This is a genomic window from Azospirillaceae bacterium (assembly GCA_028283825.1).
In the GTDB taxonomy this organism is placed as follows: domain Bacteria; phylum Pseudomonadota; class Alphaproteobacteria; order Azospirillales; family Azospirillaceae; genus Nitrospirillum.
Genome location: JAPWJW010000001.1, coordinates 1 through 922,746 on the forward strand (window position 1 = coordinate 1; position 922,746 = coordinate 922,746).

726 protein-coding genes, 10 tRNA genes, 16 pseudogenes, 1 riboswitch and 2 other annotated features (1 of these 755 only partly in view) are annotated in these 922,746 nt (G+C 67.5%); of the genes and pseudogenes, 412 read left to right on the forward strand and 340 right to left on the reverse strand.

Annotated features, from left to right (window positions below; genetic code table 11):
• Positions 1-42: 42 nt before the first annotated feature.
• The 16 genes and pseudogenes from PW843_00005 to PW843_00080 all read right to left on the reverse strand — a co-directional run bounded on the left by PW843_00005 (position 43) and on the right by PW843_00080 (position 28,950).
• On the reverse strand, positions 43-729 hold the full coding sequence (locus PW843_00005; protein MDE1144994.1) for a YecA family protein: 687 nt from the start codon (positions 727-729) through the stop codon (positions 43-45).
• Positions 726-2,322 (reverse strand): annotated as a pseudogene (locus PW843_00010) (IS66 family transposase). The gene PW843_00005 and the pseudogene PW843_00010 overlap by 4 nt, the downstream one beginning before the upstream one ends.
• A 61-nt stretch (positions 2,323-2,383) precedes the next feature.
• A complete protein-coding gene (gene tnpB / locus PW843_00015) occupies positions 2,384-2,737 on the reverse strand; it encodes an IS66 family insertion sequence element accessory protein TnpB (protein ID MDE1144995.1) in 354 nt (117 codons plus the stop codon).
• Positions 2,734-3,072, reverse strand: coding sequence for a transposase (locus PW843_00020; GenBank protein MDE1144996.1), 339 nt, complete (start codon positions 3,070-3,072; stop codon positions 2,734-2,736). Before PW843_00020 ends, tnpB begins: the two co-directional genes overlap by 4 nt.
• 331 nt (positions 3,073-3,403) lie before the next feature.
• The gene (locus PW843_00025) at positions 3,404-4,849 is read right to left on the reverse strand and encodes a hypothetical protein (protein ID MDE1144997.1); all 1,446 of its coding nucleotides are present in this window, start codon (positions 4,847-4,849) and stop codon (positions 3,404-3,406) included.
• 291 nt (positions 4,850-5,140) lie between these two features.
• Positions 5,141-5,209 (reverse strand) — tRNA-Glu (locus tag PW843_00030).
• Positions 5,210-6,057: 848 nt separating this feature from the next.
• Entirely contained in the window at positions 6,058-6,942 is an 885-nt protein-coding gene (locus PW843_00035; protein MDE1144998.1) for a hypothetical protein, read from the reverse strand.
• Positions 6,918-7,442 (reverse strand): tetratricopeptide repeat protein, encoded by a 525-nt coding sequence (locus PW843_00040; GenBank protein ID MDE1144999.1) that lies wholly within the window; start codon positions 7,440-7,442, stop codon positions 6,918-6,920. Before PW843_00040 ends, PW843_00035 begins: the two co-directional genes overlap by 25 nt.
• Before the next feature lie 63 nt (positions 7,443-7,505).
• Entirely contained in the window at positions 7,506-8,768 is a 1,263-nt protein-coding gene (locus PW843_00045; GenBank protein ID MDE1145000.1) for a hypothetical protein, read from the reverse strand.
• Positions 8,671-20,118, reverse strand: a complete 11,448-nt coding sequence (locus tag PW843_00050) for a hypothetical protein (protein MDE1145001.1) — start codon at positions 20,116-20,118, stop codon at positions 8,671-8,673. The genes PW843_00045 and PW843_00050 overlap by 98 nt, the downstream gene beginning before the upstream one ends.
• A gap of 2,034 nt (positions 20,119-22,152) precedes the next feature.
• A complete protein-coding gene (locus PW843_00055) occupies positions 22,153-22,968 on the reverse strand; it encodes a lysozyme inhibitor LprI family protein (GenBank protein MDE1145002.1) in 816 nt (271 codons plus the stop codon).
• An 82-nt stretch (positions 22,969-23,050) separates the two neighbouring features.
• Positions 23,051-24,550 (reverse strand): HlyD family type I secretion periplasmic adaptor subunit, encoded by a 1,500-nt coding sequence (locus PW843_00060; protein ID MDE1145003.1) that lies wholly within the window; start codon positions 24,548-24,550, stop codon positions 23,051-23,053.
• Positions 24,540-26,663: a type I secretion system permease/ATPase gene (locus PW843_00065; protein MDE1145004.1), complete on the reverse strand. Its 2,124-nt coding sequence runs from the start codon at positions 26,661-26,663 to the stop codon at positions 24,540-24,542. The genes PW843_00060 and PW843_00065 overlap by 11 nt, the downstream gene beginning before the upstream one ends.
• A gap of 591 nt (positions 26,664-27,254) precedes the next feature.
• Positions 27,255-27,335: pseudogene (locus PW843_00070) on the reverse strand (integrase core domain-containing protein).
• Positions 27,336-27,430: 95 nt separating this feature from the next.
• Positions 27,431-27,979, reverse strand: a complete 549-nt coding sequence (locus tag PW843_00075) for a tail fiber protein (protein MDE1145005.1) — start codon at positions 27,977-27,979, stop codon at positions 27,431-27,433.
• 491 nt (positions 27,980-28,470) lie between these two features.
• The gene (locus tag PW843_00080) at positions 28,471-28,950 is read right to left on the reverse strand and encodes a tail fiber protein (GenBank protein MDE1145006.1); all 480 of its coding nucleotides are present in this window, start codon (positions 28,948-28,950) and stop codon (positions 28,471-28,473) included.
• 90 nt (positions 28,951-29,040) lie between these two features.
• Here PW843_00080 and PW843_00085 point away from each other — a divergent pair, with 90 nt between their 5' ends.
• Positions 29,041-29,310: a hypothetical protein gene (locus tag PW843_00085; protein ID MDE1145007.1), complete on the forward strand. Its 270-nt coding sequence runs from the start codon at positions 29,041-29,043 to the stop codon at positions 29,308-29,310.
• A gap of 406 nt (positions 29,311-29,716) precedes the next feature.
• Here PW843_00085 and PW843_00090 read toward each other — a convergent pair whose 3' ends face one another.
• Positions 29,717-30,646 (reverse strand): twin-arginine translocation signal domain-containing protein, encoded by a 930-nt coding sequence (locus tag PW843_00090; protein ID MDE1145008.1) that lies wholly within the window; start codon positions 30,644-30,646, stop codon positions 29,717-29,719.
• 156 nt (positions 30,647-30,802) lie between these two features.
• Positions 30,803-31,207, reverse strand: a complete 405-nt coding sequence (locus tag PW843_00095) for a hypothetical protein (protein ID MDE1145009.1) — start codon at positions 31,205-31,207, stop codon at positions 30,803-30,805.
• Between the two features lie 418 nt (positions 31,208-31,625).
• Here PW843_00095 and PW843_00100 point away from each other — a divergent pair, with 418 nt between their 5' ends.
• The gene (locus PW843_00100) at positions 31,626-32,057 is read left to right on the forward strand and encodes a helix-turn-helix transcriptional regulator (protein MDE1145010.1); all 432 of its coding nucleotides are present in this window, start codon (positions 31,626-31,628) and stop codon (positions 32,055-32,057) included.
• On the opposite strand, the gene PW843_00105 is transcribed toward PW843_00100, so the two are convergent.
• Complete coding sequence (locus PW843_00105) at positions 32,044-32,844, reverse strand: hypothetical protein (GenBank protein MDE1145011.1); 801 nt, start codon at positions 32,842-32,844, stop codon at positions 32,044-32,046. The genes PW843_00100 and PW843_00105 overlap by 14 nt on opposite strands.
• Before the next feature lie 89 nt (positions 32,845-32,933).
• Positions 32,934-34,139 carry an AAA family ATPase gene (locus PW843_00110; protein ID MDE1145012.1) on the reverse strand — a complete coding sequence of 402 codons (1,206 nt, stop codon included), beginning with the start codon at positions 34,137-34,139 and terminating at the stop codon, positions 32,934-32,936.
• Between the two features lie 59 nt (positions 34,140-34,198).
• On the opposite strand from PW843_00110, the gene PW843_00115 reads away from it, so the two are divergent.
• Positions 34,199-35,427, forward strand: a protein-coding gene (locus tag PW843_00115) for an IS3 family transposase (GenBank protein ID MDE1145013.1) whose coding sequence is annotated in 2 segments (ribosomal slippage) — positions 34,199-34,487 and positions 34,487-35,427 — 1,230 coding nt in all. Because the reading frame shifts where the segments join, the coding sequence is not laid out codon by codon here.
• Positions 34,480-34,596: a sequence feature (AL1L pseudoknot), on the forward strand. (Overlaps the previous gene by 117 nt.)
• A 357-nt stretch (positions 35,428-35,784) precedes the next feature.
• Here the strand turns inward: PW843_00115 and PW843_00120 are convergent.
• From PW843_00120 to PW843_00145, 6 genes and pseudogenes are all read right to left on the reverse strand, one after another.
• Positions 35,785-36,393: a helix-turn-helix domain containing protein gene (locus PW843_00120; GenBank protein ID MDE1145014.1), complete on the reverse strand. Its 609-nt coding sequence runs from the start codon at positions 36,391-36,393 to the stop codon at positions 35,785-35,787.
• 594 nt (positions 36,394-36,987) lie between these two features.
• A pseudogene (locus PW843_00125) lies at positions 36,988-37,200 on the reverse strand (transposase).
• A 338-nt stretch (positions 37,201-37,538) separates the two neighbouring features.
• Positions 37,539-37,865 (reverse strand): contact-dependent growth inhibition system immunity protein, encoded by a 327-nt coding sequence (locus PW843_00130; protein MDE1145015.1) that lies wholly within the window; start codon positions 37,863-37,865, stop codon positions 37,539-37,541.
• Positions 37,866-37,873: 8 nt separating this feature from the next.
• Positions 37,874-38,767 (reverse strand): hypothetical protein, encoded by an 894-nt coding sequence (locus PW843_00135; protein MDE1145016.1) that lies wholly within the window; start codon positions 38,765-38,767, stop codon positions 37,874-37,876.
• Positions 38,768-38,864: 97 nt separating this feature from the next.
• Positions 38,865-39,215, reverse strand: coding sequence for a zincin-like metallopeptidase domain-containing protein (locus tag PW843_00140; protein MDE1145017.1), 351 nt, complete (start codon positions 39,213-39,215; stop codon positions 38,865-38,867).
• Positions 39,216-39,320: 105 nt separating this feature from the next.
• The gene (locus PW843_00145; protein MDE1145018.1) at positions 39,321-39,548 is read right to left on the reverse strand and encodes a hypothetical protein; all 228 of its coding nucleotides are present in this window, start codon (positions 39,546-39,548) and stop codon (positions 39,321-39,323) included.
• Positions 39,549-39,662: 114 nt separating this feature from the next.
• Between PW843_00145 and PW843_00150 the strand changes: the two genes are divergently transcribed.
• Entirely contained in the window at positions 39,663-39,917 is a 255-nt protein-coding gene (locus PW843_00150) for a helix-turn-helix transcriptional regulator (GenBank protein MDE1145019.1), read from the forward strand.
• Positions 39,918-40,341: 424 nt separating this feature from the next.
• Here PW843_00150 and PW843_00155 read toward each other — a convergent pair whose 3' ends face one another.
• From PW843_00155 to PW843_00180, 6 genes are all read right to left on the reverse strand, one after another.
• Positions 40,342-42,138 carry a hypothetical protein gene (locus tag PW843_00155; protein MDE1145020.1) on the reverse strand — a complete coding sequence of 599 codons (1,797 nt, stop codon included), beginning with the start codon at positions 42,136-42,138 and terminating at the stop codon, positions 40,342-40,344.
• Entirely contained in the window at positions 42,074-44,863 is a 2,790-nt protein-coding gene (locus PW843_00160) for a hypothetical protein (GenBank protein MDE1145021.1), read from the reverse strand. Before PW843_00160 ends, PW843_00155 begins: the two co-directional genes overlap by 65 nt.
• A 499-nt stretch (positions 44,864-45,362) precedes the next feature.
• Positions 45,363-46,715, reverse strand: a complete 1,353-nt coding sequence (locus PW843_00165) for an IS5 family transposase (GenBank protein MDE1145022.1) — start codon at positions 46,713-46,715, stop codon at positions 45,363-45,365.
• Between the two features lie 468 nt (positions 46,716-47,183).
• Positions 47,184-48,290 carry a site-specific integrase gene (locus tag PW843_00170; GenBank protein MDE1145023.1) on the reverse strand — a complete coding sequence of 369 codons (1,107 nt, stop codon included), beginning with the start codon at positions 48,288-48,290 and terminating at the stop codon, positions 47,184-47,186.
• 82 nt (positions 48,291-48,372) lie between these two features.
• A tRNA-Glu gene (locus PW843_00175) sits at positions 48,373-48,448 on the reverse strand.
• Between the two features lie 249 nt (positions 48,449-48,697).
• Positions 48,698-48,892: a hypothetical protein gene (locus PW843_00180; protein ID MDE1145024.1), complete on the reverse strand. Its 195-nt coding sequence runs from the start codon at positions 48,890-48,892 to the stop codon at positions 48,698-48,700.
• Between the two features lie 70 nt (positions 48,893-48,962).
• On the opposite strand from PW843_00180, the gene PW843_00185 reads away from it, so the two are divergent.
• The gene (locus tag PW843_00185; protein ID MDE1145025.1) at positions 48,963-49,160 is read left to right on the forward strand and encodes a hypothetical protein; all 198 of its coding nucleotides are present in this window, start codon (positions 48,963-48,965) and stop codon (positions 49,158-49,160) included.
• Between the two features lie 7 nt (positions 49,161-49,167).
• Here PW843_00185 and PW843_00190 read toward each other — a convergent pair whose 3' ends face one another.
• Positions 49,168-49,719, reverse strand: coding sequence for a DUF697 domain-containing protein (locus tag PW843_00190; GenBank protein MDE1145026.1), 552 nt, complete (start codon positions 49,717-49,719; stop codon positions 49,168-49,170).
• A gap of 251 nt (positions 49,720-49,970) precedes the next feature.
• Here PW843_00190 and PW843_00195 point away from each other — a divergent pair, with 251 nt between their 5' ends.
• Genes PW843_00195 through PW843_00205 form a run of 3 tightly spaced genes read left to right on the forward strand, consistent with a single transcriptional unit; the run spans position 49,971 to position 55,517 of the window.
• Complete coding sequence (locus PW843_00195; protein MDE1145027.1) at positions 49,971-51,719, forward strand: cyclic peptide export ABC transporter; 1,749 nt, start codon at positions 49,971-49,973, stop codon at positions 51,717-51,719.
• Positions 51,716-52,924: a prohibitin family protein gene (locus PW843_00200; GenBank protein MDE1145028.1), complete on the forward strand. Its 1,209-nt coding sequence runs from the start codon at positions 51,716-51,718 to the stop codon at positions 52,922-52,924. Before PW843_00195 ends, PW843_00200 begins: the two co-directional genes overlap by 4 nt.
• Before the next feature lie 10 nt (positions 52,925-52,934).
• Positions 52,935-55,517, forward strand: coding sequence for a hypothetical protein (locus tag PW843_00205; GenBank protein ID MDE1145029.1), 2,583 nt, complete (start codon positions 52,935-52,937; stop codon positions 55,515-55,517).
• Between the two features lie 6 nt (positions 55,518-55,523).
• Here PW843_00205 and PW843_00210 read toward each other — a convergent pair whose 3' ends face one another.
• Together PW843_00210 and PW843_00215 are read right to left on the reverse strand one after the other, a co-directional pair.
• Entirely contained in the window at positions 55,524-56,504 is a 981-nt protein-coding gene (locus PW843_00210; protein MDE1145030.1) for an acyltransferase domain-containing protein, read from the reverse strand.
• A 139-nt stretch (positions 56,505-56,643) separates the two neighbouring features.
• A complete protein-coding gene (locus PW843_00215; protein ID MDE1145031.1) occupies positions 56,644-57,249 on the reverse strand; it encodes a DUF697 domain-containing protein in 606 nt (201 codons plus the stop codon).
• 585 nt (positions 57,250-57,834) lie between these two features.
• Between PW843_00215 and PW843_00220 the strand changes: the two are divergent.
• The 8 genes and pseudogenes from PW843_00220 to PW843_00255 all read left to right on the forward strand — a co-directional run bounded on the left by PW843_00220 (position 57,835) and on the right by PW843_00255 (position 99,438).
• Positions 57,835-58,449, forward strand: a pseudogene (locus PW843_00220) (AMP-binding protein).
• A gap of 58 nt (positions 58,450-58,507) precedes the next feature.
• Positions 58,508-62,086 carry a beta-ketoacyl synthase N-terminal-like domain-containing protein gene (locus PW843_00225; GenBank protein MDE1145032.1) on the forward strand — a complete coding sequence of 1,193 codons (3,579 nt, stop codon included), beginning with the start codon at positions 58,508-58,510 and terminating at the stop codon, positions 62,084-62,086.
• Positions 62,076-64,730, forward strand: coding sequence for a type I polyketide synthase (locus tag PW843_00230; GenBank protein MDE1145033.1), 2,655 nt, complete (start codon positions 62,076-62,078; stop codon positions 64,728-64,730). Before PW843_00225 ends, PW843_00230 begins: the two co-directional genes overlap by 11 nt.
• A complete protein-coding gene (locus PW843_00235; GenBank protein MDE1145034.1) occupies positions 64,727-76,705 on the forward strand; it encodes an amino acid adenylation domain-containing protein in 11,979 nt (3,992 codons plus the stop codon). Before PW843_00230 ends, PW843_00235 begins: the two co-directional genes overlap by 4 nt.
• Positions 76,705-77,466 (forward strand): annotated as a pseudogene (locus PW843_00240) (polyketide synthase). Before PW843_00235 ends, PW843_00240 begins: the two are co-directional and overlap by 1 nt.
• Positions 77,467-77,510: 44 nt before the next feature.
• On the forward strand, positions 77,511-81,254 hold the full coding sequence (locus tag PW843_00245) for an SDR family NAD(P)-dependent oxidoreductase (protein MDE1145035.1): 3,744 nt from the start codon (positions 77,511-77,513) through the stop codon (positions 81,252-81,254).
• Positions 81,255-81,256: 2 nt separating this feature from the next.
• On the forward strand, positions 81,257-91,000 hold the full coding sequence (locus PW843_00250; protein MDE1145036.1) for an amino acid adenylation domain-containing protein: 9,744 nt from the start codon (positions 81,257-81,259) through the stop codon (positions 90,998-91,000).
• Positions 90,997-99,438 (forward strand): amino acid adenylation domain-containing protein, encoded by an 8,442-nt coding sequence (locus PW843_00255; GenBank protein ID MDE1145037.1) that lies wholly within the window; start codon positions 90,997-90,999, stop codon positions 99,436-99,438. Before PW843_00250 ends, PW843_00255 begins: the two co-directional genes overlap by 4 nt.
• Before the next feature lie 13 nt (positions 99,439-99,451).
• Here the strand turns inward: PW843_00255 and PW843_00260 are convergent, their stop codons facing one another.
• Complete coding sequence (locus tag PW843_00260; GenBank protein ID MDE1145038.1) at positions 99,452-100,906, reverse strand: DHA2 family efflux MFS transporter permease subunit; 1,455 nt, start codon at positions 100,904-100,906, stop codon at positions 99,452-99,454.
• A gap of 80 nt (positions 100,907-100,986) precedes the next feature.
• Positions 100,987-102,105 (reverse strand): isochorismate synthase, encoded by a 1,119-nt coding sequence (locus tag PW843_00265; GenBank protein ID MDE1145039.1) that lies wholly within the window; start codon positions 102,103-102,105, stop codon positions 100,987-100,989.
• A 932-nt stretch (positions 102,106-103,037) separates the two neighbouring features.
• On the opposite strand from PW843_00265, the gene PW843_00270 reads away from it, so the two are divergent.
• From PW843_00270 to PW843_00300, 7 genes are read left to right on the forward strand one after another with little or no spacing between them, the layout of a single operon-like run.
• Positions 103,038-104,651: an amino acid adenylation domain-containing protein gene (locus PW843_00270; GenBank protein ID MDE1145040.1), complete on the forward strand. Its 1,614-nt coding sequence runs from the start codon at positions 103,038-103,040 to the stop codon at positions 104,649-104,651.
• The gene (locus PW843_00275) at positions 104,648-107,131 is read left to right on the forward strand and encodes a condensation domain-containing protein (protein MDE1145041.1); all 2,484 of its coding nucleotides are present in this window, start codon (positions 104,648-104,650) and stop codon (positions 107,129-107,131) included. Before PW843_00270 ends, PW843_00275 begins: the two co-directional genes overlap by 4 nt.
• Complete coding sequence (locus PW843_00280; protein ID MDE1145042.1) at positions 107,128-108,489, forward strand: condensation domain-containing protein; 1,362 nt, start codon at positions 107,128-107,130, stop codon at positions 108,487-108,489. Before PW843_00275 ends, PW843_00280 begins: the two co-directional genes overlap by 4 nt.
• 4 nt (positions 108,490-108,493) lie before the next feature.
• Positions 108,494-110,548, forward strand: a complete 2,055-nt coding sequence (locus tag PW843_00285) for a condensation domain-containing protein (GenBank protein ID MDE1145043.1) — start codon at positions 108,494-108,496, stop codon at positions 110,546-110,548.
• Positions 110,532-112,667 (forward strand): AMP-binding protein, encoded by a 2,136-nt coding sequence (locus PW843_00290; GenBank protein MDE1145044.1) that lies wholly within the window; start codon positions 110,532-110,534, stop codon positions 112,665-112,667. The genes PW843_00285 and PW843_00290 overlap by 17 nt, the downstream gene beginning before the upstream one ends.
• On the forward strand, positions 112,660-114,144 hold the full coding sequence (locus PW843_00295) for a hypothetical protein (protein ID MDE1145045.1): 1,485 nt from the start codon (positions 112,660-112,662) through the stop codon (positions 114,142-114,144). Before PW843_00290 ends, PW843_00295 begins: the two co-directional genes overlap by 8 nt.
• Entirely contained in the window at positions 114,141-121,226 is a 7,086-nt protein-coding gene (locus tag PW843_00300) for an amino acid adenylation domain-containing protein (protein ID MDE1145046.1), read from the forward strand. The genes PW843_00295 and PW843_00300 overlap by 4 nt, the downstream gene beginning before the upstream one ends.
• Positions 121,227-121,269: 43 nt before the next feature.
• Here PW843_00300 and PW843_00305 read toward each other — a convergent pair whose 3' ends face one another.
• A complete protein-coding gene (locus PW843_00305; GenBank protein MDE1145047.1) occupies positions 121,270-121,911 on the reverse strand; it encodes a TetR/AcrR family transcriptional regulator in 642 nt (213 codons plus the stop codon).
• 426 nt (positions 121,912-122,337) lie between these two features.
• Between PW843_00305 and PW843_00310 the strand changes: the two genes are divergently transcribed.
• From PW843_00310 to PW843_00415, 22 genes are all read left to right on the forward strand, one after another.
• The gene (locus tag PW843_00310; GenBank protein ID MDE1145048.1) at positions 122,338-124,428 is read left to right on the forward strand and encodes a TonB-dependent siderophore receptor; all 2,091 of its coding nucleotides are present in this window, start codon (positions 122,338-122,340) and stop codon (positions 124,426-124,428) included.
• A gap of 14 nt (positions 124,429-124,442) precedes the next feature.
• Positions 124,443-125,606: an ABC transporter substrate-binding protein gene (locus PW843_00315; GenBank protein MDE1145049.1), complete on the forward strand. Its 1,164-nt coding sequence runs from the start codon at positions 124,443-124,445 to the stop codon at positions 125,604-125,606.
• Positions 125,607-125,805: 199 nt separating this feature from the next.
• The gene (locus PW843_00320; protein ID MDE1145050.1) at positions 125,806-126,033 is read left to right on the forward strand and encodes a DUF2218 domain-containing protein; all 228 of its coding nucleotides are present in this window, start codon (positions 125,806-125,808) and stop codon (positions 126,031-126,033) included.
• Positions 125,945-126,910, forward strand: a complete 966-nt coding sequence (locus PW843_00325; protein MDE1145051.1) for a siderophore-interacting protein — start codon at positions 125,945-125,947, stop codon at positions 126,908-126,910. Before PW843_00320 ends, PW843_00325 begins: the two co-directional genes overlap by 89 nt.
• Before the next feature lie 11 nt (positions 126,911-126,921).
• On the forward strand, positions 126,922-127,989 hold the full coding sequence (locus tag PW843_00330; GenBank protein ID MDE1145052.1) for an iron ABC transporter permease: 1,068 nt from the start codon (positions 126,922-126,924) through the stop codon (positions 127,987-127,989).
• A complete protein-coding gene (locus tag PW843_00335) occupies positions 127,986-128,792 on the forward strand; it encodes an ABC transporter ATP-binding protein (GenBank protein ID MDE1145053.1) in 807 nt (268 codons plus the stop codon). Before PW843_00330 ends, PW843_00335 begins: the two co-directional genes overlap by 4 nt.
• A 404-nt stretch (positions 128,793-129,196) precedes the next feature.
• A complete protein-coding gene (locus PW843_00340; GenBank protein ID MDE1145054.1) occupies positions 129,197-130,537 on the forward strand; it encodes a SidA/IucD/PvdA family monooxygenase in 1,341 nt (446 codons plus the stop codon).
• A 38-nt stretch (positions 130,538-130,575) separates the two neighbouring features.
• Entirely contained in the window at positions 130,576-130,818 is a 243-nt protein-coding gene (locus PW843_00345; protein MDE1145055.1) for an MbtH family protein, read from the forward strand.
• A gap of 43 nt (positions 130,819-130,861) precedes the next feature.
• Positions 130,862-132,256 (forward strand): salicylate synthase, encoded by a 1,395-nt coding sequence (locus tag PW843_00350; GenBank protein ID MDE1145056.1) that lies wholly within the window; start codon positions 130,862-130,864, stop codon positions 132,254-132,256.
• Positions 132,253-133,119, forward strand: coding sequence for an alpha/beta hydrolase (locus PW843_00355; protein ID MDE1145057.1), 867 nt, complete (start codon positions 132,253-132,255; stop codon positions 133,117-133,119). The genes PW843_00350 and PW843_00355 overlap by 4 nt, the downstream gene beginning before the upstream one ends.
• On the forward strand, positions 133,112-134,749 hold the full coding sequence (locus PW843_00360; GenBank protein ID MDE1145058.1) for an AMP-binding protein: 1,638 nt from the start codon (positions 133,112-133,114) through the stop codon (positions 134,747-134,749). Before PW843_00355 ends, PW843_00360 begins: the two co-directional genes overlap by 8 nt.
• A gap of 185 nt (positions 134,750-134,934) precedes the next feature.
• The gene (locus PW843_00365; protein MDE1145059.1) at positions 134,935-135,894 is read left to right on the forward strand and encodes a LacI family DNA-binding transcriptional regulator; all 960 of its coding nucleotides are present in this window, start codon (positions 134,935-134,937) and stop codon (positions 135,892-135,894) included.
• 240 nt (positions 135,895-136,134) lie between these two features.
• A complete protein-coding gene (locus tag PW843_00370) occupies positions 136,135-138,609 on the forward strand; it encodes a TonB-dependent receptor (protein MDE1145060.1) in 2,475 nt (824 codons plus the stop codon).
• Between the two features lie 52 nt (positions 138,610-138,661).
• Positions 138,662-139,750 carry an alkaline phosphatase D family protein gene (locus PW843_00375; GenBank protein MDE1145061.1) on the forward strand — a complete coding sequence of 363 codons (1,089 nt, stop codon included), beginning with the start codon at positions 138,662-138,664 and terminating at the stop codon, positions 139,748-139,750.
• A gap of 34 nt (positions 139,751-139,784) precedes the next feature.
• A complete protein-coding gene (locus PW843_00380; protein ID MDE1145062.1) occupies positions 139,785-140,690 on the forward strand; it encodes a nucleoside hydrolase in 906 nt (301 codons plus the stop codon).
• Positions 140,687-141,730 (forward strand): BMP family ABC transporter substrate-binding protein, encoded by a 1,044-nt coding sequence (locus tag PW843_00385; GenBank protein ID MDE1145063.1) that lies wholly within the window; start codon positions 140,687-140,689, stop codon positions 141,728-141,730. The genes PW843_00380 and PW843_00385 overlap by 4 nt, the downstream gene beginning before the upstream one ends.
• Positions 141,727-143,250: an ABC transporter ATP-binding protein gene (locus PW843_00390; GenBank protein MDE1145064.1), complete on the forward strand. Its 1,524-nt coding sequence runs from the start codon at positions 141,727-141,729 to the stop codon at positions 143,248-143,250. Before PW843_00385 ends, PW843_00390 begins: the two co-directional genes overlap by 4 nt.
• 291 nt (positions 143,251-143,541) lie before the next feature.
• The gene (locus PW843_00395; protein MDE1145065.1) at positions 143,542-144,339 is read left to right on the forward strand and encodes a hypothetical protein; all 798 of its coding nucleotides are present in this window, start codon (positions 143,542-143,544) and stop codon (positions 144,337-144,339) included.
• Positions 144,336-145,337 carry a hypothetical protein gene (locus PW843_00400; protein ID MDE1145066.1) on the forward strand — a complete coding sequence of 334 codons (1,002 nt, stop codon included), beginning with the start codon at positions 144,336-144,338 and terminating at the stop codon, positions 145,335-145,337. Before PW843_00395 ends, PW843_00400 begins: the two co-directional genes overlap by 4 nt.
• An 8-nt stretch (positions 145,338-145,345) precedes the next feature.
• Positions 145,346-146,407, forward strand: coding sequence for an ADP-ribosylglycohydrolase family protein (locus PW843_00405; protein ID MDE1145067.1), 1,062 nt, complete (start codon positions 145,346-145,348; stop codon positions 146,405-146,407).
• Complete coding sequence (locus PW843_00410) at positions 146,404-147,456, forward strand: SIS domain-containing protein (GenBank protein ID MDE1145068.1); 1,053 nt, start codon at positions 146,404-146,406, stop codon at positions 147,454-147,456. The genes PW843_00405 and PW843_00410 overlap by 4 nt, the downstream gene beginning before the upstream one ends.
• Positions 147,453-148,406, forward strand: coding sequence for a carbohydrate kinase family protein (locus tag PW843_00415; GenBank protein ID MDE1145069.1), 954 nt, complete (start codon positions 147,453-147,455; stop codon positions 148,404-148,406). Before PW843_00410 ends, PW843_00415 begins: the two co-directional genes overlap by 4 nt.
• Positions 148,407-149,004: 598 nt before the next feature.
• Here PW843_00415 and PW843_00420 read toward each other — a convergent pair.
• The 17 genes from PW843_00420 to PW843_00500 form a co-directional block, all read right to left on the reverse strand.
• Complete coding sequence (locus PW843_00420; GenBank protein ID MDE1145070.1) at positions 149,005-150,456, reverse strand: hypothetical protein; 1,452 nt, start codon at positions 150,454-150,456, stop codon at positions 149,005-149,007.
• Positions 150,457-150,493: 37 nt separating this feature from the next.
• On the reverse strand, positions 150,494-151,528 hold the full coding sequence (locus tag PW843_00425) for a transketolase C-terminal domain-containing protein (GenBank protein MDE1145071.1): 1,035 nt from the start codon (positions 151,526-151,528) through the stop codon (positions 150,494-150,496).
• Entirely contained in the window at positions 151,525-152,526 is a 1,002-nt protein-coding gene (locus tag PW843_00430; protein MDE1145072.1) for a thiamine pyrophosphate-dependent dehydrogenase E1 component subunit alpha, read from the reverse strand. The genes PW843_00425 and PW843_00430 overlap by 4 nt, the downstream gene beginning before the upstream one ends.
• Before the next feature lie 347 nt (positions 152,527-152,873).
• A complete protein-coding gene (locus PW843_00435; protein ID MDE1145073.1) occupies positions 152,874-153,560 on the reverse strand; it encodes a class I SAM-dependent methyltransferase in 687 nt (228 codons plus the stop codon).
• A 1-nt stretch (position 153,561) separates the two neighbouring features.
• A complete protein-coding gene (locus PW843_00440; GenBank protein ID MDE1145074.1) occupies positions 153,562-153,804 on the reverse strand; it encodes a hypothetical protein in 243 nt (80 codons plus the stop codon).
• A complete protein-coding gene (locus PW843_00445) occupies positions 153,804-154,682 on the reverse strand; it encodes an NAD(P)-dependent oxidoreductase (GenBank protein ID MDE1145075.1) in 879 nt (292 codons plus the stop codon). The genes PW843_00440 and PW843_00445 overlap by 1 nt, the downstream gene beginning before the upstream one ends.
• A 1-nt stretch (position 154,683) precedes the next feature.
• Entirely contained in the window at positions 154,684-155,985 is a 1,302-nt protein-coding gene (locus PW843_00450) for a nucleotide sugar dehydrogenase (protein MDE1145076.1), read from the reverse strand.
• Positions 155,982-156,917, reverse strand: coding sequence for a Gfo/Idh/MocA family oxidoreductase (locus PW843_00455; protein MDE1145077.1), 936 nt, complete (start codon positions 156,915-156,917; stop codon positions 155,982-155,984). Before PW843_00455 ends, PW843_00450 begins: the two co-directional genes overlap by 4 nt.
• Positions 156,910-158,457: a PfkB family carbohydrate kinase gene (locus PW843_00460; GenBank protein MDE1145078.1), complete on the reverse strand. Its 1,548-nt coding sequence runs from the start codon at positions 158,455-158,457 to the stop codon at positions 156,910-156,912. Before PW843_00460 ends, PW843_00455 begins: the two co-directional genes overlap by 8 nt.
• A complete protein-coding gene (locus PW843_00465) occupies positions 158,458-159,465 on the reverse strand; it encodes a GDP-mannose 4,6-dehydratase (GenBank protein ID MDE1145079.1) in 1,008 nt (335 codons plus the stop codon).
• Positions 159,462-160,466, reverse strand: coding sequence for an SDR family oxidoreductase (locus tag PW843_00470; protein ID MDE1145080.1), 1,005 nt, complete (start codon positions 160,464-160,466; stop codon positions 159,462-159,464). The genes PW843_00465 and PW843_00470 overlap by 4 nt, the downstream gene beginning before the upstream one ends.
• Before the next feature lie 28 nt (positions 160,467-160,494).
• A complete protein-coding gene (locus tag PW843_00475; GenBank protein MDE1145081.1) occupies positions 160,495-160,710 on the reverse strand; it encodes a hypothetical protein in 216 nt (71 codons plus the stop codon).
• A gap of 14 nt (positions 160,711-160,724) precedes the next feature.
• The gene (locus PW843_00480) at positions 160,725-161,327 is read right to left on the reverse strand and encodes an HAD-IIIA family hydrolase (GenBank protein MDE1145082.1); all 603 of its coding nucleotides are present in this window, start codon (positions 161,325-161,327) and stop codon (positions 160,725-160,727) included.
• Positions 161,328-161,515: 188 nt separating this feature from the next.
• Positions 161,516-163,153, reverse strand: coding sequence for a hypothetical protein (locus tag PW843_00485; GenBank protein ID MDE1145083.1), 1,638 nt, complete (start codon positions 163,151-163,153; stop codon positions 161,516-161,518).
• Complete coding sequence (locus tag PW843_00490; GenBank protein MDE1145084.1) at positions 163,150-163,884, reverse strand: class I SAM-dependent methyltransferase; 735 nt, start codon at positions 163,882-163,884, stop codon at positions 163,150-163,152. Before PW843_00490 ends, PW843_00485 begins: the two co-directional genes overlap by 4 nt.
• Positions 163,885-163,899: 15 nt before the next feature.
• Positions 163,900-164,634, reverse strand: coding sequence for a transaldolase (locus PW843_00495; GenBank protein MDE1145085.1), 735 nt, complete (start codon positions 164,632-164,634; stop codon positions 163,900-163,902).
• 346 nt (positions 164,635-164,980) lie between these two features.
• The gene (locus PW843_00500; GenBank protein ID MDE1145086.1) at positions 164,981-165,583 is read right to left on the reverse strand and encodes an SIS domain-containing protein; all 603 of its coding nucleotides are present in this window, start codon (positions 165,581-165,583) and stop codon (positions 164,981-164,983) included.
• 359 nt (positions 165,584-165,942) lie between these two features.
• On the opposite strand from PW843_00500, the gene PW843_00505 reads away from it, so the two are divergent.
• The 7 genes from PW843_00505 (at position 165,943) to PW843_00535 (ending at position 174,569) form a co-directional block, all read left to right on the forward strand.
• Positions 165,943-166,098, forward strand: a complete 156-nt coding sequence (locus tag PW843_00505) for a hypothetical protein (GenBank protein ID MDE1145087.1) — start codon at positions 165,943-165,945, stop codon at positions 166,096-166,098.
• A gap of 155 nt (positions 166,099-166,253) precedes the next feature.
• Positions 166,254-166,844 carry a tetratricopeptide repeat protein gene (locus PW843_00510; protein ID MDE1145088.1) on the forward strand — a complete coding sequence of 197 codons (591 nt, stop codon included), beginning with the start codon at positions 166,254-166,256 and terminating at the stop codon, positions 166,842-166,844.
• Positions 166,845-167,217: 373 nt separating this feature from the next.
• Positions 167,218-168,090, forward strand: coding sequence for an LOG family protein (locus PW843_00515; protein MDE1145089.1), 873 nt, complete (start codon positions 167,218-167,220; stop codon positions 168,088-168,090).
• A gap of 25 nt (positions 168,091-168,115) precedes the next feature.
• Positions 168,116-169,708 (forward strand): MBL fold metallo-hydrolase, encoded by a 1,593-nt coding sequence (locus PW843_00520; protein ID MDE1145090.1) that lies wholly within the window; start codon positions 168,116-168,118, stop codon positions 169,706-169,708.
• 18 nt (positions 169,709-169,726) lie between these two features.
• Positions 169,727-170,722, forward strand: coding sequence for an efflux RND transporter periplasmic adaptor subunit (locus PW843_00525; GenBank protein ID MDE1145091.1), 996 nt, complete (start codon positions 169,727-169,729; stop codon positions 170,720-170,722).
• Complete coding sequence (rbbA, locus tag PW843_00530) at positions 170,719-173,436, forward strand: ribosome-associated ATPase/putative transporter RbbA (protein MDE1145092.1); 2,718 nt, start codon at positions 170,719-170,721, stop codon at positions 173,434-173,436. Before PW843_00525 ends, rbbA begins: the two co-directional genes overlap by 4 nt.
• Positions 173,437-173,441: 5 nt before the next feature.
• Positions 173,442-174,569 carry an ABC transporter permease gene (locus tag PW843_00535; protein MDE1145093.1) on the forward strand — a complete coding sequence of 376 codons (1,128 nt, stop codon included), beginning with the start codon at positions 173,442-173,444 and terminating at the stop codon, positions 174,567-174,569.
• 3 nt (positions 174,570-174,572) lie between these two features.
• On the opposite strand, the gene PW843_00540 is transcribed toward PW843_00535, so the two are convergent.
• Positions 174,573-175,556: a zinc-dependent alcohol dehydrogenase family protein gene (locus PW843_00540; protein ID MDE1145094.1), complete on the reverse strand. Its 984-nt coding sequence runs from the start codon at positions 175,554-175,556 to the stop codon at positions 174,573-174,575.
• Positions 175,557-175,738: 182 nt separating this feature from the next.
• Here PW843_00540 and phbB point away from each other — a divergent pair.
• Positions 175,739-176,465, forward strand: a pseudogene (gene phbB, locus PW843_00545) (acetoacetyl-CoA reductase).
• A gap of 160 nt (positions 176,466-176,625) precedes the next feature.
• Here phbB and PW843_00550 read toward each other — a convergent pair.
• Positions 176,626-179,979, reverse strand: coding sequence for an autotransporter domain-containing protein (locus tag PW843_00550; protein MDE1145095.1), 3,354 nt, complete (start codon positions 179,977-179,979; stop codon positions 176,626-176,628).
• A 10-nt stretch (positions 179,980-179,989) separates the two neighbouring features.
• Positions 179,990-187,060: a hypothetical protein gene (locus tag PW843_00555; GenBank protein MDE1145096.1), complete on the reverse strand. Its 7,071-nt coding sequence runs from the start codon at positions 187,058-187,060 to the stop codon at positions 179,990-179,992.
• Positions 187,061-187,446: 386 nt separating this feature from the next.
• Between PW843_00555 and PW843_00560 the strand changes: the two genes are divergently transcribed.
• The 3 genes from PW843_00560 to PW843_00570 all read left to right on the forward strand — a co-directional run bounded on the left by PW843_00560 (position 187,447) and on the right by PW843_00570 (position 191,223).
• Positions 187,447-188,145, forward strand: coding sequence for a response regulator transcription factor (locus PW843_00560; GenBank protein MDE1145097.1), 699 nt, complete (start codon positions 187,447-187,449; stop codon positions 188,143-188,145).
• A 37-nt stretch (positions 188,146-188,182) separates the two neighbouring features.
• On the forward strand, positions 188,183-189,538 hold the full coding sequence (locus PW843_00565; GenBank protein MDE1145098.1) for a HAMP domain-containing sensor histidine kinase: 1,356 nt from the start codon (positions 188,183-188,185) through the stop codon (positions 189,536-189,538).
• A gap of 368 nt (positions 189,539-189,906) precedes the next feature.
• Positions 189,907-191,223, forward strand: a complete 1,317-nt coding sequence (locus tag PW843_00570; protein MDE1145099.1) for an NAD(P)/FAD-dependent oxidoreductase — start codon at positions 189,907-189,909, stop codon at positions 191,221-191,223.
• 250 nt (positions 191,224-191,473) lie between these two features.
• Here the strand turns inward: PW843_00570 and PW843_00575 are convergent, their stop codons facing one another.
• A complete protein-coding gene (locus PW843_00575; GenBank protein MDE1145100.1) occupies positions 191,474-192,481 on the reverse strand; it encodes a Rieske 2Fe-2S domain-containing protein in 1,008 nt (335 codons plus the stop codon).
• 290 nt (positions 192,482-192,771) lie between these two features.
• On the opposite strand from PW843_00575, the gene PW843_00580 reads away from it, so the two are divergent.
• The 4 genes from PW843_00580 to PW843_00595 all read left to right on the forward strand — a co-directional run bounded on the left by PW843_00580 (position 192,772) and on the right by PW843_00595 (position 196,866).
• Entirely contained in the window at positions 192,772-193,956 is a 1,185-nt protein-coding gene (locus PW843_00580; GenBank protein MDE1145101.1) for an amidohydrolase family protein, read from the forward strand.
• Between the two features lie 8 nt (positions 193,957-193,964).
• Entirely contained in the window at positions 193,965-194,867 is a 903-nt protein-coding gene (locus PW843_00585) for an alpha/beta hydrolase (protein MDE1145102.1), read from the forward strand.
• Between the two features lie 92 nt (positions 194,868-194,959).
• The gene (locus PW843_00590) at positions 194,960-195,634 is read left to right on the forward strand and encodes an SDR family NAD(P)-dependent oxidoreductase (GenBank protein MDE1145103.1); all 675 of its coding nucleotides are present in this window, start codon (positions 194,960-194,962) and stop codon (positions 195,632-195,634) included.
• Positions 195,634-196,866: an FAD-dependent oxidoreductase gene (locus PW843_00595; GenBank protein ID MDE1145104.1), complete on the forward strand. Its 1,233-nt coding sequence runs from the start codon at positions 195,634-195,636 to the stop codon at positions 196,864-196,866. Before PW843_00590 ends, PW843_00595 begins: the two co-directional genes overlap by 1 nt.
• Positions 196,867-197,012: 146 nt before the next feature.
• Here PW843_00595 and PW843_00600 read toward each other — a convergent pair whose 3' ends face one another.
• A complete protein-coding gene (locus PW843_00600; GenBank protein ID MDE1145105.1) occupies positions 197,013-197,330 on the reverse strand; it encodes a 2Fe-2S iron-sulfur cluster-binding protein in 318 nt (105 codons plus the stop codon).
• A gap of 226 nt (positions 197,331-197,556) precedes the next feature.
• Between PW843_00600 and PW843_00605 the strand changes: the two genes are divergently transcribed.
• The 4 genes from PW843_00605 to PW843_00620 all read left to right on the forward strand — a co-directional run bounded on the left by PW843_00605 (position 197,557) and on the right by PW843_00620 (position 202,165).
• Positions 197,557-198,336 (forward strand): SDR family NAD(P)-dependent oxidoreductase, encoded by a 780-nt coding sequence (locus PW843_00605; GenBank protein ID MDE1145106.1) that lies wholly within the window; start codon positions 197,557-197,559, stop codon positions 198,334-198,336.
• A 15-nt stretch (positions 198,337-198,351) separates the two neighbouring features.
• Positions 198,352-199,182, forward strand: a complete 831-nt coding sequence (locus tag PW843_00610) for an enoyl-CoA hydratase (GenBank protein MDE1145107.1) — start codon at positions 198,352-198,354, stop codon at positions 199,180-199,182.
• Positions 199,183-199,197: 15 nt separating this feature from the next.
• Positions 199,198-201,405: an acyl-CoA dehydrogenase family protein gene (locus PW843_00615; protein ID MDE1145108.1), complete on the forward strand. Its 2,208-nt coding sequence runs from the start codon at positions 199,198-199,200 to the stop codon at positions 201,403-201,405.
• 103 nt (positions 201,406-201,508) lie between these two features.
• The gene (locus PW843_00620; protein ID MDE1145109.1) at positions 201,509-202,165 is read left to right on the forward strand and encodes a TetR/AcrR family transcriptional regulator; all 657 of its coding nucleotides are present in this window, start codon (positions 201,509-201,511) and stop codon (positions 202,163-202,165) included.
• A gap of 9 nt (positions 202,166-202,174) precedes the next feature.
• On the opposite strand, the gene PW843_00625 is transcribed toward PW843_00620, so the two are convergent.
• The 5 genes from PW843_00625 to PW843_00645 all read right to left on the reverse strand — a co-directional run bounded on the left by PW843_00625 (position 202,175) and on the right by PW843_00645 (position 206,929).
• Positions 202,175-202,957, reverse strand: a complete 783-nt coding sequence (locus tag PW843_00625) for an SDR family NAD(P)-dependent oxidoreductase (protein MDE1145110.1) — start codon at positions 202,955-202,957, stop codon at positions 202,175-202,177.
• 25 nt (positions 202,958-202,982) lie between these two features.
• Positions 202,983-203,393: an OB-fold domain-containing protein gene (locus PW843_00630; protein ID MDE1145111.1), complete on the reverse strand. Its 411-nt coding sequence runs from the start codon at positions 203,391-203,393 to the stop codon at positions 202,983-202,985.
• A 40-nt stretch (positions 203,394-203,433) separates the two neighbouring features.
• Entirely contained in the window at positions 203,434-204,600 is a 1,167-nt protein-coding gene (locus PW843_00635; protein ID MDE1145112.1) for a thiolase family protein, read from the reverse strand.
• A 114-nt stretch (positions 204,601-204,714) separates the two neighbouring features.
• The gene (locus PW843_00640) at positions 204,715-205,932 is read right to left on the reverse strand and encodes a CaiB/BaiF CoA-transferase family protein (protein ID MDE1145113.1); all 1,218 of its coding nucleotides are present in this window, start codon (positions 205,930-205,932) and stop codon (positions 204,715-204,717) included.
• Positions 205,933-206,032: 100 nt separating this feature from the next.
• On the reverse strand, positions 206,033-206,929 hold the full coding sequence (locus PW843_00645) for a helix-turn-helix domain-containing protein (protein ID MDE1145114.1): 897 nt from the start codon (positions 206,927-206,929) through the stop codon (positions 206,033-206,035).
• 275 nt (positions 206,930-207,204) lie between these two features.
• Here PW843_00645 and PW843_00650 point away from each other — a divergent pair, with 275 nt between their 5' ends.
• The 7 genes from PW843_00650 to PW843_00680 all read left to right on the forward strand — a co-directional run bounded on the left by PW843_00650 (position 207,205) and on the right by PW843_00680 (position 213,508).
• Positions 207,205-208,047, forward strand: coding sequence for a metal-dependent hydrolase (locus tag PW843_00650; protein ID MDE1145115.1), 843 nt, complete (start codon positions 207,205-207,207; stop codon positions 208,045-208,047).
• A 24-nt stretch (positions 208,048-208,071) separates the two neighbouring features.
• A complete protein-coding gene (locus PW843_00655) occupies positions 208,072-208,797 on the forward strand; it encodes an SDR family NAD(P)-dependent oxidoreductase (GenBank protein ID MDE1145116.1) in 726 nt (241 codons plus the stop codon).
• A 155-nt stretch (positions 208,798-208,952) separates the two neighbouring features.
• Positions 208,953-209,759, forward strand: a complete 807-nt coding sequence (locus PW843_00660; GenBank protein MDE1145117.1) for an enoyl-CoA hydratase-related protein — start codon at positions 208,953-208,955, stop codon at positions 209,757-209,759.
• 8 nt (positions 209,760-209,767) lie between these two features.
• A complete protein-coding gene (locus PW843_00665; protein ID MDE1145118.1) occupies positions 209,768-210,541 on the forward strand; it encodes an SDR family NAD(P)-dependent oxidoreductase in 774 nt (257 codons plus the stop codon).
• A 13-nt stretch (positions 210,542-210,554) separates the two neighbouring features.
• Complete coding sequence (locus PW843_00670) at positions 210,555-211,721, forward strand: acyl-CoA dehydrogenase family protein (GenBank protein MDE1145119.1); 1,167 nt, start codon at positions 210,555-210,557, stop codon at positions 211,719-211,721.
• Complete coding sequence (locus PW843_00675) at positions 211,718-212,773, forward strand: acyl-CoA/acyl-ACP dehydrogenase (GenBank protein ID MDE1145120.1); 1,056 nt, start codon at positions 211,718-211,720, stop codon at positions 212,771-212,773. Before PW843_00670 ends, PW843_00675 begins: the two co-directional genes overlap by 4 nt.
• 12 nt (positions 212,774-212,785) lie before the next feature.
• Positions 212,786-213,508 carry an SDR family oxidoreductase gene (locus PW843_00680; GenBank protein MDE1145121.1) on the forward strand — a complete coding sequence of 241 codons (723 nt, stop codon included), beginning with the start codon at positions 212,786-212,788 and terminating at the stop codon, positions 213,506-213,508.
• Positions 213,509-213,652: 144 nt separating this feature from the next.
• On the opposite strand, the gene PW843_00685 is transcribed toward PW843_00680, so the two are convergent.
• The 12 genes from PW843_00685 to PW843_00740 all read right to left on the reverse strand — a co-directional run bounded on the left by PW843_00685 (position 213,653) and on the right by PW843_00740 (position 227,075).
• Complete coding sequence (locus tag PW843_00685; protein ID MDE1145122.1) at positions 213,653-214,735, reverse strand: glycerol dehydrogenase; 1,083 nt, start codon at positions 214,733-214,735, stop codon at positions 213,653-213,655.
• Entirely contained in the window at positions 214,732-215,595 is an 864-nt protein-coding gene (locus PW843_00690) for a MaoC/PaaZ C-terminal domain-containing protein (protein ID MDE1145123.1), read from the reverse strand. The genes PW843_00685 and PW843_00690 overlap by 4 nt, the downstream gene beginning before the upstream one ends.
• 13 nt (positions 215,596-215,608) lie before the next feature.
• A complete protein-coding gene (locus tag PW843_00695; GenBank protein ID MDE1145124.1) occupies positions 215,609-216,772 on the reverse strand; it encodes a thiolase in 1,164 nt (387 codons plus the stop codon).
• A gap of 10 nt (positions 216,773-216,782) precedes the next feature.
• Complete coding sequence (locus PW843_00700; protein ID MDE1145125.1) at positions 216,783-217,163, reverse strand: OB-fold domain-containing protein; 381 nt, start codon at positions 217,161-217,163, stop codon at positions 216,783-216,785.
• Positions 217,160-219,259: an acetate--CoA ligase family protein gene (locus tag PW843_00705; protein MDE1145126.1), complete on the reverse strand. Its 2,100-nt coding sequence runs from the start codon at positions 219,257-219,259 to the stop codon at positions 217,160-217,162. The genes PW843_00700 and PW843_00705 overlap by 4 nt, the downstream gene beginning before the upstream one ends.
• 119 nt (positions 219,260-219,378) lie before the next feature.
• Positions 219,379-220,209, reverse strand: a complete 831-nt coding sequence (locus tag PW843_00710; protein ID MDE1145127.1) for an alpha/beta hydrolase — start codon at positions 220,207-220,209, stop codon at positions 219,379-219,381.
• 2 nt (positions 220,210-220,211) lie between these two features.
• Positions 220,212-222,371: a CoA transferase gene (locus PW843_00715; GenBank protein ID MDE1145128.1), complete on the reverse strand. Its 2,160-nt coding sequence runs from the start codon at positions 222,369-222,371 to the stop codon at positions 220,212-220,214.
• Entirely contained in the window at positions 222,368-223,087 is a 720-nt protein-coding gene (locus PW843_00720; protein ID MDE1145129.1) for a hypothetical protein, read from the reverse strand. Before PW843_00720 ends, PW843_00715 begins: the two co-directional genes overlap by 4 nt.
• Before the next feature lie 3 nt (positions 223,088-223,090).
• Positions 223,091-223,885 (reverse strand): enoyl-CoA hydratase-related protein, encoded by a 795-nt coding sequence (locus PW843_00725; GenBank protein ID MDE1145130.1) that lies wholly within the window; start codon positions 223,883-223,885, stop codon positions 223,091-223,093.
• 57 nt (positions 223,886-223,942) lie between these two features.
• On the reverse strand, positions 223,943-225,079 hold the full coding sequence (locus PW843_00730; protein ID MDE1145131.1) for an acyl-CoA dehydrogenase: 1,137 nt from the start codon (positions 225,077-225,079) through the stop codon (positions 223,943-223,945).
• Positions 225,080-225,090: 11 nt separating this feature from the next.
• Positions 225,091-226,275 (reverse strand): acyl-CoA dehydrogenase family protein, encoded by a 1,185-nt coding sequence (locus PW843_00735; GenBank protein ID MDE1145132.1) that lies wholly within the window; start codon positions 226,273-226,275, stop codon positions 225,091-225,093.
• An 11-nt stretch (positions 226,276-226,286) separates the two neighbouring features.
• Entirely contained in the window at positions 226,287-227,075 is a 789-nt protein-coding gene (locus tag PW843_00740; protein ID MDE1145133.1) for an enoyl-CoA hydratase-related protein, read from the reverse strand.
• Positions 227,076-227,306: 231 nt separating this feature from the next.
• Here PW843_00740 and PW843_00745 point away from each other — a divergent pair, with 231 nt between their 5' ends.
• Genes PW843_00745 through PW843_00765 form a run of 5 tightly spaced genes read left to right on the forward strand, consistent with a single transcriptional unit; the run spans position 227,307 to position 234,697 of the window.
• A complete protein-coding gene (locus PW843_00745; GenBank protein MDE1145134.1) occupies positions 227,307-229,442 on the forward strand; it encodes an acetate--CoA ligase family protein in 2,136 nt (711 codons plus the stop codon).
• 12 nt (positions 229,443-229,454) lie between these two features.
• Positions 229,455-230,615, forward strand: a complete 1,161-nt coding sequence (locus PW843_00750; GenBank protein ID MDE1145135.1) for an acyl-CoA dehydrogenase family protein — start codon at positions 229,455-229,457, stop codon at positions 230,613-230,615.
• A gap of 11 nt (positions 230,616-230,626) precedes the next feature.
• Positions 230,627-232,618, forward strand: coding sequence for an FAD-dependent oxidoreductase (locus PW843_00755; GenBank protein MDE1145136.1), 1,992 nt, complete (start codon positions 230,627-230,629; stop codon positions 232,616-232,618).
• Positions 232,615-234,093: a class I adenylate-forming enzyme family protein gene (locus tag PW843_00760; protein MDE1145137.1), complete on the forward strand. Its 1,479-nt coding sequence runs from the start codon at positions 232,615-232,617 to the stop codon at positions 234,091-234,093. The genes PW843_00755 and PW843_00760 overlap by 4 nt, the downstream gene beginning before the upstream one ends.
• The gene (locus PW843_00765) at positions 234,086-234,697 is read left to right on the forward strand and encodes a cysteine hydrolase (GenBank protein ID MDE1145138.1); all 612 of its coding nucleotides are present in this window, start codon (positions 234,086-234,088) and stop codon (positions 234,695-234,697) included. Before PW843_00760 ends, PW843_00765 begins: the two co-directional genes overlap by 8 nt.
• A 22-nt stretch (positions 234,698-234,719) precedes the next feature.
• On the opposite strand, the gene PW843_00770 is transcribed toward PW843_00765, so the two are convergent.
• The 7 genes from PW843_00770 to PW843_00800 all read right to left on the reverse strand — a co-directional run bounded on the left by PW843_00770 (position 234,720) and on the right by PW843_00800 (position 242,769).
• On the reverse strand, positions 234,720-235,505 hold the full coding sequence (locus tag PW843_00770; GenBank protein ID MDE1145139.1) for an SDR family oxidoreductase: 786 nt from the start codon (positions 235,503-235,505) through the stop codon (positions 234,720-234,722).
• A 146-nt stretch (positions 235,506-235,651) separates the two neighbouring features.
• Positions 235,652-236,794: an epoxide hydrolase gene (locus PW843_00775; GenBank protein MDE1145140.1), complete on the reverse strand. Its 1,143-nt coding sequence runs from the start codon at positions 236,792-236,794 to the stop codon at positions 235,652-235,654.
• Between the two features lie 14 nt (positions 236,795-236,808).
• The gene (locus tag PW843_00780; GenBank protein ID MDE1145141.1) at positions 236,809-237,618 is read right to left on the reverse strand and encodes an SDR family oxidoreductase; all 810 of its coding nucleotides are present in this window, start codon (positions 237,616-237,618) and stop codon (positions 236,809-236,811) included.
• A gap of 5 nt (positions 237,619-237,623) precedes the next feature.
• On the reverse strand, positions 237,624-239,132 hold the full coding sequence (locus PW843_00785; GenBank protein MDE1145142.1) for an aldehyde dehydrogenase family protein: 1,509 nt from the start codon (positions 239,130-239,132) through the stop codon (positions 237,624-237,626).
• Between the two features lie 44 nt (positions 239,133-239,176).
• On the reverse strand, positions 239,177-240,502 hold the full coding sequence (locus PW843_00790; protein ID MDE1145143.1) for an amidohydrolase family protein: 1,326 nt from the start codon (positions 240,500-240,502) through the stop codon (positions 239,177-239,179).
• A 62-nt stretch (positions 240,503-240,564) separates the two neighbouring features.
• The gene (locus PW843_00795) at positions 240,565-242,184 is read right to left on the reverse strand and encodes an AMP-binding protein (GenBank protein MDE1145144.1); all 1,620 of its coding nucleotides are present in this window, start codon (positions 242,182-242,184) and stop codon (positions 240,565-240,567) included.
• 84 nt (positions 242,185-242,268) lie between these two features.
• Positions 242,269-242,769 carry a 2,4'-dihydroxyacetophenone dioxygenase family protein gene (locus PW843_00800; protein MDE1145145.1) on the reverse strand — a complete coding sequence of 167 codons (501 nt, stop codon included), beginning with the start codon at positions 242,767-242,769 and terminating at the stop codon, positions 242,269-242,271.
• Between the two features lie 221 nt (positions 242,770-242,990).
• Between PW843_00800 and PW843_00805 the strand changes: the two genes are divergently transcribed.
• From PW843_00805 to PW843_00825, 5 genes are all read left to right on the forward strand, one after another.
• The gene (locus PW843_00805) at positions 242,991-243,407 is read left to right on the forward strand and encodes a nuclear transport factor 2 family protein (GenBank protein MDE1145146.1); all 417 of its coding nucleotides are present in this window, start codon (positions 242,991-242,993) and stop codon (positions 243,405-243,407) included.
• Between the two features lie 152 nt (positions 243,408-243,559).
• The gene (locus PW843_00810) at positions 243,560-244,945 is read left to right on the forward strand and encodes an MFS transporter (protein ID MDE1145147.1); all 1,386 of its coding nucleotides are present in this window, start codon (positions 243,560-243,562) and stop codon (positions 244,943-244,945) included.
• A 20-nt stretch (positions 244,946-244,965) separates the two neighbouring features.
• Positions 244,966-246,060 (forward strand): acyl-CoA/acyl-ACP dehydrogenase, encoded by a 1,095-nt coding sequence (locus PW843_00815; protein MDE1145148.1) that lies wholly within the window; start codon positions 244,966-244,968, stop codon positions 246,058-246,060.
• The gene (locus PW843_00820) at positions 246,057-247,268 is read left to right on the forward strand and encodes an acyl-CoA dehydrogenase family protein (protein MDE1145149.1); all 1,212 of its coding nucleotides are present in this window, start codon (positions 246,057-246,059) and stop codon (positions 247,266-247,268) included. The genes PW843_00815 and PW843_00820 overlap by 4 nt, the downstream gene beginning before the upstream one ends.
• An 11-nt stretch (positions 247,269-247,279) precedes the next feature.
• Positions 247,280-248,941, forward strand: a complete 1,662-nt coding sequence (locus PW843_00825; GenBank protein MDE1145150.1) for an enoyl-CoA hydratase-related protein — start codon at positions 247,280-247,282, stop codon at positions 248,939-248,941.
• Here PW843_00825 and PW843_00830 read toward each other — a convergent pair whose 3' ends face one another.
• Positions 248,942-249,553, reverse strand: coding sequence for a helix-turn-helix domain containing protein (locus tag PW843_00830; protein ID MDE1145151.1), 612 nt, complete (start codon positions 249,551-249,553; stop codon positions 248,942-248,944).
• Positions 249,554-249,642: 89 nt separating this feature from the next.
• On the opposite strand from PW843_00830, the gene PW843_00835 reads away from it, so the two are divergent.
• Genes PW843_00835 through PW843_00850 form a run of 4 tightly spaced genes read left to right on the forward strand, consistent with a single transcriptional unit; the run spans position 249,643 to position 253,797 of the window.
• Positions 249,643-250,761: a phosphotransferase family protein gene (locus tag PW843_00835; protein ID MDE1145152.1), complete on the forward strand. Its 1,119-nt coding sequence runs from the start codon at positions 249,643-249,645 to the stop codon at positions 250,759-250,761.
• Positions 250,758-252,059: an acyl-CoA dehydrogenase family protein gene (locus tag PW843_00840; GenBank protein MDE1145153.1), complete on the forward strand. Its 1,302-nt coding sequence runs from the start codon at positions 250,758-250,760 to the stop codon at positions 252,057-252,059. Before PW843_00835 ends, PW843_00840 begins: the two co-directional genes overlap by 4 nt.
• On the forward strand, positions 252,056-252,796 hold the full coding sequence (locus PW843_00845) for a glucose 1-dehydrogenase (protein ID MDE1145154.1): 741 nt from the start codon (positions 252,056-252,058) through the stop codon (positions 252,794-252,796). Before PW843_00840 ends, PW843_00845 begins: the two co-directional genes overlap by 4 nt.
• Positions 252,796-253,797 (forward strand): NADPH:quinone oxidoreductase family protein, encoded by a 1,002-nt coding sequence (locus PW843_00850; GenBank protein MDE1145155.1) that lies wholly within the window; start codon positions 252,796-252,798, stop codon positions 253,795-253,797. The genes PW843_00845 and PW843_00850 overlap by 1 nt, the downstream gene beginning before the upstream one ends.
• A 9-nt stretch (positions 253,798-253,806) precedes the next feature.
• Here PW843_00850 and PW843_00855 read toward each other — a convergent pair whose 3' ends face one another.
• The 4 genes from PW843_00855 to PW843_00870 all read right to left on the reverse strand — a co-directional run bounded on the left by PW843_00855 (position 253,807) and on the right by PW843_00870 (position 258,764).
• On the reverse strand, positions 253,807-254,544 hold the full coding sequence (locus tag PW843_00855; protein MDE1145156.1) for an alpha/beta fold hydrolase: 738 nt from the start codon (positions 254,542-254,544) through the stop codon (positions 253,807-253,809).
• 68 nt (positions 254,545-254,612) lie between these two features.
• Positions 254,613-257,039, reverse strand: a complete 2,427-nt coding sequence (locus PW843_00860) for a TonB-dependent receptor plug domain-containing protein (protein ID MDE1145157.1) — start codon at positions 257,037-257,039, stop codon at positions 254,613-254,615.
• A 295-nt stretch (positions 257,040-257,334) separates the two neighbouring features.
• On the reverse strand, positions 257,335-258,069 hold the full coding sequence (locus PW843_00865; protein ID MDE1145158.1) for a tyrosine-protein phosphatase: 735 nt from the start codon (positions 258,067-258,069) through the stop codon (positions 257,335-257,337).
• On the reverse strand, positions 258,069-258,764 hold the full coding sequence (locus PW843_00870; GenBank protein ID MDE1145159.1) for a TetR/AcrR family transcriptional regulator: 696 nt from the start codon (positions 258,762-258,764) through the stop codon (positions 258,069-258,071). Before PW843_00870 ends, PW843_00865 begins: the two co-directional genes overlap by 1 nt.
• Positions 258,765-258,928: 164 nt before the next feature.
• Here PW843_00870 and PW843_00875 point away from each other — a divergent pair, with 164 nt between their 5' ends.
• Positions 258,929-259,354, forward strand: a complete 426-nt coding sequence (locus tag PW843_00875) for a PaaI family thioesterase (protein MDE1145160.1) — start codon at positions 258,929-258,931, stop codon at positions 259,352-259,354.
• Between the two features lie 11 nt (positions 259,355-259,365).
• Here the strand turns inward: PW843_00875 and PW843_00880 are convergent, their stop codons facing one another.
• Positions 259,366-260,187, reverse strand: coding sequence for a coniferyl-alcohol dehydrogenase (locus PW843_00880; protein ID MDE1145161.1), 822 nt, complete (start codon positions 260,185-260,187; stop codon positions 259,366-259,368).
• A 204-nt stretch (positions 260,188-260,391) separates the two neighbouring features.
• Here PW843_00880 and PW843_00885 point away from each other — a divergent pair, with 204 nt between their 5' ends.
• From PW843_00885 to bktB, 5 genes are all read left to right on the forward strand, one after another.
• Positions 260,392-260,871, forward strand: coding sequence for an OB-fold domain-containing protein (locus PW843_00885; protein ID MDE1145162.1), 480 nt, complete (start codon positions 260,392-260,394; stop codon positions 260,869-260,871).
• Positions 260,868-262,007: a thiolase family protein gene (locus PW843_00890; protein ID MDE1145163.1), complete on the forward strand. Its 1,140-nt coding sequence runs from the start codon at positions 260,868-260,870 to the stop codon at positions 262,005-262,007. The genes PW843_00885 and PW843_00890 overlap by 4 nt, the downstream gene beginning before the upstream one ends.
• Entirely contained in the window at positions 262,007-262,756 is a 750-nt protein-coding gene (locus PW843_00895) for an electron transfer flavoprotein subunit beta/FixA family protein (GenBank protein ID MDE1145164.1), read from the forward strand. The genes PW843_00890 and PW843_00895 overlap by 1 nt, the downstream gene beginning before the upstream one ends.
• A 2-nt stretch (positions 262,757-262,758) precedes the next feature.
• Positions 262,759-263,694, forward strand: coding sequence for an FAD-binding protein (locus PW843_00900; protein ID MDE1145165.1), 936 nt, complete (start codon positions 262,759-262,761; stop codon positions 263,692-263,694).
• Positions 263,695-263,803: 109 nt separating this feature from the next.
• A complete protein-coding gene (gene bktB, locus PW843_00905) occupies positions 263,804-264,994 on the forward strand; it encodes a beta-ketothiolase BktB (protein MDE1145166.1) in 1,191 nt (396 codons plus the stop codon).
• A gap of 204 nt (positions 264,995-265,198) precedes the next feature.
• Here the strand turns inward: bktB and PW843_00910 are convergent, their stop codons facing one another.
• The 10 genes from PW843_00910 to PW843_00955 form a co-directional block, all read right to left on the reverse strand.
• The gene (locus PW843_00910) at positions 265,199-265,441 is read right to left on the reverse strand and encodes a hypothetical protein (GenBank protein ID MDE1145167.1); all 243 of its coding nucleotides are present in this window, start codon (positions 265,439-265,441) and stop codon (positions 265,199-265,201) included.
• A gap of 49 nt (positions 265,442-265,490) precedes the next feature.
• Positions 265,491-266,719, reverse strand: a protein-coding gene (locus PW843_00915) for an IS3 family transposase (GenBank protein ID MDE1145168.1) whose coding sequence is annotated in 2 segments (ribosomal slippage) — positions 265,491-266,431 and positions 266,431-266,719 — 1,230 coding nt in all. Because the reading frame shifts where the segments join, the coding sequence is not laid out codon by codon here.
• Positions 266,322-266,438 (reverse strand) — a sequence feature (AL1L pseudoknot). Its footprint overlaps the gene before it by 117 nt.
• Before the next feature lie 7 nt (positions 266,720-266,726).
• Complete coding sequence (locus tag PW843_00920; GenBank protein MDE1145169.1) at positions 266,727-267,368, reverse strand: hypothetical protein; 642 nt, start codon at positions 267,366-267,368, stop codon at positions 266,727-266,729.
• 82 nt (positions 267,369-267,450) lie between these two features.
• Positions 267,451-267,526 (reverse strand) — tRNA-Glu (locus PW843_00925).
• Between the two features lie 151 nt (positions 267,527-267,677).
• Entirely contained in the window at positions 267,678-269,207 is a 1,530-nt protein-coding gene (locus PW843_00930) for a hypothetical protein (GenBank protein ID MDE1145170.1), read from the reverse strand.
• 416 nt (positions 269,208-269,623) lie between these two features.
• Positions 269,624-271,402 (reverse strand): single-stranded-DNA-specific exonuclease RecJ, encoded by a 1,779-nt coding sequence (gene recJ, locus PW843_00935; GenBank protein MDE1145171.1) that lies wholly within the window; start codon positions 271,400-271,402, stop codon positions 269,624-269,626.
• 58 nt (positions 271,403-271,460) lie between these two features.
• Entirely contained in the window at positions 271,461-272,432 is a 972-nt protein-coding gene (glpX, locus tag PW843_00940) for a class II fructose-bisphosphatase (protein MDE1145172.1), read from the reverse strand.
• Positions 272,433-272,556: 124 nt separating this feature from the next.
• On the reverse strand, positions 272,557-273,852 hold the full coding sequence (locus PW843_00945) for a homoserine dehydrogenase (protein ID MDE1145173.1): 1,296 nt from the start codon (positions 273,850-273,852) through the stop codon (positions 272,557-272,559).
• 35 nt (positions 273,853-273,887) lie between these two features.
• Entirely contained in the window at positions 273,888-275,108 is a 1,221-nt protein-coding gene (locus tag PW843_00950; GenBank protein MDE1145174.1) for an LL-diaminopimelate aminotransferase, read from the reverse strand.
• Between the two features lie 217 nt (positions 275,109-275,325).
• Entirely contained in the window at positions 275,326-276,108 is a 783-nt protein-coding gene (locus PW843_00955) for a hypothetical protein (protein MDE1145175.1), read from the reverse strand.
• Between the two features lie 851 nt (positions 276,109-276,959).
• On the opposite strand from PW843_00955, the gene phaC reads away from it, so the two are divergent.
• From phaC to PW843_00970, 3 genes are all read left to right on the forward strand, one after another.
• Positions 276,960-278,780 (forward strand): class I poly(R)-hydroxyalkanoic acid synthase, encoded by a 1,821-nt coding sequence (gene phaC, locus PW843_00960; GenBank protein ID MDE1145176.1) that lies wholly within the window; start codon positions 276,960-276,962, stop codon positions 278,778-278,780.
• A gap of 124 nt (positions 278,781-278,904) precedes the next feature.
• Positions 278,905-279,102, forward strand: a complete 198-nt coding sequence (locus tag PW843_00965; GenBank protein MDE1145177.1) for a hypothetical protein — start codon at positions 278,905-278,907, stop codon at positions 279,100-279,102.
• The gene (locus PW843_00970) at positions 279,103-279,675 is read left to right on the forward strand and encodes a hypothetical protein (protein MDE1145178.1); all 573 of its coding nucleotides are present in this window, start codon (positions 279,103-279,105) and stop codon (positions 279,673-279,675) included.
• A 3-nt stretch (positions 279,676-279,678) separates the two neighbouring features.
• Here PW843_00970 and PW843_00975 read toward each other — a convergent pair whose 3' ends face one another.
• Positions 279,679-280,287, reverse strand: a complete 609-nt coding sequence (locus tag PW843_00975; protein ID MDE1145179.1) for a CGNR zinc finger domain-containing protein — start codon at positions 280,285-280,287, stop codon at positions 279,679-279,681.
• Between the two features lie 85 nt (positions 280,288-280,372).
• On the opposite strand from PW843_00975, the gene PW843_00980 reads away from it, so the two are divergent.
• From PW843_00980 to PW843_01010, 7 genes and pseudogenes are all read left to right on the forward strand, one after another.
• Entirely contained in the window at positions 280,373-280,888 is a 516-nt protein-coding gene (locus PW843_00980; GenBank protein ID MDE1145180.1) for a lipocalin-like domain-containing protein, read from the forward strand.
• 56 nt (positions 280,889-280,944) lie between these two features.
• Entirely contained in the window at positions 280,945-281,961 is a 1,017-nt protein-coding gene (locus tag PW843_00985; GenBank protein ID MDE1145181.1) for a glycosyltransferase family 4 protein, read from the forward strand.
• A gap of 516 nt (positions 281,962-282,477) precedes the next feature.
• Positions 282,478-283,833 carry a type III PLP-dependent enzyme gene (locus PW843_00990; GenBank protein ID MDE1145182.1) on the forward strand — a complete coding sequence of 452 codons (1,356 nt, stop codon included), beginning with the start codon at positions 282,478-282,480 and terminating at the stop codon, positions 283,831-283,833.
• A gap of 114 nt (positions 283,834-283,947) precedes the next feature.
• Positions 283,948-285,370, forward strand: a pseudogene (locus PW843_00995) (saccharopine dehydrogenase NADP-binding domain-containing protein).
• A 261-nt stretch (positions 285,371-285,631) separates the two neighbouring features.
• A complete protein-coding gene (locus PW843_01000; GenBank protein ID MDE1145183.1) occupies positions 285,632-286,783 on the forward strand; it encodes an ATP phosphoribosyltransferase regulatory subunit in 1,152 nt (383 codons plus the stop codon).
• An 88-nt stretch (positions 286,784-286,871) separates the two neighbouring features.
• Complete coding sequence (locus tag PW843_01005; GenBank protein MDE1145184.1) at positions 286,872-288,164, forward strand: adenylosuccinate synthase; 1,293 nt, start codon at positions 286,872-286,874, stop codon at positions 288,162-288,164.
• Positions 288,165-288,309: 145 nt separating this feature from the next.
• Positions 288,310-289,563: a 3-phosphoshikimate 1-carboxyvinyltransferase gene (locus PW843_01010; protein ID MDE1145185.1), complete on the forward strand. Its 1,254-nt coding sequence runs from the start codon at positions 288,310-288,312 to the stop codon at positions 289,561-289,563.
• A gap of 3 nt (positions 289,564-289,566) precedes the next feature.
• On the opposite strand, the gene PW843_01015 is transcribed toward PW843_01010, so the two are convergent.
• Positions 289,567-290,079, reverse strand: a complete 513-nt coding sequence (locus tag PW843_01015; GenBank protein MDE1145186.1) for a protein-tyrosine phosphatase family protein — start codon at positions 290,077-290,079, stop codon at positions 289,567-289,569.
• 168 nt (positions 290,080-290,247) lie between these two features.
• Between PW843_01015 and PW843_01020 the strand changes: the two genes are divergently transcribed.
• The 3 genes from PW843_01020 (at position 290,248) to PW843_01030 (ending at position 293,015) form a co-directional block, all read left to right on the forward strand.
• On the forward strand, positions 290,248-290,586 hold the full coding sequence (locus tag PW843_01020; GenBank protein MDE1145187.1) for a helix-turn-helix transcriptional regulator: 339 nt from the start codon (positions 290,248-290,250) through the stop codon (positions 290,584-290,586).
• Positions 290,587-290,590: 4 nt separating this feature from the next.
• The gene (locus PW843_01025; protein MDE1145188.1) at positions 290,591-291,433 is read left to right on the forward strand and encodes a hypothetical protein; all 843 of its coding nucleotides are present in this window, start codon (positions 290,591-290,593) and stop codon (positions 291,431-291,433) included.
• Between the two features lie 64 nt (positions 291,434-291,497).
• Positions 291,498-293,015 (forward strand): alpha/beta hydrolase, encoded by a 1,518-nt coding sequence (locus PW843_01030; protein ID MDE1145189.1) that lies wholly within the window; start codon positions 291,498-291,500, stop codon positions 293,013-293,015.
• A 4-nt stretch (positions 293,016-293,019) separates the two neighbouring features.
• Here the strand turns inward: PW843_01030 and PW843_01035 are convergent, their stop codons facing one another.
• Both PW843_01035 and PW843_01040 read right to left on the reverse strand, forming a co-directional pair.
• Positions 293,020-294,492: an AsmA-like C-terminal region-containing protein gene (locus PW843_01035; GenBank protein ID MDE1145190.1), complete on the reverse strand. Its 1,473-nt coding sequence runs from the start codon at positions 294,490-294,492 to the stop codon at positions 293,020-293,022.
• A complete protein-coding gene (locus PW843_01040) occupies positions 294,467-296,410 on the reverse strand; it encodes a DUF3971 domain-containing protein (protein MDE1145191.1) in 1,944 nt (647 codons plus the stop codon). Before PW843_01040 ends, PW843_01035 begins: the two co-directional genes overlap by 26 nt.
• Positions 296,411-296,595: 185 nt before the next feature.
• Here PW843_01040 and PW843_01045 point away from each other — a divergent pair, with 185 nt between their 5' ends.
• Genes PW843_01045 through PW843_01055 form a run of 3 tightly spaced genes read left to right on the forward strand, consistent with a single transcriptional unit; the run spans position 296,596 to position 300,941 of the window.
• Positions 296,596-299,595, forward strand: a complete 3,000-nt coding sequence (locus PW843_01045; protein ID MDE1145192.1) for a bifunctional [glutamine synthetase] adenylyltransferase/[glutamine synthetase]-adenylyl-L-tyrosine phosphorylase — start codon at positions 296,596-296,598, stop codon at positions 299,593-299,595.
• A 14-nt stretch (positions 299,596-299,609) separates the two neighbouring features.
• The gene (gene bcp, locus PW843_01050) at positions 299,610-300,074 is read left to right on the forward strand and encodes a thioredoxin-dependent thiol peroxidase (protein ID MDE1145193.1); all 465 of its coding nucleotides are present in this window, start codon (positions 299,610-299,612) and stop codon (positions 300,072-300,074) included.
• Between the two features lie 33 nt (positions 300,075-300,107).
• The gene (locus tag PW843_01055) at positions 300,108-300,941 is read left to right on the forward strand and encodes an AAA family ATPase (GenBank protein ID MDE1145194.1); all 834 of its coding nucleotides are present in this window, start codon (positions 300,108-300,110) and stop codon (positions 300,939-300,941) included.
• 203 nt (positions 300,942-301,144) lie between these two features.
• Here the strand turns inward: PW843_01055 and parA are convergent, their stop codons facing one another.
• On the reverse strand, positions 301,145-301,813 hold the full coding sequence (parA, locus tag PW843_01060) for a ParA family partition ATPase (GenBank protein ID MDE1145195.1): 669 nt from the start codon (positions 301,811-301,813) through the stop codon (positions 301,145-301,147).
• A 229-nt stretch (positions 301,814-302,042) separates the two neighbouring features.
• Here parA and PW843_01065 point away from each other — a divergent pair, with 229 nt between their 5' ends.
• From PW843_01065 to PW843_01085, 5 genes are all read left to right on the forward strand, one after another.
• A complete protein-coding gene (locus PW843_01065; protein ID MDE1145196.1) occupies positions 302,043-303,002 on the forward strand; it encodes an L-threonylcarbamoyladenylate synthase in 960 nt (319 codons plus the stop codon).
• A 67-nt stretch (positions 303,003-303,069) separates the two neighbouring features.
• Positions 303,070-303,603 carry a DinB family protein gene (locus PW843_01070; GenBank protein MDE1145197.1) on the forward strand — a complete coding sequence of 178 codons (534 nt, stop codon included), beginning with the start codon at positions 303,070-303,072 and terminating at the stop codon, positions 303,601-303,603.
• On the forward strand, positions 303,600-305,042 hold the full coding sequence (locus PW843_01075; GenBank protein MDE1145198.1) for an FAD-binding oxidoreductase: 1,443 nt from the start codon (positions 303,600-303,602) through the stop codon (positions 305,040-305,042). Before PW843_01070 ends, PW843_01075 begins: the two co-directional genes overlap by 4 nt.
• A gap of 162 nt (positions 305,043-305,204) precedes the next feature.
• Complete coding sequence (locus PW843_01080; protein MDE1145199.1) at positions 305,205-305,420, forward strand: hypothetical protein; 216 nt, start codon at positions 305,205-305,207, stop codon at positions 305,418-305,420.
• Between the two features lie 101 nt (positions 305,421-305,521).
• The gene (locus tag PW843_01085; protein ID MDE1145200.1) at positions 305,522-306,604 is read left to right on the forward strand and encodes a sensor histidine kinase; all 1,083 of its coding nucleotides are present in this window, start codon (positions 305,522-305,524) and stop codon (positions 306,602-306,604) included.
• A 133-nt stretch (positions 306,605-306,737) separates the two neighbouring features.
• Here PW843_01085 and PW843_01090 read toward each other — a convergent pair whose 3' ends face one another.
• Positions 306,738-307,340: a hypothetical protein gene (locus PW843_01090; GenBank protein ID MDE1145201.1), complete on the reverse strand. Its 603-nt coding sequence runs from the start codon at positions 307,338-307,340 to the stop codon at positions 306,738-306,740.
• A gap of 130 nt (positions 307,341-307,470) precedes the next feature.
• Positions 307,471-307,521: pseudogene (locus tag PW843_01095) on the reverse strand (hypothetical protein).
• Positions 307,522-307,945: 424 nt separating this feature from the next.
• Here PW843_01095 and PW843_01100 point away from each other — a divergent pair.
• A pseudogene (locus PW843_01100) lies at positions 307,946-309,734 on the forward strand (acyl-CoA dehydrogenase).
• Between the two features lie 154 nt (positions 309,735-309,888).
• Here PW843_01100 and PW843_01105 read toward each other — a convergent pair.
• The 5 genes from PW843_01105 to PW843_01125 all read right to left on the reverse strand — a co-directional run bounded on the left by PW843_01105 (position 309,889) and on the right by PW843_01125 (position 315,003).
• Positions 309,889-310,758, reverse strand: coding sequence for a GGDEF domain-containing protein (locus PW843_01105; protein ID MDE1145202.1), 870 nt, complete (start codon positions 310,756-310,758; stop codon positions 309,889-309,891).
• A 396-nt stretch (positions 310,759-311,154) separates the two neighbouring features.
• Entirely contained in the window at positions 311,155-312,258 is a 1,104-nt protein-coding gene (locus PW843_01110; protein MDE1145203.1) for a hypothetical protein, read from the reverse strand.
• Between the two features lie 78 nt (positions 312,259-312,336).
• Positions 312,337-313,128, reverse strand: a complete 792-nt coding sequence (locus PW843_01115; GenBank protein MDE1145204.1) for an ABC transporter ATP-binding protein — start codon at positions 313,126-313,128, stop codon at positions 312,337-312,339.
• Positions 313,128-313,859, reverse strand: coding sequence for an ABC transporter permease (locus PW843_01120; GenBank protein ID MDE1145205.1), 732 nt, complete (start codon positions 313,857-313,859; stop codon positions 313,128-313,130). The genes PW843_01115 and PW843_01120 overlap by 1 nt, the downstream gene beginning before the upstream one ends.
• Before the next feature lie 112 nt (positions 313,860-313,971).
• Positions 313,972-315,003, reverse strand: a complete 1,032-nt coding sequence (locus PW843_01125; GenBank protein MDE1145206.1) for an ABC transporter substrate-binding protein — start codon at positions 315,001-315,003, stop codon at positions 313,972-313,974.
• Positions 315,004-315,780: 777 nt separating this feature from the next.
• On the opposite strand from PW843_01125, the gene PW843_01130 reads away from it, so the two are divergent.
• Positions 315,781-316,089: a hypothetical protein gene (locus PW843_01130; protein ID MDE1145207.1), complete on the forward strand. Its 309-nt coding sequence runs from the start codon at positions 315,781-315,783 to the stop codon at positions 316,087-316,089.
• Here the strand turns inward: PW843_01130 and PW843_01135 are convergent.
• Positions 316,071-316,286, reverse strand: a complete 216-nt coding sequence (locus PW843_01135) for a hypothetical protein (protein MDE1145208.1) — start codon at positions 316,284-316,286, stop codon at positions 316,071-316,073. The genes PW843_01130 and PW843_01135 overlap by 19 nt on opposite strands.
• 118 nt (positions 316,287-316,404) lie before the next feature.
• On the opposite strand from PW843_01135, the gene PW843_01140 reads away from it, so the two are divergent.
• From PW843_01140 to PW843_01150, 3 genes are all read left to right on the forward strand, one after another.
• Positions 316,405-317,037, forward strand: coding sequence for a peroxiredoxin (locus tag PW843_01140; protein ID MDE1145209.1), 633 nt, complete (start codon positions 316,405-316,407; stop codon positions 317,035-317,037).
• 232 nt (positions 317,038-317,269) lie between these two features.
• Positions 317,270-319,114 (forward strand): alpha/beta fold hydrolase, encoded by a 1,845-nt coding sequence (locus PW843_01145; GenBank protein ID MDE1145210.1) that lies wholly within the window; start codon positions 317,270-317,272, stop codon positions 319,112-319,114.
• On the forward strand, positions 319,111-319,827 hold the full coding sequence (locus PW843_01150; GenBank protein ID MDE1145211.1) for an SDR family oxidoreductase: 717 nt from the start codon (positions 319,111-319,113) through the stop codon (positions 319,825-319,827). The genes PW843_01145 and PW843_01150 overlap by 4 nt, the downstream gene beginning before the upstream one ends.
• 1 nt (position 319,828) lies before the next feature.
• On the opposite strand, the gene PW843_01155 is transcribed toward PW843_01150, so the two are convergent.
• The 11 genes from PW843_01155 to PW843_01205 all read right to left on the reverse strand — a co-directional run bounded on the left by PW843_01155 (position 319,829) and on the right by PW843_01205 (position 336,233).
• Complete coding sequence (locus PW843_01155) at positions 319,829-320,812, reverse strand: threonine/serine dehydratase (protein MDE1145212.1); 984 nt, start codon at positions 320,810-320,812, stop codon at positions 319,829-319,831.
• An 81-nt stretch (positions 320,813-320,893) separates the two neighbouring features.
• Complete coding sequence (locus tag PW843_01160; protein ID MDE1145213.1) at positions 320,894-323,323, reverse strand: ABC transporter permease; 2,430 nt, start codon at positions 323,321-323,323, stop codon at positions 320,894-320,896.
• Positions 323,324-323,330: 7 nt separating this feature from the next.
• Positions 323,331-325,793: an ABC transporter permease gene (locus PW843_01165; GenBank protein ID MDE1145214.1), complete on the reverse strand. Its 2,463-nt coding sequence runs from the start codon at positions 325,791-325,793 to the stop codon at positions 323,331-323,333.
• A gap of 12 nt (positions 325,794-325,805) precedes the next feature.
• A complete protein-coding gene (locus tag PW843_01170) occupies positions 325,806-328,253 on the reverse strand; it encodes an ABC transporter permease (protein ID MDE1145215.1) in 2,448 nt (815 codons plus the stop codon).
• Positions 328,254-328,421: 168 nt separating this feature from the next.
• Positions 328,422-330,887: an ABC transporter permease gene (locus tag PW843_01175; GenBank protein MDE1145216.1), complete on the reverse strand. Its 2,466-nt coding sequence runs from the start codon at positions 330,885-330,887 to the stop codon at positions 328,422-328,424.
• A 13-nt stretch (positions 330,888-330,900) separates the two neighbouring features.
• The gene (locus PW843_01180) at positions 330,901-331,941 is read right to left on the reverse strand and encodes an ABC transporter permease (protein ID MDE1145217.1); all 1,041 of its coding nucleotides are present in this window, start codon (positions 331,939-331,941) and stop codon (positions 330,901-330,903) included.
• Positions 331,942-332,012: 71 nt separating this feature from the next.
• Positions 332,013-332,693 (reverse strand): ABC transporter ATP-binding protein, encoded by a 681-nt coding sequence (locus PW843_01185; protein MDE1145218.1) that lies wholly within the window; start codon positions 332,691-332,693, stop codon positions 332,013-332,015.
• A gap of 52 nt (positions 332,694-332,745) precedes the next feature.
• The gene (locus tag PW843_01190; protein ID MDE1145219.1) at positions 332,746-334,083 is read right to left on the reverse strand and encodes an efflux RND transporter periplasmic adaptor subunit; all 1,338 of its coding nucleotides are present in this window, start codon (positions 334,081-334,083) and stop codon (positions 332,746-332,748) included.
• Positions 334,080-334,235, reverse strand: a complete 156-nt coding sequence (locus PW843_01195; protein MDE1145220.1) for a hypothetical protein — start codon at positions 334,233-334,235, stop codon at positions 334,080-334,082. The genes PW843_01190 and PW843_01195 overlap by 4 nt, the downstream gene beginning before the upstream one ends.
• 272 nt (positions 334,236-334,507) lie before the next feature.
• A complete protein-coding gene (locus tag PW843_01200) occupies positions 334,508-334,942 on the reverse strand; it encodes a hypothetical protein (protein ID MDE1145221.1) in 435 nt (144 codons plus the stop codon).
• A gap of 82 nt (positions 334,943-335,024) precedes the next feature.
• Positions 335,025-336,233, reverse strand: coding sequence for a hypothetical protein (locus PW843_01205; protein MDE1145222.1), 1,209 nt, complete (start codon positions 336,231-336,233; stop codon positions 335,025-335,027).
• A gap of 217 nt (positions 336,234-336,450) precedes the next feature.
• Here PW843_01205 and PW843_01210 point away from each other — a divergent pair, with 217 nt between their 5' ends.
• The 4 genes from PW843_01210 to PW843_01225 all read left to right on the forward strand — a co-directional run bounded on the left by PW843_01210 (position 336,451) and on the right by PW843_01225 (position 340,783).
• The gene (locus tag PW843_01210; protein MDE1145223.1) at positions 336,451-337,173 is read left to right on the forward strand and encodes a 2OG-Fe(II) oxygenase; all 723 of its coding nucleotides are present in this window, start codon (positions 336,451-336,453) and stop codon (positions 337,171-337,173) included.
• Positions 337,170-337,895: a 2OG-Fe(II) oxygenase gene (locus tag PW843_01215; protein ID MDE1145224.1), complete on the forward strand. Its 726-nt coding sequence runs from the start codon at positions 337,170-337,172 to the stop codon at positions 337,893-337,895. Before PW843_01210 ends, PW843_01215 begins: the two co-directional genes overlap by 4 nt.
• Positions 337,896-338,055: 160 nt before the next feature.
• A complete protein-coding gene (locus tag PW843_01220) occupies positions 338,056-340,281 on the forward strand; it encodes a response regulator (protein MDE1145225.1) in 2,226 nt (741 codons plus the stop codon).
• 145 nt (positions 340,282-340,426) lie between these two features.
• Positions 340,427-340,783, forward strand: a complete 357-nt coding sequence (locus tag PW843_01225; GenBank protein MDE1145226.1) for a hypothetical protein — start codon at positions 340,427-340,429, stop codon at positions 340,781-340,783.
• Positions 340,784-340,847: 64 nt separating this feature from the next.
• On the opposite strand, the gene PW843_01230 is transcribed toward PW843_01225, so the two are convergent.
• Positions 340,848-341,330 (reverse strand): DUF6491 family protein, encoded by a 483-nt coding sequence (locus tag PW843_01230; GenBank protein ID MDE1145227.1) that lies wholly within the window; start codon positions 341,328-341,330, stop codon positions 340,848-340,850.
• 209 nt (positions 341,331-341,539) lie between these two features.
• On the opposite strand from PW843_01230, the gene fliG reads away from it, so the two are divergent.
• Positions 341,540-342,562, forward strand: a complete 1,023-nt coding sequence (gene fliG / locus PW843_01235; GenBank protein ID MDE1145228.1) for a flagellar motor switch protein FliG — start codon at positions 341,540-341,542, stop codon at positions 342,560-342,562.
• Between the two features lie 87 nt (positions 342,563-342,649).
• On the forward strand, positions 342,650-343,300 hold the full coding sequence (locus PW843_01240) for a DsbA family oxidoreductase (GenBank protein ID MDE1145229.1): 651 nt from the start codon (positions 342,650-342,652) through the stop codon (positions 343,298-343,300).
• Positions 343,301-343,377: 77 nt separating this feature from the next.
• Here the strand turns inward: PW843_01240 and PW843_01245 are convergent, their stop codons facing one another.
• From PW843_01245 to PW843_01260, 4 genes are all read right to left on the reverse strand, one after another.
• Positions 343,378-347,793 carry an autotransporter domain-containing protein gene (locus tag PW843_01245; protein ID MDE1145230.1) on the reverse strand — a complete coding sequence of 1,472 codons (4,416 nt, stop codon included), beginning with the start codon at positions 347,791-347,793 and terminating at the stop codon, positions 343,378-343,380.
• Complete coding sequence (locus PW843_01250) at positions 347,721-348,818, reverse strand: hypothetical protein (GenBank protein ID MDE1145231.1); 1,098 nt, start codon at positions 348,816-348,818, stop codon at positions 347,721-347,723. The genes PW843_01245 and PW843_01250 overlap by 73 nt, the downstream gene beginning before the upstream one ends.
• A complete protein-coding gene (locus PW843_01255) occupies positions 348,712-350,319 on the reverse strand; it encodes a hypothetical protein (GenBank protein MDE1145232.1) in 1,608 nt (535 codons plus the stop codon). The genes PW843_01250 and PW843_01255 overlap by 107 nt, the downstream gene beginning before the upstream one ends.
• Before the next feature lie 660 nt (positions 350,320-350,979).
• Complete coding sequence (locus PW843_01260) at positions 350,980-351,402, reverse strand: hypothetical protein (GenBank protein MDE1145233.1); 423 nt, start codon at positions 351,400-351,402, stop codon at positions 350,980-350,982.
• 271 nt (positions 351,403-351,673) lie between these two features.
• On the opposite strand from PW843_01260, the gene PW843_01265 reads away from it, so the two are divergent.
• From PW843_01265 to PW843_01320, 12 genes are all read left to right on the forward strand, one after another.
• Positions 351,674-352,450, forward strand: coding sequence for a fimbria/pilus periplasmic chaperone (locus PW843_01265; protein ID MDE1145234.1), 777 nt, complete (start codon positions 351,674-351,676; stop codon positions 352,448-352,450).
• Positions 352,451-352,535: 85 nt separating this feature from the next.
• Positions 352,536-355,097, forward strand: a complete 2,562-nt coding sequence (locus PW843_01270; protein ID MDE1145235.1) for a fimbria/pilus outer membrane usher protein — start codon at positions 352,536-352,538, stop codon at positions 355,095-355,097.
• A 101-nt stretch (positions 355,098-355,198) separates the two neighbouring features.
• Positions 355,199-356,155 carry a spore coat protein U domain-containing protein gene (locus tag PW843_01275; protein MDE1145236.1) on the forward strand — a complete coding sequence of 319 codons (957 nt, stop codon included), beginning with the start codon at positions 355,199-355,201 and terminating at the stop codon, positions 356,153-356,155.
• Positions 356,156-356,300: 145 nt separating this feature from the next.
• The gene (locus PW843_01280) at positions 356,301-356,822 is read left to right on the forward strand and encodes a spore coat protein U domain-containing protein (protein MDE1145237.1); all 522 of its coding nucleotides are present in this window, start codon (positions 356,301-356,303) and stop codon (positions 356,820-356,822) included.
• Positions 356,823-356,915: 93 nt separating this feature from the next.
• Positions 356,916-357,860, forward strand: coding sequence for a peptidylprolyl isomerase (locus tag PW843_01285; GenBank protein MDE1145238.1), 945 nt, complete (start codon positions 356,916-356,918; stop codon positions 357,858-357,860).
• A 186-nt stretch (positions 357,861-358,046) separates the two neighbouring features.
• A complete protein-coding gene (locus PW843_01290) occupies positions 358,047-359,660 on the forward strand; it encodes a sigma-54 dependent transcriptional regulator (protein ID MDE1145239.1) in 1,614 nt (537 codons plus the stop codon).
• 123 nt (positions 359,661-359,783) lie between these two features.
• On the forward strand, positions 359,784-360,107 hold the full coding sequence (locus tag PW843_01295; protein ID MDE1145240.1) for a hypothetical protein: 324 nt from the start codon (positions 359,784-359,786) through the stop codon (positions 360,105-360,107).
• Positions 360,108-360,232: 125 nt separating this feature from the next.
• Positions 360,233-360,418, forward strand: a complete 186-nt coding sequence (locus PW843_01300) for a hypothetical protein (protein ID MDE1145241.1) — start codon at positions 360,233-360,235, stop codon at positions 360,416-360,418.
• Positions 360,419-360,436: 18 nt separating this feature from the next.
• Positions 360,437-362,035, forward strand: coding sequence for a tetratricopeptide repeat protein (locus PW843_01305; protein MDE1145242.1), 1,599 nt, complete (start codon positions 360,437-360,439; stop codon positions 362,033-362,035).
• Positions 362,032-362,967: a hypothetical protein gene (locus PW843_01310; protein MDE1145243.1), complete on the forward strand. Its 936-nt coding sequence runs from the start codon at positions 362,032-362,034 to the stop codon at positions 362,965-362,967. Before PW843_01305 ends, PW843_01310 begins: the two co-directional genes overlap by 4 nt.
• 143 nt (positions 362,968-363,110) lie before the next feature.
• Positions 363,111-364,655: a tetratricopeptide repeat protein gene (locus tag PW843_01315; protein ID MDE1145244.1), complete on the forward strand. Its 1,545-nt coding sequence runs from the start codon at positions 363,111-363,113 to the stop codon at positions 364,653-364,655.
• 23 nt (positions 364,656-364,678) lie between these two features.
• Positions 364,679-365,785: a glycosyltransferase family 4 protein gene (locus PW843_01320; GenBank protein ID MDE1145245.1), complete on the forward strand. Its 1,107-nt coding sequence runs from the start codon at positions 364,679-364,681 to the stop codon at positions 365,783-365,785.
• Here the strand turns inward: PW843_01320 and rfbC are convergent, their stop codons facing one another.
• From rfbC to PW843_01335, 3 genes are read right to left on the reverse strand one after another with little or no spacing between them, the layout of a single operon-like run.
• Positions 365,786-366,343 (reverse strand): dTDP-4-dehydrorhamnose 3,5-epimerase, encoded by a 558-nt coding sequence (gene rfbC, locus PW843_01325; protein MDE1145246.1) that lies wholly within the window; start codon positions 366,341-366,343, stop codon positions 365,786-365,788. It lies immediately after the preceding gene.
• 59 nt (positions 366,344-366,402) lie between these two features.
• Complete coding sequence (locus tag PW843_01330) at positions 366,403-367,206, reverse strand: methyltransferase (GenBank protein ID MDE1145247.1); 804 nt, start codon at positions 367,204-367,206, stop codon at positions 366,403-366,405.
• Positions 367,207-367,211: 5 nt separating this feature from the next.
• Positions 367,212-367,457: a DUF2007 domain-containing protein gene (locus PW843_01335; protein MDE1145248.1), complete on the reverse strand. Its 246-nt coding sequence runs from the start codon at positions 367,455-367,457 to the stop codon at positions 367,212-367,214.
• Between the two features lie 226 nt (positions 367,458-367,683).
• Between PW843_01335 and PW843_01340 the strand changes: the two genes are divergently transcribed.
• The 3 genes from PW843_01340 to PW843_01350 all read left to right on the forward strand — a co-directional run bounded on the left by PW843_01340 (position 367,684) and on the right by PW843_01350 (position 369,541).
• Complete coding sequence (locus PW843_01340) at positions 367,684-368,706, forward strand: polyprenyl synthetase family protein (GenBank protein MDE1145249.1); 1,023 nt, start codon at positions 367,684-367,686, stop codon at positions 368,704-368,706.
• A gap of 147 nt (positions 368,707-368,853) precedes the next feature.
• Complete coding sequence (locus tag PW843_01345) at positions 368,854-369,099, forward strand: plasmid stabilization protein (protein ID MDE1145250.1); 246 nt, start codon at positions 368,854-368,856, stop codon at positions 369,097-369,099.
• Positions 369,089-369,541 (forward strand): type II toxin-antitoxin system VapC family toxin, encoded by a 453-nt coding sequence (locus PW843_01350; GenBank protein MDE1145251.1) that lies wholly within the window; start codon positions 369,089-369,091, stop codon positions 369,539-369,541. Before PW843_01345 ends, PW843_01350 begins: the two co-directional genes overlap by 11 nt.
• Positions 369,542-369,599: 58 nt before the next feature.
• Here PW843_01350 and PW843_01355 read toward each other — a convergent pair.
• Positions 369,600-369,676, reverse strand: a tRNA-Pro gene (locus tag PW843_01355).
• Positions 369,677-369,962: 286 nt separating this feature from the next.
• Here PW843_01355 and PW843_01360 point away from each other — a divergent pair.
• Complete coding sequence (locus PW843_01360) at positions 369,963-370,262, forward strand: hypothetical protein (protein MDE1145252.1); 300 nt, start codon at positions 369,963-369,965, stop codon at positions 370,260-370,262.
• A 107-nt stretch (positions 370,263-370,369) separates the two neighbouring features.
• On the opposite strand, the gene PW843_01365 is transcribed toward PW843_01360, so the two are convergent.
• On the reverse strand, positions 370,370-371,578 hold the full coding sequence (locus tag PW843_01365) for an aminotransferase class I/II-fold pyridoxal phosphate-dependent enzyme (protein MDE1145253.1): 1,209 nt from the start codon (positions 371,576-371,578) through the stop codon (positions 370,370-370,372).
• 52 nt (positions 371,579-371,630) lie between these two features.
• On the opposite strand from PW843_01365, the gene PW843_01370 reads away from it, so the two are divergent.
• Positions 371,631-373,271 (forward strand): M48 family metalloprotease, encoded by a 1,641-nt coding sequence (locus tag PW843_01370; GenBank protein MDE1145254.1) that lies wholly within the window; start codon positions 371,631-371,633, stop codon positions 373,269-373,271.
• 82 nt (positions 373,272-373,353) lie between these two features.
• Here PW843_01370 and PW843_01375 read toward each other — a convergent pair whose 3' ends face one another.
• Both PW843_01375 and PW843_01380 read right to left on the reverse strand, forming a co-directional pair.
• The gene (locus tag PW843_01375) at positions 373,354-374,976 is read right to left on the reverse strand and encodes a cache domain-containing protein (GenBank protein MDE1145255.1); all 1,623 of its coding nucleotides are present in this window, start codon (positions 374,974-374,976) and stop codon (positions 373,354-373,356) included.
• 256 nt (positions 374,977-375,232) lie between these two features.
• On the reverse strand, positions 375,233-376,252 hold the full coding sequence (locus PW843_01380; GenBank protein ID MDE1145256.1) for a DUF3369 domain-containing protein: 1,020 nt from the start codon (positions 376,250-376,252) through the stop codon (positions 375,233-375,235).
• A gap of 301 nt (positions 376,253-376,553) precedes the next feature.
• Between PW843_01380 and PW843_01385 the strand changes: the two genes are divergently transcribed.
• The 6 genes from PW843_01385 to aat all read left to right on the forward strand — a co-directional run bounded on the left by PW843_01385 (position 376,554) and on the right by aat (position 383,402).
• Positions 376,554-377,318, forward strand: coding sequence for a DsbA family protein (locus PW843_01385; protein MDE1145257.1), 765 nt, complete (start codon positions 376,554-376,556; stop codon positions 377,316-377,318).
• Positions 377,319-377,516: 198 nt separating this feature from the next.
• Positions 377,517-377,978 (forward strand): type II 3-dehydroquinate dehydratase, encoded by a 462-nt coding sequence (gene aroQ, locus PW843_01390; protein MDE1145258.1) that lies wholly within the window; start codon positions 377,517-377,519, stop codon positions 377,976-377,978.
• Positions 377,979-378,062: 84 nt separating this feature from the next.
• Positions 378,063-378,515 carry an acetyl-CoA carboxylase biotin carboxyl carrier protein gene (accB, locus tag PW843_01395; GenBank protein ID MDE1145259.1) on the forward strand — a complete coding sequence of 151 codons (453 nt, stop codon included), beginning with the start codon at positions 378,063-378,065 and terminating at the stop codon, positions 378,513-378,515.
• A gap of 19 nt (positions 378,516-378,534) precedes the next feature.
• A complete protein-coding gene (gene accC / locus PW843_01400) occupies positions 378,535-379,884 on the forward strand; it encodes an acetyl-CoA carboxylase biotin carboxylase subunit (protein MDE1145260.1) in 1,350 nt (449 codons plus the stop codon).
• A gap of 171 nt (positions 379,885-380,055) precedes the next feature.
• On the forward strand, positions 380,056-382,722 hold the full coding sequence (locus PW843_01405; GenBank protein MDE1145261.1) for a DUF2339 domain-containing protein: 2,667 nt from the start codon (positions 380,056-380,058) through the stop codon (positions 382,720-382,722).
• Complete coding sequence (gene aat, locus PW843_01410; GenBank protein MDE1145262.1) at positions 382,722-383,402, forward strand: leucyl/phenylalanyl-tRNA--protein transferase; 681 nt, start codon at positions 382,722-382,724, stop codon at positions 383,400-383,402. The genes PW843_01405 and aat overlap by 1 nt, the downstream gene beginning before the upstream one ends.
• Here aat and PW843_01415 read toward each other — a convergent pair.
• From PW843_01415 to PW843_01430, 4 genes are all read right to left on the reverse strand, one after another.
• Positions 383,306-383,986 carry a DUF2155 domain-containing protein gene (locus PW843_01415; protein MDE1145263.1) on the reverse strand — a complete coding sequence of 227 codons (681 nt, stop codon included), beginning with the start codon at positions 383,984-383,986 and terminating at the stop codon, positions 383,306-383,308. The two genes, aat and PW843_01415, sit on opposite strands and share 97 nt — an antisense overlap.
• Positions 383,983-384,552, reverse strand: a complete 570-nt coding sequence (gene mlaD / locus PW843_01420; GenBank protein ID MDE1145264.1) for an outer membrane lipid asymmetry maintenance protein MlaD — start codon at positions 384,550-384,552, stop codon at positions 383,983-383,985. The genes PW843_01415 and mlaD overlap by 4 nt, the downstream gene beginning before the upstream one ends.
• Positions 384,553-384,795: 243 nt before the next feature.
• On the reverse strand, positions 384,796-385,185 hold the full coding sequence (locus PW843_01425) for an NADH:ubiquinone oxidoreductase subunit NDUFA12 (protein ID MDE1145265.1): 390 nt from the start codon (positions 385,183-385,185) through the stop codon (positions 384,796-384,798).
• A 146-nt stretch (positions 385,186-385,331) separates the two neighbouring features.
• The gene (locus PW843_01430; protein MDE1145266.1) at positions 385,332-386,459 is read right to left on the reverse strand and encodes a lysylphosphatidylglycerol synthase domain-containing protein; all 1,128 of its coding nucleotides are present in this window, start codon (positions 386,457-386,459) and stop codon (positions 385,332-385,334) included.
• 476 nt (positions 386,460-386,935) lie between these two features.
• Between PW843_01430 and PW843_01435 the strand changes: the two are divergent.
• Positions 386,936-390,692 (forward strand): annotated as a pseudogene (locus tag PW843_01435) (vitamin B12-dependent ribonucleotide reductase).
• A gap of 411 nt (positions 390,693-391,103) precedes the next feature.
• On the opposite strand, the gene PW843_01440 reads toward PW843_01435, so the two are convergent.
• The 4 genes and pseudogenes from PW843_01440 to PW843_01455 all read right to left on the reverse strand — a co-directional run bounded on the left by PW843_01440 (position 391,104) and on the right by PW843_01455 (position 394,896).
• Complete coding sequence (locus PW843_01440; GenBank protein MDE1145267.1) at positions 391,104-392,303, reverse strand: IS256 family transposase; 1,200 nt, start codon at positions 392,301-392,303, stop codon at positions 391,104-391,106.
• Between the two features lie 304 nt (positions 392,304-392,607).
• Positions 392,608-392,940 carry a hypothetical protein gene (locus tag PW843_01445; protein MDE1145268.1) on the reverse strand — a complete coding sequence of 111 codons (333 nt, stop codon included), beginning with the start codon at positions 392,938-392,940 and terminating at the stop codon, positions 392,608-392,610.
• Positions 392,941-393,034: 94 nt separating this feature from the next.
• On the reverse strand, positions 393,035-393,691 hold the full coding sequence (locus PW843_01450) for a hypothetical protein (GenBank protein ID MDE1145269.1): 657 nt from the start codon (positions 393,689-393,691) through the stop codon (positions 393,035-393,037).
• 794 nt (positions 393,692-394,485) lie between these two features.
• A pseudogene (locus PW843_01455) lies at positions 394,486-394,896 on the reverse strand (ATP-binding protein).
• Positions 394,897-395,214: 318 nt separating this feature from the next.
• On the opposite strand from PW843_01455, the gene PW843_01460 reads away from it, so the two are divergent.
• Both PW843_01460 and PW843_01465 read left to right on the forward strand, forming a co-directional pair.
• Positions 395,215-395,376, forward strand: a complete 162-nt coding sequence (locus PW843_01460; protein MDE1145270.1) for a hypothetical protein — start codon at positions 395,215-395,217, stop codon at positions 395,374-395,376.
• Positions 395,357-397,405, forward strand: a complete 2,049-nt coding sequence (locus PW843_01465) for a recombinase family protein (protein ID MDE1145271.1) — start codon at positions 395,357-395,359, stop codon at positions 397,403-397,405. Before PW843_01460 ends, PW843_01465 begins: the two co-directional genes overlap by 20 nt.
• Before the next feature lie 31 nt (positions 397,406-397,436).
• On the opposite strand, the pseudogene PW843_01470 reads toward PW843_01465, so the two are convergent.
• The 6 genes and pseudogenes from PW843_01470 to PW843_01495 form a co-directional block, all read right to left on the reverse strand.
• Positions 397,437-397,757: pseudogene (locus PW843_01470) on the reverse strand (ATP-binding protein).
• Positions 397,757-399,256: an IS21 family transposase gene (gene istA / locus PW843_01475; GenBank protein ID MDE1145272.1), complete on the reverse strand. Its 1,500-nt coding sequence runs from the start codon at positions 399,254-399,256 to the stop codon at positions 397,757-397,759. The pseudogene PW843_01470 and the gene istA overlap by 1 nt, the downstream one beginning before the upstream one ends.
• Positions 399,257-399,893: 637 nt before the next feature.
• Positions 399,894-400,796 carry an aldo/keto reductase gene (locus PW843_01480; GenBank protein MDE1145273.1) on the reverse strand — a complete coding sequence of 301 codons (903 nt, stop codon included), beginning with the start codon at positions 400,794-400,796 and terminating at the stop codon, positions 399,894-399,896.
• Positions 400,793-401,020 (reverse strand): hypothetical protein, encoded by a 228-nt coding sequence (locus PW843_01485; GenBank protein MDE1145274.1) that lies wholly within the window; start codon positions 401,018-401,020, stop codon positions 400,793-400,795. The genes PW843_01480 and PW843_01485 overlap by 4 nt, the downstream gene beginning before the upstream one ends.
• A gap of 86 nt (positions 401,021-401,106) precedes the next feature.
• Entirely contained in the window at positions 401,107-401,577 is a 471-nt protein-coding gene (locus PW843_01490; GenBank protein MDE1145275.1) for a hypothetical protein, read from the reverse strand.
• Between the two features lie 105 nt (positions 401,578-401,682).
• Positions 401,683-402,603 carry a LysR family transcriptional regulator gene (locus tag PW843_01495; GenBank protein MDE1145276.1) on the reverse strand — a complete coding sequence of 307 codons (921 nt, stop codon included), beginning with the start codon at positions 402,601-402,603 and terminating at the stop codon, positions 401,683-401,685.
• A gap of 138 nt (positions 402,604-402,741) precedes the next feature.
• Here PW843_01495 and PW843_01500 point away from each other — a divergent pair, with 138 nt between their 5' ends.
• The 11 genes from PW843_01500 to PW843_01550 all read left to right on the forward strand — a co-directional run bounded on the left by PW843_01500 (position 402,742) and on the right by PW843_01550 (position 414,569).
• Positions 402,742-403,872: a fructose-1,6-bisphosphatase gene (locus PW843_01500; GenBank protein ID MDE1145277.1), complete on the forward strand. Its 1,131-nt coding sequence runs from the start codon at positions 402,742-402,744 to the stop codon at positions 403,870-403,872.
• A 14-nt stretch (positions 403,873-403,886) separates the two neighbouring features.
• Positions 403,887-404,762, forward strand: a complete 876-nt coding sequence (locus PW843_01505; GenBank protein MDE1145278.1) for a phosphoribulokinase — start codon at positions 403,887-403,889, stop codon at positions 404,760-404,762.
• Between the two features lie 8 nt (positions 404,763-404,770).
• Positions 404,771-406,792: a transketolase gene (tkt, locus tag PW843_01510; GenBank protein MDE1145279.1), complete on the forward strand. Its 2,022-nt coding sequence runs from the start codon at positions 404,771-404,773 to the stop codon at positions 406,790-406,792.
• Between the two features lie 140 nt (positions 406,793-406,932).
• Positions 406,933-408,018: a fructose-bisphosphate aldolase class II gene (gene fba, locus PW843_01515; GenBank protein ID MDE1145280.1), complete on the forward strand. Its 1,086-nt coding sequence runs from the start codon at positions 406,933-406,935 to the stop codon at positions 408,016-408,018.
• Between the two features lie 137 nt (positions 408,019-408,155).
• Positions 408,156-409,613, forward strand: coding sequence for a form I ribulose bisphosphate carboxylase large subunit (locus PW843_01520; GenBank protein ID MDE1145281.1), 1,458 nt, complete (start codon positions 408,156-408,158; stop codon positions 409,611-409,613).
• 54 nt (positions 409,614-409,667) lie between these two features.
• Entirely contained in the window at positions 409,668-410,087 is a 420-nt protein-coding gene (locus PW843_01525; protein MDE1145282.1) for a ribulose bisphosphate carboxylase small subunit, read from the forward strand.
• Positions 410,087-411,034 carry a CbbX protein gene (cbbX, locus tag PW843_01530; GenBank protein MDE1145283.1) on the forward strand — a complete coding sequence of 316 codons (948 nt, stop codon included), beginning with the start codon at positions 410,087-410,089 and terminating at the stop codon, positions 411,032-411,034. Before PW843_01525 ends, cbbX begins: the two co-directional genes overlap by 1 nt.
• Positions 411,031-411,681, forward strand: coding sequence for a ribulose-phosphate 3-epimerase (gene rpe / locus PW843_01535; GenBank protein ID MDE1145284.1), 651 nt, complete (start codon positions 411,031-411,033; stop codon positions 411,679-411,681). The genes cbbX and rpe overlap by 4 nt, the downstream gene beginning before the upstream one ends.
• Positions 411,682-411,735: 54 nt before the next feature.
• A complete protein-coding gene (locus tag PW843_01540; protein MDE1145285.1) occupies positions 411,736-412,968 on the forward strand; it encodes a patatin-like phospholipase family protein in 1,233 nt (410 codons plus the stop codon).
• A gap of 129 nt (positions 412,969-413,097) precedes the next feature.
• On the forward strand, positions 413,098-414,102 hold the full coding sequence (locus tag PW843_01545) for an SPFH/Band 7/PHB domain protein (protein ID MDE1145286.1): 1,005 nt from the start codon (positions 413,098-413,100) through the stop codon (positions 414,100-414,102).
• A gap of 11 nt (positions 414,103-414,113) precedes the next feature.
• Positions 414,114-414,569 carry an NfeD family protein gene (locus PW843_01550; GenBank protein ID MDE1145287.1) on the forward strand — a complete coding sequence of 152 codons (456 nt, stop codon included), beginning with the start codon at positions 414,114-414,116 and terminating at the stop codon, positions 414,567-414,569.
• A 4-nt stretch (positions 414,570-414,573) separates the two neighbouring features.
• Here PW843_01550 and PW843_01555 read toward each other — a convergent pair whose 3' ends face one another.
• Positions 414,574-416,190, reverse strand: a complete 1,617-nt coding sequence (locus tag PW843_01555; protein MDE1145288.1) for an alkaline phosphatase D family protein — start codon at positions 416,188-416,190, stop codon at positions 414,574-414,576.
• Positions 416,191-416,334: 144 nt separating this feature from the next.
• On the reverse strand, positions 416,335-418,299 hold the full coding sequence (locus PW843_01560) for an outer membrane beta-barrel family protein (protein ID MDE1145289.1): 1,965 nt from the start codon (positions 418,297-418,299) through the stop codon (positions 416,335-416,337).
• A 359-nt stretch (positions 418,300-418,658) separates the two neighbouring features.
• Here PW843_01560 and PW843_01565 point away from each other — a divergent pair, with 359 nt between their 5' ends.
• The 9 genes and pseudogenes from PW843_01565 (at position 418,659) to PW843_01605 (ending at position 428,212) form a co-directional block, all read left to right on the forward strand.
• Entirely contained in the window at positions 418,659-419,546 is an 888-nt protein-coding gene (locus tag PW843_01565) for a LysR family transcriptional regulator (GenBank protein ID MDE1145290.1), read from the forward strand.
• 159 nt (positions 419,547-419,705) lie between these two features.
• Positions 419,706-420,732 (forward strand): annotated as a pseudogene (locus PW843_01570) (BMP family ABC transporter substrate-binding protein).
• A gap of 56 nt (positions 420,733-420,788) precedes the next feature.
• On the forward strand, positions 420,789-422,096 hold the full coding sequence (locus tag PW843_01575; protein MDE1145291.1) for an ATP-binding cassette domain-containing protein: 1,308 nt from the start codon (positions 420,789-420,791) through the stop codon (positions 422,094-422,096).
• 303 nt (positions 422,097-422,399) lie between these two features.
• Positions 422,400-422,906, forward strand: coding sequence for a RhuM family protein (gene rhuM, locus PW843_01580; protein ID MDE1145292.1), 507 nt, complete (start codon positions 422,400-422,402; stop codon positions 422,904-422,906).
• Complete coding sequence (gene rhuM / locus PW843_01585) at positions 422,812-423,444, forward strand: RhuM family protein (GenBank protein ID MDE1145293.1); 633 nt, start codon at positions 422,812-422,814, stop codon at positions 423,442-423,444. Before rhuM (PW843_01580) ends, rhuM (PW843_01585) begins: the two co-directional genes overlap by 95 nt.
• The gene (locus PW843_01590) at positions 423,441-424,571 is read left to right on the forward strand and encodes an ABC transporter permease (GenBank protein ID MDE1145294.1); all 1,131 of its coding nucleotides are present in this window, start codon (positions 423,441-423,443) and stop codon (positions 424,569-424,571) included. Before rhuM (PW843_01585) ends, PW843_01590 begins: the two co-directional genes overlap by 4 nt.
• Positions 424,572-424,589: 18 nt before the next feature.
• A complete protein-coding gene (locus tag PW843_01595; protein MDE1145295.1) occupies positions 424,590-425,564 on the forward strand; it encodes an ABC transporter permease in 975 nt (324 codons plus the stop codon).
• A 90-nt stretch (positions 425,565-425,654) separates the two neighbouring features.
• Positions 425,655-427,634 (forward strand): bifunctional 2',3'-cyclic-nucleotide 2'-phosphodiesterase/3'-nucleotidase, encoded by a 1,980-nt coding sequence (locus PW843_01600; protein MDE1145296.1) that lies wholly within the window; start codon positions 425,655-425,657, stop codon positions 427,632-427,634.
• 2 nt (positions 427,635-427,636) lie between these two features.
• Positions 427,637-428,212, forward strand: a complete 576-nt coding sequence (locus PW843_01605; GenBank protein ID MDE1145297.1) for a nucleoside 2-deoxyribosyltransferase — start codon at positions 427,637-427,639, stop codon at positions 428,210-428,212.
• Positions 428,213-428,310: 98 nt separating this feature from the next.
• Here PW843_01605 and PW843_01610 read toward each other — a convergent pair whose 3' ends face one another.
• A complete protein-coding gene (locus PW843_01610) occupies positions 428,311-428,544 on the reverse strand; it encodes a hypothetical protein (protein MDE1145298.1) in 234 nt (77 codons plus the stop codon).
• Positions 428,545-428,864: 320 nt separating this feature from the next.
• Positions 428,865-429,083 carry a hypothetical protein gene (locus PW843_01615; protein MDE1145299.1) on the reverse strand — a complete coding sequence of 73 codons (219 nt, stop codon included), beginning with the start codon at positions 429,081-429,083 and terminating at the stop codon, positions 428,865-428,867.
• A gap of 361 nt (positions 429,084-429,444) precedes the next feature.
• Between PW843_01615 and PW843_01620 the strand changes: the two genes are divergently transcribed.
• The 6 genes from PW843_01620 to PW843_01645 all read left to right on the forward strand — a co-directional run bounded on the left by PW843_01620 (position 429,445) and on the right by PW843_01645 (position 435,216).
• A complete protein-coding gene (locus PW843_01620) occupies positions 429,445-429,903 on the forward strand; it encodes a hypothetical protein (GenBank protein ID MDE1145300.1) in 459 nt (152 codons plus the stop codon).
• Positions 429,904-430,153: 250 nt separating this feature from the next.
• Positions 430,154-430,612, forward strand: coding sequence for a hypothetical protein (locus tag PW843_01625; protein ID MDE1145301.1), 459 nt, complete (start codon positions 430,154-430,156; stop codon positions 430,610-430,612).
• A gap of 469 nt (positions 430,613-431,081) precedes the next feature.
• On the forward strand, positions 431,082-433,151 hold the full coding sequence (locus tag PW843_01630) for a carbon starvation CstA family protein (protein MDE1145302.1): 2,070 nt from the start codon (positions 431,082-431,084) through the stop codon (positions 433,149-433,151).
• Positions 433,152-433,155: 4 nt separating this feature from the next.
• The gene (locus PW843_01635; GenBank protein ID MDE1145303.1) at positions 433,156-433,356 is read left to right on the forward strand and encodes a YbdD/YjiX family protein; all 201 of its coding nucleotides are present in this window, start codon (positions 433,156-433,158) and stop codon (positions 433,354-433,356) included.
• 82 nt (positions 433,357-433,438) lie between these two features.
• A complete protein-coding gene (locus PW843_01640; GenBank protein MDE1145304.1) occupies positions 433,439-434,215 on the forward strand; it encodes an exodeoxyribonuclease III in 777 nt (258 codons plus the stop codon).
• Between the two features lie 206 nt (positions 434,216-434,421).
• Positions 434,422-435,216: a MerR family transcriptional regulator gene (locus PW843_01645; GenBank protein ID MDE1145305.1), complete on the forward strand. Its 795-nt coding sequence runs from the start codon at positions 434,422-434,424 to the stop codon at positions 435,214-435,216.
• Positions 435,217-435,382: 166 nt separating this feature from the next.
• On the opposite strand, the gene PW843_01650 is transcribed toward PW843_01645, so the two are convergent.
• From PW843_01650 to PW843_01665, 4 genes are all read right to left on the reverse strand, one after another.
• Positions 435,383-436,954: an efflux transporter outer membrane subunit gene (locus PW843_01650; GenBank protein MDE1145306.1), complete on the reverse strand. Its 1,572-nt coding sequence runs from the start codon at positions 436,952-436,954 to the stop codon at positions 435,383-435,385.
• 424 nt (positions 436,955-437,378) lie between these two features.
• Positions 437,379-438,632 (reverse strand): Bcr/CflA family multidrug efflux MFS transporter, encoded by a 1,254-nt coding sequence (locus PW843_01655; protein ID MDE1145307.1) that lies wholly within the window; start codon positions 438,630-438,632, stop codon positions 437,379-437,381.
• Between the two features lie 414 nt (positions 438,633-439,046).
• Positions 439,047-439,172 (reverse strand): hypothetical protein, encoded by a 126-nt coding sequence (locus tag PW843_01660; protein MDE1145308.1) that lies wholly within the window; start codon positions 439,170-439,172, stop codon positions 439,047-439,049.
• Between the two features lie 243 nt (positions 439,173-439,415).
• On the reverse strand, positions 439,416-439,850 hold the full coding sequence (locus PW843_01665; GenBank protein MDE1145309.1) for a hypothetical protein: 435 nt from the start codon (positions 439,848-439,850) through the stop codon (positions 439,416-439,418).
• Positions 439,851-440,241: 391 nt separating this feature from the next.
• Here PW843_01665 and PW843_01670 point away from each other — a divergent pair, with 391 nt between their 5' ends.
• Positions 440,242-440,721, forward strand: a complete 480-nt coding sequence (locus PW843_01670) for a YchJ family protein (GenBank protein MDE1145310.1) — start codon at positions 440,242-440,244, stop codon at positions 440,719-440,721.
• Positions 440,722-440,790: 69 nt separating this feature from the next.
• Here PW843_01670 and PW843_01675 read toward each other — a convergent pair whose 3' ends face one another.
• The 3 genes from PW843_01675 to PW843_01685 all read right to left on the reverse strand — a co-directional run bounded on the left by PW843_01675 (position 440,791) and on the right by PW843_01685 (position 444,197).
• Complete coding sequence (locus PW843_01675) at positions 440,791-441,816, reverse strand: hypothetical protein (protein MDE1145311.1); 1,026 nt, start codon at positions 441,814-441,816, stop codon at positions 440,791-440,793.
• 116 nt (positions 441,817-441,932) lie between these two features.
• Complete coding sequence (locus PW843_01680) at positions 441,933-442,790, reverse strand: hypothetical protein (GenBank protein ID MDE1145312.1); 858 nt, start codon at positions 442,788-442,790, stop codon at positions 441,933-441,935.
• 81 nt (positions 442,791-442,871) lie between these two features.
• A complete protein-coding gene (locus tag PW843_01685) occupies positions 442,872-444,197 on the reverse strand; it encodes an amidohydrolase family protein (protein MDE1145313.1) in 1,326 nt (441 codons plus the stop codon).
• A gap of 164 nt (positions 444,198-444,361) precedes the next feature.
• On the opposite strand from PW843_01685, the gene PW843_01690 reads away from it, so the two are divergent.
• Positions 444,362-444,901: a GNAT family N-acetyltransferase gene (locus PW843_01690; GenBank protein MDE1145314.1), complete on the forward strand. Its 540-nt coding sequence runs from the start codon at positions 444,362-444,364 to the stop codon at positions 444,899-444,901.
• A 195-nt stretch (positions 444,902-445,096) separates the two neighbouring features.
• The gene (locus PW843_01695; GenBank protein ID MDE1145315.1) at positions 445,097-445,723 is read left to right on the forward strand and encodes a hypothetical protein; all 627 of its coding nucleotides are present in this window, start codon (positions 445,097-445,099) and stop codon (positions 445,721-445,723) included.
• A gap of 145 nt (positions 445,724-445,868) precedes the next feature.
• On the opposite strand, the gene PW843_01700 is transcribed toward PW843_01695, so the two are convergent.
• Entirely contained in the window at positions 445,869-447,311 is a 1,443-nt protein-coding gene (locus PW843_01700) for a short-chain fatty acyl-CoA regulator family protein (protein ID MDE1145316.1), read from the reverse strand.
• 314 nt (positions 447,312-447,625) lie between these two features.
• Here PW843_01700 and aceA point away from each other — a divergent pair, with 314 nt between their 5' ends.
• The 3 genes from aceA to PW843_01715 all read left to right on the forward strand — a co-directional run bounded on the left by aceA (position 447,626) and on the right by PW843_01715 (position 452,256).
• The gene (gene aceA / locus PW843_01705) at positions 447,626-448,915 is read left to right on the forward strand and encodes an isocitrate lyase (GenBank protein MDE1145317.1); all 1,290 of its coding nucleotides are present in this window, start codon (positions 447,626-447,628) and stop codon (positions 448,913-448,915) included.
• A gap of 385 nt (positions 448,916-449,300) precedes the next feature.
• Complete coding sequence (gene aceB, locus PW843_01710; GenBank protein MDE1145318.1) at positions 449,301-450,947, forward strand: malate synthase A; 1,647 nt, start codon at positions 449,301-449,303, stop codon at positions 450,945-450,947.
• A gap of 253 nt (positions 450,948-451,200) precedes the next feature.
• Entirely contained in the window at positions 451,201-452,256 is a 1,056-nt protein-coding gene (locus PW843_01715) for a hypothetical protein (GenBank protein MDE1145319.1), read from the forward strand.
• A 222-nt stretch (positions 452,257-452,478) separates the two neighbouring features.
• Here PW843_01715 and PW843_01720 read toward each other — a convergent pair whose 3' ends face one another.
• Both PW843_01720 and PW843_01725 read right to left on the reverse strand, forming a co-directional pair.
• A complete protein-coding gene (locus PW843_01720) occupies positions 452,479-453,546 on the reverse strand; it encodes a tetratricopeptide repeat protein (protein MDE1145320.1) in 1,068 nt (355 codons plus the stop codon).
• Between the two features lie 229 nt (positions 453,547-453,775).
• Positions 453,776-454,426 carry a LysE family translocator gene (locus tag PW843_01725; GenBank protein MDE1145321.1) on the reverse strand — a complete coding sequence of 217 codons (651 nt, stop codon included), beginning with the start codon at positions 454,424-454,426 and terminating at the stop codon, positions 453,776-453,778.
• A gap of 274 nt (positions 454,427-454,700) precedes the next feature.
• On the opposite strand from PW843_01725, the gene PW843_01730 reads away from it, so the two are divergent.
• Positions 454,701-455,657, forward strand: a complete 957-nt coding sequence (locus tag PW843_01730) for a ferritin family protein (GenBank protein ID MDE1145322.1) — start codon at positions 454,701-454,703, stop codon at positions 455,655-455,657.
• A gap of 400 nt (positions 455,658-456,057) precedes the next feature.
• On the opposite strand, the gene PW843_01735 is transcribed toward PW843_01730, so the two are convergent.
• Positions 456,058-459,615 (reverse strand): PAS domain S-box protein, encoded by a 3,558-nt coding sequence (locus PW843_01735; protein ID MDE1145323.1) that lies wholly within the window; start codon positions 459,613-459,615, stop codon positions 456,058-456,060.
• Positions 459,616-460,268: 653 nt separating this feature from the next.
• On the opposite strand from PW843_01735, the gene PW843_01740 reads away from it, so the two are divergent.
• The 5 genes from PW843_01740 to PW843_01760 all read left to right on the forward strand — a co-directional run bounded on the left by PW843_01740 (position 460,269) and on the right by PW843_01760 (position 469,574).
• Positions 460,269-462,695 carry a TonB-dependent receptor gene (locus PW843_01740; protein MDE1145324.1) on the forward strand — a complete coding sequence of 809 codons (2,427 nt, stop codon included), beginning with the start codon at positions 460,269-460,271 and terminating at the stop codon, positions 462,693-462,695.
• A gap of 528 nt (positions 462,696-463,223) precedes the next feature.
• Positions 463,224-466,163: a TonB-dependent receptor gene (locus PW843_01745; GenBank protein MDE1145325.1), complete on the forward strand. Its 2,940-nt coding sequence runs from the start codon at positions 463,224-463,226 to the stop codon at positions 466,161-466,163.
• A gap of 193 nt (positions 466,164-466,356) precedes the next feature.
• On the forward strand, positions 466,357-466,890 hold the full coding sequence (locus tag PW843_01750) for a hypothetical protein (GenBank protein MDE1145326.1): 534 nt from the start codon (positions 466,357-466,359) through the stop codon (positions 466,888-466,890).
• Between the two features lie 508 nt (positions 466,891-467,398).
• Positions 467,399-467,929 carry a Plug domain-containing protein gene (locus PW843_01755; GenBank protein ID MDE1145327.1) on the forward strand — a complete coding sequence of 177 codons (531 nt, stop codon included), beginning with the start codon at positions 467,399-467,401 and terminating at the stop codon, positions 467,927-467,929.
• Positions 467,844-469,574, forward strand: coding sequence for a TonB-dependent receptor (locus tag PW843_01760; GenBank protein MDE1145328.1), 1,731 nt, complete (start codon positions 467,844-467,846; stop codon positions 469,572-469,574). The genes PW843_01755 and PW843_01760 overlap by 86 nt, the downstream gene beginning before the upstream one ends.
• Positions 469,575-469,842: 268 nt before the next feature.
• Here the strand turns inward: PW843_01760 and PW843_01765 are convergent, their stop codons facing one another.
• The 3 genes from PW843_01765 to PW843_01775 are packed head-to-tail and all read right to left on the reverse strand — an operon-like array spanning position 469,843 to position 474,046.
• Positions 469,843-471,339, reverse strand: a complete 1,497-nt coding sequence (locus PW843_01765; protein ID MDE1145329.1) for a DHA2 family efflux MFS transporter permease subunit — start codon at positions 471,337-471,339, stop codon at positions 469,843-469,845.
• 10 nt (positions 471,340-471,349) lie between these two features.
• Positions 471,350-472,516 carry an HlyD family secretion protein gene (locus PW843_01770; GenBank protein ID MDE1145330.1) on the reverse strand — a complete coding sequence of 389 codons (1,167 nt, stop codon included), beginning with the start codon at positions 472,514-472,516 and terminating at the stop codon, positions 471,350-471,352.
• A 12-nt stretch (positions 472,517-472,528) separates the two neighbouring features.
• A complete protein-coding gene (locus tag PW843_01775) occupies positions 472,529-474,046 on the reverse strand; it encodes an efflux transporter outer membrane subunit (protein MDE1145331.1) in 1,518 nt (505 codons plus the stop codon).
• A gap of 198 nt (positions 474,047-474,244) precedes the next feature.
• On the opposite strand from PW843_01775, the gene PW843_01780 reads away from it, so the two are divergent.
• Positions 474,245-474,844, forward strand: coding sequence for a TetR/AcrR family transcriptional regulator (locus PW843_01780; GenBank protein MDE1145332.1), 600 nt, complete (start codon positions 474,245-474,247; stop codon positions 474,842-474,844).
• 197 nt (positions 474,845-475,041) lie between these two features.
• Here PW843_01780 and PW843_01785 read toward each other — a convergent pair whose 3' ends face one another.
• Positions 475,042-476,289, reverse strand: a complete 1,248-nt coding sequence (locus PW843_01785; protein ID MDE1145333.1) for an aspartyl/asparaginyl beta-hydroxylase domain-containing protein — start codon at positions 476,287-476,289, stop codon at positions 475,042-475,044.
• Between the two features lie 426 nt (positions 476,290-476,715).
• Here PW843_01785 and PW843_01790 point away from each other — a divergent pair, with 426 nt between their 5' ends.
• Together PW843_01790 and PW843_01795 are read left to right on the forward strand one after the other, a co-directional pair.
• Positions 476,716-479,661, forward strand: a complete 2,946-nt coding sequence (locus tag PW843_01790; GenBank protein ID MDE1145334.1) for a TonB-dependent receptor — start codon at positions 476,716-476,718, stop codon at positions 479,659-479,661.
• A 139-nt stretch (positions 479,662-479,800) separates the two neighbouring features.
• On the forward strand, positions 479,801-480,814 hold the full coding sequence (locus PW843_01795) for an NADP-dependent oxidoreductase (GenBank protein ID MDE1145335.1): 1,014 nt from the start codon (positions 479,801-479,803) through the stop codon (positions 480,812-480,814).
• A gap of 56 nt (positions 480,815-480,870) precedes the next feature.
• On the opposite strand, the gene PW843_01800 is transcribed toward PW843_01795, so the two are convergent.
• From PW843_01800 to PW843_01810, 3 genes are all read right to left on the reverse strand, one after another.
• Positions 480,871-481,302, reverse strand: coding sequence for a hypothetical protein (locus tag PW843_01800; GenBank protein MDE1145336.1), 432 nt, complete (start codon positions 481,300-481,302; stop codon positions 480,871-480,873).
• Positions 481,292-481,513 (reverse strand): hypothetical protein, encoded by a 222-nt coding sequence (locus PW843_01805; protein ID MDE1145337.1) that lies wholly within the window; start codon positions 481,511-481,513, stop codon positions 481,292-481,294. The genes PW843_01800 and PW843_01805 overlap by 11 nt, the downstream gene beginning before the upstream one ends.
• A gap of 928 nt (positions 481,514-482,441) precedes the next feature.
• Positions 482,442-483,407 carry an HD domain-containing protein gene (locus PW843_01810; GenBank protein MDE1145338.1) on the reverse strand — a complete coding sequence of 322 codons (966 nt, stop codon included), beginning with the start codon at positions 483,405-483,407 and terminating at the stop codon, positions 482,442-482,444.
• A gap of 275 nt (positions 483,408-483,682) precedes the next feature.
• Here PW843_01810 and PW843_01815 point away from each other — a divergent pair, with 275 nt between their 5' ends.
• From PW843_01815 to PW843_01845, 7 genes are all read left to right on the forward strand, one after another.
• Positions 483,683-484,210: a DUF1453 family protein gene (locus tag PW843_01815; GenBank protein ID MDE1145339.1), complete on the forward strand. Its 528-nt coding sequence runs from the start codon at positions 483,683-483,685 to the stop codon at positions 484,208-484,210.
• Between the two features lie 77 nt (positions 484,211-484,287).
• Entirely contained in the window at positions 484,288-484,992 is a 705-nt protein-coding gene (locus PW843_01820; protein MDE1145340.1) for an MBL fold metallo-hydrolase, read from the forward strand.
• A gap of 40 nt (positions 484,993-485,032) precedes the next feature.
• On the forward strand, positions 485,033-487,132 hold the full coding sequence (locus PW843_01825; GenBank protein ID MDE1145341.1) for a tetratricopeptide repeat protein: 2,100 nt from the start codon (positions 485,033-485,035) through the stop codon (positions 487,130-487,132).
• Between the two features lie 316 nt (positions 487,133-487,448).
• Positions 487,449-488,099: a hypothetical protein gene (locus PW843_01830; protein ID MDE1145342.1), complete on the forward strand. Its 651-nt coding sequence runs from the start codon at positions 487,449-487,451 to the stop codon at positions 488,097-488,099.
• A gap of 150 nt (positions 488,100-488,249) precedes the next feature.
• Positions 488,250-489,989, forward strand: coding sequence for a tetratricopeptide repeat-containing glycosyltransferase family protein (locus PW843_01835; GenBank protein ID MDE1145343.1), 1,740 nt, complete (start codon positions 488,250-488,252; stop codon positions 489,987-489,989).
• A gap of 152 nt (positions 489,990-490,141) precedes the next feature.
• Positions 490,142-491,992, forward strand: a complete 1,851-nt coding sequence (locus PW843_01840) for a flagellin (GenBank protein MDE1145344.1) — start codon at positions 490,142-490,144, stop codon at positions 491,990-491,992.
• Positions 491,993-492,255: 263 nt separating this feature from the next.
• On the forward strand, positions 492,256-492,714 hold the full coding sequence (locus PW843_01845) for a flagellar biosynthesis repressor FlbT (GenBank protein MDE1145345.1): 459 nt from the start codon (positions 492,256-492,258) through the stop codon (positions 492,712-492,714).
• Between the two features lie 86 nt (positions 492,715-492,800).
• Here the strand turns inward: PW843_01845 and PW843_01850 are convergent, their stop codons facing one another.
• From PW843_01850 to PW843_01880, 7 genes are all read right to left on the reverse strand, one after another.
• Entirely contained in the window at positions 492,801-493,871 is a 1,071-nt protein-coding gene (locus tag PW843_01850) for a ketoacyl-ACP synthase III (GenBank protein ID MDE1145346.1), read from the reverse strand.
• 13 nt (positions 493,872-493,884) lie between these two features.
• Positions 493,885-494,628: an SDR family oxidoreductase gene (locus PW843_01855; protein ID MDE1145347.1), complete on the reverse strand. Its 744-nt coding sequence runs from the start codon at positions 494,626-494,628 to the stop codon at positions 493,885-493,887.
• Entirely contained in the window at positions 494,625-495,878 is a 1,254-nt protein-coding gene (locus tag PW843_01860; protein MDE1145348.1) for an AMP-binding protein, read from the reverse strand. The genes PW843_01855 and PW843_01860 overlap by 4 nt, the downstream gene beginning before the upstream one ends.
• 80 nt (positions 495,879-495,958) lie before the next feature.
• Positions 495,959-498,154 carry a prolyl oligopeptidase family serine peptidase gene (locus tag PW843_01865; GenBank protein ID MDE1145349.1) on the reverse strand — a complete coding sequence of 732 codons (2,196 nt, stop codon included), beginning with the start codon at positions 498,152-498,154 and terminating at the stop codon, positions 495,959-495,961.
• Between the two features lie 240 nt (positions 498,155-498,394).
• Positions 498,395-499,810 carry a nitrate/sulfonate/bicarbonate ABC transporter ATP-binding protein gene (locus tag PW843_01870; GenBank protein ID MDE1145350.1) on the reverse strand — a complete coding sequence of 472 codons (1,416 nt, stop codon included), beginning with the start codon at positions 499,808-499,810 and terminating at the stop codon, positions 498,395-498,397.
• A gap of 18 nt (positions 499,811-499,828) precedes the next feature.
• A complete protein-coding gene (locus PW843_01875) occupies positions 499,829-501,574 on the reverse strand; it encodes an ABC transporter permease subunit (protein MDE1145351.1) in 1,746 nt (581 codons plus the stop codon).
• 84 nt (positions 501,575-501,658) lie between these two features.
• Positions 501,659-501,904: a hypothetical protein gene (locus tag PW843_01880; protein MDE1145352.1), complete on the reverse strand. Its 246-nt coding sequence runs from the start codon at positions 501,902-501,904 to the stop codon at positions 501,659-501,661.
• A gap of 711 nt (positions 501,905-502,615) precedes the next feature.
• On the opposite strand from PW843_01880, the gene PW843_01885 reads away from it, so the two are divergent.
• Genes PW843_01885 through PW843_01895 form a run of 3 tightly spaced genes read left to right on the forward strand, consistent with a single transcriptional unit; the run spans position 502,616 to position 510,370 of the window.
• On the forward strand, positions 502,616-504,028 hold the full coding sequence (locus PW843_01885; GenBank protein MDE1145353.1) for an efflux RND transporter periplasmic adaptor subunit: 1,413 nt from the start codon (positions 502,616-502,618) through the stop codon (positions 504,026-504,028).
• Positions 504,025-507,240: an efflux RND transporter permease subunit gene (locus PW843_01890; GenBank protein MDE1145354.1), complete on the forward strand. Its 3,216-nt coding sequence runs from the start codon at positions 504,025-504,027 to the stop codon at positions 507,238-507,240. The genes PW843_01885 and PW843_01890 overlap by 4 nt, the downstream gene beginning before the upstream one ends.
• Before the next feature lie 13 nt (positions 507,241-507,253).
• Positions 507,254-510,370 (forward strand): efflux RND transporter permease subunit, encoded by a 3,117-nt coding sequence (locus PW843_01895; GenBank protein MDE1145355.1) that lies wholly within the window; start codon positions 507,254-507,256, stop codon positions 510,368-510,370.
• A 178-nt stretch (positions 510,371-510,548) separates the two neighbouring features.
• On the opposite strand, the gene PW843_01900 is transcribed toward PW843_01895, so the two are convergent.
• Positions 510,549-511,457 carry an FkbM family methyltransferase gene (locus PW843_01900; GenBank protein MDE1145356.1) on the reverse strand — a complete coding sequence of 303 codons (909 nt, stop codon included), beginning with the start codon at positions 511,455-511,457 and terminating at the stop codon, positions 510,549-510,551.
• Between the two features lie 193 nt (positions 511,458-511,650).
• Between PW843_01900 and PW843_01905 the strand changes: the two genes are divergently transcribed.
• The 3 genes from PW843_01905 to PW843_01915 all read left to right on the forward strand — a co-directional run bounded on the left by PW843_01905 (position 511,651) and on the right by PW843_01915 (position 514,424).
• A complete protein-coding gene (locus PW843_01905) occupies positions 511,651-512,322 on the forward strand; it encodes a response regulator transcription factor (GenBank protein MDE1145357.1) in 672 nt (223 codons plus the stop codon).
• Complete coding sequence (locus PW843_01910; protein ID MDE1145358.1) at positions 512,319-513,683, forward strand: HAMP domain-containing sensor histidine kinase; 1,365 nt, start codon at positions 512,319-512,321, stop codon at positions 513,681-513,683. The genes PW843_01905 and PW843_01910 overlap by 4 nt, the downstream gene beginning before the upstream one ends.
• A 294-nt stretch (positions 513,684-513,977) precedes the next feature.
• Positions 513,978-514,424 carry a helix-turn-helix domain-containing protein gene (locus PW843_01915; protein MDE1145359.1) on the forward strand — a complete coding sequence of 149 codons (447 nt, stop codon included), beginning with the start codon at positions 513,978-513,980 and terminating at the stop codon, positions 514,422-514,424.
• A gap of 37 nt (positions 514,425-514,461) precedes the next feature.
• Here the strand turns inward: PW843_01915 and PW843_01920 are convergent, their stop codons facing one another.
• The 11 genes from PW843_01920 to PW843_01970 form a co-directional block, all read right to left on the reverse strand.
• A complete protein-coding gene (locus PW843_01920; GenBank protein ID MDE1145360.1) occupies positions 514,462-514,893 on the reverse strand; it encodes a hypothetical protein in 432 nt (143 codons plus the stop codon).
• A 4-nt stretch (positions 514,894-514,897) separates the two neighbouring features.
• On the reverse strand, positions 514,898-516,100 hold the full coding sequence (locus tag PW843_01925) for a hypothetical protein (GenBank protein ID MDE1145361.1): 1,203 nt from the start codon (positions 516,098-516,100) through the stop codon (positions 514,898-514,900).
• Between the two features lie 108 nt (positions 516,101-516,208).
• On the reverse strand, positions 516,209-517,741 hold the full coding sequence (locus PW843_01930) for an efflux transporter outer membrane subunit (protein MDE1145362.1): 1,533 nt from the start codon (positions 517,739-517,741) through the stop codon (positions 516,209-516,211).
• A gap of 578 nt (positions 517,742-518,319) precedes the next feature.
• Positions 518,320-518,973 carry a TetR/AcrR family transcriptional regulator gene (locus PW843_01935; protein MDE1145363.1) on the reverse strand — a complete coding sequence of 218 codons (654 nt, stop codon included), beginning with the start codon at positions 518,971-518,973 and terminating at the stop codon, positions 518,320-518,322.
• Positions 518,970-520,484: an efflux transporter outer membrane subunit gene (locus PW843_01940; protein ID MDE1145364.1), complete on the reverse strand. Its 1,515-nt coding sequence runs from the start codon at positions 520,482-520,484 to the stop codon at positions 518,970-518,972. The genes PW843_01935 and PW843_01940 overlap by 4 nt, the downstream gene beginning before the upstream one ends.
• A 5-nt stretch (positions 520,485-520,489) precedes the next feature.
• The gene (locus PW843_01945; protein MDE1145365.1) at positions 520,490-522,097 is read right to left on the reverse strand and encodes a DHA2 family efflux MFS transporter permease subunit; all 1,608 of its coding nucleotides are present in this window, start codon (positions 522,095-522,097) and stop codon (positions 520,490-520,492) included.
• A gap of 11 nt (positions 522,098-522,108) precedes the next feature.
• The gene (locus PW843_01950; GenBank protein ID MDE1145366.1) at positions 522,109-523,173 is read right to left on the reverse strand and encodes an HlyD family secretion protein; all 1,065 of its coding nucleotides are present in this window, start codon (positions 523,171-523,173) and stop codon (positions 522,109-522,111) included.
• A 279-nt stretch (positions 523,174-523,452) separates the two neighbouring features.
• Positions 523,453-525,555, reverse strand: coding sequence for a S46 family peptidase (locus PW843_01955; protein ID MDE1145367.1), 2,103 nt, complete (start codon positions 525,553-525,555; stop codon positions 523,453-523,455).
• A 164-nt stretch (positions 525,556-525,719) separates the two neighbouring features.
• Positions 525,720-526,169, reverse strand: a complete 450-nt coding sequence (locus PW843_01960; protein MDE1145368.1) for a hypothetical protein — start codon at positions 526,167-526,169, stop codon at positions 525,720-525,722.
• A 262-nt stretch (positions 526,170-526,431) separates the two neighbouring features.
• The gene (locus tag PW843_01965) at positions 526,432-528,528 is read right to left on the reverse strand and encodes a S46 family peptidase (protein ID MDE1145369.1); all 2,097 of its coding nucleotides are present in this window, start codon (positions 528,526-528,528) and stop codon (positions 526,432-526,434) included.
• Positions 528,529-528,666: 138 nt separating this feature from the next.
• Complete coding sequence (locus tag PW843_01970; protein ID MDE1145370.1) at positions 528,667-529,662, reverse strand: replication initiator protein A; 996 nt, start codon at positions 529,660-529,662, stop codon at positions 528,667-528,669.
• 1,103 nt (positions 529,663-530,765) lie between these two features.
• On the opposite strand from PW843_01970, the gene repA reads away from it, so the two are divergent.
• Both repA and PW843_01980 read left to right on the forward strand, forming a co-directional pair.
• Positions 530,766-532,022, forward strand: coding sequence for a plasmid partitioning protein RepA (gene repA / locus PW843_01975; protein MDE1145371.1), 1,257 nt, complete (start codon positions 530,766-530,768; stop codon positions 532,020-532,022).
• The gene (locus PW843_01980) at positions 532,019-533,023 is read left to right on the forward strand and encodes a ParB/RepB/Spo0J family partition protein (protein MDE1145372.1); all 1,005 of its coding nucleotides are present in this window, start codon (positions 532,019-532,021) and stop codon (positions 533,021-533,023) included. Before repA ends, PW843_01980 begins: the two co-directional genes overlap by 4 nt.
• 323 nt (positions 533,024-533,346) lie before the next feature.
• Here PW843_01980 and PW843_01985 read toward each other — a convergent pair whose 3' ends face one another.
• Both PW843_01985 and PW843_01990 read right to left on the reverse strand, forming a co-directional pair.
• A complete protein-coding gene (locus PW843_01985; protein ID MDE1145373.1) occupies positions 533,347-534,525 on the reverse strand; it encodes a hypothetical protein in 1,179 nt (392 codons plus the stop codon).
• A 110-nt stretch (positions 534,526-534,635) separates the two neighbouring features.
• Entirely contained in the window at positions 534,636-534,902 is a 267-nt protein-coding gene (locus PW843_01990) for a metal-sensing transcriptional repressor (protein ID MDE1145374.1), read from the reverse strand.
• 62 nt (positions 534,903-534,964) lie between these two features.
• Here PW843_01990 and PW843_01995 point away from each other — a divergent pair, with 62 nt between their 5' ends.
• The 3 genes from PW843_01995 to PW843_02005 all read left to right on the forward strand — a co-directional run bounded on the left by PW843_01995 (position 534,965) and on the right by PW843_02005 (position 537,188).
• Complete coding sequence (locus tag PW843_01995; GenBank protein MDE1145375.1) at positions 534,965-535,141, forward strand: hypothetical protein; 177 nt, start codon at positions 534,965-534,967, stop codon at positions 535,139-535,141.
• A 275-nt stretch (positions 535,142-535,416) separates the two neighbouring features.
• On the forward strand, positions 535,417-536,496 hold the full coding sequence (ada, locus tag PW843_02000; protein MDE1145376.1) for a bifunctional DNA-binding transcriptional regulator/O6-methylguanine-DNA methyltransferase Ada: 1,080 nt from the start codon (positions 535,417-535,419) through the stop codon (positions 536,494-536,496).
• Entirely contained in the window at positions 536,496-537,188 is a 693-nt protein-coding gene (locus PW843_02005) for a 2OG-Fe(II) oxygenase (protein ID MDE1145377.1), read from the forward strand. The genes ada and PW843_02005 overlap by 1 nt, the downstream gene beginning before the upstream one ends.
• 318 nt (positions 537,189-537,506) lie before the next feature.
• On the opposite strand, the gene PW843_02010 is transcribed toward PW843_02005, so the two are convergent.
• The 3 genes from PW843_02010 to PW843_02020 all read right to left on the reverse strand — a co-directional run bounded on the left by PW843_02010 (position 537,507) and on the right by PW843_02020 (position 541,112).
• Positions 537,507-538,490 carry a BMP family ABC transporter substrate-binding protein gene (locus PW843_02010; GenBank protein ID MDE1145378.1) on the reverse strand — a complete coding sequence of 328 codons (984 nt, stop codon included), beginning with the start codon at positions 538,488-538,490 and terminating at the stop codon, positions 537,507-537,509.
• A gap of 11 nt (positions 538,491-538,501) precedes the next feature.
• Positions 538,502-540,535, reverse strand: coding sequence for a HAMP domain-containing methyl-accepting chemotaxis protein (locus PW843_02015; GenBank protein ID MDE1145379.1), 2,034 nt, complete (start codon positions 540,533-540,535; stop codon positions 538,502-538,504).
• A gap of 397 nt (positions 540,536-540,932) precedes the next feature.
• Complete coding sequence (locus tag PW843_02020; GenBank protein MDE1145380.1) at positions 540,933-541,112, reverse strand: hypothetical protein; 180 nt, start codon at positions 541,110-541,112, stop codon at positions 540,933-540,935.
• A 298-nt stretch (positions 541,113-541,410) separates the two neighbouring features.
• Here PW843_02020 and PW843_02025 point away from each other — a divergent pair, with 298 nt between their 5' ends.
• Positions 541,411-542,061: an RT0821/Lpp0805 family surface protein gene (locus tag PW843_02025; protein ID MDE1145381.1), complete on the forward strand. Its 651-nt coding sequence runs from the start codon at positions 541,411-541,413 to the stop codon at positions 542,059-542,061.
• A gap of 274 nt (positions 542,062-542,335) precedes the next feature.
• Positions 542,336-543,475, forward strand: a complete 1,140-nt coding sequence (locus tag PW843_02030; protein ID MDE1145382.1) for a glycosyltransferase — start codon at positions 542,336-542,338, stop codon at positions 543,473-543,475.
• A 232-nt stretch (positions 543,476-543,707) separates the two neighbouring features.
• Here the strand turns inward: PW843_02030 and PW843_02035 are convergent, their stop codons facing one another.
• Complete coding sequence (locus tag PW843_02035; GenBank protein MDE1145383.1) at positions 543,708-544,298, reverse strand: RHO alpha subunit C-terminal catalytic domain-containing protein; 591 nt, start codon at positions 544,296-544,298, stop codon at positions 543,708-543,710.
• A gap of 616 nt (positions 544,299-544,914) precedes the next feature.
• Between PW843_02035 and PW843_02040 the strand changes: the two genes are divergently transcribed.
• From PW843_02040 to PW843_02050, 3 genes are all read left to right on the forward strand, one after another.
• The gene (locus PW843_02040) at positions 544,915-546,363 is read left to right on the forward strand and encodes a tetratricopeptide repeat-containing glycosyltransferase family protein (GenBank protein MDE1145384.1); all 1,449 of its coding nucleotides are present in this window, start codon (positions 544,915-544,917) and stop codon (positions 546,361-546,363) included.
• The gene (locus PW843_02045; GenBank protein ID MDE1145385.1) at positions 546,360-548,465 is read left to right on the forward strand and encodes a tetratricopeptide repeat protein; all 2,106 of its coding nucleotides are present in this window, start codon (positions 546,360-546,362) and stop codon (positions 548,463-548,465) included. The genes PW843_02040 and PW843_02045 overlap by 4 nt, the downstream gene beginning before the upstream one ends.
• A gap of 216 nt (positions 548,466-548,681) precedes the next feature.
• Positions 548,682-549,677: a KpsF/GutQ family sugar-phosphate isomerase gene (locus PW843_02050; protein ID MDE1145386.1), complete on the forward strand. Its 996-nt coding sequence runs from the start codon at positions 548,682-548,684 to the stop codon at positions 549,675-549,677.
• Between the two features lie 170 nt (positions 549,678-549,847).
• Here PW843_02050 and PW843_02055 read toward each other — a convergent pair whose 3' ends face one another.
• A complete protein-coding gene (locus PW843_02055; protein MDE1145387.1) occupies positions 549,848-549,973 on the reverse strand; it encodes a ribbon-helix-helix domain-containing protein in 126 nt (41 codons plus the stop codon).
• A gap of 84 nt (positions 549,974-550,057) precedes the next feature.
• Entirely contained in the window at positions 550,058-550,885 is an 828-nt protein-coding gene (locus tag PW843_02060; protein MDE1145388.1) for a HEAT repeat domain-containing protein, read from the reverse strand.
• A gap of 198 nt (positions 550,886-551,083) precedes the next feature.
• Here PW843_02060 and pseI point away from each other — a divergent pair, with 198 nt between their 5' ends.
• The 8 genes from pseI (at position 551,084) to PW843_02100 (ending at position 557,561) form a co-directional block, all read left to right on the forward strand.
• The gene (gene pseI, locus PW843_02065) at positions 551,084-552,139 is read left to right on the forward strand and encodes a pseudaminic acid synthase (GenBank protein MDE1145389.1); all 1,056 of its coding nucleotides are present in this window, start codon (positions 551,084-551,086) and stop codon (positions 552,137-552,139) included.
• A complete protein-coding gene (locus tag PW843_02070; GenBank protein MDE1145390.1) occupies positions 552,136-552,903 on the forward strand; it encodes a glycosyltransferase family protein in 768 nt (255 codons plus the stop codon). The genes pseI and PW843_02070 overlap by 4 nt, the downstream gene beginning before the upstream one ends.
• An 18-nt stretch (positions 552,904-552,921) precedes the next feature.
• Positions 552,922-553,152, forward strand: coding sequence for an acyl carrier protein (locus PW843_02075; GenBank protein MDE1145391.1), 231 nt, complete (start codon positions 552,922-552,924; stop codon positions 553,150-553,152).
• A gap of 20 nt (positions 553,153-553,172) precedes the next feature.
• The gene (locus tag PW843_02080; protein ID MDE1145392.1) at positions 553,173-553,985 is read left to right on the forward strand and encodes an alpha/beta fold hydrolase; all 813 of its coding nucleotides are present in this window, start codon (positions 553,173-553,175) and stop codon (positions 553,983-553,985) included.
• Positions 553,982-554,248, forward strand: coding sequence for an acyl carrier protein (locus PW843_02085; GenBank protein ID MDE1145393.1), 267 nt, complete (start codon positions 553,982-553,984; stop codon positions 554,246-554,248). The genes PW843_02080 and PW843_02085 overlap by 4 nt, the downstream gene beginning before the upstream one ends.
• Positions 554,249-554,437: 189 nt before the next feature.
• Positions 554,438-555,955: an amidohydrolase gene (locus PW843_02090; protein ID MDE1145394.1), complete on the forward strand. Its 1,518-nt coding sequence runs from the start codon at positions 554,438-554,440 to the stop codon at positions 555,953-555,955.
• Positions 555,952-557,253 carry an amidohydrolase family protein gene (locus PW843_02095; protein MDE1145395.1) on the forward strand — a complete coding sequence of 434 codons (1,302 nt, stop codon included), beginning with the start codon at positions 555,952-555,954 and terminating at the stop codon, positions 557,251-557,253. Before PW843_02090 ends, PW843_02095 begins: the two co-directional genes overlap by 4 nt.
• A gap of 74 nt (positions 557,254-557,327) precedes the next feature.
• A complete protein-coding gene (locus PW843_02100; GenBank protein MDE1145396.1) occupies positions 557,328-557,561 on the forward strand; it encodes a hypothetical protein in 234 nt (77 codons plus the stop codon).
• A gap of 7 nt (positions 557,562-557,568) precedes the next feature.
• On the opposite strand, the gene PW843_02105 is transcribed toward PW843_02100, so the two are convergent.
• From PW843_02105 to pseG, 4 genes are all read right to left on the reverse strand, one after another.
• Positions 557,569-557,904: a type II toxin-antitoxin system RelE/ParE family toxin gene (locus PW843_02105; GenBank protein ID MDE1145397.1), complete on the reverse strand. Its 336-nt coding sequence runs from the start codon at positions 557,902-557,904 to the stop codon at positions 557,569-557,571.
• Positions 557,841-558,023, reverse strand: a complete 183-nt coding sequence (locus PW843_02110) for a hypothetical protein (GenBank protein ID MDE1145398.1) — start codon at positions 558,021-558,023, stop codon at positions 557,841-557,843. Before PW843_02110 ends, PW843_02105 begins: the two co-directional genes overlap by 64 nt.
• Before the next feature lie 47 nt (positions 558,024-558,070).
• Entirely contained in the window at positions 558,071-562,216 is a 4,146-nt protein-coding gene (locus PW843_02115) for a DEAD/DEAH box helicase (protein ID MDE1145399.1), read from the reverse strand.
• Between the two features lie 75 nt (positions 562,217-562,291).
• Positions 562,292-563,365 (reverse strand): UDP-2,4-diacetamido-2,4,6-trideoxy-beta-L-altropyranose hydrolase, encoded by a 1,074-nt coding sequence (pseG, locus tag PW843_02120; protein ID MDE1145400.1) that lies wholly within the window; start codon positions 563,363-563,365, stop codon positions 562,292-562,294.
• Between the two features lie 77 nt (positions 563,366-563,442).
• Here pseG and PW843_02125 point away from each other — a divergent pair, with 77 nt between their 5' ends.
• From PW843_02125 to PW843_02145, 5 genes are all read left to right on the forward strand, one after another.
• Positions 563,443-564,525 carry a ketoacyl-ACP synthase III gene (locus PW843_02125; GenBank protein ID MDE1145401.1) on the forward strand — a complete coding sequence of 361 codons (1,083 nt, stop codon included), beginning with the start codon at positions 563,443-563,445 and terminating at the stop codon, positions 564,523-564,525.
• A gap of 3 nt (positions 564,526-564,528) precedes the next feature.
• Positions 564,529-565,443 (forward strand): DUF3445 domain-containing protein, encoded by a 915-nt coding sequence (locus PW843_02130; GenBank protein MDE1145402.1) that lies wholly within the window; start codon positions 564,529-564,531, stop codon positions 565,441-565,443.
• Between the two features lie 88 nt (positions 565,444-565,531).
• Positions 565,532-565,697: riboswitch (FMN riboswitch) on the forward strand.
• Positions 565,698-565,893: 196 nt separating this feature from the next.
• Positions 565,894-566,532, forward strand: coding sequence for a 3,4-dihydroxy-2-butanone-4-phosphate synthase (ribB, locus tag PW843_02135; GenBank protein ID MDE1145403.1), 639 nt, complete (start codon positions 565,894-565,896; stop codon positions 566,530-566,532).
• 251 nt (positions 566,533-566,783) lie between these two features.
• The gene (locus PW843_02140) at positions 566,784-567,260 is read left to right on the forward strand and encodes a nuclear transport factor 2 family protein (protein MDE1145404.1); all 477 of its coding nucleotides are present in this window, start codon (positions 566,784-566,786) and stop codon (positions 567,258-567,260) included.
• A gap of 4 nt (positions 567,261-567,264) precedes the next feature.
• Positions 567,265-567,813 (forward strand): TetR/AcrR family transcriptional regulator, encoded by a 549-nt coding sequence (locus PW843_02145; protein ID MDE1145405.1) that lies wholly within the window; start codon positions 567,265-567,267, stop codon positions 567,811-567,813.
• Here PW843_02145 and PW843_02150 read toward each other — a convergent pair whose 3' ends face one another.
• The 4 genes from PW843_02150 to PW843_02165 all read right to left on the reverse strand — a co-directional run bounded on the left by PW843_02150 (position 567,814) and on the right by PW843_02165 (position 571,562).
• On the reverse strand, positions 567,814-568,782 hold the full coding sequence (locus PW843_02150; GenBank protein MDE1145406.1) for a rhamnan synthesis F family protein: 969 nt from the start codon (positions 568,780-568,782) through the stop codon (positions 567,814-567,816).
• Positions 568,783-568,862: 80 nt separating this feature from the next.
• Positions 568,863-569,426, reverse strand: a complete 564-nt coding sequence (locus PW843_02155; GenBank protein ID MDE1145407.1) for a GNAT family N-acetyltransferase — start codon at positions 569,424-569,426, stop codon at positions 568,863-568,865.
• Between the two features lie 19 nt (positions 569,427-569,445).
• Positions 569,446-570,792: an SRPBCC family protein gene (locus PW843_02160; GenBank protein MDE1145408.1), complete on the reverse strand. Its 1,347-nt coding sequence runs from the start codon at positions 570,790-570,792 to the stop codon at positions 569,446-569,448.
• Positions 570,789-571,562: an SDR family NAD(P)-dependent oxidoreductase gene (locus tag PW843_02165; GenBank protein MDE1145409.1), complete on the reverse strand. Its 774-nt coding sequence runs from the start codon at positions 571,560-571,562 to the stop codon at positions 570,789-570,791. Before PW843_02165 ends, PW843_02160 begins: the two co-directional genes overlap by 4 nt.
• Positions 571,563-571,730: 168 nt before the next feature.
• On the opposite strand from PW843_02165, the gene PW843_02170 reads away from it, so the two are divergent.
• The 3 genes from PW843_02170 to PW843_02180 all read left to right on the forward strand — a co-directional run bounded on the left by PW843_02170 (position 571,731) and on the right by PW843_02180 (position 573,819).
• Entirely contained in the window at positions 571,731-572,357 is a 627-nt protein-coding gene (locus PW843_02170; GenBank protein ID MDE1145410.1) for a PadR family transcriptional regulator, read from the forward strand.
• Positions 572,358-572,376: 19 nt separating this feature from the next.
• A complete protein-coding gene (locus PW843_02175; GenBank protein ID MDE1145411.1) occupies positions 572,377-572,553 on the forward strand; it encodes a hypothetical protein in 177 nt (58 codons plus the stop codon).
• Between the two features lie 78 nt (positions 572,554-572,631).
• Positions 572,632-573,819 (forward strand): diguanylate cyclase, encoded by a 1,188-nt coding sequence (locus PW843_02180; GenBank protein MDE1145412.1) that lies wholly within the window; start codon positions 572,632-572,634, stop codon positions 573,817-573,819.
• Here the strand turns inward: PW843_02180 and PW843_02185 are convergent.
• Together PW843_02185 and PW843_02190 are read right to left on the reverse strand one after the other, a co-directional pair.
• On the reverse strand, positions 573,803-575,551 hold the full coding sequence (locus tag PW843_02185; GenBank protein ID MDE1145413.1) for an ATP-binding protein: 1,749 nt from the start codon (positions 575,549-575,551) through the stop codon (positions 573,803-573,805). The two genes, PW843_02180 and PW843_02185, sit on opposite strands and share 17 nt — an antisense overlap.
• A gap of 251 nt (positions 575,552-575,802) precedes the next feature.
• The gene (locus tag PW843_02190; protein ID MDE1145414.1) at positions 575,803-576,330 is read right to left on the reverse strand and encodes a hypothetical protein; all 528 of its coding nucleotides are present in this window, start codon (positions 576,328-576,330) and stop codon (positions 575,803-575,805) included.
• Positions 576,331-576,547: 217 nt separating this feature from the next.
• On the opposite strand from PW843_02190, the gene PW843_02195 reads away from it, so the two are divergent.
• The 7 genes from PW843_02195 (at position 576,548) to PW843_02225 (ending at position 589,615) form a co-directional block, all read left to right on the forward strand.
• Entirely contained in the window at positions 576,548-579,064 is a 2,517-nt protein-coding gene (locus tag PW843_02195) for a methyl-accepting chemotaxis protein (protein ID MDE1145415.1), read from the forward strand.
• Positions 579,065-579,301: 237 nt separating this feature from the next.
• Complete coding sequence (locus PW843_02200) at positions 579,302-579,922, forward strand: XRE family transcriptional regulator (GenBank protein ID MDE1145416.1); 621 nt, start codon at positions 579,302-579,304, stop codon at positions 579,920-579,922.
• A 125-nt stretch (positions 579,923-580,047) separates the two neighbouring features.
• A complete protein-coding gene (locus tag PW843_02205; GenBank protein ID MDE1145417.1) occupies positions 580,048-582,174 on the forward strand; it encodes a prolyl oligopeptidase family serine peptidase in 2,127 nt (708 codons plus the stop codon).
• A gap of 287 nt (positions 582,175-582,461) precedes the next feature.
• The gene (locus PW843_02210; GenBank protein MDE1145418.1) at positions 582,462-583,823 is read left to right on the forward strand and encodes a hypothetical protein; all 1,362 of its coding nucleotides are present in this window, start codon (positions 582,462-582,464) and stop codon (positions 583,821-583,823) included.
• A gap of 23 nt (positions 583,824-583,846) precedes the next feature.
• The gene (locus PW843_02215) at positions 583,847-584,611 is read left to right on the forward strand and encodes a prolyl oligopeptidase family serine peptidase (protein ID MDE1145419.1); all 765 of its coding nucleotides are present in this window, start codon (positions 583,847-583,849) and stop codon (positions 584,609-584,611) included.
• A gap of 248 nt (positions 584,612-584,859) precedes the next feature.
• A complete protein-coding gene (locus tag PW843_02220) occupies positions 584,860-589,197 on the forward strand; it encodes a response regulator (protein ID MDE1145420.1) in 4,338 nt (1,445 codons plus the stop codon).
• 31 nt (positions 589,198-589,228) lie between these two features.
• Complete coding sequence (locus tag PW843_02225; protein ID MDE1145421.1) at positions 589,229-589,615, forward strand: response regulator; 387 nt, start codon at positions 589,229-589,231, stop codon at positions 589,613-589,615.
• A gap of 139 nt (positions 589,616-589,754) precedes the next feature.
• On the opposite strand, the gene PW843_02230 is transcribed toward PW843_02225, so the two are convergent.
• The 15 genes from PW843_02230 to pseB form a co-directional block, all read right to left on the reverse strand.
• Positions 589,755-590,498: a phytanoyl-CoA dioxygenase family protein gene (locus tag PW843_02230; protein ID MDE1145422.1), complete on the reverse strand. Its 744-nt coding sequence runs from the start codon at positions 590,496-590,498 to the stop codon at positions 589,755-589,757.
• Positions 590,495-591,259, reverse strand: a complete 765-nt coding sequence (locus PW843_02235) for a macrocin O-methyltransferase (protein ID MDE1145423.1) — start codon at positions 591,257-591,259, stop codon at positions 590,495-590,497. The genes PW843_02230 and PW843_02235 overlap by 4 nt, the downstream gene beginning before the upstream one ends.
• Before the next feature lie 103 nt (positions 591,260-591,362).
• Positions 591,363-592,523, reverse strand: coding sequence for a class I SAM-dependent methyltransferase (locus PW843_02240; GenBank protein ID MDE1145424.1), 1,161 nt, complete (start codon positions 592,521-592,523; stop codon positions 591,363-591,365).
• Entirely contained in the window at positions 592,520-593,473 is a 954-nt protein-coding gene (locus PW843_02245; GenBank protein MDE1145425.1) for a sugar nucleotide-binding protein, read from the reverse strand. The genes PW843_02240 and PW843_02245 overlap by 4 nt, the downstream gene beginning before the upstream one ends.
• A complete protein-coding gene (locus PW843_02250; GenBank protein MDE1145426.1) occupies positions 593,451-594,116 on the reverse strand; it encodes a class I SAM-dependent methyltransferase in 666 nt (221 codons plus the stop codon). The genes PW843_02245 and PW843_02250 overlap by 23 nt, the downstream gene beginning before the upstream one ends.
• Before the next feature lie 10 nt (positions 594,117-594,126).
• Entirely contained in the window at positions 594,127-594,564 is a 438-nt protein-coding gene (locus tag PW843_02255) for a sporadic carbohydrate cluster protein, TIGR04323 family (GenBank protein ID MDE1145427.1), read from the reverse strand.
• Positions 594,561-595,379, reverse strand: coding sequence for a hypothetical protein (locus PW843_02260; protein MDE1145428.1), 819 nt, complete (start codon positions 595,377-595,379; stop codon positions 594,561-594,563). The genes PW843_02255 and PW843_02260 overlap by 4 nt, the downstream gene beginning before the upstream one ends.
• Entirely contained in the window at positions 595,376-596,302 is a 927-nt protein-coding gene (locus tag PW843_02265) for a transketolase C-terminal domain-containing protein (protein MDE1145429.1), read from the reverse strand. Before PW843_02265 ends, PW843_02260 begins: the two co-directional genes overlap by 4 nt.
• A 5-nt stretch (positions 596,303-596,307) precedes the next feature.
• The gene (locus PW843_02270) at positions 596,308-597,111 is read right to left on the reverse strand and encodes a transketolase (protein ID MDE1145430.1); all 804 of its coding nucleotides are present in this window, start codon (positions 597,109-597,111) and stop codon (positions 596,308-596,310) included.
• Positions 597,112-597,116: 5 nt separating this feature from the next.
• Complete coding sequence (locus PW843_02275) at positions 597,117-598,232, reverse strand: aminoglycoside phosphotransferase family protein (GenBank protein MDE1145431.1); 1,116 nt, start codon at positions 598,230-598,232, stop codon at positions 597,117-597,119.
• Complete coding sequence (locus tag PW843_02280; GenBank protein ID MDE1145432.1) at positions 598,204-598,854, reverse strand: hypothetical protein; 651 nt, start codon at positions 598,852-598,854, stop codon at positions 598,204-598,206. The genes PW843_02275 and PW843_02280 overlap by 29 nt, the downstream gene beginning before the upstream one ends.
• 143 nt (positions 598,855-598,997) lie before the next feature.
• Positions 598,998-600,581, reverse strand: a complete 1,584-nt coding sequence (locus PW843_02285; protein MDE1145433.1) for a PfkB family carbohydrate kinase — start codon at positions 600,579-600,581, stop codon at positions 598,998-599,000.
• A gap of 240 nt (positions 600,582-600,821) precedes the next feature.
• The gene (locus tag PW843_02290; protein ID MDE1145434.1) at positions 600,822-600,986 is read right to left on the reverse strand and encodes a hypothetical protein; all 165 of its coding nucleotides are present in this window, start codon (positions 600,984-600,986) and stop codon (positions 600,822-600,824) included.
• Positions 600,987-601,138: 152 nt separating this feature from the next.
• The gene (pseC, locus tag PW843_02295) at positions 601,139-602,350 is read right to left on the reverse strand and encodes a UDP-4-amino-4,6-dideoxy-N-acetyl-beta-L-altrosamine transaminase (GenBank protein ID MDE1145435.1); all 1,212 of its coding nucleotides are present in this window, start codon (positions 602,348-602,350) and stop codon (positions 601,139-601,141) included.
• Complete coding sequence (pseB, locus tag PW843_02300; GenBank protein MDE1145436.1) at positions 602,350-603,339, reverse strand: UDP-N-acetylglucosamine 4,6-dehydratase (inverting); 990 nt, start codon at positions 603,337-603,339, stop codon at positions 602,350-602,352. The genes pseC and pseB overlap by 1 nt, the downstream gene beginning before the upstream one ends.
• A gap of 385 nt (positions 603,340-603,724) precedes the next feature.
• Here pseB and PW843_02305 point away from each other — a divergent pair, with 385 nt between their 5' ends.
• Together PW843_02305 and PW843_02310 are read left to right on the forward strand one after the other, a co-directional pair.
• Entirely contained in the window at positions 603,725-607,381 is a 3,657-nt protein-coding gene (locus tag PW843_02305; protein ID MDE1145437.1) for a tetratricopeptide repeat protein, read from the forward strand.
• A 94-nt stretch (positions 607,382-607,475) separates the two neighbouring features.
• On the forward strand, positions 607,476-612,224 hold the full coding sequence (locus tag PW843_02310) for a tetratricopeptide repeat protein (GenBank protein ID MDE1145438.1): 4,749 nt from the start codon (positions 607,476-607,478) through the stop codon (positions 612,222-612,224).
• 85 nt (positions 612,225-612,309) lie between these two features.
• On the opposite strand, the gene PW843_02315 is transcribed toward PW843_02310, so the two are convergent.
• Positions 612,310-613,311, reverse strand: a complete 1,002-nt coding sequence (locus PW843_02315; protein MDE1145439.1) for a glycosyltransferase — start codon at positions 613,309-613,311, stop codon at positions 612,310-612,312.
• Between the two features lie 11 nt (positions 613,312-613,322).
• Positions 613,323-613,511 (reverse strand): hypothetical protein, encoded by a 189-nt coding sequence (locus PW843_02320; protein MDE1145440.1) that lies wholly within the window; start codon positions 613,509-613,511, stop codon positions 613,323-613,325.
• A 401-nt stretch (positions 613,512-613,912) separates the two neighbouring features.
• Here PW843_02320 and PW843_02325 point away from each other — a divergent pair, with 401 nt between their 5' ends.
• The 5 genes from PW843_02325 to PW843_02345 all read left to right on the forward strand — a co-directional run bounded on the left by PW843_02325 (position 613,913) and on the right by PW843_02345 (position 624,669).
• On the forward strand, positions 613,913-616,201 hold the full coding sequence (locus tag PW843_02325) for a TonB-dependent receptor (GenBank protein ID MDE1145441.1): 2,289 nt from the start codon (positions 613,913-613,915) through the stop codon (positions 616,199-616,201).
• Between the two features lie 100 nt (positions 616,202-616,301).
• Complete coding sequence (locus PW843_02330) at positions 616,302-616,865, forward strand: nucleotidyltransferase family protein (protein MDE1145442.1); 564 nt, start codon at positions 616,302-616,304, stop codon at positions 616,863-616,865.
• Positions 616,866-616,997: 132 nt separating this feature from the next.
• Entirely contained in the window at positions 616,998-618,215 is a 1,218-nt protein-coding gene (locus tag PW843_02335; GenBank protein MDE1145443.1) for an MFS transporter, read from the forward strand.
• A 95-nt stretch (positions 618,216-618,310) separates the two neighbouring features.
• Positions 618,311-620,779: a tetratricopeptide repeat protein gene (locus PW843_02340; protein MDE1145444.1), complete on the forward strand. Its 2,469-nt coding sequence runs from the start codon at positions 618,311-618,313 to the stop codon at positions 620,777-620,779.
• A gap of 230 nt (positions 620,780-621,009) precedes the next feature.
• Positions 621,010-624,669, forward strand: coding sequence for a diguanylate cyclase (locus PW843_02345; protein MDE1145445.1), 3,660 nt, complete (start codon positions 621,010-621,012; stop codon positions 624,667-624,669).
• On the opposite strand, the gene PW843_02350 is transcribed toward PW843_02345, so the two are convergent.
• Positions 624,666-626,675, reverse strand: a complete 2,010-nt coding sequence (locus PW843_02350) for a glycosyltransferase (protein ID MDE1145446.1) — start codon at positions 626,673-626,675, stop codon at positions 624,666-624,668. The two genes, PW843_02345 and PW843_02350, sit on opposite strands and share 4 nt — an antisense overlap.
• A 292-nt stretch (positions 626,676-626,967) precedes the next feature.
• Here PW843_02350 and PW843_02355 point away from each other — a divergent pair, with 292 nt between their 5' ends.
• From PW843_02355 to PW843_02365, 3 genes are all read left to right on the forward strand, one after another.
• The gene (locus PW843_02355; GenBank protein MDE1145447.1) at positions 626,968-627,942 is read left to right on the forward strand and encodes a glycosyltransferase; all 975 of its coding nucleotides are present in this window, start codon (positions 626,968-626,970) and stop codon (positions 627,940-627,942) included.
• Between the two features lie 26 nt (positions 627,943-627,968).
• Positions 627,969-629,426: a class I SAM-dependent methyltransferase gene (locus PW843_02360; GenBank protein MDE1145448.1), complete on the forward strand. Its 1,458-nt coding sequence runs from the start codon at positions 627,969-627,971 to the stop codon at positions 629,424-629,426.
• 145 nt (positions 629,427-629,571) lie between these two features.
• Positions 629,572-629,835 carry a hypothetical protein gene (locus PW843_02365; protein ID MDE1145449.1) on the forward strand — a complete coding sequence of 88 codons (264 nt, stop codon included), beginning with the start codon at positions 629,572-629,574 and terminating at the stop codon, positions 629,833-629,835.
• 10 nt (positions 629,836-629,845) lie between these two features.
• Here the strand turns inward: PW843_02365 and adhP are convergent, their stop codons facing one another.
• From adhP to PW843_02385, 4 genes are all read right to left on the reverse strand, one after another.
• A complete protein-coding gene (adhP, locus tag PW843_02370; GenBank protein ID MDE1145450.1) occupies positions 629,846-630,868 on the reverse strand; it encodes an alcohol dehydrogenase AdhP in 1,023 nt (340 codons plus the stop codon).
• A gap of 159 nt (positions 630,869-631,027) precedes the next feature.
• A complete protein-coding gene (locus tag PW843_02375) occupies positions 631,028-631,387 on the reverse strand; it encodes a chaperone modulator CbpM (GenBank protein MDE1145451.1) in 360 nt (119 codons plus the stop codon).
• A complete protein-coding gene (locus tag PW843_02380; GenBank protein ID MDE1145452.1) occupies positions 631,384-632,355 on the reverse strand; it encodes a DnaJ C-terminal domain-containing protein in 972 nt (323 codons plus the stop codon). Before PW843_02380 ends, PW843_02375 begins: the two co-directional genes overlap by 4 nt.
• A 144-nt stretch (positions 632,356-632,499) precedes the next feature.
• Positions 632,500-634,191 (reverse strand): AAA family ATPase, encoded by a 1,692-nt coding sequence (locus PW843_02385; GenBank protein ID MDE1145453.1) that lies wholly within the window; start codon positions 634,189-634,191, stop codon positions 632,500-632,502.
• A gap of 484 nt (positions 634,192-634,675) precedes the next feature.
• Here PW843_02385 and PW843_02390 point away from each other — a divergent pair, with 484 nt between their 5' ends.
• The 3 genes from PW843_02390 to ppdK all read left to right on the forward strand — a co-directional run bounded on the left by PW843_02390 (position 634,676) and on the right by ppdK (position 640,606).
• Positions 634,676-635,590, forward strand: a complete 915-nt coding sequence (locus PW843_02390; GenBank protein ID MDE1145454.1) for a glycine--tRNA ligase subunit alpha — start codon at positions 634,676-634,678, stop codon at positions 635,588-635,590.
• 3 nt (positions 635,591-635,593) lie between these two features.
• A complete protein-coding gene (glyS, locus tag PW843_02395; protein MDE1145455.1) occupies positions 635,594-637,684 on the forward strand; it encodes a glycine--tRNA ligase subunit beta in 2,091 nt (696 codons plus the stop codon).
• A 234-nt stretch (positions 637,685-637,918) separates the two neighbouring features.
• Positions 637,919-640,606: a pyruvate, phosphate dikinase gene (gene ppdK, locus PW843_02400; GenBank protein ID MDE1145456.1), complete on the forward strand. Its 2,688-nt coding sequence runs from the start codon at positions 637,919-637,921 to the stop codon at positions 640,604-640,606.
• 216 nt (positions 640,607-640,822) lie between these two features.
• Here ppdK and PW843_02405 read toward each other — a convergent pair whose 3' ends face one another.
• Positions 640,823-641,311: an Lrp/AsnC family transcriptional regulator gene (locus PW843_02405; protein MDE1145457.1), complete on the reverse strand. Its 489-nt coding sequence runs from the start codon at positions 641,309-641,311 to the stop codon at positions 640,823-640,825.
• Positions 641,312-641,449: 138 nt separating this feature from the next.
• Here PW843_02405 and PW843_02410 point away from each other — a divergent pair, with 138 nt between their 5' ends.
• Both PW843_02410 and PW843_02415 read left to right on the forward strand, forming a co-directional pair.
• A complete protein-coding gene (locus tag PW843_02410; protein MDE1145458.1) occupies positions 641,450-641,839 on the forward strand; it encodes a hypothetical protein in 390 nt (129 codons plus the stop codon).
• Positions 641,836-642,114 (forward strand): hypothetical protein, encoded by a 279-nt coding sequence (locus tag PW843_02415; protein MDE1145459.1) that lies wholly within the window; start codon positions 641,836-641,838, stop codon positions 642,112-642,114. The genes PW843_02410 and PW843_02415 overlap by 4 nt, the downstream gene beginning before the upstream one ends.
• 141 nt (positions 642,115-642,255) lie before the next feature.
• On the opposite strand, the gene pnuC is transcribed toward PW843_02415, so the two are convergent.
• The 3 genes from pnuC to PW843_02430 form a co-directional block, all read right to left on the reverse strand.
• Positions 642,256-642,825 carry a nicotinamide riboside transporter PnuC gene (gene pnuC, locus PW843_02420; protein ID MDE1145460.1) on the reverse strand — a complete coding sequence of 190 codons (570 nt, stop codon included), beginning with the start codon at positions 642,823-642,825 and terminating at the stop codon, positions 642,256-642,258.
• Between the two features lie 159 nt (positions 642,826-642,984).
• Entirely contained in the window at positions 642,985-644,124 is a 1,140-nt protein-coding gene (locus tag PW843_02425; GenBank protein MDE1145461.1) for a phosphotransferase, read from the reverse strand.
• A 74-nt stretch (positions 644,125-644,198) separates the two neighbouring features.
• A complete protein-coding gene (locus PW843_02430) occupies positions 644,199-646,439 on the reverse strand; it encodes a TonB-dependent siderophore receptor (GenBank protein MDE1145462.1) in 2,241 nt (746 codons plus the stop codon).
• A 235-nt stretch (positions 646,440-646,674) separates the two neighbouring features.
• Here PW843_02430 and PW843_02435 point away from each other — a divergent pair, with 235 nt between their 5' ends.
• Together PW843_02435 and PW843_02440 are read left to right on the forward strand one after the other, a co-directional pair.
• Positions 646,675-648,954, forward strand: coding sequence for a TonB-dependent hemoglobin/transferrin/lactoferrin family receptor (locus tag PW843_02435; GenBank protein MDE1145463.1), 2,280 nt, complete (start codon positions 646,675-646,677; stop codon positions 648,952-648,954).
• Between the two features lie 120 nt (positions 648,955-649,074).
• Positions 649,075-650,094, forward strand: a complete 1,020-nt coding sequence (locus PW843_02440; protein ID MDE1145464.1) for a hypothetical protein — start codon at positions 649,075-649,077, stop codon at positions 650,092-650,094.
• A gap of 74 nt (positions 650,095-650,168) precedes the next feature.
• Here PW843_02440 and PW843_02445 read toward each other — a convergent pair whose 3' ends face one another.
• The 5 genes from PW843_02445 to PW843_02465 form a co-directional block, all read right to left on the reverse strand.
• A complete protein-coding gene (locus tag PW843_02445; GenBank protein MDE1145465.1) occupies positions 650,169-650,531 on the reverse strand; it encodes a DUF1304 domain-containing protein in 363 nt (120 codons plus the stop codon).
• A gap of 119 nt (positions 650,532-650,650) precedes the next feature.
• Positions 650,651-653,017 (reverse strand): TonB-dependent receptor, encoded by a 2,367-nt coding sequence (locus PW843_02450; protein ID MDE1145466.1) that lies wholly within the window; start codon positions 653,015-653,017, stop codon positions 650,651-650,653.
• Positions 653,018-653,365: 348 nt separating this feature from the next.
• A complete protein-coding gene (locus tag PW843_02455) occupies positions 653,366-653,755 on the reverse strand; it encodes a cytochrome c (GenBank protein MDE1145467.1) in 390 nt (129 codons plus the stop codon).
• Positions 653,756-653,766: 11 nt separating this feature from the next.
• Positions 653,767-655,284: a flavin monoamine oxidase family protein gene (locus PW843_02460; GenBank protein MDE1145468.1), complete on the reverse strand. Its 1,518-nt coding sequence runs from the start codon at positions 655,282-655,284 to the stop codon at positions 653,767-653,769.
• A gap of 176 nt (positions 655,285-655,460) precedes the next feature.
• Positions 655,461-656,048 (reverse strand): RidA family protein, encoded by a 588-nt coding sequence (locus tag PW843_02465; protein MDE1145469.1) that lies wholly within the window; start codon positions 656,046-656,048, stop codon positions 655,461-655,463.
• Positions 656,049-656,943: 895 nt separating this feature from the next.
• Between PW843_02465 and PW843_02470 the strand changes: the two genes are divergently transcribed.
• Entirely contained in the window at positions 656,944-658,188 is a 1,245-nt protein-coding gene (locus PW843_02470) for an MFS transporter (GenBank protein MDE1145470.1), read from the forward strand.
• 65 nt (positions 658,189-658,253) lie between these two features.
• Positions 658,254-658,904 (forward strand): LysE family transporter, encoded by a 651-nt coding sequence (locus tag PW843_02475; GenBank protein ID MDE1145471.1) that lies wholly within the window; start codon positions 658,254-658,256, stop codon positions 658,902-658,904.
• A 37-nt stretch (positions 658,905-658,941) separates the two neighbouring features.
• Here the strand turns inward: PW843_02475 and PW843_02480 are convergent, their stop codons facing one another.
• Together PW843_02480 and PW843_02485 are read right to left on the reverse strand one after the other, a co-directional pair.
• A complete protein-coding gene (locus tag PW843_02480; GenBank protein ID MDE1145472.1) occupies positions 658,942-659,685 on the reverse strand; it encodes an acetoacetate decarboxylase in 744 nt (247 codons plus the stop codon).
• A gap of 186 nt (positions 659,686-659,871) precedes the next feature.
• Positions 659,872-660,483: an NAD(P)-dependent oxidoreductase gene (locus tag PW843_02485; protein MDE1145473.1), complete on the reverse strand. Its 612-nt coding sequence runs from the start codon at positions 660,481-660,483 to the stop codon at positions 659,872-659,874.
• A gap of 165 nt (positions 660,484-660,648) precedes the next feature.
• Here PW843_02485 and PW843_02490 point away from each other — a divergent pair, with 165 nt between their 5' ends.
• Both PW843_02490 and PW843_02495 read left to right on the forward strand, forming a co-directional pair.
• Entirely contained in the window at positions 660,649-661,101 is a 453-nt protein-coding gene (locus tag PW843_02490; GenBank protein ID MDE1145474.1) for a helix-turn-helix domain-containing protein, read from the forward strand.
• Positions 661,102-661,312: 211 nt separating this feature from the next.
• Positions 661,313-661,693, forward strand: a complete 381-nt coding sequence (locus tag PW843_02495) for a hypothetical protein (GenBank protein ID MDE1145475.1) — start codon at positions 661,313-661,315, stop codon at positions 661,691-661,693.
• Between the two features lie 96 nt (positions 661,694-661,789).
• On the opposite strand, the gene PW843_02500 is transcribed toward PW843_02495, so the two are convergent.
• A complete protein-coding gene (locus PW843_02500) occupies positions 661,790-664,114 on the reverse strand; it encodes a HAMP domain-containing protein (protein MDE1145476.1) in 2,325 nt (774 codons plus the stop codon).
• Positions 664,115-664,510: 396 nt separating this feature from the next.
• Between PW843_02500 and PW843_02505 the strand changes: the two genes are divergently transcribed.
• Positions 664,511-665,677 (forward strand): glycosyltransferase, encoded by a 1,167-nt coding sequence (locus PW843_02505; GenBank protein ID MDE1145477.1) that lies wholly within the window; start codon positions 664,511-664,513, stop codon positions 665,675-665,677.
• Here the strand turns inward: PW843_02505 and PW843_02510 are convergent.
• A complete protein-coding gene (locus tag PW843_02510; GenBank protein ID MDE1145478.1) occupies positions 665,646-666,596 on the reverse strand; it encodes a folate-binding protein in 951 nt (316 codons plus the stop codon). The two genes, PW843_02505 and PW843_02510, sit on opposite strands and share 32 nt — an antisense overlap.
• A 206-nt stretch (positions 666,597-666,802) precedes the next feature.
• Here PW843_02510 and PW843_02515 point away from each other — a divergent pair, with 206 nt between their 5' ends.
• The 3 genes from PW843_02515 (at position 666,803) to PW843_02525 (ending at position 669,791) form a co-directional block, all read left to right on the forward strand.
• Positions 666,803-667,774 (forward strand): glycosyltransferase family 9 protein, encoded by a 972-nt coding sequence (locus tag PW843_02515; protein MDE1145479.1) that lies wholly within the window; start codon positions 666,803-666,805, stop codon positions 667,772-667,774.
• Positions 667,775-667,865: 91 nt separating this feature from the next.
• A complete protein-coding gene (locus PW843_02520; protein ID MDE1145480.1) occupies positions 667,866-669,365 on the forward strand; it encodes an O-antigen ligase family protein in 1,500 nt (499 codons plus the stop codon).
• Positions 669,366-669,446: 81 nt separating this feature from the next.
• Positions 669,447-669,791, forward strand: coding sequence for a hypothetical protein (locus PW843_02525; GenBank protein ID MDE1145481.1), 345 nt, complete (start codon positions 669,447-669,449; stop codon positions 669,789-669,791).
• Positions 669,792-669,973: 182 nt separating this feature from the next.
• Here PW843_02525 and PW843_02530 read toward each other — a convergent pair whose 3' ends face one another.
• From PW843_02530 to PW843_02540, 3 genes are all read right to left on the reverse strand, one after another.
• Positions 669,974-670,936 (reverse strand): nitronate monooxygenase family protein, encoded by a 963-nt coding sequence (locus PW843_02530; protein ID MDE1145482.1) that lies wholly within the window; start codon positions 670,934-670,936, stop codon positions 669,974-669,976.
• A gap of 274 nt (positions 670,937-671,210) precedes the next feature.
• Positions 671,211-671,483 (reverse strand): hypothetical protein, encoded by a 273-nt coding sequence (locus tag PW843_02535; protein ID MDE1145483.1) that lies wholly within the window; start codon positions 671,481-671,483, stop codon positions 671,211-671,213.
• 300 nt (positions 671,484-671,783) lie between these two features.
• Positions 671,784-672,548 carry an SDR family oxidoreductase gene (locus PW843_02540; protein ID MDE1145484.1) on the reverse strand — a complete coding sequence of 255 codons (765 nt, stop codon included), beginning with the start codon at positions 672,546-672,548 and terminating at the stop codon, positions 671,784-671,786.
• A 127-nt stretch (positions 672,549-672,675) separates the two neighbouring features.
• On the opposite strand from PW843_02540, the gene PW843_02545 reads away from it, so the two are divergent.
• On the forward strand, positions 672,676-673,572 hold the full coding sequence (locus tag PW843_02545; protein ID MDE1145485.1) for a LysR family transcriptional regulator: 897 nt from the start codon (positions 672,676-672,678) through the stop codon (positions 673,570-673,572).
• A 29-nt stretch (positions 673,573-673,601) separates the two neighbouring features.
• Here the strand turns inward: PW843_02545 and PW843_02550 are convergent, their stop codons facing one another.
• The 5 genes from PW843_02550 to PW843_02570 form a co-directional block, all read right to left on the reverse strand.
• Complete coding sequence (locus tag PW843_02550) at positions 673,602-674,555, reverse strand: NAD-dependent epimerase/dehydratase family protein (GenBank protein ID MDE1145486.1); 954 nt, start codon at positions 674,553-674,555, stop codon at positions 673,602-673,604.
• 85 nt (positions 674,556-674,640) lie between these two features.
• A complete protein-coding gene (locus PW843_02555; GenBank protein ID MDE1145487.1) occupies positions 674,641-675,432 on the reverse strand; it encodes a transporter substrate-binding domain-containing protein in 792 nt (263 codons plus the stop codon).
• Positions 675,433-675,586: 154 nt separating this feature from the next.
• The gene (locus tag PW843_02560; GenBank protein ID MDE1145488.1) at positions 675,587-675,919 is read right to left on the reverse strand and encodes a hypothetical protein; all 333 of its coding nucleotides are present in this window, start codon (positions 675,917-675,919) and stop codon (positions 675,587-675,589) included.
• A 159-nt stretch (positions 675,920-676,078) separates the two neighbouring features.
• Entirely contained in the window at positions 676,079-677,434 is a 1,356-nt protein-coding gene (locus PW843_02565) for an MFS transporter (protein MDE1145489.1), read from the reverse strand.
• Between the two features lie 5 nt (positions 677,435-677,439).
• Complete coding sequence (locus PW843_02570; GenBank protein MDE1145490.1) at positions 677,440-678,126, reverse strand: PadR family transcriptional regulator; 687 nt, start codon at positions 678,124-678,126, stop codon at positions 677,440-677,442.
• Positions 678,127-678,219: 93 nt separating this feature from the next.
• On the opposite strand from PW843_02570, the gene PW843_02575 reads away from it, so the two are divergent.
• Together PW843_02575 and PW843_02580 are read left to right on the forward strand one after the other, a co-directional pair.
• Positions 678,220-678,579 (forward strand): LysR family transcriptional regulator, encoded by a 360-nt coding sequence (locus PW843_02575; protein ID MDE1145491.1) that lies wholly within the window; start codon positions 678,220-678,222, stop codon positions 678,577-678,579.
• Positions 678,580-678,665: 86 nt separating this feature from the next.
• The gene (locus PW843_02580) at positions 678,666-679,631 is read left to right on the forward strand and encodes a hypothetical protein (protein ID MDE1145492.1); all 966 of its coding nucleotides are present in this window, start codon (positions 678,666-678,668) and stop codon (positions 679,629-679,631) included.
• On the opposite strand, the gene modC is transcribed toward PW843_02580, so the two are convergent.
• The 3 genes from modC to modA are packed head-to-tail and all read right to left on the reverse strand — an operon-like array spanning position 679,628 to position 682,260.
• Entirely contained in the window at positions 679,628-680,734 is a 1,107-nt protein-coding gene (gene modC, locus PW843_02585; GenBank protein ID MDE1145493.1) for a molybdenum ABC transporter ATP-binding protein, read from the reverse strand. The genes PW843_02580 and modC overlap by 4 nt on opposite strands.
• Entirely contained in the window at positions 680,734-681,441 is a 708-nt protein-coding gene (modB, locus tag PW843_02590) for a molybdate ABC transporter permease subunit (GenBank protein MDE1145494.1), read from the reverse strand. The genes modC and modB overlap by 1 nt, the downstream gene beginning before the upstream one ends.
• Positions 681,442-681,462: 21 nt before the next feature.
• Entirely contained in the window at positions 681,463-682,260 is a 798-nt protein-coding gene (gene modA / locus PW843_02595; GenBank protein ID MDE1145495.1) for a molybdate ABC transporter substrate-binding protein, read from the reverse strand.
• Positions 682,261-682,682: 422 nt separating this feature from the next.
• Between modA and PW843_02600 the strand changes: the two genes are divergently transcribed.
• Together PW843_02600 and PW843_02605 are read left to right on the forward strand one after the other, a co-directional pair.
• Positions 682,683-683,099: a hypothetical protein gene (locus PW843_02600; protein MDE1145496.1), complete on the forward strand. Its 417-nt coding sequence runs from the start codon at positions 682,683-682,685 to the stop codon at positions 683,097-683,099.
• Between the two features lie 119 nt (positions 683,100-683,218).
• Positions 683,219-683,701, forward strand: coding sequence for a glutathione peroxidase (locus PW843_02605; GenBank protein MDE1145497.1), 483 nt, complete (start codon positions 683,219-683,221; stop codon positions 683,699-683,701).
• Between the two features lie 3 nt (positions 683,702-683,704).
• On the opposite strand, the gene PW843_02610 is transcribed toward PW843_02605, so the two are convergent.
• From PW843_02610 to PW843_02640, 7 genes are all read right to left on the reverse strand, one after another.
• Positions 683,705-684,307 (reverse strand): GNAT family protein, encoded by a 603-nt coding sequence (locus tag PW843_02610; GenBank protein MDE1145498.1) that lies wholly within the window; start codon positions 684,305-684,307, stop codon positions 683,705-683,707.
• A gap of 68 nt (positions 684,308-684,375) precedes the next feature.
• Complete coding sequence (locus PW843_02615) at positions 684,376-685,800, reverse strand: TIGR00366 family protein (GenBank protein MDE1145499.1); 1,425 nt, start codon at positions 685,798-685,800, stop codon at positions 684,376-684,378.
• A gap of 156 nt (positions 685,801-685,956) precedes the next feature.
• A complete protein-coding gene (locus tag PW843_02620; protein ID MDE1145500.1) occupies positions 685,957-686,520 on the reverse strand; it encodes an RDD family protein in 564 nt (187 codons plus the stop codon).
• Between the two features lie 308 nt (positions 686,521-686,828).
• The gene (locus PW843_02625) at positions 686,829-687,869 is read right to left on the reverse strand and encodes a retropepsin-like aspartic protease (GenBank protein ID MDE1145501.1); all 1,041 of its coding nucleotides are present in this window, start codon (positions 687,867-687,869) and stop codon (positions 686,829-686,831) included.
• A 62-nt stretch (positions 687,870-687,931) separates the two neighbouring features.
• A complete protein-coding gene (locus PW843_02630) occupies positions 687,932-688,972 on the reverse strand; it encodes a retroviral-like aspartic protease family protein (GenBank protein ID MDE1145502.1) in 1,041 nt (346 codons plus the stop codon).
• Positions 688,973-689,126: 154 nt separating this feature from the next.
• Positions 689,127-689,807 carry a Crp/Fnr family transcriptional regulator gene (locus PW843_02635; protein ID MDE1145503.1) on the reverse strand — a complete coding sequence of 227 codons (681 nt, stop codon included), beginning with the start codon at positions 689,805-689,807 and terminating at the stop codon, positions 689,127-689,129.
• A 3-nt stretch (positions 689,808-689,810) separates the two neighbouring features.
• Positions 689,811-691,583, reverse strand: coding sequence for an ankyrin repeat domain-containing protein (locus PW843_02640; GenBank protein ID MDE1145504.1), 1,773 nt, complete (start codon positions 691,581-691,583; stop codon positions 689,811-689,813).
• 139 nt (positions 691,584-691,722) lie between these two features.
• Between PW843_02640 and PW843_02645 the strand changes: the two genes are divergently transcribed.
• Positions 691,723-692,511, forward strand: a complete 789-nt coding sequence (locus PW843_02645; protein MDE1145505.1) for a class II aldolase/adducin family protein — start codon at positions 691,723-691,725, stop codon at positions 692,509-692,511.
• Positions 692,512-692,541: 30 nt separating this feature from the next.
• Here the strand turns inward: PW843_02645 and PW843_02650 are convergent, their stop codons facing one another.
• From PW843_02650 to ppk2, 3 genes are all read right to left on the reverse strand, one after another.
• Positions 692,542-692,943, reverse strand: a complete 402-nt coding sequence (locus PW843_02650; protein ID MDE1145506.1) for a type II toxin-antitoxin system VapC family toxin — start codon at positions 692,941-692,943, stop codon at positions 692,542-692,544.
• Positions 692,943-693,188, reverse strand: a complete 246-nt coding sequence (locus PW843_02655) for a type II toxin-antitoxin system prevent-host-death family antitoxin (protein ID MDE1145507.1) — start codon at positions 693,186-693,188, stop codon at positions 692,943-692,945. Before PW843_02655 ends, PW843_02650 begins: the two co-directional genes overlap by 1 nt.
• 90 nt (positions 693,189-693,278) lie before the next feature.
• A complete protein-coding gene (ppk2, locus tag PW843_02660) occupies positions 693,279-694,289 on the reverse strand; it encodes a polyphosphate kinase 2 (GenBank protein MDE1145508.1) in 1,011 nt (336 codons plus the stop codon).
• Positions 694,290-694,473: 184 nt separating this feature from the next.
• On the opposite strand from ppk2, the gene PW843_02665 reads away from it, so the two are divergent.
• Positions 694,474-694,980: a PaaI family thioesterase gene (locus PW843_02665; GenBank protein ID MDE1145509.1), complete on the forward strand. Its 507-nt coding sequence runs from the start codon at positions 694,474-694,476 to the stop codon at positions 694,978-694,980.
• Here PW843_02665 and PW843_02670 read toward each other — a convergent pair.
• A complete protein-coding gene (locus PW843_02670; protein MDE1145510.1) occupies positions 694,909-696,390 on the reverse strand; it encodes a glycoside-pentoside-hexuronide (GPH):cation symporter in 1,482 nt (493 codons plus the stop codon). The two genes, PW843_02665 and PW843_02670, sit on opposite strands and share 72 nt — an antisense overlap.
• A 224-nt stretch (positions 696,391-696,614) precedes the next feature.
• On the opposite strand from PW843_02670, the gene PW843_02675 reads away from it, so the two are divergent.
• Positions 696,615-697,664, forward strand: coding sequence for a LacI family DNA-binding transcriptional regulator (locus PW843_02675; GenBank protein ID MDE1145511.1), 1,050 nt, complete (start codon positions 696,615-696,617; stop codon positions 697,662-697,664).
• A gap of 6 nt (positions 697,665-697,670) precedes the next feature.
• On the opposite strand, the gene PW843_02680 is transcribed toward PW843_02675, so the two are convergent.
• Complete coding sequence (locus PW843_02680; protein MDE1145512.1) at positions 697,671-699,347, reverse strand: tryptophan 7-halogenase; 1,677 nt, start codon at positions 699,345-699,347, stop codon at positions 697,671-697,673.
• 310 nt (positions 699,348-699,657) lie between these two features.
• Here PW843_02680 and PW843_02685 point away from each other — a divergent pair, with 310 nt between their 5' ends.
• The 3 genes from PW843_02685 (at position 699,658) to PW843_02695 (ending at position 704,969) form a co-directional block, all read left to right on the forward strand.
• Positions 699,658-701,961, forward strand: a complete 2,304-nt coding sequence (locus tag PW843_02685) for a TonB-dependent receptor (GenBank protein ID MDE1145513.1) — start codon at positions 699,658-699,660, stop codon at positions 701,959-701,961.
• Positions 701,962-702,178: 217 nt separating this feature from the next.
• On the forward strand, positions 702,179-703,231 hold the full coding sequence (locus tag PW843_02690) for a LacI family DNA-binding transcriptional regulator (protein MDE1145514.1): 1,053 nt from the start codon (positions 702,179-702,181) through the stop codon (positions 703,229-703,231).
• Positions 703,232-703,337: 106 nt separating this feature from the next.
• On the forward strand, positions 703,338-704,969 hold the full coding sequence (locus PW843_02695) for a hypothetical protein (GenBank protein MDE1145515.1): 1,632 nt from the start codon (positions 703,338-703,340) through the stop codon (positions 704,967-704,969).
• Positions 704,970-704,983: 14 nt separating this feature from the next.
• Here PW843_02695 and PW843_02700 read toward each other — a convergent pair whose 3' ends face one another.
• The 3 genes from PW843_02700 to PW843_02710 form a co-directional block, all read right to left on the reverse strand.
• On the reverse strand, positions 704,984-705,673 hold the full coding sequence (locus PW843_02700; protein ID MDE1145516.1) for a tetratricopeptide repeat protein: 690 nt from the start codon (positions 705,671-705,673) through the stop codon (positions 704,984-704,986).
• Positions 705,674-705,889: 216 nt separating this feature from the next.
• A complete protein-coding gene (locus PW843_02705) occupies positions 705,890-706,876 on the reverse strand; it encodes a tetratricopeptide repeat protein (GenBank protein ID MDE1145517.1) in 987 nt (328 codons plus the stop codon).
• 68 nt (positions 706,877-706,944) lie between these two features.
• Positions 706,945-707,904 (reverse strand): LysR family transcriptional regulator, encoded by a 960-nt coding sequence (locus tag PW843_02710; protein ID MDE1145518.1) that lies wholly within the window; start codon positions 707,902-707,904, stop codon positions 706,945-706,947.
• Positions 707,905-708,004: 100 nt separating this feature from the next.
• Between PW843_02710 and PW843_02715 the strand changes: the two genes are divergently transcribed.
• The 5 genes from PW843_02715 to PW843_02735 are packed head-to-tail and all read left to right on the forward strand — an operon-like array spanning position 708,005 to position 712,701.
• Entirely contained in the window at positions 708,005-709,249 is a 1,245-nt protein-coding gene (locus PW843_02715; GenBank protein ID MDE1145519.1) for an acyl-CoA dehydrogenase family protein, read from the forward strand.
• A 3-nt stretch (positions 709,250-709,252) separates the two neighbouring features.
• Positions 709,253-710,125, forward strand: coding sequence for an SDR family oxidoreductase (locus tag PW843_02720; protein ID MDE1145520.1), 873 nt, complete (start codon positions 709,253-709,255; stop codon positions 710,123-710,125).
• Positions 710,122-711,225, forward strand: a complete 1,104-nt coding sequence (locus PW843_02725) for a phosphotransferase family protein (GenBank protein ID MDE1145521.1) — start codon at positions 710,122-710,124, stop codon at positions 711,223-711,225. The genes PW843_02720 and PW843_02725 overlap by 4 nt, the downstream gene beginning before the upstream one ends.
• 3 nt (positions 711,226-711,228) lie before the next feature.
• On the forward strand, positions 711,229-711,936 hold the full coding sequence (locus tag PW843_02730) for a phosphoglycerate mutase family protein (GenBank protein ID MDE1145522.1): 708 nt from the start codon (positions 711,229-711,231) through the stop codon (positions 711,934-711,936).
• 15 nt (positions 711,937-711,951) lie between these two features.
• A complete protein-coding gene (locus PW843_02735; protein MDE1145523.1) occupies positions 711,952-712,701 on the forward strand; it encodes an SDR family oxidoreductase in 750 nt (249 codons plus the stop codon).
• Here the strand turns inward: PW843_02735 and PW843_02740 are convergent.
• Positions 712,698-713,564, reverse strand: a complete 867-nt coding sequence (locus PW843_02740; protein MDE1145524.1) for a DUF4349 domain-containing protein — start codon at positions 713,562-713,564, stop codon at positions 712,698-712,700. The two genes, PW843_02735 and PW843_02740, sit on opposite strands and share 4 nt — an antisense overlap.
• A 243-nt stretch (positions 713,565-713,807) precedes the next feature.
• Between PW843_02740 and PW843_02745 the strand changes: the two genes are divergently transcribed.
• The 3 genes from PW843_02745 (at position 713,808) to PW843_02755 (ending at position 717,400) form a co-directional block, all read left to right on the forward strand.
• Positions 713,808-715,268: a metallophosphoesterase gene (locus tag PW843_02745; GenBank protein ID MDE1145525.1), complete on the forward strand. Its 1,461-nt coding sequence runs from the start codon at positions 713,808-713,810 to the stop codon at positions 715,266-715,268.
• A gap of 17 nt (positions 715,269-715,285) precedes the next feature.
• Positions 715,286-715,993, forward strand: coding sequence for an HAD family acid phosphatase (locus PW843_02750; GenBank protein MDE1145526.1), 708 nt, complete (start codon positions 715,286-715,288; stop codon positions 715,991-715,993).
• 114 nt (positions 715,994-716,107) lie between these two features.
• A complete protein-coding gene (locus tag PW843_02755) occupies positions 716,108-717,400 on the forward strand; it encodes a DUF3667 domain-containing protein (GenBank protein ID MDE1145527.1) in 1,293 nt (430 codons plus the stop codon).
• Positions 717,401-717,406: 6 nt separating this feature from the next.
• Here the strand turns inward: PW843_02755 and PW843_02760 are convergent, their stop codons facing one another.
• Positions 717,407-718,324 (reverse strand): hypothetical protein, encoded by a 918-nt coding sequence (locus tag PW843_02760; GenBank protein ID MDE1145528.1) that lies wholly within the window; start codon positions 718,322-718,324, stop codon positions 717,407-717,409.
• 495 nt (positions 718,325-718,819) lie between these two features.
• Between PW843_02760 and PW843_02765 the strand changes: the two genes are divergently transcribed.
• From PW843_02765 to PW843_02780, 4 genes are all read left to right on the forward strand, one after another.
• Entirely contained in the window at positions 718,820-720,520 is a 1,701-nt protein-coding gene (locus tag PW843_02765) for a methyl-accepting chemotaxis protein (GenBank protein ID MDE1145529.1), read from the forward strand.
• A 113-nt stretch (positions 720,521-720,633) separates the two neighbouring features.
• Complete coding sequence (locus PW843_02770; GenBank protein ID MDE1145530.1) at positions 720,634-721,035, forward strand: hypothetical protein; 402 nt, start codon at positions 720,634-720,636, stop codon at positions 721,033-721,035.
• A 131-nt stretch (positions 721,036-721,166) separates the two neighbouring features.
• Positions 721,167-723,719: a DUF3141 domain-containing protein gene (locus tag PW843_02775; GenBank protein MDE1145531.1), complete on the forward strand. Its 2,553-nt coding sequence runs from the start codon at positions 721,167-721,169 to the stop codon at positions 723,717-723,719.
• Between the two features lie 209 nt (positions 723,720-723,928).
• On the forward strand, positions 723,929-727,180 hold the full coding sequence (locus PW843_02780) for a DUF3857 domain-containing protein (GenBank protein MDE1145532.1): 3,252 nt from the start codon (positions 723,929-723,931) through the stop codon (positions 727,178-727,180).
• Here the strand turns inward: PW843_02780 and PW843_02785 are convergent.
• Complete coding sequence (locus PW843_02785; GenBank protein ID MDE1145533.1) at positions 727,155-727,763, reverse strand: LysR substrate-binding domain-containing protein; 609 nt, start codon at positions 727,761-727,763, stop codon at positions 727,155-727,157. The genes PW843_02780 and PW843_02785 overlap by 26 nt on opposite strands.
• Positions 727,690-728,076: a LysR family transcriptional regulator gene (locus PW843_02790; GenBank protein MDE1145534.1), complete on the reverse strand. Its 387-nt coding sequence runs from the start codon at positions 728,074-728,076 to the stop codon at positions 727,690-727,692. Before PW843_02790 ends, PW843_02785 begins: the two co-directional genes overlap by 74 nt.
• A 190-nt stretch (positions 728,077-728,266) precedes the next feature.
• On the opposite strand from PW843_02790, the gene PW843_02795 reads away from it, so the two are divergent.
• Both PW843_02795 and ltrA (PW843_02800) read left to right on the forward strand, forming a co-directional pair.
• Positions 728,267-729,748, forward strand: a complete 1,482-nt coding sequence (locus PW843_02795; GenBank protein MDE1145535.1) for a catalase — start codon at positions 728,267-728,269, stop codon at positions 729,746-729,748.
• A gap of 874 nt (positions 729,749-730,622) precedes the next feature.
• Positions 730,623-731,873, forward strand: coding sequence for a group II intron reverse transcriptase/maturase (gene ltrA, locus PW843_02800; protein ID MDE1145536.1), 1,251 nt, complete (start codon positions 730,623-730,625; stop codon positions 731,871-731,873).
• A 151-nt stretch (positions 731,874-732,024) separates the two neighbouring features.
• Here ltrA (PW843_02800) and PW843_02805 read toward each other — a convergent pair whose 3' ends face one another.
• Genes PW843_02805 through PW843_02815 form a run of 3 tightly spaced genes read right to left on the reverse strand, consistent with a single transcriptional unit; the run spans position 732,025 to position 733,596 of the window.
• On the reverse strand, positions 732,025-732,489 hold the full coding sequence (locus PW843_02805) for a periplasmic heavy metal sensor (protein ID MDE1145537.1): 465 nt from the start codon (positions 732,487-732,489) through the stop codon (positions 732,025-732,027).
• A 49-nt stretch (positions 732,490-732,538) separates the two neighbouring features.
• Positions 732,539-732,985, reverse strand: coding sequence for a hypothetical protein (locus PW843_02810; GenBank protein ID MDE1145538.1), 447 nt, complete (start codon positions 732,983-732,985; stop codon positions 732,539-732,541).
• Between the two features lie 2 nt (positions 732,986-732,987).
• Positions 732,988-733,596 carry a sigma-70 family RNA polymerase sigma factor gene (locus PW843_02815; protein MDE1145539.1) on the reverse strand — a complete coding sequence of 203 codons (609 nt, stop codon included), beginning with the start codon at positions 733,594-733,596 and terminating at the stop codon, positions 732,988-732,990.
• Between the two features lie 244 nt (positions 733,597-733,840).
• Between PW843_02815 and PW843_02820 the strand changes: the two genes are divergently transcribed.
• From PW843_02820 to PW843_02845, 6 genes are all read left to right on the forward strand, one after another.
• A complete protein-coding gene (locus tag PW843_02820; GenBank protein MDE1145540.1) occupies positions 733,841-734,089 on the forward strand; it encodes a cysteine rich repeat-containing protein in 249 nt (82 codons plus the stop codon).
• Between the two features lie 175 nt (positions 734,090-734,264).
• Positions 734,265-735,008 carry an ATP phosphoribosyltransferase gene (gene hisG, locus PW843_02825; protein ID MDE1145541.1) on the forward strand — a complete coding sequence of 248 codons (744 nt, stop codon included), beginning with the start codon at positions 734,265-734,267 and terminating at the stop codon, positions 735,006-735,008.
• Positions 734,998-736,290 carry a histidinol dehydrogenase gene (gene hisD / locus PW843_02830; protein MDE1145542.1) on the forward strand — a complete coding sequence of 431 codons (1,293 nt, stop codon included), beginning with the start codon at positions 734,998-735,000 and terminating at the stop codon, positions 736,288-736,290. Before hisG ends, hisD begins: the two co-directional genes overlap by 11 nt.
• Before the next feature lie 11 nt (positions 736,291-736,301).
• A complete protein-coding gene (locus PW843_02835; protein ID MDE1145543.1) occupies positions 736,302-736,787 on the forward strand; it encodes a UPF0262 family protein in 486 nt (161 codons plus the stop codon).
• 7 nt (positions 736,788-736,794) lie between these two features.
• On the forward strand, positions 736,795-737,283 hold the full coding sequence (locus PW843_02840; protein MDE1145544.1) for a low molecular weight phosphatase family protein: 489 nt from the start codon (positions 736,795-736,797) through the stop codon (positions 737,281-737,283).
• Positions 737,284-737,312: 29 nt separating this feature from the next.
• On the forward strand, positions 737,313-737,711 hold the full coding sequence (locus tag PW843_02845) for a hypothetical protein (GenBank protein MDE1145545.1): 399 nt from the start codon (positions 737,313-737,315) through the stop codon (positions 737,709-737,711).
• A gap of 20 nt (positions 737,712-737,731) precedes the next feature.
• Here the strand turns inward: PW843_02845 and PW843_02850 are convergent, their stop codons facing one another.
• Complete coding sequence (locus PW843_02850) at positions 737,732-738,637, reverse strand: hypothetical protein (protein MDE1145546.1); 906 nt, start codon at positions 738,635-738,637, stop codon at positions 737,732-737,734.
• A 242-nt stretch (positions 738,638-738,879) separates the two neighbouring features.
• On the opposite strand from PW843_02850, the gene PW843_02855 reads away from it, so the two are divergent.
• From PW843_02855 to PW843_02865, 3 genes are read left to right on the forward strand one after another with little or no spacing between them, the layout of a single operon-like run.
• On the forward strand, positions 738,880-742,257 hold the full coding sequence (locus PW843_02855; GenBank protein MDE1145547.1) for a PDZ domain-containing protein: 3,378 nt from the start codon (positions 738,880-738,882) through the stop codon (positions 742,255-742,257).
• A gap of 14 nt (positions 742,258-742,271) precedes the next feature.
• Entirely contained in the window at positions 742,272-742,577 is a 306-nt protein-coding gene (locus tag PW843_02860) for a type II toxin-antitoxin system Phd/YefM family antitoxin (protein MDE1145548.1), read from the forward strand.
• 15 nt (positions 742,578-742,592) lie between these two features.
• Positions 742,593-743,048, forward strand: coding sequence for a PIN domain-containing protein (locus tag PW843_02865; protein ID MDE1145549.1), 456 nt, complete (start codon positions 742,593-742,595; stop codon positions 743,046-743,048).
• A gap of 50 nt (positions 743,049-743,098) precedes the next feature.
• Here the strand turns inward: PW843_02865 and ybaL are convergent, their stop codons facing one another.
• The 6 genes from ybaL to tyrS form a co-directional block, all read right to left on the reverse strand.
• Positions 743,099-744,838, reverse strand: coding sequence for a YbaL family putative K(+) efflux transporter (gene ybaL / locus PW843_02870; GenBank protein MDE1145550.1), 1,740 nt, complete (start codon positions 744,836-744,838; stop codon positions 743,099-743,101).
• 278 nt (positions 744,839-745,116) lie between these two features.
• A complete protein-coding gene (locus PW843_02875) occupies positions 745,117-748,749 on the reverse strand; it encodes a M1 family aminopeptidase (GenBank protein ID MDE1145551.1) in 3,633 nt (1,210 codons plus the stop codon).
• Between the two features lie 48 nt (positions 748,750-748,797).
• On the reverse strand, positions 748,798-749,688 hold the full coding sequence (locus tag PW843_02880; GenBank protein MDE1145552.1) for an ABC transporter ATP-binding protein: 891 nt from the start codon (positions 749,686-749,688) through the stop codon (positions 748,798-748,800).
• A gap of 65 nt (positions 749,689-749,753) precedes the next feature.
• Entirely contained in the window at positions 749,754-750,815 is a 1,062-nt protein-coding gene (locus tag PW843_02885; GenBank protein ID MDE1145553.1) for a hypothetical protein, read from the reverse strand.
• A gap of 155 nt (positions 750,816-750,970) precedes the next feature.
• Positions 750,971-751,276: a hypothetical protein gene (locus tag PW843_02890; protein ID MDE1145554.1), complete on the reverse strand. Its 306-nt coding sequence runs from the start codon at positions 751,274-751,276 to the stop codon at positions 750,971-750,973.
• The gene (gene tyrS, locus PW843_02895; protein MDE1145555.1) at positions 751,273-752,544 is read right to left on the reverse strand and encodes a tyrosine--tRNA ligase; all 1,272 of its coding nucleotides are present in this window, start codon (positions 752,542-752,544) and stop codon (positions 751,273-751,275) included. Before tyrS ends, PW843_02890 begins: the two co-directional genes overlap by 4 nt.
• 108 nt (positions 752,545-752,652) lie before the next feature.
• Between tyrS and PW843_02900 the strand changes: the two genes are divergently transcribed.
• The gene (locus PW843_02900) at positions 752,653-753,747 is read left to right on the forward strand and encodes an anhydro-N-acetylmuramic acid kinase (GenBank protein MDE1145556.1); all 1,095 of its coding nucleotides are present in this window, start codon (positions 752,653-752,655) and stop codon (positions 753,745-753,747) included.
• 7 nt (positions 753,748-753,754) lie between these two features.
• Here the strand turns inward: PW843_02900 and PW843_02905 are convergent, their stop codons facing one another.
• The gene (locus PW843_02905; protein MDE1145557.1) at positions 753,755-754,558 is read right to left on the reverse strand and encodes a hypothetical protein; all 804 of its coding nucleotides are present in this window, start codon (positions 754,556-754,558) and stop codon (positions 753,755-753,757) included.
• A gap of 58 nt (positions 754,559-754,616) precedes the next feature.
• Positions 754,617-755,273: an alpha/beta hydrolase gene (locus PW843_02910; protein ID MDE1145558.1), complete on the reverse strand. Its 657-nt coding sequence runs from the start codon at positions 755,271-755,273 to the stop codon at positions 754,617-754,619.
• A gap of 261 nt (positions 755,274-755,534) precedes the next feature.
• On the opposite strand from PW843_02910, the gene cysE reads away from it, so the two are divergent.
• The 4 genes and pseudogenes from cysE (at position 755,535) to PW843_02930 (ending at position 759,115) form a co-directional block, all read left to right on the forward strand.
• A complete protein-coding gene (cysE, locus tag PW843_02915; protein ID MDE1145559.1) occupies positions 755,535-756,272 on the forward strand; it encodes a serine O-acetyltransferase in 738 nt (245 codons plus the stop codon).
• Positions 756,273-756,292: 20 nt separating this feature from the next.
• Positions 756,293-757,462: an aminotransferase class V-fold PLP-dependent enzyme gene (locus PW843_02920; GenBank protein MDE1145560.1), complete on the forward strand. Its 1,170-nt coding sequence runs from the start codon at positions 756,293-756,295 to the stop codon at positions 757,460-757,462.
• Between the two features lie 195 nt (positions 757,463-757,657).
• Entirely contained in the window at positions 757,658-758,188 is a 531-nt protein-coding gene (locus tag PW843_02925; GenBank protein MDE1145561.1) for a hypothetical protein, read from the forward strand.
• 165 nt (positions 758,189-758,353) lie between these two features.
• Positions 758,354-759,115 (forward strand): annotated as a pseudogene (locus PW843_02930) (YoaK family protein).
• 164 nt (positions 759,116-759,279) lie between these two features.
• Here PW843_02930 and PW843_02935 read toward each other — a convergent pair.
• The 3 genes from PW843_02935 to PW843_02945 all read right to left on the reverse strand — a co-directional run bounded on the left by PW843_02935 (position 759,280) and on the right by PW843_02945 (position 762,839).
• On the reverse strand, positions 759,280-761,298 hold the full coding sequence (locus PW843_02935) for a CocE/NonD family hydrolase (GenBank protein MDE1145562.1): 2,019 nt from the start codon (positions 761,296-761,298) through the stop codon (positions 759,280-759,282).
• Positions 761,299-761,425: 127 nt separating this feature from the next.
• A complete protein-coding gene (locus PW843_02940) occupies positions 761,426-762,046 on the reverse strand; it encodes a TetR/AcrR family transcriptional regulator (GenBank protein MDE1145563.1) in 621 nt (206 codons plus the stop codon).
• 97 nt (positions 762,047-762,143) lie between these two features.
• Positions 762,144-762,839, reverse strand: coding sequence for a hypothetical protein (locus PW843_02945; protein ID MDE1145564.1), 696 nt, complete (start codon positions 762,837-762,839; stop codon positions 762,144-762,146).
• Between the two features lie 222 nt (positions 762,840-763,061).
• On the opposite strand from PW843_02945, the gene PW843_02950 reads away from it, so the two are divergent.
• The 4 genes from PW843_02950 (at position 763,062) to PW843_02965 (ending at position 766,351) form a co-directional block, all read left to right on the forward strand.
• A complete protein-coding gene (locus PW843_02950; protein ID MDE1145565.1) occupies positions 763,062-763,376 on the forward strand; it encodes a ferredoxin family 2Fe-2S iron-sulfur cluster binding protein in 315 nt (104 codons plus the stop codon).
• A gap of 100 nt (positions 763,377-763,476) precedes the next feature.
• Entirely contained in the window at positions 763,477-764,610 is a 1,134-nt protein-coding gene (gene mnmA, locus PW843_02955) for a tRNA 2-thiouridine(34) synthase MnmA (GenBank protein MDE1145566.1), read from the forward strand.
• Positions 764,611-764,697: 87 nt separating this feature from the next.
• Positions 764,698-765,558, forward strand: coding sequence for a class I SAM-dependent methyltransferase (locus tag PW843_02960; protein ID MDE1145567.1), 861 nt, complete (start codon positions 764,698-764,700; stop codon positions 765,556-765,558).
• 256 nt (positions 765,559-765,814) lie between these two features.
• Positions 765,815-766,351: an META domain-containing protein gene (locus tag PW843_02965; GenBank protein MDE1145568.1), complete on the forward strand. Its 537-nt coding sequence runs from the start codon at positions 765,815-765,817 to the stop codon at positions 766,349-766,351.
• Between the two features lie 64 nt (positions 766,352-766,415).
• Here PW843_02965 and PW843_02970 read toward each other — a convergent pair.
• Positions 766,416-766,490 (reverse strand) — tRNA-Met (locus PW843_02970).
• 202 nt (positions 766,491-766,692) lie between these two features.
• Between PW843_02970 and PW843_02975 the strand changes: the two genes are divergently transcribed.
• Complete coding sequence (locus tag PW843_02975; protein MDE1145569.1) at positions 766,693-767,292, forward strand: hypothetical protein; 600 nt, start codon at positions 766,693-766,695, stop codon at positions 767,290-767,292.
• Here the strand turns inward: PW843_02975 and PW843_02980 are convergent.
• Positions 767,262-768,599, reverse strand: coding sequence for an MFS transporter (locus PW843_02980; GenBank protein ID MDE1145570.1), 1,338 nt, complete (start codon positions 768,597-768,599; stop codon positions 767,262-767,264). The genes PW843_02975 and PW843_02980 overlap by 31 nt on opposite strands.
• A gap of 223 nt (positions 768,600-768,822) precedes the next feature.
• Between PW843_02980 and PW843_02985 the strand changes: the two genes are divergently transcribed.
• The 3 genes from PW843_02985 to PW843_02995 are packed head-to-tail and all read left to right on the forward strand — an operon-like array spanning position 768,823 to position 772,297.
• Positions 768,823-769,863, forward strand: coding sequence for an isoaspartyl peptidase/L-asparaginase (locus PW843_02985; protein ID MDE1145571.1), 1,041 nt, complete (start codon positions 768,823-768,825; stop codon positions 769,861-769,863).
• Between the two features lie 4 nt (positions 769,864-769,867).
• A complete protein-coding gene (locus PW843_02990) occupies positions 769,868-771,151 on the forward strand; it encodes an amidohydrolase family protein (protein ID MDE1145572.1) in 1,284 nt (427 codons plus the stop codon).
• A gap of 9 nt (positions 771,152-771,160) precedes the next feature.
• Positions 771,161-772,297 (forward strand): hypothetical protein, encoded by a 1,137-nt coding sequence (locus PW843_02995; GenBank protein ID MDE1145573.1) that lies wholly within the window; start codon positions 771,161-771,163, stop codon positions 772,295-772,297.
• A 75-nt stretch (positions 772,298-772,372) separates the two neighbouring features.
• Here PW843_02995 and PW843_03000 read toward each other — a convergent pair whose 3' ends face one another.
• On the reverse strand, positions 772,373-772,879 hold the full coding sequence (locus tag PW843_03000; GenBank protein MDE1145574.1) for a DUF1993 domain-containing protein: 507 nt from the start codon (positions 772,877-772,879) through the stop codon (positions 772,373-772,375).
• 143 nt (positions 772,880-773,022) lie between these two features.
• Positions 773,023-775,248: a S8 family serine peptidase gene (locus PW843_03005; protein ID MDE1145575.1), complete on the reverse strand. Its 2,226-nt coding sequence runs from the start codon at positions 775,246-775,248 to the stop codon at positions 773,023-773,025.
• Between the two features lie 586 nt (positions 775,249-775,834).
• Here PW843_03005 and PW843_03010 point away from each other — a divergent pair.
• The gene (locus tag PW843_03010; GenBank protein ID MDE1145576.1) at positions 775,835-777,163 is read left to right on the forward strand and encodes a 3-deoxy-7-phosphoheptulonate synthase class II; all 1,329 of its coding nucleotides are present in this window, start codon (positions 775,835-775,837) and stop codon (positions 777,161-777,163) included.
• A gap of 563 nt (positions 777,164-777,726) precedes the next feature.
• On the forward strand, positions 777,727-778,977 hold the full coding sequence (gene ltrA, locus PW843_03015; protein MDE1145577.1) for a group II intron reverse transcriptase/maturase: 1,251 nt from the start codon (positions 777,727-777,729) through the stop codon (positions 778,975-778,977).
• 100 nt (positions 778,978-779,077) lie between these two features.
• Here ltrA (PW843_03015) and PW843_03020 read toward each other — a convergent pair whose 3' ends face one another.
• The gene (locus PW843_03020) at positions 779,078-779,509 is read right to left on the reverse strand and encodes an OsmC family protein (GenBank protein MDE1145578.1); all 432 of its coding nucleotides are present in this window, start codon (positions 779,507-779,509) and stop codon (positions 779,078-779,080) included.
• Between the two features lie 138 nt (positions 779,510-779,647).
• On the opposite strand from PW843_03020, the gene PW843_03025 reads away from it, so the two are divergent.
• The gene (locus PW843_03025) at positions 779,648-780,505 is read left to right on the forward strand and encodes a hypothetical protein (GenBank protein ID MDE1145579.1); all 858 of its coding nucleotides are present in this window, start codon (positions 779,648-779,650) and stop codon (positions 780,503-780,505) included.
• A 10-nt stretch (positions 780,506-780,515) separates the two neighbouring features.
• Here PW843_03025 and PW843_03030 read toward each other — a convergent pair whose 3' ends face one another.
• The 3 genes from PW843_03030 to PW843_03040 form a co-directional block, all read right to left on the reverse strand.
• A complete protein-coding gene (locus PW843_03030) occupies positions 780,516-781,046 on the reverse strand; it encodes a hypothetical protein (protein MDE1145580.1) in 531 nt (176 codons plus the stop codon).
• A gap of 88 nt (positions 781,047-781,134) precedes the next feature.
• A complete protein-coding gene (locus PW843_03035; GenBank protein MDE1145581.1) occupies positions 781,135-781,830 on the reverse strand; it encodes an aspartate/glutamate racemase family protein in 696 nt (231 codons plus the stop codon).
• Between the two features lie 38 nt (positions 781,831-781,868).
• Positions 781,869-782,417, reverse strand: coding sequence for a TetR/AcrR family transcriptional regulator (locus PW843_03040; GenBank protein ID MDE1145582.1), 549 nt, complete (start codon positions 782,415-782,417; stop codon positions 781,869-781,871).
• Between the two features lie 98 nt (positions 782,418-782,515).
• Here PW843_03040 and PW843_03045 point away from each other — a divergent pair, with 98 nt between their 5' ends.
• Entirely contained in the window at positions 782,516-783,394 is an 879-nt protein-coding gene (locus tag PW843_03045) for an alpha/beta fold hydrolase (GenBank protein MDE1145583.1), read from the forward strand.
• On the opposite strand, the gene PW843_03050 is transcribed toward PW843_03045, so the two are convergent.
• Positions 783,391-784,062 carry a hypothetical protein gene (locus PW843_03050; GenBank protein ID MDE1145584.1) on the reverse strand — a complete coding sequence of 224 codons (672 nt, stop codon included), beginning with the start codon at positions 784,060-784,062 and terminating at the stop codon, positions 783,391-783,393. The two genes, PW843_03045 and PW843_03050, sit on opposite strands and share 4 nt — an antisense overlap.
• Positions 784,063-784,256: 194 nt before the next feature.
• On the opposite strand from PW843_03050, the gene PW843_03055 reads away from it, so the two are divergent.
• Positions 784,257-785,900, forward strand: coding sequence for a hypothetical protein (locus PW843_03055; protein ID MDE1145585.1), 1,644 nt, complete (start codon positions 784,257-784,259; stop codon positions 785,898-785,900).
• Between the two features lie 9 nt (positions 785,901-785,909).
• Here PW843_03055 and PW843_03060 read toward each other — a convergent pair whose 3' ends face one another.
• Entirely contained in the window at positions 785,910-786,242 is a 333-nt protein-coding gene (locus PW843_03060; GenBank protein MDE1145586.1) for a chorismate mutase, read from the reverse strand.
• A 329-nt stretch (positions 786,243-786,571) separates the two neighbouring features.
• Between PW843_03060 and PW843_03065 the strand changes: the two genes are divergently transcribed.
• From PW843_03065 to PW843_03080, 4 genes are all read left to right on the forward strand, one after another.
• Positions 786,572-786,799, forward strand: coding sequence for a hypothetical protein (locus tag PW843_03065; protein ID MDE1145587.1), 228 nt, complete (start codon positions 786,572-786,574; stop codon positions 786,797-786,799).
• A gap of 288 nt (positions 786,800-787,087) precedes the next feature.
• The gene (locus tag PW843_03070; protein MDE1145588.1) at positions 787,088-787,633 is read left to right on the forward strand and encodes a hypothetical protein; all 546 of its coding nucleotides are present in this window, start codon (positions 787,088-787,090) and stop codon (positions 787,631-787,633) included.
• A gap of 164 nt (positions 787,634-787,797) precedes the next feature.
• Complete coding sequence (locus PW843_03075) at positions 787,798-789,012, forward strand: glycoside hydrolase family 27 protein (GenBank protein ID MDE1145589.1); 1,215 nt, start codon at positions 787,798-787,800, stop codon at positions 789,010-789,012.
• A gap of 213 nt (positions 789,013-789,225) precedes the next feature.
• On the forward strand, positions 789,226-790,566 hold the full coding sequence (locus tag PW843_03080; protein MDE1145590.1) for an ectonucleotide pyrophosphatase/phosphodiesterase: 1,341 nt from the start codon (positions 789,226-789,228) through the stop codon (positions 790,564-790,566).
• 157 nt (positions 790,567-790,723) lie between these two features.
• On the opposite strand, the gene PW843_03085 is transcribed toward PW843_03080, so the two are convergent.
• From PW843_03085 to PW843_03100, 4 genes are all read right to left on the reverse strand, one after another.
• Positions 790,724-793,195 carry a methyl-accepting chemotaxis protein gene (locus PW843_03085; protein ID MDE1145591.1) on the reverse strand — a complete coding sequence of 824 codons (2,472 nt, stop codon included), beginning with the start codon at positions 793,193-793,195 and terminating at the stop codon, positions 790,724-790,726.
• Between the two features lie 207 nt (positions 793,196-793,402).
• A complete protein-coding gene (locus PW843_03090) occupies positions 793,403-794,515 on the reverse strand; it encodes an alpha/beta fold hydrolase (protein MDE1145592.1) in 1,113 nt (370 codons plus the stop codon).
• An 89-nt stretch (positions 794,516-794,604) separates the two neighbouring features.
• A complete protein-coding gene (locus tag PW843_03095; GenBank protein MDE1145593.1) occupies positions 794,605-795,966 on the reverse strand; it encodes a chloride channel protein in 1,362 nt (453 codons plus the stop codon).
• A gap of 157 nt (positions 795,967-796,123) precedes the next feature.
• Positions 796,124-796,432: a DUF2282 domain-containing protein gene (locus PW843_03100; protein ID MDE1145594.1), complete on the reverse strand. Its 309-nt coding sequence runs from the start codon at positions 796,430-796,432 to the stop codon at positions 796,124-796,126.
• A 161-nt stretch (positions 796,433-796,593) separates the two neighbouring features.
• Between PW843_03100 and PW843_03105 the strand changes: the two genes are divergently transcribed.
• Together PW843_03105 and PW843_03110 are read left to right on the forward strand one after the other, a co-directional pair.
• Positions 796,594-798,840 (forward strand): tetratricopeptide repeat protein, encoded by a 2,247-nt coding sequence (locus tag PW843_03105; protein MDE1145595.1) that lies wholly within the window; start codon positions 796,594-796,596, stop codon positions 798,838-798,840.
• A gap of 134 nt (positions 798,841-798,974) precedes the next feature.
• Entirely contained in the window at positions 798,975-799,595 is a 621-nt protein-coding gene (locus PW843_03110; GenBank protein MDE1145596.1) for a hypothetical protein, read from the forward strand.
• A 36-nt stretch (positions 799,596-799,631) separates the two neighbouring features.
• Here PW843_03110 and PW843_03115 read toward each other — a convergent pair whose 3' ends face one another.
• The 6 genes from PW843_03115 to PW843_03140 form a co-directional block, all read right to left on the reverse strand.
• Positions 799,632-799,832: a helix-turn-helix transcriptional regulator gene (locus PW843_03115; protein ID MDE1145597.1), complete on the reverse strand. Its 201-nt coding sequence runs from the start codon at positions 799,830-799,832 to the stop codon at positions 799,632-799,634.
• Positions 799,833-799,862: 30 nt separating this feature from the next.
• Complete coding sequence (locus PW843_03120; GenBank protein ID MDE1145598.1) at positions 799,863-800,273, reverse strand: hypothetical protein; 411 nt, start codon at positions 800,271-800,273, stop codon at positions 799,863-799,865.
• Positions 800,274-800,393: 120 nt separating this feature from the next.
• Positions 800,394-801,212 (reverse strand): transporter substrate-binding domain-containing protein, encoded by an 819-nt coding sequence (locus PW843_03125; protein ID MDE1145599.1) that lies wholly within the window; start codon positions 801,210-801,212, stop codon positions 800,394-800,396.
• Positions 801,213-801,419: 207 nt separating this feature from the next.
• Positions 801,420-802,310, reverse strand: a complete 891-nt coding sequence (locus PW843_03130; protein MDE1145600.1) for a protein phosphatase CheZ — start codon at positions 802,308-802,310, stop codon at positions 801,420-801,422.
• Positions 802,307-802,690: a response regulator gene (locus tag PW843_03135; GenBank protein ID MDE1145601.1), complete on the reverse strand. Its 384-nt coding sequence runs from the start codon at positions 802,688-802,690 to the stop codon at positions 802,307-802,309. Before PW843_03135 ends, PW843_03130 begins: the two co-directional genes overlap by 4 nt.
• A 283-nt stretch (positions 802,691-802,973) precedes the next feature.
• The gene (locus PW843_03140) at positions 802,974-804,248 is read right to left on the reverse strand and encodes a glycosyltransferase (GenBank protein ID MDE1145602.1); all 1,275 of its coding nucleotides are present in this window, start codon (positions 804,246-804,248) and stop codon (positions 802,974-802,976) included.
• 189 nt (positions 804,249-804,437) lie between these two features.
• Between PW843_03140 and PW843_03145 the strand changes: the two genes are divergently transcribed.
• The 4 genes from PW843_03145 to PW843_03160 all read left to right on the forward strand — a co-directional run bounded on the left by PW843_03145 (position 804,438) and on the right by PW843_03160 (position 809,951).
• Positions 804,438-805,106, forward strand: a complete 669-nt coding sequence (locus PW843_03145) for a hypothetical protein (GenBank protein MDE1145603.1) — start codon at positions 804,438-804,440, stop codon at positions 805,104-805,106.
• Between the two features lie 123 nt (positions 805,107-805,229).
• A complete protein-coding gene (locus PW843_03150; GenBank protein ID MDE1145604.1) occupies positions 805,230-805,772 on the forward strand; it encodes an FKBP-type peptidyl-prolyl cis-trans isomerase in 543 nt (180 codons plus the stop codon).
• 223 nt (positions 805,773-805,995) lie between these two features.
• Entirely contained in the window at positions 805,996-809,031 is a 3,036-nt protein-coding gene (locus tag PW843_03155) for a diguanylate cyclase (GenBank protein ID MDE1145605.1), read from the forward strand.
• Positions 809,032-809,156: 125 nt separating this feature from the next.
• Entirely contained in the window at positions 809,157-809,951 is a 795-nt protein-coding gene (locus PW843_03160; protein MDE1145606.1) for a crotonase/enoyl-CoA hydratase family protein, read from the forward strand.
• Here the strand turns inward: PW843_03160 and gcvA are convergent.
• The 4 genes from gcvA to PW843_03180 form a co-directional block, all read right to left on the reverse strand.
• Positions 809,936-810,841, reverse strand: coding sequence for a transcriptional regulator GcvA (gene gcvA / locus PW843_03165; protein MDE1145607.1), 906 nt, complete (start codon positions 810,839-810,841; stop codon positions 809,936-809,938). The genes PW843_03160 and gcvA overlap by 16 nt on opposite strands.
• A 72-nt stretch (positions 810,842-810,913) precedes the next feature.
• Positions 810,914-812,197 (reverse strand): UDP-N-acetylglucosamine 1-carboxyvinyltransferase, encoded by a 1,284-nt coding sequence (murA, locus tag PW843_03170; protein MDE1145608.1) that lies wholly within the window; start codon positions 812,195-812,197, stop codon positions 810,914-810,916.
• Between the two features lie 110 nt (positions 812,198-812,307).
• Complete coding sequence (gene dcd / locus PW843_03175) at positions 812,308-812,862, reverse strand: dCTP deaminase (GenBank protein MDE1145609.1); 555 nt, start codon at positions 812,860-812,862, stop codon at positions 812,308-812,310.
• Positions 812,863-813,060: 198 nt separating this feature from the next.
• Positions 813,061-813,216, reverse strand: coding sequence for a hypothetical protein (locus tag PW843_03180; GenBank protein MDE1145610.1), 156 nt, complete (start codon positions 813,214-813,216; stop codon positions 813,061-813,063).
• Between the two features lie 239 nt (positions 813,217-813,455).
• Between PW843_03180 and PW843_03185 the strand changes: the two genes are divergently transcribed.
• The 3 genes from PW843_03185 (at position 813,456) to PW843_03195 (ending at position 817,839) form a co-directional block, all read left to right on the forward strand.
• A tRNA-Thr gene (locus PW843_03185) sits at positions 813,456-813,530 on the forward strand.
• Positions 813,531-813,709: 179 nt separating this feature from the next.
• Positions 813,710-815,137, forward strand: coding sequence for a DUF2252 domain-containing protein (locus PW843_03190; protein MDE1145611.1), 1,428 nt, complete (start codon positions 813,710-813,712; stop codon positions 815,135-815,137).
• A gap of 299 nt (positions 815,138-815,436) precedes the next feature.
• Entirely contained in the window at positions 815,437-817,839 is a 2,403-nt protein-coding gene (locus PW843_03195) for a TonB-dependent receptor (protein ID MDE1145612.1), read from the forward strand.
• Positions 817,840-817,898: 59 nt separating this feature from the next.
• Here the strand turns inward: PW843_03195 and PW843_03200 are convergent, their stop codons facing one another.
• Complete coding sequence (locus tag PW843_03200; GenBank protein MDE1145613.1) at positions 817,899-818,879, reverse strand: WYL domain-containing protein; 981 nt, start codon at positions 818,877-818,879, stop codon at positions 817,899-817,901.
• A gap of 107 nt (positions 818,880-818,986) precedes the next feature.
• On the opposite strand from PW843_03200, the gene PW843_03205 reads away from it, so the two are divergent.
• The 3 genes from PW843_03205 to PW843_03215 all read left to right on the forward strand — a co-directional run bounded on the left by PW843_03205 (position 818,987) and on the right by PW843_03215 (position 820,498).
• Positions 818,987-819,631, forward strand: coding sequence for a hypothetical protein (locus PW843_03205; protein ID MDE1145614.1), 645 nt, complete (start codon positions 818,987-818,989; stop codon positions 819,629-819,631).
• A gap of 119 nt (positions 819,632-819,750) precedes the next feature.
• Complete coding sequence (locus PW843_03210; GenBank protein MDE1145615.1) at positions 819,751-820,056, forward strand: hypothetical protein; 306 nt, start codon at positions 819,751-819,753, stop codon at positions 820,054-820,056.
• 130 nt (positions 820,057-820,186) lie between these two features.
• Positions 820,187-820,498, forward strand: coding sequence for a hypothetical protein (locus PW843_03215; GenBank protein ID MDE1145616.1), 312 nt, complete (start codon positions 820,187-820,189; stop codon positions 820,496-820,498).
• Here PW843_03215 and PW843_03220 read toward each other — a convergent pair.
• On the reverse strand, positions 820,495-821,064 hold the full coding sequence (locus PW843_03220; GenBank protein MDE1145617.1) for a hypothetical protein: 570 nt from the start codon (positions 821,062-821,064) through the stop codon (positions 820,495-820,497). The two genes, PW843_03215 and PW843_03220, sit on opposite strands and share 4 nt — an antisense overlap.
• 467 nt (positions 821,065-821,531) lie before the next feature.
• Here PW843_03220 and PW843_03225 point away from each other — a divergent pair, with 467 nt between their 5' ends.
• Entirely contained in the window at positions 821,532-821,975 is a 444-nt protein-coding gene (locus PW843_03225) for a hypothetical protein (GenBank protein MDE1145618.1), read from the forward strand.
• Between the two features lie 41 nt (positions 821,976-822,016).
• Here the strand turns inward: PW843_03225 and PW843_03230 are convergent, their stop codons facing one another.
• Positions 822,017-822,502 (reverse strand): helix-turn-helix transcriptional regulator, encoded by a 486-nt coding sequence (locus tag PW843_03230; GenBank protein ID MDE1145619.1) that lies wholly within the window; start codon positions 822,500-822,502, stop codon positions 822,017-822,019.
• Positions 822,503-822,650: 148 nt separating this feature from the next.
• Here PW843_03230 and PW843_03235 point away from each other — a divergent pair, with 148 nt between their 5' ends.
• From PW843_03235 to PW843_03365, 27 genes are all read left to right on the forward strand, one after another.
• Entirely contained in the window at positions 822,651-822,923 is a 273-nt protein-coding gene (locus PW843_03235) for a hypothetical protein (GenBank protein MDE1145620.1), read from the forward strand.
• Positions 822,920-823,543, forward strand: coding sequence for a hypothetical protein (locus tag PW843_03240; protein ID MDE1145621.1), 624 nt, complete (start codon positions 822,920-822,922; stop codon positions 823,541-823,543). The genes PW843_03235 and PW843_03240 overlap by 4 nt, the downstream gene beginning before the upstream one ends.
• Positions 823,544-823,578: 35 nt before the next feature.
• A complete protein-coding gene (locus tag PW843_03245; GenBank protein ID MDE1145622.1) occupies positions 823,579-824,649 on the forward strand; it encodes a glucosaminidase domain-containing protein in 1,071 nt (356 codons plus the stop codon).
• A gap of 4 nt (positions 824,650-824,653) precedes the next feature.
• The gene (locus tag PW843_03250) at positions 824,654-825,088 is read left to right on the forward strand and encodes a hypothetical protein (protein ID MDE1145623.1); all 435 of its coding nucleotides are present in this window, start codon (positions 824,654-824,656) and stop codon (positions 825,086-825,088) included.
• Positions 825,089-825,492: 404 nt separating this feature from the next.
• Positions 825,493-825,951 carry a helix-turn-helix domain containing protein gene (locus PW843_03255; GenBank protein ID MDE1145624.1) on the forward strand — a complete coding sequence of 153 codons (459 nt, stop codon included), beginning with the start codon at positions 825,493-825,495 and terminating at the stop codon, positions 825,949-825,951.
• Positions 825,869-827,455, forward strand: coding sequence for a terminase family protein (locus PW843_03260; GenBank protein ID MDE1145625.1), 1,587 nt, complete (start codon positions 825,869-825,871; stop codon positions 827,453-827,455). The genes PW843_03255 and PW843_03260 overlap by 83 nt, the downstream gene beginning before the upstream one ends.
• A gap of 11 nt (positions 827,456-827,466) precedes the next feature.
• Entirely contained in the window at positions 827,467-828,573 is a 1,107-nt protein-coding gene (locus PW843_03265; protein MDE1145626.1) for a hypothetical protein, read from the forward strand.
• On the forward strand, positions 828,570-828,908 hold the full coding sequence (locus tag PW843_03270; protein MDE1145627.1) for a hypothetical protein: 339 nt from the start codon (positions 828,570-828,572) through the stop codon (positions 828,906-828,908). The genes PW843_03265 and PW843_03270 overlap by 4 nt, the downstream gene beginning before the upstream one ends.
• Complete coding sequence (locus tag PW843_03275; protein ID MDE1145628.1) at positions 828,892-829,641, forward strand: hypothetical protein; 750 nt, start codon at positions 828,892-828,894, stop codon at positions 829,639-829,641. The genes PW843_03270 and PW843_03275 overlap by 17 nt, the downstream gene beginning before the upstream one ends.
• A 97-nt stretch (positions 829,642-829,738) precedes the next feature.
• On the forward strand, positions 829,739-831,163 hold the full coding sequence (locus tag PW843_03280; protein ID MDE1145629.1) for a phage portal protein: 1,425 nt from the start codon (positions 829,739-829,741) through the stop codon (positions 831,161-831,163).
• Between the two features lie 4 nt (positions 831,164-831,167).
• Positions 831,168-832,118, forward strand: coding sequence for an HK97 family phage prohead protease (locus PW843_03285; GenBank protein MDE1145630.1), 951 nt, complete (start codon positions 831,168-831,170; stop codon positions 832,116-832,118).
• A gap of 110 nt (positions 832,119-832,228) precedes the next feature.
• Positions 832,229-833,734, forward strand: coding sequence for a hypothetical protein (locus PW843_03290; GenBank protein ID MDE1145631.1), 1,506 nt, complete (start codon positions 832,229-832,231; stop codon positions 833,732-833,734).
• Positions 833,735-833,797: 63 nt separating this feature from the next.
• Complete coding sequence (locus PW843_03295; protein MDE1145632.1) at positions 833,798-834,373, forward strand: hypothetical protein; 576 nt, start codon at positions 833,798-833,800, stop codon at positions 834,371-834,373.
• Positions 834,370-834,879 (forward strand): hypothetical protein, encoded by a 510-nt coding sequence (locus tag PW843_03300; protein ID MDE1145633.1) that lies wholly within the window; start codon positions 834,370-834,372, stop codon positions 834,877-834,879. The genes PW843_03295 and PW843_03300 overlap by 4 nt, the downstream gene beginning before the upstream one ends.
• Positions 834,880-835,047: 168 nt before the next feature.
• A complete protein-coding gene (locus PW843_03305) occupies positions 835,048-835,263 on the forward strand; it encodes a hypothetical protein (GenBank protein MDE1145634.1) in 216 nt (71 codons plus the stop codon).
• Between the two features lie 92 nt (positions 835,264-835,355).
• On the forward strand, positions 835,356-835,826 hold the full coding sequence (locus tag PW843_03310; protein MDE1145635.1) for a DUF2335 domain-containing protein: 471 nt from the start codon (positions 835,356-835,358) through the stop codon (positions 835,824-835,826).
• 121 nt (positions 835,827-835,947) lie between these two features.
• Entirely contained in the window at positions 835,948-836,370 is a 423-nt protein-coding gene (locus tag PW843_03315) for a hypothetical protein (GenBank protein MDE1145636.1), read from the forward strand.
• Between the two features lie 23 nt (positions 836,371-836,393).
• A complete protein-coding gene (locus PW843_03320; GenBank protein ID MDE1145637.1) occupies positions 836,394-836,666 on the forward strand; it encodes a hypothetical protein in 273 nt (90 codons plus the stop codon).
• A 4-nt stretch (positions 836,667-836,670) separates the two neighbouring features.
• The gene (locus PW843_03325; GenBank protein MDE1145638.1) at positions 836,671-837,408 is read left to right on the forward strand and encodes a hypothetical protein; all 738 of its coding nucleotides are present in this window, start codon (positions 836,671-836,673) and stop codon (positions 837,406-837,408) included.
• A 4-nt stretch (positions 837,409-837,412) separates the two neighbouring features.
• Positions 837,413-837,739: a hypothetical protein gene (locus PW843_03330; GenBank protein MDE1145639.1), complete on the forward strand. Its 327-nt coding sequence runs from the start codon at positions 837,413-837,415 to the stop codon at positions 837,737-837,739.
• Between the two features lie 11 nt (positions 837,740-837,750).
• Positions 837,751-837,960: a hypothetical protein gene (locus PW843_03335; GenBank protein MDE1145640.1), complete on the forward strand. Its 210-nt coding sequence runs from the start codon at positions 837,751-837,753 to the stop codon at positions 837,958-837,960.
• 103 nt (positions 837,961-838,063) lie between these two features.
• Positions 838,064-838,207 carry a hypothetical protein gene (locus tag PW843_03340; GenBank protein MDE1145641.1) on the forward strand — a complete coding sequence of 48 codons (144 nt, stop codon included), beginning with the start codon at positions 838,064-838,066 and terminating at the stop codon, positions 838,205-838,207.
• An 89-nt stretch (positions 838,208-838,296) separates the two neighbouring features.
• Positions 838,297-838,776 carry a hypothetical protein gene (locus PW843_03345; protein MDE1145642.1) on the forward strand — a complete coding sequence of 160 codons (480 nt, stop codon included), beginning with the start codon at positions 838,297-838,299 and terminating at the stop codon, positions 838,774-838,776.
• A gap of 452 nt (positions 838,777-839,228) precedes the next feature.
• On the forward strand, positions 839,229-842,045 hold the full coding sequence (locus tag PW843_03350) for a hypothetical protein (protein MDE1145643.1): 2,817 nt from the start codon (positions 839,229-839,231) through the stop codon (positions 842,043-842,045).
• Between the two features lie 23 nt (positions 842,046-842,068).
• Positions 842,069-842,887 (forward strand): hypothetical protein, encoded by an 819-nt coding sequence (locus tag PW843_03355; GenBank protein MDE1145644.1) that lies wholly within the window; start codon positions 842,069-842,071, stop codon positions 842,885-842,887.
• Between the two features lie 186 nt (positions 842,888-843,073).
• Entirely contained in the window at positions 843,074-843,661 is a 588-nt protein-coding gene (locus tag PW843_03360; GenBank protein ID MDE1145645.1) for a DUF2460 domain-containing protein, read from the forward strand.
• A gap of 16 nt (positions 843,662-843,677) precedes the next feature.
• Entirely contained in the window at positions 843,678-844,607 is a 930-nt protein-coding gene (locus PW843_03365; GenBank protein ID MDE1145646.1) for a DUF2163 domain-containing protein, read from the forward strand.
• 10 nt (positions 844,608-844,617) lie between these two features.
• On the opposite strand, the gene PW843_03370 is transcribed toward PW843_03365, so the two are convergent.
• A complete protein-coding gene (locus PW843_03370; protein ID MDE1145647.1) occupies positions 844,618-844,830 on the reverse strand; it encodes a hypothetical protein in 213 nt (70 codons plus the stop codon).
• A 125-nt stretch (positions 844,831-844,955) separates the two neighbouring features.
• On the opposite strand from PW843_03370, the gene PW843_03375 reads away from it, so the two are divergent.
• From PW843_03375 to PW843_03390, 4 genes are read left to right on the forward strand one after another with little or no spacing between them, the layout of a single operon-like run.
• Positions 844,956-845,414, forward strand: coding sequence for a hypothetical protein (locus tag PW843_03375; GenBank protein MDE1145648.1), 459 nt, complete (start codon positions 844,956-844,958; stop codon positions 845,412-845,414).
• A 3-nt stretch (positions 845,415-845,417) separates the two neighbouring features.
• Positions 845,418-849,749 carry a phage tail protein gene (locus PW843_03380; protein ID MDE1145649.1) on the forward strand — a complete coding sequence of 1,444 codons (4,332 nt, stop codon included), beginning with the start codon at positions 845,418-845,420 and terminating at the stop codon, positions 849,747-849,749.
• A complete protein-coding gene (locus tag PW843_03385; GenBank protein ID MDE1145650.1) occupies positions 849,746-850,192 on the forward strand; it encodes a phage tail assembly chaperone in 447 nt (148 codons plus the stop codon). Before PW843_03380 ends, PW843_03385 begins: the two co-directional genes overlap by 4 nt.
• A gap of 9 nt (positions 850,193-850,201) precedes the next feature.
• Complete coding sequence (locus PW843_03390; protein ID MDE1145651.1) at positions 850,202-852,790, forward strand: hypothetical protein; 2,589 nt, start codon at positions 850,202-850,204, stop codon at positions 852,788-852,790.
• A 223-nt stretch (positions 852,791-853,013) separates the two neighbouring features.
• Here PW843_03390 and PW843_03395 read toward each other — a convergent pair.
• Positions 853,014-853,638, reverse strand: a pseudogene (locus PW843_03395) (winged helix-turn-helix domain-containing protein).
• A gap of 56 nt (positions 853,639-853,694) precedes the next feature.
• Positions 853,695-854,072 (reverse strand): transposase, encoded by a 378-nt coding sequence (locus tag PW843_03400; protein ID MDE1145652.1) that lies wholly within the window; start codon positions 854,070-854,072, stop codon positions 853,695-853,697.
• A gap of 246 nt (positions 854,073-854,318) precedes the next feature.
• Between PW843_03400 and PW843_03405 the strand changes: the two genes are divergently transcribed.
• Positions 854,319-854,546 carry a hypothetical protein gene (locus tag PW843_03405; GenBank protein ID MDE1145653.1) on the forward strand — a complete coding sequence of 76 codons (228 nt, stop codon included), beginning with the start codon at positions 854,319-854,321 and terminating at the stop codon, positions 854,544-854,546.
• A 97-nt stretch (positions 854,547-854,643) separates the two neighbouring features.
• Here the strand turns inward: PW843_03405 and PW843_03410 are convergent, their stop codons facing one another.
• Positions 854,644-854,934 (reverse strand): hypothetical protein, encoded by a 291-nt coding sequence (locus PW843_03410; protein ID MDE1145654.1) that lies wholly within the window; start codon positions 854,932-854,934, stop codon positions 854,644-854,646.
• 13 nt (positions 854,935-854,947) lie between these two features.
• On the opposite strand from PW843_03410, the gene PW843_03415 reads away from it, so the two are divergent.
• Together PW843_03415 and PW843_03420 are read left to right on the forward strand one after the other, a co-directional pair.
• Positions 854,948-855,358 (forward strand): glycoside hydrolase family protein, encoded by a 411-nt coding sequence (locus tag PW843_03415; protein ID MDE1145655.1) that lies wholly within the window; start codon positions 854,948-854,950, stop codon positions 855,356-855,358.
• 65 nt (positions 855,359-855,423) lie between these two features.
• Positions 855,424-855,987, forward strand: a complete 564-nt coding sequence (locus PW843_03420; GenBank protein MDE1145656.1) for a 3TM-type holin — start codon at positions 855,424-855,426, stop codon at positions 855,985-855,987.
• On the opposite strand, the gene PW843_03425 is transcribed toward PW843_03420, so the two are convergent.
• The 4 genes from PW843_03425 to PW843_03440 all read right to left on the reverse strand — a co-directional run bounded on the left by PW843_03425 (position 855,933) and on the right by PW843_03440 (position 859,014).
• Positions 855,933-857,132, reverse strand: a complete 1,200-nt coding sequence (locus PW843_03425; GenBank protein MDE1145657.1) for a nicotinate phosphoribosyltransferase — start codon at positions 857,130-857,132, stop codon at positions 855,933-855,935. The genes PW843_03420 and PW843_03425 overlap by 55 nt on opposite strands.
• Before the next feature lie 96 nt (positions 857,133-857,228).
• A complete protein-coding gene (locus PW843_03430) occupies positions 857,229-857,735 on the reverse strand; it encodes a periplasmic heavy metal sensor (GenBank protein ID MDE1145658.1) in 507 nt (168 codons plus the stop codon).
• Positions 857,732-858,226, reverse strand: a complete 495-nt coding sequence (locus tag PW843_03435; protein MDE1145659.1) for a hypothetical protein — start codon at positions 858,224-858,226, stop codon at positions 857,732-857,734. Before PW843_03435 ends, PW843_03430 begins: the two co-directional genes overlap by 4 nt.
• 8 nt (positions 858,227-858,234) lie before the next feature.
• Positions 858,235-859,014 (reverse strand): RNA polymerase sigma factor, encoded by a 780-nt coding sequence (locus PW843_03440; GenBank protein MDE1145660.1) that lies wholly within the window; start codon positions 859,012-859,014, stop codon positions 858,235-858,237.
• 333 nt (positions 859,015-859,347) lie between these two features.
• Here PW843_03440 and PW843_03445 point away from each other — a divergent pair, with 333 nt between their 5' ends.
• Both PW843_03445 and PW843_03450 read left to right on the forward strand, forming a co-directional pair.
• Positions 859,348-860,199 carry a hypothetical protein gene (locus PW843_03445; GenBank protein ID MDE1145661.1) on the forward strand — a complete coding sequence of 284 codons (852 nt, stop codon included), beginning with the start codon at positions 859,348-859,350 and terminating at the stop codon, positions 860,197-860,199.
• Between the two features lie 50 nt (positions 860,200-860,249).
• Positions 860,250-861,056 carry an enoyl-CoA hydratase-related protein gene (locus tag PW843_03450; protein MDE1145662.1) on the forward strand — a complete coding sequence of 269 codons (807 nt, stop codon included), beginning with the start codon at positions 860,250-860,252 and terminating at the stop codon, positions 861,054-861,056.
• A gap of 11 nt (positions 861,057-861,067) precedes the next feature.
• On the opposite strand, the gene PW843_03455 is transcribed toward PW843_03450, so the two are convergent.
• Both PW843_03455 and PW843_03460 read right to left on the reverse strand, forming a co-directional pair.
• Complete coding sequence (locus PW843_03455) at positions 861,068-861,997, reverse strand: DUF1028 domain-containing protein (protein ID MDE1145663.1); 930 nt, start codon at positions 861,995-861,997, stop codon at positions 861,068-861,070.
• Positions 861,997-862,269 carry a hypothetical protein gene (locus PW843_03460; protein ID MDE1145664.1) on the reverse strand — a complete coding sequence of 91 codons (273 nt, stop codon included), beginning with the start codon at positions 862,267-862,269 and terminating at the stop codon, positions 861,997-861,999. The genes PW843_03455 and PW843_03460 overlap by 1 nt, the downstream gene beginning before the upstream one ends.
• A 289-nt stretch (positions 862,270-862,558) precedes the next feature.
• Between PW843_03460 and PW843_03465 the strand changes: the two genes are divergently transcribed.
• A complete protein-coding gene (locus tag PW843_03465) occupies positions 862,559-863,503 on the forward strand; it encodes a hypothetical protein (GenBank protein MDE1145665.1) in 945 nt (314 codons plus the stop codon).
• 4 nt (positions 863,504-863,507) lie between these two features.
• Here the strand turns inward: PW843_03465 and PW843_03470 are convergent, their stop codons facing one another.
• Both PW843_03470 and PW843_03475 read right to left on the reverse strand, forming a co-directional pair.
• On the reverse strand, positions 863,508-863,798 hold the full coding sequence (locus PW843_03470) for an FMN-binding negative transcriptional regulator (protein ID MDE1145666.1): 291 nt from the start codon (positions 863,796-863,798) through the stop codon (positions 863,508-863,510).
• A 97-nt stretch (positions 863,799-863,895) separates the two neighbouring features.
• A pseudogene (locus PW843_03475) lies at positions 863,896-864,087 on the reverse strand (FMN-binding negative transcriptional regulator).
• Between the two features lie 151 nt (positions 864,088-864,238).
• Here PW843_03475 and PW843_03480 point away from each other — a divergent pair.
• On the forward strand, positions 864,239-864,580 hold the full coding sequence (locus tag PW843_03480) for an MmcQ/YjbR family DNA-binding protein (GenBank protein ID MDE1145667.1): 342 nt from the start codon (positions 864,239-864,241) through the stop codon (positions 864,578-864,580).
• A gap of 3 nt (positions 864,581-864,583) precedes the next feature.
• On the opposite strand, the gene PW843_03485 is transcribed toward PW843_03480, so the two are convergent.
• The 4 genes from PW843_03485 to PW843_03500 form a co-directional block, all read right to left on the reverse strand.
• Positions 864,584-866,839 (reverse strand): EAL domain-containing protein, encoded by a 2,256-nt coding sequence (locus PW843_03485; protein MDE1145668.1) that lies wholly within the window; start codon positions 866,837-866,839, stop codon positions 864,584-864,586.
• A complete protein-coding gene (locus PW843_03490) occupies positions 866,823-868,640 on the reverse strand; it encodes an ATP-binding protein (GenBank protein MDE1145669.1) in 1,818 nt (605 codons plus the stop codon). The genes PW843_03485 and PW843_03490 overlap by 17 nt, the downstream gene beginning before the upstream one ends.
• A 286-nt stretch (positions 868,641-868,926) precedes the next feature.
• A complete protein-coding gene (gene glnA / locus PW843_03495) occupies positions 868,927-870,336 on the reverse strand; it encodes a type I glutamate--ammonia ligase (protein ID MDE1145670.1) in 1,410 nt (469 codons plus the stop codon).
• Positions 870,337-870,618: 282 nt separating this feature from the next.
• Positions 870,619-870,957, reverse strand: coding sequence for a P-II family nitrogen regulator (locus PW843_03500; GenBank protein MDE1145671.1), 339 nt, complete (start codon positions 870,955-870,957; stop codon positions 870,619-870,621).
• 477 nt (positions 870,958-871,434) lie between these two features.
• On the opposite strand from PW843_03500, the gene PW843_03505 reads away from it, so the two are divergent.
• From PW843_03505 to PW843_03515, 3 genes are all read left to right on the forward strand, one after another.
• Positions 871,435-871,510 (forward strand) — tRNA-His (locus PW843_03505).
• 133 nt (positions 871,511-871,643) lie between these two features.
• Positions 871,644-872,009, forward strand: coding sequence for an MmcQ/YjbR family DNA-binding protein (locus PW843_03510; GenBank protein MDE1145672.1), 366 nt, complete (start codon positions 871,644-871,646; stop codon positions 872,007-872,009).
• Positions 872,002-873,579 carry an NAD(P)H-hydrate dehydratase gene (locus tag PW843_03515; GenBank protein ID MDE1145673.1) on the forward strand — a complete coding sequence of 526 codons (1,578 nt, stop codon included), beginning with the start codon at positions 872,002-872,004 and terminating at the stop codon, positions 873,577-873,579. The genes PW843_03510 and PW843_03515 overlap by 8 nt, the downstream gene beginning before the upstream one ends.
• On the opposite strand, the gene PW843_03520 is transcribed toward PW843_03515, so the two are convergent.
• A complete protein-coding gene (locus tag PW843_03520; GenBank protein ID MDE1145674.1) occupies positions 873,561-873,752 on the reverse strand; it encodes a hypothetical protein in 192 nt (63 codons plus the stop codon). The genes PW843_03515 and PW843_03520 overlap by 19 nt on opposite strands.
• A gap of 276 nt (positions 873,753-874,028) precedes the next feature.
• Between PW843_03520 and PW843_03525 the strand changes: the two genes are divergently transcribed.
• The 3 genes from PW843_03525 to PW843_03535 all read left to right on the forward strand — a co-directional run bounded on the left by PW843_03525 (position 874,029) and on the right by PW843_03535 (position 878,948).
• Entirely contained in the window at positions 874,029-874,280 is a 252-nt protein-coding gene (locus PW843_03525; protein MDE1145675.1) for a hypothetical protein, read from the forward strand.
• Positions 874,281-874,560: 280 nt separating this feature from the next.
• A complete protein-coding gene (locus PW843_03530; protein ID MDE1145676.1) occupies positions 874,561-876,480 on the forward strand; it encodes an ATP-binding protein in 1,920 nt (639 codons plus the stop codon).
• A gap of 116 nt (positions 876,481-876,596) precedes the next feature.
• Positions 876,597-878,948, forward strand: coding sequence for a transketolase (locus PW843_03535; protein ID MDE1145677.1), 2,352 nt, complete (start codon positions 876,597-876,599; stop codon positions 878,946-878,948).
• An 18-nt stretch (positions 878,949-878,966) separates the two neighbouring features.
• On the opposite strand, the gene PW843_03540 is transcribed toward PW843_03535, so the two are convergent.
• Positions 878,967-879,632: a GNAT family protein gene (locus PW843_03540; GenBank protein MDE1145678.1), complete on the reverse strand. Its 666-nt coding sequence runs from the start codon at positions 879,630-879,632 to the stop codon at positions 878,967-878,969.
• 251 nt (positions 879,633-879,883) lie between these two features.
• Here PW843_03540 and PW843_03545 point away from each other — a divergent pair.
• The 29 genes from PW843_03545 to PW843_03685 all read left to right on the forward strand — a co-directional run bounded on the left by PW843_03545 (position 879,884) and on the right by PW843_03685 (position 909,527).
• A tRNA-Leu gene (locus PW843_03545) sits at positions 879,884-879,968 on the forward strand.
• A 110-nt stretch (positions 879,969-880,078) separates the two neighbouring features.
• A complete protein-coding gene (gene tig / locus PW843_03550) occupies positions 880,079-881,416 on the forward strand; it encodes a trigger factor (GenBank protein MDE1145679.1) in 1,338 nt (445 codons plus the stop codon).
• A gap of 132 nt (positions 881,417-881,548) precedes the next feature.
• Positions 881,549-882,184 carry an ATP-dependent Clp endopeptidase proteolytic subunit ClpP gene (gene clpP / locus PW843_03555; protein ID MDE1145680.1) on the forward strand — a complete coding sequence of 212 codons (636 nt, stop codon included), beginning with the start codon at positions 881,549-881,551 and terminating at the stop codon, positions 882,182-882,184.
• A 267-nt stretch (positions 882,185-882,451) separates the two neighbouring features.
• A complete protein-coding gene (gene clpX, locus PW843_03560) occupies positions 882,452-883,717 on the forward strand; it encodes an ATP-dependent Clp protease ATP-binding subunit ClpX (protein ID MDE1145681.1) in 1,266 nt (421 codons plus the stop codon).
• A gap of 356 nt (positions 883,718-884,073) precedes the next feature.
• The gene (gene lon / locus PW843_03565) at positions 884,074-886,482 is read left to right on the forward strand and encodes an endopeptidase La (GenBank protein MDE1145682.1); all 2,409 of its coding nucleotides are present in this window, start codon (positions 884,074-884,076) and stop codon (positions 886,480-886,482) included.
• A 158-nt stretch (positions 886,483-886,640) separates the two neighbouring features.
• Positions 886,641-886,913, forward strand: a complete 273-nt coding sequence (locus PW843_03570; GenBank protein ID MDE1145683.1) for an HU family DNA-binding protein — start codon at positions 886,641-886,643, stop codon at positions 886,911-886,913.
• A gap of 317 nt (positions 886,914-887,230) precedes the next feature.
• Positions 887,231-887,305 (forward strand) — tRNA-Val (locus PW843_03575).
• 287 nt (positions 887,306-887,592) lie between these two features.
• Positions 887,593-888,462, forward strand: coding sequence for a hypothetical protein (locus tag PW843_03580; GenBank protein MDE1145684.1), 870 nt, complete (start codon positions 887,593-887,595; stop codon positions 888,460-888,462).
• Positions 888,459-888,689 (forward strand): hypothetical protein, encoded by a 231-nt coding sequence (locus PW843_03585; protein MDE1145685.1) that lies wholly within the window; start codon positions 888,459-888,461, stop codon positions 888,687-888,689. The genes PW843_03580 and PW843_03585 overlap by 4 nt, the downstream gene beginning before the upstream one ends.
• Positions 888,690-888,750: 61 nt before the next feature.
• Positions 888,751-890,439, forward strand: a complete 1,689-nt coding sequence (locus tag PW843_03590; GenBank protein MDE1145686.1) for a Na+/H+ antiporter — start codon at positions 888,751-888,753, stop codon at positions 890,437-890,439.
• Positions 890,440-890,627: 188 nt separating this feature from the next.
• Entirely contained in the window at positions 890,628-890,864 is a 237-nt protein-coding gene (locus PW843_03595) for a hypothetical protein (GenBank protein MDE1145687.1), read from the forward strand.
• Positions 890,865-891,040: 176 nt separating this feature from the next.
• Positions 891,041-891,117 (forward strand) — tRNA-Asp (locus PW843_03600).
• Positions 891,118-891,560: 443 nt separating this feature from the next.
• Positions 891,561-891,929: an NADH-quinone oxidoreductase subunit A gene (locus tag PW843_03605; protein MDE1145688.1), complete on the forward strand. Its 369-nt coding sequence runs from the start codon at positions 891,561-891,563 to the stop codon at positions 891,927-891,929.
• Positions 891,930-892,010: 81 nt separating this feature from the next.
• The gene (locus PW843_03610) at positions 892,011-892,583 is read left to right on the forward strand and encodes an NADH-quinone oxidoreductase subunit B (GenBank protein ID MDE1145689.1); all 573 of its coding nucleotides are present in this window, start codon (positions 892,011-892,013) and stop codon (positions 892,581-892,583) included.
• A gap of 17 nt (positions 892,584-892,600) precedes the next feature.
• A complete protein-coding gene (locus PW843_03615) occupies positions 892,601-893,248 on the forward strand; it encodes an NADH-quinone oxidoreductase subunit C (GenBank protein ID MDE1145690.1) in 648 nt (215 codons plus the stop codon).
• 8 nt (positions 893,249-893,256) lie between these two features.
• The gene (locus PW843_03620) at positions 893,257-894,450 is read left to right on the forward strand and encodes an NADH-quinone oxidoreductase subunit D (GenBank protein ID MDE1145691.1); all 1,194 of its coding nucleotides are present in this window, start codon (positions 893,257-893,259) and stop codon (positions 894,448-894,450) included.
• Complete coding sequence (gene nuoE, locus PW843_03625) at positions 894,447-895,082, forward strand: NADH-quinone oxidoreductase subunit NuoE (GenBank protein MDE1145692.1); 636 nt, start codon at positions 894,447-894,449, stop codon at positions 895,080-895,082. Before PW843_03620 ends, nuoE begins: the two co-directional genes overlap by 4 nt.
• A gap of 5 nt (positions 895,083-895,087) precedes the next feature.
• On the forward strand, positions 895,088-896,368 hold the full coding sequence (nuoF, locus tag PW843_03630; GenBank protein ID MDE1145693.1) for an NADH-quinone oxidoreductase subunit NuoF: 1,281 nt from the start codon (positions 895,088-895,090) through the stop codon (positions 896,366-896,368).
• Positions 896,369-896,388: 20 nt separating this feature from the next.
• Positions 896,389-898,455 carry an NADH-quinone oxidoreductase subunit NuoG gene (gene nuoG, locus PW843_03635; protein ID MDE1145694.1) on the forward strand — a complete coding sequence of 689 codons (2,067 nt, stop codon included), beginning with the start codon at positions 896,389-896,391 and terminating at the stop codon, positions 898,453-898,455.
• Positions 898,448-899,467 (forward strand): NADH-quinone oxidoreductase subunit NuoH, encoded by a 1,020-nt coding sequence (nuoH, locus tag PW843_03640; GenBank protein ID MDE1145695.1) that lies wholly within the window; start codon positions 898,448-898,450, stop codon positions 899,465-899,467. The genes nuoG and nuoH overlap by 8 nt, the downstream gene beginning before the upstream one ends.
• Positions 899,468-899,534: 67 nt before the next feature.
• Positions 899,535-900,023, forward strand: coding sequence for an NADH-quinone oxidoreductase subunit NuoI (gene nuoI / locus PW843_03645; GenBank protein ID MDE1145696.1), 489 nt, complete (start codon positions 899,535-899,537; stop codon positions 900,021-900,023).
• 142 nt (positions 900,024-900,165) lie between these two features.
• Positions 900,166-900,774, forward strand: coding sequence for an NADH-quinone oxidoreductase subunit J (locus tag PW843_03650; protein ID MDE1145697.1), 609 nt, complete (start codon positions 900,166-900,168; stop codon positions 900,772-900,774).
• 3 nt (positions 900,775-900,777) lie between these two features.
• Entirely contained in the window at positions 900,778-901,098 is a 321-nt protein-coding gene (nuoK, locus tag PW843_03655; GenBank protein MDE1145698.1) for an NADH-quinone oxidoreductase subunit NuoK, read from the forward strand.
• A 5-nt stretch (positions 901,099-901,103) separates the two neighbouring features.
• Complete coding sequence (gene nuoL, locus PW843_03660; GenBank protein ID MDE1145699.1) at positions 901,104-903,053, forward strand: NADH-quinone oxidoreductase subunit L; 1,950 nt, start codon at positions 901,104-901,106, stop codon at positions 903,051-903,053.
• A 19-nt stretch (positions 903,054-903,072) separates the two neighbouring features.
• Positions 903,073-904,770 carry an NADH-quinone oxidoreductase subunit M gene (locus tag PW843_03665; GenBank protein ID MDE1145700.1) on the forward strand — a complete coding sequence of 566 codons (1,698 nt, stop codon included), beginning with the start codon at positions 903,073-903,075 and terminating at the stop codon, positions 904,768-904,770.
• Between the two features lie 18 nt (positions 904,771-904,788).
• Complete coding sequence (gene nuoN, locus PW843_03670; protein ID MDE1145701.1) at positions 904,789-906,228, forward strand: NADH-quinone oxidoreductase subunit NuoN; 1,440 nt, start codon at positions 904,789-904,791, stop codon at positions 906,226-906,228.
• A 147-nt stretch (positions 906,229-906,375) separates the two neighbouring features.
• Positions 906,376-907,011 (forward strand): biotin--[acetyl-CoA-carboxylase] ligase, encoded by a 636-nt coding sequence (locus PW843_03675; GenBank protein ID MDE1145702.1) that lies wholly within the window; start codon positions 906,376-906,378, stop codon positions 907,009-907,011.
• 5 nt (positions 907,012-907,016) lie between these two features.
• A complete protein-coding gene (locus PW843_03680; GenBank protein ID MDE1145703.1) occupies positions 907,017-907,808 on the forward strand; it encodes a type III pantothenate kinase in 792 nt (263 codons plus the stop codon).
• A gap of 54 nt (positions 907,809-907,862) precedes the next feature.
• On the forward strand, positions 907,863-909,527 hold the full coding sequence (locus PW843_03685) for a ribonuclease J (GenBank protein MDE1145704.1): 1,665 nt from the start codon (positions 907,863-907,865) through the stop codon (positions 909,525-909,527).
• On the opposite strand, the gene PW843_03690 is transcribed toward PW843_03685, so the two are convergent.
• Together PW843_03690 and PW843_03695 are read right to left on the reverse strand one after the other, a co-directional pair.
• The gene (locus PW843_03690; protein MDE1145705.1) at positions 909,524-910,300 is read right to left on the reverse strand and encodes a DUF115 domain-containing protein; all 777 of its coding nucleotides are present in this window, start codon (positions 910,298-910,300) and stop codon (positions 909,524-909,526) included. The genes PW843_03685 and PW843_03690 overlap by 4 nt on opposite strands.
• Positions 910,276-910,629, reverse strand: a complete 354-nt coding sequence (locus PW843_03695) for a hypothetical protein (protein ID MDE1145706.1) — start codon at positions 910,627-910,629, stop codon at positions 910,276-910,278. Before PW843_03695 ends, PW843_03690 begins: the two co-directional genes overlap by 25 nt.
• A 224-nt stretch (positions 910,630-910,853) precedes the next feature.
• On the opposite strand from PW843_03695, the gene PW843_03700 reads away from it, so the two are divergent.
• The 3 genes from PW843_03700 to PW843_03710 are packed head-to-tail and all read left to right on the forward strand — an operon-like array spanning position 910,854 to position 912,224.
• Complete coding sequence (locus PW843_03700; GenBank protein ID MDE1145707.1) at positions 910,854-911,117, forward strand: DUF1467 family protein; 264 nt, start codon at positions 910,854-910,856, stop codon at positions 911,115-911,117.
• Between the two features lie 54 nt (positions 911,118-911,171).
• Positions 911,172-911,678: a hypothetical protein gene (locus PW843_03705; protein MDE1145708.1), complete on the forward strand. Its 507-nt coding sequence runs from the start codon at positions 911,172-911,174 to the stop codon at positions 911,676-911,678.
• 9 nt (positions 911,679-911,687) lie between these two features.
• Positions 911,688-912,224, forward strand: coding sequence for a hypothetical protein (locus tag PW843_03710; protein ID MDE1145709.1), 537 nt, complete (start codon positions 911,688-911,690; stop codon positions 912,222-912,224).
• Positions 912,225-912,305: 81 nt separating this feature from the next.
• Here the strand turns inward: PW843_03710 and PW843_03715 are convergent, their stop codons facing one another.
• Positions 912,306-912,650, reverse strand: a complete 345-nt coding sequence (locus tag PW843_03715; protein MDE1145710.1) for a hypothetical protein — start codon at positions 912,648-912,650, stop codon at positions 912,306-912,308.
• A 269-nt stretch (positions 912,651-912,919) separates the two neighbouring features.
• Positions 912,920-913,300 carry a hypothetical protein gene (locus PW843_03720; GenBank protein MDE1145711.1) on the reverse strand — a complete coding sequence of 127 codons (381 nt, stop codon included), beginning with the start codon at positions 913,298-913,300 and terminating at the stop codon, positions 912,920-912,922.
• Between the two features lie 141 nt (positions 913,301-913,441).
• Here PW843_03720 and PW843_03725 point away from each other — a divergent pair, with 141 nt between their 5' ends.
• Positions 913,442-913,999 (forward strand): DNA-3-methyladenine glycosylase I, encoded by a 558-nt coding sequence (locus PW843_03725; protein ID MDE1145712.1) that lies wholly within the window; start codon positions 913,442-913,444, stop codon positions 913,997-913,999.
• Between the two features lie 180 nt (positions 914,000-914,179).
• On the opposite strand, the gene PW843_03730 is transcribed toward PW843_03725, so the two are convergent.
• Positions 914,180-915,070 (reverse strand): LysR substrate-binding domain-containing protein, encoded by an 891-nt coding sequence (locus PW843_03730; protein ID MDE1145713.1) that lies wholly within the window; start codon positions 915,068-915,070, stop codon positions 914,180-914,182.
• Positions 915,071-915,297: 227 nt separating this feature from the next.
• On the opposite strand from PW843_03730, the gene PW843_03735 reads away from it, so the two are divergent.
• From PW843_03735 to PW843_03745, 3 genes are read left to right on the forward strand one after another with little or no spacing between them, the layout of a single operon-like run.
• Positions 915,298-916,083, forward strand: coding sequence for a glycosyltransferase family 2 protein (locus tag PW843_03735; protein ID MDE1145714.1), 786 nt, complete (start codon positions 915,298-915,300; stop codon positions 916,081-916,083).
• Positions 916,083-916,835, forward strand: coding sequence for a VTT domain-containing protein (locus PW843_03740; protein ID MDE1145715.1), 753 nt, complete (start codon positions 916,083-916,085; stop codon positions 916,833-916,835). The genes PW843_03735 and PW843_03740 overlap by 1 nt, the downstream gene beginning before the upstream one ends.
• Complete coding sequence (locus tag PW843_03745; GenBank protein MDE1145716.1) at positions 916,825-918,348, forward strand: DUF2142 domain-containing protein; 1,524 nt, start codon at positions 916,825-916,827, stop codon at positions 918,346-918,348. Before PW843_03740 ends, PW843_03745 begins: the two co-directional genes overlap by 11 nt.
• A 646-nt stretch (positions 918,349-918,994) precedes the next feature.
• On the opposite strand, the gene PW843_03750 is transcribed toward PW843_03745, so the two are convergent.
• Positions 918,995-920,287: an NCS2 family permease gene (locus PW843_03750; protein ID MDE1145717.1), complete on the reverse strand. Its 1,293-nt coding sequence runs from the start codon at positions 920,285-920,287 to the stop codon at positions 918,995-918,997.
• A gap of 97 nt (positions 920,288-920,384) precedes the next feature.
• Between PW843_03750 and PW843_03755 the strand changes: the two genes are divergently transcribed.
• Entirely contained in the window at positions 920,385-920,825 is a 441-nt protein-coding gene (locus PW843_03755) for a hypothetical protein (protein ID MDE1145718.1), read from the forward strand.
• Positions 920,826-920,928: 103 nt separating this feature from the next.
• Positions 920,929-922,746 carry the 5' portion of a DUF885 family protein gene (locus PW843_03760; GenBank protein MDE1145719.1) on the forward strand. Its footprint extends 9 nt past the window's final position, so 1,818 of the gene's 1,827 nt are visible here — the first part of the coding sequence; its start codon is at positions 920,929-920,931; its stop codon lies beyond the right edge, outside the window.

The following is a 922,746-nucleotide window of genomic DNA, read 5'->3' on the forward strand; positions in this document are numbered from 1 at the left end:
CGTAAGCGGTGCGTACGCCCCACCGGCATAGCGGTTGACGGTTCAGTTGGCGCCGCAGCAGCGCTTGTATTTCTTGCCTGATCCGCAGGGGCACGGGTCGTTGCGGCCGACCTTGGCCTGGCGGATCGGCTCCGCCTTCCGGGGGCCGCGTGCCGCTCTGATCTTGGCGATCTTGTGCAGGACGAGGATGGCGCGGGGGATTTGTCCGGCGGCCTCATTGAGGCGTTCGTCGATGTCCTCGGCGGGGACGAAGGCGCCGTCGTCGAGGTCGATGAAGCCGGCGAAGGGGGTGATGACCGCCTCCAGCCGTTCATCTCCGGCAAAGGCGGTCCAGCCCTCGGGCGCCAGAGCCATGGCCCGCCAGAAGCCGGAGACCCATTCCCGGACAGCCTGGTGGGTGGGCTTTTCTCCAGCGTCCAGGAAGGCCGGGCGGTAGTCGCAGACCCGCTCCGTTTCCAGCCGTTCAAGGCCGGCGTCGATCTCGCTCAGGAGGCTGTTGTAACGGGTCATCAGCGTGCCGAGCACCGCATTGAGGTCGGCGTCGTTGTCGAAGACCGGTTCCTCGTCGCCCCAGAGAGCGGCGATCCAGCGGCTGGGCGGGATCAGGTCGGGCGCCACCACGACGCCGGTCAGATAGCCTTCCAGCGCCAGCGGCGACAGCGCGTTCCCCGGCGCCGCCGGCGAGGTGAGGAGGCCCAGCCAGGCGGTGGATGAGGAGGTGATGGTCATGCAGCACACCTCGTCGCGATGGGCCCCGTCACGGTGGCCTGCGCCTTGGCCCAGGCCCACGGCGTGAGCTCTGCCAGCCGCGCGTTGGGCCAGCCGTCGACCAGCCGGGCCAGCACGTCGGCCAGGTAGGCCTCCGGGTTCACGCCCTGCAGCTTGCAGGTCTCGATGAGCGAGGCGATCACCGCCCAGTTCTCCGCCCCCCGGTCATGACCGGCGAAGAGCGCGTTCTTGCGATTGAGGACCAAGGGCCGGATGCTCCGTTCCACCGTGTTGGAATCGATCTCTATCCGCCCGTCGTCAAGGAAGCGGACGAGGCCGGTCCACTGGTTGAGCGCGTAGCGGATGGCCTCAGCCGTGGTCGATTTGGCGGAGACGCGTCCCAGTTGCCGCTCCAGCCATTGCTTGAACTCTTCGACCAGCGGCTGGCTCCGTGCCTGCCGGACGGATCGCCGTTCCGCCGCCGTGCGGCCCCGTATCTCCGCCTCAATGGCGTAGAGCCGGGCGATCCGTCGCAACGCCTCCTCGGCGATGGGTGCCGGTCCCGTCTTGGTGATGTCGACGAACTCCCGCCGCAGATGCGCCCAGCAATGCGCGAGCCCGATGCCGGTGCGGCCCGCTACCGTCTTGTAGACGGTATAGCCGTCGGTCTGGATGACGCCGGCGAACCCGTCGAGCACGGCGGCGGCATGCTTGGCACCCCGGCCAGGCGCGTAGTGATAGACCACCGCCGGCGGATCACTTCCCCGCCAAGGCCGGTCATCCCGCGCCAGCAGCCCAGAAGTAGCCGCTCTTGGTCCTGCCCCGGCCCGGGTCGAGCACCGGCGCCCTGGTCTCATCGACGAACAGCTTGGCGGAGTTCAACAGGTTGGCACGCATCGCCCGCCAGACCGGCGTCAATTCAGCGGCGGCATAGCCCACCCAGAAGGCCAAGGTCGAGCGGTCGATCTTTATCCCCTGCCGGGCGAAGCCCTGGGCCTGCCGGTAGAGGGGAACGTGATCGGCGTATTTGGTGACCAGCACATTCGCCACCAGCCGCTCGGTCGGCAAGCCTCCTTCGATCAGGCGGGCCGGTGCCGGGGCTTGGACCACCGCGCCCGAACAGGCGCGGCAGCCATAGCGGGGACGGCGGGTCACGATCACCTGGTAGCGGGCTGGCACCACGTCCAACCGCTCCGACCGGTCCTCGCCGATCACATGCATGGCGCCCCGGCAGCAGGGACAGGCCGTGTTCTCCGGCGCCACCACCACCTCGACGCGTGGCAGGTGCGGCGGCAGCGATCCCCGTGCCTTGCGGCGCTCGCCGGTTCGCCGCCGCTTCAGCGCGGGATCATCCTTCTCCGCCACCGCCTCGGTCTCAGCCTGCGCCTGCTCAACGCCCTCCAGCGCCAGGTTGAGCTGGTCGGCATCGAGCCGCTCCGACCGCGGGCCGAACTGCATGCGCTGCAGTTGGCGGATGAGGTGGCGCAACCGGTCGTTCAGATCCTCGACCCGTCGGCGCTCCGTCCGCTCGGCCTCCAACGTCTCCGCCAGCGCCAGAACCTGGGCGCGCAAGGCCTCGACGTCGGCCGGAAGGGTGTCGGGATCAATCCGCATGGTAGCGGCATTTATAGCACGGAATCAGCCACTTGGGCCATAGCCCCCTGCGGCCCCGGCGCTATTGCGCGGCTTTCGGACGTCCCTGCCGCGGGACGTGCAACCGGCTCCAGTCCAGCCCGGCCAACAGCGCCTCCATCTGTGCGCCCGACAGCCGCATAACCCCGTCGGTGATCGGCGGCCAGCGGAAGGCGCCGGCCTCCAGGCGCTTCCACACCAACACCAACCCGGTGCCATCCCAGACCAGGAGCTTCAGTCTATCCGTGCGCTTGGAGCGAAACACGAAGACCGTCCCCGAGAACGGGTCCTGCGCCAGCACCTCCTGCACCAGCGCTGCCAGGCCGTCAGCACCGCGGCGGAAGTCCACCGGCCGCGTCGCCACCAGAACCCGGATGCCGGACGGGGGGATGATCATCCCAGCCGCTTCAGCGTGCGCAGCACCCGCGCCAGCAGGGCCGGATCGGTATCATCGCCTACTCGGATCACGGCGCCCGCATAGGCGATCTCGATACCCGGACCTGTCGCCGCCGCCATCCCTTCCGCGAGCACGGGTGCGAACGTGATGCCGACCGCCTTCTCCTCGCCGCGAAGTTCCCGGCGCCACGCATACAACTGGTTCCGATGCATCCCGTGACGCCGCGCCACGGCGCTCGCCACCGCGTCCGGCTCCCTACTCTCCGCCACGATCCGCGCCTTCTCTTCAGCACTCCACCGGCGCCGACGCTCAGGTCCGTCCAGCACCTCCGCCAAAAGCGACGTGGGCTCATTGATTGGCAAATTAATGGGCAAACGATCCAACCGGGCCTCCTTCAACAGGCCCGATCGTCGCACATCGTGGGATGCCGGACGACGTGGGGGCAAAACAGCGCTTACGGAGGACCAACGAAAACCTCGCGCCAGTTGATTTTTCCCTCGTTACCAAAGCGCCATGAGGAATGTGTGCGATGTCATTGCGTGCCAAGTCTCCCCCAGCAGCTTCGCCGCACGACACTGGCATGGTCCACGGGCAAGCTTTTCGACCTTGCCGGGCCGCGCCCCATCGCCCCTCAGCCGGTAGACGCCCAGCCCCATCCCGGCCAAGTTAGCCAAGCCCCATAATGAACAAGTGATCCAGCGCCACCGGCGCCTTGACCCGCTCGATCACCAGCTTGGCCTCGGACGGGGCCAGGTCGCGGCCGTAGCCCGCGCCGACGGTTTTGCCCTCGTGGCCGAACACCTTGTTGACGATTTCCTCGTGCAGATCGGCGCCGCGAAGCGCTTGCCGGAATGTATGCCGCAACGAGTATGTCACCAGTCCAGGGGCCTTGAGCTCCACGTTGGCCAGGTAGCGGTTGGACCATTTGCTCCAATCATCGGAGCCTTCCGGCCCCTTGACCATCCCCAGGCCTCGGCGCTGTTGGCTTTCCGCCCATTGACGCAAGCCCATCCGCCATAGGTCGGGCAAGACGGGCACCAGGCGCGGCCCGGCAGCCGTCTTGCTGGCGTGCCGGAAGTCGAAGCATGGGATGCCGCCGACATCGACGAACTCCGCCGGCAGGTCGGCGATTTCCTCAGTTCGGGCACCGGTGAGCAGCGCGATGGCGAAGAACCAGAACGGCTCGTCCCTGTATCCCAGGCGGCCGGGCTGGGAGCGCTTCTTCGGGTGGTAGTAGCCGGTGAACAGCGGGCTGTCGAACAGCTTGGTCAACTCCGCCGGGGTAAACGCCCGCCGCTTGTCGCGGCTCATGCGTTCGTCCCTGGTCTCGGCGCGGGGTTGGACGCCCTCCGCTGGATTGGCGGTCAGGTACCCGGCAGAGACCGTCCAGGCAAAATATCCCCTGAGGTGGCCGACCAGCTTGACGATGGTGTCTCGGGACATGGCATTCCGGCCCGCCCGGTTTATGGGGCGGTCGCGCAGGTGGTCGCAGAACGCCTTGACGTCACCCTTGGTGACATCGCCCAGCGTCTTGCCAGGAAACAACTCGCCGAACTCACGGAACGCCTGCTGATGGCTGGCCATGGTCCCGGCGGCAAGATCAGGCTTGTCGCGGTAGAAGGCATCCATGTGGGCATCCCAGGGTTCCTGGGGTGACGCTGGGGTTGGAAACGGTACCGCGAGTTGGGCTTGGCCGGCCGCGGCGGTCGCTAAGGTGATGATCTCGGCCCTGATCCCCTGCACCAAGTTCTTTTCGGCCTCAACCACCTGAGCCTTGTTGTTTATCCGCCCAATGAGGTCACCGACGCGTTCAAGCATGTCCTGTGCGGCCTGACCGTGTTCCAGGCCATCGACGGCGTCCTGAAGGCGGCGCCTGGCGTGGTTGAGTTGTTCGGCTCCAAGCTCTGTCCGGCCCACCTCCAACTCGCCCTGCTTCAGCGCCAGTCCCCATTGCGCATAGAGGCCTTTGCAGTGGGCATAGGCGCGCTGCCGCTCGGCTTCGGGCATTGCCTCAATCTGGTTGAACAGGCCTTCGCATTTTTCCGTGTCCATGGCCTGGAGGTCGCCGACCGTCAGGTCTTCGACCGGTTTCCCCAGCAGCGCTGCAACCATAGCCCGCCTGACCTCGCCCCAAAGGTAATGTGCCCCGACCAGCAGCTTAGCTGCGGTAGCCCGGGCTTGGCGAGGGTCGGCGGTACGCAAGGAGCGGACGTAGTGGGAGCGGCCCGTCAGGGCGGCGACGTCGGCGGGTTGGCGGACACGCAGATAGAGTCGCTGGCGACGTTGGATGATGTATGGAATGGCGGCCAAGATGGCGTCCCCGCGTGTGTCACAGACGTATGTCACGCGGATCCTGGATCGAGGCGTATTTCTTGAGCCAGATCAGCCACTTAGGCCGATATATGGCGTCCCCTACGGGATTCGAACCCGTGTCGCCGCCGTGAAAGGGCGGAATCATGCCTGATAGCGATCGAAGAAACGGCGGATTTCCTGGATTTTGTTGTCGTTCTACGGCAGCGAATGTCGGTTCAAGACGTGGCGTGGTGTCCCGCATTTGTCCCGCACGGAAGGCCATCTGGGGGGGCGGGCGCAGACTTCTTATGCGTGCCAGAGCGAGCGCAGAGCGTCCTGACGGACCTGCTAAACGCGACTCGGAGATATCGGCAATATTCTCAGCTGTAAGGTCGCCCCGGGGTTTCCCTGAGAGCAGGATAGGCTCTTGGGCCATACGGACATCCGCCCGCGAACGCGCATTCGCGGGCATTTACATCTCATGCGAAGAAAAAGAATTACTCGTTAAAATTGCATGCGAACCGCCGTTCCATTGCCGATTTCCGCAGCCGCAATTTCCCTGTTACGGGGGGCGGAAGGATAAAGTTTCAGGAAAACGGCCAATGGCTACGTTCTTCGCAAAACCGGAAAAATACAACCAGTGGTAACTGGTCAAAATCAATGCACCGACCGCATTATTGTAAATCAGCATGATCAAAGACCCCATCGATTTCAGTAGAATCAAACGGATGTCGCGCCGATCGGCGTCCAAACTGCATGCCGATTAACAACCTTGATGCTGTGGATGCTGCGTCCCAGGTAGCCTGAATGCGCTTCCTTCACCATATGGAACGCAACAGAGCCCGCCAGATCATGTCTTGGGAGTGGTTGACAGATGCGTAGCCATTGCGATTTTCGGCGCCCTTGGGTAGGGCATGGTCATGCCGGATAGCATGATGGTTGGAGCGTCGGCGCCATCGGCGATGCTCCAACCGTGCGTCTGTTACGCTATGCTCTGGGGCACGATACCTTCATGCGACCTGCTTTGATCACAAATGCATGATGCGAGTGCGCAGTGTCAGTTCCAGTGAGGCACTGTCGAAGACGTTGTCCCAATCGCCTTCCGCGCGTGGGCGGAACAAGCGCATGGACGGGTACCAGGGGCAGTCCGTGCGGTCCAGCAGCCACAGCCAATGGGCAACATGGCCCAGCAGCACCCAGACCTCCTTGCCCATGGCGCCCGACAGGTGCGCCACGGAGCTGTCGGTCATGATGATCAGGTCCATCTGCTCGATCGCCGCCGCGGTGTCGGCGAAATCACCGAGATGCGGAGCCAGGTCGATGATGGGCCCCCCCTTGGGCAAGTCATGCAGCGACTTCTCCGGCGGCCCCTTCTGCAGGCTGTAGAGTTGGACGCCGGGCAGCGCGAAGGCCTGGAAGAAACGCAGCAGCGGCTGGGCCCGTTCCTCGTTGCGCTTGAAGGTGGTGCTGCCGGACCAGACGACACCCACCCGCAGGCGGCCGTCGCGGGGCCCCACCAATTGCGCGAACTTGGCCCGCCGGTCGGCCGGCGCCTTCAGGTAAGGTTGGGTCGGGATGCGGGCGAAGTCCGCCGTGAACAGGCCAGGCAGGCTGCACAGGTGGGCATGATAGTCGGCCTCGGGCAACGGCGCGCCCCAAGGGACCAACTGGTCGGCGATGCCCATTTCCGCCAGCAGGGGAATGATCTCCTTCTGGCATTCGACGATCAGCTCGCCACCCAGCGCCTTCACCCGCGACAGGTAGCGCGCCACCCACAGCGTGTCGCCGAACCCTTGCTCCGCCAGCAGCAGAAGCTTCTTACCGCCATAGGGACGACCATCCCACTTGGTGCTTTTCAGGCCCTCGCGCACCGGCACCTGGCCGCTGATCAGCCGGACCTCGTAATCTCCCACGCCGGCAGATAATTGCCGAAGTAGAGGTAGCTGCGTCCCCGGTCCCACCGGGCCTTGTGGAAGTCCGGATTCAATTCCAAGGCGCGGCTGAAGGACAGCACCGCCTCCCCATGATCGCCGGCCTCCGCCAGCGAGGTGCCCAGGTTGTGGTGCAGCAGCACATCCCTGGGCGCCAGTTCGATGGCCCGGCGGTGGGCGTTGACGGCACTTTTCAGGTACTTCAGCTTGGTCAGCGCGTTGCCCAGGTTGGTCCAGATACCCGACCCACGCGGATTGGCCGCCACCGCGTCGCGGTAGCACCACAGGGCATCCAGGTGCCGTCCCATCTGGGCGAACATGACGCCGCGCGCGTTCAGCAAATCGCCGTCATGGCCAAAACGGGCGATCCCATCGCGCAGCAACACCTCGGCTTCCGCATACTTGCCCGCATCGTGCAAGGTGGTCGCCTGACGCAGGGCCTCCTGGGCCGATGCGGCAGGCGCCTCAATATTGATGCTCACGCCAATAAATCTCCACTCCAGAATAATAATCTATCCCGCACTCGTCAGCACGGATTAGACTCTTTAGTGCCAGCTTGATGCCAAAGTACCGTAATAACTGGTTTCCGCAGTGCTCGTGTGCGTTGTCGTTTGCGGGTTGAACCCACTGTGAGTGCTGGTAAAGCTGGCCATGGCCTGGATCAATTCTCCAAAATTATCATAATTCAGGATTTCTTTTCCATCGCTCCCCTTAATGGCCACCGCATAAATAGCATTGTCAAACCAATCCTTGATTGTGACAGCCTGCGTAGTTCCTAGATTTTCCAAAATGAGATCGTCGCCAGACCGCTGTAACCACAAATGGTCCGAGGCGACAGGCAAGTCCAATTCACTTTGATCAGGGACATTTGTAGTGTTGAAAGCAAAATATCCTCCCCAAGCCCCAAGAGAAACCGTCTCGTTCATACCATTAATTGCCAAGGTCGATCCCGCGGCTGCGCTCAGAGTCACAATGTCATTGTCGCCGTTGATGGTCCCGGTGGTGCCGCCGGCCACTATGACCTGTTCGCCACTGACATTGATGGTACTACCTGTACCGGACAACAACACGTTACCGCCCGTTCCCGTAATGGTCGCGATGTCATTATTGCCGTAGATAGCGACACCACTGCCCGTCCCTGTGACAGTCGTCGTGTTGCCGTTACCGTAAATGGCAACAGTATCAGCATTGCCCGCATAGATGTGGTTGCTATCCCCTGTCACCGCCACATGGGCATTGTCGAGTACTGACACCGTGGTGCTGGACGCATACACATTGTTCAGTACGCCATTGGTGCCGTTGCTACCCAAAGTGATGGTGTCGTTGGCCACCGCCGATACCGTGTCACCGGCCCCGTTCAGAGACAATATGGCATACGACTGAGTCATCGAGATGGCGTCGCCGTTGCCGGTCAATGTCATGGTCGGGGAGAGCAAGGGGGCCCCCGACGTCCATGTCAGGCTGGAGTTAGCCGCGTTCACCACGTTGCCGGAGCCTGATATCGTGGCCGTGGCGCCATTCAAGTTCAAGGAATTGCCATTGCCGCCCAACACCGCCTGGGTTCCGCTGTTAAGGGAAACGGTATTGCTGTTTGCGTTTATGATATGGCCTGTCCCGCTGGCGATGGTGATGCTGTGGCCAGTGCCATCGACGTTCAGCACGTCTGCGGCCCCTGTCACGGTGACTAAGGCGTAATTGCCGCTAATGCTCTCAGTCAGGGAGGTGCCGGACACGGCAACCGTGACGGCGTTCGCTGCCGTCGCGGCCCCAGACATCACGGTGTTGCCCGTGCCGGTCACCGTCACCATGCCACTGGCGCCCAGCGAAACGGTATTGCCCGTGCCGTTCAGGGTGGTGGTGCTGGAGGCCGTCAGGGTGAGGGTACTGGTGGTGGCGTTGACGACGTTCGGACCGCCGCTGAGGGTCAATGTGTCGCTTGCCAGCGTGATGGTAGCGTAGGAACCCGACACCGTCTCGCTCAGGCCCGTGGTACCGATCAGCAAGGTGGCACCGACCAAGGGAATGGTACCCGAAGCGGCGGTTATAGTTCGCCGTCACCGTGTCGCCACCGCCCAGCAGGGTGGTGGCGGAACCGCCGGCCAAGGTCACCTTGTCGGTGGCGCCGCTGATGGACACGCCGCTGCCACTGCCCAGCACCGAAACGGTGCCGCTGCTGATGGTTACAGCCTGGCTGGTGCCGCTGACAGTCAGGGTGTCCGCCATGCTGGCCGACGACACGGTGACATTGCCGTGTTGGCCCTGGATGGTCTCCACCAGGCTGGAGCCATCAATGTACAATGAAGCATAGGTAAGCGTGGCCGTCTCGGTCGAACCCCACAAGGTGGCACGGGGGTTGACGCTGGCCGACGAACTGCCGATCAGGGTGAGATTGTCGCTCCTGCCGGTGACAAGGACATTGGCACTGTCCGTCAGCGTTAAGGTGTTGGTGTCCCACTCCACCGTCGCAGTGGCGGCACCAGTCATCGAGATGGTGTCGCCACCGCCCGTGACAGTCACATTGGTGCCGGAGATGGCCAGGGTGTCGCTGGCCGCCGTCACGCCAATGCTGGTGCCGGTAATGGATACCAGGCCCGCCTTGGCAGCCAGCGAGACGGTCTGGCCGCTGCCGCCGATGGTGCCTGTGGCGCCGGCCTGGACGTTGACCGTGTTGCCCGTGCCCAGCACCGTGGTGCCGCTGCCGCCCAGGGTGATGATGTCCCTGGTGCCGGTGACCGTGTTCGTCGTGCCGCTGATGATGGCGGTTTCGCCCGCCACCGTCAGGCTGGCCGCGGCGCCGCTGGCGGTCAGGTTGACCAAGGCCGAGGTGCCGGTCACCAGCACCGTGCCGCCGCTGCCGGCGACCGTGTCCTTGGTGCCGGTGATCGTGGCGACCCCGCTGGTCGCCAGCGTGACGGCGTTGCTGTCGTTGTTCACCGTGACGCTGTCGCCGCTGGACAGGCTGACGGTGTTCTGGCCGCCATTGATGGTGGCCGTGGTGCCGGCCGCCGCCAGGACCGTCTCACCGCTGCCGGTCAGCACTTGACCGGTCCCGCTCAGGCTGATGGTGGTGCCGGACAGGGTCGCGTTGATCGTATCGTTGCTGCCGCCCAGGGTTTCGACATAGTCGATGTCGCCGAGGGTCCCCGCCAGGACCAGCGTGCCCGCCGCCAGGGTGGAGATGTCGTTGTTGCCGGTCAGGGTGACGACCGTGCTCCCCTGGCTGCCGCTCACGCTGTTGCGGTCACCGTTGATGGTGAGGCCGGTGCCGGCATACAGATTGAACACGGCGGCCGTGGCCGTGGCCACGTTGCCGGTGCCGCTCATCCACAAGGAATCGCTGCTGCCGGTGACCGTCACGATGTTGTTGGCACCGTAAATGCCGGCAACGTCGCTGGAGCCTATGGTCACTTGGTTGCCGGAGCCGGTCAGGTCCACGACGGCGTTGGCGCTTTCCGTCAGCGTGCCATTGGACAAAGTCACGGCATTCGTCGTGCCCGTCTTGGTATTGCCGCCCACGGTCAGGCTGTCGCCGCTGGCTGCGGTGATGGTGTTGCCGGCGCCGATGAGGCTCATCGTCCCGGCCGTCCCCAAGGTCAGGGAATCCTGGTTGCCGGTGACGCTGTAATTGGCACCGGTCAGCACCAGGCTGTCGCCCGCCGTCGCCATGGTGACGGCGGCACCGCCCCCCGTGACGGTCTCGACCAGGCCGGCGGCACCGGCGATGGTGAGGGTGGCGCCGCTGACGACCGAAACGCTGTCGCCGGACCCCATCAGGGTGGCGACGGCACCGCTGGCGATGCTGACGGTATCGCCCGTGCCGTTCAGCGTGATGTTGGCGCCGGCCTTCAGGGTGACGGTGTCGGTGTTGCCGGTGATCACGTCGCCGGTGGCGCTGACCGTCAAGCTGTTGTTCGCGGCGACGGTGACAACGGCACCGCTGCCACCCAGGCTCGTAAGCAACCCCGTTCCGACCACGGATACGTTGCCGCCCGTGGTGATGACCCCGTCATCGCCGCCGGTTATCGTAACGGCCTCGCCGGCCGTCATGACCACGCTGTTCCAGCTACCGTTCACCACGGCACTGCCTGAGGCCAGCGTTACATGGTCGCCGACCCCGGTCAGGGTCTGGCCGGTACCGCTTAATACCAGGGTGTCACCGATCGCAATCGTCTTGATAATGCCGCCGCTGCCGGTGATGGTCGCCACCTCGCCGGCGGCGCCATTGAGGGTAACGTGCGATCCCGTGACCGTGATCAGGTCGTTGGTGCCCGTCACCGTGAAGACGCTGGCGGCCCCACCGGTCAGGGTGTTGGCGTCGCCGCTGGCCAGCAGCGTGCTGATGCCCGTCAGCACGTCGGCCAGGGTGCCGCCGGCGATCAATGCCGAGCCGAGGGTGGTAGTGGACAGGTTAGCCACCAGGTTGGCGGCGGTATAGGCGGCAGTCACGCTACCCGTACCCGCCTGCAGGGTGTTGCCCTGGCCGTTGGACGCGAGGGTGATGGCACCCGTGCTGCCCACCAGGGTATTCCGGGAACCGGTGGTGATCAGGGTGGTCGTCGCCGGTAGCGCGGTCTGGGTGGTCGATACGGGTGCGGCGGTGACGACATCGCCACTACCCGAGACGGTGGCTGCGGTAATGCCGATCAGCGTGTCGGACGCGCTGACGCCACCGAGGCCGACAATCAGGCTCTTGACGGTACCGGTGGCCAGGTTGACCGCCAGGTTACTGGCGGAATAGCTGGCCAGCCCCAACCCGCCGCTCGCTTCCAGCGTGCTGCCATTGGCGCGGCCCACCAGCGTAGCGTTGCCTTCCTCGACCACCAGGGTGGCGACAGCCGCCCCCGCCACCAGGGTGTCGTTGACGCCGTCGCTCTTCAGGATAGCGGACTGGACGTGACCGTCGATGGTGATCAGAGTATCAGGACCGATGATCACGTCGTTGGCGCCCTTGACCACGGCGGACTGAATCCCTGACAGAGCGCCTACCTCGCCGGTTTCCGTGAATGTGGAGGTGCCGGTGGCCAAGTTGATGACCATGCCGTCGGACTGGTAGCCGGCGAAGACCCCGATGCCGCCATCCGTCACCAGCGTGTTGGAACCGCCATTGGCCACCAGCGTGGTGGCGCCCACACCATGGCTGGACATCAGCGTGTCGTTATGGCCGGAAGCCTCAAGCGTATCCAGGCCCAGGTTGGCGACGATGACATCGTTGTCGCCTGTCACCAGCACGTTGTTGATACCCAGCAAAGTATCAACACCCAGGATGGTCTGCCCGTCAGCCGCGGTCAGCGTCGCGAGCTCCGGGTTCAGGGAGAGGTCCACATACTCGTTGTCCGAGTTATAAACCGCGAAGGCCGTGGCACCGCTGGCTCCGGCGCTGAGCGTGTTGCCCAATCCGCTGGATACCAAGGAGGTGGTGCCGGAACCCGCGATCAGTGTATTGCCGGCCCCCAAGGCGATCAGCGTGCTGACACCGGCACCGCCCGTAAGCGTGCCATTGTTGCCCGAACTCGACAGGACGGTGATGCCGACCAGCGTGTCGCTGGCACCGGTATTGCCGATCTGGACCTTGTTGGTGGCCAGGTTGGCGACCAGGCTGTCCTGGCTGTAGGCCGCCACGACCATCCCGGCGTTCACCGCCTCCAGCGTACTGCCATTGACATTGCCCAGGATGGTGCCACTGGCACCGCCCGTAATCTCCAGCGTGGAGGCGCCGCTGCCCGCGACCAGGGTCTCCACGTTGCGGCTGGACACCACCGTGCCACCATTGGCCGTGATGGTTCCGCCGCCACCGACACCCGTCACCGTGGCAGTGGCCTGGGATGCCACGACCATGCTGCCGCCTACGGCGAAGGCCACGTGTTCGCTCTGCCCGGTGACGGTGATCAGCCCCTGGCCCGAGACGACAGCGACGATGTTGCCGCTGCCACCAATGGTCGCGGTCGGAGCCGATGCGGTCAGCGAGATCGTCGCCCCGGTCGCGGTGATGGTGTCGTTGTGCCCACCCAGGCTGAGGGTGGTGATGCCCGTCAGCACATCGGCCGCGCTGGAGCCCGAGACCTTGGCCGTGCCGCTGCCGGCCCCCAGGCTGATGACCATGGTGTCACCGGCGTAGGAGGCCACCACAGCACCACCCGCGGCCTGCAGGGTGCTGCCCTGCCCCGTGGCCACCATGGTAGTCGTCCCGCCCGTGCTTTGCAGGGTGGCAGCGCCCGTACCCGCGATCAGCGTGTCGCCCGTGCCGCTGGCGATCAGCGTCGCCACGCCGCTGCCGGCCGTCACCGTGTCGCCGCTACCCGATACCGACACCACGCTCAGGCCGATCAGCGTGTCGGCCGTGCTGCTGCCGTTGACCTTGGCGGTGTTGGTCGCCAGGTTGACCGCCACGTTGGCCAGGCTGTAGGCCAGCACCACGGGGCCGGCGGCCCCCACGGCCTCCAGCGTGCTGCCGTTGGCGTTGCCCAGGATGCGGCCGTAGCCGGCGCCCGTGATCTCCAGCGTCGAGGCGCCCGTGCCCGCCGCCAGCGTCTCATTCGTCCGGCTGGAGACCAGGGTGGCACCGTTGGCGGTGGCGACACTGGTGACGTTGGCGCCGGTCAGGCTGGCCGAGCTGCCGGCCGTGAGGACCACGGCACCGCCGGCGGTGGTGTTCACCACGTCGGTGCGGCCGGTCAGGGTCAGCGTGCCCGTCGACACCGCCGTCTTGATGGTGGTGCCGGTGGCGGTCACCGCCTCGTTGCTGCCGGTCAGGATCAGCACGTCGCCCGTCGTCGGCACGACGGTGATGACGTCGTTGCTGCCGGCGATGGTGGCCGTCAGGCCGCCGGCCCCGGCCAGGGTGGCGGTGACGTTGCTGCTGGCGACCGTGTCGTTGTTGCCGGTCAGGATGGCGACGGCGCCCGCCGCCTGGGTGATGGTCGTGGTGCCGCCGCTGACCGTGGCCGAGGCATTGGCCTGCAGGGCCAGGGTGCCGCTGGTCATGGCCACCGAATGGCCGGTGCCGCTGAGGCTGAGCGTGTCGGACGCCGACGTCACCATGATGGTGTCGTTGCCGCCGTTGACGGTGCTGACCAAGGTGCCGGCGCCGGCGATACCCAGGGTCGCACCCGAAGCCGTGACCACGTCGCCCGAGCCGGCCAGCGTGGCGCTGGCGCCACTGGCGACCGTGATGGCATGGGTGGTGCCATACACCGTCGCGTCGCCCGAGGCGACGGTGACCCGGTCGCTGGTCCCATAAAAGATCTGCCCGGCGCCATTCAGGGTGACGGTGGAGCCGGTGTTGACGATGCTGGTGGTGTTGCCGCTGCCGCCGACGCTGAGCGTCTGCGGCCCCGCACCCACCATGATCAGGCCGGCGTTGCTGGCCGTGATAGCGTTGCCGCTCATGGTCATGGCCAGGGTGGCGCCGGCGTCCACCGTCACGGTGTTGCCGCTGCCGTCCAGGGTGGTGAGCCCACCGGTGACCTCCACCTGCCCGCCGTTCATGGTCAGCGTCTGGTTGGCACCGCTGATGGTGATGGTATCGCCGCTCGTGCTGACAATGCCGTGGCCGCCGCTGCCGGCGATGGTCTCATTCAGACCGGTGGTCGAAATCAGGATGGAGGCGCCGGTGGCGGCCGTGACGGTGTCGTTGCTGCCGTTCAACTGGGCCGAGGCGCCGGTCGCCAGCGTGACGACATGGCCGGTGCCGTTCAGCACGGCGCCGGCGCCGGCGCCCAAGGCCACCTGGTCCCCCGTGCCGGTCAGGGTGAGGCCACCGGAGGCGGCGACGGTCAGGACATGGCCGCTGGCCGTGACCTGCTGTCCCGCCCCGCTGAGGGTCAGGGTGTCGCGCGCCGTCGGCGTGCCGGTGGTGGCGATGGAAATGATGCCGCCGCCGCCGCCAATGCTCTCCGTCAGGCCCAGGGCACCGGCGATGACCACCGTGGCGCCGTTGACCGTGGCGGTGTCGCCGCCGCCGGTCAGGGTGGCGGTGCTGCCGCTGGCCAGGGTCAGCAGGTCGCCGGTGCCGGTGGCGGTCACCGTGGTGCCGCCGGCGCCGGTGATGATGTCGGCGTTGCCGTTGACGGTCGCGACCTCGGCGCTGCCGGGCGCCAAGGTGACGGACGTGGCGGCGCCGTTGACGGTGGCGGTGCCGCCCGCCAGCACCAGCGTGCCGCTGCCGATGTTGACCGACTGGCTGGCACCGCTGACGGTCACCGTGTCGGCGGCCGAGGTGACGGTGACGCTGTCATGATCGCCGGTGACGGACGCCGTCAGCGTGCCGGCGCCGGCCACGGTGATGCTGGCACTGGTGGCCGAGACCGCGTCACCCGTGCCGACCAGGGTGGCCGAGGTGCCCGCCGCCATCACCACCTGGTTGGTGGTGCCGGCCAGCGTGACATTGCCGCCCGTCAGGTCCAGCGTCCCGGTGCTCATGGTCAGCGACTGGTTGGCGCCGCTGAGGCTGATGGTATCGCCGGCCGACTGCGCGATGATGGTACTGGCGCTGCCGCCAATGGTCTCAGCCACGCCGCCGATCACCGTGAGGGTGGAGGACGTGGTGGTCACCACGTCGTTGGCGCCGTTGATGGTGACGACGGCGCCGCCGGTCATGGTCAGCACGTCGCCCGCCCCCACGATGGAGGCCCGCGCCGGGCCGGCGACCGCCAGGGTGTCACCCACCGCGTTGATGACATGGCCCGTGCCGGCCGTCACCGTCACACCGTCGGTGCTGTTGGAGCGCAGGGTCAGGGTGTCGGCGCTGCCGGCCAGGGTGGCCGCCAGCAGGCCCGTGGAGATCAGCGTGCCCGTGCCGGTGATGGTGTCGTTGCTGCCGCCCAGCGTCATGCCCACGCCGGACGCCGTCAGCGAGACGGCGGCGCTGGAGACCGTGGCGGTGGCGTTGATGCCGTTCATCAGCACGGTGTCGCCGGCGCCGGTGATGACGGCGCTGGAGTTGGCGTTGATGGTGATGGTGCTGTTGTTGGCCGTCACGGTCTCACCCGTGCCGGTCAGCAAGACGACGGAATTGTCGGCCAGGTTGATGGTGTCGTTGTTGCCGTTGATGGCGATCGCGGTGGTGTTGCCCACGCCGTTCTGGGTGGCGATGGTGCCGCCCGACATGATGATGGTGTCGCCCTGGCTGCCCGTGTACAGGCCGACAAGGCCGCCGGCCACCGTCAGGGTGTCGTTGCTGCCACCGACGTTCATGGTGTTGGCGGCACCGGCCGTCAGGGTGTCATGGTCACCGTAGAGGGCGTAGGCGGAGGTGTTGCCCACATTGGCCTGGGCGGTCAGCGTGCCGCCAGACAGGGTGATGGCGTCGCCTTGGTCGCCCGACAGTAGCGTCACGGCACCGCTGGGCATGGTGAGGGTGTCGTTGCTGCCTGCTAGGGTCAGCGTATCGGTGGTGGAGGCCACGGCAATGGTGTCGCCGGTGCCGGTGATGCTTTCCACCTGGCTGGCCGCCCCCGCCAGGGTCAGGCGCAGGCCGGTGGCCGACAGGCTGACGGCATTGCCGCTGCCGATCAGGGTGTCGCCCGTGCCGGCAAGGGTGACCTTGCCTCCCCCCATGGACAGGGTGTTGGCGGCACCCGACAGGGTCAGGGTGGTGGCGGTGGGCACCACGGTGATGACATCGCCGCCGCCGCCGATGGTTGCCCCCTGGCCGGTGCCACCATTGAGCAGCAGGCTGCCACTGATCAGCGTGGCCGTGTCCCCCGTCCCGGTGAGTGTCGCCTTGGATCCGTTGCCCAAGGTCACGGTGTTGGCGTTGCCAACGATGATGAAGCCGGCACTGCCGCCAGCAATGATCGTATCGTTGCTACCGGTCAACGTGTTGGCCGCGACATTGCCGACATCGTCGTCCGCCATCACCGTGCCGCCGGACAGGGTGATGGCGTTGGCCTGGTCGCCCGAAAGCAGGGTCAGCAGGCCATCGGCCATGACAACCACGTCCGAACTGCCCTCAAGCGTCAAGGTATCGGCCACGTCCCCCACCGTGACCGTGCCACCGCCGGTCACGGTCTCCAACTGGCCGGTGGGCCCAACGACCGTCAAGGCGGCGTCGGTCATCGTGATCGAATTGTCCACGCCGTTCACGGTGGCCGCGGCACCGCTGTTCAAATTAACGGAGCTGGCGTAGGTGTTGATCGTTGACCCGCCGCCTGTCACATCAAGCGTGCCGGAGCCGTTGACGATATTGATCGTGTGGCTGGTCCCGCCGACGGTAAGGACTTCCCCCCAAATGTACACGTCGTAGATGCCGCCGCTACCCTCGATGGTCGCCGAGCCGCCGAACAGCGCGCCCTCCAGGGTCACCTCGCTGTCACCCGCATCACCGGTGACATCGGCGTTGTCGCCGAGCACTAGTTGATCGCTTCCGCCGGCCATCGTGACCGTGTCGTTCGCCCCCCACGACGCCAGCGTGGTGATGCCTACCAGATGATCGACCGTACCAGCACCCGCCAGTTGAACGGTGCCTGCCACCAGGTCGAAAACCGTGCCGTCGGCGTCATATTCCGCCACGGCGGCACCGCCCGCCGCCCGCAGTGTGTTGCCCTGGCCGTTGCCGACCAGCGTGGCGTTGCCGCCCACGCTTTCCAGAAGGGCGCCGGAGCCCCCGGCAATCAGGGTATTGTCCGCGCCATTGGACAGGATGGGATCGCCGGCGGTGCCAGCCGTCACCACGTCGTTGCTGGCGTTCAGGTAGAGGGTGTCCGCCACAGACTGCACCACCACCCTGCTGCCGCTGCCGGTGATGGTCTCCACCGCCCCGGCGGCCGTGGCCACGGTCACGGACGCGTTGACGGCGTTCAGCGTGTTACCGCCGCCGATCAGGGTGACGGCGCCGCCGTTCACGCCCGTCAGGGTGTCGCCGCTAGCCGTGATGTACAAGGTGGCGCCCGCCGTGGCTAGGCTGATGGCGCTGCCGCTGCCGGCCAGGGTTTCCGTCGCCCCGGCGGCCGTGGCCACGGTCACGGACGCATTGACGGCGTTCAGGGTGTTGCCGCCGCCGATCAGGGTGACAGCGCCGCCGTTCACGCCCGTCAGGGTGTCGCCGCTAGCCGTGATGTACAAGGTGGCGCCCGTCGTGGCCAGGCTGATGGCGCTGCCGCTGCCGGCCAGGGTTTCCGTCGACCCCGTCGCCCCCAGGATGGCAAGGCCGGTTGCCCCACCGTTGAGCGTGATGGCCGTGCCACCGGCCATTGATATGACGTCGTTCTGCCCATTGACCGTGAAGGCAAGTCCGGCGACCAAGGCGCTGATGGTGTCGTTGCTGCCGTTGACGGTGACGCTACCGCCGGTCACAGCGATGGAGCCGTTGCTTTCGTTGACGACCACGCCCGCGCCGCTCACCGTCAAGGCCACGCCGGATTGCGCCGCCGTTATGGTGTCCCGGTCGCCGGACAAGGCTTCGCTCACGTTCGCCCTGGTGATGGTGACGGCCGTGTCCGACACACCCACGGTGTCATGATTGCCGTCGACCGTGTATGTCGTGGCAGCGTCGTTGGAGGTCAGGTTGTCCGCCAGCAGGTCGATGGTGACCTGCCCATTATCCGCCACCACCGTCTGGCGAAGTTCATTGCCGCCGGCATCATAGCTGGTGCTCAGGGTCGACCATGGCTGCTGGTTGGCGACATCGAACGTGGTCACGTCCTTCGATCCGTCCGCCCGCGTGCCGGTCTGTCCGGTCAGTTGGTCCGCCGTATTCCAAGTCTGGTCGACCACGGCGAAACCCGTGGCATTGTAGATCAGGACATCTTTGCTGCCGTCCGTATGGAACTGATAGTCCACCGTCATCGCGCCGGCGGCATCGTAGAAGAAGGATTCCACCAGCTGATTGTTGATGTCGCGGTAGGACACCTGGTCGCTGTTCTGATCGACCACGCTGAACACGGCGGTCAGCGCCGTGGCGCCGCTGCCCAATTTAATGGTGGACAGCTTGGCGGCGTCGCTGGCGAACCAGCCCTGCACCGTCACCTGGGTAGTGCCATCGGTGCTGTTGATCACCAAATCGTTGCCGTTGTGGGCATAGCTCAACTGGTGGATGGCGGCGCCATCGTTGATGTCCAACTCACCCGCCTGCGCCCCGCCCGCGACGCCGTTCACCACGATCAGGGCGCCCTGCGCGTTCAACTGATAGACGTCGGAACCGCCGTTGCCGATCATCTTGTCGGAGCCGCCGCCACCGATCAGCGTGTCACCGCCGCTGCTGCCGTCCAGCACGTCGTTGCCCACGCCGCCAGACAGGCTGGTGGTGCTGGGGATCACGAAGGTGTTGCCGGCCACGCCCACGCCGGACATGGACTGGTTGGCGGTGGGATCAGCCTGATAGGTCATCAGCGACCCGGAAATGGCCTGAAGCCCCGTGCTGGTCTGGGTCACCACGTCGTTCAGACGGGCGAAGCTGTCCGCGAACCAGCCCGAAACCGCGACCGAGGTGCCGGCCACACCGGTGCCGACCACCAGATCCTCACCCTGCCGGGTGAAGGTGGCCGTCATGCCGGCGGCGAGGTCCAACTCGCCTCGCGCCTCGTTGTCGGTGGAGATGCCGTTGTCGATGGTCACCTGGCCATCGGCGGCCTTGACCTTGTAGACATCGTCGCCGCCGCCACCGATCAGGATGGGCGTGGTGCTGGACACCTGCAGCGTGTCGTTCCAGGTGCCGCCCTGAACGCTGGTGCCGAAGCCGAGCGCCGCCGCCATGGACAGTTCGGACACCCAGCCAGCGGCATAGGTGGAGTCCGGATTGGCGGCGATCAGCGCGTTGATCACCTGCTGATTGGCGATATAGGTCTCGTAATCATGCGCGATGGCGATGTTGCTGGTCAGCGTCGTGATCGAAGGCGCATCCGACGACCGCAACGTGGCATCGATGGCGCGAAGGACGTAGACGTCAGCGCCGCTGAACTGGATGACGCTCAGCTGGTGCATGACGGCGTAACTGGTCGCCGCCGTGACGTCGCTGGAGGTTGCGGTGGTTTGGGCGTCCTGATACTGCCCCCCCACCAAATCGAAGGACAGGACATTGCTGACCGTTCCGCCGGCATCCTGCAGGACCGCGTTTAGCGCGCTGGTGGCCGCGACACCAACCTGCCGGACATAGTCCTGGACGTCGTCGCCATTATACGTCTGGTATTTTTCCCCATCAAACCAGACCGGCAAATCGGTCATCAACGGGTGGACGGATATTTCGCCGCCGCCCCACCATGAATCGATTGAACCACCGGAAGACAGCCCGGGTTCATAGTAATTGCCTGGCGCCCACGACGTGGTGGGAATCATCACCAATGATGATATGTCATTGACGAGTTCAAAATTCTCGTCGGTGAACATATTTCCGGTAAGGGTGGAAGTATCGGAACCATCGTACTGAATTGTCGTGTAATCCGCCCACCCCACATATGAGAAAAAGCTGGAAGGAGAGGTATCACCATCGGATGAAACCGACGTGCCACTTCCGATTTCCGAAGAAAAATCATCGCCGAGGTCATTGCTGAGATTGACGAGCCCGCCCCCGTCGACGTCGGCGGCGTAGGGGGAATCAGCGACCCCGGCGATATCCCCGATCTCACTGGCGATATTGAAATCCAGCGCCCCGCTTCCGCTGATGGCATCCGCCACGGCCTGGTCCAGCCAGCCGAAGCCGGCCTGATCAGATACCGTCGCGAACGGGGAATCGCTCCCGGCGGCGGCCGTGCCCAGCGCGGAATTCAGCAGCTTGGCGGCGTCCACCAATGGCGCGTTAGTGTTATTCAGCAGACCAGAGGAGGAATATTTCCCGACATCGGCACTGATGGATGATATTAAATCTGCACTAGCATCTCCGCTTTGGCCGTTAGCCACAGAAACTTTAAGGGAATCTAAATTACCATCCTGATCATACCCATATGTTATGCTCTTAAGGCCATCAGTATTATCCACCTCCAGCGCTCTAGAGCCGTCGATATTTATTTCTTCTTTACTTAATTGAGCGCCAGTTTGCGCATCTAACTGAACAATGGAGCCACCCAATGGCCCTGACACCGCCTGAACCGCTGTCGCCCCCGCGTTGCCGTCTGCACCGCCTAAAACTGCGGAAATAGTGGTGATTGCCCCGTCTCCGCCCCCAGAAGACGCTGTACTCACCGTAGCGCTGCTGCTAACGACACCCGTAGCACTGTCACTGACCACGGTAACGGTCGCACTACTTGATTGTCCAACTTCCCCTGCGCTCGCAGACGGAATTAAAACGTCGCCAATATCTGATAAAAAGCCACCAATCGCATCACCAACCGACGAAGCAGTATCCTCAATCCAACTTACGGCAGCATCTGCGCCATGCTCAACATCATAGACAATCTTTTCCCAAGTACTCATCTTAGTAGCAGTAATGGTGATAGTCTGGATACCATCATCCACTTCTAGGGAAGTAGTCCCAGAAGAATCTGTCGCGGTCGATACGGTTTTACCGTTCAGATTCCCTGTAACACTCTGCCCGCTCTGAAGAGCGTCAGCCACCGTGCTAGAGGCAATAGGTGTTGCAGCCTGGGCTCGAGCATAAGCATCAGCATCAGCCAAACGCTGCTGCCATCTGGAGAAACTTTCAGTACCTGTCGTAAATTGCTTCTGAGTAGAAAGATAGTTGTTCTCAAAATTTGACTGAGAGACAGTTGACGCAGTTCTCAGCCACGCATCCGTTGCCGAAAGCCCTCCAGTTCTATTTCCCCACTCAGCCAACTCACCAATGAATTCGAGATTTGGAGAAGTAAGACTTAATTCACCTGGGCCATTAGGACTCGCAGTAGCAGCTGCTATCGCCCCATCAACCATTGCAAATACTTCCTGACCTGCAATCTGGTCTCGTGCATCGACTAAAGCACTGCCGGCCTGAAGCGCTTGGTTAATTTGAGGAATAAGATTGCCATAAGTAGAGTTTACAAATGTATCTTGAGTGACACCTTTTATTGATGCGTTCTTTACGATCCATGAAATCTCATCACTCGTAAGCCCAGTCGTTGAGGCCGTACTGCTTAAGATATTTTGGAAAGCCGCCTTAGCTTTCGAATTATTGGCAACATCATTCTGCAATGATCCAAACGATAATCCAGAATTTCCTCCCGCAAAAACAGCACTATATGGGCTTGTATTCCCCACTTCCATGTTATGGAGAAAATTCAAGATATAGTTTTGAATCTGAGCATCCATTTAATTTAACCTCACAAATACTTAATTTTCATCAACAACAGGAACCATACCCGTTGACTCAAGATAGGTAATAGCACCGGACACAGGACTTTTCCTGACCAACCACCAAACTCCATCAGCATCTTGAACGCGACAATATATTTTCATTTTATAGTCACCCAACCCATGATGTGGGTTTATTTGGTTGTACTTCACAACATCGAACGATGGGACTAAGCGCTCCGGCATTGTGTCGATCGGTCGATAATTCATCTTTACTTCCTCCACTCTCAGCCCCATAGGAATCTGAAAGAATATGGAATTATTCCAATTTTTTTGAAGTCCAGCCATATTCTTATAATAATCAATTCCCCTGTCTCGACTTACCGGACAATACGATGGAACCAAGATATCATCATCTTCCTTTAGCTTGTTTTTGATATCAGACAGGGACATATCTTCTCTGCCCCAAAATTCCGACAGAAGAACCCTATTTCTTCTCTGATATAAATCCAGCAAGCAGTATATCTGCTCTTTTGATTTCCCAATGTCATTACATATATTCGCTCTTCTCTTTAACCACTCCCTCTGATCTTGGATAAGTACTCTTCCAGAATCAGCCGAGAGTGATCGCAAGCGAGTCTTATAAGCTTCTGCCATCGTAGAATCGGCCCACTCCAAATCTTGATCGCGACAAATTAATTTCTCAACTTCTGTTGTAGCTTTCTCACATTGGAAACTTGGAGTTATTTCAGCAGCAGATGCCGTAATAGCACCAGAGCAGAAAATTAAGACTCCAGCCAGCAAATATCTGGGAAAAATTACCTCCGATATATCCGAATAAAATACAAAAAACATTACCAGGATCCTTTTGCCAAAATGTGAAATACCGATATCATCCTGCTGGAATTCATAATGATTTCATTTCAAATACAACCCATCACCGCTCCCTCAACCCATCATGCGCGTACTCGCCCAGCGGCGAGAGCAGGTAGTCGATCACCCGCCGGCGGCCGGTCTTGATCTCCGCCGTCACCGACATGCCGGTGGCCAGGTACTCCTCCCGCCCGTCCACCATCAAGGTGGGGGTGTCCAAGGCGATGTGCGCCACGTAGACCGGCGTGGTGTCGGTCTTCTGCCGGTCGCTGGCGCTGGCCTGATCCTCCCCCGGCGCGCGGGCGGTGTTGCTGGCCGTGGGCGTGCCCCGGTCCGGCGTGATGGCGTCACGGCTAACATCCAGCACATGGCCGTGCACCAGGCCGTAGCGGGTGAAGGTGAACGTCTCCACCTTCATCTCAACTTCCTGCCCCCGGTGCACGAAGCCGATGTCCCGGTTGTCCACGCTGGCCTCAACCACTAGGGGCACGTCGTCCGGCACGATGACCAGCAGGCCTTGCGCCGGTGTCACCACCCCGCCCACCGTATGCACCGCCAGCTGCTGCACCGTGCCGGCGATGGGGGCCGACAGGGTCTGCTGTGCCAGGTGCTGGTCGGCCTTCACCAAATCTTGCGCGTATTCCGCCGCCTTCTGGGTGGACGTGCCCAGGTCTTCCAGCACCTGGTGGGCATAGTCGCTGACCGCCTGGGCCCGCTGCCCCTCCAGCGCGCGCCGGGCGGCCGCCACCTCCGCCGCCTTCTGCGTCTGGGCCGACAGTTCGTGCTGGGCCTCCACCAGGCGCTGCTGCACCTCAAGGTAATTCAGCTTGTTGCCGTATTCGCTTTCCATCAGCTGCCGGCGGATCTCCGTCTGCTGCGCCAGCAGCTTGGTCGAGGCCGTCAGCTTGGCCGTCGTCACCTCGACCTCGTCCGCCTCCGCCGCCTTCTGCGCGATCTGCTGGTCTAGCCCCGCCAGCTTGGCCGCCTGCGCCTGCGCCTGGGCGCGCAGGGCGGCGCGCGTGCGCTCCACCAAGGCCGGCGCCAGGTCGGCCGGCGGCACGAAGGCCTTCTCCGCCTGCGCCAGGCTGGTCAGGCTGCCGGTCAGGCCGGCGCGCAGCGCCGTCAGCCGCGCCACGTCCAGCCGTGCCTGGACCAGGTCCGCCGTCGCCCGGTCGCGGTCCGCCGCCGTGGTGGTGGCGTTCAGCAGGATCAGGGGCTGGCCCGCCGCCACATGTTCGCCGTCCTGCACCTGGATGGCGGTCACGATGCCACTGTCCATCGGCTGCACCACCTTCACCTGGCCCGAGGGCACGATGCGGCCCGGCGCCGTCGCGATGATGTCGATATGGCCGATACACGCCCACCCCACCGCCAGCGTGAAGAAGGCGATGATGGTGGCCCCCACGGCGCGGCCCACGGGCGAGGCCGGGGTGTCCATGATCTCCAGCGCCGCGGGCAGGAACTCGCGCTCCTCCCGCCGGCGCTTGGGCGGAACCGGCGGCTTCACCAGCGGCTTCAGGCTGGGGTCGGCGCTCAGCGGCGCGCTCATGGGTTCAGCCGACATTGGCCACCCCCACCGGCGCCATGCCGGCCTGCATGTGGTACAGCGTGGCGTAGCGGCCACCGGCGCGGACCAGCTCATCATGGCTGCCGTCCTCCACCAGGCGGCCGCCCTCCAAGGTCAGGATGCGATCGCAGTGGCGCACGGCCGACAGGCGGTGGGCCACGATGAAGACCGTGCGGTTGCGGCTGATGGCGCCCAAATTCTGCTGCACCACCCGCTCGCTCTCATAATCCAGCGCGCTGGTGGCCTCATCGAAGATCAGGATGCGCGGGTCGGTCACCAGGGCGCGGGCGATAGCCACCCGCTGGCGCTGCCCGCCCGACAGGCTGGCGCCCCGTTCCCCCACCACCGTGTCGTAGCCCTGCGGCAGCGCCAGGATGAACTCATGCGCCCCCGCCAGCTGGGCCGCACTCATCACCCGCTCCAGCGGCATGGCGGGATCGGCCAGGGCGATGTTCTCCCGCACCGTGCCGTTCAGCAGCACGTTCTCCTGCAACACCACGCCCACCTGGCGGCGTAGCCAGGCGGCGTCGATCTGGGCGATGTCTACCCCATCCACCAGCACGCGGCCCGCCTCAGGCACGTACAGGCGCTGCAGCAGCTTGGTCAGCGTGCTCTTGCCGGAGCCGGAGGGGCCGACGATGCCGATGCTCTGCCCCGGCTGCACCGCCAGGGTCAGGTCCTCCAGCACCGGCGCCGCGTCGGGGCGGTAGCGGAAGCGCACATGTTCCAGCGCCACCGCGCCTTTGAGGTTGGGTAGCGCCGTCTGCCCGGGCCGGGCCTGCGGTTCCATCGGCGTGTTCAGGATGTCGCCCAGCCGTTCCACCGACAGGCGCGCCTGGTGGAAATCCTGCCCCAGCTGCGCCAGGCGCAGCACCGGCTGGCTCACCCGGCCCGCCAGCATGTTGAAGGCGATCAGCTCACCCACCGTCATTTTGCCGCTGATCACGGCGCCCGCCCCGAAGTACAGGATGCCGGCCGACACCAGCTTGGAGATCAGCTGGATGCCCTGGCTGGCCACGTTGCCCAGCGCCGACACCCGGAAGGACGACTGGACGTAGCCCGCCAGCTGCTCCTCCCACTTGCGTTGCAACTGCGGTTCCACCGCCATGGCCTTGACCGTCTCGATCCCGCCCACCGCCTCCACCAGGAAGGCCTGGTTCTCCGCCCCGCGGCGGAACTTCTCCTCCAGACGGCGGCGGAAGACGGGACCGGCACCCATGCTGATGGCGGCATAAAGGGGCAGCGACAGCGCCACGATGGCCGTCAGCCAGCCGGAATAGGCCAGCATCACCGCGATGAACACCACGGTGAACACCAGGTCCACCACCAGGGTCAGGGCCGACCCGGTGATGAAGTTGCGGATGGTCTCCAGCTCCCGCACCCGGGCGACGCTGTCGCCCACCCGCCGGTTGGCGAAATAGGCCAAGGGCAGGCCCAGCAGGTGGCGGAACAGCCGGGCGCCCAGTTCCACGTCGATGCGGTTGGTGGTGTGGGCGAACACATGCGTGCGCAGGCCCGACAGCACCGTCTCGAACAAGGACACCGCCACCAGGCCGAACACCAGCACGTCCAGCGTGCTGAGGCCCCGGTGCACCAGCACCTTGTCCACCACCACCTGGAAGAACAGCGGCGTCACCAGCGCGAACAGCTGCAGGAACAGGCTGGCGACCAGCACCTCGCCCAGAATCCAGCGGTACTTGACCAGCGCCGCCAGGAACCAGCCCAAATCGAAGCGCCGGCCCAGGTCACCCAGGGACAGCCGCTTGGTGGCCAGCACCAGGCGGCCGGTCCAACGCCCCTCGAACTCCGCCCGCCCCCACAGGGTGGGCCGTCCCGTCGCCGGGTCCAGCAGCAGGGCGCGGTCGTCCACCACCCGCGCCAGCACGACGTAGCCGCCATCCGACAACACGGCGATGGCCGGCAGCGCCAGGGCCGGCAGCCGGTCCCACCCGCTGGCGACCTCGCGCGCGCTCAAGCCCTGCCGCCGCGCCAGGCGCACCAGCTCCGCCGGCGTCAGCGCCGCCCCGGTGCCCGTCGCATGCCGAAGCTGCCCCACGTCCGCCGCCAAGCCATGAAAGCCCAAGATGGCGCGCAGACAATCAAGCCCCACATTGACGGACGGGGCCGTTCCAGCCCCCGGATCGTTCGCGGGCTGAATCAGGGGGTCGATCGACGATACCAAGCGCTGTTTTCCCTGCTGGGGTGGTGCTCAGCGGGGCACTCAAAAGCGATACGCCACGGACTGCAAATATTATAATTTGCTGCGATGCGAATTAATGTTTCGTTCAAGTTTCGTTAATGCAAGCACCGTTAGAGATGCAAGCCCGAGGCAATGCGCCGCACCTCGTTATGGGTATTCACATTGACCTGCTTTGCCCTTTGTTGCAGCCCCAAAAGGGATATGGTGTAGATGTTGGTTAACGTCTCCTTTCCCGCATGCGACTCGGAATGATGCCGGCTGCCCCCACCATCCGCCGCTCCCCCCCGCTGAAGGACCACTATGACCCCTTGGGGTGGCCACAGCGGGCATAAAAGATTGACGGTGATGTCGGGCCTTGCAGGAGTGGGGTCATAGCCAGCCTGTCCTCCCGCCGATCCACGGCGATGACGCGGCCGGCGTTCATCAGCTTGGCCGACGCGATGGCGAACCGTCCCACCACCGTCTGCGTTCACCCCCTCCCCTAGATGTTTAGTCCCGGTGTTTGATGGTGCGGTTCATGCGCTCGACTTGGCCGTTGGTCCAAGGGTGCTTGGGCTTGGTCGTGCGGTGGTCGATGTCGTTGCGCGCGGCCCCCTGGCGCGGCTCATTAGTTTCTCGACGGGAAATATCCATTGGTGCATATGATGAAGCCAAGGACTAGGAAAGGTTGCCGATTTTCATGGGGCATTATTGCTGGCGTCACGGGCGCGGCGGGTGTCGACAGGGTTGCGCCCGTGCGTCGGCTGGGCGCGGGTGTAGAGCGGTGCTCCATTGCCAGCCAGACCGGTAGACGCCGTCGGCACCTTGACGGTCTGGGCGGTCTGCTGCGCCTGCCAGGCCGTCAACTGGTGCGTGTGCGGCGGAATCTGGCCCACGGTCAGCGCCACCGCCGCCTCTCCCATCACGGCGCCCACCTGTCGGCTGGTTAGCCCCGGTCCGGTGCCGGCGCCGATGGCGACGCGGCCGCCCAGGTCCGGCAGGTTGAAGGTTGTCTTCCCGTCGCCACCGTAAGCGACACCCAGCACCGCATAGAGCGTCGGGTATGTGCTGATCGGCAACGCCTGCCCCTGGCAGGGCAGCCAGTCGGTCGGCACGAAGTTCAGGGCCGTCTGCCGCACCTCGCCGATAATGCCCTCGAAGTCGGTGGGGTCGGAGCCGGGCTCCCGTGACGGGTATAGGCCACCGCTGGTGCAAATGATGTAGGTGAGCGCCAGGGAGGGCATCATGTTGTCGTGTGCAGCGGCGGGCACTCCCGGCGCGGGTTGGACATGGAACGGCGACAGCGCGGTCGGTGCGACTCCCGCCGCGGAGGTGTCGACGTAGACCCCCGCCTGCCCCGACGCCGCCAGCGCCGCGTCGAGGGGGCTGCTGCTCGTCCCCACGGCGGTTGATGCCTGCAGCGTGTGTATGGGTGCCGAGTGTGGCCGGCACCAGCATCACCGTCTCCGAGCCGCCGGTCTGCCCGGCTTGGCGCGGCGTTAGGCCGGGTCCCGGCCAGCTGCCCACGGGGACTCGGCCGCGCAGGTCGGGAAGGGCGAAGTTCCCCTTGTCGTCAATGCCGTACGTCGTGCCCAGCAGGGAGTACAGCACGCTATTCTCGGCGATCGACATGAGCGAGCCGTCGCAGAGAGCCCACCCCTGCGGTGCGTAGCTGCCGGCAAACAGACAGATCTCTCCGAAATACGCTTCGCTCATGGCGAGTTCCTCCACACACGGTCTAGGGACGGCTGGGGTAGATTCCCTGGGAGCAGATGCAGGGCAGCAGGCCCAGCCACGGCTGCATGTTCGGATGCGGCTGGCCGCCACCGCTCGGCGCGATGGTGTCGGGCGCCAGGGTGACCGGCGCCGCCGGGTTCGGGCCTGGACTATAGGGTGTGTCGAGGGTGTCGGAGGCCAGGCTGGCCCCGGCCGGGATGCCGCTACAGCCGGCGGACGTCGCGACCGAGACCGCGTGCTGGTGCGGCGGCACCATGACCGCCGTCAGGACGACCGCCTCCGCCCCGCCCTGGGTGCAGGGGGGTGCCGGCGGCTGGGTGCCGAACACCACTCGCCCGCGGAGATTGGGCAGGGCGAAGGTCGTCTGCTCGTCGCCGCCGTAAGTGAACGCCAGCAGGGAGAAGAGCGCCTGGTTCAGCTTGGTCGGCAAGACGCTGACCACGGGGCCGGCGATACCGGTCGCCGCGACGTACATCTTCATCGGCTATATCCTGGGCACGGGCGAGAGCTACAATGCGGCCCGGAACCTCGGCTACCGAGACGAGCTGAACCGGCGGAACCTGGCGATCCCATGACCTCCACGACCGAACCACAGTCGCGCGAACCGAAGATCCGCCGCGTCTACCTGGCGCTCTGGGCGCTGGGCATGGCCATCTATCTCTCCAGCCTGTTCGTCGACCATCCCGCGCCGTCGTCCATGGGCGCCCGGATCCTCAGCAGCGCGATATTGCCGGTCGGGTTCCTGCTGTCCCTGGCCACCGCGGGCAGGCCCTGCCTGAGCGGCGGGCTGTGGGTGGCGTCCGCCATCGCCCAACTGGCGTTCGCCTTGCTCTACCGTTGAGCCGATAGCTTTGTTCCTCAACGGGACGGCCTACCCATCCAAGGCGGAGAACCAATGGCGGCCCTTTTCCTGCCGCGGCGACGCCTGCGCGTGGGAGCGGACCGAGTCCAGCTATACCGCGCTGGTGTAGCTGGCGATGGCCCAGGCGTTGGACTTCGTGTGGCCCTTGGGGCTGGTGCTGCCGGCCACAGCGGGGATGTTGTTCCGGTGTAAGGCGCAACCCGCAGCGAAGGGTTTTATGGAGCCTGCGGCATGACGTCGTGATATGTGAGGGCACCAGCGCGACCTTATTACGGCAGTGCTGGTGTTCTTTTCCCTGAGAGCTTGGGTTCCGGCGGCACACTATTTCAACAAATCGGACGGCTGGCCTCCACGCCTCCCGGCACAGTTCGTGCCGAACGTTCACTCAAAACGTGACGGGAGTTTTGTTGCCATCGTTCACGTAGACCTGATCAGCGGCACACCATCCACCGCGCTCCAAGAAGCCGTTTCCAGAAAGCGACAGATACACCCATTTCTCACCGTTCGTCGTAATGGTGGCGCCTTTGACATCCAGCGCCTTTTCGGGCGGGAGGTTGAAAAATACGGGCGCTTCAAGGGTGGGGGCTACCCGTACGGGAAGCGGCATCGTGTCGGACACGGGCGTCAAACTGAGGCTTCGGCTGATTTCCCAACTTTTTGAAATCGTTCCAGCAACTGCGCTTGCTTTGGGAATGATCGTCATTGAGGCCGGCCTCCGGGCAATGCTGGAGGCGAGCTTCATGAAATTGGCCGCAGTCTCCTCACCGGCCATTCGGCGCAACTCGGAGCCGAGCGGTATGTAGATAACAGGCGTCGCGCCCGCGCCAGGCTGGCCCAATTCGACGAGATCGACAACATCCTCATTCCACTTGAGTGCCCAGTTCGCACCCTGGGGGATCAAGTCGGCTGGTTGTATCTTATTGTAAATTTGGTCCAACACCCTGGCGTCGCGGGTGCCCGCGGTCAGCAAGTTGACCTGCTGCGCCCATGTGCTGTTCGTAAAGCCCGGCACCCACCTGAATTGGACAGCCTTTTCTATCTTCTTCGCTTCGAAATAAAGATTCTTACAATGAGGGCACCACGGTGCGCCCAATACGTAAATATGCTTTTCATTATCGGGACCGATTGGCACCCAGGCTGTGTCGTCCAGCAACGCCAGCAATGCCTCGCGGGTCCTGGGCTTCTCGGGAGCGATTATCGTATCCGCCTTGGCTGGCATCGCATGTGAAATCGCCGCCAATCCAACGGCAGCCGCAGATGCCGTTATGAACTGGCGCCGATCGACGCCCAGATGCAGTTGCTTGAAATCATTCATGATATTTAAGGTGCGCCCAGCGCACCGCCTCCGTCTGGGAAAAGAGCCATATGTGAGGGGGGCGAGGAGCCAAATGCCTAGGCGAGCTGGGTAATTGGGGGCTCGGACGTTCCGTAACGCCGCCCTGGGACAACCCTTCCTATAGGCAAACAGCCGTCACTTGATGGGTTCGAAGCCCTGGTCCCGCAGCTTGGCAGCGGCGCTATCCACGACCAGGCTGCCAACCGCCGTTGGCAGGAATAGCAGCCCGAAGCCCAACAACGGGATAAGGATAATGCTGCACAGCAGGAGCATGACCGAGGTAAAAAAACCGGGACCCATGCAATATTTCTCACCGGACGGGAGTCCGATTCCGACAATTACCTTCCTGAATAAAAATGGGTCCACGTAATATATGGTGGTCTCACCGTCATTGTGGACGTCCAGGAAATTATTTATGCCAGATGGAACGACAACAGATTGCAGAATATTGTTCCCAATCTTAATCAAACTGTAGTCGCATTGATTGGTCTTTACTATTGAATCACCAAGCATGGTGAGCCGGCCAGAAATCTGCTTCATATCGTATCTCTAAGTCAAAGTTGAGAGAACTGTAACACAGGTGGCAGCGCTGGAAAGTAACGAAGGATCGGCATATCGAATTGGCTGCCGTCGGCGGCGCCCACTATTTACCTCATCCAGCGGCAAAGAGCTTTGCCGGCCAATTTACATTGATGGTGAACTCACCGCGGACGAAGCCATCTAGCGCTTTTATATGGGTGGGTGACTCGCGATACGCTGCCGCCGAGGGGATGACGGTGGTGAGGGTGGGCCCGACTTCATCCGCGAACGCATTGTCTTGATTCCCTTACTCTTCGTGCCATGGCCGGCAATGCCGGCGAAACTCTCAGGGCCTAGTCTCGGCTGTCGAAGGCCGGTTCTTGGTGACCTGCCCCTGGGTAGTGGGCAGAAGCGATCCGCCGATCGGCCTGCGTTAGGGATGTTTATTTCCGGACTTCTGATCGGTACATTCGATAAATACCGTATGGTAGTCGGTTCCGACAAGACGGAAATCTGCCCATCATGCGACATGGACTTCAAAACTCGCGTGGCAATGCGGATACGAGCCATCCGCAAAAGAAGGGGCCTCAGCCAAGAGGCTCTGGCCGGACTTATTGACCGGTCGCCGGACGCAATCTCAAACGTCGAGCGCGGTATCTCCATCCCGGCCTATGACACGCTGGAGGTTCTGGCGAAGGGGCTGGGGGTACCGCTCAGCGAGTTATTCGCAGAGGACAACGAGAACGATCCTCAACGGGCTGCGGCACTGGCCCGGCTGAACGATGCGGCACGGAGTTTGGACAACAGGATGCTGGCAACGGCTGCCGCGATCGTGGAACTGTTGGCCACAGGGCCCGCTAAACAGACGTAATGGCGTCCCTCGTCATCGGCTCTTGCTCGGCAAAGCCGATCAATGGCGACATCAAGGGCTCTTCTTGAAGTCTTGCAGAATAGACGTTCTGAATCTCGTCATCGAGCGCTTGCTGGAATAGCAGCTCGTCCAGTTGCCGCCCAAACTCGGTGTATGTCGCACTGATGACAGCTCGCAGGCTTAGCCCGTAACGGATTTCCAGGTCCTCGACAGCGACCTGCAAATCAGCAGGTACGGCGGTGGCGCCGTGAATAGCGCAGACCGCAGCAGTCGCGGTGTCGACCTCGGCGTTAAGTTGCCTCAGCGCATAGCTCTTGCCGACCAACTGCAGGCAGCGCAGGTCCCTAATTGTCTGCCTGGTCTTCCCAGCGTCCGTACGCGCCAGGCCGCGTTTTACCTCCAGAAAATCGACGGCTCTGCGATCCGCATCAATAAGCACCAGGTCAGGGGCCACCTTTCGCCCCTGTCCGCCCTCGTAATGCAGATGAGAGCTGCGGAGTGTTTCAGCACTGGCGGCGCCACCGACCATTTGGTCAATCAGCGAAGGGATGAATATGGGCGGCGTACGGACAAGCCGGAGGTGGGGAAGTGCCTTCAGCGCCTCGCTGATGGCCGTCTCCAGGATCTGACCATCCGCACGAACCGCGGAAGTCAATATTCCATACCGCTGGCGATGTTGTGCGGGAACGATTGGGTCAGGCTGTACCTGCAGGTGCCGGAGCCGGTCGATAGTTCGGCTGATCAGCGCGGTTACGGCCGGCGGGATCGGCGACGCCTCGGTGTGCATCTTACGTCTCATCTTGGTTTAAGGGGGGCAACTTGCCCACCGCGTTCTGGAAAAGCCGCAGGTGGGCGGGGGCCGTCTTCGTGCCGGTCTCACTGCATTTCTCGCCCCTCGGCTTTGGGCCAAAGCGCACTTCCAGCGGCGACGATTTCCTCAGCAGAAATCGTCTCCTTGGCGAGCAGAAGCTCGGCGACATATTCCACCGCCTGCCGTCGGGCACGGACGAGGGCGAGCACTTCCCCGTATTGGGCGTCCAGCAGCGCATCGACTTTCGCCGCGAGCTTGGGATTGCCACCGAGGAGATGGGGCAGCGTGCGCGCCGTAACGGGCCCTACCCAGATCAGCTGATCTCCCAGCCCGTGGGCGATGAGCTGTGTGGTAAGCAAGGTGGCGGTCGCCAAATCGCTTTCGGCGTTACCGCCGGCGGCTGTACTCGCTTCCCCGAGGACGGCCTCTTCGGCAGCCCGTCCAGCCAGTGACACCTTCACCAACGCGAGAAGGTCACCGGCGTGCATGATTTCATCGTCTGGGCGGCACCGCACGCTTCCCAGCGCCGCTGAAGAGGCGCGGATTGAAGCCGACAGCAGCGTTCCGGGCCTCAGGATTGCCGAAACCACAGCATGACCAGCCTCATGAACGGCGACAAGGCGCCGGACTTCCAACGGCTGTTGACGCTCCGCAGGGTGTAGTTCCGCCGCCAGATCTTCCGGTCGCATGGGCCTGCCGGCCAGCCTGGCGCGACGTTTCCCGCCACGGACGACCTGCTCGCAGTCTGCTCCCGTCGCGCCTTCCAGCGCCGCCGCAAAGCATGCCAGGTCCAGGCCTTGCAGATGATTTGGGCCAAGATGGAAGCGGAGAATACCTTGGAGCGCCATCTTGTCGGGGAACGGAATGCGTATGACGCGCTCGAAGCGGCCAGGCCGGGTCAGCGCTGGATCCAACAATTCGGGGAAGTTGCAGCTGCCCACTACAACAACCCCTTCCCGGCCCTGGACACTGTCCGAGTATTCTAAGAAGGCGTTCATGACTTGGTGGTTGTAGGAACGGTTCGGCCCAGCTTCCAGGGCCCTGCTGGCAAAGCTATCCAGCTCGTCAATCGCCAGTAGGCACGGCGCAGCCCGCCTTGCCTCCGCGAAGGTAGCCGCCATCGCCCGCAGCATGTTTCCCTGGTGCCCCGCAGCTTGCCACTGCCCATGGGACGCGACGATCAGGGGTACTTCACAGGTCCTGGCCAGGGCGCGCATGAATGCGCTTTTGCCCACGCCCGGCGGCCCCGCGACGACACAGCCCTTGTCCATGTCAGCTGAACCGCGCCGGGATTGTCGGAGGCTTTCACTCCTGAGAGACTGAAGCCACGATGAGCAAGACGACGAACAAGTTCTCCCCTGAGGTGCGTGCCCGCGCGGTGCGGCTGGTGCTGGATCACGAGAAGGATCATCCGTCCCGTTGGGCGGCGGTGATGTCGATCGCGGCGAAGATCGGCTGTTCGGGCCAAACGCTGAACGAATGGGTGAAGAAGGCCGAGGTTGAAGCAGGCACGCGGGCCGGTGTGCCCAGCGATGTCGCGGAACGGCTGAAGGCGCTGGAACGGGAGAACCGGGAACTGCGCCAAGCGAATGAGATCCTGCGCAAGGCGAGCGCGTATTTTGCGGCGGCGGAGCTCGACCGCCGGTTCAAGCCATGATTGCCTTCATCGATGAGCATCGGGGTGCGCACGGGGTCGAGCCGATCTGCCAGGTGTTGGCGATCGCCCCGTCGACCTATCACCGGCATGCGTCGCGGCGTTCCAACCCGGACCGCCTGCCGGCGCGGGCCAAGCGGGACACACGGTTGAAGGTCGCAATACGGCGGGTGTTCGACGAGAACTTCGCCGTCTATGGCGTGCGCAAGGTCTGGCATCAGCTCAAGCGGGAGGGCCACGCCGTCGCGCGTTGCACGGTCGCCCGACTGATGCGGGACTTGGGCCTGCGAGGTGTGATCCGGGGCAAGCCGGTGAGGACGACGGTGAGCGACAAGGCGGCACCCTGTCCGCTGGACCATGTCAATCGGCAGTTCCATGCGCCCCGGCCGAACATGCTGTGGCTGTCGGACTTCACCTACGTCGCCACCTGGCAGGGCTTCGTCTACGTGGCCTTCGTCATCGACGCCTACGCCCGGCGCATCGTTGGCTGGCGGGTGTCGCGGACAGCCCATGCCGCCTTCGTGCTCGACGCCCTGGAGCAGGCCCTGCATGACAGGCGACCGGCCAAGCACGGCGGCCTGGTTCACCACTCGGACAGGGGTGTTCAATACGTCAGCATCAAATACACCGAGCGCCTGGCCGATGCCGGGATCGAGCCCTCGGTCGGCAGTGTCGGGGATAGCTACGACAACGCCCTGGCAGAAACCATCAACGGCCTCTACAAGGCCGAGGTGATCCACCGGCGTGGGCCATGGCGATCCTTCGAGGCCGTCGAATACGCCACCCTGGAATGGGTCGATTGGTTCAACCACCGGCGGATCCTGGGGCCCATCGGTAACATCCCGCCCGCCGAAGCTGAGGCTCGCTTCCACGCCATGACGGACACTCCGGCCATGGCCGCCTGACTCAAACCAAACGGCCTCCGACAATCCCGGCGCGGTTCACTTCAACGCCGTTAAGCGCCTCGGTCGTGAGAAAATAGCTCGGGAGAAGCGTGCAGACTGACTGCACCCGGAGAGGTTCCATATGCCAACATTCGGCAGATCGTCGAAACGCATGCCGGCATATGGCAAACGCAACTTCTTCAAGCGTGCGAACCCCGAGTTGGGCTTCAACAACGACCGAAACGGCGCCGTGCCATTGATGGGATCTTCATCATTGAGCGCCCGGGGGCGATGGCACCTGCACGGCGCTCCCTTATCGCCATCGATCCCGTTAGCGAGGACCCTGCCAGCCTAGCACTCGCGGCAACCACTGAGGGCTCAGTCCTCCTCTTCGAAAGTCAATGCAAGCTGCATCCAACCATCAATGAAATTGTATATTGATTTCCGCGACAGACTCATGCGCATTAAAAATAATGGTAATTGCTTTACTATTTCAATACATAATAATATCGCATCTGCTCCTTTTGCAGCATCAAGGCGATCATCTATTTTTCCCAATTCTTGGCCAATCATAATTATTGTTGATATTCTATGGCGTAAAGTTTCATTTGAATCATTTACAAATTTAAGTGCACTATCTCTCTTCATTGATATGACCATCATATCAAAATACAATACTGTGCTTATTTTATTCTGGAATTCTATTATCTTTCTGAACTCTTTTTTCAGATAATCGATCAAATCATCTGGATAATCATCTTTTATATCTATTATCTCGAATAATATACCGTCCATATTAAGTGACTGCGAAATTATATTGTCTTTGCTTCCAAAAATTTTATATATGACCCCCATGCTGATTCCGGATAACTTGCTTATATCTTTCATGCAAGTGTCCGATATCCCCCTATCAGAGAAGCATTCGCGCGCCGCTTCAAGTATCACTTCACGCTTCCGCAGTTCTTCACCAATATTCTTGCCGCGCATTGTTATATCTCCAGATAGACGGGGTAGAGGCTTCAGCTAAAGCGGCTCATTTTACCGATTGGGCACCTTTGCGGGGCCGCCCTCGCGCTCGAACAGGACCGGCTTGGGATGGATGGTTAGCCGCGGGGGAAACGCGCGCAGCGCTCGCCTCCTCCTGTCGCGCAATCCAGCGCCTTAGTTCGGAAAGGGAATAGAGGCGCCGCCGGCCGATTCGAATGAATCGGATATCGAGGCGAATCAAGAGGGAACGATGGATCCTTAATAGATCCGAGGCCTCCTCCACAGTGAGAAGCCGTAGACTTCCCAGATCCCGTTCCATGTGCCCACCAGCGTTCAACCAATGACGACAGCTGAACCGGCACTGATCGCCGCCCCAGCGACTATGTTATTTGAAGGAATTTGAAATTCGCCAAGGGGCAAAGTTACGTCCGGTGGCAAGCGGAGTGCAGATTGTGGGACAGGTGAGCGTCTCGCTGATTCGGCTTGCTACCTCGCCGCTATCGTCACTTGGTGGCTCTGAATGAGTCTCGAGCCTAGGGCGCGGCGTGAGAGGCGCCCGGCCATTTCGGTCTCCGGCGCGTTTGGCCGGGCCGATCATGCGGCAACGGTCGGCAGCATGATTGCAAGATCATCGCCGACAGCGGCGATGGTTTCCAGGGGCATGGAGCGGCCGCACTGAGGCCCATTCACCGTTGATCTCTATGAGGATGGCCCGACCAGGCAGGTGATGACGTTCTCATTTGGGAAGATGCCGACCACCTCGGTGCGGCGCTTGATCTCGCCGTTGAGGCGCTCGATGGGGTTGGTAACGGGTATGTGTCTCTCGGTGCCGATGTCCTGGCTACGATCCGCGAGGGGCGTGGTAGATTGGGAGAGCACGGTCCGCTTTGAGTCGAATTTGGAGCGTGACCTTCTCATCCTGATCGAATCTCGGCCGGGGGTCATGGAGATCTCCGAGCAGTCCAATCGTGCTCATTATCCCGTTCGTAGACACTTCCCCACCCTCTCACGCCAGACCTCCCGCCATCATCGGCAACCAGCATCAGCCATGGAAGGCGTTCCTTGGCGGAGGGGTTACAGGGCATCATCCTCGCCCAAGGCGATGACGGGCATTACCCAACCCGAATAGACCAGCAGCCCCAGCGCTATACGTGCTGTCCGTTATGTTCGAGGGCACCGGCGAGTAGTCCATCCAGCCACAGCAGGTAGTCCCGCGCCGGCATGCCCGGCTCGCTGGCATAGTCGCCGTCCGTCAGCTCCTCCAAGGCCGCCTGCAAATGCTCCGCCTTCTCCGTCAGGAAGCGGGCGATGTCCGCCCGTCCTTCCTTGATTTGCTCGGGCGTGGCCCGGCTGATGAACGCCTGCACGGCATCCTCCAGTTCCGGCCCCTCGATGTCGTAATCCTGATGCAGGAAGGCTGCGATGATGTAGTGCAGCACCGGATAGGCCTGCTGGATCGCCTGTCGTTGCATCCCATCCCTCAGAGCTTCGGGTAAGCGGTCACGATGAAATAAACCTTCGGGCCGGAGGTGACCCGTTCCAGCAGCACGATCATCCTATTGGTTTGCTGCATCGCCATGGTGGCGCGCGGCAATATCCAGCCGACGGCCTGACCTGCATCATAGGTCAACGGCAGGCGGTCACCAGCCTTAGCCGTCGTCGCCCATTGCTGGATGACTGAGGCATTTGTGCGCATCGCCTCACTAATGAACCTCTCGGCCTGCAAGCGGGTGGTGAAGGTGCTGGCCGCCTTCATGCGCGGTTTCTCCGCCAGCCGCTGCTTCAGGTAGATTTCATCGCGGCGCACATGCCGTTCGATGATATGGCCGCCCGCGCCGTCCTCGGCCGCGACGCTGATCCAGCCGTTACGGATGGAGATGATGCGCAGGGCCGCCCATTTGGCGGCGATGCCGAGCGGCACGGCAATTTCCACCGCCACCCCCACGGTGTCCGCCGCCTCCGGCGACAGGCCAAGGCTTTCGGCGGCGGCTCGCACTACGCGGTAGCTCAGCGTGTTGTGGGGATTGCCGGTCCACAGGTCGTGCAGGCCGGTGTTCACGTTGTCGACACCGTCGAAGGCCAGCACCACGCCACCAACCTTGGTCACCATGGTGGGCTCAGGGGTGATGATGAGCGCGCCGGCGGCGACGAACTCCACCGCACCACCGATAATCTCCAGCGCCCCAAAGGCGCGGGTCAAGAACCGGCCCGTATCGGTTTCGGTCGCCTCAATGGAGAGGCCCTTGAGGATGGCCGCAAGCTGGATCGGGGAGAGGATGATCGACAGCCCGCTTTCCTTCTCCTGATCGTCGGTCAGGTCATATGGGTCTACGGGCCACCATTGGCCGCTCTGGCCTGCCTGTGCCTGTTGCATCCACCTCTCCACGTGCCGCCGTCCGGCCATGCAGCCAGGTTGGTGGGTCGGTGCATTTCTTCAACGTAGGGGGAGGCAGTACGCCCAAAGGAGAGGCTCAGGCTGCCTCCCCAACGCCCGCCTGCGGCGGACGGGCATGTATCCAGTCGGCGGCCTGTGCCTCGACTGCACAGGAATGCGGCCCCAGTTCGGCCAGCAGCTCCTCGGCGGCGTAGTTCTCCGAGCCGAAACACCCCTTGAGGTCACGGGCACAATGGCTGGCATGGGCCGTCCAGTGCGTCACCCCATGGGCTAGCGTGGCATAGTAGGCCACAGCAACGCGGAGACAGCGAGGGGCAGAAAGGTGGACCTCGTCACGGCTGGGGATGTAGCAGGCACAGGCCCCGCCTTCCCGGAAGGTCGCGCCAATGGGAGCGATGAGGTCACCGGCTCGGGACCGAAATCTCACACCGCAACGGTGACGAATTCATCGCCAGAGCCCAAAAAATCCGAATATCTCGACTGTCCAGAAATGATTAATCCACCGGATGGCATCACCTCACATTGCACCCGTTCAGGCCTTAATATATTGATAAGCAACAAATAGAAAATACGGCAGCGCCAGAAGGAGCGCAAAAAACAATGCCGCTCCAAAGAAACCCAATAAAACATGCGTCCCCTTGACCGGCCCGCCATTACCGGTGACCGCTTCACTTTCGTAGACCTTGGAAAGGGTCGCCAGGCTTTCCGCCTGCATGCGCAACGCTGTCTGGAATTCATTAGCCATTTCTTGCTCCATCAAGAGTATGGGCCCCCTCAAGGGTCTACGGGGCTTAGAGGATCATATTATCCTATTATGGGATAATCCACAATTGGGATTATCGGGGAAATCGGATTCAGCAAGCCGCCGGTTTTCATGCCTAGATCTCTTCGCTCACCGGTGCAGCAACAACTGCAAAGCTTGCTCATTGAGCTGCGCAAGGTAAGAAATCTGACGCAGACCGAGGTCGCCAATAGGCTAAGGCGCCCCCAGTCCTTTGTTGCGAAATATGAAGGGGGTGAACGCCGCCTTGATGTTGTGGAGTTCATCGAAGTTTCGGAGGCGCTGGATACGGATGCTCGGGATGTGCTGGCAGACCTAATTCTGCGTGTATCAACAAAAACTGAATAGGAACGATGATCAGATAGTTTGCGAATCGGCGCGCGGTCTGGACGCCGATGAGCACGGTATCCGTTTGACTTTACTGAAGTCGGCGCGATTATTTAATCACGCCGATTTACACATGACTCCGTGCAGGGTTCCGACGGATGGTGTACGTCCATAACGATCTCCTGTATGTCCGATCCGGCGGGAACCGAGGTCGGATATTTTTCCGCCGCAGCGATCTGGATGCATGGGTCGCCAGGCACACGGTATCGCCTCCTGCGGCAGCCCTTTCTCCCATTCGCTCGGCTCCCGCTGACACGCGGGGGCCTCCGCCGCGGCGCAGAGGGCGCCCACGGAAAGCGCCGATTAAGGTATGCGCTTCATGATACCGCCGGAAGCGTGGTCAAGGATGGGGAGTGAACGCAGCCAAGTAATGAATGTGTCTCGCTCACCGTTTCTGCCTGACGAGGTCCTGCTGAAGGAATGCTGCCCCCCTTATGCCCATCTCAATAAGCGCGTCGGCAATCTCGATCACGATCTCGCGATCCCCCGTAGCAAGGGGATCAGCGGCGACCAGCTCGCGCAGGATTAGGGCTAGCCGCTCGCCATTGGAGACATGGCTCCAGAACTCACGTTCAGTCTTACGAATGCGCACGACCCGCTGGATCCAGCCCAGGCCGGGCTGGGGAAATAGCCGCTCAGAACGGGCCCTCAGTAGCGCTAGCAAGGCAGCAAAAACGGTTTGCTCGGTCGAAAATGTTTCAGCGGCGCGATTGAGTGCGGGCAGCACCACGTCGAGGTTAGGCCAGTCCCTGTCGATGCCGCAAACGATATCGTCGCGGAATCCGCAGAAGAGGGCGGTAACCGCCAAGCCGCGCTCGTGTCGGCGGGCATCGACCGGGGTGGCACCCCAGTGCGGCCGTGAAGCTGCCCAATCAACAAGAGCTTCCCACGTTTCGAGCGTAGCCTTGTTCAGCATCTCCTTACGGAGCATGCGATGAAGCATGAAGTGGCTCATCACCGTGTCCATGACTTCAATGGCGGCCAAGCGCTCGGCTGCGTCTAGTCGCGCGAAAAGTAAGGTCTGTGCCTCAGCGGGTGGGATCAGAGCGACCAGGCGGGCCAACCAACGCCCACACGCATGCAGCCACTCATGCGGCGCGCCGCTGCGCTCGCGCCCCTTGCCCAGCGATGCCAGGGCCTGATCAAGCGCGGACTCGGCATGCTTAATCAAGGCATCGTGGGTCGCGAAGTCAAGCATTGGCTCAATCGGCAAGCGGAGCGCGTTCTCGTGAAAGCTCCAGTAATAAGAGTCGTTCCAACCGCGCGCGCCGGCGGTGGTTGGTACCGGATGGGCGCTTGGTAGAACGCCTCCGATCAACATTTGTTCGGCCTCATCAGCGAGCGCGGACTGCTCCTTCGCCTCAGCCGGCGACCAGTGTGGACTATGCTCGGTTTCGTGGCTTCGTGCCGCCCTCTGCGTGGCAAGGCTGAAAAGCCGCCAAACCATGTCTGGTGCAGCCTCTACAAATATAGGGGCCGCGTCATAGACGGCTTCAACGACGGCTTCGACTGGATCTACCGCCAACTGGAACATTGCAACCCGCGCCTCACGTCGAGACGGGTCGCGACGCAGAAGCGCGGCGTAGGTGACGGCTGCCATCGCGGGCGGGTGTCCAGTGAGGTGAGTGCCGCGAAAGGACAGCTCATCATGGGTCTCGACGATTGTTGCCGCGCGCTGGGCTATATCGGCCACCTTTTCTTGAGCCTTCTCCCAAAGCGCATCACTTCCGTGGCGGGCTAGCACGGCCGCCGTAGCGGAGACAGCAGACTGAGTATTGTGACGTTTCAGGTCGACGGTCGGCGCCATCTCATCGAAGAGATCGTCAGCATCCAGTGCGACCATCTCGTCGAAGGCCTCCTCCAGCCCGACATCCGCACTGGGTTTCCCGTCCTCAACGGCCTTGGTAGCCCACAAGTTGAGCCGAAGCACTCGGTTGAGGGCCGCCTGATCCGCCAGCATCATCTGGTGCTTCTCAGAAGCAGTGTAGGGCGGCTTGATCCAGATGACTGTATTACCACCGACTTTCTCGATCACCAGGTTCGCCGGGTCAGCCTGCTGTCGCAATGGCTCGTATGCGTCGCGTAGCGTTTGCGCACGTATAGGGTCATCCCGCTCCTCAGCGGAGCCATAGGGGACCCGGTCGAGAAAGGTGGCGATCGCGGCGGCGTAGTTTGCCTTCATCTCGTTCGACGCCAAGGCGGCAAAAGGCACTGCTAGATCGCGTACGGTATATTGGCGATGGGGAAGTTGGTTGAGGACACGCAATGCGTTCGTCCAGGCCCAATACCTCTGAACGCTCATGCATGGGGGAGTGACGAAGGTCGCGCCTGCGGTCATGGTCAAGCAAAAAGGCGCGCCGAATGAAGGCTGCAGTCTCGGCCGGTAAAGCGTTGGCAAGGCCGACACTGACGTCGACGATTTGCTTGCGCACCCGCCGTATTGCCCTGCCAGATATACTGGCGAGGTAGCCGCTGACAATCGTCGGCGCACCCACGGCCGACTTGAGCAGCAACGTGCGCGCGCGTCTGCTTTCGTCCTGGGGTTCATCCCAACCGGCTTCGTAATCGTCCGAACTATCTTTCTCTCCGAGCCGCCGTAACGCCCAAGAGGCAATTGCTGGCACATGGAAATGCCGTGCGAACTCGGCAGGAGGAACGCTCACCCAAGTTTCGAACAGCGAGAACAGTTCCCCGCTGATCGTCTGCGGCAGAGAATCAAGGCGGGGTACAAGCCAGTCGATAAGACGCATCCAGGTGACGACCTCCGGGTTCGCGGCCTCCGAGGCGAACTGTTCGCGTTCATCGCTGGTCAGGTCGGGAAACTGATTCTCGTCCAGAAACCGGAGTTCGCGGACGGTCTCAGTTGTCCGCACCGAGAGAATGAGGCGACCAAGCAGGCGTGCGCTTTCGCGGAGTAGCATAGGCTCGATCTTGTCCAGCATTTCTGCGCTACGGACCGATCGTACTGGCGCAGCTAGGATGACCCGGCTCCAGATTGCGCGCAATTCCTCCTCATGCGCGACAGCAGCCAATAGGTTTGCCCAGTCGTCGCCCCGCTCCGAACGCTCAAGTAGGAAGGTCGCCAGCAGTTGAAGCGGTCGCGCCAGCTGAAGGTTTTCGCCACCATCGCGGATTGCCTGCGCGATGTAGCCACGCCGCTGGCGCAGGATCCGCTCAAGAATCCACTCTTCGTAGATGTCGTGAGAGAATGCTACGAAGATCCCGAGCTCCACGTGGCGCAGGACACCGACCCGCAGCAACTCGTCGACTGCTTGCGCATTAAGGCCACGGATTGCCATGGGATGGCCTGGCTTATCGAGAAGCTGCTCACCGATCTGCAGAAGCAGGTTGCGCCTATCTTGGGCAGGCGCAAAGTCGATGCCATCGGCACCTCCATACTCCCACCAGAGTTCGATCAAATCGACTTCAGAACGCACCCCGCTGCCGGCTACCACTGGTAGCTTCGTTAGCGCATCGAGGAAAAAGGGGCGCCGAAGTACCGTGTCGTAGTTGCGCGGATCCAGTAGGAGCGGGCGCATTAGGGGAAGCGCCTCTGCAGCCTCGAGGGCTTCGTCGTCGTTGAAGCCCTCAACTCGGATCGCCTTCGACGACAGCTTCGAGACAGCTTCGGGGTCGAGCCAGCCATCCACACGCTGCGCGTTCTCTTCGCGCATGGTCATGATCACGCGCCAGTCGGCGAGATCGGGTGTATCGGCTATTGTCTTAAGGAGGTCATTGACGGTGATCTGGACGCTTGGGTCCATCTTATCGGCGCCATCGATGAAAAGCATGCGAGATCCGGACAATCCGAACTCTCGCAGGACGGTGGCAAGCGGGGTCACCTGACCGAACTTCGCCACATGCGCAGGCCAGCCGCCGCCTGTCACCCGCAGGTCGCGCAGCAAGAGGATCGGCGCACCCTCTGGCTCGTCGAGGGCAAGACGCTTCAGGAGCGCTGACTTGCCTGTGCCATGGTGACCAACGATCCGCAGCAGCCTGAACTCGGCGCGCGCATTGAGTGCAACCCCCAGGAGCGCATCACGGTTGATCGCCATTCCGCCTATGGTGTCACGGATGCTGGCAGCTGCCAGGCGGGACTCCTCATTGAGCGCAGCTATCAACCGAACATGTGCCCGGTCGGAACCGACGTTATGCCCTTCAACCTGAAGCTCGCGCACCACTGTCGCGCGATCGACACCGCCGCCGCTGGGAATAATGCGGCTGGCCATGGCCGTCAGGCTGCTCCACGTCTGCTTGGCCTCAGCCGCGCCACCGGCAATGGGAGTCAGTTGGTCGATGGCGGCGAGCCAATCCCGCGACGCGCCCTCTTGGTCGAGGTCGAATGCCACGATCGTGAGGCAACGTAGAAAGGCGACGATCTCATCATCGGTGGCGCTGGCATCCTTAGCCCTCACCAGCATGTCGAGAACGCGTTGAAACTCGCGCTGCTCATTGTTCGAGCTCTTCGGCACCGCAAGCCGCCTGCGATACTGGGAGGGGTCAGCGGCATGCCGGGCGCGGGCGAGGAGCGGCTGGATGTCACGTTCAAGCTTGGTCGTCGTCTGGCTGACGGCGATACCGATGCGATCGGTCGCCGAATTGAAACCAGGACGCCGGAACGTGTCCCAAGCCCTAGGGACAATGTCCCGCCACTTGTCGTCGCTCTCGGTGAACGAGAGAGTGGTTGTGATCTGCAGGTCGAGCCGGGTGGCCGTGCCGTCGGGCAGCCTTCCCTCGATCACCAAGTCGTCCAGCGGCGCGTCGAGTTCCGACTGTTGCGTCTTTACCCCTGTCACCGCCCCCAGCACGCCCCGCGCCCCGGCTTCCGCGATCATCGCGGCAAGGTAGTGGCTGGCAACTCGCGGCTCGAGGTGGGTGCCACCTCCTCCTGTGACATAGACGGACAAGTGCTATGACCTGATGAGGTTAGGATCGTTGTTCCGTAAAAAGATGGCGAAACCTACGCCCTCTTTCAACGCCGATGGGCACTTGTCCGTTGGCGTCGGCGGTGAGATGGTCATAATAGCCTAGTCTGTATATCGCCGCGATCAAGTGACCCCGCTGATTTCTATAGAATCATAGGGTTACTGTGCCGATCGGCCTCCAAAGCGCGTGCGGATTTACATCCAAAGGGTACCGTCGGCTGCGAACGTGAAATAGCCATCAACGTCCCAGCATCACCCAGTTTTCGCAATCGGGGGAGCGGATGTTGAGCCGCGCCACCCACCGCATCTCATTGACCAGGGCGGGCGAACGGCTACTTCAGTTGATCGAACTCCGTTACCGGAGCATTCCGTGCCCCCGGCGGCGCCCCCACATCACGCCCTGGGAGCTGATCTCGAACGAAACGCTGGAGTACCTTAATCGAGCCTATCCCGTCGTCTGTGAAGAATGGCCCTGACCGGCTTAATTGGAACCGGTCAGGGCCATTTTGTTTCCGGATTGGAGCGTCCAGAGGCAGACACGCCAAAGGGCTTTGAGCCACCTGACGAGGAGGTGGAAGTTGAAGCCGGCGGCGGCGAGGACGGCGTTGATGCGGTCGCCGTTGCGTCCCTTGAGGTAGTTGCGCCCCATGCGGTGCTCGGCCTTGAGGTGACCGATGATGGGTTCGACGGCGGCCCTGCGCTTCATCTCCCGTTTGATGGCGGCGGTTGTCCTTCGGACCTGTCCGGTGATCCAGACCTTGAACTTGTTGGGCAGGTTGTGGCCGCGATAGCCCTTGTCGACGTGGACGCGGTCCGGTTCCCGGCCTGTGTTGGCGGTGATGTCGGCGACGGCGGTGGCGAGGGTGTGGCCGTCGAAGGGGTTGCCGTGGAGTGCCTGGGCGTGAAGGACGAAGAGGCCGCCCTTGGGCCTGGTGACGGGGACGGCGACACTGACCTTGCAGCCGAACTCGTAGGGTTTGCTGGCCTTGCCCTTGCCGATGCACTCCACCTCGGGCGCGTGGAGGGAATAGACCTTCTGCCCGCGCTGTCGTTGGGTCTGCATGCTGACCTTGACGGCCAGGTCGCGTAAGGGGCTGTAACGGGCCATCAGGTCGGCGGCCTCATCACCCTTGGCGGCGATCTTGCGGTTGATGTCGCGGATGAGACGGCCCAGCCGGGTACGCAGGAACTTCAGTTGCCGGTTGGCGCGTTTGAACTGGTGGGCGTGGGTGTAGCGGCCGACCATGATGGCGGCGCGCTTGGCCAGGCGCAGATAGCTTTGGCGCAGGACGATGCCGTTGTCCTTGGCGAAGCCGACCAGCTTCTCGATGGCCTTGTGGGTCAGGCGGGCGTCGGTGGGGTGGGCGATGGCCTTGGGCTGGACGGTGGTGTCCACCACCACGCGTTCCAGGTCACGGATGCTGAGGGCGCCGGTGTCCTGGGCCACCCTCAGGCTCTCCTGGATCAGCGCCGCCAGATGTTCCGGACCCAGCCGCTGGCGCCAACGGGACATGGAGGAGGGCTCGAACGGCAGGTCATGACAGAAGACCTCCTCGCCGCAGAAGAACTGGAAATAGGGATTCTCCACCCAGTGGGCGACCAGCACCTCGTCGGACAGGCTGTGCATGTGCTTCAGGATCAGCAGGCCCGCCACCAGCCGGATGGGCAGCGGCGGCTGGCCCGGACCGTCGCTGTAGACCACGCCCAGGCGCTGCTCCAGGAAGCCCCAGTCGATCTTGCCCGCCAGCGCCACCAGCGGGTGCTTCAGGTCGATGATCTGGTCCAGGGCTGGACGCAGAAGGTCTTTCTGACGGGTATCCCGTGGTCGCGACATGGCCTGTTCCCCACTGCCGTGCATAGGGGAATCGAATCACGAAATGGCCCAAATGGGGATCCCAAATCGCAAGAAAGCGGAGGCCGAACCACCGCTTTCTTGCAAATCCAATTACTGGGCAGGGGCCAAAACGCAACGCATCGTCAGTGCGTTAGCGATCATTCACGGATGACTATCCCGGTGTCATCCAAGCCGGTTAGCAGTCCACTCTGACAAGTGGCGACATCTCATCGAGAATTTCCTCTATAAATTCAAGGGATTCAAGCGCATTGCCATGCGCTTGAACAAGGCAGATCAGAGCTTCTCAGCCATGATCTATCTCGCCGCTCCCGTCATTCACTTCAGATGAATCTCAACAGGCCCTAGATACCGGTGCGCTGCCGAATGGCGGTTCACAGCTTCCGAATACCCGTCCATGGCTGCCGAACGCCGGTTCGCGATTCCAGCAGCGCTGCCGCGCACATTTGCCTACGCCAGCCGCTGGGCCAATTCCTCCGCATCCGCGTGGTAGTAGCGGGCCAACATGGAAAGCGTCTTGTGCCCGGTGATCCGCATCAACTCCAGGGGATTGGTGTAGGTCTTGGCCAGCCGGCTGGTAGCCTCGTGCCGCAGGTCGTGAAACGTCAGGTCCACGATCCCGGTGCGGTCGACGACGCGCCCGAAAGTCACCTTGAGCAGTCCCTGCTCCTCTTCCACCACCCGCCCCTTCTTCCTTCCATAGGTGGGGAAAGACCGGAAGGCGTCTACCGCCACGCTCGATAAGGGGACTTTCCGGATTTCACCGTTCTTCGATCCGTCGCCCGACAACCCGCGGACGGTCATAACCCGCTTCGTCAGGTCAACGTCGCTCCAATCCAGCGCGCAAAGCTCTCCCTGCCGCGCAGCCGTTTCCAATGCCAGCTTGGCCAAGGGGACCAGCCAGGGGCCGTGTTTGCTAGCAGCCAGCGCCGCCATCAGGCGTTCCTCCTCTGCCGGAGTGTGGTGGGGTTGCTCAATCTCCACGCCGCTGTTCGGATCCAGCTGGCGCAGCACTTCCACCCTGGCGGGTTGCAGGCGGCGCTCCCGCTTCCGGTCCGCGCCCTTTGGGCGGGCCGTCAATTTGGCTTCCGCCGGGTTTGTGGGCAGGTGCATGCCCCATTCCCGTCGGCCATGGGCAATCACGGTGGCAATCAGGTTGAGGCGTCGCACGACCGTGGCGGGCGCGTAGTCGACGGCCAGCATCCTGTCCCGATAGCTGGCGATGTCCTGGGAGGCAAGGCCGCTCAGCCGGCGCAGACAGATCTCGTCGTCCTCGATGACAAGCAGGTGGCCGGCTTCCTGCACCGCGCCCCGCTTGGTCGGCGTAACCTCCTCGCGGTAACGGCAGAGCAGGGCCCCCAGGGTGGTGCTGTCGGCTTGGCTATGATCCACGAAGACCCGGCGATCCATGTCCGTCTCGATGGATTTGGCCCAGCGCTCGGCATCCTTCTTTTTCTCGAAGGTCTTGGAAACCGGTTTATGGCCCACGCGACGAACCTTGGCCTGATAGCCAATGAGCTGGCCTTCGCGATTCTCTCGGGGGGTGATGGTAGCCATGATGGATCAGGCCTCCGCAGTGTTCCGCGAAAGCAACTGTCCCCAAACTGTCCCGCAAAATCCAGCCGAAACGCTGGAAGCGTGGCGTCCCCTACGGGATTCGAACCCGTGTCGCCGCCGTGAAAGGGCGGTGTCCTAGGCCTCTAGACGAAGGGGACGGCGAGGCGGCTGGGGCGGAGCCCAGCACTTATAGTGCGGTTGTCCGAAGAGCGATGCTTTCCGTGAAAAGCTTTCTTCAAGCACAAGATATTGATTCTATTGGCAATAAAGCCACAAAATCTTGCGCAACCGCCTGTGGGGCGAACGTATGCCACGTTCGAGATGGCGGCGCAAGATTGTCGATGGCGTTTTTTGTGCCGCTGAATGCAGGGAGGATATGCGCGCCGCGGACAAAGGCGACCAAGGCCTTAGGGGCATCCCGCGCGGGCCGCATCACCAGGCAGTTCGAGACCATCGACGGCCGCGATCCACCACCCCGGCATCAGGCAATGGGCATCGACATGGTGCATGCCCTTGCCGTTCCCGCCCGATCCGACCGGCCCCAGGATGGGGTTGGCCAGGCTCTCTTCCCCGCCGCAGGCCTCACCCCGCGGTGGTTCCATTTCACGCCGAGGACGGTTTCAGCCGGCCCCTTGCTTGCTCACCGGCGGATTGAAAACGTGGCTGACACTGGTGGGAAGCAGCTTCGTGGTGGCGGTGCTGGAGGTGAACGCCGGCACGTGCCTGCCGCTACAGACCACCGTGCATCCGAAGAACCTTCATTACCTGTCGACCAAGGCCTCCAAGCTGGGGCACCGCCTGGAAAACTTAGGCGCGCAGGATTTCCGCGGCGTCGGTGGCGGGACGCTGGGGGCCCGCCCGCCCGGGTGAGCGGGGATCAGGCGCCCTGCGGCGTCCCTTGAGGTTGGCCGGCGAACTCCCGCTCCAGTTCCCGGCGTATGGCCTGAACGCTGAGGCCGTGCAGCCGGCCGCCCCCTTCGAAATAACGGATGAAGACGCGCCCCATCGCATAGGTGCCGACGCCGGAAAAGGCGGCCATGGTGGTCAGGCCCGCCAAGCCGGCCAGTCCCGGCAGGACGTTGACCAGAATCTGGGTCAGCAGGGAGGAGACGCTTTTGGGCACCAGCACGCCGATCAGCACGCCGACGATGGCCTGGACCGATTCCAGCGACACCGTCTCACCGTACAGTTCGGCCAGTTCCGTCACCATCTTGGTCTGGACCACGGCCAGGGCCGCGATGTCCACCACCGGCACGGGCACGGCACCGGCGGCGATGCCCCAGCCCGAGTACCGCGCCAGGATGCGGGAAGCCTTGTCCAGGCGCCGGGCCAGCGCCTCCGACGCATCATCCGCGACGGACGGCGCCGCATCCACCACCTCGGGCACGGCAGCCGCCACGGGCTCTTGTTGTTCCTCAAGCCGGGACATGGGCGCGATACCTTTCCATGGGGCTGCGGCGTGTAGGCCGTGCCACCTCCAGATATCATGCCGTCCGCCCGCGCCACAATCTCTGGCTGGTGGCCCACAGGTACAATACAGCCGCAACCTGACAGGCGCCTTCCCCGCCCCTGCTTTTTCAGATACTTTCCGGCCGACTGCGGGGGTCGCGCTGCGTCATCGGGGGTAACTGCGTTGCTTATGGTTTTTGCCTGTGGGCCCCGGGCCCGGCGGTACCGTTCATGACGGCGGAGGGTATGAACGCCGACGGCGGCCGGCACGGCGGGGCCCGTCCCTTCGCCGCGCGCCTGCTGGCGGCCCTGGCCGGCACCCCGGGCAGCGCGCGCAAGGACCGTTTCCAGTCGCTGCGCGACGCCCTTGACCGCACGCGCACCGTCACCCTGCGGCAGTTGGCGCTGGCCGCCATCCTGGCCGCCTGTTGCGGCACCGGCGTGCTGGCCATCATCAACAAGGCGGCAGCACTGGCGTCGGATGACGGCTATTCGCTGGTCTACGTCTTCCTCTTCTTCGTCCTGATCGTCGGCTACAACGTCGCCCAGAAATTCTTCACCAAGGGGGCGGCGCACGACCTGGAAATGGCGCTGCACGATGTCCGGGGCAGCACCGCCACCCGCATCGCCCGCCTGGATCTCCGCCATTTCGAGAGTTTCACGGCGGAGCGCTTCTACACCGCCCTGGTCCGGTACTACGAGATGATCTCCATGGGGATCGTCAACCTGCTGTCGGGCGTGCAGTCGGGCGTCCTGTTCCTGTTCAGCATCTGCTACGTCCTCTACCTGTCGCCCGCAGCCTTCCTGCTGACCCTGGTGGCGGTGGGCTTCCTGACCTACGGCTACCTGATGAAGGCCGGCGAGACGGATGGCGCCCGGCATGAGGCAGCGAACGCGGAAACACGGCTGATGGAAGGCGTGCACGACCTGATCCAGGGCTTCAAGGAACTGAAGCTGGATCCGGCCAAGCGCGCCGTGGTGGTGGATGAGATCAAGGCCTGCAGCGCGCAGGCTGCGGAGCGACGGGCGCACGCCAACGACGTGCTGACCGACCTGATCGTCTACATCAACAGCACCTTCTACCTGTTGAGCGGTGCGGTGGTCTTCCTGCTGCCGCTGCTCAGCAAGGACAGCCACGAACAGATCGAGCGCCTGGTGATGGTGGTGCTGTTCGCCGCCAGTTCGCTGATGACCGGCGTGGGCGCCACCGTGCAGACCGTCGCCGGCGTGCGCCTGGCAGCCCAGGGCATCCGCGCGTTCGAGGGCGAACTGGACGGCCAGGTGGAAACCCATGACGACGACGTCGGCGCCACCGCCCCGCCGCCGTTCCAGTCTCTGGCGCTGCGCGACGTGCACTATACCCACGCCACCGGCAACGGCGACCAGCGCTTCAGCATCGGCCCCATCAATTTCGACGCGCGGATGGGGGAGATCGTGTTCATCACCGGCGGCAATGGCTCCGGCAAGTCCACGGCGCTGAAGGTGATGACGGCACTGTACCCCGCCATGGGCGGGCAGCTGCTGCTGAACGGCGCGCCGCTGGCAACCGGCGCCACGGAAAGCTATCGCCGCCTGTTCGGCACCGTGTTCGCCGAGTTCTATACCTTTCACCGGCTGTTCAACATCCCGGCGGAGCGTGAGCCGGAGATGTGGCGGCTGCTGAAGCAGATGCAGCTGGCGGAAAAACTGCCCGGCGGCCTGATGAACGGCTTCAACCCGGCAGCCCTGTCCACCGGCCAGCGCAAGCGCCTGGCCCTGGTCATCGCCTTGCTGGAGGACCGGCCGGTGCTGCTGTTCGATGAATGGGCGGCGGACCAGGACCCGGAATTCCGCGCCATCTTCTACCGCGAGATCCTGCCGGCCCTGAAGGCGGCCGGCAAGGCGGTCATCGCGGTCACCCACGACGACCGCTATTTCGATGTCGCCGACCGGCGCTATCACATGGATGAGGGTAAAATGCGCGAGGTCACGGCGGCATGACCATGTCCACCGAACCGGCGACGCCGACCATCCAGCAGCCCGCGCCAAAGCCGGCCAAGCCCGGCCTGCGCGTCCGCTTTCGCATCTGGCGGCAGCGCCAGCGGCTGAACATCCTGCTGATCACGCTGATCCTGGCCTTCGCCTGCGTCGTCCTGGCCGACCGCATCTTCGTCAACATCCCGTCGGGCTCAGTCGGGGTATTGTGGCTGCGCCTGGCCGGCGGCACCCAGACCGGGTTCCACTACAATCCCGGTCTGAAGATCATCCCGCCTTGGGACCAGATCTTCATATATGACGTGCGTCTGCGCCGCCTGGACGAAACGGTCCAGGCGCTGACCCGCGACGGCCTGGCGGTGGATGTCGAACTGACCGTGTCCTACTTCGTGGACCGCGACCTGGTGGGCAACCTGCACGAGACGCTGGGGCCCCAGTTCGAGGACACGCTGATCCGCCCGACCATCAGTTCGGAGATCCGCAACGCGGTGGCGGAGCTGCGTCCGGACGACCTGTACAGCATCAACCGCACGGCGCTGGAACAGCGGGTCGCCCGCCTGGTGCGCGGCGTGCTGGCACGCAGCCATCTGGACGTCGGCAGCGATCACCAGCTGATCGACATCCAGGACATCTTCATCCGTAACATCACCCTGCCCCCGGCAGTCCGGGCTTCCATCGAACAGAAGATCGCGGAGGAGCAGAACGCCCTGCGCTTCCAGTTCGTGCTGGAGAAGGAACGGCTGGAGAGCGAGCGCAAAGCCATCGAGGCGCAGGGTATCCGCCAGTTCCAGGAAATCGTCTCCAACGGCATTTCCGACCGCTACCTGCGCTGGAAGGGCATCGACGCCACCTTGCAGTTGGCCAGGTCGCCCAACGCCAAGGTGGTGGTCATCGGTGCCCAGAACGGCCTGCCGCTGATCCTGGACACCACGGACAAGTCCGTGACCGACAAGACCGGCCCCGACCTGGCGCCCGCCGTAGGCCCGCGCGCCAAGCGCCCGGTGACGCTCCCGGTCGGTGGGCAGGATGGGGAAGCCATGTCGTCCGCCTGGCCCCCGCCGCTGCCGGAGGCGGTCGATCCCCTGGACGCCATGGACGAGGCCAAGCCCGCGCCGGCCGCCAAGGCGAAGCCGCCGGAAGGCGTGAAGCCCGGCACCGTAGCACCTGGGGACGTGAAGCCGGTCCCTGGCCCCACCCCCGGCAAGCCGTGACGCGGCGGCCATGATCCGGCGCCTGATCTGCACGATCCTCGCCCTGCTCTTTCTCTGGGCCATCACCCTGGTGGTGCCCCGGATGATCGTGGCTTCGTTCCGCCGATCCGTCGTACCGGCGCCCATTGCCGCCATCGCCGGCTACCGCGAGGCCTACGCCGGGTCGGAGACGCTGCACGGCGTGGCGCGCGCGCTGGTGCACGACCGCCCCATGCTGGTGGCGGTGGGCGAAGGCGGCCTTATCCTGACCAATGACGAGGGCAACCACCTGTGGGCGCGGCAGGAATCGCCCGGCCGCAGCGAACTTTATGCCGTGACCGGCGGGCCCGCCGGTTTCGTCGCCGTCGGATCGGGCGGGTTCGCCGCCCAATCCGCCGATGGCATCGGTTGGCACCCGGTCAAGACCGGGGTGCATGGCACCTTGACCGCCATCGCGGCGTCGCGTGATCGCTATGTCACCATCGGCCCCGCCGGCATGGCCAGTTCCGCCGATGGCCGGACATGGGTGTCCGCCGATGTGCCCCAGGACGCCAACCTGATGGCGATCACCTATGCCGGCGACCTGTTCGTCGCGGTGGGCGAAGGCGTCAGCGCCGTTTCATCCGATGGGGTGGACTGGCGCCTGTGCCAGGTGGCCGATGGGGCGGTGCTGCAGAGCCTCGGGCATTCGCCCACTTTGGGTTTCATCGCGGGCGGGACCGACGGCATGCTGCTGCGGTCCCGTGACGGTTGCCGCTGGGCCCCCTTGAGCCCCGTGCCCGATGTCACCATCCGCGCCGTCCTGGCCGTGCCCGAGGGCATCGTGGCCGCCGGCACCGGTGGCGTCATTGGCATCGCCTGGCCCGGCAAGGCCTGGCAGGAGGGCGCATCCGACGCGCGCTATAACCTGGAATCCCTGACCCGCGCGGACGACCGCATCGTGGCGGTGGGCACCGGCGGCGTCATCCTCTCCTCCGTCGATGGGCGCCGCTGGCAGACGGAACGGCGATCGGCGGGCCAGCCCATGCTGGGCGCCATCTTCAACGGCCGCTTCACGGCCGTGGGCGGGGGCGGCAGCATCCTGACCTCCACCGATGGCGAGAACTGGACCCGCCGCGTCCCCGCCACCCGCCGCGCCCTATGGGCCCTGGCCCCGCACGACAACGGTCTGATCGCCGTGGGCAGCCGGGGCCAGATCATGATGTCGCGTGACGGCGTGTTGTGGTCCACCCGGTTCAGCGGCAGCCGCGCCGACCTGCTGGGCGTGGCGGCCTTCCGCCGCCAAATGATCGCCGTGGGTCAGAACGGCACCATCCTGACCTCGCCCGATGGCGATGCCTGGACCCCGCGCCGCGCCGCCGATCCCGTGGCGCCCCGTCGCGCCACCTCCCTGGCGCTGTGGGCGGTGACGAACGCCCGCGACTACGCCGTGGCGGTCGGCGAAAACGGCCTGATCGTCGTGTCGCGCGACGGCACGACGTGGAAAACCCTACCGCCCCTGACCCACCAGGATCTGCTGGCCGTCATGGCGGATGGGAACGAGGCCGTGGCCGTGGGATCGGACGGCATCATCCTGCGCACCGCCGATGGCGACACCTGGACACAGGAGGCCAGCGGCACGGGCGAGAAGCTGTGCGCCGTGGCCTATTGGAAATCCACCGTCTTCGCCACGGGCAGCGGTGGCACCATCCTGACCTCCACCGCGCCCGGCCAATGGACGGCCCGCGCCTCGGGCACGCGCAGCACGCTGTGCGCCGCGACCGCCGGTGAGGACGTCCTGGTGGCGCTGGGCTACAGCGGCGCCATCTCCCACTCCCACGACGGCGGGGTGACGTGGGAGGCGACGGCACTGCCCGTCCGCGAAGGCTATTGGCTGGCGCGGGCGGACGGTGACGTCATCGCCTCCGGCGCCGCCCTGGACCAGGGTAGCATGGGGGCCGCCCGCTCCCCCGTCGTCGGCATCAGCGCCCCGGTATCAGGCGACGGCTATTGGCTGGCCACCCGTGACGGCCATGTGCACGTCGTGGGCGGGGTGCAGGATTTCGGTGGCGCCGTCGACCTGCGGCCCGGGCAAGAGATCGTCGGCATCGATCACACGCCATCGGGACTGGGGTATCGCCTGCTGGCCAACGACGGCGCCATCTTCTGTTTCGGCAACGCCCATTGCGACCTGCCATCCAGCCCGGGCTCACCGGTGGAGAAGCCCGTCGCCCGTGCGGTCGACCTGATCAGCGCCCCGGTGGGCGAAGGATATGCGGTCCTGTATGCCGACGGCAGCGTGCGGGCCTTCGGTTCGATGAAGTACATGGGTGACGCCACCGCCACCCTGGCCGGCCGCGGTGGCGACGGCCGTCCGGCGGCCAATGCCCTCAGCATGGCGCTGCCGCTGCATGGCAAGGGATACTGGATCCTGGCGGACGACGGGTCGGTGACGGGCCTTGGCTCCGCCCCCACCTTCGCGCCCGGCGACGCGGCGCCGGCACCGCGCAAGTCCGACAACCTGCCCCGCCGGCCGGTGTCCATCGCCGCCCGCGCCGATGGCCAGGGCGTCTGGATCGCCATGTCCGACGGCCGTGTGATCGACCGCAGCCCTCCCCCGGTGCCAGGCCAATAAGGGTGGTCACGCGATGGCCGCCGGCCGCAGCGCCGCCAGCAGCCGGTCGATGGCCTTCAGGCCGTTGGCGAAGGGCGACAGGATGGTGAAGACCTGCGACCTTGAGTCCGGCGGCAGTTGCATGCGGATCAGCGTCGCCAGGGTGCCCGACGGGCTGAGGTCGACATAGATGGCGCCGCCCCGCCCTTCCAGGGTCTGCACCATGTGGCCGACATGCATCTGCCCGCGGGCGATGCGCCAGAACAGGTCCGGGGTGTCGGGCGTGGTCCAGCCCTGCAGGCTGGCGGAATGGCAGGGGCAACGCCCCGCCTCGAGCCGGACATCCGCCGTCAGGGCGCGGCTGGCCTCCGCCGCCGGCTCCATCCAGCGCGAATGGAAGGCGAAGGGGACGGGCAAGGCCTGGTAAGGCAGGCGCAGGCGGTCCAGTTCCGCCGCGATGGCCGGCATCATCGCCGCCGTGGCCGACAGCACGAAATGCTCATCCGAACTGACGCCGGCCAGTTCGCTGCGGCTGTTGAGGATGGGGTTGCCGCGCCACAGTTCGGGACTGGCCAGGACGGCGACCATGCCGCCCGGGGCACAGTGGCGGGCGTATACCTCCGGCTGGCGGGCCACGAGGGCCAGCGCCGTTTCCAGCGGCATCATGCCGGCGACCACCATGGCCGCGAACTCACCCAGGCTGACCCCCGCCACCTGGTCGGGCACGATGCCGTGATGTTCCAGCGTGCGGGCCAGCGCCACCTCGGTCATGAAGATGGCCGGATGGGTGATGGGCAGGGCGTCGAAGGTGTCGCCCAGGCCCCGCCCCGGGGCATAAAGGGTGTCCAGGATGGGCCGGCCGAAATTCTCCCGCAGGAAGCGGTCGCCCAGGCACATCCACTCGGCGAAGACCGGATGGCCGCGAAACAGCTCCGCCCCCATCTGGTAGTACTGCGACCCTTGGCCCCCGAACAGGAAGGTGACGGGCAAGGTGCCGGAAACGCTCATGCCTAAAACCCCAAGACCTCGACGGCCACAGCCGCTGTGGATGGGCCGCCGTCCCGCCCCAAAGATGAAAGGGGGCGCACAAACAAAAGGCGCGGCCAGGAGGCCCGGCCGCGCCCAGCGCTTAATCAAATGCCAGCAATCAGGCCGCGGTGGCGGCTTCCTTGCTTTCCTTGACGTCCTTGGCTTCCTTCTTGGCGATCTTGGCCAATTCCTTGCCCTTCTCATACTGTTCGTGCGCGAAGGCCTTGAACTTGGTGGTGTCCAGATCCCACAGCGAGCCGCCTTGCTCATAGTGCTTCACGAACACCTTGCCGATGGCATAGGTGGAGGCGCCGGCGGCGATGGGCAGGGTCGCGGCAGAGAGGGCCCAGCCGATGCCCGGCACGGCCTTGATCAGGCTGCCGACGGCCAGACCGCCCGCCAGGCCGCCGACGGTGCCGACCAGCGACGCCAGGACGGAGCTGCCCAGCGACTTGGTGAAGGGCTTGCCGTACAGTTCCGACAGCTTCTGGATCATGCGCAGCTGAATGGCCGTGATGCCGGCGACATCGACCAGCGGCAGGGGCACAACGCTGACCGCGACGGCGGCCACGACATAGTCCTTGATCTCGCTGGTGGCCAGCAGTGTCAGGGCCAGATCGTGGCTGACGTCGGGGGCCGGGGTCGCGACGGGCGCCACCGGAGCTTCGGGAGCGACAACGGCCTCGGGGGCGGGGGCAGCGCTCTGGGCGGGCTTCTCAACCATCGGGTAACTCCTTGATCGGCGTTATGGGTCGCGCCAGGGTTTTTATGGGGTCGGAGGACACGGGATGGGCGGCTGGCGACTTCGCCCGACAATAGCAGTGGGTTGGTGGTTTTGCATCCGCTGAGTTCGCGGAAAATCAACCCTTTCCACCCATCGGCGCATCACCGGCAGCAGCGCGACAGCCCGCCCCCTCTCCGGAGGAGGGATTGTTTTACTAGAAAATTCCAGATAGTTGTACTCTTATTCCGAGATATTTGGATCTGATATCGACATGCCACTCCGTCAAAATCCAGGCTTTCCCGACCTTTTGCAGGGTGATTCCCGCCGCCATGGCGCGAACATTAAGCTTGGCTTGACAACCCCAGGACGATTCTTCATATGCCGGGGCGATGGGACGGCATGATAATGGAAATGTATCTGCCCTAAGCTTTCGAGTTAACTCGTTAGTTCACAAAATTTATTGTAAATCCCACCGATCCGCGCTGCCACCTTTATCCGGCCGCACGGGCTTCAAGGCGGCCTCCCCCCGCCCTTCCGGCATGCCCCCAGCGGGCGTCCGAAGGCAGCGCAACCAGGTGTTCCATCATGACCTCCGCGTCTGAATCCGCCGCCCCCATCGTTGGGGCCCCGTTGACGCCCCTCGGGTTCGACAATTTGGGCCAGATCCTGAAACGGGCGGCACAAGGGGATGGCGGCCTGGTCTTTCTGGGCGACGATGGTGCTGAACGCCGGCTGGATTACGCCCAGTTGCTGGATGAAGCGCTGCACGTCCTGGGCGGCCTGAACGCCGCCGGCTTGGGCCCAGGCGACCGGGTCATCCTGCCGGTCAGGGGCGTGGGCCGGCTGGTGCCCCTGCTGTGGGCCTGTTTCCTGGGTGGCATCGTGGCCGTGCCCATGGCGCCGCCGACGGTGATCGAGGATGCCGCCCCGCCGGTGCGCAAGCTGCACGCCATCTGGGGCCTGCTGGACCGCCCGCTGGTGGTGGCCGACGGCGACATCCCGGCGGCACTGGCCGCCCATGCCGCGACGGCGGGATGGGCTGACTTCCGCGTCCTGGCGGCGGAGGGGCTGTGGCAGGGCCCCAAGCCGGCGCGTCTGCCCGACGTGCGGCCGGACGATCTGGCGATGATGCCGCAGACTTCGGGCAGCACCGGCATGCCCAAGGCCGTCATGCTGACCCATGCCAACATCCTGGCCATGGTGGCGGGCACCATCCAGGCCAACGGCTTCGGCGCCGGCGACGCCACCTTGAATCTGGATGCCGCTGGACCATCCCGGCGCCAACGTCTTCCTGGGCGTGATGCCGGCCGTGACCGGCGCCTGGCAGGTCCACGTCCCCACCGCCCATATCCTGACCGATCCCCTGCGCTGGCTGGCGCTGCTGAGCCGCCATGGCGTCAGCATCTCCTGGGCACCCAACTTCGCCTTTTCCATGATCGGCCGCAGTGCCGACCGGCTGGCGGCGCTGAACCTGGATCTGTCCAGCGTCAGCTTCCTGGTCAGCGCCGGCGAACAGGTGGCGGCCGCCACCTCATCCACCTTCCTGGAACTGCTGGAAGGCTACGGCCTGCGCGACGGCGCGTTGCGCCCGGCCTTCGGCATGGCGGAAAGCTGCTCCGGCATCACCTGGTCCAAGGGGCTGACGCGGGACCAACTGGCCGGCAACCCCACCATCCTGTCCTTGGGGCCCCCCATCCCGGGCGCCGCCATCCGCATCACCGATGAGGACGGTCGCGTGCTGCCGGCCGGTGAGCTGGGCCTGCTGGAACTGTCCGGCCCCTCAGTGACGCAAGGCTATTACGACAACGCCGACGCGAACGCGGAAGCGCTGAAGCCCGGCGGCTGGTTCGCCACCGGCGACCTGGCCTATGTCGCGGAGGGTGAGCTGTACATCACCGGCCGCAAGAAGCAGATCATCATCATCAACGGCCTGAACATCCCGGCGCACGATATCGAGGCCGCGGCCGAGGAGGTGGCGGGCGTGGCCCCCTCCTTCACCGCCGCCTTTTCCGTCTTCAGCGCCGAGCGCGGAACGGAGGAACTGGTGCTGGTGTTCAGCCCGGCGGGCGATGTGGCGGAGGGCGACCTTGCCCGCCATCTGCGCGCCCACCTGACGCGCCGCACCGGCCTGGCCCCCACCCACCTGCTGGCCCTGCCGCCGCACCAGATCCCCAAGACCAACATCGGCAAAATCCAGCGCCTGGACCTGAAGCGCCGGTTCGAGAAGGGCGAGTTGCGCGGCTATCAGCTGGTGGCGGAGGCCCCGCGTCCGGCCGCGCCCCGCAAGAATGGCCGGGGGCAGGAGACGCTGATCACCACGGTGTGGGCCGACGCGCTGAGCCTGGCGGATATCGGCCCTGACGACAACTTCTTCGAACTGGGCGGCCATTCCGTCCTGCTGATCCAGGTGGCCGGCCGCCTGAAGGAACATTTCCCGGCACTGGAGCCGGTGGACCTGTTCCGTTTCCCCACCATCCGCACCCTGGCGGCCTATCTGCGGGACGCGGCCGAAGGGCCGGACGCCGCCCCCACCGCCCAAGCCACCGCCCCCCGCCGCGCCTATGAAGGGGAGACGGAGGTAGCGGTCATCGGCATCGCCTGCCGCTTCCCCGGTGCCGACAACCCGGCCGAGTTCTGGGCCAATTTGCAGGCGGGCCGCGAATCCATCGCCCGCTTCACCGTCGATGAGCTGGTGGCCGCCGGCTTCGACCGTACGGCGGTGTCGCATCCGGATTACGTTCCCGCCAGCCCGGTGCTGAAGGACGCCGCCGGCTTCGACGCCGCCTTCTTCGGTTATGGCGCCCGCGAAGCGGAACTGATGGATCCGCAGCAGCGCCTGTTCCTGCACTGCGCGTGGGAGGCGCTGGAGGACGCGGGCTACAACCCCTTCCAGTATGCAGGCCGCATCGGCGCCTTCGCCGGCGCCAGCATGAACACCTACTTCACCAACAACGTCCATCCCAACCGGCACAAGCTGGACCCGCGCGACCGCATCGACGTCTTCACCCTGGATTCCATGGGCGGCTTCCAGGCCATGGTGGCGAACGACAAGGACTACATCGCCACCCGCACCAGCTATAAGCTGGACCTGCGCGGCCCCAGCCTGAACGTGCAGACCGCGTGTTCCACCGGCCTGGTGGTCATCCATGCGGCGGTGCAGAGCCTGCTGGCCGGCGATTGCGCCATGGCCCTGGCGGGTGCCGCCGCGGTGCAGAGCCCGCAGGCCGCCGGCCATCTGTGGCAGGAGGGCATGCTGGTGACGGCCGACGGCCATTGCCGAGCCTTCGACGCCGCGGCATCCGGCACCATCTTCGGCAGCGGCGTGGGGGCCGTGCTGCTGAAGCCGTTGAAGGCCGCCCTGGCCGACGGCGACCATGTCTACGCCGTCATCAAGGGTACCGCCGTCAACAACGACGGCGGCGTCAAGGTGGGCTTCATGGCCCCCAGCGGGACGGGTGAGACCGGCGTGGTGCGCGACGCCCTGGCGGCATCCGGCGTGCCGCCCGAGACCATCACCTTCATGGAGGCGCACGGCACCGGCACGGCGCTGGGCGACCCCATCGAGGTCGCCAGCCTGGCCGCCGGCCTGAAATCGTCCACCGGCCTTGTCCCGGCGGGGAATTGCGCCCTGGGGTCGGTCAAGACCAACGTCGGCCATTTGCAGATCGCCTCGGGCATCGTCGGTTTCATCAAGACGGTGCTGGCCGTGCACCACGGCCAGATCCCGCCCACCCTGCATTTCCAGACACCCAACCCGGCCATCGACCTGGGCAATAGCCCCTTCTATATCAACACGGCACTGGTGCCGTGGCAGCCGCCGGCCGGCGTGCCCCGCCGGGCGGGCGTCAACTCCCTGGGCATCGGCGGCACCAACGCCCACGCCATCCTGGAACAGGCGCCGGTCGCGCCGCACGTCATCGCCATCAACGACCGGCCGCTGCACCTGCTGACCCTGTCGGCGCGCACGCCCACGGCGCTGGCCGCCCTGGCGCGGTCCTACGGCCGTTTCCTGGCCGACCATCCGGATACCGACCCGGCGGACCTGTGCTTCACCGCCAACACCGGCCGCAAGGCGTTTGAGCACCGCCACGCCCTGGTGTTCGACACGGTGAACGCCCTGCGCGCGGCACTGGCGCCGCTGGAAACGGTGGCCCCGGCCGCCCTGGTGGCCGCGCCCCGCATCAAGATCGCCTTCCGTTTCGCCGATCATGCCGAGCCCGGCCTGGGGCGTGAACTTTACCGCACGGCGCCGCCCTTCCGCGCCCAGCTGGACGAATGCGACCGCCTGCTCAGCCGCCGCTGGCCGGCACTGTCGTTGGTCCGCTGCCTGTATGAAGAGGCGCCCTGGCCGAATGACGCGGCCTTCACCCACGCGGCGGTGGCCAGCCTGGGCATCGCTGCGGCGGCGTTGCTGCGCGGCTGGGGCCTGGAACCCGATGGCGTCCTGGCCACCGGCCCGGGCGCCATGGCGGCGGCCGGCTGGGCCTTGGGCGAGTTGTCGCTGGAAGACGCGCTGGAGCGCGCGGGCCAGGACACCGCCACCGAACTGCCACCGACCCCCGATGATGCGGTGGTGGTGGACGTGAGTGCCGCCGGCTGGGCCGGGCTGCTGCGTGACCTGGGCCATGTTCATGTCCGGGGCGGTGCCGTGGACTGGGCCGCCTTCGACCAGCCCTACCGCCGCCGGCGCCTGTCGCTGCCGACGTACCCGTTCGAGAACCGCCGCTATTGGCTGGAGCCGCCCAAGGCTGTCCCCCGCCCCTGTTCTGGAAGCCCGTCCGCATCCCCTGCTGGACCGGCGGTTCGGCAGCGCGCTGACGCGCGACGTGTTCTATGAGGGCCGGCTGGAGGTGGCACGCCTACCGCTGCTGGCCGACCATCTGGTCCACGGCCAGCCGGTGGTGTCCGGCGCCTGCTACATGTCCATGCTGACCGGCGTGGCGGCGGCGGAAAGCGGCCGGCTGGAGGTGCGCGACGTCGCCTTCCTGCAGGCCCTGCCCGTGCCAGCGGATGGCGTCACCGTGCAACTGGCGCTGCAGCCCCAGGCGGATGGCAGTCGGGTCGCCACCTTGATCTCTTTGGGCACGGTGGAGGGTGAGTACCGCAGCCACGTTACCGCCACCCTGCATCCGCTGGAAGAATCCACCGCCCTGACCGCCCTGGACGTATGTCAGGCGGGATGCCCGCAGACGGTGGCGCTGGACGACCATTACGGGCGCCTGGAAGAACGCCACATCGCGCTGGGTCCGCAGTATCGCTGGATGACGGCCCTGTCGCGCGGCACGGACCAGGCGTTCTGCCGCCTGCGCCGCCCGGCGGAACTGGATGCCGCGACCGACGCCGCCTATGGCCTGCACCCGGGCCTGATCGACGCCTGCTTCGGCCTGATGATCGCCGCCGTGGACCTGGACGTGGCCGATACCTTCATCCCGTCCAGCATTGAGCGTTTGCGCCTGCATCGCCAACCGGCCGCGGAAACCCTGTGGGCCTGGGGCCGTTTCACCCGCCAGGCCGACGGCGGCGGGGTTCGCGGCGACATCCAGCTGTGCGGCGATGACGGCATGCCGGTGCTGACCCTGATGGGTTTCACCGGCCGTGTCGCCCGCCGCGAGCAGGTCCTGGGGACCGGCCCCGCCCTGCCGCTGTATCGCCTGGACTGGCAGGCCGACGCCCCGCCCCAGACCGAGGCCCCCACGCCCGGCGCCTGGCTGGTGCTGGCCGATAGCCATGGGCTGGGCGAAGTGGTGGCGGCCAAGCTGGCTTGCCGCAGCGTGCCGATCAACAGCCCGGCCCTGGAACAGGTGCTGCGCGACGAGACCACGGCTGCCGGCCGCGGCGGCCTGGGCATCCTGCACCTGGGCAATCTGGACATCGACGCCAGCACCGCGCCGGCCCAAGCCCGCACCCTGGGCCTGGCCCCGGCCCTGCTGGCCGCCCAGGCGCTGGCGGCCGCGGCCGCGCCGGGCGCCCTGTGGCTGGTGACCCGAGGCGCACAAGCGGCGACCGACGGCCAGGCCGTGACGGCGGGCCAAGCCACTGTCTGGGGCCTGGCCAAGGTGCTGCGGCTGGAACAGCCGTCCCTGCCCTGCCGCACCATCGACCTGGACCCCGCGACCACCGGCCAGGAGACGGAAGCCGACCGGCTGCTGGACGAACTGGCCATCGGCGGCCAGGCGGAGGTGGCATTGCGCGGCGACCGGCGCCTGCACCCGGTTCTGGTTCCCCTGGCGCCCGTCGCATCATCCCAGGCACCGGCCCTGTCCCCCGACGCCAGTTACCTGGTGGCCGGCGGTTCCGGCGCCCTGGGATCGGTGATGGTGGACTGGCTGGCTGATCGCGGCGCGCGGCACATCGTCATCGCCAGCCGGCGCGGCACGGTCGATGACGGGCAGGTCCGGCAGTTGGCGGAACAGGGCGTATCCCTCTATCCCCTGCGGGCCGATCTGGCCGACGGCGCGGCGCTGGCCCTGGCCTGGCGCCGGCTGGAACCGCAGCTGCCGCCCTTGCGCGGCCTGATCCATGCCGCCGGCGTGCTGGACGACGGTGCCCTGTCCGCACAGACGCCGCAGCGCCTGGAGGCGGTGGCAGCACCGAAGATGGAGGGCGCGCTGGCCCTGGCCCAATTGGCCGAGGGGCGTGACCTGGACTTCCTGGTGCTGTTCTCCTCCGCCGCGTCCATCCTGGGCCATCCCGGCCAGGCCAACTACGCCGCCGCCAACGCCCATCTGGACGCGCTGGCCGCCGATTTGCGGGCACGGGGGCATCGGGCGGTGGCCATCAGCTGGGGCCCGTGGGGGGCGGCCGGCATGGCCGCCAGCGACCGCGTCACCGCCGGCTTCAACCGCCTGGGCATCCATCCGCTGACCGCCGACCAGGGGCGCCGTGCCCTGGAAACGGCGCTGGCCGCCAACGTGCCGCATGTCGGCGCGCTCAGTTGCGACTGGGACCGGTATGTCGGCCAGAGCGTGGCGCAGCACGGCGACGGCACCGGCCGCACCGCCCTGTTCCGTCGCCTGGTGAAACCCGCCGCCCCGGTCGTGGCGCCCGCAGTGGCGGCCGAGGTGGACCTGTCCACACGGCTGGCCGGCGCCACGGGCGAGACACGGCGGCAGTTGCTGGCGGCCCTGGTGCTGGACGTGGTGACGGAGGCGTTGAGCTTCACCGGCGCCGACGTGGTGGACCGTCGCGTCGCCCTGATGGAGCAGGGGCTGGACAGCCTGGCCGCCGTCAGCGTCCGCGCTAACCTGGCCCGGGCGCTGAACGGCGCCTTGCCGCGCGCGTTGCCCGTCGGCCTGGTTTTCGAACACCCGACGGTGGACGATCTGGTCCATTTCCTGGAACAGCAGACGGCCCCCGCCACCGCCCCGGAAAGTGCGGCCCCGTCGAACGAGGATGACGACCTGGACGATTTGAGCCTGGCTGAACTGGAGGCGCTGGTCAGCCGTGAGTTGGATGGCGGCCTGCTGAAGGCCGGATCATGACGGAAGGTCCGGGCACGGCGCCCGAACTGGCCTCGGCGCAAGAAACCATCAAGCGCCTGTACCGCGCGCTGAAGGCCGAGAAACAGCAGCGCGAGTCCCTGGAAGCCAAGCAGGCACCAACCTCGGGCGACCGGCAGGAACCCATAGCCATTATCGGCATGGCCTGCCGCTTTCCCGGCGGCGCCAATGATCCGGACGCCTTCTGGCGCCTGCTGGACGGTGGTGTGGACGCCGTCGGCACGGTGCCGGCCGACCGCTGGGACGCCGCGGCGTATCTGGACCCGGACGGCACGGTACCCGGCACCATGCACACCGCCCAGGGCGGCTTCCTGGACGTGGCCCTGGACCAATTCGATTATCCCTTCTTCCGCCTGTCGCCCAAGGAGGCGCGGGCGTTGGACCCGCAGCAGCGCCTGCTGCTGGAGATCGCCTGGGAGGCGCTGGAGTCCGCCGGCATCGTCCCCGCCACGCTGAAGCGCAGTCGCACCGGCGTGTTCGTCGGCCTGTCGGGCGACGACTACACCCTGGCGCACCGTCATTCCGCCGACCTGTCGCGCATCGACGCCTATTCCATCACCGGCAGCACGCCCAGCACGGCAGCCGGGCGCATCGCCTATTTCCTGGGGCTGGAGGGGCCGGCCATCCCGGTGGACACCGCCTGCTCCTCCTCCCTGGTCGCCTTCCATCTGGCCTGCCAGAGCCTGCGGGCGGGGGAGACGGATTTGGGCTTGGTGGGGGGCGTCAACCTGATCCTGGCGCCCGCCACCCACGTCTGCTTCTCCCGCCTGCAAGCGATCTCGCCCGACGGCCGATGCAAGAGCTTCGCGGCCACCGCCAACGGCTATGGCCGGGGCGAGGGCGGCGGCATGGTGGTGCTGAAGCGCCTGGCGGACGCGCGCCGCGACGGCGACCCCATCCTGGCGGTGGTCAAGGCCACGGCGGTGAACCAGGATGGCGCCAGCAACGGCTTCACCGCCCCCAATGGTGCTGCGCAAAAGCGCCTGCTGCGTGAGGCGCTGGACAAGGCCGGCCTGGTCCCGGCCGACATCCAGTATGTGGAGACGCACGGCACCGGCACGCCGCTGGGCGATCCCATCGAGGCCGACGCCCTGGCCGACGCCCTGTGCCAGGGCCGGGATGCCGCCCACCCGCTGGTCCTGGGCGCCGTCAAAAGCAACATCGGTCATCTGGAGGCGGCGGCCGGCATGGCCGGCGTGCTGAAGGTGCTGCTGGCGCTGCGCCATGGCCGCATCCCGCCCAATCTGCACTTCACCGATCCCAACCCCCTGATCCCCTGGGACAGCGCGGGTTTGGCCGTGCCCACCAATGCGGTGCCCTGGCCGACGGGCGACAGCGCCCGCCATGCCGGCATCAGTTCCTTCGGTTTCAGCGGCACCAACGCGCACGTCATCCTGGGCGAACCGCCGGTCGCCCCGGTCGCCACCGCCCCGGCCGCCGGCCCCGCCCTGCTGTGCCTGTCCGCGCGCACGCCGGCAGCACTGCGCGAGACGGCGCTGCGGGTCCAGGCCCATCTGGCGGCCCTGCCCACCGGCACCGGCATCCACGACATCTGCGCCACCGCGCTGCACCACCGCAGCGCCTTCACCCATCGCCTGGCCGTGGCCGGCACCGACGCGCGGGGCCTCGCCCACGCGCTGGACGCCTGGCTGCGGGATGGCACCGTGGCCGGCCATGCCGCAGCCGTCGCCTACGTCGCGGGCGCGGAACCGGATGCCGCCGCCCTGGGTCTGGACGGGCCCTATCGCCGGGTGGACCTGCCTACCACCGCCTTCGATCCGCAACCTTGCCACTTCGGCCAGCCCGGCGGGCCGCTGGTGCCCCTGCCGGCACCCACCGCCACGGGCCACGCCATCCGGGAAGCTTCGCACCCCCTGCTGGGTCGGCAGTGGCGTAGCCCGCTGCTGAACGACACCTTGTGGGAGGTCGCGGTCGGCCTGGGCAGCCATCCGCTGTTCCGCGACCATCGCGTCTTCGGCCAGCCGGTGGTGCCGGCCGCCGCATACCTGTCCATGATGCTGGCGGCGGCCAGCCGCCATCTGCCCGGCCGGCCGCTGGCGCTGGAGAATGTGGCCTTCCCCGCCGCCCTGGCCCTGCCGGAGACGGGCAGCGTCACCCTGCACCTGCGCCTGCGGCCCCTGGATGGCGAGGGTGAGCGGGCGGAACTGCGCCTAGTACGCCTGACCGACACCGGCGCCGTCACCCACGCCACCGCCATCCTGGTCCCCGCCGCCGTTGAGGATTTGGCCACCGACACGCCCGCCGCCCGCTGGGACGGCTGGTCCGAGACGCTGGACGCCCTGTTCGACGCCCAAGGGGATCGGCTGACCCTGGGCCCGGCCTTCCGCCGCGCCGGCACCGCCCGCCGGGCGGGTGACGACGCCCTGGCCCGGCTGGACGCGGCCAGTGCCGACGATGCCGCCTGGGCGCCCGGCCCCCACCCCGGCCTGATCGACGCCGGCCTGCAACTGCTGCCCGCCCTCTGGCAAGGCGGTGGCGACGCCGCCCTGGTGCCGGTGGGCGTGGACCGGGTGACCTGGTCCGGCCAGGCCGGCACCGTAGCGTGGGCGGCCGCCACCTTGCGGGACGCCGGCGACGGCTTGCCCGGTGGCGATATCCGTTTGCTGGATGCCGGCGGCCACGCCCAGCTGGTATTGCGCGGCCTGCGCGGCGAAGCCCTGTCCGCCGACGCTTTGCGCCGCGCCATCGGGCTGAACGACACGAGCGGCGGCACCGCCGCCACCTGCTATCGCATCGCCTGGCACCCGGCCCCGACGACAGCGGAGCGGCCCGCCGGCCGCTGGATAGTCCTGCCCCATGCCGGCCTGCCGGCGGAGGCCTTTCCCGACGCCGTGCGCGTGAAGGATGAGGCCGCGCTGGCTGCGGTGGCGACGGATGCGGACGCCATTCTGGACCTGCGGGCGCTGGACGGCGGCGCCGACCTGGCACTGGCGGCACCGGCCCTGCGCCTGGCCCAGACGCTGGCGCGGCTTCCCACCCCGCCCCGGCTGTGGATCGCCACCCGTGGCGCCCAGGCCGCCACCCCGATTGACGCGCCCGATCCCTTCCAAGCCGCCTTGTGGGGCCTGGGCCGGTCGCTGGCAGTGGAACAGCCGCAGCTGTGGGGCGGCCTGATCGACCTGCCGGCCGCCCTGGGCACCGTGGCTTGGGATCGCTTAGCCGATCTGTTGGCGCCCGGTGAGTTGGCCCTGCGGGACGATACCGTCCTGGCCCCCGGGCTGGCGGCGGCATCGCCGGCGGACCAGCGCTTTGAGCCCCGCGCCGACGCCACCTATCTCATCACCGGCGGGCTGGGCGCCCTGGGCTTGGACCTGGCGGAAGGCCTGGTCCAGCGCGGCGCCCGCCACCTGGCCCTGCTGGGCCGTACCGGACCATCGCTCATGGCGCAGGCACGGCTGGATGCGCTGGCGGCATCCGGCGCACACGTTCTGGTCCTGGCGGCCGACGTGGCGGACGCCACCAGCCTGGGATCGGCCCTGGCGCGCATAAGGGCGGAGATGCCGCCGCTGGCCGGCTTCTTCCACCTGGCCGGCCAATTGGACGACGGCCTGCTGGCCGACCAGACGCCGGAGCGCCTTGCGCAGACCATGGCCGCCAAGGCCGGCGGCGCCTGGACCTTGCATGAGCTGACCCGCGACCTGGTGCTGGACGTGGCGGTGTTTTTCGCGTCGGCCGCCGGCGTGCTGGGTGCCGCCGCCCAGACCAACTACGCCGCGGCCAACGCCTTCCTGGATGCCCTGGCCGCCCGCCGGCGTCAGATGGGACTGGCGGGCACCAGCCTGGCCTGGGGCCCGTGGGCCGGTATCGGCATGGCGACCGACGGCAAGGCCGCCACCAACCTGGCGGCGCTGGGCTTCAGCCCCCTGGCTTCGACACAGGCGCTGGCCGCGATGGACCGGGTGCTGGTCGCCGGCTGGCCCCAGGCCACGATCCTGGCCGTCGACTGGGCGCGGTATGCGCGCAGCCTGCCGGCGAAGGCATCCCCCACCCTGTTGCACGGCCTGCTGCCGGCCGGCCAGGTGACAGCAGCCCCCGCTGACTTGGGCGCCTTCCTGGCCGCCACCGCCGCCGAGGTCCTGGGCGCCGCCCCGGGCACGGCCATCGATCCGGCGCAGGATCTGTTCGAACTGGGCCTGGATTCCCTGATGGCGCTGCGCCTGCGCAACGCCATCGAGGCCCGGCTGGGCATCAGCCTGCCCGCCACCATCCTGTTCGACCACCCCACGCTGGCGGGCCTGGCCCAGGCATTGGGCAAGCCCGCCGCCCCGACCATCGTGCCCGAGCCAGCTCAAACCGCCGCCGATCCGGCGGCCTTGAGCGCCGGGCAAAAGGGGCTGTGGTTCCTGCAACAGCTGGCGCCGGACAGCGCCGCCTTCCACACCTGCTTCACCGCCCGCATCCGCAGCGTGCTGGATGTCGAGGCGTTGCAGCGCGCCTTCCGCCGGGTGCTGGACCGCCACCCGGGCTTAAGCGCCCGCTTCAGTGCCCCTGACGGCGTGCCGCGCCAGGACCCCGTGCCCGCCGATCATTTTGTCATCGAAACATATGAGGCACCGGCTGATCCGGATGCCCTGCGCGCGGCGGTGGACGCGGCCTACCGCCGGCCCTTCAGGCTGGAGGATGGGCCACCCCTGCGTGTCGCCCTGTGGCGTGGCGCGGAAGACGACCATGTGCTGCTGATCGCCGTCCATCACATCGCCATCGACGTCTGGTCGTTCGAACTGCTGCTGGACGCGGTCAAGGCCGCCTATGCGGCGGAACGGGACGGCACGGCCGCCCCCACGCCACCGGGCCGGCCCTATGCCGATTTCATCGCCTGGCAGCAGGACCTGCTGACTGGCCCCAGGGGTGCGGCCCTGCGCGGCTATTGGCGCGAACAATTGGCCGATGCGCCGGCGGCGGGCGAACCACCGCTGGCCACCCGATCCCAGGGCGCCACCGCCTTGGCCGGCCGGTCGCTGCACTTCACCCTGGGAGCCGACACCACCGCGGCGCTGGAACGGATGGGTCAGGAACAGGGCGTCACCCTGAACATGACCCTGCTGGCCGCCTGGCTGATGCTGGTCGGCCGCCTGACCGGGCAGCAGGACGTGGTGGCCGGCACCCCGGCCCTGGGCCGCAGCGAACGCGCCTGGGCCCAATCGCTGGGCTTTTTCGTCAACGTCCTGCCCATCCGCGCCAGCTTGACCGGCACCTGGCCCGACCTCTTGCGCCAAGTGCGGCGCACGCTGCTGGACGCCATCACCCACCAGGATCTGCCCTTCGCGGAGATCGCGGCCCAGGCGCCGGCGGTGGAGCATGCCGGCCCGCATCCCCTGTTCACCACCCTGTTCCACCTGCGCAACCTGGAGGACATGGGGCCCCTGGGGAACGCCTTCATCCCCGGCCGGACGGGGCGCATCCCCTTCGGCCCGCTGGAGATCGAGCCCTATTTCCTGGACCAGCAGGAGGGGCAGTACCCCCTGACCATGGAATGGTTCAAGGCGGACGGTGACCTGCATGGCGTCCTGAAATACGACACCGCGTTTTATGACGCGGCGGATGCCGCACGGATCGCGGAGCATTACCGGGTGGCCCTGGCGGGCCTGGTCAATCAGCCCGACACCCCAGTCACCGCCATCGACCTGCTGACCGACGACGACCGCGCGACGCTGGCGGCCTGGAACGACACCACCCGCGACAACCCCGCCGCCTGCATCCATCACCTGATCGCGACCCAGGCGGCCCGCACGCCCGACGCCCCGGCCCTGCTGTCGGGGGAGGCGGTGTTGAGCTACGCGGCCCTGGATCGCCGCGCCAACGCCCTGGCCCACACGCTGGCCACCCGGGGGGTGGGCCCCGGCACCCTGGTCGGCCTGTGCCTGGAACGGTCAACCGCCCTGGTGGTGGGCGTGCTGGCCGTGCTGAAGGCCGGCGGCGCCTATGTGCCGCTGTCGCCCGACGACCCGGCGGACCGGCTGACGGCCCTAGCCCAGGACGCCGGCCTGGCGCAGATCCTGGTGCAGCCGGACCGACGCGACCGCTTCGCCGGCCTGGATGACGACCGCGTGCTGGTCCTGGCCGATACGGGGACGGAGCGAACGGATGCGCCGCCGGCGGCGGTGACGCCGGATGATCTGGCTTATGTGCTGTTCACCTCCGGCACCACGGGCACGCCCAAGGGCGTGATGGTGCCACACGGCGCCGTGACCAACCTGCTGGCCTGGTGCCAGGACAGCTGGGCCCTGGCGGCGGATGACGCGCTGCTGCAACGCACACCGCTGACCTTCGACCCGTCGGTGACGGAGATGTTCTGGCCGCTGACCACCGGCGCCCGGCTGGTGCTGGCCGGGCCGGACGATCATCGCGACCCAGGGGCCCAAGTGGCCCTGATCCGCCACCACCGGGTCACGGCACTCTTCACCGTGCCCTCGCAATGGCACACCCTGCTGGAGGAGCCGGGGATCGCCGCGTGTGACACCCTGCGCCTGGTCATCAGCGGCGGCGAGACCTTGGCCGCCTCCTTGATCGGCCGCTTCCAGGCCACCCTGCCCCGGGCGACGCTGGTCAACGTCTACGGCCCGACGGAAGCCACGGTGCTGGTCAGCGCGTGGCCCTGCCCGCCCCGGCCGGATGACGCGGCGGTGTGCATCGGGGCGCCCATCGCCAACACGCGCCTGTACGTGCTGGACGAAGGCTTGGCGCCGGTGCCGCCGGGTGTGGCCGGTGACCTCTACATCGCCGGGTCCTGCCTGGCGCGGGGATACCTGAACCGGCCCGACCTGACGGATGCCGCCTTCATCAAGGATCCCGCCGTGCCGGGCGGGCGCATGTACCGCACCGGCGACCGCGCCTGCCTGGCGCCGGACGCCGATGGCCGCCTCAGCCTGCGTTTCCTGGGCCGGATCGATCAGCAGGTGAAGCTGCGCGGCATGCGGCTGGAGATTGGGGAGGTGGAGGCCGCCCTGCGCCTGTATCCGGCCGTCGCCGCCGCCGCCGTGCGTGTGGTCACGCCGCCCTCGGGCGAGGCCATGCTGGGCGCCTGCCTGGTGCCGGCCGCCGGCGCCACCATCGCGCCTGAGGACACCGCCGCCTTCCTGACCGGGCGGCTGCCGGGCTGGATGGTGCCACGGGTGTGGATCACCCTACCGACCCTGCCCCTGACCGCGCATGACAAGGTCGATGGCGCCGCCCTCGACCGGCATCTGCGGCTGGCGCTCAGCCAACGGACAGCGGATCCGTCGCCCGCGGCACCCGTGGCGCTGGGGGCGATGGAACGCACGGTCGCCCGCATCTGGTGCGACCTGCTGAACCTGCCCGCCGTGGGCCGGAACGATCATTTCTTCGACCTGGGCGGCACGTCCCTGATGCTGGCGCGCGTCCGCCGGCGGCTGCAGGATGCTGGCCTGGGCGACGTGCCCATCGCCGAGCTGTTCCGCCATCCCACCGTGGCCGGCTTGGCCGCCCATCTGGGTGGAAAAAGCGCGTCGGCAGCGCCAGTGACAGTCGCTCCCCGCGCCAAGGCGGGCGATCACGCCGTCGCCGTCATCGGTTTCGCCGCGCGCTTCCCCGGCGCCCCGGACGTGGAGACGTTCTGGGACAACCTGCTGCGCGGCGTGGAAAGCATCCGGCGCTTCACCCGCGCCGACCTGCTGGCCGCCGGCGCCCCGGCCGCCTTGGTGGACGATCCGGCCTATGTCCCCGCCAATGGCGTGCTGGACGGGGTGGAGGATTTCGACGCCGGCTTCTTCGGCTATTCCCCGCGTGAGGCGGAAACCCTGGACCCGCAGCAGCGGCTGTTCCTGGAAACGGTGTGGCATGCGCTGGAACACGGCGGTTATGGCCGGCGCGGCCTGGCCGAGCGGGTCGGTGTCTATGCGGGGTCGGAGATCAGCAACTATCTGCTGTTCAACCTGGCCGACCGGCTGGATCCCACCGACATGAACGGCGGCTACGCCCTGAGCCTGGCCAACGACAAGGATTTCCTGGCCACACGCGCCGCCTACACCCTGGACCTGCGCGGGCCGGCGATGACGGTGCAGACCGCCTGCTCCACCTCGCTGGCGGCCGTGGCCATGGCCTGCGACGCGCTGGTCTCCGGCCATTGTGAGATGGCGCTGGCTGGTGGCGTCTCCATCCAGTTGCCCCAGATCCAGGGCTATCGCCATCGCGAGGGCATGGTGGCGTCGGCCGACGGCCATTGCCGACCGTTCGACGCCGCCGCCAGCGGCACGGTCAACGGCAACGGCGTCGGCGTGGTGCTGCTGAAGCCGCTGGTCCAGGCGCGGGCCGATGGCGACACCGTGCACGCCGTGCTGAAGGGCTGGGCGGTCAATAACGACGGATCGCACAAGCTGGGCTACACCGCCCCCAACGCCGACGCCCAGGCCCGGGTGCTGGCCTCGGCCTGGGGCCATGCCGGCGTGCGGCCGGATGAATTGGGTTATGTCGAGGCCCACGGCACCGGCACACCGCTGGGCGACCCTATCGAGGTGACGGGCCTGGTCCAGGCCTGGGGCGACCAGCCGCGTTCCACGGCGCCCTGCCTGCTGGGCTCCGTCAAGGGCAACATCGGCCATCTGGGGGCGGCATCCGGCATCGCCGGGCTGATCAAGGCGGTGCTGACGGTGCGGGAGGGGCAAATCCCGCCCAGCCTGCACCTGGACACCCCCAACCCGAAGATTCCCTTCGCCGGATCGCCCTTCGCGGTGAACGGCGCCTTGCGTGCCTGGCCAGGTGCCGGCATCCGCCGGGCAGGTGTCAGTTCCTTCGGCATCGGTGGCACCAACGTGCATGTGGTGGTGGAGCAGGCGCCGATAACGGCCCCGGCCGCCCCTGAGGATGGCTGGTACCTGCTGCCCATTTCCGCCGGCAGCGCCACCGGGCTGGACGCCGCCCTGAGGGCCCTGGCCGCAGCCAAGGCGCCGGCGCTGGCCGATATCGCCCATACCCTGCAACAGGGCCGCGACACCTTCGCCCACCGCGCCGCGTTGGTGGTGCGCACCGGCGCCAATGTGGGTGAGGCCTTAGCACAGGCGCCGCGCGCCCATGTCCGGCCGGCGGCGGGCGAAGTGCTGGACGTGGCCTTCCTGTTCCCCGGCCAGGGGGCGCAGCATCCCGACATGCTGCTGGACCTGTACAGTACCTGGCCCGAGTTCCGCCGCGACATCGACCAGGGGCTGGACCTGCTGGCGGCCCTGGACGGCACGCCGGCCGCCGCGTTGCGGGCCATGTTGTACCCGGTGGCAGAGCGGCGGGAGGAGGCGCGGACCTTCCTGGGCAAGACCCGCCACACCCAGCCTTTCCTGTTCATCATGGAACACGCGTTGGCCCGGCAGTGGCAGCGCGTGGGCGTGGAACCGGATGCCTTGATGGGGCACAGCGTCGGCGAATACGTGGCGGCCTGCCTGGCCGGCGTGTTCACCTACGAGGATGCCTTGCGCCTGGTGGCGGCGCGCGGCCGCCTGATGCAGGACCTGCCGGCCGGCGCCATGCTGGCGGTGAATCTGCCCGTCGCGGACATCCATCCCTATCTCTCCGAAGCCGTCTGCCTGGCGGGCGACAACGGCCCCACCCAATGCGCGCTGTCCGGCCCGTTTGACGCCATTGCCGCCGTGGCCGCCACACTGGCGGAGCGTGGCGTGACCACGCATGCGCTGGCGACATCACACGCCTTCCACTCATCCATGATGGACCCTATCCTGGACACCTTCCGCCGGGTGGTGGCGGGCGTGACACGGCAAGCGCCGCGCATCCCGGTCATCTCCTGCCTGACAGGCGACTGGCTGACAGCGGAACAGGCGACCGATCCGGATTACTGGGTGCGGCAGTTGCGCGGTGCGGTGCAGTTCCGCCAGGGCGTGGAGACGCTGAAGGCCGTCCCCGGCCGGCTGATGCTGGAGGTGGGTCCGGGCCGGGCACTGAGCGCCCAGGCGCAGCGCATCGTCGGGCGCGATGGCCCTGTCATCCTGGCCACCGCCCGGCGGGAGACGGAAAAGCGTGACGACCGCGAGGCCTGGCTGACCGCCCTGGCCGGCCTGTGGCTGGCGGGCGTCGAGGTCCGCTGGCTCGCCATCGCCGGCGCGCGGCGCATCCCCCTGCCGCTTTATCCCTTCGACCGGCAACGCTATTGGGTGGAACCGGCCGCCAACCGGCCCGCGCTGGCAAACCCGATGCGGGCGGACGCCGCCAACCGCTTCTACACCCCGCGCTGGACGCCCACGCCCCTGCCGTCCGCCTCGGTACCGGTGAACGACGGCCTGACCCTGGTCTTCGCCGATGGTGCCGGCGTGGCCGACCGGCTGGCGGCCCGCCTGGGTGCCGGCACGGTGGTGGTCGACATGGGCGACCAGCCGCATGACCCGGCGGCCTACGCCGCCCTGCTGGCCCGGATGCGGTCCCAAGGTACCTTGCACCGCATCATCCACGCGGCCTGCCTGGGCGTCCCGTCCGAGCGTGTGCGCACCATGGGCCTGGAAAGCCTGCTGTTCCTGGGCCAGGCCCTGGCCCAGGCGCCGGATCCGGTGCAACTGTTCATCGTCGCGGCCGGCGTTCAGGACGTGGCAGGTGATCCGCCGGGGCCGTCGGAGGCGGCGCTGCTGATGGGCCCCGCCCTGGTCCTGCCGCGCGAATGTCCCTGGGTCGACTGCCGGCTGGTCGACATCGTGCACGGCAGCGCCACGCCGGACCAGACCGCCGGTCGTATCGTGGATGAGATGGCCGACCCGCGCGGCGACCGGCTGGTGGCCTATCGCCACAACCGCCGCTGGGTGCGTGATTTCCAGCCGCTGGCGATCCCGGATGCGGCGCCGGGGCCGTTGCGCCAAAAGGGTGTCTACCTGATCACCGGCGGTCTGGGCGGTATCGGCCTGACCATCGCCCGGGCACTGGCCCAGCGCTGCCAAGCGCGGCTGGTGCTGTGCGGCCGCACCCTGCCGGGGTCGGACGATCCGCGCCAGGACACCCTGCGCCGGATCCGCGAGACCGGAGCGGAGGTCACGGTGGTTGCCGCCGACGTAACCAACGCGGAAGACATGGAGCGCCTGGTCGCCGACATCCTGGCCCGGCACGGCGCCCTGCACGGCGTCATCCATGCCGCCGGTCTGGCCGCCCACGGCGCCCTGACCGCCAAGACCACGGCCGGCATGGCAACCGTGCTGGCGCCCAAGGTGGACGGCACGCTGGCGCTGGCCGACGCCATTGCCGACGTGCCGCTGGACTTCCTGGCCCTGTTCTCCTCCAGCAGCGCCGTCCTGGGTGCGGCGGGCCTGATGGACTACGCCGCCGCCAACGCCTTCCTGGACACCTTCGCCCACCGGCGCAGTGCCGCCGGCCTGCCCACGGTGGCCATCGGCTGGGATGCGTGGGCGGATGTGGGCATGGCGCAAGGCGCCTTCACCGGCACGGTCAGCGCCCGCCAGGCGGCCCAGGCCCTGACGGCGGAAGAGGGCGTGGACGCCTTCCTCCGCATCCTGGGCCAAGGCGGCCTGCCGCACATCGTGGTATCGCCCACCGACCTGAACGCCATGCTGGCCGACATCGCCGCCGCCGGCCGCGCGGACGGGACACCGGCGACAGCGGTGGCCCCCTCTTATGAACGCCCGGAACTGGCCACCAGCTTCATCATGCCGTCCACGCCGACCCAGCGGCAGGTGGCGGCGCTGTGGCAGGAGATCCTGGGCATCCGCAACGTGGGCATCCACGACAACTTCTTCGATCTGGGTGGCGACAGCCTGGTGGGCGCCAAGCTGGTGGCGCGGCTGAACCGCACCTTCGATGCCAGCTTGCCGGCCGTCGTGCTGTATGAAGCATCAACGGTGGCGGCGCTGGCCGACCGGCTGGACGCGGCCAAGGCACCGCAACGGCCGGTGGCCGTGGCGGAAACGATCGTGCATGAGGCCGACGGGCGGGACAGCCGCCGCGCGCGCCGCGACAGGAAACGGGACGATTTCTTCTGATGGGCATTGAGAACGACAACAACGACCTGGACGGCGCCATCGCCATCATCGGCATGGGCCTGCGCGTGCCCGGCGCCGACACGGCCGAGGGGTTCTGGCGCAACCTGTCCCAGGGCGTGTGCTCCATCACCCGCTTCACGCCCGATCAGCTGCGCGCCGCCGGCGTGCCGGAGGCGGAATACAGCCGCCCCGACTATGTGCCCGTAGGCGGCATCCTGCCCGATGTCGATCATTTCGATGCCGGTTTCTTTGGCTTCACCCCGCGTGAAGCGGAATGCCTGGCGCCACAGAACCGCCTGCTGTTCGAATGCTGCTGGGAAGCGCTGGAGGATGCCGGCTACGACCCCAAGGGCACGCCCGGCCGCACCGGCCTGTTCTTCGGCCAGAGCCTGAACAGCTATTGGCAGAACAACGTCGAACCCAACCTGACGGCCCTGGACGTCGGCCTGGATTTCTTCGCCAATCCGGATTTCCTCAGCACCGGCATCGCCTACAAGCTGGATTTGCGCGGGCCGGCCCTGACGGTGCAGTCCTTCTGCTCCACCTCCCTGCTGGCGGTGCATCTGGCCCGCCAGAGCCTGCTGGAAGGGGAGTGCGACATGGCGCTGGCCGGCGGCGCCTCGGTGCGCATTCCGCAGGCCCAGGGCTATATCCACATGCCCGACAGCCTGTATTCGCCCGACGGCGTGGTGCGCGCGTTCGACGCCGGCGCCAACGGCACGCTGTTCAGCAACGGCGTGGGCACCGTGCTGCTGAAACGACTGGACGATGCGCTGGAGGATGGCGACCGCATCGTCGCGCGATCATCCGGGGATCGGCCGCCAACAACGACGGCGGCCGCAAAGCCGGGTACAACGCCCCCAGCGTGGACGGCCAGGCCCGCGCCGTGGCCCAGGCCCTGCGCGACGCCGGCGTGGCCGCCGACAGCATCGGCTACGTCGAATGCCACGGCACCGGCACCCTGTTGGGCGACCCGATCGAGGTGGCCGCCATCACCAAGGCCCACCGCGCCTTCACCGACCGGCGGGGCTATTGCGCCATCGGCTCGGTCAAGCCCAACATCGGCCACGCCGACCGCGCCTCGGGCGTCGTCGGCCTGATCAAGGCGGCGCTGGCCTTGCGCCACCGCACCCTGCCCGGCCTGCTGAACTACCGCAGCCCCAATCCGCGCCTGGAGTTGGCGGACAGCCCCTTCTACATCAATGCCGAGACGCGCCCCTGGGAAGCGGCAGACGGCCCCCGCCGTGCCGGTGTGACCTCACTGGGTTATGGTGGCACCAACGTCCACCTGGTGCTGGAGGAGGCGCCATCCCAGCCGGCGCCTTCCAGCACGGGAACGCCCCAGGCCATCGTCCTGTCGGCCCGCAGCGCCGCCGCCCTGGCCGCCGCCAGCCACCGGCTGGCCAATCATCTGGAGACCAACCCCGATCTGCCCCTGGATGCCGTCGCCCACACGCTGCAGGCCGGTCGCCACGGTTTCAACCACCGCCGGGCGGTGGTGGGCGCCAGCACCGCCGAGATCATCGCGAAACTGCGTCAGGCGGACGGCGGCCGTGAGGTCACGGTGCGCAACCCGCCTGTCCACCTGGTGCTGATCGGCGCGTCCCCGGACCAAGCGGCCGCCCAGATCCGGGCTGTCATAGCCTGGGGTGTCACCCCCGCCAGCCTGGCGGGCGAGGGTGCCGACCGCGTGGCGGCGGCACTGGAACCGGCGGCCATTCCCGTCCGGTCGGCTGATGCGCCGATTGAGGCGGGCGACATCCGGCTGGATATCGGCACTGGCACCTCAGCCCAGCTGTTGGCCGACTTGTGGCTGGCCGGCGTCACGCCGGACTGGCGGGCCGTGTGGGACGATGCACCGCCCGCGCGCCTGGCCCTGCCCACCTACCCCTTCGAACGGGAACAGTATTGGCTGGACGGCCGTCAGGAACGCGCCGTAGAGACCTCCACAACCCCCATCCCTGTGCCAGTGGAGGAAGCCCCGCCCGCCTTCCAGGTGCCATCCTGGCGCCGCCTGCCGCCGCTGACGGGAAGCGCCGGGCCCGCGCGCTGCCGCATCGTCGTGCTGGATGAAGCGGGCCTGGGTGATGGCCTGGCCGATGCCCTGGAAACGCTGGGCGACACCGTCATCCGTATCGCCCCCGGTACCGCCACCACCAACCCGGCGGAACGACGCTACACCGTGGACGCCACCCGGGCGGATCAGCTGGACGCCCTGCTGAACCGTCTGAAGATCTGGGGGCCCACCGGCCTGGTACTGTGCGCGCCCACACCGGTGGCGGACCCCGCCGAGGCGGCCCTGGCGGCCTTCAACGACCTGCATCGCTGGATCCGGGCCCTGGATGGCGTCTGGCCGGGCAAGCCCTGGGGCCTGACCGTGGCGGCCCCTGGCCTGTTCCAGGTCACCGGGAGCGACACGACGGTGCCCGCGTCGGCCGTGCTGACGGCGCTGACTGCCGTGGCGGCGCAGGAATATCCCCATCTGACCTGCCGGGTTATCGACGCCGGCGGGCCAGCCGCGACACTGGCGGCCGAGATCCGCCAGGGCGATGGTGCCACCGTGGCGTTGCGCGGCCCCCACCGCTGGGCCCCCACGCAGGAAGCGGTGGAAATCACGGAGGAGGGGCCGGCGGCCCTGGCCCACCGGTTGCGACCCGGCGGCGCCTATCTCATCACCGGCGGGCTGGGTGGCATCGGCTATACCCTGGCCAGCCACCTGGCCGGCACCTTGGGCGCCCGCCTGGCCCTGGTGTCGCGCACCGTTCCGGCGGCCGGCGAGACCAATGACAAGGCCCGCCGCCTGGCGGCGCTGACCGCCCAGGGTGCCGAGGTCCTGGCGCTGGCCGCCGACACCGGCGACGCCGCACAACTGGCCCGCGCCGTGGCGGAGGCCCGCGCCCGTTTCGGTCATATCGACGGCGTCATCCATGCCGCGGGCCTGCCCGGCGCCACGACCCTGGATCGGCTGACGGCGAATGACGCCCGCGCCGTGCTGGCGCCCAAGGTGGCAGGTGCAGCCGCCCTGATCGACCTACTGCGGGACGATCCGCCGGACTTCCTGGTCTTCTGTTCCTCCCTTGCCGCCGTGCGGCCCACAGTGGGCCAGGGGCACTATGCCGCCGCCAACGCCGTGCTGGACGCCCTGGCCCAGACGCCCGGCCTGCCCATGCCCATCCTGTCGGTGAACTGGAATTCCTGGCGCACGGTGGGCATGGCCCAGGACATCTGGAACCGCCAGGCCACCGCCACGCCGTTGGACCACCGGTGGTTCCGGGAAAGCGTACGCATGCCGGATGGGGAGGTGCGCTTCCACGCCCGCCTGGACGGGCGGACCGACTGGCTGTTGGCCGACCACTGCCTGGCCGGCCGCCCCACCGTGCCCGGCACCGGCATCCTGGACCTGATCCTGCAAGCCCACGCGCTGCACCAGGGCGGCGACTTCCGTCCGGTTGAGGTGCGCGACCTGGCCTTCCAGCGGCCGCTGGCCACCGACACCACCGTCGATGTGCGCATCGGCTTCGTGCCGCTGGCCGATGGCCTGTCGGTGTGGGTGGAAAGCGTGGCGCCGGATGCCGAGCCCGTGCTGCACGCCCACGCCACCCTGCACGCCTTGGCCGCCATTGCGGAAACGGTGGCGGTGACGCCCGGGGCGCAGACTCACACCCTGCCCGACCGCGCGCCCGATGGCCTGCACCTGGGTGACCGCTGGCGCTGCCTGACCCGCCTGACCAGCGGTGACGGGCGTAGCGTGGCGGATCTGTCCCTGCCCGCCGCCTTCCAGGCCGACCTGGCCGCGACTGTGCTGCACCCGGCAGTGGCGGACATCGCCTTCAGCATTCATCACCACCTGCGCCACGATGGCGCCCCAGCCCTGCCGGTGGGCTATCGCCGCCTGCGGGTGTTCGCCCCCCTGGGCGCCGACATCGTCAGCGTCGCGGCCAAAGCCCCGACCGACGGCTGGACCGAATGGACGGTGGCCCTGGCTGACCGGACGGGCCGCGTGCGGGTGGCGGTGGAGGGTTTCGCCCTGGCGGCACCGGACAGCGTCCAGTCGCCCCCCCCACCCCGCATCCAAGCCGACGGCGTGCACGGCAACCCGTTCGAGGCCGACAGCATCACGCCGGCTGAAGGCATCGCCATCTTCCGCGCCCTGCCCTTGGGCCTGACCTCCCAGCTGATGGTGTCGCGCGGCCGGTCCGCCCCCGTGCCCAAGGCCACGGCGGCCGAACCGGCCTCCACCCAGCCACCGGCGGCCCAGCCGCGGGATGAAGCGGCGGTGCGCGCGGCCCTGGCCACCCTGTGGCAACGCATCCTGGGTGGCGGCGTGCCGTCAGCGGACGCGCATTTCTTTGAGCTGGGCGGCAACTCGCTGGGCGCCACCCGGGTGCTGTCGCACATCCGCGAGGTCTACGGCGTCACCCTGGGCATCAAGGACTTCTTCGCCGACCCCACCCTCACCGCCTTGGCCCGGCGCATCGCCGGCACCGGCACGCCCGCCGCTGTCCCTGTCCCCGATGAGAGCGACGACCGGGAAGAGGGGGTGCTGTGACGGTGGACGTGCAATCCCTGCTGCGGCGGCTGGCGGACCTGGACGTCCGCCTGTGGGTGGAGGCGGGGCAACTGCGCTTCTCCGCGCCCAAGGGCGTGTTGCAGGGGGCCGTACGCGACGACCTGGTGGCCGCCAAGGCCGACCTGATCGCCCACCTGTCCGCGCCACAAATCCTGCCGGCCTCCGCCAACCAGGAAATGCTGTGGTCCCTGGACCGGCTGGAGCCTGACTGCCCGCATCTGTATATCGAGGCGCGGGCCGTGCGCCTGACCGGCACGCTGGATCTGGCCGCCCTGACGGCGGCCCTGAACGCGCTGTGCCAACGCCATGACAGCCTGCGCACGCACCTGGACATGGCGGATGACGGCCTGCGCCAGGTGGTGGCGCCGGACATCGCCGTCACCATCCCGGTGGAGGATGCCACCGGCCTGGACGGCACGGCGCTGGACGCGCGGGTGAACGCCGCTGCCTGGGCGCCGTTCGACCTGGGCGCCGCTCCGCTGCTGCGCCTGACCTGGCTGCGCACAGGCGCCGACGACGGCATCCTGGTCTTCGCCCAGCACCATGTCATCACCGACCGCTGGTCCATCGCCCTGCTGGTACGGGAACTGTCGGCCCTGTACGCCGCCTTCCTGGCCGGCCAGCCATCGCCACTGGCCCCCGCGCCGGCGCAGTACAGCGACTACACCCGCTGGCAGCGACAGTGCCTGGCGGAACGGGGCGACGCGCTGATGGCCTATTGGCGCCAGGCGCTGGACGGGGCGCCCCCCGTCCTGAACCTGCCCACCGACCGGCCGTACCCCAAGCGCGCCAGCCACCGGGGCGGCCGTATCGAGCGTCGGCTGGACACCGCATTCAGTGGGGTTTTGGAAGCCTTTTGCCGGCGGGAGGGGGTGACGCCCTTCATGGCGATCACCGCCGCCTACGCCGCCCTGCTGCACCGCCTCAGCGGCCAGGACACGGTGGTCGTGGGCACGCCCATCGCCAACCGCCTGCGGGCGGACTTCGAGGGGGTCGCGGGCTATTTCGTCAACACCCTGGCCCTGCGCCTGGACGTGGACGGCAGCGCCCCTTTCAGCACCCTGCTGGGCCGGGTGCGCGACGTGGCGCTGACGGCCTACGAGCATCAGGACCTGCCCTTCAGCCAGTTGGTCACGGCCCTGCAACCGGACCGGGGTGCCAGCCATCCGCCGCTGTTCCAGGCCATGATCGCCCTGCAGAACATCGAGATGGCGGAACCGACCTTCGGCGCCGCGACGCTGACCCCCCATCCCTTGGCGGCCGACACCGGCAAATACCCGCTGATGCTGACGGTGCTGCCGGATGAGGCCGGCGGGCCATTGTTGTGCTGGGACTATCAGACCGACCTGTTCGATGCTGGCACCGTGGCCGCCATTGCCCAGCGTTTTGAGTTGCTGCTGGCCGACGCGCTGGCCGCACCCGAACAGCCGGTGGGGCGCTTGGCTCTGCTAACACAGGCCGATCAGGCGCGGGTGCGCCAGGCCAGCAACCGCAACGCCCTGGTGCCCCGGCCCGCCCTTGAGACCATCGCCACCCTGTTCCGCGCCCAGTCCGCCGCCACGCCCGAGGCAACCGCCCTGGTTCACGGGGTGGAGCGCATCGACTATCGCACGCTGGACCGGCGATCCGACCAATTGGCGGCTCGCCTGGCCCGCGCTGGTGTCCGGACGGGCGACGCCGTGGGCATCGCCCTGGACCGGTCGCCCGACTTCATCACCGGGGTGCTGGCCATCCTGAAATGTGGGGCGGTCTATGTGCCGCTGGACCGCCGCTATCCGGCCGAACGCCTGGCCTGGATGGCGGCGGATTCCGGCATCCGCCTGCTGCTGACCGATACCGACGCGCCGTGGACGGACGCGCCCCGCCTGGCCGTGGATGCGCCGGCGGACGACGAAGGCCCAGTGCCCGATCCCGGCATTGGTGCCGATGCCCCCGCCTACATCATGTATACCTCGGGTTCCACCGGCCAGCCCAAGGGCGTGGTGGCACCGCACCGGGGCATCACTCGCCTGGTGAAGGATGCCGACTATGCCCGGCTGGATGCCGATCAGGTGATGCTGATGCTGGCGCCGGTGTCGTTCGACGCCTCCACCCTGGAAATCTGGGGGGCGCTGCTGAACGGCGGCACGCTGGTGATCGCCCCGCCGCTGGAGGACGACTTGCTGGCCGTGGGCCGCGTCATCCGTGAGGACGGCGTGACCACCCTCTGGCTGACCGCCGGGCTGTTCGCCCTGATGGTCGAGAACCGCCTGGATGATTTGCGCGGCGTGCGCCAGCTGCTGGTCGGCGGTGACGCCCTGCCCCGCCGCACGGTGGCGGAGGTGCTGGCGAAGTTGCCGGACACCACGCTGATCAACGGCTACGGCCCTACCGAGAACACCACCTTCACTACCTGCCATACCTTTGATCGTGGGCAGGTGGTCGATCTGATCCCCGTGGGCCGCGCCATATCCGGCACCACGGTTTACATCGTCGATGCCCACGGCAACCCCGTGCCGCCCGGCGTGGTGGGCGAACTGCTGACAGGGGGCAACGGCCTGGCGCTGGGCTACCACAACCGCCCCGACCTGACGGCGGAACGGTTCGTCACCCAGGCGTTCGACCTGGACGGCCAACGGTGGAGCGAGCGCCTGTACCGCACCGGCGACCTGGCCCGCTGGGTTCCCGACCCCACCGGTGGCGACGGCCTGGTGGTGGACCTGTTGGGCCGTATGGACGCCCAGGTGAAAATCCGGGGATTCCGTGTGGAACCGGGCGAGGTGGAGGCTGCCTTGGGCGCCCTGCCCGGCATCGTCGACGGCGCCGTGGTGGTGCGGCGTGATGACGGCCAGGCGCGGCTGGTGGCCTATTACGTCGCCCGTGATGGCGCGGAGGTCGCCGACCCGCGCACCGCCCTGGCCCGCCTGCTGCCGGACCATCTGGTGCCGGCGCAGATAGTGGCGCTGGCCACATTGCCGGTGACGCCCAACGGCAAGGTCGACCGCCAGGCCCTGGCCGGCGACCGCTACAAGGTCGCGGCCGTCGGCGCCGCGACCGAGGGGAAGGCGCCCACCACCCCCACTGAGGTCCTGCTGGCCCAGGTGTGGGCCGATGTGCTGGCCGGTGGGCCCTATTCCCTCACGGCGCACTTCTTCGAGCAGGGCGGCAATTCCCTATCGGCCATCCGCATGGTGACCCGCGCCCGCGACGCGCTGGCCGCCGCAGGCCGGCCGCAGGCCTTGCCTGTGCGCACGGTGTTCGAACACCCCACCCTGGCCGCCTTGGCCGCCGCCATCGATGCCGGCGACGACGCGGTAGCGGACGAGGATGCGCCCGGCCCCCGCAATCTGGGCCGCACCGGCCTGCCCCTGTCGCATGCGCAGGAGCGGCTGTGGGTGCTGGAGAAGATGCTGCCGCTGGGCGGCGCCTATAACGTGCCGGGCCAGTACCAATTGGACGGCCCGCTGGACGTGCCGGCCCTGGCCCGCGCCATTGAGGCGGTGGCCCAGCGTCACGACGTGCTGTCGGCGGTGTTCGTGGAACAGGATGGGCGGGCGGTGCAGCACATCGCCGCCACCGGCTTCCGGTTGGACGTGCGCGACGCCGATGAGGCGGAGGTGGCCGACCTGCTGGCGGCGGGGGCGGAAGCGCCGTTCGACCTGGAATGCGGGCCCCCCCTGCGCGCCACCCTGCTGCGCACCGGGCCGGATCGGCACATCCTGCAAATGGTCATGCACCATCTGGTGTGCGACGGCTGGTCCGTGGCCGCCTTCCTGCGCGAAGTGGAGGTCGTCTATGCCGGCGGTCGCCTAGCCCCCCTGCCCCTGCAATACCAGGATTACGCCCACTGGCATCGCGGCTGGCTGCAAGGGCCACGTCCGGCAGCCGCGCTGGACTATTGGCGGGGCAAGCTGGCGGGCCTGCCGCCCAGCCTGGAACTGCCGGCCGACTTCCCCCGCCCCGCCGTGCCGGGCAACCGGGGTGCGACCGCGACCCTGCCCCTGGACGTGGCCCCAGCGGCGCTGGATGCCCTATGCCGGGGGCACGGCGTCACGCGCTTCGTGCTGTTCTATGCCGCCTTCACCGCCTTCCTGCACCGCGTCACCGGTGAAGTCGATTTCGGCGTCGGCACCCCCATCGCCGGCCGCCACCACGCGGCGGTGGAACCGCTGGTGGGTTTCTTCGCCGACAATTTGGTGCTGCGCACGCCGGTGAATGACGGCGTTCCCTTCACCACCCTGCTGGCGAGCGCACGCACCACGGTGCTGGAGGCGTTCGAGCACCAGGACGTCCCCTTCACCACCCTGGTGGAGGCCCTGCAGCCCGAGCGGCGTCTGGACACCACGCCGCTGTTCCAGGTGATGCTGGCGGTGGAGGAGGATGCCGCCTTCCCCCTGCGCCTGGATGGGGTGAACGCCACCCCGCTGGCCTGGGACAGCCCCTACGCCAAGTACGACCTGACGCTCAGCATCCGCACCACGGAAAGCGGCCTGGCCGCCAGCCTGGAATACAACACCGACCTGTTCCACCCAATCAGCGCCGGGCGCCTGACCCGTCAGTTCGCCACCCTGATGACGGAACTGCTGGCCGATCCGGCGCAGGGGGTGAGCGCCATCGATCTGCGGCCGGCGCCTGAGCGGACGGGGGTGCCGGGTCTGGCCGGCGCCACACGCGCCCGGCCGGCCAACGTCGGCCTGCACGGGCTGGCGTCCGGCGAACCGGATGCCCCGGTTCTGGTCCACGGCGACACCATCCTGACCCATGGGGAGGTCCAAGCTGCCGCCAACCGGCTGGCCCACCATTTGATCGCCCGGGGCCTCAAGCCCGGCGGCCTGGTCGGTGTGCACCGCCGCCGCGCCCTGGACCTGCCCCTGCTGCTGCTGGCCATCCTGAAGGCCGGCGGTGGCTATGTGCCCCTGAACCCCAACCATCCGGCGGACCGTCTGGCCGCCATCGTGCGCACGGCCGCCCCCACCTTGATCCTGGCCGGCCCGGACTTCCCCGTCACCGGCACCGACGCCGTCCTGCTGGATCCGGACGCCGAGGCGACCGCCATCGCCGCCCAGCCGGACACGGATCCGGCCGTGCCGGTGGATGACGAACGGCCGGCCTATGTCATGTTCACCTCCGGCTCCACCGGGGTGCCCAAGGGGGTCGCTGTACCCCACCGGGCGGCGGTGAACCACCAACTGTGGTTCCGGGAGGTGACCGGTCTGACCGCCGGCGACACCCTGCTGCAAATGACCTCGTTCGATTTCGACGCCTCGGTCATCGAGTTCTTCGCACCGCTGACCTGTGGCGGTCGGCTGGTCATCGCCCCGCCTGAGGCGGAGAAGGACCCGGCCGCCCTGGGCGCCCTGATCCAGGCCCACGGCGTGACGGTGTTCCAGGCGGTACCCGCCCTGCTGCAGGTGATGGCGGACGAGGGCATCCTGGCCGCCTGTCCCAGCCTGCGCCTGGTCTGTTCGGGGGGCGAGGTGCTGGCGACGGAGTTGCAGGACCGCCTGCTGGCCCAACTGGGCACGGCGCGTCTGCTGAACTGCTACGGCCCCACGGAAAGCGGCATCGACGCCACCTGGCATGAATGCGGGCCGACGGCCGGCCAGCGCCCGGCCAGCGTGCCCATCGGCCGGCCGGTGCATAACATGCGGGCCTATGTGCTGGACGGACGGATGCGCCCGGTGGCAACGGGCCTGGCGGGCGATCTCTACCTGGCGGGGATGAGCCTTGCCACCGGCTATCTGAACGCGCCCGCCCTGACCGAAGCGGCCTTCCTGCCTGACCCGTATGCCGGCGGCGCCTTATACCGCACCGGCGACCGCGTGCGCCTGGGCCCAGACGGAAACCTGGCCTTCCTGGGCCGCGCCGACCAACAGGTGAAGGTGCGTGGCTACCGCATCGAGACGGCGGAGGTGGAGGCGGCGCTGAACGCCTTGACCGGTGTGCGGGAAAGCGCCGTCATCGGGTTGAAGCGGCCGGGCGACACGGAGCACCGCCTGGTGGCCTTCATCGTCGGCACCGCCGAGACGGCGGACTTGCGCGCCGGCCTGCGCCGCACCCTGCCCGACTATATGGTGCCGGCCCATTTCCTGGCGCTGGACGCCCTGCCCCTGGTCACCAGCGGCAAGGTGGACCGCCGCCGGCTGGCCACCCTGGCTGAACCCGCCCTGCGCGACGCCAACCACACCGCCGACCGCGTGCCCCCGCGCAATGAAACGGAACAGCGCCTGGCCGCCATCTGGGCCGACGTGCTGGGTGGCAACGGCGTCGGCGTGCACGACAATTTCTTCGAACGCGGCGGCCATTCCCTGAAGGCGGTGCAGGTCGTGGCCCGCGTCCGCGACCAATGGCCGGGGATGGATCTGTCCGTCCGCCACGTGTTCGAGGCGCCGACCATCGCCGGCCTGGCCACCCTGTTGCGGCCGAAGGCGGAGGGGACAAGCGACCGCCCCGCCCTGCTGCCCCAGCCCCGCGACCGGGCACCCGACGGCACGACCCTGATGCCGGTATCCTACGCCCAGCGGGCGCTGTGGTTCCTGGACCGGTTGGAAGGCGGGCGCGCCTACACCACCGTCGATGCCTTCATCCTGGCCGGCCGGCTGGACCTGGCGGCCCTGCAAGCGGCGTTGGACACCTTGGTGCGCCGCCACGAAAGCCTGCGCACCTGCTTCGTCCTGGAAGACGGCGAACCGCGCCAGCGCATCCTGCCGCCCCTGCCCATGCCCTTCATCCACAAGATTGCGGCTGCGACGACCGACCTGGCCGGCCTGGCGCTGGCGGAAACCACCCGGCCCATCGACCTGTCGCGTGAACCGCCCCTGCGCGTCAGCATCATCACCCTGGCGCCCGACCGGCATCTGGGTGTCCTGACCTGGCACCACATCGCCACCGACGGCTGGTCCACCGGCGTGCTGGTGCGGGAGATCGGCGCGCTCTATACGGCGGCCCTGGCGGGGCAGGCGCTGGACCAAGCCCTGCCGCCGCTGCCCTTGCAGTACGGCGATTATGCCGCCTGGCAGCAACGCTGGCTGGCCAGCGCCGGGTTCAAGCGCCAGCTGGATTACTGGACGGAACAGCTGGCCGAGGCGCCGACCCATCTGAATTTGTGCACCGACCGGCCCCGTCCTCACCGCCAGAGCTTCCGGGGCGCCACCCTGCGCTTCAGCGTCGGGGCCGGTCTGGCGCGACGGTTGGAAAGCGTGGGCCAGGCGGCCGGGGCCAGCCCGTTCATGACCCTGCTGGCCCTGTTCATGGTGCTGCTGCACCGCCATTCCCGCCAGGACGACGTGCTGGTCGGCACGCCGGTGGCCAACCGACCGGCCCGGGAATTGGAAGGCCTGCTGGGCTTTTTCACCAACACCCTGGTGTTGCGCGGCCGCCTGGCCGGCAACCCGCGCTTCGGCGACTTCCTGGCCCAGGTGCGGCAGATAGCGCTGGACGCCTACGCCAACGCCGACGTGCCGTTCGAAAAGCTGGTCGATGCCCTGGACCCACCCCGCAGCCTGGCCCATTCCCCCCTGTTCCAGGCCATGTTCAACCTGCAGAACACGCCCCGCAGCCCCTTGGCGCTGCCGGGGCTGGACCTGTTGCCGGTGGAGATCGACACCCACACCGCCAAGTTCGACCTGCTGCTGACCCTGATCGAGGCGGCGGACGGCGGGCTGGATGGACATTGGGAATACAGCACCGACCTGTTCGACCCCGCCAGCGCCCAGCGCATGGTGGACCAGTATCTGACCCTGCTGCGCGCCGTGGCGGCCGACGCCGACCTGCCCTTGCGCGACCTGGCCCTGGCGGCGCCTGAGGACACCGCCCGCCTGCTGGCCGACTGCCAGGGGCCGGTGGTGGCGAACGGTGGTGACGGCAGGCTGCACCAGTTGTTCGAGGCGACGGCGACACAGCGGCCGGACACGGTGGCCGTCACCTTCGACGGCGTTGAGCTGACCTATGCCCAGTTGGACCGCCGCGCCAACGCCCTGGCCCATCGCCTGGTGGCCCTGGGCGTGCGGCCGGATACGCCCGTCGGCATCCGGCTGGACCGGTCGCTGGACATGGTCATCGCCATGTTGGGCATCCTGAAGGCCGGCGGCGCCTACGTGCCGCTGGACCCGGCCCTGCCTGCCGCCCGCCTGGACTATATCATCGGCGACGCCGGCCTGACGCTGGTGGTGGGCACCGCACCGGATGGCGGCCTGCCCCATGGGGCGCAGGCCGTGGCGGTAACGGGGGAGGAAACGGAGACCGGCCCGGCTGTGGACCTGACGCCGGAACATCTGGCCTACGTCCTCTACACCTCCGGCTCCACGGGACAGCCCAAGGGCGTGCTGATGCCCCACCGGGCGCTGGTCAACCTGATCCGCTGGCAGGTGGCGGAGCCGTCGTTCGCGTCCGGCTTGCGCACCCTGCAATTCACCACCCTGGGCTTCGACGTGGCCTGCCAGGAGATGTTCGCCTGCTGGGCGTCGGCCGGTACCCTGGTGCTGATGGCGGAGAGCTTGCGCCGCGACGTGCCGGCGATGATCGCCCAGGCCGCCGCGTGGGGCATCCAGCGCATCTTCCTGCCCTTCACCGCCCTGCAGCAGTTGGCCGAGGCCTGGCCCCTGGCCGCCCGCCGCCCCCAAGGCCTGGTGGAGCTGATCACGGCGGGCGAACGGCTGAAGGTCACGCCAACGCTGCGCGCCCTGTTCCGCGACCTGCCGGACTGTCGCCTGGTCAACCAGTACGGGCCCACCGAGACCCATGTCGCCACCGCTTTGGTCCTGCCGGCCGATCCCGACGGCTGGCCGGAACTGCCGCGCATCGGCCGGCCGGTCGCCAATAGTGCGGTGTACATCCTGGATGAGGACGGTCACCCCTTGCCGGTGGGGGTGCCGGGGCAGCTGTGGATCGCCGGGACGGCGGTCAGCCGGGGGTACCTGGGCCGGCCCGATCTGACAGAGAAAAGCTTCCGGCACAATCCTTACGGACCCGGAATGATGTATGCCACGGGTGACCTGGCCTGCGTCCGCTGGGACGGCGCGGTGCCGGAACTGGACTTCCTGGGCCGCATCGACGCCCAAGTCAAAATCCGGGGCTACCGCATCGAGCCGGAAGAGGTGGAGCGCGCGCTGATCGCCCAGGGCCGGGTGCGCGACGCCGCCGTGGTCGCCTGGACCGATGGCAGTGGCGAGAAGCGGCTGGTCGCCTATTACGTCCCGGCCGATGCCGCCGCCGGTGACACCCGCGTGGTGCGCGATGGCCTGGCGGCGCAGTTGCCCGACTATATGGTTCCCACCCTGTGGGTGCCGCTGCCGGCCCTGCCGCAGACCCGCACCGGCAAGGTCGACCGCAAGGCCCTGCCCGCCCCCGACCAGGCGGGTACCGCCCCTGCCACCGTGGCCACCCCGCCGCGCAGCGTGACGGAACAGGCGGTGGCCGGCATCTGGCGGTCGGTGCTGCAGGTACCGCAGGTGGGGCTGCACGACAATTTCTTCGATTTGGGCGGCTATTCTTTCCTATTGCTGCGCGTGCTGGCGGAGGTGCGCCGGCGCTTCCCCGCCGCCCGCCATGTCACCATGGTCAGCCTGTTCGAGCACCCGACCGTGCAGGCGTTGGCCCGCCTGATCGATGGGGCGCAGGCCGACGCCCTGCGCCACCGCGCCGCCCAGCGTGAGGCGCAAGGCGCCTTGCGCCAGGATTTGAATGAACGCCGCACGGCCCAGCGCCGCGCCGCCCCCCTTATCGCCCTGGAAGAGATCCCGTCATGACCGCCGCCCCGCAACCGACGGAAATCGCCATCGTCGCCATGGCCTGCCGCTTCCCCGGCGTCCGTGACGTCCAGGAATTCTGGCGCATGCTGCGCGACGGGCGGGAGGCCATCGCCAGCTTCAGTGATGAAGAGTTGCTGGCCCGGGGCGTGCCGGCCGACCTGCTGGCCGACCCGGCCTATGTGAAACGCGGCGCGGTGGTGGCCGGCATCGAGGATTTCGACGCCGACCTGTTCGGCTATTCCCCGCAAGAGGCCGCCCTGCTGGACCCGCAAAACCGCCTGTTCCTGGAATGCGTGTGGGAAGCGCTGGAGGCGGGGGGCCAGGCGGGTGAGGGCGGCAGCCGGGACATCGGCGTCTTCGCCGGGGCCGGGGTGAACACCTATTTCCTGAACAATCTGGCCGGTAATGCCGAGGTGCTGGAGACCTTCGGCAGCTTCCAGATCATGCTGGCCAACGACAAGGACTATCTGGCCACCCTGGCCTCCTACAAACTGAACCTGACCGGCCCCAGCGCCACCGTGCAGACCGCGTGCTCCACCTCGCTGGTCGCCGTCCACCTGGCCTGCCAGAGCCTGATCAACGGCGAATGCGACCTGGCGCTGGCCGGCGGCGTCGCCCTGTCCACGCCGCAGGACCAGGGGTATCTGTACCAGGAAGGCATGATCCTGGCGCCGGACGGCCATTGCCGCCCCTTCGATGCCCAGGCCGCCGGCACGCTGAACGGTGCGGGCGCCGGCGTGGTGCTGTTGCAGCCGCTGGCCCAGGCCCTGGCCCAGGGCAGCCCCATCCTGGGCATCATCAAGGGCAGCGCCGTCAACAACGACGGCGCGCAGAAGGTGGGCTATACCGCCCCCAGCCCGGAGGGCCAGGCCCGCGTCATCGCCGAGGCCATGGCCGTGGCCGGCGTCCACCCCGACGAGGTCGGACTGGTGGAGGCCCACGGCACCGCCACCCCCCTGGGCGATCCCATTGAGATCGCCGCCCTGACACGCGCCTACCGCGCGGGCGGCGACCGCATCGGCGGCTGCGCCGTGGGCTCGGTCAAAAGCAACATGGGTCACACCGGGGCCGCCGCCGGCGTGGCCGGCCTGATCAAGGCGACCCTCAGCCTGATGCACGGCCAGATCCCGCCGACCCTGCATTTCCAGACGCCCAACCCGGCGCTGGCCCTGGCCGACAGCCCCTTTTACGTCAACGGTGACCTGGTCGACTGGCCCGCAGCACCAGACGGCCGCGTGGCCGCCGTCAGTTCCTTCGGCATCGGCGGCACCAATGCCCATGTCGTGGTGGCGGAAAACCGCTTTGCCGCCAGCGCCACTGTCCCGGCGCGGCGCCGTTGGCACCTGCTGCCCCTGTCGGCCAAGACGCCCGAGGCGCTGACGGCGCTGACCACGTCCCTGGCCCGACACCTGGAAACGGCGGATGTCGACCCGGCGGACGTGGCCCATACCCTGCGCACCGGCCGCCGCACCTTCGCCACCCGCACCTTCGCCGTGGGCCATACCCTGGCGGACCTGCGCCAATCGCTGGCGCCGGCACCCGCGGCGGCAGTGGCCAAACCCAGCCGGGGCGTCACCTTCATGTTCACCGGCCACGGCGGCCAGTCGGCCGGCATGACGCGCGGCCTGTATGAAACGGAGCCCGTGTTCCGCCAGGCCCTGGATGAACGCGCCGCCGTATTGAACGCCCGCACCGGCCTGGACGCCCTGGCCGTGCTGCATCCCACCCCCGGCCGCGAGGCCTGGGCGGAGGCGCAATTGCACCGCATGGACGTCAGCCAGCCGCTGATGTTCGTCGTGCAGATGGCGCTGGCCCGGCTGTGGCAGTCGTGGGGGGTGCGGCCCGAGGCGGTGATCGGCCACAGCAGCGGCGAATACGCCGCCGCCTGCCTGGCCGGCATCCTGTCGGAGGAGGACGCCCTGGCCCTGGTGGCGGCGCGCGGCCGGCTGATGGACCAGACGCCGGCCGGCGGCATGCTGGCCCTGCGCAACAGTGAAAGCGAGATCCGCGCCCTGCTGAACAGCACCGGGCTGAACAACCGCCTGTCGCTGGCCGTGGTCAACGCCGCCGACATGGGCGTGGTGTCGGGCCATGAGGACGCGCTGGTGGAACTGCAGGCGCGGCTGGCCGACATGGGCGTGGACAGCCGCCGGCTGCAGGTGTCGCGCGGCGCCCATTCCTGCACCATGGACCCCATCCTGCCGGCCTTCGCCGAGGTGGCAGGGGGCGTCAGCTATCATGCCCCCACCATCCCCTATTATTCCGGCATGACGGGCGGGCCGGTGGACGCGGCGACGACGGCGCGGGCCGACTATTGGGTCCGCCACCTGCGGGAGGCCGTGCGGTTTGGCGACGGCATCGGCCAGGTGCTGGCGGATGGCGACACCGCGCTAGTGGAGATCGGCCCCGGTACTGCCCTGGGCACCTTCGCCAAGGCCCACACCACCTTCGACCCCGCCCGCCCGGTGGTGCCGTCCCTGCCCCATCCGCAGCAGGCGGCCGAGGGCGAGCAGGAGGACGATCTGATCGCCCGGTCGCTGGGCCGGCTGTGGCAGTCCGGCGTGACCGTCGACTGGCAGGCCTACGCCGGTGAGGAGGAGCGGCGACGGGTGCCCCTGCCGACATATCCTTTCCAGCGCCGGCGCTGCTGGATCGACCCGCCGGACGCGGCGGCGGCCCCCCGCAGCCTTCCCGCGCGCCCGGCCCGCAAGGCCGATCCCGCCGACTGGTTCCTGGTGCCCACCTGGCGACGTGCGGCCCCGCTGGCTGCCGGGGCGTTGCCGGACCGTGCGTTGCTGTTCGTGGGCGAAGGCGACGACGGCGGTCGCCTGGCCGATCACCTGCAAGCCCAAGGCTGCGCCGTCCTGTGCGTGCATCCCGGCGAGCGTTACGCCACCCCGGCAGCCGGGGTCGCCACCCTGCGGCCCGACATGGCGGCGGACTATGCCCGCCTGCTGGCCGATATCGCTGAAGTGCCCCGTACCGTCATCCACGCCTGGTCCCTGATCCCTGGCGACACCCGCCAGTTGGGCTTCACCAGCCTGTGTCTGCTGGGCCAGGCGCTGGGCAGCGGCATCCACGACCTGACCATCCTGGCAACCGGCCTGTCCGACGTGACGGGGACGGAGAACCTGGACCCGGAGCAGGCGCTGGCGGCGGGCCCCGCCATGGTCATCCCTCAGGAATATCCCAGCCAGCGCACCCAGTTGATCGATGTGGCCGGCGCCCCGGCAGCGGGCCTGCCCCAGCGGCTGGCGGCTGAGCTGGCGGCCCCGCACCGCGCCCCGCGCGTGGCCCTGCGCGGCGCCCACCGCTGGCTGCCGGCCTATGAGCCGCAGCGCCTGGCGGACACCGATCCCGTCCTGCGGACCTTGCGGCCGGGCGGCGTCTACCTCATCACCGGCGGCCTGGGCGGCGTGGGACTGGAAATCGCCGGCCATTTGGCCAGCATCCATCAAGCGCGCCTGGTCCTGCTGGGCCGAAATGCGGCCAACCCCGTCCCGGCGGTGGTGGAGCGGGTGCGGGCGCTGGAAGCCGCCGGCGCCCAGGTTCGCCTGTTCGCCGCCGATGCCGGCGATGCCGACGCCATGGCCGCCGTGTTCGCGGCGGTGGAGGCCGAATGGGGGGGCATCAACGGCGTCATCCACGCGGCCGGCGCCGTCGGCCAGCGCATGCACCAGCCGCTGGACGAATACGATCCGGCACAGGCGGCGGAGCAGTTCGCCGCCAAAGCGGACGGTGTCGCCATCCTGACCCGGCTGTTGCGCGATCAGGACGTGGATTTCTGCGTGCTCACGTCGTCCGTGGCCGCCGTGCTGGGCGGGCTGGGCCTCGCCGCCTACGCCGCCGCCAACGCCGCCTTGGACACGGCCGCGCAAATCGCGGAGCGGGAGGCGCCCGGCCGCTGGCTCAGCCTGAATTGGGACAGCTGGAACGTCGCACACAATGACGGGCGCGGCCCCGGCCAGGATTTGCGCGCGCTGGAGATGTCGGCGGCCGAGGGCTTGGGCGCCTTCCTGCGGGCGCTGCGCCACGGCACCAGCGCCCAGACGCTGGTGACCCCGGGCGACCTGGAACCCCGCCTGCGCCAATGGGTCAACCTGGCCCCACGTGAGGCGGCGCCCGTCGTGGTCCTGCTGCCCGAGGACGCGGCCGAGGACGGCGGCGTCGAGGGCGGCATCATCGCCATCTGGCGCAAGCTGCTGGGCCATGAGCGCATCCGGCCGGAGGACAATTTCTTCGACCTGGGCGGCCATTCCCTGCTGGCCACCCAGATCCTGGCCCAGATCCGCCACCGCTTCGGCGTGTCGCTGCCCATGCGCACCCTGTTCCGCATGCCCACCGCCCGCGCCCTGGCGCAGGCGGTGGAAGAGGCAATGGGACAGGCATCCAACACGGACGTCGCCCCGGTCCGCGACCGGCCGGCGGACGGCCCGTTGCCGCTGTCGTGGATGCAACAACAGCTGTGGGTCGCCCATCAACTGGACCCACGGTCGGCCGCCTACAACGTGCCCCTGGCCCTGCGCCTGACCGGCGCCCTGGACCGGCAGGCCCTGGCCCGCGCGCTGGAGGCGATCTTCCATCGGCATGAGGCGTTGCGCACCCGTTTCCCCCGCCATAACGGCATGCCGGCGCAGGAGGTGACGCCGCCCACGCCGCTGGACCTGCCCCTGACCTCGCTGGTCCATCTGCCGGCACACGAGCGCGCGGCCGCCCAGGCCGCCTTCCTGGATGCGGCGGCGGCGGCCCCCTTCGACCTGGAGGCCGGCCCCACGTCCCGAGTCCATCTGCTGGAGGTGGCGGCGGACCAACACGTGCTGCTGGTGGCGATGCACCACATCGTCACCGACGGCTGGTCCCTGTCGGTGTTCATGCGGGAATTGGTCGCCCTGTACGCGGCCTTCGCCGAGGGCCGGCCGTCGCCCCTGGCCGCCCCCCCGGCGCAGTACGCCGACTTCGTCCGCTGGCAGCGCCAGGAATTGGGTGCGGACGCGTTGGCTCGGCAATTGGACTATTGGCGCCACCAGTTGAAGGGCCTGCCGGAACGCCATGGCCTGCTGGGCGACCGCCCCCTGTCGGAGGAACGCGGCTTCGACGCCAAGGTCGTCAGCCTGTCCCTGGGCGCCGACCTGACGCGCCAGGTGCGCGGCTACGCCCAGGCGCGGGGGCTGACGCCCTTCATGGTGCTGTTGGCGGGGTTCCACGGCCTGCTGTTCCGCTACACCAGCCTGGACGACCAGGCGGTGGCGGTCAGCGTGGCCAACCGCACCCAGCATTGGCAGGAAGACATCATCGGCTTCTTCGTCAACCTGCTGGTCCTGCGCGCCCGGCCCCAGGCGGACATGACGTTCGAGGCCCTGGCTGACGCGGTCCGGCGCACGGCGCTGGAGGCCTACGCCAACCAGGACCTGCCCTTCGCCCAGGTGGTGGAGGCGTTGGCGCCGCAACGGCGACGGAACCAGCATCCCTTGGCCCAGATCGGCTTCGTGCTGCACAACCTGCCGCCGGCCCAACTGCCGGCCACCAGCCTGGTGGCGGAATTCACCGAAGCCAACAAGCACGCCAGCCAGTTCGACCTGCTGTTTTCCATCACCGAGACCGGCGCGGAGGCGGGTGACGACCTGGCGCTGAGCGTGGAATACGCGACCGCGCTGTTCGACCGCGAAACCGCGGAACAACTGGCCCTGCATTACCGCGCCCTGCTGGCCGGCGCCGTCGCGGCACCGCGGACCGCCCTGTCGCACCTGCCCCTGCTGGCGGCGGAAGAGGCGACGATGATCCTGGACGTCTGGGGCCGCACCCCGGCGCCAGCGCCGGCCGGCATCACACCCCTGCCCCCGCCGGATGAGGCCCCGGCCACGCTGGTGGCCCTGGTCGACAGTCTGGCCAGGCGGCAGCCGCAGGCGGTGGCGCTGCGCTTCGGCGACCAGACCGTCCATTATGACCGCCTGATCGCCGATGCCGACCGCGTCGCCCATCATCTGGGCGGGCTGGGCCTAGCCGGCGGATCGCCGGTGTGCGTGGACCTGCCGCGCGGGCCGGCGCTGGTCATCGCCTTCCTGGGCGCCCTGAAGGCCGGCCTGGCCTATGCGCCCCTGGATCCGGCGGCACCGGAAGCCCGCCGCCAGGGCATCCTGGAGGATCTGGGCCATCCCCCGACCCTGACGGCCGGGGCGATGGACGCCATCCTGTCCGGCCCGGCGGCAGTGCCCTTCGACAGGGCCCCCGAGCCCGCCGACGTGGCCTATATCATCCACACCTCCGGTTCCACCGGCCGGCCCAAAGGCACCTTGCTGACCCATGGCGGCCTGCTGGCACTGGCGCTGGAGCAACGCCGCCTGCTGGGCGTCCGGCCGGGTGATCGCGTGCTGCAAATGGCCAGCGCCGGCTTCGACGCCTCCGTCTGGGAATTCGTCCTGGCCCTGGGTGCGGGTGCCGAACTGGTACTGGCCCCCGCCGACGCCCTGCTGCCCGGCCCCGGCCTGGCGCAATTGCTGGACGACCAGGGCATCACCCACCTGACCATCACGCCCGCCGCCCTGGCCGCCCTGCCCCACCGGCCGCTGCCGGCGCTGCGCGTGCTGGTGGCGGCGGGTGCGGCCCTGCCCCCCGACCTGGTGGCGCTGTGGGGAGCGGGACGCACCTTCATCAACGCCTACGGCCCGACGGAGACGACAGTCTGCGCCACGCTGGCCCCCTGCGATGCCGCAAATGCCAAACCGCTGATCGGCCGGCCGCTGGCGGGCTGGACCGTGCGGGTGCGCGACCCCCAGGGCAACACCGTCCCGGCCGGCGTGGCAGGGGAACTGCACATTGGCGGCGTGGGCCTGGCACAGGGCTACTGGAACCAACCGGACCTGACCGCCCAGCGTTTCATCATCGATGCGGGCACGGGTGAGCGGCTGTACGCCACCGGTGACCGGGTCACCTGGCGGGCCGACCCCGATGGCGGGCCAGCGGCGCTGGAGTTCCTGGGCCGGCTGGACGAACAGCTGAAGGTCCGCGGCTTCCGCGTGGAGCCGGGCGAGGTGGAAGCGCGGTTGCGCCAAAACCCGGCCGTGACCCAGGCCGCCGTGGTCGGGTATCCCCGGCAGGCGCCCACCGACCTGGTGGCGTATGTGGTCCCCACCGCCGGTCCCACGGCCGACGATTTGGCCGCCCGGCTGCGCGCCGACCTGGCCGGGACACTACCCGGCTACATGGTGCCGGGTTTCATCGTTTTGGTGGATGATCTGCCGCTGACCCCCAGCGGCAAGATCGACCTTGCCCGGTTGCCCGATCCACGCGGCAGTTTCACCGACGACGGCTACCGCCCCCCCGTGGACGCGGTGGAAGAGACGCTGTGCGGACAGTGGCAAGCCATCCTGGGCATCGCCCGCATCGGCACGGCCACCAGTTTCTTCGATGCCGGCGGCACATCGCTGAAAGCGGTGGAGGCGATGGCGGCGGTGGAGCGGGCGTTCGGCCTGACGCTGCCCATCGCCACCCTGTTCCGCCACCCCACCATCGCCGCCTTGGCGACACTGGTGCGTGACGGGGACCAGGCATCGGATGAGGACTGGTCGCCCCTGGTCCCATTGGCCGAGGGCGGCACCGGCACGCCCAGCTTCTGGTTCCCCGGCGTGGGCGGAACCGTGCTGTCCTTCGCGGCCCTGGCGCGACACCTGGCCCGACGCCAGGATGGGCCGGTTTATGCCCTGCAGCCGGCCGGCCTGGACGGCGTCACGCCGCCCGACGCGGACGTGGACAGCATGGCGGCGCGGGCCGTGGCCGCCATGCGTGAGGCCCAGCCCATCGGCCCCTATCGCCTGGGCGGGCATTCCTTCGGCGCCAAGGTGGCCTTCGCCGCCGCCCAGCAGCTGATCGCCGCCGGACAGGCGGTGGAACTGCTGACCGTCATTGATGGCTACGCCCCTGGCCCGGCCTTGCTGACCGGGGCCCGCGACATGGATGACGGCCAATGGCTGGCCGCCGTGCTGGAGGAATTGGCCGCCGCCGCCGGCCATCCGCTGACGCTGGGACCCAGCCATTTCGCGGGCAAGGATATCGACACGGCGCTCAATGAGGCCCGCGACCTGCTGCGCGCCCATCGCCTGCCCGACGTGGCCGGCGGTCATCTGCGTGGCATGATCCGCCTGATGCGGGCCAACGCGGCCATGGAATACGCCCCGGCGGGCTTCACGCCTGTGCCGCTGCTGCTGCTGCGGGCGGCGGACACGCTGGCCCGGCCGGACCGCGCGCAGTTGCCGGGAACCTTGCAGGGGGATGATCTGGGTTGGACGGGCTACAGCGACGGCCCCTTGGCCGTACACACCCTGCCCGGCAATCATTTCTCCGTGCTGGCCGATCCCGTCGCCGAAAGCCTGGCCGATCTGTGCCTGACCCATTGGGCAAAGGGGGACACCATCACGACGCTGCGCGGGGTGGCCGAGTAAGGCATGAGCCCCCTCACCCCGGCGCGCGGCCTGGCCTCAACGCCAGGGCGCCAACGGCTGCCGCCAGGGCGCAGCACGCGGCGGCGGCGAGAAACGCCACCTGGTAGCCGCCGTTGAGGGCGACGCGCGGCTCCAGCCCGGCGATCTCCAGGGACTTCGTCTGGTGGGCCGCGTAGCTCGACAGAACCGCGAGCCAAAACGCGCCCCCCATCGCGAAGGAGGTGTTGACCACCCCGGACGCCAGGCCCGTCTCATTCTCCGCGACCCCATTGATCGCGGCCAGCAGCATGGGGTTGACGGCGAACCCGGCGCCGACGCCGAACAGCAGCATGCCGGGCAGGATGTCGGTGGTGAAGCTTGCCGCCACCGGCAGGCGCGACAAAAGGAACAGGCCACAGGCGGCCAGCGCCAGGCCAGAAACCAGGGACCACCGGATGCCGACCTTGTTGACCGTCCAACCCGACAGCCCCAGGGACAACAGGGCCATCGTCAGGTTGGTCGGCAGGAACGCCAATCCCACATCGACCGGCCCATACCCCTGGACGAATTGCAGATAGAGCGACGACAGGAAGAACCAGGTGAACAGCGCCGCCGCCCAAAGCATCACGATCACATTGCCGGCGGAGACATTGCGATTGCGGAATAGACCCAGGGGCATCAGCGGCGACTTGGCCCGCGATTCCGCCACCAGGAACACACCGAACAGGATGGCCGCCAGAACGGCGCACCCGACGATGGGGGTTGAGGCCCAGCCCCAGGCGTTGCCGTTCACAATGGCGTAGACGGCAAGCATCAGCGCCGCCGTCCCGGTCAGGGCGCCGAAAATGTCCAGGCCGCCGGACGCCGGCCGCTGATGATCACGCGACAGCAGGCGGAAGGACAGTAGGATCACCGCCAGCCCGATCGGCAGGTTGATCAGGAAAATCCAGCGCCAGCCGAGGCCGCCGGTCAACAGCCCGCCCACCATCGCGCCGATGCCGCTGCCACTGGCGCAGACGAAGCCGTAGACGCCCATCGCCACGGCCCGTTCCTTCGCCTCAGTGAACAGGCCCATGATCAGGGACAGCGCCACGGCGGTGACGACCGCCCCACCGAACCCTTGCGCCGCGCGCGCGGCGATCAGGAAAAGGGGCGTCCCCGCGACGCCGCAGGCGAACGACCCCAGCGTGAAGACTCCGATGCCGATGATGAAAAGCTTCCGGTGCCCATACAAATCGCCCAGACGCCCGCCGAGCAGCAGGAAGCCGCCAAAAAACAGGAAATAGGCATTCACGATCCAGGCGATCGACGTCAGCGGAAACGCCAGGTCCGTCTCAATGGACGGCAGCGCGACATTGACGATGTTGGAGTCCAGCATGATCATCAGCACGCCGAGGCACAGGACACCCAGCGCCAGCCATCGCCGGGGGTTGCCCACGGATATTTCCGCCGGCACCGCGGCGTCGTGGATGATCACCTGTTCCGTCATGGTCTTCTCCCATCGCGGCGCGTCCTGACCCGGGCGCCCGCGAAACCTGCTAGGCTGCAAACTCAAGGATTTGGGCGCCGTCATCCCAGCGCGCTGATGAAGGTGCGCAGCTTGGTGGCCGTCTCGACATGTTCCTTCTCAGGGTCGGAATTGGCGACGATGCCGGCGCCCGCAAACACCGTGGCCACGTTCCCGGTCACGACGCCGCCCCGCAGGACCAGCACCCACTCGCCATTGCCCTCGGCGTCCATCCAGCCGATAAGGCCGGCGTAGAACCCCCGGTCGGCGGTCTCCAGGTCGGCGATGGTCTGGCGGGCGATCTCTTGCGGCCAGCCGCCGACGGCGGGGGTGGGGTGCAGCGCGTACATCAACTCGATGGGCGACACGCCGGGGCGCAGGACCCCGGTGATGGGCGTGCCCAGGTGCCAGATCACCGGCGTTTGCACCAGCTGCGGCTCACGCGGCACCTCGACATGGTCGGCGTAGCGGCGGAAGGTCTCGCCCACCGCCTGCACGACGTGCATATGCTCCGCCAGATCCTTGCGGGAGCCCAGCAGGGCGCGCGCCGCTTCCCGATCCGCGAATTCATTGGCCGCCCGGGGTGAGGAACCGGCCAGGGGCAGGCTGCGGATCATGCGGCGGTCACTGCCCAGCACCAGTTCCGGGCTGGCGCCCAGCACGACCGCGGAACCGGCGTGCCCGGGATCGACGGGCAGATCCATGCGGTAGACATAGGCGTTGCGGTTCTGGGCGCAGAGGCGCGCGTACACGCGGTCATCATCAAAGGGCGAAGCCGCCTCGACGGTCACGCTGCGGGCCAGCACCACCTTGTCCAAGGTCCCCGCCTGGATACGCCGAAGGGCCTCCGCGACGGATGCCCGGTAGGCGGGTGAATCGCCACCCCTGACCTCCACCGGTTCCGCCGGCCGGTCGCCCTCGGGCGACGGGACGGAATCGGCCTTGCCCCAGTCCACGCCGGCGGGAACGTAGAACACGCCCGGCGTCGCGCTATCGAAAGGCACCAGGCCGATGACGATGGGCTTGGCCCCGCCCCGCCCCGCCTTGACGGCCGCCGCCAGCGCCGCGTCGACGGCATCGGCCACGCAGGCGCCCTCCCATCGGGCGGGTGTCACCCTGTGCGCGACACCGCGGGCCCGCAGCCGGTACTTCGGCGTCGTCAGATCGAATCGAGCGTTCACGCAGTCATCTCCGCCCTGCCGCCCCGCAAACGCGTCGCCTCGCCCTTGAAGGCGGCGATCACGCCCAGGTGCCGGCCGGCACGATCTGTTGAAAGACGGCGGCGGACGCGCCGATGCGGAATAGCCACCCGGCCATCGCGAAGTCCGTCCGCCTGTGGTTCGGAATACGTGAGCCCTGTTCCCATGATCGAAAGACCCCCGGGTTACCTCCCGGCGCCAGGGCGCGGGACATGTATGCAAATGCGTATCGTTCGCGTTATTAATTCCCCTATAATACAAACGGGACGGTCACGTCTAGTTGTTATGCGGCCTCCGCCCGAAACTCTTTGACCCTGGGGCATCCCGGATCGAAAGGGGCCACGGGCGGCGGATTAAGGGGAAGGGGCATGGAGTCCAGCGCTTGCCCCCTGCCCCCCCTGCCCGACTGGAGCAGTCCGTGATGCACCTTCAGCCAGGGTAATTTTTCGCGACACATTAACTAGACGGAACGGTCCCGTTCATATTATAGAAAGTTAGGGCCGCAAACGATATTCATTCTCACTTTATCGAATCATCTCCCCGCCCCTGTGGAAATCGCTGGGGAATGGGGCCTTGGGATGGGGCGGCGGATAGGCCGACATGACAACCCTGAGGGGAGCATATGCCAGCCCCCTCACGATTCAGACCGGGACCCGCATAATTATCTAGACGGAACCGTCCCGTTTGCCCTAAAGAATGATAGTCATTCTTATTCGCAATTATAGCCGCGGATTGGCTGTTGCACCTTGAAGCGCGGGTGCCAACCGGCCTAATCGCCCCACCCAAGCCCCCAAGGTATTCCCAAGCAATCCAATCAAACTTCGGCGGTTTTGCGGCCTTTCCTGCGGAAGCGAGGGCCGGCCTGGTCCCGACTTCGGGGCCTCCGAAAGACCGCCGTCACCCGGGAGATCGCTGTGAACACCATTCCAGACAGAGTCACGGCCGTCGCGGCGCGCACGCCGGATGCCATCGCCGTGACCGCCGGCGACCGAACGCTGAGCTACGCCGAATTGGAGATGCGCGCCAATCGGTTGGCGCGACAGTTGATCGCGGCCGGTGCCGGCCCCGGCCGCATCGTCGGCGTCGCCCTGCCGCGATCCGCCGACCTGGTGGTGGCCCTTCTGGCCGTGCTGAAATCCGGTGCCGCCTACCTGCCGCTTGACCCCGCCTATCCGGCGGCGCGCCTTGAGTACCTGATGACCGACGCGCGGCCGGTGGGCATCATCACCGCGCCGGGCGTGCGGATCCCGGACATCGGGCTGCCCCGGCTGGAGTTCGCGCCCGATGAGGGCGAAGGCGAAGACACGTCCGCCATCGGCGACCGCGACCGGCTTTCCCCCCTGGGGCCCGATCACGCCGCCTACGTCATCTACACGTCGGGCTCCACAGGGCTGCCCAAAGGCGTGGTCGTCCCCCACCAGAGCTTCCTGGGGCTTCTGGATGTCACCGTGCCCCTGTTCGACCTGGGCGCCGACGACGTCTGGACGGTGTTCCATTCCTACGCCTTCGATTTCTCGGTCTGGGAGATCTGGGCGCCGCTGCTGACCGGCGGCAGGACGGTGGTCGTCCCGGCGGAGGCCACATGGTCGCCCCACGACCTGCTGGACCTGCTGGCGGCCGAGCGGGTCACGGTGCTGAACCAGACGCCGTCCTCGTTCGCATCGCTGGACCGTGCCGACGCGGAACGGGCCAGGTCCCTGGATGCCCTGCGGCTGGTGATCTTCGGTGGCGAGGCGCTGGACCCGGCGCGGCTGAACAGCTGGTTCGCCCGCCGGCCACGTCGCCCGCGCATGGTGAACATGTACGGCATCACAGAAACGACGGTGCACGTCACGGCGTTCGACGTGCGGCCGGGCGCCAACCAAGCGGCCGCCGAAAGCCCCATCGGCCGGCCCCTGCCCGGTTTCCGCGACCATGTGTTCGACGCCGGCCTGCGACCGGTCGCAAATGGCCAGGTGGGTGAGCTCTACCTGGGGGGCATCCAGCTCGCCCGGGGCTATCTCGGCCGGCCGGGGCTGACCGCCACGCGCTTCGTCGCCGACCCGGACGGTGATGGCGACCGGCTGTACCGGACCGGCGACCTGGTGCAACGGACCGGCGACGGGCTGGCCTTCATCGGCCGCGCCGACACGCAACTGTCCCTGCGCGGCTTCCGGATCGAGCCGGGCGAGGTCGAGGCGGCCCTGGACGCCTATGAGGGTGTGACGGCCAGCGCCGTCGCGGTGAAGCCCGATCCGGACGGCGTGGCCGGGGATGAATGCCTGGCCGCCTATGTCGTCACGGTCGGCGGTGAGATCGATGAGCGCGGCTTGCGGATCCATCTGGCCCAGACCCTGCCCGCGCATCTGATCCCCAGCCACATCGTGTCCCTGCCGGCACTGCCCCTGACCCCGAACCGGAAGCTCGACCGAGGGGCGCTCGTCCCCCCGCCGCCCCGGAAGAACCCCAAGGCCGATCTGCGCGGGGAACTGATCCGCCGCCGCCTGGCCAACCGCCCCGAGCAATCACGAGAGGAAGTCCGCCAATGAGCGCCAACAACCGCCAGTGGGTGCGCACCGTCGTCGCCGACATCCTGGCCGAGGATCCCGCGGCACTGGCCGACACGGAAAACCTGTTCGAAGCGGGCCTGGATTCCATCGGGCTGCTGCGCCTGGTCAACCGCTGGCGCCGCGACGGCATCCAGGTCAGTTTCGCCGAACTGGCGCAGGATCCCACGCTGACCGCCTGGACCGCGCTGGTGGATCGGGAACGGGCCGGCCCCGGCGGTGGCACCCCCGCCGTGACGGAAACGCCCGCCGCCGCCCCGGCCGACAGCGGATCGGCGCCACTGGGGATCATGCAGCACGCCTACTGGGTCGGGCGCAGCCCGGGGCAGAGGCTGGGCGGCGTGGCCGCACACCTGTATGCCGAGTTTGACCGGCCCTCCACCGGCGGCGGCCCGGCCATCGACCCAAACGCCCTGCGATCCGCCCTGGAGCGCCTGATCAAGCGGCATGAGACGCTGCGGACGCGCGTCACGCCGGATGGCCGGCAAGAGGTGTTGGCGACCCTGGCGCCGCCGCTGGCCGTGCACGACCTGCAGGACCGTTCCGCCGCCGAGGTGTGGAGCCATCTGGCGAAGGTACGGGCCGCCTTTTCCCACCAGATGCTGGATGTGGAGGAGGGACAGGTCTTTGCGGTCGCCCTCAGCCTGCTGCCCGACGGCGCCACCCGGCTGCATGTCGATGTCGACATGATCGCCGCGGACGCCGTCAGCTATCGCCTGCTGCTGGCCGACCTGGTGGCGCTGTACATCGCACCCGCGAAGGGCTTGCCGCCGCTGGGCCTGACCTACCGCCAACACCTCGCGACCACCGAGACCGGCAAGGCGGATCGCGCCCGACCGGCGGCGGAAGCATGGCGGGACAGGCTGGCCACCCTGCCGGGCGCGCCCATCCTGCCCGAACTGGTCCAGGCCACCGAGGAATTCCCCCAGCCGGCGGTCGCCCGCCGCCACGTGTGGCTGTCCCCGGAACGCAAGCACATGCTGACCGACATCGCCCGCCGGAAGGGTGTCACGGTGGCCATGGCGGTGGCGACGGTCCTGGCCGAAGTGGTCGGCCATTGGAGCGCCACCGACCATTTCCTGCTGAACGTCCCCATGTTCGACCGGCCGGCGAACCATCCCGACATCGACCGCGTCGTCGGCGATTTCTCCAGCTCGGTCATGCTGGAGGTGGATCTCCGGCAGTCGCTGGCCTTCGTCGACCGGGTGCGGGCCTTGCAGCAGCGGATGCACGCAGATGCCGCGCACGCCGCCCACACTGGGCTGGACGTGCTGCGCGATCTCAGCCGGCAGCGGGGCGAGACCGTGCTGGCGCCCGTCGTGTTCACCAGCGCCCTGGGTTTGGGTGAGCTGTTCGCGCCGGCCGTCACGGAAATCATCGGCCGGCCGGTGTGGGTGGTCTCGCAAGGGCCGCAGGTCCTGCTGGACGCCCAGGTCACCGAATTCGACGGCGGCCTGCTGGTCAACTGGGACACGCGGGAGGAAGCCCTGGTGCCCGGCGTGGTCGATGCCATGTTTGCCGTGTTCCAGACGGCGCTGCAGCGCCTGATCGACCAGCCGGAAACCTGGAACCAGCCCCTGGCGCTTTCCGACCAGAATCCGCGTCGCACCCATGAGGGCCATCTGGTCCGCGTCGTCGATCCGTTCGAACAAAGCCGCCCCGCCCACGTCCCCGGCCGCCTGCGGGTCATGGGCGAGGACGTGCTGGGCGACCAGCCGGGCGCCATCCGTTGGGCACGGGCCGACGGCGATGGCCGGGTGACCGTGCTGGGCCGGGACCATGACCGGGTGGAGGTCAACGGCGTCCCGGTATTCCCCGCCGAGGTGGAAGAGGCGGTGCGATCCGCCCCCCAAATCCGCGACGCGGCGGTCGTCCGCATCACGGACACCCAGGGGGACGGCCTGGTGGCCGCGGTGGTCTTCGCGGCGCCCACGGGTGAGGAAACCGCCGGCAAGGCGTTCCGCGCCTATCTCGCCCGGCGGATTCCGGCCCATCTCCTGCCCACGCGGGTCATCGTCCTGAACGAACTGCCGCGCGACGCCGCCGGCGTGATCGAGGCCGAAATCCTGCGCCAGGCCTCCCTGGCGCAGGCCGAGCCGGCCGGCGGCGTGGCCCCGCGCACCGACCTGGAACGCGTCATCGCCGGGGTCTGGGCCGAGGTGCTGGGCCTGGAGCAGGTCGGCGTGAATGAGGAGTTCATCGCCCTGGGCGGCGATTCCCTGCTGGCCGCCCGCGTGGTGGCGCGCCTGCAGGAGGAATTGGACACCCACGCGATCACGCTGCGCGCCCTGTTCCGGTCCCCCACCATCGCCGAGCTGGCGGAGCAACTGCGCCGGGATGACGACCCCGGCCGGCTGGACGAGGTGGCGGCCATCATCCTGGAAATCCGCGCCATGTCGGATGAGGACGTGGCCGCCCAGCTGGGCGAGGCGCCGGTCCTGCGGCAAGAGGCCGTGGCGTGATCGCGGATCGACGCGCACTGCTGCGGGAACGCCTGGCGTCGGCGGGACTGCGCGGGACGACGGACGTCCAGGGGGTGCCGCGTCGCGGCACCCCCGAGCGGGCCCGCCTGTCCTTCGCGCAAGCGCACACCTGGCGGTATGAGCGCGCCCATCCCGGCAGCGTCAGCAACAATTTGGGCCTGCTTCTGACCTTCACGGGCGAAGTGGATGAGAACGCCCTGGTGGCGGCGATGACCCGCGTGGTCCAGCACCACGAGATCCTGCGCACCACCTATCACACCGGGCCGGACGACGATTCCTTCCAACGCATCCACCCCACCCTGCCGTTCCCCTGCACCGTCACGCGGGCCAGCGCCGATGACGCCGTCGCGGCAGCCCAATCCGCGCTGTGCGCGCCCTTCAACCTGGAGAGCGACGCGCCGCTGCGGCTGCTGGTGTTCCGCACGCAGGCCGACCAGGTCATGGCGGCGATCATCGTGCACCACATCCTGTGGGACGGCGCCACCTTCGACGTGCTGTCGAAGGAATTGGAACAGGCCTACGCGCAGCCGTCGGTGGCCCTGCCCGACCTGCCCATCCAGTACGCCGACCTGGCGGAATGGCAGCGTGACCAGCACGCCCGCATCCGCGACGGCCACCTGGCCTATTGGACGGGACGGCTGGCGGCCCCCCGCCCGCCGCACACCCTTTCAAGCGCCGGGAAGGCCGCCGTCTCGGAATCGGCCGGCCGCGTCGATTACCGGCTGACTGCCGCCGCGGCCCTGGCCCAACTGGCGGCCCGGAACAAGGTGACGCCGTTCGTGGCCTTCCTCGCCTGCTGGGCGGCGGTCCTGGGACGGGAGGGCGTGGCCGAGGTAACGGTGGGGACCACCGTGCTGACCCGCGACCAGCCGGGTGCCGACGGGCTGATCGGCAACCTGGCCAATCACATCGTGCTTCGCCTGCCCGTCGGCGTGGCGCCGGAATCCACGGCCTTGGTCGCCGCGACGGCCCGGGAATTCGACGCCGCCCTCGCCCACCGTGACCTGCCCTTTGAGGATATCACGGACGCGTTGGGTGGGCAGGACGTGGGGGCCCCGCCCACGCTGTTCGATTCCCTGGTCATCTTCATCCCCGGCGGAACCGACGGCCCGCGCCTGCCCGGCGCCCGGACGCGCTGGCGGCGCCTGCACAACGGGGCGACGCAGTTCCCCCTGGTTCCCCTGGGGATCGAGGTATTCGTGCGCGGCCGGGGTGCGGAGGCGGTGATCGACGTCGAGGCGACCTACGCCCGCAACGCGTTTGACATCAAAACCATCAACGAACTTCTCGCCCGTCTGGACCGGACCATCCACGACGCGGCGCGGGAGGTCTGGTGACGCCATGAACGCACGCCTTGAACTCCTGCGGCGCCGGCTGGGCCAAACCGGCCCGGCGCGCGCCGGCATCCCCCCGCGTCCCGACCCGGACACGGCACCACTGTCGGCGCCGCAGCATCGCATGTGGCTGCACCAGCAGCTGTATCCGGCCAGCGCCGCCTACAACGTGTGCATCCGCATCGACCTGGCCGGCGATCTTGACGAGGACCGGCTGCGGGCCGCGCTGGCCGAAATCGTGAACCGGCATGAGGTGTTGCGCACGACATATCCGGCGGGTGCCGACGGCCGCCCCCACCAGCGCATCCACCGCCACCTGCCGCCACCGGTGCGCATCGTCGAAAGCGCCGACCCGGCCCAGGTGGCGCGCGACGCCGCCGCGCAGCCGTTCGACATCGCCACGTCCGGCTCCATACGGTTCCACCTGGTGCGGGTGGGCGCCCGCCAATGGTCGCTGGTGCTGACCGTGCACCACATCGTCTGGGACGGCGGCTGTTTCGGGGTGTTCAGCCACGATCTGGGCCTGGCCTATCGCGGCGATGGCGCCACACCGCTGGCCATCCAGTACGCCGACATCGCCGCGCACGAGGCGCAGCATGAGGCGGCGGCGTCCACCGACCTGGACGGGCAGCTGGACCATTGGCGCCGCACCCTGACGCCCCCGCCCCCGGCGCTGCCCCTGCCGTCCCTGCGGCCCTTCGGCCCCGAGGTGGGGGAGCGGGCGGAACGCCTGGACCGCACATTGCCGGCATCTGGCGCCAAAAGCCTGCGCGCGGCCGCCGCTGCCCTGCGCACCACGCCCTTCGTCGTGTTCTGCGCCGCCTATGGCCTGCTGCTGCGCCGTTGGACCGGCGAGACCGACATCACCGTGGGCACCATGGTCGCCAACCGCCATCAGCCGGGTACCCGCGAACTGATCGGCAACTTCGGCAACACGGCCCTGCTGCGCCTGGACACGTCCGGCGATCCCACGGTCCGCCAGTTGGTGGCGCGCGCCGCCCACACCATCACCGGCACGCTGGGCAACGCCGACATCGCCTTTGAGCGGGTCGTGGCTGACCTGGCGCCCGCGCGGGAGCCGGGCCACGGCTTTTTCACCGACACGCTCTGCCTGTTCCTGGACCGTGAGATCGGGGGGCCCGACCTGCCCGGCGTGGACGTGCGGTGGGACAACGTGCCCAACGGCGCCGCCCCCTTCGCCCTCACCTTCCAGGGTTTCATGAACGGGGATCTGCTGCGGGTGGAGGCCACATACCGCAGCGAACTGTTCGCCCCGGCGACCGTGAACCTCATGCTGGAACATCTGGAGGCAATCCTGCTGGCGGCGACGGCCGACCCGGACCAGCCCTGCTCCACCGCCAGCCAGTTGCCCGCCGGCCAGCGCGACCATCTCGCCCGGCTGTCGGCCGGTGTCGCCACCGACCGGCCCGCCGCCTCCGTTCTGGGCCATTGGCGCCGCCGGGCCGCCGCCACGCCGGACCGCACGGCCCTGGTGCACGGCGGCCGGCGCTTCAGTTATGGCGAGATCGACCAGGGTGCCAACCGGCTGGCGGCGCGACTGATTGAACGGGGCATGCGGGCGCAGGACATCGTCGCCGTAGCGCTTGCCCGGGGGCCGTCCACCCTTACAGCCCTGCTGGCCATCTGGAAATGCGGGGCGGTCTATCTTCCCCTCGACCCCCATCATCCCAAGCCGCGTCTGATTGATCTGCTTTCCCAGGCGGATGCGCGGTTGGTGATCGGTGACGCCGCCCTGGACCTGGGCGGCGTGCCTTGCCTTGTCGCCCACCAGGCGGGGCCGGTCGCAATCGATCCCGGCCACCAGCCCCACGCCCTGGAGGCCGCCCACATCGGCTTCACCTCCGGCTCCACCGGGGGCCCTAAGGGCGTGGTGACCACCCATGGTTCATTGGCGGCCCGCACATCGTGGGTCGCGGCCCATTGGCCCGGCGGGACGGGCGGCGCCCGCCTGGCCAAAAGCGCGCCCACCGCCATCGACGCGGTGGCGGAGCTTTGCGAGGGCCATCACCACCGGCGAAGTCCTGGTGCTGGCGACGGATGAGGAGGCGCGCGACGCCGCCGCCCTGGCCCGGCTGCTGGAAACCCACAGCATCGGCCATGTCATGGCGGTGCCGGGGTTGATCCAGGCGGTGGCCATCGCCGCCCCCGGTGTCATCAGCGGCCGGGACCGCGTGCTGTCCACCGGCGAGCCGCTGTTCCCCGGCACGGCCGGCGCCATCCATGACACGGCCCCGGGCGTGCCCCTCTACAACTCCTATGGCTGCACGGAGACCACCGGCGATGTCGCCGCCGGGCCGGTGAGCGCCGGGGACGCCCAAAACGGCATCGTCCCCATCGGCACCCCACTGCCCGGTTCATTCTGCCATGTGCTGGGCCCCGACCTGGTGCCGGTGCCGCCCGGCGTGCTGGGCGAAATCTATGTCGGTGGGCCGCAGTTGGCCCGTGGCTACCTGGCACAGCCGGCCCTGACCGCGGCCCGGTTCGTCGCCAGCCCGTTCGAAGCCGGGGGCCGGCTCTACCGCACCGGCGACCTGGCGCGCTGGCGTGACGACGGGCGCCTGGAACTGGCCGGCCGCAGCGACGATCAGGTGAATGTGCGCGGCCATCGGGTGGAACCGGCGGAAGCTGTGGAGGCCCTGCACGCCCTGCCCAACGTGCGGGAGGCCGCCGTGCTGCCCCGCGCCGTCGGCACCACCACGGAACTGGTGGCCTATGTGGCCGGCGACGGGCTGGGACCGGATGACGGCCCCCAACTGCGCCAGCAGCTGGCGCGCACCCTACCGGGCCCGCTGGTCCCCGCCGAGGTGGTGGTCCTGCCGCACTTACCCCGGTTGAACGGCGGCAAGATCGATAGGCAGGCCCTGCTGCGCCGCCCGGCGACACCCCGTGCACCCGCCACGGATACGCCGCCCCCACCCAAACCGCCGCAAAATGACCGCGAGGCGGCCTTGGCCGGCATCCTGTGCGCAGTGCTGGGGCGCCCGTCCGTGGGCATGGACGACGACTTCTTCGCGTTGGGTGGGGATTCGCTGCTGGCCGTGTCCTTCGCGGCCCGCGCCCATGCGGCCGGCATGAGCTTCCCCGCGGCAGCCGTCTTCCAATACCCCACCATCGCGCAACTGGTGCGGCAACTGCCTCCACCCCGGGAAGAAAAGGCGGTCGCCCTGACGCTGCCACCGCAGACGCATCGCTTCCGCCTATCCGGCCTGCCCGTGCAGGACTTCGTCTCCTGGGAGGCGCTGCGCGGGCCGGTCGATACGGACCGGCTGCGGCGCGCGCTGACGGAAACCATTGCCCGGCATGCCCCCCTGCGCCAGGCGATCAGCACGCGCGGCCGGCTGTGGCGCGCCACCCAGGCGCCGGCCACCAATGGCGACGCCATGGTGATCGAGATTGGAAACGCCGATGCCGGCCGGGCGCTGGAGATCGCGGCCCAGGCCATCGACATCGCGGCGGGCCGCGTGATCGTAGCCCTGGTCACGGCCGACGCGGCCTTGCTGGCGGCACACCCCACCGTGATCGACGGCCTGTCGCTGGCCAGGATCGCGGGAGAGATCGATGGGCAAACGCAGGACCCGCCGCCACCCCAACCGGCTGGACAAGCGGCGGCCACGCCACCCGCGCATTGGGACGCGGTCCTGGGCGCCGGGCCGGAAAGCCCTTGGTGGGTCGGCCCCGATGACCCGCCGCCGGCGAGCCCGCATGCCCGCGCCCGCGCGGTGACCGACACCACCGACGCATCAATCCTCGCCGGCACACTGCTGCGCGCCGTCCGCACCCTGTCCGGGCGGGAGGCCGCCGTGGCCGATGTCGAGGTCGATCCCGAGCTTGTCGGGCCGCTTGTCGCCGTTCCGGTCATCAGCCAGACGGGCAGGGAAATGATCATCGGCGACGCCGCCGCCTACACCGCCTACCTGTCCAACCGCCGGCCGGTGGCCGGGGGGCCTGGCATCCTCATCCGCCGCACCGTGGCGCCAGAGCCCTGGCAGGCCGGTGGCATCGCCCGGGGCGCGGATCGCCTTTACCACATCGTCGCGTCCTGGCAGCGGCTGGGCGGCCGGACGGTGCTGGAAGTCGCGGCCCATGAGCCCGGCGTCGCCGAAGCGCTGGCGGCCACCTGGGCAGAAGCCCTTTCAGGCCGGGAGCGTGCCCATGGATGAGCTGTGGGTGGATGACGCCCCCCTCGCCACGCATCTGGCGCTGCTGAGCGGCAAGGGGCGGTGCCACAATTTCCACGCCGTGCCCTGGGCCGGCATCCTGGACGCGGTCCCCGCCGAATTCGCGCGGGCGTACCGCACCCTGCTGGGCACGAACCTGCCGCTGATCGACGGCAGCTGGGCGGGCGGAACGGTGGATTCCTTCTTCGCGCCGGACGGGCCGCTGGCGGCGGCCCAGCAACTGGCGGCGGACGCCTTCGGCGCCGACGCGACCTTCTTCGGCACCAGCGGCACCACCACCAGCAACCGCATCGCGCTGGCCTCATTGCGCCATCCGGGCGCGCGGATCCTGATGGATTGCACCGCCCATCAATCGCTGCTGTTCGCGGCGGAGGAGATGGCGGTGACACCCACGCCCGGCACCGGCCGGGAAGACGACGCCTGCATCGACGTCGCCGCCACCGCCCGGCTGCTGGCCGACCATGCCGTCCAGGGCCGGCCTTTCGACGCCCTGGTGCTGTCGGCCACCGGGTATGATGGCCGGCGCCTTCGCCTGGACCAGGCGCTGCCCCTGCTGGCCGCCGCATCCCCCGCCACGGCGCTGGTGGTCGATGAGGCCTGGTCGGCGCTGCATGCCTTCGCGCCGCAAACGGCTGGATCGACCGCGCTCGCGGTCTGTTCCGGCCTGGAGCGGCAGGCGCCCGTGCTGGTCACCCAATCGGCCCACAAGACCATGGCGGCCCTGCGCCAGGGTTCATACCTGCACGTGCTGGGGTCGCCGGACGATGTCGCGCGGGTGCGGCAGGCGACCTACCGCATCCACACCACCTCGCCATCCTGGCCCATCCTGGCCTCGCTGGACCTGGCCCGGCAGCATGCCCAGCGGTACGGCGCCACGGCGTTCGCGCGTGCCGTCAAGCTGCGCGCCGGTCTGGAAGCGGCCCTGCGCCGGGACCCGGCGACGACGGCCCTGCTTGCCCCAGACCCGCAGGACCCGTTCCACGACACCGATCCGCTGGTCCTGCGCCTGCACGTCGGCCAGGGGGCCCGCGCCCTGCGGGACTGGCTGTTCGCCGAACACAATGTGCTGGTGAAGATCGCCGGCGACCGCTTGATCGTGCGTGTGCATTTGGGCGTCACCGCCGCCGACGTGGATGCCCTGCTGAACGGCCTGCGGGACCTGGCGGCCGGCGCCGGCCCCACCCGTGCCGACGCCCGACCGATCCGCGCCGCGCACCTGGAACCGGCCATCGGCAGCCGCAGCCGCGGCTACATCATCCCCTACCCACCCGGCGTGCCGCTGGCGCGGCCCGGCGAGATATGGACCGCCCGGCACGCGGCGGCCCTGGCCCATGAACGGGCGCGGGGCGCGGAGATCCACCACCTGCCGTCCGGCCGGGGCAACGCCCCGGATGACCAATCCCCCGGCGATCCCGCCATCGCCGAACCCGATTTTTACAGCGCTGGAGCAGACAGATGACCCTCTCGAACCGCAAGCAGCAGCTGTTGCAGCAGAGGCTGGCCAGCGCCGGCCTGCGTTCTTCCGAACAGTCGCCGGCGACCGACCATCCCCGGCACGAACAGCACGAGGGGCCGGCACCCCTGTCGTCGGCGCAGCGCCGCATGTGGTACCTTGCCCAGTTGGCCGAGGGTTCAGCCGCCTATAATTTCTGCCTGCTGCTGCGGCCGGCGGACAGCACTGCCCCCCTGTCCGCCGACGCCCTGACCGCCGCCCTTGAGCAGGTGGTGCGCCGGCACGAGATCCTGCGCACCCGCTATCGCCCCGGGACGGGCGGCACCCCGGAACAGGTGGTGGAGCCCCATCTGCCCCCGCGCATCACCGACATCGACCTGGGACCGGGGACGGCAGCACTTGCCGACCGGCTGGACGACCTGGCACGCCAAGCGCGGGATGAACCGTTCAACCTGGAGACCGATGCCCCCCTGCGCGCCATGTTCGTCCGCGATGGCGACACGGTCGTCGCCGTCATCCTGGTCCTGCCGCACATCGCCGGCGACGGCGGGTCCTTCGGCACCGTGCTGACGGATCTGACGCGCGCCTATGGTCAAGGCGATCTGCCGCCGGCACCCGACATCCGGTACACGGACTACGCCCTGTGGGAGGGCCGGCGCCTGGGTGAACCTGGGGATGCGGCAAGCCTGCACGCCCGGCAGTTGCGCTTCTGGGGGGAACGGCTGGCCGACCTGCCGGTGGAACTGTCGCTGCCGTTCGACCGTCCCCGTCCGGCCAACCCCAGCTTCGCGGGCCAGCAAATCCGGCAATGGCTGGGGACCGGCCTGTCGGCCGCCCTGCGCCGCACGGTCAAGGCCCAGGGCGGTACCCCGCTGGTGGCGCTGCAATCCGCTGTCGCCGTGGCCCTCGCCCGTGTCGGCGCCGGACTGGACATCCCGCTCGGCACGCCGGTCGATCTGCGCCAGAACGCGACCCTGGACCAGGTCATCGGCTTCTTCAGCAACACGGTGGTGGTGCGCACCGACCTGACCGGCGACCCGACCTTCGCCGACCTGCTGCGCCGCGTGCACGACAGCGGCCTTTCCGCCCTGGACCATCGCGACGTGCCGTTCGACAATGTGGTGGAGCATATCAACCCACCCCGCGCCGCCGCCCGCAACCCGCTGTTCGGCGTCATGGTCACGGCCACCCGCCCCTGGCCCGCCCTGGACCTCGGCGGCACCCCCATCATCCTTGAGGAACCCCGGCAGACCCAGGCCAAGTTCGACCTGACCTTCGTCATCCATGATGAGGGGGGCGAGGGCCGGATCGGCGTTTCCCTGCTGTACGCCTGCGACCTGTTCGATGAGGCCACCGCCCGGCAGTTGTTTGAACTGGTGATCGGCATGCTGGGCCAGGGCGTGCACCACCCGGCGCTGCGCCTGTCCCAGCTGGCGGAATTCGGGCACGGGCGTCTGGACGATGCGGCGGCGGATCTGGCGGGGATTCTGGCGGCATCCGCCCCACGTGCCACCGCCCGCGCCATCCGGCTGGCGACGGACGCCACCGACGCCGACATCGCCGCCGCCCTGGCAGGATTGCTGGAACGGCACGACGCCCTGCGCCTGCGCCGCGATCCGCTGACCCGGCGGTGGGATCTGGCGACCGCCGCCGACCTGTGGGACGCGCCGGTCCTGCGCGATGCGCCGCCGGCCACCGGCGACGCCGACCGGTTCATGGCCTGGGTGCGGAATGACGGCGGAGAGGCCGCCCATGGCACGCCGCGCATCCTGGAACTGCGGGCGCCGGGCGTCTGGATCGACGATGAGTCATGGGGTGCCCTGCTGGCAGACCTCACAGCCGTACGGGCCAACGGTGGGGCGGCACCGCCCCCCACCTCGGGCAGTTATGCCGCCTGGCTGGACCGCACCGCCGCCCTGGCGGCCCGACCCGAGATAGCTGACCACGCCGAAGCCTGGCTGGACATGCTGGAAGCGGCGGAGGATCGCACACACGCCCTTCCCACCGACACGTTCCATACCGTGGTAGGCAAGGTGGCGCTACCATCCTTGGGCGCGTGGCCCGACCCGGTGGCCCTGCGCACCGCCGCCGTGGCGGCGATGCTGAACGTCCGGCGCGGTTCCACCGCCCCCTTCCTCATCCAGATCGACGAGCCGGACCGGGACCGTTCCCGCACCGGCGGCGCCGATACCGTCGTCGGCCGGTGCCGGCGGACCTTCCCCCTGCTGGTCTCCCCTCCAAGTGAAACCGCCACCGGGGCGGACGCGCTGCTGACGGCGGCACGCGACATCCTTGCCGCCTGGAACATGGACGGCATCACGGGTGACCGCGCCATCTCTTACCTGTTGGCCCGGGACGTCAGTCCGCAGGTCGCCGGGACATTCGATGAAGCGCCGGTGCCGGACGTGACGCTCAGCCTCACCGTGACCGATCCGGGGGATGAGCGGGACACCCTGCCCCCCGCCCGCCTTTCCGAACAGGACGGGGAACATTGGGCCATCCGGGTGGAGCCCCATGGACATCGGGCGACCCTGACTATCCACGCGCCGCGCGCCGTCGGCGAAATCCAGGACCAGGTCACGGCGTGGACCGCCATCTTCGCCCAGCTCACCGACGCCGTGGCGGCCGGTACGGCACCTGCCGGCGGCGAACAGGCCCAGGACGATTTGGGCCTGGCCTTGTCCCGCTGGGACCACCGCCGCCTGGAAGAGGCGTTCGGCCCCCTGCGCGAGGTGCTACCCCTGTCGCCGCTGCAGGAAGGCCTGCGTTTCCACGCCGTCGGCACATCGGACGGTGCGGCGGAGGTCTACATCTCCCAGACATCGCTGGACCTGATGGGGGAAATCGACGCCGACCGGCTGCACCGGGCGGTGCGCCGGGCCACCGAGCTGGCGCCATCCATCACCGCCGGCTTCGCCGAGATCGGCGGGACCATGGTCCAGGTGATCCCCGCCGGCATCGACATCCCCTGGCGGTCGGAAAGCGCAGCCGACGCGCATGACGCCGCCCGCATCGCGGACGAGGAATACCGGGCGCCATTCGACGCGGCGCGCCCGCCCCTGATCCGCTTCGCCCTGGTCCGCCTGCCGGCCGGGGATCATTACCGGCTGCTGCTGACCACGCACCACATCCTGCTGGACGGCTGGTCGATCCGCCTGCTGTTCCGCCTGGTCATCCGGCTGTACGGCGATGCCGCCGCCGTTTCCGCCCCGCCGCCGTTCCGCCGCTACCTGAGCTGGCTGACCGACCAGAAGGTGGCGGATGCGGAAGCGGTGTGGCGCGACGTGCTGGCCGGCGTCCAGCCCACCCTGCTGTACCCGGCGGCGCGCAGCCTGGAGGCCAGCGCCGACCGCAGCGAGGAACGGACGGCCAGCGTCGGCCCCGACCTGACCGCCGCCCTGGCAGCACTGGCGCGATCCGCCGCCACCACCTTGAGCACGGTGCTGGAACTGGCCTGGGGCGCGCTGCTGATCCGGATGAGCGGCACGCCGGACGTGGTGTTCGGCAACGTCGTCTCCGGCCGGCCAGCGGACATCGCGGATGTGGGTGAGATCATCGGCCTGTTGTTCAACACCATGCCGGCGCGGGTGCAGGCCAGCGGGGACCAGTCGGTCCGCGCGGCCTTGCGCGCCCTGCATCAGCAGAAGGCGGTCTCGCTGGGGCATTCCAACGTCAACCTGGCGCGCCTGCAACAGATCGCCGGGCACAGCCCCCTGTTCGACACGCTGTTCGCGGTGCAGAATCTGCCGGTCCTGGACCTGCCCGACCAGACCGAAATCCGGATCGGCGACGCGCACGTCCGCGACGCCACCCACTATCCGCTCAGCATGGCGGTCACACCCACCGACGGCGCCATCGGCCTGCGGCTGATGTTCCGCAACGACGTGGTGACGGCGGACCAGGCCGAAGCCCTGATCCAGGCCTACATCCGCCTGTTCGAAGCCTTCGTCCAGTCCCCCGACCTGCCACTGCTGACGCTGGACGCGCTGCCGGGGGACAACCCCCTGCTACCCCCGTCGATATCGGGGGAGGCGCTGGAGATCGGCACCCTGTCCGTCGCCGACCTGCTGGTGCAGCAGGTGGCGCGTACCCCGGACGCCACCGCCATCGTGGCCGGCGAGACCCGCCTGACCTATCATGAGCTGTCATCGGCGGCCCACCGGCTGGCCCATATGCTGCAGGCCTGCGGTGTGCAGCCCGAACACCGGGTGGCGCTGCTGCTGCCCCGGTCGGAATTGATGATCGTGGCGATGTTCGCAGTGTTCGCCGCCCACGCCGCCTATGTCCCCATCGACACGGCCACGCCGGCCGGCCGGATCGGCGCCATGCTGGACCGGGCCCAGCCCACGGTCATCCTGACCGCCCGGTCGCTGGCCGACCAGCTGCCGCCCGAATACCGGACCGACCCGCGCGTGGTCATCCTGGACGGCAACGATGCCCGGCGCGCGCTGGCGGCCCACCCGACGACACCGCCACGCACCGAACGCCCGGCCGGCCTGGACCACCTTGCCTACATCATCTTCACCTCCGGCTCGACCGGGGAGCCCAAGGGTGTCGCGGTGCCCTATCTCGGGCTGACCAACATGTTCGTCAATCACCAGAAGGCCATCTTCGCGCCCGTCCTGGCGGCCCAGCAAGGCCGCCGCATCAGGATCGCGCACACCACCTCGTTCGCCTTCGACGCCTCATGGGAACAGCTGCTGTGGCTGCTGGCCGGCCATGAGGTGCATGTGATCGACGATGATCTGCGGCGCGACCCGGACCGGTTGCTGCCGATGTTCGACCGCGAGCAGATCGACGCCTTCGACGTCACCCCCACCTACGGCGAATACCTGGTCGAACATGGGCTGCTGGACCGCGATCGCCCCAACGGGCGGCCGGGCACCGGCGTCGTCTTCGTCTCGCTGGGGGGCGAGGCGGTGGGTGAGGCGCTGTGGACCCGCCTGCGGGAGGCGCCGGGCCTGGACGCCTACAACCTCTATGGGCCCACGGAATACACCATCAACGCCCTGGGCGCCGATCTGGCGGACAGTGCGGCCCCCACGGTCGGCCGGCCCATTTCCAACACCGACGCCCTGATCCTGGGGCCCGGGCTGCTGCCGTCGCCCGTCGGCGTCACCGGTGAGCTTTATTTGGGCGGCGTCGGCCTGGCCCGGGGGTATGTCGGCCGCGCCGCCCTGACAGCGGAACGCTTCATCGCCAACCCCTTCAATCCCAACGGCGCCCGGCTGTACCGCACCGGCGACCTGGCCCGCTGGCGGCCCGACGGCAACATCGACTACCTGGGCCGGTCGGACAACCAGCTGAAGATCCGGGGATATCGCATCGAACCCGCCGAGGTGGAGAACGCCCTGGTCGCGATTGCCGGCGTGAGGCGGGCGGCGGTGCTGGGCCGGCCGGGGCAGGACGGCGCCCTGCGCCTGGTCGCCTATGTGGTGTGCGACCCGACGGCGCCAGATGCCGAGACGCTGCGGGACCAGCTGCGGTCGCGCCTGCCGTCCTACATGGTGCCGGCGGCCATCGTCACCGTCGATGACCTGCCCCGCAACATCAATGGCAAGCTGGATGCGGCGGCCCTGCCCATTCCGGCGGCCGACGACACCAGGTCGGCACCGCCGCTGACCCCGACCGAACGCGCCATCTGCGACGCCTTCGCCGCCGTGCTGGAGCGTCCTTCGGTCGGCCGGTTTGATGATTTCTTCGATCTGGGCGGCCATTCCCTGCTGACGGTGCGCCTGGTGGCCAGGCTGCGGGACACCGTCCACCCGGACATCGGCGTGCGGCGGATCTACGACCACCCCACGCCGGCCGCCCTGGCGGCGACCCTTCAGGCGGCGGCACCTGAAGCAGCCGGCAATGATGACCGCGACGTCGCCTTGATGCTGGCCGACGCCGTGCTGCCGCCGGACATCACGATAACCCGGCCCGCGACCGCACCATCCCGGCCAAGGCTCGCCAGCCTGGGCGCCGTCCTGCTGACTGGCGCCGCCGGCTTCCTCGGTGCCCATGCCTTGGCCGAGTTGCTGAGCCACACGCCGGCCACCATCCACTGCCTGGTCCGGGCGAAGGATCCGGCAGCGGTCCTGAAACGGATACGGGCGGCACTCACCACCTATGGCATATGGCAGGACACCTTCGAGCCACGGCTGCGCGGCGTGCCGGGCGACCTGGCGCTGCCCCGCTTCGGCCTGACGGACGGGGCGTTCGCGGATCTGGCCGGCCAGATCGACGTGATCCTGCACAACGGCGGCGCCACCAACGAGTTCGACCCCTATTCGCGCCTGGCCGCCACCAATGTCACGAGTGCGCGGGAGATCCTGCGGCTGGCCACGACGGGCGGCCGCCTCACCCCCGTCCACTTCGTCTCCACCGCCTCGGTGGTGGCGCGGCGCGGGGCCAACCCGGCGGTGATCGCCGAGGAAACCCGCCTGCCGGCTGAAGAGGTCGAGCCGACGGGCTACGTCCAGAGCAAATGGGTGGCGGAGGAACTGATGTTCGCGGCGGCGGAAAAGGGCCTGCCGGTCACCGTCCACCGCCCGGGGCGCGTTTCCGGGCACAGTCTCACCGGCGCCTGCGCCACCGGCGTCGGCTTCTGGCATTTCATCCGGTCCATGCTGATCCTGGGGGCCGCCCCCGAGTTGCGTTCCGAACGGCTGACCCTGGCGCCGGTCGACTATGTGGCGCGGGCGCTGGTGGCCCTGATCGAACACGGCAATCCGGGTGCGGCCTATCACATCTCCAACCGCACGCAGACCAGCATCGGCGCCATCGTGGCGGCGGCGCGCGGGGCGGGATATGCCCTGGAGACGCTGCCGTTCGACGCCTGGCGCCGGCACCTGACGCGCACGGCGGAGGCCCGGGCCAGGGACGGCGACGATTCCCTGACGCCGGCCCTGCTGCTGGCCGGCCATATCGACAAGTACGATGGCACGGAGGCGGAATCGGCCCTGGGCCAGGACGGGATCATGGCGGCGCTGAGCGGCACCGGCATCGCGCCGATGCCGGTGACCGATGCCGTGCTGGACCGCTATGTCCGGTATTTCATCGACGCCGGCTTCTTCCCGCCGCCGGAAGGTCAGGGGAAATAGGACCCGCGAACGGGCCCCCCCGGGGCTTATCCGGGGGGCGCCTTCAGCGTCCGGCGCCGTGCAGGAACAGCGTCCAGGCCTGGTCGAAATAGGTGTCCTGGGCATCGGTGGCGGCATAGGTGGTGCGGCCCATCATGGCGTCGTTGGACGGCCCGAACACGATGGAGTGCAACAGGTGCGCGACCAGCACCTGTGGCGTGCCTTTGCCCAAGGTGCCGCCCGCCTGGGCTTCGGAGACCAGGGCGACCAGCCGGTCGGTGATGGGATCGCTTTCCCACTGGTCGTGCCGGCCCTCGCCGAAGACGACGGCCTCACTGAGCGCGATCCGGTTGAATGCGATCCTTTCCGGATCCAGGTTGACCGTCAGGCACCAGCGGGCGATGCGGCGCAGGCGGGCCAACGCGTCACCATCCCCGCCGGCGGCGTCGATCTCCATCTCCAGCCGTTCCAGCGTGCGCCCGCGCATGCGTTCGACCACCGCCTCGAACAGGGCGATCTTCGACGGGAACCGCCGATAGATGGTGTCTTTGCCGGCGCTGCAGGCCGAGGCAACCTGTTCGATCGAGGTGCCGGCGAAGCCCTGCGCCGCGAAAAGCTGGGCCGCGGTGTCGATGATGCGGTTGGAGGTTTCCGCCGCGTCCTCCTTGGGCGGGCGGCCGACACGTGTCCTGGGTTTTACAGTCATGCCCGCGCCCGCATCCGGCGTTCAGCAACGGGTCGCACCCCAGTGAACGAAAGACCGCGATCTTTCGTGAACCTACCGCCGACCATTCTCTTTCCTCACTTTTCGTCCCCAATCCGGCTGCGGGCCGGCGCGCGACAGATATCCGTCCTAACAGACGGGCGACGTGTCGCCAACGCCTAAACCCCTGACATTCGTACCGCGCCGCCACCTGGCCATCGCCATTAACACCGACAGCATATAACATCTGGACGGGATCGTTCCGTTTGTTTTATAGAAGTTACTATCGATAATGATGCGCATTCGCATAATGGGGACGCGTGCGCTCCTCCAGGCGAACGAACGAGAAGGGATCCAAAAGAAATGGTGGGGGTAATCTCAAAGCGGCTGTGCGCGGAACTGCTCACGGCGTCCGCGATTCTGTGCCCGATGGCGGCCTACGCCCAGCAATCATCCATCACCCTGCCGGCGGTCCGGGTGGAGGATGAGGCCCTGGTCGAGTCGACACGGGACGCCTATCTGAAGGCGGACACCACCAGCGCCACCAAGACCGACACGCCGGTTCTTGAGACCCCGCAGTCGGTCACCACGGTCACGCGCAAGCAGCTGGACGACCAGAATCCCCAGACGGTGAAGGACGCGCTGAACTACACGGCGGGCGTCCTGTCCGCCCCCGATACCAACAGCCGCTTCGACAGCCTGTTCATCCGGGGCTTCGGCGGTTTCGGCACCGCCACCCGGGTGGTGGATTTCCTGGACGGCCTGAAGCTGCCCCGGGGCCAGGCCTTCGCCCTGCCCTCGGTCGACCCCTTCCTGCTGGACAGCATCGACGTGCTGAAGGGGCCGTCCGCCATCCTTTATGGCCAGACCAGCCCCGGCGGCCTGGTGAACCAGACCAGCCGCGCGCCCACCGCCACGCCCCACACCGAAGCCCGGATCGAAGGCGGCAGCGAGGCGCGCCTGCAGGGCGGCGTCAGCACCCAGGGGGCCATCGACCCCGAAGGCCACTGGCAATACAGCCTGAGCGCCGTCGGCCGCCGCGCCGACACGCGCTATGACGACGTGAAGGAGGAACGGCTGGCCGTCAGCCCGGCGATCAAGTGGCAGCCGGACGCCAACACGCAGCTGACCCTGCGCGGCTTCTACCAGTACGATCCCAGCGGCGGCTATTTCAACTCGATCTACATGCGCTCGCTGGCGCCGACGGCCTATCAATCGGCCCTGAACCGCGACCTGAACGTGGGCGATCCCAAGTTCGACAGCTACAACCGCAAGCAATACGGCGTCGGCTACAGCTTCGACCACCGCTTCAACGATGTCGTCAGCTTCAGTTCCAAGACGCGTTATTCCGGCATCGACCTGGATTTCCAGAGCATGCAGATGGCGGCGGCCCTGTCCGACACCGGCATCCTGGCGCGCCAGGCCGTCCGGTCGATCGAGGATGTCAGCGGCGTGTCCACCGACAACCACGCGCAATTCGATTTCAAGACGGGCCCCATCGGGCACACGGTGCTGGCCGGCGTCGACTACCAGCATTCGGTGAGCAACTGGGAATACCGCTTCGGCGGCGCGCCGTCGCTGGACGTCACCGACCCGCAGTACGGCGTGTCGGTTCCCGCCCTGATGACCTACCTCAACAGCCGGCAGACGCTGGAGCAGACGGGCGCCTACATCCAGGACCAGCTGCGCCTCGGCGGCCTGCAGGCCACCTTGGGCGCCCGTAACGACTGGACGGACGAGGACACCCTGAGCCGCCTGGCGGGGTCCACCACCAGCCAGTCGGAAAGCGCGGCCAGCTATCGCGCCGGCCTGCTGTACAAATTCGACAGCGGCGTCGCCCCCTATTTCAGCTATTCCACGTCGTTCGAGCCGACCGTCGGCGTGGACGTGAACGGCACGGCCTTCAAGCCGACCAAGGGCAAGCAGTGGGAAGTGGGCGTCAAGTATGAGCCGACCTTCATCCAGGCGCTGTTCACCGTTTCCGCCTTCAATATCGAGCAGACGAACGTGCTGACGCCCAGTGCCGTCCCGGGCTTCAACGTGCAGCAGGGTGAGGTGCGGTCCCGTGGCCTTGAGTTCGAGGCGCGGGGCAACATCACCAAGAACCTGGAACTGATCGGCGCGCTGACGCTGCTGGACACGGCGGTCACGGAGACGACGGTGGCGACGACCTTGGGCAAGCGGCCCCAGGCTGTGCCCGACTACTACGGTTCCGTCTGGGCCAATTACAACATCGACAGCGGCCTGCTGGACGGCCTTAGCCTGGGTGGCGGCGTCCGCTTCGTCGGCAGCAGCTACGCTGACGACGCCAACACCATCAAGGCCGACGGCTATGTCCTGGTGGACGCGGCGGTGCGTTACGACCTGCGGAAGTTCAGCCCCAGCCTGAACGGCATGCAGGCCACGGTGAACGCCACCAACATCTTCGACCGGGTCTACTATTCCAGCTGCACGTCCAACTTCTATTGCCAGTACGGCAATGGCGCGCAGGTGCTGGTCGGCCTGCGCTACCAGATGTGAGGCGGCGGGATCCCATGCACCTTCACCGTCGCGCCTTCCTCCTTCTCGGCACGGCCGCCGCCCTCATCCCGTCTTCGGCGATGGGGGCGCCACCCCCGGCCGGAACCGTGATCGATGCGGTCGGCCGCACCGTCACGCTGCCGGGACCGGTGCGGCGGATCGTGCTGCTGGATGCCCGCGACGTGCTGGGCATGGCGATCCTGCATCCCGACCCGTCGGCCCTGGTGGTCGGCTGGGCGGGGGTCGACACCTTCGACAGCGACCTGGTGCGCCGGCAGTACGAGATGGGGGCCGACGGGCGCCCCATCCCGGCTGTCGGCGGCCAGACCGCCGACACCCTGTCGGTCGAACGCATCCTGGCGCTGGAGCCCGACCTGGTGGTGGCCACCGCCTATGTGGAGCCGGAACTAGGCAACGGCGCCCTGACCCGGCGCCTCAACGCGGCAGGCATCCCCGTGATCTTCAGCAACGCCGCCAGCAACCGGCCATCCGGCACGGGAACGGCCAGCGATCCTTTCAACGACATGGCCCGGACCTTGAGGATGTGGGGCACCATCCTGGGCAGGGGCGAAAAGGCCGATGCGTACATCGCCTTTGTCCAGGAACATTTGGCCCGGGTGAAGGACCGGCTGGGTGCCGCGCCACCGACCAAGGCCTATCTTGAGGTCCAATCCACCTACGACGATTGCTGCTGGGCGGCGGGGCAACACATCTGGGGCGACCTGTTGGCCCGGGCCGGCGGCGCCAACCTGTCCGCGGTCGCGGCATCCTGGTACGCCAAGATCGCCACCGAACAGCTGATGGCCGAGGCGCCGGCGGTCTACATCGCGTCGGGCGGGGCGTTCGGGACGGGCATGCGGCCCGGCATCGGTCCCGGCCTTGACCCCGAAACGGCGCGCGCGGGCCTGCGCCGGCTGACCCAGCGCACCGGCCTGGACACCCTGCCCGCCGTCCGTGACGGGCGGGTGCACGGCATCTGGACCGGCCTGATCGCCGTCGCCCCGCTCAACATCCTGTTCGTCGAGATCGCGGCCAAGTGGCTGCATCCGGACAAGTTCAAGGACTTCGACCCCGCCGCCACGCTGGCCGAGATCAACCGGCGTTTCCTGGCAAAGCCGCTGCCGGGTCCCTGCTGGCTGAGCCTGACGCCGCCCGGAACAACGAGCGACGGAGGCTGATACCAGCGGTGCGAGCCTTCAGCCCGTACCGCTGTAGGACGCGATCGCGTCCGCCGGAAGTTTTCGGGGAGCGTAGCGGACTGAAAACTGAGGAAGCCCAGCCCGCGGATGCGGGCGCCCGGCGCTTGAGGGGCAACTGAATAAACCCCTACCGCCACCGCATTGGCGGATGACGCACTGAACACGAAAGAAAAAACGCATGCCGCATCTCAAGGCCCAGGCCACCATCCATTTCCCCAACATCGCCAAATATTTCGACACCCTCATCCACTCTTTCTCCGCCCATAACATGGAACTGCAGGCCGATGGCGACGGCCACGCCATCACCTCGTCCTTCGGTGCCGCGCGCATGCGCGCCAGGCCGGCGGCGCTGGATTTGTTCGTGGAGGCATCGGACGCGGACCGACTTCAACCGCCTGAAGCATGACCTGACCGGCCTGCTCGATTTCGTCGCCCGCCCGGAAAACCTGGAGATCGCCTGGACGGGCGACACGGCCGGCGCGGCATTGCCGCCGGACTTGCGCGTCCTGACCGTGGCCCACGTCCAGGCGCCGACACCACGCCTGCGCCGCGTCACCTTCCATGGCGACGATCTGGCGCGTTATGCCGCCCCCGACCAGATCCACTGCCGCCTGATGTTCCAGGCCAAGGGTGTCGCCACCCCGCAATGGCCGCACCTGGACGACAACGGCCGCATCGTCTGGCCCGACGCCGGCAAACTCACCTCCCGCATCTTCACCATCCGGCGCATCGACGCGGCGGCGGGGACGCTGGACGTCGATTTCGTCATCCATGAGGGGACGGGCCCGGGCTCATCCTGGGCGGCGAACGCGGCACCGGGCGACATCGTCGGCATACTGGGGCCCGCCGCCTATGGCCTGCGGCCGGCGGCTTGGTACCTGCTGGCGGGGGATGAGACGGGCCTGCCCGGCATCGCCCGCATCCTGGAAGGGTTGCCCGCCACCGCCACGGGCGTAGCGCTGGTCGAGGTCGCCGACGCGGCGGAGGAACAGATGATCGCCGGGCCGCCGGGCGTGGAGATCCGCTGGCTGCACCGGGATGGCGCGGCACCGGGCACCACCCCGCTGCTGTCCGATGCCTTGCGGGCCGTGGCCTTTCCGGCCGGCCGCGACGACGTCTTCTGCTGGGTGGGGGCCGAATATTCGACCTTCCGCGACATGCGGACTTATCTGCGCACCAACATCGGCGTGCCCGCATCCCGCATGATCGCCTTTTCCCACTGGCGGCGGGGGATGAGCGAGGAGACCATCGCCGAGGTCGGCATATCGGCCGTCACCGCATGACCCCGGCACGAATGACCCAGGTGATCGACATGCACCAGGCAACGCCCCCGGAACCCGCGACGGGCTATCGCCGGATGCTGCGCCGCCGCCGACTGCTGATCGCGGCATTGGCCGGTCTGCTGCTCATCGCCCTGATCCTCGACATCGCCACCGGTCCCGCCAGCCTAGGCGTGGAGCAGACGGTCAAGGCACTGCTGGGACTGGATGGGGCCAGCCGGACCGGGCGCCTGATCCTGTGGGGCGTGCGGGTGCCCCAGGCGCTGACCGCCATCCTGGTGGGTGCCGCCCTGGCCCTGGCGGGGGCGGAGATGCAGACCATCCTGGACAACCCGCTGGCCTGTCCCTTCACCCTGGGGGTCTCATCCGCCGCCTCTTTCGGGGCGGCGCTGGCCATGATCCTGGGTGCGGGCCTGCCCTTCCTGCCGGCGAGCTGGCTGGTTCCCGCCAACGCCTTCGTCTTCGCCTTCGGATCGGTGCTCCTGCTGCAGGCGGTGGCCTCGCGGCGCGGGGCGCGGGCGGAACGGCTGGTGCTGTTCGGCATCGCCATGGTCTTCACCTTCAACGCCCTGGTGGCGCTGGTCCAGTTCGTGGCGTCCGACACGGCGTTGCAGCAGTTCGTGTTCTGGACCATGGGATCGATCTCGCGGACCGGCTGGCCGGAAATCGCCCTGCTGGCCGTGGCGCTGGCCATCACCTACCCCGCCGCGTTCCGCGCACGGTGGCAGCTGACGGCCCTGCGCTTTGGTGAGGACAGGGCGCGCAGCTTCGGCGTGCCGGTGGCGCGGCTGCGCTTCGTCACCCTGCTGCGGATCAGCCTATCGGCGGCACTGGCCGTCGCCTTCGTCGGCACCATCGGTTTCATCGGCCTGGTCGGCCCCCATATCGCCCGGTTCCTGGTGGGGGAGGATCACCGCTTTTTCCTGCCGGCCAGCGTGCTGACGGGCGCCATCATCATGTCCCTGGCCTCATTGGCCAGCAAACTGATCGTGCCCGGCGTCCTGCTGCCCATCGGCATCGTCACGTCCCTGGTCGGCATTCCCCTGTTCGTCACCCTGATCCTGAGGGAGCGTCCGGCATGACGGAAAAGGCCCTTCACGTCTCAGGCCTGGGTGTCGGTTATCCCCGGCGGCAGGTCATCCACGACCTGTCGCTGCCACCCCTGCCGGCGGGCACGATCACGGCGCTGATCGGTCCCAATGGTGCCGGCAAAAGCACGCTGTTGCGCGCCCTGGCAGGCCTGCTGCCGGCCAAGGGGGAGGTCGGCTACGACGGACAATCCCTGCTGGGGCTGGCGCCCCGCGACCTGGCGCGCCTTGTCACCTACATGCCGCAGAGCCTGCCCCAGGGCGTGGCGCTGACGGTGATCGAGTCCGTCATCACCGCGCTGCGCGTGTCCCCGCCGCCCGGGGAACGGTCGGACACCCGTTTCCACGCCGAGGCCGACGCCGTGCTGCGACGGCTGGAGATCGGCCCCCTGGCGCTGGCCACCCTGGATGAGCTGTCCGGCGGCCAGCGCCAGCTGGTGAGCCTGGCCCAGGCCATCGTGCGCCGCCCCCGCATCCTGCTGCTGGATGAGCCGACCAGCGCGCTGGACCCCCGCCACCAGATCGATGTGATGGCGGCGGTGCAGGAGACGGCGCGGGCGGAGGGCATGATCGTCCTGGTCGTGCTGCACGACCTGAACCTGGCGCTGCGCTGGGCGGATCTGGTCGTCCTGCTGGCCGACGGCGCGCTGGTGTCAACCGGCCCGCCGGAAGCGGCGGTAACGGCGGAGACCCTGGCTGCCTGCTATCACGTCGCGGCCCGGATCGAGCGCTGTTCCCAGGGCCGGCCGCATGTCCTGTTCGACGGTAAAATCGATGGCCCCGCCCCCACGACGTGACGGGTGCGCAACCCTGGGGGGAGAGACGCGGGACGGCGCGCGATTTTCGCAACGCCCCGCATGAATTATCTAGACGGAACCGTCCCGTTTGCATTATAGAATAGTGATAGTAATTCGCATTTGCATTCATAATGGGATTGCGATCACGCTTCTGACGCCAGTGCCCGACCATGCTTCCGGTGCGGGGCCATGTCTCCCCCAAGGCCTTCGAGATAAATCCACCCGGATTTCACGGACCGGCGTTCCCCCATATCCCCAGCCCCGAAAACCAGGTTGGCCCGACTTCAAGTGTGATCGCCCTGAAACCCGCCGCCCCGTAGGAGGCCGATGTGACGTTTCTTCCGACTGACGCCGCAAGCCGCGAAACGAACGGACCCCACATGCCCCGGACTGAGGAATTTGCCGTGCGCGCCATACCGTCAGATCAGGCGCCGAAGGGCGCCGGCCTTCCCGACGTCGACCTGCTGGGCATCGGGTTCGGCCCGTCCAATCTGAGCCTGGCGATCGCCATCGAAGAGGGCAACCAGGAACTGCCGCGCGATCAGCGGCTGACCGCCCGCTTCATCGAATCAAAACCCCGCTTCGGTTGGCACAACGGCATGCTGCTGCCGGGAACGACCATGCAGATCAGCTTCCTCAAGGACCTGGTGTCCCTGCGGACGCCCACCAGCCCCTACACCTTCCTGAGCTATCTGCACGACCGGAAAAGACTGTCGGACTTCATCAACCTCAAGACCTTCTATCCGACACGCCAGGAGTTCCACGACTATCTTGTCTGGGCGGCCGAACGGGTGTCCCTGCCGGTGTCCTATGGCATGGCGGCGACCCGCATCGATTGGCAGGCCGGTCGTTTCGTGGTGACGACGGCCACCCGCGCCGGTGCTGCGGAGACCGTCACGGCGCGCAACATCGTCATGGGCATGGGCCTGCGCGCCGTCCTGCCGCCGGGCATCGTACCCGGCCCCCGAATGTTCCATAATCATGAGCTGCTGCCCAACCTGGCCAAGATTCCGTCCCGCACCAACCGGCGTTTCCTGGTCGTCGGATCCGGACAGAGTGCGGCCGAGGTCGCGGCATACCTGCATGAGACCTACCCCGATGCGGAGGTCCACGCCGCCCTCCGGCGCTTCGGCTACTCCACCTCCGACGACACGCCCTACGCCAACCGCATCTTCGATCCCGCCGCGGTGGATGAGTTCTATACCGCCCCGCCGGACCTGAAGCAGCGGCTGCTGGAATGCCACTGGCTGACCAACTACTCCGCCGTCGATGCCGACCTGATCAACGAGCTTTACCGGCGGGAATATGATGAATCCGTCCGGGGAACCCGGCGCCTGCACATCCACCGGACCACGGAAATCGGGCGGTTCGAGGAGGCGCTCGACGGGGTGACGGTCACCCTGCGTGACCTGGGCGACCGGCACAGCGCGCAGATCAAGGTCGATGCCGTCGTGCTGGCCACCGGGTTCCAGCCGTCCAGCGTCCGTGACCTGCTCGGCCCCACCATCGACGCCGCCGGGGCATTCGATGGGGACCTTCCGGTGGTGGATCGCGACTATGGCCTGCGTCTTCCCGTGGCCGGGCGCATCTACCTCAACGGCGGCGTGGAGCACAGCCACGGCCTATCCTCGGCACTGCTGTCCAACGTGCCCATGCGGTCCGCCGACATCCTTAACGCCGTCGTGGCCGACGGCGGGCGCGGCACCCAGGGGGCCCACGCCCCCTACGCCACCGTCATGGCCTGATCCTCAAAGCCAAACCACCACGCCAGGGACGCACCCCCATGAGCAGCAACCCGTTCGACGACGCCACCGGCACCTTCTACGCCCTCGCCAACGCTGAAGAGCAGCATTCCCTCTGGCCGGCCTTCAAGGCCGTTCCCCAGGGCTGGACCATCGTCTACGGCGCGCCCGACGGCGCCCCGCGACAGGAGGTCCTGGACTGGATCGACCGGACCTGGATCGACATGCGTCCCAAGTCGCTGCGTGACCGGATCGCCCAGGGCCCGTCGGGCCGGGCCAATTGACGCCAGTCCCAATAATCCCAATAAGAGGAAGGAGGATCCCGAGATGGCCGTGAACAGCTTTGGTGCGACCCAAGCCAGAGCCCGCCATGTCGTCCCCTTGGAAGTCGACATCATCACCGCGGCCGGCGCCCTGGCCGCGACGATGCAGGAAAACCCGCCGGCAGCGCCCGATGCGGCGTCGATGCCCTACGTCCTGTATGAGAAAGATGGGGAGATCCTGTTCGCGGCGGGTGAGGCCGTGGTGCTGACGCTGGACCAGACCGGCCTGCACCTCAGGACCTCCCGGGGCACACGCACCGAACCGCTGGGCGACCGCCCCCTCAAACAGATCCAGGCGGCACTGGCGGGCCTGGCCGAGGCTGACGGCCTGCCGGACCCGCAGTGGCGCGCCTACGGCTGGGCCGCGTTCGAATTCTCCTGCCTGCTGCACGGCCTGCCGATCCCGAAGGACGCCGGCACGCTGCTGCACCTGTCGGTGCCGCGCCATGAGGTCCACCTGCAATCCGGACAGGCGGAAATGCGGGTGGCCGATCCGGCCCTCGCGACCCTGTGGGAACAGGCGCTGCGCGACGCGCGGCCGGAGGAGCGTCCCGAGCGCGTCCTGGTCGATGAGGTCAGCGACACCAGTGGATATCTGGCCGCCGCCGCCGACACCATCCGAGTGATCGACGGCACCCGGTTGCGCAAGGTCATCCTTTCCCGCTCCGTGCCCGTGGCGGGGGAGGTCGACCTGGTCGGCAGTTACCAGGCGCTGCGCCGCAACAACACGCCGGCGCGCTCATTCCTGCTGCGGCTGGGCGGCATCGCCGCCGCCGGCGTCAGCCCGCAGGCCATCATCGAGGTCAGCCCGGCCGGCGCCATCGCCACGCAGCCGCTGGCCGGAACCCGGGCGCTCACCGGCCAGCCCGCCACCGACGCAACCCTGCGCGACGAGTTGCTGGCCGATCCGAAAGAGATTTACGAACACGCCCTGTCGGTGAAGCTGGCGCAGGATGAGATCGCCAGCGTCAGCGCCGACGGCAGCGTGGTCGTGGAAGATTTCATGCACGTCGTGGCACGGGGCAGCGTCCAGCACATGGCCTCGTACGTCCGTGGCCGGCTGCGCCCCGACGCCAGTTGCTGGGACGCGTTCGGCAGCGTCTTTCCCGCCGTCACCGCCTCCGGCATTCCCAAGCGCCAGGCGTGCGTGGAGATCGTCCGGCGCGAGCAATCCCCCCGGGGCCTTTACAGCGGCGCCGTGCTGACCGTCGATCACCAGGACGCGCTGGACGCGGCCCTGGTGCTGCGGTCGGTGTACCAGCGGGCCGGCGCCACCTGGCTGCGCGCCGGCGCCGGCCTGATCTCGCAATCCAACGCGGAGCGCGAGTTGGAGGAAACGCGGGAGAAGCTGCGCAGCGTCAGCCGCTTCCTGGTGCCCCGCTTGAGGAAACCGGCATGACGGTCGCACAGATCAACGGCATCCGCATCGCCTATGAGGATACGGGCGGGACGGGTGAGACCATCCTGCTGGTGATGGGCACCGGCAGCCCGGGCCGCGTCTGGCACCTGCACCAGGTGCCGGCCTTCCGGGCGGCCGGGTTCCGGGTCGTCACCCTCACCAACCGGGGCATCCCGCCCAGTGATGAGTGCGCGCAAGGCTTCACCATGGATGACATGGTGGGCGACGTCGTCGGGCTGATCCAGCATCTGTGCTGCGGCAAGGTTACCCTCATCGGCACCTCGCTGGGTGCCCGGATCGTGGTCGAAACGGCGCTGGCCCGGCCCGACCTGGTCGCCCGCGTGGTGGCGCTGGCCGCCCACGCCCGGCTGGAACCGGTGCAGCGGGCCATGACACTGGGGGAGATCGCCTTGGCCGACCAGGCCGTCCCCCCGCCGGCGGACTATCGCGCTGCCATCGATGCGTTGCAGTACCTGTCGCCGGCCACCTTGCGCGATGAGCGCACCGCCCAGGATTGGCTAGACATGTTCGCCTTCAATGACGGCCGCATCAGCGCCGGCCACAAGGCCCAGCTTCAGATCTCGGCGGACCTGGGCGACCGCCGCCCGGCCTATCGCAAGGTGGCGGTGCCGCTGCTGGCCGTCGGCTTCGCCGATGACGCCGCCATCCCGCCCCGGCTGAGCCGGGAGGTGGCCGACGTCGTCCCCGGCGCTCGGTACGTGGAGGTGCCGGACACGGGGCACTACGGCTACCTGGAGAGGCCGGAGGAGGTCAACCGCCTCATCCTCGACTATCTGCGCGGCGCGCCCGCGACAGCCGACACGCCCGCGGCATCCGTGAACCTTAGGATTCATCATGGCTGAAATCGCCCCCTCGACATGGCCGGCCGAGTTGGCCGCACGGTATCGCGCGCTGGGCTATTGGCGCGGGATCGACCTGACCGCCCCCGTGCGGGAACGGGCCCGGACTACGCCTGACCGCATCGCGCTGATCGATTCCGCCGGACGCCGGCTCAGCTACGCCGAACTGGACCACACAGCGGACCGGGCGGCGGCGGCGCTACGCCAGTGGGGATTGAACGCCGGCGACCGCCTGATCCTGCAACTTCCCAACGTCGTCGAACTGGTGGCCCTGCTGCTGGGCTCCATCCGCGCCGGGATCATCCCCGTCATGGTATTGCCCACACACCGGGAGCAGGAAGTCGGCCACCTGGCGCGCGCATCGGGTGCCGTCGCCTACGCCATCCCCGACGTCATGGCCACCTATGACTTCCGGGCGCTGGCGCGGCGCGTGCGCGAGGCGGCACCGACGGTGCGTCAAATCCTGGTGGTCGGCGACCCTGGTGACGACCCGGCGGCGACCCGCTACGACGATCTGCTGGGCCGGGCGGTGGACGCCGAACGGTTCGCGGCGCCGGACCCGGCTGCGGTCGCGCTGTTCCTGCATTCCGGTGGCACGGGGGGACTGCCCAAGCTGATCCCGCGCACCCATAATGATTATGAGTACAACGCCCGGGCCAGCGCCGAGCTGTGCGGCCTGGATGAGGACACCGTCTATCTGGTCAGCCTGTCGGCGGCGCACAACTTCCCCCTCGCCTGTCCCGGCATCCTGGGCACCTTCGCGGCCGGCGGCACCGTGGTGCTGGCCCGCGACCCCAGCCCGTCGTCGGTCTTCACCCTGATCGCGAAACACCGGGTGACGATCACCGCCGCCGTTCCCACCCTGGCGGCGCTGTGGCTGGAAGCGCGCGAATTCGACGACACCGACCTTTCCAGCCTGCGTGTCATCCAGGTGGGCGGGGCGAAACTGGCCCCGTCCCTGGCGGCGCGCCTGCACGAGGTCTTCGGCATCCGGGTGCAGCAGGTCTTCGGCATGGCGGAAGGGTTGCTGAACTTCACGCGCGACGACGACGCCATCGACCTGGTGGAAACCACCCAGGGCCGGCCGCTGTCGCCCGACGATGAAATCCGTATCGTCGATGAGGCGGGGGCCGAGGTGGCGGCCGGCGAGGTCGGCGAACTGTGGACCCGTGGCCCCTACACCATCCGCCGCTATGCGGCCTCACCCGAGGTGAACGAGCGCGCCTTCACCCCGGACGGTTTTTACAAGACCGGCGACATGGTGCGCCGCCTTGCCGCCGGACATCTGGTGGTGGAGGGCCGCGCCGGCGACCAGATCAACCGGGGGGCGGAGAAGTTCTCCGCCATCGAGATCGAGGACCATCTGATCGACCATCCCCTGGTGCGCGAGGTCGCCGTGATCGGCGTGCCCGACCCGGAACTGGGCCAGGCGTCCTGCGCCTTCATCCGGCCGCTGGAAGCACCACCCAGCCTGCGCGACCTGAAGGGTTTCCTGCGGGCGCGGGGTGTCGCGACCTACAAGCTGCCCGATCACATCCGCACGGTGGCCGAAATACCGCTGACCCGCTTCGGCAAGATCGACCGTAAGCGCCTTCTGGTCCAGTACAGCGATGCGATCGAGGCACAGCAATAAAAATGAAACGTTTCATTCGTTCTTGCCACCACATCGCTTGACACCGGCCCCGCCAGCTCACCCAATGGGCGGGCCGGCGGGGGTGGGTGGTACGTTCGTCCCGGCCCGGATCGAACGATTAAGGACCGTGCATTCAGATGAACCGGGATGAAGGAACGGGCGGCAGGCGCCCGACCTTGAAGGACGTGGCCCTGGCCGCGGGGGTGTCGGTCGCCACGGTCTCATACGCCTTGAACGATGCGGGTTCCGTCGGGGGCGATACCCGCCGGCACGTGCTGGAGGTGGCGGCCCGCCTGGGCTACCGTCCCAACCTGAGCGCCAAGGCCATGCGCACCGGCAAGACCGGCGCCATCGGCCTGATCCTGCCCGACCTGACCAACCCCTTTTTCCCCGCCCTGGCGCAGAACGTGGTGCACGCCGCGCGGGAAAGCGCCTACAGCGTCTTCGTCACCGACACCCAGGGCTCGCAAGAGGCGGAGCGGGCGGCGGCCGAGGCACTGGTCCAGCGCGGCGTCGATGGCCTGATCTGGTTCCCCATCAATGATGAGGACACGCTGTCCGGCCTGGTCGACACCATCCCCGTGGTGGTGCTGGACCGCGACAACCCCCGGCACGACATCATCCAGATCGACGTGGCCTCCGGCGGCCGCATGGCGGCGGAACGCCTGATCCAGGCCGGCCACCGTCGCGTCGGCGTCATTTCCGGCCCTGCCGACGTGCGCAGTTCGCGCCAGCGCTCCGACAGCAGCGCGGAGGTGCTGCGCCACCACGACGCCCTGGCCTGGCACCTGCACAACTCCTATTCCTTCGACCTGGAGCCGTCGGTGGCCGCCGCCGTCACCGACGGGTCGGTCACGGCCTTGTGCGTCGGCGCCGACCTGATCGCCCTGGGCGCCATCAAGGCCCTGCACCAGCGCGGCCTGCGCGTGCCGGACGACATCTCCATCATCGGGTTCGACAACATCCCCTACGCGGCCCTGACCTTCCCCGGCCTGTCCACCATCAACATCCCGGTGGAGGAGATGGGGATAGAGGCGGTGAACACCCTGCTGCGGCGCATCGCCCGGCCCGGCGAGTCCCGCCGCCGCCTGGTGTTCGACGTCGCCTATGTCGAGCGCGGCAGCGTGGCCCCGGCCCGACTTTAAGCGCCCTTCACCCCCAGGCGTCCCCTTCCCGCCCGCCGCGCGGGCTAAAACCTACCGGTTACCGTCCGTGACATTTAGATGAAACGTATAAGTTGCTAATTGACCATATCCCGAATCCAACTTATGAAACGTTTCATCAAATCGCGCCGCATTGGGGTGGCGCTGGCGGCCGCGGGGCAGTCGCAGGCCGGGACCAGGAAGGGGATTGGGGAAATGAACCGGAAAATGGCGCGGCGGGGCATGGGGTTAGGTGGGTGGTGGCTGGCGGGGGTGTCGCTGTGGGCGCTGGCGGCAGGTGCTGCCCATGCCGCCGATGGCGCGGCGTCGCCGGCGGGCGACGACAGCGGCCTGGATGAGATCGTCATCACCGCCCACAAGCTGGGCCTGGGGGAGACCCGGGCCAACAGCGTGGTGGATGAGGACGCCATCAAGGAACAGCCGCCTGGGCTGGATCCGCTGAAGATGATCAACCGGGTGCCCGGCGTGCTGGTGGGGTCCAGCGACGCCATGACCGGCAGCTTTTCCATGCGCCTCAGCATGCGCGGCCTGAACAAGGAACAGATCGGCATTTCGGTCGACGGCATCCCCAACGGGTCCACCCTGTCCAACGGCGGCACCATGCCGTCGCGCCTGCTGGATGGCGGCAACCTGGAGCACATCTCCGTCTCACAGTCGGCGGGGGAGATCGGCACGCCGTCGAACCAGGCGCTGGGCGGTTTCATCGACTACCAGACGCGCGATCCTAGTGACACGGCCGGCGGTGCCGTCGAACTGTCGGCCGGCGACGTGGGTTATCGCCGCGCCTTCGCCCGGCTGGACACGGGCGAAATGGCGCGCGGCCTGACGGGTTACCTCAGCGTATCGCATGAGGAACTGAACACCTGGCCCGGCGCGCAATCCGGCCAAAGCCGGCGCGACCATGCCGACCTCAAGCTGGTGAAGGAATTCGACAGCGGCGTGAAGGTGAAGGCCAGCCTCAGCTACAACAACCTGGCGGACAACGACTATGACGCGGTCGCCCTGCGCGCCGTCACCGCCCCTTATTACAAGGCCAATTTCGAGAGCAATCCCAACACCGACGGGCTGACCGACACCTGGACCGGCAATCCCAGCATCGACCAGAACAACCGCGGCACCCGCGGCATCGACAGCCGGGAATACTTCACCCACGTCGATGTCTATGTGCCCGTGACGGACAACATCTCCTTCACCGTCAAACCCTATTACCACCATGAGGAGGGGGCGGGCTGGTTCTACGTGCCCTACGTCCAGCTGCCCGCCAACGGCCAGCTGTACAGCGCCGTGCCCCAGGGCGGCAGCGTCACCGGCACGGTGCAGGAATGCTACGCCAACCAGTACGCCCACAGCGCCAGCGGCGCCCTGATCCCCCTGGCGGCCGTGACCTACCCCACCGGCACCAGCGCCGCGGCGCTGAAGGCCGCCGGCTGCCCCGCCGCCGCCAAGTACCAGATGAACCCCACCAGCCAGTGGGGCGACCGCGAAGCCTCCCGCCGCAAGGGTGGTTACGAGATGAACCGCGAAGGCATGCTGAGCGAGGCCAAGGGCAGCATCGGCGACAACCAGGAGGTGCGCGTCGGCATGTGGTTCGAACACATCGACCGCTCCAAGACCCGCGACTGGTACAAGGTCACCGACGCGGCGCAAAGCGACGTCTACAGCGACAGCGGCCTGTATTCCATCACCCAGGACCGCCATTACGCATCCGACACGCACATGTATTACGGCCAGTACAAGCTGCGCTTCCTCGATGACAAGGCGGAACTGTCGGCCGGCCTGACCTACCAGGATTTCGATGAGACCTACCGCTCACCGGTGGAGTTCTACGGCACGCGGGGATTGAGCGTGCATTCCGACATCCTGCCCAAGGCCGGCCTGCTGTACCACCTGACCGACAATCTGGAACTGTTCGCCAGCGGGTCGCAGAACTTCAGCGCCCTGCCCGACACGGTGTTCGAGGGCACCGCCGCCATCGACAGCAAGAAGGGCATCCAGCCCGAGACGTCGAACAACTACGACATCGGCGCCCGCTGGGCCCTGGGCAATTTCGGCTTTTCCGTCCAGGGCTACTGGATCGACTACAACAACCGCATCTCCATCCAGTACGGCAACCCGGACGGCGACATCTTCAGCCGCGATGCCACCACCACCTTCCTGAACCAGGGCGGCATCACCTCACGCGGGGTGGAGGTGACGGCGACCGCCCAGTTCGGCGCAGTCGACCTGTATGGCAACTACGCCTTCAACGACGCCTTCTACAAGGTGGCGACCCCGGCGGAGGGCATCGCCGCCGGCGACCCGGTGCTGGGCCAGCCGCGCCACAGCCTGTATGGCGAGGTGGGCTGGCGCCCGCTGGATCCCCTGCGCCTGATGGTCAACGCCCGCTACGTCGGCCGCCAGGCTGGCACCTATGGTGCCGTGCAGAACACCGTCGTCACCGGCGGGCCCGCCTATTACCCCCGCGAATACATGCCGGCCTATACCCTGGTGGGCCTGTCGGCGACATACCGCCTGCCCGATGATTGGGTGGGGCCGCTGCACGACACCGAAATCGCCGTCAACGTCGACAACCTGCTGAACGAACATTACCTGTCCGGCATCGGGATGGAACTGACGACCACCAACCCGCTGAGTTCGGGCCGCTATTTCCTGGGCAGCCCGCGCACCTTCGTCGTCACCCTGCGCGCCAAGTACTGAGCCTGGAACCCGCCCCCGCCACCAACGGCGGGGGCACTTTCCCGTTGGGGGCATGATGTTCAACCGCCGATCCCTGCTGGCTGGCACCGGAGCCGCCCTGCTGACCCGCACGCGGCTGGCCCGGGCGGGCCTGCGTGAGGGCAGCCCGCTGCTGACCCGCATCGCCTTCGGCTGCTGCGACCATCCGGAAATGGCGCAGGACATCTGGCCGGCCATCGCCGCCGCCGATCCCGACCTGTTCCTGTTCCTGGGCGACACCGTTTATGCCGACGACGCGGTGACGGCCAAGGTGGGCATCATCCCGGCCCTGGCGAAGATGTACCGCCTGCTGGACGGCAGCCCGGAATTCCGCGACTTCCGCGCCCGGGTGCCCATCGAGGCCACCTGGGACGACCATGATTTCGGCGTCCACGACGGCGGCGGCGATTTCCCGCAGAAGGACGCGGCCCGCACCCTGTTCCTGGATTTCTTCCAGGCGCCGGCCGACGACCCGCGCCGCACCCGCCCCGACGGCGTCTATCGCGCCATCGAACTGGGCGCGCCGGAGCGGCGGGTGCAAATCCTGCTGCTGGATCTGCGCTACAACCGCGACCCGCTGTTGCGGCATGCGGAGCCGGAACGGACGGCACCCAGCGGCTTCGGTCCCTATCTGCCCAACCTGGACCCGGCCGCCACCATGCTGGGCGGGGCGCAGTGGCGCTGGCTGGAGGAACAGCTGCGCCGACCGGCCAAGGTCCGGCTGATCGGGTCCAGCGTGCCCTACGCCGCCGGGCATCGCGGTTATGAGGCCTGGACCAACTTCCCCTTGGAACGCCAACGCCTGGCCGACCTGATCGGCCGCACCCGCGCCGGCGGTGTCGTCTTCCTGAGCGGGGAAATCCACTATGGCGAGATCAGCCGCCTGGACCAGCACACACCCTACCCACTTTACGACATCACCAGCAGCGGCCTGACCCATTACTGGCCCCTGCCCGGCCCCAATTCGAACCGCCTGCCCATCGGCACCGTCACCCAGCGCAATTTCGGCATGATCCACATCCTGTGGGAACCGCCGGAACCGCAGGTGGTGATGGAGGTGCGATTGGCGGACGGCACCATCGGCATCCAGCACACGGTGGCGCTGGACCGCCTGCACGCCTGACACAAATCTCTGTTTTGCTTCACGAAAGACCTAAATGCCTTCCACAGCGGTAGTGATTGATTGCGATCCCGGCATTGACGACGCCCTGGCCCTGGCCCTGGCGGTGGCCTCACCCGAGTTGGACGTGCGAGCGGTGACCTGTGTCGCCGGCAACCGCCCCGTGGCCGTGACCACCCGCAACGCCCGGCGCCTGCTGGACCTGTTCGGCCGGCCGGACATCCCGGTCCATGCCGGTGCGGCCCGCCCCCTGCTGCATCCCGAGCCGCGCACCAACCTGGTGCACGGCGCCGACGGCCTGGGCGGGGTGGATCTGCCGCAGGATGGGGACGCGGTGGAGGATGAGCACGCCGCCGACGCCCTGGCCCGCCTGCTGCTGTCGCCGACCGGCCCCGAGCTGGCAGTGGTGGCCATGGGGCCCCTGACTAACCTGGCGCTGGCGGAGATCAGGCACCCCGGCCTGCTGGCCCGGGCGCGCAGCGTCCACATCATGGGGGGTGCCGCCTTCTGCCCCGGCAACGTGACGCCGGCGGCGGAGTTCAACTTCTGGGCCGACCCGGCGGCGGCGCACGTGGTGATGACCGCCGGCGCACGGCTGGACCTGTTCCCCCTGGACGTCACCGCCCAAGCCGCCATGACGCCCGATTGGCTGAAGGACTTGGCTGCCGGACCCGGCCGTTCGACCCAGGCGCTGGCCGCCATGCTGGCGGTCTATGGCACGCAAGACCCGCTGCTGCACGACGCCTGCCCGGTCGCGGCCCTGCTGCGCCCCGGCCTGTTCCAGGGCGGCACCGGCGCCCTCACGGTGGATTACCGGCCGGGGGATGAAGAGGGCCGCTGCCATTTCACGCCCGCGGCGGAGGGTGCCGTGATGCTGAACACCGGCCTGGACGCGCCCGGCCTGCTGGCGCTGATGGCCGAACGGCTGGCGCGCCTGCCATGAGAGGATGGATCGTCCTGGCACTTGTCCTGCTGATGATGCCGGCCGGCGCCGGGGCGGAAACGCCGCCACGCGTGGCCTTTTTCGTCAACGGCGTGCTGGGCGACAAATCCTTCTTCGACAGCGCCGCGCGCGGCCTGCGCCAGGCGGGCGACGAACTGCATCTGCCGGTGCGCACGGTGGAGGGCGGTTTCGACCCGACGCGGTGGGAAAGCGGGCTGGTCGACCTGGCCGACAGCGGCGACTTCCCCATCATCGTCACCGGCACCTACACCATGGGCCCGCTGGTGCAGAAGGTGGCGCCGGACTATCCGGAGGTCACCTTCATCCTGTTCGACGGGGCGGTGGACTTCACCAAGTGCGCCTGCCGCAACGTCCACACCATCCGCTTCCGCCAGAATGAGGGCGGTTATCTGGCCGGCGTGCTGGCGGCGGGACTGGCCCAGGCGGGCGCCGTGCCGGGTGCCGATCCCGGCACGGTGGGCCTGATCGGCGCCATGCCCATCCCGGTGATCAACGACTTCGCCGCCGGCTTCATCGCCGGTGCCGCCGCCACCGCGCCCAATGTCACCGTGCTGCGCCAGTACGCCAACTCCTTCTCCGACCCCGCAACGGGCAAGGAGATCGCCAAGGCCCAGTACGGCCAGGGCGCCGGAATCATCTTCCAGGTGGCGGGGGCCACCGGCCAGGGCGTGATCGAGGCGGCGGATGAGGCCGGGCGTTATGTCATCGGCGTGGATTCCGACCAGGCGGCGCTCTATCGGACATCCAACCCCGGCCGGGCGGCGCACATCCTGACCTCCGTCCTCAAGAACGTGGATGCCACCGTGCTGCGCGCCCTGCGCCTGCTGGTGGCCGGCCGCCTGCCCCTGGGCACCACGGAATCCTTAGGATTGAAGGAGGGCGCCATCGGCCTGGCCGACAACCCCGATGCCGCCCTGCCCATACCGCCGGCGGTCAGGGCCGCCGTGGACCAGGCACGGGACGACATCATCAGCGGCCGCGTCACCGTACCCACCGCCTTCGCAGGAGGGCCGAAATGACCCCCGCCCTGACGCTGGAAAACGTCACCAAGCGTTATGCCAACGGCACGCTGGCCAACAGCGATGTCAGCTTCACCGTCGTCGCCGGGGAAATCCACGCCCTGGTGGGGGAGAATGGCGCCGGCAAATCCACAATCATGAAGATGCTGTACGGGCTGGAGCGGCCGACCGCCGGCACCCTGCGCGTCGATGGCCGACCGGTGGATTTCCGCCACCCCGCCGACGCCATCGCCGCCGGCATCGGCCTGGTGGCCCAGCACCTGAACCTGGTGCCGTCGCTGAGCGTGGCGGAAAACGTGGTGCTGGGCCAGGAACCCCGACGGCCGGGCGGACGGCTGGACCGGGCCGCGGCCCTGGCGCGCGTGGCGGAGTTGGCCCGGCAGTCCGGCCTGGAGGTCGATCCGGCCGCGACGGTGGCAAGCCTGCCCCTGGGCATCCGCCAGCGGGTGGAGATCCTGAAGGTGCTGCATCGTGGCGCCCGTTTCCTGCTGCTGGACGAGCCGACCGCCGTCCTGACCCCGCCGGAGGTGGCCGGCCTGTTCGACGCCCTGCGCCGCATGGCGGCGGCGGGCCGCACCGTCCTGATCATCACCCACAAGCTGGATGAGGTGCGGGCCCTGTCCCACCACGTCACCGCCCTGCGCCAGGGCCGGGTGACGGGTGGCGGCCGTACCGCCGACCTGGACGGGGACGCGCTGGCCCGCCTGGTCATGGGTGTCGATCCGGCGCCGCCCGTCACGGGTCGCGACCGTCCGGTGGGCGCCCGCCGCCTGGCCGTGCGCAACCTCACCCACGTTAACGCGGCAGGATCGATCCGCCTGCGCAACGTTTCCTTCGAGATCGCCGCCGGTGAAATCCTGGGCGTCGCCGGGGTGGAGGGCAACGGCCAGAACACGCTGGCCCGCCTGCTGTCGGGGACGGAGGCGCCCAGCGCCGGCGAGGCACTGCTGGACGGCCGGCCCATCACCGGCCGGGGCGTGCGCGCAGCCCGCGCAGCCGGCGTGGCCGTGGTGACGGAGGACAGGCTGCATGACGGCGTGGCCCCCGCCCTCAGCATCGCCCAGAACCTGATGGCGACCCGCCATGACCGGGCGCCGCTGGCCCGCCACGGCCTGATCGACCGGGGCGCCGTCCATCGCTGGGCGACGGGGGTGATCCAGGCCTTCGGCGTGCGCGCCACCGGGCCGGACCAGCCCATGGGCGCGCTGTCGGGCGGCAACATGCAGAAGCTGATCCTGGCGCGGGAGGTGGCGGACAACCCGGCCCTGCTGCTCGCCAGCCAACCCACGCGCGGCGTGGACGCGGCGGCGTCCGCCAGCCTGCGCCAGCGCCTGCGAACCTTGCGCGATCAGGGGGCGGCCATCCTGCTGATCTCCGCCGACCTGGAGGAGATATTGGCCCTGTCCGACCGTGTGGCCGTGCTGTATCGCGGGTCCATCGTCGCCACCTTCGCCACCGGCACGGTGGATGCCCACACCCTGGGCCTGCACATGACGGGCCTGGCGGAGGGTGTGGCATGACCGCCGCCCACGAGATCACCCGCGTGGTCCTGGCCATCGCCCTGGCCCTGCTGCTGGGTTTCCTGCTGACCGCCTGTGTCAGCGCGGAACCGCTGACTGCCTTCCGCGCCCTGCTGACGGGGCCCCTGCCCACCCTGGCGCACGCGCCCGACGGTCATATGGTGGTGCGCCGCCTGGTGCGGTTCGGCGCCTGGCTGGAGGATGCGACCACCCTGACCCTGGTGGGCCTGGCGGTCGCCATCCCCTTCCGCGCCCGCCAAATTCTCCCTGGGCGCCGACGGCCAGCTGTTCATGGGGGCACTGGCAGCGGCAGCGGTCAGCCTGGCGCTGGACGGCGCGCCCGCCGTCATCGCCCTGCCCCTGGCCCTACTGGCGGCGGCCCTGGGTGGTGCGGCCTGGGGCCTGCTGCCCGGCCTGCTGAAGACGGCGGTGGAGGCCAATGAGATCGTCACCACCCTGATGCTGAACGTGGTGGCGGTGCAGATCTACCGCCTGGTGGTGGGGCATGTGCTGAACGATCCCACGGCCGGCTTCATCACCACCCCGGCCCTGCCCGACGCCGCCACCCTGGCGCCCCTGATCCCCCGCACCAACGTCACCGCCATGGCGGGCCTGGCGCTGGCCGCCACCGCCGCGGCCGCCTTCCTCCTACACCGCACAACCCTGGGCTTCGCCATCGACCTGGTGGGGGCCAACCCATGGTTCGCGGCACGGGCCGGCGTGGCGGTGCCGCGCGCCATCGCCCTGTCCTTCGCGCTGGGCGGCCTGTTCGCCGGCCTGGGCGGCTTCCACGTTTCCAACGCCCTGCTGCAACGCCTGCCCATCGATCTGACGCCGGGCATCGGCTTCGACGGCATCGTCGTGGCCCTGCTGGCCCGCAACCGGGTGGCCGCCATCCCCCTGGCCGCCCTGGCCTACGCCTATCTGCGGGTGGGCGCCCAAGCGATGGAGCGCACCACCGATGTCCCGCGTGAGATGGTGCAGGTCATCCAGGCGCTGATCATCCTGTTCGTCGTATCGGACCGCCTGTGGCCCCTGGCGCGCCAGGGGGCCGCCGCCCTGCGCCAGCGATGGGGGGCCGCGTCATGAGCCTGGACCTGATCGCCAGCGGCACCATCGCCGCCACCCTGGCCGTGGCCGTGCTGCGCGCCGCGACACCGCTGGTGTTCGCCGCCCTGGGCAGCCTGGTGTCGGAACTGGCCGGCTGCATCAACGTGGCGCTGGAAGGGTCGATTCTGGTCGCCGCCTTCTGTGGCGTGGTGGTGTCGGCCTATTCCGCGCAGTGGTGGCCGGACGCACCCCTGTGGCTGCACCCCTGGCTGGGGGCGGCGGCCGGGCTGGCGGCGGGGGCCGCGCTGGCCGGCATGCTGGCCGTCTTCCACCTGGAACTGGGCGCCGACCTGATCGTGGCCGGCGTGGCCCTGAACATCCTGGCCCAGGGGCTGACCGTCCTGCTGATGGCGGCGCTGACGGGTGACAAGGGATCGACGGCCAGCCTGGCCAGCTTCGCCCTGCCCAGCCTGCATTGGCCGGGGGTGGACGAGGTGCCGGTGCTGGGCGTCCTGCTGAACGGCGACGGCGGCGGCCACAACGTGCTGGTCTATGGCGTCCTCCTGGCCCCCCTGGCCATCGGCTGGACCCTACGCCACACCCTCTTCGGCCTACGCCTGCGCGCCACGGGGGAGAATGCGGAGGCGGCCCTGGCCGCCGGCCTGGCCGTGAAGCGCCTGCGCTACGCGGCCCTGCTGTTGAGCGGCCTGCTGGCCGGGGCCAGCGGCGTCTTCCTGGGCATGGGCTACCTGACCCTGTTTCAGGCCGACATGGCGGCCGGGCGCGGCTATCTGGCGCTGGCGGCCGTCTTCCTGGGCGCCCGCCGGCCGCTGGGCACGGTGATCGCGGCCCTGGTGTTCGGCGCCAGCGGCGTGGCTGCCGCCCAGTTGGGCCTGCTGGCCATCCCGGCGGAGGTGGTCTTCATGATCCCGCCGCTGGTCACCATCGCCGCCCTGGTCCTGGTCAATGTGCGCCGCCGCCGGGCCCAGCGCCGTCGCACCGCCGCGGTGCTGGCCACCCTTTCCAACCCGACATGAGTTTCCCCATGAGCGCTGACATCCTGCACGACAAGATCGCCGGTTCCCTGCTGTTGGCCGGCATGGGCGACGCCCTGGGTGCCCCTACCGAACAATGGTCGATGGCGGAGATCCTGGCGGCCCACGGCGGACCGCTCACCCGCTTCGTCGAACCCACGCCGGACACCTTCGCCGGCGCCAATGCCGGCAAGACGGGGGAGGTCACCGACGACGCCAGCCAGATGTATTACCTGGCCCGCGCCCTGGTGCGGGGCGGCGGCGACCTGGATCAGGCCGGCTGGATCGCCTGCCTGCTGGACTGGGCCGACACCTCGCCCAAGGCCGGCTTCATGGGGCCCAGCACCGTGGGCGTGGTGGCGGCGCTCCGCGCCGGCACCGACCCCGCACTGGTGGGTGTCATCGGCCGGTCGCGGCGCAAGATGACCACCATCGGCACCACCAACGGTGCCGCCATGCGGGTGGCACCGGCCGGCCTGGTGCATCCCGGCGATATCGAGGGCGCCTGCGCCCAGACGCTGGTGACCTGCCTGCCGTCCCACGACACCGACGTCGCCATCGCCGCCGCCTGCGCCATCGCCGCCGGGGCCGCCCAGGCGCTGGTGACGGACGACATCGCCGCCGTGGTCGCCGCTTGCGTGGAGGGCGGCCGACGGGGGGCCGCCCTGGCCGCGACCCATGCGCGGGTGGGCCCCGGCCCGCGTTTCCAGGCCCGGCTGGAGCAAGCGCTGGACATCGCCGCCACCGCCGGCGACGACCTGGCCTTCCTGCGCGCCCTGGATGAGCGCATCGGCGCATCCGTCCTGGCGGCGGAATCCGTGCCCGCCGCCATCGCCATCCTGGCCTACGCCCAGGGCGACCCGCTGCGCACCATCGCCCTGTCGGCCACGGTGGGCAACGACACCGATTCCATCGCCACCATGGCCGGCGCGCTGGCCGGCGCGCTCAAGGGTGCCACGGCGCTGCCGGCCGACCTGACGGTGGAATTCCGGGCGGTGAACGGGCGGGAGTATGACCTGGACGGGCTGGCGAACGGGCTGGCGGCCATCGCCCGCCGGCGGCTGGCCGCATGACGGTCGTCGACGACATCATGCCGCTAGCCGCCACGGCGGCGGAGGTCGCGGACACCCCGGCAGCCATTGGCCGGGCCCTGGCGCGGCTGGCCGATCCGGTGGCCGGGCTGGCGGCCGCGCTGACGGCACACGGCATCACGCGCCTGATCATAACCGGATCGGGCGACAGCCTGTCCGCCGGCCACATGGCGGCGCCGGCCTTCGCCGCCTATGCCGGCATCCCCTGCCAGGCGGTCCCGGCCCATGAGCTGGTGGCCTACGGCCATCCGGACCTGGGGCCCGGCACCGCCGTGGCGGTGGTCAGTTCCAGCGGCCGGCCGGGCCCAGCCCATGACGCGCTGGACCGCGCCCGGCACAGCGGCGCCTTCGTCATCGGCATCAGCGACCGGGACACGCCCGGCAACCCTTTCCTGGCAGTGTCGGCAGGCAGCCTGTGCCCCGGTGCCGCCAAGGCCGGCATCCCCACCCAGGCGACCAGCGCCACCCTGGCCACGCTGTTCCTGTTGGCGATCGACTGGGGCGGCGCGCGGACACCGGCGGGCGTCCGCGCGCAATTGGCCGCGATGCCCACCCTGCTGGAACAGGTGCGCCATCGGGGCCGTGACGCCGCAGGCACCCTGGGCGTCACGCTGCCGCGTCATCGCATGCTGCACATCGTGGGCGCCGGACCCAACGCCGGCACGGCGCACGCGGTGGCCGACCTGTTGACCGCCGCAGCGGCATTGGCCGCCCTGCCGCATGAGGCGGAGGAGTTCCAACACGCGCTGCGCCCCTGGGCCCTGGGGCGGGACGATCTGGTGCTGGCACTGGTGCCGCCCGGCGCGCGAACCGCCCCCCGGCTGCTTGACGCCATACGGGTGGCGGAGGCGGCGGGCGCCCGTGCCGTGACGCTGGGTGGTCCCGACCATCCCCTGCCGGTGGTGGATGAGTTCCTGTCACCCCTGCCCCTGCTGATGCTGGCGCAGGAGATGACGCTGGCGGCCGGCGATGCCGTGGCACAGGCTGGTAGCGGCTTCCGCACCTCATCCAGCCAGGCAAGGCTTCCATGATGTTTCCCGGCGCCCGGCGTTTCGACCTGCTGGCCTTTGGCGACCCCACCATTGACCTGGTGTTCGCCGTGGAACACGCCCCGGCGGCGGATGAAAAGGTCCTGGGCCGGCGCCTGCCCCCCCAGGCCGGCGGCACGGCGGCCAATGTCGCCTGCGCGGCGGCCCGCCTGGGGGCCGGTGCCGCCGCCTACGGCCGGGTGGGGGCGGATGCCGACGGCGATTTCCTGGTACGGGAATTCCAGCGTTTCGGCGTTGACACCAACCTGGTCCGCCGGGTGCCCTGCCCCTGCGCCACCGCCGCCGTCATGGTCGATGACGCGGGTGAGAAGGCCCTGGTCTACGCGCCCATTCCGGGACCGGTTCTGGACGGGACAACCCTGCCCGCCGCCCTGGGCCAGGCACGCCTGGTCTACGCCATGCCTTATGACCTGGCGGAGTTCACGACGCTCAGCACGCTGGCCCGCGCCGCCGGCACCACCGTCGCCATCGATGTGGAGGCGGCGGTCGCCCCCACGCCCGCCGCTTTCCAGGCCTTGGCCCCCTGGGCCGACATCGTGTTCTTCAACGAACGCGGCTTCCGGGCTGCGACCGGCCAGCCGCCCGGCCTTGACACGTTGCGCGCCGTGCTGGGCGGCACGGGGCGTCCGGGGCCGGCCCTGGCGGTGGTGACCCTGGGCGCGCGGGGCGCCCTGGCGGCCACCCGGGACCAGACCGTCGAACAGCCGGCGTTCCCAACCCGCCTGGTGGATGCGACCGGTGCCGGCGATTGTTTCAACGGGGCCTGCCTGGCCGCCCTGCTGCAAGGGCATTCCTTGACCGCCGCCCTGCGCTTCGCCGCCGCCGCCGCCGGCCTGGCGGTCACCGCCCTAGGCGCCCGATCCGCCATCCCCGGCAGGCAGGCGGTCGCCACACTCATCTCAAGGGGCCCCGGCCCGGACCCAACCGCATGACCAATGGGGCGCACACGCAGGCAAGATTACTGGCGACGTTGGACGAGCAAGTGCGAAGTCCCAAGATAGCGTCCCCGGAGTGTGTCTCACGCGCCTTGGACATGGGCGTATTTCCTGATCAAGATCAGTTACTTATACCAAGAGTGCGGGGCTGTTGAGATAAAGTCCGATGAAGCAGTGGCTTGAGGAGGCGAGCGGCGGCTGCATCGTCGTGTGTCATTTTGGCTACTCCACGGATCGCATAGATAGGGCGGCTGTCCCGCCGCCGGCGTCGGAAACCGCGACAGCACTGTCCGCGCGTCGTTCCGCCCAGTGCGCTTTGGCTTGCCCAATGAAGTCTTGGAAGCGCGGGAAATGTGCCCGCATCGCGAAGCCGGGAACCGCGTCGTCCATCTGCCGCCATAGCTTAGGCCAATCCTGCCGTCGCAAGATATCTCCCAAAAAGCGGGCTTGAGAAACATTGAAGGGAATGGCGCAACCGGCTGGGAACAGGCCAGCGACCTCATGCAGGATATTGCTGTAAATAATTGGCAGCCCCGCAGAACCGAAGGCAAGCGCGCGTGATGGAACCGTTGTCCGTGGAAATAGAGAATAAAAATCACGTACCCTCGCGGCTTTCCATTTTAACGACGATATCATCGAAGACGTCAAAATTGCCAACGCACCAGCCTGCGTGGTAGCGAGATATTTCCCAAATCAATTCCTGCTGATCAATGATCTGGCGATGCACATGCAAATGACGGGCCTCTTCTTCGGGAAGACTATCCCTGAAGACCCAGCTAGCTGGAGAACCGGTATAGTAATGTAGATCCAAACCCTGCCGCAGCAGTTCACGAATAACCGCGCGCAAGTCCGTCCCCGGGTCCGACACCTCGTCCGCGATGGGACTTACCAGGGCAAGCGAGAACGATTCCGTTCGGGGTGGCCGCCGCTTATGAGCGGGGAGATTGTAGCGCAGGAAGCCGATGAAGGGACAGCGCCCACCCGATTGCCGTATCATGAAGTCGACGAGATGTTGGTTGGCGCATCCGACATGCACGCCGTCAGCCCGGCGAATGGCAGCGGCCCAGGCCGCCAGCGCCGGTTGCTCGTATTCCCAGTCCTTAATGGCCGGTTTGATCGGATCATAAAGACACAATATCCGCGGCGCGTTGATCATTTCCAACATCGCCGCCGTATAAGCATAGTGCCAGGTCGCCCGCTCAAAACTCCACGACGCGTGAAGAAAGCCGTCATTGAGGAACCACCACGGACAGTGGTCGAGAACTTGCGCCAGGTACAGGTTTTCAATCAGATTGACGGGATAGACGGCTTTGGCTCCGAGCAGGTGAAGATCTGTCTGCTTGATGCCCAAGCCAGCGTTTTCCTTGAATCTGGATAGAATAACGACGTCATAACCGGCATCGCGCAAAGCCGAGACCGTTGAGACGTAAGGAGGCGTAAAACGATGGCAAAGAATAATAAATGGATTATCAAATTCCCTTATCACCCCTTCTAATTCGCGCGCATTTCTTATTGAGTTCTCCGAAACAATTACCGAATCATCCAAAATGTCATAGATGCTTATAGTTTTTTCTGCGGGCAATTGGGCTGAAAATAATCCACGGATTTTTTGATCCACCGTGCCAATCAGAATGCAATCCACGTCATCGAGTTGCGCTTGCAGGGAGGGTAGGTCGATGACGGCCGGTGCGTCGGACATCTGCTTGCCGACCTTGAAATTGTCACAAAGAACGATTTGATCGAATTGCTTCTCGAAAAGCGGGATCAGGGGCTCGAAATAGCCAGGCACGGGCGCGATGGCTAATTTTCCGACCGGCCGACCAACCGCTGCCTCCACCAATTCCCGCAACCGGCCAGCGTTACCGAGCAGGTGATAAATCGCCCAAATGTCCAAAGAGTCGGCCTCTGCCGTCCGGATTACGAGGCGCACCCGCTCAACGCATTCCTCGGCAGCCACGCCGGCTTCACGCAGGGCTGTCGCCAGGCGCTGTTCGAATTCCGCGCGTAGACGATGTGCCAGCGACGGGAGGGGAGTCTCTAACGGCATCACTGTATTCCCGCATCAAGGTGTTTCGGAACGATGATCAGTACGGCCCTTTGAAATCATCGGGCCGATCTGTGGTTTCGACCTGATCGGCCTTTCCCAGAAGGGAAAGGGCCGCGCGGACGAGCGTCGACGCCCTTGGATAGAAACTGGCCTCCAGAACCTGTGATACGGGAGCCGGACAGTCCGCCAGAGCAATGCGCCGCACCGGCGCTTTCAGGAACCCGAACGCCTGCTCCGCCGCCAGAGCCGCAACCTCGCTCGTGACGCCACACAATTCCCAGCTTGTATCCGCGACAAGCAGCCGCCCGGTCTTGCGCACGGAAGCGAGGATGGTCTCGGAATCAAGGGGGCGAATGGAACGGAGATCAACCAACTCCGCCTCGACGCCCAGTCTCGCGAGGTCTTTGCAGGCTTGCTCCGCCTCAATCGTCATCAGGGACGTGGTTACGATGGTGATGTCGCGGCCGGGCCGCAAAACGGCGGCTCGGCCCAGAGGGGTCGGTTCCGGTTCTGACGGCACCGGCCCGGAAACATTGTAAAGAGCCCGGTGTTCCAGAAGGACCACGGGGCCATCGGCCTGCAGGGCAGCCAGCAGCAGCCCCTTGGCATCGCGGGGCGTCGCCGGCATGGCGACGGTCAGGCCAGGAAAATGTGCGAGCGGCGCCTGCAGACTCTGGGAGTGGGTCGCCCCCTGTCCCCAGCCTTTACCGATCACGGCGCGCACGACGATGGGTACCGATCCCGCTTGCCCGCCGTACATGTATGACCACTTCGCCGCCAGGTTGATGAGGTTATCAAAGGCGAGGAACATGAAGTCGTTGCGGGGATGGACGATTAGCGGTCGCTTGCCAGATGCCGCGGCACCAATGGCGATCCCGGTTAGCGCGTTTTCCATGGCCGGCGCGTCGAAAACCCGGGCGGAGCCGAACCGCTGGTATGCCGCCGTCGTCGTCCCGAAAATGCCGGACGGATAGTCAACAGCGATGCCCGTGATAAAAATATTCGGATCGCGTTCCATCGCCTGGACAGTCGCCTCGGAGATGGCTTCGGCATAGGTCAGTATACGGCTCATGCTACGTTCCCCGCTGTGGCGCGCCAAACATGGTCGAACAGGCTATCCGGTGAGGGCCAAGGGGCGGCACGGGCCCGCTCGATTTCCGCCGCGACATGGGTGGCTGTCGTATCCGCCATGGTGTTCACGTCATCGACACCCGCCTGCCCGGTACGAACCAGATGGGCTGCCGCCCGACGAACCGGACAGCGCTCCAACCACAGGTCCAGTTCAGCTTTTGAACGATAGGTTCGTCCGGACTCATGGTCGAAAGCCGGGCCCACATGTTCCCGCCAGCGATACGTCATGCATTCCAGAAACACTGGCCCTCCGCCTGCGCGCGCGCGCAGCCGGGCCGCCGCCGCCGCTTTGAATACGGCCGCCACGTCGTTTCCGTCCACCTGGTCCGCCGTCACGCCAAAGCTGCGCACCCGGCCACAGAGGCTTGATCCCGGGGGTTGCCGCACGTCGGCCGGGCTCTCGGTCGAATACAGATTGTTTTCGCAGACCAGCAGGACCGGCAGGTGATGAAGGGCCGCGAAATTAAGGCTTTCATAGAACACGCCTTCTTCCAGCGTGGCGTCACCAAAAAAGCTGACCGCGACGGCGTCGGTGCCATCCATGGCGAAAGCCAGGGCACTCCCCACGGCTGTCGCCACCGTTTGGCCGAGGATGGCGCTGGAAATAATGAAGCCGCTATCGCGGGCGGTGAGGTGCACGGAACCGCCGCGCCCTCGGGAACATCCATCCTCACGGCCATAGATTTCCGCCGCCAGACGATAGACGCTGCCGCCACGAGCCAGATAATGATTGTGTGATCGATGGTGGCTGTACACGGCATCCGCCGGCGCCAGCGCTTGGCACACGCCCACCGCCACGGCTTCCTGGCCAGTGCCGAAATGGGTGGGCGTGCGCATCTCCTGTTCCTTGTAGCGGGATGCCAGCGTCTCCTCCGTCAGGCGCACCCGCAACAGGTCCTGGAAGGCCCGCGTCAGGTCGAGCCCCTCGCCACCGTCCACCAGGGGCGGCAGTTTCGAAAGGTCGGACGGGGTGGCAAGGGGGGGAAGCATATCATCTGCTCCTGTTTAAGCCGAACTTCACGACTGCCGGGGGGCAGCCGAAATATTGCGCCATGGGGTGGCATTTGATCGGTGAAGAACCAATCCATTGTACGTGTTGAGCCCGTCTCCAGGCCCCTGAACCCATAATCTTCGCAAGACATCGGGTATCCTGGAATCGACGAATGACAGGGCACCGATCCCGCGGTTGCGGCGTGGGCAAAGCCCATCCCTGTTTTGCATTCCCGTCCTCGACAGCGAATTGGTCGCTCGCCCTTTCAAATCGTCGGGCGATGCAATCGGTCGGGTCATGGCTGCCGCCCTATCACCTCAGGCCCCGCCTCCATGACTGTCCAATACCAATCCCCCCTGTACCCGGCCTCATCGAACAGCGCCCGCCACTCTTCAGGGCGGCACCAGGTCTTTGCGGCCAGCATCCAGTCCTGAAAGATCTGCCGCTCGACCTCGGTACGGTAGGCGTCGACCTGAACAAATCCCCCGCCGGGCGCCACCCGCCGCATCTCGCGCAGCGCAGCCAAACAGCCCTCAGGCTCAAGATTATGGATGGTGTTGATGGACAGGGCCAAAGTGAAGGCACCGTCGGGAAACGGAAGCCGATCGCAATTGCCGCGGACCAGTCGTCCACGGACATCGGGGTGGCTATTGGCCAGAGCGTAAGCAGAGATATCCAGGCCCCAAACCTCCAGGCCAGGCAGTTGGTCCGCGAGGTCCTTGACCAAAAAGCCTTTGGCGCAGCCAATGTCCAAGACCCGGTCGCCCGGCTTCAAATCCCAGCGCTCAATGATGTCGTGGGCAACCTGCACCCAGCGCCCGTCGTAATGATAACCGCCATATCCCCGGCTGCGCGGCCCATCGAAATAGTCAAATCCGAACTGCAAAGACAGACGCCGATTTTCCTCTTTATCGATTAAACGGGCGCCGACATCACGAACGACTTTCGGAACCGATCGCAGCAGGTTGAATTCCTCCGCCATTTTACCCCCGTGCCGTCAGACGGTCGCGGTGCATGTGCAACCAAAGCGCATACCCGTCGTAGGGCGCCACCAGAGCCTCCGTCTGTAGCGACCGGGCGTCAAATACGCCAAGGCCCTGCCCTTCGCGCACCGTCAGCCGCGTCTCTTCGCCAGGCGGCAGCCGAGCCAGGAAAAAGGCCCGCGAAATGCCCGGTCGCCCACAGAACGCCATCTGAAAATCAAACCGGGTATCGAAGGCCTCCATCACTCTCCTTCCATCATGTCGGCGTGAACCTTGGCCAAGCCCTGATCCAGCGGCGTGAAACGGAAATCGGGGAACGCGCGGCGCAAGGCGGAGATATCAAAATGCCGATGGGTAGCCGGCGTTTTCCGCGGCGTGCAAATGATGTCGACGGGACGTGTGAAGCAGGCCGCGACGCGGTTCGCCAGGTCGTGATAGGAAACCGATTGCCCGGTCGCAAGGTTGAGCAAGCCGGTGCTCCTGGCGGCCAGGGTGCGTAAAATCAGTTCCACGACATCATCGACCAGGATGTGGTCCCGGCGTTCCTCCCCATCGCCAAAAAGGGTGATGCGGCCGTCCGCGCGCGCAACACGGCGTAGGCGATTGGGGCCGTATGAGTTGTGTGTGTCGGCAGCGCCATAGATCAAAGTAGGGCGGAGAATGGCCAGGGGCGTATCCAACGGCTTCAGCATCAGTTCGCGCGATAGATGCATGGCCGCATAGAGGTCACCCGGCTCCGCCGCGGTCGCTTCGTCCACGGGGCTGTCAGCAAAAGGATACACCGCGTCGCTGCTGACATAGACGAGATGGGCCGAAGGCACTGTCTCCAGCGCGCTGGCCACGGCGGCCCCCATCCGCAAATTGGCCATGAAGGGCGGAACACCCCGCCCCTTGTCGGGCGTCAGGGCAGCCAACAGGACGAGACTATCGCGCGGCTGTAGCCGGTCAGCCAGCAGCCGTCCGGCGTCGGGCGCCGCAAGATCCAGCTCCTGACGACCAGGCGCCAGAACCGGGACGCCCTGCTCCCGCAATCGCTGCGTCAGGAGACGGCCGACAAAGCCCCCCCCACCCAGGATTACAACGCGATCGAGATGAACCGGCAGGGGAGAATGGATCAGCATTTCACTTTTCTCGTGCATCCAGAGGGTCGGACGGTGGAGCGCCCAATACGAAGTGGCGTAGGCCCGCCGCGCGCACGGCCGAGGTGGAAAGCAGCCGCCATGGGTCTATTACCGTCCGCCCCCCCAGCCTTTCAGCGATCCGCATCGGATCCAGGCGGCGGAATTCGGGCCAGGGGGTCATTATCACCAGGGCGCACGCCCCCTCGCAGGCATCCAGAGCATCGGCCGCACCGCGAAGGCCGGGGCGGGCCACCGCATCCGCCGGCACTTCCGGGTCCCACACCGCCACTTCCTTCCCGCCCAAGGCGTTCAGCAGGGCCAGGGCCGGCGAATTCCGGGTGGATCGGGTATTTTCCTTATAGGCCAGTCCAAGAACGGCCAGGCGCCCGCCGGGATCATCACGGAAGACATGCTCGTGCAGTATCCTCAACGCCCAGTCGCGCCGGCGGGCGGCGTCGCGGATCCAGACGTCGATCGAAGCAGCGCCGGCACCCGTTTCCCCAGCCAGGCGGCGAAACCCGGCAAGGTCCCGTTCCAGATTGCCACCAGCGATGCCCAGGCCCGGCGTCAGATAGGCGTGCGGGCCGATACGCCTGTCCAGACGAAGCGCCGGCGCGATTTCTCCCCAATCAGCCCCGATCCGTTCACAGAGGTCAGCCACCATGTTGGTGGTGGAGATGGACGAAACCAGGAATAGATTGATGGCGATCTTGCTCAGTTCCGCGCTTTCCCAGCCCATGGGCAGCAAGGGGCACCCGAACGCCGCCAGGAAATCGGCAAGGACGGAAGGCAAGGGGGCTGCCGGATCGGCGCAGCCAAGGATGAAACGCTCCGGCTGAAGGGCGCGCTCCACTGCCCGGCCAAAAATCAGCGTCTCGACCTGATAGAAGCGCTTTGCAACTGGGTGGGACAGTCCACGGGTGAAACCGGGAGGCACCTGGCTCAACACCACCAGCACGGCTTCGGACGTCAGATTCCGCTCCGCAAGCGCGATCAGTTCCAGCAATATGGTCAGGTCGCTACGCCCTTGGGCATCCGTAGCCACATCGGGCGCCACATAGCAGAGCGGGACTGTTTCCAGATCCGATGGGTCGGAGGTGAAGCGCAGCCGAGCGGCATGCGCCGCCAACAACTCCGGCAGATCCGGCTCCAACACCGGCAACCGTCCCGCCACCAGATCAGCAACCCGTTGCGCATCCTGGTCAAATGCCACAACGTCAAACCCCTTCGCGGCGGCAGCGGCGGCGTGGACGATGCCAAGATGGGTCATGCCCACAAAGGCGATGGACGGCCGTGTCGTCATTGTGTCAAAGCCTCCCGCACCAGCGCGCTGAGCCGGGTCGCGATCCAAATATCGTTGTCAGTGTTGCTGCCGCCGGTGCGGCAGAGACGACGGAAGTGACCGTACTCGGCCTCCCAGGTCGGGTCGGAACGTACGAGTACGGTACTTTCCTCGTCCGGGCGACCGCTGGGCAGCACGCGCTCACGATGAATGAAGCTGGACGGCCCCCACTTGCAGAGCGAGCGGATGTGCGCGGACCCGGCTTCGCCGACGATGTCGCAGGTGAAGTCGTTCCGCCAGGATAGCAGGCTCATTTCCAATTCTATCCCGGGAACGCCGTCGCTCGCGATCACCACATGGTCGAAAGCGTTGTTCTCATACCGCCGGGCCGTGACCACGCGAAAAGGACCGCACTGGTCGCCGAACCAGAACAGCACCGTGTCCAACAGGTGCGAACCCAGGTCTGCCAGAACGCCTGGGTCCTTGTCCCGCCAGGCGGAGTTTCGGACGTCCCGCGCGGTGCCGTTGCCATAAGACATGCGGCAGCGGTAGATCCGCCCCAGGCCACCGCCGTCCAGTAGCGCCTTCATGCGAACGAAGTGCGGCTCGAAGCGATGGTTGTACGCCGTGTAGAGCGTTAGATTCCGCCGACTGGCCTCAGCCGCCAGTTCCGTCAACGCGTCCGGGTGGTCACCTACCAGCGGCTTTTCCACCAGGACATGCTTGCCAAGCCGCAGCAGATGGCGCAGCAGGTCCGGCTTCACGACATCTGGGGTGCAAACCAGGGCGGCGTCGTAGGCATCAGCCGGGATTTGGCCGACGTCGCGCCAGTCCGCCCGGTCATTGACCGGGTCGACCGTGCCGATACAGTCCTTGCCGGCGACCCGGCGGCGCTTTTCACCTTGGACGCCCAGGCCGATGACCACACAGCGGAAGGCGGCCGGTTCAGTCATAGCTGATGTCCCGTTCAGCCTTGTCGATGCGGCTTAACAGTTCCTTGGGCGTGATCGGCATGTTGCCATCGTGCTGGCATTCCAGACCCGCGGCGAAGCATCCGAGGATACTGGCGATGACCTCGCTGCCGGTTACCGCCATGGCCAACGACGCGTATGCCAGCAAGGCGTCACCCGCCCCAACCGGATCCGTTATCTGGTCGGCGAAGCTGTCCAGTATGAAAAAGCTCCTGGTGTCGTGGCCGGCCTGACGGAAGGTGATCATGCCCCGCTCGCCCAGCTTCAGCATCAGGGTTTTGCAATCCGCCCGTTTGAACAGTTCCGAGCCCAGAGGGCGGACGGTCGCGTCCTGGTCCCCCAGGGCGAACCGGGCCTCCCGTTCATTCGGCGTGATGAGGTCGAATCCCGGGAAATCGAGGATATTCCCCCACCGGCTGGCGACCTGACTGTCGGCAACGCGATACGCGCCCTCCGGAATCGCATCGATGAAGGCGGGAATGCTATCCCGGTTGAACACGCCGTGACGGAAATCCGAGAAGATGACGACATCGGCCGGCACCTCGCGAAGCTGGGCCGTCAGTTGCCGCAAAATCCGCTCGGATATGGGGCGGTTATCCAGCGTATCGATCTTCAACATGCGATAGCCACCGACCACGACGGCGTTCTTGTTGGTGGTCGGCCGGGTGGGGTCGATCACCGCGCGGCAGTCCACGCCGGCGGCATCGAGATCGTTGAGCAGATGGTCCCGAAATGCATCATCCCCCAAGACCGTGGAAAAGGTCACTTTCGCACCCGCCGCCTGCAGGTGCTTGGCAACGATTGCCGCCCCGCCGGAAAAGTCCTGCTTGCTCTCATAGCGGACGCTCATTGTCGGGGTCTTGGTCATGCCTCCAATCATGCTGCATTGGGTATAGCTGTCGATGATGGTGTCACCCAGCACATGCACCCGCAGCCCGGCCATCCGCGTCAAGGCGCCGCGCAAATCCTGAAAACCGATCTGCTCCGCCTCCATTAACAACATCAGCTTTTCCAGGGCGATGTTGGGCGGAGCCATCTCGATAAGCGCGCTGGAGGAATAGACGATATCCCCTGGCGTGAAGATCATCTCCCCGCCATAGTTTTCCAGCGCATTAATTTCTTCCTGGGTCTTGGGATGGACCGATCCCTTGACGTATTCGTATCCCTTCGCGAAATAATCCGGCTGTATTTTCCTAATATTCTCGATCGGCGTTGGATTCTGGTCAACCAACACCCAGTCGACCAGTTCGAAAGCAGCGATATTCAAGGCCCGCAGGTCTTCGGGCACATAGGGCCGAACGTTCCCTTTGCTGATATGCTGATCCGCCGTCAGGCTGACAATCAATACGTCGCCCTTCGACTTCGCGTAGATCAGATGCCGCAAGTGTCCAGGATGGACGACATCGAAGACGCCGTGACACATGATGACTTTCTGGTCGCGCGGCCGATCACCGATAAGCGCACGCAGTTCGTCCGCCGTCTTGATCTTCTTGCGATAGCGAAAAAGCGTCGCTTCTTCCATTCAACTCTCCTGGGAAAGCATGGCGAACCAGGTGCGGGTGGCTTCGGCGATCCGATCCGGGGTCCAAAGCGGAGCGTCGCGCCAATAGTCGATGTCAGCCAAAACCTTGGCCACCCCTTCCTCGAATGAAACCAAGGGTGCCCATCCCAGATCATCACGGATGCGGCGGGTGTCGGCCCACGTGCAATCAGGCTCCCCGGGGCGCTTGGGCAGGTGCGTGACCGATCCACCCCCCATCAGCTCGACCAGCCGATTGACGGACTGGGGCGCCGACGCCCCAAGATTCCAAATATGGCCAACCAGATCAGTACGGGCAGCCGCCAGGAATGCGGCCGCCACATCGCTCACGTACAGAAAATCCCGGGTCTGGGCGCCATCACCCACGACGGTAAAGGGATGGTTGGCCAGCTTTTGGCGCAGGAACACCCCGAATACGGCGCCATAAGCTCCGGAAGTCCGGGAGCGCGTGCCATAAGCGTTGAAAATGCGAATGCTGTTGACCGGCAGCCCATAGACCCGGTGCCAATGCAAACAAGCCTGCTCGCCCTGGTACTTGCTCAAAGCGTACGGGTAGCAGGGGTCGATCGGGTGGTCCTCATCCGTTGGCACGGTCGCCAGCCCATAGCAGGACGACGACGCCGCATATACCAACTTGCCCACACCAGCCGCCCGGGCCGCCTCCAGCACCGCCACCGTTCCCTGGACGTTGACTGACATGTATTCGGCCGGCCGTTCGATCGACGGAACGATGTCACCGATACCTGCGAAATGCAGGACGATCTCGGCGCCGCGGAACAGGGCATCATCGGGTGCAAGTTGACGGATGTCGCGGGAGTCCACGCGCAAATCGGGATTATGGTGATGGGCGGCCAAGTTTTCCAGCCGCCCGCCCGTCATGTTGTCGATGACATGGACACGATAGCCCGCAGCCAGGGCGGCATCGACGGCATGGCTGCCGATGAAGCCCGCGCCACCAGTAATAACGGCGAGGGGGTGGGATGCGCTCATTTGGCGTTCCCACTTTTCAGGACCTTGACGTTGACATAACGCTCGTCGGTCATGCTGTCCGGCAACAGCCCTTGCTTGAACGCGTGACAAAGGTCCCGGACTGCGTCGCCGATCCCCCGCTTTGGACGGAAACCCAGGTGGTGGGAGATCTTGTCGGAATTGATGTGGTAGCTGCGCAAGTCATTGGACGGCGTATAAATTACCTCGATCGGAGCTTTCCCTGGAAACTCCTTCTCGACTTCTTCCCGTACCATCTGGGCAATGTCGGCGATGGTGTGGTTCTGGTAGCCGGCATTGAAAGTCTGTCCTGCGATAGCCTCGTCAGGCACGTCCAGCAACAGCAGGTACAGGTCGACCATATCCTGCACATGCAGGTTGGGGCGTTTCTGGCTACCGCCAAAAACCGTGATCCTGCCATTATTGATCGCGTGATTGGTAAGGATGTTGACGCTGAGGTCCAGACGCATGCGCGGGCTATAGCCACACAGCGTGGCCGGCCGAATGGTGACGCACACGAAATCCGGCGACTGGTGGCGGAACAACAGCGGTTCGCACATCCCCTTGAACTTGTTGTAAAGGGTCAGCGGCACCAGCGGATGTTCCTCAGTAACGTCCGGCGCGTCCGAGACACCGTAGACCGAACTGCTGGAGGCATAGATGAAGCGCCGCACCCCCGCGGCTTTTGCCGCAACGACCATTGGCTCGAAACAGTCGAAGTTGATGCTTTGGCTTAGGCCCTCGTCCAGATCAAAACTGGGGTCATTGGAAATGCAGGCCAGGTGGATGACCGTGTCCACGCTCCGGAACGCTTCCGCCAAACGGGCCGTGTCGCGGATGTCCCCCTGAATGACCCGGAGGTTGGGATGGTCAAGCGGCAATCCCGGTGTGCCAAAATAGAGAATATCGTAGACCGTGACCTTGTAGCCGCGCTCCAGGAGCGCCGGGGTCAGAAGGGCGCCGACGTAGCCTGCCCCGCCAGTGACTAAGACATGTTTATTCATGGGTCCGGTTCCTAAGGATTAGGGATGCCTATGCATCCACGCAGGCGGTTTGGGTCACGCCGGTCGAATAATGCAGATCGATGTTGCGTTCTGCGGCGCTGGCCGCAACGGTCGCCGCGCGCCAGTGAACTTCCCGATGGCAGGAAAGAAAGTTCACGCCGACGATACCAAGCCCTAGGAGGACAGGAGCCCCTAACCCACCGGCCGGTAGCGCCTTCGTTTTCCACGGCTCTTCCGCCATCATTCCCTCCGTACACATCATAGGGCGCCCCGGGTATCGCCCGTCGATAGGATCGCCTCGATAGCCGCCGACAGGCTGTCAACGACCAGATCAGGACAGCCGCCGGCGCTGTCACCGGTGCCGTGGTCGATCATGATCGTGCGGCACCCGACGGCTTGACCGGCGACAATGTCGCTGGCGCGATCACCGACCATCCAGCAGTCAACGAGATCAGCAATTTCCAGGCCAAGTGCCGCCGCCGCCTGCAACAGCAGCCCTGGCGCCGGCTTGCGGCAAGCGCAGCCCTCCTCCTGGCGGTGGGGGCAGATGAAAATGCCCGTGATTCCGATCTGCGCGGTCAACATCTGGTGCATCCGATCCAGGGTGGACCAATCCATCAGCCCATTTCCCAGGTCCGGCTGATTGGTGACCACCGCCACCTGCCAGCCGGCCGCGCGCAGCTCGGCGACTGCGGCGCCCGCGTTGTGATAAAGAGAAAATTCCGCCAACTGCCGTGGCGCAAGGTATCGGCCATCACGCACCACGTTGCGCACCAGGACGCCATCGCGATCCAGGAAAACCATCTTGGCCGTCATGTCGAACGGAACCTCCGCGACAGCGGGAGCCCAACCCGCGGCCATCGAGCGGGCACACATGCCTCATCGGCTTCGACGGCATCGCAGGCGCTGATCACAGACGCCGGCTCCGTCCCCACATGGGGATAGGGAAAGGTGGTTCCGCGCGCCGTCACCTTCCAGTCCCCCGGAATGGCGGGCGCCCGACGCTGTGCCCAAGCGGCTGCGACAACAATGACAACGATAATGTCATCTTATCCCCCGGCCAGAAGCGTCATGACATGCCCCCGCGACGTGGCGTTGACCGCCCGCATCATGGCGATCAACCTCTGTCCGCCCAGCCGCAGATGTTCACGATCCACAGCCCCGAGGCGCTGGGGTAATGTTGGAAGGTCCGCAGGTGCGACAACCAACCCCGCACCGTAGGCGCGGACCAAATCGGCCATGAATTGGAACTGGGGGTCGATCAGGACGGGCAGACCACACGCCAGGTAGGTGGTGAACTTATTGCCAATGCCGACGCGGGACACGGGTTCGGCGTCCGCCTCGTCGCCATGCATGATGTGCCATCCCCAGCCATAGTCCGGCAGGCGCTGGATCATGCGATCGAATGGCAGCCCCGGGTGATACCGTAGCAGTTGTCCCGCACCAGCCAAGGCGTGGTAGGGCGCGAACAGCGCGTCATGCCCCGGCAAGCGGTGAGCGGCATTGAAGAGATCGATCCTTAATCCAGAGTCCGCCGGCAGCCGCTGGATCATCTCGACATAGCGCATGTCCAGATGATCGCTTTCCTGGTCGACAGTCGACGGTATGGGAAGCGTGCCCGCGAAAATGATCGCCTCGGGATCGGGCGTCCCTGCCACCGGCAACGGGAGGTCGACCCGCGGATAGATCAAGCATTGCGGCGCCCCCAATCCATGGCAGGCATCTTCCCACAGGAGCCCGCCGTTCTTCACCAGGACCAGATCGCAGAGTTCAAGGGATGCCAATTCAGAAAGACGGGCGAGATAAATATCCTCGGCGTCGCAATCATACGCCCGCATCAGCTTCTCATCGGTCAGCATCAGCGTCTGATCATACATTTCCTGCACGACGACGATGTCGGGGTGGCGCAGCTTTAGCCAGCCACTGAGGAACTGGCCTGCAAAATGCGCTGATACCCGGACATAGACGCTCCGCAGGGGCAAACTCCTGATCAACGCATCCAACAAGGTCAGCGAGAGATGCGCGTCGAAGAGCGGAAAATGGTCATCAAGCCGGCCAGCCTGCGGGGATTCCGGTCTACCGAACCAGACATGCAAGGTCTTGTCCCGCGGCAGGGCGTCCAGCTCGCAATCGCGCAGCAACGACCATTGGGGCTCCGCGCAGGACACCACAAGGTGTTCAATACCCCTGCCCTGCCAAGAACGGATTTCGGGCATGTGCTGGGCAAGAGCGAACGCGACATAGTCAGGGTCGGCGAGGACGTCACGGATGTGGGACGGCGCGCATCCCAGCTGATGGAGGGCTGCCGCTATCGACTGCCCCCTGTGGTGGTGCAAAACCAGGATGCCATCCACCACCTGTGCGGATGCGGCCTCAGGCGGCAGGACCGGCCGGCCACAAAATTCTCCGATATCCTGAGCCCGGCGATCGAGAAAGCCTTGAATCTCGACATCGGACCGATCGGAGACGGCCTGGCACAGTGTCGCCCCCATGGTTCCAGCGCCATAAATGACGTACCGCCCCGCAGGAAGGCGCTCCCGCGCCCAGGCAGCAAGCGTTTGCTGGTCACGGGGCGCGCTGTAAAGCCGCTGAAGTGTGGGCAGCGCCTGCGCGAAAGCCGCCAGGGTGGCCTTGCCGTCGAGCTCCGCCCGCAGGCGCTGGAGCGGCCATGGCAGATCCCCAGTCATCGATTACCTGCGCCGCCTGATTCCAAGGCCGGCGGACACCGGGGGCCACAGCCGATGGCCAGAAGATACTGCGCCATCCGGCCGTATCCGACGTGCAGAACCTCGTCATTCATGGAAAAGACGAAAACAGTGTGGAAGTGCTCGGCCATCGTAGCGCGGAGTTGCTCCAGCGTCTGGCAGTTGACATGCCCCTCCTTGCTAATGGGCGAGGCGTAGGCCTGGCTCTCCAGGGACGGCATGCCGATGATCAGACTACCCTGGGGATCCAACGAATCCACGAGATGGCCAAGGAAACGATGCTGAAGCTCCGGCTGAATATGCTCCAGCACATCCAGCGCGTAGATGCCCCGCCACCGCCCCGGTGGCGGGCCATCCAGGACATCGTGCCTGAACACCCCGGCGAACGGCCAATCCACCTCAGCCCTGGAATTGATGTCGTCGATGAAGGTCTGGTCGAAATCGCAAACAGAGAGCCTTTTCACGGCTTGCTGAACGATCCGGCTGGGGAATGCGTCGCCACAACCAACTTCAAGAACCTCGTCCCATCCGTCGAACATCTTCGCCACGAACTTATAGCGGGCCAAGGTGAACCCCAGCCTTCTGGGGTCATCGTGCCAAGTCTGGTTCATCATCAGACCCAGCTTGCTCCGGCCGACTTGGTCATCAATATCGAGGAGGCGCTGATACTGCGCTTCCTTCGTGGTCGGCGGCACTGTGTTGGAATTGGTCAAGGCTTCCCCTCCCAATCAGTGTGAGCCGGACGTTGGGATGCTGAAGCCGGCGCTGCTGGCGTCGCGGTAGAACATCTGAACGGTCTCCAGCGAATACTGGTCCAGGTCCTTACCCACCAACGACAATTTGGCCAGGACATCATGGGTTACGGTGATGATATGGCACCCGATATGGTCAGCCTGGAAGATATTCAACAGTTCGCGGGGGCTGGCCCAGATCAACTCCGCGCGGGGTAAATCGCGCAGGATTTCGACGGCTTCCGCCATCTGCGGAACCGGATCCCGACCGGTATCGGCCACGCGGCCGGCGAAGACCGAAACGAGCGCCGGGACATCGGGCTGGAGGCAGTCGCGAACCTGTCGCACTTGCTCGTTCGTCATCAGGGCGGTGACGTTGACGGTCACACCGGCTGACGACAAGCGTCGGATCACCGGGCCAGTAAATTCCCCCTGGGTGTTGGTGATCGGGATTTTGACGTTCACGTTGGCACCCAACGCCGCGATGACCAGAGCCTGCCGCTCCATCCCGTCGAAGTCATCGGCAAAGACCTCGAAGGACACGGGCCGGTCCGGCACCAGATCAAGGACACTACGCGCGAAGGCGATGTAGTCCGTGATTCCCGCCTTGCGCATAAGTGTAGGATTGGTGGTGAAGCCCTTGATCAACGGGTTTCTCGCCAAACTGGCAATCCCTTCAAGGTCGGCGCCATCGGCAAAAATTTTTACCGACAGATCCTCCGTTTGCCGCATGTTCACTCTCCATCTTTTCTTGCCGGCTTTTCTTGCCGATAGGTTGCCGCCTGGGTCTCACAGCCCTGGCTGCGGGTGGCGCACGATCACGATTTGGCCCGGAACAGGCGACCGCCATTTCCGATGGCGTCGGCCTCCAGGGAAGGGATGACGCCGTATCCCACGGATGATATCGGCGAAAAGCGGACCATCGGCGCCCCCGGGCAGAATCCAACGCAAGAAGCACGCCATAAGCCAGGTGATCAGCCGCCGTAGACTGATCCGGTCTCCTGGGCGCCGGGAAATTGATTGCGGGCGATACAGCCCCCCGCGAAGGCATGGGGTGGCGCGCATCGCGGCCCCGGCATCAAGCCGGCCCCAATCCTTCCCACTTGTTCTCTTGGCGCATCAGCACCGGATGACAAACCAGACAGTGCCAGACCACAGCCTGGAACGCCTCGGTATGGGGTGTAACCATCCGCTCATCGACGGTTGGGATTATGATGACGGTATCGCCGCGTTCGGCCGTATGGCCCCCGGCGCGCCCCACGACCCCGAACACCTTCAGGCCACGGGATTTGGCCTCGTCGATCGCACGCACCAGGTTGGTGCTAACGTTGCGCTCGGCGTCACCGCCACCAACGGAGAAAATCAACAGCGCGTCGTCGGAATTGGCGCGGCTCGTCCGGAGCCAGGCAGCGAACACCGTCTCCCACCCCTCATCATTGGTGCGGGCGGTCAGTTCCGATACATTGTCCGTGGGCGCGTAAGCCTCAATTCCGCATAACTTGCGAAAGTCATTGACGGCATGGCCGCAATTACCGGCACTTCCGCCAACCCCCATCAAAAATAGGCGTCCCCCGCGCTCGCGAAGCGCCGCCAAGTCATGGGCGAGGCGGTCTACGGCCGCATAATCAATCCGCTCGGCGATCAGACGCGCCTGGGCGAAATACTGTTCAACATAGCTCATTTGAGCCTGCACCGTTAAGTAATTGGTCCTTCATGACCTACTTGAATCTAGAGCAACCTTCTACGGTGTTCAAGCAGCAAGTTCTCGGCGGCATGGGCTCAGACCATCTGAACTGATGGTGTGGGCGCCGCAGGCAACAAAGCCGAATCATCTCTCGGGAGATCGGCGTCCCTATACCATGCGGTGGGACGTGCCCCCTTCCTCGCAACCGAACTTGGCGAAGGTGCCCACGAACTCGGAAGAGGCCTGTATCGGCAGAAGCCGCAAAGTGTTGATATTCGTGGGACTGTTGACGCTATACTCCACCGCTTTTCCCAAGGAACCGGTATTCCTCAGTGACCAAGGCGGGACCACAAATCATGATGGATCAAGGCCTCAACGTTGCCAGCGGCGAGGCCGGCTTCATCGGCAGCCACCTGGGGGGCGCGTTTTTGGCTGCGGCGCGCCGGGCGGTGGCGATGGACAAGGTGGCGCTGGACAATATCGCCGATGCGGCCAAGGATTGGTTCCGTTAGACTGAAGAGGATGGCCCGGAGAACGGTATGATAATGACCGGAACAAACAGACAAAACGCCCCTTCTTCGTGACTTCCATTAAGAGCCGGCCCCGCATCCAAGATGCGCTGGTGCGTCATATCCGGCCAAAACAGCAGGTGGACAGGATATAATCCATGGATATTGATGGCTGGCGGGACCGCATTCGCCGCTCCACCTTCGCTAATTACCATTTCCACATGGGGGAGGCGCTGGCCCGCGACGGCGCCACCGAGGCCGCCAAAACCCATTACCGGAGCGCCATCGAACTTTATGCGGAAGCGATGGCCCCCCGGCTGCAGCTGATACAGCTTTTGCAACGGATTGGGGACGCCCCGGCGGCTGCCGAAGCCATGTCGGCGGCACGACAGGTGGATCCGGACTTTCCGGCGAGCGGTTATGTCGAGTTGGCCGCAAGCGCGATGGTGGCGGGCAACCCATCCCGCGCCGAGGAGTTGGCACGGGATGGCCTGTCCCAAAGCCCAGACCATCCCGAGCTTTCCGGACGACTGGGATTGGCCCTTTATCGACAGGGAAAAGGCGACGAAGCCCTGGAGCCTTTGGAGCGGGCATGGCGGCGGGGGTGCCAGGATGCGGCCGTGCTGGCGACGCTGAGCACGTTGTTCGCCGAACGGGGGGACAACGCCCAGGCGAGTGCCCTGTGGTCCCGCGCCCTTGAGGTGAATCCCGATCTGGAGGCCGAACGTGCCGCACTCGGCCTCCCTTGAGGCCCCAGCGCCGCCGCCCCCTGAGAACCCGGCCCACAAATAAGCTGAGTGATATCAGTCGCTTGTGATTCGTTCGGTTTGCGAAGACCAGAATGGATCGCAAGCCTATGTGGACTGATACAGCCCATCGTCAGTATCGGCGGGGCCATCTGAAGTATGCAAGCGAGGTCATCCTCGAAAGGTGGAACTGCGGTCGGTTGTGCAGGCGATTTTCCATGTGCTGGAAGACGGCTGCCAAGACAGGTCCAGGCGCCCGAATTGCGGCTTGAACCAATTGCGACCGGAGATTGAGGTGGATCATTTTGCCAACGACCGGGATGGCGAATAGTTAGGTCATGAACGGATGGGCCGGACAGGTGCTGGAACCATCCGAATGATCGTGACAAGGACGCCCGCCACCATGTCCCGCGATGTGCCAGAGCCCAAGCCCGCCAACCGGGCGCAAATGGCGTCCCCGGCCTACCGCCTTCCCATCCTGGACCCGGAATTCCTGCTGGGCGACAGCATGCGCGGCGCCCGCCTGATGCTGGAATATGAGAAGGCGGAGGAAGGCCTGCGGACCTGGGGGGTGCGTTCCACCCTGGTCGCCTTCGGCAGCGCGCGGGTACGCCCGACAGGTTCGGCACCAGCCACGACGGAAGAGGTCGCGCGCGCCGCGGAATTCCCCGGCGCGGATCGCTGGTATGCCGAGGCCCTGGCCTTCGGCCGCCTGGCGTCCCTGCGCGGCGGCGCGCTGGACGGTGTGGCGGGCGGCGTGCGCGACAACGTCATCGCCACCGGCGGCGGGGGCGGCCTGATGGGTGCCGTCAACCGTGGCGCGTGGGAGGTGGGCGCCCCCAGCATCGGTTTCAACATCGCCCTGCCGCAGGAGCAGGAGCCCAACCCCTACACCACGCCGGAACTGACCTTCCAGTTCCATTACTTCGCCATGCGCAAGCTGCACTTCGCCATGCGGGCGGCCGGCCTGGTGATCTTCCCCGGGGGTTTCGGCACCCTGGATGAGATGTTCGAAATCCTGACCCTGCGCCAGACGGGCAAATCCCCTGCCATTCCGGTCGTGCTGATGGACAAGGCCTATTGGACGCGCGTCCTGGACTTCAGCACGCTGGCCAGGACCGGCATGATCTCCCCCCGCGATCTGGAGCTTTTCAGCTTCGCCGACGATGCGGAGGGGATATGGCGCGCCCTGCTGGCGCACGGCCTGAAGGTGCCCCAATCCCCTTCCCCCAGCACCCCCGCCGCCTGACATTCCCAAGCCTGAGGCCTGCCCCATGATCCCCACCGTCACCTTCCACGGTGCCGCCGGCACCGTTACCGGTTCGTGCAGCCTGATCCGCCACGACGGCGGCGTCCTGCTGATCGATTGCGGGCTGTTCCAGGGGCCGAAGACGGTCAAGGAACTGAATTACCGCGATTTCCCCTTCGATCCCGCAGAGCCTGCGGCCCTGGTGCTGACCCATGCCCACATCGACCACAGCGGCCTGGTGCCCAAGCTGTGCCGCCAGGGCTTCCGGGGGCCCATCCACTGCACCGCCGGCACCCGCGACCTGCTGACCTTCATGCTGCCGGACAGCGGCTTCATCCAGGAAACCGAGGTTGAGCACCTGAACCGCCGCAACCGCCAGCGCGGCCGGGCGGAGGTGCAGCCGATCTACACCCGCAAGGATGCGGAAGCCTGCCTGGACCAACTGATGCCCGCCGGCTACGGCGTCTGGGTGGACGTCATGCCCGGCGTGAAGATCCGCTTCTGGGACGCGGGGCACCTGCTGGGCTCGGCTTCCGTGGAATTGCGGGTGGCGGGTGACGGCGGGGACCGGACGCTGCTGTTCTCCGGCGATCTGGGGCCGGGCGACAAGCCGTTCCACGGCTTGCCCGAGGGGCCTGCCGGCGTGGACTGGGTATTCTGCGAGTCCACGTACGGCGGCACCGTCCGTCCGCCGGTGGACAATGAGGAACGGCGGCGCCAGCTGGGCGTGGAGGTGGCCGCGGCCCTGAAGACCGGTGGCGCCCTGCTGATCCCGGTGTTCGCGGTGGAGCGGACGCAGGAGCTTTTGTACGATTTGGACCTGCTGATGGACGGCGGCGCCCTGCCGCGTGCCGACATCTTCCTGGACAGCCCCCTGGCCGTGAACGTGACGGAGGTGTTCCGCCAGCACCTGCCGGACATCAACCACGCCGCCGTGGCCAACCCGTTCGACCGCCCCTATTTCCACCCCGTCACGGAGGTGGATGACAGCAAGCGCCTGAACCGCCTGGGCGGCGGGGCCATCATCATGGCGGCCAGCGGCATGTGCGACGCCGGCCGCATCCGCCACCACCTGAAGAACCATCTGTGGCAGCGCGACACCACGGTGCTGTTCGTGGGCTACCAGGCGCCGGGCACCCTGGGCCGCCTGTTGGTCCAGGGTGCCCGCCACGTCCGCATCCAGGGTGAGGAGATCGAGGTGCGGGCCCGCATCCGCACCCTGGACAGCTATTCCGGCCATGCCGACCAGGCCAACCTGCTGGCTTGGCTGGCGGCGCGCGGCCCCATCCGGGGCGGCGTCACCCTGATGCACGGCGAGACGGCGCCCCGCCAGGCACTGGCGGACGCCCTGGCCGCCACCGGCCTGACCGTGCCCATCCACCAGCCGGCGCTGGATGAAACCATCGTCCTCGACCCCGGCAAGGCCGAGCGGGTTCCGGCGGCAGCACCACGCCTGGCCGCCGTGCCGGAGGAGGACTGGCACAACCTCTACGCCGCGACGGTGCTGGACCTGGGCGAGGCCCTGCGCGGCGCCGACGACGCCCGGCGCCTGGCCCTGCTGCACCGTATCGCCGCCCTGCTGAAACCCGAGACCGGCGCCCCGGCATCCAACCGCTGAGCCAGGAGGACGGCCCCCATGCGTTTCCTGAAGTTCCTGTTGGCGCTGATCCTTTTGGCGGGTACCGCCAGTGGCGGCTACGTGTACTGGCTGCGTTCCCAGGGCAGCAAGCTGCCGGCGGGCTTCGTCTCCGCCGATGGCCGCATCGAGGCGCAGGAGGTGGACATCGCCGCCAAATATGCCGCCCGCGTCCTGTCCATCGCGTTCGAGGAGGGGCAACTGGTGCAGACCGGCGCCATCCTGGCCCGCCTGGACGTCCGCGACGTGCAGTCCCAGTATCGCGCCGCCCAGGCCACCCTGGCCCAGGCCAGGAAGACCCGGGACCAGGCGGCCAGCCTGGTGGTGCAACGGCAGAGCGACCTGGATTTCGCCAGCAAGGAGATGAACCGGGCGACGGAGCTGTTTTCGCGTGGCAACGTCTCGCAACAGCGGGTGGACACCAACCGCAACCAATTGCGCAGCGCCAGCGCCGCCCTGCAATCCGCCAAAAGCGGCCTGAGCGCCGCGGACGAGGCCATCCACGCGGCGGAGGCGGACGCCGACCGGATGCGCGACTTGGCGGACGACGGCATCCTGCGGGCACCCGTCACCGGCCGCGTCCTCTACAAGCTGGCGCAGCCGGGCGAGATGCTGGGCGCGGGCGGCAAGGTCGCCACCCTGCTGGACCTGTCCGACGTCTACATGACCTTCTTCCTGCCCACCGAATACGCCAACCGCGTGGCCCTGGGCGCCGACGTCCGCCTGCTGCTGGACGCCCTGCCTGGCCTGGCCATCCCGGCGTCCGTCAGCTTCGTGGCGCCCAAGGCGCAGTTCACGCCCAAGCAGGTAGAAACCAGGGCGGAACGTGACCGCATGATGTTCCGCCTGAAGGCCCGCATCCCCCAAGCCCTGGTGACCGGCCATATCGAACAGGTGAAGACCGGCGTCAGCGGCACGGCCTATGTCCGCCTGGATGCGCAAGCCCCCTGGCCCGACTGGCTGCAGTCGCGCCTGACCGGGCCGGCGGCAAAATGACGGCATCCCCGCCGCCCGCCGTACGCGTCGCGGGTGTCAGCCACCGCTATGGCCGCACCCAGGCGCTGGACGCCGTGGAATTGGTGGTGCCGGCGGGCGGCACCCTGGCCCTGATCGGCCCCGATGGCGTGGGCAAGTCTACCCTGTTGGGCCTGATCGCCGGCGCCAAGCGCCTGCAACGGGGCGACCTCGCGGTACTCGGCGGCGACATGGCGCGCGGCCGGGACCGCCGGCGCCTGCAACCCCGCGTCGCCTTCATGCCCCAGGGCCTGGGCCGCAACCTCTATCCCGACTTGTCGGTGCGGGAAAACCTGGAGTTCTTCGGCAAGCTGTTCGGGCAAGGCACGGCGGAGCGCCGCCGCCGCATCGCGCATCTGCTGGCGGCCACCGGCCTGGCCCCCTTCCCCGACCGGCCGGCGGGCAAGCTGTCGGGCGGCATGCGGCAGAAGCTGGGCTTGTGCTGCGCCCTGATCCATGACCCCGACCTGCTGATCCTGGATGAGCCGACCACCGGCGTCGATCCCCTGTCGCGCCGGCAGTTCTGGGACCTGATCGACGGCATCCGCGCGGACCGGCCGGGCATGACCCTGCTGGTGGCCACGTCCTACATGGACGAGGCGCAACGTTTCGACCGGGCGGTGATGATGGACGGCGGCCGCGTCCTGGCCGACGGCACGCCGGCCGACCTGATGGCGCGCACCGGCACGACCGACCTGGAGGCGGCCTTCGTGGCGCTGCTGCCGGCGGACCGGCGGGGACCGGGCGCAGCACCACCCGTGCCGCCGCTGCCCCCCGGCCGTGCGATCGCCATCGAGGCGCGCGAACTGACCTGCCGCTTCGGCGATTTCGTCGCCGTCGACCGGGTCAGCTTCGCCATCCCCAAGGGGGAGATCTTCGGCTTCCTGGGCTCCAACGGCTGTGGCAAGACCACCACCATGAAGATGCTGACCGGCCTGCTGCCGGCCAGCGCCGGCACGCCCCTGCTGTTTGGCCAGGCGGTGGATCCTGGTGACATCGCCACCCGCCGGCGGGTCGGCTACATGGCACAGTCCTTCTCGCTCTACGGCGATCTGTCGGTGGCGCAGAACCTGGACCTGCACGCCACCCTGTTCGGCCTGACCGGCAAGGCCGCCGCGGAGCGCATCGCCGAGGTGGTGGCGGACTTCGGCCTCGGCCCCTACCTGCCGGCGCTGGCCGACAGCCTGCCGCTGGGCGTGCGCCAGCGCCTGTCCCTGGCGGTGTCGGTGCTGCACAAGCCGGAAGTGCTGATCCTGGATGAGCCCACCTCGGGCGTGGATCCGGTGGCGCGCGACGCCTTCTGGCGGCAATTGACCGCCCTGTCGCGCGACCAGGGCGTCACCATCTTCGTCTCCACCCACTACATGAACGAAGCAGCGCGCTGTGACCGCGTCGCCTTCATGCAGGCCGGCCGCGTGCTGGCGGTGGGCGCCCCGGAAGATTTGCGCCAGGCCAAGGGCGCCGCCAGCCTGGACGACGCCTTCGTCGCCTATATGGGGGAGAACGCGGCCGCCGAACCGGCCGCACAGCCGGCGCCCCTGGCCCCGGTGGAAACCGCGCCGGCCGCATCCGGCGGCTTCTCCCTCCGCCGGCTGTCGGCCTACGCCCTGCGCGAGGGGCTGGAACTCAGGCGCGACCCCGTCCGGCTGACCGTCGCCCTGCTGGGCACCCTGATGCTGATGCTGGTCTTCGGTTTCGGCATCAACTTCGATGTGGAGAACCTGCGCTACACCGTGCTGGACCGCGACCATTCCCCCCTGTCGCGCGCGGTGGTGGAGGCGTTCTCCAGCTCCCGTTATTTCCAGGCGACACCACCAGCCACGGATGCGGCCCAGGCGCTGAGGCGGCTGCAGGCCAACGACGTGGCCCTGGTGGTGGACATCCCGCCGGATTTCGGCCGCGACGTGAAGAAGGGCACGCCGACCGAGGTGGCGGTGCGCATCGACGGCGCCATGCCCTTCCGCGCCGAAACCATCGAGGGGTATGTCGAAGGCCTGTTCAGCCGCTTGCAGGAGGATTGGCGGACGGAGGCCGGCATCGACGCCGCCCCCGGCCTCAGCCTGGTGCCGCGTTTCCGCTACAACCAGGCCTTCCGCTCCGCCGATGCCATGGTGCCCTGCGTCATCGGCCTGCTGCTGGTGTTCATCCCGTCCATCCTGACGGCCCTAGGCGTGGTGCGGGAGAAGGAACTGGGCTCCATCACCAACCTGTACGTCACGCCGGTGTCGCGACTGGAGTTCCTGCTGGGCAAGCAGGCGCCCTATATCGCCATCGCCCTCTTCAACTACGCCATCATGGTGGTCATGGCCCTGGTCATCTTCCAGGTGCCGCTGAAAGGCAGCCTGGCGGGCCTCAGCCTGGGGGCGCTGGCCTATGTCATGGCCACCACCGCGCTGGGCCTGCTGGTATCCTGCTTCGTCGCCACCCAGACGGCCGCCGTGTTCGGCACGGCCATCGCCACCATGCTGCCGGCCATCCAGTTCTCCGGCATGATGCAGCCCGTCTCCACCCTGTCGGGCATGCCCCACCTGCTGGGCGCCGTCTTCCCCACGACCTACTTCGTGAAGACGGTGGTGGGGGCCTTCACCAAGGGGCTGGGCTTCACGGACCTGATGCCCTTCATCCTGACGCAGGCCGCCTTCTTCCCCGTCCTGGTGCTGGCGGCCGCCGTGCTGCTGCGCAAGCAGGAGGCGTGAGGCCCATGACCTTCCTGCGCAACCTGCTGACCCTGGCGCGCAAGGAACTGGCGGGCCTGCTGCGCGACCGCTTCATGCTGTTCTTCGTGCTCTACGCCTTCACCGGCATGATCTATCTTCAGGCCACCGGCATCAGTCACGAACTGCGCAACGCCTCCATCGCCATCGTGGATGAGGACCAGTCGCCCCTGGCGCTGCGTTTCCGGTCCGCCTTCCGCAAGCCGGACTTCCAGGCCCCGGCCCTGATCACCAAGGGCGAGGTGGACCGGGCCATGGCGGAGGCGCGCTACACCTTCGTGCTGGATGTGCCGCCGAACTTTCAATCCGACCTGCTGGCCGGCCGGGGGGCCGAACTGCAAATCCTGGTGGACGCCACCGCCATGATGCAGGCCGGCATCGGCGCCGCCCAGATCCAGTCGGTGCTGAGCGACGAGGTCACCCGCTTCCTGGCGCGCGACCGGACCGCCACCACGCCGGATGCGGTCAGTGTCCAGTTGCGCTTCGCCTTCAACCAGACGCTGGAAACGACGCGCTTCACCGGCCTGATGGCCATCCTGTTCAACGTCACCATGCTGTCGGTGCTGCTGACCGGCGCCGCCGTCATCCGCGAGCGCGAGCACGGCACGCTGGAGCACCTGCTGGTCATGCCCGTGCGCCCGCTGGAGATCATGGGCGCCAAGGTGCTGGCCAACGGCCTGGTGGTGCTGGGCATGACGGCGCTGTCCCTGGCCGTCATCATCCGCTGGGCCCTGGGCATCCATCTGGCGGGGTCCCTGCCACTGTTCATGATGGGCACGGCCGTCTATCTGTTCTTCACCACCGCGCTGGGCATCTTCCTGGCCACGGTGGCGCGGTCCATGCCCCAGTTGGGCCTGCTGTTCATCCTCATCGTCCTGCCCCTCAACCTGCTGTCCGGCGGCAACACGCCGCTCGAGAGCATGCCGGTGTGGCTGCAGCACATCATGCAATTCTCCCCCGCCACCCAGTTCGTGGCCTTCGCCCAGGCCATCCTGTACCGGGGGGCCGACATCACCCTGGTGTGGCCGCATTTCGCCGCGGTGGCGGGCATGGGGGCGCTGTTCTTCTGCCTCAGCCTCTGGCGCTTCCGCCGCCATCTGGCGGCCGTGCACTGACCGTCAGGGGACCAGCACCGCCGCCCCTTGCAAGCGACCGGCGCGCAAGTCGGCCACCGCCTGGTTGGCCTGGGCCAGGGGATACGTCGTGACCTGGGGCCGGACACCGGCCAGGGGCGCCACGCGCAGGAAATCCAGGGCATCAGCCCGCGTGAGGTTGGCAACGGAAACGAGTTGCCGTTCGCCCCACAGCCAATCGTAGGGGAAGGCCGGGATGTCGCTCATGTGGATGCCGGCGCAGACCACCCGGCCCCCCTTGCGCACGGCGCGCAGGGCCGCCGGCACCAGGGCGCCCACCGGCGCGTAGATGATGGCCGCGTCCAGCGCCTCGGGCGCCGGACCGTCCGATCCACCGGCCCAGACCGCCCCCAGCGACAGGGCGAATTCCTGCGCCACCAGATCATCGGGGCGGGTAAAGACGTACACCGCCGCCCCCTGCCAGCGGGCCACCTGCAGGATGATGTGGCCGGCGGCGCCGAAGCCGTAGATGCCCAGCGTGCGGTGGGGCCCCGCCATCACCAGCGACCGCCAGCCGATCAGGCCGGCGCACAGCAAGGGGGCCGCCGTCGCGTCGTCCAGGTCGATGCCGTCCAGCGGATAGACATAACGCGCCTCGGCCACCGTGTGCGTGGCGAAGCCGCCATCCCGGGTGTAGCCGGTGAAGCCCGGGGCGTCGCAGAGATTTTCGTGTCCCGACAGGCAGTAGGGGCAATGCTGGCAGCTGTGCCCCAGCCAGCCCACACCCACCCGCTGGCCAAGCCGCAGGCTGGTGACGGCGGGGCCCAGCCGGTCGACGACGCCCACGATCTCATGGCCCGGGATGCGGGGCAGCCCGCCCGGCGGCAGGTCCCCGTCGATCACGTGGAGGTCGGTGCGGCAGACACCGCAGGCCCGGACGGCGATGCGCACCTCGCCTGCGCCGGGCTGCGGCTCCGGCAACTCCATCTCCTCCAGAGTACCTGATCGTCCCAGCACCATGGCGCGCATGACGTCACCTCCACCTGGATGGTTTCCGGCCAATTTCCATCAGACATCACAACCCCGCATCCCGGCATTGATCAGCCGCAATTCCGTTTCAACCAGATGGCGTCTTGACGCACCGCAAGGAGGCACCGGCCTCCCGCGTGTTTCCATCCCTCCGCACCGACACTCACGGGATGGAGGTTCCAATGGCACGCGTCGCTTTGGTCACGGGCGGGGTCACCGGCATAGGGGCCGCCATCAGCCTTGCCCTGAAGGCCGCCGGCCACACGGTGGTGGCCACCTGTCCCCCTGCGGAGGAGGGCGCGGCCACGGCCTTCCGGCAGGCCACGGGCTTGTCCACCGCCACCTGGGACGTCGCTGACTTCGCCGCCTGTGCGGACGGCGTGGCGCGGGTCACCGCGGCGCACGGTCCCGTGGACATCCTGGTCGACAACGCCGGCATCACCCGCGACGCCATGGCTGCACAAGATGACGGCCGAGCAGTGGCGGTCCGTCATCGACGTGGACCTGGGCGGCTGCTTCAACATGTGCCGCGCCGTCATCGAAAGCATGCGCGAACGCCGCTACGGCCGCATCATCAACATCAGTTCCGTCAACGGCCTGTCCGGCCAGGCGGGGCAGACCAACTATGCCGCCGCCAAGGCCGGCCTGATCGGCTTCACCAAGGCCTTGGCCCTGGAAGGCGCCTCCCGCAACATCACCGTCAACGCCGTGGCGCCGGGCTATACCAGGACCGCCATGGTCGATGCCGTCCCGCCCGACATCCTGCAAACCATCGTCAACGGCATCCCGGCCAAACGCCTGGCCCTGCCGGAGGAGATCGCCCGCGCCGTGGCCTTCCTGGCGGCGGAGGACTCCGGCTTCATCACCGGTGAAACCCTGTCGGTGAACGGCGGCAAGTACATGCAATAAAAAGGATAGCGCCGCGCAGGGACAGCGGCCGCCCCAACCCTCCGGCGCCAATCAGGCGCCCTTGTGCACATTCGCTTGATCCTGACCGAGGATTACTGAAGCTTCGCAACCTCAGTCTCCTCGGTCAGGATCGGGTGGAGGACCTATTGGCGTCTCACTTTCAGAAGGCCCAGGTGGCACGCAGCATCCCGCCATGGGACTGGTAGCTGCGGCGCAGTTCGCCCGTGTACTCCAGCCGCAGGCTGACACCTTCGCCCTGCTGCAGGGTGGCGCCCAGACCCAGTGCCACGCCATCGGCCTCCGGACGGCCGGTGGTGCTGACGAAGCTGACGCCGCCCAGCGCGCCAGTGGTGGCAATGGGGCCGTTCAGGTAGTCGTGCACCCAGGCCACCCGCAGGTCGGGTGCCAGGCGGCCCAGGCCGGTGTTGAATGCCGTGTCCAGTTTGGCCCCCACTTCCTGGGTCAGGCTGTCCACCTTCAGGGCGCCGACCGCCATGTCGGCGGCACCGGCATCATGCTCGTCATAGGCATGGTTGGTCAGGCGCACGGCCCGCAGGCTGTACTGCGGCGTCAGGGTCAGGCCCGACGCCACCGGCAGGTCATAGCCCACCGTCACCTTGCCCAGATACTGCTCGCCGCCATAGTTGGCGTTGGCCCGGGCCCCCAGGAAAGCGATGATGCGGCGCTGGTCGTAATGGTTGTAGCCGAAGCCCACCTGGCCATCGACCGACAGGCGCTTGTCCGCCCAATCCGGACGCCACACGCTGTAGGCCGTCAGCTGGTAGCTGCCCACCCGCGTCAGGCTGCCGGCCATAACATCCTGGCCCACGGCGGCACCGTTCAGCCAGCTGAACGCCAGGCCCGCCATGACCTCGGGATCGGCGAACCAATCCGCCCCCAGCACCAGGCCGGCGCTGCTGGCGCGATAGCCGGCGGCGTCGGTGGTGGTGCCACGCAGCACGCCGCCCCCCAGGATCTCACCCCAGATAGCACCCTGCTGGCCGCCGGAACCGGCCGCCGCCCCGGTGCCACCGTCCATCAATCCCGCCACCGTCTGCTGGTGCTGGCTGATGGCCGAGGTGGTGGGCGTGACGACGGCGGTGGAGACCTGCGGCGTCAACTGGCTGGGCGACAACTGCGCCACCGCCACCTGCTTGGCCGCGGCACTGAGGGTGGACAGCGGCGTCAGCACCGCCGTCTGGACGGCCTGGGCCGCGGCACTGGTGCCGGCCGCGATCCGGTCCAGGGCGGCACCGGTGCCCACCGCCGCACCACCCTGCGCCGCGCCGACGGCGGCATAGTTGGTGCTGGCGCTGGCAACCTTGAGCACCAGGTCGGTGTCGCCGCCCACCGCCACGGTGGATGAGGTGACCGTGTAGCCGGCGGCGTTGAACGTCACGCCGCTGACCGACAAGCCGTCGCCCGTCGAGACGATGGTATAGGTGCCGACCGAAAGGCTGCCGCCGTTGGTGGCCTTCAGCGTCACGGTGCCACCCGTCAGGCTGGCGCCGCCCGAGATCACCAGGCTGCCGTAGTTGCTGGTGGAGGTCACGCCGATCACCAGGCTGCCCGCCGTCTGGCTGTAGCTGCCGGTGATGTTGACGGCGCTGTTGACCAGCAGCGTGGCGCCGCTGTTCACCACACTGTGGCTGCCGACGTTGATGACATCGTTCAGCAGCACCGTGCCGCCGCTGAAGCGCAGGTTGGCCAGGCTGCTGGTGATGGTGCCCATGGAACCGTTGGTGCCGGTCAGCACGCCCGGCGCGCTGTCGGTGCCGCCGGTGATGGTCAGCTCATTGCCGGAGTGGTTGGCGATGTCGCCGGCGATAGTGCCGGTGACCGCCAGGCCGCCCAGGCTGCCCGTGCTGGCGATGTAGAGCGCCGTGGCCCCGCCCGCCAGGTTGGAGAGGGTGCCGCCGACCGCCAGGCTGGCAAGGGTGCCACCGATGTAGTCGTTGCCGGCCACCACCAGCAGGTTGGTACCGCTGGTGACGCCGCTGACGTCCAGGCCACCCAAGCCGCTGACCACCGTGGCCCCGGCATAGCTGGAGCCCGTACCGCCGCTGACCAGCGTCGCGCTGTCACCGGCCAGGTGGTTGGTCGTGCCGGTCAGGCCGGCATCGACCACGCCGCCGCTGATGCCGGCAGCCCCGCTGACGCTCAACACATGGCCGTTGGCCGCCAGGGTGCCCGCCGTCTGGCCATAGTTGCCGGTGACGCTGACGTTGGCCACCAGGGTCACGTTGGCGCCGGCGTTGCTGACCGTGTGGTTGCCGACGTTGATGGCATCGGCCAGGCTGATGGCGCCGCTGCCGAACACCACGTCGGAGGATGTGTTGGCGATGGTGCCGCCGGTGAACAGGCCGCCGCCACCAATGACCGTCAGGTCATGGGCCGACAGGTTGGTGATGGTGCCGCTGATGGTGCCGCTGTTGACCAGCGAGCCCAAGGTGCCCGAGGCCGCGATGTAGAGTGCCGTGGCCCCGCCGGCGGTGTTGGCGAGGGTGCCGGTGACGCCGAGGCTGGCGAGGGTGCCGCCGACATAGTCGTTGGCCGCCACGGCCAGCAGGCTGGTGCCGCTGGTGCCGCCGCTGACATCCAGGCCTGTGACGCCGCTGGTGACCGTGGCACCTGAGTAGTTGGACCCGGCACCGCCGCTGATCAGCGTGGCGCTGTCGCCCACCAGGTAGTTGGTCGCGCCGGCAAGCCCGGCATCGACCACGCCGCCGCTGACCACCGCAGCGTCGCTGACGCTCAGGCCATGGCCCGCCACGGCCAGCGTGCCCGCCGTCTGGACATAATTGCCGGTGACGCTGACGATGCTGGACAGCAGCACCATGGCGCCGCTGTTGACCAGCGTGCCCGTGCCGACGTCCACGGCGTCGTTCAGCACCAGGTTGCCCCCGGCCAGGACCACGTTGGCCAGTGTGCTGGCGATGGTGCCCTGGGCGCCAGCCAGGCCGGTGAAGGTGCCGTAGGCCGTGCCGTTGGCACCGGCGAGAACCAGGGCGTTGGCGCTGGTGTTGACGATGTTGCCGGCGATGGTGCCGCTGTTGGTCACCGTGCCCAGGACGCCGCCGTTGTACAGCGCCGTGGCGCCGCTGATCGTCCCGCTGTTCACCACCACGCCGACGGTGCCGAGGTTACGGACCCCGTACAGGTCGCCGCTGAGCGTGCCGCTGTTGGACACCGTCCCCAGGCGGCCGGTCGCCGCCACGTACAGCGCGGTATCCACCCCGCTGAGGCTGGCGCTGTTGCCCAGGCTGCCCAGCGTGCCGCCGACATAGTCGTTGACCACCCCCAGCAGCAGATCCACCGTCGATCCGATGGTCGCCGTGCCGCTGGCCAGCGCCAGGCCGGTGATGCCGGAGACCACGTCGACGCCGGTATAGCTGGACCCCAGCCCGCCCTGCACCAGCGTCGCCGCGTCACCCACCAGATAGTTGGCAGTGGCCGACACCAACTGGGTGGTGGAAACCGTGCCGCCCGTCAGGCTGGCGACCCCCGTCACCACCAGCGTGCTGTCACCCAGCGCCAGCGTGCCGGACCGTCTGGCTGTAGTTGCCCGTCACCGTCTGGCTCTGCGCCAGGCTGACCGAGGCACCGGTGTTGCCGAGCGTGCCGCCGCCGACATTGACCGCATCGTCCAGCAGCACGTTGCCCGAGGCCAGCACCACGTTGCCGCCCGTGCTGGTGATGGTGCCGCCCGTCAGCGTGCCCACCACCGTGCCGGCCCCGCCGGCGATGGTCAGCACGCCCGACGCGGCGTTGACGATGTTGCCGCTGATCGTGCCGCTGTTGGCCAGCGTACCCAGGCTGCCGCCGGCGGCGATGTAGACCGCCGTGGCGGCGCTGAGCGCGCCGGTGACGTTCAGGCTGGCCAGGGTGCCGCCGATGTAGTCGTTGAGCACCGTCAGCACCAGCGCGTCGCCGCTGGCGCCGCCGGTGCTGATCAGGCCGGTCACGCCGCTGCTGACCACGGCGCCATCGTAGCGGGAACCGGCGCCACCATTGACCAGCGTCGTGCTGCCGCCCGCCAGGTAGTTGGCCGTGCCGGCCAGGCCGGCCGCCACCGTGCCGCCGCTGATGCTGGCCGCCCCCGAAACCGTCAGCACCTGGCCCGCCAGTGCCAGCGTGCCGGCCGTCTGCGCGTAGTTGCCCGTGATCGTCGTGGCCGGCACCCCCAGCGTGACGCTGGCGCCGGTGTTGCTGATCGTGGCGCCGCCCACCGTGACGCTGTCGGCCAGCAACAGGTTGCCGGACGCCAGGACCACGCCGCCCAAGGTGCTGACGATGCTGCCGCCGGTCAGCGTGCCCACCGTGCCGTCGCCGCCACCGGTGAGCACCAGTGCCTGGGCGCTGGTGTTGATCAGGTTGCCGGCGAGAGTGCCGCTGTTGGCCACCGTGCCCAGGACGCCGCTGTTGTACAGCGCCGTGGCGCCGCTGATCAGCCCGCTGTTGGAAAGGTTGCCCAGGCTGCCGCTGTTATACAGGCCGTAGCTGGCGCCGCTGATGGTGCCGCTGTTGGCCACCGCGCCGATGGATCCCGCGTTGTTCAGGCCGGCGGCCGCCACCTCGGGAGAGTCCAGCAGACTGCCGCTGTTCAGTACCGTGCCGATGCTGCCCTGATTGTACAGCCCCACCCGGCCCGTGGCGGTGCCGCGGTTGTCCACCAGGGCGACATTGCCCAGGTTGCGGATGCCGTAGAGCGTGCCGTCCAGCAAGCCGGTGTTGGACAGGCGGCCCAGGCTACCGGTCGCCGCCACGTACAGCGCGGTGTTCACGCCGCTGATGGTGCTGGTGTTGGAGAGGGTGCCCAGCGTGCCGCCGACATAGTCGTTGGCCCCGGCCAGCAGCAGGTCCACCGTCGACCCGATGGTGGCGACGCTGGTGGTCAGCGTCAGGCCGGTGATGCCCGACAGCACACCGACCGCCGTGTAGCTGGAGCCCAGGCCACCCTGCACCAGGGTGCCGGTGCCGCTGCCCACCAGATAGTTGCCGGTGGCGTCCACCTGGGTGGTGGTGATGGCGCCGCCGCTGATGTTGGCCACACCGCTGACCACCAGGCTGTAGCCGCCCAGCGCCAGCGTGCCCGAGGCCTGGGCGTAGTTGCCCGTGATGCTGAGGGTGTTCAGCAGGCTGATGACCGCCCCGCTGTTGATCACCGTATGGCTGCCGACGTTGAGGACGTCGGCCACGGCCTGGGTGCCGTTGGTGAACACCAGGTTGGAGGCGGTGTTGGTGATGGTGCCGCCGGTCAGCATGCCGGTGACGCCGACGGTGCCGCCCACGGTCAGGTCGGCCGCCGACAGGTTGACGATGTTGCCGGAGATGGTGCCGCCGTTGGACAGCACGCCCAGGGTGGCGGAGGCACCGTTGTAGATGGCGGTGACGCCGCTGATCAGCCCGCTGTTGGCCAACTGGCTGATCGTGCCGGTATTGCGGATGCCGGTCTGGACGCCGGCGATGGTGCCCAGGATGGTGCCGAAGGCGATGTTGCTCAGCGCGGCGATGGAACCGGTGTTGTTGATACCGATGGAGCCGGAGACCAGGCCCGCATTGGTCACGATGGCCATGCTGCCACTGTTGTTCAGGCCCGCCGTCACGCCGGTCATGGTGCCGGCGTTGCCCAGGCCGAACAGCGCGCCCTGGTTGTCCACCGCCGCACCCGTCGTGCCCCGGATGGTGCCGTAGCTGGTGAGCGTGCCGACGGTGCCGCTGTTCTGGATACCGACGCCGCCGATCATGGTGCCCAGGCTGGTGCCGATCGTCAGGGGGCCGTTCTGGATGCTGGTGAGGCTGCCCACGACGTTGATCGCCGCCGTGACGCCCACCAGGGTGCCGGTGTTGAACAGCGTGCCCAGACGCGCGCCACCCGCCACGTAGACGGCGTTTCCGGCGCTGACGGTGCCGCTGTTGGACAGCGTGCCCAGGGTGCCGCCGACATAGTCGTTGAGCGCCAGCAACGCCAGGTTGGTGCCGCTGGTGGTGCCGGTGCCCTCAAGCCCGGCCACGTTGCTGACCACCGTGGCGCCCGAATAACTGGACCCCGCACCGCCGGTCACAAGCGTGGCCGCCGCCGCACCAGCCAGATAATTGCCGGTGCCGGACAGACTGCCCACCACCGTGCCGCCACCGATGCTGGCCACGCCGCTGACCACCAGCCGGGCGCCAAGGTCCAGGTTCAGCGTGCCGGCCGACTGGCTGTAGCCGCCGCTAACGCTGACGATACTGGCCAGTGTCAGCGCAGCACCGGTGTTCGACACCGCGTTCGTGCCGACATTGATGTTGTCGTTCAGCAGCAGGTTGCCGGCCCCGAGCGTAATCGCGCCCGCGCTGACGATGGTGCCCTGGTTGGTCAGGGAGGCACCCGTCAGGGTGCCCACAATCGTGCCACTGCCGCCATTGATGATAAGCGGCGCACCGGAAGTGAGGCTGAGATTGCCGGCGATGACACCGCTGTTGAGAATTGTCCCGACATAGTTGCCGCTGTAGACGGCCGTGGGCCCGACGATGGTGCCACCAGCGTTATTGATCAGTGTCTCGACGGCGCCCTGGTTGTTGATCGCCATGGTCGTGCCGGCGATCAGGCCGGCATTGACCAGCGTTCCCAGGAGACTGTCGTTATAGAGGGCCGTGGCCCCGGTGATGGTGCCGCCGGCGTTGTTGATCAGTGTCTGGAAGTTGCCGTGGTCTCTGATGCCGATGGTGGTGCCGGCGATCCGGCCACTGTTGGCCAGCGTATAGAGGACGCTGTTGATGCTGACGCCGGTGGCGCCCGTGATGGTGCCATCCGCCAGGTTCGACACCAGGGACATCACCCCGCTATCGACGATGCCGGCCTGGATGCCGGTGATGAGACCCGCGTTGGTCAGGGTGAGCAACTGGCTGGTGTCACGGATGGCGGTGACACCAGCGATGGTGCCGCCGGCCAGGTTCGACACCAGGGTCATGGTGTTATTGTTGAGCAGGCCGTCCTGTCCGCCGGCGATGACGCCGCTGTTGCCGACCGTACCGATCAACCCGTTGTTGGCAACGCCATAGGACGTGCCGGACAAGGTTCCGGTGTTGCCCAGCGTCCCCAGCACGCCGGCCGCCGCGACGTAAACGGCGGTGTTGGCTGACAGCGTGCCGCTGTTGGTCAGGGTCGCCAACGTGCCGCCGACATAGTCGTTCAGGGCCACCAGCACCAGGTTGTTGCCCACGACTGTGCCCAAGCCGGCCAGGCCGGTGGAGGCGCTGAGCACCGTGGCGCCCTGATAGGTGGAGGCGGCACCGGCCGCCACCAGGGTGGCGAGCCGGTCACCCGCCAGATAGCTCGTGGCGGTGGCCGCGCGCCATGTCACCGTGCCGCCAGTGATGCTGGCCGCACCGCTGAGCACCAGTCCAGCACCTGCGCCAATGGCCAGCGTGCCGTCCGTCTGGGTGTAGCCGCCGGTGATGCTGACGGTGTTGGCCAGCGTCAGCGCGGCACCGGTGTTCGACACCGCGTTCGTGCCAACATTGATGTTGTCGTTCAGCAGCAGGTTGCCCGCCCCGAGCGTGACCGCGCCCGCGCTGACGATGGTGCCCTGGTTGGTGAAGGACGCGCCCGTCAGGGTGCCCACCGTCGTGCCACTGCCGCCGTTGATGATAAGCGGCGCACCGGAGGTGAGGCTGAGGTTGCCGGCGATGACGCCGCTGTTGAGGATCGTCCCGAGATAATTGCCGCTGTAGACGGCCATCGGCCCGACGATGGTGCCACCAGCGTTATTGACCAGTGTCTGGATGACAAGCTGGTTGTTGATGGCGATGGTCGTGCCGACGATCCGGCCGCTGTTGACCAGTACGTCCAGGGAATTGTTGTCGTAGATGCCGGTGGCACCCGTGATGGTGCCGCCAGCGTTGTTGGTCAGAGTCCGCAGAGGGCCTTGGCTGTTGATGGCGATGGTGGAACCGGCGATCAGGCCGCTGTTGACCAGCGTCTCGATGACGCTGGTGTTACGGATGCCGGTGGCACCCGTGATGGTGCCGCCCGCCAGGTTCGACACCAGGGACACCACCCCGCTGTCGACGATACCAGCCAGCGTCCCGGTGATGAGACCCGCGTTGGTCAGGGTGAACAACGAGCCGCTGGCACGGATGCCGGTGGCGCCGGCGATGGTGCCGCCGGCCTGGTTGGACAGCAGGGTCAGCTCGCCGGGGTTGAGCAGGCCGGCCTGCGTGCCGGTGATCAGGCCGCTGTTGCTGAGCGTGCCGATGATTTTGTTGTTGGAGATGCCGTAGGATGTGCCCGCCAGGGTGCCGGTGTTGCTAAGCCCGCCCAGCGTGCCGGTCGCGGCGACATAGACCGCCGTCCTGGCCGTCAGGGTTCCGGCGTTGGACAGTGTTCCCAGCGTGCCGCCGACATAGTCGTTCAGGGCCACCGCCAGCAGGTTGTTGCCGATCACCGTGGCGCCGCGGCTGAGGCCGGTGGTGGTGCCGATCGCCAGGGTGGCGCCGCTGTAGCTCAGGCCCCCGGCGGCGGACAGCAGGGTCGACGTCGCGCCGGCCAGATAGTTGCCCGCCACGGAGGAGACGACCGAGAGGGTGCCACCGGTGATGCTGGCCGCCCCGGTGATGGTCAGCGCCGCCGCCGGGCCCAGCGCCAGGGTGCCCGCCGACTGGCTGTAGGTGCCGCCGATGGTGACGCCGCTGTTCACCAGCAGGCTGGCGCCAGCGTTCACAACCGCGACCGAAGAACCATTCAGATAAACCGATGCGTCCAGCCGGGTGTTGCCGGCGGCGAAGACCAGGCTGGAATTGCTGCTGATATAGCCGTTGGTGAACGTGCCGACGGTGGTCCCGCCGCCGCCGATGATGGTGAGGGCGCTGGCGGAGCTGGAGGAGTAGAGGACGTTGCCGCTGATGGTGCCGCTGTTGACCAGGGTGCCGATGGAGCCGATGTCGTACAGCGCCAAGGAGTTGCCCGACGACGCGAGCAGGCCGGCGTTGATCAGCGTCTCGATCGTGCCGCTGCTGAAGATGCCGCGCCGTCCCTCAATGGTTCCCGTGTTGGTGAGTTGGCCGATGCTGCCACGGTTCGACAGGCCGGTGCCGCTGCTGACGATGCTGCCGCTGTTCGTCAGGGTACCCACGGCACCCACGCCGGAGACGTAGATGCCGGTGGTGGCCGTGATGGTGTGGGTTTCGTTCAGCGCCGCCAGGGTGCCGAAAATGTAGTCGTTGGCCACCTGGGCCTGCAGCGCCTGGCCGGTGGTCACACCCGACAGCGCCAGGCCGTACAGGTTGCCGCGGATGGTGGCGCCGGTGTAGTCGCTGCCGGCCCCGCCCTGCACCAAAGTGGACGCGATGGTCTGGCCGTACAGGTAATAAGCGCTGCTGGCGACCGAGGCCAGGATGGTGCCGCCGGTGATGCGGGCAGCACTGCTAACGGTCAGGGCGGCGCCGTTGCTGAGGTCCAGCGTGCCCCCGCTTTGCAGATAGGTGCCGGTGACGCTGGTGTTGGCGGTCAGCTTCAGCAGGGCGCCGATGTTGTTGAGCGCGCGGCCCGAAACCTTGACGTCATCATCCAGCAGCAGGTTGCCGCCGGACAGGACGATGTCGCCGCCATAGCTGGAAAGGATGCCCCGGCTGCCGACGCTGGTACCGGTCAGGGTGCCGAACGCACCGGAAACCGTGTTGCCGGCGATGGTCAGGGCGCGGGAACTGCCGTTCAGGACGGTGCCGGCGATGGTGCCGGTGTTCACCAGCGTGCCCAGGGTCCCGGTTCCATCCACGAAAACCGCGGTGCGCGCCTGGATCAGCCCGCTGTTGTTGATCAGGCCGATGCTTCCGGTGATGTCGATACCGACGACGCCAGCCCCGGTCGTGGGCGCCAGGATCGCGCCGCTGTTGTTCAGGGTCCCGATGGTCCCCGCGTTCATCACCGCGGCCGCACCGGACGGCCCCACGGTGGTGGCCCCGGACAGGATGGTCCCTTGGTTGTTGATCACGCCGATGGACGCGATGGAACTGTTATTGGCCAGGCCCACGACGGCGTCGGCGCCGATGATTCCTGTGTTGGTGAGGGTCTGGATGGACCCGGCGTTCATGAAGGCCATCGCGGTACCGGCCAGGATGCCGCCGTTGGTGATGGCGGTGATGGAGCCACTGTTCCCGAAGCCGAAAAAGCCACCCTTGATGTAACCGGCATTGCTGACACTGCCGATGGTGCCGGAGTTGGCGACACCGGCGAGGCTGCCGATGATCGACCCGGTGTTGCTGAACAGGCCGACGGACGGATTGAGGGTGGTGGAGGAAACGCCGATGGCGACCCCGACACCGCCGTTGCCATCGACGGTGCCGTTCACCAATCCCGCGTTCGCGAATGTCCCGATGGTGATGTTGCCGCTGATGCTGACCGGAAACGTTCCGCTGACCGTCGCACCGCTGGTGATGGTGAGCAGGTCCAGCGCCTGATTGATCAGCAGGTTCGAATTGGCGCCGGAAATGGTCTGGGCGGCCTGGGCCGGCTGGGGGGATGCGACGGCGACGCCCAGCATCAGCAGCGAAGAACCAGTCAGCAGCGAGCGCCGCAGGCCAGCGGTACCGCGCGTTACATTTCCATTCAGCATCTTGACCATTCCCCCGAACCCAAGCGCACGCGCAGTCGCCGGGCGACATTGGCCGCCCGCTGCAAATTCCTGTGATGACTGCCGCCAGAGCAGTAATACTTCCGTATAGGAGCGGGGCGACGATAGCCGATTTGCAAGCACGCGATCAACGACACAATGAATTCAAATAACGATGGAATTTGTCGAAATGAAAACGACAACGCGTCAAATAATGACAATCCTGATGATCCGACCGTCAGGATTGTCTGTTTCCCCCGAAAGATCGCTTGGATCGCGCGATGGTCTTGCACGGCCATGGCATGGGCAGGTACATGCGGTGTGGCGGTGGGTGAAATAATGGACCAACCGCCACCCTTCGCCACGGACCCGGCGGAAAGATACGGACGATGCCGCGCCTGCTGATTGTCGAGGATGAAGCTTCGTTGCGGGACGACCTCGTCGTCTTCCTGGAGGCGAAGGGCCATGCCACCATCGGCGTCGGCTCGCTGGCCGAGGCCCTGCACCGCATGGCGACGGACACCTTCGACCTGATCATCCTCGACCTCGGTCTGCCCGATGGCCATGGCGTGCAGCTGCTGTCCGACATCCGCGCCCATCGGGGCCTGCACTGCGGCGTGGTCGTCCTGACCGCGCATCAGGATTTGGAAGACAAGCTGCAAGCACTGGAGGCCGGAAGCGACGCCTACCTGGTGAAGCATGCGAGCCTGCGCGAGATCGAGTATACGATCCGCAATGTGCTGAAGCGCCTGCCGGAGGGGCCGCCACCGCCCGGCGCGGCGCCGGGGCCGGAATGGACGCTGGCCCCCCGCGGCCGGCTGCTGATCGCCCCTGGCGGCGAAAACGTGCCGTTGACCCCCAGGGAACTGACGTTCATGACCCTGTTGGCGGAAGCCGGCACGAATGTCTGCGACCATGCCCGGTTGGCGCAGGGCTTGGGCGATAGCGGGGACTTAACCTCAGGCGGCCTGAACGCCATGGTCCGCCGCCTGCGGCAGAAGATTGAGGACCGAACAGGCCAGGAGTCCCCGGTGCGCGCCGTTTACGGCAGGGGGTACAGCTTCGCAGCCCCGCTCCGCCTGCGATGACGTCCACCCCCAGGGCCGGCTGACGGATAAGGACGCCATGCTGGACATCGCCACGTCCATGGTCTTCGTCGAGGTGCTGACCGCGGTGAACTGCATCGCGGCCTTCGTGCTGTGGCGGGCATATCGCGACCTGCACGGGCTGGTCGCCATCTCCGCCGGATGCCTGGCATTGACGGCGGGATTCGCGTTGATGCTGTTCCGGGGCGCCCATCTGATCACCGCCAGCAACGCCGCCCTGGTGCTGGCGATCGGGCTGGTGACGGACGGGATGGTGGTGCTGGCGGGTGGAAGGGCGCGGCGCCGGCTGGTCATCGCCCTGACCGCGTTCGTTGTGATGCTGTGGGAACTGCTGCTGTGGCTGGATCCCGGGAACACGCCCATACGCGTGGTGGCCGCCACGCTGATCTACATCGGCTTTTACCTGCGCCTGCTCATCGAAGTCATCCGCAACCGGTCCCAGGTCAGCAGCGCCCGCACCTGCCTGATCATCACCCTGGTCCTGCATATCGCGGTCCTGATCGCACGCATGGCGGCAGCACTGCTGCATCCCGATCCGTCCTTCGTCTTCTCACCCTACGTCCTGCCCTGGTTCCAGCTGGAGGGGGCGGTGGTGATGACGCTGACCTTCTTCTCCATCATGATCATGGTCGGCGCGCGGCTGGACGCCGCCCTCAAGCAGCGAACCCTGAGCCTGGCGGCGGAGCGCGACATGCATGCCCAGTTGCGCCAGTTCCTGGCGATGCTGGCGCATGAGATGCGAACGCCCCTGGCTGTCATCAACCGGTCCGCGGAGATGAGCCTGGAACTGCTGGATCCCGAACAGCCGCAGGTGGCGCGTCGCCTGGGCACCATCCGGTCCACCGTCGACCGGCTGCGGGGCCTGATGGACAATCTGCTGATGGCCGAGCGCGTGGCCTTGGAAGGGTCCGATGGCGAACTGGTCGATGTCGCCCGCATCGTCCACGACCTGATGCGCCTGCTGGCGAACAAATATGAGGACGGGCGCATCGCCGCCACCCTGCCGGGCCTGCCCGCAATGGTTCGGGGCAACCGTGAAATGCTGGCCGCCGCGATCGGCAACCTGCTGGACAACGCGCTGAAGTTCTCCCCACCCGATCAGCCGGTCCGCATCGATGTGCGCCACGGCAGCGCCATCATCGTCACCATCAGCGACAACGGTATCGGTTTCCCGCCCAACCAGATTCCGCTTATCGGCCAGCGTTTTTTCCGTGGCGACAATGTCGGCACCGTTCAGGGAACCGGCCTGGGCCTCAGCATCGTCAAGACCATCATCGAAAAGCACGACGGCCAACTGGGTCTTGGCAACGGGGCGGGCGGCGGCGCGGTGGCGACAATTACCCTGCCCTGCCCAGGGCTGCAGCCGGAAGCATAAGGTTGAGCCGCCAACGGAGGTAGCCACGTCGCCGGCCATTGCGCTTCCACACCACGCTGTGGGACGCGATGGGGTACCTGATGGCCTGAACCGGAATGGGGAGCCCAGATCAGCGATCGGCCAAGGCTTGGCAGGTAACCGGTTAACGGTCGCCACCCGGGTGGGCTGCTCCTCACCGGGTCGTTACCAGTCCCCCGGTCAGCATAACCCTCTCTATTCGCGATGTTTATTCAGGGAGATCCGTACAGAACCCGCTTCCCGCCTGGCGGTGAATGCCAGTTTGACATCGCCTTGAGGCCCGTGGATGTGCCAATCTCAATTCCATTACTTCATCATTCGCCTTACAGACAGCATTTTGGGAATTAGCCGTGGTCGCCAACAAGATTCAGATCGTCATCGTCGGCGGAGGTGCCGCGGGCCTGGAACTCGCCACCAAACTTGGCGGCACCTTCGGGCGTAAGCATCACGACATCATCCTGGTCGATCGGAACCGAACGCACATCTGGAAGCCGTTGCTGCACGAAGTGGCCACCGGTTCGCTCGACGCGAACATGGATGAGGTCGGCTATCGGAGTCATTGCCACCGCTGGGGTTACCGTTACTTCTACGGCACGCTGGCCGGCATCGATCGTGCCGCACGCATGGTTCATCTGGAGGCGGTCGCGGACCACAGGGGGGACGAGGTGATCGCGCCGCACGCGATCCGCTACGACTATCTGGTGCTGGCCTACGGTTCCGTGACGAACGACTTCGGCACACCCGGCGTGGCGGAACATTGCTTCTTCCTGGATGGCCGGGAGCAGGCCGACAAGTTTCGTGACCAGTTGCTCAACCAATGTCTGCGCGTGTCGCGGGCCATGTCGCTGGATGCCGGCAGCGACGCGCGCGTCCGCGTGGCTGTCGTGGGTGCCGGCGCGACCGGCGTTGAACTTTCGGCCGAATTGTTCAATGCGGCGGAGGCCCTGGGCTATCACGGCCTGGAGGTGTTCGATGGCAGCCGGCTGGATGTAAGCCTGATCGAGGCGGGGCCGCGCATCCTGCCCGCCTTGTCCGAACGCCTGGCAACGGCGGCCAAATCCCAGTTGGAGGCGCTGGGGGTCAAGGTGCGCACGAGCACGCCCGTGACCGCCTCGACATTGGAAGGCATGGTCACCGGCAGCGGTGAAATCATCCAGGCCGACCTGCAGATCTGGGCGGCGGGCGTGAAGGCCGTGCCCATACGCGACGGGCTCGACAACCTGGAACTCGCGCGCGGCGGCCAGGTCGTGGTGCGCCCGACCCTGCAAAGCGTGACGGACGACCGGGTGTTCGCGATGGGCGACTGTGCCTATTGCGTGCTGCCCGGGCAGGAGCGGCCGGTGCCGCCACGCGCGCAGGCCGCGCACCAGATGGCGGATATCGTTTTCCACAATCTTTGCCGTTCGATGCAGGGCCAGCCGCTGAAGGCCTTCGTCTACAGGGACCACGGCTCACTTGTTTCGCTCAGCCGGTTTTCGACGGTCGGCTCGCTGATGGGAAACCTGATCGGCGGAAGCATGGCTGTGAGCGGGCGGCTTGCGCGCTTTATTTACCTCTCCCTCTACCGCATGCACTTACTTGCCATCCACGGATGGGTGAAGGGCTTCGCCTTGATTGCCGTCGGTCACGTGAACCGCATCGTCCGTCCTCGGTTGAAGCTGCACTGAGGGCCCGCGGCCGGCGCCATGCCGCTGGCGACATCGTGGGACGCCACGAGTTGCCCGTCGTGGGACGCGATCAATGTCAGGGGCGGGTATGAGCCCGGGCGCACTTCCCTTGAGAAGAGGGGCGCCCGGTGCTCAAGAATGTAAATCAGCGCGATCAAATGACCCCACCAGTTTTATTAGAATCAAGGGGTTACGACGCCGATCGGCGTCCAAGGCGCTTGCCGATTTACACCCTTGGATCACGAACTCTTCACTCCGCTACAGCAATCAAAGGCGTTTTCCCCTCCGGCGCTTCATAAAACTGCTGGCACCAACGGCGCAGTGCCGTATAGCCGGCGATGTCCTGACGGGCGAAGACGGGGCGTTGGATGAAAATCTGATGCCGCCAGATGCGGGCGTCCTCCTCGAACAGTTCTATCGTATGCCGCGCGAAGGCGCGCTGGGCCGCGGGCATCACCTCAGGCGAGGTCGGGTCGCGAGGCAGGAAATAGCTGACACGCAGGTCGGAGGTGGTGTCATCCACTGGCGTGGCCGTCAGGATAAGGCGATAGTGCTGGCGGGCGCCGTCGAAGGTGGCGAAGGACAGGCCCACGCCGGCGTTCAGGGTATGCAGGGTCAGCGCCACCTCCTTAGTCTTCGGCGACTTGAACCCCATCTTGGACCGCCAGCGCGTGCCCGGCGTTTCAAACCACAACAGCTCAGGATCCTCGGGTGCACCGTGGGTGTGGCGGAAGTGCATGCTGTCCGCCGCGTTTTCCTGGATCAGCTGGGGGTGTATGGGCTCGCCCGGCTTGTCGACGATGGCCAGGGGATAACAGGGATAATAGTCCTGTTCCTGACCTGGCACCTCGGGGAAGTCCGCGAACACGTCGGGCACATCCCAGCCCTCTCGCGGGCCGCCGCCGGCCGGGTCATGCCATAGGAAAATCAAACCGTGGCGTTCGATCACCGACCGGGTGGACAGCTTCGCCCCCGTGGGCGTGTCCTGATAGGGGATGTGGGCGTTACGTCCCTCCGCATCCCAAGCCCAGCCATGATAGGGACAAACGACACAGCCCTTCTTGACCTTGCCGCCATAACCGAGGTGGGCGCCCAAATGACGGCAATGGGCGTCTATCACGGCCAGCGTTCCCTGCTCCGTCCGGAACGCCACGAGGTCCTGGCCGAAATAGCGCAAAGGCTTCACGCCGCCGGGGGGGATTTCGGCGCTCCAGCCGATATGGAACCAGCCGGTGGGCTTCATGCTCAACTTCAGCATGGTGCGAATATCCTGTCTGAGGTGGGAGTCCTGTATGCCATGGGCGGCGAAGCGCTAAACGATCCGGCACAGGCGGAGGTAACAATCATTCCACTCGTGATGGGACGATGGCCTGCCACGTCACACGGGAGGCGTGGATGCGGGGCTGGGGTTTCAGGACGTCGCCGGCCCCATGTCGGCCCAACCATCACAGGCGTGATACGAGCGGCTGAATCACGCGGTGAGGTTTGCAGGCCTCCTCATAGCTGACATAGCATCAGCTATCCCGACCTTCCAAAGGAAGTGCTGCCATGGCGTCCCTGCCTTTTCCCGTATACGACGCGGACCATCACATCTACGAGCCGGCGGAGGCCTTCACCCGCCATCTGCCCAAGGAGTTCGAGAAGCAGTTCTATTTCGTGGAAAAGGGCGGCCGCACCAAGCTGGTGATCGGCGGGATGCTGTCGGAATACATCCCCAATCCCACGTTCGAGGTGGTCGCCGCCCCCGGCACGCATGAGAAATGGTACCGGGCGGAAAACACCGAGGGCCTGACCATGCGCGAGCTGTCGGGCAAGCCGCTACGCCCGCCACCCGAGTGGCGTCTGGGCGACGGCCGCCTGGCCGTGCTGGACCAACAGGGCGTGCACGCCGCCCTGGTCTTCCCCACCCTGGCATCGGTTATCGAGGCCCGCCTGAACCATGAGCCCGAGGCCATGGCGGCGCTGTTCCATTCACTGAACAGCTGGACCAAGGAGGAATGGGGTTTCGCCCGCGACAACCGCCTATACTCCGTCCCCATGATCAGCCTGACCGACCTCAATCGCGCCATCGCCGAACTGGAATTCGTGCTGGAGGCGGGCGCCAGGGTCATCGGTATCCGCCCCGCCCCCGTGCCGGGCTTCCGCGGCAGCCGGTCCTTCGGTTATGCCGAGTTCGACCCCTTCTGGGCCCGGGTCAACGAGGCCGGCATCTTCGTGTGCATGCATGCCTCCGACTCCGGCTACGACCAGATCAATCGCTGGTGGACCGGCGGGCGCGAGTGGATCGCGTTTGACAACGATCCCTTCAAGCAGACGTTGGACAACCTGGGCCGTCCCATTTCCGACAGCCTGTCCGCCCTGATCTGCCATGGCGTGTTCGACCGGCACCCGAATCTGCGGGTAGTGTCGGTGGAGAACGGAGCGTCGTGGGTCGAGCCCTTCCTGCACCGCCTGGATCGCGCCTACGGCCAAATGCCCAAGTCGTTCACGCGGCATCCCCGCGATACCTTCCGCGAGCATGTCTTCGTCGCTCCCTTCTATGAGGATGACGCCGCCAAGCTGGCCGAGAGCATCCCCGTGGAACGTATCCTGTTCGGCAGCGACTACCCCCACCCCGAAGGCTTGGCGGAGCCGCTGGACTATGTGAAGGAGTTCAGCGCCTTCAAGCAGGACGACCTGGAGAAGATCTTCAGCAGCAACCTGAAGGGTCTGCTGGCGGGCGCGCGGAACTGACCCCGTCCATGGTTGAACTTTCCCTGGCCCCGTCCGCCGATCCCATAACCGCGGACGGGGCGCCGGACTGGTTCGTCCGTGCCCTGGCCACCCCTTATGAGGTTTGTGACGTCGTGGTGGACGGTGCCCGCATTGAGGCCCGGGCCTGGGGGCAGCGGGGCAGCCCCGGCCTGATCCTGCTGCACGGCAATGCCGCCCATCTGGGCTGGTGGTCGTTCCTGGCGCCGTTTTTCGCCCGAGACCACCGGGTGGCGACCCTGTCGTTCAGCGGCATGGGCGGATCCGACTGGCGGCCAGCCTACAGCACACGAACCTTCGTGAAGGAGGCTTGGGCGGTGGCGGAGGCCGCTGGCATCCTGGCGGCCGAAGCACCACCTGTCGTCGTCGGGCATTCCATGGGGGGCATGTCGGTGCTGCACCTGGCGGCCCAGGACGATCGCCCCATCCGCGCTGGCATCATCATCGACACTGCCTTGCCTGGGCCGGAATTGGTGGCGCCGGTGCCGCGGGCGGTACAGCGCTTCTATCCCGACAAGGATACCGGCCTGGCACGGTTCCGCCTGTCACCACCACAGCCCTGTGCCAACGCCTGGGTGATGGACCACCTGGCCGACCAGTCGCTGCGGGAGGAGCCGGGCCGAGGCTGGACCTGGCGCTTCGACCCGCAACTGTTCCGCCTGGTGGAGGTGGACGAGCCTTGGGCCAACATGGCCAACGCCAAGGTGCCACTGGCCATCCTGCGCGGGACGCTATCGGAGATCACCAGTGGGGCCATGACCCGGCGCATGCGGGCAACCGCGCCCGCAGGGACACCCTTCATCGAGATACCGGAGGCCCATCACCATGTGATGGCCGACCAGCCGTTGGCGCTGGTATCCGCCTTGAGAGCCCTGCTGACGGCCTGGACATAGCAATCGCATACGCGATGAAACGGACCGGCCGTCTTGCCGGCGGCGATGGGTCCGCGCTTTTTACGGCCCAAACAGAAACGGGGAGAAAATCGGTGATCGATCTGGCGGGCAAACATATCGTCATCACCGGCGCCGCCGGTGCCCTGGGCGCTGCCGTCGCCGACCGGGCGTTGGAACTGGGCGCACGCCCGATCCTGGTCGACTTCAAGACTTTCCCAGCCTCGGTCGAGGAGCGTCAGGTGACGGTGGACCTGACCGATGCCGCCGCCACCCGCGACGCGTTGGCCGGCATCGGCGCCATCGATGCCTTGTTCCATATCGCCGGTGGCTTCGACATGGGCCCCGCTGTGTACGAAACCACACCGAATCTGTTCGCGCGCATGATGACCATCAACGTGGCGACGCTGCAGAATGCGGTCACCGCCGTGGTTCCCACCATGCTGGCGCGTGGGCGCGGGAAGATCGTCACCGTCGGCGCGCTGTCGGCCGTGAAGGGCCTGCCGCGCATGGGCGCCTATTGCGCCGCCAAGAGTGCGGTAATGCGGCTGACGGAAAGCCTGTCCGGGGAACTGCGCGACAACGGCATCAACGTCAACGGCGTGCTGCCCAGCCTGATCGACACCCCCGCCAACCGTCGCGACATGCCGGACGCCGACTTCAGCCGCTGGGTCAGCCCGCGACAACTGGCGGACGTAATCTGCTTCCTCGGTTCCGATGCCGCCGCCGCCGTCCATGGTGCGCTGATCCCGGTGACGGGCAGGGTTTGATGGCACCGGCCGATGTGCTGATCGTTGGGGCCGGCCAGGCGGGCGCTCAGACGGCCTTGTCCTTGCGGTTGGGCGGCCATGCCGGGTCCATCCTGATGGTGGGCGACGAACCCGACGCGCCCTATGAACGCCCGCCCCTGTCCAAGGATTATCTGGCCGGTGAACGTGATGCCGCACGGCTATATCTGCGGCCAGCAGGGTTCTGGGCGGAGCGAAACATCGCCCTGCAGACCCACGCCCATGTGGTGTCCATAGACGCGACCGCCCATACCGCCACGCTGGAAACGGGCGAAACCATCGCCTATCGCGCCCTGGTCTGGGCGGCGGGCGGACATCCCCGTCCCTTGCCGCTACCCGGCGCCACCCTGGCCGGCGTCCATATGCTGCGGACCCGGGCTGACGCCGACCGGCTACGGGCGGAGCTGGCCGACGCGATCCGTGTGTGCGTGATAGGAGGCGGTTATATCGGGTTGGAGGCGGCGGCGGTGCTGGCCAAGGCCGGGCGCCCCGTCACCGTTCTGGAAGTCCAAGACCGAGTGCTGGCCCGCATGTCGGCCGAGCCCATTTCCCGCCACATCGAAGCTCAGCACCGGGCCCACGGCGTGGACGTGCGCACCGGTGTCACCATCACGGCGGTGGAAGGGCGGGAGGGTCGGGTCATGGGCGTGGCGCTGGGCGACGGCACCCTGGTACCGGCCGATATCGTCATCGCCGGCATCGGCCTTCTGCCCAACCAGGCGGTGCTGACCGCCGCGGGGGCGGAGTGCGGCAACGGCGTCCTGGTGGATGAGTTCTGCCGCACCAGCCTGCCGGACATCTATGCCATCGGCGACTGCGCCAACCACCCCAACGCCTATGCCGGTGGCATGCGCGTGCGCCTGGAAAGCGTGCAGAACGCGATCGACCAGGCCAAGACGGTGGCATCGGTCCTGCTCGGCACGCCCCAACCCTATCGCGCTCTGCCTTGGTTCTGGTCCAACCAGTATGACCTGAAACTGCAAACCGTCGGCCTGAACCACGGATACGACGACACGGTGCTGCGCGGCGATCCAGCCACGGGCAGCTTCAGCCTGATTTATCTGCGGGCGGGGCGGGTGGTGGCGCTGGACACCATCAATGCGCTGCGCGACTTCAATGCCGGCAAGAAACTGGTGGAACTGGGCGCTTGCCCCGACCGCGCCGCCTTGGCCGACCTGACCGTTCCCCTGAAGTCCCTCGCCGAACCTTCCTGACTTCGGCGGCATACCCCATCGCGGTCCGCCATGGGATATCGCCATCAAAGAAAAGGCCGCCCGCCCCCGGGGCGACGCTGACCCCGGGGCGGACGGCCAAGGCGGGGCTCGCTGCTACGCAGCCGAACGAGCCCCGGGAGGAACGCTTAGTCTTCCGGGGCGATAGCGACCCGCAGGCCGTCCAGACCATCCGTCATCTTGATCTGGCAGGACAGGCGGGAGCCGGACTGACGATGATCGGAACTGTCCAGCAGGTCATCCTCCTGCGCGCTCAGTGCCCCTACAGCTTCCTGCCAAGCGGGATCGACATAGACATGGCAGGTGGCGCAGGAACAGCACCCGCCGCACAGCGCCAGGATTTCGTCAAACCCGGCATTCCGAAGAACCTCCATCACCGAAACGCCGGCCTCGGCGTCCACCGCCTTTTCAACACCAGCACGATCCACGACGGTCAATAACGGCATAGTCCCCTCAAGTCTCAAGGGCCCGCATCGGGCTTTTTATTCCTGCCCGACCATACAGAGCGCCCCTCAATTCCGGCATATCCGGCCGCGATTTCCGGTCAACGCATCACATCCGTGGGCAATCGCGCCGGGAACCGGAGGTGTCGTTGTCCCATCCCATGCCGCGGGCTTAACTCGGTTTCGAAACCTTTATTGGGGCCGAAATTCTCACGTGGGAGAGAGACGCATGCTTATCGATTCTTCGGTCGCCGCCGTGGTTACCGGTGGGGCTTCGGGCCTGGGCGCCGCCACGGCGCGGGCGCTGGCGGCCCGGGGCGCCAAGGTCGCCATCTTCGACCTGAACGAGGAGGCGGGCCAGCGCATCGCCAGTGAGATCGGCGGGGTGTTCGCCCGGGTGGACGTGCTGTCGGATGAAAGCGTCGACGCCGGCTTCGCCAAGGCCCGCGCCGCCCATGGGCAGGAGCGCGTGCTGGTGAACTGTGCGGGCGGCGGCAACGCCATCAAGACCATCAGCCGCGACCGCAAGACGGGCGAGATCAAGCAATTCCCCACCGACAAATTCGCCTGGGTGCTGATGCTGAACACGGTCGGCACCTTCCGTTGCATCACCCGTGCCGCCGCCGGCATGGCCACGCTGGACACCCTCGATGACGAGCGGGGGGTCATCATCAACACCGCCAGCGCCGCTGCCCAGGACGGCCAGATCGGACAGGCTGCGTATTCAGCTTCCAAGGCGGCCATCGTCGGCATGACCCTGCCCATCGCCCGTGACCTGTCGGCCGAGGGCATCCGCATCTGCACCATCATGCCCGGCATCTTCGACACGCCGCTGATGCAGGGGGCGCCTGACGACGTCAAGGCGGCCCTGGCGGCCTCGGTCCCCTTTCCCAAGCGCTTCGGCCGTCCGCCGGAGTACGCCTCCCTGGTGCTGGAGATGGTGTCCAACGGCTACCTGAATGGCGAGACGGTGCGCCTGGACGGCTCCATCCGCATGCCGCCGCGCTGAAGGAAGGACCTGACGATGGGGCACATCCTCTATGAGGTGCGGGAACGGGTGGCGCTGGTCACCCTGAACCGTCCGGACCGCAACAACGCCCAAAACGCCGACCTGCTCAAGGAACTGGACGAGACCTTCGACCGGGCCGTGGCCGACGACGGTGTGCGGGTCATCGTCCTGCTGGCCAACGGCAAGCATTTCTCCGCCGGACATGACATCGCGCCGGACGTGACGGAGAAGGAACCATGGTCATCCATGTTCGATGACGTGGGCGAGACCGGCCTGCTGCGCATGTACGACTGGGAGGAAAAGCACTACTTCGGCTATTCGCGCAAATGGCGCGACCTGCCCAAGCCCACCATCGCCGCCGTCCAGGGCGCCTGCATTGCCGCGGGCCTGATGCTGGCCTGGCCCATGGACCTGATCATCGCGGCGGACGACGCGCGCTTTTCCGACCCGGTGGTGCGCATGGGCATCGGCGGGGTCGAATACCATGGCCACGCCTGGGAATTCGGCGCCCGCAAGGCCAAGGAGCTGCTGTTCACCGCTGGCTATATCGATGCCACCGAGGCCCACCGCCTGGGCATGGTGAACCGCGTGGTGCCGCGGGCCGAGTTGGAATCCCAGACCCTGACCCTGGCGGGGGAGATCGCGAAGATGCACCCCCACGCCCTGCGCATGGCCAAGCGGTCGGTGAACGCCACGCTGGATGCCATGGGTCAGCACCAGGCACTGGCCCATGGCTTCGACCTGCACTCCCTGGGGCACGCCAACGCCTGGGCGACCTGGGGCAAGGTCACCACCGCCGGCCTGGCGGAGATGACCCAGGCCAACAAGGAAAGCCGCAAGGCCTGACGTGATTAGGACTGAATGATGAAGCTTGCCCTTTCCGAAGACCAAACCATCCTCCAGGACACGCTGGCCCGTCTGTTCCGCGAGGAATCGACACCGGGGCGGGTACGCGCGGCCGAGTCCACCGGCTTCGATCCCGCGCTGTGGGCCCAGTTGGTGGAGATGGGCCTGATCCCCATGCGGGCACCGGAGGACAGGGGTGGCGGAGGCTTGAGCCTGCTGGATGCCCTGCTGGCGGCGACGGAGTCCGGCCGCCACGTGGCGGCCGTTCCCGTCGCCGAAGCCATCACCGCCAGCGCCCTGCTGCTGCGCCTGGATACGCCCGAGCCCTTGCGGCAACGGCTGGCGCAAGGCGCCGTCGCCACCCTTGCCCTGGCCCCCGTGGTGGAAGGCCAGGTCCAGGTCGTGCCGGCGGCCGCCGTGGCTGACATCATCGTGATGCGGGAAGGCGAACGCGTCGTGGCCCTGACGCGGCCGACACCCGCCGCCAAGGCACCCAACAGTGCCGACAGCGCCCTTGCCATCCTGGACCTGTCCGCCGCCGGCGCGGGCGAGCGCTTCGTCATCGGCCAAGGTCCCGCCGCCGCGGATGCCCATGCCGCCGCCGTGGAGGAATGGAAGCTGCTGACGGCCGCGTCGCTGGCTGGCCTTGCGCAGCGGGCCCTGGAACTGGCGGCCGCGTATTCGGTGGAGCGGGTGCAGTTCAACAAGTCCATCGGCGCGTTCCAGGGCATCGCCCACCCGCTGGCGGACTCCGCCACCGAGGTTGACGGCGCCAACCTGCTGGCCTGGCAAGCGGCGTGGGCAATCGCGGAAGGACGGCCCGATGCTGGCGCGGCGGTCGCCATGGCTTACTGGTGGGCGGGGCAGGCGGCGGAGCGCGCGACGCAGCGCGCCCTGCGCACCTTCGGCGGGTATGGCCTGTCGCTGGAGTATGACGTTCAACTCTACTTCCGCCGCGCCAAGCTGTCCGCCTTGCTGGCGGGCGATCCTGCCCAACTGCTGGACCAGGTGGCCGCGCGCCTGTGGGATGACGCCCCGGTGCCACTGCCGGACGCCGGCGATATCGGTATCGACTTCGGCTTCGGCGCCAAGGCGGAAGCCTATGCCGCCGAGTTGCGCGCCTTCGTCGAGGCGAACATGACGCCCGACGTGGTCAAGAAGAAGCACCACTCCACTTCCGGCCACCATGCGGGCTTCCACAAGAAGCTGGCGGAGGCTGGCCACCTGTTTCCCGACATGGCTGTCGGCGGCCAGCCGGGCCGCGACCGATACGAGGTGATGGCGGCGGCCCCCCTGTGGGAGGATCTGAACTGGACCCGCACCCCCATCGCCGTGACCGAGTTCGTGGCCAAGATGACGGAGATGTGGTCGACACCTGAAGCCAAGGCCGAGATCATGCCCCGCTTCATCAGCGGGGACGCCCTGGGCTGCCTGGGATTCAGCGAGCCGGCCTCGGGCTCGGACGTGTTCGCCGCCAAGCTGGGGGCGGTGCGCGACGGTGACGACTGGGTGGTGAACGGCCAGAAGATGTTCACCACCAACGCCCATAACGCCGATTACATCCTGCTGCTGGCCCGCACGGACAATAGCGGCAAGAAGCATCAGGGGCTGACCATGTTCGTCTGCCCCCTGAACGTGCCGGGCGTGGACATCCATCCCGTCTACACATTGCAGGACGAGCGGACCAACATCGTCTATTTCGGCGATGTACGCGTGCCTGACCGCTATCGCCTGGGCGAGATCGGCGACGGCGCCCGGGTCATGGCCTCCGCTTTGGGCATCGAGCACGGCGGTGCCGGCTACCATGCGGCGCAGACGGCGATGATGAAGCACGCGGTGGCGTGGGCGCGCAAACCCCGAAACGGTGTCGCGCCCCTGGCCGACCCAGCCTTGCGCCGTATCCTGGCTCGGGCGGCGGTGAACGACGCCGTGGCCGAGGTGCTGTGCCGCCGCCAGATATGGGCGGAGGCGCAGGGCGTGCACAACCCGGCATACGGCCCTATGGCCAAGTTGTTCACCACCGAAACCATGTACGCCGACGGCCAGGCCATCGTGGCCGCCGCCGCGCCCTGGTCGCTGGTGCGCGGGCTGGACCATGACCTGGACATGGTCGAGGTGACCATGCGCCGGGCCCTGGGCATGACCGTCTATGGCGGTACCAGCGAAATCCACCGCAGCCTGATCGCCGAAAAAACACTGGGCATGCCGAATTCCCGCAGTTGACGGAACTCGTCCATGTCAGAGAGTCTTGACCATGGGCACCCGATGGCGCTTCAGTGGGCTTAACATTGGGTGGTATTCTCGTGATCTTGGACCCGTACAAATAATGAGCCGAGACCCTCAACCGGTACGGGAAAACCTGCATGGCCAAGCTTTAGGGCGCAAAGGGGCGGAAACCCGCCAGCGCCTGATGGATGCAACCCGCGCCCTGCTGCGCCAACAGGGCCCGGTTGGCCTCACTGCGCTGCAGATCGCCAAACAGGCCGGCACCTCAGGCCCAACCTTCTATCTCTACTTTGGCGATACCGAGGATGTGCTGCTGGCCCTAAGCGAGGCGGCCTGCCAGGACACGGACGATGTGGTGGCAAGCCTGAGCGGTCCTTGGCCGGAGAATACGTTGCCTCAGCATTGCCGGGATTTCATCGATGCATTCTATCGTTACTGGAACCGCCACCGCGAAGTTCTGAACTTCCGCAACTTCCGTTCCGATCTGGGCGACGAGCGATTTGATTTGGTGCGCCAACGCTCCGCCATTCCCATCGTCCACGCCATTAGCAGGCGTGTACAGGCGGCACAGGCGGCTGGCACCATGGACTCTCGTACCGCCATGGCCCGCAGTGTCATTATCTACGCAGCCATTGAACGGCTGGCCACTCGTATTGCTAGCGGTCGCTTTCTGACCGACGACATCAATGCTGAGGATTTGTACCGGGCGGAGGCGGATATCCTGGTCATGTTGTTCAGCCGGCACTCACCACCGTGACGGACACCTTCACCGCATCAAGTGCCCACCGTTCGGGCGCAAGATCTGGCCGGTGACGTAGCGGCTGGCATCGCTGGCCAGATACAGCATGGCCAGGGCCGCGTCGCGGGGCTCACCCACGATGCCCAGGGGATTCTGGCGGGCCCGTGCCGCCAGGAAGTCCGCCCGCCCCTCCTCCGGCACGGCCGACAGCGTCAGGGGCGTCGCGATGAAGCCGGGCGCCACGGCGTTGGCGCGGATCCCATGCGGCCCCAGCTCGATGGCCAGGGAGCGCGTCAGCATGTTGACCCCCGCCTTGCTGATCGCATACGCGGACAGCTTGAAGGGTGGCGCCTCGCCGGCGGTTGAGGAGATGTTGATGATGGAACCGCTTCGCCGGGGGATCATCCGCCGCGCGGCCGCCGCGGCCCCCCAGTAACTGCCCTTGAGATTGATGGACAGGTGCTGGTCAAGCGTCGCCTCATCCATGTCGACGACGGCGCACAGCCGGCCGATGCCGGCGACATTGGCCCACACGTCGATCTGGCCGAACCGATCAATCGCCGCGTCGGCCACCCTCTCCACGGCCGCCCGGTCGGACACGTCCAGCGGCCGGCCCTCGACGGCGATGCCCGCCGCCCGCAGGTCGCCCACCGCCGCCTCAAGGGCGGCCGCGTTGACATCGGCCAGCATGAGGCGGGCGCCGGCCCCGCCCAGCACAGCCGCCGCCTCCAGGCCTATACCGGACGCCGCGCCGGTGATGACGGCGACCCGGCCCTCCAGTCGGAACGACCTCTCCAGATCCGCGGACATGGTCCAGTAATTCCTTGAGTCAGCTTCAGGCTGGCGTGAACAGAGGCAGCCACACATCCTCGTCCCGCTCGAACGTCACCCGCACCCGCATGCCGATGCGCACATCACTGGCGGGAATGCCGACGATATTGGTGGTGAGACGCAGGCCAGGCTGTTCGTCCAGGTGCACGATGGCGACCACGTAAGGCACCTCAAGGCCGGGACCCCATGACCGCATGTTCAGGGTATAGGTCTCAATGCTGCCCAGGCCGGACACCGCCTCCGCCGCCAGGCGCTCACTGCGGCAGACGGGGCAAAGGGGTCCTGGCGGATGGAGCCAATGTCCACATTCCTGGCAGCGCATCAGGCGCAATTCGCCCTCGGCGCCGCTGGTCCAGAAGAAGCGGTTGCTGTCGTCCAGCAGGGGCAACGTGCGCTGGTAGGTGGGCGTCGTCATGGGGTTCCACCCTTAAAGGCTCGGGATAATGGCTGGGGTATCAACGGCGGGCCAGCAGCAGTGCGCCGCCGATGGGGCCACCGCCGGCACCAACGGCGGCCAGCTTCACGTCGCCAGCGACCTGGCGGTCGCCGCCAAGGCCGCGCAGTTGGGTCACCGCCTCATGCACGAAACCGAAGCCATGCGTGCGGCCGGCGGCCAACTGGCCGCCATGGGGATTGAGCGGCAGGACGCCGTCGCGGGCGATGCGGGCGCCGCCATCCACGAACGCGCCGCTTTCACCCACGCCGCAGAAGCCCATGGCTTCCAGCCAGGTCAGTGTCAGGAAGGTGAAGCCGTCGTAAAGTAGGGCCACATCCACGTCCGCCGGCTTCCAATCGGTGCGTGACCACAGCATGCGCCCGGCGTCGAACGCCGCCATGGAGGGCATGTCCGCCTGGTCCCAGCTGGCCTTGCCATGGATGGCGCTGCCCACGGAATCGATGTGGACGGGTGTGGACTTCAGATCCCGTGCGGCATCGGCGCTGGACAGGATGATGACGGTGCTGGCGTCCGAGGGCGTGTCGCAATCGAATAGGCAGAGCGGCGTGGAGATCATGCGCGACGACAGATAATCGTCCAACGTGATGGCCTCCCGGTACAGCGCCTTAGGATTCAGCGCGCCGTTCCGCCGCGCATTCAGGCTGATCTGCGCCATCTGTTCACGCGTCGTGCCGTACAGGTGGAAATGGCGCTGGGCGTACAGCGACAACCAGTTGGTGGCGGAAATGGCGTTAAAGGGCAGGATCCACTGGAACTCACCGCTGACCCGGGTGCGTTCGGTGCTGGGCAGGGAGGACTGCTTCCATGCGGCACCGCCGGTCCCTTCCTTCACGGTACGGAAGCAGACGACATGGCGGGCCAAACCGGCCTTGATGGCGGCATATGCGTTGATCAGCGCGCCAAGCTGCGCCGGGCCCTCCAGCCCGCCAGAATACCAATCCAGGCGGAAGCCCAGTGCTTCCTTCAAATCCAGCGAGCTTACGGGGGAGAAGGCGGGCATGTCGGGCCGGAAGCCCGGATATGTCGCGATGCCGTCAATGTCGGGGACCTCAAGGCCGGCATCGGCCAGCGCTTCCAGCGTGGCATCGACCGTCAGGCCCAGGCCTGACCGCTCCAGCCGCCGGCCCACCGCCGACTGGCCGATCCCGGAAATGACGACGTCCATGCGGATGTACCCATGCTGTTCTTGGATGGTCCTGAAAGCTTGCTTACGCCCCTTCCCCCAGGCGCGCCCGGCCCAAGCGCCTGGTGCTGGATATCCATCACATGGATGCGGAAATCAGGCGATGCCGCCCTCGGCGCGCAGGCCCGCGATGGCCTGACCGCTGAGGCCGAGCACGGTACGCAGCACCGCATCGGTGTGCTGGCCCAACAGCGGCGGTGCCTCCGGCGGACGAACTGGCGTGCCCGACAGTTTGAGCGGCGAGGCCACGAGGTTCACCTCGCCCGCCGTAGGATGGCTGATCCGGGTGACCATCCCTCGCGCCGCCGCTTCCTTCGCTTGCAGGGCGGCGGTCACGGTCCGCACCTCGCCCGCCGGCACGCCGGCCGCCCGCAAGCCCGCCAGCCAATGGTCGCTACCCCATTCCTTCATCAACGGGCACAGCAGCTCCAGCAACGCGTCTCGGTTGCGCACGCGGTCGGAATTCTTGGCGAACCGGGGGTCAGCGGCAATGTCGGGGCGTCCCAGCAGATCCCGGCAAAAGATGGCGAATTGCCGATCGTTGCCCACCGCCACCACCATGCGGCCGTCCGCAGTGTCGAAGGCCTGGTAAGGCACCACCGTCGGGTGGCCGTTGCCGTAACGCCTCGGCTCCTGCCCCGAGATCAGGGCCGCGCTGGCGACATTGGCCAGCATGGCCAGCTGACAGTCGAACAATGCCATGTCGATATGCTGGCCCACCCCATCGCGGTCCCGCGCCATCAGGCCCGCCAAGATGGCCTGGGCTGCCGCCATACCAGTGTAGAGGTCGGCCACCGCCACGCCCACTTTCATGGGTTGGCCATCCGTTTCGCCCGTCACGGCCATCAGGCCGCCTTCCGCCTGGATGACGTAGTCATAGCCCGGCCGGTCAGCCAGAGGCGACGCGTGGCCGTAGCCGGAGATGGAGCAATAGACCAAGCGTTGGTTTATCGCCGACAGCCCATCATAGTCGAGGCCGTACTTCGCCAGCCCGCCGGACTTGTAGTTCTCCACCACCACATCCGACCGCCGGGCCAGGTCGCGGATCAGCTGCTGCCCGTTGGGATGCGACAAGTCCACGGCGACGCTTTGCTTGCCCCGATTAGCGCAGAGATAATAGGCGGACTCGCCCCCAACATATGGGGGACCCCAATGCCGTGTATCATCGCCGCCCTTGGGGTTCTCAACCTTGATAACCTCCGCCCCCAGGTCGGCCAGGATCATGGTGCACCAGGGCCCGGCCAGTACACGGGAAAGGTCAAGCACACGGATGCCCGTCAAAGGCGGCGGTCTTGTGGAACCGGAATTTTCCAAGGCGATCACGCTTCTTCTCGAGAGGGAGACAGCGATACGGCGGCCCGAGACCGGGCCGCCGTCGCGAGAGGAGTCCAGATCGGCAGCAGTGCCCTTCTGATCACATCTGGAAAATCGAGGTGGTGCCGCCGCGCGGGACCGCCGCCTGCAAGACAGGCGCAGGCAACGGGCGCGGCGCCATCATGAAGGGCTGGCGCTCCGAAGCGGCATAAAGGCCGATCATTTCCTTCAGCGTGGCGGCCAGAGCCTCTTTTCGGCTCCGCATCACGTCGCTGACGCCTCCAATGCCGATAACCATCTGCGGCTGATCGGCCATCCTGGGAAGCGGGGCCGCGATAATTCCGCCCCCGTTGGTTACCAGGTTGCAGGTAAAGGCGTACCCTTGGCGGCGCACTTGGGACAGGGTGTCGCGCAGGCTGCGGATATCCACATGCGGTTCACCCTCCGGCGCTTCAGCGTTGATGCGCACTGCCAAACGGACAGCTTCACTGTCGCTCATAGTACTGAGCAGGGCGTACCCGGCACCCGACATGACCAGCGAACGCACAGTCCCCAGCGTGAGGTGCGCCCGTTCGGGAGCGGACGCTTGGACGACATGGATATACTGCACATTCAGGCCATTGCGGACGGCCAGGACTATGGTGTCACCGGTACGCTTGTTCAGCGCCTTCATCAGACGGACGATTTTGCCGTCGCCGACGAACTGCGAACTCATCCAACTGCCCAACAATGCCACCCGGCCGGAAGTGATATAGGTGCGGGCATTCGGATCGTAGTTCAGATAACCCAGCATCACCAGACTGCGCAGCAAGGCTGACGTGCTGGACTGTGGATATCCTAGGGCATCGGCAACTTCCATCACCGTCGATTGGCGCTGGATGTCGTCAAAATACTCGAGTATTTCCAGGACACGAACCGCCGACTTAACCGTCCGATCCACAATCTGTGGTTTCGCGACAATACAGGGGCGTTCGGCGGCCTTTTTCCGCTTACCCATAGTACTCCTCCCGATTTTATTTATATTTCAACTTACGCCATCACCCACCCGATAACTGCCCATCAGCAACCGGTCCAAGTGCATTGACTTGCGTTTTTCTGATGAAGGGCACGTCCGGCGGCACGCATCCATCACACATGGGATATCGTTTTGTCTCCCTAGCCATTGGGCGTGGCGGGCGCCTTATTCGGCGCCAAACTCACCATCACCGGCTGTCAGAACAGAATAACTGATACGGTGTTATCTTCAAGCGTATAAAATTCGGGAGACCAACCATGCAGGTGCGATTCCCCAAATGGGATTTTTCCAAGGTGAGCCCGCATTGGGCCCCGAACCACGAGTTCGCCCAAATCTATAACGCGGCGTCCACCGTGCCGGCCTATATCGAACCGTATCTGGTAAAGGTGATGCTGAAGGCGCAGGCGGTCCTGGCCCCTGAATTCGAGGCCCTGCACCAAGACCTGGCCATCTTCATCAAGCAGGAAATGCAGCACTGCAAACAGCATCTGTCGTTCAACAAGATGTTGAGGGCAAGCTATCCCGGCATGCAAGAAATGGAGCAGCGATACGCCGCTGACTATGACCACTTCCTCGCCACCAAGTCGTTGCGTTTCAACTGCGCCTACTCGGAGGGTTTTGAGGCGATGAGTGCTATCGCCGTTACCGCCTTCTTTGAGGAATTCGATCCTTTCCTGAAGGATGCCGATCCCGGCGCCGTGGATTTGTGGAAGTGGCACTTGGCGGAGGAGTTTGAGCATCGCGAGGTGGCGCACGCCGTCTTCCACACGCTGTTCGGCCGCAACAGGGTAGCGGCCTATTTCTACCGTATCTACGGGTTCATCTATGCTGTCTCGCATATCCGCGGCCACGTCCGGCGGGTCAGCCAGTACCTGCTGGCCAAGGACCGCGAGGGCATGACGCCGGAGGAACTGGCGCGGTCGCAGGCCCGCGAAGCCGAGGTGCGTCGCGCCGCCGGGAAGCGGGCGGGCGAACACCTTAAGGCCATCTTGTCGCCCTTCTACGATCCCGCCAAACGGCCCGAGCCGCGCGGGGTGGCTGACTACCTGGCCCGCTTCGCGAAGGTGCCTCCTCCCGCGGCCGGCGCCCCCGCTGCCTGACGCATCCATCACAGGAGAGATGATTTGAACGCCAAGCGTCTACTGGTCATCGGCGCCGCCGGCGACGTCGGTCAAGGCATCGCCACCGTCGCCGCCGACTCCGGGTGGCGGGTGGCTCTGGCCGGACGGCGCGCAGGCGCCCTCGATGCCCTGGCCGACCGGCTGGGGCGGGACAAGGCCACGCCGTTCGTGGGCAGCGTCGCCGACGCCACGACCGCCGCGAACCTGAGGAATCAGGTTCTGGCCGACCTTGGCGGACTGGATGCCGTGGTGGTGGCCGTAAACGCACCCAATGTGTCCAGGCCGCTGCTGTCGTGGCAGCCGCAGGAGTTGCTGGGTGTGTTCGACAGCAACGTCCTGACCCACTTCGCCGCCGCCCAGGCTTTCATCCCCTGTCTAGGCGCCAGCGGCGTGTTCATCGGCATCGGCGGAGGCACCGCCGATTTCGTCCTGCCCAAGGCGGGACAGCTTTCCATGGCGCAGGCAGCCCTGCGCATGATGTACCGCGCCATCGCGAAAGAGGCGAAGGAAGGCCCGGCGGTGCGTGAGTTGATGATCATTTCTATGGTCAACGGGCCAGCCAAGCGCGCCGTGGCCGATCCCGCCTGGGTCACAGACCTGGATGTGGGGCGCCACGTCCAGGCCATCATCCAATCGCCGGAACGCTTCCCCGGCCCCATCTTGGCATTAAAGGGACGGGACCAGGCGGGACAGCCCGATGTTTCCCTGCCGGAGGTCCGGCGCGCCTGACCTGAACGGGCTGGATGTAGGCAGGCCCGATGTGAACAGGAATGTGATCGATAGACCGTGTCCCCCGCCCCGGCGTTGCCAAGGGAACTGGGGGGCGACATTCCCTGAGGGGAGCCCGGTCGCCGACCGGAAACCAACCCTCAGGATTTCCGCCCGTGTCGGACCCCGACAGCATCATCAGGATCAGCCGCGAGGGCGCGGTCGTCACCCTCACGATAGACGATCCCCCCACCCGCAACGCCCTTAGCCCTGCCTTGACTCAGGCGCTGGTGACGGCGCTGGACGACATCAATGCCGACATGACCGTCGGCTGCGCCATCCTGACCGCGGCCGGCGACGTATTCTGCGCCGGTGGCAACCTCAAGGACATGTATGCCCGCCGTGGGCACTTCGCCGGCAACGCCGCCGAAATGCGCCGATCCTACCTGAACGGCGTGCAATCCATCGCCCGCGCCCTGTATGCCTGCGAAGTGCCGGTCATTGCCGCCGTCAACGGCGCGGCCATGGGGGCGGGACTGGATTTCGCCCTGATGTGCAGCCTGCGCATCGCGTCCGACCGCGCCGTCTTTGCCGAAAGCTTCATCAAGCTGGGCCTGACGTCCGCCGCCGGCGGTGCCTGGTTCCTCAATCGGGTGGTGGGTCCGGCGATGGCGGCCGAACTGGCCCTGACGGGAGACACCGTCGATGCGGGGCGCGCCCTGGCCATCGGCCTGGTCTCGCAGGTCGTGCCGCATGACGATCTGCTGATCGCCGCACACGCCCTAGCCGCCCGGATCGTTCGCCATCCCCTGCACTCCATCCGCCTCAACACCCGGCTGCTGCGGGAATCCGCCCGCCTGGATCTGACGGGATCGCTGGAACTGGCCGCCGCGATGCAGGCCGTGGTCCAGCAGACCGATGACCAGCGCGAGGCAGTGGCCGCCGCCGTCGAAAAACGCCGGCCCGACTATAAGGGCCGCTAGGAGAGATCATGACCAACCCCATGGACCTCACGGGTCGCAACATCCTGATCACGGGTGCCGGCCAAGGCATCGGCCTGGCCACCGCCCAACTGTTGTCCCGGCTGGGCGCCAACCTGACACTGGTCGAGCGGAACGAGGACACGCTGTCTCAAGCCCTGCCCCACTTCCCGCCCGACACCGTCCTGGGCCGGGTCGGCAGCATCACCAACCGCGGATTCATCCAGCAGACGGTGCTGGATGGCGTGGAACGCTTCGGCGGCATCCACGGCCTGGTGAACAACGCCGGCATCACCCGCACCGCCATGATCGACAAGATGACGTTCGAGGAATGGCACTCCGTGATCGATGTCAACCTGACGGGCGCCTTCAACTGCCTGCAGGCGGTGGGCAACGACATGATCCGCCGGGCCAAGGCCGGCGATACCGACCCCGGTGCCATCGTCAACATCTCGTCCGACGCCGGGCGCAAGGGGACGGTGGGACAGATCAACTACGGCGCCGCCAAGTCGGGCGTCCTGGGCTTGACGATGAGCGCCGCGCGCGAATGGGGCCGCTTCGGCATCCGCGTCAATTCCGTCGCCTATGGCATCGTCGAGACCGACATGACCGAAACGGTCCGGGGCGAGAAATTCCGCGACCGCTACCTCGCCAACATCCCGCTGGGCCGTTTCCTGCAGCCGGAGGAAGCCGCCTATTCCATCGCCTTCCTGCTGTCCCCCGCCGCCACCTTCATCACAGGGCAGCACCTGTCGGTGAACGGCGGCTCGCACATCACCGCCTGAGATCGGTGACATCATGAGCGCCGCGACCCTGCACCTTGAGGTGCCCATCCTGCCGGCCGCCGCCGAGGACCTGCGTCTGGACGTCCGTGCCTTCATCGCCGAGGAGCGGGCGGGCGGCCGCCTGCCGCCGCCGACCAAGGTCGGCCTGGGCTTTTCCGTGGAAATGACCCAGCGCATCGCCAAGCGCGGCTGGATCGGCCTGACCTGGCCTCGCGTTTATGGCGGCCAGGAGCGGTCGGCCCTGGAGCGCTATGTGGTGACGGAGGAGTTGCTGGCGGCCTCCGTTCCCGTCGGCGCTCATTGGATAGCCGACCGGCAGAGCGGACCCGTGCTGCTGAAATTCGGCAGCGAGGCGCAGAAGGCCTTCTATCTTCCCCGCATCGCCGGCGGCGAATGCTTCTTCTGCATCGGCATGAGCGAACCCGACAGCGGGTCGGACCTGGCCTCGCTGCGCTCAAAGGCTGAGAAGGTGCCGGGCGGCTGGCGCATCAACGGGCGCAAGATCTGGACGACCAATGCCCACCGCGTCCACTACATCATCGCCCTGGTCCGCACCTCGACGGTGGAGGGGAGCCGCCACGCCGGCCTTACCCAGCTGATCGTCGATCTCAAGGCGCCGGGCGTCACCATCAGCCCCATCGTCAGCATGGCGGGCGAGCATGACTTCAACGAAGTCCTGTTCGAAGACGTGTTCGTGCCCGATGACGCCCTGATCGGGCAGGAAGGCAATGGCTGGAATCAGGTGTCCGCGGAACTGGCGTATGAGCGGTCCGGCCCTGAACGGTGGCTCAGCAGCTTTCGCCTGATCAACGAGTTGACGACGGCGCTGGGGCCCGAGGCACGACCGTCCAGCCTTGAGGCGCTGGGCCGGCTGCTGTCCCACCTTCTGGCCCTGCGCCAGCTGTCCCTTTCGGTCGCCAGCATGATCCAGGCGGGGCGCCCCCCGAATGTGGAGGCCGCCATCGTCAAGGATCTGGGCACCAAGTTCGAGCAGGAGGCGGTGCGGGTGGTCCGCGACATCGTCAGCGCCGAGGGCCTGGCCGATGGCGGCGACCCGCGATCCGGCCGGCTGCGCGCCCTGCTGATGCATGCCCAGCTGATGGCACCCGCCTTCACCGTGCGTGGCGGCACCAACGAGATCCTGCGCGGCATCATTGCGAAGGGGATAGGTCTGCGATGAACGATAACCGCAGCTTTTTCCGGGACACCGTCGAACGCATCCTGGCCGACACCCTGACCCCAGCCGATGTCGAGGCCGCCGAGGAAGGCCGGCTGCCGCGCGCGTTGATCCGGGCACTGGACCAGAACGGCATACTGACGATGCTGGCGCCCGAGGCGCAGGGCGGCATCGGCGCGACCCTCACGGAGGCTTTCACCATCCTGCGGGCGCTGGGTGCCGCCGCGGCACCAGGCCCAGCGCTGGAAACCATACTGGGCCAATCCCTGCTGGCCCAAGCCGGCCTGGACATTGATGGCACCCTCGCGCTGGCCTTCGTCACCGAAGGCTCGGCGCCGGAGGCTGGCGCCACTCAATGGACGGCCCCGCCACGCCTGGCTGCCGTCCCGTGGGCCCGGCTGGCCGACCGGATCGTCGCGATCCTGCCCGCAGGCGGCGGCACACGATTGGCGGTGAGCGCGCCCGCCGACTGGACCGTGGCCACGGGTGCCGACGCGGCCGGGGAGCCCCGCGACGATCTCAGCGCCGCCGTGGTGCCGGTGCGCGTGGCCGATCTGCCCGACCTGCCGTTTGATACCGTGGTCGCCACCGCCGCCGTGCTGCGGGCAGGCCAGATGCTGGGCGCCCTGGAGTGGATCCTGGCGCGCAGCGTCGACTACGCCATGGAGCGGCGGCAGTTCGGCCGGGAGATCGGCAAGTTCCAGGTGGTGCAGCAGATGCTGGCGGAACTGTCGGGCCATGTCCTGGCCGCCAGGGCCATTGCCGAGGCGGCAGCGGAAGGCTTCACCCCGGTATTGGTGGCGGCCGCCCTGTCGCGCCTGGGCGATGCGGCCGATGCGGCCATCACCATCGGCCACCAGGTCCACGGCGCCATCGGCTTCAGCCGCGAATACACCCTCAACCATCGCACCCGCCGGCTGATGGCGTGGCGGGACGACTTCCGCACTGTGCCGGCCTGGCGCCGCCACCTGGCCGGCGGTTTCGCCGGCCTGGACCACGCGGCGTTGTGGCCCGCCATCACCAAGTCCGGCCTGCGCAAGCTGGCCGCCGAATAAGGAGCCTGAACCATGGACTTCACAGGCAAGACCGCCGTCGTCACCGGTGGCGCCGGCGGCATCGGCGGCGCCATTTCCGCCACCCTGGCTCGGCTGGGCGCCCGTGTCACTGCCACGGCCTTCGACCCGGCGGAGATCGACCGCCTGCGCGGCGACCCGGCCTGCGCCGGGGTGGCGGGTGCGCTGCTGGATGTGCGGGACGATGGGGCGGTGCAGGCCTTCGCCACCCGCTTCCCCGCACTGGACATCCTGGTGAACTGCGCCGGCACCACGGTACGGGGGGAAAGGGCCTTCACCGAGGAGGGCTTCGACCTGGTGCTGGACGTCAACCTGTTCGGCACCATGCGGGCGGCCCGCGCCTTCCTGCCGCAGCTGACCCAGGCCAAGGGCACCGTGGTCAACATCGCATCGATGATGAGCTTCTTCGGCAGCGGCACGGCACCGGGCTATGCGGCCAGCAAGGGCGGCGTGGCGCAACTGACCAAGAGCCTGGCCATCGCCTGGGCGGAACACGGCATTCGCGTCAACGCGGTGGCGCCCGGCTGGATCATCACGCCGTTGACAGAAGCACAGATCGACGCCGACCTGCGTCAGCGCGTGATCCAGCGCACGCCCATGCGGCAATGGGGCGTGCCCCAGCATATCGCCGACGCCGTGTCCTTCCTCTGCAGCCCGCAAGCCTCTTTCATCACCGGCGCCATCCTGCCGGTGGACGGCGGCTATTCCGCCGCCTGATACCAAAGCGCGTTGAGTGGAACTCATCGTGCTTTGGTATCGGCGGCGACTGCCGCCGCGCGCCGCAAGGCGCGTGAGCCAAGCCAACGGATGTTGGCGCCGGCGCCTGAGGGCGATGACACTGACCATAGGTCAGGATCATCGCTACTTGGTATGAGTCGCCAGAGTCTCAACCCGGATGATCGCCTGAGCGATGATTCCGGGGGTGGCCGCCACGATAATGCGGCCACCCTTGGGGCCTTGGGTGGTGAGATGGGCGATGTCGGCAATCTCACGGTCCGTGACATCTGCCATGCCCAGGTCGGCTAGGGATGCGGGCAGCCCCACCTGACGATTGAAACCCATCAAATCCAGCAGAAAGGAGTCGGTGCGATCCTCAATGGCCAACTGCACCAGCGTGCCATAGGCGACGTGATAGCCATGCAAGGCCGTCTTGGCACCACGTGCCTTCACCAACCCCCGCACCACAGCGTGGGCATAGGACAAGCCGCCGCTCTCCCATGCCAGGCCGGCCATTAGCACGTTGGCCTCCACCACCGCCTCGAACGCGGCGTTCGGCAGATGGGTCTCGGCGGCCGCCATCGCCGCGACGCCGTGCTGGCGCAGGGTGGCATAGCAGGCGTCGGCGATGGCGCCAGCGGTCAGTAGCGGCATGGTATTGAAGAAATTGAGGGCGCCGTCGGCCTTGGCCCGTTCCGCCTCGAACTTCTTGGCGATGGCATCACCGATGCCGGCGCGCAGGAAACGCGATGGCGCGTGGGCGATCAAGCCCGTGTCGACCAGAACCAGGACGGGGCTGTCGGGCAGCGTCTCGATGGCTACCAAGGCATGGGCGTCGTCATAGATCGCCATGGCCCGTCCGGTCGGTCCATCGTTGGATGCGATGGAAGGCACGGCTGCATAAGGTAGGCGCAGGCGCAAGGCCACGCCCTTGGCGGCGTCCAGCCCCTTCCCGCCGCCAAGCCCGACCACCAGGTCGCACCCAGCCTCTGCCGCCTGGGCGCACAAGACGTCGATGGCGGCCCACGTCACCTCCCCCCGCAAGGGCATGACGAGGGGGGAAAGGTCGGCCAGCGTGGCCTGCAGCCGGGCCTGGACGAAAGGCAGGACGTCGGCATCCACGACCACCGCAGGGCGACGGGCAAAGCCAGCCAGCTGCTGGCCCAGATGGTCCAGCGCGCCCGGCCCTTGCACATAGCGGCGGGGCGATCCGAAGGTCCTGATCATGATGCTTCCTTATCCGTGAATGTCACCCGGCCGCGGTCCAGCACCACGACATCGCGGGCCGCCACCCGGGCCTGGAACGCGATGCCGTCCGCCTCTTTCCACATCTCCACGGTGATGGTCTCGCCCGGTAGGACCGGCTTGGAGAAGCGGGTCTCGACGGTCGCCAATGTGCGGCCGGGATTGGCCTTGGCCACCGCTACCGCCGCCAGGCCATAGGTGCAGAGGCCATGCAGGATGGGCCGCTGGAACCCTGCCTTTGCCGCGACCTCCGGGTCGGCATGCAGGGGATTGCGGTCCTGGTTCAGGCGATATAGCAGGGCTGCGTTAGCGTCAGTCGGCAGGTCCACCACCTGGTCCGGTGGACGCTGGGGTACGGCCATAAAGTCATATTGCCCCTGTCCCGGCGTGCCGCCGAAGCCGCCATCCGCCCGGCAAAAAACCAAGGATTGGCTGTGGGCCAGCAGGGCGTCGGTCGCGCGATCCCGAGTCTCGCGCTCAATCACCAGCACTGCGCCAGAGGCCCCCTTGTCCAGAATGTCGACAATGCGGTTGCGGCTGACGACCGTGCCCCCGATCGGCAGCGGCGCCAGGGTGCGCAGCCGCTGGCCACCATGAACCACCATGGCGCGGGTGATACCGGTGCGCTGGTCCACCATCCAGTTGCCGGGATGGCCGACGATCAAAGGCATAGTGGGAAAGACCGCCAGATCACGCTCATAGACGTACGTCAGGTCGTGGGCGTCCAATGGGTCGCGCCCCAGGCCTATGGTCAGGGCGTACAGCATCACGTCCCGATCGGTGATGGCTGTCTCAATGGCCGGGAACTCCAGAGCCCGCAGGTAGTCGATATTCAGCGGCATTGCGGATGTTCCTTCACAGGGTTTCAGCGGAGCCCCAGACGGTGACCGCCTGGCTGGATAGGACGCCGCCATTGCCCTGGGCGATGGCCAGCTTGGCGCCCGCCACCTGACGATCGCCGGCGTTGGCCCGGATCTGCTCCACCGCTTCCACCATCGTGAACAGGCCGTACATGCCGGGATGGACACAGGACAGGCCGCCGCCGTTGGTGTTGACCGGCAGGGCGCCGCCCGGGGCGATGCGTCCGTCCTGGACGAAGGCCCCGCCCTCTCCCTTCTTGCAGAAACCCAGATCCTCCAGGAACAGGATGGGGTTGATGGTAAAGGCGTCGTAGAGCTGGACGACGTCGATATCAGCGGGCGTCACCCCCGCCTGCGCCAGGGCGCGCGGTCCGCACTCCGCCACCGCCGTCACCGTCAGATCCGGCGCCTGGGCGATATAGCGGTGCCAGGTGGCCGATGCAGCCCCCAGCAGATAGGCCGGCGGCCTACGCAGGTCCCGCGCCCGATCGGCCCGGGTCATGACCACGGCGGCGGCACCATCCGTCACCAGGCAGCAATCACGCACGGTCAGGGGATCGGACACCATCCGCGCGGCGAGGCAATCCTCGAGGCTCAGCGGCGCGCGCATGAAGGCATCGGGGTTCAACTGGGCCCATTGGCGGGCTGCCACCGCCACCGACGCCAGCTGTTCCCGCGTGGTCCCGTACTGATGCATGTGGCGCGACGCCGCCAGCGCATAGGACGATGGCGGATTGACCGGCTTGTACACCTCTTCATACGGGAAGGGCTGGCCGCCACTGCGCACCAGGCCGCCTGCGGCGGAGCGCTGGTTGCTGCCGTAGCAGATCAGCGCCACATCGCAAAGCCCAGCCTCCAGCGCCAGCGCCGCCCACATCGCGTGGATTTCGAAGGCGGAACCGCCGGTGCGGGTGGATTCCACCAGCTTGGGCCGGATACCCAGGTATTCCGGCACGGTCAGGGCGCAGAACGGGTCCTGGGGCAGCATGGCGAACACGGCATCGACATCGGCCACGGTCAGGCCGGCATCGGCCAGGGCCCTCAGGCTGGCCTGGGCCAGCAGGTCGATGGCCTGATAGCCCGGCGCCTCCCCCATGCCGAAGGTGGCGGCGCCCACGACAGCGGTACGCCCACGGGGAAAACTCTCATCGGCGGACATGGACATCCCTTCAGGCTGGCGTGAAGACGACGGCGGGCTGGCCATCCAGATCCTGGATGCTGGCCTTGACCGCCATGCCGATGCGCACCGCCTCCGGTGCCACCCCCACAACCCGGCTCATCATCCGGGGACCTTCCGCCAGATCGACCAGGCAGACGTTGTAGGAGGGCGCTGGCGGCCGTTGTCGCACCACGGTGGTGGCGTAGATCGTGCCGTCGCCCGACGCGGGAACCCATTCCAGGTCCTGAACACCCGTCCCCGGCTCCGCCACGCGGGGATAAAACACATGCCGGCCGCTGGAGGCGGAGCGCTGGATCATGAAGCGGCCCTCCGCAAGAAAAGCCTGGAACTCGGCATCCGGCCCGGACGCGCGAAGAAGGGGGCCGCTCATTGATGATCTCCAGTCTCAGGTTCCGCCGCGACCGCCAGCGCATCCACGGCGACGACACCCTGGCCGCGCCCGTAGACGAAGACGGGGTTCAGGTCCAATTGGTCCAGGGATGTCTCGGTGCGGGCCAAATCCGCCACCCGCGACACCAGGTCGGCCAACGCTTGAAGATCCGCAGGCTCCTGCCCGCGTACCCCATGCAGGATGGGGGCTGTCTTCAGGCGGCCAATCAGGGCCATCGCCTCTTTCGGCGTGATGGGAGACGGGGCGAACACCACGTCCTTCAGCACCTCCAGATAGATGCCCCCGGACCCCAGCATCAGCAGGGGGCCGAAGTCCGGATCGCGGGTGACTCCGATGACCAGTTCATGGCCCTTGGCCATCATCTTCTGGACCAGCACGCCCTCGATTCGGGCATCCGGCGCATGGGATTTGGACGCGGCCACGACGCGATCGAACGTGGCGGCCACGGCATCCAGCCCCACGTTCAAGGCGACGCCGCCCGCTTCCGTCTTGTGGGCGATGTCGGGCGACTGGATTTTCAGCACGACCGGCGCGCCCAGGGCCTGGGCCACGGCCAGCGCCTCGTCGCGACTGGTCGCCAGCGCCGTGGGCGGCACGGGAATGCGGTACGCCTCAAGCAGGTGACGGGTGTCGGCCTCCCCCAGCACTCCCCGGACAGGACCCAGCACGGCCGCGCCGACGGGCGCTGCAGGCGATCGCGACCGCCAGCGTTCCTGGAAAACGGCATGCCGGTCCAGGGCCTGCAAGGCCAAGGCACAGGCGCGGAAGCTGCGGAAGCCCTGGCCGCCAAGGGCCGCCAGCGCCGCCAGGTTCTCCTCCCCGGGCAGAATGTGGGAATGGAACAGGATGGGTTTTGCGGCCGCCGCGAACAGGGGGCGCAGCACATTGGCCAGGGCGTGGATCCGGCCCGTCTTTGCCAACCCGATATTGACGATGACGGCGTCGACCTCGTCACTGGCCTGCAGCTTGGCCAATACCTTCACCAGGGTGGCGCCACCGTCTTCCACCGCCTGCGCCGTCACGTCCACCGGATTGGCGGCAGAGCCGAAGGCGGGGATGTGGGTGGAGATGTCCGCCTGCAGCGCCGGGCTCAATAGGGGGACATCGATGCCGACAGAGCCGCACAGATCGGCCGCCCAGGCCCCCGCCCCGCCGGAGGTGGTGACCACCGCCACCCGCTGCACCCGGCCGCGTGGCATACGGGAGAAGGCCGCCGCCGCCGCCAGCATTTCCTCCTGGTCCAGAACCCGCAGCACGCCGTGCCGCTCAAACACCGCGTCGTAGGCGGTGTCGGCGCCGGTCAGGTGGGCGGTGTGGGATATGGCGGCGCGCTGGCCTGCCTCTGACCGGCCGATCTTCATCACCACCAGCGGCACGCCGGCATCAGCCGCGCGCGCGGCCGTCACCAGGAAGCGCTGAGGGTCCTTCAAGCCCTCAATGAACAGCAGGATGGCGGCGTCCTGCTGTTCATCCAGAAGGTGGTCGACGGCGTCCAGGCATTCCAGGTCGCCTTCATTGCCGGTGGTGATGACGGCGCGCACGTCCAGGTGTTCGGCCAAGGCGCGGCCGTAAAGGGCGAAGCCCAGGCCACCGCTCTGCGAAACGATGCTGATGGGCCGACCGGGGCGGGGCGGTTGGGCACCGGCCGCCAGCGCCTCCTCCACCACCGCGGCGAAGGTGGCGGCGACCCCGCTCGTGATGTAGTAACCCTCGGTATTGGGGCCCATGTAGCGCAGGCCGCTGTCGCCCACTGCGGCATCCAGCGCCGCCTTGTCCACCCCCGATGACAGGATGACGGCGGCCTTGGCACCCGCGTCCACAGCCTGGGCGATGATGCCGGGTACGCTCTCGCCGGGCGTGGCGACAAGCACCAGTTCCACCCCGCCGGGGATGGACGCAAGATCGGGCCAGGCCGCCTGGCCCTGGATGGTGCCCCCCTTGGGGTGGACGGGATGAACGGCGCCGCGGTGGCCGCTGGCCTTCAGCAGCTTCAGCAGCTTGCCGCGCAGCTTGCCGACATCATCCGACGCGCCCACGACCGCGACGCTGGAAGGGTGAAAGAAACTGGACAGCACGGGACGGCGATCCTTGCGATTGGGACGATTGGGGAGTGACCCCTTCTGCATCCGGCATCGCGGCCGGCCGGGCAAGACGGCCGCCGGAATCGATCACATGGGTGTTCACCAGAGCGGCGTCAGCGCGCCACCCGCCGCAGGAAATCCAGCAAAGCGTCGGCAAAGGCATCATTGTGGTCACCGACCACCATATGGCCGGCACCGGGGATGGCGCACACCTCAACCGCCGGCAGGACGGCGCGCAGCGCCGTGATGGCGTGGGCATCCACGACATCGCTGCGCTCCCCATGGATCAGCAGGGCCGGAACGGTCAGCTTGCGCGCCGCCCCCTCCAGATAGTCCAACGCGGCCGCCGTGCCCAGGCGGTGGTCGCGGGAGAAGAACAGCGGATCCCAATGCCAATGCCACCGACCGTCCGCGTCCTGGCGCATGGTGCGGCGCAAGCGCTCGCCGGCACCCGGCGGCGCCGTCTGGCCCCGGTTGGCCGCGACCACGCCCGCCGCCTCTTCCAGGCTGGCGAAGCCCTCGGGCGGTGCCTGCAGGATGCCCCGCACCCTGGCCACTCCGTCGGCATTGACGTGCGGCGCGGTGTCGACCAACACCAGCGCCCGGCCTATGCCGGCATGGCCGGCCGCGGCCAGCGCCACCTTGCCGCCCAGCGACGCCCCAACCAGCACCGGCGGCCGCCCCAAGGCGTCCGCCACCGCGCGGATGTCGGCCACCAGCCAGGCATAGCCATAGTCGCCCTCCGGCGCCCGGTCGCTGTCACCATGGCCGCGTAAATCCAGGGCCACGGCCCGGAAACCGGCTTCCCCCAGGCGTTGTCCCGTGCGCCGCCAGCTGTGCCGCGTCTGGCCGCCGCCAGGCAGCAGCAGCACGGGCACGCCCGCATCCGGACCAAACAGGTCGGCGGCCAGGCGCAAACCGCCCTCACCTGAAAACCAGTCCATGGCTAACCCGCCGCTTTGACGACGCCCGAGGCCAGGGCTTCGTCTATGGCACCCGCCGACACGCCGACCTCCGCCAGGATGTCCCGGCTGTGCTGGCCCAGCAGCGGCGGCGCGCGTTCAAGGCGCAGGCGGAGATCACCGAAGTCCCATAGCGCCCCGATCTGCCGCAGGCTGCCATAGACCGGATGATCCAGGGCAACGCTGAGGCCCGAGGATTGGTTGACGGGATCGGCCAGGAAGGCCTGGCCGTTCGCCAAGGCAACGGGAGCGGCGTCTACCCCCGCCTCCGCAGCGATGCGCGCCGCTTGTTCAACACCGACATCCCGGAAGCGCGCTTCGGCGTCGGCCAGGGCATCCGGCGCCGCATGCGGCTGGTCCACCGCCAACCAGCCGTCACCGCATGGGTATAGCCGGCGTGTCGGTCCTACGCCCATCTGGCGTCGGTCCAGCTGAGCGGTGGGCGCCAGGCTCCCATCCGGCAGCACCAAGGTCTCCACCGTTGCCAGGCTGGCCCCCAGCAGCGACGCGGCCACGAATTCCCCCTGCCCCGTCGCGTCCCGGCGCAGCACGGCCAGCAAGGTACCGACGACCGACGCCAGCCCGCACAGATGATCCATCATGCCGAAGCGATGCCAGGCGGGCGGATTGCCCTCGCCCGCGCCGGCGGCTTCCCACCCCGACGCGGCCTGAAACAGCTGGTCATAGCCTGGCCAGTCGCGGCGGGGCCCCTTGGCACCGTAGGAACTGACGTGGCAATAGACCGCCCTGGGGTTGCGGGCGTGGACGGCAGCGTAGCCAAAGCCCAGCTTTTCCGCCGCCATCATGCGCTGATTGTGGTGCACTACATCCGCCCAGTCGAACAGCCTGCCCAGCAAGGCGCTGGCCGCCGGGTCCTTGAGCTGCAGGGCGATGCCCCGCTTGTTGCGCTGACAGCCGTTGAAGGCCCAGTCGGCATGCCGCAAGGGGTCGCCCGACGTCGCCTCCACCTTGATGACCTCGGCACCCAGGTCCCCCAGCAGCATGGGCGCCAAGGGGCCGGCCAGGAAGTTGCCGATGTCCAACACCTTCAGGCCATCCAGCGGCTGGGACAGGGCCTGCGCCGCCACCGTGGGTTCCGCCGCCAGCGGCACACCCTCATCCATCTGGATGGGGGAGCCCGGCTGGCGGGTGGCGCCAAGGCGGGGATCGTCCACCGGCACGACATAGCCGTTGGCCTGCGTCTGTTCATCGAAATAGAGATCACCCATGGCCTGCACCGGCTGGGCCGGCACGTCTGACGCCCACAGTTCTTCCAGCCAATCCTGGCGCGGGCGGGTCTTGAAGATGGCCTCGATGGCCCCGCGATCATCGATGTACTTGATGATCGCCTTCTCATACTTGGCGTTCAGCCGCGCGCGCTCGACCCCATCCATGGCGTCCAGCGCCGCCTTGATGCCGGGCGCCTTCACCGGTTGCCCCATGGTGTGAACCCACCGACCGTCGCTGCATTCAAACAGCGTGGCACCCGCGTCCTTGGGCATGCCGAAGCGCAAGGCCGGCGTGGGCCGTTCCGCCGTCGACCAGTGCATCATCATCGGCACCAGGGCGCCCTGCAGCAGGCTGGTATGCACGGGGCCACCCCTGCCCTTGCGCCGTCGGGCATATAGCCGCGCCAATGCGCCGATGGCCGCCAGATAGGCGGCATGGTTGCTGCCCAATGGGAAGCGCAGCCAGACCGGCCCGTCACGCCCGATCGCCGCCTGCTCATCCAGGATGCCAGCCTTGGCCAGCACCAGGTTGTCGCGCACCGGGGTTTCGGCGTTGGGATGCCCGGCGGGCCAGCCGCCCACGGCAACGTGGATCAACATGGGGAATTGGGCGGTCAGTGTCGCGGCATCCAGCCCCAGAAGGCTGGCGGCCGTCGGCAGGCGATCGTGCACCAGGATGTCACTGTCGGCCAGCAGGGCCTGCAAACGGTGCCGGCCTTCCGTAGCGCCTAGGTCCAGCGCCAATCGGCTTTTGCCGCGGTTCCACAGTGCGTCCTCCACCGGCGTGAAGGTGCTGGTGCCGTCGTCGATCTTCGTCACCTGGGCGCCCGCTTGGGCCAGAATCAAGCCGGCCATGGAGGCGGCCTGCCCACCCCCCAGGTCCAGCACGCGGATGTGGGAAAGGACGGTGGTCATGGCGTGCCTCCGCGCAGCAAATCGTCAGCTTTATCGGAAAAATCCCGCCGGAATTCCGGCGACCGCCGGGCCATTGCCGCCACCGCCGGCTGGAAAGTGAAGCAGGCGCCCGCCATACGCGGCATCAACGCCGCCGCCGTGTCCAGCCCGGTCATGGGAAGGTCGCGGCCACCCGACACCAGGATGCCCCGCCGCAGCATCTGGGCCGCCAGATGCAATGCCGATGGCAAACGGTCCATCCATTGAGCAAAGCGCCGCAAATCCTGGCCTGCCAGGTCGGCCGGCACGCTCAGCACCAATCCGGCCAGCCCCCAGGACAGCAGCGGCACGCCATCACGACGGATCTCCGCCTGCCGAAGGCCGTCGACGGCGTCGCTGACCGTGATGTCATAGGTGATGGATACCGTTTCGCCGGCATGCGCCGCCGCCACGACGAACAGGTCGTAATGATGGGTGCAGTGCATGTGGGGATCATCGGCATCGGCGGCGCCGGCCAGCGATGATCCAGGTAGCCGCGTCTCCAGAAAGGTGGCTGCCGCCGGGCACAGGCTCCAAGGCGCCCGCTCCGTGCAGGCCTCAAGGCGTGTCACCAAACCATCGGCGTGGTCCACCACCACCGTCATGTGGTGGAAGTCGTCCTCCACCGCCGCCGACACCCGGCCCGGCGCGGGCCGGATCAGGATGCGGCGGCGATACCCTTGGAAGTGGTCGGACATGGTTCAATCGCCAGTGAAGTTGGGCCGACGCTTTTCCATGAAAGCGGTGACCGCCTCCTGATGATCCTTGGTGATGTTGGACAGGCCCTCATAAGCCATGCCCACGTCCAGTACGGCCTGGGCCGCCTGCCGTAGCAGGACGTTGAGGGTGATCTTGGTACCGGCGACGGACTGCGTGGCGCTACGCGCGAACTTGGCGGCCCACTTCTCCGTCAGGGCATCCAACTCCGCCGACGGCACCGCAAAAGCGATCAAGCCGATGTCCGCCGCTTCACGCCCCAGGATAGGCTCGCCGGCCAGCAGATATCGCTTGGCCCGGGCATAGCCCACCAGGTGGGGCCACAGCAGCGCGCCGCCATCACCCGCCACCAGGCCGACATTGACGTGAGGGTCCAAGAACTTCGCCTCTTCATCGGCAATGACGATGTCGCACAGCAGGGCGAGCGTGGCACCCAAGCCCACGGCGTCGCCATGCACCCGCGCCACCACCGGCTTGGGACAGTCGAGGACGGAGAACACCAGGCGGCGGGAATTGAATACGCCCTTGTAGAACAGGCCGGGATCATCGATCTTGCGCTGCATCTTCACGATGTCGCCGCCAGCGGAAAACACCGCCCCCGCCCCGGTCAGCACCACCACTTTCACCGCCGGGTCGAACGAGGCATCGACGAAGACATCCGACAACTGCCGGTTGGTTTCATCATCGATGATGTTGCGCTTTTCCGGATTGTTCAGCGTCACCCGTAGGACGGCGCCGTCCAGCACCACGTCGATCTTGTCATACCGCGCATAGGTCATCGGCGGTCTACTCCCGTTCAAATGAAGGGCCGTCAGGCGGCCCAGACTGTTCCCAGATCAATGGCTTCCGAGGCGTCGGCATATCGGCGCAGATGGTGTCCCTCGTCCCCGAACAGGCGGCCCAGGGCCCACCAGGCGGATGTAGTGGTGGCCAACGTCCAGCTCCTCCGACACGCCCATGCCGCCGTGCAATTGCACCGCGTATTGGCCGACGAAGCGGGTGGCGCGGCTGACCTGCGCCTTGGCGGCCGACAGGTCGCGCGCCCGGGCCACGTCCACCTGGTCCAGCGACAGTGCTGCGAAACAGGCCATGGACCGGGCGGTCTCCACGGCGATGTACATGTCGGCCATCCGGTGCTGCAGCACCTGGAAGCGGGCCAGGGGCTGGCCGTACTGCTCGCGGGCGTTGGTATAGGCGATGGTGGTGTCCAGCAGGTAGGCGGCTGAGCCGGTGGCCTCGGCACAAGTGGCGGCGATGCCGTGGTCCAGCGCCCGCTCGATCAGCGGAACCGCCCCATCCACCGGGCCGATCACCGCCTCGGCACCCACCACTACGCCGGCCAGCGTCACCGCCGCGGCGCCGTGGCCATCGATCATGCGGAAGGGATGCCGTCCCAACCCGGCGGCGCCGGCATCGACCAGGAACAGGGTCACGCCGGGACGTTCGCCGTCCGCCCCCGCCGTCCGCGCCGCGACCAGGAACTGGTCGGCGCGATCACCGTTGATCACCACCGCCATGTGGCCGTCCAGCACGTAGCCGCCGCCGCTCCGGCGTGCGGTCAGGGTTCCGAATGCGGGCCCATACAGGGGTTGGTTGCCGCAGGTCATCAGGGCCAGCTGGCGTTCCCCCGCGATCACCGGCGCCAGGGCGTCGCGCGCCTGCGCGCCGGGCAGGCTGTCCAGCAGCAGCCGGCCACAGACCACGGCGGTGATGACGTACGGCTCGGCCACCAGATGGCGGCCCAGCCGGTCCATCACCACCAGCGTATCCACGGGCGATTCCGCGAAACCACCCGCTGCCTCCGGCAGGGCGGCGCCGACCAGGCCCAGATCCGCCAGCTCACGCCAGAAGCGCTGTTGCCCGGCCGGGTCGCGGATCAGGATGTCGCGGGCCCGCAGATCATAGCGGTCGGTCAGGAAGCGGTCGACGCTGTCGCGCAGCAGCACCTGGTTTTCAGTGTAGGAGAAGTCCATGGGCCGTTTCCTCAAACCCGCAGGATGCGCTGGGCGATGATGTTGCGCTGGATCTCCGAACTGCCGCCGTAGATGGTCAGCTTGCGGCGGTCGAAGAACTGCTGCGCCAGGTGGGCAAGATCGTCGGGCACCAGGGACTCACCGGCGGGCAGGCTCAAGGGGTGCACCAGGCCGGCCAAGCCGGCGGCATCCATCAGCAATTCGGTCAGCGCCTGCTGGATCTCCCCGCCCCGCACCTTGAGGACGGAGACTTCAGGACCTGGCGCCTTTCCCGACAGCTCATCGGCCAGCACACGGTAGGCGGTGTAGCGCAACGCCAGCAGATCGGTCTCGATCAGCGCCGCGCGATCCCGCAGCCGCACATCGTCGCGCAAGGGGTGTCCATCGGGGCCGGATCGGCGCAGCAGGTCGCGCACTTGGCGCATCAGCTTCATGGACGGGCCAATGCCCGCACCCACCAGCCGTTCATGACCCAGCAGGAAGCGCGTGATTTCCCACGCCTGCCCCTCCCGTCCCACCAGGTTTTCAACCGGTACCCGCACATCCTCGATGCGTACCTCGTTGACAGCGTGGATACCGCCCAGGGTGTGGATGGGGCTGACCGTGATGCCCGGCTGATCCATGTCGATCAGCAGGAAGGAGATGCCGGCCTGTTTCTTGGCCTCTTGCGAAGTACGCACCAGGCAGAAGATCCAGTTGGCATGCTGCGCGTGGCTGGTCCACAACTTGGTGCCGGTAACGACATAGTGGTCACCATCGCGCACCGCCCGCATTTTCAGCGCCGCCAGGTCGGACCCGGCTTGTGGTTCGGAAAAGCCTTGGCACCACCAGTCGTCGCTGGACAGGATGCGGGGAAGGTGGCGGCGCTTCTGCGCATCCGTGCCGAATTCGATCAGCACGGGCCCCAGCAGATCGATGGCGGGAATGTTGGCGCGGGGCGCGCAGGCCAGCGCCGACTCCTCATCCCAGACGAAGCGCTCCAGCGGGCCCCAGCCCGTGCCGCCCCAATCCTTGGCCCAACTGGGCGCCAGCCAGCCGCGCGCGGCCAATGTCCGCTGCCACGCCTGATGGTCGGCCTTGGGCACCTTCTCGCCATTGTAGACCCTACGCGCCAGCCCTGCCGGCAGATGTTCCGCGAAGAAGGCGCGGAATTCCTGGCGCAGCGCCTCCACTTCGGGCCCGATGTTCAAATCCATGCTCGCGTTCCTCAAACACCACGGAATTGCGGAGGGCGCCGTTCCTTGAAGGCGGTTCGCCCCTCGGCATAGTCCTGGGACAGGGTCAGCATGGGCTGCAGGTCGGCCTCCGCCGACAGCACCTGCTCCAGCGAGCCGCCGCGCGACATCACGCCCTTCATTGAGGCGAGCGCCAGTGGCGCCAGCTGGGCCAGGGTCCGCGCCACCGCCAGAGCGGCCGATACCGCCTCGCCGGCTGGCACCACTTGGTCGGTCAGGCCGACCGCCTGGGCTTCGGCCGCCTCTACCGGGCGACCGGTCAGCAGCATGTCGCGGGCGCGGGCCGGACTCAACCGCTGGGGCAGCGACCACATCAAGCCCGCGTCGGCGATCAGCCCCACCTTGGCGAAGGAAGCGCAAAATTTGGCCGTCTCGCTGGCCACCAGATAATCGCAGGCCGCCGCCAGCGACAGGCCGGCGCCATAGGCGTAACCCTCCACCGCCGCCACCGTGGGCTTGGCTCCCGCCACCAGCAGGCGGACGATATCCTGCAACACGGCAATATTGCGGCGGGTCCGCTGCGGATCGGGCGCGGGGTTGACCCCGTTGGCCGCCTTCACCTCTCCACCGGAGGAAAAATTTCCCTGTGCGCCGGTCAGGACGATGGCCCGGCAGTCGGGTGCGGCGGAAGCTTTACGAAGCGCATCCAGCAGCGCCTCGCGCATTTCCAGCGAAATGGCGTTGCGCCGGTCGGGCGCGTTCAGCGTCAGGATCAGGACGTCCCCATCCTGGCGACTCTCGATGACAGGCGTTGGGCTCATGGGTCTGGTGCTTCCGGGCCAGAGGGGTGTCGCGGCCCTGGTGCGGTGCCGTCTTCGCTTGGCTTCGATGTAACCCGGGGGTTTTGGAGCCGCCTAGCGTTTGGGCCGCAAGGTGGGGCCGTTAGCACATACATGCTGCTTCCCGGGCCCCGGCAGCCGTCCCCTTCCGCAGGCGGAAAAACGCTGACAGGAGTGGTTGGAGACAACGATCCCCCTATCGGTTTTCCGGACATGATGGCCGCCCCCCAACCCACCCCCTCCGTTGACGACACCACCGGCCTGGACGCCCTCTTCCAGCCCGGCAGCGTCGCGATCATCGGCGCCTCCAGCGACCAGCGCCGCTTCGGCGGCCGGCCCATCCAGTACATGCTGGAGGCCGGGTTCGAGGGAGGCATCTATCCCGTCAACCCGGCGCGGGTGGAGATCCAGGGCCTGAAGTCCTATCCCTCCATCCTGGATATCGCCGGCCCAGTGGACTGCGCACTGCTGGCGGTCGGCGCCGACGTGACCCAGCAGACGGTCGAGGATTGCATCCGCAAGGGCGTGAAGGCAGCCGTGCTGTTCGGTGCCGGCTTTTCCGAAACGGGTGCGGAAGGGCGCGCGCGCCAGGATCGCCTGGTTGAAACGGCGCGCGCCGGCGGCTTGCGCCTGCTGGGTCCCAACTGCATGGGCCTGATGAACGCCCGCAGCCGCTTCTATGCCACCTTCGCTTCCGCCCTGGAGGAAGGGGTGCGCCCGGCCGGCCGTATCGGAGTGGCCAGCCAGAGCGGCGGCTATGGCGGCTATCTCATGAAGCACGTCTTCCAGCGCGGCCTGGGCATCAGCCAATGGGTCACCACCGGCAACGAGGCCGATGTGGACGTGGGCGACGCCTTGCTCTGGATGGCGGGGCAGCCCGACACCGACATTCTGCTGGCCTATATGGAAGGGCTGCGGTCCAAGGACACGCTGGTCGCGGCGCTGGACCTGGCCCGGCGCAACCACAAGCCCGTTGTGGTGATGAAGGTGGGCCGCACCGCCGACGGCCGGGCGGCCGCGGCCTCCCACACCGCGTCGCTGACCGGTGAGGATGCCGTCTACGACAGCGTCTTCCGGGACTACGGCGTCCACCGCGCCCGCACCACCGAGGAATTGCTGGACCTGACCTACGCCCTCAGCAAAGGCCGGCGCCCAAGGGGACAGCGGGTCGGGGTCATCAGCATTTCGGGCGGTGTGGGTGTGCAGATCGCCGATTTCGTGGGCGATGCCGGCCTTGCCATGGGGAAGGTGCCTGCGGAGACACAGGCGCGCCTCAAGGCGCTGGTCCCCCACTGTTCCCCGCACAATCCCATCGACATGACGGGGCTGGTCACCACCAACCACGACATCATGGAGAAGACGCTGGACGCTGTGTTCGAAGCCGATGCCTTCGATGCCGTCCTGATCTTCCTGGGGATCGCCGGCGCCGCGCCCTCCATGGCGCGCCCGCTGCAGCAGGCCATCGCCAATGCCTGCGGCCGCCACCCGGACCGGCTGGCGCTGGTCTCCGTCACCACCAGCCCGGACATGGTGGCGGAATACGACGCCAAGGGCCTGCTGGTGTTCGAGGATCCATCACGCGCCATCGCCGCCCTGGCGGGCCTGGTGGGGTTTGAGCGCGCATTCGCCCAACCGCCGGCCGCTGAAACACTGCCGCCCCCGCCAGATGTGGTGATCCCACCCGATGGCCGGTTCAACGAGGCCCAGGCCAAGACGCTGCTGGCCGCCTGCGGCGTGCCCAGCCCGCAGGAGCGCCTGGTGGCCACAGCGGAGGCGGCGGCCGAAGCCGCGTCGGCCATCGGCTTCCCCGTCGCGGTCAAGGTGGTGTCCGCCGATATCCTGCACAAGACCGAAGTGGGCGGCGTTGCCCTGCGACTGACCTCGCCCCAGGCGGTGGCGGAGACGGTGCGGCAAATGGCTGAGACCATCCCCGCCCATCTGCCCCATGCCCGCATCGAGGGATACCTGGTGTCGGAAATGGTTACCGGCGGAGTGGAATGCATCGTCGGCATCCATGCCGACGAGACTTTCGGCCCCGTCGTCACCTTCGGCCTGGGCGGCACGCTGGTGGAGCTGATGCGCGATACCACTTGCCATGTGGCCCCGGTCAGCCCGGCCCAGGCGCTGGCCATGATCCGCAGCGTCCGCACTTTCCCCCTGCTGGATGGCTACCGCGGCGGCGCCCGCCATGACATCGAGGCATTGGCCCAGGCCATTTCCGGCCTGTCGATACTGGCCGCCGCCCATGCGGGCCGCCTTTCCACCATCGAGGTCAATCCCCTGGTGGTGCGTGCCGGTACCGGCGGCATCGTGGCCTTGGACGCCGTCATCGAAACCACCAAAGCCTGAACGGGTCAGATCATGGATTTCACGCTTACCGAAGATCAGCGCCACCTGCAGGAAACGGCCCGGCGTTTCGCCCGCGCGGAGCTGCCGGACCTGGCCCGGGAGATGGAGGAAAAGGACGAGCCCCTGCCCGAGGCGATGCGCAAGCGCTATGCCGAGATGGGCTTCCTGGGCATCAACCTGCCCACCGACTACGGCGGACTGGGCCTGGGTCATCTGGAGGCGCTGCTGGTGCTGGAGCAGTTCGCCATGGTCTCCCCCGCCGTGGCTTGGCCAATTTTCGAAAGCGCCACCGGCCCCGTGCGCACCGTGCAGCACTTCGCGCCGGAAGCGCTGAAGGCCGCGATCATCCCCGAGGTGATCCGGGGCAACAAGATCGTGGCCGTGTCCATGTCCGAGCCCGCCGCCGGCACCGCGCTGACCGACCTGAAGACCCGCGCCCGGTTCGAGGGGGACGAGGTGGTGGTGACGGGCCAGAAGCGCTGGTGTTCAGGCGGCGGGCATTCCGACGTCTATATCGTCTATTGCCGCATGTCGGACGAGCCGGGTGCCAAGGGCATCGGCGCCGTGCTGGTGGAAAAGAACCGGCCCGGCATCAGCTTCGGCAGGCCTGAACGGCTGATGGGCTTCCGCGGCATCCCCAGCGCCGACATCTTCCTGGATGAGGTGCGGGTGCCCGTCGGCAACATCATCGTGCCGGCCGGCGGCTTCGCCCGCCTGATGCAGGCTTTCAGCCTGGAGCGCTGCGGCAACGCCACCATGTCGTTGGCCATCGCCGCCGCCGCTCTGGAGGACTCCGTTGAATACGTGCAGGGGCGTGAACAGTTCGGCAAGCCCATCGTCGACTTCCAGGCGGTGCAGTTGCGGCTGGCCGACATGGCCATGCGGGTGGAGGCGTCGCGCCTGCTGATCTATCGCGCCGCCGTCAATGCCCAGCAGGGCCTGCCATCCGTATTCGAATCCAGTGTCGGAAAATGTTTCGCAAACGAAATGGTTCGCGATGTGGCCATTTCCGGCATGCAGCTCATGGGCGGTTACGGCTACTCGCGCGAGTACCGGATGGAACAGCGGGTGCGCGACAGTTTCGCTTGGGGCATCGCCGGCGGCACCATCGACGTGCAGAAGACCAACATCGCGGCCAGCCTGGTGGGCCGGCGTTTCAACCAGCGCGGATGAGGGGGAACGTCATGAACGCCACAACCCCTTATCCCCATCTGTTCAGCCCCTTCCAGCTAGGTACCGTGCGCCTGAAGAACCGGCTGGTGATGGCGCCCATGTCGACCGAACTGGGAGGGCGCGAGGGTGAGGTGACGCCCGACATGATCGCCTTCTATCGGGAACGGGCGCTCGGCGGCATGGGGCTGATCGTGGTGGAATACACCTGCGTCAGCCCCGACACCGGACGTGCCCATGAATTCCAGCTGACATTGGAATCGCGCCGCAACCTGGACGGCCATCGCCGCCTGGTGGAGACCGTGCACGCCGCCGGGGCGCATGTCTTCATGCAGCTTCAGCACTCGGGCCAATATGCCAACCGCACCCTGTTGCCCGGCGGCATGCCGGTGGCGCCCAGCGACGTCCCCCACCGCCGCGACCCGTCGCGGCTGGTGGCGCGCGGCTTGAGTGAGGTGGAGGTGGCGGACCTGGTCGAGGCCTTCACCAACACCGCGCGCTTGGCCGTGGAAGCGGGTTATGACGGTGTGGAACTGCACGGCGCCCACGGCTATCTGCTGACCCAGTTCCTGTCGCCCCTTACCAACCGGCGCGACGACCGCTGGGGCGGAGACGTGGAACGGCGGCTGGCGTTTCCCTTGGCCGTGATCGGCGCGGTGCGGGAAGCCATGGGTGATCGGGCTCTGGTCTACCGCCTGTCGGCTGATGAGTTCACCCCCGGCGGGCTGACCATAGACGACATGGAAGCCATCGCCCCACGCCTCGCGGCGGCCGGGGCCGACGCCCTGCACATCTCCACCGGTTGGGGTGTCGGGGCCTCGTTCGAGAAGGTGGTGGAACCCATGTCCACCGCCGAGGGCTGGCGCATTCCCTATGCCCGCCGCCTGCGTGACGCGGCCGGAGTGCCGGTGATCGCCGTCGGCCAGATCCGCTGGCCGGAAATGGCGGAGGCCGCGGTGGCCCACGAGGACGCCGACCTCGTGGCCTTGGGCCGCCCGATGCTGGCCGATCCGGACTGGGCCAACAAGGCACGGGCCGGCCGCCGGGACCTGATCCGTCCCTGCACCTCGTGTAATTGGTGCATCAGCCCGCACGAGGGGCGCCATCAGGTGGGCTGTGCCGAGAATCCCCGAACCGGAAACGAGCTGGACGCCGCCCTGCCCACCGACCTGGGCCGCGACCGCCGCGCCGTGGTGGTGGGGGCTGGCCCCGGTGGCATCGCCGCCGCCCTGCTTCTGCAGCAGAGCGGGTTTGAAACCCACCTGTTCGAACAGCGAACCCATACCGGCGGCGGCATCGTCGCTTCCGCCACCCCACCGGGGAAAGAAAAGCTGTTCTGGTACAACGACTACCTTCAGCGTCAGGTGACCGGCAGTGGCGTGCGCCTGCACCTGGGCCAGTCGGCCGACACGGGTGCTGTGCTGGCGTTGAGCCCCGCACTGACCATCATCGCCACGGGCACGCGGCCCATCAGCCTGCCCATCACCGGTCTGGATGACCCCATGGTCATGGACGCCTATGACCTGTTGATGGGGGAATGCGATGTCGACTTGGCCGCCGGCGGCCACGCCGTCGTATATGGCGGCGGGGAAACGGGGTGTGAGACGGCCGAATACCTGGCACACCGCGCCATTCGCGTGACACTGGTGACCCGCAGCCCGCGTGACAGCCTCGCGCGCTCGGCTGAATGGGTCTACCGCCGCGCGCTGCTGGAACGCCTGGCGGCCAATCCATTGGTCGCCATTCTGGACAATAGCCACGTGCGAGCGGTGGGGAACGGCCGCGTGGTGATCGAGGGCGCCGGGCCCCAGGTCCACGATGTCGCCGCCGACCGCCTGATTCTGGCCCAGGGCCGGCAGCCGGCCAGTTCGCTGGCCGACGACCTGCGTGCCCAAGGCCTGGCTTGTGGGCTGGTGGGCGATAGCCGGCGGATGGGCCGCATCGGCGACGCCGTGCACATGGCCTACGCCACGGTCCGGGAACTGGCGGCGGGCCTGCCGGCATGATCGACATCACCGCACAAGTGGCCGCCGCTTTGCGGGGCGATCCCGACACCGCCCTGTTTGACTATCAGGGCCGGGCCTGGACGCGGGCGCAGGTGGCCGCCTTGGCCACCCGGGTCACAGCCTTGCTGGACCAGGCAGGGGTGGGTCCCGACGACGCCGTCGGCGTGGTGGTGCGCAACCGACCGCAACACGCGGCGGCAATGCTGGGGCTGATTTCCTCCCGCCGAGCGATGACCACGCTTTACGCCATGCAATCACCGGAAGCCTTGGCGCGCGACGTGCGGGAGGGCGGGTTCGCCGCCATCATCGCCGATACCCGGGACTGGAGCGATCCTGTGAGGACCGCCGCCGACGGCCTGTTGGGCATCCGCCTTGCCGCGGACGGAACGGCTGATCTGGTCCCCGGGCGCGACCGGATCGGTCCCGGCCCCTTCCGGCACTTCACCGCCGAACCCGGCATCGAGATCCTGTCCAGCGGCACGACGGGCAAGCCCAAGCGCATCCTGTTTCCGTTCCGCATGCTGGTGCGGGCAGTGGAGAGCGTCACGGCCGGACATAACGACGCGGTACCGGAACCGGAGATTCTGACCTGGCCTTACGGCGGCATCGGCGGCATGTGCAATCTGGTCGCCAGCGCCGTCATTGGCCGCCACACCACGCTGTTCGACAAGTTCAACGTCGCCGAATGGGCCGACGCTGTCCGCCGGCGGCGACCACGCTGGGTCAGCGGGCCACCCGCCGTGGCGCGCATGGTATTGGACGCCCAGGTGCCCAAGGAAGACCTGGCCAGTGTCGAATGCTTCTATGGGGGTGGCGCCCCCATGCCGCCAGCCCTGCAGACCGAATTCGAAGAGACCTACGGCATCAAGGTCATCTGGGCCTATGGCGCGACGGAGTTCTGCGGCACGGTCGTCAGCTGGACGCCCGCACTGTATGAGCGCTATCGCGACGCCAAGCTGGGCGCCATGGGCAAGGCCCTGCCTGGCATCAGCCTGCGGGTGGTCGATACGGTGACGGGCGCCCCGTTGCCGGCCGACCGGGAAGGCTATCTGGAGGCCCTGGTGCCGGCAGTCAGCGCCGACTGGATCCGCACCACGGACCTGGCCCTCATCGATGCCGACGGCTTCGTCTTCCACCGGGGCCGGGGCGATGGCGCCATCCTGCGGGGCGGCTTCAAGGTGTTGCCGGAAAAGGTGGCCGCCGTCCTGCAAAGCCATCCCGCGGTGCTGGACGCCGCCGTGGTCGGCCTGGCCGACCATCGCCTGGGACAGGTGCCCGTGGCCGCCGTCGAAGCGCGGGCCGGGATGCCAGTCCCCACGGAAGCCGACCTGCTGGCGTTGGCCCGGCGGGAACTGGTGGCCCATCACGTCCCGATCCGCGTGCGGGTGATGGAGGCCCTACCCCGCACCGCTTCGCTGAAAGTTGACCTGGCGGCCGTGCGCCGTCTGTTCGAAGAGGAAACGATACATGGTTAGGGGTTTGGACAAGGGCCAGAAGGTGGCCTTGCTGGTGAACGAGGCCCAAGTCGGCGTCATGGATCCGGCCTATTCGATCTTCCCCGCATTGGCGCAGCAGGTGGAGGCGCGCGGTATCGTGCCGCGGATCGCCGCTTTGATGGACCAGTTCCGGGCCCGCGGGCTGCCCATCTTCCACTTGCCGGTGGTGCACCGCCCCGATTTCGCGGATGTGACGCCCAATTCCCTGATCAGCGGCGTCACCCTCAAGGGCCGGCGTATGGCGGCGGGATCGATTGAGGCTGACTATATCGATATCCTGCGGCCGGGGCCGACCGACTACGTCGTCAGCCGATCATCCGGCTTCATCGCCTTCCTGGAAACCAGCCTGGACGCCACCTTGCGCCGGCTGGGCGTGCAGACCGTGGTGCTGACCGGCGTTTCGGTCAACGTCGCGCTTCCGGGCAACACCATGGCCGCGGTGGATCTGGGATATCAGGTGGTGATCCCCGAAGACTGCGTCGCGGGCACAGACCCCGCCGTCCACCGGACGCTGGTGGACAACCAGCTCCGGGTCCTGGCCACGATCAGCACCAGCGAGGAAGTGACCGCCGCGCTGGGCTAGGCGGCGGTCACGGGACCCATCTTCAAAAGGCGGATTTGTGGCTTCCGCCATCAACGCCGATCCATTCGCCGCTGATGTAGCCGGCGAGGTCGGAACAGAGATAGGCGATGGTCGAGGCGATTTCCCGCGGGCGGCCGACGCGGCCTGCGGGGATCAGCTTATGCAGGAAGTCGCCGACCTTGTCGGGCGTGATTCCAGCCTTCTTTTCCAGATAACCGTACATGTTGTCGGTGCCGATCCAGCCAGGCGCCACGGTGTTGCAGGTGATGCCGAATTTCGCCACCTCGTCCGACAGCGTCTTCATGAAGCCCACCGCGGCCGGACGGGTGGTGTTGGCCAGCATATGATGGATGTTTCCCGCCGGTTCCTTGGCCGTACCTGAGCCGATGGCGACGAAGCGCCCCCATCCCTTGCTCTTCATCGCCGGAATGACCTCGCGGGCGAGATAGACCACCGACATCGCGTAGACGATGAAGAAGCGCTCGAAATCCTCGTCCCTCACATCGTCGAAGTCGCCGGCGATGTTTTCCATGACGTTGCTGATCGCGATGTCCGGTGCGCCGAATTCCGCCGTTACGGCCGCCACCGCCTGATGGACGCCCGCCCGCGTGGTCAGGTCCGAGGAATAGCCCATCGCCGTTCCACCCCGGCTGCGGATTAGTTCCACCGTGTCGTCGATGGGCCCCTGGGTGCGCGCGACGATGGCCACCTTGCAGCCCTCTTCCGCCAGCATCAGCGCCGCCTCGCGCGCCATGCCCTTGCTGCCGCCCGACACGAAGGCGACCTTGTCCCTGATACCGAAATCCATGATGCTCTCCCTCTCCATTATTTAGAGAAATTTGCTGTCATGGATACTATTCGATCTACCAATTCCACTTGGCGTTTCCGCATTCGTGGAAACAATGATTATATCTGTGATTGGAGTTGACGTGACTACAATTCAGTCTCGGATGTTCACGACCAGACCTTATTCGCCCACGCCGTCACATCTTTCACAAACACGTCTGGCTGCTCCATAGCGGCGAAGTGGCCGCCCGCCGCAGGCTCCGTCCAGTGCACCAGGTTGTACAGCAGCTCGATGCGGCTGCGCGGCGGCGGCGGCATCAGGGCGTCACCAGGGAAGGCCGCGAAGCCGGTGGAGACCTCGCAACGCCGGCCGGGCGGCAGGTTGATGCCGCCCTCGCGGATCAGGCCATGATAGAACCACAGCGACGTGGGGAAGCTGCCGGTCATCAGGTACAGCAGGACGTTGGTCGCCAAGTGATCCAGACCGAACACGTCCTCCAGATCACCACCACGCAAGTCCGCCCAGTCATGGAAGCGCTCCAGAATCCAGGCGGCCTGGCCCAGAGGGTTTCCGGCCGTAGCCCAGGCCAGCGACAGCGGCTTCATCATCTGGACCATGCTGTAACCGCTCAGCATCTGCTGGGCCATGGCGGAGCGTTGCGCCCAGGCCCCCTCCTCGGCGTTCTGTGGCGGCGTCTCGCTTCGCAGACCTGCCATATTGAGGTGTATGCCTCGCACCGCCGTTGCGAAACCCATGCCCAATTGCGAGGCCACCAAGCTACCCCAGTCCCCCCCCTGGGCCAGGTAGTGGGGATACCCCAGCACCTCCGTCATGAGCCGGTTCCACAGCGCCGCCGTGGCCTTCGGCCCCATGGGCTGGACCGGCTTGCCGCTATAGGCGTAACCAGGCAGGCTGGGGATCACTAGGTCGAAGGCGTCCTTCACCTGGCCGCCATGGCGCGACGGGAAGGCCAGGCGGTCCACCACCCCCCAGAACTCGTAGTGCGACCCCGGCCAGCCATGGGTCAGCACCAGTGGCCGGGTACCATGACCCTCCCCCTTCACATGCACAAAGTGGATGGTTTGGCCGTCGATGTCCGCCAGGAACTGAGGATAGCGGTTCAGGTTGTCCTGCGCGCCCTGCCAATCAAATCCTTGCAGCAGATGTCGGCGAAAGCGTTCCAGGAATTCCCGGTCGCAACCCAGCGCCCAGCCGGCGCCCGGCGGAGCCTCCGGCAAGGAACAGGCCGCCAGCTGGGCCTTCGTCGCATTGATCTGAGCCGGCGTCCATTGGACCTGGAAGGGTCGCATCGTTTGGGATTCCTTCAGGTGATCGACGGCGTGATGCCGCCGTCGATATGCAGGTTGGTGCCGTTGATGAAGTCGGCCCGCGGGCTGGCCAGGAAAGCCACGGCATAGGCGATGTCGGCCACCTCACCGATACGGCGCACCGTTTGGCCGGAACCGCTGGCGACGTAGTCCTCGGCCTGTTTCAGGTCATCGCCCCAGCCACGCTTGGTGGCGAAATGGCGCAGGAACTGCTCCAACCCCTCCGTCCGGATCATGCCAGGGGAAATGCAATTGCTGGTGACACCGCTCTTGGCGATAGCCTTGGAGAGGCCCAGCGAGAAGTTCAGCATCGCCGCCTTCGCCGGCCCATAATCCGGCTGGGCGGACGTCGGGGTGAGCGCCGCGCCGGTGGCGATGTTGATCACCCGGCCCCATCCCCGCCCCCGCATCGGCGGAACCAGCGCGTGAATCAGCCGCACCGCCGCCAGGACGTTGCGCTGGTACGTCACCATCCAGTCCGATGTGCCCAGCGCAAACCAGGACTTGTTGGGTACATCGGCGCTGCCGCCGGCGTTATTGACCAGGATATCGATGCCACCCAGCGCCGAGACGGCCCGTTCGGCCACCTCAGCCGCGCCGGCGTCGGTGGCAAGGTCACCGCAAACCAGCTGCACCGAAGCGCCACGGCCGGCCAACCGGTCCGCCACCGCCCGGCCCCGGCCTCCATCCCGGCCATGGATCACCACGGCGGCCCCCTCGGCCGCCAGCAGTTCCGCGATCCCGACGCCAATGCCCGACGTGCTGCCGGTCACCAGCACGCGCTTGCCCGTCAATTCCAAGTCCACGGCAGTCATCCGATAGGGAAGGAAATAGCTTTCTGCTGCAGGTATTCGTCCAGCCAGCCCGGCCCGTACTCGCGACCGAAACCGGACCGCTTGTAGCCGCCGAAGGGCGCGTGGCTGGACATGTCGCCGCCGAAACCGCCATTCAGCCAGACCGTGCCCGTGCGCATCCGCAGGGCCATGCGGTAGCCTTGCGCGCGGTCGGCGGTCATGACGCCGCCGGCCAGGCCGAACTTCGATTGGTTGGCCAGCGTGACGGCCTCGTCATCGTCATCGAAGCCGATGACCACGCCGACCGGCCCGAAAATCTCGTCCTGAGCGATGGCGGCACCATTGTCGACGCCGTCAAACAGAGTGGGCTCATAGAAGAAGCCCTTGGAGCAATGCCCGGGGCGTTTGCCCCCGAACACCAGCCGACCGCCGCTGTCGTGGCCCAGTTGGACGTAACGCTCCACCTTGGCCCGCTGGCTTTCGCGGATCAGGGGGCCGACGATGGTGGTTGGCTGGCTGGGATCGCCCACCGTCCAATGCGCGGCGATGGCGGCGCAGGCCTGGACGAAGGCGGGACGCACCTTGTTGTGCACTAGGAAACGGGTGGTGAGCGCGCAGCCCTGGCCGGCATGGGCGGTGAAAGCCGCCACGGCCGTCAGCGCCGCCTTCTGAATGTCAGCGTCCTCGCGCACGATCAGCGCCGACTTGCCGCCCAGCTCCATGACCAGGCGCTTCAGGGTTGGGGCGGCCTGGGCCATGATAGCCGCGCCCACGGTGTCCGAACCGGTGAAGCTGATCAGGTCCACGTCCGGATGGCTGGTCAGAAGCTGGCCAACCTCCAGCCCGCCCGTCAGGACGTTCAGCACACCTGGCGGCAACCCGACCTCGTCCGCCACCTCACCAAACAGCAACGCGGCATAGGGGGTGAAGGGCGAGGGCTTTAGCACCAGCGTGTTGCCGGCCAGCAGCGCCGGGACGATCTTCGACAGATTCAGCAGGAAGGGGAAGTTGTAGCCGGTGATGCCGGCCACCACGCCCACCGGTTCCTTGATAGTGGCGATGGCGCCTATGCTGTCCGGCCCGCCCGGCTGGAACAGATTGGGGAAGGTTTCCACCGGGGTGGTGTTGGCCTCGATCCGGTTGGCCAATTCGATGCCGTAGTCCAGATGGCGCAGCGGCGTCGCGGTCTGTGTCAGCTGGGTCAGGCCCCAGGGGGCGCCGGCCTCGGCAATAGTCAGGGCACGGATTTCGTTCAGCCGGCCGGTCAGGACGCCGTGCATGCGGCACATGACCTCCGCCCGCTCCTTGAAGGACAGGCAGGGCCAGGGGCCCCGATCGAAGGCCTCGCGGGCGGCAGCGATGGCAGCCTCCGCCTCTCCCCTGCCGCCCACGGGCGCTGAACCGATGACCGCCTCCGTCGCGGGGTTGAGCACCGGCTCAACCGCCCCGTCCTCCGGCCTGATCCAGCGCCCGCCAATATACAGGTCCTGGATCCCGGTGTAGGGAACGCCGCTGCGGATGGCCATCGGTTCCTCCGTCCGTTCTTATTGTCAGGCATCCAAACGGCGTTTCAGGCGGCTTCGCCCACGCCGTCGTTCTTGGCGACCTCGGCGAACATGCGGGTGATATCGCCCGACGTCACACGACGGCGCACCTCGCCCGCCGCCAGCGGGGTCGGCCCGCCATAGGATACCGGCGCGGTGTTCACGTGGCCGGCCTGGGCGCGGAGCGCACCAACCGTGCACTTCTCCCGCCCGCCCATCAGGCCGAAGGCGTCGAAGTTGAGCAAACGCAGCGCGTTCTCATGGCTGATCTTATTCACGATCCGATCCGGCAGGGTGCCGAAGGTCTCGCGCAGCAGGTTGGCGGATTCGGGCCAGACGCTGTCCGAATGCGGGTAGTCGCATTCGTAGGCGATGTTGTTCTCCCCGATGGCATCCAGGTTCTTCAGCCCGAACTGGTCGTCGATGAAACAGGTCATGAAGTGCTCGCGGAACACCTCGCTGGGCTTCTTGCCGCCGAAGTCGGCATGGGTCCAGGCCTGGTGGTGCTCATGCACGAAATCGGCGCGTTCCAGGAAATAGGGGATCCAGCCGATGCCCCCCTCCGACAGGGACACCTTCAGCGGATACTTCTGCAGCGCCTTCAGGTGCAGCCAATCCGCCGCCGAATTGACGATGGAGATGGGCATGGTGGTGATCCAGGCGTCGATGGGCGATTCCATCGACGCGTGGGGTGCCTGGGCGCCCGATCCGATGTGGATGTTGATGACGATGCCGTGGTCGGCGCAGGCCTTCCACATCGGTTCCCACTGCGGGTTGTGGATGCTGGGATAGCCGCGGGTGGCCGGGTTGTCGCTGAAGGTTATGGCGCGGCAGCCCTTGTCCGCCACGCGCTTGATCTCCGCCACCGTGGCCTCGACATCCCAATAAGGCACCAGCGCGATAGGGATGTTACGGCCGGGGTAGGTGCCGCACCATTCGTCGATGTGCCAGTCATTATAGGCCTGCAGCAGCGTCAGCGCGTTCTTCTTGTTCTCGAACTTATGGAACAGCACGCCGTCGAACTGGACCACGCTGGGGAAATTGAGCGAAGCCAAGATGCCATTGGCGTTCATGTCCTCGACCCGGGCATGGATATCCCAGGCACCGCGGCGCATCTGCTCCAGCGACACGGGTTCGCACCCATACTCTTCCCGCACGCGGCCGACCACGGCGTTCAGGCCGATGGCGCCGGTGCGCTTGCCTTCATACAGCCAGTAATCCGCGCCCTTCTTGTCTTTGCGCATGATGGGCGCGAAGGACTTCTGGGCTTGGGTCAAGTGGTTGTCGTACATCGTCGGCGGCTCGACCACGTGGTCGTCCACGCTCACGATGATCATGTCTTCGACCTTCATGGCTTTCCTCCTTCGCCAAAAACTAACATCATGTCAGTTATATAGATACGAAACGACCCGACTTAGCGCTTCACCAGCTGCACCGCCGATTTATCACGATCCCAGGTGGCGGCGGTGATCCCGTCGTCACGCAGTGCGTACTTCAGAACCCGACCCACCGGGTTCTTGGGCAGCTCCGGCCGGAATTCGATGAAACGCGGCACGGCGAAATAGGGCAGCTTTTCAATGGACCAGCGGCACAGCTCCTCCTCCGTCACCTCGGCGCCCTCGACCAGGGTGCAGGTGACCTTCACGTCGTCTTCCATGTCGGCCAGGACAGCATGCACGGCCACTTCGCGGATGGCGCCATGGGACCGGAACACCGCCTCCAGCTCCATGCTGGAGATGTTCTCTCCCCGCCGGCGCAGGTAGTCTTTCTTGCGGTCCAGGAAATAGAACCAGCCGTCGTCGTCGAACCGCCCGATGTCACCGGTGTGGAACCAGAAATTCCGAAGCACCTTCATGGTTTCCGCCGGCCGCCGCCAGTACCCCTCGAACATCACGTGCGGCATTTTGGGCCGGACGATGATCTCGCCCGGCGTGCCAGGTGCCACCTCGTTGTCATGGTCGTCGACGATGCGGACGTCGAAATCGGGGTCAACGCGGCCAGAGGCGTTGGCCGGACGCGGCTCGTCCACGCGGCAACTGGTGACGATGGCGCATTCGGTCAGGCCGAAACCGATCTGCCCGAAGGTGTGGGCGCCAAACCGCTCCCGCCATTTGTCCTGCAGCACCTTGGGGAACGGCGTGCCACCCGCCACCCGCAACTTGCCGTAATAACGCTTGGCCGCGTCATTGTCGGGGGCGTCGGCAATCAGGGCCACCATCGTCGATAGGATCTGCGTCACCGTGGCGCCGGTGCGTTCGACCTCGGGCCAGAAGTTGGAGACGGAGAAGCGGGTGTAGACGGCGGCCCGGGCGCCCACCATCAGTGACGAGAGGATGGTGGCGGTATATTGGTTCGCGTGGAAGCCCGGCAGCGGCGTCCAGATGACATCGTCCTTGTTGTACAACATGTTTTCGGCGATCTGCCAGGCCATGTGGCAAACATAGTTCTGGCTGACCATGCAGCCCTTGGACGGGCCGGTGGTGCCAGCGGTGTAGATCAACATGGCCAGGTCGGACGGCTTCGCCGGAATCAGCGGTTCCGATGGGTTGGCGGTGAACGCCTCATCCAGCGACCGGAGGTCCAGGCGCTTTGCCGGACGGGCGCCTATTTCCCCCTTCACCAGCAAGGTGCGGGCATCAGGCAGGCCGTCCTCGATCTCCAGCAGGCGCTCAACGTATTCGCGTTCCGCCACCAACACCGGGGCGGCGCTGTCGGCCACCTGGTGACGCAGGAAATCCCCCTTGTAGGCGGTATTCAGCGGCACATGGACGGCGCCGATGCGCGAGCATGCCAGCAGCAGCAGCAACTGCTCCACCGAATTGTCGAGGACGGAGGTCACGCATTCCCCCGCCCGGGCGCCGGCCGCCAGCAGGCCATGGGCCAGGCGAATGCTGCGCTCCTGCAACTCACCCAGCGTGTACTTGCGGCCATTATAGTCGATGTAGTCGAAGCTGGGGCCGCGCATCGCCAACGCGGCCTCGAACACTTCGGTGACGGTCGTCTGCTTGCCGCTGGACCAGCCTTCACGCGCCATGGTCGTCGTCCATTCCTTGATATTCCGAAAAAGGCGGGGCATCGGGCCCACGCCGCCGTCAAATCGCCCTCAGCGCATGCACTGTCAGCGTATGTACTGCTTGATGTAGTCGGCGCCGAAACCGTTGGCCTGATAGTATTCGTCACAGGCCGCCAGCAGCGTCAGGCAGTTGTCCACCCGGATCGGATTGTCGTCCGCATCCAGGGATGTCAGGCCGCCGTGCATTACGTAGAACGCCATCATGGATTCCTTCACGGTCAGGGTGTGCATTTCCCCCGGCGGCTCCCAGATGAAGGTGCCGGCTTCCGCCACCCAGTCGTGTTCCGGATAAAACCAGGACCCTTCGATGGTGTAGGAGAAGACGGGACCGTCGTGGACATGCCGCCCGATGACGCCCGGCTTGGGATAGCGCAGGATGTTCACGGTGATGCCGGCCGACACGTCGAACAGCAGGGGCAGGTAATAATGCCCGGCCGGCCGCTTGACCCACAGATTCAGGTCTTCCGGCACCTTGAACACCATGTCCTTGGGCAGGTAGAGGCCGGCACTGCCCGCCGGCCTGAAATCCTTGGCGACTACGCTCATATGGTCCGCTCCCGATGTGGGGCGACGCGGATGACACGTCGTTCCGCGTCAACCTCCCTCTCATTCCCTGTTTCGGCCCAGGGAAGCGCGATGGTCAAACCTTCCGCCCCCCCGCCCCTCAAGGCATCACCCATGTGCTGAAAGCCCGCAGGGACGTTGCCGGACGATCGTCGCCATGGTCGGCTCACGGCTCTGCGACACGGGATTGAGGGGAGGAAACCATGGCCGACATCGCGGCTGAGGCGCGTGGGGCCATCGCCCACCTGCTGACCGTCTACAACACCAGCGGCGACCGGGGCCGCATCGACGAAATGCTGGCCGTCTTCACCCCTGACGCCACGCTGGAGGTACCGGGGGCCACCCATGAGGGGCGGGACGCCATCGGCGCCTTCATGCGCAACGTCGTTGCGGGCGCGGTGGGCGGCACAGACCTGTCCGGCGGCTCCCGCCACCACCTGACCACCAGCCGCGTCGAAGTCGATGGCGCCGACAGCGCCCGGGGCTGGACCTATTTCTTCGTGATGCGTCGGGGCACGGTCATTGAGGAAGGCACCTATATCGACCAATACGTTCGCCAGGACGGACAGTGGCTGATCCGCCGCCGCCGGGTGAAACTGGCCTGGGCGCTGGCCGACTGAGGTGCGGCGCACCCCCATCCCATATCTGCTGGATTCCGGCCATGGACTGGCCCCTGCCGCCGGCAGGCGCCAAGCTGCCCCAAATATCAGGGAGGCCGCATGCGCACGCCGCACAGGAACCGTAATCCGTGGTTCAACAAGGAAGGCACGTGATGAGCGTCAGTCCCGTCCTTGCCGCCGGGGATGAGCCGGCGACCACACGCCCGGCATCCCGCGTGCCCCGCCACGTGCTGGCGGCGTTGGCGGCGCCCGGCATCCCGCAGTCGGCCATGAGCCTGCCGCTGGTGGTCTACCTGCCGCAATTCTATTCCGGCGACCTGGGCCTGGGACTGGGGCTGGTGGGATCGATATTCATGGTCATCCGCCTGCTGGACATCGCCTTCGACCCCTTCGTCGGCACCTTCATGGACGCAACGCGTACCCGCTTCGGCACCTACCGGCCATGGCTGATGGCCAGCGTTCCCATGGTCATGGCCAGCATCGCCATGCTGTTCATGGCCAAGCCGGGCGTCGGTCCCGTTCACCTGACGGCGTGGCTCAGCCTCGCCTACGCCGGCTGGTCCATCCTGAGCCTATCGCTGGTGGCGCTGGCGGCCAACGTCGCCCGGGACTATGACGAGCGCACCCGGGCCTACAGCTGGTGGCAGGCCGCCTTCATGGTGGGCATGATCGCCGCCATGCTGCTGCCCAAGGGCCTCGCCGCCCTGGGCCACGCCAGCAGCGGCGACCGTATGCAGGCCATGGCCTGGCTGGTCCTTCTGCTGATGCCGCTGATGGTGCTGGTGACCATGGCGGTGGTGCGCGAGCGTTCGGTGATCAAGGCGGAAGTGCCCAGCACCTGGCGCGACTATTTCGGCCTGATGCGGGTGGCGACGGTGCGCCGCGTGCTGCTGACCGAAGGCCTGCTGGGCCTGGCGGGCGGCTGCACCTCCACCCTCACCGTCTTCTTTTTCAGCTGGCTGAAGGCCATAGCGCCGGCCGACATCGGGCTGATCCTGGTGGCCAACTTCGTCGTCGGCCTGCTGTTGACACCCTTATGGTCGGCCCTGGCCACACGTTTCAGCAAGCACCGCGCGTTGATCGTGGCGGCCGTTGGCTATGCCGTGGTCCAACTGCTGTTCCTGGTGGTGCCGGCCGGCAATCTGGGCCTGATGGTCGCCTGCGGGGCCGCCAGCGGCGCCTTTTACGGGGCCACCAACATGCTGCCCCGGGCCATCCTGGCCGACGTCGGCGATCTGGAACGGCTGAATACCGGCAAGGAACGGTCCGGCCTTCTGTTCGCCCTGCTCATCGGCATTGCCAAGGTGGGCCAGGCGCTGTCCGTGGGACTGATGTTCTACGTGCTGGACCTGGTGGGTTTCAATCCCGCGCCGGGGGCCACCAACCCACCCTTGGCGCTGGCCGTCCTGATGGGCCTCTACGGCGGCCTGGCGGCGGCGCTGAGCCTGGGGGCAGCCCTGCTGATCCGCCGCCATCCCATAACGGCCGAACGCCATGCCGACATTCTGCGGCAACTGCGCGAACGCGGCCTGACCTGAACCGCCCCCAAGAGGGAACGATGCCCCATCTTTATACCGACGAGCAGCGGCACATCCGGGACGAGGTCCGCCGCGCCCTGTCCACCGCAGCGTCCAACGCCCGTCTGCGCGACCTGCTGGAAAAGCCGGGCATGCACGACACCGTCTTCTGGCAGACGGCCCGCGAGTTGGGCTGGAACGCCATGGCCATTCCGGAGGCGCACGGCGGCTTGGGCATGGGCCTGGTGGACAGCCTGATCGTGGCCGAGGAATGCGGCCGGGCGCTGGCCGGCGCACCCTTCCTGGCGACCAATCTGGCCGTGGCCCATGCCCTGACCGCGGCCAGCGATCCCACCGGCCTTTTGGGCCGGATCGCCGATGGCCATGCCATCGCCGCCCTCGCCTTCGCCGAAGGTTCGGAGCCCCTGCCCGCCAGCCCCACCACACGACTGGAGGAAGGGCGTCTGTTCGGGACCAAGACAGCCGTATTGGGCGGAGCCGCCGCGGATGTCGCCCTGGTGCTGGCGACGGATGGTGGCGTGCCTTGCCTGGTTCTGGCCGATCTGGACGGCGCCGGGGTCACCCGGGACGCCCCCCCCACCTTGGACCCAAGCCGCGCCATCGCCCACCTGGCCTTCGACGGCGCTCCCGCCGTGCGGCTGGCAACCACCAATGCCCAGGCGCTGGCCGGGGCCTGTCAGCTTCGGCTGGGCCTGTTCCTGGCCGCCGAGAGCGTGGGTGGCGCCGACGCCTGTATCGCCCTCTCCCGCGACTATGCCAATGAACGCCAGGCCTTCGGCCAGGCGATCGGCAAGTTCCAGGCGGTGAAGCATGCCATCGCCGAGATGTGGGTGCTGAACGAGATGGCCCGCGCCTCCGTCCTCGACGCCGCGTTGCGCCTGGATCGGGGCGACGCCGACGCACCCGCCTACGCCGCGGCCGCCCGTCTGAACGCGGTCCAGGCCTATGAGACGTCGGCGGCATCAGCCACCCAGATCCATGGCGGCATCGGCGTGACGTGGGAGGCGGATTTGCACCTGCATTACCGACGGTCCCGCACACTGGCGGTGGAGGCGGGCGCCCGCCCCTACTGGGAAGATCTGATCGTCACCGTGCTTGAAGGAAAAGCGGCATGAGCGGAGCGCTTGAGGATTATCGCGCCCAGGCCCGTGCCTGGCTGGCCGACCACGCGGCGGAGTTCGGCGCCCAAGCCCGGCGTGGCCTGGATGAGGCGGCCGATCTGGCGCTGGGCCGGCGCTGGCAGCGGCTGAAAGCCGACAATGGTTACGCCGGCATCGCCTGGTCCCCGCAATACGGCGGCGCCGGCGGCACCGAATTGCAGGCCGCCATCTTCGCGCAAGAGGAACTGCCCTTCGGCTTTCCCAGCGTCTATTTCGGCATCAGCCTGGGTCAGCCGGTGCCCATCCTGCTGAAATACGCTCCCGAAGAGGTGCGGCAGCGGTACGCCCTTCCCGCCCTGCGGGGAGAGGAGATCTGGTGCCAGCTGTTCTCCGAGCCCGCGGCCGGATCCGACCTGGCCGGCATTCGCCTGCGCGCCGTCCGGGATGGCGATGGCTGGGTGCTGAGCGGCCAGAAGCTGTGGACCAGCTGGGCCCACCTGGCCGACTACGGCGTCATCCTGGCCCGCACCGACCCCAGCCAGCCCAAGCACAAGGGCCTGACCTATTTCTGGCTGGACATGAAGGCGCCGGGCGTCACCGTCCGGCCGGTCCGCCTGGCCAACGGCGGCCATGACGTGAACGAGGTCTTCTTCGACGACGTCCGTATCCCCGACAACCAACGGCTGGGTGCCGTGGGCCAAGGCTTCGGCGTCGCCATGGACACCCTGATGATAGAGCGCTACGCGGCCGCCGATGAGGCGGGCTTCGGCCCCGCCCTGTCGCTGTTCGTCAATCAGGCGCTTGAGACGACAATCAATGGCCGGCCGGCCATCGAGGATGGCCGCGTGCGCCGCGACATCGCCACCGCTTTTCGTCAGCAGCGCGCCCTGGCCGCCATCCGGACCGGCACCTTCCTGGCGCTGGCCGCCGGGGCCGAGCCCGGGCCGGAGGGCTCCATCCATAAGCTGGTCTCGATGCGGGCACGCCAGCAGCTGTCCGCCGCCGCCATGGATTTGATGGGCACCGCGGGTTCAATCCTGGAACCGGACGCCTCCCCCCAGTCGGACTGGGCCCAGTCCTGGCTGACGGCGCCCACCGGCCGCATCGCCGGCGGGGCGGACGAAATGCTGTTGAACACCATCGCCGAACGCATCCTGGGATTGCCCCAGGACTACCGCCCCGACAAGGGCCTGCCCTTCGACCAGATTCGGCCCAGCCGCTAAGGACCATGCCCATGGTTGCCATCAACAACGTGACCGACCTGACCATCACACATGGCGTGGCGGTCGTAACCCTGGACTATCCCCCCGTCAACGCCCTGTCGCCCGCGGTGCTGGAAGGGATGTTCGAGGCCATCACCACCGCCCTGGACGATTCTAAGGTCGCCGGCATCCTGCTGACCTGCGACGGACGAACCTTCATCGCGGGCGCAGACCTGAAGTCCCTGGGCAAGGTCCAGCCCAAGGTCGACTTCTTCGACTTGCAGGCGCGCATCGAAACGGCGGCCAAGCCCACCGTGGCGGCCTTGCACGGCACGGCGCTGGGCGGCGGGCTGGAAGTGGCGCTGACCTTCCACTATCGCGTGGCAGTGCCCAGCGCCCGCATGGGCTTGCCGGAGGTCACCCTGGGCCTGCTGCCCGGCGGCGGCGGCACGCAACGCCTGACCCGCATCGTCGGCGCCGGCGCGGCCTTGGACATGCTCACCACCGGCCGCCAAGTGGACGCGACTGAAGCCCTGCGCCTGGGCCTGGTGGATCATCTGGTGCCGGAAGATGACCTGCGTGGGGGCGCGCTGGCCTATGTCCGCGAACTGATCGCCGCTGGGGCTGCCCCCAAGCGCGTGCGCGACCTGGAGGGCGCCATCCAGGCCGACCGTGACGATCCCGGCCTGTTCGACCGGTTCCGCGCCGAGCATGCCCGCCGCCTGCGCGGCTTGGATGCGCCCCAGGCCATCGTGCGTTGTGTGGAGGCCGCTGTCTGCCTGTCCTTTGACGAGGGGCTGGCGGTGGAACGGCGGGAGTTCGGCAAGCTCCTGCATGGTCCCCAGTCGGCAGCGCTGCGCCACCTCTTCGCCGCGGAACGTGCGGCCCAGAAAATCCCCGACCTTGCCGCCGACGCCCCGCCCCCTGCGCTGCGCACCATCGGCATCGTGGGGAATGGCGAACTGGCGGCGGCCCTATCGAAAAGGGCCGCCAAGGCCGGGTACGCCGTGGTGGAAAGCGACGGCGCCGACCTGGTGATCCTCGCCGCCGCGCCAGGGGATTGGGTAGCGCGGTTGGACACCACCTTGCGCCCCGACACCCTCATCGCCATCACCGATGGCCTGGAGAACCTGGACGCCCTGCCAAATCGCCATCCCGACCGCCTGCTGGGCTTAGGCTTCGCGCGGCCGCCCCATCGGCTGTTGGAAATCGTCCGAGGCGCCGCCACCCATCCCGCCGCGCTGGCGACGGCGATGCAGCTGGCGAAGAAGCTGGGCAAGGCCGCCGTCGTAACCCGTCCCACCGGCATCGCCAGCCCGCTGGCGACAATCCTCCACCGCCAGGTTCAAGGACTGGCCGGCGCCCACGCCGCCCTGATGGAGTTTGGCTTCACGGAGGATGTCGGGGGGGAAGACGGCGGCGTTCCGGCGGCGGACACGCTGAAACGCGTGCTCTATCCCGTGGTCAACGAAGCGGCCCGGCTGCTGGAACAGGGCATTGCCGCCCGCGCCTCCGATATCGACCTGGCCGCCGTCACCGGCCTTGGCTGGCCCGCTCATCAGGGAGGGCCGCTGTTCCATGCCGATCTCATCGGCCTTGCCACCGTTGTCGCCGGCCTTGAGGCCATGGGCATAGCCCCCACACCTCTGCTGCTCAAACTGGCGTCGGCTGGCCGGACCTTTACCGGCTCTTGATCAGCCGGTCAGCACTGACACCAGCTCCTCCGCCACCAAGTCCAGGCTGGCGTCGGCATCGATACGGGGTTCGTCCTCCGCCAGCGCGCTGGCCACGTGGTCGACGCGGGCCAAAGCCAGTATCGCGCGGGCATGGCGGTGGCGGGCATTCTCGCCCGTACGGGCCAGGGCGGAGAAGGATTCCGCGAGGATGTCGATGACGGCCTCACGGTGGTCGTCCACCAGCTCTCGCGCCTCACCACTGCTGGCCAAGCCGATATGGAACAGGCGCATGGCATCGCGATGTCCCCGCAGCACCTGAACATAATCCGTCAGCCATTTCGCCGCGGCCGCCTTGTCCAATCGTGCCGGCAGGCCGCGGTACAGTTCCCGCACGCCGCGCAGATTGGATGACAGCAGCGCCAGCAACAGCGCGTCCTTGTTGACGAAATGCAGGTACAGGGTGGCCCGACTGACGCCCGCCGCAGCGGCCACCTGCTCCATCGACGTTCCCTCCACCCCACCTTCATAGAAGCAGGCCCGGGCCGCCCGCGTAATGCGCCGCCGGGTGAGGTCGCGCTGTTCCTGACGCAAAGTCAGGCGCGGGCCGGGGTGCGCAGCGTCAGCCTTCATATCCGTGATGCCTTGATGGGATCGGTCGCTGGTTCATGGACAAGACAATCGCCCACTCGCTAGACAATTGTCCAGCGAGGAGGTCACCCATGACTGAACCCATCACGCGGGCGATCCCGGACGGACAGCCGTCCCTGGAAAGCCTGTACCGACCCGAAACCCTGGCGCCATGGCTGGACCGCCATGTTCCAGAGGCCGGCGACGGCCCCGTCCGCGCCACCAAGCTGGCGGGCGGCGCCACCAATGTGGTGCTGCGCGTCGATCGCGGCGGTATCCCCGTCGTGCTGCGCCGCCCCCCGGCAGCCCCCCGCCCCGACAGCGTCAAGGTGCTGACCCGTGAAGCGCGCGTGCTGTCGGCCCTGAACGGCAGCGGCGTGCCCGCGCCCCGCTGCTATGCCGCCTGCGACGATCCGGCGGTCATCGGCACGGCCTTCTACGTCATGGAGCATATCGACGGCTGGCTGGCGCTGGGGGAAAGAACCCTGCCGCCCGCCTTCCAGGCGCCGGAGGTCCGCCGCCAGCTTCCCCTGGCCCTGGTGGGCGGCATCGCCCAGTTGGGGGCCTTGGATTACAAGGCGCTGGGTTTGGAAGGCTTCGGCAAGCCCGACGGGTTCCTGGAGCGGCAGGTGGACCGCTGGCTGCATCAGCACGCCAGCTACGCGGAGTCCGAGGGCTATGGTTACCGCCCTCTGCCGGACAAGGATGCCGTGGTCGACTGGCTGCGCGCCAACACGCCGGCGATGCCGCGCGCCGGCATCATCCATGGCGACTATGGCTGGCCGAATGCGCTGATCGCACCCGATATGCCCGTGCGTCTGGCCGCCATGATCGATTGGGAGCTGTCCACGATCGGCGATCCGCTGCTCGATCTGGGCTGGACCGTCTACAGCGCCCCCTCGCCGGTCAGCGCGGTGGAGCCGCCCAAGCTGTTCCACGATCCGGCATATCCCGATCGCGAGGCGCTGGTGGACCACTACGCCAGCATCACCGGCCGCCCCGTCGCCAACCTCACCTACTACATGGTCCTGGCCCAGTTCAAGCTGGCCATGCTGCTGGAGCGGCACTACGCCCGCGGCCTGAACGGCCGCCTGCCCCGCGAACAGGGCGAGGAAATGGGCGCCCTGGTCCTGGACTTGCTGCGCTGCGCCGCCGAAATGGCGCGCGAGCATGACGGAAAGAACTCTGGCACGCGAAAGGCCCAGTCATGATCGACTTCAGCATAGATCCCGTCTTTCAGGAAAAACTGACCTGGGTGCGCGGCTTCGTCCGCGACCAGGTCGAACTGGTGGACGCGCTGTTTCCCGACCCCGATGCGCCCTTCAACCCGCATGACGAACAGGCCATGGCCGTCGTCCGCCCCCTGCAGCAGGAGGTGCGGCGCCAAGGCCTGTGGGGGCTGCACCTGCCGCCCGAACTGGGTGGGCCCGGCTTCGGCCAGGTGGAACTGTGCCACCTGAACGAGATCCTGGGCGCCACCATCTGGGGCCCCACCATCTTCGGCTGCCAGGCGCCCGACAGCGGCAATTCGGAAATCCTGGCCCGCTTCGGCACGCCGGAACAGAAGGACCGTTGGCTGAAGCCCCTGCTGGAGAACGAGATCGTCTCCTGCTTCTCCATGACGGAGGTGGAAGGTGGCTCCGACCCCACCCAGTTCACACTGAAGGCTGAGCTGGTGGGTGACGAGTGGGTGATCAACGGCGAGAAATGGTTCTCTTCCAACGCCCGGTTCGCGGGCTTCCTCATCGTCATGGCGGTGACCGATCCGGACGCCGCCTCCCGGCATGAGCGGATGTCGGCCATCATTGTGCCGGCCGGCACCCCCGGATTGACCTTCGTCAGCGAACCCGGCATCGCCGGCGAGCCGCTGGAAATGGGGTCCCACGCCCACCTGCGATACGAGAATGTGCGGGTGCCGGCGTCCAGCCTGTTGGGCCCGCGCGGGCAAGGCTTCATGGTGGCTCAGTCCCGCCTGGGCGGCGGCCGCATCCACCACGCCATGCGGGCCATCGGCATGTGCCGCAAGGCGCTGGAGATGATGTGCGAGCGCGCCCATTCCCGCACCACGCAAGGGGAGACGCTGTCGCACAAGCAACTGGTGCAGATGGACATCGGCCAGTGCTGGATCGACCTGGAACAGTTCAAGCTGCTGGTGCTGCGCACCGCCTGGATGTTCGACACGCACCAGGAGGAAGAGGCGCGCAGTTGGATCGCCGCCTGCAAGGTCGCCTGCGCCCAGGTGACCCACAAGATCATCTTCAAGGCCATGCATCTGCTGGGCTCTCTGGGGATATCCAACCAGACGCCGCTGTCGCGGATGTGGGGCACGGTGCTGATCCTGGGCATGGCCGACGGCCCGACGGAGATCCATCAGATCTATGCCGGCCGCCATGTGCTGAGAGCCAATAAAGCCACCGCGCCAGGGCGCTTCCCCAGCAACTACCTGCCCCACCGCATCGCCGAGGCCGAGGCCCACTTCGGCGTGAAGCGCCAGGGTTTCCGTCCATGAGCGCCCTGTTCCGCCTGGACGGCAAGGTCGCCCTGGTCACCGGCGGCAGCCGGGGCCTGGGCCGGCAGATGGCGCTGGCCTTCGCCGAGGCCGGCGCCGACGTTATCGTCGTCAGCCGCAAGCAGGACGCCTGTGAGGTCGTGGCGGCGGCGATCCGCGACCTCGGCCGCCGCGCCCTGGCCTTGGCCTGCCACATGGGCGAATGGCCCCAGATCGACGCGTTGGTGGAACGGGTTTATGGCGATTGGGGGCGGATCGACGTCCTGGTCAACAATGCGGGCCTGTCGCCGGTGGAACCCAGCAGCGCCGCCACCAGCGAGGCCCTGTTCGACAAGGTGATGGACGTCAACTTCAAGGGCCCCTTCCGCCTGGCCGCCTTGGTGGGCGGCCACATGGTGGCGGGAGACGGCGGGACCGTCATCAATGTCTCGTCGCTGGGTGCCCTGAACCCCCAGCCGGGCATCATCCCCTATGCCGGGGCCAAGGCCGCCCTGAACGCCATGACGGTGGGCCTGGCGCGCGAGTTTGCGCCCAAGGTGCGGGTCAACACCCTGTCCCCCGGCATGTTCGCCACCGACATTTCCCATCACTGGCAGAACACGGAGGCCATGCAGGCTGGCATCCCGTTGAAGCGCTTCGGCCAGCCCGTCGAAATCATCGGCAGCGCCCTGTATTTGGCCTCCGACGCGTCATCCTACACGACGGGTGCCAACATCGCCGTGGGGGGCGGAATCTGATGCGGGCTTGGCGCAGCCACCGGGCCGGCGGCCCGGATACCCTGGTCCTGGATGAGGATGTCGCGCATCCGGTGCCAAAAACGGGCGAGGTGCTGGTGACCGTCACGGCCGCCGCCCTGAACTATCCGGATCTGCTGCTGATCCAGGACCTGTACCAGGCCCGCCCACCCCGGCCGTTTACACCAGGATCGGAAATCGCGGGCGTGGTGGAGGCCGTGGGCACCGGTGTCCAAGGCTTTCAGGTCGGCGACCGTGTGATCGGGCTGCTTGCCCATGGTGGCTTGGCGGAGAAGGCGATCGTGGCGGCTGACGACTGCGCCCTGGTCCCCGCCGGGGTGGATGACGCATCCGCCGCCGCCCTGCGCGTCACCTACGCCACCAGCCACTATGCCCTGCGCGATCGTGCCGCCCTGAAGCCGGGCGAAACCCTGGTGGTGCTGGGGGCGGCCGGCGGCGTCGGCCTGGCCGCCGTGCAACTGGGCAAGGTCATGGGCGCGTATGTCGTCGCAGCCGCCTCCACACCGGAAAAGGCCGCCGTCGCCCGGGAAAACGGGGCGGATGCCGTGTTGGTCTATCCCGGTGCCCTCCACCAGCCGACCACCGCCAAGGCCCTCACGGCCGAGATCCGCGCCGCCTGTCCTCAAGGCTGGGCCGACGTGATTTACGATCCTGTCGGCGGCGCTTATGCCGAGCCGGCCTTTCGGGCCCTGGGGTGGAACGGGCGCCACCTGGTGGTCGGCTTCACCGCCGGCATCCCCAAGCTTCCCTTGAACCTGACCTTGCTGAAGGGCGGCGGCGTGCTGGGGGTCTTCTATGGGGACTTCGCCCGTCGGGAGCCGGCACTGCGCCAGACCTATCTCGATGAAATCATGGCTTGGCTGGCCGATGGGCGGATCAGGCCCCACATCGGTATGCGCCTGCCCCTCGCCCGCGCGCGGGAGGGTTTGGAGGCCCTGGGGGCGCGGCAAGCGATGGGTAAGATCGTTATCAACGTGAGTTGAGTCCGCTTATTAGGCCACGCGGGCCGCCAAACACCGCGCCAGCAGGTCGGGATGGGTCAGGAAAGGTTCGTGCGGCGTGTCGATCTCCACCACGTCGGTGGCGCCGGCACGAGCGGCGAAGCGGTGCTGCCAGGCCGCCGGCAGGATGGGGTCGCGGGCGGTGACGATGAAGCTCGTCGGCCGCAATCCGGGGAACCCGTCCAGGCGGCTGGCCGCGCCCATCACCGCCGGCGGCCAGATGTCCTGCGCGCATTCCCGCACCACCCAGCCGTAAGTGGCGGCATCCATGTCGGGTGCGAACATGACCTGGAATCGCTCCTCATCCGTGCTCGCCGCCAGGTCGAAGGGCCAGCCCATACGGTTAGGGTCTTCCCCACGCCGGCCGGGTCCGAAGGCGTCAAACACCGTTTCACCCTCCGCCGGCACGCAGGTGGCCAGGAAAATGACGCGGGCGAACAGTTCGGGGCGCCGCACCACCATCCTGGGTAACAGCAGGCCGGCAGCCGAGTGGCCAATCAGGGTCCAGGGGCCCGCTCCAGCCGCCGCGATGTCGGCCAGCAGTTCTTCCACCACGGCCTCGGTGGTGAGGCCATCGACGGCCCGCGTCCGCTTGGCGCCGCAGCCCGGGATGTCCAGGCACAGGAAGCGGCTGTCGCCCCCCATCTCCTGGACCAGCGGGCCCAGCAACCGCTGCCAGCACCAGCCACCATGCTGGCCGCCATGCAGAAACACACAATTCTGCGTCATGCCGTGTCCCTCCCCGGAAAAGGATTGGGCCGGGCGCCTCTGGCACCCGGCCCTTGTCCATCACTTCGTTAGAAGCCGTAGCGCAACCGGGCACCGAACATGCGTGGCGCGCCGTAGCTGCCGGAGTAGGTGCCGAAGCTGGGCGAGCCCAGCAGGATGTTGTGGATGTATTTGGCGTCGAAGGCGTTGTCGACATAAAGGGTCAGGTCGACGTCCTGCTTCATGATGTTGGAGAAGCGCAGATTGAAGCTGGTCAGGTCATACGCCGGCAGCAGGACCGACGTCTGCCACACGGACCCCATGTGATAGTAGTCGGCGACAAAATGGGCGTCGAACGCCTCGGTCTGGAAGGGCAGCTTGTAGTTCAAGCTGGCCGAATAGCTCCAGCGCGGGGTGCCGGAGAATGGGCCCGCCTTGAAGAAGCCACCGGCGCTCAGGAAGGACGCCACGTTCAGGCTGTCGTACTTCGGGTAGAGGTATGAGGCAGAGTACGTGAAGTCCAGCCCGCGGAAGGGCGAGATCAGGCCGTCCACCTCGACACCCTGGAAGGTGGCGTCGCCGGCATTCAGCGTCAGGGCGGTATTGGCGGGCTGATTGATCGCAGTCACGCCGGGCAGGCTACCCGCGATGATGCCGGTCGCTTCCAGCTGGTAGTTGGTATAGGAGGCGGTGAAGGCCGCGATGTTGAACCGGCCGGCCCACTCATCCACGCGCCACTTCACATGCGCGCCGACTTCATAGTCGGTGACCGTCTGCGGCTGATAGGTCTGGTAAGGCTGCAGGATGGGCGCCTGCGCCGGGGCGTTGATGCCGCCGGCACGGTAGCCGCGCCGGGTGGTAAAGTAGAAGAACAGGTTGTCGTTGACCTCATAATCCACGCCGAGGGTGTAGGTGGGTGCCTCGAAGCTGGCCGAGCCCTGGTAACTGGCATAATAAGGATTGAGGGCCGAGCCGACCGTCCCACCCTTGTCGGCTTGGCACTGCGCCAGCGAATTGTACGGGGCGACCACGCTGAGCCCGGTGGCGAAGTCGATGGAGGCCTTGGAGTTGGCGCAGACGCCCTCCTTGTCCCAGGTGTAGCGCAGGCCGGCGTTCAGCTTGAAGCCGTGCAAGGCGTCCGCCACGTGCGACAGGTCGTAGCTGACGTTGGCGAAGACCGCCTTGCTTTCATCGGTATACAGGTTGTCGGCCAGCGTTCCTGCAGGCCAGATACCTCCGAACAACTGGGTGATGTAAAGCGACGTGGGCGACGCGCTCGCGGCGCTGGGACGGAACAAATCCTCCGCCAGATAATCCGGACCGGTAGGCTGTTCCTTCAGATAGAAGGCGCCGACCAGCCAGGTCAGCGACTTGTTGAACGCCGTGCCGGAGAACTGCAGTTCCTCCGTGAACTGCTCCTCCACCACGGCATTGTAGTTGTTGAACAGGGTGACCGGAGTACCCGCCGCAACCCCCAGGGAGGCCAGGGGGAAAGGCATAGGCGCCAGGCCGAGGCCGGTGGCGGAGTTGACCTGGTCAACGTCGGAGGAACGGTAGCCGAAGATGTTCTTGATGGAGAAATCGTCGAATTCCGCCTCGGTGGTGTTGGACACCCCCCAGACCTTCACCTTGCTGAACGGCTGTGTGGTGGAGGCGTTCGTATACGGATTCTGGCCTTGCAAGGCGGTGATGGCCGGCCACAGCACCGGACTCACCGGCGGCGTCACCGCCACCACGCCCGAATTGTTGTCGTCCGCATGGTAGTAGTCGAACACCGTCGTGTTCTGCAGCCATTCCGTCGGCTTGAGCAGGACGGAGAAGCGGACGGCCTTGGAGTTGACGTTGTCCTGGTCCTTGCCGGTGGAAATGTTGCTGGTGTAGCCGTTGCGCTGTTCGATATCACCGGCGATGCGGAAGGCCAGTTTGTTGTCCACCACCGGAATGTTGATGGCGCCCTGGAAGTTGTGCTTTGCATAGTTGCCGATGTCGGCCTGGACATAGCCATTCACATCGAAGCCCGGCTTCACCGTGTTGACCAGGACGGCACCGCCGGTGGTGTTGCGGCCGAACAGCGTACCCTGAGGCCCCTTCAGGATCTGGACGCCGTCGACATCGAAGGTAGGCAGCACCGCCCCCCACCGGGTCAGCGGCACATCGTTCAGGTAGGTCAGCGCCGACGGCAAACCCGGGCCGATGACGGCTCGGCTTTGGCCGCGAATGGTGTAGGTAGTATTGGCGTCGGAACCGGAGCCGTTCAGGATCACGCCCGGCACCATGCGCTGCAGGTCGCTGGTGCTCTCCAGGCCGGCGGAGGCGAGCGTGCTGGAATCGATGACAGTGACGGACACCGGCACGGTTTGCGCGGTTTCGGCATGGCGGCGGGCGGTGATCACCACCTCCTGCAATTCATCGGACACCGCGGATGCCGGCTGTTGCGGATCGGGCGCCGCCGGGTCCTGGGCTGGAGCGGCGGCAAAGGCCGCCCCCGCCGCCAGGGCGATCGTGGACGTGCCCATGACAACGGCAAAAAGATAGCGGGATTTCCCTAACGCCATGTTCTTCCTCCCCTAAATGCGCGGGCCCGCTTCTTCGCCGGACCTACACCGTTATTTCGCGCATGCTTGCGGCCATGGCCCGTCCTACGCAATGCGGCGGCAGGCAAACGGTTCTAACCAGCACACTTATGCTTTATTTGGAGAGATGCGCAGGAAGACTCCACATACCTCCGAACGCAACAATGCGCGCTACGCCGGTAATCCGGGAAAGGGTCCGGTACCGCCCGTCCGTCATTGTGAAAGGGAAAGGGCCCCCTCAGGGCTCCAGCAACTGATGGCGCAGCGCTTCGCATGCGTCATCGTCCACGCCCAGGACGTCGGACAAATAGGCGGCCACCGTTCCATGCCGGGATTCCACGGTCTCGAACAGGCGGTGAAGATAGGCTACATCCGCTTGCAGAAGCGGCCGCGCAGCCTCAGCCCGGTCCGGGCTCATGCCGGTGCCGGCCGCCATAAATCGGGCATGCAGCCAATCATAGTGCCGGTTGGTCGCCAGGTAGTCCGCCTCGATCTCCGGGCGCGAGACTCCCAGCGCCGTCAGCAGCAAGGCCGCCGCTGCCCCGGTGCGGTCCTTACCGGCGGCACAGTGGAACAGCAGCGGCAATCGCCCCTCACCCACCCGGATGAACAGCAGGCGCAGGGCGGGCGTCTGCTCAAAGGGCAGGCGGGCGTAGATGGAGAGCATCAGGTCACGCAAGGCGGCCGCCCCCTCCAACCGCGCCCGCGCGAGATCGGCACCGCTGTGATCATAGCTGTGGAAGGCCAGTTCAATGCCGTGGCCGTCCCCCAGAGAGGCGGGCCGTGCCGCCCGTTCCCGGGTGGTACGCAGGTCCACCACGAGTTTCAAACCCAGGTTCTGCAGCAGAGCGCGGTCATCGTCGGTCAGCGTGTGCAGTTCACCGGCGCGGAACAGCAGTCCTGGACGTATCCTCCGGCCATCAGCCGTGGGCAAGCCACCGAGATCGCGGAAATTGGGGCAGCCCGCCAGCATCACCGCTGGCCCGCCCAACCTATCGTCCGGGCCAAGATGCGGGCCTGGGCCCTCTTCAGTTCAACCGGATGCAGGCTTTCTTCCGGATATTGCAGGGTCACGGCGGCGATCTGCTCAATGGCGGAGAAGATGACGATGCCCTCGGCATACGCCTCCATCCGACTGGGCCCTTTGCCGGAACCGTTCCGGACGGCCCCGGCCAGGATCAGGTCGCACAGCCGGTTCAGCACCGGGATGGCGGTCGCGGTGCGCAGCCGCATGAAACGGGGATTGCCCCGATCCGACTCCAAATTGCGATAGGAAAGGACCACCGCATGCCGCCGCCATAGTTCATAGAAGGTCTCAACGAAGGCCAGGGCATCTTCCTCGGCATGGCCGGGACGGACGCGTAGATCCAGTTCCCGCAGCTCGGCGCCGGCCTCATCGCTCAAGGCATACAATACGTCCTGAACGTCGTCGAAGTAGAGATAGAAGGTGGCGGATGCCAAGGCCGCTTCCCGCGCGATGGCCACCACCGTCAAGTCGAAAGGCGACTGGTGGGCCAGCAGACGGCGGGCGGCATCCGTCAGGCGCCCACGCGTCTCCAGGCCCTTGCGGCCCAGCTTCTGGCCGTTCTTGTTGCTGATGACCGGCGCAGCCGGGATTTCAGGATCCTGGTGTTGCGCCAAATCAGGAGAGGTGGGGGACAGGGACATCTTATGGGTCGTGCCAGCGAACGGGCCCGGGCGTCAATGCCCGGGCGCGCGGCACCACCGCTTCATCACACAGGGGATGCCGGTATCCGTCGGATGCCTCTCTGCCTAGGCCGGGTTGCCCAGTGCTGATAGCTCAAGGACACGTCTGTTTTCTTGAGGCCATCATGACCGACCAGCCGGAACTCCCCGAGGGCTACAGCCACACCCCCAGCCCCAGCGCTTTCATCAACCATATCGGCCGCATCTATCATCGCCGCACCACGGCTGAGGACGGCACGGAATTGGTATGGGCGGCGCTACGCATCGAGCCGCACCACGTCAATACCTGGGGCCTGGCGCACGCCGCCGTCATGGCCGGTATGGCCGACATCGGCACGGCGGGACCCGCCTATGTCGACGGCGGACCGCCGGTGGTGGTCATCGACCTCGCGACCCAGTTCATCGCGGCACCCAAGTTGGGCGACCTGCTGGAGGTCAAAGGCTGGACCACGAAGCGCACACGCAGCCTGGTCTTCGCCCAGGCGCGCGCCGAGGTGGCGGGTCAGTTGATCTTCACCGCCACCGCCATCCACAAGATCGTGGGGGCCTGAAGCCCCCCTCCTCAGCCCGCCATGGCCTGCGCCAGCAAGCCTTGCAGGTCGATCTGGCCGGCGGTGATGCCGCCGACAAAGCCGCCATCCACGTTCAAGGCATGGCCGTTGATGAAGGACGCCGCCCCACTGTTAAGGAAGATCAGCGGGTAGGCCTGCTCTTCCGGCTTGGACCGCCGGCCGATGGGGGTGGTGAAGACGTCGATGATGCGTGCACTCGCCGTCCTTTCGAAGGCCGGCATCATTGGCGTCTCCGTCGGGCCGGGGCAAATGCAGTTGGTGCGCACGCCCTGAGCGATGGTGCGGGTGCCCATCATCATGGTCCAGACGATGCTGGCCTCCTTCGAAAAGGCATAGCCATCGCCCACGAGATCGGCATGACGTTCACACCAGTCGGCCGCCGCCTCGAACCCGGGCGTCGCCAGCAGTTCTAGGATCTGCGGCAGGTGCTGGAAATAGGCGAACCCGGCGGTGGAGGAGATGGAGGCGATGGCGCCGCCCGGTCGTATCATCGGCAGGGCCTTCTCCGTCCAGTGACGCAGGCCGATGAAATTCACCTTCATGACGTCGCCGGCCGGGAAGGTCTGGGGCAGGCCGGCGCAGTTGAACAACGCGTCTATGGGCCCGCCTATCGCATCCAGCGCGGCATCGATCGACAGCGGGTCGCGTAAGTCCACCGTGTGGAAGGACGCCATCCGGACCGGTGAGGGTCGCATGTCGGCGCCGTGCACCTCAGCCCCCAATCGCACGAGTTCACGCGCCGCCGCTTCGCCCATGCCGGAATAGCAGCCGGCGATCACCACCCGCTTGCCTTCGTATGTCCAGACGCTCATCGCGCTCCTCCATTATTTTGGTTGCCTTTCCTTCCTACCCCCAACCCACGCCCGGGGCCGCTGTAACCGCAATTTGATCATCTATGGGATATCAGCGCCCCGTTCGGTTCGGTTCCCTGTCTCGGCATAAGGAAAACTGACACTGTTTCATCTCACCTCAATCGCCCCGGCCTCATCCGGTGGCGCCTCACGGGAGAGAGATCGGTGACAGCCACAGCGGCCAAAGCCACCACGGCACCAGCGGCGGAGACCACCTTCGTGCCGGGATACGCCCCCGGCGTGCCTTTCCTGAAAGCCGATGCGCATGGCCAGCCCTACATCGAAGGGCATCGGTGCGGCGCCTGCGGTGCGGCCTACACCTTGCCCCGCCTGGCCTGCCCCCGTTGCTTCAGCCGTGACGCGCTGGTTCCCTTCCGTTCCAGCGGTCGCGGCCATGTCCACACCTACACCGTGGTGCATCGCAGCTATCCCGGCATCAAGGTGCCCTTCGTCTCCGCCATCGTCGATCTGGATGACGGGTTGGTGCTGAAGGGCAACCTGACCGGTGTGCCCATCGACCCGACGCAAATCCCCTTCGGACTGCCCATCCGCGTCGTCTTCGACGAGGTTCCGGGTCAGAAGGATGCCCAGGGCCTGCCCTACCTCACCTATTTCTTCGCCCCTGAGAAGGACGCCGCAGCATGACTGACGTATATGTCGCCGGTATCGACATGATCCGGTTCGGCCGCTACCCCGGCAAGACGCCGGCGGACCTGGGCGCGCAAGCCACCCTGCTGGCACTGGACGACGCCGGGCTCGGCATCGGGGACGTCCAGGCGGTCTATTGCTCCAACCTGTTCCAAGCCAGCGGCCTGATGGGGCAGCAGATCCTGCGTCTGATTGGCCAGACCGGCGTTCCGGTCACCAACGTGTCCAACGCCTGCGCCTCGGGCGCCACAGCCTTCCGCGACGCCTGGATCGCGATTAAGGCCGGCCTCTACGACGTGGTGCTGGCCGTGGGGACGGAGCAGGTGCCCAAGGGCATGTTGCCGGTGGGCGGCGCCATGGGCGCGGAACCGGAAGGCGTCATGGGATCGCACGCCATGCCCGCCGTCTTCGCCGAGGCCGGCATGGTCCACGCCAACAAGTACGGCACCAGTTTCGAGCAATTCGCCCGCGTGTCGGTGAAGAACCACCACCACTCCACCATGAACCCCAAAGCCATGCACCAGGTGGAAACCCCGCTGGAGCAGGTGCTGGCGTCGGAGATGATCGCCTATCCCAACACCAAGCTGATGTGCTCGGTGAACACCGATGGGGCCGCCGCCGCCATCCTGGTGTCGGAAAAAAAGGCGCGGGAGCTGGGCATGGGCCGCATGGTCAAGGTCCGCGCCTCCGCGCTGGCCTCCGACCCGTATGAGCCGCGCAGCCCCACCCTGTTCGATGCCAATACCCCGACGCGCCTGGCGGCCCGCTGGGCCTACGAAATGGCTGGGCTGGGACCGCAGGACGTGAACTTGGTGGAACTGCACGACTGTTTCGCCACGGCGGAGATCCTGCATTACGAGAACCTGGGCCTGTGCGGCGAGGGCGAGGCCGGACAGTTGATCGACAGCGGCGCCACGGCGCTGGGCGGCCGTATCCCCGTCAACGTCTCCGGCGGCCTTTTGTCCAAGGGCCATCCTATCGGCGCCACCGGCATCGCCAACATCTATGAGATCGCCCAGCACCTGCGGGGCGAGGCCGGCGCCCGGCAAGTACAAGGCGCCCGTATCGGCCTGACCCATGTCCTGGGCTGGGGCACGGCCGTCGGCGTGCACATCCTGGAGAAGGCGGCGTGATGAAGGTCCTGGTCGCAGTGAAACGCCTGGTCGACTACAACGTGAAGGTCAGGGTGAAGCCCGACGGCAGCGGCATCGACCTTACCAACGTCAAGATGTCGATGAACCCGTTCGACGAGATCGCGGTTGAGGAGGCGGTCCGCCTGAAAGAGGCGGGCAAGGCCACGGAGATCGTGGTGGTGAGCGTGGGCCCGACCCAGGCGCAGGAAACGTTACGCACGGCCCTGGCCATGGGTGCGGACCGGGCCATCCTGGTGCAGACGGATGCGGAGACGCAGTCGCTGGGCGTGGCCAAGGCGCTGAAGGCGCTGGCCGAGAAGGAACAGCCCGGCCTGGTCATCCTGGGCAAGCAGGCCATCGACGACGACGCCAACCAGACCGGCCAGATGCTGGCGGCGTTGCTGGGCTGGGCCCAGGGCACCTTCGCCAGCAAGGTGGTGCCGGCGGAAGGCACGGTTGCCGTGACCCGCGAGATCGACGGCGGCCTGGAGACGGTTGAGCTGAAGCTGCCGGCGGTGGTGACCACCGACCTGCGCCTGAACGAGCCGCGCTACGCCTCGCTGCCCAACATCATGAAGGCGAAGAAGAAGCCGCTTGAGGTGGTGGATGCCGCCGGCCTGGGTGTGGACCTGAGCCCGCGCCTGAAGACGCTGAAGGTGGTGGAGCCGCCCAAGCGTGCCGGTGGGGTGAAGGTGGGCTCCGTCGAGGAGCTGGTGGCCAAGCTGAAGACCGAAGCGCGGGTGATCTGACCATGACGACTCTTGTTATCGCTGAGCCCTCGGTTGAGGGCGTGAAGGTCCCGACGCTGACCACCCTGGGTGCCGCCGCGAAGCTGGGCGGCGACGTGCATGTACTGGTGACCGGCCAGGGCCTCGCCGGTGTCGCCGACGCCACCGCCAAGGTCGCCGGTGTCGCCAAGGTGCTGACGGCCGATGCCGCCGAGCTGGCGCACGGCCTGGCGGAGAACGTGGCCCCGCTGGTGGTCGCCCTCGTGAAGTCCGGCGGCTACAGCCACGTGCTGGCGCCCTCCACCACCTTCGGCAAGAACGTGGCGCCGCGCGTCGCGGCCTTGCTGGACGTGGCGCAGATCAGCGACATCACCGGCGTGGAGGGTGCCGATACCTTCACCCGCCCCATCTACGCCGGCAACGCCATCGCCACCGTGCAGTCCAGCGACCCGGTGAAGGTGGCGACGGTGCGCGGCACGGCGTTCGAGGCGGTGGCGGCCACGGGCGGCAGTGCTGCCGTCGAGGCGGCGTCCGGCGTCACCGACTCCGGCCTGTCCAAGTTCGTGAGCAATGAGGTCTCCAAGTCCGAACGTCCGGAGCTGACGTCGGCCCGGGTGATCGTCTCGGGTGGTCGCGGCATGCAGTCGGGCGACAACTTCCCGCTGCTGGAGGCCCTGGCCGACAAGCTGGGTGCCGCCGTGGGCGCGTCGCGCGCGGCGGTGGACGCGGGCTTCGTGCCCAATGACTACCAGGTCGGGCAGACGGGCAAGATCGTGGCGCCGGAACTGTACATCGCCGTCGGCATCTCGGGCGCCATCCAGCATCTGGCCGGCATGAAGGACAGCAAGGTCATCGTCGCCATCAACAAGGATGAAGAGGCGCCGATCTTCCAGATCGCCGACTACGGCCTGGTCGCCGACCTGTTCAAGGCCGTGCCGGAATTGACCGGCCAAGTCTGAAGCCGCCTTTTTCAGGAAATCAGCCGCGCGGAGCGGATGCCGTCCATGGGTATTCCGGCCAGGCGAAATCCCGGGCGGACAAGGCCCAGGCGGACAAGGAAGGTAGAAAATGTTGATCGACAATGACGTTGTCATCGTAGGAGCGGTGCGGACCGCCGTGGGCACCTTCCTGGGGACGCTGAAGGACGTCAAGCCGGCGGACCTCGGCGCCCTGGTCATTGCCGAGGCCTTGCGCCGCGCCGGCACGGCACCGCAAGACGTCGGCCAGGTGGTGATGGGCCAAGTCATCCCCAGTCATCCCCATGACGCCTATCTGGCCCGGGTCGCCGCCATGCGCGCCGGCATTCCGGCGGCGGCTCCGGCGATGACGCTGAACCGTCTCTGCGGATCGGGCATGCAGGCCATCATCTCCGCAGCGCAATCGATCCGCCTGAACGAGTGCCACGTCGCTGTGGCCGGCGGCGCGGAGAGCATGAGCAATGCCCCGCACGTGCTCACATCATCCCGCACAGGCACCAAGATGGGCGACGCCACGCTGGTCGATGCCATGCTCACCGTCCTGACCGATCCCTTCGGCCACGGCCATATGGGCGTGACGGCTGAGAACGTGGCCAGCCGCTGTGGCATCACCCGCCAGGATCAGGACGCCTTCGCCGCCGAGAGCCATCGGCGGGCCGCACGGGCGATCGCCGAGGGACGTTTCCGCAGCCAGATCGTCCCCGTTGAAATCAAAGGCAGGAAGGGCACGACCCTTTTCGATACCGACGAGCATGTGCGGCCCGATGCCGACGCATCGCAGCTGGCCACCCTGCGTCCGGCTTTCCAACGGGATGGGACCGTCACCGCCGGCAACGCCTCCGGAATCAACGATGGCGCTGCGGCGTTGGTTCTCATGTCCGCCGGGGAGGCGGAGCGACGGGGCCTGCCCGTATTGGCGCGGATCATGTCCTGGGGCCTCGCCGGCGTCGCGCCAGAGATCATGGGTCTGGGACCGGTGGACGCCGTGCGCGTCGCGTTGGCACGTGCCGGGCTGACAGTCGCCGACATGGACGTGATCGAAAGCAACGAAGCCTTTGCCGCCCAGGCCTGTGCCGTGTCGCAACAACTGGAGCTGCCGCCGGAAAAAACCAATCCCAATGGCGGCGCGATCGCCCTGGGGCATCCCCTGGGCGCTAGCGGCGCCATCATCACAGTCAAGGCCCTGTATGAACTGGAACGCAGCGACAGCCGTTACGGCCTTGTCACCATGTGCATCGGCGGTGGGCAAGGGATCGCCCTGGTGCTGGAGCGTCCAAGCTGAGGACCCATCTTATCGATGGTTTGATCACGACGCTCTTTGGTCATCAAGCGCTTGGAAGCCCACATTGGTCCACATAGTCCCGTCTAGTGGATTAACCACTGCCTTTAAGGCGTCGATGGGTATTGAGTATCGCTTCATCATAAAAATATCATGCAAAATCAGTTATTTACAATACAGAGAAACTTTTAAATGGGCGCCCATAGTTTACATGATGGGGGCCTTTCCGCCCAGTTCCCAAAGGGCATCAATGCCTTGTAAGTAAGCGACGACACGCCACTCCTCGTCGTTAATGATACCCGAACCTGTGTAATGCGGTCCCTCTCCGGGTACCTTGGCTCGATGGAACCAGCCGAACTGGACTGTCCAACTGTCATCGCCACCGTCCTCTGCGATCTCGCGAATATGATCGATCAGATCTTCTTTTGAGTCTTCCAAGGGGCCGGCCATCTGATCGAACTGAACCGCGCCGGGATTGTCGGAGGCCGTTTGGTTTGAGTCAGGCGGCCATCGCCGGGGTGTCCGTCATGGCGTGGAAGCGAGCCTCAGCTTCGGCGGGTGGGATGTTGCCGATGGGGCCCAGGATCCGCCGGTGGTTGAACCAATCGACCCATTCCAGGGTGGCGTATTCGACGGCCTCGAAGGATCGCCATGGCCCACGCCGGTGGATCACCTCGGCCTTGTAGAGGCCGTTGATGGTTTCCGCCAGGGCGTTGTCGTAGCTGTCGCCGACACTGCCGACCGAGGGCTCGATCCCGGCGTCCGCCAGGCGCTCGGTGTACTTGATGCTGACGTATTGAACGCCCCTGTCCGAATGATGAACCAGGCCGCCGTGCTTGGCCGGTTGCCGTTCATGCAGGGCTTGCTCCAGTGCGTCGAGCACGAAGGCGGCATGGGCCGTCCGCGATACCCGCCAGCCGACGATGCGCCGGGCGTAGGCGTCGATGACGAAGGCCACGTAGACGAAGCCCTGCCAGGTGGCAACGTAGGTGAAGTCCGACAGCCACAGCATGTTCGGCCGGGGCGCATGGAATTGCCGATTGACATGGTCCAGCGGACAGGGTGCCGCCTTGTCGCTCACCGTCGTCCTCACCGGCTTGCCCCGGATCACACCTCGCAGGCCCAGGTCCCGCATCAGCCGGGCGACCGTGCAACGCGCGATGGCTTGGCCCTCCCGCTTGAGCTGGTGCCAGACCTTGCGCACGCCATAGACGGCGAAGTTCTCGTCGAACACCCGCCGTATTGCGACCTTCAACCGTGTGTCCCGCTTGGCCCGCGCCGGCAGGCGGTCCGGGTTGGAACGCCGCGACGCATGCCGGTGATAGGTCGACGGGGCGATCGGCAACACCTGGCAGATCGGCTCGACCCCGTGCGCACCCCGATGCTCATCGATGAAGGCAATCATGGCTTGAACCGGCGGTCGAGCTCCGCCGCCGCAAAATACGCGCTCGCCTTGCGCAGGATGTCATTCGCTTGGCGCAGTTCCCGGTTCTCCCGTTCCAGCGCCTTCAGCCGTTCCGCGACATCGCTGGGAACACCGGCCCGCGTGCCTGCTTCAACCTCGGCCTTCTTCACCCATTCGTTCAGCGTCTGTCCGGAACAGCCGATCTTCGCCGCGATCGACATCACCGCCGCCCAACGGGACGGATGATCCTTCTCGTGATCCAACACCAGCCGCACCGCGCGGGCACGAACTTCGGGGGAAAACTTGTTCGTCGTCTTGCTCATCGTGGCTTCAGTCTCTCAGGAGTGAAAGCCTCCGACAATCCCGGCGCGGTTCATGGTGGCATTGCTCCACCTCCGCGCCGCCACTCGGATCCAGCTGGCGCAGCACTTCCACCCTGGCGGGTTGCAGGCGGCGCTCCCGCTTCCGGTCCGCGCCCTTTGGGCGGGCCGTCAATTTGGCTTCCGCCGGGTTTGTGGGCAGGTGCATGCCCCATTCCCGTCGGCCATGGGCAATCACGGTGGCAATCAGGTTGAGGCGTCGCACGACCGTGGCGGGCGCGTAGTCGACGGCCAGCATCCTGTCCCGATAGCTGGCGATGTCCTGGGAGGCAAGGCCGCTCAGCCGGCGCAGACAGATCTCGTCGTCCTCGATGACAAGCAGGTGGCCAGCTTCCTGCACCGCGCCCCGCTTGGTTGGCGTAACCTCCTCGCGGTAGCGGTGGAGCAGGGCCCCCAAGGTGGTGCTGTCGGCTTGGCTATGATCCACGAAGACCCGGCGATCCATGTCCGTCTCGATGGATTTGGCCCAGCGCTCGGCATCCTTCTTTTTCTCGAAGGTCTTGGAAACCGGTTTATGGCCCACGCGACGAACCTTGGCCTGATAGCCAATGATCTGACCTTCGCGATTCTCTCGGGGGATGATGGTAGCCATGAGGGGAAAGGCCTTCGCAGTGTTCCGCGAAGACAACTGTCCCCAAACTGTCCCGCAAAATCCAGCCGAAACGCTGGAAGCGTGGCGTCCCCTACGGGATTCGAACCCGTGTCGCCGCCGTGAAAGGGCGGTGTCCTAGGCCTCTAGACGAAGGGGACGGCGAGGCGGATAGATAATGATCCGGCCTCGAGAAGGCAAGCGGATAAATAAGGCCCCTTCGTCGGTTTTCGCGCATAGGGGGTCTGCCGGATTGCACGGCCGGATTGGGCGGGGAAACGGCATCCGGCCGGGCGGGCAACGGAAACGATCTCAGCGGAACCGGTCGATGGCGCGGTCCGCCTTCAGGATCAGGTCCAGCATGGGTTCGGTCTTGGGCATGGCGCGCAGCACCTTTTCCAGCGCCTGCAACTGGGCGGTGACGGCCTTGTTCTTGCCGCGAGCGCGCAGATATTCGAAGCGGAAGCTGATGGCGGTGTGGAAAGTGGTTTCCAGATCCGCCTCCTTGGCGCGGATGGAGCGGTCGAAACCTTCCTTCTCCGCCACCTTGCGGCAGGCGGTGAACAGGGTGGCGGCCGCCTGGGCCACCGCCACCTCTTCATCGCCGGGGATGCGCGCCATGTCCGGCACCAACCGCACCTCCTGCTTTTCGCGCATCTCACGCTGCGGCAACACCAGGCAGGCGTCACGCACCGCCACGCTGGCGAACTGGTCCGCGGCCTGGGTCACCTTCTGCCGCGCCTCCACCATCATGGTGTCCCATTTGGCATGGCCCCCATGGGCGTGAGCGAAATCCCGCGCCTCTTCCGCCATGCCCTGCACCATGGCGCCAGCGTCGGAGATCAGGCGGGCGCAGGTCATCAGCCACACCCGCCGCGTCATGCCCCGGTCCCCCGTCGCCGTGCGGCCGATCTCCGCCAAGGTGCGGGTCAGGTCGCCGAACAGCCGGGCCGGGATCGCCTGCAGGCCGGCCGCCCCCTCATCCCCCGTGCGCAGCAGGTCGGCCGACAACAGGCGCACCAGGCGCAGCGACTGCCACGGCTGGGCCAAGAGGCGCAGCAGGCCGTGGAAATAATAGTCCACCACCTCACGGTCGGCGGCGTGCAGGTGCATGTAGCCGTTCTTGGCAACCACCGTACCCTGGGGCCTGAAGTCCTGTACGCGCCCATCGGGTGTGCGGGGACAGACGGCCCGGATCTGGTCGAACCACGGCGTCAGCAAGGGGTCAAGTCCCAGGATGCGGGCGATTTCCCCCGCATCCGCCATGGCCCGGTCACTGCCCAGCAGCACCTGGACCTCCCGCCGGCGCACGGGCGATTCCGCCGCCTCCGCCAGCAGCAGGGTGGTGGCCTCGGCCGCGATGCTGCGCCCGAACTGGATGACGCTGTCGATCTCATCCTGCCGCTCCGCCATCATGGCGTTGCGGTATTCCGCCGTGGCGGCCGCCAGGCGCGGCCGGTAACCGGAGCCCATCAGCAGGCGCCACCACGGCGCCAGGCTGGACCGCGCCACCACCGCGCGGCGGGCGCCCACCACCGCCTCGCCATCCACCAGATAGGGTTCCAGGCAGACGCACAGCGCCCGCTGGAAGGTAGGCACGCGCACGGGGCGCAGGCTGCGCAGCATGGGCCGCAGGCAGGTCAGGATCTGTTCGTCCGACGCCGCCCCGGTTTCCGTGGCGCGCGCCTTTTCCACGGCGTTGGCCACCCGGACCAAGGCACCGTCATCAAGCGTGCGGAAATGCGATTCCAGCTTGCTGAGCGAGGACTCCACGCCAGACGATTCAACGTCGGCGTCCGGTGCGGCCGTCGCCGCCCGATCAGCCCCTGGCTGTCCTGACATCGGTTCCCCCTACCCCGGAGCGTGTCCGCCCCGCGACCGGCAGGCCGCGGAATCGTTTCCACCCGTCACTGCCTTGGGCCTTGATTTTTTTGGCGGCCGCCCATTAGCGCCCACCCCATCGGGAATAACGACAGGTGGAATGACTTCGGATGGTTAAGCATCGTTTAATGCAGGGGTGCTGTCAATCCAGTCGCGGGATAGTTCCAGATTCGCGATCAAAATGATGGAACGGTGACAGCCAATAGGTATTCAAGCAGAAGTTGCCGTCGGATCTTCCCGCTACTGTCATGCCATTTCAATAAACTTTGGTTAATGAATCGCCGGGATTTCGAAACGAAAAGGCGATCCCTTTCCCGGATTTACGGGATAATCATTTAGTATTTTAGATAAATTATAAGTTTTGGTTGGCGCCGCCCTCACGCGCCACCGGGCAGGGCCGCGTCGTCGATCATCAGCTGCACGCCCTCCGCCCCGTTCCAACGGTCGGGACGCAAGGTGCCGGCCAGGTGCAGCGGCCGGCCGCCATGCTGCAGCAGGGCCGGCCCCAGATCCTCATCCATGGCGCGGAAGGCAATGGCCTTCAGGCGCGCGCCGTCGGCCGAAGCCAGGACGCAGCGCACATGGTTACCGCCGACCACGTCGGCCCGCACCACCTTGGCGTCCGCCACCGCCAGGCGCGGTTCGGAATTGCCGGTGCCAAAGGGACCCAGCCGGGTGATGTGGCCCAGCAGGTCGGTGGAGGCGCCACGCACGCTGACCACCCCGTCCAGGTGCAGGGTGGGCACCACCGGGCCCTGCCCTTCCAACTGCTGGGCGATGCGGTCGGCCAGGAAGTCGCGCAGCGCCGGCAGCTTGTCCTCCGCCACCGTGAAACCCGCCGCCATGGCATGGCCGCCGCCGGCCATCAGCAGGCCGGCCTGGCGGGCGGCGATGACGGCGGAGCCCAGGTCGATGCCGCGCACCGACCGGCCCGAGGCCTTGCCGATGCCGCCTTCCAGCGCCACGACACAGGCCGGGCGGCCATAGCGTTCCTTGAGGCGGGAGGCGACGATGCCGATGACGCCGGGGTGCCAGCCCGGGGCGGCCACCACCAGCGATCCCCCGGCCGTGGGATTGGCCGCAACTTGCGCCTCCACCAGGGCCAGCGCCTCTTCCAGCACCAGGGCCTCGATGGCCCGGCGTTCGGCGTTCAGCGCGTGCAGTTGGGCCGCCAGGTCGCGGGCCTCCACCGGATCATCGGTGGACAAGAGGCGGGTGCCCAGATCAGCGCGGCCCACCCGGCCGCCGGCGTTGACGCGCGGCCCCAGGATGTAGCCGGCGTGGTAGGCGTCCATGCGTTCGTTGATGGTGGCGACATCGGCCAGCGCCGCGATGCCGATATTGTCGCGCCGGCCCATGACCCGCAGGCCCTGCGCCACCAGGGCGCGGTTCAGGCCCACCAGGGGCACGACGTCGCACACGGTACCCAGCGCCACCAGGTCCAGCCAGGCCATCAGGTCAGGCTCTTTCCGGTTGGCGTACCAGCCGGCCTGGCGCAGGGCGCGGTTGACCGCCACCACCAGCAGGAAGGCGACGCCCACGGCAGCCAGGTTGCCCAGGCTGGCCGTCATCGTCTCATCCAGGCGGTTGGGGTTGACCACGGCGGTGGCCGTGGGCAGCACCATCTCCGCCTTGTGGTGGTCGACGACGATGACCTCCAGCCCGGCCTGGGCGGCGGCGGCCAGCGGCTCAAACGAGGTGACGCCGCAATCCACCGTGATGACCAGATCCACGCCGCCCTCGCGCAGGCGCAGCAGCGCCGGGGCGTTGGGGCCGTAGCCTTCGTTGATGCGGTCGGGGATGTAAGTCTGGATATCGGCGCCCACGGCGCGGAAGAAACGCACCAGCAGGGCGGAGGATGTCGCGCCATCGACATCATAGTCGCCGAACACCGCCAGCTTTTCCCCCCGGCGCACGGCATGGCTCAGGCGGTCGGCGGCGGCGGCCATGTCCAGCAGGGAATGCGGATCGGGCAGGAAACGCTTCAGCGTCGGGGCCAGGAAATCCTCGGCCGCGTCCAGATCCACCCCACGGGCCGCCAGGACGCGGCCCACCAGTTCCGGTAGCCCCCCGCGCTGGGCATGCGCCAGGGCCAGCCGTTCGTCATGCGGACGGGCCAGCCAACGCCGGCCGGTGGCGGAATGGGAGACACCCAACAGGGGGCGAGGCTCGCCGCCGGGAACATCCCCCAGCAGCGAGCCCGTAAACGCTTGGTTATTCAGCATCCGGAACGAATTTGGTCTTGGTGCGGAGGTTATGGTGCGCCTCAACATAGCGCACCGTGCCGCTCTTCGACCGCATAATAACGGAATGGGTGTAGGCGCCGCCCGGATACCGGCGCACACCGCGCAGCATGGTGCCGGTGGTGACGCCGGTGGCGGCGAACATGACGTTGCCGCTGGCCAGATCCGTCAGGCCGTACTTCCGGTCCAGGTCGGTGACGCCCCAGCGCTTGGCGCGGGCGCGTTCATCGTCGTTGCGGAACAGCAGGCGGCCCTGCATCTGGCCGCCGATGCAGCGCAAGGCCGCGGCGGCCAGCACGCCTTCCGGAGCGCCACCGGAACCGACATACATGTCGATGCCGCTGTCGGGCTGGGAGGTGGAGATGACACCCGAGACGTCGCCGTCGCCGATCAGCATGATGCGGGCGCCGGCGGCGCGCACCCGGCCGATCAGGTCGCGGTGGCGGGGACGGTCCAGGATGCAGACCACCAGTTCCGACACGTCGGCGTGCTTGGCCCGGGCCAGGTTCTTCAGGTTGGTCTCGATCTTCTCATCGATGTCGATCACGCCCTCGGGCAGGCCGGCACCGACGGCGATCTTGTCCATGTAGACGTCGGGCGCGTTCAGGAACCCCCCTGATTCGGCCATGGCGATGACCGCCAGGGCGTTGGGGCCGCCGGTGGCGGTGATGGTGGTGCCTTCCAGCGGGTCCAGCGCGATGTCGATCTTGGGACCGGCGCCGGAGCCCACCTTTTCACCAATGTACAGCATGGGGGCCTCATCACGCTCCCCCTCGCCGATCACCACGGTGCCTTCGATGGCCAGGCTGTTCAGCGCCTTGCGCATCGCGTCCACGGCGGCCTGGTCGGCCGCCTTCTCGTCACCCCGGCCCATCAGCAGCGAGGCCGACAGGGCCGCGGCCTCGGTCACGCGCACCGCCTCAAGGGCCAGGTTGCGATCCATCACCAGGCTGATATCGCCCCTCGGATCGACGGGCGCCTCAGTAGCCTTGCTCATAATTGTCTTTCCCCGAGTGTGTTTCCGTCGGACCCCTTATTATAAGGACGGGGTCCGTGACGGTGGTGTGTCAATAATCCTCGATACGGATCATCCGCGGGGTTTCCTGTACCGCGCCCAGTCCGCCAATGACGGCCAGGGCGCGCAGCATTGCCACTTCTTCCGTATCGTGGGTGGTCAACACCACCGGAACGGCCTCACCCGGCGCCCGGCCCCGTTGCAGGAACGACTCCATGGAGACGTTCTGGTCACGCAGGGCCGCGGCGACATCGGCGATGACGCCCGGACGGTCAACCACCATCAGGCGCACATAATACCGTCCGCGCCGCGCCGACAAGGGGGCAGGCGTGAGGGTGGACAATTGGCCGGCCGGCACGGCGAAGGTGGGGGTGCGGCGACCGATGGCGATATCCACCAGATCCGCCACCACGGCGGAAGCGGTAGGCCCCGCCCCGGCGCCGCGCCCGACCAGGGCCACCTTGTCCGCGAAATCACCGTCGGCCACCACGGCGTTGAACACGCCATCGGTGGCAGCGATCAGCGAGCCGATGGGCACCATGCAGGGGTTGACCCGCTGTTCGATGCCGTTTTCGGTGCGCCGGGCGATGCCCAGCAGCTTGATGCGATAGCCCAGCTGGCCGGCATAATCGATGTCCAGGGCCGACACGTGGCGGATGCCCTCGACATGCACATTGGCGAAATCGACCTTGGTGCCAAAGGCGACGGAGGTGAGGATGGCCAGCTTATGGGCCGCGTCCACGCCGTCGATATCGAAGCTGGGGTCGGCCTCGGCATAACCCTTGGCCTGAGCCTCCGCCAGGACGTCGGCGAAGTCGCGGCCGGTCGTTCGCATCTCCGTCAGGATGTAGTTGCAGGTGCCGTTGAGGATGCCGTGCACCTCGCGCACCGCGTTGGCGGCCAGGCCTTCGCGCAGGCCCTTGATCACCGGGATGCCGCCGGCCACCGCCGCCTCGAACGCCAGGGTCAGGCCCTTCTCCTCGGCCTGAAGCGCCAGCGCCGTGCCGTGGTGGGCCAGCAGGGCCTTGTTGGCGGTCACCACATGCTTGCCATGGGCCAGCGCGGTCTCGACGGTGCGGGCGGCGATGCCGTCCGACCCGCCGATCAGTTCCACCACCACGTCGACCTCAGGGTCGGACGCCAGGTCCACGGCGTTGTCGTGCCAGCGCGCCACCGTCAGGTCCACCCCACGGTCGCGGTTGCGATCGCGGGCGCTGACGGCGGTCACCACCAGGGGGCGACCGCCGCGCCGGGACAGGAGGTCGGCTTGGGTGGCCAGCACCTTCAGGACCCCGCCACCCACGGTGCCGAGACCGGCGATGCCCACGCGCAGCGGTGCCGTACCCATGCTTTCCCCCTTATCCCTAACGATCGCCATCAGGCTCAGATCACTTTTTTGACGGCCGGCGCATCGGCGCCGTTGCCCGTCCGGTGCAGGAAGCCCCGGATGTTGCGGCAGGCCTGGCGGATGCGCTGCACGTTTTCGACCAGGCCGAATCGCACATGCTCATCGCCATATTCGCCGAAGCCGATGCCGGGGGAGACGGCGACCTGCGCCTCCTGCAGCAGCAGCTTGGAGAATTCCAGCGAGCCCAGGGCGCGGAAGGGTTCCGGAATGCGGGCCCAGACGAACATGGTGGCCGACGGCGCCGGCACGTCCCAGCCGGCGGCGGACAGGCCCTCGATCAGGGCGTCGCGCCGGGCCTTGTACATCTGGCGGATTTCCTCCACGCAGTCCTGCGGGCCGTTCAGCGCGGCGGTGGCCGCCACCTGGATGGGGGTGAAGGCACCGTAGTCGACGTAGGACTTGAACTTGGCCAGCGCGCCGATGAGCTTCTTGGAGCCCACGCCGAAGCCCACCCGCCAGCCCGGCATGTTGTAGGTCTTGCTCAGGCTGTTGAATTCCACCGTGATGTCGCGCGCCTCGGGGATCTGCAGGATGGACGGCGGCGGGTTGCCGTCGAAATAGATCTCCGCGTAGGCAATGTCCGACAGGATGTAGATGCCGTGCTTCAGGCACAGCTCCACGATCGGGCGGTAGAAATCCAGCGTCACCGTCTGGGTCGTCGGGTTGGCCGGGAAGCTGACGATGACGGCGATGGGCTTGGGCACCGAATGGCGGATGGCGCGTTCCAGCGTCTCCACGAAATTCTCCACCCCGTCCACCACCGGGATGTGGCGCAGCGCGGCCCCCGCCAGCATGAAGCCGAAGGGGTGGATGGGGTAGGACGGATTGGGCACCAGGATGACATCACCCGGGCTGGTGATGGCCTGGGCCAGGTTGGCCAAGCCTTCCTTGGAGCCGATGGTGACGCAGGCCTCCGTCTCCGGATCGATGTCCACGTCGAAGCGGCGCTTGTAATAGGCGGAAATCGCCTTGCGCAGGCCGGGGATGCCGCGGGACATGGAATAGCGGTGCGTCTTGGGATTGCGCACGGCCTCCACCAGCTTTTCCACGATGTGGGGCGGCGTCGGCTGATCGGGGTTGCCCATGCCGAGGTCGATGATGTCCTCACCGGCCGCGCGGGCTCGCGCCTTCATCGCGTTCACTTCGGCGAACACATAGGGCGGCAGGCGCTTGATGCGGTGGAACTCTTCGCTCATGGGACGGTCTGTACCGATTTGGGGGTTGGTGGGGGATTCGGTCGAGGACATGGGAGGGTCGCCAGGGGTTTGTATCGTCCCGGCACGCGGCCGGCGACAGCAATTTCCACAGGGCGGGCATCCCGTTTCAAGACATTTGCTTACAAGATTACCCGCCCCAGCCTAATTTTCCGCCCCGACTCCGGTCAGTTGGCCTATCGGCCAAAAGCTGCCCGGATCAGTTCTGGGGGGTCTGGCTGGTACCGTTGGCGGCGGGGGTACCAGCCTGGCTAGCGGCGCCGGTGGCTGGCGCGGCAGGAACCGCGGCGGCGGCGGGGGCGCCGGCGGTGTGGGCGTTCACTTGAGGGGTCGCCACGGGAATGGCGGACGTGGCCTCCGGCACGCGTCCGGGAACGGCGGGCGGCGCGCTGGGCACCACCGGCAGCTTGGACGGGGCGGGCTGGCCGGCATCCTTGGCGCCGTCCTTGGGGGCAGACGGCCCGAACAGGGAATCGCCGGAGCCGGAGGCGCGCTGCACCCCCTGCTGGTCCGGGGAGTTCTGGTAGACGGTCAGCTGGGTCGCGGCCTGGCCGGCGGTGTTGCGGTCAGCCAGCAGGCTGTCCACATCCTTCTGCCGGGCGGCGGGATCGGGAATATTCTTCGGCCGCTCAGGCACGGCCGCCAGGTTGGTCCAGGCATCCGGCGCCGGTCCGACATGGCGCACCGGGCGCTCGCCCAGCAGCAGCGCCTTGGAACTGTCGTCGTTGGCCATCGGCTCCGGATCTTCCGGACCGTCATGGAAGATCGCCTTGGGCACGAACTGGCCAGCACAGCCGCCAAGCCCCAAGGCACCGACCGACAGGGCCAGCAACAGCACCGCACGCCCAGCCACGCCCCGACGGGTGCCGGCCGAAAGGGTACCAGCCAAGGGGGCGCCGGAGTTGTCCGGCCGGCCGTCGCGGGTGATGTCCGTGTTCAGGGCGTCCACCAGGGGCCTTGCGTCTGCGTCGGTGAAAATCATGGCCGGATCGTGTATTAAATCCCCACCGGCCGCAAGCGCCGTCACCAGCCGCAACCCTGCCTTCTTTTCGGCGGCGGAACGGCCGGTCGGCGGGCGGGCCGGCGGGCGTCGCAGCGGAACCGGCGCCCATCCCGCCCCCCTGATCCCGACCAAGCCTTACTAAGAAGCCCCACTGGTAACCGAGGCGAAGGAAGCAAGAAAGCATGGCCGACACCCCGCCCAAGCGTACCCGGACCCCACGCGTTTCCGCCACCGCGCCCCAGACCGCACCGGCCCCGAAACCCGCCGCATCCCGCGCCGCCAAGGCGCCGGCCAAGGGGAAGAGCACAACCGCCCCGCCCGAGGCCCCGCGCGCCAAGGTCGTCGCCAGCGCCCAGGTGAAAGAATCGGCGGCACCGGCATCAGCGCCCAAGACGGCCACCGCCCGGAAGATCACCGCCACCAAAGCCACCGTCGCCGCCGCACCCGCGGCCAAGGCCACGCCCGCCAAGGCGGCGGCCACGAAGAAGATCGTGAAGGCCACGCCCATCGCCCCGCCGGTGCCGGGCGCGCCGCACCTGAAAGCGCACAAGAACCTGCAGTCCGAACCGCTGGCCCCCATGCCCGTGGCGGGCGTGACGGCGGAACCGGCCAAGGCGCCCCCCGGCCGGAAGACGGCCAAGGCCGCCACCGCCACGGCCACCCGGCGCAAGTCCGCCCCCCTGCCCCCGTCCGTGAAGATGCCGGCGGCGGCACAGCCCGCGGCGCCTGAGGCGCCCAAGCCGCCGCCCTTCACCAAGGCCAACGCGCCCAAGCCGGCCGCGACCGTCACGGCCGCCCCGAAGGACGGCGAAGTCCGCCGGCCGGACCCGATGGAACTGACCCTGGCCGTGAACCGCATCGCCGAGCAGGCGCAGCGGCTGGTGGCGGATTTCCTGGCCCGCCAGACGCCGCCGCCAGCGGACGGTGCGGCCACCGCCGACCCCATGTCGTTCGGCGCCCCCTTTGGCAACCTGCCGACCTCCATGGCCAACCTGGACCCGTTCAACCTGGGCAGCGCCTTCATGGAGATGACGGCCCGCATGATGGCCGACCCCAACCGCCTGATCGAGGCGCAGATCGGCCTGTGGCAGGACTATCTGGAACTGTGGCAGCGCACCGCCCAGCGCCTGATGGGGGAGGAGGCGCAGCCGGTCATCAGCCCGGCCAAAGAGGACAAGCGGTTCCGCGACAAGTCGTGGGATGAGAACGCCGTCTTCGACTTCATCAAGCAGTCCTACCTGCTGACCGCCAAGTACGTGCAGGGGGCCGTGCGCGGGGTGGAGGGGCTGGAGGGCAAGACCGCCCGGAAGCTGGACTTCTTCACCCGCCAGTTCGTGGACGCGCTGTCGCCCAGCAACTTCCCCCTGACCAATCCCGAGGTGCTGCGCGTCACCCTGGAATCGGGCGGCGACAACCTGGTGAAGGGGCTGGAGAACCTGCTGGGGGATCTGGAGCGCGGCCACGGGCAACTGGCCATCTCCATGACCGACTATTCCGCGTTCGAGGTGGGCCGCAACATCGCCGTCACCCCTGGCAAGGTGGTCTTCCAGAACGACCTGATGCAGCTGATCCAGTACTCAGCCACGACGGAAAGCGTCCACCAGCGGCCCCTGCTGATCATCCCGCCCTGGATCAACAAGTTCTACATCCTGGACCTGAAGCCGGCCAATTCGCTGATCAGGTGGCTGGTGGACCAGGGCCACACCGTCTTCGTCATCTCCTGGGTCAATCCCAACGAGGCCCTGGCGGCCAAGGATTTCGAGGACTACATGGCCGACGGGCCGCTGGCGGCCCTGGACGCCATCAAACAGGCGACCGGCGAGGATGAGGTCAACGCCATCGGCTATTGCATCGGCGGCACCCTGCTGTCCGGCACGCTGGCCTACATGGCGGCCAAGAAGGACCAGCGCATCAAGAGTGCGATGTACCTGGTGACGCTGACCGACTTCACCGACGTGGGCGAACTGTCCGTCTTCATCGATGAGGAACAGCTGGGCGCCCTGGAGACCCGCATGAAAAGCCGGGGCTATCTGGACGGCCAGTCCATGGCCACCACCTTCAACATGCTGCGGTCCAACGACCTGATCTGGTCCTTCGTCGTCAACAACTACCTGCTGGGCCGGGACCCCTTCCCCTTCGACCTGCTGTACTGGAATTCCGACAGCACGCGCATGCCCCCGGCCATGCACAGCTTCTACCTGCGCAACATGTACCAGAAGAACCTGCTGGTCCGGCCGGGCGGCATCAGCCTGAAGGGCGTGCCCATCGATTTGCGCACCATCAAGACGCCCACCTTCATGCTGTCGACGCGCGAGGACCACATCGCGCCGTGGAAAAGCACCTACGCCGCCACCCAGCTGTACGGCGGCCCGGTGAAGTTCGTGCTGGCGGCGTCCGGCCACATCGCCGGCGTGGTCAACCCGCCGGCGGCCAACAAGTACAGCCATTTCCTCAACGACACGCTGCCGGCGTCGCCCGACGACTGGCTGGCCGGCACCACCCAGGTCAACGGCAGCTGGTGGCCCGTCTACGCCGCCTGGGTGGCCGAGCACGCCGGCCCCAAGGTCCCCGCCCGCACGCCCGGCGACGGCAAGCTGAAGCCCATTGAGGACGCGCCGGGGTCGTATGTGAAGGTGCGGGTGGTGGAATGAGCTGATGCATCGCCACACGGGGATTTTCAATCCCCGTGTCGGTGGGCGTTTTCATGGCCCCTGGACGCAGCCCCGACATGGGACAATATTAGGAATGCCATTATGAGTTTGGAACCCTGAGATCATGCCGAAGCGTTCCACCGTTCCCGCCGCGACCACCCCGTTGAGACTAGGGGATCCCGGCTTTTTGCAGGCGTTCCAGAAGGCGGCCCCATCCCTTTCGGGCGACCCTGAAACGGCCCGCCGGCGAGCGCTCGACTTTCTGCAGCGGGCGGGGGTTGTCGATGAAGATGGCAAACTTTCCAAACCCTACAGATCGTAAGTGCATAAGCTAACTTACGGGTTTGTTCTGGGTTATCATGGCTGCCCGCAAACGGTCGCCAAGGCCTTGTTGGCGGGCGCCCCCTTCAAGGCATCTGAGAACGACTACGACTGGTTGGGTCATGGAGTCTACTTCTGGGAAGCAAACCCCAAGCGCGGCTTGGCTTTCGCCAAAGAGGCGCTGAAACGCAAGAATTCCAGAAAACGCCCGGCGGTCATCGGAACCGTTATCGACTTGGGCCATTGCCTCGACCTGACCACAGAAGCCGGAATCGATATCCTGAAAACCGCACATGCGGTCTTGAAGGCAAATCTCGATCTCTTGGGCCGCCCCCTGCCCGTGAACGGCCCGAATCTTCGACGATTGGATTGCGCTGTAATCGAAGCCGCTCACACACTCGCGTCCGAAGGTCGGGACATGCCGCCCTTCGACACGGTCAAAGGCGTATTCGTTGAAGGCACGGAGGCCTATCCGGGCTCCGGCTTCAACGACAAGACGCATATCCAGATCGCCGTCCGGAACCCGAAGATGATCAAGGGCGTGTTCCGGGTGGACGACGAACTCCTGAAGTAAGGATCATCCATCCTCACGCTTGCGCCGCCTGAACTCCGCCACCTTGGCCTGGGTGCCGCAGGCCTTCATGGAACACCAGCGCCGGTCGCCGGCGCGTGAGGTGTCGACGAAGAACAGGGTGCAGGTGGGCGACTGGCATTGCCGGATGTGGCCGCCCATCTCGCCGCCGAACAAATGCACCGCATCCCGTGCCAGGGTGGCGATGAAGGCCGCCATGTCGCCGCGCAACATCACATCCGCCGTGTCGCCCAGCGTCAGCACCGGTGTCGCCGCCGGCTGGGCGGCTGCGTGATTAAGGACATCCAGCGCCGCCTCCACACCGCCGCCGGCCGCCCCCTTGCCGCCATGCAGGCGGGTGGCCAGGTCGTAGATGGCCTCGCGCACCTGCCGCATCAGCACCAGGTCCGCCTCATTCGCCGAGGGCGGGTCATTGGTCAGGCCGGCAGCGGCCACCCATCGTTCCACGTCCCGGGGTGTGGCCAGCAATTCGCGGGGCGCCGGCTTCAGCCGCGCCTGGAAGGTGGCCGGCAGGTCGATGGCGGGGCAGCCGCCCCGGAAACGGAAACCGTCCCGTTCCTCAACCTCGCCGGCCTTGATGTCTTCATGTTTCATGTAACCGTATTGACAGGTTTCAAACGCGGTGGCAACACAGAGGCATTGAAACCTGATGAGCCAGTTACATGAGAGGAGCCCGCGAATGCGCCGTGACAAATTGTTGCCCGTCCTCACCGTCCTGATGGCGCTGGGCGCGCCCGTCGGCCTGCCGGCCTACGCTATGGCCGCCGACCTTCCGTCGCTGGAAGGCACCTGGGTGATGGAGGCCGCCTACGAGATTCACGCCGACGGTGGCCGCACCACCAACTATGGGGAGCATCCGATGGGCCTGCTGACCGTGGATGCGGCGGGCCGTTACAACATGCAGATCTTCAAGGTGGGCCGGCCCGCGTTCGCCAGCGGCGTCAAGACGCAGGGCACGGCTGAGGAGTATCGGCTGGCCGTGCTGGGCTCCAGCACCCACTTCGGCACGGTCCATATCGACCGGGCCCAGCATCAGCTGGTGTTCGACGTCCAGGCGGCCTCCTTCCCCAATTGGGAGGGCAAGCGCCAGGTGCGGGACTACACCTATGACGACGGGCTGCTGAGTTATGGCGTGCCGGCCAGCGCGTCCGGCGACGGCACCGTGGCCTATTCGGTGTGGCGCAAGGCGCCGTAGCATCCTGCGGGCCTCTCTCTTGTGAAGCCATCTCGACTCGCTTAAAAGAGGGGCCCATGTCCATCCTGACCCCCTTCCTCTGCCTGTTCCTGCCCTTCCTGCTGGCGCTTGGCCTGACGGGGGGTGCCACCTGGTGGCTCAAGCGCCGCCAGGTCATGGACCGGCCCAATGAACGATCCAGCCACACCCTGCCCACGCCGCGCGGCGGCGGGCTGGGCGTGGTGCCGGCGCTGCTGGGCGCCTGGGCCGTGACCGGCGCCTTCGCGGGCGACATGGACGTGCTGTGGCCCGTCATCGCCGCCACCCTGCCGCTGGCCGCCATTTCCTGGGCCGATGATCTGTGGGGCGTGCCGCCCGGCTGGCGCCTGGTGGCGCAAGTGCTGGCGGTGGCCATCGCCCTGACAGCCTTGCCGTCCGACGCCCTGGTGTTCCAGGGCTGGCTGCCGCACTGGCTGGACCGCCTGGTGGCCGGCCTGGCCTGGGTATGGTTCGTCAATTTGTTCAACTTCATGGATGGCATCGACGGCATCAGCGCGGTTGAGACGCTGTGCCTGGGCCTGGGCCTGGCCGCCGCCTACTTCGCCGCCGGCCAGATGGGCTTCATGAGCTCCTACGCCCTGGCACTCGCCGGCGTGGCGCTGGGCTTCATCGCCTGGAACTGGCATCCGGCCAAGGTTTTCCTGGGCGATGTCGGCAGCGTGCCACTGGGTTTCCTGTCCGGCTGGATGCTGCTGCGCGCGGCCGCCGACGGCCTGTGGCTGCCGGCACTGATCCTGCCGCTGTACTACCTGGCCGACGCCAGCGTCACCCTGGCCAAGCGGCTGTGGCGGCGGGAACCGGTGTGGCAGGCCCACCGCCAGCATTTCTATCAGCAGGCGGTGCGCCGGCTGGGCCGGCACGACCTGGTGGCCCTGGCCATCCTGGCGGCCAACACGGCCCTGGTGGCCACCGCCATCCTGGCCTTCACCGAGCCCGGCTGGGCGGTGGCCGCCCCCCTGACGGTGGCCGCCCTGCTGTTCTGGATGGCGCGCGGCGTCACACCCGCGGCGAGGAAGCCGGACACGGCCGCCTGAAAAAGTTCCCAGCCCAGCCTTGCGCTGCCGGGATGCCGCCCTCTGAAATTTTAGCTTGCACGCCGTGTGGAATCGCTTAAATAGAAAGTTCGCGACGCACCCGCACGTGCCACTGGCCCCTGGGTCCCCGCCGCCGTGAACCGGCAGCCGGCCCCTTGGATGTTAAGCAACGACGTTAGGCGTCCTTTTTGAGCAGATCCGGCCGACGGCCGGGCCTTGAGAGGGAACCAACATCATGCTTTCCACCCCGACACGGGCGGTGAGGCGGTAAGCCCCTTCTGATCCGCCGCGTCTGTTGACGCTTTGAGGTCTTAAGGTCGTGAAAACGGCCCGATGACCCGGTAATCACGGCGCTGGATCAGATCATTCCCCTTCTCCCCCGATTGCAGCACCCGGAAATCGGCCCGGTCCTGACAGGACCACGCCCCATTTCTCGCGCAATCTCTGGATCAGCCGAATGACAACCGGATTCGCCGTACGCCTGAGGGCGCGGTGACCGGACAGGGATATCGCCCGATGGCCTATCGTTTCCGTTCCGCCGTTTCGCCGCTGCGCCGCGTGCGCGCCCAGACCACTGCCTCCGCCTTCCCCGCCCAAGCCCCCACTGTGGACAGCCTGGTCGCCAGCCTGGCCCCGGCGGAGCCCATGCACTGCCTGCGCCCGCGCCAGGTGGCCCAGAACGCGCGTGAGTTCATCGCCGCCTTCCACGGCGCCGTGGAACAGGCGCTGGGCGACGGCGCGCGCGGTTCCGTGCTGTACGCGGTGAAGTGCAATCCCGATCCCACCATGCTGCGCGCCCTGACGGCGGGCGGCCTGCATCATTTCGACTGCGCGTCGCCGGCCGAAATCCGCCTGGCCCGCCAGATGTACCCGGCCGCCGGCGTGCACTACATGCACCCGGTGAAGAACCGTGCCGCCATCCGCACCGCCTATTTCGAACAGGCGGTGCGCGACTTCTCGCTCGATTCGGCCGATGAACTGGCCAAGATCGTCCAGGTGGCGGCGGAGGGCATGCCCGGCATCGACGGCGTGGATGCCCGCCTGGATCCGGTGGCGGCCGATCTGGGCCTGGTGATTCGCCTGGCCATGCCCAAGGGCCAGGCCGCCTACGACCTGTCCGCCAAGTTCGGCGCCGCCTTCGACGACGCGGTGGCCCTGCTGCGCGCCGCGCGGCCCCTGGCCCTGCGCGTGGGCGTCTGCTTCCACGTCGGTTCGCAGTGCATGGACCCGCAGGCCTACACCCGCGCCCTGGCCATCGCCGACGCCGTGGTGAAGGCCGCCGGTGTCGCCATCGACATCGTCGATGTGGGCGGCGGCTTCCCCGCGCGCTATCCGGACATGGACCCGCCCCCGCTGGCCGACTACATGGCCGCCATCCGCGACGGGCTGAAGGCCATGGACCTGGCGCCGGGCGTGCGGGTGTGGTGCGAGCCGGGCCGCGCCCTAGTCGCCACCGGCGCTTCCGTCGTCGTGCAGGTGGAACGCCGCCGGGGTTCGGAACTTTTCATCAATGACGGCGCCTATGGCAGCCTGGCCGACGCCGGCGCCTTGGGCATGCAGTTCCCCGTGCGCCTGGTGCGCCGGACGGAGGCGGAGGAACTGCAGGCGTTCAGCTTCTGGGGCCCCACCTGCGACAGTGCCGACTATATGCGCGGTCCCTTCCTGTTGCCCGCCGACATCCGCGAGGGCGACTGGATCGAGATCGGGCAACTGGGCGCCTATGGCGCGGCCTTGCGCACGGCGTTCAACGGCTTCGACCAGGCCCGCCTGGTGGAGGTGCGCGACGCCCCGCTGGTGGTCACCGCAGGTCTGGCCCCCACCACGGTTCGACGGAATTATCGATACGGCGTATTGCGTCGCCGCATCGCTTAAGGCAAACACGGCGCTCTTAATCCAACAAAGGGGTCGGCGGCTGGAAGGTCGTCGGCGAATTCGCGACAGCAACAGACGGTCGGTCAACCGTTAGTAAAGCCCGGAGACAGTATCATGCCCCAGTTCCCCAAACATGCCGCCATCCCCGGGCGACTCTTTATCATCGGTTTCGGCAGTATCGGCCAAGGCGTGCTGCCGTTGTTGTTGCGCCACCTGGACATCACGGCCGACCGCATCACCATCATCACGGCCGACGAGCGCGGCCGGGACGAGGCGGCGCGGTACCAGGTCGATTTCCAGATCCGTCCCCTGACCCGTGACAACCACCGCGACATCCTGGTGCCGCATCTGCGCCGGGGCGACTTCGTGCTGAACCTGTCGGTGGACGTCTCGTCCCTGGCGCTGGTGGAACTGTGCCAGGAGGCGGGCGCCTTTTACCTGGACACCTGCATCGAGCCCTGGGCCGGCGGCTACACCGATGCCAGCCTGACGCCGTCGTTGCGCAGCAACTACGCCCTGCGCGAGGAAGCGCTGGCCCTGAAGGCCCGCTGCGCCGGCGGTCCCACCGCCGTGCTGACCCACGGGGCCAACCCCGGCCTGGTGTCGCACTTCATGAAGCAGGCGCTGCTGAACATCGCGCAGGACAGCGGCCTGGACGTGGCCGTGCCCCAGGATCGCCAGGGTTGGGCCGAACTGGCGCAGCACCTGGGCATCAAGACCGTGCACGTGGCCGAGCGCGACACCCAGGTGGCCGACCGCCCGCGCGAACGGGGGGAGTTCGTCAACACCTGGTCGATCGACGGCTTCGTCAGCGAAGGCTGCCAGCCGGCCGAACTGGGCTGGGGCACGCATGAGCGCCACTTCCCCGTGGATGGCCAGCGCCACGCGTTCGGCGATCAGGCCGCCATCTTCCTGAACCGCCCCGGCATCAGCACCAAGGTGCGCACCTGGACCCCCATGGAAGGCCCCTTCCACGGTTTCCTGGTGACGCATAACGAAGCCATCTCCATCGCCGACTATTTCACGGCGGTCGATTCGGAGGGCAAGGCGGTCTACCGCCCCACCTGCCACTACGCCTACCACCCCTGCGACGACGCCATCACCTCGATCCATGAGTTCGTGGGCAAGGGTTATGTCCAGCAGGAACGCCAGCGCCTGCTGATGACCGAGATCGTCGACGCGCATCGACGAGCTGGGCGTGCTGCTGTGTGGGCATGAGAAGGGCGCCTACTGGTACGGCTCGCAACTGACCGTGACCGAGGCGCGCGAACTGGTGCCCTACAACAACGCCACCAGCCTGCAGGTCTGCGCCACCGTGCTGGGCGGCATGGTCTGGGCCCTGGAGAACCCCGCCCTGGGCCCGGTGGAGGCCGATGAGGTCTCGTTCGAGCGGGTGATGGAAATCGCCACGCCCTACCTGGGCCCGGTGGTCGGCGTCTACACCGACTGGACCCCCCTGGACGGCCGCGAGGCCCTGTTCCCGGAAGATCTGGACCGCGACGACGCCTGGCAGTTCAAGAACGTCCGGGTTTCCTGACCCTGCCACCAAGGTAGTCAATCTCCCCGGAGCGTAGCGACAAGGCCGCGACCGCGGCCGCCGCAGTTTTCCGGGGAACGGAGCGGACTGGAAAACGAGGAAGCCCAGCCACCGGAGGTGGCGCCCGGCGCCTGAGGGCGAAAGACACATATCCCCTCCCCGGCGGGCGCGGGGCTTAAACAATTGCGCGCCGGCCACGCTGCGATTAAAGACCCGTAACGGGCACTGTCGCCCTTTCGACGCCCGGGACCCTTCTGCATTATGACTGACAGCGCCGACGAGGCCATTGCGGCCAAGGCCCTGCTGCCGGCCGGCTTGCGCGATCTGCTGCCGCCCGCCGCCCAGCATGAGGCCCGCATCGTGGAACAGCTGATGGCGGACTTCGCCCGCCATGGGTATGACCGGGTCAAGCCGCCGCTGCTTGAGTTCGAGGAAGGCCTGCTGGCCGGCCCGGGCGCCAAGCTGGCGCACCAGACCTTCCGCCTGATGGACCCGGTGTCCCAGCGCATGATGGGCCTGCGCGCCGACATGACGCCGCAGGTGGCCCGTATCGCCCAGACCCGCCTGGGCAACGCCCCGCGCCCCTTGCGCCTCTCCTACTCCGGCCAGGTGCTGCGGGTTAAGGGCTCGCAGTTGCGCCACCAGCGCCAGTTCGGCCAGGTGGGCGTGGAACTGATCGGCAGCCTGCGCGCCGAGGCCGACGCCGAGATCGTGCTGCTGGCGACGGAGGCCCTGACCAATCTGGGCGCCGACGGCCTGACCGTCGACCTGACCGTGCCGACCCTGGTGCCCGCATTGTTCCGCTCACTGGGCCTGGATGAGGCCACGCAGCGTGCCGCGCGCGAAGCGCTGGACCACCGCGATGCCGCCGGCATCAAGGCCATCGGCGGCACGGCCGCCGATCTGCTGGGCCGGGTCATGGCCTGCTGCGGCAACGCCCCGGCCGCCGTGGAGGCCCTGGCCGCCGTGGAACTGCCGGCCGAGGCCGAGCCGGAGCGCCAGCGCCTGGCCACCGTGGTCAACCTGATCGTCAGCGCCGCGCCCCATGTGCAGATCACCATCGACCCGGTGGAGCAGCGCGGTTTCGAATATCAGACGGGCGTCAGCTTCACCCTGTTCGCCCGCGGCGTACGCGGTGAGATCGGCCGGGGCGGGCGCTACCGCACCGATGCCGGGGAACCCGCCACCGGCTTCACGCTTTTCACCGACACGGTGATCGAAGCCGTGCCCGGTCCCACCCCCGCCCGCCGCCTGCTGGTGCCCCACGGCACGCCGGCGGCGCAGGCCCAGCGCCTGCGTGAGAAGGGTTGGGAAACGGTGGCGGCGCTGGAGCCGTTGGCCGATGATGCGGCGGAAGCCAAGCGCCTGGGCTGCACCCATCTGCTGCGGGACGGCTGGACCGTCGAGGTCTGACCGAACCGCCCTATCTGTTTATCCTGCGGGCGGCATCGCGCCGGCCCCGCGTCTGAATTCTCGCGTTTGCGTTCAAGGGAGAACCATCATGGCCAATGTCGCGGTCGTCGGCTCGCAGTGGGGTGACGAGGGCAAGGGCAAGATCGTCGATTGGCTGTCCAGCCGCGCCGATGTCGTCGTCCGTTTCCAGGGCGGCCACAACGCCGGCCATACGCTGGTCATCAACGGCGTCGTCTACAAGCTGTCGCTGCTGCCCTCGGGCGTGGTGCGGCCCGGCAAGCTGTCGGTCATCGGCAACGGCGTGGTGGTCGACCCCTGGGCGCTGCTGCGCGAGATCGACAATATCGCCGGCCAGGGTGTGACGATCACCCCGGAAAGCCTGATCGTGGCCGAGAACGCCACCCTGATCCTGCCGCTGCACAGCGCGGTGGACAAGGCGCGCGAGGAAGCCAAGGGTGCCGGCAAGATCGGCACCACTGGCCGCGGCATCGGCCCGGCGTACGAGGACAAGGTGGCCCGCCGCGCCATCCGCCTGTGCGACCTGGCGGACGAGGCGGTGCTGGAACACAAGGTGGACCAGCTGCTGTTCCACCATAACGCCCTGCTGCGCGGCCTGAACGCGCCGGAAATCGACCGGGCGGAACTGCTGGCCCAGATCCGTGAGATCGCGCCCCGCATCCTGCCCTACAGCGCCGTCGTCTGGCAGCGCCTGGAAGAGGCCCGCGCCCAGGGCAAGCGCATCCTGTTCGAAGGCGCCCAGGGCGCCATGCTGGACGTGGACCACGGCACGTATCCCTTCGTCACCTCGTCCAACACCGTGTCGGGCAACGCCGCCGCCGGCAGCGGCATGGGCCCCGGCGCGGTGGGTTACGTGCTGGGCATCACCAAGGCCTACACCACCCGCGTCGGCTCCGGCCCCTTCCCGACAGAGCTGCTGAACGACATCGGTGAGCTGATCGGCGCCAAGGGCAAGGAATTCGGCGTGGTGACGGGCCGCAAGCGCCGCTGCGGCTGGTTCGACGCCGTGCTGGTGCGCCAGGCGGTGAAGGTCGGCGGCATCACCGGCATCGCGCTCACCAAGCTGGACGTGCTGGACGGCATCGAAGAGCTGAAGGTGTGCACCGGCTATCGCTACAAGGGCGAGATCATCCACCACCTGCCGGCCAGCCAGACCGCCCAGGCGGAAGTGGAACCGATCTACGAGACCTTCGAAGGCTGGACCGACAGCACCTACGGCGCCCGGTCCTGGGCCGACCTGCCGGCCACGGCCATCAAGTACATCCGCCGCATCGAGGAACTGATTGAGGCGCCGGTGACCCTGCTGTCCACCAGCCCCGAGCGCGACGACACCATCCTGATGCGTGATCCTTTCCAGGGGTAAGGGTTGTCTTAGGAAAAGGCCCGATGGCGTACATCACGCCATCGGGTAGCCCGCGACCGCGGGCGCCGGAGCGAGTACCGCAGGGCGGAGCGAGGATAGCCAAGCGGCCGGATGGCCGCGCCGGCGCTTGAGGAACAGGGAAAAAATGGCGACTATCATCATCCCGCCACAGGATCCACTGATGGGCCGGGTGGCGCCGCCGGGGTCCAAGTCCATCACCAATCGCGCCCTGCTGCTGGCAGGCCTGGCCCAAGGCACCAGCCGGCTGACCGGCGCCCTGAAAAGCGACGACACCCGCTATATGGCCCAGGCCCTGCGCGACATGGGTGTCGCGGTGGATGAGCCGGACGACACCACCTTCGTCGTCCACGGCACCGGCCGGCTGGCGGCACCCGCCCAACCCCTGTTCCTGGGCAACGCCGGCACCGCCACCCGCTTCCTGACGGCGGCGGTCGCTGCGGCGGTGGACGGCACCGTGGTGGTGGACGGCGACGCCCACATGCGCAAGCGCCCCATCGCCCCCCTGGTCGCGGCCCTGAAGACCCTGGGCGTGGACATTACCGCCGAGACCGGCTGCCCCCCCGTCACCGTCAATGGTCGGGGCGGCTATGCCGGCGGCCGGGTGGAGATCGACGGCGGCCTGTCCAGCCAATACGTCTCCGCCCTTCTGATGATGGGCGCGCTGGGCCGCCAGGCCACCGACGTGGTGCTGACCGGCGCCGACATCGGCGCCAAGGGCTACGTCGATCTGACCACCGCCGCCATGGCGGCCTTCGGCGCCCAGGTCAGCCACCCCAGCGACACCGTCTGGACCGTGGCCGCCACCGGCTACCGGGCCGCCGATTTCCATATCGAACCCGACGCGTCAGCCGCCACATATCTTTGGGCGGCGGAGGCCCTGACGGGCGGCGCCATCGACCTGGGCACGCCGGCCGCCGCCTTCACCCAGCCCGACGCCCGCGCCTACGATTTTATCCGCCTGTTCCCCCACCTGCCAGCCGTCATCGACGGATCGCAGATGCAGGACGCCATCCCCACCCTGGCCGTCCTGGCGGCCTTCAACACCACGCCGGTGCGCTTCACCGGCATCGCCAACCTGCGGGTCAAGGAATGCGACCGGGTGGCCGCTCTGGCCACCGAACTGGCGCGCATCCGCCCCGGCCTGGGCGTTGAAGAGGGCGACGATCTGCTGGTGGCCAGCGACCCGGCCCTGGTCGGCCAGACCCTGCCCACCCGTATCGAGACGTACGCCGACCACCGCATCGCCATGAGTTTCGCCCTGGCCGGCCTGAAAATCCACGGGCTGACCATCCTGGATCCCGGCTGTGTCGCCAAGACCTATCCCGGCTACTGGGATGCGTTGGCCAGCCTGGGCGTGAAGCTGCAAGACGCGGCGTAAGGGTCAAGGCAGCAGCGGCAACGCCCGGGCAAAATCCTGAACCCAATCGCGCTGCCCTTCCGTATCCGGCACGGGCACGCCGCGCGCCTGGGCGATACGGGCGAACGCCTGCCCCACATCCAAGCCGCCGCAAGCCATCACGCCGGCCACCATCAGCGAAGACCGGCCGATACCCGCCCGACAATGCACGGCAACGGATTGGCCGGTTGCCAGCGCCTGGATCAGACGGCGGGTCAGCGCGGCTGTCTGGCGTATCGAATCCGGCACGCCCCGGTCGGGAATCGGGAATGCCGTGAAGGCCTGGCCGCTGGCCCGACACAGGGCCGCCTCCTCTTCCAACCCCAGTTCCCTGACCTCCGCCGGCTCCAGCAGGCTGACCACCTCGCCCACGCCGGCATCGCGCCAGCCAGCGATTTCATCCTCCAGCCAATCGCCGGAACGGGGGCGCGCCATGATGGCCAGCCGGCCTGTCCAAGACAGGCCCTCGCTATTGATCCAATAAAGGGCGGGCCGCATGCCGGGCGTCCTTCGGGTGGGCACAAATTGTCGGGGAGGACGCCGCAATGACGCCAAACCCGGTCAGAAGGCCCGCGAACGGACCGGCAGTCAAGACGGGACAGCTCCCCTTGACGCCCCCTTCGAATCGATTCTACATTGTAGAAGAAATCAGGGAGGGCAAACCCCATGGGCAGAAACACGCTGGGCGCCTTGGAACAGGCGATCATGATGGTCATCCTGGCGCTGGGCGACGGCGCCTACGGCGTCGCCATCCGGGATGAGCTGTCGCGGCGCACGCAGCGCGACCATTCCTTCGGCGCCGTCTACACCACGCTGGACCGGCTGGTGGCCAAGGAGTTGCTGATCACCCACCTGGGCGAACCGACCCAGAAGCGCGGCGGCCGGGCCAAGCGTTTCTTCACACTGACGCCGGAGGGCCGGCAGGCGCTGGACGGGGCGGTGAACGCGCGCCAGGAACTGGAAAGCGGCCTGGGCCTGGCCTCCTCGCTGCTGGCCGGGCGGTGATCCCATGACGACGACGCCAAGGTCCCATTCCGCCGCCGTCATCACCCCTCTGAACCTGCCCCTGTTCCCCCGCCTGTGCCTGATGCTGGTCGCCACCGCCGACGAGGTGGAGGACCGCATGGGCGATTTACAGGAGGTCTACGCCAACAACCTGGCGGCCTGGGGCGAGGAAGAGGCCTTGCGGCGCTACCGGCGCGACATCGCGTCCTGCATCCTGGCCATCGCCTATCGGCGGCTGGAAAACCTGGTGCTGCTGCGGTTCCTGGACCGGCTGAAGGCGCTGGAATCCATCCTGGCTGGGGCGTTTTCCCTGGCCCTGGCCTTTGTTCTGCTATCGCAGTTGGTGCCGCCGCCCTGGTGGATGCGGGCGGGGCTGGCCCACAACCCCGGCACCTTCCTGGGCGGCAACCTGGTGGAATACCCGTTCTGCCAGGGCTGGACGGATTACAAGGGCGGCAACCGCATGCAGGCGGCCCTGGACACCCCCGGCGCCCACGTCACGGAAGTCGGGACCCAGGAACCCTTCCGCGCCGGGTCGGAGCAGAACCTGCGCGTCCTGCTGCCCGCGACGGCCCAGGTGGTCGCCGTCTATTGCGGCATCTCGCAGCGTGCGGCCGCCATGGACGAATGCGCGCTGCGCGCCACCTGCGGCAAGGGCGTCTGGCCCGCCCTGAGGGATGAGCAATACAGCAGCAGCCGTATCCTGACAGTGAGCATGCTCAACAAGACGGTCCTGGGCCGCGACCACACCGTCGGCCATTTCTGGGTCGTGTGGAAGGACGGGGCCCCCCCGGCGTCCGCCAAGCCACCCCCGGCCGCCCCACGGGTGGGCCCAAACCCGACCTGACATATAGGCGGACATCACCGCGTTCAGGCTTGCCACAACCGCGCAAACCGGCGGAGGGATGATCATGCCTGCACGATGGGTTCATGCCACCGGCCTGGCGCTTGTCCTGGCGATCACCCCGCCGGCCTCAGCCCAGACCGCACCGGACACGCAAATGGCCGACGCCGGCCGCTGGTCGGTGTGGGGCAGCAGCCCCACCTTCATGGCCGACGACCAGATGCCCGGCGGCACCGTAGTATCCGTGGCGGCATACGGTCCCGACGGCGTGGACTGGTCAAACGGCGCGGGGATGATGGTGCCCCACGCGCTGAAGGCGGGTGACCGGATCAGCGGCGTCTTCTGGGCGCGATCGGCACGGCCGGCGCGGGTGCTGGCCACCCTTCAGGGCCAGGCGCCCGGCTACGCCGTCCTGGCCCTGGCGCCCATCGACCTGACGCCGACATGGACACGCTACACCATCAGCGGCGTGGCGTCCTCGGATCTGGCCGCCGGCACGCAGTTCCTGACCCTGCAACTGGGCAAGGCGGCGGCCGGCGCCACCTTGGGACCGGTGCTGTTCATGGCCGGCGAGCCCGATGACACCCGTATCCAGGCGACCTTCGCCCACTTCCAGCCGGTGGAGGTGGTGCGGGATGTACGCATCCCCTCCGACCCCGGAGTGACCTTGGCGGGACGGCTGCGTCTGCCGGGCCGGCATGGACCGGGGCCGTTCCCCGTGGTCATCCTGCTGAACGGCAGCGGGCCGGGCCGGCGGGGCGTCTTTCCCCGCATCGAGGACCGGCTGCTGGCCGACGGCATCGCCACCCTGGACTACGACAAGCGTGGAGTGGGCGAATCCACCGGCGATTTCGTCGATACTTTGGAATTGATGGAACGGGACGCCACGGCGGCCGTGGCCTATCTGCGCGCCCGGCCCGACGTGGACGGGGCCCGCATCGGTTTCCTGGGCCTGAGCCAGGGCGGCGTGGTCGGCCCGGGCGCCGCCGCGAACGATCCGCGCATCGCCGCCATCGTCATGCTGGCCGGCCCGGTGGGGGCCAAGGGCACGATGTTCCTGGACGCCATGGCGAACACGCTCGCCGCCGGCGGCATGGCCGCCGACAGGATCGCCCCCATCATCGCCGCCGCCCGTACCCTGATGGAGGCCCGCGCCGCCGGCGCGTCACCGACAACGGCCGCCCGGCAGGCGCTGCTGGACGCCTTCATCGCCGCGGGCTGGACGCCGGAGCAAGCAGGCGGCGCGCTGGCCACGCTGGACACGCCTGTGACCTTGTCGATGTACCTGGCGCCCTTGGATGATGTCCTGGCCAAGGTGCGCGCCCCCGTGCTGGCCGTCTACGCCGGGGACGACCATATCGTCTCAACCCCGAAAAGCATGGCCGCCGCCGAGGTCGCCCTGCGCGGCAATCCCGACGCCACGGTGGTGGAACTGCCAGGCCTTGATCACGTCTTTCATGAACCCGGCCTGGGAGACATCAGCCGGTTGCCGGTGGTGCCGCCGGCGGCGGCGGCACCCGAGATGGTGGATCTGGTCGGACGCTGGCTGGATGCCCGCCTGCGGCCAGCGCCACCGGTGGACTGAAACCTTACCTCGGCACTTCGCCGCCGGACGCGGTCACACCATCCTGCGGTTCGGCGGCAGCGGGCTTGGACGGCTTCCTCTTCGGCGCCGGCTTTTCCACCTTGCCGTCGTCATCGGTGGGCGACAGGAAGAACAGGTTGCGCAGGAAGCCGGGGGCCAGCACGGCCAGCGGGTTGACCGACACGTCCAAATCGTCCAGCGGCCCCTTCACCTTGTAGGTCGCCGACAGCAGGCCCTGGCCCTCACCGCCCGTCAGCAGGTCGCCCACCAGGGGAATGGCGCCCAGCAGCTTGTTGAAGGTGGAGAAGGGCACGATGGTGCCCTGCAGGTCGGCCGTGCCCTGGCGCATGTTGATATCGCCCTCCATGGTCAGGCCGATGGCCGCACCGGAGGTGCGCACGTCATGGAAGGACACGCCGGTGTCGGTCCAGTGGAAACCGCCCTCCAGCTTGCTGAAATTGATGGGCGCGCCGGTCATGAAGTCGGAGAAGCCCTGGAAGCTGGCGGCCGACAGCAGGCGCGCCATCACCGGCGCCTCCACCACCTGGTAGTCGCGGACATCCAGGGTGCCGTCCACCACCTCGTGCGGGTCGCCGGGCACGCTGTGCCCCTTCACCACCAGCTTGCCGCCGCGCAGATGGTCCAGCACGTCGAACTGCTGCAAGGCGGCACCGGCATCGTCGGAAACAATGGTCAGCGCCATGGCGCCGCCATCGGGCACGTAATGCACGGACAGATGGCCGGCATCGTCCTTGCCCACGCGGGTCTCCAGCGTGACGTTGCGCCAGCTGCGCCCCTGGCGCAGGAAATGGCCCTTGGTGGCGCCGATCTCACGGCCCGTGCCGTTGGCGGCCACCACCCGCTCGAAATTGAAATCGATATCCAGCGGCGGCCGCGCGTCCAGCGCCTTCAGTTCGACGTCGGTGTAGGGGCGGTTGGCGCCGCCGCCGGCGCTGGCGGAGCGGCGGAAGGGCCGCGCGTCCATTGAGGGGCCGGCCGCCTTCACCCGCATGCCGCCGCCCTCGTCCACGTCCACCGTCATGGCGACGTCGGTGCGACCCTGGCGGTAGCGGTCCACCGCCAGATGGCCGATGGAATAGTCGGGCTTCAAATCCAGGCTGCCGGAGGCCTGCGCCCCATCGGACTTCAGCTGGAAGCGGGTGATGTGCAGCGGGCGGCCCTGGTCGAACCCGACCTCCACATGCGCCGTCGCCGCCGTGCCCGGCATCTTGCGCCAGTCCATCAGGGACACCGCCAGGGAGGAACCGGTCAGGTCCAGATCGGCCAGGATGCTCTCCCGATGCTCGGCATCGCGGGTGTAGACCATGGCGACACCCACCGGGCCGCGCACCCAGTCGGGAAAGTCCAGGTGGAATTGCTGCCGGTCGCGCTCCGTGGCCGTGGCCTGCAGGGCGACACGGGTGCCGATCGGCGCCTCCGCCGGGAAGTTCTCACGCCACAGGATGCGGGCCGGCATGCCGTTCAGGCGGGCGGTGCCGATTGGTGTCCATGCCCTTGTTGTCCAGCACCAGGTCGGCCTGGCCGTCCGTGGCGCGGACGCCGGCCACCAGGCCGTCGGCCGCCATGTCCTTCAGGTGCGCACGCACGCCCAGATCCACCTGGTCCATCTTCAGGGTGGCGACCAGGGGGAAACTGAAATGCAGCTTCATGTCCGCGGTGCCGGCGACCGAGGCCGGCACCAGCCCGACCTTGCGCGCATAGCCCAGCGGCGGCGTGTCGATGACGGTGAGCGCGGCGGAGATGGGGCCGGTCACCGGCAGTTCCATGTCCATCTTCTGCTGGGACTTGTCGAGGCCGGTGATGTCCAGCTTGGACGTGCCCAGCGACAGGTCCAGCAAATGCCCCTGCGTCAGTTCGATGGCCAGGCGGCTGCCGTCGAAGGTGGCACTGCCGCCCACGCCCTTCACCTTGGGCAGCCCGTCCATATAGTTCACGGTGGCGCCGGAGAAGGTGAAGCCGGCCGCCATGCGCGTGGGCACCAGGTCCGACAGGTCGGCGGGCGCCGTCCCTTCCATGGTGAAGGTCACCTTGTCGAAGGCGCCGTCGGACAGGTTCTGCATGATCCAGGCACGCGGCTTGGGCAACGCGTCCAGGGGCCACAGCGCATCCAGGGCGCCCAGGGGCACCGCCTTGACCTCGGTCGCCAGCCCGACCTTGTAGCTGCCGTCGTCACGCTTGGCGGCCTTGCCGTTCAGGGTGATGGCGGAACCGGGCCCGGCCCCGTTGGCCCCGGGCAGATCCAGGTTCAGGTGCGACAGGGTCACCCCACCGGCATCCAGCCGGGCCTGAAGGTCCAGGTTGGCCACGGCCAGCGGCGCCTTCAGCCGCCCCGGCAGGGTGACGGTGCCCGCCGTGCCGCTGAGCGCCACGTCGAAGATGCGGGGGGAGAAGTCGGACGCCAGGTCCAGGGTGACGGTGCCGGCCAGCGGCATGTCGATGCCGCCCACCGCCGCCAGAACGCCGTCCGACGCCTTGGTGACGCGCGCCAGGTCCGCCGGGCTGACGCCGGAGAAGTGGGCCACGGCGCTGACGGTGCCGTCGGCCAGGCGATAGCCCAAATCGGCCGACACCTCGGTCATGTGTCCGCCCAGATCCACCTGAAGCAGGGCGCTGCCGGCGATGCCGGTGCGGTCGCGCGACAGGGTGATGTCGGCCCGGGGCGCCGACCACACCAGGCCCAGCTGGCGGTTATCGACCGACAGCTTGGCCTGCGACACCACCAGCTTGGTCAGGGCGCCCAACGGTTCCAGCGGGTCCGGCGGCCGCTGCAACGCCGCGACCAGGTCGTTCACGAAGTCGTTGCCGTTGTCGGTGTCGTCGTCCGACATCAGCGCCAGGCGGAAACGGCCGTCCACCTCGCGGATGGCGTTCAGCCGCGGGCGCACCAGCACGATGCGGGTGGGCGCCAAACGGCCACGCAGCAAGGCCGGCACCGACAGGGCGATGCGGAATTCCGGCAGGGTCGCCACCAGGGCGCCATCCTTGCCGGTCAGCACCACGTCGTCGGCCAGCACCTCCACCGTCGCCCCCTTGGGCGCCTTGGCCAGCATGACCTTATGGATGGCGACATGCAGGGGACCGCTGGCGTTGGCCGCCTGTTCCAGATAGGGGGCGAACCAGGACATGGGCATGGGGCCCCGGCTGAGCCGCCAGGTCAGCAGGCCGGCGCTGACCAGGACCACCAGCAGCACGCCGGCCGCCAGTTCGAACAGCACCAGCAGCGTATGGCCGAAAGCGCTGCCCAGGAAACCGCGGCGCTTGCGCCCGCGCGGCTTGGGCTCCTTGCGCGATGCGTCACCCTCAGGCGCCTGCAGCCCGGGGGACGCCGGTTCAGGCGCCTCGGCGGGGGGGATGGGAGGCGTCGGACGGGGCAAAGGTTCAGACTTCCGGCATGGCTTGACCGCGTTGGCGGGCCATGGGCACTCTGCCCCGGCCCCCTCGGACGGTGAACGGGGCCCCCGCCCCCGGACAACCATCCGATTCCCAACAACATAGGGGAACATTGGACAGGTTACACGGGGGCAAGGCCCAATTCCTGGCATAGCCCGGTCAGATAGCCATGTTCAATGTGAAATCCCTACCCCTGGCGGGAGATGTAGGCCTTCTGGCCCGCGGCCTGGACACCTGGCACCGCCGGGCAGAGGAATCAGGCGACGCGGAACTGGCCGATTTCGCGCGTCGTTACGCTGCCGAACCAGCTGGATCCGCCCTGCTGGCCGCCATCCTGGGCAACAGCCCCTTCCTGGGCCAGGCCCTGCTGCGCGAGCAGGCGTTCTTCCGCCAGGTGGCGGAAGACGGGTTCGACGCCGCCTTCATGGACATGCTGGAAAGCCTATGGTCGACATGCGGCGGCGCCACCACCACCGACGCCCTGATGAAGACCCTGCGCGTGGCCAAGCGCCGCGCCGCCCTGCTGATCGCCGCCGCCGATATCGCCGAGGCCTGGCCCCTGGAACAGGTGACGGGCGCGCTCAGCCAGTTCGCGGAAACGGCCCTGCGCCTGACCGCCCGCCACCTGCTGCGCCAATTGGCGGCCAAGGGTGAGATCCGCCTGCCCGACGCGGAGAACGACCCGGAGCTGGGCAGCGGCCTGATCGTGCTGGCCATGGGCAAGTTAGGCGCCCTGGAACTGAACTATTCCAGCGACATCGACCTGATCGTCTTCTTTGATGACGGCGTGGTCCAGGCCCGCGACCCCGATGAGCTGACGCGCCTGTTCGTGCGCCTGGCCCGCGACCTGGTCCGCATCATGGAGGAGCGGACGGCCGACGGCTACGTCTTCCGCACCGACCTGCGCTTGCGCCCCGACCCCGGCGCCACGCCGCTGGCCGTGTCCGTCTCCGCCGCCGAGGCCTATTACGGCAGCCTGGGCCAGAACTGGGAACGGGCGGCCATGATCAAGGCGCGGCCGGTGGCGGGCGACCGCAAGGCCGGCCAGGACTTCATGGGCCTGATCCGCCATTTCGTCTGGCGCCGCAGCCTGGATTTCGCCGCCATCCAGGACATCCATTCCATCAAGCGCCAGATCGGCGCCCACAAGGGCCACCGCGACAAGGCGGTGAATGGCCACGATATCAAGCTGGGCCGGGGCGGCATCCGCGAGATCGAGTTCTTCGCCCAGACCCAGCAGCTGATCTTCGGCGGTCGCGACGCCCACCTGCGCATTCCCGCCACCATGATGGCGCTGGACGCGCTGGTGGCCGCCGGCCGGGTGACGGAGACGGCGGCGGATGAGTTGAAGGCGGCCTACCGCTTCCTGCGCCGGGTGGAACACCGGGTGCAGATGGTGGACGACCAGCAGACCCACAAGCTGCCGGCCAGCGACGAGGGCGTGGCCGCCATCGCCACCTTCTTAGGCTATGCCGACGCCGGCCGCTTCCGCGCCGACCTGCTGGCCACCCTGGGCCGGGTGGAGGACCGCTACGCCGCCCTGTTCGAGGAGGCGCCGCCCCTGTCCGGTCCCGGCAACCTGGTCTTCACCGGCACGGACGACGACCCCGACACCATCGCCACCCTGCGGGGCCTGGGCTTCCAGAACCCATCCGCCGTGGCGGCCCAGATCCGCGCCTGGCACCACGGCCGTTACCGCGCCACGCGCAGCACCCGGGCGCGCGAACTGCTGACCGAGTTGGTGCCCAGCCTGCTGGCCGCATTGGGCGGCACCGCCCACCCCGACCAGGCCTTCCTGAAGTTCGATGAGTTCCTGGGCCGCCTGCCGGCCGGCGTGCAGCTGTTCAGCCTGTTCTATGCCAATCCGAAACTGCTGGAACTGGTGGCCCTGATCATGGGCACAGCACCCCGCCTGGCCGACAGCCTGGCCCGGCGGCCGTCGCAGCTGGACGCGGTGCTGACCCCCGGCTTCTTCGGCAGCCTGCCGGATGCCGGTGAATTGTGGGAAAGCCTGACCCGATTGCTGGCCGACGCCCACCATTTCGAGGAAGTGCTGGACCTGACGCGGCGCTGGACCAACGAACAGCGCCTGCGCGCCGGCGTCCAGATCCTGCGCCACCTGACCGACGGCGACCGCTGCGGCCCCTTCCTGACCCTGGTGGCGGACACCGCACTCGCCACCTTGCAGGAACGGGTGGAGGCGGAATACGCCCCCCGCCACGGCCGCTTCCCCGACGGCGACGGCGGCACCGGCACCACCGGCATGGCCATCCTGGCCATGGGCCGGCTGGGCGCCGGCTCATTGTCCCTGGGCTCCGACCTGGACCTCATCACCGTCTTTCAGGTGCCGGAGGGGGCGGAGCAGTCGGATGGCCCCAAGCCGCTGTCGCCCAGCGAGTATTTCATCCGCCTGACCCAGCGCCTGATCAACGCCATCACCGTGCCCACGGCCGAGGGGCCGTTGTACGAGGTGGACATGCGCCTGCGCCCCTCCGGCAACAAGGGGCCGCTGGCCGTCAGCCTGGACGCCTTCGGCCGCTACCAACGCGACAGTGCCTGGACGTGGGAGCACATGGCCCTGACCCGCGCCCGGGTGCTGACCGGCCCGGCGGACCTGCGCCAGCGCCTGGAGCAGGAGATCCGCGCCGTGCTGATCCGGCCGCGCGATCCTGACAAGCTGCTGGCCGACGTCGCCGACATGCGGGTGCGCATGGACAAGGAGCACCACACCAAGGACCCGTGGGCGGTGAAGCACGTGCGCGGCGGCATGGTCGACATCCAGTTCCTGGTGCAGTACCTGACCCTGCGCCACGCCGCCGACCATCCCGACATCCTGGACCCCAACACCACCGGCGCCCTGGCCCGACTGCGCGACGCGGGATTGCTGGCGGCCGAGGACGCCGACACCCTGATCGACATCCACCGCCTGTGGCGGCGGGTGCAGGCCTTCCTGCGCCTGACGCTGGATGGCGAAGGCAAGGTGGCCGACGCCCCGCCGGCCCTGCGCCTGGCCCTGGCCACGGCGGTCAGCCCGGAGGCGGAGGGCGGCCTTGACTTCGCGGCGGCGGAAACCAAAATCCGTGCCGCCGCGGGGCAGGCCTACGCCCTGTTCCGCAAAATCGTGGAGGAGCCGGCATCCCGCCTGGCACCCCCGCCCGACAAGACCTGAAGGAAAACAGCACCATGGCCGCTGAGGTTGGAACCGACGCCCCCGATTTCACCATGCCCACCGACGGCGGCGGCAGCGTCACGCTGTCGGCGCTGAAAGGCCGGCCGGTCGTGCTGTACTTCTACCCCAAGGACGACACCACCGGCTGTACGGCGGAGGCCTGCGGCTTTGGTGAGTCCCTGCCGCATTTTGAGAAAGTGGACGCCACCATCATCGGCGTGTCCAAGGACAGTGTGGCCAGCCACGACAAGTTCAAGAAAAAGTACAACCTGCCCTTCACCCTGGCGTCCGACGCCGACACCGGCGTGTGTGAGGCCTACGGCGTGTGGGTGGAAAAGAACATGTACGGCCGCAAATACTTCGGCATCGAACGCGCCACCTTCCTGATCGACAAGGACGGCCGCGTCGCCCAGGTGTGGCGCAAGGTCAAGGTGCCCGGCCACGTGGAGGCCGTGCTGGCGGCGGTGAAGGGGCTGTGACATCCTGACCTGAGCCAAGGCGAAAGAGTTCTGATGTCCGACGTCCGTTCCCTGACTGTCACCGGTTTCAAGTCGATCCGGAGCTTGTGCGATTTCAAGCTGAACCCGCTGAACGTCCTGATCGGCGCCAACGGCGCCGGCAAGAGCAACTTCATCGGCCTCTTTCGCCTGCTCAACCAGATGTATGAGCAACGTCTGCAAACCTACGTCCAAACCCAAGGTGGCCCTGATGCCCTTTTGCATTTTGGCCGAAAGCTAACAAAAAAGATTCACGCTGAATTCTATTTTGATAGAAATGCATATAAGTTTGACCTCATTCCAACGACAGACAATCGCCTTATTTATGAGCGAGAGGTCAGTTGGTTTGGGGGTGTTTATTATGACACCACGCCCAGTGCCATTTTGGGAACTGGCCATAGCGAATCAAAACTAAAATCTGCGAAGGATCTATATTCTCCTTTCGTACGTAGGTCGGTGGAAAATTGGCGCGTCTATCACTTCCACGACACAAGTGACACCGCTTTGGTGAAACAACGCCATGCCATGAATGACAACCTGATACTCAAGATAGATGCGGCAAATCTAGCCGCCTATTTGGAGTTTCTTCATCACAGGCACGACCACGAATATAGCCGTATCGTTGAGACCATCCGCCTGGTCGCCCCTTTCTTTGGCGACTTCGTTCACCGGGACGATGCTGATTACGTGGAACTGGAGTGGACGCAGGCCGGCCGGCCGGACACGCCCTTCAAAGCACACATGCTGTCGGACGGCACGTTACGCTTCATCTGTTTGGCGACCCTGCTGCTGCAACCAACTACAAAGTGGGAAACGAGAGGGGTTGGGATACACCCACGTCCTCGGTGAAATCTGGACGAGGGGACAGGGCGGGTGGGGGAGGGGGGGTGGTGGGAGGGGGGGGGGGGGAGGGGGGGGGGCGAAAGCCCGGGTACCACAAGACCCGGCACGGCCCTCTGGCGGCGGAAAAAATCACTCTGGCCGTAATCGAACGTGAGTGCCCGCACTTCCACGGTTGGATGGAAGCCCTTCGCGGCCTGGCCCGATAGCCCTCACGCGCTGGCCTTGCTGGCGCCGGCGGTGAGGGTGCCGCCCAGGCGGGCAAGGATTTCGCCGGCCAGGGCGGCGATCTCTTCCGAGCCCTTGGCCCGGCGGTCGGTTTCCTGCAGGGACAGGCCGTCCATCATGGCGCCGGCGAAGCCCACGCGGTTGCCGATGGCGGCGTCGGCCATGGGCACGCCCAGACCGGCCACCGCCTCTGTCAGGCGGTCGGCCAGCTTGGCGCGGGGCGGCACGCGGTTGAGGGTCAGCAGCACCGGGCGTTTTTCCGCCTTGGCCATCTCCAGGGTCGGGCGGGTGGCCCACAGATCCATGGGGCTGGGTTGTACCGGCACCACCACCAGGTCGGCCACGCGGACGGCGATGCGCGCCTCCGTCTCGGCATGTGGGGGGCTGTCGACCACCACGACGTCGTGTTCGCGGGCCAGGCGCTCCACCTCTTTCTGGGTACGCCAGCCGTTGATCTGCATGTGGGTCAGGCCGGGATCGCCCAGGGTCTGGCCGCGCAGGCCGAACCAGGCGGTCAGGCTGCCCTGGGGATCGATGTCCACCACCGCCACCCGCAGGCCCGCCAGGGACCAGGCCACGGCCAGCTGGATGGCCAGCGTGGTCTTGCCGGCCCCGCCCTTTTGCTGCGCGATGGTGACGACGTGTCCCGCCATGATGGTTCCCCCCGGGGCCGGTTTAGGTCGGGCGCAGTGTGGACCCCGCCGCCGTGCCCGGCAAGTGTGCACCGCACAAAACCCACCCTTCCAAAAGGGGGAGCCGGCCTTGCGGCATCGCCCCTTGGACAGGGCGGTGTCGGGAAGGCTAGATAGGGGGACGCAAAGCAAGATGGCCGCCCCCGTGACCGAACCGAAGACCCTTCCGCCCTCTGGTCCCGCCCCGGACATGTCCCCGCCCACGCCGCCGGCCCTGGCGCGCGCCGCCGAGGCGCTGGCGCAGGGCAAACTGGTGGCCTTCCCGACGGAGACGGTCTACGGCCTGGGCGGTGATGCCGGCAACGATCAGGCGGTGGCCGACATCTTCGCCGCCAAGGGCCGCCCCAGCTTCAACCCCCTGATCGTGCACCTGCCCGACGTCGCGGCGGTGGAGCGCTACGCCGTGATGGATGAGCGCGCGCACCAGATGGCGGATCTGTATTGGCCGGGGCCGTTGACCCTGGTGCTGCCCCGCCGGCCCGACGCGCCCCTGTCGCTGCTGGTCAGCGCCGGGCTGGACACGGTGGCCATCCGCGTGCCGCGCCATCCCACCGCCCGCGCCCTGCTGCAGGCCAGCGGCCGCCCCATCGCGGCGCCCAGCGCCAACCGGTCCGGCCATGTCAGCCCCACCGCCCCCGTCCATGTGCGCGAGGAATTTCCCGAGGGCGGCGGCGGGCGCCTGGCCCTGATCCTGGCCGACGGCCGCTGCCCGGTGGGGGTGGAATCCACCGTGCTGGACCTGTCCGGCGCGGTGCCGGTGCTGCTGCGCCCCGGTTCCATCACGCCGGAGGAGATCGAGGCCGTGCTGGGCCCCCTCCAGCGCGCCGCCGCCGGCGCCGCCGTCAAGGCGCCCGGCATGCTGGAAAGCCACTACGCCCCCGGCATCCCCGTCCGCCTGAACGCGCTGAACGCCGCCAAGGATGAGGCGCTGTTGGGCTTCGGCCCCGACCGTTTCGTCCTGGGCGGTGCCGAACGGCTGAACCTGTCGCCCAGCGGCGATCTGAACGAGGCGGCCGCCAACCTGTTCGCCATGCTGCGCCGCCTGGACAAGCCGGAGTTGGCTGGCATCGCCGTCATGACCATCCCCGACGTCGGCCTGGGCCTGGCCATCAACGACCGCCTGCGCCGGGCGGCGGCCCCCCGGGCTTGACCTTGGCCCATCGGCGGGTAAACGGTTAGGTTCCCAGGCACCCCCGTCCTTTGCCCCAAGGCCCCCCATGGATCCCCGGCAGATCGTCCTTCTGGCCCAGTACAACAGCTGGATGAACGCCAAGCTGTTTGAGGCCGCGGCACGCCTGCCGGCGGCGGAGCTGGCGGCCGACCGGGGCGCCTTCTTCCGTTCCCTCCTGGGCACGCTGAACCACCTGCTGGTGGTTGACCTGTTGTGGCTGCGCCGCTTCCGCGAGCATCCGCCGGGCTATCCCGCGCTGGATCCGGTGCTGGAGTTGCCCCGTCCTGATCGGCTGGACCAGATTCTATACCGGGAGCTGGACGGCTTGGCCGAGGCGCGGCGCCGGATGGACCAGGCCATGGAAGCCTGGGCGGCCACCCTGCCGGCCGAGGTGCTGGATCAAACCCTGCGCTTCACCAGTTACCGGGGCGATGCCTACGCCAAGCGTTTCGGCGACATCGTCCTGCATCTTTTCAACCACCAGACCCACCATCGCGGCCAAGCCACCACCCTGCTGAGCCAGGCCGGCCAGGATGTGGGCGCCACCGACCTGTCGGCCCTGATTCCGGATGAGGCATGATGACCACCCCCTCCCCTGATACCGTCCGCGACCTTCTGGCCGCCCTGGCCGACCTGCTGGGCCCCACCGGCGTGCTGACCGCGGCGGACGCGCAGGAACCTTACCTGACGGAGGCGCGGGGCAACGGCGTCAGCACGCCCCTGGCCGTGCTGCGCCCGTCCACCACGGACGAGGTGGCGGCCGTGGTGCGCCTGACGCGGGCCGCCGGCATCGCCCTGGTGCCCCAGGGCGGCAACACCGGGCTGGTGGGCGGCGCCCTGGCGGGACAAGGCACCTTGCTGCTGAACCTGGGACGCCTGAACCGCATCCGCGAGATCGACGCCCTGGACCACACCCTGACGGTGGAGGCCGGCGTCATCCTGGCCACGGTGCAGCAGGCGGCCCATGACGTGGACCTGATGTTCCCCCTGAGCCTGGGTGCCGAGGGCAGTTGCACCATCGGCGGCAACCTGTCGACCAACGCCGGCGGCATCCTGACCCTGCGCTACGGCAACGCCCGCGCCCAGGTGCTGGGGCTGGAGGTGGTGCTGCCCGACGGGCAGGTGTGGAACGGCCTGCGCCGCCTGCGCAAGGACAACACCGGCTATGACCTGAAGCAGCTGTTCCTGGGCGCCGAAGGCACGCTGGGCATCATCACCGCCGCCGTCCTGTCGCTGGTGCCCCGGCCGCGCCAGCTGGAAACGGCGCTGGTGGCCGTGCCCGACATCGATGCCGCCCTGCGCCTGCTGAAGCGCCTGCGCCAGGCCAGCGGCGACGCCGTGTCGGCGTTCGAGCTGATGCCCCGCTTCGCCATCGATGGGGCCGCCCGCTACCTGGGCGAACAGAACGACCCGCTGGCCGAGCCGTCCCCCTGGTACATCCTGACCGAACTGACGGCGGGCACGGCCGGCGACGCCCTGCGCCAGACCATCGAGGCGGCGTTGGGCGAGGCCATGGAGGCCGGCGACGTCACCGACGCCACCCTGGCCGCCAGCGGCGACCAGCGGCAGAAGCTGTGGCGCCTGCGCGAGGGCCTGCCGGAGATCGGGCGCAAGGTGGGCGGCGCCCTGCACCACGACGTGGCGGTGCCGGTCAGCCGCATCCCGCAGTTGATCGCGCGGGCGGACAAGGCGGTGGCCACACTTTGCCCCGGCGCCCGCCCCTACCCCTTCGGCCATCTGGGCGACGGCAACATCCATTACAACATCGCCCGGCCGATTGGTGACGATGCCGCCGGGCGCCAGGCCTTCCTGGACCAGGGCCCCGCCATCATGCGCGCGGTGCACGACGTGGTGCTGGACCTGGGCGGGTCCATCAGCGCCGAACACGGCATCGGCAGCCGCAAACGCGACGAACTGGCCCGTGCCCGCGACGCACTGGAAGTAACGCTGATGGCAAGCGTCAAACGCCTGCTGGACCCGGACAACCTCATGAATCCGGGAAAAATACTACCCCGATAGGCAGGCCATCGCGGCTGGCGCCCCCTACAAGCCTAGACCGACCCTGACCTTTGGCGTGAATTGACGCCGACTCGACGGCCGTGCGACCCTTGGTAGTAGATAAAGGAGCCCCGTGGTGCCGCCCCCGTTCGCGGGGGTAGCCTGGACAGAGGGAGAGAGCCGATGCCTGCCAAGACCTCGACCACCCCGACCACCTCCGCATCCGCGCCCACCTACATGCGGTTGCTGCGGGGGACCCTCAGCCGCCGTCCCACCTCGCAATCTTACGACGCCGACGGCCAGGACGATGCTGGCGATAGCCGGCAGATGTCCGGCAGCTGCGGCAACGGCCAGATGGTGGCCGGTCGCGCCGACGACCCGGCACTCGTCCACTTCTAGTGGTCCTGTTTTCGCGGGCCGCGTAACCAAAAGGATGTGTTCGGCCGGGGGTTGTGATCAAGGATAGTGTGACGGTCCGGGAGGGCGGTATGATCCGCCCCATGAAGTCTGTCATCGCCGCCCTTTTGCCCCTGCGCCGGCGCCCAGCATCGTTGCGTTATGCCGGCGCCGCCCTGCTGGTCCTGCTTGCCTTCGGGTTGCGCGTCGTCCTGGATGATTTCCTGGACGGTTATCCCGTCATCCAATTCTTTCCGGCGCTGGTGCTGGGCACCCTGTGCTTTGGCCGGGGGCCCGGCCTGGCGGCCGTGGCGCTAAGCACCCTGCTGGCCCTGCCCTTCATCGCACCTGCCGATGACGGCATGACCTTGATGCGGCAGGCCGCCACCCTGGGCGACCGGCTGGCGGCGATGCCGCCCCGGGGATGGATGGGCCCTGCCCTGTTCATCGTCATCAGCCTGGTGGTCGTGGCCATCGTCGCCGCCCTGCATCACACCATGGACAGCCTGGAACGGGCGGAACAGCAGCAGGCGATGCTGCTGCGTGAGATTTATCACCGCATCCGCAACGACCTTCAGTCCATCTCCAGCCTGCTGATGGTGGCGGAGACGCGGGCGGGCGGGGCCGAGGCGGCGGAACTGGCCAAGGCCGGCGAACGGGTGCGGGTGCTGGGCCTGGTCTATTCCAGCCTGCAACGGTTGCAGCGCGAACCCTTCGTGCCGGCGCGAACCTTCCTGGGCCAGTTGGTCGACAATCTGGCCGCCGCCCATGCCGGCGGCCGGCCCATCACCTTCGCGGTGGAGGTCGGGGATCTGAACCTGCCGCAGCGCGCCGCCGTGACGCTGGGCCTGGCGGCCAACGAACTGGTGATCAACGCCCTGAAATACGCCTTCCCGGACGGCCGCGCCGGCACCATCGTCGTGCGCCTGGCGGCGGAGGGGGACCAGTGGGTGCTGCGGGTGGAGGATGACGGCGTGGGCCTGCCGCCCACGGCAACTTCCGCCCCGCCGGGCACGCCAGGGCCGGCAGAAGATTCCGGTCCCGCCGGCAAGACCCTGCGGCCGCGCACCGGCCTGGGCCGGCCCCTGCTGGAGCAGCTGGCCCGGCAATGCGGCGGACAGTTGGGCCAGGCCAGCGACGGTGGCCTGAAAGCCTGGCTATCGGTGCCCGTAACGCCCGAGACTTAAAATCATCCAGGCGGCATGGGATTTTGGCTCATGCCGCTAGGACGCTCCCCTCGTCCGCCGGAGCGTTTTGGGAAGCGTCAGCGAACTGAAATGCGAGGATAAGCCCAGGCGACCGGCGTTTGAGGGCCGCGCCTCATGCATTAACCATATAGGCGGCGGCCATGTTGGGCGCGCGGTTGGTGGTCATGCGGTCCTGCTGCTGGTCGTAGCCGTCCTGCTTTTCCTGATCATCATCGTCGGTGGGGGCGGCCAGGGCGTTCAGCATCATGATGGTGTAGGTGGACAGCGGCATCTTCGACGAGCTGGCGCCCCGCACCATGTCCCAGGGCTGGGAAGAGCTGTCGGCCGTCTGCACCGTGCCCAGGGTGGTGGACCCGGCATATTTGTCCGAGGTGGCGCCGTCGAACTTCTTGGCGAAATGGTCGTAGACCTGGCCCAGGGACAGGGCCTTGCCGTTGTCGTCGTAGAACACCGCGTCGTTGGCGTCGGCCGCGTCGGGTACCACGGCATCAGCCGACTGGTTGGGGTTTTTCTTCAGCGCGTTCAGGAACTTGGAGGCGCCACCGGCACCCAGGAAATGGGCCAGGTACAGCTCCGTGCTGCCGATGCTGCCGCCCACCTGCTGCTGCAGCGTGGTCTTGTTGTCCTGCGCCAGCTGGGCCGCCATCATGGCCGAGGTGCCGGCATCCTTGCGCAGGTACGAGAATCTTTTGCCGGGTGGCGGCGTCGGCGACATAGAGGCTGCCGTCGCTGCGGGTCTTGATGGCGCTGGCGTACTGGCCCAGGCCGACCTCGCTTCCATGCTGCTGCACCATGTTCAGCCATGTGGAGTCGGTGAACTGATACAGGCCGGTGGCGCTGCTGGTGCTGGCTTTGGCGTTGACGTTGTATCCGCTTTCCACGGACGCCTGCTTCATCAGATAGGAAAAATCTACCCCGGCCCGGTTGCTGGCCTGCTGAACGGCGGCCACGATCCGGGCGGGGGCCGAGGTGCCGAAACCCTGTGCTGCAGTCAACTGCGTGGTGGACAGTGCGGTGTTCACGACCGTGCCTCACATAACTGGAAAACGACCGGCCGACGGGGCCGACCCATTGTTGGCCGAATAGGAAAGCAAGGGACGTGCCAAGTGCGGCGACATGGGCCGCCGCGCGCCAAAGCTTGCCCACGCCGCACCATCCCGGCAGGATGGTGCCCGCGTCGACGGGACGCGGCCCTGGCTGTTCAATGACGGGCCCGCCCGCCCAACAACATTGAGCATTCCGCCGGCAGCAGCGGGCCCGCCTCCGGAAACCTGAGCCCGGGAGCGTTGGGCCGCCACCGGCGGGTCCCCGGGAGGACCCATGACTTACCGCGCCCCGCTGAAGGAAATCCGTTTCGTCCTGAATTCCGTGGTCGGGCTGGACCGCATCACCCAGTTCCCCGCCTTCGAGGCCGCCGACGCCGACCTGGTGGACGCCGTGCTGGAGGAAGGGGCCAAACTGGCCGACAACGTGCTGGCCCCCCTGAACGTGGTGGGTGACCGCCAGGGGGCCAAGCTGACGGATGAGGGCGTGCGCACCGCCGAGGGCTTCAAGGACGCCTACCGCCAGTTCGTGGAGGGCGGCTGGAACAGCGTGCCCTTCGCGCCCGACCATGGCGGCCAGGGCCTGCCCTGGACCCTGTCCACCGCCCTGATGGAAACCTGGACCAGCGCCAACATGTCCTTCGCGCTGGGGCCGCTGCTGACGCAAGGGTCGGTGGAACTGCTGACCGCCCACGGGTCGGAGGAGCAGAAGAAGGCCTATCTGGAAAAGCTGATCACCGGCGAATGGACCGGCACCATGAACCTGACGGAACCGCAGGCCGGTTCCGACGTGGGTGCCGTGCGCACCCGCGCGGTGCGCCAGGACGACGGCACCTACCGCATCAGCGGCCAGAAGATCTTCATCACCTATGGCGACCATGACTGGTCGGACAACATCGTCCACCTGGTGCTGGCCCGCACGCCGGAGGCACCGGCGGGCACCAAGGGCATCTCACTGTTCATCGTCCCGAAATACCTGCTGAACGCCGACGGCACACCGGGCGCCCGCAACGACGCCCGCTGCGTCAGCCTGGAACACAAGCTGGGCATCCACGGCAGTCCGACGGCGGTGATGAGCTACGGCGACGAGGGCGCTTGCGTCGGCTATCTGGTCGGGCAGGAGAACCGCGGCATCGTAATACATGTTCACCATGATGAACAACGCCCGCCTGGGCGTCGGCCTGCAAGGTGTCGCCATTGGTGAACGCGCCTACCAGCAGGCGGTGGACTATGCCAAGACGCGGGTGCAGAGCCGCGACCTGGCCGGCGGACCGCAGCCGGTGACCATCATCCATCACCCCGACGTGCGCCGCATGCTGCTGACCCAGCGATCCAAGGTGGAGGCGGCGCGCGCCATCGTCTATTTCACCGCCGCGGCCTTGGACGGCCGGCACAGCGATCCCGACCCGGAAGCCGCCAGGGCGTCCGGCCTGTTGAACGACCTGCTGACCCCCGTGGCGAAAGCATGGAGCACCGACATCGGGGTGGAGGTCGCCAGCCTGGGTGTGCAGGTGCACGGCGGCATGGGCTTCATCGAAGAGACGGGGGCCGCCCAGTATTACCGTGACGCCCGCATCGCCCCGATTTACGAGGGCACCAACGGCATCCAGGCCAATGACCTGGTGTTCCGCAAGCTGGGCCGCGATGGCGGGGCCGCCGCCCACACCCTGTTCGCCCTGATGCGGGAGACGGCGGAGGATGCCGCCGGCCAGCCGGGCGACGATTTGGCCACCATCGCCCAGGGCCTGACGCGGGGCATCGCGGCGCTGGAGGGCGCCACCGCCTGGCTGGTGGATCATCTGAAGGCCGATCCGCGCGCGGCGGCCGCCGGTGCCGTCCCCTACCTGACCCTGTTCGGCAACGTCACCGGCGCCTTCCTGCTGGCCCGCGGCGCCATCGCCGCCAACCAGGCGCTGATGCGCGGCCAGGACGCGGCCTTCCATGAGGCCAAGCTGATCACCGCGCGGTTCTTCGTGGAACAGGTGCTCAACCCCTCCCTGGGCCTGGCCGACGTCATCCGCGACGGCCACCGCACCGTAGTGGCGCTGGGCGAGGATCAGTTCTGAAGAGAGCCCACCAGCGGCATGAGGTCTACCTCATGCCGCCATAGGCTGCGACCGCAGCAGCCGCAGGTTTTACGGGGAGCCGCAGGCGGACTGGAAACCGAGGATAGCCCAGCGGCCGGATGGCCGCGCCCGCCGTTTGAGGGAAGCAGTGTAATCAAGCCGATACGACTTGGTTGCGGCCGCCCCGCTTGGCGCGGTACAGCGCGGCATCGGCGGCGCGGATAAGGGCGTGGGGATCGGCGTCGGCGGGATCGAAGGCCGCCACGCCGACGCTGACCGTCAGGCCCAGGGGCTCCCCACCATCGCGCATCACCTGGTACTCCGCCCGGCACAGGCGCTGGGCGATGGACTGCCCCTGGAACACCGCCGTGTGGGGCAGCAGGATGCAGAACTCATCGCCGCCGAAGCGGCCGGCCATGTCGTAGGGCCGCAGCAGGCCGGTGATGGTCCGGCCGACCTGGCGGATGGCGGCGTCGCCCGCCAGATGGCCGTAACAGTCGTTGATGGCCTTGAAATGATCGATGTCCAGCATCAGCACCGACAACGGCTGGCTGGTGCGCGACGCGCGCTCCATCTCCCGTGCCAGGGCGCGTTCCACAGCGCGGCGGGTGCCCAGGCCGCTCAGCTCGTCGGTGTTGGACAGGTCCTGCAACTGCTTCATCACGCGTTCTGCATGGATGGACACCAGGCCCACGCCCCAGAACACCTGCATGAACATCTGCAGGGCCGCCAGCAGGAACAGATCCACGGGCAGGCCATGCGCATCCCCCTGGATCGGACGCCACAGCGCCAGGGGAATGCGCGCCCCGATGAGAAGGCCGAATACCAGGAAGGAAGCGGCGAGCGCCAGATCCACCGGCCGCCGGCGCCGGTCCCGGTCCCGCGCCACCATCAGCGGCACGGCCATTGCCGCCCCGCCGGTCAGGGCCGACATCAGGCAGACGCGAACGCCGATATCCGGCCGGTAGGCGGAATGGATGTGCAGCGCCACGGCGCACGCCAGCGCCAGCAGCCCGTAGACCATCAAGCGCCGGGGGCCGACCCCCGCCCCCAGGAAAAGCCGTAAGCCGCCACACCAGGGTCAGCATGGCGGCGTACAGCATGGTGTTGGCGACGACGATGCTGAGAAAATCCGGGAAAACGCCGCGTGCACCCAGGAGGGCATGGCCGCCGGCGTTCAGCAGGAAGGTTACGGTCCAGACCAGCAGGTGGCGGTCGCGGTCACGCCGCCACAGCAGGAACAGGAACAGCGCCACGGCCAGGCTGACCGAAGACATGAACAGGAATAGCGCCCTGCCGTCCAGCCCCGTCATAGCCCCCTCTTGCACGATTGTCCCAAGCCGTAGCCTACACGAAAGGCGGTGTCTGGGAAGTGCTGCGGCGCAACAACGACAAATTTAGACCTCGACTGGGCGCATGGCTATTTCATTATTTTCACCACCGTGGCGACAGCCGCAATTACAAAAAAACTAATAGCTGCCACAGTAAGTGCTAAAAATACTGCAGGATACTCTCTGATTGCCACGTCTTGTGACGCTGATATATAGATTCTTCTCATAAACCTGGGGATTAATCTGACAATAAAGGCAATAATCTTTCCGAAAATTAACACAAACATCCATATTATTATAAAGAAACTTGCCAAGAATGAATGCAAGAATGGATAAGCATAACCAGCAACGGGATACCTACCAGTAGTATCTACATAATCTGCCAAATTCATCCCGTTCAATGATACAGGAATTCTTAAAAACGTCGCCTGAATTTTTCCATGAGAGATATTTGATAGAAACTCAACCACGTACGAGGACGACTCATTAAAATTATATCGGACTCCAGCAAAAAAATAATCAAACCAGCTGCTTATGTGTACAGTTGATCCTCCCGGCATATTCAGATCAAATGGCAGATTAACTCCATACATCGAAACGACGGAAACCAATGAATAACCGATAGGGAATAGAATCAGGAAAAAAGCTGGGGTTAATATTGTATCTATCAATAAAAAAAATATTCTCATCCTAATTTTTCCGCTTGATGCTCTTATGAAGAATATTGTCTTTTGGGTAGAAACAATATCTATGAATAGCGTAACGACAAAGAGCCCAATGGCACCCTCAGCCATCCACCTAGTGTATATTCTAATCGCCCCAAATAACTGGTAATTAGCTGATGGCAAAAATACACCATACATCGCAGTAACAAATAAAAAAGACATGACGGTAGAAACGAGAACAGCAAAGACTCTCTTTATTGAAAAGATGCTTTTTCCAAAAAAATATTCGAACATATCTAAATCGAACTGAAATCGATACACTGACATGAATTTTAATATCATTGCCCTGCTGACAACAGCGAGCCGCTTCTTAGAGGCGGGAAGAGATTTTGTCTCAATATCCCACACCTTCATTACAACAGCACAGCACGTGGTTGCAACCGCAATCAAAAACCCGATGAACCAGCTAATTTTCTTCTCCGCAAAACGAAGGAAACAATAGGGATAACTAGAGCAAGATGCGATCACCCGTGATCGCATCTTGCTCTTAAGCTGTTGATGATAGAGCGAATTCACACGATCAGGTCCACCTGATCGCGGTCCGCTCTAAATGCCGCCGCCGTCCATCAGGTCGGACAACCGGTCGCGGATAAGGGTCGCGAGCGCGCGGGCGGCCCCGTCGTCGCGGCGGCGCGGCCGGTCGGCGACGATGCGATCCTCCGACCGTATCGTCGCCGGGGCGCCCGCCAGCAGGATGACGCGATCGGCCAGATAGACGGCCTCGTCGATATCATGGGTGACGAACAGGATGGTCTTGGCCGTGCGCCGCCACAGGTCCAGCAGTTCATCCTGCAGGGCCTGGCGGGTGATGGCGTCCAGCGCGCCGAACGGTTCGTCCATCATCAGCAGGTCAGGGTCGATGGCCAGCGCGCGGGCGATGGCCACGCGCTGGCGCTGGCCGCCCGACAGCTGATGCGGCCAGCGGCCAGCCTTGTCGGCCAAACCGACCAAGGCCAACGCCTCCTCCGCCCGCCTGCGACGTTCCGCGCGCGACAGGCCCAGGCCTTCCAGGCCGAAGGCGACGTTGGAGCGCACGGTGCGCCAGGGCAGCAGCCGCGCATCCTGGAACACCAGGCCGTAAGGGCGGCGGCCGTTGAGGGGGGCGGCCGGGGCATGGACGACGGTACCGCTGTTGGGCTTCACCAGCCCGGCCACCACGCGCAGCAGGGTGGACTTGCCCACGCCGGACGCGCCGACGATGGCGATGAACTCACCCGGCGCCACCGACAGGGTGAAGTCGCGCAGCACGACGGTGCGACCGTCGGGGCTGGCCGGGTTGGGGAAGGCCAGGCTGATGTCCCGGATCTCGATCATGCTTGCCGTATCGGTATCGGGCATCAGGGCTTCCAGCGCATCAGACGGTCGCGCAATGCGACGAAACCCATGTCGACCAGGCCGTAGAACAGGGCCATGGTGGCCATGTAGACGATGACGATATCGGTCGCCAGCAGCGAACTGGCCTGCATCATGCGCTGGCCCAGGCCCGGCACGCCGAACAGCTCGGCCGCCACCACCGACATCCACGCCTGGCCCAGGCCGGTGCGCAGGCCCGCCAGGATGGCGCCGGATGAGGCCGGCAGCACGACCTTCACCAGCTTGGCGGTGGTGGAGCGGTGGCCGAAGGCGTCGGCCAGTTCCAGCAGGTCGCGGTCCACCGCCTGGACCGCCGCCAGCGCCGCGAAGTAATTGATCCAGAAGACGCCCAGCACGATGATGAAGGTGGCCGCCAGCGGCGTGATGCCGAACCAGATGATGGCGAACGGCACCCACGCCAGGCCGGGAATGGGCCGCAGCAGGCGCACCACCCAGCTGGTGAAATCCTCCAGCCGGGGGCTGATGCCGGTGACGACGCCCAGGCCGATGCCGGCCACCGAGCCGACGACCAGGCCCCACAGATAATGTACCAGGCTGTGCAGGATGGCGTCCGTCCACTGGCCGCTCTGCACCTCCGCCACGAAGGCGGCAGGGATGGCGCTGGGCGGCGGCAGCAGCACGGGCCGCACCAGGCCCAGGCGGGGCACCGCCTCCCACACCGCCAGAAAGGCGATCACGCCCAGCAACGCCCACAGCCCCCGGTGCCGTTTGGCCGGACGGGTCTGGAACACGGAGGGCGGAATGCGCTTGCCCGGGGCCGGCAGGGCCGTCCCGGGCGCGTCAGGCGGTGACGTCAAACGAGGATGCTCACTTGTGGAGTTTTTCGTAATAGCTGGCGTCGAACAGGGTATCCAGCGGCTCCGCCTTCTTCAAGACGCCGATCTTCACCTGGAAGTCCTGCAAGGTCTTGGTCTTTTCCACGATGCGCCGGGGATCGACCACGAACTGCGAGGCGGGGGAGGTCAGCGCACGCTGCATCGTCTTCACGTCGATGATGCCGCGGCCCAGCACCTTTTCCACGTCCGCCGCAGCGCGGGCCGGATCCTGGTGGATGAGGGTGACGGCCTTGTCCACCAGTTCCACCAGCTTCTGCACCAGTTCCGGATGGTCCTTGGCCAAGGCGCCGGTGACGCCCAGCACGGTGCCCGGCTGATCCTTCAGCATGTCCTTGCCGTAGGCCAGCACCTTCACCCCGGGCAGGCGGTCCTGGATGATGGTCAGCGCCGGCTCACGCACGGCCGCCGCGTCCACCGCGCCGGCCAGCAGCGACTGCTGTGTCGCGTCGATGCCCTGGGCCACGATCTGGACCTTGGTGAGGTCCACATGCTCATCCTCCTGCAGCCAGTACTTCAGCACCGTGTCGGGGATGGAGCCCGGCGGCTGCGTCGCGATCTTCACCGGCCGGCCCAGCTTGGCCGCCAGGCGGGAGATGGCCTCGGCATTCGTGCCGCCCTTGGCCACCTCGGCCGCGAGATCCGGGCCAGCGGCCACCACCAGTTCCTCCACGGCGGTGGAGGCCACGACCTTCACCGCGATGCCCTGCGAGCCCGCAACCATCAGCGGGCCGATGCCGCCCATGTAGGCCTCCAGCGTGCCCGAGGCCAGGCCCAGGATCATGTTGGGGCCGCTGTCGAACTGCGTCAGCTTCAGCTCGAACCCCGCCTGCTTGTCCCAGCCTTCCTGGCTGATGATGTAGGCGGGTGCCGCCCCCAGCACGGGGATGTAGCCGATGTGGATCACCGGGTCGGCCGCCCGCGCCGGAATGGCGGCGGCCAGGGCGGCCACGACCGGCAACGCCGTCATCAGGCCACGCAGCAGGAAAGAACCGGGACGACGCATGAGGACACTCCCTTCCAGGACGATCCGTTCTTGGGGTGTGGCGTCACGATGCCACCTGAACGGGAATTATGGGGATTAAGCCGAGCGGCATAGGATCAGCAGGGAGAGAATGCTGTCAATGCCCATCCCGGCGGGCGGGACATATATTCAATTCACACGGCAATATGTTGAATTGTCGCAGACCCGTAAAACCCATCCACCGGTCTCGGCCCATGCCGGGTGATCGATTGCCCTACCGAACCGGCCCATCACGCCCCAAAAAGGGCGGCGTATCGCGCAATTCTCAATTGCACATTAAAATTTAGTCATTTGAATCGATATTGACAGCAAAGCCCGCCAGTGACAGTTTTGGTTTCACGGAAAGGGACCTTCCCAGCCCCTTTCCCCGGCCCGGCACCGGGGTCCTGCCCTTAATGGAACAACCGCCCGTTCGTTCCCCACCAGGCAGGATCCCGGCCACCGGCCCGCGGCCATTTGACGGAGCAGCTTGCGCCGCGTCACCAACCGCTAAAGCGCCACGAAGCCCCTTCGTGGTTCCTCCGGAACGTGAAGGACAAGGCTATGACCAACACTTTCCCGACCCTGACATCCCCCGCCAAAGGCGAATCCTGCGCCCATGGGCTGATGATGTGTTGTCCCCCCGCACGAATGGGCAGCCGCTGTTGATGCCCCGCCGGACGCGGCATCCGCGTCCCGCCGGCCACAGCCGCACCCGCCATAAAACCATCGTGTTGCATTCACACCCCCGTAATGGCGGGGGTGTAGAGGGAAGCCATCATGAGCCAGCACACCGAAATCCGGCAGACGGGCCGGGCCCCCACACCCGCCGCCGTCATCATCGAAACCGCCCGTCACACGGCGGGACTGGCCGTCGAGGACGGCCGGGATGTGCAGTTCTTCGCCTCCAACAGCCTGTTCCAGGCCCTGGACGGCCAGCGTTTCCGCAGCGTGCGGGCGCTGGAGCGGGCGGTGAGCAGCCTGGAGGCCGCGCTGGCCGACCAGCGCCGCACCCGCGACAGCCGCGGCGAAATCTGGCGCAGCTGGCAGGCGGGCGACCAGGCCCCGGGTCAGCCCGAAGCGGCCTGATCCCGTCCCTGGCCCGAACCGGACCGATCCTCAAAATAGGTGTCGCCGAACTCGGCGATCATGGCCTGCGCCTCCGCCACCATCGCCCGCACCACGCGGCGGTCGGGATGGGTGCACAGCGTCTCGTTCATGGCCTTGCCCAACAAGGCCTGTGCCTGGGCGAGCAGCTTCACGGCCAGCCGATCCTCAAGTTCCATGACCGATATCCTTACGTGCTGAAGAGCCCCTCGACACCGGGCCCTTGTCCGATACCCCATAACCGCCTGCGGCACCATGCCCGCCTGATCAATGCCCCCTTAACGATGGAGGATTGCCATGAGCTTACGCCTGGGCGACATCGCCCCTGATTTCCAGGCCGAGACATCCGACGGCCCCATCCATTTCCACGACTGGGTCGGCGACGGCTGGGCCGTGCTGTTCTCCCACCCACGCGACTTCACGCCGGTCTGCACCACCGAACTGGGCGCCGTCGCCCGGCTGAAGCCGGAATGGGACAAGCGCGGCGTGAAGCCCATCGGCCTGTCGGTGGACCCGGTGGGCAGCCACCGCGACTGGGGCCGCGACATCGAGGAAACGCAAGGGTCCGCCCTGAACTTTCCCCTGATCGCCGATCCGGACCGCACCGTCGCCAAACTGTACGACATGATCCACCCCAACCATGACGAGACGCACACCGTGCGCACGGTCTTCGTCATTGACCCCAAGAAGAAGGTGCGCCTGCTGTTGACCTATCCGCAGACCACGGGCCGCAATTTCAATGAGATCCTGCGGGTGATCGACAGCCTGCAGCTGACCGACCGCCACAGCGTGGCCACACCGGCCGACTGGCAGGCGGGCGGGGACGTCATCATCGCCCTGTCGGTATCGGATGAGGCCGCCAAGACCAAGTTCCCCGACGGCTGGAAGACGCTGAAGCCCTATCTGCGGGTTGTGCCCCAGCCGAAGTAGGAACGGCGGCGGGAGGCCCTTGCCGCCGCTAGGCCGCGACGGCGGCCGCCGGACCTTTCCAGGAAACGAAGTGGACTGGAAAGGGAGGACAGCCAAAGGCCCGGATGGGCCTGCCGGCGCCTGAGGAACAAAGTAGTAACACCCGACCATCTGTCGGGCAGGCGATCCCCCCGCGTGGCGCGGCCTTGGCCCCGATGCCAAGGTCGATCCGACCACGCGAGGGGACGACCGCATGACATCCACCATCCGCAACGGCTACGCCGACACGGCCGCCGGGCAGATTCATTACCGCCGCGTCGATGGCCCGCACGGCGACGCGCCCATCGTGCTGCTGCACCGCACGCCGGTGTCCTCCGCCAGCTTCGCCAAGCTTCTGGATTTCCTGAGCGAACGACACGCCGCCATCGCCCTGGACAGCCCTGGCTTCGGCCAGTCGTTCCAGCCCAGCGGCCGCCCGACGGCGCCAGAATACGGCCGGTGGCTGCTGGACGCCCTGGATGCGCTGGGCATCGATCAATGCCATCTGGTGGGCCACCATACCGGCACCCACTTCGCCGCAGAGATGGCGGCGGCGGCCCCCGGCCGCGTGCTGTCACTGACCCTGTCCGGCGTGCTGTACGCGCCGGCCGAAGACCGGGCCAAGATGCGCCGCGACATCGGCGACGCGCCGCCCATCGACCGGGCTGGCCGCCACATGGCCGACACCTGGTCGCTGATGAAAAGCCTCTACCCCGACTATGACGGCGACCTGGTCCATGCGGAGACCCTGGGCGCCCTGGTCGCCATGGCGGGCCGCGACCAGGCGTTCGACGCCATCTTCACCCAGGATTTCGGCGATGTGTTCCGGCGCGTGGTATGCCCGGTGCAGGTGGTGCAGGCGGCCGACGATCCCCTGACCCTGGGCGGCATGCTGGACCGCTTCCGCCGGGATTTCCCCCAGGTGCCGGTGCGCCAGATCGGCCCGGCCTTCCTGGCGACGCCGGAACGGCAGAGCGGTCAGATGGGCCGCGCCCTCCTCGACTTCATCCACACCGACAGGGACACGACGACCATGACCAACCGCGCCTACGAGCTGGCCCTGGGCGCCGGCGGCTATGACCTGAAACGCGCCGACCGGGCCGTGCCGACGCCGGGTGCGGGCGAGGTTCTGATGCGCGTGCATACCGTGTCGGTCAACCGCCGCGACGTCAGCATCCGCGACCTCAGCTACCCGGTGAACGGTGCCAACCACTTCGCCCCCCTGACCGACGCGGCGGGCGAGGTGGTGGCCGTGGGCCCTGGTGTCACGGCGTGGAAGGCCGGCGACCGCGTCGTTTCCACCTTCTTCCAGCATTGGGCGGACGGACGCGTCAGCCTGCCGGCGGTGATGTCGGCCATGGGTGCTGGCGGCCCCGGCGTCTTCGCCGACCAGGTCATCCTGGCCGAAAACGGCTTGACCCGCGCGCCGGAGGGGTGGAGCTGGGAAGAGGCCGCCACCCTGCCTTGCGCCGGCGTCACCGCCTGGCGTGCGCTACAGACCCTGGGGCAGGTGCAGGAGGATGACTGGGTGCTGATCATCGGCACCGGCGGCGTCGCCCTGTTCGCCGTGCAGATCGCGGCGGCGGCCGGCGCCAAGCCCATCGTGCTGTCGTCCAGCGATGACAAGATCGCCCGCGCCAAGGCCCTGGGCGCCGTCGCCGGCGTCAACTACGCCCAGACACCGGAGTGGGTGGACGCGGTGAAGGCCATTACCGGCGGCATCGGCGTACAGCACGTGGTGGAACTGGGCGGTGCGGGCACGCTACCGAAGTCGTTGGCCTGCCTGGGCCTAGGCGGCCATCTGGCCATCATCGGCGCGCTGGACGGCTTCGGTGGTGAGATCTCGGCCCTGCCCATGGTGTTCGCCGGCCTGCGGGCCAGCGCCGTGCTGGTGGGCAACCGCGCCGACCAGCAGGCGCTGAGCCAGTTCATGGCCGACAAGGGCATCCGCCCTGTCATCGACAGCGTCTTCGGCTTCGATGAGGCGGAGAAGGCCTACGCCCGGGCCAATGCCGGCGCCTTCGGCAAGGTGGTGATCCGCCTGGATGGTGCCGCATGAGCCGCGCCATACTCGTCACAGGCGCCAACCGCGGCATCGGGCTGGAGCATGTGCGCCAGGCCCTGGCGGCGGGGGAGACGGTGATCGCCACCTGTCGCCGCCCGGCCGAGGCGGCGGCCCTGGCCGACCTGCACGCCGCCTATCCGGACCAGATGCGGATCGAGGCGCTGGACGTGAATGATGGTGCCTCCATCGACGCCCTGGCGGCCCGGCTGTCGGACACGCCCATCGACATGCTGTTGAACAATGCCGGCATCTATGGCGGCAGCTGGGCCAGCGGTGGCGAGCGCCAGACCGTCCAGGGCATGGACTATGATTTGTGGGAGGAGATGATGCGCATCAACGTCATCGCCCCCTTCCGCCTGACCGCCCGACTGATGCCCAGCCTGCTGCTGGGGCGGGAACGGCTGGTGGTGATGATGTCGTCCGACCTCGGCTCCATCACCAACAACACCCATGGCACCTCACACGCCTACCGCTCCAGCAAGGCGGCGCTGAACATGCTGACCAAGGGTCTGGCCATCGACCTGCACCAACAGGGCGTGAAGGTCATCGCCATGGCGCCGGGCTGGACCAAGACGGACCTGGGCGGCGACGGTGCGGTGTGGGAGGTGGACGACAGCGTGCGCCGCCAGCGCGCCGTGCTGGCCGGCGCCGCCGGGATCGCCAGCGGCACCTTCGTCAACCTGCTGGGCGAAGCCGTCGCCTGGTGAATTAGCCAGCCTCACCCAGCACCTGGGCGTAGAAGGCCGGGTCGACATTGCCGCCGGACAGCACCACGGCGATGGTGCGGCCGGCGGTTTCCACCTTGCCGGACAGCAAGGCCGCCAGGGCCGCGGCCCCGCCCGGTTCCACCACCAGCTTCAGGTTGGCGGCGGCGAAGCGCATGGCGGCCCGCACCTCCTCCTCCGTCACCACCAGGCCGGGGCCCAGCAGGGCCTGGGCCAGGGGGAAGGTGATGGTGCCGGGGATGGACGCCAGCAGGGCGTCGCACGACGATTTCCCGCCGGGCACGTTGGACAGCCGCTCACCGGCGGCCAGCGACCGCGCCATGTCGTCGAAGCCCTCAGGCTCCGCCGTGTGCACGCGGGCATCGGGGAAGGTCTGCTTCAGGCCCAGCGCTGTGCCGGTGGCCAGGCCCCCACCGCTGCAATTCACCAGGCAGGCATCCACGGTCAGGCCCAGGGCGGCGGCCTGGCGGCCGATCTCCAGCCCCACGGTGCCCTGGCCGGCGATGATGTGCACGTCGTCGTATGAGGGCACCAGCACGGCACCGGTGCGGGTGCTAAGCTCGCGCCCGATGACCTCGCGATCCTCGGTCAGGCGATCGTAGAAGACGATCTCGGCCCCCAGCGCGCGGGTCCCGGCCGCCTTCACCGCCGGGGCGTCAGCCGGCATGACGATGGTGGCCTTGGTGCCCACCAGGCGTGCGGCCGCCGCCACCCCCTGGGCGTGGTTGCCGGATGACCAGGCGACGACGCCGCGCGCCCGTTCATCCTCAGTCAGGCGGCCCAGGCGGTTGTAGGCGCCGCGGAACTTGAAGGACCCGGTGCGTTGCAGCACCTCGGGCTTCAGCAGCACGCGAGCCCCCACGGCGGCATCCAGCGCCGCGTTGGTGATCAGCGGCGTCGCCACCGCCTTGCCCGCCAGCAGCTGCGCCGCCGATTCAATGTCCGCACCGGTGACCGCCAAGCCCATGACCCATCCCCTCATCCGAATCCGGGCCACAGGCTGGCATCGACGGGGCCGCTCACGCAAGCGGGCCGGTGCGGATGCCCGCTATTCGTACCGGAGCGCGTCCACCGGCCGCGCCGCCGCCACGCGGGCGGCGTGCCCCGCCACCGTCACCCAGGCGATCAACAGAGCCGACAGGCCGACAGCGGCGAAGACCAGGGGGTTCAGGGAGATATGCAGCACGAAGCCCGCCAACCAATGTCGCAGCTGCCACCAAGCCAGCGGCCAGGCGATCAGGTTGGCCAGCAGGACGGGCTTGGAGAACTGCCAGACCAGCAGACGGATGATATCGACCACATTGGCGCCCATGACCTTGCGCAGGCCGATTTCCTTCGTGCGGCGTTCGGCGGTGAAGGCCGCCAGGCCAAACAGGCCCAGACAGGCGATGACCAAGGCCAGGCCGGTGAAGACACCCAGCAGCAGGGCCCGGCGGTGTTCATCCTCATACTGGTCCGCCAGCCTGTCCGTCAGGAAAGCGCGGACCATGGGCGCGTCGGGATACATGCCCCGCCAGAGCGCGTCGATGGCGTCCAGCGTGGCCAGGCCGGCGCCAGCAGCCAGCCGAACCGCCAAGGTCCGCTCATCCTCGGGATCCAGGACATAGACCACCGGCTGCGCCGCCATGCGGGCATCGGTGTAACGCACCTCATCCACCACACCAACGATGGTCAGCGGATAGTCCTTGCCGAAGACCACCGTCTTGCCCACGGCATCCCGCGCGGTGGCGAAACCCATGCGCCGGGCCGCGTCCAAGGACAGGACGGTCGTCCTTCCCGCCGGGTACCGGTCGTTTTGCGCGTCCGCCCGCACCGCGTCCGCAGGCGACATAGCGTCGAACAGACGTCCGGCCAACAGATGCACGTCCAACGTCTTCAGGACGTCGTAGTCCACCGTTTCCGTCCGCAGCGTCACTGATCCATGGTCGGGCGCGTCGGGCCGGCGGAAACTTTGATGATCCTCATCGCCATCGCCCGGCATGTCGTGCGCCCCACCGGCTGCCGTGACGCCCTCCAGGCGCACCACCTGCTCACGAAAAGCCTTGAGCCGGGGCGGCTGCTCCTCAGGCCGGGGGAAACTGTCCCGCACGACCATCACACCATCGGGGCGAAAGCCGAGTGCCTGGAAACCGGCGTAGCGCGTTTGCTGAAAGATGACGATGGCGGCGATGCCCAGCGCGATGCACGCGGCGAACTGGAAAACCACCAGGCCCGTGCGGAAGCTGGCGCCAAGGGCAACCCCTTCCTTCTTCAACAGGGTGGTGGGGGCCGGGCGCGAAAGAACCAAGGCGGGGTAGAGTCCGCCCAGCAGGCCGACGGCGATGGCCCCGAAGACGTTGGCCGCCAGCAGCCAGGGGCTGACCAGGAAATCCATGTCCATACGAATATCCAGGACCCGCAAGAGGCCGGGCATGGCCAGTTCCAGCAGCGCCTGACCGACCACCATGGCGACCAACGCCAGCAACACGGATTCCAGCAAAAATTGCGCCGCCACGGCCCGCCGCGCGGCACCCAGAACCTTGCGCACCGCCACCTCCTTAACCCGCAGGGTGGAACGGGCGGTGGACAGGTTGACGAAGTTGGCGATAGCGATCAGCAGCACCATGGCCGCGACACCCAGAAAACCCTGAACACCGGCGCCGCCATTTCCCGGTTCAAGATGGATGCGCCGCAAGGGAAGCAGCGAAAGGGCGACAGTCCCCTTCCCGGTTGCGGTATCGAGGTAATCGGGAAAATGGGCGGCCAGAAAGGCGGGGAAGCGCGCCGCCAACGCCGATGGATCGGCGCCCGGCCGAAGTAGGACATAGGTTTCGACGAAATAACTGTCCCAGATCGTCGCCCGGCGGGCCAATACGTCATCGACACCGGTGTTCAGCCGGGTGTCCAGACGCGTGATCAGATCCCCCATCAACTGGCTGTTGCTGGGCCGGTCGCGCATCACCCCCGTGATCGTCAGGCTGGTGCCCGACGCCAGGGCCAGGACGCGGCCCACGGCATCTGGGGTTCCGAAATACTTGCGCGCCAGCCGTTCGGTCAACACGGCGGTACCCGGCCGATCCAGCGCCCCCGCCGCGTCACCGGCCAGGAAGGGGGAATTGAACAAACGGAAATAGTCGGCATCGACCATGGCCACGACCTCCGAGAAGGAGGTGCCGTCCCGCACCACCGCCAGGCGTTCGTAATCCACCCGCACCGTCCGCTCGATTTCCGGACAATCGCCCGAGAGCGGGGCCGCCATGGGCAGTGACGTGACCGGATAGGACACCGGCGGCCGACCCTTCACATACTCCGTGAGCCCAAGCCGATAAATGCGGCCGGCGTCGCGGAAGAAGCCGTCGTAATGCGTCTCATGCCAGACGAACAGGCCGATCATGGACGCCGCCGCCAAGCCCAGTGCCAGGCCCATGACATTCAAGGCGGTATGGAGCCGCTGACGCAGCAGGATACGCAGGGCGATGGCAAAAAGGTGTCGCAGCATGATGCCCTTACTCGTACCGCAGCGCGTCAACCGGCCGCGCCGCCGCCACGCGGGCGGCATGCCCCGCCACCGTGGCCCAGGCGATCAGCAGCGCCGATAGGCCGGCGGCGGCGAAGACCAGGGGGTCCAGCTGGACGCGGTAGGCGAAGCCGCCCAGCCAGCGGCCCATCAGCACCCAGGCGACCGGCCACGCCACCAGATTAGCCACCAGCACGGGCTTGCTGAACTGCCATACCAGCAGGCGCACGATGTCGGCCACGGTGGCGCCCAGCACCTTGCGCAGGCCGATCTCCTTCGTGCGCCGTTCGGCGGTGAAGGCGGCCAGGCCGAATAGCCCCAAGCAGGCGATCAGGATGGCAAGGCCGGAGAACAGGGCCAGCAGGTCGCCCTGCCGCGCCTCGTCGGCATAAAGCTGGCGGATATGGTCGTCCAGGAACTCCCGCCTCAGCGGCAGGTCGGGGAACAGCTGGCGCCAGGTGTCGTCGATGGCCGCCAGGGTGGCGCCGTCGGCGTTGGGCGCCAGGCGCACCAGCAGGGCCGACAGTTCATCCCGCATGGCGAAGTACACTGTCGGCTCAAAACCCGACCGGGCGGTGCCGAACTGCACGTCATCGACCACGCCGATGACGGTCAGGACGGTGTCGCCGCCATACATCACCGTCCGCCCCACCGCCTGTTCCGCCGTGGCCAGGCCCAGGCGCCGCGCGGCGGTGATGGACAGCACGGCCGGGATGGCCGCATGGACGCCGCCGCTGGTCCCGGTGCGCAGCGCCGGCCGGCTGGTCAGGTCGCCGGGCCGCTGCCGGTCGAACAGGCGGCCGGCCAGCAGGGGAACGCCCAGGGTCTGCATATAATCCACATCCACCTGTTCGGTGCGGATCAGCAGGTCGGGCGTGCCGGCCGGCGTTTGCGGCAGGCGGTAGTTATTGGTCCATTCGCTATGGTCGCTGGGCAGGTTGGCCGTGGCCCCGGCAGCCGCCACGCCGGGGATGCGCAGCACCGCCTCACGCAGGGTCTGCACCCCCGCCTGGCCCGCCGGGCGGTCCAGCCCCCGCAGCACCAGCGCCCCGTCGGCCCGGAAACCCAGATCCTGGGTGCTGGCGTAGCGGGTCTGCTGCCCCATCACCAGGGTGGATATCACCAGGACGATGGCGGCGCTGAATTGCAACATCACCAGGACGGCACGCAGGCGCCCGCCCCCCGCCGCCCGCGCCTGGCGCAACAGGTCGGTGGGCCGGGGCCGCGACAGCACCAGGGCCGGGTATATGCCACCCAGCAGACCCACCAGCAGGGAAAGCGGCAGGGTCACGGCCATCAGCCAGGCGCCGGACAGGAAACCCGAATCCAACCGTGCGTCCAGCAAGGCCAGGAAGCGGGGCAGCGCCAATTCCACCAGCGCCAGGCCCAGTAGGCCGGCCACCAGCGCCAGCAGCACCGTTTCCAGCAGGAACTGCCCCACCAGCTGGCCGCGCCGGCCGCCCAGCGTCTTGCGCACCGCCACCTCCCGCGCCCTGAGCGCGCTACGGGCGGTCGCCAGGTTCACGAAGTTGACGACGGCGATGCCCAGCACCAGACAGGCCACGACCGCGAAGGTGGCCAGCGTGACGGGGGAGACGCCCAGGCCCTCCAGCGGATCGGTGTGCATGGCCGTCAGCGGTTGCAGTTCCAGCGTTTCCACCAGGTCCGGCGCCACGTCGCCCAGCCCGGGGCGATAGGCGGCCAGCAGCGCGGGGAAACGGGGTGCCAAGGCAGCCGGGTCCACGCCCGGCTTCAGCAGGACGAAGGTTTGCATGAATTCACTGCGCCACTTGTCATCCTTGGCGGCGAAGTCGGCATCCCAACCGTCATTGAGGCGGGTCGTGATGTTGGTCCACAGGGTGACGGGGAATTCACGGGTGAATAGGGTGTTGGACGGCAGGTCGCGCACCACGCCGCTCACCACCAGGCCGACGCCGGAGGTCAAGGTCAGGGTGCGGCCCAGGGCGTCGGCGGTGCCGAAATGACGCCGCGCCTCGCTTTCCGTCAGCACCACGGTGCCGGGACGTTCAAGCGCCGTGGCCGGGTCACCCGCCAGGAAGGGGAAACCGAACAGGCGGAAGAAGGGCGCATCCACCAGGAAGATGCGCTGCTCCACCGGCGTGGGACCGTCGCGCAGCACGGTGGCGTGACGGACCACCCGCACCACCGTTTCCACCTCGCCCGCCAAATCCTGCGCCAGGGCGGGCCCCAGCGGCTTGGCCGTTTCCATGATGCGCTGGGTCGCATGCGCCGACTGCCGGGCCACGTTCAGCACGCGGAAGATGCGGCCGCCCTGTGGGTGGAAGCCGTCGAAATGCGTCTCATGCCAGACGTAGAGGCCCATCATGGCCGCCGTGGCGATGCCCAGCGCCAGGCCGGCCACATTCAGGGCGGTGTAGAGCCGCTGGCGCAGCAGCACGCGCATTGCGACCCGCAGATTATGAACCAACATCGCCACCTCCCCTTATTCATACCGCAGCGCGTTGACCGGCCGGGCCGCCGCCACGCGCGCCGCGTGCCCCGCCACCGTCACCCAGGCGATCATCAACGCCGACAGCCCGGCGACGGCGAACACCAGCGGATTGATATCGACCCGGTAGACGAAGCCCGACAGCCAGCGGGCGGCGACGGCCCACGCGATGGGCCAGGCCACCAGGTTGGCTACCAGCACCGGCTTGCTGAACTGCCAGACCAGCAGGCGCACGATGTCCGCCACGGTGGCACCCAACACCTTGCGCAGCCCGATCTCCTTCGTGCGCCGCTGGGCGGTGAAGGCGGCCAGGCCGAATAGCCCCAGGCAGGCGATCAGGATGGCCAGGCCGGCGAAGGTGGCCAGCAGGACGGCCTGGTGTCGGTCGGCCGAATACGCCGCGCGGACGTTGTCGTCCATGAACTCCCGCTTCACCGGCAGGTCGGGGTAAAGCGCCTGCCAGGTCCGGTCAATGGCCGCCAGGGTGGCGGGACCGCTGCCGGCCGCCACCCGCACGGCCATGGTTTCCATCGCCTGGGGATAGATGACGTAGGCGGTGGGCTCCAAAACCTCGCGTGCCGTGCTGAACTGCACGTCATCGACCACGCCGATGATGGTCAGGCCCGTGCGCTCCCCCATCACCAGGGTCCGGCCGATGGCCTGTTCCGGCGTGCCCAGGCCCAGGCGGGCCACGGTCAGGGCCGACAGGATGACACTGCCACCCAGAGGGGCATTGGGGTCTTCCGGCGGCTCGCCCCGGTCCAGGCGGGTATCCACGGCGTGGGCCGGGTCGAACAGCCGGCCGGCCAACAGGCGGATGCCCATGGTTTCCATGTAGCCCATGTCCACGCCCTCGGTCCGCAGGCGCAGCCAGCCCTCATGCGGCGCCTCCGGCAAATGGTAGGCGGAGAACCAGTCCGACCCGTCGGCCGGCGGCGCCTCCGTCCCGCCCGCCTGTTCCACGCCGGGCACGCGCAGCAGCGCCTGGCGCAGAGCATCCTGGTGGGCGTGGCCGGCGGGACTGTCCAGGCCCCGCAGCAGCACGACGTTCTCCGGCAGGAAGCCCAGGCGCTGGGTGGCGGCGTAGCGGGTCTGCTGCGCCATGATGGCGGTGGCGATCACCAGCACGATGGCGGCGGCGAACTGCACCACCACCAGCACGCCGCGCAGGGCGCCGCCCCGCATCATGCCCTCCCCGCCCCGCAGCAGGTCGGTCGGCAACGGCCGCGACAGGACCAGCGCCGGATACAGCCCGCCCAGCAGCCCGACCACCAGCACCAGGGGCAGCAGCACCGCCGCCACCCAGGCGCCGGACAGGAAGTGCTGGTCCATCCGCACGTCCAGCAGGGCCAGGAAGGACGGCATGGCCAGTTCCACCAGCGCCAGGGCCACCACGCCGGAAACCAACGCCAGCAGCACCGATTCCATCAGGAACTGCCCCACCAGATGCGCGCGCCGGCCGCCCAGCGTCTTGCGTACCGCCACCTCCCGCATCCGCAGGGACGAACGCGCGGTCGACAGGTTGATGAAGTTGACGATGGCGATGCCCAGGACCAGCAGCGCGATGCCCACGAAGGTGAACAGCAGGCTGAGCGGCACGCCATCCTCGCTGATGCCCTCGACATGGATGCGGGTCAGGGGTTGTAGGGCCTGGATGGCGACGGGCTGGCCGGTGGCGGCGTCCAGATAGTCCGTCATGCGGGCGGCCAGGAAACCGGGGAAGCGCGCCTGCAACTGGGTGGTGTCCACAGCGGGCTTCAGCAGGGCGTAGGTGCGCAGGAAGCTGTGCCCCCATTCACCGTCGGCGGTGGTGAACATCTCATCCCAGCCGTCGTTGAAGCGGGTCGCGATGTTGGTCACCATTTCCGGCCGCAGGACGGTGTTGGACGGCGGATCGCGCATCACGCCCGCCACCGTCAGCGTGACGCCGGAGGTGAGGGTCAGGCCCCGGCCCAGCGCCTCGCCCGTACCGAAATACTTGCGCGCCGCCGTCTCGGTCAGCACCACGGTGCCCGGCTGGGCGATGGCGGTTGCCGGGTCGCCTGAGAGGAAGGGCCAATCGAACAGGCGGAAATAGTCGGCGTCGGCCACGGTGATTCGGGCCGCGAACACCGCGCCGTCGCGCCGCACCGCCACGCCGTGGCTCACCACCCGCACCACCGCCTCCATCTCCGGGAAGTCGCGGGCCAGGGCGGTACCCAGGGGCTTGGGCTGGGCCGCCACCGTCATGGGGGCGCCGCTGGGGGTGCGGTAGGTGCGCACGAGGCGGTAGATGCGGTCGCTGTGGCCGAAGAAGCCGTCATAGTGCATCTCATGCCAGACGCAGAGGCCGATCATGGCCGCCGTGGCGATGCCCAGCGCCAACCCCGCCACGTTCAGGGCAGTGTACAGCCGTTGGCGCAGCAGCACCCGCACCGCCACCTTCAGGAAATTGCCCAGCATCCCCATAGCGCGTTCCCCCTTATTCAATCGGGACCGATCAATCGTCCCCTCAGACGCCGGGCGCTGCCATACGGCAGCTTGGCTTCCTCACTGCGCCCTGCGGCGCTCGTTCCGGCGGACGCGGTCGCGTCCTACAACCGCATGAGGCCCTGCCTCATGCGGTTGGCTTTATTCGTAACGCAGGGCGGTGACCGGCTTGGCCGCCGCCACCCGGGCGGCATGCCCCGCCACCGTCACCCAGGCGATGCTGAGCGCCGCCAGGCCCGCGACCGCGAACACCGTCAGGTCCAGATCGACGCGGTAGGCGAAACCCTGCAGCCAGCGGTGCAGCAACAGCCAGGCGACGGGCCAGGCGATCAGGTTGGCCGCCATGACCGGCTTACTGAACTGCCAGACCAACAGGCGCACGATGTCCATGATGCTGGCGCCCAGCACCTTGCGCAGGCCGATCTCCCGCGTGCGCCGCTCGGCGGTGAAGGCGGCCAGGCCGAACAATCCCAGGCAGGCGATCAGGATGGCCAGGCCCGAGAAGCCGGCCAGCAGCACGCCCTGGCGCTGTTCGGCGGCATAGGTGTCGCGCACATGGTCGTCCAGGAACTCGCGGTTCACCGGGATGGTGGGGAAACTATCCTGCCACAGCCGGTCGATGGCGGCCAGGGCGGCGGGACCGGCGGTGGGCGCCAGGCGCACGGCCATGACGTCCAGCCCGCGCTCATCCAACAGGAAGACGGTGGGCTGCAGTTCCGTGCGGGCGCTGTTGAACTGGACGTCGTCGATCACGCCGACCACGGTCAGGGGATAAGTCTTCTCCAAGATCACCTGCTGGCCCAACGCCGCCTCGGGTGAGGCGAAACCCAGGCGCTGCGCGGCGCGCAGGGACAGCACGGCGGTGCGGCCCGGCGGATCCTCGGCGCCCTTTTCCCGCTTTTCCTGGACGTCGGCGGTGGCGGTCCGGTCGAACAGCCGGCCGGCCAGCAGGCGCACGTTCATGGCCTGAAGGTAGTCGTACCCGATGGACTCGCTGCGGAAGACGATGCTGCCGTCGTCCACCGTGCCCGGCAGGTGATAGTTGGAGGTGCTGTCCGACCCGTCGCTGGGCATATGGTCGGCCCCGCCGGCGCCAATCACGCCGGGAATGCGCAGCAAAGCCTCGCGGAAACTGTCGATGTGGGTGCGGACCTCCGGCTGGTGCAGGTCGCGCATCAGCAGCACGCCGTCCGCCTGGAAGCCCAGCTGCTGGGTGCTGACGTAACGGGTCTGCTGGAAGATGACGACGGTGGAGATGGCCAGCAGAATGGCGGCGGTGAACTGCAGCACCACCAGCAGGGTGCGCACGCCCCCGCCCCCCGCCGCCGCCGGCCCGCCCCGCAGCAGCACCGAGGGTGCGGGCCGCGACAGCACCAGGGCCGGATAAAGGCCGGCCAGGCCGCCGATCACCGCCACGCCCGCCAGTTCCGCCAGCACCAGCCAGGGGCTGGTGAGATAGCCGCGGTCGAAACGCACGCCCAGCAGCGACACGAAATAGGGCATGGCGACCTCCAGGATGGCCAGGGCCAGCATGGCCGACGCCAGGGTCAGCAGCGTGGATTCCACCAGGAACTGCGCCACCAGCATGCCCCGGTGGGCGCCCAGCGCCTTGCGCACCGCCACCTCCCGCGTGCGCAGGGAGGAGCGCGCGGTCGACAGGTTGATGAAGTTGATGACGGCGATGCCCAGCACCACCAACGCCACGGCCACCAGCCCGCGCAACACATCCAGCAAGGTGGCGGTGGCCCCGGTGGGATCGGTGTGGGCATGGGCCAGGCCCGTCAGCACCAGGGCCTTACCGGGCTTGTCGGTGCCGGACGCCAGGTAACCGGGGTCATTGGCGGCCAGGAAGGCGGGGAACTTGGCCGTCAGCGCCGCGGGATCGGTACCGGGCTTCACCAGGATGTAGGTGCGCAGGAAGTTGGAGTTCCAGCGCGTGTCCATGCGATTGAACCAGCCGTCGAAATTCTCCCCCAACCGCGTGGTGATCAGGGTCAGCATGGCGTCCCGCCGCAGGTTGGTGTTGGACGGCAGGTCGCGGATGACGGCGCTGACCGTCAGGCTGACGCCGTTGCTGAGCGTCAGCGTGCGGCCCAGGACGTTCACGTCGTTGAAGTATTTGCGCGCCAGCGCTTCGGGCAGGACGACGGTGCCGGGGCTGGCCAGCGCCGTGGCCGGATCGCCGGCAATGAAGGGCAGATCGAACAGCCGGAAGAAATCGCCGTCCACCACCATGACCCGTTCGCGAAAGACGCTGGCGTCGCGCGTCACCACCACCGGTTCGTTATGGACGCGCACCGCCGCCTCGATCTCCGGGAAATTCTGCGGCAGCAGGGGGCCCAGGGGCTTGGTCGTGGAATCATAGGTGACGGGCGGCCGGCCGGGCACGAACTCCGTCTTGTCCACGCGGTAGATGCGGTCGGCCTTGGTGATGAAAGCGTCGTAGTGCGTCTCATGCCAGACATAGAGGCCCAGCATGCTGGCGGCCGCGATGCCGATGGCCAGGCCCGCCACGTTGAGGGAGGTGTACAGGCGATCACGCACCAGGATGCGGACCGCCACCGTCAGGAAATTCCCCAGCATCTTGAACATGGGCATCTTCAGCATCGGCAGGGCCCCCTTATTCGTACCGCAGGGCGGCAACAGGTTTGGTTGCCGCCACCCGGGCGGCATGGACGCCGACGGTGGCCCAGGCCACCAGCAGCGCCGACAGGCTGGCCGCCATGAACAGCAGCGGGTTCAGCGCGATACGATCAGCGAAACCGTCCAGCCAGTGGCGCATGGCGTACCAGGCCACCGGCCAGGCGATCAGGTTGGCCACCAGCACCGGCTTGGAAAACTGCCAGACCAGCAGGCGCACGATGTCCATTACGCCGGCGCCCAGCACCTTGCGGATGCCGATCTCCTTCGTGCGCCGTTCGGCGGTGAAGGCGGCCAGGCCGAACAAGCCCAGGGCGGCGATGACGACGGCCAGGCCGGAGAAGGCGGCGAACATCTGGCCGGTCTTGGTCTCGCTGCGGTAGACGGTCCGCAACTGGTCGCCCAGCAGCAGGCGGGGCACCGGCTGGTCCGGCACCAGCTTCCGCCAGGCATCGTCGATCAGGCGTAAGGCATCGGGCATTTGCCCCGGCTTCACCCGGATCAGCACCTGGCTGAAATCGCTGGGGTTCTGCACGAAGAAACCGGCCTCCACCGCGATGTGCAGGCTGCCCTGGTGGAAATCCTCCACCACCCCCACCACCGTCAGGTCCACCGGCGCCGCCCCCACATTGCCGGGCAACACCAGGGGTTGGCCCACCGCGGCCTCGGGCGAGGCGTAACCCAGGCGGCGCGCGGCTGACCGGTTAAGGACCACGCCGGCCCGGCGCGACCGCATGGGATCAGCCTTGTCCACCGCCGGGATGGCGTCGCCGGCGAAGCGCCGATCGAAGACGCGGCCCGCCAGCACCGGCACATCCAGCGTGGTGAAGTAGTCGTCATCCACCACGTCGCGGCGCAGCACCGCGGTGAAGCCCCGGTCGTAGGTCAGCTCGTTGCGCACGAACAGGCCGATCAGGATGGCCGCCGCCAGGCCCAGAGCCAGCCCGACCACCGTGATGGCGGAATAGAGCTTGTGCTTCACCAGCGTGCGCAGGGCCACGGTCAGGTAGTTGGCGAACATGGGGCGACACTCCCCCTTCCGATAAAGGGCGGCGACAAACGGCGGGCATGGGCGGAACGGACGGCGCCGGGTCAGGCGGCGCGCAGGTTTTCCGCCACCACCTGGCCGTCGAACAGGTTGATGATGCGCCGCGCGTACTGGGCGTGGGGCATGGAGTGGGTGACCATGACGATGGTCGTGCCCTCGGCGTTCAGTTCGGTCAGCATGTTCATGACCTCCTCACCGTTGGCGCTGTCCAAATTGCCGGTGGGTTCGTCCGCCAGCAGCATCTTCGGCCGGCTGACGACGGCGCGGGCGATGGCCACGCGCTGCTGCTGGCCGCCCGACAGCTGCTGCGGCAGGTGGGTCTCGCGGTGGGCGATGTTCACCTTGGCCAGGGCGGCCTTCACCCGTTCCTTGCGCTCACGCGCCGGGATGTCGTGGTAGAGCAGCGCCAGCTCCACATTCTCGAACACCGTCAGCTCATCGATCAGGTTGAAGCTCTGGAAGATGAAGCCGATGTTCTTCTTGCGGATATCGGCCAGGCGGCGTTCGCCGTAATCGGCCACGTCCTCGCCCGCGAACCAGTATTCACCGCTGCTGGGGTTGTCCAGCATGCCGACGATGTTCAGCAGCGAGGACTTGCCGCAGCCCGACGGGCCCATGATGGCGACGAATTCCCCCGCCTTGATATGGATGTTCACCTGGTTCAGGGCCGTGGTCTCCACCTCTTCCGTGCGGTAGACCTTGGTCAGGTTGACTAGCTTCAGCATCGTGCCATCCCCGTCTTCTGACTTGATAGATAAGGATCGTTCCGGATCCGGATTAGTTTAGCTGTATGCGATCCATGCGGGCGAGGTCGCCGTAGGAGGAGACGATGACCCGGTCCCCCGCCGACAGGCCGTCGCGCACCTCGATCATCTGGGCGTTGCGCCGGCCCAGATGCACGCGCCGCTTCTCGGCATAGGTACCGCCCGGCTGCACCACGAATATCCAGTCGCCGCCCGTATCCTGATAGAAGCCGCCGTTGGGGATCAGCAGGGCGGTGGTGGCCGCCCCCAGCTTCAGGCGCATCTGCAGGGTCTGGCCGCTGCGGATATCCTGCGGCGCGGCGCCCAGGAATTCCAGGTCCACCTGGAACTGGCCGTCATGGACCTGCGGATAAATCTTGGCGACCTTCAGCTTGTAGTCGCCGCTACTGCCGATGGCGGCCTCCGCCGTCTGGCCCAGTTCCAGGCGCGGCAGGTAGAACTCATCCATCTGGGCCTGGACCTTGAAGCCGTCGTCGCGGTCGATGCGGCCCAGGCGTTCGCCCTTCTGCTTGGTCTGGCCGATCTCCACATCCAATACGGTGATCTGCCCATCCACCGGCGCCCGCAGGATCAGGCTGTCCAGGTTCTTGCGCGCCATGGCCAGGTTTTCTTGCAGCTTCTGCGTGGATTCCTGCAACTCGCTGTACTGGCGGGCGCGCATGGCGTCGGTGGTGCGCATGGTTTCCAGCGTCAGTTCGCGCCGGCGCTGGTACCAGGTGATCTGGTCCTTGATGATATCGATGTCGCGCTGCGAGGCCGCCCCCGTCTTGATCAGCACGCTCTTGCGCTCCAAATCCTTGGACAGCCAGGAGACGTTGTACTCGCACTCCGCCAGCTCACGCTGGTTGGCCAGGCGGTTGGTTTCCAGTTGCAGTTCGGTGTCGTGCAGGCGGTTGATCTGTTCCATCACCTGCGCCTCGCGCGAGATGACGTCCAGCTGAAGCTGGGCGTTGGACAGTTCCACCAGCGGCTGGCCGGCGGTGACCTTCTGCCCCACCTCCACCAGCTTTTTCTCCACCCGCCCGCCCTCGGTGCTGTCCAGGTAGACGCTGTTCAGCGGCTCCACCGCGCCACGCACGGGGATGAAATCCTCAAACGTGCCCTGGGACACGGTGGCCACGGTCAGCCGCGCCTCCGCCACCCGCACGGTCTGGCCGCCCTGGTTCTGCGACCAGACGACGGCGCCGGCCACCGCCATCAGGGCCACCCCGGCGGCCCACAGGCGCCGGTCGGTGCGGGCACGGCGCACCCAGCCCTTCCAGCCCTTGGGCCTTTCCACCCGGCGGTCCATGCCCAGGGTGGCGACCCCCGGCGTGGCGGCGGCGGGACCGTTTCCCGGCGCGCCCATCATGCCAGCGCACCCAAGCAACGGACGACCACCACCACCAGGGCGCCGGCCAGCCACAAATCCGGATTGACCGCCAGCAGCGCATCCTCGATGCGCTCGATCAGGGGAACGCCTTGGGCGCCTTCCATATCCAACAGGACATCATTCCGGACCATCTCAACAACCCCACTTCCCTTGTCCCCCGTCCGGGGGCGCCGCCCATGCCGGCGGCCAAAACGCGACTATGATGGGGAAGGGATTGGCAAGGGGTGTGCCAAGTGGGCAGTTTGTTGTTTCTCAATGGTTTGGGAAGACGCGCCGCGCGTTCGGATGCGGACAGTGTCCGGATGCGGACACCGCCTGTGCCCGAAATCGGAATATGAGCGGCAATTCGGGGGGCTCTGTGGCCACCCACATTCAAGACCCACCTCACGCTTGGATGGAGGTGTCATTCCCCAATATCAAGGAATTGATCCATGCAATCGGCAAAATAGCCTTCAAGAAGACCGATCCTAATGCGCGCCGCGGCTTTTGCGTTGCCTCTTATTTCATATTGATCCGCTTCTATTTCTACATACCCGGAATCATCATTTGTCGGTCTCTTGAAATTCGTACATCTCCCCAGAATAGCTAGAGCGCGTATAAGATCTTGATTGGCACTCTTATAATTCTTTCTATCATATGAAATCTTAGCCAAATACCAATTCCACATTACGTCGTTGAATCGCGCCGCATCTATGGTAATTACGCCTGGTATCTTACCTCTGTCATTTTCAGCGGCAAACTTCTTACAGATGCCAGCCATAGCACTTCCCGTCGGACAGGCCAGAATTGATGAAATGATAGCTCCGTAGAGAATCATTTTTATGTAGGAAAATATCATCCGTAGCTCCATCTTTTCCGTAACCCGTTTATAATAGAATTTACCCGTGCCGTCGAGCGATCACACATGATGATGCCTTACTTTAATATCCCGATGGCGGGTAGTTTCTATATAATTTCCCATGATTCCCCTCATAATAAGCAAGATTATTATCTCTTGCCGCTTCGTAATTCGCTATGCTACTCGCTCGCTCTTCTGTCATTTCTTTATTTTCTTTCATTAGATTATGCACTCTCTCATCTTGATATTTTATTATATCTTTAGCGTTAAATGCCTTTGGTGTCTGTTTTGTTTTCAGAAAAAGAAATTGCTTCTCGCCACTTTGGAGAAATGACATGTTAATATTATAATCCATTACCGTCTCAGTATCCCCGCCGCTAAACGACACACCCGTCAATCTACTGTCATACGGATGGGTGTGGATGGTGCCGACCAGGGTGTAATTTTCGGGGTCTTTTATCTTCAGGTCCGGCAAGAATTCGCGATTTTTTTCGGAAGCCGGCCTGGGCAATCCCCCGATGTTCTGGAACTCCAAGGCACCATCTTTTGTCGCCACGATGGTGGCACCCTGTTCAACAACCCATTCCTTCTGCCCCTTGGGTGGCGGAGCCCCGTTGGCGTTGCGCAGGGGTGCCAGGCTTTGCTCCCAGAACGTCTGGGATTGCTGGTCGAACGCTGGTGAGAATTGAAAGGACAGTGGCGCAGCCGCTGGCGAAGCGGGTAGGACGAAATCAGCCGCAGTGGCGTAGTGTGGCGCCGCCTGCTTGGGCGCGTCCTTCTTTTGCTTCGGCCTGGCGGTGGGCTTGACCGGCGCGGCCGTGCCTTCCTGTTTCGGCTTCTCCTCGATCGGCCCCGCCGCTTCCTCCCCCGCCCCGCCCGCGTCCGTCCAGCGCCCATGGTCGTCACGGGGTTGGTCGGGGCTGTACTTCGCCAGATTGTCATTGGCCTGGGCCAGGCGGACAGCCGCGTCCCAATCCAGCTCGGGCAGGCGCAGGTGCACGGCGCGGATCATGGCCTGGACCAGGTCGCCCCGGTTCAGCGCGTCGGCGATCTTGGCCAAGCCCGGCAGGACGGTGGCGCCCAGTGGGACGTCGAATTGGGCGTCCGGCGCGGCACCGGCATAGGCGCGCCGCAGCAGCACCGCCACCTCTGCCGCCGGGCGGGCCTGGAAACCACCCGCCCCCTTGGCCAGCAGGGGCACGCCGGCCAGGGCCAGGCCCTCACCCGTGCAACTGAGACCCAGGCCGCCGGACCCGGCGCCCAGACGATAACGACGCTGCCAGCCATCCATGACCCAATCCTTTGTTGATGAAGTGGCAACGTATGTTCTTTTTTTGTTCTTGTCAACCTGAGGAAGATCACACAACTGAGAATTCTTCCTGCGAAGGTTGTTCCGGCAAGCGCGGCGGCGGCCGCGCAGGGGATATGCGCTTGACCTGGATCAAGGCCGCGCGGGGTGGAGCGGAGGACAAGAAGGGTCATCGTCATCGGCCCCAAGGTCACACCCCATGCCCGCGCTTTCACCGTCAGCAACGCCGCACAGCCCGCCGCACAGCCGGACGGACGGTGTCCTGAACCTGGCCGGCCTGTGCGCCCTGTCGCCCGCGACCGTGCCCTTCCCCCACCTGGTCATGAACGGCTTCATCCCGCCGGACGTGGCGGCGGCGGCGCGGCGCGACTTCCCGGACAGTCCGCACGGCGGCTTGGTGCCGGCCCCGTCCAAGGCCGCACTGGCGCGGGATGACCTGGACGGCTTCACCCGCCTGCTGGCGGCCCTGACGGCACCGGAGACGACGGCCGCCTTCGCCCGCACCTTCGACATCGACCTGGATCCGGCCGCCCTGATGCTGACGGTGCGCAGCCGCTGCGTGCCCAAGGACGGCCGCATCCACACCGACAGCATCACCAAGCGCCTGACCGCGCTGCTGTACCTGAACGAGGAATGGACCGCCCCCGGCGGCCGCCTGCGCCTGCTGCGCGGGCCGGAGGACATGGACGACATGCTGGCCGAGGTGCTGCCGGTGGACGGCACGCTGGTGGTGTTCCGCCGCACCGACAATTCCTTCCACGGGCACAAGCCGCATGACGGCGTGCGCCGCTACATCATGCTGAACTGGATGGTGGACGCCGGCACCGCCCGGCGCGAAACCCTGCGCCACGGCGTGACCGCCGGCCTGAAGGGTTTCTTCGGCGTGGGTTCGCGCAGCGACATGATGGGAGACAAGGCATGAGCGCCGTGGCCGAAACCCAGATCGCCGCCAACAGCAACGGCAACGTCCATATCCTGGACACCGGCACCGCCCCCCACCTGCGCGCCAGCCTGGCGGCGGCGGAGCGGGACGACAAACCCTATCGCCACTGGTACCTGGACGGCGTCTTCCCTCCGGCGGTGGCCGAGGCGCTGGCCACCCTGCCCTTCGCCGCACCCGATATCGACGACACCCGGGGCCGGCGGGAGACCCACAACTCCACCCGCACCTTCATGGCGGCCGAGAACCAGATGCTGTACCCGGTGTGCGGCGCCGTGGCCCAGGCCTTCCAGGCACCGGAAACGGTGGCCCTGCTGGCGCGGCAGTTCGGCGTGGATTTGACGGGGGCGTCGCTGCGCGTCGAATACTGCCTGGACCGCGAGGGCTTCTGGCTGGAATCGCACACCGACATCGGCGCCAAGCTGTTCACCATGCTGGTCTATCTCAGCACCGGACCGGACGCGGAAAAGCTGGGCACCGACATCATGGACGGCCCGGACGGCGGCCATGCCGGCCGCGCTTCCGGCCGGTTCAACACCGGCCTGGTGTTCATCCCGGCCAGCGACACCTGGCACGGTTTCGCCCGCCGTTCCTTCCGCGGCATCCGCCGCACCATCATCATCAATTACGTGAAGCCCGAATGGCGGGCGCGCCATGAACTGGCCTTCCCAGAACAGCCGGTCAATACTGGCGGTATTACCTGAGCGCCAAATGTTCGGCCGTCCCGTTTACCATGATGAATGGTAATACACGACGAAAGGGGTAGAATTTACCCCCAGGGCGCCCGTGCGGGGCACATCTACCGGGCCGTATGATCGGTTGCGGGTGATGGACCCGACAAATGTGCACGGGCGTTAGACGGACGTGACGGCCAATCCTGACTTCGACTTGACGGGGGTTCCCAGCGCCAGGATGGCCGGCGACCGGCGGGATAGGCGGCCGAACCATGCCGTGCTGGCCCGCCGCACCCTGGCCGCCCTGCGCCTGCAGATGGCGGCGGCCGTGCTGATCCCGGCCGTGCTGTTGATCGCCGCCGCCCTGGAAAGCCGGCAGGACATCCTGGCCACGGCGGCCGACCGGGTGGAACGCATCGCCGCCGCGGTGGACGAACATGCACAGAAGGTCATCGAAAGTGACCGGCTGATCCTGGACCGGGTGCGCGACCTGCTGGCCGGCGGCTGGACCCGGGGCGGCGCCATCGATGAGGCGGCGGTGCACGCCACCCTGGCCGGCATGGTCACCGGCATCCCCCAGATCCAGACCCTGTGGGTGTGGGATGCCCAGGGCAGGCCGGTGGTCTCCAGCCGCTTCTACCCCATGGCCGGCCGGCCCGGCATATCCGACCGCCACTTCTACGACCCGCTGCGTGCCGGGCAGATGGAACTGGTGACCCCGCCGTTCGAGGGGCGCATCAGCGGCCAGCGCGTCTTCAACCTGGCCCGGCGCCTGAGCCGGCCGGACGGCGGCCTGGCGGGCATCGCCGCCGTGTCGATGTACCCGGCCTATTTCGATGAGTTCTACCGCCGCGTCACCCAGGACGATCCGGATACCGCCGTCCTGCTGATCGACCGGGCGGGCACGGTCATCGCCGGCCGCCCCATGGTGGCGGAGGGCACGCGGGTGGACCCGGCCTGTGCCGGCCCGCATGCCGGCTGGCGCCCATCCCCGCTGGACGGACGCGAACGGCTGACCGCCTGCCGGCTGGTGGCCAACGCGCCGCTGGCCGTGCTGGTGGGGGTGGACCGCGCCCAATTGGATGGGCAGTGGCATCGGCGCCTGGCCCTGCTGACACTGCTGGCCCTGCCCACCATGGGGGCGCTGTGCGCCGCGACCGCCCTTTCCATGCGCCGCGCCCAACGGGAACGCCAAGCCGCCCAGGCCCTGGCGGCGGCGGAGACGCGGCGGGAAAACGCGGAAAGCGCCCTGCTGCGCACCCAACGGCTACAGGCGCTGGACCAGATCACCGGCGGCATCGTCCACGACTTCGCCAACCTGTTGATGTCGGTGCGTAGCGGCGCGGAAATCCTGCGCCGCCGCCCCCATACCGAACCGCAGCGCGAGATCATCGACGCCATGCTGCAATCGATATGCTGGGGCGAGCGGCTGACCCATAATCTTCGCACCTTCGTGCGCCGGCCGCGCCTGCACCTGGACCTGCTGCGCCTGGCCGACAGGGCGGTGGACATCACCGACCTGCTGCACCCGGCGCTGCGCGGCGATATCCAGCTGGTGATCGACCTGCCGGCCGATGTGTGGCCGCTACGGGTCGATAGGACGGAATTCGACCTGGCGCTGCTGAACATCGCCGTCAACGCCCGCGACGCCATGCCCCGCGGCGGCCTGCTGCGGGTGGTGGCGGCCAACGTCCACATCCCGGCGGGCGGGCCGGAGAGTGACCGCACCGGCGGCCTGATCGGCGATTTCGTCCGGCTGTCGGCGACCGACACCGGCGGCGGCATTCCCCCGGAAATCCTGGACCAGGTGTTCGACCCCTTCTTCACCACCAAGCAGGGCGGCCAATCCACCGGCCTGGGCCTGGCCCAGGTGCAGGGTTTCGCCCGCCAGGCCGGTGGGGCGGCCATGGTGGACAGCACGGATGCCGCCTTGGTGGACGCATCGTCAGCCGGCACCACGCTGACCCTCTACCTGCCCCGGGCGGAGGAGGAAGCCGGAAGCGACGGCCTATCGACGGATGATGGTCCGGTGCCGCTGGACGGATCGGGCCGCCATATCCTGATGGTGGAGGACAACCCGGACGTGGCCAAGGTAGTGCGCCATATGCTGGAGGAAGCGGGCTTCCATGTGTTGGCGGCCGTCACGGCGGACACCGCCCAGTCCCTGCTGCTGGAACGGCCGGACATCTGCCTGGTGCTGAGCGACATCGTGCTGCCCGGCGGCCGCAACGGCCTGGAACTGGCGCAAGACGTCCGCCGCCTGTCCCCCGGCCTGCCCATCCTGCTGGTCAGCGGTTATGGCGACCGGCTAGCGGAAGCGGAGAGCCAGGGCTACACCATCCTGCCCAAGCCGCTGGACGACCGCCGCCTGCGCCTGGCCATCCGGCGTTGCCTGGCGCCCGCCGCGGCCGGCTGAGGCCGGTCCGCGCGACAACGCTTTCCTGGGGTGGAACCATTCAGCGGATCACCCTTTTTCGCCGGGTTTCCCCAAAGGCCCGTTCGCTGCTATATCTTAGGCGACTGGCCGCCGGCATCGGCGCCGGCGCGAATGGAGGACGGGTGTGACCAGACACGAGGAACGGGTTTTCCGCTCCGCCAAACCGAAGACGGATTTGGCGACGCTGCGCAACCAGTTGCAGCGCCTGAAGGGCGATCTGGAACAATATCTGGCGCGCAACCGCAACAGCGCGATGATCGGTCCGCTGAAGGAACGCATCCGCGAACTGGAAGGCACCATCGCCGCCGCCGAGGAACGCAGCGCCCGCCCGCGGGCCACCGGCTGGACCGGCGCCATCGACGGCGCCGGCGCCCAGCGGGCCGAGGCACCGCCGCGCAGCCATGGCGGCCCCGCCGGCGGGGACCGTTTCCCGCCGCGCCGCCGGGCGACCTCCGGATCCGAGGGCGAGGGCGAGGAATAAAGGAAAAAAGCGGGGCCCGGCCGATACCGGCGCCCCGCTTTTCCCTTGTTCCCCTGGAATCCCTTTAAGCCCCGGACGGGGCGGCGCCCTCCTTGCCGGCACCATCCTTGGCCCCCCCGCCCTTGATGGGCGGCGGCACGGCGATGATCTCGCGGATCGGCACGCGGATGTGCAGCGGTTCGCCAATGATCTCCAGATCCATGGGCGAACAGATCCAATCCGATCCGCCGGGCGGCGTAACGATGGCCAGATGCAGGCGGGTGGTCAGGTCCGGCTGGGGCGTGAACAGTTTCAGATCGTATTTATGATTGACGCCCACGGTGATGCGCACCGTGTCGGGATCAATGCTGTTCCAGCCGTCGATGTCGCGGGTGGAAAAGCAGGCCGGTTGCGACGCCTTGCTCTTCTCAAGGGCGGCCACCTTAGGATCGTTATTGGCCGGACCACCGCCGGCGCCTGGATCCGATTGGCAGGCGGCCAGCAGACCGGCCAGGGCCAGCACCGCCATGTGACGTGCGCGAATGGCCCGCATGAAACGTTGGATCATCGCCTGTACTCCCACAAATGATCGGGCCTGGTGAGGCCTTTGGGGCGGCTTGAACACCACCGTCCCCTTCCCTTATACGAACGAAAGGCCCTCAAGCCCGCTTGCGACAAAAATTCTATCCAGTCGTGGGGGCCGGGTGTACTTTCCCTAGTGGTTCAGGCGCCGGCTTATGACTAAAGCCGCCGCGGTGTGGCGGGAGACGGTGTTCGATGGCGATCCGGGTACGTGAAGATTACCGGGGTCTGACGGGGCCGGAAAAGGCCGCCGTGCTCATGCTGGCGCTGGGCGAGGAACATGCCAGCCGCCTGTTCGCCCTGATGGCGGAAGACGAGATCAAGGAACTGTCGCAGACCATGGCCAATCTGGGCTCGGTCAGTTCCAACATCGTTGAACGCCTGTTCGTGGAATTCGCCGAACAGATCAGTTCCACCGGTTCCCTGGTCGGTACCTTCGACAGCACCGAACGCCTGCTGATGAAGGTGCTGCCCAAGGAGAAGGTGGACACCATCATGGAGGAGATCCGCGGTCCCGCGGGTCGCACCATGTGGGACAAGCTGGCCAACGTGAACGAACAGGTGCTGGCCAACTACCTGAAGAACGAATACCCGCAGACCGTCGCCGTCATCCTGACCAAGATCAAGGCCGACCATGCCGGCCGCGTGCTGCAGCTGCTGCCCGAAAGCTTCGCCATGGAAGTCATCATGCGCATGCTGCGCATGGAATCGGTGCAGAAGGAAGTGGTGGACGATATCGAGCGCACGTTGCGCACCGAGTTCATGTCCAACCTGGCCCGCACCAACCGCCGCGACGCGCACGAGATGATGGCGGAAATTTTCAACAGCCTGGACCGCAGCACGGAAAGCCGCTTCATCGCCGCGCTGGAAGAGCGCAACCGCGACAGCGCCGAACGCATCCGCGCGCTGATGTTCACCTTCGAGGATCTGGGCAAGCTGGATCCCTCGGGCGTGCAGTCCCTGCTGCGCTCGGTCGACAAGTCCAAGCTGGCCACCGCCCTGAAGGGGGCTTCGGAAACGCTGAAGGATTTGTTCTTCACCAACATGTCCGAACGCGCCGCCAAGATCATGCGCGAGGACATGGCTTCCATGGGGCCGGTGCGCCTGCGCGACGTGGACGAGGCGCAGATGTACATGGTGCAGCTGGCCAAGGACATGGCGGCCCGCGGCGAAATCGTCATCGCGTCCGGCAAGGGTGACGACGAACTGGTCTATTAGCCGGGCCAGCTGTGATCGGCGCCATCGCGGCGCCCCCTATCCCAGGTCCATCTTTGCCGCCCCCAAATCGGCCGCGGGAGAGCGATCTTGTCCAACCCCCTGAAAATCGACTTCGTCTCCGACGTGTCCTGCCCCTGGTGCATCATCGGGCTGAAGGGCCTGGAACAGGCGCTGGAGCGGCTGGAGGGCGAGGTCACGGCCGACATCCGGTTCCACCCCTTCGAACTGAACCCCGGCATGGCACCGGACGGCCAGGATCTGGGGGAGCACATCGCGGAGAAATACGGCTCCACACCAGCGCAGATGGCCGAAAGCCGCGCCATGATCACGGCACGCGCGGCGGGTGTGGGCTTCACCATGAACTTTGGTGAGGGCCGCCGCATCTACAACACCTTCGACGCCCACCGCCTGCTGTTCTGGGCGGCGTCGCGGGATCAGCAATTGGCGCTGAAGCACGCCCTGTTCGCCGCCTACTTCACCCGAGGCGAAGCACCTTCCGACCCCGCCGTCCTGCTGGCCGCCGTCGAGACGGCCGGGCTGGACCAGGCCGAGGCCCAGGCCATCCTGGCATCGGACCGCTACGCCGAAGAGGTGCGCGCGGAGGAACAGCTGTGGCTGTCGCGCGGTATCCGTTCCGTCCCCGCCGTGGTGGTCAACGAGCGTTACCTCATCTCCGGCGGCCAGCCGGTGGAGGCGTATGAGAACGCCCTGCGCAAGATCGCGGCCGAAGCGGCTTAGGTTTTTGCTGCCCCCAAAAGCCAACGGCCCGGCAGGTTTCCCCGCCGGGCCGTTGTTGTATTGAGCCTTTCCCGTCCTTACCAGCTGAGGCGGAAGCCGGCGGTGAAGACATGGTCGGTCTCGCCCCGGCGCAGGGTGCCGTCGTAGTTGGCGTAGAGGTTCAGGTTGCGCCCTTCCTGCAACGTCAGCCCGCCGCCGATGGCCAGGCCGTCACGGCCGGTGTCGGGACCGGTCACCGCGAAGCCACTGCCCAGCAGCGAGGCCTCGCTGGTCAACGCGCGGTCGCGGAAGTCGTGCACCCACGCCGCCCGCACCGTCGGCGTGATCACCGTGCCGCCTTCCGTCGTCCAGTTGGCCGACGCCCGGCCGCCGACACTGCTTTGCAGCGCCGTGGTGTCCAGTTCATCCACCGCCAGGTTCAAGGCACCCGCCCCCGTCTCGGTGAAGCCGTCGCGCGACACCCGCAGCCATTGCAGGCCCGCCTGCGGCTCCAGGGTCAGGTTCGACACCCGCACCCGGTAGCCCGCCGACACACCGGCGTTGACCTCACCACCCGAGGCGCTGCCCACCGCCGTGCGCGTCAGGCCGCCGAAGCTCATCGTCCGCGACGTGTCGTACTGGTCGTAGGTGTAGCCGGCGTTGCCGGTGACGAACAGGCCATCGCCCAGGTCGACGTTGCCATAGGCCGACAGGCCGTAGCTGGCGGTCTCGTTCGACCCGCCGGAGGTGCTTTGCAGCAGGCTGCCGGCCAGGCCCACCGTCACGCCCGGCGCCATGGCCCGGTCGCCGCCGAACAGGCCGCCGCCGGTGTTGCTGTGGCCGCCGCCGGCATTGCCGTCGCTGTCCACCCGGTTGAACGCCCCCAGGCCCTGCGCCCAGAAGTGCCAGCCGTCCTCCGGCAGCGCCGACCCGGCCGAGGCACCACGCTCCTGCTGCACCGGCGCCCCGCCATCGCCGTTGCTGACGGCGGTGTAGAGGGTGCGGCCCACCAGTTCGGCCTGCATCGTGCCCTGCATGGACCCCGACATGCCGTCGCGCACCGCCGCCAGGCGCTGGCCCAGCACCTGCGTCGCCTGCAAGCCGCGCGTCAGGCTGTAGGCGACGATGTTGGCCTGGCTTGAGCCGCCGATCTGCGACAGCGCGTCCAGCGACGCCCCCATGGTGGGCGCGCTGTACAGCGCCTTCAGCACCGTGCCCAAATCGCTGTTGCCGGACCCGTTGAGGCCCGACACCACCCGGCCCACCGCCTGCTGGTTGGCGCTGGCGCCGGTCAGCTTGGCAAAGGTCGGCGTCACGTACAGGTCGACGGCGTTGCTGGTGTACACGGCACTGAACTGCGTGCCCGTCAACAGGCCGGCCGCCGGCTGGGTGATGCTGGCGAAGCTGCCCGACACGCCACCGGCCGCCTGAACGATATTGAAGTCGGTGCCCAGGCTGGGGGTGTAGGTGTTGGTGGCCTTGCCCGACATGCCGCGCAGGTTGGGCTGCAGCACGGCACCGGTACCGATGATGTAGCTGCCGCCCGTCACCAGGACGCGGGAGTAGTTGCCGTAGCCGGCCCCGGTGCCCGTGCCGTCGATGTCGATCGACAGGGTGGAGTTGGGGCTTTGCGTCAGGCCGTTGGTGAAGGTCAGGGTGCCGGGCGAGTTGCCGGGCGCCAGGATGCCCGCCACCGTCGCCTCACCCGTCACCACGCCGGCGCCGCGCAGGGCGCCGCCGGAACCGATGGAGACGTCGCCGGTGATGGTGCCGTTCATCGACACCTTGCCGCTGTCGACCGTGACCGACTGGCTGATGGTGCCGCCGGCATCCACCGTCATCACCGCCGTGGCGGTGGCGATCTGGGATGGGGAGACGGCGGCGGCCGTGATCTGTACCGGCGCGTTGACGTTGCCGGAGATGGACAGGCTGCCGCTGGTCACCGACACCGGCTGGCTGCTGACGATGGTGCCGCCGGCGGCCAGGCTGACGTTGCCGCCGCTGACCGTCACCGGGGCGGTGATGGTGCCGGCCACGTTGACGGTGCCCGCACTGGCCGTGACCGACTGGGTCACCACACCGCCGCTGGCGATGGACACGGTCGCGGTGCTGCTGGTCACCTGGACGGGGGCCGCCACGACACCCGAGACGTTGACGCTGCCGCCCGAGACCTGCAGCGGCTGGTCGCTGGCGACGATGCCGCCGCTGGCCACCGACAGGCTGCCCGAGGACACTTGGATGGGGGTAGAGGTGTTGACGATGCCGCCGCTGCCCACGGACACGTCCCCGCCGCTGACGGCCACCGGTGCGGTGACCACGCCCGTGAGGTTCAGCGAACCGCCGGACGAGACGCTGACCGTCTGGGTTCCGGTGATGGTCTGGCCGCTGCCGATGGTGGAGGTCGTGCCCGAACCGATGGTCCCCACGGAACCGCTGTCGGTAGAGCCCGAGCCGCCGGTACCGGTGACGCCATCACCGATGGTAATCACCAGGTCGGTCAGGCCGCCGATGGTGGCCGTGGCCGCCGTCAGGCTGTGGCCCGGCGCCACCAGGGTATAGCCGGCGTAGGAGGACGCAGCGTCGCCCGCCGCCAGGATGGTGTAGGTCTGGCCGTCCACCAGGGCGAAGTCGCCGTTGGTGTTCAGGATGACGGAACCACCGCTGACGCCGGCATTACCGCTGACGGCCAGGCCGCCGTAGCTGCTGGCCGAGGACACGCCGATCAGCAGGGCGCCCGAGCCCGACTGGACGTAGTTGCCCGTCACACTGACGATGGTGTCCAGCCGCAGGGTGGCGCTGCCGGTGTTGGTCAGGGTGTGGGTCCCGACATTCACCGCGTCGTTCAGCGCGATGTTGCCGCTGGCCAGCACCACGTTGCTGGACGTGTTGGTGATGGTCGCCTGCGTACCGCCCAGGCCGGTGAAGGTGCCGTACAGGCTGCCGCTACCGCCGACGATGGTCAGGTCGTTGGCCGAGGCGTTGATGACGTTGCCCGCGATCACGCCCTGGTTCACCAGGGTGCCCAGCAGGCCGGTGCTGCCGATGGTGAGGGCTGCAACGCTGCCGGTGATGGTACCGCCGGTCAGGTTCAGGATGCTGCCGATGGTGCCGATGCCGACATCGATGCCATAGCTGCCACCGCTGATGAGACCACTGTTGGTCAGGGTGCCGATGGAACCGGACATGACGGTGGCGACCGCCGTGCTGCTGCCGCCCACCACGATGACGGCGTCGGCCGCCACGCCGGTGGCGCCGGTGATGGTGCCGGTGTTGACCAGCGCCAGGATGGTGCCGGCATCGGCAACGCCGACGATGCTGCCGGTGATGGTGCCGCTGTTGGACAACTGGCCGATGGTGCTGGCGACGGTGCCGGCCCCGACGAACGCAACTTCATTAAGGACGCCGGTCACGCCGGCGATCCCGCCGCTGTTCACCAGCGTGCCGATGGTGCCGGCGTTGTCGATACCCAGGGCGCCCATGGTCACGCCGTTGCCCAGGGTGTAGGTGCCGGCGCCAAAGATGGAGCCGGTGTTCACGAGGGTGCCGATCAATGCGTTGATGTTCTGCACGCCCGCCGCCGGCGCCGTGGCACTGACGATACCGGCGATCACGCCATTGTTTGCCAGCGTGCCGATGGTGCTGTGCAGCGTCGCCGTGCCCGTGCCCTGGCCACCATCGTTGGCAAGGCCGGTGCCGCCCAGGATCTGGCCGTTGTTCACCAGGCTGACGATGGTGCCGCCACCGTAGAGGCCGCCCGTGTTGTTCAGCAGGCCGTAGGAGATGGTGTTGCCGGTGATGGTGCCGGTGGCCTCATTGACCAGGCTGGCGATGGCGCCACCCTGGTTGTAGACGCCCATGCGCTGGCCACCCAGGATCTGGCCGGAATTGTCCAGGGTACCGAGGACGTTGTTGTTGCGCACGCCATACCAGGTGCTGGTGATGGTACCGGCGGCCTCATTCAGCAACGTGCCGATGGTGCCCAGATTGTCGATGCCGTAGTTGCGGATGGTGCCCGTGGTCGCGGCGGTGATCAGCCCGGCATTGTCCACCAGGCCGATGGTGCTGTCCGTCGACAGGTTGGCCAGGCCGACGCTGACACCCTGGATGGTGCCGCTGTTGAACACCGTGCCGATGGTGCCGCCCAGGGCGAAAACATTGGTGGTGTTGGAGACGACGGTGCCCACGGTGGTGAGCGTCTGGAAGGCGATGGTGCCGGCGTTTTCCAGGCCGAACCCGCCCGTGCCGATCAGGGTGCCGGTGTTGGTCACCTTGCCGATGGCGCCGCTGTTGGCAATGCCGGCGGTGACGCCGCGGATGGTGCCGCCGACGTTGCTGATGTAGTCGACGTAACCGCTGATGCGGCCGCCGTAAATGGTGCTGGTGCCGTTGATCTGTAACGGCACGATCTCGGCTTCGTTGGAGATGCCGATGCTGCCGCTGATCAGGGCGGTGGCGTTGGTGCGGATGGTGCCGATGGTGCCGGCGTCGTTCTCGATGCCGATGGCGACGTACATGCCGTTGGAGGCGCCACACCCGCGATGATGCTGCCGGTACCGGCAGCACCGGTGCCGTTGGCGGTGATGGAAGTGATGGTGCCGTAGACGTTCTGAACGCCCACGCCCGGGGTCGGCACCCCGTTGACCGTGCCGCCCTGGGCCAGGATCAGGCCGGTGTTGAGGATGGTGCCGATGCTGGGGTGCAGGGTGGCGCTGGAGCTGTTGTTGCCGATGCCGGAACCGCCGACGATGGTGCCGGTGTTGCTGATGGTGCCGATGCCGCCGGCGCCGGTGAGGTTGGTGCCGTTGACGATGCCATAGGCGTAGGTGACGCCGCTGATGACACCGCCGGCCAGGTTCACCAGCGAGCTGATGCTGCCCCAGTTGTAGACGCCGCTGCGGTCGGTGCCCTTGATGGTGCCGCTGTTGGCCATGGTGACCAGCAGGCCGCCGGCGTTGCGCACGCCCCACCAGCCGGCGATGTAGCCCTTGTTGGTGATGCTGTTGATGGTGCCGGTGTTTTCCACACCACCCTGGTGGACATCGGTCGAAACCCGGTCGGTGCTGAGGATGGTGCCGACGGTGCCGTTGACGATGGCCCCGATGCTGCCGGGGTTGACCACGCCGCCTTCCAGGCCGCTGAGGATGCCGCCGTTGGCCAGCGTGCCCAGGTGGCCACCACTGATGGCGGCCGTGCTGTACGAGGCGTTGGACACGGTATTGGAGACGCCCCGACTGAACGTGCCGTAGTTGGCGAAGCCGGCACCGCTGCCGCCGGTGACGACGCCGTAGTTGTTCAGCGTGCCGATGACGCCCGCGTTGACGATGCCCGTGCGGGAGGCGGTGATGGTGCCGGTATTGTTCTGGATGAGGCCGATGGTGCCGATGATGGCCGTGATCGGCCCGCCGACCGTGCCGTTGGTCTGCTGGGTCAGGTCATTGGGTTCGTTGCTGATGCCGACAACGCCGGAGATCGAGCCGGTGTTGAACACCGTGCCGATGATGCCGCCGCCGTTCTCGATGCCGATGGCGACTATTGACACCCACGGCGGTGCCGCTGGCCCGGATGACGCCGGCGTTGGAGATGGAGCCGATGACCGCCAGCACGTTCTGGATGCCGACACCCGGGCCGGTGCCGCCGGTGGCGATGATGGAGCCGACGGTCCCCGCGATGGAACCGTTGGTCAGCTGGGTGATGCTGGTCACCAGGGCGCCGGTGGAAAGGTTACCCTGCACGCCCAGGCCGGAACCGCCGGTGATGAGGCCGTAGTTGGTCAGCGTGCCCAGCTTGCCGCCGGCGCCGGCATTGGTGCCGATCACCAGGCCGTAGGAGCTGGCGTCACCGATGATGCCGGCGCCGCCGTTGTTGTACAGCTGGCCGATGGTGCCGGAGGAATAAACGCCGCTGCGCAGGTCGCCCTTGATGATGCCGTTGTTGTTCAGCGTGCCGATGCTGCCACTGTTGCGGACGCCCCACACGCCCTCGATCGTGCCCGGAATGGTGCCCAGGGTGCCGACGAAGCTGGTGTTGACCAGGGTGCCGATGGTGCCGGCATTGTCGACGCCGCCGAAATGGCCGCTGGTGGTGCCGTGGTCCGTGCCGATGATGAGGCCGCTGTTGTTCAGCGTGCCGATGCTGCCGCTGGTCACGGTGTTCAGCACGCCGCCCAGCAGGCCGCTGATGGTGCCGTTGTTGACCAGGGTGCCGATGGTGCCGCCCACGGGGGTGACACCGGCGCCACTACCCGACACCACGTTGCTGCGATTGCCGGAATTGTCCAGGCCGGCGACGCCACTACCGGTGATGCGGCCGTCGTTGGCCAGGCTGCCGATGACGGCGCCGTTGGCCAAGCCGGCCTGGACCCCCGCGATAAGGCCGGAATTATAGGCCTGGGCGACGGTGCCCAATGTCACCGATACCGGAGCCCCGCCGATGGACGCCAGCGTGGCAAAGGCGAAGTTCAGGATGCCCAGGCTGCCGCTGATGGTGCCGGTATTGGTCAGGGTTTGGATGATCCCGTCTGTACTGATCCCCAGGGAGGCCCCTACCAGGGTGCCGGCATTTGACAGTACCCCGACCCGACCCGCGCGAAGCACGGACACGGCGGCATAATTGCCGCCGGAAATGGTGCCGCTGTTGATGATCGAACCAGCGCTGCCGCTGACGAGAAGACCGGTACCGGCACCGGCGATGGCGCCCCCGGCCGCATTGACCAGCGTGCCGATGCTGGACCCGCTCCGCAGGCCCACACCACTGAAGGTGCCGGAAATCAGCCCGTTATTGCTGATGCTGCCCAGCGTGCCGGAATTCACGACCGCGGTGCTGCCGCCGACGATGATGCTGCCGCCCGGGGAGACAGTGACGTTGCCGGAGGACGGGTTCGCCACCTGGATGGTGGTGGGGCTGGAAATGGTGGTGTCCGCCCGGGCGGCCCCCGCGGCCGCCAGGACCGTGACGATGGCCAGGGCGGAGGAGCCGGCCAGAAGAGCGCGCGCGCGATCACGACGACGGGCGGCGCCCATCGTTTCGACAGTCCCAACCATAGCTTATAGCCCCTTCAGCTTTATTTCCGGGGCGGCGCCAGACCACGCCCCCCAATGCCCAACCGCCGCGGCGGCTCGATTACCACCGTAGCATTTAAGCAAATTCTCTACTGATTTAGGGGTATGTCGTCAAGTTGATGAAGGGGCGCCATGTGAAGAATGTTCAAATTTCATATGTGGTTAACAAACATAAATGCCGATGCTGAAGTCTTAAAGTGACGAAATGTGATAATTTGCGGACGCTTATCAGCGTTAATGGCCGTTAATATGGAATTTATATTGGAAATTTTCTCGTCGTTTGCCACATAATCAAATAAGGGCAACCTTTGCGAAGCAATGGCAGCGGACGTAACTTTCGAAGTTCTGGATAAGGGGATATGGCTCAGAAGATGGCAACCGTCCCCCGCAAACCAGTTGGCACGGCAAATCTTTTCTTCAAATCATTGATTTCTTATTTGCCTGCCCATCAGGCTGCGTAACGGCGGGTGCTCAATAACGCACGGCTGGGCAAGGAAGACCCTGAATATCCGATGTTTACCGGAGCGCGCGCTTGGTAATGGCGCCGCCTGGATCGCGTTTTAGGCGATGACGCGCCGGATTTTGAAGTGTGGATTACAAGCCCCGCCGTGAGGCCGGATGCGGCACTTCGCCCTACCCCAATCAATCCGCCGCCTTGGGCGGCTGGGCGAACTGGATCAGGTAGTTGGCGTAGTCGACCACCTTCAGCTTGAAATCCAGGCTTTCATTACCGGCCATGGCGCGGGCGATGATCATGTGGTTGCCGACGATGGTGGGCGTCAGCTTGAAGATGCCGGCGGCCCCTTTCAAACGGGGATAATAGTTGGGGTCCACCGGCTTTTCCTTGGCCGCCAGGCGCTCCAGCGCCTCTTCCTCCGTCAGGTCGCCCGCGTCGACCTTCTTCACCAGGGCCCAGTCCGTCTCCCCGCCCCAGCCGGCGGCGATGGCGGCCGCCACGGCGTCGGCGTCATCGGCCACGCCCACCTTGAAGATGTTCTTGGGCAGGCCGACGTCGGACGCCCATTTGGAGAAGCCGGCGCTGCGCGCGACGAAAAGAATGGCCATGGCGGTCGTACCGAAGATCGTCGGTGAAGTAGAGAACCCAACCTCTACCGCAGCGTCGCCGCGCTGACCAGGATTACCCTGCCGGTATTAGCATCACACCCGAAATAATTCGCGCGAAGATGGCGCGGAAGCGGATGCAACACCGCCAACATCTGGGTATGGTTGGCGCGACGCTGCCCACTCTTAAGGAATAGAGGATCGGGGCGGCGGCACCGCCCAATTCGGTGCCGTAAAAGACGTGAACACTTTCAAAAGACGCGGGCGGCTTCGCATGTCGGCAATCTTCCGAATTCCCAATCCCCGGCGGCATCTGGCCCCGCTGGCCATCCTGCTGCTGGCCCTGGCCGGCCTGGTACCGATGCAGGCCGCCCGGGCATCCTTCCGCCTGGTGCCCATCGAAATGGACATGGAGCCCAGCGGCCGCGGCGCCACCCAGATCTTCCGGGTGGAGAATGACGGCAAGGATCCGGTGGCCATCGACGTGAAGGTCATGGCCCGCGGCATGGACCAGGATGGCCAGGACATCCTGACCGACGTGGAGGACAGCTTCGCCATCTTCCCCGAACAGATCATCCTGAAGCCGGGCGAGAACCAATCCATCCGCGTGCAGTGGGTGGGCGACCCCAAGCCGGCCAAGGAACTGCCCTTCCGCCTGGTGGCGGAGCAGTTGCCCATCGATCTGGGCGAAACCCCCACCCAGGGCGGACAGGTCAAGCTGCTGGTCAAGTACGTGGCCTCGCTCTACGTCGTGCCGGAAGGCGCCAAGCCCAAGCTGACCGTCGTGTCGGCCGAGCCGAAGCCGGCCATCGCACCCGCCACCGGCACGGTGATGGAGGTGGTGGTGCGCAACGACGGCGCCTCGCGCCAGGTGATGCGCGACCTGGAACTGACGGCGCAGGTGGGGGGCAAGACCGTCACCCTGCGCAAGGAACAGCTGACCGGCATGGTGGGTGAGAACGTGCTGGCGGGGGTCACGCGCCGCTTCCACATACCATGGCCGGCCGACCTGCCCCAGGGCCCGGCCACCGTGACCCTGTCCGTGCCCTGACACGAGGCCGGCGGTGCAACCGTCACGCCAGCACCCCTTACCGGATTCGCAACACCGCCCCGGCCGATCACGCCGGGGCGTGTTCGTGTTCGCCCTGTGCGCGGCGTTTTCCCTGCTGCTGTCCGCCCCATCCGTGAAGGCGCAATCCCCCACCGCCAGCCAAAGCAGCGAGGATTTGTTCGAGAAGACCTTCGGCAAGAAGAAAAAGGCGGAGAAGGCCACCACCCTGGACCTGCCGGTGAAGGTGGAGGGGCGGGAGATGGGCCAGGTGCCGGCCAAGGTGGCCCCGGACCCGGCCGACACCCAGGTGGATCTGAACCGCCTGGCCCTGCTGCTGCGCGACTTCGTCCAGCCCAAGGCGCTCAGCGACCTGAAGGCCCTGGCCGGCCCCGACGGCTTCGGCAAGATCGGCGCCTTGGTCGCCAACGGCAAGGGCGACGCCATCAGCCTGGCGTTCGACGCCAAGGAACTGACCCTGGCGGTGGCGGTGCCGCCGGCCCTGCGCGCCCAGCGGTCGCTGACTGTGGTCAACCGCGCCAACGCGGCCGACGGCTACCAGGTGCTGGAGCCGGCGGACGTCGCCTCCTACGTCAATCTGCGCGCGGCGCAAATCTTCCTGGCCCAGCCCGACACCGACAGCGGCGGCTACCGCCAGCCCCTGCTGCTGGGCCTGGACGGCGGCGGCAACATCGACGGCTGGTCCTATGAATGGGAGGGGGAGTACCAGGAACAGTACAGCCACCATTTCATGCGCGGCCCCGCCCGCCTGATCCGCGATTTCCCCGATGACGCCGTGCGCCTGCAGGCCGGCGACCTGGACTATTCCATCACCGGCATCCAGACCAACCGCCCGCTGGCCGGCCTGTCCATCGCCCGCAATTACACCCTGCAGCCCTACCGCGCCATCCAGCCGACCGGCAGCCAGAACTTCGTCCTGGACTCACCCTCCACCGTGGAGGTGCTGGTGAACGGCCGCCCCACCCGGGTGTTCCGGGAAGAGGCGGGGCCGGTGTCCCTGTCGGACTTTCCGGGAACGTCGGGCACCAACGATGTGGAGGTGCGCATCACCGACGCCTTCGGCCGCACCCAGACCATCGACTTCCCCTTTTTCTTCGACGCCGAACTGCTGGCGGCCGGGGTGTCGGAGTTCAACTACACCGTGGGGGTGCCCTACACCACCGGCAGCGACCGCCTGATCTATGACCAGAGCCGCCCCACATTTTCGGGATATCACCGCCAGGGCATCACCGACAGTCTGACCGTGGGCGCCAGCCTGCAGGCCGACAAGAGCCAGCAGGTGCTGGGGGCGGAAGCCCTGTTCGTCACCGGCATCGGCACCATCGGCATCGACCCGGGCGCCAGCCTGGGCGCGTCGCGGGGCGCGTCCCTGGACCTGACCTACCGCGACTACACCAATGAAGAGGCGTTCTATCAGCAGCGCACCCTGACCGCCCAGGGCGCCTGGCGGTCGGGCGGCTATACCAGCCTGGGCACCATCCCCGCCCGCAACACCGTGGCCTATGATCTGTCGGCGCGGCTGGGACAGCCGCTGGACGAGGATCTGACCGCCACCCTGAGCGGCCGCTATCAGCTGGTGCGCGACCCCAGCCAGATCGACGGCTATTCGGTGGATCTGGGTTTCCGCCGCCGCTTCGGCCGCCACGCCACCCTGGAATTCACGCTCAGCCGCGCCCGTAACACCGTGACGGGTGAGGCCGACAACAGCGCCTATGTCGCCTTCCGCTACACCTTCGGCGACGGCGTGCAGTCCGCCGGCCTGACGGTGGACACCCTGACCCGCCAGCGCGAACTGGACTGGCGTTACCAGGACCCCTGGCCCACTGACAGCTGGAACCTGGACCTGGACGCCATCAACACCACCGGCACCTACCAGGCCAACGGCACCATCGGCTACACCATGGACCGGTTCGAGGCGTCGGTGCGCCACGACTACAGCCAGCGCCTGTCGACCGTCGGCGGACCGGTGGAGAATGATGAACGCACGACCCTGAACTTCGCCACCGGCCTGGTCTTCGCCGATGGGCATGTGGGCGTCACCCGGCCGGTGACCAACAGCTTCGCCATGGTGGTCCCCCACCCCCGCATCGCGGACGAGGAGGTGGGCGTGGACCCGGTGACGGGCCATTACCTGTCGTCCAGCGACTGGCTGGGGCCGCCGGTGGTGCCCAACATCTCCGCCTACCTGGTGCGGCCGCTGCTGCTGGACGTGCCGGACGCGCCCATCGGCTATGACATCGGCAACGACCGGCCCGCCGTGGTGCCGGGCAACCATACCGGCACGCTGGTGCCCATCGGCACCGACGCCACCGTGTCGCTGGAAGGCGCGCTGCTGGATGCGGAGGGCAAACCCCTGGTCCTGGCCGCCGGGACCCTGCGCCGGGCCGACGGCAAGCCGGCGCCGGGCGGAAAGGACGCCAAGGCCAATGCGGAGGTGCCGTTCTTCACCAACCGCAAGGGCCGCTTCCGCGTCGAAGGCGTCCGGCCGGGCGATTGGGTGATGACCCTGAACGGCGTGGCGCACAAACCCATCCCGGTGACCGTGCCGCGCGGGGCGGAGGGCGCCCTGCCCCTGGGCGAGGTGCATCTGGTTCCCCTGGCCGGCGCCCCGCCAAAAGACAAACCATGAGCGGCGCGGAACGCTTCTTGCGTAAAGATGGAACGGGCCGCCTTCCGGCCCATCCGCTTGCCCGGGTGCGTCCCGGCGATGAGGCCGTTATTTTGAACACCATGCGACAGCCGCCCCGCCACTTCGCCCCCCGCCTCCGCCCCTGGGCGCTGCTGATCCTTTTCCTGCTGTTGTGCGGGGCGGCCCTGCCAGCGCGGGCGGCCCAGTCCTGCTACGCCCAGCTGACCGGCCTGTCGCAGGTGACGCCGGTCAGCAGCTACGACCCCTTCGCCAGCCTGCTGCCGCCCACATACAACACGGTGACGGTGCAGTATCTGGCGGGCAGCAACTGCACCTTCGGCATCGGCATCGACACCGGCCTGTGGGGCAGCACCCGGCGCATGCTGGGCCTGACCGGCAACTGGCTGACCTATGATCTGTACAAGGACGCCGCGCTGACCCAGCGGGTGGGTGACAGCAGCACGGGAAACACCAGCAACCTGATCACCGGGTCGGTCAGCAACGGCCGCAACAGCCAGACCGCCACCCTGGGCTTCTACAGCACCGTGCCGGCGGGGCAACTGGTGGGATCGTCCTACTACTTCGACCAGGTGACGGTGACGCTGTACCAACTGAACAGCGCCGGCACCATCGTCGCCATCATGGACACCGCCATCGTCCAGGTGCGGACGACCGTCCGCACCTCCGTCTCCGCCACCATCAATGTCGGCGGCCTGCGCACGACGCTGGGGGCCGCCACCGCCAACGTGGATTTCGGCGAACTGACCACCGGCGCCAGCCGCAGCTTCGACCTGGAGGTGGCGGGCAACACCGGCTACACGGTCACGGTGCAGTCGCAGAACGGCGGGCAGATGGTGAACAGCGCCGCCAACACCCGCATCCCCTACAGCATGACGGTGGACGGCAGGGGCATATCGTCCAGCGGCACCGCCACCTTGAACTACTACAGTTATTCCAGCCTGGACCGGCACACCTTCGTCATCGTCATGGGCGACGTCACCAAGGTGATCGCCGGCACCTACACGGATTATCTTCTGATGACGGTCACCGCCAATTAACGTTTGCGGTGTACCATGGCGCTGGATCAAGCGTGGGGCCGGCCCATTTGACCCTCATTGATCCAGCGTAAGGGACCGCACAAGGCGGTTCCCTATCATCACCGACAGGGACGCCCGAAAGGGGACGCCCCCTTGGGAGACTGAAATGTCCCATCTTTCGTACCCCACCCCCCATGGCACCCACCATCATGGCGTCTGCCTGGCCCTGACCGTCGCCGCCACCCTGGCGCTGGCATCCAGCCTGTGGGCCTCGGCCGCCTGGGCCGACGGCAGCAGCGGCACCATCCATCTCAGCGCCACCGTCGCCACCGTCTGCACCGTGTCGGTCACCGACAGCAACGCCACCCTGGACCTGGTCAACGGGCAGAACAGCCTGACCGTGGGTTCGGTGACGGAGCAGTGCAACGCCGGCAACGGCTATACCGTCTCCGTCGCGTCGGCCAACAGCGGCGTGCTGAAAAGCAGCAGCAGCACCACCACCACGTCGGTGCCCTACAACCTGACCTACGACAGCAACACCGCCAGCAAGACCGGCACCCTGACCGCCGACCGCACCACCGCCACGCAAAACCGCCAGGGCACCCTGGCCGTCAGCCTGCCGGGTAACGCCCAAGCCGTCGCGGGCCACTACCAGGACACGGTCACCGTCTCCATCGCCGCCAAGTAAGCGAAAACGCTTGCGCTTTCGCTGATACCGCCCCGATCCTGACCCCCTGATGCCGGCCCCTTGCGGGGGGCCGGACGATAATGAGGGGAAGCGATGCGTCGTCCGATGTTGCCCGCCCGCTGGGCCGTGGCCCTGGCCTGTGTGGCCCTGTCCAATGTGGCCCATGCCGCCGAAAAGCCGGCCGCCAAAACCGGCCCCATCGCCTCGGAAGTGCTGGCCGCGTCCAGCCCCGGCGACTGGCGCGAGCCCGACCCGGCCAACCTGCTGTACATGGACCTGCCCCAGGGCCGGGTGATCATCGAGCTGGCGCCCGCCTTCGCCCCGGCGCACGTCGCCAATTTGCGCCTGCTGGCGCGCGAGGGCTGGTTCGATGGCCTGGCCATCGACCGGGTGCAGGACAACTACGTCACCCAATGGGGCGACGCCGACAACACCCGCACGCCGAAGACGGCGCAGACCAAGCTGGCGCCGGAGTTCGTGGTGCGCGGGGCCACGGTGGCCAAGCTGCCCTTCACCCCCCTGCCCGACCGTGACACCTACGCGCCGGAGGCGGGCTTTACCCAGGGTTTCCCCACGGCGCGCGACTCCAAGAATCATGAGGCCTGGCTGATCCACTGCTACGGCATGGTGGGCGTGGGCCGCGACATGGCCCTGGACAGCGGCAGCGGGGCGGAGCTGTACGCCGTCATCGGCCAGGCCCCGCGCCACCTGGACCGCAACATCACCGTGGTCGGCCGCGTGCTGCGCGGCATGGACTTGCTGAGCGGCCTGCCGCGCGGCCGTGCCACCATGGGTTTTTATGACGATCCCAAGGAGCGCCCGCCCATCACCAAGGTGACCCTGGCCGGCGATTTGCCCCCCGAGCAGCGCGAAAAGCTGCTGGTCCTGCGCACCGACACGCCCACCTGGGCGGCCTATGTCGAGGCGCGCCGGAACCGGCGGGAAGAATTCTTTCCCGTGCCGGCCGGCCACGTCGACGTCTGCAACGTGCCGTTGCCTGTGCGATCGGGAGATGATGGGAAGGCGGGTAGCCACTGACCTGACCGAAAGAACAGGTCGGGGCCCAGGATGCGGCATTGCATCCTGCAAGGTCCGCGTTGACTTAACGAAGAAATTACTTGAAATATTGCAAGCTGCAATGCCAACCGCCCCGGGCCCGTAACCACCCCTCTCCAAAGGAGGGGGTGGTCCTGGCGCCTTAGAATCCCCGAAAGCGCCCGCTTCATGGAAACCCGTCCGCGCCGCGTCTTGATCGTCGAACCCACGCCGTCGCTGGCGGCGGCCTACACCCAGGCCCTGCGCAAGGATGGTCTGGCGCTGCAGGTGGTGGACACCGGCCCGGCAGCCCGGCGCGCCCTGGCGGAGGCGCCGGCCGACGTGGTGCTGCTGAACCTGCAATTGCCGGGCGGTAGCGGGCTGGACCTTCTGCGGGAATTGAAGGCCGATGCCAAGGCACCGCAGGTGGTGGCCCTGACGGCGCAAGGCTCGGTCCAGGTGGCGGTGGACGTCATGCGCGCAGGCGCCGTGGACGTGCTGCTGCTGCCCGCCGGGACGGAGCGCCTGCGCCAGGCCATGGCCACAGCGCTGGCCGAACGGGAAAAGGTGCTGGAGGCGGCGCCGCCGGCGGCACCGGTCGAAGATCCGCTGGGCTATCTGGGCTTCGTCGGCATCTCACCCGCCATGCGCGGCGTCTATCGCATGATCGAGGCGGCGGCCCCGTCCAAGGCCACCGTGTTCATCACCGGCGAAAGCGGCACCGGCAAGGAAGTGTGTGCGGAGGCCATCCACCGCCGCAGCCCCCGTACCGGCCGGCCCTTCATCCCGGTGAACTGCGCCGCCATCCCCAAAGACCTGATGGAAAGCGAGATCTTCGGCCATGTGAAGGGCGCCTTCACCGGCGCCACGACGGATCATGCCGGTGCCGCCCTGCAGGCCGACGGCGGCACGCTGTTCCTGGACGAAATCGGCGAGATGGACCTGTCGCTGCAGGCCAAGCTGCTGCGCTTCCTGCAGACCGGCATGGTCAAGAAGGTGGGCAGCGAGAAGGCGGAGGCGGTGGACGTGCGCATCGTCTGCGCCACCAACCGCGATCCCTTCACCGAGGTGCAGGCCGGCCGTTTCCGCGAGGACCTGTTCTATCGCCTGCAGGTCATTTCCATCGAACTGCCGCCCTTGCGCGACCGCGGCGAGGATATCCTGCTGATCGCGCGCGAGTTCCTGACCAAGTACACGCAGGAGGAACGCAAGTCCTTCACCGGCTTCAGCGAGGAGGCGGAGGAGATCATGCGCACCTACGCCTGGCCCGGCAACGTGCGCCAGTTGCTGAACGTGGTGCGCAACGTGGTGGTGCTGAACGACGGCGCCGTCATCCAGCCCTTCATGCTGCCGCCGCCGCTGAACAAGCCCACCATGATCGTCCCGCCGCTGTTGAACGACCCGCGCTGGTCGGCAATGGCGGGCCCCATGCCCTTCCCCTTCACCCCGCCACCGCCCGCCAACCTGGCCGGATCGGGCCCCATGGCACCGCCCAGCCTGGTGCCGGCGCCCGGTGGCGTGTCCATGGGCGGGATGGCCCTGGGTGGCGGACAGCGCACGTCCGGCGCCAGCTGGACCGGCCCCATTCCGGACATCCATCCCGGCGCCCCTATGGGTGCACACGGTTACGATGCCGACCCCAATCCCGAGCGGCGGATCCGCCCGCTGTGGATGGTGGAGGAGGAGACGATCGAGGAGGCCATCCGCCTCTGCCAGGGCAACATCACCCGCGCCGCGGCGCTGCTGGAGATCAACCCCTGCACCATCTACCGGCGCCGCCAGAAGAAGCGCGCCACGGCCTGATATCAGGCCGCAGGTTTTTAGGGCCGCCAGCGCGACCGCTGAACCCAAGGATAAGCCAAGCCGGCGGATGCCGGCGCCCGGCGTTTTGAGGGGCCTTTGGTCGGCCCCGACTGAGAGACAGCGATGATCACCGAAATCCGGCACATCATTTTTTCCAATGACGAGTTGAAGCTGGTGTTCCAGACGGTGCCGCTGGAAGGCTTCGACACCAGCCGCCGCATCACCGGCATCCAGGTGGTGGAAGGGCCGCCGCCCACGGTGAAACTGGCCAGCGATCTCGCCGCCGGCGGCGGGCGGGAAGAGATCCAGGTGGAATCCTACCAGCTGGCCCGCCTGATCGTGGCGTACTGCCGGGAAAAGCGCATCCCCCTGCCCAAGGACGCGCTGAAGACCCTGCACGCCCAGGGCGATCAGCTGTGCTTCAGCATCATGAGCTCGCTCAGCTGAAACGCCTGTATCCGAACGCCAGGCTTGAGGCGGGAGCCAATCGGCGCGATACTGCGAACAAATCGTCGTTCGCATTCCTGTGATCGCCCTTTCCCGCGAATGACGGCCTGTTTGGAGTTTTTGTGATGCAGATCGACAGTCAGGCCGCCAACGCCACCGCCGCTACCCTGTTGCAGGCCCGCACCCAGTTCCAGGTCGGCGCCCTGAAGCAGACCACGGATGCCGAGGCCTCTGTCGCCACCGCCCTGCTGACCGGGCAGAGCCCGGCCCCCAGCGACGGGCGCGGCCAGATGGTCGATCTCAGCGTCTGATCCGGCCCGGCACGCGCGTTGAGCGGGCAATCCCTGGCCGAGGTGTTGTCCGCCGCCGTGGCCCATCATGGCGCCGGCCGCCTGGATGCGGCGGAACAGCATTACACCGCCATCCTGGAACAGGTGCCGGACCAGCTGGATGCCCTGCACCTGCTGGGGGTCCTGACCCTGCAACGGGCCACCGCCGTAGCCGTCCCCGCCATCGCCCGCCTGACCGCCGGCATCGACCTGATCCGCCGCGCCCATGACCAGCCGGCCTCATCCGGCGTGCCCGACATCGCCGCCAACTTGGCCCGGGGCCTGGCGGCCCTGGCCGAGGCGCACACCAAGGCCGGCGCACCCGACCGTGCCCTGGAAGCCTGGCTGGAGGCTGACGGGCGCGGCCTGCCCCTGACGCCCGCCAACCGGCTGGCGCTGGCGGAAAGCCTGGCGACAGCCGGCGCCGTGGCGGAGGCGGAAGGCCAATACCGCGCCCTGCTTGAGGCCGCACCCGTCGACTTGGGCGTCCGTACCGGCCTGGCCCGCCTGCTGGTCCGCCGGGGACGGGTGGCCGAGGCCCTGGCCCTGCTGGACGGCCTGCCCCCGCCTGATGCGGCCAACGCCGCCGCCCACCGGCTACGGGCCCAACTGCTGATCCCCCACGCGCCCGACCTGGCGGCGGGCCTGCTGGATACCGTGGCGGCCGCCGTGGCCATGGACGCCACGCACCACCATCTGCTGGGCCGGCTGCGACAGGCGCGGGGCGACGTTGCCGGCGCCCGGGACCACCACGCCCGCGCGTTGGCGCTGGAGTCCGCCCACGCCGCCGCCCGCCTGGCGCATGCGGAGGCCTGCCTGCGGCTGGGCGCCTGGCGCGACGGCTTCGCGGATCTGGCCTGGCGCTGGATGCAGCCCGCCACCACCCGGCGCTTCGGCGGCATCCCCCTGTGGGAACGGGCGGATCAGGACATCGCCGGCCGCCGCCTGCTGGTCTGGGATGAGGCCGATGGGGCGGCCCTGCCCCACCTGGCCCGCCTGCTGCCCGCGCTGCGCGACCTGGGCGCCGACGTGCGGGTGGAGGTGCCGCCCGGCTGGGCCGCCCTGCTGCCCACCGGGCCGGGCCAGGCGCTAGCCGGCATCGCCGTGGCGACGCGCGGCCGGGATGAGGCGGCGGGCGACCTGCAAATCCCCCTGCAGGAATTGCCCGACCGGTTGGAGCTATGGGATGGCGCCGCCTTCTGGACGGGGCCCTATCTGGCGGCCCCCGCCGATGTGCGGGCGCCCACCCCGCCGGAAGGCCGGCGGATCGGCGTGGCGGCGCATGGGCCGCTGCCCCCACTGCCCCCCGGCGCCACGGCCGTTCCCCTGGCCTTGCCCGGCGCCGATGCGCCTGAGGGCTGGGCCGCCCTGGCGGCGACGCTGGCGGCCCTGGACGCCGTGGCCTTGCCGGCGGGGCTGCTGGCCCATGTGGCCGGCGGCCTGGGACGGGCCGGCGTGGTGCTGGTGCCACCCGATGCCGACTGGCGCTGGCCGGCGGCGGGCCTTGAAGCCACCCCCTGGTACCCGGCCTTCCGCCTGGCGCATGGCGACGCCTGGCCCGACTGGACGGCCGCGGCCTTGGCGGAAACCCCGCCATGAGCGACATCCTCTACATCACCGGGGCCGACCGGCGCTATTTCGCCACCACCCTGTTCCTGCTGGAAAGCTTTGAACGCCGCCTGCCGGGCCAGCGGCTGATGGTCTGCGACTATGGCCTGGCCCCGGGGCAGCGCGATTACCTGGCGGAACGCGGGCAACTGCTGCCCCGGCCGGCCAGCGTGCCGGCCAGCCTGCATCCCTATGCCAAGAAGGCCACCATCCTGGCCTACGTCGGCGATCTGCCGTGGCAAGGACTGTGCTGGATCGACGCCGATATGCTGGTGACCGGCCTGGACGCCACCGTCATGGGCGATCTGTGGGATCGCCTGGTCGCGGCGGATGCCGACATCGCTCTGACCACCGACATCAACGGCCTGACCCTGGGCGACGTGGCCGCCATGGACGAGGGCGGCACTGCCATGGCGCCCTTCCGCGCCCTGCTGGCCGACAGCGCCGCCGACCCGGCCGCCCCCTATCTCAGCGTCGGTTTCTGGCTGTGCCGGTCGCGCACGCTGCTGGCCGACTGGGACCGGCGCAGCCGCGGCCTGGTGCCCCATCCGCTGTTCGAACAGAACGTCATGGCCTTGCTGGCGCATGGACCCGGCTGGGGGTACGCCGGCCGGACGCTGTTGTTGGATCCCTGGGAATGGCAGCCACAAAACCACGCCCTGCCGCTGATCACCCAGACCACCGACGGCTTCCAGGTGCGGGGCCGGCCGGTGCGGCTGGTGCACTGCACGGCCGCCCGCCACTGGTTCATGGACGTCTATGACGGCCGCGTGCAGGTGGGGCGACAATCGCTGGCGGGCTATTTCCGCATCCTGCGTCATCCGGCGTTGCGCGCCTTTCAGACGGGGCTGCTGCATGACCATGTCGACCGCCATGGCGCCGCCCTGGCCCGCCACGGCCTGCTGACCGGCGCACAGCCTTGACGGGAATTTGACCAGGGCATGAAAGAAGCGCGGAATCTCAGGGTTAGGGAGCGATCTTGCCTCTATCCATCAGCGGCGGCGAACCCTATCCTGCGCACAAGAGTAGCAAGGCCGGCGCCACAGGCCACCCCGGCGGAGGAAGCATGAGCGACACGAACGACAGCACGCCCGCCACCCCGGAAGACATCGCCGCCCTGACCTTGCAGGCCGAGGGCCTGACGGCGCTGGAAACAGGCGACAACGCCCATGCCGCCATGCTGCTGACCCAGGCCGTGGCCCTGCGGCCGGACGATGCCGGCCTGCGCGCCGACCTGGGCATGGCCCTGGAACGCCAGCAGGACAACGACGCCGCCAAGGCCGCCTACGCCATGGCCGTGGCCCTGGACCCGGACAATCCCATCTATCGCTTCAACCTGGGTGCTGCCTGCCAGCGCCTGGGCCTGGGGCATGAGGCCGCCGGCCATTACGTGGACGCGCTGGAACGCGAACCCATGCTGGCGGAGGCCTATTTCAACCTGGCGACCCTGTTCCAGGACGCCGGCCACCTGGACATCGCCGAGCAGCACTATCGCAACGCCCTGGAAGCGCGCCCCACCTATGTGGAAGCCGCCGCCAACCTGGGCCTGGTGCTCCGCCGCCTGGGCCGGCTCGGCGATGCCTTGGACTATCTGCGGGCCACCGCCCAGGCCCAGCCGGACCTGGCGCAGGCGCACAGCAATCTGGGCCTGGTGCTGAACGAGGCCGGGCAGTACCAGGAGGCGCTGTCCGCCTTCGACCGCCTGGCGGCGCTGCGCCCGTTCGAGGCGGCGTCCCATGTCGGCCGCGCCACCGCGCTGCGCGGCCTGGGCCATCTGCCGGAGGCCGCGGCCTCCGTGCAAAAGGCCCTGGACCGGCCGGAACCACCCGTCTCCGCCGAGCTGGAGGCCGCCCAGGTGGCGGCGGCCCTGCAGGCCGGCGGCAATGGCACGGCTGCCCAGGCCCTGGTCGCCAAGTGGCGAGCGGGCGCAGGCACCACGCCCATCCTGACCCATACGGAGGCGGCCCTGGGCCTGGCGCCCGTGCCGCCCCGCGCCGATCCCGCCTATCTGGAACAGTTGCATGACGCCCAGGCCACCGTGCTGACGGAGCAGGCGGTGGCGGCCTTGGTGGCGCCGCTGACCGCCCCCCTGGCCGCGACCCTGGCCCGTCACCTGGGGCCCGCCGCCGGCACCCTGAACGTGGTGGAGATCGACTGCGGCGTGGGTGCCCTGGCCCCCCTGCTGAAGCCCTATGCCGCCACCCTGGTGGGCGTCCATCCCTCAACCACCGCCATCCAGGCGGCGGCCCGTGGCGGCCAGTACGACCATCTGCTGCACGGCGACTTCACCGTGGCGCTGGAACGGTCGGCCGACAGCGCCAACCTGGTGCTGTCCACCGACATCGCCAACTATGTGGGCGACCTGGCGCCCCTGGCCACGGTGGCCGCCGGCGCCCTACTGCCGGGCGGCACCCTGGCCATCGTCGTGGATGCGGCGGAGCCCTGGGCCGCCGCCGTGACGCTGAAGGAAAACGGCCGTTACCTGCATCGGCGCGACCACGTGGAGAACGCCCTGCGCCAAGCCGGCCTGACGGTGCTGGAAGTGGTGTCCCTGGCCCCCGTCGCCGCTGACGGGCCGGAGCGCCTGCTGGCCGTGGCCCGCAAGGGCTGAGGCAACGGCCGATACCCGCCGCCATGTCCCCGCACCCCACGTCAGTACCCGGGGGAGCCACCCCGGGTCGCATCCTGGCGCTGCCCCGTTATGACCGGCTGGGCGCCAGCAGCCGGCTGCGCTTCTTCGACCTGTTGCCCTACTTGGCAGATGCCGGCCTGACGGTGACGACGGTGCCGTTCTTCGACGACGCCTATCTGGCGCGCCTGTATGCGGGCCAGGGCGTCGATCGCCTGGCGCTGGCGGGGCATTACCGCCGCCGCCTGTCCACCCTGGCACGTGGCGGCGGTGAGCTGCTGTGGATCGAGAAGGAGGCGCTGCCCTGGTTGCCGGCGGCGCTGGAGCGGGGCCTGTTCCGGGGGCGGCCCTATGTGCTGGACTTCGACGACGCCTGGCATCTGCGGTATGCCGGCCACCGCCTGGCGCCCCTGCGCCAACTGCTGGGCGACAAGCTGGAACGGCTGGTGGCGGGTGCCGCCCTGACCGTGGTCGCCAACGAGACGCTGGCCGACTGGGCCACCGGCGCCCGCGCCCGCGCCCTGCTGCGCCTGCCGACACCGGTGGATCTGGCGCGCTATCGCAGCGCATCCGCGCCGCCGAGACCGACAGGCGGCTTCCGCGTGGCCTGGATCGGCACGCCGTCGTCGGCGCGATACCTGGAGGCGCTGGCCGGCCCGCTGGCGGACGTGGCCGCGACCGGTCCCCTGACCCTGGTGACCATCGGATCGGCACCAGTGAACCTGCCGGGCGTGCCGGAGGAGTTCATCGCCTGGAGCGAGACGGGAGAGGCCGCAGCGCTGGCCGGGGTGGACGCGGGCATCATGCCCCTGGCGCCCACCGCCTTCGCCCAGGGCAAGTCCGGCTTCAAGCTGCTGCAGTACATGGCGGCGGGCAAGGCCGTGGTGGCCAGCCCCGTGGGGGAGAACCGCCGCATCGTCACCGACGGCGCCACCGGCCTATGGGCGGAAAGCCCGGAGGATTGGGTGCGGGCGCTGTCCGCCTTGCGCGCCGACGCGGACCTGCGCCGGCGGCTGGCGGCGGCCGGCCAGGCCCTGGTCGCCCGCGACTATGACCTGGCGGTGCTGGGCCCCCGGCTGACGGCGGCCCTGGCCAAGCTCATCAGGCCCTGATCAGGCCACCGGAAACGGCGTGCCGATCTCGGCCAGGGTGGGCTGCTTGCCATCCTTGTCCGACAGCACCGCGCCGGCGAAATCAGGCCACTGGATGCCCAGCGCCGGGTCGTTCCACAGCAGGCCCCGGTCATGCGCCGGGCTGTAGGGTGCGGTCACCTTGTAGGCGATTTCCGTGTCCGGAACCAAAGTGCAGAAACCGTGGGCGAAACCCGCGGGCACCCACAGCTGCCAGCCGTCAACATCGTCCAGCTCGACCGCGATGTGGTGGCCGTAGGTGGGGGAACCGGCGCGCAAATCCACCGCCACATCCAGAATACGGCCGTGGACGACGCGAATCAGCTTGCCCTGTGCCGCCGGCGCCAACTGGAAGTGCAGGCCGCGCACCGTGCCCGGAATGCGGGACATGGACTGGTTGTCCTGGACGAAGGGACCGGCAATGCCCGCCGCCGCGTGTTTGTCGGCGGTCCAGGTTTCGGTGAACCAGCCACGCTCGTCCCCAAAGCGGCGCGGCTTCACCATCACCAGGCCATCGATTTCCAGGCGCTTCACTTCCATGCTGTAACCATCCCCGCATAAATAAAGGCGTCGTCGCGCCCGGAATACGCTGGCGACCGTCAGATGTCCAGGGCCGCCCCACCGCTCAGCGCCCTGTCGGCCCCGGGCGTGTAGCGCCCCCCTTCGCCGTGCAGCACCAGGCCGGGCAGCAGGCGGGCCGGGCTACGGGCCCCCAGGCGGGCCTGGATGATCACCCGCTTGGCCTCCGCCCCGGCGCGGGGCCAGAGCGGGAACAGCACCACCGCGCCAAACCGCCCGGCCAGGCGGGCCAGGATCTCATCCACCCGATCGGCGCGGTGGATCATGGTCAGCATGCCGCGCGGCGCCAGCAGGCGGGCGGCGGCGGCGACCCAGGTGGCGAGATCGGCCGTGCCCTCGCCATGCGACAGGGCCTTGGCCCCCCTGGGTGAGCGGGTATGCCGCCCACCGGGATAGAAAGGCGGATTGGTCATGACGTGGTCGAACCGGGCGGCCACCAGGTCGGGATCGGAACCCGGCGGCAGATGCGCCGGCGCCTGGGCAGCGTCACCCACGGTGATCGCCACCCGGTCGGCCACGCCGTTCAGGTGGGCGTTGCGCCGGGCCAGGCCTGCCGCCGCCTCCTGGATTTCCAGCCCCGCGATCTGCACGCCGGGCAAGCGCGCCGCCAGGCAGAAGGTGGCGGCACCGGCGCCACAGCCCAGATCCAGCACCCGTTGGCCCTCGCGCGCCGGGGTGGCCGCCGCCAGCAGCACCGGATCGATGGCGGCGCGATACCCTGCGGCCGGTTGAAGCAGGCGTACGCGACCGCCCAGCAGCGCGTCCTCCGTCAGCTCGCCCCCCTCCGGCGGTGGATCGGGCAACGGGCTGGCGGAAACGGGCAACGGCGTCACGGACCGGTTTCCAGGTGGGCGTCCCGCGGCACCTCAAGGTCGGCGCGGGCGGCGTCCAACAGGCCCTTCGCCTGCGCCACCACCGGGTCCGCCACCATCAGCCGGCGGGGAATGGCGGCGATGCTGCCTTCCATCGACGCGGTGAAATCATCCAGCAGCACGGACTCGATGCCGGCGTCGGCCAGCACCGACCGCGCCCAGGACAGTTCCACCAGATCGTTGCTGCGCAGGACAGGTTGCATGCGGTGTTCCTTATAAGGCGGTTTTCCACCGGCTGGCCGGCATGACAGCTGAACAATATGCCATCGGCGGCGGTTCCGGGGCAGTGGTGCGCGTCACGCACCGAACGCGGAGGCGGCATTGCGGTCTGTCGGCTTGACCACAGGGGTTGCGCCGGTATGCTCACTGCCCTATCCAGGGCCGTCAACAGGCATAGGCCGTTGGCCCCTACTGGCAGGAGTTCCTTTCGTGGCCGTCGTCACCCCCCTCGATACCAAGCGCCGCAAGGCCGGCACCGATGCCCTGGAAGCGCTGGTTGAGCTGGTGGCGACCGATCTGGCGGCGGTGAACGACATCATCGTCCGGCGCATGCATTCGGATGTGGAGATGATCCCCCAGCTGGCGGGCTACATCGTGGCCAGCGGCGGCAAGCGCCTGCGCCCGGTGCTGACCCTGGCCGCCGCCCGCCTGTGCGGCTACCCGGGCGACCGCCACCATGCGCTGGCGGCGTGCGTGGAGTTCATCCACACCGCCACCCTGCTGCACGACGACGTGGTGGATGAGAGCGACCTGCGCCGCGGCCAGCCTTCCGCCAACGCCGTCTTCGGCAACAAGGCGTCGGTGCTGGTGGGCGATTTCCTGTTCTCCCGTGCCTTCCAGGTGATGGTCGAGGATGGGTCGCTGGACGTGCTGCGCATCCTGTCCAACGCCTCCGCCGTCATTTCCGAAGGCGAAGTGCTGCAGCTGATCACCGCCAACGACACCACCACCAGCGAGGAAGCCTATCTGGAGGTGATCCGCGCCAAGACGGCGGAACTGTTCGCCGCCGCCTGCCGCATCGGCGCGGTGGTGGCCGCCCGCCCCTCGGCGGAGGAAGAGGCGCTGCGCAGCTATGGCCTGAATTTAGGGATCGCCTTCCAGCTGGTGGACGATGTGCTGGATTATTCCGCCGTGCAGGCGCGCTTAGGGAAAACCATCGGCGACGATTTCCGCGAGGGCAAGATCACCCTGCCGGTCGTGCTGGCCTTCCGCCGCGGCGATGACGAGGAACGCACCTTCTGGCGCCGCACGCTGGAGGACATCGACCAGCGGGACGGCGACCTGGAACACGCGCTGGAACTGATGCAGCGCCATAATACCCTGCGCGACAGCGTGGAACGCGCCCGCCATTACGGCGCCGTCGCCCGCGACGCCCTGGGCCTATTCCCCGCCAGCCCCATCAAGCGCGCCCTGCTGGACGTCATCGACTTCGTGGTCGACCGGGATTTTTGAGGCGGCTTCACCCACGAAGCGGGAAGAAGGCGCGCCCTCGGCCGGCGCGCCTTTTCTTTTGAAGCCATCCCGGCGCTTGACGGGACTTGCACATCACCCCACCTTAGAATGCATTCAATGCATGCATACGGCGTGGGGAGATTCGCCATGGCATCGGTTCTGACAATCCGGAAATTGCCGGAGGAGGTCCAGGACGCCCTGCGCCTGCGCGCGGCGCACGCGGGCCGCAGCGTGGAAGCCGAGGCCCGGGAAATTCTGGCGGCGGCCTGTCTTCCCGCCTCATCCATCTCGAACTGGGCGGAGGGCCTGTCGCTGCGGGCACAGGCCCGCACCCAGGGACAGGCACAGACGGATAGCGCCGATCTGATCCGCGAAGGCCGCGATGCGCGTTGAGCAGTTGGCCGTACGCCTGGTCGTCGATGCCAGCGTGGGGTTGAAGTGGGTGGTGGCCGAGAACGACAGCGGGAAGGCCATTCAGTTGCTGCGTACGGGCCGCCAACTGGTAACCAGCGCCCTCTTCTGGGCCGAAGCGGGCAACGCCCTCGCCATCAAGGCGAAACGAGGCGAATTGGAATCAGCCGCCGCCACGGACGCGTTGCAGGATCTCTCCGGCGCACCCCTGATAACCCAGCCCCTGGACGCTGACGCCGCGGTAGCCGCGCTGTCCCTGGCCAAGGAACTCAGCCATCCCATTTACGACTGCGTCTATCTGGCATTGGCCATGGCGGAGGGGGCGACGGTCATCACCGCCGACAAGCGCTTCCAAAACATCACGGCATCCAAGCCGTATCTGGCCAGGCACGTGGTTCTGCTGAGCGACCTGGACTTCGCCTGAGCCCGGAAAGCGAAACGGCCGGCTTCTGGTGAAGCCGGCCGCTTTTGCGTCCCTGAGATGGTCGGAGAGAGAGGATTCGAACCTCCGGCCCCTGCCTCCCGAAAGCAGTGCTCTACCAGGCTGAGCTACTCTCCGTCTCGGGGTGGGCGGGTATATATCGGCATCCGGCGCGGGCTGCAAGCCTTCTCTTTCATCCAATGACAGATCGAAGCCGCATAGGTAACCCGCACGCCATGGAGGGGCGCTTGGCCTGGGGTGTTGCCCATCCGCCACAGGTCCCGGAGAGTCTGCGGCTGCCCCATGATGTGCCGACTCTCGCCATGGTTCCGCCACGGTTGGCCCCGAGTTTCGTAATCAAGACACAAGCACATCAGCCCTTCGGCTTAAGACCGGGGCGTCGAACATCAGAGGAGACGGAATCATGCCGACCACCCGCACCCTGCTCACCGGCCTGTTCCTGGGTCTGCCCTTCGTGGTCGCCCCCGCCATCCTGTTCGCCGCCCCCCGCCCCGACGTGCAGGTCGTGGCGCAGACCCAGGCCACGGCGGTCACCCCCACCGCCACGCTGGCCGCCTCGCCCTCGGGCAAGCTAAAGGTCATCCCGGCCAGCGGTACGATGAAGGCGGGCACGCTCGCCCCCTGCGCCGTCGAGGGTACCCCCAACAAGGCTCGGGGGACCCACGGCTATCACACGCCGCACCGGCTGGTGGTGCTGAACTGAGGTTCCTGAATATCCGAGGGGCCGGCGACAAACGACCGGTGCCCGGAGCGAAGTTGTGGAGAGGTTGAAGCAGGAAGGGCCGGTGGACAGTTCCGCCGGCCCTTTGGTTATCCCCGCCAGGCGCATAGGCGGCGGGCAGCCTCCACCATTTCCGATTCGGCGCCGGCGAAGCTGATGCGCACGGTGTGATGGCCGCGCACAGGGTCGAAATCCACCCCCGGCGTCAGCGCCACGCCCGTCTCGTTCAACAGGCGGGTGCAGAAGGCCTGGGCATCGTCCGTGCGGTCGGAAATGTCGGCATAGAGGAAAAAGGCGCCGTCGGCGGGCGCCAGGCGGCCGAAACCGGCGCCGGGCAGCAGTTCCAGCAGGATGTCGCGGTTGCGGCGATAGCGGGCGACATGGCCTTCCAGTTCCTCCACGCAATCGAAGGCGGCCACGGCGGCGTGCTGCGACAAAGTGGGCGGGGAGATGTAGAGGTTCTGCGCCAGGCGTTCCACCGGCCGCACCAGCCGTTCCGGCACGATGGCCCAGCCCAGGCGCCAGCCGGTCATGGAGAAATACTTGGAGAAGCTGTTGACGGTGATGGCCCCCTCGCCGTCCTCCACCGCCAGCGCCGTGGCCGCCGCCACCGTACCGTATTCGATGCCATGGTAGATTTCGTCGGAGATCAGCCAGACACCGTGGCGCCGGCACCAGGCGCCCAGACCGGCCATGGCCACCGGATCCAGCATGGTGCCGGTGGGGTTGGAGGGGCTGGCCACGATCAGGCCCTTGAGGGGCCCCTGGGCCAGCAGTCCGTCCAGCAGGGCCGGCGTGGGCTGGAAGCGGGTGTCATGCCCGACGGGCAGTTCCACCGGCACCAGGCCCGCCGTCTTCAATATATTACGATAGGCTGGGTATCCCGGCGCCGCCAGGGCCACGCGGTCGCCCGCGTCGAAGGCCGCCAGGAAGGCCAAAAGGAAGGCGCCGGAGGAACCGGTGGTGACCACCACCCGTTGTGGGTCGATCACCACCCCATGGCGGTCCCGGTACCAACGTGCTATGCCCTCTCTCAAGGCTGGCAGGCCCAAGGCATCGGTGTAGGCTAGGCGATCGGCGGTCAGGGCGTGGGTGGCCGCCGCGATCACCCCCATCGGTGCCGGGGTGGACGGCTGGCCTATTTCCAGGTGCAGGACGTCGCCACCGGCGGCCTGCCGGGCATTGGCGGCCCGCAACACCTCCATCACCATGAAGGGAGAAATGGTGCTGGTGCGTATAGCGACAGCCGGCCTTGATGCCGCGCGTGGAAATTCGTCCTTGGAGTAGGTAGGGGTCATGCCTTGCTGCTCGCCTGATCGGGTATCAACGGCACCGCCGATGGAATTGACTATGTTCTTGCGCCCGCGCCGCCTTGCCCGCCTGATCCTGGCCAGCACATTGTCCCTGGTGCTGGCGATGGAGTCGGCCGTGGCGCAGGATCGCGGCATCAGCTTCGTGCGCGACGCGGAAATCGAACACACGCTGCGCGTCTTCGCCAGCCCCATCTTCCGCGCGGCCGGCTTGGTGCCCGACGCGGTCACCCTGGTGCTGGTCAACGACGACGAACTGAACGCCTTCGTGGCGGGCGGCCAGAACATGTTCGTCAACACCGGCCTGATCATGACGGCCGACACGCCGGAGCAGCTGATCGGCGTCCTGGCCCACGAAACCGGCCATATGGCGGGCGGCCACATGGTGCGGTCGCGCGACGCCATGGAGAACGCGATCATCCTGTCCACCCTGGCCACGCTGCTGAGCGTGGCGGCCGCCATCGGCGGCACGCGCCGGGGCGATGGCGGCGGGGCGGCCATGGGCGGCATCGCCGGCGCGCAGGAACTGGGCGCCCGGTCCTTCTATGCCTTCAGCCGCGCACAGGAGGCCTCCGCCGACGAGGCCGGCATGTCCTACATGGAGGCCAACGGCTATTCCTCGCGCGGCATGCTGGAGATCATGGAAAAGCTGCATCAGATGGATGCCGGCCTGCCGCAGACCAAGCAGGTGGAGTTCCTGATGAGCCACCCGCTGACCAAGAACCGCATCGAATACATCGAGAATTTCGTCGATCACGTCTCAAAATTCTCCAACGCCCGCATGCCCTCGGCCTTTTACGACATGCACCAGCGCATGCGGGCCAAGCTCTTCGGTTTCATCCACCCCGACCAGGCGCTGCGCCGGTATCCGGAAAGCGACACCAGCGTGCCGGCCCGCTACGCCCGCTCCATCGCCTATTACCAGGTGGGGGACATCAACAAGGGCCTGAAGCTCGTCGACGGCCTGATCGACCAGGAACCCAAGAACCCTTATTTCTATGAGCTTAAGGGCCAGATCCTGTTTGAGAACGGCCGCGCCAAAGAGGCGGTGGAGCCCTATCGCAACGCCGTGAAGTACGCGCCGGACAGCGCCCAGCTGCGCATGGCCCTGGGCCACGCCCTGCTGGAGGCCGGCGACGACAAGCTGGTGCATGAGGCGATCGACGTGCTGCGCGCCTCCGCCCGCGACGAGCCGCTGGTGGAACTGACCTGGCTGCTGCTGGCCTCCGCCTATGCCCGCGCCGACATGGCGCCGCAGCTGGCCTACGCCCGCGCGGAAGAGGCGCTGGCCCGCGGCGACATCCGCGCCGCCCGCTATCACGCCGACCGGGCGGAACAGATGCTGCCGGCCGGTTCCCCCGATTGGGTGCGGGCGCAGGATATCCGCGTGCTGGTGGAAAGCCGCCTGCCCACCAATATGCGCCCGCAGCTGGCCCCCAGCGGCCTGGCCGCCGGCGGCCAGACCCCGTCCGACACGCCCATCATCTCCACCGGCCGCATGCCGGACGACCTGCTGTACAGCGGCGGCGTTTCCGCCAGCGGTCCCAGCTTCCCGTCCGTCGCCACCATGCCCGGCGGCACGCTCGACGGCATGGGGGCCGGCGGTGCGGGGATGGGCGCACCCACCATGGGCGGCGCACCCGGCGGCATGGGGGGCGGTGGCCGTCCCGGCGGACGATAACGTCCCCTCCTCACGCGAATACAAAAACGGCCGGATGTCCCCATCCGGCCGTCTGTTTTTCAGGCGATGTGGGTGCCGGTTCTCAGCCCGCCCGCACCGTGCGCAGGAAGCCCGAGGCCTCGCGGTCCAGCACGGCGGACTGGCTGGACAGCCGTTCCGCCAGGCCGGTGACGCCCTGGGCGGCGTCACCCACGGCACGCGACGCGCCGGTCAGGTCGCCCAGGCTGCCCGCCACCTCACCAATGCCCTGTGCCGCCTGCTGGACGTTGCGGGCGATCTCCTGCGTGGCGGCACTCTGTTCCTCCACCGCCGAAGCGATGGTGACCGTCAGTTCGTTCACATCGGCGATGGTGGTGCCGATGCGGCGGATAGCCGTCACCGTCTGGCTGCTGCGGCTCTGGATGGTGGTGATCTGGGCCGCGATCTCCTCCGTCGCCTTGGCGGTCTGGTTGGCCAGGCCCTTGACCTCGTTGGCCACCACGGCGAAACCCTTGCCGGCATCGCCCGCCCGCGCCGCCTCGATGGTGGCGTTCAGGGCCAGCAGGTTGGTCTGCGCCGCGATGGTCTGGATCAGGGTCAGCACCTCCCCGATGCGGCGGGCATCGCCATCCAGCCCCTCCACCACCTCATCCGTCTCGCGCACCACGGTCAGCGCTTCACCCGCGATCTTGGCGGACCGGACGACCTGGCTGCTGATCTCGCTGATGGAGGCTGACAGTTCCTCACTGGCCGCCGCCACGGTGTTGACGTTGGTGGAGGCCTCCTCCGCCGCGCTGGAGGCCGCATGGGCCTGGGTCAGCGCCTGGTCCGCCGCCGTGGCCAAGGTCCCCGCCAGCCTCTCCAGATCGGTGGAAGCGGTGGTGACGGTCACCACCACCCCGCCCACGCTGGACTGGAAGGTGTCGGCCACGCTGGTCAGCGCCTGGCGCTGGCGGGCCGCCGCCTCGGTCTTCGACCGCTCCTGCTCCGCCCGCAAGGATGCAGCCGCCTGCATATGCTCGCGGAACTGGGCCAGCGCCCGGGCGATGCGCCCGATCTCGCTGCGATCACGGGTATACTGGATGGCGACGGACAGGTCGTCGGCCACCAGCCGGTCCATGGTGCCGCACAGATCACCCAACGGCCGGGTGATGCTGCGCGCGATCATCACGGTGAAGGCGCCCGCCACCAGCAGGACCAGCAGCGCCGACCCGCCGGTCCACAGGGCCTGGCGCCACAGCACGGCGTTGATGTCGTCGATGTAGACACCGGCCATCACCGCCCATTTCCAGGGATCGTAGGGGGCGGCGTAAGCCAGCTTGAGCGCCGGGATCTCGGCACCGGCGGTACCGCGCGGCACCATGTAGGTGGTCAGGTCCCCGCCCTTCTGGGCAGCGGCGATGATGTTCGCCACCACGGGCGTGCCCTGGGGATCCTTGAACCCCATGCGGTTCACGCCTTCGTTCTTCGGATTGGCGTGCACCAGGGTGAGACCGTCGAACTGATAGACGCCGTAATAGTCGCCCTCGCCCCAGCGCATGCCCCGGATGGCTTTCTTCACCTCCTGCTGCGCCTGGTCCAGCGGCACCTTGCCGGCCTTGACCTCGTCGTCATACGCCTTGATCAGCTTCACCACGCTGCCGACCATGTCGTGCAGTTTCTGCTCACGCTCCGCATAGATGGATTGCCGCAGGCTCCACACTTGGGCGCCGGAGATCGCGAGCATCGACACGACCATGATGGCCATGATGATGGCAATGCGAAAAATTAAAGAAAAATTGCGCATTCTCAGACCCTTAGACCATCTGCCAACCCATCGGACATGTAGCACGGACAAATTGCAAGACAAGGGTCATAATGTTACCGCGACCAGCAATAAATAGCCGCCGCAGTCATCTGCGCTACCCCGTTAAGCAATATCCACGCCTGCTGGTTGGGGCACCACATCGTGTGGCCGAATCCACCGCCCCCCTTCGGGCGGATCAGCCGGGTTCGCGCGCCTGCTCCAGCGCCCAGGCGGTCACCAGCGCATCGGCGATGCGCATCATCATCAGCAGGGCCAGCCGGCGGCCGATCTCATCCAGCGGCCGCACCAGATGCAGGTGCAGGATGGCGGTCGCCCCACCGTCATCCAGTCCCGCCATCGGCAGCGGGCGTTGGGCGGGCGCGGTCAACGGCCAGACCAGGGTCATGGCGCCATCCGTGAACTCATGCCGCAACTCGCCTGGCCGGCGCAGCAGGGTGGCCAGGGCCCCCGCGTCCGCCACCGTGGCCAGCGGGTGGCCGGCGGCGTCCTGATAGCGCCCGCGCCCCGCCAGGATGCGGGCCGCCAGGCGGTCCGTACCATGGATGACGCAGAACAGGCCCTCGGCCGGCTGCTCCAGCACCTCCGCGATCTGGTCCAGGGCGGCGCCGGCGGCGGCCGACGGGCCGGACAGCGCCACCTGGAACAGGCCCAGCCCCGCCACCCGCTCCAGCCCCTGGCAGGACCGTTCCAGCGTGCGGATGTGGTGATAGGCCCTGAGCGCCGTGATGGTGGCGGTGATCAGCTTGCGCGCCGTCAGTTCCGTCTTGGCCTTGTAGTCGTTGACGTCATAGCCGGCGATGACATCGTCCTCCGGCGCCTGGCCCGGTTGTCCGGTGCGCAGGATGATGCGCACCGCGCGGTTGCCCAGTTCGTCGCGGATGCGCGGCACCAGCTTCAGGCCCGCGTCCTCGCTTTCCATCACCACATCCAGCAGGATCATGGCGATGTCATGCTCGCCGCGCAGCACGGTCAGCGCCTCGGCCGCGGAATAAGCGGAGATGAAGGCCAGGCCGCGGCCCTGGAAGGCGAACTTGCGCATGACCAGCCGGGTCATGGCGTGGACTTCCGCGTCGTCGTCGACGATCAGCACCTGCCATGGCGGCATGCCGGGGACGAGTTCATCGCCCTCGTGCGCGTCTTCATCCTCTTCCTCGTCCTGGAACAGGAAGTCGTCGTCGTCATCGGCCATGGTCATGGGAATTACCCGTCCCTCATCCCGGGAGGCCCCATGCCCCCCAATGGCATCGGCGGCGAATCCGGGGCCCCATGACCGCACAGCCCCGTCGCGCTGACAAGCGCGACGATGGCATGACGCGACAAGGGATCACCCTTGAAATCACAGGCTGGCGGCGGCACATGACGCCGCACCACAGGGGCGTGCGCCGGCCCGAGGATTGCGCCCGCGCCGCCGGTGGTCCATGCTGCCGGCCAATCGCCGCCGGCCCCGCCCTGAAGCGCCCTGTCGCTGGCGAGGCCGCAAACCGGAGTTTCCTTTGATGTCGCGCACCCTCGTTTCCGCCCTGACCGCCACCGTGGCCCTGGCCGCCCTGGCCGCCGGCCCGGTCTTCGCCGCCGACAAGGCCGCACCCGAGAAGGGCCCCTACGACAAGGCGCAGATCGAACAGATCGTCCACGACTACATCCTGGCCCACCCGGAGGTGATCAGCGAGGCGGCACAGGCCCTGCAGGACAAGGCGGACGCGGAAGAGGCCAAGGCCTCGGCCGAGGCGCTGGTGAAGCACAAGGACGACCTGGTGGCGTCCAAGGCCTCGCCCGTCGGCGGCAACGTCAAGGGCGATGTCACCATGGTCGAGTTCTTCGATTACCAGTGCGGCTACTGCAAGCACACCCAGCCGGAGCTGGACGCCGCCGTGAAGAAGGACGGCAAGGTCCGCATCGTCTACAAGGAATTCCCCATCCTGGGCCCGGCGTCCGTGGTCGCCGCCAAGGCGGCGTTGGCCGCCAACATGCAGGGCAAGTACGACACCGTGCACGCGGCCCTGATGGCCGCCACCGGCAAGCTGGACCGTGACCGCATCCTGGCCATCGCCAAGGATGCCGGCGCCGATACCGACCGCCTGGCCAAGGACATGGACAGCCCGGCCGTGCAGAAGGAAATCGACGCCAACCTGGAACTGGCCGACGCCCTGAACATCCACGGCACCCCCGGCTTCGTCATCGGCGCCACCGTGGTGCCGGGCGCCATCGGCGCCGACGCCTTCAAGGACCTGTTCGCCAAGGCCCGCAGCGCCAAGGGCTGACATCCCCGCACCAGCTTACGTCAGGCCGGATGGGGGGCCGTTGCGTCACGCGACAGGACGGCCCCCGTCGCGCGTGTCGGAATTATTGCCCCCGGCGCCGCCCGTGTTATAAAGCGGCCTTCGACGGACGCCCGTGGGGGGTGCACCCCTGTGGGCGTTCGGGTTTTTGAGACGTACGTACGCAAAGGCGATACACCCTTGGCCATCGCGCCCTCCGTCCTGATCCTGAACGGGCCGAACCTCAACATGCTGGGGATTCGCGAACCGCACATCTATGGCGCGGAGACGCTGGAGGATATCGAGAACGCCTGCCAGGAGACGGCCGCGCGCCTGGGCCTGGAGATCGATTTCCGCCAGTCCAACCATGAGGGCGAACTGGTCACCTGGATCCAGGACTCGCGCGGCGAACACGACGCCATCATCCTGAACGCCGGCGCGTACACGCATACATCCATCGCCATCCACGACGCGCTCAGCGCCGTGGCCCTGCCGGTGGTCGAGGTACACTTGAGCAATATTTTCCGGCGCGAGGCGTTCCGGCACCATTCCTATGTGTCGCCGGTGGCGCGGGGCGTCATCTGCGGCTTCGGCTCGCAGGGCTACCTGCTGGCGCTGCAAGCGGCGGCCCGCCTGATCGACACCCCACCGGAACGGGCATGACGCCCGGCGCCCAACCCGGCCTAATCCATCCAGACATCGACCCATCGGCGGCCTAACCGCAGCCCAGTACCCAGGATCACGACAATGGCGACCTTCGAACTCGACAACGAATTCGTGCGCAAGCTGGCCGAGCTTCTCGGCGAGACCGGTCTTACCGAGATCGAATACGCGGAAGGCGACAAGCGCATCCGCCTGTCCCGCGCGGCGCCCCCCGCCGCCATGATCGCGGCCCCCGCCGTCGCCGCCGCACCGGTCGCGGCCCCCGCGGCGGCCCCGGTCGCCACCGTGCCGCCGGCCCAGCACCCGGGTGCGGTCAAGTCGCCCATGGTCGGCACCGCCTACCTGGCGCCCGAGCCCGGCGCCAACGCCTTCATCAAGGTCGGCGACACGGTGAAGGTCGGCCAGACCCTGCTGATCATCGAGGCGATGAAAGTCATGAACCCGATCAAGGCCGCCAAGGGCGGCACGGTTACCCAGATCCAGGTCGGCGACGCCCAGCCTGTGGAATACGGCGAAGTCCTGCTGATCATCGAGTGAGGGTTTGACCATGGGCGGCCTGTTTGAAAAAGTCCTGATCGCCAATCGCGGCGAGATCGCACTTCGCATCCACCGCGCCTGCCGCGAGATGGGCATTAAAACCGTGGCGGTGCATTCCACCGCCGACGCCGACGCCATGCACGTCCGCCTGGCGGATGAGAGCGTGTGCATCGGCCCGCCCTCGGCCAAGGAAAGCTATCTGAACATCCCGGCGATCCTGTCGGCGGCGGCCATCACCGGGGCGGACGCCATCCACCCCGGCATCGGCTTCATGTCGGAGAACGCCCAGTTCGCCCAGATGGTGGAGGAGCACGGCTTCGCCTGGATCGGCCCGTCGCCGGAACACATCCGCATCATGGGCGACAAGGTCACGGCCAAGCGCACGGTGCTGGATTTGGGCCTGCCGGTGGTGCCCGGTTCCGACGGCCCGGTCGAGACGGTGGAGATCGCCCAGACCAACGCCGCCCGCATCGGCTATCCCGTGCTGATCAAGGCGGCGGCCGGCGGCGGCGGCAAGGGCATGAAGGTCGCCTGGAACGAAGGCGAACTGCGCGAGGCCTACCAGTTGGCCCGGGGCGAGGCGCGCGCCGCCTTTGGCAACGACCAGGTCTACATGGAAAAGTACCTGGCCAAGCCGCGCCACATTGAAATCCAGCTGCTGGGCGACCACCATGGCACCGTGGTGCATTTCGGCGAGCGCGACTGTTCCATCCAGCGCCGCCACCAGAAGGTGGTGGAAGAGGCGCCGTCGCCGGCGCTGAACGCGGAAGAGCGCGCCTTCATCGGCAACCTGGCGGCCAAGACGGCGGCGGCCTTCGGTTACCGCGGCGTCGGCACGATGGAGTTCCTGTACGAGAACGGGCAGTTCTACTTCATCGAGATGAACACCCGTCTGCAGATCGAACACACCATCAGCGAGATGATCACCGGCGTCGATCTGGTGCGTGAGCAGATCCGGGTGGCCACCGGCGCGCCGCTGGGCTATGGCCAGGAAGACATCAAGTTCAACGGCCATTCCATCGAATGCCGCGTGAACGCCGAGAACCCGCTGACCTTCACCCCCAGCCCCGGCAAGATCGACGGCTATCATGCCCCGGGCGGCCTGGGCGTGCGCGTCGATAGCGCGCTGTACGACGGCTATCGCGTGCCGCCGCACTACGACAGCATGATCGCCAAGCTGATCGTGCACGGGAACAGCCGTAACGAGTGCCTGATGCGCCTGCGCCGCGCCATTGAGGAATTCGTCATCGGCGGCATCGACACCACCCTGCCCCTGCACCAGCGCATCATCGCCCAGCAGGACTTCATCAACGGTGACTACGACATCCGTTGGCTGGAAGAGTGGATGAAGAACCAGCCGGCCGGCTGATAGGCCGACGGCAATCCGGTACGAACAGGCCCGGGATCGACCATCATGGTCGGCCCCGGGCCTGTTGCTTTTCGGGGTTTTGGGGATGCCGGCGGCGGCGATAGCGGCTGCCCGCCGGCGGGGAAATGCACTACCCTGCCGGTCAAAGAAAAATGATTCCCGGATGCTGGCATGGCCTTTTTCGTCTTCGTCGTCCTTGTCGTGGCCTTATGGGCCTTGCTGCGCAGCGAAGGCGCCGAGCGCCGTGTGCTCAAGCTGACCCTGGCGTTGAACGACATGCAGCGGCGCCTGGCGGCGCTGGAGGCCGGCGAAAAGTCCGTACAGGCCATGGCACCGCCCCCGGTGGAAGCCCCGGCACCGCCGCAGGCGGCATCCCCGGCGGTCCCACAGCCAGCCGCCCCACCGGCCGCCCCCCTGCCCGCCTGGGCGCAGCGGCCGACGGTTGCCCCCACCCCCAAACCCGCCAAGCCATCAGACCGCCCCTCGCTGGAACAGGCGCTGGGCACCCGCTGGCTGGTGTGGCTGGGCGCCCTGGCGGTGGCACTGGCCGGCGTCTTCCTGGCCAAGTACGCGGTGGACCAGGGCCTGCTGGGCCCGGCGGTGCGCCTGACGCTGGGGGTGCTGTTCGGCGCGGCCCTGGTGGTGGCCGGCGATATCCTGCGCCACAAGGCGGGACGGGAGTCGAACAAGACGCCCCTCAGTGCCGCCTCCATCCCGGCCGCCCTGACGGCAGCGGGCCTGGCCATCGCCTTCGCCTGCGTCTATGCCGCCCACGCCTTGCATGGCCTGATCGGTGCTGCCACCGCCTTCGTCGGCCTGGCGGCGCTGGCCGGGGCGGCCTTCCTGCTGGCCCTGCGCCATGGCATCAGCGACGGGCGGCCCGCGGGCGCCTTCATCGCCCTGCTGGGCTTGTGCGGCGGCTTGGGCGTGCCGGCCCTGGTGTCCAGCGACCAGCCCTCGGCCTGGGTGCTGTTCGGTTATCTGGCGGTGCTGAACACCGCGGCGCTGACCGTGGGCTGGCGCCTGCCGGCCCGCTGGCTGGGCCTGCCCGTCCTGGCGGGTGCCGCGCTGTGGGTGATCACGGCGTTGGGGAATGCCGCGCCGGACCTGCCCATCGCCCTGTTCCTGGTGGCCCTGTCCGCCGTTGGCCTTGGCATCGGCCTGGCGCCCCGGCACGACGGCCGCCCGGTTTCCCTGGCCGATGGCTTGGCCGCCTGGGGCCTGGGCGCGGTGCCGGCCGGCCTGGCCTGGGTCCTGCTGGCGGCCACGGATTTCAGCGGTACCGGCCTGGCAGCGCTGGCCGTCCTGACGGTGCTGGCGCTAATCACCGCGCGGCGCGTCCAGGGACTGGAAACCCTGGCCCCCGCCGCCGGCCTGATCGCCATGCTGGCCTTGATCCAGGGTTACACCGTTTCGGCGGCCGACCTTTCCTATGCCGGACGCCTGGCCGTGGCCGGCGGTTTCGGCCTGATGCTGGCCGCGGCCGGGCTGCATAGCCTGGACCGGGCGGACCGTGTGCGCCAGCCGGCGCTGTGGGCCTGGACGGCGGCCCTGCCCCTGGCGGCGCTGGCCTGGGCCGGCTGGGCCTTCGACCACCAGTCCGTCCTGCCCGACATCGGCTGGGCCCTGCTGGCGGCGGTCCTGGCGGGTGGCGCGGCCGTGACGGCCATCTGGGCCTCGCGTGAAAACCGGCGCATTCCCGGCCCCTTCGTCGCGGCCGGGCTGCTGTTGGCGGCGTTGGCGCTGGCGGCCCTGCTGCGCACCGCCTGGCTGACGGCGGCCTTGTCCCTGCTGGTGCCGGCCCTGGCGCTGCTGGAGAATCGCGTGGCCGCCGCGGGGAACCCGCTGGCCACGGCATTGCGGCGCGGCGCGCTGGCGGTGGCGCTGGTCGCCCTGGTGCGCCTGACCCTGAACCCCTGGCTGCTGGACTATCCACTGAACGGCACCTCGCCCGTCAACTGGCTGCTGTGGGGCTATGGCGTCCCGGCGCTGGCCACGACCGCCGGCGCCTGGCTGCTGCAGCGCCGGAATGCGGGCGTGCCGGTCATGGACCGCCCGGTGTGGGGCCTGCAGGCCACGGCCCTGGTGCTGGCCCTGCTGTTCGCCTGCCTGGAAATCCAGGTGATGCAGACCGGCACCCTGGACCAAGACCCGTTCGGCCTGCTGCCCACCAGCCTGCGTACCGTGCTGTTCCTGGTGGCGGCCCTGGCGCTGGCCGGCCGGCCCGGGACGGCCCCAGGCCTGGTGGCGCGCGTCGGCGCCCGCGTGCTGGTGCGCATCGCGGCGGCACAGGTGGTTTTCCTGCAACTGGGTGTGCTGAACCCGCTGTGGTCGGACCAGACGGTGGGGCCGTGGCCGGTCCTGAACCTGCTGCTGCTGGTCTACGGCCTGCCGGCCCTGCTGTTCGCCGCTGTCGCCTGGCGGCAGGAACAGGGGCTGGCGCGCCGCGCCCTGGGCATCCTGGTCCTGGTGCTGGCCTTCGTGCTGCTGTCGCTGGAGGTACGCCAGGCCTTCCATGGCAACCATCTGTCCGTCTGGAAGACGGGGGGGTATGGCGACACCGAATGGTACAGCTATTCCGCCGCGTGGCTGGCCTATGCCCTGGCCCTGCTGGCGCTGGGCATCCGCACCCGGCGGGCCGACCTGCGCTACGCCTCGCTGGCGGTGCTGCTGGTCACGGTGCTGAAGGTGTTCCTGTCCGACATGGCGGACCTGACGGGCCTCCTGCGCATCCTGTCCTTCCTGGGGCTGGGCCTGTGCCTGATGGGCATCGGCTACGTCTACCAACGGGTGGTGTTCGGGACGGCGCGCAATGCCGAATCCGGGGAGGCGGCGTGATGCGCCTGACGGCGGAACTGCTGCTGCGCGCCTACGCCATGGGCGTCTTCCCCATGGCGGAGGCGGCGGACGATGACGAGATCTTCTGGTTCGACCCGCCGGAGCGGGGCATCCTGCCGCTGGACGGGTTTCACGCGCCGCGCCGCCTGCTGCGCACCGTGCGCCAGGGACGATTCGCCGTCAGCGCCGATACCGACTTCCCAGCCGTGATGCGGGCCTGTGCTGAATCGACCACCGGCCGGCCCGACACCTGGATCAACGACCAGATCCTGGAGGCCTACGCCGATCTGCACCGCATGGGCCACGCCCATTCGGTGGAATGCCGGCTGGACGGGCGCCTGGTGGGCGGCCTGTACGGCGTATCCATCGGCGGGGCGTTCTTCGGGGAAAGCATGTTCTCGCGTGAGACCGACGCCAGCAAGGTAGCCCTGGTCCATCTGGTGGCCCGCCTGCGGGCCGGCGGCTACCGCCTGCTGGACACACAGTTCGTCACCAGCCACCTGTCGCAGTTCGGCACGGTGGAGATCCCCCGCGCCCGCTATCACGCCCTATTGGCCGGCGCGCTGGCGGGACCGGCGCGGTTTCACTGCGCGGTGCCGGACGCCGGCTTGCCCGAAGCGGGCTTGGACGACGGCGCCTTGGTGGCCGGGTTCCTGCAATCCACCACCCAGACATCGTAGACCGGGTCCTCCATGGCCGACAGGGCCGGGCTGGACGCGAACATCCAGCCGGTGAAGACACGGGCCGCCGGATCGTCGGGCTTGGCCTCGGTGATCTCCAGGAAGGCGGCCGATTCCGGCTCTTCGATCGGCGTGGTCTTGCGGCAGGCGCGGGCCGCCACCGTCAGCTGGCCGAAGCGGCCGCTCTGGCCCACCGGCACCTCCACCGTGGAGACGCGGCCGGTCACCTTGTCCAGCCCGCCCAGCACGGCGATCTTCATGTCTTCGAACGTGCGCGGTGCCCTGGCCTCGGGCGGCAGCGGCGGCAGGGGCGTCACCGGGGATGCCTCACCGGCCGCCGGGGCCGGAGCGGCACCCGTGGCATCCCCCGACTGCTGACCCGCCGCACCGGGACCGGCGACCGGCTGGCTGGTGGGCGGCTGTTCGTCGGGCACGCCGTCGGCCGGCTTGGCGGACGATGCCGCCGGCGGTGCCGGGGGCGTGCCGGGAATGGTGGGGGCGCCCTGGGGCGCCGTCTGGGCCTGGGCGGCACCGGCCAGGGCCAGCGCCATCAGCACGCCCAGTGCCTGGACGCGGATGGTCATTTGCCGCCCTGCAGCAGGCCCTTGGACGGGTCGGACTTGGGCTGTTCCGGCGTGGCGGACGGGGGATTGGCGGGCTGCTGGGCCGCGGGCTGGCCGCCTTGCTGGGCATCGCCACCCTTGTTGCCGCCCGCGGCGCTGAAGATGAAGCGGCCCAGCAGATCTTCCAGGTTCACCGCCGACTGGGTGTATTGGATGCTCTCACCGGCCTTCAGCATTTCCTCATCACCACCGGGCTGCACATTCAGATAGCGGCCACCCAGCAGGCTTTCCGAGGCGATGCCGGCGCTGCTGTCGGTGGGCAGCTTCACCTGGCTGTCGATCTGCATCTCGATCACCGCCTGATAGGTCTTGGGATCGAGATAGGCCTTGGTGACGGAACCCACCTTCACACCGCTGATGCGCACGTCGTTGCCGGCCGTCAGGCCGCCGGTGCTGGCGAAACGGGCCTGCAGGGGATAGCCGGTCACGGCGCGAACATTGCCGGTGGTGTAGGCGAAGTAGAGGAAGAACCCCGCCACCACCAGGACGACGGCCCCCAGCACGGTCTCGATCACATTGCTGCGCATTCGCTTCCTCTGAACCCCTGAACCGGTGTCCCCGGATTGGCGACAAGCCCCGGAAGTGACACCCTATGAACGGCACAAGGCCCCGGTGGGGCCTTGGCCGACGTCTGTCGGTGGGGAAATCCGGCGCCAAGGGCGCCAGCCCCTTGCCCTGTTACGATAGCGGGCCGCAATTGTCGTCGGTGAGGCCCGGATCACCCGCCTTGGGATCACCGGGCGACGGCGACAGAACGACCCATCCCGGCCTTAGGCCGGCGTCCAGGGCTCGTAATCGCCGGTGGCGGCGGCGCGGTGGCCGCCTTCGTAGGTGTGACCCGGCGGGCGGTAGGCTTCCACGGTGCCGGTGTGGTTGGCCTCATGCGGCTTCACCCACGGCTTGTGGTAGGCGCTGTTGTCCGGCAGGGGCTGGTCCATGGAATAGTGCAGCCAGCCGTGCCATTCCGCCGGGACGGCCGAGGCCTCGGGCTCACCGGCGAACAACACCCAGCGACGCACCTTCATGCCGGGCCGCGCCTTCTTTTCCCGGAAATAGCGGTTGCCGAGGCGGTCGGTACCCACCTGTTCGCCCCGGCGCCACAGCAGCAGACGGATCTGCACTTGCGACAGCAGGGTCATGATGGAGATGCGTTGGGTCATGAGCCGAAACCAGGAAAGTGTGAATGGGGCCAAGCGCCTGCCCAGATGGGCATGCCGCCGGCCCCCCGAAAACGGACCGGCGGGACTATGGCAGTTTAAGAAACCCGCGTCCATACGCAGAGGCAGCGCACCAGCCGGGCATCAGCCTACTTCCCTTTGGCCGCCTGCCGCGCCCGCCAGCGGCGCCAGGCGGCAACCGGGCCGTGGTCGGCGCGGATTTCCCATACCAGCAGCAGGATCCCGGCACAGACCAGCGGCAGTACATAATAAAGGAAGCGATAGGCCAGCAGGGCGCCGATGGCCCCGCCGGCGGGGCCATGGTCGCGCAGGCCCAGCAGCAGGATGGTCTCGAACACCCCCAGGCCGCCCGGCACATGGCTGACGATGGCGATGGCCAGGCCGGCGCAGAACAGGGCGGTGAATTCCATGAAGCCGACCCCCGCCTCAGGCGGCAGCAGGGTCCACAGGGCGGCGGCCGACAGCATGATCTCCATCGAAGCGATGACGATCTGCGACAGCACCACGCCGGAGGACGGCAACGCCACAGACCAGCGCCACAGCCGCACCGGCTTGTGTGTCACCGCCGCCGCCACGGTCATGACGGCCAGCCCCGCCAGCACCAGGCAGGCGATGCCCTGCAGCAGCCAGGCCGGAACGTTCAGCAGGCCCGCCCCCACCTCCGGCCCGATGGCCACGCCCAGCGATCCCGTGAAGGTGATGCCCAGGGTGAAGGTGGTGGTGGAAAAGACGACGATCTTGGCGATGTCGGCCGCCGACAGGCCCGCCACCGAATAGACGCGATAACGCACCGACCCGCCGCTGATGACGGCGAAGCCCACATTGTTGGAAATGGCGTAGCCGGCGAAGCTGCCCAGACCCACGGTGCGGTAGGGCAGCTTGATGCCCAGGTACTTCAGCGCCGACACGTCATAAAGCGTCATCACCAGATAGGCCGCCGCCACCAGGCCCGCGGCCCGGGCCACCGACGCCCAAGGCAGCAGCCGGACATAGGCCCAGACCTCCGCCGGGCGGAAATCCCGCGCCACGTGGCGGATGGCCAATACCACCAGCGCCAACAGCACCAGGGCCGTCACCAGGGTGGTAACACGCTTGATCCATCGGGATTTTGCGGTTGGGGAAGCGCCAGGCACGCCATCGTTCCCATCGCCCTTCAAGGCATCCTTGCCCGTCGTCGAACGGGGCGCCGCCGGATCGATCACCACCGAATGATGATAAGGGGGGTGGCGCTGGTCGGGGCTGCGCTCAGGGGACATGCGGGACAGGTATTCTCGAAAAGACAGGGTTTCAGGCGCCGACACCGGTGCCAAGGCGGGCACCCTGCCATCTTCCACCGGGGTTGGAAACCCAAAAGCGCCCGTTCGGGCCGGTGGCATGGGGGGTGGGGGGCCAGGTGAAACGGCGCCCCCATTATTCACCGTGCGAATAGGCATGTGACAGGGACGTTACACCGGGAATCGCCCGCTATCCCAACTGTCAACCACAACCCATGGGGACCTGCCCATTTGGCACCACAAAATGTCGTTGATGGACGAAACCTGGTGGCATAGGCTTTCTCCACACACAGCATCTGGGGTGCTGTCGCAGCGTAGATACCAGGGACCGAACCCAAGTCTGGGAGCGGTTTTGCCTGTTTTCCGCCTGCTTTCGGGGGCGGCGACGGCCCTGGAATCGGCACGCACGGCGACACCATCCACACCATACCACTGAGCCATTGAGGGGTCGGGGCACCATGCGCATCGAGAGACGATTCACGGTCGAGGGGCAGGACGCTTACGAAGGCATCGCCTTCCGAACGGCCACGAGCGAGATTCGCAACCCCGATGGCTCCATCGTCTTCCAGGCCAAGGATATCCAGGTCCCCGCGGACTGGAGCCAGGTGGCCTGTGACATCATCGCCCAGAAGTATTTCCGCCGCGCCGGCGTGCCCGCCCGCCTGAAGAAGGTGGAAGAGAACGACGTCCCGTCCTTCCTGTGGCGCCATGTGGCCGATAGCGACGCGCTGGCCGACCTGCCGGAAAAGGAACGCGTGGGTGGCGAGCGGTCCGCGACCCAGGTGTTCGACCGCCTGGCCGGCACCTGGTCCTACTGGGGCTGGAAGGGCGGGTATTTCGACAGCGAGTCCGACGCCAGCGCCTATTATGACGAGATGCGCCACATGCTGGCCCGCCAGATGGCGGCGCCCAACAGCCCGCAATGGTTCAACACCGGCCTGCACTGGGCCTATGGCATCGACGGTCCCGCCCAGGGCCACCACTATGTCGACTTCAAGACCGGCCAGCTGGTGAAGAGCCAGAGCGCCTATGAGCATCCGCAGCCGCACGCCTGCTTCATCCAGTCCGTCGCCGACGATCTGGTGAACGAGGGCGGCATCATGGATCTGTGGGTGCGCGAGGCGCGCCTGTTCAAGTACGGCTCCGGCACCGGTTCCAACTTCTCCCGCCTGCGCGGCGAGGGGGAGAAGCTGGCGGGCGGCGGCAAGTCCTCCGGCCTGATGAGTTTCCTGAAGATCGGTGACCGCGCCGCGGGCGCCATCAAGTCCGGCGGCACCACGCGGCGCGCCGCCAAGATGGTGACGGTGGACCTGGACCATCCGGACATCGAGGCCTACATCGACTGGAAGGTGACGGAGGAGCAGAAGGTCTGCGCCCTGGTCGCCGGTTCCAAGCTGGCCAACAAGCACCTGAACGCCATCATGGCGGCCGCGACGGAGGGCATGGGGGCGGACGCCGACCGCCTGGATCCTTCCCGGAACAAGGCGCTGAAGCGGGCCATCATCGACGCCCGCAAGTCCATGATCCCGGAAAACTACATCCAGCGGGTCATCCAGTTCGCTGGCCAGGGCTACACGGAGATGCAGTTCCAGACCTATGACACGGACTGGGATTCCAGCGCCTACCTGACCGTCTCCGGCCAGAACTCCAACAACTCCGTCCGCGTGCCCGACAGCTTCATCCGCGCGGTGAAGGACGATGCCGACTGGAACCTGATCCGCCGCACCGACAAGAAGGTCGCCAAGACCATTAAGGCGCGCGACCTGTGGGACAAGATCGGCCACGCCGCCTGGCAGTCGGCCGACCCGGGTGTGCAGTACGACACCACCATCTAACGACTGGCACACCTGCCCCGAGTCCGGCCGCATCAACGCGTCCAACCCCTGCTCGGAATACATGTTCCTGGACGACACCGCCTGCAACCTGGCGTCCATGAACCTGATGGAATTCCGCCGGGCCGATGGCTCGTTCGACACCGAATCCTTCCGCCACGCCTGCCGCCTGTGGACGGTGGCGCTGGAAGTGTCGGTGCTGATGGCGCAGTTCCCGTCCAAGGAAATCGCCCAGCTGTCGTATGAGTACCGCACCCTGGGCCTGGGCTTCGCCAACCTGGGCGGCCTGCTGATGGCCGCCGGCATCCCCTATGACAGCGCCGAGGGCCGGGCCATCTGCGGCGCCATCAGCGCCATCATGACCGGTGTGGCCTATGCCACCTCCGCCGAGATGGCGGGCGAGCATGGCGCCTTCCCCGGCTACGCCCCCAACGCCCAGGCCATGCTGCGCGTCATCCGCAACCACCGCCGCGCCGCCTATGGCGCTGGCGAGGGGTATGAGGAGCTGTCGGTGGCGCCCGTGCCGCTGGACGCCGAGGATTGCCCCGACCAGCGCCTGATCGCCGCCGCCCGCCGCGCCTGGGATGAGGCGCTGGAGCTGGGCCAGAAGCACGGCTACCGTAACGCCCAGGCCACCGTGGTCGCCCCCACCGGCACCATCGGCCTGGTGATGGATTGCGACACCACCGGCATCGAGCCCGACTTCGCCCTGGTGAAGTTCAAGAAGCTGGCCGGCGGCGGCTATTTCAAGATCATCAACCGCGTGGTGCCGGAGGCCCTGTCCCGCCTGGGTTACGCCCCCACCGACGTGGCGCGCATCGAGCGTTACGCCGTGGGTCATGGCAGCCTGAAGGGCGCGCCGGGCGTGAACCATGAGACGCTGGCCGCCAAAGGCTTCGGCGCCGAACAGCTGGAAAAGCTGGAATCGGGCCTGGCCAATGCCTTCGACATCAAGTTCGCCTTCAACAAATGGTCGCTGGGCGTCGATTTCTGCACCGGGCCCTTGGGCGTGCCGGCGCACAAGCTGGAGGAATACGGTTTCGACCTGCTGGCCCATCTGGGCTTCAGCAAGGGCGAGATCGAGGCCGCCAACGTTTACTGCTGCGGCGCCATGACCCTGGAAGGCGCGCCGGGCCTGAAGGCCGAGCACCTGCCGGTGTTCGATTGCGCCAGCCCGTGCGGCAAGATCGGCACCCGCTATCTGTCGGCGGAAAGCCACATCCGCATGATGGCGGCCTCCCAGCCCTTCATCTCCGGCGCCATCTCCAAGACCATCAACATGCCCAACCACGCCACGGTGGAGGCGTGCAAGGACGCCTACATGCTGTCGTGGAGCCTGGGCCTGAAGGCCAACGCGCTCTATCGCGACGGCAGCAAGCTGTCCCAGCCGCTGAACGCCCAGGTGCTGGAGGATGACGAGGAAGACGTCGCCGAGACCACCCTGGACAAGGTGCTGGAGGCCCCGATGGCCACCCGCGTCGAGGTGGTGACGGAGCGCATCGTGGAAAAGGTGGTGGAGAAGGTGGTGCGCGCCCAGCGCGACCGCCTGCCCCACCGCCGCAAGGGCTACACCCAGAAGGCCATGGTCGGCGGCCACAAGGTCTACCTGCGCACCGGTGAGTACGAGGACGGCAAGATCGGCGAGATCTTCATCGACATGCATAAGGAAGGGGCCGCCTTCCGCTCGCTGATGAACAACTTCGCCATCGCCGTGTCACTGGGCCTGCAGTACGGCGTGCCGCTGGAGGAGTATGTGGAGGCTTTCACCTTCACCCGCTTCGAGCCCGCCGGCATGGTGCAGGGCAACGATGCCATCAAGATGGCGACGTCCATCCTGGACTATGTGTTCCGTGAGCTGGCCATCAGCTATCTGTCCCGCACCGACCTGGCCCACGCCACGCCGGAGGACATCCTGCCCGACACCATGGGCGGCGGCGTGGCGCAGAGTGACCTGCCCCCGCACGCGGCCGAAGTGGCGGAAGAGACGCTGAACGCCGTGGCGCGCATCACCTCCACCGGTTATGTCCGCAACAACCTGCCCAACCTGCGGGTCCTGCCCGGCGGCCAGGCCGGCCGCGCCGTCGCCGGCTTCCAGACCGCCACCGCGACGGCCACCACCACCGTGGAAACCCACGCGGCCACCGGCACCCACGGTGCGGCCCAGGCCTTCTCCGCCCTGACCCGGGCGGAAAAGGTGGTGACCAGCACCAGCTACGGCGGCGCCATCTCCGGCGGCGGCGACGCCCGCTGGGAACGCGCCAAGGAAGCCCGCGCCAAGGGCTACGAGGGCGACCCCTGCCCCGAGTGCCAGAACATGACCATGGTGCGCAACGGCACCTGCCTGAAGTGCGACACCTGCGGCAGCACGACGGGATGCAGCTGAACTGCGGGGAGGGAAATGTGAAATGCCGCATAAAATGACTCAGGATACCCATAACCTGACTCAGGCCTAAGATGAAAAGCCCGTCGCAGACGATCTGCGGCGGGCTTAATTTCTTTCATAAGTATCTGATTTTAAATATGTCTTTGCCATTCTCTGATCAGGTCGGATTTCCCCGGATAAAGTACGCGTCTTCTAAACTCGATATCGCCGGTTCGAACCCGGGCGCCCTGAACCGCGCCGGGATTGTCGGTTGTTGTGAGACGCATCATAGTTTGGTCTTTTGGGGCCATAGTCCGCCTCGAAATGCACCATAGTTTGATTTGCATCTCACGAAAAAAGCCGATCGTGTCCCAGGTCGTGGTGTAAGAAGCGCCCGGTCATTTTGGTCTCCGGCGCGTTTGGCCGGGACGATCATGCGGCGACAGTGGGCAGCATGATGGTTGGATCATCGCCGACGGCGGCGATGGTTTCCAGGGTCATGTAGCGACCGCGCTGAACTGCCCATTCATCGTTGATCTCCATGAGGACGGCACCCACCAGGCGGGTGATGGCGTCCTCGTTCGGGAAGATACCGACGACCTCGGTACGGCGCTTGATCTCGCCGTTGAGGCGTTCGATGGGGTTGGTGCTGTGCAGCTTTGCCCTGTGGGCGGCGGGGAAGGACATGAAGGCCAGGACGTCCTCCTCGGCCTCGTCCATCAGGGCGGCGAGCTTGCCGACCTTGGGTCGGAGTTGATCGGCGACCTGGCGCCACTGGGTCCGGGCGGCGGTGGCGTCATCCTGGGCAAAGGCGGTGCCGATGAAGGCAGCCACCACACGGCGGCCTTGCTTGCCGGCGTGGGCCAAGGCGTTGCGCATAAAGTGGACACGGCAACGCTGCCAGGTGGCACGGAATACGCGGGCGACAGCGGCCTTGATGCCCTCGTGGGCATCGGAGACGACCAGCTTGACGCCACCCAGGCCGCGGCGTTTGAGCTTGCGCAGGAACTCTACCCAGAAGGTCTCGGCTTCCGAGGTGCCGATGTCCATGCCCAGGATCTCTCGCCGACCGTTGGTATTGACCGCCACGGCGATGGTGACGGCCACGGAGACGATGCGGCCGTTCTGGCGGACCTTCACATAGGTGGCGTCGATCCACAGGTAGGGCCAGTCGCCTTCCAGCGGCCGTTCCAGGAAGGTCTTAACCCGGCCGTCGATCTCCTCGCACAGCCGGCTGACCTGGCTCTTGGAGATGCCGGTCATGCCCATGGCCTGGACCAGGTCGTCCACCGCGCGGGTGGAGACGCCCTGGATGTAGGCCTCCTGGATCACGGCGGTCAGCGCTTTCTCCGCCATGCGGCGGGGCTCCAGGAAGCCTGGGAAGTAGCTGCCCTTGCGCAGCTTGGGGATGTGCAGTTCCACCGTGCCGGCGCGGGTATGCCAATCGCGGTCACGGTAGCCATTGCGCTGAACCAGGCGGTCGGCCGACCGTTCGCCGTGGCCGGCACCGGTCAACTCCTGAACCTCCAGTTCCATCAGTCGCTCGGCGGCAAAGCCGATCATCTGTCTCAGGACATCGGCGTCTGCGCCCTTTTCAAGCATCACGCGCAGCGCCATCATCGGGTCGGTCATCGTGGTCACCCTCGGTTGGGGATGTGTTGTGGTGACCAAACTCTACCGAAGAACCGCGATGACCGCCCGCCGTGTCAGGCCTTCCAGCCGGCTATGCCGGCCTCCACGCCTGACACGGCGGAGGCGCTCCTACACCACGCAGTGGGACGTGACCAAAAAGCCCGCCGCAGACGATCTGCGGCGGGCTTTTTCGTTTCAACGATCTGATAATTAAACACTTTCCCTGGTCAGCCATGCCGCCAGACGATAGAGCCCCTGCCCGCCCTTCATCGCCATCACCAGAACCCTCGACATCAAAGCCGTGTCAGGTCGACCGCCCCTTGGCTGGCGAGCCATCTGCCCGCCCCAGCCCCAGCGGCCATACGTAGTCCAGCGCGCCGGCGATCAGGGCCAATCCGACGAACCAGGCCACGGCCAGACCGACCGAGGTGAACGCCCACACCACGGCCCCGCCGACGAAGGCCAGGCCCGCCAGGACGGTGACGGCGACCGGCGCCAGGAACCCCGCGCGGGCGTGGACCTGGGCGCCGCAGGCCGGGCAGGTGAAGGCCGCCCTGCGGCCTAGGCCGGACGAGCCGGTGGCCGGGATGGTAGGCGCCTGGCAGGAAGGGCAGCGGCGGGGCGGGAACAACGGCATCACTGTTCCCCGGCGGCCTGGGCCAAATGCATGACTTCGCGGAGCATCTCGACCATGGGCGCCACGTCGGGCCCGTCGCTTCCGTCCAGGCCCTTCAGCTTCTCGTCCATGCCCGCCGGCAGGCAGATGGAGCATAGCGCCCGCTGATGATCGAATAGATGATCGACTCCAACCTGCGATCCCCCTTGGCGATGGCCATGATCGCCGAACCATACCCGGCGAGGGCGAAATTTGACACGCTGCCGAGGAAGGCCAGGATCTTCGGCTTCAGCTTGGTGAAGCGCAGGGCATAGGCCGTGAAGTAGCCGCCGCCGAAGCGGCTTGCCATGAACACGGCATCCTGCGGCAGGACATTCACCGCCATCCATCGCACGAGCTGCTTGGTGCGGTCGTGGTCCTGGTCGGCCACCCACAGTATGGCCGCAAGCTCATGGTTCCGGATCTCGGCGTGGTGCTTCTGCGTCGAGCCCCACGCGCCGGCCAGCATGGATAGCTGCAGCAGCCCCCCGACCCAGCCCTGGGGGAACGAAACGAATCCGTCCACGACCTGCTGCCCGACGCCATGGCTTGGGCAGGCAGCGATGGGAAGGCTGGGGTTGCCGTTGGACTCGCCCACGCGCTGGAACAGGTGCGGGCTGCCGTCGTCGGCACCGCCAGGCCTGCGGAAGGAGGCAAGGAAGGCGCTTTCCGCGGGATCGGCCTGGGGCTGGCCACCCAGAAGGAAGCTGGAGATGAGGCCCGCGGCCGGCATGATGTTCCTCCCGGTAATCCTTTGCGTGAAGAATCTAAACCGGAAGTGTCGGGCGTCCAGGGGCCAGTTGGAATATATCGCCCCCGGCAGGCGAGGCCGTCAGGCGGCGGTGGCTTCTGCCCCTTCGGCGATGCGACGGACTGCAAATCCGTGAACTCAGGTTCGTTTCCCGGCACCAGGTCGCCCGCGGACTGATCGGCGTCTGATTAGCGGCGCAAAAGTTGCGCAAAGCGGCGCATAATCCTGCGCGATTCGGTGAATAGACCTGCACCTTCGCGAAATTGCGCGATGAAGCGTCACGCCACTTCCCTTGGCGGAGGCAAGGCTGGCCGGTCCAAGACGCCCAAGGCTTCCATGACAGCCCGATCGGCGTCGGCATAGTGGGCCTTCAGGTCGTAGTCCCGTACGTCGTCCGCTTCAATTTCCAAAACATCTCGCCTATCGCCCCGTGCGCCGAGCCCGTACACGGCATCACCAAGCCCCGACGCGCCGACGAGAAGTGGCCTGGCGGGGGTGTGGATGGGGTGGAATTGCTCTAGGAGTGCTGTCCCCGCCGGGCATATGCGGCCAAGGTGTCAATCGGCAGCGTAACGGGACCCCGTATCGGCGCCCAATAGGGACCCCAGTGATGTGCTGGCAATCGGGTTGTCCCGGTAGCGCATAGGAGGGCCCTGTCCCCGGAGCGCAGCGCCTCCGGCGATGCGCGGAGCGGAGGGGACGGGAGGTGCCTGTGCGCCCACCGGGGGAACCCGCGGGGGTGGGGTCCGGGGCGGGGGGCGGTGATGGGAGGGCGGTCAGGCGCGGTTCTTGAAGCGCCAGCTCTCGTTGCCGGTCTCGACGATCTCGCAGTGATGGGTCAGGCGGTCGAGCAGGGCGGTGGTCATCTTGGCGTCGCCGAAGACGGACGGCCATTCGCCGAAGGCGAGGTTGGTGGTGACGATGACCGAGGTCTGTTCATAGAGGCGGCTGATGAGGTGGAACAGGAGCTGGCCACCCGCCTGGGGGAACGGCAGGTAGCCCAGTTCGTCCAGGATGATGAAGTCCAGGCGGCTGAGGTGATCGGCCAACCGCCCCTGGCGCCCCAGGCGGCTCTCGGCCTCCAGCTTGTTGACCAGGTCGACGACGTTGAAGAAGCGGCCGCGCCTGCCGCCCCGGATGCAGGCACGCGCGATGGCGATGGCCAGGTGGCTCTTGCCGGTGCCAGTCGAGGCAGCGGCATACTGCCCGATATCAGGGGCAGGACGCGACGATCCATTATCCGTTTCATCCGCGATGCGGTGAACGCGTAGGCATCATCCGGCGCCATTGCCTTGGCGGTAGCGTCATGCTGGTGGTCGAGCAACCGGACGGCACGCTGACCCATGTGCCGGAATGGATGACCGCCCCTGCAGCCCGTGACGCCGCCATCCGTGACGCTCCCCGCTTTCCCATGGAGGTATTGCAGGCTCTGCGTCTGACCGCTGACGCGGCCCTATCGTTGCTGTGTGAACGACGCAACGGAGGGCGGCATGAGGCATCGCGGAATGATGGTGCAGACGGATCTGTTCACGGCGACCCGGCCACTGGCAGCTCTTCCGCAGGAGGTTGCGCGCCGAGTCTTGCCGCTTCTGGAACAACTTTTGCTGGAAGTCCTGGCGAGCGAGGCCGTGACGCTGGAGGGGAACGATGAACAAGATCACCCCTGACCACCTGGCCCGTCGCGCCTACATCTACGTCCGTCAATCCAGTGCCGACCAGCTCCTGCACAACCATGAGAGCCGACGGCGCCAATACGGACTGGCGGATCGTGCCCGCCAACTCGGTTGGACGGATGTGGTGGTGATTGACGATGACCTCGGGCGATCAGGTGGTGGCATCGCGCGTCCCGGGTTCGAGCGGCTGCTGGGGGCGATCTGCGAAGGGCGGGTCGGCATTGTCCTGGCGATCGAAGCGTCGCGGCTCGCCCGCAACGGCCGGGACTGGCACACGCTGTTGGAGTTCTGCGGCCTCGTTGACTGCCTGCTGGCGGACGAGGACGGGGTCTACGACGCGCGGCTTCCGAACGACCGTCTCGTCTTGGGCATGAAGGGCACCATGAGCGAGATGGAGCTTTCCATCCTGCGCCAGCGATCGCTGGAAGCTCTGCGGCAGAAGGCCCGCCGGGGCGAGCTGTTTTTGACCGTGGCGGTCGGCTACGTCAAAACCCGCCATGACCGGATCGCCCTGAATCCGGACCAACGGGTGCGCGAGGCGCTCGCCTTGGTGTTTCGCAAGTTCGCCGAGTTCCAGAGTATCCGGCAGGTCCACCTCTGGCTTCGTCAGGAGCAGATCAGGCTACCGGCTGTCGAACAGACCGCCGACGGCCCCCGCATCGCGTGGAAGCTGCCTGTCTACAACACCATCCACCATCTGCTGACCAATCCCGTCTATGGCGGCGCCTACGTGTTTGGTCGGACCGGCAGCCGGGTCAGCGTGCGGGATGGGCGCAAACATGTCGTGCGCGGCTTCCGTCGCGCCCAGTCGGAATGGGAGGTGTTGATCCCCGAGCATCACGAGGGCTACATCTCGTGGGCGGAGTTCGGAAGGAACCAGGCACTGATCGCCGATAACGCCAACGGCAAAGGGCTTATGGCCCGCGGTTCGGTGCGCCGCGGTGACGCGCTGTTGGCTGGGCTGCTGCGCTGCGGGCACTGTGGTCGACGACTGCACGTCTCCTACAGCGGCACGGGCGGCTATTGTGTGCGTTACAACTGCCGTGGCGCACACATCAATCATGGAAGCGAACGCTGCATCTCGTTTGGCGGCTTGCGGGTCGATGGTGCCGTTGCGACAGAGGTCCTCAGGTTTCTGGCCCCATTGGGCATCGAGGCGGCCTTGCAGGCGATCGAAGCCCGCGAGGCCGAGGGGTCCGAGGCGCGCCGACAGACGGAACTCGCTTTGACCCAGGCCCGCTATGAGGCCGAGTTGGCACGCCGCCAGTATGATGCGGTTGATCCCGGCAACCGTCTCGTGGCGGCCGAGCTTGAGCGTCGGTGGAATGACCGGCTGGTAGAGGTCCACCGGCTGGAGGAACGCATAGGGGCGTTTGACGCCAACCCACGGGCCAGTTTCAAGGCCCAGGACCGTGCCCGCCTGATGGCGCTGGGCGCCGACATCCATACGCTCTGGCATCATGCTGGCGCGACGGCGGAGACGCGCAAGCGTATCCTGCGCACGGTCATCATCGAGATTGTCGCGAGGGTCGCCGCCGACACGATCCACCTCACCATTCACTGGCAGGGAGGCGATCACACCAGTCTGACCGTGCCGAAGAACCAAACCGGCAAACACCGTTGGCGAACCGACGCCGACACCGGTGACCTCATTCGGACCCTGGCACGGCAGCAGCCGGACGGGGGTATCGCCGCGATCCTGAACCGGGCCGGTAAACGTACCGGCAAGGGTAATAGTTGGACCGAAGCGCGGGTGCGCAGCTTCCGCAGCGCCCATGGCATAGCCGTCTACAGGGAGGGCGAGATCGCTGAACGAGGGGAACTGACCTTGGAGGAAGCGGCCACACGCCTACAGATCAGCAAGATGACGGTGTTGCGTCTGATCGCCGGTGGTGCCATCCAGGCAAACCAGGCGTGTAAGGGAGCGCCTTGGGCGATTCCTGAAGCCCAGCTATCCGGGCTCAATCCGGCTTACCGTCCGGTAACAAAAAATCCGGATCAGAAGACCTTTGATTTCCAATAACGTAGCGAGGTGGGCATCATGACGCGAGAGCGGTTCCGCCGACCAGGACGACGTTACGCTGATGGGCCAGGAAGTCGCCGCCCGCCAGGTCGCGGACCAGGGTCTGGTTGATGGGCGTGCCCTCGAACGCGAAGTCATCGACGTCCTTGGCCAGGGGCAGCTTGGCCAGGGTGATCTGGTAGCGGATGGAACGGGCCTGCTTCTCGCTGATCTCCGCACCCAGCAGGTCGCCGACGATGCGCTGGGGTTCGTGCTGGCGCTTGACGGCCGTGGTGATGATCTCGTCATACGCCGCCTTCATGCCGTAGAGCTTCAACTCGGCCATGGCGGCCAGGATTTCCGGGCGCTCCATCACTGTACCCTCCTCAAGGTGTCGTACCGGGCGCAATCGGCCATGGGGGCTTGGTGCAACCGCAGCGTCTCGGGCGTCTGGATGGGCGCCGGCGCCGCCGCTTCCCGCCGCCGGGCCAAGATGTTGAGGATGACGGCGGCGGAATGGACGTTCTCGCGCAGCGCCTCGGCACAGGCCGCCTCCACCGCCGGGAGGCCGTCGCTCAGCACCGCCGTCAGGATGTCGACCATCTGCCGGTCGCCGTCGTCGCTGCCCGCCAGCTTGCGCCGCACCCGGTCCAGCGCCGTGGGCAGCACCCAATCCTTGAAGGGCGCGCCGTTGCGCAGGGCCCCCGGCTTGCGCGCCAGCACCGGCACATAGTGCCAGGGATCGTAGACGGTGCGGTCGCGGCCGAAGCAACGCGCGTGCGTCCCCACCACTTGGCCGTCTTGGCGCAGCTCGATCCGGTCGGCATAGGCCCGCACCTCCACCGGGCGACCCACCGCCTTGGCCGCCACCGAGTACTTGTTGTGGTCGAACCGCACCAGGCAGGTCTTGGACACCGACGCCGGGGTGGCGTGGAAGCCGTCGAAGCGCCCCGCATAGCCCACCAGGCTGGGCCGCTCCGCCTCGAACATCTCCCAGACGGTGCGGTCCCGCTGCTCGGGATGCCGGTGCGCCCTGGCGTAGGCGACGCACTGGTCCAGCAGCCAGCCGTTCAGTTCCTCGTAGCTCGCCACCCGCAGGCGCGGCGTGAAGAACCGTTCCCGCACCAGGCCCACCTGGTTCTCAACCTGGCCCTTCTCCCATCCCGCCGCCGGGGTGCAGGCCACCGGCTCCACCAGGTAATGGCTGCACATCTGCTGGAAGCGCCGGTTGTAGGCTCGCTCCTTGCCCACGAAGATCGTGTCCACCGCCGTCTTCATGTTGTCGTAGATCCCGCGCGTGCAGGTCCCTTTGAAGAAGGCGAACGCCCGGTCGTGGGCGTCGAACACCATCTCCTGCGTCTCGCGCGGATAGGCGCGCGCGAACAGCATCCGGCTGTGGCACAGCCGGACATGCGCCACTTTTACCGTGACCGTCACCCCGCCGATCAGCACCACCTCGTGGCTCCAGTCGAACTGATAGGCCTCCCCCGGCGCAAAGCTCAACGGCACATAGGCCGCCGCCTGCGACGCCCCGCGCGCCTTCTGCCAGGAACGGGCGTAGCGCCGCACGGCGTCATAACTGCCGTCGTACCCGGCACCCCGCAGTTCCTCGTAAATCCGCACCAGCGTCAGCCGCTCACGCACCGCCTTGGTCTCGTTGGCCAACAGCAGCGCGTCCAGCCGCTCCCGCCACGGGCCGATCTTCGGCTGGGGCTGCGCCGTTCGCTCGTACCGGAACTCCGTCGCCTCCGAACGAAGCACCTTGCGGACTACCTTCCGCGACAAACCCAGTTCACGGCAGATCGCCTTGATCGGCTTCTGCTGAACAAAGTAGGCGCGCCGGATCTTCGCGATCGTCTCCACTATCAGCATCCCAATCAAGGCTCCCGCCATTGCCATGGGAGCCAGTATGGACCCGCACAAAAGGGGTCCCGATTGGACGCCGATCACCCCTCATACGGGGTCCTTATTCCACGCCGATTCACAGTGATGATAAAGAATCCCGTCACCCGTCTGCCGCAAACGGTCATCAGCCAGGCAGACATCCGAGCGTTCGGAAAAAGGTTCGTCCAACTCCGCTTCCTGGCGAAGGAGCGAGGTGCCAGCCCTCTGAAGCTGAAGGCCGATCTAGAAGCTGCGGGCATCTACCCAGTGCTCGGGCGCCCCATAATTCCTGCGACGTTTTATGCTAGAGATGACCTTCACTAAATCTCTTCATCTGTCGGAAGTCAGCCCCGGTCGAACTGGGGCTTTTTTTGACCTATCCGCCGCCGAGCTGCGGAACAACTTTGCTGCGGTTTAGCCAGATTGGCCTATCAATCCCAAAATCGAGATAATACATATCAATAGGTTACGGTGACGGTTGAGCAATACTATGGTGCGCTCCACAGGAAAACACCACCACCTCCCTGAATTGACCAGTATCTGAAGTTCAAGGCCCGCCCTGGATATCCGAGGCGGGCCTTAGTTTTTCCGGCTTTCGCCAGCGTGCAGAAACGCGGCCAGCCGCTCACGTCCACTCGGGAAACTGCGACCGGCCCAGGTCCAGCGCCGCGATCCGGCCCATGTCATCAGCGCCCAGCTGGAAGTCGAAGATGTTCAGGTTCTCGCGCCGGTGGGCCGGGTTGGAGGAGCGCGGGATGGCGATCACCCCGCGCTGATGGTGCCAACGCAACACGACCTGCGCCGGCGTCTTGTCGTGCTTGCGGCCAATGGCCTGCAGGGTGGGGTTGGTGAACAGGCCGTTGCGGCCCTCGGCGAAGGGCGCCCAGGCTTCCATGGTGATGCCGCCCGCCGTCAGGGCGGTGAGCGCCGCCCCTTCCTGGAAGAAGGGATGGGTTTCCAGCTGGTTGATCGCGGGCTTCACCTGGGCGTGGGCCATCAGGGTGGCCAACTGCGCGTCATCGAAATTGCTGATCCCGATCGCTTTGATCCGACCCGCCTGGTGCAATTCCTCCATGGCCCGCCATGCGCCCACCAGGTCGCCGCGCGGACGGTGGATGAGGTAGAGGTCGAGATAGTCGAGACCGAGCTTGTCCAGGGAGGTCTGGAAGGCGCGCTTGCCCGACTCATAACCGGCATCGTCGACCCAGATCTTGGAGGTCACGAACAGCGCCTTGCGGTCGATGCCGCTGTCGCGGATGCCGGCGCCAACCGCCTCCTCATTGACGTAGACCTTGGCGGTGTCGATCAGCCGATAGCCGGCGGCGATGGCATCGGCGACGCTTCTGCGGCACAGGTCGTCGCGCAAGCCATAGGTGCCGAAGCCCAGGGCCGGCATATCCAGCCCGTTGCCCAGCCGCGCCGTCGGAATGGCGGGCGCGTCATTGGCCGACGCCCATCGCCCACCGCCGAAGGCCAGCGTCGTGGCGGCGGCGGCCCCACCGGCGAGCACAGTCCGCCGTGCGATCATAACCCACCGCCCACGACCGAGCCGTCCTTGCGGCGGGACAACTGCACCTGGCCGTCCACGCATTTCACATAGGTGGTCTTGCCCGGCGTCAGCCCATCGCAAATGATCACCAGGGCGCGCGGCAGGCCGCCGAACTCCTTGGAGCCGCGAACGCCGGCGTTATAGACCTCAAGATGAGTCTTGAGCCCGGCCTTGCGGACCGGTTGGCCGTTTTGGTCGATCATCGGCGATACGCCCCCCAAATGTTGGTTGGGCGGATCATCGCCCAAGGGGGACATGTCCCGCCAGCGCCATTTCGTCCGCCGGCACCTTACGGCAGCGGCAGACAGTCCGGGTTCAGCTTGTTGGCGTTCTTGCCAGTGTAGAGCTGGCCGTCCTGCAAGCGCACCGCCCCGGTGAAACCGCCGCTTTTCCACAGGGGCTGGCAGCTGGTGGTGCTGAGCACGAACAGCTTGCGCCCGCCGCCGGCGGCGGTGGTGACCAGCAGGTGCTGGCCGTCGCTGTACAGCGTGCCCTCGATGGGCGCCACGGCGGCATCGGCGGTGCAGGTGGTGCCATCCTGCTGGGTGATGGTCAGGGGCCCCTTCCAGGACTTGGCCTTGCCCCCCGCGGAGGGCCCCAAATCCAGGGTCAGGGTATCGGCGCGGACCTTGCCCGACGCCGGTTCCACCGGCTGATAGGGGCAGACCACGGGGATGCTGCGGCGGGGAGCCGCCTGGGCGGTGATGGCCACCAGCAGGGCGGCGGAGACTGAAACCAGGATCTTGGCGGGGGCGTTCATGGTGGGCGAACCAGTCGTTGGGGATCCTTCCTTTAAGATCCGTCCCCAGCGGCCCCCGGCCACCCCCTCAGCCGCATTACCCCTTTCGGATCGGGGCTCCCGCCCTCACGCGATGGGTTTCACGCTGGGCAGGAATTCCCGCCCCCGCTCCACCAGGAAAGCCTTCACCGCTGCTGCCGCCGGCGCCAGGCGTTTGTCCGACCGCTTGGCCACGAACCATTGGCGCACGATGGGCAGGCCCTCCACGTCCAGGGGCGCCAGGCGGCCGCTTTCCAGTTCGGCGGCGATGGTGTGGGCGGAGATGAAGGACAGGCCGAGGCCGGCCATCACCGCCTGCTTCACCGTCTCATTGCTGCCCACCTCCATGCTGATGGCGGGGTGGATGTCGGCCTGGGCGAAGAACCATTCCATCAGGGTGCGGGTGCCGGAGCCGACCTCGCGCACCAAAAAGGTCTCATGCGCGAAGTCCGCCAGCTTCAGATGACGGCGTCCGACCAAAGGATGATGCGGCGGCGCGATCATCAAATGAGGATGGTCGCCGATGGAATGCATGTCCACCGCCAGGTCGCGCGGCGGCCGGCCCATGATGGCGATGTCGATCATGTCGGCTTTCAATGCTGCGATCACATCCTCGCGATTGCCCACCATCAGGGACAGCTCGATCTGCGGATATTCGCGGCGGAAGGCGCCCAGGGCGTAGGGCGCGAAATACTTGGCGGTACTGACCACCCCCACCGCCACCCGGCCGCCGGACAGGTTGCGCAAAGCCTCCATCGCCGCGGAACAATTGTGCAATTCCGCCTCGATGCGCGACACCGTCTCGATCACCTCACGCCCCGCGTCGGTGGGTTTGAAGCGTTCACCCAGCCGGTCCAGCAGAGGGACGCCCAGCAGTTCCTCCAGCGACTGCACCTGCATGGTCACGGCCGGCGGCGTCACGTGCAGGCGCTTGGCCGCCGCCGTGACAGAACCCGTTTCCGCCACCGCCGCCAGGGCCCGCAACTGCTTCAGGGTTACGTTGCGCATGGGTGCCTTTCAGGGTGTTTTCAGAAAAACTGAATGTGTCGCTAAATTAATTCGAATTTTCTTACGTTGCCACCGCCCACACACTGCCCCTCGACACCGACGAAGCGGGGAAGCACCCGCCAATAACGGGAGGACATCATGGCGGACGCCACGACATTGGCACGGCATCTGGTCGCCTGGCGCAATGAGACAAAAGACGGAAGCGCTGATGCGGCGGCCGCCCTGAAGGGCGATGTCGTGCGCACCATCCTGGCCCTGGCCGACGCCGGCCTGGCCATCGCCGACCTGGTGGCCATCGGCCCGCTGGCGGGCGAAATGGCGGCCGTGCGCGGCGAAAGCAACGGCGACACCCAGAAGGAACTGGACCTGCTGTCCCACGACATCGTGGTCGACCGCTTGACCGGCGCGCCGGTCGCCGTGGTGGGGTCGGAGGAAAGCGACGCCCCCGTCCTGCTGGACCCCACCGGCAGCCTGGTGGTGGCGATCGATCCGCTGGACGGGTCGTCCAACATCGAAACCAACGTGTCGGTCGGCACCATCTTTTCCATCCTGGGGGTGGAGGATGCGGGCGACCCGGCGGCGTCCCTGCTGCAGCCGGGGCATCGCCAGCTGGCGGCGGGCTTCCTGGTCTACGGCCCGCAGACGGCCCTGGTGCTGACCCTGGGCGCAGGCACGGAAATCTTCATCCTGGACAAGCGGCCGGTCGAGCCGGTGGTGGCGGTGCAGGCGGGCAACGGCTGGGCCGCCCCGCCGCCGCCCACGCCCACGGCGGAATTCGTGCGCATGACCGGCCCGGTCGCGGTGACGGCGGAGACCAAGGAATTCGCCATCAACGCGTCCAACCAGCGCCATTGGCCGCCCAGCGTGCGTGGGTATGTCGATGATTGCCTGGCGGGAACGGACGGGCCGCGGGCCAAGGACTACAACATGCGCTGGATCGCGTCGCTGGTGGCGGACGCCTTCCGCATCCTGCGCCGGGGCGGCGTCTACCTGTACCCGGCGGATGAGCGCCCGGGCTATCGCGCCGGCCGCCTGCGCCTGGTCTATGAGGCCAACCCCATCGCCTTCATCGTCGAACAGGCGGGCGGTGCCGCCACCGACGGGCAGAACCGCATCCTGGATCTGGCGCCGGCCCATCTGCACGAGCGCACCGCCCTGGTCTTCGGGTCCCGCACCGAGGTGGAACGGGTGGCCGACCACCACACCGCCCCGCACCTGCTGGCCGACCGCGCGCCCCTGTTCGGCCAGCGCGGCCTGCTGCGCGCCTGAGGAAGGCTAACCCCATGTCCATGCGCCATCCCATCATCTCCGTCACCGGGTCGTCGGGTGCGGGCACCACCAGCGTCCGCCAGATCTTCGAGAACGTCTTCCGGCGGGAAAAGGTGAACGCCGTCTGCATCGATGGCGACGCCTATCACCGCTACGACCGCGCCCAGATGAAGCGCGCCATCAGTGACGCGGAAAAGCAGGGCGACCACCATTTCAGCCATTTCGGGCCCGAGGCCAACCTGCTGGATGAGTTGCAGGAGCTGTTCCGCCGCTATGGTGACGAGGGTACGGGCCGCACCCGCCACTATGTCCACGATGCCCGCGAGGCGGAACATTACGGCTGCCCCCCCGGCACCTTCACGGCGTGGGAGGATCTGCCCGGCCCCAGCGACCTGCTGTTCTATGAGGGCCTGCACGGCGCCGTCGTCAACGACGGCAACGACATTGCCGGCCATGCGGACCTGAGGATCGGCGTGGTGCCGGTGATCAACCTGGAATGGATCCAGAAGATCCACCGCGACCGCACCCATCGCGGTTACAGCACCGAGGATGTGATGACCACCATCCTGCGGCGCATGCCGGATTACGTCCGCTACATCTGCCCGCAGTTCACGCAGACCGACATCAACTTCCAGCGCGTGCCGACGGTCGATACCTCCAACCCCTTCATCGCCCGCTGGATACCCACGCCCGACGAGTCGATCGTCGTCATCCGTTTCCGCGACCCGCGCGGCATCGACTTCCCCTACCTGGCATCGATGATCGCCGGCAGCTTCATGTCGCGGGCCAATTCCATCGTCATCCCGGGCGGCAAGCTCGACCTCGCCATGCAGCTGATCCTGACGCCGCTGATCCTGCAACTGGTCGAACGCAAGCGCCGCGCCGGCTGAAGGAGGGCATGAACATGACCCCGACCCTATCCTTGCGCACGGTGGAGCAAACCGACGACGCCCCCGACCTGACCACCCTGGCCAACGCCGTGCGCATGTTGGCGGTGGCGGGGGTGGAGGCGGCGAAGTCCGGCCACCCCGGCATGCCCATGGGCATGGCCGACGTCGCCACCGTGCTGTTCACCCGCATCCTGCGCCTGGACCCCGCGCGGCCGGATTGGCCGGACCGCGACCGCTTCGTCCTGTCGGCCGGCCACGGATCGATGCTGCAATACGCCCTGCACCACCTGCTGGGCTATGCCGACATGCCCATCGAGGCGCTGAAAAGCTTCCGCCAGCTGGGCTCCAAGGCCGCCGGCCATCCCGAATACGGCCACGCCCTGGGCATCGAGACCACCACCGGCCCCCTAGGCCAGGGCATCACCACCGCCGTGGGTTTGGCCCTGGCGGAGCGGCACCTGAACGCCCGCTTCGGCGACGCGCTGGTGGACCACCGCACCTATGTCATCGCCGGCGACGGCTGCCTGATGGAGGGCATCAGCCAGGAGGCCATCGATCTTGCCGGCCATCTGAGGCTGTCACGCCTGGTGGTGCTGTGGGACGACAACGGCATTTCCATCGACGGCGGCACGGACCTGTCCACCAGCACCGACCAGCCGGCGCGCTTCGCCGCGTCGGGCTGGGCGGTGGCGCGGGTGGACGCCTATGACCACGACGCCATCGAAGCGGCGCTGGTGGCGGCACAAAGCAGCGACCGCCCCACCCTGATCGCCTGCCGCAGCGTCATCGGCTATGGCGCCCCCACCAAGGCCGGCACCTGCGGCGTCCACGGCGCCCCGCTGGGGGCGGAGGAGGCGCAAGCGGCCGCGGCGGCGCTGGGCTGGGACCACCCGCCCTTCACCGTGCCGCCGGATGTGCTGGACGCCTGGCGCGAGGTCGGCCGGGCCGGCGCCCGCCGGCGTGAGGCCTGGGAACAGCGCCTGGCCGCCCATCCGGCCCGTGCGGATTTCACCCGCATCATGGCGGGTGATCCCGGGCCGGAACTGGCCGACGCCCTGGCCGCCTACCGCCAGGAACTGGTGGAAACGCGCCCGAAGATGGCCACGCGCAAGGCGTCACAACTGGTGCTGGGCGTGGTGAATGGGGCCACCGACCTGACGGTGGGCGGGTCCGCCGACCTGACCCATTCCAACCTGACACAGACCAAGGGGTTGGAGCCTATCACCCCCGGCGCTTATGCCGGCCGTTACATCCACTACGGCATCCGGGAACACGCCATGGGCGCCGTCATGAATGGCCTGGCGGTGCACGGCGGCATCATCCCCTACGGCGGCACCTTCCTGGTGTTTTCCGACTATGCCCGGGGCGCCATCCGCCTGTCGGCCCTGATGGGCATCCGGGTCATCCATGTGCTGACCCACGACAGCATCGGCCTGGGGGAGGACGGCCCCACCCACCAGCCGGTGGAGCATCTGGCCATGCTGCGCGCCACGCCCAACCTGCACGTCTTCCGCCCGGCGGACGCGGTGGAAACGGCGGAGTGCTGGGAACTGGCCCTGGCGTCAGCGCAAACGCCGGCGGCCCTTTGTCTGTCACGCCAGGACCTGCCCACCCTGCGGCGCGAAGCGGGCATCAACCGCAGCGCCGTCGGCGCCTATGTCCTGCGTGAGGTGCCGGGCCCCCGCGACGCCACCCTGCTGGCCACCGGGTCGGAAGTGACCTTGGCGGTGGAGGCGGCGGAGAAGCTGGCCGGCGAGGGCCTGAACGTCGCCGTCGTGTCCATGCCCTGCTGGGAACTGTTCGCGGCACAGCCGGCCGCATCCCGCGCCCTGGTGCTGGGCACCGCCCCCCGCATCGGGGTGGAGGCGGCGGTGCGGTTCGGCTGGGACCGCTGGCTGGGCGACCAGGGCGCCTTCATCGGCATGGAGGGCTTCGGCGCCTCCGCCCCCGCCGCCGACCTCTACCGCCACTTCGGCATCACCGTCGACGCCATCGCGGCCGCCGTGCGCGCCCGTGTCACCACCGCCTGACCCAACGTCTTTTCTTTCCTTTCCAGGACGCGACCGCGTCCGCCGGAGAGTTCCGGGGAGCCGGAGGCGGACTGGAAATCGAGGATAGCCAAGGCGCGGATGCGCCGCCGGCGCCTGAGGAACTTAAAGGGAGAACTCATATGGCCCGCATCACCCTGCGCCAGCTTCTGGACCACGCGGCGGAACGCGACTACGGCGTGCCCGCCTTCAACATCAACAACATGGAACAGGGCCTGGCGGTGATGGAGGCGGCATTCCAGGTCGACGCCCCCGTCATCCTGCAAGCCAGCCGGGGCGCCCGTTCCTACGCCGGCGACCTCATGCTGGCCCACATGGTGGACGCGCTGGAGGAACTTTACCCCAATATCCCGCTGTGCCTGCACCAGGACCACGGCAACAGCGAAGCCACCTGCCTGACCGCCCTGCAGCACGGATTCACCTCCGTCATGATGGACGGATCGCTGCTGGCCGACGCCAAGACGCCGGCGTCCTACGACTACAACGTCGATATCACCCGCCGGGTGGCGGAGGCGGCACACTGGGTCGGCGCCTCGGTCGAAGGTGAACTGGGCGTGCTGGGCAGCCTGGAGACCGGCCAGGGCGAGGCGGAGGACGGCCACGGGGCGGAGGGCGTGCTGTCCATGGACCAGCTGTGCACCGACCCCGACCAGGCCTTCGACTTCGTCGCCGCCACCCAGGTGGACGCCCTGGCCATCGCCATGGGCACGTCGCACGGCGCCTATAAATTCTCGCGTGAGCCGGACGGCGACATCCTGGCCATGGACATCGTGGAGGCCATCCACGCCCGCCTGCCCAACACCCACCTGGTGATGCACGGCAGCTCATCCGTGCCGCAGGAGCTTCAGGACCTGTTCAACGCCCATGGCGGCCAGATGCCCCGCACCTGGGGCGTGCCGGTGGAGGAGATCGTGCGCGGCATCCGCTTCGGCGTGCGCAAGATCAACATCGACACCGACTGCCGCCTGGCCATGGCGGCGCAGTTCCGCAAGACGGCGACGGAAAACCCGGCGGAGTTCGACCCGCGCAAGTTCCTGAAGCCCGCCATGGATGCCATGCGCACGTTGTGCCGCGAGCGGTTCGAGCAGTTCGGCGCCGCCGGCAACGCCCACCGCATCACGCCCCTGCCCATGGCCGCCATGGCCAAGCGCTACGCCACCGGATCACTGGATCCGCACCCGGCCAGCGCATCGGTGGCGGCTGAGTAATCGCAACCGCCCATCATCACCGCCCAAACCCTAGGCCCCGACCGGGGCCGCCGGAGATTTCCGGGGAGCGAAGCGGACTGGAAATCGAGGATAGCCCAAGGCGCGGATGCGCCGCCGGCGCTTGAGGAGGAAAGAACATGAACGCCATCGACAACCGGGATCGTCGCGACCGCTATGCCGCCGGGGTCATGAAGTACCGGGACATGGGCTACTGGCAGCCGGATTACGAGCCCAAGGACACGGACATCATCGCCGTCTTCCGCATCACGCCGCAGGACGGCGTGGACCCGGTGGAAGCGGCGGCGGCCGTGGCGGGCGAATCGTCCACCGCCACCTGGACCGTGGTGTGGACCGACCGGCTGACGGCCTGCGACAAGTACCGCGCCAAGGCCCACCGGGTGGACCCGGTGCCGGGCTCGCCCGACAGCTGGTTCGCCTACATCGCCTATGACATCGATCTTTTCGAGGCCGGATCGATCGCCAACCTGACGGCGTCCATCATCGGCAACGTCTTCGGCTTCAAGCCGCTGAAGGCCCTGCGGCTGGAGGACATGCGCCTGCCGGTGGCGTATGTGAAGACCTTCGACGGGCCGCCCACCGGCATCGTTGTGGAACGGGAACGGCTGGACAAGTTCGGCCGGCCGCTGCTGGGCGCCACGGTGAAACCCAAGCTGGGCCTGTCGGGCCGCAACTACGGCCGCGTGGTGTATGAGGCGCTGAAGGGCGGCCTGGACTTCACCAAGGATGATGAGAACATCAATTCCCAACCCTTCATGCACTGGCGCGACCGCTTCCTCTATTGCATGGAGGCGGTGAACCGCGCCCAGGCGGCGACGGGTGAGATCAAGGGCACCTACCTGAACGTGACCGCCGCCACCATGGAGGACATGTACGAGCGGGCGGAGTTCGCCAAGTCGCTGGGGTCGTGCATCGTCATGATCGACCTGGTGATCGGCTACACCGCCATCCAGTCCATGGCCAAGTGGGCGCGGCGCAACGACATGGTGCTGCACCTGCACCGCGCCGGCCATTCGACATACACCCGGCAGAAAAGCCACGGTGTGTCCTTCCGCGTCATCGCCAAATGGATGCGGCTGGCGGGCGTGGACCACATCCATGCCGGCACGGTGGTGGGCAAGCTGGAGGGCGACCCCGCCACCACCAAGGGCTACTACGACATCTGCCGTGAGGATTTCGTGCCCCGGCAGCTGGAGAACGGCATCTTCTTCGACCAGTCCTTCGCCTCCCTGCGCAAGACCATGCCGGTGGCATCGGGCGGCATCCATGCGGGGCAGATGCACCAGTTGCTGGACCTGTTCGGCGACGACGTGGTGCTGCAGTTCGGCGGCGGCACCATCGGCCACCCCATGGGCATCCAGGCCGGCGCCACCGCCAACCGCGTGGCGCTGGAGGCCATGGTGCTGGCCCGCAACGAGGGCCGCGACATCCTGAACGAGGGCCCGGAAATCCTGGCGGCCGCCAGCCGCCACTGCCTGCCCCTGCGCCAGGCGCTGGATGTGTGGAAGGACGTCACCTTCAACTACACCTCCACCGACTCGCCGGACTTCGTGCCCACCGCTTCCGTTTCCGGTTAAACGGCGACCGCTCTCGCATCCCCATCAAATCAGAGACTTCAAGGAGCCATTGCCATGCGCATCACCCAAGGCACCTTCTCCTTCCTGCCCGACCTGACGGATGAGCAGATCGCGGCGCAGATCCAGTACTGCATCGACCAGGGTTGGGCCGTGAACATCGAGTTCACGGACGATCCCCACCCCCGCAACACCTTCTGGGAAATGTGGGGCCACCCCATGTTCGACGTCCGTGACGCCGCCGGCGTGATGACGGAACTGACGGCCTGCCGCAAGGTCTATGGCGACCGTTACATCCGCATCTCCGGCTTCGACGCCAGCCACGGCTGGGAAAGCGTGCGGCTGTCCTTCATCGCCAACCGGCCGGCCAATGAGCCCGGGTTCACGCTGGAACGGCAGGAGACCGCCGGCCGCCACATCCAGTTCACCACCCGCGCCTACGCCGCCCGACTGCCGGAAGGGGAGCGGTACTCCTGATGGCGGTTTCCCTGACCGCCGTCCCGGATCCACGCCCGCCGGATGAGGGCCCGGATGGGAGCGTGGATCTGCGCGGCGACTTCGAAGCCTCCGGCCTGCCGGAAATCTTCGATGAACTGGACCAGGAGATGGTGGGCCTGGCGCCCATCAAGGGGCGGCTGCGGGAGATCGCCGCCCTGCTGCTGGTGGACAGGGCGCGCCAGCGCTTCGGCCTGGCGGTGGGCGCCCCCACCCTGCACATGAGCTTCACCGGCAACCCCGGCACCGGCAAGACGACGCTGGCCCTGAAGATGGCGGCCATCCTGCACCGGCTGGGTTATGTGCGGCGCGGCCATCTGGTGACCGTCACCCGCGACGACCTGGTGGGCCAGTACATCGGCCACACCGCGCCCAAGACGAAGGAGGTGCTGAAGCGTGCCGCCGGCGGCGTGCTGTTCATCGATGAGGCCTATTACCTGTACCGGCCGGAGAACGAACGCGACTATGGGCAGGAGGCCATCGAGATCCTGTTGCAGGTGATGGAAAACCAGCGCGACGACCTGGTGGTGATCCTGGCCGGCTATGCCGACCGCATGGAACGCTTTTTCCAGGCCAATCCCGGCTTCCGTTCCCGCGTCGCCCACCACATCGACTTCCCAGACTATGGCGAGGGGGAGTTGCTGGAGATCGGGGAGCGGCAGTTGCAGGGCATGAACTACCGCCTGAGCGGGGAGGCCCGCGCCGTCTTTGCCCGTTATATCGCCCTGCGCCGCGGCCAGCCGCATTTCGCCAACGGCCGCTCCATCCGCAACGCCCTGGACCGCGCCCGCCTGCGCCAGGCCAGCCGGCTGTTCCAATCGGCCGGCCGGACCCTGTCCAAGGATGACCTGATGGTGATCGAGGCGGCGGACATCCGGACCAGCCGGGTGTTCGACGCGGCGCCCGGAAGCGAGGAGGAAGCGCCATGACCCAGCCCCTGATCGCGCCCTCCATCCTGTCCGCCGACTTCGCGGCCTTGGGCTCCGAGGTGCGGGCGGTGATGGAGGCCGGCGCCGACTATATCCACATCGACGTGATGGACGGCCATTTCGTGCCCAACATCACCATCGGCCCGGTGGTGGTGAAGGCGCTGCGCCCCCACACCGATCACGTGTTCGACGTGCACCTGATGATCAGCCCGGTGGACCCTTACCTGGAGGCCTTCGCCGAGGCCGGGGCCGACATCATCACCGTGCAGGCGGAGGCCACCACCCACCTGGACCGCACGCTGGAACGCATCCGCGCGCTGGGTGTAAAGGCCGGCGTGGCGCTGAACCCGGCGACGCCGGAAAGCGCCATCGCCTATGTGCTGGACCGGTTGGACCTGGTGCTGGTGATGACGGTGAACCCCGGCTTCGGCGGCCAGTCCTTCATCCACGGCATGCTGCCCAAGATGCGGGCGCTGAAAACCATGATCGGCCGCCGCCCCATCCAGCTGGAGGTGGACGGCGGCGTGAACCCGCAAACCGCCCGGCTGTGCACGGAGGCCGGGATGGAGGTGCTGGTGGCCGGCTCCGCCGTCTTCCAGGGCGGGCCCGCGCTATATGCCACCAATATCCAGGCGTTGAAAGGGTAGTGTACTCCCCGGCATTTCGCTAAAAAGGCAAAACGGCCTTTCCGGGGACCCTTCATGACCTATCGCATCCTGACCTTGGACGGCGGCGGCCCCTGGGCGCTGCTGGAGGCGATGGTGCTGGCCGACCTGTACGGCAGCGACACACCCGGCCACGACATCCTGGCGGAGTTCGACATGGCGGCCGGTACCTCGGCCGGGGCCATCGTGCTGGGCGGGCTGGTCAAGAACCTGACGCCGGCCCAGATCCTGGACCTGTTCGTCAACGACGCCCGGCGGTCCACACTGTTCGTCAAGATGCATGGGCTGGATCGCATCGTCGCCGAGCTGGATCTGGGCCCCAAATACAGCACGGCCGGCAAGCTGAACGGCCTAGCCGCCATGCTGGACGACACCAGCCTGGTGCCGCCCACCCCGGCCACGGTAAACGGCCAGGTCAAGCCGCTGGCCCTGTCCACCCGGGCCATCGCCGACCTGCCCCTGCCGCCGGCACGCGGCGGCGCCACGCCGGTCAAGGTGTTCATCACCGCCTTCGACTATGCCCAGCGCCGCGCCGCCCTGTTCCGCAGTTATGCCGGCCTGTCCACGCCGGTCGCCACCGGCATGGCCTCCACCGCCCCGCTGGCGGAGGCCATCAACGCCAGCAGCACCGCCCCGGTCACCTTTTTCGACACGCCGGCGGTGTGCCAGGGGCGCCTGTACTGGGACGGCGGCCTGACGGGCTGCAACAACCCGGTAATGCTGGCCCTGACGGAGGCGCTGCAACAGGGTGCCGGCCCGGTGTTCCAGATGCTGAGCCTGGGCAGCGGCACCACCCGCCTGGCCCCTCATGGCGACACCAGCCAGCCCCCCGCCCATCTGGGTGAGGTCACCAAGGCGCAGGGCATGATGGACGACCTGACCCGGCTGGCCCAGACCACGCTGGACGACCCGCCCGACGCCGCCAGTTATGACGCCCATATCCTGGCACAGCGCCTGGCCGCCCAGGACCCGGCCACGCTGGGCGGGCTGGTGCGCTTCAACGTCTCCGTCCAGCCGGTGCTGGCCACCGGCGCCTGGGTGCAGCCAGCAGGCCTGGCCGGCGATTTGTTCACCACCCTGGCCGACCTGCCGGCCGACGCGGTGGAACCCGGACAGATCGCCCTGATCCAGCAGCTGGGCCGCGACTGGATGGCCGGCCGCGTGCCCAACCAGGCCTTGGTCACCCGCCTGCCGCAGCTGGACTGCGTGCTGGGCGACGCCACCTATGCCGAGGCCAAGGCGCGGTGGGTGGCGTTGGCCCGGGCGTGACGATGGCAGCACCCACAACCAGAGAGGTGGAAAACCGGACGCGACCACCCGCGTTATGGCATGATCGCACCTGAGGGCGCCGGCCATCCGGCGCCTTGAACGTTGGGGGAGGGAAACGTTTTGGACGGCTTGTCGCCATTCGGCCTGTTCGCCCTGGTCATCCTGGTCTTCGCGATCATCCTGGTGTTTCGCAGCATCAAGACCGTGCCCCAGGGCATGGAGTTCACGGTGGAGCGCTTCGGCCGGTACACCCGCACGCTGAAGCCGGGCCTGGCCGTCATCGTCCCCTTCGTCGATGGCATCGGCGCCCGCCAGACCATGCGCGAGGTGCTGCTGGATGTGCCGTCGCAGGAGATCATCACCAAGGACAACGCCATGGTGACGGTGGACGGCGTGGTATTCTTCCAGGTGCTGGACGCCGCCAAGGCCAGCTATGAGGTGCGCAACCTGGATCTGGCGGTGCTGAACCTGACCATGACCAATTTGCGCACGGTCATGGGGTCCATGGACCTGGACGAACTGCTGTCGCAGCGCGACGCCATCAACGCCCGGCTGCTGACCGTGGTGGACGCCGCCACCCATCCCTGGGGCGTCAAGGTCACCCGCGTGGAAATCCGCGACATCCAGCCGCCGCGCGACCTGATCGACAGCATGGCCCGCCAGATGAAGGCGGAACGCGAGCGCCGCGCCCTGATCCTGGAGGCCGAGGGACTGCGCCAATCCGCCATCCTGAAGGCGGAGGGTGAGAAGCAATCCGCCATCCTGCAGGCCGAAGGCCGGAAAGAGGCCGCCTTCCGCGAGGCCGAGGCCCGCGTGCGCCTGGCGGAGGCGGAGGCGGAGGCCACCCGCGTGGTGTCCGACGCCATCGCCGGCGGCAGCGTGCAGGCGGTGAACTACTTCATCGCCCAGCGTTACGTCGATGCCCTGAAAAGCTTCGCCGCCAGCCCCAACCAGAAGATCCTGTTCATGCCCATGGAATCCACCGGCATCCTGGGCGCCCTGGGCGGCATCGCCGAACTGGCCAAGGACAGCTTCGCCGGGGTGCCCGGGCCCCAAGCCACCCGCCCCGCCCCCCGGCGCCCGGATCCCCCGGCCCCGCCGCCGGCCGGTCCGTGGGACGCGCCCAGCAGCTAAGGGGACCGATCATGCCGAACCTTGCCGATTGGACGCCGCACGCCTGGCACTGGCTGGCGGCGGGCGTCGCCCTGGCGCTGGTGGAGCTGCTGCTGCCCGGCATCGGCCTGCTGTGGCTGGGCGTGGCGGGGATGCTGGTGGGGGCCGTGCTGTTCCTTTTTCCCGCCTTCGGGCTTGTCGGCCAACTGGTCCTATTCGCCCTGCTGTCCGTCGCCCTGCTGGTCGCCACCCGTCGCCTTCTGGGGCCAGGCCGGGCGACATCCCAGCAAGCCAGCCCCTTGAACGAGCGCACCAGCCTGTATGTCGGCCGCGTCCTGACCCTGGAAACCGCCATCACCAATGGTCAGGGCCGCGCCCATTTGGATGACGGCACCTGGATCGTCCAGGCCAGTCAGGATCTGCCGGCCGGTTCCACCGTGCGCGTGGTGGGGGTGGATGGCACAGCCCTGAAGGTGGAGGCGGCGTAAGGCCCTACGCCGATTTCGCCCCCGGCTTGCCCGGTTCCACCACGAAGCTGGCGCGGGTGCTGATGGCGCCGCCGGGGGTGGAGACATGGTCCATGACGCGGAAGTTGGCGGTCAGCTTGTCCTGCGCGATGTCGCACATCAGATAGCCGCGCTGGTCGTTCATGAAACGGATGTGCGGGTTGCCGCGCATCACCTCATCATGGCGGGGGCGCTTGTCGGCGCCGTCGCCGCCGGAACTGATGGAGGTGCCGACGAATTCGGTGGCGATGGTCGGCGCCTTGTCATTATGGAAATCGGTCTTGAGGTCGCCCACGAAGTTCTGGTGCTCATCCCCCGTCAGCACCACCACGTTGTTCAGGCGGCGGTCGGCGATGTGGCGCAACAGGCGCTGACGCGGCTGGTGGTAGCCTTCCCAGCTGTCCATGTTGTAGATGGCGCTGTGCCAGGGTTCCCGGTTCATGGACATCATCATCACCTGCTGGCCGATGATGTTCCAGCGGGCGCGGCCACGATCCAGCCCTTCGAACAGCCAGCGCTCCTGCTCCTCCCCCATCATCTGGGCGTCATCGTCGTCCTGGCCGTCGCAGGCCGGCTTGAAACCGTCGCCGCAGGGCTGGTCGGTGCGGAACTGGCGGGTGTCCAGCAGGTGCAGGTCGATCAGGTTGCCGAAGGCCAGGCGGCGATAGATCTGCATGTCCGGCCCCTTGGGCCAGGAGGCGCGGCGCAGCGGCATGTGTTCGAAATAGGCCTGGGCGGCGGCGGCCCGGCGCAGCAGGAAATATTCAGGCGGCGCGATGCCGGCGCCATCGACATTGCCCGTCCAGTTGTTGTCGACCTCATGGTCGTCCCAGGTCACCATCCAGGGGGCCGCGGCACGGGCCAGCTGCAGGTCCAGGTCCAGCGTGTACTGGGCGTAGCGGCGGCGGTATTCGTCCAGGGAGAAGGGCTCATCCCCCAGGTGCCGGCGCGGCGTCGGGATGGCCAAGCCGCCGTAATAGGCGCTGGTCTCATGCGCCCGCACCCGGCCTTCATAGATGTAGTCGCCGTAGTGGAAGACGTAGTCCGGCCGTTCCTCCGCCAGATGGCGGAAGGCGGTGTAGAAGCCGTCCTCATAATTCTGGCAGCCGACCATGCCCAGGCGCACCCGGTCCACCTTGGCGCCCAGGGCCGGGGCCGTGCGGGCGCGACCGACCATGCTGCGCTCCGCCCCCACGATGAAGCGGTAGTAATAATCGCGCGCCGGCTCCAGCCCCGTGACCTCGGCATGCACGGCGTGGCCCAGTTCCGGCCGCGCCACCTCCGTCCCCCGTTGGACGACGTTGCGCATGCGCTCGTCCGTGGCGACTTCCCAATCCACCTCCACCGGGCGCTTGGGCATGCCGTAGCCGAAGGCCAGCGGATCGGGCGCCAACCGCGTCCACAGCACCACCCCGTCGGGCAGCGGGTCGCCTGATGCGACGCCCAGCGAGAACGGGTCGCTGGAAAACACCGCCTGCGCCAGGGCCGGGCGGCTGGATGAGGGCAGCAGGAAAGCCGTGGCCGCCGTGACGCCCAAGGATTTCAACAGGGTGCGGCGGGTGGTGGCGGGAACGGGGCTGAAACGGCGATCAAAGGCGGTCATGGCGCGGCAACCCGGGGAACGGCGGTCGAACGGAAAGGGTGGAGCGGCGGCAGAGTGCCCGGCGCTGAAACCCCGTTCAACCGGGAAAACCGGGAGGGGATGCCCTGTCATGAAACTATCGCAGACACGGCACCCCATCGGCCGTCATTTGGCCGGGCCCAGCGCCCCCAGCTTGTAGCTGAGCCCGACATAAAACACCTGGCCCGGGACGGTCATCGTCCAGCGTTCGCGGTATTGGGTGGTGTCCACCACCTCGGTATAGCGCACGGTATTCAGCACGTCGTTGACGCTGGCCACCAGCTTCAGCCGGGGGCTGAAATCATGGCCGTAGGCCAGGTTCAGCGCCCCGTAACCCGACCGGCTGCCGCCCGCCGCCAGGCTGCGCCCGCGCAACTGGCCCTTCACCTGAAAACTATCGTCCGCATCGGGCGTCCAGGTCAGGCCCAGCTTGGTCTCGTGGGTCAGCACCGAGCCCGTATAGTCGATGCCGTCGATGGGGGCCGTCTGCCGCACATGGGACAGGTCGGAACTGAGGTTGACCGTCCATGCGGACGACAGGTGCAGATCCAAGGAAATGTCCAGCCCCTCCGTCGAGCCGCTGCCCGCGTTCTCATAACTTGAGACCAGGGTCGTGGCGCCGGCGACGGGGGTGTAGTCATAGCCGATGACCTGGTCGCTCAAGGTGCGGGCATACAAGGTGGCGCTGAAATCGACCGGTGTGGCGGCATAGCTGTAGCGGGCGTCCAGCGACTGCACCCGCCCGGGCTTGAGGTCGGGGTTGCCCATGCCGATGACCGACCCCACCACCGTGGGCAGCGGGTTCAACTGGTCGGTCGACGGCCGTTCGATGCGGCGGCGATAGTTGAAGCTGAGGGTGCTGTCCGGCGTCAGGTCGCGGCTGAGGGACAGGCTGGGGCTCCACTGCACATCGTCGCGATCACCAGAACGAAGGTCGGTGTCCTGCTGGAAATCGCTGCGTTGGGTTTCCAGCCGCAGCCCGGCCTTCACCGTCCAGGTCCCCAGCGGACGCTGGTAGTCGGCGTAGGCGGCGGCCAGGGTCTGGTCCAGGTGGAAGCGGGTGGCCAGGCCCACGGCGGCACCGCCACCCGCGTCGTTGCTGCCGCTGGCGGAGTGGGAGGTGCGGTCGCGATCGAACTGGGCGTCGAAGCCCAACTTCAATTGAGCACCCCGGGGCAAGGGCAGGACGTAGTCCCCGCTGACGGTGTCGATCCGTTCACGCTCGTCATGCGGCTGTCGGTAGATTTCCTGTGGCGCCGGGGGATTGAGGAAATCCTCGACATCCGTGGAGCCGCGGGTGGTTTCCAGCTGTTCATGCGTCGCCTTCAGGGTGAGGGTGTCGCCGCCTGCCAAGCCCTTGCGCACGTAGTCGCCGGTGACGGAGTAATGGTTGAAATGCTGGTTGGCAGCGTCGTGGATGACGCTGTCGCCAGTCACGTCCCCCGTCGTATCCGTCCGCGTGGCGCTTTCCAGATAGCGCCGGGGCCGATAGCGCAAGGCGCCTTCCGCCCCCAGGTCGAAGCTGTCGTGGTCGGTCGCGGCGTAGCGCGCATCCAGGCTGGCGGCGGCGTTGGTGTAGGGCACGAAGGTGCCCCGCCGCGCCACGCGGCGGCTGTCGGTCGAACCGGCGGCCCCCAAAGCGGTCAGGTCTGTGTCCTGGATGTCGTAGCGGATGTCCTGGCGCAGGCTGGCCGTGCCGCTGAAAACCCACTTATCGACGCCGACCGAACCGGAGAACGAGCCGTTGCGGCGGCCGTGCGGGCCGGCGTTGAGGGTAAGATCGCCCTTGAGCTCCGGCACCTTCGTCTTTTTGGTGATGATGTTGATGAGGGCGGCCGCGTTGGAGCGGAACTCCGGACCGGGGTCGGTGATGACCTCGATCCGGTCGATGGTGTCGGCGGCGATGGATTGCAGGGCCACGACCAGATTGCCGCGCAAGGCGGCCGAGGGCTTGCCATCGACCAGAACATCGACGGAGGCGCCGCGCACGCTGACCTTGCCCTCCGGATCGACATTGACCGACGGCAGCGTGGCCAGGACGTCGGACACGCTGCCGCTTTTGGCCTGAAGGTTGTTGCGCAGGTCGTACACCGTGCGGTCGTCCCTGGTGCATCACCTCGGGCGCCTGGGCCGTGACGGTGATTTCCGTAGGCGGAGAATCGGACGCCGCGCTTTGCCCCATGGCCGAGGGAGCGGAAACCAGGGCGCAGGCGATGGCGGCGACGGGCACAAAAACTTTGGTCACGCGAGCCCGTCCTTATCTTTATGCGGGGTGAGGCTCCGCCGGCCACGGGGCCGGCATCGGCCCCGCGTCAGGACGGAAGGGATTGTTTTTCATGGTTTACCGGCACCTTCCCCGATGCCGGCGACCTCAAGATCAGGGTATTTGATCGGGTTCGCAAACGACGATACCTTGGCCCCATCCTGAGTTTTTCTAAGGACGAGCCCCCATGTCGCTCAGTGCCATTTCGCTGAACGCGTTGCGGGCGTTCGAGGCGGCGGCCCGGCACCTCAGTCTGACCCGGGCGGCGGATGAGCTGTGCGTCACCCAGTCGGCCGTCAGCCACCAGGTGCGGACCTTGGAGGAACAGCTGGGCACCAGCCTGTTCCGGCGCAGCACCCGCGGCCTGATCCTGACGGACGAGGGCCAGGCGCTGGCCCCCACCATCATCGACGCCTTCGCCACCATCGACCGCATGCTGGCCGCGGTCAGCGCCGGCGGCCCGGCGGAGGTGGTGAATCTGGGCGTGGTCGGCACCTTCGCCGTCGGTTTCCTGTTCGAGCGGCTGGGCCAGTTCCGGGCGCTGTACCCCCGCATCGACCTGCGGGTCATGACTAACAACAACAAGGTCGACCTGTGGAGCGAAAGCCTGGACCTGGCCATCCGTTTCGGCGACGGCGCCTGGCATGGGGTGGAGGCGCATCGCCTGATGGACGCCCCCATGGCACCGCTGTGCGCGCCGGCGGTGGCATCCACCCTGACCAGGCCGGCCGACCTGGCCCAGCATGCGCTGCTGCGGTCCTACCGCACCCAGGACTGGCCGGCCTGGCTGAAGGCGGCGGGCGTGGCCGGCGTGGCGGCGCGCGGCCCCCTGTTCGACGCCTCCACCCTCATGATCCAGGCGGCCATGCTGGGCGAGGGCATCGCGCTGGCACCACCCGCCATGTTCCGGCGCGAGTTGGAGGACGGCCGCCTGGTCCAGCCCTTCGCCATCGCCGTCGATACCGGGTCCTATTGGCTGACCCGGCTGTTGTCCCGGCCGCTGACGCCCGGCATCAAAGCCTTCCAGGATTGGTTGCTGGCGTGCGCGCACGCCTCGGGACGATCCCCACCTTGACCGTTTGGTCAGGATCAGCCAGGGTTCCGCCGGCCCCCGGCCCAGCTTGCCGGGACATCGGGAAATAGTCTAGGTTTCAAGCAGCAGGCGCATCGCCCGCGACGGGTATTTCAAAGGGGCGCATTTCAAGAAAATGCCCCACGGAGGCAGGGACCCTTAATGAGCAAAGCGATCCGCGCGGCATTGGCGGCGGCCGCCCTGTTGAGCTGCGCGTTTTCCGCCCCCGGGTCCACACCCGCGTTTGGGGCGGAGGCCGCCTTCTTCCCCGGCGTGGTGTTCGATTACGGCGGCAAGTACGACAAGTCCTTCAACGAAGGCGTCCTGACCGGCATCGAACGCTTCAAGCATGAAACCGGCATCCCCTACAAGGCGCTGGAGATCAGCAACGATGTCCAGCGTGAGCAGTATCTGCGTCGCCTGGCCGAACACGGCGCCGACATCATCATCGCCGTCGGCTTCAGCCAGGCGCCGGCGGTGGAAAAGGTCGCCAAGGAATTCCCGGAGATCAAGTTCACCCTGATCGACGGTGTGGTGAACCTGCCCAACGTGCAGTCCATCCTGTTTTCCGAACAGGAGGGATCCTACCTGGTGGGCATGCTGGCCGCATTGAGCAGCAAGACCAACACCGTGGGTTTCGTCGGCGGCATGGACATCCCCCTGATCCGCCGATTCGAATGCGGGTATGAGCAGGGGGTGAAGGCCGTGGCCCCCGACGACCACATCATCAACAACATGGTGGGCAGCACCCCGGCCGCCTGGTCCGACCCCCACCCGGGGCGGGGAATTGGCCAAAAGCCAGTTCGACCGGGGCGTGGACGTGGTGTTCGCCGCCGCCGGCCAGAGCGGCCTGGGCGTGCTGCAGGCCGCCAAGGACGCCGGCAAACTGTCCATCGGCGTGGACAGCAACCAGAACCATCTGTTCCCGGGATCGGTCCTGACCTCCATGGTCAAGCGGGTGGACGTGGCCGCCTACAACGCCTTCAAGTCGGCCAAGGACGGCACCTGGCAAGGGGGCCTGCGCACCCTGGGCCTGAAGGAGGACGGGGTGGGCTGGGCGCTGGACGACAACAACGCCAAGCTGGTGACGCCGGAGATGAAGGCCAAGCTGGACGCGGCCTCGGCCGAAATCCAGGACGGCCGCCGCAAGGTCGCCAATTATGACGAGACCAACGGCTGCAAGTACTGACGCCTTATTCCACCGGCCCTGCCGCCCATTGGCCCTGACCAGAGATCCGCCCGCCCGTGTCGCAAACACCCCCATCACCAGCCGCCAGCCCCGCCTCCGGTCCGTGGGCGGTCGAACTGGTCGGCATCGACAAGCGTTTCGGCCCCGTGCACGCCAACAAGGCGGTGTCGCTGCGCATCCGCGCCGGCTCCATCCACGGCCTGGTGGGCGAGAACGGTGCCGGCAAGTCCACGCTGATGAGCATCCTCTATGGCTTCTACCAGGCCGATGAGGGCGAAATCCTGGTGAACGGCCAGCAGGTGCGCATCCGCGAGCCCAAGGACGCCATCACCCTGGGCATCGGCATGGTCCACCAGCACTTCATGCTGGTGGAGGAATTCACCGTGCTGGAGAACCTGATGCTGGGGGCCGAGGGCGGCGCCCTGCTGAAGGACGGCATCAGGAAGGCCAGGGCGGAGGTAGAGCGGCTGGAGAAGGCCTATCGCCTGGACGTGCCGCTGGACGCCAAGGTGGCCGACCTGAACGTCGGCATCCAGCAGCGGGTGGAGATCCTGAAGGCGCTGTACCGTGGCGCCCAGGTGCTGATCCTGGATGAGCCCACCGCCGTCCTGTCGCCGCCGGAGGTGCAGGACCTGTTCCGCATCCTGGACGCGCTGCGCCAGCAGGGCCGCACCATCCTGATGATCACCCATAAGCTGAAGGAGATCATGGCCATCACCGACGCCGTGTCGGTGCTGCGCCAGGGGGCGGTGGTCGCCAATTTCGCCACCCAGGAGACCAACGAGTCCGCGCTGGCCGAGGCCATGGTCGGCCGCCGCGCCAACCCGGCCGTACGCCGGGGCGGCCCGGTGGCGGGCGCGCCGCTGCTGACGGTGGAGGATCTCAGCGTCTTTGACGACCACGGGGTGGAACGGCTGAAGCACGCCACCTTCCGCGTCCGGGCGGGGGAGATCGTGGGCGTTGCCGGTGTTGCCGGCAACGGCCAGTCGGAATTGCTGGAGGCGCTGTCGGGCATGACGCCGTTCCAGCGCGGCCGCTTTCACGTCAACGGCCGCGACGTCACGCCGGAAAAACCCATGGCACCCGGCCCAGGCCCGCCGCCTGGGCATCGCCCACGTGCCGGAGGACCGCCTGCGCCGGGGTGTGGTGAAGCCCTTCCCCGCCTATCAGAACGCGCTGCTGGGCTATCATGCCGACCCGGCCATGTCCGACGGCCCGCGCCTGAACTGGAAACGGGTGATGCAGGCCACGGCCAAGCTGATGGAGGACTGGGACGTCCGCCCCCGCCAGCCGACCCTGCGCACCTCCCTCTTCTCCGGCGGCAATCAGCAGAAGCTGGTGCTGGGGCGCGAGATGGAGCGTGACCCCAACGTCCTGCTGGTGGGCCAGCCCACCCGCGGCGTGGACATCGGCGCCATCGAATTCATCCACCGCCGCCTGCTGGCCATGCGCGACGCCGGCAAGGCCATCCTGCTGGTCTCCGCCGAGTTGGAAGAGATCATGGCCCTGTCCGACCGCATCCTGGTGATGTGCGACGGCGCCATCACCGGCGAACTGGCCGCCGAGGACGCGGACGAGCGCATCATCGGCCGCCTGATGGCCGGCATCACCGACGACACACAAGAGCCGCGCGCCGACGCGAGCGCCCATTTGGGCGGCGGGGCCGCATGAGCGGGGAGTTCATCCTCTACAACACCGAAGACGGCCAAGCGCAGGTTCGGCTTCAAGTGATCGAGGGTACCGTCTGGCTTAGCCAGTTGGAAATGGCTGAGCTTTTTCTAATTACAAAACAGAATGTTAGCGTCCACGTTCGCAACATTTTAGCGGAAGGGGAATTGCCTGCAGCACGAACTGTCAAAGAAAATTTGACAGTTCAAACCGAGGGCGAACGGCAGGTTCGGCGCACGATCACCCTTTATGGTCTGGACATGATCCTGGCCGTGGGTTTCCGTGTGCGCAGCCCCCGTGGCACCCAGTTTCGCCGCTGGGCCAACAGCGTGCTCAAGGACTATTTGGTCAAGGGCTTCGCCATTGATGATCACCGGCTAAAGGAGCCGGTAGGCGGTTTTGATTATTTTGATGGAACTGCTCGAACGCATCCAGGCCATTCGCGCCTCGGAAAAGCGCTTCTACCAGAAGGTCCGGGACCTGTTCGCCACGGCGGCGGACTATGACGGCACCGCGGAAACCGCGCGTCGCTTCTTCCAGACCATCCAGAACAAGATGCTGTGGGCGGTCACCAGCCACACGGCGGCGGAACTGATCGCGGCCCGCGCCGATCCCGCCAAGGCCAACATGGGCCTGACCGGTTGGTCCGGTGACCGGGTGCGCAAGGCCGACATCGTCACCGCCAAGAACTATCTGGCAGAGGCCGAAGTGCAGGAGTTGAACCGCTTGGTCTCGGCCTTCCTTGACCTTGCCGCCGACCGGGCGCAGCGCCGGCAACAGACGACCATGGCCGAATGGATGCGATTCGTGGATGACTATCTGAAATTCACGGACCGCCCGGTTCTGGCCCATGCCGGCAGCGTCAGCCATGACCGCATGCAGCCGACGGTAAGTCAGCGCTATCAGGCGTTCGACGACGCCCGTCGCGAGAATGAACGGCACCTTGCCGAGCAGGAATACGAACAGGATACAGAGGCCGAGTTGAAGCGCATTGAAACCGACCTGCGTAGCCAGGCGCCCTCGCGCCGGGACGGTGTGGCATGAGCGCGTCGACCAATTCCGACGGCCTGCCGCGCTGGGCCGGCCTGGTCCTGTTGCCGGCCATCAATCTGGGTGCGGCCCTGGTCGTCTCATCCCTGGTCATCCTGGCCATCGGGGAGGATCCGTTCACAGCATTGGCCTATATGGTCAAGGGGGCGGTGGGCAGCGGCACGGGGCTGAGCTACACCCTCTATTACGCCACCAGCCTGATCTTCACCGGCCTGGCGGTGGCGGTGGCCAACCATGCCGGGCTGTTCAACATCGGTGGCGAGGGCCAGGCCTATGTCGGCGGCCTGGGCACCGGCCTGGTGTGCCTGGTGCTGGGCGGATGGGGATGGCCCTGGTATGGCGTGCTGCCGGTGGCGGTGCTGGCCGGCGCCCTGTTCGGCGCGGTGTGGGGGGTGATCCCGGGCTATATCCAGGCCTATCACGGCGGCCACATCGTCATCACCACCATCATGTTCAATTTCCTGGCCTCCGCCCTCATGGTCTACCTGCTGGCCGGCCCCCTGATCGAGGGCGGACAGATGGCGCCGGAAAGCAAGGAGTTCGCGGCCAGCGTCGGCCTGCCGGCGGTGAAGGACATCGCGGCGGCCCTGGGCTATCGCACCTCCACCCTGCCCTTGAACCTGTCCCTGGTGGTGGCGCTGCTGTGCGCCGTGGGCGTCTGGTTCCTGATCTGGCACACGCGCTGGGGCTTCCAGGTGCGCACGGTGGGCGCCAATGACGCCGCCGCGCGTTATGCCGGCATCAACGCCCGCACCACCATGGTGGTGGCCATGGCCATTTCCGGCGCCCTGGCCGGCCTGGTGGGCATCAATGAGCTGGAAGGTGTGCAGCATCGCGTCACCCTGAACTTCCAGGCCGGCATGGGTTTCACCGGCATCGCCGTGGCCCTGATGGGCCGGGGCCATCCCCTGGGCATCGTGCTGTCGTCGCTTTTGTTCGGCGCGCTGTACCAGGGCGGGGCGGAACTGTCGTTCGAATACAATGAGATCAGCCCCCGCCTGGTGGTGGTGATCCAGGGCGTGGTCATCCTGTTCTCCGGCGCCTTGGAGCACATGTTCCGCCCGGCGCTGGTGCGCCTGCTGAAACCCAAAAGCCCGGCCGGCGCCGGGCAGCGCGCCTGAGACGGGGGTAGGACGAAAATGGACGATACCGCCCTCTGGATCGTGTCGCTGCTGGCCAGCACAGTGCGCCTGGCAACTCCGCTGGTGCTGGCCGCACTGGCCGGCTTTTATTCCGAGCGGGCCGGCGTGGTTGACATCGGGCTGGAAGGCAAGATGCTGACCGGCGCCTTCGCCGCCGCCGCCACCGCCGCCGTCACCGGGTCCGCCCTGCTGGGCCTGGCCGCCGCCATCGCGGCGTCATTGGTGCTGGCGCTGATCCACGGTTTCGCCTGCATCACCCACCGGGGCGACCAGGTGGTGGCCGGTGTCGCCATCAACACCATCGCCGCCGGCCTGACCGCCGTGCTGTCCAATGCCTGGTTCGATTTGGGCGGCCGCACCCCGTCGCTGAGCGGCGACCAGCGTTTCACCGCCCTGCACTTCCCCCTGGCCGAGACCCTGGCCCACGTGCCCCTGCTGGGCCGCCTGTATGGCGAGGTCATCGGCGGGCAGAACGCTCTGGTCTATCTGGCGGTGCTGGCCGTGCCGATGACGTCCTGGGTGGCCTACCGCACCCGTTTCGGCCTGCGCCTGCGCGCGGTGGGGGAGAACCCGGCCGCCGTGGACACCGCCGGCATTTCCGTACCCTGGCTGCGCTATCGTGCCGTGCTGATTACCGGTGTGCTGTGCGGCATCGCCGGCGCCTATCTGTCCACCGCCCAGGGTGCCGGCTTCCAGGAGAACATGACCGCCGGCAAGGGCTACCTGGCGCTGGCGGCGCTGATCCTGGGCAAGTGGCGGCCCTATCCCACCCTGGCCGGCTGCCTGCTGTTCGCGGTGACGGACGCCTTGCAGACCCGGTTGCAGGGCGTGGTCCTGCCCGGCATCGGCGCGGTGCCGGTGCAGATCATCGAGGTGCTGCCCTATATCCTGACCGTGCTGCTGCTGGCCGGTTTCGTGGGCAAGTCCATCCCGCCCAGGGCGGCGGGCCAGGCCTATGTCAAAGACCGGTGACAAATCGGGGCGCTAGAACCGCCATGATGGTGTGGATGTAACATCCACCGGTAAGAACAAAGCCCCCGTTCGATGAAAGGACATCGCCGCATGCCCGCATCCCGCCGCCTGGCAGCCCTATTGATCGCCAGTACGATGTTGGGGGCATGCGCCGCCGCCACGGCCCAGGAAATCAAATCCGACCAGATCGACGTGCAGATCCTGTCCACCACCGACCTGCACATGAACCTGATGGACTACGATTATTACGCCGACAAGCCGGACCCCGGCATCGGCCTGGTGCGGGTGGCCAGCCTGATCCGGAAGGCACGCGCGGAGAAACCCAACACCCTGCTGGTGGATGCCGGCGACCTGATCCAGGGCACGCCCATGGGCGACTACGTGGCGCGTGTCCAGGGACTGGGCCCGGGCAAATTCCACCCCGCCATCGCCGCGCTGAACGCGCTGGGCTATGACGCCGCCGTCATGGGCAACCATGAGTTCAACTTCGGCCTGGACTTCGCCGTCGCCACGGAGAAGGAGGCCAAGTATCCCGTGCTGGCCGGCAACGTGAACCGGGTGGAGGACGGCCAGCCCCTGTTTCCCGCCGGTGTCATCCTGGCGCGCGATTTCGTGGACGGGTCGGGCGCCAAGCACACCGTCAAGGTGGGCGTGGTCGGTGTGCTGACCCCGCAGATCATCCAGTGGGACAAGGACAAGCTGGAAGGCAAGGTGACGACCTCCGACATCGTGGAGGTGGCGGCCAAGACCGCCCATGACCTGAAGGCCCAGGGTGCGGACGTGGTGGTGGTGGTGATGCACAGCGGCCTGGCCTCATCCCCGCACCAGAAGATGGCGGAGAATGTCGGCGTGGACGTGGCCGCCATCCCTGAGGTCGATGCCGTCGTGACGGGCCATTCCCATCGCGTCTTCCCCGGCCCCGACTATGCCAACCTGGCCGACGCCGACATTGCCCATGGCCTGGTCCACGGCAAGCCGGTGGTGATGGCCGGTTTCTACGGCGACCATCTGGGCATCATCGACCTGATCCTGGCCCCCAACGGCAAAGGCGGCTGGACCGTCGCCGGCGGCCATGCCGAAACCCGCGCCGTGATGGCGCGCGTCGATGGCAAGGCCACGCCGCAGGTGGGCGCGGATGCGGACATCGCGGCCCTGGTCCAGCCCGCCCACCAGGGCACCCTGGACTATGTCCGCCAGCCGGTGGGCAAAAGCACCGGCCGTATCGAGACCTATTTCGCCTTCGTCGCCGACCAGCCGGCGCTGGACATCGTGTCGGCGGCCCAGCGCGACTATGTGGCCAAGGCGCTGGCCGATGGTCCTTACGCCAAGCTGCCCATCCTGTCGGCAGCGGCCCCGTTCAAGGCGGGCGGCAAGCCCGGCCCCGACTATTTCACCGACGTGGCCGCCGGCCAGATCAGCCTGCGCAACGTGGCGGACCTCTACCTCTATCCCAACATCGTCACGGCGGTGAAGGTGACGGGCGCGCAACTGCGCGACTGGCTGGAGATGTCGGCCCGTGTCTTCAACCGCATCGACCCGGCCAAGAAAGAGCCGCAGATGCTGGTGGATCGTGCCGTGCCCAGCTTTGACTTCGACGTCATCGACGGCGTCACCTGGCGCATCGACCTGACCCAGCCGGCGCGCTTCGGTCGCGACGGCAAACCCGCCGGCGACAGCCACCGCATCGTCGACCTGCGGTATGACGGCCAGCCGGTGGCGGATGACCAGGAATTCATCATCGTCACCAACAACTACCGCGCCAACGGCGGCGGCAATTTCCCCGGCCTGGACGGTAAGAACGTCGTCTACGCCGGCACCGACACCATCCAGGAAATCATCGCCGACTATCTGCGGGGCGTCGGCACCCTGATGCCCAAGACCAACCACAGCTGGGGTTTTGCTCCCATCCAGGCCCCCGTGACCGTGCTGTACGACACCAATGCCAAGGCGGCATCGCTGCTGACCGATTATCCCAATCTCAGCGACGCAGGCCCGGGCGAGCCGGGGCTGGAACTGTTCCGGGTGGATTTGTCACCCACGGCGCTGGCCGGCCAGGTTCTGGGGAAATGACGATGACCGTGCAGAAGAGAGTCTGGCGAGCTTATCTGGCCGGGCCGGAAGTGTTCATGCCCGATCCGGCGGCGGCGGCGACCAGGCTGCGCGCCCTCTGCGCCCACCATGGCATCATCGGCATCTTCCCCCTGGATGGGGCGGTGAAGCCGGTGGCGGGCGAGGCGCCGGCCCACCACGCCGCCCGCATCCGCGCCGCCAACCTGGATCTGATCCGTGGCGCGGACCTGGTGCTGGCCAACGCCAGCCCCTTCCGTGGGCCTTCTGCCGATGACGGCACCGCTTATGAGATGGGGTTCGCCACCGCCCTGAGCCTACCGGTGTTCGCCTATGCCGACACCACGGACAGCCTGTTGGACCGCACCCGGGCGCGCATGGCGGTGACGCCGGGCACCGAGGGCGATTGGCGCGATCCGCAGGGATGGACGGTGGAGGACTTCGGATTGGGCGCCAACCTGATGCTGGTGGATCCCGCCCTGGCCCGATGGGGCCAGCCGGCCGCCACGGGCCTATACCCGGATGCCGAAGCGGCGACCCAGGCGGCCGCCGACTGGATCACCGCCCAAACGTCCGCGTGAAATGAAAAGGGCCGGACTGTCGCCAGCCGGCCCTTTCAGATTCAAGCCCCCACACCGCCGCGCGCAGACGCAGCGCCGAACGGCGCGGGCGCCGGTGGTCAGGCCGCGTTCTGGGACACGCCCATGCGGCGGAAACGGTCGCTGTCCAGCACCACCTCAAGCGCGAGGCTGAGACGGTCGCTGGAACGGCCGTCGACCAAGAATTCAACATGCGGCGGGTGACCCGCGCGCTGGTGGATGGCGTGGACCAGCAGGCGACGCTTGGGCAGCTTCACCTCTTCCATCCATTCACCGGGTTTGGGCGGTTCGACCCCGCGCCGAGATAAGACCATCGCTTCCCTACTCCTCAACAGCCCCGGGCGTCGCCTGACGGCGGCCACGCCCCATGATCGGGGGTCGGCTTTTTAAACCCGGACCGTCGCTGGACCGGCCGCCCCGGGGGATCGGATCCCATGGGCTGTTCGGATCAGCATAATCCAAATCAAATGCAAAGGGATATAGCCTAGGGTCTTATGACCGGCCGGCCGGCCGACTTGGCCCCCAGATTTTTTGGGCATTGACGCCGCCGGAAAAATCCGGACGCGAACCATAGCCTTTCGGATATAGTTTCGAGACTGAAACGATAGGCCGTTTTCCTGAGCCTACCCAATACTCACCCACCATTGAGCCAGCCATCGCGCCATGCGGCCATGGTGGGGGCGTCAGCTCCGTCGTCCACGTCGTCCAGAAAGGGGTTGGCCAGCAGGGCCTGCCCATCACGGCGGGCGGCACGGCCCATGGCGTGGGCCATCAAGGCCATGCCCGCCAATTCAACCGGCGCCTGCAACGCCATCAGGGGCAGTGACTGGACCAAGGCGGCGGCAATGGACATGGGATGACCCTTTCGATGGCGCATGTCGGAACAAGCCCATCCTGACGCGTCACCCACCGCACCGTCGTTGAGATGGATCAATCGTCGGGTAATTTGTTTGGCGAGCAACCAATGTCATTTGCATTCTGCATCGCCATTTTCAAACGACCTATCCCTAGGGTTCGATGCGGGGCGCAACGGTCGGCCTATGAAATTCGGCCTATGCCAATGGAATAGGTTAAGGATCGTAAACGAATTCCAGATCAATGCATTGAAAAATATGAATTAATCCGCCCAACCGCCATCCTTGGCATGCCGCCTGCTTCTATCGGGACACAACCAAACGGGCATAAGCCCACCCGAACCGATAGGACCTGCCATCATGATCCGCCGCATCGCTGCCGCCGCCATTGCCGCCACCCTGTTCACCGCCGCCCCCGCCCTGGCCGACAGCTCCGGCACCGTGAAGCTGAGCGGCGTGGTGTCGTTGAGCTGCGTCGTCACCGTCACCGACAACAACGCCAGCCTGAACATCCTGGCCGGGTCCAGCAATGTGCAGGTCGGCAGCGTGGTCGAGACCTGCAACGACGGCGCCGGCTATACCATCACCGTCGCCTCCGCCAACGGCGGCGCACTGAAGTCGTCGGCCACCGGCGCGCAGGCCGTCGCCTACACCACCAATTACGACGGCACCAACGGTTCGGGCAGCAGCTTCACCGTCACCCGCTCCGGCGCACAGTTCGGCAAGACCGCCGCCCTGTATGTGACCGTCCCGGCCAACGCCCAGGCCATCGCCGGCACTTACAACGATACGCTGACCGTCACCATCGCCGGCAAGTAAGGCACCGAACCTTTTGATTTTCCATGAGAAATCTTGCGAACTGCACGGACGAACCGTTGCGTTGACAGTTGCATATGGCAAATCGCCAGCTCAGCGCACGGCCCTCCGACCTAGCCATTCGGATTATATTCGAACGATATCATAAGCTTGACCAAATCCGGCTGCCGACTACCACTTTTTGGCATGTCGCTTGCTTATATTCTCGGCATCCAAACGGGGCAAAAAACCCCCTGAACCGATTGAGACCCACATGATCCGCCGTATCGCCGCCGCTGCCGTCGCCGCCGCCACGCTGTTCGCCGTCCCGGCCTTCGCCGCCACGTCGGGTACCGTGAAGCTGAACGGCACCGTGGCCCTGACCTGCACCGTGGCCGTCACCGACAACAATGCCACGCTGAACATCCTGGCCGGGTCCAGCAACGTGCAGGTCGGCAGCGTGGTTGAGAACTGCAACGACGGTGCGGGCTACACCATCACCGTCGCCTCCGCCAACAACGGCGCGCTGAAGTCCTCAGCCAACGGCGCCCAGGCGGTCACCTACACCACCAACTATGACGGCACCAACGGTTCGGGCAGCAGCTTCACGGTCAGCCGCTCGGGCGCGCAGTTCGCCAAGACCGCCGCCATGTACGTGACAGTCCCGGCCAATGCGCAGGCCATCGCCGGCAGCTACGCCGACACCCTGACCATCACGATTGCGGGCAAGTAAGGCGCGACACCCAAAGGTTCGCCCGCCACACAACGTCCAAACGAACGGCCCCGCCTTCACCCGAAGGCGGGGCCGTTGTCGTTCGCGGGCGCAGCATAAGGATGACCCGGCGCGCGCAATAAAAAACCCCGGCAGCCGTAAGGCGCCGGGGCTAAGTTTCAGAAGGGAGGAAAACGCAACCAAGTTGCATCCCTGTTATCGCCCAGAAATATGAAGAATTCCTTTACCGCACCGCACACCAATCTCTTGGTTGTGGCGGGCGGAAACCACGTCCAAGTCCTGTCCAACCGGCAAACGATCCTGTAATATCAACGCCATCAGCCCTGCCACGGCAATGATACGCAGGCTTCGCCGCCATACGGCCACAGCGATGGAGATGGTCCGAAGCCTTGGAGAAATCGTGGTACCCCCTATGGCTAGGGCTGGGGTGCGGGTCCTATACGGCCAAGAGTATTCGGGAGGAAACGGAATGAACGGAACCGCCGGACGGTTGGTCTGGCTGATCGTGGCGCTGCTGGGCGCCGGATCGCTGGGCGTCGTCGCGCTGTCGCGCGGCGAGACCGTCAACGCGTTGTGGGTGGTGGTGGCAGCCTTGTGCACCTACACCATCGCCTATCGCTTCTACAGCCTGTACATCGCCAACGTCGCGCTGAAGCTGGACGGCGGGCGCCCCACCCCGGCCATGCGCCACAATGACGGCCTGGACTATGTGCCCACCGACAAGTGGGTGCTGTTCGGCCACCACTTCGCCGCCATCGCCGGCGCAGGCCCGCTGGTGGGGCCCGTGCTGGCCGCCCAGATGGGCTATCTGCCCGGCACGCTGTGGATCCTGGTGGGTGTGGTCTTCGCCGGCGCCGTGCAGGACTTCGTCGTCCTGTTCGCCTCCACCCGCCGCGACGGCCGCTCGCTGGGCGACATGATCAAGTCGGAAATGGGTTTGGTGCCCGGCGTCATCGCCCTGTTCGGCGTGCTGCTGATCATGATCATCCTGCTGGCCGTGCTGGCCCTGATCGTGGTCAAGGCCCTGGCCGGCAGCCCCTGGGGCACCTTCACCGTCTTCGCCACCATGCCCATCGCCGTGCTGATGGGCCTATACGGCCGCTTCATCCGCCCGCACCGCGTGGGCGAGATGTCGATCATCGGCCTGGTCCTACTGCTGCTGGCGATTTATTCCGGCCAGTGGGTGGCGGCGGATCCCGGCTGGGCGGCGGCCTTCACCTTCAAGGGTGAGACGCTGGCCCTGCTGCTGATCGGCTACGGCTTCATCGCCTCGGTCCTGCCTGTGTGGCTGCTGCTGGCACCGCGCGACTACCTGTCCACCTTCCTGAAGATCGGCACCATCATCGCCCTGGCGGTGGGCATCCTGGTGGTCATGCCCAGCCTGCACATGCCGGCGGTCAGCCGCTTCGTCGACGGCACCGGCCCGGTCTTCTCCGGCCAGTTGTTCCCCTTCCTGTTCATCACCATCGCCTGCGGTTCCGTCTCGGGCTTCCATTCGCTGATCGCATCGGGCACCACGCCCAAGATGCTGGAGACGGAGAACCAGGCCCGCCTGATCGGCTATGGCGCCATGCTGGCCGAAAGCTTCGTCGCCATCATGGCGCTGATCTCGGCCTGCGTGCTGCACCCGGGCGTCTACTTCGCCATGAACACGCCGGCCGGCGTCATCGGCACCACGGTGGACCAGGCGGCCCAGGTGGTGGGCGCCTGGGGCTTCGCCATCACCCCGGATGAGTTGGCGCAGGTGGCCAAGAATGTGGGTGAAACCACCATTCTCAGCCGGGCCGGCGGGGCCCCCACCCTGGCGGTGGGCATGTCCACCATCCTGTCCAGCCTGGTGGGCGGCCAGTCCATGACCGCCTTCTGGTACCACTTCGCCATCCTGTTCGAGGCGCTGTTCATCCTGACCACGGTGGATGCCGGCACCCGCGTCGCCCGTTTCATGATCCAGGACCTGCTGGGCACCGCCGTGCCGGCGCTGCGCGTCACCCAAAGCTGGGGCGCCAACCTGCTGGCCACCGCGCTGGCCGTCGCCGGCTGGGGCTATTTCCTGTACCAGGGCGTGGTCGACCCGCTGGGCGGCATCAACACGCTGTGGCCGCTGTTCGGCATCTCCAACCAGATGCTGGCGGCCATCGCCCTGATGCTGGGCACCGTCATCCTGTTCAAGATGAAGCGCCAGCGCTACGCCTGGGTCACCATCGTGCCCACGGTGTGGCTGTCCATCTGCACCCTGACCGCCGGCTGGCAGAAGCTGTTCGACGCCAACCCGGCGGTGGGCTTCCTGGCCCATGCCGCCAAGTTCCAGGCGGCGGTGGCCGAGGGCAAGGTGCTGGCCCCGGCCAAGACGGCGGAGGCGATGGCCCGGGTCGTCACCAACGATTACGTGGACGCTACCCTGTGCGGCCTGTTCATGGCCGTGGTCATCTCCATGCTGGTGTTCGGCCTGCTGGCCATCCGCAAGGCCCTGGCCAATCCACGGGTGTCGGTGCATGAGGTGGGGCCCGCCGGTGCCGCCCTCGCCGCCGGGGACGACTGATCCCATGGCGGCGACGGCGCAACCGCAAAGCTTCGCCAAGCTGGTGGCCCGCATGGCCAACCTGATGGTCGGGCTGCCGGATTACGACAGCTATGTCGAACACCGGCGGCTGAACCATCCGGACCTGCCCATCATGACGCGGGAGGAGTTCTTCCGCGAACGGCAGGAGGCGCGGTACAGCGGCAAGGTCGGCCGCTGTTGCTGAAACCGTTCATTTTGTTTACCGAGAGGGGGGCCCCGGCGGCCCCCCTTTTCTTTGGCCTGAACCCTGACGGAACCCCCATCCCATGCGCATCATCTCCGCCAACCTGAACGGCATCCGTTCGGCCAACACCAAGGGCTTCTTCGATTGGATGGCGGCCCAGGACGCCGATGTCGTCTGCGTCCAGGAACTGAAGGCGCAAAGCCCGGACATGACGCCGCTGATGCTGGCGCCCCCCGGCTACCAGGGATTTTTCCAGTACGCGGGGAAGAAGGGCTACAGCGGCGTCGGCATCTACACCCGCCGGGCGCCCGACCAGGTGATCGTGGGCCTGGGACATGAGGACATCGATGCCGAGGGCCGTTATGTCGAGGCCATCTTCGGTGAGTTGTCGGTGGTGTCGGTCTACCTGCCGTCGGGGTCCAGCGGCGAACACCGCCAGGCCGCCAAGTTCGCCTTCATGGAACGCTTCCTGCCGCACATGGCCGCCTTGGCCCAAGCGGGGCGCCAGGTCGTCATCTGCGGGGACTGGAACATCGCCCACAAGGAAATCGACCTGAAAAACTGGAAGGGCAACCTGAAGAACTCCGGCTTCCTGCCGGAGGAGCGCGCCTGGCTGACCCGCCTGTTCGACGAACAGGGTTGGGTCGACGTCTATCGCCGCCTGTACCCGGAAGCGGGGGAGGAAGGCTACACGTGGTGGTCCAACCGGGGCCAGGCCTGGGCCAAGAACGTGGGCTGGCGCATCGACTACCAGATCGCCACGCCGGGCGTCGCCGCCACGGCCAAAAGTGCCGCCATCTTCAAGGACCAGCGCTTCAGCGACCACGCACCGCTGACGGTCGACTACGCGGCCCCCTGATGTCGGCGGCATGAGCCTTGCCATGCCGCCGTAGGCTGCGACCGCAGCCGCCGGACCTTTCCGGGGAGCCGAAGGCGGACTGGAAAGGGAGGACAAGCCTTAGGGCGCGGATGCGCCCGCCCGGCGTTTGAGGGGAATGAAAATAACCCTTGAGCCGGACCTTGGGTCATAGCCGCACCGTCCCTTTATCGACGAATGATTGGGGAATGACGGTGCGTTGGGAGAAAAAGGCCATGGCCCACAAGCCCGTAGCGGCATCCCCCGTCCTGACGGCGGCCGACGCCGCCGCGCAGGTAGGGCTGACGGTACGGGCGCTGCGGGTGTACGAGGCGCGCGGCCTGCTGGATCCGCCCCGCACCGAAAAGGGCTGGCGGCTGTACGGCCCCCGGGAGTTCCAGCGCCTGGGCATCATCCAGGCGCTTAAATCCCTCGGGTTGTCACTGGCCGAGATCTCCCGTGTCCTGGCTGGCGACACCCCGTCGCTGCGGCGCGTGCTGGAGGTGCAAGCCACCCTCTGGCGCGGGCGGCTGGCGGCGGCGCAAGCCGGGCTGGACCTGGTGCAACAGGCCCTGGCCCGCACCGACACCACCCCGATCTCCGTCGATGATCTGTGCATATTGATCCGGAGATTGGACATGACCACCCTGCCTGAAACCCTGCGCACCGTCCTGGCTGAGGACTATACGGCCGAACAGCGCGCCGACCTTTTGACGCCCACCGGCACACCGGAGGCGGCGGCCGAGGGCGCGCGCGCCTGGGCAACCTTGATCGCCGACATCCAGGCCCTGCGGACGGCCGGCGTGCCCGCCACCGACGCCCGCGCCAAGGACGCGGCAAAACGCTGGCAGGGCCTGACCGCCGCCTTCACCCAGGGCGACGCGGCCGTGGCCGCCCGCACCGGCGGCCTGTGGCAAAAGGCGCTTGCCCGCGACCCGCAAGGCCAGGGCCTGCCCTTCGACAAAGGCCTGTGGGACTACGTGGCGGAAGCCGCGCGGAGCTGATGTGAAAAGGGCGGCCCTGAGGGACCGCCCTTTTTTCTGCGTGCCACCGGCATGAGGCGCCGCCTCGTGCCGGTGGAGGCCGGCGACTGCCGGCCCGGACCGGTCAGGTCCGTGAGGCAAGGGCCCGGATGGGCCCGCCCGCCGCCTGAGGGAACACGAACAAGCTTCAGCGCGCGGCCTGGGCCTGCGACAGGAAGGAGCTGCCATCATCCTGCCAGCCGCCACCCAGCGCCTTGTACAGGCTGACGCTGGCCTGCACCCGCGACAGCTTCACCTGGGCCAGGGTGTCCTGGGTGGTCAGCAGCGTGCGCTGCGTGTCCAGCAGGGTCTGCAGGTCGGTCAGGCCGCCCTTGTAGCGATCCTCCGCCAACTCGAACGCCCGCTGGCTCTGCGCCACGGCGTCGCGCTGCAGGGTGTACTGGTCCTGGTAGCGGTCGATGGAGTAGACGGCACCCTCAACGTCCGACAGGGCGGACAGGGCGGCCTTGCGGTAGCTCTCCGCCAACTCGCGATGCCGGCCCTGGGCCTGGTGCACCTGGCCCTCCAGCCGGCCGCCGGAGAAGATGCTCTGCGCGATATCGGCGCCCAGGCTGGCCAGCAGGGTGGGGGCGTTCACCAGATGGGCCAGGGTGGCGGCCTCCACCCCGGTGCTGGCGTTCAGGCTCACCGACGGCAGCATCTGGGTACGCGCCACCTTGATGTCGGCGCCGGCGGCAGCCAACTGCGCTTCGGCATAACGGATGTCGGGGCGGCGGGCCAGCAGTTCGGCCGGAACGCCGGTGCCCAGCGCCGGCGGCTGCACGTCGGCCATGCCGGTGGCCTGCACCTGGAAGCCTTCCGGCGGACGGCCCAGCAGGATGGCCAGCGCGTTCAGCTGGATGCGTTCCTGCTGTTCCAGGGCCGGGATGGCGGCGCGCTGGGCAGCCACGGTGGCCTTCTGCTGCACCAGGTCCAGCTGGCTGTCGGCGCCAGCCTCGACCCGCGCCTGGATCAGGTTCAGCACGCCCTGGGCGTTGTCCAGGTTACCGCGCGCCACCGTCAGCCGGTCGCGCAACGACAGGATCTGGAAGTAGGTGCTGGCGACGTTGCTGCTGAGCGCCAGGGCCACCGTCTCATTGTCGAAACGGCTGGCGTCCAGGCTGAACTGGGCGGAGTCGCGCGTGGCGCGGTTCTTCCCCCAGAAGTCGATCTCATAGCTGGCCGACGCCGTGACGCTGTGCACGTTGCCGGCATAATCGGTGGGCGACACGCTGGTCAGGGGGGCGGCGGCCGAACCCTTGATGTTGCGGGTCATGGTGCGGGTGCTGTCCAGCCCCAGTTGCACGCTGGGCCATAGGGACGCGCCGGAGATTTCGGCCTGCGCCTCCGCCTGGGCGATGCGGGCGGCGGCGGCACCCAGGTCGGGGTTGTCGGCCCGCGCCTGCGCCAGAATCTGCGTCAGTTCCAGCGAGTTGAAGCCGGCCCACCAGTCGGTCGTGGGCCAGGCGGCTGCCTGGGTCGTCACGGCGGCGACCTTGGTGGTGTTGTCGGCGGCACCGCCCTGGGTGCTGGTGGCGTCCCACTGGGACGGCATCGCCAGCGTCTTGGCGGGATCGGTCGGGGTTTCCCCGTCCAGCGCGCAGGCCGCCAGCATCAGCGGCAGGAAGGCGGCGGCCAGTCGGCTGGTCACCGACCGGTTGAACCAGAAGCGGGTGGCCCCGGAAGCGGCGGCCAGGGAACGCGGGGACGTCGTGGACATCGTGAACCTTCGATCCGGCAAAGTGGGGGTGCGCCCCGGCCGCTCCGTAAGGGACGCCGCCAGGGGACAGGATGTCTGAATGGAACGCGAGAAAAGGCGTGAACCGTTTCGCACCGGCCCCCTTCGGGATGGCCCTCCGCCCGGGTCCGCTGCAATCGTGCAGCTATGTACAGCGCCGCCCGCCGCGTCTCAGTGACGCGGCGCACATCGGTTAACGGGATAGATGCCGCCCCTCACCAGCGCCGCGTCCGGCTTGTACCAGCGGCACAAAATTTCGACTCGCGCCGCTGTAGCCCGCGACCGCGGGCGCCGGAGCTTTCCGGGGAGCCGGGCGGACTGGAAAGCGAGGAAGCCCAAGCCAGCGGATGCTGGCGCCCGGCGCCTGAGGGGGCATTTGAACGGTCACGTTCAAATGCCACACGTATCAGCGGATGAAGACGCGGTTGAAGACGAAACCCAGCACGCCCACGCCGCCGATGATGGCGGTCATGGGCCAGGGGGTGCCGTCGGCCAGCCAGCCCACCAGGGTGCCGACGACGGCGCCGGTGACGAACTGGGTGGAGCCCATCAGGGCGGACGCCGTGCCCGCCATATGCGGGTATGAGGCCAGCGCGCCAGCGGTGGAGTTGGCGCCGATCAGGCCGGTGAAGGCCATGAACAGGAACAGCCCGGCGACGATACCATAGAGGCCGCCGAAGCCCGTCCACCCGGCCACCGCCAGGCCGATGCCGAACACGGCGATGCAGGCCGACCCCAGGGCCAGCAGGCGGTCGGTGCCCAGGCGCAGCACCAGCCGGCTGTTGACCATGTTGACGATGATCATGCCGACGATGTTGACGCCGAACAGCAAGCCGTACAGGCCCGGCCGGACGTGGAAATAGTCGATGTAGACGAAGGGTGTGCCCGCGATGTAGGCGAACATGCCGCCGTAGATCATGCTGCTGGTCAGGGCATAACCCAGGAAACGGCCACTGGACAGAAGCTTGCCGTAGGCGCGCACCTGGTCCCAGACACGCGCATTGGCCCGCGCCGTGGGGTGCAGGGTCTCCGGCTGGCTGAGCAGGCCGACCATGGCGATCAGGCCGAAGCCGGCCTGCACCCAGAAGATGGCGCGCCAGCCCAGGATGGCCAGCACCTGGCCACCCACCAGCGGCGCCGCCATCGGGGCGACACCCATGATCAGCATCATCAGGGAAAAGACGCTGGCGGCGCGATCGCGGTCGAAGACGTCACGCACCATGGCGCGGGCCAGCACCGGGGCGGCGCAGGCGCCCGCCGCCTGCATGGCGCGGCTGAAACTCAGCATGGTGATGTCGCTGGCGGCCGCACACCCCGCACTGCCTGCCAGGTACAGCAGGATGCCGGCCAGCACCGGGCCGCGGCGGCCGTAGCGGTCGCCCAGCGGCCCCCAGAACAGCTGGCACAGGCCGAAGGCCAGGAAGAAGGCGGAGAGGGAGGCCTCGACGCCGGCCTGGGTGATGCCCAAATCCTGGGCGATCTGCGGCATGGCCGGCAGGTACATGTCGACGGACATGGAACCGAAGGACATCAGCAGGGCCAGCATGGCGACGAAACCCACGCCACGCTGCGTGAACAGGCCCGTGCCCTTTCGAACGACCTCGCCCGCCGACGCCACCACCGGGGCCATACCGCCCTCGACCACCCGCTCCGCCGTCACGTCGAACCCCCAGGGGGCGCCGTCCCGGGCTGCCCGCCAATGCCTAACTGTTGCGATGCGATAATGATGGCGTCCGGCGCGCCGCTGACCAACCGGCCCTTTGGCGGATCAGCCCCGCGTGGCGCGGTGGGCATCGTTACGGGATGGTTAATGTGCCAGCGGCACGAGACTCTGACTCGTGCCGCTGTAGGACGCGACCGCGTCCGCCGGAAGTTTTCGGGAAACGCAGTGGACTGGAAACTGAGGAAGCCCAAGCCAGCGGATGCTGGCGCCCGGCGCTTGAGGGGGCCTTTGATCGGTCAAGATCAAAGGCCGCGCGTATGGGACACAGACAAAGGCCGAAGGAACCCACTTTGAAAGGGTTCCCCCGGCCTTTGATGGGCCTAACCGGCCGTCACGCCCGGGGCTGGCGGATCAGTAATGCCAGTAGTGATGATGGTCGTGATAGGGGCGGTCTTCGATGATGCAACCGGACAGTCCGGCCAGCACCATCCCGGCCAGCACCAGCCGGGTCACGATGGAACGGGAACGGTCACTCATGATCTCTCTCCGGACAATCTGGCCGTAGCCCCGGCGCCATCCCGGCGCCTCAGCAACGTGGCTATCGGCATGACTTCAAGATGGCCCCCAAATGCGACGAGAAGACGGCGGAGCCTAGGCATCATCAGGCTTTTGACGTGGCACGCTGACGCAGGCTGGCCCCCAATGACGCCAACGCCCGGCCCCCTGGGAGAGGGGCCGGGCGCGACAGGGATTCCCGCTTGAGACGCAAGGCTGGAGGGCTTAGTGACCCCGGCCGCCACCGCCGTGGAAGCCACCACCACCGCCATGGAAGCCACCGCCCCCATGGAAGCCGCCGCCATGGTAGCCGCCGAACCGGCCGCCACCCCAACCGCCGCGGCCGCCCCAATAGCCGCCACCCCAATAGGCGCCGGCGTAATAGGGGAAGCCGACGCCGTAGGCGCCGTAATAGTAGGGGTCGTAATAACCGGCCCCATAATAATAGGGGTAGTCATAGTCATAACTGTAGGCGGAGGCCGACGCCGTGGTGGGCGTGCCGTAACCGTAATAGTCGCTGGCCACGCAGCCGCTGAGCGATGTCAGCGCCAACCCGGCGACCAGGCCCGACATCAGCAGACGACGCCACCGCGGCGATGCGGAGGCACCAGCGGACCCAGTGTTCGACGCGATGGTGGTGGGGAACCCGGTCATGGACATGATGGCGCACTCCCTGGACAAATCAGCAGGGACAGGTGCTCGGGAAGACACGAAAGCGTGGTGTCGGTCTCGGGGGTCGGTCACCGGCGGTGCTTGCCGCCCGGCGATTAACGGCCCCGGCTGACACCCGGGCACACATCCTGTACTGCAAATGTGTTCGCGACCGAACGGACACAAGGGGTGCATCCATGCAGGTCTGGGCCGCACAGCCGGCGCGCCGGGTTTTGGAACCTGGATTCCGGCCGGCGGGCGGGGCAATGCTTCCAAGCCGATTCCGGCCTTGCGCGATCCACCCTATGCGGAAGGTCCGCGCCAAGGCTGGCGTCCGGCGCCGGTTTGAGTTATGTGGCAGCCCATGACGCACCCCTTATCCCATGAGACCCGTGACCCCATGAGCCAGTGCCACTGCGGCAACGCCCGCCCCTATGAAGAGTGCTGCGGCCCCTATCACGCCGGCACCGCCCTGCCGCCGACGGCCGAGGCGCTGATGCGCTCGCGCTATTCCGCCTTCATCGTCCAGAACGTGGACTATCTGGAAAGCACCCTGCTGCCGGAGACGACCGCGGACTTCAACCGCGAAGAAACCGAGCAGTGGGCCCGCGACAGCGAGTGGCAGGGCCTGGAAGTCCGCTGGACGGAAGCCGGCGGCCCGGAAGACGACACCGGCAAGGTGGAGTTCGTGGCCCGCTTCAAGTTCGAGGGCAAGGACTACCTGCACCACGAGACCAGCAACTTCGAAAAGCGCGACGGCCGCTGGTACTACGTCGACGGCGCCATGGGCCCCCGCCCCCGCACCGCCGACAAGGTGGGCCGCAACGACCCCTGCCCCTGCGGCAGCGGCAAGAAGTACAAGAAGTGCCACGGCGCCTGAGCCCGGCACCGGAAAGCCATTGATGTTTTGACCCCGCCCGGATCGATCTGGGCGGGGTTTTTCATTGAATCATTGCGCTACCGGCGCCGCATCCGCCTTGACCGGGGCAGAACCCATCCCCTTGCAGCCGGCATCCATGCGCGCCTGATAGGCAGTCGCCGGTTCCAGACCCAGGGCGGCACGACGGCCGTCCAGCTGGCCGGGATCGGCCAGGGTATAGGCGTGCCAGGTGTGGCTGATCTCGTCACAGGCGCCCTGGGTGCCGTAAAGCTGGACAGTGTTGGTGGCCAAGGCCAGGCGGTCGTGCAACAGGGCGTAGCCGGCACCGGGGGAACGGCCGGCCTCCGCCGCCGCTTGAGCCAGGGGCAGGGCCTTGGCGGCCAAAACCCCGTCCGTCGCCATCATCTGCAGCAGGGTGCCGGCCGCGATGTCGGCGCGCAGGCCCCAATCGGCGGCGGCCGGCCAGGCGCCCAGCCGGTCGAACAGACGCAGAAGGCGGTCATGGGCCAGGGCCGCCACATCCTTTACTCGTTGAGCCTTGGCCTTCAGGCAGGGGGCCTGGTCGGCTGCCGGCAGTGCCTGGCACACCGGCTGGCGGTTGGCCAGCAGCAGCACCTCATGCAGGGCGACCAGTTCACCGGCCACGCACGCCGCCTGCGTGGCCGGGCAGGTGCTGGCCTGCACATCGGCCATCACCTGCCGACTGAGGTCATCCACCGTCGCCGCCGTGGGTGGCAGATGGCGGTGTTCCATGGTGTAGGGGATGGAGAAGTCGTCGCGCACCACGTCCAGCCGGGTGTCCACCGCCTGGGCCCGCGCCTTGATGCGGGCCGCCGCCGCCGCGCGATCGGCCAGGCAGCCCTTGTCGCCTGGGCAATCGGGATAGGCGCTGGCCAGCCCCACGGCCGACCAGGCCAGGCTATGCAGGCCCAGCGCGCACACCCGATCGGCCAGGTCGCAGGCGTGGATGTCCAGCGCGGTGTCCACCTGGTCAAGCCAGGCGGTGGCCGCCTGTTCCGCAGCCGCCGGCGTGGCGGGCCCGAAGATCGCCGCCCGCGCCGGCCCCATGGCCAACTGCATCATGACCAGCGGCACCAGCGCCGTCCGCCCGACCCAAGCACATACACGCCCCAAAGCCGCCCCCATCGGTGGTTATTGGACTGATCAACACTACCCTGGCCTGTCATACGATCCAAGCGGGGGATCGCACCCTAGCGCCGGCGCATGATCAGTTGATTGACGTCGGGATCGAAGTTGCTGTCCCGGCCCAGCCACGGCGGGCGTGGCATGTGGGGGGAGGCGTGCACATTGTACTGTGCCGACAGCACCAGGCCGCCGGCACCAGCCGTCCCCAGCCGCCGCTTATGGAAGCCGGCGGTATCGGCGATGAAACGCGTGCCGGCCGGCCCGGCCAGGGCGGTGGCCTTGTCCACGCCGAAGAGGCGATGGACCAGGACATCCTCGCAGGGCCACGCCACCGCCAGGCGCGAATCGCGGTGGCTGCCCCGCACGAAGACGAAGGCGCCATCCTCCGGCACATCCGTCAGGTGGAAGAACAGGGTGAAGCCCTTCAGCGTGTCCCAGGCGCGACGGTATCCCGGCGCCGGCGCGGCCCCGTCGGTCCAGCCACAGCGCACGGCGTCCAGCACCGGCTTGCAGCCCAGGTACACCTCCGCCATGTCCAGCAGGGTGGAATCGTTCAGCAGCGACAGCACGTGCGGCGCCGCCAGGACGTCCGCCGCCGCATAAGACGCCGTACCCGTCCCGTCGGCGACAGGGCGGGGCAGGCTGTCGAAATGGGCGCGGATCTCGGCCAGGCGGTCACCGCCCAGCGGCGGCAGGGTCACCAGGCCTTGCCAGGCCAGATCCCGCGCCCAGGACCGCGCCACGTTGGACGGGCTGGGCCACAGCGACTTGGCCTGGAAGAAGGCCACCACGCCCGCCAGGGCGTCCCGCACCCCAGGCGACCAGACCAGGGGCTGCAGGTCGTAGGCGGCCAGCCGCCAGTCGGACTGCGCCCGCTCCTGGAAGGCCCGGAAGAACGGGATGCGCGCGCGCAGGCGATCCATCCACCCGATGCGACCTCCGTTCACCGCGCCCATCATCTCACCGCGCCCATCATCGCCTCCGTCACCCGGGGCCGGCCATCGTCACAGGGTGGGCCGGCCGTCGGCCTTGTAGACCACGCCACCCTTCATGACAAACCGCACCTGTTCCATCAACTCCAGATGGGTCAGGGGGTCGCCGGCCACGGCGATCAGGTCGGCGAAACGGCCGGGCTGCACCGTGCCGATGCGGTCCGACGCGCCGACCAGGTCGGCGGCGTTGCGGGTGGCGAACATCAGGGTGTCGGCCGGGGTCACGCCGGCCTCCGCCAGCAAGGCGAATTCGCGGGCGTGGTCGCCCTCGCCGATGTCGGTGCCGTAGGCGATCTTGACCCCCGCCTTGTAGGCCAGCGGCAGGTTGCGCTTCGGGATGGCGTCGTTGGCCAGTTCCTTTTCCGCCGTCCCCGGGGGCAGCAGTTCGGGATGTTCCTGGGCGGCCTTCATGAACACGTCGTAGACGGTCAGGGTGGGCACCAGGTAGGTGCCGTGCGCCTTCATGGCCTTCACCGCCTCGGCATCCGCGAACGATCCGTGCTCAATGGAATCGACGCCGGCGTTCACGGTGTTGATGATGGCCTGGGACGGATAGGTGTGGGCCGCCACCTTGAGCCCCAAGCTGTGGGCCATGTCGATGGTGGCCTTGATCTCCTCATTCGTCATCAGCTGGGCCCGGGGGTCGTCGCCCGTGCTGGCGATGCCGCCGGACGGCATGATCTTGATCAGGTCGGCGCCGCGCTTGTGGTGTTCGCGCACCCGCAGGCGCGCCATGTCCGGCGTGTCGACGATGCCGTTTTCCCAATCGGGATGGTGCAAGCGGGAATCGAAGCCGTTGGACGGGTCGCCATGGCCGCCGGTGGGGCCCAGCGGTTCCAGCGATACCCACAGGCGCGGGCCCGGCACCTTGCCCGCGTTGATGGCGTTGCGCAGGGACACCGTGTCATCCCCGCCGCCCACGTCCCGGGCGCTGGTGAACCCCTGCAGCAGCAGGGCGCGGGCGAAGACGGCGCCGTCCAGCACGGCGTCCACCGCGTTGTGGGTCATCATGTCCTCCACCGCGTTGACCTGGCTGGGCAGCTTGGCGGAGATGTGGATGTGGCAGTCGATCAGGCCGGGCAGGACCGTCTGGTCCTTCAGGTCGATCACCGTGGCGCCGGGGTGGGCGACGTAGCCGGCCTCCACCGCCACCACCTTGCCGCCCTGCACCACGATGGTGACCTGGTGGCGCGGGGTGAAGGTGACGCCATCGATCAGCGAACCGGCGTAGACCACGGTATCGTGGGGCACCGTGTCTTCCGCACGCGCCGTCGTTGCCATCGTCGCCATCGCCGTGCCGGACAGCATCACGGCCGCCAGCCGGCACCGCCACCCCATCGCAATCCCCATCGTCACATATCCCCTGCGGACTTTTTGTTGATGCGGCCACCGTAGCCGTCAGCCGGGCGCACCCGCAACCGCCATCCATGCCAAGTCATTGCCAAATACAGGGCGATCATGTGTTTTAGCGGCGCCCCTGACGCAGGACACCGACCGCCGCCATGACCACGCCCCCTCCCCCGCCGCCGCCCGGCATCCACATCCGCGACGCCACCCAGGCCGACCTGCCGCGAATCGTGGAGATCCTGAACCACGCCATCGTCCACACCACGGCGGTGTGGAGCCTGGAGCCCACCAGCGTGGCGGCGCGCACACCCTGGCTGGCGGAACGCCAGGCCAAGGGTTTCCCCGTCCTGGTGGCGACGGACGGGCCAGACGCCCCGCCGGGTGAGATCCTGGGCTTCGCCTCCTACGGCGATTTCCGGCCCTTCGCCGGCTATCTGCACACGGTGGAGAATTCGCTGTACGTGGATGCGGCGGCACGCGGCCGGGGCATCGGCCACGCCCTGCTGGCGGCCCTGCTGAAGCGCGCCGAGGCCGCCGGCCTGCACGCCATGATCGCCGGCATCGAGGCCGGCAATGAGACCAGCATCCGCCTGCACGAACGCTTCGGCTTCACCGAGACCGGGCGCCTGCCCCAGGTGGGACGCAAGTTCGACCGCTGGTTGGATCTGGTGTTCCTGCAGAAGATATTCGATTAATAAGTTTGGTCTTTCGTCCCCTCAAGCGCCGGGCGCCGACATCCGTCGGCTTGGCTGATCCTCGCATTTCAGTCCGCTGACGCTCCCCAAAATGCTCCGGCAGACGCCGTCGCGTCCTACGGCAGCATGAGACTCCGGCTCATGCCGCCGATGATCCCCAGGTCTCCCTGTCACCTTTGCAGGATCCCCACGCCCATGGAAATCCACGCCCCGGAAAGCCCCATCCATTCCCTCAAGGAATTCGCCGTCCACATCGGCGTGGTCACCATCGGCATCCTGATCGCCCTGGGCCTGGAACAGGCGGTGGAGGCCTATCACCGCCACGAGTTGGCGCATGAGGCGGTGGAAAGCTTCCATGCGGAACTGAAAGACAACAGCGACGCGATCAGCGCCGTGCTGGCCGATTTCGCCGACAACGACGCCCGCGCGGAACGGGATATCGCCCTGCTGACCAGCCCGCAGGCGGCCGAGGGCGAGTTGCTGAAGTACCCCAACCTGCGCCTGGACCTGCTATCCACCGCCAGTTGGGACACGGCCATCGCCACCCATGCCCTGGCCGAAATCCCCTATGCCCAGGTCCGCGCCTACACCGACGCCTACAACACGGTGCGCCTGTTCATGGAGGAGGAGAAAGCACAGTTGGCCGACTGGCAGACCCTGCGCGTCTACGGCGACGCCCCCGCCCAGATCGATCCGGCACAGCGCCAGGCGCTGGTCCAGCGGCTGCGGGCCTACCGCAACTACGTCATCGTGCTGAACCTGGCCGGCAAAAGCGCTTTGGAGTCCATCGCCAAAGCCACCGGCGAAGCCAAAGGGCACTGATACGCGTGGCCTTTGATCTTGACCGATCAAAGGCCCCCTCAAGCGCCGGGCGCCAGCATCCGCTGGCTGGGCTGATCCTCGCTTTCCAGTCCGCTCCGCTCCCCGGAAAGCTCCGGCGGCCGCAGTCGCGGCCTACAGCCCCCGATCAGCTGGTCGGCGGCCCGATGTAGCTGGACAGGCCGCGGATGTTCTCATCCACCACCAGGCGGTGGTTCAGGGGTGGGAAGGCGCGCTGGGTGCAGTCCAGGCGGGGACAGAGGCGGCAGTTGGTGCCCACCGGTGTCGCCTGCCCCCCCGCCAGATCCATGCCGTCGGCGTAGATCAGCTGGTGGGCCTGGCTGCCCTCGCACCCCAGGCTGAGGGCGAACTGCCGCGGCACGCTTTTCCACCCGCCGGCCTTGCTGAGGGTGCGGGCGATGGCGAAATAGTTGGTGCCGTCGGGCATGCGCATCAGCTGGGTCAGGATCTGTCCCGGATTGCGGAAGGCCTGGTGCACGGTCCAGCGCGGGCAGCCGCCGCCGAAGCGCGCCATGTGGAAGCCGGGCACGGCGCTGAAACGTTTGGAGATGTTGCCCGCCGGGTCCACCCGCACCAGGAAGAAGGGCACGCCCTTGGCCCCCGGCCGCTGCAGGGTCGTCAGGCGGTGGCAGACCTGTTCGAAGCTGGCGACGAAGCGGTGCATCAGCACCTCGATGTCATACCGCGCGGACTTCGCCGCCTCCAGGAAGCGGCCGTAGGGCATCATGACGGATGCCGCGAAATATCCCGCCAGGACGATGCGGGCCAGCTGACGCGACTCCTCGGCAACCATGTTGGCCTTCTCCACCGTGGCGCCCAGCAGGTCACGGTGGCGCATCAGCGCCACCTGCACCGCCAGCTGGAAGGTGCGGCCCGCCGGCGGCAGCATTTCGGAGATCAGCACGCGGCGGGAATGGCGGTCGTAGCGGCGCACCGTCTCACCCATCACCTCCACCGGCATCAGCTTGACCGTCAGGCCGTGCGCCTTGTGCACGAAGCGGGAGAGGGAGCCGTAGAGGTCGCCCGAATCCAGGTCGGCATCGAACCACAACGTTTCCGCCGCCAGTTCCAGTTCGGGGAAATGGTTGTTCTGGTCCTGGAAGAATTCCCCCACCTCATCCTGGGCGAAGTGCTGGCCGGCCGCCTGCGGCTGTTCACGGTCGCGGTGGTCCACCTTCTCCGCCAGCGCCTGCACATCCTCGCGCGCCTCCAGATAGGCGCGGTAGAGGGTGACGACCGCCTGGCCCAGGGTGGGGGCGACGGCCGCCAGTTCCTTCATGTCCTGGTTCTTGATGTCGTTGTGGTCGAACAGCGGGTCGGCGAACACCTCGCGCAGGCCGGCCACCAGCCGCACCTCGTCATCCTCGGCAAAGGTGGACAGGTCGACATCGAAGGTCTGGCCGATCTTCAGCAGCAGGGTGACGGTCAGTGGCCGCTGATTGCCCTCGATCAGATTGAGGTAGGAGGGGGAGATGCCCAGCATCTCCGCCATCTGGGCCTGGGTCAGGTGCAGGTCGCGCCGCAGGCGCCGCACCTTGTGGCCCAGCATCGCCTTCTTTTCAGCCGCCATTCCCATACCTCCCGCGATCCGCGCCGGTGTTGCCCGGCTTCTTGTTCCAGACCCTTCCGCACTGCGCCGGAAGAGGTAAGTGAATTTACAAACTTTACAAGTTTTCATCCACAGACATTACAAGACATTACATGCTTACCACTTTTCAATCAAAGACTTATTGATCCGATTTACCAAATACCCCAAGTCTAATGCAGTGCAGTGAACGCGACGGACGCGGTGCGAACAAGGCGCCCATCGACGGTCACACCAACATTGCAGGGGCGACGGCCACGGGCGGCCCCCAAAGACTTGCAAGAAAGGATGAAGCGACCATGGCTCCGCTGGATCAAGGCACCACCCCCACCGACCTGAAGGCGCTGCATGCCCGCCGCTTCGAAGGTGTGAAGCGCGACTACACCGCCGACGACATCAAGCGCCTGTCCGGTTCGGTCAAGATCGAATACACGCTGGCCGAGCTGGGCGCCCGCCGCCTGTGGGAACTGCTGCACACCCGTCCCTATGTCCACAGCCTGGGCGCCTTCACCGGCAACCAGGCCATGCAGATGGCCAGGGCCGGGCTGGAGGCGATTTACCTGTCCGGCTGGCAGGTCGCGGCCGACGCCAACCTGTCGGGCCAGATGTATCCGGACCAGAGCCTGTACCCGGCCAATTCGGTTCCCAGCGTCGTGAAGCGCATCAACAACGCCCTGCTGCGCGCCGACCAGATCCACCATGCCGAGGGCAAGGACAGCATCAACTGGATGGTGCCCATCGTGGCCGATGCCGAGGCCGGCTTCGGCGGCCCGCTGAACGCCTTCGAACTGATGAAGTCGATGATCGAGGCCGGTGCCGCCGGCGTCCATTTCGAAGACCAGCTGGCGTCGGAGAAGAAGTGCGGCCATCTGGGCGGCAAGGTCCTGATCCCCATCCAGCAGTTCATCCGCATCCTGAACGCCGCCCGCCTGGGCGCCGACGTTTCGGGCACCAGCACCCTGGTGGTGGCCCGCACCGACGCCGAAAGCGCGCAGCTGATCACGTCGGACGTGGATGAGCGCGATCACCCCTTCATCGACCGCAACGACCGCACGGCGGAAGGCTTCTTCCGCATCCGCAAGGGCATGGGTGTCGATTACTGCATCGCCCGCGGCCTGGCCTACGCCCCCTATGCGGACCTGCTGTGGTGGGAAACGTCCAAGCCCAACCTGGACGACGCCCGCCGCTTCGCCGAGGCGGTGCACAAGCAGTTCCCGGGCAAGATGCTGGCCTATAACTGCTCCCCCAGCTTCAACTGGCGCGCCAACCTGGACGAGGCGACCATCGCCCGCTTCCAGCAGGAACTGGGCGCCATGGGCTACAAGTTCCAGTTCATCACCCTGGCGGGTTTCCACTCGCTGAACTACGCCACCTTCGAACTGGCGCGCGGCTACAAGGAGCGCGGCATGGCCGCCTTCTCGGAGTTGCAGGAGAAGGAGTTCGCCGCCGTGGAGCAGGGCTTCACCGCGGTGAAGCACCAGCGCGAGGTCGGCACCGGCTATTTCGACGCCGTGTCCCTGGCGATCTCCGGCGGTACCAGCAGCACCACCGCCATGAAGGACTCGACCGAGACCGACCAGTTCCACTGAGGTCTTCCGGTCCAGGAACGGATGGTTCCAGGGAAAGGCCGACGCACCGTTCGCCTGGGACCATCCTTCGGGCGGCGGCGGGAGTAAACGACGCTGGAGCGTCCCGCCGCCACCCGGTTTTCCCCTCAAGCAGCGGCGCCAAGCCGCTGTAGGCCCCGACCGGGGCCGCCGGTTTTCGGGGAGCGAAAGCGGACTGAAAGCCGAGGAAGCCCCAAGCCAGCCGATGCTGGCGCCCGGCGCTTGAGGGAACATTTACCGACCACGAGATCGGCAGGAAGGGCTCAGAGCCTTTCCTGCCCCTGAAGGGTGCGGCGGCGGGGTTTAACGACGCTGGAGCGTCCCGCCGCCGCACCCTTCACCCTTCAAGAAAAACGGGAGAAGCATCATGCCTGACGCCTTGCTCGCCCCCTCGGCCCCCCGTCTGTCGCCGGATGCCCCGGTGGGACGCATCGAGATTCGCGCCGCGTCCAAGCCCGGGTATGACGCCATCCTGACGCCGGCAGCATTGGCCTTCGTCGCCGACCTGGAACGCCGCTTCGGCTGGCGCCGTCGCTATCTGATGGAAAAGCGGGTGGAACGCCAGGCCCGGCTGGACGCGGGCGAGAAGCCGGACTTCAACCCCGCCTGCGGCTATGCCCGGCACGAGGAATGGACGGTCGAGCCACAGCCGGCCGACCTGCGCGACCGCCGGGTGGAGATCACCGGGCCGGTGGAGCGCAAGATGGTCATCAACGCGCTGAATTCCGGCGCGCAGGTATTCATGGCGGATTTCGAGGACAGCAACGCCCCCACCTGGGCCAACCTGATGGACGGGCAGATCAACCTGCGCGACGCCGTCCGCCGCACCATCACCCATACCGATCCGCTGACGGCCAAGCGGTATGTCCTGAACGACAAGGTCGCGGTGCTGATGGTTCGCCCGCGCGGCTGGCACCTGGAGGAAAAGCACGTGCTGATCGACGGCCGCCCGGTCAGCGCGGCACTGTTCGACTTCGGCCTCCATTTCTTCCACAACGCCCACGAACTGCTGGCCCGCGGCAGCGGCCCCTATTTCTACCTGCCCAAGATCGAGGGCCGGGCCGAGGCGCGGCTGTGGAACGACATCTTCCTGCACGCACAGGAATGCCTGGGCCTGGAGCCCGGCACCATCAAGGCCACGGTGCTGATTGAAAGCATCCTGGCGGCGTTCGAGATGGATGAGATCCTGTACGAACTGCGCTGCCATTCCGCCGGCCTGAACTGCGGCCGCTGGGACTACATCTTCAGCTTCATCAAGAAGTTCCGCGAGGACCCCAATGCCCTGCTGCCCGACCGGGCGGCCGTGACCATGGACAAGGGTTTCCTGAACGCCTACTCCCGCCTGGCGGTGAAGACCTGCCACCGCCGGGGCGCGCCGGCCATCGGCGGCATGGCGGCCTATATCCCGGTGAAGGATGATCCGGCCGCCAACGACCTGGCCTTCGCCAAGGTGCGGGCCGACAAGGAGCGTGAGGCCCACAATGGCCATGACGGTACCTGGGTCGCCCATCCCGCCTTGGTCCCGGTGGCGCGCGCCGTGTTCGACGACCTGATGCGCACGCCCAACCAGATCCACGCCACTTGCCACGACGTGCGGGTGACGGCGGCCGACCTGCTGGCCGTGCCGGCAGGCCCGCGCACGGAGGCCGGCCTGCGGCAGAACGTGGCGGTGGGCATCGGTTATATTGAGGCCTGGCTGCGCGGCCAGGGCTGCGTGCCGCTGTTCAACCTGATGGAGGACGCGGCCACGGCGGAGATCAGCCGCGCCCAGGTCTGGCAGTGGCTGCGCCACGGCGCCATGCTGGACGACGGCCGCACCGTGGACCAAGCGCTGGTGGAGACCATCATCGGCGAGGAATTGGCCGCCTGGATCGGCCGCGTGGGCGAGGTGGCCCTGGTCCACAGCCGGCACGAGGACGCCGCCCGCCTGTTCAGCGACCTGGTGTTCCAGCACCGCTTCGTCGAATTCCTGACCCTACCGGCTTATGACCGGCTGATGGAAGCGGGCAACTGAGCAGCACCTTGCCCACCGTACATCCGTGACACGCCTTGCAAGGCCGGCGCCCGCCCTGGGTCGCCGGCCTTGTGCCGTTCGCCCCGCCGCCGCCTGCGACAAAGACGACAGCGCCCGGCCGTTCGGTACCCCGGGCCGGGGGGGCTTGCTATCATCCTAGCGGATGTGAATGGCGTGGGCCCAAAAGACAGTGCGCGTGAAACGGCGATCAACGGTACCGGCGGCGACGCCCAGGACAACGGCAAAGGCGACGATGGAATGGCGCCGCCGCCTGCTGGGGGCCTGCGCCCTGGGGTATGCGGCCCTGGCCGGGTTCCAGGCCCACGGGGCCGTGTCTGACGCCACCGTCCCCGGCGAAGCCGCCGACAATGACCTGGATGCGCCCGCCACCGACCAGCCCGAGACGGCCGACACCGCGCGGGCGGACGATCCCCACCACGGCCTGGCCCATCGCAAGAGCGCGGTGACGGTGGCCATCAACACCGTGGCCGCCTGTCGCGACCTGGGCGACTTTTATTGGGAGATCGGCGACGGCGGCGGCCCGTTGGCCAGCGGCGCCCGCGGCACCCGCTACAGCGCTAACCGGCCGTTGCAGGTGGCCTCATCCAGCAAGCTGGTCTTCGCCGCCTATGTCGTGGAGCGCACCGGCGGACAACTGTCGCCGGACCAGCTGGATGCGCTGGAGATGCGGTCGGGTTATGACAGCTTCAATCCGCTGGCCTGCTTCGGCGCCCACACCGTGGCCGCCTGCCTGGATCGCCAGGGCAACGGCACGCTGCACGCCGGCCACAAGGGGCAGTTCAGCTATAACGGCGGCCATGACCAGCACCTGGCCGTCACCCTGGGCCTGGGCACCCTGGACCGTTACGGCCTGGCGGCAGAGGTGCGGCGGGTGCTGGGCCCCGAACTGCACCTGGACTATGCCGCCCCGCGCGTGGCCGGCGGCCTGAAGGCCAGCCCGGCCGCCTATGGCGCCTTCCTGCGCAAGGTGGTGGCCGGCCACCTGCGCCTGCGCGACCTGCTGGGCAGCCACGCCATCTGCACGCAAGGCGCCGACTGCCCCAGCGTGCAGCACCCGGACCTGCCGCGCCCCTGGCACTACAGCCTGAACCATTGGATCGAGGATGGGCCGGGCGACGACGGCGCCTTCAGCGCCCCCGGCATGATGGGCTTCTACCCCTGGATCAGCGCCGACCGCCGCACCTATGGCCTGATCGCGCGCGAGGTCATGGCGCCCAAGGCCTACCTGGCCAGCATGGCCTGCGGCCAAGCCCTGCGCCGCGCCTGGAACCAGGCCCCGGCCTCCTGATCTTTAGAGCGGAACGCGATCAGGTGGAATCACCTGATCGTGTAAATCCGCTCTATCATGAACAGGTTACGAGCAAGATGCGATCACGGGTGATCGCATCTTGCTCTAGACGCGCGGCGTTTGAACTCAAATGCCGTGCCTCAAGCGCCGGACGGGCGCATCCGCGTCCTACAGCGGCACGAGTCAGAGTCTCGTGCCGTCGCCCGGCGATTGAGGGCGATCTTAAGATCCCGCCTTGTGTCCGGCGCCGTACCAGTCGGTGATGTCGAAATAGACGCGCACCCGGTGCTGTCGGCCGTTTTCCAGCGTCATCTGGTCGTACTTGCGGCCGTTTTCCTGCAGCAGCCGCTGTTCCACCCGCTTCCAGCCGGGGTAGAGGATGCCCAGCGTGGTGTATTCCCGCTTCACGCCATCGGCATCATCGCTGATGCCGGACAGGACGATGGCGTCGCTGAGCAGGTCACCCTGGCCCTTGCTGGCCGGCAGCTTCAGCTTGGCCTCGATGCTGTTCAGGAATTCCTGGTGGGTGGTGACGCACGGGGCACAGCCGGCGCGGCGCGCGATGTTGTACCAGTACTGGGCCTCATCCGGGGCGCCGGGGATGCCGCCGCTGTTGTACAGCTGGCCGTAGATCAGCGCGGCCATCCCTAGCCCGCCTTCGGCCGCGGGCTTCACCACCTCGGCCGCGCGCTGGGGATCCTTGGCCGTGCCGCGGCCGTAGTAATAATAGAGGGCCAGCGCCTCGCGCGCCTTAAGGCTGCCCCGGCCCATGGCCTGTTCGAACAGCGCCAAGGCGGAAGCCATGTTTTCCGGCGTGGCGGACTTGCCGTCCTTGCCCGCCATCTGCGCGTCCGCCTGTTCCACCAGTTTCTGGGCGTCCACCGGGTCCGGCCGGGGGTTGATATGGCCGTCCAGCGGCAGCCCGCCGGTCTTGGGCGCGCGGTCGGCCTGGCCCACGGCACCGGGCATGATGGTGTCGGCAGTGGGGGCTTGAGTGATGGGGGCCCGGGTGATGGACGCCGGCGGAGCCTGCACCGGGGGAGCGGAGACCTGCGCCGCCACCGGCGGCGGCGCGGCATCGGGCGTCACCGGCGCCTGGGCCACCCGGACGGGCGCCGCCGGGGCCGGAGAAGCGACCGGCGCGGTCGGCGCCGGGGTCGCCTGGGACCCGGAACCGCTGAGCGACTGAAGCAGGCCATGCGACGGGGCGGGGGCCTGCCCGGCCTCGGGCTCATCCGCCTCGAAGAAGGAACAGCCGGACAACAGCAGGACGGCCGCCAGGCCGGTCACCGCCAAGGTTCCGGACATCGAAAGCGGGAAAGGAAGACGCGAACGCATGGCACCCCGGGGGACGTGAAGACCCAAAGATGGGAGACAAAGGCAAATCGGCAAGCGGGCAAAACGATGAGGCCGATCCGCCCCAAGGCCACTGTAGGCCATGCGCACGGATCTGCAAATGATCGCCCTTGCCTGTCGCCTTCCACGGTGCCGCCGGCCCAGAGTCGCCGCGCATGCCCGCTCAGCGCATCAGGGCCAGGATGCCGCCGGCGCCGATCAGCAGCCCGCCGGTCAAGCGGTTCAGCTGTCGCGCCGCCTTGGGCGTCTGCAGACGGCTGGCCAGGGTCTGGCCGCCGATGGCGTAGGTCAGGATCCAGCCGAACTCGATCACCACCATCAGCACGGTCAGCAGCACCAGCTGCGGCGTCAGGGGGGCGGCATCATTGATGAAGGCGGGAAAGAACGCCGCCATGAAGATCAGCGCCTTGGGGTTGGAACCGCAGACCATCAGGCCGCGCAGCAGCAGCCGATGGGCGTGGGCGTCGGCGGGGCGCACGGCCTCGCCCCGTTGCTCCACCGCGTTTTCCGACCGCAGCGTCTCATTGGGATCGGCCCGCCAGGCCTGGATGCCCAGCCACAGCAGGTAGGCGACACCCAGGACCTTCAGCACCATGAAGGCGGTGGATGAGGCCTGCAGCAAGGCCGCCATGCCCACGGCCGACAGGCCCGCCATGGCGCCCAGCGCCAGGCACATGCCTGCCCCCGCCCAGGCCGCCGCGCGCACGCCGTGGCGCAGGCCGATGCCCATGGCGAACAGCATGTTCGGACCCGGCGTGGCCGACAGGAAGAAACAGGTGATGGAAAAAGCCGAAAGTGTCTGCCAACTCAACATGCCGAAGCCCTTTCCATCCACGCCGGTTCAAGGCCGGCGCCAGACTGTCACGGCGACAATACCGCGGAATGAAACCCGGACGGGAGGGGGCGTTGACGCAGGGAGCCTATGCCCGGATGCGAGGGCGGAGTCGCGATGGAGAGCGCAACTCATTATTATCATTTAGAAATTCTCGCGATCGGCGCCATGACGCCGCTTGACGGCGGCCCGTGTCCGGCTAGTCTGGCGCCCAAGCAGACGCGCATTCCATCCGCAATCCAAGGTTACCGCCGCCATGAAGGACTTCTCCGACCTGACCGAGCAGGAGCTGCTGGCGCTGGCCGTCTCATTGGAGGAGGAGGATTCCCGCATCTATGACGAGTTCGCCACCGGCCTGCGGGAGAATTTCCCCGACAGCGCCAAGGTCTTCACCGCCATGGCGGCGGAGGAGAACGGCCACCGCCACCGCCTGATCGAGATGTACCGCAAGCGCTTTGGGGAACACATCCCGCTGATCCGCCGCCAGGACGTGCGTGGTTTCGTGCATCGCAAGGCGGTGTGGCTGAGCCGCCCGCTGGCGCTGGACACGGTGCGCCAGCAGGCGGAGGTGATGGAGGCGGAGACCAAGCGATTCTACACCCGCGCCGCCCGCCGTTCCACCGACGCCGCCATCCGCCAGTTGCTGGGCGACCTGGCGGACGAGGAACGCCGCCACGAGGCCCGGGCGGAGGCGCTGGAGACCCGCCTGGTCACCCCGAAAGTGCGGGAGGAGGAACACGCGTCGGAACGCCGGTTGTTCGTGTTGCAGGTGGTGCAGCCCGGCTTGGCCGGGTTGATGGACGGGTCAGTGTCCACCCTGTCGCCCCTGTTCGCTGCCGCTTTCGCCACCCACGACACCTGGCAGACCTTCCTGGTGGGCATCGCGGCCGCCGTGGGGGCCGGCATCAGCATGGGTTTCGCCGAGGCGCTGTCCGACGACGGCAGCCTGACCGGCCGGGGCAGCCCCTGGCTGCGCGGCCTGGTCTGCGGCCTGATGACCGCCATCGGCGGCCTGGGCCACACCCTGCCCTACCTGATCCCCAATTTCTGGACGGCCACGGGTGTGGCCGCCGGCGTGGTGCTGGTGGAACTGGCCGTCATCTCCTGGATCCGCAACCGGTACATGGACACCCCCTTCCTGGCCGCCGCCTTCCAGGTGGTGCTGGGCGGCTTGCTGGTGTTCGCCACGGGCATTCTGATCGGAAGCGCGTAAGTTTTTGTTGTCCCTCAAGCGCCGGCAGGGCCATCCGGCCCTTTGGCTATCCTCGCGTTTCGGTCCGCTACCGCTCCCCAAAACGCTGCGGCGCCCGCAGTCGCGGGCTAGTCGCTGCGCTCCGAAGGTGCTTGGAGACACCCCGCTATCAAGGAAAACTGAAACGGAGCGCAGCGACTAGAGCGGAACGCGATCAGGTGGAATCACCTGATCGTGTAAATCCGCTCTATCATGAACAGCTTAAGAGCAAGATGCGATCATGCCTGATCGCATCTTGCTCTAGGCCCCGACCGGGGCCGCCGGAGATTTCCGGGGAGCGGCAGCGGACTGGAAATCAAGGACCAGCCAAAGCCGCGGATGCGGCTGCCGGCGCCTGAGGAACAAAACCAAGCCGCCGCCGTCAGGCGGCGGCGATGGGCACCGGGTAATCCCGGGCCAGCGCCGCCCAGGAGGCGGGGGCGACGGCGGCGATGGCGGCGGCCAGATCCTGGGCCTGGGCGCCGTCCTCCACGATGCAGGCCTGTTCCAGGGATTGCGCCAAGTATTGCAAACGGCGCAGGCCCAGATTGCCGACGGTGGAAATCAGGCTGTGCGCCTCGCGCCGCGCCTCGGGCAGGTTGCCGGCGGCCACCAGGCCGACGGTGCGGGCGATGCGCGCCTGGCCGAAGGCCACGAACTCCCGCACCATGTCGACCGTGCCCTCGCGCCCCGCCAAATCCACCAGCTTGGCCAGCGGCTCGCCATCGAACAGGGGCTGGTCGGCCATGGGATAGCCGTCGCTGGGGCCGGCCATGGCGGCGGGGGCGGCCAGCGCCGACGTTCCCGCCGCCGCCCCGCCGGTCCAGCGCGCCACCAGGTCCAGGAAACGGCCCTGGTCGAAGGGCTTGGACACATAGTCGTCCATGCCGGCCGCCAGATATTCCTCACGCATGCCCACCATGGCGTTGGCGGTCATGGCAATGACCGGCACCCGCCGGCCGGCCGGCTCACCGGCACGGATGCGGCGGGTCGCGTCCAGCCCGTCCATGCCCGCCATCTGGATGTCCATCAGCACCAAATCCACCAGCGGCATGCCCAGGGCGGCATCGGCACCGGCGGCACCGTCGGCGGCCAGCACCACCTCATACCCTTCGGTGCGCAGCATCATTTCCGTCAGGCGGGCGTTGATGCTGTTGTCCTCCACCACCAGGACGCGATGGCCGGCACCACGCTTGGCGGGCGGCCGGGCCGGCGCCTCGGCGGCGGGGGCCACCGGCATGGCCCGGCGCGGCAGGTGAAGGTCGATGATGAAGGTGCTGCCCCGGCCGGGCGCGCTGTCCACGGCGATGGTCCCGCCCATCAGCCCGGCAAGCTCACGGCAGATGGCCAGCCCCAGCCCGTTGCCGCCGTAGCGGGCGGCGATGCCGTCATCGCCCTGGACGAAGCGGTTGAACAGCCGCGCCTGCTGTTCCGCCGTCATGCCGATGCCGGTGTCGCGGACGGTCAGCACCACCCGCGCGTCGTGAAGGCCGTCGTCCGGGGCCGCCGGTCCGTCGAAAATCTCCGCCATCAGGTGGATCTCACCCACGTTGGTGAACTTCACGGCGTTGGCCAGCAGGTTCAGCAGCAGTTGGCGCAGGCGGCCGGCATCACCACGGAAGGTGCCCGCCGCCTCCGGCGCGATGCTGGTGCGCAGGCTCAGCCCCTTGGCCCGGGCCTGGCCTTCCATGAGACGCGCGGCCTCCGTCACCGCCGCTGCCAATTGGAAGTCCGCTTCGACCAGTTCCACCCGCCCCGCCTCCATCTTCGCCAGGTCCAGCAGGTCGTCCACCAGCAGCAGCAGGGTCTGGGCACTGTCACGGATGATGACGGCCAGATCGCGCTGCAAAGGGGCCAGAGGCTCGGCCGACAAAAGCTGCACCGCCCCGATGATGCCATTCAATGGCGTCCGGATCTCGTGACTGGTGGTGGTAAGGAAGGCCGATTTCGCGGAATTCGCATCCTCCGCTGCCCGCCGGGCCTGCTCCAGTTCCGCCGCGGCGGCCGTCAGCGTATCGCGCGCGGTCCGCAACTCCTGCTCCTGCCGCACCCGTTCGGTGACATCGCGCGAGGCGGAAATGATCAGCGGGGCGCCGTCATCGCCCCGGGTCAATGAGACGATGGCCTCAAGCCAGATCCAGCGCCCGTCCTTGTGCCGCAGGCGAAAGCGCGCGGAGACGCCGCCGCTGGCGTCCGCGCCCAGGTCGCCGGCCCCGACCAGGGCCGGCCCGGCGCGCAGGGCGGAATCCGACAGCGCGTTCAGCGTGGTATCCAGGACATGGTCGTCGGGATGGCGCAAGGCCGTGAAGCCCAGCGCCGTGAACTCCGCCACCGTATAACCCAGGATGCGTTCCACCGAGGGGGACACATAAAGCCGGGCGCCGTCGGGCCGCGTCAGCAGGATGATGTCGCTGGCCCGGTCGGCCAGCAGGCGGAAGCGCGCCTCGCTCTCCTCCAGGGCGTGCCGGGCCTCCACCAGGGCGGTGATGTCCCGCCCCGCCCCTCGCCAGCCGCGAATGGTGCCGTCGGCATCGTACAGGGGCCGGCCCGACAGCACGACGTGGTAACGCCGGCCGCTGGGGTGGCTGACAACATAACGCAGCTCGCGGAATTCCTGCCGGTCCAGGCCGGCGGCCAGCGCCGCCGCCGTCTCCGGCGTGGGCGACAGGCCGGAGACATGGGTCTCACCCACCATGCGCAGGGGATCCAGGCCGATGGCGCGGACGCCGGGCGACACATAGGTCAGCCGCCGCTGGGCGTCCGCTTCCCAATACCAGTCGGTGGACACGTCGATCAGGTCGCGGAAACGCACCTCACGCTCCGCCAGGTCGGTGGCGCCGCGTTCCAGGTTATGGGCCATGGTGTTGATGGCCCGCGCCAGCACGCCGAATTCCGCATCGCCGGACCGGTCCGGTGCCCGCACCCCGCGCTCACCCCGGCCGATGCGCTCCACCACCCGGGTCAGGCCGCCCAGCCGGCTCATGATCGAGGTTTCCAGGCCGAAGACACCGAACAGCAGGGCGAGGGCGGCGACGGCGGTCAGGCCCACCATGCTGCGCCAGAAATCCTCGTCCGCCTCGCCCAGCGCCTCGGCCGTGGGCAGGCTGACCACCACCCGGGCGTTGATGCCCTGAAGCGGGCCGAAGCCCACGATGCGCGGCACGCCGTCCAGGCCGGCGGACATCAGGGTGCCGCTGGGCTGGGCGAACAGACCGGCCACCAGGGCGGCGTCCAGCGCCGGCGTGGGCAAGGGCGGCGTGGCGGTCGGGGATTCCGGCGCCGGGGATGCGCCCACGACATCCGGCGCGGGTATCGGCGCCGGGAACCGCACCAGCACCCGGCCCTGGCTGTCGACGATGGCGAACAGCCCGTTGGGCATGTCCGCCGCCATGGCCGCCAGGCGGCCGGTCCAGTTCAGGCGCATGCTGGCGCGGGCCACGGCCTTGACCTGGCCATCCGACCCCAGGACGGGCCGGGCCAGCGCCAGGACGGGGATGCCGGAGGTGCGGCCGATGATGTAGTCGCTGAGCGTGGGGCGGCCGGTGCGCACCGCCTCCTTGAAATAGTCGCGGTCGCCGGCGCTGACCGCCGCCGCCGCGGGGGAGGAGGCGCAGATCGCCGTGCCGTCCGGCCGCGACAGGAACACGTTGGCGATCCAGGGCTCCGCCGATTTCAGACGCACCAGGTCGGCGGTGCATTCCTCCGGCGACAGGGCGATTTCCTGCAGGGCCACCGTTTCCACCAGATGGCCCAACTGCTCAACCAGCACCCGATGCTCTTCCGCCGCCACCTGGGACAGGATGCGGACATGGGACCGGGCGGCGGTGACCGCCGCCTCGCGCCGCGACCGCCCCTCCACCACCATCAGCGCCGCCATGGCGCCAATGACGGCCACCAGCAACAGCAGCAGCCTGCCACGCAGTCCCGGAAGCCGCATCATCCCTCACCGTCCGCACAACCGGGCTATCTGCCCGTAGGGCCGCCCCCTTCTTAACCCGGAGACAACCGGCCGTCCATTTGGCAAGGCGCCCATGCGGGCCTTCCCCCGACCCGCCGGTCCTGAAACCGGGCCGCCATTGATATTAGGGCCCGTCCCCGCCCCGCCAAGACGCCGCCAACCATAGGCTGCCGTGGTGCGCGGCCGGACCCCGGCGCCGGGGCCGCCAATCATGAGCGGCGCTTAATGAAAGGCCCCGTCCCGAGCCGCGGCGCCGGGTGCCTGATTCGCGGGAATTCCTGATCAACAGGTCAAGATTTCATCATTCTGCAACACAAGGGGCGCCACAGGTGGTGTGCGCACTTGCCGCACTTTCTAACATATTGATATATAATGTAATTATCCCCATAAATGCGCAAAAAAGCTGCGCTGCACTTTGCCGCATCACCCCACCGCCGTGTGGTTCTTCGGCCACACTTCTGGGCAAATAAACGCGTTTTGGTGACGAAGATGCAAGAAGGCCGCGCCTCTGTAATGTTGTTGTAATACGAAGGAGGGAATAAAGCGCCCGACGCAGCCGCCACCCGGCTGAACGAGCGGGAGCAGACGGGTGCATGGCTGACCGAACGACGAACATTCCAATCTGGGGGCAACCGATGAGCAGTATCCTTCGCGCCAAGACGCCGGCGCAGCGCTATGCCACTTTCCTTAAGTTGAGCTCGGGCGCGTTGGCCCTGTCGGCGGTCACCGCCTGGACGGCGCCGGCGCTGGCGCAGTCCACCGCCTCGCAGGAAATGGACGAAATCATCGTGACGGGTGCCCGCCAGCAGCCGTCCATCGGCATCATGCAGGCCGAGACCGCCCCCAAGTCGCGCGGCACCGTCACCCAGGAATACCTGTCGCAGCAGACCGCCGGCCAGACCGCGCTGGCCGCGCTGAACATGCTGCCGGGCGTGAACTTCACCAACAACGACGCCTATGGTTCCAGCGGCGGCAACATCCGCATCCGCGGCTTCGACGGCAACCGCGTCTCGCTGACGTTCGACGGCATCCCGCTGAACGACACCGGCAACTACGCGATCTATTCCAACCAGCTGATCGACGCCGAACTGCTGAAGCAGGCGACCGTCAACATCGGCACCACCGACGTCGACAGCCCCACGGCCTCCGCCACCGGCGGCACCATCAACGTCCAGACCCGCAAGCCGCTGGACACCCTGAACGTCGATACGCTGGTCAGCTTCGGCAGCAATGACTACAAGCGCGTCTTCAGCGTGATCGACACCGGCGCCTTCGGCCCCGGCGGCCGCACCAGCGCCTTCCTGTCCGGCTCGTACGAGAGCTATGACAAGTTCAAGGGCCCGGGCGGCATCGAGAAGAAGCAGTTCAACGGCCGCATCTATGAAGATTTGGGCGGCGGCGACTTCATCTCCGTGCAGGGTCACTACAACGAAAACCGCAACAACTTCTACTACACGGAATCGCGCGCCCAGCTGTCCGCGGATTACTTCGCTGATTACAACCCGACCTGGATCCCGCAGACCGCCACCCCCGGCAAGGCCGACACCGCCCCGGCGGCCAACGTCAGCACCAACGGCGGTTACTACAACCTGCGCCTGAACCCGTCCAACACGGGCAACGTCCACGGCCAGTCGCGCTTCCACCTCAGCGACGACGTCATGCTGACGGTCGATCCGTACTTCCAGTACACGCTGGCCAACGGCGGCGGCCTCACGACGGTCAGCGAAACCGACGCCCGCCTGAAGGGCAGCACCAGCAAGGGCGTGGACCTGAACGGCGACGGCGACACGCTGGACACCGTCACGCTGTACTCGCCCAGCAACACCAACACCTTCCGCACCGGCGTGACCTCGTCCGTCATCTGGGACATCGACGACAACAACCGCTTCCGTGTCGGCTACACCCTGGACTACGGCCGTCACCGCCAGACGGGCGAGTACACCTACATCGGCGCCGACGGCAAGCCGCTGGACGTGTTCGGCGGCAAGAACTCCGGCACCATCTACACCGCCGACGGCCAGCCGTTCGAGACCCGCAACCGCTACTCGATCGCCGAGCTGAACCAAGCCTCGCTGGAATACACCTACAAGGCGTTCGACCAGAAGCTGCAGATCACCCCGGCGCTGCGCCTGCCTTACTTCCATCGTGAACTGAACAACTACTGCTACACGACGACCTCGGGCGGCGCCACCTGCACCACCCAGGCCGCCTCCACCGTCAGCAGCGTGTACAAGGCGCCGTACAGCACGACCAAGGACTTCAGCGAGCCGCTGCCCAGCCTGGGCGTGTCCTACCAGGTGACCCCGGAAAACCAGGTCTACTTCCAGTTCTCGGAAGGCTTCTCGGCCCCGCGTACCGACAACCTGTACAACGTGGTCCGCGACGTCGGTGCCATCACCCCGGAAAAGACCTACAACTTCGAACTGGGTCATCGCTTCCAGACCGGCTGGCTGATGACCTCGGTCGAAGGCTGGTATACCCGCTACATCAACCGCGTCGTCTCCGCCCCGAGCCCGGACGATCCCACCCTGTTCCAGGACCGCAGCCTGGGCCGCGTGGATCTGTACGGTGCCAGCGGCGAGGCCGGTTTCGCCATCACCGATCAGGTCAATATCTACGCCGAAGCCAGCTACACCCACTCCGAGGTCAAGGGCAATGTCACCAGCGGTGGCGTCATCGTCCCGACCAAGGGCAAGGAACTGGTGGACACGCCTGAGTTCATGACCAGCGCCCGTGTCGAGTACAAGCCGCTGGATATCCTGTCCATGTCGCTGGAAGGCAAGTTCACCGGCACCCGTGCCGCCACCGATGTGAACGACGAATGGACCACCCCGTTCTTCGTCGCCAACTTCGAAGCCCGCCTGGATCTGCCGGACGCGCTGGGCTTCCACGGTTCCTACCTGCAGTTCAACGTCGAGAACCTGTTCGACCGTCACTACATCAACGTCATCAGCACCTCGCAAACCACGGCGCTGGGCGTCACGGGCCTCAAGGGCTCGACGCCCTACTACCTGGTCGGCGCCCCGCGGACCTTCATGGGTACCGTGCGGTTCCAGTTCTGATCCCTGGCGATCAGTTGCAAATAAGAAAAGGGGCGGCCTTCGGGCCGCCCCTTTTTCTTTGCGAATCCGCTAGGAACGGCGCCCCCGCTGGCCGCTGAATGGATGGGATGGGGCCCTATCCGTCGGAAACGGGCCGCCCGCCTGAGTCGGGTCGGCACCGCGCCGCAGGCCCCCGCTGATTCCGGAATGGCGTCGGTAATTATCCGATTTGCCCCCGTTACGGTTTGATTTTTTATTTGCAACAGAAGTGTGTCGGATGACTCATTCTGTCTCGGGGTTATTTTTGTCCAATTTCAACAATTTTGGCGCAAGTTTATCGCTTAAGTGTAACCAAAAAGATACAGACATGCGCGGAATATACGCCACCAGTGGTTCGATCGTTGACGCATTGCAAGGGTGATCGGAAAACTTGCTCCCAAGCCAACAGGACGCTGGGCAGAAGCGACCTGAGGCAGGGCCGCCAGAGGCCAGGAACGAAGTCCTGGCGGCACGAACGGGGAACAACCAATCCGAATGGAGATGGACTACATGAAGGGATTTGAGAGCAGGATCCGTCAGTCGCTGCTGACGGGCGCCGCCCTTGGCGTGTGCGCCCTGGCGTCGATCACGACGACGGCCTTCGCTGCGGACGACGACCTGCAGGAAATCGTCATCACGGGTTCGCGTATTAAGTCGGACTCTTCCACCGGCATCAGCCCGGTCACGAGCGTCGACAGCGCGGAAATCAAGCTGCAAGGCGCGACCCGCATCGAAGACGTGATCAACAACCTGCCCCAGGCTTTCGCCGGCCAGGGCAGCGCCATCTCCAACGGCTCCACCGGTACGGCCACCGTCGACTTGCGCGACCTGGGCCCGTCCCGCACCCTGGTGCTGGTCAACGGCCACCGCATGCCCGCCGGTTCGCCGCTGAACCCGGCCGCCGACTTGAACGAAATCCCCGAAGCCCTGGTCAAGCGCGTTGACGTGCTGACCGGTGGCGCCTCGGCCGTGTACGGCGCGGACGCCGTCGCCGGCGTCGTCAACTTCGTGATGGACGACAATTTCGAAGGCGCGCGGGCTGACATCAGCTACAGCTTCTACCAGCATAACAACGACGCCACGCGTTACCAGAACGCCGTCAAGGCGCGCAACTTCGGCCTGCCCGAAGATGACGTTACCGACGGCTTCACCCGCACCTACTCCGGCACGCTGGGTGTGAACACCCCCGACGGCAAGGGCAACATCACCGTCTACGCCGACTACCGCAAGACGATGGCCGTGACCCAGGACAAGCGCGACTACAGCGCCTGCTCCATCAGCGTCTCCGCCAAGGGCGCCTACTCGTGCGGCGGCTCGGGCACCACCGCCCCGGCCCAGATCATCGACAACATCGGCGGCGGCGACTACGTCGTCAGCGGCAACAGCCTGCGCGACTATACGTCGGCCGACGCGTTCAACTACGCGCCGTACAACTACTACCAGCGTCCGGACCAGCGTTATTCAGCGGGCTTCTTCGGCCACTACGAATTCAACCCGCATGTCCAGGTCTACACCGAGTTCATGTTCCACGACGACCACACGGTCGCCCAGATCGCGCCGTCGGGCGTGTTCGGTCAGGAATTCACCATCGGTTGTAACAGCCCGCTGCTGTCGGCCAGCGAAGTCACCACGCTGTGCACCAACAACGGCCTGGGCGCCACGGACAGTGCCGACGTCAGCATCCTGCGTCGTAACGTCGAAGGCGGCGGTCGTATCGACGACCTGCGTCACACCTCCTACCGCGTGCTGGCCGGCCTGAAGGGCGACATCGCGGACGGTTGGAGCTACGACGTCTACGCCCAGCGCAGCACCGTCCTGCTGTCCGAGACCTACAAGAATGACTTCTCGCTGGCCCGTACGGCCGAAGCGCTGAACGTCACGAAGGACACCAGCGGCAATCTGGTCTGCGCCAACGCCACCGCCGTGGCCGCCGGCTGCGTACCCTACAACATCTTCGACACCACCACCGGCATCTCCAGCGCCGCCTTGACCTACCTGCAGACCCCGGGCTTCAAGGAAGGTTCCACCGTCCAGGACGACATCAACGCGTCCATCAGCGGTGACCTGGGCCGTTACGGCCTGCAGAGCCCGCTGGCCAGCCACGGTGTCGGCATCGCGTTCGGTACCGAGTACCGCCGTGAAGAGCTGACCCTGAAGGTCGACCAGGAATTCGACAGCGGCGACTTGGCCGGCCAGGGTGGCCCGACCCACGGTGTGGCGGGTGCCTATGACGTCCGTGAAGCCTTCATGGAAATCAAGATCCCGCTGATCCAGGACAAGCCCTTCATTAAGGACCTGAACCTGGAAGGCGGTTACCGCTATTCCGACTACAGCACCTCCGGCAAGACCGACACCTACAAGGTGGGCGGTGAGTGGGCCCCGACCTCGGACATCCGTTTCCGCGCCGGCTTCAACCACGCCACCCGTGCGCCGAACGTGGTGGAACTGTTCACGCCGTCGGGCGTCGCCTTGGGCCTGTCCAACGACCCCTGCGCCGGTGACATGACCGCCGCTGGCGCCCCGACTGCCGCCGAGTGCTTGCGCACCGGCGTGTCGGCCGCCCAGTACGGCCACATCACCGCCAACGGCGCCGGCCAGTACAACGACCTTGAAGGCGGCAACACCGAGCTGAAGCCGGAAACGGCCGACACCCTGACCGTCGGCGCGGTGCTGACCCCGACCTTCTTGCCGGACCTGACCCTGTCGGCCGACTACTACAACATCAAGATCGACGGCCTGATCGGCGGCATCGGCGCCGACCTGATCATGACCAACTGCTTGAACGGCATCAACACCAGCTACTACTGCCCGCTGATCCACCGTTCGTCCACCGGCTCGCTGTGGCTGGGCACCACCGGCTACGTCACCAACACCAACCAGAACACCGGTAGCGAAGAGACGTCGGGCATCGACTTCAACGCGAACTATCGCCTGGATCTGGCCGATGTCGGTATCGAGAAGATCGGCGCCCTGAACTTCAACTTCACCGGCACGTTCACGCTGGACCAGGTGACTCAGGCGCTTCCGGGCAGCGATGGTTACGATTGCGCCGGCTATTACGGTGCCACCTGCTCCAACCCCGTTCCGATTTGGCGTCACAAGGTCCGTATGACCTGGGAAACCCCGTGGGATGCCAACATCTCGGTGAACTGGCGCCACATCAGCGGCAGCCAGTGGGAAGTGCAGAGCAGCAACGCCACGCTGAACGGCACCGGCATCCCCGGCCTGAACAGCATCGCTGCTTACGATTACTTCGACTTCGCGGCGTCCTACCAGGTCAGCGATTGGCTGACGCTGAGCGGCGGCGTGAACAACGTCTTCGACAAGGATCCGCCCCTGGTCACCACCCAGGTCAACGGCAACTCGTCGTACATCAACGGCAACACCTACTCGCAGGTTTACGACAGCCTGGGCCGTTACTTCTTCTTCAGCGCTTCCGCCAAGTTCTAATCGAACGAAGCTTAGCGTGCGTATCAGAGACGGCGGGCCCCCCGGGGCCCGCCGTTTTCTTTTTGCCCGCGTTTTTCTTTTATCCGCCGCCCCTTATCGCCCGACAGCCGCCGCTATTCCGCCTGGTGTAAAGGCGTGGCACACTCTGCCCCCGAAGATCGCGTTACGGATCAACCTCCTGGAATTCCGGACCATGCCGTTCAAGAAGACCGCCGCCGCCCTGATCGTGACCATGGCCGTGGCGCCCGCCATTCCCCACGTCGCGCTGGCCGCCGACACGCTGGCCAGCTGCCGCGCCATCGGTGACGCCACCCAGCGCCTGGCCTGCTATGATGCCCTGGCCGCAAGCGCCGCCAGCACGCCCTTGGCCGCCGCCCCGGCCACGACACCGGGCGCCGCCCCCGCAGCGGCCGCCACGGCACAGGCGGCCCCCACGACGCCTGCGCAGGACTTCGGCAAGGAAAAGCTGCCCCGCACGGAAGAGCAGCGGGCCCAGGACGACAAGGAGCAGGAGGAGGAGTTGAACTCCACCGTCGCCAAGGTGGTGGCCCTGCCCTATCGCATCTTCGCCGTCACCCTGGAAAACGGCCAGACCTGGGTCAGCAAGGAAGCCCTGACCTTCGACCCCAAGCCGGGTGACCCGGTACGCATCAACCATGGCCTGCTGGGCAGCTATTCCATGGTGGTGGGCCACAGCCGCCTGGTGAAGGCGACCCGTATCGCCTGATTGGCACCGCCGATTGGAACGAAAAGGGCGGCCCGCGAGCCGCCCTTTTTCATGGCGCCGGAGAGGCCGACTCGGGATGCGGCGCGGCCGGCCCATTGAGGCGCATCATCCCACCCGAACAAGCATCCACATCCACCGGCATGCCCCCGGCGCGGGGTGCCGGCCCATTTGCCGGTCCCAAGCGCATGTGCCGGGGGCGCCGACGGCCGCAAAAACCAAAAACCTGACCATCTGGTCAAAAAGTGTTTGCCGCAACCCACGGCTGCGGGGATGCTGGAAGTGTGGATGGACCGGGCCCGCAATCGCCCGCCCAGCCCGCGAAATGGGGAGGAGTCGGGGGCTCGCCATCGGTCACCCAGAACTCTCATCAAAAATAAAAGAATGAACGAGCCCGCTTTCGTCAGAACAATCACGAAAGACGGGGACAAGAATGTTGAACAGGGCAGTCAGTTCCAAAACGGGCAAGCATACGACACAGGCATCCATTTTTTCAAAACCGGCCGTTACTTTGAAAGTCCGCAACCTGCGGGCGGCGTTGGCCGCCGGCACGGCCATGGTGCTGCTGGGCCTGTCCCCGGCGATGGCCCAGACAGGGGCTCCCCAAACGGCGATGCCGGCCGACGATGACGCCTTCCAGGAGGTGGTGGTCACGGCGCGCAAACGGGCGGAAAGCCTGACGGAGACGCCCACCGCCATCTCCGCCTTCACGGCGGAGGATATCCAGCAGCGCAACATGGACAATCTGGCGGACGTGGGCAAATACGTCCCCAACCTGGAGATCAACCGTTTCGGCGTGGGCAATCCGGCGCACGCCGCCATCTTCATCCGCGGCATCGGCCTGCAGGACCACATCATCACCACCGACCCGGCGGTGGGCGTCTATGTCGACGGCGTCTATCTGGGCCGGCAGATGGGGTCCAACCTCAGACCTGACCAATATCGAGCGGGTGGAGGTGCTGCGCGGCCCCCAGGGCACGCTGTACGGCAAGAACACCATCGGCGGCGCCGTCAACATCATCACCGCCCAACCGGGCGATGAGGAGGTGACGCGGGCCGACCTGAAGGTGGGCACCCGCGCCCGGGTGCAGGCCGACGTCTACACCAACACGCACCTGACCGACAAACTGGCGGTGTCCTTCACCGCCAGCCTCAACCGCCGCGACGGCATCGGCAAGGCGCTGAAGGTGGATGCGCCGGAGGATGTGGGCGAGATCAACGAATATTCCGGCCGCGCCGCCGCCAAGCTGCAAGCGTCGGAGAAGTTCTCATTGCTGCTGACCGTGGATGCCATGACCGGCATCTATGGCAAGTCACCCACGACGATGGAGGTGATCAACCCCAATGCCGCCTTCACCAGCCTGGGCCTGAGCCAAAGCCTGCTGCCAGCCAACCCGGACGACAGCAATTCCAACCACGCCGAACTGTTCAAGCAGACCATCCAGAACCGTGGCGCCTCGCTGACCGCCAACTGGGAATTGAACGACAATTTGTCGGCCAAGGTTCTGGGCGGCTTCCGCTACACCCACTACACCGGCGGCCTGGACGACGACCAGACCTACCTGGATTTGGAATCCTATCCTGAGCGCGGTTTTGCCCGGCAATACTCGGTGGAACCGCAGTTGAACGGGGAATACGGCAAGCTGGACTTTGTCGTCGGCGCCTATGCCGGGGATGAGGAGGGCAACACCAATTCCGGCCCCACCGTCTACCTGGCCCCCAGCGGCTATTTCGACCTGAAACAAACCACCAGCAGCTACGCCGTGTACGGCCATGCCGGTTACCAGGTGCTGGACGACCTGAAGGTGTCGGCGGGCGTGCGTTATTCCGACGACCACAAGGACGCCAGCGCCCAGTTCGACAGCTGGACCGATCCCTCGCGCACCTACCGCAGCCAGTCGTGGACCGCCACCACCTGGGACGTGTCGGCGACCTACGACATCCAGAAGGCCCTGAGCGCCTACGCCACCATTTCACGCGGTTACCAGAGCGGGGGTTATCCGCCGCGGCCCTTCAACGGACCCAGTTACTTCGTTTCCTTCAACCCCACCTTCGCCACCAACTACGAGACGGGCATCAAGGGCGTGTTCTTCGACCGCCTGCAAATGAACGTGTCACTGTTCTATACCGAATACACCGACCTGCCGCTGGAGGTGTCGCAACCATCGGCCACCGGCTTCAACACCCGCATCGAAAGTGCGGGCCAGTCGGAAGCCAAGGGCGTGGAGGTGGAGGGGACCTTGAAGATCACCAAGTCCTTCGACATCCAGGGGTCGATGGGCTTCATCGATTCCCAGATCACGGCGGTGCCCGGCGACGCTACCGCCATCAAGGTCGGTTTCACCCCCGCCTTGACGCCGCAATGGACCGTGTCGGTGGCACCGGAATACCATCTGTTCCTGGACAGCGGCACGGTCGATGCCCGCATCGATTACTCATACCGCGGCAAGGAATACGGCCAGGCCGCCAACGACAGCTACAATCTGATCAAGTCGCGCAGCCTGTTCGGATTCAACATCGCCTACACCCCCATCCACGGGTCGTGGACGGCGGCCATCTACGGCGAGAACATCTTCAACAAGCGTTACGACGTCGGCCGGCTGGACGACGCCTTCGCCGGCTTCACCGAAATCATCCGCAATAACGACCGCAGCGAGTTCGGCGTGAAGGCCAGCTACAAGTTCTAAGGACACCCAACCCAGTATCAGTGGCGTGAAGCCTTGGCTTCACGCCGCTGTAGGACGCGACCGCGTCTGCCGGAGCTTTTCGGGGAACGCAGTGGACTGAAAAGCGAGGACAAGGCAAGCGGGCGGATGCCCGCGCCCGCCGCTTGAGGGAACCCGGACATATAGGTCCCGACCGGGACCGCCGGAGACTTCCGGGGAGCGAAGCGGACTGGAAGTCGAGGATAGCCAAAGGCGCGGACGCGCCTGCCGGCGCTTGAGGACATCCAAACTAATGCACACCCGTGGTGTCGGCGACACGGGTGGGCCGGGGCGCCAGCCAGATGACCAGGGACGCCAGGAACAGGGCCGCCGCCACGCCCAGGAACACCTGGTTGGTGGCCAGCATCACCCCTTGCCCCTGCACCAGCTGGTCCAGCCGGCCGGCGCTGAGGCCGCCGGACAGCACGTCCGGGCGCAGCATATCCACCAGTTCCGCCCGGTTGCGGGTGGCGCCATCCTCCCACAACGTGTTGACCAGCGAGGTGGCGAAGGCGCCAGAGAAGGTGCGCAGGAAGTTCATCAACCCGGCGGCCGACGCCGTCTCCACCGGGTCCACGCTGGCCAGCGCCAGCGAGGTCAGCGGCACGAAGAAGAAGGGCATGCCGATGCCCTGCAACAGCAAGGGGGCGGCGATCTGGAAATAGGTCATGTCGCTGGTGGACCCGCAGCGATAGAAGGTCACCCCCGCCATCCAGGCCAGGCCGAAGAACACCAGTGGCCGGGGATCCACCTTGGCCGACAGCTTGGCCACCAGGGGCGCCAGCAGGACGGCGGAGACGCCGGAGACCGCCGTGGCGTATCCCGCCCAGGTGGCGGTGTAGCCCATGTTGCTTTGCAGCCAGAGCGGCGTCAGCACGGCGGTGCCGAAGAAGGCGCCGAACCCTAAGCTGATGGTCAGCACCGCCATGGCGTAGCCGCGATGGCGGAACACCCGCAAATCCACGATGGGATGGTCCACCGTCGATTCCCAGATGAGGAAGGCGGCGAAACCGATGGCGGCCACGATGGCCAGGCCCACGATGTCGGTGGAGGCGAACCAGTCCAGATCCTTGCCCTCGTCCAGCATGATCTGCAAGGCGCCCACCCAGACGATCAGCAGCAGCAGGCCGACGATGTCGATGCGCGACTTCACCAGCGGCGTCTCGAACGGGCGCAGCAGGCCCCAGCAGGCGGCAGCACAGACGATGGCGATGGGCACGTTGATGAAGAAGATGAAGGGCCAGCCCCAGCTGTCGCACAAGGTACCGCCCAGGATGGGTCCCAGGATGGGCGCCACCAGGGTAGTCATGGCCCAGATACCCATGGCCGCCGGCGCCTTTTCCTTGGGGAAGATGCGCAGCAGCAGGGTCTGCGACAGCGGCATCAGCGGGCCGCCGGCCAGGCCCTGCATCACGCGGAACAGCACCAGCATGCCCAGCGACTGGGCGAAGCCGCAGAGGGCGGAGCACAGGCCGAACCCTAGCATGCCCAGCACGAAGGTACGCACTGCCCCAAAGCGTGCCGCCAGCCAGCCGGTCAGCGGCACGGTCACCGCCTCCGCCACCGCGTAGGAGGTGATGACGAAGGTGCCCTGGCTGGACGACACCGCCAGACCGCCGGCGATGTTGGGCACCGACACGTTGGCGATGGTGGTGTCCAGCACCACCAGGAAGTTGGCGGCGGCCAGCAGCAATCCGCCCAGCAGGAGTTGACCGCCCGACAGTGTCTTGGGGGCATCGGGGTTCATGGCCGCCCCCTCAGCGCCGGGCGGCGGCGGGCGCCGCGCCGGTGTCGATGGTCACGTTCATGGACAGGCCGACGCGCAGGGGGTGGACGGCCAGTTCGCTGGGGTCCAGCAGGATGCGCACCGGCACGCGCTGTACCACCTTGATCCAGTTGCCGGTGGCGTTCTGCGCCGGGATCAGCGCGAAGGCGGAACCGGTACCGCCCGCCAGGCCGGCGACCTGGCCATGGAAGACGACACGGCCACCATAAAGGTCGGAGGTCAGTTCCACCGGCTGGCCGGGCCGCACGTCGGCCAGCTGCACTTCCTTGTAATTGGCGTCGACATAAGCCTGGCCCACCGGCACCACGCTCATCAGCACGGTGTCGGCCTTGACCCGCTGGCCCACCTGCACCTGGCGGCGGGCCACCACGCCGTCGAACGGCGCCTTCACCACCGTGCGGCCCAGGTCCACCCGGGCCTGTTCCACCCGGGCGCGGGCGGCCATGACCTCGGGATTGGTCTCCACCGTGCTGTCGCTGATCAGCACCGTGTTGACCTTCTGCGAGCCCTGGGCCGCGGCGCGGCTGGCCACGGCCTGGGCACGGCTGGCCTTGGCGGCGGCCAGGTTGGCACCGGCGGTGGCGAAAGCATTCTGCGCGCTGGTCAGTTCCTCCCCCGACACGGCACCCGATGCCGCCAGCGCCTTGCGGCGATCCAGGTCGATGCGGGCGCGGTCAAAGTCGGCCTGCGCGGACACCAGCTGCGCCTCGGCCCGGGCGCTGTCGGCCTCACGCGCCGCCACCTGGGCCGCCAGGGCGCCGTCATTGGCGAAATAGCCCCGCACCCGGCGTTCGGCCTGGCCCAGCTGCGCCTCCGCCTGGGCCAGCGCGATGCGGGCGTCGGTGTCATCGATGACCACCAGCACGTCGCCCCGCTTCACGGCTTGCGTGTCCACCACCGGCACGGCGCGCACCGTGCCCTCGACGGAGGAAGTCACCTGTGCGGAGTCGGCGTTGACGTAGGCGTTGTCGGTGGAGACGTAGCGGGAACCAACCACCAGGCGGTAACCGCCATACCCCAGCCCGGCCAGAAGGACGACGGCGCCCAGGCCGGCGAACAGCGTGGCCCGCGGGGAGCGGCCGGCCTTCGCCGGGTGCGGCCGGGTGTGGGCGTCGGCGGTTGCGGAAATGTCGGACATGGAAGGGGTTCCTCAGGAACGGGGGCCGGCGGCAGCGGCGGCGATGGTGGTTGGCGACGGGGCGGCCTCGTGGTATCCGCCGCCCAGCGCGCGGACCAGGGCGACGTCCAGCGTGAAGGCGCGGGCCTCAAGGTCGGCCAGGACGCGACGATCGCTGATCAGCGTGTCCTCCGCCGTCAGCACGTCCAGGTAGGTGGACAGCTTGCCCTCGTACCGGGCGGTGGCGATGCGGTGGGCCTCGGCGGCGGCCGCCAGCGCGTCCCGGGCATGGGCCAGGCGCACCTGCAAGGCCCGGGTGCTGACGGCGGCGTCGGCCACGTCCTGCAGGGCCTTGGCCACCGTGGCGTCATAGTCGGCCACGGCGGCGTCATAGTCGGCGCGGGCCCCCCGGTATTGGGATGCCAGCGCACCACCCTCGAAGATCGGCAGGCTGACGGCCGGACCCACGCTGCCGATGGTGGCGCCGGACTTGGTCAGCGCGTTCAGGCCCAGGGTCTGCAGGCCGAAATAGGCGGCCAGGTTCACGTTGGGGTAAAAGGCCGCCTCGGCCACGTCGATGCGCCTGGCCAGCGCCTGCGCCCGCAGGCGGGCGGTGACCACGTCCGGCCGGCGGCCCAGCAGGTCGGCGCCCACATCGGCGGGCAGGCCGAAGGCCTTCAGTTGGACGGCGGCCGGCGGCTGGATGGCCAGGCCCCGGTCAGGGCCGGCGCCCAGCAGGGCCGCCAGGCGGTTGCGGGTCAGGGCGATGGTCTCGTCCTGGGCGGCCAGATCGGCGCGGGCGCCGGCCTCCCGCGCCTCGGCCTGGCGGACCGCACCCAGGGTTTCCAGGCCGTTGGCATGGCGCTGGCGCACCAGGCCGGTGCTGCGGTCGCGCACGTCCACGGCATCGGCGGCGGCGGCGCGGTCGGCCACCTGCTGCACCAGGTCGGCGTAGGCCGCGGCGATGCCCACCGACAGGGTCAGGCGCGCCTGGGCCAGGTCGGCCCGCGCGGCCTCCGCCTCCGACGTCGCCGCCGCCAGGCTGGCCCGGTTCTTCCCCCAGAGGTCGATATCGTAGCTGAGGTCCAGGGTCGCCCGCGGCACCTCATGATAGCCCTTGGGCACGAAGGATTGCGGGAACAGGTAGCGGTAGCTCTGCTTGTCCTCAGTCACCTGGGCGTTGGCCGTCAGTTTGGGCCACAGGGCGGCATCCGCCTGCCCCGCCAGGGCGTCCGCCTTGCGCAGCCGTGCCGCCGCCGCCGCCAGGTCCGGCGCGCCGGCCAGCCCCTCCTCGATCAACGCGTCCAGCTGGGCATCGCCATAGGCCGTCCACCACCGGTCGGCGGGCCATTCGGCGGCAGCGCCGGCCGCGAAGCTGGCGTGTGTCGCATAGTCGCCGGCGGGATGCGGCGCGGGGGCCGGCCCCACGTCCGGCACCCAGGCGCAGGCGGCGGCGGTCAGAGCCAAGGCGGCGGACAGGTACAGGCGGGCCGTCAGCCGGCGTGGACGGCCGACAGGGCAGGCGACGAAGCCGGCGAAGGGGCGGGGCATGGGAAAAGCTTTCGGCATATCGAAACCGTACGGTTTGGTTCTATGCGCCTTGTCCAATCTGTGGTCAAGACAAAATTGAACTGTACGGTTCAGTTATAAGAATGATACGGCTTGATGTGCCCCGGCCGATCAAGGCAAGGTCGCGCCTGCGAAGCGGCGCCAACCCGCAGCCCATTTCCTGAGGATCCCGATACCGACATGAAGGTGAAGACCGAAGCCCGGCGACAGGCCATCCTGGCCGCCGCCAGCGCCCTGTTCCAGGAGGTGGGGTTCACCGCCGCGTCCATGTCGGAATTGGCCAGCCGCCTCGGCGGGTCCAAGGCGACGCTCTACGGCTATTTCCGGTCGAAGGAAGAGCTGTTCGTGGCGGTGATGGCGGATGCCGCCGGCGACATGAAGCAGGGGGCGTTCAAGTCCCTGAACCCCGACAAGGACGTCGGGGAAACGCTGCGGCGGTTCGGCCGCATCTATCTGGATTTCATCCTGTCGCCCTGGGCCATCTCCGTGCGGCGCATGACGGTAGCGGAGGCGCAACGGTCCGACGTGGGGCGCCTGCTGTATGAAAACGGCCCCAAGATCGGCTGGGGACTGTTCGCGGAGTATTTGACGGCGTTGATGGACCGGGGCCGCCTGCGCCCTGACGACGCCGACCGGGCGGCCGCGCATTTCCGCGCCCTGGTGGAGGCGGAGCACGTGGACGCCGTGCTGCTGGACATCCGGCCCAAGCCGGATGAGGCCGCCATCAGCCTGGCGGTGGACGCGGCCGTGGACGTGTTCCTGCGCAGCTACACTGTTTAAGTCCCTCAAGCGGCGGGCGCCGCCATCCGGCGGCTTGCCTGATCCTCGATTTCTGGTCCGCTGATGCTTCCCAGAAATCTCCGGCGGTCCCGGTCGGGGCCTACAGCAGCATGCCCCCCATGCCGCTGGTTGTTTCATTCGGCACCCTTTGGCGCCCCCGGAACCGTCAGTCCATCAACATTTTAAAGACCTGAAACCTAGAGGCTGGAGAACCCCCCGCCGCCGGACGGCTTGGCCGGTGTCAGGGGGGTGGCGCCGAAGCCGCCGGACGGCTGGTCCGCCTGGAAATCGTCCATGGCCGACATGACATGGGCGATGAAATCCCGTTCCGCCGCCGACAGGCGCGGGCTCCAGATATCGAAAATCATGACCACGCGCACCTGGTCACCGTCGTTCCAGGCCTCATGCTCGATGGTGTCGTCGAAGGCCCAGGCCACCCCCATCTGCCATTCCCGCGTCTCATTGCCCACGCGGAAGCCGCAACCGGGCGGCACCACCAGCGGCAGGTGCACCACCAGGCGGGTGTTGGCGACGCCGGTATGCGGCGGTATGCGGGTGCGGGGCTTCAGGACCGAGAACATGGCCGCCGGCGACCGCCGAATCATGCGCGGCTGCGGCATCTGTTCCAGCACGGCCATGGCTTTCGGGCAACGGTCGGCGTTGCCCGGAACCGGCACACCATGCTGCAACAAATGAAAGGCGCTCCACCGCGGGGAGTGGTTCAGCTCCGCCCATTGGTCCATCGGCCGGTCGTCGCGATAGTCGATATAGGGCACGAAGGCGCCGGCCAGCGCCTGTTCCGCCAGCACGGCCTCCAGTTCCCGACGGATGTCGGCGGTCGCGGCCTCCAGCGTCGGCAGCCAGGGGCATTCGTCACGATCGTAGAACTCGATCGCCGGCATGTCGGGATAGTGATAATGCGTCGGCTGCTGGGTGTAGATCTTGCGGCGGCCCAGCAACTGGTCGGTGAAGAACGTCATGCGCCGGGCGTCGGCACTGCTGCCCCGGGCCGCCCCCTGGTCCACCACCGGACGCAGGAAATCCGCCATTTCCTGGATGTAGGTCGCATGGGCGGCGCGGGCCTGGGCCAGGGCCCGCTGAGTCGGGGGATCCAGGTTCTCCTGCGTCTCTCCCAGGGTGACGGCGATGCCATAGGCCTCACCCGCCTCGCGCTTGCGTCCCATGGCCTGCAATAGCGACGCGCGCATCAGCAGGCCCATGAACAACCGCGGCTCCAGCGACAGGGCATGGTCCACCGCCGCCAGGGCGTCGGCGTGGCGGCCCATGGCGCGCCGGGCGGCGGCCAGATTCAGCCACAGGGACAATTCCCGCGGCGATTGCCGCAGCGCGTCCTGCAGAATGGCCTGCGCCTCCGCGTAATTGCCTGATTTCATTGCCGCCATAGCCGCCGCATTGGACCGCTGGGCCGGAACGTCAGGCTGCATCGCCACTCCCCGTTGAAAAGATTTTGCCACCCCCATGGCACCATAACTTTGGCCGCAATGCTAGCGATGTAAGGCCTAAGCCATTGGAAACAGGCTTATTTGCAGAATCATTCTGCAATTGATCCAGCGACAATCATCGCGATTGCACACAATATTCATCACATGAAATAAATAAATTATACGCCTGTTACCAACGAGTTACTAAAATAACGATGCTTTATTAATATTAAGTGTCACTGAAACGTGACATTGACTCCAGATGTAACGGACTTTTATCGCCTTTAGTTGACGCTAGATTTTCACTCCTCAAAAACTCTGCTCCAAGCGACCCGGCGCCCACGGGGCATTTCAAGCGCGGGATTGTCGGTCGTGACCGTCGCAGCGCCATTTTCATGGCGGTTGGTTGGAGACAAGAAGTTGAAGAAAATGACAAACCGGGGACGTTTGCTCACGTCGACCATCCTGCTCAGCACCCTGTCCGCCGGGCTCATAGCCGGACAGGCCGCGGCGCAAAGCGCCGACAGTAGCGATATGCAAGAAATCGTCGTCACAGGTTCACGCATCAAGCAGGCGGCGAACCTGACCAGCGACAGTCCGATCACCACGGTCGGCCAGAAGGAAATGCAGTTCCAGGGCACGACCAACGTCGAAACCCTGCTGAACAACCTGCCGGGCGTCACCGCCGACCAGACGCAAGGCGTATCCAACGGTGCCAGCGGCACCGCCACGATCAACCTGCGCAACCTGGGCGCCTCGCGCACCCTGGTGCTGATCGACGGCCGCCGCATGGTGGGCGGTGATCCCAGCTATCCCTACACCGACGTGAACTTCATCCCGGCGGCGCTGGTGGAAAGCGTGGACGTGGTGACGGGCGGCGCCTCCGCCGTCTACGGTTCCGACGCCGTGGCCGGTGTCGTGAACTTCAAGATGAAGCGCGATTTCGAAGGCGTGAAGGTCGACTACCAGCTGTCGGCCGCCCAGCACGACAACAACAACAAGGAAGCCGACACCGCGCTGAAGAACTTCGGCCTGTCCGTCCCGGGCAGCCAGTTCGACGGTTTCGTGCGCGACAGTTCCTTCATCATCGGCGCCAACGCCCCGAACAACAAGGGCAACGTCACCGCCTACGCCACGTACCGCTGGACGGAACCGGTGAAGCAGTCCAGCCGCGACTGGTCCGCCTGTTCCATGTCCGTGTCGGGCGACACCAACGACACGCACGTCTGCCAGGGTTCCAGCAACAACCTGTACGGCGACTTCAAGACCAATGGCTCGGGCACCGGCTATGCGCTGAACCCCAACGGCACCTCCACCTTCGTGCCGTACACCAACGCGCTGTCGTTCAACTACGGCCCGTACAACTACCTGCAGCGCCAGGACGAGCGCTACACCGGCGGCGCCTTCGCGCACTATGAAATCAGCCCGGCGTTCGACGTCTACACCGATTTCATGTTCATGACCGACCACACCCGGGCGCAGATCGCCTCGTCGGCCATCTTCAATTCCGCGCTGTACAACATCAACTGCGACAATCCGCTGATGTCGGAGTCGGAAGCGTCGACGCTGTGCGGCGCCAACGCCGGCACCAGCGCCAACTGGTCGGGCACCATCGGCCTGCGCTTCGCCGGCGACGACAAGGCGCGTTACGACGACATCACCCACACCGACTACCGCTTCGTCATCGGCACCAAGGGCGACCTGGGCGGCGGCTGGAGCTACGACGTCTACGCCCAGCATTCCGAGACGCTGTACAGCGAGCATTACGAGAACGACGTCTCCATCTCCAAGGTCCAGAAGGCCCTGGACGTCGTGAACGTCAACGGTGTGGCCACCTGCCAGTCCGTCGTCGATGGTACCGACGCGAACTGCGTGCCGCTGAACATCTTCTCCACCAACGGCATCAGCCAGGCCGCCTGGAACTACATCAGCACGTCGTCCTTCAAGGAAGGCAGCGTCACCCAGGACGTGGTCAGTGGTTCCGTCACCGGCGACTTCGGCGAATTCGGCCTGCAAAGCCCGTTCGCCAAGAACCCCATCGCCATCGCCGTGGGCACGGAATACCGCAAGGAAAGCCTGAACCTGAAGGTGGACGAGGAAAATTCCTCGGGCGACCTGGCCGGTTCCGGCGGCGCCACCGAGAACTCCTCCGGCGCCTATGACGTCAAGGAACTGTACGGCGAAATGCGCATCCCGCTGGTGCAGGGTGTGGATTGGGTGAAGGACCTGTCGCTGGACACCGGCTACCGCTGGTCCGACTACAGCTCCTCCGGCAAGGTCGACAGCTGGAAGATCAGCCTGGACTACGCGCCCATCAGCGACGTCAGCTTCCGCGGCGGCTTCAACCGCGCCGTCCGCGCGCCCAGCATCCTGGAACTGTACTCCACCCAGACCGTCGGCCTGACCTCGGCGTCGGATCCCTGCTCGGGCTCCAGCCCGTCGGCCACCCTGGCCCAGTGCTCCCGCACCGGCGTGACCGCCGCCCAGTACGGCACCATCGCCGAATGCACGTCCTCGCAGTGCAACGTCGAGACCGGCGGCAACACCGCGCTGAAGCCGGAAACCGCCGACACCTGGACCGTCGGCACCGTCATCACCCCGACCTTCCTGCGCAACTTCTCCGCCACCATCGACTACTTCGACATCCGGGTGACCGACCTGATCGGCACGCTGTCGGCGTCGTCGGTGATGAGCCAGTGCCTGAACACCGGTGACAGCTACTACTGCAGCCTGATCCATCGCGCCAGCAACGGCAGCCTGGCGCTGACCGGCGGCTATATCGTCGATACCGAGATGAACACCGGCTACCTGGATGAGCAGGGTGTGGACTTCGGCATCAACTACATGCTGGACCTGGAAGACCTGAACATCCAGGACAAGGGTTCGGTGTCCTTCCAGTTCAACGGCACCTGGCTGGCCAACTACCTGATCCAGCAGCAGCCGGGCGAGCAGGCCTACAACTGTAAGGGCCTGTTCGGCGTGACCTGCGGCCAGCCCACCCCGATGTGGCGCCACACCTTCCGCGTCACCTGGGAGACCCCGTGGAACTTCAACCTGTCGGGTAACTGGCGCTACATCAGCGGCGTGAAGCTGGACCAGAACACCGCCAACTCCATCCTGGCCGGCGACTACGACAAGGCAGACGGCCGCATCAACTCCTACAGCTACTTCGACCTGGCCATGACCGCCAACGTCTACGACCACTACACGGTCCGGTTCGGCGTCAACAACCTGTTCGACAAGGACCCGCCCATCCTGGACAGCAACATCTACGGCGTGTCCGGCACCAGCAACTACGGCAACGGCAACACCTTCCCGGGTATCTACGACACCCTGGGCCGGACGTTCTTCCTGGGCGTCACCGCCGACTTCTGACAGCGCATCCAAGTCAGTCTTCATGGAAACGGCGGGTCCCAGGGCCCGCCGTTTTCTTTTTGCGGACTTTAAGGTTAGGATCCGGTCCGCGTCAGCCAAGGCCGGGGCACACCGGCCAATCGAGACGGGAGGACATCCCATGAGCACCCCCATCAACCACCAGATCCGCCTGGCGGCGCGGCCCGTCGGCCTGCCCACGCCGGACGGCTGGCAGCACACGGAAGAACCGGCGGTCCTGCCCGCCGAGGGCGAGGTGCTGGTACAGACCCTGTACCTGTCCCTGGATCCGGCCATGCGCGGCTGGATGAACGAGGGCAAGTCCTACATCCCGCCCGTCGAGCTGGGTGCAGTGATGCGCGCGGGCGGCGTCGGCCGCGTGATCGCTTCGGCCAGTGCCGCCTTCAAGCCGGGCGACCATGTCAGCGGCGCCCTGGGCGTGCAGGAATACGCGACCCTGTCGGCCAAGGCCCTGACCCGGGTCGATCCGGACCTGGCCCCGCTGCCGGTGCACCTGGGCGCCCTGGGCATGCCGGGCATGACCGCCTATTTCGGATTGCTGGACGTGGGCCAGCCCCAGCCCGGCGACACGGTGGTGGTGTCGGCCGCCACCGGGGCGGTGGGCGCCGTGGTCGGCCAGATTGCCCGGATCAAGGGCTGCCGCACCGTGGCCATCGCCGGCGGCGCCGACAAATGCCGGTACGCCGTGGAAACGCTGGGTTACGACGCCGCCATCGACTACAAGGCCGGCGACATCCGCCGGGAATTGCGCACCCACGCGCCCAAGGGCGTGGACGTCTATTTCGACAATGTCGGTGGGGACATCCTGGAGGCGGTGCTGGCGCAATTGGCGCGCAAGGCCCGCATCGTCATCTGCGGTGCTATTTCCCAGTACAACAACACGACGGCGATGAAGGGACCGGCCAATTACCTGTCGTTGCTGGTGAACCGCGCCCGCATGGAAGGCATGGTGGTGTTCGATTATGCCGACCGTTATCCGGTGGCGGTCGCGGACATCGCCGCCTGGATCAGGCAAGGCCAGCTGGTCACGCGTGAGGACGTGGCGGAGGGCGGCGTGGCCGCCTTCCATGACACGCTGCTGCGGCTGTTCAGCGGGGCCAACTTCGGCAAGCTGGTGCTGAAGGTCGCGGACTAAGGGGAAGAAGCGCGCCCCGGCGGCCAGACGGCCGCCGGGGGTCGCGACTTAAAGGATCAGGCCGAGGCCGACGCCCAGGAGGCGCCCGCGTTGGTCCGGCCGGACGCCGGCGCGGCATCGCGTTCATCGACGATGGGAACGGCCTGCACGATGATGGTGTTCAGGGTGCGGCACAAGGTGCGGCCCCGTTCCGTCAGGTGCAGGGTGCGGACCCGATTGTCGTGGTGCAGGGTGCGCGCCTCGACCAGATCGGAGGCGCGGTTGCCGAAGCCCGTGGAGAGGCGGGCGACGATACGCGACACCGTGTGCGGCTGGGCCCGCAACAGCATGCCCAGTTCGCGCAGGCTGATGCCCTCGTTCTCGCAGATGTAGAGGAAGCCGCAGGCCTCCAGCAGCGAAAACTGCTCATCCACCGACCGCATGGCCTCAAGGGCCGCCAGGGGGGCGCTACGCTGCCGGTGGCGGCCGTCGTTCTGATTAGCTGTCATATTGATGCATGTTCCCCGTGTTGGAGGCTAGGCGCAGAGACGGTCGCACCTGCGAGGCTGCGCGCTGCTTAACCTGCGAGAACGTGAGGTTGGCTTGGGGGTACGTGGTCATGATCGGTTCGAACAGGCTGCGGATCGCCGCCTGATGATCCCCGGCCGCCACGAAATCCTCGGCCTCCACTTCAATGACGATGACGCTTTTGATCTTCATTTCTGCCAATTCCACTTTTTTGGTTCCTTTGCCCCGGTCGGGTACCCCGTCCCGGCGACCCAAGGATCTGCCCGAATTCGCCATCCGCCCGACTGGCCCAGCTTTCCTGGCTCCCGGGGTGGGGTCATCACCCCGCCATGGTTGCCAAATCAACTTAGGCCATTCGTTAAAATGGCACCCATACGCGCTCGGGCCCAACACACCGATGCAAAAATGCAAACAACCTTAACGACTGCGACAAAAACGCGCTTGTCACAGGCGGCGCCCCTCGACACTTCGGTCGCCCCGCCGCCCAGGGCGACAGGAATAGGTGCGCTTTTGTCGGTTATACGGACGGGCGTGGGAAAGCTGTCGCTTGCAAGAACGATTAACGTGTCGATTTTGTCAGGCGCGGAAGGGAACCCCTCATCAGGGCGAGATCGGGGGCCCATCCAAAGGGCTGTTCCACCCCTCTATAACGGCCGTTCCTGGCGGCTGCCTGACAAACCAAAGAAAGCGGGCGGAACATGCCGGGGCGCCAATCCCGGTGGGGATCTTCCCCTGCCCCCAACAGGGCCGGCGAATAACCGTCAGGCAGCCTAGCGCCCGGCCGTCACCAGCGCCAATCCCCTATTCCGCCTAGGAAATCGGGCTGCGGCAAAGAGACCGGGAACATTCCCATGCCACTGATTTTCGCCACCATCGGCCTTCCTGTCGCTGCCATCGGCGGCGGCTGTCGTCCGCCGGATGCGGGCATGGGTGGGCCGCCTGCGGGGACGCCCTGGCGACAGACAGGGATCTGTAGGGGACGTTGAAGATGGGCGGGGGCAGCAAAGCAGCCATGCATCCGCATGGGAAAAGCGCGCGACGCCCACTGCGGGAAATGGGAAAGGGAAGGCGGCTCCGCAGCCCCTTGCCCCTTCTTCATGTGTGCTCTGCCTTGAAGCCTTCAGGAAACGACGCGGAAGCCGGGCCGCCGGGCGGGGCTTTCCCATTCCATCGCCATTTCCGCACCCTCATCCTCCTCCTCGACCTGCGTCAGGTTGCGGTCGCGGATGGCGACGAAGTCCTGGAGATTGGCCAGGAACAGGCGAACCAGCGCGGGGTCGAACTGCCGGCCGGCGCCGTCGTTCAGGTGATCCAGCACGCGGACCAGCGGCCAGGCTTCCTTGTAGGGCCGTACGGACATCAGGGCGTCGAACACATCGACCAGGCAGACGATGCGGCCGGACACGGGAATGCTGTTGCCCTTGAGCGCGCGGGGATAACCCTCGCCGTCCCAGCGTTCGTGGTGGCTGAGCGCCACCTCCGCCGCCAGATCCAGCAGGGGCAGGCCGCTGCCCATCAGGATGCCGGCGCCGATGGTGGTATGGGTCCTCATCACATCCCATTCCTGCGCATCCAGGGGACCAGGCTTCAGCAGGATGGCGTCAGGAATGCCGATCTTGCCCACGTCATGCAGGGGGGCCGCCAGCGCCAGCTGATCGGCGAAATCCTGGTCGGTGCCGGCCAGCAGGGCCAGGTGACGGGCCATCTGGCCCACGCGGTTGGTATGGCAGGCGGTCTCGTTATCGCGCATGGCGCTGGCGGTGCGCAGGCGCTGGATCATCTGCGACTGCACCTGGTCCAGCCGGGCGTGCGCGTCGATCAACTGCACTTCGGAACGGCGGCGGCGCGCCACTTCGGTCGCCAGGATGCGGCTGAGCACCGTCAGCCGGTCGCCCTTGCCCGCGACCGGAGCCTGGGCCGGGCGGCTGGTGCGGGCCAGCGCCCGACGGCGCAGAAGCAGGGCGACGAAGGCGGTGACGGCCAAGGTGGCGGTCAGCAGTGCCGGCATTGAAGCGCCCAACTGCCCCACCTGTTCCAGGGCCTCGCCCACCGGCGCCGCACCCGACAGCATCAAACCGATATCCATGAGCCCGCTCCTCAATCTTCGGTTCCAGTCTGCCGGCCTAGTCCTTAAGGCTTTGCTACCAGGCACGAAGACATATGCCGAAAGTCAGCCATCACCCGTGGTAATCCTTAGGACTCAGGACGGCCCCTCAGGTTTTGTTTGCGGGTGCGGAAAACTTCGCCAGGATAAGGCCGGCCGCTTTTCATGGACCCGCCGGCCGGAGACTCCGGCCCTGGGGCGCAATTCCTTGACCATGGCCCGAACGTTCAGAGGAAGATCAAAAGATGCAGCCCTACATGCCGTATCTTTTCATGGCCGCGGCACTGTTGATCATGGTGCGGCGCACCCGTGTCTGGCGCCGGGTGCGCCCCCCCTTCCTGGCCATCGTGCCGTTGCTGCTGCTGGCGCTGGTGACCTTTTATGCCTGGGGTGCCGGGCATCTGGGACCGCACGTGACGCCACTGGGCTGGCTGGCCATCGCCGGCGGCCTGCTGGCGGGGGTGGGTTGCGGCGCCGTGATTGGCCGGCTGGTGCACCTGGCGCACGACCCCGACACCGGCCATGTCACCATGCGCCTGTCGCTGGTGGGCTTTGCCGTGCTGCTGGGATTGCTGGTCATCCGCCAGGCGGCGCGGCAGCTGGGCGTGGACCCCGCATCGACCGGCCCCGGCGCCGCCTTCAGCCTGATGTCCGACGTGCTGATCGCCGTGGCGCTGGGCACGGTGCTGAGCCGTCAATTCGTGTTGTGGCGCCGCTGGCGGGCGCTGGTCACCGCCCCTTCCCCCACCTCTGACACGGATACCGGCGACGCCGCCACCGCTTGAGGTCCGCCAATCCTGGATCTGGACCCGCCGGCGGGGTATGACGGATTCAGATTCATCCCAGGACCCGGAGGCCACCCATGCCGGACCAGACCGTTCCCCCCGCAGCGGATCAAGCCGCCGGCACGCCGCCGCTGAAGGTGGCCATCCTGCCGGTGACGTCGTTCCAGCAGAATTGCTCCATCCTGTGGTGCACGGCCACCCGCCGCGCCGCCGTGGTGGACCCCGGCGACGGCGTCCAGCAGATCCAGGAATTCCTGGCGCGCCAGTCGCTGACGCTGGAACGCATCCTGGTCACCCATGGCCATGTCGACCATGCCGCCGCCGTCGCCGACCTGATGGCCAAGACCGGCGTGCCGGTGGAGGGACCGGAACAGGAGGACAAGTTCTGGATCGACCGCCTGCCGGAAGACGGCGCCAAGTACGGCATGCTGCACGCCAAGTCCTTCACCCCCACCCGCTGGCTGAACGACGGCGACACGGTGACGGTGGGCGACCTGGTGCTGGACGTGCTGCATTGCCCGGGCCACACGCCCGGCCACGTCGTCTTCATCCACCAGCCGTCGCGCCTGGCCATCGTGGGCGACGTCATTTTCCAGGGGTCGATCGGCCGGACCGATTTTCCGCGCGGCGACCACGCCGCCCTGATCCGGTCCATCCGCGAAAAGCTGTTCCCCCTGGGCGACGACATCACCTTCCTGCCCGGCCACGGCCAACCGTCCACCTTCGGGCAGGAACGGCGCAACAACCCCTTCGTCTCCGACCGCGCGGTGGCCCGGGGCTGACCGCCCCGCCCTGAACCCGTCCGGTCCGGAAGGAAACCCCATGGCCAGCGTCGCCGAAGCCCTGAACGAGGCCCTGCGCCACCACCGCGACGGGGCGCTGGAACCGGCGGAGGTGCTGTACCGCCGCATCCTGGCGGCCGTGCCCGATCATGGCGACGCCCTGAACCTGCTGGCGGTGCTGTGCCTGCAGACACAGCGGGCGGCCGACGCCCTGGACCTGGCGACGCGGGCCACCGCGGCCAATCCTGGCGCGCCGTCCTTCCACGCCACCCGCGCCGATGCCGCCGCCATGGCCGGCCGGCCGGCGATTGAGGCGGAGGCCCTGGCCGCCGCGTTGAGCCTGGGCCCGACCGGTGCACCGGCCGCCGTGCTGCACCGCCGACGGGGACGCGCCCTGGCCGCATCGGGCGACGCCGCCGGCGCGGTGCAAGCCTTCCGCGCGGCGGCTGCGGCCATACCCGACGGTGCACCGGAGGCGATCGACATCCTGGACGACCTGGCCGTCATGCTGACCCGCACCGGTGACGGTGCCGAGGCGGAGGCCCGGTTCGCCGAAATCCTGCGCCTGCGGCCCGGCCATGCCGGCGCCACCCGCAACCTGGCCAGCCTGTGGCTGAACCGGGCGGCGGCGCACCTGGCGCAGGGGCAGGCGACTGAGGCGGCGGGACTGGCCCGCCGGGCGGCGGATCTGGATCCCAAAAGGCGGGAGGCCTGGGCGCGGCTGGGCCTGGCCTTGATGGCGCTGAACCGCCTGGGTGAGGCGGGCGACGCGCTGCGCCAGGCCGACGCGCTGACGGATCCGGCCGCGATGGATGAAGAGGCCACAGAAATCCTGATCAACCTGGGCTTCGTGGAAACCCGCCTGGGCCGTTTCGACGTGGCGGCGGCGGTCCTAGACCGCGCCCTGGCGCTGGCACCGGCAAGGCCCGAGGCCCTGAACCATCTGGGCATCCTGCACCATGCCCAGGGCCGGCTGGACGCGGCAGCGGCCGCGTTTCGGCGGGCCATGGCGGCCGGTCCGGCCGACCACCGCGCGCCGACCAACCTGGCCACGGTCCTGAAGGACCAGGGCGATGACGCGCAGGCGGAAACACTGTACGCCCAGGCGCTGGCCCTGGCGCCGGATGAGCCGGCCGTCCACTGGCAGCGCGCCCTGGCGCGGCTGATGGCCGGCGACTTCGCGGCGGGGTGGGCCGGTTATGAATGGCGTGGGCGGGCCGGCCAGGTGCCGCCGCCGGCCCCCGGCCTGGACCTGATCCCGGAATGGCGCGATCCGGGGATGGTCCCCCGGGGCCGCCTGCTGCTGCACGCCGAACAGGGCCACGGCGACACCCTGCAATTCGCCCGCTACGCTCCGCTGCTGGCCGCCGCCGGGGGCCCCACCAAGGTGGGCCTCATGGTGCAGCCGGCGCTGGCGCGCCTGATGACCGGCAGTTTCCCCGGTGTGACCGTCCTGCCGTCGGACACGGCGATCGATCCGGCCGATTGGGACATCCGCGCGCCGCTGATGGGCCTGCCCCACCGGCTGGGCACCACCCTGGACACCATCCCCGTCACCTGCCCCTATCTGGTGCCGCCGGCCGAAGCCGCCGCAACCTGGCGGGACCGGCTGGCGAGTATGGCGCCGGCGGGGGTGCGAAACGTGGGCCTGGTCTGGGCCGGCGACGCGCGGGAGGACGACCCGGTGTCCGCCCTGATCGACCGCCGGCGCAGCCTGCCGCTGACCGCGCTGGCGCCGCTGGGGCACACCGGCAGGGGAAACACACTGCGCTTCATCAGCCTGCAGAAGGGCCGCCCAGCCAGCCAGGCGTCGATGGCACCCTTCCCCCTGGTTGATTGGACGGCGGAGCTTGGGGACTTCGCCGACACCGCAGCCCTGGTCTCAAACCTGGATCTGGTGATCACCGTGGACACGGCGGTGGCCCATCTGGCCGGCGCGCTGGGCCGCCCGGTCTGGGTCCTGTCGCGGACCGATGGCTGCTGGCGCTGGTTGCGGAACCGGACGGACAGTCCCTGGTACCCCACCATGCGTTTGTACCGTCAGGCGGCGTGGGATGATTGGGGGGCCACCATCACCGAAGTGGCCGATGATCTTGCGGCCTTCACCCGCCTGCCGACGGGGCCCGCGCCACAGCCTTAAGGCGGTATTACGACCGTTCCATCACAACCCGGAATCGCGTGCCGGGTGCCATGCCACCCTATCCTAACGGTAGAGTTGCGAAAAAACTTTGGCGAACGGCGACAATTTTGTTAAAGTTCCACTTGAAAAACCAGCCGTGGCGTGATCCGCGGCTTCCCGACCACCGCCGAATCTGGCCTTTCCCCTTGGGAATCAGCCGGGTCCGTTGATGGGATAAGGGAACCGAACCGATGTTTTCCAAACGATCCATGACGCCCCTGCGTGGGGTGGCATGGGGAACGGCTGACCTTTGTCCCCCAACCAAGGACCGACGTCCATGGCATTGGATGGCGTATTAAGCGTAGGCGGCATTTATTCCCAGGCCACCAGTGGCATGGGCATAGGCGCGCTTGGCTATGGCGGGACCGACGCGGTCGCCGCCACCGCGGCAACGGCGGCCCAGGGCGCGACCGCGGCTATCGCGCACGCGGTGGCCCCCGCCTTCATCAGCCCCATCACCACCTATGACAGCCAGGCCGCCATCGCGGTGACGGAATTCCGTGACAGCGTGACCGGCGCGGTCGATTACCAGCTGCCCTCCCGCCAGGTGGTGGAACAGTACCGGCTGCGCGCCACGGGCGCCCCGCGTTACCAAGTGGGCGAAGGCCTGTTGCCGGGCGAAGTGGCCGGCAACACGACACTGCAAAAGACCGGACAGGGAACCACGTCCTCCGACGCCAGCGGCCAAGGTACGGCGAATTCCGGCTCAGGTTCCGGAACGCTGGGCTTTGGAACTCCAGGCACGACGACGGTTGCGACGACGGTCGCCGGCGCGTCCACGCCCGCCTTCGGCAGTGGCGGCAGCACCGGGTCCGGGACGGGCGGAAGCGCCGGTGGCAGTACGGGGGGTGGGTTGGTCAGCCCCACGGTCGCGGCTGTGACCCTGGGTGCCGCGGCCGCCTCCGTCGGCGTCAATCTGGTCGCCTGACTTCCCTTTTCGGCACGGACATTTTCGCCGCCCACCCCATGCCCGCGCGCGCCACCAGGCCCGTGCGGGTTTTGCGTTTTTGCTTTGAACCTCGGTCGGCAATTCTGCATCTGATGGGGACGAACAGCCCCATCCCAGGAACCGTACCCCATGGCCACTGTCGAGAAAGCGCTGAAGCTGGCGCTGGAGCATCGTGATGCCGGCCGCCTGGCGGACGCGATGGCGGTCCTGACGGAGGTCCTGCACTTGGCCCCCCCGGGCCACCCGCAAGTGGCGGAGGCGCGCCGCGCCCTGTCGCGCATCCTGGTCGGCCGGGCAGCCCCGCTGGCGGATGAGGGCCGCGCCGTGGAGGCCCTGCCGCTTTATCAACAGTCGGTGGCGGTGCTGCGTGACGGCGGTCTGCCACCGGAACCTGAGCTTTGGAACGGCCTGGGTGCCTGTCTGCTGCAGGCCAGGCGCGCGGATGAAGCGGCGGACGCCTTCCGTGGGGCGATCACCGCCGACCCCCGCTATGCCGAGGCTTATTCCAACCTGGGCAACGCCCTGAAGGCACTGAAGCAGTTGGACGCCGCCGTGGCCACCTATCGCAAGGCGCTGCAACTTTACCCCAATGCCGCCGAGATCCACACCAACCTGGGCACGGCGCTGGCGGAATTGAAACGTCCCGCCGAAGCGCTGGCCGCGTATGAAGAGGCGGTGCGCCTAAGCCCCGGCTTCGTCGGCGGCTGGCTGAATGTGGGCATGGGACGGCGGGCCATGGGCGACCTGGACGGCGCGGTCACCGCCTATCACCGAGCGCTGGCCCTGGACCCCGCCTTTTTCCGCGCCTGGACCGCGCTGGGGGTCAGCCTGTACGATTTGGGCCGGTTCGACGAGGCCATTGCCGCCGCCGAAAAGTCCCTGGCCCTGAAACCCGATGGTGTGGAGGCCAACTGGAACCTGGCGCTGGCGCAGCTGCTGCTGGGCCGATTCCAGGAGGGGTGGCCCCGCTATGAGTGGCGGCGCCACAGCCGCACCACCCCCCTGCGCACCTTCGACAGGCCGGACTGGAACGGCCAGCCCTTTCCCGGCCGCACCCTGCTGGTCCATGTCGAGCAGGGACTGGGCGACGTGCTGATGGCCGCGCGCTATCTGCCCCTGGCGGCCGCACTGGGCGGAAAGGTGGTGATGGAGGCGCCGCCGGAGTTGGCAAGCCTGCTGGCCAGCCTGACACGGACGGGAAATATCGAACTGGCGCCCACGGGCCGGGCCCTGCCGCCCTTCGACCTGCAATGCCCGATCATGAGCCTGCCCGGACTGTTCCGCGCCGGCCTGGCCCCCATCCCGGCCGACGTGCCTTATCTGGCGGTGGACGAGGCCCGGCGCGACCGCTGGCGGGGGCGGCTGGCGGGCACCACCAGCGGGGCCCTGAAGGTCGGGCTGGTCTGGGCCGGCAACCCCGGCTTCACCGGCGACCGCTGGCGCTCCCCCCGCCTGCCCGCCTTCGCGCCGGTGCTGGCGGTGCCGGGGGTGCATTTCTTCGGCCTGCAGATGGGCGACGGCCGCCGCGACCTGGACGGCACCCGCCTGCCCGATGCCTTCACCGACCTGGGCGCCGAGATCGGCGACATGGCCGATACCGCCGCCATCCTGGGCGAACTGGATCTGCTGATCAGTTCGTGCACCGCACCCGTGCACCTGGCGGGCGCCCTGGGCCGGCCGGTATGGGTGGTGCTGCCCCGGGCGCCGGACTGGCGCTGGGGCCTGGACCGGCCCGACAGCGCCTGGTATCCCACGGCCCGCCTGTACCGCCAGCCGGTCCGCGGCGATTGGGCGACGGTGATGAATGATGTGGCGGAAAATCTTTCCTGCCACGTTAAGGAAATGGCAAGGGATGGGGTGTATTTCTAAGACACCCCAAGGTTCCCGGAAGGGCAGCGCGAGAGTTTGGACGAAATCGTCTAAAATTTTATCTTTCTCGCCTTGACTCCCCGGCCCAAACGGTTCATCTCTGAATTGTCCGAAAAATTCGGGCAAACATACCCTCCAAAGGAGCAATCATTATGGCCACCGATTCCGTTTCCCTCTCGTCTGCCATGCGGTCCAACCTGCTGCTGCTGCAGCAGACCACGACCTCTGCCAACAAGCTGGAAACCCAGCTGTCGACCGGCAACAAGGTGAATTCTGCCCTTGACGGTCCGACCGCCTATTTTGCCGCGCAGAGCCTGAACCAGCGCGCCAGCGATCTGTCCACGCTGAAGGACTCGATGACCCAGGCCGTCAGCACCATCAAGGCTGGCAACCAGGGCATCACCTCCATCCAGGACATGGTCACCCAGGCGCAGGGCCTGCTGACCACCGCCTATGCCAACCTGGGTTCGGACGCCAGCTCGGTCTCGACCCGTAAGTCCCTGGCCACCCAGTTCAACGCGATCAAGGATCAGATCGACAAGCTGGCTGGCGACAGCGGCTATTCGGGCAAGAACCTGGTCGCCGGTAACGGCCAGTCCTTCGCCGCTTCGTCCACGTCGGTTGCCTCGGCGAACTCCATCACCGCGATTTCCAACGCCAAGGTGACCAACATCACCTCGGCCGACACCTACTCGTTGCGTGTCAGCGGCACGGGTGCCGTCACCGGCTCCGCCGGCGACATCGCCGACACCGAGACCAACCGTGGCCTGTTCGGCCTGAAGGTTTCCGGCACGCTGAGCAGCACCGCCGGCAACTTCTCCGACATTTCCGTCCAGATCCGCGGCTCGGTCGGTCAGACCCGCAGCGTGGTCGTCACGGAAGGCGACGAGTCGCGTACCATCAACTTCTTCGACAACACCCAGTCGGCCACCAACACCCTGCAGGCCGCCGGCAGTTCCGGCGTCGCGCAGAAGTCGCAGGTGACGATCACGGGCAACGTCGATGAAGGCGATACCTTCACCGCCACGGTGAACGGCCGCACCTTCACGTACACCGCCTCGGCGGGCGACGTGTCGGCGGCGGACCCCACCACCCGTCAGGCCAGCATCGCTTCCGGCCTGCAGAACGTCGTTAAAAACGGCCTACAGGCGTCGGGCTTCACCGTCGGCACCGCCAGCGGCGGCAGCTTCACCATCACCGCGTCGGGCACCACCGGCACGGCCAATTCCTTCACGCTGGGCACCTCGGCCTCCAACGCGCTGACCAAGGACATCTCCTTGTCCTTCTCGTCGGGCACCGTGGTGTCGTTCACCATCGACCGCGCATCCCTGGAAGCCCTGGGCACCGCGGGCAATGGCACGTCCACCATCGAGAAGAACGTTGACATCGCCGTCACCGCGACGGACCTGAACGGCGTGTCCATCACCCGTTCCGGCGACAACGAACGGGGCAGCGCCAAGCTGTCGGATGGTGAAAACGCCTTCGCGTTCGACTCCGGTACCGTCCGCCTGAATGTCGCCTCGGCGAACATTCTGCAGGCGGCCAGCGCCAACGGGGCGGCCAACCTGACCACCGCGCAGACCACGGCGGCCGGGACGACCAACGACCTGTCGGTGCAGTTCAATGAGACCAACACCAGCGGCCTGACCGTGGCGGCGACCAACGTCACCACTTCCGGCCAGGGCCTCGCCATCGACTATGCCCAGAACGATTTCCTGGATCGTTCGGACATCGACAAGGCGTCGGCTCAGCTGACCAACGCCACCAACGTTCTGCGCGCTGCCTCTCAGACGCTCAGCACCAACCTGAACATCATTCAGACCCGTTCGGATTTCACCGACGCGTTCAACAATGTGTTGCAGGACGGCGCCGACAGCCTGACGCAGGTCGACCAGAACTCGGCTGGCGCCCAGTTGCTGGCCCTGCAGACCAAGCAGTCCCTGGGTACGACGACCCTGTCCCTGGCCAACCAGGCTCAGCAGTCGATCCTCAAGCTGTTCTAATCTGCGGTTTGACATCTGGAAGTACGGGGGTGGCGGACGGCAACGTCCGCCACCTTCTTTTTTGGGCGCGCCTTCGGGTGCATCACCGCCATAGAGGTCCTATTTTCCGCGGGACATTCTTCGGACGGTGGCGGTTTTTTGGTGACCGGACGGGGTCCCGTGCCGTAATTCCTGAGATCCGCCGGATCCGAATGCGCCCGGCGCCGACGGCCCGGCCGTCAAAGAGTGGGTGTCCCCCCAAGCGTTCAAGGAAGGAATGCACGGTGCCGCTGAAGCTGGTCCTACGCCCCGGTGAAAAGTTGATCGTGAACGGCGCCGTCATCGGCGTCGGCGATCATCCCGTGTCGCTGTTCTTCTACAACAAAGTCAATTTCCTGCGCGGCCGGGAAATCCTGAAGGAAGAGAACTGCGACACCATCGAGAAGCGGCTCTATTTCATCATCCAGCTGATCTACATCTTCCCCGAGGACGCGGCCACCAACCTGGTGCATTTCGGCGCCATCCTGGAAGAGGCCCGCGCCCAGCACCCCGAGAAGAACGGGCTGTTCGATGAGGTCCAGACCCTGGTGCAGGAGGGCAACAACTACCGTGCCCTGAAGCTGTGCCGGAAGCTGTTCGACATCAAGGAAACCAACGGCGATCCCGCGCCGGCGCAGCAGCCCAAGCCACCGGTGGAGGTGGTGCGCCGCCGCCGCAAGGCACCGGCCCCCGCCGAGGAATGACGCGCAGCGGCACTCATGCCGCTGTAGCCCGCGACCGCGGGCGCCGGAAGTTTTCGGGGAGCCGAAGGCGGACTGAAAACTGAGGATCAGCCCAGCGGCCGGATGGCCGCGCCCGGCGCTTGAGGAGACGGTAAAATAATCGTCTCGCACACGGCCAGCGGCCCCAGGGTGGCCGCGGCCGTGGCCCAGGACCAACCCACACCGAATCCCGACAGCAGCAGCCGCAGGGGCCCGGCCTTCAGGTCCTCCGCCACCGCGTGGGTCAGCGCCAGGGGTACCGACGCCGAACTGGTGTTGCCGTGCCGGGCCAGCGCCAGCACCAGCCGCCGCTCGTCCGCGCCGATCTTCTGGCCCAGGCGGCGGATCATCATCTCATTCGCCTGATGCAGGACGAAACGGTCAACGTCGGCGGCATCCCAGCCGGCGGCATCCAGGGTGGTGGCGATGGCGGCCGGCACCTCACGCAAAGTGAAGGCGAAGACCTGGGTGCCGTCCATGAACAGGCGAGGCGGCGTGCCGGGCGCGCGCATGGCGCCGCCGGGCACGGTCAGGTAGGGGGCACCCGCCCCGTCCGTGCCCAGATCCACGGTCAGCGGCGGGGCGGCGGGGTCCATCTCCAGTGCCGTGGCCGCCGCCGCGTCACCGAATAGGGGCGCCACCGCCCGATCGTCCGGGTCCAGGATGCGGCTGGTGGTATCACCGGCCAGCAGCAGGGCGCGGCGCGGACGGCCATCGGGGTGCGGCAACAGCGACGCCAGCGCCGAGCCCGCCGCCCACAGGCCGTAGACGTATCCGGAACAGCCCAGGGACAGGTCGAAGGCGGCCACCGTCTTGGGCAGGCCCAACCGCCGCTGCACCAGGCAGGCGGTGGCCGGCAGCACCTGGTCGTGGGTCTGGCTGACAAACACCAGCAGGTCGATGTCGGCGGCATCCCAGCCCAGACCGGACAGCAGGGCCTGCGCCGCCGGCACCGCCAGGTCGGACGTGCATTGGTCCGGTGCCGCCAAATGGCGAGCGTGGATGCCGGTGGCGGCGGCCAAGCGGCGGGCGGCATCGTCGCCGAAGCGCGCCGCCACGTCCGCCGTTTCCTCCACCCCGGCCGGCAATGCCGAAACGATGCCCCGCACCGCCACGCCGTTCAACCGGGCCAACGCCATCAAGCTTCTCCCATCAGCAGGTGATGCCGCCGTCGACCACCAAGGTCTGCCCGGTCATATAGGCGGCCCCCGGCCCCAGCAGGAAGCGCACCACCGGCACCACGTCGTCCGCCCTACCCAGGCGGCCCAGCGGCGTGCGCCGCACGATCTGGTCGCGCTGGCCGGGCGCAAGGGTGGATGACATTTCCGTCTCCAGATATCCGGGCGCCACCGAATTGACGGTGATGCCACGCCGCCCCACCTCGCGCGCCAGGGCGCGGGTCAGGCCATCCAGCCCAGCCTTGGTGGCGGCATAGGCGGCCAGGCCGGAATAACCGCGCTGCCCGATGATGGAGGAGATGTTGATGATGCGCCCGCCCGCCGGCTGGGCGGTGGCCGGCCGGCGCAGCAGGTGGCGCAAGGCCGCGCGCGCCGCCTGGATGGCACCGTTCAGGTTGGTCTGGATCAGCGTGTCGATCTCCACCTGCGGCAGGGTGGCCAGGATGCCCTCACGCGCGATGCCGGCGTTGTTGACCAGGCCGTAGAGGCCGCCAGCCCAGGCCACCGCCGCATCGACGAAAGCCGTCACCTGGGCGGCATCGCCCACCTGCGCCGGCTGGAACAGGAAACGGTCGGCATACTTTTCCGCCAGATCCGCCACCTCCGCCGTGGGGCTGCGGGCGCAGGTGGACACCCGCCAGCCGTCCTCCAGCAACGCCCGCGCCAGCGCCAGGCCCAGACCCCGGCTGCCGCCGGTGACGATGATATGATCGCTCATGCCCCTATCCGTTTCTTCTTGCCCGACGGGGATAATTCCAGTTCCGCAACGAATTCCAGCCGGCGTGGCCGGGCGGCCGGCGGCAAGTCGGCCAGCGCCGCCACCACGGCCCCGCGCAAGCGGCCCACGTCCTGGCCCGGCGCCGCCACCAGGCGGGCGGTCAGCAACTGGCCCACGATGGGGCTGGCCTGCACCAGCACGGCGGCATCGGCGATGCCGGGCACGCCCAGGATCACCGCCTCCACCACGTCGGGCCGCACCTTGACGCCGCCGACATTGACAACGCCGTCCTCACGGCCCCGGAACAGCACCCGGTCGCCCACCGGGTCCACCCGGTCGCCGGTGACGTACCAGCCGTCCTCATTGGCCAGATCCAGCGCCTGGCGCGGTCCCCGCACCTGAAGCACACCGTCGCGGATGCGCAGGGCCGTGCCCTCCACCCCCGTTTCCAGCCAGGCGGCGGGGAAACCGGCGCGGCCGTCGGTGACGGCGAACAGGGCGCCGGCTTCGGTACTGGCATAGATGTGACGGATGGCGGCGGTGGGGAAGGCCAGGGCCAGGCGGTCCAGCAGGGGCTGGTCCGCCGCCTCGCCGCCGAGGGTCAGGGATTTCAGCGGCGGCACTTGCCCGGTCAGCAGGAAGGCGCGCCAGAAACTGGGCGTGGCGCTGATATGGGTGACGCCGTGGTGCCGCGCCAGCGCCGCCAGGCGGGGCACATCATGGGCGGCACCAGCCACCAGCGTGCCGCCGCCCCGCAGCACCGTCAGCAGCACCTGCAAACCGGCATAGCCGCCGGAATCGAAAGTGGCCAGCCAGACAGTGCCCCGCCCCCGCCCCGGCTGGACGCGGGCCGCCAGTCGGTCGGGATCGTGGCGCAGACGCTTGGGCACGCCGGTGGTGCCGGAGGTTTCCAGCACCAGGCGAAAGCTATCCGCAGCACCGTCCGAAAATCGGGTCACGCCGCCATCGGCATCGACCAGGGCGTCAACCCCCGGCGGCACAGCCGTCCCGCGCAGCAGCGACAGTTCCACCCCCAGCGTGCGGGCGGCCAGCACGGCCACCGCCACCCGCAGGGGTTTGGCCGCCATCGCCGCCACCCGGGCGACGCCACGCAAGCGGCCAGCCAAATCGGCTGCCAGCGCCAGCAGGGCGTCCCGGTCGTGAAGCACGCCGTCCTGGATCAACCGACAATCCGGATCCAGCCAGGCGGCGGGCGCCTGCTGTGCGGGATCAAGGGGTGGCGCGGTCATGGGGCAGGCGGGCCTTGGGGGTGATTAAACGCAGAATCGCAAGCACCCACTATGGGCCAGCGCCCCGCCGCGCGACAGGATTAATGAGGTGTCGGCAGCGTCATGTTCAGTTGGTCGAACAGGAAGCTGTAGATGTCGGTCGACAGGGCCACGCGTTCCGCCAGTGAACTGCCGTGGCCATGGCCGGCATTGGCGGTGGTGCGCAGCAGGATGGGCAGGCCGGCGGGGTCGGCCGCCTGCAACCGCGCCACCATCTTGCGTGAATGCATGGGGTTCACCCGCCCGTCATTCTCCCCCGTCGCCAGCAGGATGGCGGGATAACGCGCACCATCCACCACGTGATGATAGGGGGAATAGGCGTAGAGCGCCTGGAACTGCGCCGCATCCTTCACCGTGCCGTATTCGGTGATGTTGAAGGCACCGTTGGGGTCCAGTTCCGTGCGCACCATGTCATAGATGCCGACATTGCCGACCACGGCGCGGGCCAGATCCGGATGCTGGGTCAGGGTGGCACCCATCAGCAGGCCGCCGTTGCTGCCGCCGATCAGGGCCAAATGGTCGGCATCGGTGTAGTGGCGCTGCACCAGTAGACGGGCCACGGCGGCGAAGTCATCGAACACGTGCTGTTTCTGCGTCAGGCGTCCGGCATCGTGCCAGGCCTCGCCGAATTCCGCCCCACCGCGCAGGTTGGCGATGGCGTAGATGCCGCCGGCGTCCAGCCACAGCCGCTGTTCCGGCCCCAGCTGGTGCGGGCTGAGGTTGACACCGAAACCGCCGTAGCCGGTCAGCAGCACCGGCGCCTTGCCGTCGCGCTTCGCCCCCTTGGGAATGACGATGGTGACCGGCACCTGGGTCCCGTCGGCGGATACGGCCGCGTCGCGCACCACCTCGGCATCGCTGAAGTCCAAGCCACCGGTGGCGGACAGCCGCGTCTCATCCATCGTCTGGCGGTGTTCGTCGAACACGGCGTAGGTGGGCGCCTTCAGATAGGTGCCGATGTCGTACAGCACCCGGCCGCCCTCCAGCGGCACCAGTTCCTCATTGGTGGCGACCGGCAGCATCTGCAGGGGCCCCAAGGGCTGGCCGGTGGTGGGCGCCACCATGGCGACGGTGACAGGGCCCCCTTCGATGCGCCGCAGGTAGAGGCGTTCCGCCGTCACCGCCAGGGCGCGCGAGCCCCCGTCGGACACCAGCGCCGCCTTGCCTTCCGGCACCAGCACCTTGGCGTGGGCCAGATCCGTGTCGCCGGGCGCCAGGCGCAGCACGCGGCCGCCCGGCGCACCCAGGCGGGAGATCAGATAGACGGCACCATCCGGCCCGGCACTGACCGCCACCACCTTGTCGGCCAGCTTGGTCAAGCGCTTAGGCGTTCCGGTGGGGCCGGCGGCAACGGGCAGCAGGAAATGCTCGAACTCCCCGCCATCGCCGTTGGCAACGGAGATGACCAGGGGGGCGGTACCCTCGCGGTTATCCAGCTGCACCTCGGCGATGCGGGGGAAGTCGCGGCCCAGGACGTAGGTGTCGTTCTTCGGATCGCCGCCCAGCGGGTGCCAATAGACCTGCATGAAGAAGTGGCGGTCGGCATCCGCCCGTTCGGCACCGGGATAGCGGGTGTACCAGAAGCCCTTGCCGTCGGCCGCCCAGGCCAGGTCGCCGCCACCGGTGGGATACTGGACATTGGGAATGACGTCGCCCAATTCCGCCCCCGTGGCGGCATCGAAGACGTGGACGCTGCCGTCCTCACTGCCGCCCACCGACAGGCTGGCCGCCAGGTAGCGCCCGTCGGGCGAGGGCACGAACCAATCCACCGCCGTCAGGCCGCGCGGATCCAGCTTGTTGGGGTCGATCACCACCTTGACCGGCAGGCCCGACACCGGTGCGGTGGTGGCGATATCGTCGATCATGACGATCTGCGGCTGTTGCAGGCGCGGGTCCGTGAAACGCGCGAACAGATGGCCACCGGCCGCGCGCACGCCGGAATAGCGGCTGGGCGTGGCGGTGATCAGGGTCTGGAGCCGCGCCTGGATGGCGGCGCGCTGCCGCACCCCGTCCAGGTAAACCCGGCTGTAAGCGTTCTCATCCGCCGACCAGCGCTTCACCTCAGGGCTGGACCAATCCTCCAGCCAGCGGTAGGGGTCGGCCACCGCCTGCCCAAAATAGGTGTCGGTCACCGGTTGCGCCGGCGTGGACGGCAAGCCCACCGCCCCCGCGCCGCCCCCACCACCGATGCCGGCCACGGCCAAGGACAGGGCGATCAGACGGGAACGTAAGGCCATGACAGGGCGTCTTTCGGATAAGGGAACCAAGGTGGCGCAGTCCACCACCGGCAACCCGTTCTGCCAAGCCCATTCATCAAATAAGTCAGCGGCCTGAAAATTCTTCAGGCCGCTATAGGCCGCGACTGCGGCCGCCGGAGTTTTGCGGGGAGCAGAGCGGACTGCAAAACGAGGATAGCCAAGGGGCGGATGCCCCGCCGGCGCCTGAGGAAAACAAACAAACAAGCTGAGGAAGAGGCTTCAAGCCTCTTCCTCAGCATCCAGATGGAACTGCGACGTATCGCCGTCGTAGGCGAACACCTCGGCGTACCGCGCCCAGCTGATCATGGCCTTCAGCGTCTCATCCGCCGCGACCTCGGACATGTGGTCCTCCAGCTCGGTCTCGAAACGGGGCCGGGGGGCGCGGTGGTTGGGGCGTTCCTGTAGGACACGGCGGATGTGGCCGGCCAGGGGAATGCGCTGAAGCAGATGGTCGGCGAACAGGCGCTTGCGTTCATCCAGTTCAGCCTGGGCGAACTGCCGGGCGGCCGGCGATAGGCGGATGTCGCCTTCCGACACTTCGGCAAAACCCAGCATCTGCAAGGTTTCCGCCACCTTCAGCAGGTCGTCGGTGGACATCTGCAAGGCGGACGAAATGACCGGCAGGTCAGCCACGCCGTTGTGCGGTTCGCCATCCACCAGTTCCATCAGGCCGGCCAGCACGTTGGTGGACACGTGGGGCAGTTGCAGGCTGAGACCCGCCGCCAGGGTTTCGGCCACACCCGGCACCGTCTTCCGCTTGCGCGTCATCAGGCCGTAGATGTTGTCCACCAGCTGGCGGAAGGCTGGATCCATGCGGTTACGCGGATGTGGCAGCGTCACCTCGATCTCCGCCGCCACCCGGCCGGGGTTGGACGACATCACCAGGATGCGGTCGCACATCTGTACCGCTTCCTCGATGTTGTGGGTGACCAGCAGCACGGCGCCGATGGCCAGCCGCCCGTCGCCCCACAGATCCAGGAAGTCGGTGCGCACGGTTTCGGCCGTCAGCACATCCAGGGCGGAGAACGGTTCGTCCAGCAGCAGGATGCCGGGATCCAGCACCAGGGCACGGGCGAAACCCACGCGCTGGCGCATGCCGCCCGACAGTTCGCGGGGGTAGGCGTTCTCAAACCCGTCCAGGCCAATCAGGTCGATGGCGGCCAGGGCACGGCGGCGCATTTCCGCCGCCGGCACGCCGCGCGCCTCCAGCCCCACCTGCACGTTTTCCAGCACGGTCAGCCAGGGGAACAGGGCGAAGGACTGGAACACCATGGCCACGTCGCTGGCCGGCCCGGACACGGGCTTGCCCGCCACCGTCACCTGGCCGGATGTCGCCGACAGCAGGCCGGCGATGATGCGCAGCAGGGTGGACTTGCCGGAGCCGGAGCGGCCCAGCAAGGCCACGATCTCGCGCCGTTCCACCGACAGGTTGACGTGGTCCAGGACCAGCGGGCTGTCGGGGTCGGAATCATAGCGCTTGTTGACGTCGCGCACGGTCAGGATGGGCACGCCGCTGGAGGCTGGCCGGGGGCCGGGGGCGTGCCCCTGGGGACTCATGCCGGCGGTGGCCAGGTCGGCCGGGGCCTGGGGGGTGGCGCCCAGCAGGGCGCGGAGGGACTTCGGTGTCAGGTTCATGATGGAAGCCTCCGATCCTCAGGATACGCGCAGGCGGCGTTCGGCGTACCCGTAGAGGGGACGCCAGACCAGGCGGTTGAACAGCACGACGAAACAGACCATCACGACGTTGCCCAGCACCAGGCGGGGAAAGTCGGCCTCCGTCGTCATTTGGGCGATGTAGGCGCCCAGGCCACGGGCCTGGACGTGGGTGTCACCCCAGGACACCGCCTCGGCCACGATGCTGGCATTCCAGGCGCCGCCGCTGGCAGTGATGGCCCCCGTCACCAGGTGGGGGAAGATGCCGGGCAACAATGCGTCCCGCCACTTCTTCCACCCCCGCAGGCGCAGGTTGGTGATGACGTCGCGCAGATCGACGGGGAAGGACTGCGCCCCCGCCACCACGTTGAACAGGATGTACCACTGCGTGCCCAGGATCATCAGCGGCGACAGCCAGATGTCCGGGTTCAGGGTCCAGTGCACGATGGCGGCCACCGCCACGGGGAAGAACAGGTTGGACGGGAAGGCCGCCAGGAACTGGGCCACCGGCTGGACGATGGCGGCCAGGCGCGGCCGCAGGCCCACCATGACACCGATCGGAACCCAGATCACAGCGGCCAGCGCGATCAGAATGATGACCCGGACCATGGTGGCCAGGCCCAGCAGGACGACATGCCCGACATCGCCCCAGCTGACGCCGGTGGCCATGAACCGGATGCCGTCGACCGCGACATACAGGGCCATGGCGGCCAGCAGGCCCAGCCACAGATAGTCGCCCACCTTGATGGCGCGAGGGCTGAGCCGCGGGGTCGGCAGCCGGGGCAGGGACGGCAGGCGCCAGCGCAGGGTGGCGCGGGCGGCCCCGCCGGCCGGCCGGCCCAGCGTGCGGAACAGGGTGGAGCGTTCCACCATGGTCAGCACCCAGGAGGTCGGGCGCTGTTCCGCCTGCACCGTGTCGGCGCGGAAACGCTCCGCCCAGGCCACCAGCGGCCGGAACAGCAGCTGGTCGTACAGCAGGATGACGCCCAGCATGGTCAGGATGACCCAGCCGATGGCCGCCAGGTTGCGCTGTTCGATGGCCAGCGCCAGGTAGGCGCCCACGCCCGGCAGGGTGATGGTGGTGGTGCCCACCGTCACCGCCTCGGCCGCGACCACGAAGAACCAACCGCCGGACATGCTCATCATCATGTTCCAGACCAGGCCGGGCACGGCGAAGGGCACCTCCAGCCGCCAGAAGCGCTGCCAGGTGGACAGGTGATACCCCTGGCAGACTTCTTCCAGGTCGGACGGCACCGTCCGCAGCGACTGGTAGAAACTGAAGGTCATGTTCCAGGCCTGGCTGGTGAAGATGGCGAAGATGGACGCCAGCTCCGCCCCCACCACCTGGCCGGGGAACAGGCCCAGGAAGAACGTGACGGTGAAGGACAGGTACGTCAGCACCGGCACGGACTGGAGAATGTCCAGCGCCGGGATCAGGATTTGGCCTGCCCGCTGGCTTTTGACGGCCAGGGGGGCGTAGACCAGGGTGAACAGCAGGGACGCGCCCAGGGCCGCCATCATGCGCAGCGTCGTGCGCAGGGCGTAATAAGGCAGGGTCCAGGGATCCAGCGTGATGGGCGTGCGTTCCAGCTGCGACAGCGGCTGCGCCACCTCATGCCCGCCGAACACCAGCAGGGCCAGCAGGCCCAGGACCAGCGGCAGGGCCACCACGTCCCAGCGGGACGGCGCCAGGCGGGCCAACGGGCTGGACGAACCCAGCCCGTCACGCCCGTGCAGGACATGCATGGTCATTGGCCGTCCCCCCCGATCACATCGTGGGCAGCAACCGACTCGTCCCGGGGGAACAGGGTCAGCGGTATCAGAAAGCGGTCAGAGTGCCCGCCGCGTTCGGCCCTCCGACGGGCAGTCGTTGGCGGCCAGGTCGTTGGCGGCCACCGGACGGCGCATCAGCATCCAGCCCATCACGGGCCGGCCGGCGGCATCCGGCCGCCATACCAGGGTGAGGCCATGGCCGGAAAGCGCGGCACGCTGCGCTTGCGCGGCGCGGGCCGCCGCCGCCATGACGGCGGACACGGGATCGGTCCCGGCGGAAAAACGGGTCTTGTTGAGGGCCATTGCTGCCTCCGTCACGCGGCCGGTGCCCGGCGGGGACGAAGGCGGGGGCGGGGGCGCCGGAGCGCCCTGTGATCAGGCCGCCTGGCACTCCCACCCAAACCTTGGTCCCGGCTGGCGGTCTGGAAGGATCGTCCACGCCGGAAAAATCCGGCCAAACGGGTCCGTGCCGCTCTCACTAGGTCGAGGGTTCATTCTCAGGGTGGCTGTTCTCGTGGAATTGACGGTGTACCGCCCGTCGCTATGGAACCGGGGTTCCGAACGGCCAGCGGTAACCGACGGCCCGCCAATAAACCCGGCGGGGGACCGCCGTCAACCCCAAACCCGAGCGCGATTTGCCGCAATGCAAAATCGTCCGGCCGGGCGCACGTAAGGCGGCGGATTCGGGCGTGCCCGGCATCCCGACTGACATGAAACCGTCATGTTCCCGCCGTATGCCTCCCGCACCCCCGCAGGGTCGATGAAGGCCACCGGTGGGAACAAAGCGGTCCCATCCGCCCAGGCCCCAAGCGGTGCTGACGCCTGCGGCATTTCAGGGTAAGAGAAGGCGCCCGCGTTGGCCAAAGGATGGACGCGGGCGGGCGGTTGCGGGGCCTTCGAACCGGGCCTGGCGTATAAGAAACGGGACAACAGGATCTCAAGCCGGACGGCGTATAAACCCCGGTCCTTAAGATCATCGGGAAGGTTGGGATTTCGATGCGACGCAGAGTGTGGGTGTCTGCCCTGGTTGTTGTGCTGCTGGCTGGTGGCGCGTGGTGGGTCATGCATCACAAGAAGGCACAAGGCGAGATGGGTGGCCCCATGGGTGGACCGGGCGGCGGTCCCGGTGGCCCGCCCCCGGGCGGCCCCGGCGGTCCAGGCGGTCCGGGCGGTGGTCGTCGCGGTTTCACCTCCATCCCCACGGTGGGCGTGACGCCCGTCACCTTGGCCGACATGCCCGTCTACCTGGATGGACTGGGCACGGTGGTGGCCTACAACACCGTCACGGTGAAGACCCGCATCGGCGGCCAGTTGACCAAGATCGCCTTCACCGAAGGCCAGATGGTCAAGGCCGGCGACGTGCTGGCCGTGGTCGAGCCGCGCCTGTACCAGGCGGCCTACGACCAGGCGGTCGCCAAGGTGGCCGAGGACCAGGCCCTGCTGGCCAACGCCCGGCTGGATCTGGAACGCTATCGCGCCCTGGCGGCCGACAAGTACGGCACGCAGCAGACCTATGACACCCAGAAGGCCACCGTCGCCCAGGATGAGGCGACGCTGAAATACGACCAGGCGGCGCTGGAAACCGCCCGCACCAATCTGGACTGGACCGTCACCACGGCCCCCATCAGCGGCCGCACCGGCCTGCGCCAGATCGACGTGGGCAACTACGCCAACACCAGCGACACCGACGGCCTGGTCATCATCACCCAGATGCAGCCCATCTCGGGCACCTTCACCCTGCCGCAGCAGCAGCTGGAGGTGATCAACGAGCATCTGGCCAAGGGTGAGACGCTGAAGGTCCTGGCCGTCAATTCCGATGGCAAGCAGCTGGACGAAGGGTCGCTGGCCACCATCGACAACCAGGTGGACACCACCACCGGCACCATCAAGCTGAAGGCCACCTTCCCCAACAAGGACAGCCGCCTGTGGCCGGGCGGCTTCGTCAACATGCGCCTGCTGCTGGAAGTGCGGCCCAAGCTGGCCGTGGTCCCGGCCTCATCCATCCAGCACGGCCCCGACGGCACCTTCGTCTACGTGGTGAACGAGGACAACACCGTCACCCCGCGCCTGGTGACCGTGGCCCTGAATGAAGCCGACCGGACGGCCCTGTCCGACGGCCTGAAGGTGGGCGAGCGCGTGGTCGTCAACGGCCAGGACCGCCTGCAGGACGGCACCAAGATCGCCATCGCCGGCGCCGCACCGTCGGCGGGCGGCCCCGCCGCCGCCAATGGCGGTCAGGGCGGCACTCACAAGGCTGAGGGTGCTGCCGGCGGCCAGGCCGGCCCCGAGGGTGAACACCACCGCCGCCATAACCAGAACGGCCAGCCCAGCGGCGACAACGGCCAGCCTTCGCCGCAGCAGGGCAACCCGCCGCCGTCGGGTCAGTCCAGCCAGCAGCCCGCCCAGGGTGGCGGTACCCCGCGATGAATGTTTCCGCCCCCTTCATCGCCCGGCCGATCGCCACCACGCTGCTGGCGATCGGCATCGTGCTGGTGGGCGTCCTGGGCTATCAGGCCCTACCGGTGTCATCGTTGCCGGAAGTGGACTTCCCCGTCATCCAGGTGACGACCCAGTTGCCCGGCGCCAGCGCCGACACCACGTCCACCCTGATCACGGCCTCGCTGGAACGCCAGCTGGGCCAGATCCCGGGCCTGGACATCATGACGTCCATCTCCAGCTACGGCGTGTCCAACATCACGCTGCAGTTCGGGCTGGGCCATAATATCGACGACGCGGCGCAGGACGTGCAGGCGGCCATCAACGCCGCCGGCAGCACCCTGCCCAAGACGCTGCCCTATCCGCCGACATACGCCAAGGTCAACCCGGCCGATCCGCCCATCCTGGCGCTGGCACTGACGTCGGAAACCCTGCCCATCGCCAGCCTGTCGGACACCGCCGATGGCCTGCTGGCGCAGAAGCTGAGCCAGGTGACCGGCGTGGGCCGCGTCACGGTGCAGGGCAACCAGCGCCCCGCCATCCGCATCCAGATCCAGCCCGACCGCCTGGCGGCCTACAGCCTGAGCCTGGAGGATGTGCGCACCGCCCTGACCAAGGCCAACGTCAACCAGGCCAAGGGCAGCTTCGACGGTGCCGCCCAGGCCTACACCATCACCGCCAACGACCAGATCGAAAAGGCGGAGGCGTATTCCGACGTCATCATCACCTACAAGAACAACGCACCGGTCCACCTGCGCGACATCGGCGTGGTGACGCGCGGCCTGGAGAATTCCAAGGTCGGCGCCTGGTTCAACGGCAAGCAGGGCGTGCTGCTGGACGTGCAGCGCCAGCCCGGCGCCAACATCGTGGAAACCGCCGACCGCCTGAAGCTGAAGCTGAAGGAATTGCAGGCGGCCTTGCCCGCCGGCATCAAGCTGACCATCGTCGCCGACCGCACCGCCACCATCCGCGCCAGCGTCACCGACGTGCAGCAGACGCTGGTGCTGACCACCGTGCTGGTGGTGCTGGTCATCCTGGCCTTCCTGCGCAGCCCGCGGGCCACCATCATCCCGGCCGTGGCCCTGCCCCTGTCGCTGATCGTCACCTTCGGCGTCATGGCGCTGTGCGGCTTCAGCCTGGACAACCTGTCGCTCATGGCCCTGACCATCGGCACCGGCTTCGTCGTCGATGACGCCATCGTCATGATCGAGAACGTCATCCGCTACATCGAGGCGGGGGAGGCACCGCTGCCCGCCGCCTACAAGGGCGCCAAGCAGATCGGCTTCACCGTCATCTCGCTGACCGTGTCCCTGATCGCGGTGTTCATCCCGCTGCTGTTCATGACCGGCATCATCGGCCGGCTGTTCCGCGAATTCTCGCTGACCCTGACCATCGCCGTGGTGGCCTCGGCCGTGGTGTCGCTGACCGTCACGCCCATGATGTGCGGCCGCCTGCTGAAGTCCCATGCCGAGGAGGAGGAGGCACACCGCCGCCACCGCCGCTGGGCCCGCTATTCGCCGTTGGAATGGACCGAGACGGCGTTCAACTGGATGCTGAAGGGCTACGAACGCACCCTGGCCGTGGTCATGCGCTTCCAGTTCCTGACCCTGCTGGTGGCCATCGGCACCCTGGTGCTGACCATCGTGCTGTACCTGTGGATGCCCAAGGGCTTCCTGCCCAGCCAGGACACCGGCATCCTGGCGGTGACGGTGGACGGCGACCAGGACGCCTCGTTCGCGTCCATGTCCCGGTTGCAGCACCAGGTGTCGGACATCATCGCCGCCGACCCCGACGTGGTGTCGGTGACCAGCTTCGCCGGCGCCAGCACCGTCAACCCCACCCCCAACACCGCCCATCTGTCCGTGGGCCTGAAGCCGCGCGACGACCGCACGGCCTCGGCCGATGTCATCGCCGTGCGGCTGAGCCGCAAGCTGCAAGGCGTGCAGGGCGACGTCTACGTCCAGTCGGTGCAGGACATCCAGATCGGCGCCCGCGCCAGCCGGACCCAGTACCAGTACACGCTGGCGGACGCCGACGGTGTGGAACTGGCGGAATGGACGCCCAAGCTGGTGGCCAAGCTGCGCGCCTTGCCGCAGTTCCGCGACGTGGCCAGCGACCAGCAGACCAATGGCCGCGAGGTCACCCTGACCGTTGATCGCGACCTGGCGTCCCGCCTGGGCGTCAGCATCCAGAGCATCGACGACGTGCTGTACGACGCCTTCGGCCAACGCCAGGTGTCCACCATCTACGCCCAAGCCAACCAGTACCGCGTGGTGCTGGAGGTGCCGGACAAGATGCAGGCCTCGCCCGAGGCGTTGGGCCGGCTGTACGTGCCCAGCACCGGCGGCCCGGTGTCGGTGAACGCGGTGGCGCAGAGCACCCAGGTCACCACCAACACCCAGGTGCCGCTGAGTTCGCTGGTCCACATCTCCACCACCAACACCGCCCTGACCGTCAACCACCAGGCCCAGTTCCCGGCGCTGACCGTGACCTTCAACCTGGCGGAAGGGGTGTCCCTGGGCGAGGCGGTGGAGGCCGTCACCCAGGCGGAGCAGGAGATCGGCATTCCCGACACGGTCACCGGCTCCTTCGCCGGCGACGCCGCGGAATTCCAGACCTCCATCGCCAGCGAGCCGTGGCTGATCGCCGCCGCGGTGGTGACCATCTACATCGTGCTGGGCGTGCTGTACGAGAGCATCATCCATCCGGTGACCATCCTGTCGACCCTGCCGTCGGCCGGCATCGGCGCCCTGCTGGCCCTGTGGCTGACCGGCAACGACCTGTCGCTGGTGGCCCTGATCGGCATCGTGCTGCTGATGGGCATCGTCAAGAAGAACGCCATCATGATGATCGACTTCGCCATCGAGGCGGAGCGGGTGGAAGGCAAGTCCCCCCACGACGCCATCGTGGAGGCGTGCCTGCTGCGGTTCCGGCCCATCATGATGACCACCATGGCGGCCCTGCTGGGCGCCCTGCCCCTGGCGCTGGAACACGGCACGGGGTCGGAACTGCGCCGGCCGCTGGGCATCACCATCGTCGGCGGCCTGATCCTGTCGCAGATGCTGACCCTGTACACCACGCCGGTCATCTACCTGTACATGGAACGCCTGCGCGCCTGGGTGGCCCGGCGCCTGGGCGGGCCGTCGCATGACGCCCCGCACGATGGTGACCAGCCCCCGGCCCTGACCGGCCTGGCGGATTGAGGGGTTCAGCCGCATGAGCATTTCCGAACCCTTCATCCGCCGCCCCGTCGGCACGGCCTTGCTGGCCATCGGGCTGGCGCTGGTGGGGGCGGTGGCGTACGCCTTCCTGCCGGTGGCGTCGCTGCCCAACACCGACATGCCCATCATCTTCATCCAGGCCAAGGAATCGGGGGCCGACCCCGTGACCATGGCCGCGACGGTGACCGCCCCCCTGGAACGCCATCTGGGGGAGATCGCCGGCGTCAACGAGATGACGTCCAGCACCTCGCTGGGCAGCAGCACCATCATCCTGCAGTTCGACATCAACCGCCCGGTGACGGACGCCGCCCGCGACGTGCAGGCGGCCATCAACGCCGCGGCGTCGGACCTGCCCACCGGCCTGACCACCCAGCCCACCTTCCGCAAGGCCAACCCCAGCGGCCGGCCCATCATGACCCTGGCGTTGACGTCCAAGACGCTGACCAACCAGGCCATCTTCGACGCCGCCGACGGCATCCTGGCCCAGCGCCTGTCGCAGATCGACGGCGTGGCGCAGGCGTCCGCCGCCGGTGGCGAGAAGTCCGCCATCCGCGTGCAGGTCGATACCGACGCCCTGGCCGCCCGCAAGATCAGCCTGGCCGACATCAGCACCGCCATCACCAGCGCCAACGTCAGCCAGGCGGTGGGCACCATGGACGGCGCCGACACGCTGATGACGGTCAACACCAACGACAGCATGCTGAAGGCCCAGGACTACCGCGACCTGGTGGTGCGCACCGCCACCGGCACCGTCTTCCGCCTGGGCGACGTGGCGACCGTGCTGAACAGTTCGGAGAATATCCGCCAGGCCGGCTGGTTCGGCACCTCGCCGGCCGTGCTGGTCTCCGTCCTGAAGCAGCCGGGCGCCAACGTCATCAAGACGGTGGACCTGATCAAGGCGGAACTGCCGCAGATCCAGAAGTGGCTGCCGCCCGGCATCGAAATCCACGTGGTGAACGACCAGACCACCACCATCCGCGCCAGCGTGGACGACGTGCAGGTCACCATGCTGATCTCCATCGCCCTGGTGATCCTGGTGGTGGGCCTGTTCCTGCGCCGCCTGGCGCCCACCCTGGCCGCCGCCACCGCCGTGCCCCTGTCGTTGGCCGGCACCTTCGCCATCATGTGGCTGCTGGACTACAGCATGGACAACCTGTCGCTGATGGCCCTGACCATCAGCGTCGGTTTCGTGGTCGATGACGCCATCGTCATGCTGGAAAACGCCGTCCGCCACCGCGAGATGGGCAAGCCGCCCCTGCAGGCCGCCTTGGACGGCGCGCGGGAGATCGGCTTCACCATCGTGTCCATGACCCTGTCGCTGGTGGCCGTGTTCGTGCCCATCATCTTCATGGGCGGGCTGGCCGGCCGGCTGTTCCACGAATTCGCCATGACCCTGACCGGCGCCATCCTGGTGTCGGGCATCGTGTCCGTCACCCTGACGCCCATGATGTCCGCCCGGTTCATGGACCACAAGGAACGGCCGCCCAACTGGGCCGACCGCTGGGTGGGCGGCCCGCTGGACGCCGTCACCAACGTCTACATGGATGGGCTGGGCTGGGTGCTGCGCCACCGCGTCTTCATGCTGTTCGTGGCGATCGGCACCATCTTCCTGACCATCTGGCTGTACACTGTGGTGCCCAAGGGCGGCTTCCCGCAGCAGGACACCGGCCTGCTGCGCGGCAGCGTCCGCGCCTCGGCCGACACCTCGTTCCAGACCATGCAGCGCCGCATGCAGGAGGTGGTGAAGATCATCGCCGCCGATCCGGCGGTGGATGTCATCGGCGGCACCACCGGCAGCGGCGGCGGCGGCCCGGGCAGCACGTCCGCCAACACGGGCAGCATGACCATCTCGCTGAAGCCGCGGGACCAGCGCGACGTGACGGCCGACCAGGTCATCGCCCGCCTGCGGCCCAAGTTCGCCCGGATGGAGGCCTTGCAGGTCTTCCTGCAATCCGAACAGGATTTGCGTTTCGGCGGCCGCAGCAGCGATTCGCAATTCCAGGTGTCGCTGCTGTCAGACAACCTGGAGGACCTGTATGAGTGGACACCCAAGCTGGTGGCCAAGCTGAAGGAAGTGCCGGACTACTTCCAGGACGTCAGTTCCGACCAGGACAAGGCAGGATTGGACGCCAAGGTCGTCATCGACCGCGACATGGCGTCCCGCCTGGATCTGACGCCGTCGGACGTGGACGCGGCCCTGGGCAACGCCTTCAGCCAGAAGCAGGTCAGCACCCTGTACGGCGTGCGCAACCAGTACCACGTGGTGCTGGAGGCCAAGCCCAGCCAGCAGGCGGGGCCCGAGGATCTGGTCCGCACCTATGTGAAATCGACCACCGCCGGCATGATCCCGCTATCGACCTTCGCCAAGGTGAAGGTGCAGGACTCGCCCCTGTCGGTCACCCACGACGGCCAGTACCCCTCCGCCACCCTCAGCTTCAACCTGGCCGACGGCATCGCCCAGGTGGACGCGCTGGCCCGTGCCCAGCAGGCGGTGACGGAACTGGCCATGCCCGCCAGCATGCGGGTGGAAGTGGGCGGCATCGCCAAGATCTTCCAGCAGCAGAACCAGGGCCAGCCGCTGCTGATCGTGGCGGCGCTGGTCACGATCTACATCGTGCTGGGCATGCTGTATGAAAGCTGGGCCCAGCCCATCACCATCCTATCCACCCTGCCATCCGCCGGCATCGGCGCCCTGCTGGCCATGCTGGTCACCGACACGGAACTGTCGATGATCTCCTTCATCGGCATCATCCTGCTGATGGGCATCGTCAAGAAGAACGCCATCATGCTGGTGGATTTCGCCCTGGCGGCGGAACGCATCCGCGGCCTGGCGCCGGTGGAGGCCATCACCGAGGCCTGCCGTGAGCGTTTCCGCCCCATCACCATGACCACGCTGACGGCCCTGCTGGGCGCCGTTCCGCTGGCCATCGGCGGCGGCACCGGCGGCGAATTGCGCCAGCCGCTGGGCATCGCCCTGGTGGGCGGCCTGCTGCTGTCGCAGTTCATCACCCTGTACACCACGCCGGTGATCTACCTGGCGCTGCGGCCCCGGCAGAAGAAGCCGAAGCTGTCACGCCTGCACGCCGCCATGGTGGGCGTGCCCCGGTCCTGAAGAAAACCCCGCCGGATCGCTCCGGCGGGTTTTTTTAATTTGTTCCCTCAGGCGCCGGGCGCCGGCATCCGCCGGCTTGGCTCATCCTCGATTTCCAGTCCGCCCAGGCTCCCCGGAAATCTCCGGCGGCCGCAGTCGCGGCCTATAATGGCATGAGTCAAAACTCATGCCGCTGGCACTACGAAGCCACCAGTGACCAGTCCGACGGTTCCCACAGCACGTCGCGGCTGGTCACCCCTTCCACCGCGAACAGCAGGGTGCCGGTGGCACCGCCGCACGGGTGATAACCGTGCAGCGCCAAAGTGGCCGGCAGGTCGAAGGCCCAGCGCGTGCTGCGCCGCCGCTCCACCACGATCAGCCGGGGGCGCAAGGCCGGGGGGGCGGCCTGCAGGAAGGGGATCAGCGCCATGTCGGCGCCGGCCTTGAAACCCAGGCGCAGCACGTCGACACGGGTAAGCCCCGCCTCTTCCACCAGCGTCAGCAGCGGCCGGGCGCGCGTCAGCGCCGGCGGCGGCGCGTCCCAGGCCGCCGGTGCCCGGGAGAATGTCTTGGAGGGCAGGATCACGTCGTCGCACGCCGGCCCCACCGCGCTGTCCAGCAAGCTCACGGTCGCGGCCAGCGGGTTCAGCGCCAGGTTGACGGCCAGGCGGTGGCGGGTGGCGGCGTTGGGTTCCACCGCCACCACCCGGCCCGGCGCGTCCAGATGGCGGGCGGCGGCCAGGGTGTGCAGCCCGGTGCCGGCACCGACATCCACGAACACGCCGTCGGACGGCAGGACGGCGGCGATACGGGCCCGAACCTGTGCGGCCGAGCGGGGCAACGCCAACTGGCGCCGGTCATCGGCATGGGCGCGGACATGCAGGCGCCGCCGCAGGCCATCCATCGTCACGTCGATGACGGAACCGTACAGCCATGGCACCGCGCGGCGCACCACCGGGCCCAGCAGCCGCCCGCCCAGGCGCCCGGTCCCCAGGGCCAGCAGCAGGGACGGCAGGCCGCCCGGGCTGTGCCGTCCAAAGGCGTCGCCGCCCGTCAGCGTCCCCGTGGACGAATGGTGGTCCGTAGCGTTCGCGGCGATGGCGGTCATGACGGGCATACCCTCGGTTGATCAGCGCGTGGCAACAATGGCACAGTCAAGCTGACGTCTTGCTGACGCGCGGCGGGTGGACCGCAACCCCGCCTTCCGCGCAAAATCCGCCCGGTTTTCGACAGGCGGGACCGGTTGGCGCGTATACTAACCTCTGCCGCCCGCAGTGGGCGTCCGTTCAGGGAAGGGGCCGATGCGGCTTTTGTTGGTTGAGGATGAACGGGATCTGCGGACCCTGACCGCCGATCACCTGGCGCGAATCGGCTTCACCGTCGATGCCTGCGGCAGCCTGGAAGAAGCGGACGATTACATCTCCACGGCCGATTACGACGCCCTGATCCTGGACCGACGCCTGCCGGACGGCGACAGCGTCAGCCTGGTGCGCCGCCTGCGCAGCCACCGGCGCAAGGTTCCCATCCTGATGCTGACGGCCCGGTCCACCCTGGATGACCGGATCGAGGGCCTGGACGCCGGCGCCGACGATTACCTGGTGAAGCCCTTCGACCTGGGTGAACTGGCGGCGCGGCTGCGCGCCCTGCTGCGCCGGCCGGGCGGCGTCATCGGCACGGTGCTGGAATGCGGCAACCTTTCCTTTGACAGCGCTGCCCGCAATGCCAGCATTGCCAGCGCCCCGTTGGGCCTGACCGCCCGCGAACTGGCGCTGCTGGAGGTGCTGTTGCGCAAGGTGGACCAGGTGGTGACCAAGGCGCAGATCGACAGCGCCCTCTATGGTTTCGGCAATGAGGCGACCGACAACGCGGTGGAGGCCCTGGTATCCCGCCTGCGCCGCAAGCTGAGCGCCGCCGAGGCCACGGCCGGCATCATCACCATGCGCGGCCTGGGTTATATGATGAGCGCCTCGTGACCCCTGCGCTGATCAAGATATGGCGCCACCGGTCGTTGCAGGGGCGGCTGGCCTGGCGCCTGGGCCTGTTGTTCCTGGCTTCGGTCGCCCTGGGCATCCTGCCCCTGGTGGTGCGGCTGGAGGAGGCGGGCACCGTCGTCCAGCGCAAGGTCCTGCGTGGCCAGGCCAATGAGCTGATGGTCGCCTTCAAGCGCAATGGCCTGAGCCTGGAGCGCCTGCCCCCGGACCTGGCCAACCGTTATGCCCTGGAGGAGGACGGCGTCATCTACGCCGTGTGGGACCAGCACGGCCGGCTGCTGACCCAGTCCCTGCCCCGGGCCGCCAACACCCTGCGCGACGCCCTGAACCAGGCGGAGGACGAATATTTCTTCCGCCCGCAGGGGGAACCGGAACGGTACGGCCTGGGCACGCCCTTCAAGCTGGGCGACGCCACCCTGACCCTGGCGGTGGGCCAGTCCCCCACCGCCGACCAGAAGATCATCAACGGCCTGCTGGACGAATTCGTCCGCGACATCCTGCTGTTCGGCATTCCCGTGGCGCTGATCGCCGCCGCCATCGGCGTCTGGACCATCCGCAGCAGCCTGACGCCGGTGCAGGAGGTGTCGGCCGAGGCCGCCGCCATCGGCCTGGACCGGCTGGACCAACGGCTGGACGGCAAGAACCTGCCGGCCGAGGTGCTGCCCCTGGTGGACGCCTTCAACACCGCGCTGACCAGCCTGGAGGGCAGCTTCCGCCACCACCGCCGCTTCATCGCCGACGCCGCCCACCAGCTGCGCACGCCCCTGGCCGTGGTCCAGGCCCGCCTGGAAAGCGGGGAGGCCGATATGGCCGCGGTGCGCGCCGACGTGCGCCGCCTGTCGCGCCTGGTGGCCCAGCTTCTGTCCCTGTCCCGCCTGTCCGGCACGCCCCTGCCCCGCCACGACCAGGTGATGGCGGGCGAATTGGCGGCCGAGGAGCTGGTGGGGCTGGCGCCCCTGATCCGGTCGCTGGGCAAGTCCCTGGAGCTGGAGGTGGTGGAGGACTTCCACCTGGTGTGCAACACCGGCGCCGTGGCCGAGGCCCTGCGCAACCTGGTGGAAAACGCCGTCGCCTATGGCCCCGCCGGCGGCACGGTGGAGGTGCGGGTGGGCCCCGGCCCCATCCTGTCCGTCGCCGACCGCGGCCCGGGATTGCAGGGCGAGGACCCACTGACCCTGGCGGAGCCGTTCGTGCGCGGTGCCGCCGGCGCCGGCATCACCGGATCCGGCCTGGGCCTGGCCATCGCCATGGAGATCATGCGCCAGCACGGCGGCCACCTGGCCGCCCGCGACCGCCACGGCGGCGGCGCGCTGTTCAGCCTGTGCTTCGACGCCGCCGCCTGAACGTCCGCCTAGCGCGTTTCGGATATTGCGTTTACTGTTCGTCTGACTCATATCTAGAGCAGATCGCGAAAAGGTGGAATCACCTTTGAAGCGTGAATCTGCTCGCGGACAGACTCAAGCTATAGCGGGTTGCGGTTCCGATTAGAGCAAGATGCGATCACGTGTGATCGCATCTTGCTCTTAAGCTGTTCATGATAGAGCGGATTTACACGATCAGGTGATTCCACCTGATCGCGTTCCGCTCTAAACGCAACCCGCTATAGGTCACCATGACGCGGGATATGAGAGGTCAAGATGTCAGCGCTGTTGCAGCGGAACGACACCATCGTCCCGTCTGACGAAGACACGAAGCTGGCGACGGAGTCGAGCCGCATCCTATCCAAGAACGCGGATCGGGAACTACAGGTCCAGTTGGACGACGGGCAGGCCCTGCCCCTGCCCCGCGCCTTGCGGGAACTGATCACCCATCTGCTGGTGGAGATATCCCAGGGTAATGCCGTCACCCTGATCCCGGTTCACGCCGAGATGACGACGCAGGAGGCGGCCGACTTCCTGAATGTCAGCCGCCCCCATGTGATCAAATTGTTGGAGACGGGCCAGTTGGCCCATCACAAGGTGGGCACCCATCGCCGGGTCCGCTTCACGGACCTGAAAGCCTTCAAACAGAGGCAGGCCCAGACCCGATCCAAGGCCATGGCGGAACTGGCGGCCCAGGCCCAGGAGCTTGGGATGGACTACTGAGTGGCCATGGCCACCCATGCAAAGGCGGCCAACACCCTCAGGGGATTTTCCACCGGCTGAACTGGGAATTCCCTAAGGTGAGGGTCCGATCCGTCCCGCCTGGTTCATCGTTGACCATCACCTCGCCGGAAAGCTCAAGACCACCGGTGGGGAGGTCGGACATTTCCACCACCAGGAAGTTCTTCATGTCTTCCGGTCCCAGCGCGGCGGCGCCCACCTGGATGCTGCCCTCGATCTGAGTTTGCCAGGACGCGTCGTTATCGACCGTGATGGACCAGCCCATAGGCAGGCGCGGCAGGCTGCGGATGCCGCCATTGGCGATGTGGATGTGAAAGGCGATGACCCGCTCCCCCGGTTTCACGTCCAGGGGACCGACCGACACTGTGAGATGATCGCCCGCGCGGGCGGCCGTTCCGCAAAAAAGCGTCAACGACGCCACCAACCCCAATACTCCCCATCGCACCCGCATGGCCTCACACTTTCAGGAAAATCCGGCGGCGGTAGAGCACCTCCAGGATGGCCCACCACAGCGCCACGAACAGCAGCGCGAAGGCCAGCGATCCCAGCTTTTCCGGCAGGTAGGGATAGAACACCGCCTCGTAGATCACGTCCTGGATCGGCGCCATGCGATGGTCCCACGGCAGGGTGATCATGCCACCGATGACGATGGCCATCAGTTCCGAGCCCACATAGGCCAGGATGGGATTGACGCCGAACACCAGCGCCGGCCGCGTCCAGGCGCGCCAGCCGCGCACCTCCACCACCCACATCAGCGCGCCCAGGCACAGGCAGGCCATGCCGGCGGTCAGCACCACGAAGGAACTGGTCCACAGGTTCTTGTTGATGGGGAAGGCCAGATCCCAGACCTCGCCCAGCAGGACGCCGGCGACACCGGCAACCACCAGCCAACGGATGCGGGCCGTCAGGGGCAAGGGTTGGCCCAGCCAGCGGCCGGCCAGCAGGCCCAGCAGCGCCGTGGCGACGGCCGGCAAGGTGGACAGGGCACCCTCCGGATCCCAGGTTTTGCCCGCCGCCCACAGATGATTGCCCCAGGGCCCCCAATCGAACAGGGCGCGATCCACCGCCGCCGCCATCGTGCCGCCGGGATGGGCCAGCGCCGCCAGGCCGGTGGCGCCGCTGCCGGGCACCGGCACGCAGGTCATGACCGCCCAGTAGCCCAGCAGCAGCAGGGCGACCAGCGCCCCCTGTCCGCGCGGCCCCACCCGCAAGGACACCAGGCCCGCCGCGACGTAACAGAGGGCGATGCGCTGAAGCACCCCGGGGATGCGCCAGGACAGGACCTGCACCCACGCGCGGTGGGCCAGATCGCCGTGCGCGTCCGGGGAATATCCCGGGAACCAGGCGATGAGGAGGCCAAGGCCGAACAGGATGGCCCCGCGCCGCAGCAGCTGGCGCACCAGGGCGCGGTCCCCATCCCCGGCCAATCGCCGCCGGGCCAGCGACAGGTGGGTGGTGATGCCCACCATGAACAGGAAGAAGGGGAACACCAGGTCGGTGGGCGTCCAGCCGTGCCAGCGGGCATGGCGCAGGGGCCAATAGATGTCGGACCAGGTGCCAGGGTCGTTGACCAGCAGCATCAGGGCGACGGTCAGCCCCCGGAAGACGTCCAGCGACAGCAGGCGTTCAGGCTTGGCGCCGGGAAGGGGGACAGGCATGGGCGGACAACGTGTCTTTCAGGCGCGGGATTTCACCGCCCCAACAGATCGGTTCCGGACCCCCGCGCAAAGGGTAAAGGACGGCGTTTCGCCGAAAAAATAACGGGATCAGCCGCCCGCCACCGGGCTGGGGGCCGGCTTGGTGGCCGGGCTGGGATCGGCCGCGGCTTCGGTCTGGTCCACCGACCAGCCGCCACCCAGCACACGGTACAGGGTGACGATGGAGGTCAGGTAGTTCAGGCGGCTTTGCACCAGCGTGTCCTGCGAACTGAACAGCGTGCGCTGGGTCGTCAGCACGCTGACCATGTCGGCGGTGCCGCGCTGGAACTGGCCGGTGGTGCCCTTCAGCGCCACGTCGGCGGCGGACGTCGCCTTTTCCTGGGCGGTGCGGATCTGGCGGGTGTAGCGCACGCCGGCCAGCGCGTCCTCAACATCGGAGAAGGCGGTGACCACGGCCTTCTGATAGTCGGCGGTCAGCTCTTCCACCTTGGCGCGCTGCACGTCCGACTGGGCCTGCAGGTTGCCGGCATCGAACACCGTCTGGGTCAGGGATGAGCCGATGGACCACAGCTCGCTGGCCGGGTCGAACAGCTTGCCCAGGTCGGCGTTCTGATAGCCGTAGCTGCCGGTCAGGCTGATGTCGGGGTACTGCTGGGCGATGACGTTGCGCAGGGTGGCGGCGCCGGCGATCAGCGTGGCCTCGGCCGAGGCCACGTCGGGGCGGCGGCGCAGCAAGGTGGACGGCAGGTTGGGCGCCACCTCGGGTTCCACCAGGCCGGACAGGGTCGTGCCGTCGATCTTCAGCTGTTCCGGCAGCACACCCACCAGGATGGCCAGCGCGTCCATTTCCTGCGCCAGGCTCTGTTCGTACTGCGGGATGTTGGCGCGTTCCGCCTCCACCACGTTTTCCTGGTTGGCGACATCCACGTCGGTGGCGGTGCCGGCGCGGGCGCGGGCGCGGATGCCCAGCAGCATGTCCTCCGCATCCTTCAGCGACTGCCGCGCCAGGGCCAGGCGGTCCTTGTAGGCCAGGCAGGTGAAGTAGTCGGTGGCGACATCGGCGATGGCCGTCATCAGCACCGTCTGCTTGTCATAACGGCTGTAGTCCAGGCTGGCCTTGGCCGATTCCAGGGCGCTGCGGTTCTTGCCCCAGAAATCCAGCTCATACGTCGCCGACAGCTTGGCGGAATAATTGCTGCTGATGTTGTTGCTGGTGATGTAGTTGCCGTTGCTGACCGTGGTGGTGCCGCCGCCGGTCTGGCTGCGGGTGCGGCCCACGTCAGCACTGACCGTGGGGAACAGGGTGGAGCGCTGTTCCGTCACCACGCCCTCGGCCTGGCGGATGCGGGCCACGGCGGCGCGCACGTCGAAATTGTTGGCCGCCACGCGGGCGATCAGGCTGTCCAGTTCCGGCGAATTGAACTGCCGCCACCAATCGGCCGCGATCTCCGGCGACAGGGCGGCGTCCTTGGCGGCATCGCCCGTCACGGTCTCGCGGTAGGCCGCCGGCTGCGGCGTGTCGGGGCGTTCATAGTCCGGGCCCACGGTGCAGGCCGTCAGCGCGCCGCCGAGAAGGCAGGCCAGCAGGGCCGGACGGGCGACGGACGAAAGCAGGGAACGGGACGACCGAAAACGCAGCATCGCGGGGCTTGTTCCAGGATGGGAGGCCGAAGGGGGACGCGAAGAAACAGGATTTTCCGGCGCCCTTCATTTCACACCGGCAGTCCCCTGTCACGGACGAACTACCCCCGTGACCAAACTGGACCGGCCCCAGTCACCCCAAGTGGACGGGACGCATCGAACCGGCTGGGGTTGGTACGACGCAAATCGCCCAACCTGTCGGGAAAAGTATGGAGATGAGACGATGCGGGCACCGGCACCCACGGCACAAATCCGCGATTTCTGCCGCTAGGCCCCAACCGGGGCCGCCGGAAGTTTTCGGGGAGCGTAGCGGACTGAAAACTGAGGATAGCCAAAGGGCCGAATGGCCCTGCCGGCGCTTGAGGAACTTTAGGACGCGACCGCGTCCGCCGGACTTTTCCGGGGAGCCGAAGGCGGACTGGAAAAGGAGGATAGCCAAGGGCCCGGATGGGCCCGCCGGCGCCTGAGGAACTTTAGGACGCGACCGCGTCCGCCGGACTTTTCCGGGGAGCCAGAGGCGGACTGGAAAAGGAGGATAGCCAAGGGCCCGGATGGGCCCGCCGGCGCCTGAGGCGAACTTAACGACGCGCCATGCCGGCGATGATGGTGTCCAGCATCACGTCCAGGTCGGCGTGCATGTCCAGGGTGCGGTCCAGCAGGGTCCAGCGCATCACCAGGCTGTGCTTCATGCCCGCCAGGATCCAGCCCACCCGTTCCACGTCGATGTCGGCCTTGATCTCCCCCGCCGCGATGCCTTCGCTGATCAGGGCGCAATAGATGCGGTGGGGGCGTTGCAGGCGTTCCACCAACAGCGCCCGCATGTCGGGGCTGTCGGCCAGCACCTCGCGCGAGAACATCAGCGACGACAGCGCCGGGATGTTTTCCGCCAGTTCCAGCCAGGTGTGCATGACGCGCCGCAGGCGGACCAGCGGCGTGCCGGGGCCGTTGACGGCATCGTGGATGGGGGGCGTCACGCGCTGGGCCAGGCTGTCCAGCACCGCCTCCCACATCGCGCGTTTGGTGGGGAAGTGGCGGAAGAGGGAGCCCTGGGCCATGCCGATGCGGTGGGCGATGGCGGTCGTCGTCGTGCCGCCCGGCCCCACCTCATGCATCAGTTCCAGCGCGGCGGTGATGATCTCCGCCCGCCTGGTATCCCCGGTCTTGCGCTGGCGGGCCTTATGCCCGCCCGCACATCCCCCGTCGGGGGCATCCGCCGTTCCCTGGGTCGTCATGCCGGCGGCGTCCCCGCCGGCTTGGCGCCCTCAGGTGCGGCATCGGCCTGCGTGGCACCCTCACCCGCCTGCCAGCCACCGCCCAGCGCCTTGTAGAGGGCGATGGTCTGCTGGACCAGCAGGTAGTCGCTCTGCGCCACCGCGTCCTTGGACGTGGCCAGGGTGCGGTCGGAATCCAGCACGGTCAGGAAGTCGGACAGGCCGGCGCGGAATTGCGACCGGGCGCGTTCCTGCGCCGTGCGGGCGGCGGTCAGCGCGCGATGCAGCGTGGCGTTGCGCTCACGCTCATTGGTATAGGCCACCAGCGCGTCCTCCACCTCCTGGAAGGCGGTCAGCACGGCCTTGCGGTAGTTCAGGCGCGCTTCCTGCGCCTGGGCCTCCGCCCCCTTCACCCCGGCTTCCAGCCGGCCGGCGTCGAAGATGGTGCCGCTGAAGGTGGGACCCGCACTCCAACCCAGGCTATTGCCTTCGAACAGCTTGCCGACGATGGGGTTGACGGACCCGCCGATCAGGCCCAGCGACAGCTTGGGATACCGCGCCGCCTCACGCACGCCGATCTCGGCGTTGGCGGCGGCCAGGCTGCGTTCCGATGCGCGAATATCAGGGCGCGCGCGCACCACCTCGGCCGGCAGGGTGACCGGCAGGGCGGGCGGCAGCGGTACTTCCGGCCCGGTGGTGGTCAGCAGGGCGTCCATCTCGGACGGGGCGCGGCCGGTCAGGGTGGCGATGGCGTGCACCCGCTGGGCCGCCTGGGTCGACAGCGTCGGCAGGATGGCCTTCTGCTGTTCCAGCTGGCCGTCGGCCTCCGCCAACTGCAATTCGGTCGCCAGGCCGACCTTGTATTTGGCGGCGGTCAGGTCGCGGGTTTCCTGCGACAGGCGCACGTTCTCGTCGGCGATGGCCAGGCGGGCCTGGGCGGAGCGCAAGGCCGCATAATCGGTGCCCAGTTCGGCCAGCATGGACATCAGCATGGAGCGGCGGTTTTCCACGCCGGCCTGGATGTTGGCGTCCGCCTCCTCGATGCTGCGGCGGGTGCCGCCGAACAGGTCGATCTCCCACGAGGCGTCGAAGCCGCCCAGGAAGATGTCGCTGGTGCCGCCCAGATCCTGCCCCACCAGGCCCGGGGGCAAGCGGTTGCGCATGGCGGCCGTCTCACCCTTCACGCTGGGATACTGTGCCGCGGCCGCCGACTGGCGTTGGGCGCGGGCGGACAGGATGCGCTGTTCCGCCACCTTCAGGTCCAGGTTGTCGGCCACCAGGTCGGCCACCAGCCGGTCCAGCGTCGGGTCGTGGAATTCCGTCCACCAGTGCGCCAGCACGGCGGGATCGGCGGACCCACCGGCCTGCACGGTCTGGATGCCGTTGGCGGCGGTGCCGCTCCAGCCCGCGGGCGCCGTGTCGGCCGGGGCCTTGTAGTCGGGACCCAGGGTGCAGGCGGCGGTGAGGGCCAGGGCGGCCGTCGCCGCCAACAAGCGGGCCCGGTGCCGGGTGATGTGAGGGAAAACAGGCATGGGTCTCACTCCGCGGCGGCGGGCTTGAGCGCCGCCTTGGTGGATTTCATGAAGAAGGCCAGCGGCACGACGCACAATGCTACGACGCCGGACATGCGGAACACGTCGATGTAGCCCAGGATGGCCGACTGCTTCAGCAGGGTGCGGTACATGCCGCCCAGGGCCGAGGATTCGATCTGGCCCGACGACAGCCCGTGGCCGTAAAGGCCGTCCATCCAGGCCTGCTTGGTCATCTGGAAGCCCAGATCCAGGTTCGACAGATGTTCCGCCAGATAGGCCTGGTGCACCTGGGTGCGCTGGGTCAGGTAGGCGGTGGTCAGCGCGATCCCGATACTGCCGCCCAGGTTACGGGCCATGGAATACAGTGCCGCGGCATCGCCGTTCATCTCACGCGGGACGGTGGCGAAGGCCACCGTGCTGATGGGGATCATCAGCAGGGCCGTACCGAAGGTCTGGGCCATGCGCATGCTGACCAGCCCCATGAAGTCGATCTGCGGGCTGAGGGTGGCGGTGTAGAACATGGCGGCGCCCAACAGCAGGAAGCCGGTGGCCACGATGAAGCGGGCCTGGAACTTCTTCAGCAGCACGCGGGTGATGATGGGGATCATGATCAGGATCATGAAGCCGCCGGGCGACAGGATCATGCCCGCCCACGTCGCCGTGTAGGCCAGTTGCGATTGCGCCAATTGCGGGATCAGCACGGCGCTGCCGTACAGCGTGCCCGCCATGATGCTGATGAACACGGTGCCGATGGCGAAGTCCTTGTTCTTCCACACCCGCAGGTCGACGATGGGATCCGGCCGGTCCAGCAGCCAGACGACGGCGCCCACCAGGCCCAGCACGGCGCCCACGGCGAAGAACTGGATGAACCCGCTGGAGAACCAGTCGTCCTGTTCACCCCGGTCCAGCACGATCTGCAGGCAGGCGAAACCGACGGCGATCAGCGACAGGCCCATCACGTCGATGGTCTTGCGCCCCTTGCCGGCGCCGGCCTTGGCCCAGGGCGGATCCTCCACCACGGTGGAGATGGCGAAGGTGGCGATGATGCCGACCGGCACGTTGATCAGGAACACCCAGCGCCAGCTGAAATTGTCCGTGATCCAGCCGCCCAGCGTCGGCCCCATGATGGGGGCGGCGATGATGGCGACGGCGGTGACGCCGAAGGCGGTGGCGCGCTTGGCCGGCTCAAACGTGTCCAGCAGGATGGACTGCTGGTTGGGTTGCAGCCCGCCGCCGAAGAAACCCTGGAACAGGCGGAAGATGATCAGTTCCGGCAGGGAGGTCGACAGGCCGCACAGCAGCGACGACACCGTGAACATGATGATGGACAGCAGGAAGTAGTTCTTGCGCCCCATCATGCGGCCCAGCCAGCCGGAAACGGGCAGCACGATGCCGTTGGCCACCAGGTAGGAGGTCAGCGTCCAGGTGCTTTCGTCCGTGCCCACCGACATGCTGCCGGCGATATGCGGCAGGGCCACGTTGATGATGGTGGTGTCCAGCACTTCCATGAAGGTGGCGACGGTCACCACGAAGGCGACCAGATAGGGGTTGTGCTTGGGCCGCCAGCTGGCCGACCCGGCTGGGGCTTCGGGTGGGGGAAGTCCTTCGCTCACCGCTCAGGCCCTCAGTTCAGCTTGACGGTGGGTTCGACCGACAGGCCCAGCGGCAGCGGGTGGTCGGCCGGCAGGCCGCCCGTCACCTTGATCTTGACCGGCAGGCGCTGGACGATCTTCACGAAGTTGCCGGTGGCGTTTTCCGTGGGGAAGGCGGTGAAGCGCGAGCCCGTGCCCATCTGGAAGCTGTCGACGGCACCGGTCAGCTTCAGGTCGGGGAAGGCGTCGACCTCAATGTCCACCGGCTGGCCGACGCGCATGTGCTCCAGCTGGTTTTCCTTGAAGTTGGCGACGACCCAGACCTCAGGCGTCACCACCGTCATGGCCGACTGCGAGATCTGCAGGTAGTTGCCCTTTTCAATGGCGCGCTTCGTCACCCAGCCGTCCTGCGGCGCCACCACGGTGGTGTAGGACAGGTTCAGTTCGGCCTGGTCCAGTTCCGCCTGGGCGGCGCCGACCTGGGCCTCCCACTGCTTCACTTGCGCTGCGGCCACATCGATGTTGCGCGGCGCCTGTTCCGCCGTGCGCAGCTTGGCGTCGGCGTCGGCCAGCTGGGCCTGGGCGGTGCGGAACTGCGCCTGGGCGGCGTCGATCTGCGACTTGGTGGTGGCGCGGACGTCAATTTCCTGCTGGCGGGCCAGGTCGGCCTTGGCGCGGACCAGGGTGGCCTCGGCCTGGGCGCGGGCGGCGCGGGCCTGGTCCACCTGGGCGGGGTAGCTGACCTGGGCGATGTCCAGGGTGGTGCGCGCCTGGGTCAGCTGCGCCTGCGCCAGCGCCAACTGGGCGGCGTCGCGGTCGCGGACGACCTTATAGTCGCGCGGGTCGATGCGGAACAGCAGGTCGCCGGCCTTGACGCGCTGGTTATCCTGTACCGCCAGTTCCACCACCAGGCCTGAGACCTTGGGCGCGATGGTGACCACGCGGCCTTCGGTGAAGGCGTCGTCGGTACTTTCCTTGCCCCGGCCCTCAAGCCAGAGCACGACCCCGCCGACCACGACGACGGCAAGAACGCCCAGGCCGATGATGCGCGGCAGGGGCGAGCGCTTGGGCGGAAGGGCGGAAGGAGCGTTGGTCATGATGGTCCTTTGGTCCCTGATCGTTGAAGGCCGGATCGGGCTTTGCCCCTAAGGGTCGACGCATCGGGCCCGGACAAGCCGGGCCGATCTATGCATCACGGGAAGGGGGATGGCGCCGCGCGCAAAACGGCGGAATGGGTTTGCAAGCGAGTTATTGCTTATTACGGGTATCGGACGCCATTGAGGATGGCGCAGATCAGGAATGCGGCAAGCGGCAAAAAAGGGGATGTATGCGTGCGGATACCGCGCATTTCCGCATCCCTGGGTCGGAATGCGCCGTCAAAACCCCAGTTCGCGGCTGAGCCGGGTGGCGCCGTAGACCTTGGTCAGCGCCTCGCGCACGGCCCCCACCGACACCCACACCGACCGGTTGACGGTGCCGTCGTAACCAAAGTCGCCGCCCAGCGACTGGATGTTGCCGTCGAAGATGGTACCGACGATCTGGCCCTGGGTGTTGACCACCGGGGACCCGGAACTGCCGCGCACGATGTCGTTGGTGCTGACGATGTTCAGCTTGCGCGCCATGTCCAGGTCGCCGCGCGCCTGCGTCCAGGTGCGCGGCAGGGCCAGCGGCGCCACCCCGGTGGCATGCGCGAACGCCTCGCCCACCGTGGTGTAGAAACGCACGTGCCGGCCGTTCTCGTCATAGCCCCGGACGGTGCCGTAGGACAGGCGGGGGCTGAAGGTGGCGTCGGGGTAGGCGTCGGTGCCCTTGGCGGCGAAGATGGCCTGGGCGATGGCACCGGCGTTGCGCCGCTCCACCGCCTCGACATTCACCTCCACATCCCGGCGCACGGCCTGCGCCTGCCTTTCCAGCGCCTGGGCGAAGCGGATCAGCGGGTCGCGCGACTCATTGATGGCGGTGAGGCCGCCCGTCAGCAGGCGGCGGCGCTCCGCCGGGTCGCCCAAGCGGGTGCCGTCCACCAGGTCGGCCGCCATGCGGTCGGCCGTGCGTGTGCCCAGCACGTCGCGCACCAGCGGATCGTCCGATCCCAGGGTGCGGCGCAACTGCACCAGCCAGGCGCGCAGCAGCATCTTTTCCAGGTCGGGAGAAACGGGTGCTTCGGCCAGCAGCCGCTGGCGGGTGAAGGGGAAACCGGCCTCGGTGAATTCCTGGAACCGCCGGATGTCGGGCAACTGCCGCTGTTCCGCCGCGCGCACCAGCAGGCGGGCATAGGCGAACAGGTCGGACTGCGGCCCCCGCCCCTCCTCGATCACCTCCATGCGGTCGGCGATCGCGCGGTAGCGGGCCACCGCCTGGGCGATGGCGGCCCAGGGGTCGCCGAAACGCTGGTGGAACTGCGGGTCGGCCGCCACCCTGGCCCGCAGATCCTCCTCCGCCGCCCGCCGCGCGTTGATCAGGCCGGGTTCCGCCAGGGCGCGGAACTGGCCCAGGCGCGCCTTGTAGGCGTTCTCCACCGCGAACAGCTTGGAAAAGGCGACACGGGCGTGTTCCGTGCCCTCCGACGAGAACTGCAGCAGCAGGCCGCGCAGTTCCGCCAGATAGACCAGGCTGTCGGGCAGGACGACGTCGCGCTGGTATTCCAGTTCCGCCACGGTATCCAGGCGCGAGGTGCTGCCCGGGTTGCCGGCGGTGAAGACCAGGTCGCCCTCCTCCGCGTCACGCGGGGCGTAGGGCAGATAGGTGGCCCGGCTGTCCAGCGGCTGGCCGGCGGCCTCATAGACCCGCAGGAAGGCCACATCCAGGTCGTAGCGGGGGAATTCGAAATTGTCCGGGTCGCCACCGAAGAAGGAGATGTCCTCCTCCGGCGTGAACACCAGGCGGACGTCCTGGTAGCGGCGGTACTTGTAAACGTCGTAGGCGCCACCCCGGTACAGTTCCACCACGTCGCAGCGCAGGGTGTCGTCCCCGTCGGCGCAGTCGCGCTGCAACCGGGCCAGCACCTGGCGCAGCGCCACGCCGTAATCCTCGCCCGTGCGGCCCGCCAGCGCGTCCTTCACCTGCGCCGTCGCGTCGGTGATGGCCAGCAGCTGGTTGGCCTCCACATCCGGGCACTTGATCTCTTCCTCCGCCCGGGTGGCGTAGAAGCCTTCCCGCACCAGGTCGCGGCGGGCGGTGGACAGCTGTTGCAGGCAATCGCGGACGCAATGATGGTTGGTCTGCAGCAGGCCGCCGCCGGAAACGAAGGCGGCGGAGCACCCCCGCGCCAGCCGCACCGACGCCAGGCGCACATGGTCCAGCCAGGCGGGCGACGGGTCGAAGCCGTAGGCCTCGTTCACCTTGGCGCTGGGGAAATGGTTGAAGGTCCACATGCCTTCGTCGGCGCGGGCGGCGGTCGCGTACCCCAGCAAGACGCACAGCGCCAGCACCCCACCGCCGTGACGCACGGCGGTCCGTCCCCAACAGAACCAGCGATCCATCCCGTCCTCTTTATGCCCGGCCGCGCCGGCCTCCCTTCATTGGCGGCGCGGTGCCATCATAAACCCGGGCGATCCGCCCACGGGACGGGAAATTGTCGCGGAAATGCAAAAGCCGCCAGCCCTGCGGCCGGCGGCTTGCAATGATGGCAATGCTGGCACAGGCCTCAGTTCATCACGCGCCAGGAACCGTCCGGCTGGCGGCAGGCGGTGCCGACCTGCTGGGTCGGATGGCCGGCCACCGTGATGGTGGAGGTGTACTCCCGGCAGTAGGACTGATCGACGCCCGGCTTGGCGGCCGCCACCGCCTGCACCGGCTGAGGCGCCGGCTGGGTGAACGCTACGGGCGGCGGCGCCACCGCCACCGGCGGGGGGGCGTAGGCATAGGGCGCATAGCCGTACGGGCTGTAGCCATAATAGGCGTACGGTGCGGCGTACACCGCCGGATACGCGGCCCAGTACGGGTCGCGCCAACCCCAATAGGGCCGATGCCAATAAGGACCGTAGGCACCCGGCCAATAGGGGCCGACGCCGATGCCCACGCTGACGAACGTGCGGGCCTGCGCCGGGACAGCGGCGCCGGCCACGGCCAGCAGGGCCACCACCAGGGACATCATCACCAGGAACGGAGCCCTGAACACGCTTGAAGACACGCGCGACATCATCATCCTCATCAAAACAGGCGCCGGACAGCCGGGCGCCTCCGTTGATACGGGGGGAAGAACCGGACCCTTCTTCATATGATACGCGATTGTGGCGCCTTCCAGGCGGGGGCCGGGGGTGCGGCATTTGGCTTACCCTCAACGATGCCCCAGACGAAAACGGCCCGCGACCCTTCCCGGGGCGCGGGCCGTTCCGTCGACGCGTACGGGCTTGGGCTTACTTGGCGCCCAGTTCCTTGGCCAGGCGGTTGGCGTGATAGACCTTGGTCAACGCCTCCTTCAAGGCGCCGACCGAGACCCAGACGGCGCGGTTGACGGTGCCGTCGTAGCCGAAGTCACCCCCCAGCGACTGGATGTTGCCGTCGAAGATCAGGCCCACGACCTCGGCATCCTTGTTGATCACGGGCGAGCCGGAGTTGCCGCCAATGATGTCGTTGGTGCTGACGGCGTCATATTTCTGGCTGGGGTTGATGGCATCCTTGGCCTTCAGCCAGCTTTCCGGCAGGGCGAAGGGGAAGGCGCCGGTGGCGCGGTCGAAGGTGCCGCCCATGGTGGTGAAGGGCGCCACATGCTGGCCGTTCTGCTCATACCCCTTCACCGTGCCGTAGGACAGGCGGGGGCTGAAGGTGGCGTCCGGATAGATCGACGTGCCGTGGATCTTGAACATCGCCTGGGCGATGTAGCCGGCGTTCTTCTGCTGCACGGCCGACACGTTGGCCTCCACATCCCGGCGGGCGGCCAGGCTGTCGGCATCGACCAGCTTGGCGAACTTCACCATCGGATCATTGGAGGCGGCAATGGCGGCCTCACCCCCGTCCAGCAGGCGCTTGCGTTCCGCCGGGTCGCCCAGGGTGGAGTTGCGCACCAGGTCATCGGCGATCTGGTCGGCGGAGCGGTTGCCGAACACCTTCTTCACCAGGGGATCATCCGGGCCCAGCTGGCGCTGCATGTAGACCAACCCCGCCCGCATCATCGCGCGTTCCAGTTCCGGATAGACCGGGCTGTTGGACAGCAGGCGCTGGCGCACGAAGGGGAAGTTGGCGTCGGTGTACTCACGCAGGCGCTTGCCGTCCGGCAGGGTGCGCTCGCTTGCGGCCCGCACCAGGCTGCGCGCGAAGGAGAACAGGTCGGACTGGAAACCGCGCCCACCCTCCAGCACCTCGTACCGGGTGGCGACAATGGCGTAGTGGTTCACAGACTTGGCGATGGCGGCCCACGGGTCGCCATATTGCTGCTTCAGCGCGGCATCGCCATCGATGGCGGCCTTCAGCTCGGCCTCATCCTTGCGCTTGGCGTTGATCAGCGCCGGATCGACCAGGGTCTGGAACTGGCCGTACAGCGCCTTGTAGCTGTTCTCGATACCGAACAGCTTGGTGCGCGCGGTGCGGGCGTTCTCCTCACCCTGCGCCGTGAACTGCAACAGGATGCCGCGCAGTTCCGTCAGGTACAGCAGGCGGTCGGGCAGGCCGTGGTCGCGGTCGTATTCCAGCTCCGCCACCGTGTCCAAACGCTCCGTCCGGCCGGGATTGCCGGAGGTGAAGACCAGGTCGCCCTCGCCCGCGTCCTTCGCCGCATAGGGCAGGTAGTTGGCCTTGGTGTTCAGCGGCTTGCCGTCCTTGTCGTAGACACGGACGTAGGAGACGTCGAGGTCGTAGCGCGGGAATTCGAAATTGTCCGGATCGCCGCCGAAGAAGGCGATGTCTTCCTCCGGCGCGAACACCAGGCGGACATCCTGGTAGCGATGGTACTTATAAAGATTGTAGACGCCGCCGTGGTACAGCTCGACCACGTCGCAACGGATGTCATCGGCGCCGCCGGTGCATTCCTTCTGGATGGTGGACTGCACCTCCTTCAGGGCGGCGGAGAAGTCATCGCCTTCCTTGCCGGCCACGGCGGTCTGCACCCGCTGGGTGACGTCGGTGATCTGGACCAGCTGGTTGGCCTCGATATCCGGGCACTTGGGCTCGTCCTTCAGCTCCGTCGCGTAGAAGCCGTCCTTGATGTGGTTCTGCTCGGCCGTCGACAGCTGCGCGATGCAGCTGCGGGCGCAGTGGTGGTTGGTCTGGATCAGCCCGTTGGGCGAGACGAAGGCGGCAGAACAGCCGCGCGCCAGTCGGACGGAGCCCAGCTGCACATGCTCCAGCCACTTGGGATCGGGGCTGAAGCCATAGGCCTGCTTCACCTTGGCGCTGGGGAAGTTGTTGAAGGTCCACATGCCTTCATCGGCACCGGCCTGCAGGGGCGCCAGCAGCAGCCCAGCGAATGCAGCCGCCACCAGGACGCTCAGCGGAGCACCCTTCAGCAAATCACGCATTGTCGTTTTCCTCACGGCAGTCGAAGTCCGGTGCCCCGCAGCCCGGTTGCGGGATTTGCACCATATTCCGCCGTGGGTTGGCAAGAGGATCACCGCCGGCCTATCCGCCTGCGGCGTGCCCTTCGCGGCTGGCGCGTCTTACGCCGCCATGCCGCCCATCATCATTTCCGGCAGCCCATCCGGGAATTCCGGCGCCTGGTCGAAGGGCGCCATGGCCGACAGGCTGTCGGTGCGGAAGAAATAAACCATGTGGCTTTTCAGGGGCGTGCGGCCCGGGGGCGGCGGGGCGTTGCGGTCGCGGCCCCAGCGGCGCGGATCCACCACCGTCACCCCGTATTCCGGCAAGGCCTGGCGCTTCTTGGCCAGCGCCACCAGGCGGGCCTTGAACACCTTCAGGTCGCTTTCGGCACCGACGCGCAGGCGCAGCTTCTCGATATTCATCTTGAAGGCGCCCTGGTTGCCGCAATGGGCGCGCGCGATCTCGTACAGCCGCTTTTCCGTGGGCGACAGTTTGAAATAGTCGGGGTGGTAGGTCAGGATCTTCCGGTCCTTCACCACCGCGCGGTACAGCCAGTCGCACAGCTGCACGGTCAGCGACTTCATGGTCTTGCCGCCGTCCTTATCGCGCCGGTAGTTGATGCGGTAGTCCAGCACCCAGGAGAAGGCGCCCGTTTCCCCCTCGCCGCCGGTTTCCAGGTTGGTCAGCACCTGGGTGGATTGCAGGCGCTTCAGCGCGTCCTCCAGCCGCTGATAGGCGGTGTTGGTGGCATGGATGCCCACCACGCGGAAGAAGTCGTGGCCGGTGAAGGTCAGCCGCGGGCTGACCTGTTCGCCCCGGTTCAGTTTGTCCTGGATCAGGGACACGAGGTAGATCAGCACCTCCTTGTCCCAGATGTTGGCCACACCGTGCTTGGTGCCGGTGACCTCGATACGGACGGTGCCGTCGTCGTAGACGGGCAGTTCGGTCACCGTCTCCTTGCTGAGGGCGAAGAAGTTGAAGACCATGACCAGGCGGTCGTTCTTCACCTTGCCGATCAAGGGGCTGTCCAGCGCCAGCGCCAATTGGGCGCCCGCCATCGGGGCTTCCACCAGGCCAAGGCCGCTGTCCGCCGGCACCGTCATCGTCCCCGCCATTGTCGCCACCCTTCACACATAAACCAGGCCCCATCCCCCATGGATCGGGCATTCGGACTGCGGATGATGAACGCGGCCAATCGCCGCCGCCAACGGCAAAAACGGGGTTGGTTGCCGATCCCTTGAGATTCTGGCGGGCAGACCCCCAAAATGTGGTGTCCAACCCCGAGTCGATCCGCTCGCGGTTTCCGAACCCGTGACCTTGGGTTACCGATCCCTTGAGTCGACTCGGGAATGGACTCGGGCGACTCAGTCCCGGGGCGGATTTGGCGCCGGACTCGGGGGCAGGATGAGTCCAACCACGGTATCTGAGTCCGGAATCGGGGCTTGGCCGCCCCTTTCCTCAAGGGATCGGCAACCAACTTTGAGGGAACGGCAACCAAGATCAAGGGTATGGCAACCGACTCCGGCCGACTCGCGGGTTTTCCGCTCAAGGTTTCGGATACCGGTTTTTCCCGCTCCAGGGTTCGGTAACCTTCCCCCAAGGTTTCAACGACCCCAGGCCCGAGGGTTTGGAGTCCTGAACCCCAGGCTTCAGATACCGGGAGTCACGGGTACCGTTACCAAACTACCATTTAAGCGATTGAAAAATTTGCGTTTTTCGAAGCCGTAACAGTTAAACCCTATATCCGTTTAACCCTGAATCCTTTTAAGGAAACAATCCACAGCCCCCTCCTTTCCGCGCAAGTACAACAGCACCGTGGCAGAGCCAGCAGGTTTCAGAGCGGGCTTTTCCTCAAGCGCCCATCCTAAGATCGCCAGACGCTCGTCACGCGTATTTTCACCAAAACCCCAGCAAATCCGCCAAATCGCTGCCCGTTCACTCCGTTTTGGAAATTGGTATCCGTTCCCTTGAAGATCGGGGTCCGCGAAGTAGAAGATCGGCCCGTTCACCAGTCCCGATCGCCCCACTTTCAAGGTTACGGTTACCAAACCAGCCGAATCGGGCAGTCATTGAAATCCCATCAGCGAACTTTTCCGCATAAGCGTCAAAAAAACGCTGATGGAATAGTTATCCGCATCTTTGTCCGAAGATCGCGGTTGGCGTCTGGGGCGCGGTTGGGCATTATCCGCCCATCTTTGGCAGCCCCTCGGATACATCCATGACCACCGATGTCAGCGCGCCCGCCGATCCCGCTTCCCCGGCCGGCGACGATCCCCTGCAAATCTTCCTCGACCACTCGGAAGGCTGCGATGCCATCCAGCGCAAGATCATCGAGGTGCAGTCCTATCCCGGACACGCCAAGACGCTGCGCCTGTTCACCACGTCGGAAGCGGCGCGCCTGATCCGCATTTCCGAAAGCCACCTGCGGGCGCTGCTGAAGAATGAGCAATTTCCCCAGGGGACGGTCATCGGCGGCAATAACCGCCGCGGCTTCACCCTGGGTGAGGTCAACCAAATCCGCCGGCAACTGTTCCAGCAGACGGGCGACGTGCGTTACCGCGTGGGCCGTGATCGTGAGGCGGGCGAGAAGCTGTCGGTCATCACCGTCGCCAACTTCAAGGGCGGGGCGGCCAAGACCACCCATTCCGTTCACCTGGCCCAGTACCTGGCCTTGCAGGGCTATCGCGTGCTGATGATCGACCTGGACAGCCAGGCCAGTGCCACCTCGCTGTTCGGCTTCGTCCCCGATGAACAGTTCGACCGGCTGGACACGCTGTACCGCCTGTTCACCCTGGACGACGCACAGCGCATCAGCGATCTGCGGCCGCTGATCCAGAAGACCTACTGGGATGGGCTGGACGTCATTCCCGCCAACCTTGGCCTGTATTCCACGGAGTTCGAGGTACCGGTGCGCCAGATGCGCCAGCGGGAATTGCGCTTCTGGCGCATCCTGGCCGATTCGCTTCAGACCGTGGACCAGGATTACGACATCGTCGTCTGCGATTGCCCGCCGTCGCTGAGTTATCTGTCGATCAACGCGGTGATGGCCGCCAACTTCCTGCTGGTTCCCATTCCCCCCAGCATGCTGGACTTCAGTTCCGCCGGGCGCTTCTTCCGCATGGTCTATGAGACGCTGTCCACCCTGGCGCAGGCCGAGGGCGGGCGGGTGAAGACCTTCGACGCCGTGCGTCTGCTGGTGTCGAAGTACCAGACCGCCGACGGCAACCAGAGCCAACTGGTGAAGTGGATGGGCAGCATCTTCGCCGACACGCTGCTGGAAAACCGCATGGCCCTGACCACCGGCCTGGATAGCGCCGGCAACCTGAAGCAAAGCTATTACGAGCTTGAGGCCAGCGACGTGAACCGCCGCACCTATGAGCGCGGCCTGGAATATCTGAACAACGTGAATGCCGAGATCGAACGCGTGGTCTGGGACATCTGGAAGCGCGCGCCGGCGCGGGAGGGGACGCGATGAGCCGCAAGGACAGAATGGCCGAACTGGACAACGCCATCGGCGATTTGACGGCGACAAGGGGTGCGCGGCCGGCGATGTCACGCTCCGCCATTCCCATCGTCAACCAGATCGAAAGCGTGTTCCAGGACAGCGCCAAGGAACTGGAGACGCTGCGCGACAGCGGCCGCGTCCTGCTGGAACTGGACCCGTCGGACATCCATGGCACCCAGTACCAGGACCGGCACACCGCCGCCTTCGCCGATGCCGCCTTCGCCACCCTGGTGCAGGACATCCTGCGCCATGGCCAGTTGGCCCCGGTGCTGGTGCGGCCGGCCCCTGACGGCAACGGCTATGAGCTGATCGCCGGTCATCGCCGCACGGCCGCCTGCCGGCAGCTGGGCCGCAAGGTGGTGGCGCGGGTGATGGCGGCCGATGACCGCGACCTGCTGATCAAGATGGTGCAGGAGAATGAGGCCCGCGCCGACATCTCCGCCTATGAGCGCGCGGTGCAGCTGAAGACCGTTTTGGATACCGGCCTGATGAGCCGGGCCGAATTGATGGAGCGGCTGGACTTCAGCAAGGGCCATCTGTCCAACCTGCTGAAGTTCGCGGAACTGCCGGCCCATGTGGTCGCGGCATTGGAAGACCCGCGGCCGCTGAAGATCAGTGACGGCGCCAAGCTGGCCCGCCTGATCGCCGACAGTGCAGAGGCGGCGGCGCGGGTGGATGAGGCGGCGGCGCAGCTGACGGCCCTGGCCGGCGATGACGGTCTGGGCTTTGCCGCCCGACTGCGGGCCCTGATGGCGGCGGCCCAGGGCGAGGTGCCCGTGGAAGCGGAGGTGGGGGGCGAGCGGGTGATCCGCTCCCGCACCGGCCAGGTTCTGGTCCGCCTGTCGCTGCATGAGGGACGCCCCATCCTGCGCCTGGCGGCGGGGCTGCCGTCGCAGACGCTGGATGCCCTGTTCGCGGAATTGCCTGATGCGTTGCGGCGCTGCGGCCTGGATGTGCCCGACACCTTATAAGTATGGGATGTGTCGCCCGCGCGAGTTTTTCTGAAAAAACCGGATCAAGCCCTGTCCTCTGCGGCGGGGCTTTTTCTTTGTTCGGGAGGGCCGGGCGGCTGCGGCTTCAAGGGAACGGTTACCGGGGTTTTTCTGAAAAAACTGCGGCCGGAACCGGTGGGCTCATGCCAGTGGCCTTTGATCGTGACCGGTCAAAGGCCCCCTCAAGCGCCGGGCGCCGACATCCGTCGGCTTGGGCTTCCTCACTGCGCCCTCCGGTGCTCGTTCCGGCGGCCCCGGTCGGGGCCTACAGCGGCACGAGTCAAAAGCTCGCGCCGCCGGTATCATTCCACCATGTAGGCGCGGTAGGCATCGCGGCCGGAAATCTCCAGCACCAGCCGCTCCTGCCGCAGGCCATCCAGCAGGCTACGGGCGGCGGTGCCGCTCATGTCCAGCGCCTGGGCCAGGCGGCCGGATGTCACCACCGGTTGGGCCAGAAGGTAGGCGGCCACCTGCGGACCGCGTGAGGTGGAGCGGCGGGGGCGCAGGGCCTCCGCCAATTGCACCTCCGCCAGACGCAGGCGGCGCAGCACCGTCTCACCACGCGCCGCCGACCGTGCCACGGCATTTAGGAAAGCCAGCAACCAGCCGTCCTGCCGGTCGGGGCGATAGTCCATGGCGTAACCCAGGAAACCGATAGAGGGCATCAGCACCGGGCCGCCGGTGAAAGCGGGGTGGGTGGGGCCGGTATCCGAACCCTCGAGGTTGGCCTCTTCGACACCGCCGCGCCTGGCCTGAACCAGACCCTGCCGGGCGGGCCACCATGCCGCCAGCAGGCGGCCCAACGCGGCACCGGCGGTGCGGTCGGCACGGGTTCCGTGCCAATGGGCCAGGAAGGCGGCGGCACCGACCAGGGCGGGCAGGGCGCGGAACCCGGCCAGGGTGTCGGGTGCCAAGGCGGACTGAAGCACGGCCCAGCGCTCCGCACCGTCCACCTCTTCATCCGCGCCATTCCACAAGGTGAAGCCGGTGGCCCGCGCCTGCCGCACCCGGTCCAATGCCGCCAGCCGCCGGGGGGTGTAGAGATGACGGGGGTGACGGGCGGCCAGGCGGCGGACCAGGTCATACAGTGGCAAGGCTTGCGCCAGGTCGGGGTCGGGCGCGCGGTCCAGGCTGTCCCAGGCCAGCAGGCGCAAATCGGCGGTGTCCACCAGCACGCCGTTCAGCCGGGATGAGGCTGCTGCCTCTTCAATGGCCATGCGGTTGACCCAGCCGGCGGCCACGGCCGGGGAGGCCGCCGCCACGCCGCAATCCAGCCGCACCAGGGCGGCGGACGCGGCCTCCAGCGCCAGCAGTTCCGGCACGCCATAGGACTCATAAGGTCTAATGGACGCGGCATCCGCCGGGATGGGCGCCGGGGGGGAAGGGGATGCCGCGTCGGTAACCGGGATGATGGGAACCGTCGGGCGGGGGGCCGGGGCATAAGGGTTCCCCGGTGTCTCCCACCAGTCTTCCGTCATCATTATCCCCCTTGTCCCAGCTCAAGGGAACAATGGGCATCTCTAGGCCAGAAAGCAAGTTATGTGGGAATTAGCTTTCCCGTGCCGAAACAGGCCCGGCAGACAGGCGTGGCCTACAGGTACTTGGTGATTTCCGCCATTTCCGACAGCCGTTCCCGCGTTTGCGCGGGCAGGGGGCCGGTCGCCTCCTCCAGGTGATGCTCGATGTGGTGCAGCACCAGCGCGACCTTGGCCTTGTCCACCGCCTTGACCACGGCCTGAAGCTGCTGGGCGATGGTCAGGGCGTCGCGCCCCTCCTCCACCATCTGCACGATCTTGGTGAAGTGGCCTTGAGCCCGCTTCAGGCGGTTCAGGATGTCGGGGGTGGTGGCGTGGGTCATGCCTTGACTCGTATCCCCCCAGGGGGGTTAAGTCAAACCACCATTTGAGGAGTTAAGGACCGATGTGCTGCCGCACCGCCGTTGAAAAGGCCTATCACCAGATGCGGGCGTCCGGCGCCCCGGCGCAGCACGCCTATGAGGCGGCCCTGGTGCTGTATCGCTACAACCATCCGGAAGACGCGGTGCCGGTGGCTGAAGCGGCGGTGGCGCTGTGGACCGGGCACAGCCGGATGCATTGATGCCTAGCCTTTGATCGGTATCGATCAAAGGCCCCTCAGGTGCCGGGCGCCGACATCCGTCGGCTTTGGCTTGGGGCCTCCCTTCCCAGTTCGCCTGCGGCTTCCCGGGAAGGTCCGGCGGGCGCCGTCGCGTCCTACACCGGCATGGGCCCCCCATACCGGTAGTCTACCCACGGGAGTCACCTCCGCGAATTTGACCGCAAGACCCGGGATGGCGGCCTCTGCCGGCGCGGTTACACCAAGGCAAGACCATCACCATATCAAGGATGAGGATCATGCCCGACGCCGCGACCATGCCCCGACCCACCATCCCCACCGAAGCCGATCCGCGCTGGCAGGCGCTGCTGACCCGCGACGCGTCGCAGGATGGCGCCTTCGTCTATTCGGTGAAGACCACCGGAATCTATTGCCGGCCCTCCTGCCCCTCGCGTTTGGCCAAGCCGCAGAACGTCGCCTTCCACGCCAGCTGCGAAGCGGCGGAGCGCGCGGGCTTTCGTGCCTGCAAGCGTTGCCAGCCTTGCCAGCAAAGTCAGCGCCAACGTCAGGCGCGGATGGTGGCCGATATCTGCCGGGTTATCGAGACGGCGGAGGAGGTGCCGGGCCTGGATGCGTTGGCGGCCCAGGCCGGCCTCAGCCCCTATCACTTCCACCGTGTGTTCAAGGCGGTCACCGGGCTGACGCCCAAGGTGTACGCCTCCGCCCATCGGGGGCGGCGCGTACGGGAGGAACTGGTACGCCCCGGCGCCACCGTCACCACCGCCCTTTATGATGCCGGCTTCAACGCCAGCAGCCGCTTTTATGAATTGGCGGACAATCTCCTGGGTATGGCGCCCGGCGACTACCGGGCCGGTGGCACCAATGCTGACATCTGTTTCGCCGTGGCGCAATGCAGCCTGGGAGCCATCCTGGTGGCGCGCAGTGGACGTGGGGTCTGCGCCATCCTGATCGGCGACGATCCCGACACCCTGGTGCGCGACCTCCAGGATCGTTTCCCCAAGGCGATTCTGACCGGTGACGACCCGGATTTCGATCGGGTGGTGGCCCAGGTGGTGGGGTCGGTCGAGGCGCCGAACCTGGGCCTGGACCTGCCGCTGGATGTGCGTGGCACGGCGTTCCAGCAACGGGTCTGGCAAGCGTTGCGTGACATCCCGGCGGGCGAGACCGCCAGTTACGCGGAGGTGGCGCGGCGCATCGGCGCGCCCAAGGCGGTGCGGGCCGTGGCCCAGGCCTGTGCCGCCAACAACCTGGCGATCGCCATTCCCTGCCATCGCGTGGTGCGCACCGATGGCGCCCTGTCCGGCTATCGTTGGGGGGTGGAGCGCAAGCGGATCTTGCTGGCGCGGGAAAAGGCCTGATGCCGGGGCGCTTCGACTGGACGGCCATCGAGGCTGAACTGGATGCCCATGGCTGCGCTGTCCTGCCCGGCTTGCTGGATGCCGACACCTGTGGTGCGCTGGCTGGCCTGTACGACGGCGCGTACGGGTTCCGCAGCCGGGTGGTGATGGCGCGTCACGGCTTCGGTTCGGGTGAATACAAATATTGGGCCTATCCCCTGCCGCCGGTGGTGCAGGGCTTACGCCAGGATCTGTATCCCCGCCTGGCGGCCATCGCCAACCGGTGGAACCTGCGGCTGGGCATCAATGGGCGCTATCCCGAAACCCACGCCGATTTCCTGGCCGCCTGCCACCAGGCTGGCCAGGTGCGGCCCACGCCCTTGCTGCTGCGCTATGGGCCCGGCGACTACAACTGCCTGCACCAGGATTTGTATGGTGAGCGGGTGTTCCCCTTGCAGGTCGCCGTGCTGTTGTCGGAACCGGGCCGGGACTTCACCGGCGGGGAGTTCGTGCTGACCGAACAGCGGCCGCGCCTGCAGTCGCGGGTGGAGGTGGTGCCCCTGACCCAGGGCGATGGTGTGATCTTCGCGGTGAATCATCGGCCGGTGTCCGGCACACGGGGCACTTACCGCGTCGCCCTGCGCCATGGCGTCAGCCGGATCCGCACCGGCCAGCGCCACACGCTGGGCATCATTTTTCATGATGGTTTGTAGTTTTCCTCAGGTGCCGGCAGGGCCATCCGGCCCTTTGGCTATCCTCCCTTTCCAGTCCACTTTGTTCCCCGGAAAGGTCCGGCGGCCCCGGTCGCGTCCTACAGACGTGCGCGCCGCTCAGCGTGCACGTCCGACGCTTCCATATATGCTTCCATATATAGAGTGTGAGGGTACGGTGGCCGCTCCGTCCTTGAGGATTATTAGATGCGCCCCAGGCCTGCGACCGCAGGCCCCGCAGTTTTCCGGGGAGCCGCAGGCGGACTGGAAAACGAGGATAGGCAAGCGGGCGGATGCCCGCGCCCGCCGCCTGAGGGCGAACTAACTGGGACTCTCCACCTTGACCTGACCGCTGACGATGGCCTGGCGGGCGCGGGCCACGGCTTGCACGATGGCGGGTGTCCAGACCGCCCGGTTGTCGGCGTCCACCACCACGTCCACCCCGCCCTCCTTCAGGCCCAGGCGGGTGATGCCGGCCTTGAAGGTCTGGCTGCGCCCGGCCTCGAAGGCGCGGGCGATGGCCACGTCCAGCCGCTTGACCATGGAGGTCAGCATGGCGCCGGGGTAGAGGTAGTTCTGGTTGCTGTCCACGCCCACGCCCAAGGCGCCCTTGGCGTGGCCGATGTCGAGCGCACCCAGGCCGGAGACACCGGCGGCGGGGAACAGCACGTCGGCGTCGTGGCGCAGCATGTCGCGGGCGATCTCCGACGCGGCGAAGGGGTCGGAGAAACCCTTGGGATCGGCCGCCACCAGGCCGGTCAGCACGGTGGCGTCGGGCCGGGTGTCCTTCACGCCCTGGGCATAGCCCTTCTCGAACCGCTCGATCACCGCCGCCGGCATGCCGCCGATGAAACCCACCGTGCCGCTCTTGCTGGCCAGGGCCGCCGCCACGCCCACCAGGTAGGAACCCTCGTTCTCCGCGAACATCACGGAGGAAACGTTGGTGCCCGGCACCACGCCGTCGAACAGGGTGAAGCGGACGGACGCGTGCCGGGGCGCGAAGGTGGCGAGTGCGGCCTGGAAACGGAAGCCGATCAGCGCCACGTCGGTGCAGCCGGCGGTGACGGCAGATTGTAAGGCGGCGGCATACTCGCTTTCGCCCGCCGGCTCGAACTCCGCGACGGCCACACCGGACGATTGGGCGAAAGTCTGGCTGCCGTTGTAGGCCATTTCATTGAAGCTTTTGTCGAACTTTCCGGCCTCGGTATAGACGACGCAGGGCTTGAAAGTGTCAGCGGCGCTGGCGTTGCCAGCAATGCATGTGGTCAGCAGGGCGGCCGCGATCAGGGGAAGGGGGCGTTTCATGATGTTTCTCCTCACGCGGCGGCTTCGGTGGCGCGGACCTGGCCCAGGAATTGGCGCACCGCCTCCTCCAGCCGGGCGGCCTGGGCGGACAGCCCTTCGGCGCTGTGGCGCACCTGGCCGGCCGACAGGCCGGTGGACAGGGCGGCGGAATGGACCTGGCCGATGGTGTTGTTCACCGCCTCCACCCCTTGCGCCGCTTCGCTGATGGACCGGCTGATCTCCGCCGTGGCGGCGTTCTGTTCCTCCACCGCGGCGGCGATGGTGCTGGACACGCTGCCCAGCTGGATGATGGTGCCGCCGATCTGGCGGATGGCGTCCACCACCGCACCCACCGCCTGGCGCACGGCGCCGATCTCGCCCGCGATGTCGCCGGTGGCCTTGGAGGTCTGGCCGGCCAGGATTTTCACTTCCGAGGCCACCACGGCGAACCCCTTGCCGGCCTCCTGCGCCCGGGCGGCCTCGATGGTGGCGTTCAGGGCCAGCAGGTTGGTCTGGCCGGCGATGTCGTCGATCAGCCGGGTGACGCTGCCGATGCGTTCGGCGGCACCGCTCAGGCGCTCCACCATGTCGGCCGCCCCGTCCGCCTCGTCATTGGCGCGGCGGGAGATGGTGATGGCCTGCTGCAACTGGCTGCTGATCTCCCGCACCGACAGGGACAATTGCTCTGTCGCACCGGCCACCGTCTGGGTATTGCGCGAAGCCGCCTCGCTGCTGAGGGCCACGCTGTTGGCCTGGTCGGCGGTGGCGTCGGCCGACAGGCCCATGGCCTGCGACAGGGCGGTCATCTGCGCCGCCGCCTCCACCAGGGCCGCGATGATGCCGCCGACGGAGGATTCGAAGCCGTCGGCCATGGCCGACAAGGCGGCTTGGCGGTGGGCCGCCGCCTCGCGCCGCTCGGCCGCCAGCTGGGCCTCCTGCTCACGCATCTGCGTGGCGTTGGCGCGGAAGATGGTGACGGTGCGCGCCATCTCCGCGATCTCATCGCTGCCGCGGGTGTCGATCGCCACCTGCAGGTCGCCGTTGGCCAGGGCCAGCATGCCGCGGGACAGGTGGGCGACGCGCCCGGCGACGCTGCGGCCGACATAAAAGATGGCCACCAGCACGGCGACGGCCACGCCGGCGATGCCGGACACGATCAGCAGGATGCGGGCGAAGGCCACCACGGCCGCCAATTCCTTGGCCTGGACCTGCACCTCGGCCTGGGTCTGGGCGCCGATCTCGGCCCCCAGCTTCTGCACCCGGGCGGCGATGGCGGCACTCTGGTGCAGCAGGCCGGCGCTCTGGTCCTGCGCGTCGGCCAGGCGGCTTTTCAGCACGACCAGGCCGCCGGCGGTGATGTCGCCGAAACCGGGGGCGGCCGGGACCGGTTCGCCTTGCGCGATGCGGGTAAGGATGTCGACGGTGTCGGCCGGCAGGGCGCCCGTGAGGCCGCGCAGACGTTGCAGGGCGGCCGCGACCTCGGCCCGCAGCGGCGCCGGGTCCGCGCCCGCCGTCACCGGCTGCGCCAGCAGCGCGCCGAAGGCCTGGACCTGCGCCAGGGCGGACAGCAGGGCCGGGCTGGGCGTCCGGACCAGCGCCGCCATCAGGGCGGCTTGCGCCCGGGTGTTCGCCTCGGCTGCCGCCTTCTCCTGCGCCGATACCGCCTGGCGGAGGCGCCAGCGGGCGTCCTCCGCCCCGTTCAGCACCTGTAGAAGTGCCGAAAAGCGGCCGCCCAGCACGCGCAGCTCATCCAGCTGCGGCGTCTGGCCCAGCTTGACGTTGGCCTGGCGCAGGGCGTCGTTGAACGCCTTCTCCGCCCCAGCCAGGGCCTTGCGCGTGGCCTGCGCCTCCTCCGGCGTGGCGGCGACGGCGGCGTCCATCGAGGTGCCGGCGAGGCCCTCCGCGGCGCGGGTCAGGGCGTCCAGCGCATCCAGGCGCGGCAAGGTCTGGCCGACGATGCCGGCCAGCGTGTTGTCCACCCGGGCATAGGTCAGCCAGCTTTGGCCGGTGATGACCAGCATGGCCAGGATGACGGCGCCGAACGCCAGCCCCAGGCGCCCCGCCAAACCCAGGCGTCCTCTCCCCATCACTATCGTCAAAGCGGCCATGGCTCCTTCCCTTCGCTGTTCGTGCGGTTGGTCAGGCCTGGGCGCGTCATTCCCCCGTCATCGGCGGGCGGGATTGTCCCCGTCCCGATCCCATGGCCGTCCCCTCCGTCCCTGTCCCCCCAGGGTTCGGTGGCGGTGCCAGTCATAGGATTTCTTGATGATGACTGTGTGACAACCTGGAGGTGCCGCAAAGAAAAAGCTGACCATCTGGTCAGACTTGGCCGCGGGCGATTCACCGCCGCACACCGGCGGGGCAATCAGCGGAATCTTTAGGCAGAAATGGGGGCCGGCATACGCAATCTCACCGGGTATCCGGGTGGCGCGGCGTCCGGCACGCGCGACTCGGGGGCGGCGCTTAGTGGAAGCGGGCCAGCCGGGCGTTGTGCAGCACCATGTCCAACCCGGCGCGCAGCACCACCACCTGGTCGAAGGACAGGCCGCACAGCGACAGCAGGGCCGGCACCAGGGCGCGGTTCAGGCGGGCGCGTTCCAGCATCGAACCGGCGCGGGAAAAGCAGATCGTGGTCATCATCATCTCCTTTCCTGGCGACGGGTCCGGTTGGGGGCACGGGGCAGGTTTGGCGGGTTGCGATGCCCACTTTATAATTCTGGAACGAAATCGGCTGTAGATGGCTTGTTCGGCACTCCGCGTTCCATCGATGGAACGATGGCCTGCGCCGCGACGGTTTGTCCCACCCCCCGCCCCGGCTTGATCCAGGACGGGTGCGGCCATAAATCGGACGCAATGCCAGGCTGTTATCGGGTCCATCGTCCTGGTGCCCCAACCCGCTTCCGCTTTGGGCCCTTCGCTTCTGACACGCAGGATTTCCGGTATGCGACGCCTTTCCCTCCGCACCCTTTGCTCCGTCTCCCTGGCGGCCGCGGTGACCTTCACCGCCGCCGCCCTTCCCGGCCTGGCCCAGGCGCAGGACCATTGGGACGACCACCGGGGTGACGATCACCGTGGCGGCGACCGTCGCGGCGATGACCACCATGGCGGTTCCTGGGGCCCCGGCGGTCCCGGCCCCGCCCGGTTCCGCGACCATGACGTCATGATCTATGGCCATGGGCCGGTGGTGGTGCCGGAATTCCGCCGCCGCACCTTCCGCGACGTGGTGGTGCTGCGCCCCTACGGCGGCTTCTATGCCGGCTACGGCCGGTATTACGATGATGGTGAGGCCTACCGCTGGCTGGGCCTGACGGCCATCACCCTGACCCTGCTGAACAGCATGTCGGAACAGCAGGAGCGTGCGCTGGAAGACGCGCAGATCCAGGCCACATCCGCCCCCGTGGGCGCCCCCATCGTCTGGAATACCGGCAATGCCGGCGGCAGCGTCACCACCCTGCGCGACGGCCACACCACCGACGGCCAATACTGCCGCGAGTTCCAGCAGACGGTCACCATCGGCGGCGAGACCCAACAGGCCTACGGCACCGCCTGCCAGCAGCCGGACGGCGCCTGGCATGTGGTGGCCGACAACTGATCGGCCGGCGCCGGTTCCACGCGGGACCGGCGCCGTTGTTCCTTCCCAGGGGGGCGCGACAGGTTCGCGTTCATGCCCCGTATAACAGGACGGTTGCCGTTTCCTTTGGGTAATGGCCGCGTCCTTGCCAATTTCCGCTTACATGCCGCCAGTATTTATGGTGGTCTGAAGGATAAGCGGCGCGGCCCGGATCCGCGTCCTCTGGATAAATCCTTCCTGCCGGGCTTTTGGACTCTGGTGACTTGACGTAACCCATCTCGGGAAGTGCGTTTGCATGTCGTCGATTGCTTTGTCTGAGACATCATCCCGCAGCGCCTCACGGCGTCTGGCGGGCTACCTGGCCGGCAACGGGCAGGCGGGCAATGGCGTGACCAGCATCGCCCATGTCATCATCCCCCACGGTTTCGGCGGGGCGGAGCGGCATGTGGCCGAATTGGCGGCTTTCCAGGCGGACGACCATCAGGTGATGGTCATCCTGGGCCCCGGTGAAGATGGCGGCGCCGGTGCCCGCCATCTGGCGGCGGCCCTGGATCCCCGGGTTTCCGTCGTCTGGCTGCCGACACGCCTGCGTACCACCGCACTGTTCTGGAAGCTGCTGGCGCTGTGCCCCGATATCGTGCACGCCCATCTCAACACCGCCGCGCGCCGGGTGCTGCGCTGCCGGACCGGCTGTCCCCGGGTGGTGACCCTGCACAACGGCTTTCGCGCCGGCCTGCATGACCGCTTCGACGGCATCATCCGCATCGCCGATTGGCAGACCGGTGTCATGCCCGCCGGCACGGCCGATCGCGCCGTGACCGTGCACAACTGGGTGATGCCCCTGTCCGGCGCCCTGTCCCGGGATGAGGCCCGCGCCGCCCTGAACTTGGCCGGGGATGCGCCGGTCATCGGCGGCATGGGTCGGCTGGAACATGGCAAGGGTTTCGATGTCCTGGTTGCCGCCTACGCCCGCCTGCGGGCCCGGTCGCCCCAGGCCCGCCTGGTGCTATTCGGCCAGGGCTCGGAAGAGGCGGCGCTGCGCGATCAGGTCCAGCGCCTTGGCGTGGCCGACGGCGTGCTGTTCGCCGGTTTCCGCCCCGATGTCCGGCGTTTCCTGCCGGCCTTGGACGTGGGCGTCGTCGCGTCCCGGCATGAGCCGTTCGGCCTTACCCTGCTGGAATACGCCGATGCCGGCGTGCCGGTGGTGGCCACCCGCACCGACGGGCCGGCGGAAATCCTGGGTGCGGACTATCCCCTGATGTGCCTGGCAGAGGATGCCGTAGGTATGGCCGATGCGCTGGCCGCCGCCCTGGATGTCCGCCTGCCGGGGCCGGCGGTGGATCTGTCCCGTTTCCGGCCCGCCACGCAGATGGCCAAGGTCGGGGCGCTGTATAACCGCCTGGTCGGCGCTCCGGTGCCGGTGAGCGCCCTCTGATGCGTGCGGCCCTTGATCGGTCACGATCAAGGGCCCCCTCAAGCGCCGGGCGCCGACATTCGTCGGCTAGGCTTCCTCAGTTTTCAGTCCGCCTTCGGCTCCCCGAAAACTTCCGGCGGCCCCAGTCGGGGCCTACAGCTGCCCGAGGTAAAACCTCGAGCAGATGGTGTAAATCCGCTCTATCATGAACAGCTTTAGAGCAAGATGCGATCAGGCATGATCGCGTTCCGCTCTAAATCGGCCCGGCCATCCCCGCCTGCCAGGCGGCATGGAAGGCGCGGATGCGGCCTTCGTTCAGGCCCAGCAGGGCGGGCCGGTCGGCCTGCACGGTGCCGGCCCAGGCGGCCTCCGCCACGGCCTGGTCCTCCGCCAGCAGGCGGCGGTTGAAGTCGGCCAGGTGGGCCTGCACGCCCACCCGGGCGGCATTGCTGGCCCCCTCCGCCCCCTTGGCCAAAGACAGGCGATAACGCAGGTGGCAGCGGCCCGGCTGCACCGTGCCGTCCGGGGCGTACACCGGCTCGTACGTCTGTACGCTGGCCATCAGGCCGGCGGTCAGGCCGATGGCCAGGTTGGGGAAGATCAGGGCGTGGTCGTAATGGGTCAGCGTCCGCAGCGGCGTCAGCTTCAGGCGCTTGGCCACGCCATCCCACCAGCGCCGGGTTTCCGCCGTCAGCCCGATGGTGCCGGTGCTGTGCGGGCCGTGGTCGGCGCATTCCCACACGCCCGCCGTCACCGTGCGGAAGGTTTCCGGATGCACCGTGTCCACATGATAGACCTCCAGCACGTTCTCGATGCCCACCTTCCAGTCGGCGCGCCAGTCCAGCGGCGCTTGGTCGAAAGGCGGTGGCGAAATTCTCGGACACGGCGTCCAGCCAGGCGCCCAGCGGCCCCAGCCAGTCGTCCAGCGTCGGTCCGCCGCCGGTCAGGCGCACGAACAGGAAGCGGCCACGGGCCGCCACCTCATACCGGGCCAGGGCCAGGGCGGCCTTGTCGGCCCGGTCCAGGCCGAAGCATTCCTCATTGCCGGGTATGCCCAGGGGCACGCCGTCGCGGTTGTACGTCCAGCCATGATAGCGGCAACGCAGGGGGCCGTGGCCGCATTCGGCGCTGCGCAGCCGGGCATGGCGGTGGGAACACACATCGCGGAAGGCGCGGATATCGTCGTCGAAACGCTGCACCACCACCGGCACGCCGGCGATGGTGCGGACCAGATAGCCGTCGGGCGCGGCCAGTTCGTCGCTGAAACCCACGAAGTGCCACATGCGGGCGAACAGCGCCCGCGTTTCGCGGTCCGCCATCGCGGCACCATAGGCCTCCGGCCCCAGGGCCGCCCGCAATATCGCCACAGCTTGTCCGTCATAACCCCCGCTGCCCCCAAACCTGAACGCCCGGTCTTGTTCCCGGAACGCGGAAACCCCATTCTGCCCGGCATGGCCACCGTGACCGAAGCCCTTTCTGCCGCCTATGACCATCACACCGCCGGCCGTCCGGATGCGGCGGTGGTGATCTATGACCGCGTCCTGGCGGTGGAGCCCGAGAACCACGCCGCCCTGCACCTGCTGGGCCTGGCCCTGGTCCAGCTGGGCGACTTGGATGGCGCCACCCAGGCCATGGCGCGGGCGGTGGCCCTTTGCCCCGGCAACGCCAGCTACCACAGCAACCTGGGTGCGGCGCTGAAGGCGCAAGGCCGCCTGGACAGGGCAGAAGAAACCTATCGCCAGGCGCTTGCCATTGATCCGGATCATGCCGACGCGCAGGCCAACCTGGGCGGCGTGCTGCACGCCCGGGGCCGCATGGCCGCCGCCGTCGCCAGTCTGGAGCGGGCGTTGGCGCTGGCGCCGGACCATGCCGTCGCCCTGATCAATCTGGGCGTGGCCCTGACCGACCGGGGCCAGTTGCCCCGCGCCATCGACCTGCTGCGCCGTGCCGTGGCCGTGACGGAAGGTGGGGAGGAACGTGGGGGCGAGGCGCGCTGGAACCTGGCGGTGGCGCTGCTGATGGCCGGCGACTACGCCGCCGGCTGGCCGCAGTTCGAGGCCCGGCGCCATCGTGCCGGCCTGGCCCTGTCCCGGCCGCCGGGCACGGAATGGGACGGTAATGATCCCGCTGGCCTTACCTTGCTGGTCCATACCGAACAGGGCCGGGGCGACAGCCTGCAATTCGCCCGTTTCATCGCCCCCCTGGCGGCGCGTGGCGCCCGCGTGGTGTTGGCCTGCCAGCCGGAACTGGTGCGCCTGATGGCGACGGCGCCCGGCGTGGCGGCGGCGGTTTCCACGGCGGATCCCCTGCCGCCCTATGACGCCTACTGCCCGCTGCTCAGCCTGCCGGCGCGGCTGGGCCTGGCGACGGCGGCCGATCTGGCCCCCACCGGGCCCTATATCTCGGCGGATCCGGCGGCGGTGGCGGCATTCCGCAAGCGGCTGGACGCGGTGGCGGGCAGCCGGCGCCAGGTGGGCCTGTGCTGGGCCGGATCCGCCGCCAACCCGGTGGACGCGCGCCGCAGCCTCAACTCCGCCCTGCTGGCGCCCCTGGTGGCGCGCTTCGGCGACGCGGCCTGTTTCGTCAGCCTGCAAAAGGGCGGGACGGCCGTTCCGCCCGGCCTTGTCGACTGGACGGCGGACCTGGGCGACTACGCCGACACCGCCGCCCTGGTGGCCGCGCTGGACCTGGTCATCACCGTCGATACCTCCATCGCCCATCTGGCCGGCGCCCTGGGGCGGCCGGTGTGGCTGCTGAACCGGTCCGATGGTTGCTGGCGCTGGCTGAAGGGCCGGGCCGACAGCCCCTGGTATCCCGGCCTGGTGCAGTTCCGGCAGGAGGACATGGGCGATTGGCGGCCGGCGCTGTCGCGCGTGGCCACGCGGCTGGGCGGCTGGCTGGCATCATGACCGACGCCGGCTTGAATGACCTGCTGGTCCAGGCCCTGGCCCGTCACCAGGCCGGCGCGCTGGATGAGGCGGCGGCGCTGTACGACCAGGTGCTGGCGGCGGCCCCCCATCAGCCCGACGCCCTGAACCTGTCGGGCGTTCTACGGGCGCAGCGGGGCGATCCGGCGGGGGGTGAGGGGCTGGTGGCCCGCGCCGCCGCCCTGCGCCCGCGTGATCCGGACATCCTGGCCAATCTGGGCCGGCTGCGCGCCGCCTTGGGCCGCGTGGCGGCGGCGGACGCCGCGTTCCGCGCCGCGCTGGCGCTGGACCCCACCCATGCCGGCACCGCCTTCAGCCTGGGCACCCTGCTGCTGAACGCCGGCCGCCCGGCGGATGCCGTGGCGGTGCTGGAACAGGCGGCGGCGCTGGACCCGGCGCATGCCGATGCCCGCGCCAACCTGGGCGTGGCCCTGCACCGGCTGGGCCGGCTGGACACGGCGGCGGCCAGCTTCCGCGCCGTCCAGGCGCTGGATCCGGCGCATGTCGGGGCGGCGTTCAACCTGGCCTCCGTGCTTGAGGACCAGGGACACCTGGATGCGGCGGAGGCGGCCTATCGCGCGCTGGTGGACCGGCGGCCCGATGTCGCCGACGCCTGGCTGAACCTGGGGACCCTGCTGGCCCGCCGGCGCCGCGATGCCGAGGCGGCGGCCTGCCTGCGCGCCGCCGTGGACCGGGGCACCAGCCGGCGGGCCGGCGCCCTGGCCCATCTGGTGCACCAGCATGCCCGCCTGTGCCAGTGGGACCAGGCGGCGGCGTTGACGCCCGACTTGCTGGCCCTGATCGGCGCCGGCGACGACAGCGCCCCCCCTTTCGCCATCCTGTGCCTGGACGTGCCGGAGGAATGGCACCAGCGGGCCGCCCGCCTGCACGCCGCCACCGTGGCGCACGCCGCCGGCCCCATCCTGCCGCCGGCCACCCTGGGGGCGCCGGGGGCGCCCTTGCGCATCGGCTATCTGTCCGCCGATTGGCACCAGCACGCCACCGCCTACCTGATGGCCGGCGTGCTTGAAGGGCACGACCGGCACAAGGTTACGGTTACCGCCTTCTCGCTGGGGCCCGCCGACGGCAGCCCCATGCGGGCCCGGCTGGTGGCCGGCGCCGACCGCTTCATCGACTTGGCGACGCATGACGACCGGGCGGCGGCCCAGGCCGTCCGTGCCGCCGGCATCGATATCCTGGTGGACCTCAAGGGGTATACCGAGGGCGCGCGGCCCGGCATCGCGGCGCTGCGGCCGGCGGCGGTGCAGGTGCAGTATCTGGGATATCCCGGCACGATGGGGACGGGGCGGGGCGGTATCGATTACGTCCTGGCCGACGCCGTGGTGCTGCCGCCCGACCGGGAAGACTATTGGGACGAGGCGGTGGTGCGCCTGGCCGGCTGTTACCAGGCCAACGATGCCCATCGACCCATCGGCCCCGCGACCGGCCGCGCGGACTGGGGCTTGCCGGTGGACGGTTTCGTCTTCGCCTGCTTCAACGCCGCCTACAAGCTGACGCCGGATGTCGTCGCCTGCTGGGCGCGGCTGCTGGCGGTGGTGCCCGGATCGGTGCTGTGGCTGCTGGATCCGGGCGCCGCCCTGCCGGCATTGCAGGCGATGCTGGCGGAAAACGGTGTCGACCCCACCCGCTTGGTGGTGGCGCCGGCCCTGCCCAAGGGGCGCATGGCCGACCATCTGGCCCGCCACGCCTGCGCCGACCTGTTCCTGGACACCCACCCGGTCAACGCCCACACCACGGCGGCCGACGCGCTGTACGCCGGCCTGCCGGTGCTGACGCGTACGGGTGGCCCTTTCATCGCCCGCGTGGCCGCCAGCCTGCTGACGGCATTGGGCCTGGCCGACCTGGTGACGGCCGACCTGCCAGCCTATGAGGCCCTGGCCCTGGCCCTGGCGCGGGATCCGGCCAGGATGGCGGGGGTGCGTGGCCGCCTTGCCGCCGCCCGCACCCTGCCCGGCGGGCCCTTCGACACGGCCGCCTTCTGCCGCCGGCTTGAGGCGGCGTACGTCCGCATGGCCGACCGGGCGCGTACGCATCTGCCGCCGGCGTCGTTCGACGTGGCGTGATACCAGCGGCATGAGTCAAAACCTCGCGCTGCTGGTATTGGCGTTCGGGCCGCTGATTTGGGATTCCGCCGCGCGTATAAAAGGCCGGCGTCCCGCACAAATCTGCCGCTGTGATCTGTCGCGTGGCGGCGCCCGTTCCTTTGCGCTAAACCACCGCCTAAATTTCCGGCACCGCCGTACCCCCGGCGACTTCTACACAGGATATGGACCGTCCCCATGACCATCGACCGCGCCGCCGTCCTCGCCGCCGCATCCGACCTGCTGCGCATTGAGGCCAACGCCGTCCTGCACCAGGTGGAGGCGCTGGACGGTGACTTCCTGGCGGTGGTGGAACACATCTGCGGCGAACACGGCAACACGCTGGTGGCCGGCATCGGCAAGTCCGGCCTGGTGGCGCGGCAGTTCGCCAGCAAGCTGGCCAGCATCGGCGCCCGCGCCTTCTATTACAGCGCCATCGACAGCCTGCATGGTGAGCTGGGTTTGCTGCGTGAGGGCGATTTGCTGATCGTCCTGTCCAACAGTGGCCAGACGCAGGAACTGGTGGACGTGGCCAAGGCCGCACAGCCGCGCGGCGTGAAAGTGGCGGCCATGGTGGGCCGCGTGCCCTCCACCCTGTCGCGCATGGCCGACTGGACCTTGAAGGTGCACGTGGAGTCTGAGGCCACCGATACCAAGCTGCCGACCGCCAGCACCACCGCCATGCTGGCCTTCGCCGACGCGCTGACCGTGGCGGTGGGCGTGGAAAAGGGCTTCACCGCCAAGGATTTCGGCCGCAACCATCCGGGCGGCACCCTGGGCGTGGTGCTGGGCGCCTATGTCGATGATTTGATGGCCCGGGCGCCGGACCATGTCGCCCTGGTGGGCCCCGACCGCCCCATCCTGGAAACCCTGCTGGAAATGACCCGCTATCCCGCCGGCGCCGCGCTGGTGGTGGATGCCTACGACCGGCTGCTGGGGGTGATCACCGATGGCGACATCCGCCGCGGCCTGGCCCGCACCGGCAAGGACCTGCTGGATCGCGACACCCGCGCCCTGATGACGCCCAAGCCCCGCACCTGCCGCACCGGCACCACCGCCATGGCGGCGCTGGCGCAGATGGAAAGCCCGTCGCAGGTCTACGTCCTGCCGGTGGTGGACGCCGACAACAAGGTGCTGGGCCTGCTGCGCATGCACGACCTGGCCGGCCTGGACGTGGCCCGCACGGCGGGGTGAGGGGACGGTCCGATACGCTGTGCGGATTAGCGTTGGGCCGCCAGCTGGCGGCGGGCTTCCGCCTTCAGGTCGGTCACGGTGGGGAAGACACTGGGGCCTCTATCCAGACCCTCCTGGACCAGTTGCCGCAGTTCATTGACGGTGAAACCCGCCAGGTCGCGCCGTTCCTTTCATTCGCTGACGGCGTCACGGATGGCTTCGCTGACGGAAACGTATTCACCGGCATCGACTGAACGACGGACGAAATCCGCCATTTCAGGGCTCAGGAAAACGGTGATTTTCCGGGCGGCGGCCATGGGGATGATCCTTTGTAGTCAGACGCAGGGTAACGGCGGGCATTATGCGAGCCCAGATCAACTTCGCGCGGGCGGCGTAACGGTTCAGCCCGACGAGGCTGTTTCCAAACGTGCTTGCAGCAGGACAACCAGGGCGTTGCCCGCCACGCCCGCCCCCGCTTCCAAGCCCAGGTAGATGAGGGCGGCTGCGCCGAACAGGTGGGCCATCAGGCGCTCATGGGTCAGCGCCGTGATCAGGGGACGCAGAACCCGCGCGTCCCGCCGCCGGGCCAGCCCGTGCATCGCCTCCGCCCGGGTGAACACGTCTTCATCGCCCATCCGGCGCAGCAGGGCATCCCGGATGGCGGGGCCGTCCAGGGTGGGGTGTCGCCCGATGCCGGCGGTGGCCTGGTTTCGGGCTTGGTCGTAGGTGTCGCCCATAAGGTCCAGCAGGGCCTCCACCGCGACGGGCGATGTGCTCCCGCTGAGCGCGAAGGCAATGGCGTAGCGGACGTGGGCATCCTCGTGGCGGCGGCGGGTGGCCAGGTCGGGATCGCATCGGTGATTGCCCAGATGGCCCAGGGCGAAGATGGCATCGGCGACGACGGCCGGGTCTCCGTCGTCCAGCAAGCCCAACAGGGCATCGCACGCCGGTTCGGGAAAGGCCCGTTCGTCGCGGCTCTGGCCAGGGGCGTGCATCCGCCCCAGTACGGTGGCGGCCAATTGGCGGCGGGCCGGTTCCGGCGACCGGCAAAGCATGGCCATGCGGGTGAGGGTATCCGCTGTGCCCATGCCTTGCAGGGCGGTCAGGGCCGGCGTCCGGTCCTCATCCCAGCGCATCTCCCCTACCGCCGCCTCGATCAAACTGTCTAGGGAAGGGCTGTCGGGCGTGGGGGCGCCGCGCTTGTCGGCTTGTGGTGGCGTTGATGGCATGGGCTGGCCTCCCGCGATCCCACAGGGGGATCATGGCATCATTCCATCCCGTCGCGGGACCGCGATCAAGCAAGCAGACGGACAAGTCTGCGGCTGGATGCGTTGAAGCGCCATTCCAGCCGGCCCCCTCAAGGTGCTATCAAGGGAAAAGCCTTACAAGACTGTAAGCATTGCCGCCTGCCGCCAAGGGTTCACCCGATGACTGATCCCGCCCCCCTGAGTTTCCATGCCGGACAGGTGCCCTACCTGATCGCCGAGATGTCCGGCAACCATAAGGGGGAGGTCGGGCGGGCGATCCGGCTGATCGATGCCGCGAAAGAGGCCGGGGCCGACGCGGTCAAGCTGCAGACCTACACCGCTGACACCATCACCCTGAAATCCGACCGGCCGGAATTCCAGATCCACGGTGGCCCCTGGGACGGCCGCAGCCTGCATGAACTGTATGAAGAGGCCCACACCCCCTGGGCCTGGCATCCCCAGCTGTTCGCGCACGCGGCCAAGGTGGGCATCGACATCTTCAGCTCGCCCTTCGATCCCACGGCGGTGGATTTGCTGCACCGGCTGGGCGCGCCGGCGTTCAAGATCGCCTCATACGAGATCGTGGATCTGCCGCTGATCCGCTACGCCGCCGCCACGGGCAAGCCCATGATCATCTCCACCGGCATGGCCACATTGGGTGAGATCGACGACGCGGTGGCGGCCGCCCGCGCGGCGGCGCCGGCGGGGGCGCCGGATCCCGTTCTGCTCCACTGCACCAGCGGCTACCCCACCCCGCATGAGGAATGCGACCTGCGCACCATCCCGCACCTGGCGCAGGCCTTCGGCGTGCCCACCGGCCTGTCCGACCACACCCATGGCATCGCCGTGCCGGTGGCGGCGGTGGCGCTGGGGGCGGTGGTGATCGAAAAGCACCTGACCCTGTCGCGGGCGGAAGGCGGGGTCGATGCCTCCTTCTCGCTGGAACCGGCGGAATTCAAGGTCATGGTGGATGCCTGCCGCGTCGCCCATGCCGCGCTGGGCCAGGTGGGCTATGCCGTGAAACCGTCGGAGGCCGGCGGCCGGGCCTTCCGCCGCTCCCTCTACATCACGGCACCGGTGAAGGCGGGGGAGGCGTTCACCGCCGCCAACGTCCGCTCCGTCCGTCCCGGGCTGGGCTTGGCGCCCAAGCATCTGGACCAGGTGCTGGGCGCCCACGCCACGCGCGACCTGGCGTTCGGGGAGCCCCTGGACTGGGGCATGGTCCAGCTGTCATGACCGAAAGGGCCAGGAAGCCGCGCGTCGTCTGCATCACCCAGGCCCGCATGGGGTCCACCCGGCTGCCGGGCAAGGTCCTGCTGACCGTCGCCGGCCGGCCGCTGCTGGCGCATCAGGTGGCGCGCCTGCGCCGTGCGGCGTTGGTGGATGAGGTGGTGGTCGCCACCAGCGACGGCCCGGCGGACGATGCCATCGCCAGCCTGTGCCGCCGCCTGGGGGTGGCCTGCTTCCGGGGCAGCGAGCATGACGTGCTGGACCGTTTCTACCGCGCGGCCGTGGCCTACAACGCCGACGTGGCGGTGCGGGTGACGGGCGACTGCCCCCTGATCGACCCCGGGCTGATCGACCAGCTGCTGACCCTGTTCCTGGCGTCGGATCCGCCGCTGGACCATGCCGCCGTCGATATCGTGCATTATCCGCGCGGCCTGGACGCCGAGGCGATTTCCATGCCGGCCTTGCAAACCGCATGGCGGGAGGCGACGGCCGCGTTTGAGCGCGAACACGTAACCCCTTACATCTACCGTCGTCCCAGCCGCTTTCGCCTGGGCGCCCTGCCGCCGCCGGCCGGCCCGGCGCCGGTGGAGATGGGACCGCAGCGCTGGTGCGTGGACACGGTGGAAGATTTCCAACTGGTCCGGCGCTTGCTTGAGGCGTTATTGCCGGTCACGCCGGATTTCACCTGGACGGACTGCCTGGCCCTGCTGCGCCAGCATCCCGACTGGGCGCTGCTGAACCGCGACGTGGCCCAGAAGACTTTACCCTGAGAGATTGAGAGGATACCCATGAACCGCACCGAATTCCTGGCCGCCCTGGACGAAATGCTGGAACTGGACCCCGGCACCCTGAAGGGTCCCGAGGCGCTGGACAGCATCGACAGCTGGGACAGCCTGGCGGTCATCAGCTACATCGCCCTGGTGGATGAGAAGTTCAACATCGTGGTGGCGGGCGAGGATCTGGCCAAGGCCGAGACGGTGGACGACCTGCTGGCGCTGGTGTCCGAGCACGTGGCCTGACCGACTTTCGTTTGTGATCCATGCCTGAAACGTCCAACCGCATCCTGCCGGGCCGCCGCCTGATACGGTTTCCCGGCGGCCCCGGCGCCGTGCTGGACCGCGGCTCGCCCGGGGGCATGCCGCCCCTGGTGTTGCTGCACGGCTTCGGCGGTGACGCCCTGTCCTGGCAGTACAACATCCAGGCCCTGGTGAAAGGCGGCCGGCGGGTGCTGGCGGTGGATTTGCCGGGGCACGGCGCCTCCACACTGGACATCCCGTCCGGCCTGGGGGGCGGCGCCGACTGGGTTGATCGGTTGCTGGAGGCGCTGGACCTGCCGGTCGTGGACGTCATCGGCCATTCCATGGGCGGCAGGATCAGCCTGCTGCTGGCTGAACGCCATCCGCAACGGGTGCGGCGCATGAGCCTGATCGCCAGCGCCGGCCTGGGCAACCGGGTGGATGCGGGTTTCCTGCGCGCGCTGTGCGACATGGAAACGATGGACCAGGCGCGGGCGCTGATCGACCGGCTGTTCGCCGGGGCCCCGCCCAACCGCGACACCCTGGCGCGCGCCTTCCTGGCCCGCCTGGCCAATGCGGCGGCGCGGGCACCGCTGATCCGGCTGCTGGACCGGCTGGTGGCCGACATCGACGCGGCACCACCGCGGTTCGACTGGACCCAAGCCCTGCCGCCCCTGCAATTGATCTGGGGGCTGGCCGACGATATCGTGCCGCCGCCGGATCCCGGCTCCATACCGGAACGAATACCCCTGCATCGCCTGGCCGGGGTGGGCCACATGCCCCAGGCCCAGGCGGCCACCCAGGTCAATGCCCTGCTGACGGAGTTCCACACATGACCACCATCGGATTGAATGCCGGCGCCATGCTGGCCGTGATTCACAACCAGGTCCTGACGATCCTGGGGGACAAGGGGGCGGCTTGGGCCGGCCATTTTGGGCCGGAAACGAAATTCCTGGGTGGCGACCTGCCATTCGACAGCCTGGATCTGGCCACCCTGCTGGTGGCGATGGAACAGAAGACCGGCAAGGATCCCTTCCGCGCCGGCTTCCGCCAGTTCACCACCGCTGGCGAACTGGCTGGTTTCTATCTGGAAGGTTGAAGTCTTGGATATCGCATCCCGTTTGTAACGGATCTGTATCCGCGCATGGCCACGCGCCCCATCCTCTGTTAGCGTTCCCCACAAGGTTAAGGCGGGCCGCATTTTTTGATGCGCGCAGGCCTAAGCCATTGGGGTAACAGGGGCGGTGCCTTTCCCGGGCACCCGGCATAACGGGAAGACGATACTTCCATGAAACGACACCATCGCGCGGTCTTGGCGGTGGCGGCACTGGCGCTGCTCGGCGCCTGCGCCACCAACGCGCACTCCGACACGGCTGAGAAGTCCGACAGGGCCAAGCCGGTCTATGCCGGGCTGGAACCGGCCGACGACACCAACCCCTTCCCCAGCACCTACCATCCGCTGCCGTCGGTGACGACGGCGCTGGTGGGCGCCACGGTCTTCACCGGCACGGGTGCCCGCATCGACGGCGGCACCGTGGTGCTGGTCGACGGCAAGGTCGCGGCGGTGGGCAAGGATATTCCCCTGCCGTCCGGCGCCCGGGTGATCGACGCGCGCGGCAAGTACATCACACCAGGCATCATCGATTCGCACAGCCATCTGGGTGTCTATGCCACCCCGGCCGTCTGGGCCAATTCCGACGGCAATGAGATGACCGACCCCAACACCGCGCAGGTGTGGGCCGAGCACTCCGTCTGGCCGCAGGACCCCGGTTTCATCCGGGCGCTGGAGGGCGGCATCACCACGCTGGAGATCCTGCCGGGCTCCGCCAACCTGTTCGGCGGCCGATCGGTCATCCTGAAGAACGTTCCCGGCCGCACGGTGCAGGACAAGAAGTTCCCCGGCGCGCCCTATGGGCTGAAGATGGCGTGCGGCGAGAATCCCAAGCGCGTCTACGGCAGCAAGGGGCGCACCCCCGCCACGCGCATGGGTAATGTCTTCGGCTACCGCAAGGCGTGGATCGAGGCGCAGGAATATCGCCGTAAATGGGACGATTATCGCCGTAAATTAGCCGATTATAAGAACGGAAAGGGCGACAAGGCGCCCGACGCGCCCAAGCGCGACCTGCAGCTGGACACCCTGGCCGGCGTGCTGGACGGCAGCATCCTGGTGCAGAACCATTGCTACCGCGCCGATGAGATGGCGCAGATGATCGACATCTCGCACGAGTTCGGCTTCCACGTCGCCATGTTCCACCATGGGTCGGAGGCCTACAAGATCGCCGACCTCCTGAAGAAGGAGGACATCTGTGTCGCGACCTGGGGCGAATGGTGGGGCTTCAAGATGGAAGCCTATGACGGCATTGAGGAAAACGCAGCATTGCTGCAAAAGGCCGGCGTCTGCACCGTCATCCATTCCGATGATGAGACCCTGACCCAGCACCTGGTGCAGGAGGCCACCATCGCGCTGGCCGCCGGCCGTCGTATGGGTATCCAGATCGATGAGGCCGAGGCCATCAAGTGGGTCACGGCCAATCCGGCCAAGGCCATCGGCGTGCTGGACAAGACCGGCACGCTGGAGCCCGGCAAGATGGGCGACGTCGTGCTGTGGAGCGCTGATCCCTTCAGCGTCTACGCCACCGCCGACCAGGTGTTCATCGACGGCGCGCTGATCTATGACCGCCACGATCCGGCCGTTCAGCCCAAGTCGGATTTCGAGCTGGGCCAGACCGGCCCCGCCCATCCGGGCCCCGTCGGCCCCGGCCCCGGGCGTCCCGTCTTGACCTCCAGCACGGAGCAGCCGCAATGAGCCGCCTCACCCTTCTGGCCGCAGCATCCACCCTCGTGCTGCTGGCGGCGGGCGCCCATGCCGAGACGGTGGCCATCACCAACGCCCGCATCGAGACCATGGGGCCGGCGGGCGAGATCGCGTCCGGCACCATCCTCATCCGCGACGGTCGCATCCAGGCGGCGGGCGCCAGCGTCGCCATCCCGGCCGACGCCCGCCGGGTGGACGCCAAGGGCCACATCGTCACCCCCGGCCTGGTGGCCAGCGACACCAGCCTGGCCGCCGGCGAGGTGGAGGGCGAGGCGTCCAGCGATGATTTCGCTGGCGCCACCAGCGACCTCTCGGCCTCTTTCGACGTGTCCTTGGGCATCAACCCCGCCTCCATGCTGATCCCGGTGGCCCGCGTCGGCGGCGTCACCCGCGCCCTGGTCACGCCGGAGCTGTCCGGCCATGGCGACAAGAAGGGCGAGAAACTGTTCGCCGGCCAGGCGGCGGTTGTCGACATGTCGGGCGGCACCGACAGCATCACCCGGCGCCAGGTGGCGATGGTGGTGGACATGGGGTCGGACGCCATGTCCCACCTGGGCGGCAGCCACGCCAGCGTCCTGCAACTGCTGCAATCCAACCTGGAGGAGGCGGCCAGCTACGCCGCCAACAAGAACGGTTTCGAACGCGGCGCCCATCGCCCCTATCGCCAGAGCAAGGAAGATCTTGAGGCGCTGTACCCGGTGGTCCAGGGCCGGATGCCCCTGCTGGTGGGCGTGCACCGCGTGGCCGATATCCGCCGCGTCCTGGAATTGGGAAAGCGCCTGAAGCTGAAACTCATCCTCGACGGGGTGGAGGAAGGCTGGATGATGGCGGGTGAGATCGCGGCGTCCGGCGTGCCGGTGGTGGTCGATCCCCTGGCCAACCTGCCGCAAAGCTTTGAGACGCTGAACGCCCGCCTGGAAAACGCCGCCATCCTGCAGGCCGCCGGTGCCACCGTGGTGATCAAGGGCCCCTACGTCGGCCACTATGCCCGCCAGGTGCGCTACAACGCCGGCAACGCGGTGGCCCACGGCATGCCGTGGGGGGCGGCGCTGGCCGCCATCACCGCCACCCCGGCCAAGGTGTTCGGCGTCGGCGACCGCACCGGCACCATTGAGGCCGGCCGCGACGCCGACCTGGTGGTGTGGTCCGGCGACCCGCTGGAAATCCTGTCCGTCGCCGAGCACGTCTTCGTGCGCGGTGTGGAGGCACCGGTGACCAGCCGCGCCCAGGACCTGGCCCGGCGCTACAGCACGTTGGACCCCAACCAGCCGCCGGCCTACCGCGACTGATCCGTTTGCCGTAAAGAGGGGGCGGGGCGTTCCAACCGGGGCGCCCCGCCCTTTTTTCGGCCGGATCCCGCCTGATGCCCGATTGGTACTACGACCTCACCGACGCGCTGTCCGGCTGGTACCACGGCCTGTCGGCTTGGACCGTGATCGGCCTGATGGTGGCGGCCTACCTGCTGCTGACGGCGCGCAGCGCGCACAAGCAGGGCGAATTCGGTCAATTCATCCGCAGCCTGGGCCTGGCCGTGGCGCTGATCGCCGTGCTGCTGGGGTTCGTCAGCGCCTGGATCTGGGTGGACCGGCACTGGTAGGGACTGATCAGCCCCTGTCCTGCGCACCATGCCAGATGCGCAAGATGACGACGGTGTCCTTCACCGTTTCATAGACGATCACATAGGGAGGGTGAATAACCAACTCCCGTGTCCCCGCTTCGCTACCGGGGCGCCCGCGGTTAGGGAACGTGATCAAGCTATTCGCTGCGGCCAATAGAGCCCGAAGTATACGGTCAGCCGCCGGCGGGTTGAAATCAGCAATGTAGGCGACGTGTTGTTCAACGTCGCGCACAGCATCGGCAGACCAACGAATCCGCTTCAAGACCGCCGTGGTGGCACTGGGGACGGTACCTTCTTCCCAGCCAGCAACTGCTCCAACCATTCAACAACGACGTCATGGTCCACGACGTCACCGGCCGCAACAGATGCACGCGCTTCCTCAATGGCGCGACGCTTGGCGTCCTCGTCCACGATATCGAAGATGGATGCGGGCTTGCTCATGCGGGCAAGCTTATCATGGATGACGGTGCGGCGCCATTCACGGCCGCTCACACCCCGCCCTGGATCAGGTTCAGCAGGTCGGCGTCGGACAGGCGGCCGGCGGTGTCCGCATCCTCCAGCAGGGCGTCGGCCAGGTCGCGCTTGCGGCCGTGCAGGGCCAGGATGCCTTCCTCGATGGTGCCTTTGACGATCAGGCGATAGATGGTCACCGGCCGGCGCTGGCCGATGCGGTGGGCGCGGTCGGACGCCTGGTCCTCCACCGCCGGGTTCCACCACGGGTCCAGGTGGATGACATAGTCGGCCGCCGTCAGGTTCAGGCCCGTGCCGCCGGCTTTCAGGCTGATCAGGAACAGGTCGCCCTCCCCCGCCTGGAAGGCGGCCACCCGGCGTTGCCGCTCCACCGCCGGTGTGCCGCCGTCCAGGGTCTGGTAATGCACGCCGGCGGCGTCCAGGGCGGCGCGCACGCGGGACAGGTGGCCGACGAACTGGCTGAACACCAGGGCGCGGTGGCCGCCGTCGCGCAACTCATCCACCAGTTCCAGGAAGGCGTCCAGCTTGGCCGAGGGCAGGCCCAGATCGGGTGACACCAGGTCGGGGTGGCAGCAGGCCTGCCGCAGGCGCGTGATCTCCGCCAGGATGTGCAGGCGCGACCGCTCGCCGGACATTCCCTCCAGCTTTTCCAGCGCCCGGCGGCGCAGGGCCTCGTAAAAGGCGCCTTCCTCCGCCCCCCGGTCGATCAGCAGGGTCTGTTCCGTGCGGGGCGGCAGCTCCGCCAGAACGGCGGTCTTGGTCCGGCGCAGCAGGAAGGGCCGTACCAGCGCGCGCAGGGCCGCCCGTGCATGGGGGTTCTTGGCCACCTGTATGGGCGTGGCGAAGCGTTTGGTGAAGGCATCGCGGCTGCCCAGCAGGCCGGGGTTGATGAACTGGAACAGGCTCCACAGTTCATCCAGGTCGTTTTCCACCGGCGTGCCGGTCATGGCCAGGCGGAAGGCCGCATTCAGCGACCGGGCGGCCTGGGCCCGGCGCGTATCGGCATTCTTGATGGCCTGCGCCTCGTCCAGCACGGCCATGGCCCAGGGCACGGCGGCCAGCGGTGCCTCCTCCCGCACCAGCAGGCCATAGCTGGTGACCAGCACATGGCCGGGGCCCAGGGCCTTCAGCGCGTCGGCGCGGCTGTCGGTTTCGGCCAAGGGAACGACTGTCAGGCCCGGCGCGAAGCGGGCCAATTCCAGTTGCCAGTTGCCACAGACCGACGTGGGCGCCACCACCAGGATGGGACCGTCCACCGCCATGGCCGCCATGACGGATATCGCCTGCACCGTCTTGCCCAGCCCCATATCGTCGGCCAGCAGGGCGCCGGCCCCCCAGCGGGCCAGGCGGGACATCCAGGCGTAGCCTTGGACCTGATAGTCGCGCAACTCCGCCGTCAGGCCGTTGGGCAGGCGCGGTTCCCAGGCCTCCGCCTCATCCAGCTGGCGGACGAATTTCCGCCAGGACGCGTCCAGCGCGGCGCTGCCGGCGTCTTCCACCAGGTCGCGCAGGGCGGCACCAGCCGCGCGCGGCACCTTCGTGCCGCCCAGGCGATGCAAACGTTCCAGTTGCTGGCGGAAACGCTGGTCCAGGGCGATGAAACCGCCGTCGTCCAGGGCCAGGAAACGACCGTGCATGCCTTCCAGCCGCGCCAGCACGTCCTTCAGGTCCAAGACCAGTCCTTCATCCACGGTGACACTGCCGGACAGGGCGAACCAGCTCTCGCCGCTCTTGATCGACATCTTGAAGGCACCGGCGCTCACCTCACCCCGCAGCGCCAGCGATTCCCCCTCCGGCCATTCCAGGGTGGGCGGTTGGGGCAGGGTCCGCAATTCGGTCAGGAGTTCCAGGCAGGCGCCCAGGCTGTCCAACTCCCATTCGACCCAGTCCAGGCTGCTGTCGTCGTTGTCGCCGCCGTCGCCTCCCAGGCTGGGACAGGCATCGACCAGGGCCTGGGCCCGTCGTTTCTCTTCCTCCAGGTCGCGGCGCGCGCGCCGGCCACCCCCCGTCACCCCCCTGGCGCCGGCGCCGGGCAGGAAGTGCGGGCCGTCGGCCCCCAGCGGGCGCACCACCAGCGACACCTTCAGCCCCTGGCCCAGCGGGCTCAGGCGCACCACCGGTGCCGGATCGCCCTCCTCCGTCAGGCCATCGTCCAGGTCGGACGTATCGATCCGCACCGGCAGGTCCGGCATGCGCAACCGGGCCAGGGCGGTCAGCCGGTCGCGCGCGGCGGGTGGCACGACGATGCCGTGCAGGCCCAGGACCTTGGCGGCGGCCACCGCCTTCTCATCGATCACCACCACCCGCCAGCGACCGGGCGTCTCCACCTCGATGACGACATCGGGCTCCGCCGCCGGATGCGACAGCGCCAGGCGGAAGCCGTCGGCGCAACCGGCCAGCACCAGTTCCGCCCGTCCCTCCACCAATTCCACCGGCTGATCGGGGTGGTGGGGGTCGAACACACGTGGATGGCCGACCAGCAACGGCAGGGCCGCGCGGGGGGGAACGGTATAGTCATAGCCGCTGTGGCCGCTGCCCCAGCCGCCGTTGTAATGCTGCTTGATGGTCTTGATGACGCGCTGGTCCAGATCATCCAGATAGGTCAGGCGGGCGTCGCCCTGGTACAGGCGCTTCAGCGCCACGGTCTTGCCGCCGCTCCACCCCTGGGTGGGGCTTTTGGTCGGCGCCCGCTGTTGCACCTGTTCCACCGGCGTGATCTCGCCGGATTCGGCATCGACCAGCCAGGCCAGGCGCTTGCCGCCGGTGGCCTTCTGCGCCGTGGCCGGCGGCTCCAGCATGGCCTCCAGGCTTTCCAGGGCCCGTTCCCATGGTTCCTTCATTGGCAGCAACGCGGTGAAGCGCTGCCGCACTTCGCGGTCGGGGCGGGTCAGATGGGCGCGATAGGGGCCGGCGTCGCCGGCCTTCTGCTTCACCGCCTTGTCCAAGGCCTCGGCCAGCAGGTCGGCGGCCAGTGGCATGGCGGTCGCCAGGCGGCGGAACTGTGCCGCCCAGACCTCCATCCGCGGCTTGATCTGTGCCGGATCCACCACCGCCGTGGCGATGGCCAACAGCCCCAGGCTGAACGGCGACGGCGGGTTCATCTTGTCCGCCGCACCCAGGCCCCAGCGAAGGCCGGCCTGGGCCGTGTCCGTGTTGTTGCGGGCCAGGTCGAACAGGGCCTCCACCGCGATCTGGCCCAGAGAGGCTTGCCAGGCCGCCTGACCCTTGATTTGCAGCAAGGCTTCGATAGCCGGATACTGGGCGGCGTCGCCGGCGGCCAGCAGGGCGCAGACGTGCAGCAGGCCCATATAGCCGGGCAGGCCGCCCTTGCGGGTGCGGGTGGCCTTGCGGTAAAGCGCCAGGGCCTGGGTGAACAGCGCCACGGCCTTGCCGGTGTCGCCGGCAAGGAAGGCGGCGGCGGCGGCGAAGGCCATGGGGGCATTGGCCGGCACATCCGCCGGCGCCGCGGCGATCAGTTGTTCCAGGTCCGCCAGCCGGCCGCTCAGCAGGGTGAAATCCGCCAGCATGGGGAAACAGGCGGCCAGCAGGGCGGGGTCCTGGCGACAATGCGCCATCAGATCCGCATGATCGGGCGCCATCAGCCCGGTCGCCACCCAATGGCTGTTCTTCACGATCATCAACGCCTGCTGCAAGGCGGGCGTCCGGCTGGCCAGCCAGTCCACGCCCAAAGGCACGGTGGCGAAGTACCGGGTGAATTGGTCTGGCAGGGCAGCCACCGGTCCCTTGGACAGGGGCAGGACCCGCGCGAATTCGGCCTCATCGTTCAGCAACACGGATAGCCGCAGGCTGCGGGAGACATCGATCTCCACCTGGCGCAGGTCCCAATAATTCTTGGATTCGGCCGGCAACCGGGCGCGGACCGCCGCTGCCAGCGCCCGCCCCTCCGGCGTCGCCAATGTCGCCACCGCCACCTGTTGGGCCACATGGGGCGGACAGTTCAGCTTGTCGTCCAGCAGGCGCGCGCGACGCAGGTCTTCCAGCACCGGCGCCAGGGTCTTGGATGTCCATGTCCGGCCGATGCGCGCCTGGGTCAGGCAGTCCAGAAAGGACTTGGGCGTGCCCGCCGGACCGATCAAGGCCTTCAGCCAGAGGACGGGCCGCGCGGTGGGATGCGTGTCGGGGATGGCGGGGGTCAGGGACATGGGCGCTCAGGATCGGCAGGCAGGTCGCAAGGGTCTTAACCATACGGACGGGTGGGCGTTAAGGACAGCCCCCGATCACATCGCCAGGCTTAACAGGGCCTTGGCGATGCGCACCGCCCCCTGGCCATCCACCGCCTGGCCGTCATCGCTGCGGGCGATGGCCAGGCTCAGGTTCGCGCGGGCTTGTGCGTCGGCCCATAACGCCAGGGTGGCATTCACGGTGCGGTCGGCGACGGCGGCCTTGTCGGCGCCGCCTGAAATGATGCCGCGCGCGTCGATCACCTGGGCCTTGCCCGCCGCCGCCACGGCCCCGGCGCTGCTGACCTGGTTGTCCACCACGACCACCAGCAGGGTGGGTACGGCCAGGCAGGCCAGTTCGCCCAGGGTGTTGCCGGCGGCCGACAGGGCCAGGCCGGCGTCGCGCATCAATTCCGCCATACGCGGCGTTTCCACGTGCACGGTCACATTGGGATGCCGTGCGCCCGCCGCCTGAATGCAGGCGGTGTTGGGGTTGCTGCCGCCCACCACCACGTCCAGCCCCACCTCCGGCAGGGCGGGCGCCAGTCGCTTCAGGCAGGGCAGGGTAAGGCCGGCGGGGTCGGTGCCACCGAAGGTCAGCAGCAGGCGCCGGCGCTGGTCCAGGGGCGGCAGGGCCGCCCCCCGTGCCCGGCGGAACTCCGCCCGCAAGGGGGCATAGGCGGGGCCCAGCAGCAGGGCGGCATCCGGGTTGGCGGTGCCATAGGCGGTGGCGTCGATCACGGCACCCGGGTTGACCACCAGGCTGGCGTGCAGCGGCCGGGTGCCGGGCCCGTCGTCGAAGGCCATGACGGGCTGGCCACGCGTCGCCAGGGCGGCGCGATAGGGCTCAAGGAAATGGTAACCGTCCAGGATGACGGCACCGGCCCCGGTTTCCCGGGCGAGGTCGGCCAGGGCCTGTGCATCCGTCCCGGTCGCCGCCGGTCCCGGCAGGGCATCGACGGTGAAACCGGCCGCCGCCAGCCGCTGGGTCAGGGCGGGGGGTAGGTCCACGGCGGCGAAGCGGGGTGCGGCCCCCAGTTCCACCAGCGCCTCCGCCACCGCCAGGCAGCGCATGACGTGGCCGGTGCCCATGGATGGGGTGGCGTCGGCGCGGATCAGGATGGTGGTCAACAGAGGGCCTTTGGCATCGGGACCGGAATGGCCATACTATAGCACTCTAGCAAAGACTTTTTCTGGGGCGGGTTGCTGTGAAGGCCATCGTCGAAGGCGTGCGGATCAAGGGCTTCCGGGCCGTGGTGCCGAAGGAACGGCATTCCTATCTGGAAGACCACAGCCTGTTCACGGAAGAAGAATCCAGGAAGCTGTACGCCACCATCGGCGTGGCGGAACGCCGCCTGCTGCCCCGGCCCTACATGGCGTCCGACATGTGCGTGGCGGCGGCCGAGGGCCTGCTGAAACAGTTGGACTGGGACCCGGCCTCCGTCGATCTGCTGATCTTCGTCAGCCAGGACGCCGACTATGTCCTGCCCGTCACCGCGGCGGTCATCCAGCGGCGCCTGGGTTTGCCCACGACGGCCGCGGCGTTCGACGTGCCGCTGGGCTGTTCCGGCTTTGCCTACGGTACCTGGATGGCGGCCCGCCTGCTGGGCGGCAGTACGGCGCGGCGTGCCCTGGTGCTGGCCGGCGACAACTCCGCCCGCTGGCTGCGCCCCGATGACCGCGCCACCCTGCCGCTGTTCGGTGACGCCGGCAGCGCCACGGCGCTGGAAATCGATCCGGATGCCCCGCCCATCCACGCCATCCTGGGCACCGACGGGTCGGGGGCGAAGCACATCTTCGTCAAGGCCGGCGGCAAGCGTGACTGCCTGATCCCCAATGCGGAGCCTGTTTCGGCCGAAGAACATCAGCGCCTGTACCGCGACGCCCGCTTGCACCTGAACGGGGCGGAGGTGTTCACCTTCACCCTGCGGTCCGTCCCGCCGCTGCTGCGCGACGCGATGGAACACGCCGGCGTGACCCTGGACGACATCGACATGATCGTGCCGCACCAGGCCAACCGCATGATGCTGGACCATATCCGCAAGAAGATCGGGGCGTCGCCCGAACGCTTCCTGATCGACATGGAAAAGTTCGGCAACACCAGCTCCGCCTCCGTGCCGCTGGCCATCTGCCACAAGCTGGGCCCCATGCTGGCCGAGGGGCCGAAGAAGCTGCTGATGGCCGGTTTCGGTGTCGGCTGGTCCTGGGGCACCCTGGTGGCCGAGGTCGGTCCCATCGCCCAGCCCACCCTGGCCGAACTGCCCGACGACTTCGCGCCGCTGGAAGTCTAGGGGGTGCCGGCCGGTTTGCCGCCGGAACAGCCGTGCTGGCCCTTCGATGGCGGCGACTGGCGCATGGCCATGGGGTTGATGAGCCTGGACCCCGTCCGCTGGCTGATGGTGGATGCGACCTGCCCTGCCTTGCTGGCGGAACGCCGGGATCTGCTGGCCACCCGGCACGATGCCGTCACCGCCTTTCTGCCGGGTTCACACGCGGCGCAAAGTGAGGTGCTGGCCCTGGTGGCCGACCACCTGCCCCGCCATTTTCCCCAGGCCAATGCCCGCGACGGCCGCCACCTTACCTGCCATTTGACGGGAGAGGTCTGGGACCTGGCGCTTCCCGGCGACAACCCGCTGGAACTGGCGGGCCGGCTGGTGGCGGAGGATCTGTGCCTGCTGCTGCCGGGGCCGGACGGCGCGCCCATCCTGGCCGCCGGCGTACTGTGTTTCCCCAACCGCTGGCGCCTGCATGAGAAGGTGGGGCGGCCCATGGCCGGCATCCACGGGCCTGTGGCGCAATACGCGCAAAGGCTGGGGCGGCCGGTGGACCGCTTCCTGGAAACACTGACGCCCGACCGGCCGGTGTGGCGCATGAACTGGGGCCTGAACGATGATCCCGCCCTGTTCCAGCCGGATGAGGTGGCGCACGACCCCGCCGATCAGGCCATCACTGGCGACAACGCGGGACGGCGCCTCACCCTGCGTATCGAACGCCAGACCTTGCGGCGCCTGCCCGAAACCGGCGCCATCCTGTTCACCATCCGCACCTACCAACGGGCGCTGGCCGACCTGGACGCCGCGCAGGCGGCGGACTTCGCCCAGGTGTTGCGCACCGTGCCCGACGATGTCGCGCGCTATAAGGGCCTGCATCGCACCGCTGGGCCGGCGCTGGCCTTTTTTCAACGGGCGTCCGCCTCAAGCGATCCTTGAGAAAATTCAAACCAGCCCTGCCTTGACAGGCCGGCCCCGCCGGTCGTCCTATCGCCCTTGGCCGCCCGGCGCCACCGGGCGGTCACATGCTTGTTCTCAGGGCAGGGTGAAAATCCCGACCGGCGGTATTCCCTTGAAGGCTTCGGCTGACGGGGGAGAGCCCGCGAGCGCCCGGGGGCGGAAACGCCCACGGGGTCAGCAGACCCGGTGAAACGCCGGGGCCGACGGTACAGTCCGGATGGAAGAGGATGAGCCGGCCCGCATGACGGGCGTTCCCGCCAGGGGTCCGTGTGGATGCCATGTGCGGGGTCGCGTCTGTCCGCAGGTCAGCCTAAGGGTGATCCGGTGATTGCCCGCCGTCTCTTTTTGCCCTGATTCAGGCTCGCCCGATCTTGCAACGGAGTGAGTTCCTTGAGTCAGATTGCCAATACCGTTTCGTCCGATGAAGATCTGCTGGCCCGGTTCGGCGATGCCGAAACCCGGGTGGCCCGCGCCGTGGCCGCCATCCAGGCGGGCCAGGGCGTCATCGTGGTCGATGATGCCGACCGCGAGAACGAAGGCGATATCATTTTCGCCGCCGACAGCCTGACCGTCGAGCAGATGGCCCTGTTGATCCGCGATTGCAGTGGCATCGTCTGCCTGGTGCTGACCGATGAACGGGCCCGTGCCCTGGACCTGCCGCCCATGGTGGGCGCCAACTCCTCGCGCTACGGCACCGCCTTCACCGTCACCATCGAGGCCAAGGTGGGGGTGACCACCGGCGTGTCGGCCGCCGACCGCGTCACCACCATCAAGACCGCCGTCGCCGCCGATGCCAAGCCCGAGGATCTGGCCCGCCCCGGCCATGTCTTCCCCTTGCGCGCCCATCCCGGCGGCCTGGCCGCCCGGCGCGGCCATACCGAGGCCACCATCGACCTGGTGCGCCGGGCCGGCCGTGTGGACGCCGGCGTGCTGTGCGAGGTGACCAACCCCGACGGCAGCATGGCCCGCCTGCCCGAACTGGTGGTCTATGCCGAGGCCAAGGGCATGCCCCTGGTCAGCATTGAGGACCTGGTGGCGGTGGCCGCCGATCAGCGCGCCGTGGCCTGATTTCCGGTGGCGGGGAAAAGATCAGCGTCATGAGAGTTCGGCTCATGACGCTGTAGGCTGCGACCGCAGCCGCCGGAGCCTTTTGGGGAGTGTAGCGGACCGAAAGGCGAGGAAGCCCAAGCCGGCGGATGCCGGCGCCCGGCGATTGAGGGAACCTCTGGCACATACCGCTTGCCGGGAACGGGAATTAATTGTACCAATCGGTAAAGTCAGTACCGATTGGTACAATCCCTTTCCCTTGGAGGTGTCCCATGTCGCAATCGACCGCCCGCCCACCCTTGCCGCCCTTCACCCTTGAAACCGCCATCCAGAAGGTGCGCGCGGCGGAGGATGGCTGGAACAGCCGCGATCCCGCCAAGGTGGCGCTGGCCTATACGGTGGACAGCCGCTGGCGCAACCGGGCGGAATTCGTCACCGGCCGGGCGGACATCCAGGCCTTCCTGGCCCGCAAATGGGCGCGGGAACTGGACTACCGCCTGATCAAGGAAATCTGGGCGCATGACGGCAACCGCATCGCCGTGCGCTTCGCCTACGAATACCGGGACGACAGCGGCACCTGGTTCCGCGCCTATGGTAATGAGAACTGGGAATTCGAGGGCGACGGCCTGATGCGCGCCCGCCACGCCAGCATCAACGAACACCCCATCGCCGAAGGGGACCGCAAGTTCCATTGGCCGCTGGGCCGCCGCCCCGACGACCATCCCGGTCTCAGCGATCTGGGCCTCTAACCCCATGGCGCGCAGCGTCGCCGACCGCCAGGACGTCATCCCCGTCCTGGCGGAAGTCTTCCGTGAAAATGGGTACGAGGGCACCAGCCTGTCGGCCATCACCCAGCGCACCGGCCTGGGCAAGGGCAGCCTCTACAACTTCTTCCCCGGCGGGAAGGATGAGATGGCCGCCGCCGTGCTGGCGCATATCGACGGCTGGTTCCAGACCCACGTTTTTCGGCCCTTGGCGGAAGGGGGCGACGACGCCGTGGACGCTATGTTCCGCGCCGTGGACGACTATTTCCGTTCCGGCCGGCGGGTATGCGTGGTCGGGGTGTTCGCCCTGGGTGACGCCCGTGACCGCTTCACCACTCAGGTCCACGGCTATTTCGCGGCGTGGGTGATGGCATTGACAGCGGCGCTGGCGCGCGCCGGCAGGGATGCCGACGTAGCGCAGTCCCAGGCGGAAGAGGTGGTGGCCGGCATCCAGGGTGCTCTGGTCCTGGCCCGGGCCCTGGACGACACCGGAGTCTTCACCCGCACGCTGGCCCGACTGCGCCACGGTCTGGCCTGATCAGGCGGCGCGCACCCGGCGCGCGGCGGCGAAGACCGGTACGCCCAGGACGCGGACGTAGCACAGCCACCAGCGTAAATCCCGGCTGTACTTCGTACGCACGTACGTGGCCGGCAGGGCGGTCAGGCGCGTACGCTCCTGCCGCCAGGGCAGGTCGTGGCAGGGGGGATGGGCGCTGCCGCACAGGCGGGCCACGTGCGCCTCGATCATGGCCACGGGATAGTACTGGGACAGCTGGTCCAGCCGGTCGCGCAGGCGGGCCACCCGTTCCTGGTTGTGGTGGAACACCGCCACCTTCACCAGGGGCATCTGGTGCGCCTCCAGATACTCATCGAAATAGACGTCGGAATAGAGTTCCTTGGCCACGAAGGCGTGGGGCAGGTAGCGGCCGGGCTTGAACCCCAGGGCCATCAGCCGCTGGCTGAGGCCGATCTCATATTCGCGGCAGACGGCGGCCTTGCTGGGCTGGCGTGTCACCCCTGCCCAAAAGGCGGCGAAGTCGGCATGCGCCGTGACAGGCCGGCGGAACACCAGGAAATTGCTGGTCAGGTAACGGGTGTCGCCATCCACCAGGCCGTCGGTCAGGCCCCAGAAGTCGCAGTCGTCATCCGCCATTTTCTGGAAGACGGGCGCGAAGGGGAAGACGGGGCCGTAGCAGCTGTCGTTGGCGACCACGACCTCGTCATACAGGGCCAGGTCATCGCCCAGCGCCCGGAAGGCGATCTGCCAACTGCCGAAATCATAGGCGCCGTGGCGGCCGGCGTGCACCAGTTCCGCCACATCGCCCAGCCGTTCCGCCTGCCCTTCCATCAGGGCGCCGTCGGACACGAACAGGATGCGCTCCGCCACCGAACGCAGGCCGCGCAGGTAATACAGAACGTGGTCGTCGACCTGGCCGTCGCGGTCGAAATGCGCGAACAGCACGACGCGGCGCGGGGTGGTCGAGAGGGGGGTATCGGTTCGTGTCATTGGGGCCGGGCCCTTAGGAACTGGTCATCTGTTCCTTTGCACGATTGTTAACCATCAATCCTGGCGCTGGCCACGGTTCTTTAGGCAGGGGGCCAGATGCGGCCGTCCCAGTCGGCGTATTCCTTGAATTTCAGGCGCTTGGCCGCCCAGTCCGCCGCCGACATCTCAAACAGGTGGACATCGTATGCCTGCCCCCCCTTCACCGCATGGTCGCGCAAGACCCCGACGTGGCGATAGCCCAGCAGGGTCTGGCCGCGCAGCACGCGGTCGTTGTCGGCCATGATCTGGTTGACCACCTTGCGCAGGCTCAGGGCGTAAAAGACATGGTTCAGGGCGTGGGTGAAGTTCAGCGGCCCGGCCCCGGTGCGCCCCCGCCGGTCGGCCATGTAGGCGCCCAGGGTGGCGATGCCCCAGCCGGCGTGGGTGACGGTGATGGAGGCGTAGCCCACCGGCACCCCGTCCACCATCATGATGCGGTGGTGATAGTCGTCGCGGCCGTTGCTGCGCGCCAGCCAGGCGCGCTGCTTGTCGATGTCGTCCTCGACCTGGGTGAACAGGTGCTGGGCGATGTCGGGCCGCAGGCGCCAGTCCAGCAGCAGGCGGGCGTCATCCGGCGTGGGGATGCGGTAGCTGAGGCCGCTCATGCTGGGTTTTCTCCGGCGGTCAGTAGGGCGCGTCGGCCGGGCGGACCGGCTGGTCCAGGCCCAGGGCTTGGGCCCAGGCGTGGTGGAAATCGGCGATGCGGCGTTCGCGGCGGCCCAGGATGCCCGGCCCCGTGGCGGCGGCGCGCGCCTGCTGCACCCGTTCGCACAGGGGCTGGTCCTCCAGCACCACGGTGCGGGCGGATTGGGACAGCATGGTGGTCAGCGACCGGCGGAAGGCGGCGGTGGCCGGCCGGTCAGGCTGCGCCACCGGCAGGAAGGTGCGCCAGGACAGGCGGGTGCGGTCCACCGCCAGCGGGTCCAGGGTGTGGATGATGACCATGGCACCAAAGAAGCTGGCCACGTATAGGTCGGGGAAGACGAAACAATGGTCATAGCGCGGCTGGTCGTGCACCCGGCGCAAGGTAGCCTTGGCGTCGATGCGCCGCCACCAGTCGGCGGTGGTGTCGCTCATCAGCCAGCTGGAGCGGCTGTGCCGGCCGAACCGCTCGGTTTCCAGGTGGGTCTGCCAGTCGGGGTGGACGGCGGGGTGGATGGTGTCGGGATGGACGGTGGAACCGTGGAAGTCGTCCATGGTGTTTTCCACCAGCGCCTTCCAGTTGGCGCCGAATTCCACCTGGTCCTGGGCCACCGGCTGGTCGCATTGGCCGGACAGCCGGGCCAGGTGATCCGCCACCGGGCCCAGGAAGGCCGCCAGCGACAGGCTGTCACCGCCGTCGGCGCGGGCGAACACCAGGTTACCGCAGGTATCCACGGTGAGGGGCCGCCCAGCCTCATCCCGGCCCGTCAGGTCGGGCGCCACGGTCAGGCTGGTGTCCAGCAGGGCGCGGGTGATGGGGCCGGCCTCAAGGTCCAGGCGCGTGCCGACGTAACGCCATTGGCGGCGGAAGGCGGCGATTTCGTCGGCCAGGCTCTGGGGTTCCGTGAACCAGCGGGCGGGCAGCAGTTCGCCGGTCTCGATCATTGCCGCCGGGTCGGCATGCACCCACACCCGGCCACCCTCCAGCCGCAGGCCCACGGGCGTCAGGGCCAGCCGGCGGCAGGCCTCACGGTCCAGCTGGAAATCGCTGTCGTTGAAGGGAATGCCCGTGGGCACGCCATCCGCGTCATAGACCCAGGCATGATAGGGACAGCGCAGCAGGCCCCGGCCGCTGGGCTGGTCCTGCATCAGGGCGTAACGGTGGGAACAGACGTTGCGGAAGGCCTTGGGCGTTCCCCGGAAATTCTGCACCACCACCGGGATGGCGGCGCCATCGGCGCCGGGAATATCCCCGGTCAGATAGTCGCCATGCTCCGCCACGGCCGAGGCCGGGCCCAGATTCACCCAAGGGGCGATGGGCGCGCTCACGCCGTGCGCCCGCCATCGACCGTCAGCGCCGTGCCGGTGATCCAGCGGCCGGTGTCGGCCAGCAGATAGGCGATGGCGTGAGCGATGTCGTCGACATGGCCGAAGCCCAGGGGCTGCAGCCTTTCCAGATGATCGATCTGTTCCTGGCTCAGCTTTTCGAACCCGCGCTCGATCAGGTCGGTCATGACGATGCTGGGCACCACGCAATTGACGCGGATGCCGTCGGGCAGCAGTTCCGCCGACAGGCCCTTGGTCGCCGCGATGATGCCGCCCTTGGCGGCGGCGTAGACGATGTTGGCGGGCGAGGCGGCGGTGGCGGCGGTGGAGGAGATGAACACCATGGCCGACCGCTCGGCCCGCACGCCCTTCTGCCGCAGGCCCTTGGCCAGGGCCAGGCAGGAACCCAGGTTCACCCGCATCACCTGGTCGAAGAAGTCCTGGGAAAAGATGCGGATGGGCCGCAGCGTCTGGATGCCGGCGCAATGCGCCACCCCGTGGAAGGGGCCGGACAGGGCCGCCTGTTCCTTCATCCAGGCCGGAATGGCGTCCAGGTCGCCCATGTCGAAGGGGGCGACGCGGTGGCCCTGGCCCTCCAGCCGCGACAGGGTGTCGGCCAGCCGCCCCTCGTCCCGGCCGTTCAGCGTCACCCGGGCCCCCAGGCGTGACAGCATCACCGCCGTGGCCTGGCCGATGCCGGCCGAAGCGCCCGTCACCAGCAGGGACCGGCCCGCCAGGCTCATGGGGTTATGGATCGCGGGGGCGTCGGTCATGGGGGTGCTTCCTGAAAGGCCGTTGAGCCGACTATCCGGGGCCGGCCCGCCGCCCGTCAATGCGCCAGTGCAAATTTGTCGATGAGGGGGGATTGACGTGAGAGTGAGTCGAGATATATCTTACAACAAGATATATCGCGTAACAGACTAGATAGGACGAATAACGCTATGCGTATCTTCAATCATCATCGCGGCGAAGGCCGCCGCCACGCCCGCGACCGCCGCGACGGCGATGGCTTCTGGGGTTCCTTCGGCGGTGGGGCCGGGGGCCGGGGCGAAGGCCGTTGGGGTTTCGGCGACCGCATGGAACGGGAAATGGGCCGCGGCCGGGGTGCGGCGCGCATCTTCGAGAACGGCGACCTGCGCTTCCTGTTCCTGGACCTGATCCGGGAAAAGCCCCGCTATGGCTATGAGATCATCAAGGCCATCGAGGAAAAGGTCGGCGGCGGCTACAGCCCCAGCCCCGGCGTGGTCTATCCCACCCTGACCCTGCTGGAGGAAATGGGCCACACCGTCGTCTCATTGGGCGAGGGCGGCAAGAAACTCTACACCCTCACCGACAGCGGTGCCGCCTTCCTGGAAGAGAATCGCCGCTTGCTGGACGCCATCAAGGCGCGGCTGGAAAAGATCAGCGCGTCGCGGGGGTGGGAGCCGCCGACCGCCGTGGTGCGCGCCCTGCATAACCTGAAGATGGCGGTGCACATGAAGCTGCGCGGCCAGACGCTGACGGAAGACCAGGCGCGGGCCATCGCCCAGGCCCTGGACAATGCCGCCCAGGCCATCGAACAGGCCTGACCGATCGGGGGGACCCTCCATGCCTCATCATGAACTGACCCGCAGCGACATCCGGGGCCGGCTGCTGGCCCTGTCCCGGACCAAGGCCCTGGGGGCCCGGGTATCCCATACCGACCTGGATGCGCCCCGGGATGTCCGTCAGGACGCTCCGCGCCCGCCGTCCCGGCGTGAGCAGGATCAAGGTGGCAACCGTTAAGGTGGTGCACCGTTGACGCGGGGTGGCGCCAACCCCATCCTGGGTTGCTGAATCAATCCCAGGGCTCGGTCTCCCACCATGCGTCCCGAAGACCGCCTGCCGATGCGCCGCCTGACGGTCGCCTACGTCGCCGCCCTGTCGCTGATCGCCCTGCTGTCGGGTGCCGTGCACCTGCTGCTGGACCACGTCATTACCCAGCAGCGCGACAGCGGCACCATCATCAACGTCGCCGGCCGCCAGCGCATGCTGTCACAGCGCATCGGCCTGCTGGCCGGTGATTATTACCAGGGCCGTGACGAACGTGCGGCAGCGCCGCTGTTGCAGGCGGCGGCGGCGATGGAGCGGGCGCAGCACGCCCTGCTGTCCGGGGATGGCGCGCTGGGCATCGGCCATGGCCTGTCCGACGCCGCCCGCGCGCTCTATTTCTCCCCGCCCGTCGACCTGGACCGGCGCACCCGCGACCTGGTGCTGTCGGTCCGCCTGCTGACGGGGGCGGCGGGCCCCGTGGCGGACCCAGCGGCCAGCGACGCGGCCACGGCCGATGTCCGCCGCCAGGCCTTCACCGACATCCAGCGCCAGACGCGCGATGAGATCCTGCCCCTGCTGGACCAGGCCGTCAGCCTGTTCGAGGCCGAGGGCGCGGCCCGCATCGAATGGCTGCGCCACGCGCAGCAGGGCGTGCTGGCCATCCTGCTGACCACCCTGCTGGCGGAGGCCATGTTCATCTTCCGCCCGCTGGTCGGGCGGCTGAGGGCCTATACCAGGCGCCTGTACGATTTGGCCACCCGCGATGCCCTGACCGGCCTGCCCAACCGCCACCATTTCCTTGAGATGGGCGGCCGCACGCTGTCGCTGGTACAGGATGCGCGCCAGCCCCTGGCGCTGATGATGGTGGATGTCGACCACTTCAAGGCCATCAACGACACCTTCGGGCATGAGGCGGGCGACCACGTGCTGCGCCGTTTCGGCCAATTGATCCAAGGCTGGCTGGCCGCGTCTGCCGTCGCCGGCCGCATCGGCGGCGAGGAATTCGCCATCCTGCTGCCCGACACCGACGCGCTGGACGCCGTGGCGGCGGGCGAAAGCCTGCGTCAGGTGGTGGAGGCGGCCTGTGGCGACGGCCCCGCCTGGACGATCAGCATCGGCATCGCCACCCTGGCGCCGGAAGATTTCGAGCTGGCTGATGTGATGCGCCGCGCCGACCTGGCGCTGTATGCCGCCAAGTCGGCCGGCCGCAACCAGGTGCGGCTCAGCCCAGACCGGTGAGGTTTTCCGCCGGGGGCGGCAGCACGCGCGCCGCCGGCAGGCGGATTTCCGCCACGGTGCCCACGCCCACCGCGCTGAACAGGCGCAAGCTGCCCTGGTGCAGTTCCACCAGGCGCTTGGTCAGCGGCAGGCCCAGGCCGGTGCCCTGCGCCGCCCCTTGGCCCGCCACCTGCTGGAACGGTTCCAGCACGCGGGCCAAATCCTCCGCCGCGATGCCGATGCCGGTGTCCTCCACCCGCAGGACGGCTTCACCCGCCCCGCCGGGATATGCCCGGAAGACCACCTTGCCGCCAGCCCGCGTGAACTTCACGGCGTTGCCGAACAGGTTGACCAGTATCTGGCGCAGCCGCGTCTCATCCGCCAACAGCCGGCCCACGCGGGCGTCGATGTCGGCGGACAGCAGCACGCCGCCCTCCCGTGCCTTGGGCGCCAGCATGTCGATGGCGAAGCGCGCGGCGGCGTCCACGTCCACGGGTGATTCATGCAGGTCGACCTGTCCGGCCTCCGCCTTGGCGTGGTCCAGGATGTCGTTGATCAGGTTCAGCAGGTGGCGGCCGCTCTCGCGGATGGCGACCGCCTGGTCGCGGTATTGCGGCGTGCCCAGCGGGCCCAGCGTTTCCGCCGCCATCAGCCCGGAATAGCCGATGACGGCGGTCAACGGCGTGCGCAGCTCATGACTCAAATTGGCCAGGAAGGCGGCCCGGTCGGCGGCCGACGCCTCGGCAGCACGACGCGACGCCTCCTCCACATCGCGGTCGTGCAACGCCTGGGCCAGGGCCTGGTGCTGGTTTTCATGCCGCGCCAGCAGGGCGACGGCCCCCCAGGCCAGGGCCAGGATGGCCAGTGCCGAACCGGCCGCGATGGCGGCGGTGGCGACTGACCGGTCGCGCCAGCTGCGCATCACCACATCCCGGTCCACCCCGGCCAGGATGACCAGGCCGTAATCAGGCAGGCTGTCGTAGGCCGCGATGCGCATGCGGCCGTCCAGCATCGACGTTGAATCGAAGTAACCTTGGGGGCTGCGGACGAATTCCCGGGTCAGCAACTGGCCGCCTTTGATGCTCTGCCCGACATGGCGGATCATGTCGGGCCGGCGCCCGACCACGGCGCCACCAGTCTGGTAGATGCCCAGCAGGGGGTTGCGGTCAAAGGCGATCATGTCGGCGAAGTCCATCAGTTCCGCCGTGGACAGGGACGCCATCAGGACACCACCGAAGCGGCCGTCGGCGGTCTTGAGGGGCAGGCTGATGGTGAAGGCGATCTGCTGGGTCAGGCGGGTGATGATGGCCGGCCCGACATAGACGTCGTCACGCCCGTCCCGGTGATGGTGGAAATAATCGCGGTCCGACACGTTCAGGTCGGGTGCGGGGAAGGCGACGGTGGTCAGCACCGCGCGGCCGTCCGCATCCACGATCCATAGCGATTGCGGGCCGTACAGTCCGCCCGGCAGGCTGGCCGCCAGCAGCTTCAGCTGCCGCCAGGCCTCCGCATCCGTCCGGATCTTCTCCAGGCCGCCCGAGTCGGCCACCAGGGCCGACGCCTGGTTCAGCACCGCGGCGGTGGTGGCGACCGTGGCCCGGGTATGCCGCGTCATGGCGTCGGCCATTTCGCGCGCGAAGGTGCGCTGCTGTCCGTATTGCTGGTCGTGATCCAGGCGAATGAACAGGGCGACGCCCGCCGCCAGCAGGACCAGGACCACGGCCACCAGGATCAACAACAACCTGCGGGCCATACACCCCGCCTCCCTGGATGGCTAAGTCGTCGCCACGATACACCATCGCGGCCGCTTGCCAACCCGGGGCCTGGCCAAGGGCTACGCCAGCGGCGTGAGGTTCGCATGCCGCTATAGGCTGCGACCGCAGCCGCCGGAGCTTTCCGGGGAACGAAGTGGACTGGAAAGCGAGGACGAGCCCAGCCAGCGGATGCTGGCGCCCGGCGTTTGAGGGGGCATTTGATCACGCAAGATCAAATGCCGCGCCTACATCAGGCGTCGTAGCGGCCGGGAACCATGGTGCGCTCGATGCCGATGGGCCGCACCGGCAGGGCCAGGCCGTGGACACCCAGGGCGCCGACCATGGCGCGGGTGGCCACCAGCAGGCCGTCGGTGGTGCCGGGCTGCATCAGGTGCTCCATCAGGGCGTAGAACCGCGCCCGGCGGGTGGGGTCGTCCGACGGCTGCGCCAGGGACAAGAGGCGCAGCAACTGGCGTTCGTCCGGGGTCAGGTCCTGGCAGCCGGGGCAGCCGATGCGCGGCCGCTGCCGGGCCGACCGGCCGTACAGCAGCAGGAAGGCGCGGAAGGTGGCCATCACCTCGTCCGCGTCCTCGCCGCAGGCTTGCAGGAAGGCGTGGCGGATCATGGGACAGCCCCGGTGGGCGGGGGCGTGGCCGGCATAGGGTTGCGCCATGTGGCGCAGGCTCCACACCAGCAGCCTTTCCCCGGCGCTCAGTGTTTCCAGCGGGGCGGGCAGGGGCAGGCTGTCGCGGTGCAGGGCAAGCATGTCGTCGGGCATGTCGGGGTTCCCAGAGGTCACATCCAGGAAAGACGATAGTGCGAGTCACTCGCAATCGCAAGCCGACATGGATCAAATCGACCGGAGTTTCCGCCACCCCTTTTGGCTGAGGCGCGCGGGATTTGACGGAACGTTAACCTATTCCCCCGATGGTGGGCGTAATGGCCGCAACTAGACCGGGGGCGGGGACGCCATCCGGGACCGGAGGATATGGACGATGCGTGATAACGGGCCGGTGACCAATCGCGAGGTCGAGTTCGGGAAGGATGAGTTGCTGGTGTCCCGCACCGACCCGTCGGGCCGCATCACCTACGCCAACCGCGCCTTCGTCCGCGTCAGCGGTTATGAGTCGGACGAACTGATCGGCGCGCCGCACAACCTGGTCCGCCATCCCGACATGCCCAAGGCCGCCTTCGCCGATTTGTGGGCCACCATCCGCGCCGGCCGCCCCTGGGACGGCCTGGTCAAGAACCGCACCAAGCAAGGTGACTACTACTGGGTGCGCGCCAACGTCACCCCGGTGATGGAAGGCGGCCTGCTGGCCGGCTACGTCTCCATCCGCAGCAAGCCCAGCCGGGAAGAGGTGCGGGCCGCCGAATCGGTGTACGCCGAACTGCGCGCCGGCCGGGGCGCCCTGAAGGACGGCGCCGTCATCGCCACCGGCCTGGCCGCCCGCGCCCGCCGATTCGTGGACAGCGTGCGGGGCCGCATGATCCTGACCATGGGCACGCTGATCGCCTGCACCCTGGTGGCCGGCGGCCTGCGTTTCATGGGTCTGGGCGGTGGTGCCGAATCCGGCGACCACGCCGCCTGGCTGTGGGCCAATGGCGCCATCATCCTGGTGTCGCTGCTGGCCTCCGTCATCGGCGGCAGCGTGGTGATGGCGACCCTGCGCCGCGCGCTCGCCCGGCAGGAGGCGCACTTCACCGCCGTGGCCGCCGGTGACTTCGGCCATGCCATCCCGGCCGACCCCACGGCCGAATTCCAGACCCTGACCAGCGCCATGCGCGCCCTGCGCGCCCGCCTGGCCTTCAGCCTGGACCAGCGGGGCGAGTTGACCGAACGCGCACGGGAAGAGGCGCGCATGGCGCTGCTGGAAACCTGCCGCGCGATCGAGGCCGACCTGAACGCCACCTGGATGGGCGTGGAACGGGGCAGCCGCCGCGCCGTCGCGGGGGTGGAACAGCTGAAGCACGCCATGGTGGTGGTGCGTGAGAACACCGTGGCGGTATCGGCCGCCGCCGAACAGGCCAGCGGCAACGCCGGCAACGTCGCCGCCGCCACCGAACAGCTGAGTGCCGCGGGGGATGAGATCGCCCGCCAGGCCGCCCGGTCCAGCGATGTCGCCCGCCGCGCGGTCGACAGCGCCCAGCAGGCCGCCGGTGCGGTGGAGCGGATGGAGGAGGCGACCCGCCAGATCGGCAGTGTCACCGACCTGATCGCCAACATCGCCGGGCAGACCAACCTGCTGGCCCTGAACGCCACCATCGAGGCGGCACGCGCGGGTGAGGCCGGCAAGGGCTTCGCCGTCGTGGCGCATGAGGTCAAGTCGCTGTCCGGCCAGACGCAACGGGCGACGGACGAGATCGGCGCCCAGGTGTCGGGCCTGCGCGGCGCCGTGGCCGCCAGTGTCGATGCCATCCGCGCCGTCATCACCGTGATCGGCGAAATCAACGAGGCCTCGGCCTCCACTGCCGCGGCGGTGGAGGAGCAGTCGGCCGCCAACGCGGAAATCGGCCGCAGCGCGTCGGAGTCCGCTGGTGCCGCGCAGCAGGTGTCGCACAGCGTGGGTGGCATCCGCGGCCAGTCGGATGAGATCGCGTCTATCGCCGCCGCCCTGGACATGCGCGTGGGCGAGACGCAAAGCGCGGTGGAGGATCTGAAGCGCCGCATGACCATCGCGCTACGCCAATCGCTGGCCGGTGACCGCCGCGCCGCCGACCGCGTGCCCTGCGACGTGCCGGCGACGCTGGAGGTGGCGGGCCGCCGCTTGGGCGGCCGCCTGCAGGATATCTCGTCCCGCGGCGCCCTGGTCCTGGTGGACGACCTGCCCACCCTGTCCGACCAGCAGGAGGTGGCGTTGACCATCGACGGCCCCGGCACCCTGGCGGCCACCGTGGCGGGCATCAGCGAACTGGGCCTGCACCTGTGCTTCGTCCATGTCGACCTTGCCACGCAGGACCGGCTGAACACCCTGCTGACCGATGTCGTCGAACGCCACCGGTCCTTTATCGAACTGGCGCAGAACGCCGCCGGCCGCATGGCGATGGCGCTGCAGGCGGCAGTGGATGGCGGTGAGATCAGCGAGGACGACCTGTTCTCCCCGCAGTTGGAGGCCGTCAGCGGCACCGACCCGCAGCAATATATGGCGCCTTACACCGACCTGACCGACCGGGTGTTCCCGGGCATCCAGGAACCGGTGGCGGCTGGCGATCCGCGCATCCAGTTCTGTGCCGCCGTGGTGCCCTCAGGCTATCTGCCCACCCACATGAAGCGCGTGTCGCAGGCCCAACGCCCGGGCGAATACGATTGGAACGTGGCCAACAGCCGCAACCGCCGCCTGTTCAACGACCGCGCCGGCCTGGCCGCCGGCCGCAACACCGGCGACTATCTGGTCCAGTCCTATCCCCGGGACATGGGCGGCGGCGTCACCGTGCGCCTGACCGAGGTCGATGCCCCCATCCGGGTGCACGGCCGGGTCTGGGGCAACGTCCGAATCGCCTTCAAGGACTGAAAAGTTCGCTTTGAGGTGTTGGGTTAAAATTTTTGGCAAGCCGTCAATATTAAAACGGTCGAGGCGGGGGCGCCGCCGCCATGCGGGAATCGGGACGGTTCCCGCCTTTACGCCAGGGCCGGCCGGCTTTACAGGGGACGCGAAACTGTAAAGCCGGCCACGCACCCAGGGACCCCGCCGCAACGGGAGAAGGCCTGAAGGGGGAAAGCGGGCCGGGGGCCGACAGGGGGCTTTCCCATGCAGATTGCGACCACGACCGAACGCCGGCGGCAGATGCCCATGGGCGACCGCATCCGCGCCCGCCGCAAGGCGCTGGGCCTGACCTTGCAGCAGGTGGCCGCACGCTCTGGCCTGTCCGCCCCCTTCATCAGCCAGGCGGAACGGGATCTCAGCGTGCCGTCGCTGGTGTCGCTGCTGGCGCTGGCCGACGCGCTGACCGTGGAACTCAGCTATTTCATGGAGGTGCCGGACAGCGGCGCCATCGTCCACCGCGCCGCCAAGCCCAACCGCATCACGGTGGACAGCCCCGTCGATTACATCGACCTGGCGTCCAACCTGGAAGACCGCAAGCTGGACATTATCCTGATGCGGGTGCCGCCGGGCCACGCCTTCCCCACCGACCAGCGCAGCGGTGAGGATTTCCTGTACGTCATCGAGGGCGAGATGACCGGCGTGGTGGGCAAGACCAAGGCCAAGCTGGGCGCCGGCGACAGCCTGCATTTCGACAGCATGCAAGCGCACAGCGCCCGCAATACCTCGGACGAAGAAGTACTGCTGCTGTACGTCGGCACGCCGTCGATGTTCGCGAAGACGGTGCATAGCGTCATCGCGCCTGAGGCGGATGACGACCAGGACTGATATCGGCGGCATTCATGGCGCAGGCATATTGAATCCGATCCCCTCCTGCCCCACTACTAAGGGCAACGATGGATGGCGGCGCCGCATCCCGGGGGCAGCCGGGTGGCCGCCACGGATGGGGTTACATGAAACACACGTTGCGCGCCTTGCTGCTGTCCCCCGGCCTGTTGCTGGGGGCGGTTCCCGCCTTTGCCGAAACCCCCGTCCCCCCGGCCAACGGCATCCCCGACGATCCCCGGTCGTGGATGGAGGATATGGCCAATCCCCAGGCGCTGGACTGGGCCAAGGCGGAAACCGACCGTTCCACCGCCGTGCTGCAGGCCGACCCGCGTTATCCCACCTTGCTGGCGGAGGCGACGGCCATCGCCGAGTCGCGTGATCGGGTTCCGGGCGTCAGTTTCCGGGGCGATGCCGTCTATAATTTCTGGCAGGACGCGACCCACGTGCAGGGCATCTGGCGCACCACCACGCTGGACAGCTTCCGCAAAACCGAACCGGCTTGGCAGGCCGTGCTGGACGTGGACGCCCTGGCCAAGGCCGAGGGCGTGAAATGGGTGTTCAAGGGGACCGACTGTGATGAGGAAACCCACCGCCACTGCATGATCCAGCTGTCGGATGGCGGCGAGGACGCGGTCATCCTGCGGGAATTCGACCTGAAGACCCGCTCCTTCGTCCACGGCGGCTTCACCCTGCCGCGCGGCAAGCAGTCGGTCACCTGGGCCGACCCCGACACCCTGCTGGTGGCCCGCGAGTGGGGCCCCGACACCCTGACGCCGTCGGGCTATCCCTACATCGTGAAGGCGCTGAAGCGCGGTCAGCCACTGGACCAGGCGCGTGATGTCTTCCGGGGCGAGAAGACGGACATGAGCGTGGGCGCGGAAACCTTCCGTGACGCCCAGGGCCGCCAGGCGGTGGTCATCGTCCGCAACCGCAGCTTCTTCGAGGCGGAACAATATCTGGTGGCGGGCGGTGATGTGAAACGCCTGGCGCTGCCCCTGAAATCCCGCATCCATGGCCTGCACGATGGCCAGATGATCGTGGAGGTGAAGGAAGACTGGGATGCCGGTGGCACCCATGTCACCCAGGGTAGCGTCGTGGCCCTGGACCTGGCGGCGCTGGCGGCCGATCCCGATCATCCCCACCCGGCGGTGGTCTATGCCCCGACACCGCGGGAGGGCCTGACCGATATCGACTTCACCCGCCATCACCTGCTGCTGGGCCTGACCGACAATGTGAAGGGTCGCGTGTACGTGGCCGATCGCAATGCCGACGGCACCTGGCGCCGCGCCCAGCTGCAGCTGCCGGATAACGCCGCCATCAGCATCACGGGTGCCGACCGCGACCATGACCGCATCTTCGTCACCGTTGCGGGTTTCCTGGATCCGCTGACCCTGTCCCTGGTCGACACCAACACCGGTGCGGTGGAAAAGCTGAAATCCACCCCGCCGCAGTTCGACGCGTCCAAGGCGGTGGTGGAACAGCGCGAGGCCGTGTCCAGCGACGGCACGCGCGTGCCCTATTTCGTGGTGCGGCCGCGCGACTTGGCCTTCGACGGGTCCACGCCCACCCTGCTGTACGCATACGGCGGATTCGAAGTCCCGATGCTGCCGCGCTACCTGGGCGCCACCGGCAAGCTGTGGCTGGAACGGGGCGGCGCTTACGTCCTGGCCAACATCCGCGGCGGCGGCGAATTCGGCCCCGCCTGGCATGAGGCCGGGCTGAAGACCAAGCGCCAGGTCATCTATGACGACTTCGCCGCCGTCGCCCGCGACCTGATCGCCACCAAGCTGACCAGCACGCGGCGCTTAGGGATTGAGGGCGGTTCCAACGGCGGTCTGCTGATGGGGGTGGAGTTCACCCAGCATCCGGAGCTGTGGCGTGCCGTCGTCATCCAGGTGCCCTTGCTGGACATGCTGCGGTTCCCCGTCATCGGCGCCGGTGCCTCATGGGTGGGGGAATATGGCGATCCGTCCGTACCGGAGGAGCGCGCCTTCCTGGCCGGCATCTCGCCCTACAATAATATCAAGGCAGGGGTGAGTTATCCGGAACCCTTGTTCGTGACTTCCGCCAAGGATGACCGGGTCAATCCCGGCCACGCCCGCAAAATGGCGGCCAAGATGAAGGACATGGGCCTACCCTACCTCTATTACGAAAATACCGAGGGCGGTCACGCGGCCAGCGCCAACCTGAAGGAAACCGCCAGGCGGCAAGCGCTGGAGTTCACCTACCTTTTACGGAAACTCAAGGATTAGGGATCAACCTCGGACAGGGGCCGGAAGTTCCGCCCCCTTCCACCGTTCCGGGTTGCCGGCAGGTGCCGGCCCCGGATCGGGTTCCTGATCCGCCCGAGGCCCCGCGTCCCATGCCGTCCGTTTCGTTTCTCGCATCCGCTCGTTCCAAGGCTCCCTCAAGCGCCGGGCGCCAGCATCCGCTGGCTTGGCTGATCCTCGCTTTCCAGTCCGCCTTCGGCTCCCCGGAAAGCTCCGGCGGCCCCGGTCGGGGCCTAGGGTGTCACGGTTCAAAATACCGTGCCGTCGCCATGGTTCCCACCGCACTTCTGGCGTTGTCGCTGGCTGCCTGCGCGCAAGGCCCCCGGGATGAGGCGGCGCCGCCACTGTCCGGCCTGTCCTCCACCTACACCGATCCCTACGCTTGGCTGGAAACCCCGGAATCGCCCGACGCGCTGGCCTGGGTGGCGCAGCAGAACAAGCGCACGCTGGCGGCGCTGAGCCAGGACGCGCCCCTGGCCGACTTCACCACCACCGCCACCAGCCTGGTCCATGAGGCCGGCGTGGAAGAGGGCGGCGTGGGCGGCGGCCAGCCCTCGGCCGGGGCGGTGGACGGCAAGGATCCCGCCGTCACCACCATCGACGGCGTGCGCCATGTCTATGCCGGTTCCAACTGCTACGGCACCGTGGACCCCGATGCGCCCATGGTCGCCGGGGCCGATCCGGTGATTTCCGGCCGCACCTGCCTCATCTCCCTGTCGCGCACCGGCGAGGACGCGGTGGAGGTGCGGGAATACGATCCGGTGGCCAAGGTTTACGTGCCCGGCGGTTTCCACCTGCCCTACGCCAAGCAGACGGTGGTGTGGCTGGACCATGACACCCTGCTGGTCGCCCGGGGGTCTGAAGGGAATGAGGGCGGCCTGACCACCTCCGGCTACCCCTATGTCGTCAAGGTGGTGGAGCGCGGCCAGAACCTGGCGAACGCGCACGAGATTTTCCGCGGCCGCGTCACCGACACCTCCGTCAGCCCGGCCATCCTGCGTGACCGCCAGGGCCACCGCGCCATCGTCCTGGTGCGGCGTCCCAGCTACTTCACCACCGAACATTATTTGGTGGAAGGCCGCCGCACGCTGAGGCTGGGCCTGCCGCCCCTGGCGGAACTGGCCGTGCTGGCCAACGGCCAGCTGGTGGTGAAGCTGGGCCAGGACTGGCAGACGGCCGACGGCCACACCTTCCCCGGCGGGTCCTATGTCTCCGTCGACCTGGACGCCGCGCGACGCGACCCGACCCGCCTGCGCGCCTCGATCGTCTATCAGCCGGGGCCGCATGAGGCGGTGACCAACCTGGTGAAGGCCCGGTCGCACCTGGTGGTGACCAGTGATGAGAACGTGCGCGGCCGCCTGACGGTGCTGACCCGCACCGATGACGCCTGGAAATCGGCGCGCGTGGCCCTGCCCGACATGTCCGCCGTCAGCATCAAGACCAGCAGTGAGGATAAGGACAGGGTGACGGTCACCGTCGCCGGCTTCCTGTCGCCCACGGCGCAATGGTCGGTGGATCTGGACAGCGCCACCGCCACCCTGGCCAAGGCCGGCGCCCCAGGCTTCGACGCCGGCCCCTACACCGTGGACCAGTGGCAGGCGGTGTCCGTCGACGGCACGCGCGTGCCCTAAATTTCATCGTCCACCGCCGCGACATGCCGCTGAACGGCGACAACCCGACCCTGCTGACCGCCTATGGCGGGTTCAACCTGTCGCGCCTGCCGACATATTCCGCCACCATCGGCCGACTGTGGCTGGACCGGGGCGGGGTCTACGTCGTGGCCAACATCCGGGGTGGTGGCGAGTTCGGTCCCGCCTGGCACGACGCGGCGCTGAAGACCCATCGGCAGAAGTCGTTCGACGATTTCACCGCCGTGGCGCGCGACCTGATCGGCCGCCAGGTGACGCGGTCGGCCCGCCTGGGCATCAGCGGCGGGTCCAACGGCGGCCTGCTGATGGGCGTGGAACTGACCCAGCACCCCGAGCTGTGGGGGGCGGTCGCCATCAAGGTGCCGCTCCTGGACATGCTGCGTTATGAGGCCATCGCCGCTGGTTCGTCCTGGGTGGCGGAATACGGCAGCGTGGCGGTGCCGGAGGAACGGGCCTTCCTGGCCAGTTATTCCCCCTACCAGCGACTGGACCCGACCAAGGCCTATCCCGAAACCCTGATCATGACCGCCACCCATGACGATCGCGTGGGGCCGGGCCACGCCCGCAAGTTCGCGGCGCGGATGGAGGCGCTGGGCAAGCCCGTGCTGTTCTATGAAAGTGACGAGGGCGGCCACGGCACGCGCGGCCTGGACGACGCGGCCCGCGCCCGGGGGCCCGCCCTGGAACTGGCCTATTTCGCCGCCCGCCTGATGCCGCAGCGGCGTGAGGCCCTGCCGGCCGGTCAAGTCGTGGCGGGTGCGGGTAACTGATGCCAGCGGCACGGGGTTCTGACTCGTGCCGCTGTAGGCTGCGACGGCAGCCGCCGGAAGTTTCCGGGGAACGAAGTGGATTGGAAACTGAGGATCAGCCAAGGGCGCGGATGCGCCCGCCCGGCGCCTGAGGGGCGGCATATGAACGGTCACGTTCAAGTGCCGCTGATATGAGTCCTCTCCCTCCGCACCATGGACGGGGCGCGTGACGGGTGCGACAACAGGCGATGGCTGGTGGGGGAGACGGCATGGCCCTGGGTTTGCGGCGGCGCCTGCTGCTGCTGCTGTTCGGCACGACGGTGCCCTTCTTCCTGCTGCTGCTGAGCGAAAGCCGGGCGCGGCGGGATGAGGCCGTCGCGGCGGTCCAGGCCCAGGCGGTGGAACTGGCCCGCCTGGCGGCCGACGACCAGGAGCGCCTGCTGGACCAGATGCGGCGCCTGGTCCAGGCCTTCGCCACCCAGTCGGCTCTGCTGCCCGCGGCCCAGTGCAGCGATGCGGCCATCGTCCTGAAGACGGCGCAGCCCTGGATCACCAACATCCAGGTGGTGCTGCCCGACGGCTCGGTCGTCTGCTCCTCCGCCGCCCCGCCCTGGGACAATTACAGCGACCGCGCCTATGTGCGCCAGGCCTTCCAGACCGGACGCCAGGTGGTCAGCGGCTATCTGTTCGGTCGGCCCAGCGGCCGCGCAATCCTGGCCGTTGCCCAGCCGGTCCCGGCGTCTCCGGGCGTCCCCGCCGCCCCGCCCCGCGCCGTCATCGCGGGGATGAGCATGGATTGGATCGAGAAGACCGGCCTGCATTTCGCGCGCGATCGCTCCCTGTTCCTGGTGGTGGGGCCGGACGGCACCGTGCTGGCCCGCCTGCCCGAGCGGCCCGACCTGCTGGGGCATAATTTCAACGACCACCCTTTCGTCCAGGCGGTGCTCTCCGGCACGGTGGACCGCGGCCAGTTCGTCACCCTGGATGGGGTGGACCGGCTGGTGGGCGTCGCCGTGCTGCCGTCCAGCGGCGCCCGCGTGGTGGTGGGGGTGGACCGCGACGCCGTGCTGGGCCCCATCCTGGCCGACCAGCGCCGCACCCTGATGTTCGGGGTGCTGGCGGCGGTGGCCGCCCTGCTGTTGGGCTGGGTGGGGGTGGAGGCGGCGGTGCTGAGGGGCGTGGGGGCGCTGCGCGACGCCGTGTCCCGCCTGGCCGCCGGCGACCGCACCGCCCGGACCGCGGTGGTGGGCGGCTCGGCGGAGTTCGGGGAACTCGCCCGGTCGTTCAACGACATGGCGGCGGCGCTGGACCGGCATGAAGGTGAGATCGCAGCGCGTGAGGCGCAGTTCCGCGACCTGACGGAGATATCCAGCGACTGGTTCTGGGAAACCGATCCGGACGGGCGCTTCACCCAGATGTCGCAAGGGGTGGCCAGCCTGGGCGTGCCCCCTGACCGTTTCCTGGGCCGCACCCGCCGCGATTTCGCCCTGGACACCGACAGCCCGGATTTCCTGGCCTATGAGGCGGCGCTGGCCAATCGCCAGCCCTTCCGCAACATCGCCTTCAGCGTGCGGGGCGACGACGGCGGCCTGCGGCATGTGGTGATCAGCGGCAAGCCCGTCTTCGACAAGGACGGGGCCTTCCTGGGCTTTCGCGGGTCGGGCCGTGACCGCACGGCCCAGATGGTGGCGGAGGAGCGGCTGCGGCTGCTGCAATCGGTGGCGGTGCACGCCACCGACGGCATCGTCATCACCGAGGCCGACGCCCTGGATGACCCCGGTCCCCGCATCATCTTCGTGAATGAGACCTTCACCACCATGACCGGCTATAGCCAGGATGAGGTGCTGGGCCGATCCCCCCGCTTCCTGCAAGGGCCGATGACCGACCGCGCGACGCTGGACACCATCCGCCAGGCGCTGACGGCGGGCGAGGCGGTGCGCCAGCGCCTGGTGAACTACACGCGTGACGGACGGCCCATCTGGGTGGATTTGGCCATCTTCCCGGCGCGGGTGGGCAACAAGATCACCCACTTCGTGGCCCTGCAGCGCGACGTGTCCGACCAGGTGGCCGCCAGCCTGCACCTGAACACCCAGGTGACGGAGCTTGAGGCCGCGCGCGAGACGCTGCAGGCCCAGCGCACCCTGCTGGACAGCGTGCTGAACGCCACGCCCGACGGCGTCTATGCCTATGACACCCTGCGCAATGAGGATTTCAGCGTTCGCGATTTCCGCTTCCAGCTGGTCAACGCGGCGGGGGAAAGGCTGGGGCGCCGCCCCGCCCACGACCTGATCGGTCGCGGCCTGCTGGAACTGCTGCCGGAACTGGAAACCGACGATTTGTTCCGCCGCTATGTCCGGGTGGTGGACGATGGCGAGCCCCAGACCTTCGAATTCCGCCGCGACCCGGACGACCGCTGGTTCCGCATCACCGCCGTGCCCTGGGGCCGGGGGCTGGTGGTCACCCTGTCGGAGGTGACGCGGGAAAAACGGCGCGAGGCCGAACTGGCGGCCCTGGCGGAGGATCTGGCCGGCGCCAAGCTGGCGGCGGAGGCCGCCAGCCGCGCCAAGTCCGATTTCCTGGCCAATATGAGCCACGAGATCCGCACGCCCATGAACGGCATCATGGGCATGACCCAGATCCTGCTGGACACGGCCCTGGCGCCCGACCAGCACGCCTATGCCGAGGCCATCCACGACAGCGCCCAGGCCCTGCTGAACATCATCAACAATATCCTGGACATCTCCAAGCTGGAGGCCGGCCGGGTGGAGCTGGAGATGGTGGACTTCATCCTGGATGAGGTGGTGGACGGCGTCGTGGCGCTGCTGGCCCCGCAGGCACGGGAAAAGGGCCTCGTGCTCACGGCCAACGTGGCGCCGGAGGTGGCCGGCGCCTATCGCGGCGACCCCACCCGCCTGCGCCAGGTGCTGCTGAACCTGGCCGGCAACGCGGTCAAGTTCACGCATGAGGGGTCGGTGACCCTGTCGCTCACGGCCGGCGCGTCGATTCCCGTGGATGAGGCCGCTCCGCCGGAGGCGGCGGGCGACGACGGGGCCGTCGGGCCGCCCCGGCCCCTGCGTTTCGCCGTCACCGACACCGGCGTGGGCCTGGATGCCGAACAGCAGGGCCGCCTGTTCCAGAAATTCACCCAGGCCGACACCTCCATCAACCGGCGCTACGGCGGCACCGGGCTGGGCCTGGTGATTTCGCGCGAGCTGGTGCGCCTGATGGGCGGCGACATCATGCTGGACAGCGCGCCTGGCGCGGGTTCCACCTTCGCCTTCACGGTGCCGCTGACGCCCTCAAGCGTGCGGGTGGCGCGCCGTGCCGCGGCGGAGGCGGCGCTCAGCGGCCTGCGCGCCCTGGTGGTGGACAGCGCCCGGCCGGGGCCGGCCCGCACCGTGGTGCGCGGCACGCTGGAACGGCTGGGGCTGGACGTCACCACCTGCGTCGGCCCCGAGGCGGCGATGACGCTCGTGGCCACGCCGGCGGCCTGGTCCTTCGATGTGGTCACGCTGGCCGACGTCCTGCCGGAACAGGACGGGCCGGCCCTGGCCGCGGCCCTGCGCGCCCTGCCCCGTGCCGCGGCGGCCAAGATGGTGGTGGTGACCGACAGGGCGGATGTGATCGAGGCGGGTCACCACACCGTGCTGGACGGCATCCTGGCCCGGCCGCCCCAGACCATGGCGGTGCGTGACCTGATGCTGCGCCTGTTCGGTGGCGGGGGCGAGGCGGCGGACGGCGCGGCACCGGTGCTGGCCGCCGGCCACAGCCGCCGGGGCGAGGGGCGGCGGGTGCTGCTGGTCGATGACAACATGGTCAACCGTTCCGTCGCCCGCATCATGCTGGAGCGCGACGGCTATACCGTCGATATGGCGGAGGATGGGCGCGCGGCGGTGGAGGCCTGCCGCCGCACCGCCTATGACGTGGTGCTGATGGACGTGCAGATGCCGGTGATGGACGGTGTCACCGCCACCAGCATCGTGCGCCAGGAACTGGGCCTGCGCCGCCTGCCTATCCTGGCCATGACGGCCAACGCCATGGTGGGCATGCGCGAGGAATATCTGGGGGCCGGCATGGACGACTATGTCTCCAAGCCCTTCGACCAGGACCAGTTCCTGGACACGGTGGCGCGCTGGTCGGCGGAGGGGGCGGCCGGCGGCGTGGGGCGGGGCGAAACACGTCGGGATGAGCGATCGGCCATCCCCCCATCCGCGCCGATGGGCGCGCGCCCCGAGACCGAGGACGACCACACGCTGGGACGCATGGAGGGCGACGTCCTGGCGGGCCTGGCCGCCGTGGTGCCGCCGGATGATTTCCGCGCCCTGGTGCAGGGTTTCGTCGATCACGGCATCGCCCGCATCCATCGCATCGACGCACTGGCCACGGTGGGTGATCTGGAAACCCTGCGGGCGGAGGCGCACGACCTGATCTCCACCGCCGGCAATGTCGGCCTGGCGGGCATGCAGGCCTTGGGCCGACGGTTGCAGGATGCGTGCGTCGATGGTGATCTGGCCCTGGTGCGCACGGTGGCCGACCGCATCCACCGCGTCGGTCCCCCGGCCTGGACGGCGTTGGCGGAACGGTTTATCGATAAGGTTGCGGAATGATGTCTGATCACCGTTTTATGGAGAGCAGGGCATGAGCAAGGGCGCCATCGTATTCGCCGAGGACGAGCCGACCCTACGCGCCATGATCGGCACGTTGCTGAAGACCGGCGGCTATACGCCCGTGCCCGTCTCCGATGGGGCCGAATGCCTGCGGATGCTGAGCCAAGTGCAGCCCCGCGCCCTGCTGCTGGATATCGCCATGCCCACCATGGACGGGTTGCAGACCCTGAAGGCCGTGCGGGGCAGCCACGCCCTCTCCTCCATCCCCGTCATCATGGTGACCAGCCACGCCGAGGCCGACGTGCTGCAGGAAGCCCTGCGCGGCGGGGCGGCCGGCGTCATCCTGAAGCCGTTCAAGCCCAGCGAGTTCGTCATCCGCATGGAACGCTGCATGGCGCAGGCGCGGGGGCGGCGGTAATAGGGCGCGGTCGCCGCGAATGGGTGCCGGTGCCATAAAGCATGATGCGGCCGCCCGGCAGGCGGTCCCGGATGAACCGACCGCCTGAACACACGCCGCTGCCCCCGGGGAAGGGCGGGCAGCGCGCGGACCCGATTCATCACCCCTTGGGGGCGATGACGGTCCAGGTCTGACAGTCGAGATGATGCTTGGTCGAATGGCTGCCGGCGCCAAAAAATCGAAAATCGATGCTGAGCCGGGTCCGGCTTGACCGGTTCGGGACCGATTCATGGACGATCCAGCGGTTGAGAAGCAGGACGTCCCCGGGACGCATCGGTTGGCACACGACCCGGGTGGCGGGATCGGCATCCACGGGGCGCAACCATAGCTCCCGGCTGAAGTCGTTCAGCAATTCCGTGGTCGATTGCGTGCCCTCATACACCGCCACCCCACCGCAATCGGCGTCAATATCGACCAGCGGGACCCAGCAGGTCAGGAAGTCCGACAGGTGATGGTTATAGCTCACGTCCTGGTGCGGCGGGACGGCGGCGGGGGCGTGGCCGGGATCGACGAAGCGCGCCGTCGGCGGCATGTGCATGAGCAGGTCCGGCGAGTTCAAGGCGCTGAGCAGAAGCGACCGCAAGGTCGGGTCGCGCGGAATGTCCCACAAGGCCGGGGACAGTCGCGCCGCCAGCGGGAAGTGGCCGGACTGGATTTGGCTGTCCTGCGCCGTCTCGGGCCCCGCGTTCCGCAACCGGGCCATTTCGTCCCGCAGGAACCTGGCGACCCGATCCACGGACGCCGGTGCGATGACGTCGCGACAGACCATGTAGCCCTGCTCGAAAAAGAACGGGCAATCGATCGCTCCCGCGGGGGTTTCCGGGCGCGTGGTTTCCGGGCTCATGGCTTCACCAGATAGGCGGCGGGCGCGTTGGTCCAGTCGAAGGTCCGCAGGCGCACATGCGGCTTGTCGGCGAAAAACTCATCGACGGCCTGGGTTTCGCCGGGCCATTCCTTGATCGCGTACTCGTCGAACATCATGACGCCACCGCGCGACAGGATGGGCCAAAAGGCCTCCAGCGCCGCCTTGGTCGGTGCGTACAGGTCGCAATCGAAATGCACCAGGGACAACCTCACGCCGGGATTCTGTTCACGGAAGACCGTGACGGTTTCCTCGATATTTCCTTCGACCAGCTTGATGCGCGGCTTGCCGGGGATGAACCTGTCGGAATCGAATATCGCGATGGCGTCACACAACTCCTCGTAATGTTCCGCCGGGGAAAAGCCGCCCGGGACCTTGTGCGATGATGCGTCGTCGTTGCCGTCCTCGGGCGTGAACCCGGTGAAACCCTTCCAGTTGTCAAAGCCGTAGACCACCTTCGTCCGGTCACCGACGCAGTAGGCCTCCAGCAGATTGGCCCACGTCATCAGGCCCATGCCGCGAAACACGCCGAGTTCCGCGATGTCCCCCGGCACGTCCTGCGTCATCCGGAAAAGTTCCACATGGGCCAGGAAACGCTTCAGGTTCTGGCGGCGGGCCAGGACGGGAAAATGTTTCAGCGAGTCCAGGGGTGAACGGCCGTAACGCTGGCAATGCTCGGCGATGCGGGCCTCGACATCGTTATCCAGTACGGTCTTGCGAAATCCATCGAACGGTTGGGTCATGTGCCGGCACGGCTCCTTGCCGTTGGCGGGCCTGGATGCCCGCTGATTTGCAACTATTTACCGAAGGCTGGACGATATGGTCAATGCGCCGGCCCCTGGCCCGTCACCAGGGCGGCGGGTGGATGATCGTGGCTTCCGGCGCCCGCGCCGCCAGGTGTTCGGCCGTCTTGGCCGTGAATTCCGGTGTATGGGCCATCATCACGCGTGCCCCCGCGGGCAAGGCGCCGGGATGAAGGATGGGGCGGCCCAGGTGGGTGCCCCCAACCCGCTTGATGTCTTCGTCGACGAAAAACGCCAAGTTGTCCGAGGCGTCGGCCGCCGCCCAGGTTGCGGCGATGGCGGTGCCGAAAATGCCATAGGGGCCGGCCGCGTCCACGGTGCGCATCTGGCCCCAAAGACGTTCCAGCCAATCGACATGCCGCTCGACCATTGCCAGGGAGACCGCGGGATCGGCCCCTTCCGGCGGGGACCCGGTGGTACAATCGTCTTCAAGACCCGGAATACCCACGGCCGCGATCTCACGCGGGAACCAGTCGGTACCGACGGTCGGTACGTGCAGGCCCGCGGCCGCCATCACCTGCCGTAGCGAGGCCGGGGTGAAATGGGTGGCGTGGTCGACGATCAGCAGATCGAAGGGATTCTGCTGAACGTCGGGCACCTGGATGATCAGGTGGCCACCGCGCCCCACCTTGGATCCCAGGGTGGCCAGCGTCGCTGCCGGATTTTCCAAATGTTCGATGACATGGACGGCTGTCAGCAGGTCGAAACCGCCGGGCAGGTCGGCCGGGTCGCCGCTATGGAAGGCGCCGGCCCCGGCGATGGCCTCGATTTCCGCCCGTCGGTTTTCGCTCAACTCGGCACCGGCACATTGCCAACCCGGCAGCAGGGCACGGGCGTTGCGCAGCAGGCTGCCATCGCCGCAGCCGAAATCCAGTAGCCGGCCGGCCGTGGGCAGGGCCAAGGTGTCGCGCGCGCCGCGCAACAGCCGCTGGGACCGCGCCTCCCCCGCCCCGGCCGCGGTGAATACCGTCTGCTCGCTGCCGTCGTTGACGCGATAGACCACATAGCTGGCGTAGATCGATCCGCAATCCGCCCGCCACGCCGCCGTGGTCGGCTTTTGCACGGCGCCGCAATCGGCACAAACCGCCAGCTGCCCGCCGGCCGGCCATACCCGGACGTCAGAGGTGATGCGTGGCAACCGCGCATAGGGATCGACATGCACCAGCCGGCCGGTCCGGCATACATGACAGGGAATGCTCGTCATCGCTTGCCACGGATCCGGACGTTGGGGGCTGACGGTGCCGGCAGGCAGGCGGACAGGGCCGCCTCGGCGCCCGGCGGCATAATACCGGTCAGGCGGCGCAGACGGCCGGTCGCCATGATGGTGTGGCGCGGCGGCTGTTCACGGAGATAACCGGCGGCCACGCTGTCCACCGCCTGCATCAGGCCCGCGTCGGCCCCCTGGCGCCGCGCCACGAAGGCGGCCGCCTCGGCATAGGAAATCTCATCCGTCGCCGACAGGTGGAAGATGCCGGGGACGGCCGCCGGGTCTTCCCGCCCGCGGTCGGCCAGAGCCAGCATGGCCTCCACCACCAGATCCACCGTGACCGGGGCCAGGGCCATGTCGCGGGCCGGGCGCACCACCCGGCCCGCCGCCAGTTGATCGATCCAGCCGGTGAACAGCGGCATGCCCGGATGGATCACCTTGGTCAGGCGCAGGATGGTGGCGGCCGGCCGGCCCGGCGGCGGGACCAGGGCCAGCAGGCTGCGCTCGGCCTCGGCCTTTTGCGCGCCATAGGTATTGGCCGGCGATACCGGCGCGTCCTCGGCCGGTGACGGCGCGTCGCCCTTGAACACCTGGTTGCTGGACAGGTGAATGACGTGGGCACCCTGTGCCATCAGACGGCGGGCCAGTTCCACCGTGCCCGTTACGTTGACGCGGGCGGAACCTTCGGGATCGATATGGCAGGCGTCCAGCCGGGCGACGGCGGCGCATAGGAAAACGGTGGCGACCCGCAGATCCGCCACCCAGCCCCAACCGCCCGGATCGGCCAGATCCAAAGGAAGGGTCTGCGGCGTGTCCATGCCCGGGCGCCGCGTTGTAACGACAACGCGCAGTCCCCGGGCGCGGGCGGCCTTGGCCGCCGCCGTACCGATCATGCTGTCGCCGCCCACCACCAGCAGGTCGGCTTCACTCGAAAAAGATGAAGCCATGGTCACCCTGATAGCCGCAGCGGTCGTAAATCCACTTCCAGTCGTCCACGTCGTGGAAGCTCTGGCAGGTCAGCTGCCAGTACAGCAGGTTGGCCTTCTCACGTTCATTACGCCAGGATTCCACCATGATGTACTTGGCGGCACCCTTGCCCACGCGCTCGATCTCGCCCACCGCGCCGAACAGGTCGCCCACACCCAGATTGTGCAGGGTGCCCAAGGACACGACGAAGTCGAATTCATCGTCGCTGTAAGGCAGGGACCGGCAGTCACCGGCCTTCAGGAAAGGCCGCACTTCCTCCTTGGCGTTGGCGATGCCGTAGTCGGAAATGTCGATGCCGGCGATCTGGATGCCGGGTACCACCTGGGTGAATTCGTACAGCAGGAAACCCTTGCCGCAGCCCACGTCCAGGATACGGTCGCCGGCCTTCAGGCCGTAGTGCGCGGCCATGCGCGTCGCCACCGGGCGCCAGCGGCCGTCATAACGATAGCCGCCATAGCCATAGCGGCGGTCGCCGTCCCAGTAGTCGGCGCCGAATTGGCGGGCGACCTCGGCGCTCTCGGCCTTGTCGTGCGCCACCACCCGCTGGACATAATTGCGCTTGGTGCTGGAATGCAGGTTCTGGATGAAGTCGATGCGCGCCATGGGTGGGGCCTCAGGCGATGGGATGGGAAAGGTTGAGCGTCGGACCCGCCCGGACCATGGCCTGCTGCACCAGCCACACGTCCTCCAGCCGGCCGATGTCGGCGGCCTCGCGCAGCACCATGCCTTCCACGGCGGTATGCAGGACGGCACCCTGATCCAGCACGGTCTGGTAGACGGCACGCCGGCGTTCGCGCCGCTGGGGCAGCATGAACAGGGAATACAGGATCACGCCCTCCAGCCGGGGCAGTTCCGCCAGCACCTGATGCAGCATGATATAGCAGGCGGGCATGGCGTATTCGGTGGCTGACAGCTTGTAGGCCAGCTTGTTGCGGGCGGCGTAGTCGCGGATGACCAGGTTCTGCACCGCCTGCGGCGCGCGGTTGCCGAAGACGGGGCGTGCGCCGACATAGCCGCGATAGCCGTGACGGGTGAAGGGCTCCTCGCTCATTCCTCGAACTCCCCGGGCAAGCGGTAGTCCAGGCCCACGCGGCTGGCGGGGCGCAGGGTGATGGGCTCGAAAAACTCGCCCAGCTTCTTGTCGGCATAGGGGGTGAACACGCCCTTGAACCGGCAGTTCATGGTCCAGCGCGCGTCCTTTTCCCGGTTCAGGCGGTTGCCGTGCGCCAGGTTCTGGTTGAACAGCAGGAAGCTGCCGTAGGGCACGTCCATCCAGGCCAGATCCTTCTCGATCGCCTGGTACATGGCGTCCACGCTGTGCGCCGACCAGCGGCCGAAATCCCGCTCCAGCGCCGCGTTGGGACCGGGCGGCAGCAGGAACATGCTCTTGCTGCGGTAACAGTCCACCAGGGGGATCCACAGCACGATCTCGAACGGGCTGTCGCCCGACCAGGTGTCGGCATGGATGGGCAGCAGGGAACTGTCATCGTCCGGCAGCTGGATGGACAGGTTCACCCGCCGCTGCATGCACAACTCGCTGCCCACGATGGCCTCGACCGCCGTGCGCGCCACGCTGAAATAGGCGGCGCGCAGCCAGGGTGCGGCGTTCATGCCGCCGATGACGGCCAGGCGGAAATCGTTCAGGCGGGCGGGCGGGACCTGGCCGCCGATGTCGTTCAGGAAACGGTCGGCGTCCGCCGGCTTGGGCTGGCCCAGCCAATCGGCGGCGATGCCCGCCACCAGATCACGGATGGCGTCCAGGGCGGACCGATCCTCCGCCGGGGCGATGATATAGCCGTCGCCCAGGAAGCGGTCGGCCAGCGCCTGCTCGGCCGGTTTCTGGAAACTGAAGTGGGGTGTGGTCATTTGCGGCCCTCCAGCGCCTTGGTCACGGCGCCGGTGATGCCGTCAACCGTCAGGCCGGCCAGGGACAGCAAATTGTCCTGGCTGCCGTAACCCTCGGGGAAGGCGTCGGGCAGGGCCAGGCGCAGCAGGCGGGGGGCGCCGTCGGTTTCGGCCAGCAGTTCGGCCACGGCGCTGCCCAGGCCGCCGATGCGGGTGTGCTCCTCCACCGTCACGATCAGGCCGGTGCCGGCCGCGGCTTCCAGCACGGCGGCATCGTCCAGCGGCTTCACCGTATGCATGTGCAGGACGGATGCCGAGATGCCCTGGGTTTCCAGCTGTTCGGCGGCGGCGAGGGCGCGGCCGGTCATGATGCCGGTGCCGATGAGGGTGACGTCGCCGCCCTGCCGCATGGCGATGGCCTTGCCGATGGCGAAACCCGCCTCGGCCCGGCTCACCACTGGGTCGCCGCCCTTGGCCAGGCGGATGTACAGCGGCCCCTTCCAGTCCAGCGACGCCCGCATCAGGCGTTCCATCTCCGGTGCGTCCACCGGTGCCGCGATGGCCATGTTGGGAAGGGTGCGCAGCAGGCCCATGTCCTCGAACGCCAGGTGGGTGGGCCCCAGGGGCGCGTAGACCAGGCCGCCGCCGCTGGCGATCAGGCGCACCGGCAGGTTTTCCAGGCAGACGTCGATGGCGATCTGGTCGAAACAGCGGCGCGTGAGGAAGGTGGCGATGGTGTTGATATAGGGGATGTACCCCTCCATCGCCATGCCGGCGGCCATGCCGATGATGTGCTGCTCGGCCACGCCCTCCATGAAGAAGCGGTCCGGCATGTCGGCCTTCATGTTCTTCAGGAGGCCCGGGCCCAGGTCCGATCCGATGAAGACGACGCGATCGTCCTGGCGGGCCAGAGTTTCGACCATGTTGACGGCGACTTGTCTCATGGGGTTCAGGCCCTTTCCAGCGCTTCGCGCATGCGCGCCACGTCGGGCGCCTCCACCCGGGCCTTGTGGTGCCAGGTGGCCTGGTGTTCGGCGAAGTCGAAACCCTTGCCCTTCACCGTGTGGCAGATCAGGACGGACGGCTTGCCCGCTTCGAACGGCAGGGTGGACAACTGGGCCCGCAGGGCGTCGACGTCATGGCCGTCCACCTCTTTCACGCCCCAGCCGAAGGCGCGCCACTTGTCGGCTAGCGGCTCCAGGTCCAGCACTTCCTTCACCGGGCCATAGGACTGCAGCTTGTTGTAATCGACCAGGGCCACCAGGTTTTCCAGGCGGTGCTTGCCGGCGTGCATCGCCGCCTCCCACACCGATCCCTCGTCCAGTTCGCCGTCGCCCGTGATGACGAAGACGCGCGACGGGCGCTTCTGCATGCGGGCGGCGATGGCCATGCCGGTACCGATGGACAGGCCGTGGCCCAGCGATCCGGTGGATGCCTCCACGCCTGGGATGTGGGCGCGCTCCGGGTGGCCGCCCAGCATGGCGCCGGCCCGGCACTGGCGCAGCAGTTCCTCTTTGGGGAAGAAACCCTTGTCCGCCAGCACGGCGTACCAGGTCAGGCAGCCGTGGCCCTTGGACAGGATGCAGCGGTCGCGGTCGGGCCAGCGCGGGTCGTCGGGCCGCACGTCCAGCACGTCGTCGTACAAGACGCGCAGAATCTCCACCAACGACATCGACGATCCGATATGGCCGCGCCCGCCGCCCTCAAGGGCATCGATCACCAGCCGCCGCAAATATTTGGAACGGTCATCCATCAGCGTCATCCTGAGGGCAAAAGCGTAAGGTCAAGGTCGTCGCCCGCATCGGTCATGCTGTCCAGCAGGGCGGCGACCGCCGCGATGCGGGCGCCGGCACGGCGCAACTGCGCGGCCTTGGCGGCCGGCCAATCGGCCGTCGTGCCAGCGTAGACGCGACGCTGCCAGCGGTCGGGCAGGAATTCATTGAGCATGATCAAGGCCCAGCGCAGGCCGTACAGCGGCAGCTGGGCGCTGAGCCGCGCCGGGAAGGCCGCGTCGTCGCCTGCGAACGTCGCCGCCATGCCTTGCCACCAGCGATCCCGCTCCCGGACTGTCAGCGTCATGGCCGGGTGCCACAGGAAATCGGCCGCCAGTTTTACCGGGTCGTCCCAGCCGAAATACTCGAAATCAATAAACACCAATCGGCCGTCGGCCTGGGTTATGGCGTTGTGGAAACCGAAATCCGATGGCGACAGGGTGCGCAGATGGTGGGGCAGGGCGGCATTGGCGCGCAGGCCGATGCCGTCATACAGGCGGTGCAGCCGCTGGGCCGCGCGCACCAGCGTGGGCCACAGCTCCCCTTCCAGCAGGGCCGCCAACTCCGGCTCTCCGGAGTCCGGCGCTTCGGCCACAGTTTTCAAGCGGTCCAGCCGCCCGCGAATTTGCGCTGTCAGATTGATGGCCGCCAGGCAGGATTCCGCCGCTTCACCCAGGGTGTCGGCGCCCGGCATCCCGCAGGCCGTGTGCAGGCGGGCGACGAAGGCGACAGCCTGCTCAATCGCGCCGGCATCCCGGCCGGCCGTGTCCCGGGCCGCGGGCACGCCATCGATCCACTGGTACAAACCCAGCCGTTCCCCGGTATCGGCGGCCAGGGCCCGCGGCACCGCCGTTTCCCCCGCCTGTTCCAGGAAACGCAGGCCGCCGAACTCCCGCTCCAGCCGATGCGACTGCGCGTCCGCCGATCCGCTGTCATAGCATTTCAGGGCGGCCGCCCCGGTGGCGGTGGTGATGCGGTACAGGCGGTTGTTGCCGCCGCCGGCCACGTGCTCCAGCCCCAGGACGGGCGTGCCCAGCAGGCGGGTGGCTGACTCCGCCAGTGTATCGGTCGCCTCAGGCGGCATGACGGTTGAGCAGCGCATCGCCGATCTCCTGCCAGGTGGCGCACCCGGTCCAGGGCCCGCCGCGTTCGTGCGGATGGGGACCGCCGGGCGTGTACAGATATTGCCGCACCGCGGGGGGGAAGTCCTTTTCCTGGAACACTTCTACCAGATCGTCGACGAAGTCGGTGCAGCCGGCGTCGATGATGCGGGTGATCTTTTCCTCCCGTGTCGGCAGGAAATGAATGTCGGCGGCCTGGATGCCGAAACGGTCCGTCAGGCCGTGCCGCGCGATCCAGCCGCGGGCCGCCTCACGCAGGTTCATGCCGTCGGGCTCGGCCGCCGCGAATTCCGTCTTGTGGCTGACGATGCTCAGGCGCCAGCCGGCGGCGGCCAAGCGGCCCAGCGCGTCGAACAGGCCGGGGGCCGGCACGGCGCGCTTGATGCCGGGGCCGTAGACCTTGGCCTGAAGGGCCGTCCACTTGGCTTCGCCCTGGGGCAGGGCACGGATATGGGCGCGCACGGCCCCCTTGCCACCGGCGAACCCCAATGGCAACAGGCCAGCCTCCCGGCCCAGATCGGCGAAGACCGCGTCGTACAGCACGATGGTGTTGTCGAAATCCAGGCCGATATGGCGTGTGGGTTTGGCGGCGGGGATGGTCACTTCAGCCCGATCTCCTGCATCTTCTTGATGTTGAAGTGGCGGGGGGCGCTTAAAGAGTCCGGCACCTGGCTGGCGCCGCCGGTGACGAGGACATGCCAGGTACGGGGGGTGGTCATGGGGGCGTTTCCAGTCTCAGGCGAGGATCATTTCAGGATAGCGGTCAGGAACTTCACCAGCGGGGCCTTCTCCACCGACTGGCGATGGCCGACGATGCCCACCTTGATGGCGCCGGCGGCATTGCCGATAAAGGCCACCAAATCCATGTCCACCCCGGCGGCCACCAGGGGCGAACTGACGGCCAGGAAGGCGTCGCCCGCCCCCACCGTGTCCACCACCATGTTGGTGAAGGCCGGGATGCGGCAGGTGCCGGTGGTGGCGTTATAGGCCACGCACCCCAGCTTGCCCTGGGTGATGATCAACCGGTCGCACTCCATGCGCTGGGGCAGCTTTTCCGAGGCGATGATGGCGATGTCGCTGAACTTGTCGGACAGGGCCAGCCGGGCCTCCGGCGCGTCGATGCAGATGTAGTCGGCGCGGGGATAACGGGTGATCAGGTTATAGCCGACGTTGGCGCTGTTGGTCTGGGTGTTGACCGCCAGGAAGCGGGCATGCCGCGTTAGCGCGTCGATCACCGGTTCGGTGATCATGCCGTGGCCGAAATCGGTGGCGATGACCAGGTCGTAATCGCCGGCCCGCTCCTCGATCAGGCGCGTCAGGCTACCCGCCTCCGCCTCATCCAGGGGGGTGTCGTCCATCTCATAGACTTCGAACAGCTTGCGCATGTAGCCGGTCTCGACGAACCGGGTCTTGCGCGTGGTGGGCTTGCCCGGGCGGGTGACGGTGTCCACCCGCACGTTGGGCTTCAGGCTGGCGCGTACCAGGTCGTCGAAGGAATGCGTCTCACCCAGGCAGGTCAGCACGTCCACTTGCCGGCAGAAGGCCGCCACGTGGTTGGCCGCCGCGATGACGCCGCCCGCGAACGTCTCCTTGTCGCGGAACAGGGTGGCGATCATGTTTTCCTTGGGCGACTTCGACATCGGCAGGACGTGGCGATATTCGTCGATGATGGTATCGCCCACCAGCAGGACCTTGAAATCCTTTACCGATTCGATGGCTGCCAGCAGCCGGGGCAGTATGTCCCGCTCCCGCGCGCCTTCCAGATAGGTCTGAAGCTCGGCGTCGTAGACGCCCAGGTACTTGTTGATCAGGGACGATGAACTGAAGGTGATGTCGTCGGTGAAGGCGACGCGGCCGCCGTGGGCCTCCACCGCGTTGCGCTCATCGATGATGCCGCCGGTGACGTCGTCGGCGTCGTTGGCGTATTCCGATCCCTTCACATAGATGGACGGGCGGATGGTGTGCAGCACGTTGACGGCGGTCTGTTCCGTGCTGATGGCGACCAGGTCCACATGCTCCATCGCCGCGACCATCTGGGCGCGCAGCTGCTCGGAAAAGACGGGGCGGCCGGGGCCCTTGTTGACCTGCCGGTCGGCCGTCAGCGTCACCACCAGCATGTCGCCCAGGCGGCGTGCCTCTTCCAGGTGGCGGACATGGCCCAGGTGCAACAGGTCGAACACGCCGTGCGCCAGCACCACGCGCCGGCCTTCGGCGCGGGTCTGGGCCGCGATGGCCGCGACCTCATCCAGGGTGCGAACCTTGTCCCGCGTGGGGCGCCGGGACAAGGGGGCCTTCTGCCCTTCCGCGCCCAGCTCTTTAGCGTCGGTCATTTTTGTACCGTCCAATCCGATCAGCCTTTGATGTACCGGAACCAGTCCTTTGTCGCGTCGGCGATGGTGCCGGTGGTCCGCACCGGCGCATCTTGCCAATAGTTGAGATTTCGCAAAAGTCGGGCCACACCATTCTTCAATGGCAACGGCCGGCGCTCGGCCCAGTTCGATGGTTTATCTTGGCGATGTCCGCGAAGGTGCAGTCGGGCGCACCCGGGCGCTTGGGTGGGCCCGGGTGCCTTAGCAGGAGCCGGAGGCAGCGTACATCATGCGGCGAACTCCGGCGGCCCACGCCGCCTCCGCCATGGAGAAATCGCCATTGATGTCGCCCTCGACAAAGCGGAAGGCCGGGTTGTCCTGATGCTGGGCAAGATTTGCCAGCCGGCCGGCGGCAAGATTGTCCATGGCCACGATCCGGCGGCCCGCCGCCGGCGGGGCATCGGTCAGGTGGCTACCCATAAAGCCGGCCCCCCCCGATGACGATGTCGAAGCTCTGGTCGGCCATGATCGGATGTCCCGTTGCAAAAGCGTTTTGCCAAGGTGGCCGGGCGATGCGGTCAGTCGGCCGCCCGGCTGACCGCCGCGACCACCCGGTCCACATCCCCGTCCGTCATGGCGGGGTATAGCGGCAGCGACAGGCAGGCGCCATACCAGCCCTCGGCGCCGGCCAAGTCCAGGGCGCCGTAGCGCGCCCGATAATAGGGCTGGCGGTGCACCGGAATGTAGTGAACCTGTGTACCGACGCCCGCGTTCCGCAGCCGGCCCATGATCGCGGCACGGTCCTGGCCCAGGCGCTCGAAATCGAACAGCGCCACGTACAGGTGCCAGGCCGGTTCCCCGCCGCTGCGCCCGGCGGGGCGAATGGTGGGGGCCAGGGGGGCCAGCGCCGCATCATAGCGCGCCACCAGGTCGCGCCGGCGCCGGGCGAAGCGGTCCAGCTTGGCCATCTGGCTCAGGCCCAGGGCCGCCTGGATGTCCGTCAGCCGATAATTGTACCCCGGCTCCGGCATCTCATAATACCAGGGGTTGGCCGCCCCCTTGGCGTCGAAGGCGGCTTCGCCGTCCTGGAACTGGGCGGCGTCGCGCACCATGCCGTGGCTGACATAACGGCGCAGGGCCTGGGCCAGCGCGTCGTCGTTGGTGGTGACCATGCCGCCCTCGCCGGCGGCGATGGTCTTGACCGGATGGAAGGAAAAGCACGCCATCGCCGACCGGTCGCAGGCACCGATGGCGACCGGCTGGCCGTCGGTACCGGTCAGGCTGCTGCCCACGGCGTGGCAGGCATCCTCCACAATGGCCAGGCCGCGCTCGTGCGCCAATGCCGCCAGGCTGGCCATGTCCGCCGCCTGGCCGGCCAAGTGCACGGGGGCCAGGGCGCGGACACGCCAACCCCGCGCCTCGGCCCGCGCGATGGCGGTCTCCGCCTGGGCGCGGCCCATCAGGCCGGTTTGCGCGTCGACGTCGGCAAACGCCACCTCCGCCCCGCAGTAACGCGCGGCGTTGGCCGTGGCCAGGAAGGTGACGGTAGGCACGACCACGGCATCGCCGGGCTCCAGGTTCAGCGCCATGAAGGCCAGGTGCAGCGCTGCCGTGCCATTGGCGCAGGCCACGGCGTGCCGTGCGCCGACCGCGTCGGCGAAGGCCTGTTCGAACCGGGTGACGGTGGGGCCTTGCGTCAGCCAATCGCCGCGCAGCACGGCGGTGACGGCGGCGATGTCATCCTCGTCGATCGCCTGCCGGCCATAGGGCAGGAAGGGCTGCGTGGACATCACGGCCTCTGCAGCAGCACCGCCAGCCGTTCCGGCGTCAGCCAGTCGGTGTTGGTGTCGCTGCGATAGCTGAAGCCGTCGGGCACGACTTTGGCGCCCAGCTTGACGTAGGCCTGGCGCGTCCACCAGTTGAAGGCCGGCTCGATGACGTAGCGATCCTCCATCTCGAAGGTCTGGCGGCTGTCGTCCTCGGTGATCATGACCTCGTGCAGCTTTTCGCCCGGCCGGATGCCGATGACCTTGTGGGGCAGGTCAGGTGCCATGCAGCGGGCCAGGTCGTCCATCCGCATGCTGGGAATCTTGGGCACGTAGATCTCGCCCCCCTGCATCATGCCGAAGCATGAGGCCACGAACTCCACCCCATGCTGCAGGGTGATCCAGAAACGGGTCATGCGTTCGTCGGTGATGGGCAGTTCGGCCGCACCCTCTTCGATCAGTTTGCGGAACAGGGGGATGACGCTGCCGCGCGACCCCACGACGTTGCCGTAGCGCACCACGGCGAAGCGCGTGCCGACCGACCCGGACAGGTTGTTGGATGCCACGAAGATCTTGTCGGACGCCAGCTTGCTGGCCCCATACAGGTTGATGGGGCTGGCGGCCTTGTCCGTGGACAACGCGATGACCTTGCGCACCCCGGCGGCCAGGGCCGCATGCACCACGTTCTCCGCGCCGTAGATGTTGGTGCGGATGCATTCGATGGGGTTGTATTCGGCGGTGGGCACATGCTTCAGCGCGGCGGCGTGGATGCAGTAATCGACCTCGCGCATCGCCAGTTCCAGCCGCGTGCGGTCACGCACGTCGCCGATGAAAAAGCGCAGCACGCCCTCATGGTCGACGCCCAGCTGCTGCTGCATCTCGTACTGTTTGAACTCGTCACGGGAGAAAATGATGATCCGGCGCGGCTTGGCATGGGCCAGCAGGTAACGGACGAACTGCCGCCCGAAGGAACCGGTGCCGCCGGTAATCAGGATGGAGGGCGCCGTTGAAATCGCCCAGGGCCGATTTGAGAAACTTGGACGTCATGACAGCCCCTGCTTCCGAGGGATAGGTGCCCCCGGCCTGAAAGATCTTGGAGATCGCCCTCATACTATCGCCCCCCGCGCGGGCCGCGTAGCCAAACCGTAGCCTTGTAGCCTTTTCCCCAGCTTACCCATGGCGCCTGCCGTGCCTTAAGGTTGGGCTCATGAATTCGTGGTCGGACTATAGCGCCAACAGGGCTGCAAGTATCAACAATCTGTGGGATTTATGTAATCACTACACAACTGCTACTCTTGCGCGGCAGTGCGGGCCGGACCGCGGGGCGGCCCCCGCAACCCTCCGGCAAAAGCCCTTAACAGGTGGTGAATGGTCCGGGACCGGTCCAGTGAAGTCGGTGTGGGGAAGGGCGGCGGCGGTATCGGCCCCTTGCTGAACCAGGCCATGGACCGGCATCGCGTCGGCGACCTGGCCGGGGCCGAGGGGCTGTATCGCCGCGTCCTGGCCTTGGATCCGATGCAGGCCGACGCGCTGAACCTGTGTGGCGTCGCGTGCCATCAGCAGGGGCGCTCGGACGAAGGCCGCGTCCTGTTGGAACGGGCGCTGGCGCTCCGGCCCAATGATGTGGCCACGCTGGAAAATCTGGGCCTGTTGCTGGTCGAACGGTTCCTGCCGGATGAGGCGGCGCCTTTGCTGAGGCGCGCGGTGCGCCTGGCGCCCCGGTCGGTCGCCGCCTGGATGTCGCTGGCCATGGCGCACCGCCAGGCGGGCGACATGGCAAATGCGGAAGCGGCTTACCGCACCCTGCTGTCGCTGGCGCCCGACAATGTCGGGGCCATGCTGAACTTCAGCGACGTGCTGCGCCTGACGGGCCGTGCGCCGGCGGCCGAGACGCTGATGCGCCGCGCGCTGGCACTTCAGCCGAACAGCGTGCAGGCCCGCGTCAACCTGGGTCTGGCCCTGCAATGGCAGGGAAACCTGTCCTCGGCCCAAGTCGAACTCAGTCGCGCCGTTGATCTGGCCCCGGGCGATCCGGTCGCCCATTGGAACCGCGCCCTGGTGCGGTTGGCCCTGGGCGACCTGGCGGGCGGATGGCCGGATTACAAATATCGTTTTGGATCCGGAACAGTGAATGCCCGCCGCGACCCCCGGGGCCCGGTGTGGGGGGGCGATGCCCTGCGGGGGCGCCGCTTGATGATCTGGCGGGAACAGGGGCTGGGGGATGAGTTCATGTTCTCCCCCCTCTACGCCCCAGCCCTGCGGGCGGCGCTATCGGGTGGGGGAAGTGTCGTTTTCGACGTGGAACCCCGGCTGGTGGGGCTGATGTCCCGCTACGTGGCCCGCGTCGCCGCCGGCTTGCCGGGTCTGGCCGAGGTCCGGGCCGAGCGGCTGAATGCTGCGGATTTCGACGTGCATCTGCCGGCGGGGGACCTGCCGGGCCTGTTCGCCGCAACCCTGTCAGGCTTCGCCGAGGGGGGGGGCAATGGGGGCGGCAATGCCGGATGGCTGACGGCGGATCCGCCAGCCGTCGCCGTCTGGCGGCAACGGCTGGCGGATTTGGGGCCGGCCCTGAAGGTGGGCGTGTGTTGGACCTCCGGCCTTCAGGCGCATGAGCGCGGCGGCAACTATCTGGGCCTCGCCCAATGGGCCGGCCTGTTGGCCGTGCCGGGCGTCGTGTGGATCGACCTGCAATACAATGACGTCACGGCGGAACGGGCGGCGACGGCCGCCCTGGGCCTGCCGGTGCCCCACCGCTTCGCCGACCTGGACATGCGCAACGACATTGAAGGCGTCACCGCCCTGATGTCGGCCCTGGACCTGGTGATCACGGCACCCACCTCGGTCGGCGAAATGGCGGCGGCCATGGGGGTACCGACCTGGCGGGTGTCGCCGCGGGGTGACTGGTCCATGCTGGGCACCCCGGTCAGGCCTTGGTACCCGGCGATGCGTATCTTCAGTGGCGATCTGGCGCACGCGCTGGGCGCCGCCCGGCAGACGCTGATCAACCTTGCTGATTTCGATATCGAAATAAGGACGATCACCCCCCCTGTGCGGCTGGCGGCGATACCAGAACCCACCCCGGCGCCCACCCGGCCGGCCCGGCTGCCGACACTGGTCGAGGCCTATGACCTGATGACGGCGGGGCGCGCCGCCGACGCCGTGGCGGCATTCGATGCCTTGCTGCAATGGGGCGATCTGGCGCCGACGGCGCGGGGCCAAGCCTTGCACCTGCTGGGACTGGCCCGGTACCAGACCGGCGACGGCGTGGGGGCGGTGGACGCCATCGGCGATGCGCTGGCGCTGCTGGCGCCCGGGCAGGCGGCCATGCCGGCGAACAATCTGGGCAACATCCTGCGCCATCTGGGCCGGCTGGATGAGGCCGAGGCCGCCTATCGCCGCGCCATCGCGGCGGATCCGGCGCTGGTGGCGGCGGCCTCCAACCTGGGGGCCCTGCTGCGGGACAAGGGGGATTTGCCGGCGGCCGAAGCGATGCTGACCGACGCCCTGCGGCGGGAGCCCGACCGGGCCGAGACCTTGGTGAACCTATCGGGCGTGCTGACGGCGCGGGGCCGGTGGACAGAGGCGGAGGCCATGGCCCGCCGGGCGGTCGTGCTGGATCCGGACATGGCGCTGGCCCACGCCAACCTGGGAACGGCACTGGTGGCACAAGGGCGTCTGGCGGCGGCGGAGCCTTGCTTCACGGCGGCGCTGGCGTGCGACCCGGGTCTGGGGCTGGCCCGCTTCAATCTGGGATTGGCCCACCTGGTCCGGGGCGACCTTGGTGAAGGCTGGCGGGGTTATGCGGAGCGTTTCTCCGTGCGGGCGGGGGCTTCCCCCGCTTTGCCCGGCCCCGTGTGGCGTGGACAGGATTTGGCCGGCCGCAGCCTGCTGGTCCGTCGTGAACAGGGCCTGGGTGACGAACTGCTGTTCGCCGGCCTTTATGAAGACCTGCGGCACCGGGTCGGCCGGCTGGCCATCGAATGCGATCCCCGTCTTGTCCGCCTGTTCCTGCGGGCCTTTCCCGATGCGGCCATCGTTCCCGCCGGCACCCCCCTGCCGGCCACCGATGCCGCCATCTGGGCGGGTGACCTGCCCGGATTGTTGCGCCCCACCCTGGCCGACTTCAGCCGGACGCCGGTCGCCAGCCTGACGGCCGATGCCGGCTTGGCCGATGGCTGGGAGGGGCGCCTTGCCGCCCTAGGCCCGGGCCTGAAGGTGGGCTTGTGCTGGCGTAGCGGCCTGATGGTGGAAGAACGGCGCGGCCTGTATCCGCCCTTGGCCGACTGGGCGCCGCTGTTGCGCTTGGCCGGTCTCCACCTCGTCACCCTGCAATACGATGCGGTGGTGGCTGAGACCGAGATCGCGGAGGTCGAGGCGCGGTTGGGCGTCCGCATCCATCGCTGGCCCGATCTGGATTTGCGCGACGACCTGGATGGCCTGGCGGCGCTGATGTCCCGGCTGGATCTGGTCGTCTCCGCCGGGACGGCGGTGTCGGAGATGGCCGGGGCCTTGGGCGTATCCTGCTGGCGGCTGGGCCCGACGGAGGAATGGACGCGCCTGGGCACCGCCGTGCGGCCCTGGTTCCCGGCCCAACGCTCATTCCATCCCCCGCGCGGTATGGCCATCGCCCAGGTCCTGCCCGATCTGGCGGCGCAATTGGCCCTGCTGGCGGACACGCGCCCGTCCCTTCCTGAGACGTCGCCGGATAGCGATGCCTTGTATCGGCAGGGGATGGCATCCCGCGACGCGGGGCAAATGGATCAAGCTGCGGTCTTGCTGGGCCAGGCGGCGGATGGCGGGCATGAGAACGCCCTGGCGGCCTTGGCCGGCCTGCTGCGCCGGGAAGAGCGCTGGGCCGAGGCCGCGGAGCGTTATCGCCAGCTGCTGGGGCGGCAGCCCGGCAATGCCGACGCCCTGTCCGGCCTGGGGCTGGTCCTGCTGGGCCAGGGGCAGGGGGCGGACGCCCTGCGTTGCCACGACCGCGCCGTGCGGATGGCGCCGCGATCGTGCGCCCCTGCACGCCAACCGGGGCCTGACGCTGGCGGCGCTGGGTGACAAGGCCGGGGCGGCCTCGGCGCATCGGCGGGCCGTCGTCGCCGATCCCGGCTGGGCGGGCGGATGGGTGAACCTGGGCGTGGCCCTGGCGGAGATGGAACAGGTAGCCGAGGCGGCGGACGCCTTCGGCCACGCCTTGACGCTGGAACCCGGCCTGCCCGCCGCCCATATCGGTCTGGCCAACCTCGCCCTGCTGCAACGCCGGCCATCGACGGCCTTGTCGCACCTGCGGTCGGTTCTGGCGGTCCAGCCGGACAATGCCGACGCCCACCTGAACCTGGGCATGGCCCTGGCCGACCTGCGCCGCCTGCCCGAGGCCATGGACCAGTACCGGCATGCCCTGACCTTGCGTCCCGGCTGGGGCCTGGCCCGGTGGAACCTGGCGCTGATCGCGCTGGAAATCGGTGATCTGGACACCGGTTGGCGGTTTTATCCCGGCCGCTTCGCCACCGAGTCCGTGCCGCCCCGGCCCGACCTGGTCCTGCCCGCCTGGGCGGGTGAAAACGTACGTGGCCGGACGCTGCTGGTCTGGCGGGAACAGGGCTTGGGCGACGAGATCCTGTTCGCCAGTTGCCTGCCCGACCTGGTGCGCTGGCTGGCGGCGCGCGGTGCCCATCGCCTGGTGGTCGAACTGGATGCGCGCCTGGTCGGGCTGGTCGCGCGCGCGCTGGTCCCCCTGATTCTGAATGGGCCGGGCTCCCCGGACTTGGTCGTGGAGGTACGGGCACCCACCGATACGCCGCGTGATGCCGACTGCCATGTGCCGCTGGGGGGATTGCCGGCCCTGCTGCGCCCCCGGCTGTCGGACTTTCCGACGGACGGCGCGCCCTGGCTGGTGCCTGATCCCGATCTGGCGGCGCGCTGGCGGGGGCGGTTGGATGCCCTGGGTCCCGGCCTGAAGGTCGGTTTGTGCTGGCGCAGCGGCTTGCGCACCCTGGCGCGCGAGGGGCTGTATCTGGCCCTGGCCGATCTGGTGCCACTGCTGTCGCTTGCGGGCGTGCACTTCATCGTCTTGCAGTACGACGCGCGGGAAGGCGATGCCCAGGCGGAAATCGCCGAGGTCGCGGCCGTGGCCGGCGTCACCCTGCACCTGTGGGACGACCTGGATCTGAGACGGGACCAGGAAGGGGTGGCGGCCCTGATGGCCGGCCTGGACCTGGTGATATCCGCCGGCACGGCGGTGGGTGAGTTGTCGGCGGCCTTGGGCGTGCCTACCTGGCGTTTCCAGGGCAATCCCAACTGGGCCAACCTGGGTGCCGGCCAGCGACCCTGGTTCCCGGCCCAACGGTTATGGCTGACAGCGGGCGGCCCGCTGGCGCCCGTGGTGCCGGCCATGCGCGCGGCGCTGACGGCGATGGCGGCCGATGCCCGCCCGGTACCGGCGGCCGTCGTCCCCGCCACGCTGGAGGCCGGCATGGCGGCACACCGCGCCGGCGATTTGGCGGCGGCCGAGGCGATTTACCAAAAGGTCCTGGCGGCGGCGCCGGATGACGTTGATGGCTTGCACCTGTTGGGGCTGGCCCGGGTGCAGCGCGGGCAGCCCGAGGATGGCGTGCTTTTGCTGCACCGGGCGGTGCGGTTGGATCCGACTTTCGCGCAGGCCCACAACAGCCTGGGCAGCGCCCTGCGCATTCTGGGCGATGGGCCGGGGGCGCTGGCCGCCTTCACCCGTGCCGTCGAGCTGGCGCCCGATTATGCCGAGGCCTGGTCCAACCTGGGGGGAACCCTGGTGGAACAGCGGCGGTGGAAAGACGGCCTCGCGGCGGCCGACCGGGCTCTGGCGCTGCGCCCCGGCTATGCCAAGGCGCTGGCCGACCGTGCCCAGGCGTTGGTCAACATGGGTGATGCCGCCGGTGCCCTCGCCTCCGCGCGGCAGGCGGTGGTGGCGGAGGAAACGCCCTTCACCCGGACCAACCTGGGCATGGTGCTGGTGGCGGTCGAATTGCTGGATGAGGCACGTTCGCAGCACGAACGGGCTCTGGTCCTGGACCCCACCTTCGCCGAGGCCGCCAACAATCTGGGCTTGGCCTGGATGGCCGATGACAAACCCGGTGCGCTTGATGGCGCCCGCGCCGCGTTTGATCGTGCCCTGGCCATCCGGCCCGATTTCCCGTCCACCCGCTACAACGCGGCCCTGCTGGACCTGGCGGACGGCCGTCTGGCCGCCGGCTGGGCGAAGTACGACAGCCGTTTCGCCGCGGGGCAGGCGAAACCGGACCGGCGGTTCCAGATCCCCCAGTGGGACGGCCGCGACTTGACCGGCCGCACCCTGCTGGTCTGGCGCGAGCAGGGTTTGGGGGACGAACTGATGTTCGCCAGCGTGTACCCCGATCTGATCAAGGCGCATCCCGGTGCCCGGTTTGTGCTGGAATGCGATCCCCGATTGGCCGGCTTCTTCACCCGGGCCTTCGTCGGTGGGGCTGATGGCCGGGTGACCCTGGCCGATGTGGCTGATCCGGTGGCGGCGGGTGCCGATTTGCACATCCCGGCCGGTGGCCTGCCGGGCATGCTGCGACAGGGGGCCGCCCGTTTCCAGGGCGCCCCGTACCTGACGCCGGACCCCGCCCGTGCGGGCTTCTGGCGGGACCGACTGGATACGCTGGGCCCCGGCCTGCGGGTGGGTCTATGCTGGCAAAGCATGGTGCGCGATGTCTCGCGCGACAGCGCCTATACCCAGCTGGCCGATTGGGCGCCGCTGGTGCGCCTGCCGGGCATCATCCCCGTGCTGCTGCAATATGGCGACGTGAAGGATGAGGTAGGGGAGGTCGAGGCCCGGTTGGGCATCACCGTGCACCGTTGGGCCGATACCGACCTGCGCCTGGACCTGGAGGCTGTCGGCGCCCTGATGTGCGGCCTGGATCTGGTGATCACGGCCCCCACCTCCGTCGGCGAAATGGCGGGTGCCCTGGGCGTGCCGGTCTGGCGGGTGGGCACGCGGCGGGACTGGTCCATGTTGGGCACGGCCGTGCGGCCCTGGTTCACCAGCATGCGCATCTTTTCCCAGCCCCATGGCAGCCGGCGGGCGCGGTCCGTGATCGGGGCGGTGGTGGGGACGCTGAAGGCCCTGGGCGCGGTGCCGGCCGCGGCTTCACCATCGGCGTCCGACGTGTCCCGCGAAGGGATCCCTGCTGCCGCCCAAGATGGGGAAAGCTTGCTGGCGGATGCCGCGGCCCGGCACCAGGGGGGCGACGCGGCGGGCGCCTTGCCGCTGTACCGCGCCGTTCTGGACCGCCAGCCGGACCAGCCGGTGGCCCTGCACCTCATGGGCCTGGCGCTCAGCCAACTGGGCCGGCCGGCGGCGGGCCTGCCCTTCCTGCAGCGCGCTGTGGGTGTGGCCCCCGACTATGCCGTGGCCCAGTCCAACCTGGGCAACGTCCTCCAATCCCTGGGCCGTCCGGCGGAGGCGGAGGCGCACTACCGCCAGGCCCTGGCGCATGGGCCGGATCGGGCGGATGTGCTGACCAACCTGGGCAACGCCTTGCTGGCGCAGGGGCGGCCGGACGCGGCGGTGGCGTGCCACGAGCAGGCCCTGGTGCTGGATCCCGCCCTGGCGGCGGCTGCCTCCAACCTGGGGTCGGCGCTGCTGGCGCTGGATCGGCCGGGGGATGCCGCCCTGGCTTTCCGTCGCGCGCTGGGTGCGGCCGGTTTGCCCGGGGACGGAATTGATGCCCTCACGGGGATGGGTGACGCCTTGCGCCTGCTGGGCGATGCCGAGGCCGGCCTTGCCTGGCAGGATCGGGCCCTGGCCGTGGCGCCGAACGAGGCGATGGTCTGGAACAACCGGGGCCGCTGCCTGGCCGACCTGGGGCGCACGGACGCGGCGGCGGAAAGTTACGGCCGGGCCGTGGCGCTGGACCCCAACCTGGCCACGGCGCATTTCAACCGCAGCCTGCTGGACTTGGCGGCCGGCCGGTTGGATGCCGGTTGGCAGGGCTATGCCTGGCGCTTCGCGGCGGAGGGCAAGCAACCGGTGCCCCGCTTCGATCGGCCGGCCTGGCGCGGCGAAAGTTTGGGCGGCCGCCGCCTGCGGGTATGGCGCGAACAGGGGCTGGGGGACGAACTGCTGTTCGCGGCCCTGTATCCCGCCTTGCAGGCGCGGGCCGAACGTGAGGGAGCCCGCGAACTGCTGGTCGATTGCGACCCACGCCTGCTGCCGCTGTTCCAGCGCAGTTTCCCAGCCATCCGCTTCCTGCCCCGGGTACCCGGCCAGGCATCGGCCGGGCTGGAGGCCGCGGAGGCGGATTTCGTGGCGGCGGCGGGTGATCTGGCCGGCCTGCTGGGTGGTGGCCTGACCGATTTCGCGCCAGCCCCCCTGGTGCCCGACCCTGAGCGCGTGGATCATTGGCGCGGCCGCCTGGCGGCCCTGTCGCCGGGGCCGGCCCTCACCCTGGGCATTGGCTGGCGGTCGGGCCAACTGGGCACCGAACGGTCGCGCGTCTATTCCACCCTGTCGGACTGGCGCGGGCTGCTGGCGCTGCCCGGCCTGCGCGTGGTCAGCCTGCACTACCAGCCGGCGGAGGAGGAGATCGCGGCCTTCCACCGTGAAACCGGCCTGACCATCCACCGCTTCGCCGATGCCGACCTGTTCAACGACCTGGAAACTGCGGCCGCCCTGACGGCCGCCTGCGACCTGGTGATCACGCCGGCCACCTCCACCGGCGAACTGGCGGGTGCCGTCGGCACGCCTTGCTGGCGTTTCGCGCCGCGCGACTGGACCACGTTGGGCACCGCTGTCCGGCCCTGGTTCCCGTCGCAGCGGCTGTACGCCTTGGACCGGCCGGGCGGCGCGGGCGGGGCGCTGTCCGCCATGGTCGCCGACCTGCGCCGCCTGCTGCGGGCGTGAGGCCGGCGGCATTTATGCCGCCATAGGCCCCGGCCGAGCATAGCCAAAGGGCGGATGCCCGCCGGCGCCTGAGGCGGCGAAAAGTTCAGCGCGTCAGGATGTTGGCGGCCTCGAACAGGCCCAGGATGTGGCGGGCGCGCACCTCCCAGGTGTGGTGGGTGGCGGCTTGGCGGAAGCCCGCCCGTGCCACGTCCGCCAGGCCGTCCGGGTCGGCCAGCGCCGCCTCGATGCGGGCCGGCAGGTCGGCCAGGGCGCTCCAGCGGTAGAACAGCATGTCGCGCCCATCGGCATAGTGGCGGTCGTAATAGCGGCTGGTGTCCGACACCACGGCGGCGCCGTTGACCTGCGCTGCGAACACCCGCTCATGGCCGCCGGCCACGAAGTTGTTGTTGCTGTTCAACACCAGGCGGGTCCGGCGCAGCAGGCCCAGGGTTTCCTCGAAACTGCCCTCGCCCCGCCAGTCGAAGGCGGGGAAGGGCCCGTTTTCCCACCCCTTGCCATAGACCACCAGCGGCACGCCGGCGGCGTTCAGGGTTTCCAGCAGGCGGTGGCGGCGATACGCCTCGACATACTGATAGACCTCACGCGACCGGCGGATCAGCTGGGTGCGGCTGGCGGGCGCCAGGCTGACGTCGCGGGCGGCCACCACCTGATCGATGGCCTCTTCCATCGCCAGGGTGTCGTGGCTCAGCGCCAGGTCGGCGGCATCGTCGAACAGGGTGGTGACGAAGTTGCGCTCCGCTTGGCGCCAGCGCCGATCGGGGGTGCCGCGGTAGGTGCCGGTGAACAGCAGGGGGATGTCGCGCCGGGCGGTCCAGTCGCGGAACAGGTCGTCCTCCACCGGCATGACGGGGGGGATGCTGGTGTTGGCCCCCGGCGGCATCAGCGACAATGCCGCGAAATGGTCGGGCGGGAAGGCGTCGCGCACCAGCTTCACGTGCGTCGCATCCAGGAAACTGACGATGAAACGGCGGTCCATCTTGGTTTCCAGCCGTTCCCACAGATGCACCGGGTGGTCGACATGCAGGGTGATGAACAGCGCGTCCGCCCTGTCGTACAGCGACCCATCGCCTGAGCGCAGGTCCACGCCCATGCTGTTCAGCGCGCGTAGAAGAACTGCACCGGCCGGGCCAGTGCGGCGTTCAGCCGCGCCACGCCGTCGTCCGCCGCCAGGTCGACGATGATCGCCTCATGCCCCAGCGCCGTGAAGGCCGTCGCCAGCTGGTCGATGTGCAGACGAAGCGAGCCGTACTGCGACTGACCCTTGAACAAGACGATACGCATCATGCCTCCCCACGGGCGCCCGGCGCGCCGGCCCTAAGGTGCACCAGCCGCCGCCGGCGCGCCAGCGTTGGTCGCAAATCTGCAGGCGGTCATGAATCGTTAACCAATATGTCGCCGGACTTTCAAGCACTTGGCGTATGCGGCAGGGGTCCGTCACCGGCCTTGGCCGCCACCATGCCCTGCCGCCCCTGCTGTCGGGGCGTCGCCAGGGTAAAGGGCGCCAAGGCTGCACGTGGTGAAATTGCCACACCGTTGCCAGTAAACATATCGGTCATCACAGTGTCGTTAAATATTCATATGACGCTGTTAATCAGCGGCGTCCATCAAACCGGCAAAAGATAAGCGTATCACTTTCGCATATTTGTCGGACGGGGAAGATTTTAAATAAATCGAAGGGGGATTTGATGTTTAAGAGCCGTCTTCTGGCGGGTGTCTCGCTGCTTATCATGGGCCTTTCGGCTTCGGCCCTGGCGCAGCAGGCGCCGGCCGCCGCCGATGCCGCCGACGCGTCGGGTGACCTGCAGGAGATCGTGGTCTATGGCCGGGGTGAAACCCGTCAGGTGCAGGCCATCACGCCCATGGACATGGCGATCGCCATTCCCGGCGCCAGCCCCATCAAGGTGATTTCCAAGCTGCCGGGCGTGAACTACCAGGCCGCCGACCCCTACGGCGCCTATGAGTGGGCCGTGCGCATCTCCGTGCGCGGCTTCAACCAGAACCAGCTGGGCTTCACGCTGGACGACATTCCGCTTGGCGACATGAGCTACGCCAACGACAACGGCCTGCACATCAGCCGCGCCATCTCGTCGGAAAACCTGGGCGTCACCCAGATGGCCCAGGGCACCGGCGCCCTGGACACGGCGTCCACTTCCAATCTGGGCGGCACGCTGAAGTTCACCTCCATCGATCCGTCGCGCGATCCCGGCGGCGAAGTCAACGTCGCCTACGGTAGCGATTCCACCGTGCGCACCTTCGGCCGCATTGAGACGGGTGAGCTGCCCGGCGGCGGTCGTGGCTACGTCAGCTATGACTACCAGCACGGCGACAAATGGAAGGGTGATGGCGAGCAGTGGCAGCAGCAGGCCAACGGCAAGTTCGTCCAGCCGGTGGGCGACGGCACCTGGACCACGATGTTCAACTATTCCGACCGGCATGAGAACGACTACCAGGACCTGTCCCTGGCCCTGATCGGCAAGTTCGGCTACAAGCTGGACAACATCTCCGACAACTACAAGCTGGCGGAGGCCATCGGCACGGCCTACCAGACGGGCGCCCCCATCCCGGCCCCCTACAGCACGCCCGACGACGTCTATTACAACGGCGCCGGCAACCGCGAAGACCTGTTGGGCTCCACCAAGCTGGAATACCCGATCAACGACCATCTGACCCTGAAGGCGATGGTCTACGGCCATCACGACAAGGGCATGGGCACCTGGGTCACCCCCTACACGCCCACCCCGGCGGCAGCCGGCGGTTCGCCCCTGTCCATGCGCACCACCGAATACACGGTGTCGCGCATCGGCACGGTGGACAGCCTGACCTACACGGCCGGCAGCCACACCATCGAAGCCGGCCTGTGGTTTGAGAACAACGACTTCGACCAGGCCCGCCGCTACTACGGCCTGGGCATCGACAGCCCCGGCCGCACGGCCGATGAGTTCCAGAGCAACCCCTTCTATACGCAGTGGCAGTACACGTTTAACACCAAGACCTACGTCGGCCATGTGCAGGACACCTGGCAGGTGCTGGATGACCTGAAGGTCAACTATGGCTTCAAGGCCATGCGGGTGGAGAACGAAAGCCAGACGCAGGTCTATTCGGCGGCCAGCGACATCATCAACGGCTCCATCGACACCACCAAGGGCTTCCTGCCGCAGATCGGCCTGAACTTCACGCTGAACGACAATAGCGAGCTGTTCGCCGACTATGCCAAGAACGCCCGCGCCTTCGTCAGCTCGCACACCGACGGTCCGTTCTCCACCACCCAGGCCGGTTTCAACGCCATCAAGGACACGCTGAAGCCTGAGACCTCGGACACCTTCGAACTGGGCTACCGCGCCCATGTCGATAATTTCGAGGCGGTGGCCGCCGGCTACTACACCAGCTTCCACGACCGCCTGCTGGCCACCACGGTGGGCACCGGGATCCAGGGCCTGGCGTCGGCCCTGGCCAACGTCGGCGGCGTCACCTCCAAGGGCGTGGAACTGGCCGGCACCTGGAAGTTCGTGAAGAACTGGTCGCTGTACGGCTCCTACTCCTACAACGACAGCACCTACGACAACGACACCATCAGCGGTGCCGGCACCAGTTCCCAGGTGGTCTACGCCACCAAGGGCAAGACCACGGTCGACAGCCCGAAGAACATGGTGAAGGCCGAGCTGGCCTTCGACGACGGCATGATCTTCGGCGCCGTGTCGGGCAACTACATGAGCGAGCGGTATTACACCTACATCAACGACGGCAAGGTCCCGGGCTACGCCACCGTGGACCTGACCCTGGGCTACCGCTTCCAGGGCGGCGGCTGGCAGCGTGACCTGGAAATCCAGGGCAACGCCACCAACCTGTTCAACCGCCACTACATCTCGTCCATCGGCACCAACGGCTATGTGATGAGCGACAGCACCGGTACCTTCCAGACCCTGCAGGCCGGTGCGCCGACCGCCCTGTTCATCTCCCTGCGCAAGAAGTTCTGATCCCGGCGACGGATCGGAAAATCGAGGGGGCTCCGCCGGGTGACCGGCGGGGCCCTTTTCATTTTCAAGCAGCCGCCTTTTGGGGGACAGTTGGCATCCCATGCCGACGGAAGATCTCCACACGCGCCTGCGCGGCCTCATCCTGGCGGACACGGTCCGCCTACCCCTGCTGCACAAGGTGCGCTCGCTGGGCCTGCCCGATTGCTGGATCGGCGCCGGTTTCGTGCGCAACGCCGTATGGGATCATCTGCACCACTGGGAATCCGACGTGGCGGGTGATGTGGACGTCGTCTGGTTCGACGCTGCGCGCACCGCCATCGCGCTGGACCGGGAACTGACCGACCGGCTGCTGGCGCTGGCCCCCGCCGTGACCTGGTCGGTGAAGAACCAGGCGCGCATGCATGGCCGCAACGGCGACGTCCCTTATGCCGATACCGAAGACGCCCTGCGCCATTGGCCGGAAACGGCCACCGCCGTGGCGGTGCGCCTGGATGCCGACGATGGCCTGGACATCCTGGCGCCCTACGGCCTGGACGATCTGTTCGGCCGCGTCATCCGGCCCACGCCCGGCTTTCGCGCCGCCAAGCTGGATATCGTGCGCCAGCGGGTGCGGGACAAGCGTTGGCTGGACCGCTGGCCCCTGCTGCGGGTGGCGGAGGATTGAGGCCGTGGCCGCCGGCTCCACGTCAAGCCGCCCGGCGGGCGGGGCTGGTTTTCGCGACTAACCGTTTTCTATTTGCCGGATAGCCGGTAGTGAAGGGGACCCACCTGCCCTTCGTCCCCCCGTGAGGCCCCGATGTCCGTGTCATCGTCCGCTGGTTCCGGCGCGTCCACCGGGTTGTCCGCCGCGCTGACTTGGCTGTTCGCCGTCACCTGCGGGGCGGTGGTGGCCAACATCTATTACGTCCAGCCCCTGCTGGCCGACATCGCCGCCAGTTTCCATGTGGGCGTGGCGCGGGCCGGCATCCTGGTGACGGTGACCCAGGTGGGCTATGCGCTGGGCCTGCTGCTGGTGGTGCCGCTGGGCGACACCCATGACCGCAAGCGCCTGATCCTCACCCTGCTGGGCCTGTGCATCGTCATGCTGGTCGCCGCGGCGCTCAGCCCCAGCTTCATGACCTTCGCCGCCGCTTCCCTGGGCATGGGCGTGCTGTCCTGCGCCGCCCAGGTGGCGGTGCCCTTCGCCGCCAGCCTGGCGCCCGACAGCAGCCGGGGCCGTACCGTCGGCACGGTGATGAGCGGCCTGATCCTGGGCATCCTGCTGGCCCGCACCATCGCGGGCGAGATCGCGCATTATGCGGGCTGGCGGGCGGTCTACCTCACGGCCGCCGCCGTCATGGTCGTGCTGGGGGCGCTGCTGGTCCGCGCCCTGCCGGCCGATCCCGCCCGGCCCAGCATCCCCTATGGCCGCCTGATGGCGTCCGTCCTGCACCTGGCGCGCACCGATGCGGTGCTGCGCTGGCGGTCGCTGATGGGTGCCCTCGGGTTCGCCGGGTTCAGCGTGCTGTGGACGGGCATCACCTTCGTGCTCAGCGACGCGCCCTATCATTTCGACGAGGCCACCATCGGCCTGTTCGGCCTGGCGGGCCTGGCCGGCGCCTTGGCCGCCAGCCGGGCGGGGCGCCTGGCCGACAAGGGGCACGCGCATCTGGCCACCGGCCTGTTCGCCGCCGCCATCCTGGTGTCCTGGGGCCTGATGGGTCTGACGTCCGTCCTGCCCATGACGGTGTCCCTGGTGGCGCTGACCGCCGGCATCCTGCTGCTGGACATCGGCGTCCAGGGCCTGCAGATCACCAACCAGAGCATCATCTACAGCAGCAACCACGGCGCCCGCGGCCGCGTCACCACCGTCTACCTCACCACCTACTTCGTGGGCGGCGCCTCGGGCTCGGCGGTGGCCAGCCTGGCGTGGGAACTGGGCGGCTGGCCGGCGGTCTCGGCCACGGGTGGCGCCATCGGCCTGGCGCTGCTGGCCTGCTGGCTGATTTCCCACAGCCGCCGCCAGGACGTCTGAAGCCTGCGCGCCTAAGCATTCCTTGATCCCGGCCCGTCCCATGGCCGACACTGCGCCGCCGGGCCAGGTCCGGTAAACGAAGGCGGGGAACGGGCGTGGCGACAATCGCGGAGGCGCTGCAGGCGGCCTTGGACCACCACCAGGCGGGCCGGGGGGCGGAGGCGCGCGTCCTGTACGGCCGCATCCTGGCGGCGGCACCCGACACGGCCGACGCCCATTACCTGCTGGGCATGCTGGACGCGCAGGAGGGGCGGTTCGCCGAGGCCGCGGCCGGGCTGCAACGCGCGGTGGACCTGCGGCCGCAATCGCTGCCCTACCGTCTGAACCTGGCCAAGGCCCTGTCCGCCGGCGGCCAGGTCTTCTCCGCCCTGCACCAGTTCCGCGCCGTGCTGGCGCAGCAGCCCGACCAGGCGGAGGCCCTGACCGCTGCCGCCCGCCTGCTGCTGGACGGCGTGCCGGAGGATGGCCAGGACCGGGCGGCCGAGGCCGCGGATTTGTTCGACCGCGCCGCCCGCCTGTTGCCCATCGACGCCGCTCTGGCGCTGGACCAGGCGCGCTGCCTGCAGCGCTTGGACCGCTTGACCGAGGCGGCGGTGGCGGCCGCCCGGGCCGTCGCCCACGCGCCCACGCCCAATCGCCGGGCCGCCGCCCACATCCTGCTGGCCCGGGTGCTGGAGGCACAGGGCCGGACGGAAGAGGCCCTGGCCGCCTATGAGGCCGGACTGCCCGATGCCGACCCCGCCCTGGCGCCCCAGGCGCATCAGGCGCGGGGCGCCCTGTTGCAAGCGGCCGGGCGTTCGGCGGAGGCGCTGCCGGCCTACCGTGCGGCATTGGATCTGCAACCCGACCTGCTGCCCGCCCGCTTCGGCCTGGGGCAGGTGCTGAACGATCTGGGCCGGGACGACCCGGCGGCCGACTGTTTCCAGCAAGTCCTGGACCGCGACCCCGGCCAGATCATGGCGTATGAGGCCCTGGCTCAGCTGCGCGCCCGGCAGGGGCGGCCGGACCTGGCGGCCGACATCCTGGCTGCGGCCCTGGCGGTGGATCCGGGCCGGGCGGATTTGCGCTTCGCCTGGGGGCGGCATCTACAGGCGGACCAGCGGCCGGGACCGGCACTGGCGGCCTATGCCGCCGTGGTGGCGGACGGGACGGTGGCGGACGACATGCGTGCCGCGGCCGCCTGCAACCGCGCCCTGCTGCTGGTGGCGGAAGGGGATTTGGCCGGTGCGGCCGAGCTTTTGCCCCTGGTCACGGCCTTGCGGCCCGGCGAGGGGGCTGAGGGTGAGGCCGACTGCCGGCGCCTGGCGACGCTGTTGTCGGACCTGGCGCTGGTACGCGACGACGCCTGGGATCATCTGGGGCGGCTGATCGCCTGGATTGCGGCCGAGTGGCGGGTCCGGGGCTATTTCTGGAAGACGGCCTATTACGTGGCGCTGGAGACCGGTAATCGCCTGCTGGACCAGATGGAAGATGAGGCGCGGCGGGCCATCGCCCATGACGCCCTGCGCCGGCTGGTGGAGACGGTCGTCACCACGGCCATAGGCATCGATCCCCTGCTGGACCCCTGGTTCGTCTTCCTGGAGGGGTGCGTGGCGCTGCGCCTGGGTGAGGGGGAACGGGCGCGGGCACTGTTCGCCGGCCTGGCCCCGGCGCTGCCCTTCACGGCGCACATTCCCTTCGGCGACGATTTCGCCCGCTGGACCGCCGAGGCGGCCGCCGTGCGGGGCGCCTTTGCCCAGGGGCTGACTTGGGGGCCGTTGGCGCCGGGCGCCGGCCACGAACCGGTGGTGCTGGTGGCGGCGGACAGCGCTTATGTCCGGCGTTTCCTGCCCGTCCTGGCGGCGTCCATCGCGTCGGCAGCACCGGGCGCGCGCCTGCATGTCCATGTCTGCGATCCGGTGCCGGGGGATATCGATTTTATCCGAGCGCAGGCCGGCGCCGCACCGGCCCTGCGGCTGGGCTGGTCGACGGAGGTGCTGGACGCCGCCCTGGCCGGCCCGTCGCGGACCACCTATCTGACGGCCGCGCGTTTCCTGCGCCTGCCCGACATCCTGGAGCGCTATGCCGCACCCCTGGTGGTGGCGGACATCGATGCCGCCTTCCTGACCGATCCCGCCCGCTTCGTGGCGGCGCTGGATGCCGGCCGGCCGGTGGCCACCACGTGGGGGCCGGGCAATCTGGCCGGCCCCTATGACGCCGCCGGCGGCGGGCTGGTGGTGCTGGCCGACCACGCCCGCGCCCGGGACTTCGCCCGGGGTGTGGCGGATTTCCTGCTGTACCATGTCGACCGGGCCCGGCGGCACGGCGTGCCCCTGGGCTATTTCCTGGACCAGGTGGCCTTGATCGCCACCATCAACGCGGTGCTGAAACCGGCGCATCTGCGCCCCATCCCCATGGACGGCCGCGTGCACCGCCTGGGGGGGGAGGGTCCGGAGGAAGGCGCCTTCGTGCAAATCCTGCCGGAAAAGGCGATGGCCGATTTCGACGAGCGCATGGCCCGGGTGGTGGCGCGGCTGCGCACCGGGGAAGGGCCGCGCCCGCTGGAGGAATTCTTCCGCCTGTGAACGCCCCGACGCACCCTAACCTTTTGCACCCGGCGGCGACGGCGCCTTTCCTGGCTTTGTGCGCGGCAAGCGCGGCCGGAGCGTCGCCGGTGGCGAGGATTTGGTAATGATTTACCGTTAACCATTCTGGGGTAGGGGCCGCCCGGCGTGAGGGCGGGCCGGATCACGAAGGGGATGGACTGCATCGGACCATGATCGGACGGTGTTTTCTGCGGACCATGGTGCGGGGTATGGGGATGGTGCGGCGGCTGGGGCCGGCCGTGCTGATGGCCTATGCGTTGGCGCAGGGCGTTGCCTCTGCCGCCGCCCCCACATCAGCACCCCCGGTGGCCGCCGATCCCTGGGCCCCGTTCCATAGCCCGGAATTCACCCATTTTCCCGATGGCCTGCGGTTGCCCAGCGATGTGGTGACCAGCCTGGCGCAAAGCCGGGACGGGCCCATCTGGTTCGGGACATTGGGCGGTCTGGTACGCTTCGACGGGTATCGGGCGCAGATCTACCGGGGCGCCGCCGACATGCGGGCGGTATTGTCCGGACCCGGCCCTGCGGCCTCGGCCACGTCGTCTCCGCTGTCACCCGTCCTGCCCGACGCCTATGTCCGCAGCCTGCTGGTGCTGGCCGATGGTACCTTGCTGGTGGGCACCAACAGCGGTGGACTGGTCCGTTTCGATCCCGACGCCAACGGTTTCCGGCCGGTGCCGATCTTCCGTCGCGAGGTGGCGGTCCGCATCACGGCGCTGGCCCCGGCGCGCGATGGTGGCGCCTGGGTGGTATCGGACCGGGGACTGGACCATTATGATCCACGCGGCGGCGCGGTGACGCCCCTGCCCATGGGGGACGTTGACGGCGTCGGTGCCCGCCTGTTCAGCGTGCTGGAGGACAGCCACGGCACCCTGTGGGTGGGCGGTCATCCCGGCCTGTTCCGTCGTGCCGCCGGGGAGGCCGGTTTCAGCCGCATCGCGGCGGACGATGGGGACAAGCCCCTGCAAGGGGCGCTGAACGACGATGTCTGGTCCCTTTACCAGGATTCGGCAGGGCGCTTGTGGGTGGGCACCGGCGAGACCGGGGCCTATGTCCTGGATCCCGAAACCGGCCGGCCGCAGGCCATCCCCGGGTTGACCGGCCTGGACGGGGCGGTCAACCATCACACGGTCCGGGCCATCATCGAGGCCCCGGACGGCGACGGGTCCGGGAAAGCGGGTGGGCCGATATGGCTGGCCACCGATGGCCTGGGCATCCTGACCTATGACCCTGCGGCCCATGTGCTGGGTGGTCTGGTCCATTCCCAGACGGCGGCGACCTCATTGGCCGGCGACACGGTGCGCGCGCTGATGCGGGACCGCACCGGCAACCTGTGGGCCGGGACCCAGCGCGGCGTCGACCGGGTCGATCCCGCCCGGCGGGCGGTCATCACGGTGCAGGCGGCCCCACCCGGAGGGGTCGGGCTGGCCGACCCGGATGTCCACGCCGTGACCGTCGATCAACGGAACCGGATCTGGCTGGGCCTGGCGCGCGGGCTGATCGACGTGCTGGATCCGGCGGTTGGCACCGTGCGGCATCTTCAGTTGCCCGCGGCGCAACGGGGGCGTGACGTGTTCAGCCTGGCGACGGCGCCGGATGGTGCCATGCTGGCCGGCGGCCGGGGTGTCGCCCGCATCGACGCCGACAGTCTGGTGGTGACGCCTTCCTGGATTCCAGCGTTGGACGGCACCTTGATCCTGGCCATCGCCTCAGCCGGTGATTGGGTGCTGTTGGGGGGGTATGATGGGCTCTACATCCGGCGCCCCGACGGCACGGTGACGCGTCTGACCCATGATCCTGACGATCCCGCCAGCCTGCCGTCGGACCAGATCGACGATGTCCTGGTGCAGCCGCCGGGCGGCATCTGGCTGGGCAAGACGGGCGCCAAAGACGAAGCGGGCCCGGTCGGCGGGCGCGTTTGGGTGGGAACGGCCGGTGGCCTGGCCGTGGCTGATCTGGCCGACCTGCCGCGCCTGCGGTTCCAGACCCTGCGCCGGGTGGGCCGGGACGGTGTGCCGCTGCCCCACAACGTCATCAACGATATCGACGTGGACGGTAACGGCAACCTGTGGGCCGGCACTTTCGGTGGCGGCATCGCCGTCCTGTCGGCGGACCAGGTACGTGATGCCCTGTCATCCGGCAAGGGAAAGGGGCTGGGTGCCACCGTCCCCCTGGTGATCGACGAACTGCAGGGCCTGGCCAACAATGAGGTGTCGTCCCTGGTGGTGGACAGCGGGGGCGGCATCTGGGCCAGTTCCGCCGCCAATCTGGTGCATTTTCCCAATCCGGGTTTTCCGCCCCGGGTGCTGGGTGCCCGGGATGGCGTGCTGGTCCGGTCCTTCAACGGGCGCGCCGCGGCCTGCGGCCCGAACGGCGAGATGTTGTTCGGCGGCCTCGGCGGGCTGACGGTGGTGCGTCCGAGCCTGCTGACCCCGGCGGTGCCGGTGGGGGTGCTGGCGGTGACGGCGCTGGACGTCAACCACATGTCGCTGCCACCGGGCCGCCTGCCGGCGCCCGGCCGGACGCTGACCCTGGGGGCGGGGGTCAAGACCATCCGCATGTCCCTGTCCCTGCTGGATTTCCGGGCGCCGCACGACACGCGCTACGCCTATCGCCTGGACGGTTTCGATGAGGATTGGGTGGAGGTCACGGGCGCGCAGCCGCAGGCCGTCTACACCAACCTGCCCCAGGGCGATTACACCTTCCGTGTCCGCGCCTGGACCGACCTGCCGGGCCTGGTCCTGTCCACCACCCGGGACGGGGTGGCGGATGCCGACCTGGATGCCGAGGTGGACACCGCCACCGCGCCACCGCCCGCGCCGACGCGGGCGGAGGACATGGCCCAGGCCCTGTCCATCGCACCCATGGCCGAACTGGCCTTCCATGTCCGCGTATTGCCCCATTGGTACGAACAGGCCTGGTTCCGCCTGCTGATGGGCTTCGCCGTGCTGGCACTTGTCGCTTGTATCCTGGCCGTGCGGACCGAGGCGCAGGCGCGGCGCGAACGGGCGCTGGCCCAGGTGGTGGCCGCCCGCACTCGCGACCTGCGGGCCGCCAACACCAAGCTGGAACAGCTGGCCAGCACCGACCCGCTGACCGGCATCCTGAACCGCCGCCGCTTTTTCGAACTGGCCACGCTGGAATGCGGGAGGGCGCGCCGGTACGGCCGGCCCTTCTCCGTCATCCTGTTCGACCTGGACCATTTCAAGCGGGTGAACGACACCTTCGGCCACCTGATGGGGGACGAGGTGCTGCGTGCCGCCGTGGCGGTGGCGGGCAAGGCCTGCCGCGCCGTCGACCTGCTGGCCCGTTTCGGCGGGGAAGAGGTGATGCTGCTGCTGCCCGAAACGGATGCGGAAGGGGCGCAGGTGGTGGCGGAACGTATCCGTATCGCCCTGGCGGAGACGGAGGTGCGGTACGAGGACCAGGTGGCGCAGGTGACGGCCAGCCTGGGCGTGGCCCAATGGCGCCTGCCGGATGAGACGCTGGAATCCCTGCTGGCCCGGGCCGACGGCGCGCTGTACCAGGCCAAGAAGGGCGGGCGCAACCGCACTGTGCTGGCCTATCAGGAACTGGAACGCGCCGCCCGCATGGGCTGGGCCATCGTTCCCTCCAGTCCTGATCCCACCGAGTCGGCCGCTGTGCCGGGCGATCATGGGCTTGTGATCCCGGGTGGGCCGGATCCCCTGGGCCCTGACCCCGTCGCCGGGCAGCCTGAAAGCCCGTCTATGCTGGAACCGCTGGCCCGCTTGGCGGGATTGGCCGGCGACAGCTGGATCGATCCCTATGAGCGCGCGGCCTATAGCCGCCCCGCCGTGCCGCCGCCCACCCAGAAATTGGACAAGGAATCGGAGGAAAGCGAGGGCTAGCGCGTCACCGGCCCATGCACCAGGCCGGGCAGGGCCAGCCAGTCCTCCGGGCCGTCCAGCGACAGGCCGGGGTTCCAGGCGCGGTCATGGCCGATGGCGGCCCCCCAGCGCTCCTGGAAGGCCAAACGCTCCTGCTCCACCCGCTCCCGCCGGTCGGACGCGTAGGGCTCCAGCGCCGTCAACTGCGCATGGGGCGTCCACAGCGTGGCGTAGCCCGCCTGTTCCAGCCGCAGGCAGATGTCCACGTCGTTGAAGGCGATGGGGAAGGTTTCGGCATCGAAGCCGCCCACGGCCTCGAAACAGCTGCGGCGGATGGCCATGCAGGCGCTGGCCACGGCGGTGACGCGGTGGGCGCACAGGCCCACGCCCAGGTCGCCCACCGTGTCGCCCGGCCGCCCGGCGAAGCGCGACCCGGCCAGGCGGGCGGCACCGGGGCCGTTGCCCAGGCCCAGGACGATGCCGCCATGCATCACCGTGCCGTTGGTGGCCAGCACCTTGGGGCCCACGGCGCCGATGTCCGGCCGCAGCGCCTGGGTCACCAGTTCGCGCAGCCATTCCGGATGCTGCGGCTCCATGTCGTTGTTCAGGAACACCAGCACCTCGCCGGCGGCGGCGACGGCGGCGCGGTTCATCATGTCGGCGAAATTGAATGGCCCGCGATAGGGGATGACCCGCGCCCGGTCCCGGTCGCGCAGGGTGTCCAGGTATTCCAGCGTTTCCGGATCGCGCGTCTCATGGTCGATGACGATCAGTTCCATGGCGGGATAGCGCGTCTCGCCCAGGATGGCCTCCACGCAGGGGCGCAGCAGATCCACCCGGTCGCGGGTCGGCATCAGCAGGCTGACCACGGGCGCCTGTGCCGGCAGGGGCCAGATGACCCGGCGGGCGGTATGGCCCTCGCCCCTGGTGTCTTTTTCCGTCACCGGCTCGGCCACCGCACCCGGATGGTGCACCGTCAGGAAGGATTGCAGGGCGGCCAGCCCGCCCTCCGGCAGCGGGCGGCGACGGCGCAGCAGGACGCGCGGCATATGGCGGATGCGCCGGCGCGCCGCCTCATCCCCGCCGCAGCCCGCCCCATTGGCGCATCCGCCGTTGCTGGCCAGGTGCACCGTCTCCAGCAATAGGCGGTAGCGGTCCAGCCGGCCGGGCTGTTGGCCGATGGCCATCGCCTTGCGCGCCAGGCTGGTGCGGATCAGCAGCAACTGGCCGGGATAGACGCCGCTGGAACCGTACAGCAGATCGGGGTCGAAGGCGGGCTTCAGCACCGGGCGCAGGGGATGACCCAAGCGGTCGGTCCATTCCTCGTCCGTGTACAGGATCGCGGTGTCGGGATTCTGCGCCAGGGCCAGCACGCACAGCGCCAGGGCGTGGCGGGGCAGCAGGTCGCCGGGCGACAGCAGGGCGACCGTCTCGCCCTCCACCTCCGCCAGGGGCGGCACGCCGGGGCTGCGGCGTTTGACGCGAGGGTCGCGGAAATCCGCCGGCGCATCGGCCGGCAGCCATAGGTCCCAGTTGTCATGGATCTGGCGGGTCAGGCTGTCCACCGTGCGGCGCACGGCCACCACCCAGGCGGCGGGCTTCAGACCGGCGTTCTCCGGCCCCAGCATGACCAGGCTGACGCGTGGGGGTGCTGGCAGGCGGGCCAGCGCCACAGAGATCTCGCCCGCCTCCGTCCGGCGGGGGCCGTCGCGGCGCAGGGTCCAGGCACGGTAGAAGGACCGGGGCGCCAGCGCCTGCCACAGGCGGCTGGCCACGTCGGCGAACTGCCCCTGGGCCACCATGCGGCCCAGCGCCCGGGCCAGCGCCATGCCGGTGGGGCCGCGCAGGGGGCGCGTGGGCGGCGGCGGGGCCGCGTCGATGGCCGTGCCGGGCACATGATGGCTGCCGGTTCGGGCACCCAGGGGGGCGCCCTCCAAGGCGTCATGGTGGCCGTTCTGGGGGCCGCTCGCAGGCCCATTCGTCGGCCCGCTGGCCGCTGCCACGTCGTCCGGGTTCTTTTTATCCACGTGCCGGTTGTCCCGTCCCTTGGAAAAACGACTTCCGCGCCGGCGGTCCCCAATGCCCCGCCAAGCCCAGAAACAACAAAGCGCCAACCGGGCGCCGGCCTTGCCCGGCACCGATCGGCGCTTCCCCCTCACCATCCGGGTGCCGTCCGCTTGGGGCACCCGCCGTCGTTATCAAGGGGGATTCATGGGGGAGAGTGGCCCGCCGGGTCAAGCGGCAAAGCGGGAACCTATCGGTCAACCAAAACACCATACGAATATCGCCAACCGGCCGGCCGGCTGCTATCCAGGCGTTATGCGCGATCCCGTCCATACGCCCGAAACCACGGTCCCCATCCCATCGTTCCCAGGGGCGTTTCCAGGGGCGTTCCCGGGTGCCGTCGCCGCCCTGGTGGTGGCCTACCGTCCCGACCCCGGGCTGCGGGACTGCCTGGTCGCCGCCGCGGCCGCGGCTGACCGTGTCTACCTGTTCCAGCAGGAACGGGGCGTGGACGCGGAGGACGACCGCCTGGTCGATGGGGCGGTGGCGGCCGTCGGCGCCACCCTGCTGCATGACGCCGGCAACATCGGCCTGGCGGCGGCGCAAAACCGGCTGATCGATCGGGCGCTGGCCGACGGTCATGGCTGGTTGCTGTTCCTGGACCAGGACAGCGTGCCCCGTCCGGGCTTGCGCGCCGCTTTCACTGCCGCCCTGGCCCAGGCGCCCGCCGACACCGGCCTGCTGGCCGCCCGCAACCTGGAGGCCGAGGGGGCGGGGCATGAGGCGCCCTGGGTGGTCAGCGCCGACGGCCGGCACTGGGCCATCGCGCAATTCGACGGTGCCGTCCTGCCGGATCTGCTGCTGGCGCCGGCGTCCGGTTGCCTGGTCAGTGCCGCCGCGCTGACGGCCTGCGGCCCCTTGCGCGACGGCTTCTTCATCGACTGGGTGGATGTGGAATACGCGCTGCGCCTGCGCCGGCATGGCTTCCGCCTGGTGGCGGTGCGGGATGCGTTGGTGGACCACCGGTTGGGGGCCGCCACCCATGTCCATGCCGGCGGGCGTACCGTCGCCATCACCCACCATGCCGCCCGCCGCCGTTATTTCCAGGCGCGCAACGCCGTGTGGACCTGGCGGCTGCACCATGCGGCGGTGCCGGCCCTGTCGGGGTGGACCCTGCGCGTCCTGGCCTCCACCGCCATCAAGATCCTGCTGCTGGAACGGGGGCGTGGCGCTAAGCTGGCGGCCTTGGCCCGGGGCCTATGGCAGGGCCTGACGACAAAGCCGGCGTGACCTGGCCCTCCGAAAGACCGCATCGCATGACCGCCGACTGGACCCGGGGCTACGCCTCCGACATCGACTATACCCGGGGTTGGTATCGGGAACTGTCGCCCCTGTGGCTGAACACGGCCCTGGCTCTGGCCGGTGTGGCGCCGCCACAGGCTGACGGTGGACCGGTGTGGCTGGAACTGGGTTGCGGCCACGGGCTGTCGGCCCTGGCGCTGGCGGCGGCGCGGCCGGACATGACGGTCATCGCCGTCGACTTCAACCCCACCCATGTCCATGGCGCCCAGCGCCTGGCCCGCGCTGCCGGCCTGGCCAACGTCCGTTTCATCGAGGCCGACTTCGCCGATCTGGCGGACGATGCCAGCCTGCCGCCGGTGGATTATGTGGCGCTGCACGGCGTCTACACCTGGGTGGGGCCGGAAAGCCGCGCCCACATCGCCCGCCTGATCGCCCGCCGGCTGAAGCCCGGCGGGGCGGCCTACCTCAGCTACAACTGCCTGCCGGGATGGGCGGCGGCCATGCCGGTGCAGTTCCTGCTGAACGCCTACGGCCAGGCGCTGCCGGGGCCGAAGGCCGTCGCCGGCGACCAGGCGCGCGACCTGCTGCTGCACCTGCTGAACCAGGGGGCCGGCTATTTCACCGGCAACGCCGCCGCCAGCGCCCGGGCTGATCGGCTGCGCGGCGCCACCGCACCCTATCTGGTGCACGAATACATGCACAGCGGCTGGGCGCCCGCCTACCATGCCCAGGTGGCGGCCGACCTGGATGCCGCCAAGCTCAGCTACGCCGGCAGTGCGGCCTGGGTGGAAAACTTCCCCGACCTGATGATGGGCCGGGCGCAGCAGGACATGGCGGCATCCGCCCCCACCCGCGCTCTGGCGGAAACGGTGAAGGACTACATCACCAACCAGCCGCTGCGCCGCGACATCTTCGTGCGCGGCCCCCTGACCCTGGACGGGCGGCAACGGGCCATCATGCTGGGTGGCCTGCGCCTGGTGGCGTTGGGGGAGCCGGGGGCGGCCCTGCCCGACTTCACCCTGCCCCTGGGCGCCCCCGACCCGGCGGTGTCCGACCTGTTCCAGCCGGTGCTGGCGGTGCTGGCCCGCGGCCCCGCCACCCTGGCCGACCTGATCGAACATCTGGCCCGCACCGTGCCCGACTGGGGGGCGGACAGTGCCGGCTGCCTGTTGCGGGCGGTGGCCATCCTGGTGGCGGGCGAGGTGCTGGCCCCTTGCCTGGCGGATGCGGGGATCGCCGCCGCCTTGCCCGGCGTACGCCGCCTGAACCAGGCGCTGCTGGCCGATACGCTGTTGACCGGCGCCGCGCTGGACCACGACACCCGTCTGCCGGAACGCCTGGCCTCGGCCGTCACCGGCGGCGGCGTCATGGCCTCGGTGGAAGAGATGCGGGTCCTGGCCGCCCACCTGGCCGGCGACCTGGTGATGCCGCCCGAGGCGCTGTCCCGCCTGTCGCGCCTGGGCGTGGTGTGAGGGGGCGATAAGCCGCTTTGACGGCCGCCATCCCGGGGCTTAAGCTCCGCCGCCTTGATCCCGCATATCCACGGCCTCCCCATCCCATGACGCCCAAGCGCCCGACCGTTCCCCCCTTCCGCCCCGCAACCGCCGGCGGGGCGTGATGCTGGCGAAACTGGTGGTCCTGGTCGGCCTGATCGTCCTGGTGTGGAAGGCCTATCAGTGGGGGGCGGCGGCCCAACGGCGCAAGGCCGCGTTCATGAACGGCCGGGGCATGAACACGCGCGGCCCCGCGCGGGCCGGTGGGGGCGGTAACCGCCCCCCCGAACCCGTCGCCGAGGATCTGTACGCCTGCGCCGTCTGCGGCGCCTACGTCGCCCGCGCGTCCACCGCCTGCGGCAAGCCGGAATGCCCGCAACGGCGGTGATACGCCTTTTTTACAGCGTCACCACCACCCGGCCGTTGATCGTGCCGGCGCGCAGGCGGTCGAAGATGCTGTTGATGGCTTCCAGGGGCTGGGTTTCCACCTGGGCCGCCACCTTGCCTTCGCCGGCGAAGGCAAGGGCCTCGGCCAGGTCGGCGCGGGTGCCGACGATGCTGCCGCGCACGGTGATGCGGTTCAGCACGACGTCGAAGATGGGCAGGCCGAATTCGCCCGGCGGCAGGCCGATCAGGGCCACGGTGCCGTGACGGCGGGCCATGCCGACCGCCTGGGTGAAGGCGGGACGGGACACGGCGGTCACCAGCACGCCGTGGGCGCCGCCGATGTCGCTTTGCAGGCGCTTGGCCGGGTCTTCCACCTTGGCGTTGATCGTCAGGTCGGCGCCCAGGCGGCGGGCCAGGTCCAGCTTGTCGTCGGCCACGTCGATGGCGGCGACGTGCAGGCCCATGGCCTTGGCGTACTGGACGGCCACATGGCCCAGGCCGCCGATGCCGGAGATGGCGACCCACTGGCCGGGCCGCGCCTCCGTCTCCTTCAAACCCTTATAGACGGTGACGCCGGCGCACAGGATGGGGGCGATGGCATTGAATTCCACGCCGTCGGGCAGGTGGCCGACATAGTTGGGATCGGCCAGCACGTATTCGGCATAACCGCCGTTGATGGAATAACCGGTGTTCTGCTGCGCGGTGCACAGCGTCTCCCACCCCGTGATGCAATGTTCGCAATGGCCGCAGGCGGTATAGAGCCAGGGCACGCCCACCCGGTCGCCTTCCTTCACGTTGGTGACGCCGGCGCCCACGGCCGCGACGTAACCCACGCCCTCATGCCCCGGAATGAAGGGCGGGTTGGGCTTCACCGGCCAGTCGCCGTCGGCGGCGTGCAGGTCGGTGTGGCAGACGCCACTGGCGTGGATGCGCACCAGGATCTGGCCGGGGCCGACCTCCGGCACCGCCACTTCGCGGATTTCCAGCGGCTTGCCCAGCGTGTGGACGACGGCGGCTTTCATGGTCCGGGGCAGGGACATGGGATCGCACTCCTTCAGATTGGCTGATGCCGGATGATCGGGGGCCGGCGGCCCTGGCCGATGTGGTCGGTAGCAGACACCCGTGGGCCCCGGCGGGCGTTGACGTGGGTCAAATGCCGCTACCCCACGGTCAAATTTTCAGGAAGCAAACCGTTAGGCTGGGGATTTGTCGTCCTGGGGTGCCGCCGCCAGCACGGCCCGCCGCACCTCGGGCGGCAGGTGGTCCAGCACGCCGGCCACGCCGCGCAGGGCCGCGCGCAGGCTGTAGACCTGGTCGATCAGCGACAGCACCAGGGGCAGGGTGTCCTCCGCCACGCCCATGTCGCCGCGCAGGTCGTGGATCAGGGCCACGCGCGCCACGTCCACGGCGTGGAAGCGCCAGGCACCTTCGTCCGGTTCGCTTCTGTCCGGCCGCACCCAGCCCTGTTCCACCCACCAGCGGATCTCGGTGACGGCCAGGTCGGGAAAGCGTTGGGCCACGGTTTCCAGCGTCAGCAGGGTCAGCGTGCTCATGATTCTGCTCCCTCTATACCGGCGCGCGGGTCCTGGTCGTGCCGGGGCCGCCAGTCGCGCAGGAAGGCTTCCAGTTCCGGCTCCTCACCCGTGGGCAGGGTCACGCGCAGTTCCACCACCTGGTGGCCCTCCCGGATGCCCCGGCCTTTCAGGCGCAGGCGGGCGCCGCTGTTGGACCGGGGCGGGATGGCCAGCATGACGGCGCCGTGGATGGTGGGTACCTTTACCTTGGCGCCCAGCACCGCCTCTTTCAATGTGACCGGCAGTTCGATGACGATGTCGTCGCCCTCGCGCCGGAACAGGGGATGGGGGGCGACGGTGACCTCCACCAGCGCGTCGCCGGCCGGGCCGCCGCCCACGCCCGCATGGCCCTTGCCGGCCAGGCGCAGCACCTGCCCGTCCTTCAGGCCGGCGGGGATGGAAACGTCCAGCACCTGGCCGTCCGGCAGGGTCAGGCGCCGCGTGGCGCCCTTGGCCGCCGTCAGGAAATCCACCGCCAGGGCGTAACGCGCGTCCTGGCCACGCAGGGCGAAATCGGCGCCAGCCCCACCGCCCATGCCGGCACCGCGTGCACCCTCGCCGAAGGCGCGGCGCAGCAGGCTTTCCAGATCGTCATGGTCGAAACCGCCGAAACCCTCGGGTCCGCCGCCATCCTGGGATGAGTACCGGCCATGGCCGCCGCCGAACGGGTCGCTCGCGTATTGCCGATAATATCCGCCGCCTCCAGGACCTGCCTTGGGTCCGGTCTCCACCCCCTCGGCGTCGATCTCCCCCTTGTCGAAGCGGGCGCGCTTCTCCGGGTCGGACAACAGGGTATAGGCGGCGGAGATTTCCTTGAACCGCGCCTCGGCGTCCGGCTTGTCGGGGTTCAGGTCGGGATGGTGGCGCTTCGCCAGGGTGCGATAGGCGCTGCGGATGGTCTTCTCATCGGCGTCGCGGGCGACGCCCAACAGATCGTAAGGGTCCACCGGGCAACCTCTCTCAGCGGTTTTATACGCGTGGCATTTGATCTCGACCGATCAAATGCCTTCCTCAATCGCCGGCGTCGCCATCCGGCGGCTGCGGTCGCAGCCTAAGCCGCATGAGACTAAACCTCATGCGGCTGGCTGGCATTACTCCGGACGATGGGCGCGATAGGGGGTGGTGGCGGCCGGCCGGGCCAGGCGCGGCCGGGACGGTGCCGGGCGCGCCAGATGGGCCTTCGCCCGTTCCAGCACGGTGGCGGGGTCGCCGCCCGCGTCCACGACGGCCCAGGACAGGTCGCCAGCACCTTGGCGCACTTGCTGGAACAGGACCGGGATGTCGGCATCGGACGCGTCCTTCTGGGCGGCCTGGCCGCGCAGGCGCAGGCGTTCGGTCAGAACCTCTTCCGGCGCGTCCAGCCACAGGCCGGTGAAACGCGCGCCATGATCGGCCGCGACGGCGGCGGCCATGGCCCTATCCTCGCCCCGCGCGAACACGGCGTCCAGCACCACGCTGCATCCGCTGGCCAAACAGGCGGCCGCCTGGTCGCGCAGGCGTTCGTACACCGTGGCGGTGACGGCCGCCTCATACGCCGCCGGCGGCAGGGCTTGTTCCGCGCCCACGCCGTACAGCTGCTTGCGGATCACATCGGTGCGCAGCACCCGGGCACCCGGGGCGACGCCCAACAGGGGGGCCAGGCCGCGCGCCAGGGTGGATTTGCCCGTGCCGCTGAAGCCCCCCACCGCCACCAGACGCGGCCGGCCCCGTTTCAGGAAGGACAGGGCCAGTTGCAGGTAACGGTCGGCCTCGATGGCGCCGGCGGTCTTTTGCGTCGGCGTGGTCTGGCGCCGGGCGGCGGCGGCCGTCACCTGGGCCCGCACGGCCGCGCGCACTGAGAGGAACAGGGACAATGCCGGCAGGCCGCCCAGGGCGCCGCCCTCGCGTCCGGCACCGCCCCGGCCGGGCAGATCCTCCCCCGTCGCGTCCAGGTAACGGTTCATGACCAGGTTGGCCAGATCGCCCATGTCGCGGAAACACAGGTCCATCAACAGGAAGGCCAGGTCGTACAGCACGTCGGTGCAGGCCAGCGACGGGTCGAACTCGATGGCGTCGAAGGGCGTGGGCACGCCATCCACCAGGCAGACGTTGCCCAGGTGCAGGTCGCCGTGGCAGTCGCGCACCCGGCCGGCCTCGCGCCGGGCGTCCAGCAGGGGGCCTTGCGCCGCCAGCGCCGCATCCACCCGGTGGTTCCAGGCACGGATGTCGGCGGCGGTGAAGGTGGTGCCCGGCTTCAGGTTGGCGCGGGTGATGGCGATGGCCTGGCGCAGGCCCTCCACCCCGCCACCGTCGGCGCGGCCGGGCTGCGCCCGGTGCAGGCGGGCCACCCGGTCGGCCAGATCCAGCATCAGGGACGGGGTCAGGCGCCCTTGCGTCGCCATGCGGTCGAACAGGGCGTCCTGGTCGAAGCGGCGCATGACCAGCAGCCAGTCGACCACATCGCCGGCGGGCAGCGGCGGCTCGTCCTCCCCCGCCGCCCATTCGGGGCCCAGGAACAGGCCGCCATGAGGGCCGATCCCGGTGCGCAGGATGGGGCGCACGCCCAGGTAAAGATGGGGGGCGAAGCGGCGGTTGATGGCCAGTTCCGCCAGGCAGAAGTGCCGCCGCCGCTCCACCGTGGAATAATCCAGATAGGAATAACGCACGGCGCGCTTCAGCTTGTAGGCGCGGTCGCCGGCCAGGAAGACGGACGAGATGTGGGTATCGATCCGTTCCACCCGCCCCCGTGCCCCGAAGGACTCCGGGTATTGCAGGAAGTCGAGCGTCTCGGTCTGGTCGTCCATGCGGTCAGGCCTCCGATAGGGGCGGCCCCGGCTGGGTGCGGCGCCGGGGCTTCACTGGCATAAACGATAAGGCGCCCACCGGTTCCCCGCCTTGACCGGGATCAAGGGCTGGCCGCAACCCACGGGACTTTCGTACTAATCCGGCTCATTGCGCGTTCCCTCAATCGCCGGGCGCGGCCATCCGGCCGCTGGGTTTCCTCAGTTTTCGGTCCGCTGACGCTCCCCAAAAACTTCCGGCGGCCCCAGTCGGGGCCTATAGCAGCATGAGATGCAGCCTCATGCCGCTGTACAAACCCCGCGTCCTTCGCGCCACACCCCGCGTCAGAAGCGGGGCCGCATGCCGCAAACGCGCCGGTCGGCGCCTTGATTTGGGGTTGGGCGCCCTTGTAAGGTGCGCCGCAACGCAACAAAGGGCCGGGGAGGTCGGGTTTCAACGCCCGAATTGAACCTTTCCACCCTTCCAGTGGTGAAGACGGTCAAGGCAATGGCGGCCTCAGGCGCGGCGAAGCTCAGTTTCCAGGGATTGATCCTGACACTCCACCAGTTCTGGTCGGAGCAGGGGGCCCTGATCCTCCAGCCCTATGACATGGAGATGGGGGCCGGTACCTTCCATCCCTCCACCACCTTGCGGGCCCTGGGTCCGACGCCGTGGAAGGCCGCCTTCGTGCAGCCGTCCCGCCGGCCCAAGGATGGCCGGTATGGCGAGAACCCCAACCGCTTGCACCAGCATCACCAGTATCAGGTGATCCTGAAGCCCTCGCCGGCCAACGTGCAGGAGATCTACCTGGAAAGCCTGCGCCGGGTGGGCATCGACCCCAGCCAGCACGACATCCGCTTCGTCGAGGACGACTGGGAAAGCCCGACGCTGGGCGCCTGGGGCCTGGGCTGGGAAGTGTGGTGCGACGGCATGGAGGTGACGCAGTTCACCTATTTCCAGCAGGTGGGCGGCATTGAGTGCGAGGTCGTGGCGGCTGAGCTGACCTACGGCCTGGAACGCCTGGCCATGTACATCCAGAACGTCGAGAACGTGTACGACCTGGACTTCAACGGCCAGGGCGTGAAGTACGGCGACGTCTACCACCGCAATGAGCGGGAACAGAGCGCCTATAATTTCGAGGTGGCGGACACCGCCATGCTGCTGCGCCATTTCCAGGACGCGGAGCATGAGTGCGCCGAACTGCTGAAGCGCGGCCTGGCCTGGCCGGCCTATGAGCAGTGCGTCAAGGCCTCCCACAACTTCAATCTGCTGGACGCGCGCGGCGTCATCTCCGTCGTCGAGCGGCAGAGCTACATCCTGCGCGTCCGCGACCTGGCCAAGGCCTGCTGCGAGGCCTGGGTGGCGGGCGACAGGAAAGTGGACTGGACGTTACCCGGCATCGCGTCCGGTAAGGGGGCCTGAACCATGGCCGAGTTGCTGATCGAAATCTTCTCCGAGGAAATCCCCGCCCGCATGCAGGTGCGTGCGGCCGATGACTTCAAGCGCCTGGTGACGACCAAGCTGGCGGATGCCGGCCTGGTGTTCGAAAGCGCCATCGCCCATTCCACCCCGCGCCGCCTGACCCTGGCCGTCACCGGCCTGCCGGTGCGCCAGGCCGATGTGCGGGACGAGCGCAAGGGGCCGCGCGTCGGGTCGCCCGACGCCGCTGTACAGGGCTTCCTGCGCGGCGCCGGCCTCTCCAGCCTGGACCAGTGCGAACAGCGCGACACCGGCAAGGGCGTGTTCTGGTTCGCCGTGGTGGAAAAGGTGGGCGGGGCCACGGCCGACGCCCTGCCGGGCATCATCGACGCCGCCATCCGCGAACTGCCCTGGCCCAAATCCATGCGCTGGGGCCGCAACAGCTTCCGCTGGGTGCGGCCGCTGCATTCCATCCTGGCGCTGTTCGACGGCGCCGTGGTGCCGGGCGCCCTGGTGCTGCGGGACGGCGAGACGGACGCGGACAAGGTCACGCTGGCCTATGGCGACACCACGCGCGGCCACCGCTTCCTGGCGCCCGGTGTGCTGACCATCCGCGACTTCGCCGATTACCAGGAAAAGCTGGCCGGCGCCTTCGTGGTGCTGGACCGCGACGCCCGCAAGGCCCGCATCCTGGAACAGGCGAACGCCCTGGCGGCGGCCGACGGCCTCACCCTGCGGGACGATCCCGGCCTGCTGGACGAGGTGGCGGGCCTGGTGGAATGGCCGGTGGGCCTGATCGGCACCATCGACCAGGCGTTCATGGACGTGCCGGCGGAGGTGCTGACCACCTCCATGCGCACGCACCAGCGTTACTTCGCGCTGGAGACCGCCGAGGGCAAGCTGGCCCCGCGCTTCATCCTGATGGCCAACCGCACCACCGAAGACGGCGGCAAAGCCGTCGTGGCGGGTAACGAGCGCGTGCTGCGCGCCCGCCTGTCCGACGCCAAGTTCTTCTGGGACCTGGACCGCAAGGTGAAGCTTGAGGACCAGGCCGCCAAGCTGGCGGACATCACCTTCCATGCCAAGCTGGGCACCACGGCGGCCAAGGTCCACCGGGTGGAAGGGCTGGCCGCCGTGATCGCCCGCGCCATCCATGCCGATGTGGACGCCACCCGCCGGGCGGCACGCCTGGCCAAGGCGGATTTGGTCACCGGCCTGGTGGGTGAATTCCCTGAGGTGCAGGGCATCGTCGGCCGCTACATCGCCTATGAGCAGGGCGAAAACGCCGCCGTGGCCGAGGCCATCGCCGACCATTACAAGCCCCTGGGGCCTGGCGACAGCTGCCCCACCGCGCCGGTGTCGGTGGCCGTGGCCCTGGCCGACAAGATCGACACGCTGGTGGCCTTCTTCGGCATCGATGAGAAGCCCACCGGCTCACGCGACCCCTACGCTTTGCGCCGTGCGGCCTTAGGCGTCGTCCGCCTGATCGTGGAAAACGGCCTGCGTCTGGATCTGGGTGACCTGTTCCTGGTGGCGCGCGGCCAGCTGGGCCTGGACAACGCCGCCCTGGACGGCGAACTGCTGGCCTTCTTCGCCGACCGCCTGGTGGTGGCCCTGCGTGAGAAGGGTGTGCGCCACGACCTGATCGCCGCGGCGCTGGCCGGCCGGGCCGAGGGGGATCTGGTCCGCCTGCTGGCCCGCGTGGACGCGCTGGCCGGCTTCGTCGGCACCGACGACGGCGCCAACCTGCTGGCGGCCTTCCGCCGTGCCGCCAACATCCTGCGCATTGAGGAAAAGAAGGATGGCCACGCCCATGACGGGCTGCCGGACGCCGCCTTGCTGCAACTGGATGAGGAAAAGGCCCTGGCCGCGGCGTTGGCCCAGGCGCAGGGTGCCTCCGAACCCGCCCTGGCGCGCGAGGATTACGCCGGCACCATGGCGGCGCTGGCCAGCCTGCGGGGGCCGGTGGACGCCTTCTTCGACAAGGTGACGGTGAACGCCGACGATCCGGGTTTGCGTGCCAATCGCCTGCGCCTGCTGGCGGGCATCCGTCGCACGTTGAACCACGTGGCGGATTTCTCGGTGATAGAGGGTTGATCAGGGGGCCGGGCGACCGGCCCCCTTTTTCATAACCGTTCGGTCACAGTCTTGGCCCTTCCGTCCGGGGCTGTTGTCTGCAACGTTTTCAGTTCAGTACGCGTACCCAAATGGGGTCGGCACCTAAGCCGGCACCCGAAAAAACATCAGTGCAGAGAAACTTCGGGGAAACCAACGCGGGTGCATACGGCCAACGACGCCGATGTCCCCGCGGAACGTATCAGGTGAGGAACCATGAGCAGCGTGAGCAAGTGGGTGTACAGCTTCGGTGACGGCAAGGCCGAAGGCCGGGCCGAGATGAAAAACCTTCTGGGCGGCAAGGGTGCCAACCTGGCGGAGATGAGCAATCTGGGATTGCCCGTGCCGCCCGGCTTCACCATCACCACTGAGCTTTGCACCTGGTTCTACGACAACGGCCGCCAATATCCGGCCGAGTTGAAGGATGAGGTGGCCGCCGGGTTGAAGGCGGTGGAGGGCATCATCGGCGCCGTGTTCGGCGACCCGGCCAACCCGCTGCTGGTCTCCGTCCGGTCCGGCGCCCGCGCCTCCATGCCCGGCATGATGGACACGGTGCTGAATTTGGGCCTGAACGACGTCACCGTGCGCGGCCTGGCCCAGCGCTCGGGCGATGAACGCTTCGCCTATGACAGCTACCGCCGTTTCATCCAGATGTACGGCAACGTTGTGCTGGACGTGGAACACCACCATTTCGAAGAGATCCTGGACAGCCACAAGCGCGACCGGGGCCTGAGCTACGACACCGACCTGGAAGCCGGCGACTGGAAGGAAGTCATCGAAGGCTATAAGGAGGTGGTGCAGCACGCGCTGGGCCGCCCCTTCCCGCAGGATGTGCAGGAACAGCTGTGGGGCGCCATCGGCGCCGTGTTCGGCAGCTGGATGAACCAGCGCGCCATCACCTATCGCAAGCTGCACGACATCCCGGCCAGCTGGGGCACGGCGGTGAACGTCCAGGCCATGGTGTTCGGCAACATGGGCGGCGACTGCGCCACCGGTGTGGCCTTCACCCGCAACCCGTCCACGGGTGAGAACGCCTTCTATGGCGAGTACCTGATCAACGCCCAGGGCGAGGACGTGGTGGCGGGCATCCGCACGCCGCAGCAGCTGACCATCGCCGGCCGCAAGGCCAACGCGTCCGACCTGCCCTCGATGGAAGAGAGCATGCCGGAGGTGTTCCAGCAGCTGGACGCCGTGCGCCTGAAGCTGGAGCGGCACTACCGCGACATGCAGGATATCGAGTTCACGGTGCAGCAGCAGAAGCTGTACATGCTGCAGACCCGCAACGGCAAACGCACCACCGCCGCCGCACTCAAGGTGGCCGTGGACATGGCGCAGGAAGGCCTGATCGACGAGGCCGAGGCCGTGCGCCGGATCGAGCCCAAGTCCCTGGACCAGCTGCTGCACCCGACGCTGGACCCCAAGGCGGAACGCAAGATCATCGCCAAGGGCCTGCCGGCCAGCCCGGGTGCCGCCTGCGGCAAGGTGGTGTTCTCGGCGGACGAGGCCGAGCGCCTGTCGGAAATGGGTGAGGCGGTCATCCTCTGCCGCGTGGAAACGTCGCCGGAGGATATCCACGGCATGCACGCCGCCGCCGGCATCCTGACCACCCGGGGCGGCATGACCAGCCACGCTGCCGTGGTGGCGCGCGGCATGGGCCGATCCTGCGTGTCGGGTGCGGGTGAACTGCGCATCGACTACAAGACCGGCATCATGACGGTGCGCGGCCAGAAGATCGCCGCCGGTGACATCATCACCATCGATGGGTCGACCGGCGAGGTCATGCTGGGCCATGTGCCCACCATCCAGCCGGAACTGTCGGGCGATTTCGCCATCCTGATGGGCTGGGCCGACCGCTTCCGCCGCATGAAGGTGCGCACCAACGCGGAAACCCCGCTGGACGCCCGCACCGCCGTCAAGTTCGGGGCCGAGGGCATCGGCCTGTGCCGGACGGAACACATGTTCTTCGACACCGAACGCATCATCGCCGTGCGTGAGATGATCGTGGCGGAGAACGAGGCCGGCCGCCGTGCCGCCCTGGCCAAGATCGCCCCGATGCAGCGCCAGGACTTCGTGGAGCTGTTCCGCATCATGGCGGGCCTGCCGGTCACCATCCGCCTGCTGGACCCGCCGCTGCATGAGTTCCTGCCCAACAGCGAGGCGGAGATGGATGAGGTGGCGAAGGCCGCCGGCACCGACATCCAGCGGGTGCGCCACCGCGCCCTGCAACTGCATGAGGCCAACCCCATGCTGGGTCATCGCGGCTGCCGCCTGGGCATCTCCTACCCCGAAATCTATGAGATGCAGGCCCGTTCCATCTTCGAGGCGGCGGTCGAGGTGGGCCGGGAAGGCCAGACCGTGATCCCGGAGATCATGATCCCCCTGGTCGGCACCAAGAAGGAACTGGACATCCTGAAGGGCGTCATCGACCGCGTGGCCGGTGAGGTGAAACAGGCCACCGGCGTGCAGATCGACTATCTGGTCGGCACCATGATCGAACTGCCGCGCGCCGCCTTGCAGGCGGCGGAAATCGCCAAGTCGGCGGAGTTCTTCAGCTTCGGCACCAACGACCTGACGCAGACGACGTTCGGCATCAGCCGCGACGACGCCGCCAGCTTCCTGCCCGACTATCAGCGCGCCGGCATCTTCGAGCACGATCCCTTCGTGACCCTGGATACCGAGGGCGTGGGCGAACTGGTGTCCATCGCCGCCGAACGGGGCCGCAAGACCCGTCCGGACATCAAGCTGGGCATCTGCGGTGAGCACGGCGGCGACCCGGCCTCGGTCTACTTCTGTGAGAAGGTCGGCCTCAGCTACGTCTCTTGTTCCCCCTACCGCGTGCCCATCGCGCGGCTGGCGGCGGCGCAGGCGGCCCTGATGGGTGAGAAGCCGGCCAGCGAGGCGTGATGCGTGCGGCCTTTGATCGTGACCGATCAAAGGCCGCCCCTCAGGCGCCGGGCGCCAGCATCCGCTGGCTGGGCTATCCTCGTTCCGCCCTGCGGTGCTCACTCCGGGGCCGGCCGTCGCCGGCCGCCAGCGGCACTTCATGCCGCTGGCGTTAGTGTTTTGGGTGGGAAATGAAAGAAAGGCGGCGGGGGTGACCTCGCCGCCTTTTTGTCGGAACTACCCCACGTCCCCCCGTATCTGTCCCAACGGCAACGCCGTGGTCTCCTTCACCGTGGATACCGCCATCATGGAGTTGATTTCGCGCACGCCCGGCAGGTGGGACAGGCGGTGGAAGAACAGGGCCTCATAGGCCTCCACATCGCGCACCACGATGCGCAGCATGAAGTCCACCTGCCCCATCATGACGAAGCATTCCAGGATCTCCGGAATGTCGGCGACGGCGCGGCGGAAGGCGTCCAGGCTTTCGCCGGCGTGCGCTTCCAGCTTCACCTGGGCGAACACCAGGAAGTTCAGGCCCAGTTCGCGGCGGTCCAGCAGGGCCGCGCGGTGGCGGATGATGCCCGATTCCTCCAGTCGCTGGATGCGGCGCCAGCAGGGGGATTGCGACAGGCCCACGGCCTCGCCCACCTCGGCCGCCGAGGCGGCGCCGTTTTCCTGCAGCACGTCCAGGATCTTCCAATCCAGCCGGTCCAGTTTGTGCCGCATGGATCATTCCTCATGAAATCGTTTCAAACATGGTCCATGTCGAGAATGGCCGAAACGACAGGTCTTCGCAAAGACTATGCGCATGCCGGGCGCTATTCTCATCTCATCGATCAACGCCGTCCTTGATGAGCCGCCGCCATGCCCCCGTCCGCGCTGAACGCCTCGCTTTCGCCGTCCGACTTCGCCGTCCTGCACCCCACCCTGACGCTGGTGCGCAGCGGTGACGGCTTCGTCGCCCTGGCCGTCAACCGCGCCGGCCCGGTGGACGTGACCCTGGACTGGAGCCGCCTGGACCCGGTGTCCGACAGCGATGGGCTGGACGCCGCCATCGACCACGCCCTGTCGGTCGCCCGCCATCGGGGTGAGGCGGACCGCCGCGCCGGTCGGCCCTGGGCCACCGCCCACGCCGTGGTGGTGGGATATGCCGGGGACGCGGCGGAGGCCGCGGTGCGCCGCGCCGTGGCCGTGGCCGCCGTGCCGGTGGCCGGCATGCCCGACGCGGCGACGGCCCAAGGGGTGACCCTGTGAGCGCCGCCGTCGCCAGCCTGGCCGCTGAAGGCCCCGTCATGCTGTCCGTCGCCGCCGACGCCAGCCCTGGCCTGCTGTCCCGCCTGATGGGCACGCTGGCCCGCCTGGACATCGTGCCGGTGCACGTCTATGCCCGCCGCCGCGCCGACCATCCGGGCGAGGATATGCTGGAGGTGGACATCCAGCTGCCGGCCACGGCATCGGCCAGCAGCGAACGCGTGGCCGCCATCTTCCGCACCGTGGTGGGTGTCCACCAGGTGGCGGGGTCGGTTTAAAGTTCCCTCAGGTGGCGGGCGGCCCCGTCCGGGGCCTTGCCTTCCTCGCTTTTCAGTCCGCTAACGCTCCCCAAAAAGCTCCGGCGACCGCGGTCGCGGTCTACAGCGGCATGAGCCTTTGGCTCATGCCGCTGATTCGGATCAGGGAAGCGTGACGGCCGGCGTTCCCGCACGCCAGCTGCGCAGGCCCAGGACGGCCAGCACGATGAAGCCGGCGTACAGGCCGGCCGTCAGGCACAGGTCCTTCACCGCGTACATGGCGGTGTAGGCGACATCGACGGCGATCCACAGCCACCAGTTCTCGATATGCTTGCGCGCCGTCCAGTACTGCGCCACCAGGCTGAACGCGGCCAGGGTGGCATCGACATAAGGCAGGGCGGCATCCGTCCAGCGGGCCATGGCCCAGCCCAGGGCCACGCTGCCGACCGCCCCCGCCACCAGGCCGGCGATGGCGGCCTGGGTGCTTAAGGGCACCACGACCACCGCCCCCTCATCCCGCACGCCCCGCCACCAGTGGAACCAGCCATAGGCCAGGAAGGCGGCGAACACCGCCTGCAATCCCATGTCGGAATAAAGCTTGGCGTCGAAGAACACCCGGCCGTACAGCGCCACCGACGCCAGGCCCAGGGGCCAGCACCACAACACCCGCCGGGTGGTGGCCCAGACGGCCAGGGCGCTGACGATGACGGCGATGATTTCCAGGATGGACATGGGGGGCGGGCCTTCGGGTGTTCTGTGCCAGCGGCATGAAGCTTTGACCCATGCCGCTGTAGGACGCGACCGCGGCCGCCGGAGATTTGCGGGGAACGAAGAGGACTGCAAATCGAGGAAGCCAAGCGGCCGGATGGCCGCGTCGGCGCTTGAGGAAAACTAACTTCTGAAAGTGCCGATATGGGCCAGCAGGGCCTGGCCGTCGGTACCGTGGAACCAGTCGGCGTGGCTCAGGAAATAGCCCTCGTAGGCCAGGCCGGCATTCCCGGCCGAACGGGTCAGCCCATGGAAATAGTCGGTTTCCGCCAGGGCGAATTCGGCATGGGCCAGGGGCAGCAGGGCGGCCAGGGCCTGGCACTGACGGGGGGTGAGGGGGCTCACGGCGTCGTACCCCGCCAGCAGGGCGTCCACCTGGTCCAGATGCACGGCCGGCGGACGCCCCTCGGTCAGGGCCAGCCATTCCACCGTGTTGCGCTCGATGGCGGTGGCCAGGTCGAACAGCGCCGTGGTGCGGTCGGCCAGGCCGAAATCCAGCACCGCCGCCACCTCCGCGTCTGGCCCGCCGTCCGTCCAGGTGAGGTTGGAGGCATGCATGTCGTTGTGCGCCCACAGGCGCGGCAATTCATCCATCAGGGGGCGCAGGGCCGCGTGGAAGGGCAGCAGCAAACGCGTGGTGTCGCGGCGCCAGGGGCGGGGGGACAGGTAATCGGCCAGGGCCGGGCGTGCCGCGACATAGTCCGCCATGGCGGCCAGGGGATCGTCGCCGGCGAACAGGGTGAAACCGGGCACCAGCGCCTGTCCTGCCCGGCCCGGATGGTCATAACCGGCGGCGGCCCGGTGCAGGCGGGCCAGGGTGCGGCCGGCGGCGTGGGCGTGGCTGCCGTCACGGAAGGGCGTCCATGACGGCGCGTCGTGGTAAAGGTCCTGGCCCGGCGCCAGGCCATGGACCTCATAGGTCCAGTCGCCCAGGGTCAAGGCCCGCGCGTCGTCCGCCGTGGCCAGCACGTCGCACACCGCGACGCCCAGGGGCCCGCCATGCCGGCGCAGATGGTCCATGAAGGCGTGCTCGTCACCCAGCTGGGCGGCGGTACGCACCCGCACGTGATGGCGCTTCACGAACACGGCCGTGCGCCCTTCTGCACCGGCGGCGGTCGCCACCACCGACGCCGCCGAGAACGGGCGCGGGCTGTGGCTCAGGATGCCGCGCGGGGCACCGACGCCGGGGTAATGGCGCAGCAGGCTCGCCACCTCGGCTATCGTCAGGGGGGGCCAGTCGGGTGCGACCGTGCCGATGCCCATGCCGTGGGCATAACTTCCCTGGGGAAGGGCTGGGGATCGGGCGGGGGATGCGCTCATGAAGGGGGAAAAGGACCTTACAGGGAATACTGCATCGTGAAGCGGGCCGTGCGCGGCACGCCCAGATGCAGATAGGCGTCGCCGGCGCTTTCGCCAACATCCTTCCAGTACCGCCGATCCAGCAGATTGTCGACCGACAGCCGCAGGGTCAGCTTGTTGTCCAGCACGCTGGGGGCATACCGCAGGCCGGCGTTGAACAGGTGATATGCTGGCGCGTAGGCCACGGCGTCGCGGGCCGCCGGCTTGGCCCCGACATACTGCCAGCCGGCCAGCACGGCCAGGCCGTCCAGGTGCGGCAGGGTGTAGTCGGCGTACAGGGCGGTGCGCACGTGCGGCACGTTGATGGCCTGGTGGCCGTCATAGGCGGGCGTGCCCGTGCCGGTGGCCATGGCACTCATGAAGGTGGCGCTGGCTGTCAGGCGCAGGGCCTGGGTCACCTGGCCGGCGGCGTTCAGTTCCAGTCCGTCGTGGCGTTCGGTGCCCTGGCGCACGTAGGTGAAGCCGTATTCGCTGTCGTCGGGCTTGGCGTATTCGTAAGGCTTCACCAGGCGGAAGACGCTGGCGCCCAGCAGCAGGCCGTTCCAGTCGTACTTGGCGCCCACCTCATCCTGCCAGGACAGGGACGGCGACAGGAACTCGCTGGCGTTGGTGGCCCAGGCGGGGGCCTGGCCGCCCAGCGACAGGCCGCGCGCGTGGCTGACGTACAGCGTTAGCGCCGGCAGGGGCTTGTACACCAGGGCCGCCTGCGGCAGGGGCAGGGTCTCATTGGTGTTGCGGGTGGTGATGTGGTCGATGTCGAAGGTGCGTTCGCGCAGGAACACGCCGCGCACGCCGGCATCCAGTTCCAGCCCGCTCAGCAGGGCGCCCAGATCGATGCGATCCATGCCGATGAGGGCGTACTGCCGGCTGTCCAGCCGTTCGTAATTGGCGCCCGGATTGTTGGGCGACGGGGAAAAGGCCAGGGGCGTGGGGTTGTAGATGTTGTCGCTGCCGACATAGTCGTAGACGTAGTCGGTCTGCGTGACGGTGCGCCGGAAGACGCTGGCGCCCAGGGTCAGGCTGTGGCCGATGATGCCGGTGGCGACCTTGCCGTGCAGCAGGGCCTGGGCCTGGTCGTCCTCGCGCGCGTCGTTGGGGCTGCGATAATCGTAGACGTCGAAATCGCCGTTGGGCGCGAAGTAATAACCCGGGCTGTCGCCGGCAGCACAGCTGGCGACGTAATAGCAGCCATAGGCGAAGGCGACGTTGTCGTCGATGACGGTGCGGCTGTGCCCGGCCGACACTGTCAGGCGCCAGTCGTCGCTGAACCGGTGCTCATACTGCCCGGACACGTTCAGGGAATTGATGGTGACCGGCTTGGTCCAGGATTGCGCCGCCAGCATGCGCGACGGCGACACGGTGTCCAGCGCCGGCAGGGCGGTGCCGCCCAGCAACTGGTAACCTGAGACCGAATGCTGCACCCGGCGCTGGTATTCCAGGTCGACGTTGAAGGTATCGTTCTCCGTGGCCCGCCAGTCGCCGGCCAATGAGCCGAAATTGCGGTAGCCGTCGGCGTGGTCGACGTAGGATGCGATGTCCTCATGCGCCGCGTTCAGGCGCAGGCCGTACTGCTTGCGGTCGCCGAACAGGGAACCCACGTCGATGGCGCTGTACAGGCCGCCGCGGTTGTCGGTGCCCAGGGTCAGGCTTTGCACATCGGCCGGCCGCTTGGTGACGTAATCCACCAGGCCGCCCGGGGCTACCACCCCGGCCTCAACCCCGGCCAGGCCCTTCAGGAACTCCACCCGTTCCTTGTTCTCCAGCGCCACCGGCTGTTCGCCGGCGATGGTCAGGCCGTTGATCTGCAGGCCGGTGGCCAGGTCCAGGGGGAAACCCCGGATGGCGATATCCTCGTAATAGCCTTCGGGCGCGTAGTTCTCCCCGATCGAGGCGTCGTTGCGGATCAGGTCGCTCAGGCGCCGGGCCTGCTGGTCGTCCATCAGGTCGCGGGTGACGACGCTGACGGCGGCCGGCGTGTCCAGCAGGCTGCCGTTCTCCCCGAACTGGGTGCGGTCGGCGCGATAGCCTGAATCACGGGTGCCGGTGACGATGACGGTGTTGCCGTTGGCGGCGGTCGACGTCGCCTGGTCCGCCTGCGGGTCGGCCAGCGCCGGCCGCGCACCCACCGTGCCCAAGGCCAGCAGCAGGCCCAGCGCCGTTGCGCTGCGAGGCAGGCGGCGGGTGTGCGGCGCGAAAGGACGGCGGCGGGTGGGGATCATCACGGGATTGTCATCCTGGAAAGCCGGCGTTTGTGCCGGAAACGGCCGCTTATTGGCCAAACTATACAGAAACTGGCCGGTTTTGGCGGATTAAGGCGGTGGGGTCAAACAGTCACGTCATCAGGGCGGGGTTGCGTGGGATGACAATGAGAATGCGATTGATTCTCATTGACGTGCGGCATATAGCTGCAACAGCGAACGATCCTTTGGGGGAAAAAGAATGCGGCGAACGCTGTTGAGAACGGTTCCGGTTTGGCTGTTGGCGGCGCTGGGGGGCGCCACCCTGGCCCACGCGGCGCCGGCGGACATGGCATCCGGCGATGCGGCCGCGGCGCCCGACGCGTCGGAACCGGCGGACCAGGTAACGGTCACCGCCACGCGCACGGCCAAGGACGTCAGCGATGTCCCGGCCAGCGTCAGCGTCATCACCAGCCAGCAGATCGACGAACAGCTGGTCACCGACATCAAGGACCTGGTGAAGTACGAACCGGGCGTGACGGTGCGCAAAAGCCCGGCGCGCTTCACCCTGGCCGGCTCCTCCACCGGCCGTGACGGCGACAGCGGCTTCAACATCCGTGGCCTGGAAGGCAACCGGGTGCTGATGCTGGTGGACGGCGTGCGTGTGCCCGACGCCTATAGCTTCGGCGCCCAGAACATGGGCCGTGGCGACTATGGCGACCTCAGCCTGGTGAAGTCGGTGGAAATCCTGCGGGGCCCGGCCTCCGCGCTGTACGGCAGCGACGGCGTCGCCGGTGCCGTCGCCTTCACCACCAAGGACCCGGAAGACTTCCTCAGCCCCGGCAAGGATTGGGCGGCGCAGGGCACGGTGGGTTACACCTCGGCCGATGGCGCCTGGTCCAAGAGTGCGGTGACCGCCGGTCGTGTCGGCAACTGGCAGGCCCTGATCGCCTATACCCGCCGTGACGGCAACGAGCAGGCGACCGACGGTTCCAACGACAGCGCCAATACCAGCCGCACCACCGCCAACCCGCAGGATACCTATTCCAACGCGGTGCTGGCCAAGGTGGTGTACCAGCCGTCGGATGCCCATCGCCTGCGCCTGACCTTCGACCACGATGACAACCACACCAACACCACGCTGCTCAGCGCCATAGCGCCCACGCCGACCGCGTCCACCAGCGTCATCGGCCTGTGGGCCCGCGACCGGCAGAACAGCAACCGCGTCGGTTTCGACCACCGCTGGGACGTGGACACGGTGGCGGTCGACAGCCTGCGCTGGGCGGCCTACTACCAGGAAAGCGGCGCCACCCAGTATGGGTATGAGGATCGCAACACCGCCGTCGATCGGACGCGCAACAGCACCTTCGACACCAACGTCTACGGCCTGGACATCCAGGCGCAAAGCAAGCCGTTGGGCGGCGCCATCACCAACACCTTCGTGTACGGCGGCGACTATTCCGTCACCCACCAGGAAAGCCTGCGTGACGGCACGGTGGCCTCGGTCGGCGACACCTTCCCGTCGCGCGCATATCCCACCACCGATTACACCCTGGCCGGCTTCTTCGTTCAGGATGAGATCAACGCCTTCGACAAGCGTTTGACCCTCTATCCGGCGGTGCGCTTCGATTATTACGACCTGTCGCCGCACCCGGACGCCCTCTATACGGCGGGTGAGGCCATCGGCAAGAACGACAGCCACGTTTCGCCCAAGCTGGGCATCATGTACCACGTCCTGCCGGAGGTGGGCGTGTTCGTGAACCTGGCGGAAGGCTTCAAGGCGCCGGCGCCGTCGCAGATCAACAACGGCTTCTCCAACCCCACCAGCTTCTACCAGTCCGTCTCCAACCCCAACCTGAAGGCGGAAACCAGCCAGACCATCGAAGGTGGTTTCAAGTTCAACGGTGGCTGGGGCCGGAACGATGGCCGGGGCGACGCCAAGGGCGGCGACGGCAGCCTGTTCGGCGGCGGTGCCCGTTGGGACGCCAGCATCAGCGGCTACGCCGGCCGTTACCGCGACTTCATCGACCAGGTGCAGGTCAGCGGCAACTTCACCGCCGCCAACCCGGCCATCTATGAATACGTGAACCTGTCGCGCGTCACCATCCAGGGGGCCGAGGCCAAGGGCCAGGTCACCTTCGCGTCGGGCATCGGCATGCTGGCCGCCTTCTCCTACACCCATGGCGAGTCGACCGAGGACGGTGTCACCACCGGCCTGGACAGCGTGGAGCCGTGGAAGCTGGTGGTGGGCCTGACCTACCGTGATCCGGCCGGGCGCTTCGGCGGCCAGGCGACCCTGACCCATTCCGGTGCCAAGGACCGGGCGGATGTCAGCAGCGCCACCTACTACCTGCCGCCGGCCTTCACCATCGTGGACGCCACCGCCTATTGGAACGTGACGGAGAACGCCACTGTCCGCGCCGGTGTCTTCAACCTGTTCGACGAGAAGTACTGGTGGTGGAGCGACGTGCGCGGGGTGGCCGCCACCTCCACCGTGCTGGACGGCTACACCCAGCCGGGCCGCAACTTCGGCGCCTCCATCACGCTGAAGCTCTGATCCGATCCGACCATCCGGCCGACGGGGGATAGTCGGCCGGATCGCCGCCGGCGGGGGCCGTGCCCTGCCGGCGGCACTTTCCATTTCCGACCGCACGACCCTCGATCCAGGAGGCCAACCATGACGCACAACCCGTTGAAGACTGATCGGCGCCGTTTCCTCACCGGTGCCGCCCTGCTGGGTGCCACCGCCGCCGTCCCCGCCGCCCTGTCGCTGTCGCCGGCCCGCGCCGCCACCCCGGATACGGGTCCGGCGCCGGACGCGGACCGCAAGGCCATCCTGGGCATGGCCGGCACCTACAAGGTGACCTTCGACTTCCGTGAGACGACACCCTTCCTGGCGGATTACAAGCCCATCGCACCCAAAGTGATGGGGGGCGACGAAGTGGTGCGGGTGGCGGAGGACACCGGGTCCGTCATCCGCCTTCAGCACCTGCTGGTGGTCGAGGGCAAGGATGGCCAGCCCTTCGTGGTCAAGCACTGGCGCCAGGACTGGGCCTACCAGCCCGCCGCCGTGCTGGCCTACCAGGGCACCGGCCATTGGTCGCTGACCCCGGTGGACGCAGGCCTGGCCAAGGGCGCCTGGTCGCAGACGGTGTGGCAGACGGACGATTCCCCGCGCTATGGCGGCATCGGCCGCTGGCGCCATGATGCCGGCGTCTCGCGCTGGACCAGCGAGGAGACCTGGCGGCCCCTGGCCCGCCGCGATGCCACCCGGCATCCGCCCTATGACCGCTACGCCGGCGTCAACCGCCACGCCCTGACGCCCGCCGGCTGGGTGCACGAACAGGAGAACGCCAAGGTGGGGCCGCGCGACGGTAACCTCGTCACCTTCGTGCATGAGTCGGTGATCAACACCTATGCCCGCTCCGCCGACTTCCCCGTCGTGGCGGCGGACGACTATTGGACGAAGACCAACGTCTACTGGGCGGCCGTGCGCGCCACCTGGGACGACGTCATCGCCCAGCACCAGGGCGTGTCGGTGGCGGAAGAGGCCGAGAACGGCTCCGCCACCGGGCACGCGCTGATGGAACTGGGCACCACCATCGCCAAGGGCGGCAAAAGCGTGCCTGACGCCATCGCCGAGGCCCGCCGCATCATCGCGGACGGGACCAAGGCGACGGGCAAGTCGGGCGCCTGACGCCGCCGGCCGCCGCCCCGCACCGCCCGCGCGGGGCGGCGGTTATTTTGTGTATGTGTTCCTCAAGCGCCGGCTCACGCCAGCCACAGCAGGGCCAGCCCGATGGCGGCCGGCAGCGCCTGGATCATCAGGATGCGGCGGCTGACCGACCAGGCGCCGTAGGCGCCGGCGATGACGACGCAGGCCAGGAAGAAGGTCTTGATGTGCAGGCCGGCCAGCGGGTCGGGGTAGGCCAGGCCCCAGATCAGGCCCGCCGCCAGGAAGCCGTTGTACAGGCCCTGGTTGGCGGCCAGCACGGCCGACGCCTGGGCCTTTTCCAGCGATTGGCGGAAGGTGCGCAGGCCGGTGGGCTTGGTCCACAGGAACATCTCCAGCACCAGGAACCAGGCGTGCAGGGCGGCCACCAGCGCCACCACGATATTGGCGATCAAATCCACGAAATCCCCCCATTTATTGCGGCATAATCCCAGCATGCCGGTATCGCCACCATAGCATGAAAATAGGGACCGCCCGGTCGCCCGGACGGCCCCTTTTCAAAAAACCGGCGCCCTTAAACTCAGAACGTGTAGGCCAGGCGGAAATAATACATGCCGCCGTCGTAGCCGAAGGGCGAGGTGTCCGGATATTGGTCACCGTAGGCCAGGCGGCTGCTGCTGCGGTTCTTCTGCGGATAGGTGTCGAACAGGTTCTGGGCGCCGACGGTGGCGGTCAGGCTCTCCGTCACCTTGTAGGCGACCTCCGCATCGAAGATCCAATTGGGGTCATAGTTCTGGCCGGCGCTGACATTGTCCTGCCAGGCACCGTAATAGCTGCCGCGATACATGAAGTTGAACGCGCCGATGTCGTAAGTGGCGGTCAGGTTCACGCGGTAATGCGGCAGGCCGTTCTCGATATCGTGCTTACGTTCTTCACTGATGACGATGGTATCGTACTTGGTCACTTCGGTGTGGTTGATGTTGGCCGCCGCCGTCAGGTGCAGTTCGCCGTCGTACAGGTCGAAGGTCTTGTTGGCGACGATGTCCACGCCCTGGGTGCGGGTGTCGAAGGCGTTGGCGAAATAGTTGACGTTGCCCAGGGTGTTGGCGCCGACCACGCCCAGGGCCGCCAGCCTGATCTGGTCGGCGGCGCTGACCGTGAAGTCGCTGGTGATGCCGATGCGGTCCTCGACCTTGATGTTGTAGTAGTCGACGGTCAGGTTGACCTTGTACGGCAGGTCGAACACCAGGCCGCCGGAGATGTTGAACGAGGTCTCGGGCTTCAGCGTCTTGGCGCCGTAATATTGGGCCACCGCGCTATCGACCGGGAAGGTGCCCAGCACGATGGGTTCCGGACTGCCCGCCTTGAAGGTGGTCTGTGTGCTGCTGATGTGCGACTGGCCGGGGGTGGGTGCCCGGAAGCCGGTGTTGACGGACGACCGGATGGCCACCCAGTCGGTCAGCTGATAACGGCCGAACACCTTCCAGTTGGTGGTGTCGCCGAAATCGTCATAGTCCTCATACCGCAGGGCCACGCCGGCGCTCAGATCCTTGATGATGTCGGCTTCGGCGTCGGCGTAGAAGGCGTAGTTGCCGCGCGGATACTGGCCGGCGTCGGTGGCGGTGAAGCCGGGATAGCCGTTGGATCCGATGGGCATGCCGGCGGTGTAGTACGGTCCCGCCTGGTAGGACGCCGTGTCGCCCGGCTTGATGGTGTAGGTCTCACGCCGGTATTCGCCGCCGCCGGCCAGGGTCAGCGGGCTGGCCAGCCAGTCCAGGTGCACCGGGTAGGCCAGGTCCAGGTTGAAGTTGGTTTCCTCCTGGATCTGCGTGCCGACATAGAACTGGCGCGGCGATGTCGGGCCCAGGGACGGGTTGACCGTGTTTTTGATGCTGTAGCGCAGTTCGTCCTTACCGTAGGACGCGCTGGCGTCGATCATCAGGCCGGACTTCAGGGTGGTCTTGTAGCCGCCGGTGATGCTGCTGTCCAAGATGTCGCCGTAGAACCAGGGCGTGAAGCCGTTGGGGAAGGCGCTGGCCCATTTGAAGGTCGACCCATCGGCCAAGGTGAACGGCGTGATCAGCCACGATACCGTGGTGGGATTGCGGTAGTTGAAGCTTTCCTTGGCATAGCTGTGGCCGAAATTGCCGAACAGGTAGACCTTGGAATTGTCGGTCAGGTCGATGCCGCTGTTGATGAACAGGCGTTGCGCCTCCACCGCCGGGTCGCCGAAGCGCTGGGCCGGGTTGGGAATGTCCAGTCCCGCCGCCGTCAGGGCGGCGGCATCGGGGCGCTGGGTCCCGCGCGACGTCGGATCGTTCTTCACATATTCGGCGCTGATGTTGACGAAGCCCCGGTCCCCCAGCGGCAGGCCGGAATTGGCCTGGATGTGGGCGCTGCCGCCGTCGCCGGCGTAGGTCTGGCCCCATTGGGCGACGATGGTGCCGTGGTCGGCCGAATCCTTCAGGGTGAAGTTCATCACGCCGGCGATGGCGTCCGACCCGTACTGGGCGGCGGCACCGTCACGCAGCACGTCCAACTGCTTGATGGCGATGGCCGGGATCTGCGCCAGATCCGGCCCCTGCGCGCCCTGGGTCAGGCCGTTGGCGCCGATCTGCACCAGGGCCGACCGGTGGAAACGCTTGCCGTTGATCAGGACCAACGTCTCATCCGGCGGCAGGCCGCGCAGCGTCGGCGGCCGCACGAAGGTCGATCCGTCAGAGATGGCGAAGCGGGCCACGTTGAACGACGGCACCAACTGCCGCAGCAGGTCGTTGGTGTCGCCGCCGGCCTGGTGCGCCAGATCCTCCGGCGTGAAGACATCGATGGGGGCGGGTGAGTCCGCCACCGACCGGTCGACGCGCCGGGTACCCGTGACCACGATTTCACTCATCGTGTCGGTATCGGCCGCCGGTGCCTCGGCCGCGTGGGCCGTGCCCAAGGCCATCCAGCCTGCCCCGCAGAGCAAGGCAAGTTTCACAGGTTTTTTAGTAAAAATTCCCCGTAAGTAAGTAGATTGCGTCATGTTGGCCCCCTGATCTTTGGGTTTTTTTAGATCATGGAAGCTTGATGCCGCGATTCCCCGCGTCATTTTCTGGAAGAGACGACTCTTTGTCCCCGTTCGTCTCAACCAGAAGTGTCGGAAAATTTTGCAAATAAGTCAAAGTGCTATTTTGCTATCAGTTCAATCTGTGTCTCTTCTCTTCAACCTGTGGTTTTTTCACAACATTCCTTCATGGGTATGCCGTAGGAATCGGCGGATAGTCACAGCGGGTGCCGTGTGAAAAGGGGCCCGCTAATGCGTGACGACCGGCGCCTTGTCCTGCGGGTGGGCGTTATTCTTCACCTGGGTGACGAAGGCGGCGTCCACCGCCGGGGCGGAATTGCCCCAGGCTTGCCGCACATAACTGATGATGTCGGCCAACTGCTGTTCGCTGAGGACGGCGGCAAAGGTCGGCATGCCGCCCCGGCCCTGCAGCACGGTGCGGACCATCGGTTCCGCATCGCCCTGAACGAAGGGATCGCCGGCCAGAGCGGGAAAGGCCCCCTTCACACCCTGTCCCGTCTTCTGGTGGCAGGCGGCACATTTGTGATTGAACAGGTCCTGGCCCTGGGCCACGTCCTGCGCCTGGGCCCCCAGGGGGGCGAGCGCGGAAACCAGGGCGGCGGTGATGATTTTCCTCATCCCGCGCCCCCTCACGCCGCCACGCGTTGGTGGATTTGCGCGATCTGGTGCCAGGCGGATTCGATGCCCCCCGCCTGCCAGCCGCCGATATAGCTGATGTGCTCCCCCGCCAGGTAGATGCGGCGGTCGGGCTTGTTCAGCACGGGATATGCTGACTTGCGCGCCTCCTCACTCCAGTTGGCCCAGCCACCCAGATTGTACTGGATCAGGTGCCAGGAGGCGGAGAAGGCGTTCTCGAAGCTGTCCTTGTATTGCGGGAAGATGCGCTGGCCGGCGTCCAGGGCGATGCCCGCCCGCTCCACCGGGCTGTTGGCGCTCATGTCCGTGGCGTCGGCCCCGAACATGTAATAGCCCAGCAGCACGCCCTTGGCGGATTGCCAGCCGCTGGACGGCAGGCTGATCTGGTTGATGCCCGGCGCGTCGGTGTAGACGTGACCGCCATAGATGGCGTCGTCCTCTTCCCAGAAGCGGCGCTTCATCTGCAGGCCGATCTTGCACACGGGATCGTAGGGCACCATGGCCATGGCCTGCTTGAAGCCGTCGCCGAAGTCGGCGTCGATGCCGCGCAGGACCGACAGCGGAATGGTGCACAGGCAATAGTCGGCGGTGATCGTGCTGCGCTTGCCGGTCTTGGTGTCCAGGTAATCCACCGTCACGCCGCTGTCGGACTGGCGTATCTTCTCCACCTCCGCATTGTATTTGATCAGGTGGCCGACCTGCTTCTCGAAGCCCTTGGCCACCTGGTCCATGCCGCCTACCGGCTGGAACATAGTGTGCTGCTGTTCGAAGCTGCCGACCGATTGCACCATGCGCCACAGCTTGGATTGCACCAGGTCGGGGAAGGCGTAGGGGGCGCTGGGCACGCCGGGGCCCGGGTCGTCGATGCCGGCGCCGGGGCGCACGGCGTAACCGCGGCCATCCGTGCCGCGATAGGCCAGATCCTTGTCCAGATAGCCTTCGCCGCGCAGGTATTCCACGAACAGGTCGACGTCGTCCTTGGACAGGCCGGTGTCCAGCTTGCCCGAGGTGGCGGCCTTCGCCACCATTTCCGAGGTATAACCGCGCATGTCGGCCCGCACCTCGAACTGGCGGACGCGCTTGCCGGCCAGGGGGCCTTTCACCGTGTCGAAGCGGGCGTAGGAGGCGTCGTTCTCATTCACCATCACCTCCAGCGGGATGCCGAAGGTCTTGGTGTAGTGCAGGGTGGAGCGGTGGCAGAACGGGATGCGCCAGGGGCCATGGTTCAGGTACAGGCCGGCGTCGAACTTGCACTCCTGTTCCTCGCCGCCCAGTTCGGTCAGCTTGAAACCTTTGCGCGCCGTCTGGCAGCGGCCGCCGGCGAAGGCGCGGGCCTCCAGAATCGTGACCTGATAGCCCAGCTTGCTCATCTCATAAGCTGCCGTCATGCCGGCGACGCCGGCCCCCAGGATCAGCAGCTTATGGCCGGCGCCCGACCCGCGCAGGGCGGGCGGGGCATCGGCGGCCGAGGCGATGCCCGACCCCCAGGCGTTCATCGCCGTCATCACCATGGCGCTGCCGCCCAGCAGCGCCGCCCTTTCCAGGAAATGGCGCCGGGGTCACGCCGACACCTGGCAGTTCCTTCATAACAGGCATAAAGACCACCCCTTATCGTCGTCGGTCGGGCCGGCCGATATCGAGTGCCGCGCCCGGATTGATCGCCGTCCCCGGTGGGGGCACGCACATGTCAGGGCGCGTGGGCGGCGATCACCTCGATCTCGACCAGCAGGCCGGGGCCCGCCAGGCCCGCCACCTGCACCGTGGTGCGGGCGGGCTTGTTGGGTTGGTCGGCCGTGCCGAAGAATTGGGTGTAGCCGGACATCATGCCGGCGAAGTCCATCTTGCCCTCATGGGCCGCGTCGCCCACCAGATAGACATGCATCATGACCACGTCGCCCATGGTCAGCTTCTGCTCGGCCAGGGCGGCCTGGATTTTCTTCAGGGTGTTGACGGTCTGGGTGGCGGTGTCGCCATAGGCCTCCACGCTGCCCTTGGGCGCGTCGGGGTTGACCACGCCGCCGGTCATGCCGCTGAGGTACACCACATCCGACCCGGCCGGCACAGCGACGGCGCCGGAGATGGGGAAACCGCCAGGCACCGCCGTGCGCGTGATGGCCTTGGCGGCGGTCGCCGGCCCGCTGCTGGAGATGACACCGGCGGTGGTGATGATGGCGCCCAGGACGGCGGTCAGGGCCAAGGCACCCAGCAGGCGCATCATGCGGCGCTCAGCGGTGGGTTTGCCAACGGGCGTCTGCGAGGGGGAATTCGTGGACATCAAGGCAAGGCTCTCCTGTTCCGTTTTCCGTTTCTTATGGTCCTGCATCAGCATCGGCACCGCCGTTTCGTCTCCGGGCCGCCGGGGATCGCCCGGCGGCCGGAGTGGGGTACTAAGCGGGGGCCTCATCAAAGTGTGCGGCGCACAATCCCTGGGGCCCGACGCCGATCAATGGGGACGCTGCCGGGTCAGCGCGGTCATGGCCCCGGGGCGTGATCCTTATGCTGGGGTGGCGGGAAAGGCGGTGGTGCTGCGGTCGGCCAAAAGAAAATGGCCGCCCAAACGGGCAGCCATTTCCAAGACGACGCGATGAAGATTTTCGGTGAGAGCGGCCAAGCCCCGTCCATGACGCCGTAAATCGGCCGGGTGCGTGTCGCCCCCAGCCCGGCATATACCTGTGACAACGATGGTGACGGCCCGTTTCGTCATTCGTCCCTGTCAGAAAGTCGATCAAATGGAAGGGATTAGGCGTCTCTCTTTTCTGAACCCAACTGCCAAAACCGTACGGCTCCCTTCCCCCTGTTCCGGGAAGTGAGACCGCTTTCACTGATGGGGCAAGTTCAGCAATAACCGGGCCAACGCCCTTCGCGGCTGCGATATAAGCGTTTTGGCTTAGGTCTGGGGGGATGATCTCTGGCCACTCGCCCATAGATTGGGCAATTTTTGATTGTTACAGGCATGTTGCCGTAAAGCTGGGCAATTGCATCGCCCTGCCGCCGTCGGCGGGGGCCGGGCCGGGCGGGATAAACATCAATACGAAGATCGTGGGTCTATCCCTGCGCCGCTCATACGCTATTCACCGGAACGGGCTGGACAGCCGGCGGCGCGCCTGTCAGCAAGGGGGCCCTGCATCCCACCTCATTTCCCCCGCCCGCCGATGCGCCTGCTGAAACCTTTGGCCCATGGCCCCATCGCCCGCCTGTGGGGCGCCCTGTCCCTGTCGGCGGTGGGCGATCAGTTGCACCAGATGGCCCTGGTCTGGCTGGCCGTAGGTTTGGTGGGGGCGGATACCGGCTACGTCGCGGCGGCCGACACGGTGGCGTTGATGACCGTGGCGCTGCTGGCCGGCGCCTGGGTGGAGCGGTGGGACCAGGGTCGCGTCATGATGACGGCGGACCTGGCGCGCGCCGGCCTGGCGGTGGTGCCGGTGCTGGCGGCGCTGACCGGTCATCTGACGCTCTGGACCCTGGTGGTGCCGTCGGTGGCCCTGTCGGCGCTGTCCGGCCTGTTCGATCCGGCGCTGCAGGCATCGTTGCCGCGCCTGGCGGAAGATCGCGCCCTGCTGGCCGCCACCAACGCCCTGTTCGACGGCACCCTGCGCCTGGCCCGCCTGGTGGGCCCCACCCTGGCCGGGGCGCTGGCCACCCTGATGCCGCCGGTGGCCCTGATGGCGGTCAACGGCCTGAGCTTCCTGACATCGGCCCTTGCGGTCTACAGCGTGCGCGGCTCCCTGGGTGGGCCGGACACGACGGCGGCGATGCATGGGGATGGTCTGCCCAGCCTGGGTGCCCGCCTGCTGGCCGGCTGGCGCCTGGTGCGCCGGGAACCGCCCTTCACTTACCTGCTGTGGCGCACCGGCCTGACCGGCGGGTTGTGGACCCTGACCATCTGGCTGTCGCTGCCGCTGCTGATGCGCCAGCAGGGTGTGGCCGGTTTCGGGCTCAGCGGCCTGTCGGCGCTGGCCCTGCTGTTTTCCGCCTATGGCGCCGGCAACCTGCTCAGCAACCTGGTGGTGGGCAGTCTGGCGCCGGGTGGGGTCTTGACGCGTCGGCCCATGGCCCTGGTGATGGCCGGCGACATCGTCGTGGGCGGCGGCTTCATCCTGCTGGCGCTGTCCACGCTGGTGCCCGCCCCCTGGACGCTGGGCGTCATGGCCGCTGCCTGTACGGCCACGGCCATGGGCGGGCCGCTGGCCCAGATACCCGTCGCCACCCTGCGCCAGACCCGCTACAGCGGCGGGGAGATCGCGGCCGTCTTCCGCCTGTTCCTGGTGCTGGATTGCGTGGGCACGCTGGTGGCGATGACGGCGGCGCCCACCCTGCTGTCGGTCCTGCCCACCGCCCTGGTCATGGCGCTGGCCGGCGCCTTGGTCCTGGGCGTGGCCTTGCTGTGGGGGCGCCGCAACTTGAGCGCGGCCTGACCGCTTGGCGGCGGGCGGGGTGCCGGTTACGCTGTCGCCGTCAACCGCGATCCGAAGAGGCCCGCATGCTTGTCAGCTTGTTACCCATCCTCGCGGCCCTGCTGCTGGGCGCCATGTCCCCCGGGCCCAGCTTCGTCCTGGTCACGCGCACCGCCGTCACCCAATCCCGCCGCAACGGCCTGGCCGCCGCCATCGGCATGGGCGTGGGCGGCCTGTTCTTCGGCACCCTGGCGCTGCTGGGCCTGACGGCGCTGCTGGCCCAGGTGGCGTGGCTGAACATGGCCCTGCGCCTGGCCGGCGGTCTCTATCTTCTTTATCTGGCTTTCCGCATCTGGCGGGGGGCGGGAGCCCCGCTGACCATGATGGCGGGGGCGGCGGCTGATGAGCCTGCGTCCTCGCTGGGCCGGGCCTTCGCCGTGGCGCTGGCCACGCAACTCAGCAATCCCAAGACCGCCGTCGCCTACGCCAGCATCTTCGCGGCCCTGCTGCCGGCGTCCGCCCCGTCGGCGCAGCTGTTGTTGGTCCTGCCGCCGCTGATCTTCCTGATCGAGGCCGGCTGGTACACGGTGGTGGCGCTGGCCTTTTCGCTGGAGGGGCCGCGCCGGGCCTATATCAAGGCCAAGCGGGGCATCGACCAGGTGACGGGGGCGGTCATGGGCGCCTTGGGCCTGCGCCTGATGGTGGATGCCCTGCGTGACGTCGGCTTGGCGCGCTGAGGGGCGGACACGGGGGGACCGTGTCCGCCCATCCGCATCAACCCAGATAGTCGTGCAGCACCCGGCCGAAGGGCAGGGTGAAGTCCACCACCTGGTGCCGCCCGCCAACGATGCGGCGCACCGGCAGATCGGCCACGCGGCAATTGACGTGGGGCGTCAGGTGCAGGCGGGCGGGGCCGTCCCAGGCGCCGTGCACATGCACGTCGGTCAGGTTATAGCCCACCAGCTGCGCCACCTTGGGGCCGCCGTCCACGTCGGGGATGAACTTCAGGTTCACGTTCAGGCCGGCGATGCCCTTGGCGACCTCGTCCAGCTTGTCGGCCAGGCTGAAGTGCTTGTAGGTCATGGTGCCCATGGCCACCCGCTCCTCATCATAGTGCAGGGTGCCGGTCAGCGTGTCCTTCTGCACCTTCAGGCGGGGCACGCCGTATTTCTTGGGGAAGCCCCAGATCTCGCGGCCGGCGGTGATGGGCGGCTCATCATCCAGATACATCTGGACCGAGAAATTGCACGGCTCGCCGTTGAACAGCGCCTTGATGCCGGTGCCGCTTTCCTCGTAGTCGCCGAAGCCGGAACTGTCCGGCATCTTCATCCATTCATAAAAGCACAAGTTGCCCGGCGCCGGCTCCAGCGGTTCCGGCAGGGCCTGGCGCAGGGCGTCGGGATCGGTCTCATAGGTGATGATCAGATATTCGCGGCGGATGAAGCGGTACGGCCCCCGCGGATAGCTGGGGCTGAACAGCGGCATGGAGGCGGCGGACAGGATCTCGTCACGATTCATGGTCGGCACTACTCCCGGGAGGGGACGTGGCACCGGGACCGGCCTTGGGCCCCGGACGAAGGAAGGCCAGCTTGGGCGAAGTGCGCCCGGAAAACCATTCACCGTCCGGGTAAGTTTTGTTGCGTCGCACCTAAACAAACAGGAAGGGGGCGGCGCATGGCCGCACCCCCTAAAATCATAGGGATCTCAATATCCCACGGTGAAGCGGCGGTTGGCATGGGCCGGGCTTTCCACCTCATCCACCAGCGCCACCGCGAAATCCTCGTAACTGATGTGGCTCTGGCCGTCGGCAGCGACCAGCAACTGGTCGTCGGCCAGGCGGAAGGTGCCGGTGCGCTCTCCCTCATGGAAGAAGGCGGACGGCGACAGGAAGGTCCACTCCACCCCGGGTCCCTGGCGCAGGGCCTTCAGGACATCGCCGCCGGCACCGGCTTCGGCCTTGTAGGCCTCGGGGAATTCGGGCGTGTCGATCAGGGCGACGCCGGGCGCCACCTCCAGCGAACCCGCACCCCCCACCACCAGCAGGCGCTTCACGCCGGCGGTCTTGATGGCCGACAGCAGGGCCGCCAGATCCAGGCCGACGAACCGCGTGCTGCTGATCACGGCGTCGTGGCCGGCCAGCACGGGCGCCAGGGCGGCCGGGGCGCCGGTGTCGCCGGCCTTGGCGGTCACGCCGTCCTGCGGGGCCAGCTTGCTCACGTCGCGGGCGATGGCGGTGACGGTGTGGCCGCGGCGGCGCAACTCCGCCAGGATGCGGGTGCCGACATTGCCGGTGGCGCCGATCAGGGCGATTTTCATGGGATGTCTCCGGTCAAGGCGCTGGCGCTTCATTGCGCAAGCGAACTAGGTTACGATTGGTAACCAGATGCCACCACTGCCTGCTGCCTGTGAAGAAGGCATGTTCCCGTGCGCAGGTTATCGCGGGATTACCGCCCGGCCGGTGTGTGAATAGGAGAACCCGTGATGGACGGACGGACTTTGGCGGAAGGCCCCCTGGAAGCCCCGACGGCAGCCGTCGTGGCGGATGAGGCGGCGGCGGCCGGCTTCCAACCGGATGCGGAGGATGGAACCTGTCCCATCCGCGACGTGCTGGATCGCCTGGGCGATGCGTGGAGCGTCCTGGTCATCCGTCATCTGGATGGCGGCCCCGCCCGTTTCAACGCCCTGCGCCGGGCGGTCGACGGTATTTCCCAGCGCATGCTGGCCCAGACCCTGCGCAAGCTGGAACGGGACGGCCTGGCCCGCCGCACGGTGTTCCCCACCACCCCGCCCCAGGTGGAATACGCCCTGACCGACCTGGGCCGCAGCTTCTCCGCCCACCTCGCCCAACTGGCCCAGTGGGCCGCCCTGCACCAGCCCACCATCCGCGCCAGCCGCCGGCATTACGACGCGGCGCTGGCGGATAAGGATATCTGACGGACATGCGTCAGTTCGCCGCACTTGCCGCCGGCAGTTAACCACAATCCTGCGATGATTCACACTTCGGCAACCAATATGCTCGGGCTCTTGTCTATCCTATAAGTGGTAACACGCCATGCATATTCGGTTAACATTTGTGGCCGCCCTGGGCATGCTCAGCCTTGCGGCTTGCTCGTCCATCGTGGAAGGCACATCCCAGGAAATCGCCGTGAACACCTACCCTTCCGGCGCTGATTGTGCGCTGGAACGTGAAGGGGCGGTCATCGCGCGGGTCAGCCAGACGCCGGCGTCCACGACGATCAAGAAGACCAAGCACGACATCACCATCCGCTGCACCAAGGATGGTTTCCAGGAAGCCACCTTCCTGGATCACTCCGGCGCGGCTGGCGCCACCGCTGGGAACATTCTGCTGGGCGGCGGCATCGGTTGGGCGATCGACAGCGCCACGGGCGCCGACAACAAGTACGACAGCCCGGTGAACATCGATCTGGTGCCGGTGGGCACCGCGGCCCCCGCCTCCACCCCCGCGACGACCACGTCCATGGCGGTACCGGCGGCGACCCCGACGGCGGCCCCGGCCGTCCACTAAGCGGTAGCCAACGGCATCGGCATCGGCATCGGCGTCGGAACAGGAGAAGGGGGCGATGGCCAGCCGGCCGTCGCCCCCTTCCTCTGCCAGGATGCGTCAGCCGCCGGTGGCGGCGCGCAGCTGGTCGGCGATGGCGGCCAGGCGGTCGCCCAGTTCCTTGGTGGCGGCGGTGCTGGCCTGTTCGTGGGTGCGGCCGGTTTCCACCAGGCTTTGCAGGCTGCCGGTCAGGTCCAGCAGGCCACGGGTGGTGTTGTCCACCGCGTCCAGGCGCTTGCGCAGGTTGTTGGCCAGGGACTTCAGTTCCGCGATGTTGGGATCGACCCGCGGCTCCAGCACCGACACGATGCTGGCGGTCAGGGCGCGCAGCGACTCCGTCGCCTCGTCCTGGCGGGCCAGGGCCCGGTTCAGGGCATTGGTGGCGCCGGCGGAATCGGTGGCCAGGCTGGTGGCTTCGCGCTGCAGGTTCTGCACGGCGCCTGCCACCCGGTCGCCGGCGTCGCCCAGGCCGGCGTTCAGCATGTCGGACAGGCGGGCCGCCGTCTCGCCGATGGTGCCGGCGCGGTCGCCCAGGGCGTGGGCGGTGGCCTCCAGCCGGGTGATGGCCTCGTCGGCCGCGGCCTTCTGGTCGGGGTCGGCGCTGCGGCGTTCCAGTTCGGCGCGCATACCCTCCGATATCTTGCCCAGGCCGTCCAGGGTGCGGGTCATCTCGCCCGCGCGCAGCGCCACGCCGGCGGCGGCCCCGGCCAGGTCGCGCTGGACGGCGGCCAGGCTTTCCGCCACCGGTTCCAGCCGGGTGCTGTTGGCCTCCGCCGCCGTTTCGATCAGGCGGTTGGCGCGGCTCAGCCCCTCCAGCGCGCCCGATAGGTTGCGTGTCATCTCCTCCGACGTGCCGCGCAGCAGATCACCCGAATTCTCCACCCGGCCCGTCGCCCGTTCCAGCCGGTCGCCGGCATGGGCCAGGGCCGCCTGCAGGTTGCGGTCGCTGTTGCCCACAGCCTCTGTCGCCCGCGCCAGGCCGGCGGTCGCTTCCGTCGAACTGCTGGCCAGCATCTCGCCCGAGGCGCGCAGCAGCTTGACCGAGGCCAGCAGCTTGGCCTGCAAATCGCCCATGGCGCTGTTCATGCGCTCGTTGGCATCGTGTGCCTCGCCTGTGGCCCGGCGCAGGTCGCCTTCCGTTTCCGACAGGCCCCGCACCACCCGGCCCACATCCTCGCCTGCCGTCAGGACGGTGCTGGCCACCAGGTCGGCGTTGCGGCGCAGGGCGTCGACCAGGGCGTCCAGCCCGCCGCCGCCGCCACGGTCGTCGAAGGCGTGCACCTGCGCGGCGGCGCGGGCCAGCAGGTCGGTCGCCTGGCTGATCTCGCGGTTGCTGTCGCCGGTGGCCTGGGCCACAGCGGCACACAGCTCCTGCACCCGCTGCACCGTCTGGGACAGTTCCCGCTGGGTTTCGCCCACCAGGCCGGTCAGGTCGCGGCGCGTGTCGCTGACCAGGGTGGACACCGCATTCCCGTTGCCGGCCAGGGTGTCGCCGGCACTGCGCAGGCGGGTGGTCAGTTGTTCGAACAGGTCGCCGGCGTCGCCGTCGAACTTCAGGCGGACCCGGCCCTGTTCGGTAACGATGGACACGTCGGGCAGGTCGGCCACCTGGCGGCGGAAGGCTTCGATGGCGCGGGCGATATCGCCCAGTTCGTCCGGACGATCCGTGCCGGCGACGGGCACGCGCCAGTCGCCGCGCGCCACGCCGTCCACGCTTTCGCGGATCTGGTTCAGGGGGACCAGCAGGCGCAGGCGGATCAGCCACAGCGTCGCGGCGGCGGTCGCCAGCATGGCGGCGACGGCGGCGATGCCCAGCCAGAAACCGGCGCGGGCGGGGCCTGCCAGGATGTCGGACGTGGCCTGCACCTCCTGCCGGCGCAGTTGGGCGATGCGGTCGGCCACGGCGGCGTGCAGGGTCATCAGCGACAGGCCGGTGGCGCCGGCCAGGGCCTGCGGCTTGTCGCCGGCGGCACTGACGGCCGCGCGGTAGCGGTCGATCAGGCGATGCAGGTCGCGCGCCAGGTCCGACTCGGCGGTGGTCAGCCGGTTGCCTTCAAAGGCGCGCACCCCCCGGTCCGCCGTTTCCAGCGCCTGGCCGATGTCCGCCTTGGCCTGCGCGCTGCCGGTCTCGGCATAGACGGCCAGGGCGTTCAGCAGGCCGCCGTTGCCCAGGGCGGCCCGCGTCTCATCCAAGGCGCGGGACTTGGCGGCGGCGATGGCCGGTGTCTCATCCAGGGAACGGTCGACCCGGCTGAACAGGGCCAGGTTGTAGGTGGCGGCCGCCACCAGGGCGATGGCGGCGACGATGGTCAGGGCCGCGACCCACCCGCTGGCGCGGTACAGGCTGCCGGCGCCGGCACGCTTAGAACTGACCGTTGATTTCATGCCCCACCCGCTTTGAGAACCACGTGACCCCGCGCAATCGCGCGTCCCCCGAAGCGCGTTCCCCGGGATACCGCTTCCAAGCGGCCATGGTGTGGGAAGTGCTGGGGATTTCGTCAATGAATTTGTACCCGTCGGAAATTTTGACTCTCCAGCACGGGCCAGCCCTTCGTGGACTGCCACAGTGCCGCCACGGGCCGGCGTTAATACCCGCCGGCGCCGCGACTTGCCCGGCCCACGCCAAACGCTTGCCCCCGTGCGGGGCAGGGCGTAGGAAAGTTGAATCGGGCGAGGTTGGCGCGTCTGGTTCCCTTCCCTTGAGTGGGACCGCTGGTAGGCGCCTGCATTGGTTGGGCGGATTTCGTATCGAGGGCCTGAATGCGTATCGTCCAGATTATCTTGTCCAAGGGATTCCGTGGGGCCGAGCGCCATGTCGCGGAACTGGCGGTGGCGCAGGCGCGCCACCACGAGGTGCTGCTGATCCTGCGGGCCGATTGCGCCGACGCCGGCGGTCGTTCCATCCGCGACCAGTTGCCACCGGCGGGTGAATTGCCGGGCTTGCGGGTCGTTACGGTGGGGCCCGGCCTGATGGCGCCAGGGATCTGGAGCCATATCCGCCGCTTCCGTCCCGACATCATCCATGGCCATGGCGGCCGGGCCGGCCGCACCGTGGGCCGGCTGCGGCCCTTCCTGCCGGGCCGGCCGCCCCTGCTGGCCACCATGCACCTGGATTATCGCCGCCGCTGGTACCAGAACCACGACGCGGTGGTCGCCACCACCGACTGGCAGGCGCAGGAGGCCAAGCTGGGGGGGTTCGAGGGGCGCATCGTCCGCGTGAACCTGTGGTTCCAGCCCCATCCGGCGCCCGATGCCGGCCGCATCGCGGCGCTGCGTGCCGAAATGGGGGCAGAGGCGCTGGGGGCCACGGTGCTGCTGGGGGTGGGCCAGTTGATCCGGGAAAAGGGTTTCGATCTGCTGATCAATGCCGTGCGCGGGCTGGACCGGCTGGACCTCAAGCTTGCCATCGTTGGCGACGGTCCGGAGATGGCGGCGCTGCGCGTGCAGGCGCAAGATAGCCCGGCCATCCGTTTCCTGGGCTTTCGCGGGGACGTGAAGGACTTTTACCACGCCGCCGACCTGTTCTGCTCCCCCTCCCGGTTCGAACCGTTCGGCTTGGTGTTCCTGGAGGCGTTGCACGCCGGCGTGCCGGTGGTGGCTTCCGCCTCCGAGGGCGCCCGCATGATCCTGGAAGGGGTTGGCGACCGGGGCGTGCCGGCCGGGCTCATCCCGTCCCAGCCCGCCGGAGGATTGGCCCTGGCGCCCCTGGCGGCCGTGGGTGACGCCGACGCGCTGGCGGAATCGCTGGTCCTGGCCCTGGACACCCTGGCGCAGGCGCGCGCCGCGGGCGCGCCCTTGCGCCCCAGCCCGTCGTTGGCGGCCTATAGCCAGGCCGGCAGCCTGGAGGCCTTGGAACGGCTGTACGCCGACCTGCTGGATTCCGCGGCCAGCAACGCCGCCGCAGTGGTGGCCGGATCTAAGGCTGGGGCGCCGGCGCCAGGCCATTGACCGTCAGCGGCACATCGCCGCTGGTCAGGGCCGCATCGGGCTTTTCCACATCCTCAACCCGCAGCAGGGCCAGGCCGTGCCAGCCGTCGGGGCCGGCGGCACTGCTGCGCATCTCACCCACCTCGCGCTCCTGCCAGACGACGGGTGTTCCGGGCGGCGGCAGGGGCCGGCCGTCGGTGGCCGTCACGCGCATCAGGCGCTTGCGGATCAGGGCGCGGTAGTGGGTGCGGGCGGTCAGTTCCTGCCCCATGTAGCAGCCCTTGTCGAAGGCCACGGCCGATAGCGTGTCCATGCCGTTTTCCAGCGGGATGGACTTCTCCGGCACCAGGTCGCGGCTGCCGTCGGGCACGCCCAGCGCCAGCCGGCGCCGGGCATACGCCGCGTCGGCCTCCGGCAATGTCTCGGCCACCGTCCGGGGCAGCAGCAGGCGCAGACCCAGGCCTGCGTGGCGGGGGTCGGCATAGGCCAGGCCGGCGCCGTCCGCCAGGGCCAGAACCTGGGCGTTGCCGGCTTCGCTGCCATCGAGGACGGCGTCCAGTGCCACGGCCACGGCCCATTGGCCGCTGACGTCGGCCAGCGCCACCTTGGACCGCAGCCTGTACATGGACAGGCGCCGCAGCAAGTCGGGGGTCCGCCCACCTTCCGTTTCGATCAGCAGCGTCTCCTCGCCCGTGGCGGGGTCGGTCAGGCTGGCCACGAACAACTCGTGCAGGAACTTGCCCTGTGGCGTCAGGAACAGGGCGTAAATCGCCTGGGTGGCGCTGATCCGGCGGACGTCGTTGGTGACCAGGCCCTGAAGGAAGGTCCGGGCATCGGGGCCGGTCAGGGCCAGGACGCCCCTATCGGTCAGCCGGCCGGCACTGGTCGTCGGCAGGGTGGGCGAGGAAAAGGGCCAGGAAAAGGGAACGCCGTTGGTCATGATGCCGGACCTGAACAGTTTTCCGTCGGACGGGACGGGCCCAACAGGTAAGGGGTTGCGACCGTCGCCGCAAGGGACCGGCAGCACCGGTGCCCGCAATGGTCCGCCGCCTTCACCGCATTGGCAAGCGCCGGATGCCCCCTGTATAAGGGGGCGGCGCCGATGGTTGCGCGGGCCGGGGTATGCGTTGGTTGGGGGCCACTCTTTTGCGGGTTTTGTTCATCACCTCCACCCGGCTGGGCGATGCCGTGCTGACCACCGGCCTGCTGGGCCATCTGGTGGATACCTTGCCCCAGGCGCGCTTCACCATCGCCTGCGGCCCCATCGCCGCCCCCCTGTTCCGTGCCGTTCCCCGCTTGGATGAAATCATCGCCATGCCCAAGCGGCGCATGGCGGGCCATTGGCTGGATCTGTGGCGTCAGGTGGCCGGGCGGCGCTGGGACATGGTGGTGGATTTGCGGGACAGCGTCGTCTCATGGCTGGTCCTGGCCCGACGCCGCGCCATTTTCCGGGGTGGCGACGACCGGCAGCCCAAGGTGGTGTCGTTGGGCCGGGTGCTGGACCTGGAGCCGCCGCCCGATCCCCGGCTGTTCCTGGATGACGCCTTGCGCGCCCAGGCCGCCGCCCTCGTGCCGGCCGGCCCGCCTGTGCTGGCCCTGGGGCCGGCCGCCAATTGGACGGGCAAGGAATGGCCGGCCGACCGTTTCGCCGCCTTGGCGCGGGATCTGGTGGCGGGCCGCCTGGGCGGTGACGCCCGCGTGATGGTCCTGGCGTCAGCGGCGGAGCGCGCGCGTTGCGCGCCCGTGCTGGAAACCCTGACGGTTGCCCTGGGGCCGGCCCGCGTCATCGATCTGGTCGGGCGGACCGATCCGCTGCTGGCCGGTGCATGCCTGGAACGGGCGCGCCTGTTCGTGGGCAACGACAGCGGCCTCATGCATGTGTCCGCCGCCGCCGGCACGCCGACCTTGGGCCTGTTCGGGCCCACGCCCATCCATCTCTATGCCCCGTGGGGACGGAACGCCGCCGCGGTCATGTCCCAGGGGGACGCAGGCGCGTCGCCGGAGGCGCGCATGGCGGCGCTGTCCCTGGAACAGGTGAAGGGGGCGGCCCTGGATCTGCTGGCGCGGACGGACACCACGGGCCGGGCGGCGCCTGTGCCAAAGTTGCGGTCTCACTAAAAAGCGCTAGGTATGCCGCCGTTCCCGGGTAAAAGGTGGTTTGGGGACCGGGCCCCGCCGGATAGACGGGCGAAACGCCGACTGGAGAGAGATGTCGTCCATACAGACCAAGAACCGTCTGCGGACCAGTGCGCCGGTCATATCCTCGACCAATCAGGGCGGCATTCCCTCACCGCGCCGGACGGTGACGGCGGCGCGTGAGGTTTTCACCTGGCCGTGGATGGGGGTGACGCTGTTCCTGCTGGCGGTGCTGGGTTTCATTTGCGCCCTGGTTCCTTTGGGAACGGCGCCGGTCTTGATCAGCCTGTCCATCCTGGGGGGCGCGCTTTACCTGCTGCGCACCCACCGGCTTCCCACCTTCCTGGCGGCGCTGAAGGAGCGCGCACGGGGGCCGTTGCTGCCCATGGCGCTGTTCCTGATCCTGGGCGCGGTCTCCATCCTGTGGACCCCGGTACGCAAGGATGGCGCCGCGCAGACCCTGACCTTCCTTTACACCGTGGTTCCCTTCATCTTCTGCCTGGGCACCTTGCGTGAGGTGGATGACGACCGGCGGCGTCTGCTGATGCGCTGGCTGGTGGGCGGCATGGTGGTGGGACTGATCCTCTTCGCCATCGAGGTCATCGGCGACCAGCCCATCTACCGCCTGGAAAAGGCGGTCGAGGGCACCAACGTCGATCATGACCGCGCGCTCAACCGCCCGGCGGTGCTGTTCACCACGCTGGCCTGGCCGGTGGGGCTGGCGCTGGCTCGGCTGGCCTGGCCGCTGGGGCGCGCCGCCTTCTCCCGGATCACGGCAGGTGCCGCGAAGGCCGCCGGCGGGCTGGCGCGGGGTGCCACGGCCGCCAACCGGCTACCGGCGTCCGTGCCCTGGGCCTGGGTTCTGCCCGCGGGCTTTTTCCTGGTGTCGCTGGGTGGCACCAGCGCCTCGGCCAAGGTGGGCCTGGGCGTGGGCTTGGCGTGCTTTGCCCTGGCCCGTTTGTCGGCGCGGCTGACCCGCGTGGTGCTGATGGTGGCGCTGCTGGCGGGCCCCACCTTGTCCATCCCCATTTCCCTGGGGCTTTACCATGCCGGCCTGACGGAAGAGACGCGCATGCCGTTCAGCTTCCGCCACCGGATTGAAATTTGGGACGTGGCCGCCCGCCGCATCCTGGAAAAGCCGCTGCTGGGCTGGGGGCTGGACAGCTCACGCCACATCCCGGATGAGGGCGAGGTGTCCAAATTCCACCCCGAATCCTCCATAATCCCCCTGCATCCCCATAATCTCTTCCTGCAAATCCTGCTGGAGCTTGGGGTGGCGGGTGGCCTGCTTTATGCTTGGTTCGGCGTGGGCGTCGTGCGCGCCATCCGCCGGTTGCCCGACTATGCCCAGCCATCGGCCTTGGCCATGGCGGCGGCGACCATCGGTGTGGGCTGCTTCTCTTACGGCGCGTGGCAGACATGGTGGCTGTGCGGCATCATGCTGTCGGTCGGCATTCTGGAACTATGCCTGCCGGTGGGGTGGTGGGCGCGGGCCGCCGGTGCCGCGAAGGCGGTGCCCGCTGGCGTGTCCGCAGGTGCGCCGGGGCGGCGGCGAACCGTCCGCCGCCGCTGATGGCTTGCCCCGGCGGGGCTGGCGGGGGTAAATGGCAACCCCATATCCCTTGTTCCGACTAATCCTCCAAGGACCCGTGCCATGCCGCCCGTGAAAAAGAACCCGCTGAACCTGAACGCCCTGCAACTGAAGACCCTGACCCTGCTGCAGGTGTTGGCGGGTATCGAAGGCGTGGGCCAGCCGGTGGTCGAGGGTGGCATCATGGTCGACCGTTTCCCCCACCCCCACGGCAATCACTTCCACCTGGGGCCGTACACGGTGATGTCGGCCGACGCGACCGGCCTGTCGAACCCGGCTGCCTGGGCGGCGCTGGAACGCAAGGGCCTGATCAAGTCGCAGTTCCCCAACGCCGCCATCGTGACCGAGGCCGGCCTGTCCTATGACACCGGCATCCGCCAGGATATCCTGCACGGTTCCGATCACTGATCAGGTTGTCCCTCAAACGCCGGGTGCACGCATCCGCGGGCTAGGCTGTCCTCGCTTTCCAGTCCGCTACGCTCCCCGGAAAGCTCCGGCGGACGCCGTCGCGTCCTACAGCGGCATGAGAAGAGGCTCATGCCGCTGCTGTGAGCCCGATCACCTCGGTGGGGTAAGGCCGGCCGTCTCGCTCACCCCAACCCCAGGCGGGCCCGGGCCGCGTCGTATTCCGCCTTCAGGCGGGCGATCAGGTCGGCCGTGGTCGGCACGTCGCCGATGGCGCCCACGCCCTGGCCGGCGCCCCAGATGTCCTTCCAGGCCTTGGCGCCGCTGGCGGCGGCCGCGAAGTTCATCTTGGTGCGGTCCACCTCGGGCAGGTTGTCCGGGTCCATGCCGGCCGCCACGATGCTGGACTTCAGGTAATTGCCGGCCACGCCGGTGAAGAACGGCGTGTAGACGATGTCCGACGCGCTGGCCTGGACGATGGCATCCTTGTACCCCGCCACCGCGTTCGCTTCCTGCGTGGCGATGAAGCGGGTGCCCATGTAGGCGAGATCGGCCCCCATGGCCTGGGCCGCCAGGATGGCGTCACCGGTGGCGATGGCGCCTGACAGGATGATGGGGCCGTCGTAGAAGCGCCGCACCTCCCCCACCAGGGCGAAGGGGCTCAAGCCCCCGGCATGGCCGCCAGCGCCGGTGGCCACCAGGATCAGGCCGTCCACCCCGGCCTCCAGTGCCTTTTCGGCGTGGCGCAGGCTGATGACGTCATGGAACACCAGCCCGCCATAGGCGTGCACGTGGGGCACGATGTCCCCCGGTGCCCGCAGCGAGGTGATGATGACCGGCACCCTGTGGCGGACGCAGGCCTCCATGTCGTGTTCCAGCCGGTCGTTGGACTGGTGGATGATCTGGTTGACGGCGTAGGGGGCGATCTTGGCATCCGGATTGGATGCCTTGGCGTCGGCCAGCGCCGTCTCGATCCGGGTCAGCCATTCGTCCAAGGCTTCCTTGGGCCGGGCGTTCAACGCTGGGAAGGACCCGACGATGCCGCCCAGGCACTGGGCGATCACCAGTTCCGGGTTGGACACGATGAACATGGGCGAGGCGATGACCGGCAGGGCCAGGTTGTCGGCTAGGACGGGCGGCAGGCTCATGGACGGCATCTCCCTCGGCTTTTGACCCGGTCCTCCAAAAGGGGCCGGTCTTGCCTCAATGCCATGGAGGCCGGGGGCCGTCAATGCGTGCCGGGGTGCCGTTCCCGGGCGGAAATGCTGGGGCCCGGCGCCAAACCCAGGCGCAGTCCACTGCGCCTTCGCCTGAAAATTTTTGCGGATGGCGGACAATAAAAACGGGTGGGAACCGGGGGCAGCCGGTTCCCACCCTCAAGGGTGTCCTCAGGTGGGATGGGGAAAGGGGGCGGGAGATGGATCAGGGATAGGAGCGTGGGGCGGGCCCCGGTCCCGGCGGGGGCAGGGTGGCGGTGTTGGGGGGGGCAACGCTGCCGATCAGGTTGTTGTTGGCGTCGTAAACGGCGCCGCCGCCGGTGGGATAGAACACCACCTGGCCGGCGGTGCGGCCGTGGTCGTCCACCATGCGGTAGCTATGGCTCAGATCCACCCGCTCCGGGCGGGAAGAGCCGCAGGCGGTGACAGTCGCCAGCGCCACGACGGCCAGCAGTGGGCGCCAGATCTTATAATTCATCGGGGTCTTCATGTTTTCCTCCGGTCGGGCAAGGGTTGAACGCGTGCCCCAAGTCTTGTTCGCGGATCGGGAAACCAGAACTCAAATGTCCAATCACAGGTGGAACGCTAACACGGGCCAGAACACCTGTCATGAAGCAGTCCGATGTAGGCGGAAAGGCCGGAGAGTTCAGCGGCGTTGCTTGGGCCAGACAAAAAGGGTGGCACCAGTACTGGCACCACCCCCTTATGGTCTACGCTGGAAAACGAAAACCGCCCCTGTCGGATTAGCCCAAGGCTGTGGCACAGGAATGGATCTTGCTCAAACAATGCCGCCGTTGGCGCGCAGCACCTGGCCGTTGATCCAGGCGCCGTCGGGCCCGGCCAGGAAGGCGACCGCGGCGGCGATGTCCTCCGGCTGGCCCAGGCGTTCCAGCGGCGCCAACTTGGCCAGGCGATCCACCAGCTCCTGCGGCTTGCCGTTCAGGAACAGGTCGGTGGCGGTGGGGCCGGGGGCGATGGCGTTCACGGTGATGGATCGGCCGCGCATCTCCCGCGCCATGATCTTGGTCAGGGCCTCCACCGCCGCCTTGGTGGCGGCGTAGACGCCGTAGGTCGGCTGGTACAGCCCCACCACGCTGGTGGAGAAGTTGATGACCCGGCCGCCGTCGCGCAGGCGTTGGGCCGCCTCGCGCATGGTGTTGAACGTGCCCTTCAGGTTGACGTCGACCAGGCGGTCGAAGGCGTCGTCCTGCACATCGGCGATGGCGGCCAGCGTCATGATGCCGGCGTTGTTGACCAGGATGTCGACGCCGCCGAACGCGGCCTCCACCCTGTCGAACATGGTTTTCACCGCCTTGGCGTCGGCCACATCGGCCTGCACGGTCAGGGCGCGGCCACCTTGGCCCTCGATCCTGGCGGCCAGTTCTTCCGCCGCCTGGGTGCTGCCGGCATAGTTGATGATGACGGTGTAGCCGTCACGGGCCAGCCGTTCCGCGATGGCGGCACCGATGCCGCGCGCAGCACCCGTGACCAGGGCGACCTTGGCGGCGGTCTTGGGGGCGGCGGTCTTGTCGGTGGTGCTCATGGCTATGCATCCTTGAATTGGGGGAGCGGTGCGTCGGATGGGTGGAGGATGCGCCGTGGAGGTTCCTGGATAAATCGGCTAGATTTGCCATCATTGTCCAAAAATTATCAACAATGGCTCCAGGTCGATGGATCGCTTCGACGCCATGCGCGTCTTCACCCGCATCGTGGAACGGCGCAGCTTCACCGCCGCGGCGGATGATCTGGGCATGCCCCGCGCCACCGTCACCCACACCTTGCAGCAGCTGGAGGGACGGCTGGGCGCCCGCCTGCTGAACCGCACCACCCGCCATGTCAGCCCCACCCTGGATGGCGAGGCCTTCTATCAGCGTTGCCTGCGCCTGCTGGCGGACGTGGAGGAGGCGGAGGCCGCGTTCCGTCCGGCCGATCCCAAGGGCCTGTTGCGCGTGGACGTGCACGGCAAGCTGGCGCGTCATTTCCTGTTCCCCAGCCTGCCCGACTTCCTGGCCCGCCATCCCGGCCTGGAATTGCACATCAGTGAGGGCGACCGGCTGGTTGATCTGGTGCGCGAGGGCGTGGATTGCGTGCTGCGGGTGGGGGAACCGCGCGACAGCGGCCTGATCGCCCGGCGGGTCGCCCAGCTGCCCCAGGTGACGGTGGCCAGCCCCGCCTATCTGGAACGCCACGGCGTTCCGGCGACCCTCGCGGCGCTGGAAGGACACCGGGCGGTGAACTTCATCTCCTCCGTCACCGGTCGGGCGTTGCCCTTCGAGTTCCTGGTGGGGGAGGAGATGCGCCTGGTCACCCTGCCCGGCACGGTCAGCGTGACGGCGGCCGAAAGTTTCGTGGCGGCGGCGCGCGCCGGACTGGGGCTGATCCAGACGCCTTCATACCATCTGGCGCCGGACCTGGCGGCGGGCACGCTGGTGAACGTGCTGCCCGGCTATCCGCCGCCGTCGCTGCCGGTGTCGGTGCTGTACCCCCATAACCGCCAGCTGTCGCCGCGCGTCCGGGTATTCGTGGACTGGGTGGCGGGGTGCTTCCGGGCCCAGATGTCGGCCTAACGCCAGCGGCACGAAACAATGCCGCGCGCTTAAAGCCGCACGCGGTTCTCTTCCAGATAGGCCTGGACGGTGCGGCCCAGCGCCTCGTTCTGGCTCATGGGCGGCTGCCAGTCGAAGGCGATGCGGAACAGGCTGTCGTCGATCTCCAGCGATCCCGTCAGGCGATCGACCACGCCGCCCAGGCGGGGCAGGCCGCCCAGCGCGCGCCAGACGGCGCCGGGCAGGGGCAGCAGCCAGGGGTGCTTGCCGGCGGCGGCGGCCAGGGTCGCCACCAGGCCAGTGGTGGACAGGGCCGGCCGGTCCGTCACCAGGAAGGTGCCGGTGACGTCGGGCCGTTCCGCCGCACGGGTGATGGCGTCGGCCAGGGTTTCCACCCCGATCAGGCTGCGGCGGTTGGCGATGCCGCCCAGGGGCAGGACGGGCCAGCGTGTGGCCAGGCGCAGCAGTGCCGCCATGTTGGCCTTGGCCTGGGGGCCGTGCACCAGGGGTGGGCGCAGGATGGCCAGCGACAGGGGGCCGTCCACCGGCAGCAGGGTGGTCAGCGCCTCCTCCGCCGCGCGCTTGGATTGGCCGTAGGCGTCGTCGGGGCGGGGCGTGTCGCGCTCCGTCAGGGGGCGTCCCGGGCTCTGGTCGCCCAGGGCCTTGACGCTGCTGACATAGACCAGGCGGCGCAGGCCGGCATCCAGGGCGGATTGGGCCAGGCGCAGGGTGGCGGTGACGTTCAGCGCCTCCAGCGCCGTGGGCGTGACGTTGCGCTGGTGGGCTAGGCCGGCCAGGTGGATCAAGGCGTGCGCGTCCGTCAGCGCCGGCGCCCAGTCGACGGGCCCGGTCAGATCGCCCACCGGCACCGCCGTCACGCCCGGCGGCAGGCCGACGCCGTCGGATCGCACGGCGGCGACCACCTCATGCCCGCCAGCCAGCAGCCGGGGCAACAGGGCGCGCCCCACGAAGCCGGTGGCGCCGGTCACCACGATCTTGCCCATGCTCTCCGTTTCCTGAAACCCGTCCGCAGACCTGCCTCAATGACACGGGGTGCCGCGGCGGGGCAACGGCGGAAACGGCGATGCTTTACTGATAGTTCCGGACGATGCGGGCCAGGGTGCCGTCGCGCTTCAGCGTGTCCAGCGCCCGGCGCAGGCGTTCCACCAGGGCGGGGTCGGTGCCCAGGTTGCAGCCGATACCCACCGGATCGACGGCGAAGCTGAACACCGGGTCGGCCGCCACGCCCGCCTGGCGCACCATCCATTTGCCGCTGATGGCGCCCGCCGCCACCAGATCGGCCCGGCCGGCGGCCAGCATGGGCATCATGCGGCCCAACTCCACCTCCGTCACCTCCAGACCCTGCGCCCGCAGCGTGCTGGCCAATACGGTGCCGGCGGGGACCAGAATGGGCGCGGCCCCCGGCTGGGCGGCCAGGGTCTTCACCTCATCCAGGCCGGCCACGGCATGGACGCCGTCGGGATGGGCATGATCGTAGTGCAGCCAGTCACGGCGGGCAAAGAAGGCGGCGCCCCCCTGGACGACGGGGGTCACCCATTGGAACTGCGCCTGGCGTTCGGCCGTCTGGTTCATGGCGAACAGGCAGGTGCCGGGTACCTCCTGCGCCGTGTGATAGGCCCGTCGCCAGGGCATCACCTGGATCTGATAGGCGATGCCGGCTGCCGCCATCAGGGGCGGGATCAGGTCACCCATGATGCCGGTCACCCGGCCGGTGGCGGGGTCGGTGAAGTTCAGGGGTGGATTTTCCTCGGTCAGCAGGGTCAGGGAAACGGCGGCCTCGCCCGCCTGGGCACGGGCGGGCGCCACGATCAAGAAGGCCAGGATAACCAAGATCGCGCGCACGGCATTCCGGTTGGGCATGCTCTCTCCCCGCGGAAAGCCCCTGATGGTTTCCGCGGGCGCCCCCACGCGCAGGCAAGCGATCAGGGGTGGGCGGACCCTTTATCCTCCACCGGATTACCTACCAAGAGGTTAAAAAGATCCAAGAAGTGTTAAATGCGCGAGAATCGCGGTGTCAGTGCAGGTTGGCGGGGGTCGCGATCTTGTGCCGGACGGTATTGCTGGCGGCGGCCAGCGCCGCCGCCCGTTGCAGCAGGGCGCCGCGCTGCCCCGGCGCCTGGCGCGCCAGGATGGCCTCCACCGCCAGGGCGTCGCCGGCCGCCAGATCGTCGGCGGCCCTCAGCAGCAGGGCCGCCAGTTCGCGGCAGTCGGCGTCGTTGCCGCCCCCCGCCAAACCGGCCATTTTCCGGAACAGGTGGCGCATGCGCGCCGCCGCCCCGTCTGGGTCCTGGCAATAGGGGGGGATACCAACGGAGGCGACGGTGTCCTCGTCCGTTGGGGGTTGCACGGGGGTGTCCGGTGGGGCCATCGGCTCGTTCCCTTCAACTGTCGGTCAGGACGGGGGACGTTCGATGGACCAGCGTAGCATCGGCCCCTCCGTGGGGGCAGGCGTCCAAACGGAGGGGGGCCGAACGGGCAGGGCCAAAAGGCGGGGTGCGACCGGGCGTCACACCCCGGCCGGGTTCTCCACCGGTGTTTCCGCCGGCACCGCCGCCGGGGGGGCACCGGCGGGCACCACGATCTCACGCAAGGGACGGGAGGTCAGGCCCACCGCCACGATGCCCCACAAGGCCAGGCCGCTGCCCAGGAACAGGGCTTGCGGCGGCAGGTACCGCATCAGCCAGCCGCACAGGGCGGCGGACAGGGGCGCCAGGCTCATGACGATGAACATGAACAGGCTCATGCCCCGGCCCAGCATGGCCAGGGGGATGCGCCGCTGGATCCAGGTGAAGACGCTGATCTGGATGAAGCCCGACAGGCAGCCGGCCGCCGCCATCAACAGGCCCGCCTGCCAGGTGTGATGGGTCAGGCCCATGGGCATGAACACCAAGGCCACCATGGCATCGACCAGCAGGATGGTGGTGCCCAGGGTGCGCAGGCGCAAATTGGGTCGCGCGCCCGACACCGCCATGCCCACCAGGGTGCCGATGCCGTTCATGCCCATCATCAGGCCATAGCCGTCGGCGCCATCGGCCAGCGTGTCACGGGCGAAGACGGGCAGGGCCGCCTGCAACGGCCCGGCGATGAAGAAGGTGGTGGCGGAAAAATACAGGCACAGGGCCCGCAGGCTGATGTCGTTCCAGAAATGGCGCACGCCGTCGCCGATGGCGCGGAACACGGCACCCAGGCTCTGGCCCTCTTGCAGCGCCTGGTCCGGCACCGCCCGCATCCGCACCCGGTACAGGGTGAGGGCGGAGATGACGAAACTCAGGCAGTCCACCGCGAAGGCGGCACCCAGGCCGCGCAGGTCGCCGGGCGTCCCGCTCCCATCCGCCTTGCCGCTGCCGCCCACCAGGGCGATCAGACCCCCGGCCATCAGGGGGCCCAGCAGCAGGGACGCCTGGCGCAGGCCCATCATCATGCCGTTGGCGGCCTGCAACTGTTCCCCCGCCACCACGCGGGGCAGCATGCTGGTGCCGGCCGGAATGCTGAAGGCGCTGGCCAGGCCGATGGCGAAGGCGCAGGCCGCCATCATCGGCACCGTCAGGGTGCCGGTCAGCACACCCAGGGCCAGGCCGCCCAGCAGCAGCGCGTTCACATACTTGGTGATCATCAGGACGGTGCGGGCGGGATAACGGTCCACCAGCGCCCCGCCAAACAGCAGGAAGACGGCGCGCGGCAGGCTGACCAGGCCCAGGATCAGGCCCATGGCCAGGGTGTCGTTGGTGACGGCCAGCGCCAGCCACGGCATGGCCAGTTGCGTGAACTGGTCGCCCAGCATGGAAATGACGCCGCCGCCGATCAGCCACAGGAAATTGCGGTCCCGCATCAGGGGGTTAGGCGCCGTTGGTGCTTTGGGCATGGCGATCAGCCTTGGTCCGGGGATTTGGCGGGGGGTGTCTTGGGGCGTCGCCCGGTCTTGGGCGTCGGTTTGGGCGGTTTGGTGTTCGAGCGGTATTCGATGGGCAGTTCCGCCGGCGGGAAGGCGCCCATCGCCCGCGCCCGGTCATAGTCGGGTGCCCGGATGTCGCCCGCCTCCAGCGTTTCCAGCAGGCCGGCCAACCATTCGTTCTCCGTCTCCAGATGCGCCAGGCCGTTTTTCAGGATGGTGCGCATGCCGGTGGACGCCACCGGCGCCAGATAGTCGGCCATGGCCTTCAGGGGCGCGTGATAGGCCCGCTGTTCCGCCAGGCGCCGGCGCAGCACCGCCAGCAGCATGGCCGGATCGGCGTGGTGCAGGAACATCAGCGCCGGATACAGCGGATGGTAATGCGGGCTGGTGTCGGCCAGCTTTTCGCGCATCAGGGCGTGGAACCGCTCCCGCCCAGACGGGGTCAGGCCATAGGTGGTGCGTTCGCCCCCCCGGGGCACCGCCTCCACCGCCTTGGCCTCAATCAGGCCGTCCCGCGCCAGGGCGCGCACGGCGTAGTAGAGCGTGCCCACGTCCACGTCGATGTACTGGTCGACCTGGGCTGCCGTCAGCCGCCGCTTGATTTCATAAGGGTGCAGGTCGCCGCCCTGCAGCACACCCAGGATGAGGAGTTCCGCTTTCATAGTTTGATTAAACTATAATAGTTGGATCAAACTATCAACACGTCCCTCAAGACGCCTCTTGCGGGCGGACGTGCGGCACGATTCAATGCGCCCATGACCGGACAGAACAGCCGCCTCACCCTTCGTATCGACTTCGGCGACCACGGTGCCGTGGGCCCGGGCAAGATCCGCCTGCTGGAGGCGATCGCCGAGCATCGCTCCATCTCCGCCGCGGGCCGGGCGTTAGGTATGTCCTATCGCCGCGCCTGGCAGCTGGTGGATGCCCTGAACCAGACCTTCGCCCAACCCTCGGTCACCACCCAGGTGGGCGGCGGTGGTGGTGGCGGGGCGGCGCTGACCGATTTCGGGCAGGAGCTGGTGGCGGCCTATCGGGCCATGGAAAAGGCGGCGACCGATGCCACGGCCGACAGCCGCGCCGCCCTGGAACGTAAGCTGCGGCCGTCTGGCACCTGAGTCGCTTGAGACAACGTTGTCAGCAGACGTCACCACAGGTCCATGTTATGCCTCCGCCCATAAAAATCCGGGCAGGAGGAAACCCCATGCGTTTTGTGCTCACGGTACTGGCGACAATATTGGTCTCCGTTGTCGCCCACGCCGCCGACACCGATCATTTCCGTAGCCGCGTCACCTTGTTCGATGTCACCAGCGGCAAGACCACCGTCCTGTTCACCGACGATCAAGTGTGGGAGGCGCCGAACTGGGCCCCCGATGGGCAGTCGCTGCTGATCAACAGCCAGGGTATCCTCTATCGCATTCCCGTGGCGGGGCCGGACGCCGGCCATCCCACCCCCATCCCCATGGGCGACCTGCGCTGCAACAACGACAAGGCGCTGACCCGTGACGGCGCCCGCATCGCCGCGTCCTGCGGCGTGGGGTCTATGCGCGACAGCTTCGTTTATGTCGTGGGCGCAGGCGGCGTGGCGAAGCCGGACGACGCCCGGCGCATGACGCCCGTCACGCCCAGCTACTTCCACGGCTGGTCGCCGGACGGCCAATGGCTGGCCATCGTGGCAAAACGCGATGGGGCGGCGCACTACAACCTCTACCGCCTGCCCCTGGCCGGCGGGGCGGAACAGCGCCTGACCGACATCCAGGCGGATGACGACGGGCCGGACTACAGCCCCGACGGCCGCTGGATCTATTTCAACTCCAACCGCCAGGGCGGCTGGGACATCTGGCGCATGCCGGCCGTCGGCGCCGGCCCGGGCGACTCCCGCGCCCAGCGGGTGACATTCGACGCGTTGGAGGATTGGTTCCCCCACCCCTCGCCGGACGGCCGGCAGTTGCTGCTGTTGTCCTTTCCCGCCGGCACGAAGACGCATGACGGCCGGATCGCCGGCGTGCAACTGCGCCTGATGGCCCTGCCGGGTGACGGCGCACCCAAGGCCGAATCACCTGTGCGCACCTTGCTGACGATCTTCGGCGGCCAGGGTTCCCTGAACGTCAATTCCTGGGCGCCGGACAGTCGCCGCTTCGCGTTCGTCAGTTACGAACCGCTGCCTTAAGCACCCTGGTCCAGGGCCACGGCCTTGACGATGGCCCACAGCGGCCGGCCGGGCGCGATGTCCAGGGCCTGGGTGCTGGTGCGGGTCAGGCGGGCCAGCACGGGCGTGCCCAGGCATTCCAGCCGCACGGTGCGGGTGCCGTCCGCCTCCTCCCGCACCTCGGTCGCGATGCCGGACAGGATGTTCAGGGCGGACAGGCCCTGCGGCGGCCGGTCGGACAGCAGCACGTCGCGCGCCGGAAGGCGCAGGCGGGTGGGCATGCCGGGTTTCAGGTGGGGTGGCAGGTGGGGCACCAGGATCTCCCCCGCCGCCGTCGACAGGCGGGCCAGGCCGTCCACCGTCGTCTGGCCCACCACCGCGTCCAGCAGGGCGCCGGCCTCGGCCCCGCCCGTCATGTCCATCAGGTCGGGCCGCGACCACAGGGCCGCCGGCGTGCCGATGGCCCGCACGCGGCCCTGGTCCACCATCACCACGGTGGTGGCCAGCCGCGCCACCTCGGCCACCGCGTGGGTGACGTACAGGATGGGCAGGCCCACCTGGTCGCGCAGGCGTTCCAGATAGGGCAGGATCTCCGCCTTGCGGCGTTCGTCCAATGCCGCCAGCGGCTCATCCATCAGCAGGATGCGCGGGGCCGCCAGCAGGGCGCGGCCCAGGGCCACGCGCGCCTTCTCACCCCCCGACAGGGCGGCGGGGCGCCGCGCCAGCAGGGGGGCGATGCCCAGCAGGTCGGCCACACCCTCCAGCGTGGGGGCATCCGCTGTCAGGTGACGACGGGCGAACCAGCGGCCGTACAGCAGGTTCTGCCGCACCGTCAGATGGGGCAGCAGCCGCGCCTCCTGGAACACGTAGCCCACCCGCCGCCGGTGGGGCGGCAGCCACAGGCCGGCACTCGTGTCCACCAGCGGTACGCCGCCCATGACGATGCGGCCCCGGTCCGGCCGGCGCAGGCCCGCCACCAGATCGATCAGGGTGCTTTTGCCCGATCCCGACTGGCCGAACAGCACGGTCAGGCCCGGCCCCGCCGTCACCTGGGCCTGCAGATCGAAGGCGCCCTGGCGCAGGGCGACGTCCAGTTCCAGCGACGGCGTCCGCGACTCGGGCATCACGACAGCCCCGTAATGCGCCGGCTGACCATGCGGGCCAAGGCTTCCGACAGCAGCAGTGCCACCAGCGACAGGGCGACCGACACCGCCACCAGCCGCAGGGCGCCGGCGTCGCCGCCCGGCGACTGGGTATAGGCGTAGATGGCGCCCGACAGCGTCTGGGTGCGGCCGGGGATGTTGGAGACGAAGGTGATGGTGGCGCCGAACTCCCCCAACGCCTTGGCGAAGGCCAGCACCGCCCCCGCCAGCACGCCGGGCAGCATCAGGGGCAGGGTAACGGTGGCGAACACCCACAGGGGCGGGGCGCCCAGGGTGCCCGCCGCCTGTTCCAGCTTGGCGTCCACCGCCTCGATGGACAGGCGGATGGCCCGCACCATCAGGGGAAAGCCCATGACGCCGGCGGCCAGCGCCGCCCCCGTCCAGTTGAAGGCGAAGACGATGCCCAGGTGGGACAGCGGCTTGCCCAGCCAGCCTTGCCGCCCCATCAGCAACAGCAGGGCGTATCCCGTCACCACCGGCGGCAGGATCAGGGGCAGGTGCACCAGCCCGTTCAGCAGGTCGCGGCCCCAGAAGCGGCCGCGGGCCAGCAGCAAGGCCACGGCGATGCCGGGCGGCAATGCCGCCGCCGTGGCCCACAGCCCCACCTTCAGGCTGAGGTGGATGGCCGCCAACTCATCAGGGCCGAACCCAAGGAAAAGATCATTCATCGGTGCTGGAAACCGCCGGGGTCATTTCCCCGACAGTACGGTGAAACCCTGCGCCTCGAACAGGGGGCGCGCCTTGGGACTGGCCAGGAAGTCCAGCAGCGCCTTGGACTGGGCGTTGGTGGCGTCCTTGGCCAGGGCGATGGGGTAGAGGATGGGGGCGTGGCTGTCGTCGGGGAAGGTGGCGATGATGCGCACGCCCGGTTCCGCCACCGCGTCGGTCTTGTAGACGATGCCCAGCGGCGCCTCGCCCCGCGCCACCAGGGCCAGTGCTGCGCGCACGTTCTCCGCCGGGGCCAGGCGGTCCTGCACCTTGTCCCACACGCCCAGCGTGGTCAGCGCGGCCTTGGCGTATTTGCCGGCGGGCACGGCGGCGGGGTCGCCCACCGCCAGGCGACCGCCCTTCTGCGCCGCGTCCAGCGCCTGGTCCAGGGCGAAGCCCGGCTTGATCTCCACGGTGGTCTTCGAATCGGCGGCGGCCACCAGCACCAGGTCGTTGCCCAGCAGGTCGCGGCGCGTGGCCGGCTGGATCAGGCCCTTGCCGGCCAGATAATCCATCCAGTCCTCATCGGCGGAGATGAAGATGTCGGCGGGGGCGCCGGCCTCGATCTGTTTGGCCAGGGCGGAACTGGCGGCGTAGGTCACGGTGCCCTTGGCGCCACCGTCGGCGGCATAGGCGGTGTTGGCCGCGTCCATGGCGTTCTTCAGGCTGGCGGCGGCGAAAACCAACGGGCCGGTGCCCTGCGCCCGCGCGCCGGTGGCACCCATGCCCAGCCCCACGATGGACAGCATGGCCGCAATGGCGGCGGAGCGCCCAAGCATCTTGAACCCAAACATTTTGAGCACGGCCTTACCCCCTTCATCGGTTTTGGACAGCCGCCGCGAAAGGCCAATAGCCCATGGGCAGTGGAGTCATCGCTATGTCTGCATAGATATAGCGTGGTAGCGCCAGTCCTGCCATCGCGATCCGCTGACTTATGCGCCAATTCGTCGCATGTGTATTTTTGCAAGAGAGCGCTCTATTGCCTCTTGCAACGACTCATCTGGCGGAAACTGTCGTGCATTTCGCAAACGGTATGCATGCCAGCTTGCCGCTGGTCGCATGCATAGGGCGCGCGCAGGCTTAGTTCCTGGCATTGCCGTTTCGCGCGGACACCTAATTTTTCGGCCTTTGGGGGATTACGAAGGCCGGTATCGCCGTTTCCTGCGGCTTCGATCCACTTTCGCCCTTGGGGGATACGTCCATGACCAGCATCTCTTCCTCATCCTCGACCTCCGGCACCAACCTGACGGTCTCGCTCAGCTCCCTGCTGCAGAGCGGCGGCTCGACCTCGGCCACCGCCAGCACGTCCGACAGCGACAGCTCGTCCTCGGCGGCTGGCGGCGCCGGTGGTTCCGGCGGCACCTCCGCCTCCAAGTCGGTGACCAGCACGGTCGTGACCACCGCCGCCGACGGGTCCACCACGACCGTGGTCACCTATTCCGATGGCACATCGACCACCACGACCACGGCGGCCACCAAGTCGGCCAGCAGCGACCAGTCGGGCCAGACGGGTGGCCAGTCGTCGAGCGACCAGTCCGGTAGCGGCACTTCCGCCGCGGCGGCCAACGACAGCAGCAGCCAGGGCGGCCAGATCACCTCGCTCAACATGCTGGTCTGATCCAAATTACCTTGTGCACAATATAAATCGTCCTGTAGCCTGGGAACCGAATCGGGTTCCCGGGCTACGGTGCTTTCGGATGGACCCGGATGGGAAAACCGGACAGGGGTGGGACGGCCATGGCGACGCTTTACGATCACACCGTGCGGGACGCGGCCGGTGCCTCGGTGGCGCTGGGCGATTATCGCGGCAAGGTGCTGCTGGTGGTCAACGTCGCCAGCAAGTGCGGCTTCACCCCGCAGTACAAGGGGCTTGAGGCGCTGTACCGCAAGTACAAGGACCAGGGCCTGGTCATCCTGGGCTTCCCCTGCAACCAGTTCGGCAAGCAGGAACCGGGTGACGCGGAGGAAATCCGCAATTTCTGTTCCCTGACCTACGACGTGACCTTTCCCGTCCTGGCGAAGGTCGAGGTCAACGGCGCCGGTGCCGACCCGTTCTATGAGGACATCAAGGGCCGGGCGCGGGGCTTCCTGGGCAGCAAGTCCATCAAGTGGAACTTCACCAAGTTCCTGGTGGGCAAGGATGGCCGCGTTAAGCGCTATGGCCCCACCGCGAAGCCGGAAAAGCTGGAAAAGGTGATTCGGGCTGCGCTGGCCGCCTGACCCTCAATCGGCTTGGCCCTTCCGGGCGAAATACTCCGGCGCCAGCAGGCCCATGACCAGATTGTCGTGCCATAGGCCCAGCAGGGAATAGGCTTCGCGTTCCCGCCCCTCGACCTGGAAGCCGAGCTTTTCATAACAATGGATGCCACGGGCGTTGAACGCCAGGACGCGCAGGCCCACCCGGTGCAGGCCCAGCGGCCCGAAGGCATGGGCCAGGATCAGGCGCATGGCCCGCATGCCCAGGCCCCGGTCCAACGCGGCCGGGTCCAGCAGGCCGATGCCCAGGTTGCCGGTGCGCCGGCCCGGTGCCAGATCGTCGTTCACCCCCATCAGCCGCACCGATCCCAGCAGGCGGTCCGGCGACGTGGCCAGGGTGATGGCCCAGCAATGCGGTGATTTCCGCTGCTGTTCCATCCATTCGGCGGCGTCCTCCGCCGTGAAGGGCGGGTTGCCGCCGCTGCCGTCCCAACCCATCAGGCGATGGATTTCCGGATCGCGGCCCAGGGCCTCACGGGTGACCGCATCCTCGTCCCGCAAGGGGCGCAGCAGCACCACGCCGTCCTCCAGGTCTGGTACGATGATCGCCGTCCCGATCTCTTCCGTCATCGCCAAGTCCTACCCCGTTAGGCACCTGCCCTACCATCCCGGATGGGATGCGGCGGGGCAAGTGCGGATCAGGCGGCCGGGGCCAGCAGCCATAGCAGGAACAGCACCAGCGGCAGGTGGAACAGCAGTTGGGTGAAGCTGTAGCCCACGATGTCCTTGGCCTTCAGGCCCAGCACGCCCAGCAGGGGCAGCATCCAGAACGGGTTGATCAGGTTGGGCAGGGCCTCGGCCGCGTTGTAGACCTGCACCGCCCAGCCCATGTGAGCCTTCACGTCGATGGCGGCCTGCATGACGTAAGGCGCCTCGATGATCCACTTGCCGCCGCCCGACGGCACCAGGAAGCCCAGGATGGCGGAATAGATGCCGATCACCACCGGGAAGGTGCCGCCGTTGGCCAAGCTGACGAACAGGTGGGCGATGTGATGGGACACCGATTGCCCATCCGATCCCGTCACCTGGGTCAGCAGGGCGGCGATGGCGCCGTAGAAGGGGAACTGCACCAGCACGCCGGCGGTGCTGGGCACGGCCTTGGACACGGCGTTCAGGAAACCCCGGATGCGCCCGTGCAGCAGCAGGCCCAGCATGATGAAGAAGAAGTTATAGGTGTTGAGGTTGGAGATGACGCCCATGGCGGGCTTGGTCTGGAACTCATGCACCAGGAAGCCGGCGCCCAGCACCACGATGACCAGGGGCAGGATGGGCGTGATCTCCAGCCAGTCGCCCGGCCGGCCGGCCGTCTTGTCCGTACCGGTTTCCACCTCGCTGACGTCCACGCCCAGGTCGGCCGCCGTGCGGGCCAGCGCGTCGGTCGGGGCGGAATAATAGGCGATGGCAATGGAGGCCAGCAGGATGACCAGGCTCATCAGCATCGACTGCCACAGGAAGATGGTCTGGCTCAACGGGATGATTCCGGTGATGTCGGCCACCGCCTTGGGCAGGCTGGCGGGGTTGGCCTGCAGCATGGCGGCGGATGAGCTGAGGCCCAGGGCCCAGGTGGCGCCAAGGCCCAGATAGGCCGCGGCGCCGGCGGCGCGATAATCGACGCGGATATCCCGGCGCCGGGCCAGCGCCCGTACCAGCAGGGCGCCCAGCACCAGGCTGAGGGCGTAATTGAGGTATGAGGCCGCCATGCTGACGAAGGCGGTGAAGGCCACGGCCCCCCGCCCGCTGGCCGGCACGCGCGCCAGCCATTCGATCAGCCGCAGCACCGGCGGCGAACTGGCGACGACATAGCCGGTGATGACCACCATGGACATCTGGATGGTGAAGGGGATCAGCGACCAGAAGCCATCGCCGAATCCGGTGGCGATGGCACCCGCCGGCGCGCCCATGGCCAGGTCCGCCACCGCCACCACGATGACGCCCAGCACCACGAAGACGAAGGCGTCGGGGAACCACTTCTCAGCCCAGCGGGTGAAGGCCACGGCGCTGCGGGCCAGGAACCCGCTGTCACCGGCCGCGGCGGCGCTGTCCGTCATCTTATTGATTGCCATTGTCGTTTCCTCCGCGCGGCTTCCGGCGCCGCTTTATTAACCTTAGCGGCTGGCGTCGGAAAAACCATCGTGAAGGTGGCGTGACATGCCCCTGTCACAGGTGATGGTGGCCTGGCTCGGGTGGCTTGGTCTCTGATTAGACCAAACATGCCGGTGCTAGGCGCTGGCGTTCACGCGATGGAAGACACGTGTGCCGCAGATACGGTCATGGCCCGCCGTCTTCTGGGGCGTGAAAGCCACCATCAGGTAATTGACCAGTGCCAGGCAGCAGACCAGGAGCGCCACCGTCAGGTAAGCCAAGGGCGCGGTCTTGGCTTGGGATTGCACCAGGGCCATGGGCAGCGAAATCAGTTGCTGCACCAGGATGCGGGCAAAGGCCGTGGCCGGCGTTACCCGCCCGCCGTCAGGCTGGGCGACCACCAGGTCCATGATGTATTTGCCGGGCGTGGCCCGCAGGGCGCTGGCCACGAAGGCGGTGTGGTAAGCCAGATACAGCAGGCTGTTGACGATGGTGGCCGTGGTCACGATCGACGCGCCGGGTTCCGCCGACGGCAGGATCGGATATCCGAAGATGACCGCCAGGGCCAGGGACGCCACGAACAGGATCAGGCTATCGGTTATGGCGGCAACCGCCCGCCGCCCAAAACCGCCATAGGTCCATCCGGCCGGGACACCTTCAGGAATGGCCTCAGCGGGGGTGGTGGCATCTATGATGGTCATGGGGTGGTTCGGTCCGGCTTATAGCGCAGGGCGTTGAGAAGAAGACATCGCCGCCACATCGACTGTCATCGCCTAAAATGAGGCGAGGCCCGGGAAGGGCAGCGGCTTTGTCTGGATTATCTGACCCATTAAAATGCCGTTTACACTAAAACAAGTAGCCAGCGGAACTAATTTCCCCGGCAACCTAAATAAACAGCATCATGATTATTGTGTGATAACCACTACCACCATGCTCGCATTTTCGCAAGTGTGGCCATGATGACAGTTTGTGGAATCGTCTATACATACGCCGTTTACAAAGATCCGGCTTAGGGGCTGGCGGCCTTGCCGGATGCGTCCCCTTCGGCTGGTGGCGCCGGTTCCACGTCGCGGGGTCGGCGTTGTCCCCTGGTCTGGAAGACGGGGCCGCCGACGTAGCTGAAATAGATTTTGTGCTGGCTATGGGACACCAGTACGCGATGGGCCCGCAGGAAATCGATGCCCAGCAGCATTTCCGGTTCCCCTGGCACCCAGCCCTCGAACAGGTCGCCGAAACGCAGACGTACGTGTTTGATCTCTTCGTCCCCCAGGGCGAAGCTGTCGAAGGTGCCGATGTAGTCCTGCACCTGGTTGTCGCCGATGCCGCTGGAAAGCCCGCTTTGGCTGACGCCGGCGCTCTGCGAAGTGATGCCGGCGCGTTCGGCGGCGCTTTTCGTCACGACCGAATGGGTTGCCCCTGTATCCAGGACGGCCCGCACGTCGACACCGTTCAGTTTCACGGTCAGCCAGATCTTGGGGTCGCCCTGCATCGATCTGCCCATCTCCGCCTCGCCGTACCCGCCATCCCAGACGGCCAGGGGGGCGTTGTCGCAATTGCTGGCGCGATACAGCGTCAGGCGATTGTGGGCGATGTCGATGTCCAGGTCGAACCTGGACAGGAAATCCTCGCCGATCAGCTCCACGGTATCCGGCGATCCCAGGTCGTGGTCGGTGAAAACCACAAAGGGGATGTTCTGGGCCTGCCAGTCGCCCAGCGTCATCGATTCGATGTGCGTGACGTACAGGGGCACACGACCGCCAACCCCCTCCGCATGAACGTAGGGCACGAGGGCGCGGGTTAGTTTCAAGCGTTCAGCCGCAGGCTTGGTGATTTGTCCCATGAAGGCGCCCGTGTCCAACAGGAAGTGGACCTTTTCACCGTTGATGCTTGCGTCCAGCAGCGGTCGATTGCCGTCGAGGGTAAGGTCCAGATGGCCCAGCGCCGTCATCCGGCATTTGGGGGCCTCCTCCGCGTGCGCCGCCACCGCCGCCCCCAGCCCCACAATCATCAGCAGGCAGCCGGCGGCCTGCCGGACCCATTCGGCACTCAAGACCCCACACCCCATCCGATTTCCCCATCCACCCCGATATATCGTCCCTCCGCGAAGGGCACTCACGGCTTATGCTCATCTTCCGGCCGCGTTCCACGATCGTCCGCTGCCCCTTCTGTCGTCCCCTCCGGTGGCGCGGGCGTCGGGTCCTCGGTAACGCGGCGCAGGCGCGGGCCGGTGACCTGGAAGACGGGGCCGCCCAGATAGGTGAAATAGATTTTGCGCTGGCTGTGGGCCACCATCACGCGATGGGCCCGCAGGAAGTCCAGGCCCAGCAGCATCTCCGGCACGTTGTATCCCCGGTGCTCGAACAGGTCGCCGAAGCGCAAGCGCACATGCTTGATCTGTTCATCCCCCAATTCGAAACTGTCGAACACGCCGACGTAGTCCTGCACTTCGTTGTCGCCGATGCCTTGGGAACCGCCGCTGCGGGTCACGCCCGGACTGTCGGGCTTGATGCCGGCGCGCTCGGCCGCGCGCTGCGTCAGGACGGAGGTGTAGGCCCCGGTGTCCAGGATGGCATGCACGTCCTGCCCGTTCAGCTTCACGGTCAGCCAGATCTTGGGATTGCCCTGTTGCGACCGGCCGATGTCGGCATCGGCGTAATTGCCCTGCCACAGCACCAGGGGCGTGTCGTCATCGCAGTCCATCGCCTTCAGCAGCACCACGCTGTTGTGGGCGATGTCTATGTCCAGGTCGAACTGGGACAGGAAATTCTCACCCAGAATCCCGGCGATGTCGGGCGCGCCGATGTCATGGTTGCTGGAGACGGGCATGTCGATGTTCCGGGCTGTCCATTCACCCAGCTTCAGTTCCTTGACGCGGGCCACGTATAATTGGGCACGTCCCCCGACCCCTTCCACCGAGGCGAAGGGAACGGCGTGGCGGGTCAACTGCAACCGGTCCGTGGCAGGCTTGGTGATCAAGCTCAAGGCCGCGCCCGTGTCCATCAGCAGATAGACCTTCTGATCATTCACGGTGGCGTCCAGCAGCGGCATGTTGCCGTCCATCGTGAGGTTGAGCGTGCCCAGCTTTCCCAGTTTGCATTTGGCCGCTTCACCCGCCCGCCCGCCCCCCGCTGCCGTCAGTGCCAGGATCGTCAAAAGGGTCCCCACGGCCCGCCGGCCCCACGCGCGTCGATCAACCTTTGACTTCATGCCGCGCTCCCACTCTTTCCCACCCGGACTTTCGCCCAACGCGTGTGACATGAGCAGGACCTGCTCGGCAAGGGGCATCGGGCCGCAGGCCTGTACGGCGTCAATCCGCAAACCGGTCCAAACTGGCCGGCTCCAGCACCGTGATGCCGCCGTAACCCCGGCGCAGCAGGCCCGCCTTCTCCAGTCGCGCCAACGCGCGGTTGGTGGTCTGCCGGCTGAGCCCCAACATCCCGGCCAGATCCTCCTGGGACAGGGGCAGCAGACAAGGCCCCCCGCCCGCATCCTCCAGCCGGCATAGCAGGGCCAGCAGGCGGGCGGTGCGGCGGGGCGTGGGTTGGGCCAGCACCTCACCCAGATAGTGGGTTGCCTGGCGCAGGTGGCGGCTGAGGATGCCGGCGAAGTTGGCCCAGCGGCGGGGATCGGCCTCGACGATGGCGGCGAAAGCCTGGGCCGGCAGGTGCAGCACCAGGCTGTCGCCTTTGGCCACCGCCGTCTGGCTCCGGGGCAGGCCATCCACCATCGACACCTCGCCGAACCAATGGCCGGGCCCGGCGTGCAGGATCACCACCTCGCGCCCATCCTCCTGCACCGTGGCCAGGCGCATGCGCCCCGTCACCAGGGCATACAGCCCGTCCGGCGCGTCGCCGCCCCGGTAGACCGCCTGGCCGTCGGCGTAGCCGCGCAGGCGCCCGCGCGCCAGGATCTCGGCGCGCAGGTCGGCCGGCTGCTCCGCCAGCCATCCCCGACCTTCCAGCACCTGGGCGGCGGCGCGCTTGTCCATGAGCTATTTGGCCAGCAGGCGGCGGGCCGTTTCCAGGTCGGCACTTACCAGGATGGGGTTGGCCGGCACGGGACCGCGCCCTTCCAGGTAGTCCAGCGCGGTGGCGCCCTGGCTGTCCTTCAGGTGTGTGTCGGCGCCGGCGGCCAACAGGGCCTGGATGATCGGTAGCCCTGCATTGGCCGCCGCGTACATCAGCGCGGTGCGCTGGCCATGGGTGATGTTGTAGGTGGCGCACCCTTCGATGGCGCCGCTGTCCGGGATGGCGCTGTTATCCTCGATCTCCCCGGGTGCCAAGGTTTGCCTGTTTATGGCGGCGCCGGCCTTTAGCAACTGCTGGATGGCATCCAAACTGTTGAACTGGGCCGCCGTCATCAATGGCGTCTTGCCGATGGGGCTCACGCCATCCACCGGCGTGTGGGCGGCCAGCAGAGTGGCGATGGCCGATGGCCGCACCACCGCCAGCGACAGCAGTGGCTCACCCTTTACTTCCGCCGGCTCGCCTGCCGCCAGCATCTCGGCCAGCGACGGTTTGGCGTCGGCATCCATGATCGCCACGTTGATGGCGGGCGCGCCGCCATTGATGGTCCATCTGTAGTCCGACATCAGATTAACGTAGGCGGCTAGGTGCGCGTCCTTTTGGGATAGGCCGAAGGCGTGTTGATAGTAAGCTGCCAAGTCTTGAAGGGCGGCCAGGAACTGGCCCCGAACCCGCTGGAATTGCATTCGATTCCATACGCTCAAATAAGACCAACTCTCGAGTGGCACTGCCACTTGTGCCAACAGCCACTTCTCCTGCTGCTCCTCCGGTCGGGCTTGGATCTTTTTTAGTAAATATTGTGGCGTGAGTTGTATCTCCAGGGCGTTGGTATTGGTCGCTCGGGCAAAAATCCTGCCCATGTAACCCATGCCGGCACAGTGATCGAAATAACCGCCATCAAATGCCATCACCATTTTCCTAAACTGCCGGACGCTGTCAGGAAACCCGGGCTCATCACAAGAGGCGAAGGGTGAGTATCGCTGCTCAGCGCTGTACAGCTGTGTATCGATGCTTTCCATCAAGTCGGGATATCGTTTCAGCAGCTTGCAGGAGAGTTCGATATTGCTGCCGATAAGGGTGGCGAACGGAACCAGGCCGGCGACATCACCTTTGTAGTTTTCCGCTGCCGCGCGCAGGTACGAAAACGTTTCATCCTGTGCGATCTCCTCGGCGCTGTCGTGGAGCAGTTTGCGCACTTCGGCGTCATGGGCGCCGGGGTTGGCCGATGCCAGCCGCAGCACCATGGCCAGGCCGATTCTCCCTTGGGCGGTATCGTAAGTGCGCAGTATTCTTTCGGCATCCATCGGCGCGTCGCCCATGAGGGGGAAGGTGGTCGCGATGATCTGCCGATCGATGTAAATCGCTTGTCTTTCGTCGCGAATTTCCCGCGCCCATTGGTCCAACTCGGCGGTGCGCTCCTCATATTGCCTGGTCAGGCAGACGGCCGGGGTGTCTGCCCCCGATCCCAGGCAGATGACCGCCCGTTGATGCAGCCAGCTCCTCTGGCTGGCGACGAAACGGTCGTGTCGCGGGCCGCTGATGTCCAGCAGGTGCTGGTAAGTCTCGGCCAGTTTCCGGTCATGGGCTGCCAAGTCGGGGTCGGCGCAGATGCGCTTTTCAATCGGGCCGACCGCCTTGGCGCAGTCGAAGCTGGGGCCGGTGGCGTCCGCCGCCGCCCGTCCGGCGGCCGCGACGGACAGGGGCAACAGCAGTACGACGAGAACCCACAGGCGACGCATGGTTTCAAATCCCGGTTGTGGCTGATCATGGCTAACCCAGGCGCTTGCGGTTCACAACAGGGGTAATTGTCAAATATACGACATTCTTCGGTGTCGCGGGGGCGTAGGCTGATTCCATAAAAATCCCAGGGAGGACCCCATGTTCGACACCGCCCCCAGGCTGGCCCCCGCCGACCTGCCGCCCTTACGCGATCGCGTCTCGCCCGAGGAATGGCGCCTGCGTGTCGATCTGGCCGCCGCCTACCGCCTGGTGGCCCTGTTCGGCTGGGATGATCTGGTCTTCACCCACATTTCGGCCCGTGTGCCGGGGCCGGAGCACCACTTCCTCATCAACCCCTACGGCCTGCTGTTTGAAGAGATCACGGCCGGCAGCCTGGTGAAGATCGACATGGAAGGCAAGGTGGTGCTGGACACGGGCTTCCCTGTGAACCCGGCTGGTTTCACCATTCATTCCGCCGTGCACCAGGTGCGTGACGATGCCGGCTGTGTCCTGCACCTGCATACCGCCGATGGCACGGCGGTCTCCACCCTGGAGGAAGGGCTGTTGCCGCTGAACCAGACGGCGCAGCTGGTGATCGACGACCTGGCCTATCACGACTACGAAGGTGTCGCGTTCAACCACGACGAACGCCCACGCCTGCAGCATGACCTGGGGAACAAAAGCACCATGCTGCTACGCAACCACGGTACCCTGACCGTGGGCCGTACGGTGGCGGAGGCCTTCACCCGCATGTATTTCCTGGAACGGTCCTGCACCATGCAGGTGCGCACCCTCACCATGGGGCGGGCGCTGTACCCCGCCCCGCAGGATGCCATCGACCGCAACATCCAGATCAGCCGCATGGGCGTCTCACAAGCGGCCAACCTGCTGGTCTGGCCCGCCCTGCTACGCCGCCTGGCGCGGCAGATGCCGGGTTATGACGCCTGAGCTTGCGTGGATCGATGCGGCGTGCGCCACTTAGGAAAGCGGGGGCAAGCCAATGGTGCGCGCGGCGGTGTTGAGGGCGTTGTCGAGGGTCGCCAACGGCAAGCCCTCCCGTTGCGCCAGTTCCAGATATGCCGCGTCGTAAACGGTAAGCCGGTGCTGGCGCGCCAGGGTCAGCACGGCGGTTTCGTCCGGCGAGCGGTCCACAATCACGCCCAATCGTCCGAGCCGATGCAGGAAGTTCGTCGTATCCTCGGACGTAAGCCGTTGCCGGCGCTCGCTGACGATCAAGGTGTTGCGTACTTCGAACCACCAAAGACTGGGCGCGTACGCACGGTCGTTGCGAATTCGCTCAAGGGCGCTGGTGGCGAGGGGATGGTCTTCGTCCTTGAAGGCCCAGCACGCGGCAATGGATGCGTCGATCACGAAGGGCATCAGTATTTATGCCCTTCGTGACGGGCCGACAGCAATTCATCCAGGGAAATAGGGCCGGTCTTCCGCTGAAGATTGCGGATGCCTTCGATGGCATGATCGATTTCTTCCTGCCGCCCTTCCGTCTCAGGAATGATGCGGGCGATGGGGCGGCCATGCCGGGTGATGACGATGGTCTCGCCCCGTTCCACATCATCCAAAATCTGGGGCAGGTGGGTTTTGGCTTCCGACGATTGAACCTCGCGCATGATCTTTCCCTTTTCAACCGCCTGCGTTCCGACCAGTCAAATCGACCAGTTGGAATTTATAGGATAGGGGCGAAATATCAATGTCTCCTGTCAATACCCTTCGTCCACCCAGTGCTGGGTGGACTTCTTGGGACGCTTGTAGCCGTTGTCCGGCTGGCGCGGCGGCAGGGGCAGTTCCACCGGGCTCAGATCCTTGTAGGGGATCTGGTGCAGCAGGTGGGCGATGCAGTTCAGGCGCGCCTTCTTCTTGTTGTCGGCGTCCACGATGTACCAGGGGGCGGTGGCGTGGTCGGTGTGGGCCAGCATCACGTCTTTGGCCTTGGAATATTCCACCCAGCGGCCGCGCGATTCCAAATCCATGGGCGACAGCTTCCAGCGCTTCATGGGGTTGTGCATGCGTTCGGTGAAGCGCTTCTCCTGTTCCTCATCGCTGACGGAGAACCAGTACTTCAGCAGGATGATGCCGGATTTCACCAGCATCTCCTCAAATAGCGGGCAGGCGCGCAGGAACTCCTGGTACTCATCGTCGGTGCAGAAACCCATGACCTTTTCCACGCCGGCGCGGTTGTACCAGCTGCGGTCGAACAGGATCATTTCGCCCGGGCCGGGCAGGTGCTGGACATACCGCTGGAAATACCACTGGCCCTTTTCCCGTTCCGTCGGCGTGCCCAGGGCCACGACGCGGCAGATGCGGGGGTTCAGGCTTTCGGTGATGCGCTTGATGACACCGCCCTTGCCGGCGGCGTCGCGCCCCTCGAACAGCACCACGACCCGCAGGCCCTCGATGCGCACCCATTCCTGCAGCTTCAGCAGCTCGAACTGCAGGCGCGCCATTTCGTCGATGTACTTGTAGTGCTTGGGCGGCTTGCCGGGCTTGCCGGGGCCCAGGATGTTCCAGCGGTCCTCGATGCGCTTGTGCTCACGCGCGTTGCGCTTGATCTCGCCGGACAGGACCGGGGCCGGGCTGATGTCGGCCGCCTCTTCCGCCGTGGGCTGGCCGGGTTCGCCGCCGTTCGCCGGGGGCTTGGCGGCCAGGACCTTGGCGGCCGCCTTCGCGGACTTGCGATTCTGGTTCGCGTGATTGTCGGTCTTGCCGGCCATGGACCCATGCCTCCCAGGATAATTCCGTTACTGAACCATGAAGTGTGCGGGGCACACCATGGCGCCAATGGGGCCGTCCATCCTTGAGGCATGTCAATGGGCAGGTGCGTGCCATGACTTGCATAATGAAAGTTATTGCGACAGGATCGCGACGACAACCGATCAAAATAAGGGAGATGACGCGATGACCAACGGTGCGCTGGCCGGTGAGGCCGAACGGATGGAGGCCATGGCGCGGATGGACGGGCTGCACTTCATGCGCGCGCTGATGGCGGGCGACCTGCCGCCGCCGCCCATCGCCCACACCCTGGGGTTCGCGCCGGTGGAGGTGGACCGGGGCCTGGCGGTGTTCGCCGGCATTCCGCGCCATGCCTATTACAACCCCATCGGCTCCGTGCATGGCGGCTGGATCGCTACCCTGCTGGACACCTGCATGGCCTGCGCTATCCAGACCACGCTGACCGGCGGGCGCGGCTACACCACGCTGGAACTGAAGATCAACTACATCCGCCCGGTGACGGAGGCGACGGGCCCGGTGCGGGCCGAGGGCCGCATCATCCACGGCGGCAGCCGCACCGCCACCGCCGAGGGCCACCTGCTGGACGGCCAGGGTCGGCTGCTAGCCCACGGCACCACCACGTGCCTGGTGTTCGAACCCCGGGCGGTTCCGGGCGGAGTGTCCAAGGGCTGATGGTTCCACGGTGTTGGCGGGCAAGGAAGGCGTGCCCGCCGCCCGCCCTCGCAACTCCTCCACCAGGCGGCGGTGCAGGGTGCCGTCCAGCTTGTATCCCGCCATCAGGGCCAGGGTGGCGAGGAACAGACCGCAGGGCAGCAGCGACATCACCTGGCGCAGATGGCCCAAGGTCTCCGCCGACTGCACCGCGTTGGGCACGAAGCCGATGACGGACAGCAGCCAGCCCAGCAGGGCGCCGGCCAGGCCCAGGGCCACCTTTTGCGCCAGCGAGGCGACACCGAAGATCTTGGCCTCGTCCCGGCGGCCGAATCGCCATTCATTGTAGTCGACCAGGTCGGGCAGCATGGCCCAGAAGCCCACGGCGTGGACGGTGCAGCCCACGAACAGGGCGGCGATGACGGCGATGGCCACGGCGGGCCGGTTGGCGGGTACCGCCAGGAAGGCCAGCGAGGCCACGGCCGCCATGCCGGTGCCGGCCTGCCACGCGCGCTTCTTGCTGGTCCGCCGCGTCAGCCATACCCAGAAGGGCACGCTGGCGGCACTGGCGGCGGAGAAGGCCGGCATGGCATAGGCGGCCAGATCCATGTCGCCGACATCGTATTTGAAGAAATAGACCAGGTTGCGGAACTGCAAGGCACCCGCCACCTGGATCAGCCCGATGGACAGCAGCAGCCGCATCAGCGGGCCGGATTGCGCCAGCGTGCGCAGGAAACCGCCGACATCGCTGTCCAGCGTGCCGCTGGAGGCCGGCGCCAGGGGCGGCCATGCCTCCTCCTTCACCACGGCGGCGCACAGCCAGAACAGCGCCACCGACAGGCCGCCGATCATCAGGCCACCCAAGGCGTACCCCAGGCCGGATGGCCCGCCGGGCGTGGCATGGTCGATGCGCGCCGCCAGCGCCGGCAGCAGGAAGGATACGGCGATGCCCCCCATGAAGGCGCAGGTCATGCGATAGCCCGTCAGGCTGGACCTTTCCTCCGCATCCTGGGTGATGCGCGCCGACAGTGAGGCGTAGGGGATGGAGACGATGGTGTAGACGCCGCGCCAGGCCATGTGGCTGAGGATGGCGTAGGCGATCAGGCCCGTGGGCCCCAGGGCGGGGGCGGTGAAGCAGGCGGCCATGACCAGGCCCAGCGGCACCCCGCCCCACAGGATGAAGGGGCGGTAGCGGCCCAGCCGCGTGCTGGTGCGGTCGGCCCACACGCCCATCAGGGGATTGGCCAGGCCGTCGGCGATGGCGGCCACCATGAAGCCGATGCCCACCCACAGCGGCGGCACGCCCTGCACGTCGGTCTGGAAATAAGCCAGGAACAGGGTCATCGCCTGCCAGTGCAGGTTCAGCCCCAAATCGCCGATGGCGTAACCCAGCTTGGTCTTCATGGCGACGGGCGCTTGTCCGTATGCCATCTTCCCCCCGATTTTATTCTGGTGGGTTCCTTCTTGGGGAACCGCCCCCAGGAAACAACATCTGGTGGCCCCTGCGCCATAGTCGCTTTCGGCGAGGTGGATCGGCAGGATGGACGGGTGCGCGTTTTTACGTCATCGATGCGGCATTGCCGGGCACGGGTTCGCCAGGTGATTGTAAGGCCGCCGATTTGGCGGCCAATCTCTGTTGGGGGGAGTGTGCATTTATGGCGGGGCCTGACCGCAAGCCGACGATCATCGATGTGGCGCGCCTGGCGGGCGCCTCCATCAAGACGGTGTCGCGGGTCATCAACAAGGAACGCTACGTCAGCCCCGACATGCAGGAGCGCATCGAAAAGGCGGTGGCCGAACTGGGCTATCAGCCCAACATCCTGGCCCGTAGCCTGGCCAGCGAGCGCTCCAGCCTGATTGGCCATCTCTACGGCGACGCCGGCGGCCCCTACACCCTGGAAATCCAGGTGGGCCTGCTAAACCGTTGTCGCGCCCACGGCTATCACCTGATGATCGAGGAAATCGATTATCGCAGCGCCAACGTGGAACAGCGGGCCAGCGCCATCGTCAACCAGATGCGGCTGGACGGCGTGGTGCTGACGGCACCGGTGACCGACAACGCGACCGTGCTGCGCGTCCTGGAACAGGCGGGCGTGCCTTACGTGCGTGTGACCCCGCAGCAGGAATCGGAAACCTCCCCCTCCGTCCGCATCGATGAACGCCAGGCCGCCTATACCCTGACGCAGCATCTGCTGGCGCTGGGCCACCGGCGCATCGGTTTCATCAAGGGCAAGGCCAACCACACGGCGACCATCCTGCGCTACACCGGCTATTGCGACGCGCTGGCCGACGCCGGCTTGCCGCTGGACCCGGTGCTGGTGGAACAGGGGGAGTTCACCTTCATCTCCGCCGTGCCCTGCGCCCGCCGACTGCTGGACCGTCCCGACCGGCCCACCGCCATCTTCGCCAGCAACGACGAAATGGCCGCCGCCGTGGTGGCGGAGGCGCACAACCGCGGCTTCACCCTGCCCGACGCCCTGTCGGTGGTGGGCTTCGACGACACGCCGCTGGCGGAAATGATGTGGCCGCCGCTGACCACCGTGCGCCAGCCGGTGCGCGAAATGGCGGAGACGGCGGCCGACATCCTGATCGGCCTGCTGGGCCAGCGCGGCAAGGTCGACTGGCCCACGCCCGTGCCGCACCAGATGCTGGCCCACACCGTCCTGCTGCGCCAGTCGACGGCCCGGGCGCCGGCCAAAGTCTGAAGAAGGCTACCGGCCCGCCGCCCTCTGGGGGGCGGGCTGTGCCGGCGGCCGCTGGAAGCCGTGGCGGTAGACCTGCTCCACCAGCGCGCGGTGGTCGGGCAGTTCGGCCGCCGCCTTGGGCGCCACGGTGCGCAGGCCCTCGAACTCCCGCAGCGCTTCATCCCTGCGGCGGTATTGGGCGCGTAGCGGTTCCATGTCGGTTTTGAAGCCCATGCCGTACAGGATGTACTGGTAGCTGGCCGGCAGGAAGGTCTCATGGTCGGCGATGAAATCGAACCGGCCGGGCGGGCGATGGGCCCACAGCGCCAACCGGTCGCGCAAAGATTCCGGGATGGTGGCCGGGTCGGTGTTGTCCCGCCAGAAGGCGGTATCGGTGCGCCGCGTCAGGCAATAGTGCAGCTTCAGGAAATCGACGATGCGCTCGTACCGCTTGTCCATCAGGGCGTTGAAGGTGCGCGCGGTGGGCGCCATGGCCGCCGCCGCGTCGCCCGGCTGGCCGCCCCCCTGCTGGCTACCCCACGGGAAGAACTGCGCGATCATGTGGGCAGCCACCTCGATCAACATGATGCCGGTGGACTCCAGCGGTTCGAAAAAGCCGCCGGACAGGCCCACGGCCACGCAATTGCCCACCCACTGCGCCGTACGGTAGCCGGAATTGAAGGTCAGCTGCCGGGCATCCAGCCCGTCGGTCGTGGGGCCGATATAGCGGCGCAGCACGGCCTCCGCACTTGCATCGTCCGTGTGCCGGCTGGAATAGACGTAGCCCACGCCCCGGCGGTTATCCAAGCCGATGTCCCAGGTCCATCCGGCCGTGTGCGCCGTGGCCACGGTGTATGACGGGATGGGCGCGTCCGGCCGGTCGTAAGGGACCTGAAGCGCCACGGCCCGGTCGGCGAACAGCACGTCGCCGCATCCCTTGAAGGGAACGCCCAGCGCCCGGCCGATGATCTCCGCCCGGAAGCCGCTGCAATCCACGTAGAGGTCGCCCGTCAGGTCGCCATGCTCGCGGGTCGTCAGGCGGGCGACGGCGCCGGCCCCGTCCAGCACCACCTGCTCCACCGTGCCCACCAGGTGGCGCACGCCCAGTTCGATGGCCACGGTGCGCAGCAAGGCGGCGAAGCGGCCGGCATCGAAGTGGTAGGCGTAGTTCAGCGGCGCGTGATAGGGCGGGTCGATGGCCCGCTTCGGCCCCCGGCTGGCGTCGGCCACGGTCTTCTGCAGGGTCACGGCTTCGGCGAAGGGCATGTCCCCCGCCAAGCCCATCAGCCAATAGGGCAGCAATTCCGGCCCATTCCCCTGGTGGGGGAAGTTGAAGGGGTGGAAATAATGGCTGTGGCCCGCCACGGCACCCCTGGCCTGGGTGGGGATGGCATCGGCGGCCGGTGCCGCCGCCCAATCCACGAAATGGACGCCCTGCTTGAAGGTGGCGCTGCTTTCCCGCAGGAAGCGCGCCTCGTCGATGCCGATGGCGGCCAGGGTGGACCGGATGGTGGGGAAGGTGCCTTCACCCACGCCGATGATGCCGATGTCGGCGGATTCGATCAGGGTGATGGCCACACCGGGGGCAGCACCCGCCGGGGCCCCGGCGCCCAGGACACGCGCCAGATAGGCTGCGGTCAGCCAGCCGGCGGTACCCCCGCCCACGATCACGACATGGCGCTGTCCGCCCTGTGCTGCGGTCATCGTTCCCTCCCGTTCCGCCACCCCTTGGCGCCGGGGCGGCCCTTCTTATGTTTCTCAAAGTCCTAGAGGCGGTTTCGCCCCAGGGTTGCCGCCTTATCGCTTGCGATACGGCAAGCGCTGAAGGGCATGAGGACAGAATATCACGCTTCCCGCCATATGACAGCGCTGTGCGACAACGTTGTCATAATTTTGTTGACAGCTTTGTCGGTCGGGCTAAACATGCGACCACAGAGTGCGGAGCCCCGCAAAGAGGGCTGCGTGCCTGCACATCCGCCTAAAGCGACAGCTAAAATAAAAGGGAGGAAGCGAGATGAAGGCGAGACTCGGACTCTATCTGCAAGCAGCGGCCATCGTGGCCCTATCCGGCGGCGCCTATGCGCAGACCGCCGCCACCCCCGCCGCTGAATCCGACACACTCGGTGAAATCGTCGTTACCGCGACCAAGCGCGAAACCAAGCTGCAGGAAACGCCGATCGCCGTGTCGGCGTTCAGCCAGGACAGCCTGGACAAGCAGCAGGTGAAGGACATCACCGACCTGGCGAAATACGTCCCCAGCCTGGCCTTCGGCCAGCAGGGCGACCAGAACGCCATCACGCTGACCCTGCGCGGCATCGGCAACGACAGCGCCTATACCGAAGTGGCTGACCCCGAGGTCGCCATGTACGTGGACGGCATCTATTCGCCGCGCGCCCAGGGCGCGTCCGTGCTGATGTACGACATGGAACGCGTGGAAGTGCTGCGCGGTCCGCAGGGCACCCTGTTCGGCCGCAACGCCACCGTCGGCGCCGTCAACCTGATCTCCGCCAAGCCGACCTTCGACAAGGAATACGGCAATGCCGAGGTGGTGGCCGGTTCCTACGGCCGCTTCGGCAGCCGCGGCATGTTCAACCTGCCGGTCAGCGACAAGCTGGCCTTCCGCGTCGCCTTCGTGTCGGAGAAGCACGACGGTTACGCCGATTACCAGCCTGCCCCCAACGTGGCGGGCGTGAACCCGGCGGCTTATGTCACCAGCGGGCCGAAGTACTACGCCGCCGACCAGAAGTCGTTCCGCGTCAGCGGCGCCTGGCAGCCGACCGACAGCTTCACCTGGGATCTGAATTTCGAGTGGTATGAGGACACCGGCACCCCGGTCGAACCGCTGATGCAGAACCCGCGTGCGGGTCAGACGCTGTGGTCGGTCCAGGCCGATACGGCGCCCTTCCAGGACCGTACGGCCAAGTCCGTCCACAGCAAGATGGACTACCAGATCAACGACTACCTGGAACTGACCTACGTGGCCGGCGCCTCCTGGCTGGGCGGGAACAACCAGGTGGACGCCGACGGCGGCACCCTGCCGCCGACCAGCGACAGCACGCCGTCCGGCGCGTTCGAACAGAACAGCACCGTCTGGTCCGCTTACGATTTCTTCAGCCACGAACTGCAGCTGAAGTCGTCGGGTGTGCACACCATCGACTGGATCGTGGGTGCCTACTACTCCCACGAAACCAACAAGATCCGCTTCGACATCGACCAGGCCAACGGCTACCGCCTGGGCACGTTCAGCTGGGCCGGCAGCTTCATCCAGGCCGATCGCGAGATCGAGTCCGCCGCCGGCTTCGGCCAGGCCACCTGGCATGTCACCGATGACATCCGCCTGACCGGCGGCCTGCGCTACACCCGTGATGACAAGTCGGACGTGGGTGGCCGCAACGTCACCTGTAACGGCTGCACCGAAGGCATCTTCGGCCGCGACCCGTACAGCATCCCCGGCTACACCGCGTCGCCCAACGACGTCTACGGCCAGTGGAGCAAGGCGACCTGGCTGGTCCGCGCCGACGCCGACATCATCAAGGACGTGCTGATGACCTATGCCAGCGTCGGCACAGGCTTCAAGTCCGGCAATATTGAGGACGGCGGCAAGCTGGCCGGGCCTGAGACGCTGACCAACTACGAAGTCGGCGCCAAGACCACGCTGTTCGGCGGCAAGGCCACCTTCAACCTGGCGGCCTATTACGAAGACTTCACCGGCTATCAGGTGAACCAGGCGGTGACCACCCGCGACGCGGCCGGCCATGTCATCGCCTCGCAGATCGTGACGCAGAACGCCAAGGGCGCCAAGGCCTACGGTATCGAGGCCGAACTGGCGGCCCGCATCACCAAGCAGGACACGGTCAACCTGTCGCTGTCCGCCCAGCATACCGAGCTGGAGGAACTGGAAAGCATCGACGCCCGCCTGTACAGCGGCGGCGATACCGCCCACCTGGTGGAACTGAAGGGCAATGAACTGCCCCACGCCCCGACCCTGTCGGGCACCGTCGGGTATGAGCACGTGTTCGACCTGCCCAACGGCGGCACGATCACGCCGCACGTGGCCATGCATTTCGAGACCCGCAGCTGGCTGTCGTTCTTCAACGTGCCCGTCTATGACGAGCAGAAGGCCTACACCCGCACCGATCTTAGTGTTCGGTATGATGCCCCCAGCGGCAACTGGTCGCTGGAAGGCTTCGTGCAGAACCTGGAAAACGCCAACATCAAGTCCAACGCCGGTTCCTTCGGGGCCCCGGCGACCCCCATCTGGACGGCCGTCTACATGCCGCCCCAGACCTGGGGGGTGCGTGCCCGGGCCAGCTTCTGATCCGGTTTGTTTGTTCGACTTCCCCGGGCGCTGGGGAACCCCAATTCCTTCCGTGCCCGGGTTTTCCCTTTCCAGCAGGATACACTCTCCCCGAATCCTGCGCCTTGGTGGGCGGCGCCCCCCAGCGCCGCCCACTTCTTTCCCTTTCTGCCCACGCCCCTTTGCCTGAACGCTCTTGGCCTCAACAGCGTCACGCCCCCAGAAGACGGGAGCCCCCATGGCCCAGCCGGAAAAGCGATCCATCACCATCCGGGAGGTCGCGGGCTTGGCCCAGGTGTCCATCAAGACCGTGTCGCGGGTTCTCAACCGTGAGGCCGGCGTTTCCAATGAGACGCAGGCGCGGGTGCAGGACGCCATCGCCCAGCTGGACTACCGCCCCAACCTGAACGCGCGCGGCCTGGCCGGCGACCGGTCCTTCCTGATCGGCCTGTTCTACGACAACCCCAGCGCCCATTATATGAGTGACGTGCAGACCGGCGCCGTGGGCCGCTGCCGCGAGGGCGGCTTCCATCTGCTGGTGGAACCGTGGGACAGTGCCGACCCCAAGGTTGGCGACCAGGTCATCAATCTGATTTCCCAATTGCGGCTGGAAGGCGTCATCCTGACCCCACCCCTGGTGGATCATGCCGGTGTGCTGGATGCGTTGCGCACATCGCGCATCCCCCTGGTGCGCATAGCACCCGATACCGACCGTGAGACGGCCCCCTTCGTCTACATGGACGACTACGCCGCCGCCCGGCAGATGGCCGCCTACCTGATCAGCCTGGGGCATCGCCGTATCGGTTTCATCCTGGGCCACCCCGACCATGGCGCCACCGAGCAACGGTATCGCGGGTTCCGGGACGAACTGGCCGAACACCGCCTTCCGCTGGATCCCGACCTGGTGCGGCCGGGCTATTTCTCCTACCGCGCCGGCATGGCGTGCGCCGAACATCTGCTGACCCTGGCCGACCGTCCCACCGCCATCTTCGCCAGCAACGACGACATGGCGGCAGCATCCATCGCGGTGGCGCAGCGCCTGGGGCTGCAGGTCCCGGCCGACCTGTCGGTGGCCGGTTTCGACGACACGCCCGTCGCCCGCATCATCTGGCCACAGCTGACCACCATCCGCCAGCCGATCGCGCGCATGGCGGCGGCGGCGGCCGACCTGCTGATCGACCGGGCGGTGCGCCGCCAGCCCTGGTCCTATCCCATGCCCCGCCGCCTGCTGGAGTTTGAGGTGGTGGTACGGGAATCGACCGCCCCGCCGCCGGCCCGCCCCCGGCGGTAAGCCCCCTCACCCCTGCGGGCTACCCCTACGGTTCGCATTCCCTGCCGCGCCGCTCCCCGGCACCATATAACTTGGGGATAAGGCGGGGAATTGACGACGGCGTTCCATGTCCAACTTGATCAATCGAATCACCGCCTGGTGGCTGGGGGAAGGGCCGGAGGATTCCCAGCCGCAGAACGGTGCCCGGGTGGGTGCCGGCCAGCCCATCACCCCGGATGCCGGGCCGGATGATTTCCAGGAACGGCTGGGCGCCATCCTGGACCACCAGTCCAAGATCGCCGCCGGCAGTGTCCAGATGCTGGGCCTGGAAAGCCTGCGGGACAGGCTGGGCCCCCGTTGGGGTGCCGTGCGCGACCGCGTGCACCAACTGGCGGATCGGCTGATCAATCAGGCGCTGGGTCCCAGCGATGTGGTTTTTCCCTACGGACCCGACACCTATCTGGTGGTTTTCTCCCAGATGGACGAACGGGCGGCCAGCCTGTTGTGCGCCCGCGTCCTGCAGGATCTGCAGCGCCTGCTGCTGGGCGACGCCGACACCGCCAGCATCGTGGTGCGCACGGCGGTGCGGCAGGTGTCGGGTGATCTGGTGCTGAAGCCCCACCGGCTGGCCGACCTGTTGTCCAGTGCTGCCCGGACGGGCGCCTTGAGCATGGCGGGTGGGGCGACGACGGGTGGGGGCGGCGTGCCCGCGCATTGGAAGACGACGGCTGACGCTGGTCCTCGAACGGGTCAGGGGCCGGCGGGACGCCTGGTTTCCGATCCGCGTGGCGACGGTGTCGGCGATCCGCAGTGGGGGGCGCTGCCCAGCCAAGGGGGCGGTCGTGCGCCACCCGGCTATATTCCCGTCCCGCCGGGCGCACCCAAGGCCGCCGGCGCGTTCGTGGTCACGGATGATGGTCCCCTGCCGGCCTTCAGCCAATCCGACGTGACGGCGGCGTGGGCGGCCCAGGCCCAGAGCGGGCCGCTGGAGATCGTCTATCGCCCGGTCTGGGATGCCACCCATCAGGCCTTGTGCCTTTACATCACCCGCGGCCGCCGTCTGCGCCGGGGCGGCCAGGCGACCTACGGGTATGACGCCATTCCCCAGATCAACGCCCCCGGCCCGATGTCGGCGGAGACCTTGCAGGCCATCCTGGACATGGATGAGGAAGCGGTGCGCCAGGCCATCGCCGCCTATCTGGAACTGTACGACAACCGCTTCCGCTTCTTCCTGTCCCTGCCGGTCCATTATGAGACGCTGGCCGGGGTTCAGCGCCGCCGGTCCTATGTGGCGCTGGCCAGCCGCATCCCGGCACATCTGATCCCGTTCCTGACCTACCATCTGGTGGGGCTGCCAGATGGCACCCCCACCGGCCGGCTGGCCGATTTCGTCATGGCGCTGAAGCCCTTCGGCCGCAACCTGATGGTGGGCGTCGATTTTGGCCGGCAGGACCTGGCGACCCTGGCCACCGCCGGGGTGAAGGGGGTGGGCATCATCCTGCCCAGCCTCGGGGCGCACGAACGGCTGGCCCTCGACCGCCTGGCCACCGAATTGGGGCTCATGGCGGCGGAGGCGCGGCGCAACCGGCTGAAGCTTTATGTCGAGGGCGTGGACACGGTTGAACTGGAGGCCATGGTGGACCGCGTCGGCGCCGACTTCGTCGCCGGCGACCTCATCGGCGGCTGGACCGAGACGCCGGAACATATCGTGCGTATGTCCCGCCGCGAACTGCTGTCCAACACCCGCCCGCCGCCATAGGGGAATAAGGGCCGCTATTGCCGCTGCGGCAACTGGGCCCGCAAGCGCGCCGCTTCGCCCTGGTCCTGGGCAACACCGTCGCCTTGGCTGTACAGGTCGGCCAGCATGGCGATGGCGGTGGGGTCATTCTTTTCCGCGGCCTTGCGCAGCCAGCGTGCGGCCTCCGCCGGATCGCGCGCCACCTCGGGATCTTGCAGGTACATCTTGGCCAGACGGACTTGCGCCTTGACGAAGTCCCCGTTCGCCGCTTGCTGGAACAGCCGTATCGCATCCGTCGTGCTGTGGGGCACACCCTCGCCCTTGGCGTATTGGACACCCAGGTCGAATGCTGCCTCGGCGGAGCCTTTTTCGATCGCCGTCTGGTTCAGGCTCGCGGCCTTGGCGGTATCCCGCTCCACGCCCGCGCCCAGATAATAAAGCTTGGCCAGTTCCGTTTGCGCCGACGCCAGCCCCTGGTTGGCGGCAAGGTTGAACAGGCGCGCCGCTTCCGACAGGTTCTGTTCCACGCCGGTGCCATCGACATAACGCAAGCCCAGGAAATACTGGCCGTTGGCGTTGCCGGCCTCCGCCGCCTGGCGGAACAACTCCAGGGCCTTCGCCCGGTCTTGAGGAACGTACCGGCCATTATCGTAGATGGTGCCGAGGGCCACCATGGCTTCGGTGTCACCTCGCTCGGCATGCGCCTTTATGCTTGAGACGACCATCGCCGCCTCTTGGCGGCTAGGATTCGGCGATATGGTCGCCTGGACGGTCGGTTGTGGATCGGCTCCTGCCGTGGCGGCTGTGCCCAGGATCGCGAACGACAGCAGCACGGCCGGAAACGGCCGCCATGAGCAATTCCGCATCTTCCCCAAAATCCCCCAAAAGCCATGTTCGACTATCAACCAATCTGGCCGGTCGGAGGTTCTGCACGCAAGAGGTCAGTGGTTGGGCAGTTTCGCCCGCAGCCGTGCCGCCTCCGCCGGGTCCTTGGGGGCGCCATCACCGTTGGCGTACATCTTGCTCAGCAAGGTGATGGCGCCTTGTTCGCCATTGTCCGCGGCCTTGCGCAGCCATTGCAGGGCACGGGCGTCGTCCTTGGGCACGCCTTCACCCTGATGGTATTGGTAACCCAAGGCGAATTGCGCCGGGACCCAGCCGCTTTCCGCCGCCAGGGTGTTCCAGCGTGCGGCTTCCACCGGGTCCCGGGTCACGCCGACGCCGGCCAGATACAGGGCCCCCATCTGGCCCTGGGCACGGGCGAAGCCTTGGTTGGCCGCCTGCTTGTAGAGGCGCGCCGCCTCCGTCGGGTTCTTCTCCACGGCTGTGCCGGTCTGATACATCCAGGCCAGGTTGGTCTGGCCGGCGGGGTCGCCTTGCCGGGCACCCAGTTTGTAAAGACGGGCGGCCTCGTTCAGGTCCTTGGGCACGCCGCTGCCGTTTTCATAATGCCAACCCAGGGTGACCTGGCCACGGGCGTTGCCCTGGTCGGCCGCCAGCTTGTACAGGCGTGCCGCCTCCACCGGGTCTTTGGGCAGACCGTTGCTGCCTTGGTCGTACAGCACCGCCAGGCCGACCTGGGCCGTGGCGTTTCCCTTGTCCGACGCCTGGCGCAGATAGGCCAGGGCCTTATCCTTGTCCACCGGCACGCCCAGGCCTTGGCCATAGGCGCGCGCCAGTTCCACCATGGCGCCGGCATCGCCCTGCTTGGCCAGCGTCTGTAATGTGGGCAGGGCGGCGGCATAGTCCTGCCGCGCCATCGCCAGCCTGGCGATGGCCAGGTCGCTGGCCGGGTCGGCCAGGGCCGGGGTGCCGACGGTCGAACCCAGGACCAGCCCCAGAACCACCAGGGCGGCGGACGCCAGCCGGGAGAGGTACCGCGGCGCGCGCTGGCGCCAGGGCTGTGTGCGGGACGGGGACTGTGGCATGGGGCAACCTTCCTTCACCGGAACCAGGCAACTCGGGGGCGGCATGCAAGCCCTCGGGGGGCCTGATGTCAGGTCCGTAGGACCTCGCGCAGCCAGCGATTGGCGGGGTCGTCCTCACTGGCGCGATGCCAGTAGAGATTAAACGCCAGCGCCGGCATGTCCAGAGGTAGCGGCAGGATGGTCAGCGCGCCCCGGCTGCCGTCCACCATGGGTTGGCTGTGCCGGCGGCCCATGGTCAGCAACAGGCCGCCACCCTTGAGGCCGGTTTCCGCCACCACGCGGCAGGCCGTCTCATACCGCTGACAGCGCAGCGCGATGTGCCGCTGGATGCCCAACCGCGCCAGGGCATAATCCTCCACCGCCGGCCCGCTGCGGCGGGAGGAGACGGCGATGTGCGACGCCGCGCGATAGCGGTCCAAATCCAGCGGGGCATGGCCGGCCGCCGCCACCAGACAATAGTCATCGGCCAGCAGGGGGGCGTGGCGCAGGTCCGGGTCCGGTGCCAGGGCCACGTCCACCGCCAGGTCCAGACGGCCGCGTGCCAGGTCGGCCTTCATGGTCGCCCGGTCCAGCCGGACGCTGTCCAGATGCGCGCCGCCCAATCTGGCGCCCGCGCCCAGATGGTCGCGCAGGCGCGCCGCCATGCCGGGCAGCAGCGTAGGCTCCACCGCCTCCGGCATGGCGATGACGACCTGGCGCAAATCGCGGTCAGGCTGGAATTCCTGCGCATCGGCCAGCGCCCGGCTGAGGGCGGACAGCGCCTCCCGCACCCGGGGTGCCAGCCGGCGCGCCAGGGCGGAGGCGGTGACGCCCCGGCCGTCGCGGGGGAACAGCGGTTCGTCGCCGGGACCCAGATGGGGCCCCAACTGGTCGCGCAGCCGTGCCAGCGCGTGGCTGACCGCTGATTGCGACAGCGCCAGTTCCTCCGCTGCCCGGGTCAGGCTGCCCGCCCGGTAGACGGCGTCGAATACCCGCAGCAGGTTCAGGTCCAGCCGCGACAGCTGGCGTGAATCATGAACATCATTCATGGTTCATCGCGCATAAACTTCCCATCCGTTCATGTCAATCCGGCGTTACACTCCCCCGGACAGATAAGGCCGCACGAACGGCCGACGGGAGGAAACACCAATGGACTTCCAGCCCAGCGCCCGGGGCCAGGACTACCTGGACCGTGTCCGCCGCTTCATCGACGACCATATTCGCCCGGTGGAGGCCCAGTATTGGCGCGATGTGGCGATCCATGACGGGCCCGACTGGCGCGCCTGGCGGGTACCGCCGAAGATGGAGGACCTGAAGGCCCGCGCGAAGGCGGAGGGCCTGTGGAACCTGTTCCTGCCGGACGCCGAACTTGGGGCGGGTCTCACCACCCTGGAATACGCCCCTATCGCCGAGGCCACGGGCCACAGCCTGATGGCCCCTGAGGTGTTCAACTGCAACGCCCCCGACACCGGCAATATGGAGGTGCTGTGGCGTTACGGCAGTGCGGCACAGAAGGATGCGTGGTTGCGTCCCCTGCTGGCCGGTGACATCCGGTCTGTCTTCTGCATGACGGAGCCGGAGGTGGCCTCATCCGATGCCACCAACATGGCGGCCACGGCGGTGGTGGACGGGGATAGTGTGGTGGTGACGGGCCGCAAATGGTGGTCCAGCGGCATCGGCGATCCCCGCGCGCGCATTGCCATCGTCATGGCCCGCACGCCCGATGAGGGTCGCGACCGGCATCACCAGCATTCCATGGTGCTGGTGCCGCTGGACACGCCCGGCGTGCGCATCGAACGCATGCTGCCGGTGTTCGGTGCCTGGGACGCCCCCCATGGCCATGGCGAGGTGGTGTTCGACCGGGTGCGGTTGCCGGTGGACAACATCATCGCCGGCCCCGGCATGGGGTTTGAGATCGCGCAGGGCCGCCTTGGCCCCGGCCGCATCCATCACTGCATGCGCTGCCTGGGGGCGGCGGAGGCGGCCTTGGCCCTGATGGTGGACCGGGGCATGGCCCGTACCGCCTTCGGACGGCCGCTGATCGACCTGGGTGGTAACCGCGAGCGGGTGGCGGAGGCCCGCGTGGCCATCGACCAGGCCCGCCTGTTGACCCTTTTCGCCGCCTGGAAGATGGACAAGGTGGGCACGCAAGCCGCACTGACCGAGATTTCGGCCATCAAGCTGGTGGCGCCCGGTGTGCTGGAAAAGGTGGTGGATGACGCCATCCAGATCCATGGCGGTGCCGGTGTTTCCGGCGACACGCCGTTGGCGGGGTTCTACGCCCAGGCCCGCTCCCTACGCCTGGCCGACGGGCCGGATGAGGTGCACAAGGCCATGATCGCGCGCCTGGAACTGGCGCGGCGTGGATACAAGAAATCAAGAGGGGAGGGCTGAGCCATGGCTATCACGCCGAAGACCGGCAGCGGCGGCGGCCGCATCTTCATCACCGGTGGCGCCAGCGGCTTGGGCCTGGCCCTGGCGCGGCGCTATGCCCGCGCCGGCTGGCGCGTGGCGGTGGGCGATGTCAACGCCGCGGCCATGCAGGCGGCCGTGGCGGAATTGTCCACGATCGCCCCCGATGCCTTCGCCATTCCCTGCGACGTGCGCGACGACGCGGCCCTGCCGGCGGCGGCGCAGGCGCTGGTCCAGCGCTGGGGCGGGGTGGACATGGTCGTCAACAATGCCGGCGTGGCCCAGGCCGGCAACATCGACGACACGCCGCTGGATGACTGGCGCTGGATCATCGACATCAACCTGATGGGCGTGGTGCGTGGCTGCCGCGCCTTCACGCCGATGTTCAAGGCGCAGGGCCACGGCTATTTCGTCAACACCGCCTCCATGGCCGGCCTGCTGGATATGCCGACCATGGCCGCCTACAACGCCACCAAGGCGGCGGTGGTATCCTTGTCGGAAACCCTGCAGCACGAATTGGCGCCCAACGGCGTGGGTGTCAGCGTCATCTGCCCCTCCTTCTTCAAGACCAATCTGGCCGACAGCCTGCGCACCACCGACCCGCGCCTGCGCGCCCGGGTGGACAAGCTGCTGAACAAGCCCGGCCTCACGGCGGACGACGTGGCGGACTTCGTCTACCAGGGTGTGGCGGCGGGGCGCATGCACCTGCTGCCGCACAAGGACGGCCGCCGCTTCTGGCTGATCAAGCGCCTGCTGCCCCGTGCGTGGTACGTGGCCTTCATCAACAACCGCGCGCGCAGCATGGCGGCACCATCGCGCAAGGCCGCGCCGCCGCAGCCGGCCTCGGGCACGCCATGACGGGACCGGCGCGACCGGTGATCGACCGCGCCGGCCCTGTGCGTAGCGGCGAGGGGCTGGACGCGACGGCGGTGGACCGCTGGCTGCGGCAACTGCGCCCTGACCTGCCGGGCCCGCCCACGGTGACGCAGTATTCCGGCGGCGCCTCCAACTGGACCTACCGCCTGGCGTACGGGGAAGACGGGGCGGATGGCGACTTCATCCTGCGCCGCCCGCCGGCCGGCACCAAGGCCAAGTCCGCCCACGACATGGGCCGCGAATATCAGGTGCAGCGGGCCCTGAAGCCCGTCTTTCCCTGGGTTCCGGCCATGGTGGGGTTGTGCCGGGACGAAAGCGTCATCGGCGCCGATTTCTACGTGATGGAGCGCATCGCCGGCGTCATTCCCCGTGCCAACCTGCCGCGCGGCCTGGATCTGGGGCCGGCGGAGGTGCGCCGCCTGTGCCTGGCCATGGTGGACAAGCTGGTGGCCCTGCACCGGGTGGATGCGGGCGCGGCCGGCCTGTCTGGCCTGGGCAAGGGCGATGGCTATTGCCGCCGCCAGGTGGAGGGGTGGTCCGGCCGTTACCAGAAGGCGCGTACCTGGAACGTGCCGTCCTTCACCCGCGTGCGCTCCTGGCTGGCGGCCAATACGCCGAAGGATGTTGGCGCCTGCGTCATCCACAATGACTGGCGCTTCGACAATCTGGTGTTGGACGCGGCCGACCCCACCCGGGTGATCGGTGTACTGGATTGGGAAATGGCCACCATCGGCGACCCGCTGATGGATCTGGGCGGGGCGCTGGCCTATTGGGTGCAGGCCGATGACGATTTCTTCATGCGTTCCATCCGCCGCCAGCCCACCCATTTGCCCGGCATGCTGACCCGGGCGCAGGTGGTGGAGCATTACTTGGCGGCCATGGCCGACCGGCTGGACGTCAAGGCGGTGGACTGGACCTTCTATGAGGTGTTCGGCCTGTTCCGCCTGGCCGTCATCGCCCAGCAGATCTACTATCGGTATCATCATCGCCAGACGCGCAACCCGGCGTTCAAGCGCTTCTGGCTGCTGGTGGCGTATCTGAACTGGCGCTGCCGTCGCACCATACGCCGGGCAGGAGGGTAGGCCATGGTGGCGCTGTACCTCATCCGACACGGACAGGCGTCGTTCGACGCCGACGATTACGACCGGCTGTCGGCCGTGGGCCTCGATCAGGCCCGGGTCGTGGGGCGGGCGCTGGCCGCCCGCCTGCCGCGGGTGGATGCGGCGGTGGCGGGCACCCTGACCCGTCAGCGGGATACAGGTGCGACCTGCCTGGACGCCATGGGGGTGCGGGGGGCCATTCCCTTCACCGTCGATGCCGACCTTGATGAATACGATGCAGCTGACCTTATCGGCCGTCATCGTCCGGACTTGGCCGATGCCGCGACCTTGCGTGCGGAACTGGCGGCCACGCCTGATCCCCGCCGCGCCTACCAGGCCCTGTTCGCCGACGCCGTCGCCCGGTGGATGAGCGGCCGGTACGACCATGAGTATGCTGAGGCCTGGCCCGTCTTCCGCCGCCGCTGCCTGGCCGCGATGACGCGGGCGGCGGTCCTGGGCGGCACCGTCCTGGTCTTCACCTCCGGCGGCCCCATCATGGCGGCGGTGCAGGCTGTGGTGGGCCTGAACGGCGCGCCCGCACGGCAGGTGCACTGGGGCCTGGTCAATGGCGGGGTCACCAAATTGCTGGTCCCGTCCAAGGCCGCCGGCCGCATGGGCCCCGACTGGTCGCTGGCCAGCCTGAACGAACACGCCCTGCTGGAGGCCCAGCCGGGCCTGCTGACCTATCGCTGAAGGATCCCCCCGTTCATGGTGGCCAAGACCATCCTGATCACCGGCGCCAGTTCCGGCCTGGGGCTGGGCATGGCGCGCGAATTCGCCCGCCGGGGCCGCGACCTGGCCCTATGCGCCCGCCGCACCGACAGGCTGGAGGCGCTGCGCGAGGAATTGCTGCGCGACCACCCCGGCATCCGCGTCGTTGTCCGTCCACTGGACGTCACCGATCATGCGGCGGTGTTCGAAACCTTCCATTCTTTCGATACCGGAATGGGTGGCCTGGATCGTATCATCGTCAACGCCGGCATCGGTTCCGGCCGCCGCATCGGCACCGGCCATTTCGCCGACAACCTGGCCACCGCCCAGACCAACTTCGTGGCCGCCCTGGCACAATGCGAGGCGGCGGTGGAGTTGTTCCGGGCTCGTAATAAGGGCCATCTGGTGGTGGTCTCATCCATGAGCGCGCTGCGCGGCCTGCCCAAACACCTGACCGCCTATGCCGCCACCAAGGCCGGACTGGCCGCCCTGGCGGAAGGCATCCGGGCGGAACTGCTGCACACCCCCATCCGCGTCACCACCCTGTTCCCCGGCTACATCCGCACCGAACTGAACGCCGGCGCCAAGCGCCTGCCCTTCGCCATCGACGGTGAGTTGGGCAGCCGGCTGCTGGTCCGTGCTATCGAGCGTGAACCCGCCAAGGCCTACGTCCCCGCCTGGCCTTGGGCCCTGCTGGCGCCGGTGATGAAGGTGCTGCCGCTCAGTGTGGTGGCGAAGCTGGCTTAGGCGCCCTTGCGCCGGCGGCGCCAGACCAGACGTGCAATCCAACCCGCCAGCGCCACCACGGGCAGCCATGGCAACATCCGGGCGGTGAAGGTCACGACCCCCGCCAGCGAATCCACCAGGATGTCGCTGAACCCCTTGGCCGCCGCCTTCAGGGGGCGCCAGTCCACGCCGTCGGGTCTGGGCTCGTCCGGCATGGCCCCTTCATAGCGGATATCGACCTTCACCATCTCCGTCTGGGTGCGTAGATAGTCGCGTTGGGCGGTGGCGCTTTCAATGTCGCCCTGCACCTGGGCCAGCGTGTGTTCAAGGTTGATCAGGTCGCCCACATTCTTGGACGCGGTTTGACGCAGCAGGGCGGTCAGACGGTCGCGCAGGGCGATCTGGGTTTCCAGCCGCTTGTCCACGTCCAGCACGGCCAGCGTCTTGTCCTCGCTGGTTTCGGTGTGGCCGGTGATTTCCGCCGGCGGGGCTGCCAGGCTGGTGGTGAAGGACGCAAGTGCCGCCGGCGGCAGGCGCAGGCTGGTGTGCGCGTTGACCCATTTCCCGCTGGAGCTGCGATTGATCTGGGATTCCACGACCTCGCCCCCCAGTTGGGCACAGGCATCCAGGTGGCGGCGCTGGGTCGCCTCCACCGCGTCGGCTGGTACGCGCAAGGTATAGCTGTGGCTGACGGCCATATATTTGCGCGTCGCCATCTGAGGGACCGGCGCGCTTATGGCGAAGTCTTCCTTGGCACCGGGAACCGGGGCCTGCGCCCGTACGGCGACCTCCACCTTCTTTTCCGGCGTCTTGCCGCAGGCGGTGACGGCCAGGCAAGTGGCCAGGACAATGGGCAGGCTGGACCTGCGGGCGAACCCCATCATGCGCGATCCCCATCGGCAAATTGTGCGATGGCCCACCTTGATAACCAAGGGTGGCGGATGTGCGGAGGAATCTTGGCTTTATTGCCATCATCGCCGTTGGAGGCCGCGCCCGATGGCGGAGATGGTCAAATCCTGTCCAACTGGTCATGTTTCCCCTTATCCCGTCGGCCAAGCCATTGACAGGGGCCGGATGGGCCGCCATCAACGGCGGGGGTGGATGGTGACGGTGATCGGGGGCTGGTGGTGAAGGTTCGGATCTGGCCGGTGGCGGCGGTGTTGGTGGCGATGGGCTTGGCCCTGCTGGGAACGGCACCCGTGCGGGCCGCCGGGGCGGCATCGGAACAGCCGCCCTTCCTGCTGGTCAGCGACCTGCATTTCAACCCGCTGGACGATGCCGCCATCGCGGCGCGCCTGGACGCCGCACCGGCCAAGGACTGGCCCGCCATCCTGGACAGCGTGCCGGGCCGCCGGCTATCGACCTATGGCAAGGACAGCAACTGGTTCGTGCTGCGCGCCGCCTTCGCCGCCATGCGGCGGGCCCAGGCGCATCCCGCCTATATCCTGCATACCGGCGACATGCTGGCCCACGATTTCCGCGAGACGTTCGAGGCGGCACTGCCGGTCCACAAGGGGGATGAGGCGGCCTATCGCGCCTTCACGCTGAAGACGGTGGCGACCCTGATGGAAACCCTGCGGGCCACCTTCCCCGGCGTGCCGGTGCTGACGGCGCTGGGGAACAACGATAGCTATTGCGGCGACTATGCCGTGGAGCCGGCCGGGCCTTTCCTGGCCGACACCGCCCCCTTGGTGGCGGCCGGTTTCGGGCGGGCGCTGGCGGCGCGGGGCGATGCCGGCGCCATCGGGCGCGACTGGCGCGCGGCCGGCAACTACGCCATTCCCCACCCTACACTGCAGGGCGTGCGCATCCTGTCGTTCGACACGGTGATGCTGACCCGCAAGTACCAGAACAGCTGCGGCCGGCCTGGCGACACGCCGCAGCAGACCGCGCTGGCCTGGCTGCACCAGGCGCTGGCCGACGCGAAGGCGGCGGGCGAAGGCGTCTGGCTGATCACCCACGTGGTGCCGGGCATCGATGGCTACGCCACCGGCAACGCCTGGGCCAAGGCGGAGAAAGAAGCAGCCCCCGGCGCCGCCCCCGCCTGCACCGCACCCACCGAACTGCTGGCCCCGGGCATGGAGGCGGCGTTCGAACAGGAACTGGCGCAGTACCATGACATCATCCGGGTGATGTTCGCCGGCCACCTGCATATGGACGACATGCGCCTAGTGGGGCCGCCCGGCGCCGGCGTGCTCGTGCTGGTGACGCCGGCGATCAGCCCCGTCTTCCTGCAGAACCCGGCGTTCAAGCTGGGGCGGGCGGCGGCGGACGGTACGGTCGAGGACCTCACCACCTACATCATGACCAACCTGCCCGACGGCCCGACGGTGGAAACCGCCCACTGGAGCGCGGAATACGACACCGCCCGGGCCTGGGGCACGCCGACGCTGACGGCGCAGACCCTGCACGGCATCATCGCCCATATCCGGGACAGCACTGCCGCCCGCGACCAGTACCACACCTTCTACAGCGTGGGCCGTCCGGACGTATCGGCCATGACCCCCGCCAACCAGCAGCTTTACCTTTGCGCCCTGGACCACACCCTGGCCCCGGACTACACGCGCTGCGCCTGTCCGGCGCCCTGACCCTGAGAGAAGCCGCCATGACGCGCCGTCTTGTCCCCGCCCTTTGCCTTGCCTTGGCCCTGGCGGGTTGCGTCGCCCAGCCGGCACCGTCCACGGCACCAATGGACCTGCCCAACCTGGGTGTGGTGAAGACCCAACTGCTGGCCTATCACGACAGCGGCGCCTACGACCGCGACCTGGCGCGGGTGGCGGGCGAGGCCGGGGCCTGGATCAAGGCGCGGGCCGCCAGCCTGCCGGCGGGCACCAAGCCGGCCCTGGTGCTGGACATCGACGAGACGTCGCTGACCAACTGGCCGCAGCTGAAGATCAACGACTTCGGCTACATCAAGGCCGGCGGCTGTGATATGGACCAGGGCCCGTGCGGTTCGCCAGCGTGGGAGATGATGGGCCAGGCCGCCGTCATCCAGCCGACGTTGGAGGTCTATCGCCAGGCGCGGGCGGCGGGTATCGCCGTCTTTTTCATCACCGGGCGCCCGGAATCGGAACGCGACGCCACGGCGCGCAACCTGGCGTCCGCCGGGTATGAGGGCTGGGCCGGCCTGGTGCTGCGCGGGCCCGGCGCCCACGGCCAGCCGGCGGCGGTCTACAAGACGGCGGAACGCGCGCGCATCGAGGCCCAGGGCTACACCATCATCGCCAACATGGGCGATCAGGATAGCGACCTGGCTGGCGGCCATGCCGAACGCACCTTCAAACTGGCCAATCCCTACTACTTCATCCCCTGAAACGCTTCGCGCCCGCGTCATTGACCCGACGCGACCTTGCAAAGGTGTCGGGGTTTCCCGCATCCTCCGGCCATCCCTTTCGACGCGGAAGGGGACAGCCTTGGGGGGCGGGGGATGAGCGGGGAAATGGATGCGGCCGGCGGCCTGTTGGAAGGCGGGCTGGTCGCCCGGGCCGTTGAACAGGAACGTCAGGGCGGGGGCGGTCACGCACACGGTGCGGCTGGGCACCACGGGGATGATCACCATCGCTGTGCCAACTGCGGCACGCACCTGGCGGGGGCCTATTGCCAGGCCTGCGGCCAGGTGGGCCACGTCCACCGGTCCATGCTGCACATCCTGGAAGAATTCTTCCACGGCATCCTGCATTTCGACAGCAAGGTGTGGCGCACCTTCCCCATGCTGGCCTTCCGGCCGGGGGACCTGACGCGGCGCTATGTCCACGGCCACCGGGTGCGCTACGTCTCGCCGCTGGCGCTGTTCCTGTTCTGCGTCTTCATCATGTTTTTCGCCCTGTCCTTCCTGGATGCGCCGGACAAGGTGCTGAACGGCAATCCGCTGGCGAACATCGACCACAAATCCGTGGCCGAAGGCCGGGTGGAGTTGGAGAACGCCATCAACGAGGCCAAGGGCGACCTCAAGGACGCGGAGCAGGACCTGGCCGAGGCCCGCCAGGATGGCGGCAACGCGGACAAGGCGACGGCCCGGCGCGACAACAAGGCCCAGGAACTCAAGGTGGCGGAGGCCATGCTGGGTGCCTTCGACGCGGCGGCCAAGGCAGGACTTAAAGCGGCGGGAAAGGTGGCGCACGACCCGGCCGACGCCACTGGAACGCCGGCTTCGCCATCCGAGCCGGCCACAGACGCGGCGGGCAAGGCCAAGAAGATCTGGTCAATCGCGGACGAACCCACGGGCGATGAACCGCAATGGGCCCGTGCCGCCAAGCGCCTGGCCGATTCCGAAGACCTTCACGTGGGCATCCCACAGTTGGAGGAGCATGTCCGTCACGCGCTGCGCAACCCGGAACTGACCTTCTACAAGATCAAGGCGTCGGCCTCGAAGCTGTCCTTCCTGCTGGTGCCGCTGTCCGTGCCCTTCATCTGGCTGATGTTCGCCTTCAAGCGCGGGGTCTATCTGTACGACCATGTGGTCTTCGCCCTGCACTCCCTGTCCTTCATGGCGGTGCTGACGGCGCTGGCGGTGCTGCTGTCGCGTCTGGGGGCGGGCACGGCGGCCCTCGGCAGCCTGCTGTGTTTCGTGCCGCCCATCCACATGTACGCCCATCTCAAGGGCGCCTATCGCCTGGGTGTCTTCTCCGCCCTGTGGCGCACCTGCGTCCTGCTGTGGGTGGCGACCCTGGCGCTGACCACCTACCTGGTCTTCATCATCTCCGTCGGTTTGGTGGAATAGACGGCCTCAGTCCGCCGCCGATTCAAGGCCTTCCGTCAGGCTGGCGGCGATGTTGCGGGTGGCGACGGTGGCGTCGGGGTTGTCCAGCGGCAATACCCGGCGGCCCTGCCGGGTATAGGCCAGGGCCGCGCGGATCTGCGGATCGTTGCGGAACAGGGCCATGAACGACCCGTCGGCATAGGCCTGGTACAGGCCGTTCAGCAGCATGTCGGCCAGCCGGTCGTTGTGCTTGGCCACGAAGAAATAAAGATAGAAATCGCGGTACAGCAGGGCGACGTCGCGGGCCACCGACACCGCGTCGCCGGCGGCCTGGGCGCTTTCCACCTCGCGGTCGATGTCCAGGCTGCTGCGCGGCAGGGCGTCGGCCCGGCCGGCGGCGAGATCGCCGTAAAGATCGCCGCCTTCCCGCACTGACAGGCCGGCGGCGCGCAGCAGCCCGGCCTCCGGCCATCCCCGGCCCTGCGCCAGGGACAGGCCCGAGAGGCCGCGCTGGATCTTCTCCTCCCCGGCCTCGCCCACCGCCAGCATGCGATACCCCATCAGGCCCCGGTCCAGCGGAATGCGCACCGGCTGGAAGTGCGCCTCCAGCGCCGGCGTGGTGGCCAGCCACGTGACATCGACCGTGCCGTTGTCCGGCTGGTCCAGCAGGCGCAGCACCTGGGCGGAGGGCAGGGGGTGATCATCGATCTTGAGGACATAGGGCTGGCCGCTTTTGGACAGCGCCAGTTTCAGCACCTGCAGCACATAGGCGGGCGCGGTGCCCTGGTTCAGGGCGTGGACCACCAGCGGTGCCGGCGTGGGCGCGCCGCCCGATGGTGGCGCCATGCCACCCAGGTCGATGGGATCGTCACCGCTGGCGCTGATGGTGCCACTGGCGGCCGTTTCGTCCACCGCCGCGGCGACAGCCGGCACGACCATGGTCACGATTGAAATCAACAGCAGACAAGCGGCAACCAGGGACGCCTGTCCCTGCCGGTTCAAAGTACGCATGGCACAAACACATCCTGGGCCCCCTTCTGCCAAGGGGACCGGCATCGCTTGGTGGTGGCTGTCCCTCGGCAGGCTTGGCCGCCCGACGGGGACTTTTATTTGGTGGGCAAACCTTACATCACGTTTGTACCGGGGTGGAGTCCTTAAGGAATGCGTTTCGATCCCGCCGGCTATTCCCCAAGACAAGGCTTGGGCATTTACGCGCAAAGGTGGCGTCTCTTCAGATGACCTACCGGATCATTTCCATGCATATTCTTTAAAAATCAAAATGATGACAAGTTGTCGCAGCTGTTCTTTCCATCCTTGGTTTTAATGCATCTTTAACCGAGGGGGTCGTGAATACCAGGGTCGTATCCGTCTTCTTGCCCGGGTGGTTCCATCCCGGGGGGCGGTGCTTTCAAGAAGTCGTATCCGCCGAAAGGAAAGACCATGGCCACCTGGCGCAACCTTCCCATCCGCATCAAGATCCTCCTCGCCTTTTTCGTGGTTTTCGCCACCACCATGGCGCTGGGGCTGTTCGGCCTCAGCCGCACCGCAGCCGTGAATGCCGCCGCGGTCGAAATTCGCGATGACTGGTTGCCGTCCACCGTCAGCCTGGGCCGTCTGGCCGCAGCGGTGAACGGCGTGCGGGTGATCGAGGCGCGCGCCATCATCGCCGCCATCGCCGGCGACAAGGATATGTTGGGCAAGGGGGCGGAGCAATTCAACCAGGCGGTCGCCGACGCAGACAAGGCGCGCGCGGCATACCAGTCCATGGTGGCGGCCGGCACGAACGACGAAACCCTGATGAAGGAATTCGACGCGTCCTGGGCACAGTTCAAGACCATCAGCGCGCAGGTCCAGGCGCTGGCGATGAAGGGCGACAACGCCGGCGCCCTGCCGCTGTTCCTGGGGGATGACTTCAAGGTCTATCAGGCGGCGTTGGCCAAGGTCATGGCCGATAATGATTTCAACGGTGCGGAAGGCAAGAAGGCGGCCGACCATGGGGCCGCGATCTACGGCACCGCCCAATGGAGCACCTGGGCCGCCATCCTGGTATCCGCCCTGCTCAGCGCCGGCGCCACCTTCGTCATTGTCGCCGGCGTGGTGAAGCCCATCGTGCGCACCACCGGCGTGGTGGAAACCCTGTCCAAGGGCGACCTGGCCGTCACCGTCACCGACACCGATCGCAGCGATGAGGTCGGCACCCTGACCCGTGCCTTGGAGGTGTTTCGCGACGGCATGGTGAAGGCCCGCGATCTGGCCCAGGTCCAGGAGCAGGAACGCCAGGCCAAGGAGCGGCGCGCCCAGGCGCTGGAGACGCTGGTCCGGGGCTTCGAAGCCAAGGTGGCTGAAATGGTCGGCACCTTGGCGGGCGCCGCCACCGAGATGCAGGTCACGGCGCAGGGCATGGCCAGTACGGCGGAACAGGCCAACGCCCAGTCCAGCGCCGTGGCGGCCGCGGCCCAGCAGGCTTCCGCCAACGTGCAGACGGTGGCCGCCGCCACGGACGAGATGGTGGCCACGGTGCAGGAGATCGGCAGCCAGGTGGAAAAGTCGCGCACCATCGCCACCAAGGCCATCGCCGAGGCGGAAGAGACCGGCGCCACCGCCCGCCAACTGGCCAACAGCGCCCAGCGTATCGGCGAGATTGTGCAACTGATCAGTGATATCGCCGGGCAGACCAACCTGCTGGCCCTGAACGCCACCATCGAGGCGGCGCGGGCCGGTGAGGCCGGCAAGGGCTTCGCCGTCGTGGCCAGCGAGGTCAAGAGCCTGGCCAACCAGACCTCCAAGGCCACCGGCGACATCGAAAGCCAGATCGGCGAGATCCAGGCGCTGACCAGCCAGGCGGTGGCCGCCATTGAAAGCGTGGGCCGCACCATCAACGACATGTCCAGCATCGCCATGGCCATCGCGTCGGCCATTGAGGAGCAGTCGGCCACGACGTCCGAGATCGCGCGCAGCGTGAACGAGGCCGCCAAGGGGACGGAGGAGGTGTCGCGCAACATCACCGGCGTGCATGAGGGGGCGGTGGCGACGGGTGCCGCCGCCAGCCAGATCCAGGACGCCGCCCGCGACCTGTCGCACCAGGCGGAAAACCTGAATGGGGAGGTCGCGACCTTCATCAGCGGGGTCAAGGCCGCGTAAGGCGCGTTGGCCGGGAGGGGGGCTTTAACGAAGGGGCCCCCCTTCTGCTATGGATTTTTAATGCGCGGCCGGCGGCTGAATGGGGTGTCTCACCCATACCCCGGATGCCCGCCATGGATCTCGCCAGCTTTCTCGATCTTGTCGTCTATTACACCCAACCCACCCAACCGGCGCCGTGCCCTGTGCCGGCTGACTGGTCCTACGCCACGCCGCCGCATCTGGCCGGGGGCGGGTCAGTGTCGCTGGACCTGACCGCGGGACGCGTGTGGGTGCGCGATTGCCGGCGCGAGGGCGACTTCCCCCTGGCCCAGGTGGCCGTGCAACCCATCCGCCCTGCCGACCTGGCCCGGCCGGAGGCCTTGGCCCAGATGGTCATCTGGGCGGGTGAGCCCGTGCCCTGGCGCTTTCGCATCCCCTGCGGCTCCTGGCGGCAGGCGCGCACGGTGACGGCGGAACTGTCCCTGCTGCTGGACCGCGCGGCGACCGACATGCCCGCCCGTTGTCTCAGCTTCTGACCGGCCGAAGTTCTCTTCCTCGCGGCCTAATCCTTTTGTGCGACGCAAAACCTTCTTCGCGCATGCGAGATGGGGCGGGTATACTGCCGGCCGCGATAGCCCGTCGGATACGACCGGAGAGGACAAAGCTTATGGCTTTCACCGAAGCGACCAGCCCGAAATCGCCCTTCGACCTGCCCGCCGACATACCGGATCCCACCAGCCTGTGGCCATTCCGCATGTGGCAGGACGGCATGGGCTACGCCATAGACGCGTGGCAGCGTGGCGCCCTTGTGCTGGACGTGCTGCGCCAGCGTGGCGCGCAATACCATGAACACATGGCGCAGACGGCACCCACCGTCCTCAGCTTTGACAGTGAGACAGTGCTGGACGGCGCCACGTTGCCCCGGCCGGTGAATTATTCGCTGCAGCGCATCATTCCGCCCCAGGGTGTGGACCTGGATCTGAAGAAGCGGCCCTTCGTCATCGTCGATCCGCGCGCCGGCCACGGGCCCGGCATCGGCGGCTTCAAGTCGGATAGTGAGATCGGCGTGGCGCTGGCCGCCGGCCACCCCTGCTATTTCATCGGCTTCCTGCCCCGGCCCATTCCCGGCCAGACGGTGGAGGATGTGATCGCGGCTGAGGCCGCATGCCTGGAAAAGGTCATCGAACTGCACCCCGATGCAGAGGGCAAGCCGGTGGTCATCGGCAATTGCCAGGCGGGCTGGCAGTTGATGATGACGGCGGCCATCCGGCCGGACCTGTTCGGTCCCATCATCATCGCCGGCTCACCCCTGTCCTTCTGGGCCGGCCTGCGCGGGCAGGACCCCATGCGCTACAGCGGTGGCCTGCTGGGTGGCAGCTGGCTGACGGCCTTCGCCAGCGACATGGGTGCCGGCCTGTTCGACGGCGCCTGGCTGGTGCAGAACTTCGAAAGCCTGAACCCCGCCAACACCCTGGTCGGCAAGCAATACGGCCTGTGGGACAAGGTGGATACCGAGGCCGCGCGCTATCTGGGCTTTGAGAAATGGTGGAACGGCCACGTCCTGCTGAACGGCGAGGAAATCCAATACATCGTCGACAAGCTGTTCGTGGGCAACCGCCTGGCCACGGCCGACATCGTCACCAAGGACGGCGTGCGGGTGGATCTGCGTGCCATCCGGTCGCCCATCATCGTCTTCTGTTCCAAGGGCGACAACATCTCGCCCCCGCCGCAGGCGCTGGGCTGGATCAACGATTTGTATGAAAGCGTGGACGACATCCGTTGCCACGGCCAGACCATCGTCTATGCCGTGCATGAGAGCATCGGCCACCTGGGCATCTTCGTGTCGTCGTCGGTGGCCCGCAAGGAACACCGGGAGTTCGCCTCCAACATCGATTTCATCGACGTGCTGCCCCCCGGCCTGTACGAGGCGCAGATCCTGCCGGCGGAGGCCGCGCCCTCCGGCAAGTCGGGGCAGGAGGGCGACCCCAACGTCCTGCGGTTCGCCGCGCGCAGCACCAATGACGTGGCGGCCCATGTCCAGTGCCAGGCCGACGACGAACGGCGCTTCGCCACCGTGTCGCGCCTGTCGCGGGTGACGCTGGGCCTGTATCGCGATTTCGTGCAGCCTTGGGTGCGGCAGTTCATCAGTGAGGATACGGCCGAAACCCTACGCAACCTGCATCCCCTGCGCGTCAGCTACGAGATGTTCTCCGACACCAATCCCTGGCTGAACGGCGTGCCCGAACTGGCCGCCGCGGCCCGCCGCGACCGCCGGCCGGTGGGGTCGGAGAACGTGTGGCGCAAGCTGGAACAGCAGGTGGCGCAGCAGATGGAAACGGCGCTGAACATCTATCGCGACCACCGCGACGCGGCGGGCGAGGCGATGTTCATGGGCATCTACGGCCATCCGCTGACCCAGGCGCTGTTCGGCTTGAACGCCGATGACGCCCCACCGCGCACCCATCCGGGTGAGACGCCGGAACACCGCCGCTTCCTGGCCGAACAGGGGGCCGAACTGCGCCAGCGCCTGCATGAGGGCGGCCCGCGCGAGGCCGGCATGCGGGCCCTGCTGCACGTGGCGTTGGCCGAGCGCATGGCCGACGCCCGCGGCTTCAACGCCCTGCGCGCGTTGCGCGACACCCATGGCCGCGGCCTGGAACTGGCGCAGTTCAAGCAACTGGTGCGCGACCAGTACCTGATGCTGCTGCTGGATCCGGCGGGTGCCCTGGAAACCCTGCCCGAACTGCTGGCCGGCGCCACGGCGGAGGAGATCACCCGCGTGGCCGACAACCTGCTGGCCGTCGCCGGTGCCGCCGGTCCGCTGGACACCAGGGGCCAGGAACGGCTGGACAGCCTGGTGGCCCTGTTCCGCGACCTGGCCGCCAAGGCGCCGAAGGCGGACGCCCCCAGCGCCAAGGCCGAGGCGGCACCGCCCAGCACCGAAATCACCGAGCCGGCCAAGGTTGAACCGGCCCCTGCCGAGCCGGCGAAAGCCAAGCCCGCCCGCGCCCGACGGGTGAAGGCCGCCCCGGCGCCGAAGGAAGCGCTGCCGGCTGAAACCTCCGTCGTGGAGGGCGAACCGCTGCCGGAGTCCAAACCCGCGCCGTCGCCCGAGGTGAAGGCGGCGACGGAGCCCAAGCCCGGTCCCGTGGCGACCGCCCCGGTGACGGTGCCCAAGCGGACCCCCGCCCCCCGTCGGGCCAAAGCGCCCCGGCGGTGAACAACGGCCACGATTAGAGCGGAACGCGATCAGGTGGAATCACCTGATCGCGTTCCGCTCTATCCTGCTCTAACTGGCCAGGATTCACGCACCCCGCGTGTAAATCCTTGTGGTTGATGCCCTTCCTCCATTTACATTGACCGGGAAGTTCGGCGGCCGTCGGCTTGGGGTTTATGGGGGTGGGTATGCGTTGGTGGGTGTTGGGGGCGATGGCGACCCTGTGCATGGGGGGCGCCATGGGCTTGGCGCGTGCGGCGGACAAGCCGGTGGTGGCGCCGCCGGAGGCCTGGGTGAAACCCGTGGATATGCCCGCCAATGGTGATGGCGGCGGCGCGTCGGCGGCCATCCAGATCCTGCTGACGGACTGGCAGATGAACCAGGCGACGGATGGGGTGTCCGTCTACAGCCATAACGTCATCAGGGTGCGTACGCCCCAGGGCCTGACGCCCATGGGGTCCCAGCAGTTGAACTGGAACCCCGATACCGATGTCCTGACACTGCACCAGTACCGCATCCGACGCGGTGACCAGGTCATCGACCTGCTGCCGACGGTCCAGCCCTTCACCGTCCTGCGGCGGGAACGCAATTTGGAAGCCGCGGCCCTGGACGGCACGCTGACCGTCACCTTGCAGCCGCCGGGCCTGCTGGTGGGCGATGTGCTGGAAACCGCCTACACCCTGAAGCGGAACGATCCCGTCCTTCAGGGGCAGATGGCGGAACTGTTCGCCGAGGTATGGTTGGTGCCGACCGACCGCGTCTACGTGCGGGCCAACTGGCCCAAGTCCCAGCCCTTGCACTGGCGCGCCACCGATGGGTTGGACAAGCCCAAGACGGCGCCGGGTGAACTCAGCCTGGACATGCATGACGTGGTTGAACTGCATGGGCCGGCCAATGCGCCCGCCCGTTACTTCAATTTCCGCCAGCTGGAATTCAGCACCTATGCCTCCTGGGCCGACCTTTCGACGCAGATGGAGGCGCTGTTCGCCAAAACAGCGGTGCTGGTGCCTGATTCCCCCCTGAACGTTGAGGTGGCGCGTATTCGCGCCGCCTCTGCGGATCCCAAGGTGCGGGCGGTCCTGGCGCTGGCGTTGGTGGAAGACCAGGTGCGTTACCTGTTCCTGGGCATGAACAACGGCGCCCTGGTGCCGGCGGCGGCCGACCTGACCTGGACGCGCCGCTTCGGGGACTGCAAGGGCAAGACGGCGTTGCTGCTGGCCCTGTTGCATGCCCTGGACATTCCCTCCGAACCCGCCCTGGTCAGCACCGTGGCCGGCGACGGGCTGGATGCCCGTTTGCCCAATCCGGGCCTGTTCGACCACGTGCTGGTGCGGGCCCATATCGACGGCCGCGATTACTGGCTGGACGGCACGCGCGAGGGGGACGCCGGTCGTGATCTGGACCGGTTGCGGGTGCCTTATTTCCACTGGGCCCTGCCGCTGGTGCCCCAGGGCGGTGCGCTGGTGCCCCTGGTGCCGCCGCCCCTGGATGAGCCCACGGCATTGACGACCCTGACCATCGACGCGTCCGATGGGATCAGTGTGCCGACCCGTGTCCACGGCGAACAAACATTATCCGGCGATGACGCCCTGGAGGTGAAGCAGGGTCTGGATAACCTATCGGCGGACGCGCGGGATCGGTTGCTCAGGAATTTCTGGACCAAGCGCTACCCCACGCTGCAGCCCCGGACGGTTAGCGACCATTTCGACGTAGCCACGGGACGGCAGACCCTGGTGGTCGATGGCGAGCAGTTGCTGGAATGGAAGCAGCAGGCATCGACCACGGCGGTGTTCCTGAGGTTGCCCGAAGGGGAACTGGGCTGGAAGGCGGATGCCAAGCGCCAGCCGGGCCCACACCTGGATGCCCCCTACACCGTCAATTTCCCTTTTTATGAGCGGACGCGGGAGACCATCATCCTGCCGCCGGACGCGCTGGGCGCCACCGTTCAGGGTGGGGCCGTCGACAAGACGCTGATGGAGATGGCCTTCCACCGTGATGTGAAGGTGGAACGCAACGTCATGACCCTGGACGTCAGCGCCCGCAGCCTGAAGCCGGAATACCTGGCTTCCGCCACGGAGGCCGAAGCCGCGGCGGCGCAAGTCCGCAACCTGTCGGAAGAGGCCGTCCTCCTGATGACGCCGGTGAACTATCGGCCCACGGTGAAGGAGCAGGAAAGATTCCTGGCCCGGACGCCCGAGACGCCGGAGGCCCTGGTGGCCCGTGCCGATGTCCTGTTCAAGCGCGGCGATAAGGCCGGCGCCCTGGTGGATGCGGAGAAGGCCCTGGCCCTGAAGCCCGATTGGGCGCCAGCCTATGGCATACGCGGCTACATCCGGATGGAAACGGGCGACAGCAAAGGCGCCCAGGCGGACTTCGACAAGGCCCTGACGCTGGACCCCGCCTGTCAGCAGGCGATGGATGGCAACGCCCAGTTGGCGCTGGACCAGGGTCGCAACGACGACGTGGTCTTGATCGCCTCCCGCGTGCTGCAGCTATGGCCAGCGGACGTGAGCGCCCTGGGGCAACGGATGCTGGCCTATTATCGCTTGAACAAGCGCGACCAGGCCTTCACTGATGCCACGGGGGTGAAACGGCTGGATCCAAACCGCCTGGATTCCTACCAGGTCCGGTTCAACGTCCTGCGCCAGCGGGGCGAAAAGGACGCCGCACTGGCGGAAGGGGAGGCGGCGGCCATCGCGCGACCCGATAATGCGGATGCCGCCACCCTGAAGGCCGTGGGTTTGGAAATCCTGGGACGGAGAGAGGAGGCGGTGGCGGCTTACGGGCGTGTCCTGGAACTGAAACCGACCGCCGAGGTCTACTCAGAACGTGCCCGCGCGCGGTTGCCATCCGACCAAAAGGGCAAGGCCGCCGATCTGACCACCGCCGTGGCGTTGGATCCGAACAATGGCGACTATCTTATTGCCCTGGGAACAGCCCAGTCGCGACTGGGCGACGATGCAGCGGCGGAGGCGGCGTTCACCAAGTCATTGACCTTGGGGACCGCCGAGGACCAGAAGGACGCCTTGATGATCCGCGGCCGGTTCTACGCCCGTACCCATCGTGATCAGCAGGCGCGGGAAGACTTCGCCAAGGCGCGCGGCGAGATGGCCGGCGATGCGTCGGGCCTGAATGATTTGTGCTGGCAGCAGGCAAGTGTGGGATTTGCGCTGGACACCGCCCTGGCCGACTGCGACGCGGCGCTGAAGCTGGAACCGACCTCCGGTGCGACCCAAGACAGTCGTGCCTTCGTTCTTCTGCGTCTGGGGCGGTATGATGAGGCTATCAGCCAATACGACGCGGCGCTGAAGGATCGCCCGACCAGAGAGACCAGCCTTTATGGCCGGGGCTTGGCCAAGCTACGTGCCGGCATGGCGACGGAAGGCCAGGCTGATTTGGCCGCTGCCCGGGAAAACGACGCCAGGATTGACGAAATGTTCAAGGCCTACGGTTTGACGCCCTGAAGGCTGGTGGACCCGCCGGCCCCACCGTCCGGATCAGCGCCGCCAGCGCGTCCAGCGCCGGCCGGCGGGCGAAGGTGGGGCGGCTGACCAGGCGAACCAGCCGGCCGCTGTCCGCGCGTGAGGGCCGCACGGGGCGGAAGGCCACGTCCGTGCGGCCGGCATGGGTCTCGGCCGCCAGGGCCGGCACCAGGGTGGTGCCATAGCCGGCCGCCACCATGTTCAGCAGGGTTTCCAGGCTGGTGGCCCGCAGGGACCAGCCGCCGGGGTCGGGCCGGGCGCAAGCCGCCAGCGCCTGGTCGCGCAGGCAATGGCCGTCGGCCAGGACCAGCAGGTCGGGGGATAGGGCGGTTTCATCCACCTGATGTCCACCGGCCAGGGCGTGGTCCGGCGGCAGGGCGGCCAGGAAATCCTCCTGGAACAGGGGCTGTTCCGTCAGGTCGCCTTCCGCCACCGGGGTGGCGATCAGGGCGGCGTCCAGCTGGCGGCGGCGCAGCCGTTCCAGCAGGGCGTCAGTCGTATCCTCCCACAATTCCAGGGTCAGGGCCGGGTGGCGTTGGCGCAAGGGGCCGAACACCCGGGGCATGAGATAGGGGCCCAGCGTGGGGATGACGCCCAGGGTCAGAGGGCCGGCCAGCGGGTCGCGGGCGCTGGGCCAGCGCCAGGATGGCGTCGGCCTCCGCCACCGCGCGGGCGGCGTGGACCAGCACTTCCTCCCCCATGGCCGTTGGTTCCACCCATTTGTTGGTGCGCTCGAACAAGGGCGCGCCCAGTCGCGCCTCCAGCTTGGCCACCTGGGCGCTGAGGGTGGGCTGGCTGACGTTGCAGGCGGCGGCGGCCCGGCCGAAATGGCGGTGCTGGGCCACCGCCAGCAGGTACCGCAGGTCGCGCAGGTTCATCGGTGGGTCCCACTTATTGGATCGCCGATATATGTTGTCTATCGTTACGATTTGAACAATCGATTTTACGCATGAAGGACGGGCCGATAGCTTTTCCCTCGTCGGGCCCCTCGCCATAGCGGAATGGGCGGCCCAAATCCTTTCAAGGCCGTCGCCGCATCGACGGCCACAACGATGAGGGAGTGTTCCCATGACCACCCAGCCGCCCCGGATGACCACCACCGCCGGCGCACCCATCGCCGACAATCAGAACAGCCAGACGGCGGGCCCGCGCGGCCCCGTGCTGATGCAGGACTACCAGCTGATGGAAAAGCTGGCCCACCAGAACCGGGAGCGTATTCCGGAACGCGTGGTGCACGCCAAGGGCTGGGGCGCCTTCGGCACCCTGACCGTCACCCACGACATCACCCGGTACACCCGGGCCAAGGTGTTCGGTGCCGTGGGCAAGAAGACCGACCTGCTGCTACGCTTCTCCACCGTCGCCGGTGAACTGGGGGCGGCGGATGCGGAGCGCGACGTACGCGGCTTCGCCCTGAAGTTCTACACGGAAGAGGGCAATTGGGACCTGGTGGGCAACAACACGCCGGTCTTCTTCATCCGCGACCCGTTGAAGTTCCCGGATTTCATCCATACGCAGAAGCGCCATCCGCGCAGCAACCTGCGCAGCCCGACCGCCATGTGGGACTTCTGGTCCCTGTCGCCGGAAAGCCTGCACCAGGTCACCATCCTGATGTCCGACCGCGGGCTGCCGCCCAGCCCGCGCTTCATGAACGGCTACGGCAGCCACACCTACAGCTTCTGGAACGACCAGGGCGAACGCTTCTGGATCAAGTTCCACTTCAAGACCCAGCAGGGCCACCGCCATCTGACCAACGACCAGGCGGCCCAGGTGGTGGGGCAGACCCGCGAAAGCTATCAGGAGGATCTGTTCGGCAGCATCGAGAAGGGCGACTTCCCCCGCTGGACCTTGCAGATCCAGGTGATGCCCGAAGCTGATGCTGACCGGACACCCTACAACCCCTTCGATCTGACCAAGGTGTGGCCGCACAAGGACTATCCGGCCATCGATGTCGGCGTGATCGAGCTGAACCGCAATCCGGACAACTACTTCGCGGAGATCGAACAGGCGGCCTTCAGCCCATCCAACGTGGTGCCCGGCATCGGCCACAGCCCGGACAAGATGCTGCAGGCCCGCATCTTCTCCTACGCCGACGCCCACCGCTATCGCCTGGGCACGCATTACGAGGCCCTGCCCGTGAATGCGCCCAAATGCCCGGTGCACCACTATCACAAGGACGGGGCGATGCGGTTTTTCCGCAACGACACCGGTAACCCCGACGCTTATTACGAGCCCAACAGCATGGGCGGCCCGGCGCAGGATCCGGGCGTGGCGGAGCCGCCGCTGCGTATCACCGGTGATGCCGCCCGTTATGACCACCGCGACGGCAATGATGACTACGGCCAGCCGCGCGCCCTGTTCAACCTGATGGATGCCGCTCAGAAGGACCGGCTGTTCGGCAACATCGCTGCCGCCATGCAGGGCGTGCCCGCCCACATCGTGGAACGCCAGCTGGGCCACTTCGCCAAGGTCGATCCGGCCTATGCCGAGGGCGTGCGCCAGGCCCTGGCCAAGGGGGAGGGCGCCGGCCGGCCCGAGACCGCCTTCCCGTAAGCTTTCCACAGTCCCACCCTGGCGCCCGTCCCCCAAACCCGCCCGTCCCCCGTGATCCCCACACGGTCGACCGGCCTGGCGCCAGGGAACCTGGTGGCCGGTGTGACCGAAAGGTCACCCGGCCACATCTTTTTTTGGAAGGGCTCGTTTTCAGGTTGTGGGTGCGGCGCACGCAAGGATAGCGTCACCCACATCATAACAAGCGGTCATAGTCCGATGAACCTCGTCCTCCAATTTAGCCAACGTACCGTTGAGCGGGTTGGGGCGGGGCTTTGTCCGTTTATGACTGGGGCATTGGGGTAACGGCTAACCACCGTCCCCGACGCACCCGATCACAGCCCCGCAGGCTTAGCACCTGCGGGGCTTTTTGTGGTGCGCCCAGCATGGGCGCGTTCTTGAGGGTGGAAGTCCCTCCGTAAGCTGATCACGGTGAACGAAGCGAAACGCAACTGCGAGAGGGCGACTGATCGTGGGGAGGAAGCGTGGAGCGAAACCACGAGCCGATGAACAAGAACCGGATAGAAGGCGGTGCCGAGCAGGGCGAGCGGGCCATGAACCGCGAAGCTCTCGTGATCAAGGGTCGGCGCCGTAGATCCGGCGGTTGTGTGGTGAAGGAGCGCGCTCTTACCTGGGGAGATCCCGCCTTATGCCTGAAAGGGTGACGGTGTCGAGCCGGAGCGGGAAGTCAGCAGAGGTCATAGTAGGGGCCGGTTCAACTGGTGCCGAAGGACCGAACGAGGAGGAGTGTTGATCCACCGTGGCGATGCGGAAGGCAGAGCGTCAGATGTCCGCGCAAGCGGGGCGGTCGGGAGGGGGGCGAGGTGAAGCCTTGCCCGGGCCCGGCAGCGACGAAGCCTTGCGCCCGTGCCCGGAAATGGAAAACACGGGGTCAGGGCTGCTGCTGGCGGCCCTGACGCGAGAGAACCTGCAACGGGCTTGGCGACGGGTGCGGTCCAACAAGGGCGCGGCGGGGGTTGACGGTCTGGACATTGACCAGACGGCGGCCCATCTGCGCACGGTGTGGCCCGCGATCCGGAGCCAGGTGTTGTCGGGGACGTACCGGCCTTGGCCGGTACGACGGGTGGCGATCCCGAAGCCGGACGGTGGCGAGCGTGAACTCGGCATCCCGACGGTGACGGATCGCCTGATCCAGCAGGCGCTGCTGCAGGTGTTGCAGCCGCTCCTTGATCCGAGCTTCAGCGAGTACAGCTACGGCTTCCGTCCGGGGCGAGGGGCGCACGACGCGGTGCTGAAGGCACAGTCGTACGTCCAGTCGGGCCGGCGGGTTGTGGTTGACGTGGACCTGGAGAAGTTCTTCGACCGGGTGAACCACGACATCCTGATCGACCGTCTCTGGAAGCGCATTGGGGATGCCGGCATCGTCCGGCTGATCCGGTCGTACCTGGACAGCGGGATCATGGTGGGGGGCGTGGTCCAGGCACGGGAGAGGGGGACGCCGCAGGGCGGCCCGCTGTCGCCGCTGCTGGCCAACGTCTTGCTCGACGAGGTGGACCGGGAACTGGAGCGCCGGGGTCATCGCTTCGTGCGCTACGCTGACGATGCGAACGTTTACGTTCGCAGCCGGAAGGCGGGTGAACGGGTGATGGCGCTGTTGCGGCGGCTCTACGGCCGACTGCGTCTCTCGGTCAACGAGACCAAGAGCGCGGTGACCAGCGTGTTCGGCCGCAAGTTCCTGGGCTACGGCTTCTGGGTGGCGCCCGGTGGCGTCATCAAGCGGCGGGTTGCCGACAAGCCGCTGGCGACCTTCAAGCATCGCATCCGGCAGCTGACCCGCCGTTCCGGCGGGAACAGTGTGCAGGAGGTGGTGATGCGCCTGCGTTCCTATGTTCTGGGATGGAAGGCCTACTTCCGCCTGGCGCAGACACCCCGGGTCTGGAACGACCTGGACAAGTGGATGCGCCATCGGCTGCGGGCCATCCAGCTCAAGCATTGGAAACGGGGCACGACCATCTACAGGGAACTGAAAGCACTCGGGGCCAAACCCAAGGTGCTCCATCAGGTGGCGGCCAATAGCCGCCGCTGGTGGCGCAACAGCGGGATGGCCCTCAATGCCGTCCTCTCCCTGCAATGGGCGGACGCCCTGGGAATGCCCCGTCTCTCTTGACCTCAACTCCTCGAACCGCCCGGTGCGGACCCGCATGCCGGGTGGTGTGGGAGGGGAGCGGTCCTCAAGGATCGCCCCCTATCCCGATTGCGCCCAGCAGGGGTGCGTTAGAGCGGAACGTGACCGAACCGCGGCGGGGGCGCCATAAGGCTTAGCGGCGCTCGCGGTAATGGCCCAGGACGTGGCGGCCTTCCGGCGACATTTTGGGCACCACGTCCATCATGATGTCCTCCAGCACCAGGCCCAGGGGTTGGCGCTGCGTGCGCGCGTTGGCGATGGCGGCGCGCAGGGCGTCGTCATCCAGGGGCGTGCGGTCGATTTCGGCCCGAACCTGGTCCATGGCCTGGATGAAGCCGGCCTGCGCCTGTTCCAACTGGGCCATGTGGCTGAGGATGGCCTCGCGCAGCAGGCGGCGGTCGTCGGCCGGCATGTTTTCCGCCAGGTCGATGAAGGCGGAGGCCAGGGCGTTGCCGCCCGGCGTCGCGGCCACGGAAGGGGGCAGCATGCGCAGAACCGCTCGCTCCCGCCATTGCTGCGCCCCCACGAATGCCAGCAGGAACAGGTTCAGGGCCAGCGACAGGGTCAGCAGAAGACGGGATTGAAGCAGGGCGCGCATGGGATGGAGCCTTTCGGGCGATCGGAACAAGTCGGAATAGGCGGGCGGGTTACTGTACGAACCAGCCGCCGGCCGATCCCGTCATGCTGAACAGGGCGGTCAGGGCGGGTTCGCCGGAACCGGCATCGGGCGAGGGAGACAGCCAGGTGCCAGCCAGCCAGCCGGCCACCGCCACGGTGGCGAAAACGGCGCCGACGGGACGGCTGGGCACCAGCATGGCCCACCAGCCTTTCGCCGGGGTCGCGGGCACCTGGTTGCGGATGCGGCGCAGGCTGGCGTCGATGCCGGCCTGGACGCGGTGCCCGTCGGGCATGCCGGCATCCAGGCCATCATGGGGAAGGGGCAGGACGCGGCGGAACGCCATCTCCCACAGGATTTGCGCGTCGGTGTCCGCGTCCCGCAGGTGAAGGGCCGGCCGGCGCAGAGGGTGGGGCCATTGGTCGATGTCCGGCCCATGGGTGGCCAGGTGGCGGGCGAAATCCTCTAGCGTCATCATGCTCATCCCCTCCTGCTCATCTCGTTTCCATCCTCGGGGGTCGCCTTGGCCAGGGCGCGCTGCAAGGCGTTGCGGGCGCGGTGCAACAGCGACCAGTAAGCCCGCTGGTTCAGGCCCAGCACCGCCGAAGCCTGGGGACCCGGCATTTCCTGGTAATAGAACAGCGTCAGTGCCGCGCGTTGCTTCTCCGGCAGGGTGGCCAGGGCGTCGCGCACCTGCTGCTGTTCCGACCGGCGTTCCAGGCGGTCATCCACGCGTTCCGCCGGGTCTGCCACCTCCATCGCCTCATCCAGCGTGTCGTGGCGCCGCATGCGCAGCCGGTCCAGGCACAGGCGGTAGGTCACGGTGTACAGCCAGGTGCTCAGTTGCGCCCGGCCGGGCGTCCAGCGCCCGGCATGGTTCCACACCCGCACCAGCACCTCCTGCGCCACGTCGTCGGCATCTGCCTCCGATGACAGCAGCCGCTTGGCCAGGCGCCAGGTGGTGGCGTAGTGCCGCTGTCCCACCGCGCGCAGGGCGCGTTCGTCGCCGTCGGCGATGCGGGCCATCAGGGCGTCGTCACCGTCGTCCCGTGGCCGGTCGGCGGTGCTCCCAATCTTCTGGTCGATCACGGGGTTTCCCGTTGCAAGGCGGGTGGTGCGTGCTGGGTATCGGGACCGGTCATCGCTGACCTTCAATCATGGATGCGGGGATTTTGCCCTGATACGGGCGGTTTCGACGTCGCTATTCGGCTGGCCGTCCAATTTTTTTGAAAGCGCGTCGGCGAATAATCCGGGTTCCGCCCACCGTACCAGAAAGACACGGGCAGCCCTGAGCCGCCGCTCTTTTTCACCGTCCTTTCAAGGAAACGACCCCATGACCCGAATGATCACCCGTGGCGTCGCCGCCCTGTCGCTGATGGCGGCGCTGGCCGCCGTTCCCGCCTTTGCCCAGGACCAGCGCGCCGCCATGAAGTCTTGCCAGCCCGACCGCCAGGCCCTGTGCAAGGACGTGCAGCCCGGCGGCGGCCGCATCCTGGCCTGCCTGAAACAGAATGAGGACAAGCTGTCGGCCGACTGCAAGGCGGCGCTGGCCAACTTCCCGGCACCCAAGCAGGGCTCGTGATGAATTCGGGCCGGCGGATCGTTTCGGATCCGCCGGCCCGAATTCTACGCAACAAACCCCGCTCAAACGGGCAGGGCTGCCCATCATCGCGGGGCGTTGGCGGGGACGGGCGATCTGCTATTCTGCGGCCCTCCGGACCCGGAATGGGGTTCGTCCATCGGAGCCCGCGTTTCAAATGCCTGCCGCCGTGCCGCCCCCTTCGTCTGTCGCGTCCCCGGTTCCCGGAACCGCGCCGGCGCATACCACCGCCGCCTCCGCGGCGCCGGAGCGGCTGACCCTGGCCTTGCCCAAGGGCCGCATCCTGGATGAGGTGCGCCCCCTGCTGGACGCCGTGGGACTGAAGCCCGAGGCCGCGTTCGACGATCCCAAAAGCCGCGCGCTGCGCTTCGCCACCAACCTGCCGCATGTGGAGATCATCCGCGTGCGCAGCTTCGACGTGGCGACCTTCGTCGCCTTTGGCGCCGCCCAGCTGGGCGTGTGCGGCAACGATGTGCTGATGGAATTCGACTTCCCTGAGATCTACGCGCCCCTGGACTTAGGAATCGGCCATTGCCGCCTGGCGGTGGCCGAGCCGGTGGCGGAGGCGCAGGCCGACGACCCCTCGCGGTGGAGCCACGTGCGCGTCGCCACCAAATACCCCGAGGTCACCCGCCGCCACTTCGCCCGCCGTGGTGTGCAGGCGGAATGCATCAAGCTGAACGGTGCCATGGAATTGGCGCCCAGCCTGGGCCTGTGCCAGCGCATCGTCGACCTGGTCTCCAGCGGTGCCACCCTGAAGGCCAACGGCCTGGTGGAAATCGAGCATATTGCCGACGTGACCTCGCGCCTTATCGTTAATCGCGCCGCCTTCAAGACGCGGCACCCGGAGATCCAGGATTGGATCAACCGTTTCACTGAGGTTGTCAGCCATGCCGCGTGACCTGCGCACCACCGATGCCGGTTTTGAGGCCGCCTTCGACCAGCTGTTGCATGCCAAGCGCGAATCCCAGAGCGACGTGGCCGACGCCGTCGCCGCCGTGCTGCGCGACGTGCGCCTGCACGGGGATGAGGCGCTGATCAGCTACACCAGCCGCTGGGACCAGCTGGACCTGTCGCCCGGGCGCCTGCGCATCACGGAGGGGGAGGTCGACGCCGCCATCGCCGCCTGCGATCCCGAGGTGCTGGACGCCCTGCGCCTCGCCGCCCGCCGGATCGAAGCCTTCCACCGCCGCCAGACGCCGGACGCCTACGACTATGTCGATGAGATCGGCGTGCGCCTGGGTGCCCGCTGGACGCCGCTGTCAGCCGTGGGCCTGTATGTGCCGGGGGGCCTGGCCTCATACCCCAGCTCCGTCCTGATGAACGCCATCCCGGCCAAGGTGGCGGGCGTGGAACGCCTGGCCATGGTGGTGCCGACGCCGGAAGGCGCCTTGTCGCCCCTGGTGCTGGCCGCCGCCCGCATCGCCGGCGTGGATGAGATTTACCGGGTGGGCGGCGCCCAGGCGGTGGCCGCATTGGCCTATGGGACGGCCACCATCCGGCCGGTGGACAAGATCGTGGGACCGGGCAACGCCTATGTCGCCGCCGCCAAGCGCCAGGTGTTCGGCACCGTCGGCATCGACATGATCGCCGGCCCGTCGGAAATCCTGGTGGTGGCCGACGGCGCCAACGACCCGGCCTGGATCGCGGCCGACCTGCTGTCGCAGGCCGAACACGACAGCAGCGCCCAGTCCATCCTGATCAGCGATGACGCCGACTTCCTGAAGGCCGTGCGCGTCGCCGTGGACGCCCACCTGGGCAGCCTGCCGCGCGCCGTCATCGCCGGCGCCAGCTGGCGCAACAACGGCGCCACCATCCTGGTGCGCGACCTGGATGAGGCGGTGGCCCTGGTCAATCGCCTGGCGCCGGAACATTTGGAACTGGCGGTGGCCGATCCGGACGCGCTGGCATCCCGGGTACGGCACGCCGGCGCCATCTTCCTGGGCCGCTACACGCCCGAGGCCATCGGCGACTACATCGCCGGCCCCAACCATGTCCTGCCCACGGCGCGCAGCGCCCGCTTCTCCTCCGGCCTCAACGTGCTGGACTTCATGAAGCGCACCACCCTGGTGGGATGTGACGCCGCCAGCCTGGGCCGCCTGGGCCCCGCCGCCGCCATGCTGGCCGATGCCGAGGGGCTGGGTGCGCACGCCCTGTCCGTGCGCATCCGGCTGGGCGGCTAAGGGGGAACGGCATGACGGCCACCAGCCGGCAGCGCATCGTCCATGTGGAGTTGGTGGAGCAGTCGGCCATCCGCCGCCGGCCGGAGGTGGAGCATGAGCGGGCGGTGGCCCTGTTCGACCTGGTGGAGGAAAACCAGCAGTTCCAGCTGGTGGACCACCCCGACGCCGGCCCCTTCCGCCTGTACCTGTCCATCGAGGACAACCGCATGGTCTTCGACCTGCGGGATGAGAGGGATGCGGAGGTCGACCGCATCACCCTGCCGCTGACGCCGTTGCGGGCGGTGGTGCGCGACTATTTCCTGATCTGCGAGGGGTATTACAAGGCCATCAAGACCGCCAGCCCGTCCCAGATCGAGGCCATCGACATGGGGCGCCGCGGCCTGCACAACGAAGGGTCCGACCTGTTGCGTGAACGGTTGGCATCCAAGGTGACCTTGGACCACGGCACCGCCCGCCGCCTTTTCACCCTCATCTGCGTCCTGCACATCCGGGGCTGAGGACGCGATGGCGGAGTTTCCGGATCCCTTCGCCGTCTTCGCCCCGGCCGTCCATCCGGCCCAGATCACCAGCGTGCTGTTCGCCTGCACCCACAACGCCATCCGCTCCCCCATGGCGGCGGCCCTGCTGCGCCACCTGCATGGCCATCGCCTCTATGTGGACAGCGCCGGCGTGCGCGAGGGCGACCTCGACCCCTTCGCCGTCGCGGTGATGGAGGAAATGGGCATCGACATCAGCCGCCACCGCGCCAAGACCTTCGACCAGCTGGAGGACACCAGCTTCGACCTGGTGGTGTCGCTGTCGCCCGAGGCGCAGCACCGCGCGGTGGAAATGACCCGCACCACCGCCTGCGACGTGGAATTCTGGCATACGCTGGACCCCAGCTTCATCGACGGCAACCGCGACACCCGCCTGGCCGCCTACCGCCAGGTGCGCGACGGCCTGCTGGCCCGTATCAAGCAGCGCTTCCCCATGGGGCCTGTGCCGGTGTTGTAAGGGCCCTTTTCACGCTGAGGTGCCGCTCCATGACGATCAAAAGCACCCGTTGGCTTCCTATCCTCGGCCTGATGCTGGCCGCCAGCGCGTCCGCTGCCGGACGCGGCCACGCGCAGCGGGATGTTGAAAGCTATGCCATCGCCGCCTGCCTCACGGAACAGGAGCAGCCTTACTTGAAGGGCCAGGGCTTGGCTTGGGCCGAGGTCATCGTGCAGGGGCGTGGGCTGGGCCCGGAATCGCTGGGACCTGTTCGGGCGGCAGTGAAAGAGGCACTGGCCAAGGGCCATGTGCCGGTGGGGTTTGACGAGGCCCACCCCATGGAGGGCAAGGCCCTGCCGGTGCTTTACTGCGTGGAAATCGTCGACAAGCCCGTGGTGCGCGCCGCCATCACCAAGGCGGTGGCCAGGATAGCCAAGGACGGGCACTGACGGCTGACGGCGGTTCCGCGTCACCGTCCGTCCCGCCCATACCAGAACTTGTCCGGCAGGGCCGCCGTTTCCGGCGACAGCAGGGGGTTGGGGATGGTGATGCGGCGGCGGGTGTCCAGGCGGGCCTCGGCCAGCACCTGACGGATGTAGGGGCTATCGTTGAAGTATTTCAGGAACGACCCGTCCTCATAGGCCTTCAGCAGGCCTTGCTCGATGGTGGCGGCCAGGGCCTCGTTGCCCTTGGCGGTGTAGAAATAGCTGTCGAAGGGATAGACCAGCATCAGGTCGCGCTCCACCGCCAGACTGGGCACGTCGGCGCGGCGCAACGCCACCTCGGCGAAGACCTCGTTGGCGCCGCGGGGGAAATAGTCGATGCGGTGCAGGCCCACCAGGCGGAACAGCAGATCGTAGCGGAAGGTTTCCACCGGCAGCCCGGCCGCCTGCAGGATATCCACGTCGGGCCAGCCCAGCGCCTGGCCGGCGGTCAGCGCCCTTAAATCGTCCAGCGTGCGCACGGATGAGAAGCGCGCCTGGTCGGCCCGGTCGATGATGAACAGGCGATAACCCTGCACGCCGCGATAGAGGGGCACGCGGATGGGGCGCAGCGCCTGCTCCAGCTTGGTGGACATGCCGTTCCACAGCAGGGTGATCTCCACCCCCTGTTTCAGGGCCACGGCGGCGCGGGCCTGTTCCATCACCGTGGCGCTGGGCCGGATGGTGTAATGCGCGCCCATCTTGTCCAACGCCAGGCGCAGCAGGCCCAGCGGATAGTCGTCGCGCGGGTCGGTGGCGCTTTCGCTGGCGCGGGGATAGACGATGGTGAAGGTCCCGGCCGCGGGTGCCGCCGATCCGGCGCCAGCAGCGGTGCAGGTCAGAAACGCCAGCACCGCGCCCGATAACGCCCTGGCCAGTTTCCCCAAACCCATGGACGCCTATCCCCCACCCGTTCCCTGTTTCGGTCCGCGCCCGCAGCCAGGTCGGGCACCCGTGTTGCCGGCCCGCCATTTGGGGGCGGTATTCTTACAAATGATAGCGCGGCAAGCCGGGGCCAGGGAAAATGCACCGCCCGCGACGGTGCGGCCGGTGCGCCCGCCCGCCGGTTGGCCGTGGCGCTACCCTTTGGCTTATGAAACAATCGCCGCCTTTGCTTCACAATCGGCGGTGTCTGATGCGTTGGCTTGGTGTGGCGCTTGTTTGCCTGATGGTCTCCGGTTCCGCGGCCCCGGGCCAAACCAAGACACCCGATGCCAAGCCCGACCCGAAGGACGGCCCGCCGCCCCTGATGCTGCAGCACCCCAGCCTGTCGGCCAACCAGATCGCCTTCGATTACGGCGGGCAGATCTGGACGGTGGCGCGGGCCGGCGGCCAGGCGCGGTTGCTGGTGGCGGGGCAGGGACAGAACAGCGGCCCCGTCTTTTCCCCTGATGGCGGCCTGATCGCCTACACCGGCACCTACGATGGCAACACCGATGTCTACGTCGTGCCGGTCAAGGGCGGGGAGCCGCGGCGCCTGACCTACCATCCCGGCCGCGACGTGGCCGTGGGCTGGACGCCGGACGGCAAGAACATCCTGTTCCGCACCCCGCGCACCACGCCGCGCGACCTGGAAAAGCTGTACACCATCCCGGTGCAGGGCGGGGATGCCACCCTGCTGCCGCTGCCTTCGGGCTTCGAGGCCAGCTATTCCCCCGACGCCAGCCACCTGGCCTATACGCCCTTCTCGCAGTGGCAGCCGGCGTGGAAGCAATATCGCGGCGGTCAGACCGCGCGCATCTGGATCGCAGCCCTGGCGGATTCCAGCATCGTGAAGGTGCCGCGCGACAACTCCAACGACCGCAGCCCCCTGTGGGTGGGCGACACCGTGTATTTCCTGTCGGACCGCGACGGGCCGGTGGCGCTGTACGCCTATGACGTGAAGACGGCCAAGGTCGCGGTCGTGGTGAAGAACACCAAGGGTTTCGACATCCAGTCGGCGTCGGCCGGTCCCGGCGGCATCGTCTATGACCAGTTCGGCACGCTGAACCTGTATGACACCGCCACCCGCCAGGTGCACGCGGTGCCCGTCACCATCGCCGATGAACTGCCGCAGACCCGCCCCCACCTGGAATCCCTGGATCCGGGCCAGATCCTGCACGCCGCCATCTCGCCCACCGGTAAGCGCGTGCTGTTTGAGACGCATGGCGAGATCCTGGCGGTACCGGCGGAAAAGGGCGATGTGCGCAACCTGACGCAAAGCCCTGGTGTGGCCGACCGCGACCCCGCCTGGTCGCCGGACGGCAAGACCGTCGCCTGGTTCTCCGACGAGGGCGGGGAATATTCGCTGCACCTGCGGTCGCCCGACGGGCTGGGGCCGGTCCGGGCGATCGGCCTGGGGCAGCCACCCAGCTATTTCTATTCACCGGTGTGGTCGCCCGACAGCAAGAAGATCGCCTACACCGACAAGCGGCTGAACCTGTGGATGATCGACCTGGACCACCCCATCCCGGTGAAGGTGGACACCGACCGCTATGACAGTCCGGCCACCCACCTGGACCCGGCGTGGTCGCCGGACAGCCGTTGGCTGGCCTATTCCAAGCAGTTGCCCAACCACCTGCACGGCATCTTCATCTACGGCCTGGCTGACAAGAAGACGCAGATGGTGACGGACGGGCGCAGCAACGCCACCTCCGCCCGCTTCGACCGGGGCGGCAAATACCTGTACTTCGTCTCTTTCACCAACAACGGCCTGGACCAGGGCTGGCTGGACATGTCCAGCATGGGCCGCGCCACCGATGGCCGGGTCTACATGATGGTCCTGCGCCGCGACGACCCGTCCCCCCTGGCGCCGGAAAGCGATGAGGAGCCGGGGACGGCACCGGGCGACAAGGCCGACAAGAAAGACGACAAGAAGAAGGGCACCGACAAGAAGGATGACGACAAGAAGTCCAAGGACGTCCGCATCGACTTCGCCGGCCTGGACCAGCGCACCCTGGCCCTGCCCATTCCGCGCGTGAACCTGGCCGGGATCGAGGTGGGGGACGAGGGCATCGTCTTCGCCCAGGCCGCCCCCGTCGCCCTGACGGACGACGACTATGTCGACAGCGACGATGGCGGACCCAGCCTGGAAATCGCCCGCTTCGACCTGAAGACCCGCAAGCTGGACAAGTTCCTGGACAGCGTGGACGCCGGCAGCTTCGCCGTTTCCGCCGACGGGCAGAAGGTGATGTACGCCCAGCACGGCAAGTGGTTCGTCAACGGGGCGGACAAGGCGCCGGACGCCGGCGCCGGTGCCCTGAAGATCGATGAGATGCAGGTGTGGGTGGACCCGCGCGCCGAATGGCGCCAGATGTACCATGAGGTCTGGCGGATCGAGCGCGACTTCCTCTACGATCCCAAGGCCCAAGGGTTGGACATCCCCAAGGCCGAACGCCTGTACGCCCCCTTCCTGGAGGCGATGGCCGGCCGTGTCGACTTGAACGCCCTGTTCGCGGAGATGACGGGCCATATCGGCGTCGGCCACACCTTCGTCGGCGGTGGCGCCCTGCCGCGCCAGGACCGGGTCAACGTCGGCCTGCTGGGCGCCGACTACAAGGTGGTCAACGGCCGCTATCAGTTCGCCCGCATCCTGGAGGGCGAAAGCTGGACGCCGGGTGCCCGCGCACCCCTGACCCAGCCTAGTGTCAACGTGGCGGTGGGCGACTATCTGTTGGCCGTCAACGGCAATGAGGTGAAGGCGGCGGACGGTGAGGTCTATCGCGCCTTCCTGGGCACCGCCGGCAAGCAGACGGTGCTGACCGTCGGTCCCCGGGTGGATGGCGGCAATTCACGCCAGGTGACGGTGGTGCCGGTGGCGTCGGAGGCCAAGCTGCGCCTGCGCACCTGGATGGAGGAGAACCGGCGCAAGGTGGATGAACTGTCGGGCGGCCGCCTGGCCTACGTCTACCTGCCGGACACGGCCTCGGGCGGCTTCTCCAACTTCAACCGCTATTATTTCTCGCAAGTGGGCAAGCAGGGTGCCGTCATCGATGAACGCTTCAACCATGGCGGCGAGATCGCGGACTTCATCATCGACCAGATGAAAAAGACGCCGCAAATGGTGGACGCCACCCGCGAAGGGGAAGAGGTGGTGGAACCGGCCCAGGCCATCTACGGCCCCAAGGTCATGATCATCAACCAGATGTCGGGGTCCGGCGGCGACGCGCTGCCCTGGCTGTTCCGCAAGGCGAACATCGGGACCCTGGTCGGCGTGCGCACCTGGGGCGGCCTGGTCGGCATCGGCGGTTACCCGCCGCTGATCGACGGCGGCTCCATCACAGCACCACGCTGGGCTCTCTACGGCACCAAGGGCGAGTGGGAGGTGGAGAACATCGGCGTCCCGCCGGATGTCGAGGTGGAACAGGACCCCGCCCTGGTGCGCCAGGGCCACGACCCTCAGTTGGAGAAGGCGGTGGCCGTGGCGCTGGACCAGTTGGCCAAGAACCCGCCCCCTGTCTTCAAGCGCCCGGCCTACCCGGACCGCAAGCCGGTGCTGCCGGACAGCGTGCGGGATGGTGGGAGGGCAATGTAGGTATGTAACTACGTTTGGTCTTGATTCCTGACGCCGACTTCAACATCATTATCGATGGCGAAGCTGGCATCCTGGAGATTTCAATGACCCGCATTGTTTCCGCGCGCGATGCCAACCAGAAATTCTCGGATATCCTTGGCCAGGCGGCGGAGGGGGAGACCGTGATCATCACCCGCCGTGGTGCGCCGGTCGCCAAGTTGGTGCCCTATGCGCCGACGCTGGATGGCGGGGCTTGGGACCGGTTGATGACCATGCTGGAAAAGGGCCTGCCGCTGGGTGGGGGCACGTTCACCAGGGACGATCTGTACGACGACCGTTGAGCTGGGGGCGGTTGCATGCGTTTCACAATCGACACCAACATCCTGGTCTACGCGGTGGACACCCAGGCCGGGGATCGGCACCGCACGGCGCTTGACGTATTGGCCAGAGCGCGGGGCCGGGACTGCGTGTTGACCGTCCAGGTGTTGGGGGAGCTATTCCGCGCCCTAACAGGTAGGCACAAGGTTCCGGCATCGCATGCTGCTGCCATGGTTCAGGCGTGGCGGGACGCGTTGCCCGTGGTTGCTGCCGATGACCAATGCCTGGTGGATGCGATGGACGCCGTGACCGCCCATAATTGGTCGTTCTGGGATGCCATGATCTGGGCGACGGCCAAGCGTGCGGGTTGCAGGGTGTTGATCACCGAGGACGGTCAGGATGGCCGCACCCTGGGCGGTGTAACCCTGGTCAACCCCTTCGCACCGGTACCATCACCCTTGTTGTTGGCGGTGCTGGACGGTCCAAAACCCTAAATATGGAACTGGAAAGCGTGTCCATATTTAGGGTTTTGAGCAAAAGTTGATCACACCGCCGCCGCCACGCTGCCCTCCGGTGGCTCGTCACCGGAGGGGCCAGCGGTGCCCGGTTCCGGCACCAGCAGGCCGTGGGCGTGGGACAGCATGCCCTGGGCGATCTCGCGTTCGCCCATGATCACCAGGTTGGCGCCGTGCTGGCGCAGATGGTCCACGGCGGCGTCGGTGTGGGCGCGGGCGATGATGTCCAGGTGGGGGTTGCGCTTGCGCGCCTGCGCCACCACCTGGCCGGCCTCGAAACTGTTGGGCACGGCCACGAACAGCCAGCGGGCACCCTCCAGGTTGGCCGCCGCCATCACATCGGGCTGGGCGGCATTGCCGGCGATGGCTTCCACCCCTTGCGCGCGCAGCTGTTCCAGCAGGCCGGTGTCCTCCTCCACCACCAGCATGGGCGTGCCGTCCCGGCGCAGGGCCTCACCCACCAGGCGACCGACGCGGCCGTAACCGACGATGATGGCATGCTCCGTCAGCGTGGTGGGCACCAGGGCGGCGACGTCCGGCACTGCGGCCTCACCGGTCTCCGCCGGCACATGGGCCTTTTTCTGGCGGCGCGCGGCCACGCGTTCCAGGGCGATGAACACGGCCGGGTTCAGCAGGATGGACAGGATGGCGCCGGCCAGGATCAGGCTTTGCCCATCCGGCGGCAGCAGGCCCAGATCCACGCCGAAAGCCGCCAGGATGAAGGAGAATTCGCCGATCTGCGCCAGGCCGCCGGAAATGGTCAGGGCGGTGGCGTCGCTGTGCCGGAACAGGCGCACCAGCACATAGGCGGTCACGACCTTGCCCACCAGGATGATGGCCAGGGTGCCCAGCAGGGGCAGCGGGTGGTCGATGATGATGCGCCAGTCGAACAGCATCCCGACCGACACGAAGAACAGCACGGCGAAGGCGTCGCGCAAGGGCAGCGATTCCTCCGCCGCCTCATGCGCCAGCGGCGATTCCGCCAATGTCATGCCGGCGAAGAAGGCGCCCAGCGCGAAGGACACGCCGAACAGTTCGGCCGCACCAAAGGCCACGCCCAGCGCCACGGCCAGCACGGCCAGGCGGAACAGTTCGCGCGAACCGGTCTGCGCCGTGCGGTGCAGCACCCAGGGGATCACGCGGCGGCCCACCACCAGCATCAGGACGACAAAGCCCGCCACCTTGCCCAGGGTCAGCAGCAGGGTCATGCCCAGTTGCGAGAAGGAGGGCGTGCCCATCCCACCCAGCAGGTCACCCAGCGCCGGCAGCAGCACCAGCGCCAGCACCATGGCCATGTCCTCCACCACCAGCCAGCCGATGGCGATCTTGCCGCCCGCGGTTTCCATCAGCCGGCGTTCCTGCAGGGTGCGCAGCAGCACCACGGTGCTGGCGACCGACAGGGCCAGGCCGAACACCAGTCCCGCCCCCAGGCCCCAGCCCATCAGGTGGGCCAGGCCCATGCCCATCAGGGTGGCGACGGCGATCTGGGCCAGCGCCCCCGGTATGGCGATCAGCTTCACCGACATGAGGTCGGAAAGCGAGAAGTGCAGGCCGACCCCGAACATCAGCAGGATGACGCCGATCTCCGCCAGCTGCGGCGCCAGGTGCTGGTCGGCGACGAAGCCCGGTGTGAACGGGCCCAGCAGCACGCCGGCCAGCAGATAGCCCACCAGCGGGGACACGCGCAGGCGGGTGGCGATGGCGCCCAGGACAAAGGCGCAGCCAAGGCCGCCGACGATGGTGGCGATCAGGGGGGTCTCATGCATCATGGGCGGGCGGGGGCCTCCGGTGTGTCGTGGTTTTGGGGACGGGGAACCCATCCCGCGCGCACCCTAGCAGGGTGCGGCGTCCCGTCCCACCCCACAGGTCACACCCCCCATGACGGTTTCATGATTTTTGAGTGTTTATGCGTGGCCCTCAATCGCCGGGCGCGGCCATCCGGCCGCTGGGCTGATCCCCGCTCTTCGGTCCGCGTCGCTTCCCGAACAGCTCCGGCGCCCGCAGTCGCGGTCTACAGGGACAGGCGGCAAAGCCGCATGTCCCTGGTTCAGCTTCCCGTCTCGGCACCCAGCTTGGCGACGTTGTCATCGGAATTGCGGTCGATCAGCTTGTTGTAGGGGTCGATGCCCACAAAGCCCGGCTTCCTGTCCACCACCAGCTCGATGGTCTGATCGCCGTCATGGATGGGCTGCTTGGCCAGGTGGATGACATCGCCGTCGGCGAAATCGCCCTTGCCGGGTTCCTTCAGGAACAGGCCGACATCAATGGGCAGGCTGAAGGGCTGGGGCGTTTCCTTGCCCTGGCCGTCGGCCTCCAGTTTGCCGGCGTGGATGTCCAGGCGGACCTTGAAGCGCCCGTCGGGCAGCGCTTCGGCGCTGGAACCGGTGACCTTCAGGTCATACAGGACGATCCGGGTCAGCATGTCGTCGATCAGGCCCGACCATTGGGGTCCTGCCTCCGCCTTCAGGGCGTCCACCAGGTCGGTGGACAGGGCGTAGCGGTCGGTGCGGGCCTTGCCCTCGCGCAGCAGGCGGGCCAGCGCCCGGTTCACCACGTCCTCGCCCAGGTAATCCTTCAGGGCGTACATCACCACTGCCCCCTTGCGATAATGGATGTAGGGCTGGTCCTCCACCCGGTTCAGCGGCAATTCCTCCAGTTCCTCATGCCCGCGGCTGGAGAGGTAGCGGTCCAGCTCATACTTCAGGAACTTGCGGATCTGGTTGGGGCCGTACTGATGCTCCATCACCATCAGCGACGTGTACTGGGCCAGCGTCTCCACCAGCAGGGTGTTGCCCTGGACGTTGGCCGCCTCCAGCTGGTGCCCCCACCATTGGTGGGCGACCTCGTGCGCGGTCACATAGAACACGCTGTCGATCTTGGTCTTGTCGCGGTTGTCCTCGATGAAACCCATGCCTTCGGAGAAGGGCACGGTGTTGGGGAAGCTCTGGGCGAAGCGGGCGTAATCGGGAAATTCCAGGATGCGCACCTGGCGATGCTGATACGGACCGAACGCCGTGGAGCAATAAGCCAGCGATTGCTTCATGGACGTCATCATGCGGTCCACGTTCCAGACGTGGGGCGCGTGGTAATAGACGGCCAGGTCCACCGGCTTGCCGTCCGTCCCGCCCGTCCAGCTGTCATGGGCGACGGCATAGCGCGCGGACAGCCATGAGACGAAGTAGGGGATGGGTGCGTCGCTGGCGTAATGGAAATAGCGACGCTCCTGGCCCGTGGCGTCCATGGCCGTCCATTCGCGTTCCAGATATCCCGGCGCCACCGCCGTTTGGTCCGGGTCGGTGGAAATGGTGGTGTCGAAGTCGATCAGGTTGGCCTGCGGCCCCAGGTCCGACACCGCCCATTGGCTGCTGTCCTCCAGCTTGGGCTCACGATCGATGGGCGGCAGGTGGTGCTTGCGGCGCCTGAACTTGTCCTGGAGCATGGCTTGCCGGCTGAAGCCCACCGTGGGCAGGGCGCTCCAGTTGTTGATGAAGCTGCCATTGCCCACCACCATGGGGGCGTTGGCGTCGTTGGTGAAGCCGGGGTGGCGCTGGCTGACGGCGAAGTCCAGGCGCAGCCGGCCGCCGGGCGCCAGCGGTTGGTCCAGGGTGAAGATGCGGTAGTGAAGGCGTTGGTCGTCCGTCGTCAGGTGTCCGCCCTCCAGTGCCATGCTCTCCAGGTCGGTGTCCGTCGGCATGACCACATGCACCTGGGTCAGCGGCTGGCCGGTCCGGTTTTCCAGGATGTAATGGCCATGGGCGTCATATCCCTGGACGGCGGGGTGCAGGTCCATGGCCACCGAGACGGCGACGATGCGCGGCTGGGGCAGGGTCTCATACTGGCGGTAGGCATTCTCGTAATCGACCTGAAGGGCCTCGCGCTCATCCTGGGTGCGGAACTGGTTCAAATGGTGGGTGTTCCAGGCGGTCCACCCGCCGCTGCCGGCGAAAACCAGCACCAGCAGGCAGGCCAGCGCCGCCATCGGCCGGGTCCAGCCGGTGGCCAGCGCCCGGCGGCGATCCCGCCAGGTCAGCGCGCGCCCACGCGGCCAGATCAGGTGGGCCAGCACCAGCAACAGGCCGGCCGCCGCCCCCCAATAGACATCGAACCAAATGTGGGCCAGCAGGAAATGACCGTAGCCGTTCATGTCCGACAGGGGCAGGTTGGGGGCGGTCCCATAGACCAGCAGCTTGTCCTCCAGCCCCAGGCTGCCGGCCTTCATCTGGAAGACGACGTACAGCACCATGACGGCATAGCCGACGAACTTGTTGGGCGACAGCACCTGCACGAACAGGGTCAGCGCCAACAGGATCAGCGTGTCGGGCAGCGCCGTGCCCAGCAGGGACACGAGGTATAGGCCGGGTTCCAACGGCACCGGGCCGCGGGCCAGTTGCACCGCCGCTGCCGGGACGATGGCCACCAGCCACAGGCCGGCCAGCACCAGGGCGATGGCCAGGTATTTTGAGACTGTGAACACCCAGCCGGGGGCCGGCGTGGCGCCCAGGATTTCCGCCACGTTGGCCTGGCGGTCCCGCCACACCAGTTCACCGCTGTAATAACCGGCGATGGCGAAAGGCGCGATGCTGAAGGCACCCAGGATGGCGGTCACCATTTCCCGTGTCACGGGGTAGGAGGTGACGTCGTAATTGCTCTTCAGCAGCAGCAGGGTGGCCGTCAGGTTCATCAGGCTCACGGCCAGCAGGATCAGGAAGCTGGGGCTGCGGACGGTGGCCGTCGCCTCGAACTGCAGCCGGACGCGCAGCATGGACCAGAGCGTCGCGGCCGTCAGCGCCGTCGCCACCGGCCGCAGGGGTGGCGGGGCGGTTCGTGTTTCCGTGGCGGCGGGTGCCCCGGTGCGCCGCGGGCCCCGCCGTAGCGCCCAGGCGTCGCCGACCAGGCCCAGGACGATCAACCCCAGGGACACGGCGATCCAGATCAGGCGGTTGGCCAGCAGGGCCCCGGTCAATGGCGGCAACAGGCCGTTGCGCTCCACCACCGTCCAATAGCGGGTGACGACCTGCAGGGTCGCGATGCCGAACGGGTCCAGATAGCTCATCAAGGGGCGCAGGCCGGGGTCGGACAGGGCGCGGCTGATGACCAGATAGGCCACCAGCAGGGCGATCATGGCGATGTATGTCGCCATCTGCCGCCGGGTGAAGGCGGCGACGGCGAAGAACAGGGCCCCCGTCACCGCCATGTCGGGCAGGCCGAACACGCCCAGGGCGTAGAGATAATCCCAGGGGCGGAAGGCGCCGAAATGCTCCGGATCCACCCACCAGGCGAGGCGCCCGACGATAGTGCCCCATTGGCAGGCGCTGATGGCCACTGCGCAGGCGATGAAGGCGCCCGCCAGCCGCGCGGCCAGCAGCAGGGGACGCGGTACCGATGTGGCACCGATCAGGCCCGCCATGCCCGTGTCGTCGTCGCGCAGCACCGGGTCCGTCAGGCCGCGCAGGGGGATGCCCATGGCGAACAGGCTGAGGATGCTGGTGACCATCAGGATGGTGAAGGGCGCGTCCATATGCACGCCGCTGCTGCGCCCGCCGATCTGGATCTGGTCCACCGTGGTGGCCAGGAAGGTCAGCAGGAAAAACAGGGCGAAGTTGATCAGCAGGGCTGGTTGGCGCAGCTGATAGCGCAGCTCGAACCAGGCGATGCGGGCGAATAGGCGCGGCGCGGTCATGGGGCGACCTGTCCGTTATGGGGGGATGGAAACGGCGGGGATGCGGTGTCAGGCCGCCAGCACGGCGGGATGCCGGCGCTGGTACAGGGCCGCGAAGTACACGTCCTCCAGGTCGCCGGGCACGGCCTCGAATCCGTCGCCGGGCGGGGTGTCGGACAGGACGTGCAGCACGCTGCGCCCGGCCACCAGCCGCGTGGCGATGACCTGATGGGCCTGGCGGTGGGCGTCCACGTCGGTCTTGGGCACCACCTTGCGCCAGACGCGGCCGCGCATGCCGTCGATCAGGGCCGCCGGTTCCCCCTGGGCCACGATCTCCCCGCCCTCGATGATGGCCATGCGCGGGCACAGGTCGGCGACGTCATCGACGATGTGGGTGGACAGGATGACCACCACGTTCTCGCCGATTTCCGACAGCAGGCCGTGGAAGCGGTTGCGCTCTTCCGGGTCCAGGCCGGCGGTGGGCTCATCCACGATGATCAGGCGCGGGTCGCCCAGCAGCGCCTGGGCGATGCCGAAACGCTGGCGCATGCCGCCGGAAAAGCCCGACAATGCCTTTTTACGCACATCATACAGGTTGGTCTGGTGCAGCAAGGCCGCCACCTGTTCCCGCCGTTGCGCCGTGTCAGCAACGCCCTTCAACACCGCCAGATGGTCCAGCATGTCTTCCGCCGAGACGCGGGGATAGACGCCGAATTCCTGCGGCAGGTAGCCCAGCGCCTGGCGCAGGCGCTGCGGTTCCTTCAGCACGTCGATGCCGTCGAAGGCGATGCGGCCGGCTGTCGGCTGCTGCAGCGTGGCGATGGTCCGCATCAGGGTGGACTTGCCGGCGCCATTGGGGCCCAGCAGCCCGAACATGCCGCGCGGGATATCCAAGGTCAGCCCCCGCAACGCCTGCACGCCGTTGGCGTAGGTGTGTGTCAGGCCCTCTATCTGCAACATCGATTCTATTCCCCGTCCGGCGTCCTTTTTTCGGTGCGCGCCGTTATCGTATTGCGCGCATTCGTTTAATCAACGCCATTATGGGGCGATGGCGTGGGGCCACTCGTGGGCCGGCGTCTTAAAGACCCGGCAGCATGTCGTTGGGCCAACGGCGGAGCGGCTGGTTTGCGCGGCCGGCGCGGGGCCCGCTGGCGCCGGGCTTTGGGGGCCGCATCGCCAGGCGCCGCCACCATGGCCTCGGCCTCGACGACGGGTGGTGGTTCCAAATCGGCCGGAGCGTCCCCCTCCGCCGTCTGCGGTGGATGATAGAGCATCCAGGTGTAGACCACGGCCATCAGCACGAAAGCGGTGACCAGCAGGCCGCCGGCCAGCATGTGGACCATGTCGCCCCGGCGGATGAGGACCAGGCCGAACAGGATGCAGGCGGCGCACTGTCCCGGCACCAGGGCGCGATGCCCCAATTGGCGCCAGGGATAAAGGCGCAGGCGCCGGGCCAGGGCGGCCGGCCAGGGGCGGAGCGTTCGTCCCAACCGGGCCAGGTGGGACCGAAGGAACCCCATCGCCCGTATCGCGCGACGGCCCAGCCAATCCACGCCCCTGGCGACACCTTCCACCCCGGCCCAGGCGGCGGCACCCAGCCGGCCCAGGGTGCTGGTGACGCGGGAAGGCCGGTAGGGTTCGCGTGTGGCGGACGCCATGGGGGCCACGCATTCCCGTTCCAGGGCGCGCAGGGTGCGGGCCAATCGCCAGGTCAGCCGGTTGGCCTGATGGTCCAGGGCGTATCCCACCCGCGCCAGGGCGCCGACCCAGGCGCGGCCCAGCCGGTGCCGGGCGCCCGTCGCCGGCAGCTTTCCTGCCCGTCGGGCGGCATGGTCCAGGGCGCGGTCGCGGCCCCGACGCAGCATGGCGGCGAGGTTCTGGGGCGCCGTCAGGGTCAGCGCCTGGCTGGTCCGGTGCCACAGGGCTACGGAACTGCCACTGATGCGCGCGCGCGCGGACTGTCCCGTTGATCGCAGGATCAGGACCGTCAACGTCCAGGCGATGGTGGCCCGGCGGCCCAGCGCGGCGCGCAGGCGATAGACGATTTGGGCGAAGACCCCCGCCTGGCTGATGCCATCCCCTGACATGCTGTCCGCCCCGATTGCGGGCGAAGGCCCCCCGGCCTCGCACCGGCGACCAGTCTGGCAGGTCGGCGGCAACCCGCAAGAGGCCCCGGCCTATCCCTTTCGGACGTATCGCCTACCCGGGCAGGCGGAACCTGCCCCCGATGGACAGGCGATGCCTAAAGGGCGATGCCGAAGGCTAGGCGCAGTCCCTCATGGAACTGCACGCCATATCCGCCCAGCACCGCCAGGCGTTCGATCAGCACCAGGACCAGGGCGGAGATCAGGATCAGCCGCAGGGTGGCGCGCAGGCGCCGTTCCGGCACCACCTTGGTCCACACCCGGACCAGACCGGCAAGGAAGCCCAGGAACAGCAGGCCGGCCGCGACCCGCAGGGCCACGACAATGCCCAGTGTGCCGGCTAGGGCGACGCAGACGGCCAGCCCCACCAGCAGCAGACGCAGAATGGCGCCGCGGCCGTTCATCGGACGACCTTCACCAGGGCGTGGTTCTTCTTGCCCGACGACAGCTTGATGATGTCGCCGTCGGTGATGTCGGCGGCGGTGATCTTGGCCTGTTCATCCGGGATGCGGATGTCGTTGACCTTGGCGCCGCCGCCCTTGATCAGGCGCCGGGCCTCGCCGTTGCTGCCGGCCAGGCCGGACCGCAGCAGCAGCGCGTAGGCGGGGATGCCTTCCTCCAGTTCCGCCAGGCCGACGTCGATGCTGGGCAGGCCCTCCGACGTGCTGCCTTGCTCGAAGGTCTGGCGGGCGGTCTCGGCGGCGGCGGCCCCCGCCTCCTCCCCCCGCATCAGGGCGGTGACGGCGTTGGCCAGGATCTTCTTGGCCTCGTTGATCTCGGCACCCTGCAGGGCCTCCAGGCGCGCGATCTCATCCAGCGGCATTTCGGTGAACAGGCGCAGGAAGCGGCCCACGTCCGCATCCTCGGTATTGCGCCAGTACTGCCAGAAGTCCCAGTCCGACAGGCGTTCGGCGTTCAGCCACACGGCACCGCTGGCGGTCTTGCCCATCTTGGCGCCCGACGCGGTGGTCAGCAGCGGGGCGGTCAGGCCGAACAGGCTGGCCTGCGACACACGCCGGCCCAGTTCCACGCCGTTGACGATGTTGCCCCACTGGTCCGACCCGCCGCACTGCACCTGGCAGCCGTAGCGCCGGTTCAGTTCCACGAAGTCGTAGGCCTGCAGGATCATGTAGTTGAATTCCAGGAAGGTCAGCGGCTGTTCCCGGTCCAGCCGCAGCTTCACGCTATCAAACGTCAGCATGCGGTTGATGGTGAAGTGCCGGCCCACGTCGCGCAGGAAGGGGATGTAGGCCAACTCGTCCAGCCAGTCGGCGTTGTTGGCCAGGATGGCGCCGTTGGGCCCATCGTTGAAATCCAGAAGCCGGTCCATGGGCTTGCGGATGCCCAGGATGTTCTGGTTGATGCTGTCGTTGGTCAGCAGTTGGCGGGATTCGTCCTTGCCCGACGGGTCGCCGATCTTGGTGGTGCCGCCGCCCATCAGGGCGATGGGGCGGTTCCCCGTCCGCTGCATCCAGCGCAGGATCATGATCTGCACCAGGCTGCCCACATGCAGGCTGTCCGCCGTAGCGTCGAAGCCGATATAACCCGTCACCGGCCCGGCCAGGAAGGCGGCGTCCAGCGCTTCCAGATCCGTGCACTGGTGATAGAACCCGCGCTCGGTCATGGCGCGCAGGAAATCGGACTTGGGGGCGTACGCGGACGCGCTGCTCATGGGATGGACTCGTGTCGGCTTGGGAAAACGGCGGTACGAGACGTCTGTTATCACATCCCCCGATGCCGTAAAACCAGGGTATCGGCATTCAACGGATGGGGAAGCGCCATGAGGGAAATCGTCCGCGCCTTGGGCCTGATGAGCGGCACGTCGCTGGACGGCATCGATGCCGCCCTGATCCGCACCGACGGCCGCGACCATGTGGAAACCGGTCCCCACCTGACCCTGCCGTATGAGGCCGGCTTTCGTGATGCCTTGCGCGCCGTCCTGGGCCGGGTGGATGGGGCCGATGTGACGGCGGTGGAGGGCGAACTGACCCGCCTGCATGCCCAGGCGGTGGACCGGCTGCTGGACCAGGCGGGGCTGACGGCAGCGGATGTGGACCTGGTCGGCTTCCACGGCCACACCATCCATCATGCCCCGCACCAGCGGCTGACGCGCCAGATCGGCGACGGCGCCCTGTTGGCGGCCCTGACCGGCATCGCCGTGGTGAATGATTTCCGCAGCGCCGACGTGGCGGCCGGCGGCCAGGGGGCGCCGCTGGTGCCGCTGTTCCACCGGGCGCTGGCGGCCGGCCTGCCCCGGCCGGTGGCGCTGCTGAACATCGGCGGTGTCGCCAACGTCACCTGGCTGGGCGACGATGATGACGCCGTGCTGGGGTTCGACACCGGCCCCGGCAACGCCCTGATCGACGATTGGGTGCGGGCCCGGACGGGGGCGACCTATGACGCCGGCGGGGCGCTGGCGGCCCAGGGCACGGTGGACCCGGTCGCTTTGGACGCGCTGATGGCGCATCCCTATTTCACCACGGCCATCCCGAAATCGCTGGACCGTGACGCCTTCGATCCGTTGCCGGTGGCGGCATTGTCGCCGGCCGATGGGGCGGCGACGCTGACCCATTTCACCGCCGCCGCCGTGGCCGCCGCCGTGGCCCACCTGCCGCAGGCGCCGCGTACCTGGCTGGCCTGTGGCGGCGGGCGGCACAACGGCGCCCTGATGCGGGCCCTGTCCGACCGGCTGGGCGTGGCCGTGGGCAATGTCGATGATTTGGGCTGGTCGGGCGACGCGCTGGAGGCCCAGGCCTTCGCCTACCTGGCGGTTAGGTCCCGCCGGGGCCTGCCGCTGTCGCTGCCCGGCACCACCGGCGTGCCGGCGCCGCAGACCGGGGGACGCTTCCACCAGCCGACGCGCAACGCCGCGTAAATGAACTTCAATCCCTAGCCACTGGCAGGGTGGCCTCAGCCGCGATGGCCTGGTTCAGGCGGTCGATCAGGGCGTTCGGTATGGATTGGGTGCACATCACGCGGCCCGGCTGGTTGGGGCCGGCATCGGGCGCGGGGATGATGCGCAAATCCGCCTGGGCGACGTTCCCGTCCGACAGCATGCGACCCAGCGAGGCGCGGTTGACGAGGGCGTAATCCACGCGCCCCTTCTGCACCATGGCCAGCAATGTGCTTTGCCCGCCGCGCACGCGCTCGCGGTTGGGGGCGTCGGTGGGCGTCTGACCCTCCGCATGGGGCGGCAGGAAGGGCTGCACGTAACGCTCATCCACCCAGGTGCCGTCGGAAAAGCCGAAGATCAGGTCCGGCCGGGGCAGCAGGGTGCCCAGTGTCGGTTCGGCACCCAGGCGGGTGTCGCCGGCGCGGACCACCAGCACCCAGTCGGGCGGGGGCCCCAGCGGTTCGGTGAACTTGAAACGGTGGGCGCGTTCCGGCGTCAGGGCCCAGTTCACGGCGCACAGCGGTTGCCGGCCGGCGTCCAGGTCGGCCAGTACCCGCCGGCGGGCCCAGGGCTCCTGCCAGGACAATGTCAAACCGGCCCGCGCGGCGATTCGGTTCATCGCGACCGCCAGCGTGCCGCCGGGCTGGTGGGTATCGCGATCCCAGGTCAGCAGCGGCGGCTGTTCGGCGAAGATCATCACCAGGGTGGTCGACGCCCCGGGGCTGGACAGGGTGGGGGCCGCGTCCTGCGCCCACGCAGGGGGCATGAACAGGCAGAAAATAAAAAGCCCCACGGCCCAGGACACCCAGGTCCCGGGCCGGCGGCTTCGGGGGTGGTTTGCCGGAACGCCGTTATTCGGCGGCAAGCGTCTTGCCCAGGTTGGCATCCAGATAGGTGCCCAACACTTCGTTCAACGCGTCGGAACGGTCGTTGAAGAAGTGGTTGGCGCCTTCGACCTTCTTGAAGTCGATCTTGATGTCGCGCTGGTTGGACAGCTTGTTGACCAGCTTGGTCACGGCCGCGTCCGGCACCAGTTCGTCCTTGTCGCCATGGACGATCAGGCCGGAGGAGGGGCAGGGCGCCAGGAAGCTGAAGTCGAACATGTTGGCGGGCGGTGCTACCGACACGAAGCCGTCGATTTCCGGCCGGCGCATCAGCAACTGCATGCCGATCCATGCCCCGAAGGAAAAGCCGCCGATCCAGCAGGCCGCGGCATTGGGGTTGTAGGTCTGCAGCCAGTCCAGCGCGGATGCCGCATCCGACAACTCGCCTTCGCCCCGGTCATAGGTGCCTTGGCTGCGGCCCACGCCCCGGAAATTGAAGCGCAGGCAGGAGAAGCCGCGCTGGGCGAAGGCGTGGAACAAGGTGTAGACCACCTTGTTGTTCATGGTGCCGCCGTACTGCGGGTGCGGGTGCAGCAGCAGAGCAATCGGGGCGTTGGTCGTCTTGCCGTGAAGATAACGCCCTTCCAACCGGCCAGCCGGTCCATTGATGATGACTTCAGGCATCGTGCTCCGGTTCCGCTGCTGTCTGGGGGCATGGGGCCTCATGGATACGGTCCACAAGGATGGGAAACGGCCTGGTCAGGACCGTCGGCATGGGCTTCGCTTGACCCGGCAGGCAGGCGATCTTATATCGCAAGGCTGGGCCTCCTGGAGCCGTGTACAGACGCATCGAACAATCTGACCCCCCGTTTTCCGGGATGGCCAGGCTGCGCCGATGGCAGAAAGACCATTCCGGGCGCGATTTATACCACAGCGAGCGCATCGGTGTTCAAGCGTCTTCAAGAAGAGATCGAGGGTATTAAGGCCCGCGACCCGGCGGCGCGCTCCACTTTGGAGATTTTGCTGTGCTATCCGGGGCTGCACGCGGTGCTGCTGTACCGGGTCGCGAACCATTGCTGGCGCCATGGCTGGCTGACGCTGGGCCGATTCATCTCGCACATCGCCCGCATGGGCACCGGCATCGAAATCCATCCCGGCGCCACCATCGGCGACGGCTTTTTCATCGACCATGGCATGGGCGTGGTGATCGGTGAAACGGCGGAAATCGGCCGCAATGTCCACCTCTACCACGCCGTCACCCTTGGCGGCACCTCGCTCAGCAAGGGCAAGCGCCACCCCACCGTGGGTGACAACGTCATCATCGGCGCCGGGGCCAAGATCCTGGGTGCCGTCACTGTTGGATCCGGCGCCCGCATCGGCGCGAACGCGGTGGTGGTGGCCGATGTGGCGCCGGGCGCCACCATGGTGGGCATCCCCGCCAAGGCGGTGACGTCCAAGGCCAAGACGGAAAAGGATCAGTTCCTGGCCTACGGTACCCCCTGCAACAACGTGCCCGATCCCGTGGTGCGTGCCCTGCAGGCCCTGACCGACCAGGTCAGCACCCTCAGCCGCCGGCTGGAGGAACTGGAACAGGCGGCCCCGCCCATCGCCTTGGTTCCCCCCGTCCTGGCCGCCCGAGGGGCGGAGGATGATTGCGGCCCGGCCGGCTGGCCGCCCTATTGACCCGTCTGGGGGGATTTCCCATGAACGCCGTCTATCTCGACCATAACGGCACCTGTCCGCCGCGCGCCGAAGCGGTGGCGGCCATGGTGGCGGTGTTGTCCCTGCCGGGCAATCCATCCTCCGTCCATGCCCAGGGGCGTGAGGCGCGCCGCCGGGTGGAGGTGGCGCGGCGCCAGGTGGCGGCCCTGGTCGGGTTGCCCCCGGCCACGCTGGTCTTCACCGGTGGCGGGACCGAGGCCAACGCCCTGGCGCTGAACAGCGCCGGTGATCGTGCGGTGATCACCAGTGCCATTGAGCACGCCAGCGTGCTGGAGGCGACACCAGGTGCCGTCCGCTGCCCCGTCACGACCGATGGCGCCATCGACCTGGCGGCGCTGGATGCCCTGCTGGCGCAGGCCGGCGCGCCTGCGTTCATTTCCATCATGGCGGTGAATAATGAGACGGGCGTGATCCAACCGGTGGCCGAGGTGGCCGCCCTGGCCCGGCGTCATGGTGCCCTGTTCCATTGCGACGCCAGCCAGGCGGTGGGCCGTCTGGCGCTGGATTGGGCCGCCATCGCGCCCGATTACCTGGCCTTTTCCGCCCACAAGATCGGCGGGCCCCAGGGCGTGGGTGCCCTGTTCGTGCGCGACGGCGTGCCGTTGGCGCCGCTGCTGCGCGGGGGTGGGCAGGAACGGCGCCGCCGCGCCGGCACTGAGAACGTGGCCGGCATTGTCGGGTTCGGGGCGGCGGCGGCGTGTGACGTCGCGGCTTTCGCGACCCTGGCGATTTTGCGCGACCGCCTGGAACGGGAACTGGCGGCTGTGGCGCCTGACCTGATGGTGGCCGGTGCGGGTGCCGCGCGCGTGGCCAACACCAGTTGCCTGGTCGCCCCCGGCTGGCGGGGCGAAACCCAGGTCATGGCGCTGGACCTGGCGGGCGTGGCGGTCAGCAGCGGTTCTGCCTGTTCCAGTGGCAAGGTCGCGGCCTCGCACGTGCTGGCGGCCATGGGGCTGGGGCCGGACCTGGCGGGGGCCGCCATCCGCGTCAGCCTGGGCTGGTCGACGACGCCGAAGGACGTGGACCGCTTCATCGCCGCCTGGACCGACCTGTACCGCCGCCGGCCGAATCCAGCTTCGCCACCAGCTCAGCAAGCCCTATCCCATCCGGATGTGCGGTCTGTCATTTCACAATCGGCCGTCCAGCAGTAGGGTGGCCACTGGATTTGGGATTGGGACACAGGGGTTTCTGGGCGCATGGCTGACGGTGTGGGCGGGGGCGGGACCCCGGGGGACAATCCGGGTCCGGTGCCGGACGGCATGGGGGCGTGCTGGTCTTGCGGCAGGCCGGTGTCCGGCAGGGCGCTGTTTTGCCACAACTGCGGTGCCATTCAGCCGCCGGCGGATTTGGATGCCTTTGTCCGCCTGAACCTGGAACGCCGCTTCGATGTGGAACGGGCGGTGCTGGACCGGCAGTTGGCCGGATTCAACCGCATCCTTTCCTCGGAAAGACTGAAGGACCGCAGCGCCGAGGAACAGGCCCTGGCCGAGCGGCATCGCGTGGCGGTGGCGCAGGCCTATGCCACCTTGCGCGACCCGGCCTCCCGCGCCCGCCACCTGCTGCACCTGATCCAGCCCGAGGGTGACCTGCCGGGTACCGTGGGCAAGGGCCCGGAGGATGCCGACATGGCCGACCTGGCGGCCCAGGTGGCGGCCCTGCATGGCGTGGCACCGGTGGATGAGGACACGTTGGAACAGGTGACGCTGGCCGTCATCGGCGCCATTGCCGGCACCTTGATCGACCTGTCCGCCGCCTTCCACTCCGGCAACCTGGCCGCCGTGCCCCCCCTGGCGGAACGTTTGACCCTGTGCCAGACCCTGGGGGAGGCGCTGGGCGCCGTCACCCCGCCCGAAGCGGCCAACGATTCACAGGAATAGAACGGCGGGCAGGGCGGCTTTGAGTTTTTGGTGGCTTTGGTGCCCTGGCATCCGCCGGGGCGGCGGGGCTATCATCGCGGGCGGCGGCGCTTTTCCGCCGATGCTGTCGAGCAGGTGCGGCACATGCATGACGCCTTATCCCCGTCCACCCTGTCTGCCAACGTCTTGCCCACCACCGTTCCGCACAGGCTCATCGACCGCCTGCGCCGGTTGATCGCGCCTGAGCGCAGCGACCGTGCCGATTCGCATCTGGCGGTGGCCTTATGCCTGGTGGCCGGCATGACCAACGCGGGTGGTTTCCTGGCGGTGGGGCAGTACACCTCGCACATGTCGGGCGTGGTCTCGTCCCTGGCGGATAATCTGGTGCTGGGCGCCCTGGGGCTGTTCGGTGCAGGGCTGGCGGCCCTGTGCGCCTTCATGGCCGGGGCCGCCTGTTCCGCCATCCTGATCAACTGGGGCCGGCGCCACCACAACGCCAGCCAATATGCCCTGCCCCTGTCGTTGGAAGGGCTGCTGCTGCTGGCGTTCGGCTTTCTCGGGGCATGGCGCCTGCACCTGCCGTGGTTCCTGGCGGTGGCCGTGCCCCTGTTGTGCTTCATCATGGGGTTGCAGAACGCCATCATCACCAAGTTGTCGCGCGCCCGCATCCGCACCACCCACATGACGGGCATGGTCACCGATATCGGCATCGAACTGGGCAAGCTGATCTACTGGCACCGCCACGCTGTGGCGGGCGAGAGCGGGGCACCCGACCGGGTGCGGGCCGACCTGCCCAAGCTGCGCCTGCTGTCCTGCCTGGTGGGCGCTTTTTTCGGCGGCGGGGTGGCCGGCGCCCTCGGCTTCAAGATCATCGGTTTTTCCGTGACCGTGCCCCTGGCCGCCCTGCTGTTCCTGCTGGCGGCGGTACCCCTGGCCGACGATCTGCGCGGAAAGAGGTCTTAATCTTAGACGTGTTCCCTCAGGCGGCGGGCGGCCACATCCGTGGCCTTGCCTTATCCTCGGTTTCCAGTCCGCTTACGCTCCCCAGAAACCTCCGGCGCCCCCGTCGGGGGCTAGCGGCATGAGGTATGGCCTCATGCCGCGTGTTGTTGTCAGGGCGTGCCGGGTGCCGGCATGACGTGCACCTCCAGCCCCGACGGATAGTCGGGCGACCGGTAGATGCGTTCCCGCGCCGCCTTGAAATCCTCCGGCTTGGCCTGGGGGATGTTGACGAAGGTTTGGGGGTTGCGGTCGACCAGGGGGAACCAGCTGCTCTGGATCTGCACCATGATGCGGTGGCTGCGGCGGAAGGTGTGGTTGATGTCGGCCAGGGCGTAGCGGATGGGCGTCACCTGGTCCGGCACCATGGGTTCCGGTTTCTCAAAACCATTGCGGAACTTGCCCCGCAGCGGGTCGCCACGCACCAGTTGCTGATAGCCTTCCATGTCCACGCTGGGCGGCGGCACGTCGGCCTTGGGATCGGACGCCCCTTCCCCGCCCGGCACCGGCGGCAACTCATCAGGATAGACGTCGATCAGCTTCACCACCCAGTCGCTGTCGGTGCCGGAGGTGGAGACGAACAGTTTGGGCGACACCGGCCCCACCAGCGTCACGTCGTTTTCCAGGGGTGCGGTCTGATAGACCAGCACATCCGGGCGCGTGGTGGCGAAGCGCTGGTCGGCCACCATGTATTCCTTGGGCACGTCGGTGGTGACGTAGCCGACATAGGGCACCGGGTGGGCCGGGTCGCTGATGTATTCGTCGAACTTGGCGGGTGCCGTCGCCGGCGCCGTCCAGCCCAGGCCGCCGTCCGGCAACAGATACAGGGTGCGGGTCTGGGCCTGCTTGGGCGGCCATGAGGGATATTGGCGCCAGACATTGGTGCCGGTCTCGAACACCGTGGCCTTGGCCAGCTTCGCGTCCGGGGCGCCCTTCAGATGCTGTTCGAAGAAGGGGAACAGGATGTTCTTCCGGTAATAGTCGCCGGTGTCGGCCGCGAAATCCACCGCCCCCAACTTGTGCCCATAGGTCCGGGCCCAGCCACCGTGCACCCACGGGCCGATCACCAGGTTGTTGGGCGTGCCGGGGTTTTGCGCCTCGATGGCGTTATAGGTGGTGAAGGGGCCGTGCAGATCCTCCGCATCGAACCAGCCGCCCACGGTCAGCACGGCGGCCTTGATGTTCTTCAGGTGTGGGGCGATGGCGCGCGGCTTCCAGTAATCATCGTAGGTGGGATGGTCCACCATCTCATGCCAGCCAACGGGATCGCCGTTGGCCAGCAGGTCGCCCATCTGGTCCAGATTGCCCTGCTTCAGATAGAAGTCGTAGCCGTCGGCGGTGCCGAAATCATAGTCGGACCAGCCGCGCGGTTCCGGCGTGGGGTTCTTCTGCGCCTTGAAGGCGGCATAGAAGGCGAAGTTGGCCGCCAGCATGTAGGCGCCACCATGATAGGCGTCGTCGCCCAGGTACAGGTCGGTCACCGGCGCCTGGGGGGAGGCCGCCTTGATGGCCGGATGGCTGTCGACGATGCTGGCCGAGGTGAAGAAGCCTGGGTAGCTGATGCCCCAGATGCCGACCTTGCCGTTGTTGCCGGGCACGTTCTTCAGCAGCCAATCAACGCTGTCGTGCATGTCGCTGCTGTCGTCCACGTCATTCTTCGACTTCTTGTCGTCGATATGCGGCCGCGTCTCCATCCACTTGCCGCCGGACATGAAGCGGCCGCGCACGTCCTGGAAAACGAAGATGTACCCGGCGCGGTCGAAGTCCGGCGAAGGGCCCAGTTGCTTGGGATAGGACTCCGCACCGTACAGGCTTTCTCGCCCCACCCGCGCGCCCGAGCCATAGGGCGTGCGCACCATCAGGAAGGGGTAAGTCTTGGACTGGTCCTTGGGCACGTAGACGACGGTGAACAGGTCCACCCCGTCCCGCATGGCGATGCGGTATTCGTACTTGGTGTAATGCTCCTGAACGCTGAACGGCTTGTCCTGGCCCGCAGTGCCGCTTTGGGCCAGCGCCACCGGTGCCGTCATGGACCCCGTGAGCGCCAGGCCTGCCAAGCCCACCCCAAGGATGCCCGCCGCCGCGACGATGTGCCGGGCACGTAAGCGCCGGCCTGTTTCCCTTTTCCCCATGCCCCGTCCATCCCTTGAGCCGAACCGGCCGCGCGCCCAAAGGGTGCCGCAGCGTTGTTGGCATCCAAGCTAAGTCATTCGGGGATCGGGGCGAAAGGGGGAACCGGCGCATGCTCCGGCGGTGATGTCAGCAGCGGTGGTGGGCCCAGAACAGGGCGACCGCCTCATCGGCCACGCGCATGGCGTCCGCCTGGCCCCCGCCACTGGCCAGCACGCGTGGCCAGTGCAGCGGCTCCGCGATCAGGCCCAGGAACTGCTGCGCCGCCAATGCCGGGTCGGGACAAGTGATCAGGCCGGCCGTGGCCAGATGGTCCAGGCAAGCATCGATGCGGTCCAGCATTGGCCGGCGCCCCAGGCGGGCGTAGTCCTCCGCGATCTGGGGCTGGTTGCGGGATTCGGCGATGACCAGACGCACCAATGCCACGTGGTCGGCCCGCGCCAATCGTGCCGCCAGGATGTGGGCCAGCGCGCGCAGCGGACGAGCGGGATCGTCCGCCGTCGGTGGGGGCAGGGCGACGGCTTCCGAAAGTCCGGTTTCCAATGCCGCCCATTCCCGCGCCAGCATGGCGCGGAAGATGGCGTCTTTGCCGCCGAACTGGTTGTACAGCGTCCGCCGCGCCAGTCCCGCCAGGGCGGCTAAATCATCCATGCTGACGCTTTCGTACCCCCGCCCCAGGAACAGGGTGCGGGCGGCATCCAGGGTCGCTTCGCGGCTCAGAAACAAGGCGTGGGTGGTTTGGTTTGGCATCAGCCATCTATGCATTAATAAGTGCATAAAGTACACTGCATGGTGCAGTGTTAAATTCATATGAAAATAACATCATATAATCAATTGACTGCTGGAATCAGCAACCGTTGTCGGTATCGGGTGCTTCGCCATTCTGGCGGGGGATCCGCAATTCAGTCGCCAACGCCGCGTCGCTGCTGCAATAGGGGATCCTGGTTTTCCAGCTGCGGATGCGGTGGAAGGCGTCGGCGGTATCGCCGACCGCGTCCTCCGCGTCGGTCCGGTTGCTGACCAGCTGATAGACGTCGATGGTGGTCGGCGCCGGATCGGGCACGGAATCCTGCATCGTCCGGGTGGCGATCAGCATCAGGGTCTGGGCCTGGCCATTGATATTGCCGTGCGCGAACATCACGGACCGCAAGGCATCCTCGCCGGTATGGGGACTGTCGCGGACGATTTCCGCCACGCCCGGCGGCTTCTCCGCCTCGGTCGCCACCAGATTCCATTCGCCGCGCGCGGGGTCGGCGCCGTCGCCCTTGGGCACCATCATCACCATAAAGGTGTTGTGGCCCCAGGCATTGCCGTTGTCCCGCCAGGCCTGGACGATTACGGCGGCGCGGCCGTCGGCGCTGAAGTCCCGGATGTGGTTGACGCCCAGATGCAGCGCAATGGGCGCCAGGCCGGTGATGCCGGCCGGGCCCTGACCGCCGCCGCCGGATTTGGCGGCCGGTGCCGCGGCGTGGGCGGTGACGGCGCTGGTGATGGCGAGCGCCAGGCCGAGGCGGGCAAGATTGGCAGGGGATAGCGGGCGCATCGGGGCCTTGGGGGCTGGGTATGGAAGGGCCCGCCCAGTATCCAAACACCGCCGGGGCCATACAAGCGACATCGCCGGCGCGCATGCCGCCGCTCTTAAGACGGCATCTTTACAAGCGCGATTGCGCCCTCTACCAAGACAGGCTGTTCCGGCCGGTGCCCGCAGCGCCCGCCGGCCAAATCACGACCTATTGGCCAACCCCTATCAGAGTGACGCAGTGCCATGCCCAAGATGACGTTCGTTGAGACCGATGGAACCCGCCGCGAGGTGGATGCGCCGCTGGGTCTATCGATCCTGGAGGTCGCCCGTCGGCATAACATCGATCTGGAAGGCGCCTGCGAGGGTTCGCTGGCCTGCTCCACCTGCCATGTCGTCGTGGCGCCGGAATGGTACGACCTGCTGCCCGACGCCAAGGAAGATGAAGAGGACATGCTGGACCTGGCTTTCGGCCTGACCAAGACCTCGCGCCTTGGTTGCCAGATCCGCATTTCCGGGGAATTGGACGGCCTGGTCGTCATGCTGCCGGGCGCCAAGTAAGGGCCACTGCCCCCCATCATCCCAAACACAGGCCGGCCTTGCGGGACTGACCGCCGGGCCGCGCTTGCGCTTGAGCTCATCTTGGCCCATATGCGGGGCCATGAATTCGCTTGGCTTCGATAAGGCGCCGGCCGACACCCGCGTGGTGGTCGCCATGTCCGGCGGGGTGGACAGTTCCGTGACCGCGGCCCTCTTGAAGGAAGAGGGCTACGACGTGGTGGGCGTCACCCTGCAACTCTACGACCACGGCATGGCCGTCGGGCGCAAGGGGGCCTGCTGTGCCGGCCAGGACATTTACGACGCGTCGCGGGTGGCCGAGACCATCGGCATCCCCCATTACGTCCTGGATTATGAGAACCGCTTCTCCGACGCGGTGATGCAGGATTTCGCCGACAGCTACCTGCGCGGCGAAACGCCCATCCCCTGCGTGCGCTGCAACCAGCGGGTCAAGTTCCGCGATCTGCTGGACCAGGCGCGCGACCTGGGGGCGGAGGCGCTGGCCACCGGCCATTATGTGCGCCGGGTGCAGGGTGCCGCCGGCGCCGAACTGCACCGCGCCGCCGACCCGGCCAAGGACCAGAGCTATTTCCTGTTCGCCACCACCCAGGCGCAGCTGGACTTCCTGCGTTTCCCCCTGGGCGGCATGCCCAAGACGGAAACCCGGGCGCTGGCCGAGCGCTACAACCTGCCGGTGGCGGACAAGCCCGACAGCCAGGACATCTGCTTCGTGCCCAACGGCTCCTACGCGGCGGTGGTGAACCGCCTGCGCCCCGGGGCGGTGACGGCGGGCGACATCGTCCATGTCGACGGCCGTGTGCTGGGCCGGCATGAGGGCGTGATCAACTACACCGTGGGACAGCGCAAGGGCCTGGGCCTGGGCGGCAACGCCACGCTGGCGGAAGCGGGGGCCGATACCGACCCGCTGTATGTCGTGCGCGTAGACGCCGCATCCGCCCAGGTGGTGGTGGGGCCGCGTGCGGCCCTGGCCCGCAGCCGGGTGACGGTGCGTGAGGTCAACTGGCTGGGCGGTGCGGCCCCGGCCGATGGCGTGCCCGTGACGGTCAAGTTGCGCTCCGCCCAGCCGGCCCTGGCCGCCCACCTCCTCCTGGGGGCGGTCGGCGATGCCGTCCTGGAGTTGGACCAGCCGCAGTTCGGCGTGGCGCCGGGCCAGGCGGCCGTCTTCTACCAGGGTGACCGCGTCCTGGGCGGCGGCTGGATCGTGGGCGCCGCCTGAACCGACCCCTCGCCGCGCGTGTTGGTGTGTTAGCCCGCGTGTCGGTGTGTTAAGTTGGGCAACCTTGCATTGCTGAGGTTGCTTTCCATGGAACCTAGCCGTCCCAGCCAAACAGCCCTGACCATGGCCACCCTGAGGGCGGCGCACCAGTTGCTGGATCAACCGCCCATCTTCATTGATCCGCTGGCCCTGCCCATTTTGGGGCCGGGAAAGGAAGAGGAGTTGCGGGCCCAGGCGGAAGCCCTGAAGGCGCCAGGCCCGCGTATCCTGCGGGCCACGTCGGCGGTTCGTAACCGCTATGCCGAGGACGCGCTGGCGGTGGCCGTGGCGGGCGGTGTGGATCAATACGTGCTGCTGGGCGCCGGCCTCGATACTTTCGCCTACCGCAATCCCCACGCCGGATTGGGTGTGATCGAGGTGGACCACCCGGCGACCCAGGCGTGGAAGCGGGAACTGCTGACGGCGGCCGGCATCGCGATCCCGTCCAGCCTGGCTTTCGCGGCCGTGGATTTCGAGATGGATACCTTGGCCGACGGTCTCACGCGCGCCGGCTTCGCCTGGGACCGGCCCGCCCTGTTCGCTCTACTGGGTGTCAGCATGTATCTGACGGTCGACGCGCTGACGGACGTGCTGCGGCTGGTCGGGGGCCTGCCGACCGGCAGTGGTGTCATTCTTGACTACATCCTGCCGCCGGAACATTTGACCGAGTGGTTGCGTGCCCCCTTCCAGGCACTGACTGATCGTGTCGCCGCGCAGGGGGAGCCCTGGCGCACCCTGTTCACGCCCGACACCTTGACGCCTCATCTGGAGGCTGCCGGCTTGGTGGTGGCGGAGGATGTGGGCCCGGCAGAGTTGAACCCCCGCTATTTCACCGGCCGGGACGATGCCCTGGCGTTGGTGGGGGTCAGCCGGCTGGTCCATGCCCAGGTCGCGCCCACCACGGCGTAGGACCTACGCTTTCGCCCGGCCGTGGTGCCACTGATACGGATATGCCGTAGGGCCGGGCGTCCTAGCCGGACGGTTCAATCATAAGGAGGTATCGCCAGGACCGATGCCCGCGCGCATAGTTGGGGCCACCACATTCGGCATGCGGAACAAGGGCTTGTGGCCCGCTGTCCGATTATCCGGCCAGCTTCCGCAGGGCGCCCACGTCCCGGGACGGATTCCCCATCCGCGCCCCTGCCGATCATTCGGGGAGGATTCGATGCTGCGTAGCGTCTCCATCGCGTGCCTGGCGGCCCTGGTGCTGGCCGGTTGTTCCATGCCCAAGCCTGTGTCCAACGTCTCGGCGGAGGATCTGGCCGGCACCGGCTGGGAGCTGCAGCACTGGCAGCAGCGTAACGGCGCGGCTTATCCGCTAATCCCCGGCGGCAACGGCGGGCCGGTCAGCATCCGCTTCAGCCGCGATGGGGCCGCCAACATCATGTCGGGCAACGCCGGCTGCAACCGCTATCGCGGCGGCTACACCCTGGGCGGCGGCTATCTGCAGGTCATGCCGGCGGCCACCACCCGCATGGCCTGCCTGTCGCCGGAACGGGCCAAGCTGGAACAGGATTATCTGAGGGTCCTGACCGACGCCACGACCCTGACCCGCGACCGCGACCCGCAACGCGACCTGGATACCCTGACCCTGGCCAGCAGCGATGGCGATGAGTTGCTGTTCGTCCGCACGTTAAGCGGCGAGGCGCCGGAACCCGCCTCGGTGGGCAACACCGTGGGCAGCGGCACGCCGGGGCAGTAAGCGGCCGCCGCGCCAGAAACAACAAACCCCCGGGGGCCGATGGGCCGCCGGGGGTTCGGTATTTTGGTAGCAGCGGAGGGATTTGAACCCCCGACCAAGGGATTATGATTCCCCTGCTCTACCACTGAGCTACGCTGCCATAGACCACCGCCGGGCAAGCCGGCGTTGGTGAGGGCCGTCATGTAGGACAATCGCCCCCGGGCTGTCAAGGCCCTCGCCGGGGGCGCTGCGCGATTTTCTGGCATGCTTTGGTGGTGCCAGGTAGCGGGGAAGGGCCGCCAACGATACAGTGGCGCCCGCCAACCATTCGCGGCCACAGATATTCCCTGCCAGCGGTATCCATGCTGTCCCTGATAACCGCGCCCTTCCGCCTGCTGTTCCGGCTGGTGGTGTTCCTTATCCTGATGGCGGGCGTGCTGGTGGTGGTGTTCCCCTACGCGGTGGATTTGCCGGCCTGGGCGCGCCGGGTGATGGCGGATTCGGGGGCAGGTCCCGGCGGCGTGACGGTTTCCGCCGTGCCGGAGGTGCGACAGGGCTTTCCCGCCCATCTGGTGCTGCACGACTTGGTGCTGGCCAACCCCACCACGCCCGACCGGCCGTCGCTGACTGCCGCCACCGCAATGGTCGAGGTCGACGTCCTGCGTTCCCTGACGGCCGGCCGCCTGGTCCTGCACACGCGCATCATAGAGCCCGTGCTGTACGCCGACCGGCCGTTCAGCCTTGCGGGGTTTGCCGCCGGGCTGAATCGCGCGCTAGGCGGAAGCGGTGTGGTCCACAGCCTCAGCATTGAGGGTGGCCGTGTGCGCTTGGCCGGGAAAGGGGACGGCCCCGGCATCGACCTGGGCGGCACCACGCTGGAGGTGGCACCCGGGCTTGACGTCGTGGCGAAAGAAAAGGCTCCGGCGGCCGCCTATGCCGGCACGGGGCGCGATCCGTCCTGAACCTCGCTCCCGCCTGCCGGGCGGTGCTGGATATCCGCCCGGCGGGCCAGCCAGCCCAGCAACAGAAGGCCGGGGATTCCCAGGGCGGCGCTGACGGTGAAGTACAGCGGCCATGAATTCAGGTAGTCCGCCAACAGGCCGGTGCCGCCCGACAGCATGTCCAGCGGCAGGGTGGCCAGGCTGGACAGCAGGGCGTACTGCGTGGCGGTGAAACCAGCGTCGCACAGGCGGGAGAGAAAGGCGGTGAAGGCCGCGGCGCTCATCCCGCCGGCAAAGAATTCCAACCCCACCACGCCGCCCAGCAGGACGACGCTATGCGGCTGCGTCGCCAGCACGACGTACATCAGGTTGGTGATGATCATGAAGGTGCCGCACAGGAACAGTCCGCGCACCGCACCCAGCCGTCCCGCCACCGTGCCGCCGACGATGGCGCCGGCGATGGCGCAGGCCATGCCCAGCATCTTGGTGACGGCCGCGATCTCCCCCTTGGAATAGCCTTCACTCAGATAGAAGTTGGTGGCCATGACGTTCACATAGACGTCGCCCAGCTTGTAGATGCCCACGAACACCAGGATGGCCAGCCAGCCGCGCCGGGTGGCGAAGCGGATGAAGGGGGCGATCACCTCTTCCTCCACCCACACCATGAAGGTCTGGCGCGGTGGTGCTGGCGGACGGGCAGGCTCCGGCGCCAGCAGCACGGCGACCATGCCGGCCACCACCAGGCCGGCCATGGCGGTGTAGACGACCGACCAGGGCACCAGGGTGGACAGGTACAGGGCACCGGCGCCGGCCACGATCATGCCCAGGCGGTACCCGACCAGATAGGCGCCGGCCCCCGGTGCCTGCAGGCTGTCGGGCAGCAGTTCGATGCGCAGGGCGTCCAGTACGATGTCCTGGCTGGCCGAGGCGAAGGAGGTGGCGACCGTGGCGACCGCCAGCCAGTAGAGGTTGGCGGCGGGATCGCTGGACGCCATGGCCAGCAGGGTCAGCATCAATGCCGCCTGTGTCACCAGGGCCCAGCCGCGCCGCTGGCCCAGCCGGGAGGTCAGGCCCGGGATGGGCAGCCGGTCGATGAAGGGCGCCCATAGCGGCTTGAAGGTGAAGGGACTGCGCACCATCGCGAACAGCCCGATGGCCGTGCGGCTGACATGCACCTCGGTCAGCCAGGCCGACAGGGTGGAAAACAGCAGGAAATAGGGCAGGCCGCTGGCGAACCCCAGGGCCAGCACCGTCAGGACGCGGCGGTCCAGCCACAGGGTCCACCCCGGCGCGGGAGCGGGGGCGTGGGGGGCGGTGGGCGATGTCATGGGGGCCGGTGGTCCTGGGCTTGGGCGGTCTCGCGGGCGGGCCATCATGGCCGGCCCCTGGGCCTTCGTCCAGCCAAGGGTTCCTGATGACAGCGCTTGGCCGTTGCGGGACTATCGGCGCCACCAAAGATCACGGGTTATCGAAGGGATGAGGACGATGGGAACCAGGGGCGCGCGGCTGTTGGCGGGCGTGGCAATGATGGCATTGGTAACGGTGCCGGCCATGGCAGAGCCCCTCCATCCCTGGGCCCTGGAACTGCACGGCGGCGCCGGTACCTTGGATCCGGCCAAGATGACGCCTGAGGCGGCCGCCGCCTATCAGGCCGGCATGACTGCGGCACTGAAGGCCGGCACCGACGTGTTGCAAGCGGGCGGTAGCGCCATGGACGCGGTGGAGGCCGCCATCAAGGTGATGGAGGATGACCCCCTGTTCAACGCCGGCCGGGGGGCGGTGTTCACCGCCGCCGGTCGCAATGAGATGGACGCCGCCATCATGGATGGCGCCACGCTGAAGGCGGGCTCCGTCGCCACCGTCACCCACACCCGCCACCCCATCAGCCTGGCCCGCGCCGTGATGGAAAAGACCCCCCACGTCATGCTGGCGGGTGAGGGGGCGGACACCTTCTCCCGGGAAGCGGGCCTGGAACAGGAAGACCCTGCCTGGTTTTTCACCGAACGGCGCTGGCAGGCCCTGATGACAGAGTTGAAGGACAAGGGACTGCCCATCCCGCCCCGGCCTGAGGGCGCGCCGCCGGAACCGGACAAGCATACCCTGCTGGACCTGAAGGGGTTCGAACCGGCGGATGCCCACCGCTTCGGCACCGTGGGCGCGGTGGCGGTGGACGCCCAGGGCAACGTGGCGGCCGGCACCTCCACCGGCGGCATGACGGCCAAGCGGCCGGGCCGCATCGGCGACAGCCCCATCATCGGTGCCGGCACCTATGCCTCCAACCAGTCCTGCGCCGTGTCGGCCACCGGGGCGGGCGAGTATTTCATCCGCCTGACGGTGGCGCGCGAGATCTGCGCCCTGGTGCAGTACAAGCACATGCCCCTGCAAGCGGCGGTGGACGAGGTCATCCAGCACCGGCTGACAGCCTTGGGCGGTGACGGCGGCGTCATCGCGGCCGCGCCCGACGGCACGCTGGCCTGGGGCTTCAACACCAGCGGCATGTACCGCATTCGTCTGAAGCAAGGCGGCCAGCCCGAATTCGGCATCTTCAAGGATGGGGCGGCCGCCACCGCCCAGCCGAAGAATGAGCCCTGATCCCATGTGGCGCGTCGTCATGGTCGCCTGCCTCACCTTGCTGTTCTGCGGCGGGGCGCGGGCGGGCGAGGCCCTGCTGCTGATCCGCCCGGCGCGGGTGTGGACGGCGGAGGAGGCTGCCCCCCACGCCGGCTGGGTCGTGCTGGTGAAGGGTGAACACATCCAGGCGGTGGGGCCGGAGGCGGCCGTGGCCGCACCCGCCGGCACGCCCGTGCTGGACCTGCCGGGCGCCACCCTGCTGCCGGGCCTGATCGACCTGCACTCCCACCTGTTCCTGCACCCCTATAACGAGGCGTCGTGGGACGACCAGGTGCTGCGCGAAAGCCTGGCCTACCGCACCCTGCGCGCCGGCCGGCAGGCCACGGCCACCCTGATGGCGGGCTTCACCACCCTGCGCGACCTGGGCACCGAAGGGGCCGGGTATGCCGACGTGGGCCTCAAGCAGGCGATCACTCACGGCCTGGTGCCAGGCCCGCGCCTGTTCATCGCCACCCGCGCCATCGTCGCCACCGGCGCCTACGGTCCTTCCGTCGCCAAGTTCCGCGAAGATCTGGACCTGCCCCAGGGCGCGCAGGAGGCCAGCGGCGAGGCCGGCGTGGCGGCGGCCGCGCGGGAACAGGCGGCGCGGGGTGCGGACTGGATCAAGTTCTACGCCGATTACCGCACCGGGCCGGACGGCGGCACCCGCCCCACCTTCAGCCAGGCGGAGATGGCGGCCCTGATCGCCGCCGCCCACGATACCGGTCGCCCGGTGGCGGCGCACGCGTCCTCGGACGAGGGCATGCGCCGGGCCGTCCTGGCCGGCGTGGACACCATCGAACATGGCTATGGCGGCAGCGACGCCACCTTCCAGGAAATGGCCAAACGCGGCGTCGCCTACCTCCCCACCCTGACGGCGCCTGAGGCCACCAGCCGTTATTTCAAGGGCTACGTCCCCGGCCAGACCCCGCCCACCCCCGCCATGCAGGCGGCGGAGGTGGCCTTCCGCCGCGCACTGAAGGCCGGCGTCCTTATCGGCTGCGGCAGCGACGTGGGCGTCTACGCCCATGGCGAGAACGCGCGCGAGCTGGTCTGGATGGTGCGCGATGGCATGACGCCGGCCCAGGCCCTGACGGCCGCCACCGCGACCAACGCCCGCATCCTGGGCCGCAGCGACCAGTTCGGCCGCGTCCACGCCGGTCTGCTGGCCGATCTGGTGGCGGTCAACGGCGATCCGACCCAGGACATCGGCGCCGTGGCCGACATGGTTTTCGTCATGAAGGGCGGCACGGTGTACCGCAAGCCGTGAGGGATGAAGATGGGTTTGATGTCAGGACGTTGGCGGCTGCCGGAGACGGTAGTGGTGCCCTTGCAGGCGCTGGCGCGGGGCCTGGCAACAGGCCGGGCGCCCGGAATCGAAGTCGAACGCGTACGCGCCGCCCTGGCAGCCTTGCCGTTACGCTGGTTGATGATTGCGGAAATGGAGGTCGGACACCTGCTCGACATGCGAGGGCCGCCAACCCAATCCGGTCGGCAGACCCGTGATTTGGACCTGCTGCGCCTAACGCCCGGTTTGGAATACCCTTTCCTGTTTCACAAAAGCGGCTATTGCCGTGAGGCGGCGTTGCGCAAGCTGGGTGGCCAGCCACCGGCCACGTTCTGGACTGCGGCGATCGCCTATCGCCAGAATGACTGGGTCGAGCCGGTGCGGAAGGCCGCCTGCGATTGTGTGTCGCGACTATTTCCTCTACTGGCGCCTGAGGTGATGGCGGAGGCTGCCTATTTCTTGCTGACGCGCATGCCAATGTGGGGGCGTTGGCAACTGGAACCCAAAGTGCCCCCCGATGGCCTGTTACTGGAGCAGGCGGAGGTGGCGGCCGCCTTGGCCCATCATATAGGCCGCGCGACGAGTGGCCCGGCGGGTGCCGTCCTGCGGCAGGCGTTGCGGCAGCCCGGCCTTGATGGTCATTTGCCGGCCCTTGCGATCGATGCGGTGCAACCCATTGTGCGCCTGGTGGCCCTGCATACCCTGATCGAAGGGGCGGCGATCTGGCCCGACGGCCATGAGCGCGAGATCGTCAACAAACCCTATCAGATTTATCGCGAAGTACCCGTCTTCGCGCGCCGGCCTATCATTCGCCCAGGGTCGTCATCGGTTTACCTGGACATGGCGGCGCGCGACCGGTCGGTGATCGTGCGTCGTCTGGCGGCGGCTACCCTGGCGAAGCAATTGGGGCGCACGGAAACTGAGTCTTGGATGGAGCATGAGCCAGTGCTGACGTTGCTGGAGCGTGATCCCGACAAATCCATCCGGGACCGAATTGCCTTTATTCGTCGCTTCCTGCACCAAGGGCCGCCGACCTTGGTGCAGGCGCTTGAGGCCCTGTGCAGCCCGGGAACGCCAGAACCGGTCCGCGACCGTGACTTGGGCCGCGATGTGGAGTTACTGGATTAGGTTCCGTCTATCGCCGGCCATGAAAAAAGGCGGCGCCAGGCCCGGCGCCGCCTTTTCCATAAGCCTCAAGGGCGCTTAGCGGTTGCCCAGGAAGTCCGACTTGCCCAGTTCCACGCCGTTGTGGCGCAGGATGTCGTAGGCGGTGGTGACGTGGAAATAGAAGTTGGGCAGGGCCATGAACAGCAGGAAGGTCTGGCCGGGGAAGTTCTTTTCCTCGCCACGCAGCTTCAGGGTGATGGTGCGTTCCTCGCTGCCATCGATCTGTTCCGCCGTGACGGTCTTCAGGAAATCCACCGTCTTGGCGATGCGGGCCTGAAGCTCGGGGAAGGTGGTCTCGGTATCGGCGAAGCTGGGCACCTCGACACCGGCCAGGCGGGCGGCCGCACCCTTGGCGGAGTCGGTCGCGATCTGTACCTGGCGGGCCAGGTGCAGCATGTCGGGGGCCAGGCGCGCGTTGATGAAGACCGACGGGTCGATCTTCTTGGCCTCGGCATGGGCGGCCGCCTTGTCCAGGATGGCCGACAGGTTGCCCAACAGGCGCAGGAACACCGGCACGGACGCCTGGTACATGGAAAGCGACATCGGGAAGCTCCGATTGATAAGGGGTGGATGGCGGCCAACATACGGGGCGCCGGTTACGGTGATGTGCGCGCGGTCACCCGCGTGGAAATTTCACACACCCGATTGCCGTAAATTCCCCCTTCGGAAAAAATGCCGCGGACGGCTCAGAAGCGATAGCTCAGGCCGACACGCGCCACCCGGTCACCCAAGCCCCGGATATTGCCGGCATCCTGGCGGTATTCCAGCGTGCCGCTGACCATCAGGCCCTGGCCCCAGCGGCCACCGTCCAGCAGGGCGGTGTAGCTCAACGCCATGTCCGTCTCCGCGCCATCGGGGCGCAGCGAAACGGCGGTGGGCAGGGTGGTGGCGTAACCCTGGTCGTCCACGCTGGTCATCATGAGGGTGGCCGTGCCCGATACCACGCGCAGGGGGCGGCGCCAGGCCACGGTCAGGCTGTCGCCCGCCGTCACCGTGTCGCGCTGTGACAGGGCCATGCCATAGGATCGGGACAGCAGCGGGCCGATACCGGCAATGATGCCCTGGGCGCTGTCGCCAGCACCGGTGCGGGCCAGGCTGGCATCCAGCATCAGGCTGCCGCCGTTCCAGACATCGACGGCGGTGGCCAGGCCCACCGACACGGTGTCGTTATGGTCGCCCAGGGCCAGCGGCGACCCGCTGCGGAACTGGCTGCCCAACAGGCCGTTGCGTTCATCCAGCAGGCTGAGGGACAGGCTGGTGGTCCAGCCCTTGGCCAGGGCCCAGTTCAGGCCGGCGGCGAAGGCGTCGGCCTGGCGGTTCCAGCCCGCACCGGTCAGCACGGCCCCCTGCCACGGGTTCCAGTCGCCGGTCTCAAGGCCCCGCCGCGCTTCGGCGTCCATGCCGGGCGCGCCCGACCAGCTGACGGCCAGGTGGGCGCCGCCCAGCGCCCGCGCCAGCCAGCCATCCAGGTCGGTGCCCAGGGCCATGAAGCCACCGCCCTGGGCCAGGCCCGTCAGGGCGTTGGATACGCCCAGGGTCCGTGCCGCCTCCGCCCGGACGCCGCCGCCCCACAGGGCTTCCGCGAACGACGCGCCGCCGGGGAAACCCTGGCCCGTGATCAGCGACAGGCCGCCCTGGTTGTAGGCCAGCGCCCAGCCGTCGTGGCCGGCATAGCCGCCCCGGTCCACCAGGCCCGTGGGCCGTGCGGCGGCCAGCCCCTGGTCCTCGGTGTAGGCCAGCGACAAGGTGGCGCCGCCGGCGAATTTGGTGGTGCTGGTGGTGACGGTGGGGGCCGGGAGTGCCGCGGTGATGGAGGAGGCGGAGACCGGCTGCTTGGCGATCAGGCCCGCCAGGTTGACGGTGAAGTTGCGCTGGAAGCCGTCGAAGGCGGTGTAGCTGGACAGCAGGCTGCTGACGCTGGACAGGCTGCCCAGGGCACCGCCGGTGATCAGGGACCCCGTCAGGCTGGTGACGGCGGTGGACTTGCCGTTGGCGCCCACCACCGACAGGGTGCCCAGGGGCTTGAACGCGGCGGTCAGGTTCAGCAGGCCGTTGCCGTAGGTGCTGTCCACCCCCTTGGCACCCAGGTCCGTGGCCGAGGCGAACAGGACGGCGGTGGCGGTGCCGTTGCGGTACAGCACCGGCCATGTCGCCTCCAGCAGGGCGAGGGCGCCCGACACCATGGGGGCGGACATGGATGTGCCGCTCCAGTACGCCAGCATGTTGGGGCCGTATTGGATGCCGGGGGCGATGATGTTCTGTCCCGGCGTCACCAGCCAGAGGGAGGCATAGCTGGCCTTGGTGGTGGCGCTGGCGATGGCGGCCCCGGCGCCCGGCGTGTTGGAAAAGCTGGACAGCATGTTGGCGCTGGTGACCGAACCGACGAAGGCCAAATGGGTCAGGGCCGCCGCACTCAAGCCCGTGCTGTTGGCGCCGCCGTTCAGCACGGTGGCGGAATTGCCGCCGGCGAACACCAGGACCGCGCCCTTGGACGCGGCGTAGTTGATGGCGTTGACGATGGCCGTGGTCGGCAGATAGGTCAGCGACAGGTTGATGACCTTGGCGCCGGCGTTGGCCGCCTTGATGATGCCGTTGGCGACGTCGGCGTCCGTGCCCGAACCGGCGGTGTTCAGGGCCTTTTCCGACAGGATGGTGGCCTTGGGCGCCACGCCGGCCATGCCGGCGCCCGTACCGGTGGTGGCGCCTGCCGCGATGGCGGCGGTGGCGGTACCGTGGCCGACATCGTCGGCATATCCGCTGGAGCAGGTGAAGCTGACGGCCGCACAGGATGAGGCGGATAAGACGCGGCCGACGATGTCGGGCTGGGTGGCGGCCACGCCGGTATCCACCAGGCCGATGGTGATGCCGGCACCGCCGGTCGCTGCCACCTCGATGGCGTTGGTAATGCCCAACTGTGACCACCAACCGGCTGAATAGCCGGATGCGTAGGTCTGGGTGGTCGTGCTCTGGGCCCCCGCCCTTTGGGGGGCGCCCAGGCCGATGCCGGCGCATGCGGTTGCCAGAAGGACGGCCCGCCCCGCAGGCCGCAAAGGGGCAAGGGCGCGTCGATGGTTGGCGGAGGCCGTCATGCCTAAACTCCCCAGGTCCCTTTGTGGCCTGATGGGCGGGCCCTTTCTGGGCACAGGAATGCGTTCAGGCTCACGCCCTTTTGGCTAGGCCTGGACTATGCCATCTGGACAGGTGTGGGGGCTGTTCAAGGGTAGGGGAACGGGGCAATGACGTTTGGTGGGTAACAGTAATGCGCGAACGGACCTCAAGAGGACTGGAAAAGAATAAAACCTGGCAGTACATAACGAGACCGGCTTGCAGCCAGACGTGGATGCGGCACTAGGGCGGATCCCTGGGATCTTTCCCATCCGTACAATCCAAGGCCCTGGAATTCCTGCCGGTTCGACTTGTTCACAGAGGTGGGTCATGGCACTGGAAAAGGCGGGGCGCTGGGCGCCCGATAGCTGGCGGTCTCGGGATGTGCGGCAGATGCCGAACTATCCGGATGCGCAGCGCCTTGCCACGGTCGAGGCCCGCCTCGCCAATTATCCGCCGCTGGTCTTCGCCGGCGAGGCCCGGCGCCTGAAGGACCATCTGGGCCGCGTGGCCAAGGGCCAGGGTTTCCTGCTGCAGGGCGGCGACTGTGCCGAAAGCTTTGCCGAGTTCCATCCCAACAACATCCGCGACACCTTCCGCGTGATGCTGCAGATGGCGGTGGTGCTGACCTTCGGTGGTGCCACCCCGGTGGTGAAGGTGGGCCGCATGGCCGGCCAGTTCGCCAAGCCGCGCTCATCCGACCTGGAAGACATCGGCGGCGTCTCGCTGCCCTCTTACCGGGGCGACATCATCAACGGCTTCGACTTCACGGCCGAGGCGCGGGTGCCCGATCCGGAGCGCATGGTCCAGGCCTACAACCAGGCGGCGTCCACGCTGAACCTGCTGCGCGCCTTCGCCCAGGGCGGTTATGCCGACCTGCACAAGGTGCACCAGTGGAACCTGGGCTTCGTCGACCGCAGCCCGCAGGGCGAACGCTACCGCGACCTGGCCAACCGCCTGGATGAGGCGCTGGCCTTCATGGCCGCCTGCGGCATCACGGCGGAAACCACCGCCCAGATCCGCGAGACGGAGTTCTTCACCAGCCATGAGGCGCTGTTGCTGCCCTATGAGCAGGCGCTGACCCGCGTCGACAGCACCACGGGTGATTGGTACGACGTTTCCGCTCACATGCTGTGGATTGGCGACCGCACCCGCCAGCCGGATGGCGCGCACGTGGAATTCCTGCGTGGTGTGAAGAACCCCATCGGCCTGAAGTGCGGCCCCACCACCGATCCGTCGGAGCTGATCCGCCTGATCGACATCCTGAATCCGACGGATGAACCGGGCCGCCTGACCCTGATCGCCCGCATGGGCCACGACAAGGTGGCCGACAAGCTGGCGCCGCTGCTGCGCCGCGTGCGGGACGAAGGCCGCACCGTGGTGTGGAGCTGCGACCCCATGCACGGCAACACCATCAAGTCCGCCACCGGCTACAAGACGCGGCCGTTCGACCGCATCCTGGCCGAGGTGCGCGGCTTCTTCGAAGCCTGCCAGGCCGAGGGCGTGCACGCCGGCGGCGTGCATTTCGAGATGACGGGCCAGGACGTGACGGAGTGCACGGGTGGCGCCCAGGCCATCACAGAGCACGCCCTGTCGCAGCGCTATCACACCGCTTGCGATCCGCGCCTGAACGCCAACCAGGCGCTGGAACTGGCCTTCCTGGTGGCCGAAGGCCTGAAGGCCACCCGGGCCGGCCAGCCCCGCCAGACGGCGGCGGAGTAAAGTTTCCTGGGGTTGGAAAGAGAAAGGGCGGGTGCCGGTGACGGCCCCGCCCTTTTTCATGGTGCGCCCAGCATGGGCGCGTTCTTGAGGGTGGAAGTCCCTCCGTAAGCTGATCACGGTGAACGAAGCGAAACGCAACTGCGAGAGGGCGACTGATCGTGGGGAGGAAGCGTGGAGCGAAACCACGAGCCGATGAACAAGAACCGGATAGAAGGCGGTGCCGAGCAGGGCGAGCGGGCCATGAACCGCGAAGCTCTCGTGATCAAGGGTCGGCGCCGTAGATCCGGCGGTTGTGTGGTGAAGGAGCGCGCTCTTACCTGGGGAGATCCCGCCTTATGCCTGAAAGGGTGACGGTGTCGAGCCGGAGCGGGAAGTCAGCAGAGGTCATAGTAGGGGCCGGTTCAACTGGTGCCGAAGGACCGAACGAGGAGGAGTGTTGATCCACCGTGGCGATGCGGAAGGCAGAGCGTCAGATGTCCGCGCAAGCGGGGCGGTCGGGAGGGGGGCGAGGTGAAGCCTTGCCCGGGCCCGGCAGCGACGAAGCCTTGCGCCCGCGCCCGGAAATGGAAAACACGGGGTCAGGGCTGCTGCTGGCGGCCCTGACGCGAGAGAACCTGCAACGGGCTTGGCGACGGGTGCGGTCCAACAAGGGCGCGGCGGGGGTTGACGGTCTGGACATTGACCAGACGGCGGCCCATCTGCGCACGGTGTGGCCCGCGATCCGGAGCCAGGTGTTGTCGGGGACGTACCGGCCTTGGCCGGTACGACGGGTGGCGATCCCGAAGCCGGACGGTGGCGAGCGTGAACTCGGCATCCCGACGGTGACGGATCGCCTGATCCAGCAGGCGCTGCTGCAGGTGTTGCAGCCGCTCCTTGATCCGAGCTTCAGCGAGTACAGCTACGGCTTCCGTCCGGGGCGAGGGGCGCACGACGCGGTGCTGAAGGCACAGTCGTACGTCCAGTCGGGCCGGCGGGTTGTGGTTGACGTGGACCTGGAGAAGTTCTTCGACCGGGTGAACCACGACATCCTGATCGACCGTCTCTGGAAGCGCATTGGGGATGCCGGCATCGTCCGGCTGATCCGGTCGTACCTGGACAGCGGGATCATGGTGGGGGGCGTGGTCCAGGCACGGGAGAGGGGGACGCCGCAGGGCGGCCCGCTGTCGCCGCTGCTGGCCAACGTCTTGCTCGACGAGGTGGACCGGGAACTGGAGCGCCGGGGTCATCGCTTCGTGCGCTACGCTGACGATGCGAACGTTTACGTTCGCAGCCGGAAGGCGGGTGAGCGGGTGATGGCGCTGTTGCGGCGGCTCTACGGCCGACTGCGTCTCTCGGTCAACGAGACCAAGAGCGCGGTGACCAGCGTGTTCGGCCGCAAGTTCCTGGGCTACGGCTTCTGGGTGGCGCCCGGTGGCGTCATCAAGCGGCGGGTTGCCGACAAGCCGCTGGCGACCTTCAAGCATCGCATCCGGCAGCTGACCCGCCGTTCCGGCGGGAACAGTGTGCAGGAGGTGGTGATGCGCCTGCGTTCCTATGTTCTGGGATGGAAGGCCTACTTCCGCCTGGCGCAGACACCCCGGGTCTGGAACGACCTGGACAAGTGGATGCGCCATCGGCTGCGGGCCATCCAGCTCAAGCATTGGAAACGGGGCACGACCATCTACAGGGAACTGAAAGCACTCGGGGCCAAACCCAAGGTGCTCCATCAGGTGGCGGCCAATAGCCGCCGCTGGTGGCGCAACAGCGGGATGGCCCTCAATGCCGTCCTCTCCCTGCAATGGGCGGACGCCCTGGGAATGCCCCGTCTCTCTTGACCTCAACTCCTCGAACCGCCCGGTGCGGACCCGCATGCCGGGTGGTGTGGGAGGGGAGCGGTCCTCAAGGATCGCCCCCTATCCCGATCCGTGAACCCGATCACACCAACGCCGCGTCCAGCGTGATGTCGGCGTTCAGGACGCGCGACACCGGGCAGTTGGCCTTGGCGTCGGCAGCCAGGTCCTGGAACTTGCCCGCCTCGATGCCCGGCACCTTGGCCCGCACCGTCAGCTTGACGGCGGCGATGCGCCAGCCGCTGCCTTCGCCTTCCATGGTCAGGACGGCATCGGACTTGATCTCCTCCGGCGGAAAGCCCGCGCCCGACAGCTGGAAGGCCAGCGCCATGCTGAAGCAGCCGGCATGCGCCGCGGCGATCAGCTCTTCCGGGTTGGTGCCTTTGCCATCGCCGAAACGGGCGATGTAGGAATAGGGAACGGCGGACAGGGTGGCGCTCTGCGTCGTCAGGGCGCCGGCGCCATCCTTGCCGGTACCGTGCCAGACGGCGTTCGCGGTGCGCTTCAATTGGGCCATGACGTTCTCCTCATCCAGTGGATATGCCCTTGGCGGTGCTATCGTCGGCCAAGGTGCGGTGGTTAGACTAGCAAGCTAGCGCGTCAGTTCCATGGCATCAGGGACCGATGCGCCGGTCGCAACCACACCAGGCCTTTCATGCATCGTTTCCTTCTGCGCCGCTTTTGGCTGGTTCTGTTGCTGGCGGTGATGGCGATAGGCCCGGCACGGGCCCAGACGTATCAGGATCGCGCGTGGCAGCGGGTCGATGCGGCCACCCTGGCCTTCCGGGGCCAGATACAGCCCCGCCGCTTCTTGCCCACCGAACATCCGGTCAGCGATGCCGTCCTGCTGGCCCGTAACCTGACACCGGAAACCCGCACCCTGGTCCTGTCCTCCGGCGGGGGTGACGTGGCCGTTGCGCTGGCCATGGCGCGGATGATCCACGAACGGCGGTTGAACGTGGTGGTGGACGGGCGGTGCGCTTCGGCCTGCGCCGTCCTATTGTTCCTGGCGGGCGATCAGAAAGCGGTGCGGCCCGGTGCTGTGCTGGAGTTCCACTCCACCAACAGTCTGGATCCGCGCGACACACCCGATGCCCACCTCCGGCTGACGCGCGAGATGCAGGCCATCCAGGGCCGGCTGCCCGACCTGGCGCGGGACGGCGTGGCGGTGGCGCCGCCGGATTTGGGCGGTGCGACGGTGGATGCGATCCTGGCGGCCCGGCGGCAGAACGCGGCCCAATTGCGTGACGACATCGCCGCCCTTTACCAGGACCTGGGCGTGGACGCCGCTCTGCTGGGCGATATCGATCGTGCCGCCGATGCTTATCTGGCGGACCATCCCGACCTGACGCGGGATCAGGTGTGGTGGTGCCTGTCGCCACGCCTGTTGGCCGACCGCTACCACGTCACCGGCCTGGGGGATGTGTGGATGCCGGATACGGCGGACGCCCTGACCCAGGCGGCGGAACGTTTCATCACCGGCGGCATGCACCTGATTCGCGACCATTGGTGAACCGGCGGTTTCAGGAAGCGTGGCTGTCGTCCATCCACCAGCGCCGGCTCAACGCCTGCACATCTTCCATCTGCCGGTCCAGGACGCCCAGAATGCCGCCGGTCCACGTCTCGAACACGGCGCTGCCGTCCAGCGCCCGCACATTCTGCGGCAGGGTGCGGATCAGGTAGACCGTGTTTTCCCCATGATCATAGTCGTGGCCCAGTTGCTGGAAATAGAAACCCGGCATCTTGAAGCGCGGCGTGCCGCGATAGGCCAGCACCACGGTGTCATAGCTGCGTTCGTCCAGCGCCGCCGCCGTCTGCAGCAGGGCGCGCAGCACGTCCAGGGGGCTGGCGGCCGGCTGGGTGCCCCAGATATCCACGACCAGGGTATCGGGCAGGACAAACCCGCGATGATAGGCCACGACATGCACGGGGCCATTCCGGGGATCCTTGCCCAAGGCGTGCGCCACCGGCAATGCGACAAAGGCAAAGTTCCAGACGGCGATGGCCGCGACCAGGACGGCCAGTCCGATGGCCCCTTTCACCCACGTCTTCAAGTCGCAGAATCTCCGCAGCGAGCATAACTGACGCCATGCTAGCGCTACCGGGGAATAATGCAATCGATAGGCGTAAAATATCGATATATTAATACGTTAACGCGAAATCCATCGCCATTTCGGCGTGCAGGCGCGTCGTGTCGAAAACCGGCAGATCAATGTCGCTTTTATTGATGATCATGCCGATTTCGGTGCAGCCCAGGATAACGCCGTCGGCGCCCCGCGCCACCAGCCGTTCCACCTCCGCCAGGATGGCGGCCTTGGACTCCGAGCGGACCACACCCTGGCACAATTCCGCATAAATGATGTGGTGCACGGTGTCGCGTCCGGGCGCGTCCGGGATCAGGGCGTCCACCCCATAATGCTGTGCCAGGTGGCCGCGGTAGAATTCCTGCTCCATGGTGTAACGCGTGGCCAGCAGGGCCGGGCGGGTGCTGCCGGCGGCCTTCAGTGCGCGGCCAGTCGCGTCGGCGATGTGCAGCAGGGGGATGGACGTCGCCGCCCGCACGGCGTCGGCCGTCTTGTGCATGGTGTTGGCGCCGATCATCAGCGCCTCGGCGCCTGCGCCCTGCAGGCGGCGGGCGGCGTCGGCCATCAGGGCGCCGGCCCCGGCCCAGTCGCCGGCCTGCTGCTTGGCCGCCACCTCGGCGAAATCCACCGACCACAGCAGCACGCGGGCGGAATGCAGCCCGCCCAGCCGGTCGCGGGCGATGGTGTTCAGGTGGCGGTAATACAGGGCGGTGCTTTCCCAGCTCATCCCGCCGATCAGGCCCAGCAGCCGCATGGTGCGTCCCCGTTTCCCATTGTCAGGGCGAAACGGTCTCACAGCACCATGGACGCCGCCAGTTGGAAGGGCGCACGGGTGCGTTGCACCCGGGCCAGCAGCCAGGCGCCCTCCAGCGCGATGAAGAAGCGTTCCGCCCGCTGGCGGGGATCGGGCACGCCCAGGCGCTCCGCATGGGCCGTCGTGCGGGCGGCCCAATCCTCCAGCACCTCGGCCACCACGGCGGACAGGCGCGTGGACTCCGGTATGGCGCCGATGACCAGGGCGGTGACCGGGCAGCCGTCGCGCCATTCCGACGCCTCGAACCAGTCGGCAATGCTGCCGGCCAGGCTGTGGACGCCGTCGGCGAAGGTGGCGGCCTCCGCAAACGCTTGGTCGATCATGCGGGCGATGCGGTGGCCGGCCAGGCGTGCGGCCTCCTCCGCCAGTTCCTCCTTGCCGCCGGGGAAGTGGTGGTAGAACGAGCCCTTGGGCGCGCCGCTGACGGCGATGATCTCATTCAGGCCGACGCCATTGTAGCCCTTGCGCCGGAACAGGGTCACGGCGGTATCGACGAAGTGTTTCTTGGCATCGGAAAGGCGCGGCATCCCCCTTTCATGCCAATTGTATGTCGGTCGGTCTAGTGATAACGGTTCTATGGTGACTGCCATAGAATGGGCATCGCGAGAGAACCGGGGAGGGGGCGATGGCGGCGGAACAGGCGCGGGTGCTGGAACAGGCGGTGGACCTCGCCACGCCGGATGGAAAACGCCTGGCCGGCCGGCTGGTGCTGCCCGTCGGTGAGGGGGTGCCCAAGGTGGCGGTGGTCCTGCATGGCGCCACCGGCGTGCCGCGTGATTATTACGCCCGTTTCGCCGCCTGGCTGGCCCAGGCGCGCAATGCCGCCGTGCTGATCTACGACTATCGGGATTTCGGCGCTTCGGCCACCGGGCCGGCCAACCGCTCCGACGCCACCATGGCGGCCTGGGGCGTGGTGGACCAGGCGGCGGCGTTGGACTTCCTCTGCGCGCGCTTCCCGGTGGCGGAAATTTGGGTGGTGGGCCATTCCCTGGGCGGCATGTGCCTGCCCTTCCACGCGAACGCCGGGCGGGTGGCGCGGCTGATCGCGGTCGCCTCGGGGCCGGCGCATTGGACCAAGCATCCGCTGGCCTACATGCCGTCCGTCATCGCCTTCTGGTTTCTGCTGGGCCCCCTGGCCACGGCTGTGCTGGGGTACCTGCCGGGGCGGCTGCTGGGCTTGGGCGCCGACCTGCCCCCGGGCGTGTTCTGGCAGTGGCGGCGCTGGTGCACGTCACGCGGCTTTTATCGGGGCGATTGGGGGCGGCACATGCCGCAGCCGGTGCTGGGCCGCATGACCGGTGCTGTCACCCTGGTGGCCGTCCAGGACGACCAGATGATGCCGCCGGAAAGGGTGCGCCGGCTGGCGGACTTCTACCCCGCGGCGCGCATCGGCCACCGCCTCATCACGCCGGCGGAGGCCGGGTCCAAGGCCATCGGCCATCTGCGCCTGTTCGCGGAGCGTAACGCCCGCGCCTGGCCCCTGTTGCTGGAGGATGCGGCTTAGGCGGCGACGGCCGCCGGCGGGGCCACGGCGCGTTCCAGCCGACCCAGCAGCACGCCGAACAGGGCGGTTTCGGCCCGGCACATCTCCAGCAGGCGGCCGGCGTCCCAGGCGCCCAGGCTTTCCAGCCGGGTGCCCATGTCGGCCAGATGGCCCTGTTCCTCGGCCAGCAGGCCTTTCAGGGAAATCCTGGAGCCGGCGGCGCGCAACGCCGTCTCATACAAATGGTAGAACCACACCGCGCGGAACTCCACGATCAGCGACACGTGCAGGTACAGGACCTTGGAGCGGGGCGGTTCGCCCGCCAGGCGCTGCTCCACGGCCATGTCCAGCTTCTGGAAATACAGGCGGCCGGCGGCTGGCGACAGCAGGTCGGCCTGGACATAGTCCAGCGGCCGGCGGGCCACACCCTCGGCATGGCGCTTGAAGAAGAAGGCGTGGCGCGCCTCTTCCGCCAGGTGTTTCAGCGTCGGCTGGTCCATGCCGGCGCCGTGCTGGGTGATCATGATCTTGTTGCTGCCCATATGTTCCATCAGGGACAGCTCATTCATGAAGCGGGCATGGGATGTCGGCGTGCGCAGGATTTCGGTCAGGAAGGACTGAACCCGGGGCAACAGGGCCGCATTGTCGGCCTCGAACGCCGTGCGCACCGCATCCAATGACATCTGCATGACCGTGAAACCTGTTTCCATGAAGCCCCGTCGGGCGGCGGCGCACTCTGCGCGCGGGTGGCGGGACCGGGCAACATGAATCGACGCCGTGGTTATGCCACCATCGACGCGCCATCATGGTGCATCATCCAGGGGGAAGCCCACCGCCCATGTCCAGGCCCGCGACATACCGATCTTCAGGTCCAATCCGCGCAATGCTCGTGGTGCTGGCCTTGTTATTGCCGCTGCCGACTGGTCCGGTCTGGGCCCGCCAGGACGCGTGGACACCGGATGCCGACAGCACCCCTGTCGTGGATCCACCGGCCCGCGTGGGGCGCCTGGCCCGGGTGCAGGGTACCGTCTCCTTTCGCGCCGATGGGGCTAATGAAGGGGATTGGACCGTCGTCCCACCCAACTATCCGCTGACCGGCGGCAACGATCTGTGGGTGGAGGCCGGATCCGGCGCGGTGGTGGAGGTCTCGATCACCCGGGTGGCGCTGGACGGCGGCACGGAACTGGACATCACCACCCTGGACGACCACGCGCTGGTGGCCGATCTGGTCCAGGGCCAGATCTATGTTCGCGTCCGCGGGTTGCTGCCCGACGAAAGCTACACCTTCCGCACCCCGCGCGGCGACGTCACCCTGGACGCGCCCGGGCGCTATCAACTGTCGGCCGGCGACGGCCAGGCGTCGACGCGCGTCACCGTCCTGGAAGGCCTGGCGTGGATCAATGGCGACGGACTGTCCCTGCGCCTGCAGGGCGGCCAGACGGGGGAGATATCGGGCGATGACCCGCCCAACATCAGCGTGCTGCCGGTCCAGCGTGACGCCTTCCTGACGGGCGCGCTGGCGGCCGACCGGGTGGGGTCCTCCACCCCGCCCGACCTGCTGGGCATGCCGGGGGCCGATGACCTGGCGTCCTACGGTGTCTGGCAGGTCACGCCGGATTACGGCCAGGTCTGGTATCCACAGGTGGCGCCGGACTGGGCGCCCTACCGCCAGGGCAGTTGGGTCGATGTGGCGCCCTGGGGCCGGACATGGATCGACAGCGCGCCGTGGGGTTTCGCGCCCTTCCACTATGGGCGCTGGGTGGACATCCGGGGCCGTTGGGCTTGGGCGCCGCGCGGCGGCAATGTCGTGCCGGGCGCGCCGTTCCGCCCGGTCTATGCGCCGGCCCTGGTGGCTTTCTTCGGCGCGGGACCGTCGGTCGGCTGGTGCCCCCTGGGGTGGCAGGAGCCCTACCGGCCCTGGTACCGGACCAGCCGGTTCTACGTGGACTATGTCAACCGCCCGGCGGTGCGTGGTTTCACCCGGGGCGTGGGCGACCGTTCCCTTGACAGTTATGCCGACTGGCGCGGCGCATCGATGATGGCGGCCGACGGCAGGCGGGGGGTGCGCCCCTTCGACGACCGGCAGTTCGGCGGCCCCGCCCGTGCCATGGCGGGCGGCCCGCCTCCGTCCTTTGGTCAAGGGGTGTCGCCGGCGGCCACCCATCCCCCGCACAGGCCCAAGCCCAGGCCATTGTCGCGTCCCGATGTCTCATCCGCAGGTCGCCCGCTGCCGATGATGAATGGTCCCACGGAGCGGCCCGCGCCGGTTTGGAGGGGCGACCGGCGCCCCGACGCGGCTCGCGCCCAAGCCCCCATGCAGCACGGCCCGCCTGATGCACGGCCGGGGCCGCCGCGTCCGCCGGATCATCACCCGCCGTCCGGCCCTCCTGCGCAACAGGCGCGGCCAATGCCACATCCCACGGCACCTCAGGCCCAGGCGCGCCCCGTCCCGGTCCAGCCATCCCATCCGGAACCGGCACGGCCGGCGCCTGGGCGCAATGACAGCCCCGCCCTGCCGCGCCGATAGACGCCAAGCTCAGGTCGGGTCCGGCGCGCGGAAACTATCGTGGTGGCGGATGACTTCCTTGATGATGAAGTTCAGGAACTTGGCGGCGAAGTCGGGGTCCAGGTGCGCGCCTTCGGCCAGGCGGCGCAGGCGCTCGATCTGGGCGGCCTCGCGGCCGGGGTCGCTGCTGGGCAGGTCGATGCGGGCTTTCAGCGCCCCCACCTGCTGGGTGCATTTGAACCGCTCGGCCAGCATGTAGATCAGGGCGGCGTCGATGTTGTCGATGCTGTCGCGCAGGCGCTGCAACTCGGGATGGGTGCCCCCCGGCGTACTGGTGGGGGCGGGGTTCTCGGCGCCGGACATGGGCACTCCTTCATCGCGCGGACGATCTGTCGGGCGCAGACATTAACGTCCCCGGCGGCGTATCGGCAGTGAAATTTGCAGGGGGCCTTTTATAATAAATGATCCCATATAATCGGATTTTTGCGCGATGTCGTCCGTCCGAGGGCCATTTCACGATATAATAACGTCAAGCTGAATGTCGGATAGGGGCAGCGGCGGCGGTTTAGGCCGTGCCCCATTAATTCCCGGTCTGCGACCATTTTTCGCCACCTTTGGCTGTTTTCCTGTAACTGCCCGGTGATGCCGGGCGTCCGGGGCAGCCGCCCCATTTTGTCAGAAGGACGAAGCCCATGCTTTCCACGACCGACAAGACCGCCGGCCAGTCCCGGTTCCGCCCCTTCCTGGCGCGCGGTGCAGCCGCGCTGGCCTTGGTTGCCGGCCTGGTGGCGGCTCCCCTGATGACCGGGACCGCCCAGGCGCAGGTGGTGGTGGTCAAGCATCCCGTGCACCACCATCACCATCACCACCACCATCATCATCACCATCGCATGGTGCACCACGTGGTCCACCCCCATTGATCAAGGGCCCCTGATCGGCGCGCGGGACGCGACTTTTCAGGGGTAGCACCCGCCTTCTAAAGACCTGATCAGGTCTGAACGACACCCCGGTGGAACCGAACCGTTCCCCGGGGTGTTTTCATGGGGCGCGCCATCCCGGGTTGCACGCCACCATCGACGATCCCGGGATGGGGCAAAGGACATACCCCCGCCCTGACCACATTGTTTGCGGTGCCGCGACGCTTTTTCGCCACCATTGGGCGGTCCCCTGAAATCACGCGATTCCTACAGGTCAAGGAGGACGACCCCATGCTCACGAAGTTTACCGCCCCGGGCTGGACCCGCAAGGTGACCGCGCTGACCCTGGCCGCCGGCTTGGCGTCAGCACCGGTGTTGAGCGCGGCCGCCTGGGCGCAGACCGCCCCGCCGACCGGCACCCCCATGCCCGGCACGCCGGAGGCCGAAGGGCCCAGCACCGCCGGCCGGTCCAGCAACCTGCCGCCCGCCCCCGACAGCACGTCGCCCAATCCATCAAACTCCCACACCCTGCCGGGCGACCGCGACCAGCCGGACACCAGTTCGACCATGCCGCCGGCCCCGTCGGACCAGGGGCCGTCCTATTCGTCCCCGTCCTCTTCCCAGGCGATCGGGGAAAAGCCGCCGGTGGTGCAGCCGTTGCCGGCGCACGATCCCAATGACGACAAGGGCAAGACGACCAAAAAGTCATCGAAGAGCCATGGCGGCGGCATGAAGAAGACCGACCCGGGCATGGGGTCGGATGAATCCTCCCCGCCGCCGGCGCCATCCAATACCGATAGCGGCGCGAGCAACCAGCCGGAGACACCGCGCCACTAACCTTTTGAAATGCCTATGTGATGACCAGAACCCCCGGGACGGATACGCCCGGGGGTTTTGTTCGTGCGCACGGCGCCTTTTTCTCTGAGCAGATTTATCGTACAAAAGCGCGCCGGCTTCGTGCCGCCCAAAGAACAATCTGATCCGGGAGGATGTGGCGCCCCATGCGTAAGCTTATCCTGGCCTTGGCGGCCTTGTTTTTCTGCCAGCTGTTGGCGCTGGCTCACCCAGCACTGGCGGACGACCCCAAGGAGGTGGAGCCGCCGCGCCTGCCCAACGGCTTGGCCCTGACCCCGCCCATGGGCTGGAACACCTGGAACAAGTTCGCCTGCGAGATCAATGAAGAGGTGATCCGCAAGGCCGCCGATAGCCTGGTCGACACCGGCATGGCCAAGGCCGGCTACAAATACGTGGTGATCGACGATTGCTGGCATGGCGCCCGTGACGCCCATGGCGATATCCAGGCCGATCCCGCACGTTTCCCGTCCGGCATCAAGGCGTTGGCCGACTACATCCATTCCAAGGGCCTGCTGTTCGGCATCTATTCCGATGCCGGCAAGCGCACCTGCGGCAAGCGGCCGGGCAGCCTGGGCCATGAATACCAGGATGCCGCCCAGTACGCCGCCTGGGGTGTGGACTACCTGAAGTATGACTGGTGCTATACCGGCACGCTGGACGCCAAGGCGGCCTACACCCTGATGAGCGACGCGCTGCGCGCGTCCGGCCGCGACATCGTCTTCAGCATGTGCGAATGGGGCACTGCCAAGCCCTGGCTGTGGGCCCAGAACGTGGGCAACCTGTGGCGCGCCACCGGCGACATCTATGACGGCTGGCAGGGCAAGAAGGACTATTCCCTGGGCGTCATGGACATCCTGGATCTGGAGGCCGACCTCCATCCCTATGCCGGTCCCGGCCATTGGAACGATCCCGACATGCTGGAGGTCGGCAACGGCGGCATGACGGAGACGGAGTACCGTTCCCACTTCAGCCTGTGGGCTCTGCTGGCCGCCCCGCTGATCGCCGGCAACGACCTGACCGCCATGTCGCCCGCCACCAAGGCCATCCTGATGAATGCCGAGGTCATCGCCGTCGACCAGGATGCCCTGGGCGCCCAGGGCCGGCGCGTGGCCAAGCAGGGCGACCTGGAGGTCTGGTCCCGTCCCCTGGCCAGCGGCGATCGCGCCGTGGTGCTGCTGAACCGCGGTACGGCCCCGGCCCGGATCACCGCCAACTGGTCGGACCTGGGGTATCCCGCCAAGCTGCCGGCCAAGGTGCGCGACCTGTGGCAGGCCAAGGACCAGGGCACGGCCAAGGGCAGCTATACCGCCGAGGTGGCGCCCCACGGCGTGGTCATGGTGACCGTCCGCCCGGTGACCTGACGGTTCCTGCGGGGGCGTCCACCCATGGATCGTCCGGGGTGGGCGCCCCCGCAGTCAATGTCTGAAAAATCCCTTCTGTCCCAAAGACTTCACTGAAACCACCACCGCCCCTGCGGTATTACGTCCCGCCTGGCACATCAGGGCGACGGGTTGGGCGGGGTTGCCCCGTGTCAGTGCGACTGAGTGGTCTATTCTCTGGGGGCATGGGGCATCGTGGCGGTCTTTGGGGGCGTTTTCGGCCGCCGCGCGTTCAAGCGCGCGGCGTTGCTTGCGGGTGTGGCGGCCTTGTCCGTGCTGGGGGCCTGCGTCGATGTTCCGGACAGTTCCCCCCTGCCGGATGCGTCGGCCCCGCCGCCGCCCTCCTATGCCGCCGACGCCGCGCCGCCGCCCCTGATCCTGGTGTCCATCGACGGTTTCCGCACCGACCTGATCGACCGGGGTGTGACCCCGACGCTCAGCGCGCTGGCGGCCGACGGCGTGCGGGCCAAGTCCATGCGCCCATCCTTCCCGTCGCTGACCTTCCCCAACCACTACACGCTGGTGACCGGCCTCTATCCCGACCATCACGGCATCGTGAACAACACGATGGAGGATGCGGAACTGGGGCACTTCGCGCTTTCCGAACACGCCGCCGTGGCCGACGCCCGGTGGTGGGACCAGGCCACGCCCCTGTGGGTGACGGCCCAGGACCAGGGCCGCCGCACCGGCATCATGTTCTGGCCGGGGTCGGAGGCGCCGATCCAGGGTGTGCGGCCCGATCATTGGATGCCTTTCGACGCCAAGATGCCGCCTGACCAGCGGGTGGACACCCTGCTGGGCTGGATGGACCTGCCGGCCGACCAGCGACCTGCCTTCCTCACCCTGTACTTCGACCAGGTCGACCATGCCGAACACCAGACGGGCCCGGACAGTGCCGAGACCAACGCCGCCCTGGCCCAGGTGGACCAGGCGCTGGCCCGGCTGGTGGATGGCCTGAAGCGCCGTGGCCTGGCCGACCAGGTCAACCTGGTCATCGTGTCCGACCACGGCATGGCGGCGACGGCGCCGGACCGGCAGGTGGTGCTGGACGACATGGTGGATGCCGCGGCGCTGCACGTCGTCACCACCGGCCCGCTGGCCAGCATGGACATCGTCCAGGGGCATGCCGACGCCGCGGTCAAGCTGGTGGGCCGGCATGAGCACATGGAATGCTGGCGCAAGCAGGACCTGCCGGCCCGCTTCCACTACGGCACCAACGACCGCGTGCCCCAGATCCTCTGCCTGGCCGACAACGGCTGGGTCGTCACCACCCATGCCGACTTGGAAAAGCGCAAGAAGGACCAGGATGGCAAACAGAAATCAGGCAAGCGCGGTGACCACGGCTATGACAATGCCGATGCCGACATGCGCGCCCTGTTCGTCGCCCATGGCCCCGCCTTCAAGCAAGGCCTGGTGGTGAAGGAATTCCCCAATGTCGACGTCTACCCCCTGCTGGTGCGCCTGCTGGACATCCAGGGCGAACGCAACGACGGGCACCTGGAAGACACGTTGGACATGCTGCGGCCCGGTTTTTGATCTGGCCGTGTGCATTGGACCTGTAGGCGGCATGAGGCTGAGCCTCATGCCGCTGTAGGACGCGACCGCGTCCGCCGGAGATTTCCGGGGAGCCGAAGGCGGACTGGGAATCGAGGATAGCCAAGGGCCCGGACGGGCCCGCCGGCGCCTGAGGAACTTAGAAGCTAAACGCCAGCCGCAGATTGCCCCACAGGTGGCGGTTGACCAGGATGGGGCAGTCCACTTCCTTGATGCGCACCATCTGGCCGTCGCCCATGTCGCGGTGATAGGCCTGGATCAGGAAGGGCCGGGTGTTGCGCGCGGCGGCCAGGCCCGTCCGGTCCATGTACTGCCGCCGGCCCCGGCAATGGGCGGCGTCGCGGTAATGGTCGCCCTTGGCGCTTTCCGAATAGCGGGCGTTGTGCGTGGGCAGATAGGCGTTGGTGGTGGTGGCGACGCAAAAGACGACGCGGCGGTCCAGGTCCAGCACCGGTTCCTGCAGGGCGGGGAACAGCCGGTCGGTCAGGGCGGTGTAGGGGGCCGTGAACTGTTCCGGCGTCGTGCCGGGGATGGGTTCCAGCACCTCGCTGAACAGCGCGTCGTGGGTGATGTCGCCCTGCGCCATGGCCTGGCTCAGGGCCTGGGCCATCTTGGTTGCCGTTTCCTGGGCCACGGCGATCAGCCCGTCATCGGCCTTGATCATGGCGAAATAGGCGGCCTTCAGCCGTTCCGCCGTGGCCGCGTCCAGGATGTCGAACCGGACATGCAGCCCCGACGGGCTGTGCGCGGCCAGCACCGACGGCAGGTCGCCGACCCCATCCAGATGCAGGATGGCGGCGGTGCCGTCCGGCGGCACGTCGTTGGCGTTATCGGTCAACAGGGCCACGGCCCCGCCCAGCGACAGGTCCAGCATGCGGGCCGGGCGCCGCTCGCCATTCACCGTCATGTTGACGGCCAGGTCGCAGGGAATGCGGTCGGACTCGCGCCTGTCGCCCGCCACCGACTGGCGCAGCACCATCAGCAGGCGGTTCTTCATCTGGGCCACCGCCTGGTTGGTGGCGGCCACCTGCTGGCTGACCGTACCGGCGGCCAGGCATACGGTATCGGCCTGGCCGCGGATGTGCTGCACGCTGCCCGACACCTGGGTCGCCCCGTCGGCGGACTGGACCGCTCCCCGGCCGATTTCCGCGTTGGCGGCGGCCTGTTCCTCCACCGCCGCCGCCGTGGCGGTGGCGGCCTCGTCAATTTCCTCAATGGTATGGATGACGGCGTTCAGGGCGTTGACGCTGCCCTCCACCGCGTCGCGGATGCCGGCCACCTGGTGCGCGATCTGGTCGGTGGCGCGCGCCGTCTGGCCGGACAGGTTCTTGACCTCGCCGGCCACCACGGCGAAGCCCTTGCCGGCCTCACCCGCGCGTGCCGCCTCGATGGTGGCGTTCAGGGCCAGCAGGTTGGTCTGGCTGGCGATGTCGCCGATCAGGGCCAGGACCTGGCCCACCTCGGCCGTCGCATCCTCCATCCGGTGCAGGGCATGGGCGGCGTGGCGCGCGTCGGCCACCGCCCGGCGGGCGATGTCGCTGGACCGGACGGCCTGGCTGGCGATTTCGGCGCCGGCCGCCCCCTGTTCCTCCGCCGCGGCGGCCACGGTGCTGGCGGTGCCACTGGCTTGCGCCGCGGCGGCGGCCACCACCACGGTGTCCTGCTGGACCTCCTTGATGTTGCCCAGCAAGCCGGTGACGGCCTGTTCCACCGCCGCCGCCGTGCGGCTGATGTCGCGCCAGGTGGTTTCCAGGTCGGTTTCGATCAGCTGGCAGGTTTCCAGCAGGGTGCGGCGCGTCGTCTCCTGCTCCCGCGCTTCCAGTTCCACCCGTTCGCGCGCCTGATAGGCCAGGATGGCGCGCAGGGCCCGCAGGCGCGCCGCCGTGGGCTGCACATCGCGCAATGCCGGCAGTTCCACCACGTGCAGGTGGTTGCCCTGGATCAGGGCGTCGATGTCCTGGCGCTGGCGCACCAGCACGCGGCGCAATTCCCGCGCCAGGATGGTGCCGCCGGCCAGGGTCGCCGGTACGCCCAGGGCTGCGGCCCATAGCGGGTTGAGGCCGGCCGCCGTCGCCGCCAGGGCCGCGACGGGCAGGGCGCCGGCGGCCGCCAGCCGGGCGTTCAGCCCGCTCAGCCAGCGTGCCGCTGCATTGGCCAGCCCTATCCCCACCACCTGGCCCTGGGCCAGGCGGATGCCGCTGCCGGTCTGGCGCAAGGTGGCGTACAGCCGATCCGCCGCCGCCACGTCCGCCCGGGCGGGCTTGGTGCGGATGGAGATGTAGCCGGTGATGCGGCCATCCTCCTGCACCGGGGTGACGTTGGCCCGCACCCAGTAGAAGTCACCGGACTTGGCCCGATTCTTCACCAGTCCTTCCCACGGCTGCCCCGACTGTACGGTGGTCCACAAATCTGCGAAGGCCGCGCGCGGCATGTCCGGGTGGCGCACCAGATTGTGCGGTGCCCCCAGCAGTTCCGACTCGCTGAAGCCGCTGATATCGATGAATGCCTGGTTGGCAAAGGTGATGCGGCCCTTGTCGTCGGTTTTTGAGACCAGCATTTCGCCATCGGCGACAAGGATTTCATTCTGGGTGACGGGGCCGTTGTCGCGCATGTCGTTTCCCTTGCCAATGATTGGCGCTGGTTGCGGTCTGCGGCCTTTATCTTTCATTTTATGAAATTGTATTTGATCTAGAGCAAACCTATCCGACAGCATACCTTCGAATATGCAACCCAATCATTTTACCAGAAAACCAGTTCCCGGGCGGCGGTCAGTGCCGCCCGGGAACGCCCGGTGAACGGTCGTACCGGCCCGCTGCCGTTACTTGGCCCGAGGTGCCGTTTGGGCCAACAGGGCCGCCAGCTTGTCCTGCCACAGCGCCGCCCAGGTGTGGGTGCCATGGCCATGGGTCTGGTCGCTGGCGGGGATCAGGATGAACTGCGCATGCGGCATGCGCTTCACCAGCTGCTCGGCGATGCCCAGTTCCGGCGGGTTGATGAAATCGTCGCCGGAATTGATCCAGGTGACCGGGATCGTGATGGTTTCCAGTTTGGGTGATGGGTCGTAGGTGCGCGACGCGTCCAGCTGATAGATCAGGTCGTTGGCTTCCATATGGTCGATCTGCCCCTCCACCAGCGTCTGCACGGCGGCGTCGGCCGCCTCACGCGTGGGGTAGGATTTCTGCATCTGGATGGGGGCGCTGCCGGCGATGACCAGCAGGCCGGATGCGGTGCGCAGGCCTTCGCGCGGCGGGGCCTTGTACTCGCCCCCTTGCCAGGCGGGGTCGGCCTTGATGGCGCTGATCGCCATCTGGCGCCACAGGCGGTTGCGGCCGGCGATGGTCTGCGGCAGGCAGGCCAGCGGCATCAGGGCGTCCATGTCCTTCGGATAGGTCTCGCCCCAGACGAAGGCGTGCATGCAGCCCATGGACGTCCCCATGACCAGGCGCAGGTGATCCACGCCCAACCCCTCCGTCACCAGGCGGTGCTCCAGCGCCACCATGTCGTCGTAGTCGTAATGCGGGAAGCGGGCGTGCAGGCCGTCGCTGGGTTTGCTGGACTGGCCGTGGCCGATGTCGTCCGGCAGGATGATGAAATACTTGGCCGGGTCCAGCACGCCGCCCGGCTGGAACAGCACATCGCTGAATTGTGGGCGCAGGAACTGCCCGCCGGTGCCGCCGGTGCCGTGCATGATCAGGATGGCGTTGTCGACATGGCCCTTGGCGTCGCGGTGCGGCGTGCCCAGGGTGGCATAATGCAGCTTCACCTCCGCCAGGGTCTCACCACTGGCGAACTTGAAATCCTTCACCACCACGTCGGCTTCATGCGTTACCGGCTTCACCGGGGCGGCGCCGGCCGGCGACAGAAGCGTGCTGGCCAGCAGGGCGCCCAGCAGGACGGGCGCGCGCAGGGCGCGGGCGATGGGTCGGATCATGATGTGAAGCTCCAGGCCTGGTTTTTGTTGTATGCAATATACAGCCTGGGCGGCCAGACCCTGCATACGCCATTGGTAAAAGGGCAGATTCAGGGCGCTCGGTTGGCCGGCCGGGCGGCGATGGCCTTGTGGGCGCGGTCCAGGAAGCCATGGGACAGGGCGTGGTAGATCGCCTCCGCCCCCATCATGCGGGCGGCACCGCAGCCGATCAGGCTGCCCGCCATGATGGGCACGGCCAGGGCGTGGTTGCCGGTCATCTCCAGCACGATGACGAAGGCCGTGATGGGGGCCTGTACCACGCCGCTGAAGTAACCGACCATGCCCACCAGCACCGCCACCTCCAGGTTGGCGCCGGGCAGCAGGTGCCCGATCTCCGCCCCCAGGCCGGCACCCACGGCCAGGGAGGGGGAGAAGATGCCACCCGGAATGCCGCTGATGGCGGAAATGACGGTGGCCAGCCACTTGGCGGGACCGAATAGGGAGGAGACGGCGGCCGCCGCCTGCGGATGGGCCACCCCTTCCAGCAGCGCCTTGGCCTGGGCGTAGCCGGTGCCGTAGGTGTCGCCGCCGGTCGCCAGGCCCAGCAGGGCCAGCGCCAGGCCGCAGCCGGCCGCGAACCACACGGGATGTGCCTTGATCCAGCGGCCGGCGATGCCGGCGTGGCCCGGCCAATGGCCGAAACCCCGGGCCAGACGCACCACCACCCGGCTGAAGGCGCCGCCGGCCAGGCCGCCCAGCACGCCGCACAGCGGCACCAGGGCCCAGTCCTGCCAGGTCGCCATGTGGACGGTGCTCTGTCCGAAATAAAGATAGTCGCCCTGGATGGCCAAGGGGGCCGCACCCGCCACGGTCACGGCGGCCAGCACCAGGGCGCCGGTGCGCATGTCGAAGCCGCGCCCCATTTCCTCAATGGCGAAGACGATGCCGGCCAGCGGCGTGTTGAAGGCGGCGGCCACGCCGGCGGCACCGCCGGCCAGCAGCAGGCCGGGGAAACGCCCGCCGAAGGTGGCCCCCACCCGGTGCATTAGTGACGCGCCGACCTGTACCGTCGGCCCCTCACGTCCCACCGAGGCGCCGACCAGCAGGCCCAGCAGGGTCAGCACGACCTTGCCCACGGCCAGGCGGATGGACACCAGGGCCGTGCGCTCCTGCCCGTCGCGCAGTTCGCGGGCGGCGATGGCCTGGGGGATGCCGCTGCCGCCGGCGTTGGGGAAATAGCTGCGGGTCAGCCAGACCGACAGGGCCAGGCCGGCGGGCGTGGCCAGCAGGGGCAGCCAGGGATGCGCGCCGGCATAGCGCCCGAACAGCTCCTGGGCGCCGTCCGCCAGGGTGGCGAAGATCACCGCCACCAGCCCCACCAGGATACCGCCGCCCCAGAACACCAGCCGGCGTTGCCAGCCGTCGCGGGAAAACCACAGGCGCCGCGTGCGGCGGTATGCTGCTAATGCCATTGGGAACTGCCTTCGCCCGCCCATTTCACGCAGGCGCGGGCTTTTATGGAACGGAAAAGCCCGGCCACCTTAGACCACGATCCGGCCCGGGACGACCGGATCGTGGCCCATCACCAGGGCATCTGCCCTGTCCATCAGGCATGCGCTTGACGGGCGCTTATTTTGGCGTGCCGGTGCCGTTGAACGGCGTGGTCTTGCCGCCCATGCTGGTGCAGGTGCCGGCCTTCACTTCCTTCCAATCCTGGCCGTCATAATTCTTGGTGGACTGGCCGGCGCAGGAATGGGCGCCCGCGGCGCAGCCGTTCTGGCCCGCCTTGGTGATGCCGTAGCATTTTTCCACGGCGTCTGCCGCGTGGGCGGGGGCCGCGAAGGCGGCCAGCGCTATGGCGCCGGCCAGGGCCGCCGCCGCGACGGTGCCGGCGTTTTGCGGCGTGGGATGTGTGGTGGTCTTGTGGGACTGGGACATGGGCCTTCCTCCTGTTCAGGGCCGGATTTACGGGTGGACCCCATCCGGGATGGCCCCGAAGATACGGGCAGGGTCCCCCGGTTTCAAAACGTCCTTTGGGGCGGATGTGCGATAAGGGGCCGCGGATGTGCGGCAACTTCCAGTGAAGGATGGATCAGCGCATGGGTGACGCGTTTCAAGCCGACGACATGATGCGGTATGCCGTCGGCCTGCACAAGGCGGGGCAGACCGCGGCGGCGGAGGATCTCTACCGCCAGGTGATCGCACGGGAACCGGGGCGTGCGGACGCGGCGCAGCTGCTGGGCGTGCTGATGGCCCAAGCCGGACGCCTGACGGAGGCCGAGGCCCATTTGCGCCAGGCCCTGCTGCGTTTCCATGCCGTGCCCGACCTGCACCTCAGCCTGGGCCTGGTGCTGGTCGATCTGGGGCGCGCGGATGAGGCGGCGGCCTGCTGGCGCCGGGCGCTGGCCCTGGCGCCGCCGGACGCGCCGTGGGTTGCGGACATCACCGCCCGCCTGGCCGCCGCCCCGCCGCCGCCGACGCCATCGGCACCCAAGGGGGGGGCTGCCATCCTCATGGCCCAGGCCCGGGCGCGCCTGCGGGATGATGAGCTGTCCACGGCGGAAAAATTGTGTCGTGAGGCGTTGAAGCAGGACCCGGCCTGTGCCGACGCCTGGAACATGCTGGGCGTGCTGGCGCTCCAGCGGCGGGATGCCGACGCGGTGGGGCATTTCGCCCAGGCGGTGCGCCATGCGCCCCAGGCCATCGAACACCACCGCAATCATGCCGCCTCCCTCTACATCCTGCACCGCCCGGCGGAAGCGGCGGAGGTGCTGAACCAGGCGCTGGTGGTCATCGGCGTGCGGGGTGTTCTGCTGGCCGACCTGGGCGATGCGCGTTTCGCCCAGGACGACGCCTTCGCGGCTGCGGCCGCCTATCGGCTGGCGCTGGAGCATCTGGCGCGCGAGGCGGCATCGGGGGATGAAAGCTTACTACGCCCGGCCATCGATCCGGCCCGTGTGCAGGGTAATCTCACCCGCGCCCTGTGCGCCTGCGGTCTGCCGCATGAGGCGGTGGCCGTGGCGCGGGAACGGGCGGCGGCGGCGCCGGGCGTTCCGGCCTGGCGCGACCTCGCCATCGCCCTGCTGGCCGCCAACGATCCGGACGCGGCCCTGGAACCCGCCCTGCGTGCCGTGGAACAGGCGCCGGAACGGGCCGACCTGCGGGTGACGGCGGCGGCGGCCCTGATCGACAGCAACCAGGTCGACCGCGCGGCGGCCCAGGTGGCCATTGCCCTGGAACTGGATCCTGATTCGGCGGAGGCGTACGCCAACCGGGGCTTCATCGCCTTGCGGCAGGGGGATGCGGTGGCGGCGGAACAGGCGTTCCGCACGGCGCTGGCCAATCATCCGCCGACCATCGACGCCAACATCGCGGTGCTGCACCAGGGCCTGGGCATGGCGCTGTTGCGCCAGGGCGATATCGCGCAGGGCGCGCCGCACTTCGCCTGGCGCACACGCACGCCGGGCCAGGGACCGGCGCTGGCGGATGTGCCGGTCTGGGACGGCCGGGTGCAGCGGGGCGGGCACCTGGTGGTGACGGCCACCCGCGGGCATGGCGACCTGCTGCACTTCATCCGATATGCCGGCCTGCTGAGGCGGCGGGGCATGCGGGTGATCTTCCGGGGCATGGCCGCCTTGGTGAACCTGGTGGCGGCGTCAAATCTGGTGGAGGATGCCGGCCCGTTGGACCGGCCGTTGCCGCCACCCATGCCGGGGCAGGCTTGGTTCCAGGCCGACTGCCTGGCCCTGCTGCCGCTGGCCGCGACGGACATGGGGTTCGCCGGCGAGGCCGTGCCCTACCTTGTTCCCCCGGCGGAGGCGGCGGCGCGCTGGCAGGGCGTGCTGGATACCCTGCCGCCTTTCCGCGTGGCGCTGGCCTGGGCGGGATCGACGCAATTCGCCTATCACCGCCACCGCGCGCCCCGCCTGGCGCCGCTGCTATCCCTCCTGTCCGATTCCCGGCTGGCGGGCCGTGTCGGCTGGGTATCCGTGCAGACGGATGAGGGGCGGCGTGATTTTGAGCCGGCGAAGCTGCCGCCGGCCGTGCTGGCGGACTTCCTGGACGTGGCTGACGGCTTGCGCAGCTTTTCCGATACCGCGGCCATCCTGGCCCAGGCCGACTTGGTCATCGCCATGGACACGGCGGTGGCGCACCTGGCCGGCGGCTTGGGAAAGCCCTTGTGGCTGATGCTGGACACCGGCTCGGAATGGCGCTGGCAGGGAACCCGCACCGACAGCCCCTGGTATCCCACCGCCCGCCTGTTCCGCCAGGGTCGGTCGAGCGATTGGCCCGGCGTGGTGTCGGCGATGGCCGACGCCCTCCATAGCCTTTTGGTACAAGCGTGACACCTTGACGCGCCCCGGGCCGCCGCCGCATCGTTCGACGATGCGGATGTTCGTGCGCGGCAAGGCGGGTAATGCTGGATTTATCAGGAATTTTTGATCGAACCGGTACGCTTCGACGCCCCTCATATCGGGGTTTGCTGACGGAAATCTGGTCGCTGGCGTCATACCGCCCCATTCAGCCGCCGCCCCTGCCGCAGGGCAGGGGCACGGTGCTGGTGATTCCCGCCTTCCTGACCGCCGATCCCTTCACCGGCCCCTTGCGGCGTTTCCTGGGCCAGTGCGGCCATGCCACGGTGGGCTGGGGGCAGGGCATGAACCTGGGGCCCACAGCCGCCGCCCGGGACGGCCTGCGCCGCCGCCTGGATGAGGCGTGCGCCCAGGCCGGCGGGCCGGTGGATGTCGTGGGCATCAGCATGGGCGGCCTGCTGGCGCGCGACCTGGCGCTGGACCGGCCGCACCAGATCCGCCGCGTGGTGACGGTGGGCAGCCCCGTCCGCCTGCCCACGGCCAGCCCGCTGGAACCCCTCATCCGCCTGTGCGCCCGCCACTACGCCGGCGACCTGGCGCCGGAGCGCCTGGCCCAGCCTTTGCCCATGCCCTCCACCGCCATCTACAGCCGCGACGACGGTGTCGTGGCCTGGCAAAGCTGCTGGGTGCCGGAACCGCTGGGCCAGGTGGTGGCGGTCGAGGGTCCCCACGTCACCATGTGCCGCAATCCCGAGGTGCTGCGCGCCCTGGCCCAGGCGCTGGCATAGGGGCGCCATCGGCCGGCCCGCGCCGGCCCGCCGGGTTCATTCGGCCGGATCGTCGCGGAAGATCATTTCGATGGGCAGGCCGAACAGCCGCCCGATCCGGAACGCCAGCGGCAGGGATGGGTCGTAACGCCCGGTCTCCAGCGCGTTCACCGTCTGCCGCGACACGGCCAGGCGGTGCGCCAGGTCCGCCTGCGTCCAGCCGTACCGTGCCCGCATTTCGCGCAAGCGGTTGTTCATGGCCGGGCTCCCCGGTGGGACAGGGCGGCCTCAATCCTCATCATCAACGGCCTCCACCGCTTCAGGCCCGGCCAGCTGCCGGGCGATGACATGCCCCAGCACCCACAGCAACACCATCAGCGGCCAGACGAAGAACATGGACAGGCGGGGGAAGCCCGCCACCTCCAGAAAGCCGTAGGTGAAGGTCAGCAGGGCGGTGCCGACGAAGGCGAACCCGATGGCGACCAGCTGTATCCGCGCCTCCTCCGGCCCGCTGCGGCGCAGATGGCGCACCACGGCCCACCAGATGCCGATGCAGGCGACCATGGGGGCCAGGCCCACCACGGTGCGGGTGCCGCCCTGGACCCAGCCGTTGTTCAGCGCCACCAGCGCCAGGGTCATCAGCAGGCCGTAGGCCAGCAGGGCGACGGTGAATTCGATCAGATGGCGTTTGCCGTTCATGGCGACGGATCTTCCATCAGGGGCGGTGGCGGCAAGCGCGCGGGAGCTTGGCACCTGACTTCAGGATACAGGCAGCCGGCGGCCCAAGACAAGCATGCGCGACATGGTGCGAGGGGTTTCTCAGGCCGTGGCGATCAGGGTGTTGAAGGCATTGATCCGTCCCACCAAGGGGCCGTCCCGCCGCATCAGCATGCGGACCTGCAAGGGTGCCAGGGGGAAAGGCAAGGGCGCCAGTACCGAGGTCAAGCCCAGGGTGCGCAGCAGGTGCCGGCCGTTCTGGTGCACCAGGACGCAGAAATCGGCCCGGCCGTAACGCACGCGTTGCAACATGCCCTCCGTCGTGCCGCTGCGTTCCAGCCGCAGGCCGCGGGCTTCCAGTGCGTCCATGTCGGGGCCGTAGGCGCTGCCCAGCGGCGCCACACCCAAGGGGGCGGGGCGCCCCCGTCCCAGCAGGTCGGCCACGCCATGGTACAGGCCGACATCATCAATGCGGACGAAGGCGCGGACATCGTCCCGGGCATACGGTTCCGTGTACAGCAGCCGTTCCGTCCGCGCCGGATTCCAGACGGAGGAGATCAGCAGGTCCACTTGCCCGTGCGACAGGGCGGCCAGCGCCCGTTGCCAGAGGCCGTAGGTTTGCAGGACGTAAGGCAAGCCCAGGCGGGTCAGCGCCGCTGTCGCCCGGTCCATCCCCAGGCCGTGCAACTGGTCGCCTTCCTCCCAGCTATAGGGATACCAGGCGGGGTTGCCGGCCAGCCGTATGGGGGCTGGCGCCGCCGCGGATGCGCCGCCAGCCAGCACACCGCCGGCCAGCAGGCCCAACGCCCGCCGCCGGCCCACGGCGCGGACGTGCCATCGCCCGCCGTCCTCAACCTTCGCCCGTATTGTCACCCAACCCCACCCGGCCGCCGCCTCTTCGGCTTGGGCGGCCGTCCCCACGATTGTTCCCGGCGCCGATACGCCTTTCGGGATGCCCAACCCCGACCATCCCGCGCAAGAATGGCAAAACCCGACGCCCCTGTCGCGGGGAAGGTGCGCTTGACCCCAATGTTTCATGAAGTCTTTTCAAGGCGCTGCGGGGAAAAAACAAACCCCCGAAGGCCGGCGGGCGTTCGGGGGTTCGTGATGGTGCCGACGGATGTCCCCTCAGGGGAACATGTCGTCGACGGCGCTTTGGCTCAGTTTGCCATCGGTGCTGGGCGCTTCCGGCGGCTTGGCCGGTTTCTTCTCGGCCTTGGGCGGCGGGGGCGGTGGTGGAGCCACCGGCACCGGTGCCGCGACGGGGGTGGGTTCCGGCGGCGGGGGCGGTGGTGGTGCGGCGGCGGGCATGGCGCCGCCATCCATCAGGGCATCCACCATGTTCTGGTCGATGCCGCCGCCGTGCAGGGCCGGCCCATGCATCAGATGGGCATCGGGCCGGACGTCCTGGTCGTCCATGATGGCATCGGCGGCCTCACTCTCCAGGCCCCAGATCTCGATCATGGTGTGCACCCGGCGCTCGATATAGCGCATGGTGTTCACGACCTTGGTCATGCGCTGGCCGGTGATGTCCTGGAAGCTGCACGCGGTCATGATTTCCATGACCTCGTTGTCCAACTCGCTGGCGACGGCCGGCGATTCGCCGCGCAGGCGGTCGGCGACCGTCTGGATGCGTTCCGCACCGTTCAGGATTTCGGTGGTCGCGTGCTCGGTCGCCTGCAGGATGGCGTCCAACTCCTCGGTCGCCAGCATGATGCGGTTGGCCGAGGGATCGTCCGGCTTCAGGGCCGCGATCTCGCGCCGGGTCTGGGCGATATGCGACGCCATCTCCTGCAGCTCACGCCGCAGGATGCGGATATGGGCGCCGGAACCATCGGCCTCGCCCCCTGTCTTCGCTTCCTTCAGCAGGCGGCGGACGTCGTCAATGGCGACCACCCGCCCGCGCCGGTCGCGCATGCGCAGGAAGGCACGCCCGCGTGCCGTGGACTGCAACGCGTCCTCGATACGGGCGTATTCCTCGTCAGACAGGTCGGAAAAGAAATCCGACACAGACATCATCCCAAGGCGCCGATAACGCTCTCGATCTTTTTCTTCAGCGTGTCGGCGTTAAAAGGTTTCACGATGTAGTTGTTGACGCCGGCTTCCTTGGCGGCAACGACGTTCTCGGTCTTGGACTCGGCCGTGACCATGATGAAGGGCATGCTCTTCAGGCGCACGTCGGCGCGCACTTCCTTCAGAAGCTGCAGGCCGGTCATCGGTTCCATGTTCCAATCGGAAATGACCAGACCGAAGCTGGCGCCGCGCAGCTTGGCCAGCGCCTCGGCGCCATCGGCCGCCTCTTCGATCTTGGTGAAGCCGATCTGCGTGAGCAGGTTCCTGATGATGCGCCGCATCGTCGCGTAATCGTCGACGACAAGGACCTGGATATTCAAGGACACGCAAACCCCCAAGTGCCAAAAGTTGAGCGGAGACTGGAAACAGGGCGCGGGAGAGTGCCCCCTCCGATCCGGTGGCCGGCCAGTGGACCTGGACCGGGGTGGGCGACCTACCCCTTGCGGGACGTCCCGTTCGGAACATGAAGACGCATCCCCGGCGCGTCCCTTTATGAACAGCACCGCGCGGCACTTTGGAAGGGGGCCAAACGGTTGTCAAGCATCGCCCCGGATAGCTTGCCGCTTTGCCAATATCGCCAATGCCGCCAAAGGGGTTGGCGTCCCCATCTCAACCCCCGATAGGCTGGCCTCCGCCACGCGTGGCGGCCAGCGCCAGGATGTGGTCACAGGCCGCCGCGACGGCATCGCCGGCGGCTAGGCGCGCCGCCACCGCCGCGCATCGCCGATGCAGCACCGCATCACCCAGCAGGCGGTTCAGGGCCGCCGCCACCCGCTTCGGCCCATAGCGGGTGATGGACAGTTCCTCCGCCACGCCCAGGCGGACGCAGCGCGCCGCGTTGTCGTGCTGATCATGGGCCATGGGGCGGATCAGCTGGGGCACCCCGGCGGCCAGCGCCTGGCTGGTGGTACCGATGCCGCCATGGTGGACCAGGGCGGCCACGCGCGGCAGCAGCCGGCTGAACGGCGCATAGTCCACCCGGATGAAATCCGGAGGCAGCTTGTCCGGCACCTGGTCGGCATGGCGGGTCAACAGCACGCCGCGCCGGCCGATGCGGCGGCAGCCCTCGACTGAGGCGACGAAGAAGTCGCGGGCCAGCGCTGTGGCCGTGCCGGCGGTAAAGGCCACCGGCGCTGTACCCGCCGCCAGGAAGGACGCCAGCGCATCCGGCAGGTCAGGGCCAAACGCCTGATCGTAGAGGGGGAAACCGGCCAGGAACAGGTTGGCGGGCCAGTCCGGCTGTGGCGGCGCGAACCAGTCGGGGAACATGCCGATGACCAGGTCGGCCTGATTCAGCCAGTCGCCCATCAGGCGCCGCACCGGGGGCAGGCCCACCTGCCGGCGATGCCGGTTCACGGCCGCACCCAGGGTGCGGTCGACCAGCAGGCGATCGGCCAGATACCAGGCGAATCGCTTCAGCAGGCGTGGCGTGCCGCTGCCCATCGCCATGCCGCCGTGGCGCGGCGCCTGGTGTTCGGTGCGCAGGATGGCGGGCGCCAGGTGCACGGTCACGGACGGCAGGTCGTATCGTTCCGCCAGCGACCGGGTGATGAAACCCAGGGTGCTGCCAATGACCAGGGTGTCGCCCGGCACCACGTCCGCGCTCATGGTCGCCCACACGCCGGGATCCGCCTGGTCCAGCGCCCGCCCCATGGCGGTCAGCGACCGGATGGGATGGTTCATGTCGGGATCGCGCAGCAGGGAATGATAGAACTCCGCCGTGCCCAGGCTGGTGAAGGGCAGGTTTGCCCCCACAGCCAGGTCCCGGAACGGCGCGGCTGCGTAAAGATGGGGCTGGTGGCCCCGCCGGCGCAGTTCACGGCCCAGGGCGATGAAGGGCAGGACGTCCCCATGCGATCCGGCGGCGACGATCAGGATTTTCATAGGGCGGCGCGCGACGGTTTCGTTAGGGGGACATCCCACCATAGCGCGAGCCCTTGGGGGCGCGGTACCGGCATGCGCATGGGGCCGCGTTCATCCCCCGTATAAGGGCGACTGCCCGTTGTCTGCCCCGGCCAGGGGCGCTAGGGTCCGTCAACTTCGCCGCCTCCTGCCGAAAGGGCGTCACGCCCCATGCGCCGTCTTGCCATCCTGATCCCGCTGCTGCTGGCGTCGCCCACGGCATTCGCCCAACAGCCCACCGCCGCCAGCGTGGGCGCCTTGCCCGCCGGCGGCCTGCCCAAGATGGGGGCCGACTACCAGGCGGCCGAGGTGCTGAGTGTCAACGGCGTGCGCCAGGACCTGCGGGTTTTCCATGACCAGGGGCGTGAGCGACGCGAGATGAAGGATGGCGGCCTCAGCACCGTCCTCATCCTGCGGCCGGACCGCGACGCCGCCTTCGTGCTGCAGCCGGACGCCCGCATGGCCGCGCCCCTGTCGCCCCAGGATCCGGAGGCGGCCCCCGACCTGACCCGCCTGGCCCAGTTGGACAGCGAAGCCGTGGGCCGTGACACCCTGGGCGGTGAGGCGGTGGTGAAATATCGCGTCACCGGCACCTATGAACAGGGCGGCGGGTTCGAGGGCCAGGTGTGGTCCACGGCCGACGGCATCTATGTGCGGGTGGAGGGCACGGCCAACGACGGCAGCGGCCCGGTGGCCATCCGCCTGGATCTGAACGACCTGAAGCGCGGCCGGCAGGAGGGTAGCTTGTTCGAGTTGCCCAAGGGCTACAGCATGATGAATTTCGGCCCCATCGACGCACCGGTGCCGGAAGGCTTGCGCGGGGATGCGCCCAAGCCGTAATGCTGTAGCGCGTGGCGGGGGAAAGCCACCGTCATGGACAACAACCGTATCCGGATGCCCGGCCGGCGCCTTTCGTCAAGGTGCGGTGGCCGCCCGGATCGGACGGCTTCGCAGGAGCGTTTGATGCGCGCGCAGACCCTGGTTCTCTCTTCATTGCTGGCGGTGACGCTGGCCCTTCCCTTAGCCGCCGTGCCGGCGCACGCGCAGTTGAATGCCCAGAAGAAGCCCACCATCGGCGGCCAGGTGGACGCCCAGCACCAGTACGTCCTGGACTATGCCAAGCAGCCGGGCGTGGAGGTATCGACCGAGGGCGTCGCATACCGCTTCCTGCGCAAGAAGACTCCGGCGGTCGGCCTGCAACCCACCCCCACCAACCGAGTGCGCGTGCACTATGAGGGCAAGCTGATCAACGGCACCGTCTTCGACAGTTCCTACCAGCGGGATGAGACGGCGGTCATGTCCCTGGAAAAGGTGGTGCCGGGCTGGACCGAGATCATTCCCCTCATGCATGTGGGCGACAAGCTGGAAATGGTCATTCCCGCCGAGATGGGTTACGGCCAGAAAGGCTCCGGCGATGGGATGATCCCCCCCGGCGCCACGCTGATTTTCAAGGTCGAACTGTTCGAGGTGCTGCAGGGCGAGCTTAAGCCGAAGGGCGGCGGCTGACCTTCCTTAGGCCAAAAGGCGGCGTTCTTCTAAAGTCGCTTGCGTTGGGGGGCCCAACCCCCGTCACATCTTTGATGCGTATGCCGTTCGGGGAAGCCCCGCGCGGTGGAACGGGAATGGGCACTCGGGAAACGTTTTGGGATCAGCCGCCGTCGTGAACAGGGGGACGACCGCCGCCGTGTCGGCGCAGGGACAGCGCTGTCCGCTTGGCTTCGCGCGCGTAATGTCACTGGCTTGGCTGCTGTTGCTGGTTTTTGTGGGCTTGCTGCCCACGTCTGCCGCGCGCGCCCAGGAATACGCCTTCCGCTCCTACACCCAGGAAGACGGGCTGGCCAACCTGTCCATCACCGCCTTGGCGCAGGACGCCATGGGTTTCCTGTGGGTGGGGACGGAAAACGGCCTATATCGTTTCGATGGCGGAAAGTTCCAGCGCTTCGGCCCGGCTGAAGGGCTGAAGGAGCCTTATGTCAGCACCGTCTACGTGGCGCCCGCCGGCGTCCTGTGGGTAGGAACCACCGGGGGCCTTTACCGCTGGGATGGCCGCGTCTTCACCCCCGTCCTGCAGGATGACCGCCCGGTGCCGGTGTGGCAGGGGCAAAAACTGGCGGCACTGGACGCCGGCCACCTGCTGGTGGTGGGCCGGGAAGAGCTGCTGGTGGTCGAGCAGCGGCCGGTCGCGGCCGGCACGCCGGCGCAGTGGGATGCGCGGCCCTTCTTTGGCGCGGATCAAAAGGCGGCGGCGCCGTCCTTGGCGCATATCCAAAGCGTCCGGGTCTTCGGCGTGGGGGAGCAAGGCGGCGGTGATCTCTGGCTGGGCTGCGGCCAAGGCCTGTGCACGCTGCGCCAGGGCCGTCTCACCGTCTGGGGGCCGGAGCAAGGGGTGCCTGCCGACCGTTGGGGCAATGTGATGCGCGACGTGGACGGCACCGTCTGGGCGCGCGGCGAGCACCAGTTGCTGGCCCTGGCGCCGGGGGCCGGCCGGTTCACGGCCCAGCTGCCCATCCCCTCCACCCGTACCAACGTCCGCGTCTTCCTGCCGCTGCTGCAGGACATGGACCGCAGCGTCATCACCTTCGCCGATCAGGGGCTGCTGCGTCTGGTCCGGGGGCAGGCGCCCGGGGAGCCGGCCAAATGGGAACAGATCGGCGAGGCCAGCGGCCTGCCGGCGCGTGAGGTCAGTGCCCTGCTGGTGGACCATGATGGTGAGCTGTGGGTGGGGTCTGCCGGGCTGGGCCTGACCCATTGGGTGGGATACCGCAGCTGGTCCAACTGGACCGCGCGCCAGGGCTTGATGCACGAATCGGTCTGGTCCTTCCGGCGCGATGCCGCCGGCCGGTTGATGATCGGCACCGATGGCGGCCTGGCCCGTTTGGAGGGGGGCGACGATGCCCCGGCCCGTATCATCCCGGCCCCGGGCGCGCAGGCGGTGCAGAGCCATCAGGTGGGCGCCCTGGCCGTCGACAAGTCGGGCCGTCTCTGGGGCGGAACCTTCTCCGGCCTGCTGTTCTACCAGGATCCGCCCGCTGCTGATGGGAAAGAGGGGGACAAGACCGGGCCGGTGACCGTGGTGGCGCACCTGCCCCTGATCTTCCAGGTCTTTGCCGACAATACCGGCCGCCTGTGGGTCATGACCCGGAAGAAGGGCCTGTTCGTCATCGATCATCCCGAGGGACCGGATCCCAAAGCGGTGCCGCTGGCGGTCCCGTTGCCCATTCCCGCCGACAGTTCGGTGTCCAGCGCCTGCCAGTCGCCGTCGGGAACGCTGTGGTTCGCCACCGAATCCGGTCTGCTGCGTTACGGCGACGGACGTTGGACGGCGCCCACCATCACCGGCCTGCCCCCCGTCACCCGCTACAATGTCATCGCCTGCGCCCGCGACGGCACCATCTGGCTGGGGGGCGAGACCGTGCGCCTGGCCCATGTGCAGGAAAGCGACGGCAAGGCGGGCGCGGTGATGCAGCCGGTAGGCGACATCACCGAAGACATGGCCGGGGACCGCCAGATCCTGGGCCTGCTGGAGGATCGGCGCGGCTGGGTGTGGATGACCACCGACAGCGGCATCCTGGTGTGGAACGCCGGTGCCCTGCGCCAATACGGCCATGAAAGCGGCCTGGTGTGGAATGACTGCAACCAAAGCGCCCTGATGGAGGATGGGGACGGCACCCTGTGGGTCGGCACCAGCAAGGGCCTGACCCACATCACCCGTCCCGACCTGCTGTTCAACCGGCCGGCCCTGGTCACCCGCGTGACGGGGATTGAGCGCAACGGCGTGGCCCTGCCCACCGACGGCCGGTTCGACCTGCCGTGGGACACCGCCCCCCTGACCTTCCACCTGACCACGCCCAGCTTCCGCAGCCGGGGCGGCCAGATTTACCGTTATCGCCTGAACGGCCTGGAAGGGGACTGGAACGTCACCGCCGGCCAGGAGATCCGCTATTCCGCCCTGCCCTCGGGCCGGTATGAGCTGGAGATCGTGGCCCGCAACACGGCGCTGCAGGCCATGGCGCCCAGCATCCTGCTGCCCTTCACCATCCGGCCGCCGTGGTGGCAGACCAAGCTGTTCTACCTGGCCTGCGCCCTGGCGGTGGTCGCCATCGGCGTGGCCGCCTATCGCTGGCGCACCCACGCCGATGGGGAACGGCGCCGCACCCTGGAAACCCTGGTGGAGGCGCGGACGCGGGAGCTTGAGGCCTCGCGTGAGCAACTGCGCCAGCTGGCGATGTATGACAGCCTGACCCAGCTGTGGAACCGGCGCGCCATCCTGGACCTGGTGGAACTGGAATTGGCCCGCCGCCGGGACGATGGCGCGCTGACCGTGGTGCTGGCCGACGTCGATCATTTCAAGCGCATCAACGACACCCATGGCCACCCCGCCGGTGATGCCGTGCTGGTCGAGGTGGCGCGGCGCCTTTCCGCCGCCGTGCGCAGCTACGACTCCGTCGGCCGCTACGGCGGTGAGGAATTCCTGATCCTGCTGCCCGGCCTGGGACGGGAGAATTGCGTGGAGGTGCTGAACCGCCTGCACGGCACCATTTCTCAGGCCCCCATGCCCCTGGATGGTCCCCTGGATGGCCTGGGGGAGGGCGGGGAAAACCTGACGGTGACGTGCAGCTTCGGCGTCATCTGTGTGGAGCCGCTGCTGATGTCTGGGGCCACCCCGATGCCGCCGCTGGCGGACATCATCAAGCAGGCCGACCAAGCCCTCTATCGCGCCAAGCATTTGGGGCGCAATCGGGTGGAATACGCGAACGGGATGTAACGTCCTTAGGAACGCAGGGGCCGTTTTAGGTGAGCGTTGTTCACCTGAGGGTGAAAAGCCCGCGTTTGCCGGCGTGGGCACGGTGGTCGGACAGTGGGGCATCGTTCCCTTGCGAAAGCCACCCCATGACCGCCCCCCTCCTGTTGCGCGCCGTTGCCGATGGTGTCGCTACCCTGACGCTGAACCGCCCGGAAAAACTGAACGCCCTGAACTACGCGCTGGTCGATGCCCTGCTGGCGGCGCTGGACGTGCTTGAGGGCGATGACGGCGTGCGCGCCGTCATCCTGACTGGTGCCGGCGACCGCGCCTTCTCCGCCGGCGGCGACATCCCGGAATTCGCCGGCAGCGTGCGCCGGGGCGCCGACGTGGCGGTGCGCGACTTCGTGCGCCGGGGCCAGGCCATGACCAGCCGGATCGAAGCCTACACCAAGCCCGTCATCGTGGCGGTGAACGGCCTGGCCTATGGCGGCGGGTGTGAGATCACGGAAGCCGCCCCCCTGTCCATCGCCAGCGACCGTGCCCTGTTCGCCAAGCCGGAGATCAAGCTGGCCATGCCGCCCACCTTCGGCGGGACCCAGCGCCTGCCCCGACTGGCCGGGCGCAAGCGGGCGCTGGACCTGCTGCTGACCGGCGATACGTTCAGTGCCGCCCGTGCCCTGGAACTGGGCCTGGTCAACCAGGTGGTGCCGCATGACCAACTGCTGCCGGCGGCCCATGCCTTGGCCCAGCGCATCATCCGCCACGCGCCCCGCGTGACGGCGGCCATCCTGTCCGCCGTCACGCGGGGCGTGAACCTGGGCATCGCCGAAGGTCTGGCGGTGGAAAGTGCGGCCTTCGCCCGGCTGGTCCCGACCCAGGATCTGGAGGAAGGGCTGGACGCCTGGATCGAACGGCGGCCGGCGGTCTACACCGGCGCCTGATCGGACAATGCCTGTTTGATCCAGGTGCGGAAGGCCGCCACCTCCGGCCGGGCGGCGGCACCGCGCGCCATGATCAGCCAATAGCCGGTGCGGGCGGCCCATGGCGGCCCCAGCACCGGCACCAGGCGCCCGGCCGCGATGTCGGCGGCGGCCACCGGCAGGCGGCCGATCGCCACGCCCAGGCCGCCGGCCGCCGCCTCCAGCGCCATGTGCACGGTGTCGAAGCGGGGACCGGCGGCCAGGTCCGGAATGTCCACGCCCGCTAATGCCGTCCAGGCGGCCCAGTCCTCCGTAACGCTGTCCACATGCAGCCGCGGTTGCCGGGCCAGGTCGGTGGCGGTTCCTATCAACGGTGCCAGCGCGGGGGCGCAGACCGGGACCAGGGCTTCCCGGACCAGGCAGGTCGCCTGGATATCGGCGCCCTCATCCGGCCGCCAATCGTCCTGGCGCATGCGGATGGCGATGTCCACGCCGTCGCGCGGGAAGTCCAGCGGCCGGCGGCTGGTGTCGATGTCGACCGTGATGCCGGGATGCAGGGCGCGGAAGCCGGCCAGGTGTGGCACCAGCCAGCGCAGGCCGAAGGTGGGCGCCACGCTGATCGACAGGCGCCCACCGGGGGGGCGGCCGGGCAGGGCCTCTGTCGCTGCCGCCAGCCGGTCCAGGATGCCGCGCACCTGGGGCAGGTAGGCGGCACCGGCTTCCGTCAGTGCCAGGCTGCGATGCCCGCGTGTGAACAGGGCCACGCCCAGGCTGTCTTCCAGGGTTTGCAGGGCATGGCTGACGGCGCTGGGCGTCAGGTTCAGTTCCTGCGCCGCCTGCTTGAAACTGAGATGCCGGCCCGCTGCCTCGAAGGGACGCAGGGTGTTCAAGGGCGGCAGGCGGTAGGGCATGCGGGACTCATCCTTTTCGGATGAGGATAATTCACCCCGGGGGCGGATGCCATCGCCTCCGGGGTGATTTCGTCAATCGCCTTTCAGGCGTTCCATCTCGGCGCCGCAGGCGTTCAGCTTGTCCTCGATGCGCTCGTACCCGCGATCCAGGTGATAGATGCGGTTGACGGTGGTGTCGCCCTGCGCCGCCAGGCCCGCCAGCACCAACGAGACGGAGGCACGCAGGTCGGTCGCCATCACCGGCGCGCCGGTCAGCTGCTTCACACCACGCACCAGGGCGGAGGAGCCGTGGACCGTGATGTTGGCGCCCATGCGCGTCAGTTCCGGCACGTGCATGAAGCGATTCTCGAAGATCGTCTCGGTGATCATCGAGGCACCCTTGGCCGTGCACATCAGGGCCATCATCTGGGCCTGCAGGTCGGTGGGGAAGCCGGGGAAGGGTTCCGTCATCACGTCCACGCCCAGCACTTCGCCATTGACGCGGCGGACCTTGAAGCCGGTGTCGGTGGGGGTGAAGGACACCTCCGCCCCGGTCAGCACGTTGGCCACGGCCTGGATGTGCTCCAGGTTGCCGCCCACCAGTTCCAGCTCGCCGCCGGTGATGGCGGCCGCCATGACGTAGGTGCCGGTCTCGATACGGTCGGACACGATGCTGTGGCGGGCGCCGTGCAGCACCGGCTTGCCCACGATGTGCAGGCGGTCGCTGCCGATGCCGGTGATCTCCGCCCCCATGGCCACCAGGCAGTGGGCCAGGTCGGTGATCTCCGGCTCACGCGCGGCATTGATCAGGACGGTTTCGCCCTTGGCCAGGCAGGCGGCCATCAGCAAATTCTCGGTGGCGCCCACCGACACCTGCGGGAAAACGAATTCCGCGCCATGCAGCCCGCCGGGGGCGGAGGCGTGGATGTAGCCGGCCTCCAGCTCGATCTTGGCGCCCATCGCCTGCAGGCCCTTGATGTGCAGGTCCACGGGCCGCGTGCCGATGGCGCAGCCGCCGGGCAGCGACACCTTGGCCTGGCCGAAGCGGGCCACCAGCGGGCCCAGCACCAGCACGCTGGCGCGCATCTTGCGCACCAGGTCGTAGGGCGCCTCGGTGGAGGTGATGGTGCCGGCGGTCAGGCGCACGGCGCGCTGGGCGCAGGACGTGGCGCCGCCCTCGTACACCATGTCCACGCCGTGCTGGGCCAGCAGGTTGGACATGGTGGTGATGTCGGCCAGGTGGGGCAGGTTGTCCAGGGTCAGCGTCTCCTCCGTCAGGAGGCAGGCGGCCATCAGCGGCAGGGCCGCGTTCTTGGCGCCGCTGATGCGGATGCTGCCGTTCAGCGGCTTGCCGCCGCGGATGCGTAACTTGTCCATGGGATGCTGGCCGATCGGTTCAAAGATGCCGGTTCTGGTTCCGGCTGAATGGCAAAGGGGTATGGCGGAATTGAGGCGTCGCCGCCGGGAATCGGCCTGCGGTTCGGCGCTTACAGGCGCGGCAGCGTCACGCCGCGCTGGCCCATGTATTTGCCGGCGCGGTCGGCGTAGGACACCTCACACACGCTGTCGCCCTTGAGGAACAGGAACTGGCACAGGCCCTCATTGGCGTAGACCTTGGCCGGCAGCGGCGTGGTGTTGGAAATTTCCAGGGTCACGTGGCCCTCCCACTCCGGCTCCAGCGGGGTGACGTTCACGATCAGGCCGCAGCGGGCGTAGGTGCTCTTGCCCAGGCAGATCACCAGCACGTCGCGCGGCACGCGGAAATATTCCACCGTGCGCGCCAGGGCGAAGCTGTTGGGCGGGATGACGCAGACGTCGGTCTTGCGGTCGACGAAGCTGGCGTCGTCGAAACGCTTGGGATCGACGATGGCGCTGTCCACGTTGGTGAAAATCTTGAACTCGTCCGCCACCCGCGCGTCATAGCCATAGGAGGACAGGCCGTAGGAGATCACGCCCTCGCGCTTCTGCGCCTCCGTGAACGGTTCGATCATGCCCCGGGTCTGCGCCATGTCGCGGATCCAGCTGTCGGGCATGATGGCCATGGGCGGTGCTCCTGATCGAAGAGAGGGTGCTTGGGGGCGATACCCCGTAGCGCAGTATTGGAAGTTCCTTCTTAGCCCCTCCCAACGCGCCGCTCAAGGTGACTCTGTGGGGATGGCTGGAGTGTTTATACCCCAGAAATGGGCGCTCCACTCTAGCGCCACCCACCAGATGTGGTTAAGGCCCTGGCCGGACTGGACTCAAGCTTCCTTGGGGGCGTCCTTCGGCGCGGTATCATCCACGTCCTCACGTTCCCGCGACTGCACCTTGCGCCGGCGCAGGTTGTCGCGCAGGGCGGCGGCCAGGCGTTCCTCGCGTGTCGTCGCGCCGGGCTGGGGCGGCTTTTTTTCGGTCATGGGGCGGTGTTACTCCATAGGGGGCGGGACAAGGCTGGCCTTTGCCCCGTCGTGGTCGGGCGAAAATAAGCGCAGAATGTTTTATCGCCAAGAGGGCGGATTCCCAGGGTTGGCCTGGGATTGCGGCGATCCAAGGCGGGGTGCCGTAATCCCCTTCCGTAAATTCTTTCATTTTTATGCGTTCAAGGGGCTTGCATACCACGAACCCCTGTGGCATTTACCCGGCCCACCGGACGGTCGCTGCCGTAGCTCAGTGGTAGAGCACTCCCTTGGTAAGGGAGAGGTCGAGAGTTCAATCCTCTCTGGCAGCACCATCCGCTTTCTCCTTAAAATATGTGATGCGTTCGACGCCGGTCCTCAGGGACGGGGCGGCGATTGTCGTTTCCGGCCGGGCGCTTCCGCGCGCATTTGGCACGGGGGCATGGACCTTGGCGGCCCTGGTCGGGTTTCACATCCAGGCATTAACCTATCCTGCTTTGCCTGGAGACCGCCCATGACCGACCTCGCCGCCTTGCGCCAGCTACCCGCCGCCGAACGCCAGGACGCCGGCAAGGCCCTGCGACAACAGGCGCCGCGATCCGGCAATGCCGAACTGCCGGCGACGAAGGGGCGGGGCGATCCCATCCAGTTGCTGGTCGACACGTCGGCGCACCGCATCCAATCCCTGCTGCCGGTGCGTTGGGCGCGCATGGTGGCCAGCCCCTTTACCTTCCTGCGCGGGGCGGCCGCCGTCATGGCGCGCGACCTGGCGGCCCTGCCCGTCAGCGGCATCCGCGTGCAGGCCTCGGGCGATTGCCACCTGATGAATTTCGGCGTCTACGCCAGCCCCGAAGGCGCGGCGGTGTTCGACCTCAATGATTTCGATGAGACGCTGTCGGCCCCCTTCGAATGGGATGTGAAGCGCCTGGCGGCTTCGCTGGTGCTGGCGGCGCAGGATGCGGGCCATGCGCCGGGGGCGGCCAGGGACATGGCGCGCGCCGCCGTCACCGCCTACCGCACCCGCATGGCGGAACTGGCGATGCTGGACCCGCTTAAGGCTTGGTCCAGCCGGGTGGACATCAACGCCATGGCCCAGGGCATCACGGACGCCGATGCCCGCAAGCGTGAGATGGACCTGCTGGCCAAGGCGGCGGCCACGCCGTCGGCTGGTGACGACTTTCCCCGCCTGGCCGACCGCGACGGGAAAGAGGCGCGCATCCGCGACGCCCCGCCGCTGATCTATCATTTCGACGAAGACGTGGATCGCCAGGGCCAGGCGGCCTTGCGCGCCCGCGACCTGTTCACCCGCTATCGCGACACCTTGCCCGAGGAACGGCGCTTCCTGCTGGACCGCTATCGTCTGGCCGACGTGGCCTTCAAGGTGGTGGGTGTGGGATCGGTCGGCACCTTCTGTGCCATCGGCCTGTTCATCGACCCCGACGGCCATCCCCTGTTCCTGCAGGTGAAAGAGGCGATGGCGTCGGTCTTCGCGCCCTATGCCGGGCCGTCGCCCTACCAGAACCAGGGCCAGCGCGTGGTGGTGGGGCAGCGCGCCCTGCAGACCTTCAGCGACGGCTTCCTGGGCTGGGCGGCGGATGAGGCCGGGCGCTTCTTCTATATCCGGCAACTGAAGGACCGCCGCCTGGCCTCGGCCAGCACGCTGATGGAAAGCGACCGGCTGGATTTCTACGCCACCCTGTGCGGCGCCACCCTGGCCCGCGCCCACGCCCGCTCCGGCGATGCCGCCCTGATCGCGGGCTATCTGGGCAACTCCGACACCTTTGACGAGGCGGTGGCGACATTCGCCGCCGGTTACGCGGCCCTGAGCGCGCAGGACCACGCCCTGCTGAAACAGGCCATTGCCGACGGCCGGCTGCCGGTGGCGGATCTCCCGGCCAAGGGCAAGAACGGCAAATCCAAGAAGGCCGACAAGGGGGACTAACGCCACCCTTCCGAATCATTGCAGAAATGCTGGTTGGTGCCGTCGCGATTCCGCGCTCATTCCCCTTTTGCGTGCGCCCAGAACCCTGACCGGATGGTCAGAAATTAGGCGGACGGCCGCATCATTTGCCCAGGCGCGCGGCGAAATGTGCGGTTGCGAAGCCCCATCCGGCATATGCAACCGCTCTGTCTCCCCAAGGTCTTGAAACTGCAACATTCCGATGTTAGTGCAAATGCACACGACGGATGGCTGGGCACCCAAGGGAAGCGGGTTTCCGGCGCGGGCAATCGGGGGAATTCATGACATTTTTGGCACGGGGCGGCGCCGCCGCCCGTGAATGCGCACGGCTGCGCGGCGTCCTGCTGGCGGGGGCCGCCCTCAACGTCATGGTGTGCGGCGGGGCGCTGGCGCAGGAGGCGTCATCGGCCGGCGACGTTGAGACCATCATCGTCAGCGGTAGCCGGCCGGTGAACGGCAACGGCATGATCACCTTGCAGGAGGCGCCGAAATCCGCCTCCACCGTCACGCAGAAATTCATCCAGGATCAGCCGGCGGCGGCCAACCCGTTCCAGCTGATCAATCTGGCGCCGGGCGTGAACTCCAACGGCCGTGACGCCACCGGCACCGGCCGCGGCGCCATCTCCGTGCGCGGTTTCCAGTCCAACCAGATCGGCCTGATCCTGGACGGCGTGCCGGTGAACGACAGCGGCACCTTCAACGTCTATCCGCAGGAATACATCGACGCCGAGAACCTGGCCCAGGTCTACATCATGCAGGGGGCCGGCGATGCCGACACGCCCAACGTGGGTGAGACGGGCGGCAACATCGGCATGGTGCTGCAGCGTCCATCCGACGACTTCCATGTCATGGTGCAGCAGGCCCTAGGCGACAATGACTTGCGCCGCGAATTCATCCGTGTGGACACGGGCGACCTGGGTGACCGCACCAAGGCCTTCATCTCCTACTCCAACGCCTCGGTGGATGTGTGGCGCGGTGAGGGCGACACCAAGCGCCAGCACGTCGACGCCTCCGTCGCGCACGACATCGGCGACAGCAGCCGCATCGCGCTCAGTGCCTTCTACAACACCGCCGAGACCTATTCGTACCAGGCGCTGACCAAGGCGCAGATCGCCCAGTACGGCTACAACTTCAACTTCGCCACCGCTTTCGCCCCCACCGACCCGGCGGTGAACGGCACGGCGCAGAACGACAACAACAGCACCAACCTGAACGGCCTGACGCTGCTGCAACGCTCCAACTATTATAAACTGGCCAGCAATCCGTTTGAGAACCTGGTGGTGTCGGTGAAGGGCAACTTCGCCCTGACGGACGACATCCGCCTCGATGTCCAGCCCTACCTCTGGTACGGCTTCGGTGCTGGCGGCACGGCGGGTTATTTCTCCGAGACCAGCGTGGCCCAGCTGGGCGGTGCTCGCGACCTGAACGGCGACGGCGACACCAAGGACACCAAGCTGTTCTACAACCCCTTTGCCCAGCAGCAGATGCGTCCCGGCTTCGTCACGCGCGGCAAGTGGACCTATGGCAACAATGAACTGGTGATGGGTTTCCAGTACGAAATCGGCAAGCTGCGCGAATGGAAACCGCTGCTGCAGGTCGATGCCTATGGCAACCCCGTCAGCCTGTGGCCCGACCTTTATAACGAGACCATCTACCGCGCCGACGGCACCGTGGTGCGTACCCAGGACCAGAAGACCACGACCGAGATCGTGCGGCCCTTCGTGGTCGATACCCTGAACCTGTTCGACGACAAGCTGGCGCTCAGCGTCGGCCTGCAGCATTCGCAGATCAACCGTAGCGGCATCAACTACCTGCCGCTCAGCCTGCGCACGGTGGGCAACGCCGTGGCGCCGACCAACCCGGAACTGGACCAGGGCAAGTTCGTGCCCAGCGCCGGCGCCGTCTATCATATCGACCAGAGCAACCAGGTCTTCCTGTCGGCGACGCAGACCTTCCGCGCCACCGACAACACCGCCCTCTACACGGCGGGCGTGAACCTGAACACCATCCAGCCGGAATCGACGGTGGATGTGGAGGCCGGCTACCGCTATGGCGGGCCGCTGGTCATCGGTTCCTTCACCATCTTCAACACCAACTATTCCAACCGCCAGCAGTCGCTGTTCGACGCCACCGCCAACACCACGGTGTCCAAGAACATCGGTGGCGTCATCATCAAGGGGGCGGAGGCCGAGATCGGGACCCAGCCCATTGATGGCTTCTCCGCCTACCTCTCCGGCTCTTACACCCAAAGCCATCTGAAGAACGATTTGCTGGTGGGGCTCAGTAATGGCACGACGGTGGCCCTGCCCACGGCGGGCAAGCAGCTGACCGACACGCCGGAATGGCTGGTGTCGTCCCTGCTACGGTATGAGCGGGACAATTATTTCGCCCAGATCCAGGGCAAGTACACCGCCCACCGCTTCAGCACCCTGACGAATGATGAGGAGGTGCCGTCCTTCTACACCTTCGACGTTGCGGCCGGGTACACGCTGCCGGAGTCGCTGACCGGCAGGTTCACCACCAAGCTGGTGCTGTCCGTCACCAACCTGTTCGACAAGCATTACCTTGGCGGCATCAATTTCGGGAACGCCGCCCAGGTTTACAACGGCGTTGCCGCCAACCTGCCCACCTATGAATTGGCGCCGCCGCGCTTCACCTCGGTGAAGATGACGGTGACCTACTAAGCGGTTTTCCACAATGAGGGTCGCCGGTGCCCGGACGGGGTGCCGGCGGCCTTCTTGATTCACGCGCCATAGCGCGCGTGCAGCGCCGCCGCCAGTTCGCCCATGCGGGCGCGCAGATCCGGCGGGCCCAGCACCTCCACGGTCAGGCCCAGGCCCAGCAGCTGCTGGGCGGTCCAGTCCACGGTCTCCAGCGGGATGTCGGCCTCATACCAGCCGTCGGCATCGGGTCCACCCACGCTGGCGGCGATGCGTTCGTTGAAGGCGGGCCCCAAATTGCGCAGCTGTTTCAGGCCGGTGGCCGTTGCCCGCACCCGGGCGGTGCCGGTGTACAGCCCCGCCTCGAAACTCTGCAGCGATTCCTGCCAGTGCCGGGGCAGGTCGAAACCGGCGGGCCGGGTGAAACACCGGTCCAGCACCGTGTGCTGCAGGATGTTTGAAATGCGGTAGGTGCGGGGGCCGCCCGAATTGCCCCCACTCTCAGCCTGCGCCACGAGGTACCAGACGCCCCCTTTCAGGACCAGGCCCAGCGGCTCCACCACGCGGTCGACCACGCCGGCCCAACGTTCGTACCGCATGCGGATCACTTGCTCGTTCCATACGGCGCGGGCGATGTCGGGCAGGATGTCGACCTTGCCGGTCGCCTGGAACCAGCCCACCGGATCCAGGTGGATGCGGGCGTTCAGCCGCGCCGCCGTTTGCCGCCCCTGTTCCGGCAGTGCCGCCAGCAGCTTCAGCTGTGCGGCTGCCAGGGTATCGCCCAGGCCCAGTTCCGCCGCCGGGCCGGGCAGGCCCGCCAGGAACAGGCTTTCCGCCTCCTGCGCCGTCATGCCGGTCAGCCGGGTGCGATAGCCGTCCAGAAGCTGGAAACCGCCCGCCCGGCCGCGGTCGCCATAGACAGGCACGCCGGCGGCACTCAAATCGTCGATGTCGCGATAGACGGTGCGCACCGTCACCTCAAGCTCCTCCGCCAGGGCCGGGGCGGTCAGGCGACCCCGGGTCTGAAGCAGCATGAGCAGGGAGAGAAGACGGCTGGCGCGCATGAATTTCAACTTAGCAGATAATACATGACAAAGGATGTCAGGTTTTGTCCGGTAAATTGATTGCACCGGGCGAACAAGCCCGGTTTTCCCTCCTGGAGGACCACCCCATGCGTATTGCCGCCGCTTCCCCCACCCGCCGGTCCGCGCTGCTGGGCGCGGGCCTCCTGACCTTTGCCGCAGGCGCTTCGGCGCGGGCCGAGCACCTGTCCCCGGTTGACCGCCGCCCGGCCGATCCCGATCAGGCCGACCTGCTGACAGGGGGGCCAGGGCCGGGTGATTTCGATTTTCTGGCCGGCCGTTGGTCGGTGCTCAGCCGTCGGCGCGTGACGCGCTGGGCGGATGACGACCGCTGGGACCAGGTGCAGGCCACCGCCCATGGCCAAGTCATGCTGCGTGGCTCGGCTTGCGTGGATGAATTGGAACTGCCCGTCCAGGCGGGGGACCCTCCGGGGACGGCCGTCACCTTTCGGCTCTACGATCCGGTGGCCTGCCAATGGGCGCTGCATCGGGTGGACGGTCGCGCCGGCGCGTTGCTGCCGCCGCTGACCGGCCGTTTCATCGGGGGCCTGTTCGCCGGCCGGCGGGGGGAATTCCACGGCCAGGACCATGATCCGCTGCTGGGTCGGGAGGTGGCGGTGCGCGCCGTCTGGTCACGCATCTCCGCCACCGCCGCCCAATGGGAACAGGCCTGGTCGGCTGACCAGGGCCGTACCTGGGAAACCAACTGGACCCTGGCGTTCACGCGCGCCTGATGCCGCTGGAAATCGTCGGTGCTTTGCCGCTTGACCTAAATCTTTGTTGAGGTTTTAGCCTGCGCGCAATTCGGCACCGACACCGGCTCTGAAGTGCCGAATAGGGAAGGAAAACCACCATGAGACTGCAAGCCACCCTGATGATGGCCGTGACAATGCTGGTGTCCGCCGGCGTGGCGGACCGCGCGCTCGCCTGGCCGCCGGACCTGCTGCCCGTGGGGGCCTTGCCGTTGAAAGCCGCGCCCAGGGCTGCGGTGCCTCTGGCCGCCAATCCCCTGACGCCGTGTTGCGCCGGTGCGGGACTGCGGGATGCCGTTCCCGAGGTGGGCGGCGGCGGGGTCGCGGCGAACCCGGTGGCGTCCTGGCAAGGCTGTTTGCTGAAGGGGGCGCCGCGAATCCGCCGTTCGGCGTCCATCGGTTTCTGACCAAGGTCTATTGCCGGCGGCCTTTTAGGGGCCTTGGCCTCCGGCCCGTCCGCTTGGGACAGTGGCGGTGACCGGCGACACCTGTCGCCTTTGCACGGGAGGCCCCAAGATGGAACAATCCGCACGCCCAATGTCACCGCCCGCCGTATCGAAGCCCCGCCGGCGTTGGCTGAAGCCCCTGTTGGTCGGCGTGGGCATCGTGGGGGCCGGGCTGCTGCTCAGCGCTTGCGCCACCCAGCCACCGCCCATGGCCGGGCGGGAACTGCCGGGTTTCCTCTACGGCTTGCTGCATGGCCTGATCGCGCCGTTCAGCTTCGTCTACAGCCTGGTTTCCGATACCCGCGTCTATGCCTATCCCAACCCCGGCCGCTGGTATGACTTCGGCTTTCTGCTGGGCGTCAGCGCATGGGGCAGCGGCGGCACCCACGTCGTCCGCCGCTAAGCGCCGTTCAGGCCTTGCCCCAGGGCACTGGGCAAGGGGCGGATGGGAACGCTGCGGGGCGTTCCCGCCGGCACCGGCCTGTTGGGCATGGCCTGAAGGCCTGATGCCGCTTCGATGGGGCTGAACGGTGGCACCAGCGCCAGTCCGCGCTCCAATGTCCATAGTGCCGCTTCGCGGCTATCCCCGGCCTCTTCGCTCAGGCCCGCCCGGGCCAGCACGTCCGCCTGTTTCAGCAGACTGGCCGCCGCCTCCACGCGCACCCGCAGGGTGGCCGCCGGCCGTAGGTCGGCTTCGCCCGTTCGGCCGTAGGCGTCCAGTGCGGCCTCAAGCCGGCCGATGCCCTCCAGGGTCTGTTCCAGCGCCGGTGCTGCGGTTTCCACCAACTCATCCAACGCTGCCTGTCCCTGGCCCTGGGCCAGACGGCCGCAGGCCAACCGCACGCTCAACGCTGCATGCGCGGCCGACCGCGCCAGTGCCGGTACCTGCGCGGCCGGCGCCGGCAAAGCGGTGGCGGCCAGCGGAACGGTCAGGGATATCGGGGAATTGGGGATGGAGGACGACGGCATGGATGGGGCTCCGGCTGGAATGAAAAGGGCCCGGGGCGGTGGCCGCCATGACGGCGCCGGTCCGCCCCGGGCGATGGCGACCGCCCCGGGGGAGGGGGCAGGCCGGGCGGTCGCCGGGCGCGGCTGAGGTGGATGGGAACACGTCAGCCGGCAATCGCGACCTTATATGGAGATAAATCTCCCTTCAAGGGAAAATGGAGAAAAATCATCCAGTGGGGATTTTTATTCCGGCCCATCCCTTCATGGGCATGGCTTGACCGTTCTCATCCGAAATGAGAACGTAAAGAGAACATATGGCCGCGATGCCGGGTGCGAAGGTGCATCCGGCATCGCACGCTAACCGGGTTCTTATTGTCGCGATTTATCTAAGACAGTTGATTTTTCGACCTTTCCGGACGGCGCGGCGCTGGGTGCGAACCTGGCGCCGCCGCCGGTCCATGGAACGGCTTGGCGGATAGAGGAGAGGAATGTCGGGTCGCGTGTCACAGCGGCGGTCGCCCCTGACCGGGGGGACCGATCCCGGGGCCACCCCGGCCGGTTCGGGCGCGCCTGCGTTCCCGCAGTGTCTGCTGCGGGTGGCGGTGGGCGGCGTGCCGGTCATGGCCGCTGTGACCGATATTTGGCCTTGGCCGCTCTTGTCCCTGTCCCGCTATCGGCAGGTCGATATGGTGCCTGTGCTGCATCGTGTGGGGACGGACGTAGCCATCGCCGCGGATGCGTGGATCGCCCTGGATGGAAATGCCGAAGGGAACGGAACCGCGGCGGCCGACCGGGGTATCCGCGTACGGCTGTACCTGGTCGATGTTCTGCCGGTGCACGTAGGCGGGGCCGATTTGGCACAGGGAAACAACGGCGTGGGAATGCTGATCAGCCGGCATCTTGTTGCCCGGCTGGGCGGATTATCATGCTGAGGCCAAGGCGCGGGGCGGCCTTTCCGGTGACCCGGTCGGGATCAGCGCTGGCTGATCTCCCGCTCGATCTTCAGCTTTTCCAGGTCCAGCTGGAACAGGCGGATCAATTGGGCCGCCAGGTCCAGTTCGCCGCGGTAGTAGGCCGCGCGCACCTTGTCCAGCACGGCATCCAGGACTGCATGTTCCGGCAGCCGTGGCGGTTCGGTATCGGTCGGCGGGGCAGCGTAAGGCGGGGTTGGGGGGGCTGCCAGGCCTGTGGGCGCCGCCGCCGAGTCGTCGGACAGCCGGCTTTCGCCGATCAGGTCCTCGATTCGGCATCCCAGGCCCCGGGCGATCTTATAGATGGTGTCCGCCCGCGGGGACGCGGACTTGCCGTACATGATGCCCTTGATGGTGCCTTCGTTCAGGCCCGCCCGCCGCTCAAACTCCGCATACCCCAGGTTCAGCGCCACCAGACGCAAGCCCAGCCGTTCAGCCAGCGGGCTGGGCGGGGTTTCAATGGGGGTGGCTTTGGCTGCGGTATTCATGTGGGGAAATTTACCCTGACCTGAACGGCACGTCTTGGGGGAATTATGCCCTGGCTATCGGGAGAAAAATACCCTATCCTTGGCGGTATGACCAGTGGTTCCGTACAGGGCCACGTCAGAACGCGACCCTGAAAAGAGGAAGGAAGCCATGCCCCCCAGGTCCCGGGGTGACGCCCCCGTTTTGCCCGCCGCCCGGGCGCCCGGATCGTCCGCCGCCGCCGTGCCGGTCACGACCAGCCTGCAGGCCAGGGTGGGCCGCACCGCCTCCACCCCGGATGAGCTGCGGTCCATGGCCATGGCCGCCTGGCACAAGCGCGGCGTGGCCATGATCCGGTTGGACGACCTGCCCAATGAATTCGATCGGCTGGCGGTGGAGGCCATCGCCACCACGCTTTACGGAAAAAGGATGCTTTCGGAATGACGACGCCCGCTTCTTTCCCCGCGGCCATCGAAACCGGCCCCAAGGCACCGTCCCGCCGCCGGGCCGGGCGGCCGCGCAAGGCCGGTGCCCGCCACGCTTGCGGCCAACTGGTCCAGACAGGGGATTCCGCCATCCTGCCCCAGGCGCTGGAACGCCGGGCTGATCTGCTGGGCGCGCCCAGTTCGTTGACGATGGCACAACTGCTGGACCAGCGGGCGGGGCAACCCCTGGGGCAGCTGCTGCTGCGCGGCCGGCTGACCCGGCGCCAGCACGATGCCGGACAGGCCGTCGGTGGCCTGTGGCGCGCCTGGCTATCATTGGCGGAGGCGCCCAAGCCCCACGCGTATGTGCCGGAATCTGGCAGCGGTGTCGTGCGTCTGGATGTGGACCCCGACCGTTGGGCGCGTACCGATGAACGGCTGGCCCATGCCCGCGTCCTGATCCGGGCCAGCGGTCCCCATGGTGTGCTGGCCCTGGCCCTGGTGGAAACGTTGTGCGCTGACGAGATCATGCCCCGGCGCTTTGATGCGGCCTGGGCGGGGGAGTGGCCGCAGGGTTGGGCGGCACTGACCGCAGCGCTGGACGCTCTGGCGGACCACTACCGCCTGCCCCACGACTGACCGCCGCCTTTTCGAGATACCGCCAGAGGTGCCCCATGACCGCGTCACCTGTTCCTGAAAACTTTCCCGCCGGTAGTCCTGTCCTTGATACTTTTGCCTGCGCTGCCGCTTGGCGGGATCGCCAACGCCGCGGCCTGAGTCTGCAGCCGGCCATCACGGCGGAAGGTTTGATCCTGGGCGCCGGTACCCTGTTGGCCAAGCACACGGCGGCGGCTTGGGCGCCATCGGCACTGGAGGCTGACGCTGAATGTCTGTTGGCCCTCCTGGCCATTGCCTATCGCCGGCCTTTCGAGGGTGTGGAGGCCAGTCGTGTTCTGGTCAAGGTTCACGCCGCCGGCCGCGCCTTGGCGGCGGGCGAGCCGGTTCGGGCCGCCATTCACCTTGCCCACGCCGGCTTGGGGCCCCTGCCGGACGCGAATGCCGCCCTTTGCCTGTTCCTGGCGGAAACGCTGCTGGATGAAGGTATGGCGCCAGATGCGCTCATGAAACTCGCGACGTCTAAAGACGAAACGATATTTGTGAAGTCCAATCCGAATCACCGGCCTGCTGGCCCTGGGGGTGGGCAATTCTACTCGCCTACGGATGGCGGCGGCCAAGCTGATCAGTCCGAGAAGAAGCGTGATAGTAATATGTCAGCCGAGGATCCGGTCACGCAAAAGAAGCGGCAATTCGTCCAGCGCAACATAGCGATTGCCCGTGAGGTCGCCGGCAAGCTCAACGTGCCCGTGGAAAACATTCTGGGGGTGGCCGCCATAGAATCAGGCTGGGGCGGGAAAAATGAAGACGCCAGATTTACCAGAGAGGGGAATAATTACTTTGTCCAGCATGCTCATTCAAAATACGAAAATGGAACGATGTTCAACCATGCTGGAAATGTTGAGATGTCCACGTTCGCTACGCCGGAGGACTCCTTCCGTTCATTTGCGGAAAGCGAGAAAAATCTAATCGGTGGCGTTAGGGATCCGGAAAAATTCGCGCAAAGGCTGCAGAATTCCAAGAGGTTTGGTATCTATGAGAATGGCGAGCCGGTACCCAACTACGTTGGTGACGTGGCTGGCACCGCGAAGAAATTGCGAGCATTTATTACTGAGAAAATGGGAGGTTAAGGTTATGAAAAAATTATGGATTCATGCGATATATGGCGTGATGTTTGGTTGTTTTGTTGCCCGTGGCGCAGAAGTTTCTAGTGAGCATATGGATTATCATGGATTGGCCATAAAACTGTCGGAGGATCAGGCCATCAGTTTGGGAAATATAGCGCTAGGCCTTGTTGATGACAGAGGTTTCCTGGATGGCGGTTTTGGTAATGATCCTCCTTTTTATGGATTCTTTGCTTATCGCGCGCACGGGAATGGGCATTTTGCCGAAGTCGCTGTAAATCCCTGGACTGGAGACGTGTGGGATTCGTGGCACTGTAAGAAAATGGACAAGCCAGAATTGAGGGCAGCTCAGAAAGTTCTTAAGAAAATTAATTTCCCTCAGGTCGATGAGGATTTATATAAATATTTGGCCAACATGCGGCCAGAATGTTTCATGGACGATTAGGAAGCTACTTATCGATCTACGCAGGACCGGCGTCATAGGGCAGGCCGGTCGCGCGACATAGAGGCAGCAGCTGCGGTGCCAGGTAAAATACGGCACACGTAAAATGTGCTTGACGTTCCTTTCAGGCTCCGTTATATATCGAAATATGAAATGCCGATTTGCGCCCGGAAGGCTGAACGCCTTGCCGGGCGCTTCGTTTTTGGGGCCTTAGGCGATGGATGTCGCTGGCCCCCGACGGATATCCCCACTTCATATAACAGCCTTCCGAGAGGTGCGCCGCCGTGCCGACGCGCAAGACGCCGCCCGTGCCGTCCGCCGTTCCGGCGACGGCCCCCGAAATCCCGTCTTCTCAACCAACCAACGGGGGCGCGGCGCCACCCGCGCCTTCCCGTGGCCGTCCCCGCGTGGTGATCAGCGATGAGCGCCGGGCGGAGGTGGTGGACCTGGCCGGCAAGGGCGTCCCCCGGGGCGTCATCGCCCGGATGCTAGGTATCAGCCCCCGCTCGTTGCGTCGCTATTTCGGGCGGGAACTGGAAATGGGTGCCGCCCGCGCCCACGCCCGGATTGTGGAGACGCTGTACGCCAAGGCGTTGGAAGGCCACGCCCCGTCACTGATCTTCTGGTGCCGGGTGCGCCTGGGCTGGGGTGTCAGGGCGGGTGACGCCGCCCAGGCCGAGGATGACGGCGGCCCGCTGGAAGGGGAGGGGGACGGTTACGCCCCATCGCCCCGCGCCGCCGGCGGCGGCCCTATCGACCCCACGGACTTGGCGAGGCTGACCGATGCCCAACTGGAAGCCCTTCTCCGTCGCCTGGAAGCGGCGGGCCCTGACGCGGGCGCTGGCGGCGGTCCGGGCGGAGATTGACCGGCGCGCGGCGGCCCGCTGGGCGCCTTTTCCCGGCCCTCAGACCCTGGCGCTGACCAGCGACGCTGATTTCCTCTACTACGGCGGCGCCGCCGGCGGCGGCAAGACCGACCTGCTGCTGGGTGCGGCCCACACCCGCCACCGCCTATCCATCATTTTCCGCCGCGAATATCCCCAACTGCGGGGCGTCACCGACCGGGCGCAGCAACTGTTCCGCGGCCGGGGGCGCTGGTCCAAGTCGGACTGGACCTGGCGTTTGAACGACGGCCGGGTGATCGAATTCGGTGCCGTCCAGCATGCCGACGACGTGCACAAATACCAGGGCCGGCCCCATGACCTGATCGCCTTCGACGAACTGCCGCACTTCACCGAGGCGCAGTTCCGCTTCCTGGTGGGGTGGAACCGTCCGGGGCCCGGCGCGGCCCCGGAACAGCGCTGCCGCGTCATCGGTGCCGGCAATCCGCCGACGGATGCCGAGGGTGCCTGGGTCATCCGTTTCTGGGCGCCTTGGCTGGATCCTACCCATCCCAACCCTGCCCGGCCGGGGGAACTGCGCTGGTTCATCACCGATGCCCAGGGCCAGGACCGTGAAGTGGCGGGGCCCGATCCCCTCACCTTGCCGGACGGGATGTCCGTGACGCCCAAGTCCCGCACCTTCATCCCGGCGCGGGTGGAGGACAACCCGGTGATGATGCGCGCCGGTTACATCGGCACCCTGCAATCCCTGCCGGAACCGCTGCGTTCCAAGATGTTGCGCGGCGACTTCGCGGCCGGGCGCGAGGACCACCCCTGGCAGGTCATCCCCACCGCGTGGCTGGAGGCCGCCATGGCCCGCTGGCAACCTGCCGATACGGCCACGCCGCCGCTGGTGTCGCTGGGCGTGGACGTGGCGCGGGGCGGCCGTGACCGTACCGTGCTGTCCGCCCGCCATGGCGCCTGGTTCGCGGCCCTGGACGTGGTGCCGGGGCGGCAGACGCCCGACGGTGCCGCCGTCGTCGGCCTCATCCTGTCGCGCCTGGCGGGACAGGTGACGACCGACGCGCCCGGCGGCGTGGCGGTGCAGGTGGACGCCATCGGCGTTGGCGCCTCCGTCCAGGATCTGGGTGTGCTTCATGGCCTGCGCATGGTGGCGATGAACGCGGCGGCGGCCAGCGGCGCCCGGGACCGGGGCGGCCGCCTGGGCTTCGTCAACCGCCGCGCCGAATGGTACTGGGGCCTGCGTGAGGCGCTGGAACCTGAACTGGGCGCCGACTTGGCCCTGCCGCCGGACCGTGAGTTGCTGGCCGACCTGGTGGCGCCGCGCTGGAAGATGACGGCGCGCGGCATCCAGATCGAGGCCAAGGACGACATCAAGGCCCGCATCGGCCGCAGCCCCGACAAGGGCGACGCCCTGGTGCTGGCTCATGCCCAGCCGGCCGGCGACGGCACCGGCCTGTTGGCGGTCTACGCCGAGATGGCGGCGTGCTTGGTTCCCGCAGCCACACCCATCGGTTCCCGGGCCTGAGGACGGATTTCATGCATCCCTGGATCACTGAATACCGCCTGGCGCCGCCGGGCGGTGATGGACGGCACGCGTCCGTGGATGGCCGGACGGGCGCCTGCTGGGGCGACGTGCCTTTGTTGGAACACTCCTCCCTTGGCGCCTGGCGGCCCCGGCCCCGTGCCGACTTGGAGAATGAGCTGTCCGCTGCCTATGGCGGGCGGCTCGACTTGGGCAGCCGGGTGCCGGCTTTGCAGGCCGTATCGCGCGCCTTGAACCAGGGTGAGATGGTTCGCGCCCACATCGCCTTGCTGCATGCCCGCCTTCCGCCTTTGCCGGCGCCGGCGGCGGATGCCGTGGGGAAGAAGGGCGGCCTGGCCAAGCAGGCCGGATATCTGACACAGCCGCGCATTCCCGCCGGTACCCTGGAAGCGAAGCCCGGAACCTGGACGTCCGCCGGTGCCGGCGGTGCTGGGGCAGTGGCGCTGGATGCCGGCCTTGCCGCCGGGCGGGCTGTGGCGGGCAGGGCCAGTCTGATCGGGGCCCTGCTGATTCCCGGGAATGCCGGCCAGACCCGCAGCGGCAATGTTGCCGGCACCGATGTGGACTACAGCTACGTGGAAGGCCAGTTGACCCTGACCACGCGGGATGGGGATGGTCACAGCCGCCTGGTTTACGACGGCAGCGGCGACCTGGATGGGCAATATCGTACGGCAGATGGCACACCCTTCGCGCAGGTTGGCCCCGCTGGCCTGGCGCTGGCGCCCGGTGTCATCGCCACGATGGCAGCGGATACGCCTGCCGATGGGGCGAACGAGAAGCCGAAGTTTGGTGATCCCAAGGCGGCTCAGCCCTATCGCGAAAACCCCGACCGCCTCCGTGATCGCGATTTCGCCGACGTGGAAGCGGAATTGGATGAGGTTCTCGTTAAGGAAGGGGGCTGGACCAAAGGGCCACTTCGGGACGACAATGGCATTCGATATAACGACGGGAAGGGCGGGCAAATCCGCCTAAACAAAGGCTATCCCGAGGGGCTTGAGAGTGGTCAAGGCGACGACTTGCACAAAGGGCCCTACGCGGTGGTTCGGCCTGAGAATATTCGTATCCCCCTGAAAGACAATGTCGCGGGTGGCGAAAAATGAAAGGCTACGTCAGTTTCGAGAGCGAAGTTCTTCATGAGGCTCTGGAGGAAGGTTTCGTTCAGAGCATTCTTCAGTCCATCGCACCAGCGTGGGGGCTAAGTGAAGATGAGGCGTTTCGAAAAATCATTGAGTTGGCGAAACAAGGGTTTTTCACTTTCTTTGACGATGAGAACGGCTTTGCGCCGCTCGAAATTGAGCGCGTTACATACCAGTATGTGAAAAGCCATTATTACACGAATATGCTAAAAACTGATTTAACCATTCCCCGGATAAACGAGATCTGGACTGAATATCAGGCAAGGGCCAAGTCGACAGGGGATGATAGACCTGCTTGATTCAGGAGATATTTCTGTGCCACAGGGCGATTTGAACTTTGAGCACACGGCCATCCTTCATGCCCTTGATCAGGATTCCGTTCAGAGCCTTATCCGGGCGGGGGTGGATCAGTGGGGCTTGAGCCGGGATCAAGCTTTGAACCAAGTGAAGACTTGGGTCGCTGAGAAACTGTTCCGATGTTATGAGGACGGCGAAAGTGCCGGGGATTTCGTGGATGTCCCTGCGGCCGCTCTCAGCCTGAACTTCCTGGATGCTCGACCGTATATTTGGATGGAGCCGACGGAACGCACGTTCGAGCGCTGGAACGGTATTTGGGCTGAACATGACGATGCGGCCATGCCGGCCGCCAAACGACGCGACAGCGTCGTGCTGGTTTTCGATCCGGATTTCGGTGACCGGCTTAGGGAATTCGCCGGGGTGCATTCTGTTTGGGTCTGCCAATCGCCGGCCAATAGGGAAACCGTCGAAGTGTTGTGGGCTGAGGCGGGGGAGCGTGCCGACCAAGCCACGATCTTCAACCGGGCTGATGCGACCTCAGCGGAAGACGCGTTCATCTCCATTCTGTATACGGTCGATCAACACCATCCCACGTGGCATCGGTTCTGTGTGTTCGGTTGCCAGGCGACCGACCGGGTGAGGGCGGCTGTGGCCGAATATGGCGAGTGCGTTTTCGCGGAAACGCCGACTGGATTTGTCGTCGATCGCATCGCCCCCCGCATCGCCTCCCGATAACAACGGGCCATTTTCCAGCCAAATTCAGCCACGCCCGCGGCCCGACCGTCGGGGTGTACTTTCGCTTGCCTGCCTTCCACCACGAAAGACGAGACAGATGTCAAGCAACCGCGACAGCAAGGGGCGCGCGGTGGCGCCGGGGCTTATCGCCCGCGCCAGCCGTGCCCTGGGGGCGGCCGTCTCCTACACGGTGACGGGTGACGCCTCGGCCTGGTTCGGGCCCTTGGACCCGCTGCCGCCCACCGCGCAGGAAGTGGCGGGTCGGCAGTTCGATTTCCCCTCCGGCTACAACCTGCTGCAACGGCCCAAGTCGTATGAGGGGACGCGGTTCGAGGCGCTGCGTGCCCTGGCAGACAGCTGGGACGTGCTGCGCCTGCTGATCGAAACCCGCAAGGACCAGATGGCCGGGTTGACCTGGACCATCCGGGTGCGGGACACGGCGCCCGCGACCTACACCAACATGGCGGATGCCAATGCGGCCAACGGGCGTCCCGATCCCCGCATCGCGGCGCTGACGGCATTCTTCCGCCGGCCGGACGGCGTGCATTCCTGGACGCGCTGGCTGCGCCTGCTGCTGGAGGACCTGCTGGTCATCGACGCGCCGACGCTGTACGTGGCGCGCACGCTGGGCGGCCAGGTGCGGGCGCTGCAGGTGATGGACGGCGCCACCATCAAGCGGGTGATCGACCCCTTCGGCCGCACGCCCTTGGCGCCCGACGTTGCCTATCAGCAGGAGCTGAAGGGCCTGCCGGCGGTGGATTACACCACGGACGACCTGATCTACGCCCCCCGCAACCCCCGGCCCCACCGCGTCTATGGCCTGGGCCCGGTGGAGCAGATCGAGACCACGGTCAACATCGCGTTGCGCCGCCAGATCTGGCAGCTGCAATACTACACCGAGGGCAACATCCCCGAGGCGCTGATCGGCGTGCCCGACGCCTGGACGCCCGACCAGATCCGCCAGTTCCAGACCTATTGGGACGCGCTGCACGAGGGCGATACCGCCAGCCGCCGCCATGCCAAGTTCGTGCCCGGCGGTGTGGCCCGCACCTTCATCCCCATCAAGGAACCGGAACTGAAGGGCGTGTTCGACGAATGGCTGGCGCGGGTGGCGTGCTTCGCCTTCTCCGTCAGCCCGCAGGCCTTCGTGGCGCAGATGAACCGCGCCACCGCCGACAGCGCCCATGACGCCGCGCATGAGGAAGGGCTGGGTCCCACCATGCTGTGGGTCAAGGAACTGATCGACGATGTGCTGGCGCGCGAGTTCGACGCCGCCGACCTGGAATTCGCCTGGAACGACACGCGTGAGGTCGATCCGGTGAAGGCCGCCACCATTGCCAACATCCATGTACGCGCCGGCATCAAGACCCTGAACGAGGTGCGGGCCGACATTGGCTATCCCCCGGTGCCCGGTGGCGACCGGCCGCTGATCTATGGCGGCGGCGTCATGCTGCTGGACCAGGCGACGCAAGGTCTGCCGGGCCAGGAACCCGAGGACCCCACCCCTGAAGAGGAGACCTGACGCCATGCGCCTGTTCGGCAATTTCACCAAGGTGGAGGAGGGGGCGGACGGCACCCTGACGGTGGAGGGCATCGCCACCACCGAGACCGTGGACGGTGACGGCGAGGTGGTGGTGGCCGATGCCGTGAAGGCGGCCCTGCCGGATTTCCTGCGGCTGGGCACCGGCCCCTTGCGGGAAATGCACCAGCCGCTGGCCGCCGGCCGGGTGGACGCGGCCAGCGTGGGATCGGACCGGCGCACCCGCATCACCGCCACGGTGGTGGACCCGGTCGCCATCCGCAAGGTCAAGGCCGGCGTCTACAAGGGTTTTTCCATCGGCGGCAAGGTCACGGCCCGCGACCCCGACGACCGCAACACCATTACCGCCCTGCGTCTGACGGAAATCAGCCTGGTGGACCGCCCGGCCAACCCCGACGCCGTCATCACCCTGGTCAAGCTGGAGGACACCGACATGACCGAAACCGACAAGCCCGACAGCGCGCCGGACGCCCTGGCCGATTGCATGCCCCTGGCCATCTTGCTGAAGGCCTTGAGCGCTGCGGTGGCCACCCTGTCGCAGAAGCAGATGGAAAGCCTGCTGGAGACACTGCAGGTCGCCAATACCGACGAGGCGCCGGACGATGGCGCCGACGGGGATGAGGGTGCCGAGGATGACAACGAGACGGCGGACGACAAGGCCGCCGGCCTAGGCGCCGGCGATCTGCGCAAGGCCCTGGATCGCGCTCGGGTCGAGGGTGCCGGCCTGCGGCGGCGTTGCGATGCCCTGGCCGCCCGGGTCAAGGCCTTGGAGGCCCAGCCCCGCGCCGAGGACTATGTGCTGAAGACCGCCGCCGTCGCCCATGGTGCCGGTCGCGCCGATGCCAAGACGGCACTCCTTGGCGCCGACGCCGCCACGGCGCTGGATGCCATCAAGAAGGCCCAGCGCCATCCGGCGCACATGACGCCCTCCTTCTGATCCTTCGTTCCGAAGCCTGATCCACCCTGACCGGTTCGCCCGGCAACGCCCCGGCACCTGACGGCGGCGCGGGCCGCCTTGCGCCCAATTTTCACCTGTTGGAGACATCGATGAACAGCATTCCCACCACCGTGACGGGCGACACCCTGGCGGCCTTCAAGGCCGCGCAGGGCCAGCGCCTGGCTGGCGACGACCTGGCCAAGTCCACCTTCACCCAGTCCACCAGCCCCACCAGCGGCCTGACCTTCTATGACCTGGAGGCCGGGGCCAAGCTGCTCTATCCGGTGCTGACGCCGTTGCGCAACAGTATTCCCCGCGTGTCGGGCCGGGGCGGCATCCAGGCCAACTGGAAGGCCATCACCGGCGTCAACACCACTGGCGTGCGGGCCGGCGTCTCCGGCGGCAACCGGGGCGGCGTCATCGCTGTCCGCACCCAGGACATGAACGCCGTCTATCGTGGCCTGGGCCTGGAGGCCAGCGTGGATTTCGAGGCCGACTACGCGGCCGAAGGCCTGGACGACGTACGGGCGCTGGCGGTGCAGAACCTGCTGGAAAGCCTGATGATCCAGGAAGAGCAGATGATCCTGGGCGGCAACGCCTCCGTGGCGCTGGGCACGACCGCCACGCCGGTGGTCACCGCCTCCAACAGCGGCGGCACCCTGGCGGCCGGCACCTGGTCGGTCATCGCCGTGGGCCTGACCCTGGAAGGCTATCTCAACGGGTCCGTGACCTCCGGTGTCGCCGGCCTGCTGACCCGCACCAATGCCGATGGGTCCAGCGACCAGTTCGGCGGCGGTGCGGCCAAGCCCTCCACCGCCGCCACCGGCACCACCACCGGCTCGGCCGGCAGCCTGGCGGCCACCGTGGCGCCGCTGGCCGGCGCCGTGGCCTACGCCTGGTTCTGGGGTGCCGCGGGTACCGAGAAGCTGGGCGCCATCACCACCATCAATTCCGTCGTCATCGCCGACGCGGCGGCCGGCACGCAGACGGCCAGCAGCCTGGGGGCGGGCGACAACAGCCAGAACAACCTGTCCTTCGACGGCCTGCTGTACCAGGCGTTCAAGGGCGGCTCCAACGCCTATGTCCAGGTGATGCCCACCGGCGCGGCCGGCCAGGGCACGCCGCTGACCGCCGATGGCGCCGGGGGCATCGTGGAGATCGAGACGGCGCTGAAGGCCTTCTGGGACAATTACCGCCTGTCGCCACAGGAAATCTGGGTCAGCAGCCAGGAGGCGCAGACCATCAGCACCAAGATCCTGACCGGCAACGCCAATTCGGCGCAGCGCTTCGTCTTCAACACCGACCAGGCTTTGCTGGGTGGTGGCGTCATGGTGCGCACCTACCTGAACCGCTACAGCATGGTCGGCGGCCAGACCCTGGACATCAAGGTCCACCCCAACATGCCGGCGGGCACCATCCTGTTCCGCACCACGCGGCTGCCCTATCCGCTGGCCAACGTCACCAACGTCACGCAGATGCGCATGCGGCGCGACTACTACCAGATCGAATGGCCGCTGCGCACCCGCCGGTATGAATACGGCGTCTACGCCGACGGCGTGCTGCAGAACTACTTCCCGCCCGCTTTCGGCGTCATCACCAACATCGCCAACGGCTGATGTGCCGACCGGGGGCCGGGGATCACCCCCGGCCCTTTCCCGATATGGCCGAAGGGCACGCCCATGGAACCGCAAGCGACAGCGCCCCTGACCGACGTGACCACGGTCAAGGCCTGGCTCAGCCCGCCGCTGACCACCACCACCGACGATGGCCTGCTGACCCGGCTGATCCAGGCGGAAAGTGCCTTCATCCGCAACTGGCTGGGCCGGGACTTGTCATCCGCCACCTATACTCAATCGCTGGATGGCACGGGCAACGCCGTGCTGCCGCTGCCGGCATATCCCGTGACGGCGGTGGCGGCGGTGTCGGTGGATGGCGTGGCCGTGCCGGCCCAGCCGGCGGACCAGCCGCTAGCCTATGGCTATGCCCATGACGACCAGACGGTGGTGCTGACCGGTGGTGTCTTTCCCCGTGGCCGTCGCCGCGTCACCGTCACCTGGACGGCGGGGTACGATCCGCTGCCCGCCATCCTGGAACAGGCCTGCGTGGAACTGGTGGCCCTGCGCTACCGCGACCGGGACCGTGTGGGTCTGGTGTCCAAGGCACACGGGGGTGAGACCACCGGCTATCTGCAAAAGGAAATGCCGGATGGTCTGGCGTCCGCGCTGGCCCCTTACCGGCGGGTGGCGCCGTCATGAGTGGCTGGTCGGTTGACGCCAGCGGCCTGGACCAATTGCGGGACCGCCTGGCGGGAATGCCGGCCGTCGTTTCCGCCGCCTTGGCCGATGCCATGAAAATCCAGGCGCAAGCCCTGGCGACGGCCGCCGGTGCCCGGCTGGATGCCCAGGTGAAGGGGGGAAGCGGTACCCTGGCCCACGCGCTCATCCCCACCATGACCGTCAGCGGCATGGCGGTGACGGCCGGGGTGGTGGTGGACGACACGTCGCCCGCCGCCGCCTACGCCGCCTTCCAGGAGTACGGCTTCCACGGCACGGAATCCGTCCGGGCGCATCTGCGCACGGTGACGGCGGCGTTCGGCCGTGCCATCGCGCCGGTCAGCGTGCCGGTCCACGCCCATGACCGCCGCGTGGATTACGCCGGCCATCCCTTCCTGGCACCCACCCTGGCCGACAGCGCCGATGGTATCCGTACCGCGCTGGCCGATGCGGTAAACGCCGCCGTAGCCAACCAATTCGGATCATGATGCGGTGTCTGGTGGTTGCCTTCGCGCCGCGTCAGCCTCATATGAAGGAAAGTCTTCCGCCGGGTGCCCCCTTGGACCGTTTGGGATGGCGCCTTGGTTTTGCCTTGGGCGCGCAGTCATGCTAAAGATAACGGAAGTTTCGGAGCATCCGGTGGTGGAGGGGTCCGAATGGCGCGTGGAAAGGGTGTGCAAGTGGCCGGTGGCCGTTTCGGTTTCCTTCAAGGCTTCCTGTTGGGGCTCAGCGCCATCGCGTCGCTGGGGCGGGTGGAGTTTCGCCCCATGAGCTATTCCAACAGCGGTCTGCGGGATGACTGGCGGGCCGTTGGGTCTGACCTGCGCGCCGCCATGGCCGCGCGGAAGCTGAATGACCGCAACGCCGCCTGACAAAAGTCGCGTCGGCCCCTTGGGGCGGGCCGACAGCGAAATGCAAGTTTCCACGGAAATCAAAAGAACCCGTGCAGGAGATTATCGCCCCGGTGGCGAAATCCCCGGCGGAGGCCACCTTGGCCATCAGCCGCATTGTCGAAGTGGTTGCCGCATATCAGGGCCCCCTGCCGCTTCCTGCCCATTTCGAACATTACGATCGCGTCTTGCCGGGCAGTGCGGAGCGCATCCTGTCCATGGCGGAACGTGAACAGGCGCACCGCCATTACGTGGACCGATTCAACGGCTTCGGGTCCCTGGCCCTGGCGTTCGGCGGGGTTATGTCGGCCATCCTGGTGTGCCTGGCCATCATCGGCGGCATCATCTATTGCGCCGGCCAGGGCTGGACGCCGGCCGTGGTCGCCCTGGGCGGCCTGGGGCTGGTGGGTATCGTCACCGCCTTCCTGAATGCCCCGGCCGTGTTCGGGCGCCGTTCCGAAGTGGCGGCGGATGCCCAAGCCCCAAGGCCTCACGCCAAGGGGCCTGCCAAGAAGGCCGCCAAAGGGGCCGGCCGGTCCCACTGACGTCAGGTCGGCGCTGGCGTTTCACAAGTTCCCGCTCGTTTCCCACGCCCACCCGCCCTGACCGGCCGGTGGGCGTTGTTGTTTGGCTCCGTCCCATCACCTTCCAATCCAGGACCATCCCATGGCCCGTGAGGACATCCACGCCGCCCTGTTCGCCAGGTTGACGGCCGCCGCCCCTTTTGCCACCGCCAGCCGCCGGGTGCGGCTGTGGAACGACCTGTCGCCGGCCCAGCAGCCGGCCCTGTTCCTGCTGACGCGGGGGGAGGAGGTGACGCGCCGCGACACCCTGCCGGCCCACCGCGTGCTGCGCGTCGATATCCTGCTGTACGCCCAGGCACCGGATGACGATACGGCCGGTGCCGTGGTGCTGAACCCGCTGCTGGATGCGGTCGAGGTGGCGTTGCGCCCCCCGCCCGGCCAGGACAAGCAGACCCTGGGCGGCCTTGTCTATGACTGCTGGATCGAAGGCCAGGTGACCACGGACGAAGGGGCCCTGGGTTCCCAGGCCGTGGCCATCGTGCCGCTGCACCTTCTTATCCCCTGACTCCCCCTTCGAGGATTCTTGCCATGACTGACATCGTCGATCCGGCCGCCAGCGGCGCGCCGGAAACCGTGACGCCTGCGCTGGATAACGCTGCCGCCATCACCCCGGGTGCCCCGTTGCCCGATTGGGCCCAGCAACTGGAACAGGCGGTGGCCGCCTGGCTGGCGGAGGAAATCCACAACTCCCCCATCGCGCGGGTGACCGATGCGTACAACCACCTCGTCACCGCCTTGTCGGGCCTGAAGGCCCGCATCCTGCAGCACGTGGCGACGGCCACGACCACCCCGGAGGTCTGATCCCATGCCCCAGTATTCCTTTGGCGCCGGCTCCCTGTTCGGCACGCCCAGTGGTGTGGCCAACGCCACGCCCGTCCAGTTCGGCACCCTGCAGTCCGTGTCGGTGGATATCGACTTCACCCTGAAGGAACTGTACGGCCAGAACCAGTTCCCGGTGTCCGTCGCCCGCGGCCAGGCCAAGATCCAGGGCAAGGCCAAGACCGGCCAGATCCAGGGCGCCCTGTTCAACAGCCTGTTCTTCGGCGCCACCGCGACCACGGGCCAGCAGCTGGTTGCCCTGAACGAGGTGGCGGCCGTGCCGGCGTCCAGCCCCTACACCGTCACCGTGGCCAACGGCAGCGGCTTCCAGGCGGACCAGGGGGTGATCTTCGCCGCCACCGGCGTGCCGCTGGCCCGCGTCGATAGCGCACCGGGTACGGGCCAGTATTCCCTGTCCGGCGGCACCTACACCTTTGCCGCCACCGATACCGGCGCCGGCCTGCTGATCAGCTACAGCTACACCAGTGCCACCGGCGGCACCGTCACCACCATCTCCAACCAGCTGCAGGGGGTGGCGCCTACCTTCTCCTGCGTGCTGACCACGCCCTTCGGTGGCCAGAACTTCGTGCTCGGCCTGAACGCCTGTACCTCCAGCAAGCTGCAGTTGGCGACCAAGCAGGGCGATTACATGCAGCCGGAGTTCGACTTCATGGCCTTCGCCGATGCCGCCGGCACGGTGGGCAAGCTCAGCGTGCAGGGTTAAGGCCATGGGTGCCAGCGTGGTGATCGGCGGCACGGAATACCCCGTGCCGCCCATGAACTTCGCCGCCCTGAAGGCGGCGTGGACCGACATCAAGGGCCTGCCCCTGCTGACCGATCCGGTGGACCAGGCGTCCGCCGGCATCCGCATCGTGGCGGCCGCCCTGAACAGCACCGTCCCCGACCTGACGGCCGATGTCATCGAGCAGAAACTGGCCGCCACCGAGTTTCCGGCCCTGGTGGCGGCGGTGGTGGCCATCCTGCGCGAGTCGGGGTTGATTCCCACGGGGGAGCCGATACCGCAGGCGGGACCGTCGACGACATTGACGACCTGACTGCGGAATTGGTGGCGTCGGGCTGCGGTGCCTGGGACGCGGTGGAGCAACAATTCACCCTGCCGCGCTACCGGGCGCTGTGGCGCTACTGGCGCCGCCATCCGCCCGTTCATCTGATGATGGCGGCCTATCTCGGCATCAAGCCGGATGAGCCGCCACCGGTGGATGAGGTGGGGTTGGGCGACCTGTTGGCGATATTCGGTGAGGGGAACATCCGCTAAAGGTAGCAAAAACGTGTTGCTATTGTGTTCCTTGCGGAGAATGATTGCTGATCCGGCAACAGAACTCAGGAGCAACGTGCGCGGCGTGTTTGTGGGGAGGGGCATGGCGCGGCGTGTCGCAAAAGTTGTGCTATTATTCGCCCGTTCACCTTTCATGGTGGCGGTCTATCTGGCCGTCAAGCCAGGCGAGCTGCTAACGGTGGATGTCATCGGGCTGGTAAACTTTCTGCGATATTTTATGATTTGAATGTCTGATAAAAGTTGCTGAATTGAGTTGCTGATTTGTTCTTCGTGATGGATTATTCACATATTCGATCTGATGAAGGGGGCAGGGAGATGCGTTTTGCGATGATGGGTTTGGTTGCGCTAGGGCTAGTGGCCGGCCTTCAGGGGGCAGGTGCTGCCACATCAGAGGACGTGGCCTCCGTCCGGCAGGGGGCGGTAGGGCTACTGCCGTGTACACAGCTTAGTGCAAAGGAATTTGCATCATGTATTGATAAGAAAGAGAGGGCGATCAATGGATTGGCAGGGGATCAGTCGCAGCCCCCGGATGAGTCTCGGATTTTCGTAGCAATGGAATTGGGAACCGAAGTCACTTCCCTTTATTTGATCGACGCGCAATTCCACTGCCGGTCGGCTGTCAAGAACGGGATCAACCCTCATCCTGCATGTGGGGCCCGCCTCGTGAAGGCTAAATTGGGCCTTATTGATGCCGATATGAAGATTTTATCCATCAAGGAGGATGTTGTGCTGGATGCCGTTGTCGTTAAGGAAAAGGGTTTTCTTGATAGTCTTAGGAAAAGCTACGGTGAATAATATTGTGATTGCGTGAGAATATTTTATTCTGAATGTCTGTTTATTTTCTAATGTGCTCATCAATCCGGAATCTATAAACAATAGATCGTAATCTTATTTTTTGATCACATATATTATTGTAGTAAATTTTGGAGTATATTGCATGAACATATCGGTGTTTCTTGGTTGTTGCAGTTATATGTGATGGATGCGGCTGGTTTTGATGCAATAAGCAAATAATATTACTCACTATTATTAGTATAATTTATTCATTATACTTAATGATATTCGATAATATTCACTATGCCGTTAGATTTATATGGGAATTTATAAATTGTCGATTGTCGAATTGACTCCGATAAGCAAATCAACCAAAGGTCTTCTTTTTAAGAAGATGTTTTTGCGCGATTATATTTCCTCAATTATTTTTAATAATTCGGAATCAGTCAGAGATCTTACTTGCGGAGGTGAGGATGTCGTCTTCGATTGAAACCGTCGGCGTGAAAGTAGATGGCGATACCGCTGGTGTAGTCCAGGCACTGTCGGAACTCGCGGCGACTTCCCAACAGGCGGTCACGCACCTTTCCACATTGACGGCGTCCCTCTCTGACATTGCCCAGGCTAGCCAGGGTTCCCTGGCCACATCCATGCAGGCCGCGGCTGCGTTCTCGGAGCAAGCGAAGACGGCGCAGGATGCGGGGGAGAAGCATCAATCCTTGGCAGAAAAGGTGGAAAAGGCCGGCGGCGCCTTTAAAGATCTGGGCGATTCCGCCATCAAGATGGGTACGGCCATTCGCCAGGGCACCAATCCATTGATGGCGATTACGGAGCAGATGCCCGCCATCGTGGGGACCCTGTCCAGCTTTACGCCAGCGGGCATGGCGGTTGGAGCGGCGCTTACCGCCGTTGGCACCGCTGGTTACATGCTTATCTCCCATCTGGTCGAGGTGGATGAGAAAATCCAGGGCATCTCCGGTCACATGGCGGGGGTGGGCCGTGGCGCCGAGGGGCTGCCACCGGCGATCGAGGCCTGGTCCGATGAGGTCCTGAAGGAGATTGGCGGGACCAAAGAACATGCGTTGATGCTGATCGGTGCCATCACCGGCGCCATGCCCCGGGCCGCGACCCAGGTACAGAAGGACACGGCCAAAGTGGCCGGCGCCTTCGCCGACATGCTGAAGATCACCGACGACAAGCAGGCGGAGAAACTGACGGAGGCCATCGGCGCCGCCGCCAGTGGCGATTTCGCCGCCATTCATGCCCTGAACCAGCAGTACAATCTGCTGAACGCCACGGAACTGGATAGCCTGGAGACGGCTGAAAAATACGGTAATTCCCAGAAGGCTGCGGCGACCATCATGGATGGCCTGACCCACCGGGTCGGGCCGTACATAGAAGCCCTGAAGAGGAAAGAAGAGGCGGAAAGGAAAGATGGCGGTTGGAGCGATTTGAGGGGGTTCAAAGGCGCCCCCAATGAATACTATACCAACCATCAGGCCGCTGGGGCAACCCGCGCCGACGTGGAGAAGGCAAGGCAGAATCCAACCCAGCCCGATGAGGCAGGCTTGCGGGCCCGTGAGCAAGGCAGAGCCAAGATCGCCGAGCTTTCCGATGAGCTGGCGGAAGAACTCGCACGCAAGGGGGCCGCCGACCGGGAGTACCTGGAGTCCGAGGTCAAGAAATGGCAGGACCTGATCGCGACGCAAAAGCTTCAGGGCAACAATTTGATGGCGGCCCAGCAGAAACTTGCCGAGGCGCAGGGGCAGTTGGATCGCCAGAAGGCGGCGGATGCCGGCGTGGCTTCCCGTGAAGCCCAGGCACAGGCGTTGGCGGCGACGGCCGCCGGGGCACAGCAGCATCGCGAGGCCTTGGACGCGCAGACCCGGCAGAACCGTGAGGCGCTGAATGCGCAACTGTCCGTCATCAAGGATGGCGTGTCAGCGACCCGCGAGGGGACCAAGGAGCGTGAAGACGCGCTGGCCAATGAACTTGTCTTCCTGAAGGCCCGTTACGGTGAAGAGTCGGCCGAGGCCACGCGGGTTGCGCGGGAAATCGCCGCCGCCCACAAGGCGACGCTGGATGCCGAGATCAAGAACCTGCAGGAGAGCCTGGCCGCCAACTTTGACCATGATGAGCAGCTCAAGGCTGGCATGGCCAGTTTGCGGGCGCTGCAGGTGCAACGGTACGGCGAAGATACAAAGGACCTGAAAGACGCCCTGCAGCAGGACGCCGATTTGCTGGTGCAAGCCGCTCTCACCAAGGCGCAGAAGCGGGATGCTGATCAGAAGGCGGAGCGCAAGGAAGATCTGGCGGACGCGGACTTCCGGCGCCAGATGATGAACCTGTCGGTTACGGAGATGGTGACCGCCAAGATCAACCAGCTTGAGACGGAACGCGACATCACCCTGCGCATCATGGATGAGGAGCGTTACCGGGCGGAAGCAGCGGCGGCGACTTATGACCAGAAGCTTGCCGTCCAGGCGCGGTTCATCGACCAGGAAAAGAAGCTGGTCATCAGTACCGAAACCCAGATGACGCAGATTTCGCGTCAGGCCGCCCGTGATCGGCAAAAGGAATACCAGCAGGTGGTCAGTTCCGTGACCAAGTCCATGGGCTCCATGGTTCAGGGGCTGATCACCGGCAGCAAGACTGTGCGCCAATCGCTGAGCGAAATGGCCAACCAGGTGCTGTCGCAGTTGGTGGGCATGGCAGAGCGGCAGGCCACCGCCTGGGTCATGAGCAACCTGCTGAAGCAGACATCGGATGAGGATACCGCGACCAAGGCGAAGGCCCAGTCAGCGGACGTGGCCACGACCCAAATCCAGAACGCGTCAGCCACCGGCGGCGCCAATGCCTACGCTTCTGCCAGTGCTGGTCCCGAATGGTGGATCGCGCCGGCCATTTCCCTTGCTGTGCAGACGGCTATCTCCGGCCTTAGCAGCGGTCTATCCAGTGCGGCCGGCGGCTGGGGGCAGGTGCCGGCGGACGGCATGCTGACGGAACTGCACAAAGACGAAATGGTGTTGCCGGCCGGCATCGCCTCACCTTTGCGGTCCATGCTGGCGGCGCAGAAGCTGCCCACGTTGGCGGTGGCGACGACCGCCGCCAACCTGAACCTGCCGGGCGGCGGGGGGGGCAACGCCAGCAATTCGGTGGCGTCTGGCGGTGGTGGTGGCGTCACCTTCAATGTCCAGGCGATGGACAGCCGTGACGTGGCCAGTTTCTTCAACCGCCATGGCGACAAGCTGGTCGCCACCTTGCGCGGGCAAAAGCGGAATTTCAGCCTTTGACGGGAATTTGGGGGATCATGGGGATGAGATTTGTTCCATCGGCCCGGTTGGCCATGTTTGCGGCCGTGGTGTGTGGCGTGGTCGGTTGTTCCACCCCTCAGGTCGGCCCCGTGCTGCCGCCCGAGCCGCAATTGCTGGTCAATAACCAGCAGCATGAGCTCGTCCCCCCACAAACCGTGATTCCACAGGATCCTCAATTCCAGGATACCGCGCGGCATATGGCGGCCATTCGCGCCGGCCTTGAGACGCCCGGCTGCCTTGGCGCGCCGGTGACGCGATGCATTGCCACCTACGCCACCCGTATGGTCATCCGGATGTCGCCATTATGGTGGCAGGGGCAAACGTTTCTGGGGGATCTGCGGCCCGACATTAATGGAAATCGCACATTGAACGACACGGTCTGGATGACCCTAGGCCATAATCGGAAAACCCCGCTGGGCGCGACTGAAGTGCGTGACGAATATCAAGTGGTTTTACAAAATGATCCGGACAATGGAAGGCGGGTTCAGCAGATAAGAATTCTCGTCTCTGAATCTATTTCATTGGATCTATTTTCAGCAAGAACGATGGATGATCTTCATCGTTTGGGGCTGTATGATGTGTTCTATCCAATTCTGGCGGATGAGTGTCCGTCTTTGGAAGAAGCGGCATTGCTTCGACATATTTATAATAACGTTTTCCAAAAAAACCCTGACCCTATGGGCCTGGGTAAAGACGGTGTCATTTGTGGCCATAAGATTTCCTATTACGATAAATTTAAAAAAATACCACGCGACGAAAGAACGAGGTGGAGTGGAAAATATGAACATGATGAATTCTTTGAAATAACCCCGATAAGTTAAATACAGTCACATATTATTTAAACAAAAGACACATGCCATGGATGTGATCTTATCCTGCGCCATTTGTGCCGCGTATTGGTAGTCACTGCGCTAAAGTCGGCTGGGTTCAACTGAAACCACAGCCAGCTTAGCAGAGTCTGCCCCTAGGGCAGGTCGCTTCAGCAGATTGAATGCAAGGAACCGTCCATGACCGCGATCTATCCGGCCCTGGCGGGCCTGGGCTATTCCGTTGTCAAGAAACCGACCTGGTCCACGAAGATCGCCACGGCGGCATCGGGCCGGGAAACCCGCATGGCCTTCTGGTCGGCACCCATCTGGCAATTCACGCTGACTTACGATTTCCTGCGGGATACGGCCACAGCCAATGAACTGAAAAGCCTATTGGGCTTTTACCTGCAGATGCAGGGCGCCTTCGGCAGCTTCCTGTTCGTCGATCCCGACGACAACCAGGCCACCGGCCAGACGCTGGCGGTGGGCGACGGCATGACCATGTCGTTCGTGCTGGTCCGAACCTTCGGTGGCTATGTCGAGCCGGTCGGCGGTGTTACCGGCTCGGTGGTGCCTTACGTCGATGGTATCCGCCAGACCTCTGGTTTCAGCGCTGCCGGCAATGTGCTGACCTTCAGCACTCCGCCTGCCAACGGCGCCGTGATCTCCGCCGACTTCACTTATGCCTTCCTCTGCCGCTTCCAGGAGGATGGCCTGGAGTTCGAGAAATTCGCCGCCCAGCTGTGGCAGACCAAGCAGGTCGGCCTGATCAGTGTGCGTGCCTGATCAAGGAATTCGCCCCGTGCGCTCGACGGATACCGCTTTCATCGAATGGCTGCGGACCACGCCTAATCTGTGGTCCGCCGATCTTTTCACCGTTACCCTGACTGCCCAGGTCAGCAATCCCAGCGCGCCCACCGGGACGGTCTGGCGTTGGACCTCGGCCGACAGGGATCTCAGTTATCGCGGCGCCACCTGGTCCGCCGCTGGGCCGCGCGTCGCCCGGACCAACTGGTCGGCCAAGGCGCAGCTGGAGGTGCCGCAGATGGACGTCACCATCGACAGCGCCGCTAGCGAACTGCTGGGGGATGTCCCCATCAATGCTTTCGTGAACAATGGTGGCTTTGATGGCGCCCGCGTGCGGTTGGAACGGGCCTTGATGCCCACGGCCAGCAATGCCGCGTTCGGCACCATCCTGTTGTTCGAAGGCCGTGTTTCCACCGCCGCCGCCGGCCGCGCGCAGGCCACGCTGACCGTCAAGGGCGATCTGCTGCTGCTGGACCAGCAGATGCCGCGCAACCTCTATCAGGCCGCTTGCCTGCACACGCTTTATGACGGCGGCTGTGCGCAATCCCGCGCGCGATACGCCCGAGCCAATATGGTGGGGGCGGGCAGTAACGTTCAATGGATCGCGCCTGCCCAGACGCTGACGGACATGACGCCCATAACCATGGCCGATGGCACTGTGCGGGCCGTGGATCCGGCGTCCTTCACGCAGGGCTCCATTAGTTTTACCGGGGGGCTGAATTCCGGCGTGGTCAGGACGATCAAGGCCGCTGATATCAACGGCCTGACCCTGGCTTATGCCCTACCCCACGCGCCCTCCGTGGGCGACCCTTTCCAGATCACCTATGGCTGCGACCACACCGCTGCCACATGCTTGGCGCGGTTCGCCAACATGGCGAACCTGCGGGCCTTTCCCTATATCCCCCCGGCGGAAACCGCGGCCTGAGGGTAAGCGGCTACCCGCCTGCCGGCTGTTGCCGCGGGACGGGCATCGTCAAGTAGGCCCCATCCCTTTGCTTAAGGCCGGCCGGCAGCATATCCGCCGCCAAACCCGCCAACCGCTCCGGCGGTGGAATGATAAGGGGCAGGGGTGATCGCGCCCATTCCAGGCTTTCCACGAACTCTTCCAGCAGCAGATCGCCCCAGAAGCCTTCAGTCTTGTTGGCCATGGCTGTCCTCGCGCTGAACGGAGGCGGCCGTCCGGATAAGGAAAGCCGGAACGGCTTTGGTGGTCAGTTTACGCCCCTTTCCACCGCCGGGTGAGACCGGAATCACTATCCTGAAGGAGGTCGCGATGGTTGAGCCTTTGGCCACCCACGAAGCGTCCCAACGCGCTGCCGTGGTGGCGGAGGCGCGGACCTGGTTGGGCACGCCCTACCACCAGTTGGCCGACGTGAAGGGGGCCGGCGTCGATTGCTCCATGCTGCTGGTGCGCGTGTTCGTGGACACCGGCGTGCTGGCGGCCTTCGACCCCCGGCCCTACCCGCCCGACTGGCACCTGCACCGCTCGGATGAGCGGTACGTCGCCTGGACGGAACGCTTCGGCCAGCCCTTCACGCTGGACCAGCGTGCACCCCAGGCGGGCGACGTGGTGCTGGCGCGCTTCGGTCGCTGCTTCAGCCACGGTGCCGTCATGGCCGGCCGCTTTGGCCTGATCCACGCCTATGCCCGGGACCGCCAATGCGTGGCGGGCGACCTGCGCCAGCAGCCATTCCTGGACCGTCCCTTGATCTTCTACAGCCTGTGGGGTTGACCCATGTCCGGACTTTTCGGGGGCGGCAAGACCAACGCCGACACCAAGCCCAGCTATACCGGTTTGCAGGTGCAGACCAGTGCCGCCGGCCTGCCCATTCCCCTGCTGTGGGGCACCCAGCGCGCGGCGCCCAACCTCATCTGGTACAACGACTTCGCCTCCAAGGCGGTGTCCAGCGACACCGGCGGTGGCAAGGGCGGCGGCGGGTCCAGCGGCAGCTACACCTATAGCTGTGCCGTGGCCATGGCGCTGTGTGAAGGCCCCATTGGCACCGTCGGCCGGGTGTGGGCCGACAAGGACGACACCACGCTGGCCAAGCTGAACCTGACCCTGTTCACCGGCACGGCCGACCAGGGCCCGTTCGCATCCCTCTACACCGGCCATACCGACCAGGCGATGGCCTACCCCTACACCGCCTATGTCGCCGCGCGCACCTATGACCTGGGCAGCAGCGCCAGCCTGCCCAGCCATAATTTCGAGGTGCAGTCCAACGCTGTGCCACGCACCGGTTTCGATGCCAACCCGGCCGACATCCTGGTGGATTTCCTGACCAACGAGCGCTACGGCGTGGGCTTGCCGGCCGACCGCATCGGCGACCTGACGGCGTGGCGGACCTATTGCGCCGCCGCAGGCCTGTTCCTGTCGCCCCTGCTGTCGCAGCAGGAGGCCGCCAGCGACATCGTCACCCGCTGGGCGCAGCTGACCAACACCCTGATCTACTGGTCGGGCGACACGTTGCAGGCCCTGCCCCTGGGGGACCAGGCGCTGACCGGCAATGGCGTCACCTTCACGCCCGACCTGACGCCGCTGTACGACCTGAACGATGACGATTTCATCGCCGGTGCCGATGACGATCCGGTCACGCTCAGCCGGTCGGATCCGGCCGACGCCAATAACACGGCATCGCTGGAGTTCATCGACCGTTACAACTCCTACCAGACCGCAACGGCGGAGGTGCGTGACCAGGCCGCCATCGACGCCTATGGCCTGCGCGTCGGCGACGTCACCCAGGCGCATGAGATCTGCGATGGTACGGTGGCGGCGGCCGTGGCGTCCCTGGTGCTGCAACGCCAGCTCTATGTGCGCAACACCTATCAGTTCAAGCTGGCCTGGACCTTCGCCCTGCTGGAACCGGGCGACATCGTCACCCTGACCGATGTGGCCCTGGGCCTGGACAAGTTTCCCGTCCGCATCACCCAGATCGATGAGGATGAGGACGGCCTGCTGACCTTCACGGCGGAGGAACTGCCGGCTGGCATCGGCACGGCGACGCTGTACCCGACGCCCACCACGGTCAACGTGCCGCTGAACACCGGCGTGGACCCCGGCGACCTGGCCGATCCGGTGATCTTTGAGCCGTCGCCCGGCCTGACCAATGGCGTGCAGCAGGTGTGGATCGGCGCCACCGGCCTGTCCGCCTCTTGGGGCGGTTGCTCCGTCTGGGTCTCGGTGGATGACCTGACCTATCAGCGTGTCGGCCAGATCACGGCGCCGGCCCGGCTGGGCACCCTGGCCCAGGCGCTGCCGGCGGCGGGCGACAGCGGTGGCGACAGCGCCTACGTCACCCTGGCCACCAGCCGCCTGCAGCTGGCCAGCGGCACGGCGGACGATGCCGCGGCGGCCCGGACCCTCAGCCTGATCGGCACGGAGATGTTCGCGTATGCTGGCGCTACGCTGACCGGCACCGCGACCTACCATCTGTCCGGCCTGAACCGAGGCCTTTACAGCACCGGCAGTGCCGCCCATGCCGCCGGCGCACCCTTCCTGCGCATCGACGATGCGATCTTCGAGTACGACCTGCCCGACGCTTATGTGGGCCAGCGGCTGTACATCAAGCTGACCAGCTTCAACATCTTCCAGGCGGCGGAGCGCAGCCTGGCGGACGTGGACGCCTACACCTACACCCCCGTCGGTGCCGTGGGCATGCTGCCGGTGCCCACCGGCCTGACCCTGGCGGCGGAGACCAGCTACCTGGCCGACGGCACCGTTCAGTTGGGCATCCGCGCCCGCTGGACGCCGGCCGACGCCGGCATGGTGACGGACACCGTGCTGCGCTGGGGTGTCTCCACCAGCGGCGGTGTCACCGACTGGCAGCAGGTGAAGGTGCCGGCCGGCGCCACCGACACGCTGCTGGCGCCGGTGATCCAGGCCACCACCTACACGGTGCAGGCCGCCACCAGCATCGGCACCGACGTGCGCTCCGCCTGGGGGGCGGCCGCCACCATCACCGTGGGCGGCGTGCTGGCCGGTGCCACCATCACCAACCTGGAACTCTACGGCCAGGGCCTGGACACCACCTTTGTCACCCGCGACATCCACATCACCTGGCAGGGCAATTTCCCCAGCACGAGCTATGCCCTGGGATCGGAGCCCTACGGCACGGGGAGCGGCTTCGTGAACCCGTATTTCGCCGACTATGTGGTGGAGGTCTACGACCCCGCCACCGACGCGCTGCTGCGCACCGACCGGATGACGGCATCGGAATATATCTACACCTACGACAAGAACGCCGGGGATGCGGGCGGCCCGCACCGCACGGTGAAGTTCTCCATCCGCATGGAAGACAAGCTGGGCGGCCTGACCGATCCGCCAGCGACGCTGACGGTCACCAACCCGCCGCCGGCGCAGGTGCAGATCACCCCGCTGGGCATCAGCGGCGGGTCCGTCCTGCTGGGCTTCATCCAGCCCAGCGACGTCGATTATGCCGGCGTCAACGCCTGGATCGGCACCACGGCCGACGTGGACACCAGCGGCACGCCGGCGGCCTCGGGCTACTCCGCCCCGCTGGTGATCGGCGCCCTGACGGCCGGCCAGCAGTACTACGGCAAGGTGCAGACGTACGATGCATTCGGCTCGGCCGGCTGCCCGATCAGCGGCGCGTTTACTTGGACAGAGCCCTTCGTCACCTCCGCCCAGCTGGCTGATGAGATCATCGACGACACGAAGCTGACGCAGGACTTGGCGGCCACCATCGATCTGATCACCGACCCGGCCACCGTTGAGGGCAGTGTCGCATGGCAGGTGGCACAGGAGGCGGCAGCGCGCGGCGCGGCCATCGGGACGGTGCAGACGGCCATCGGGAACGTGGCCACGAACGTGACCTCGCTGGCGGCCGTGGTCAACGACGCCAACACCGGCTTGGTCGCGACGCGGGCGCAGGTGACGGATTTCGAGCAGGCGCAGGCGACAACCAACAGCGCCACGGCCAGCAGTATCTCCACGCTGACGGCCCAGGTGAACAACCCGACCACCGGCCTGCCGGCAACCCTGGCGGCCGTCCAGTCGTTCCAGAGCACTCAGGCGGGCATCAACACGGCGACGGCCAACACCATCAGCACGCTGTCGACGACGGTTGGAAGCAATACCGCCTCCATCCAGACGCTGGCCACCTCCGTTGATGGGGTTGAAGGCGAGTATAGCGTTCGGATTGAGACGGACAGCGGCGGCGTGTCTTACGTGGCCGGCTTCGGCCTGATCAACGGCGGCCCGGGCACCTCCCAGTTCATCGTCCGGGCTGATACCTTCGCCATCATCTCTCCCGGGGGCACCGTCGCCACGGCGCCGTTCGTCGTCGGCGTCGTCGATGGTCAGCCCATGGTGGTGATGAACACCGCCTTCATCCAAAACTTGAACGCCTCCGTGGTGACGGCGGGCACATTCGGCGCCGGTGTCGTGTATGCCGGCGACGTCGAGGCCACCCAGCTCCGATCCGGAAGCGTCGCCACCGCCAGGCTGACGGCCATCGGTAACGACGGCGCCGGCTGGGTGATCGACGGCCCGAACCAACTGATCCAGCTGTCAGATGGCCACATCCCCCGCATCAACCTCGGCCTGATCAACGGCGATATCGGTGGCCAGTGGTACGACAAGACCGGCCGCGTCATCGTCGATATCAACGACCTGGGCGTGGGGGTGGCCAGTGGTTCCGCGTCGGTCTCCGCCTACGTGGACGGCAGCAGCGTCGTCGTGGCCGACAAAGGCGTATGGACCACCCTGGCCACCGTGCCGGCCTTCCAGGTCCGGGGCAACGCCTGCGACGTCAAGGTGACCTTCACCGCCACCGTGCAAACACCGGGCTCCGGCGCCAATCCGCGGGTCCAGATCCTGCGCACCAACAGCCGGACCGGCGCCACGGCGGCCGTTTCGGCCACCCTGACCAGCGCGCCATACAGCTGGATGTTCAGCATGGACGCCTTCAGCGATCCCGAACTGGACACCTACAGCTACACCCTGCAGGCTTGGCGCCCCTTCGACACGGTGGGGGACACCACCACCACGACCTATGCCGTCCTGGCTTACTTCAACATCTACGTCCAGGTGAGGTGGTTCCGATGACCAGCGCGCCGCCACCCGCCGCCGTCGCGGGCACCCATTATTACGTCGATTACGACCCGGCCACCGGCCGCATCCTGGCGCTGCATCGTCGCGACCCGCTCAGCCTGCTGATGGAAGGTGTCGGCACCGACGGCACCGGCCGGCTGAGGCTGACCGATGACCAGGTCGCGGACGTCTGGTCCTGCCAGGTGGTCGCCGGCGCCCTGGCCGCCAAGAGCGCTGCTGACCTGGCCACGCAGGCCACGGCGGCGGCCCTGGCGGACCTGCGCATCCAGCGTGCCGTCCTGCTGTCCGCCAGCGACGTGCGCGTGTTGCCGGATCGCTGGGCTGCCATGACCGACGCCCAGCGTGCCGCCTGGTCGGCCTACCGCCAGGCCCTGCGCGACCTGCCCACCACCGCCACCGACCCGACCGCGCCCGCGTGGCCGGTTCAGCCCGCCTGAGGAATGACCATGGCAGCCTATTCGACCGGCACCATCACCCTGACCAACGGCAGCGACGTCGTCACCGGCACCGGTACGGCCTGGCTGGCCAACGCCGCCCAAGGCCAGTTGCTGCAACCCCTGCCGTCGCCGACCATCAGCCTAGTGGTCTACGTGGCGTCCGTGGTGGACAACGGCACGCTGCGGCTGGAAAGCCCCTGGGCTGGCGACAGCTACACCGGCATCGCCTACCAACTGGTGCGCGACTTCGACCCCCTGTCGAACGCGGCCCTGATCCCCAACGGCAACATGCGGCCGGACGTGCTGGTGAACCGGGCGATTACCAGCTTGTCGCAGTTCGCGGCGACCGGCGACAAGACGGCCGCCGTCGTTGTCGCCGAGGGCGCGGAAACCTCGCGGACGCTGGCGGCGCGCTTTCGCGACCGCCTGACGCCGTTGGACTGGGGTGCGGTGGGTGACGGCGTCACTGATGACACGTCGGCCTTACAGGCGGCCTACAACGCCATCGTGGCGGCTGGCGGCGGCTGCCTGCATCTGAGCGACAAGACGTACCGCATCACCGCCCCCCTGGCGCTGTTCACAGCGGTGCCCATGAAAATTCTGGGGCCCGGCAGCATCGTAGCAGATTTTTCGGGTGCATCCCTGGTCGCGCTCAAGATCACTCATCCGACGGCTCCCGCGAAGCGGGCGAATGAGGTGACAATCGAACAGGTCAAGGTCAGTTGCTCTGCTGCGGTGATGGCTGCGGGACCCGGTCCCGTGCTGCTGGAGCACCTTAATTGCAGCGGCCTACGGCTGGTGAAGTGCGAATTCCTACACTACGCCAATAACTCTGCTCTCAGGTTATCTGCGATGTGGAATACGCTATTCCACGACGTCTACATCTGGGGATCCGGGTGCCAATACGTTCGCCGCCAGATTCCGCCCACCACTACCTTCAGCATCGTGGCCGGCACTACCGCGTTGGAGGCCTCCGCAGCGATTTTCGACGCCAGCGATGCTGGCAAGCTCATCAGCTTGGGCATGCAGGTCTTCGCAATCCAATCCGTGACAGACAGCCAGAACGCGGTTACGGCGGCCACCGCAGTCCGAACCACCGCAGCCGGCGCGGCCACATTTGAGGGTGTGCGGGGCACGATCGCATCCGGCAGCGCGACTTTGACGCTGGAAAAAGCTGTCCTATCGGCCGCCGACGTCGGTCGAAGCATCTGGGTGCTGGACGCCCAGCAAGTGACATACCCCGCGTCGATGCTGCGCCCTTTATGCACAACCATCACAGCGGTGGCTGCCGATGGTATGACGGTGACCGTGGCCGCTGCCGCGACGGCCACCGCAACCAACACGCCCATCATCTTTTCGCCGGCGGTGGAAGTGTTGGATGGCACCAGCGATGCTCACTTTTACAGCCTGCAGATTGAGCAATTCTTCGGCACCGGTTTGGCCTTTGCGGGGGCAAATTCGGTCATCCTTCAGGGCACCAAGCTGCACAGCAACAACGGTGGCCTCAACAACCAAAGCAGTATGTTCAGCGCGGTCTTCGTCGGCTTCGCCGGCGAAATCGATGGCCATTTCGATGGCACCTTGACGAGCCCCACCCGTGTCCTCGTAGCCGCCACAAGTAGCAAGGTCACCTTCCGGAACTGGTCCGGGATCGTGATGGACGATCAGAAGTTACTGTCGGTGACCAGCAGCTATGCCGGAAGCCTTATTACGATTGGTTCTATCTGTCTCAACAGTCAAGTCGATACGCGTACCCTCGCGACTCCTTTTGGCATCTCCGGTTCGGGCGTCTTGGACATTGACGGGTACATAGGTGCTTACGCCCGGTCAGTGCCGGTGATCACCAACCCGAAACTCTTCCTCCAACCGGTTCAGGTGCAACCGGGCTCAAAAGCAGTTCCGGGCGTGGCGTTCGTTGGTGATGTGGACACTGGGCTGGCGCAGGTGGGAGGCGTTAACACCGCATCTATCATTACGGGTGGCACGGAAAGCATCCGTTGTGCCGGCACGTCGATCACTAGTTATGCCGTAACGACGCAACTGGGCGGCTATGTTGCTATCGGTACCTCGTCGAACAGCTATGACACCTTGCTGTTGCGTAACGACGCTACCCGACATTTGAACCTGACGACGATCTCCGACATAGCCGGCATGTCGCCAACCGTGCTAGCAGTTCGTCGACGCGCCACCGGCACTGTAGTCCAGTCGGGTGATACAATCTTTAAGCTGCAGGCCCTTGCCAGTAATGGTACATCCGACCTGATTGTTGGCCAGATTTCGGTGATCCAGACTGGAGTGGCTGGGGCCAATGTGCCCGGTGCCATTGTTCTGGCGGCGCAGCCAGCGAGTGGCAGCACTTTTGCTCAGGAGGTGGTCCGAGCTAACGGGGACTACACCATTACCCACCGTGGCAACGTCCAAACCATCATCAATGCCAATTCACTCCACGTCTTGCGTAGCTACACCCTCTCCACCCTCCCCAATGCCGCCGCTAACGCTTGGGCCGTGGCGGCCGTCAGCAACGGTGCCGGCGGGCATCCGCAGGTGACAAGTAACGGTGCCAACTGGCTCTACCTCGACGGTGTCGTTGCTGCTTAAAGTATTATGGTTTCAGGTTTGGTGGAAGTAACATATTCTGAGATATTTCGAGAATCTGCCGGAGTTTGCAATATGAATTGCCTTGAGAACGCTAAAATATAGGGAATTCATGGATTTGTTTCGTGCGTCGCGCAAATATTATCTGAGATTTTAGAAAAAGTTCTCAATGATATTCAGTTCGGAAGAATGCTTGGGCGAGAAAATCGGTGAACCGCACCGAATAACAGTAGGGCGGCAAGTGGAGCAGGGAGAGGTTTGGCGGAAGGATGAGGTCGCCGCCGGTCTTGTGCCATCCAGCGCCGTTCAGCACGACCACGGTATGGTGGCCCGATTGTACCTGGCTGCTGGCGAGGTCGGCCAAGTGCACGTTCATCATAGGGATGTTGACCTTGGGGAGAACCAGGCGGCCCCGATACCCTGGGCGGGACAGACGACCAAAGAGATAGGCCCATTCGTAGCGCCAGGTCCTTGGGGCGGCGGGGCCGCGAGCCGGGCCTTGCCCATATCTGGGTTAGCGTTCCTTGTTGGCCCACACGGGCTTCGTCCTGGAACCGGATCTCGATGGGCTCGCCGCGCGCATGCTCAGGGATCAGGTCGATGACGAGGGTGGCGAAGTTTTTTTTATGCGCCTCCAGGGCATCCGCGTCCTGCTGCGGATGAGCAGACAGACGGCGGAAGTTCAGCCGATCCAGCCATTTGCCCATCGTTCGCTCCGCGACCACCACGCCGAACTGAGCCTTGACCTTGGTAGCCAGATCGGCCCGGCGCCATCGCACGACACCGTCCACCTCAATGTCCGGGCAAGCTTCCATCCAGCGCGCCAATTCCGACTTCTGCTCAGCAGTCAACAGACGGGAGCGTCCCGCCGATTTCCCATCCGACAGACCATTAGAACATTATGATTTTAGGTTGGTCCATCGCCACTGCTTCTGAAGTAGTTTGAGCATTCAGTTGGCGTAACAGTATACATGGTCTTTACGACGCTCTTGCAGAGAGCCTCGATAGATCGTGGCTGGGCCTCACGCAAATCATACTTGAGCTTGGAGAAGAACTTCTCGATGGCGTTCATGTGTATGGAGTATTTTGGTAGGAAGATCAACTTGGCGCCGGCGTCGCGGATAGCCTTGGCCTTGTGGGAGGGAAGGTTGTCCATGATGACGACATCGCCCTTGTTCAAGGTCGGGGTGAGCACCTCCTCGACATAGACCTGGAAGCGCTGGCCGTTGACGGGCTTGTTCAAGAGCCAGGGAGCCTCGATGCGATCAAGCCGGCAGCAGCCCACCGCCAAACAAGCCGGAGACCGAAGTGGCCAAGCGCCTGTTACACCATGCCCAGAGACATGATCTCAAAATGCTCTAATCGAAGGATAGGAACATGCAGAAACTCACGAGGCCCTACGAAGTGTTGGTCCGCCTGGGGAAGACGGAATCCGGTACCGCTACGGTTGAAGCCATGCACCTGATGGACTTGGAGGTGGTGGTTGATGACGATGGGGTGACAGTTATCGCGGCGCGAGAGCTAGCCCCCCGTGACATTACCATCAGCCGATCCGGAATACGGCTCGCTGGTCACGGCGATTGATGCGGCTATGGCAGCCGACAACGCCAGTCTCAAGGCCGCCAACATGGCGCTGACGGCCCAATTGCAAGATGCCAAAGCGGCGCTGGCGGCCGTGACCATGGAGCGAGATGCCGCGTCGGCGCAACAGTCGTCGGCGGTTATGGGCACCGATGTCGGAGTGGCCGGCGTCACCTGATGCGGCATATCGGATCTCGGCACATCCCCATGTCCACCACCCGCCCTCCGGCGGGTTTTTTTGTGCATGGATGGAAGATGGAATGCAGAAGCAAGTTTCAGACGGCGTCCTTGACGGAGGTGTCATTGCGTTCGGAACGGCAACTACCCTGTGGGGAGCTTATATCGAGCCTGTCCTTCACGGTCTGTTGCTGTTCGGTTCCGTATTTCTGGTCGGGCTTCGCATCCTTGTGTTGCTTCGAAATCTTCTCCGGGGACGACCGGACAAAGAGGCGCCATGACGCCTCGTTCCACTGAGAGTTTTCCATGGGTGGCGAGCAGATCACGCAGGCTTCGCGCCCGTGAATGGGATCGCTTTTCGCCCTGCCGTTCAAATCAATCACAGTCAAATGGAGGGTCCTCATGGACTTGGGCCTGCTGGTCACCGACCTTCGCCGGGACGAAGGCGTGCGCCTTAAACCGTATACCGATACCGTCGGAAAACTGACCATCGGGGTCGGGCGTAACCTGACCGATACCGGTTTGTCCGCGGCGGAGGTGGACGTCCTGCTGACCAACGACATCACGGCCGTGGCGGACGGCCTGGAGAGGTCCTTGCCCTGGTCGCGCGCCTTGTCGGAGGCTCGGCAACGGGCACTGGCCAATATGGCTTTCAACATGGGATTACCGACGCTGCTTACTTTCCATACGACGCTGGGTCACCTGCAGGCGGGCCGTTTTGATCAGGCGGCCGATGCCGCGCTGGCCTCGAAATGGGCATCGCAGGTCGGTGGCCGCGCTCAGCGCGTCGCGGCGTTGATCCGCGCAGGTTGAGTTCCCCGATTTTTGCGTATTGGTTTTCAGGTCGCCAGGGGCGGCCTTTTTTCATGGAGTCGCCCATGGGCCTTCTTCAAGACATCCTGTCCCCCGCGACCGGTATCCTTAGTCCGGTCATTTCCAAAGTTCTCGATTTCATCCCGGATCCGACCGCCAAGGCCCAGGCCGAAGCCGCCGCCTACAAGGAGGCGGCCGACAGGGCCGAGCAACTGGCGACCGCGCAGATCGACGTCAACAAGGCGGAGGCTGCCAGCGACAGCATCTTCGTCGCCGGCTGGCGGCCCTTCATCGGTTGGGTATGTGGGGCGGCCTTGGCGTATCAATACATCGCCATGCCGCTGTTCGTCTGGCTTGCCGAATTGACGGCGGGACGGCCCGTTCCGGCGCCGCCCAAACTGGATGATCAGCTGACGACGATTCTCCTGGGCATGCTGGGCCTGGGGGGCTTGCGTACATTCGAAAAGGTCAAAGGTGGTAAAATAGCCCCGAATTCTGCAGCAAGAAGACTGGAAGCCCCCGGGGCGGCCCCTCCGATATTCGGAGATGGCCGCCCCGGGGGCTTTTTTTGCGTTCAGCGCTTCAGCAGGAATTCACGGCCCATCTTCACCCGGGCCACGCCGTCATAGGCCACGATGTCGGCCGTGGCGTATGTCTCGCCCCAATGTTCCGGCAGGAAGCTGCCAGTGCCCACCACATCGATCGGTGCCTGGGCATCGGCCATGACCCGGCATTTGGCGGGGCTGAAGCCGCTGGACGCTACGATGCGCACCTTGTCGAATCCCGCCTGGTCCAGGTTCTCCCGCACCCAGTGCAGGCCTGCGGCCGAGACGCCCGCGCCGATCAGATAACGCAACTCCGTCTCATCCCGGTATCCGCGGATGCTGTCGGGTGCCCGGCGCTCCAGCACGGCATAGCTTTGCGGCGGGTCCAGGCCCTCGACGAAGCGGCCGCCGGGGGTGTCCAGGCGCACCGACAGCTTGCCCTCGGCCGCCAGATCCGGGAAACGCCGGCAGACCGCAAGGGTGTCGCTGACCTCCCGTCCGAAATAATCCACCAGCACCGTCATCGCTTCTTCGGGGAAGGTGTCATTATACAGTTCTGCCGCCCGTACCGTGGAGCCGGCATAGCCGATCAGGGCATGGGGCATGGTGCCGAAGCCCTTGGCCTGTCCGAAATAGGGGGCGGTGGCATCCGTGGCGTTGCCGATGAAACCGACGGCACCGACCTTGCGTTTGGCCCGTTCCGATCCGACGCTGGCGGCGTATGCCATCAGTTCCGCCATTTCCGTGCCGGCGCAATGCCGCGCATCCATGGCCAGGAAGGCTGATCGCGGCAGTCCGGCGCTCATCACGAAGGCGTTGTGCGCGGCGACGCAGGCCGGGCCCAGCTTCATGAGGAACAGGGTTTCCAGTTCCGCCAACTGGGAAAAAGGCCCTGTGATCCACATCATGGGTTCGCCGGCACCGACCCATTGGCCTTCGTGGTAGCGAACTTCGATTTCGGGCACGAAGCCGCGTTCCGCCGCCACCGCGCGCAGCCAGTCCAACGCCAGCCGGGGGGCGAATACCACAGGGCGTCGCATGAACACCGCATAGGTCACGGGCAAATCCCCGTGTTTTTCCACGATCGTCCGTGTGCGCTTGAAATAGACGTCCGTCCATTGGCCCACCCGTTCCGCCGGGGGCCAGAGGCTGTGATCGGAGATCCCTTTGATGGACGTTTGTCCGCCCACGCTGGGTGCCGTCGTCAAATCCGCTTGCTCCTGGGCCATGCGGCCGTCCTTCCCGTCGACAAAGAGATATGCCGGTGGATCATAGACGATAGGGCCTGGGGAAGGGCAAGCGGCCTTGGGCGCAATAAGTCCCTGTCAGTGGGGCGCGTCGCCGCCGGCCGATACCGGGGGCATGCCATAGGCTCGGGCGTACGCGCCCAGGGCCGATTCATGAACCCCCCGCTGAATCTCACCGATCAGGGTGCGCATCTTCTGAAAAGCGGCGTCGGCGGCGGCCGGGTCGAAGGGTTGGGCCTTCAATTGGCGTATGGCTTCGTGCCGGGCATCGCGGAGTTGCTGGAATTGAATCTGGGATAAATCCTGATGGCTGGCGATGGCCTCCTTGAGGAAGGGCAGCACCGCCTCGGGCGCGTTCCTGACGAAGGTGTCATAGGGCCCGCCACCCCGGCCATTGTTGGCGTCGTGGGAGGCATCGATGCGAAAGGACGAGTGAGAGCCACCCAAATGCTGGCCCACCACCATGCCGGCCACCAGCAGGTTGATTGACACCGATACCGCCAATAGGGCGATCAGCACCTTGGATACGGGACCGCCACCGGACGAAGCATCCGGCGCGGGCTCATGCGGGCGGCCCTCGGTCACTGTCCCATCTCCGTATCAATCTCAGTCATGGCCTTCATATATTCGATCGTGGCCGGCGAGGATGCGTCGGTCTGTTGCACGGACAACGGCGATACGCCGTGCACGCCAAGCACGATCCCCACCACGGCCGCCGCCATGCCGCTGGCCAGCGCCGCCGACATGCCCCCCGTCCAGAGGCCCCGTATGCCCCGACCACCAACGACCTGGACGTGTGAGGACATGACGGGGGCGGGCGACGCGACGGGCCATGCCGCAGGGTGCCGGGTCGTCTCCGGTATTGCTAGAATGGCACGCCGCAGATTGGGGCTGGCGCGGTCCAATGGCATGGTCGACAGGGCGTCCTCAGCCAGGCGGCCGGTGGCCAATGCTTGCCGCGCCTCGGCGGACTGGGCCAGCAACGCGACAGCCTGAGGGCGGACCACCACCGGCCACAGGGCTGGGTCAGGCCCATGCAGATCGACCAGGTCTTCGAATTCCGTCAGCGTCATCATTCCGTCCATCATCGCGGCCCCCCTGTACGCGCCTTGCGCCCACCCTGGGGTTCCGGCGGCGCCAACGGGGCCAGCGTCACACGCAGGGCCCGCCGTGCGCGGACCAGCAAGGTTTCCAGGGCGCCGACGCTGACCTCCATGGCCGCCGCCGCCTCGGCATTACTCAAGCCCGCATCATAACACAAGGAAATGGCCGCCCGCTGACGGTCCGGGAGGTCATCCACGGCACGGGCGACCAGGCGGCCCAATTCAGACCGCTCCACCAGCGTGGCGGCATCCAGCGATGGGTCCACGGGTTCCGGAACATTGTCCAGCGTGTCGTGGGCCGGGCGGCGCTTGCGGTCCAGGCACAGGTTCACGGTGATGCGGTAAAACCAGGTGGAAAAACGCGCCTCCGATGGACGGAAGCGCTGGGCATGCTGCCAAAGCCGCAGGAACGCTTCCTGGGCCACGTCTTCGGCGTCGGCGGCCCCGCCCAGAACGCGCCGCGCCAGCGTGACCGTCCGATCCAAATGCCGGTCGGTCAACATCCGGAAAGCCTGGGCGTCACCGGCGGCGACACGGGCCACCAGGACCTCGTCACTGCTGGTTGCCGAATTCTGGCTCTCGCTACGCTGCACGGATCCGCCCTTGCCGCCTTGGGGATGGGACAGCCCGACCAGACGTCCCACCTGCGTTGTAAGGCCAATCACCCCCTGCATGCCAGCGAAGCCGTAAGCAGCGAGGTCGTCGGACAGATCCTGGCCAGGCAAGGAGATGGATGTGGGGGAGGACGGAAGGGGGGACATGGGGCTTCGCTTCCCTTGGGGGATGGTGGCCACCGGCCGGGACGGATATCGATGGGCAACCATCGACTTTCCATCTCAGGGGCGAATTCAAGATTTGCTACGACGCCTTGCGAGCAAACCCTGCGCCGGGACGGGAGGTGCGGCGAAATGGATGGGGGAACCGTGTGGTTTCTTGACCGCTCGCCAAGGTGGTGCGTTCGATGAGATAATCAATGTGACAAATTATGATATGATGTCGAACGGGAAGGGGCTCATATCGCTGGCGGGTGCGGTAATGGACGGTGTGCGGCCCGCAGATGTGACGGGGATGGTAAACGGGGTGGAATCGCGTTCATGAGCATGGTGCCGCGTGAACGGAAGACCAAAGGCGTTGTCTTCGGGCGCAGCCTTAACCACCGGCCGGAGCCGGTGGCCGGTGAAAGCTTGTCAGCGCCCCTCCGCCTGGCTGATGTCGACTATATCGCCGTGCCCCAGAAATCATGGCGGGATCAGTTTCGGCTGTTCCTTCAGTCCAGTGGTCTGTCCACCATCCCGATGATGACCCGGTTGCGCTGGCAGGCGCACGATGTGACCGAATGGTTGCAGGCGTCACTTCTGGGCAAGGGCGCGCGGGCCAAGCGCGCGGCGGTCATCCATCCCGTTCAGTTGCTGCCCGCCATGGAATTCCTGATGGGCCTTCCGTTGGAACTGGATGTCGAACGCCGCATGATACAGACCTTGGTCGGGCGTGCGCTGATTGACTATCGCAAGCGCATCGGCCAGGAACGGGAAAAGCCATTCCTGTTCGCCCGTGAAGCATCCCATTACTTCTATGAAGGCTTCAAGGATCAGCAGCTGATCGCCAAAATATCGTCTCCAAGCGAACAGTTCTTTATCGTTCAGCGCATCTACAATAATTACTATTTTTTTCGCCTGTATTATATCGCCTCCATCATTTCGCGAGAGCCGGCGGAGGGCGCCAATAAGCTGTTCTCAAAATTCATGCGCGCTTCCTTCTTCCTGTCGACGGTGCAGGATGACGGCACCCTGGCGGTCAAGCCGTCCTACCGCTCCCTGCCGCCCAAGGACCACGTGGTTTTCCTGGCCAAGCGGGACAACGCCCTGCAGGCGCGATTGCGGGAAGATCAGGGCCTGCGCACGGAACTGCAGTCGGTCCTGCGTTATTTCCGGCCGTTGCGCGGCTGACCGCGGCGCCACTATGGTCACCCCTGCGTTAAGCGGAAGGGGCGGGTGCCATGGATGAGCAGGTGGCGGGATATTGCGTGGCGGTCGAGAACGGCATCGCCACCCTGACGGTGGACAGGCCCGACAAGCACAACGCGCTGACGCTGGACATGTGGTTGGCCCTGCCGGGGTTGATGGGCCGGCTTGGCCAAGCCCCCGATGTCCGGGTGGTGGTGTTGACCGGGGCAGGGGGACGGGCCTTTTCCGCAGGCGCCGATATCGCGGAATTCGGCCAGGTGTTCGCCACGCCGGAAGGGACCGCGCGGTTCAATGCCGCGGTGCGGTCCGGTAATCTGGCGGTGGAGCGGTGCCCCAAGCCGACCCTGGCCATGGTGCGGGGCTTGTGTGTGGGCGGTGGCTGCGGCCTGGCCCTGCATTGCGACCTGCGTTTCGCCGGCGACGGCGCCCGGTTCGGCATCACCCCGGCCAAGCTTGGGTTCGTCTATCCGTTTGAGGATACCCGCCGCCTGATCGACCATGTCGGACCCGCGCGTGCCAAGGACCTGTTGTTCTCCGCCCGGCTGATCGACGCGCGGGAGGCCCTGGCCATCGGCCTGGTGGACCGGGTGCTGGAAGACGCCGCACTGGAGGATGCCGTCCGGGAGTATGCCTCGACGCTGTGCGGCCTGTCGCAATTCTCCCTGCAGGCGGCCAAGCACATCGTCCAGGCGGTGCAGGACGGGGCCACACCCATCACGGATGCGGGGGCGGCCACCTTCCTGGAAGAAGCCGCCCTTAACGAGGATTTCCAGGAGGGGCGCGACGCCTTTCTGGAAAAACGGTCGCCGAATTTCACCTGGCGGGGCTGGGGACACTGACCCCTGGAGTTTCAGGGGGCGATATCGCGATAGATTGGGTCGGCGGCTTCTTGCCGTGCCCAGACGGGATTGGCGACGGCCATGCGCGCCAGATAGTCCCGGACACCGGCCTTGTCGCCCAGGGCCAGGGAAACCCGCGCGGCGCGGCGCCAGACGCGGTCCCAGCCATGGGCCAGGCGCGTGGCCTCCGCCAAGGCGGCTTGCGCCACCGCCTTGTCGCCCCTGTGGGCGGCACGGTCGGCACGGATGACGGCTTGCCAGGCGTGATGCCGCTCCACCAGGGCCCGCAGGTCGGGAATGGGCTGGTCGCTGGCGTCCACGCGGAAATCCAGATCCAGGGGGAAGCCGTCGGGTGTGCGCACCACCAAGGCCGCCGACAGCTTGCCGATGGTCTGGCCGCCGGCCGCCTGTCCCGCCTCCAGCGCCGCCAGCAGCCGGTCTTCCAGTGCGCCGGGGGTGGTGCGGTAGGTGTGCTCCATGGCGGTCAGGACGCCGATGCCGGCCAGGCCATTGCCCTGGACGGAATAGCCCGGCCCCCGGCGCTCGCCGGCATAGGCGGACGCCAGTGCCTCCGCGCCGGTGAACGCGGCGGTGCGGCCTCGCGCATCGACCACCGCCACCTGCCGAGCTTCGACCCCGTCATCATCGAAATCGCCGTTTTCCCGCAGCAGGGTGGCCAGAGTCTCCTCCGGTGTGCGGCCTTGGGCCAGCAGCGCCAGGCCCTTGGAACCCATGGCGGGATTGGTCTCGAACTGGGTGACGATGGCGCCGACGCCGGCCTGCGCGTAATCCACGCTGGCGCCCACCGCCAGGTTGTTGGTGGCGACGGCGACGCCGCAACTGCCCTTGTCGCAGGCGATGATGGAGAAGGTGGCCTGGGCGGTGCCGCCCCAAGCCAGCAGCGCCAGGACCGGCAATACGGCGAGAATCCGTCGGCGCATCAACGGATCAGCACACAGGTCCGGCCTTGGCAGCGGACATAGACCGCCAAGTCCTTCCCGTTCTGGCAGGTGATCTTGTAGACCAAGTCGGGACTGTTGCCGACGAAGCGCTGCACCGCCTCCACCTTGTTGGGCTTGCAGCCGGCCTCCAGGGCCGTGGACTTGGCCTCCGCTTCGGCTTCCGCCGCGCGGGCGGCTGGAACCTGAAACCCCAGCACCATCAAAAATACCGCCACGAAGGCGCGTCTGGCCTGTCCGTAGATGCGCCGCATGCCGTTTCCACCCGCGGTGTGTTCATTCCCTTGCAGGCCGGCATCCTATCATTTCCATCTGCCTCGAGCTATCAGGCCTGGGATGATGAAAAGGGGTGGAGATTTGGACTTCTATCACAAATGTGATGATATCTATCCTTAATGCGTAAGGTGAAATTCTACCCGAAATACATAAACCTACCGAGGAAGCCCGTATTGACCGAAATGCCATGCTGATGAACAAGATTAGCATCAGCATTGTGCGCTGCGGCAGGCGGTGCATGGTTTATTCCGAGGGGGCGTGATGGGAATGCAATCCACCCGGGGCTCGGGCCTCTCGCTGGAAGAATATCGGCAGATGGAAGAATCCTTGCTGGCCACGGCCAAGGGCAGGGACTTTTATTATGAGATCCAGCGCCGCGCCCGCATGGTCGAGGCGGATGAATTGCGCCGGACGATGAGCGGGATCGAGCGGCTGGTTTCCGCCGCCGCCCTCAGCCCATCCGCCACCGGGCAGGACGCTCCGCTGGGCAATACCGAAATCACCTTCCTGAAGGCGGAGGTGGAGGCCATGGCCAACACCATCCGGCTGGTGAAGCGTGAGATCGCCGCCATCAAGCCGTCCGACCCCCGCGCTGACCGCATCAGCGCCGCGACCTCGGAACTCGACGCCATCGTCACCGCCACGGAAGAGGCGACCAACCGCATCCTGACGACGGTGGAGCGCATGACCGGCGCGTTGGCCCGGCTGAAGCCCGGCCGCGCCGCTGATGGCCAGGTGCTGACGGCACTGGAGGCGGCCTGCATGGACGTGATGATGGCCTGTTCTTTCCAGGACATCTGCGGCCAGCGCACCGCCAAGGTGGTGAACACCCTGTGTTATATTGAGGATCGCGTGGGCGTGATCATGGGCCTGTGGCGGACCTTGCCGCAGGAAGCGGCCAACCCCGCCGCCCCGCCGGCCGACGCGCCGCGTGAGGTGCTGCTGCCCTACAAGCACGACGACGTCCGGCCCGATGCCCACCTGCTGCACGGCCCGTCGCTACAGGCACCGTCGCAGATGGCCATCGACGCGCTGTTCGGCGCCATCTCCGGCCCGCCGCCGGTCAGCCCGCCAACGACGGCGAAGACGGAAGCCAAGCCAGCGCCCAAGACGGCGGTGAAGCAGGTTCTCATTCCCAGCACCACCGGCCTGAGTGCCGATGCCATCCGGACCCAGCAGGAAATCGACGCGCTGTTCGAAGGGGTGCGCTGAAGCCTCAGCCGGCACCGCCGGCGCGCACCAACGTCGACACTGCGTCGGCGCCCTCTTCCACCAACCCGGCCGCGACGCCATCGCGGTCGGCCTCGGGCCGGTTCTGGCTCATCTTCCATTTGCCTTCCAGGCTGGTGATGGGCAGGCGGAACCCCACGATGCCGCGCAATTGCGCCTGGATGAAATCGGCGGGCGCGTCGGCCACGGCCCAAGGCGTTGCCCTGCCCTGTTCTTGCCCCTCCGTCAGCGCCGTCACGAGGTCCAGCAGGGCGTCCGCTTCCTCGAAGAAGGTGATGGGCCCGCGGGCGTGGACGGTGGCGTAGTTCCAGGTAGGGCACCACCTTTTCCGTCTGAGCCTTGGTGGCGTACCAGGACGGGGTGATGTAGGCCTCCGGCCCCATGAAGATGGCCAGCGCCGCTGCGCCCGCCGGTGTTTCCCGCCACTGCGGGTTGGCCTTGGCGAAGTGGCCGTAGAGCGTGCCGAATTCCCCCTCATCGGCGCGCAACAGCAAGGGCAGGGGACTGGCCATGGGCAGGCCGTCCGTTCCCACCGTCACCAGGTTGGCCAGGCGGATGGCGCGCATCGTCTCATGCAGCACAGGCAGGCGGTCTTCCTTGAAATGGCTGGGCCGGTACATGGGGGACATCCTTCGGGCGATGTGACGCGCGGGAATGATACACTGTCTGTCATGCCCGACGCGCCTCTTTGGCGCGCGCCGTTCAGGGGTCGCCTTCATGACGCCGGAAGATTTCAGCCGTACCGCCCTGTCGCTGGCCGGTGCGGAACCGGGGGCCCACATGGGGCATGCCGATTTCCGCGTGGGCGGGCGCATCTTCGCCACGCTGGACCCCGAACTCGGACGCGGCATGGTCAAATTGGCGCCGGAGGAACAGGAGGTGCGGGTGGCGGCCGAGCCCGCGATGTTCCAACCGGTTCCCGGCGGCTGGGGGCGGCAGGGCTGCACCCATGTCGCCCTGGCAACAGTGGATGAGGCGGCGCTGGCGGGGGCCTTGCGGGCAGCCTGGAATCTGGCGGTGGCCCTGGGGCCGACCCGGCCGCGCAAGAAGAAAGCCTGAACCTCAGCCCTTGGCCGGTGGCGCGTCGCGTTCCAGCCACCAGGCCGACAGGGCCTCGGCCGGCACGCCCCGGCAATAAAGGAAGCCCTGGGCCACGGGCACCCCCAGGGTGCGCAGGCGTTCGGCCTGCTCCTCCTTCTCCACGCCCTCCGCCACCACCTGGGCGTCGATGATGGCGGCGACCTGGACGATGGCGCGGACCAGCATGTCCGACTTCACGTCCTGGTTCATGCCCTGCACGAAACGGCGATCCACCTTCACCGTCGTGGCGGGCAGGCGGTTCAGGTAGCTGAGCGAGGAATAGCCGGTGCCGAAATCATCCAGCGCCACGCCGAAACCCCGCTCGCGCAGGCCCTGGATGTGCAGGAAGGCGCGCTCATCATCGCCGACGAAGGCGGACTCGGTGATCTCCAGTTCGATGCCTTCGGCCGTGGCCTGCTGGGCCCGCAGCACGCCGTCGATGCCGGCCAGGAAATCGGCCTGCTGCACCTGCAGGGCGGAAACGTTGACCGCCACCGGGATGTCCAGTCCCTCCGCCCGCCAGGCGCGGCGCTGGCTGATGGCCATCTCCAGCACCATCAGGCCCAGCGGCACCACCAGGCCGCTGGCCTCGGCGATGTCCAGGAACGCGGCCGGCATCAGCAGGCCGTGCCGGGGTGACTGCCAGCGCACCAGCGCCTCCACCCCCACCGGCCGGCCGGTGGCGAGGTCCAGCTTGGGCTGGTAGTGCAGCACCAGTTCGCGGTTGCGCAGCGCCGTGCGCAGTTCCGCCAGCAGGGCCAGGTTGGCGCTCTTGCGTTTTTCCAGTTCCGGGTTGAAGGGCGAAAGCCGGCCCCGGGCCCGCAGCTTCGCGTCCTTGAGCGCCAGCGATGCCTGCTGCACCAGCGCGTCACCCCATTGTCCGGGAATGGCGTCCGGTGTGGTGCGGACGTCGGGCGGCAGGGCGTAGGTGCAGCCGCCGGTGGCCGAGACGGCGGTGTTGTGGCCGGCGACGTCGAACCCGGTCTCGAACGCCAGTTCCAGGCGCTGTTCCAGGTCAGCCAGCGACAGCTCCGCCAGCGATGGCACCGGCAGGGCCAGGGCATAACGGTCGCCGCTGAATCGGCTGATGGTCAGCGCTTCGGGGAAGTTGGCGACCAGCCGGTGCGCCACGGCGCGCAACAGCGCGTCGGCCACCTGGAAGCCCAGGCGGCCGTTGATGAAATGGAACTGGTCCAGGTCCAGCAGGATGACCACCAGCCCCTGGGCCGGGTCATGCCGTTCCAGCGCGGTGATGAAGCCGGTACGGTTGGGCAGGCCGGTCAGCGGGTCGGTGAAGGCCACCGACCGCATGTGTTCGAACAGGGTCGCCGTCTCGAACCCCAGCGCCACATTGATGGTGAACAGGCGCAGCAGGTCGCGCTTGCGCTCATCCACCGCGGTGGGGGTGCTCATGTAGATGGCGGCCGGGTGGGCACTGCCCGACTGCAGGTACAGGATGTCGCCGCCCCGGCTCTTGAAACCTTCCCGCCGCGAGAATGCCTCCAGCAGGGCCGCCTCGATCTCATGCTCCCCCAGGGTGGCCAGGGGTTTGCGGATGTGGTCGGCGAAGCGGCCGGCCGCGGCCACGATGACGGGGCCGTCCACCGTACCCTGGGCGCACAGCAGGCCCTCGGGCTCCATGCCCATCTGGGCCGCCAGTTGGATCAGCACGCCGGCGCTGAAATCGTTCAGGCTGCGCTCGCTGAACAGGTCGGCCGATGCCTTGATCACCTGTTCCAGGCCGCGGCGGTGGCGGTCCAGCGCCACGATCTGCTCATACGACCGCAGTGCCGTGATGATGCTGGACGCCAGCCGGGTGACCGTCAGTTCGGTCTTGGCCTTGTAGTCGTTGATGTCGTACTGGCGGATGACTTCCAGTTCCGGCGCGTAACCGGGTTGGCCGGTGCGCAGCACGATACGGATCTGGTCGTTGCGCAGTTCTTCCCGGATGCGCCGCACCAGGTCCAGGCCCGCCCGCTCATCCTCCATCACCACGTCCAGCAGGACGACGGCGATGTCCGGCGTGCTCGCCAGGTATTCGAACGCCTCCCACGCCGTGTAGCAGCTGTCCAGCGTCAGGGGGCGGCCCCGGAAATCGATGGCCTCCAGCGCCAGGCGGGTGGCCAGGTGTACTTGCTCATCATCATCGACCACCAGGATGCGCCAGCCCGGGCCGCTCTGCCGGGCGGTGCCGCGGTCGTCCTCGATATGGATCAGGGCTTCAGCCTGGTTCGCCATCAGGCGTCTCTCCTGCTGTGGCGGGGACGGACGGGCTTTCTATGGCCGCCGGGGCCGTCAGGGGTAGCGTCAGGGTGATGGTGGTGCCGGTCCCGGGAACGGACGTCACGGCGATGGCGCCGCCGAGGATGCCGGTGACGATGTTGTAGACGATGTGCATGCCCAGGCCCGAACCCCCTTGTCCCATCTTGGTGGTGAAGAAGGGTTCGAACAGGCGGCGGCGCACCTCTTCATCCATGCCCGCGCCGTTGTCCTGCACGATCAGGGTGACCTCGCGCGCGTTGCGGCCGGCGTCCAGCCGCAGGATTTGGCCGGCGGCCTCGCGTTCCCGCCCCGGCAGCGGCTCGAAGGCGTGCAGTTCCGCGTTCTGGATCAGGTTGGTGATCACCTGGCCCAGGGGGCCGGGATAACTGTCCAGCCGGATGCCCTCGGGAACGCTGGCTTCCACCCGGAAAGAGGCGCGGCGCAGCACGGGGGCCAGGGTGGTCAGGGTGTCGGCCACCATGTCGCCCAGGTCGAAGGCGCGGCGCTGGGAACTGGTGCGGTCCACGGCAACCTGCTTGAAATGCTGCACCAGGGTGGTGGCGCGGTCCAGGTTGCGTTCCAGCAGGTCGGTGCTGTCGCGGGCCACCCGGGCGAAGCGGTCCACTGTGCTCTGCCGCAATTGCCCCGCCTCAATGGCGGCCAGGAAACGTGTGGTTTCCAGCGCCAGGGTGCTGCTGGCGCTGACCGCCACGCCGAGGGGGGAATTCACCTCGTGCGCCACGCCGGCGACCAGGGAACCCAGGGCCGCCAGCTTCTCGCTTTCCACCAGCTGGTCCTGCAACTGCCGCAGGGTGGCCAGGTTGGTCTCCGCCTCATTCTTGGCGACCGACAGGGTCTGGGCCTCGGTGGTGCGGGCGGCAATCATGCGATCGCGCTCGGCACTCTTGTCGCGCAGCACGGCCAGGGCGGCCGCCAGCGCGCCGATTTCATCCCGGCGGCCATCGCCCGGCAGGGGGTGGTCGTAGCGCCCCTGCGCGAAGGCGGCGGTGGCGGCGGTCATGGCCTGGATGGGGATGGCCACCGTCCGCACGGCCAGCAGGGCCAACACCGCGCCGCTGACCGTCGCCATGGCGATGGCCGCGATCAGCAGCACGCGGGTGTTGCCATAGATGACGTTGCCCTCGCGTGCCGTGGCGCGGCCCTGGGTGACGTTGAACGCCAGGTCGCGCAGGACGGCGTCGGTCGCCTGGTTGTCGGCGTCACGCAAGGGCCCGTTGAACAGGGCCAGCGCCCCTTCCTGGTTATGGGCCTGGACCAGTTCGCGCAGACGCGCCTCGTACTGCATGTTGGCGGCCCAGGCCTGGTCGAAGGCATGGACGCGGCGTTCATCCTCACTGCCGATGATGACATACTGCTGATAATCGCGCCGCGCGATCTCCACCTCCTGATTGCGGTGGTCCAGCGTTTCCAGGTCGTGCGCCAGGGTGGCGTCGTCGGGGGAGAACAGCAGGCGGGCCTGCGCCAGGCGATGCCCCTTGATGGCGGAGATCATCTGGCCGTTGACGGCGGTGCTGGGCAGCCAGTTGTCGCGGATGACCTCGGCCTTGGTGTTGACCGCCGCCAGCCGGTTGATGGCCAGCGCGCCCACCAGGACGATGCCCAGGGTCAGCAGGGCGAAGGCCAGTATAAGGCGCAGGCGCAGGCCGCTGGGGGGGACGCCATCCTTGGGCGGAAAGGCCGGCGTCGTTGCCGGGGGGGACAGATGCTGGGCCGCCGTCGCCATGTGCAGCGGCTGGGGACCGGAAGACTGTGCCATGAGCCGTGGTTTCCGCTTGCCGCCTGCAGCGCCCCCTGGGATCCCCAGGGGATCCAAGAGGCATTGTCTAACCTTAACCATTGCCACCGGTGGTGGACAGGGGCTGTGGCCTATCCTCCGGTACAGGGTCGGGTGGGGCAAGAACGCGAAAGGAGGGGCGTCGGTCGGTCGCGTCGGCCCTTGTCGTATCCAACTGCGGCGGCAACGAAAAAGGGCCGCCCGAGGGGGCGGCCCTTTCCCGATGAAGGTGTTCCGGGAAACCTGTTTGGGAACCCGGAGAACCCGATCAGACGGAGTAGTACATCTTGTATTCGATGGGGTGCGGCGACGTTTCGAACGCCAGCACTTCTTCCATCTTCAGGTCGATGTAGCTGTTGATGAAGTCCTCGGTGAAGACATCGCCCTTCTTCAGGAAGGCGTTGTCGGCGGCCAGGGACTCCAGGGCCTCACGCAGCGAACGGCAAACGGTCGGCACTTCCTTCAGCTCTTCCGGCGGCAGGTCGTACAGGTTCTTGTCCATCGCGTCGCCGGGGTGGATCTTGTTCTGGATGCCATCCAGGCCGGCCATCAGCATGGCGGCGAACGCCAGGTAGGGGTTCGCACCCGGGTCCGGGAAGCGGACCTCGACGCGCTTGCCCTTCGGGCTGTTCACGAACGGGATGCGGCAGGAAGCCGAGCGGTTGCGCGAGGAATAGGCCAGCAGCACCGGCGCCTCGTAGCCCGGGACCAGACGCTTGTAGCTGTTGGTCAGCGGGTTGGTGAAGGCGTTCAGGGCACGGGCGTGCTTAATGATGCCGCCGATATAGTACAGGGCGGTTTCCGACAGGTCGGCGTAGCCCGAACCGGCGAACAGCGGCTTGCCGTCCTTCCAGATGGACTGGTGGCAGTGCATGCCCGAACCGTTGTCGCCGAACACCGGCTTCGGCATGAACGTGGCGGTCTTGCCGTAGGCGTGGGCGACGTTGTGCACCACGTACTTAAAGATCTGCATGGTGTCGGCCATGCTGACCAGGGTGCCGAACTTGATGCCCAGTTCGTGCTGGGAAGCGGCCACTTCGTGGTGGTGCTTCTCGACCTCGACGCCCATGTCGGCCATCACGGTCACCATCTCGGCGCGCAGGTCCTGGCCGGCGTCGATCGGGGCGACCGGGAAGTAGCCACCCTTGACGGCCGGACGGTGACCCAGGTTGCCTTCCGGATAGGCCTTGCCGGAGGTGTACGGGCCTTCCTCGCTGTCGAACTCGTACATGACGCGGTTCATCGAGACTTCGAACTTCACGTCGTCGAACACGAAGAACTCAGCCTCGGGGCCGAAGTAGGCGGTGTCGCCGATGCCGGCGCTGGCCATGTAGTTCTCGGCCGCCTTGGCGATGGAGCGCGGGTCGCGCTTGTACGGGGCGCCGGTGGACGGCTCCAGCACGTCGCAGAACACGGTCAGCAGCGGCTGGGCGGCGAACGGGTCCAGCACGGCGGTGGCGGGGTCGGGCATCAGCACCATGTCCGACTCGTTGATGGCCTTCCAACCGGCGATCGACGACCCGTCGAACATCACGCCGTCGGTGAACATCTCTTCGTTCACGGTGCTGATGTGCTGGGCGGTGTGCTGCAGCTTGCCGCGCGGATCGGTGAAGCGGAAGTCGACGTATTTGACGTCGTGCTCCTTAACCAGGTCAAAAAACTTGGCGATATCGGACATCTTGATGGGTTCCCTAAGTTCTGGGAGATGTTGGGTTTACGACTGACTTGCAACCATCGGCGGGAATGGCCGCCAAGCCCCCCGCCGCTTTTGTTTCCGGCGGCCCTGGGTTACTCCCATCCCGGGCCGCCAGCCCCATAATTCACAAACCGTGCTCGATCCTTGGATATGCCGACCGTGGACGGGCGGCTCCCATGGATACTTCAAATCCTGCATAACGCGGGACACCACAAAGGGCACTGCGTCAACCGACCACTTGTCGGGCAGTGTCCCCAGGGGATGTCAGACCGCGTCGGGCCCGCGCTCACCGGTGCGGATGCGGATGACATCCTCGACCGGGGTCACGAAAATCTTGCCGTCGCCGATGCGGCCGGTGTGGGCCGCCTGCTGGATGGCCTCGATGGCGCGATCGACCAGCTGGTCGTCCATCACGATCTCGATCTTCACCTTGGGCAGGAAGTCCACGACATACTCGGCACCGCGGTACAGCTCGGTATGTCCCTTCTGCCGGCCGAAGCCTTTGGCCTCGGTCACGGTGATGCCCTTGATGCCGACTTCGTGCAGCGCTTCCTTCACCTCGTCCAACTTGAACGGTTTGATGATGGCTTCGATCTTCTTCATCGCTTACGGCCACGCCTTCGCTTCAAGGGCGGGGGAAGTGCGGACCTGATGCGGCGATCCCGATGATCGGTTCGCACCCGGCTGCCCGGAAACCCCCACGATTTCCAATTCGATGTCCGGCAGGGCCCGATGCGATGGGGAACATTCCGCGTCTTAAGTGGAAATTCCGCCCTTCACATTGGGTCCGCTGGACCGGGGCTGGAGGATAGCACGCCCCATGCCAACCCGGCGGATGGGGCGCTTCCGGCCCTCTCGCTGGGTCGGTGCCATCGTATGCGCGCTTCGTGGGCAAACGGCAGCACAAAAAATAGCCATCAGCCTGAAAATTGTCCTTGCGGTGGCTGTAAGGGGGGAGTGTCGGTCTTTCGACTGCCTCTATTCCAGCCTTCGCCCCAGCGCGACCCCGGCATGTGAAGATTATTTTATCAGAACGCTTGACGGACGAGGGCAGGTGGTGCAGAAACCCGCCTCACGGCGGCGGTGGTAGCTCAGTTGGTAGAGCTCTCGGTTGTGGTCCGAGCGGTCGTGGGTTCGAGTCCCATCCATCGCCCCATTCTTCCTTATATATAGTACGCGCAAAGCGGACGGCAGGCATCCCGGAAGGGATGCGCGGCCAGTCCGCTTGCGGCGTTCTCCGCCCGCGCTAGACTGCCTGCCGGAATGGCATCGGCGGCGGACGTTTCCCCATGACCTATGATGAGCTGAGGGCCCTGGCGTTGGCTTGGCCCGGTGTGGAGGACGGCACCTCATACGGCACACCGGCCCTGAAGGTGCGCGGCAAGCTGCTGGCCCGGCTGTGGGAAGATGGCGACACGCTGGTGGTGACGGGCGTCGATAGCGATGAACGCGCCTTGCTGATGGAAACGTCGCCGGAAATCTATCACCTGACCGACCATTACCGGGGCTGGCCCACCGTGCTGGTCCGGCTGTCCGCGGTGACGGACGCCGTGACGCGCGACCAGGTGGCGTCCCTGCTGTCGCGCCATTGGCGGGCCGTGGCGCCCAAAGGCCTGGTGCGCCAACTCGATGAAGGACGAATCACCCATGGCTGACGCGCTTCTGACCGTTGATCGCATGCGCGCGGCCGATGCCGCCGCCATCAAGGGCGGCGTGCCCGGCATCACCCTGATGGAAAACGCCGGCCGCGCGGTGGCGGGCGTGGTGATGGCCCGGTATCCCCTGGCGCCCGTGGCCGTCCTGTGCGGCCCGGGCAACAATGGTGGCGACGGCTTTGTGGTGGCGCGGATGCTGGCCGCCGCCGGCTGGCCCGTGCGCCTGGCCCTGCTGGGCGATTTGGACCGCTTGGCCGGTGACGCCGCCCTGGCGGCGGCGGACTGGGTGGAGGGCTGGGGGCGTGAGGCCGTGCTGCCCGCGGCGCCGGGTGTGCTGGACGGCGCGCGGGTGGTGGTGGATGCCCTGTTCGGCGCCGGCCTGGCCCGTCCGCTGGCGGGGGCTGCGGCGGATCTGGTGGGGGCCGTGGCCGACGCCCGGGGCCGGGGCGCCGCCGTGGTGGCGGTGGATGTTCCCAGCGGCCTGGACGGCGATACCGGGGCCCCGTTGGGGGATGTGGTGATCGGTGCCGACCTGACCGTGACCTTTTTTCGCAAGAAGCCGGGACATCTGCTGCTGCCCGGCCGGTCGCTGTGCGGTGAGGTGGTGCTGGCCGATATCGGCATCCCCGAGGCGGTGCTGACGCGGCCGGATGTCGCGCCCGACCTGTGGGAAAACGGTCCGGCCGTATTCGCCGCCCATCTGCCGCGCCCCCGGCTGGATGACCATAAATACCGGCGCGGCCATGCCCTGGTACTGGGCGGGGCGGTGATGACCGGTGCCGCGCGGCTATCGGCGCGGGCGGCGCAGCGGGTGGGCGCCGGCCTGGTGACGGTGGCCAGCCCGCCATCGGCGGAACTGGTCTACCGCCTGGCCAGCCCCAGCCAGATCGTCCGCCGTTTCGACGGGCCGGCGGACGCGGCGGCCCTGCTGGCCGATCATCGTGTCAGCGCCGCCGTGCTGGGCCCGGGGGCCGGCACCGATGCCGACGGGCAGGCGTTGCTGCGCGCCCTGGCCAAGGCCGCCAGCGGGCGCGCCGACGACCTTGCCCTGGTGCTGGACGCCGACATCTTCACCGCCTTCGCCGGCCAGCCGGATGCGCTGCGGGCCTGCGTCACCCGGCGCACGGCGCTGACACCCCATGAGGGGGAATTCGCCCGGCTGTTCGGGGAGGGGCACGCCGTGCTGGCCGCGGGGGACAAGCTGTCCCGTGCCCGGGCCGCCGCCCACCACCTGGGCGCCGTTGTGTTGCTGAAGGGGCCGGATACGGTCATCGCTCATCCGGATGGGCGTGCGGTGATCGAAGCCGGCGGCCCACCCACCCTGGCCACCGCCGGTTCGGGCGATGTGTTGGCGGGCCTGATCCTGGGGCTGTTGGCCCCTGGTGGCGGTGAGGGGCGGGCCATGGATGCCTTTCACGCCGCCGCCGCCGCCGCCTGGCTGCACGCCCGGGCCGCCGTCCGCTTCGGTCCCGGGCTGGTGGCGGAGGATTTGCCGGAAATGGTGCCGGCATTGCTGGCCGACCTGTTCGCGACAGGGACGGAGAAAAGAGATCAAGCAGTCGCCAAATAGAGAATCGATAAAATTGCGTGCATCTTGCGGCGCTTTCGCCGCCGCCAGCGTCCCATCCGCCGCTTTCCCGGCGAATGCGGGAGCGCCATTTCCTCATTGGAAATATTTAAAATGCCATATTCGGCATATGCCAAAAGCATTGCCGGCATTAAAACAATGGGATACTCTGACATAAATTTGAACTTCTCTTCGACATTTGTGCATCTTTCGGCGCGTCGTCGTTTCACCAGTAATCGGTAGCGTCCCGCCCACGGGATGTTTCACGGATGGGCGTTCGGACGGATAATCGGGCATTGGTGGCGACCGAACGTTTCGTCGTTTGTTACGCAGTGATGGTTTGGTGTGACGGGGACGGTCGCCATTCCGCCCTCATCCAATCAACGCGGTGATTACTGGGGCTTGATAACGGCCTGGGCGCTAATCCGGGCTCGCTTTACTGGGGGGCGGGTGTGGGCTTTTCTCTGTTCCGTCGGTCGCGCCTGGATGATCCTTTGCAGGTCGGGGCGCACTATCGTCGCGTGGTCTCCGGCAGCGTCACCGAAACGGCTGAAGTGCTGACCATCACCAACGACAGTTTCCACATTCCCCACGTGCGCTTCACGGTGCGCAACAACCTGCCCGAGGGAAGCTGTGCCGCCGATCAGCGTACCCTCTCGGCCGAAAGCTTCACCCGCCTGTTCAGCGAGCGCGTGGCCAGTTGACCTTGCCGGCCGGGGACTCCCGTGAGGGGGTGGTTTGGCCCCTGAAGGTTGTTGTCTGCGGGTGATTTACAGGGGCCTAGCCGTAGGTATTAGTCCGCCGCGCCGCCTGGAACTCCGGTCGGGTTGCGCCATATGGTCCATCAGGGCTGCTCCCCCTTTTTGGTGCCCGCGGGCGCTTCGGCCTTGGCTTTATGAGCCGGGGCACATTGCGTCGATGGGTGTCGCCGGCCAATGCGGCCAATCGACGTGAGCCGGTCGATGTGGAAGGACTTGGGAACCCATGGGATGGAAAGACGCGCTACCGGCCAAGAGGCCGGGCCAGGTTCCCGCCGATGGCGGGCCGTCCGCCCCATCCGATGCGGCCACATCGGCGCCCGGTCCCATCTTCGGCCCCGTCGGCAATCTTGTGGATCTGGTCCAGGCCCTATCGTTTTGCCGTGACGTGGCCAGCGTCATGGCGGTGGTGCGCATGGCCGCCCGTGCGCTTAGCGGTGCCGATGGCGTCACCTTCGTGCTGCGGGATGGTGATTTGTGCCATTACGCGGATGAGGACTCGATTGCCCCGCTGTGGAAGGGGAAACGTTTCCCCATGTCCACCTGCATTTCCGGCTGGGTCATGCTGAACCGCCAGCCGGCCATCATCCCCGACATCTACCAGGATCCGCGCATCCCCCATGACGCCTACCGCCCCACTTTCGTGAAAAGCCTGGTGATGGTGCCGGTGCGGGCGGAGGAACCGGTGGCCGCCATCGGCGCCTATTGGGCGGTGGAGCGTGAGCCCCGGGCGGAGGAGGTGGCGCTGTTGCAGGCGGTGGCGCATTCCACCGCCGTGGCGCTGACCAACGTCGGTCTATACGAATCACTGCGCGCCGCCGTCGCCGAAAGCCAGGCGCGGGCGGATGAGGCGGAACGGGCCAACCGCGCCAAGTCGGTGTTCCTGGCGGCCATCAGCCACGATTTGCGCCAGCCGCTGCAGACCATGCGGCTGTACCACAACATGTTGAACGACCGTGCGGCTACCGGCCGGGTAGCCAGCGCCGGTATCGGCGCGGTTACCAACGCCGGTGCGCATCCCGCCACGGCATTGGGCACGGCGCTGGACCGCAAGCTGATCGCCGGCCTGGGTGAGGCCCTGTCGGCCGGCGAGGAACTGTTGCGCGCCCTGCTGGACGTTTCGGTCCTGGATGCCGGCACCGTCGCCGTCAACCGCCAGCGCTTCGGGCTGGAGGCGGTGGTGGCTGGGCTGGTCAGCGGCCTGCGCGGCGAGGCGGAGAAGGCGGGCGTGGACATCCGCCTGCGGCCCGGCGCGAAAAGCGGTCCCCTGCCGGCGCTGGAGGAGGCGGACACCGACCCGGTGCTGCTGAAGTGCATCCTGCGCAACCTGCTGACCAACGCCATCCGCTACACCGGGCGGGGCGGGCGTGTGCTGGTGGCGACCCGTCGCCGGGGCGACGCCATGCTGGTTCAGGTCTGGGATACGGGCATCGGCATTCCGGCCGACCGGATGAGCACCATTTTTGAGGACTTCGTCCAACTCAACAATCCGGAGCGTGACCGGACCAAGGGTTTGGGGCTGGGCCTCGGCATTGTGCGCCGCATGGCGACGCTGCTGGACAGCGCCATCACCGTGCGCTCCGTCCCCGGCCGTGGCTCCGTCTTCTCGGTCCTGGTGCCGTGCGCGCCCGTGGCGGCGCGGGTGGCGGCACCGGCGGAATCGGGCGGCGGCGACAAGCTGCTGGCCTTTCCCCGCGACGGGCAGCATCCGGCCCAGCGGGAAAGCGACCCGCGTACCATCCTGGCGGTGGAGGATGACGCCCTGCAGCGCATGGCGCTGGGCGCCATCATCGAAAGCTGGGGCTATCGCGTCATCACGGCGTCGGGGTCGGACGAAGCCCTGGCCGCCATCCGCGACGCCGTGCGCCTGCCGGGCTTGGTGATCAGCGATTTCCGCCTGCCTGGGCCCTTGAACGGCGTGCAACTGGTGGCCCGTCTGGGCAATGAGATGCGGCGCCATCTGCCCGGCATCATCGTCACCGGCGACACCGATCCCGCCCGCATCCAGGAGGCATCGGCCACCGGCTGCTTGCTGATCCACAAGCCCTATTTGCCCGAGACGCTGCGCGCCGCCATCGACGACGCGCTGCACGGGCTGGAGGCGCCGGCCGCAGCCGGGCGGGCCGACGACGCGCTGGACGGCTGAGCCGCCGCCGCTTCCCGAGTGGATGCGCCGGGTTTATAACCCAAGGCAATGAGGGGTGCCGCCCAGGCCGATCCGCCGGGCCCTATGCGCCCACGCCTTGAGGGAAGAATCGCGCCATGCCCGATACCGCCTCGGTCCCGTCCCGGGCCGTCCCCGACAAGATCCGCCTGCTTGAGGCGCTGGAGCGCAAGGTGCTCTGGCTGTCCGCCTGGACCATTCACAACGCCAACCACATCCGCCCCTCGCGCGACGGGCTGAAGGTGGGTGGCCACCAGGCGTCCAGCGCCTCGTTGGCCACCATCATGACGGCGCTTTATTTCGATGTGCTGCGGCCGCAGGACCGGGTGGCGGTGAAGCCGCACGCCAGCCCGGTCTTCCACGCCATCCAGTACATGCTGGGCCGGCAGACGCGGGAGAAGCTGGAACAGTTCCGCGCCCTGGGTGGGGCGCAGAGCTATCCCTCGCGCACCAAGGACACCGACGACGTGGACTTTTCCACCGGGTCGGTCGGGCTGGGCGTGGCCGTCACCGCGTTCGCCTCGCTGGTGCAGGACTATGTCCGCCTGAAGGGTCTCTCCGACCAGCCGGAGGGACGCATGGTGGCCCTGGTCGGCGATGCCGAGATGGACGAGGGCAACGTCTTCGAGGCCATGCTGGAGGGCTGGAAGCACGATTTGCGCAATACCTGGTGGATCATCGACTATAACCGCCAGAGCCTGGACAGCATCGTGTCCGACCGCCTTTGGGTGCCCATCGAGGGCATGTTCCGCTCGCTGGACTGGAACGTGCAGATCCTCAAATACGGCAAGAAGCTGGAGGCGGCGTTCGCGCAGGAGGGCGGCGACGCCTTGCGCCAGTGGATCGACACCTGTCCCAACCAGCTCTACTCCGCCCTGACCTTCAAGGGCGGGGCCGCCTGGCGCGAGGCGCTGACGCGGGACTTGGGCACCACGCGCGGCATCCGCCACCTCCTGGACGCCCACGACGACGCGGCCCTGGCCGGCCTGATGACCAATCTGGCCGGCCACGACCTGCCGACCCTGCTGGAAACTTTCCACGGCACGACGGACGACCGGCCGGCCTGTTTCATCGCCTATACGGTCAAGGGCCGGGGCTTGCCCTTCCAGGGGCACAAGGACAACCATTCCGGCCTGATGAATCCGGACCAGATGGCGGCGTTCAAGGCCGCCTGTGGTCTGGCGGACGGGCAGGAGTGGGACCGGCATGCCGGCCTGGAGATCGGCGCGGAAGCGTTGGACGCCTTCCTGGCCCAGGTGCCCTTCGCCCAGGGTACTGGGCCGGGGAAAGGCAGCCGCCGGCTGAAGGCGCCGGCCATACCCGTGCCGCCCGCCCTGGCGGTGGACCTGGGTGCCCGCATGTCGACGCAGGAGGGCTTCGGCAAGATCCTGGGCGAAATCGCCAAGGATGATGGCGACTTGGCGGCCCGCATCGTCACCACCTCCCCCGACGTCACGGTGTCCACCAACCTGGGGCCCTGGGTGAACCGCCGCGGCCTGTTCGCGCGCGATGAGACGCAGGACGTCTTCCGCGAACAGAAGGTGGTGTCGGCCCAGCGCTGGCAAGGGGCGCCCGGCGGGCAGCACATCGAACTGGGTATCGCCGAACACAACCTGTTCCTGATGCTGGCGGCCCTGGGCCTCAGCCACGACCTGTTCGGCGCCCGCCTGCTGCCCATCGGCACGCTGTACGATCCCTTCATCAAGCGCGGCCTGGACGCGCTGAACTACGCCGCCTACCAGGACGCCCGTTTCATGGTGGTGGCCACCCCCTCGGGCATCACCCTGGCGCCGGAGGGTGGCGCCCACCAGTCCATCGCGACACCGCTGATCGGCATGGGCCTGCCCAACGTGTCGTCGTTCGAGCCCGCGTACGTGGACGAACTGGCGGCCATCATGGCCTGGGGGTTCGAACATATGCAGCGGCCCAATGGCGGCTCGCTCTACCTGCGGCTCAGCACCCGGCAGCTTGACCAGCCGGTGCGCACCGGCGCCGGCCTGGATCGCGATGCCGTCATCCATGGCGGCTATTGGCTGCGGTCGCCGGCGGCTGATGCCGACCTCGCCATCGTCTATTGCGGCGCCTTGGCGCCCGAGGCGCTGGCGGCCCACGGCCAGGTGCTGGAGGACTGCCCCGGCGCCGGCCTGCTGGCCGTCACCTCACCCGACCGGCTGCACGCCGGCTGGACGGCGGCCCAGCGCCAGGGCCGCGCCGACGCGGCACCCGTGCACCGCCTGCTGTCGGCCTTGCCGGCGGCCGCACGGCTGGTGACGGTGACGGACGGCCACCCCGCCGCCCTTTCCTGGCTGGGCGCCGTGCGCGGCCATATCGTGGCGCCCCTGGGCGTGGAGCGTTTCGGCCAGTCGGCCGACATCCCCGACCTCTACCGCGTCCACGGCCTGGACGCCGACGCCATCATCGACGCCTGCGCCCGCGCGCTGCTGGCATGACGCCGGCCGGCGGTTTCGCTAGAAGCTTTCCAGCGGCTTCACCTGCCGGCCGTCGCCGGTGAAGTTCCCCGGCGCCAGCCAGGCGGCCAGGCGGGCGCGGCGCGGGGACCATTCCGCATCCAGAATGGAATAGACGTTGGTGTCCCAGTTGCGGCCCTTGGCCCACAGGGTCTGGCGCAGCAGGCCCTCATGGGTGAAGCCGTAGCGCAGGGCCGCCCGGTTGGAGGCCAGGTTGGGCGGGCCGCAGCGCCACTCCAGCCGGCGGTAGCCCGACTGGCCCAGGGCGTAGTCGATCAGCAGGAACACACCCTCGGTCCCGCCCACGCGCCGCTGCAGGGCGGGGCCGTAGACCAGGCCGATCTCCGCCGTGCCCATGTCCGGGTTGATCTGCAGCAGCAGCAGCAGGCCGGCGGGGGTGCTGCCGGCCTTGTCGATCACCGTGTACAGCGTCTGGCCGGCCTTCACCGCCCGCTCCGCCAGCCAGATGGTGAAGGCCTCTTCCGCGGCGAAGGGGCCGGAGGGAATCTGGTCCCACAGGGCCGGGTCGTGGCCGATGGCCAGCCACAGGCCGGGCGCGTGGCGCACCGGATCCAGCTTTTCCAGGCTCACGGTGCGGCCGTCCAGGCGGGTGGCGTCCAGGAGGGGGCGGGGCAGGGCGGGGGTGGGGGCCGACAAGGTGGTCATGCCGCGGCGAACCTCTCGGGGGCAGGCGGGTGGGATCGCCGCAGCATAACAAGCACTTCATCGCCACCGATAGCGGCAGTTGCGACCTGGAGTCGCCCAAGAGGCGTAAAACGGCATGCCCCGCCAGCACCTTCCCCACCCCTTTCCGATACGCCGGGCGCGCACGCGGGTTCGCCTAGATTCCTATTTACGCGGGTGTGCGGGTGCTATAGATCGGACGGCGCCTGGAAAACCTCTTCCAGGTTTTGGCCGCGGGCGTGGCGGAACTGGTAGACGCGCTGGATTTAGGTTCCAGTGACGAAAGTCGTGGGGGTTCGAGTCCCTTCGCCCGCACCAAACGCACGTGATATCAACCCAACCGCCCGTGGTCCCTCCGGCCCCGGGCACCCAGGGGCCGGGTATGCCGGCATCCGGGGCCGATCAAAGAGACAGGTTCGAATAGTCCCATGAACATCACCCAGACCAGCACCGAAGGCCTGCGCCGCGAATACACGGTCGTCATCCCCGCCGCCGATCTGGCTGGCCGCGTGGACGTCCAACTGAAGGAAATCGGCAAGACCGTGCGCATGCCGGGCTTCCGCCCCGGCAAGGTGCCGATGTCGGTGCTGAAGCAGCGCTATGGGCAGTCTGTGATGGGCGAGGTGCTGGACAAGGCCATGTCCGACAGCGCCGCCAAGGTGGTTGAGCAGCACAGCCTGCGTCCCGCCCTGCAGCCCAAGGTCGAGATCGTGAAGTTCGAGGCCGACGGCGCCAGCGATCTGGAATTCAAGATGACCTATGAGGTCCTGCCGGAATTCACCCCGGCCGACCTCAGCGGCGTCGCCATCGAGAAGCCGGTGGTCGAGATCACCGACGCGCAGGTCGATGAGGCCGTGGGCCGCATCGCCGCCGGCCGCAAGACCTCCGCCCCCCTGACGGAAGACCGTCCGGCCGCCAAGGGCGACATCGTCGTCATCGACTTCGACGGTTCCGTCGATGGTGAGAAGCGCCCGGGCATGAAGGGCGAAGGCCATGAGCTGGAACTGGGCTCGGGCAGCTTCATCGACAATTTCGAAGAGCAGCTGGAGGGCACCCGCCCGGGTGACCACCGCACCGTCAGCGTCACCTTCCCCGAGGCCTACCACGCCGCCGAGCTGGCCGGTAAGGCCGCCGTGTTCGAGGTGGACGTGAAGGAAGTCAAGGCCGCCGTCGAGGTGACCCTTGATGACGAGTTCGCCAAGGGCCTGGGCTTCGACGACCTGGCCGCGCTGAAGACCGTGATCCGTGAGCGCCTGGGCGGCGACTACACCGTCATGAGCCGCCTGCGCGCCAAGCGCGCCCTGCTGGACCAGCTGGCCGAACTGCACACCTTCGAGGTGCCGGCCGGCATGGTCGAGATCGAGTTCGACCAGATCTGGAAGCGCCTGCAGGAAGAGCTGAAGGCCGGCGACGCCGGTGAGGACGCTGGCAAGGATGAGGAAGAGCTCCGTAAGGAGTACCACGATATCGCCGTCCGGCGTGTTCGTTTGGGTCTGGTCCTTTCCGAGATCGGTCAGGCGAACAATATAACGGTGGCGAGGGAAGAGCTGAACCAGGCCGTGCTGGCCGAGGTGCGGCGCTACCCGGGCCAGGAGCGTGAGGTTTTCGACTTCTTCAAGAACAACCCCCAGGCCGTCGAAAGCCTGCGGGCCCCGGTTTTTGAAGACAAGGTTGTCGACTTCATCCTGGGACAGGTTAAGGTGACGGAGAAGCCCGTGTCGGCTGAAGAGCTGATGCAGGATCCCGATGAGGAAGAGGCGGCCTAAGGCGGCTGTCCCCGTCTTCGGTTTCTGACGGGCCTCGGTACATTACGGAAACGGGGGAGGGGTCGGCCCTCCCCCCGGACCGGCAACGGGCCCGGGGATGGCCCCCGGGTCGGACGCAGCGCTGGAGCAGGCATGATCGACTTTGAGCCGCAGATGAATACGCTGGTCCCCATGGTGGTCGAGCAGACCAATCGGGGTGAGCGGGCTTACGACATCTATTCGCGCCTGTTGAAGGAACGGATCATCTTCCTTGTCGGCGGCGTGAACGACGCGGTGTCCAGCCTGATTTGCGCCCAGCTTCTGTTCCTGGAAGCGGAAAACCCCACGAAGGAAATTTCCTTCTACATCAATTCGCCGGGCGGCATCGTGACCTCCGGGCTGGCGATCTACGACACCATGCAGTACATCCGCTGCCCGGTGGCGACCCTGTGCATCGGCCAGGCCGCCTCCATGGGCTCGCTGTTGCTGGCGGGCGGGACGGAGGGCAAGCGCTATTCGCTGCCCAACAGCCGCATCATGATCCACCAGCCCTCGGGCGGCGCCCAGGGCCAGGCCGCCGACATCGAAATCCAGGCGCGCGAGATCCTGAAGATCCGGCATCGCCTGAACGAAATCTATGTCCGCCACACCGGCCAGCCGATCGACAAGATCGAACGGGCGATGGAGCGTGACAACTTCATGACTGCGGACGAGGCCAAGACGTTCGGTCTGATCGACGACGTCATTGCCACCCGTCCTGGCACCGGTGGCATCGCTCAGGCGGCCTAAGGCGCCCCAAAGGGTTTGAGCGTCCGGCCTCGGCGGCGGTTTTTCGCCGCCGGGGGCGCCCTACCGGGATACCTCGGTATGGGTGGCCGGACATGGTAGGACACACGGGGGGTTGAAAGGCCCGCGTTCCGTGGTGTTGAATGGGCAGGCAGTGGCGGGTGAGCGGTGTTCATCCCCTTGTCCGCCGGCCGATCCCGGGAGGATCGGGCCCCGGTTCCGTCATCGTGATGGCACCGGGTGACTGTCCCGGTGATGTACGGAGCTTTTATGACCAAGTCGACCGGCAGCGATTCGAAAAATACCCTCTACTGCTCCTTCTGCGGGAAGAGCCAGCACGAGGTGCGGAAGCTCATTGCCGGCCCCACGGTGTTCATCTGCGATGAATGCGTGGAATTGTGCATGGACATCATCCGCGAAGAGAACAAGACGACGCTGGTGAAGTCCCGTGACGGCGTCCCCACCCCGCGCGACATCTGCGCGGTGCTGGACGACTACGTCATCGGACAGTTCCACGCCAAGCGCGTCCTCTCCGTCGCCGTGCACAACCACTACAAGCGGTTGGCCCACGGCACCAAGCACAGCGACGTCGAACTGGCGAAGTCCAACATCCTGCTGATCGGCCCCACCGGCTGCGGCAAGACCCTGTTGGCCCAGACGTTGGCCCGCATCATCGACGTGCCCTTCACCATGGCCGACGCCACCACGCTGACCGAAGCCGGTTACGTGGGCGAGGACGTGGAGAACATCATCCTGAAGCTGCTGCAGTCCGCCGACTACAATGTCGAACGGGCGCAGCGCGGCATCGTCTACATCGACGAAGTGGACAAGATCAGCCGCAAGTCCGACAACCCGTCCATCACCCGCGACGTGTCGGGCGAGGGCGTGCAGCAGGCCTTGCTGAAGATCATGGAAGGCACGGTCGCCTCCGTCCCGCCGCAGGGCGGGCGCAAGCATCCGCAGCAGGAATTCCTGCAGGTGGACACGACCAACATCCTGTTCATCTGCGGCGGCGCCTTCGCCGGCCTGGAAAAGATCATCGCCGCCCGCGGCAAGGGCACCTCCATCGGCTTCGGCGCCGATGTGAAGGGCCCGGATGACCGCCGCACCGGCGACGTCCTGCGCGAGGTGGAGCCTGAGGATCTGCTGAAGTTCGGCCTCATTCCGGAATTCGTCGGCCGTCTGCCCGTGGTGGCGACGCTGAACGACCTGGATGAGGAAGCGCTGATCGAGATCCTGACCAAGCCGAAGAACGCCCTGGTCAAGCAGTACCAGCGCCTGTTCGAGATGGAGGACGTGAAGCTCTCCTTCGCGGAAGAGGCCCTGAAGTCCATCGCCAACAAGGCCATCCAGCGCAAGACCGGTGCCCGTGGCCTGCGCTCCATCATGGAATCCATCCTGCTGGAGTCGATGTTCGATCTGCCGGGCCTGCAGGGCGTGGACGAGATCGTCATCAACGGCGAAGTGGTCGAGGGCCGGGCCCAGCCGCTGTACATCTACGCCGACCGCAAGGCCGAGGCGGCACCCGTCGCCTGACGGACCGGCCTCCGGGGAAACCCGGATGCGCCTGCTTGGGGCTTGTTTTGAGACCCGGGAACCCCTTTTGAAGGGGTTTCCCGGGTTTTTCTTTTGCCGGAGGCGGCTTTCCCCCGGGAATACAGGCACTTGAAAGGCTCTTGCCGGCCATGGTGCGGGCAATCCGGCGGTTCGTCCGCGTCAACGGTCGTGGTAGCGCAGAATTCGTCGGGTTCAAGCCCTTGAAGGGGGGTGTTTGGTGTGCCACGTTACCAGGGCGACCTCCCGACGCCGTGCCCATGACGGGGCGGCTGGTGGATGGCGGGTCAGGCCCATCATGGGCTGGCCGCTGATATTCTGAGTGGAAGGTCAGATCAATGTTGGAAGCCACCCGAGGAACCCTTTACCCGGTCCTCCCCCTGCGCGACATCGTGGTGTTCCCCCATATGATCGTGCCCCTGTTCGTCGGGCGCGAAAAGTCGGTGCGGGCACTGGAAGACGTGATGAAGGATGACAAGCAGATCCTGCTGGTCACCCAGAAGAACGCCGCGCAGGACGATCCCACGCCCGACGACATCTACACCGTCGGCACCATTGGCACCGTGCTGCAGCTGCTGAAGCTTCCCGACGGGACCGTGAAGGTCCTGGTCGAGGGTGGACAGCGCGCGCGCATCGTCAGCTTTGAGCGCAACGAGGATTTCTTCCAGGCGTACGCGGAGCCGATCGAGGAAAAGACGGGTGAGGCGCAGGAGGCCGAGGCCCTGGCCCGCGCCGCCGTGGCCCAGTTCGAGCAGTACATCAAGCTGAACAAGAAGATCCCGCCGGAAGTGCTGGTCTCGGTCAATCAGATCGAGGAACCGGGCAAGCTGGCCGACACCATCGCCTCACACCTGGCGCTGAAGATTCCGGAGAAGCAGCAGCTTCTGGAAGCGGCGACGGTGGGTGAGCGGCTGGAGAAGGTCTATGCCTTCATGGAAGGCGAGATCGGCGTGCTTCAGGTGGAAAAGCGCATCCGCAACCGCGTCAAGCGGCAGATGGAGAAGACCCAGCGCGAGTACTATCTGAACGAACAGATGAAGGCCATCCAGAAGGAACTCGGTGAGTCCGAGGATGGCAAGGACGAGGTCGCCGAGATCGAGGAACGCATCGCCAAGACCCGCTTCAGCAAGGAAGCCCGGGAAAAGGCGCTGGCCGAGGTCAAGAAGCTGCGGACCATGAGCCCCATGTCCGCCGAGGCGACGGTGGTGCGCAACTACCTGGACTGGATGCTGTCCATTCCGTGGAAGAAGCGCACCAAGGTGAAGAAGGACATCAAGGGGGCCGAGGCCATCCTGGATGCCGATCACTACGGCCTGGAGAAGGTCAAGGAACGCATCCTGGAGTACCTGGCCGTGCAGCAGCGCATGGACAAGGTGAAGGGTCCGATCCTGTGCCTGGTCGGTCCGCCCGGCGTCGGCAAGACCTCGCTCGGCAAGTCCATCGCCAAGGCCACCGGCCGCAACTTCGTCCGCGTGTCGCTGGGCGGCGTGCGGGATGAGGCCGAGGTGCGCGGTCACCGCCGCACCTACATCGGCTCCATGCCCGGCAAGGTCATCCAGGGCATGAAGAAGGCGAAGTCGTCCAACCCGCTGTTCCTGCTGGATGAGATCGACAAGCTGGGTGCCGATTGGCGCGGCGACCCGTCGTCGGCCCTGCTGGAGGTCCTGGATCCCGAGCAGAACGCCACCTTCAACGACCATTACCTGGAGGTCGATTACGATCTGTCCGACGTGATGTTCGTCTGCACGGCCAACACCCTGCGCATGCCCCAGCCCCTGCTGGACCGCATGGAGGTGATCCGGCTGTCGGGCTACACCGAGGATGAGAAGATCGAGATCACCCGTGGGCACTTGATCGACAAGGAACTGAAGGCCCACGGCCTGAAGGCGGGCGAGTTCACCATCTCCGACGACGCGCTGCGCGACCTGATCCGCTATTACACGCGGGAAGCCGGTGTCCGCAGCCTGGAGCGTGAGATCGCCAACCTGGCCCGTAAGGCGATCAAGGAGATCCTCATGAAGGGGATCGAGAAGGTCGCGGTCACCCGTCGCAACCTCGACAAGTATGCCGGCGTGCGCCGGTATCACTATGGCGAGGCGGAGAAGGAGGATCTGGTGGGCTGCACCACCGGTCTGGCCTGGACGGAAGTGGGCGGCGAACTGCTGACCATCGAGGCGGTGATGCTGCGCGGCAAGGGCCGTGTCACCACCACGGGCAAGCTGGGCGAGGTCATGAAGGAATCGGTGCAGGCCGCCGAGAGCTTCGTGAAGTCCCGGGCGACGCAGTTCGGCATCAAACCGACCCTGTTCGAGCGTAAGGACATCCACGTTCACGTACCCGAAGGAGCTACGCCTAAGGACGGTCCGTCCGCCGGCGTGGCCATGACCACCTCCATCGTCTCCGTGCTGACGGGTATTCCTGTGCGCAAGGATGTCGCCATGACCGGCGAAATCACTTTGCGCGGCCGGGTGCTTCCCATCGGCGGCCTGAAGGAGAAATTGTTGGCGGCCCTGCGGGGCGGCATCAAGACCGTGTTGATTCCAAAGGATAATGAGAAGGACCTGGCTGACATTCCCGATAATGTTAAGCGCGGCCTGACCATCATCCCGGTAACCACCGCGGACGAGGTGTTGCGCAACGCCTTGGTGCAGCCGCTGACGCCGATTGAATGGTCCGAGCCCGAAGTTGTCGAGCCCGTCGCCGCGAAAGCCGCAGAAGACGGGAAGGATGACGTGATTCGGCATTGAAGTACGGACAAAAATCGTGTGAATTGAAGGCCTGACGCGACGGCCCCGGGGTGGATAACCCCGGGGCCGTACGTCCGAACCGAATCCCAATCCCGGCGCGCGCCCCGCGACCGGGACGTAATCCAAGTCAGATCCTGCTTCAAGAAGGGGGGCCTTAAGTGAATAAGAACGATCTCGTTGCCGTCGTTGCCGAGGCTGCGGGCCTGTCCAAGGCTGATGCGAACAAGGCGGTCGATGCGGTGTTCGACGGCATCACCGACGCCCTCAAGAAGGGCGACGAAGTTCGCCTGGTCGGTTTCGGCACTTTCGCCGTTGCCGAACGCGCCGCCTCCGAAGGCCGCAACCCGCGGACGGGCGAGAAGATCTCCATCGCCGCCAGCAAGCAGCCGAAGTTCAAGCCCGGCAAGGGCCTGAAGGACGCGCTGAACTAAAAACGGCTTCTTGCCGCTTTTGCATGCCGGTCTTGGGGGACCGGTCGCCGCGCCAGCGGCCCAGTCCCCCGATGACTAGCGTTTGGGTGAGCCGCTCCTTCCCTGGGGCGGCAACTTCAACGGACCCGCGGTTCAAGCCGCGCAGGATCATTGACGCCCGAAAACAGTGCCGAGTATCTATGAAAGGCGGGACGCCGGCTGGTGTTCCCGTCCTTTTTTATGGTCGTGTCGCTGAGGCGGCGGGATCATGCCGGAAGCCAGGCTCTCTCTTAAAACAGAGGCGGCTTTCGTCCCGGTCTTATAAGGCCGAGGGGAACGGGCGGTTAGCTCAGGGGTAGAGCAGGTGCTTTACACGCATCGGGTCGGGGGTTCAAATCCCTCACCGCCCACCACCAATACCAATCCTTTATAGCCTGGGTCTTTCATGATCTGGGCCGCTAAGCCCGGCACTCCCGCATCTGCCGAAAGGGCAGCGGGTGGGCAAGGCTGTTATCCCTTCCGGCCCCGGATTGTCACTTTGACGGGGCGCACAAACCTGTAATCATCCCGCCTCGTGTCGGCGCCCCATGGGTTGGGCGCCACGGGGCAGTCGCTGCCAAGCAAGCGGGAAACAAAGGGCGCGTCCGGCCGTGGGGCATTCCCCCCTTGGTCGTGCGAGCACCTTTCATCTGGAGGGGGCATGGCGTCGCAGGGCCAGTCGGTTTTTGGGGAAGCGATCAATCTCTATCGGGTGGTCTTCGCCGATCCGGGGCGCATCGTGCGTTTCCTGGGCATGCCGGCCGTCTTCAGCGTGGCCTCCGCCCTGTTTTTCCAGCTGCGCAGCCTGCAATACCAGCGCCAGCAGCCCGACGACAACCAGTGGGCCGAGTTCGGCCTGATCTTCCTGGTCATGGTGGTGTTCCAGACCTGGGCGCACGTGCGATCGCTGTCGGCGTGGTCGCGCTGGGTACAGAGCGGGACGGAGCCCCTGACCTTCCTGCAGCCGGGCTTCGGCCGGAACGAATGGAACGTGGTCGGCTGGCAGATCCTGTATTTCCTGATGCTGATGATCATGTTGCTGGTGGTGTTCTTCGTGGCCCGGCTGGGTTTCGACCAGGCCAGCGGCGATCAGGTGGGCCCCGGTTTCTGGCTGGCGGCGCTGGCGGGTGTCATCGCCTTCGGCGTGGCGCTGCTGCATGTCACCGTGCGCCTGGGCGTGGGCCTGGTCGCCATCCTGTTGGGGGAACCGGCGCAGTTCGGCCGATATTGGCGGGCGGTTACCCCCCTGGCCTGGCGTTTGACCGGGGTGGTCCTGGTCAGCCAGATGCTGCTGCAGGTGCCTTTGCTGCTCTGCAACCGGCTGATCATGGGGGAATGGCTGGCGGGTGACGCCGTGACATCCCAGGATGTGACCGTCAGCCTGGCCTGGACGGGCGTTGCCGCCATTGTCAATTTCGTCTGCGTCGCCCTGCTGGCCGTGGCGTTGGCACGGACCTACAAGGCCGTTACCCGGGATGCGGCACCCGCTGTCATCCTGCCCGCCGGCCTTCATGGCGAGGATGGCCGGTGACCGGCCTTCCGCCGCCCGATGGGTCTCCTTCCGCCGGTCCCCGCGCCGGCTTGACCCGCCAGCATCGCACGTTGCTGTTCATCCTGGGGCTGGCCATGATTGGTGGCCGGCTATGGGACATGCACCAGTCCGGCGGCCACGGCCAGGCCGCCGATTGGATCGTCATGGCCCTGGGGGCCGGCGTCCTGGGGTTCGTCCTCATCATCAGCCGCCGGCCCGGACGCTGATCCGTCCCCATCCACCAGACGCCCGCCCGCCGCACTGCCCGGACCGATTCCTATGGAAACGATGACCGCCGTCCTGATCCTGCTGCTGGCCGTGGTCGTGTCCGGCGGCATCGGGCGGTTCCTGCCGCAACTTCCCCAACCGCTGATCCAGGTGGCCCTGGGGGCGTTGCTGGGCTGGGCATCGGGCGTGTCCATCGCCCTGAACCCCGATCTTTTCCTGCTGCTGTTCATTCCACCGCTGCTGTTCCTGGACGCCTTCCGTTTTCCGGCGGCGGAACTTCGGCGTCTGGGCGGAATCATCCTGACGCTGGCCATCGGCCTGGTGGTCTTCACGGTCGTGGGGGCCGGATATGCCATCCATTGGCTGCTGCCCGGCATGTCCCTGGCCCCGGCCTTCGCGCTGGCGGCCGTGCTGTCGCCCACCGATGCCGTCGCCGTCGCCGGGATGACCGGCCGTGCCCGCCTGCCCAAGCGCCTGAAACATATATTGGAGGGGGAGGCGCTGCTGAACGACGCCTCCGGCCTGGTGTGCTTGCACTTCGCCGTGCAGGCGGCCATGACGGGCGGTTTTTCGGCCGGGGCTGCCACGCTTGCCTTCCTATGGATGGCAATCGGTGGGATCCTGGTCGGCGTGGTGGTGGTGGCCGCGGTGCGCTTGATCCAGGGTTGGCTCATCCGCGCCCGGGGCGATACGCCGGGCACCACCATCCTGGCCATGCTGCTGGTGCCTTTCGCCGCCTATCTGGCGGCGGAGCATCTGGCCATGTCCGGCATCCTGGCGGCGGTGGCCGCCGGCATGACCCTGAACCTGTTGCCCCTGGAAGAGGCGGGGCAGGTCGCCACCCGGCTGCAGGGCACGGCCGTGGGCGATATGGTCCAGTTCACCCTGAACGGTGTCATCTTCGTGCTGCTGGGCTGGCAACTGCCGGGCATCCTGGTCCAGGCGCCGGCCATCGCCCAGCAGGCCGGCAAGCCCCATGCCATCCTGCCGCCGGCCGCGGCCGAGGCGATGGGCGGCATGCTGGCCGGCCTGGGCTGGCTGGGTTTCTATGTGCTGGTCATCGCCGCCGTCCTGATGGGGCTGCGCCTGCTGTGGGTCTGGTTCTGGCTGGAACTGCGCCGGGCGGCCGCCCGACGGCGGGGCAGGGTGCGCGATGTACCCCGCCGCCGGGTGGTTTTGGTGACGGCAGTCGCCGGGGTGCGCGGCGCCGTCACCTTGGCCGGTGTGCTGTCCCTGCCGGAATTCCTGCGCGAGGGCGTGCCGTTCCCCGGCCGCGACGTGGCCATCTTCCTGGCGTCGGGCGTCATCCTGGTTTCCCTGGTGGGGGCCAGTGTTGGCCTGCCCCTGTTGCTGCGCCACCTGGACATGCCGGAGGAGGACGCGGCGGTGGAGGAGGAAAGGACGGCCGAGGTGGCACTGGCCCGTGCCGCCCTGCGCCGGCTGGAACAGGCGCATCAGGCCATAGCACCCGGCTCGGCGGAGTCGGACCTTTATACTGAAGCGGCCTTGCGACTCATGGAGTTCTACCGCCGCCAGGTGGAGGATCCGGACATGCCGGTGGATGCCCGGGCCCAAAGCCGCCGCCGCCTGGCCATAGAGGCCGAGCTGCGCCTGTCCGCCGTGCGGGCCAAGCGGGACGAACTGGCCCGCCTGCACCGCGTCCACGCGATCAGCGACGAGACCTGGCGGCGGGTCATGCATAGCCTGGACATGATGGAAGCCTCGCTGAGCCGTTCCCGCGTGCTTTGAGACGCTACCGCAAGTTGGCGTCCCCGCATTGCCATGGCCTGCCCCTGGGGGCATGGCTGCCCCTATCCGTGAGCAGAGGTCGGATTCCCGTCGGGCAAATCCAGGGAAAATGCTAAACTGCAACGATTCCGACAGCGCCGGCGGCACGTCGTCCGGCGCCGGAGGCAACGGCAGCGGAGCTTAGGGCCATGCATGGTGATGAGCACGGTGATGAACGTCGCCTCGGCGACCGGATTTTGGATGCGCTAGAACTAGCGGTGCAGCAGGGCAACCTTACGGTGGCCGATCCGTTGGCGCAGGCGCTGGAATTGAGCATGACGGGCTTCGGTGGGCCCGGCGCCGTCGACCATCGCGGCGTGCCGGTCCGGCTGATGGAGGCGCTGGATCGGCTGGATGATTTACGGCGCGCTCAAAAAGTCGCGTAAAATCAGTCAGTTACGGATTTTGAAAAAAATCTGACGCCATCGCGTTTTTCCTGTTTGACAAGCCGGGCGCCGTTCGACTACAAACCGCGCACCGCAGCGACGCTGACCGGCACGAAACGCACCGAACGATGAAACGGACGGGGCGGAACGAACGGAAAAGCGGTGTTGCGAACGACGCGGGTGTAGCTCAGTTGGTTAGAGCGCCGGCCTGTCACGCCGGAGGCCGCGGGTTCAAGTCCCGTCACTCGCGCCACTTTATCAGTCCTGAGACAGGGGATTGATGCTTCAGCAAGGCCGCCCTGGCAACAGGGCGGCCTGCTTGCTTTTGGGCGCCCTCGCACCTGCGGTAGAGCGGCGGTTGAGAGTGCTTCTCAACAACCCCAATTTTTGCCATTTCCCCCGTATTTTCAGCGCCTTGGCCCCCATATTGCGCATGGCGTAATTTGCTTTCCTTGGGCACGGCACCCGCCTATATTCCATCACGCCCGGCCCCAAGCCGGGCTTTTGTGCAGGCGTCCGGACCCCCGCATGGGTTTGGAGGTTATGTCCAGAACCGGCGGGCAGGCCGGCCGGGGTCCAGATTGATGATCGGGTGGGCGCGTCAAAGCGCACTTGGTTATGGCTGTGCCTCTTGCCAACCCCTCCGCCGGTGCCAACCGGGACGAAATTTGGGGCACATCCATGTCCAGTCAGGTCATGTCCGCCGAGCTGCTGAGCCAGTATCTGCCGATCATCATTTTCCTGGCCATCGCCGGGGTGGTGGCGGCGCTGATGGTGTTCAGTTCCATGCTGGTGGCCAAGCAGAAGCCCGACAGCGAAAAGCTGTCCGCTTATGAATGCGGGTTCGAGCCGTTCAACGACGCGCGCAGCAAGTTCGACGTCCGGTTCTACCTGGTCGCCATCCTCTTCATCATCTTCGATCTCGAGGTGGCTTTCCTGTTTCCCTGGGCCGTGTCCCTGGGCCGCATCGGCCTGTTCGGCTTCTGGTCGATGATGGCCTTCCTGGGCATCCTGACCATCGGCTTCATTTACGAGTGGAAGAAGGGCGCCCTGGACTGGGAGTGATCCTGGCCGGCCTTTCGCCTTTTCCGCTCGCGCACCATCGCATCGCTGCCCGTTCACACCGGAGCCAGACCCGTGACGTCATTGCCAACCGCCTCCCCCGTTTCCCCCGCCGGCCTTCCCGTCGGCGTGGGCGCGCCCCTGCCGCCGGGCCCCGCCCAGGACGCCTACATCAAGGCCGTGACGACGGAGTTGCAGGACAAGGGCTTCGTCGTCGCCTCGCTGGAAGCGCTGCAGGGCTGGGCCCGTACCGGCTCGCTGTGGCCCATGACCTTCGGTCTGGCCTGCTGTGCGGTGGAAATGATCCACTCCTACATGAGCCGGTTCGACCTTGACCGGTTCGGCGTCATTCCCCGTCCCAGCCCGCGCCAGTCCGACGTGATGATCGTCGCCGGCACCCTGTGCAACAAGATGGCCCCGGCCCTGCGCAAGGTTTACGACCAGATGGCGGAGCCGCGCTGGGTCATCTCCATGGGTTCCTGCGCCAACGGCGGCGGCTACTACCACTACAGCTATTCCGTGGTGCGCGGCTGCGACCGCATCGTGCCCGTGGACATCTATGTGCCGGGCTGCCCGCCGACCGCCGAAGCGCTGGTCTATGGCGTGCTGCAACTGCAGAAGAAGATCAAGGGCGGTAACCGCCTGGTCCGGCGCTGATCGCTGGGGGATCGGACATGAACGAAGAAACCCTACAGGCGCTGGGCGCCAAGATCGCGGCGGCCCTGCCGGGTGCCGTGACCAGCGTCGAGCTGAAGGGCGGCGAGCTGGTGATCAACGCCACCCGCGACGGCCTGCTCAAGACGCTGACCGTGCTGCGCGACGATGCCGGTTGCCGCTTCACCCAGCTGATCGACATCACCGCCGTGGACTGGCCCTCAAAGCCGGAGCGCTTCGAGGTGGTCTACCTGCTGCTGTCGGTGTCCAAGAACCTGCGCGCCCGGGTGAAGGTGACGACGGACGAGGATACGCCCGTCCCGTCCTGCGTCCCGCTGTTCCCGGCCGCCGGCTGGTACGAACGTGAAACGTGGGACATGTTCGGCGTGTTCTTCTCGGGCCATCCCGACCTGCGCCGCATCCTCACCGACTACGGGTTCGAGGGGCATCCCCTGCGCAAGGACTTCCCGCTGACGGGCTATGTCGAGGTCCGTTACGACGACGAACAGAAGCGCGTGGTCTATGAGCCGGTGAAGCTGACTCAGGATTTCCGTGCCTTCGATTTCATGTCGCCCTGGGAGGCGATGACCGATGTGCAATTGCCGGGCGACGAGAAGGCGGTCATTCCGCTGGGCGCGTCGCTGCGCGGCGGCGGCGTGAAGAAGTGAGATCGGCCATGGCCAATCCGGTTGAAAACCAGATCAAACCCTACACGATTAACTTCGGCCCGCAGCATCCGGCGGCCCACGGCGTGTTGCGCCTGGTGCTGGAGATGGACGGCGAGATCGTGGAGCGTGCGGATCCGCATATCGGCCTGCTGCACCGCGGCACCGAAAAGCTGATCGAGTACAAGACCTACATCCAGGCGATGCCCTACTTCGACCGGTTGGACTATGTGTCCCCGATGTCGGAAGAGCACAGCTTCGTGCTGGCGACGGAAAAGTTGCTGGGCATCACCCCGCCCAAGCGCGCCCAGCACATCCGTGTGCTGTTCGCCGAGCTGACCCGCATCCTGAACCATCTGCTGAACGTCACCACGTTCGCGATGGACGTGGGTGCGCTGACCCCGGCCCTGTGGGGCTTCGAGGAACGCGAAAAGCTCATGGAGTTCTATGAGCGCGTGTCCGGCGCCCGCATGCACGCCAACTACTTCCGCGTCGGCGGTGTCCACCAGGACCTGCCGGCCGGCATGCTGGACGACATCCAGGCCTATGCCGAGAAGTTCGAGGCGTTCATCGACGACGTGGAAGGCCTGCTGACGGCCAACCGCATCTTCAAGCAGCGCTTGGTCGACATCGGCATCGTCTCGGGTGACGAGGCGCTGGCCTGGGGCTTCACCGGCCCGGTGCTGCGCGCGTCCGGCGTTCCCTGGGATCTGCGCAAGGCCCAGCCTTACGACACCTACGCCGAGTACGACTTCGACGTCGCCATCGGCAAGACGGGCGACTGCTACGCCCGCTACCTGGTGCGCGTGGAAGAGATGCGGCAGTCCAACCGCATCGTCCTGCAGGCGGTGGAAAAGCTGCGCACCGTCGGCGGTGCCGTGAAGGTGGATGATCGCAAGATCGCCCCGCCGCCGCGCGCCGACATGAAGCGCTCGATGGAATCGCTGATCCATCACTTCAAGCTGTACACCGAGGGCTATCACGTCCCGGCGGGCGAGACCTACACCGCCACCGAATCGCCCAAGGGCGAGTTCGGCGTGTACCTGGTGTCCGACGGTTCCAACCGTCCCTACCGCTGCAAGATCCGGCCGACGGGCATCGCCCATCTGCAGGGTGTTGATTTCATGTCCCGGGGCCACATGCTCGCCGACGCCGTCGCGGTCATCGGCTCCATCGACGTCGTGTTCGGAGAGATCGACCGATGAGCGCCCCCCACACCCCGGCCGCCGGTCCGGCCACCTTCGAATTCACGGCGGACAACCTGGCGCTGGCCCAGCGGATCATCGCCAAGTATCCGGAAGGCCGCCAGACCAGTGCGGTGATGCCCTTGCTCGACCTGGCCCAGCGCCAGAATGACAACTGGCTGCCGCAGGTCGCGATGGACTACATCGCCGGCATGCTGGGCATGGCGCCCATCCGCGTGTACGAGGTCGCCAGCTTCTACACCATGTACAACCTGAAGCCGGTGGGTAAGCACTTCGTGCAGGTCTGCACGACCACTCCGTGCTGGCTGCGCGGTTCGGACGAGGTGCTGGCCGCCTGCAAGCGCAAGCTGGGCATCGGCCCGGGCGAGACCACGCCGGACGGCCAGTTCACGGTGGTCGAGGTGGAATGCCAGGGTGCTTGCGTCAACGCCCCCGTCATCGCCCTCGACGACATCTATTATGAGGATCTGGACGCCGCCTCCACCGAGGCGCTGCTGGACACCCTGATCCGGGGCGAGAAGCCCAAGCCCGGCCCGCAAAACGGCCGTATCAATTCCGCGCCCATCGGTGGTCCGACGACCCTGATCGAAATGGCGCGGCGTAACGGCGTCAAGCCGGCGTCGCAGGAGTAAGGCCGATGTTGCGCGACGAAGACCGCATCTACACCAACCTCTACGGCTATGAGGACTTCCGCCTGGACGCCGCCCGCAAGCGCGGCGACTGGGACGGGACCAAGGCCATCCTGGAGCGTGGGCGCGAGACCATCATCGAGCAGGTGAAGGAATCGGGCATGCGCGGCCGTGGCGGCGCCGGTTTCTCCACCGGCCTGAAGTGGTCCTTCATGCCCAAGAAGGTGGACGGCCCCGTCTACCTGGTGATCAACGCCGACGAGGGCGAGCCCGGCACCTGCAAGGACCGTGAGATCCTGCGCCACGATCCGCACAAGCTGATCGAAGGCTGCCTGATCGCCGGTTTCGCCATCGGCGCCTCCGCCTGCTACATCTACATCCGTGGCGAGTTCTACGGCGAGGCGTCCAACGTCCAGGTCGCCATCGACGAGGCGTACGCCGCCGGCCTGATCGGCAAGAACGCCTGCGGCAGCGGCTACGACTACGACATCTACCTACACAAGGGTGCGGGCGCCTATATCTGTGGCGAGGAAACGGCGCTCATCGAGTCCATCGAGGGCAAGAAGGGCCAGCCGCGCAACAAGCCGCCGTTCCCCGCGAATGCCGGCCTGTATTCCCGCCCGACCACGGTCAACAACGTGGAAAGCATCGCGGGCGTTCCCACCATCCTGCGTCGCGGCCCCGCCTGGTTCGCCGGCATCGGCCGCCCGAAGAACGTGGGCACCAAGCTGTTCTGCATCTCCGGCCACGTGAACAAGCCGTGCAACGTGGAAGAGGAGATGGGCATCCCGCTGAAGGAGCTCATCGAGCGCCACGCCGGCGGCGTGCGCGGTGGCTGGGACAACCTTTTGGCCATCATCCCCGGCGGTTCGTCGGTGCCGGTGATGCCCAAGAGCGTCTGCGACACCGTCCTGATGGACTTCGACGCCCTGCGTGAGGTCGGTTCCGGCCTGGGCACCGCCGCCGTGATCGTCATGGACAAGTCCACCGACATCGTGCGCGCCATCGCCCGCCTGTCGAAGTTCTACCAGCATGAAAGCTGCGGCCAGTGCACGCCGTGCCGCGAAGGCACCGGCTGGCTGGCCCGCGTCATGGACCGCATGGTCCGTGGCCAGGCCCGGCTGGAAGAGATCGACATGCTGCAGGACGTGACCAAGCAGATCGAGGGCCGCACCATCTGCGCGCTGGGCGACGCCGCCGCCTGGCCGGTGCAGGGCCTCATCCGGCACTTCCGTCCCGAGATGGAACGCCGCATCGCCGATTATCGCCAGAGCATCGCTGCCGAGTGATCGGTGGAAGGATTTGAGACATGCCGAAACTGACCATCGACGGTATCGAGCTTGAAGTGGCGCCTGGCACCTCCGTGCTGCAGGCCTGCGAGCAGCTGGGCATCGAGGTTCCGCGCTTCTGCTATCACGAGAAGCTGTCGGTCCCGGCCAACTGCCGCATGTGCCTGGTGGAGATGGAGAAGGCGCCCAAGCCCATCGCCAGCTGCGCCATGCCCTGCGGCGAAGGCATGGTGATCAAGACCGACACCGAGACCGTGCACAAGGCCCGCAAGGGGGTGATGGAGTTCCTGCTCATCAACCACCCGCTGGACTGCCCCATCTGCGACCAGGGCGGCGAGTGCGACCTGCAGGATCAGGCGATGGGTTACGGTTTCGACCGTGGCCGCTACCTGGAAGAAAAGCGCGCGGTCAAGGACAAGAACCTGGGCCCGCTGATCAAGACCATCATGACGCGCTGCATCCACTGCACGCGCTGCATCCGCTTCAGCGATGAAATCGCGGGCGTGTCCGTGATGGGCGCCACCGGCCGTGGCGAACACATGGAGATCGGCACCTACGTCGAGGCCGCCGTCTCTTCGGAGTTGTCGGGCAACCTGGTGGACGTGTGCCCGGTGGGCGCCCTGACCTCCAAGCCCTACGCCTTCACCGCCCGCCCCTGGGAACTGCGCAAGACGGAATCGGTGGACGTCCTGGACGCCGTCGGCTCCAACATCCGCATCGACACCCGTGGCGGCGAAGTGCTGCGCATCCTGCCCCGCCTGAACGAGGCGGTGAACGAGGAATGGATCAGCGACAAGACCCGCTACGCCCATGACGGCCTGCGGCGTCAGCGTCTGGACCGCCCCTTCATCCGTGAGAACGGCAAGCTGCGCGCCGCCTCGTGGGAAGAGGCCCTGGCCCTGGTCGCGTCCAAGCTGAAGGCGACCGCGCCGGAGAAGATCGCGGCCGTCGCCGGCGACCTGGCTGATGCCGAAAGCCTGCTGGCCCTGAAGGACCTGCTGGGCGGCCTGGGTGTCGCCAGCCTGGAAAGCCGCCAGGACGGCAGCGCCATCGATGCCTCCTCGCGTTCCGGCTACATCTTCAACAGCACCATCGCGGGCATCGAGCAGGCGGACCATGTCTTCCTGATCGGCACCAACCCCCGTTGGGAAGCCAGCCTGGTCAACGCCCGCATCCGCAAGCGTTACCTGCAGGGCGGCCTGACGGTCACCGTGCTGGGCCCGCGCGCCGACCTGACCTTCCCGGTCGAGCATCTGGGCAACGACGCCACGGTGCTGAACGCCATCGCCGACGGCAGCCACCCCTATGCCGCCACGCTGAAGGCCGCCAAGAACCCGGTCCTGATCCTGGGCTCCGGCGCGCTGGCCCGTCCGGACGGCGCCGCCGTCTGGGCAGCATCCCGCGCGGTGGCCGAGGCCTGCGGCCTGGTGCGTGACGACTGGAACGGCTTCAACGTCCTGCACCGCGCGGCCTCCCGCGTCGCCGCCTTGGACCTGGGTTTCCTGCCCACGGCCGGTGGTCGCGACCTGGCCGGCATCCTGGACGGCACCCGCAAGGGTGAGGTCGAGGTGGTCTACCTGCTGGGTGCCGACGAGATCGAGGCCCAGCACTTTGGCCGCGCCTTCGTGGTCTACCAGGGCCACCACGGTGACCGGGGCGCCCATCGCGCCGACGTCATCCTGCCGGGTGCCGCCTACACCGAGAAGAACGCGACCTACGTCAACACCGAAGGCCGCGCCCAGCACACCCGCCAGGCCACCTTCCCGGTGGGTGAGGCGCGTGAGGACTGGAAGATCATCCGCGCCCTGTCCGGCGCCCTGGGCAAGCCGCTGCCGTACGACACGCTGCAGCAGCTGCGCAAGCGCCTGGCCGACGCCAACCCGGCGTTCGCGAACATCGACCGGGTCACGCCCGCCGCCTGGGGTGCCTTCGGCACCGCGGGCGCCGTGGCCGCCGCCCCCTTCACCCTGCCGGTGGAGAACTTCTACATGACCGACGCGATCAGCCGCGCCTCCGCCACCATGGCCGAGTGCACGGAGGCCTTCGTGTCGCCCGCCGTTGTCGAGAGGACGGGTACCCATGGCTGATTTCCTCGCCCTCCACCTGGGGATGCCCCTGGCCGGGGCCACCCTGCTGGCGATCGTCCTCAAGATCCTGGCGATCATGGTCCCGCTGCTGATCTGCATGGCCATGCTGACCTACGCCGAGCGTAAGGTCCTGGGCGCCATCCAGCTGCGCCAGGGCCCGAACATGGTGGGCCCCTTCGGCCTGCTGCAGCCCTTCGCCGACGGCCTGAAGCTGCTCAGCAAGGAAACGATCATCCCGTCCGGCGCCAACCGCGCCGTGTTCCTGATCGCGCCCATGCTGACCTTCCTGCTGGCGCTGGTCGCCTGGGCGGTCATTCCCTTCGGCGACGGCATGGTGCTGTCCGACATCAATGTCGGCGTGCTGTACCTGTTCGCCATCAGCTCGCTGGGTGTCTACGGCATCATCATGTCGGGCTGGGCGTCCAACTCCAAGTACGCCTTCCTGGGCGGCCTGCGGTCCGCAGCACAGATGGTCAGCTACGAGGTCTCCATCGGCTTCGTCATCATCACCGTGCTGCTGTGCGTCGGCTCGCTGAATCTGTCGGACGTGGTGAAGGCGCAGACCCACCTGTGGTTCTGCATCCCGCTGTTCCCCATGTTCGTCGTGTTCTTCATCTCGGCCCTGGCGGAAACCAACCGCGCCCCGTTCGATCTGCCGGAAGGCGAGTCGGAACTGGTCGGCGGTTTCCACACCGAATACTCGGCCATGGCCTTCGCCCTGTTCTTCCTGGGCGAATACATCAGCATGATCCTGATGAGCGGCATGACCTCGGTGCTGTTCCTGGGCGGTTGGCTGGCCCCGTTCGGCCTGACCTTCATCCCCGGCCCGCTGTGGTTCATCGCCAAGATCTGCTTCTGCCTGTTCGTGTTCATCTGGGTGCGCGGCACGCTGCCCCGCTACCGGTATGACCAGCTGATGCGCCTGGGCTGGAAGGTCTTCCTGCCGTTCTCGCTGATCTGGGTGATTTTGACCGCCGGCGTGCTGGTCTACTTCGACCTGCTGCCGAAGTAAGCCCTGGGTTTCTACGCGTATGACCGCGGGGGGAGCCGCCCCCCGCATCAAGGAATGAGGTGACGACATGGCCTGGCTCGATCGCACGGCGCGCGGCCTGTTCATGACCGAGTTGGTGAAGGGCTTCGCCCTGACCTTCAGCTACATGTTCAAGCCCAGGGTGACCATCAACTACCCGTATGAGCGCAGCCCGCTGAGCCCGCGCTTCCGTGGTGAGCATGCGCTGCGCCGCTATCCCAACGGGGAAGAGCGCTGCATCGCCTGCAAGCTGTGCGAAGCGGTGTGCCCGGCCCTGGCCATCACCATCGAGGCGGAACCGCGCGAGGACGGCTCGCGGCGGACCACCCGCTACGACATCGACATGACGAAGTGCATCTACTGCGGCCTGTGCCAGGAGGCCTGCCCGGTGGACGCCATCGTCGAAGGCCCCAACCTGAACTACGCCACCGAGACCCGTGAGGAGCTTTTCTACAACAAGGAAAAGCTGCTGGATAACGGCGACCGGTGGGAGCCCCTGCTGGCGGCCAACATCGCCGCCGACGCGCCCTATCGCTGATCCGCATCTTAACTTCTGACGCCTGACCCCGTGACGCCCGCGCGCGGGACCGCCCGCGCCAACGACCCAGCAATGGGCCCGGTTACCGGAGAGAAATCTTGATCGCCAACGTCCGCAACCCGCACCGGGAGGAGAGCCGCCGATGATACTGCCCGCTCTCGTCTTCTATCTGTTCGCCGCCGTGCTGGTGCTGTCCGGCATGCTGGTGATCACGGCCCGTAACCCGGTGCACTCCGTCCTGTTCCTGATCCTGGCCTTCTTCAACGCGGCCGGCCTGTTCGTCCTGATCGGGGCGGAATTCGTGGCGATGATCCTGGTGATCGTCTACGTGGGCGCCGTGGCGGTGTTGTTCCTGTTCGTCGTCATGATGCTGGACATCAACTTCCATGAGCTTCGGAAAGGCTTCATGCGCTACCTGCCGGCCGGATTGGTCGTCGGGGCGGCGCTGCTGGCCGAGCTGGGGCTCAGCATCTACTACTGGACCCCGTCGGGCCCGTCCGACAGCGTGCGCGCCGCGCCGACGCCGGAAAGCGTGGGCAACGCCCAGGCGCTGGGCGACCTGATCTACACCCAGTACGCCTATGTGTTCGAGGCCTCGGGCCTGGTGCTGCTGGTCGCCATGATCGGCGCCATCGTGCTGACGCTGCGCAACCGCAAGGGCGTGCGCCGCCAGGTCATCGCCGACCAGCTGGCCCGTCGTCGTGAAGACGTGGTGGCCGTGGTCAAGGTCCCGACCGGGGAGGGCGTGTAAGCCATGGAAAATTTCGCGGATATCGGTCTTGGCCACTACCTCGCCGTGGCGGCCATCCTGTTCATCCTGGGCGTGTTCGGCATTTTCCTGAACCGCCGCAACGTCATCATCATCCTGATGTCGGTCGAGCTGATCCTTCTGGCCGTGAACATCAACCTCGTCGCCTTCTCCGTCTTCCTGCACGATCTGGTGGGACAGGTCTTCGCCCTGTTCATCCTGACCGTGGCGGCGGCGGAGGCCGCGATCGGCCTCGCCATCCTCGTCATCTACTTCCGCAACCGTGGCTCGATCGCGGTTGAGGACATCAACCTGATGAAGGGTTGAGGGCCATGGAAATCATCGCAGCCATCTTCCTGCCGCTCCTGGCGTCCTTCATCGCCGGCTTCTTCGGCCGCCGTATCGGTGACCGGGGCTCTCAGCTGGTCACCTGCGGCGCCATGCTGGTGACGCTGGCCCTGTCCATCCACCTGTTCATCGACGTCGCCATCAACGGCAACGCCCAGACCATTCCTCTGGCCACCTGGATCGCCAGCGGCACCTTCCACCTGGATTGGGCCCTGCGCGTCGATACCCTGACGGCGGTCATGCTGATCGTGGTCAACGGCGTGTCCACCATGGTGCACATCTACTCCGTCGGCTACATGAGCCATGATCCGGACAAGCCCCGGTTCATGTCCTACCTCAGCCTGTTCACCTTCATGATGCTCATGCTGGTGACCGCGGACAACCTGCTGCAGATGTTCTTCGGCTGGGAGGGTGTGGGTGTCGCGTCATACCTGCTGATCAATTTCTGGTTCGAGAAGAAGAGCGCCAACGACGCCTCCATGAAGGCGATGCTGGTGAATCGCGTGGGCGACTTCGGCTTCGCGCTGGGCATCATGGCCGTGTTCGTGATCTTCGGCACGATCGACTTCAACCCGATCTTCGGTGCCGCCGCCTCCAAGGCGCATGACACCTTCAACTTCCTGGGCATGCACGTGTCCGCTCTGGACTGCGCCTGCCTGCTGCTGTTCGTCGGCGCCATGGGCAAGTCGGCCCAGCTGGGCCTGCACACCTGGCTGCCGGACGCGATGGAAGGCCCGACGCCGGTGTCGGCCCTCATTCACGCCGCCACCATGGTGACCGCTGGCGTGTTCATGCTGGCCCGTATGAGCCCGGTGTTTGAATACGCCCCGGTGGCGCTGGAAGTGGTGACGGTGCTGGGGGCGCTTACCGCCTTCGCCGCCGCGACGATCGGCATGACCCAGTTCGACATCAAGCGCGTCATCGCCTATTCGACGATGAGCCAGCTGGGCTACATGTTCTTCGCCATCGGCGTGTCGGCCTACCAGGCCGCCGTGTTCCACCTAATGACCCACGCCTTCTTCAAGGCCCTGCTGTTCCTGGGCGCCGGCTCCGTCATCCACGCCATGTCCGGTGAACAGGACATGCGCAAGATGGGCGGCATCGCCAAGCTGATCCCCTTCACTTACGTGGTGATGTGGATCGGCAACCTGGCCCTGGCCGGTATCGGCATTCCTTGGATCAACATCGGTTTCGCCGGCTTCTACTCCAAGGATATCATCCTGGAGGCCGCGTACGCCTCGGGCACCGGCGTGGGCCACTTCGCCTACTGGCTGGGCATCGCCGCCGCCTTCATGACCGCCTTCTATTCCTGGCGCCTGCTGATCATGACTTTCCATGGCAAGCCGCGCGCTTCCAAGGAAGTGATGGATCACGTGCATGAGTCGCCCGTGGTCATGACCGGTCCGTTGACCGTGCTGGCCATCGGCGCCCTGGTCGCCGGCTTTGTGGGCTACAACGCCTTCGTCGGGCATGAGGCCCGGCCGGAGTTCTGGCGTGGCGCCATCGCCGTGCTGCACAGCCATGACAGCATCCACGCCGCCCATGAGGGGCCGGAGTGGGTAGGCATCCTGCCGCTGATCGTGGGCGTGGCCGGTATCTTCCTGGCTTGGCTCTGTTACTCGGCGGTTCCCAGCATCCCGGCGGCCTTCGTCCGCGCGGTGAAGCCGCTGCACGCCCTGGTCTTCAACAAGTACTTCTTCGACCAGCTGTACGACGTGGTGTTCGTGAAGCCCGCCGTGCTGCTCGGTTTCGGCCTGTGGAAGGCCGGTGACGGCGCCATCATCGACGGCCTCGGCCCCGATGGCGTCGCCAAGACCACCCGTGGCGTGGCCGCCGGCGTCAGCCGTCTGCAGTCCGGGTACGTGTACCACTATGCATTCGCCATGGTGATCGGCGTGGTTGCGCTGGTCGGCTGGTTCTACTTCAAGCACTGAGCAGGACGAGGCATATAAGATGGCTGATTGGCCGATCCTGTCGCTGACGACGTTCCTTCCGTCGATTGGCGCCCTACTCATCCTGCTGGTGCGCGGCGAGGAGAAATCGGTGGCACGCAACGCCAAGGCGATCGCGCTTTGGACGTCGCTCATCACCTTTGCGGTCTCCTTGTGCATCCTGGCGAAGTTCGATCCCTCCAGCGCCGGCTTCCAGCTGGTTGAAGAGCATGCATGGCTGCCCGCCCTGGGCATCCAGTACCTGCGCGGCATCGACGGCATCTCCGTCTGGTTCGTGCTGGCCTCCACCTTCCTCACGCCCATCTGCATCCTGGCTTCCTGGGACAGCATCGAGAAGCGGGTGAAGGAATACATGATGGCGCTCCTGCTGCTGGAGACCATGCTGGTCGGCATGTTCACGGCGCTGGACTTCATCCTGTTCTACATCTTCTTCGAAGGTGTCCTGCTGCCGATGTTCCTGATGATCGGTGTGTGGGGTGGCCCGGGCCGCATCTACGCCGCCTACAAGTTCTTCATCTACACCTTCATCGGTTCCGTCCTGATGCTGCTGGCGATCATCGCCATGTACCTGCAGGTCGGCACGATGGACATGCGGGTGATGCTGGACCACACCTTCGACCCGTCGATGCAGAAGATCCTGTGGCTGGCCTTCTTCGCGGCCTTCGCGGTGAAGACGCCGATGTGGCCCTTCCATACCTGGCTGCCCTTCGCCCACGTGGAGGCGCCGACCGCCGGCTCCGTCATGCTGGCCGGCGTCATGCTGAAGATGGGCGGCTACGGCCTGATCCGCGCCAACCTGCAGATGCTGCCGGTCGGTTCGGCCACCTACACCACCCTGGTGTTCGTGATGTCGGTCGTCGCCATCATCTACACCTCGTTGGTGGCGCTGGCGCAGACCGACATGAAGAAGATGATCGCCTACTCGTCGGTCGCCCACATGGGCTACGTCAGCATGGGCATCTTCTCGGCCAACACCCAGGGCCTGGACGGCGCCATGTTCCAGATGCTGTCGCACACCGTGGTTTCGGCCGCGTTGTTCCTCTGCATCGGCGTCGTCTACAACCGCCTGCACACCCGTGAGATCGCCCGCTACGGCGGCATGGCGCACAGCATGCCCAAGTATGCGGTGGTGTTCATGGTGTTTATGCTGGCCTCCATCGGCCTGCCCGGCACCTCGGGTTTCATCGGTGAATTCCTGTCCATGCTGGGCGCGTTCGAGGCCAACACCTGGGTGGGCTTCTTCGCCTCCACCGGCCTGGTCGTGGGTGCGGCCTACATGCTGCTGCTGTACCGCAAGCTGTTCTACGGCAAGCTGGACAAGGCCGACGTGATGGCCATGCCCGACCTGAACGTGAAGGAGATCGCCTTCTTCGCGCCGATGATCGCCCTGGTCATCATCATGGGCGTCTATCCGAAGAGCTTCAGCAGCGTGTACGCCGCCTCGGTCGACCACATCATCGGTCATCACCGGGAGGCCCTGGCGGCCGAGGGGCTGACCCCGCCCGTCGCCAACCCCCAGGCCTCGCTGATCCCGGCCGCCAAGGCGGGCACCCTGTCTGCCCACCCGGCGACCACGGAGACGCCCGGCACCGAGGGGGCGGCTGAGCCGACCACCGAGCCGTCCACCACCGAAACGCCCGCCGAGGCGCCCGCGCAAAGCGAGCCCAAGGCGGACGCCAGTCCTGACGCCGGCCACTGATCCAGCGGGAAACGATCCATGCAACCTGTCCTTTCCGATCTCATCCCGGCTTTGCCTGAGATCTTCCTGGCCGTTGCGGGCTTGGTCCTGCTGATGGTCGGTGTCTTCAGCGGCAAAAGCTCCACGCGCCTGGTCAGCATCCTGGCCATCCTGGCCCTGGTCGTCACCGGCGTCCTGTTGTTCCAGCAGGGCGATTACCAGCCGACCTTCTCCGGCCTGTTCATCACCGACAAGTTCGCCGTCTTCTCCAAGCTGCTGATCCTGCTGGGCACCGGCCTATCCCTGGTCGTCGCGCAGAACTTCATAGCCCGCGAAGACATGGACCGGTTCGAATTTCCGGTGCTCATGGTCCTGGCCACCGTCGGCATGTTGATGATGGTGTCGGCCAACGACATGCTGTCGCTGTATGTCGGCCTGGAACTGCAGAGCCTGTCGCTCTACGTCATCGCCGCCTTCCGCCGCGATCACGCCAAGAGCACCGAGGCCGGCCTGAAGTACTTCGTGCTGGGTGCCCTGTCCTCCGGCATGCTGCTGTACGGTATCAGCCTGATCTACGGCTTCGCTGGTACCACCAACTTCATCAACATCGCCCAGGTGTTGCAGACCGGACCCGCGCCCTTGGGCGTGATCGTCGGCCTGGTGTTCGTGGCCTCGGGCCTGGCCTTCAAGATTTCGGCCGTGCCCTTCCACATGTGGACGCCGGACGTGTATGAAGGCGCCCCCACCCCGGTCTCCGCGTTCTTCGCGGTGGCGCCCAAGGTGGCGGCCATCTGCCTGTTCATCCGCGTGCTGGAAGGCCCGTTCGGCGCCCTGCTGCCGCAGTGGCGGCAGGTGATCGAGTTCTGCTCCGTCGCCTCCATGCTGGTGGGCTCCCTGGCGGCCATCCGCCAGACCAACATCAAGCGCCTGATGGCCTACAGCTCCATCGCCAACATCGGTTATGCGCTGGTCGGTGTCGCCGCCGGCACGGCCGATGGCGTGCAGGCCGTGCTGATCTACATGGCCATCTACCTGGTCATGACGGTCGGCACCTTCGCCATCATCATTGGCATGCGGCAGAAGGGTAAGGCGGTGGAGGAGATCGCCGACCTGGCCGGCCTGTCCAAGACCAACCCCATGGTGGCCCTGGCCCTGGCCGTGTTCATGTTCTCCATGGGCGGCGTGCCGCCGGCGGCCGGCTTCTTCGGCAAGCTGCTGGTGTTCATGGCCGCGTGGAAGGCGGGCCTGTATCCGCTGTCCATCATCATGGCCCTGACCAGTGCCATCAGCCTCTTCTACTATCTGAAGGTTTGTAAGGTTTCCTGGTTCGATGACGTGAAGGAACCGCTGGACCGTCCGACGGCTGGCCTGTCCTTCGTCGTCACCGTCACCGCCCTGGTGGTGTTCCCGGTGGCCCTGTTCATCGGCACCCCGGTGCTGAATGGCGCCGCCGCCGCCGCGGCCAGCCTGTTCCATTGACTGGGACGGCGCTGTCCTCTGGCGCCGTCCCCCACCGTCTGCCGGACTGGATCCGGCCGACGGTGCTGGAACGGTGCGGCAGCACCAATGATATCGTGAAAGACATGGCCTCGGTCTGGGGCGCCGGAAGGCGCCCTGGTCCGGGCCATTCGTCAAGAGGCGGGCAGGGGACGGCGCGGCCGCAGCTGGCTGTCCGATGCCGGTAATCTCGCCTGCACCCTGCTGCTGCGCCCCGGCGGTACGCCGCAGCGCGCGGCCGAACTGTCCTTCGTCACCGCCCTGGCGGTGGGCGAGGCGGTGGACGGCCTGGTGGCGGGGGCGCCCAAGCTGAAATGGCCCAACGATGTCCTGGTGGACGGGGCCAAGGTTGCCGGCATCCTGCTGGAATCCGAATCCGATATCGACGGCAGCGTCGCCTGGGTGGCCGTGGGCATGGGCATGAACGTGCGCCACCATCCTGAGGGCATGGACTATCCCACCACGTCGCTGATGGCGCTGGGCGCCGATGTGGAACCCGACGCCGTCATGGCGGCTTATGCCCGCGCCTTTGACCGCTGGTATCGCCGCTGGCAGGACTACGGTTTCGCGCCGGTGCGGGCCGCCTGGATGAACGCCGCCCAGGGGCTGGGTGGCCCCGTCACCGTGCGCCTGCATGACCGCACCCTGCAAGGCCACCTGGTCGATCTGGATGCGGAGGGCGCCTTGCTGGTGGAAACGGCTGAAGGCGTCACCAAGGTGACGGCCGGGGACGTGTTTTTCCCAACCACGCCCGTTAGGGAGTGACATCCATGCTGCTCGCCATCGATGCCGGCAACACCAACGTCGTCTTCGCCGTGTTCGATGGCGAGACGCAACGGGGACACTGGCGCATCTCCACCGACAGCCGCCGCACCGCCGATGAATACGCGGTGTGGCTGGTGTCGGTCATGGCGATGAAGGGCCTGGTGCCCCAGGACGTGACCACCGCCATCCTGTCGTCGGTCGTGCCGGCCGCCACGCGCGATCTGGTCAAGCTGTGTGAGGATCATTTCGGTTGCACACCGATGCGCATCGGTGATCCGACGGTGGATCTGGGCATCGAGATTCGCATCGACAATCCGCGCGAGGCGGGCGCCGACCGCCTGGTCAACGCTGTTGCGGCAACGGAACGATACAAGGCGCCCCTGGTTGTGCTGGACATCGGCACCGGCACCACCTTCGACGTGGTGGATGCGGATGGCGCCTTCGCCGGCGGCATCATCGCCCCCGGACCCACCCTGTCGCTGGATGCCCTGCACCGTGTGGCGGCCCAGTTGCCCAAGGTGGACATCGCCAAGCCGGATCGCGTCATCGGCCGTGGTACCGTGGGTGCCATGCAGTCCGGCATGTATTGGGGTTATACCGCCATGATCGAGGGGCTGCTGCGCCGCATCAAAGCGGAACTGTCGCCCACCGGCACGCCGCCGGTCACCGTCATCGGCACCGGCGGCATGGTGCGGGTGTTCGCCGCCGAAACCGGTATGGTCGATTATATCGACGGCGACCTGACCCTGCGCGGCCTCTTGCTCATCCACCGGCGCAACGCCAAATCTGTTCCCTGATCCGCTATTCCTTTTTCATTCCCGTCCGGCGCGCCGGCCCGTTTTCAGGTACCCATGATCGACGATCTGCTGTCCCCCGACGCCCTGTATTTCCTGCCGTTGGGTGGGTCCGGCGAAATCGGCATGAACCTCAACCTCTATCACCATGCCGGCAAGTGGTTGATGGTCGATCTGGGGGTCAGTTTCGGTGACGACGCCGCCCCCGGCGTCGATGTCGTCATGCCCGACCCGGAATTCATCGCCGAGCGGCGGGAGGATCTGGCCGGCCTGGTCCTGACCCACGCGCATGAGGATCACCTGGGTGCCGTGCAGTATCTGTGGAGGGAACTGCGCTGCCCCGTCTATGCGACGCCTTTCACTGCCGCCGTGCTGCGCGCCAAGCTGCGTGAGACGGATTTCAGCGGCCTGGTGCAGATCATCGAGGTGCCGCTGTCCGGCCGCTTCCATGTCGGGCCGTTCGACATCGAACTGATCAGCCTCACCCATTCCATCCCCGAGCCCAATGCCCTGGTCATCCGCACGGCCGGCGGCACGGTGCTGCACACCGGTGACTGGAAGCTGGACCCCGATCCCCGTGTCGGCGCCCCGGTGGATGTGGACGCCCTGGTCGCCCTGGGTCACCAGGGGGTCACCGCCCTGGTGTGCGACAGCACCAATGCCACCGTGCCCGGCACCTCGGGTTCCGAGGGCACCGTGGCCGTGGGGCTGGAGGAACTGATCGGGCGTTATCCCGACCGCCGCGTGGCCATCGCCTGCTTCGCCACCAACGTGGCGCGGCTGCATTCCATCGCCAAGGCAGCCGCCGCCCACGACCGCCAGGTCGGCCTGGTGGGCCGCAGCCTGCGCCGCATCAATGAGGCGGCCCGGGCCACCGGCTACCTGAAGGACCTGCCGCCCTTCGTGTCGGAACACGATGTGGGTTACCTGCCGCGCGAGGCCCAGGTGCTGATCTGCACCGGCAGCCAGGGCGAACCACGCGCCGCACTGGCCCGCATCGCCGAGGGCGACCACCCGGAAATCGATCTGGAGCCGGGCGACGTCGTTGTCTTTTCATCCCGCGAGATCCCCGGCAACGAGAAGGCCATCGCCAAGGTGCAGAACGGCCTGATCCGGCGGGGCATCGAGGTGGTGACCGCCAGTGACGCCGACGTCCATGTCTCCGGCCATCCCGCCCGCGATGAACTGGCGCAGATGTACCAGTGGGTGCGCCCGCAATTGGCGGTGCCGGTGCACGGTGAGCAGCGCCACCTGAAGGCCCACGCCGACCTGGCGCTGGAATGCCAGGTGCCGCGCGCCCTGGTGCCGGAGAACGGCGTCGTCATCCGCATCGGCCCGGGCGAGCCCGAGATCATCGGCACCGTGCCGTCGGGCAAGCTGTGCCTGGATGGCCGTCGCCTGGTGCCGCTGGGCGGCAACCTGCTGCGCACCCGCAACCGCATGGTCCACAACGGTGCCGCCGTGGTCACGCTGGTGCTGGGCCAGGGCGGCCTGCTGGCCGACCCCAAGATGTCGGTCATCGGTCTGCTGGATGAGGATGACGACGCGGCCTTCGCCGACGGCATCATCCGCGCCATCCGCGGGGCGGTGGAAAAGCTGGACGCCACCCAGTGGCGCGACGACGCCGTGGTCAGCGAGGCGGCCCGCCTGGCCGTGCGCCGCACCTTCCACGCCGCCCAGGGCCGCAAGCCCGTCACCGAGGTGCATCTGGTCCGGGTCTAGGCTTCCGCCTGCCGCCGGCCGAATTCCGCCAGGATGGCGGCCAGCATGCCGTCGCCGTTGACCGTGACGTCGGCGTCGATGGTGTGGAGGTGCAGCAGGAATTGCTGCGCCTCCGCCGCCCAGACCGGCGTGGACTGGAACAGCCGGTCGCCCACGCGGATGGGCTGATAGGGCCCGCGGATGCTGCCGGGCCCAGCGTGGTGCACGCCGTCGGCCGTGGCACTGCAGTCCAGCCCCCAGATGTCCAGGCAGCGGGCGCCCATGTGGTGGAACAGCATCAGCGCGGCGTTGGTGACCGACAGGCCGGCGCCGATACGGGCCCGGTCGCCGATTTCGCTGATCGCCTCATCCTCATCCAGATGCCACAGCAGGACGCGCCGGTCGCGCAGCGCGTCGAACACCGACGGGTGGCATCGGCTGGCGATCAGGTAGGTGGTGCGCGCCGGGAGCGCCCGCAGGAAGTCCGCCACCAGGGACTGGGGGTCGCAGGCGACGAAATAGTCGGGCGCCAGGCCCCGGGCGGTAAACAGCCCCAGGGCGCCGTTGAGCGCCACGCTGACCCGGTCGCGGCCGGGACCCAGCGGCGCCTGGTGGGCGGACGGGCCATTGGCCACCAGCATCGCCGCCTGCCCGGCCAGCGACCCCGCCGCCACCTCCGGCAGCGCCAGGCCGAGCGCGTGCCGGATGTGGGCCCGTATGGCATCGCCGGACAGGGGCAACTCGGCGATGAAGTCCACCCGTTCGCCGTTCAGGGCTTGATCAGCGTCAGCCATGTGCCGTCCGGAAGGGCCAGGAACTCGATGAATTCGGACAGGCCCAGGGTGGTGGGCGCGTTGGTCGGCAGGATGCTGACACGTTGCCTGCCGCCGCTGGCCGTCACCAGGGTCCGGATGCGCCGCGCCGTGCCGGGGAACACCCGGGCGCTGCTGCTGGCCTGGTTCAGCAGCACGCGCCGGCGGCCGGTCGCCGTGGATACCAGCCGGATGCCACCCGGTTCGCCGAAGGCGTTGACGCTGACCTTCGCCACGAAGGCGATGGAAACCTTCACGGGCGTGGCCGACGCCTGTGTGCTGCCGCGGGCCGTGACTTGCCAGGATGTCATGCGTAACCTCAGAACGAGAAAATGGCGGGAAATTCCCTTTTATTGGTGTGCAATGACCGGCGGCGACACAAGACGCCCATAAGGCCGGTACGGATATCGGAAGAAATAGCGGGCCCGCCCGTGCCGCGCGGGTGGACCGAATCCATTGGCGGCGGGGCCGGCAGCCGGTAAGAAGGGGGACCCCGGCGCTGCGACCGGGCCCTCTGGGGGGATGGGGACGCCTGATGAGCCTGGTGACGCTGGCCGCGATCTATTTCACGGTGTGGTGGATCGTCCTGTTCGCGGTGCTGCCGTTCGGCGTGCGCCGGGATGACAGCCCACAAAAGGGCAATGATATCGGCGCGCCGGTCATTACCGGTCTGCGACGCAAATTCATCTGGACGAGTGTAATTTCTGCGGTAATCCTTTTGGCGGTTTGGGCCCTCTTTCACTTCGGCCTTTTGGACTATGATCGGCTGTTCGATCCCCCGGGCAACGCGCCTTCCTGACGCGGGCCGGGGGCGGCCGCTCGGGTTCACGGGGATTGGTACGGTCGTACAGGTATGCTGATTCAAGTCCTGTTGGGATTTTCCGTCCTCTTGCTGGTGGCGGCCATATTGCTATGGCTGTGGCGCCAGTCGGTGGAATTCCGCCTGCGCAAGTCGCTGGGGTCCTCCACCGACAAGATGCGCGCCGCTTCCAATGAGAAGACGCAGGTGCTGTCCTTCCTGGAACAGCAGCGCATGGCCCTGAACGCCAAGCGGGCGGAGGTGGCAAAGCTGCGCGCTGCCATCGGCCAGCTGCGGGCGGACAACCATGACATGCGCATCCGCAACTTCTACATCCTGCATCAGATGGGCGAACCCTCGAAGGATAAGGAGGAATACGCCTGCAACCTGAACCCGTCCCTGACCGTGGAACCGGGGCGTGAACTGCCGTCGCCCTTGCGCGGCGTGGATCACCGGGGCACCGTCTGGGCCGAATCGGAGGCCGCCGCCCGTCGCCAGCTGGACATGCACTATCCGGAAAAAGGGCCCTTGCGCCCCGTCGGTTTCCGCCGTGGCACGTGATTGGGGGAAATGATGGAACTGGGATGGTTGCTGCTGCTGCTGATCGGTCTTCTGGCCGCCCTGCTGTTCCGCCAATGGCGTGAACTGACGGTGCGCCGCCTGGAACTGGGCATGCAGCTGGAAAAGCGCGAGGCCCTGGTGGCCCAGTTCAAGCAGGAGATCGACGGCACGTCGGGCGAGCTGGAGCAGCTGACCGACACGCTGGAGACGGTCGACGCCTCGCTGGAGGAACTGCGCCATGAGCTGGAAAGCCTGGATGAGGAGCGCAAGACCTTGAGGGGCCGCCGCCTGCAGCCGCTGGTGCTGCTGGACCGTCAGACCCTGGGCGCCCAGCAGTTCTGGGAGTTGACCATTTCCAACCCCGATTTCGGCGGGACGGCCACGGCCCGCATGTCGCCGTCGGACTATGTGGCCGACTGGGTGTCGGGACGGACCTACCTGGTGGGCGCGCCCTCGGCGGAGGAGGCGGCCAAGCGCGCGGCCCAGCGCTTCACCGGTTCGCTGGGGTACAAGGTGGCGGACGCGGTGGCCTTCCGGCGATCCTGATCATCGCCATCATCACGGGCACATGAAAAAAGAGCGGCGCCGTGATTGGCGCCGCCCTTCCTGTTTCAGGCCGTCGCTGGCTTAGCGCCAGTGACCCTCCACCCACATGTGGCGGCCGTCGGGGCCTGTCTTCCAGTGGCCTTCCGACCAATGGCGGTGGCCGTGGGGCGGCGCCTCATAGCGGCCCGGCTCCCAATCCCAGCGGTCGTGCCACGCCCAGTGGCCACCGATCCAGACTTGGCCGGCCATCGGCGGCGGCGGGACCTCTTCATGGCGGGGCGGCGGGGGCGCTTCACCCACCCACAGGTTGACGCCGACCTGGGCGTTGGCGGGGGTGGACGATGCGATGTACAGGCCGCCGGTCAGGGCCACGGCCAGCGCGGCGGCGCTGACGGTGACGCGGGCGGACTTCATGATGGACTTCATGGGTCACCTCAGTTGGTCGTTTGGGTCGGTCTTAATTGTTGGGACCGCCGCGCCTGTTACGAAGAAGACCGCAAGGTCCCGTCATCATATTGGCGAGAAAGATCCGTCAACCGATCCTCAGGACTGAGATAACCAAGGATTAGTGGCGAAATAGTGTCGCGCTTTCTTCCCAAATTCGGCTAATCCGCCGGCAATTCTTCTTATCCATCGCTATGATTTATGTCGATGGGTCTAGGCTGTTCGGGTGCGGCGTGCTGTCGCGGGCCGGGCTACCGGTAAAGCCCGGCAACCTGCAACAGCATGAGGGCGCCCAGCACCGCCACCCCGGCCAGGCAAGCCAGGATGATGACGTAGCCGCCGTAAAAGAAGGGATGCGGCGGCCGGCCGTTGCGCAGCATTTGCCGCGCCAGCAGGAAGAACATCCAGACGCCGGCGGCCAAGGCGCCGATGCCGAACACCAGGCGCAGCACCAGCACCACGGCCATGGTGCCCCAGCCGAAACCGGCCACCACGCAGACCGCCACCAAAGTGACCAGGAAGGCCAGGACGTTGCGGATCAGGCGACGGCGCAGACCTGGCGGCAGGGCAGGCCCCGGGGCCGGCGGTGCAAGGGGGGAAGGGGCGGGCGGTGTTGGCGGCGTCTGGGGCACGGGATCAATACGCTCGATGGTCAGGGGCCGAAAAGGTGGCCGGGGGGCGTCACGGGAGCTTCCCCCCGCGGCCGCCCCCTTCTAGCATCCGGCGCCATCGCCCCCAACCCCGAAGGCCCCTGGCCTTGAAGGATGCCGTCCATGTCCGGATATTGCGCTGCCGCCGTCGGCCATCCCCTGCACGGGCCCTACCATGACCGGGAACACGGCTGGCCCACGGCGGATGAGGCGGTGCTGTTCGAACGCCTGATGTTGGAAATCAACCAGGCCGGACTGTCCTGGCTGGTGGTCCTGAAGAAGCGCCCGGCCTTCAACGCCGCGTTTCATGGCTTCGACGTGGACACGGTGGCGGCGATGGGTCCGGAGGACGTGACCCGGCTGATGCAGGACGCCGGCATCGTGCGCAACCGCCTGAAGATCGAGGCGGCGCTGCACAACGCCCGCATCGTCCAGGGGCTGCGCGCCAGCCATGGCGGTTTCGCCGGCTGGATCGCCGCCCATCATCCGCTGACCAAGGCCGAATGGGTGAAACTGTTCCGCCGCACCTTCCGCTTCACGGGCGGAGAGATCGTGGGAGAATTCCTGATGAGCATCGGCTACCTGCCGCTGGCGCATGCGCAGGACTGCCCGGTGGACCGGGCGTTGGCGGCGGCGGGCCAGCCGTGGCGCCAGGCGGTGACGGCCGGCTTCCGTTATTGATAGCAGGGGCACGAGGTTCTGGCTCGGGCCCCTGTAGGCCCCGACCGGGGCCGCCGGAGCCTTCCGGGGAGCATCGCGGACCGGACGGCGAGGAAGCTCAAGCCAGCGGATGCTGGCGCCCGGCGATTGAGGGGGCGGCATTTTAACGGTCACGTTCAAATGCCGTGCATATGACGGATTTCAAGCGTTGGCGCGGAAGGCGGCCACCAGTGTGGCCAGCGCCGCCCGGGAACGGCGGTCGCTGACCGTTGCACGCAGCATCACCGGCGCCGTCGGCAGGGCGGGCAGGTCCAGGGTGGCGCCCACATCCACGGCGCCCAGCGGTGCCGCACGGGGCGCCAGGGCGGCGACGCCCAGGCCCGCCAGCACGGCGGCGCCCACGGCCGCCACGCCACCCCCCACGAAAACCTCCATCCAGCGGATGCCGGCGGTATCCAACGCCCGGGCGGCATGGCCCCGCACGCCGCAGGGTGCGGCCAGCGTGGCGATAGGCAGGGGCGCGCCCGGTGGTGGTTCCCACCCCGGGGCGGCGAACCAGCGCAATGGATCGTGGAACAGCACCTCTCCCGCCATGGGGTCGATGCCGCCGCCATCGGCTATGGGGTCCAGGCGCAGGATGGCGGCATCCAGTTCCCCCCGGTCCAGCATGCCGCCCAGGTCACGCGACGCGGCGATGCGCACCTCCATCACCAGGGTGGGGTCGCGGCCCTGCAGCATGGCCAGCAATCGCGGCAGGTCGGGGCCGGCGACATGGTCGCTGATGCCGATGACCAGGCGATGCGGCGCCTCCGTCAGTCCGGCCAGCGCCTGCTCATGCGCCGCCAGCAGGCGGCGGGCCGGTTCCAGGAAGGCGGCACCCTGGGATGACAGGCGGACCTGGCGGGGCGTGCGTTCCAGCAACCGTTGACCCAGCCTGTCCTCTAGCCGCTTCAGCTTCAGGCTGATTGCGGATTGCGTGGTGCCCGTGGCCTCGGCCGCGCGGGTGAAACTGCGCAGTGTGGCCACCAGCACGAAAGCCTGGACGGCATCCAGGTCCAAGGGGCGGAAGGGGGTGGAGAGTGCGGTGTCCATGACGGGAGCCATTCCGAACGGAAATGTCAGATGCATAATTACATTAAAGATAGAAATCATGAAAGACGCGGCTTTTTGTCCGCAACAGCGTTTCATGGACGGCGCGTGAAGGAAGTGCCGATGGTTGTCCCCAATCTGCCCCGTATAACGGCGAGTGGCGGTGGGGCGCCGCGGTTCCAACGGCCGGGGGGCACCTTCCGGCAGCCCTAGATAGACCGGCCATTTCCATGCTGCATGACAAGAAGGTCGCCGTCGTCCTGCCCGCCTACAACGCGGAAAAGACCCTTCGCCAGACCTATGACGAAATCCCGAAAGATATCGTTGACGACATCATTCTGACGGACGACGCCAGCTCCGATGCCACCGTGCGTCTGGCGCGCGACCTGGGCATCCATACCCTGCGGCATGACCGCAACCGGGGTTATGGCGGTAACCAGAAGACCTGCTATCGCGCGGCCCTGGACCGGGGCGCCGACATCGTCATCATGCTGCATCCGGACTACCAGTATACGCCCAAGCTGGTGACGGCCATGGCGTCCATGATCGCCTCGACGGAATACGATGTGGTCCTGGCCTCGCGCATCCTGGGCAAGGGCGCGCTGGCCGGCGGCATGCCCCTGTACAAATACGTGGCCAACCGCGCCCTTACCTTGGCGGAAAACTGGCTGGTGGGACAGAAGCTGTCGGAATACCACACCGGTTATCGCGCCTGGAGCCGTGAGGCCCTGTCCCGCCTGCCCCTGCTGCGCTGTTCCGATGATTTCGTGTTCGACAACCAGATGCTGGTCCAGGCCATCGACCAGGGCCTGAAGATCGGCGAGATTTCCTGCCCCACCAAGTACTTCCCCGAGGCCTCCAGCATCAACCTGCGGCGCAGCATCATCTATGGCCTGGGCGTCCTGCGGACGGCGCTGTCCTTCCGCCTGCATCGCATGGCCCTGGTCGCCTGCCCCCTGTTCGCCCCCGGTGGCGAGGGGCGTGTCATCGACGGCCGCGTGGCGGACGCCTCCTGATGCGGTTGCCCGGGGGACGCCGCGCATTGGCGGCGTTAAGCCTTGTCCTGCCGTTGGCGATGGTCGCGGGTGTCGTGTTGGGGCGCGGCGGGTTTGGCGCCGGCGACTTGCCGGCCATGGCCGTGGCGTCGGCGCAGTCCATGCGCGCGACCGGCACCCTGGGCTGGGTGGCCTTGGTCGTGATTGAGGTGCTGGTCGTGGCCAGCGGCGTGTTGCCGGCGGCATTGGTCGGTATCGCGGCCGGCGCCGTTTATGGCGTGGGCCTGGGCTTTCCGTTGGCTGCGGCCAGCCTGATGGCCGGCGCCCTGCTTACCTTCGCGCTCACCCGGTCCCTGTTCCGGCCCTGGGTGGCGCGCCTGCTGCCCGGCCGGCCCCGCCTGACGGCGCTGGACGGTCTGGTCGCCCATGACGGCTGGCGGCTGGTCTGCCTGCTGCGGGTGTCGCCGGTCATGCCTTTCGCCCTGACCAGCTACGCCCTGGGCCTGTCCGCCATCCGGACGCGCGCCTACCTGCTGGGCACGCTGGCCTCGTTGCCGGCACTGCTGGGGTATGTGGTGGCGGGCCAGGTGGCGGGCGCCCTGGCCCGGGACTGGAACGGGGGTGCGGCCCCCTGGCATCTGGCCGGCCTTGCCCTGGGGGCCCTCGCCACCGTCATCCTCACCCTCCGTCTGGGCCAACTGGCCCGCCGCGCCGGCCTGATGGGCGGCGCCCAGAACAACAGCACGATCAGCGGTACGATCCATGCGCCTTAAGACCCTTTCCTTTTTGCGCGGCGGCCTGCTGCCCATCCTGTTCCTGCTGGTGGCGCTGCCGACCTGCCTGGTGTTCGTGCACCAGGTGCCTCCGGGGCAGGTGGCGGACGAACCGGCGCACATCGTCCGCGCCGACAGCCTGCTGAAAGGCGAGTGGGTGGGCCATTCCGGCCCGCAGCCGCAACCCGATGGGGCCATCGCCACCGTCGCGGGCGTGGATGCCGACACCAGTTATCTGTGGGTGACCAGCTTGGCGCCGCCCCATACCCAGCCGGTGGATCCGGTGCGCCTTGCCCGGGCCCGCACGATGGACTGGACCGGGGTCCAGGATTTCGTCGGCGTGAATACCATCGCCACTTATATGCCCATCTTCTACGCACCGTCGGCCTTGGGGCTGGCCGTGGCGCGGCAAGGGGGGGAGGGGCCGTTCCAGGCTATCCTCGTGGGACGCATGGCCAATACCCTGGCTTATCTGGCGCTGGCCACGGCGGCACTGGCTCTGGCCAGGCGGGGGCGGGGACTGCTGTTCTGCATGCTGGCCGTGCCCATGGCGCTGTCGCTGGCGGCGTCCTTCAATCAGGATTGCCTGATCATCGCCGCCAGCGCGCTGGCGGCCGCCCTGATCACCCGCTGCGATGACGGCAGGCGCTCGCCCGCCTATTGGGCGGCGGCGGTCTTGCTGGCGTTGGTCATCATGGTGAAGCCGCCCTATCTGCCGCTGGCGGCACTGCTGCTGTTGCCGCTGCCTGCTGCCTGGGCCGACGTACTGCGCGCGGGGCCGGCGCGGGCCCGATTGCTGGGCCGGGTGGCCGTGATGGTCGTGGTGGCGCTGCCGGCGCTGGCGTGGACGGTCTTCATTCAGCGCGGCGTCGCCCTGCCCGTTCCGCGTCTGGCCTATGAAGCCGGCATCCTGTGGCCCGGGCCGCGACCGGCGGTGTTCCACGGCACCGACACGGCGGCGCAACTGCACGTGCTGCTGGCGGCGCCATGGCGCATGCTGACCCTGGTTTGGCACACCCTACGCGTTCCCGGCCATTTCCGTGGCCTGTTCCTGGAAAGCATCGGCGTGCTGGGCTGGTTGGATCTGCGCCTGCCCAAGGCCGTCTATGGCGCCTGGACACTGGCCCTGCTGGCGGCGGCTTGGGCCGACATCCGCCTGCGGGCGGGGGCCGGTGCGCGCAGGGTGGCCTGTGCCGCCTGGGCGCGGGTGCGCTGGACGGAGGTGGCGTTGATGGTCTTCGCCGCCTGGGCGGCGGTGGAGGGCATCTTCCTGTCGCAATATCTCACCTGGACCAGCGTCGGCATGCCGGCGGTGGACGGGCCCCAGGGCCGCTATTTCCTGCCGCTGTTCCCACTGTTCATCCTGGCGCTGCCCCGTCCGGCCCAGGCCGGACCGGGCGAGGGCGTGGTGCAGCCGCCGCACCCCCTGGCCTGGCTGGCGCCTGCGCTGGCGGCGACCGTGACCCTGGCCCTGCTGCCGGGCGCGCTGACGGGTGCCTACTATTCGGGCTGAGATCATCCAGGGGGCTGTTTTGCCTGTTTTTGCGGCCGATCGACCACCCTGGGAGTGACCTCCCAGGTGCATCCTCATCAGTGGCAAGCGTCCGTCCGGCACGAATGGCGTCCGTCCTTCCGCCTATGCAGGGACTCGTCTTCGGCGCCGCAACATGGAAAACGACGATTCGGCAGCGATTCTATTGCAGTGCGGGGGCGAGTCAGGGGTGCTGCCAGGAGGTTCCTGCCCGGATTTACAGCATTATTTGGTGTAGGGAATGGGCAATTGGCGCTTTATTGGGCAAAAGCGCGAAAAATGCACAAAAAGAAAGGCTAGCCCCTCGTTAAGGCTTGCCTTTCAAAAACTGACCGTAGCATTATCCAAGCGTTGGAGGGTACATCCCCCTCTAACATTGAGTCGCTTGGTGGCGATTCCTCCCTAAACTCAAGGCCGCGCCGCGCTTCAGCGAGCGCGGTCTTTTTTATGCCCTTGTGTTTACGAGGCCGGAGTATAGGGACCCGAAATCATTCCGTCATCTGCTTTTTTGATCATTTTGAAGGCATGATGCTCAATCGGTGGCATTTCGCGTCAAAACCTTGGGGTCATCACAAAATTCACACGGCAAAAACCTAGGGAATACCTAGAAAGATCAGGATCCTGGCGTTTAAGCCAGGGCGAAGCGCAGGACGAAAAGTGCTGCCAGAATGGGCAGCGCCCAGCCCAGTTCCCGCCCTTTCCCTGTCAGCGCCTTGATGGCGCAGTGGGCGATCAGGCCAAAGGCGATGCCGTCGGCGATGGAAAAGGTGAAGGGCATGGCCACCGCCGTGATGACGGCCGGCACCGACTCCGTCACGTCATCCCACTCGACTTCCGCCAGGCCGCGCACCATCAGGCAGGCGACGTAGAACAGGGCGGGGGCCGTGGCATAGCCCGGGATGGCCGCGGCCAGGGGCGACAGGAACAGGGCGGCCAGGAACAGGCAGCCCACCACCACGGCGGTCAGGCCGGTACGCCCGCCGGCGAAGGTGCCGGCGGCGCTCTCGATATAGGCGGTGACGGTGGAGGTGCCCAAAGCGGCGCCAGCGGTGGTGGCCAGGCTGTCGGCCAGCAGCGCGCGTTTGAGGCGTGGCAGGCGACCCTGGTCGTCCAGCAGGCCGGCGCGGTGGGACACACCCACTAGCGTGCCGGCGGTGTCGAACAGATCGACGAACAGGAAGGCGAAGATGATGGCGGTCAGCCCCATCTTGAAGGCGCCGGCCACGTCCATCTGCAATAGGGTGGGCGCCGGGCTGGGCGGTAGCGCGATGGGGCTGTGGATCATGGGCGTGACACCCAGCGCCATGCCGATCAGGGCGGTGCCCAGGATGGCGATGACCACCGCCCCTGTCACCCGGCGGGCCACCAGCACCACCAGGGCCAGGAAACCGCCGCAGGCCAGCAGGGCCGGCGGCCGCCCCAGGGCGCCCAGGGTCACCATGGTGGCGGGGTGGGCCGCCACGATGCCGGCGTTCTGCAGGGCGATCAGGCCGAGGAACAGGCCGATGCCCGCGGAAATGGCATGCTTCAGCCCCGACGGGATGGCGTTGACGATGGCCTCGCGCACCGGCAGCAGGCTGAGGATGGTGAAGCCCACGCCCGACAGGAACACGGCACCCAGCGCCACCTGCCAGGGATAGCCCATACCGCCCACCACCGAATAGGCGAAGTAGGCGTTCAGGCCCATGCCGGGCGCCAGGGCGATGGGATAATTGGCGTACAGCCCCATGATGAAACACCCCAGGGCGGAGGCCAGGCAGGTGGCCACGAACACCGCCCCCGGATCCATGCCGGCCTTGCCCAGCACCTGGGGGTTCACGAAGATGATGTAGGCCATGGTCAGGAAGGTGGTGACGCCGGCCAGGATCTCGGTGCGCGTGCTGGTGCCATGACGCTCCAGCCCGAAAAAACGGTCTAGCAAGGAAGCCCCCGGGGTTATTCTTGGGTGATGCCGTTCCCCAGGATCGGTTCGTCCGCGCCCATGCGCAAGAAGCAAGCGAATACAAGGACGTCACGCCATGCGGTCGATTGCGCTTTTATTGGGTGTTGTGCTGATGGCGGGTGGCGTGCTGGCGGCCGAGAACCCGCCGGCATCCAGGAACGCGCCCCCCAAGGGGCCGACCATCGCTGTCGATCCCGCCGCCTGCCAGTGGGCGGTGAACCACGTGCCGGCCCCTGACGTCGCCTATCAGCCGGGTGTTGATGTGAACGGTGATCCGGTGGCGCCGGCCGACCTGGACGGCGGCGTGCGCCTGCAGATGCCCCAGCGCATCGAAATCCCGCTGACGGCCCGCTTGGCCAACGTCCTGCCCCGCACCACCGGTACGGTCCATCCGCGGGCCGATGCCTATCTGGGCCTGATCACCATCGATGGTGACCAGGTGCTGTTCAACGGCCAGCCGCTGACCGATCCCGCCGAGACGGAACTGGCGGCGGTGTGCCGGCAGCAGGGGCGCTGAGCCGGGCGGCAAGACGGTGACTTTGTAACCGTTCCGTTACAGGCGCGTGCTTTGACCCCTCGGGTCCCGGCGTTACTGTGGGGCACCAAACTAAGGGGACCCCATGTTCAATCGACGCGCCTTCCTGGCCGCCGGCGCCGCCTCCGTGGCGCTGGCCGCGGCCCGCCCTGGTCTTGCCGCCGCCACGCCGGCATCTGCCCCGACCGGTGACCTGAACCGGCTGCTGGACATTTTCTTCCAGGAAGATCTGCGCCGCAGCCCCGAGGGCACCACCCTGGCCGGACTGGACACCGGCGCCCTGGCCGGCCTGCGCGGCCGGCTGGATGACCGCAGCGATGCCGGGCGCAAGGCCGCCGCCGCCGCGCGGGCCAACCAGTTGAAGCGCCTGCGCGCCCTGGATCGCAAGTCGATGACCGGTATCGACGGTGTCAATTACGACAGCGTGGATTATGTGCTGGCCACGGCGGTGGATGCCGATACCAGGTTCGACTTCGGTTCGTACGACCAGCAGTCGCCCTATGTGTTGTGCCAGCTGGCCGGCGCCTACCAATCGGTGCCCAACTTCCTGGATGCCCATCACCCGGTGGAGAACACCGCCGATGCCGATGCCTATCTGGCGCGGCTTGAGGCCTTCGCCGGTGCGCTGGATACCGAGACCGAACAGTTCCGCCGTGATTCCGGCAGCGGCGTCCTGGCCGCCGACTTCATGTTGGACACCACGCTGGCCCAGTTGCGCAACCTGCGTGTCGACGTCGACCAGTCCGGCCTGGTGACCTCGCTGGGCAAGCGCGCCATGGCCGCGGGCCTGGGTGGGCATTACGGTGCCCAGGCCGCCAAGATCTATACGGACAAGGTGGGGCCGGCGCTGGACCGGCAGATCGCGGCCGTCGCCGCCGGCCGTGCCCGGGCCACGCACGACGCCGGCGTCTGGCACATACGGGACGGTGCCGACTGGTACGCCCAAGGCCTGAAGGCCAGCACCACCACCACCCTGTCCCCCGATGAGATCCACAAGATCGGCGTCGACCAGGGCGAGGAAATCCGTGCCCGCCTGGACACCTTGCTGAAGGCGCAGGGGCTGAGCCAGGGCTCGGTGGGTGAACGCATCAAGGCCCTGCGCGCCCGGCCCGACAGCACCTATCCGAACACTGACGCGGGCAAGACCCAGCTGATCGCCGATTTGCAGGTCAAGCTGGACGACATGGTGTCGCGTCTGCCGCGCATGTTCAGCGACCTGCCTCGGGCCACCGCCCAGGTGAAGCGCGTGCCCGCTGCCATCGAGGATGGCGCGCCGCTGGCCTATTACGAATCCCCGCCGCTGGAAGGCAACCGCGTCGGCACCATTTACTTCAACCTGCATGACACGGCCGAATGGCCCAAATGGTCGCTGCCCTCCACCCTGTATCATGAGGGCGTGCCGGGCCATCACCTGCAGGGCTCCATCGCGCAGGAGACGCCGGGCATCCCGCAATACCGCGCCAACATGTTCTTCTCCGGCTATGGCGAAGGCTGGGCGCTGTATGCCGAGCAGTTGGCGGATGAACTGGGCATGTACGATTCCGACCCGCTGGGCCGTATCGGCTATCTGAAGTTCCTGCTGTTCCGGGCCGGTCGCTGCGTCATCGACACCGGTATGCACCACAAGCGCTGGACCCGCGAGAAGGCGGTGGACTACATGGTGGACCTGACGGGCGATGCCCCCAGCGCCATGACGCGTGAGGTCGACCGCTACTGCGCCTGGCCGGGCCAGGCCTGCAGCTACAAGATCGGCCACACCATGTGGAATCGCTTGCGCGACCAGTCCCGGAAGGAGTTGGGACCGAAGTTCGACATCCATGACTTCCACCGGGTGGCACTGAACTCCGGCGCCGTGCCGTTGGACGTGCTGCAGGGCATGGTGGATGGCTACATAAAAAACAAG

Excerpts from the sequence above, each read along its gene's own strand:
- PW843_00005 (MDE1144994.1), bottom strand. The coding sequence starts at position 729 with ATGACCATCACCTCCTCATCCACCGCCTGGCTGGGCCTCCTCACCTCG.
- tnpB (MDE1144995.1), bottom strand. The coding sequence starts at position 2,737 with ATGATCATCCCCCCGTCCGGCATCCGGGTTCTGGTGGCGACGCGGCCG.
- PW843_00025 (MDE1144997.1), bottom strand. The coding sequence starts at position 4,849 with ATGGTTGCAGCGCTGCTGGGGAAACCGGTCGAAGACCTGACGGTCGGC.
- PW843_00045 (MDE1145000.1), bottom strand. The coding sequence starts at position 8,768 with ATGGTGACGGTGACCGGCACGGGCAACACCGTGATGTCTGGGGCCGCG.
- PW843_00050 (MDE1145001.1), bottom strand. The coding sequence starts at position 20,118 with ATGACCGATTTGCCGGTCTGGTTTGATGGGGAAAAATACCAGACGTAT.
- PW843_00055 (MDE1145002.1), bottom strand. The coding sequence starts at position 22,968 with ATGTTTTTTGTATTTTATTCGGATATATCGGAGGTAATTTTTCCCAGA.
- PW843_00060 (MDE1145003.1), bottom strand. The coding sequence starts at position 24,550 with ATGTCGGCTGAACCCATGAGCGCGCCGCTGAGCGCCGACCCCAGCCTG.
- PW843_00075 (MDE1145005.1), bottom strand. The coding sequence starts at position 27,979 with ATGATGCCCTCCCTGGCGCTCACCTACATCATTTGCACCAGCGGTGGC.
- PW843_00080 (MDE1145006.1), bottom strand. The coding sequence starts at position 28,950 with ATGAAGATGTACGTCGCGGCGACCGGTATCGCCGGCCCCGTGGTCAGC.
- PW843_00085 (MDE1145007.1), top strand. The coding sequence starts at position 29,041 with ATGACCTCCACGACCGAACCACAGTCGCGCGAACCGAAGATCCGCCGC.
- PW843_00090 (MDE1145008.1), bottom strand. The coding sequence starts at position 30,646 with ATGAATGATTTCAAGCAACTGCATCTGGGCGTCGATCGGCGCCAGTTC.
- PW843_00095 (MDE1145009.1), bottom strand. The coding sequence starts at position 31,207 with ATGAAGCAGATTTCTGGCCGGCTCACCATGCTTGGTGATTCAATAGTA.
- PW843_00100 (MDE1145010.1), top strand. The coding sequence starts at position 31,626 with ATGTTTATTTCCGGACTTCTGATCGGTACATTCGATAAATACCGTATG.
- PW843_00105 (MDE1145011.1), bottom strand. The coding sequence starts at position 32,844 with ATGCACACCGAGGCGTCGCCGATCCCGCCGGCCGTAACCGCGCTGATC.
- PW843_00110 (MDE1145012.1), bottom strand. The coding sequence starts at position 34,139 with ATGGACAAGGGCTGTGTCGTCGCGGGGCCGCCGGGCGTGGGCAAAAGC.
- PW843_00120 (MDE1145014.1), bottom strand. The coding sequence starts at position 36,393 with ATGCGCGGCAAGAATATTGGTGAAGAACTGCGGAAGCGTGAAGTGATA.
- PW843_00130 (MDE1145015.1), bottom strand. The coding sequence starts at position 37,865 with ATGCAACGACAGGCGATCCAGCAGGCCTATCCGGTGCTGCACTACATC.
- PW843_00135 (MDE1145016.1), bottom strand. The coding sequence starts at position 38,767 with ATGCAACAGGCACAGGCAGGCCAGAGCGGCCAATGGTGGCCCGTAGAC.
- PW843_00150 (MDE1145019.1), top strand. The coding sequence starts at position 39,663 with ATGCCTAGATCTCTTCGCTCACCGGTGCAGCAACAACTGCAAAGCTTG.
- PW843_00155 (MDE1145020.1), bottom strand. The coding sequence starts at position 42,138 with ATGAAGGCAAACTACGCCGCCGCGATCGCCACCTTTCTCGACCGGGTC.
- PW843_00165 (MDE1145022.1), bottom strand. The coding sequence starts at position 46,715 with ATGTCGCGACCACGGGATACCCGTCAGAAAGACCTTCTGCGTCCAGCC.
- PW843_00170 (MDE1145023.1), bottom strand. The coding sequence starts at position 48,290 with ATGGCTACCATCACCCCCCGAGAGAATCGCGAAGGCCAGCTCATTGGC.
- PW843_00180 (MDE1145024.1), bottom strand. The coding sequence starts at position 48,892 with ATGGAACCACCGCGGGGTGAGGCCTGCGGCGGGGAAGAGAGCCTGGCC.
- PW843_00190 (MDE1145026.1), bottom strand. The coding sequence starts at position 49,719 with ATGTCCCGGCTTGAGGAACAACAAGAGCCCGTGGCGGCTGCCGTGCCC.
- PW843_00195 (MDE1145027.1), top strand. The coding sequence starts at position 49,971 with ATGACGGCGGAGGGTATGAACGCCGACGGCGGCCGGCACGGCGGGGCC.
- PW843_00200 (MDE1145028.1), top strand. The coding sequence starts at position 51,716 with ATGACCATGTCCACCGAACCGGCGACGCCGACCATCCAGCAGCCCGCG.
- PW843_00205 (MDE1145029.1), top strand. The coding sequence starts at position 52,935 with ATGATCCGGCGCCTGATCTGCACGATCCTCGCCCTGCTCTTTCTCTGG.
- PW843_00210 (MDE1145030.1), bottom strand. The coding sequence starts at position 56,504 with ATGAGCGTTTCCGGCACCTTGCCCGTCACCTTCCTGTTCGGGGGCCAA.
- PW843_00215 (MDE1145031.1), bottom strand. The coding sequence starts at position 57,249 with ATGGTTGAGAAGCCCGCCCAGAGCGCTGCCCCCGCCCCCGAGGCCGTT.
- PW843_00225 (MDE1145032.1), top strand. The coding sequence starts at position 58,508 with ATGCCGCTGGACCATCCCGGCGCCAACGTCTTCCTGGGCGTGATGCCG.
- PW843_00235 (MDE1145034.1), top strand. The coding sequence starts at position 64,727 with ATGACGGAAGGTCCGGGCACGGCGCCCGAACTGGCCTCGGCGCAAGAA.
- PW843_00255 (MDE1145037.1), top strand. The coding sequence starts at position 90,997 with ATGACCGCCGCCCCGCAACCGACGGAAATCGCCATCGTCGCCATGGCC.
- PW843_00260 (MDE1145038.1), bottom strand. The coding sequence starts at position 100,906 with ATGACGGAACAGGTGATCATCCACGACGCCGCGGTGCCGGCGGAAATA.
- PW843_00275 (MDE1145041.1), top strand. The coding sequence starts at position 104,648 with ATGAGCGCCAACAACCGCCAGTGGGTGCGCACCGTCGTCGCCGACATC.
- PW843_00285 (MDE1145043.1), top strand. The coding sequence starts at position 108,494 with ATGAACGCACGCCTTGAACTCCTGCGGCGCCGGCTGGGCCAAACCGGC.
- PW843_00295 (MDE1145045.1), top strand. The coding sequence starts at position 112,660 with ATGGATGAGCTGTGGGTGGATGACGCCCCCCTCGCCACGCATCTGGCG.
- PW843_00300 (MDE1145046.1), top strand. The coding sequence starts at position 114,141 with ATGACCCTCTCGAACCGCAAGCAGCAGCTGTTGCAGCAGAGGCTGGCC.
- PW843_00305 (MDE1145047.1), bottom strand. The coding sequence starts at position 121,911 with ATGACTGTAAAACCCAGGACACGTGTCGGCCGCCCGCCCAAGGAGGAC.
- PW843_00310 (MDE1145048.1), top strand. The coding sequence starts at position 122,338 with ATGGCGGCCTACGCCCAGCAATCATCCATCACCCTGCCGGCGGTCCGG.
- PW843_00315 (MDE1145049.1), top strand. The coding sequence starts at position 124,443 with ATGCACCTTCACCGTCGCGCCTTCCTCCTTCTCGGCACGGCCGCCGCC.
- PW843_00320 (MDE1145050.1), top strand. The coding sequence starts at position 125,806 with ATGCCGCATCTCAAGGCCCAGGCCACCATCCATTTCCCCAACATCGCC.
- PW843_00330 (MDE1145052.1), top strand. The coding sequence starts at position 126,922 with ATGACCCAGGTGATCGACATGCACCAGGCAACGCCCCCGGAACCCGCG.
- PW843_00335 (MDE1145053.1), top strand. The coding sequence starts at position 127,986 with ATGACGGAAAAGGCCCTTCACGTCTCAGGCCTGGGTGTCGGTTATCCC.
- PW843_00345 (MDE1145055.1), top strand. The coding sequence starts at position 130,576 with ATGAGCAGCAACCCGTTCGACGACGCCACCGGCACCTTCTACGCCCTC.
- PW843_00350 (MDE1145056.1), top strand. The coding sequence starts at position 130,862 with ATGGCCGTGAACAGCTTTGGTGCGACCCAAGCCAGAGCCCGCCATGTC.
- PW843_00355 (MDE1145057.1), top strand. The coding sequence starts at position 132,253 with ATGACGGTCGCACAGATCAACGGCATCCGCATCGCCTATGAGGATACG.
- PW843_00360 (MDE1145058.1), top strand. The coding sequence starts at position 133,112 with ATGGCTGAAATCGCCCCCTCGACATGGCCGGCCGAGTTGGCCGCACGG.
- PW843_00370 (MDE1145060.1), top strand. The coding sequence starts at position 136,135 with ATGGGGTTAGGTGGGTGGTGGCTGGCGGGGGTGTCGCTGTGGGCGCTG.
- PW843_00375 (MDE1145061.1), top strand. The coding sequence starts at position 138,662 with ATGATGTTCAACCGCCGATCCCTGCTGGCTGGCACCGGAGCCGCCCTG.
- PW843_00380 (MDE1145062.1), top strand. The coding sequence starts at position 139,785 with ATGCCTTCCACAGCGGTAGTGATTGATTGCGATCCCGGCATTGACGAC.
- PW843_00385 (MDE1145063.1), top strand. The coding sequence starts at position 140,687 with ATGAGAGGATGGATCGTCCTGGCACTTGTCCTGCTGATGATGCCGGCC.
- PW843_00390 (MDE1145064.1), top strand. The coding sequence starts at position 141,727 with ATGACCCCCGCCCTGACGCTGGAAAACGTCACCAAGCGTTATGCCAAC.
- PW843_00395 (MDE1145065.1), top strand. The coding sequence starts at position 143,542 with ATGGGGGCACTGGCAGCGGCAGCGGTCAGCCTGGCGCTGGACGGCGCG.
- PW843_00400 (MDE1145066.1), top strand. The coding sequence starts at position 144,336 with ATGAGCCTGGACCTGATCGCCAGCGGCACCATCGCCGCCACCCTGGCC.
- PW843_00405 (MDE1145067.1), top strand. The coding sequence starts at position 145,346 with ATGAGCGCTGACATCCTGCACGACAAGATCGCCGGTTCCCTGCTGTTG.
- PW843_00410 (MDE1145068.1), top strand. The coding sequence starts at position 146,404 with ATGACGGTCGTCGACGACATCATGCCGCTAGCCGCCACGGCGGCGGAG.
- PW843_00415 (MDE1145069.1), top strand. The coding sequence starts at position 147,453 with ATGATGTTTCCCGGCGCCCGGCGTTTCGACCTGCTGGCCTTTGGCGAC.
- PW843_00420 (MDE1145070.1), bottom strand. The coding sequence starts at position 150,456 with ATGCCGTTAGAGACTCCCCTCCCGTCGCTGGCACATCGTCTACGCGCG.
- PW843_00425 (MDE1145071.1), bottom strand. The coding sequence starts at position 151,528 with ATGAGCCGTATACTGACCTATGCCGAAGCCATCTCCGAGGCGACTGTC.
- PW843_00435 (MDE1145073.1), bottom strand. The coding sequence starts at position 153,560 with ATGGCGGAGGAATTCAACCTGCTGCGATCGGTTCCGAAAGTCGTTCGT.
- PW843_00440 (MDE1145074.1), bottom strand. The coding sequence starts at position 153,804 with ATGGAGGCCTTCGATACCCGGTTTGATTTTCAGATGGCGTTCTGTGGG.
- PW843_00445 (MDE1145075.1), bottom strand. The coding sequence starts at position 154,682 with ATGCTGATCCATTCTCCCCTGCCGGTTCATCTCGATCGCGTTGTAATC.
- PW843_00450 (MDE1145076.1), bottom strand. The coding sequence starts at position 155,985 with ATGACGACACGGCCGTCCATCGCCTTTGTGGGCATGACCCATCTTGGC.
- PW843_00455 (MDE1145077.1), bottom strand. The coding sequence starts at position 156,917 with ATGACTGAACCGGCCGCCTTCCGCTGTGTGGTCATCGGCCTGGGCGTC.
- PW843_00460 (MDE1145078.1), bottom strand. The coding sequence starts at position 158,457 with ATGGAAGAAGCGACGCTTTTTCGCTATCGCAAGAAGATCAAGACGGCG.
- PW843_00465 (MDE1145079.1), bottom strand. The coding sequence starts at position 159,465 with ATGAGCGCATCCCACCCCCTCGCCGTTATTACTGGTGGCGCGGGCTTC.
- PW843_00470 (MDE1145080.1), bottom strand. The coding sequence starts at position 160,466 with ATGAATAAACATGTCTTAGTCACTGGCGGGGCAGGCTACGTCGGCGCC.
- PW843_00475 (MDE1145081.1), bottom strand. The coding sequence starts at position 160,710 with ATGATGGCGGAAGAGCCGTGGAAAACGAAGGCGCTACCGGCCGGTGGG.
- PW843_00480 (MDE1145082.1), bottom strand. The coding sequence starts at position 161,327 with ATGGCCGCGGGTTGGGCTCCCGCTGTCGCGGAGGTTCCGTTCGACATG.
- PW843_00485 (MDE1145083.1), bottom strand. The coding sequence starts at position 163,153 with ATGACTGGGGATCTGCCATGGCCGCTCCAGCGCCTGCGGGCGGAGCTC.
- PW843_00495 (MDE1145085.1), bottom strand. The coding sequence starts at position 164,634 with ATGCGGCAAACGGAGGATCTGTCGGTAAAAATTTTTGCCGATGGCGCC.
- PW843_00500 (MDE1145086.1), bottom strand. The coding sequence starts at position 165,583 with ATGAGCTATGTTGAACAGTATTTCGCCCAGGCGCGTCTGATCGCCGAG.
- PW843_00505 (MDE1145087.1), top strand. The coding sequence starts at position 165,943 with ATGATGGATCAAGGCCTCAACGTTGCCAGCGGCGAGGCCGGCTTCATC.
- PW843_00510 (MDE1145088.1), top strand. The coding sequence starts at position 166,254 with ATGGATATTGATGGCTGGCGGGACCGCATTCGCCGCTCCACCTTCGCT.
- PW843_00515 (MDE1145089.1), top strand. The coding sequence starts at position 167,218 with ATGATCGTGACAAGGACGCCCGCCACCATGTCCCGCGATGTGCCAGAG.
- PW843_00520 (MDE1145090.1), top strand. The coding sequence starts at position 168,116 with ATGATCCCCACCGTCACCTTCCACGGTGCCGCCGGCACCGTTACCGGT.
- PW843_00525 (MDE1145091.1), top strand. The coding sequence starts at position 169,727 with ATGCGTTTCCTGAAGTTCCTGTTGGCGCTGATCCTTTTGGCGGGTACC.
- rbbA (MDE1145092.1), top strand. The coding sequence starts at position 170,719 with ATGACGGCATCCCCGCCGCCCGCCGTACGCGTCGCGGGTGTCAGCCAC.
- PW843_00535 (MDE1145093.1), top strand. The coding sequence starts at position 173,442 with ATGACCTTCCTGCGCAACCTGCTGACCCTGGCGCGCAAGGAACTGGCG.
- PW843_00540 (MDE1145094.1), bottom strand. The coding sequence starts at position 175,556 with ATGCGCGCCATGGTGCTGGGACGATCAGGTACTCTGGAGGAGATGGAG.
- PW843_00555 (MDE1145096.1), bottom strand. The coding sequence starts at position 187,060 with ATGCTGAATGGAAATGTAACGCGCGGTACCGCTGGCCTGCGGCGCTCG.
- PW843_00560 (MDE1145097.1), top strand. The coding sequence starts at position 187,447 with ATGCCGCGCCTGCTGATTGTCGAGGATGAAGCTTCGTTGCGGGACGAC.
- PW843_00565 (MDE1145098.1), top strand. The coding sequence starts at position 188,183 with ATGCTGGACATCGCCACGTCCATGGTCTTCGTCGAGGTGCTGACCGCG.
- PW843_00575 (MDE1145100.1), bottom strand. The coding sequence starts at position 192,481 with ATGCTGAAGTTGAGCATGAAGCCCACCGGCTGGTTCCATATCGGCTGG.
- PW843_00580 (MDE1145101.1), top strand. The coding sequence starts at position 192,772 with ATGGCGTCCCTGCCTTTTCCCGTATACGACGCGGACCATCACATCTAC.
- PW843_00585 (MDE1145102.1), top strand. The coding sequence starts at position 193,965 with ATGGTTGAACTTTCCCTGGCCCCGTCCGCCGATCCCATAACCGCGGAC.
- PW843_00595 (MDE1145104.1), top strand. The coding sequence starts at position 195,634 with ATGGCACCGGCCGATGTGCTGATCGTTGGGGCCGGCCAGGCGGGCGCT.
- PW843_00600 (MDE1145105.1), bottom strand. The coding sequence starts at position 197,330 with ATGCCGTTATTGACCGTCGTGGATCGTGCTGGTGTTGAAAAGGCGGTG.
- PW843_00605 (MDE1145106.1), top strand. The coding sequence starts at position 197,557 with ATGCTTATCGATTCTTCGGTCGCCGCCGTGGTTACCGGTGGGGCTTCG.
- PW843_00610 (MDE1145107.1), top strand. The coding sequence starts at position 198,352 with ATGGGGCACATCCTCTATGAGGTGCGGGAACGGGTGGCGCTGGTCACC.
- PW843_00615 (MDE1145108.1), top strand. The coding sequence starts at position 199,198 with ATGATGAAGCTTGCCCTTTCCGAAGACCAAACCATCCTCCAGGACACG.
- PW843_00620 (MDE1145109.1), top strand. The coding sequence starts at position 201,509 with ATGAGCCGAGACCCTCAACCGGTACGGGAAAACCTGCATGGCCAAGCT.
- PW843_00625 (MDE1145110.1), bottom strand. The coding sequence starts at position 202,957 with ATGTCCGCGGATCTGGAGAGGTCGTTCCGACTGGAGGGCCGGGTCGCC.
- PW843_00630 (MDE1145111.1), bottom strand. The coding sequence starts at position 203,393 with ATGACGACGCCCACCTACCAGCGCACGTTGCCCCTGCTGGACGACAGC.
- PW843_00635 (MDE1145112.1), bottom strand. The coding sequence starts at position 204,600 with ATGGACGTCGTCATTTCCGGGATCGGCCAGTCGGCGGTGGGCCGGCGG.
- PW843_00645 (MDE1145114.1), bottom strand. The coding sequence starts at position 206,929 with ATGGGTAAGCGGAAAAAGGCCGCCGAACGCCCCTGTATTGTCGCGAAA.
- PW843_00650 (MDE1145115.1), top strand. The coding sequence starts at position 207,205 with ATGCAGGTGCGATTCCCCAAATGGGATTTTTCCAAGGTGAGCCCGCAT.
- PW843_00665 (MDE1145118.1), top strand. The coding sequence starts at position 209,768 with ATGACCAACCCCATGGACCTCACGGGTCGCAACATCCTGATCACGGGT.
- PW843_00670 (MDE1145119.1), top strand. The coding sequence starts at position 210,555 with ATGAGCGCCGCGACCCTGCACCTTGAGGTGCCCATCCTGCCGGCCGCC.
- PW843_00675 (MDE1145120.1), top strand. The coding sequence starts at position 211,718 with ATGAACGATAACCGCAGCTTTTTCCGGGACACCGTCGAACGCATCCTG.
- PW843_00680 (MDE1145121.1), top strand. The coding sequence starts at position 212,786 with ATGGACTTCACAGGCAAGACCGCCGTCGTCACCGGTGGCGCCGGCGGC.
- PW843_00685 (MDE1145122.1), bottom strand. The coding sequence starts at position 214,735 with ATGATCAGGACCTTCGGATCGCCCCGCCGCTATGTGCAAGGGCCGGGC.
- PW843_00690 (MDE1145123.1), bottom strand. The coding sequence starts at position 215,595 with ATGCCGCTGAATATCGACTACCTGCGGGCTCTGGAGTTCCCGGCCATT.
- PW843_00695 (MDE1145124.1), bottom strand. The coding sequence starts at position 216,772 with ATGTCCGCCGATGAGAGTTTTCCCCGTGGGCGTACCGCTGTCGTGGGC.
- PW843_00700 (MDE1145125.1), bottom strand. The coding sequence starts at position 217,163 with ATGAGCGGCCCCCTTCTTCGCGCGTCCGGGCCGGATGCCGAGTTCCAG.
- PW843_00710 (MDE1145127.1), bottom strand. The coding sequence starts at position 220,209 with ATGGACTGGTTTTCAGGTGAGGGCGGTTTGCGCCTGGCCGCCGACCTG.
- PW843_00715 (MDE1145128.1), bottom strand. The coding sequence starts at position 222,371 with ATGACCACCGTCCTTTCCCACATCCGCGTGCTGGACCTGGGGGGTGGG.
- PW843_00720 (MDE1145129.1), bottom strand. The coding sequence starts at position 223,087 with ATGTCCGACCACTTCCAAGGGTATCGCCGCCGCATCCTGATCCGGCCC.
- PW843_00725 (MDE1145130.1), bottom strand. The coding sequence starts at position 223,885 with ATGACCTATGCGCGGTATGACAAGATCGACGTGGTGCTGGACGGCGCC.
- PW843_00730 (MDE1145131.1), bottom strand. The coding sequence starts at position 225,079 with ATGGACTTCTCCTACACTGAAAACCAGGTGCTGCTGCGCGACAGCGTC.
- PW843_00735 (MDE1145132.1), bottom strand. The coding sequence starts at position 226,275 with ATGGATTTGAACATCGGGCCCGAAGTGGAGGCGCTGCGCCAGGAATTC.
- PW843_00740 (MDE1145133.1), bottom strand. The coding sequence starts at position 227,075 with ATGAGCCCAACGCCTGTCATCGAGAGTCGCCAGGATGGGGACGTCCTG.
- PW843_00745 (MDE1145134.1), top strand. The coding sequence starts at position 227,307 with ATGATGGCCGCCCCCCAACCCACCCCCTCCGTTGACGACACCACCGGC.
- PW843_00750 (MDE1145135.1), top strand. The coding sequence starts at position 229,455 with ATGGATTTCACGCTTACCGAAGATCAGCGCCACCTGCAGGAAACGGCC.
- PW843_00755 (MDE1145136.1), top strand. The coding sequence starts at position 230,627 with ATGAACGCCACAACCCCTTATCCCCATCTGTTCAGCCCCTTCCAGCTA.
- PW843_00760 (MDE1145137.1), top strand. The coding sequence starts at position 232,615 with ATGATCGACATCACCGCACAAGTGGCCGCCGCTTTGCGGGGCGATCCC.
- PW843_00765 (MDE1145138.1), top strand. The coding sequence starts at position 234,086 with ATGGTTAGGGGTTTGGACAAGGGCCAGAAGGTGGCCTTGCTGGTGAAC.
- PW843_00770 (MDE1145139.1), bottom strand. The coding sequence starts at position 235,505 with ATGGATTTCGGTATCAGGGACAAGGTCGCCTTCGTGTCGGGCGGCAGC.
- PW843_00775 (MDE1145140.1), bottom strand. The coding sequence starts at position 236,794 with ATGCGACCCTTCCAGGTCCAATGGACGCCGGCTCAGATCAATGCGACG.
- PW843_00785 (MDE1145142.1), bottom strand. The coding sequence starts at position 239,132 with ATGGCCATCCGCAGCGGCGTTCCCTACACCGGGATCCAGGACCTGTAT.
- PW843_00790 (MDE1145143.1), bottom strand. The coding sequence starts at position 240,502 with ATGAAGGTCGAAGACATGATCATCGTGAGCGTGGACGACCACGTGGTC.
- PW843_00795 (MDE1145144.1), bottom strand. The coding sequence starts at position 242,184 with ATGGCGCGTGAAGGCTGGTCCAGCGGCAAGCAGACGACCGTCACCGAA.
- PW843_00800 (MDE1145145.1), bottom strand. The coding sequence starts at position 242,769 with ATGAGCGTAGTCGCCAAGGATTTCAGGCCGGCGGGCAGTGCCGGCCTC.
- PW843_00805 (MDE1145146.1), top strand. The coding sequence starts at position 242,991 with ATGGCCGACATCGCGGCTGAGGCGCGTGGGGCCATCGCCCACCTGCTG.
- PW843_00810 (MDE1145147.1), top strand. The coding sequence starts at position 243,560 with ATGAGCGTCAGTCCCGTCCTTGCCGCCGGGGATGAGCCGGCGACCACA.
- PW843_00815 (MDE1145148.1), top strand. The coding sequence starts at position 244,966 with ATGCCCCATCTTTATACCGACGAGCAGCGGCACATCCGGGACGAGGTC.
- PW843_00820 (MDE1145149.1), top strand. The coding sequence starts at position 246,057 with ATGAGCGGAGCGCTTGAGGATTATCGCGCCCAGGCCCGTGCCTGGCTG.
- PW843_00825 (MDE1145150.1), top strand. The coding sequence starts at position 247,280 with ATGGTTGCCATCAACAACGTGACCGACCTGACCATCACACATGGCGTG.
- PW843_00830 (MDE1145151.1), bottom strand. The coding sequence starts at position 249,553 with ATGAAGGCTGACGCTGCGCACCCCGGCCCGCGCCTGACTTTGCGTCAG.
- PW843_00835 (MDE1145152.1), top strand. The coding sequence starts at position 249,643 with ATGACTGAACCCATCACGCGGGCGATCCCGGACGGACAGCCGTCCCTG.
- PW843_00840 (MDE1145153.1), top strand. The coding sequence starts at position 250,758 with ATGATCGACTTCAGCATAGATCCCGTCTTTCAGGAAAAACTGACCTGG.
- PW843_00845 (MDE1145154.1), top strand. The coding sequence starts at position 252,056 with ATGAGCGCCCTGTTCCGCCTGGACGGCAAGGTCGCCCTGGTCACCGGC.
- PW843_00850 (MDE1145155.1), top strand. The coding sequence starts at position 252,796 with ATGCGGGCTTGGCGCAGCCACCGGGCCGGCGGCCCGGATACCCTGGTC.
- PW843_00855 (MDE1145156.1), bottom strand. The coding sequence starts at position 254,544 with ATGACGCAGAATTGTGTGTTTCTGCATGGCGGCCAGCATGGTGGCTGG.
- PW843_00860 (MDE1145157.1), bottom strand. The coding sequence starts at position 257,039 with ATGGGCACGTCCACGATCGCCCTGGCGGCGGGGGCGGCCTTTGCCGCC.
- PW843_00865 (MDE1145158.1), bottom strand. The coding sequence starts at position 258,069 with ATGCTGGCGGGCTGCCCCAATTTCCGCGATCTCGGTGGCTTGCCCACG.
- PW843_00870 (MDE1145159.1), bottom strand. The coding sequence starts at position 258,764 with ATGTCCCTGTCCCCCACCTCTCCTGATTTGGCGCAACACCAGGATCCT.
- PW843_00875 (MDE1145160.1), top strand. The coding sequence starts at position 258,929 with ATGACCGACCAGCCGGAACTCCCCGAGGGCTACAGCCACACCCCCAGC.
- PW843_00880 (MDE1145161.1), bottom strand. The coding sequence starts at position 260,187 with ATGAGCGTCTGGACATACGAAGGCAAGCGGGTGGTGATCGCCGGCTGC.
- PW843_00890 (MDE1145163.1), top strand. The coding sequence starts at position 260,868 with ATGACTGACGTATATGTCGCCGGTATCGACATGATCCGGTTCGGCCGC.
- PW843_00895 (MDE1145164.1), top strand. The coding sequence starts at position 262,007 with ATGAAGGTCCTGGTCGCAGTGAAACGCCTGGTCGACTACAACGTGAAG.
- PW843_00900 (MDE1145165.1), top strand. The coding sequence starts at position 262,759 with ATGACGACTCTTGTTATCGCTGAGCCCTCGGTTGAGGGCGTGAAGGTC.
- bktB (MDE1145166.1), top strand. The coding sequence starts at position 263,804 with ATGTTGATCGACAATGACGTTGTCATCGTAGGAGCGGTGCGGACCGCC.
- PW843_00910 (MDE1145167.1), bottom strand. The coding sequence starts at position 265,441 with ATGGCCGGCCCCTTGGAAGACTCAAAAGAAGATCTGATCGATCATATT.
- PW843_00920 (MDE1145169.1), bottom strand. The coding sequence starts at position 267,368 with ATGGCTACCATCATCCCCCGAGAGAATCGCGAAGGTCAGATCATTGGC.
- PW843_00930 (MDE1145170.1), bottom strand. The coding sequence starts at position 269,207 with ATGTCAGGACAGCCAGGGGCTGATCGGGCGGCGACGGCCGCACCGGAC.
- glpX (MDE1145172.1), bottom strand. The coding sequence starts at position 272,432 with ATGGATCGCAACCTGGCCCTTGAGGCGGTGCGCGTGACCGAGGCCGCG.
- PW843_00945 (MDE1145173.1), bottom strand. The coding sequence starts at position 273,852 with ATGGGTACGGCACCGCTGCGCGTGGGCATCGCCGGTCTCGGCACCGTG.
- PW843_00950 (MDE1145174.1), bottom strand. The coding sequence starts at position 275,108 with ATGAGCGAAGAGTTCCACCGCATCAAGCGCCTGCCGCCCTATGTGTTC.
- PW843_00955 (MDE1145175.1), bottom strand. The coding sequence starts at position 276,108 with ATGATTTTCACCGACGCAGACGCAAGGCCCCTGGTGGACGCCCTGAAC.
- phaC (MDE1145176.1), top strand. The coding sequence starts at position 276,960 with ATGGAACTGACCCTGGCCGTGAACCGCATCGCCGAGCAGGCGCAGCGG.
- PW843_00965 (MDE1145177.1), top strand. The coding sequence starts at position 278,905 with ATGCCGAAGCGTTCCACCGTTCCCGCCGCGACCACCCCGTTGAGACTA.
- PW843_00975 (MDE1145179.1), bottom strand. The coding sequence starts at position 280,287 with ATGAAACATGAAGACATCAAGGCCGGCGAGGTTGAGGAACGGGACGGT.
- PW843_00980 (MDE1145180.1), top strand. The coding sequence starts at position 280,373 with ATGCGCCGTGACAAATTGTTGCCCGTCCTCACCGTCCTGATGGCGCTG.
- PW843_00985 (MDE1145181.1), top strand. The coding sequence starts at position 280,945 with ATGTCCATCCTGACCCCCTTCCTCTGCCTGTTCCTGCCCTTCCTGCTG.
- PW843_00990 (MDE1145182.1), top strand. The coding sequence starts at position 282,478 with ATGGCCTATCGTTTCCGTTCCGCCGTTTCGCCGCTGCGCCGCGTGCGC.
- PW843_01000 (MDE1145183.1), top strand. The coding sequence starts at position 285,632 with ATGACTGACAGCGCCGACGAGGCCATTGCGGCCAAGGCCCTGCTGCCG.
- PW843_01005 (MDE1145184.1), top strand. The coding sequence starts at position 286,872 with ATGGCCAATGTCGCGGTCGTCGGCTCGCAGTGGGGTGACGAGGGCAAG.
- PW843_01010 (MDE1145185.1), top strand. The coding sequence starts at position 288,310 with ATGGCGACTATCATCATCCCGCCACAGGATCCACTGATGGGCCGGGTG.
- PW843_01015 (MDE1145186.1), bottom strand. The coding sequence starts at position 290,079 with ATGCGGCCCGCCCTTTATTGGATCAATAGCGAGGGCCTGTCTTGGACA.
- PW843_01020 (MDE1145187.1), top strand. The coding sequence starts at position 290,248 with ATGGGCAGAAACACGCTGGGCGCCTTGGAACAGGCGATCATGATGGTC.
- PW843_01025 (MDE1145188.1), top strand. The coding sequence starts at position 290,591 with ATGACGACGACGCCAAGGTCCCATTCCGCCGCCGTCATCACCCCTCTG.
- PW843_01030 (MDE1145189.1), top strand. The coding sequence starts at position 291,498 with ATGCCTGCACGATGGGTTCATGCCACCGGCCTGGCGCTTGTCCTGGCG.
- PW843_01035 (MDE1145190.1), bottom strand. The coding sequence starts at position 294,492 with ATGCCGGCCCGCATCCTGTGGCGTGAGAACTTCCCGGCGGAGGCGCCG.
- PW843_01045 (MDE1145192.1), top strand. The coding sequence starts at position 296,596 with ATGTTCAATGTGAAATCCCTACCCCTGGCGGGAGATGTAGGCCTTCTG.
- bcp (MDE1145193.1), top strand. The coding sequence starts at position 299,610 with ATGGCCGCTGAGGTTGGAACCGACGCCCCCGATTTCACCATGCCCACC.
- PW843_01055 (MDE1145194.1), top strand. The coding sequence starts at position 300,108 with ATGTCCGACGTCCGTTCCCTGACTGTCACCGGTTTCAAGTCGATCCGG.
- parA (MDE1145195.1), bottom strand. The coding sequence starts at position 301,813 with ATGGCGGGACACGTCGTCACCATCGCGCAGCAAAAGGGCGGGGCCGGC.
- PW843_01065 (MDE1145196.1), top strand. The coding sequence starts at position 302,043 with ATGTCCCCGCCCACGCCGCCGGCCCTGGCGCGCGCCGCCGAGGCGCTG.
- PW843_01070 (MDE1145197.1), top strand. The coding sequence starts at position 303,070 with ATGGATCCCCGGCAGATCGTCCTTCTGGCCCAGTACAACAGCTGGATG.
- PW843_01075 (MDE1145198.1), top strand. The coding sequence starts at position 303,600 with ATGATGACCACCCCCTCCCCTGATACCGTCCGCGACCTTCTGGCCGCC.
- PW843_01080 (MDE1145199.1), top strand. The coding sequence starts at position 305,205 with ATGCCTGCCAAGACCTCGACCACCCCGACCACCTCCGCATCCGCGCCC.
- PW843_01085 (MDE1145200.1), top strand. The coding sequence starts at position 305,522 with ATGAAGTCTGTCATCGCCGCCCTTTTGCCCCTGCGCCGGCGCCCAGCA.
- PW843_01090 (MDE1145201.1), bottom strand. The coding sequence starts at position 307,340 with ATGTCGCCGACGCCGCCACCCGGCAAAAGATTCTCGTACCTGCGCAAG.
- PW843_01105 (MDE1145202.1), bottom strand. The coding sequence starts at position 310,758 with ATGGTCTACGGGCTGCTGGCGCTGGCGTGCGCCGTGGCGCTGCACATC.
- PW843_01115 (MDE1145204.1), bottom strand. The coding sequence starts at position 313,128 with ATGCCCGATACCGATACGGCAAGCATGATCGAGATCCGGGACATCAGC.
- PW843_01125 (MDE1145206.1), bottom strand. The coding sequence starts at position 315,003 with ATGCGTCGTCCCGGTTCTTTCCTGCTGCGTGGCCTGATGACGGCGTTG.
- PW843_01130 (MDE1145207.1), top strand. The coding sequence starts at position 315,781 with ATGAGCCAGCACACCGAAATCCGGCAGACGGGCCGGGCCCCCACACCC.
- PW843_01135 (MDE1145208.1), bottom strand. The coding sequence starts at position 316,286 with ATGGAACTTGAGGATCGGCTGGCCGTGAAGCTGCTCGCCCAGGCACAG.
- PW843_01140 (MDE1145209.1), top strand. The coding sequence starts at position 316,405 with ATGAGCTTACGCCTGGGCGACATCGCCCCTGATTTCCAGGCCGAGACA.
- PW843_01145 (MDE1145210.1), top strand. The coding sequence starts at position 317,270 with ATGACATCCACCATCCGCAACGGCTACGCCGACACGGCCGCCGGGCAG.
- PW843_01150 (MDE1145211.1), top strand. The coding sequence starts at position 319,111 with ATGAGCCGCGCCATACTCGTCACAGGCGCCAACCGCGGCATCGGGCTG.
- PW843_01155 (MDE1145212.1), bottom strand. The coding sequence starts at position 320,812 with ATGGGCTTGGCGGTCACCGGTGCGGACATTGAATCGGCGGCGCAGCTG.
- PW843_01160 (MDE1145213.1), bottom strand. The coding sequence starts at position 323,323 with ATGCTGCGACACCTTTTTGCCATCGCCCTGCGTATCCTGCTGCGTCAG.
- PW843_01165 (MDE1145214.1), bottom strand. The coding sequence starts at position 325,793 with ATGTTGGTTCATAATCTGCGGGTCGCAATGCGCGTGCTGCTGCGCCAG.
- PW843_01170 (MDE1145215.1), bottom strand. The coding sequence starts at position 328,253 with ATGCTGGGCAATTTCCTGAAGGTGGCGGTGCGGGTGCTGCTGCGCCAA.
- PW843_01175 (MDE1145216.1), bottom strand. The coding sequence starts at position 330,887 with ATGCTGAAGATGCCCATGTTCAAGATGCTGGGGAATTTCCTGACGGTG.
- PW843_01180 (MDE1145217.1), bottom strand. The coding sequence starts at position 331,941 with ATGTTCGCCAACTACCTGACCGTGGCCCTGCGCACGCTGGTGAAGCAC.
- PW843_01185 (MDE1145218.1), bottom strand. The coding sequence starts at position 332,693 with ATGCTGAAGCTAGTCAACCTGACCAAGGTCTACCGCACGGAAGAGGTG.
- PW843_01190 (MDE1145219.1), bottom strand. The coding sequence starts at position 334,083 with ATGATGGGCGCGCCGGGAAACGGTCCCGCCGCCGCCACGCCGGGGGTC.
- PW843_01195 (MDE1145220.1), bottom strand. The coding sequence starts at position 334,235 with ATGGTCCGGAATGATGTCCTGTTGGATATGGAAGGCGCCCAAGGCGTT.
- PW843_01200 (MDE1145221.1), bottom strand. The coding sequence starts at position 334,942 with ATGATATTTTCCTACATAAAAATGATTCTCTACGGAGCTATCATTTCA.
- PW843_01205 (MDE1145222.1), bottom strand. The coding sequence starts at position 336,233 with ATGGATGGCTGGCAGCGTCGTTATCGTCTGGGCGCCGGGTCCGGCGGC.
- PW843_01210 (MDE1145223.1), top strand. The coding sequence starts at position 336,451 with ATGCCCGCGCTTTCACCGTCAGCAACGCCGCACAGCCCGCCGCACAGC.
- PW843_01215 (MDE1145224.1), top strand. The coding sequence starts at position 337,170 with ATGAGCGCCGTGGCCGAAACCCAGATCGCCGCCAACAGCAACGGCAAC.
- PW843_01230 (MDE1145227.1), bottom strand. The coding sequence starts at position 341,330 with ATGATCCAACGTTTCATGCGGGCCATTCGCGCACGTCACATGGCGGTG.
- fliG (MDE1145228.1), top strand. The coding sequence starts at position 341,540 with ATGGCGATCCGGGTACGTGAAGATTACCGGGGTCTGACGGGGCCGGAA.
- PW843_01245 (MDE1145230.1), bottom strand. The coding sequence starts at position 347,793 with ATGTACGTCGCCATCGGCATCGAGAACGACGCCGGCACCATCGGCACC.
- PW843_01255 (MDE1145232.1), bottom strand. The coding sequence starts at position 350,319 with ATGGTTGGGACTGTCGAAACGATGGGCGCCGCCCGTCGTCGTGATCGC.
- PW843_01260 (MDE1145233.1), bottom strand. The coding sequence starts at position 351,402 with ATGGCCATTCTTTTCGTCGCGCGCAGCGCCGGCTTCTCCAAATGGGCG.
- PW843_01265 (MDE1145234.1), top strand. The coding sequence starts at position 351,674 with ATGTCGGCAATCTTCCGAATTCCCAATCCCCGGCGGCATCTGGCCCCG.
- PW843_01275 (MDE1145236.1), top strand. The coding sequence starts at position 355,199 with ATGCGACAGCCGCCCCGCCACTTCGCCCCCCGCCTCCGCCCCTGGGCG.
- PW843_01280 (MDE1145237.1), top strand. The coding sequence starts at position 356,301 with ATGTCCCATCTTTCGTACCCCACCCCCCATGGCACCCACCATCATGGC.
- PW843_01285 (MDE1145238.1), top strand. The coding sequence starts at position 356,916 with ATGCGTCGTCCGATGTTGCCCGCCCGCTGGGCCGTGGCCCTGGCCTGT.
- PW843_01290 (MDE1145239.1), top strand. The coding sequence starts at position 358,047 with ATGGAAACCCGTCCGCGCCGCGTCTTGATCGTCGAACCCACGCCGTCG.
- PW843_01295 (MDE1145240.1), top strand. The coding sequence starts at position 359,784 with ATGATCACCGAAATCCGGCACATCATTTTTTCCAATGACGAGTTGAAG.
- PW843_01300 (MDE1145241.1), top strand. The coding sequence starts at position 360,233 with ATGCAGATCGACAGTCAGGCCGCCAACGCCACCGCCGCTACCCTGTTG.
- PW843_01310 (MDE1145243.1), top strand. The coding sequence starts at position 362,032 with ATGAGCGACATCCTCTACATCACCGGGGCCGACCGGCGCTATTTCGCC.
- PW843_01315 (MDE1145244.1), top strand. The coding sequence starts at position 363,111 with ATGAGCGACACGAACGACAGCACGCCCGCCACCCCGGAAGACATCGCC.
- PW843_01320 (MDE1145245.1), top strand. The coding sequence starts at position 364,679 with ATGTCCCCGCACCCCACGTCAGTACCCGGGGGAGCCACCCCGGGTCGC.
- rfbC (MDE1145246.1), bottom strand. The coding sequence starts at position 366,343 with ATGGAAGTGAAGCGCCTGGAAATCGATGGCCTGGTGATGGTGAAGCCG.
- PW843_01335 (MDE1145248.1), bottom strand. The coding sequence starts at position 367,457 with ATGCAACCTGTCCTGCGCAGCAACGATCTGGTGGAACTGTCCTGGGCG.
- PW843_01345 (MDE1145250.1), top strand. The coding sequence starts at position 368,854 with ATGGCATCGGTTCTGACAATCCGGAAATTGCCGGAGGAGGTCCAGGAC.
- PW843_01350 (MDE1145251.1), top strand. The coding sequence starts at position 369,089 with ATGCGCGTTGAGCAGTTGGCCGTACGCCTGGTCGTCGATGCCAGCGTG.
- PW843_01360 (MDE1145252.1), top strand. The coding sequence starts at position 369,963 with ATGCCGACCACCCGCACCCTGCTCACCGGCCTGTTCCTGGGTCTGCCC.
- PW843_01365 (MDE1145253.1), bottom strand. The coding sequence starts at position 371,578 with ATGACCCCTACCTACTCCAAGGACGAATTTCCACGCGCGGCATCAAGG.
- PW843_01370 (MDE1145254.1), top strand. The coding sequence starts at position 371,631 with ATGTTCTTGCGCCCGCGCCGCCTTGCCCGCCTGATCCTGGCCAGCACA.
- PW843_01375 (MDE1145255.1), bottom strand. The coding sequence starts at position 374,976 with ATGCTCGCGATCTCCGGCGCCCAAGTGTGGAGCCTGCGGCAATCCATC.
- PW843_01380 (MDE1145256.1), bottom strand. The coding sequence starts at position 376,252 with ATGACCATGGCCGATGACGACGACGACTTCCTGTTCCAGGACGAGGAA.
- PW843_01385 (MDE1145257.1), top strand. The coding sequence starts at position 376,554 with ATGTCGCGCACCCTCGTTTCCGCCCTGACCGCCACCGTGGCCCTGGCC.
- accB (MDE1145259.1), top strand. The coding sequence starts at position 378,063 with ATGGCGACCTTCGAACTCGACAACGAATTCGTGCGCAAGCTGGCCGAG.
- PW843_01405 (MDE1145261.1), top strand. The coding sequence starts at position 380,056 with ATGGCCTTTTTCGTCTTCGTCGTCCTTGTCGTGGCCTTATGGGCCTTG.
- aat (MDE1145262.1), top strand. The coding sequence starts at position 382,722 with ATGCGCCTGACGGCGGAACTGCTGCTGCGCGCCTACGCCATGGGCGTC.
- PW843_01415 (MDE1145263.1), bottom strand. The coding sequence starts at position 383,986 with ATGACCATCCGCGTCCAGGCACTGGGCGTGCTGATGGCGCTGGCCCTG.
- mlaD (MDE1145264.1), bottom strand. The coding sequence starts at position 384,552 with ATGCGCAGCAATGTGATCGAGACCGTGCTGGGGGCCGTCGTCCTGGTG.
- PW843_01425 (MDE1145265.1), bottom strand. The coding sequence starts at position 385,185 with ATGACCCAACGCATCTCCATCATGACCCTGCTGTCGCAAGTGCAGATC.
- PW843_01430 (MDE1145266.1), bottom strand. The coding sequence starts at position 386,459 with ATGTCCCCTGAGCGCAGCCCCGACCAGCGCCACCCCCCTTATCATCAT.
- PW843_01440 (MDE1145267.1), bottom strand. The coding sequence starts at position 392,303 with ATGACCGACCCGATGATGGCGCTGCGCGTGATGCTTGAAAAGGGCGCA.
- PW843_01445 (MDE1145268.1), bottom strand. The coding sequence starts at position 392,940 with ATGCCGTTGTTCCCGCCCCGCCGCTGCCCTTCCTGCCAGGCGCCTACC.
- PW843_01450 (MDE1145269.1), bottom strand. The coding sequence starts at position 393,691 with ATGCCGGCCGCGGGCCTCATCTCCAGCTTCCTTCTGGGTGGCCAGCCC.
- PW843_01460 (MDE1145270.1), top strand. The coding sequence starts at position 395,215 with ATGATGGTGCAGACGGATCTGTTCACGGCGACCCGGCCACTGGCAGCT.
- PW843_01465 (MDE1145271.1), top strand. The coding sequence starts at position 395,357 with ATGAACAAGATCACCCCTGACCACCTGGCCCGTCGCGCCTACATCTAC.
- istA (MDE1145272.1), bottom strand. The coding sequence starts at position 399,256 with ATGCTGATAGTGGAGACGATCGCGAAGATCCGGCGCGCCTACTTTGTT.
- PW843_01480 (MDE1145273.1), bottom strand. The coding sequence starts at position 400,796 with ATGATCGCACGGCGGACTGTGCTCGCCGGTGGGGCCGCCGCCGCCACG.
- PW843_01485 (MDE1145274.1), bottom strand. The coding sequence starts at position 401,020 with ATGATCGACCAAAACGGCCAACCGGTCCGCAAGGCCGGGCTCAAGACT.
- PW843_01490 (MDE1145275.1), bottom strand. The coding sequence starts at position 401,577 with ATGAACGCCCCCGCCAAGATCCTGGTTTCAGTCTCCGCCGCCCTGCTG.
- PW843_01495 (MDE1145276.1), bottom strand. The coding sequence starts at position 402,603 with ATGCGCAACGTAACCCTGAAGCAGTTGCGGGCCCTGGCGGCGGTGGCG.
- PW843_01500 (MDE1145277.1), top strand. The coding sequence starts at position 402,742 with ATGGCGGACGCCACGACATTGGCACGGCATCTGGTCGCCTGGCGCAAT.
- PW843_01505 (MDE1145278.1), top strand. The coding sequence starts at position 403,887 with ATGTCCATGCGCCATCCCATCATCTCCGTCACCGGGTCGTCGGGTGCG.
- tkt (MDE1145279.1), top strand. The coding sequence starts at position 404,771 with ATGAACATGACCCCGACCCTATCCTTGCGCACGGTGGAGCAAACCGAC.
- fba (MDE1145280.1), top strand. The coding sequence starts at position 406,933 with ATGGCCCGCATCACCCTGCGCCAGCTTCTGGACCACGCGGCGGAACGC.
- PW843_01520 (MDE1145281.1), top strand. The coding sequence starts at position 408,156 with ATGAACGCCATCGACAACCGGGATCGTCGCGACCGCTATGCCGCCGGG.
- PW843_01525 (MDE1145282.1), top strand. The coding sequence starts at position 409,668 with ATGCGCATCACCCAAGGCACCTTCTCCTTCCTGCCCGACCTGACGGAT.
- cbbX (MDE1145283.1), top strand. The coding sequence starts at position 410,087 with ATGGCGGTTTCCCTGACCGCCGTCCCGGATCCACGCCCGCCGGATGAG.
- rpe (MDE1145284.1), top strand. The coding sequence starts at position 411,031 with ATGACCCAGCCCCTGATCGCGCCCTCCATCCTGTCCGCCGACTTCGCG.
- PW843_01540 (MDE1145285.1), top strand. The coding sequence starts at position 411,736 with ATGACCTATCGCATCCTGACCTTGGACGGCGGCGGCCCCTGGGCGCTG.
- PW843_01550 (MDE1145287.1), top strand. The coding sequence starts at position 414,114 with ATGCCGAACCTTGCCGATTGGACGCCGCACGCCTGGCACTGGCTGGCG.
- PW843_01555 (MDE1145288.1), bottom strand. The coding sequence starts at position 416,190 with ATGACCGCCTTTGATCGCCGTTTCAGCCCCGTTCCCGCCACCACCCGC.
- PW843_01565 (MDE1145290.1), top strand. The coding sequence starts at position 418,659 with ATGTCGCTCAGTGCCATTTCGCTGAACGCGTTGCGGGCGTTCGAGGCG.
- rhuM (MDE1145292.1), top strand. The coding sequence starts at position 422,400 with ATGAGCGGGGAGTTCATCCTCTACAACACCGAAGACGGCCAAGCGCAG.
- rhuM (MDE1145293.1), top strand. The coding sequence starts at position 422,812 with ATGGAACTGCTCGAACGCATCCAGGCCATTCGCGCCTCGGAAAAGCGC.
- PW843_01590 (MDE1145294.1), top strand. The coding sequence starts at position 423,441 with ATGAGCGCGTCGACCAATTCCGACGGCCTGCCGCGCTGGGCCGGCCTG.
- PW843_01595 (MDE1145295.1), top strand. The coding sequence starts at position 424,590 with ATGGACGATACCGCCCTCTGGATCGTGTCGCTGCTGGCCAGCACAGTG.
- PW843_01600 (MDE1145296.1), top strand. The coding sequence starts at position 425,655 with ATGCCCGCATCCCGCCGCCTGGCAGCCCTATTGATCGCCAGTACGATG.
- PW843_01605 (MDE1145297.1), top strand. The coding sequence starts at position 427,637 with ATGACCGTGCAGAAGAGAGTCTGGCGAGCTTATCTGGCCGGGCCGGAA.
- PW843_01610 (MDE1145298.1), bottom strand. The coding sequence starts at position 428,544 with ATGGTCTTATCTCGGCGCGGGGTCGAACCGCCCAAACCCGGTGAATGG.
- PW843_01615 (MDE1145299.1), bottom strand. The coding sequence starts at position 429,083 with ATGTCCATTGCCGCCGCCTTGGTCCAGTCACTGCCCCTGATGGCGTTG.
- PW843_01620 (MDE1145300.1), top strand. The coding sequence starts at position 429,445 with ATGATCCGCCGCATCGCTGCCGCCGCCATTGCCGCCACCCTGTTCACC.
- PW843_01625 (MDE1145301.1), top strand. The coding sequence starts at position 430,154 with ATGATCCGCCGTATCGCCGCCGCTGCCGTCGCCGCCGCCACGCTGTTC.
- PW843_01630 (MDE1145302.1), top strand. The coding sequence starts at position 431,082 with ATGAACGGAACCGCCGGACGGTTGGTCTGGCTGATCGTGGCGCTGCTG.
- PW843_01635 (MDE1145303.1), top strand. The coding sequence starts at position 433,156 with ATGGCGGCGACGGCGCAACCGCAAAGCTTCGCCAAGCTGGTGGCCCGC.
- PW843_01640 (MDE1145304.1), top strand. The coding sequence starts at position 433,439 with ATGCGCATCATCTCCGCCAACCTGAACGGCATCCGTTCGGCCAACACC.
- PW843_01645 (MDE1145305.1), top strand. The coding sequence starts at position 434,422 with ATGACGGTGCGTTGGGAGAAAAAGGCCATGGCCCACAAGCCCGTAGCG.
- PW843_01650 (MDE1145306.1), bottom strand. The coding sequence starts at position 436,954 with ATGTCCACGACGTCCCCGCGTTCCCTGGCCGCCGCTTCCGGGGCCACC.
- PW843_01660 (MDE1145308.1), bottom strand. The coding sequence starts at position 439,172 with ATGAGTGACCGTTCCCGTTCCATCGTGACCCGGCTGGTGCTGGCCGGG.
- PW843_01665 (MDE1145309.1), bottom strand. The coding sequence starts at position 439,850 with ATGTCCATGACCGGGTTCCCCACCACCATCGCGTCGAACACTGGGTCC.
- PW843_01670 (MDE1145310.1), top strand. The coding sequence starts at position 440,242 with ATGAGCCAGTGCCACTGCGGCAACGCCCGCCCCTATGAAGAGTGCTGC.
- PW843_01680 (MDE1145312.1), bottom strand. The coding sequence starts at position 442,790 with ATGGATCGCCTGCGCGCGCGCATCCCGTTCTTCCGGGCCTTCCAGGAG.
- PW843_01685 (MDE1145313.1), bottom strand. The coding sequence starts at position 444,197 with ATGGGGTGGCGGTGCCGGCTGGCGGCCGTGATGCTGTCCGGCACGGCG.
- PW843_01690 (MDE1145314.1), top strand. The coding sequence starts at position 444,362 with ATGACCACGCCCCCTCCCCCGCCGCCGCCCGGCATCCACATCCGCGAC.
- PW843_01695 (MDE1145315.1), top strand. The coding sequence starts at position 445,097 with ATGGAAATCCACGCCCCGGAAAGCCCCATCCATTCCCTCAAGGAATTC.
- PW843_01700 (MDE1145316.1), bottom strand. The coding sequence starts at position 447,311 with ATGGCGGCTGAAAAGAAGGCGATGCTGGGCCACAAGGTGCGGCGCCTG.
- aceA (MDE1145317.1), top strand. The coding sequence starts at position 447,626 with ATGGCTCCGCTGGATCAAGGCACCACCCCCACCGACCTGAAGGCGCTG.
- aceB (MDE1145318.1), top strand. The coding sequence starts at position 449,301 with ATGCCTGACGCCTTGCTCGCCCCCTCGGCCCCCCGTCTGTCGCCGGAT.
- PW843_01715 (MDE1145319.1), top strand. The coding sequence starts at position 451,201 with ATGGAATGGCGCCGCCGCCTGCTGGGGGCCTGCGCCCTGGGGTATGCG.
- PW843_01725 (MDE1145321.1), bottom strand. The coding sequence starts at position 454,426 with ATGTTGAGTTGGCAGACACTTTCGGCTTTTTCCATCACCTGTTTCTTC.
- PW843_01730 (MDE1145322.1), top strand. The coding sequence starts at position 454,701 with ATGAAGGACTTCTCCGACCTGACCGAGCAGGAGCTGCTGGCGCTGGCC.
- PW843_01735 (MDE1145323.1), bottom strand. The coding sequence starts at position 459,615 with ATGATGCGGCTTCCGGGACTGCGTGGCAGGCTGCTGCTGTTGCTGGTG.
- PW843_01740 (MDE1145324.1), top strand. The coding sequence starts at position 460,269 with ATGAGCAGTATCCTTCGCGCCAAGACGCCGGCGCAGCGCTATGCCACT.
- PW843_01745 (MDE1145325.1), top strand. The coding sequence starts at position 463,224 with ATGAAGGGATTTGAGAGCAGGATCCGTCAGTCGCTGCTGACGGGCGCC.
- PW843_01750 (MDE1145326.1), top strand. The coding sequence starts at position 466,357 with ATGCCGTTCAAGAAGACCGCCGCCGCCCTGATCGTGACCATGGCCGTG.
- PW843_01765 (MDE1145329.1), bottom strand. The coding sequence starts at position 471,339 with ATGAACCCCGATGCCCCCAAGACACTGTCGGGCGGTCAACTCCTGCTG.
- PW843_01770 (MDE1145330.1), bottom strand. The coding sequence starts at position 472,516 with ATGTCCGACATTTCCGCAACCGCCGACGCCCACACCCGGCCGCACCCG.
- PW843_01775 (MDE1145331.1), bottom strand. The coding sequence starts at position 474,046 with ATGCCCCGCCCCTTCGCCGGCTTCGTCGCCTGCCCTGTCGGCCGTCCA.
- PW843_01780 (MDE1145332.1), top strand. The coding sequence starts at position 474,245 with ATGAAGGTGAAGACCGAAGCCCGGCGACAGGCCATCCTGGCCGCCGCC.
- PW843_01785 (MDE1145333.1), bottom strand. The coding sequence starts at position 476,289 with ATGCAGCCTGACGTTCCGGCCCAGCGGTCCAATGCGGCGGCTATGGCG.
- PW843_01790 (MDE1145334.1), top strand. The coding sequence starts at position 476,716 with ATGACAAACCGGGGACGTTTGCTCACGTCGACCATCCTGCTCAGCACC.
- PW843_01795 (MDE1145335.1), top strand. The coding sequence starts at position 479,801 with ATGAGCACCCCCATCAACCACCAGATCCGCCTGGCGGCGCGGCCCGTC.
- PW843_01800 (MDE1145336.1), bottom strand. The coding sequence starts at position 481,302 with ATGACAGCTAATCAGAACGACGGCCGCCACCGGCAGCGTAGCGCCCCC.
- PW843_01805 (MDE1145337.1), bottom strand. The coding sequence starts at position 481,513 with ATGAAGATCAAAAGCGTCATCGTCATTGAAGTGGAGGCCGAGGATTTC.
- PW843_01810 (MDE1145338.1), bottom strand. The coding sequence starts at position 483,407 with ATGGATATCGGTTTGATGCTGTCGGGTGCGGCGCCGGTGGGCGAGGCC.
- PW843_01815 (MDE1145339.1), top strand. The coding sequence starts at position 483,683 with ATGCCGTATCTTTTCATGGCCGCGGCACTGTTGATCATGGTGCGGCGC.
- PW843_01820 (MDE1145340.1), top strand. The coding sequence starts at position 484,288 with ATGCCGGACCAGACCGTTCCCCCCGCAGCGGATCAAGCCGCCGGCACG.
- PW843_01825 (MDE1145341.1), top strand. The coding sequence starts at position 485,033 with ATGGCCAGCGTCGCCGAAGCCCTGAACGAGGCCCTGCGCCACCACCGC.
- PW843_01830 (MDE1145342.1), top strand. The coding sequence starts at position 487,449 with ATGGCATTGGATGGCGTATTAAGCGTAGGCGGCATTTATTCCCAGGCC.
- PW843_01835 (MDE1145343.1), top strand. The coding sequence starts at position 488,250 with ATGGCCACTGTCGAGAAAGCGCTGAAGCTGGCGCTGGAGCATCGTGAT.
- PW843_01840 (MDE1145344.1), top strand. The coding sequence starts at position 490,142 with ATGGCCACCGATTCCGTTTCCCTCTCGTCTGCCATGCGGTCCAACCTG.
- PW843_01850 (MDE1145346.1), bottom strand. The coding sequence starts at position 493,871 with ATGGCGTTGGCCCGGTTGAACGGCGTGGCGGTGCGGGGCATCGTTTCG.
- PW843_01855 (MDE1145347.1), bottom strand. The coding sequence starts at position 494,628 with ATGAGCGATCATATCATCGTCACCGGCGGCAGCCGGGGTCTGGGCCTG.
- PW843_01860 (MDE1145348.1), bottom strand. The coding sequence starts at position 495,878 with ATGACCGCGCCACCCCTTGATCCCGCACAGCAGGCGCCCGCCGCCTGG.
- PW843_01865 (MDE1145349.1), bottom strand. The coding sequence starts at position 498,154 with ATGGCCTTACGTTCCCGTCTGATCGCCCTGTCCTTGGCCGTGGCCGGC.
- PW843_01870 (MDE1145350.1), bottom strand. The coding sequence starts at position 499,810 with ATGAACCTGACACCGAAGTCCCTCCGCGCCCTGCTGGGCGCCACCCCC.
- PW843_01875 (MDE1145351.1), bottom strand. The coding sequence starts at position 501,574 with ATGCATGTCCTGCACGGGCGTGACGGGCTGGGTTCGTCCAGCCCGTTG.
- PW843_01880 (MDE1145352.1), bottom strand. The coding sequence starts at position 501,904 with ATGGCCCTCAACAAGACCCGTTTTTCCGCCGGGACCGATCCCGTGTCC.
- PW843_01890 (MDE1145354.1), top strand. The coding sequence starts at position 504,025 with ATGAATGTTTCCGCCCCCTTCATCGCCCGGCCGATCGCCACCACGCTG.
- PW843_01895 (MDE1145355.1), top strand. The coding sequence starts at position 507,254 with ATGAGCATTTCCGAACCCTTCATCCGCCGCCCCGTCGGCACGGCCTTG.
- PW843_01900 (MDE1145356.1), bottom strand. The coding sequence starts at position 511,457 with ATGACCGCCATCGCCGCGAACGCTACGGACCACCATTCGTCCACGGGG.
- PW843_01905 (MDE1145357.1), top strand. The coding sequence starts at position 511,651 with ATGCGGCTTTTGTTGGTTGAGGATGAACGGGATCTGCGGACCCTGACC.
- PW843_01915 (MDE1145359.1), top strand. The coding sequence starts at position 513,978 with ATGTCAGCGCTGTTGCAGCGGAACGACACCATCGTCCCGTCTGACGAA.
- PW843_01920 (MDE1145360.1), bottom strand. The coding sequence starts at position 514,893 with ATGCGGGTGCGATGGGGAGTATTGGGGTTGGTGGCGTCGTTGACGCTT.
- PW843_01925 (MDE1145361.1), bottom strand. The coding sequence starts at position 516,100 with ATGCCTGTCCCCCTTCCCGGCGCCAAGCCTGAACGCCTGCTGTCGCTG.
- PW843_01930 (MDE1145362.1), bottom strand. The coding sequence starts at position 517,741 with ATGCTGCGTTTTCGGTCGTCCCGTTCCCTGCTTTCGTCCGTCGCCCGT.
- PW843_01935 (MDE1145363.1), bottom strand. The coding sequence starts at position 518,973 with ATGACGACCCAGGGAACGGCGGATGCCCCCGACGGGGGATGTGCGGGC.
- PW843_01940 (MDE1145364.1), bottom strand. The coding sequence starts at position 520,484 with ATGCCTGTTTTCCCTCACATCACCCGGCACCGGGCCCGCTTGTTGGCG.
- PW843_01950 (MDE1145366.1), bottom strand. The coding sequence starts at position 523,173 with ATGACCAACGCTCCTTCCGCCCTTCCGCCCAAGCGCTCGCCCCTGCCG.
- PW843_01955 (MDE1145367.1), bottom strand. The coding sequence starts at position 525,555 with ATGGATCGCTGGTTCTGTTGGGGACGGACCGCCGTGCGTCACGGCGGT.
- PW843_01960 (MDE1145368.1), bottom strand. The coding sequence starts at position 526,169 with ATGATGTCCCTGGTGGTGGCCCTGCTGGCCGTGGCCGGCGCCGCTGTC.
- PW843_01965 (MDE1145369.1), bottom strand. The coding sequence starts at position 528,528 with ATGCGTGATTTGCTGAAGGGTGCTCCGCTGAGCGTCCTGGTGGCGGCT.
- PW843_01970 (MDE1145370.1), bottom strand. The coding sequence starts at position 529,662 with ATGGCGGGGACGATGACGGTGCCGGCGGACAGCGGCCTTGGCCTGGTG.
- repA (MDE1145371.1), top strand. The coding sequence starts at position 530,766 with ATGACCACCGATGTCAGCGCGCCCGCCGATCCCGCTTCCCCGGCCGGC.
- PW843_01980 (MDE1145372.1), top strand. The coding sequence starts at position 532,019 with ATGAGCCGCAAGGACAGAATGGCCGAACTGGACAACGCCATCGGCGAT.
- PW843_01985 (MDE1145373.1), bottom strand. The coding sequence starts at position 534,525 with ATGATGACGGAAGACTGGTGGGAGACACCGGGGAACCCTTATGCCCCG.
- PW843_01990 (MDE1145374.1), bottom strand. The coding sequence starts at position 534,902 with ATGACCCACGCCACCACCCCCGACATCCTGAACCGCCTGAAGCGGGCT.
- PW843_01995 (MDE1145375.1), top strand. The coding sequence starts at position 534,965 with ATGTGCTGCCGCACCGCCGTTGAAAAGGCCTATCACCAGATGCGGGCG.
- ada (MDE1145376.1), top strand. The coding sequence starts at position 535,417 with ATGCCCGACGCCGCGACCATGCCCCGACCCACCATCCCCACCGAAGCC.
- PW843_02005 (MDE1145377.1), top strand. The coding sequence starts at position 536,496 with ATGCCGGGGCGCTTCGACTGGACGGCCATCGAGGCTGAACTGGATGCC.
- PW843_02010 (MDE1145378.1), bottom strand. The coding sequence starts at position 538,490 with ATGAAACGCCCCCTTCCCCTGATCGCGGCCGCCCTGCTGACCACATGC.
- PW843_02020 (MDE1145380.1), bottom strand. The coding sequence starts at position 541,112 with ATGATGATGACCACGATCTGCTTTTCCCGCGCCGGTTCGATGCTGGAA.
- PW843_02025 (MDE1145381.1), top strand. The coding sequence starts at position 541,411 with ATGCGACGCCTTTCCCTCCGCACCCTTTGCTCCGTCTCCCTGGCGGCC.
- PW843_02030 (MDE1145382.1), top strand. The coding sequence starts at position 542,336 with ATGTCGTCGATTGCTTTGTCTGAGACATCATCCCGCAGCGCCTCACGG.
- PW843_02045 (MDE1145385.1), top strand. The coding sequence starts at position 546,360 with ATGACCGACGCCGGCTTGAATGACCTGCTGGTCCAGGCCCTGGCCCGT.
- PW843_02050 (MDE1145386.1), top strand. The coding sequence starts at position 548,682 with ATGACCATCGACCGCGCCGCCGTCCTCGCCGCCGCATCCGACCTGCTG.
- PW843_02055 (MDE1145387.1), bottom strand. The coding sequence starts at position 549,973 with ATGGCCGCCGCCCGGAAAATCACCGTTTTCCTGAGCCCTGAAATGGCG.
- PW843_02060 (MDE1145388.1), bottom strand. The coding sequence starts at position 550,885 with ATGCCATCAACGCCACCACAAGCCGACAAGCGCGGCGCCCCCACGCCC.
- pseI (MDE1145389.1), top strand. The coding sequence starts at position 551,084 with ATGACTGATCCCGCCCCCCTGAGTTTCCATGCCGGACAGGTGCCCTAC.
- PW843_02070 (MDE1145390.1), top strand. The coding sequence starts at position 552,136 with ATGACCGAAAGGGCCAGGAAGCCGCGCGTCGTCTGCATCACCCAGGCC.
- PW843_02075 (MDE1145391.1), top strand. The coding sequence starts at position 552,922 with ATGAACCGCACCGAATTCCTGGCCGCCCTGGACGAAATGCTGGAACTG.
- PW843_02080 (MDE1145392.1), top strand. The coding sequence starts at position 553,173 with ATGCCTGAAACGTCCAACCGCATCCTGCCGGGCCGCCGCCTGATACGG.
- PW843_02085 (MDE1145393.1), top strand. The coding sequence starts at position 553,982 with ATGACCACCATCGGATTGAATGCCGGCGCCATGCTGGCCGTGATTCAC.
- PW843_02090 (MDE1145394.1), top strand. The coding sequence starts at position 554,438 with ATGAAACGACACCATCGCGCGGTCTTGGCGGTGGCGGCACTGGCGCTG.
- PW843_02095 (MDE1145395.1), top strand. The coding sequence starts at position 555,952 with ATGAGCCGCCTCACCCTTCTGGCCGCAGCATCCACCCTCGTGCTGCTG.
- PW843_02100 (MDE1145396.1), top strand. The coding sequence starts at position 557,328 with ATGCCCGATTGGTACTACGACCTCACCGACGCGCTGTCCGGCTGGTAC.
- PW843_02105 (MDE1145397.1), bottom strand. The coding sequence starts at position 557,904 with ATGGTTGGAGCAGTTGCTGGCTGGGAAGAAGGTACCGTCCCCAGTGCC.
- PW843_02110 (MDE1145398.1), bottom strand. The coding sequence starts at position 558,023 with ATGAGCAAGCCCGCATCCATCTTCGATATCGTGGACGAGGACGCCAAG.
- PW843_02115 (MDE1145399.1), bottom strand. The coding sequence starts at position 562,216 with ATGTCCCTGACCCCCGCCATCCCCGACACGCATCCCACCGCGCGGCCC.
- PW843_02140 (MDE1145404.1), top strand. The coding sequence starts at position 566,784 with ATGTCGCAATCGACCGCCCGCCCACCCTTGCCGCCCTTCACCCTTGAA.
- PW843_02145 (MDE1145405.1), top strand. The coding sequence starts at position 567,265 with ATGGCGCGCAGCGTCGCCGACCGCCAGGACGTCATCCCCGTCCTGGCG.
- PW843_02150 (MDE1145406.1), bottom strand. The coding sequence starts at position 568,782 with ATGACACGAACCGATACCCCCCTCTCGACCACCCCGCGCCGCGTCGTG.
- PW843_02155 (MDE1145407.1), bottom strand. The coding sequence starts at position 569,426 with ATGAGCGGCCTCAGCTACCGCATCCCCACGCCGGATGACGCCCGCCTG.
- PW843_02165 (MDE1145409.1), bottom strand. The coding sequence starts at position 571,562 with ATGACCGACGCCCCCGCGATCCATAACCCCATGAGCCTGGCGGGCCGG.
- PW843_02170 (MDE1145410.1), top strand. The coding sequence starts at position 571,731 with ATGCGTATCTTCAATCATCATCGCGGCGAAGGCCGCCGCCACGCCCGC.
- PW843_02175 (MDE1145411.1), top strand. The coding sequence starts at position 572,377 with ATGCCTCATCATGAACTGACCCGCAGCGACATCCGGGGCCGGCTGCTG.
- PW843_02180 (MDE1145412.1), top strand. The coding sequence starts at position 572,632 with ATGCGTCCCGAAGACCGCCTGCCGATGCGCCGCCTGACGGTCGCCTAC.
- PW843_02185 (MDE1145413.1), bottom strand. The coding sequence starts at position 575,551 with ATGGCCCGCAGGTTGTTGTTGATCCTGGTGGCCGTGGTCCTGGTCCTG.
- PW843_02190 (MDE1145414.1), bottom strand. The coding sequence starts at position 576,330 with ATGCCCGACGACATGCTTGCCCTGCACCGCGACAGCCTGCCCCTGCCC.
- PW843_02195 (MDE1145415.1), top strand. The coding sequence starts at position 576,548 with ATGCGTGATAACGGGCCGGTGACCAATCGCGAGGTCGAGTTCGGGAAG.
- PW843_02200 (MDE1145416.1), top strand. The coding sequence starts at position 579,302 with ATGCAGATTGCGACCACGACCGAACGCCGGCGGCAGATGCCCATGGGC.
- PW843_02205 (MDE1145417.1), top strand. The coding sequence starts at position 580,048 with ATGAAACACACGTTGCGCGCCTTGCTGCTGTCCCCCGGCCTGTTGCTG.
- PW843_02210 (MDE1145418.1), top strand. The coding sequence starts at position 582,462 with ATGGTTCCCACCGCACTTCTGGCGTTGTCGCTGGCTGCCTGCGCGCAA.
- PW843_02215 (MDE1145419.1), top strand. The coding sequence starts at position 583,847 with ATGCCGCTGAACGGCGACAACCCGACCCTGCTGACCGCCTATGGCGGG.
- PW843_02220 (MDE1145420.1), top strand. The coding sequence starts at position 584,860 with ATGGCCCTGGGTTTGCGGCGGCGCCTGCTGCTGCTGCTGTTCGGCACG.
- PW843_02225 (MDE1145421.1), top strand. The coding sequence starts at position 589,229 with ATGAGCAAGGGCGCCATCGTATTCGCCGAGGACGAGCCGACCCTACGC.
- PW843_02230 (MDE1145422.1), bottom strand. The coding sequence starts at position 590,498 with ATGAGCCCGGAAACCACGCGCCCGGAAACCCCCGCGGGAGCGATCGAT.
- PW843_02235 (MDE1145423.1), bottom strand. The coding sequence starts at position 591,259 with ATGACCCAACCGTTCGATGGATTTCGCAAGACCGTACTGGATAACGAT.
- PW843_02240 (MDE1145424.1), bottom strand. The coding sequence starts at position 592,523 with ATGACGAGCATTCCCTGTCATGTATGCCGGACCGGCCGGCTGGTGCAT.
- PW843_02245 (MDE1145425.1), bottom strand. The coding sequence starts at position 593,473 with ATGGCTTCATCTTTTTCGAGTGAAGCCGACCTGCTGGTGGTGGGCGGC.
- PW843_02250 (MDE1145426.1), bottom strand. The coding sequence starts at position 594,116 with ATGGCGCGCATCGACTTCATCCAGAACCTGCATTCCAGCACCAAGCGC.
- PW843_02255 (MDE1145427.1), bottom strand. The coding sequence starts at position 594,564 with ATGAGCGAGGAGCCCTTCACCCGTCACGGCTATCGCGGCTATGTCGGC.
- PW843_02260 (MDE1145428.1), bottom strand. The coding sequence starts at position 595,379 with ATGACCACACCCCACTTCAGTTTCCAGAAACCGGCCGAGCAGGCGCTG.
- PW843_02265 (MDE1145429.1), bottom strand. The coding sequence starts at position 596,302 with ATGAGACAAGTCGCCGTCAACATGGTCGAAACTCTGGCCCGCCAGGAC.
- PW843_02270 (MDE1145430.1), bottom strand. The coding sequence starts at position 597,111 with ATGGATGACCGTTCCAAATATTTGCGGCGGCTGGTGATCGATGCCCTT.
- PW843_02275 (MDE1145431.1), bottom strand. The coding sequence starts at position 598,232 with ATGCGCTGCTCAACCGTCATGCCGCCTGAGGCGACCGATACACTGGCG.
- PW843_02285 (MDE1145433.1), bottom strand. The coding sequence starts at position 600,581 with ATGACCGACGCTAAAGAGCTGGGCGCGGAAGGGCAGAAGGCCCCCTTG.
- PW843_02290 (MDE1145434.1), bottom strand. The coding sequence starts at position 600,986 with ATGGACAATCTTGCCGCCGGCCGGCTGGCAAATCTTGCCCAGCATCAG.
- pseC (MDE1145435.1), bottom strand. The coding sequence starts at position 602,350 with ATGTCCACGCAGCCCTTCCTGCCCTATGGCCGGCAGGCGATCGACGAG.
- PW843_02310 (MDE1145438.1), top strand. The coding sequence starts at position 607,476 with ATGGAACAGGTAGCCGAGGCGGCGGACGCCTTCGGCCACGCCTTGACG.
- PW843_02320 (MDE1145440.1), bottom strand. The coding sequence starts at position 613,511 with ATGATGCGTATCGTCTTGTTCAAGGGTCAGTCGCAGTACGGCTCGCTT.
- PW843_02325 (MDE1145441.1), top strand. The coding sequence starts at position 613,913 with ATGTTTAAGAGCCGTCTTCTGGCGGGTGTCTCGCTGCTTATCATGGGC.
- PW843_02330 (MDE1145442.1), top strand. The coding sequence starts at position 616,302 with ATGCCGACGGAAGATCTCCACACGCGCCTGCGCGGCCTCATCCTGGCG.
- PW843_02335 (MDE1145443.1), top strand. The coding sequence starts at position 616,998 with ATGTCCGTGTCATCGTCCGCTGGTTCCGGCGCGTCCACCGGGTTGTCC.
- PW843_02345 (MDE1145445.1), top strand. The coding sequence starts at position 621,010 with ATGGGGATGGTGCGGCGGCTGGGGCCGGCCGTGCTGATGGCCTATGCG.
- PW843_02355 (MDE1145447.1), top strand. The coding sequence starts at position 626,968 with ATGCGCGATCCCGTCCATACGCCCGAAACCACGGTCCCCATCCCATCG.
- PW843_02360 (MDE1145448.1), top strand. The coding sequence starts at position 627,969 with ATGACCGCCGACTGGACCCGGGGCTACGCCTCCGACATCGACTATACC.
- PW843_02365 (MDE1145449.1), top strand. The coding sequence starts at position 629,572 with ATGCTGGCGAAACTGGTGGTCCTGGTCGGCCTGATCGTCCTGGTGTGG.
- PW843_02375 (MDE1145451.1), bottom strand. The coding sequence starts at position 631,387 with ATGAGCACGCTGACCCTGCTGACGCTGGAAACCGTGGCCCAACGCTTT.
- PW843_02385 (MDE1145453.1), bottom strand. The coding sequence starts at position 634,191 with ATGGACGACCAGACCGAGACGCTCGACTTCCTGCAATACCCGGAGTCC.
- PW843_02390 (MDE1145454.1), top strand. The coding sequence starts at position 634,676 with ATGGCGGCCTCAGGCGCGGCGAAGCTCAGTTTCCAGGGATTGATCCTG.
- glyS (MDE1145455.1), top strand. The coding sequence starts at position 635,594 with ATGGCCGAGTTGCTGATCGAAATCTTCTCCGAGGAAATCCCCGCCCGC.
- ppdK (MDE1145456.1), top strand. The coding sequence starts at position 637,919 with ATGAGCAGCGTGAGCAAGTGGGTGTACAGCTTCGGTGACGGCAAGGCC.
- PW843_02405 (MDE1145457.1), bottom strand. The coding sequence starts at position 641,311 with ATGCGGCACAAACTGGACCGGCTGGATTGGAAGATCCTGGACGTGCTG.
- PW843_02410 (MDE1145458.1), top strand. The coding sequence starts at position 641,450 with ATGCCCCCGTCCGCGCTGAACGCCTCGCTTTCGCCGTCCGACTTCGCC.
- pnuC (MDE1145460.1), bottom strand. The coding sequence starts at position 642,825 with ATGTCCATCCTGGAAATCATCGCCGTCATCGTCAGCGCCCTGGCCGTC.
- PW843_02425 (MDE1145461.1), bottom strand. The coding sequence starts at position 644,124 with ATGGGCATCGGCACGGTCGCACCCGACTGGCCCCCCCTGACGATAGCC.
- PW843_02430 (MDE1145462.1), bottom strand. The coding sequence starts at position 646,439 with ATGATCCCCACCCGCCGCCGTCCTTTCGCGCCGCACACCCGCCGCCTG.
- PW843_02440 (MDE1145464.1), top strand. The coding sequence starts at position 649,075 with ATGACGCACAACCCGTTGAAGACTGATCGGCGCCGTTTCCTCACCGGT.
- PW843_02450 (MDE1145466.1), bottom strand. The coding sequence starts at position 653,017 with ATGGCCTTGGGCACGGCCCACGCGGCCGAGGCACCGGCGGCCGATACC.
- PW843_02455 (MDE1145467.1), bottom strand. The coding sequence starts at position 653,755 with ATGAGGAAAATCATCACCGCCGCCCTGGTTTCCGCGCTCGCCCCCCTG.
- PW843_02460 (MDE1145468.1), bottom strand. The coding sequence starts at position 655,284 with ATGGTGATGACGGCGATGAACGCCTGGGGGTCGGGCATCGCCTCGGCC.
- PW843_02465 (MDE1145469.1), bottom strand. The coding sequence starts at position 656,048 with ATGTCCACGAATTCCCCCTCGCAGACGCCCGTTGGCAAACCCACCGCT.
- PW843_02475 (MDE1145471.1), top strand. The coding sequence starts at position 658,254 with ATGCTTGTCAGCTTGTTACCCATCCTCGCGGCCCTGCTGCTGGGCGCC.
- PW843_02480 (MDE1145472.1), bottom strand. The coding sequence starts at position 659,685 with ATGAATCGTGACGAGATCCTGTCCGCCGCCTCCATGCCGCTGTTCAGC.
- PW843_02485 (MDE1145473.1), bottom strand. The coding sequence starts at position 660,483 with ATGAAAATCGCCCTGATCGGCGCCACCGGCAATGTCGGCACCCGCATC.
- PW843_02490 (MDE1145474.1), top strand. The coding sequence starts at position 660,649 with ATGGACGGACGGACTTTGGCGGAAGGCCCCCTGGAAGCCCCGACGGCA.
- PW843_02500 (MDE1145476.1), bottom strand. The coding sequence starts at position 664,114 with ATGAAATCAACGGTCAGTTCTAAGCGTGCCGGCGCCGGCAGCCTGTAC.
- PW843_02510 (MDE1145478.1), bottom strand. The coding sequence starts at position 666,596 with ATGACCAACGGCGTTCCCTTTTCCTGGCCCTTTTCCTCGCCCACCCTG.
- PW843_02520 (MDE1145480.1), top strand. The coding sequence starts at position 667,866 with ATGTCGTCCATACAGACCAAGAACCGTCTGCGGACCAGTGCGCCGGTC.
- PW843_02525 (MDE1145481.1), top strand. The coding sequence starts at position 669,447 with ATGCCGCCCGTGAAAAAGAACCCGCTGAACCTGAACGCCCTGCAACTG.
- PW843_02530 (MDE1145482.1), bottom strand. The coding sequence starts at position 670,936 with ATGAGCCTGCCGCCCGTCCTAGCCGACAACCTGGCCCTGCCGGTCATC.
- PW843_02535 (MDE1145483.1), bottom strand. The coding sequence starts at position 671,483 with ATGAATTATAAGATCTGGCGCCCACTGCTGGCCGTCGTGGCGCTGGCG.
- PW843_02540 (MDE1145484.1), bottom strand. The coding sequence starts at position 672,548 with ATGAGCACCACCGACAAGACCGCCGCCCCCAAGACCGCCGCCAAGGTC.
- PW843_02545 (MDE1145485.1), top strand. The coding sequence starts at position 672,676 with ATGGATCGCTTCGACGCCATGCGCGTCTTCACCCGCATCGTGGAACGG.
- PW843_02550 (MDE1145486.1), bottom strand. The coding sequence starts at position 674,555 with ATGGGCAAGATCGTGGTGACCGGCGCCACCGGCTTCGTGGGGCGCGCC.
- PW843_02555 (MDE1145487.1), bottom strand. The coding sequence starts at position 675,432 with ATGCCCAACCGGAATGCCGTGCGCGCGATCTTGGTTATCCTGGCCTTC.
- PW843_02565 (MDE1145489.1), bottom strand. The coding sequence starts at position 677,434 with ATGCCCAAAGCACCAACGGCGCCTAACCCCCTGATGCGGGACCGCAAT.
- PW843_02570 (MDE1145490.1), bottom strand. The coding sequence starts at position 678,126 with ATGAAAGCGGAACTCCTCATCCTGGGTGTGCTGCAGGGCGGCGACCTG.
- PW843_02575 (MDE1145491.1), top strand. The coding sequence starts at position 678,220 with ATGACCGGACAGAACAGCCGCCTCACCCTTCGTATCGACTTCGGCGAC.
- PW843_02580 (MDE1145492.1), top strand. The coding sequence starts at position 678,666 with ATGCGTTTTGTGCTCACGGTACTGGCGACAATATTGGTCTCCGTTGTC.
- modC (MDE1145493.1), bottom strand. The coding sequence starts at position 680,734 with ATGCCCGAGTCGCGGACGCCGTCGCTGGAACTGGACGTCGCCCTGCGC.
- modB (MDE1145494.1), bottom strand. The coding sequence starts at position 681,441 with ATGAATGATCTTTTCCTTGGGTTCGGCCCTGATGAGTTGGCGGCCATC.
- modA (MDE1145495.1), bottom strand. The coding sequence starts at position 682,260 with ATGCTTGGGCGCTCCGCCGCCATTGCGGCCATGCTGTCCATCGTGGGG.
- PW843_02600 (MDE1145496.1), top strand. The coding sequence starts at position 682,683 with ATGACCAGCATCTCTTCCTCATCCTCGACCTCCGGCACCAACCTGACG.
- PW843_02605 (MDE1145497.1), top strand. The coding sequence starts at position 683,219 with ATGGCGACGCTTTACGATCACACCGTGCGGGACGCGGCCGGTGCCTCG.
- PW843_02610 (MDE1145498.1), bottom strand. The coding sequence starts at position 684,307 with ATGACGGAAGAGATCGGGACGGCGATCATCGTACCAGACCTGGAGGAC.
- PW843_02615 (MDE1145499.1), bottom strand. The coding sequence starts at position 685,800 with ATGGCAATCAATAAGATGACGGACAGCGCCGCCGCGGCCGGTGACAGC.
- PW843_02620 (MDE1145500.1), bottom strand. The coding sequence starts at position 686,520 with ATGACCATCATAGATGCCACCACCCCCGCTGAGGCCATTCCTGAAGGT.
- PW843_02635 (MDE1145503.1), bottom strand. The coding sequence starts at position 689,807 with ATGGACAAGCGCGCCGCCGCCCAGGTGCTGGAAGGTCGGGGATGGCTG.
- PW843_02640 (MDE1145504.1), bottom strand. The coding sequence starts at position 691,583 with ATGCGTCGCCTGTGGGTTCTCGTCGTACTGCTGTTGCCCCTGTCCGTC.
- PW843_02645 (MDE1145505.1), top strand. The coding sequence starts at position 691,723 with ATGTTCGACACCGCCCCCAGGCTGGCCCCCGCCGACCTGCCGCCCTTA.
- PW843_02650 (MDE1145506.1), bottom strand. The coding sequence starts at position 692,943 with ATGCCCTTCGTGATCGACGCATCCATTGCCGCGTGCTGGGCCTTCAAG.
- PW843_02655 (MDE1145507.1), bottom strand. The coding sequence starts at position 693,188 with ATGCGCGAGGTTCAATCGTCGGAAGCCAAAACCCACCTGCCCCAGATT.
- ppk2 (MDE1145508.1), bottom strand. The coding sequence starts at position 694,289 with ATGGCCGGCAAGACCGACAATCACGCGAACCAGAATCGCAAGTCCGCG.
- PW843_02665 (MDE1145509.1), top strand. The coding sequence starts at position 694,474 with ATGACCAACGGTGCGCTGGCCGGTGAGGCCGAACGGATGGAGGCCATG.
- PW843_02670 (MDE1145510.1), bottom strand. The coding sequence starts at position 696,390 with ATGGCATACGGACAAGCGCCCGTCGCCATGAAGACCAAGCTGGGTTAC.
- PW843_02675 (MDE1145511.1), top strand. The coding sequence starts at position 696,615 with ATGGCGGGGCCTGACCGCAAGCCGACGATCATCGATGTGGCGCGCCTG.
- PW843_02680 (MDE1145512.1), bottom strand. The coding sequence starts at position 699,347 with ATGACCGCAGCACAGGGCGGACAGCGCCATGTCGTGATCGTGGGCGGG.
- PW843_02685 (MDE1145513.1), top strand. The coding sequence starts at position 699,658 with ATGAAGGCGAGACTCGGACTCTATCTGCAAGCAGCGGCCATCGTGGCC.
- PW843_02690 (MDE1145514.1), top strand. The coding sequence starts at position 702,179 with ATGGCCCAGCCGGAAAAGCGATCCATCACCATCCGGGAGGTCGCGGGC.
- PW843_02695 (MDE1145515.1), top strand. The coding sequence starts at position 703,338 with ATGTCCAACTTGATCAATCGAATCACCGCCTGGTGGCTGGGGGAAGGG.
- PW843_02700 (MDE1145516.1), bottom strand. The coding sequence starts at position 705,673 with ATGGTCGTCTCAAGCATAAAGGCGCATGCCGAGCGAGGTGACACCGAA.
- PW843_02705 (MDE1145517.1), bottom strand. The coding sequence starts at position 706,876 with ATGCCACAGTCCCCGTCCCGCACACAGCCCTGGCGCCAGCGCGCGCCG.
- PW843_02710 (MDE1145518.1), bottom strand. The coding sequence starts at position 707,904 with ATGAATGATGTTCATGATTCACGCCAGCTGTCGCGGCTGGACCTGAAC.
- PW843_02715 (MDE1145519.1), top strand. The coding sequence starts at position 708,005 with ATGGACTTCCAGCCCAGCGCCCGGGGCCAGGACTACCTGGACCGTGTC.
- PW843_02720 (MDE1145520.1), top strand. The coding sequence starts at position 709,253 with ATGGCTATCACGCCGAAGACCGGCAGCGGCGGCGGCCGCATCTTCATC.
- PW843_02725 (MDE1145521.1), top strand. The coding sequence starts at position 710,122 with ATGACGGGACCGGCGCGACCGGTGATCGACCGCGCCGGCCCTGTGCGT.
- PW843_02730 (MDE1145522.1), top strand. The coding sequence starts at position 711,229 with ATGGTGGCGCTGTACCTCATCCGACACGGACAGGCGTCGTTCGACGCC.
- PW843_02735 (MDE1145523.1), top strand. The coding sequence starts at position 711,952 with ATGGTGGCCAAGACCATCCTGATCACCGGCGCCAGTTCCGGCCTGGGG.
- PW843_02740 (MDE1145524.1), bottom strand. The coding sequence starts at position 713,564 with ATGATGGGGTTCGCCCGCAGGTCCAGCCTGCCCATTGTCCTGGCCACT.
- PW843_02750 (MDE1145526.1), top strand. The coding sequence starts at position 715,286 with ATGACGCGCCGTCTTGTCCCCGCCCTTTGCCTTGCCTTGGCCCTGGCG.
- PW843_02755 (MDE1145527.1), top strand. The coding sequence starts at position 716,108 with ATGAGCGGGGAAATGGATGCGGCCGGCGGCCTGTTGGAAGGCGGGCTG.
- PW843_02765 (MDE1145529.1), top strand. The coding sequence starts at position 718,820 with ATGGCCACCTGGCGCAACCTTCCCATCCGCATCAAGATCCTCCTCGCC.
- PW843_02770 (MDE1145530.1), top strand. The coding sequence starts at position 720,634 with ATGGATCTCGCCAGCTTTCTCGATCTTGTCGTCTATTACACCCAACCC.
- PW843_02775 (MDE1145531.1), top strand. The coding sequence starts at position 721,167 with ATGGCTTTCACCGAAGCGACCAGCCCGAAATCGCCCTTCGACCTGCCC.
- PW843_02780 (MDE1145532.1), top strand. The coding sequence starts at position 723,929 with ATGGCGACCCTGTGCATGGGGGGCGCCATGGGCTTGGCGCGTGCGGCG.
- PW843_02785 (MDE1145533.1), bottom strand. The coding sequence starts at position 727,763 with ATGCCCCGGGTGTTCGGCCCCTTGCGCCAACGCCACCCGGCCCTGACC.
- PW843_02790 (MDE1145534.1), bottom strand. The coding sequence starts at position 728,076 with ATGAACCTGCGCGACCTGCGGTACCTGCTGGCGGTGGCCCAGCACCGC.
- PW843_02795 (MDE1145535.1), top strand. The coding sequence starts at position 728,267 with ATGACCACCCAGCCGCCCCGGATGACCACCACCGCCGGCGCACCCATC.
- ltrA (MDE1145536.1), top strand. The coding sequence starts at position 730,623 with ATGGAAAACACGGGGTCAGGGCTGCTGCTGGCGGCCCTGACGCGAGAG.
- PW843_02805 (MDE1145537.1), bottom strand. The coding sequence starts at position 732,489 with ATGCGCGCCCTGCTTCAATCCCGTCTTCTGCTGACCCTGTCGCTGGCC.
- PW843_02810 (MDE1145538.1), bottom strand. The coding sequence starts at position 732,985 with ATGATGACGCTAGAGGATTTCGCCCGCCACCTGGCCACCCATGGGCCG.
- PW843_02820 (MDE1145540.1), top strand. The coding sequence starts at position 733,841 with ATGACCCGAATGATCACCCGTGGCGTCGCCGCCCTGTCGCTGATGGCG.
- hisG (MDE1145541.1), top strand. The coding sequence starts at position 734,265 with ATGCCTGCCGCCGTGCCGCCCCCTTCGTCTGTCGCGTCCCCGGTTCCC.
- hisD (MDE1145542.1), top strand. The coding sequence starts at position 734,998 with ATGCCGCGTGACCTGCGCACCACCGATGCCGGTTTTGAGGCCGCCTTC.
- PW843_02835 (MDE1145543.1), top strand. The coding sequence starts at position 736,302 with ATGACGGCCACCAGCCGGCAGCGCATCGTCCATGTGGAGTTGGTGGAG.
- PW843_02840 (MDE1145544.1), top strand. The coding sequence starts at position 736,795 with ATGGCGGAGTTTCCGGATCCCTTCGCCGTCTTCGCCCCGGCCGTCCAT.
- PW843_02845 (MDE1145545.1), top strand. The coding sequence starts at position 737,313 with ATGACGATCAAAAGCACCCGTTGGCTTCCTATCCTCGGCCTGATGCTG.
- PW843_02850 (MDE1145546.1), bottom strand. The coding sequence starts at position 738,637 with ATGGGTTTGGGGAAACTGGCCAGGGCGTTATCGGGCGCGGTGCTGGCG.
- PW843_02855 (MDE1145547.1), top strand. The coding sequence starts at position 738,880 with ATGCGTTGGCTTGGTGTGGCGCTTGTTTGCCTGATGGTCTCCGGTTCC.
- PW843_02865 (MDE1145549.1), top strand. The coding sequence starts at position 742,593 with ATGCGTTTCACAATCGACACCAACATCCTGGTCTACGCGGTGGACACC.
- ybaL (MDE1145550.1), bottom strand. The coding sequence starts at position 744,838 with ATGATGCATGAGACCCCCCTGATCGCCACCATCGTCGGCGGCCTTGGC.
- PW843_02875 (MDE1145551.1), bottom strand. The coding sequence starts at position 748,749 with ATGACCGCGCCGCGCCTATTCGCCCGCATCGCCTGGTTCGAGCTGCGC.
- PW843_02880 (MDE1145552.1), bottom strand. The coding sequence starts at position 749,688 with ATGTTGCAGATAGAGGGCCTGACACACACCTACGCCAACGGCGTGCAG.
- PW843_02885 (MDE1145553.1), bottom strand. The coding sequence starts at position 750,815 with ATGTCAGGGGATGGCATCAGCCAGGCGGGGGTCTTCGCCCAAATCGTC.
- PW843_02890 (MDE1145554.1), bottom strand. The coding sequence starts at position 751,276 with ATGAACGGCCGCGGCGCCATTCTGCGTCTGCTGCTGGTGGGGCTGGCC.
- tyrS (MDE1145555.1), bottom strand. The coding sequence starts at position 752,544 with ATGAGCAGCGCGTCCGCGTACGCCCCCAAGTCCGATTTCCTGCGCGCC.
- PW843_02900 (MDE1145556.1), top strand. The coding sequence starts at position 752,653 with ATGAGGGAAATCGTCCGCGCCTTGGGCCTGATGAGCGGCACGTCGCTG.
- PW843_02910 (MDE1145558.1), bottom strand. The coding sequence starts at position 755,273 with ATGCCTGAAGTCATCATCAATGGACCGGCTGGCCGGTTGGAAGGGCGT.
- PW843_02920 (MDE1145560.1), top strand. The coding sequence starts at position 756,293 with ATGAACGCCGTCTATCTCGACCATAACGGCACCTGTCCGCCGCGCGCC.
- PW843_02935 (MDE1145562.1), bottom strand. The coding sequence starts at position 761,298 with ATGGGGAAAAGGGAAACAGGCCGGCGCTTACGTGCCCGGCACATCGTC.
- PW843_02940 (MDE1145563.1), bottom strand. The coding sequence starts at position 762,046 with ATGCCAAACCAAACCACCCACGCCTTGTTTCTGAGCCGCGAAGCGACC.
- PW843_02945 (MDE1145564.1), bottom strand. The coding sequence starts at position 762,839 with ATGCGCCCGCTATCCCCTGCCAATCTTGCCCGCCTCGGCCTGGCGCTC.
- PW843_02950 (MDE1145565.1), top strand. The coding sequence starts at position 763,062 with ATGCCCAAGATGACGTTCGTTGAGACCGATGGAACCCGCCGCGAGGTG.
- mnmA (MDE1145566.1), top strand. The coding sequence starts at position 763,477 with ATGAATTCGCTTGGCTTCGATAAGGCGCCGGCCGACACCCGCGTGGTG.
- PW843_02960 (MDE1145567.1), top strand. The coding sequence starts at position 764,698 with ATGGAACCTAGCCGTCCCAGCCAAACAGCCCTGACCATGGCCACCCTG.
- PW843_02965 (MDE1145568.1), top strand. The coding sequence starts at position 765,815 with ATGCTGCGTAGCGTCTCCATCGCGTGCCTGGCGGCCCTGGTGCTGGCC.
- PW843_02975 (MDE1145569.1), top strand. The coding sequence starts at position 766,693 with ATGCTGTCCCTGATAACCGCGCCCTTCCGCCTGCTGTTCCGGCTGGTG.
- PW843_02980 (MDE1145570.1), bottom strand. The coding sequence starts at position 768,599 with ATGACATCGCCCACCGCCCCCCACGCCCCCGCTCCCGCGCCGGGGTGG.
- PW843_02985 (MDE1145571.1), top strand. The coding sequence starts at position 768,823 with ATGGCAGAGCCCCTCCATCCCTGGGCCCTGGAACTGCACGGCGGCGCC.
- PW843_02990 (MDE1145572.1), top strand. The coding sequence starts at position 769,868 with ATGTGGCGCGTCGTCATGGTCGCCTGCCTCACCTTGCTGTTCTGCGGC.
- PW843_02995 (MDE1145573.1), top strand. The coding sequence starts at position 771,161 with ATGGGTTTGATGTCAGGACGTTGGCGGCTGCCGGAGACGGTAGTGGTG.
- PW843_03000 (MDE1145574.1), bottom strand. The coding sequence starts at position 772,879 with ATGTCGCTTTCCATGTACCAGGCGTCCGTGCCGGTGTTCCTGCGCCTG.
- PW843_03010 (MDE1145576.1), top strand. The coding sequence starts at position 775,835 with ATGCCGAACTATCCGGATGCGCAGCGCCTTGCCACGGTCGAGGCCCGC.
- ltrA (MDE1145577.1), top strand. The coding sequence starts at position 777,727 with ATGGAAAACACGGGGTCAGGGCTGCTGCTGGCGGCCCTGACGCGAGAG.
- PW843_03020 (MDE1145578.1), bottom strand. The coding sequence starts at position 779,509 with ATGGCCCAATTGAAGCGCACCGCGAACGCCGTCTGGCACGGTACCGGC.
- PW843_03025 (MDE1145579.1), top strand. The coding sequence starts at position 779,648 with ATGCATCGTTTCCTTCTGCGCCGCTTTTGGCTGGTTCTGTTGCTGGCG.
- PW843_03035 (MDE1145581.1), bottom strand. The coding sequence starts at position 781,830 with ATGCGGCTGCTGGGCCTGATCGGCGGGATGAGCTGGGAAAGCACCGCC.
- PW843_03040 (MDE1145582.1), bottom strand. The coding sequence starts at position 782,417 with ATGCCGCGCCTTTCCGATGCCAAGAAACACTTCGTCGATACCGCCGTG.
- PW843_03045 (MDE1145583.1), top strand. The coding sequence starts at position 782,516 with ATGGCGGCGGAACAGGCGCGGGTGCTGGAACAGGCGGTGGACCTCGCC.
- PW843_03050 (MDE1145584.1), bottom strand. The coding sequence starts at position 784,062 with ATGCAGATGTCATTGGATGCGGTGCGCACGGCGTTCGAGGCCGACAAT.
- PW843_03055 (MDE1145585.1), top strand. The coding sequence starts at position 784,257 with ATGCTCGTGGTGCTGGCCTTGTTATTGCCGCTGCCGACTGGTCCGGTC.
- PW843_03060 (MDE1145586.1), bottom strand. The coding sequence starts at position 786,242 with ATGTCCGGCGCCGAGAACCCCGCCCCCACCAGTACGCCGGGGGGCACC.
- PW843_03065 (MDE1145587.1), top strand. The coding sequence starts at position 786,572 with ATGCTTTCCACGACCGACAAGACCGCCGGCCAGTCCCGGTTCCGCCCC.
- PW843_03070 (MDE1145588.1), top strand. The coding sequence starts at position 787,088 with ATGCTCACGAAGTTTACCGCCCCGGGCTGGACCCGCAAGGTGACCGCG.
- PW843_03075 (MDE1145589.1), top strand. The coding sequence starts at position 787,798 with ATGCGTAAGCTTATCCTGGCCTTGGCGGCCTTGTTTTTCTGCCAGCTG.
- PW843_03085 (MDE1145591.1), bottom strand. The coding sequence starts at position 793,195 with ATGCGCGACAACGGCCCCGTCACCCAGAATGAAATCCTTGTCGCCGAT.
- PW843_03090 (MDE1145592.1), bottom strand. The coding sequence starts at position 794,515 with ATGATCCGACCCATCGCCCGCGCCCTGCGCGCGCCCGTCCTGCTGGGC.
- PW843_03095 (MDE1145593.1), bottom strand. The coding sequence starts at position 795,966 with ATGGCATTAGCAGCATACCGCCGCACGCGGCGCCTGTGGTTTTCCCGC.
- PW843_03100 (MDE1145594.1), bottom strand. The coding sequence starts at position 796,432 with ATGTCCCAGTCCCACAAGACCACCACACATCCCACGCCGCAAAACGCC.
- PW843_03105 (MDE1145595.1), top strand. The coding sequence starts at position 796,594 with ATGGGTGACGCGTTTCAAGCCGACGACATGATGCGGTATGCCGTCGGC.
- PW843_03115 (MDE1145597.1), bottom strand. The coding sequence starts at position 799,832 with ATGAACAACCGCTTGCGCGAAATGCGGGCACGGTACGGCTGGACGCAG.
- PW843_03120 (MDE1145598.1), bottom strand. The coding sequence starts at position 800,273 with ATGAACGGCAAACGCCATCTGATCGAATTCACCGTCGCCCTGCTGGCC.
- PW843_03130 (MDE1145600.1), bottom strand. The coding sequence starts at position 802,310 with ATGATGTCTGTGTCGGATTTCTTTTCCGACCTGTCTGACGAGGAATAC.
- PW843_03140 (MDE1145602.1), bottom strand. The coding sequence starts at position 804,248 with ATGAAAATCCTGATCGTCGCCGCCGGATCGCATGGGGACGTCCTGCCC.
- PW843_03145 (MDE1145603.1), top strand. The coding sequence starts at position 804,438 with ATGCGCCGTCTTGCCATCCTGATCCCGCTGCTGCTGGCGTCGCCCACG.
- PW843_03150 (MDE1145604.1), top strand. The coding sequence starts at position 805,230 with ATGCGCGCGCAGACCCTGGTTCTCTCTTCATTGCTGGCGGTGACGCTG.
- PW843_03155 (MDE1145605.1), top strand. The coding sequence starts at position 805,996 with ATGTCACTGGCTTGGCTGCTGTTGCTGGTTTTTGTGGGCTTGCTGCCC.
- PW843_03160 (MDE1145606.1), top strand. The coding sequence starts at position 809,157 with ATGACCGCCCCCCTCCTGTTGCGCGCCGTTGCCGATGGTGTCGCTACC.
- gcvA (MDE1145607.1), bottom strand. The coding sequence starts at position 810,841 with ATGCCCTACCGCCTGCCGCCCTTGAACACCCTGCGTCCCTTCGAGGCA.
- murA (MDE1145608.1), bottom strand. The coding sequence starts at position 812,197 with ATGGACAAGTTACGCATCCGCGGCGGCAAGCCGCTGAACGGCAGCATC.
- dcd (MDE1145609.1), bottom strand. The coding sequence starts at position 812,862 with ATGGCCATCATGCCCGACAGCTGGATCCGCGACATGGCGCAGACCCGG.
- PW843_03180 (MDE1145610.1), bottom strand. The coding sequence starts at position 813,216 with ATGACCGAAAAAAAGCCGCCCCAGCCCGGCGCGACGACACGCGAGGAA.
- PW843_03190 (MDE1145611.1), top strand. The coding sequence starts at position 813,710 with ATGACCGACCTCGCCGCCTTGCGCCAGCTACCCGCCGCCGAACGCCAG.
- PW843_03195 (MDE1145612.1), top strand. The coding sequence starts at position 815,437 with ATGACATTTTTGGCACGGGGCGGCGCCGCCGCCCGTGAATGCGCACGG.
- PW843_03200 (MDE1145613.1), bottom strand. The coding sequence starts at position 818,879 with ATGCGCGCCAGCCGTCTTCTCTCCCTGCTCATGCTGCTTCAGACCCGG.
- PW843_03205 (MDE1145614.1), top strand. The coding sequence starts at position 818,987 with ATGCGTATTGCCGCCGCTTCCCCCACCCGCCGGTCCGCGCTGCTGGGC.
- PW843_03210 (MDE1145615.1), top strand. The coding sequence starts at position 819,751 with ATGAGACTGCAAGCCACCCTGATGATGGCCGTGACAATGCTGGTGTCC.
- PW843_03215 (MDE1145616.1), top strand. The coding sequence starts at position 820,187 with ATGTCACCGCCCGCCGTATCGAAGCCCCGCCGGCGTTGGCTGAAGCCC.
- PW843_03220 (MDE1145617.1), bottom strand. The coding sequence starts at position 821,064 with ATGCCGTCGTCCTCCATCCCCAATTCCCCGATATCCCTGACCGTTCCG.
- PW843_03225 (MDE1145618.1), top strand. The coding sequence starts at position 821,532 with ATGTCGGGTCGCGTGTCACAGCGGCGGTCGCCCCTGACCGGGGGGACC.
- PW843_03230 (MDE1145619.1), bottom strand. The coding sequence starts at position 822,502 with ATGAATACCGCAGCCAAAGCCACCCCCATTGAAACCCCGCCCAGCCCG.
- PW843_03235 (MDE1145620.1), top strand. The coding sequence starts at position 822,651 with ATGCCCCCCAGGTCCCGGGGTGACGCCCCCGTTTTGCCCGCCGCCCGG.
- PW843_03240 (MDE1145621.1), top strand. The coding sequence starts at position 822,920 with ATGACGACGCCCGCTTCTTTCCCCGCGGCCATCGAAACCGGCCCCAAG.
- PW843_03245 (MDE1145622.1), top strand. The coding sequence starts at position 823,579 with ATGACCGCGTCACCTGTTCCTGAAAACTTTCCCGCCGGTAGTCCTGTC.
- PW843_03250 (MDE1145623.1), top strand. The coding sequence starts at position 824,654 with ATGAAAAAATTATGGATTCATGCGATATATGGCGTGATGTTTGGTTGT.
- PW843_03260 (MDE1145625.1), top strand. The coding sequence starts at position 825,869 with ATGCCCAACTGGAAGCCCTTCTCCGTCGCCTGGAAGCGGCGGGCCCTG.
- PW843_03265 (MDE1145626.1), top strand. The coding sequence starts at position 827,467 with ATGCATCCCTGGATCACTGAATACCGCCTGGCGCCGCCGGGCGGTGAT.
- PW843_03270 (MDE1145627.1), top strand. The coding sequence starts at position 828,570 with ATGAAAGGCTACGTCAGTTTCGAGAGCGAAGTTCTTCATGAGGCTCTG.
- PW843_03275 (MDE1145628.1), top strand. The coding sequence starts at position 828,892 with ATGATAGACCTGCTTGATTCAGGAGATATTTCTGTGCCACAGGGCGAT.
- PW843_03280 (MDE1145629.1), top strand. The coding sequence starts at position 829,739 with ATGTCAAGCAACCGCGACAGCAAGGGGCGCGCGGTGGCGCCGGGGCTT.
- PW843_03285 (MDE1145630.1), top strand. The coding sequence starts at position 831,168 with ATGCGCCTGTTCGGCAATTTCACCAAGGTGGAGGAGGGGGCGGACGGC.
- PW843_03290 (MDE1145631.1), top strand. The coding sequence starts at position 832,229 with ATGAACAGCATTCCCACCACCGTGACGGGCGACACCCTGGCGGCCTTC.
- PW843_03295 (MDE1145632.1), top strand. The coding sequence starts at position 833,798 with ATGGAACCGCAAGCGACAGCGCCCCTGACCGACGTGACCACGGTCAAG.
- PW843_03300 (MDE1145633.1), top strand. The coding sequence starts at position 834,370 with ATGAGTGGCTGGTCGGTTGACGCCAGCGGCCTGGACCAATTGCGGGAC.
- PW843_03305 (MDE1145634.1), top strand. The coding sequence starts at position 835,048 with ATGGCGCGTGGAAAGGGTGTGCAAGTGGCCGGTGGCCGTTTCGGTTTC.
- PW843_03315 (MDE1145636.1), top strand. The coding sequence starts at position 835,948 with ATGGCCCGTGAGGACATCCACGCCGCCCTGTTCGCCAGGTTGACGGCC.
- PW843_03320 (MDE1145637.1), top strand. The coding sequence starts at position 836,394 with ATGACTGACATCGTCGATCCGGCCGCCAGCGGCGCGCCGGAAACCGTG.
- PW843_03325 (MDE1145638.1), top strand. The coding sequence starts at position 836,671 with ATGCCCCAGTATTCCTTTGGCGCCGGCTCCCTGTTCGGCACGCCCAGT.
- PW843_03330 (MDE1145639.1), top strand. The coding sequence starts at position 837,413 with ATGGGTGCCAGCGTGGTGATCGGCGGCACGGAATACCCCGTGCCGCCC.
- PW843_03340 (MDE1145641.1), top strand. The coding sequence starts at position 838,064 with ATGGCGCGGCGTGTCGCAAAAGTTGTGCTATTATTCGCCCGTTCACCT.
- PW843_03345 (MDE1145642.1), top strand. The coding sequence starts at position 838,297 with ATGCGTTTTGCGATGATGGGTTTGGTTGCGCTAGGGCTAGTGGCCGGC.
- PW843_03350 (MDE1145643.1), top strand. The coding sequence starts at position 839,229 with ATGTCGTCTTCGATTGAAACCGTCGGCGTGAAAGTAGATGGCGATACC.
- PW843_03355 (MDE1145644.1), top strand. The coding sequence starts at position 842,069 with ATGAGATTTGTTCCATCGGCCCGGTTGGCCATGTTTGCGGCCGTGGTG.
- PW843_03360 (MDE1145645.1), top strand. The coding sequence starts at position 843,074 with ATGACCGCGATCTATCCGGCCCTGGCGGGCCTGGGCTATTCCGTTGTC.
- PW843_03370 (MDE1145647.1), bottom strand. The coding sequence starts at position 844,830 with ATGGCCAACAAGACTGAAGGCTTCTGGGGCGATCTGCTGCTGGAAGAG.
- PW843_03375 (MDE1145648.1), top strand. The coding sequence starts at position 844,956 with ATGGTTGAGCCTTTGGCCACCCACGAAGCGTCCCAACGCGCTGCCGTG.
- PW843_03380 (MDE1145649.1), top strand. The coding sequence starts at position 845,418 with ATGTCCGGACTTTTCGGGGGCGGCAAGACCAACGCCGACACCAAGCCC.
- PW843_03385 (MDE1145650.1), top strand. The coding sequence starts at position 849,746 with ATGACCAGCGCGCCGCCACCCGCCGCCGTCGCGGGCACCCATTATTAC.
- PW843_03390 (MDE1145651.1), top strand. The coding sequence starts at position 850,202 with ATGGCAGCCTATTCGACCGGCACCATCACCCTGACCAACGGCAGCGAC.
- PW843_03415 (MDE1145655.1), top strand. The coding sequence starts at position 854,948 with ATGGACTTGGGCCTGCTGGTCACCGACCTTCGCCGGGACGAAGGCGTG.
- PW843_03420 (MDE1145656.1), top strand. The coding sequence starts at position 855,424 with ATGGGCCTTCTTCAAGACATCCTGTCCCCCGCGACCGGTATCCTTAGT.
- PW843_03425 (MDE1145657.1), bottom strand. The coding sequence starts at position 857,132 with ATGGCCCAGGAGCAAGCGGATTTGACGACGGCACCCAGCGTGGGCGGA.
- PW843_03435 (MDE1145659.1), bottom strand. The coding sequence starts at position 858,226 with ATGATGACGCTGACGGAATTCGAAGACCTGGTCGATCTGCATGGGCCT.
- PW843_03440 (MDE1145660.1), bottom strand. The coding sequence starts at position 859,014 with ATGTCCCCCCTTCCGTCCTCCCCCACATCCATCTCCTTGCCTGGCCAG.
- PW843_03445 (MDE1145661.1), top strand. The coding sequence starts at position 859,348 with ATGAGCATGGTGCCGCGTGAACGGAAGACCAAAGGCGTTGTCTTCGGG.
- PW843_03450 (MDE1145662.1), top strand. The coding sequence starts at position 860,250 with ATGGATGAGCAGGTGGCGGGATATTGCGTGGCGGTCGAGAACGGCATC.
- PW843_03455 (MDE1145663.1), bottom strand. The coding sequence starts at position 861,997 with ATGCGCCGACGGATTCTCGCCGTATTGCCGGTCCTGGCGCTGCTGGCT.
- PW843_03460 (MDE1145664.1), bottom strand. The coding sequence starts at position 862,269 with ATGCGGCGCATCTACGGACAGGCCAGACGCGCCTTCGTGGCGGTATTT.
- PW843_03465 (MDE1145665.1), top strand. The coding sequence starts at position 862,559 with ATGCAATCCACCCGGGGCTCGGGCCTCTCGCTGGAAGAATATCGGCAG.
- PW843_03480 (MDE1145667.1), top strand. The coding sequence starts at position 864,239 with ATGACGCCGGAAGATTTCAGCCGTACCGCCCTGTCGCTGGCCGGTGCG.
- PW843_03485 (MDE1145668.1), bottom strand. The coding sequence starts at position 866,839 with ATGGCGAACCAGGCTGAAGCCCTGATCCATATCGAGGACGACCGCGGC.
- PW843_03490 (MDE1145669.1), bottom strand. The coding sequence starts at position 868,640 with ATGGCACAGTCTTCCGGTCCCCAGCCGCTGCACATGGCGACGGCGGCC.
- glnA (MDE1145670.1), bottom strand. The coding sequence starts at position 870,336 with ATGTCCGATATCGCCAAGTTTTTTGACCTGGTTAAGGAGCACGACGTC.
- PW843_03500 (MDE1145671.1), bottom strand. The coding sequence starts at position 870,957 with ATGAAGAAGATCGAAGCCATCATCAAACCGTTCAAGTTGGACGAGGTG.
- PW843_03510 (MDE1145672.1), top strand. The coding sequence starts at position 871,644 with ATGACCTATGATGAGCTGAGGGCCCTGGCGTTGGCTTGGCCCGGTGTG.
- PW843_03515 (MDE1145673.1), top strand. The coding sequence starts at position 872,002 with ATGGCTGACGCGCTTCTGACCGTTGATCGCATGCGCGCGGCCGATGCC.
- PW843_03520 (MDE1145674.1), bottom strand. The coding sequence starts at position 873,752 with ATGTCAGAGTATCCCATTGTTTTAATGCCGGCAATGCTTTTGGCATAT.
- PW843_03530 (MDE1145676.1), top strand. The coding sequence starts at position 874,561 with ATGGGATGGAAAGACGCGCTACCGGCCAAGAGGCCGGGCCAGGTTCCC.
- PW843_03535 (MDE1145677.1), top strand. The coding sequence starts at position 876,597 with ATGCCCGATACCGCCTCGGTCCCGTCCCGGGCCGTCCCCGACAAGATC.
- PW843_03540 (MDE1145678.1), bottom strand. The coding sequence starts at position 879,632 with ATGACCACCTTGTCGGCCCCCACCCCCGCCCTGCCCCGCCCCCTCCTG.
- tig (MDE1145679.1), top strand. The coding sequence starts at position 880,079 with ATGAACATCACCCAGACCAGCACCGAAGGCCTGCGCCGCGAATACACG.
- clpP (MDE1145680.1), top strand. The coding sequence starts at position 881,549 with ATGATCGACTTTGAGCCGCAGATGAATACGCTGGTCCCCATGGTGGTC.
- clpX (MDE1145681.1), top strand. The coding sequence starts at position 882,452 with ATGACCAAGTCGACCGGCAGCGATTCGAAAAATACCCTCTACTGCTCC.
- lon (MDE1145682.1), top strand. The coding sequence starts at position 884,074 with ATGTTGGAAGCCACCCGAGGAACCCTTTACCCGGTCCTCCCCCTGCGC.
- PW843_03580 (MDE1145684.1), top strand. The coding sequence starts at position 887,593 with ATGGCGTCGCAGGGCCAGTCGGTTTTTGGGGAAGCGATCAATCTCTAT.
- PW843_03590 (MDE1145686.1), top strand. The coding sequence starts at position 888,751 with ATGACCGCCGTCCTGATCCTGCTGCTGGCCGTGGTCGTGTCCGGCGGC.
- PW843_03595 (MDE1145687.1), top strand. The coding sequence starts at position 890,628 with ATGCATGGTGATGAGCACGGTGATGAACGTCGCCTCGGCGACCGGATT.
- PW843_03605 (MDE1145688.1), top strand. The coding sequence starts at position 891,561 with ATGTCCGCCGAGCTGCTGAGCCAGTATCTGCCGATCATCATTTTCCTG.
- PW843_03615 (MDE1145690.1), top strand. The coding sequence starts at position 892,601 with ATGAACGAAGAAACCCTACAGGCGCTGGGCGCCAAGATCGCGGCGGCC.
- PW843_03620 (MDE1145691.1), top strand. The coding sequence starts at position 893,257 with ATGGCCAATCCGGTTGAAAACCAGATCAAACCCTACACGATTAACTTC.
- nuoE (MDE1145692.1), top strand. The coding sequence starts at position 894,447 with ATGAGCGCCCCCCACACCCCGGCCGCCGGTCCGGCCACCTTCGAATTC.
- nuoF (MDE1145693.1), top strand. The coding sequence starts at position 895,088 with ATGTTGCGCGACGAAGACCGCATCTACACCAACCTCTACGGCTATGAG.
- nuoG (MDE1145694.1), top strand. The coding sequence starts at position 896,389 with ATGCCGAAACTGACCATCGACGGTATCGAGCTTGAAGTGGCGCCTGGC.
- nuoH (MDE1145695.1), top strand. The coding sequence starts at position 898,448 with ATGGCTGATTTCCTCGCCCTCCACCTGGGGATGCCCCTGGCCGGGGCC.
- nuoI (MDE1145696.1), top strand. The coding sequence starts at position 899,535 with ATGGCCTGGCTCGATCGCACGGCGCGCGGCCTGTTCATGACCGAGTTG.
- PW843_03650 (MDE1145697.1), top strand. The coding sequence starts at position 900,166 with ATGATACTGCCCGCTCTCGTCTTCTATCTGTTCGCCGCCGTGCTGGTG.
- nuoK (MDE1145698.1), top strand. The coding sequence starts at position 900,778 with ATGGAAAATTTCGCGGATATCGGTCTTGGCCACTACCTCGCCGTGGCG.
- nuoL (MDE1145699.1), top strand. The coding sequence starts at position 901,104 with ATGGAAATCATCGCAGCCATCTTCCTGCCGCTCCTGGCGTCCTTCATC.
- PW843_03665 (MDE1145700.1), top strand. The coding sequence starts at position 903,073 with ATGGCTGATTGGCCGATCCTGTCGCTGACGACGTTCCTTCCGTCGATT.
- nuoN (MDE1145701.1), top strand. The coding sequence starts at position 904,789 with ATGCAACCTGTCCTTTCCGATCTCATCCCGGCTTTGCCTGAGATCTTC.
- PW843_03680 (MDE1145703.1), top strand. The coding sequence starts at position 907,017 with ATGCTGCTCGCCATCGATGCCGGCAACACCAACGTCGTCTTCGCCGTG.
- PW843_03685 (MDE1145704.1), top strand. The coding sequence starts at position 907,863 with ATGATCGACGATCTGCTGTCCCCCGACGCCCTGTATTTCCTGCCGTTG.
- PW843_03690 (MDE1145705.1), bottom strand. The coding sequence starts at position 910,300 with ATGGCTGACGCTGATCAAGCCCTGAACGGCGAACGGGTGGACTTCATC.
- PW843_03695 (MDE1145706.1), bottom strand. The coding sequence starts at position 910,629 with ATGACATCCTGGCAAGTCACGGCCCGCGGCAGCACACAGGCGTCGGCC.
- PW843_03700 (MDE1145707.1), top strand. The coding sequence starts at position 910,854 with ATGAGCCTGGTGACGCTGGCCGCGATCTATTTCACGGTGTGGTGGATC.
- PW843_03705 (MDE1145708.1), top strand. The coding sequence starts at position 911,172 with ATGCTGATTCAAGTCCTGTTGGGATTTTCCGTCCTCTTGCTGGTGGCG.
- PW843_03710 (MDE1145709.1), top strand. The coding sequence starts at position 911,688 with ATGATGGAACTGGGATGGTTGCTGCTGCTGCTGATCGGTCTTCTGGCC.
- PW843_03715 (MDE1145710.1), bottom strand. The coding sequence starts at position 912,650 with ATGAAGTCCATCATGAAGTCCGCCCGCGTCACCGTCAGCGCCGCCGCG.
- PW843_03725 (MDE1145712.1), top strand. The coding sequence starts at position 913,442 with ATGTCCGGATATTGCGCTGCCGCCGTCGGCCATCCCCTGCACGGGCCC.
- PW843_03730 (MDE1145713.1), bottom strand. The coding sequence starts at position 915,070 with ATGGACACCGCACTCTCCACCCCCTTCCGCCCCTTGGACCTGGATGCC.
- PW843_03735 (MDE1145714.1), top strand. The coding sequence starts at position 915,298 with ATGCTGCATGACAAGAAGGTCGCCGTCGTCCTGCCCGCCTACAACGCG.
- PW843_03740 (MDE1145715.1), top strand. The coding sequence starts at position 916,083 with ATGCGGTTGCCCGGGGGACGCCGCGCATTGGCGGCGTTAAGCCTTGTC.
- PW843_03745 (MDE1145716.1), top strand. The coding sequence starts at position 916,825 with ATGCGCCTTAAGACCCTTTCCTTTTTGCGCGGCGGCCTGCTGCCCATC.
- PW843_03755 (MDE1145718.1), top strand. The coding sequence starts at position 920,385 with ATGCGGTCGATTGCGCTTTTATTGGGTGTTGTGCTGATGGCGGGTGGC.